At 58.4% G+C, this 721,628-nt stretch carries 676 protein-coding genes, 8 tRNA genes, 2 other RNA genes, 3 pseudogenes and 3 riboswitches (1 of these 692 cut by a window edge); of the genes and pseudogenes, 447 read left to right on the top strand and 242 right to left on the bottom strand.

The window, feature by feature from the left end; genetic code table 11:
* Nucleotides 1-502, bottom strand: the 5' portion of a protein-coding gene (locus IEV40_RS06405) for a GGDEF domain-containing protein (RefSeq protein ID WP_188420178.1). Its footprint begins 446 nt before the window's first position; 502 of the gene's 948 nt are visible here — the first part of the coding sequence; it begins with the start codon at nucleotides 500-502; the stop codon falls past the left edge of the window.
* A 189-nt stretch (nucleotides 503-691) separates the two neighbouring features.
* Complete coding sequence (locus tag IEV40_RS06410) at nucleotides 692-2,254, bottom strand: alpha-glucosidase (protein WP_188420179.1); 1,563 nt, start codon at nucleotides 2,252-2,254, stop codon at nucleotides 692-694.
* Nucleotides 2,255-2,441: 187 nt separating this feature from the next.
* On the opposite strand from IEV40_RS06410, the gene IEV40_RS06415 reads away from it, so the two are divergent.
* Nucleotides 2,442-2,642, top strand: a complete 201-nt coding sequence (locus IEV40_RS06415) for a hypothetical protein (RefSeq protein ID WP_188420180.1) — start codon at nucleotides 2,442-2,444, stop codon at nucleotides 2,640-2,642.
* Between the two features lie 37 nt (nucleotides 2,643-2,679).
* Here IEV40_RS06415 and IEV40_RS06420 read toward each other — a convergent pair whose 3' ends face one another.
* Nucleotides 2,680-2,880, bottom strand: a complete 201-nt coding sequence (locus tag IEV40_RS06420; protein ID WP_188420181.1) for a hypothetical protein — start codon at nucleotides 2,878-2,880, stop codon at nucleotides 2,680-2,682.
* A 315-nt stretch (nucleotides 2,881-3,195) separates the two neighbouring features.
* Here IEV40_RS06420 and IEV40_RS06425 point away from each other — a divergent pair, with 315 nt between their 5' ends.
* The 9 genes from IEV40_RS06425 (at nucleotide 3,196) to IEV40_RS06465 (ending at nucleotide 12,438) form a co-directional block, all read left to right on the top strand.
* Nucleotides 3,196-3,870, top strand: a complete 675-nt coding sequence (locus tag IEV40_RS06425) for a response regulator (RefSeq protein WP_188420182.1) — start codon at nucleotides 3,196-3,198, stop codon at nucleotides 3,868-3,870.
* A complete protein-coding gene (locus IEV40_RS06430) occupies nucleotides 3,860-5,293 on the top strand; it encodes a sensor histidine kinase (RefSeq protein WP_229723997.1) in 1,434 nt (477 codons plus the stop codon). The genes IEV40_RS06425 and IEV40_RS06430 overlap by 11 nt, the downstream gene beginning before the upstream one ends.
* 100 nt (nucleotides 5,294-5,393) lie before the next feature.
* Complete coding sequence (locus tag IEV40_RS06435) at nucleotides 5,394-6,473, top strand: PAS domain-containing sensor histidine kinase (RefSeq protein ID WP_188420183.1); 1,080 nt, start codon at nucleotides 5,394-5,396, stop codon at nucleotides 6,471-6,473.
* Nucleotides 6,474-6,481: 8 nt separating this feature from the next.
* Nucleotides 6,482-7,126 (top strand): response regulator, encoded by a 645-nt coding sequence (locus IEV40_RS06440; RefSeq protein ID WP_188421076.1) that lies wholly within the window; start codon nucleotides 6,482-6,484, stop codon nucleotides 7,124-7,126.
* 227 nt (nucleotides 7,127-7,353) lie between these two features.
* Nucleotides 7,354-8,670 (top strand): amidohydrolase family protein, encoded by a 1,317-nt coding sequence (locus IEV40_RS06445; RefSeq protein WP_188420184.1) that lies wholly within the window; start codon nucleotides 7,354-7,356, stop codon nucleotides 8,668-8,670.
* 88 nt (nucleotides 8,671-8,758) lie between these two features.
* Complete coding sequence (locus IEV40_RS06450) at nucleotides 8,759-9,295, top strand: DUF1097 domain-containing protein (protein ID WP_188420185.1); 537 nt, start codon at nucleotides 8,759-8,761, stop codon at nucleotides 9,293-9,295.
* Nucleotides 9,296-9,393: 98 nt separating this feature from the next.
* Nucleotides 9,394-11,085 (top strand): gamma-glutamyltransferase, encoded by a 1,692-nt coding sequence (gene ggt / locus IEV40_RS06455; RefSeq protein WP_188420186.1) that lies wholly within the window; start codon nucleotides 9,394-9,396, stop codon nucleotides 11,083-11,085.
* A 186-nt stretch (nucleotides 11,086-11,271) separates the two neighbouring features.
* On the top strand, nucleotides 11,272-11,979 hold the full coding sequence (locus tag IEV40_RS06460; RefSeq protein WP_188420187.1) for a TerC family protein: 708 nt from the start codon (nucleotides 11,272-11,274) through the stop codon (nucleotides 11,977-11,979).
* A gap of 30 nt (nucleotides 11,980-12,009) precedes the next feature.
* Nucleotides 12,010-12,438 (top strand): universal stress protein, encoded by a 429-nt coding sequence (locus IEV40_RS06465; protein WP_188420188.1) that lies wholly within the window; start codon nucleotides 12,010-12,012, stop codon nucleotides 12,436-12,438.
* A gap of 352 nt (nucleotides 12,439-12,790) precedes the next feature.
* Here IEV40_RS06465 and IEV40_RS06470 read toward each other — a convergent pair whose 3' ends face one another.
* The 17 genes from IEV40_RS06470 to IEV40_RS14750 form a co-directional block, all read right to left on the bottom strand.
* On the bottom strand, nucleotides 12,791-13,861 hold the full coding sequence (locus IEV40_RS06470) for a flavodoxin family protein (protein ID WP_188420189.1): 1,071 nt from the start codon (nucleotides 13,859-13,861) through the stop codon (nucleotides 12,791-12,793).
* A gap of 66 nt (nucleotides 13,862-13,927) precedes the next feature.
* Nucleotides 13,928-14,890 (bottom strand): sensor domain-containing diguanylate cyclase, encoded by a 963-nt coding sequence (locus tag IEV40_RS06475; protein ID WP_188420190.1) that lies wholly within the window; start codon nucleotides 14,888-14,890, stop codon nucleotides 13,928-13,930.
* A 73-nt stretch (nucleotides 14,891-14,963) separates the two neighbouring features.
* Nucleotides 14,964-16,244: a multidrug effflux MFS transporter gene (locus IEV40_RS06480; RefSeq protein ID WP_188420191.1), complete on the bottom strand. Its 1,281-nt coding sequence runs from the start codon at nucleotides 16,242-16,244 to the stop codon at nucleotides 14,964-14,966.
* Nucleotides 16,245-16,382: 138 nt separating this feature from the next.
* Nucleotides 16,383-17,066 carry a helix-turn-helix transcriptional regulator gene (locus IEV40_RS06485; protein ID WP_188420192.1) on the bottom strand — a complete coding sequence of 228 codons (684 nt, stop codon included), beginning with the start codon at nucleotides 17,064-17,066 and terminating at the stop codon, nucleotides 16,383-16,385.
* Between the two features lie 127 nt (nucleotides 17,067-17,193).
* On the bottom strand, nucleotides 17,194-17,415 hold the full coding sequence (locus IEV40_RS06490; protein WP_188420193.1) for a hypothetical protein: 222 nt from the start codon (nucleotides 17,413-17,415) through the stop codon (nucleotides 17,194-17,196).
* A 97-nt stretch (nucleotides 17,416-17,512) separates the two neighbouring features.
* Nucleotides 17,513-18,745: a THUMP domain-containing class I SAM-dependent RNA methyltransferase gene (locus IEV40_RS06495; protein ID WP_188420194.1), complete on the bottom strand. Its 1,233-nt coding sequence runs from the start codon at nucleotides 18,743-18,745 to the stop codon at nucleotides 17,513-17,515.
* 96 nt (nucleotides 18,746-18,841) lie between these two features.
* A complete protein-coding gene (locus IEV40_RS06500; RefSeq protein WP_188420195.1) occupies nucleotides 18,842-19,444 on the bottom strand; it encodes a 2-hydroxychromene-2-carboxylate isomerase in 603 nt (200 codons plus the stop codon).
* 19 nt (nucleotides 19,445-19,463) lie between these two features.
* Nucleotides 19,464-19,871, bottom strand: a complete 408-nt coding sequence (locus IEV40_RS06505; protein ID WP_188420196.1) for a CopD family protein — start codon at nucleotides 19,869-19,871, stop codon at nucleotides 19,464-19,466.
* A 35-nt stretch (nucleotides 19,872-19,906) separates the two neighbouring features.
* Nucleotides 19,907-21,172: a glutamate-5-semialdehyde dehydrogenase gene (locus IEV40_RS06510; protein ID WP_188420197.1), complete on the bottom strand. Its 1,266-nt coding sequence runs from the start codon at nucleotides 21,170-21,172 to the stop codon at nucleotides 19,907-19,909.
* 117 nt (nucleotides 21,173-21,289) lie between these two features.
* Entirely contained in the window at nucleotides 21,290-22,306 is a 1,017-nt protein-coding gene (gene holA / locus IEV40_RS06515; protein ID WP_188420198.1) for a DNA polymerase III subunit delta, read from the bottom strand.
* Between the two features lie 3 nt (nucleotides 22,307-22,309).
* The gene (locus IEV40_RS06520) at nucleotides 22,310-22,921 is read right to left on the bottom strand and encodes an LPS-assembly lipoprotein LptE (protein ID WP_188420199.1); all 612 of its coding nucleotides are present in this window, start codon (nucleotides 22,919-22,921) and stop codon (nucleotides 22,310-22,312) included.
* Nucleotides 22,922-22,946: 25 nt separating this feature from the next.
* Entirely contained in the window at nucleotides 22,947-25,592 is a 2,646-nt protein-coding gene (gene leuS / locus IEV40_RS06525) for a leucine--tRNA ligase (RefSeq protein WP_188420200.1), read from the bottom strand.
* A 136-nt stretch (nucleotides 25,593-25,728) separates the two neighbouring features.
* Nucleotides 25,729-26,055: a barstar family protein gene (locus tag IEV40_RS06530; protein WP_188420201.1), complete on the bottom strand. Its 327-nt coding sequence runs from the start codon at nucleotides 26,053-26,055 to the stop codon at nucleotides 25,729-25,731.
* Nucleotides 26,055-26,483, bottom strand: a complete 429-nt coding sequence (locus IEV40_RS06535) for an ExbD/TolR family protein (protein ID WP_188420202.1) — start codon at nucleotides 26,481-26,483, stop codon at nucleotides 26,055-26,057. Before IEV40_RS06535 ends, IEV40_RS06530 begins: the two co-directional genes overlap by 1 nt.
* A 23-nt stretch (nucleotides 26,484-26,506) precedes the next feature.
* On the bottom strand, nucleotides 26,507-27,196 hold the full coding sequence (locus IEV40_RS06540; protein WP_188420203.1) for a MotA/TolQ/ExbB proton channel family protein: 690 nt from the start codon (nucleotides 27,194-27,196) through the stop codon (nucleotides 26,507-26,509).
* Nucleotides 27,197-27,258: 62 nt separating this feature from the next.
* Nucleotides 27,259-28,065, bottom strand: coding sequence for a 4-hydroxy-tetrahydrodipicolinate reductase (dapB, locus tag IEV40_RS06545; RefSeq protein WP_188420204.1), 807 nt, complete (start codon nucleotides 28,063-28,065; stop codon nucleotides 27,259-27,261).
* A gap of 81 nt (nucleotides 28,066-28,146) precedes the next feature.
* The gene (locus IEV40_RS14750) at nucleotides 28,147-28,953 is read right to left on the bottom strand and encodes an outer membrane protein assembly factor BamE (protein ID WP_371870036.1); all 807 of its coding nucleotides are present in this window, start codon (nucleotides 28,951-28,953) and stop codon (nucleotides 28,147-28,149) included.
* A gap of 76 nt (nucleotides 28,954-29,029) precedes the next feature.
* Between IEV40_RS14750 and fur the strand changes: the two genes are divergently transcribed.
* A complete protein-coding gene (gene fur, locus IEV40_RS06555) occupies nucleotides 29,030-29,455 on the top strand; it encodes a ferric iron uptake transcriptional regulator (RefSeq protein ID WP_188420206.1) in 426 nt (141 codons plus the stop codon).
* Nucleotides 29,456-29,572: 117 nt separating this feature from the next.
* Here the strand turns inward: fur and hrcA are convergent, their stop codons facing one another.
* Both hrcA and IEV40_RS06565 read right to left on the bottom strand, forming a co-directional pair.
* Nucleotides 29,573-30,601 carry a heat-inducible transcriptional repressor HrcA gene (gene hrcA, locus IEV40_RS06560; protein WP_188420207.1) on the bottom strand — a complete coding sequence of 343 codons (1,029 nt, stop codon included), beginning with the start codon at nucleotides 30,599-30,601 and terminating at the stop codon, nucleotides 29,573-29,575.
* Nucleotides 30,602-30,720: 119 nt separating this feature from the next.
* Entirely contained in the window at nucleotides 30,721-31,458 is a 738-nt protein-coding gene (locus IEV40_RS06565; RefSeq protein WP_188420208.1) for an HAD family hydrolase, read from the bottom strand.
* A 64-nt stretch (nucleotides 31,459-31,522) separates the two neighbouring features.
* Between IEV40_RS06565 and IEV40_RS06570 the strand changes: the two genes are divergently transcribed.
* The 8 genes from IEV40_RS06570 (at nucleotide 31,523) to ypfJ (ending at nucleotide 41,516) form a co-directional block, all read left to right on the top strand.
* Entirely contained in the window at nucleotides 31,523-32,458 is a 936-nt protein-coding gene (locus IEV40_RS06570; RefSeq protein WP_188420209.1) for an NAD kinase, read from the top strand.
* A 75-nt stretch (nucleotides 32,459-32,533) separates the two neighbouring features.
* Nucleotides 32,534-34,192, top strand: a complete 1,659-nt coding sequence (gene recN / locus IEV40_RS06575) for a DNA repair protein RecN (protein WP_188420210.1) — start codon at nucleotides 32,534-32,536, stop codon at nucleotides 34,190-34,192.
* A gap of 102 nt (nucleotides 34,193-34,294) precedes the next feature.
* Nucleotides 34,295-35,401 carry a ferrochelatase gene (hemH, locus tag IEV40_RS06580; protein ID WP_188420211.1) on the top strand — a complete coding sequence of 369 codons (1,107 nt, stop codon included), beginning with the start codon at nucleotides 34,295-34,297 and terminating at the stop codon, nucleotides 35,399-35,401.
* A 461-nt stretch (nucleotides 35,402-35,862) separates the two neighbouring features.
* A complete protein-coding gene (gene grpE / locus IEV40_RS06585) occupies nucleotides 35,863-36,408 on the top strand; it encodes a nucleotide exchange factor GrpE (protein WP_188420212.1) in 546 nt (181 codons plus the stop codon).
* Between the two features lie 112 nt (nucleotides 36,409-36,520).
* On the top strand, nucleotides 36,521-38,464 hold the full coding sequence (dnaK, locus tag IEV40_RS06590) for a molecular chaperone DnaK (protein WP_188420213.1): 1,944 nt from the start codon (nucleotides 36,521-36,523) through the stop codon (nucleotides 38,462-38,464).
* Nucleotides 38,465-38,631: 167 nt separating this feature from the next.
* Nucleotides 38,632-39,753 (top strand): molecular chaperone DnaJ, encoded by a 1,122-nt coding sequence (gene dnaJ, locus IEV40_RS06595; RefSeq protein WP_188420214.1) that lies wholly within the window; start codon nucleotides 38,632-38,634, stop codon nucleotides 39,751-39,753.
* 156 nt (nucleotides 39,754-39,909) lie between these two features.
* On the top strand, nucleotides 39,910-40,578 hold the full coding sequence (gene can, locus IEV40_RS06600) for a carbonate dehydratase (protein WP_188420215.1): 669 nt from the start codon (nucleotides 39,910-39,912) through the stop codon (nucleotides 40,576-40,578).
* A 77-nt stretch (nucleotides 40,579-40,655) separates the two neighbouring features.
* Entirely contained in the window at nucleotides 40,656-41,516 is an 861-nt protein-coding gene (ypfJ, locus tag IEV40_RS06605; protein ID WP_188420216.1) for a KPN_02809 family neutral zinc metallopeptidase, read from the top strand.
* Nucleotides 41,517-41,649: 133 nt separating this feature from the next.
* Here ypfJ and panB read toward each other — a convergent pair whose 3' ends face one another.
* From panB to hda, 7 genes are all read right to left on the bottom strand, one after another.
* Nucleotides 41,650-42,504 carry a 3-methyl-2-oxobutanoate hydroxymethyltransferase gene (gene panB, locus IEV40_RS06610; protein WP_188420217.1) on the bottom strand — a complete coding sequence of 285 codons (855 nt, stop codon included), beginning with the start codon at nucleotides 42,502-42,504 and terminating at the stop codon, nucleotides 41,650-41,652.
* Between the two features lie 2 nt (nucleotides 42,505-42,506).
* On the bottom strand, nucleotides 42,507-43,148 hold the full coding sequence (locus IEV40_RS06615) for a deoxynucleoside kinase (protein WP_188420218.1): 642 nt from the start codon (nucleotides 43,146-43,148) through the stop codon (nucleotides 42,507-42,509).
* A gap of 65 nt (nucleotides 43,149-43,213) precedes the next feature.
* Complete coding sequence (locus IEV40_RS06620; RefSeq protein ID WP_371870037.1) at nucleotides 43,214-43,564, bottom strand: DMT family protein; 351 nt, start codon at nucleotides 43,562-43,564, stop codon at nucleotides 43,214-43,216.
* Between the two features lie 36 nt (nucleotides 43,565-43,600).
* Complete coding sequence (gene folK / locus IEV40_RS06625) at nucleotides 43,601-44,095, bottom strand: 2-amino-4-hydroxy-6-hydroxymethyldihydropteridine diphosphokinase (protein WP_188420219.1); 495 nt, start codon at nucleotides 44,093-44,095, stop codon at nucleotides 43,601-43,603.
* Nucleotides 44,096-44,132: 37 nt separating this feature from the next.
* The gene (gene pcnB, locus IEV40_RS06630) at nucleotides 44,133-45,542 is read right to left on the bottom strand and encodes a polynucleotide adenylyltransferase PcnB (protein WP_188420220.1); all 1,410 of its coding nucleotides are present in this window, start codon (nucleotides 45,540-45,542) and stop codon (nucleotides 44,133-44,135) included.
* Nucleotides 45,543-45,545: 3 nt separating this feature from the next.
* Nucleotides 45,546-46,217: a histidinol-phosphatase gene (locus IEV40_RS06635; RefSeq protein ID WP_188420221.1), complete on the bottom strand. Its 672-nt coding sequence runs from the start codon at nucleotides 46,215-46,217 to the stop codon at nucleotides 45,546-45,548.
* Nucleotides 46,218-46,265: 48 nt separating this feature from the next.
* Nucleotides 46,266-46,934, bottom strand: a complete 669-nt coding sequence (gene hda / locus IEV40_RS06640; protein ID WP_188420222.1) for a DnaA regulatory inactivator Hda — start codon at nucleotides 46,932-46,934, stop codon at nucleotides 46,266-46,268.
* Nucleotides 46,935-47,171: 237 nt separating this feature from the next.
* Here hda and purM point away from each other — a divergent pair, with 237 nt between their 5' ends.
* Nucleotides 47,172-48,215, top strand: coding sequence for a phosphoribosylformylglycinamidine cyclo-ligase (purM, locus tag IEV40_RS06645; protein ID WP_188420223.1), 1,044 nt, complete (start codon nucleotides 47,172-47,174; stop codon nucleotides 48,213-48,215).
* 85 nt (nucleotides 48,216-48,300) lie between these two features.
* Nucleotides 48,301-49,005 carry a glutamine amidotransferase gene (locus IEV40_RS06650; RefSeq protein WP_188420224.1) on the top strand — a complete coding sequence of 235 codons (705 nt, stop codon included), beginning with the start codon at nucleotides 48,301-48,303 and terminating at the stop codon, nucleotides 49,003-49,005.
* Between the two features lie 120 nt (nucleotides 49,006-49,125).
* Here the strand turns inward: IEV40_RS06650 and IEV40_RS06655 are convergent, their stop codons facing one another.
* The 4 genes from IEV40_RS06655 to IEV40_RS06670 are packed head-to-tail and all read right to left on the bottom strand — an operon-like array spanning nucleotide 49,126 to nucleotide 53,674.
* Nucleotides 49,126-51,162, bottom strand: a complete 2,037-nt coding sequence (locus IEV40_RS06655) for a VC_2705 family sodium/solute symporter (protein WP_188420225.1) — start codon at nucleotides 51,160-51,162, stop codon at nucleotides 49,126-49,128.
* Nucleotides 51,146-51,454, bottom strand: coding sequence for a DUF4212 domain-containing protein (locus tag IEV40_RS06660; RefSeq protein ID WP_188420226.1), 309 nt, complete (start codon nucleotides 51,452-51,454; stop codon nucleotides 51,146-51,148). The genes IEV40_RS06655 and IEV40_RS06660 overlap by 17 nt, the downstream gene beginning before the upstream one ends.
* Nucleotides 51,451-52,980 (bottom strand): sensor histidine kinase, encoded by a 1,530-nt coding sequence (locus tag IEV40_RS06665; RefSeq protein ID WP_188420227.1) that lies wholly within the window; start codon nucleotides 52,978-52,980, stop codon nucleotides 51,451-51,453. The genes IEV40_RS06660 and IEV40_RS06665 overlap by 4 nt, the downstream gene beginning before the upstream one ends.
* A 7-nt stretch (nucleotides 52,981-52,987) precedes the next feature.
* On the bottom strand, nucleotides 52,988-53,674 hold the full coding sequence (locus tag IEV40_RS06670; RefSeq protein ID WP_188420228.1) for a response regulator transcription factor: 687 nt from the start codon (nucleotides 53,672-53,674) through the stop codon (nucleotides 52,988-52,990).
* Nucleotides 53,675-54,159: 485 nt separating this feature from the next.
* On the opposite strand from IEV40_RS06670, the gene IEV40_RS06675 reads away from it, so the two are divergent.
* The 3 genes from IEV40_RS06675 to IEV40_RS06685 all read left to right on the top strand — a co-directional run bounded on the left by IEV40_RS06675 (nucleotide 54,160) and on the right by IEV40_RS06685 (nucleotide 56,907).
* Nucleotides 54,160-55,728, top strand: a complete 1,569-nt coding sequence (locus IEV40_RS06675) for an amidase family protein (RefSeq protein WP_229723998.1) — start codon at nucleotides 54,160-54,162, stop codon at nucleotides 55,726-55,728.
* 12 nt (nucleotides 55,729-55,740) lie between these two features.
* A complete protein-coding gene (locus IEV40_RS06680; protein WP_188420229.1) occupies nucleotides 55,741-56,232 on the top strand; it encodes a DUF302 domain-containing protein in 492 nt (163 codons plus the stop codon).
* Between the two features lie 111 nt (nucleotides 56,233-56,343).
* Nucleotides 56,344-56,907 (top strand): TetR/AcrR family transcriptional regulator, encoded by a 564-nt coding sequence (locus IEV40_RS06685; RefSeq protein ID WP_188420230.1) that lies wholly within the window; start codon nucleotides 56,344-56,346, stop codon nucleotides 56,905-56,907.
* A 132-nt stretch (nucleotides 56,908-57,039) separates the two neighbouring features.
* Here IEV40_RS06685 and IEV40_RS06690 read toward each other — a convergent pair.
* A pseudogene (locus IEV40_RS06690) lies at nucleotides 57,040-57,408 on the bottom strand (IS21 family transposase); the annotation flags it as partial.
* A 256-nt stretch (nucleotides 57,409-57,664) separates the two neighbouring features.
* On the opposite strand from IEV40_RS06690, the gene recA reads away from it, so the two are divergent.
* A complete protein-coding gene (gene recA / locus IEV40_RS06695) occupies nucleotides 57,665-58,771 on the top strand; it encodes a recombinase RecA (RefSeq protein WP_188420231.1) in 1,107 nt (368 codons plus the stop codon).
* Nucleotides 58,772-58,869: 98 nt separating this feature from the next.
* Nucleotides 58,870-59,325, top strand: coding sequence for a recombination regulator RecX (gene recX / locus IEV40_RS06700; RefSeq protein ID WP_188420232.1), 456 nt, complete (start codon nucleotides 58,870-58,872; stop codon nucleotides 59,323-59,325).
* Between the two features lie 225 nt (nucleotides 59,326-59,550).
* Here the strand turns inward: recX and IEV40_RS06705 are convergent, their stop codons facing one another.
* Entirely contained in the window at nucleotides 59,551-60,483 is a 933-nt protein-coding gene (locus tag IEV40_RS06705) for a histone deacetylase family protein (protein WP_371870038.1), read from the bottom strand.
* 313 nt (nucleotides 60,484-60,796) lie between these two features.
* Between IEV40_RS06705 and IEV40_RS06710 the strand changes: the two genes are divergently transcribed.
* The 4 genes from IEV40_RS06710 (at nucleotide 60,797) to IEV40_RS06725 (ending at nucleotide 64,730) form a co-directional block, all read left to right on the top strand.
* Entirely contained in the window at nucleotides 60,797-61,699 is a 903-nt protein-coding gene (locus tag IEV40_RS06710; RefSeq protein WP_188420233.1) for a Stp1/IreP family PP2C-type Ser/Thr phosphatase, read from the top strand.
* A gap of 157 nt (nucleotides 61,700-61,856) precedes the next feature.
* Entirely contained in the window at nucleotides 61,857-62,498 is a 642-nt protein-coding gene (locus IEV40_RS06715) for an FHA domain-containing protein (RefSeq protein WP_188420234.1), read from the top strand.
* Between the two features lie 224 nt (nucleotides 62,499-62,722).
* Nucleotides 62,723-63,202, top strand: coding sequence for a pilin (locus IEV40_RS06720; RefSeq protein WP_308632373.1), 480 nt, complete (start codon nucleotides 62,723-62,725; stop codon nucleotides 63,200-63,202).
* Nucleotides 63,203-63,245: 43 nt separating this feature from the next.
* A complete protein-coding gene (locus tag IEV40_RS06725) occupies nucleotides 63,246-64,730 on the top strand; it encodes an O-antigen ligase family protein (RefSeq protein ID WP_188420235.1) in 1,485 nt (494 codons plus the stop codon).
* A 13-nt stretch (nucleotides 64,731-64,743) separates the two neighbouring features.
* Here the strand turns inward: IEV40_RS06725 and moaC are convergent, their stop codons facing one another.
* Nucleotides 64,744-65,265 (bottom strand): cyclic pyranopterin monophosphate synthase MoaC, encoded by a 522-nt coding sequence (gene moaC / locus IEV40_RS06730; RefSeq protein ID WP_188420236.1) that lies wholly within the window; start codon nucleotides 65,263-65,265, stop codon nucleotides 64,744-64,746.
* Nucleotides 65,266-65,409: 144 nt separating this feature from the next.
* Here moaC and IEV40_RS06735 point away from each other — a divergent pair, with 144 nt between their 5' ends.
* A complete protein-coding gene (locus IEV40_RS06735; RefSeq protein ID WP_229724045.1) occupies nucleotides 65,410-66,855 on the top strand; it encodes a beta-barrel assembly-enhancing protease in 1,446 nt (481 codons plus the stop codon).
* A 90-nt stretch (nucleotides 66,856-66,945) separates the two neighbouring features.
* On the opposite strand, the gene IEV40_RS06740 is transcribed toward IEV40_RS06735, so the two are convergent.
* From IEV40_RS06740 to IEV40_RS06760, 5 genes are all read right to left on the bottom strand, one after another.
* Nucleotides 66,946-67,566 (bottom strand): DUF2946 family protein, encoded by a 621-nt coding sequence (locus IEV40_RS06740; RefSeq protein ID WP_188420237.1) that lies wholly within the window; start codon nucleotides 67,564-67,566, stop codon nucleotides 66,946-66,948.
* A gap of 36 nt (nucleotides 67,567-67,602) precedes the next feature.
* Nucleotides 67,603-68,613, bottom strand: coding sequence for a YheT family hydrolase (locus tag IEV40_RS06745; protein ID WP_188420238.1), 1,011 nt, complete (start codon nucleotides 68,611-68,613; stop codon nucleotides 67,603-67,605).
* 43 nt (nucleotides 68,614-68,656) lie between these two features.
* Nucleotides 68,657-69,088 carry a YybH family protein gene (locus tag IEV40_RS06750; RefSeq protein WP_188420239.1) on the bottom strand — a complete coding sequence of 144 codons (432 nt, stop codon included), beginning with the start codon at nucleotides 69,086-69,088 and terminating at the stop codon, nucleotides 68,657-68,659.
* Nucleotides 69,089-69,095: 7 nt separating this feature from the next.
* Nucleotides 69,096-69,293 (bottom strand): zinc-finger domain-containing protein, encoded by a 198-nt coding sequence (locus IEV40_RS06755; protein WP_188420240.1) that lies wholly within the window; start codon nucleotides 69,291-69,293, stop codon nucleotides 69,096-69,098.
* 104 nt (nucleotides 69,294-69,397) lie between these two features.
* Complete coding sequence (locus tag IEV40_RS06760; RefSeq protein ID WP_188420241.1) at nucleotides 69,398-70,321, bottom strand: branched-chain amino acid transaminase; 924 nt, start codon at nucleotides 70,319-70,321, stop codon at nucleotides 69,398-69,400.
* 319 nt (nucleotides 70,322-70,640) lie between these two features.
* Here IEV40_RS06760 and IEV40_RS06765 point away from each other — a divergent pair, with 319 nt between their 5' ends.
* The 6 genes from IEV40_RS06765 to IEV40_RS06790 all read left to right on the top strand — a co-directional run bounded on the left by IEV40_RS06765 (nucleotide 70,641) and on the right by IEV40_RS06790 (nucleotide 76,699).
* Nucleotides 70,641-71,834: a phosphoglycerate kinase gene (locus IEV40_RS06765; RefSeq protein ID WP_188420242.1), complete on the top strand. Its 1,194-nt coding sequence runs from the start codon at nucleotides 70,641-70,643 to the stop codon at nucleotides 71,832-71,834.
* A gap of 79 nt (nucleotides 71,835-71,913) precedes the next feature.
* The gene (fba, locus tag IEV40_RS06770; RefSeq protein WP_188420243.1) at nucleotides 71,914-72,978 is read left to right on the top strand and encodes a class II fructose-bisphosphate aldolase; all 1,065 of its coding nucleotides are present in this window, start codon (nucleotides 71,914-71,916) and stop codon (nucleotides 72,976-72,978) included.
* A gap of 89 nt (nucleotides 72,979-73,067) precedes the next feature.
* Nucleotides 73,068-73,952, top strand: a complete 885-nt coding sequence (locus tag IEV40_RS06775; protein ID WP_188420244.1) for a phosphoribosylaminoimidazolesuccinocarboxamide synthase — start codon at nucleotides 73,068-73,070, stop codon at nucleotides 73,950-73,952.
* A gap of 12 nt (nucleotides 73,953-73,964) precedes the next feature.
* Nucleotides 73,965-74,462, top strand: a complete 498-nt coding sequence (gene purE / locus IEV40_RS06780) for a 5-(carboxyamino)imidazole ribonucleotide mutase (protein ID WP_188420245.1) — start codon at nucleotides 73,965-73,967, stop codon at nucleotides 74,460-74,462.
* Nucleotides 74,459-75,652 (top strand): 5-(carboxyamino)imidazole ribonucleotide synthase, encoded by a 1,194-nt coding sequence (locus tag IEV40_RS06785; protein ID WP_188420246.1) that lies wholly within the window; start codon nucleotides 74,459-74,461, stop codon nucleotides 75,650-75,652. The genes purE and IEV40_RS06785 overlap by 4 nt, the downstream gene beginning before the upstream one ends.
* A gap of 27 nt (nucleotides 75,653-75,679) precedes the next feature.
* Nucleotides 75,680-76,699 (top strand): L-threonylcarbamoyladenylate synthase, encoded by a 1,020-nt coding sequence (locus tag IEV40_RS06790; protein WP_188420247.1) that lies wholly within the window; start codon nucleotides 75,680-75,682, stop codon nucleotides 76,697-76,699.
* 5 nt (nucleotides 76,700-76,704) lie between these two features.
* Here the strand turns inward: IEV40_RS06790 and IEV40_RS06795 are convergent, their stop codons facing one another.
* Complete coding sequence (locus IEV40_RS06795) at nucleotides 76,705-77,226, bottom strand: flavin reductase family protein (RefSeq protein ID WP_188420248.1); 522 nt, start codon at nucleotides 77,224-77,226, stop codon at nucleotides 76,705-76,707.
* 90 nt (nucleotides 77,227-77,316) lie between these two features.
* On the opposite strand from IEV40_RS06795, the gene IEV40_RS06800 reads away from it, so the two are divergent.
* Both IEV40_RS06800 and msrA read left to right on the top strand, forming a co-directional pair.
* A complete protein-coding gene (locus IEV40_RS06800) occupies nucleotides 77,317-77,955 on the top strand; it encodes an AMP-binding protein (RefSeq protein WP_229723999.1) in 639 nt (212 codons plus the stop codon).
* A gap of 70 nt (nucleotides 77,956-78,025) precedes the next feature.
* Nucleotides 78,026-78,559 (top strand): peptide-methionine (S)-S-oxide reductase MsrA, encoded by a 534-nt coding sequence (gene msrA, locus IEV40_RS06805; protein WP_188420249.1) that lies wholly within the window; start codon nucleotides 78,026-78,028, stop codon nucleotides 78,557-78,559.
* Between the two features lie 58 nt (nucleotides 78,560-78,617).
* Here the strand turns inward: msrA and tcdA are convergent, their stop codons facing one another.
* The gene (gene tcdA, locus IEV40_RS06810; protein ID WP_188420250.1) at nucleotides 78,618-79,484 is read right to left on the bottom strand and encodes a tRNA cyclic N6-threonylcarbamoyladenosine(37) synthase TcdA; all 867 of its coding nucleotides are present in this window, start codon (nucleotides 79,482-79,484) and stop codon (nucleotides 78,618-78,620) included.
* Nucleotides 79,485-79,638: 154 nt separating this feature from the next.
* Here tcdA and pdxH point away from each other — a divergent pair, with 154 nt between their 5' ends.
* A complete protein-coding gene (pdxH, locus tag IEV40_RS06815) occupies nucleotides 79,639-80,274 on the top strand; it encodes a pyridoxamine 5'-phosphate oxidase (protein ID WP_188420251.1) in 636 nt (211 codons plus the stop codon).
* A gap of 113 nt (nucleotides 80,275-80,387) precedes the next feature.
* Here pdxH and ssrA read toward each other — a convergent pair.
* From ssrA to IEV40_RS06840, 5 genes are all read right to left on the bottom strand, one after another.
* Nucleotides 80,388-80,764: a transfer-messenger RNA gene (ssrA, locus tag IEV40_RS06820) on the bottom strand.
* A 77-nt stretch (nucleotides 80,765-80,841) separates the two neighbouring features.
* The gene (locus IEV40_RS06825; protein WP_188420252.1) at nucleotides 80,842-81,498 is read right to left on the bottom strand and encodes an HAD family hydrolase; all 657 of its coding nucleotides are present in this window, start codon (nucleotides 81,496-81,498) and stop codon (nucleotides 80,842-80,844) included.
* A gap of 59 nt (nucleotides 81,499-81,557) precedes the next feature.
* Entirely contained in the window at nucleotides 81,558-82,253 is a 696-nt protein-coding gene (gene ubiG / locus IEV40_RS06830) for a bifunctional 2-polyprenyl-6-hydroxyphenol methylase/3-demethylubiquinol 3-O-methyltransferase UbiG (RefSeq protein ID WP_188420253.1), read from the bottom strand.
* Nucleotides 82,254-82,360: 107 nt separating this feature from the next.
* Nucleotides 82,361-82,969, bottom strand: a complete 609-nt coding sequence (ompA, locus tag IEV40_RS06835; RefSeq protein WP_188420254.1) for an outer membrane protein OmpA — start codon at nucleotides 82,967-82,969, stop codon at nucleotides 82,361-82,363.
* A 305-nt stretch (nucleotides 82,970-83,274) separates the two neighbouring features.
* The gene (locus IEV40_RS06840; protein ID WP_188420255.1) at nucleotides 83,275-83,928 is read right to left on the bottom strand and encodes an OmpA family protein; all 654 of its coding nucleotides are present in this window, start codon (nucleotides 83,926-83,928) and stop codon (nucleotides 83,275-83,277) included.
* Nucleotides 83,929-84,183: 255 nt separating this feature from the next.
* On the opposite strand from IEV40_RS06840, the gene gyrA reads away from it, so the two are divergent.
* The 13 genes from gyrA (at nucleotide 84,184) to cysM (ending at nucleotide 98,619) form a co-directional block, all read left to right on the top strand.
* Nucleotides 84,184-86,799, top strand: coding sequence for a DNA gyrase subunit A (gene gyrA / locus IEV40_RS06845; RefSeq protein WP_188420256.1), 2,616 nt, complete (start codon nucleotides 84,184-84,186; stop codon nucleotides 86,797-86,799).
* On the top strand, nucleotides 86,799-87,893 hold the full coding sequence (serC, locus tag IEV40_RS06850) for a 3-phosphoserine/phosphohydroxythreonine transaminase (protein ID WP_188420257.1): 1,095 nt from the start codon (nucleotides 86,799-86,801) through the stop codon (nucleotides 87,891-87,893). The genes gyrA and serC overlap by 1 nt, the downstream gene beginning before the upstream one ends.
* A gap of 78 nt (nucleotides 87,894-87,971) precedes the next feature.
* Nucleotides 87,972-89,048, top strand: coding sequence for a prephenate dehydratase (gene pheA, locus IEV40_RS06855; protein ID WP_188421090.1), 1,077 nt, complete (start codon nucleotides 87,972-87,974; stop codon nucleotides 89,046-89,048).
* Nucleotides 89,049-89,154: 106 nt separating this feature from the next.
* A complete protein-coding gene (gene hisC / locus IEV40_RS06860) occupies nucleotides 89,155-90,258 on the top strand; it encodes a histidinol-phosphate transaminase (RefSeq protein ID WP_188420258.1) in 1,104 nt (367 codons plus the stop codon).
* Between the two features lie 37 nt (nucleotides 90,259-90,295).
* Nucleotides 90,296-91,195, top strand: coding sequence for a prephenate dehydrogenase (locus IEV40_RS06865; RefSeq protein WP_229724000.1), 900 nt, complete (start codon nucleotides 90,296-90,298; stop codon nucleotides 91,193-91,195).
* Nucleotides 91,192-92,517 carry a 3-phosphoshikimate 1-carboxyvinyltransferase gene (aroA, locus tag IEV40_RS06870; RefSeq protein WP_188420259.1) on the top strand — a complete coding sequence of 442 codons (1,326 nt, stop codon included), beginning with the start codon at nucleotides 91,192-91,194 and terminating at the stop codon, nucleotides 92,515-92,517. Before IEV40_RS06865 ends, aroA begins: the two co-directional genes overlap by 4 nt.
* Before the next feature lie 69 nt (nucleotides 92,518-92,586).
* Nucleotides 92,587-93,258 (top strand): (d)CMP kinase, encoded by a 672-nt coding sequence (cmk, locus tag IEV40_RS06875; RefSeq protein WP_188420260.1) that lies wholly within the window; start codon nucleotides 92,587-92,589, stop codon nucleotides 93,256-93,258.
* Nucleotides 93,259-93,413: 155 nt separating this feature from the next.
* Nucleotides 93,414-95,123 (top strand): 30S ribosomal protein S1, encoded by a 1,710-nt coding sequence (rpsA, locus tag IEV40_RS06880; protein WP_188420261.1) that lies wholly within the window; start codon nucleotides 93,414-93,416, stop codon nucleotides 95,121-95,123.
* 11 nt (nucleotides 95,124-95,134) lie between these two features.
* Entirely contained in the window at nucleotides 95,135-95,440 is a 306-nt protein-coding gene (locus IEV40_RS06885; RefSeq protein ID WP_188420262.1) for an integration host factor subunit beta, read from the top strand.
* A 101-nt stretch (nucleotides 95,441-95,541) separates the two neighbouring features.
* Nucleotides 95,542-95,856 (top strand): LapA family protein, encoded by a 315-nt coding sequence (locus IEV40_RS06890; protein ID WP_188421095.1) that lies wholly within the window; start codon nucleotides 95,542-95,544, stop codon nucleotides 95,854-95,856.
* A gap of 38 nt (nucleotides 95,857-95,894) precedes the next feature.
* Nucleotides 95,895-97,070 (top strand): lipopolysaccharide assembly protein LapB, encoded by a 1,176-nt coding sequence (gene lapB, locus IEV40_RS06895; RefSeq protein WP_188420263.1) that lies wholly within the window; start codon nucleotides 95,895-95,897, stop codon nucleotides 97,068-97,070.
* 175 nt (nucleotides 97,071-97,245) lie between these two features.
* On the top strand, nucleotides 97,246-97,584 hold the full coding sequence (locus tag IEV40_RS06900) for a ComEA family DNA-binding protein (RefSeq protein ID WP_188420264.1): 339 nt from the start codon (nucleotides 97,246-97,248) through the stop codon (nucleotides 97,582-97,584).
* A 132-nt stretch (nucleotides 97,585-97,716) separates the two neighbouring features.
* The gene (cysM, locus tag IEV40_RS06905) at nucleotides 97,717-98,619 is read left to right on the top strand and encodes a cysteine synthase CysM (RefSeq protein ID WP_188420265.1); all 903 of its coding nucleotides are present in this window, start codon (nucleotides 97,717-97,719) and stop codon (nucleotides 98,617-98,619) included.
* 33 nt (nucleotides 98,620-98,652) lie between these two features.
* Here cysM and IEV40_RS06910 read toward each other — a convergent pair whose 3' ends face one another.
* Complete coding sequence (locus IEV40_RS06910) at nucleotides 98,653-99,006, bottom strand: hypothetical protein (protein ID WP_188420266.1); 354 nt, start codon at nucleotides 99,004-99,006, stop codon at nucleotides 98,653-98,655.
* Between the two features lie 379 nt (nucleotides 99,007-99,385).
* Nucleotides 99,386-99,952, bottom strand: a complete 567-nt coding sequence (locus IEV40_RS06915; RefSeq protein ID WP_188420267.1) for a DUF1415 domain-containing protein — start codon at nucleotides 99,950-99,952, stop codon at nucleotides 99,386-99,388.
* Between the two features lie 141 nt (nucleotides 99,953-100,093).
* On the opposite strand from IEV40_RS06915, the gene IEV40_RS06920 reads away from it, so the two are divergent.
* Nucleotides 100,094-100,645: a YaeQ family protein gene (locus tag IEV40_RS06920; protein ID WP_188420268.1), complete on the top strand. Its 552-nt coding sequence runs from the start codon at nucleotides 100,094-100,096 to the stop codon at nucleotides 100,643-100,645.
* Between the two features lie 51 nt (nucleotides 100,646-100,696).
* Here IEV40_RS06920 and mltB read toward each other — a convergent pair whose 3' ends face one another.
* From mltB to IEV40_RS06945, 5 genes are all read right to left on the bottom strand, one after another.
* Entirely contained in the window at nucleotides 100,697-101,806 is a 1,110-nt protein-coding gene (gene mltB, locus IEV40_RS06925; protein ID WP_188420269.1) for a lytic murein transglycosylase B, read from the bottom strand.
* Nucleotides 101,803-103,860 carry a transglutaminase TgpA family protein gene (locus IEV40_RS06930; protein ID WP_188420270.1) on the bottom strand — a complete coding sequence of 686 codons (2,058 nt, stop codon included), beginning with the start codon at nucleotides 103,858-103,860 and terminating at the stop codon, nucleotides 101,803-101,805. Before IEV40_RS06930 ends, mltB begins: the two co-directional genes overlap by 4 nt.
* Nucleotides 103,857-104,858: a DUF58 domain-containing protein gene (locus IEV40_RS06935; RefSeq protein ID WP_371870039.1), complete on the bottom strand. Its 1,002-nt coding sequence runs from the start codon at nucleotides 104,856-104,858 to the stop codon at nucleotides 103,857-103,859. Before IEV40_RS06935 ends, IEV40_RS06930 begins: the two co-directional genes overlap by 4 nt.
* Before the next feature lie 25 nt (nucleotides 104,859-104,883).
* Nucleotides 104,884-105,804 (bottom strand): AAA family ATPase, encoded by a 921-nt coding sequence (locus tag IEV40_RS06940; RefSeq protein ID WP_188420272.1) that lies wholly within the window; start codon nucleotides 105,802-105,804, stop codon nucleotides 104,884-104,886.
* Between the two features lie 156 nt (nucleotides 105,805-105,960).
* Nucleotides 105,961-106,977, bottom strand: a complete 1,017-nt coding sequence (locus tag IEV40_RS06945) for a transporter (protein WP_188420273.1) — start codon at nucleotides 106,975-106,977, stop codon at nucleotides 105,961-105,963.
* 245 nt (nucleotides 106,978-107,222) lie between these two features.
* Here IEV40_RS06945 and ylqF point away from each other — a divergent pair, with 245 nt between their 5' ends.
* Nucleotides 107,223-108,134, top strand: coding sequence for a ribosome biogenesis GTPase YlqF (gene ylqF, locus IEV40_RS06950; RefSeq protein ID WP_188420274.1), 912 nt, complete (start codon nucleotides 107,223-107,225; stop codon nucleotides 108,132-108,134).
* Nucleotides 108,135-108,144: 10 nt separating this feature from the next.
* Here ylqF and IEV40_RS06955 read toward each other — a convergent pair whose 3' ends face one another.
* From IEV40_RS06955 to IEV40_RS06970, 4 genes are all read right to left on the bottom strand, one after another.
* Entirely contained in the window at nucleotides 108,145-109,665 is a 1,521-nt protein-coding gene (locus IEV40_RS06955; protein ID WP_188420275.1) for a BCCT family transporter, read from the bottom strand.
* A gap of 65 nt (nucleotides 109,666-109,730) precedes the next feature.
* Entirely contained in the window at nucleotides 109,731-110,738 is a 1,008-nt protein-coding gene (locus tag IEV40_RS06960; RefSeq protein ID WP_188420276.1) for a porin, read from the bottom strand.
* A 172-nt stretch (nucleotides 110,739-110,910) separates the two neighbouring features.
* Nucleotides 110,911-112,551, bottom strand: a complete 1,641-nt coding sequence (gene groL, locus IEV40_RS06965) for a chaperonin GroEL (RefSeq protein ID WP_188420277.1) — start codon at nucleotides 112,549-112,551, stop codon at nucleotides 110,911-110,913.
* A gap of 124 nt (nucleotides 112,552-112,675) precedes the next feature.
* Nucleotides 112,676-112,966 carry a co-chaperone GroES gene (locus tag IEV40_RS06970; RefSeq protein ID WP_188420278.1) on the bottom strand — a complete coding sequence of 97 codons (291 nt, stop codon included), beginning with the start codon at nucleotides 112,964-112,966 and terminating at the stop codon, nucleotides 112,676-112,678.
* 446 nt (nucleotides 112,967-113,412) lie between these two features.
* On the opposite strand from IEV40_RS06970, the gene IEV40_RS06975 reads away from it, so the two are divergent.
* The 3 genes from IEV40_RS06975 to IEV40_RS06985 are packed head-to-tail and all read left to right on the top strand — an operon-like array spanning nucleotide 113,413 to nucleotide 117,313.
* Entirely contained in the window at nucleotides 113,413-113,847 is a 435-nt protein-coding gene (locus IEV40_RS06975; protein ID WP_188420279.1) for a DUF2231 domain-containing protein, read from the top strand.
* Nucleotides 113,844-115,136, top strand: coding sequence for a PQQ-dependent sugar dehydrogenase (locus IEV40_RS06980; protein ID WP_188420280.1), 1,293 nt, complete (start codon nucleotides 113,844-113,846; stop codon nucleotides 115,134-115,136). The genes IEV40_RS06975 and IEV40_RS06980 overlap by 4 nt, the downstream gene beginning before the upstream one ends.
* Before the next feature lie 20 nt (nucleotides 115,137-115,156).
* Nucleotides 115,157-117,313, top strand: a complete 2,157-nt coding sequence (locus IEV40_RS06985; protein WP_308632375.1) for a TonB-dependent receptor family protein — start codon at nucleotides 115,157-115,159, stop codon at nucleotides 117,311-117,313.
* Nucleotides 117,314-117,397: 84 nt separating this feature from the next.
* Here the strand turns inward: IEV40_RS06985 and IEV40_RS06990 are convergent, their stop codons facing one another.
* The 3 genes from IEV40_RS06990 to IEV40_RS07000 all read right to left on the bottom strand — a co-directional run bounded on the left by IEV40_RS06990 (nucleotide 117,398) and on the right by IEV40_RS07000 (nucleotide 122,574).
* Nucleotides 117,398-120,442 (bottom strand): FAD-binding and (Fe-S)-binding domain-containing protein, encoded by a 3,045-nt coding sequence (locus tag IEV40_RS06990; RefSeq protein ID WP_188421099.1) that lies wholly within the window; start codon nucleotides 120,440-120,442, stop codon nucleotides 117,398-117,400.
* An 88-nt stretch (nucleotides 120,443-120,530) separates the two neighbouring features.
* Nucleotides 120,531-121,295 carry a 2-keto-4-pentenoate hydratase gene (locus tag IEV40_RS06995; protein WP_188420281.1) on the bottom strand — a complete coding sequence of 255 codons (765 nt, stop codon included), beginning with the start codon at nucleotides 121,293-121,295 and terminating at the stop codon, nucleotides 120,531-120,533.
* A 61-nt stretch (nucleotides 121,296-121,356) separates the two neighbouring features.
* Nucleotides 121,357-122,574, bottom strand: coding sequence for a pyridoxal-phosphate-dependent aminotransferase family protein (locus IEV40_RS07000; protein ID WP_188420282.1), 1,218 nt, complete (start codon nucleotides 122,572-122,574; stop codon nucleotides 121,357-121,359).
* Between the two features lie 258 nt (nucleotides 122,575-122,832).
* On the opposite strand from IEV40_RS07000, the gene IEV40_RS07005 reads away from it, so the two are divergent.
* Nucleotides 122,833-123,561: a GntR family transcriptional regulator gene (locus tag IEV40_RS07005; protein ID WP_188420283.1), complete on the top strand. Its 729-nt coding sequence runs from the start codon at nucleotides 122,833-122,835 to the stop codon at nucleotides 123,559-123,561.
* 130 nt (nucleotides 123,562-123,691) lie between these two features.
* Here IEV40_RS07005 and IEV40_RS07010 read toward each other — a convergent pair whose 3' ends face one another.
* The 3 genes from IEV40_RS07010 to IEV40_RS07020 are packed head-to-tail and all read right to left on the bottom strand — an operon-like array spanning nucleotide 123,692 to nucleotide 126,805.
* On the bottom strand, nucleotides 123,692-125,212 hold the full coding sequence (locus IEV40_RS07010) for a tripartite tricarboxylate transporter permease (RefSeq protein ID WP_188420284.1): 1,521 nt from the start codon (nucleotides 125,210-125,212) through the stop codon (nucleotides 123,692-123,694).
* A gap of 10 nt (nucleotides 125,213-125,222) precedes the next feature.
* On the bottom strand, nucleotides 125,223-125,741 hold the full coding sequence (locus IEV40_RS07015) for a tripartite tricarboxylate transporter TctB family protein (protein WP_229724002.1): 519 nt from the start codon (nucleotides 125,739-125,741) through the stop codon (nucleotides 125,223-125,225).
* A 59-nt stretch (nucleotides 125,742-125,800) separates the two neighbouring features.
* Entirely contained in the window at nucleotides 125,801-126,805 is a 1,005-nt protein-coding gene (locus tag IEV40_RS07020) for a Bug family tripartite tricarboxylate transporter substrate binding protein (RefSeq protein WP_188420285.1), read from the bottom strand.
* A gap of 267 nt (nucleotides 126,806-127,072) precedes the next feature.
* On the opposite strand from IEV40_RS07020, the gene IEV40_RS07025 reads away from it, so the two are divergent.
* From IEV40_RS07025 to IEV40_RS07050, 6 genes are all read left to right on the top strand, one after another.
* Nucleotides 127,073-128,227, top strand: coding sequence for a DSD1 family PLP-dependent enzyme (locus IEV40_RS07025; protein ID WP_188420286.1), 1,155 nt, complete (start codon nucleotides 127,073-127,075; stop codon nucleotides 128,225-128,227).
* Nucleotides 128,228-128,277: 50 nt separating this feature from the next.
* The gene (locus IEV40_RS07030) at nucleotides 128,278-129,069 is read left to right on the top strand and encodes an enoyl-CoA hydratase/isomerase family protein (protein ID WP_188420287.1); all 792 of its coding nucleotides are present in this window, start codon (nucleotides 128,278-128,280) and stop codon (nucleotides 129,067-129,069) included.
* Nucleotides 129,066-130,316: a CaiB/BaiF CoA transferase family protein gene (locus IEV40_RS07035; RefSeq protein WP_229724003.1), complete on the top strand. Its 1,251-nt coding sequence runs from the start codon at nucleotides 129,066-129,068 to the stop codon at nucleotides 130,314-130,316. The genes IEV40_RS07030 and IEV40_RS07035 overlap by 4 nt, the downstream gene beginning before the upstream one ends.
* Nucleotides 130,317-130,393: 77 nt before the next feature.
* Nucleotides 130,394-131,617, top strand: a complete 1,224-nt coding sequence (gene clsB / locus IEV40_RS07040) for a cardiolipin synthase ClsB (RefSeq protein WP_188420288.1) — start codon at nucleotides 130,394-130,396, stop codon at nucleotides 131,615-131,617.
* A complete protein-coding gene (locus IEV40_RS07045) occupies nucleotides 131,614-132,645 on the top strand; it encodes a lysylphosphatidylglycerol synthase domain-containing protein (RefSeq protein ID WP_188420289.1) in 1,032 nt (343 codons plus the stop codon). The genes clsB and IEV40_RS07045 overlap by 4 nt, the downstream gene beginning before the upstream one ends.
* 152 nt (nucleotides 132,646-132,797) lie before the next feature.
* Nucleotides 132,798-134,009: an MFS transporter gene (locus tag IEV40_RS07050; protein ID WP_188420290.1), complete on the top strand. Its 1,212-nt coding sequence runs from the start codon at nucleotides 132,798-132,800 to the stop codon at nucleotides 134,007-134,009.
* Between the two features lie 78 nt (nucleotides 134,010-134,087).
* On the opposite strand, the gene IEV40_RS07055 is transcribed toward IEV40_RS07050, so the two are convergent.
* Nucleotides 134,088-135,413 (bottom strand): MFS transporter, encoded by a 1,326-nt coding sequence (locus tag IEV40_RS07055; RefSeq protein WP_229724004.1) that lies wholly within the window; start codon nucleotides 135,411-135,413, stop codon nucleotides 134,088-134,090.
* A gap of 149 nt (nucleotides 135,414-135,562) precedes the next feature.
* Here IEV40_RS07055 and cyoA point away from each other — a divergent pair, with 149 nt between their 5' ends.
* The 7 genes from cyoA to IEV40_RS07090 are packed head-to-tail and all read left to right on the top strand — an operon-like array spanning nucleotide 135,563 to nucleotide 142,329.
* The gene (cyoA, locus tag IEV40_RS07060) at nucleotides 135,563-136,591 is read left to right on the top strand and encodes a ubiquinol oxidase subunit II (RefSeq protein WP_188420292.1); all 1,029 of its coding nucleotides are present in this window, start codon (nucleotides 135,563-135,565) and stop codon (nucleotides 136,589-136,591) included.
* Nucleotides 136,581-138,578 carry a cytochrome o ubiquinol oxidase subunit I gene (gene cyoB / locus IEV40_RS07065; RefSeq protein ID WP_188420293.1) on the top strand — a complete coding sequence of 666 codons (1,998 nt, stop codon included), beginning with the start codon at nucleotides 136,581-136,583 and terminating at the stop codon, nucleotides 138,576-138,578. The genes cyoA and cyoB overlap by 11 nt, the downstream gene beginning before the upstream one ends.
* Complete coding sequence (gene cyoC / locus IEV40_RS07070) at nucleotides 138,571-139,206, top strand: cytochrome o ubiquinol oxidase subunit III (protein WP_188420294.1); 636 nt, start codon at nucleotides 138,571-138,573, stop codon at nucleotides 139,204-139,206. Before cyoB ends, cyoC begins: the two co-directional genes overlap by 8 nt.
* On the top strand, nucleotides 139,203-139,634 hold the full coding sequence (cyoD, locus tag IEV40_RS07075) for a cytochrome o ubiquinol oxidase subunit IV (protein ID WP_188420295.1): 432 nt from the start codon (nucleotides 139,203-139,205) through the stop codon (nucleotides 139,632-139,634). The genes cyoC and cyoD overlap by 4 nt, the downstream gene beginning before the upstream one ends.
* The gene (locus IEV40_RS07080) at nucleotides 139,631-140,482 is read left to right on the top strand and encodes an SURF1 family protein (RefSeq protein WP_188420296.1); all 852 of its coding nucleotides are present in this window, start codon (nucleotides 139,631-139,633) and stop codon (nucleotides 140,480-140,482) included. Before cyoD ends, IEV40_RS07080 begins: the two co-directional genes overlap by 4 nt.
* On the top strand, nucleotides 140,451-141,797 hold the full coding sequence (locus IEV40_RS07085) for an ATP-binding protein (RefSeq protein ID WP_188420297.1): 1,347 nt from the start codon (nucleotides 140,451-140,453) through the stop codon (nucleotides 141,795-141,797). The genes IEV40_RS07080 and IEV40_RS07085 overlap by 32 nt, the downstream gene beginning before the upstream one ends.
* On the top strand, nucleotides 141,787-142,329 hold the full coding sequence (locus tag IEV40_RS07090; protein ID WP_188420298.1) for a response regulator transcription factor: 543 nt from the start codon (nucleotides 141,787-141,789) through the stop codon (nucleotides 142,327-142,329). The genes IEV40_RS07085 and IEV40_RS07090 overlap by 11 nt, the downstream gene beginning before the upstream one ends.
* Nucleotides 142,330-142,356: 27 nt before the next feature.
* Here the strand turns inward: IEV40_RS07090 and IEV40_RS07095 are convergent, their stop codons facing one another.
* The gene (locus IEV40_RS07095) at nucleotides 142,357-143,304 is read right to left on the bottom strand and encodes a pyridoxamine 5'-phosphate oxidase family protein (RefSeq protein ID WP_188420299.1); all 948 of its coding nucleotides are present in this window, start codon (nucleotides 143,302-143,304) and stop codon (nucleotides 142,357-142,359) included.
* Nucleotides 143,301-143,936, bottom strand: coding sequence for a glutathione S-transferase family protein (locus IEV40_RS07100; protein WP_229724005.1), 636 nt, complete (start codon nucleotides 143,934-143,936; stop codon nucleotides 143,301-143,303). The genes IEV40_RS07095 and IEV40_RS07100 overlap by 4 nt, the downstream gene beginning before the upstream one ends.
* Nucleotides 143,937-144,041: 105 nt before the next feature.
* Between IEV40_RS07100 and IEV40_RS07105 the strand changes: the two genes are divergently transcribed.
* Together IEV40_RS07105 and opgC are read left to right on the top strand one after the other, a co-directional pair.
* Nucleotides 144,042-144,941 (top strand): LysR family transcriptional regulator, encoded by a 900-nt coding sequence (locus tag IEV40_RS07105; RefSeq protein WP_188420300.1) that lies wholly within the window; start codon nucleotides 144,042-144,044, stop codon nucleotides 144,939-144,941.
* Between the two features lie 163 nt (nucleotides 144,942-145,104).
* Nucleotides 145,105-146,229, top strand: a complete 1,125-nt coding sequence (gene opgC, locus IEV40_RS07110; RefSeq protein ID WP_188420301.1) for an OpgC domain-containing protein — start codon at nucleotides 145,105-145,107, stop codon at nucleotides 146,227-146,229.
* A gap of 58 nt (nucleotides 146,230-146,287) precedes the next feature.
* Here opgC and IEV40_RS07115 read toward each other — a convergent pair whose 3' ends face one another.
* Together IEV40_RS07115 and IEV40_RS07120 are read right to left on the bottom strand one after the other, a co-directional pair.
* A complete protein-coding gene (locus IEV40_RS07115; RefSeq protein ID WP_188420302.1) occupies nucleotides 146,288-147,538 on the bottom strand; it encodes an acyl-CoA dehydrogenase family protein in 1,251 nt (416 codons plus the stop codon).
* A gap of 35 nt (nucleotides 147,539-147,573) precedes the next feature.
* Nucleotides 147,574-148,557 (bottom strand): aliphatic sulfonate ABC transporter substrate-binding protein, encoded by a 984-nt coding sequence (locus IEV40_RS07120; RefSeq protein WP_371870040.1) that lies wholly within the window; start codon nucleotides 148,555-148,557, stop codon nucleotides 147,574-147,576.
* Between the two features lie 301 nt (nucleotides 148,558-148,858).
* Here IEV40_RS07120 and fumC point away from each other — a divergent pair, with 301 nt between their 5' ends.
* Nucleotides 148,859-150,247, top strand: coding sequence for a class II fumarate hydratase (gene fumC, locus IEV40_RS07125; RefSeq protein WP_188420303.1), 1,389 nt, complete (start codon nucleotides 148,859-148,861; stop codon nucleotides 150,245-150,247).
* A 223-nt stretch (nucleotides 150,248-150,470) separates the two neighbouring features.
* On the opposite strand, the gene IEV40_RS07130 is transcribed toward fumC, so the two are convergent.
* The 3 genes from IEV40_RS07130 to IEV40_RS07140 form a co-directional block, all read right to left on the bottom strand.
* Nucleotides 150,471-150,881 (bottom strand): hypothetical protein, encoded by a 411-nt coding sequence (locus IEV40_RS07130; protein WP_188420304.1) that lies wholly within the window; start codon nucleotides 150,879-150,881, stop codon nucleotides 150,471-150,473.
* A gap of 73 nt (nucleotides 150,882-150,954) precedes the next feature.
* On the bottom strand, nucleotides 150,955-151,173 hold the full coding sequence (locus IEV40_RS07135) for a CsbD family protein (protein WP_188420305.1): 219 nt from the start codon (nucleotides 151,171-151,173) through the stop codon (nucleotides 150,955-150,957).
* A gap of 234 nt (nucleotides 151,174-151,407) precedes the next feature.
* Nucleotides 151,408-152,286, bottom strand: a complete 879-nt coding sequence (locus IEV40_RS07140) for a YihY/virulence factor BrkB family protein (protein WP_229724006.1) — start codon at nucleotides 152,284-152,286, stop codon at nucleotides 151,408-151,410.
* Nucleotides 152,287-153,039: 753 nt separating this feature from the next.
* On the opposite strand from IEV40_RS07140, the gene IEV40_RS07145 reads away from it, so the two are divergent.
* Nucleotides 153,040-155,040: a PAS domain-containing sensor histidine kinase gene (locus IEV40_RS07145; RefSeq protein WP_229724007.1), complete on the top strand. Its 2,001-nt coding sequence runs from the start codon at nucleotides 153,040-153,042 to the stop codon at nucleotides 155,038-155,040.
* A 134-nt stretch (nucleotides 155,041-155,174) separates the two neighbouring features.
* On the opposite strand, the gene IEV40_RS07150 is transcribed toward IEV40_RS07145, so the two are convergent.
* The 8 genes from IEV40_RS07150 to IEV40_RS07185 form a co-directional block, all read right to left on the bottom strand.
* Nucleotides 155,175-155,603 (bottom strand): response regulator, encoded by a 429-nt coding sequence (locus IEV40_RS07150; RefSeq protein ID WP_188420307.1) that lies wholly within the window; start codon nucleotides 155,601-155,603, stop codon nucleotides 155,175-155,177.
* A gap of 44 nt (nucleotides 155,604-155,647) precedes the next feature.
* Nucleotides 155,648-156,280 (bottom strand): response regulator, encoded by a 633-nt coding sequence (locus IEV40_RS07155; protein WP_188420308.1) that lies wholly within the window; start codon nucleotides 156,278-156,280, stop codon nucleotides 155,648-155,650.
* Between the two features lie 23 nt (nucleotides 156,281-156,303).
* On the bottom strand, nucleotides 156,304-157,407 hold the full coding sequence (locus IEV40_RS07160; protein ID WP_188420309.1) for a sigma-54 interaction domain-containing protein: 1,104 nt from the start codon (nucleotides 157,405-157,407) through the stop codon (nucleotides 156,304-156,306).
* 166 nt (nucleotides 157,408-157,573) lie between these two features.
* Nucleotides 157,574-158,686 carry a YbdK family carboxylate-amine ligase gene (locus IEV40_RS07165; protein ID WP_188420310.1) on the bottom strand — a complete coding sequence of 371 codons (1,113 nt, stop codon included), beginning with the start codon at nucleotides 158,684-158,686 and terminating at the stop codon, nucleotides 157,574-157,576.
* A gap of 51 nt (nucleotides 158,687-158,737) precedes the next feature.
* Entirely contained in the window at nucleotides 158,738-159,946 is a 1,209-nt protein-coding gene (locus IEV40_RS07170) for a cation:proton antiporter (protein ID WP_188420311.1), read from the bottom strand.
* 544 nt (nucleotides 159,947-160,490) lie between these two features.
* Complete coding sequence (locus IEV40_RS07175) at nucleotides 160,491-161,855, bottom strand: NAD(P)/FAD-dependent oxidoreductase (RefSeq protein WP_188420312.1); 1,365 nt, start codon at nucleotides 161,853-161,855, stop codon at nucleotides 160,491-160,493.
* 169 nt (nucleotides 161,856-162,024) lie between these two features.
* A complete protein-coding gene (locus tag IEV40_RS07180; RefSeq protein WP_229724008.1) occupies nucleotides 162,025-166,026 on the bottom strand; it encodes a translocation/assembly module TamB domain-containing protein in 4,002 nt (1,333 codons plus the stop codon).
* A complete protein-coding gene (locus IEV40_RS07185) occupies nucleotides 166,016-167,794 on the bottom strand; it encodes an autotransporter assembly complex protein TamA (RefSeq protein ID WP_229724009.1) in 1,779 nt (592 codons plus the stop codon). Before IEV40_RS07185 ends, IEV40_RS07180 begins: the two co-directional genes overlap by 11 nt.
* A 235-nt stretch (nucleotides 167,795-168,029) precedes the next feature.
* On the opposite strand from IEV40_RS07185, the gene IEV40_RS07190 reads away from it, so the two are divergent.
* On the top strand, nucleotides 168,030-168,956 hold the full coding sequence (locus tag IEV40_RS07190; protein ID WP_188420313.1) for a class I SAM-dependent methyltransferase: 927 nt from the start codon (nucleotides 168,030-168,032) through the stop codon (nucleotides 168,954-168,956).
* A gap of 27 nt (nucleotides 168,957-168,983) precedes the next feature.
* On the opposite strand, the gene IEV40_RS14770 is transcribed toward IEV40_RS07190, so the two are convergent.
* Nucleotides 168,984-169,424: a c-type cytochrome gene (locus tag IEV40_RS14770; RefSeq protein WP_443093937.1), complete on the bottom strand. Its 441-nt coding sequence runs from the start codon at nucleotides 169,422-169,424 to the stop codon at nucleotides 168,984-168,986.
* Between the two features lie 617 nt (nucleotides 169,425-170,041).
* On the opposite strand from IEV40_RS14770, the gene IEV40_RS07200 reads away from it, so the two are divergent.
* Complete coding sequence (locus tag IEV40_RS07200; RefSeq protein ID WP_188420315.1) at nucleotides 170,042-170,338, top strand: GIY-YIG nuclease family protein; 297 nt, start codon at nucleotides 170,042-170,044, stop codon at nucleotides 170,336-170,338.
* A gap of 22 nt (nucleotides 170,339-170,360) precedes the next feature.
* On the opposite strand, the gene IEV40_RS07205 is transcribed toward IEV40_RS07200, so the two are convergent.
* The gene (locus tag IEV40_RS07205; RefSeq protein ID WP_188420316.1) at nucleotides 170,361-171,056 is read right to left on the bottom strand and encodes a YbaY family lipoprotein; all 696 of its coding nucleotides are present in this window, start codon (nucleotides 171,054-171,056) and stop codon (nucleotides 170,361-170,363) included.
* A 276-nt stretch (nucleotides 171,057-171,332) separates the two neighbouring features.
* Here IEV40_RS07205 and IEV40_RS07210 point away from each other — a divergent pair, with 276 nt between their 5' ends.
* Nucleotides 171,333-172,376: a lipid A deacylase LpxR family protein gene (locus tag IEV40_RS07210; protein ID WP_229724010.1), complete on the top strand. Its 1,044-nt coding sequence runs from the start codon at nucleotides 171,333-171,335 to the stop codon at nucleotides 172,374-172,376.
* Nucleotides 172,377-172,447: 71 nt separating this feature from the next.
* Here the strand turns inward: IEV40_RS07210 and IEV40_RS07215 are convergent, their stop codons facing one another.
* The 3 genes from IEV40_RS07215 to IEV40_RS07225 all read right to left on the bottom strand — a co-directional run bounded on the left by IEV40_RS07215 (nucleotide 172,448) and on the right by IEV40_RS07225 (nucleotide 174,323).
* Entirely contained in the window at nucleotides 172,448-173,071 is a 624-nt protein-coding gene (locus tag IEV40_RS07215) for a carbonic anhydrase (RefSeq protein WP_188420318.1), read from the bottom strand.
* Between the two features lie 225 nt (nucleotides 173,072-173,296).
* Nucleotides 173,297-173,602, bottom strand: coding sequence for a TFIIB-type zinc ribbon-containing protein (locus IEV40_RS07220; protein ID WP_188420319.1), 306 nt, complete (start codon nucleotides 173,600-173,602; stop codon nucleotides 173,297-173,299).
* A 34-nt stretch (nucleotides 173,603-173,636) separates the two neighbouring features.
* On the bottom strand, nucleotides 173,637-174,323 hold the full coding sequence (locus IEV40_RS07225) for a Bax inhibitor-1/YccA family protein (RefSeq protein ID WP_188420320.1): 687 nt from the start codon (nucleotides 174,321-174,323) through the stop codon (nucleotides 173,637-173,639).
* Nucleotides 174,324-174,486: 163 nt separating this feature from the next.
* On the opposite strand from IEV40_RS07225, the gene nhaR reads away from it, so the two are divergent.
* The gene (gene nhaR / locus IEV40_RS07230; protein WP_188420321.1) at nucleotides 174,487-175,386 is read left to right on the top strand and encodes a transcriptional activator NhaR; all 900 of its coding nucleotides are present in this window, start codon (nucleotides 174,487-174,489) and stop codon (nucleotides 175,384-175,386) included.
* On the opposite strand, the gene IEV40_RS07235 is transcribed toward nhaR, so the two are convergent.
* On the bottom strand, nucleotides 175,379-176,305 hold the full coding sequence (locus IEV40_RS07235; RefSeq protein ID WP_188420322.1) for a LysR family transcriptional regulator: 927 nt from the start codon (nucleotides 176,303-176,305) through the stop codon (nucleotides 175,379-175,381). The genes nhaR and IEV40_RS07235 overlap by 8 nt on opposite strands.
* A 117-nt stretch (nucleotides 176,306-176,422) precedes the next feature.
* Here IEV40_RS07235 and IEV40_RS07240 point away from each other — a divergent pair, with 117 nt between their 5' ends.
* The gene (locus IEV40_RS07240) at nucleotides 176,423-177,178 is read left to right on the top strand and encodes an SDR family NAD(P)-dependent oxidoreductase (RefSeq protein ID WP_188420323.1); all 756 of its coding nucleotides are present in this window, start codon (nucleotides 176,423-176,425) and stop codon (nucleotides 177,176-177,178) included.
* A gap of 30 nt (nucleotides 177,179-177,208) precedes the next feature.
* Entirely contained in the window at nucleotides 177,209-177,586 is a 378-nt protein-coding gene (locus IEV40_RS07245) for a hypothetical protein (protein WP_229724011.1), read from the top strand.
* Nucleotides 177,587-177,590: 4 nt separating this feature from the next.
* On the opposite strand, the gene IEV40_RS07250 is transcribed toward IEV40_RS07245, so the two are convergent.
* A complete protein-coding gene (locus tag IEV40_RS07250) occupies nucleotides 177,591-178,826 on the bottom strand; it encodes an FAD-dependent oxidoreductase (RefSeq protein ID WP_188420325.1) in 1,236 nt (411 codons plus the stop codon).
* A 121-nt stretch (nucleotides 178,827-178,947) separates the two neighbouring features.
* Here IEV40_RS07250 and IEV40_RS07255 point away from each other — a divergent pair, with 121 nt between their 5' ends.
* The 4 genes from IEV40_RS07255 (at nucleotide 178,948) to IEV40_RS07270 (ending at nucleotide 182,355) form a co-directional block, all read left to right on the top strand.
* Nucleotides 178,948-180,081, top strand: a complete 1,134-nt coding sequence (locus IEV40_RS07255) for a nuclear transport factor 2 family protein (RefSeq protein ID WP_188420326.1) — start codon at nucleotides 178,948-178,950, stop codon at nucleotides 180,079-180,081.
* The gene (locus tag IEV40_RS07260; RefSeq protein ID WP_188420327.1) at nucleotides 180,081-181,349 is read left to right on the top strand and encodes a L,D-transpeptidase family protein; all 1,269 of its coding nucleotides are present in this window, start codon (nucleotides 180,081-180,083) and stop codon (nucleotides 181,347-181,349) included. Before IEV40_RS07255 ends, IEV40_RS07260 begins: the two co-directional genes overlap by 1 nt.
* Nucleotides 181,350-181,637: 288 nt before the next feature.
* Nucleotides 181,638-182,000: a YMGG-like glycine zipper-containing protein gene (locus IEV40_RS07265; RefSeq protein WP_188420328.1), complete on the top strand. Its 363-nt coding sequence runs from the start codon at nucleotides 181,638-181,640 to the stop codon at nucleotides 181,998-182,000.
* An 88-nt stretch (nucleotides 182,001-182,088) separates the two neighbouring features.
* Nucleotides 182,089-182,355, top strand: coding sequence for a hypothetical protein (locus tag IEV40_RS07270; protein WP_229724012.1), 267 nt, complete (start codon nucleotides 182,089-182,091; stop codon nucleotides 182,353-182,355).
* Between the two features lie 118 nt (nucleotides 182,356-182,473).
* Here the strand turns inward: IEV40_RS07270 and IEV40_RS07275 are convergent, their stop codons facing one another.
* From IEV40_RS07275 to IEV40_RS07285, 3 genes are all read right to left on the bottom strand, one after another.
* On the bottom strand, nucleotides 182,474-182,827 hold the full coding sequence (locus IEV40_RS07275) for a hypothetical protein (RefSeq protein WP_188420329.1): 354 nt from the start codon (nucleotides 182,825-182,827) through the stop codon (nucleotides 182,474-182,476).
* Nucleotides 182,828-182,974: 147 nt separating this feature from the next.
* Nucleotides 182,975-183,433, bottom strand: a complete 459-nt coding sequence (locus IEV40_RS07280; RefSeq protein WP_188420330.1) for a universal stress protein — start codon at nucleotides 183,431-183,433, stop codon at nucleotides 182,975-182,977.
* A gap of 80 nt (nucleotides 183,434-183,513) precedes the next feature.
* On the bottom strand, nucleotides 183,514-184,719 hold the full coding sequence (locus IEV40_RS07285) for an MFS transporter (RefSeq protein ID WP_188420331.1): 1,206 nt from the start codon (nucleotides 184,717-184,719) through the stop codon (nucleotides 183,514-183,516).
* A 318-nt stretch (nucleotides 184,720-185,037) separates the two neighbouring features.
* On the opposite strand from IEV40_RS07285, the gene IEV40_RS07290 reads away from it, so the two are divergent.
* Nucleotides 185,038-185,427: a hypothetical protein gene (locus IEV40_RS07290; protein ID WP_188420332.1), complete on the top strand. Its 390-nt coding sequence runs from the start codon at nucleotides 185,038-185,040 to the stop codon at nucleotides 185,425-185,427.
* Between the two features lie 40 nt (nucleotides 185,428-185,467).
* The gene (locus IEV40_RS07295) at nucleotides 185,468-185,629 is read left to right on the top strand and encodes a hypothetical protein (protein ID WP_188420333.1); all 162 of its coding nucleotides are present in this window, start codon (nucleotides 185,468-185,470) and stop codon (nucleotides 185,627-185,629) included.
* A 96-nt stretch (nucleotides 185,630-185,725) separates the two neighbouring features.
* Here IEV40_RS07295 and IEV40_RS07300 read toward each other — a convergent pair whose 3' ends face one another.
* The 8 genes from IEV40_RS07300 to IEV40_RS07335 form a co-directional block, all read right to left on the bottom strand.
* Nucleotides 185,726-185,932 (bottom strand): DUF6494 family protein, encoded by a 207-nt coding sequence (locus tag IEV40_RS07300; protein ID WP_188420334.1) that lies wholly within the window; start codon nucleotides 185,930-185,932, stop codon nucleotides 185,726-185,728.
* A 164-nt stretch (nucleotides 185,933-186,096) separates the two neighbouring features.
* Nucleotides 186,097-186,759: a thiaminase II gene (gene tenA, locus IEV40_RS07305; RefSeq protein WP_188420335.1), complete on the bottom strand. Its 663-nt coding sequence runs from the start codon at nucleotides 186,757-186,759 to the stop codon at nucleotides 186,097-186,099.
* 220 nt (nucleotides 186,760-186,979) lie between these two features.
* Nucleotides 186,980-187,321: a nucleotide pyrophosphohydrolase gene (locus tag IEV40_RS07310; protein WP_188420336.1), complete on the bottom strand. Its 342-nt coding sequence runs from the start codon at nucleotides 187,319-187,321 to the stop codon at nucleotides 186,980-186,982.
* A gap of 140 nt (nucleotides 187,322-187,461) precedes the next feature.
* A complete protein-coding gene (locus IEV40_RS07315) occupies nucleotides 187,462-187,824 on the bottom strand; it encodes a NirD/YgiW/YdeI family stress tolerance protein (protein ID WP_188420337.1) in 363 nt (120 codons plus the stop codon).
* 45 nt (nucleotides 187,825-187,869) lie between these two features.
* Nucleotides 187,870-189,777, bottom strand: a complete 1,908-nt coding sequence (locus tag IEV40_RS07320; protein WP_188420338.1) for a hybrid sensor histidine kinase/response regulator — start codon at nucleotides 189,775-189,777, stop codon at nucleotides 187,870-187,872.
* Nucleotides 189,778-190,117: 340 nt separating this feature from the next.
* A tRNA-His gene (locus tag IEV40_RS07325) sits at nucleotides 190,118-190,193 on the bottom strand.
* A 119-nt stretch (nucleotides 190,194-190,312) separates the two neighbouring features.
* Nucleotides 190,313-191,155, bottom strand: coding sequence for a glutamate racemase (gene murI, locus IEV40_RS07330; protein ID WP_188420339.1), 843 nt, complete (start codon nucleotides 191,153-191,155; stop codon nucleotides 190,313-190,315).
* Between the two features lie 28 nt (nucleotides 191,156-191,183).
* Nucleotides 191,184-192,728, bottom strand: coding sequence for a fumarate hydratase (locus tag IEV40_RS07335; protein ID WP_188420340.1), 1,545 nt, complete (start codon nucleotides 192,726-192,728; stop codon nucleotides 191,184-191,186).
* A gap of 458 nt (nucleotides 192,729-193,186) precedes the next feature.
* Here IEV40_RS07335 and acs point away from each other — a divergent pair, with 458 nt between their 5' ends.
* The 3 genes from acs (at nucleotide 193,187) to IEV40_RS07350 (ending at nucleotide 197,052) form a co-directional block, all read left to right on the top strand.
* On the top strand, nucleotides 193,187-195,169 hold the full coding sequence (acs, locus tag IEV40_RS07340) for an acetate--CoA ligase (RefSeq protein ID WP_188420341.1): 1,983 nt from the start codon (nucleotides 193,187-193,189) through the stop codon (nucleotides 195,167-195,169).
* A gap of 330 nt (nucleotides 195,170-195,499) precedes the next feature.
* On the top strand, nucleotides 195,500-196,843 hold the full coding sequence (gdhA, locus tag IEV40_RS07345; protein ID WP_188421118.1) for an NADP-specific glutamate dehydrogenase: 1,344 nt from the start codon (nucleotides 195,500-195,502) through the stop codon (nucleotides 196,841-196,843).
* A gap of 118 nt (nucleotides 196,844-196,961) precedes the next feature.
* Nucleotides 196,962-197,052: transfer RNA gene (locus tag IEV40_RS07350), tRNA-Ser, on the top strand.
* Between the two features lie 148 nt (nucleotides 197,053-197,200).
* Here the strand turns inward: IEV40_RS07350 and infA are convergent.
* The 5 genes from infA to IEV40_RS07375 all read right to left on the bottom strand — a co-directional run bounded on the left by infA (nucleotide 197,201) and on the right by IEV40_RS07375 (nucleotide 201,136).
* Entirely contained in the window at nucleotides 197,201-197,464 is a 264-nt protein-coding gene (gene infA, locus IEV40_RS07355; RefSeq protein ID WP_188420342.1) for a translation initiation factor IF-1, read from the bottom strand.
* A 382-nt stretch (nucleotides 197,465-197,846) separates the two neighbouring features.
* Complete coding sequence (locus tag IEV40_RS07360; protein ID WP_188420343.1) at nucleotides 197,847-198,125, bottom strand: DUF1488 family protein; 279 nt, start codon at nucleotides 198,123-198,125, stop codon at nucleotides 197,847-197,849.
* 417 nt (nucleotides 198,126-198,542) lie between these two features.
* Complete coding sequence (locus IEV40_RS07365) at nucleotides 198,543-198,692, bottom strand: DUF2474 domain-containing protein (RefSeq protein WP_188420344.1); 150 nt, start codon at nucleotides 198,690-198,692, stop codon at nucleotides 198,543-198,545.
* On the bottom strand, nucleotides 198,692-199,699 hold the full coding sequence (gene cydB, locus IEV40_RS07370; RefSeq protein ID WP_188420345.1) for a cytochrome d ubiquinol oxidase subunit II: 1,008 nt from the start codon (nucleotides 199,697-199,699) through the stop codon (nucleotides 198,692-198,694). Before cydB ends, IEV40_RS07365 begins: the two co-directional genes overlap by 1 nt.
* Nucleotides 199,700-199,702: 3 nt before the next feature.
* Nucleotides 199,703-201,136 carry a cytochrome ubiquinol oxidase subunit I gene (locus tag IEV40_RS07375; RefSeq protein WP_188420346.1) on the bottom strand — a complete coding sequence of 478 codons (1,434 nt, stop codon included), beginning with the start codon at nucleotides 201,134-201,136 and terminating at the stop codon, nucleotides 199,703-199,705.
* A 284-nt stretch (nucleotides 201,137-201,420) separates the two neighbouring features.
* Between IEV40_RS07375 and IEV40_RS07380 the strand changes: the two genes are divergently transcribed.
* Entirely contained in the window at nucleotides 201,421-202,629 is a 1,209-nt protein-coding gene (locus IEV40_RS07380; protein ID WP_229724013.1) for a YXWGXW repeat-containing protein, read from the top strand.
* 116 nt (nucleotides 202,630-202,745) lie between these two features.
* On the opposite strand, the gene IEV40_RS07385 is transcribed toward IEV40_RS07380, so the two are convergent.
* Complete coding sequence (locus IEV40_RS07385) at nucleotides 202,746-203,171, bottom strand: hypothetical protein (protein WP_188420347.1); 426 nt, start codon at nucleotides 203,169-203,171, stop codon at nucleotides 202,746-202,748.
* A 314-nt stretch (nucleotides 203,172-203,485) separates the two neighbouring features.
* Here IEV40_RS07385 and IEV40_RS07390 point away from each other — a divergent pair, with 314 nt between their 5' ends.
* The 21 genes from IEV40_RS07390 to IEV40_RS07490 all read left to right on the top strand — a co-directional run bounded on the left by IEV40_RS07390 (nucleotide 203,486) and on the right by IEV40_RS07490 (nucleotide 221,495).
* Complete coding sequence (locus IEV40_RS07390) at nucleotides 203,486-204,214, top strand: hypothetical protein (RefSeq protein ID WP_188420348.1); 729 nt, start codon at nucleotides 203,486-203,488, stop codon at nucleotides 204,212-204,214.
* A 31-nt stretch (nucleotides 204,215-204,245) separates the two neighbouring features.
* Nucleotides 204,246-204,965 carry a class I SAM-dependent methyltransferase gene (locus IEV40_RS07395; protein WP_188420349.1) on the top strand — a complete coding sequence of 240 codons (720 nt, stop codon included), beginning with the start codon at nucleotides 204,246-204,248 and terminating at the stop codon, nucleotides 204,963-204,965.
* A 239-nt stretch (nucleotides 204,966-205,204) separates the two neighbouring features.
* On the top strand, nucleotides 205,205-205,852 hold the full coding sequence (locus tag IEV40_RS07400; protein WP_371870048.1) for a beta-ketoacyl synthase chain length factor: 648 nt from the start codon (nucleotides 205,205-205,207) through the stop codon (nucleotides 205,850-205,852).
* Complete coding sequence (locus IEV40_RS07405; RefSeq protein WP_188420351.1) at nucleotides 205,845-206,615, top strand: lysophospholipid acyltransferase family protein; 771 nt, start codon at nucleotides 205,845-205,847, stop codon at nucleotides 206,613-206,615. Before IEV40_RS07400 ends, IEV40_RS07405 begins: the two co-directional genes overlap by 8 nt.
* Nucleotides 206,608-206,868, top strand: coding sequence for a phosphopantetheine-binding protein (locus tag IEV40_RS07410; protein ID WP_188420352.1), 261 nt, complete (start codon nucleotides 206,608-206,610; stop codon nucleotides 206,866-206,868). The genes IEV40_RS07405 and IEV40_RS07410 overlap by 8 nt, the downstream gene beginning before the upstream one ends.
* A 24-nt stretch (nucleotides 206,869-206,892) precedes the next feature.
* Nucleotides 206,893-207,165, top strand: a complete 273-nt coding sequence (locus IEV40_RS07415) for an acyl carrier protein (protein WP_229724014.1) — start codon at nucleotides 206,893-206,895, stop codon at nucleotides 207,163-207,165.
* A gap of 11 nt (nucleotides 207,166-207,176) precedes the next feature.
* Entirely contained in the window at nucleotides 207,177-207,716 is a 540-nt protein-coding gene (locus IEV40_RS07420; RefSeq protein WP_188420353.1) for a COG4648 family protein, read from the top strand.
* Entirely contained in the window at nucleotides 207,709-209,439 is a 1,731-nt protein-coding gene (locus IEV40_RS07425) for an ApeI family dehydratase (protein ID WP_188420354.1), read from the top strand. The genes IEV40_RS07420 and IEV40_RS07425 overlap by 8 nt, the downstream gene beginning before the upstream one ends.
* Before the next feature lie 111 nt (nucleotides 209,440-209,550).
* Nucleotides 209,551-210,300: a glycosyltransferase family 2 protein gene (locus IEV40_RS07430; RefSeq protein WP_188420355.1), complete on the top strand. Its 750-nt coding sequence runs from the start codon at nucleotides 209,551-209,553 to the stop codon at nucleotides 210,298-210,300.
* Entirely contained in the window at nucleotides 210,297-211,247 is a 951-nt protein-coding gene (locus tag IEV40_RS07435; RefSeq protein ID WP_188420356.1) for a lysophospholipid acyltransferase family protein, read from the top strand. The genes IEV40_RS07430 and IEV40_RS07435 overlap by 4 nt, the downstream gene beginning before the upstream one ends.
* Nucleotides 211,234-212,799 (top strand): HAL/PAL/TAL family ammonia-lyase, encoded by a 1,566-nt coding sequence (locus IEV40_RS07440; RefSeq protein ID WP_188420357.1) that lies wholly within the window; start codon nucleotides 211,234-211,236, stop codon nucleotides 212,797-212,799. Before IEV40_RS07435 ends, IEV40_RS07440 begins: the two co-directional genes overlap by 14 nt.
* Complete coding sequence (locus IEV40_RS07445) at nucleotides 212,783-213,217, top strand: acyl-CoA thioesterase (protein WP_188421124.1); 435 nt, start codon at nucleotides 212,783-212,785, stop codon at nucleotides 213,215-213,217. The genes IEV40_RS07440 and IEV40_RS07445 overlap by 17 nt, the downstream gene beginning before the upstream one ends.
* Entirely contained in the window at nucleotides 213,214-213,816 is a 603-nt protein-coding gene (locus IEV40_RS07450) for a LolA family protein (protein ID WP_188420358.1), read from the top strand. The genes IEV40_RS07445 and IEV40_RS07450 overlap by 4 nt, the downstream gene beginning before the upstream one ends.
* A 194-nt stretch (nucleotides 213,817-214,010) precedes the next feature.
* Nucleotides 214,011-216,185 (top strand): MMPL family transporter, encoded by a 2,175-nt coding sequence (locus tag IEV40_RS07455; RefSeq protein ID WP_229724015.1) that lies wholly within the window; start codon nucleotides 214,011-214,013, stop codon nucleotides 216,183-216,185.
* On the top strand, nucleotides 216,170-216,733 hold the full coding sequence (locus IEV40_RS07460) for a DUF3261 domain-containing protein (RefSeq protein ID WP_229724016.1): 564 nt from the start codon (nucleotides 216,170-216,172) through the stop codon (nucleotides 216,731-216,733). The genes IEV40_RS07455 and IEV40_RS07460 overlap by 16 nt, the downstream gene beginning before the upstream one ends.
* A gap of 23 nt (nucleotides 216,734-216,756) precedes the next feature.
* Nucleotides 216,757-217,938, top strand: coding sequence for a beta-ketoacyl-ACP synthase (locus IEV40_RS07465; RefSeq protein ID WP_371870049.1), 1,182 nt, complete (start codon nucleotides 216,757-216,759; stop codon nucleotides 217,936-217,938).
* Entirely contained in the window at nucleotides 217,935-218,405 is a 471-nt protein-coding gene (locus IEV40_RS07470; RefSeq protein ID WP_188420360.1) for a hotdog family protein, read from the top strand. Before IEV40_RS07465 ends, IEV40_RS07470 begins: the two co-directional genes overlap by 4 nt.
* Nucleotides 218,402-219,127, top strand: coding sequence for a 3-oxoacyl-ACP reductase FabG (gene fabG / locus IEV40_RS07475; RefSeq protein ID WP_188420361.1), 726 nt, complete (start codon nucleotides 218,402-218,404; stop codon nucleotides 219,125-219,127). Before IEV40_RS07470 ends, fabG begins: the two co-directional genes overlap by 4 nt.
* Nucleotides 219,124-220,353 carry a beta-ketoacyl-ACP synthase gene (locus IEV40_RS07480; RefSeq protein ID WP_188420362.1) on the top strand — a complete coding sequence of 410 codons (1,230 nt, stop codon included), beginning with the start codon at nucleotides 219,124-219,126 and terminating at the stop codon, nucleotides 220,351-220,353. Before fabG ends, IEV40_RS07480 begins: the two co-directional genes overlap by 4 nt.
* Before the next feature lie 55 nt (nucleotides 220,354-220,408).
* Entirely contained in the window at nucleotides 220,409-220,858 is a 450-nt protein-coding gene (locus IEV40_RS07485; RefSeq protein ID WP_188420363.1) for a heavy metal-binding domain-containing protein, read from the top strand.
* A gap of 55 nt (nucleotides 220,859-220,913) precedes the next feature.
* Nucleotides 220,914-221,495, top strand: coding sequence for a 4'-phosphopantetheinyl transferase family protein (locus IEV40_RS07490; protein ID WP_371870041.1), 582 nt, complete (start codon nucleotides 220,914-220,916; stop codon nucleotides 221,493-221,495).
* A 33-nt stretch (nucleotides 221,496-221,528) separates the two neighbouring features.
* Here the strand turns inward: IEV40_RS07490 and IEV40_RS07495 are convergent, their stop codons facing one another.
* Nucleotides 221,529-222,311, bottom strand: coding sequence for a hypothetical protein (locus IEV40_RS07495; protein WP_188420365.1), 783 nt, complete (start codon nucleotides 222,309-222,311; stop codon nucleotides 221,529-221,531).
* A 144-nt stretch (nucleotides 222,312-222,455) separates the two neighbouring features.
* A complete protein-coding gene (locus IEV40_RS07500; protein WP_188420366.1) occupies nucleotides 222,456-223,991 on the bottom strand; it encodes an alkaline phosphatase D family protein in 1,536 nt (511 codons plus the stop codon).
* Nucleotides 223,992-224,503: 512 nt separating this feature from the next.
* Here IEV40_RS07500 and IEV40_RS07505 point away from each other — a divergent pair.
* Complete coding sequence (locus IEV40_RS07505) at nucleotides 224,504-225,274, top strand: alpha/beta hydrolase family protein (RefSeq protein ID WP_188420367.1); 771 nt, start codon at nucleotides 224,504-224,506, stop codon at nucleotides 225,272-225,274.
* A 52-nt stretch (nucleotides 225,275-225,326) separates the two neighbouring features.
* On the opposite strand, the gene IEV40_RS07510 is transcribed toward IEV40_RS07505, so the two are convergent.
* The 3 genes from IEV40_RS07510 to IEV40_RS07520 form a co-directional block, all read right to left on the bottom strand.
* Entirely contained in the window at nucleotides 225,327-225,593 is a 267-nt protein-coding gene (locus tag IEV40_RS07510; RefSeq protein WP_188420368.1) for a hypothetical protein, read from the bottom strand.
* A gap of 114 nt (nucleotides 225,594-225,707) precedes the next feature.
* Complete coding sequence (locus IEV40_RS07515; protein ID WP_188420369.1) at nucleotides 225,708-225,887, bottom strand: hypothetical protein; 180 nt, start codon at nucleotides 225,885-225,887, stop codon at nucleotides 225,708-225,710.
* Between the two features lie 204 nt (nucleotides 225,888-226,091).
* Nucleotides 226,092-226,475 (bottom strand): hypothetical protein, encoded by a 384-nt coding sequence (locus tag IEV40_RS07520; protein WP_188420370.1) that lies wholly within the window; start codon nucleotides 226,473-226,475, stop codon nucleotides 226,092-226,094.
* A gap of 890 nt (nucleotides 226,476-227,365) precedes the next feature.
* Between IEV40_RS07520 and IEV40_RS07525 the strand changes: the two genes are divergently transcribed.
* The 6 genes from IEV40_RS07525 to IEV40_RS07550 all read left to right on the top strand — a co-directional run bounded on the left by IEV40_RS07525 (nucleotide 227,366) and on the right by IEV40_RS07550 (nucleotide 234,773).
* Complete coding sequence (locus IEV40_RS07525; RefSeq protein ID WP_188420371.1) at nucleotides 227,366-228,757, top strand: sensor histidine kinase; 1,392 nt, start codon at nucleotides 227,366-227,368, stop codon at nucleotides 228,755-228,757.
* A complete protein-coding gene (locus IEV40_RS07530) occupies nucleotides 228,754-229,209 on the top strand; it encodes a response regulator (protein ID WP_188420372.1) in 456 nt (151 codons plus the stop codon). Before IEV40_RS07525 ends, IEV40_RS07530 begins: the two co-directional genes overlap by 4 nt.
* A gap of 34 nt (nucleotides 229,210-229,243) precedes the next feature.
* Nucleotides 229,244-231,706 (top strand): EAL domain-containing protein, encoded by a 2,463-nt coding sequence (locus IEV40_RS07535; protein WP_188420373.1) that lies wholly within the window; start codon nucleotides 229,244-229,246, stop codon nucleotides 231,704-231,706.
* A 131-nt stretch (nucleotides 231,707-231,837) separates the two neighbouring features.
* The gene (locus IEV40_RS07540; RefSeq protein WP_188420374.1) at nucleotides 231,838-232,887 is read left to right on the top strand and encodes an SDR family oxidoreductase; all 1,050 of its coding nucleotides are present in this window, start codon (nucleotides 231,838-231,840) and stop codon (nucleotides 232,885-232,887) included.
* 178 nt (nucleotides 232,888-233,065) lie between these two features.
* Complete coding sequence (locus IEV40_RS07545) at nucleotides 233,066-233,659, top strand: formyltransferase family protein (RefSeq protein ID WP_188420375.1); 594 nt, start codon at nucleotides 233,066-233,068, stop codon at nucleotides 233,657-233,659.
* Nucleotides 233,660-233,864: 205 nt separating this feature from the next.
* Nucleotides 233,865-234,773 (top strand): alpha/beta hydrolase, encoded by a 909-nt coding sequence (locus tag IEV40_RS07550; protein WP_188420376.1) that lies wholly within the window; start codon nucleotides 233,865-233,867, stop codon nucleotides 234,771-234,773.
* On the opposite strand, the gene IEV40_RS07555 is transcribed toward IEV40_RS07550, so the two are convergent.
* Nucleotides 234,691-237,975, bottom strand: coding sequence for an autotransporter outer membrane beta-barrel domain-containing protein (locus tag IEV40_RS07555; RefSeq protein WP_188420377.1), 3,285 nt, complete (start codon nucleotides 237,973-237,975; stop codon nucleotides 234,691-234,693). The genes IEV40_RS07550 and IEV40_RS07555 overlap by 83 nt on opposite strands.
* Nucleotides 237,976-238,388: 413 nt before the next feature.
* Here IEV40_RS07555 and IEV40_RS07560 point away from each other — a divergent pair, with 413 nt between their 5' ends.
* The 4 genes from IEV40_RS07560 to IEV40_RS07575 all read left to right on the top strand — a co-directional run bounded on the left by IEV40_RS07560 (nucleotide 238,389) and on the right by IEV40_RS07575 (nucleotide 244,685).
* Nucleotides 238,389-239,165: a ferredoxin--NADP reductase gene (locus IEV40_RS07560; RefSeq protein WP_188420378.1), complete on the top strand. Its 777-nt coding sequence runs from the start codon at nucleotides 238,389-238,391 to the stop codon at nucleotides 239,163-239,165.
* Nucleotides 239,166-239,580: 415 nt separating this feature from the next.
* Entirely contained in the window at nucleotides 239,581-241,161 is a 1,581-nt protein-coding gene (locus IEV40_RS07565) for an efflux RND transporter periplasmic adaptor subunit (RefSeq protein WP_188420379.1), read from the top strand.
* The gene (locus tag IEV40_RS07570) at nucleotides 241,161-243,164 is read left to right on the top strand and encodes a MacB family efflux pump subunit (RefSeq protein WP_188420380.1); all 2,004 of its coding nucleotides are present in this window, start codon (nucleotides 241,161-241,163) and stop codon (nucleotides 243,162-243,164) included. Before IEV40_RS07565 ends, IEV40_RS07570 begins: the two co-directional genes overlap by 1 nt.
* Nucleotides 243,165-243,176: 12 nt before the next feature.
* On the top strand, nucleotides 243,177-244,685 hold the full coding sequence (locus IEV40_RS07575) for an efflux transporter outer membrane subunit (RefSeq protein ID WP_229724017.1): 1,509 nt from the start codon (nucleotides 243,177-243,179) through the stop codon (nucleotides 244,683-244,685).
* 6 nt (nucleotides 244,686-244,691) lie between these two features.
* Here IEV40_RS07575 and IEV40_RS07580 read toward each other — a convergent pair whose 3' ends face one another.
* Nucleotides 244,692-245,987, bottom strand: a complete 1,296-nt coding sequence (locus tag IEV40_RS07580; protein ID WP_188420381.1) for a purine-cytosine permease family protein — start codon at nucleotides 245,985-245,987, stop codon at nucleotides 244,692-244,694.
* Between the two features lie 48 nt (nucleotides 245,988-246,035).
* Nucleotides 246,036-246,137: riboswitch (TPP riboswitch) on the bottom strand.
* Here IEV40_RS07580 and IEV40_RS07585 point away from each other — a divergent pair.
* Nucleotides 246,137-246,391 carry a hypothetical protein gene (locus tag IEV40_RS07585; RefSeq protein WP_188420382.1) on the top strand — a complete coding sequence of 85 codons (255 nt, stop codon included), beginning with the start codon at nucleotides 246,137-246,139 and terminating at the stop codon, nucleotides 246,389-246,391. Its footprint overlaps the riboswitch before it by 1 nt.
* Nucleotides 246,392-246,501: 110 nt before the next feature.
* Here the strand turns inward: IEV40_RS07585 and IEV40_RS07590 are convergent, their stop codons facing one another.
* A complete protein-coding gene (locus IEV40_RS07590) occupies nucleotides 246,502-247,317 on the bottom strand; it encodes a phosphate/phosphite/phosphonate ABC transporter substrate-binding protein (protein ID WP_188420383.1) in 816 nt (271 codons plus the stop codon).
* Between the two features lie 249 nt (nucleotides 247,318-247,566).
* Nucleotides 247,567-247,725 carry a DUF3309 family protein gene (locus IEV40_RS07595; protein WP_188420384.1) on the bottom strand — a complete coding sequence of 53 codons (159 nt, stop codon included), beginning with the start codon at nucleotides 247,723-247,725 and terminating at the stop codon, nucleotides 247,567-247,569.
* A gap of 175 nt (nucleotides 247,726-247,900) precedes the next feature.
* Here IEV40_RS07595 and IEV40_RS07600 point away from each other — a divergent pair, with 175 nt between their 5' ends.
* From IEV40_RS07600 to IEV40_RS07620, 5 genes are all read left to right on the top strand, one after another.
* The gene (locus tag IEV40_RS07600; protein ID WP_188420385.1) at nucleotides 247,901-248,395 is read left to right on the top strand and encodes a LapA family protein; all 495 of its coding nucleotides are present in this window, start codon (nucleotides 247,901-247,903) and stop codon (nucleotides 248,393-248,395) included.
* An 89-nt stretch (nucleotides 248,396-248,484) separates the two neighbouring features.
* Complete coding sequence (locus IEV40_RS07605; RefSeq protein WP_188420386.1) at nucleotides 248,485-248,898, top strand: hypothetical protein; 414 nt, start codon at nucleotides 248,485-248,487, stop codon at nucleotides 248,896-248,898.
* A 63-nt stretch (nucleotides 248,899-248,961) separates the two neighbouring features.
* Nucleotides 248,962-249,183 (top strand): DUF1289 domain-containing protein, encoded by a 222-nt coding sequence (locus IEV40_RS07610; protein WP_188420387.1) that lies wholly within the window; start codon nucleotides 248,962-248,964, stop codon nucleotides 249,181-249,183.
* A gap of 193 nt (nucleotides 249,184-249,376) precedes the next feature.
* On the top strand, nucleotides 249,377-251,071 hold the full coding sequence (locus IEV40_RS07615) for a peptide chain release factor 3 (RefSeq protein WP_188420388.1): 1,695 nt from the start codon (nucleotides 249,377-249,379) through the stop codon (nucleotides 251,069-251,071).
* A 135-nt stretch (nucleotides 251,072-251,206) separates the two neighbouring features.
* Entirely contained in the window at nucleotides 251,207-252,553 is a 1,347-nt protein-coding gene (locus IEV40_RS07620) for a TAXI family TRAP transporter solute-binding subunit (protein ID WP_188420389.1), read from the top strand.
* 65 nt (nucleotides 252,554-252,618) lie between these two features.
* Here IEV40_RS07620 and IEV40_RS07625 read toward each other — a convergent pair whose 3' ends face one another.
* A complete protein-coding gene (locus tag IEV40_RS07625; RefSeq protein ID WP_188420390.1) occupies nucleotides 252,619-253,080 on the bottom strand; it encodes a rhodanese-like domain-containing protein in 462 nt (153 codons plus the stop codon).
* 66 nt (nucleotides 253,081-253,146) lie between these two features.
* Entirely contained in the window at nucleotides 253,147-254,529 is a 1,383-nt protein-coding gene (nhaA, locus tag IEV40_RS07630) for a Na+/H+ antiporter NhaA (RefSeq protein WP_188420391.1), read from the bottom strand.
* A 446-nt stretch (nucleotides 254,530-254,975) separates the two neighbouring features.
* Here nhaA and glnA point away from each other — a divergent pair, with 446 nt between their 5' ends.
* The 4 genes from glnA to ntrC all read left to right on the top strand — a co-directional run bounded on the left by glnA (nucleotide 254,976) and on the right by ntrC (nucleotide 259,856).
* Nucleotides 254,976-256,391, top strand: coding sequence for a type I glutamate--ammonia ligase (gene glnA / locus IEV40_RS07635; RefSeq protein ID WP_188420392.1), 1,416 nt, complete (start codon nucleotides 254,976-254,978; stop codon nucleotides 256,389-256,391).
* A gap of 225 nt (nucleotides 256,392-256,616) precedes the next feature.
* Nucleotides 256,617-257,096, top strand: a complete 480-nt coding sequence (locus IEV40_RS07640; protein WP_188420393.1) for a DUF4124 domain-containing protein — start codon at nucleotides 256,617-256,619, stop codon at nucleotides 257,094-257,096.
* A gap of 92 nt (nucleotides 257,097-257,188) precedes the next feature.
* A complete protein-coding gene (glnL, locus tag IEV40_RS07645; protein ID WP_268234575.1) occupies nucleotides 257,189-258,262 on the top strand; it encodes a nitrogen regulation protein NR(II) in 1,074 nt (357 codons plus the stop codon).
* Between the two features lie 58 nt (nucleotides 258,263-258,320).
* The gene (gene ntrC / locus IEV40_RS07650; protein ID WP_188420394.1) at nucleotides 258,321-259,856 is read left to right on the top strand and encodes a nitrogen regulation protein NR(I); all 1,536 of its coding nucleotides are present in this window, start codon (nucleotides 258,321-258,323) and stop codon (nucleotides 259,854-259,856) included.
* A gap of 120 nt (nucleotides 259,857-259,976) precedes the next feature.
* On the opposite strand, the gene IEV40_RS07655 is transcribed toward ntrC, so the two are convergent.
* Nucleotides 259,977-261,842, bottom strand: coding sequence for a chemotaxis protein CheA (locus IEV40_RS07655; protein WP_188420395.1), 1,866 nt, complete (start codon nucleotides 261,840-261,842; stop codon nucleotides 259,977-259,979).
* The gene (locus IEV40_RS07660) at nucleotides 261,843-262,643 is read right to left on the bottom strand and encodes a protein phosphatase CheZ (protein WP_188420396.1); all 801 of its coding nucleotides are present in this window, start codon (nucleotides 262,641-262,643) and stop codon (nucleotides 261,843-261,845) included. It lies immediately after the preceding gene.
* A gap of 435 nt (nucleotides 262,644-263,078) precedes the next feature.
* Here IEV40_RS07660 and cobT point away from each other — a divergent pair, with 435 nt between their 5' ends.
* The 3 genes from cobT to IEV40_RS07675 are packed head-to-tail and all read left to right on the top strand — an operon-like array spanning nucleotide 263,079 to nucleotide 265,512.
* On the top strand, nucleotides 263,079-264,131 hold the full coding sequence (gene cobT / locus IEV40_RS07665) for a nicotinate-nucleotide--dimethylbenzimidazole phosphoribosyltransferase (RefSeq protein WP_188420397.1): 1,053 nt from the start codon (nucleotides 263,079-263,081) through the stop codon (nucleotides 264,129-264,131).
* Entirely contained in the window at nucleotides 264,128-264,949 is an 822-nt protein-coding gene (locus IEV40_RS07670) for an adenosylcobinamide-GDP ribazoletransferase (RefSeq protein WP_188420398.1), read from the top strand. Before cobT ends, IEV40_RS07670 begins: the two co-directional genes overlap by 4 nt.
* A gap of 8 nt (nucleotides 264,950-264,957) precedes the next feature.
* Nucleotides 264,958-265,512: a histidine phosphatase family protein gene (locus tag IEV40_RS07675; RefSeq protein ID WP_188420399.1), complete on the top strand. Its 555-nt coding sequence runs from the start codon at nucleotides 264,958-264,960 to the stop codon at nucleotides 265,510-265,512.
* A 4-nt stretch (nucleotides 265,513-265,516) separates the two neighbouring features.
* Here the strand turns inward: IEV40_RS07675 and IEV40_RS07680 are convergent, their stop codons facing one another.
* The gene (locus IEV40_RS07680) at nucleotides 265,517-266,314 is read right to left on the bottom strand and encodes a BUD32 family EKC/KEOPS complex subunit (protein WP_188420400.1); all 798 of its coding nucleotides are present in this window, start codon (nucleotides 266,312-266,314) and stop codon (nucleotides 265,517-265,519) included.
* 77 nt (nucleotides 266,315-266,391) lie between these two features.
* Nucleotides 266,392-266,607, top strand: a riboswitch (cobalamin riboswitch).
* 73 nt (nucleotides 266,608-266,680) lie between these two features.
* On the opposite strand from IEV40_RS07680, the gene IEV40_RS07685 reads away from it, so the two are divergent.
* From IEV40_RS07685 to IEV40_RS07740, 12 genes are all read left to right on the top strand, one after another.
* Nucleotides 266,681-268,666 (top strand): TonB-dependent receptor, encoded by a 1,986-nt coding sequence (locus IEV40_RS07685; RefSeq protein WP_188420401.1) that lies wholly within the window; start codon nucleotides 266,681-266,683, stop codon nucleotides 268,664-268,666.
* 46 nt (nucleotides 268,667-268,712) lie between these two features.
* Nucleotides 268,713-268,935, top strand: a riboswitch (cobalamin riboswitch).
* A 150-nt stretch (nucleotides 268,936-269,085) separates the two neighbouring features.
* Complete coding sequence (locus tag IEV40_RS07690; protein WP_188420402.1) at nucleotides 269,086-270,963, top strand: TonB-dependent receptor domain-containing protein; 1,878 nt, start codon at nucleotides 269,086-269,088, stop codon at nucleotides 270,961-270,963.
* 94 nt (nucleotides 270,964-271,057) lie between these two features.
* Nucleotides 271,058-272,113, top strand: coding sequence for a FecCD family ABC transporter permease (locus IEV40_RS07695; RefSeq protein ID WP_229724018.1), 1,056 nt, complete (start codon nucleotides 271,058-271,060; stop codon nucleotides 272,111-272,113).
* Nucleotides 272,110-272,883, top strand: a complete 774-nt coding sequence (locus tag IEV40_RS07700; protein WP_188420403.1) for an ABC transporter ATP-binding protein — start codon at nucleotides 272,110-272,112, stop codon at nucleotides 272,881-272,883. Before IEV40_RS07695 ends, IEV40_RS07700 begins: the two co-directional genes overlap by 4 nt.
* Nucleotides 272,876-273,499, top strand: a complete 624-nt coding sequence (gene cobO, locus IEV40_RS07705) for a cob(I)yrinic acid a,c-diamide adenosyltransferase (RefSeq protein WP_188420404.1) — start codon at nucleotides 272,876-272,878, stop codon at nucleotides 273,497-273,499. The genes IEV40_RS07700 and cobO overlap by 8 nt, the downstream gene beginning before the upstream one ends.
* 2 nt (nucleotides 273,500-273,501) lie before the next feature.
* Nucleotides 273,502-274,824 carry a cobyrinic acid a,c-diamide synthase CobB gene (locus tag IEV40_RS07710; RefSeq protein ID WP_188420405.1) on the top strand — a complete coding sequence of 441 codons (1,323 nt, stop codon included), beginning with the start codon at nucleotides 273,502-273,504 and terminating at the stop codon, nucleotides 274,822-274,824.
* A complete protein-coding gene (gene cobU / locus IEV40_RS07715) occupies nucleotides 274,821-275,393 on the top strand; it encodes a bifunctional adenosylcobinamide kinase/adenosylcobinamide-phosphate guanylyltransferase (RefSeq protein ID WP_188420406.1) in 573 nt (190 codons plus the stop codon). Before IEV40_RS07710 ends, cobU begins: the two co-directional genes overlap by 4 nt.
* A gap of 1 nt (nucleotide 275,394) precedes the next feature.
* On the top strand, nucleotides 275,395-276,336 hold the full coding sequence (gene cbiB / locus IEV40_RS07720) for an adenosylcobinamide-phosphate synthase CbiB (RefSeq protein WP_188420407.1): 942 nt from the start codon (nucleotides 275,395-275,397) through the stop codon (nucleotides 276,334-276,336).
* Complete coding sequence (gene cobD, locus IEV40_RS07725; RefSeq protein WP_188420408.1) at nucleotides 276,329-277,336, top strand: threonine-phosphate decarboxylase CobD; 1,008 nt, start codon at nucleotides 276,329-276,331, stop codon at nucleotides 277,334-277,336. The genes cbiB and cobD overlap by 8 nt, the downstream gene beginning before the upstream one ends.
* Nucleotides 277,333-278,238 (top strand): cobalamin-binding protein, encoded by a 906-nt coding sequence (locus IEV40_RS07730; protein ID WP_188420409.1) that lies wholly within the window; start codon nucleotides 277,333-277,335, stop codon nucleotides 278,236-278,238. The genes cobD and IEV40_RS07730 overlap by 4 nt, the downstream gene beginning before the upstream one ends.
* Nucleotides 278,239-278,295: 57 nt before the next feature.
* On the top strand, nucleotides 278,296-279,747 hold the full coding sequence (locus tag IEV40_RS07735) for a cobyric acid synthase (protein WP_188421137.1): 1,452 nt from the start codon (nucleotides 278,296-278,298) through the stop codon (nucleotides 279,745-279,747).
* 121 nt (nucleotides 279,748-279,868) lie between these two features.
* Nucleotides 279,869-280,489: a ParA family protein gene (locus tag IEV40_RS07740; RefSeq protein ID WP_188420410.1), complete on the top strand. Its 621-nt coding sequence runs from the start codon at nucleotides 279,869-279,871 to the stop codon at nucleotides 280,487-280,489.
* Nucleotides 280,490-280,561: 72 nt separating this feature from the next.
* Here IEV40_RS07740 and panC read toward each other — a convergent pair whose 3' ends face one another.
* The 3 genes from panC to IEV40_RS07755 form a co-directional block, all read right to left on the bottom strand.
* Nucleotides 280,562-281,401, bottom strand: a complete 840-nt coding sequence (panC, locus tag IEV40_RS07745; RefSeq protein ID WP_188420411.1) for a pantoate--beta-alanine ligase — start codon at nucleotides 281,399-281,401, stop codon at nucleotides 280,562-280,564.
* Nucleotides 281,402-281,467: 66 nt separating this feature from the next.
* Nucleotides 281,468-282,325 (bottom strand): segregation and condensation protein A, encoded by an 858-nt coding sequence (locus IEV40_RS07750; protein WP_371870050.1) that lies wholly within the window; start codon nucleotides 282,323-282,325, stop codon nucleotides 281,468-281,470.
* A 34-nt stretch (nucleotides 282,326-282,359) separates the two neighbouring features.
* The gene (locus tag IEV40_RS07755; protein ID WP_188420413.1) at nucleotides 282,360-282,569 is read right to left on the bottom strand and encodes a DUF3460 family protein; all 210 of its coding nucleotides are present in this window, start codon (nucleotides 282,567-282,569) and stop codon (nucleotides 282,360-282,362) included.
* 121 nt (nucleotides 282,570-282,690) lie between these two features.
* Here IEV40_RS07755 and IEV40_RS07760 point away from each other — a divergent pair, with 121 nt between their 5' ends.
* Entirely contained in the window at nucleotides 282,691-283,185 is a 495-nt protein-coding gene (locus IEV40_RS07760) for an outer membrane protein assembly factor BamE (protein ID WP_188420414.1), read from the top strand.
* A gap of 40 nt (nucleotides 283,186-283,225) precedes the next feature.
* On the opposite strand, the gene IEV40_RS07765 is transcribed toward IEV40_RS07760, so the two are convergent.
* Both IEV40_RS07765 and metG read right to left on the bottom strand, forming a co-directional pair.
* Nucleotides 283,226-283,705 (bottom strand): GNAT family N-acetyltransferase, encoded by a 480-nt coding sequence (locus IEV40_RS07765; RefSeq protein ID WP_188420415.1) that lies wholly within the window; start codon nucleotides 283,703-283,705, stop codon nucleotides 283,226-283,228.
* 33 nt (nucleotides 283,706-283,738) lie between these two features.
* Entirely contained in the window at nucleotides 283,739-285,865 is a 2,127-nt protein-coding gene (gene metG / locus IEV40_RS07770; RefSeq protein WP_188420416.1) for a methionine--tRNA ligase, read from the bottom strand.
* Nucleotides 285,866-286,048: 183 nt separating this feature from the next.
* On the opposite strand from metG, the gene gltX reads away from it, so the two are divergent.
* From gltX to IEV40_RS07825, 11 genes are all read left to right on the top strand, one after another.
* Nucleotides 286,049-287,452, top strand: coding sequence for a glutamate--tRNA ligase (gltX, locus tag IEV40_RS07775; RefSeq protein ID WP_188420417.1), 1,404 nt, complete (start codon nucleotides 286,049-286,051; stop codon nucleotides 287,450-287,452).
* 65 nt (nucleotides 287,453-287,517) lie between these two features.
* Nucleotides 287,518-287,593 (top strand) — tRNA-Ala (locus IEV40_RS07780).
* A 37-nt stretch (nucleotides 287,594-287,630) separates the two neighbouring features.
* A tRNA-Glu gene (locus IEV40_RS07785) sits at nucleotides 287,631-287,706 on the top strand.
* A gap of 309 nt (nucleotides 287,707-288,015) precedes the next feature.
* Nucleotides 288,016-288,600 (top strand): type IV pilus modification protein PilV, encoded by a 585-nt coding sequence (gene pilV, locus IEV40_RS07790; RefSeq protein WP_188420418.1) that lies wholly within the window; start codon nucleotides 288,016-288,018, stop codon nucleotides 288,598-288,600.
* Complete coding sequence (locus tag IEV40_RS07795; protein ID WP_229724019.1) at nucleotides 288,597-289,571, top strand: PilW family protein; 975 nt, start codon at nucleotides 288,597-288,599, stop codon at nucleotides 289,569-289,571. The genes pilV and IEV40_RS07795 overlap by 4 nt, the downstream gene beginning before the upstream one ends.
* A 41-nt stretch (nucleotides 289,572-289,612) precedes the next feature.
* Complete coding sequence (locus IEV40_RS07800) at nucleotides 289,613-290,209, top strand: pilus assembly PilX family protein (protein WP_188420419.1); 597 nt, start codon at nucleotides 289,613-289,615, stop codon at nucleotides 290,207-290,209.
* Nucleotides 290,206-292,254: a pilus assembly protein gene (locus IEV40_RS07805; RefSeq protein WP_188420420.1), complete on the top strand. Its 2,049-nt coding sequence runs from the start codon at nucleotides 290,206-290,208 to the stop codon at nucleotides 292,252-292,254. The genes IEV40_RS07800 and IEV40_RS07805 overlap by 4 nt, the downstream gene beginning before the upstream one ends.
* Before the next feature lie 36 nt (nucleotides 292,255-292,290).
* Nucleotides 292,291-292,734: a type IV pilin protein gene (locus tag IEV40_RS07810; protein WP_188420421.1), complete on the top strand. Its 444-nt coding sequence runs from the start codon at nucleotides 292,291-292,293 to the stop codon at nucleotides 292,732-292,734.
* A gap of 80 nt (nucleotides 292,735-292,814) precedes the next feature.
* Entirely contained in the window at nucleotides 292,815-293,294 is a 480-nt protein-coding gene (locus IEV40_RS07815; protein ID WP_229724020.1) for a GspH/FimT family protein, read from the top strand.
* A gap of 42 nt (nucleotides 293,295-293,336) precedes the next feature.
* On the top strand, nucleotides 293,337-294,428 hold the full coding sequence (ribD, locus tag IEV40_RS07820; RefSeq protein WP_188420422.1) for a bifunctional diaminohydroxyphosphoribosylaminopyrimidine deaminase/5-amino-6-(5-phosphoribosylamino)uracil reductase RibD: 1,092 nt from the start codon (nucleotides 293,337-293,339) through the stop codon (nucleotides 294,426-294,428).
* 33 nt (nucleotides 294,429-294,461) lie between these two features.
* Nucleotides 294,462-295,079, top strand: a complete 618-nt coding sequence (locus tag IEV40_RS07825) for a riboflavin synthase (RefSeq protein WP_188420423.1) — start codon at nucleotides 294,462-294,464, stop codon at nucleotides 295,077-295,079.
* 190 nt (nucleotides 295,080-295,269) lie between these two features.
* On the opposite strand, the gene IEV40_RS07830 is transcribed toward IEV40_RS07825, so the two are convergent.
* Both IEV40_RS07830 and IEV40_RS07835 read right to left on the bottom strand, forming a co-directional pair.
* A complete protein-coding gene (locus tag IEV40_RS07830) occupies nucleotides 295,270-297,939 on the bottom strand; it encodes an eCIS core domain-containing protein (protein WP_188420424.1) in 2,670 nt (889 codons plus the stop codon).
* Nucleotides 297,940-298,081: 142 nt separating this feature from the next.
* Complete coding sequence (locus IEV40_RS07835; RefSeq protein WP_188420425.1) at nucleotides 298,082-299,719, bottom strand: methyl-accepting chemotaxis protein; 1,638 nt, start codon at nucleotides 299,717-299,719, stop codon at nucleotides 298,082-298,084.
* A 250-nt stretch (nucleotides 299,720-299,969) separates the two neighbouring features.
* On the opposite strand from IEV40_RS07835, the gene ribBA reads away from it, so the two are divergent.
* The 4 genes from ribBA to IEV40_RS07855 all read left to right on the top strand — a co-directional run bounded on the left by ribBA (nucleotide 299,970) and on the right by IEV40_RS07855 (nucleotide 303,521).
* Nucleotides 299,970-301,082, top strand: coding sequence for a bifunctional 3,4-dihydroxy-2-butanone-4-phosphate synthase/GTP cyclohydrolase II (gene ribBA, locus IEV40_RS07840; protein WP_188420426.1), 1,113 nt, complete (start codon nucleotides 299,970-299,972; stop codon nucleotides 301,080-301,082).
* 106 nt (nucleotides 301,083-301,188) lie between these two features.
* Entirely contained in the window at nucleotides 301,189-301,677 is a 489-nt protein-coding gene (gene ribH / locus IEV40_RS07845) for a 6,7-dimethyl-8-ribityllumazine synthase (RefSeq protein WP_188420427.1), read from the top strand.
* A gap of 100 nt (nucleotides 301,678-301,777) precedes the next feature.
* Nucleotides 301,778-302,248, top strand: coding sequence for a transcription antitermination factor NusB (nusB, locus tag IEV40_RS07850; RefSeq protein WP_188420428.1), 471 nt, complete (start codon nucleotides 301,778-301,780; stop codon nucleotides 302,246-302,248).
* A gap of 88 nt (nucleotides 302,249-302,336) precedes the next feature.
* Nucleotides 302,337-303,521, top strand: coding sequence for a pyridoxal phosphate-dependent aminotransferase (locus tag IEV40_RS07855; RefSeq protein ID WP_188420429.1), 1,185 nt, complete (start codon nucleotides 302,337-302,339; stop codon nucleotides 303,519-303,521).
* 68 nt (nucleotides 303,522-303,589) lie between these two features.
* Here IEV40_RS07855 and IEV40_RS07860 read toward each other — a convergent pair whose 3' ends face one another.
* Nucleotides 303,590-304,561 carry a transglycosylase SLT domain-containing protein gene (locus IEV40_RS07860; RefSeq protein WP_188420430.1) on the bottom strand — a complete coding sequence of 324 codons (972 nt, stop codon included), beginning with the start codon at nucleotides 304,559-304,561 and terminating at the stop codon, nucleotides 303,590-303,592.
* Between the two features lie 480 nt (nucleotides 304,562-305,041).
* Between IEV40_RS07860 and ubiD the strand changes: the two genes are divergently transcribed.
* The 4 genes from ubiD to IEV40_RS07880 all read left to right on the top strand — a co-directional run bounded on the left by ubiD (nucleotide 305,042) and on the right by IEV40_RS07880 (nucleotide 311,323).
* Nucleotides 305,042-306,526 (top strand): 4-hydroxy-3-polyprenylbenzoate decarboxylase, encoded by a 1,485-nt coding sequence (gene ubiD / locus IEV40_RS07865; protein ID WP_188420431.1) that lies wholly within the window; start codon nucleotides 305,042-305,044, stop codon nucleotides 306,524-306,526.
* A 192-nt stretch (nucleotides 306,527-306,718) separates the two neighbouring features.
* Nucleotides 306,719-306,817, top strand: an RNA gene (ffs, locus tag IEV40_RS07870) — signal recognition particle sRNA small type.
* Between the two features lie 227 nt (nucleotides 306,818-307,044).
* Complete coding sequence (locus IEV40_RS07875) at nucleotides 307,045-308,184, top strand: efflux RND transporter periplasmic adaptor subunit (RefSeq protein ID WP_188420432.1); 1,140 nt, start codon at nucleotides 307,045-307,047, stop codon at nucleotides 308,182-308,184.
* A 52-nt stretch (nucleotides 308,185-308,236) separates the two neighbouring features.
* The gene (locus IEV40_RS07880; RefSeq protein WP_188420433.1) at nucleotides 308,237-311,323 is read left to right on the top strand and encodes an efflux RND transporter permease subunit; all 3,087 of its coding nucleotides are present in this window, start codon (nucleotides 308,237-308,239) and stop codon (nucleotides 311,321-311,323) included.
* A 4-nt stretch (nucleotides 311,324-311,327) separates the two neighbouring features.
* On the opposite strand, the gene IEV40_RS07885 is transcribed toward IEV40_RS07880, so the two are convergent.
* Nucleotides 311,328-313,022, bottom strand: coding sequence for an acyl-CoA dehydrogenase family protein (locus IEV40_RS07885; RefSeq protein ID WP_188420434.1), 1,695 nt, complete (start codon nucleotides 313,020-313,022; stop codon nucleotides 311,328-311,330).
* Nucleotides 313,023-313,215: 193 nt separating this feature from the next.
* Here IEV40_RS07885 and IEV40_RS07890 point away from each other — a divergent pair, with 193 nt between their 5' ends.
* From IEV40_RS07890 to IEV40_RS07915, 6 genes are all read left to right on the top strand, one after another.
* On the top strand, nucleotides 313,216-315,267 hold the full coding sequence (locus tag IEV40_RS07890; protein ID WP_188420435.1) for a DNA polymerase III subunit gamma/tau: 2,052 nt from the start codon (nucleotides 313,216-313,218) through the stop codon (nucleotides 315,265-315,267).
* A 41-nt stretch (nucleotides 315,268-315,308) separates the two neighbouring features.
* On the top strand, nucleotides 315,309-315,635 hold the full coding sequence (locus IEV40_RS07895) for a YbaB/EbfC family nucleoid-associated protein (RefSeq protein WP_188420436.1): 327 nt from the start codon (nucleotides 315,309-315,311) through the stop codon (nucleotides 315,633-315,635).
* 12 nt (nucleotides 315,636-315,647) lie between these two features.
* Nucleotides 315,648-316,244: a recombination mediator RecR gene (recR, locus tag IEV40_RS07900; protein WP_188420437.1), complete on the top strand. Its 597-nt coding sequence runs from the start codon at nucleotides 315,648-315,650 to the stop codon at nucleotides 316,242-316,244.
* Between the two features lie 112 nt (nucleotides 316,245-316,356).
* Nucleotides 316,357-317,016 (top strand): HD domain-containing protein, encoded by a 660-nt coding sequence (locus IEV40_RS07905; protein ID WP_188420438.1) that lies wholly within the window; start codon nucleotides 316,357-316,359, stop codon nucleotides 317,014-317,016.
* 16 nt (nucleotides 317,017-317,032) lie between these two features.
* On the top strand, nucleotides 317,033-318,289 hold the full coding sequence (locus IEV40_RS07910; RefSeq protein ID WP_188420439.1) for a CaiB/BaiF CoA transferase family protein: 1,257 nt from the start codon (nucleotides 317,033-317,035) through the stop codon (nucleotides 318,287-318,289).
* Nucleotides 318,290-318,537: 248 nt separating this feature from the next.
* A complete protein-coding gene (locus IEV40_RS07915; RefSeq protein WP_188420440.1) occupies nucleotides 318,538-318,909 on the top strand; it encodes a DUF3597 domain-containing protein in 372 nt (123 codons plus the stop codon).
* A 63-nt stretch (nucleotides 318,910-318,972) separates the two neighbouring features.
* Here IEV40_RS07915 and IEV40_RS07920 read toward each other — a convergent pair whose 3' ends face one another.
* From IEV40_RS07920 to pgi, 7 genes are all read right to left on the bottom strand, one after another.
* Nucleotides 318,973-319,530, bottom strand: a complete 558-nt coding sequence (locus tag IEV40_RS07920; protein ID WP_188420441.1) for a hypothetical protein — start codon at nucleotides 319,528-319,530, stop codon at nucleotides 318,973-318,975.
* 103 nt (nucleotides 319,531-319,633) lie between these two features.
* Nucleotides 319,634-319,999, bottom strand: coding sequence for a glyoxalase superfamily protein (locus IEV40_RS07925; RefSeq protein ID WP_188420442.1), 366 nt, complete (start codon nucleotides 319,997-319,999; stop codon nucleotides 319,634-319,636).
* A gap of 15 nt (nucleotides 320,000-320,014) precedes the next feature.
* A complete protein-coding gene (locus IEV40_RS07930; RefSeq protein WP_188420443.1) occupies nucleotides 320,015-320,335 on the bottom strand; it encodes a hypothetical protein in 321 nt (106 codons plus the stop codon).
* A 106-nt stretch (nucleotides 320,336-320,441) separates the two neighbouring features.
* Nucleotides 320,442-321,377 carry a transaldolase gene (gene tal, locus IEV40_RS07935; RefSeq protein ID WP_188420444.1) on the bottom strand — a complete coding sequence of 312 codons (936 nt, stop codon included), beginning with the start codon at nucleotides 321,375-321,377 and terminating at the stop codon, nucleotides 320,442-320,444.
* 94 nt (nucleotides 321,378-321,471) lie between these two features.
* Nucleotides 321,472-322,338 carry a MurR/RpiR family transcriptional regulator gene (locus IEV40_RS07940; RefSeq protein ID WP_188420445.1) on the bottom strand — a complete coding sequence of 289 codons (867 nt, stop codon included), beginning with the start codon at nucleotides 322,336-322,338 and terminating at the stop codon, nucleotides 321,472-321,474.
* An 18-nt stretch (nucleotides 322,339-322,356) separates the two neighbouring features.
* Entirely contained in the window at nucleotides 322,357-323,826 is a 1,470-nt protein-coding gene (zwf, locus tag IEV40_RS07945) for a glucose-6-phosphate dehydrogenase (RefSeq protein ID WP_188420446.1), read from the bottom strand.
* A 124-nt stretch (nucleotides 323,827-323,950) separates the two neighbouring features.
* The gene (gene pgi / locus IEV40_RS07950; RefSeq protein ID WP_188420447.1) at nucleotides 323,951-325,594 is read right to left on the bottom strand and encodes a glucose-6-phosphate isomerase; all 1,644 of its coding nucleotides are present in this window, start codon (nucleotides 325,592-325,594) and stop codon (nucleotides 323,951-323,953) included.
* Nucleotides 325,595-325,925: 331 nt separating this feature from the next.
* Between pgi and edd the strand changes: the two genes are divergently transcribed.
* Together edd and eda are read left to right on the top strand one after the other, a co-directional pair.
* The gene (gene edd, locus IEV40_RS07955) at nucleotides 325,926-327,851 is read left to right on the top strand and encodes a phosphogluconate dehydratase (protein ID WP_188420448.1); all 1,926 of its coding nucleotides are present in this window, start codon (nucleotides 325,926-325,928) and stop codon (nucleotides 327,849-327,851) included.
* On the top strand, nucleotides 327,848-328,471 hold the full coding sequence (gene eda / locus IEV40_RS07960) for a bifunctional 4-hydroxy-2-oxoglutarate aldolase/2-dehydro-3-deoxy-phosphogluconate aldolase (protein WP_188420449.1): 624 nt from the start codon (nucleotides 327,848-327,850) through the stop codon (nucleotides 328,469-328,471). Before edd ends, eda begins: the two co-directional genes overlap by 4 nt.
* Nucleotides 328,472-328,486: 15 nt before the next feature.
* On the opposite strand, the gene IEV40_RS07965 is transcribed toward eda, so the two are convergent.
* Nucleotides 328,487-329,638 (bottom strand): GGDEF domain-containing protein, encoded by a 1,152-nt coding sequence (locus IEV40_RS07965; protein ID WP_188420450.1) that lies wholly within the window; start codon nucleotides 329,636-329,638, stop codon nucleotides 328,487-328,489.
* A 169-nt stretch (nucleotides 329,639-329,807) separates the two neighbouring features.
* Here IEV40_RS07965 and IEV40_RS07970 point away from each other — a divergent pair, with 169 nt between their 5' ends.
* Together IEV40_RS07970 and rpiA are read left to right on the top strand one after the other, a co-directional pair.
* Entirely contained in the window at nucleotides 329,808-331,562 is a 1,755-nt protein-coding gene (locus tag IEV40_RS07970) for a cation:proton antiporter (RefSeq protein WP_188420451.1), read from the top strand.
* A gap of 112 nt (nucleotides 331,563-331,674) precedes the next feature.
* The gene (rpiA, locus tag IEV40_RS07975) at nucleotides 331,675-332,346 is read left to right on the top strand and encodes a ribose-5-phosphate isomerase RpiA (RefSeq protein ID WP_188420452.1); all 672 of its coding nucleotides are present in this window, start codon (nucleotides 331,675-331,677) and stop codon (nucleotides 332,344-332,346) included.
* A gap of 90 nt (nucleotides 332,347-332,436) precedes the next feature.
* Here rpiA and IEV40_RS07980 read toward each other — a convergent pair whose 3' ends face one another.
* From IEV40_RS07980 to IEV40_RS08000, 5 genes are all read right to left on the bottom strand, one after another.
* Nucleotides 332,437-334,509: a putative bifunctional diguanylate cyclase/phosphodiesterase gene (locus IEV40_RS07980; protein ID WP_229724021.1), complete on the bottom strand. Its 2,073-nt coding sequence runs from the start codon at nucleotides 334,507-334,509 to the stop codon at nucleotides 332,437-332,439.
* 286 nt (nucleotides 334,510-334,795) lie between these two features.
* Nucleotides 334,796-334,966, bottom strand: coding sequence for a hypothetical protein (locus tag IEV40_RS07985; protein ID WP_188420454.1), 171 nt, complete (start codon nucleotides 334,964-334,966; stop codon nucleotides 334,796-334,798).
* A gap of 64 nt (nucleotides 334,967-335,030) precedes the next feature.
* Nucleotides 335,031-335,360 carry a putative quinol monooxygenase gene (locus tag IEV40_RS07990; RefSeq protein ID WP_188420455.1) on the bottom strand — a complete coding sequence of 110 codons (330 nt, stop codon included), beginning with the start codon at nucleotides 335,358-335,360 and terminating at the stop codon, nucleotides 335,031-335,033.
* A gap of 113 nt (nucleotides 335,361-335,473) precedes the next feature.
* Nucleotides 335,474-335,647, bottom strand: a complete 174-nt coding sequence (locus IEV40_RS07995; RefSeq protein WP_188421202.1) for a hypothetical protein — start codon at nucleotides 335,645-335,647, stop codon at nucleotides 335,474-335,476.
* Entirely contained in the window at nucleotides 335,644-336,789 is a 1,146-nt protein-coding gene (locus tag IEV40_RS08000) for a PepSY-associated TM helix domain-containing protein (RefSeq protein WP_188420456.1), read from the bottom strand. The genes IEV40_RS07995 and IEV40_RS08000 overlap by 4 nt, the downstream gene beginning before the upstream one ends.
* 108 nt (nucleotides 336,790-336,897) lie before the next feature.
* Between IEV40_RS08000 and IEV40_RS08005 the strand changes: the two genes are divergently transcribed.
* The 4 genes from IEV40_RS08005 (at nucleotide 336,898) to IEV40_RS08020 (ending at nucleotide 343,031) form a co-directional block, all read left to right on the top strand.
* A complete protein-coding gene (locus IEV40_RS08005; protein WP_188420457.1) occupies nucleotides 336,898-339,135 on the top strand; it encodes a TonB-dependent receptor in 2,238 nt (745 codons plus the stop codon).
* Between the two features lie 130 nt (nucleotides 339,136-339,265).
* Nucleotides 339,266-340,516, top strand: coding sequence for an Hsp70 family protein (locus tag IEV40_RS08010; RefSeq protein ID WP_188420458.1), 1,251 nt, complete (start codon nucleotides 339,266-339,268; stop codon nucleotides 340,514-340,516).
* 321 nt (nucleotides 340,517-340,837) lie between these two features.
* Nucleotides 340,838-342,292, top strand: a complete 1,455-nt coding sequence (locus IEV40_RS08015) for a Ppx/GppA phosphatase family protein (RefSeq protein WP_188420459.1) — start codon at nucleotides 340,838-340,840, stop codon at nucleotides 342,290-342,292.
* Between the two features lie 139 nt (nucleotides 342,293-342,431).
* Nucleotides 342,432-343,031 carry a DedA family protein gene (locus tag IEV40_RS08020; protein ID WP_188420460.1) on the top strand — a complete coding sequence of 200 codons (600 nt, stop codon included), beginning with the start codon at nucleotides 342,432-342,434 and terminating at the stop codon, nucleotides 343,029-343,031.
* On the opposite strand, the gene IEV40_RS08025 is transcribed toward IEV40_RS08020, so the two are convergent.
* Complete coding sequence (locus IEV40_RS08025) at nucleotides 343,032-344,153, bottom strand: ABC transporter substrate-binding protein (protein ID WP_188420461.1); 1,122 nt, start codon at nucleotides 344,151-344,153, stop codon at nucleotides 343,032-343,034. It abuts the gene before it with no gap.
* A gap of 175 nt (nucleotides 344,154-344,328) precedes the next feature.
* Between IEV40_RS08025 and IEV40_RS08030 the strand changes: the two genes are divergently transcribed.
* From IEV40_RS08030 to IEV40_RS08045, 4 genes are all read left to right on the top strand, one after another.
* Complete coding sequence (locus tag IEV40_RS08030; protein WP_229724022.1) at nucleotides 344,329-344,949, top strand: hypothetical protein; 621 nt, start codon at nucleotides 344,329-344,331, stop codon at nucleotides 344,947-344,949.
* A gap of 196 nt (nucleotides 344,950-345,145) precedes the next feature.
* Entirely contained in the window at nucleotides 345,146-345,913 is a 768-nt protein-coding gene (locus IEV40_RS08035; protein ID WP_188420462.1) for a GNAT family N-acetyltransferase, read from the top strand.
* A complete protein-coding gene (locus IEV40_RS08040; RefSeq protein ID WP_188420463.1) occupies nucleotides 345,910-346,776 on the top strand; it encodes a UDP-2,3-diacylglucosamine diphosphatase in 867 nt (288 codons plus the stop codon). The genes IEV40_RS08035 and IEV40_RS08040 overlap by 4 nt, the downstream gene beginning before the upstream one ends.
* Entirely contained in the window at nucleotides 346,758-347,795 is a 1,038-nt protein-coding gene (locus IEV40_RS08045; protein WP_188420464.1) for a glycosyltransferase family 4 protein, read from the top strand. Before IEV40_RS08040 ends, IEV40_RS08045 begins: the two co-directional genes overlap by 19 nt.
* Nucleotides 347,796-347,906: 111 nt before the next feature.
* Here IEV40_RS08045 and sixA read toward each other — a convergent pair whose 3' ends face one another.
* Both sixA and ppk1 read right to left on the bottom strand, forming a co-directional pair.
* A complete protein-coding gene (gene sixA / locus IEV40_RS08050; RefSeq protein WP_188420465.1) occupies nucleotides 347,907-348,362 on the bottom strand; it encodes a phosphohistidine phosphatase SixA in 456 nt (151 codons plus the stop codon).
* A gap of 4 nt (nucleotides 348,363-348,366) precedes the next feature.
* Nucleotides 348,367-350,466 carry a polyphosphate kinase 1 gene (gene ppk1 / locus IEV40_RS08055; RefSeq protein WP_229724053.1) on the bottom strand — a complete coding sequence of 700 codons (2,100 nt, stop codon included), beginning with the start codon at nucleotides 350,464-350,466 and terminating at the stop codon, nucleotides 348,367-348,369.
* Nucleotides 350,467-350,648: 182 nt separating this feature from the next.
* Here ppk1 and pstS point away from each other — a divergent pair, with 182 nt between their 5' ends.
* The 39 genes from pstS (at nucleotide 350,649) to IEV40_RS08250 (ending at nucleotide 390,403) form a co-directional block, all read left to right on the top strand.
* Entirely contained in the window at nucleotides 350,649-351,692 is a 1,044-nt protein-coding gene (gene pstS, locus IEV40_RS08060; RefSeq protein ID WP_188420467.1) for a phosphate ABC transporter substrate-binding protein PstS, read from the top strand.
* 137 nt (nucleotides 351,693-351,829) lie between these two features.
* On the top strand, nucleotides 351,830-352,819 hold the full coding sequence (gene pstC / locus IEV40_RS08065) for a phosphate ABC transporter permease subunit PstC (protein ID WP_229724054.1): 990 nt from the start codon (nucleotides 351,830-351,832) through the stop codon (nucleotides 352,817-352,819).
* Complete coding sequence (pstA, locus tag IEV40_RS08070; protein ID WP_229724023.1) at nucleotides 352,816-353,691, top strand: phosphate ABC transporter permease PstA; 876 nt, start codon at nucleotides 352,816-352,818, stop codon at nucleotides 353,689-353,691. The genes pstC and pstA overlap by 4 nt, the downstream gene beginning before the upstream one ends.
* Nucleotides 353,692-353,716: 25 nt before the next feature.
* Nucleotides 353,717-354,496, top strand: a complete 780-nt coding sequence (gene pstB / locus IEV40_RS08075; RefSeq protein ID WP_188420469.1) for a phosphate ABC transporter ATP-binding protein PstB — start codon at nucleotides 353,717-353,719, stop codon at nucleotides 354,494-354,496.
* Between the two features lie 56 nt (nucleotides 354,497-354,552).
* A complete protein-coding gene (gene phoU / locus IEV40_RS08080) occupies nucleotides 354,553-355,263 on the top strand; it encodes a phosphate signaling complex protein PhoU (RefSeq protein ID WP_188420470.1) in 711 nt (236 codons plus the stop codon).
* A gap of 6 nt (nucleotides 355,264-355,269) precedes the next feature.
* Entirely contained in the window at nucleotides 355,270-355,959 is a 690-nt protein-coding gene (gene phoB / locus IEV40_RS08085) for a phosphate regulon transcriptional regulator PhoB (RefSeq protein WP_188420471.1), read from the top strand.
* An 18-nt stretch (nucleotides 355,960-355,977) separates the two neighbouring features.
* The gene (gene phoR, locus IEV40_RS08090; RefSeq protein WP_188420472.1) at nucleotides 355,978-357,267 is read left to right on the top strand and encodes a phosphate regulon sensor histidine kinase PhoR; all 1,290 of its coding nucleotides are present in this window, start codon (nucleotides 355,978-355,980) and stop codon (nucleotides 357,265-357,267) included.
* 200 nt (nucleotides 357,268-357,467) lie between these two features.
* Entirely contained in the window at nucleotides 357,468-358,634 is a 1,167-nt protein-coding gene (locus IEV40_RS08095; protein WP_188420473.1) for a nucleotide sugar dehydrogenase, read from the top strand.
* 94 nt (nucleotides 358,635-358,728) lie between these two features.
* Nucleotides 358,729-359,583: a Wzz/FepE/Etk N-terminal domain-containing protein gene (locus tag IEV40_RS08100; protein WP_188420474.1), complete on the top strand. Its 855-nt coding sequence runs from the start codon at nucleotides 358,729-358,731 to the stop codon at nucleotides 359,581-359,583.
* Between the two features lie 140 nt (nucleotides 359,584-359,723).
* Nucleotides 359,724-361,127 carry a mannose-1-phosphate guanylyltransferase/mannose-6-phosphate isomerase gene (locus IEV40_RS08105; RefSeq protein WP_188420475.1) on the top strand — a complete coding sequence of 468 codons (1,404 nt, stop codon included), beginning with the start codon at nucleotides 359,724-359,726 and terminating at the stop codon, nucleotides 361,125-361,127.
* A gap of 72 nt (nucleotides 361,128-361,199) precedes the next feature.
* Nucleotides 361,200-362,321, top strand: a complete 1,122-nt coding sequence (gmd, locus tag IEV40_RS08110; protein ID WP_188420476.1) for a GDP-mannose 4,6-dehydratase — start codon at nucleotides 361,200-361,202, stop codon at nucleotides 362,319-362,321.
* A gap of 8 nt (nucleotides 362,322-362,329) precedes the next feature.
* Complete coding sequence (fcl, locus tag IEV40_RS08115; protein ID WP_188421147.1) at nucleotides 362,330-363,304, top strand: GDP-L-fucose synthase; 975 nt, start codon at nucleotides 362,330-362,332, stop codon at nucleotides 363,302-363,304.
* A gap of 4 nt (nucleotides 363,305-363,308) precedes the next feature.
* A complete protein-coding gene (locus tag IEV40_RS08120) occupies nucleotides 363,309-365,123 on the top strand; it encodes an ABC transporter ATP-binding protein (protein WP_188420477.1) in 1,815 nt (604 codons plus the stop codon).
* Nucleotides 365,124-365,158: 35 nt separating this feature from the next.
* Nucleotides 365,159-366,157 carry a UDP-N-acetylglucosamine 4,6-dehydratase (inverting) gene (pseB, locus tag IEV40_RS08125; RefSeq protein ID WP_188420478.1) on the top strand — a complete coding sequence of 333 codons (999 nt, stop codon included), beginning with the start codon at nucleotides 365,159-365,161 and terminating at the stop codon, nucleotides 366,155-366,157.
* Nucleotides 366,158-366,164: 7 nt separating this feature from the next.
* Nucleotides 366,165-367,340 (top strand): UDP-4-amino-4,6-dideoxy-N-acetyl-beta-L-altrosamine transaminase, encoded by a 1,176-nt coding sequence (pseC, locus tag IEV40_RS08130; RefSeq protein WP_188420479.1) that lies wholly within the window; start codon nucleotides 366,165-366,167, stop codon nucleotides 367,338-367,340.
* A gap of 4 nt (nucleotides 367,341-367,344) precedes the next feature.
* Nucleotides 367,345-368,421: a putative sugar O-methyltransferase gene (locus IEV40_RS08135; RefSeq protein WP_188420480.1), complete on the top strand. Its 1,077-nt coding sequence runs from the start codon at nucleotides 367,345-367,347 to the stop codon at nucleotides 368,419-368,421.
* A gap of 3 nt (nucleotides 368,422-368,424) precedes the next feature.
* Nucleotides 368,425-369,120 carry a pseudaminic acid cytidylyltransferase gene (gene pseF, locus IEV40_RS08140; protein WP_188420481.1) on the top strand — a complete coding sequence of 232 codons (696 nt, stop codon included), beginning with the start codon at nucleotides 368,425-368,427 and terminating at the stop codon, nucleotides 369,118-369,120.
* Nucleotides 369,121-369,128: 8 nt separating this feature from the next.
* Nucleotides 369,129-370,184 (top strand): UDP-2,4-diacetamido-2,4,6-trideoxy-beta-L-altropyranose hydrolase, encoded by a 1,056-nt coding sequence (pseG, locus tag IEV40_RS08145; RefSeq protein WP_188420482.1) that lies wholly within the window; start codon nucleotides 369,129-369,131, stop codon nucleotides 370,182-370,184.
* Between the two features lie 88 nt (nucleotides 370,185-370,272).
* The gene (locus IEV40_RS08150; protein WP_229724024.1) at nucleotides 370,273-371,181 is read left to right on the top strand and encodes a class I SAM-dependent methyltransferase; all 909 of its coding nucleotides are present in this window, start codon (nucleotides 370,273-370,275) and stop codon (nucleotides 371,179-371,181) included.
* Between the two features lie 7 nt (nucleotides 371,182-371,188).
* Nucleotides 371,189-371,956, top strand: coding sequence for an O-methyltransferase (locus IEV40_RS08155; protein WP_188420483.1), 768 nt, complete (start codon nucleotides 371,189-371,191; stop codon nucleotides 371,954-371,956).
* Nucleotides 371,957-372,034: 78 nt separating this feature from the next.
* A complete protein-coding gene (locus IEV40_RS08160; protein WP_188420484.1) occupies nucleotides 372,035-373,009 on the top strand; it encodes an ATP-grasp domain-containing protein in 975 nt (324 codons plus the stop codon).
* Nucleotides 372,978-373,658 carry an HAD family hydrolase gene (locus IEV40_RS08165; RefSeq protein ID WP_229724025.1) on the top strand — a complete coding sequence of 227 codons (681 nt, stop codon included), beginning with the start codon at nucleotides 372,978-372,980 and terminating at the stop codon, nucleotides 373,656-373,658. Before IEV40_RS08160 ends, IEV40_RS08165 begins: the two co-directional genes overlap by 32 nt.
* Nucleotides 373,655-374,713 (top strand): pseudaminic acid synthase, encoded by a 1,059-nt coding sequence (gene pseI, locus IEV40_RS08170; protein ID WP_188420485.1) that lies wholly within the window; start codon nucleotides 373,655-373,657, stop codon nucleotides 374,711-374,713. Before IEV40_RS08165 ends, pseI begins: the two co-directional genes overlap by 4 nt.
* Before the next feature lie 39 nt (nucleotides 374,714-374,752).
* The gene (locus IEV40_RS08175) at nucleotides 374,753-375,745 is read left to right on the top strand and encodes a hypothetical protein (protein ID WP_188420486.1); all 993 of its coding nucleotides are present in this window, start codon (nucleotides 374,753-374,755) and stop codon (nucleotides 375,743-375,745) included.
* Nucleotides 375,746-375,813: 68 nt separating this feature from the next.
* The gene (locus IEV40_RS08180) at nucleotides 375,814-376,719 is read left to right on the top strand and encodes a hypothetical protein (RefSeq protein WP_188420487.1); all 906 of its coding nucleotides are present in this window, start codon (nucleotides 375,814-375,816) and stop codon (nucleotides 376,717-376,719) included.
* 1 nt (nucleotide 376,720) lies between these two features.
* Nucleotides 376,721-377,638, top strand: coding sequence for an NAD-dependent epimerase/dehydratase family protein (locus tag IEV40_RS08185; RefSeq protein WP_188420488.1), 918 nt, complete (start codon nucleotides 376,721-376,723; stop codon nucleotides 377,636-377,638).
* Nucleotides 377,635-378,801 carry a glycosyltransferase family 4 protein gene (locus IEV40_RS08190; protein WP_188420489.1) on the top strand — a complete coding sequence of 389 codons (1,167 nt, stop codon included), beginning with the start codon at nucleotides 377,635-377,637 and terminating at the stop codon, nucleotides 378,799-378,801. The genes IEV40_RS08185 and IEV40_RS08190 overlap by 4 nt, the downstream gene beginning before the upstream one ends.
* 57 nt (nucleotides 378,802-378,858) lie before the next feature.
* Entirely contained in the window at nucleotides 378,859-380,082 is a 1,224-nt protein-coding gene (locus IEV40_RS08195) for a hypothetical protein (RefSeq protein ID WP_188420490.1), read from the top strand.
* Nucleotides 380,083-380,101: 19 nt separating this feature from the next.
* Nucleotides 380,102-380,866 (top strand): glycosyltransferase, encoded by a 765-nt coding sequence (locus IEV40_RS08200; protein WP_188420491.1) that lies wholly within the window; start codon nucleotides 380,102-380,104, stop codon nucleotides 380,864-380,866.
* Entirely contained in the window at nucleotides 380,863-381,600 is a 738-nt protein-coding gene (locus IEV40_RS08205) for a glycosyltransferase family 2 protein (protein WP_188420492.1), read from the top strand. Before IEV40_RS08200 ends, IEV40_RS08205 begins: the two co-directional genes overlap by 4 nt.
* The gene (locus IEV40_RS08210) at nucleotides 381,597-382,358 is read left to right on the top strand and encodes a glycosyltransferase family 2 protein (RefSeq protein WP_188420493.1); all 762 of its coding nucleotides are present in this window, start codon (nucleotides 381,597-381,599) and stop codon (nucleotides 382,356-382,358) included. Before IEV40_RS08205 ends, IEV40_RS08210 begins: the two co-directional genes overlap by 4 nt.
* A complete protein-coding gene (locus IEV40_RS08215) occupies nucleotides 382,351-383,298 on the top strand; it encodes a UDP-glucose 4-epimerase family protein (RefSeq protein ID WP_188420494.1) in 948 nt (315 codons plus the stop codon). The genes IEV40_RS08210 and IEV40_RS08215 overlap by 8 nt, the downstream gene beginning before the upstream one ends.
* A 9-nt stretch (nucleotides 383,299-383,307) precedes the next feature.
* Entirely contained in the window at nucleotides 383,308-383,868 is a 561-nt protein-coding gene (locus tag IEV40_RS08220) for a sugar transferase (RefSeq protein ID WP_188420495.1), read from the top strand.
* Between the two features lie 5 nt (nucleotides 383,869-383,873).
* Nucleotides 383,874-385,841 (top strand): polysaccharide biosynthesis protein, encoded by a 1,968-nt coding sequence (locus tag IEV40_RS08225; protein WP_188420496.1) that lies wholly within the window; start codon nucleotides 383,874-383,876, stop codon nucleotides 385,839-385,841.
* A gap of 46 nt (nucleotides 385,842-385,887) precedes the next feature.
* The gene (gene rfbB, locus IEV40_RS08230; RefSeq protein WP_188420497.1) at nucleotides 385,888-386,988 is read left to right on the top strand and encodes a dTDP-glucose 4,6-dehydratase; all 1,101 of its coding nucleotides are present in this window, start codon (nucleotides 385,888-385,890) and stop codon (nucleotides 386,986-386,988) included.
* Nucleotides 386,985-387,890 (top strand): glucose-1-phosphate thymidylyltransferase RfbA, encoded by a 906-nt coding sequence (gene rfbA / locus IEV40_RS08235; RefSeq protein WP_188420498.1) that lies wholly within the window; start codon nucleotides 386,985-386,987, stop codon nucleotides 387,888-387,890. The genes rfbB and rfbA overlap by 4 nt, the downstream gene beginning before the upstream one ends.
* Complete coding sequence (rfbC, locus tag IEV40_RS08240; protein WP_188420499.1) at nucleotides 387,890-388,435, top strand: dTDP-4-dehydrorhamnose 3,5-epimerase; 546 nt, start codon at nucleotides 387,890-387,892, stop codon at nucleotides 388,433-388,435. Before rfbA ends, rfbC begins: the two co-directional genes overlap by 1 nt.
* Nucleotides 388,432-389,325, top strand: coding sequence for a dTDP-4-dehydrorhamnose reductase (gene rfbD, locus IEV40_RS08245; protein WP_188420500.1), 894 nt, complete (start codon nucleotides 388,432-388,434; stop codon nucleotides 389,323-389,325). Before rfbC ends, rfbD begins: the two co-directional genes overlap by 4 nt.
* 121 nt (nucleotides 389,326-389,446) lie before the next feature.
* Nucleotides 389,447-390,403, top strand: a complete 957-nt coding sequence (locus tag IEV40_RS08250; protein WP_371870042.1) for a patatin-like phospholipase family protein — start codon at nucleotides 389,447-389,449, stop codon at nucleotides 390,401-390,403.
* 24 nt (nucleotides 390,404-390,427) lie between these two features.
* On the opposite strand, the gene IEV40_RS08255 is transcribed toward IEV40_RS08250, so the two are convergent.
* Nucleotides 390,428-390,988 carry a C40 family peptidase gene (locus IEV40_RS08255; RefSeq protein WP_188420501.1) on the bottom strand — a complete coding sequence of 187 codons (561 nt, stop codon included), beginning with the start codon at nucleotides 390,986-390,988 and terminating at the stop codon, nucleotides 390,428-390,430.
* 108 nt (nucleotides 390,989-391,096) lie between these two features.
* Here IEV40_RS08255 and IEV40_RS08260 point away from each other — a divergent pair, with 108 nt between their 5' ends.
* The 6 genes from IEV40_RS08260 (at nucleotide 391,097) to IEV40_RS08285 (ending at nucleotide 398,378) form a co-directional block, all read left to right on the top strand.
* The gene (locus IEV40_RS08260; protein ID WP_188420502.1) at nucleotides 391,097-392,269 is read left to right on the top strand and encodes a response regulator; all 1,173 of its coding nucleotides are present in this window, start codon (nucleotides 391,097-391,099) and stop codon (nucleotides 392,267-392,269) included.
* A 47-nt stretch (nucleotides 392,270-392,316) separates the two neighbouring features.
* Nucleotides 392,317-392,724 carry a GlcG/HbpS family heme-binding protein gene (locus IEV40_RS08265; RefSeq protein ID WP_188420503.1) on the top strand — a complete coding sequence of 136 codons (408 nt, stop codon included), beginning with the start codon at nucleotides 392,317-392,319 and terminating at the stop codon, nucleotides 392,722-392,724.
* 261 nt (nucleotides 392,725-392,985) lie between these two features.
* Nucleotides 392,986-394,140 carry a glutamine-hydrolyzing carbamoyl-phosphate synthase small subunit gene (gene carA, locus IEV40_RS08270; protein WP_188420504.1) on the top strand — a complete coding sequence of 385 codons (1,155 nt, stop codon included), beginning with the start codon at nucleotides 392,986-392,988 and terminating at the stop codon, nucleotides 394,138-394,140.
* Complete coding sequence (carB, locus tag IEV40_RS08275; protein WP_188420505.1) at nucleotides 394,133-397,363, top strand: carbamoyl-phosphate synthase large subunit; 3,231 nt, start codon at nucleotides 394,133-394,135, stop codon at nucleotides 397,361-397,363. The genes carA and carB overlap by 8 nt, the downstream gene beginning before the upstream one ends.
* A gap of 98 nt (nucleotides 397,364-397,461) precedes the next feature.
* The gene (gene greA / locus IEV40_RS08280; protein WP_188420506.1) at nucleotides 397,462-397,935 is read left to right on the top strand and encodes a transcription elongation factor GreA; all 474 of its coding nucleotides are present in this window, start codon (nucleotides 397,462-397,464) and stop codon (nucleotides 397,933-397,935) included.
* 2 nt (nucleotides 397,936-397,937) lie between these two features.
* A complete protein-coding gene (locus tag IEV40_RS08285; RefSeq protein WP_188420507.1) occupies nucleotides 397,938-398,378 on the top strand; it encodes a DUF4149 domain-containing protein in 441 nt (146 codons plus the stop codon).
* 45 nt (nucleotides 398,379-398,423) lie between these two features.
* Here the strand turns inward: IEV40_RS08285 and IEV40_RS08290 are convergent, their stop codons facing one another.
* Nucleotides 398,424-398,894 carry a YhbY family RNA-binding protein gene (locus IEV40_RS08290; protein WP_188420508.1) on the bottom strand — a complete coding sequence of 157 codons (471 nt, stop codon included), beginning with the start codon at nucleotides 398,892-398,894 and terminating at the stop codon, nucleotides 398,424-398,426.
* Nucleotides 398,895-398,975: 81 nt separating this feature from the next.
* On the opposite strand from IEV40_RS08290, the gene IEV40_RS08295 reads away from it, so the two are divergent.
* The 6 genes from IEV40_RS08295 (at nucleotide 398,976) to IEV40_RS08320 (ending at nucleotide 404,490) form a co-directional block, all read left to right on the top strand.
* Nucleotides 398,976-399,620 carry an RlmE family RNA methyltransferase gene (locus IEV40_RS08295; RefSeq protein ID WP_188420509.1) on the top strand — a complete coding sequence of 215 codons (645 nt, stop codon included), beginning with the start codon at nucleotides 398,976-398,978 and terminating at the stop codon, nucleotides 399,618-399,620.
* 124 nt (nucleotides 399,621-399,744) lie between these two features.
* Complete coding sequence (gene ftsH / locus IEV40_RS08300; protein ID WP_188420510.1) at nucleotides 399,745-401,628, top strand: ATP-dependent zinc metalloprotease FtsH; 1,884 nt, start codon at nucleotides 399,745-399,747, stop codon at nucleotides 401,626-401,628.
* A gap of 130 nt (nucleotides 401,629-401,758) precedes the next feature.
* Nucleotides 401,759-402,598: a dihydropteroate synthase gene (folP, locus tag IEV40_RS08305; RefSeq protein WP_188420511.1), complete on the top strand. Its 840-nt coding sequence runs from the start codon at nucleotides 401,759-401,761 to the stop codon at nucleotides 402,596-402,598.
* A 28-nt stretch (nucleotides 402,599-402,626) separates the two neighbouring features.
* Nucleotides 402,627-403,973 (top strand): phosphoglucosamine mutase, encoded by a 1,347-nt coding sequence (glmM, locus tag IEV40_RS08310; RefSeq protein ID WP_188420512.1) that lies wholly within the window; start codon nucleotides 402,627-402,629, stop codon nucleotides 403,971-403,973.
* Between the two features lie 64 nt (nucleotides 403,974-404,037).
* Nucleotides 404,038-404,114 (top strand) — tRNA-Pro (locus IEV40_RS08315).
* Nucleotides 404,115-404,271: 157 nt separating this feature from the next.
* Nucleotides 404,272-404,490, top strand: coding sequence for a hypothetical protein (locus IEV40_RS08320; protein WP_188420513.1), 219 nt, complete (start codon nucleotides 404,272-404,274; stop codon nucleotides 404,488-404,490).
* Nucleotides 404,491-404,608: 118 nt separating this feature from the next.
* On the opposite strand, the gene IEV40_RS08325 is transcribed toward IEV40_RS08320, so the two are convergent.
* Nucleotides 404,609-404,782 carry a hypothetical protein gene (locus tag IEV40_RS08325; RefSeq protein ID WP_188420514.1) on the bottom strand — a complete coding sequence of 58 codons (174 nt, stop codon included), beginning with the start codon at nucleotides 404,780-404,782 and terminating at the stop codon, nucleotides 404,609-404,611.
* A gap of 397 nt (nucleotides 404,783-405,179) precedes the next feature.
* Between IEV40_RS08325 and IEV40_RS08330 the strand changes: the two genes are divergently transcribed.
* The 3 genes from IEV40_RS08330 to IEV40_RS08340 all read left to right on the top strand — a co-directional run bounded on the left by IEV40_RS08330 (nucleotide 405,180) and on the right by IEV40_RS08340 (nucleotide 406,802).
* Nucleotides 405,180-405,431: a hypothetical protein gene (locus IEV40_RS08330; RefSeq protein WP_188420515.1), complete on the top strand. Its 252-nt coding sequence runs from the start codon at nucleotides 405,180-405,182 to the stop codon at nucleotides 405,429-405,431.
* Between the two features lie 127 nt (nucleotides 405,432-405,558).
* Nucleotides 405,559-405,635: transfer RNA gene (locus tag IEV40_RS08335), tRNA-Arg, on the top strand.
* Nucleotides 405,636-406,001: 366 nt separating this feature from the next.
* A complete protein-coding gene (locus tag IEV40_RS08340; protein ID WP_188420516.1) occupies nucleotides 406,002-406,802 on the top strand; it encodes a fumarylacetoacetate hydrolase family protein in 801 nt (266 codons plus the stop codon).
* A gap of 60 nt (nucleotides 406,803-406,862) precedes the next feature.
* Here the strand turns inward: IEV40_RS08340 and IEV40_RS08345 are convergent, their stop codons facing one another.
* From IEV40_RS08345 to wrbA, 6 genes are all read right to left on the bottom strand, one after another.
* A complete protein-coding gene (locus tag IEV40_RS08345; RefSeq protein ID WP_188420517.1) occupies nucleotides 406,863-408,299 on the bottom strand; it encodes a catalase in 1,437 nt (478 codons plus the stop codon).
* 277 nt (nucleotides 408,300-408,576) lie between these two features.
* The gene (locus IEV40_RS08350) at nucleotides 408,577-408,795 is read right to left on the bottom strand and encodes a hypothetical protein (RefSeq protein ID WP_229724026.1); all 219 of its coding nucleotides are present in this window, start codon (nucleotides 408,793-408,795) and stop codon (nucleotides 408,577-408,579) included.
* Nucleotides 408,796-409,164: 369 nt separating this feature from the next.
* Nucleotides 409,165-409,614 carry a DUF4124 domain-containing protein gene (locus IEV40_RS08355; RefSeq protein WP_188420518.1) on the bottom strand — a complete coding sequence of 150 codons (450 nt, stop codon included), beginning with the start codon at nucleotides 409,612-409,614 and terminating at the stop codon, nucleotides 409,165-409,167.
* 31 nt (nucleotides 409,615-409,645) lie between these two features.
* Nucleotides 409,646-411,052 carry an FAD-binding oxidoreductase gene (locus tag IEV40_RS08360; protein ID WP_188420519.1) on the bottom strand — a complete coding sequence of 469 codons (1,407 nt, stop codon included), beginning with the start codon at nucleotides 411,050-411,052 and terminating at the stop codon, nucleotides 409,646-409,648.
* Complete coding sequence (locus IEV40_RS08365) at nucleotides 411,049-411,426, bottom strand: DUF2069 domain-containing protein (protein WP_188420520.1); 378 nt, start codon at nucleotides 411,424-411,426, stop codon at nucleotides 411,049-411,051. Before IEV40_RS08365 ends, IEV40_RS08360 begins: the two co-directional genes overlap by 4 nt.
* Nucleotides 411,427-411,444: 18 nt before the next feature.
* On the bottom strand, nucleotides 411,445-412,053 hold the full coding sequence (gene wrbA / locus IEV40_RS08370; RefSeq protein ID WP_188420521.1) for an NAD(P)H:quinone oxidoreductase: 609 nt from the start codon (nucleotides 412,051-412,053) through the stop codon (nucleotides 411,445-411,447).
* A 93-nt stretch (nucleotides 412,054-412,146) separates the two neighbouring features.
* On the opposite strand from wrbA, the gene IEV40_RS08375 reads away from it, so the two are divergent.
* Complete coding sequence (locus IEV40_RS08375) at nucleotides 412,147-413,421, top strand: YihY family inner membrane protein (protein WP_188420522.1); 1,275 nt, start codon at nucleotides 412,147-412,149, stop codon at nucleotides 413,419-413,421.
* On the opposite strand, the gene IEV40_RS08380 is transcribed toward IEV40_RS08375, so the two are convergent.
* Nucleotides 413,418-413,735, bottom strand: coding sequence for an Mpo1-like protein (locus tag IEV40_RS08380; RefSeq protein ID WP_188420523.1), 318 nt, complete (start codon nucleotides 413,733-413,735; stop codon nucleotides 413,418-413,420). The genes IEV40_RS08375 and IEV40_RS08380 overlap by 4 nt on opposite strands.
* 264 nt (nucleotides 413,736-413,999) lie before the next feature.
* Between IEV40_RS08380 and IEV40_RS08385 the strand changes: the two genes are divergently transcribed.
* Together IEV40_RS08385 and IEV40_RS08390 are read left to right on the top strand one after the other, a co-directional pair.
* Nucleotides 414,000-414,455 carry a CBS domain-containing protein gene (locus tag IEV40_RS08385; protein WP_188420524.1) on the top strand — a complete coding sequence of 152 codons (456 nt, stop codon included), beginning with the start codon at nucleotides 414,000-414,002 and terminating at the stop codon, nucleotides 414,453-414,455.
* 240 nt (nucleotides 414,456-414,695) lie between these two features.
* Nucleotides 414,696-416,000 (top strand): annotated as a pseudogene (locus IEV40_RS08390) (MFS transporter); the annotation flags it as partial.
* Between the two features lie 84 nt (nucleotides 416,001-416,084).
* On the opposite strand, the gene IEV40_RS08395 reads toward IEV40_RS08390, so the two are convergent.
* A complete protein-coding gene (locus IEV40_RS08395; protein WP_188420526.1) occupies nucleotides 416,085-418,346 on the bottom strand; it encodes a bifunctional diguanylate cyclase/phosphodiesterase in 2,262 nt (753 codons plus the stop codon).
* A gap of 157 nt (nucleotides 418,347-418,503) precedes the next feature.
* Between IEV40_RS08395 and aroC the strand changes: the two genes are divergently transcribed.
* The 18 genes from aroC (at nucleotide 418,504) to IEV40_RS08485 (ending at nucleotide 438,756) form a co-directional block, all read left to right on the top strand.
* Nucleotides 418,504-419,601, top strand: a complete 1,098-nt coding sequence (aroC, locus tag IEV40_RS08400; RefSeq protein WP_188420527.1) for a chorismate synthase — start codon at nucleotides 418,504-418,506, stop codon at nucleotides 419,599-419,601.
* A gap of 42 nt (nucleotides 419,602-419,643) precedes the next feature.
* Complete coding sequence (locus IEV40_RS08405; protein WP_188420528.1) at nucleotides 419,644-420,468, top strand: M48 family metallopeptidase; 825 nt, start codon at nucleotides 419,644-419,646, stop codon at nucleotides 420,466-420,468.
* A 199-nt stretch (nucleotides 420,469-420,667) separates the two neighbouring features.
* Nucleotides 420,668-422,071: a 3-isopropylmalate dehydratase large subunit gene (gene leuC, locus IEV40_RS08410; protein ID WP_188420529.1), complete on the top strand. Its 1,404-nt coding sequence runs from the start codon at nucleotides 420,668-420,670 to the stop codon at nucleotides 422,069-422,071.
* 40 nt (nucleotides 422,072-422,111) lie between these two features.
* Nucleotides 422,112-422,228: an entericidin A/B family lipoprotein gene (locus IEV40_RS08415; RefSeq protein ID WP_188420530.1), complete on the top strand. Its 117-nt coding sequence runs from the start codon at nucleotides 422,112-422,114 to the stop codon at nucleotides 422,226-422,228.
* Nucleotides 422,229-422,302: 74 nt separating this feature from the next.
* Nucleotides 422,303-422,950 (top strand): 3-isopropylmalate dehydratase small subunit, encoded by a 648-nt coding sequence (gene leuD, locus IEV40_RS08420; protein ID WP_188420531.1) that lies wholly within the window; start codon nucleotides 422,303-422,305, stop codon nucleotides 422,948-422,950.
* A 61-nt stretch (nucleotides 422,951-423,011) separates the two neighbouring features.
* Nucleotides 423,012-424,082: a 3-isopropylmalate dehydrogenase gene (leuB, locus tag IEV40_RS08425; RefSeq protein WP_188420532.1), complete on the top strand. Its 1,071-nt coding sequence runs from the start codon at nucleotides 423,012-423,014 to the stop codon at nucleotides 424,080-424,082.
* A gap of 70 nt (nucleotides 424,083-424,152) precedes the next feature.
* Nucleotides 424,153-425,259, top strand: coding sequence for an aspartate-semialdehyde dehydrogenase (asd, locus tag IEV40_RS08430; RefSeq protein WP_188421157.1), 1,107 nt, complete (start codon nucleotides 424,153-424,155; stop codon nucleotides 425,257-425,259).
* A gap of 279 nt (nucleotides 425,260-425,538) precedes the next feature.
* Nucleotides 425,539-428,262 (top strand): motility hub landmark protein FimV, encoded by a 2,724-nt coding sequence (locus tag IEV40_RS08435; protein WP_229724027.1) that lies wholly within the window; start codon nucleotides 425,539-425,541, stop codon nucleotides 428,260-428,262.
* Nucleotides 428,263-428,334: 72 nt separating this feature from the next.
* On the top strand, nucleotides 428,335-429,144 hold the full coding sequence (truA, locus tag IEV40_RS08440; RefSeq protein ID WP_188420534.1) for a tRNA pseudouridine(38-40) synthase TruA: 810 nt from the start codon (nucleotides 428,335-428,337) through the stop codon (nucleotides 429,142-429,144).
* 64 nt (nucleotides 429,145-429,208) lie between these two features.
* The gene (locus IEV40_RS08445; RefSeq protein ID WP_188420535.1) at nucleotides 429,209-429,880 is read left to right on the top strand and encodes a phosphoribosylanthranilate isomerase; all 672 of its coding nucleotides are present in this window, start codon (nucleotides 429,209-429,211) and stop codon (nucleotides 429,878-429,880) included.
* A 17-nt stretch (nucleotides 429,881-429,897) separates the two neighbouring features.
* Entirely contained in the window at nucleotides 429,898-431,169 is a 1,272-nt protein-coding gene (trpB, locus tag IEV40_RS08450; protein ID WP_188420536.1) for a tryptophan synthase subunit beta, read from the top strand.
* Between the two features lie 85 nt (nucleotides 431,170-431,254).
* Nucleotides 431,255-432,052: a tryptophan synthase subunit alpha gene (gene trpA, locus IEV40_RS08455; RefSeq protein ID WP_188420537.1), complete on the top strand. Its 798-nt coding sequence runs from the start codon at nucleotides 431,255-431,257 to the stop codon at nucleotides 432,050-432,052.
* Nucleotides 432,053-432,180: 128 nt separating this feature from the next.
* Nucleotides 432,181-433,053: an acetyl-CoA carboxylase, carboxyltransferase subunit beta gene (gene accD, locus IEV40_RS08460; RefSeq protein WP_188420538.1), complete on the top strand. Its 873-nt coding sequence runs from the start codon at nucleotides 432,181-432,183 to the stop codon at nucleotides 433,051-433,053.
* A gap of 121 nt (nucleotides 433,054-433,174) precedes the next feature.
* Complete coding sequence (gene folC / locus IEV40_RS08465) at nucleotides 433,175-434,491, top strand: bifunctional tetrahydrofolate synthase/dihydrofolate synthase (RefSeq protein WP_188420539.1); 1,317 nt, start codon at nucleotides 433,175-433,177, stop codon at nucleotides 434,489-434,491.
* A 12-nt stretch (nucleotides 434,492-434,503) separates the two neighbouring features.
* Nucleotides 434,504-435,349, top strand: a complete 846-nt coding sequence (locus IEV40_RS08470; protein ID WP_188421159.1) for an SPOR domain-containing protein — start codon at nucleotides 434,504-434,506, stop codon at nucleotides 435,347-435,349.
* Nucleotides 435,350-435,393: 44 nt separating this feature from the next.
* Nucleotides 435,394-435,882, top strand: coding sequence for a CvpA family protein (locus tag IEV40_RS08475; RefSeq protein ID WP_188420540.1), 489 nt, complete (start codon nucleotides 435,394-435,396; stop codon nucleotides 435,880-435,882).
* A gap of 48 nt (nucleotides 435,883-435,930) precedes the next feature.
* Nucleotides 435,931-437,442 (top strand): amidophosphoribosyltransferase, encoded by a 1,512-nt coding sequence (gene purF, locus IEV40_RS08480; protein ID WP_188420541.1) that lies wholly within the window; start codon nucleotides 435,931-435,933, stop codon nucleotides 437,440-437,442.
* Between the two features lie 75 nt (nucleotides 437,443-437,517).
* On the top strand, nucleotides 437,518-438,756 hold the full coding sequence (locus tag IEV40_RS08485; RefSeq protein WP_188420542.1) for a cystathionine gamma-synthase family protein: 1,239 nt from the start codon (nucleotides 437,518-437,520) through the stop codon (nucleotides 438,754-438,756).
* Between the two features lie 6 nt (nucleotides 438,757-438,762).
* Here IEV40_RS08485 and IEV40_RS08490 read toward each other — a convergent pair whose 3' ends face one another.
* The 5 genes from IEV40_RS08490 to IEV40_RS08510 are packed head-to-tail and all read right to left on the bottom strand — an operon-like array spanning nucleotide 438,763 to nucleotide 441,665.
* Nucleotides 438,763-439,359 carry an LOG family protein gene (locus IEV40_RS08490; RefSeq protein ID WP_188420543.1) on the bottom strand — a complete coding sequence of 199 codons (597 nt, stop codon included), beginning with the start codon at nucleotides 439,357-439,359 and terminating at the stop codon, nucleotides 438,763-438,765.
* A 36-nt stretch (nucleotides 439,360-439,395) separates the two neighbouring features.
* Nucleotides 439,396-439,917 (bottom strand): RDD family protein, encoded by a 522-nt coding sequence (locus IEV40_RS08495; RefSeq protein WP_188420544.1) that lies wholly within the window; start codon nucleotides 439,915-439,917, stop codon nucleotides 439,396-439,398.
* Nucleotides 439,918-439,931: 14 nt separating this feature from the next.
* Nucleotides 439,932-440,684, bottom strand: a complete 753-nt coding sequence (locus IEV40_RS08500; RefSeq protein ID WP_229724028.1) for a DUF3106 domain-containing protein — start codon at nucleotides 440,682-440,684, stop codon at nucleotides 439,932-439,934.
* Nucleotides 440,674-441,099 (bottom strand): DUF3619 family protein, encoded by a 426-nt coding sequence (locus IEV40_RS08505; protein WP_188420545.1) that lies wholly within the window; start codon nucleotides 441,097-441,099, stop codon nucleotides 440,674-440,676. Before IEV40_RS08505 ends, IEV40_RS08500 begins: the two co-directional genes overlap by 11 nt.
* Complete coding sequence (locus tag IEV40_RS08510; RefSeq protein WP_188420546.1) at nucleotides 441,096-441,665, bottom strand: RNA polymerase sigma factor; 570 nt, start codon at nucleotides 441,663-441,665, stop codon at nucleotides 441,096-441,098. Before IEV40_RS08510 ends, IEV40_RS08505 begins: the two co-directional genes overlap by 4 nt.
* Nucleotides 441,666-442,175: 510 nt before the next feature.
* Between IEV40_RS08510 and IEV40_RS08515 the strand changes: the two genes are divergently transcribed.
* From IEV40_RS08515 to IEV40_RS08550, 8 genes are all read left to right on the top strand, one after another.
* Nucleotides 442,176-443,915, top strand: a complete 1,740-nt coding sequence (locus tag IEV40_RS08515) for an acetolactate synthase 3 catalytic subunit (protein WP_188420548.1) — start codon at nucleotides 442,176-442,178, stop codon at nucleotides 443,913-443,915.
* A complete protein-coding gene (ilvN, locus tag IEV40_RS08520; protein ID WP_188420550.1) occupies nucleotides 443,915-444,406 on the top strand; it encodes an acetolactate synthase small subunit in 492 nt (163 codons plus the stop codon). The genes IEV40_RS08515 and ilvN overlap by 1 nt, the downstream gene beginning before the upstream one ends.
* Before the next feature lie 54 nt (nucleotides 444,407-444,460).
* Entirely contained in the window at nucleotides 444,461-445,477 is a 1,017-nt protein-coding gene (ilvC, locus tag IEV40_RS08525) for a ketol-acid reductoisomerase (protein WP_188420552.1), read from the top strand.
* Between the two features lie 375 nt (nucleotides 445,478-445,852).
* On the top strand, nucleotides 445,853-446,614 hold the full coding sequence (locus IEV40_RS08530; protein WP_188420554.1) for an SIMPL domain-containing protein: 762 nt from the start codon (nucleotides 445,853-445,855) through the stop codon (nucleotides 446,612-446,614).
* A 194-nt stretch (nucleotides 446,615-446,808) separates the two neighbouring features.
* Nucleotides 446,809-447,699, top strand: coding sequence for a CDP-diacylglycerol--serine O-phosphatidyltransferase (gene pssA / locus IEV40_RS08535; RefSeq protein ID WP_188420556.1), 891 nt, complete (start codon nucleotides 446,809-446,811; stop codon nucleotides 447,697-447,699).
* 275 nt (nucleotides 447,700-447,974) lie between these two features.
* Nucleotides 447,975-448,208 carry a hypothetical protein gene (locus IEV40_RS08540; protein WP_188420558.1) on the top strand — a complete coding sequence of 78 codons (234 nt, stop codon included), beginning with the start codon at nucleotides 447,975-447,977 and terminating at the stop codon, nucleotides 448,206-448,208.
* Between the two features lie 233 nt (nucleotides 448,209-448,441).
* Nucleotides 448,442-448,897, top strand: a complete 456-nt coding sequence (locus tag IEV40_RS08545) for a PA2169 family four-helix-bundle protein (RefSeq protein WP_188420560.1) — start codon at nucleotides 448,442-448,444, stop codon at nucleotides 448,895-448,897.
* Nucleotides 448,898-448,973: 76 nt separating this feature from the next.
* Nucleotides 448,974-449,285, top strand: a complete 312-nt coding sequence (locus tag IEV40_RS08550; protein WP_188420562.1) for an ElaB/YgaM/YqjD family protein — start codon at nucleotides 448,974-448,976, stop codon at nucleotides 449,283-449,285.
* 108 nt (nucleotides 449,286-449,393) lie between these two features.
* Here IEV40_RS08550 and IEV40_RS08555 read toward each other — a convergent pair whose 3' ends face one another.
* Together IEV40_RS08555 and IEV40_RS08560 are read right to left on the bottom strand one after the other, a co-directional pair.
* Nucleotides 449,394-452,216: an EAL domain-containing protein gene (locus IEV40_RS08555; protein WP_188420564.1), complete on the bottom strand. Its 2,823-nt coding sequence runs from the start codon at nucleotides 452,214-452,216 to the stop codon at nucleotides 449,394-449,396.
* Nucleotides 452,217-452,395: 179 nt separating this feature from the next.
* Nucleotides 452,396-453,202: a PP2C family protein-serine/threonine phosphatase gene (locus IEV40_RS08560; RefSeq protein WP_188420566.1), complete on the bottom strand. Its 807-nt coding sequence runs from the start codon at nucleotides 453,200-453,202 to the stop codon at nucleotides 452,396-452,398.
* A gap of 270 nt (nucleotides 453,203-453,472) precedes the next feature.
* On the opposite strand from IEV40_RS08560, the gene IEV40_RS08565 reads away from it, so the two are divergent.
* From IEV40_RS08565 to IEV40_RS08675, 23 genes are all read left to right on the top strand, one after another.
* On the top strand, nucleotides 453,473-453,679 hold the full coding sequence (locus IEV40_RS08565) for a YdcH family protein (RefSeq protein WP_188420568.1): 207 nt from the start codon (nucleotides 453,473-453,475) through the stop codon (nucleotides 453,677-453,679).
* Nucleotides 453,680-453,764: 85 nt separating this feature from the next.
* On the top strand, nucleotides 453,765-455,768 hold the full coding sequence (gene yoaA / locus IEV40_RS08570; protein WP_188420570.1) for a DNA repair helicase YoaA: 2,004 nt from the start codon (nucleotides 453,765-453,767) through the stop codon (nucleotides 455,766-455,768).
* A 99-nt stretch (nucleotides 455,769-455,867) separates the two neighbouring features.
* Complete coding sequence (gene surE / locus IEV40_RS08575) at nucleotides 455,868-456,608, top strand: 5'/3'-nucleotidase SurE (protein WP_188420572.1); 741 nt, start codon at nucleotides 455,868-455,870, stop codon at nucleotides 456,606-456,608.
* Nucleotides 456,605-457,501 (top strand): protein-L-isoaspartate(D-aspartate) O-methyltransferase, encoded by an 897-nt coding sequence (locus IEV40_RS08580; RefSeq protein WP_188420574.1) that lies wholly within the window; start codon nucleotides 456,605-456,607, stop codon nucleotides 457,499-457,501. Before surE ends, IEV40_RS08580 begins: the two co-directional genes overlap by 4 nt.
* A gap of 36 nt (nucleotides 457,502-457,537) precedes the next feature.
* The gene (locus tag IEV40_RS08585) at nucleotides 457,538-458,401 is read left to right on the top strand and encodes a peptidoglycan DD-metalloendopeptidase family protein (protein WP_188421163.1); all 864 of its coding nucleotides are present in this window, start codon (nucleotides 457,538-457,540) and stop codon (nucleotides 458,399-458,401) included.
* Between the two features lie 59 nt (nucleotides 458,402-458,460).
* Complete coding sequence (gene rpoS / locus IEV40_RS08590) at nucleotides 458,461-459,426, top strand: RNA polymerase sigma factor RpoS (RefSeq protein ID WP_371870043.1); 966 nt, start codon at nucleotides 458,461-458,463, stop codon at nucleotides 459,424-459,426.
* 128 nt (nucleotides 459,427-459,554) lie between these two features.
* Entirely contained in the window at nucleotides 459,555-460,904 is a 1,350-nt protein-coding gene (gene rlmD / locus IEV40_RS08595) for a 23S rRNA (uracil(1939)-C(5))-methyltransferase RlmD (protein WP_188420579.1), read from the top strand.
* A 268-nt stretch (nucleotides 460,905-461,172) separates the two neighbouring features.
* Complete coding sequence (gene ndk / locus IEV40_RS08600; RefSeq protein ID WP_188420581.1) at nucleotides 461,173-461,598, top strand: nucleoside-diphosphate kinase; 426 nt, start codon at nucleotides 461,173-461,175, stop codon at nucleotides 461,596-461,598.
* 57 nt (nucleotides 461,599-461,655) lie between these two features.
* Nucleotides 461,656-462,822, top strand: coding sequence for a dual-specificity RNA methyltransferase RlmN (gene rlmN, locus IEV40_RS08605; protein WP_188420583.1), 1,167 nt, complete (start codon nucleotides 461,656-461,658; stop codon nucleotides 462,820-462,822).
* A gap of 35 nt (nucleotides 462,823-462,857) precedes the next feature.
* Nucleotides 462,858-463,619, top strand: coding sequence for a type IV pilus biogenesis/stability protein PilW (gene pilW, locus IEV40_RS08610; RefSeq protein WP_229724029.1), 762 nt, complete (start codon nucleotides 462,858-462,860; stop codon nucleotides 463,617-463,619).
* Entirely contained in the window at nucleotides 463,612-464,574 is a 963-nt protein-coding gene (locus IEV40_RS08615; protein ID WP_188420587.1) for a helix-turn-helix domain-containing protein, read from the top strand. The genes pilW and IEV40_RS08615 overlap by 8 nt, the downstream gene beginning before the upstream one ends.
* Before the next feature lie 2 nt (nucleotides 464,575-464,576).
* Entirely contained in the window at nucleotides 464,577-465,860 is a 1,284-nt protein-coding gene (ispG, locus tag IEV40_RS08620) for a flavodoxin-dependent (E)-4-hydroxy-3-methylbut-2-enyl-diphosphate synthase (protein WP_188420589.1), read from the top strand.
* A gap of 45 nt (nucleotides 465,861-465,905) precedes the next feature.
* The gene (hisS, locus tag IEV40_RS08625) at nucleotides 465,906-467,252 is read left to right on the top strand and encodes a histidine--tRNA ligase (RefSeq protein ID WP_188420591.1); all 1,347 of its coding nucleotides are present in this window, start codon (nucleotides 465,906-465,908) and stop codon (nucleotides 467,250-467,252) included.
* 11 nt (nucleotides 467,253-467,263) lie between these two features.
* Nucleotides 467,264-467,914, top strand: a complete 651-nt coding sequence (locus IEV40_RS08630) for a YfgM family protein (RefSeq protein WP_188420593.1) — start codon at nucleotides 467,264-467,266, stop codon at nucleotides 467,912-467,914.
* A gap of 34 nt (nucleotides 467,915-467,948) precedes the next feature.
* Nucleotides 467,949-469,100, top strand: a complete 1,152-nt coding sequence (gene bamB / locus IEV40_RS08635) for an outer membrane protein assembly factor BamB (RefSeq protein ID WP_188420595.1) — start codon at nucleotides 467,949-467,951, stop codon at nucleotides 469,098-469,100.
* Nucleotides 469,101-469,109: 9 nt separating this feature from the next.
* Nucleotides 469,110-470,453 carry a ribosome biogenesis GTPase Der gene (gene der, locus IEV40_RS08640; RefSeq protein WP_188420597.1) on the top strand — a complete coding sequence of 448 codons (1,344 nt, stop codon included), beginning with the start codon at nucleotides 469,110-469,112 and terminating at the stop codon, nucleotides 470,451-470,453.
* Nucleotides 470,454-470,563: 110 nt separating this feature from the next.
* On the top strand, nucleotides 470,564-470,800 hold the full coding sequence (gene hfq / locus IEV40_RS08645; RefSeq protein ID WP_188420599.1) for an RNA chaperone Hfq: 237 nt from the start codon (nucleotides 470,564-470,566) through the stop codon (nucleotides 470,798-470,800).
* 35 nt (nucleotides 470,801-470,835) lie between these two features.
* Nucleotides 470,836-471,954 (top strand): GTPase HflX, encoded by a 1,119-nt coding sequence (hflX, locus tag IEV40_RS08650; RefSeq protein ID WP_188420601.1) that lies wholly within the window; start codon nucleotides 470,836-470,838, stop codon nucleotides 471,952-471,954.
* A 50-nt stretch (nucleotides 471,955-472,004) separates the two neighbouring features.
* A complete protein-coding gene (gene hflK, locus IEV40_RS08655) occupies nucleotides 472,005-473,321 on the top strand; it encodes an FtsH protease activity modulator HflK (protein WP_188420603.1) in 1,317 nt (438 codons plus the stop codon).
* Entirely contained in the window at nucleotides 473,321-474,199 is an 879-nt protein-coding gene (hflC, locus tag IEV40_RS08660) for a protease modulator HflC (protein ID WP_188420605.1), read from the top strand. The genes hflK and hflC overlap by 1 nt, the downstream gene beginning before the upstream one ends.
* A 146-nt stretch (nucleotides 474,200-474,345) precedes the next feature.
* A complete protein-coding gene (locus IEV40_RS08665) occupies nucleotides 474,346-475,500 on the top strand; it encodes an ATP phosphoribosyltransferase regulatory subunit (protein WP_188420607.1) in 1,155 nt (384 codons plus the stop codon).
* A gap of 3 nt (nucleotides 475,501-475,503) precedes the next feature.
* A complete protein-coding gene (locus IEV40_RS08670) occupies nucleotides 475,504-476,817 on the top strand; it encodes an adenylosuccinate synthase (RefSeq protein WP_188420609.1) in 1,314 nt (437 codons plus the stop codon).
* Between the two features lie 15 nt (nucleotides 476,818-476,832).
* Nucleotides 476,833-477,372 (top strand): phosphoribosyltransferase, encoded by a 540-nt coding sequence (locus tag IEV40_RS08675; protein ID WP_188420611.1) that lies wholly within the window; start codon nucleotides 476,833-476,835, stop codon nucleotides 477,370-477,372.
* Nucleotides 477,373-477,516: 144 nt separating this feature from the next.
* Here the strand turns inward: IEV40_RS08675 and IEV40_RS08680 are convergent.
* Nucleotides 477,517-477,601: transfer RNA gene (locus tag IEV40_RS08680), tRNA-Leu, on the bottom strand.
* Between the two features lie 165 nt (nucleotides 477,602-477,766).
* On the opposite strand from IEV40_RS08680, the gene rnr reads away from it, so the two are divergent.
* The 4 genes from rnr (at nucleotide 477,767) to IEV40_RS08700 (ending at nucleotide 482,511) form a co-directional block, all read left to right on the top strand.
* The gene (gene rnr / locus IEV40_RS08685) at nucleotides 477,767-480,199 is read left to right on the top strand and encodes a ribonuclease R (RefSeq protein WP_188420613.1); all 2,433 of its coding nucleotides are present in this window, start codon (nucleotides 477,767-477,769) and stop codon (nucleotides 480,197-480,199) included.
* A 2-nt stretch (nucleotides 480,200-480,201) separates the two neighbouring features.
* The gene (gene rlmB, locus IEV40_RS08690) at nucleotides 480,202-480,936 is read left to right on the top strand and encodes a 23S rRNA (guanosine(2251)-2'-O)-methyltransferase RlmB (RefSeq protein ID WP_188420615.1); all 735 of its coding nucleotides are present in this window, start codon (nucleotides 480,202-480,204) and stop codon (nucleotides 480,934-480,936) included.
* A 108-nt stretch (nucleotides 480,937-481,044) separates the two neighbouring features.
* Complete coding sequence (gene cysE / locus IEV40_RS08695) at nucleotides 481,045-481,791, top strand: serine O-acetyltransferase (RefSeq protein ID WP_188420617.1); 747 nt, start codon at nucleotides 481,045-481,047, stop codon at nucleotides 481,789-481,791.
* Nucleotides 481,792-481,812: 21 nt separating this feature from the next.
* Nucleotides 481,813-482,511, top strand: a complete 699-nt coding sequence (locus IEV40_RS08700) for a YceH family protein (protein WP_188420619.1) — start codon at nucleotides 481,813-481,815, stop codon at nucleotides 482,509-482,511.
* A 53-nt stretch (nucleotides 482,512-482,564) separates the two neighbouring features.
* On the opposite strand, the gene IEV40_RS08705 is transcribed toward IEV40_RS08700, so the two are convergent.
* The 3 genes from IEV40_RS08705 to IEV40_RS08715 are packed head-to-tail and all read right to left on the bottom strand — an operon-like array spanning nucleotide 482,565 to nucleotide 484,480.
* Nucleotides 482,565-483,323 (bottom strand): UDP-2,3-diacylglucosamine diphosphatase, encoded by a 759-nt coding sequence (locus tag IEV40_RS08705; protein WP_371870044.1) that lies wholly within the window; start codon nucleotides 483,321-483,323, stop codon nucleotides 482,565-482,567.
* 49 nt (nucleotides 483,324-483,372) lie between these two features.
* Nucleotides 483,373-483,861, bottom strand: a complete 489-nt coding sequence (locus tag IEV40_RS08710) for a peptidylprolyl isomerase (protein ID WP_188420623.1) — start codon at nucleotides 483,859-483,861, stop codon at nucleotides 483,373-483,375.
* A 43-nt stretch (nucleotides 483,862-483,904) separates the two neighbouring features.
* Nucleotides 483,905-484,480 carry a peptidylprolyl isomerase gene (locus IEV40_RS08715; RefSeq protein ID WP_188420625.1) on the bottom strand — a complete coding sequence of 192 codons (576 nt, stop codon included), beginning with the start codon at nucleotides 484,478-484,480 and terminating at the stop codon, nucleotides 483,905-483,907.
* A gap of 336 nt (nucleotides 484,481-484,816) precedes the next feature.
* Between IEV40_RS08715 and cysS the strand changes: the two genes are divergently transcribed.
* From cysS to ehuA, 32 genes are all read left to right on the top strand, one after another.
* Nucleotides 484,817-486,205 (top strand): cysteine--tRNA ligase, encoded by a 1,389-nt coding sequence (cysS, locus tag IEV40_RS08720; protein ID WP_188420627.1) that lies wholly within the window; start codon nucleotides 484,817-484,819, stop codon nucleotides 486,203-486,205.
* A gap of 6 nt (nucleotides 486,206-486,211) precedes the next feature.
* Nucleotides 486,212-486,859, top strand: coding sequence for a DNA-3-methyladenine glycosylase family protein (locus IEV40_RS08725; RefSeq protein ID WP_188420629.1), 648 nt, complete (start codon nucleotides 486,212-486,214; stop codon nucleotides 486,857-486,859).
* A gap of 53 nt (nucleotides 486,860-486,912) precedes the next feature.
* Nucleotides 486,913-487,887, top strand: coding sequence for an acetyl-CoA carboxylase carboxyltransferase subunit alpha (locus tag IEV40_RS08730; RefSeq protein ID WP_188420631.1), 975 nt, complete (start codon nucleotides 486,913-486,915; stop codon nucleotides 487,885-487,887).
* A 3-nt stretch (nucleotides 487,888-487,890) separates the two neighbouring features.
* Nucleotides 487,891-489,318 carry a tRNA lysidine(34) synthetase TilS gene (tilS, locus tag IEV40_RS08735; protein WP_188420633.1) on the top strand — a complete coding sequence of 476 codons (1,428 nt, stop codon included), beginning with the start codon at nucleotides 487,891-487,893 and terminating at the stop codon, nucleotides 489,316-489,318.
* Between the two features lie 116 nt (nucleotides 489,319-489,434).
* The gene (locus tag IEV40_RS08740; RefSeq protein ID WP_188420635.1) at nucleotides 489,435-490,688 is read left to right on the top strand and encodes an aspartate kinase; all 1,254 of its coding nucleotides are present in this window, start codon (nucleotides 489,435-489,437) and stop codon (nucleotides 490,686-490,688) included.
* Nucleotides 490,689-490,782: 94 nt separating this feature from the next.
* Nucleotides 490,783-490,876, top strand: a tRNA-Ser gene (locus IEV40_RS08745).
* Nucleotides 490,877-491,586: 710 nt separating this feature from the next.
* On the top strand, nucleotides 491,587-491,904 hold the full coding sequence (gene flhD / locus IEV40_RS08750; protein ID WP_188420637.1) for a flagellar transcriptional regulator FlhD: 318 nt from the start codon (nucleotides 491,587-491,589) through the stop codon (nucleotides 491,902-491,904).
* Nucleotides 491,905-491,950: 46 nt separating this feature from the next.
* Nucleotides 491,951-492,499, top strand: a complete 549-nt coding sequence (gene flhC, locus IEV40_RS08755; protein ID WP_188420639.1) for a flagellar transcriptional regulator FlhC — start codon at nucleotides 491,951-491,953, stop codon at nucleotides 492,497-492,499.
* A gap of 23 nt (nucleotides 492,500-492,522) precedes the next feature.
* Nucleotides 492,523-493,320 (top strand): class I SAM-dependent methyltransferase, encoded by a 798-nt coding sequence (locus IEV40_RS08760; protein WP_188420641.1) that lies wholly within the window; start codon nucleotides 492,523-492,525, stop codon nucleotides 493,318-493,320.
* 184 nt (nucleotides 493,321-493,504) lie between these two features.
* Nucleotides 493,505-494,365 carry a flagellar motor stator protein MotA gene (gene motA, locus IEV40_RS08765; protein ID WP_188420643.1) on the top strand — a complete coding sequence of 287 codons (861 nt, stop codon included), beginning with the start codon at nucleotides 493,505-493,507 and terminating at the stop codon, nucleotides 494,363-494,365.
* Nucleotides 494,366-494,408: 43 nt separating this feature from the next.
* Complete coding sequence (motB, locus tag IEV40_RS08770) at nucleotides 494,409-495,410, top strand: flagellar motor protein MotB (RefSeq protein ID WP_188420645.1); 1,002 nt, start codon at nucleotides 494,409-494,411, stop codon at nucleotides 495,408-495,410.
* A gap of 37 nt (nucleotides 495,411-495,447) precedes the next feature.
* Nucleotides 495,448-495,999, top strand: a complete 552-nt coding sequence (locus IEV40_RS08775; RefSeq protein WP_188420647.1) for a chemotaxis protein — start codon at nucleotides 495,448-495,450, stop codon at nucleotides 495,997-495,999.
* 57 nt (nucleotides 496,000-496,056) lie between these two features.
* Nucleotides 496,057-496,422, top strand: coding sequence for a response regulator (locus IEV40_RS08780; RefSeq protein WP_188420649.1), 366 nt, complete (start codon nucleotides 496,057-496,059; stop codon nucleotides 496,420-496,422).
* A 53-nt stretch (nucleotides 496,423-496,475) separates the two neighbouring features.
* Nucleotides 496,476-498,662, top strand: a complete 2,187-nt coding sequence (cheA, locus tag IEV40_RS08785; protein WP_188420651.1) for a chemotaxis protein CheA — start codon at nucleotides 496,476-496,478, stop codon at nucleotides 498,660-498,662.
* Nucleotides 498,663-498,676: 14 nt separating this feature from the next.
* Nucleotides 498,677-499,165, top strand: a complete 489-nt coding sequence (locus IEV40_RS08790) for a chemotaxis protein CheW (RefSeq protein WP_188420653.1) — start codon at nucleotides 498,677-498,679, stop codon at nucleotides 499,163-499,165.
* Between the two features lie 63 nt (nucleotides 499,166-499,228).
* The gene (locus tag IEV40_RS08795; RefSeq protein ID WP_188420655.1) at nucleotides 499,229-500,107 is read left to right on the top strand and encodes a CheR family methyltransferase; all 879 of its coding nucleotides are present in this window, start codon (nucleotides 499,229-499,231) and stop codon (nucleotides 500,105-500,107) included.
* A 10-nt stretch (nucleotides 500,108-500,117) separates the two neighbouring features.
* Nucleotides 500,118-500,723, top strand: coding sequence for a chemoreceptor glutamine deamidase CheD (gene cheD / locus IEV40_RS08800; protein WP_188420657.1), 606 nt, complete (start codon nucleotides 500,118-500,120; stop codon nucleotides 500,721-500,723).
* A 36-nt stretch (nucleotides 500,724-500,759) separates the two neighbouring features.
* The gene (locus IEV40_RS08805; RefSeq protein WP_188420659.1) at nucleotides 500,760-501,836 is read left to right on the top strand and encodes a protein-glutamate methylesterase/protein-glutamine glutaminase; all 1,077 of its coding nucleotides are present in this window, start codon (nucleotides 500,760-500,762) and stop codon (nucleotides 501,834-501,836) included.
* 123 nt (nucleotides 501,837-501,959) lie between these two features.
* The gene (cheY, locus tag IEV40_RS08810) at nucleotides 501,960-502,352 is read left to right on the top strand and encodes a chemotaxis response regulator CheY (protein ID WP_188420661.1); all 393 of its coding nucleotides are present in this window, start codon (nucleotides 501,960-501,962) and stop codon (nucleotides 502,350-502,352) included.
* Nucleotides 502,353-502,401: 49 nt separating this feature from the next.
* Nucleotides 502,402-502,620: a hypothetical protein gene (locus IEV40_RS08815; RefSeq protein ID WP_188420663.1), complete on the top strand. Its 219-nt coding sequence runs from the start codon at nucleotides 502,402-502,404 to the stop codon at nucleotides 502,618-502,620.
* Nucleotides 502,621-502,625: 5 nt separating this feature from the next.
* A complete protein-coding gene (locus tag IEV40_RS08820) occupies nucleotides 502,626-503,840 on the top strand; it encodes an EAL and HDOD domain-containing protein (RefSeq protein WP_188420665.1) in 1,215 nt (404 codons plus the stop codon).
* Nucleotides 503,841-503,997: 157 nt separating this feature from the next.
* On the top strand, nucleotides 503,998-505,170 hold the full coding sequence (gene flhB / locus IEV40_RS08825) for a flagellar biosynthesis protein FlhB (RefSeq protein WP_188420667.1): 1,173 nt from the start codon (nucleotides 503,998-504,000) through the stop codon (nucleotides 505,168-505,170).
* A complete protein-coding gene (gene flhA, locus IEV40_RS08830) occupies nucleotides 505,167-507,254 on the top strand; it encodes a flagellar biosynthesis protein FlhA (protein ID WP_188420668.1) in 2,088 nt (695 codons plus the stop codon). Before flhB ends, flhA begins: the two co-directional genes overlap by 4 nt.
* Nucleotides 507,251-508,576: a flagellar biosynthesis GTPase FlhF gene (gene flhF, locus IEV40_RS08835; protein ID WP_188420669.1), complete on the top strand. Its 1,326-nt coding sequence runs from the start codon at nucleotides 507,251-507,253 to the stop codon at nucleotides 508,574-508,576. The genes flhA and flhF overlap by 4 nt, the downstream gene beginning before the upstream one ends.
* Complete coding sequence (locus IEV40_RS08840) at nucleotides 508,569-509,387, top strand: MinD/ParA family ATP-binding protein (protein ID WP_188420670.1); 819 nt, start codon at nucleotides 508,569-508,571, stop codon at nucleotides 509,385-509,387. The genes flhF and IEV40_RS08840 overlap by 8 nt, the downstream gene beginning before the upstream one ends.
* Before the next feature lie 5 nt (nucleotides 509,388-509,392).
* A complete protein-coding gene (locus tag IEV40_RS08845) occupies nucleotides 509,393-510,124 on the top strand; it encodes an RNA polymerase sigma factor FliA (RefSeq protein WP_308632379.1) in 732 nt (243 codons plus the stop codon).
* Complete coding sequence (locus IEV40_RS08850; RefSeq protein WP_188420672.1) at nucleotides 510,106-510,846, top strand: flagellar motor protein; 741 nt, start codon at nucleotides 510,106-510,108, stop codon at nucleotides 510,844-510,846. Before IEV40_RS08845 ends, IEV40_RS08850 begins: the two co-directional genes overlap by 19 nt.
* Before the next feature lie 35 nt (nucleotides 510,847-510,881).
* Entirely contained in the window at nucleotides 510,882-511,667 is a 786-nt protein-coding gene (motD, locus tag IEV40_RS08855) for a flagellar motor protein MotD (RefSeq protein ID WP_188420673.1), read from the top strand.
* Between the two features lie 225 nt (nucleotides 511,668-511,892).
* Nucleotides 511,893-512,738, top strand: coding sequence for an ectoine/hydroxyectoine ABC transporter substrate-binding protein EhuB (gene ehuB, locus IEV40_RS08860; protein ID WP_188420674.1), 846 nt, complete (start codon nucleotides 511,893-511,895; stop codon nucleotides 512,736-512,738).
* A 56-nt stretch (nucleotides 512,739-512,794) separates the two neighbouring features.
* Nucleotides 512,795-513,448 (top strand): ectoine/hydroxyectoine ABC transporter permease subunit EhuC, encoded by a 654-nt coding sequence (gene ehuC / locus IEV40_RS08865; RefSeq protein WP_188420675.1) that lies wholly within the window; start codon nucleotides 512,795-512,797, stop codon nucleotides 513,446-513,448.
* Nucleotides 513,448-514,131, top strand: coding sequence for an ectoine/hydroxyectoine ABC transporter permease subunit EhuD (gene ehuD / locus IEV40_RS08870; RefSeq protein ID WP_188420676.1), 684 nt, complete (start codon nucleotides 513,448-513,450; stop codon nucleotides 514,129-514,131). Before ehuC ends, ehuD begins: the two co-directional genes overlap by 1 nt.
* Complete coding sequence (gene ehuA / locus IEV40_RS08875; RefSeq protein ID WP_229724030.1) at nucleotides 514,128-514,943, top strand: ectoine/hydroxyectoine ABC transporter ATP-binding protein EhuA; 816 nt, start codon at nucleotides 514,128-514,130, stop codon at nucleotides 514,941-514,943. Before ehuD ends, ehuA begins: the two co-directional genes overlap by 4 nt.
* A gap of 71 nt (nucleotides 514,944-515,014) precedes the next feature.
* Here the strand turns inward: ehuA and IEV40_RS08880 are convergent, their stop codons facing one another.
* The 8 genes from IEV40_RS08880 to dapC all read right to left on the bottom strand — a co-directional run bounded on the left by IEV40_RS08880 (nucleotide 515,015) and on the right by dapC (nucleotide 523,687).
* Nucleotides 515,015-515,860 carry a Rossmann-like and DUF2520 domain-containing protein gene (locus IEV40_RS08880; protein WP_188420677.1) on the bottom strand — a complete coding sequence of 282 codons (846 nt, stop codon included), beginning with the start codon at nucleotides 515,858-515,860 and terminating at the stop codon, nucleotides 515,015-515,017.
* Nucleotides 515,861-515,879: 19 nt separating this feature from the next.
* A complete protein-coding gene (locus IEV40_RS08885; RefSeq protein ID WP_188420678.1) occupies nucleotides 515,880-517,844 on the bottom strand; it encodes an ATP-binding cassette domain-containing protein in 1,965 nt (654 codons plus the stop codon).
* A 28-nt stretch (nucleotides 517,845-517,872) separates the two neighbouring features.
* A complete protein-coding gene (gene prmB, locus IEV40_RS08890) occupies nucleotides 517,873-518,766 on the bottom strand; it encodes a 50S ribosomal protein L3 N(5)-glutamine methyltransferase (RefSeq protein WP_188421167.1) in 894 nt (297 codons plus the stop codon).
* A 133-nt stretch (nucleotides 518,767-518,899) separates the two neighbouring features.
* The gene (gene dapE, locus IEV40_RS08895) at nucleotides 518,900-520,027 is read right to left on the bottom strand and encodes a succinyl-diaminopimelate desuccinylase (RefSeq protein ID WP_188420679.1); all 1,128 of its coding nucleotides are present in this window, start codon (nucleotides 520,025-520,027) and stop codon (nucleotides 518,900-518,902) included.
* Nucleotides 520,028-520,029: 2 nt separating this feature from the next.
* Nucleotides 520,030-520,392, bottom strand: coding sequence for an ArsC family reductase (locus IEV40_RS08900; RefSeq protein WP_188420680.1), 363 nt, complete (start codon nucleotides 520,390-520,392; stop codon nucleotides 520,030-520,032).
* A 2-nt stretch (nucleotides 520,393-520,394) separates the two neighbouring features.
* On the bottom strand, nucleotides 520,395-521,525 hold the full coding sequence (locus IEV40_RS08905) for a PilT/PilU family type 4a pilus ATPase (RefSeq protein WP_188420681.1): 1,131 nt from the start codon (nucleotides 521,523-521,525) through the stop codon (nucleotides 520,395-520,397).
* Nucleotides 521,526-521,604: 79 nt separating this feature from the next.
* The gene (gene dapD, locus IEV40_RS08910) at nucleotides 521,605-522,429 is read right to left on the bottom strand and encodes a 2,3,4,5-tetrahydropyridine-2,6-dicarboxylate N-succinyltransferase (protein WP_188420682.1); all 825 of its coding nucleotides are present in this window, start codon (nucleotides 522,427-522,429) and stop codon (nucleotides 521,605-521,607) included.
* A gap of 52 nt (nucleotides 522,430-522,481) precedes the next feature.
* Complete coding sequence (gene dapC, locus IEV40_RS08915) at nucleotides 522,482-523,687, bottom strand: succinyldiaminopimelate transaminase (RefSeq protein ID WP_188420684.1); 1,206 nt, start codon at nucleotides 523,685-523,687, stop codon at nucleotides 522,482-522,484.
* A gap of 212 nt (nucleotides 523,688-523,899) precedes the next feature.
* Here dapC and smc point away from each other — a divergent pair, with 212 nt between their 5' ends.
* The 5 genes from smc (at nucleotide 523,900) to def (ending at nucleotide 532,390) form a co-directional block, all read left to right on the top strand.
* Complete coding sequence (smc, locus tag IEV40_RS08920; RefSeq protein ID WP_188420686.1) at nucleotides 523,900-527,421, top strand: chromosome segregation protein SMC; 3,522 nt, start codon at nucleotides 523,900-523,902, stop codon at nucleotides 527,419-527,421.
* A 353-nt stretch (nucleotides 527,422-527,774) separates the two neighbouring features.
* Entirely contained in the window at nucleotides 527,775-528,911 is a 1,137-nt protein-coding gene (locus IEV40_RS08925; RefSeq protein ID WP_188420688.1) for a cell division protein ZipA C-terminal FtsZ-binding domain-containing protein, read from the top strand.
* A 13-nt stretch (nucleotides 528,912-528,924) separates the two neighbouring features.
* Nucleotides 528,925-530,982 (top strand): NAD-dependent DNA ligase LigA, encoded by a 2,058-nt coding sequence (gene ligA, locus IEV40_RS08930; protein WP_188421169.1) that lies wholly within the window; start codon nucleotides 528,925-528,927, stop codon nucleotides 530,980-530,982.
* Nucleotides 530,979-531,857, top strand: a complete 879-nt coding sequence (galU, locus tag IEV40_RS08935; RefSeq protein WP_188420690.1) for a UTP--glucose-1-phosphate uridylyltransferase GalU — start codon at nucleotides 530,979-530,981, stop codon at nucleotides 531,855-531,857. Before ligA ends, galU begins: the two co-directional genes overlap by 4 nt.
* Nucleotides 531,854-532,390: a peptide deformylase gene (gene def / locus IEV40_RS08940; RefSeq protein ID WP_188420691.1), complete on the top strand. Its 537-nt coding sequence runs from the start codon at nucleotides 531,854-531,856 to the stop codon at nucleotides 532,388-532,390. The genes galU and def overlap by 4 nt, the downstream gene beginning before the upstream one ends.
* A 27-nt stretch (nucleotides 532,391-532,417) precedes the next feature.
* On the opposite strand, the gene IEV40_RS08945 is transcribed toward def, so the two are convergent.
* From IEV40_RS08945 to map, 3 genes are all read right to left on the bottom strand, one after another.
* Nucleotides 532,418-533,164 carry a pseudouridine synthase gene (locus IEV40_RS08945; RefSeq protein WP_188420693.1) on the bottom strand — a complete coding sequence of 249 codons (747 nt, stop codon included), beginning with the start codon at nucleotides 533,162-533,164 and terminating at the stop codon, nucleotides 532,418-532,420.
* A gap of 63 nt (nucleotides 533,165-533,227) precedes the next feature.
* The gene (locus IEV40_RS08950; RefSeq protein ID WP_188420696.1) at nucleotides 533,228-535,780 is read right to left on the bottom strand and encodes a [protein-PII] uridylyltransferase; all 2,553 of its coding nucleotides are present in this window, start codon (nucleotides 535,778-535,780) and stop codon (nucleotides 533,228-533,230) included.
* 8 nt (nucleotides 535,781-535,788) lie between these two features.
* Nucleotides 535,789-536,622 (bottom strand): type I methionyl aminopeptidase, encoded by an 834-nt coding sequence (map, locus tag IEV40_RS08955; protein WP_188420698.1) that lies wholly within the window; start codon nucleotides 536,620-536,622, stop codon nucleotides 535,789-535,791.
* A 294-nt stretch (nucleotides 536,623-536,916) separates the two neighbouring features.
* On the opposite strand from map, the gene rpsB reads away from it, so the two are divergent.
* The 16 genes from rpsB (at nucleotide 536,917) to IEV40_RS09035 (ending at nucleotide 552,399) form a co-directional block, all read left to right on the top strand.
* The gene (gene rpsB / locus IEV40_RS08960) at nucleotides 536,917-537,663 is read left to right on the top strand and encodes a 30S ribosomal protein S2 (protein WP_188420700.1); all 747 of its coding nucleotides are present in this window, start codon (nucleotides 536,917-536,919) and stop codon (nucleotides 537,661-537,663) included.
* Between the two features lie 134 nt (nucleotides 537,664-537,797).
* Nucleotides 537,798-538,679, top strand: a complete 882-nt coding sequence (gene tsf, locus IEV40_RS08965) for a translation elongation factor Ts (RefSeq protein ID WP_188420701.1) — start codon at nucleotides 537,798-537,800, stop codon at nucleotides 538,677-538,679.
* A gap of 215 nt (nucleotides 538,680-538,894) precedes the next feature.
* Nucleotides 538,895-539,611 (top strand): UMP kinase, encoded by a 717-nt coding sequence (pyrH, locus tag IEV40_RS08970; RefSeq protein WP_188420703.1) that lies wholly within the window; start codon nucleotides 538,895-538,897, stop codon nucleotides 539,609-539,611.
* Nucleotides 539,612-539,695: 84 nt separating this feature from the next.
* Nucleotides 539,696-540,256, top strand: a complete 561-nt coding sequence (frr, locus tag IEV40_RS08975; protein ID WP_188420705.1) for a ribosome recycling factor — start codon at nucleotides 539,696-539,698, stop codon at nucleotides 540,254-540,256.
* A gap of 40 nt (nucleotides 540,257-540,296) precedes the next feature.
* Nucleotides 540,297-541,061 (top strand): polyprenyl diphosphate synthase, encoded by a 765-nt coding sequence (gene uppS, locus IEV40_RS08980; RefSeq protein WP_188420706.1) that lies wholly within the window; start codon nucleotides 540,297-540,299, stop codon nucleotides 541,059-541,061.
* Nucleotides 541,055-541,870, top strand: a complete 816-nt coding sequence (locus tag IEV40_RS08985) for a phosphatidate cytidylyltransferase (protein WP_188420707.1) — start codon at nucleotides 541,055-541,057, stop codon at nucleotides 541,868-541,870. The genes uppS and IEV40_RS08985 overlap by 7 nt, the downstream gene beginning before the upstream one ends.
* Nucleotides 541,871-541,874: 4 nt before the next feature.
* A complete protein-coding gene (gene ispC, locus IEV40_RS08990; RefSeq protein WP_188420708.1) occupies nucleotides 541,875-543,050 on the top strand; it encodes a 1-deoxy-D-xylulose-5-phosphate reductoisomerase in 1,176 nt (391 codons plus the stop codon).
* Entirely contained in the window at nucleotides 543,047-544,396 is a 1,350-nt protein-coding gene (gene rseP, locus IEV40_RS08995) for an RIP metalloprotease RseP (RefSeq protein WP_188420709.1), read from the top strand. Before ispC ends, rseP begins: the two co-directional genes overlap by 4 nt.
* Before the next feature lie 49 nt (nucleotides 544,397-544,445).
* Entirely contained in the window at nucleotides 544,446-546,830 is a 2,385-nt protein-coding gene (bamA, locus tag IEV40_RS09000) for an outer membrane protein assembly factor BamA (RefSeq protein WP_188420710.1), read from the top strand.
* An 83-nt stretch (nucleotides 546,831-546,913) separates the two neighbouring features.
* Nucleotides 546,914-547,408, top strand: a complete 495-nt coding sequence (locus tag IEV40_RS09005) for an OmpH/Skp family outer membrane protein (protein WP_229724031.1) — start codon at nucleotides 546,914-546,916, stop codon at nucleotides 547,406-547,408.
* Between the two features lie 14 nt (nucleotides 547,409-547,422).
* Nucleotides 547,423-548,478, top strand: coding sequence for a UDP-3-O-(3-hydroxymyristoyl)glucosamine N-acyltransferase (gene lpxD, locus IEV40_RS09010; RefSeq protein WP_188420714.1), 1,056 nt, complete (start codon nucleotides 547,423-547,425; stop codon nucleotides 548,476-548,478).
* Between the two features lie 19 nt (nucleotides 548,479-548,497).
* Nucleotides 548,498-548,968, top strand: coding sequence for a 3-hydroxyacyl-ACP dehydratase FabZ (gene fabZ, locus IEV40_RS09015; protein ID WP_188421171.1), 471 nt, complete (start codon nucleotides 548,498-548,500; stop codon nucleotides 548,966-548,968).
* Entirely contained in the window at nucleotides 548,968-549,756 is a 789-nt protein-coding gene (lpxA, locus tag IEV40_RS09020) for an acyl-ACP--UDP-N-acetylglucosamine O-acyltransferase (RefSeq protein ID WP_188420716.1), read from the top strand. Before fabZ ends, lpxA begins: the two co-directional genes overlap by 1 nt.
* On the top strand, nucleotides 549,740-550,921 hold the full coding sequence (gene lpxB / locus IEV40_RS09025) for a lipid-A-disaccharide synthase (RefSeq protein WP_188420718.1): 1,182 nt from the start codon (nucleotides 549,740-549,742) through the stop codon (nucleotides 550,919-550,921). Before lpxA ends, lpxB begins: the two co-directional genes overlap by 17 nt.
* A 24-nt stretch (nucleotides 550,922-550,945) precedes the next feature.
* The gene (gene rnhB, locus IEV40_RS09030) at nucleotides 550,946-551,593 is read left to right on the top strand and encodes a ribonuclease HII (RefSeq protein ID WP_188420720.1); all 648 of its coding nucleotides are present in this window, start codon (nucleotides 550,946-550,948) and stop codon (nucleotides 551,591-551,593) included.
* Between the two features lie 2 nt (nucleotides 551,594-551,595).
* Nucleotides 551,596-552,399 (top strand): TrmH family RNA methyltransferase, encoded by an 804-nt coding sequence (locus tag IEV40_RS09035; RefSeq protein ID WP_188420722.1) that lies wholly within the window; start codon nucleotides 551,596-551,598, stop codon nucleotides 552,397-552,399.
* On the opposite strand, the gene ppsR is transcribed toward IEV40_RS09035, so the two are convergent.
* On the bottom strand, nucleotides 552,396-553,247 hold the full coding sequence (gene ppsR / locus IEV40_RS09040) for a posphoenolpyruvate synthetase regulatory kinase/phosphorylase PpsR (RefSeq protein WP_188420724.1): 852 nt from the start codon (nucleotides 553,245-553,247) through the stop codon (nucleotides 552,396-552,398). The genes IEV40_RS09035 and ppsR overlap by 4 nt on opposite strands.
* A 173-nt stretch (nucleotides 553,248-553,420) precedes the next feature.
* Between ppsR and ppsA the strand changes: the two genes are divergently transcribed.
* From ppsA to IEV40_RS09055, 3 genes are all read left to right on the top strand, one after another.
* Nucleotides 553,421-555,865 (top strand): phosphoenolpyruvate synthase, encoded by a 2,445-nt coding sequence (ppsA, locus tag IEV40_RS09045; RefSeq protein ID WP_188420725.1) that lies wholly within the window; start codon nucleotides 553,421-553,423, stop codon nucleotides 555,863-555,865.
* 136 nt (nucleotides 555,866-556,001) lie between these two features.
* Entirely contained in the window at nucleotides 556,002-556,493 is a 492-nt protein-coding gene (locus IEV40_RS09050; RefSeq protein ID WP_188420727.1) for an NfeD family protein, read from the top strand.
* A gap of 10 nt (nucleotides 556,494-556,503) precedes the next feature.
* Nucleotides 556,504-557,433: an SPFH domain-containing protein gene (locus IEV40_RS09055; protein ID WP_188420729.1), complete on the top strand. Its 930-nt coding sequence runs from the start codon at nucleotides 556,504-556,506 to the stop codon at nucleotides 557,431-557,433.
* Nucleotides 557,434-557,485: 52 nt separating this feature from the next.
* Here IEV40_RS09055 and smpB (IEV40_RS09060) read toward each other — a convergent pair whose 3' ends face one another.
* Nucleotides 557,486-557,935, bottom strand: a complete 450-nt coding sequence (gene smpB / locus IEV40_RS09060; RefSeq protein ID WP_188420731.1) for an SsrA-binding protein SmpB — start codon at nucleotides 557,933-557,935, stop codon at nucleotides 557,486-557,488.
* A gap of 74 nt (nucleotides 557,936-558,009) precedes the next feature.
* Here smpB (IEV40_RS09060) and IEV40_RS09065 point away from each other — a divergent pair, with 74 nt between their 5' ends.
* Both IEV40_RS09065 and IEV40_RS09070 read left to right on the top strand, forming a co-directional pair.
* Complete coding sequence (locus IEV40_RS09065; protein WP_188420733.1) at nucleotides 558,010-558,441, top strand: type II toxin-antitoxin system RatA family toxin; 432 nt, start codon at nucleotides 558,010-558,012, stop codon at nucleotides 558,439-558,441.
* Nucleotides 558,434-558,736, top strand: a complete 303-nt coding sequence (locus tag IEV40_RS09070; protein WP_188420736.1) for an RnfH family protein — start codon at nucleotides 558,434-558,436, stop codon at nucleotides 558,734-558,736. The genes IEV40_RS09065 and IEV40_RS09070 overlap by 8 nt, the downstream gene beginning before the upstream one ends.
* A 55-nt stretch (nucleotides 558,737-558,791) precedes the next feature.
* Here IEV40_RS09070 and IEV40_RS09075 read toward each other — a convergent pair whose 3' ends face one another.
* A complete protein-coding gene (locus tag IEV40_RS09075) occupies nucleotides 558,792-559,307 on the bottom strand; it encodes a DUF4124 domain-containing protein (RefSeq protein WP_188420738.1) in 516 nt (171 codons plus the stop codon).
* Nucleotides 559,308-559,494: 187 nt separating this feature from the next.
* On the opposite strand from IEV40_RS09075, the gene guaB reads away from it, so the two are divergent.
* Genes guaB through guaA form a run of 3 tightly spaced genes read left to right on the top strand, consistent with a single transcriptional unit; the run spans nucleotide 559,495 to nucleotide 563,663 of the window.
* Complete coding sequence (guaB, locus tag IEV40_RS09080) at nucleotides 559,495-560,955, top strand: IMP dehydrogenase (protein ID WP_188420740.1); 1,461 nt, start codon at nucleotides 559,495-559,497, stop codon at nucleotides 560,953-560,955.
* Nucleotides 560,956-560,990: 35 nt separating this feature from the next.
* A complete protein-coding gene (locus tag IEV40_RS09085; protein ID WP_188420742.1) occupies nucleotides 560,991-562,004 on the top strand; it encodes a GGDEF domain-containing protein in 1,014 nt (337 codons plus the stop codon).
* Between the two features lie 39 nt (nucleotides 562,005-562,043).
* Nucleotides 562,044-563,663 carry a glutamine-hydrolyzing GMP synthase gene (guaA, locus tag IEV40_RS09090; protein WP_188420744.1) on the top strand — a complete coding sequence of 540 codons (1,620 nt, stop codon included), beginning with the start codon at nucleotides 562,044-562,046 and terminating at the stop codon, nucleotides 563,661-563,663.
* A 141-nt stretch (nucleotides 563,664-563,804) separates the two neighbouring features.
* Here guaA and IEV40_RS09095 read toward each other — a convergent pair whose 3' ends face one another.
* The 3 genes from IEV40_RS09095 to IEV40_RS09105 form a co-directional block, all read right to left on the bottom strand.
* Nucleotides 563,805-564,770, bottom strand: a complete 966-nt coding sequence (locus IEV40_RS09095; RefSeq protein WP_371870045.1) for an MBL fold metallo-hydrolase — start codon at nucleotides 564,768-564,770, stop codon at nucleotides 563,805-563,807.
* Nucleotides 564,771-564,876: 106 nt separating this feature from the next.
* Nucleotides 564,877-566,082: an NAD(P)/FAD-dependent oxidoreductase gene (locus IEV40_RS09100; RefSeq protein WP_188420746.1), complete on the bottom strand. Its 1,206-nt coding sequence runs from the start codon at nucleotides 566,080-566,082 to the stop codon at nucleotides 564,877-564,879.
* 585 nt (nucleotides 566,083-566,667) lie between these two features.
* Complete coding sequence (locus IEV40_RS09105; RefSeq protein ID WP_229724032.1) at nucleotides 566,668-567,618, bottom strand: helix-turn-helix transcriptional regulator; 951 nt, start codon at nucleotides 567,616-567,618, stop codon at nucleotides 566,668-566,670.
* Between the two features lie 469 nt (nucleotides 567,619-568,087).
* On the opposite strand from IEV40_RS09105, the gene IEV40_RS09110 reads away from it, so the two are divergent.
* From IEV40_RS09110 to IEV40_RS09120, 3 genes are all read left to right on the top strand, one after another.
* Nucleotides 568,088-568,591 carry a sigma-70 family RNA polymerase sigma factor gene (locus IEV40_RS09110; protein WP_188420748.1) on the top strand — a complete coding sequence of 168 codons (504 nt, stop codon included), beginning with the start codon at nucleotides 568,088-568,090 and terminating at the stop codon, nucleotides 568,589-568,591.
* Between the two features lie 14 nt (nucleotides 568,592-568,605).
* Nucleotides 568,606-569,622: a FecR domain-containing protein gene (locus IEV40_RS09115; RefSeq protein ID WP_188420750.1), complete on the top strand. Its 1,017-nt coding sequence runs from the start codon at nucleotides 568,606-568,608 to the stop codon at nucleotides 569,620-569,622.
* A 107-nt stretch (nucleotides 569,623-569,729) separates the two neighbouring features.
* A complete protein-coding gene (locus tag IEV40_RS09120; protein WP_229724033.1) occupies nucleotides 569,730-572,165 on the top strand; it encodes a TonB-dependent siderophore receptor in 2,436 nt (811 codons plus the stop codon).
* A 106-nt stretch (nucleotides 572,166-572,271) separates the two neighbouring features.
* Here the strand turns inward: IEV40_RS09120 and IEV40_RS09125 are convergent, their stop codons facing one another.
* Nucleotides 572,272-572,751 (bottom strand): nuclear transport factor 2 family protein, encoded by a 480-nt coding sequence (locus tag IEV40_RS09125; RefSeq protein WP_188420753.1) that lies wholly within the window; start codon nucleotides 572,749-572,751, stop codon nucleotides 572,272-572,274.
* Between the two features lie 100 nt (nucleotides 572,752-572,851).
* On the bottom strand, nucleotides 572,852-573,430 hold the full coding sequence (locus IEV40_RS09130) for a TetR/AcrR family transcriptional regulator (RefSeq protein WP_188420755.1): 579 nt from the start codon (nucleotides 573,428-573,430) through the stop codon (nucleotides 572,852-572,854).
* A 260-nt stretch (nucleotides 573,431-573,690) separates the two neighbouring features.
* On the opposite strand from IEV40_RS09130, the gene IEV40_RS09135 reads away from it, so the two are divergent.
* From IEV40_RS09135 to nadC, 10 genes are all read left to right on the top strand, one after another.
* Nucleotides 573,691-574,374 (top strand): YoaK family protein, encoded by a 684-nt coding sequence (locus tag IEV40_RS09135; RefSeq protein ID WP_188421178.1) that lies wholly within the window; start codon nucleotides 573,691-573,693, stop codon nucleotides 574,372-574,374.
* A gap of 86 nt (nucleotides 574,375-574,460) precedes the next feature.
* On the top strand, nucleotides 574,461-576,104 hold the full coding sequence (locus tag IEV40_RS09140; RefSeq protein WP_188420757.1) for a Na+/H+ antiporter: 1,644 nt from the start codon (nucleotides 574,461-574,463) through the stop codon (nucleotides 576,102-576,104).
* Nucleotides 576,105-576,187: 83 nt separating this feature from the next.
* Nucleotides 576,188-576,823, top strand: coding sequence for a 7-carboxy-7-deazaguanine synthase (queE, locus tag IEV40_RS09145; RefSeq protein WP_188420760.1), 636 nt, complete (start codon nucleotides 576,188-576,190; stop codon nucleotides 576,821-576,823).
* A gap of 4 nt (nucleotides 576,824-576,827) precedes the next feature.
* Nucleotides 576,828-577,277 carry a 6-carboxytetrahydropterin synthase QueD gene (gene queD / locus IEV40_RS09150; RefSeq protein WP_188420762.1) on the top strand — a complete coding sequence of 150 codons (450 nt, stop codon included), beginning with the start codon at nucleotides 576,828-576,830 and terminating at the stop codon, nucleotides 577,275-577,277.
* A 15-nt stretch (nucleotides 577,278-577,292) separates the two neighbouring features.
* Entirely contained in the window at nucleotides 577,293-577,796 is a 504-nt protein-coding gene (gene tadA / locus IEV40_RS09155; RefSeq protein WP_188420764.1) for a tRNA adenosine(34) deaminase TadA, read from the top strand.
* 120 nt (nucleotides 577,797-577,916) lie between these two features.
* A complete protein-coding gene (locus tag IEV40_RS09160) occupies nucleotides 577,917-578,849 on the top strand; it encodes an alpha/beta fold hydrolase (protein ID WP_188420766.1) in 933 nt (310 codons plus the stop codon).
* A complete protein-coding gene (gene ldcA, locus IEV40_RS09165; RefSeq protein WP_188420768.1) occupies nucleotides 578,846-579,802 on the top strand; it encodes a muramoyltetrapeptide carboxypeptidase in 957 nt (318 codons plus the stop codon). The genes IEV40_RS09160 and ldcA overlap by 4 nt, the downstream gene beginning before the upstream one ends.
* A gap of 123 nt (nucleotides 579,803-579,925) precedes the next feature.
* Nucleotides 579,926-581,527 (top strand): ABC-F family ATPase, encoded by a 1,602-nt coding sequence (locus tag IEV40_RS09170; protein WP_188420769.1) that lies wholly within the window; start codon nucleotides 579,926-579,928, stop codon nucleotides 581,525-581,527.
* Between the two features lie 181 nt (nucleotides 581,528-581,708).
* Nucleotides 581,709-582,848: a quinolinate synthase NadA gene (gene nadA / locus IEV40_RS09175; protein WP_188420771.1), complete on the top strand. Its 1,140-nt coding sequence runs from the start codon at nucleotides 581,709-581,711 to the stop codon at nucleotides 582,846-582,848.
* Nucleotides 582,845-583,741, top strand: a complete 897-nt coding sequence (nadC, locus tag IEV40_RS09180; RefSeq protein WP_188420773.1) for a carboxylating nicotinate-nucleotide diphosphorylase — start codon at nucleotides 582,845-582,847, stop codon at nucleotides 583,739-583,741. The genes nadA and nadC overlap by 4 nt, the downstream gene beginning before the upstream one ends.
* An 89-nt stretch (nucleotides 583,742-583,830) precedes the next feature.
* Here nadC and nadB read toward each other — a convergent pair whose 3' ends face one another.
* From nadB to IEV40_RS09200, 4 genes are all read right to left on the bottom strand, one after another.
* Complete coding sequence (gene nadB / locus IEV40_RS09185; protein WP_188420775.1) at nucleotides 583,831-585,432, bottom strand: L-aspartate oxidase; 1,602 nt, start codon at nucleotides 585,430-585,432, stop codon at nucleotides 583,831-583,833.
* Nucleotides 585,433-585,597: 165 nt separating this feature from the next.
* Nucleotides 585,598-588,249 carry a sensor domain-containing protein gene (locus tag IEV40_RS09190; protein ID WP_229724034.1) on the bottom strand — a complete coding sequence of 884 codons (2,652 nt, stop codon included), beginning with the start codon at nucleotides 588,247-588,249 and terminating at the stop codon, nucleotides 585,598-585,600.
* Nucleotides 588,249-589,472 (bottom strand): formate-dependent phosphoribosylglycinamide formyltransferase, encoded by a 1,224-nt coding sequence (gene purT, locus IEV40_RS09195; protein ID WP_188420777.1) that lies wholly within the window; start codon nucleotides 589,470-589,472, stop codon nucleotides 588,249-588,251. The genes IEV40_RS09190 and purT overlap by 1 nt, the downstream gene beginning before the upstream one ends.
* A gap of 192 nt (nucleotides 589,473-589,664) precedes the next feature.
* Nucleotides 589,665-591,326 (bottom strand): MFS transporter, encoded by a 1,662-nt coding sequence (locus IEV40_RS09200; protein ID WP_188420779.1) that lies wholly within the window; start codon nucleotides 591,324-591,326, stop codon nucleotides 589,665-589,667.
* 220 nt (nucleotides 591,327-591,546) lie between these two features.
* On the opposite strand from IEV40_RS09200, the gene IEV40_RS09205 reads away from it, so the two are divergent.
* Together IEV40_RS09205 and IEV40_RS09210 are read left to right on the top strand one after the other, a co-directional pair.
* On the top strand, nucleotides 591,547-591,972 hold the full coding sequence (locus IEV40_RS09205) for a PaaI family thioesterase (RefSeq protein WP_188420781.1): 426 nt from the start codon (nucleotides 591,547-591,549) through the stop codon (nucleotides 591,970-591,972).
* The gene (locus tag IEV40_RS09210) at nucleotides 591,969-592,871 is read left to right on the top strand and encodes an SDR family oxidoreductase (RefSeq protein ID WP_188420783.1); all 903 of its coding nucleotides are present in this window, start codon (nucleotides 591,969-591,971) and stop codon (nucleotides 592,869-592,871) included. Before IEV40_RS09205 ends, IEV40_RS09210 begins: the two co-directional genes overlap by 4 nt.
* Before the next feature lie 71 nt (nucleotides 592,872-592,942).
* Here IEV40_RS09210 and IEV40_RS09215 read toward each other — a convergent pair whose 3' ends face one another.
* The 3 genes from IEV40_RS09215 to ygfZ are packed head-to-tail and all read right to left on the bottom strand — an operon-like array spanning nucleotide 592,943 to nucleotide 595,093.
* A complete protein-coding gene (locus IEV40_RS09215; protein WP_188420794.1) occupies nucleotides 592,943-593,725 on the bottom strand; it encodes an NRDE family protein in 783 nt (260 codons plus the stop codon).
* On the bottom strand, nucleotides 593,716-594,003 hold the full coding sequence (locus IEV40_RS09220) for a DUF4936 family protein (protein WP_188420796.1): 288 nt from the start codon (nucleotides 594,001-594,003) through the stop codon (nucleotides 593,716-593,718). Before IEV40_RS09220 ends, IEV40_RS09215 begins: the two co-directional genes overlap by 10 nt.
* 40 nt (nucleotides 594,004-594,043) lie before the next feature.
* Nucleotides 594,044-595,093: a CAF17-like 4Fe-4S cluster assembly/insertion protein YgfZ gene (ygfZ, locus tag IEV40_RS09225; RefSeq protein ID WP_188420798.1), complete on the bottom strand. Its 1,050-nt coding sequence runs from the start codon at nucleotides 595,091-595,093 to the stop codon at nucleotides 594,044-594,046.
* A gap of 152 nt (nucleotides 595,094-595,245) precedes the next feature.
* Here ygfZ and mltG point away from each other — a divergent pair, with 152 nt between their 5' ends.
* The 6 genes from mltG (at nucleotide 595,246) to IEV40_RS09255 (ending at nucleotide 599,874) form a co-directional block, all read left to right on the top strand.
* Nucleotides 595,246-596,235, top strand: coding sequence for an endolytic transglycosylase MltG (gene mltG, locus IEV40_RS09230; RefSeq protein ID WP_188421182.1), 990 nt, complete (start codon nucleotides 595,246-595,248; stop codon nucleotides 596,233-596,235).
* Between the two features lie 9 nt (nucleotides 596,236-596,244).
* Complete coding sequence (gene tmk / locus IEV40_RS09235) at nucleotides 596,245-596,859, top strand: dTMP kinase (protein WP_188420800.1); 615 nt, start codon at nucleotides 596,245-596,247, stop codon at nucleotides 596,857-596,859.
* On the top strand, nucleotides 596,856-597,881 hold the full coding sequence (locus IEV40_RS09240; protein ID WP_188420802.1) for a DNA polymerase III subunit delta': 1,026 nt from the start codon (nucleotides 596,856-596,858) through the stop codon (nucleotides 597,879-597,881). Before tmk ends, IEV40_RS09240 begins: the two co-directional genes overlap by 4 nt.
* Before the next feature lie 52 nt (nucleotides 597,882-597,933).
* On the top strand, nucleotides 597,934-598,308 hold the full coding sequence (locus IEV40_RS09245) for a PilZ domain-containing protein (protein ID WP_188420813.1): 375 nt from the start codon (nucleotides 597,934-597,936) through the stop codon (nucleotides 598,306-598,308).
* A gap of 85 nt (nucleotides 598,309-598,393) precedes the next feature.
* Nucleotides 598,394-599,173 (top strand): TatD family hydrolase, encoded by a 780-nt coding sequence (locus IEV40_RS09250; RefSeq protein ID WP_188420815.1) that lies wholly within the window; start codon nucleotides 598,394-598,396, stop codon nucleotides 599,171-599,173.
* The gene (locus IEV40_RS09255; RefSeq protein WP_229724035.1) at nucleotides 599,170-599,874 is read left to right on the top strand and encodes an ankyrin repeat domain-containing protein; all 705 of its coding nucleotides are present in this window, start codon (nucleotides 599,170-599,172) and stop codon (nucleotides 599,872-599,874) included. Before IEV40_RS09250 ends, IEV40_RS09255 begins: the two co-directional genes overlap by 4 nt.
* 67 nt (nucleotides 599,875-599,941) lie before the next feature.
* On the opposite strand, the gene IEV40_RS09260 is transcribed toward IEV40_RS09255, so the two are convergent.
* From IEV40_RS09260 to moaA, 5 genes are all read right to left on the bottom strand, one after another.
* Nucleotides 599,942-600,808 carry an HDOD domain-containing protein gene (locus IEV40_RS09260; RefSeq protein WP_188420816.1) on the bottom strand — a complete coding sequence of 289 codons (867 nt, stop codon included), beginning with the start codon at nucleotides 600,806-600,808 and terminating at the stop codon, nucleotides 599,942-599,944.
* Between the two features lie 337 nt (nucleotides 600,809-601,145).
* Nucleotides 601,146-601,319 carry a hypothetical protein gene (locus IEV40_RS09265; protein ID WP_188420819.1) on the bottom strand — a complete coding sequence of 58 codons (174 nt, stop codon included), beginning with the start codon at nucleotides 601,317-601,319 and terminating at the stop codon, nucleotides 601,146-601,148.
* A 59-nt stretch (nucleotides 601,320-601,378) separates the two neighbouring features.
* Nucleotides 601,379-602,686, bottom strand: coding sequence for a molybdopterin molybdotransferase MoeA (gene moeA, locus IEV40_RS09270; protein ID WP_229724060.1), 1,308 nt, complete (start codon nucleotides 602,684-602,686; stop codon nucleotides 601,379-601,381).
* A 63-nt stretch (nucleotides 602,687-602,749) separates the two neighbouring features.
* The gene (gene mobA, locus IEV40_RS09275; protein ID WP_188420823.1) at nucleotides 602,750-603,343 is read right to left on the bottom strand and encodes a molybdenum cofactor guanylyltransferase MobA; all 594 of its coding nucleotides are present in this window, start codon (nucleotides 603,341-603,343) and stop codon (nucleotides 602,750-602,752) included.
* A 32-nt stretch (nucleotides 603,344-603,375) separates the two neighbouring features.
* Entirely contained in the window at nucleotides 603,376-604,485 is a 1,110-nt protein-coding gene (gene moaA / locus IEV40_RS09280; RefSeq protein ID WP_188420825.1) for a GTP 3',8-cyclase MoaA, read from the bottom strand.
* A 265-nt stretch (nucleotides 604,486-604,750) separates the two neighbouring features.
* On the opposite strand from moaA, the gene apbC reads away from it, so the two are divergent.
* The 11 genes from apbC (at nucleotide 604,751) to IEV40_RS09335 (ending at nucleotide 615,810) form a co-directional block, all read left to right on the top strand.
* A complete protein-coding gene (gene apbC, locus IEV40_RS09285) occupies nucleotides 604,751-605,839 on the top strand; it encodes an iron-sulfur cluster carrier protein ApbC (RefSeq protein ID WP_188420827.1) in 1,089 nt (362 codons plus the stop codon).
* Between the two features lie 190 nt (nucleotides 605,840-606,029).
* Entirely contained in the window at nucleotides 606,030-606,560 is a 531-nt protein-coding gene (locus IEV40_RS09290; protein ID WP_188420829.1) for a DUF3305 domain-containing protein, read from the top strand.
* On the top strand, nucleotides 606,550-607,188 hold the full coding sequence (locus tag IEV40_RS09295) for a DUF3306 domain-containing protein (RefSeq protein ID WP_188420831.1): 639 nt from the start codon (nucleotides 606,550-606,552) through the stop codon (nucleotides 607,186-607,188). The genes IEV40_RS09290 and IEV40_RS09295 overlap by 11 nt, the downstream gene beginning before the upstream one ends.
* 72 nt (nucleotides 607,189-607,260) lie before the next feature.
* Nucleotides 607,261-609,372, top strand: coding sequence for a 4Fe-4S binding protein (locus IEV40_RS09300; RefSeq protein ID WP_188420833.1), 2,112 nt, complete (start codon nucleotides 607,261-607,263; stop codon nucleotides 609,370-609,372).
* An 18-nt stretch (nucleotides 609,373-609,390) separates the two neighbouring features.
* A complete protein-coding gene (locus tag IEV40_RS09305) occupies nucleotides 609,391-610,005 on the top strand; it encodes a TorD/DmsD family molecular chaperone (protein WP_188420835.1) in 615 nt (204 codons plus the stop codon).
* A gap of 176 nt (nucleotides 610,006-610,181) precedes the next feature.
* On the top strand, nucleotides 610,182-610,385 hold the full coding sequence (locus tag IEV40_RS09310) for a hypothetical protein (protein WP_188420837.1): 204 nt from the start codon (nucleotides 610,182-610,184) through the stop codon (nucleotides 610,383-610,385).
* A gap of 15 nt (nucleotides 610,386-610,400) precedes the next feature.
* Nucleotides 610,401-613,379, top strand: a complete 2,979-nt coding sequence (locus IEV40_RS09315; protein WP_188420839.1) for a formate dehydrogenase subunit alpha — start codon at nucleotides 610,401-610,403, stop codon at nucleotides 613,377-613,379.
* A gap of 41 nt (nucleotides 613,380-613,420) precedes the next feature.
* Complete coding sequence (fdh3B, locus tag IEV40_RS09320) at nucleotides 613,421-614,050, top strand: formate dehydrogenase FDH3 subunit beta (RefSeq protein WP_188420841.1); 630 nt, start codon at nucleotides 613,421-613,423, stop codon at nucleotides 614,048-614,050.
* On the top strand, nucleotides 614,047-614,280 hold the full coding sequence (locus IEV40_RS09325) for a hypothetical protein (RefSeq protein ID WP_188420843.1): 234 nt from the start codon (nucleotides 614,047-614,049) through the stop codon (nucleotides 614,278-614,280). Before fdh3B ends, IEV40_RS09325 begins: the two co-directional genes overlap by 4 nt.
* A 19-nt stretch (nucleotides 614,281-614,299) precedes the next feature.
* On the top strand, nucleotides 614,300-615,469 hold the full coding sequence (locus IEV40_RS09330) for a formate dehydrogenase subunit gamma (RefSeq protein ID WP_188420845.1): 1,170 nt from the start codon (nucleotides 614,300-614,302) through the stop codon (nucleotides 615,467-615,469).
* 17 nt (nucleotides 615,470-615,486) lie between these two features.
* On the top strand, nucleotides 615,487-615,810 hold the full coding sequence (locus IEV40_RS09335) for a hypothetical protein (protein ID WP_188420847.1): 324 nt from the start codon (nucleotides 615,487-615,489) through the stop codon (nucleotides 615,808-615,810).
* A gap of 127 nt (nucleotides 615,811-615,937) precedes the next feature.
* Here IEV40_RS09335 and phnE read toward each other — a convergent pair whose 3' ends face one another.
* The 6 genes from phnE to mnmH all read right to left on the bottom strand — a co-directional run bounded on the left by phnE (nucleotide 615,938) and on the right by mnmH (nucleotide 621,616).
* On the bottom strand, nucleotides 615,938-616,699 hold the full coding sequence (gene phnE / locus IEV40_RS09340) for a phosphonate ABC transporter, permease protein PhnE (protein ID WP_188421186.1): 762 nt from the start codon (nucleotides 616,697-616,699) through the stop codon (nucleotides 615,938-615,940).
* A gap of 44 nt (nucleotides 616,700-616,743) precedes the next feature.
* Entirely contained in the window at nucleotides 616,744-617,595 is an 852-nt protein-coding gene (locus IEV40_RS09345) for a PhnE/PtxC family ABC transporter permease (RefSeq protein ID WP_188420850.1), read from the bottom strand.
* On the bottom strand, nucleotides 617,595-618,410 hold the full coding sequence (locus IEV40_RS09350) for a phosphonate ABC transporter ATP-binding protein (RefSeq protein WP_188420852.1): 816 nt from the start codon (nucleotides 618,408-618,410) through the stop codon (nucleotides 617,595-617,597). The genes IEV40_RS09345 and IEV40_RS09350 overlap by 1 nt, the downstream gene beginning before the upstream one ends.
* A 32-nt stretch (nucleotides 618,411-618,442) precedes the next feature.
* On the bottom strand, nucleotides 618,443-619,321 hold the full coding sequence (locus IEV40_RS09355; RefSeq protein WP_188420854.1) for a putative selenate ABC transporter substrate-binding protein: 879 nt from the start codon (nucleotides 619,319-619,321) through the stop codon (nucleotides 618,443-618,445).
* A gap of 58 nt (nucleotides 619,322-619,379) precedes the next feature.
* Nucleotides 619,380-620,435 carry a selenide, water dikinase SelD gene (selD, locus tag IEV40_RS09360; protein ID WP_188420856.1) on the bottom strand — a complete coding sequence of 352 codons (1,056 nt, stop codon included), beginning with the start codon at nucleotides 620,433-620,435 and terminating at the stop codon, nucleotides 619,380-619,382.
* 107 nt (nucleotides 620,436-620,542) lie between these two features.
* Complete coding sequence (gene mnmH, locus IEV40_RS09365) at nucleotides 620,543-621,616, bottom strand: tRNA 2-selenouridine(34) synthase MnmH (RefSeq protein ID WP_188420858.1); 1,074 nt, start codon at nucleotides 621,614-621,616, stop codon at nucleotides 620,543-620,545.
* Between the two features lie 301 nt (nucleotides 621,617-621,917).
* Here mnmH and IEV40_RS09370 point away from each other — a divergent pair, with 301 nt between their 5' ends.
* The 3 genes from IEV40_RS09370 (at nucleotide 621,918) to IEV40_RS09380 (ending at nucleotide 624,321) form a co-directional block, all read left to right on the top strand.
* Complete coding sequence (locus tag IEV40_RS09370; RefSeq protein WP_188420860.1) at nucleotides 621,918-622,763, top strand: formate dehydrogenase accessory sulfurtransferase FdhD; 846 nt, start codon at nucleotides 621,918-621,920, stop codon at nucleotides 622,761-622,763.
* 134 nt (nucleotides 622,764-622,897) lie between these two features.
* Entirely contained in the window at nucleotides 622,898-623,608 is a 711-nt protein-coding gene (locus tag IEV40_RS09375; protein WP_188420862.1) for an ABC transporter permease, read from the top strand.
* A gap of 11 nt (nucleotides 623,609-623,619) precedes the next feature.
* Nucleotides 623,620-624,321 carry an energy-coupling factor ABC transporter ATP-binding protein gene (locus tag IEV40_RS09380; protein WP_188420864.1) on the top strand — a complete coding sequence of 234 codons (702 nt, stop codon included), beginning with the start codon at nucleotides 623,620-623,622 and terminating at the stop codon, nucleotides 624,319-624,321.
* Here IEV40_RS09380 and imuA read toward each other — a convergent pair.
* The 3 genes and pseudogenes from imuA to IEV40_RS09395 all read right to left on the bottom strand — a co-directional run bounded on the left by imuA (nucleotide 624,310) and on the right by IEV40_RS09395 (nucleotide 626,411).
* Nucleotides 624,310-625,053: a translesion DNA synthesis-associated protein ImuA gene (gene imuA / locus IEV40_RS09385; protein ID WP_188420866.1), complete on the bottom strand. Its 744-nt coding sequence runs from the start codon at nucleotides 625,051-625,053 to the stop codon at nucleotides 624,310-624,312. The genes IEV40_RS09380 and imuA overlap by 12 nt on opposite strands.
* Nucleotides 625,054-625,197: 144 nt before the next feature.
* A pseudogene (locus tag IEV40_RS09390) lies at nucleotides 625,198-625,920 on the bottom strand (NYN domain-containing protein); the annotation flags it as partial.
* A 173-nt stretch (nucleotides 625,921-626,093) separates the two neighbouring features.
* On the bottom strand, nucleotides 626,094-626,411 hold the full coding sequence (locus IEV40_RS09395) for a BON domain-containing protein (protein WP_188420870.1): 318 nt from the start codon (nucleotides 626,409-626,411) through the stop codon (nucleotides 626,094-626,096).
* A 377-nt stretch (nucleotides 626,412-626,788) separates the two neighbouring features.
* Between IEV40_RS09395 and IEV40_RS09400 the strand changes: the two genes are divergently transcribed.
* The gene (locus IEV40_RS09400) at nucleotides 626,789-627,577 is read left to right on the top strand and encodes an SDR family NAD(P)-dependent oxidoreductase (protein ID WP_188420872.1); all 789 of its coding nucleotides are present in this window, start codon (nucleotides 626,789-626,791) and stop codon (nucleotides 627,575-627,577) included.
* 22 nt (nucleotides 627,578-627,599) lie between these two features.
* Here the strand turns inward: IEV40_RS09400 and IEV40_RS09405 are convergent, their stop codons facing one another.
* Both IEV40_RS09405 and IEV40_RS09410 read right to left on the bottom strand, forming a co-directional pair.
* The gene (locus IEV40_RS09405) at nucleotides 627,600-628,040 is read right to left on the bottom strand and encodes a PPC domain-containing DNA-binding protein (RefSeq protein WP_188420874.1); all 441 of its coding nucleotides are present in this window, start codon (nucleotides 628,038-628,040) and stop codon (nucleotides 627,600-627,602) included.
* Between the two features lie 140 nt (nucleotides 628,041-628,180).
* On the bottom strand, nucleotides 628,181-628,411 hold the full coding sequence (locus IEV40_RS09410) for a DUF2970 domain-containing protein (protein WP_188420876.1): 231 nt from the start codon (nucleotides 628,409-628,411) through the stop codon (nucleotides 628,181-628,183).
* Between the two features lie 146 nt (nucleotides 628,412-628,557).
* Here IEV40_RS09410 and IEV40_RS09415 point away from each other — a divergent pair, with 146 nt between their 5' ends.
* From IEV40_RS09415 to IEV40_RS09435, 5 genes are all read left to right on the top strand, one after another.
* Complete coding sequence (locus IEV40_RS09415) at nucleotides 628,558-629,886, top strand: TolC family outer membrane protein (protein WP_229724036.1); 1,329 nt, start codon at nucleotides 628,558-628,560, stop codon at nucleotides 629,884-629,886.
* A gap of 198 nt (nucleotides 629,887-630,084) precedes the next feature.
* The gene (locus tag IEV40_RS09420; RefSeq protein WP_188420877.1) at nucleotides 630,085-632,373 is read left to right on the top strand and encodes a peptidase domain-containing ABC transporter; all 2,289 of its coding nucleotides are present in this window, start codon (nucleotides 630,085-630,087) and stop codon (nucleotides 632,371-632,373) included.
* On the top strand, nucleotides 632,370-633,830 hold the full coding sequence (locus IEV40_RS09425) for an HlyD family type I secretion periplasmic adaptor subunit (RefSeq protein WP_188420879.1): 1,461 nt from the start codon (nucleotides 632,370-632,372) through the stop codon (nucleotides 633,828-633,830). Before IEV40_RS09420 ends, IEV40_RS09425 begins: the two co-directional genes overlap by 4 nt.
* A 16-nt stretch (nucleotides 633,831-633,846) precedes the next feature.
* The gene (locus tag IEV40_RS09430; protein ID WP_188420881.1) at nucleotides 633,847-634,590 is read left to right on the top strand and encodes a hypothetical protein; all 744 of its coding nucleotides are present in this window, start codon (nucleotides 633,847-633,849) and stop codon (nucleotides 634,588-634,590) included.
* Nucleotides 634,591-634,593: 3 nt separating this feature from the next.
* Nucleotides 634,594-643,389, top strand: a complete 8,796-nt coding sequence (locus tag IEV40_RS09435; protein WP_188420883.1) for a calcium-binding protein — start codon at nucleotides 634,594-634,596, stop codon at nucleotides 643,387-643,389.
* Nucleotides 643,390-643,524: 135 nt separating this feature from the next.
* Here IEV40_RS09435 and hisC (IEV40_RS09440) read toward each other — a convergent pair whose 3' ends face one another.
* Nucleotides 643,525-644,586 (bottom strand): histidinol-phosphate transaminase, encoded by a 1,062-nt coding sequence (gene hisC, locus IEV40_RS09440; protein ID WP_188420885.1) that lies wholly within the window; start codon nucleotides 644,584-644,586, stop codon nucleotides 643,525-643,527.
* 76 nt (nucleotides 644,587-644,662) lie between these two features.
* Here hisC (IEV40_RS09440) and IEV40_RS09445 point away from each other — a divergent pair, with 76 nt between their 5' ends.
* Together IEV40_RS09445 and IEV40_RS09450 are read left to right on the top strand one after the other, a co-directional pair.
* Nucleotides 644,663-645,430 (top strand): pseudouridine synthase, encoded by a 768-nt coding sequence (locus IEV40_RS09445; RefSeq protein ID WP_188420887.1) that lies wholly within the window; start codon nucleotides 644,663-644,665, stop codon nucleotides 645,428-645,430.
* A 165-nt stretch (nucleotides 645,431-645,595) separates the two neighbouring features.
* Nucleotides 645,596-647,917 carry a DUF1631 family protein gene (locus IEV40_RS09450; RefSeq protein ID WP_188420889.1) on the top strand — a complete coding sequence of 774 codons (2,322 nt, stop codon included), beginning with the start codon at nucleotides 645,596-645,598 and terminating at the stop codon, nucleotides 647,915-647,917.
* A gap of 46 nt (nucleotides 647,918-647,963) precedes the next feature.
* On the opposite strand, the gene ppnN is transcribed toward IEV40_RS09450, so the two are convergent.
* The 3 genes from ppnN to IEV40_RS09465 form a co-directional block, all read right to left on the bottom strand.
* Complete coding sequence (ppnN, locus tag IEV40_RS09455; protein ID WP_188420891.1) at nucleotides 647,964-649,334, bottom strand: nucleotide 5'-monophosphate nucleosidase PpnN; 1,371 nt, start codon at nucleotides 649,332-649,334, stop codon at nucleotides 647,964-647,966.
* A gap of 162 nt (nucleotides 649,335-649,496) precedes the next feature.
* The gene (locus tag IEV40_RS09460; protein ID WP_188420893.1) at nucleotides 649,497-650,492 is read right to left on the bottom strand and encodes a DnaJ C-terminal domain-containing protein; all 996 of its coding nucleotides are present in this window, start codon (nucleotides 650,490-650,492) and stop codon (nucleotides 649,497-649,499) included.
* Nucleotides 650,493-650,683: 191 nt separating this feature from the next.
* Nucleotides 650,684-650,857, bottom strand: a complete 174-nt coding sequence (locus tag IEV40_RS09465; protein ID WP_188420895.1) for a hypothetical protein — start codon at nucleotides 650,855-650,857, stop codon at nucleotides 650,684-650,686.
* A 52-nt stretch (nucleotides 650,858-650,909) separates the two neighbouring features.
* Here IEV40_RS09465 and IEV40_RS09470 point away from each other — a divergent pair, with 52 nt between their 5' ends.
* The 5 genes from IEV40_RS09470 to IEV40_RS09490 all read left to right on the top strand — a co-directional run bounded on the left by IEV40_RS09470 (nucleotide 650,910) and on the right by IEV40_RS09490 (nucleotide 653,653).
* A complete protein-coding gene (locus tag IEV40_RS09470; RefSeq protein ID WP_188420897.1) occupies nucleotides 650,910-652,034 on the top strand; it encodes a N5-glutamine methyltransferase family protein in 1,125 nt (374 codons plus the stop codon).
* A gap of 41 nt (nucleotides 652,035-652,075) precedes the next feature.
* Nucleotides 652,076-652,291, top strand: a complete 216-nt coding sequence (locus IEV40_RS09475; protein ID WP_188420899.1) for a hypothetical protein — start codon at nucleotides 652,076-652,078, stop codon at nucleotides 652,289-652,291.
* Between the two features lie 39 nt (nucleotides 652,292-652,330).
* Entirely contained in the window at nucleotides 652,331-652,714 is a 384-nt protein-coding gene (locus tag IEV40_RS09480) for a VOC family protein (protein ID WP_188420900.1), read from the top strand.
* An 88-nt stretch (nucleotides 652,715-652,802) separates the two neighbouring features.
* Entirely contained in the window at nucleotides 652,803-653,219 is a 417-nt protein-coding gene (locus tag IEV40_RS09485) for a MarR family winged helix-turn-helix transcriptional regulator (RefSeq protein ID WP_188420902.1), read from the top strand.
* A 44-nt stretch (nucleotides 653,220-653,263) separates the two neighbouring features.
* Nucleotides 653,264-653,653: a tautomerase family protein gene (locus IEV40_RS09490; RefSeq protein ID WP_188420904.1), complete on the top strand. Its 390-nt coding sequence runs from the start codon at nucleotides 653,264-653,266 to the stop codon at nucleotides 653,651-653,653.
* Nucleotides 653,654-653,680: 27 nt separating this feature from the next.
* On the opposite strand, the gene IEV40_RS09495 is transcribed toward IEV40_RS09490, so the two are convergent.
* The 3 genes from IEV40_RS09495 to IEV40_RS09505 are packed head-to-tail and all read right to left on the bottom strand — an operon-like array spanning nucleotide 653,681 to nucleotide 657,595.
* A complete protein-coding gene (locus IEV40_RS09495; RefSeq protein WP_188420906.1) occupies nucleotides 653,681-655,912 on the bottom strand; it encodes a xanthine dehydrogenase family protein molybdopterin-binding subunit in 2,232 nt (743 codons plus the stop codon).
* Nucleotides 655,913-655,940: 28 nt separating this feature from the next.
* Entirely contained in the window at nucleotides 655,941-656,921 is a 981-nt protein-coding gene (locus tag IEV40_RS09500) for an FAD binding domain-containing protein (RefSeq protein ID WP_188420909.1), read from the bottom strand.
* Complete coding sequence (locus IEV40_RS09505) at nucleotides 656,921-657,595, bottom strand: (2Fe-2S)-binding protein (protein ID WP_188420911.1); 675 nt, start codon at nucleotides 657,593-657,595, stop codon at nucleotides 656,921-656,923. Before IEV40_RS09505 ends, IEV40_RS09500 begins: the two co-directional genes overlap by 1 nt.
* Nucleotides 657,596-657,874: 279 nt before the next feature.
* Here IEV40_RS09505 and IEV40_RS09510 point away from each other — a divergent pair, with 279 nt between their 5' ends.
* Nucleotides 657,875-658,774: a DMT family transporter gene (locus IEV40_RS09510; RefSeq protein WP_188420913.1), complete on the top strand. Its 900-nt coding sequence runs from the start codon at nucleotides 657,875-657,877 to the stop codon at nucleotides 658,772-658,774.
* On the opposite strand, the gene hpf is transcribed toward IEV40_RS09510, so the two are convergent.
* Nucleotides 658,760-659,191, bottom strand: coding sequence for a ribosome hibernation-promoting factor, HPF/YfiA family (gene hpf, locus IEV40_RS09515; protein ID WP_188420915.1), 432 nt, complete (start codon nucleotides 659,189-659,191; stop codon nucleotides 658,760-658,762). The genes IEV40_RS09510 and hpf overlap by 15 nt on opposite strands.
* A gap of 255 nt (nucleotides 659,192-659,446) precedes the next feature.
* Here hpf and IEV40_RS09520 point away from each other — a divergent pair, with 255 nt between their 5' ends.
* The 9 genes from IEV40_RS09520 (at nucleotide 659,447) to IEV40_RS09560 (ending at nucleotide 675,141) form a co-directional block, all read left to right on the top strand.
* Nucleotides 659,447-659,731: a DUF378 domain-containing protein gene (locus IEV40_RS09520; protein WP_188420917.1), complete on the top strand. Its 285-nt coding sequence runs from the start codon at nucleotides 659,447-659,449 to the stop codon at nucleotides 659,729-659,731.
* A gap of 245 nt (nucleotides 659,732-659,976) precedes the next feature.
* A complete protein-coding gene (locus IEV40_RS09525; protein ID WP_188420919.1) occupies nucleotides 659,977-661,473 on the top strand; it encodes an efflux transporter outer membrane subunit in 1,497 nt (498 codons plus the stop codon).
* Nucleotides 661,470-661,970 (top strand): MarR family winged helix-turn-helix transcriptional regulator, encoded by a 501-nt coding sequence (locus IEV40_RS09530; protein ID WP_188420921.1) that lies wholly within the window; start codon nucleotides 661,470-661,472, stop codon nucleotides 661,968-661,970. The genes IEV40_RS09525 and IEV40_RS09530 overlap by 4 nt, the downstream gene beginning before the upstream one ends.
* Nucleotides 661,967-664,210, top strand: coding sequence for an FUSC family protein (locus IEV40_RS09535; RefSeq protein ID WP_188420923.1), 2,244 nt, complete (start codon nucleotides 661,967-661,969; stop codon nucleotides 664,208-664,210). The genes IEV40_RS09530 and IEV40_RS09535 overlap by 4 nt, the downstream gene beginning before the upstream one ends.
* Nucleotides 664,200-664,397 (top strand): DUF1656 domain-containing protein, encoded by a 198-nt coding sequence (locus IEV40_RS09540; protein WP_188420925.1) that lies wholly within the window; start codon nucleotides 664,200-664,202, stop codon nucleotides 664,395-664,397. Before IEV40_RS09535 ends, IEV40_RS09540 begins: the two co-directional genes overlap by 11 nt.
* A 28-nt stretch (nucleotides 664,398-664,425) precedes the next feature.
* Nucleotides 664,426-665,322 carry an efflux RND transporter periplasmic adaptor subunit gene (locus IEV40_RS09545; protein ID WP_188420927.1) on the top strand — a complete coding sequence of 299 codons (897 nt, stop codon included), beginning with the start codon at nucleotides 664,426-664,428 and terminating at the stop codon, nucleotides 665,320-665,322.
* A 204-nt stretch (nucleotides 665,323-665,526) separates the two neighbouring features.
* The gene (locus IEV40_RS09550) at nucleotides 665,527-667,296 is read left to right on the top strand and encodes a ShlB/FhaC/HecB family hemolysin secretion/activation protein (RefSeq protein ID WP_229724037.1); all 1,770 of its coding nucleotides are present in this window, start codon (nucleotides 665,527-665,529) and stop codon (nucleotides 667,294-667,296) included.
* A 58-nt stretch (nucleotides 667,297-667,354) separates the two neighbouring features.
* Nucleotides 667,355-674,881 carry a two-partner secretion domain-containing protein gene (locus IEV40_RS09555; RefSeq protein ID WP_188420931.1) on the top strand — a complete coding sequence of 2,509 codons (7,527 nt, stop codon included), beginning with the start codon at nucleotides 667,355-667,357 and terminating at the stop codon, nucleotides 674,879-674,881.
* 2 nt (nucleotides 674,882-674,883) lie between these two features.
* The gene (locus IEV40_RS09560) at nucleotides 674,884-675,141 is read left to right on the top strand and encodes a hypothetical protein (RefSeq protein ID WP_188421204.1); all 258 of its coding nucleotides are present in this window, start codon (nucleotides 674,884-674,886) and stop codon (nucleotides 675,139-675,141) included.
* A 96-nt stretch (nucleotides 675,142-675,237) separates the two neighbouring features.
* On the opposite strand, the gene IEV40_RS09565 is transcribed toward IEV40_RS09560, so the two are convergent.
* Nucleotides 675,238-675,837 (bottom strand): NADPH-dependent FMN reductase, encoded by a 600-nt coding sequence (locus IEV40_RS09565; RefSeq protein ID WP_188420933.1) that lies wholly within the window; start codon nucleotides 675,835-675,837, stop codon nucleotides 675,238-675,240.
* Nucleotides 675,838-675,917: 80 nt separating this feature from the next.
* Here IEV40_RS09565 and soxR point away from each other — a divergent pair, with 80 nt between their 5' ends.
* On the top strand, nucleotides 675,918-676,391 hold the full coding sequence (gene soxR, locus IEV40_RS09570; RefSeq protein WP_188420935.1) for a redox-sensitive transcriptional activator SoxR: 474 nt from the start codon (nucleotides 675,918-675,920) through the stop codon (nucleotides 676,389-676,391).
* Nucleotides 676,392-676,469: 78 nt separating this feature from the next.
* Here the strand turns inward: soxR and IEV40_RS09575 are convergent, their stop codons facing one another.
* The 3 genes from IEV40_RS09575 to IEV40_RS09585 all read right to left on the bottom strand — a co-directional run bounded on the left by IEV40_RS09575 (nucleotide 676,470) and on the right by IEV40_RS09585 (nucleotide 678,566).
* Nucleotides 676,470-676,802, bottom strand: a complete 333-nt coding sequence (locus IEV40_RS09575; protein ID WP_188420937.1) for a chaperone modulator CbpM — start codon at nucleotides 676,800-676,802, stop codon at nucleotides 676,470-676,472.
* A 12-nt stretch (nucleotides 676,803-676,814) separates the two neighbouring features.
* Nucleotides 676,815-677,780: a DnaJ C-terminal domain-containing protein gene (locus IEV40_RS09580; protein ID WP_188420939.1), complete on the bottom strand. Its 966-nt coding sequence runs from the start codon at nucleotides 677,778-677,780 to the stop codon at nucleotides 676,815-676,817.
* Between the two features lie 84 nt (nucleotides 677,781-677,864).
* Nucleotides 677,865-678,566, bottom strand: a complete 702-nt coding sequence (locus IEV40_RS09585) for a VIT1/CCC1 transporter family protein (protein ID WP_188420942.1) — start codon at nucleotides 678,564-678,566, stop codon at nucleotides 677,865-677,867.
* A 148-nt stretch (nucleotides 678,567-678,714) separates the two neighbouring features.
* Here IEV40_RS09585 and IEV40_RS09590 point away from each other — a divergent pair, with 148 nt between their 5' ends.
* The 4 genes from IEV40_RS09590 (at nucleotide 678,715) to IEV40_RS09605 (ending at nucleotide 682,194) form a co-directional block, all read left to right on the top strand.
* On the top strand, nucleotides 678,715-680,670 hold the full coding sequence (locus IEV40_RS09590; protein WP_188420944.1) for an AsmA family protein: 1,956 nt from the start codon (nucleotides 678,715-678,717) through the stop codon (nucleotides 680,668-680,670).
* 84 nt (nucleotides 680,671-680,754) lie between these two features.
* A complete protein-coding gene (locus tag IEV40_RS09595; protein WP_188420946.1) occupies nucleotides 680,755-680,976 on the top strand; it encodes a hypothetical protein in 222 nt (73 codons plus the stop codon).
* Between the two features lie 67 nt (nucleotides 680,977-681,043).
* Complete coding sequence (gene asd / locus IEV40_RS09600; RefSeq protein WP_371870046.1) at nucleotides 681,044-681,961, top strand: archaetidylserine decarboxylase; 918 nt, start codon at nucleotides 681,044-681,046, stop codon at nucleotides 681,959-681,961.
* Entirely contained in the window at nucleotides 681,958-682,194 is a 237-nt protein-coding gene (locus tag IEV40_RS09605) for a hypothetical protein (protein ID WP_188420948.1), read from the top strand. The genes asd (IEV40_RS09600) and IEV40_RS09605 overlap by 4 nt, the downstream gene beginning before the upstream one ends.
* A gap of 66 nt (nucleotides 682,195-682,260) precedes the next feature.
* Here IEV40_RS09605 and IEV40_RS09610 read toward each other — a convergent pair whose 3' ends face one another.
* The gene (locus IEV40_RS09610) at nucleotides 682,261-682,449 is read right to left on the bottom strand and encodes a hypothetical protein (protein ID WP_188420950.1); all 189 of its coding nucleotides are present in this window, start codon (nucleotides 682,447-682,449) and stop codon (nucleotides 682,261-682,263) included.
* A gap of 215 nt (nucleotides 682,450-682,664) precedes the next feature.
* On the opposite strand from IEV40_RS09610, the gene IEV40_RS09615 reads away from it, so the two are divergent.
* Together IEV40_RS09615 and IEV40_RS09620 are read left to right on the top strand one after the other, a co-directional pair.
* Entirely contained in the window at nucleotides 682,665-683,594 is a 930-nt protein-coding gene (locus IEV40_RS09615) for a DedA family protein/thiosulfate sulfurtransferase GlpE (protein WP_188420952.1), read from the top strand.
* Nucleotides 683,595-683,630: 36 nt separating this feature from the next.
* Complete coding sequence (locus IEV40_RS09620) at nucleotides 683,631-684,326, top strand: MarC family protein (protein ID WP_188420954.1); 696 nt, start codon at nucleotides 683,631-683,633, stop codon at nucleotides 684,324-684,326.
* An 88-nt stretch (nucleotides 684,327-684,414) separates the two neighbouring features.
* Here the strand turns inward: IEV40_RS09620 and IEV40_RS09625 are convergent, their stop codons facing one another.
* From IEV40_RS09625 to IEV40_RS09640, 4 genes are all read right to left on the bottom strand, one after another.
* Nucleotides 684,415-684,927 (bottom strand): AmiS/UreI family transporter, encoded by a 513-nt coding sequence (locus IEV40_RS09625; protein WP_188420956.1) that lies wholly within the window; start codon nucleotides 684,925-684,927, stop codon nucleotides 684,415-684,417.
* Nucleotides 684,928-685,141: 214 nt separating this feature from the next.
* Entirely contained in the window at nucleotides 685,142-685,288 is a 147-nt protein-coding gene (locus IEV40_RS09630; RefSeq protein WP_188420958.1) for a hypothetical protein, read from the bottom strand.
* On the bottom strand, nucleotides 685,285-685,683 hold the full coding sequence (locus IEV40_RS09635; protein WP_188420960.1) for a GreA/GreB family elongation factor: 399 nt from the start codon (nucleotides 685,681-685,683) through the stop codon (nucleotides 685,285-685,287). The genes IEV40_RS09630 and IEV40_RS09635 overlap by 4 nt, the downstream gene beginning before the upstream one ends.
* Nucleotides 685,684-686,095: 412 nt before the next feature.
* Nucleotides 686,096-686,821, bottom strand: a complete 726-nt coding sequence (locus tag IEV40_RS09640) for a sulfite exporter TauE/SafE family protein (protein ID WP_188420962.1) — start codon at nucleotides 686,819-686,821, stop codon at nucleotides 686,096-686,098.
* A gap of 52 nt (nucleotides 686,822-686,873) precedes the next feature.
* Between IEV40_RS09640 and smpB (IEV40_RS09645) the strand changes: the two genes are divergently transcribed.
* Both smpB (IEV40_RS09645) and IEV40_RS09650 read left to right on the top strand, forming a co-directional pair.
* Nucleotides 686,874-687,344: an SsrA-binding protein SmpB gene (gene smpB / locus IEV40_RS09645; protein ID WP_268234578.1), complete on the top strand. Its 471-nt coding sequence runs from the start codon at nucleotides 686,874-686,876 to the stop codon at nucleotides 687,342-687,344.
* 46 nt (nucleotides 687,345-687,390) lie between these two features.
* On the top strand, nucleotides 687,391-688,041 hold the full coding sequence (locus IEV40_RS09650; protein ID WP_229724038.1) for a class I SAM-dependent methyltransferase: 651 nt from the start codon (nucleotides 687,391-687,393) through the stop codon (nucleotides 688,039-688,041).
* A 54-nt stretch (nucleotides 688,042-688,095) separates the two neighbouring features.
* Here the strand turns inward: IEV40_RS09650 and IEV40_RS09655 are convergent, their stop codons facing one another.
* Together IEV40_RS09655 and IEV40_RS09660 are read right to left on the bottom strand one after the other, a co-directional pair.
* Entirely contained in the window at nucleotides 688,096-689,382 is a 1,287-nt protein-coding gene (locus tag IEV40_RS09655) for an MFS transporter (RefSeq protein ID WP_188420967.1), read from the bottom strand.
* Between the two features lie 29 nt (nucleotides 689,383-689,411).
* Entirely contained in the window at nucleotides 689,412-689,996 is a 585-nt protein-coding gene (locus tag IEV40_RS09660; RefSeq protein ID WP_188420969.1) for a TetR/AcrR family transcriptional regulator, read from the bottom strand.
* Nucleotides 689,997-690,148: 152 nt separating this feature from the next.
* On the opposite strand from IEV40_RS09660, the gene IEV40_RS09665 reads away from it, so the two are divergent.
* Both IEV40_RS09665 and IEV40_RS09670 read left to right on the top strand, forming a co-directional pair.
* Nucleotides 690,149-690,361, top strand: coding sequence for a hypothetical protein (locus IEV40_RS09665; RefSeq protein ID WP_188420971.1), 213 nt, complete (start codon nucleotides 690,149-690,151; stop codon nucleotides 690,359-690,361).
* Between the two features lie 10 nt (nucleotides 690,362-690,371).
* Complete coding sequence (locus IEV40_RS09670; protein WP_188420973.1) at nucleotides 690,372-693,023, top strand: autotransporter family protein; 2,652 nt, start codon at nucleotides 690,372-690,374, stop codon at nucleotides 693,021-693,023.
* 49 nt (nucleotides 693,024-693,072) lie between these two features.
* Here IEV40_RS09670 and IEV40_RS09675 read toward each other — a convergent pair whose 3' ends face one another.
* Nucleotides 693,073-693,738 (bottom strand): class I SAM-dependent methyltransferase, encoded by a 666-nt coding sequence (locus IEV40_RS09675; RefSeq protein WP_188420975.1) that lies wholly within the window; start codon nucleotides 693,736-693,738, stop codon nucleotides 693,073-693,075.
* Between the two features lie 124 nt (nucleotides 693,739-693,862).
* Between IEV40_RS09675 and IEV40_RS09680 the strand changes: the two genes are divergently transcribed.
* Complete coding sequence (locus tag IEV40_RS09680) at nucleotides 693,863-694,450, top strand: flavin reductase family protein (RefSeq protein ID WP_188420977.1); 588 nt, start codon at nucleotides 693,863-693,865, stop codon at nucleotides 694,448-694,450.
* A 77-nt stretch (nucleotides 694,451-694,527) separates the two neighbouring features.
* On the opposite strand, the gene IEV40_RS09685 is transcribed toward IEV40_RS09680, so the two are convergent.
* From IEV40_RS09685 to IEV40_RS09705, 5 genes are all read right to left on the bottom strand, one after another.
* Complete coding sequence (locus IEV40_RS09685; RefSeq protein WP_188420979.1) at nucleotides 694,528-696,393, bottom strand: bifunctional metallophosphatase/5'-nucleotidase; 1,866 nt, start codon at nucleotides 696,391-696,393, stop codon at nucleotides 694,528-694,530.
* 109 nt (nucleotides 696,394-696,502) lie between these two features.
* Nucleotides 696,503-696,745: a hypothetical protein gene (locus tag IEV40_RS09690; RefSeq protein ID WP_188420981.1), complete on the bottom strand. Its 243-nt coding sequence runs from the start codon at nucleotides 696,743-696,745 to the stop codon at nucleotides 696,503-696,505.
* Between the two features lie 312 nt (nucleotides 696,746-697,057).
* Nucleotides 697,058-697,567, bottom strand: coding sequence for a DUF1993 domain-containing protein (locus tag IEV40_RS09695; RefSeq protein WP_188420983.1), 510 nt, complete (start codon nucleotides 697,565-697,567; stop codon nucleotides 697,058-697,060).
* 115 nt (nucleotides 697,568-697,682) lie between these two features.
* Complete coding sequence (locus tag IEV40_RS09700) at nucleotides 697,683-698,321, bottom strand: tRNA-uridine aminocarboxypropyltransferase (RefSeq protein ID WP_188420985.1); 639 nt, start codon at nucleotides 698,319-698,321, stop codon at nucleotides 697,683-697,685.
* 2 nt (nucleotides 698,322-698,323) lie between these two features.
* A complete protein-coding gene (locus IEV40_RS09705) occupies nucleotides 698,324-699,247 on the bottom strand; it encodes a LysR family transcriptional regulator (RefSeq protein ID WP_188420987.1) in 924 nt (307 codons plus the stop codon).
* A gap of 126 nt (nucleotides 699,248-699,373) precedes the next feature.
* Between IEV40_RS09705 and IEV40_RS09710 the strand changes: the two genes are divergently transcribed.
* The 7 genes from IEV40_RS09710 (at nucleotide 699,374) to IEV40_RS09740 (ending at nucleotide 705,864) form a co-directional block, all read left to right on the top strand.
* Nucleotides 699,374-700,147, top strand: coding sequence for a 3-oxoacyl-ACP reductase family protein (locus IEV40_RS09710; protein WP_188420989.1), 774 nt, complete (start codon nucleotides 699,374-699,376; stop codon nucleotides 700,145-700,147).
* 169 nt (nucleotides 700,148-700,316) lie between these two features.
* Nucleotides 700,317-700,817 (top strand): DUF1269 domain-containing protein, encoded by a 501-nt coding sequence (locus IEV40_RS09715; protein ID WP_188420991.1) that lies wholly within the window; start codon nucleotides 700,317-700,319, stop codon nucleotides 700,815-700,817.
* Nucleotides 700,818-700,927: 110 nt separating this feature from the next.
* Nucleotides 700,928-701,422, top strand: a complete 495-nt coding sequence (locus IEV40_RS09720; RefSeq protein ID WP_188420993.1) for a hypothetical protein — start codon at nucleotides 700,928-700,930, stop codon at nucleotides 701,420-701,422.
* Between the two features lie 233 nt (nucleotides 701,423-701,655).
* Entirely contained in the window at nucleotides 701,656-704,088 is a 2,433-nt protein-coding gene (locus IEV40_RS09725; RefSeq protein ID WP_188420995.1) for an Hpt domain-containing protein, read from the top strand.
* 105 nt (nucleotides 704,089-704,193) lie between these two features.
* Nucleotides 704,194-704,916 carry a methyl-accepting chemotaxis protein gene (locus IEV40_RS14720; RefSeq protein ID WP_188420997.1) on the top strand — a complete coding sequence of 241 codons (723 nt, stop codon included), beginning with the start codon at nucleotides 704,194-704,196 and terminating at the stop codon, nucleotides 704,914-704,916.
* A gap of 10 nt (nucleotides 704,917-704,926) precedes the next feature.
* A complete protein-coding gene (locus IEV40_RS09735) occupies nucleotides 704,927-705,475 on the top strand; it encodes a hypothetical protein (RefSeq protein WP_188420999.1) in 549 nt (182 codons plus the stop codon).
* Nucleotides 705,476-705,495: 20 nt separating this feature from the next.
* Nucleotides 705,496-705,864: a response regulator gene (locus IEV40_RS09740; protein ID WP_188421001.1), complete on the top strand. Its 369-nt coding sequence runs from the start codon at nucleotides 705,496-705,498 to the stop codon at nucleotides 705,862-705,864.
* 105 nt (nucleotides 705,865-705,969) lie between these two features.
* Here the strand turns inward: IEV40_RS09740 and IEV40_RS09745 are convergent, their stop codons facing one another.
* Complete coding sequence (locus tag IEV40_RS09745; protein ID WP_188421003.1) at nucleotides 705,970-706,800, bottom strand: alpha/beta fold hydrolase; 831 nt, start codon at nucleotides 706,798-706,800, stop codon at nucleotides 705,970-705,972.
* Nucleotides 706,801-707,315: 515 nt separating this feature from the next.
* On the opposite strand from IEV40_RS09745, the gene IEV40_RS09750 reads away from it, so the two are divergent.
* Both IEV40_RS09750 and alkB read left to right on the top strand, forming a co-directional pair.
* Nucleotides 707,316-708,626: an MFS transporter gene (locus tag IEV40_RS09750; RefSeq protein ID WP_188421005.1), complete on the top strand. Its 1,311-nt coding sequence runs from the start codon at nucleotides 707,316-707,318 to the stop codon at nucleotides 708,624-708,626.
* Nucleotides 708,627-708,662: 36 nt separating this feature from the next.
* Nucleotides 708,663-709,328, top strand: a complete 666-nt coding sequence (alkB, locus tag IEV40_RS09755) for a DNA oxidative demethylase AlkB (RefSeq protein WP_371870051.1) — start codon at nucleotides 708,663-708,665, stop codon at nucleotides 709,326-709,328.
* Between the two features lie 129 nt (nucleotides 709,329-709,457).
* Here alkB and IEV40_RS09760 read toward each other — a convergent pair whose 3' ends face one another.
* The 3 genes from IEV40_RS09760 to IEV40_RS09770 are packed head-to-tail and all read right to left on the bottom strand — an operon-like array spanning nucleotide 709,458 to nucleotide 710,655.
* Nucleotides 709,458-709,952, bottom strand: a complete 495-nt coding sequence (locus IEV40_RS09760; protein ID WP_188421009.1) for a VOC family protein — start codon at nucleotides 709,950-709,952, stop codon at nucleotides 709,458-709,460.
* Nucleotides 709,949-710,194 (bottom strand): hypothetical protein, encoded by a 246-nt coding sequence (locus tag IEV40_RS09765; protein WP_188421011.1) that lies wholly within the window; start codon nucleotides 710,192-710,194, stop codon nucleotides 709,949-709,951. The genes IEV40_RS09760 and IEV40_RS09765 overlap by 4 nt, the downstream gene beginning before the upstream one ends.
* Nucleotides 710,195-710,220: 26 nt before the next feature.
* On the bottom strand, nucleotides 710,221-710,655 hold the full coding sequence (locus tag IEV40_RS09770) for a YybH family protein (protein WP_188421014.1): 435 nt from the start codon (nucleotides 710,653-710,655) through the stop codon (nucleotides 710,221-710,223).
* Between the two features lie 115 nt (nucleotides 710,656-710,770).
* Between IEV40_RS09770 and IEV40_RS09775 the strand changes: the two genes are divergently transcribed.
* Nucleotides 710,771-711,406, top strand: a complete 636-nt coding sequence (locus tag IEV40_RS09775; protein WP_229724039.1) for a TetR/AcrR family transcriptional regulator — start codon at nucleotides 710,771-710,773, stop codon at nucleotides 711,404-711,406.
* Nucleotides 711,407-711,446: 40 nt separating this feature from the next.
* On the opposite strand, the gene IEV40_RS09780 is transcribed toward IEV40_RS09775, so the two are convergent.
* Nucleotides 711,447-711,671: a DUF3820 family protein gene (locus tag IEV40_RS09780; RefSeq protein WP_188421018.1), complete on the bottom strand. Its 225-nt coding sequence runs from the start codon at nucleotides 711,669-711,671 to the stop codon at nucleotides 711,447-711,449.
* 143 nt (nucleotides 711,672-711,814) lie between these two features.
* Here IEV40_RS09780 and IEV40_RS09785 point away from each other — a divergent pair, with 143 nt between their 5' ends.
* The 4 genes from IEV40_RS09785 to IEV40_RS09800 all read left to right on the top strand — a co-directional run bounded on the left by IEV40_RS09785 (nucleotide 711,815) and on the right by IEV40_RS09800 (nucleotide 714,992).
* Nucleotides 711,815-712,315: a GNAT family N-acetyltransferase gene (locus IEV40_RS09785; RefSeq protein ID WP_188421020.1), complete on the top strand. Its 501-nt coding sequence runs from the start codon at nucleotides 711,815-711,817 to the stop codon at nucleotides 712,313-712,315.
* Nucleotides 712,316-712,578: 263 nt separating this feature from the next.
* A complete protein-coding gene (locus IEV40_RS09790; protein ID WP_188421022.1) occupies nucleotides 712,579-712,815 on the top strand; it encodes a FeoA family protein in 237 nt (78 codons plus the stop codon).
* Nucleotides 712,816-712,833: 18 nt separating this feature from the next.
* Nucleotides 712,834-714,666, top strand: coding sequence for a ferrous iron transporter B (gene feoB, locus IEV40_RS09795; RefSeq protein ID WP_188421024.1), 1,833 nt, complete (start codon nucleotides 712,834-712,836; stop codon nucleotides 714,664-714,666).
* A complete protein-coding gene (locus IEV40_RS09800) occupies nucleotides 714,663-714,992 on the top strand; it encodes a DUF6587 family protein (RefSeq protein ID WP_188421026.1) in 330 nt (109 codons plus the stop codon). The genes feoB and IEV40_RS09800 overlap by 4 nt, the downstream gene beginning before the upstream one ends.
* An 88-nt stretch (nucleotides 714,993-715,080) precedes the next feature.
* Here IEV40_RS09800 and IEV40_RS09805 read toward each other — a convergent pair whose 3' ends face one another.
* The 3 genes from IEV40_RS09805 to IEV40_RS09815 all read right to left on the bottom strand — a co-directional run bounded on the left by IEV40_RS09805 (nucleotide 715,081) and on the right by IEV40_RS09815 (nucleotide 717,025).
* A complete protein-coding gene (locus IEV40_RS09805; protein WP_188421028.1) occupies nucleotides 715,081-715,917 on the bottom strand; it encodes a serine hydrolase in 837 nt (278 codons plus the stop codon).
* 165 nt (nucleotides 715,918-716,082) lie between these two features.
* The gene (locus IEV40_RS09810; RefSeq protein ID WP_188421030.1) at nucleotides 716,083-716,742 is read right to left on the bottom strand and encodes a sulfite oxidase-like oxidoreductase; all 660 of its coding nucleotides are present in this window, start codon (nucleotides 716,740-716,742) and stop codon (nucleotides 716,083-716,085) included.
* A gap of 4 nt (nucleotides 716,743-716,746) precedes the next feature.
* Nucleotides 716,747-717,025, bottom strand: a complete 279-nt coding sequence (locus IEV40_RS09815) for a hypothetical protein (protein WP_188421032.1) — start codon at nucleotides 717,023-717,025, stop codon at nucleotides 716,747-716,749.
* Nucleotides 717,026-717,503: 478 nt separating this feature from the next.
* Here IEV40_RS09815 and IEV40_RS09820 point away from each other — a divergent pair, with 478 nt between their 5' ends.
* Entirely contained in the window at nucleotides 717,504-718,205 is a 702-nt protein-coding gene (locus IEV40_RS09820; protein ID WP_188421034.1) for an alpha/beta hydrolase, read from the top strand.
* A gap of 18 nt (nucleotides 718,206-718,223) precedes the next feature.
* On the opposite strand, the gene dmeF is transcribed toward IEV40_RS09820, so the two are convergent.
* Complete coding sequence (gene dmeF, locus IEV40_RS09825; protein WP_188421040.1) at nucleotides 718,224-719,165, bottom strand: CDF family Co(II)/Ni(II) efflux transporter DmeF; 942 nt, start codon at nucleotides 719,163-719,165, stop codon at nucleotides 718,224-718,226.
* Nucleotides 719,166-719,226: 61 nt separating this feature from the next.
* Here dmeF and IEV40_RS09830 point away from each other — a divergent pair, with 61 nt between their 5' ends.
* From IEV40_RS09830 to IEV40_RS09845, 4 genes are all read left to right on the top strand, one after another.
* Nucleotides 719,227-719,502, top strand: coding sequence for a metal/formaldehyde-sensitive transcriptional repressor (locus tag IEV40_RS09830; RefSeq protein ID WP_188421042.1), 276 nt, complete (start codon nucleotides 719,227-719,229; stop codon nucleotides 719,500-719,502).
* A gap of 41 nt (nucleotides 719,503-719,543) precedes the next feature.
* The gene (locus IEV40_RS09835) at nucleotides 719,544-719,999 is read left to right on the top strand and encodes a hypothetical protein (protein ID WP_188421044.1); all 456 of its coding nucleotides are present in this window, start codon (nucleotides 719,544-719,546) and stop codon (nucleotides 719,997-719,999) included.
* A 94-nt stretch (nucleotides 720,000-720,093) separates the two neighbouring features.
* On the top strand, nucleotides 720,094-720,492 hold the full coding sequence (locus IEV40_RS09840) for a hypothetical protein (protein WP_188421046.1): 399 nt from the start codon (nucleotides 720,094-720,096) through the stop codon (nucleotides 720,490-720,492).
* Nucleotides 720,493-720,569: 77 nt separating this feature from the next.
* Nucleotides 720,570-721,592, top strand: a complete 1,023-nt coding sequence (locus tag IEV40_RS09845; RefSeq protein ID WP_229724040.1) for a TolC family protein — start codon at nucleotides 720,570-720,572, stop codon at nucleotides 721,590-721,592.
* The last annotated feature ends 36 nt before the right edge of the window (nucleotides 721,593-721,628 follow it).

Here is a 721,628-nt window from a genome sequence, read left to right on the forward strand (position 1 = left end):
CGGCGTCCATCACGGTGTCGAACATGCGGCGGTTGGCGACGCCGGTCAGGCCGTCCTTGAAGGACAGCGCTTCGAGTTCCTTCTGCATGTCGATCAGCTTGGCTTCGGTTTTCTTGCGGTCGCTAATGTCGAACATGAATCCGATCAACGCATCGACTTCGCCATCGGCATTGCGCATGACGTGCACGACGTCGCGTATCCAGACGTAGTTGCCGTCCTTGGTCAGTGCGCGGTAATCGGCTTCGTGATCGGTGCCGGACTTGGATTGCGAGACGCAGAAGTTGACGACCCATTCGCGATCTTCCGGGTGCATGCGCTCGGCCCAGTCGTTGGCGCTGATCCAACTGTCCTGCGTCCAGCCGAGCAAGGCCTCGATCTGCGGCCCGATGTAGGCGAAGGTCATGCTTTTCCAGTCGATCTTCCACGGAATGGCTTTGGTGGATTCGAGCAGGGTTTTGTAGACGGCAGAGTCGTTTGCCATCTGCGATGCGATGTCGGCCATGGTGTGAATCGTTTCGAATGCGTTGGCCGTCGTGCTGCGGCAAGTACGAATAATGCTGCTGGGAAACTATGTCGAGGAGACTGTAGCACGGCCGTGCGTGCGGGCGCGCAAGGTGTGGCCCCGATGCGACGTTCGCTTATCTGTTTGAAAATCTCTTTGCGAATCTGGCTTTGCGTTCGGGTTTCGGACTCAGGCTTCGGACAGGATGCAGAACCCGCTGATGCCCAGCAGCACGCCGAACAGGTCGATCGTGGCGTTCTGGCCCAGCAGCATGTCGCCGGGCGAGCAGGTGACCGTGTGTTCGATCACATCCATGTTGAACAGGCAAAGCAGCGTTTCGTCGCCTTCCTTTCCTTTGTATTGGCGGCGGAAGGCGAGCACGCCGTGCGGCGACGGCAGCAGCGTGATGTCGCCATGCAGCAACGCAGGATGCGCGCGGCGGAAGGCGATCGTCTTGCGGTAGAACTGCAGCACCGAATGCGGGTCGGTTTCCTGTTTTTCGACATTGATCGCGCGATGTTCGTCGCTGACCGGCAGCCACGGTTCGACGCGGCTGAAGCCGCCATGCAGCTTGTTGTTCCACGGCATCGGCGTGCGGCAGCCGTCGCGGCCCTTGAATTTCGGCCAGAACGATTTGCCGAACGGATCCTGCAGGCGTTCGTAGGGCACTTCGGCCTGTGGCAGGCCCAGTTCTTCTCCCTGATACATGCAGATGTCGCCGCGCATCGAAAATAGCAGCGCGAGCATTTCCTTGGCCGTCTGTGCGCGGTCGCGGCCGTTGAGCCAGCGCGTCGCCACGCGCGGCTTGTCGTGATTGCTGAGCGCATAGCAGGCGCGGCCGGGAGCGACGATATTGTTTTCCAGTTCGGTGATGACGTCGCGCGCACGTTGCGCGCTGCTGTCCGGTTGCATCATCGCGAAGCTGTAAGCGGAATGCAGGCGCTTGCCTTGCGTGTACTGCCCCATCAGCTTGATCGGATCGTAGCCGCCGACTTCGGCCAGGCTGTAAGCGCCGTATTCGTCGAGCAGCTTTCGCACGCGTTCGAGGAAGGGCAGCATTTCCGGCTGGCCCTGATCGTAGATATGGTTCTGGAAACCGTAGGGGTGCAATGCCGTGCTGGCGTCGTCGCGCGCCGGATTGCTGCGCAGCTGCTTGTCCTGAAAGATGTGATTGCAGGCATCGAAGCGGAAGCCCGCGACGCCCATGTCCAGCCAGAAACGCATTTCGGAAAGGATCTGTTCCTGCACGGCGGGGCTGTGCATGTTCAGATCGGGCTGGCTGGAAAAGAACGAGTGGAAATAATATTGCCGCCGTTCCGCATCCCAGCGCCATGCCGGGCCGCCGAATACGGAAACCCAGTTGTTGGGCGGACTGCCGTCCGGTTGCGGCGATGCCCACAGATACCAGTCGCCCTTGCCGTTCAATCCGAGCCGGCTGTCCTTGAACCACTGATGCTGTTCCGATGTGTGCGAGATCACCATGTCGACGATGATGCCGACGCCGGCAGCCTTCGCCTTTTCCAGCAGGCTCTGGAAATCTTCCATTGTGCCGAACATGGGATCGACTGCACGGTAATCGGCCACGTCGTAGCCGAAATCGACCATCGGCGATTTGAAGAACGGGCTGATCCAGATCGCGTCGACGCCCAGGCTCTTGATATAGGCGAGTTTCTGTTCGATGCCGGCGAGGTCGCCGACGCCGTCGTTGTTGGAATCGTTGAAGCTGCGCGGATAGACCTGATAAATAATCATGGAGTCTCAATCATGAAGTCTCGCTACGTATCTGAGTATTTATTGGAATGCGTCTTCGCGTCCGACAAGCGGAAGGCGGATGGAGTTCCGCCGTGGCAATAGCCGGAGCAGGTAAACATGCCGCCAGACGGATTGTGCATCAAGCGGCGCGGATCTGCAGCGGCAACGGATCAGCGCAGAAATTCAGATGGTAAAGATGGAGGCGAGCGCGAAAGAAAAACCGCACGATGCATGCGAAGAGACGATGCACGATAAAGGAAGTGCGGAAAAAAAAGAAGACGCGGAAATGGATGGGCAACAAAATCGTGCACAGGATGTGCATATTAATCGCACACGCACGAACGGTTGCCTGGAACGAAAACCGGTTTCCGTTCCAGGCAGCCAATAAAAAAGACAGGCGATGCCTGCCTTTTTATGGCAATCGATTACTTGGCTTCAGGAGCGGCTGCTGGTGCAGCAGCTTTTGCCTTGGATTTTTTCTTCGATGCTTTGTGCTTTTTGGTGTGTGCTTTCGTTGCTTTGGCTTCTTTTGCGGCCGGAGCGGCAGCGCCGGCCGCAGCAGGTTCTTGTGCGAATGCGACGGATGCAAACAGGCCGGCAACCAGGACAGCGATCAATTTTTTCATGTGAATGCTCTCTCTAAAGGGTAAGAAAATACGAATCGATGCCGATCCGTACTGGCTTTAACGCCTGCCGGAAAGGGCGGTTGACGCATTTTTCAAAAAACTTTGCGACGGAGGGGCGGTCGGTTTGCAGGATTTCCCGGCAAGCAAAGAAACTGTCGGCAGGGAGGAACGGCGCGTCGGCCCGGACGGCGACGGCTGTAGACACGGCGCAAGTCTGTCCTTATCCTGTGTGCGCCGGCCAAGCGCCGCACCAATAAAAAGGCATTGCAGACACGATGCTGACAACAGAGACAGTTTCACAGGAGAGGCGCGGGTATGCGCATACTGATAGTCGAAGACGACGAAGTTTTGTCCGCCGCGTTGACGCGTGCGCTGAGCCAGGCTTCGTACAACGTCGATTGCGTGGACAACGGCGAAGATGCATTGCGCGCGCTCAATACTGATACTTATGCGCTGGTGCTGCTGGATATCAATCTGCCCAAGCTGGACGGCCTGACCGTGCTGCGCCGCCTGCGCGAACGCCGCTCGCGTATTCCTGTCCTGATCCTGACCGCGCGCGATACGCTGGACGATCGCGTGCTCGGCCTCGATCTTGGCGCCGACGATTACATGACCAAGCCGTTTGACCTGCCCGAGTTCGAGGCGCGTGTGCGTGCGCTGATCCGTCGCGGCCAGTTCGATGCCGGCAAGAGCCTGACGCACGGCGGCCTGCGTTTCGATCTGGAGGCGCATCGCCTCTTCTACAACGAGCAGCCGGTGGAGCTTTCCGTGCGGGAACTGGCGGTGCTGGAGCTGCTGCTGTCGCGCCAGGGGCAGGTGGTGACGAAGGAACAGATGGTCGATCGCCTGTTCGGCTGGGGCGACGACGGTGGCAGCAATGCGATCGAAGTCTACGTGCATCGCGTACGCAAGAAACTGGAGCCATTCAATATCAACATCCGCACCGTGCGCGGCATGGGCTATCTGCTGGAGAAGGCCGGTGAAGCCTGATAGCGCAAAGAGCAAGGGCGGTCCGACGGCGAACCCTACATTACGCAGCCGGTTGATGCGGCTGGTGCTGATTCCGCTGTCGGTGATCCTGCTGATCGATATCGCCGGCAGCTATTTCGTCGTGCGCCATGTCGCCAATAGCGTCTATGACATCGAACTCAACGAGATCGCGCGCGAACTGCTGCTGCATGTCACACATGACGGCCGGGAATTCGGTTTCAACCTGTCGGCCGAGGCGGAACGCACGCTGTTCCTCGACGAAGAGGACGATGTCTTTTACCTGATTACGACCGATGATGGCGATATCCTCGCCGGCGATCCGACGCTGCCGGCGCGGAAGAAACGCCGCAACGGCAGCGAGACCGCCTATTACGACGACGTCTTCGACGGCAAGCCGGTACGCATCGCCTTGCTGCACAGCCAGCCGCTGGTGCATCCAGCCAGCGAACCCGTCACCATCCAGGTGGCGGAAACGCAGGGCAAGCGCGATCGCTACATGCGCACGCTGTTGCTGCAGGTGATCCTGCCGCAGGTACTGCTGATCCTGATCGCCGGCGTGCTGATCTGGCGCGGTGTGGCACAGGGGCTGGCACCACTGCGCAAGCTGCAGCATGAAGTCGGCATGCGCTCGCATCTCGATTTGAGCCCCATCCATGCAACCGATGTGCCGGGCGAAGTGGAACCGCTGGTGGGGGCCGTCAACGACCTGATGACGCGTGTCGATGCCGTGCTCGGTTTTCAGGAACGTTTCATCGCCGATACCGCGCATCAGCTGCGCACGCCGGTTGCCGGCCTGAAGGCACATCTCGAACTGGCGCTGCGCGAAACCGATTTCACGCAGGTGCAGCGCGCCCTGGGTCATCTTTATACAAGTGCGGAACGGTTGTCGCGCCTGGTGTCGCAGTTGCTGTCACTGGCGCGCAATGAACCGCACAACGTGGTCGCCAATTTCCAGCCGTTCGATTTGAACCAGGTCGCGCTGCGTGCGACGCAGGACTGGGTGCCGCATGCGTACAAGAAGGATATCGATCTAGGTTTCGAAGCATCCGAAAAGCCGGTGCAGCTGAACGGCGAAGCGGTGCGCGTGACCGAGATGATCAACAACCTCGTCGACAATGCGATTCGCTACACGCCGTCCGGCGGTCACGTCACGGTGCGCATCCTGCAGGATGAAGAATCTGCTCACCTGATCGTCAGCGATGACGGCCCACGCATTCCGGTCGAAGAGCGCCAGCGCATCTTCGAACGCTTCCATCGTCTGCTGGGGACACATGAAGAAGGCAGCGGACTGGGTCTGGCGATCGTTCACGAAATCGCCACGTTGCATAACGCGGCCATCGCGCTGGAAGACGATACGGACGGCGTCGGCAATACCTTCACGGTCTCCTTTCCGATTCCGCATGCCGAGCAGCATCAGGCATGACGACCATCCTGAAAAACAGGCAGGCGCGCGCGCATCGCGCTATGCTCTTTGCGTACGTATTTGTGCAGGTATGGTACGCAAGCGAATGCGAAGGTGAACTGTGAGCAAGACGGACGAAGAACTGCAGAAGGCAATCCTCAGCAACATCCCGGATCAGGCATGGCTGAAGGATGCCGATTCGCGTTACATCCTCGTCAACGAAGCCTTCGCTACTGCCTGCGGACTGCCGGAAGCGCAGATATTGAACCGCAGGCCGGTGGATGTCTGGCCCCAGGAATGGGGACAGGAATACATCGAAACCGATCGACGCGTGATGGAGCAGGGCGTGCGCCTGCGCTACGAAGAACAACGGCACGGGCAGGACGGTACGCTGCGCTGGTACGACACGATCAAGACGCCGATCCGCAATGCCGAAGGCGAGGTGATCGGTACCACCGGCATTTCGCGCGATATCACCGACCGCAAGATGGCCGAGCAGGAATTGCTGGAATCGCGCAGTCAGTTGCGTGAGCTGTCGGCCTATCTGCAATCGGTGCGCGAGGAAGAACGCACGCGCATATCACGCGAACTGCACGACGAACTCGGCCAGTCGCTGACGGCGATTCGCATCGGCCTCGGTGTGCTGGAGACGCAATACGGCTTGCAGAATGCGTCGGCGGCACAGGCTGCGGAATGGGCGAAGAATCTGCAGCAGCTGAAGCACATCGCCGATTCAACCGTCGAGTCGGTGCAGCGCATCGCTGCCGATCTGCGGCCGCTGATCCTGGACGAACTCGGTCTGGCTTCCGCGCTGGACTGGCTGCTCGAATCGTTTTCGGAGCGCAGCGGGATTGCATTCAACCTGGTGGTCCAGCCGAAACTGCCGGCTTTCGATCGCGATGTCAGCACTGCTATCTTCCGCATCCTGCAGGAAGCGTTGACCAACGTGATTCGTCACAGCCACGCAACGGCAGTGGTGGTCGAGTTGCAGGAAGACGGCAATGCGATCACGCTGCGCATTGCCGACAATGGCTGCGGCATCGATTCGGTCGAATCGCACGAAAATAGCATCGGCCTGCTCGGTATGCGCGAGCGCGCCTTCATGCTGGGCGGAAGATTGAAGATACAAAGCCGGCCGGGATCGGGCATGCGCATCGACGTGCAGATTCCGCTGGCGCAGAACAACGGAGAGCGACCATGACGCGCGGCATGATCCGTGTATTCATTGCCGACGACCACGCGATCATTCGTGACGGTCTGAAGCAGATCATTTCCTTCGTCTCCAACATGGAGGTGGCGGGCGAGGCCGGCGACGGTGACGAAGTGCTGCAGAAGGTGCGTACGGTGCAGTTCGACGTGCTGGTGCTGGACATGTCGATGCCGGGCAAGAGCGGCATCGCACTGATCCAGCAGATCAAGGCGATCAGGCCGGCGCTGCCCATCCTCGTGCTGAGCATGCATCAGGAAAGCCAGTACGCGGTGCAGGCGATGCGCGCCGGTGCGGCCGGCTACATCACGAAGAACACCGCATCCAGCCAGTTGATCGAAGGCATACGCCGCGTGGCCGAAGGCGGCAGCTTCGTGTCGCCCGGCATTTCCGAGAAGCTGATCCGGCAGATGCACAAGCCCGATGCCGACCTGCCGCATACGCAACTGACGCCGCGCGAGTTCCAGATCTTCAACATGCTGGTGGAAGGGCATTCTGTCAATGACATCGCCCGCATTCTGTCGCTCAGCAACAAGACCATCAGCACGCACAAGGCTGCCATCCTGCAGAAGATGGAAGCCTCCACCACGGCCAACCTCGTCTACTACGCGATGAAACACGGCCTGATCAACGAAGGCTACGACTAGCTTTCGGTCCCGCTTCTCTTTCTCGAAATTTTCCCTGCAGCAATTTCTTTGCTGTCATGTTGCGCCGCATCTAGGAAAATCCCTAGATGCGAATCAGGCGATTCCGATTCCCGGTGCCGCAATTGCGCCGTATGCTCTTTTCCATGGATACGCCCCGCTGAAGTTTCCGGCAACGGGTTTCGCGGTGCGGTCGGCTTTTGAAGCAATGACAACCTGGAGGAGACACCATGACCATGGATCTGGTGATACGCAACGTCCGTGTATGGGACGACAAGCCGTTGATGGATATCGCAATCAAGGACGGCAAGATTGCAGCGATAGAAGAAGGCATCGATGCCTCGGTTGCCGAAGTGATCGATGCCGAAGGCCGCGCAGTCATTCCCGGCATGGTCGAGCCGCACATGCATCTGGAAAAGGCCTTCCTGCATCGCCGCATGCCGCCGGTGCTGGGCACGCTGGACGAAGCGATCCGTGTGACCGGCATCCTGAAAGGCAAGCAGGAGCGCGAGGATGTGCTGCAGCGTTCGCGCCAGGTACTGGACATGGCGGTCGCCAACGGTACGACCGCGCTGCGCGCGCATCCAGACGTGGACCTGATTCAGGGTTTGATCGGCGTCGAGACGCTGCTGGAACTGCGCGAGGAATACAAGGACCTGATCGACATCCAGATCGTGGCATTCCCGCAGGAGGGCATCCTGAAATCGCCCGGCACGGTGGAACTGATGGAACAGTCGATGAAGATGGGTGCGGATGTCGTTGGCGCCTGCCCGTACAACGAACTGTCGTGGGAAGACACGATGCGCCATGTCGACATCGTGTTCGAGACAGCGCAGAAGTACGATGCGCCGGTCGACATGCATGCGGATTTCTCCGATGAAGCGAAGGATCAGCGTTTCGCGGCGACGACGTACATCGCGAAGAAGACGATAGAGACCGGCTACCGCGGTCGTGTCTCGCTCGGCCACGTCACCAGCCTCGGTTCGCTGGAGCCGGAAGAACTGAAACCGATCATCGATCTGCTGAAGGAAGCGGATATCAGCATCGTCACGCTGCCGGCGACCGATCTTTATCTCGGCGGACGCAACGACACGAAGAATCGCCGCCGCGGACTGACGCCGGTGCGTTCGCTGCACGAGGCAGGCGTCAACGTCGCCTATTCGTCGAACAACATCCGCAATGCATTCACGCCGTTCGGCAAGGCCGACATGCTGGTCATCGGCAATCTGCTGGCGCATGCGGTTTCGTTCGGCACGCCGGCGCACCAGTCGGCCATTCTGGACATGGGCACGATCAACGCGGCGCGCTCGATCGGCATCGGTCGCGACTACGGCATCGCAGTCGGCAAGCAGGCCGATCTGGTGATTCTCGATACCTATCAGGTGGGCGATGCGCTGCTCGACATGCCGGCGCGCTCGTGGGTCATCAAGCGCGGCAGGATCACCGTGGTGACGGAACACAAGTGCACGATCCACCGCCACGGCAGCTGCGGCTGCCCTGGCCACAAGCATGCGCACGAATCTGCGCAGGCCGCGAAGAAGGCATGAGCGGTCGACGAATCGACAAGTATTCAGCATCAGCAATTCAGCACAAGCAACCGGTAATCAAACCAAATAAGAAATTCAGGAGATAGAAATGAAAAAGCCCCCGCACGAAGTTGTCGCCTCGCTGCTCGCCGTTACCACCGTTCTGATGGTGCAGTTGCCATGGCATCTGCCGGTCTGGGCAATCTTTATCAGCTGGGCCGGCACGTTCGCGATGGGCGGCCCGACGCCGGAAAACCTGAAGCGCATCTGGCCGACGCTGCCGGTCGGCTCGATCGCCGGCTTCCTGGTCGTGACCGGTTTCGGCATGGCGGGGCAGAATTTCTCGGGCAGCAGTCTCGTCATCGCCGAGATGGTGATTCTGTTCTGCCTGAACGCCGGCATGATGCTGGTGGCGCGCCTGCCGGGATTCAACTTCATCCCCGGCATGTTCTTCGGCTTCGCTTCCTTCTTCGCCACGCTGTTCGGCGGCTTCGGCCCTACGCCGAAAGATCCGCTGGCCGCACTGGGAATCGTCATCATCATGAATGCGATCGGCCCGGTCTACGCGTGGATCACCGCCAATTTCTCGCATCGCCATATGCCGCTGGAAAAGACCTTTCCGAAGCGGGTGCATGGCGAATCGTGAAGCGATTCGGTGGGTGTCCGTTTTGCATCGTGTGACGGGCATCCATGCTCTGTAACGGGAAACAACCGGTGCGCTTCCTTCCACTGCCACGATAAAAGATGAACAAAAATACTCTGCCCGATATGACCAGAAGAAACTTCCTGTCCACCTCCAGCGCCATCGTGCTTGGCACGATGGCGTCGACGATGTCGATGCCATTGGAAGCGAAGCCGGACCACAAGCTGGCAACGTCGAAAAAAGGCATGGTGACCAGTCCGCACGAACTGGCGACCAGGGCCGGACTCGATGTGCTGAAGTCCGGCGGCAACGCGATCGAAGCCGCCATTGCGATCGCTTCCAGTCTGAACGTCACGTATCCGCACTTCACCGGTTTCGGCGGCGATGCCTTCATGATCATCAGCGACCGCAACGGCAAGGTGCGCACGCTGTCCGGCATCGGCCAGGCGCCGCAGGTGCTGCCGGGCTACAGCGGCAAAACGATCCCGACGCGCGGCGCGCAATCGATGCTGACCACGGCCGCCAATGTCGACACGCTGGGCAAGGCCTTCGATATCAGCCGCAACGAGCTCGGCGGCAAGAAAAGCTGGGCGGAATTGCTGAAGCAGGCCATCGCCTATGCGCGCGACGGATTCCCGGTATCGGAATCGGAACGCTTCTGGATGGAGTACCGGTTGAAGGACATGGCTTCCATGCCGGGCGTCGCACAGAATTTCATGATGGACAACCGCGTGCCGAATATCGGCGAAACCTTCCGCCAGCCGCAGCTGGCCGATACGCTGGAAACGCTGGCCGTGCGCGGCTACCGCGATTTCTACGAAGGCCAGCTGGCCGAACGTATCGCCAAAGGGCTGAAGGAGGCCGGCTCGCCGCTGACGGCAAGCGATCTGGCGAAGACGCAGGCGCGCGTGGAACCGCCGTTGCGCGTGTCCTATCGCGGTGGCGAACTGCTGGCCAACCAGCCGCCGACGCAAGGCATCACGACGCTGGAAATCATGGGCATTCTCGATCGTTTCGATCTGAAGAAAATTCCGGAAGGCAGCGCCGACTACTACCACTTGCTGGTGGAAGCGGTAAAGCGTGCCTTCATCGATCGCCGCCATGTGGCCGATCCTGAATTCGTCAACGTGCCGTCGGCCGAACTGCTGTCGGCCGCGCATCTGGACAAGCTGGCCGGCGAGATCGACATGCAGCGTGCGCTGCCGTGGCCGCATGTATTCAAGCGCGGCGACACGGTCTACATCGGCGCCGTCGATGCCGAAGGCAATGCCGTCTCGATGCTGCAGACGGTCTACTTCGACTGGGGCAGCGGCATGATGGCCGGCGACACCGGTATCCTGTGGCACAACCGCGGCGCCTCGTTCAGCCTGAACCCGGCGCACCCGAATGCGCTGCAACCGGGCAAGCGGCCGTTCCACACGCTCAATCCCGGCATGTACCTGAAGAACGGCAAGCCGGCGCTGTTGTACGGCACGCAAGGCGCGGACGGCCAGCCGCAGACGCTGACGGCGGTGCTGACGCGGATGATCGACTACGACATGGACCCGTTGACGGCCTTGTCGCGGCCGCGCTTCCTGCTGGGTAAAACCTTCTCCGACACGCGCGATTCGCTGAAGCTGGAACAGGATGCGGGCGAACAGGTGTTTGCCGAGCTGACGCGGCGCGGCCACGAGATGAGCACGATACCGGCGCAGAGTCCGCTGTCGGGACAGCCGGGTGCGATCCGCATCGACGATGGTGTGTATCGCGGTGCACACGATCCGCGCAGCGACGGCCGTGCGCTGGGCGTCTGATCGGCGATTACGTTTACTGCAAATCTGTCTACATCTCCTGTCGCAGTGCCTTTCTTGCAGCCGCCTCGTGCGGCTGTAAGCATTTTGTAATATTCGTGAAAGCGAACTGTAATGTTCGCGAAAGAGTTGCGTAAGCGCTGCTCCTTAAGATGAACCTGCCAACAAATTCATCTCAAGGAGACTTTCATGTTTGCATCGCTCAGCGACCCGACCCTGTGGGTTGCACTGTTCCAGATCATCATCATCAACGTGCTGCTGTCGGGCGACAACGCCGTCATCATCGCACTGGCCTGCCGTTCGCTGCCGCCGAAGGAACAGCGTAATGCCTTCCTGATCGGTACCGTCGCCATCGTCATCCTGATGACGGCACTGACTTCCGTCGCTTCCATCCTGCTGACGATTCCTTACGTCGAAATGGTCGGCGCGGTGCTGCTGCTGTGGATCGGCATCAAGCTGCTGCTGCCGGAAAACGAAGACGAAAACGTCAGCGCCAGCGAAAATTTCTGGGGCGCGGTCAAGACCATCATCATCGCCGATATCGTCATGAGCCTGGACAACGTGCTCGGCATGGCCGGTGCAGCGAAAGGTCACATGGGCCTGCTGTTCGTCGGTATGGTCATCACGATCCCGCTGATCCTGTTCGGCAGCGCCATGCTGATGAAGCTGATGGAACGCTTCCCGATCATCGTCACGATCGGCGCCGGCCTGCTGGGCTATGTTGCCGGCGAAATGGCAGTCGAGGATCCGGCACTGAAAGGCCATCTCGCCAACGCGCACTACCTGGAAATCGCGCTGCCGATCCTGGGCGCAGCCATCGTTGTCATCGTCGGCAAGATGCTGGCAGCCAAGCATGCTGCTGCTTCTTCGTCCACGACGGTACCGACCGAAGGTTGATCGCACGATAGTCCTGACAAGGAGATTCTCATGATGCACGTACTGGTTCCTATCCATGACATCAGCGACGTCGAATGCGCCGCCAAGCATGTGATCGAACGATATCGCGACCAGAAGGTCGTACTCTTCCTGGTCAACGTGCAACTGCCGATTTCCCGCTTTGTCACGCGTTATGTCAGCCGCGCACAGCTGGATGAATTCCATCGCGAAAGCGGCATGCAGGTTCTGCAGCCGCTGATCGAAAAGCTGGATGCGGCCGGCATCTCGCACCAGGAGCGCATCCTGGTCGGCCACAAGGCGGAAACCATCGCCCAGTTTGCACGCGAGCATTACTGCGATCTGATCATGGTGCCGCGCCACAAGGGCATGCTGGAAAGCCTGGGCCTGGGATCGATCGGCAGCCAGTTGCAACAGCTGATCGGCACCGGAGGACGCTGCGAGGTCAGCGAAGTGTATTGATTGAATACGGCGGCGATTTCTTGCCGCCGCGACGATGTACCAATGATTCAGTCCTCAAGCTGAATTGTTTGTTTTGGCCCGGCTGATCCCGGGCCATTTTTTTTGCCTGACGGTTTTTGCCTCAGTACGCGGAAGAATTCTTCTCGCCAATGAAAAAAGCCCGCATCCATGAGGAGACAGGCTTCTGCGGCCCGCCCAAACCTATCGGTGGAGTGTGGCAGACCGCAACGAATCTTAATGGCCTTTTATGACGGCACGATGACACGTTGGCGGCGTGACATTGTTTTCTGCCGTGAATGTGTCTTCGCTACTTGTGGTGGGAAAAGGCGCAATGCCGGGGAGCAGTTCCACGTCATTTCGGGCGCGGATCGCGCAATGCCGCATCGGGTTTCGACAAGCGCCCCGCACGCAGTTCGCCGACGGCCGCCGCAACGGCGCGTGCGACGTTCCGCGTTTCTTCCTGCACGGCGGTATCGCGATCCAGTGCCGCGTGGCTGTCCGCATACGATTCGTAGTAACCGATGAAACGATCGAGCCGCGCGGTGAAGCCGGCATCGATCAACCCCATCCAGTCCAGCCAGTCGCACAATGCGCGCCGCAAGCCTTCGATGCCGGCGACGTCGCCGTGCACGACGACGCCGTAGGTGCGGCCGGCCAGATGTTTTGGATAAGACCAGCCGGCCAATTCGACGGCTTTTGCCATCTCGGCATCCTTGCCGGAAGTCAGCGTCGGATCGGGATTGCCGCCATCGGCGCAGACCAGGCGATCCATCATCAGCTTCAGCACGCTGGGCGCCTGATACCAGTGCACCGGCGTGACGATCAGTACCGCATGTGCGGCAACCCATTTTTCGTAGATTTCCGCCATCCAGTCGTTGCTCTGGTGCAGGCTGTGATTCGGATAGCAGCTGCACGGCCAGTGACACAAGGGCATGGCGGTGGAGACGCATCCCTTGCACGGGTGGATATGGCGATCGTAGTCGGAAATCAGCAGGCTCAGATCGAGCAGATCGACGGCTATGCCGGCGGTTTGCAATTCATGCTGTGCCAGCTGCGCCAGCCGGAAGGTCTTCGACATCTCGCCAGGGCAACTGCCGTCGTTGCGCGCAGAACCGCAGATCACCAGCACGCGCGACGGTGTGGCCGGATCTTTCTGCCTTGCTTCCGCCGCCAGCAGCCGATCGCGCGTGGCGCGCCATTCGATGGAAAGATCGTAATCGGGATCGGCAAAGCCGGGGCCGGCTTTTTCTGTGACCGGCGATTTGTGCGATTGCTGGTAGTTGTCCCACGCGATTTGTTCGATGCGGGCGATGTCGTCGCGCATGACATTGAAAGCGGGATCGAAGAAGGAAGCGGTGAAGCGCTGGCGGAATTGCTCGCGATCGAGTTTGGGCGGTGCCTGTCCGGTGCGGGGCTTGCTCATCGTCTCCTCCTTGTGATGCGGCACCAGGTGCCACCAAGAAGCAGACAGCGTGATGTGCGGAAAAGTTTATCTGATGGTGCTGTTTTGCAATGCCGATATCGCGTCGCCGCTTTTACGGCATTTCTTGTCGGCATACATGCGGGCATCCGCCTGTTCGGATGCTGCACGCAGGCCCTGTTGGGGATGGCGATTGGCATGGCCGATGGATGCACGGATGCCGCTTTCCTGAAACTTGTGTTTCAGGCGGGCAACCAAGGCTTCTGCCGAGACCGGATCGCATTCGACGGCAAGGATTGCAAACTCGTCGCCGCCAAGGCGGGCGACGACGTCATGATGGCGTGCCACCGCGCGCAGGGCTTGTGACGCGTTCTGCAACAGGCGGTCGCCGGCGGCGTGGCCTTGTTCGTCGTTGATGCGTTTGAGATCGTCCAGATCGATTGAAATGACACAGGCAGGATTGCCGTAGCGTTTGCAGCGTTCTTCCTCGCGCTCCATCAACTGATCCCAGCCGCGGCGGTTGTACAGCGAGGTCAGTCCATCGGAGGCTGCTTCGGCTTCCGCATGTTCGGCGCGCCGGCGATTGTCGGTGGCAGCAAGCTCCGTATTCAGCAGACTGCCAAGCAGGTCGGCCAGCAATTCGACCAGCGCTTGATCGTTGCGAATACTGTCGGGTTGAGGCTGGGGATCGATCGCGCACAGTGTGCCGAACAGCGAACCGTCCGAGCGCCGGATGGGCACACCGATATAGGCGCCGATCTGCTGTTGTGAGGTGACCGGTGCCGTGGCATACGCCTCGATTTCCTGCGCGCGTGGCGCAACCCGCGGCCCAAGGCCATCGACCATGCGGGAGCAGAAGGAATCGGACCAGCGCGATACGTCGCCCGGTTTTGTATTGTTGCCGGATTCCTCGACAGTCAGGACGATCCGATCATTGCCTTCGGTGCGGGTAAGCACCCATAAATCGAAGCCGAAACGTTCGCGCAGAAAGTGCAGCGTGGTTTGCGAAGCGGAAGCAAAATCATGAATCATGTGTTTCTCCGGGCTGGCAACGCACGCACCATACCAAAAACGACAGTGTGCGTCACTTGTGCAAAGACGTAGCTTATTCGATTGTTTCCCATGCATTCGGATTACTGCGCGCATGCAGATACTGGCGATACGCGCTGCCGCCTTGCCACAGGCACAGTGCGATCAGCGTGCAGCCAAGCTGTCCGCATGCCAGCATGATCGGCGAATGTGACAGTGTCGGTGCGATGATGCCTGCCACCAGCGCAGCCAGCATCGTTTGCAAAAATGATTGGCAGGCAGCGACGGTGCCGCGGATGTTGGGAAACAGGTCCAGCACCAGCAGCGTGACGCCGGGCGCCACCATCGACATGCCGAAGGTATAGAAGAACAGCGGGCCGACCGACCACGGCAGCGCCGGTGCAAAGAACGCGTGATAGACGACATTGAAGATCGCCGCGCCCAGCAGCAGGCCGAAGCCGATTGCCACTTGCCGTGCGACCGGCAGCCTGCCGGCCATGCGGTTGGCCGTGAGCGCACCGCAGAAGATGCCGCCCACGGTGGGAATGAACTGCCAGCCGAACTGATCCGGCCCCAGTTTCAAATGTTCGACCAGGAACACCGGCGCGGCGGCTACATACAGGAACATGCCTGCGAAGTTGAACGCGATGGTGCCGGCCTTCAGGTGGAACAGCGGCGAGCGGAACACGCGCCGGTAGCTGCCGAACAGGAAGGTGGGATTGAACGGATGGCGATGCGCGGGCGACAGTGATTCCGGCAGGCGGCGATAGCAGTAGAACAGCAGCAGTGCCGCATAGATGAACAGGCCGAGGAAGATCGAACGCCAGTCCAGATGCTTGACGACCCAGCCGCCGATGATGGGTGCGATGGCCGGTGCGATCGAAAAAATCATTGTCACCATCGACAGCAGTTTTTCGGCAGCAGCACCTTCGTACAGATCGCGGATGATGGCGCGTCCGATGACGACGCCGGCGCCGGCAGCCAGTCCCTGCAGCATGCGGAAGGCCCACAGGTATTCGATGCTGTGCGCGCCGGCACAGCCGAGCGTCGCCACCGCGAATACGGCGAGCGAGACAAGGATGATGTTGCGCCGGCCGAATGCATCGGACAGTGCGCCATGCAGCAGGATCATCACCGAAAACGAGAACATGTAAGCCGTCAGCGTCTGCTGCACTTCCAGCGGCGTTGCGCCCAGCGATGCCTGGATATTGGGAAAGGCCGGCAGATAGGTATCGACGGAAAACGGGCCGAGCATGGATAGCGCGGCCAGCATGATGGCCAGTGCACTGCCGCCGATGGCGACGGCAAGTGGCGGCGGGGTGTTGTTGCCGTGCGGCGTTTGTTCTGGAGAAGGCATGGTTGTCGTTTGCAGGCGTACGCAATGGATGCGCATGCGGATAAAGGGAGCATAGCCGAACGGCCTGATGCCGTCGACGCAGCACGAAAGGTCGAGCCGGATTAATCGAAAAAGCGCGGGAAAAGGACGTGGAATTGTCTATGTGCAGTCGTTTTTCGTCGCACGGACGAAATCGGCGAGGCGGCGGCCGCTGATGCTAACGTAGTGATCGGCCGTGCTGAGGGCGCGGATGCGGTCGACACGGAAGGAACGGAATGCATCGCGTACTTCACACCAGGCGGCGATCGACCAGGTGCCGCCCCAGAAGTATAGCGCGAGCGGCCAGATCGTGCGCTGCGTCGGCTGCTGCCTGGCATCGACGTAATCGAGCTGCAGCTTGTGGCGATGGCCGATTGCCTGGCGAATGTGTTCCAGCCGTTCGCCGTGCGCGGGATCGATGTGTTCGGCCGGTGCGAACAGCGGCGTGGCTTCGACGAAATCGCGCTTCTCGCGCGGCAATGCCAGCGTGATCTTCGCCAGTGCCGCCGCACCCGATGCCGCCAGTTGCGGACCGCCCCATGCCTGCACCATGCGCATGCCGGCGACCATCGCTTCGATCTCGTCCGACGAGAACATCAACGGTTGCAGATCGAAACCGTTGCGCACGCGATAACCGACGCCGGCTTCGCCCTCGATCGGCATGCCGGATACCGAAAGATCGCGGATGTCGCGATAGATCGTGCGCTCGGAGACGGACAGCCAGTCGGCCAGCTGGCGTGCGGTGGTCAGCCGGCGGCCGCGCAGGTACTGGGCGATCTGAAACAGGCGTTCGGCGCGGCGCATGGCTTACTCCATCAACGAAAATCGAATGACGCTGGACTGTCGTGCGTGCATTTTGACAAATTTCATGCCGACAGGTGTGGCGCAGCTGGTCCAGCCGATGCAAGTGGTGTTTGCGGTATTTGCGGCATCATGTGCTGGCATGCAGTGCGACCAGATTGCCGTGGCTGTCGGTGAAATGAGTAACGGTGCACATGTCGTCAGCTGGCACGGCATTCGACAGCAATGCCATTTGAAACGGATCGGGAAGTTGCTGCGCTGTCAGCCGTGTGTCGAACAGCCGTTCGTAGATGCGCACGGCGAGCAGCGGATCTGTCGTCGGAATGGTGAGCGTGCGGATGTGGGCCGGCATGATGTCCCCGCAGGAAATCGGAAGACGACATCATGCCGCGTTGCTACTGACAGCATGGTGTCAGCAGCAACGTATCGATAGCGCAATAATTATTCCGTCATTGTCCCGTCGAGTCGGCCGGTTTCGGTATCGCCTGTTCGCGGCGATTGAAGCCGGCGACCATGTCGAAGCGGAACAGCCGGCATTCGAGCGAGCCGTTGAAGAACGGCGTCTTGCGTGCTTCTTTCAGCCGCAGCATCTTCGGCACGCCGAGATCGGCGGTGAACAGGAAGATTTTCCAGCCGGCGAAGCGCTGCTTCAGCGTGGAGCTGAATGCGCTGAAAAACTCCTTCGCCAGCTCGTCTTCGGCCAGTGCCTTGTCGCCGCGCACGCCGATGCGCTCGCCGTACGGCGGATTGGTCAGCAGGATGCCGGGCGTTTCGGTCGGTGCTTTCACTTCCTGTGCTTCGATCTGTTTCAGCGGCACGTCAAAACGGATGCCGGCCTTGTTCAGGTTGTTGCGCGCCATGACGACCATGTCGCCGGAAATGTCGCTGCCGAAGATCGTCGGCTCGGTCGGTAGCGGATTCAGGCGGATGGCGTTCTTGATCGCTTCCCATGCTTCGGCATCGAAATCGGCGAATTTTTCGAACGCGAATTCGCGCCGCAAGCCGGGCGGAATGCCGGCAACCATTTGCGCCGCTTCGGCGAGGATGGTGCCGGAGCCGCACATCGGATCGAACAGCGGAATGCCGGGCTTCCAGCCGGCCACGCGCAACAGGCCGGCGGCGAGATTCTCACGCAACGGCGCATCGCCGGTTTCGAGACGCCAGCCGCGCTTGAACAATGCTTCGCCGGAAGTGTCGAGATAGATCGTGTAGTTGTGCGCGTCCAGAAAGCCGACGATGCGCATGTCCGGCGTGCGCGTATCGACCGACGGCCGCTTGCCGTCATAGAGATCGCGGAAGCGGTCGCAGACGGCGTCCTTGATCTTCAGCGTGATGAATTCGAGGCTTTTCAGCGGCGATTTGATCGCCGTGATGTCGATACGGATGGTGTGATGCAGGCCGAACCAGTCTTCCCACGGCTGTGCCAGCGTCAGGTCGTAGATGTCGTTCTCGTTTGCGTAGCCGGCGTGCGCCATGCGCAGCAGCACGCGCGAGGCGATGCGCGAATGCAGGTTCATGTACCAGCTGTCGCGCAAGGTGCCCGAACAGTGGACACCACCCGGCACCTGGTTGTGGACTTTCAGCGTGTTGCCGCCGAGCTGCGCGATTTCACCGAGTTCTTCGGCCAGCGCCGCTTCCATGCCGCGCGGGCAGGGACAGAAATAGGAATGTGATGCCGACATCGGGGTACCCTTTATCCGTGTGATTGATGTTGTTCCGCGCCGTTCGCGGAACGTCTTGTTGCTGATGTTTCTACTGATTTCTGCTTGCGTTGCCGCTTACTTCTGTAACGCTTCCTCGACGAAATCGAGGCGATCCTGCCCCCAGAACGCTTCGCCGTCGACGACATACCATGGCGCACCGAACATGCTGGCCGCAATCGCGTCATTGGTGAACTCGTCGTATTCGCCTTGCACACTGGCGGTTTCCGACGATTTCAGCAGCGCTTCGCCATCGTGTCCTGCCGCATTGGCCAACGCGATCAGGGTTGCGCCGTCGGCGATGTTCTTTTCCTCGACCCACAGCGCTTGCATGATGTTGCCGGCCAGTGCCAGCGCGGCATCGGTGCCGTGAGCCAGTTTGGCGGCGATGACCAACTTGGCCGACGGATCGCCGGAAACCGGGAAGAACTTCGGCTGCAGATTCATCGGCAGGCCGAGCCGTTCGCTCCAGCGTTTCATTTCTAGCAGTCGATACGCCTGTCGCTGCGGCGGACGCTTCGCCAGCGGCAGACCGCCGGACACGTTGAATACCTTGCCGAGATCGACGGGTTTCATGTCGATCTGCGCGCCATGCTTCTGTGCCAGCGCAATCAGCCGCTGGTGGCCGAGATAAGACCACGGCGACTGCATCGCGAAATAGTATTCGCACACCTTTGCCATGACGGCCTCCCCTTGTTGTTCAGAACGGCTTGACGACGACCAGAATCACGATTGCCAGCAGCAGCACGATCGGCACTTCGTTGAACCAGCGGTACCAGGTATGCGAGCGCCTGTTCATGCCGTTCTCGAATTTTTTCAGCAGCACGCCGCAGGCATGGTGGTAACCGATGACGAGCACGACCAGCGCCAGCTTCGCATGCAGCCAGCCGCCGCCGAAACCGTAGCTCATCAGCCATGCGCCGAACACCAGCGCAGGAATGGCGAGAATGGTCGTGAAGCGGAACAACTTGCGCGCCATCAGCAGCAGGCGCGTGGTTGCCGTCGTATCGGTTTCCAGCGCCAGGTTGACGAAGATGCGCGGCAGATAGAACAGGCCAGCGAACCAGGAGATGACGAAGATGATGTGCAGCGACTTGATCCAGAGCATGGGCAGTCCGTGATGAACGTAAGGAAATCGGTCGATCAGCTACGCACTTCACCGTGACCGAAGACGACGTATTTCAGCGACGTCAGTCCTTCCAGTCCGACCGGGCCGCGTGCATGCAGCTTGTCGTTCGAGATGCCGATCTCGGCGCCGAGGCCGTATTCAAAACCGTCGGCAAAACGCGTCGAGGCGTTGACCATTACGGACGCCGAATCGACTTCGCGGATGAAGCGCATCGCACGCGTGTAGTCTTCAGTAATGATGCTGTCCGTGTGCTGCGATGAATAGCGGTTGATGTGTGCGATGGCTTCGTCGACGTCGGCGACGATCTTCACGGCGAGAATGGCTGCCAGGTATTCGGTCGACCAGTCTTCTTCGGTGGCCGTCGCCAGATGCGGATAGCCCTGCAGGATCGCACGTGCTTCGTCGTCGGTACGCAATTCGACTTCTTTCGTCGCGTACAGCTTGGCCAGTTCGGGCAGCACCGTTTTTGCGACGCTGCGCGCAACCAGCAGCGTTTCCATCGTGTTGCAGGTGCCGTAGCGGTGGCACTTGGCGTTGAAGCCGATATCCAGCGCCTTTTTCAGGTCGGCGGTTTCGTCGATGTAGACATGGCAGATGCCGTCCAGGTGCTTGATCATCGGCACCTTGGATTCCTTCATCAGTCGTTCGATCAATCCCTTGCCGCCGCGCGGCACGATGACGTCGACATATTGCGGCATCGTGATCAGTTCGCCGACCGCCGCGCGATCCGTGGTTTCGACAATCTGTACCGCATCGGCCGGCAGGCCGGCGCCAGCCAGACCTTCACTGACCAGTTTCGCCAGTGCCTGATTACAGTGCAGCGCTTCGGAACCGCCGCGCAGGATGGTGGCATTACCGCTCTTGATGCACAGGCCGGCAGCATCGACCGTCACGTTCGGGCGCGCTTCGTAGATGATGCCGATCACGCCCAGCGGCACGCGCATCTGGCCGACCTGAATGCCGGTCGGGCGGTATTTCATGTTCGAGATTTCGCCGATCGGATCGGGCAGGGAAACGATCTGTTCCAGGCCTTCCGCCATGGTGGCGATGGCTTTGTCGGACAGCGTCAGGCGATCCAGCATTGCCGGCTCCAGGCCATTGGCACGCGCGGCATCCAGGTCTTTTTTGTTGGCGGCGCGCAGCGCGTCGGCGTCGCGGCGGATCGCGGCAGCGATCAGCATCAATGCCTGATTCTTGGCAGCAGTATCGGCCTTGGCCATTGCATGCGATGCCTTGCGGGCGCGCTGGCCGACTTCGTTCATGTATTGCTTGATGTCCATGTCAGTGACGGATCGGTAACTAAAAAAGAAACGGTATGGCTGGGTGACGATTGATACAGATACAGCGCAGGGAAGAACCAGCGATTAACCGCAGAATTTACAGAATCGACCACGACATCAGCCGCGTGCGATCTTCAACCCCAGCTGCAGCATCGCATCCCATGCATCGCCGGCAAACGCCTTGGCGCGCAAACCTTTGACCATCTTATCGATTTGTGCGGCTTCCTGCAGCGCTTCTTCCAATGTGGAGAGCCGCAACCGGCGCAGCGCCGGTTCGATCAGCCGTTCACGCGGGCCCCAGATGCGGTATTCCTTCGTCAGTTGCCCCAGCGGGCGGCCTTGTGCGATGCCGGCTTTCAATTTCAGCAAGGTGCGGATTTCTTCGGCAACGGCCCACAGCACCAGCGGCAGTGCTTCGCCTTCGCCTTTCAAGCCCTCCAGCATGCGCACCAGCCGTGCGGCATCGCCGGTCAGCATTGCTTCGTTCAGTTTGAAGACATCGTAGCGTGCGACGTTCAGCACGGCATCGTGCACTTGCTCGAACGACAATTGGCCTTCCGGGTACAGCAGGCCGAGCTTGCGGATTTCCTGATGTGCGGCCAGCAGGTTGCCTTCGACACGGTCGGCGATGAAGTCCAGGCATTCGCGATTCGCGCTCTGTTTCTGCGCTGCCAGTCGCGTGCCCAGCCAGTTCGGCAATTGTGCACGTTCGACCAGCGGAATATCGATCCAGACCGCTGCCTGTTGCAATGCGGTGACCCAGGCAGACTTTGCGGTCTGCCAGTCCAGCTTGGGCAGTGTGATCAGCGTGATGTTGTCCGGATTCAGTGCGGCGGCGTAATCCTGTAGTGCCTGCCCGCCATCGCGGCCCGGCTTGCCGGTCGGGATGCGCAGCTCGATCAGCTTCTTGTCGCCGAACAGCGATTGCGACTGGTTTGCTGCCAGCAGTGCATTCCACTTGAAGCTGCGATCGACCACCAGCACGTCGCGTTCCGAATAGCCTTGCGCGCGCGCCGAGCCTCGAATCTTGTCGGCCGCTTCCAGCGCCAGCAAATGTTCGTCGCTGGTGATCGCGTACAGGCCGGCCAGCGGCTTGTTCAGGTGCGCGTCGAGAGCGTCGAATCGCAGTTGCATCGCTTATCTGGGCGCGGCTGCGTTGGGAACGGTGCCGCCGGCATCGGGTACGGCGGATGATGCGCCACTTGTGCTGCTCGTGCCGGCATCGCCGTTTTCTTCGGTTTGTGCCGGCGGTTTGATCACCGCGACGCGGCGCAGGATCTGCTGCACCAGATCGGACTGCATGTCCTGATACAGCATCTGCGCTTCCGCCTCTTTCGCCAGCACGAACGATTCGTTGTAGCTGAGATCGCGTTTGAGCACGATATCGGTCGGTGCCAGCAATTCGCGCTTCTGGTTGTCGATCACGCGCATCGTCACGCGGTAGTTCAACTGGTATTCGCGCACGCGGCCCTGGCTGTTCAGCGACAGGATCTGGCGTGACTTGGATTCACTGGTGATCTGCAGTTGCGCTTCCGCTTCATCCGGTTCGGAAACGATCTGCAGTTCGCCGCTGCCGCGAATGTTGCGGCGCAGTTCGGCGCCCAGCGACGACGATTCAGGTACCGAGATGTACAGCGTCTTGAATGGCAGGTTTTCGCCCAGCACGGAACCGCGCAGCTTGAATCCGCAGGCGGACAGCATGACGGTCGAAGCCAGCGCGAGACAGAGGAGACGGCGGTTTTTCAGCATGGGGAAATCCTGTCAGTCAAAGACGTCATGCAACGATGTTGACCAGCTTGCCGGGCACGACGATGATTTTCTTCGGTGTGCCTTCGATGAACTTCTGTACCGTTTCGTTGGCCAGCGCCGCCGCCTCGATGGTCGCCTTGTCGGCATCCCTGGCGACGATCACGCTGCCGCGCAGCTTGCCGTTCACCTGCACCATCAGCTCGATCTCGGCCTGCTCCAGTGCGGCGGCATCGACCTGCGGCCATGGCGCATCGAGGATGTCGCCGAAAGTTTTTGCATAGCCGAGTTCCTGCCACAGCACGTGCACGATGTGCGGCGCGACCGGATACAGCACGCGCAGGAAGATAGCCAGGCCTTCGCTGATCACGGCATTCGATGCGGCTGAATCGTCGAACTTCGCCGCTTCCAGCGTGTTCAGCATCTTCATCGCAGCCGACACGACGGTGTTGTACTGGATGCGCTTGTAATCGCTGTCGGCCTGTTGCAGAACCTTGTTGATTTCGCGGCGCAGCGCCTTGTGCGGTTCCGAAAGCGATTTCACATCGAGTGCATCGTTCTTCGCGACACGCGCGGCTTGTGCATACGCGTAATTCCACACGCGGCGCAGGAAACGGTTCGCACCTTCGACGCCGGAGCCGGACCATTCCAGCGTCTGCTCCGGCGGTGCCGCAAACATCGTGAACAGGCGTGCGGTGTCGGCACCGTATTGGTCGATCTGCGCTTGCGGATCGATGCCGTTGTTCTTCGACTTCGACATCTTTTCGGTGCCGCCGAGTTCGACTGCGTTGCCGTCGGCCTTCAGTACGGCGGAAACCGGGCGACCCTTGTCGTCGAACGTCAGTTCCACGTCGGCCGGGTTGTACCAGGTCTTCTTGCCGCTCTTGTCTTCGCGATAGTAGGTTTCGTTCAGCACCATGCCCTGCGTCAGCAGGTTGACGAACGGTTCGTCGAACTTGACGAGGCCGAAGTCGCGCATGACCTTGGTCCAGAAGCGCGCGTACAGCAGGTGCAGCACCGCGTGTTCGATGCCGCCGATGTACTGGTCCATCGGCATCCAGTAATCGTTGCGCGCATCGACCATCGCGTCGTTCGAACCCGGCGAGCAGTAACGCATGAAGTACCACGACGAATCGACGAAAGTATCCATCGTGTCGGTCTCGCGGCGCGCCGGTTTGCCGCAGCACGGGCAATCGACCTTCAGGAATTGCTCATGCTTGTTCAGCGGATTGCCGCTGCCGTCCGGCACGCAGTCTTCCGGCAGCACGACCGGCAAATCTTTTTCCGGCACCGGGACCGAGCCGCAATCGGGGCAGTTGATCATCGGGATCGGCGTGCCCCAGTAACGCTGGCGCGAGATGCCCCAGTCGCGCAGGCGGTAGGTGATCTTCTTCTCGCCGAGGCCCATTTCTTCCAGATCGGCGGCGATCGCATCGACCGCCTGCTGATAGTTCAGGCCGTCGTATTTGCCGGAATTGATGCAGCGGCCGGCTTCCTTGTCGGCGTACCACTCCTGCCATTTTTCTTCGGAGAAGGTTTTGCCTTCGACGTCGATTACCTGGCGGATTGGCAGTTCGTATTTTTGCGCGAACGCAAAATCGCGTTCGTCGTGTGCCGGCACCCCCATCACGGCACCGTCGCCGTAGGTGATCAGCACGTAGTTGCCGACCCAGACTTCGACCAGCGCGCCGGTCAGCGGATGCTTGACGAAGAGTCCCGTCGGCATGCCTTTCTTTTCCATCGTCGCCATGTCGGCTTCGATGACGCTACCTTGCTTGCATTCGGCGATGAAGTCGGCCAGTTCCGGATTCGATTTCGCGGCGAAGGTTGCCAGCGCGTGTTCCGGTGCAACGGCGCAGAAGCTGACGCCCTTGATGGTGTCGGCACGCGTGGTGAAGACCCACAGCTTGCCGTCGTTGATCAGGTTGTCACCATCCTTGATTTCGTGCGAGAACGCAAAGCGCACGCCGGTCGATTTGCCGATCCAGTTCGATTGCATGATGCGCACGCGTTCCGGCCAGCCGGGCAGCTTGTTGTCGACGTGGTCGAGCAACTCTTCTGCGTAGTCGGTGATGCGCGCGTAGTACATCGGGATTTCGCGCTTTTCGATCACCGCACCGGAACGCCAGCCGCGGCCGTCGATGACCTGTTCGTTCGCCAGCACGGTCTGGTCGATCGGATCCCAGTTCACGGTGCCGGTCTTGCGGTAGATGATGCCTTTTTCCAGCATCTTCAGGAACATCCACTGGTTCCACTTGTAGTACTCGGGCTTGCAGGCGGTCATTTCGCGCGACCAGTCGATCGCCAACCCCATCGATTGCATCTGCGACTTCATGTATTCGATGTTCGAATACGTCCATTGCGCCGGCGGCACATTGTTCTGCATCGCCGCGTTTTCCGCCGGCATGCCGAACGCGTCCCAGCCCATCGGCATCAGCACGTTGTAGCCGTTCATGCGCAGATAGCGGTACATCACGTCGTTGATCGTGTAGTTGCGCACGTGGCCCATGTGCAATTTGCCGGATGGGTAGGGCAGCATCGAGCAGGCGTAGAACTTCTTCTTCGGCTTGCCGTTCGCATCGACTGCGTTCTCGACGGCCTTGTAGGAATCGTTTTTTTGCCAGTGGGCGCGCGCCGCATTTTCGACGTCGGCGGGGCTGTATTTATCTTGCATGTCGGATGAAGCGAGAAAATTGGAGGTGAAGCCGGTGATTATACCGGCTAGGGCACCCGGATGGCGCGTGGAGCAGGCCGGTGCGCGTCGGGAAATCGCGGCTTTTGCGGCGAAATGGCAGTAAAGCGGCGGCTTGTCAGGCGAGCTTCAGGAAAAGGGCAGGTTTTTCGCCGTAATCGGTGTAGCGGTCGTTGATGCCTTCGACGCAGAAAGCGACTTCTTCCAGCAAATCCGGCGCCTGCTTGCGCAAATCGTCGGCATGCGTGATGACGATCTGCAGCACGTCGTTTTCCTGCAGGCGGAATTTCGTCATGTTTTCGTCGTCGCGCAGGTAGCTGAGGCAGTCAATCCAGGCGTCGATGGTGCGGCCGTAAAAATCGGGGAAGCCGAAGGCTTCGGCGCACAGCGTGTGGAAGTCGTTCCAATCGGCGATTTTGCTGCCGTCGAGTTGCACGCTGGGCATTATTTCTTGTCCTGTTCCGGTACCTGCGTGACGAAGCCGAGTTTGCTCAGGCCGTTGGCCTGTGCGCTGCCCATGATCTGGGCGATGACTTCGTAGCGCGTGTTCTTGTCGGCGCGCAGCTGCAATTGCGGTTGCGGCTGCTGTTTGGCGGCGATTGCAAAGCGCTGTTTCAGTTCATCCTGCGTAATCGGTTTGCCGTCCCAGAAGATATTGTTGGTCGCATCGATGGACAAGGTGACGGTTGTTGGTTCGGCCGGTGTCGGCGTGGCCTGCGCAGCCGGCAGGTCGAGCTTGATCGATTGTGTAAACAGCGGCGCGGCGAGGATGAAGATCACCAGCAGCACCAGCATCACGTCCACCATCGGCGTGACGTTGATTTCCGCCATCGGTGCCGGCCGGTTGTTGTCGCTGAATCCGCCGAAGCTCATGGTCGCTTCTCCGAATGAACTGTTTATTTGCCGACGCGCGCGCCGGTGGTCAGGTAGGCGTGCAGATCGTGCGCGAAGGCATCGAGCTCCGCCAGCGTGATGCGGTTGACGCGCACGAAGGCGTTGTAGGCCAGCACGGCCGGAATCGCGACGGCGAGGCCGAGTGCCGTCATGATCAGCGCTTCGCCGACCGGGCCGGCGACCTTGTCGATCTGCACGGTGCCGGCCGCGGAGACTGCGATCAGCGCGTGGTAAATGCCCCAGACCGTACCGAACAGGCCGACGAAGGGTGCAGTGGAGCCGACCGAGGCCAGCAGCGTCAGGCCGCTTTCCAGCCGTGACGATACGCGGTTGATTTCCTGCCGCAGCGTGCGCGTGATCAGTTCGCCCGGATCGGTGTGCGCGTTCAGCGAATTGGATTGCGGCTTGATGTTGGCGGCCTCGACGCTTTGCGCGGCCAGCGGCGTGTAGACGTTTTCACCGTCGGCCGTGCGCAACGTGGCGACTGCATCGGGCAGCGTCGGCGCCTGCCAGAAGTTTTCCAGTGCACTGGCGCTGCGGCGAATGCGCCATGAACTCCAGGCTTTCGACAGGATGTAGAACCAGCTGACGACGGACATCGCCAGCAGTAGCCAGGCGACTGCGTGTGAAACGGCATCCCCCTGCGCCCAGTAGTGTGCGAGTCCCAATCCTTGCGTGGCGCTTGCGTTCATGCGGCTATCCTCGTTGTCGGTCGATCAGGAAAGGGAAAGGGGGAGGCGATTCAATCGGTAAATCAGCGCAGGCCCAGCACGTCCTGCATGTCGTACAGGCCGGTTTTCTTGTCGGCCAGGAAGCGCGCGGCGCGCAGGCTGCCCAATGCGTACGAGACGCGGCTCGACGACTTGTGCGAAATCTCGATGCGCTCGCCGATGCCGGCGAACAGTACCGTGTGATCGCCGATGATGTCGCCGCCGCGCACGGTGGCAAAACCGATGGACGACGGATCGCGTTCGCCGGTTACGCCTTCACGCGCCCAGATGGCGACGTCGTTGAGTTCCTTGCCCAGTGCACCGGCAATGACTTCACCCATCTTGATGGCGGTACCGGACGGTGCATCGACCTTGTGGCGATGGTGCGCCTCGACGATCTCGATGTCGTAGCCTTCGGAAAAATTCTTCGCCGCCATTTCCAGCAGCTTCATCGTCACGTTGACGCCGACGCTCATGTTCGGTGCGAACACGATGGATGTGTATTTCGCTGCCTCGACGATGGCGGCCTTGCCGGCCGCATCGAAACCGGTGGTGCCGATGATCATCTTGATGTTGTTGGCCGCGCAGTATTTCAGATGTTCCAGCGTGCCTTCCGGACGCGTGAAATCGATCAGGAACTGGGAATCGGCCAGACCTTTTGCCAGATCGGATTCGATCAATACGCCGGCCGGTTTGCCGAGGAAGGCTGCGGCGTCAGTACCGATGGCGGGCGACGCAGGAATGTCCAGCGCGCCGGACAATTGCGCATCGTCGGCGTTGAGGATGGCTTCGACAAGCATGTGGCCCATACGGCCGGATGCGCCGGCCACGGCGATTTTCATTGGATTCATCGTGAGACTCGGATTGTCGAGATGGATGCGAAATGTGTTCGAAGCGCGGCACGGATATCGATCGATATCCGTGCCGTACCGTTATTTCTTGGCTTTCTTGGCCTTGTTGGCGATGCGTGCCAGATAGTCGGCTTCGGTCGGCAGATCGCCGCCGCCTTCATAACGGGTGACGAGACCGTCCTGGAAATAGACGGTCACGCGGCTGGTCGTGATTTCGCCGTTGCCCTTTTGCAGGCGGAACGCGTAATCCCAGCGATCGGCATGGAAGATGTCGTTCAGCAGCGGAGTCCCGAGCAGAAAGGTGACCTGATCCTGCGTCATGCCCGGTTTCAGCTGGGCAATCATTTCACGCGAGACGAAATTGCCTTGCTGGACGTCCGGGCGGTAAGGGCGCAGGAAGCCGAGGAAGCGTTTTTGTTGCACCGTCTGCACGCCGGTTGCAGTCGCGCCGGCGGCTGCAGCTTCCGGTACGGCGTTGGTGGCGGTTTCTGCAGCAGCAGATGCAGGCGTCGGGGCGGCAACAGTCTGCGCCGGAGCGTTAGCTGGCACTGGTGCCGGAGCAGACGTAGAAGTCGGTGCGGCCGTCTTGTCGATTGCCGGCGCGGTTTCGGGTGTGGCTTCCATGACCGTGCGGGCGGTTTCGGATGCGCTTGGCTCCTGTGGTGCAGGCGCCGTTGCCTGAGCGGCCGCTTTTTCTTCGGCGACTGGCGCAGCGGCGGCTTCCGGTTTGGTCGGCTCGGCTTTCGGCTCGGTTTTCTTCTGCGCCATCGGCGCCGGTTCTTCCATCAGCGGATTTTTCGACGCACAGCCTGTGAGCACCGCTGCCAGCGTCAGGCAAAATGCGCCGGCGGCAAGCGGGGAACGGCCGAAATGGAAGCGGGTTTGCATAGGGGATCTCGAGCGGTTGAGCAATTGGGCGAAAACACTATATGATAAGGCAGATATCCCCAATCTGAACAAGAACATGCCCAACAATCCATCCGAACTGAAAGCCAGCGGACTCAAGGCCACCTTGCCGCGCCTGAAGATTCTCGACATTTTCCACAATGCCGAGGTACGCCATCTGAGCGCCGAGGACGTCTACAAGATGCTGCTGGCCGACAACCTGGACGTCGGCCTGGCGACCGTTTATCGCGTCTTGACGCAGTTCGAGCAGGCCGGCCTGCTGCAGCGCAACCATTTCGAAACCGGCAAGGCCGTATTCGAACTGAACGAAGGTTCGCACCACGACCATCTGGTCTGCCTGGATTGCGGCAAGGTCGAGGAATTTTTCGACGAGGAAATCGAGCGTCGCCAAGTTCGCATCGCACAGGAATACGGTTTCGAGATCGCCGATCACGCGTTGGCGATTTACGGCCACTGCAAGGATTGCCGCAAGAAAAAGAAATAAGCTTTAGCCTGGGAAAAACGACAATGCATTGAATGTCGTCTGAACGAAAAAAGCCGCCGTTCGCAGGAACAGGCGGCTTTTTTCATGGCCGGTTCAGCATGGCCGATCGGATCGGTTTCAGCCCGGCGAATGGCTGAGCGCGTTCGACAGCAGCTTGGCGGTGATGTCGACGATCGGGATCACGCGCTCGTAGGCCATGCGCGTCGGGCCGATCACGCCCAGCGTGCCGACCACCTTGCCGTTGACCGTATATGGCGACGTAACGATGCTCATCTGGTCGACCGGCACCAGATTCGATTCGCCGCCGATGAATATCTGCACGCCGTTGGCGCGATTGGAAATGTCCAGCAGCTGCATCAGGCTGGTTTTCTGCTCGAACAGTTCGAACAGCTTGCGTAGCGACACCATGTTGGACGACAGCTCGGACACGCTCAACAGATTGCGCTCGCCCGAAATGACGACATCGTCGGAACTGTCGTTCATTGCGTCGCTGCCGGCTTCGACAGCCGCCTGCATCAGGCGCGTCATGTCGTCGCGCAACTGTTGCAACTCGCCCTGCAGGCGCACGCGCACGGCGTCGAAACTCAGCCCGCCATAGTTCTGGTTGATGTAGTTGGCTGCCTGAACCAGTTGCGACGGCGAATAATCGACGTCGGTCAGCAGCAGCCGGTTCTGCACGTCGCCGGAAGGCGTCACGATGACGAGCAGGATGCGCTTTTCGGACAGCCGCAGAAAGTCTATCTGCTGGAATACCGATTCGCGGCGCGGCGTCATCACGATGCCGGCGAATTCGGACAGCGACGACAGGATCTGCGCGGCGTTGGAAATGATCTTCTGCGACGAGCCGGTCTGCATCGTCGTCTGCAGCTTGGTTTCGACCGCGCTTTCGTCGATGCTCTGCACGGTCAGCAGCGTATCGACGAAGACACGATAGCCGCGCGGCGTCGGGATGCGGCCGGCCGAAGTGTGCGGACTGGCGACGAAGCCCATCTCTTCCAGATCGGCCATCACATTGCGGATGGTGGCTGGCGACAGGTCGAGTCCGGAAATGCGCGAAAGCTCGCGCGAACCCACCGGCTGGCCGTCCGCGATATAGCGTTCGACCAGGGCTTTCAGCAGAGTTTGTGCGCGCTTGTCCAGTTGCATGATGAGGCTATTGTAATGAGCTGGCGCGGAAAGCGGAATGCCGATTATTTTTTCCGCAGATTTCGCAGAGCGCGTGCTTGCCGAAATGACAAATCGACGGCATCGTTTTGCATGTGCGTTCAGGAAGTCCGGTGGCGCGCGTTCAGCCAGTCGTGCACTTCATGCAGCGTGATGCAGCTGGCGGCTGGCACGACATGGCCGGGCAGGGTGCGGGCGAAACGGTTCATCCAGACCGCATGCAGGCCGGCATTCTGCGCGCCTTGCACGTCGAGCAGCGGATCGTCGCCGACGTAGAGCGTTTCGTGCGGCGCGACCGACAGGGCATCGCAGGCGGCAAGAAAAATTTCCGGATCGGGTTTGGCGCTGCCGAACTGATGGGCGGCGAGCGAAACGCGGAAGTGATGCGCCAGCCCGATCGTCTGCAGGTCGGCAAAGCCGTTGGAGACGGAGCCGAGCAGATAGCGTTCGCCCAGCAGCGTCAGTGCCGGCGCGACGTCGTCGAACGGCGTGACCGCATTGCGTGCTTCGGAAAACACCGCCATCGCCTGTTCCATGCGTGCCGCATCTTCGCCGCAGAGTGTGCAGGCATGTGTCAGCGTCGCATGGCGCAGCGCCCACAGGTCGAAACGGTAGCGCGGATCGGCGGCTGCCAGTTCGTCGCGCAGTGCGCGCAACTCGGCAATGCTGAACCGGCGCGGAATGCCGGGCGCGTGCAGCCCCAGCCAGTCGTGCAGCGCGGTTTCGGCGCGCAGGATGACGGCTTCCAGCGGCCACAACGTGTCGTCCAGATCGAACAGGATGGCGCGGATCGGCGTGTCGGAAGGTAAGGTGACGGGCAAGGCGGAAGGTTGCGGCATGATCAGTTCTTCGCGGAATGCATAGTGCAATCGAAGGGGGAATTATGGTCTAATCAGCGGCATCATGCCGTCCACACCACATTCTTATACTGCCGCTTCTTTCAAGACCGTTGCCATCTTCGCCAAGCAGAAGGCCGGTGAAACCTCGCATTCCGCCGACGATATCACGCAGGCGCTGACGCAGATTGCCGATTTCCTGACCGCCACCGGCCATCGCGTCATTTTCGGCGCACAGACTGCGGAGCGCTTCCAGCTGAGCGGCGAGATCATGACGCTGCCCGATATCAGTGAACTCGCCGACGTCGCCATCGTGGTCGGCGGCGACGGCACCATGCTCGGCATCGCGCGCCAGTTGGCGCCGTACGACGTGCCGCTGATCGGCATCAACCAGGGCCGGCTCGGCTTCATGACCGATATTGCCTTCGACGACATGATGCCGCTGCTGCGTGCCATGCTGGAAGGCAAGGTCGTCTCGGAAACGCGCACGCTGCTGCAGGGCTCGATCTACCGTAGCGGCGAACTGATGCATCACACGCTGGCGTTCAACGACGTCGTGCTGTCGCGCGGTTCGGGTTCCGGCATGATCGAATTGCGCGTGCACGTGGATGGGCTGTTCATGTACAACCAGCGTTCCGACGGCTTGATCATGGCGACGCCGACCGGCTCCACCGCGTATGCGCTGTCGGCCGGCGGTGCGTTGATGCATCCGCGCCTGAACGGCATCATCCTGGTGCCGATTGCGCCGCATGCATTGTCGAATCGTCCGATCGTGGTGCCGGATTCCAGCGAGATCGAGATCGAAGTGGTCGGTGGCCGCGAGAGCAATGTCAATTTCGACATGCAGTCGGTTGCCAGCCTGCAGCACGGCGACCGCATCGTCGTCAAACGTTCCGAATTCACGATTACCTTCCTGCATCCGGAAGGCTGGAATTATTACGACACGCTGCGCGAAAAGCTGCACTGGAACGAATATCCGTCCGTACAAGGGCAGTTAAAATAATCGCGGTCCCGTTCAATCCTTAACCGAATCGTTCCATCGAACATGGTGGAACGTGCGAGCCGGAATCCATTCTTCATGTTGCGTACGCTTTCCATTCGCGATTTCGTCATCGTCGATGCCATCGAGCTTGAATTTTCGGCCGGTTTTTCGGTATTTACCGGCGAAACCGGCGCTGGCAAATCCATCCTGATCGACGCGCTGGCGCTTGCGCTGGGCGGACGCGGCGATGCCAGCGTGGTGCGCGAAGGTGCGGCCAGGGCGGATATCACCGCGGAATTTGCTCTGGATACCCTGCAATCCGAATTGCAGGGCTGGCTGGCCGCCAACGAATTCGACAACGACGAAGGCAGCATCCTGCTGCGCCGCGTGATCGATAGCGCCGGCCGTTCCAAGGCTTTCATCAACGGCATTACCGCGACGGCGGCGCAATTGCGCGAACTCGGCGAGCAACTGGTCGATATCCACGGCCAGCATGCGCATCAGTCGCTGTTGAAGAACGATGCGCAGCGCCGGTTGCTGGATAACCAGGCCGGACTGCAGGATGAGGCCAAGGCGGTCGCTGCCGCTTACAAGGCATGGCGCGCGCTGACGAAGCAGCGCGAGGAGTTCGAGACGAATGCGAAGAACGTGCTGCTGGAGCGCGAGCGCCTCGAATGGCAGGTCGGCGAACTGGAAAAGCTGGCCGCCAAGCCGGGCGAGTGGAACGAAATCAGCAACGAGCACAGCCGCCTGTCGCATGCCGCCAGCCTGATCGAAGGCGCACAGGATGCGTTGAACCTGATTTCCGAATCCGATACGGCGCCGATGCTGTCGCAGCTGTCCGGCATCACCACGCGGCTGGGCAAGCTGGTCGATCTGGATGCAGGCTTGCAGCCGGCGCTGGACATGCTGGAGCCGGCGCGCATCCAGTTGCAGGAAGCCGTCTATGCGCTGAACGATTACCTGGGCCGCATCGAGCTCGATCCGGCGCGGTTGCGCGAGGTCGAACGCCGGATGGAAGACCTGCACGGCGCGGCGCGCAAATTCCATGTCGAACCAGACGATTTGTCGCAGGAGTTCGATCGCCTGTCTGAACAATTGCAGCAACTGGCCGATGCCAGCGATCTCGATGCGCTGCGGGCGCAGGAAGAAAAACTGAAAGCAGCCTACATGACGGCGGCGCAGAAACTGTCGAAGGCGCGTGCCAAGGCGGCAAAGGCGCTGGGCACGGCGGTGACGGCAGCAATGCAGGAACTGAGCATGGCCGGCGGCAAGTTCGACATCACGCTGCAAGCGTGCGATCCGGCGTCCTTCGGCCTGGAGCAGGTTGAATTTCTGGTGGCCGGCCATGCCGGCACGACGCCGCGTCCGCTGGCGAAGGTCGCTTCCGGCGGTGAGCTGGCGCGCATCTCGCTGGCGATCTCCGTCATCACGTCGAGTGCGACGGCGACGCCGACCTTGATCTTCGACGAAGTCGACAGCGGTATCGGCGGTGGTGTGGCGGAAGTCGTCGGCCGTTTGCTGCGCAAGCTGGGGCAGGATCGTCAGGTGTTGTGCGTGACGCATCTGCCGCAGGTTGCCAGTCAGGCTAACCTGCATTTTCAGGTCAGCAAGCACAATAGCGATGGCAAGACGCTGTCGGCCATTGCGCCGCTGGACAGCGATGCGCGCGTCGAGGAAATTGCGCGCATGCTGGGTGGGCTGGAAATCACGGCGACCACGCGTTCGCATGCACGCGAGTTGCTGGCAAGCTGAGCGTTCCATTTCAGCGGTACGGCTTATTGCCGACGCAAACATCGACGCAGCACATCGACGTAAAACCTCGACAGAACATCGAAGCAGAAAGAAAACGTTCCCATGCCCTTTCGCCCCGAGCCGCCTTATCAGCACGGCACACTGCCGAAAACCGCCGTGGTGCTCGTCAATCTCGGCACGCCCGATGCGCCGACCGCTTCCGCCGTACGGCGCTACCTGAAGCAGTTTCTGTCCGATCCGCGCGTGGTCGAGATTCCGCGCGCGATCTGGTGGTGGATTCTGCACCTGGTCATCCTGCCGTTTCGCTCCGGCGCATCTGCCAAGAAGTACGAAACGATCTGGAGCGACGAAGGTTCGCCGCTGAAGGTGCATACCGAGCAGCAGGCGCGGCTGCTGGCTGGTTATCTGGGCGAACGTGGCCACAAGGTGCGCGTCAGCTACGCGATGCGCTACGGCAGTCCATCGTTGCCCGAGGTGCTGGAAAAATTGAAAGCCGACGGCTGCGAACGCATCCTGGTGTTGCCGGCCTATCCGCAATATTCGGGAACGACGACGGCTTCCATCTTCGACGCCGTGTTCGCCCATTACAGGCAGGTGCGCAATGTGCCCGAACTGCGCTTCGTCAAGCACTACCACGATCATGACGGCTATATCGCCGCGCTGAAAAAGTCGGTGCTTGCTCACTGGGAAATAGCCGGGCGGCCGGAAAAGCTGGTCATGAGCTTCCACGGCGTGCCGAAACGCACCTTGTTGCGCGGCGATCCCTACCATTGCGAATGCCTGAAGACGGCACGCTTGCTTGCGCAGGAACTGGGTCTGACGCCGGATCAGTATCTGGTGACCTTCCAGTCGCGCTTCGGCCGCGCCGAATGGCTGCAGCCGTACACGGCGCCGACGCTGGAACAACTGGCGCGTGAGGGCGTGCGCCGCGTCGATGTGATCTGCCCCGGTTTCACCAGCGATTGCCTGGAAACGCTGGAGGAGATCGCGATGGAAGTGCGTCACGGCTTCCTGCAGGCCGGCGGTGCCGAGTTCAACTACATTCCGTGCCTGAACGAAGACGATGCCTGGATACGTGCACTGGCAGATATTGCCGAACTGCACATGATCGGCTGGCCGACCGTGGTTTCGCCGGCCTTGCGCGAGGCATTGGATGAACAGGCGAGAATGTCGCGGGAAGCGGCATTGCGTCTTGGCGCGGGAAATTAGTTTGAACTTGACCTGCGACGGTTGCGAACCGCCGCGGTTGGCGAGATAGTCACATCGCTCGGCGCGACATAACGTAGTGCAATGCCGCAGTGCAATGCAAAATACACCGGCGCTTACAGCGTGATCGTGCAGATCACAGCTGCGGCCGCCACCGTATAAGCCGCCACGACGGTCGCAGAAATGAGCGGCAGCTTCATGATTTTCTCCTTCGCAAAGGCTGAAAACCGTGGGAAAACGGGCGGAAACCCCTTGCTCCGCCTGTTATCAGACTAGCCATTACGGCTGAAAATGCCAGCTGATGAGCCGAAAAAATTGTAACAACGGCATGCCGCAGCGATTATCATCGCGGGTTCGCGCACAAATTCCGCATCAATATCCCTTGAAATAGTGTGGGATAACCCCATGTGGTTTGTCGCATTGACATTCTTTGTCATAACTCATTGATTGTTGGAGATTTTTTGATGCAAGACCAGGATAAATACGCCGAGCAGCAGGCTGCGTCCATGGAAGAGGCGGGAGCAGCCGCCGAAGCCTCAGCCCCGGCGGCGCAGACGCTGGAAGAGCAGCTCGCGGCCTCGCAGCAACTGGTGCAGGAACTGCAGGATGCGTTCCTGCGTGCCAAGGCGGAAGCGGAAAACGCCCGCCGCCGCGCCCAGGACGACATCACGCGTGCGCACAAATTCGCCATCGAAGGGTTTGCCGAGGCGCTGGTGCCGGTGAAGGACAGCCTGGAAATGGCGTTGCAGGTCGAAGCGCCGACCGTCGAATCGCTGAAAGAGGGCGTGGATATGACGCTGAAGCAGTTGACCGCTGCGTTCGAAAAGAACCGCCTGTTCGAAATCAAGCCGCAAGCGGGCGAGAAGCTCGATCCGATGAAGCATCAGGCGATCTCGATGGTGCCGGCCGATCAGGAGCCGAACACCGTCGTCGCCGTATTGCAGAAGGGCTACCTGATTGCCGACCGCCTGTTGCGCCCTGCGCTGGTGACGGTCGCACAGGAAAAATAGCTTGAAAGCACCGCCGTGCACCGCATATTGACGGTAACGGCAGCAATTTGAAGGGTTTGCTGCGCGAATCCACTCACAGAGATTACAGATAGTCAGATAAGGAAAATTCATCATGGGCAAAATCATTGGCATTGACCTGGGTACGACCAACTCCTGCGTCGCCGTCATGGAAGGCGGTAAATCCAAGGTCATCGAAAACTCCGAAGGCGCGCGTACCACGCCTTCCGTCATCGCTTATCAGGAAGACGGCGAGATCCTCGTCGGCGCACCTGCGAAGCGCCAGGCCGTCACCAATCCGAAGAACACGCTGTACGCCGTCAAGCGTTTGATCGGCCGCAAGTTCGACGAGAAGGAAGTGCAGAAGGACATCGGCCTGATGCCGTACCAGATCACCAAGGCGGACAACGGCGACGCTTGGGTCACCGTGCGCGACAAGAAACTGGCGCCGCCGCAGATTTCGGCGGAAGTGCTGCGCAAGATGAAGAAGACGGCCGAAGACTATCTCGGCGAGGAAGTGACCGAAGCCGTCATCACGGTGCCGGCCTACTTCAACGATTCGCAGCGTCAGGCGACCAAGGACGCCGGCCGCATTGCCGGTCTGGACGTCAAGCGCATCATCAACGAGCCGACCGCGGCAGCGCTGGCTTTCGGCCTCGACAAATCGGAAAAGGGCGACCGCAAGATCGCCGTGTATGACTTGGGCGGCGGCACTTTCGATGTCTCGATCATCGAGATCGCGGACGTCGACGGTGAAATGCAGTTCGAAGTGCTGTCGACCAACGGCGACACCTTCCTCGGCGGCGAAGATTTCGATCAGCGCCTGATCGACTACATCATCGAAGAATTCAAGAAGATCAACGGCCTCGACCTGTCGAAGGACGCGATCGCATTGCAGCGCATCAAGGCATCGGCCGAGCGCGCGAAGATCGAGCTGTCGTCATCGCAGCAGACCGAGATCAACGAGCCGTACATCGCGATGGCGAACGGCGCGCCGGTCCACCTGACGCTGAAGATCACGCGTGCCAAGCTGGAATCGCTGGTCGAGGACCTGATCACCAAGTCGATCGAACCTTGTCGTACCGCGATCAAGGACGCCGGCGTGAAAGTGTCGGACATCGACGACATCATCCTGGTCGGCGGCCAGACCCGCATGCCGAAAGTGCAGGAAGCAGTGAAGGACTTCTTCGGCAAGGAGCCGCGCAAGGACGTCAACCCTGACGAAGCCGTCGCTGTCGGTGCCGCGATCCAGGGTTCCGTGCTGTCGGGCGACCGCAAGGATCTGCTGCTGCTGGACGTGACGCCGCTGTCGCTGGGTATCGAAACGCTGGGCGGCGTGATGACCAAGATGATCCAGAAGAACACCACGATCCCGACCAAGTTCTCGCAAGTGTTCTCGACTGCCGACGACAGCCAGCCGGCCGTGACGATCAAGGTCTATCAGGGCGAGCGTGAAATGGCCGTCGGCAACAAGGGCCTGGGCGAGTTCAACCTCGAAGGCATTCCGCCGGCACCGCGCGGCACGCCGCAGATCGAAGTCACCTTCGATATCGACGCCAACGGCATTCTGCACGTCAGCGCGAAGGACAAGGCGACCGGCAAGGAAAACAAGATCACCATCAAGGCCAACTCTGGTCTGACCGAGGAAGAAATCCAGAAGATGGTGCAGGACGCCGAAGCCAACGCGGAAGAAGACAAGCGCGCCAAGGAAATCGCGGAAGCGCGTAACCAGGGCGATGCGCTGGTGCACTCGACCCGCAAGTCGCTGACCGAATACGGCGACAAGCTGGAAGCCGGCGAGAAAGACAAGATCGAAGCAGCCATCAAGGATCTGGAAGATGCGCTGAAGGGCGGCGACAAGGCAGCCATCGACGAGAAGACCGCTGCACTGACCGCAGCCGCGCAGAAGCTCGGCGAGAAGATGTATGCCGACATGCAGGCGCAGCAAGCTGCTGCCGGTGGTGAAGCAGGTGCCGACGCCGGTGCGCAAGCCGAAGCCAAGCCACAGGAAGACGATGTGGTCGACGCCGATTTCAAGGAAGTCAAAGATAACAAGTAATGTCGTCTGCAGCGCCGTTCGTCATGGGCGGCGCTGGACGTTTCACTGAAAGCGGAACGTCCGATTTCCTCCGCAGGATGTCGCAAGACTCGCCGGGTCGAAAGCCGAAAAGCTTGGACTCGGCGTTTTAGTGTAGATGGCAGTAGAGAAACAAAGGGTGCCTGTATATGGCGAAACGCGATTTTTACGAAGTGCTCGGTGTCGGCAAGAACGCCACCGATGACGAAATCAAGAAGGCCTATCGCAAGCTGGCGATGAAACATCATCCGGACCGCAATCCGGACAGCAAGGGAGCCGAAGACAAGTTCAAGGAGGCGAAGGAAGCCTACGAGATGCTGTCCGACCCGCAGAAGCGCGATGCCTACGACCGTTACGGCCATGCCGGCGTCGATCCCAACATGGGTATGGGCGGTGGTGGAGGCGGCGGCTTCGCCGATGCCTTCGGTGACATTTTCGGCGATATCTTCGGCCAGGCAGCTGGCCGTGGCCGTGGCGGTCCGCAGGTCTATCGCGGCGCCGATCTGCGTTACAACCTCGAAATTTCGCTGGAGCAGGCGGCGCACGGCTACGACACGACGATCCGCGTGCCGTCGTGGGACAACTGCGACACCTGCCACGGCAGCGGCGCCAAGCCGGGCACGTCGCCGGTCACCTGCACGACCTGCGGCGGCCATGGCCAGGTGCGCATGCAGCAGGGTTTCTTCAGCGTGCTGCAGACCTGCCCGAAATGCCACGGCACCGGCAAGATCAATCCGTCGCCATGCGGTACCTGCAGCGGCGCCGGCAAGATCAAGCGCAACAAGACGCTGGAAGTGAAAATCCCGGCCGGTATCGACGACGGCATGCGCATCCGTTCGTCCGGCAATGGCGAGCCGGGCATGAACGGCGGTCCGCCGGGCGACCTGTACGTCGAGATCCGCATCAAGCCGCATCCGATGTTCCAGCGCGAAGGCGACGATCTGCATTGCGAGATTCCGATCTCGTTCGCACGCGCCGCGCTGGGCGGCGAGATCGAAGTGCCGACGCTGAGCGGCAAGGCCGCCTTCACGATCCCGGAAGGCACGCAGACCGGCAAGGTTTTCCGCCTGCGTAACAAGGGCATCAAGGGCGTGCGTTCCGGCTATGCCGGCGATCTGTTCTGCCACGTCGTCGTCGAGACGCCGGTCACGCTGACCGATCGCCAGAAGGAACTGCTGCGCGAATTCGACCAGTTGACGACCGAAGGCGGCGCCAAGCACAGTCCGCAGACCAAGACCTGGAAGGACAAGGTCAAGGATTTCTTCGAATAAGGCATCCTCCTTTACACAAGCCGCTGACGATCTCAGCGGCTTTTTCATGTCCGCGCCGCGGATATCGATAACGGAATCTTGATCGGCGTTCCGCTAGAATGACGGCGCTTTTCAACACCTGTCCGCGCAAGCGGACGTGCCACGAATGGATCGAACATGACGAACGAGAACAAGGAAGCACGCGAACTGGAACAGTTGCTCGCCAGCAATCGACGCTGGGCCGAGTCCATGGTCACGCAGGACAAGGAATTCTTTGCCAAGCTGGCGGCGCAGCAATCGCCCGATTACCTGTGGATAGGCTGTTCGGACAGTCGCGTGCCGGCCAACCAGATTGTCGATCTGCTGCCGGGCGAATTGTTTGTGCATCGTAATATCGCCAACGTCGTCGCCCATTCGGACCTGAACTGCCTGGCTGTGCTGCAGTTCGCGATCGACGTGCTGAAGGTGCGTCACATCATCGTTTGCGGCCACTACGGCTGTTCCGGTGTGCATGCCGCAATGACTGGACGTCGCGTCGGCCTGGCCGACAACTGGTTGCGCCACGTGCAGGACGTGCACCAGAAACACGGCCGCTATCTGGGCGACGCCCTGCAGCCGAGCGAGCAGCACGACCGCTTGTGCGAACTGAACGTCATCGAGCAAGTGGCCAATGTTTGCCGTACGACTATCGTGCAGGATGCCTGGGAACGCGGGCAGGACGTCACCGTGCACGGCTGGGTCTACGGCCTGAAGGACGGCTTGCTGACCGATCTGAACGTGACGGTCGACAACGAACAGGCAGTGGATGCCACGCTGCAGCATGCTTTTTCCCGTTACGAGAAATAACCAGCAACGCTTGCCGATCGCGGCAGCGGTTCTATACTGACGTGCATCGAACCTGAACGGCAGCCGGAGGCGATACGATGAAATGGGAAGGCAATCGCGAAAGCGACAATGTGGAAGACCGACGCGGTAGCGGTGGCGGATTGCCGTTCGGCGGACGTTCGATCGGTATCGGCACCATCGTCATCGCCTTGCTGGGGTCGTATTTCTTCGGCGTCAATCCGGCCACCATTCTCAGCCTGTTGAGCGGCGGACCGGTGCCGGTGTCGCAGGAATCTGTGCAGAAGCCGCCGGCCGACGATCCGGTCGCCAGATTCGTTTCTGTGGTGCTGGCCGACACCGAAGATGTGTGGGGCCAAATCTTCCGCGAGAACGGCGGCCAGTATCAACGGCCGAAGCTGGTGTTGTTTTCAGGACGCACGGCGACTGCCTGCGGCGTAGGAGAAACGGCGACCGGTCCGTTCTATTGTCCGGGCGACCAGAAGGTCTATCTCGATCTGGAATTCTTCCAGACCATGCGCGATCGTTTCCATGTCGCCAGCGATTTTGCCGAAGCCTATGTGATCGCGCATGAAGTCGGCCATCACGTGCAGAACCTGACGGGCATCAGCGAGAAGGTTGCGCAGATGCAGCGCAGCACGTCCGAGAGCAAGACGAATGCCTTGTCGGTACGCGTGGAATTGCAGGCCGATTGCTTCGCCGGCGTCTGGGCCTATCACGCCAACGAAGCGCGCGGCATCATCGAATCGGGCGATGTGGAAAGCGCATTGAAGGCAGCCAGCGCGATCGGCGACGATACGCTGCAGCGTCAGGCGCGGGGTGTGGTCGTGCCGGATTCGTTTACACATGGCACATCGGAGCAGCGTGTGCGCTGGTTCAAGCGCGGCATCGGCAGCGGCGATCTGAATGCCTGCAATACTTTTGCGGCAAAGCAGTTGTGATGTTCCGGGTTTCGCCGTCGCTTCGACGCGATCGCAATGGCGACAGGCAGTTGCAGGATTCGCGATAATCGATGCCCATGAAAATAAAAAGCGCCCGAGGGCGCTTTTTTGTTGATGCATTCGTGTTGCCGAATCAGAAGCAGTGCTCCGCTGCAGGGAACGTCCCATCCTTCACTTCGCGGATATAGGCGCGTACTGCACCTTCGATGCTGGCCTGGCCTTCCATGAAGTTCTTCACGAAGCGCGCCTTGCGGCCGGGGAAGACGCCGATGAAATCGTGCATCACCAGCACCTGACCGGCGCAATCGGGGCCGGCACCGATGCCGATGGTCGGCATCGTCAGCGCGTCGGTGATTTCCTTGCCGAGGCCGGCGGGAATCGCTTCCAGCACCAGCAGCGATGCGCCGGCTTCCTGCAGCGCCAGCGCATCGGCGCGCATCTGCTGCGCGGCATCGCTGGTCTTGCCCTGCACCTTGTAGCCGCCGAAGCGGTTGACCGATTGCGGCGTCAGGCCCAGATGCGCGCAGACCGGAATCTCGCGTTCGACCAGAAAACGCACGGTATCGACGACCCATGCACCACCTTCGATTTTTACCATTTGCGCGCCGGCCTGCACCAGCTTCACGGCGTTGCGGAACGCCTCTTCCTTGGTTGGATAGGAGCCGAATGGCATGTCTGCCAGTACCAGAGCGGTCTTGTTGCCGCGCGCGACGCTGGCCGTGTGATACGCGACTTCGTCGATCGTGACCGTCAGCGTCGAGTTGTGACCCTGGCAGACCATGCCGAGCGAATCGCCGATCAACAGCGTTTCGACGCCGCAGCTGTCCATCAGCGATGCGAAGCTGGCGTCGTAAGCAGTCAGCATCGTGATCTTCTCGCCTTTCGCGCGCATCTCGAACAATGCCGGAATCGTGACTGCCTTGGTGCGTACGGCGGATTTGTCCGGCGATGAGTTCGGTTGGTCGTTGGATTGCAGATAACTTGCCATGCTTATTCTCCGCGATTGAAAAATTCACGCTTGCCGCGCATGTCGGCGATGCGTCTGAGCAGCAATGCGAAATCCTCGTCGTTGTCGATCGGATTCAGATGCTCGGTGTCCACGATCAGCAGCGGCGCCGCATCGTAGTCGTAGAAGACGCGGCTGTAGCTTTCGCACAGCCGCTCGAGATAGGGTTCGGAAATCGCGGCTTCCATCGCGATGCCGCGTTTGCGGATGCGCTCCATCAGCGTTTCCGGCCGTGCCTGCAGATAGATGACGAGGTCCGGCACCGGCGCCTGCGGGCGCAGGTGGTCGTACAGTTGCTGGTACAGCGCCAGTTCATCGTCGGCCAGTGTCAGCCGCGCGAAGATCGGGTCCTTGTCGAGCAGGAAGTCGGAGACGATGCGCGCATCGAACAGGTCAGGCTGCGCCAGATCGCGCAGCTGGTTCAGGCGCTGGAACAGGAAGAACATCTGCGTCGGCAGCGCATAGCGCGTGGCGTCGCGGTAGAAGCGTTCGAGGAAGGGGTTTTCCTGCGGCAGTTCCAGCAACGCGCGCGCGTTCAGACGCTCGGCCAGCCGGTGCGTCAGCGAGGTCTTGCCGGCGCCGATCACGCCTTCGACGACGATGTATTTGTATTTATCCAGATCCATGAATGTATTTTTCTGCCTGCCGTCGCGGTTGTTCGCCGCAGTTGCTCATACGCAGTTACTCATATTTATGAGCGGAAGATGAAATAGACGGCGCCCACCAGGCACAGTGCGGCCCAGATGTAATCCAGCTTGAACGGCTGCCCCATGAAGAACAGTGCGAACGGCACGAACACCGTGAGTGTAATCGCTTCCTGCAGGATTTTCAGTTGGGCCAGACTCATCTCGGTGTAGCCGATGCGATTGGCGGGCACCTGCAGCAGGTATTCGAACAGCGCGATGCCCCAGCTGAGCAGGGCGGCGATCCACCACGGTTTTGAAGCTAGTCCTTTCAGGTGGCCGTACCAGGCGAAGGTCATGAAGATGTTCGACAGTGTCAGCAAGCCGACGGTCTGGACGATGACGGGAATCTTCAGCATGGAGAGCCTCGACGAATGCCTGTGGTGGGATAGAGATTACAGAATCTTGCTGATCGCCTGATCGGCGACGCCGGGAACATATTCATGCGCGGGGCCGCATCCGGGAATCGCGATGAAGGGATCGATCTGCAGCAATGGAATCAGCACGAAGGCGCGCATCGCCATGCGCGGATGCGGCACGGTCAGCGCCGGCGTATCGATGCGGCGATTGCCGTACAGCAGCAGATCCAGATCCAGCGTGCGTGGTGCGTTGATGTAAGGGCGTTCGCGGCCGTGGAGTTGTTCGATCGCCTGCAATGACTGCAGCAGCGCTTCCGGTGCGAGCGTGGTCGTCAGTTGCGCGACGGCATTGACGTAATCGTCGCCGCCAGCATCGATCGGTGCGGTACGGAACAGCGACGATTGCGCGGTTACGCGCGTGCCGGTCATGCCGTCCAGTTCGCACAGGGCACGGCGGACAGTCGTTTCGGCATCGCCCAGATTGGCGCCGATGCCGACGTAGGCGACGACAGGCTGCTGCGTGGCGTTCATCAATGGGAGAAATTGCGTGCGGAAGCTGTGTGCGCCGTTATTCGGCGGCCGGCGCGGGGCTGCCGCCGTTGCCTGCATTGCCGCCGCCGGAACGCTTGCGGCCGCCACGGCGGCGACGCTTCTTCGCGGGAGCGGCGTCGTCGGATGCGCCGGCTGTGCCGGATGCCTTCGATGCCTGCGGTTTCTTCGCCAGCAGCTCTTCGCGGCCGGGGCCGTCGGCATCCATGAAGGCGGTCCACCAGTCGCCGATTTCGCGATCGATCTCGCCGGAGGCACAGCGCAGCAGCAGGAAGTCGTAGCCGGCGCGCATGCGCAAGTGTTCCAGCAGCTTGTACGGCGACTTGCCGGTGCGGCGCTCGAAGCGCGGCTGCATGGCCCAGATGTCGCGCATGTCGGAGGCGATCTTGCGCTGCAGCGCCAGCTTGTCGGTCTGCGCGTTCAGTACGTCGTCGGCGGCCAGGTGCAGTGCCGGAATCGGATATTCGCCGGCGGCCTGATAGGCCTTCCACTTTTCCAGCACCTGATGCCACAGCAGCGACGCGAACAGGAAGCCGGGCGATACCGGCTTGCCTTGCCTGACGCGTTCGTCGGTGGCATCGAGCGCGAGGCGCACGAATTTTTCGCCGAGCGGCTGTTCGAGCACGACGTCCAGCAGCGGCAGCAGGCCGTGATGCAGGCCTTCCTTGCGCAATTGCTGCAGGCAGGCGAGCGCGTGGCCGCTCAGCAGTAGCTTCAGCATTTCGTCGAACACGCGCGCGGCCGGCACGTTGTTGATCAGCGGCGCCATCACGGTAATCGGCTTGCGGGTATCCGGCGCGATCGTGAAGTCCAGCTTGGCGGCGAAGCGCACGACGCGCAGCAGGCGTACCGGGTCTTCACGGTAGCGTGCTTCCGGCGCACCGATGATGCGCAGCGTGCGATTGCGGATGTCGTCCATGCCGCCGTGATAATCGAGCACGGTCTGCGTAGCCGGATCGTAGTACATCGCATTGATGGTGAAATCGCGCCGCACGGCGTCTTCGTGCTGTTCGCCGAAGGTGTTGTCGCGCAGCACGCGGCCGTGTTCGTCCTTGGGCGCGTCTTCTGCGGATGCGCCGCGGAAGGTCGTCACTTCCAGCAGGTCCTGACCGAACATCACGTGCACGATCTGGAAACGGCGGCCGATGATGAAGGCGCGGCGGAACAGTTTCTTCACCTGTTCCGGCGTGGCGTTGGTGGCGATGTCGAAATCCTTGGGCTTGACGCCGAGCAGCAGGTCGCGCACCGCGCCGCCGACCAGGAAGGCCTTGAAGCCGGCCTGCTGCAGCGTGCTGGTGACGCGGATCGCGTTGTTGGACACCAGCTTCGGATCGATGCCGTGTTCCTTCGCCGTCAGCACGACGGGTTGCGTGGCATCGGCCGGTTTGTCCTTGGTGCCGAGAATGCGGCGGATGAGCTTTGTAATCATGAATCAGTCGTTGAACAGGCGGATGATCGGCCAGCCATGTGCCTGTGCGTGCGCAGTCAGCAGCGCATTGGGATTGGTGGCGACCGGATCGGTAACGATGGACAGCAGCGGGATGTCGTTCTGCGAATCGCTGTAGAAATAGCTGCGTTCGAAATCCTTGAGCGACAGGCCGCGCGCTGCCAGCCATGCGTTGGTGTGCGTGATTTTACCCTTGCCGGAAGTCGGTTCGCCGATCAGTTTGCCGGTCGGGCAGCCGTCCACATCGAGTTCCGGTTCGGCGGCGATCAGGTGTTCGACATCGAGTGCGCGTGCGATCGGTGCCGTGACGAAACGGTTGGTAGCTGTGACGATGACGACCAGGTCGCCGGCATCCTGGTGCTTCTTCACCAGCGCACGCGCCGCCGGCAGGATTTTCGGCTCGATCACGTCGCGCATGTAGGTGAGCTGCCATTCGTCGAGCTGCTTGCGCGAGAACTGCGCCAGCGTGCTGAGCGCGAATTCCAGGTATTCGACCGGGTCCAGCGTGCCGGCTTCGTACTGCGCATAGAAGGCGGCATTGCGGCGCGCGAATTCCTCGGGTTCGACGGCACCGCAGCGCGTGAGGAATTGCCCCCATTCGTAATCGGAGTCGAGAGGCAGTAGCGTATGGTCGAGATCGAAGAGGGCGAGATTCATCAAAGTGTTGCGTATGTATTTATTGCCTGAAAATTTGTTGCTTGAAATTCAGTCGTTGCGCTGCAGCAGTTCGCGCAGCAGCGGCAATGTGATCGGCCGCTTGGTTTCCAGTGAGTAGGCGTCGAGCGCGTCGAGCATGGCGGACAGCGAGCGCATATCGCGCGCGAAATGCGTAAGCAGGTAGGGTAACACGCCGGGCGACAGCGCCAGCCCGCGTGCGTTGGCGGTTTGCGTCAGGGCGGCGATCTTGTCGTCGTCGCTCAGGCCATGCACCTGATAGATCAGGCCCCAGCCGAGTCGGGTGCGCAAATCCTCGCGTACCGTCAGCGCGGCCGGCGCGACGGGGCCGGATGTGACCAGGCAACCGCCCAGTTCGCGTACCTGGTTGAACAGGTTGAAGGCGGCGATTTGTGTATCGGGCGCGAGTTTGTGACAATCGTCGAGCAGGTAGAGCAGGTCGCCGGCATAGTCGAAGGCGTCGATCGGTGCATTGCTTTGCAGATAACGAGCCGTATCGGCCTGCGCCAGCGCGCGCAGCAGGTGCGTCTTGCCGGCGCCGGCTTCGCCCCACAGGTAGACAAAGCGTTCGTCGAGGCTGTTGGGCGCGCGTTGCAGCAATTGCTGCATCAATTGCGCCAGTTCGGCGTTGGCGCCGACCACGAACGAATCCATCGTTTGCGGTTTTTCGGCGGGTAAATCCAGGACCAGTTGCCTCATGCGGGGAAATTCTGAAAAGGTGCGAGCGGGTTCTGCGGGCGGGCGGCAAGTGCCGGTTCGATCATGATGCGAATAGGACCACAATAAGGTCGGAAATACGGAGAAGAGGGACTCGATTTGCTAGAATAGCGGTTTTCCTGCGGCCCGGGCCACAGGCCGGATTATAGAGCGACATTCGTGCTGCATGCAGCAATCCGGCGCCAACCGTCACATTTTACCTGCCGTTTAATCTAAATCATGAGCACTCCTTCCCAAACTTCCCTTTCCTATCGCGATGCCGGTGTGGACATCGATGCCGGCGATGCGCTGGTCGAGGCGATCAAGCCGTTTGCCAAGCGCACGATGCGCGAAGGCGTGCTGGGCGGCCTTGGTGGCTTCGGCGCGATGTTCGAGATCGGCAAGAAATACAAGGAGCCGGTGCTGGTGTCCGGCACTGACGGCGTCGGCACCAAGCTGAAGCTGGCTTTCATGCTGAACAAGCACGATACGGTCGGTATCGATCTGGTCGCGATGAGCGTCAACGACATTCTGGTGCAGGGCGCCGAGCCGCTGTTCTTCCTCGATTACTTCGCCTGCGGCAAGCTGGACGTGCCGAGCGCGACCGACGTCGTCAAGGGCGTCGCCAAGGGCTGCGAGCAGGCCGGCTGCGCGCTGATCGGCGGCGAGACGGCCGAGATGCCGGGCATGTATCCGGACGGCGAATACGATCTGGCCGGTTTTGCGGTTGGTGCGGTCGAGAAATCGAAGATCATCGACGGCACCAGGATCAAGCCGGGCGACGTCGTGCTGGGTCTGGCATCGTCGGGTATCCACTCGAACGGCTATTCGCTGGTGCGCAAGATCATCGAAGTCGCCAAGCCGGACCTGAACGCCGATTTCCACGGCCGCAAGCTGGCCGACGTGCTGATGGAACCGACGCGCATCTACGTCAAGCCGCTGCTGGCATTGATGGCGAAGATGGAGGTCAAGGGCATGGTGCACATCACCGGCGGCGGGCTGGTCGAAAACATTCCGCGCGTGCTGCAGGACAACCTGACGGCCGTGCTGAACAAGGATGCGTGGACGTTGCCGCCGCTGTTCCAATGGCTGCAGCAGCACGGCAATGTGGCCGATTCGGAAATGCACCGCGTGTTCAACTGCGGCATCGGCATGACGGTGATCGTCGCCAAGGAAAACGCGGATGCCGCGATGGCGGATCTGCAGGCTGCCGGCGAGACCGTGATGCGCATCGGCGAAATCCGCGAGCGCGAGCAGGGACAGGCACAGACCGTCGTGATCTGACGACGGATATGGAACAGGGAAAAGGCCGCAGCGTTGCAACGTTGCGGCCTTTTTGTTTTGCAGATGCGATGATGAAGGACGGAGCATGAAGACAGCAGTGGCGATACGCCATGTTCATTTCGAAGATCTCGGCATGCTGGAGAGCGTGTTGCGCGAACGTGGCTATGCGATCCGCTATGTGGAAGCGCCGATTGACGATCTTTCCGAAGCAGGGCTGGCGGATGCGGACCTGATGATCGTGCTCGGCGGACCGATCGGCGCTTACGAGGAAACCGTTTATCCCTTCCTCGGACCGGAGCTGGAATTGGTGAAGCAGCGTCTGCAGCAGGGTGGCCCGCTTCTCGGTATCTGTCTTGGCGCGCAGTTGATTGCGCGCATGCTGGGTGCGAAGGTTTATCCGATGGGTGTCAAGGAAATCGGCTTTTCGCAACTGCAATTGACGGAAGACGGCAGGCGGTCGCCGTTGGCTGCCTTGGATGGCATGCCGGTTTTGCATTGGCATGGCGATCAGTTCGATATTCCGCAAGGCGCGCGCCATCTGGCGGCGACCGATATCGGTCGCCATCAGGCTTTCCTGTATGGCCGAAATGTATTGGGTTTGCAATTCCATCTGGAAGCCGAAGTCGGCCGGCTGGAACAATGGCTGGTCGGCCATGCCAGCGAACTGGCGCAGGCCGGTTGCGATCTTGGATTGCTGCGTGCGCAGGCGTTGCAATACGGGCCGCGGCTGCAAGCCGTTGCTGCCGATGTCATCGGTACCTGGCTGGATGAGACAACGCCTCGAGCATGAAAAAGCCGCGCACGAAGCGCGGCTTTTTTGTGAGCGGGATTGTGTTCCGGGATGCAGATGGTGCAGATGATGTAGGTGCGGCGCTGCTACATTTACGGCATTTCAGTTCGGGATACGACTTCAGGGCGCACGCAGATCGTTCAACAACTCCGCATTTTTCTCGTCGGGCGGCGTCAGCAGACTGGCGACGATCAGCGCGCACATGCCTGCCGGTACGCCGAAGATGCCGGCCGAGATCGGCGCGATGTGGAACCACTGGCCATCTGGTGAGCCGCCCAGTGCCGGATGCGTGCGCAGCATATAGAACACGCAAACGGCGAAGCCGACCAGCATGCCGGCGATCGCGCCCTGGCGATTTGCGCGCTTCCAGAACACGCCGAGTGCCAGCGCAGGAAACAGCGCCGAGGCCGCCAGCGAAAATGCCGCGCCGACCAGCGACAGAATGTCGCCCGGTTTCAGCGATGCCGCATAAGCTGCCACCAGCGCCACCATCAGCAGCAGCAATTTGGAAACGGTCACGCGCTTCTGCGTCGAGGCTTCCGGATCGATGGTCTTGTAATAGATGTCGTGCGACAGCGCATTCGAAATCGTCAGCAGCAGGCCGTCGGCGGTGGAAAGCGCGGCAGCCAGACCGCCGGCGGCAATCAGGCCGGAAATGACATAGGGCAGGCCGGCGATTTCCGGCGTTGCCAGCACGACGATGTCGACATCCATCACGATCTCGGCCAGCTGCACGATGCCGTCGCGATTGATGTCCTGGATGTTGACGAGCGGGTGCAGCCGATCGATGCCTGTCCAGTACGACACCCATTCGGGCAGCTTGGTGAAATCGGTGCCGACCAGCGACGAATAAATGTCGTACTTGACCAGGACCGCCAGCGCGGGAATCGTGATGTACAGCGCCATGATGAAGAACAGCGTCCAGAACACCGACGTGCGCGTCTGCTGCACCGACGGCGTCGTGTAGTAGCGCACCAGCACATGCGGCAGCGCTGCCGTGCCCAGCATCAGGCAAAACACCAGCGCGAGGAAGTTGTTGCGTTTGATGTCGGACGCAGCTTCGTCCTTGCCGGGGAAAGGTTCGGTATGGTGCGTCGGCGGTTTCGCCATTTCCAGGTAGTTGAGGCGATCCTGTTGCCATCGTCGTTGCGCCTCGTCGACATCCTTCGGATACGCGGCTAGCTCGCGCCCGGTCTGGCGAATTTCCTGCATTTCGGCATTGCCGGCCTTCAGCGCTTCGAGATTGTGCTGGATTTCGGCACGACCGTTTTCCCAGGATTCGGGCAACGTCGCCAGCCGCTCCTCCAGGTCCAGCGCGCGCTGCCTGTAGATGGCGCGCACTTCTTCTTCCTTCGGATCGGCAATCAGCACTTTTTCGCGCTCGCCCAGTTTTTCGATGGCCGAACCGTAAGCGATCGGCGGCACCGGAATGTTCGTGTGCTTCACCGACAGCCAGACCACCGGAATCATGTAGGCGATGATCAGGATGATGTATTGCGCAACCTGCGTCCAAGTGACGGCGCGCATGCCGCCTAGGAAGGAGCAGACCAGGATCGATGCCAGGCCGAGAAAGATGCCGACAGAGAAATCGACGCCGGTGAAGCGCGACGTGATCAGGCCGACACCGTAGATTTGCGCCACGACATAGGTGAACGAGACGACGATGGTGGCGATGACCGCGATGATGCGCACGGCATTGCCGCCGTCGGAGCCGGCATAGCGCGCGGCCAGATAATCGGGGATCGTGTACTTGCCGAACTTGCGCAGGAAAGGCGCGATCAGCAGCGCCACCAGCACGAAGCCGCCGGACCAGCCCATGATGTAGGCCAGTCCGTCGAAGCCCCACAAATAAAGGCCGCCGGCCAGGCTGATGAAGCTGGCGGCGGAAATCCAGTCGGCCGCCGTCGCCATGCCGTTGAAGATGCCCGGCACGCGGCGGCCGGCCACATAGTATTCGTGCATGTTCGACGTGCGGCAGATGACGCCGATGGCGGCATAGATGACGATCGTCGAGAACATGAAGACGTAGCCGATCCACACGCGCGGAAAGCCCTCGTGTTCGAGGATGGCGACGGCGAACAGGAACAGCACGAAGCCAAATGTGTACCAGCCGTAGTAGCGCAGCAGGCGGCGGAAGTATTTATCGTTGTTGTTCATGTTCGTCGCGATGTTGGCGGTCGAGGCGGCGCATGTAGAGTGCGTAGATGCCGATGAGCGTCACGTAGATCAGGATGCTGCCCTGGGCCGCCATGAAGAACGAGATCGGCCAGCCGAACAGCGTGTAATGGGACAACTGGCGCGCGAAGAAGATGGCGATGAAGGTGACGATGAACCAGATCAGCAGCAGTACGAGCGTGAAGCGCGATGTGCGGCGCCAATAGCGTGCATGCGGGGCGCGATCGGCAGGATTGTCGGGATTGTTGCGAACGTCGCGGGTATCGTTCGTCATGGCATTTCGTCCGTTTCTGCCGTTGAATCGTGCAGCGGCAGCATCACGCGCATCAGGCAGCCGGGAAGCTTCTCGCCGATGCAGCGCGGATTGTCGAGGATGACGATATCGGCCTGATGTTGCAGCGCGATCTCGCGTACGATGGCCAGCCCCAGGCCACTGCCTTCGACACTGGTGCCGAGGATGCGATAGAAGCGTTCGAAGATGTGCTCGCGTTCGTGCGGCGCAATGCCGGGGCCGGTATCTTCGACTTCGAGCATGGCCTGCCGCGTGCTCGTGGTGCGTACGCGCACCGTTGCATGGCCACCAGCCGGGGTGTAGTTCAGCGCGTTGTCGATCAGGTTGTTCAGAAGTTCGCGCAGCAGCGTGCGATCGCCATTCACAACAATCGGTTCAGCCGGGCCTTCATAGCCAAGATCGATACGGCGCGCAAAGGAAGCCTGTATCCAGTCCTGCACGGTTTCGCGCGCCAGTTCCGCCAGATCGAGCGGCAGCAGCGGTTGCCGCTGCTGTGCCTGCGGCCCCTGGTTTTCCACGCGTGCCAGCGCCAGCAACTGGTTGATCATGCGCGTGGCGGAACGCGAGCTTTTTGCCAGTTGTTCGAGCGATTTGTGGATTTCGATCTGATCGTCCTGGCGCAGCGCCAGCTCGGACTGCATGCGCATGCCGGCCAGCGGCGTTTTCATCTGGTGCGCGGCATCGGCGATGAAGCGCTTCTGCATGCGGATGCTGTGCGACAGCCGTGCCAGCAGTTCGTTGAACGAGCCGACCAGCGGCAGGATTTCTTCCGGTACGAGACCGGAATCGATCGGGCTCAGATCGTCGGGGCGACGCTCGTGTATCCGCTGCTGCAGTTCGGCCAGCGGCCGCAGGCCGCGCGTCAATGCGAACCAGACCAGGATCAGCGCCACCGGCAGGATGATGAATTCCGGCACGATCACACCTTTGATGATCTGGTTGACCAGTTGCGAGCGCTTGTCCAGCGTTTCGCCGACCTGCACCAGCGCCAGGCGCGGCTCCAGGCTCAGTTGCGGTTCGACGCGCGTCTTGTGCAGATCGACATAGGTGTAGGCGATGCGTACTTCGGTATTGCGGATGAAATCGTTGCGGAATTGCGTGGACCACGGCGGCGGCATTTCGGCATCCTTCGGCAGCGGCATTTCCGGATCGCCGTCGACCACGTTGCTGTGTGCATCGCGAATCTGGAAATAGACGTTGTCGATATCGTCGGCGTGCAGGATGTCGCGCGCCGAGTTGCTGAGGCGCGTGATGACGCGGCCGTCCTGTTCCTTGATCTGCTGCGCGACGGCGGTCAGCTTGTCTTCCAGCGCACGATCGAACGGCTCGTTGGCGATCGAGCGGGCGACGATGTAGGTGATGGCGATGCTGAGCGGCCACAGCAACAGCAGCGGCACCAGCATCCAGTCGAGGATTTCGCCGAACAGCGAGCGCTGGGTGCGGCCGCGGGACGATGCCGGCGATGCGTTTGCATCGGCTGTCGTCGCCTCCGTGCGGGTTTCTGGCATGGATGGATCAGGCCGGCGGTGCGGGCTCGGTGAACTTTTCGAGGCAATAGCCGAGTCCGCGCACGGTGGCGATGCGCAGTCCACCGATCTCGATTTTCTTGCGCAGCCGGTGCACGTAAACCTCGATGGCGTTGTTGCTGACTTCCTCGCTCCATTCACACAGGTGGTCGACCAGCTGTTCCTTGGATACCAGCCGGCCGCTGCGCTGCAGCAGCACTTCCAGCAGGCCGAGTTCGCGTGCCGACAGATCCAGCATCTGGTCGTTGATATAGGCGATGCGGCCGACCTGGTCGTAGGACAGCGGCCCGTGGCGAATCACCGTCGGCCCGCCGCCGGCGCCGCGCCGCGTCAATGCGCGCACGCGCGCTTCCAGTTCGGACAGGTCGAAAGGCTTGGCCATGAAATCGTCGGCACCCAGATCGAGCCCGCGCACGCGCTGGTCGATCGAATCGGCGGCGGTCAGGATCAGTACCGGCAAATGCGAGTTGCGCGCGCGCAGGCGCTGCAGCACTTCCAGACCGGAAAGCTTGGGCAGGCCGAGATCGAGAATCAGCAGATCGAAATCCTGGGTGGCCAGCACCGAATCGGCTTCCAGTCCGTTCTTGACGCAATCGGTGGCATAGCCGGACTGGCGCAGGGAACGGGTCAGGCCATCGGCCAGAACGGCATCGTCTTCGGCAAGCAGGATTCGCATGGAGAGGGTGAGGAAAATGTTGCGTTGTAGTCTATTGGGTTTCGATGAGGGCGGCAACCGCGCAGGGTGTGGTTATCGTTCGTGAATCGAGGCTCCGGAACTTGGTTATCTCAAACAATCCAGAGCCGCAGGCTTCTGTGGTTGTCGATGTTCATGTAAGTGCGAATTCAAGTTTCCACCAAATCAATGACATACAGCTTATCTGCCAAATTAAGTCTGAATAAAAAATTCAGCTAAACGTGAATTTCTACTGGTTTTATCCATTTAAAGCTGAATTCTTCAAGTCTTGCCAATACAGCAATTGCATACCGCACCAACTTGTAAGCCTCCCGCATTGTAATTTTGTCATGTAGAACGCTTTTGATCATAAGGCTTGTTTTTTGCGCTTCTTTAAATTATGATCGTAATACAGTATTACGTTCGTAATACAATGATGCCTGAAGGAGTAAAACGATGAACCACGATTTGATGATGCGAGGCTTCGAATGAAGCGCCGCGATGTAATGAAGAAGCTGGCTTCTTTAGCAATCGCCCCGTTGGTGCCACAGGTCGCCATGGCACGCTCAGAAACACCTAATCCCGTTGGGAATGTGAGACATAACATGCAAGAAAAAACTGAAACATCGAAAAAAGCTGGCGGAGATCTCGCAGCACTTGGCGTGGCCGCTGCAGCCGAAGCCATTCGCAAGGGTGAAATGTCATCTGAATCGTATGCAAACGCACTATTGCAACGTGCTCGGACTCATTCCGATCTGAACGCTTTTATTACGATTGATGAGTCGTCTGTATTGCAGGCAGCCAGAACTGCGGATAAGGCACGTGCTGCAGGTGCAACGGCTCCCTTGCTTGGCATTCCAATCGGGATCAAGGACAGCTATCTCACGAAAGGACTCCGCACGACGTTCGGGATCTCCAATCTGAAAAATTATGTGCCGGATCATGATGCGGGAAGCGTGAAGCAAATCAAAGACGCTGGCGGGATTGTTTTTGGCAAAAACAATTTGGTTGAAATGTCCTACGGTTTGACCGGCAACAATAAAGCATTTGGCCAAGTGAAGAATCCACATGACCAAAAACATGTCACGGGCGGATCATCTAGTGGTTCGGGCGCTTCCGTGGCAGCGCGCCTCGTGCCAGCTTCGTTGGGTGGCGACACCATAGGCTCAATACGTGTACCTGCATCGCTGTGCGGTGTCGTGGGCTTTAAGCCGACCACAGGACGTTGGCCACGGGATGGCGTTGCTCCGATTTCCCATACTCTGGATACCACAGGTGTGTTCGCACGAAGCGTGGACGATTGCATGCTGATCGACCAAGTCGTTACCGGGGAAATCAAATCAGACAATTCCAGCCAGTCCGATTTGAAAGGAGTAAAGCTCGCCTACGCACCGCGCCAGTATCTTGAGCTTGTCGACCCCGAGGTCGAGGCGCAATTCAAAGACGTCATTTACCGTCTGCGCGAAGCTGGTGCGGAGATCATCGAAGTCGACCTCGGAAAAGATTTTTCTTCACTGGCTCTGACAACGACCTGGGATATCTTCTTCCGTGAAACGAAAGAAGCACTTGAACACTTCCTTCTCGAAAACAAGGTCCCGGTCACCTTCGACGAAATATATAGCGGACTGAAGCCTGAACTTAAAGAAGCGTGGGGTCACTTTGCCTTGCCGAGCGGCGCAGGATACATCTCCGACCAAACATACAAAAATGACCTGACAGTTGCGCGCGCTGAAATCATGCGTCGTTACGACAAAGCATTTGTAGCCCATGGCGCTCAAGCATTGCTCTTGCCAACTACTCCGACTACTGCGCCTTTGATTGATCGCCAGGACAAATTCTTCATCGCTGGTCAGGAAGTGAGCTACATGGCTCTTGCCAACAACACGATTCCGGCAAGTTCAGTAGGCCTCCCAGGTATCAGCATTCCTATCGGTCTGGCTCGCAGCAAATTGCCAATAGGTCTTGAAATCGATGGCCCACTGGGTCAAGACAGATCGCTCCTCAGCGTCGCTCGCCGTGTGGAATCCGTGGTTGGCGCGTTGTCATCCCCAATTTAAAGAGGCAACAAAATGACTAATGCAACTCATGACACGAACACAATTTCGGTCGAGCACGTAACGATCCGCTCGAAAAACTCATTTGATATTGTCAAAGCCAAGCTGGAGAGCTCGGTTCCGCGGATCGACGATGGCATCTTCACGCTTTTGCGGTATGGGGAAAGCGCGCGTGCATTGAAAGAACTGGAAGCTTTGCCACCGCTTTCGATCTTCGGATTCCGAGACCACGGCGCGACGTTGACTGTAGCCGGCCTGAAACGTCGCGCAATACAATACGACATCGGCAATCCACTGACCGCAACCAAAATGACGCGGCATCAGTTGTCTGCAGCACTCTATGCACCCATTCGCGTACTAATGCGTGAAGATGTAAATGGCGAAGTCGGCTTCGAATTTGACCGTCCTGTTTCTACTTTCGGCCAATTTGGAGACAGCCAAGTCGATAACATCGCACGCCAACTTGATAAAGATCTGCATGCTGCATTGGACGCCGCTGCGATGTAAAGTGGAGTCAAGGTGGGAAATGCAGCGGCTTTGTGAAGAAGCATAAAAAGCAGGAATGCCAAACGGAGCTGCTGCATCCGGTTCAAGGTAGCAAATGTAAAGGTGAGATCAATGCGTTTCGAGAAAGGCCATAAAGAAATGACGCGTAAGCGCATCATTGATGTTGCTTCACGACGTTTTCGTAAAGACGGGGTTGCCGCGTCAGGCCTGGCCGGAATTATGGCGGACTCGGGGCTGACGAATGGTGCGTTTTACGCGCATTTCGACTCCAAGGAAGATTTGGTCCGGGAATCGCTCTCAAGCGCGTTGAGTGGCCAGCTTGGACAATTGGAGCAAGCACATGAGGATGCGATTGATATTGAAGGGGCCATTCGACGCTATCTGAACATGTCCCATCTTGAGGGTCGCGAAGAAGGCTGTCCCTCTGCCGCCTTGTTGCCTGAAATAAGCCGTCAACCGACTCAGACAAGGAAAGTCTATGAAGACCAGCTTCTTGCCTATACAAAAAACCTTGCGACACTTCTTCCCAATTCGAAGTCAGCGCAGGCTACAGCGATTTTCAGTCTCATGGTTGGCACACTTCAAATGGCGCGCGCGGTATCCGATCCATTGCTAGCCGAAGAAATTCTGGAGGGTGGGGTGCAAGCCGCATTGAGTTTGGCGACAGCACGATGATGCTTTTTACTATGCGCTGGCACATGGATAAGAAATCGTGTTCCACAATTCAGTGAGAGAGTATTTTTTATTTGAAATCAGCATTGAGTTTTGGTGTTCTACGAAGCCCAATAAAAATTGCAGTCAAGCCGTTGTTGATTTGCTCGCAGAGTTGACCCTCTCCAACTGATCCACCTTCCACTGTCTTGCGAAGGCTGCGACCCGGTCATACGATCCTTCACACCCCAACATGCGCAGATCGATGTGCATCTTTTTCAAAGACCGTCGCTACTTGCGCGACTTTGTCGCTTCGGTCTTCAACCAGGCTGAAAGCTTGAACGCATATTTGTCGAGAGAAGTCGGAGAACGTCGGTCAGCATAGGCTGGCTCGACGGTTTCAGCGCGTAGATAGCGCCGGACGGTGTTTCGAGAGATAGCCAACCGTTTGGATATTTCCCTCAATGAGACCTGGTCGCGAAGGTGCCAGCGTCGAATAATTCCAAGTAATGCCACGTCGATCACCCAATCCCCACTCACATTGGTAAGTAGGATTGTGTTCTAAACGTGGGCCAGTTTTCGATGCAAATCAACAATTCAGAGTTAAATGAAAATCGACAGAAACCATGGGAGATTTCTTATGGGAAATATAATATTTCCCCCTGATTTTGCCGAATCGTCACAAGACGCTTGCATAAAGCACTGTTTTTTTATACAGTGCCGTCTGCGGGCCCGGAACATCGTGTAGCCGGCCTATCCACTTCACTGCCGAAAGAATTTCATGGACGACAAGAAACTCGCACAGAACGCTGAAAAGAGCAAAGCACTGGCCGCCGCGCTGGCGCAAATCGAAAAGCAATTCGGTAAAGGTTCGGTCATGCGCATGGAAGACGGCGCCGTGGTCGAGGAAGTGCAGGTCGTTTCCACCGGTTCGCTGGGTCTGGACGTCGCACTCGGCGTCGGCGGCTTGCCGCGCGGCCGTATTGTCGAAATCTACGGCCCGGAATCGTCCGGTAAAACGACGTTAACGTTGCAAACGATTGCCGAGATGCAGAAACTTGGCGGTACTTGCGCCTTCATCGACGCCGAACACGCACTGGACGCCACCTACGCCAAGAAGCTCGGCATCAATATGTCCGACCTGTTGGTCTCGCAACCGGATACCGGCGAACAGGCGCTGGAAATCTGCGACGCACTGGTGCGCTCCGGCAGTGTCGATCTGGTCGTCATCGACTCGGTCGCCGCGCTGACGCCGAAGGCCGAAATCGAGGGCGACATGGGCGATTCGCTGCCAGGCCTGCAGGCGCGCCTGATGTCGCAGGCGCTGCGCAAGCTGACCGGCAGCATCAACCGTACTAATACGCTGGTCATCTTCATCAACCAGATCCGCATGAAGATCGGCGTCATGTTCGGCAACCCGGAAACCACGACCGGCGGTAACGCGTTGAAATTCTACGCATCCGTCCGTCTCGATATTCGCCGTACCGGCTCCATCAAATCCGGCGACGAAGTGATCGGCAACGAAACCCGCGTCAAGGTCGTCAAGAACAAAATCGCGCCACCGTTCCGCGAAGCGCATTTCGACATTCTGTACGGAGAAGGCACGTCGCGCGAAGGCGAGATTCTCGATCTGGGCGCCGACAACAAGGTCGTCGAGAAATCAGGTGCCTGGTACAGCTACGGCAGCGATCGTATCGGCCAGGGCAAGGACAATGCGCGCAATTATCTGAAGGAGCGTCCGGAGCTGGCACGCGAGATCGAGAACAAGGTGCGTGTTTCGCTGGGCGTGCCTGAACTGCCTGCGGTCAAATCCGAGTCGAAATCCGACGAAGCACCGGCGAAGAAAGCCGCTGCTGCGAAAGAAAAGGAATTGAAGGAAGTCGAATAAGATGAACGTGGCGCACGGTCGACCGGCAGCATCGTCGATCGGGCGCATAGCGTTTTCGATTTTTAATTCTTGATTTCTCCCAGGCGCCCGCGTTTTCCATGGCTAAACTACAGATCAGCCTGAAAGCCCGGGCGCTTCGCTATTTGTCGGCGCGCGAACATAGTCGGCTAGAGCTGGGACGCAAACTGGCACGCTATGCGCAGGAAGACGATGATGTCGAAGCGCTGCTGGATGCGCTGGAAGCAGCCAAGTTGTTGTCGCAGGAACGCTTTTCCGAATCACTGGTACGCCGCCGCGCCACGCACTTCGGCAACAGCCGCATTCTTTCCGAACTCAAGAGCCACGGCATTGCTGCCGACGCGGTTGCGGGCATCAAGGCCAATCTCGAACAGGATGAAACTACGCGTGCGCGTGAAGTGTGGAGGCGAAAGTTCGGCACCTTGCCGGAAAATGCCGACCAGCGTGCGAAGCAGATGCGTTTCCTGATGCAGCGCGGGTTTTCCAGTCGCGCGATCCGGGATGTATTGCGTGGCGTTGTTGATGACGACGAGTGACCGCAGGCTTGTGGCTATATTCGAGCAGCATCGATGATCAGGTCAATCATCAACGAAATTGCATGGTGGGTCGCCGGTTTGGTAATGAAGCGACTGAAATTGAGCGACTGAAAAAGAAAAAGGGCGAGGAATCATTCCTCGCCCTTTTTCATTGTGGTCATCGGCGGATTGATGTGCGCCGGCCGGCGTTTGTGCCTGTTCGCTCGTTCTTGTATCTGTTCTGGATCAGTGATCCATCAGCGCTTTCACATGCACGGCCGAGCTGGATGCCAGCCCTTCCAGACTGTAGCCGCCTTCCAGGATGGAAACGATACGGCCTTCGCATACGTCGTCGGCGATCTTCATCAGCTCGCGCGTGACCCAGTCGTAATCGTCGTCTTGCAGCTTCAGACCGGCCAGCGGATCCAGATGATGTGCATCGAAGCCGGCAGAGATGATGATCAGCTCTGGGTTGAAGGCGCGGATCGCCGGTAGCATTTCGGCAGCGATGCGTTCGCGGAACATCGCGGAATCGCAGCCGCGCGGCAGCGGCACGTTGACGATGTTATGCGCGGTGCCGGTTTCGTTCTTGGAGCCAGTGCCGGGGTAGAAAGGTGACTGGTGGCTGGAGGCGTAGAACAGTTCCGGCCGGTCGTAGAAGGCGGCCTGCGTGCCGTTGCCGTGATGAACGTCGAAATCGACGACGGCCACGCGATCCAGCTTGTGCACTTCGTGTGCGTAGGCGGCAGCGATGGCGGCTTGGTTGTAGATGCAGAAGCCCATCGCGCGATTCGGTTCAGCATGGTGGCCGCAGGGGCGTGTCGCGCAGAACACGTTGTGTGCCTCCTTGTCCAGCACCGCATCGACGCCGGCGCAGGCTGCGCCCACGCAGCGCATTACGGCTTCCAGCGAACCGGGCGACATCACGGTATCGCCGCCATCCAGCGGCATGGTGCCGCGCACCGGTGACGCATCCTCGACGTCGTCGACAAAATCCTCGGTATGGATCAGCAGCACCTGTTCGCGCGTGCCCATCGGCGCGTCGCGCCATTCGGCCGCTTCGAATTCCGGCGTGCGCAGTGCCTTGACGACGGCTTTCAGGCGTTCCGGCGATTCGGGGTGACCGGAACCGGGTTTGTGGTCCAGGCAGGCTTCGTGGGTATAGATCAGTGTCGTCATAATCGTTATCGATGCGCGGTGCGGCCGGCATCATCTCCGTAAGTAATCAAGGCAGGGCCGGAACGGCAGGGGCGTGCCGGCATGACTGTTCATTATAAGGGCCGCTATTGCAATGGGCGAGGCAGCGGAAGAAGCAACGATAGCAACGATGGAGCAACGACGAAGCAACGGAGCAGGCGCGGCAGGCAAGGAAAAATGGCCGATTGGCCGCCAATCGCGAGATAATCCGCCTGTCATCGCCGTTATTCATGGTGGCTAGTTCGCAGCTAGCCAGCCGTTATCGGAACCGCAGGCCGGATCACATCCTTCATCTATGACGCATCACGTCGCTCTTCAGTTCGCCGCCAGAACCGATACGGGATTGGTGCGCGCGCATAACGAGGATGCGGTTGCCGTGAGCGCCGGGCACGGCATTGCCGTGCTGGCCGACGGCATGGGCGGCTACAACGCCGGAGAGATCGCCAGCGGCATCGCCACGGCGGTCGTCGTCTCGGAATTGGAGCGGCTGTTGTCGCAGACAGATGGCGCGATAAGTCGCACGGCAGGCGGCACGGCAAGCAGGGCAGCAAGCGGCAAGCGCTTGCGGCAATGGATGACGGATGCCGTGCTTGCCGCCAATCAGGAAATCCTGGAAACGGCGCGCGACGAACCGCAGTACAGCGGCATGGGAACGACGCTGGTCGCCGCGCTGTTCCGCCATGACCGGATCGTGCTTGCCCATCTGGGTGATTCCCGCTGCTACCGCTTCCGACAGGGCGAACTGTGCCTGCTGACGCGCGATCATTCGCTGCTGCAGGAACAGATCGACGCCGGTCTCGTCAGCCCCGAATGGGCGCGCTACGCGCCGAACAAGAATCTGATCACCCGCGCACTCGGCGTGGCGCCGCAAGTCGATGTGGAAATCAACGATTACCAGATCGAGGCCGGTGATGTATATCTGCTGTGTTCGGATGGATTGTCCGATATGCTGACAGACGCGCAACTGGCCGGAATGCTGGCCGATCCGCATGTGACGCTCGACCACCTTGGCGATCGGCTGGTCGCGGCGGCCAACGGCAATGGCGGACGCGATAATATTTCCGCCATTCTCGTCAGGATCAATGCTGCCGGCGCGGCAATGGCGCGCAGCCGCTGGCCGCAGTTGAATACTTGGCTGAACAAGATGCGGGCATTCCGCGTTATTCGTCCCATTCGGGCGACCGACGATCGCGAGTGATTATCGTGACCGATATAGCTAAATGCGGCGAATGTTATGCAATGAATGATGCGGAAAGCGGTGCGCCGCAGTACCGGTTGCGCTACGCATGAAAATTGCTTGAATCGGGCAGCGGCTGCATTTATGCATGCCGCGCAATGAACAACGTGAAAGAAAAATGGCCACCATCATTCTGGCAAAAGACGGTATCGATCTGCAGGTATTCCCGCTACTGAAAGCACGCACCACCATCGGTCGTCGTACCTATAACGACATCGTCATCGACGCACCCGGCATCAGCGGCGAGCACGCCGTGCTTGTCATGTCGCTCGACGGCGTGTATTTCGAGGATCTCGACAGTACCAACGGCAGCCAGCTCAACGGCCAGCCGGTCAGGAAGCACTTCCTGCACGATGGCGACGTCATCGAACTGGCGACGCATGCGATCCGCTATCGCGCCGGTGAAGACATGCCGGTTGACGTTATGCCGGCGAAGACGGACGCGGATTCCGGTGATCTGCGCCAGACTACTGTCCCTGCGCAACAGCCGGTTGCCGGCCAGTCGGCGGCTTTTATCCGCATTTTGAAGGGAGTGGGTGCCGGCAAGGATATTCCGCTACTCAAGACGATGACCACCGTCGGCCGTCCCGGCATCCAGGTCGCGGTACTGACGAAGACACCGCAGGGCGTCAGCCTCACGCATGTGGAAGGCAAGGTACCGGCACTGGTCAACGGCCAGTCCATCGGTAACGGCACCCGCATGCTCGCCAGTGGTGACTTGATTGAAATGTCGGGTGCGGAGATGGTTTTTCTCTGCTGATTGCGCTTTCCGATAGCTGTTAAGGAAGCGCTAAATCGTGCAGATGCGCATGCCGGTAATGGTCAGCAACTGACAAAAATGGGCACTATGGAATGTGAGATTGTTAAATTTTTGTCGGTTTTTTTAACAAACCCATGAAAAATCGCCCGGATTCCGGCTGGCACAGCGATTGCTCAATGGAGCGCAGGGTGGAGACCTCTGCCTACTTCCAACAGGAGAGATAGATGAAATCGATGAAAATGATGAAGAAGGCCCAGCAGGGCTTTACGCTGATTGAATTGATGATCGTTGTGGCGATCATCGGTATTCTGGCTGCTGTGGCGATTCCGCAGTATCAGAACTATACGATTCGGGCGAAAGTGGCAAATGCACTGACTTCGGTGGATTCGTTGAAGACGGCTGTGGCACTTTGCATTCAGGAGGCTGGTGGTGTGAAAGATAATTGCACTACTGGCACTGATGGTAGTGGTATTCCGACATTCACAGCCACGAAAGAAGTGGCAGAAGCAGAGGTTGATGCAGGTGAGATTACTGCAACGTTTGCTGACGGTGTAGGTAAAGATGTCGATGGATCGACTATAGTTTTTACCCCTAACATTAATGAAGGCGGCAGCAATTTGACGTGGACAATCGTCAGCAACTCTAACAATACAGTTGCTGCAGAAGCAATCCAGAAAAACAGTGTAGCTGCAAGCGGCACTTAAAATTCGCAAATAAAAAAAGCCTCCCTTTAGGGAGGCTTTTTTTATGAAAAATTTACAGGGAATGATGTTGGTGATACGAAAAAAAATGAAGGTACTCTTTGGCAGTGCTACATTCTTTTATGGTTCCTTGTTTTTATTTTGGATAGGCACGACCAATTGGAATTTTTATGAATGGCACGATCAACAACGGATCGCACAAATTTTCCTGCTATTTATTATTTCTATATCTCAAATCATCTTATTTGGGGAGAAAGACTGCGATGGGGTAATCATTCCCCCCTTTTTTCCTTCAGCATTATCTAGTGCATTGCTTATAGGATTTGTAATATGCGGCCTAGCAAGCTCTGTGCGAGCACAGTTTATGGCTTGGGCGTTTCTAGAATGGGCATTGTTGTTTCTCATGCTTCTTGGGGTTGGCATGATAGTGCGATTACGACGAGTAGGTGGGACTCAGTTTGATCAAGTACTATTAACACTCATCGTAATTGTGTGTGTACTTTACTTCTTCGGCTTTCTTGGTCGCTATGCGACTTTATTTTCTGGTCTGCCATTGCGTGTCTGGGACATGTTCTTCGGCTTTGCAAATCCCCGTTTCTTTGGCCAGTTTCAGACGATGACATTGCCGTTGTTGACGGTGCTTGTGATGGCTACGTCGTCGACATTGATCAGGTGGGGTAGCTTCACTTTGGTGAGTGGTTGGTGGATGTTGTCTATTGCTTCTGGTACGCGTGGTACATGGCTGGCAATGGCCGTCGCGGTGGTGGTTGTTTGGTTGATTGGTCGACCGATCGGCAGAAGCTGGGTGCGTTGGCAACTTGCTGCAATTGCTGCTGGGCTGATGTTGTATGGTTTAATGTTTTTCGCCATACCTACATTGCTGGATAATCCACCAAAGTTGATTAATCGCTTACCTGCATTGTCCAATCTTTCGCTGCGTGATGTGTTGTGGGTCGAAGCATGGCATATTATTTGTGCACATCCTTGGTTAGGTGTTGGCCCTATGCAGTTCGCAGCCCAGCCGAATGGTGTCGGTGCGCATCCACATAATGCCGTACTACAGATCGCCGCCGAATGGGGCCTGCCAGCGCTGTTGATGCTGTCGACACTCATTGTTATTGGGTTTCGTCAGTTCGTTATTTATTTACGCAGGCAAAGCGACGAAATTTCCTTTGCCAATGTATTAAGCTTTGCCTTGTTCGCTTCGTTAGTTGCCGCGGGCGCGCAATCGCTGGTTGATGGTGTGATCGTGATGCCGTATAGCCAAGTGACATTAATGGTACTGACCGGCTGGGCCATTGGTATTTGCCCGTCTTCTTCCAAGCAGAATTTACGGTCGGTTTCAGTTACAAGCAAGCGATGGATAGAGTTTTCCCTTTTGGGATTCTCGGCGCTATTGCTGGGAATAGTTATGGCACAGGCTTTGCCCGATGTGCCGTACTTACCGGAAAGGATGCAGCACTATAGTGATGTGCATCCAGGGCAGCGATTTTTTCCACGCTTCTGGCAACAAGGATGGATCAACGAATAGAGGGTGAGCGAGATCAGGCGCTCCAGTCGCCCGACTTTCCGCCGTGCTTCTCCTTCACTCGAATTTCGCTCATCACCATCCCGCGATCTACCGCCTTGCACATGTCATAGATCGTCAGTAAGCCGATTTGCACTGCCGTCAGCGCTTCCATTTCCACGCCGGTCTTGCCGAAGGTTTCCACTTGCGCTCTGCAATCGATACTGGATTGCTCCGTGTCGATCGAAAAATCCACCATTACACGTGTCAATGCCAGCGGGTGGCACAGCGGAATCAAATCGCTGGTGCGCTTCGCACCCATGATCGCCGCAATGCGCGCGATGCCGAGTACATCGCCTTTCTTCGCCGTGCCGGATTCGATGATGGCCAGCGTTTCCGGTTTCATGCGGATGGTGCCGCTGGCGACGGCGATGCGGTGGGTTTCGTTCTTGCCGCCGACATCGACCATGTGCGCCTGGCCGGTGGCATCGAAGTGGGTGAGGCCGCCGTCGTTTGCGGCGGCAGGATCGGATTGTGGATCGGGTTTCTTCGTGGTCATGATGATGCGGGGATAGGGCTGGAACGATTGCAGTGAGCGGGTATCATAGCATTCGTGAAAACGAAACCGATTCCTTCTCTTGCGGATAGCGCGATGGGGCTGGCGCGGCGATTTGCTGCGACAGCGATACTGGCTGTTTTTGCGATGCAGGCGGTGCCATCGCCTGCGCAGGGTTTGCCCAGCCTGGGCGATACCGAGCGCGAGGAACTGTCGCCGATCATGGAGCGCAAACTGGGCGAGCAGATCATGCATCAGCTGCGACGCGATCGCGACTACATGGACGATGCGCCGGTGCAGGAATACCTGAACAATCTGGGCGCAACGCTATTGGCGGTACGGCCCGATGCGCGTGGCGAGGCACAGTACGATTTCTTCTTTTTTGCGGTGCGCGATCCGGTGCTGAATGCGTTTGCATTGCCGGGCGGTTTCATTGGTGTGCATTCGGGCCTGATTCTGGCGGCGCAGAGCGAATCGGAACTGGCGTCGGTGATGTCGCACGAAATCGGCCACGTCGCGCAGCGCCATATTGCGCGGATGATCGGCAAGCAGAAACAGGATGCGTTGATTCCGCTGGCGAGCCTGTTGCTCGGTGCGTTGGCTGCGACGGCAAGTCCGGATGCGGGGATGGCCGTCATCGCGGGTGGGCAGGGGCTGGCGATACAGCGGCAATTGAACTTCAGCCGCGATGCGGAGCGCGAGGCGGATCGCGTCGGCCTCGACATCATGCGCGATGCCGGTTTCGAGACGGCCGGCATGATCAATTTCTTCGGACGGCTGCAGAAGGCGTCGCGCGGCTATAACGATTCGGCACCGGCTTATCTGCGCACGCACCCGTTGACCACCGAACGTATCGCCGACATCGAGGCGCGCACGCGCGACCTGCGTTATCGCCAGCATGCGGACAGCCTGGATTTTTCCATCGTGCGTGCGCGCGTGCGTGTGCTGCAGAATCCATCTACCCAGGGATTGATCGATGCGGAAGGCGCATTCAAGCGCCAGTTGCAGCAGCGTACGCGGCCGGAGGTGATCGCTGCCAATTACGGATTGGCTTTCGTGGCGTTGCGGCAGGGGAATGCAGCCAGGGCGCAAACCTATCTCGATCAGGCGCGTGCCGTGCTGAAGAGTGGTGCGCCGTCGAAGGCGCACGATGCGATGCTGACAAGCCTGGCGATCGATATTCGTCTGGCTGCAAAGCAGTACCCTGAAGCGCTGACGGAAGCGGATGCGGCGCGCAAACAATTCCCCTTGTCGCGCGGCATCGCGATTCAGTATGCCGATGCGTTGTTCGCGGCGGAACGTTATGACGAGGCTGCATCGTTCCTGCGCGATCAGGTATCGCTGTATCGCAGCGAGCCGAAACTGTACGACCGGCTGGCCAAGGTCTATGCGGCGCAGAACAAGAATGCCTTGCAGCACATGGCGCTGGCCGAAGCCTATGCGTTGCGTGGCGGTTTGTCTGCCGCCCTCGACCAGCTTGGCATTGCGCGCCGTTCGTCGGATGCCACGTTTTACGATCAGTCGATCATCGATGCACGCGAGCGGGAGCTGAAGGCGCAGCGGCTGGAGGAATTGAATCAGGAAAAGGGCTGACAGGAGCGGTTGGCAGACGGTTGAGGCGGGTGGTTGAAGCGTGGCATTGCTGCGGGCATGGCGATGCGTACCCGGTGCGCTGCCATGTAGTCAATCTGTGCGGCGTGGTTTGCTGACGAAACCGAAGCGGGCCGGAATATTTTGCTCTGCGATGAAACCGAGCGGCAGGTTTTTCTCGCCCAGTTGCAGTGCCAATGGCGGGTTCGCCATATCGCCTGTCTTGGACGATGTCGTTGCGAATGCCATCCAGGCGTCGAGATCGCTTTCCGTGGCCGGTGCGTCATCCTTGTGCAGCATGTCCAGACATTCTGCGAGATCGCGATCGTCGAGTAGCGCGATCCGTTCACCGCTTTGCAGAAACAGCCTGCCATTTTCAGTCAGCCAGGCGTTTTCAATCTCGCCCATCGATTCATTCGTCTGCAGCATGAATCCCGAGGGCGTCGTGCGCGCGATGTAGGGCGCAGCTTCCAGATCGACATAGACGCGTTGTGGTCCGTTCTGGAAATACCAGCGGCCTGCCGCATCGTGCGTGTAATTGCGCTGGATGAAACCGATCAACGCCGGCTGCGTGATTTTCTCTCCCGGCAGATTCTGCCGTTGCGCGTGTTCGTTGCGCATGCGCCAGTTGCCGCGTGCATCGAGGGCGAGCCAGCCGTGGCAGTGCGGTACGTTCGGCCATTTCGCCATGGCGCGTTTGACGATGTTATCCATCGATGTCCTCCATGCGCGTATTCGGTTGCGTCGTGATCAACGGACGGCTTGCTGCAGGAAGCCGAGTATGCGCTGCGGCAGCCAGTCCAGTCGGCCGGGGAAAGGCGCGGTGGAAAAGCCGACATGGCCGCCATGTGCGGGCTGCTCCAGCGTGACGGCAACGGAGGCCGATGTTGGCAGGTAACGCGCCGGCAGGAAGGGATCGTTGCGTGCATTCAGCACCAGCGTCGGCACGGTGATGTCGTCGAGCACGTATTTGGCGCTGGCACGGTGCCAGTAGTCGTCGGTGTCGCGAAAGCCGTGCAGCGGCGCGGTGACGGCGTTGTCGAAGGCGTACAGGTCACGCGAATTCAGCATCGCATCACGGTCGAACAGGCCGGGAAATTGCGCGAGTTTTTCCAGGCACTTGGGCTTCAGCGTGCGCAGGAAGGATTGCGTGTAGAGGCGGTTGAAGCCGCGCCCCAGCGCTGCGCCGCCGCCGGCCAGATCGAGCGGGGCGGAAACCGCGCAGGCGGCATCGACGATTTCCGCACCATGCTGCGATTCACCCAACCAGCGCAGCAGTGCGTTGCCGCCCAGCGATACGCCGGTCGCATAGAAGCGGCTGGCGCCGCGTGCGCGCATCGTCGGCACCAGTTTTCGCAATACCCAGTCGATTTCCTGTGCATCGCCGGAATGGTAGAAGCGCGGAGAGCAGTTCAGTTCGCCGGAGCAGCCGCGGAAATGCACGACGCCGCCGTTCCAGTCGAGCGCCGCAACATGCGCCATCAGCGCGCGCGCATAGTGGCTGTCGGACGAACCTTCGAGTCCGTGGAACAGTACGACGAACGGTTTGCCGCTTGCGCCGTCGACGAAATCGAGATCGATGAAATCGCCGTCCGGCGTATTCCAGCGTTCACGGCGGTAGAGTACGGCCGGCCTGGCAATGCACTTGGCCGGGTAGATGGTCTGCAAGTGACCGCCGGGCAGCCACCATGGCGAGCGATAGGTGCCCGATATCGTCGTTGCGTCAGCTTCGAATGCGGCGGAGGAATAGACCGATGTCATCTACGGTATTGCTGTCGTTTTGCTATTGCCGCACGCAGTGTCGTCAATGCAGCACGGTGGCCGGGCCGCGTTCGATTTCCGGCTTGCCGGGGGCGACCGAGGCGTGATGCACGACGATGCGCCAGCCGAGCGGCGTTTTCACGTAGACGTTGGTGGCGATGATGTGGATGTCGCGCTGCTTGCCTTCCGGCGTGCTGACCGATTCGATCAGATTGTGCACGGCGCTCATCATGTTCTGCGAGGCATGCAGCTGCACCGGATGGATGTGCACGCCGCCGCGTGTGAAGATTTCTTCCCACGAGGCGCGAATGGCAGCGTAGCCGATCAGGCGCGAACCGTCGGGGTGGATGCAGACGATTTCTTCGTCTTCCGCCCACAGCGCCATCAAGGCGTCGAGGTCGGCGCGGCCGATCGCGTCGTACAGCGCGGTCTCGATATCGTCCGCAGTGCCGAACTGTTTGCGCGCGCCGGCCATGATGATCTTAGTGGCCGTGGACGACGGTGCCCGGCTTCAGGCGATATGCGGTGCCGCAGTATGGGCACTTGGCTTCGCCGTGCGACAGGTCGAGGAAAACGCGCGGATGCGTGCTCCAGACCGGCATGGCAGGGTTCGGGCAGTAGGCTGGCAGGTCCTTGCCTTCGAGTTCGATGGCGGTCGATTGTTGCGTTGCTGCGGTCATGTCGTTCTCCGGATTGCTTGTTTGTGTAGATAAATTACGTAACTAAAGTCGAATGGTAAAGCCAAGCGGTTGGCACGCCTAGCGGATCGTGCCGGCCGTTGGTTTTATTTGACGATCGTCAGCCAGTGGCTGTACTGCGGAGCCTTGCCGGCAACGACGTCGAAAAACAGCTTTTGCAGGCGTTCGGTGATCGGGCCGCGCTTGCCGTCGCCGATGGCGCGGTTGTCCAGTTCGCGGATTGGCGTGATTTCCGCTGCGGTGCCGGTGAAGAAGGCTTCGTCGCAGCAGTACATCTCGTCGCGCGTGATGCGTTTTTCGACGACCTCGATGCCGAGGTCGCGCGCCATCGTCAGCACGGTATCGCGCGTAATGCCGTCCAGGCAGGAGGCGAGGTCCGGCGTGTAGATCTTGCCGTTCTTGACGATGAAGACGTTCTCGCCGGAACCTTCGGAAACGTAGCCGTCGGTATCCAGCAGCAACGCTTCGTCGTAGCCGTCGGTCAGCGCTTCCTGATTGGCCAGGATGGAATTGATGTAGTAGCCGGAAGCCTTGGCGCGCACCAGTGACACGTTGACGTGATGGCGGGTAAACGACGATGTTTTGACGCGGATGCCCTTGTTGATACCGTCCTCGCCCAGATACGCGCCCCACGGCCAGGCGGCGATGGCGACGTGGATCTGGTTGCCCTTGGCGGAGATGCCGAGCTTTTCGGAACCGATCCAGATCAGCGGACGGATGTAGCAGGTTTCCAGCTTGTTCTCGCGCACGACGTCGAGCTGCGCCTGCATGATCGTTTCCTTGTCGAACGGAACCTGCAACTGGAAGATCTTGGCGGAGTTGAACAGCCGGTCCGTGTGTTCGCGCAGACGGAAGATCGCGGTGCCCTTGTCGGTCTTGTAGGCGCGCACGCCTTCGAAGACGCCCATGCCGTAGTGCAGCGAGTGGGTCAGCACGTGAATGGTCGCATCGCGCCAGTCGATCAGTTTGCCGTCTTTCCAGATTTTGCCGTCGCGATCGGACATCGACATGTGAAACTCTCCAGTAATTTTTACAAGAGGACGATTTTAACGGATTCGGCCATGCGGGACGAAGCGCGGCGAACGTTGGCAATGCGGAAAAACCGCGTCTTTTCGCAGATGGGTGAATAAAAAGATAACTTTTTTGCGTCAAGGCAGGAATCAATTGCCGTGTTTGCCTTCTAATCGTCGGGATTTGCCGACGGCAGGCGGATTTTTGCAGCCTGAACAGGGTTTCGAGGCAGGAAAAACCGGTCTCCAGACCGACTTCGGGCCGATGCTGTGCGGTAAAATAGTGGTCTTTCTCTAAATCTTTCAAAAACTTCAGCAGATGCAATTCAACAGGTTGAGCGATCTGATCGCACGCAACGAGCTGCAAGGCAAACGGGTCTTTATCCGCGCCGATCTCAACGTTCCGCAAGACGACAACGGCAACATTACCGAAGACACGCGCATCCGCGCCTCGGTGCCGGCCATTGAGCAGGCGCTGAAAGCGGGCGCGGCCGTGATGGTGACCTCGCATCTGGGACGCCCGACCGAAGGCGCATTCAAGCCGGAAGATACGCTGGCGCCGATCGGCAAGCGTCTCTCTGAACTGCTGGGCCAGCCGGTCGAACTGAAACAGAACTGGGTCGATGGCGTGGACGTGAAGCCGGGCCAGGTCGTGCTGCTGGAAAACTGCCGCGTCAACAAGGGCGAAAAGAAGGACGACGATGCGCTGGCGAAGAAGATGGCCGCGCTGTGCGACGTCTACGTCAACGATGCATTCGGTACTGCACACCGCGCCGAGGCGACTACGCACGGCATCGCGAAATATGCGCCGGTGGCGTGCGCCGGTCCGCTGCTGGCCGCTGAACTTGATGCGCTGGGCCAGGCCTTGCACCAGCCGGCCAAGCCGCTGGTGGCGATCGTCGCCGGCTCCAAGGTTTCCACCAAGCTGACGATCCTCGAAACGCTGGCCGACAAGGTCGACAACCTGATCGTCGGCGGCGGCATTGCGAATACCTTCATGCTGGCGGCCGGTTTGAAGATCGGCAAATCGCTGGCCGAGGCCGATCTGATCAATGAGGCGAAAACCATCATCGCCAAGATGGCAGCGCGCGGCGCATCGGTGCCGATTCCGGTCGACGTCGTCTGCGCGAAGGAATTTGCGGCCACGGCGAAAGCGACGGTGAAGGACGTTGCTGACGTTGCCGACGACGACATGATTCTGGACATCGGCCCGAAGACGGCTGCGATGCTGGCAAAACAGTTGGCAGATGCCGGCACCATCGTCTGGAATGGTCCGGTCGGCGTGTTCGAGTTCGACCAGTTTACCGAAGGCACGAAGACGCTGGCATTTGCGATTGCGGATTCGAAAGGATTCTCGGTAGCCGGCGGCGGCGATACGCTGGCGGCGATTGCGAAATACGATTTGGCCGATCGCATCGGCTACATCTCGACCGGCGGCGGTGCCTTCCTCGAATTCCTCGAAGGGAAAACGCTGCCGGCAGTCGCGATTCTGGAACAGCGCGCGAAGGGTTAAGGGAAACGGAAGTTTTCCGGCGATGCCGAAGCTGGCGTCGTTACATGCAACGAATAAATTTTGTTATCTGGAGATTCAAATGGCTCTCGTATCCATGCGTCAATTGCTCGATCACGCCGCCGAAAACGGCTACGGCCTGCCGGCGTTCAACGTCAACAATCTGGAGCAGGTGACTGCGATCATGGAAGCGGCCAGCGAAGCCGGTTCGCCGGTCATCATGCAAGCCTCCGCCGGTGCGCGCAAATACGCGGGCGAGGCATTTCTGCGCCACTTGATTTCGGCTGCGGTCGAAGCGTATCCGCACATCCCGGTCGTCATGCACCAGGATCACGGTCAGTCGCCGGCAGTCTGCATGGCGGCGATCCGCTCGGGTTTCTCGTCGGTGATGATGGACGGTTCGCTGAACGAAGACGGCAAATCGGTCGCCAGCTATGAATACAACGTCGAAGTGTCGCGCAAGGTCGTCGAGTTTTCGCATGCGATCGGCGTGACGGTGGAAGCCGAACTCGGCGTGCTCGGTTCGCTGGAAACCATGAAGGGCGACAAGGAAGACGGCCACGGCGCCGAAGGCACGATGACGCGCGAGCAACTGCTGACCGACGTCGAGCAGGCCGCCGACTTCGTCAAACGGACGCAATGCGACGCACTGGCGATCGCGATCGGCACCTCGCACGGCGCCTACAAATTCACCAAGAAACCGACCGGCGACATTCTCGCGATCGACCGCATCCGCGAAATCCACCAGCGCATTCCGAACACGCACCTGGTGATGCACGGTTCGTCGTCGGTGCCGCAGGAACTGCTGGCCGAGATTCGCGAATTCGGCGGCGACATGAAGGAAACCTACGGCGTGCCGGTCGAGGAAATCCAGGAAGGCATCAAGAACGGCGTGCGCAAGATCAACATCGATACCGACATCCGCCTGGCGATGACCGGCGCGATCCGCCGCTATCTGATGGAAAATCCGTCCAAGTTCGATCCGCGCGATTACCTGAAGCCGGCGCGCGAAGCGGCCAAGCTGGTCTGCAAGGCGCGTTTCCTGGCGTTTGGCTGCGAAGGCCAGGCCGCGAAGATCAAGCCGGTTCCATTGGATAAAATGGCGGAACGCTACAAGAAGGGCGAACTGGCGCAGATCGTCCAGTAAGCAAAAAACGACGACGGCACTTGCCGATCATCAGCATCTGAAGCACCATCGGCGATCTACGGATCGCCGTTGATATTTATGGAAATGCCATGACCAGTCTGTACCAATCCACGATTACCTCCCTTCCGTTGCTCGGCCGCGGCAAGGTGCGCGACAACTACGCCGTCGGCGACGACAAGCTGCTGATCGTGACGACCGATCGCCTGTCGGCCTTCGACGTCATCATGAACGAGCCGATTCCCGGCAAGGGCGAAGTGCTGAACGGCATGTCGGATTTCTGGTTCGAGAAGCTGAAAGGCATCGTGCCGACGCACCTGACCGGCATCGCGCCGGAAAGCGTTGTCGCGCCGAACGAAGTGGAGCAGGTCAAGGGCCGCGCGGTCGTGGCGAAACGTCTGCAGCCGATCCTGGTGGAAGCCGTCGTGCGCGGCTACCTGATCGGCTCGGGCTGGGCCGACTACAAGCAGACTGGCGCCGTCTGCGGCGTGCAACTGCCGGCGGGCCTGAAGCAGGCAGAGAAGCTGCCGGAACCGATCTTCACGCCGGCAGCGAAAGCGGAACTGGGCGAGCACGACGAGAACATCACCTTCGCCGACATGGAGCAGCGCATCGGCAAGGAACTGGCTGCGAAGATTCGCGACGTCAGCATCAAGCTGTACAAGACGGCAGCCGACTATGCCGCGACCAAGGGCATCATCATCGCCGATACGAAATTCGAATTCGGTCTCGATCAGGACGGCACGCTGCATCTGATGGACGAAGTGCTGACCGCCGATTCGTCGCGCTTCTGGCCGGCCGATTCGTATGCGACCGGCATTTCGCCGCCGTCGTTCGACAAGCAGTTCGTGCGCGACTATCTGGAAACGCTGACTGAATGGAAGAAGACTGCACCGGCGCCGGCATTGCCGCCGGAGGTGATCCAGAAGACCGCCGAGAAATACCGCGAGGCGCTGCAGCGCCTGACCGCTGCATAAAGGGAGAGAATCATGGCAGAAGCGAACAAGCCGCTGGTCGGCGTCGTGATGGGATCGTCGTCCGACTGGGACGTGATGCAACATGCGGTCGCCATCCTGAAGGAATTCGGCGTACCGCACGAAGCGCAGGTGATTTCCGCGCACCGCATGCCGGACCAGATGTTCGCCTATGCGGAAGCGGCGCGTGCGCGCGGCCTGCGCGCGATCATCGCCGGTGCCGGCGGTGCTGCGCATCTGCCGGGCATGATCGCTGCCAAGACCATCGTGCCGGTGCTCGGCGTGCCGGTGCCGTCCAAATATTTGCGTGGTGAGGATTCGTTGCTGTCCATCGTGCAGATGCCGAAAGGAATTCCGGTATCCACTTTCGCTATCGGCGAAGCGGGCGCAGCGAACGCAGCGCTGACGGCTGTCGCGCTGCTGGCCGCTACCGATGCGCAACTGGCTGAAAAGCTCGAACAATTCCGCGCCAAGCAGACGCAAACCGCCGTAGAAATGAAATTGCCTGTATGAACAAGAAAGAAATGAATGCATTGAACCCTTCCGCCGCCGGCACCTGGCTGGGCGTCATGGGCGGCGGCCAGCTCGGCCGCATGTTCGCGCACGCGGCACAGCAGATGGGGTTCAAGGTCGCCGTGCTGGAGCCGTCCATCGATTGCCCAGCCAGCCACGCTGCCGATTACCTGCATTGCGCCGATTACACCGATGCCGATGCATTGAAGAAGATGGCGGAGCAGTGCGCTGCCGTCACCACCGAATTCGAGAATGTCTCGGCACGCAGTCTTGCGCTGCTGGCGGAAAACACCTTCGTTGCGCCGTCGGCCGACTGCGTATCGATTGCGCAGGATCGCATGGAAGAGAAGCGTTTCTTCATCGATTGCGCAGCGAAGTCGGGCGTGTTTCCGGCGCCGCACAAGGAAATCAAGTCGGATGCCGACATCGACTCCGTGCCTGATGACTTGTTGCCGGGTATTCTGAAAACAGTACGCATGGGTTACGACGGCAAGGGCCAGGTACGCGTGAAGACGCGCGACGAACTGCGCCAGGCGTATGCCGACATGGAAGGTGCGCACTGCGTGCTGGAAAAGATGCTGCCGCTGGCCTACGAAATTTCCGTGCTGTCAGCGCGTGGCGCCGACGGCCAGTCGGTCGTCTATCCGATCGCGGAGAACGTGCATCGCGACGGCATCCTGTTTACGACCACGGTACCGGGACCGCACATCACGCCGGAATCCGCTGCGAAGGCACAGGCTGCTGCGCTGGCAATCATCGAGCAGATGGGTTACGTCGGCGTGCTGTGCATCGAATTCTTCGTGCTGACCGATGGTTCGCTGGTCGCCAACGAAATGGCGCCGCGTCCGCACAACAGCGGCCACTACACGATCGACGCCTGTGTCACCAGTCAGTTCGCGCAGCAGGCACGCGCGATGGCGCGTCTGCCATTGGGCGACGTGCGCCAGCATTCGCCGGCGGCGATGCTGAACATCCTCGGCGACATCTGGTTCGAAGGCGATTCGGAAAAAGCACACGAACCGGCTTGGGACAAGGTGCTGGCCTTGCCGGGTGCGAACCTGCATCTGTACGGCAAGAACAGTGCACGTCGCGCCCGCAAGATGGGCCATGTCACCTTCATCGCACCGACGATCGAAGAGGCGCAGGAAAATCTGCGCAAGGCTTGCGCGATTCTCGGCATTCCTGCCTGATCCGTATCAACACAGCATGATTGCAGCATGAGCGAAGACCAACTCGATTGGCCGGCGATCCGCGATGCCGCGCAACGGCTGGAGCGCGGCGAACTGGTCGCCTTTCCGACAGAGACCGTCTATGGCCTCGGCGCCGATGCGGAAAACGCCTGCGCGGTCACTTACATCTATGAAGCCAAGGAACGGCCGTCCGATCATCCGGTGATCGTGCATCTCGCGCCGGAAGCGGATGTGTCGTACTGGGCTGCCGAAGTGCCGGACGATGCGCGCAAGCTGATCGCCGCCTTCTGGCCCGGCCCGCTGACGCTGATTCTGAAGCGTGCGGACGGCATCAACAAGGTCGTTTCAGGCGGACAGGATTCGATTGGCTTGCGCTGCCCGTCGCATCCGGTGGCGCAGGCATTGCTGCGTACCTTCAAGAACGGCAAGGGCGGTGTCGCCGCGCCGTCTGCAAATAAATTCGGCCACGTCAGCCCGACCACGGCACAGCACGTGCGCGACGAATTTGCCGATGACAGGCGCGGTTTGCTGAATTGCATTCTGGATGGTGGTCAGAGCGAAGTCGGCATCGAATCGACGATTCTCGATCTGTCGCGCGGCGCCCCGGTCTTGCTGCGCCCCGGCCACATCAGCGCTGCCGATATTGCCGGTGTGCTGGGGAAAATGCCGCGGCTTCCTGACAGCGCGGCACCGCGCGCATCGGGTACGCTGGCTTCGCACTATGCGCCGGTGACATCCGTCGTGCTGGTCGAGACGGCGCGCCTGGCAAGCACGTTGAACAAGCTGCATGCAGCCGGTCATCGCGTCGCATTGATGCATTACTCTGAATCCGATGTCGCAGTACAGGCCAGAATGCGCCTGTCATCGCAGGCAGCCGGTTATGCGCACGACCTGTACGCGGCTTTGCGTGCGATGGATGCGGCCAAAGCTGATTTGATCGTGGTCGAGATGCCGCCGACGGGTGAAGACTGGAATGGCATCAACGATCGCCTGCGCCGTGCTGCGCACGATTCGGCCGGTGAACTGGAAAGACTGCTGGGAACCTGAACCGGTTACGGTTTGCTGGACAGGAAGCGGCCACCGTGGAAGACCAGCGGCTCTTGCGGGCAGACGTCGCAGTTCTCGACTTCGCCGACGAAAATCACGTGATCGCCTTCCGGATAGCGGCTGCGGTTATGGCATTCGAACCAGGCCGCGACATCTTTTAGGATCGGCAGACCGGTCGGCGACAGCGTGAATTCGACACCGTCGAAACGGTTTTTGCCGGGGCGCGCGAACTTGTTGGCCAGTTCGGTTTGCGAAGCCGACAGCACATTGATCACATAATGCGAATTGCCGGTAAAAACGGGCAAGCTGTTGGCAGCCTGGTTCAAGCTCCACAGCACCAGCGGCGGATCGAGCGAAACGGAATTGAAGGAACTGGCGGTCAGACCGATGAAGGTGCCGTTGTCCAGTCGCGTGGTAATGATGGTGACACCGGTGGCAAACTGCGACAGCGCATCGCGAAAATGGCGCGTATCGGATGCAGAAGACGAGGATATCGCCGACGACGGGCGTGAAGAAGAAATAGACATCGATGATCCGGGAAATTTCATCCATTATGCCCAAAATGGTGCCTGCTTGGCAGTGCACATGATGACGATGACCGGCTTCCGTAAAATTTCATGATGAAAGAATCTGGTACATCTCTATTCGATATCTTGCGCCATCGTGCGGCGAGAGCGCCTGCATCGATTGCGACGCGTTCAAGCGAGCGCGTTCTTACCTATCGGCGTTTGTGGTCGCGCATCGAGCGCGGTACGGCGCGATTGATCAGTGAATGGGGCGCAGCGTCAGGTGACACGATTGCTTATTGGGGGCAGGGGCACCAGGATGCCCTGTCGCTGTATTTTGCTGCAGCACGTTGCGGCATTCGCCTGCTGCCGCTGGAGCATGCTTCGTTGCGAGAAAATGCGACAGCATTGCTGCGGCAGCATCGGGTCGCTGTTTTGCTGCATGATGACGATATCGCAGTCGAAACGCTGCCTGCCGCATCGTTCGTGCCGCGCATCGCACGGCTGTCGTCGCTGGTGGCGACGCGCTGTCATCACTATCCGCCGGTAGATGAGAAAGCCTCGGTTCCCAGCCTGATCCTGCCGGCAGACGTGCAGACGCCGCGCAGCCTGCTGCAATTGACGGAGGGCATCACCGATGTTGCGGCTACGCATACCTTCCGCGTAACGGCGGCCCTGTTCGACGACGATGTATTTGCGCCATGCGTATTGCCGGTGTTGGCAGCGGGCGGCACGATCCTTTTCAGATGACGCGGGAATTGCCCATTTGCATGGGGCGGCGTTTGCGTTAAAGTCTCAGGCATTCATTTACGGAGCAATCATGGCGACAGAAATCGCAACACTGGGCGGCGGATGTTTTTGGTGCACCGAAGCGGTGTTTCAGCAATTGAACGGCGTGCTTGAAGTCGAATCCGGTTATACCGGCGGGCAGGTGGCCAATCCTTCCTATGAGCAGATTTGCGAGGGAACGACTGGCCATGCGGAAGTGGCTCGCCTGACGTTCGACCCGGCTGTCGTCAGCTATCGTGAAATTCTGGAAGTGTTCTTCACGATCCACGATCCGACCACGTTGAATCGCCAGGGTAACGATGTCGGTACGCAATATCGCTCGGTGATCTACTACCATTCACCGGAACAGCAAGAGACGGCGAAGCATGTCATTTCCGAAATGGCCAACGTGTGGGATGCACCCATCGTCACCGAACTGAGTCCTGCCGAAACCTTCTACAAGGCGGAGAACTATCACCAGAATTATTTCCGCCAGAATCCGCTGCAGGGGTATTGTGCGTTTGTCGTCGCGCCCAAAGTATCGAAGTTCAGGAAGACGTTCAGCGACAAGCTCAAGCAGTTCTGACCTGCGGGAATGCGATGAAGCGCAGTTGAAAGGGCAGCGAACGCTGCCCTGATTTTTTTCAGGCGGCGCGTTCCTGTGTTGCCTCTTCCGGCATCGCAACGTTTGATGCTTCGGCCAGTTTGCGCAACACGTGTGCGGCTGCAACCAGTCCGAACGAAGCAGTTACGACCATGGCAGAGCCGAAGCCGGCACAGTTCAGCCCTGTGATGCCGGCAGCATCGCTGTCGACGGTACAAGCCTCTGCGGTTTCGGGAAAGCGCAACGGTTCGCTGGAAAACACGGCATCGATGCCGAACTTGTTTTTCGTGCCACGTGGAAAGCCGTGTTCGGCGCGCAGGCGCTTGCGTACCTTGGCCAGCAACGGTTCTTGTTCTGTGCGACACAGATCCTTGATCTCTATACGTGTCGGATCGATCTGTCCGCCGGCGCTGCCTATGGTCACAAGCTTCAGTCCGTTCTTGCGGCAGTAAGCGATCAATGCAGTCTTGGCGCGTACATTGTCGATGGCGTCGATGATGTAGTTGTAGTTGCGCGCGCCGATCATGTCGTCGAGATTGTCGGCGGTGAGGAAATCCTCGATTTCCGTCACGATGCAGGTCGGATTGATTTGCGCGATCCGTTCCGCCAATGCAGTCACCTTGGCCTTGCCTACGGTATCGGTCAGCGCATGAATCTGGCGATTGATGTTCGATTCGGCAACGTTGTCGAGATCGATCATCGTGATGCGGCCGATGGCGCTGCGTGCCAGCGCTTCCACGATCCAAGAGCCGACGCCGCCGACGCCGATCACACAAACATGTGCGTTACGGAAACGTTCGAGTGCTTCCTTGCCGTACAAGCGCGCGATGCCACCGAAACGACGATCGAAATCGGCGTCGTCCACGGAAGCGGCGGGGATGGCAGGAATGGCGGATAGCGAAGTCATACCGCCATTTTAACGGAGAGCAACGCCAGATTCATGCGCCAGGTTCATTGCCACGCCCATCGTGCAGCATCCGCGAGACAGTTCGTTGACTGGCTTGCAATGCCCGACGGGAAGATTGCGGTATCCTCAAGTTTTAGCTGAACGAAAGAGCAAGATGTCGATTGCGGATATTCGAACCGACTACAGTCAGTCGGAATTGCTGGAAACGGCTACCGATGCCGATCCGGTCGTGCAATTTACAAAGTGGTTTGACGAGGCAGTGAAGGCCGGCGTCAAGGAACCGAACGCCATGGGAGTTTCTACGGTGAGCGCCGATGGGCGTCCTTCGTCGCGCATTCTGCTGATCAAGAATTTCGATCAGAATGGTTTTACCTGGTTTACCAATTACGACAGTCGCAAGGGCGCCGAGTTGGAACAGAATCCTTATGCTTCTTTGTTGTTTCACTGGGTAGACATTGAGCGCGTCGTGCGTATCGAAGGACGCGTCGAGAAAGTGACGCCGGAAGAAAGCGATGCCTACTTTCATAGCCGTCCGGTCAAGAGTCGTCTGGGTGCCATCGCTTCTTCGCAGAGTCGACCGATAGCCGACAGAGCTGAATTGGAAGCACGCTATGCGCAGGTCGAGGCGCAGTATGGCGACAACCCGCCACGGCCGGATAACTGGGGGGGGTATCGTCTCAAGCCGGACTACATTGAATTCTGGCAAGGACGTCGTTCACGACTGCACGATCGTATTGCCTATATGCTGAACGAAAAAGGAAACTGGAAGAAAACCCGTTTGCAGCCTTGAGGCTGGCAATACAAGGGATGAGCTATCAAGATTTCGACCGAGATCTTGAGCGAATCGAATTCGACGTTCGGAAATGACAAAGCCCGCAATGTATTGCGGGCTTTGCGAGTTATTGGTGGAGACGGCGGGAATCGAACCCGCGTCCAGAAGCACTCTACAGACAGTTCTACATACTTAGCGCTGCCATTTGATTTGACCTGCACGACGCGGACGCGCACGCTGCGTACAGGCGAGCCACCTATTGTTTAACGCCATGCCAAGTGACCCGGCGCGACGCGATTCCCTGTGTATGACTCTACCGCCGTTGCCGGCCCACCCCAGGGAAGAGATGGTGTAGAGCTAGAAAGTTCTTAGGTTCCTAGAGGTTTACGCTGCGAGAGCGTAAGATTCATCGTTTGCATTTAAGCATTTCCGGCTGTATTTACGAGGTAACCAGTCCTCGGTATGCCCTGCGCTGCTTTGCAACCCCTGTCGAAACCAGGTCGTCCCCAAAGCGTTGCCATTGTAACGCATTAGATGGGGCAAGCTCTTACCGATTCAAGCCCGATGTGCGGTGATGTGCGGGATTTATCCGAGCAACTCGGATAACTGCCGAGGCGATTCGAGCAGAACATCGGCATCCCACGTCGCAGGCAGAACGTCACCGCAATAGCCCCAGCCCGCCGCAACCGTTTTCATGCCGGCGGCGCGCCCGGCTTGTATGTCGCGCAGGTCATCTCCTACATACCAGCAATGTTCGGGCAGGATGCCGATGCGTTTTGCCGCTTCGAGCAGCGGAGCGGGGTGCGGTTTTGGATAGGCCGTCGTATCGCCGCAGACGACACAAGCCGCATGATCCAGCCCGATTTGCGGAACGAGCAGGTTGGTGAGTTGTGTCACTTTATTCGTGACAATACCCCAGGCAATCCCTTTTTTCTGCAAGCTGCCGAGCAGTTCGGGAATGCCGTCGAACAGGCGGCTGTGGACGGCGATCGATGTTTCGTAACGTTTCAGAAACTCGTCACGCAGAACGGGATAATCGTCGTCCTGCGGTGTAATGCCGAATGCGGCACCGATCAAGCCGCGTGCGCCGGCCGAAGCGACCGGGCGCAGTAGTGCATAGTCGACCGATTGCAGTCCGCGTGCGATACGCAGTTGGTTGACGGCGCCTGCGAGATCGGGAGCCGTGTCGGCCAGTGTGCCATCGAGATCGAAAAGTACGGCTTGTGGTGAGGGAAGTTTCATGGAGATGGAGAGTGCAGCAGGCGAAAACCATGGTTTTCGCCGCATGCATCAGAAGGGAATCATGCAGGCTTGGTACAGGCGACCAGATAATTGACACTGGTATCGCTGTTCAGCGAATAGATCTTGGTGAATGGATTGAAACCCATGCCTTTCAAGGCATCGACGGACAGTCCTGCCAAGCGCGTGAATTGTGCAAGTTCGGCTGGTGTGATGAATTTGGCGTAATCGTGCGTTCCTTTCGGCAGTAGGCGCAGGATGTATTCGGCACCGATGACGGCATGCAGATAGGACTTCGGATTGCGGTTGATCGTCGAGAAGAAGATGCGGCCGCCCGGTTTGGCCAAGCGCGCGCAGGCTGCCACGATGGAGGCAGGATCGGGGACATGTTCCAGCATTTCCATGCAGGTGACGATGTCGAAACTGCCACTTTCTCTAGCTGCGAGGTCTTCCGCCGCAATCAGTTCGTAGCGTACATGTACGCCCGATTCGAGGCTGTGCAGGTCGGCGACCTTCAACGCTTTTTCGGACAAATCGATGCCGGTAACGTCAGCACCTTTCTTTGCCATCGATTCCGCGAGAATACCGCCGCCGCAGCCAACATCGACGACCTTCTTGCCGGCCAGCGGTGCCTGGCTGTTGATCCAGTCGAGGCGTAACGGATTGATTTCGTGCAGTGGGCGAAACTCGGAGGTTGGGTCCCACCATTGATGGGCCAGATCGCTAAATTTTTTCAGTTCCAATGGGTCGGCATTCATAGGCTGAATCATAACTGGAAAGCAGGGAATCGGGGATGTTGCATCAGGTTGGTGCAGACGAAAAAAAACCCCGCCGCAGCGGGGTTTTGATATGCGCATGAAGCGACTTACTTGCGGGTACCGACCACTTCGATTTCCACGCGACGGTTTTGAGCGCGGCCAGCTGCAGTTTTGTTGGTTGCAACCGGTTGTTTCTCGCCCTTGCCTTCGGTGTAGACGCGTTTTGCATCGACGCCTTTACCGACCAGGTAGCTCTTGACCGCTTCAGCACGGCGAACCGACAGCTTCTGGTTGTAAGCGTCAGGACCGATCGAGTCGGTGTGGCCGACGGCGATGATGACTTCCAGGTTCAGGCCGTTCAGTTTCGACGCCAGATCATCCAGTTTGGCTTTGCCGTCCGGTTTCAGGACTGCCTTGTCGAAATCAAAGAAGGCGTCAGCAGCAAACGTGACTTTTTCCGAAGTCGGAACAGGCGCGACCACCGGAGCCGAGGCAGGAGCCGCTGCAACCAGGGCACCATCGCAACCCGGAACGGACGCAGCCGGGGTCCAGTAGCCGGTATGCCAGCACAGGCCGGTGGAGTTGCGAGCGATAACGCCACGACCATCTTGCAGGTATGCGCTGTTCGGGGTGCTGGCCTTGATGTCCGTTTGAGCGTGAGCAGACATTGCAACGACCGCGGATGCCGCGAAGACGAGTTTTGCTAATTTATTCATATTTCTTTCTCCTCGAGTGAGATATCCGCAGATGAACTGCGCCAAAACTACCTAAATGACACAAAAATTAATGCGCGCCTCAACAACCGCATGCAACAAAATTTCCTACATGCAATAGTCAAAAACTTGTATCCATTTTGCCATACACGGCGTTTCAGCGAACATCGCCAAATGGGCGAATTAACGTTTTTTTAAATCCGTTGTGTTTAAACAACGACAGCACGAAGAAATATTTCCACCTGCAAAACATTGACCTTTGGACATCCAAATCGTTCATGTAGTCGGCGGGAAATTTTTCTTTTTTGTCATTTTTGTGTGCCATGCACCTGAATTTGAACGCGCCGATTTGGTGCGAGACAGGAAATCAGTTTGGTTCGGCTCATGCCGGCATGACAATTAACTAACGGCTGGGTTTCTCCGGCGCCATGAATGTTGATTGGGGCGGTTACGCCGTGCGATTTCAGGAAACTGGCCACGGAGGCGGCCCGTTTCTCGGAAAGATGTCGATTTGCTTCGGCTGCACCGATATTGTCGGTGTGGCCGGTAATTGTCAGGTCGGCAATCGATTGGCATTTGGCAAGTTGGGGCAGCACGGTGTCGGCCAAGCGTTTTTTTGCCTTTGCATTCAATGCGGCTTGGCCCGAGGCGAAGGTCTCTCCACTTTCCAGCGTAACCATGAAATCGCAAGGTTTGTCCATGGCTTCGCTTGCCAGGATGTTTTTTACTTCCGGAGCGATCGGATTCGGAATCGGCGGTTTCAGTGCGCCGTCGCATCCGGCAACGGCATCGGTAGCGGTCCAGCTGCCCGAACGCCAGCACAGACCAAATCCGCTGCGGGTGACGGCGCCGCGGCTGTCCTGATTGTACCCGTCGTTCTGAGGAGCTTGAATATCGGTTTGCGCAAAGGCGAAGGTGGAAGAAACGCCCATCAGTAATCCGAGGGCCAGTTTGTCGATCATGCTTTTCTCTTGGGTGGGTGTGCGGGGAGGGTTGCGGATAAGTTGCTACCGGTTTTCCAACAGACGGCATTTAAACATATTTGACGCGGGTTGCGTCTTTGGCTTCTCTTTGGCTTCGGTATGCAGAGGTGTTTGGGGTTGTTGAAAGCAGGGAAGAGAGTCGCTCGGCGTGGTAAAATCTCCGATTTGCCGGATCGCGCATTCAAACGGACGATTCTTCTTCATTAACATTCGCCAAGGATCTACGTACCGCCCATGGATCAATTCGCTAAAGAGACCATACCGATTTCGCTGGAAGAAGAAATGCGCAAGAGTTACCTCGATTACGCGATGAGCGTGATCGTGGGACGAGCGCTACCGGATGTGCGGGATGGACTGAAGCCGGTGCATCGTCGCGTGTTGTACGCGATGCATGAGACGAACAACGTCTGGAATCGTCCTTATGTGAAGTGCGCGCGCGTGGTCGGGGAAGTGATGGGTAAATATCACCCGCACGGCGACCAGGCGATCTACGACACGCTGGTGCGCATGGCGCAGGATTTTTCGCTGCGCTACACGCTGGTCGATGGCCAGGGCAATTTCGGTTCGATCGACGGCGACAACGCGGCGGCAATGCGTTATACCGAATGCCGACTCGACAAGATCGCCAGCGAACTGCTGGCCGATATCGAAAAGGAAACCGTCGATTTCGTCCCGAACTACGACGGCAAGGAAAAGGAACCGTCGGTACTGCCGACGCGCGTGCCCAATCTGCTGATCAACGGTTCGTCCGGTATCGCGGTGGGCATGGCGACGAACATCCCGCCACACAACATCACGGAAATCATCGACGGCGCACTGCATGTGCTGCGCAACGAGCAATGTTCGGTCGATGAACTGCTGGAAATCATCCCGGCACCGGATTTTCCGACCGGCGGCATCATCTACGGCGTGTCCGGCGTGCGCGATGGTTATCGCACCGGCCGCGGCCGCGTCGTCATGCGTGCGAAGACGCACTTCGAGGAATTCGGCAAGGAAAACCGTTCGGCGATCATCGTCGACGAACTGCCGTATCAGGTAAACAAGAAGTCGTTGCTGGAACGCATCGCCGAACTGGTGCGCGACAAGAAGCTGGAAGGCATTTCCGACATCCGCGACGAATCGGATAAATCCGGCATGCGCGTCGTGATCGAACTGAAGCGTGGCGAAGTGCCTGAAGTCGTGTTGAACAATCTGTACAAGCAGACGCAGCTGCAGGATACCTTCGGCATGAACATGGTCGCGCTGGTCGACGGCCAGCCGAAGCTGCTGAACCTGAAGCAGATGCTGGAGTGCTTCCTGTCGCATCGCCGCGAAGTGGTGACGCGTCGTACCGTGTTCGAACTGCGCAAGGCGCGCGAACGCGGCCACGTGCTGGAAGGCTTGGCAGTGGCGCTGGCCAACATCGACGATTTCATCGCGATCATCAAGGCGGCACCGACGCCGCCGGTGGCGAAAGCTGAATTGATGGCGCGTGCCTGGGATTCGTCGGTTGTGCGTGAAATGCTGGCACGAACCGGCGACGAGGCTGTCGGCGGCATCGAAGCCTTTCGTCCGGAAAACCTGCCGAAGCAATACGGTATCCAGTCCGACGGCCTGTACAAGCTGTCCGACGATCAGGCGCAGGAAATCCTGCAGATGCGTCTGCAGCGCTTGACCGGCCTTGAACAGGACAAGATCGTCAATGAATACAAGGAAGTGATGGCACAGATCGCCGATCTGCTGGACATCCTCTCCAAGCCGGCGCGCGTGACGACCATCATCACCGACGAGCTGACGGCAGCAAAACACGAATACGGCGAAAGCAACAAGGATGAGCGTCGTTCGACGATCGAGTTGAATGCGACCGATCTCGGTACCGAAGACCTGATCACGCCGCAGGACATGGTAGTCACCTTGTCGCATACCGGCTATATGAAATCGCAGCCAATTTCGGAATACCGTGCGCAGAAGCGCGGTGGCCGCGGCAAACAGGCGATGGCGACCAAGGAAGACGACTGGATCGATCAGCTCTTCATTGCCAATACGCACGATTACATTCTGTGCTTCTCCAATCGTGGCCGCATGTACTGGCTGAAGGTGTGGGAAGTGCCGCAAGGTTCGCGTGCTTCGCGCGGCAAGCCGATCGTCAACATGTTCCCGCTGCAGGACGGCGAAAAAATCACGGTGGTGCTGCCGATTTCCGGCGAAAACCGCACGTTCCCGGAAGATCACTACGTCTTCATGTCGACCAGCCTTGGCACCGTGAAGAAGACGCCGCTGTCCGATTTCAGCAATCCGCGCAAGGCCGGCATCATCGCGGTCGATCTTGATGACGGCGACTTCCTGATCGGTGCCGCACTGACTGACGGCAAGCACGACGTGATGCTGTTCTCCGACGCTGGCAAGGCCGTGCGTTTCGATGAGAACGACGTGCGTCCGATGGGCCGTACTGCGCGCGGCGTGCGCGGCATGAACCTGGAAGAAGGTCAGCAGGTGATTGCCTTGCTGGTCGCGGAAAACGAACAGCAGTCGGTATTGACGGCAACTGAAAACGGTTTCGGCAAACGCACGCCGATTACCGAATACACGCGTCACGGTCGCGGCACGAAGGGGATGATTGCGATCCAGACCAGCGAGCGCAACGGCAAGGTCGTCGCCGCCACGCTGGTCGATGCGAACGACGAAATCATGTTGATCACGACCGGCGGTGTGCTGATTCGCACGCGCGTGGCCGAGATTCGTGAAATGGGTCGTGCGACCCAAGGCGTGACGCTGATTGCCGTCGAAGACGGCACCAAGCTCAGCGGCCTGCAACGCATACTTGAATCAGATGTTGATGAAGAGCAATCCGGTACGGAGGAAGCAGAATAATGAAGCGGCGCGTGTTTAACTTTTCGGCTGGTCCGGCTGCGTTGTCGAAAGAAGTCATTCAGCAAGCAGCAGATGAAATGATGGACTGGCGGGGAAGCGGGATGTCCGTGATGGAAATGAGCCATCGCGGCAAGGAGTTCACCGAGATTCTCGCGAACGCGAAAGCCGATCTGCGCGAACTGATGTCCATCCCGGACAACTACAAGATCCTGTTCATGCAGGGCGGGGCGATCGCCGAGAACGCCATCGTGCCGATGAATCTGATCGGTCGCAAACCGCAGCCTGCCACCATCGATTTCATCAACACCGGTCACTGGTCGGTGCAGAGCATCGAGGAGGCGCACAAGTACGCCAAGGTCAACATTGCCGCATCGTCAGAAGATGCCGGTTTCACTTACGTTCCGGCGCGCGATACCTGGAAACTGTCGCAGGATGCCGCCTACGTGCACATCTGCACCAATGAAACCATCGGCGGCGTCGAATTCAATTACACGCCGGAAGTCGGTGATGTTCCGTTGGTGGCAGACATGTCTTCCAACATCCTGTCGCGCCAGATCGACGTGTCGAAATACGCCGTCATCTACGCCGGTGCGCAGAAGAACATCGGTCCGGCCGGTGTGACGATCGTCATCGTGCGCGACGACATGCTGGGTCATGCAGTACCCGCCTGTCCGTCAGCCTTCGACTGGAAGCAGGTCGCCGAGCACGACTCGATGTACAACACGCCGCCGACCTATCCGATCTACATTGCCGGCCTGACGTTCCAGTGGTTGAAGCGCATCGGCGGCATTGCGGAAATCGAAAAGGTCAACGTTGCCAAGGCTAAACTGGTCTACGATTACCTGGATTCGACCGGTTTCTATATCAATCGCGTGCCGGTGGCCGATCGTTCCCGCATGAACGTGCCATTTGTGCTGCGCGACGAATCGCTGAATGCAAAGTTCCTGGCTGAAGCCGACGCCAACGGTCTGGTGCAGTTGAAGGGGCACAGCTCGGTCGGCGGCATGCGCGCTTCGATCTACAACGCCATGCCGCTCGAGGGTGTGCAGGATCTGGTGGCGTTCATGAAGGATTTCGAGAAGAAGTACGGTTGACGTGACAGCAAGCCGGACGTTTTCGTCCGGCTAAAACGATTCAATGCAATCCAAGGCGATGACACGTATCGCATGACCATGACGACGGACGACAAGCTCAAACCGCTGCGCCAGCAGATCGACGCCATCGACACGCAAATCCTCGATTTGCTCAATCAGCGCGCACAGGTGGCGCAGCAAGTAGGTCATGTAAAGGCCGAGACCAACGCGCCGGTCTTCCGCCCCGAGCGCGAGGCGCAGGTGCTGCGTAACGCGGCCGAACGCAATCCCGGCCCGCTGCACGGCAGCGATATCCAGACCATCTACCGTGAAATCATGTCGGCTTGCCGTGCGCTGGAGCGTCGCGTGACCGTGGCTTTTCTCGGTCCGGTGGGTACCTTTAGCGAGCAAGCGGTCTATCAGCAGTTCGGCCATGCGGTCGAAGGCTTGGCCTGCGCTTCCATCGATGAAGTTTTTCGTGCGACTGAAGCCGGCTCTGCCGATTTCGGCGTGGTGCCGATCGAGAATTCGTCGGAAGGCGTCATCAATCGCACGCTGGATTTGCTGCTGCAGACGACGCTGACGATCAGCGGCGAAGTTGCGATCAAGGTGCATCACAGCCTGATGACGCGTAGCGGCTCGATGGATGGCATCAAGTCCATTCATGCCCATTCGCAGGCGCTGGCGCAATGCCAAGCCTGGCTGAACCAGCATTATCCGGACATCGAACGCGTGGCCGTCGCTTCCAACGGCGAGGCGGCGCGCCAGGCTGGCGAGGATGCGTCCATCGCCGCGATTGCCAGCGACATCGCGAGCCAGAAATACAGCCTGCAGATCGTCAACGCGCATATCCAGGACGATCCGCACAATCGCACGCGCTTTGCCGTGATCGGCCGCCTGCAGACGGAACCGAGCGGGTGTGACCAGACGTCGCTGGTGTTGTCGGTGCCGAACAAGGCGGGCGCCGTCTATAACCTGCTGGCGCCACTGGCCAAACATGGCGTATCAATGAGTCGATTCGAATCGCGCCCTGCGCGCATGGGTACGTGGGAATACTATTTCTACGTCGACATCGAAGGCCATTTGAAAGATCGCAAGGTTGCCGATGCACTGGGCGAGCTGAAGGACAATGCAGCTTTCTTCAAGGTGCTGGGCTCGTATCCTTGCAGTCTGTGATGTGAGGCTCGCACGGCTCATTGCATCCTGATATGCCGGCAGTACGCTATCTGCGCTTTCTGTAATACGCATTTATCCGCAACACGATTCATCCCGGGAATTTTTCATGTCCATTCAGTTCGGCCCTGATTACATCCGTGCCATCGCGCCCTATCAGGGCGGCAAGCCGATCAGCGAGGTTGCGCGTGAATTCGGTCTCGACGAGACGAAGATCGTCAAACTTGCTTCCAACGAAAATCCGCTTGGTATGCCGGAATCGGCGCGCAAGGCGATGGCCAATGTGGCCGATGCCGGCCGCTATCCCGACGGCAACGGATTCGAACTGAAGGCCGCGCTGACCGCGAAATACGGTGTGCCGGCCGAATACATTACGCTTGGCAATGGGAGTAACGATATCCTGGAACTTGCCGCGCACGCTTTCGTGCAGCCGGGACAGTCCGTCATCTATGCGCAATATTCGTTCGCCGTTTATCCGCTGGCGACGCAGGCCGTCGGCGGCCGTTCGCTGGTAGTGCCGGCCAAGGATTTCGGCCACGATCTCGATGCGATGATCGATGCGATCGAGGAAGACACGAAGCTGATTTTTGTCGCCAATCCGAACAATCCGACTGGCACCTTCATTCCGGGCGATGCAATCGAAGCATTCCTGCGCCGTGTGCCGTCGAACATCGTCGTCGTGCTCGACGAGGCATACACCGAATTTCTGCCGCAGGAACAGCAATACGATTCCATTGCGTGGGTAGCAAAATATCCGAACCTGCTGGTGTCGCGTTCGATGTCCAAGGTCTACGGACTGGCTGGCCTTCGCATCGGTTACGGCATTGCGCAGCTAGGCATTACCGATTTGTTGAACCGCATTCGCCAGCCGTTCAACGTCAATTCCTTCGCGCAGGCAGCGGCGATCGCCGCGCTGGCCGACGACGAATTCGTCAGCAGAAGCGCAAAGCTGAATGCGGACGGCTATCGACAACTGACGCAGGTCTTCGATGAACTGGGCTTGCAATACGTGCCGTCGTACGGCAACTTCGTATTGGTCAAGGTCGGGGAAGACGACGGCGCCGGTGCGCGCATCAATCTGGCGTTGCTGAAGCAGGGTGTCATCGTGCGGCCGGTCGGTAACTACGGTTTGCCGCAATGGTTGCGCATCACGGTCGGATTGCCGGAAGAGAACGATGCCTTCATCGCTGCATTGAAGAAGGCATTGGCCTGAATTCAAACTGACGAATCGATAACCATCTGGATTGATCGTGCTGAACAAAATCGTCATCTTCGGAACCGGCCTGATCGGCGGCTCGTTCGCCGCTGCCTTGCGCAAGGCGGGTGCGGTGCGCCAGATCGTCGGCATCGGCCGCACGGCAGCATCGCTGCAGCGGGCAAAGGAATTGGGCTTGATCGATACGATTGGCACGTCGATGGAAGAAGCGTTGCACGATGCCGATCTGGTGCTGCTGTCCGTTCCCGTCGCACAGACCGAATCGGTGCTGGTTGCGATCAAACCGTGGCTGCAGCCGCAGACGGTCGTTACCGATGCCGGCAGTATCAAGGGCGAGGTCGTTGCAGCAGCGGAGCGTGCGCTCGGTGAAAAATTCGCGCAATTCGTGCCGGGCCATCCGATTGCCGGTCGTGAACTGACCGGACCGGATGCGGCTGTCGCCGATCTGTATGTCGGCAAAAAGGTCGTGCTGACACCGCTGCCGCAGAATGCTGCAGCCAGCGTGGCGCGTGTCGCAGACGCATGGCAGCAATGCGGCGCCGTCATCCATCGTCTGACTGTGGAGCAGCATGATGCGGTGTTCGCTGCAGTCAGCCATTTGCCGCATCTGCTGGCGTATGCGCTGGTCGACGATATTGCTTCCAAACCGCACGCCGATTTGCTGTTCCAGTATGCGGCTAGCGGCTTCCGCGACTTCACCCGCATCGCCGGTTCGTCGCCGGAAATGTGGCGCGACATCAGCCTGGCGAACCAGCCGGCGATATTGAACGAACTCGATGCCTACATCGCGCAATTGGCGCGCTTTCGCGCGCTGCTGGCGCAACGCGACGGCGATGCGATGCAGACGATGTTCTCCCGCGCGCAGCAGGCGCGCAGCGAATGGCTGCGCAGTCTGGAAGAAGCCGAGGCGCAATCACAGGATCGCAAGCAATGAAACACTATCCGCACCATCTCGATCTCGCTCCTGCCATGCATGCGAAGGGCACTGTGCGTCTGCCGGGTTCGAAAAGCATCTCCAATCGCATGCTGCTGCTGGCCGCACTGGCCGATGGTGAAACGCATATCAAGGATTTGCTGGCATCGGACGACACGCATGTGATGCTGATGGCTTTGCAAAGTCTTGGCGTCAAATGGAAGCAGATCGGCGAATCGCAGGATTACATCGTGCATGGCGCCGGTGGCGCATTTCCGAACCACCATGCCGATCTGTTCATGGGTAATGCCGGCACGGCGATCCGTCCGCTGACGGCGGCGCTGGCGGTGACGGGCGGCGATTACACGCTGCACGGCATTCCGCGCATGCACGAACGTCCTATTGGAGATCTGGTCGATGCGCTGAACGATATCGGTGCCGACATCGAATACACCGGTCAGCCGGGCTATCCGCCGCTGCGTATCCGCCGCAGCCGTATCCGTGCGGAACGATTGAAAGTGCGCGGCAATGTTTCCAGCCAGTTCCTGACCGCACTGCTGATGGCGGCGCCGTTGATGGCGGCGGAACGCGATGTGACGATCGATGTCGTCGGCGAACTGATTTCCAAGCCTTACATCGAAATCACGCTGAACCTGATGCGCCGTTTCGGCGTGGAAGTGCAGCGCGACGGCTGGCAGTCGTTTACGGTGACGACCGGCCAGCGCTATCGCAGTCCGGGCACGATACATGTCGAAGGCGATGCGTCGTCGGCATCGTATTTCCTGGCGGCCGGCGCGATTGCTGGTGGACCGGTGCGTGTTGAGGGCGTGGGCCGCGACAGCATCCAGGGCGATGTGCGTTTCGTCGAATCGCTGCAGCAGATGGGTGCGACCGTCACGATGGGCGACAACTGGATCGAAGCGCAATCCAACGGTGCGCTGCATGCGATCAATGCGGATTTCAATCACATTCCCGATGCGGCGATGACGATCGCGGTGGCGGCGCTGTATGCCGACGGTCCAAGCATCTTGCGCAATATCGGCAGCTGGCGCGTCAAGGAAACCGATCGCATCGCCGCGATGGCGACGGAACTGCGCAAGCTGGGTGCGATCGTGGAAGAGGGCGACGATTACCTGCGCGTGACGCCGCCGGCTGTCATCCAGTCCGCCGCCATCGATACCTACGACGATCACCGGATGGCGATGTGTTTTTCGCTGGCAACGCTGGATGGCGCGGCGCGGCGGGGAAACCGCATCCGCATCAACGATCCGCAATGCGTGGCCAAGACTTTTCCTGAGTATTTCGAAGCCTTTGCAGGCGTGACGGAAGAAAGCCTGTTCTGACGCTGCCGGTTCGTGGCCGGTTTGCCGGCTGCAACATATTCGCTCCACTTTTCCAAATGGATTCCTGACATGACTTCATCGCACGCCATTCCCGTCATCACGATCGACGGGCCGACTGCATCGGGAAAAGGAACGGTGGCGCAACTGGTCGCGGAACGACTCGGCTTTCATTATCTGGATTCGGGCGCGCTGTATCGATTGACGGCGTTGTCTGCCTTGCAGGCGGAAACGCCACTGGACGACGAACAGGCGTTGGCCAAGCTGGCCGGGGAGTTGCATTGCAGTTTCAGCAATGGCGCGATTTTCCTGAACGGCGAAGATGTCTCGATGGCGATCCGTGCCGAAAAAGTTGGCAATGCAGCATCGAAAGTCGCCGCCTTGCCGGCACTCCGCCGGGCGCTGGTCGAGTTGCAACTGCGATTTGCACAGGTGCCGGGACTGGTGGCTGACGGGCGCGACATGGGCACCGTGATTTTCCCCGATGCCTGTCTGAAAGTCTTCTTGACGGCAAGTGTGGAAGCGCGCGCGGAAAGACGATATAAGCAATTGATTGACAAGGGATTTTCTGCTAATATGCACGACCTTCTGAAGGATTTGAACGAACGTGACGCGCGCGATTCCAATCGCGCCATCGCACCGCTCAAGCCGGCCGAGGGGGCGTATTTGCTGGATACCTCGAATCTCACCGTGAATCAGGCGGTGGAACAGGTGCTCGGCTGGTATGCCGCTGTAAAAAAGTAAGCAAGAGTTGTAGTTGTTGTACCCGGTGTCCGGGCTGGCGCAAAGCCTGAACGGACTATGATGAACCCAACCCAGTTTTCCGTACGTACTGCATCCTGCATTTGCGGGGCCGACAGACGATTGAAGCGGACTCTGGTCAAACCTGTTCAAATTTTATGTCTACTGCTGTTACCTCCCAAGATTCCGGTATGGAAAGCTTTGCCGCCCTGTTTGAAGAATCGCTGTCGCGTCAGGACATGCGTTCGGGCGAAGTGATTTCCGCTGAAGTCGTTCGTATCGATCACAATTTCGTGATCGTCAACGCCGGCCTGAAATCGGAAGCATTCATCCCTATCGACGAATTCAAGAACGACAGCGGCGAGCTGGAAGTCAACGTCGGTGACTTCATCTCCGTTGCGATCGAATCGCTGGAAAACGGTTTCGGCGACACCATCCTGTCGCGCGACAAGGCCAAGCGTCTGGCATCGTGGCTCTCGCTGGAAAAAGCGATGGAGTCCGGCGAGATCGTCACCGGCACCGTCAACGGCAAGGTCAAGGGCGGCCTGACCGTTCTGACCAATGGCATCCGCGCCTTCCTGCCGGGTTCGCTGGTCGATACCCGTCCGGTCAAGGACACCACGCCGTTCGAAGGCAAGACCCTCGAATTCAAGGTCATCAAGCTGGACCGCAAGCGTAACAACGTCGTGCTGTCGCGTCGCGCCGTCATCGAAGCATCGATGGGCGAAGAGCGTGCGAAGCTGATGGAAACGCTGAAGGAAGGCACGATCGTCAACGGTATCGTCAAGAACATCACCGACTACGGTGCGTTCGTCGATCTGGGCGGCATCGACGGCCTGCTGCACATCACCGATCTGGCATGGCGCCGTGTGCGTCATCCGTCGGAAGTGCTCACTGTCGGCCAGGAAATCACTGCCAAGGTCCTCAAGTACGATCAAGAGAAGAATCGCGTTTCGCTGGGCGTCAAGCAACTGGGCGACGATCCGTGGACCGGTCTGTCGCGTCGTTACCCGCAAAGCACCCGCCTGTTCGGTAAAGTCACCAACCTGACCGACTACGGCGCATTCGTCGAAGTCGAGCAAGGTATCGAAGGCCTGGTGCACGTTTCCGAAATGGACTGGACCAACAAGAACGTTGCACCGAACAAGGTCGTTCAACTGGGCGACGAAGTCGAAGTCATGGTTCTGGAAATCGACGAAGAGCGTCGTCGTATCAGTCTCGGCATGAAGCAATGCAAGGCCAACCCTTGGGACGACTTTGCCGTTACCCACAAGAAGGGCGACAAGGTCAAGGGCGCGATCAAGTCGATCACCGACTTCGGCGTGTTCATCGGCCTGCCGGGCAACATCGACGGTCTGGTTCACCTGTCCGACCTGTCCTGGACCGAAGCTGGCGAAGAAGCCGTGCGCAAGTTCAAGAAGGGCGACGAACTGGAAGCAGTCGTGCTGGCAATCGACGTCGAACGCGAGCGGGTTTCGCTGGGCGTCAAGCAGCTGGAAGGCGACCCGTTCAACAACTACGCTGCAATGAACGACAAGGGCGCACTGGTTACCGGTACGGTCAAGGCAGTCGAGCCGAAAGGCGCTGTGATCCAGTTGTCCGATGAAGTCGAAGGCTATCTGCGCGCTTCCGAAATCTCCCGCGATCGCGTGGAAGATGCCGGTACGCACCTGAAAGTCGGTGATTCCGTTGAAGCCATGGTCATCAACGTCGATCGCAAATCGCGCAGCATCCAGCTGTCGATCAAGGCGAAAGACAACGTTGAAACGCAGGAAGCGATGCAGAAGATGTCGGCTGACTCCAACGCGGCTTCCGGCACGACCAGCCTGGGCGCACTGCTCAAGGCCAAGCTCGACAACAAGAACTAAGTTCATCGTCAATGACCAAGTCGGAGCTGATTGCCCGTCTGGCCGAGCGTTATCCGCAGCTGGTTGCAAAGGATGCGGATTTCGCTGTCAAGACCATCCTTGATGCGATGTCCGACGCGCTGGCGAACGGACAGCGCATCGAGATCCGTGGTTTCGGCAGCTTTGCGCTCAACAGCCGTCCGCCACGCATCGGCCGCAATCCGAAGTCGGGCGACAAGGTGATGGTCCCGGAAAAACGGGTGCCGCACTTCAAGCCCGGCAAGCAATTGCGGGAGCGCGTGGATGCGATGGTGGGGCAGCCGATCATCGATGACTGAGTGGTTTGCAATGAATAATGGAACGGCATCTTCGGATGCCGTTTTTTTTCACGTACAATTCTGACGTTCCGCTCCCATCTACGATAAGGGGAATCCCTGCCATGAAAATCCTGTTCAGAATATTCGCCGTGATTCTTTTTATCGTGTTCTTCGGCTTCGCCCTGAAGAACACTCAGGAAATCAGCCTTCAGCTCTTCATGGGGTACGAAATTCGCGGTCCGTTGGTATTGTTGCTGCTTGGTTTTTTCGTGGTTGGCGCGGTACTCGGCGTGCTTGGAATGGCGCCGACGCTGTTCCGCTATCGCCGTGAAGCAGCAAGGCACAAGAAGACCATCGTCGCGATGGAAAAGAACGCGCAGGAGCAGGCTCTGGCGCGGTCGCAGCCGCCGCAGCCGGAAACGATGGCGCATCTGTGATGCGCTTGGATAGTTGATTCTCACCGATACGATATTTCATGGAATTTGAAACCTGGTGGCTGCTGGCGATCCCGGCCTTTTTCACGCTGGGCTGGCTGGCCGCGCGTGTGGATATCAAACAGCTGGTCTCCGAATCGCGCAGCCTGCCGCGCGGCTACTTCAGAGGATTGAATTTCCTGCTGAACGAGCAGCCGGACAAGGCGATCGATGCCTTCATCGAAATCGTCAAGCTGGATCCGGAAACGGTCGAACTGCATTTTGCACTGGGTAACCTGTTTCGCCGCCGTGGCGAGACCGAGCGCGCAATCCGCGTTCACCAGAATCTGCTGTCGCGTCCGGATCTGCCGCAAGACCAGAAGGTGCATGCGCAATATGAGCTTGGTCAGGATTACCTGAATGCGGGCCTGCTGGATCGCGCGGAAGAAACCTTCAACCAGCTTGTCGATACGCAATATGGCGCGCAGGCACGTCGTGCCTTGCTGGAAATCTACCAGCGCGAGAAAGAATGGATGCGCGCCATCGAAGCAGCGCAAGCGTTGCAGGAATCCGGTGCAGGCGGTCGTCAGACCGAGATCGCGCAGTTCTATTGCGAACTGGCGCAGGATGAACTTGTGCATACGCATCCGGATGCCGCCATCACGTTGCTGGACAAGGCGCTGGCTGCTGACCGCACCAGCGTGCGCGCAACCATCCTGATGGGCGATGCGCTGCTGGCCAAAAATGATATCGAGGCGGCATTGATGGCGTGGCGTCGCGTCGAGCATCAGAGCGTGCCGCATGTCGCCCTTGTGGCACAACGCCTGATGGACGGTTATCGTGCGGTCGGACGTCCGCAGGAAGGATTGAAGCTGCTGCGCTTCTATCTCGGTGAAGCATCGTCGATCGATCTGATCGAAGTGGTGTTCAAGGCCGTACTGGAACTCGAAGGCGTAGATGCCGCGAATCAACTGGTCAGCGATGAATTGCGCCGTACGCCGACGCTGCTCGGACTCGACAAGTTGCTGGAGGCTCGCCTGATGGATGCGCCGCCGGAAATGCGCTCCGAACTGTCGATGGTCAAGAATCTGGTGCATGGCTATACGCAGAAACTGGCCCGCTATCAATGCAGCCATTGCGGCTTCAAGGCGCGCCAATACTATTGGCAATGTCCAGGCTGCAGCAAATGGGAAACCTATCCGCCGCGCAGGACGGAAGAGCTGAATGTCATGAACTGATTCACCATCCGCCGTTAAGGCGGATTTTTCTTTCCTCTTTCTCTTCTTTTCAATTCCCCGTTTTTATGGGATGTCGGCTGGCACGATTTATTGATACCTTGCTCACGATTTCTTTTGTCTTGTTGTCAAGAAATCGACATGCTCATCAATATCAATCAATGGGAAGGAGAAAGTCATGTTGAAGAAATGGTTGCTGGCAATCGCTTCGGTACTGGTAATCGGTACAGCATTTGCAGGCGTCGATGTGAACAAGGCGGATCAGGCAGCATTGGATAGCGTGCGCGGTATCGGCCCGACGATGTCGAAAGCCATTCTGGAGGAGCGCAAGAAGGGTAATTTCAAGGACTGGAATGACCTGCAGACGCGCGTCAAGGGAATCGGCGACAAGAGCTCCGAGAAATTTTCGCAAGCAGGCCTGACTGTCAACGGCGCTTCCAAGCCGGGCGTGAAGCCTGCGAAGCAGGAACCAGCGGTCGCATCGGCACAAGTCAAGGCGGGTAGCACAAAGAAATAAACGCCTGATCAAACAGGCGATTGATCGTCTTCAAAGCCCCGGCACGCCGGGGCTTTTTCATTTGGAGAGCAAAGATACGCTGTCAGGCATCGTCGATTAAAATGGCATTTTTCAGGAAGCGGATTCAATTTCATGCAATACATGACGATCGAAGACACTATCGGCAATACGCCGCTGGTGCAACTCAAGCGCTTGAACGGAGAAGACACGGCGCGCCGCAACAATGTCATCCTCGGCAAGCTGGAAGGCAACAATCCGGCCGGTTCGGTCAAGGACAGGCCGGCGTTGTCGATGATCAAGCATGCGGAAGCGCGCGGCGACATCAAGCCGGGCGACACGTTGATTGAAGCGACCAGCGGGAATACTGGTATTGCATTGGCGATGGTAGCTGCGATGCGTGGCTACAAGATGGTCCTGCTGATGCCGGAAAACTTGAGCGAAGAGCGACGTCAGAGCATGGCCGCTTATGGCGCCAAGATCGTGCTGACGCCGAAAGCTGGTGGCATGGAATATGCCCGTGATCTGGCGGAACAGATGCAGAAGAACGGCGAGGGCATCATCCTTGACCAGTTCGGCAATCCCGACAATCCGCTGGCGCATTACGAAAGCACGGGGCCGGAATTGTGGCAGCAGACGGAAGGCCGTATTACCCATTTCGTTAGTGCGATGGGAACGACCGGCACCATCATGGGCGTATCGCGCTATCTGAAAGAAAAGAATCCGGAGATCCAGGTCATTGGCGCACAGCCCGAAGAAGGTTCGCAGATTCCCGGCATTCGCAAATGGCCGGAAGCCTATCTGCCGAAAATCTACGATGCGGCGCGCGTCGACCAGCTCGAATACGTAAGCCAAGCCGCAGCGGAGCAAATGGCCCGCCGGCTGGCAATCGAGGAAGGAATCTTCTGCGGAATTTCCGCAGCAGGAGCATGCGAGGTTGCCTTGCGCATCTCGCAAACGGTCGAGAACGCGACCATCGTCTTCATCGTCTGCGATCGTGGCGATCGCTATCTATCTACCGGCGTGTTCCCGGCCTGATATCTCTCCGACGGACGTTGAAAAACAGCCGGATTATTCCGGCTGTTCCACCGCAGTATTGACTGACGGTGCGGCGTCCTTGTCCTTCGGTTTGAACTGCTTGTCGCTGATACGGAATTTATCGCGACGGTCTCCCATCAGGATGCGCAGATCACGAATGCTCAGGTCGCTGACTTCGTGCATGCGAATCAGCAGCGAGGCGCCGACCGGCAGACGACGGTGGCGGATCTTGCTGATGACGGGCGGTGCAACTTCCAGTGCGCGCGACAAAGCTGCATCGTTTTTCAGATGCAGTTTTTCGATCAGCGAATCCAGCAGGTGGTTGGGATCGTAGTTGACCTGATCGGCCAGTCGGTTGCTCGTGGTTTGAGTGTCCATAGTAGTCATAATTTCTTCGATGTCAAAAAATCAAACAAGGATCGGGACGAATCTTGCCGTGCGAATCATCATGGCGATCATTGGCTACTGATTGGAGTCTTGTCACATTGGTAAAGTTGCAAATGGTGACGTTTTTTCGATAAAGAAAAGTTGTCACCATGCAATCCAATATAGCAAAGAGTCCCAGGAAAGCAATTAAAGCCCCGAATGCTTTGGGTCAACGGTTCGAGCCTGCCCTTTTGGCCGGAGTTCCCATTATGCAAACGTTTTTACCAAATAAAGTTGCAAAGAATTCATCTTTATTCAGATATTTGCCGACAGACAATGTCTATTGGACATCCCCATTATATGGGATGTTTGAGAATAGCGTAAAAAACAGGCAACAGAATCATTGCTTATGGGTATGAAGCTGCAATGCTTTCCAGCCTTGTTGTCCGAGCCGGCGCAAGGTCTCCATGTTTTTCTCGAAGATGCTTTCGGCTTCCGGATAGGCTTCCACTGCGCGGTCGATGCTGGATTCGCGCAGCAGATGCAGGATGGGGTAAGGCGAACGGTTCGTGTAGTTTTCGATATCGTCCGGCAGGCTGTCGGCAAACTGATAGTCCGGATGAAAACTTGCGATCTGGATTTCACCCCGCAAGCCGCAAGTATCGACCAGCGCATCGGCGGCATCCAGAAAGTGGTTGTAGTCGAGAAAATCTTCCAGTATGTCGGTCAGGATCAGCAAGGTCGTATCGACTTGCTGCGGATCGCTTCCCTGCAGATGATGCAGCTCGCTTTGCAGTTCGGCCAGCAGGGTATCGGCATCGGCGGCAGTACTGACGATGTAGCGAATCTGCTGCTTGACGTACACCGCTTTGGCAAACGGGCAGAGATTGAGCCCGATGACGGCTTTCTCTATCCACTGTTGTGTGGCAGCGATGGCGGTTTCGGAGGAAGTTTGCGGCATGGTCATGAGGTCTAAGAGGCAGTTCCAGGCGCTCATTCTAATACCCGGCATGCTGCAGCCGTAAAAGATGGAAGTGTCTGCAGCTTCTATCCACACGATCCCACGCTTCCCTTACAATCCCGCCTTCGCTGACAGAAAGATGCTCGCATGGCACTCAAATCCACTATCTTCAAAGCCGATCTGCAGATTGCCGACATGGATCGCGGTTACTACGGTACGCACGCATTGACGATTGCCCGTCATCCGTCCGAGACCGACGAGCGGATGATGGTGCGGATACTGGCCTTTGCCTTGCACGCCGATCCGGCGCTGGCATTCGGCAAGGGCCTGAGTTCCGACGATGAACCGGATCTGTGGCAGAAGGATCTGACCGGCGCGATCGATCTGTGGATGGAAGTCGGCCAGCCGGACGAGCGGCGCATCCTGAAAGCCTGCGGCCGTGCCGGACGCGTGGTTGTCTATAGCTATAGCAGCGCCAGCGCAATCTGGTGGAATCAGATCGCGGGAAAGCTGGAGCGCGCGAAGAATCTCGACGTCTTCAATCTGCCTGCCGAAACTTGCCAGGCGCTGGCCGGGTTGGCCAAACGCGGCATGCAGCTGCAATGCACGATCCAGGACGGTGAAGCGTGGATCAGCAGCGACGAAGGCAGTGTGCAGATCCAGCCTGTGGCATGGAAGATGACTGGCGGCGGCCGGTGATGACAGTGCAGGTGCTGATGCTGCTCCGTCAATCCAGCCGCTGACAGACGATTATTGCACCCGCGCCGAACGTATGGCGCGGCTCAGGTCGATGACAGACATCGCGTAGAAAAAACTGCGGTTGTACTGCGTGATCGCGAAGAAGTTGTTCGCACCCAGCCAGTAATCGGTCGGTCCGTCGCCATTCTGCAGATCGACCAGACCGTACGACATGTCGGCCGGCGGTTCCGAGGTCGGTATTACCCCGGCCGATTTCAATTCTTCCAGACTGAATTTCGCTGTCAGTCCCTGATTCAGGAAGCGTTGCCAGTCGTTGCGCGTCGGATCGACGACGACGGGAAACGCCAGCGGTTCACCATGCCGCCAGCCGTGTTCGACGAGAAAGTGGGCCACGCTGCCAATTGCATCGACCGGCGAGTTGCGCAGATCGATATGGCCGTTGCCGTCGAAATCGACCGCGTACTTGCGGATGCTGCCCGGCATGAATTGCGGCCAGCCGATTGCGCCCGCGTAGGAGCCCAGCAGCGAGAACGGATCGATGCGTTCATCGCGCGCGAACAGTAGCGTGTTTTCCAGTTCGCGGCGGAAGTAGGCCATGCGCGCGGTGCGATTCGGCGTATCCGGATAGGCGAAGGCGAGCGTGGCGATGGCGTCCATCACGCGGAAGTTGCCGGTATTGCGGCCGTAGATGGTTTCGACACCGAGGATGGCGACGATGATTTCGGCCGGCACGCCATATTGCGTTTCGGCGCGTGACAGTGCATCCGCGTAGGTATTCCAGAAGGCGACGCCGGCATCGATGCGCACCGGTTCGACGAAGCGGCTGCGATAGGCGGTCCAGTTCTTCGGCTTGCCGGGCGGCGCCGGCATCATCAGCTGGACGGCACGTTCGACATACTGCGTCTGGTCCAGCGTGGCCTGCAATTCTGCGCGGTCGAAACCGTTGCGCGCGACCATATCGTCGATGAAGGCATCGATGTCGCTGCGCTGGCTGAAATCGGTGAATGCTTCGCCCTGAACGGGTTTGACGGCTTTCTTCGTCTTGGCCTGCGGCGCAGCTTTGCGGCCGGATTCGCCGGCGGTGGCGCAGCCGGCCAGAGCGAGGATGGAGGAGAGGGCCAGCAGCGAAACGGTCTTTCTTCTGGAAAAGGAAAATTTCATCGAATCTGGTTCAGCAGGGTTTTGAGTTGCGACAGCGTATCCGGTTGCGACAATGCCGGATGGCCGTAGCGCGTTTGTTCATACAGCGACAGAAAATGTTGCAGCGCTTCCTGCATTACGGGTGTCAGCGCAGGACCGTTCAGCAGCCGTCTTGCATAGGTGCGCGGTCCTTCATGCGGACTATGCGGAAAACCGCGGCGTTCCATCCGCCTGCGCAATGACGCATACAGTGCTTCGACCGGATCGTTGTCGCGGCGTCGTCCAGCGAGCAGCGGCACGGCGATGATCAACGTCACGATCGCACCTGCTACGCACATCAGCAGCGCCATCGTCTGCCAGCCGATGTTACCGAAGCCCAGAGACTGCAGCAAATTCTTTTGTCTTTCCGGCGTGTAATTCAATACCCACTGGTTCCAGCCGTTGTCCAGCGCATCCCAGCGGAAGCGCAGTGCAGCGATCCATGAATCGCGTCCGGTATTGAAGTTGATCAAGCCACCGAGCATCGGTTCCGTTGTCGGGGCGATGGCGACGCTGCGTTCGATGCGAGCGGGTGAGACTGCTGCAGTCGGATCGACGCGCACCCAGCCGCGCTGCGGCAGCCAGACTTCGGCCCATGCGTGGGCATCGGATTGCCGCACGGTCATGAAACCGTCGACCGGATTGATTTCGCCGCCCTGATAGCCGGTGACGACGCGCGCCGGAATGCCCATCGCGCGCATGATGACGGTGAAGGCGCCTGCATAGTGTTCGCAGAAGCCGGCGCGTGTGACGAACAGGAATTCATCGATGCCGTTGCGGCCCAGCAGCGGCGGCTCCAGCGTGTAGCGGAAGCCGTATTTATTGTCGCGGAAAAAAGCCAGCACGGTGGCAATGCGTTCCGCATCGCCGGCCACGGAGCGGCGCAATTTTGCGGCGAATTGCAGCGTGCGCGGGTTGTAGCCGGACGGCAATGCCAGCCATGGCTGCAGTTCGGCTTTGGCAAGTTCGGGCTGCAGCATGTAGCGCGGTGTGGAAACGACGTCGTAACGAACGCGCGCATCGATCGGGCGGCGCGCCAGCAGCTGCATGTCCTGTGTCAGGCGTACCGGATTGTCGGGCAACTGTGGTGCGGCTTGCGGCATGTCGAGCGCAAACAGCCACGGACGCGAACCGGGTTCCTGCGTGATGCGGTAGTGCAGCGGATTGCCTTGCGCAGTCAGTGTGCCGGCCGTGTGTTGTTCGTCGTAACGCATCGGGCGGTGTGTCCGATGTTGTGTCTGGTAATGCGTCCATGTCTTGCCGTCGAAGCGGTCGAGCACGATGCCGCGCCAGTAGAGCGCCGAGTTCGGTGGCACGGCATCTGAAAACTGCGCGCGAAACGCGATGTCCTGCGACATCGCCAGCTTGGCGATATTGCCGGGTGACATCTGGTCGGACAGGCCGGTGCGGCCGGCATTGGCATCGCTCGGCAAGCCCCATAGCGGTCCCTGGATACGCGGAAACAGCAGAAACAGCACGACGGTCAGCGGCGCAGCCAGCGCGACAATGAGTGCACCGGAGCGGAAACGGCGCGCCAGCGATGGTACGGTACCGGTGTACTGGAACGACAGTTGCGCGGTGAGCATCGTGACGATTGCAGCGATCATCAGCAGCGCGGTTGCAATGTTCTGCGTGTAGAGGAAATTGGCGAGGATCAGAAAAAAGCCAAGAAACACGACGACGAACAGGTCGCGCTTCGCATGCATTTCCAGCAGCTTGAAGATCAGCAGCAGCGTCAGCATCGCGACGCCGGCGTCCTGCCCGAGCAGGGTCTTGAAGTTCAGGTAGATGCCGCCCATCGCCAGCGCTGCCAGCGGCAACAGCAGCCAGCGTGACGGCAGGCGGTTGCCACGGAAGGTGATCCAGCCGCGCCAGAACAGCAGAATGGCACCGATACCCGTCACCCACAGCGGCAGATGCACGGCATGCGGCGCCAGCACCAGAAAGCAGGCCAGCAACAGCAGCAGCGTATCGGCCTTGTCGCGTGACATGGGACGCGCATTGCGACCGGCAAAGAACCGGACGAGCGTCTTCATGCGCCTGCTCCATCGTCGCCGGCATGCAATCCATGCAGCGCGAGCGCCTGCAGGCACGCTGCCTGATGCGCCGGGCCGACCGCTGGTGGAAAGTGTAGATTGTCGAGCCGGAACGCATACGGCAATCCGCGCGCCTCGGCCATCAGCACCCAGCGCGTCATGCGCGACAGGCGCAGTTCCACATCCATCGTGCGCGGCAGGCGTGCGAAGTCGAGCGACAGTTCGCTGCTGGCGCCGCCTTCGAACTGCTTGGCGATCAGTGCGCTGCTTTCGGTCCGCGCGATCTGCCGCCATGCCAGCAGGCGCGGCGAATCGCCGGCCTGATAGGGGCGGATGCCGGCGAAATCGTCATGGCCGGCGGCGCCACGCCCGTCTTCGCGTTCACCCTGCATGAGCGGAAGCGGCGGCGCATCGTCTTCCGGATGCGGATAGACCAGCGCGCGCAGATCCGGTTTCCAGTAACTCCATGCACGCATCAGTCCCAACGGGAAACGCGTCTGCAGCCGGATGCGCGGTGCCGGCATCCAACCGCGTTCGTGCGTCGATGCACTGAGCGTGACGTTGCTCGCAGCGTGCGCTGCGACGTCGATCGCGTGTTCGATCGCATTATCCGTATCGATGAAGCCGAGCAGAATCGCGTAGCGGTCGTGTGCACGGCGATTGTGCAGATGCAGTTCGAACTGTGCTTCTTCGCCGGCGAATACGGGTGCTGTGCGGCCGGGCGACAGATGCAGCTGCGCGAGATTGCGATGCGTCAGATGCATGTCGATGACGGCGCAGCCGGCGAGCAGGAAGGTCAGGATGAATCCCAGGCCCAGGTTGTAGTTGACCGATGCGATGAAGAGTACGACCAGCATGACGCCGAACACGAGGCCGGCACGCGTCGGCAGGATGAAGACACGGCGCTGGTTCAGCACGACTTCGCCTGGCTCGGCATCGCGCAGCTTCAGCAGCCGGCGCGCGAATCGCTGGCGGAATCGGCGGAAGAAGATTGCCACGGAGGTTGCCAAGAGACTCAGTGTCTCAGACCGGAACCGACTTCATCAGCTGCAGCACGAGATCGCGGCTGTTCAAGGCACTGCCAGCTGCCGATTTCAGCGAACGCAGGCGGTGTGCGGCGACCGGCACCAGCACGGCCTGCACGTCTTCCGGAATCACGTGATTGCGGCCTTCCATCGCCGCCCACGCACGCGCGGCCTGCAGCAAGGCGAGCGTGGCGCGCGGACTCAGGCCTTCGACGAACATGCCGTTCTGGCGCGATGCATGTGCCAGTGCCTGCACGTAGTCGATCAGCGACGGTGCGACGTGGATCGTTTTCAACGCGGCGCGTGCGGCCAGAAGGTCGGTCGGCTGCATCGCCGCCTTCATCGATTTCAGCAGCGTGCGTCTATCCTCGCCCATCAGCAGCGCGCGTTCGGCGGCGGTATCCGGATAGCCGAGCGACAGGCACATCAGGAAACGGTCCATCTGCGATTCCGGCAGCGGAAAGGTGCCGATCTGGTGCGCCGGATTCTGTGTGGCGATGACAAAGAAGGGTTCCGGCAGATCGCGCGTGACGCCGTCGGAGGTGACCTGATGCTCTTCCATCGCTTCCAGCAGCGCCGACTGCGTCTTTGGCGTGGCGCGGTTGATCTCGTCGGCCAGCAGCACCTGCGTGAAGATCGCGCCGGGGTGGAATACGAAGCCGTTCTTTTCACGATCGAAGATCGAGATGCCGACTACGTCGGCCGGCAGCAGGTCGCTGGTGAACTGCTGCCGGTTGAAGCGCAGGCCGAGCGAAATCGCCAGCGCGTGTGCCAGCGTGGTCTTGCCGACGCCGGGCACGTCCTCGATCAGCAGATGGCCGCCGGCCAGCAGACAGACCAGTGATTGCCGGATCTGCAGATCCTTGCCGACGACGATGGTACCGACCTGTACGGCGACTTCGTGCAGTTTTGCGAACATGCGATCTTCCATGGAGAGGCGCGCATGCGGCGCGCACGGTTGAATGGAACGACAGTGAGTGAACGGCAAGGCGTGAATCCGAAGCAGACAGATTCTATGCGAGAACGGCGCGTTGCGGGAGCGTGCAAATATGGGATGGAAGGAACGGAACCGAGGTCAGTCTTTCTGCTTGCGCAGTACAACCCAGAACGCAATGACGGTGAAGGCGGCGACGATGCCGACCACGATCCAGAAACCGTGTGCATGCTCGGCCAGCGGCACACCGCCGACATTCATGCCGAGCAGGCCGGCAATGATGTTGATCGGCAGCGCCAGCACGGTGACGATGGTCAGCACGTACAGGCTGCGATTGTTTTCCTCGTTGACCTGCGCGGCGATTTCTTCCTGCAGCAGCTTGATGCGTTCCTGCAGTGAACTCATGTCGTTCAGCACGACGGAAAATTCTTCGGTCGATTGCCGCAGTTCCTGCAGGTCTTCTTCGGCCATCCATGCCGGCGGTCGCTGCAGCAGGCGGAACAGCGCGGCAGGTTCCGGCGCCAGCAGGCGCTGCAGCCGCACCAGTACGCGGCGCAGTGCGCCGAGATCGGCGCGCCGCTCGGTCAGGCGGCCGGCCAGCAGGTTGTCCTCGACGCGATCGACACGCGCGACGGCATCGCGCACGATGTTGACCAGCACGTCGGCCTGGTCATGGAACAGGTGAATCAGCAGTTCCACCGACGAGCGTACGGCATCGCCCGTTGCCACGGCATGGCGCAGGCGGTCGATGGATTTGAGCGGCGTGCGGCGTGCGCTGACGACGACGCGCCGCGATACGTTCAGCCACAACGTGGCGATGTCGGCCGAATCCAGCGAAAAGTTGTGCAATACATCGTTGACGACGGCGACCAGCGTATCGTTCGCCAGTTCGATGCGGGTGGAGCGCGAACCGTCGTGCAGCGCTTCGACGAATTCATCGGCGACGCCGCCGTGTTCGATCATCCATTTTTCGCTGGCGGTATTGCTCAGGTTGAAATGCAGCCAGAGAAATTCGTTGTCCGAAGAGGAGGGCTGCGCCAGCCATTCCGCGGCTTCCTGCGAACCGATCTGGATGGCGGAGGTATCGCGGCCGAACAGGAATCCCCAGATCAGGCCGGACGGGTCCGAACCGTAGTTGCCGAATGCAGCAGTGGACATGGGGAATGTGGAAACGATACGGAAAGGCTGGCGGAGCGGCCTGCTCGTGAGATGGCCGCTCCGGAATCTGGTCGGGATCCTTTATGCGCCGGATCCCGTCGGCGCTGGCAGCCGCTATTCTGCGCAAGCGATGTGACATCCGTGTGACAAGCGTCCGGGAATGCAGGGGAGAAGCGGCCGAGCAGGTAGAATAGCGGCTCGCTTCATCAGAGAATTCGCAGAGAAATCCGCAGAAAGAGTCACGCATGTCCATCCAATGGTTCCCCGGTCACATGAACGCCGCCCGCAAGAGGGCGGCGGAAGCCATGGAGAAGACCGATCTGGTGATCGAGGTGCTGGACGCACGCGTGCCGCAGGCCAGCCGCAATCCGATGATCGAGGAGTTGCGAACGTTCCGTCAGCGCCCCTGCCTGAAAATCCTGAACAAGGCCGATCTGGCCGATCCGGTGGCGACGAAGCTGTGGATCGATTTCTACAACGCGCAGAAAAATGTCCATGCGGTTGCGCTCAGCTGCAAGAAACCGGCCGACGTCGCCAAGGTGCCAGGCCTGGCGATGAAGATCGCGCCGCATCGCGGCACCGCGCTGAAGCCGCTGCGCATCATGATCATGGGCATTCCGAACGTCGGCAAATCGACGCTGATGAATGCGCTGCTGAAAAAACGCGTTGCCCAGGTCGGCGACGAGCCGGCCGTGACGAAGACGCAGCAGCGCCTTTATCTCGGCAACAACATCGTGCTGACCGACACGCCCGGCATGATGTGGCCGAAGATCGAACATCCGACCGACGGCCTGATGCTGGCCGCCAGCCATGCGATCGGCAGCAATGCCTTGATCGAGGAAGAAGTCGCGACCTTCCTTGCCGATATCCTGCTGCAGCGTTATCCGCAACTGCTGGCGGCGCGTTACGCGCTCAAGACCGACGGCATGGATGGCGTGGCTGTTGTTGAAGGCGTGGCACAGAAACGCGCCTTCCGCATCAAGGGCGGCGACTTCGATCTGGAAAAGGCCGCGCACACCTTCCTGCAGGATTACCGCAGCGGCGCGCTCGGCCGTATCAGCCTGGAGACGCCGGAAAGCCGCGCCGCGCTGCTGGCCAGCTACCAGCCGCCGGAATCGCTGAGCGACGTGCAGGCCGACGACGCGGAAGAGGGCTGAAAGGCCCGCCTCATTTCGACGCCGTCATCTCGCGCACTTTGCGCCGCAGTTCACGTTCGCGTCGTTGTTCTTCATTCCAGTCGTGCCGGATGGCCGACCACAGGGCGATCACCATCAGCACGATCACGATGGTGAACGGCAACGCAAAAACGATGGTTGCCGTCTGAACGGCCTGCAGGCCGCCGGCCAGAAGCAGGCTGATGGCGATGCCGGCCACCAGCAGACCCCATATCGTCTTGATTCGTGCCGAAGGATCGGGATTTCCGCCTGAACTCATGATGCCGAGCACGAGCGTCGCCGAATCGCCGGAGGTCACGAAAAATACCAGCACCAGTATCGTGGCGACGATCGACATCAGCAATCCCAGCGGCATGGCATTAAACATGGCGAACAACGCGGTTGAGACATCGCTGGTGACTGCCTCGCTGATAGGCACGCCTTGCCAGATTTCCATGTGCAACGCCGTGCCGCCAAACACGGAGAACCACAGGAAAGCGGCAAACGTCGGCGCCAGCACGGTACCGAGGATGAATTCGCGTATCGTGCGGCCGCGCGATACGCGCGCGATGAACAGGCCGACGAACGGCGACCACGAAATCCACCAGGCCCAATAGAACAGCGTCCAGCCGCCTACCCATTGTGTTTCGCGAAAAGGTGTCATGCGCAGGCTCATGCGAATGAATTCGCTCAGGTAGGAGCCCAGCGTGTTGGTCAGCGTGTCGATGATGGTGATGGTCGGACCGAGAAGAAACACGGTCAGCGCCAGCAGCACAGCCAATATCATGTTGAAATTGGAAAGCAGCCGGATGCCCTTGTCCACGCCGCTGACTGCCGAGGTAATGAACAATGCCGTCGTCACGACGATGATGCAGACTTGTGCGGTTGTGCCTATGGGTACGCCGAGGACGGTATGCAAGCCGCTGTTAATCTGCAGCGCGCCCATGCCGAGCGAGGCGGCGACGCCGAACGCGGTGGCAATCACCGCCAGCACATTGAACAGGCTGGACATCCGCTGGATCGGCCGCCATGGCAGGGTGCGCGTGGATTCGCTGATCAGCGCGGCACTGCCGCGCCGATATTGGAAGAAGGCGATCGCCAGCGCGACCACGCCGTAAATGGCCCACGGATGCAGGCCCCAATGGAAGAAGCTGTAGCGCATTGCAGCGTTGGCGGCTTCCGGTGTACTGGGAATGATGCCGGGCGGCGCAATCAGATAATGCGAAACGGGTTCGGCCACGCCCCAGAACACCAGGCCGATGCCCATGCCGGCCGAAAACAGCATGGCGAACCACGAGTGCAGTGAAAACTCGGGATCGTCGTCTTCTCCGCCGAGTTTCAGATTGCCGTATCGGCTGCAGGCAAGGAAGAGTGCAAAAACGACCAGCGCCAGCACCAGCCACAAATACAGCCATCCGAAATTCTTGGTCGTGATTGCCAGCGCCGAATCGAAGAACCTGCCGAGCGACGACGGCGAAAAGATGCCCCACAGGACGACGATGAGTATGGATCCAGCCGAAAAGATCAGTTGCATGGATTTTCCTTTCTTTTTATGCGGACATGCCTGCGACGACAGCGTGCGTGCTTCTCCGGCGACGATCAGAACGAATAGGTCATGCCGATGGCCATCCCCTTGTATCGTTCCGTCCGATGATCTTGATACAGGTCGACATAGGTCGTGACGTTGCGAGAGAAAGCATAGACATAGCCGGCACTGAGCTTGTGATCGCCGTTGAGACGATTATGCCCATACCCGGCACGGATCGTATGCCGATCGACGGTATAGGTGCCTGCCAGCACGCAGGTATCTTCCGGTTCGCTCCCGCGCAGGCGGTTGCGTGCGCAGGAACCCATGATTTCGGTGGGGCCGATGAGATAGCGCGCGCCCAGCAGCCGGATGTCGTCGCGATGCGCGTTTCTTTCGTAGGCGAAGACCGCGCGCAGCGGACCGGTAGTGTAACGGATCGCCCCGCCGACGGGGCGGCTATCGGCCGCCGCGTCCGTTTCGAGCTTGACGGCGGTCTGTACGTTCATGCCGTAAAAATCCGGTGTGCCGTAGAACAGCGCATCGCCGAAACGGGAGAAATCTGCATAGCCCAATTCCGCATCATGGATGCCGTCGCTGGTGTAGCGGCCGGTTTGATAGGCAGCCAGCGAAGCGTTGAAACCGCTGTTCATCCATGGTTCGTATTCCCACACGTTCTGCCATAAAGGCGTCATGGCACGTCCCAATCGCAGTCTGCCGAAGCGTTCGCCCTTGAGTCCAACTGTCGTCTCGCCTTGCCAATAGGTTTTCGGTCGTTCCTGTTCGCCGGTATCGAGATCGAACCGGGTTTCGAGAACGAAGGTGGTGGCCAGCCCGGCGGATAGCTTTTCTTCTCCCTTCAGTCCCAGCCAGTTGTTGAAGCCGCGATCGACACGTGTCGCTGAACCGCTTTCCCTGGCGATACCCAGATCGAAATAGCCGTAAGGTACAACGCTGGTCTGGGCGGCGAGCGGGGTGGAAACCGTGGCAGCGACCAGCATGATCGAAACACGGCGGTGCGTCAGCGGCGTACGTTGCGTTCGTTCGCTTGCGGAAGAATGAATGGAGATTCGTGTCGGCAAGTGCTTCCTCCCCATGCAGTAAGAAAGAAACCTGCTACAGCGGCGACACCATGATCGCCTGCGATACAGAGGAACATGATTTACGACAAAAAACAAGCCCGCAAGTTTTACCTTGCGGGCTTGTTTTTGCAAAAGACGGGAAGCCGGAAGCCGGCTTCCGCTGGTGCAGCAATTACATCATGCCGCCCATACCGCCCATGCCACCCATACCGCCCATGTCAGGCATCGCCGGTTTGTCTTCGACGATTTCTGCGACCATGCAATCGGTGGTCAGCAGCAGGCCGGCGATCGATGCGGCGTTCTGCAGTGCCGAACGCGTGACCTTGGCCGGGTCCAGCACGCCCATTTCGACCATGTCGCCGTAGGTGCCGTTGGAGGCGTTGTAACCGAAGTTGCCTTTGCCTTCCAGAACCTTGCCGACGACGACCGATGCTTCTTCACCGGCGTTCTGCACGATCATGCGCAGCGGCTCTTCCATCGCACGCAGAACGATCTTGATGCCGGCGTCCTGGTCGGAATTGTCGCCTTGCAGTTTCAGGCTGGCGCGTGCGCGCAGCAGGGCAACACCGCCGCCTGGCACGATGCCTTCTTCGACGGCTGCGCGGGTTGCGTGCAGTGCATCTTCAACGCGTGCTTTCTTCTCTTTCATTTCGACTTCGGTTGCTGCGCCGACCTTGATCACGGCAACGCCGCCTGCCAGCTTGGCAACGCGTTCCTGCAGTTTTTCACGGTCGTAATCCGAGGTCGCTTCTTCGATCTGTGCACGGATCTGCTTGACGCGTGCTTCGATCGCAACAGCCTGGCCGTTGCCGTCGATCAGCGTGGTGTTTTCCTTGCCGATTTCAACGCGTTTTGCCTGGCCCAGTTCTTCCAGTGTGATTTTTTCCAGCGTCAGGCCGACTTCTTCCGCAACCACTTGACCGCCGGTCAGGATCGCGATGTCTTCCAGCATGGCCTTGCGGCGATCGCCGAAGCCAGGTGCCTTGACTGCGCAGGTTTTCAGGATGCCGCGGATGTTATTGACGACCAGGGTGGCCAGCGCTTCGCCTTCGATGTCTTCGGCGATGATCAACAGCGGGCGGCCTGCTTTTGCGACTTGTTCCAGTACCGGCAGCAGGTCGCGGATGTTCGAGATTTTCTTGTCGAACAGCAGGATGAACGGGTTTTCCAGAATCGCGGTTTGCTTTTCTGCGTTGTTGATGAAGTACGGCGACAGGTAACCGCGGTCGAACTGCATGCCTTCGACGATGTCGAGTTCGTCGTTCAGCGATTTACCGTCTTCAACGGTGATGACGCCTTCCTTGCCGACTTTTTCCATCGCTTCGGCAATGCGCTCGCCGATCGATGCATCGCTGTTGGCCGAGATCGAGCCGACTTGCGCGATTTCCTTGGTGGTCGTGCATGGCTTGGCGATGGTGGCCAGTTGTTCGACGGTGGCTGCGACAGCCTTGTCGATGCCGCGTTTCAGGTCCATCGGGTTCATGCCGGCGGCAACGTATTTCATGCCTTCGCGGACGATGGCTTGTGCCAGAACGGTTGCGGTCGTGGTGCCGTCTCCTGCGTTGTCGCTGGTGCGGGATGCCACTTCCTTCACGAGCTGTGCGCCCATGTTCTGCAGCTTGTCTTTCAGTTCGATTTCTTTTGCAACCGAAACACCATCCTTGGTGACGGTCGGTGCGCCGAACGAGCGTTCGAGCACGACGTTGCGGCCTTTCGGGCCCAGGGTGACTTTGACGGCGTTTGCCAGAATGTTGACGCCTTCGACCATCTTGGCACGGGCTGCGTCGCCGAATACCACTTCTTTAGCTGCCATGTTTATGCTCCTGAATATTCGTTGTTAAATGCGCTTGCGCTGAGTGATTGATGTGCAATCACCGATCCGCGTGGCGGAGAGGATGCAGTCCGCTCGATGCTGTGCATGCAAGCGGAAACCGGCATCACTTTTGTACGATTGCGAGAATTTCGTCTTCTTTAATAACAAGCAGTTCTTCGCCTTGGTACTTAACAGATTGAACGCCGTACTTTTGAAACAGGACGCGATCGCCGACTTTGACGTCGAGCGGGCGAACCTTGCCGTCTTCGAGGATCTTGCCGTTGCCGACTGCCAGCACTTCACCCTGGTCCGGTTTTTCTGCTGCCGCTTCAGGGATGATGAGGCCGGACGCAGTTTTGGTTTCCTGGTCGAGGCGCTTGACGATGACGCGATCGTGCAAGGGACGAAGGTTCATACAAACTCCTTAATTATCAGTAAGTTAGGTGATTTTCACGGCGAGGCCGCTGCCGTGCGGTTGTGTTCACTGCAAGCCTGCCGCACTGGAAAGTGGGATCGGTGCAGAGGGTTTTAGCACTCTACCCCGGCGAGTGCTAAGTATATGGATGCTTGTCTTTTAATTCAAGGGACGATGCAAAAAGATAAGCGCCTTGTTAAAAACGGTACTCGAAGCGTCGCCCGCTCCTTGTGCATGAAGGGCAGCGCTTCACTGAATGCCACCGCGGATGATGCGCTTCGCGCACTTCTTCCCGGTCGTGCCGCACCATTCGTACCAACGCTATCGCGCAAATTCGCGGTGTCGGCGCCTTCTGACTTGATGACGCGGCATAGTCTGACGAGAAGATGCGGCCGGATGCTTATAGACTTTGCGTCAATTGCCAATGTGACCACAAGGAGCATGCAATGCCACTGTCCGCCTCGTCCAGCCTTACCTATTATTCCCCTCCCGGTCCTCTGCACGCGATTCTGGTCGCCGGTTCCGTTTCGCTGTTTCTGGGCGCGCTGCTGAGCGATATCGCTTATTACAAGTCGTACGAGATCCAGTGGAGTAACTTCGCTTCCTGGCTGACTGCCGGTGCCTTGCTTTTCGGCGGACTGGCGCTGCTGTTTGCGCTTGTCAATCTCGTCACGGCGGACAGAAAGGCGGGGCAACCCGTCTGGTATGTGCTGCTGCTGGCAGTGACCTGGGTGCTCGGACTGATCAATGCCTTCCAGCATGCGAAGGATGCATGGGCGGTCATGCCGCTCGGTCTTGTGCTGTCGGTCATCGTCGCGGTGTTGAGCTGCGCGTCGGCCTGGATCGGATTGCGTGGCCCGCTCGTGGGAGGTGTGCGATGAAACGCTTCAGCATAGTGACCTGCATGAGCGTCGCGCTGCTTTTGAGCGCATGCGGCGGCAAGGGCGATGAGACGCAGGCACGCGGGCCGGACCCCAAATTGCCCGAGCCCCAGCGCGGCCTGTTACCCAACATGAAGATCGCCGAACCCGCTGCGTGGGGCGACCAGAAACCGACAGTGCCGGACGGTTACACCATTACGGCGATCGCCACCGATCTGAAGATTCCACGCCAGACGCTGGTGCTGCCCAATGGCGACATCATCGTGGCGGAAGGTCGTGGCGGTAATGCGGCAAAGCTGAAACCCAAGGATGTGATCGCCGGCTATATCAAGGCGCAAGGCAATACCAAGGTCAAGGGCGGCAACCGCCTGACGTTGCTGCGGGATGCCGATGGCGACGGCACGTATGAAATGAAGACGGTCTTCGCCGAAAACCTCAACGCTCCTTACGGCCTGGCGTTTGACGGCAGCAAGCTGTATGTCGCCAACCAGGATGAACTCGTCAGTTTCGATTACAAGGAAGGCCAGACCAAGGCCAGCGGTCCGCCAGTGTCGATCACGCAGCTTCCTTCGGAAGTGAACCATCACTGGACGAAATCGATGACGCTCAGCCCCGATGGCCGTTTTCTCTATGTCGGTATCGGCTCGAACAGCAACATCACCGAGCGCGGCATGGAGGTCGAACTGGATCGGGCGCAAGTGTGGCAGATCGACGTGAAGACCGGCGCTCACAGGGTTTATGCGACCGGCCTGCGCAATCCGACGGCATTGGCGATGCAGCCGGAAACAGGGCAGCTGTGGGTCGTCGTCAATGAACGCGACGAACTGGGCCCGGATCTGGTGCCGGATTATCTGACTTCGGTGCGCGAAGGGGCGTTTTACGGCTGGCCGTACAGCTACTGGGGACAGAACGTCGATACCCGCGTCAAGCCGCAGAATCCCGAGAAAGTGGCCGCTGCCGTCAAGCCGGATTACGGTTTGGGATCGCACGTCGCTGCGCTCGGCCTGAGCTTTTCCCAACCGTCCATGGGAGAGAAATTTGCGAACGGCGCATTCGTCGGTGAGCACGGCAGCTGGAATCGTCCCAACCCTGTGGGCTACAAGGTGATTTTCGTCCCGTTCAGTAACGGCCGTCCTGCTGGCGAGCCCATCGATTTTGCGACGGGCTTTCGTGACGACGACGGCAAAACCCGCGGGCGACCTGTAGGCGTCACAGTCGATCCGCGCGGAGCGCTGATCATCGCGGACGATCTGTCGAATACCGTCTGGAGAGTCACTCGCAATCGTTGAATCCCGGGCCGGAGGAGCTTTTGTCGACGCAATCGATGTGCGGCCATTGCCGCGCAATGCAGAGCAATCGTGTCGAACACTATGCTCTTGCATTCAAGCCCTCCTGTCCGCTCACGCTGCTTGCGCTGATTGCATCGCTGTCCACCGCGCATGCACAGGAATCGGCGTCTCCGTCAACGCTACCGGAAATTGTCGTCAGCGCGAGCCGTTCCGAACAGAATCGCTTTGATGCGCCTGCTGCAATCGATGTCGTGCAGGTCGACGATTTCCGTGCGCAATCGCCGCTGGTCAACATGTCCGAATTGCTGGGAACGGTACCTGGTGTCCAGGTGCGCGAGCGGCAGAATTATGCGCAGGATTTGCAGATTTCGGTGCGCGGTTTCGGCACGCGTTCCACCTTTGGCGTTCGTGGCGTGCGCATCCTGGTCGATGGAATTCCGGCGACGATGCCGGATGGGCAAGGGCAGGCGTCGACCGCCAGCCTGTCATCCGCCAGCCGCATCGAAGTGTTGCGTGGGCCGATGGCGCAGTTGTACGGCAATGCCGCCGGCGGTGTGGTGCAAGTCTTCACCAGGGAGCCGCCGATGAAGCCTGAAGCATCGTTGTCGCTGGGAGCTGGTTCCGACGATCAACGCTTGTTTGGCGTTTCTGCCGGCGGCGGCAATGAAACGGTGGCCGGCTTCATCGATGCCAGCCAGTATTCGACCGACGGCTACCGCGATCACAGTGCCGCGCGACGCACCACCATCAACGCCAAGCTCGTGGCGCGGCCTTCGAGCGACACCAGGATCACCGCCATTCTCAACAGTTTCGATCAGCCCTTGTCGCAAGACCCGCTGGGGCTGACGCGCGCCGATTTCGAAAGTAATCCGCGTCAGGTCACACCGCGTGCCATCATGTTCGATACACGAAAAACGATCACGCAGCAGCAGATTGGCATCCTGCTCGAACAGCGCTTGGGCGACAACGATAGGTTGAGCGCCCGCGTATACGGCGGCACGCGCAAGGTATTCCAGTCCCTGGCGTTTCCCGGCGATGAGAATGTTCAAGCCGGCGGCATCATCGATCTGGATCGCGGTTACGGTGGCGTCGGCTTGAACTGGATGCACGAGACCAGGGTGAACGGCTTGCCGCTGAACTGGACGTTGGGTGTGGAAGCCGATTCCTTGAGCGAGCGTCGCCAGGGCTTCGTGAATAACGGTGGCACTCCGGGCGCGTTGCGTCGCGATGAAAACGATCATGCGAAAAATACCGACGTGTTTGCCCAGATTGACTGGACCTTCGCGCCGCAATGGCGCGCCACGGCCGGTGTGCGCATGAGCCGTGTCAGGCTGTCGGTCGACGACGATTACATCGTGCCGAATCCTGATCCCGCGTTAAACAATCCGGACGACAGCGGCAGCGTCGAATACAAGCAGACCAGCCCTGTTATCGGATTGGTATGGAGTGCGAACGACAACGTCAACATCTATGCCAACATCGGCAAGGGTTTCGAAACGCCGACACTGGCGGAAGCTGCCTACCGTGCCGACGGCACTGGCCCCAATCTTGGTCTGCGCGCATCGACCAGCGTGCAGGCCGAGATCGGCACCAAGATCAAAAGCGGCCATCACCTGATGGATTTCGCCATATTCAATTCGCGCAGCAAGAATGAAATCGTGCAGGAGCAATCGCTGTTCGGCCGTGCCATCTTCCAGAATGTCGATGATGTCGAGCGTCGCGGCATCGAAGCGTCGTTACGCAGCGACTGGAACAGCCGGTTATCGACCAGCGTTGCCTACACATGGCTGGATGCGCGATTTGATAAATCGTTCAGCAGTGCCAACGGCACGATCGACTCCGGCAATCGACTTCCTGGCGCGCCGGAACACAGCCTGTACACGGAGTTGCAATACCGTTGGCAAAACGCCGTGACAACGGCAGTGGAGATGCGTGCCGACTCCAAGGCCTATGTCAATGACATCAACAGCGACGCTGCCGGCGGTTACGCCGTATTCAATCTGAGAGCCGGTTATGAATTCAATGCCGGCCCGGCGAAGATGATGCTGTTCGGTCGCATCGACAATGTATTCGACCGCGCCTATGCGGGATCGGTCATCGTCAACGATGGCAACCAGCGGTTCTTTGAACCTGCACCGGGGCGGCGCCTGTACGTAGGAATGCGGACACAGTTCTGATTATCGTATGCATGCCGATACCACCGTATCGGCATGCATACGATTTATGTCGCGGCTTTATGCAGCGAGGGAAAACGCTACGGCTTAAGCGCTCGCCGGTGCGTCGGCCGGCGTATCGACTGATGCATTGGTTAATGCATCGGCCAGCACACGGGCGACATGCAGCGGTTGCTGTTGCGTGCCGTCCGTGATCTGGTGGCGGCAACTGGTGCCGTCGGCAACGAACAGCGTGCCTGCTTCCGCCTTGCGGATCGCCGGGAACAGCGACAGTTCGCCCATCGCCTGCGATGCTTCGTAATGCTCGGCTTCGTAGCCGAAACTGCCAGCCATGCCGCAGCACGAGGATTCGATGACGGAGACTTCCAGTTGCGGAATCCATTTCAGCACCGTCTGCACCGGCCGCACGGCATCGAAGGCTTTCTGGTGGCAATGGCCATGCACCATCGCTTGCGACGCGGCCAGCGGTTTCAGGTTCAGCGCCAGCCGTCCGGCTGCATGTTCGTGTACCAGGAACTCCTCGAACAGGAAGGCGCTGTCGGCCAGCTTCCTAGCTTCGTCGCCGTAACCGTAGCCGAGAAATTCGTCGCGCAGCGACAGCAGGCAAGACGGTTCCAGTCCGACGATGGCGACACCGCGCTTGACGTAGGGCATCAGTGCATCCAGCGTGCGGCGCGCTTCTTCCTTCGCTTCCTTCACCATGCCGGCCGACAGGAAGGTGCGGCCGCAGCATAGCGGACGCTCGCCTTCGCGCATGTTGAAATGCACGGTATAGCCGGCCGCTTCCAGCACGCGCTGTGCGGCACGCGCGTTTTCCGGTTCCATGCTGTTGTTGAAGGTATCGACGAACAGCAGAACTTCCTTGTCGCCGTCGCCGGTTTGCGCTGCATGAGTTGTCGTATTGCTGCCGTCGAAGAACGGGTGCACGAAGCGTGGGAACAGGCGTTGCGGCGCGAGGCCGAGGCGTCGCTTGATCCAGCCGGTGCCGGGCAGTTTTTCCGCGGCGGCCAGCAAGCCGCCGATGCGCGCCGCCTGCGCTGCATAGCGCGGCAGGAAGCCGACCAGCTTATCGCGCAGCGTGTGCCCATGGCGATCGGCCCAGGCGGCGCGCGCCTCGATCTTGAAGCGTGCCATATCGACGCCGGTGGGGCAGTCGCGCTTGCAACCCTTGCACGAGACGCACAGGTCCAGCGTCGCTTTTACGTCCGGATCGGCGAGGCCGTCGCTGCCGAGCTGGCCCGATACGGCGAGGCGCAACGTGTTGGCGCGGCCGCGCGTCAGATGCTGTTCGTCCTTCGTGATGCGATAGCTGGGGCACATCGTGTCGGCGTCGAACTTGCGGCAGTGGCCGTTGTTGTTGCACATCTCGACCGCCTTTGCGAGGCCGCCGCTCAGATCGTCGCCGCTGCCGGGCGCGGATTCCTCGCCGCTGACCGGATCGCGTTTGACGTTCCATGCCGACCAGTCCAGCTTGGGTTCGATTTGCAGTTCGCGATAGCCGGGCGCGAAGCGGAAATTGCTTTTCTCGTCCATCTTCGGCGGCCGCACGATCTTGTCCGGATTGAAGCGGTTGTCCGGATCGAACAATTGCTTGATCTCGCCGAACGCGCGATTCAGTTGCGGGCCGTATTGCCATGCCACCCATTCGCCGCGGCACAGGCCGTCGCCGTGTTCGCCGGAATAGGCGCCCTTGTATTCGCGCACCAGTGCAGCCGCTTCTTCGGCGATGCCGCGCATGCGCACCGCGCCGTCGCGCCGCATGTCGAGAATCGGACGCACGTGCAGCGTGCCGACACTGGCGTGCGCGTACCACGTGCCTTTTGTGCCGAACCGTGCGAACACCTCGGTCAGTCTTGACGTGTATTCGGCCAGATGTTCGAGCGGCACAGCGCAATCCTCGATGAAGGAGACCGGTTTTCCGTCGCCCTTCATGCTCATCATGATGTTCAGGCCGGCCTTGCGCACATCCCACAGCGCCTTCTGTTCTGCGGCATCGGTCATGCCGACGATCAGGTCGGGCAGGTTCAGGTCGCGCATCAGGTCGTTCAGCGCTTCCAGTCGTTCGGTGAGAACGGTCTTGTCGTCGCCGGAGAACTCCACCAGCAGCATCGCCTGCGGATCGCCGATCAATGCCTTGCGGATAACGGGACGGAAGGACGGATTGTTCAGCGACAGATCGATCATCGTGCGATCGACCAGCTCGACCGCAGTCGGCCCCAGCTTGACGATGTGTTGCGACGAATCCATCGCCTGATAGAAAGTCGGGAAATTGATGACGCCCAGCACCTTGTTTTTCGGCAGCGGCACGAGCTTCAGCGTGATCTGCCGGCTGTAGGCCAGCGTGCCTTCGGAGCCGACCAGCAGATGTGCAAGATTGGCCGAGCCATCGTCGGTGTAGGCGCGCGGATTCTGGCAGTCGAACAGGTCGATGTTGTAGCCGGCGACGCGGCGCAGCACTTTCGGCACGCGTTCGACGATCTCGTCGTGTTCGCGTTGCGCGATCTGCTGTACCTGCTGCACGATCTGCTGCAGGCGCGGCGTCTGCGCCATGCGCTCCAGTGTCTCGAAGCGGGCTTGCGTGCCGTCGGCGAGAACTGCGTCGATACCCAGCACGTTGTGCACCATGTTGCCGTATTCGATCGAGCGCGAGCCGCAGGAGTTGTTGCCGGTCATACCGCCTATCGTGCATTGCGCGCCGGTGGAGACGTCGACCGGAAACCACAGGCCGTGCGGTTTCAGCCACGCGTTCAGGTGATCGAGCACGAGACCCGGTTCGACGGTGATGGTGCGCGCGACCGGATCGAAATCGATGATGTTGTTCAGCCACTTGCTGTTGTCGATGACCAGCGCTTCGCCGACGGTCTGGCCGCACTGGCTGGTGCCGCCGCCGCGCGCCAGCAGCGGGATTTTTTCCGAACGCGCGATGTCGAGGCACAGCAGCAGGTCGTCCTGGTCGTGCGGCACGACGACGCCGACCGGCAGGATCTGGTAAATCGATGCATCGGTCGCATAGCGGCCGCGATCGGCGCGGCTGAACAGCACGTCGCCGCGCAGTTCGGCAGCTAGCCGGCGCGCCAGCGGGCTGCCGTCGGTGCGCTTGCCGGGCGCGAAGTGGATGGGCTTGACGGTCATCGTTCCGGACATTCTTTGCATGGCGTCGCGAGAAGTTGTGAGGGTTGTACCGGCATCAGGTCGCAATCAAATCAGCATCAGACGAGCATTAAACGAGCATCAAGCGCACCGGCGGCAGATTGCCGACGCGCCCGGTCACGGTTTCCACCGTGTCGGGAAAGTGCATGCCGACGTAGGAACCGGTCGTGATCGGGTGGCCGGCGGGAAGCGGTACGCCTTGTGTGCTGCAATGGTTGACGATCCACGGCAGCAGGCGGCGCGGATCGCCGGCCGGATTGGTGCCGGGGCCGATAAAGGCCGTGCGTTCGTCGATGTGCAATTCGACGTCGGGGGCGGCGAAGGAAAAATCGGGATCGACGGGAACCATCACGCCGAGGATCAGCGCGCCGTGATTCTGCATGTCGGCCAGCTGGATCAGCTTGCCGGTATCGGGCCAGCCGGCGACGCGGCTGCTGACGATCTCGATCGATGCAGCCATCAGCGCCAGGCTTTCCATGACTTCTTCGTCGCTGTAGCCGTCGGGGCGCGGCTCGAACGTGCGCGAGAAGGCGAACGCAAGTTCGAGTTCCAGGCCCAGCACGGAAAAATCGCGGCGTGCCAGATAGGCCGGTTCCGGCACCACGCAATCCGACGGCAGGGCGGCACCGTGGCGCGGCGCCAGTGGCGATTTGGCGCCGACCTTCCAGCCGGCGATGCGTTCGCCGCGCGCCGCGATCAACGCATGCTGGATCGCGTAAGCATCCGCCGCGCACGCCGGCTCCAGTCCGGCGGGTACCGCTACGGTTCTGCCATCGCGATGTGCCTGCAACAGCAGGGTGCAGAGCGCGTCGTCGATGGCGGGGTTGGCGGACATGCTGGCGTCGGCTGGCGTGGTCGTTGCGCGATATATCGTCGATGATCCCGTCGACGTTCGATCAGGCGGCGACTTTCAATGCGGGCACTTTCTGTCCGGCGAGGAAATCCATCGCTGCGGCGACACCGCTGCCGGCGACCTTGATGCCGGCCAGCTTCAGGCCCATTTCGCAACCGGCCAGCGTGGCCATCAGCGTCAGGTCGTTGGCTTCGCCTAGGTGGCCGATGCGGAACATGCGGCCTTTCATCTTGCCGAGGCCGGTACCGAGCGACATGTCGAAACGTTCGTAGATCAGCTTGCGTACGGCATCGGCGTCGATGCCTTCCGGCGTCATCACACCGGTCAGTACCGGTGAATAGACGGCTGGATCGGCGCACTGGATTTCCAGTCCCCAGGCCTTGACTGCCAGACGGCAGGCAGCAGCGAGGCGGTTGTGGCGTGCGAACACGTTGTCCAGGCCTTCGCCGAGGATCATGTCGAGCGCTTCATGCAGGCCGTACAGCAGGTTGGTATTCGGCGTGTACGGCCAGTAGCCGCTCTTGTTCATTTCGATGATTTCGCCCCAGGCCCAGAACGAGCGCGGCAGCTTGGCGTTCTTGCTGGCTTCGATCGCCTTTTGCGACGGCACGTTGAAGCTGATGCCCGGCGGCAGCATCAGGCCTTTCTGCGAACCGGAAACGGTGACGTCCACGCCCCATTCGTCGTGGCGATAGTCGGCGGAAGCGAGGCCGGAAATCGTATCGACCATCAGCAGTGCCGGATGGTCGGCGGCATCGATCGCGCGGCGCACCGACGCGATGTCGGAGGTGACGCCGGTCGACGTTTCGTTATGCACGACGCAGACGGCCTTGATCGAGTGGTTCTTGTCCTCGCGCAGGCGGGCTTCGATCATGTCTGCCTGTACGCCGCGACGCCAGCCTTCGATGCCGGGCAGGCCGATGAATTCCGGTTTCAGGGTGAGGGCTTCTGCCATCTTTTTCCACAACGTGGCGAAATGGCCGGTTTCATACATCAGCACGTGATCGCCGGGCGACAGCGTGTTTGACAGTGCGGCTTCCCAGGCACCGGTGCCGGATGCCGGATAGATGACGACCGGCTGGTTCGTCTTGAAAATTTTCTTGATGCCGGCCAGTACGTGCAGTCCCAGCGCGCCGAACTCCGGGCCGCGATGGTCGATGGTCGGGTAGCTCATCGCACGCAGGATGCGATCCGGCACCGGGCTGGGGCCCGGAATCTGCAGGAAATGGCGGCCGGCTGGATGAAAATCGAGCTTCAACATGGGGGTCTCCTAAGGAACGGCGTACAATTGAATATTGAATACAAAATACTGTAGCAGCCGAATCAGGACAAGTAAAGGCTTTCTTGCCGCTGAATTGGCCGATAAGCGGAAATGTCGGCAATCGCAGGAAATTGTTGTTTTCATGGCTGGATTGCCATGGTTCCGTCATCAACCGCACGAAAGCGGATTGCCGGTGGAGCAATAGGTTGTAGCAGGGTAATTGGATTAAAATACGCCAAATCGAGAATCGGACTTAGCATGCAAAATACATTGATGAGTAGCGATAACGGCGGCGCTGCGCCGGCACTTCCGCGTCTGGAACGCCAGCGTCTGCACGATACGGTGGTCGAACATCTGCAGAACCTGATCATCGAAGGCGTGCTGGCGCCGGGAATGAAATTGAACGAACGCGAGGTATGCGAGCGCCTGGGCATTTCGCGCACGCCGTTGCGCGAGGCGATGAAGGTGCTGGCGTCGGAAGGGTTGATCGATATCGAACCGAATCGCGGCGCCTTCGTTTCGAAGATGACGGATACCGAGATCTGGGAAGCCTTCGAGATGATGAGCGGCCTGGAAGCGCTGTCCGGTGAACTGGCGGCGGAACGCATCTCGCCGGCCGAGATCGCCGTTATCAAGGAGCTGCACGAAGCGATGATCGTCTGCCGCGCGCAGAACGATCTGCCGGGCTACTACAGCCGCAACCAGACGATTCACAACAAGATCAACGAAGCGGCGCGCAATTCGGTGCTGCGCCAGATCTATCTGTCGATCAATCGTCGCTTGCTGGCGCTGCGCTTCAAGTCGAACTTCCGCGAAAGCAAATGGGATCGCGCGATCCATGAGCATGAAGAAATGATCGAGGCGCTGGAAACGCGCGACGGCAAGCGGCTGGCCGGCATCCTGCGCCAGCATTTGCTGGACAAGCGCGATTCGGTGATGGCCGATCTGCGCGAGGCCGCGGCGAAGGCGGCAGCAGCGAAGGAATAAGCCTGCCAGCATTCGCACAGCGACGCATGCTCGATGAGCTTCAGCAAATAACGATAGCGTCGACAACAAAAAAGCCCGGAACGATCCGGGCTTTTTCTTTTGCTGCGTACTTCTTCAATCGGGTTGTTCGTTATGCGTTGGCATGCGATTTGTTGAGAAAGCGCTGGCGCAGGATATTGGACAGTCCGCTGATCAGCGGCCACAACAGAGCGATCATGCCCAGCGTCATGATGGTGCCGACCAGGCCGTTGCTCCAGAAGATGCCGAGTGCGCCCTTGGAGCCGACCATCGTCTGGCGGAACGCATCTTCCGCACGATCGCCCAGCACCAGTGCCAGCACCAGCGGCGCCAGCGGATAGTTGAGCTTCTTGAAGATGTAGCCGATCACGCCGAAGACCACCATCAGCCAGATGTCGAACTGCGCGTTGTGTACCGTGTAGGCACCGATCGCGCAGACCACCATGATGGACGGGGCGATGATCGAGAACGGAATGCGCAGGATGGCGGCGAACAGCGGCACCGTCGACAGCACCACCAGCAGGCCGGCGATATTGCCGAGGTACATGCTGGCGATCAGGCCCCAGACGAATTCCTTCTGCTCGACGAACAGCATCGGTCCTGGCTGCAGGCCCCAGATCATCAGGCCGCCCAGTAGCACGGCGGCGGTTGCCGAACCGGGAATGCCGAGCGCCAGCATCGGCAGCAGGGCGCTGGTGCCGGCTGCATGCGCAGCGGTTTCCGGTGCCAGCACGCCTTCCATGTTGCCCTTGCCGAACGAATCCGGATCGCGCGAGAAACGTTTTGCCATGCCGTAGCCCATGAAGGATGCGGCGGTGGCACCACCCGGCGTGATGCCGAGCCAGCAGCCGATGACGGACGAGCGCAGCAGCGTCATCCAGTAGCGTGGCAGCATGGCCCAGGTCTTCAGCACGACTTTCAGGTCGATCTTGGCTTTCTTGCCCTTGAACGCCAGACCTTCTTCCATCGTCAGCAGGATCTCGCTGATGCCGAACAGGCCGATCACGGCGACCAGGAAATCGAAGCCGCGCAAAAGCTCGGGGAAGTCGTAGGTCATGCGCAGCTGGCCGGAGACGGTATCCATGCCGACCGCTGCCAGCAGGAAGCCGACGCACATCGAGATGATGATCTTGGCCTTCGGTTCCTTGCCCATGCCGATGAAGCTGCAGAAGGTGAGGAAGTAGACGGCGAAGAATTCCGGTGGCCCGAAGCGCAACGCAAACTTCGCCACCAGCGGCGCGAGGAAGGTGATGATGACGACACCGAACAGCGCGCCGATGCAGGAGCCGGTGAAAGCGCTGGTCAGCGCCTGCCCGGCCTTGCCCTGTTGCGCCAGCGGATAGCCGTCGAAGGTTGTCGCGACCGACCACGCCTCACCGGGAATGTTGAACAGCACCGACGTGATGGCACCGCCGAACAATGCGCCCCAGTAGATGCACGACAGCAGGATGATGGCCGACGTCGGATGCATCGAAAACGTCAGCGGCAGCAGGATGGCGACGCCGTTCGGGCCGCCGAGACCGGGCAGCACGCCGACGACGATGCCGAGCAAAATGCCGATGAACATCAGGCCGATGTTCTGAAAGCTGAGAACGTGGCCGAAGCCGGTCATGAGCGAGTTGAGTTCTTCCATGCGTATCTCCTCAATAGCCCAGCCAACTTTCCAGCGGGCCCTTGGGCAGCGGCACGCGGAACTGGAGTTCGAAAATGTAGAAAAAGGCGATCATCGTCAGCGCGGATACGCCGATCGATTTCCACCAGGAGAACTTGCCCAGCACGTACATGAAGACGCCGATGAAGATGGCCGACGACACGTAGATGCCCAGCCACTTGATGCCGAACACGTAGACGATCAGTGGCAGCAGGATCACCGCCACCAGTTTCGCCTGAGCGATTTCCAGGAAAGGTGTGCGGTCGTTGTCGCGCAATGCGTGAAATACCACGAAGCCGCTGGCGATCAGGATGATGATGCCGAGCCGCATCGGGAAATAGCCGGGTTCGGGACCGTAGGAGCTCCAGCCTGAACCGAGCTGGTAATTGCTCCACATGGTAATGAGGGAAGCCACCGCGAGTGCGAGTGCGACGATGAGTTCCATCGCGCGGACTGTGATGACGGTGCGAGAGGAGACCCGCTCTTCCGCGGTATGTTCAGGGTGATTCATGTTCGCGTTCCTGATGGGGACGCGGCAGGCACCGGCGTGCCGCGTCCGGGTGAAAAGAATTACTTCTTCTTGGCGAGGAAGCCGGCCTCCTGCATGATGGTCTGGTGCAGTTTTTCATCCTTGACCAGGAAATCCGTCAGCGCGTTGCCGGAGATGAATGCAGGCGTCAGCGCATTGCGTTCCAGATACGCTTTCCATTCCGGCGTCTCGGTGACTTTTTTCATCAGATCGACGTAGAACTGCGTCTGTTCCGGCTTGACGCCGCCCGGCAACAGGAAGATGCGGATCATTTCGTAGCTGACGTCGAGCCCCTTTTCCTTGCAGGTCGGGATGTCGGACCAGGCTTGTGTCGACGTCACTTTTGCCGTGTAGGAGAGACGTTTTTCGGCAAACACGCACAGTGCAGTGTGTTCGCCTGCGCGCCATTGCGAGACGGATTCGGAAGGATTGTTGGTATTGGAATCGATGTGGCCGCCGGAGAGCTGCGTGGCCGCCTCGCCGCCGCCTTTATACGGAATGTAGAGGAACTTGGCGCCGGTCTGCTTCTCGATCATCGTCGTGATCATGTGATCTTCGCGCTTGGAGCTGGTGCCGCCCATCTTGAAGGTATCCGGCTTCTTCTTGACGGCGTCGATGTAGTCCATCGGCGTCTTGTAGCCGGCCTGTGAATTTGTCCACAGTACGAAGGCATCCATGGCGATGACCGCAACCGGCGTCAGATCGCGCCAGTGGAACGGCAGGTTGGTCGTCAGCGGTGTCGTGTACAGCGAAGACGAAGTCACGATGATCTTGTTGGGATCGCCCTGCGAAGCCTTCATGTCCAGCAGACCTTCGGCGCCGCTGGCACCCGCCTTGTTGGTCACGATGATCGGCTGCTTCATCAGGTTGTGCTTGGCGATGATGCCCTGGATGGAGCGTGCCATCTGGTCGGAAGCACCGCCTGCGCTGAACGGCACGACGAGTTCGACCGGTTTGGTCGGCTCCCATGCCGATGCGCTGAGTGCCCAGCACATCGTGGCGGCGAAGAGGCCGAGTTTGATCGGGCGGGATGTTTTTTTCTGCATGATGCTGTCTCCTTTGTGTGGGCGAACCCTTTGACGTCACCGTTTCGGACGCACGGTGTTGCCGTCCGGATCGGCTGTGGATAAAGCCTCGGCCTCTGCGTGCCTTCAGCCTTATGCATTCATGAAAACAATTTCGTTACCGCTATTCCAAATGGTCATTTAGAATATTGAATACAATATACACTTTGACGGAAATGTCAATCGCCGAGCCGATGGTTTTTGCGGCGACGATATTCCTCTATATACATGGCGCAATCGGGAGAATGCATGGCCGAAGACTTGGGGCTGTACGTACCGCCAGCGGCGCGGATCGGCGATCCGCTGCAACGGGTGGGCACGCCGTCGCTGGTACTGGATCTGGATGCTTTTGAATTCAATATAGAGCGCATGGCTGCGCTGGCTGCGGCGCACGGCATCGCGCTGCGGCCGCACGCCAAGGCGCACAAGTCGACGGCAATTGCCGCGGCTCAGCTGGCGGCCGGTGCCGTCGGCGTCTGTTGTCAAAAGCTCAGCGAAGTCTATCCGTTCGTGCGGCAGGGCATACGCGATATTCATTTGAGCAACGAAGTCGTCGGCGCCGACAAGATGGCGATGGCAGCCGAGCTGGCGCGTCATGCGCGGTTGAGCATCTGCGCCGACCACGTCGCGCAGATCGATGCGCTCGGCGCGGCCGCCGCGCAGGCGGGCACGCGCATCACGGTGCTGCCGGAAGTGGATATCGGCCAGGGCCGTTGCGGCGTGACCGGCAGCGACGAACTGATGGCGCTGGTCGAACGTATTGCGCGCTACGGCAGCCTGCGTTTCGGTGGGCTGCAGGCGTATCACGGCGGTATTCAGCATCTGGCGACATGGAACGAGCGGCGCGATGCCGCCCTGCGTTCGGCCGAGAAGGCGGCGCAGCACGTGCGCCATCTGGAAGCGCGCGGCATCGCTTGCTCGGTGGTGACAGGTGGTGGCACCGGCACCGTTGAATTCGATGTCGAAAGCGGCGTGTTCACCGAGGTGCAGCCGGGTTCTTATGTCTTCATGGATGGCCATTACGGTTCCAACGAGTGGGGCGGCACGCTGAAGCTGCAGCATAGCCTGTTCATTGCCACAACAGTGATGAGCACGGCCAAGCACGGCATGGCGGTGTGCGATGTCGGCCTGAAGGGCGTGGCGGTCGATTCCGGATTGCCGCGCGTGCGCCCCGGCGACGATGACGCTCTGCGCTACACGGCGGCCAACGACGAACACGGCATCCTGCGCATCGCCGACGGCGACGAGGATGACGGTGATGTGCGTGACCGCCTGGGCGAACGCCTGATGCTGATTCCCGGCCACTGCGATCCGACGGCCAATCTGTACCGGCAATACGTCTGCTATCGCGGCGATACCGTGGAAGCGCTGTGGGACATCGATGCCAGCGGCCTGAGCCGTTGAACCGAGCGTGCTGTTGAATTGAGCTACTGCGGCAAGAAAAGGAGCAGAGGATGAGCGAGCAAGACAATACGCAAGGCAGCGTACATCTGACGATCGTCGACGGCATTGCCGCCGTCGTGTTCGATCGGCCGCAGGCGCGCAATGCGATGACGTGGACGATGTACGAGCAACTGGGCGAGATCTGCGAACGGCTGCGTGGTGAGCGCGCCGTGCGTGCCGTCACCTTCCGTGGCGTGGGCGGCGAAGCCTTCGTTGCCGGCACCGACATCGCGCAGTTCCGCGATTTCCGTTCGGGCGAGGACGGTATTGCTTACGAGCGCACCGTCAACGAACGCATCGCGCAGGTCGAATCGTTGCCGATGCCGACACTGGCCATCGTCGAAGGCTGGGCCACCGGCGGCGGGCTGGCGATCGCGACTGCCTGCGATTTCCGTATCGCCACGCCGGATGCACGCTTCGGCCTGCCGATCGCGCGCACGCTGGGCAACTGCATCTCGATGGCAAACATGGCGCGCGTGATGGCGGCCTTCGGCATCAATCGTGCCAAGCGCATGCTGCTGCTGGCGGAGAATCTGCCGGCCGACGAATTGCTGGCGGCTGGCTACCTGACCGCAGTGGTGCCGCCGGCCGAACTGGAGGCGACGGCGGCATCGTTGTGCAGCAAGCTGGCAGCGCATGCGCCGATCACGATGCGGGCGTCGAAGGAAGCGATCAGCCGCCTGATCCAGTCCGATCTGCCGGACGGCAGCGACCTGATCCGCGCCTGCTACGGCAGCCGCGATTTCCATGAAGGGATCGAAGCCTTTCTTGCCAAGCGGCGTCCTGCATGGAGCGGCGAATGAGCGCGGCGAACGAAAAACGCAGCGGCCCGCTGGCCGGCATGCGCGTCATCGAACTGGCGCACATCATGTCCGGCCCGATCTGCGGCATGATGCTGGCCGACATGGGCGCCGATGTGATCAAGGTCGAGAAGACGCCGGACGGCGACGATTCCCGCCGATTCGCGCCGCTGCTGGCGTGCGGCGAATCGGCGTCGTTCATGGTCGTCAACCGCAACAAACGCGGCATCGGCCTGAACCTGAAGACCGAAGGCGGGCGCGAGGTATTGCGCCGTCTATTGAAGGATGCCGATGTCGTCATCGAAAACTACCGCGCCGGCACGATGGAAAAATTCGGCCTCGGCTACGACGTGCTGAAGGAAATGAATCCGGGCCTGATCTACTGTTCGATCTCCGGCTTTGGCCGCACTGGCCCGTATGCGGACAAGGGCGGATTCGACCTGATCGCGCAGGGCATGAGCGGCATGATGAGCATGACCGGGGAGGAAGGACAGGCACCGATCAAGGCCGGCTCACCGGTGGCCGACATCAATGCCGGCATCCTTGCCGCGCTCGGCATCGCTGCTGCGTATGCGAACAAGCTGCAAACCGGGCAAGGGCAGATCGTCGATACTTCGCTGTTCGAGGCGGCGCTGCAGCAGATGTACTGGCCGGCCGCCAACTATTTTGCCGACGGTACCATCCTGCCGAAGATGGGTTCGGCCAACTCCACCAGCGCGCCGTATCAGGTCTTCCGTACACAGGATGGCTGGATCAACATCGGTGCCGCCAACCAGAGCAATTACGAACGGATGCTGCAGGTGGTGCAGATGCCGGAGCTGGCCGGCGATCCGCGCTTTGCCACCAATGCGGGCCGCATGGAAAATCGCGCAGCGCTGGTCGAACTGCTGACGGGCAAGCTGGTCACGCGCACGACCGACGAGTGGTTGCGCGAATTCGACGCGGTCGGCTTGCCAGTCGGTCCGGTGCTGGATATTTCGCAGGCACTGGCGCATGAACAAGCGCTGGCGCGCGGCATGACGGTTTCCAGCGAACATCCGCTGGCTGGCGCCGTTGGCGGTATCGGCTTGCCGATCCGTTTTTCGAATGGCGCTGCCGGCGAGGAAACACGCCGCCCGCCGCCGCTGCTGGGCGAACATACGCGCGAAGTGTTGCACGATCTGGGTTACGCCGAAGAAGAGATCGCGGCGTTGCAGCAACAGCAGGCGATCCTCGTCGGCCCGGCCGTTGCCATGCGTCATCACGGTTAGTTAACCAGCGCACATACTTTTTCGACATCGCCGCTTACAGTCTAAGGCATTCCGCATGGAAGGCAGGAGACCGGACATTGAAGCAGCGATGGATAGGCGGCAACAGCATAGACCTGCTCGAAAACGGCGAGGAATTCTTCCCGCGCGTGTTCGAAGCGATCGCTGCTGCGCAACGCGAAGTGCTGCTGGAAACCTTCATCCTGTTCGACGACAAGGTCGGGCGAGAACTGCATGATGTGCTGATCGCGGCCGCGCAACGCGGCGTGCAGGTGGACCTGACGGTGGACGGCTGGGGCTCGCCCGATCTGTCCGAAGAATTCATCGCGACGCTGGTGTCGGCGGGCGTGCGCATGCATGTGTTCGATCCCGCACCCAGCCTGTTTCGCCGCCTGAGCCTGTTCCGTCGCCTGCATCGCAAGCTGCTGGTTGTTGATGGCGAGCTGGCTTTCATCGGCGGCATCAATTTCTCCGCCGATCATCTGGCCGATTTCGGTCCCGAAGCCAAGCAGGATTATTCGATCGCAATTCGCGGCCCGCTGGTCGAGCACATCCGCACGTTTGCATTGGCAGCGGTACAGCGCACGCGCGAGCGGCGGCGCTGGTTTCGTCGCAGGCAAGCGACCTTGTCGCAATCGGCACATGCCGAGGGCGCCGTTGCGGCCTTCGTCTGGCGCGACAACGGGCGCAACAAGACCGATATCGAGCGTCATTATCGGATGGCGATCCGTCTGGCGCGTGAACGCGTGACGATCGCCAATGCCTATTTCTTTCCCGGTTATGCCTTTCTGCGGGAACTGCGCAAGGCGGCACGGCGCGGCGTGTGCGTGTCGCTGATCCTGCAGGGCAATCCGGACATGCCGATCGTGCAGACCGCGGCCGGCATGCTGTATCACTATCTGCTGAGCGCGGGCGTGCGCATCTATGAATATTGCGAACGGCCGCTGCACGGCAAGGTAGCGATTGTCGACGAAGAATGGGCGACCGTCGGTTCCAGCAATCTCGATCCGCTGAGCCTGTCGCTGAACCTGGAAGCGAACGTGATGATCCGCGACCGTGATTTCAATACGCGGCTGGCGGAAAAACTGCAGGGATTGATCGACAACAGCTGCAAGGAAATCGATATTCGCGAATTGAAGGAATCCAGCTGGTGGCGCCTGATGCGCAGCTTCGTGCTGTTCCATTTCCTGCGGCGTTATCCGGCATGGATAGGCTGGTTGCCGGCACATAAACCGCGTGTGAAGCCGGCGCAGGAAGTGGCAGCCATTGATGTGCAGACGATGGATGGCGAGGCATACCGATGAGCGGGCTGTCGAGCGCCGCCAGCCGTGCCAGACAGACTGAGGCTGCAGCGCGCGCAGGCGGGCATGGCACGTCCTTCTGGCGGCGCAGCTGGCCTTGGCTCAAGCGGATTACGCAGACGGCATTCTTTCTAGTCGTCGCGTGGCTGATTGTGACGCAGGCGCGCACGATCGCGTGGGACGAGGTATTCGAAGCGATGCGCCGCCAGTCTCCGCAATGGCTGTGGCTGGCGATTCTGCCGGCCGTGGCCAGCCATGCGCTGTACAGCTGCTTCGATCTGCTGGGACGGCATCTGACGCGGCACGGCCTGGCGTGGCCGACGGTGATGGCCATCAATTTCATCAGCTATGCCTTCAACATCAATCTCGGTTCGCTGATCGGCGCGGCGATGTTGCGTTATCGCCTGTATGCGCGGCATGGTTTGCAGACCGATGCGATCGCCCGCATCATCGGCACCAGTATTTTCACGAACTGGTTCGGCTATCTGGCACTGGCCGGTGCAGTATTCCTTGTTAGTCCGCTGCAGTTGCCGCCGCAATGGAAGATCGGTGGCGCCGGCCTGCATGTGCTGGGTGCCGCGCTGCTGTCGACTGCGCTCGCCTATCTGGCGATATGTGCTTTTTTCAGTGAGCGCCGTCTCAGTTTTCGTGGTCATGTGGTGACGATACAAAGACTGCGGTTTGCCTTGCTGCAGTTGGCGATGTCCTGCGCCAACTGGATGCTGATGGCTTGCGTGATCTATCTGTTGCTGGAGCGACAGATTGCCTATACGGATGTGTTGTGCGTGCTGCTGATCGCCGTCGTCGCCGGTGTGATCGTGCATGTGCCGGCCGGGTTGGGCGTGGTGGAGGCGGTGTTCGTGGCGTTGCTGTCGTACCGGCTTGCTGCCAGCGAATTGCTGGCAGCATTGCTGACGTATCGCTTTCTTTATTACCTGGTGCCGCTGGTGCCGGCGGCGCTCGGCTGGCTGGCTATCGAAGTGCGTACCCGCGGGGAAAACAAGCGCAAGAAAAATACGCGCCGCAGGTGAGCTGAACATCGACATGATCTGATTGCCCTGATTGTCGGGCCGCGACGATTGATGTTCTTGATGTTGCTGGTACGATGCTCGCCGGCAGGAAAACGGCATGACTGCTATCATCGCCTTCCCTCCCGATGCCGGGAGCACGTACGTCACTGTCCATGCCTTCATCCCCTCCGACTCCTCCTTCGGCATCGTCCGCCAATCGCGGCCTCGATGCTTCCGTTCTGCTGCTGATGGCAATCGCTTCCGGCCTGTGCGCCGGCGGCAATTACTTCAATCAGCCGCTGCTGCATTCGATTGCGCTGGATTTCGGCGTCAGTGAAACCACGGCGGCACTGACCGTCACGGCGGCGCAGGTTTCCTATGCTTGCGGACTGGTGCTGCTGGTGCCGCTGGGCGACAAGTTCGAGCGACGCCGGCTGGCGGTGACGCTGATGCTGCTGGCCGGACTCGGCCAATTCATCAGCGGGTTTGCCGCCAGCATCCATTTCCTGTTCGCCGGCATCATGATGGCCGGCATGTTTTCGGTGGCGGCGCAGATCCTGGTGCCGCTGGCAGCCATCCTGTCGGATCCGTCGCGCAGCGGCCGTGCCGTCGGGCTGGTGATGAGCGGCCTGCTGCTCGGGATTCTGGCAGCGCGCAGCGTGGCGGGCATCCTGTCCAGCCTTGGCGGCTGGCATACCGTGTATCGACTTTCCAGTATCACGATGGTGGTGGTCGCACTGCTGCTGTGGCGCAAGCTGCCGACGTCACGCAATCCGGCACAGGTTAGTTACGGCGAGGTGCTGCGTTCGATGGGCGTGCTGATGCGTCGCCATCCGCGTTTGCTCAGTCGTGCATTGATGAGCGCGCTGGCGTTCGCTTCGGTCAGTGCCTTGTTTTCGACGATGGCCTTGCTGCTGTCGGGGCCGTCGCATGGATTGAGCGATGCCAGCATCGGGCTGGTAGGGCTGGCTGGTGTGGCCGGTGCATTGATGGCGAATGTGGCTGGCCGCTGCGCCGACCGTGGCTGGACGCGCGAGGCGGGTGTTGCCTGCGTGCTGTTGCTGCTGGCCGGATGGGGCTGTTTCTGGCTGGGAGAGACCAGTCTTGCCTGGTTCATCGTCGGCATGCTGGTTATCGATCTTGGTCTGCAGGGACTGCACATCACGAACCAGCACATCGTCTTCGAACTGGAGCCGGAAGCGCGCTCGCGAATGAATGCCGTCTACATGACAACGTATTTCATCGGCGCCGCATCGGGATCTGCACTCGGTTCGCTGGCCTGGCTGCACGGCGGTTGGCCGACGATCTGCGTGTTGGGTATCGTGCTGGCGTTGCTGTGCGGCGCTTTGCTGATCCGTGATGAGAGGTCGGTTGCGGCCCGATAAGTTCTCTCTATAATATAGAAGGGCAAAAAAAAAGGGTTGCGGCATTTCTGCCGCAACCCTTTTTTCAGATCGAGAGAATCAGTTCCGGATTTCCAGCGCCCGGTTCAGACTCAGTGCCGCCAGCGAGCCGACTGCGCCTGACAGTAGGTAGAGGCTGACGTAACCCAGGCCGAAGTGCGCCGACAGGCCCAGCGCCACCAGCGGTGCGAAGGCGGCGCCGACCAGCCAGGCCAGATCCGACGTCAGGGCAGCACCGGTGTAACGATACTTCGGCAGGAAGTTGGCGGAAACCGCGCCGGCAGCCTGGCCGTAGGACAGGCCCAGCAGGCCGAAGCCGACCATGATGAAGATATCCTGGCCCAGATCGCCGCCATCCATCAGCGTCGGCACGAAGCCGCTGAAGACTGCGATCAGCACGGCCAGCGTACCCAGCGTGGTGCGGCGGCCGAAGCGGTCGGCGACGATGCCGGACAGCACGATGCCGACCATCGCGATCGCGGCGCCCATCATCTGCACCACCAGGAAGTGGCTGAGCGAGCGCGTCGAATACAGGTTGATCCACGACAGCGGGAACACCGTGACCAAGTGGAACAGCGCATAGCTGGCGAGAGCTGCCAGTGCACCGATGGCCACGTTGCGGCCTTGCGACTGTGTCATTTCAACAATATTGGTCGGCTGCAGTTCCCGATCGTCCAGCAGATGGGTGTATTCTGGCGTCGAAATCAGACGCAGGCGCGCGAACAGCGCGACTACGTTGATGGCGAAGGCCACATAGAACGGATAGCGCCAGCCCCATTCGAGGAAGTCTTGCTGCGACAGTTCCAGCAGCAGGTAGGAAAACAGGCCGGCAGCGATGATGAAGCCGGTCGGTGCGCCGAGCTGGCCCAGCATTGCGTACCAGCCGCGCTTGTTCGGCGGTGCATTCAGCGCCAGCAGCGACGGCAGGCCGTCCCAGGCGCCGCCGAGCGCAATGCCCTGGCCGATGCGCAGTAATGACAACATGATAATGGCCGTCACGCCGAGATCGGCATAAGCCGGCAGGAAGGCGATGCCCGCCGTGGAGCCGCCCAGCAGGAACAGCGCGATGGTCAGCTTGGCTTCGCGGCTGAGCCGTTTCTGCGCTTCCATGAAGAGGACTGTGCCGAACGGCCGCGCCAGAAAGGCGAAAGAGAAGATCGTGAAGGCATACAGCGTGCCTTCCAGCTTGTCCGCGAACGGGAAGAAGACCGCCGGGAACACGAGCACCGAGGCGATCGCGTAGACGAAGAAGTCGAAATATTCGGAAGTGCGCCCGATAATGACGCCGATGGCGATTTCACCGGGGGCGATGTGGGTATTCCGGGTATTCAGGTTCCGGGGGCCGTCGCCAATGTCATGCTGTGCTGCATCGTAGGTGGTAGCCATGGTGTTCGCCTCCATTTCGTTATTATCTAACGCGTCGAAACCCTTGCTGTACAACGGTTTCGGCCGGGGTAGGACAAAACGTCCAATCGGCAAAACGCGTCATTGACGTTACAGTAGCACGATCCTTCAACCTCTGTTAATGCACCCGCATGATTTCCATGATAACTCGTCGCGGATTGTTACTCTTGCCACTACTGGTACTGCTCGCAGGATGCGACACGGTGGTAATGAATCCATCAGGCGACATTGCCGTCCAGCAGGCAAATCTCATCGTGATCTCCACGCTGCTGATGCTGCTGATCATCGTTCCCGTGATCGCCCTGGTAATCATCTTTGCATGGCGCTACCGGAAAAACAATACCTCCGCCAAATACGATCCGGAATGGGATCATTCCACCAAGCTGGAACTGATCATCTGGGGCGCGCCGCTGCTGATCATCATTGTGCTGGGCCTGATCACCTGGGTCTACACGCACAAGCTGGATCCGTATCGCCCGCTGGACCGTATCGACGAGAACCGTCCGATTTCGTCGGCCGCCAAGCCGCTGACCATCCAGGTCGTCGCGCTCGACTGGAAATGGCTGTTCATCTATCCGGAGCAGGGCATCGCAACCGTGAACGAACTGGCGACGCCGATCGACGTGCCGGTGCGTTTCGAGATCACGGCTTCGACGGTGATGAACTCGTTCTACATTCCTGAACTGGCCGGCCAGATCTACGCGATGCCGGGCATGGAAACGCGACTGAACGCCGTCATCAACAAGCCGGTCGAGTCGGAAGGCTTCTCGGCGAACTACAGCGGCGCCGGCTTCTCGCACATGCGCTTCAAGTATCACGGCATGGATATCGCCGACTTCGACCGCTGGGTCAATGAAGCCAAGGCCAACGGCGCAACGCTGGACCGCGCGGTCTATACCGAACTGGAAAAGCCGAGCACCCGCGAGCCGGTGACCTACTACGGTACCGTGGCGTCCGATCTGTATCACGCGATCCTCAACCGCTGCGTCGCCGAGGGCACTGTCTGCATGGACAAGATGATGTCCGACGATGCGAAACGCATCAAGATCGATGCCGAGGCACGCAACTTCCTCGACAACAAATCCGCACCACGCATTGCACAAATCGATGCGCAACTGTGCACTTCTTCCAATTCATTGAAGAACAACGATGCAAACTGATCTGACGAAGCTCATCTTCGGTCGCCTGAGCTGGGAGGCGATTCCCCTTCATGAACCGATCCTGATCGCCACGTTCCTCGGTGTGGCAGTCGGCGGCATTGCGGTTCTTGCCCTGCTGACCAAGTACCGCCTGTGGGGCCCGCTGTGGCGCGACTGGATCACCAGCATCGACCACAAGAAGATCGGCATCATGTACATGATCCTCGGTCTCGTCATGCTGCTGCGCGGCTTTGCCGATGCGCTGATGATGCGTGCACAGCAGGCAGTTGCGTTCGGCGACAACGCCGGCTTTCTGCCGCCGCACCACTATGACCAGATCTTCACGGCGCACGGCGTCATCATGATCTTCTTCGTGGCGATGCCGTTCGTCACCGGTCTGATGAACTACGTGGTGCCGCTGCAGATCGGCGCGCGCGACGTGGCGTTTCCGTTCCTGAACAACTTCAGCTTCTGGATGACGACCTTCGGCGCCTTGCTGGTGATGGCTTCGCTGTTCGTCGGCGAATTTGCCAAGACCGGCTGGCTGGCGTATCCGCCGTTGTCCGGCATCCTGCACAGTCCCGACGTCGGCGTCGACTATTACATCTGGGCATTGCAGGTCGCCGGTGTGGGAACGCTGCTGTCCGGTGTCAACTTGATCGTGACCATCGTCAAGATGCGTGCACCGGGCATGGACATGATGAAGATGCCGGTGTTCAGCTGGACCGCACTGTGCACCAACGTGCTGATCGTCGCTGCCTTCCCGGTGCTGACCGCTGTGCTGGCGATGCTGTCGCTGGATCGCATTTTCGATACCAACTTCTTCACGAACGATCTGGGCGGCAACGCCATGATGTATGTGAACCTGATCTGGATCTGGGGTCACCCTGAGGTCTACATTCTGGTTCTGCCGGTCTTCGGCGTGTTCTCCGAAATCGTTTCCACCTATTCGGGCAAGCGTCTGTTCGGCTACACCTCGATGGTGTACGCGACCGTCGTCATCACGATCCTGTCGTACCTGGTCTGGCTGCACCACTTCTTCACGATGGGTTCGGGCGCAAGCGTGAACTCGTTCTTCGGCATCACGACGATGATCATCTCGATCCCGACCGGTGCGAAGATCTTCAACTGGCTGTTCACGATGTACCGCGGCCGTATCCGCTTCGAACTGCCGATGATGTGGACCATTGCCTTCATGATCACCTTCGTGATTGGCGGTATGACGGGCGTGCTGCTGGCAGTGCCGCCGGCCGACTTCGTGCTGCACAACTCGCTGTTCCTGATCGCGCACTTCCATAACGTGATCATCGGCGGTGTGGTGTTCGGCGTGTTCGCCGCGATCAACTACTGGTTCCCGAAAGCATTCGGCTACAAGCTCGATCCGTTCTGGGGCAAGTGCTCGTTCTGGTTCTGGGTGATCGGCTTCTATCTCGCCTTCATGCCGCTGTACGTGCTGGGCCTGATGGGCGTGACCCGCCGCATGAGCCACTTCACCGATCCGTCGCTGCAGATCTGGTTCCAGATCGCTGCCGTCGGCGCCGTGCTGATCGCACTGGGCATCGCATCGATGATCATCCAGTTCGGCGTCAGCTTCCTGCGCCGCGACAAGCTGCGCGACGTGACCGGCGATCCGTGGAACGGCCGTACGCTGGAATGGTCGACCTCGTCGCCGCCGCCTGACTACAACTTCGCATTCACGCCGCGGGTATACGATACCGACACCTGGGCCGACATGAAGAAGCAGGGCTACAAGCGTCCGCTGTCCGGCTTCACCGCGATCCACATGCCGAAGAACACCGGCGCCGGCTTCATCATCGCTGCCTTGAGCGCGCTGGTCGGCTTCGGACTGATCTGGCACATGTGGCTGGTGGCTGGTGCCGGCTTCTTCGTGATGCTGGCTGCAATCATCATCCACACCTTCAATTACAACCGCGATTACTACATCCCGGCGGAAGAAGTCGTCCGTACCGAAGATGCTCGCACCCGTATGCTGGAAAGCCATGTCTGAGATCACTGCACAATCTGCCGGCGCCATGAGCGCTGACCCGAGCGCACGTTTCTACGTGCATGAGCATCACCCGGAACAAGGTACGCTGCTGGGTTTCTGGCTCTACCTGATGAGCGACTGCCTGGTGTTCGCCTGCCTGTTCGCGGCGTACGCCGTGCTGGGCCGCAACTATGCAGGCGGCCCCACCGGTGCCGAGCTGTTCGACCTGTCGCTGGTGGCGATCAACACCGCCTTCCTGCTGCTGTCGTCGATAACCTACGGCTTCGCGATGCTCGAATCGCAACGCAACAAACTGAAGAGCACGATGGTCTGGCTGGTCATCACCGGCCTGTTCGGTTTGGCCTTCCTGGCGCTGGAACTGTACGAGTTCCATCACCTGATCCATGAAGGTGCAGGTCCGCAGCGCAGCGGCTTCCTGACCTCGTTCTTCGCACTGGTCGCTACCCACGGTCTGCACGTGACTTTTGGCACCATCTGGCTGGTGACGCTGCTGTTCCAGTTGAACCGCCACGGCCTGAGCCAGGCAAACCACCGTCGCCTGATGTGCCTGTCGATGTTCTGGCACTTCCTGGACGTGATCTGGATCGGCGTCTTCACCTTTGTCTACCTGATGGGAGTTCTGCCATGAGCGCGCATCACAACCACGATCATGGCCATGACCACGGACACGGCCATCACGACGATCACGCCAGTCACGGCACGCTGAAAAGCTACGCGATCGGTTTCATCCTGTCCGTCATCCTGACCGCGATTCCATTCTGGCTGGTGATGGGCAAGGTGATCGAGAACTCGAGCACGACGGCCATCGTCATTCTCGGCTTCGCGGCAGTGCAGGTGGTCGTGCACATGATCTACTTCCTGCACATGAACTCGAAGGTCGAAGGCGGCTGGTCGATGCTGGCCATGGTGTTCACCATCGTCGTCGTTGTCATCATGCTGGCAGGTTCGATCTGGGTCATGTACCACCTGAACCACAACATGATGCCGCACATGATGTCCGACCCGACGCATGAAATGCACATGCCGAGCAATCACACGATGTCCGACATGCCATGACAGGCACCCTGGAACGCGACGGCACGGCTTCTCACGAAATCGAACGCCGTCCGCGTTCCCTGGCCGTGCGGCTGACGCTTGTCGCGACGGCCGTTGTATTGTTTGCCGGGTTTCTCGCACTGGGAACCTGGCAGATCTACCGGCTGCAATGGAAGCTGGCGTTGATCGAACGTGTCGAGACACGCGTTCATGCCGCACCGGTGCAGGCGCCCGGCCCCGAGCGCTGGCCGCAGGTCACTGCGGCATCCGACGAATACCGCCATGTCCGTCTGACAGGTGTCTATCTTCCCGAACTTTCCGTAAAAGTACAGGCTTCTACCGAGCTTGGCGCCGGCTATTGGCTGCTGACGCCGTTGCGCACAGAGGAGGGCACGGTCGTGCTGGTCAACCGCGGCTTCATCTTCCCGAATGTGGATGCGGCGCGCAGTGCTGCAGTCGATGGCGCGGTGACGATCAGCGGGCTGCTGCGCATCAGCGAACCGGGAGGCGGTTTCCTGCGCCACAACGATCCTGCCGGCGACCGCTGGTATTCGCGCGATGTTGCGGCGATTGCTGCTTCGCGTAGCCTGACGGCTGTCGCGCCGTTCTTCGTCGATGCCGATGCCGGCATGGAACCGCCGGCAGCAAATGGTGCAGTTCGTCCGGTCGGCGGCCTCACGGTCATCCGTTTTCACAACAGCCATCTGGTCTATGCGCTTACTTGGTATGCTTTAGCCTTGATGGTGGCGGGCGCCGCCTTCTGGGTCACGCGCGACGAGCGCCGTGCCCGGCGCACCGCCGATCGGCAGGATCGTGGAACCGAGGATCACAGCGAAGATGGCAGTCACGACCGACATTCCAGTCACTGAAAAAAAAATAGCCGGGCCATGGAGCGCGCCCAAGGGCGAAGCTGCGGCCGGCCACAAGAACATGCGGCTGCTGATCCAGCTGCGCTGGATCGCCGTCATCGGCCAGATCACGACGATCGCCGTCGTCACGATGGGCTACGGTATAGAACTACCGGTGCGCCACATGCTGGAAGTGCTGGTCTGCCTGATCGCCTTCAATGTCGGTAGCCAGTTGCGCTGGCACGAGCGCCGCATCGTCACCAACAACGAAGTCTTCCTCGCGCTGCTGATCGACGTCGCGATCCTGACGGCGCAGCTGTATCTGAGCGGCGGCACCACCAATCCTTTCGCCTTTCTTTATCTGCTGCAGGTGATTCTGGGCGCGGTCCTGCTGGAAGCATGGTCTACCTGGATCATCGTCGGGGTCACCAGCCTGTGCCTGGCCGGGCTCGCCAAGTTTTCCGCGCCGCTGGTGCTGTCGTACCAAGACAGCGACAGTTATCTGAGCCTGTACGTGCAGGGCACGCTGCTGTGCTTCGCGATCAACGCGGCGCTGCTGGTCTTCTTCATCACGCGTATCGGTCGCAATCTGCGCGCCGGCTACGCGCAACTCTCCGACCTGCGCCAGCGTGCAGCCGAGGAGGAACATATCGTGCGCATGGGCTTGCTGGCATCCGGTGCCGCGCATGAACTCGGTACGCCGCTGTCGACGCTGTCGGTGATTCTCGGCGACTGGCGCCGCATGCCGGAGTTCGCGAACAATCCCGAACTGCGCGAGGAAATCGGCGAGATGCAGACGCAGGTGCTGCGCTGCAAAGCCATCGTCAGCGGCATTCTGCTGTCGGCAGGCGAAGCGCGCGGCGAATCGTCGGTGAAGACGACGATCAATACCTTCCTGAACGAACTGGCCGACGAGTGGCGCGAAAGCCGTCCCGTCGTCGCGTTCGACTACGACAACCGCATCGAACGCGATCAGCCGGTCGTCTTCGATTCGGCACTGAAACAGATGATCTGCAACGTGCTCGACAACGCGCTGGAAGCATCGCCGCGCTGGCTGGCGATGAAGGCGGAATGCGAAGCCGATCTGCTGCGGCTGACGGTAACCGATTCCGGTTCGGGCTTCGCACCGGCGATGCTGGCGCAGTTCGGCAAGCCGTACCAATCGACAAAGGGCAGGCCAGGCGGTGGGCTTGGCCTGTTTCTGTCCGTCAATGTTGCGCGTACGCTGGGTGGTACCGTGACCGCGCATAATCGCGAAGAGGGCGGCGCGCAGGTGCAGATCACGTTGCCGCTGGCGACGATCGCGATCGAGGAGGACGATATCCATGCAGTCTGAAGAGCCGCGCCTGCTGCTGATCATCGAAGACGATGCAGCGTTTGCGCGTACGCTGGTGCGCTCGTTCGAGCGTCGTAACTATCGCGTGTTGCATGCATCCAGCCAGGATGAAGCAACAGCCTTGCTGGAAGAACATTCGCCCGGCTACGCCGTGGTCGATCTGAAGCTGCACGGCAATACCTCGGGGCTGGCCTGCGTACAGATGCTGCACCAGTACGATCCGGAGATGCTGATCGTCGTGCTGACGGGTTTCGCCAGCATCAACACGGCGGTCGAAGCGATCAAATTGGGCGCCATTCAATATCTGGCGAAACCGTCCAATACCGATGACATCGAGGCGGCCTTTGCTCACGTCGCCGGCAACACGGAAGTCGAACTGACCAATCGCTCCACGTCGATCAAGACGCTGGAATGGGAGCGTATCCACGCGGTGCTGGCGGAAACCGATTTCAACATCTCCGAAGCGGCACGCCGGCTCGGCATGCATCGCCGCACGCTGGCGCGCAAGCTGGAAAAACAGCGCGTCAAGTAACGCACATCAGCCTATCGGCCGTGCCGATCATCGCCAATGGCCGATGTGCGCCAGGGCCGGCGATTCTTCCTTCAACGTCCAGCGTAACGGGATTGCATGCGTCGTGTGCTGCATGCGTTGCACATGGAAACGCCACAGGCGCTCCGCCCCGTCGAAGCGTTCCTCTTCCGGTACCTTCCACACGATCTCTGCATGGCCTTGCAAATGCAGCAGGTTGCCATTCGAGAAATCGACGAACAGCAAGGCGGCGCGATCATCCACCAGCAAATTGCCCAGCGTATTGAAATAGCGGTTGCCGACGAAATCGGGGATCGTCAACGTATTGCCATCGATACGCACAAAGCCCGGATGGCCGCCCTTGTGCGAGACATCGACGCCGCCTTCGGTTTTCTGCATGTCGACACCGCTGGCGACGAAGAAGGTATCGGCGTGCGCAATCATGTCGAACGCCGATGCATCCAGTTGATCGGCAACGCGTGTTGCGCCGATGGTTGTCGCATTTTCCTGAGCATGTTCGACATCGCGTACCTGGATGTATTTCGGACAATTTCCGAACGATTGCGTGACCTGCAGTTCGATACCGTGCGCATCGATGCGGCGAACGACGCCGTTTGCGCGGTTGCGCCGACGATTGCCGAGATCGATGCCGAGCAGGCCGACCGGTTTGCCGGGTTGCAGCAATGCCAGCACATCCGGTTGCCAGTGTGCGCGTTCGTCGATATGCAGGAGCTGCGCATCCGGTGCATCGATGAATCCCGCAGGGCCGGTCACGATGGTGGCGACAGGTGCGCCATCCGCATCCGTCGTTGCCAGCATCACGTATTGCAGCATCGAGAAAAAGTCGCGATGCTGATCCGGCATCGCGTCGCGTATCGCGAATCCGGGCGGGCCGCCGCCAGCGAGTTCGTGGGCGCGCAATTCACCGGCGTGAAATGGCACCTCCTTGCGCACGGGGACGATCGTCGCGGTATTCATGATGCGGCAGTCACGCTGGAAGCAGGCAAGGGCGACGTCGGCATTGCACGAAAATGCGGCAACGATTCCACACGCTGCAACCAGGCGCGAATGGCCGGATACGCTTCCAGCGAAAGGCGGCCTTCCGAAGCGTGGGCGATATACGAATAGCAGGCCAGATCCGCGATGGTGGAATTTTGTGTCGCCAGCCATTGGCGCTGCGCCAGATGGCTCTCCATCATGCGGAACAAACGCGTAGCGATTTTTTCCGCAAGCGTCGGATCGACTTCACCCGGCGCATTCCACAGCGCCGTCATGCGTGCGCTCGCCGGGCCGTAGCGCACTTCACCGGCTGCGATCGACAGCCAGCGCTGCACATGGGCGACGGCGACCGCTTCGGTCGGATACCAGTGGCTTTGTGCGGCATAGCGCGTGCTGAGATAGGTCAGGATCGCATTGCTGTCGCTGAGTACCAGATCGCCGTCGATCAGCACCGGAATCTGTCCCAGCGGATTGAGTTTCAGGAACGCTTCGGAACGGCGTACGTCTGCGCCGGCCTCGATGAATTCATGCGGCAGCTGCAGCATGTCGAGCAGCAGGGCGACGCGATGGCAATGGCCGGACAGGGGAACGCCGTAGAGCTTGATGGTCATGATGAAATTCTCCGTGGTGGTTGAACGCTTCCTATCGTATGAATTTACGAAAACGATGTAAATCAGGCAAAATTGCAATTTACTATTTCATTTATCGGAATAATCATGGATCGTCTGGACGAGCTGGAAGTCTTTCTCGCGATTCTCGATACCGGCAGCCTGATCGGTGCGAGCCGCAAGCTGCGGCGTTCGGCGCCTGCCGTTACACGCCTGTTGTCGTCGCTGGAGCAGCGCATCGGCGTGCGATTGGTGGAGCGCACGACACGGCATCTGGCCGCGACGGAAGCCGGCATGCGGCTGGCGGCACAGGCGAGACAGGTGCTCGCGGATTACGACGATGCCGTACACGAAGATGCGAATGCACCGTTACGCGGCACTTTGCGGCTGACGGCGCCGATCGTATTCGGGCGACGCCATGTGGCACCCATCGTCAATGCCTATCTGGACCTGTATCCCGAGATGCGGGTGGATATGGTGACCAGCGATCGCAATCTCGATCTGATCGAGGAAGGCCTCGATATTGCCGTGCGCATCGGTGCGATGGCCGATACCAGTCTGGTGGCACGCCGCGTCGGTTCGGTGCGGCGGATGCTGGTCGCAAGTCCGGAATATCTGGCGCGTCGCGGCAAGCCGAAGACGCCCGACGATCTGGCTGCACACGATGTGATCTATACGTCGGGGCGGCTGGCGGCGATGGAGTGGCGATTCCGGCATGCAGGGCGGGATCGAACGCTGCAACTGTCGCCGCGGCTGATCGTCAACGAAATCGATGCTGCATTGCTCGCAGTGAAGGCCGGGCGCGGATTGGCACGCGTATTGTCTTACCAGGTGGCCGACGATCTGGCGGCCGGCACGATGGTGCGCGTACTGCCTGGCTACGAGCCGGAGATGTTGCCGGTACAACTTGTGGTTGCAGGTACGCGGCACATGGCGCCGAAGGTGCGGGCGTTTCTGGATCTTGCAGTCGAACAGTTGCGCGCATTGAAAGTGATCCAGAAACGCTGATGTGGGTTGCGCCGCACGACATTGCGTCATTCCAGATCGATAAAAGTTCGTTGCTGAAACGAACTTTTCCTGAGGCACAGGCTCTACAGACGTCCGCTTTGCCATCGCAGGCACGAAACATGCTGTCCTGCAGGTATCGCTCCACTCTTTCCCGATCGACAGAATGAAGGATACGACTTCCCGCCGCTGGGAGCTGGATGCCCTGCGCGGCCTGATGCTGGTGATGATGTTCACCACTCATTTGCCGACTCGCTACAGCAATATTTTCGGGCAGTCCTTCGGTTTCGTTTCCGCCGCCGAAGGCTTCGTCATCCTGTCGGCCTTCATGGCGGGCATGGTCTATACGCGCAAGGCGCAGCGCGACGGCGTGCCGGCGATGCGCACCGCCTTCTTCCGCCGCACGCTGACTGTCTATGCATGGCATGTCGGTTGCCTGCTGCTGTTGTTCACCGTCATCGCCGGACTTGGCTTGAAGTTCGGCCAGCCGGGGCTGAAAAGCCTGATCGGCTTCTATCTGTACGATCCGGTGACCGCGCTATGGGCCAGCGTCCTGCTGATCTACAACCCGCCATTGCTGGACATTCTTCCGCTGTACATCCTGCTGCTGCTGCTGAGCCCGTGGCTGCTGGCTCACGGCATGCGATGCGGCTGGCGCGGCATCTTTATCGTCAGCCTGCTGCTGTGGGTTGCCGCGCAGTTCGACATTTCGGCCGGGCTGTACGCAATGCTGGTTGCCGTGACCGGATTGACCGTGCCGTTCCGCGAGACCGGTGCATTCGAAACCTATGCGTGGCAACTGTTGTGGGTGCTCGGCTTGTGGCTGGGCGCCATGCATGCACAGGGAAAACTGGATCGCTGGCTGGCTTTCTCGCCGAAGATTCTGGGGACGGCGCTGGCGATCGTCGTCATCTGCTTCGTCTGGCGCCATGTGGTCGGGCAGGCGCCGTTTCCGGGCAATGACGTGCTGAACCGATGGCTGTTCGACAAATGGCATCTGGCGCCGCTGCGCATGGTGAATTTCCTCGCGCTGGCGATCGTGCTGCAGCATTTCGGCCAGCGCATCGTGCCGCTGCTGCCGCGCCTGCGCTTCTTCGAATCGATGGGCGCGGCATCGCTGCCGGTGTTCTGCATGCATCTGCTGGTCGTGCTGGTGATCCGTGCCGTACTGGGCGACAGCTTCGACGACCGTACCGACTGGGACGATGCCGTGCTGCTGATCGGCGGTGTGCTGCTGCTCTATCTGGTTTCGTATCTTGCAGCTGGCTGGCGCAATCGGCCGCGTCGCTGAGTGGCATCGGCGGGGAAAGCGCAAGGTTTCCCCGCGAGAAAAAATCACGAATAAAAGATCACGAATAGATCGAAGGGGCGGGTGTTTCTCCGCTCAGTACCCATAGCCCGACGTCTTTCAGCTTGTAGTCCAGCGAATCGTGCAGTGTGTGCACGCGCACGTTGCGCCAGAAGCGATCGAAACCGTACTTCGCTGCCGTCGCGCGTGCGCCCATCACCTCGAAAATCTTCGACGTGATGTCCAGCGCCGCACTCGCGGCTGCGAGCTTGGTTTCGAAGATCGCCACCGCCAGTTCGCCGCGTTCCTGTGCAGTCAACGCATCGCCGCGATTCCATGCATGTTGCAATCGCTGTTCCGCATCCTCGGCCAGCGCGATCGCACCGCGTAACACGATGCGCAGGTCGCCGAAGCGCTGCTGCGTGAACGGATCGTCGCTCGCACGTTCAAGGCCCGATTGAAACCACGGGCGGCCCTGTTCATGCACATACTTCCATGCGTTCAGCAACGCACCCTGTGCATTGCCGATGTATATCTCGACCAGGATCAGTTGTGACACCAGCGTGCGCAGCGTTGCACGCGGCGTGCCGGCCGTGCCCGGCGGACCGAGCACTTCATCCTTTTCGACGCGCACCTGCGTGAAGGTGACCGAACCGCTGTCGGTCTGGCGTTGGCCCATGTTGTCCCAGTCGTCCAGTACCTTTACACCGACGCGGCCGGTCGGGATCGACAGGAACACGCGGTCGGCCGGATCGGTGGAGCGGGGTGCGGTCACGTTTAGCATGTCGGAGCCGGTGGCGCCCGAGCAGAACGACTTGATGCCGTTCAGTTCGTAATAGCCGCCGTCTTCATTCTTCCACGTCAATGTCGTGCGCGTATCCAGCCCGTTGGTCGCATTGCCCCAGAACCAGTTCTCGCTGATGGTCTTGCCGAGCAGGCGTTCCTTCTGCCGCGGATTGCCGAACAGCGCGACGCTGGCGACCTGCAAGTGCTGGAAGCCGAACAGGTGCGCGAGCGAGCTGTCCACTTCGGCGAAACGGCGAACGATGCGATAGATGTCGGGCCACGGCGTTTCCGGTCCGCCGTAGGTGGCCGGCACGGCGAGTTTCAGCAGACCGCTGTCGCGTAGTGCTTGGCGTTCTTCCCATGCGGTGCCGCCCTGGCGGTCGCGTGCGACGGCAGTGGCGGCCAGCGCCTTTGCCGTCGCTTCGACCGCATCGGTCAGCCCGCCGAAATCGCGTTGCGCCAGATGTTGCGGCGTGAAAGTGGCGGCGGGCGGCAGCAGTTCGCCCGGTTTCGGTAGTTGGCCCATTTCTATTCCGTTTGTGGCAAGGATCAGAACATCAATCAAAACAGTGGAACGGCAGTCGCGTTCACCTTCTTCGGCAGCAGGCCTTCGGTGAGGAAGGCATCGGCGATCTTCTGCTGTTCGCTCAGATGCTGCGGCACGACGGCGCGCACGTTGTAGCTGCGGCGTGCATTGGCCTGCTCGATGGTGGCTGCGTCCAGTCCCCAGACCGGCGACAGCAGCGCGGCAGCGTCGGCTGGCGCCTGCTTGACCCATTTGCCGGTGGTCTTCAGTTCATCGACGATCAGCCTGACGACTTCCGGATGTGCTTTCGCAAACGGCGTCGAAGCGAGGTAGTAACGCTGGTAATCGGCAAGATTGCGGCCGTCGGTCACGATGCGTGCATGCGACTGGCGCTGCGCGGCTGACAGGAAGGGATCCCAGATCACCCAGGCATCGATCGCGCCCTTCTCGAATGCGGCACGGCCGTCGGCCGGTGCCAGATAGGCGGGCTGCACGTCTTTCAGCGACAGGTCGGCCTGATCGAGTGCGGCCAGCAGCAGGTAATGCGCGCCGGCAGCCTTGGCGAAGCCGATGCGTTTGCCTTTCAGATCGGCGACGGTCTTGATCGGCGAATCCGGCTTGACGAGGATCGCCTGCGCGCTCGGCGACGGCGATTCCTGCGCGATGTAGGTCAGTTGTGCGCCGGCGGCCAGTGCGAATACCGGTACCGTGTCGGCAACGTCGGCAGAGACGTCGACCGCGCCGACGTTCAACGCTTCCAGCAGCGGCAGGCCGCTGGCGAATTCATGCCAGCTGACCTTGACGCCGAGCGGTGCCAGTTTCTTTTCCAGCGTGCCACGTGTCTTCAGGATCGTGATCAGCGTTGACGATTTCTGGTAACCGATGCGTACGGTGTGAACGGCATCGGACTTGTCCTGCGCCTGTGCGGTGAAGGGCAGGATTGCCAAAGCCGGCAGCAGCACAAGCAGGGTGACGATGCGACGTCGAAATATGGAAAGAGGTTGATGGATATGCTTCACGTGATTCTCCCTGTTATGAATGATTGATTGAAGAGCGTGGTGACGAAACGGACGGTCGTAACGTCAGCGAGTGACGATATGGATACCTGCAGTAGATGCAGGAAGAAATGGCAGGTTACCGATCCGTCTGCATGAAAGGAACGAATCTCTTCGCGCATGCATCTGCGATTTCTGCATTAGCCGCTTTGCGCATATGCACATGCGAAAAACACCGTTTCGGACAATGCGTTGTAATGTTTGCTATCGTGTGCAATGCCGTGCTGCAGTACATGACGCTATGCAGATGCCAGGAGAAAACACCATGACCACACGCAAGGAGCGCGATACGTTCGGCCAGATCGAGGTCGACAACGATCACTTGTGGGGCGCGCAGACGCAGCGCTCGTTGATGCACTTCCGTATATCGACCGAGAAGATGCCGCCGGAACTGATTGCGGCGCTGGCCGAGGTCAAGCGCGCTGCGGCGATCGTCAATCGCGATCTCGGGCGCTTGAAGGAAGACAAGGCGCAGGCCATCGTCACCGCCGCCGACGAAGTCATTGCCGGCCGCCATCCGCAGGAATTCCCGCTGGCGGTCTGGCAGACCGGTTCCGGCACGCAGAGCAATATGAACATGAACGAGGTGCTGGCCAATCGTGCTTCGGAACTGCTGGGCGGCGAGCGCGGCGAGAAGCGGTTCGTGCATCCGAACGACGACGTCAACATGGGGCAATCGTCGAACGACATCTTTCCGACGGCAATCTACGTCGCGGCCGCCATCGGCGTGGCTAATCATCTATTGCCGTCTGTCGAACGCCTGCGTGCGACGCTGCAAGCCAAGTCGGAAGAATTTGCCGACATCGTCAAGATCGGTCGCACGCATCTGCAGGATGCGACGCCGCTGACGCTGGGACAGGAATTCTCGGGTTACGTTGCGCAGCTGGCGCATGCGCATTCCTGCATTGCGACACTGCAACCGCCGCTGCGTGAACTGGCGGCCGGCGGCACGGCGGTGGGAACGGGATTGAATGCGCATCCGGAATTCGGCGTGCGCATCGCGGCGGAGTTGAAGCGACGCACCGGCGTGGCTTTCGTCAGCGCGCCGAACAAGTTCGCATCGCTGGCAGCGCACGATGCATTGGTCGCGATGCACGGCGGCCTGAAGACGCTGGCAGCGGCGATGATGAAGATCGCCAACGACGTGCGCTGGCTGGCATCCGGCCCGCGTTCCGGCCTCGGTGAGTTGGGCATTCCGGAAAACGAACCCGGCAGTTCGATCATGCCCGGCAAGGTGAACCCGACGCAGAGCGAAGCGGTGACGATGCTGTGCTGCCAGGTGTTCGGCAACGACGTCGCACTGAACATCGGCGGCGCATCCGGCAATTTCGAATTGAATGTGTTCAAGCCGCTGCTGGCGCACAATTTCCTGCAGAGCGTGCGTTTGCTGGCCGACGGTATCGCCAGCTTCGATGAGCATTGCGCGCACGGTATCGTCGCGCATCGCGACCGCATCGACGACCTGATGGCACGTTCGCTGATGCTGGTGACGGCACTGGCGCCGCACATCGGCTACGACAAGGCGGCGCAGATTGCCAAGCAGGCACACAAGGATGGCAGCAATCTGCGCGATACCGCGATTGCGCTAGGCATGGTCAGCGGCGAGGATTTCGACCGCTGGGTGCAGCCGAAGGACATGATTCATCCGGGCTGAAGCGGACGTCGCTGGCGTTTCGAATGACGTTGTCGTGTGGTGAATGAGGGCTGTTGTTGCGGGCAATGCAGCGATCACGATCCGTATCGATCATTCCACTGAGATTTTTTCGAAAAATGCCCGTCTGATATGACACTGCAGTCAAATAAAAACGGCTTCCACATTGTTGTGGAAGCCGTTTTCACATCTGTCGGATCGCACAAGGCGATCATTTCAGCAAAGCTTATTTGCCGGTATTTGCAGCCTTGGCATCGGCAATCGCGGATTCCTTGGCGGCCTTGGCTTCCTTCTCGCAGACGTCTTTTTGATTACCCTTCAGATCGTCACATTTTTCCTGGGCGACCTCATAGTCGGCATCGGCAATGTCCTTGTGCGCTTTCTGGCGTGCCTTGTCGGTGCCTTTATAGGCAGCTTCGGCATTTGCTTCCGTCTTCACGCGTGCAGCCTTGGCTTCTGCCTGGCAGATATCCTTGGCGTTGTTCTTGAGCGTGTCGCATTTTTCGCGGGCTGCCTTGTATTCGGCTTTTGCGCTTTTTTGTGTTGCTTCGTATGAAGCCTTGTCCTGTGCATGCGATGCGGACATGAAGCCGAAGCTGGCGGAAGCGATAACGATCATTGAGAGAGCTTTTTTCATGATGGTGTCCTTTTGTCGTTGTTGGAAAAAATGAATGGATGGATTGCGATGAATTGCTTTCGATGATGCGCGCTTACAGGAAGCGGCTATCGTCGCGATTGCGCTCCTCGAAGGAGCGAATCTGTTTTTCTGCCTCATCCTTGCTGACGCCATAGGCTTCCTGGATTTTTCCCGAAAGCTGGTCGCGCTTGCCGGCAATGGTGTCCAACTGGTCGTCGGTGAGCTTGCCCCATTGCTCCTTGATGTTGCCTTTGAACTGTTTCCAGTTACCTTCGATGATGTCCCAATTCATGACACTTCTCCTTGGTTGTCGTACTGCGGATTTTCAATGCGGCAAAGATGCCTGCAGATTCCTTATGCAATACGCGGGCCAGGTTTTTTGGCTTTTAAAATCAATGCCTTGCAAATGATTAGTTAATTTTATGTAAATAATTTACGTGTCATTGCAAACACTACATGTGAGAAAAAAAGAGGGCGCCTGAAGGACAAGGGGAAGCGGTCGCAGGAAGATGCGGCAAGCGGAAAATCACGTGCCGGCGGCGGGATTTTTGCCGGCAGCATGGGCGTTTTCATCATGCCGTAGCGTGCCGAACCATAATGCGTATTGGCGCGTGAAACTGGCACCGAGGAAGAAGATCTGCGCCGAGTAGTAAACCCATAGCAGCAGTACCACCAGCGAACCTGCTGCGCCATAGCCGCTAGCCACGCCGCTGTTGCCGAGGTAGACGCCGATCAGATGCTTGCCGAGGCTGAACAGCGCTGCCGTACCGAGCGCACCGATCGCCACATCGCGCCATGACAGCTTGATCTGCGGCAGCATCTTGTAGATGACGGCAAACAGGCAGGCGATCACAAGGAAGGACACGCTATTGGATAGCGGTTGCAGGATGAAGGCCGACTCTTGCCAGAAGCCGCCCCAGTAGCGTTCCAGCACCGCCAGCATCGCGCTGATCACCAGCGACACCAGCAGCAGAAAGGCCAGCACCAGGACCAGCCCGAACGACAGCAGGCGCACACGCAATACATTGCGCCAGCCGCCTTGCCGCGCCATCGGCACATGCCATATTTCGTCGAGGCTGTCCTTCAATTCGGCGAAGATCGTGGTGGCGCCGAACAGCAGAGCGCCGATCGCCACGATCGTCGGCGCAAAACCGACATTCGGGCTGTGCGCATTCGCCACCAGCATCTGGATCGCTTCGGCGCCTGCTGCACCGACGAGGTTATGCAGCTGCGCGAAGATTTCGCCGCGTGCGGCCTGCGGGCCGAAGATGGCGCCGACGATACCGATGGTCAGCACGAGGATGGGCGCCATCGAGAACAGCGTATAGAAGGCGACTGCCGCCCCCTTGCTGCCGCCGCGTTGTGCAAACCATTCCATTACCGAGCAGACGGCGACGATGCGCATGCGTCTCCAGATGGAAAGGTTTGCGGAAGGCGATTGTTCCGTCATGGAAATTATCGGGTCGGTTGAGAGAACGTCTCGAAAAAACGCGCTGTTACAACAGAAGAGTCGATGCGATGCCGAAAAGTTGCCGGCTGTCGATGTCCACTGTACGCAATCGCCGTTTTTCGCCTGCTTTCCTACGTGCGATGCAGTTGCCCGCCTATGGAGCGTGCCGATCGGCATTGCTAGGATGAGCTTTCGGGCGGGCCGGCGAGATCGGCCTTCGCAATCGGTTTTTCCTGAGTGATTGAGGAGGATGTGATGGGAAAATATTTCATCGTCTGGCTGCTGGGCGTGCCACTGTTCGTACTGGTGCTGATCTACCTGATTTTCTGATTCGGGTTTTGTTTGTAATGACAGGAACCATTTCATTTCAACAATATCTGATGTGCGAATCGTAGTTTCGCTGCCGCCGGTGTTCTCTTGTTTTTGCGCAACGGAAACAGATCTGTTTGCGCTGCACGGTTTTTGCATGTCATGCCTTTTGCCGCAACGTGATAAGAAGACGGGCAAATAGGCATGCGGCACGAAAAAGCGGACAATGGCGGACATGCGGTATGGAATGCCGGTGCCCGCCAAGACGCGATGTTCGCGTCGTTCGGGCAGATACCGGCCGGCGATTCGTTTTCATCCTCAATGGAGTCCGATTACATGTTCCGAACACCGGAATCTCGCGTTGGGTATCGCGCAGGGTATCGTGCGTGGTGCAGCATATTGTTTGCACCGCTGTTCGCCGCCTGCTTTATCGCGGTGATGGGTGCGATTGCCATCACCAACTGGCATCAACAGTACTGGCTGTTCAATTTCCGCCTGGCCGACATGGTTCCTGTGCGACCGAATGTCGGCATTGCCTTCATCCTGGCTGGCGTTGCGCTGGCGTTGCGCGCTGTTCATATTTCGCATGGCGGCGCGAAGACGGCGGCAACGGTGGGCGCTTTCCTGTTTGCCGCGCTGACCACACTGTGGGCCTTGCCGTCGCTGACGGTTTTCCTGTACGGTTTCGGCCTCGATGCGCATGCGCTGCTGCCGGGCGTCAGTGAAGCCGCGCTCGCCATCTATACGGAACCGATGCGGCCGCTGACGGCATTGAGTTTCATATTGGGCGGCTTGAGTCTGCTGGCGCTGGATTACCGTACGAAGCACGATCAGTATCCGGCCGAGTACGGCGCTTTCATCCTCGTTGGCATCACCGGCATTCCGCTGATCGGGCATCTGTACAACGTGATCTCGATCGACGGCATCTCGTCCACACAGGGGATGATGCCGTTTACCTCGATTGCCTTCCTGATCCTGGCGCTCGGCATCCTGTCGTCGCGCCCCACGCACCGCCTGATGAGTCTGTGGAACAGCAAGTCGCCCGGCGGTCCGCTGTTGCGCCGCCTGCTGCCGAACAGTCTGCTGCTATTGATGATTCTGGACTTCATCGTCAAATGGGGCGTGCAGCGCGGTTTCTACGATGCGGACAAGACTTCGCCCTTGCTGATTTTGCTGGCAGGTTCGCTGCTGTTCATCATGTTCTGCCGTACGGCGGCGTTGCTGAATCGCGAATACGAAGGCCGCCAGCAGGGCGAAGCGGCGCTGGCGGAAAGCAATGCGCTGCTGCGCGCGGTCAGCGACAGCACGCCGGATGCGATCTTCGTCAAGGATATTTCCGGCCGCATGATCTTCGCCAATCCGGCCAAGCTTCGCCTGCTCGGAAAGGAACGCGAGAATGTCATCGGTTATCGCAATGCCGATCTGTATCCCGATCCGACCGATGCCGAGCGCGTCAGCCTGGAAGACCAGAGCGTCATCGAGAGCGGGCGGCCGCGCGTGTTCGAGACGACGACCAATTTCCCGAGCGGCATACGCACGCTGCATTCGACCAAGGCGCCGTGGCTGAATGCACGTGGCGAGATCATGGGACTGGTCGGCATCAGTACCGACATCACCGAACGCAAGCGGATGGAAGACACGCTGAAGGCGCACGAGACGCAGCTGGAAGCGCTGGTTGCCGCCCGCACGGCCGAGGTCAGCGAACTGATCGGCCATCTGGAAAGCACGCGGGAGGAAGAGAAGCGCGCGATTGCCCGCGAACTGCACGACGATCTCGGTTCGGCGCTGACGGCGCTGAACATGCACCTGTCGATGATCTTCCAGCAAATGCCGCCGGACCCGAAATTCACCGAGCGTTCGGTCAAGATCAAGGCGCTGCTGAGTTCGATCACCGATGCGACGCGCCGCATCCAGAACGGTTTGCGTCCGGACAAGCTCGACGTGTTCGGCATCAAGGTGGCGATCGCGGAGCAGGCGCTGGAATTCGAAAAATATTCTGGCATGGCCTGCAACGCCAGCTTGCCGGACGATCCGCTGACCTATGCGCCGCGCGTGGATATCGCGCTGTTCCGCATGGTGCAGGAAGCGCTGAACAACATCGCCAAGCACGCGCAGGCAACGCGCGTGGATGTGATTCTCGACGATACCGATGAAGAGATCGTATTGACGATACGCGACAACGGTATCGGTATTGCGCCAGAGCGCCTCAATAACGTGATGACGCACGGCCTGCGCGGCATGCGCGAACGTGCCGCGTATCTGGGCGGTTCGGTGAAGGTGGCTGGATCGCAGGGAAATGGCACGGCGATTGTCGTGACGATTCCAAAGACCGAGGCCAATATGGCGGAAAAGACGGAAGACGCGGAAGAAGAAGCGGTAGAAAGAAGCGGCGAAGGTTGAGATCGCATCCTAAAGCACGATCGTGCTTTTAGATACATCAGTATCAATGAAAATACGGGAAAATTCAGAGAGCGGCGGGAAGGAGTGTCGAGGCGGAGCGTCGAAGAGGAGAGGTGGCGTTGCTGCTACAACTCTCAGGCCGGATGCTCGCATCGCTGCCTGCTGGTGCTGAGACCTTTCAGGAATTCGAACAGCTGGGGAAATTCCGACGTCTTGTCGTAGAAATGATTCACGCCATACTGCATGCCGACGCGGCGGAAAACTTCGGTGGCATTGTTGCTGCAGATGATCTTCAGTGCGTTGGCGATCTTTTTCTTTTCCGCGATCTGCCGCAGCAGATTGATACCGTTTCCCTTTTTCAGCTGGATATCGACGATCAGCACATCACAAGGAAGCGAATTGAGCTGGCTCAGCGCGTCGCCTTCCGATTCGGAAACGCCGGATACGACGACGCCCGGAATCATCGTCAGGTTTTCGATCATCAGTTCGCGCACGTCTACCGAGTCTTCCACCAGGAAGACGCGCAACGGATGATCGTCAGCATGTGTCGTAGTCTTGTTCATGTTCAAGCCGCCAAAAAACCGTTTTTGCATGCCGGGCGGTATTGCTAGTCGATCAGATTCTGCTTGATCGCGTAGTAAATGATGCCGGCATTGTTTTCCATGTTCATCTTCTGCAGTACGCGTGCGCGATAGGTGCTCACCGTTTTTACGCTCAGGCAAAGATCTTCCGCGATTTTCGTCACGCCGTGCCCCTGGCACAGCTTGTAGAAGATTTCGTACTCACGTTTGGACAACGTTTCGTGCAGCGGTTTCTCCGTGTTCGCATCCAGTTCTGTCGTCAGCAGTTCGGCAACGGCAGGGCTGATGTACTTGTGTCCGCGCAGAATGGTCTTGATTGCATTGACCAGTTCATCGGCCAGCGCTTCCTTCTGTACGTAGCCGCTGGCGCCGCTGCGCAGGATCTGCACCGCATACCGGCTTTCCGGATGCATGCTGAGGATCAGGACCGGCATATCCGGCTTTTCGCGCTTGATCTGCTTCAACACTTCGACGCCGCTTTTGTCAGGCATGTTGATGTCGAGCAGGACAATGTCGAATTCCTGTGCGCGGATGAGACGGATCGCCTCCTGCGCAGTGCCGGCTTCTCCTTCAATCTTCATGTCCGGCACTTGCGAGATGAAGTACTGCACGCCTGCGCGGACTACTGCATGGTCATCGACTACGAGGATTCTTATCATTATGGTTAATCGCTCAAGCAGATTTAATTGCGTCCCTGGATGCTGTATGGGCGGGCAATTGCATCCTGCAGGAACAGTTTGGACTGGTATTCGTTCAATCGATTGTAAAGCGTTTTCAGGCTGACGCCCAACACTTCGGCTGTCATCGTCTTGTTGCCCCCACAGTGGTCCAGCGTGGCGCAGATCAACTGCTGTTCGGCCTCGGCCAGCTTGCTGCCGAGCGGCACGGTGACGCAGTCGCCCTGGCATTCGGGCTGGGCCGCGCGCATCGGGCCGATGGCTTGCGCGATATCCAGTTCGCGGTCGGCCAGGATGAAGGCGCGATGCACGACGTTCTTCAATTCGCGCACATTGCCCGGCCATACGTAGGAACTCATCAGGCGCAACGAGGCTCGCGAGAAGGTCTTGCTGCTGCCTTCCTCTTCGTTCAGCTGATCGAGAAAAAGTTTCGCAAGCAGCCGCACATCGTCGCTGCGTTCGCGCAACGACGGCAGGTTCAGCGGAAATACCGCAAGGCGATAGTAAAGATCGCTGCGCAGGATGCCGGCGGCGACCGCTTCGGCCGGATCGCGGTTGGTGGCGGCGACCACGCGCACGCTCACTTCGGATTCTTCATCGGCGCCGATGCGGTAGAAGCGATTGGTTTCCAGCACGCGCAACAGCTTGACCTGCATGTCCAGCGGCATTTCGGTGACTTCGTCGAGGAACAGCGTGCCGCCGTCCGCGCGCTCGAAGCAGCCTTTCTGTGTGCGGATGGCGCCGGTGAAGCTTCCCCGTTCGTGGCCGAACAATTCGGCTTCGATCAGTTGCGGCGACACGGCACCGCAGTTGAGTGCGACGAAGGGGCTGGTCGTATCCTTGCTCATCTGGTGGATGACGCTGGCGACCAGTTCCTTGCCGGTACCGCTTTCGCCGACGATCAGCACGTTGGCGCTGGTCGGTGCGACCTTGCCGATCATCTTGAACAGATGTTGCATCGGCGTCGATGCACCGTACAGGTCGCCGCAGCGGGCGAGTTTTCCGACAGGAAAATCATTCGTGTCGTTATGCTGCGCATCGTGCAGCGCGCTCAGCGTCGGCAGGCCGACGACATTGCCGTTGCTGCAGATATCCAGTCCGTTCGACATCGGTTTTCTCCTCTGTTGAAATGCAGCACGATGGAACGTACTGCAATTTTTACAGAGCGATTGTGATCGGTTTGCAAACATTGCAGAATCGGCGCTTTTCCGATTCTGCTGTGGGATTCCGCTTACAGCAGGACCTGTCCGGCCGCATGGAATGGACTTGTCGGGCCTATTGGCCCATCCATGTGGCGCTTTGCTGGCGCACGACGTCGTTCAGCGAGCCGCTCTTTTCGTAGCTGGCGCGCAACCATCCGGCGTCTCCCTGTCCGGATTGCACGCGCTGGCGCAACCGGGCCAGCGCATCGGCGGTGCCGAGCGCATCGGCGGCATCGGCCAGCATGTCGAAGGTGCGCAGAATGTCGTCCTGGATCGAGGTTTGCGTGCCGCCGACCGGATCGATCAGTGCACCGTTCAGGCCGAAGCGGCATGCCTGGAAGCGGTTGTAGGTATAGGTCAGGTAGGTGTCCTGTACCGGCTGCAGTTCAGGACGATCGAAAAAATGCTTGGCGAGCGTCTGTGCATAGGCGCCCAGAGCGACGGCGGTTTCGATTTGCAGCGGCGTATCGCAGACGCGGATTTCGACGGTGCCGTATTCCGGCTTGGGGCGGATGTCCCAGTAGAAATCCTTCATGCTGGCAACGATGCCCAGTTTCGACATCTTGTCGAAATAGGTGTTGAACGCCTGCCAGTCGGGCAGGAAAGGCATGGTGCCGGAGAGCGGGAAGGCATTGATGCTGGTCAGCCGCGACGACTGGAACGTCGTATCGACACCTTGATAGAACGGCGACGATGCCGACAGCGTGATGAAGTGCGGAATGGTGCGTGCCAGCAGGTGCGAGAGCCGGATTGCCTCGTCGCCGCTCGGACAGCCGATGTGGATGTGCTGGCCGTAGACGGTGAACTGCTTGGCCAGATAACCATACAGGTCGGAGACGAGGCGATAGCGGTCGGTCGGGTAGATGCGCTGGTCTTCCCAGTGCTGGAACGGATGCGCGCCACCGCCGGCCAGGCCGAGGTTGAGCTTGTTGGCAGCGGAGACGAGCAGCGTACGCATCGTCTCGAGCTCGGCCAGCATGGCGTGATGATCGGTATGCACGGACGTCGCGATCTCGATCATGCTTTCGGTGATCTCGGGCTTGATGTCGTAACCGTGCGCGGTCTTGTTGATGATCTGCAGCAGATCGTCCGAACCGCGCGTCAGGTTGTAATCGCGCCGGTTGACGATCTGCAGTTCGAGTTCCACGCCCATTGTCAGCGGCGTCGAGTTGTTGAATTCCAGCATGCGGTTTCCTTCAGCGTTTTGAGGTAACGGCTTGAGCGGCCGATGCCTGTCTTATCCCTGGCTTTTTGCTTCGCCCGAAGCGGTCAATGCATAGCGCGTGCAGATCGGGCCGAGCAGTTCGAGGATGACGAGGATGGAGACGACCAGCGCGCTCAGTTGTGCGCCGAATTGCGGATAGTCGCCGAGCGCGTGTTGCACCATCAGGATATTGAAACCGGATAGCGGCACCAGTCCCACACCCAGCAGCGCGCCCTTGCGCAGCGTCATGCCGTTTACCTGCGCCAGCGCCGTGCTGGCAGCCAGCGCAATGGCGAAGCGCAAGACGATGAAGGCCAGTGCCGCGGGCCACAGCATGACCAGATAGCGCCATTCCAGCTGCGTGCCGCTGAAGACGAACAGCGCAACGTAGAACAATCCGCTGAACTGGCTCAAATCGGGTTCGACGATCGCGTGGCGCGCATCCTGGCTGCGGCTGGCGATGCCGAACATCAGCAGTGCGATCAGCGCGGACAGCTTGAACATGACGGCGATGCCGACGGTGGCGGCAATCAGCGCCAGTACCAGGATCAGTTGCGCCTGCGTGTCACGTCCCAGAAACTGCCCCAGCCATACCAGCAGGCGGCTGATGATCCAGCCCAGCAGTGCGGAGCCGAACAGCAGGTACAACGGATGCAGGATGTAATTTTCCCAGCCGGCCTTGTATTCGACGTGTACTGCGGCCAGTCCCATCGAGAAGACGATGAAGGCCAGCGCATTGCCGATGACGACGATGTTGAGCATGCGTTCCGTCATCTGGCCTTCGGCCTTGACTTCGCGCACTACGTTCAGAATCACCGCCGGCGATGTCGCCATGCCGAGCGCGGCGACCATGCAGGCGACCAGCTTGTCGATCTCGAACTGGATCAGCAGCAGGAACAGGGCGACGAACATCAGCAGGCTGACGGCGATGCCGGTGAGCAGCAGGCCTTTCTCGCGCAACAGCCATTTGTAATCGACGCGCCGGCCGAGTTCGAACAACACCAGCCCGAGCGACAGATCGACCAGTATGCTGATGTCGTCCAGCAATGACGCATCGATCAGGTTCAGCACCGATGGGCCGATCAGCAGGCCGGTCAGGATGTAGCCGGTAATCGCTGGCAGTTGCGGGAAGAAGCGGCGCAGCAGGCGCGCGCCGAGCAGGCCGACGATCAGCAGCAGGCCGGTCGCGGTCAGCACGTTCAGCGCATGCGGCATCGATGGAAAGAAACTGTGTGGCGTCATGTTGTTCCCGGCAGTTTAAGAAGCGTGCAAACGATGGACGGCACGCATGATCTGACGTCCTGCCGCCATGTTCCCGGGCGGCAATGCGACATGGCGACAGGAAAACGATCTCCAGCGCTTTTCTCCAGCGTTTTTACTGCAAGTGCGAAGAAGCTCGGTGAATGTCTTCACCGCATGGTGCGTTATTGCCGAGTCCGGCTAACCGTATGCGGGCAACAAGGCGCGCGGCGCAGCGAACGGTGACGTTACGATTGCCGCGATTGCAGCAGTCACGAAGGACAGCGGTCGCTATCCGAAATCGGCTGCAAAGTGTAGCAGCAGTCGCGGCTGAAAGTCGCGCACATTTTTCGCATACGGTACTGCACTTTATACAGGACGCATGCATTTGCCGGACGCGATTATAGAGGAAAAATACGAAGGAAATTTCTCCTCCGCATGTTGTCATCCATATATCGAATCAAATGCACCGAACCACGGCGTCGATCCAATGTGTCGCTCTAATGTTTCGCTGCAGCGATGCAGTGCGATGACGCGATGTAACAGTTCAGTGCAGTTTGACGCGCGGCGAGGTTTTGCGTTGCAGCCATTGCCCCAGCGAATCGGCCAGCATGCGCGTGAAGCCGTGCAGTGCCGCCACGTGCATCTTGTACAGCGACAGATACAGCAGCCGCGCGAGGATGCCTTCGATGAACAGCGCGCGGCCGAGCAGCGGCCCCATCAAATTGCCGACTGCGTCGAAGCGGCCGAGCGAGACCAGCGAGCCGAGATCGCGGTAGACGAATGCCGGCAGCGTTTCGCCGTTCAGCTTCTTCTTCAATGCATCGAACAAAAAGCTGGCTTGCTGATGCGCGGCCTGCGCGCGCGGCGGCACCGTGCTGTCTTTCTCCGGCCAGGGGCAGGCGGCGCAATCGCCGAAGGCGAAGATGTCGGGATCGACTTCCGTCTGCAGCGTCTGCTGCACGACGATCTGTCCCAGCCGGTTCACCGGCAGATTCAGTTCGCTCAATATCTGCGGTGCGCGGATGCCGGCGGCCCAGACGGTGAGATCGGCAGGCAGGCTTTGCCCGCTTGCCATCACGACGCGATCGGCCTGCACCTCGGAGACCTTGGCATCGGTCAGCACGTCGATATCCAGCTTGCGCAGCAGGTCGGTGGTGGTTGCCGATACCTTTTCCGGCAATGCGGAAAGGATGCGCGGTGCAGCTTCGATCACGGCAATGCGAATGTCGTGCCGCGGATCGAGATGATGCAGGCCGTATGCGCCGAGCACTTCGGCGGTGTTGCGCAATTCGGCTGACAGTTCGACGCCGGTGGCGCCGCCGCCGATGATGGCGATGTGCAGTTGCGGATGCACGCCGTTGCCGGCCGCGGTGATGCCGCGATCCGCGCGCATGCACAGGCTGATCATGCGGCGGCGAAAATGCTCGGCCTGATGCAGGGCGTCGAGTGCCACTGCATTCTGCTCGGCACCCGGCACGTTGAAGAAATTGGTGACGCTGCCGATGGCGAGGATCAACGTGTCGTACGGAATCTGTCGCTGCGGAATCAGTTCGAGACCGTGTTCGTCCTGCACGCTGCCGACGGTGATGGTCTTGCCGGCGCGGTCGAGGCCGAGCAGTTCGCCCTGCTGGAACACGAAGCGATGCCAGCGTGCCTGCGCTGCGTATTCGAGCTGGTGCGTATTCGCATCCATGCTGCCGGCGGCGACTTCATGCAGCAGCGGTTTCCAGATGTGGATGGAGGAGCGGTCCACCAGCACGGTGCTGACGCGGTCGCGCATCTTGTTGCCCAGTGCAGTCGCCAGTTCCAGGCCGCCGGCACCGCCGCCGACGATGACGATGCGATGCCGCGAATCGGCCTGGGGCTGCCGCGATGCATCCACGTTTTCGGTATCGGTGCTGGTGGTCATGCTTGCTCCCTTCTTTTCTTCGTCGATATTGCATCGATGATGCCGCATTGAAGTACGACGTGCGGCACGCAGCATTTCGCATACGCTCAGACAGCAAGATACCACCTGGCGTTCCGCCGGTCTCCTTGTCCTGTCGTGTCTCGCTTTGTACGGCCGACGTTGGTTTCTATCAGTCGAAGGCGAAGTTATAGAACAGCGACAGCGCGCTGCGTGTGCCGGCTTCGCCTTCCACCGTTAGGCGTTTTGTCAGCGTGTAGCGCAGCAGCAGCACGCTGCTGGCACTTTCCAGTCCTTGCTTGTAGCTGACGTACAGCCGCGACGAAATCCGCTTGCCGAGTGTGACGATGCGTTCTTCCAGATTACTGGTGCTGTTGCTTTCGGTGCCCACACTGAAATCGTCCAGCCCGAACACCGTGGCGATCTGCGATGTCACGCCGGAAGCCGCACCTTGCGCCAGCAGCGAACTGGCGGCGGCCTGCAATGCGCCGATATCGCCGTCGCCGGAATCGGACAGGCCGTGGCCCAGCACCAGCCACGACAGTTTTTCCGCATCCGGCACGGTCGGGTCCGATACCAGCGTGATGCGCGGACGCAGCACCGTGCCGCCGACCGAGACGCCGGCCTCGACTTCCTGGCCGCGCCGCATCGCGAGAATGTTCAGCGCCGGATTGCCGATCGGACCGTTGAAGCGCAGGATGCCCTGTTCGATCGCCAGCTCGCGGCCGTAGGCCTTGAAAGTGCCGGAGACGATGCGCAGATCGCCCGTTGCGCGCAACGCTTCGCCGCCGTCGGCCAGCAGGTTGATTTCGCCGGCCAGCATCGCATCGAGCCCGCGGCCTTGCAGATGAATGCCTTTCCGGCCGAGGCCAAGCTTCAGATCCAGTGCGATGATGGTCTTCGTACCCTGCGTCTGGTTGCGGCCGACGATGACGACATCGTCCGACAATTGCGGCATATCGGTGCTGCCGATGTCGAAGAAGCCGGAATCGGCGGTGAAGCTGCCGTTGGCCTTGGCGCGGCCGTCGCGCCAGCCGGCGGTGCCAAGGCCGCTGATGACCAGCTTGCGGTCGGAACGGTCGATCAGCTTGTATTGCGATGCCGTGACGGCCAAGTCGAGCGCCAGTTGCTGCTTGACCAGCGACAGCGGGCCATTGATCGATAACGTGCCGCCGTTGGTGAAACGCAGTTCGCTGATGACCAACTGTTCGCCGCGAAATTCGCTGCGCAGCGTGCCTTGCTTCAGGTCGACGCCGGTATCGGTGAACAGCAGGCGCAGCTTGTCGGCATCCATGCGGCCGGTGATGCGTGGATTGGTCACACTGCCGGCGAGCGTGACGTCGCCGTGCAGGCTGCCTTCGGTTACCAGCATTGGCGAGATCATCGGCCCCAGCCAGCCCAGCGCCGGCGCATCGATGCGGACATTGCCGTTCAGCGGCGCCTGCGACGTTAGCGTCAGGCGCTTGTCGCCGCCGCCCAGCGCACTGGTGAAATCGGCAGCGATGCGGCCGGTCTGCGTGCCTTCGGCGAGGAACTGCAGCGCAAGACGGCCGCCGCTTGCCGTTGCATTGGCCTGCAATGTCGTCAGCCCCAGCTTGACCGGCGCATTGCCGAGCATCGACACATCGCCGCTTTCGCGCTGCAGGCTGAAGCTGCCGTCGAGCCGGTTGCCGAGTTTGAAATCCCACGCGCCGCCGACGGCGAGATCGGCGCTGACCGGCGCATCCGGTCGCGCATAGTGGAGCAGGTCGTTGATCTGCAGATGATCGAAGCGGCCGCGCGTGGTCAGGCCGCGTGCATTGCGGACGAACTGCTCGATGGAAAAGACTGCATTGTTGCCGATGGCGAGATTGAAGCGGTCGAGTTTGACTTCGTCTGTTGATACGGAAAGCGGTGCGGCTTCGGTCAGCTTCGCGTTCAGGCGACCGTCGGCATCGAGCGTGGCAATGCTGCCTTGCCAGCGCGGCGTGCGCGCCAGATCCTGCAAGCCACCGTTGGCGGAAAGTTTCCAGTGCTGGTCGTATTCGTTCAGCGTGATATTCACCGTGTGCCGGGCGGTCGTGCCGTTGACGGCGAGGCTGGCGTCGTCGGCTTCCAGCGCACCGCCGGCGATGCCGTCGGCATGCACGTCGATTACCAGCGGCGCGTTCGGTTGCGCGGCAAATTTGGTCTGGATGGCGAGATTGCGTACCAGTTGTTCGCCTATGCGCAAGTCCTGCAGTTTCGTTTCGATGCTGACGGCGGCGAGTGGTGCAGCTTTATCGCGCCGGTCCAGGGTCAGATCTCCCTTTCCTTGCAGCATGGCAGCCTGCAACTGGCCGGGCAGGCGCAGGCGACTGCCGCTCCATTCGGCGACGAGGCGCGGCTGCTGCACGCTGCCGCGCACTTCGCCTTCGAGCTTCAGCATGCCGCCGAAAGCGCGGCCGAGTTGTTCGAGTTTCGGCGCGTCGAAATGGAAGGTTATGCGGGCATCGCTTTGTGCCAGCCGGCCTTGCGCATCGAATCGATTGTCGCCGGCACGCAGTGCAAGGGCAGGTACGTCCAGCGTTTCGCCGCGCAGTTGCATGCGGCCTTCGCCGGACAGCGGATTGCCAGCCAGCTTGCTGTCGGCGATGCGGAAGGATGCATCGGCCTGCATGGCCGGCTGGCGCGTGCCGTTGGCGGCGAATTCGGCGTTGAGCTGCAGCGTCGGCATTTGCGCAAAGTCGCCGAGATCGCGCAGATCGAATCCGCGTATCGTTCCTTTGGCATCGAATGCCTGATTGCCGTCGAGCGCGATGCGGGCAGAGAGATCCGCGGCGCTGCCGCCGGCGCGCAAGGCCATCTTGTCGATGTTGATTGCATTGTCGGCAACGGTGGCATGCGCATCCAATGTCAGTCGGTGTTTCTTCAGCGGTTCGCTCAGTGCGAGCGTAAATTCCTGTTTACCGTCGGCGTGTCGTACGTCCAGCTTGCCGGCCAGTTTGGTGGTGCGCATGCGGCCGTCGATCTTCTGCAGGTCGAGCGCATCGGTCTGCAGCGTCAGCGTCAACGCGCCGTTGCGCAGCTTGCCGCTGCCGGACGCATTGCCGGCCGGTTGCCGTGTGCTGCCGAAGCCGGCGGCGATGCGCCGGAAATCGAAGGTTTGATCCTGCTGCGTGAATTCGACGCGCAGGCTGTGCAGCGGGACGCGGCCTTCGTCGTAGCGTCCCGCGGCGGGGTTGGCGACGGACAGCGTGCCGCTGCCGTTTTCTGCCGCATGCAGATCGACGTTCAGCGCGGTCTTCGGCAGGCTGGCGGCGATGACGGACAGATCGATCGTGCGCGCCGTCACGTCGGCTTTGCCGAGCAGCTGTTCGTCGAAAGGATGCAGCATGGCATTGCCGTTCAGCGAGGCATCGGCGATCTTCAGCGCGGCGGCGGCCTGCAGTTCCTTCAGCGAGCCGTGCAGCAGAAGTTGGCCGGCGGCGCGGATGGTGTTGCCGTCGGTCGTCGTTTCGCCGCTGGTCGACAGCGTCGCTTCCAGCGGATAGGGACTGGCGGTCGACAGGGTGGCGCGGCCTTCGAGATTGCCGCTGAAGGCAGTCTTGTCGGCAGCGGAACGTGCACTGAATTCATCGAGGTTCAGCAGGTAGCGTTTGCCGTCGTAATCGAGATTGAATGCGAACGGGCCGAGCGTGATCACGTTCAGTGGCCCCCAGGCGACATCGCCGCCGTGTACCTGCACGCTGTCGATGCGCAGGTGAAGCGGCAGCGCGATGCTGGATGGCAGCTTTGCCGGTTCGTCGTTCTGCGCCATCTTGCCGGTGATGCCGAGCCTGCCGATGCGCAGCAGTGCGATATGCAACTGGCCGGTCAGCAGCTTCGGCAGGCGTACGTCCAGCGTGACGTCGTCGGCGGCGATCTGCTGGTTTTCCAGATGCAGCGACAGCTTGCCGATGTGCAGTGTGTCGCTCCAGGTGCCGCTGACGTCTTCCGCGTTGACGATGCCGTTCGACAGGCCGGCGGCGAATTCGAACGAGGCGCGCGTGCCGCGTTCGCTGTGCGTGATCCAGCCGATGCCGGCCAGCAGAATCAGCAATAGCAGAGACAACATTACGGCCAGCACGCGCGGCCATCGGCGCTTGCTGCGCGCATGCACAGGCGTGTTGGGCGCCGATGGCTGGCTTGTCTGTTTGTCGTCGTCAGAAACCATAGCCTACCGAGAAGTGAAGCCGCACTTCGTGCGTATCGTGCCCGTAGGCGAGGTCGAGATTGACCGGGCCGATCGGGCTGCGCCAGCGTGCGCCCACGCCGCTGCCATGCGCGAAGTGGAAGCCTTTCCACGAGTCTGCGGCATTGCCGGTATCGTGAAACACGGCCGCGCCCCATTGCGGCGTGATGCGATAGACGAGTTCGGCGCTGAAGACAGCGCTGTTGGTGCCACCGACGATGGCACCGTCCTGTTCGACGCCCAGTGTGTTGTAACCGTAGCCGCGCACGGTCTGGTCGCCGCCGGTGCGGAACAGCAGGTCGGCCGGCACCGATTCGCGGCCAGCGCCGGATACCTGGCCGACCTCGCCGCGCAGTACCGCCTGCCAGCGCTTGTAGTAGGGCGACAGATAGGTTGCGCGGCCGACCACGCGTGCCAGCGTCTTGCCGTCGCCAGTCGGGCCGGCGCCGAGATCGATCGAGGCGACGTAGCCACGCGACGGCGAGATCAGGTTGTTCAGGCTTCGCCGCGTGTAGGTGAAAGAGCCAATCACTGCTTCGCGGTGATTCGAATAGTCGCTGCCTTCGATGCGCTGGTGATCGGTATACAGCGTGGTGGCCCACACCATTTCATTGTTCTTGTCGGGACTGGTCAGGCGCGCAGCGGTGGCGGTTTTGTCGTTGAGTTCGCCTTCGCTGTTCGTATATTCGTAGCGTGTGCCGAAGCTGGGGCGCCAGTCGTTCTGCAGCGGAGGCAGGAAGACGTCGGCACCGAGCAGCCGGTTGTTGCGATCGACCAGCAGCCGCGATTCCAGCCGCCAGTCGCGCTGCAGGAAATTGCGGTCCAGCCACCGGATCTGCCCGCGCGGGCCGGAATCGGTGGAGAAGCCGATACCCAGCGACAGCCGCTTGCGTTCGTTTTCGTTGAGTTCCAGTTTGATCGGCACGTTCTTCGGATGCGCCGGATCGATGTTGACGGTGGCAAAGGCGGAACGGAAGTAGCCGGTGTCCTGCACGCGCGCCTGCAATTCGTTGAGTTTTTCCTGCGAATACGGCTCGCCCGGCTTGATCGGATTCAGGTCCGTCACGATGCGGCTGGCATAGCGCTGCAGGCCGGAGATTTCCAGTTCGCCGAAGGTGAAGGCGGGGCCGGAGTCGACTTCCACCGTCAATGCGGCGCTGTTGGTCGCCGGATCGATGCGCGCCTCGCTTTGCGTGATGGCGGCGGCAGGGTAGTCGCGTACCAGCAGCGATTTCAGCAGATTGTTCTTGGCATCGTCCCAATCCTTCTGGCGGAAGGCGTTGCCGGCCGGCAGGCTCCAGCGTCGCTGCAGGCGTTCGACGCGCTGCGGGTTGGATGCGGCAACGTCGCCCTTGATTCGGATATCCACCGTATCGACCAGCGTGCGCGGGCCGAGCGCCACCTTGTAATGCGCAGTCCAGGTTTCGCCGCGCTGATCGAGTTCGTGCGTGACGGATGGCGAGAAATAGCCTTCGGTTGCCAGCAGGGTACGAATCTGGTTCGGTGCGCTGCCGGCCAGGCGACGGATTTCATCTTCGGCCAGGCCGCCGGCGGACTGGCGACGGCTGATCTCGAGGTTGTCTTTCAGCAGCGACGTCAGTTCGCCGGCACCGTCTATGCTGACGGTATAGGAAACGGATGCTGCTGCCGGTGCTGCGGATTCCTGCGCCCGCGCCTGGATCGGCAATATGGCTTGCGTGCACAGCAGGCAGGCAGCGATACGCAAGGTGAGGGAAATCTTCTTCAGCACTCTGTCTGGATGGAAATGTTTTTAAAGGTCGAAAGCAATCCGGAAGGTGTACCGAAAGACAGCTGAAAAAACGACGTTGACGTTCGTGCAAGCTTATCAGTATTTGGTGCGATAGAGCGGCACTGGCGGAGGTTTTACGGGATTGCCGCAATACGGGTTGGGATGCGCGTTCGCTTGCCGGTCGTCGGCAAAATCCCTATAGTGGGCGCACTCGAATTTCCCGGATACAGGCAACATGGGCCGCAACAGCAACAAGGACAGCAAGACCGGCAATCAGGCCGATTATCAGGTCAATAAGCAGGCAGATAATCAGGCTGATAAGGATGTGCGGCAGGAACAGCCGCACGAGATACGTCCCGGTCAGTCGATCGAACTGCTAAAAGAGTTGCACATCCTGACGCGCGACGGCAAGCTGAATCAGGACAGTCGCCGCAAGCTCAAGCAGGTCTATCACCTTTACCAGTTCATCGAGCCGCTGCTGCAGGAGGCGTTGACGACGCGTTCCGCCGTCACGCTGGTCGACCATGGCGCCGGCAAGTCCTATCTGGGCTTCATTCTGTACGACCTGTTCTTCAAGCAGCGCGGTGGCGATGATTCGCACATCTACGGCATCGAAACACGCGACGAGCTGGTGCAGAAATCCGAAGAGCTGGCGCAGCGACTCGATTTTCCCGGCATGTCTTTCCTGAACCTGTCGGTGGCGGAATCGATCACGTCGGACAAATTGCCGGCGCAGATCGATGTGGTCACCGCGCTGCATGCCTGCAATACCGCGACCGACGATGCGATCCGTTTCGCGCTGGAGAAAAAGGCGCAGTTCATCGTGCTGGTGCCGTGCTGCCAGGCCGAAGTGGCTTCCGTGCTGCGCAAGAACAAGGGCCGTGCATTGTCGAATCCGCTGACCGAAATCTGGCGCCATCCGCTGCATACACGCGAGTTCGGTAGTCAGGTGACCAACGTGCTGCGCTGCCTGCAACTGGAAGCGCACGGCTATCAGGTCAGCGTGACCGAGCTGGTCGGCTGGGAACATTCGATGAAGAACGAACTGATCATCGCCAGCTACAAGGATCTGCCGCGCCGCCGTCCGACCGAACGTTTGCATGAAGTGCTGCAGACGCTCGGCCTGGAAGAAATGCAGTCGCGCTTCTTCACGCCGGCCTGAACTGCCGGCCGGTTTCTTGTTCGTCTTTTATTGCTGCGGCGATTGCGGAGACGATTGCGGCTGAGGCGCCGCGGCTTTCTGTTTCGCCATCTGGTGCAGATAGGCGAGCAGGTCGTCGAGTTGCGTATCGCTCAATACCGTTTCGGAAAAAGCCGGCATCACGCGCTGCGGCCAGTTGCGCACCGATGACGAGTCGCGAATCAGCCTGCGCAGAAAATCTTCCTGAAAGTATTCGGTCGGATTGAACGGCAGGTTCAGGTCCGGCCCGACTGCGCCGTCGCCACCGCCATTGATGCGATGGCAGCTGGCGCAGTTAACTGTGAAAAGATGCATGCCGCGCCATGCGGCGCTGTCGGCCTGTGCCTGCGGCACGATTTGCGGATAGCGTTTCTCCAGCGGTTCGACATCGGCGATCGATTCGATCTGGAACGGCCATTGCTCGGGCGACACGCCGCTTTTCTCCGGCATCAGCCAGACCAGATAGAATGCGCCGGCGCTCGGTTTGCCGGGCGCAACTGCGGGCCATGGCCGGGTTTGCGGTTCGAGCGCCAGCCATGGTTCCGATGCCGACCTCAGCAGGCTGACGGGAATCGTTGCGACGAAGCCGTCGCTTGCCTTGAATTGCAGCGCTTCGAAACCGCGTATGTCGCGCAGGATGGCCGACAGCGGAATCGCCTGATAGCTCATGCTGCGTTTGTAGGTCGGATCGTCCGGGATCGTGATGGTTTGTGTGGACGGATGGCGCAGCAGGTTGGATAGCGCCAGTTTCTGTTTCTGGTTGGCGAGCTGCAGTTGCAGAACCGGTTCGTCGGCCGCGTGGGCGGTGGCGAACGTCAGTATCGTGCACAGCAGCAGGCCGATGGCGTGGGCGAAAGGAATGCGCATGACGGCTCCGGGAACGGCGATGCTGCCGAGTATAGCGGAGCGATGCGTGTGAAGATGCAAGGAATGCGATGCAGCGAAAACGCAGCAAGAAATGTGGCAAAAAACGCAGCGTAAGAATGCAATGAAGATCGCAATGAAACGAGCACAATGAGGCGGGCAATGAAAGAACGGCGCAGGACGATAATCGCAAGGATGCAGCGATGGCGTGGTTTCTCTACCTGATCGAATGCCGCGATGGCAGCATTTACACCGGCATCGCGGTCGATGTCGCAGCGCGCTTTGCCGCGCACGCCAGCGGCAGGGGCGCACGCTACACGCGCTCGCGTCCGCCACGCCGGTTGCTGGCGATCGTCGCCTATCCCGATCGTTCGTCGGCGCTGAAGGCCGAATATGCGATGAAGCAGTTGAGCGCCGCCGACAAACGCCGCTTCTGCCTGCGGCGCAACGGTTTGTGGTGTGTGGCTGCCCAGCTTGCCGAGGCTGGCGCGCAAAAGTGATGCGCGTGTCCGGTCGCGGCGATCAGCGTTTCTCTTCGTCGTTCACCGGCAGCGGATCAGCGCGGCAGTCCTTGTATTCGACGCCATTCATTTCGAATAGCGCCATGTCTCCCTTGTTCCAGAATGTCGTGCTGCCGTCGCTGTAGCGCGCACCCGAACCGGAAATGACCTGCGGCAGCGTGACCGTGCGGCCCGGCAGCATCAGTTCCACTTTTTCGTCGCCGAAGCGCGCGATCAGCGCGATCTTGTCGCACTTGAACGGCACGACGGTCTTCGGTGCCGGTGCGATATCGAGATTGGAAACGCGCACGACCAGGATGGAAATCGGTTTGTCCTGATCGGCAAAGGAAACCGGGATCGGCTCGCTGGACCACAGCGGCTGTTCGCGGCCGTCGATGATGGTGGCGCTGATCGCATAGCGGTGATCTTGAGCTATCGACTGCGGCAGATAGTGCAGGTCGAATGCGATCGGCACCTGGGTCTTGGGCTGCATCGTCTGTTGGGCGACGAACTGGCCGGTGCGGTTGGCGCGCGTTACGTCTTCCAGGCTCACGATGACCTTGGCATCCGATGGCAGCGCGATACGTTCGCGATAGCTGACATTGCCGGTCAGGTGGCCGGACAATGCTGGCCCTTGATTGCGCTTGAAAAGCGAGCTGCAGCCGCTGGCCGCGAGACAGAAGGCCAGCAGGATGGCGAGGGAGCGAAGCGATGTCATGGCAAGAGTCCTGTGATGAATGGGTAGTTTCGAGGATTTTGTAAAAATGCGCAGCGGCATGCCTGCATGTTTTTCTGCCGGTGTGTATGCGTACGGTTTTCGCGCGGTTTCCTGCAACTTTCTTGACGTATGTTTACGCCGCAAGGTAGGCTTGGCGCCAGCATCGCGCCGCCAATACTGCATCCGTATTCATGCGGGGCGGATATTTCCTTACGATTCATTTCAATGCATAGCCATCGATTTGTCAAAGCCGGACTGATTCATTGCATTTTCGCCGTGTCGCTGACGGCTTTTTCGGGCATGGCTGCGGCTGCCTACGAGGAAAGCAGTTGCGGTGCCGAACCCGGCATTCGCGAGCTGAAGAAATATCCCGGCGTCTACAATTTCTATTACGAAAACGACCTGTTCGCCGGCACCGACAACAACTACACCAACGGCATCAAGCTGTCCTGGGTTTCGACCAATCTGGCGGATTACATCCACGATCCCTGTCTGCCGAAATGGATACGCCAGTTGAACCGTTTTTCAGAGCGTTTGCAGCCGGGACCTTACGAGTCGCGCAACATGGTGGTCAGTCTCGGACAGGAGATGTATACACCGACCGACAGGTATCGCCGCGATCTGATCGTCGACGATCGTCCTTATGCCGGCTGGCTATACATGGGTTTCGCCTACAACGCGCGCCAGGAAACCAAGATGGATACCGTCGAGATCGACATCGGCATGGTCGGTCCGGCTTCGCTGGCGCATCAGGCGCAGGATTTCATCCATGATCTGCGCGGCATCGACAAGTTCGAGGGCTGGGACAACCAGTTGAACAACGAACTCGGCGTGATCTACGTGCGCGAGAAGAAGGAGCGGGTGTTTTCATCTGCGGCTATGGATGGCCCGAAGATGGATGCCATCACGCATTACGGTTATGCGCTCGGTAACGTCAAGACCTATCTGAACGGCGGCATGGAATTTCGTATCGGTACTTATCTGCCCAACGATTTCGGCACGTCGCCGATTCGTCCGGCGGCCGACAGCAATGCGCCGCTGCCGGCGAATTCGTCGCGACGCCTGTTGCAAAGCGGCATGCACGCCTTCGTCTCGTTCGATGTGCGTGCGGTGGCAAGAAATATTTTCCTGGACGGGAATACCTTTTCCGACAGCCACAGCGTGGACAAGAAGTACCTGGTCGGCGACGTGGCGGCCGGCATCGCCTGGCAATGGCCGGGCGTGAAGGTCACTTATGCGCAATACCTGCGCAGCAAGGAATTCGACGGTCAAGACAAGGCGCAAAGCTATGGATCGCTCACCGTTAGTTTCGAATACTGAGTATCGAGCGGAACGAACCGACGGGAGCGTAAAACGGCAGACAAGAGTCTTATTTGTCTGCCGTTTTTATTTTATTCCGGGATGCCGTCGAAGAATTCGACTGCGCCTGTCTCCAGCGAATATTCGGCGCCGACCACGCGCAGGCCATGATTCTGGATCAGTTTTTCCAGCAGTTCGGAACCATGACGAAGATGATTGCACGAAGCGCGGATATTGGCGCGCACCGACTGATGCACCAGCGCATCGTGATCGTGCCTGATGCCGCTGTCGAGCAGTGTTTCGACGGAAGGGCGGATACGGTCGACGATGGATTGCAGGTTGCGCGAGGTGCCTTCTCCCGGCGACTTGAGCGCTTCCAGCGTCGCGAGGATGGCGCCACACTGCGAATGGCCGAGCACGACGACCAGCTTGGTGTTGTAGCGTTCGGCGGCGAACTCGACGCTGCCGACCTGCGACGGCGCGACGATATTGCCGGCTACACGGATGACGAAAAGATCGCCCAGCCCCTGATCGAACACCATTTCCGCCGGCACACGCGAATCCGAGCAACCGAGGATGATGGCGAACGGTTGTTGACCGTCCGCGATTTCACGGCGGCGGGTGGCCAGCGATGCATCGCCGGCATTGCTTTTGTCGGCGACGAAGCGAAGGTTGCCTTCGCGAAGTCGGTCGAGTGCTTCTTTTGCTGTATTCATGTGCGATCCTGGTCTGTTACGGCGCGAAGGGCGCGAGACGCTACTTTAATGCATTCGCGCAGGACGCGCCCGTCGGCCGGTAGCGAATGCGAAGACGGGCGAAAATGATGATGCGATACGGATAGATGCGATGGGCAGTGCTGCAAGCATGCAGAGATGCGCCGCAAAGAAAAAAGAGCAGTCCCGATAACGGGGCTGCTCAGAGGGGCACACAAGAGAGAAGGATCAGAAGTCGAATAGGTCAGCCAGCAGGTTTTTCTTGCGTTTCTGGCCGTAGCCGTCCTTGTCGTAGCCATCTTTGCTGTAACCGTAGCGCGCATCCTGGCGATGACGATCGTCGCGATGCAATGGCGCCTGCGCACGCGGTGGAGGCGGCGGTTCGGGCGGCAGGGCGGCGACCGAACGCTCGATCAATTTGTCGAGTTCGCCGCGATCGAGCCAGACGCCGCGGCATTGCGGGCAATAGTCGATCTCGATGCCGTGGCGGTCGGACATGATCAGGTGCATTTCACTGCATACGGGGCATTTCATTGTGTGCCTTTCTTCCAGTGCGTGGAGCGAACGATCATTCATCACCGCCTGCAAAACCCAGCAGCTGCAGCAGGCTCGTGAACAGGTTGAAGATGGAAACGTACAGCGTGACCGTCGCCATCACATAGTTGGTTTCGCCGCCATGGATGATGTTGCTGGTCTCATAGAGAATCAGGCCGCACATCAGCAGCACGAACGCTGCCGACACCGCCAGCGACAGCGCCGGAATCGTGAAGAACACAGCGGCCAGTGCCGCCAGAAAGGCGACTAGGATGCCTGCCGTCAGGAAGCCGCCCATGTAGCTGAAATCCTTGCGCGTTGTTAGCGCATAGGCGGACAGGCCGACGAAGATTGCAGCGGTCGCGCCGAAGGCCATCATCACGGTCTGGCCGCCGTTCGGCAGGCCGAGATACAGATTCAGAATCGGGCCGAGTGTATAACCCATGAAGCCCGTCAGCGCGAACACGAAAGCGACGCCAAGTCCCTGGTTGCGGAACTTCGTCGTCAGGAACAGCAGGCCGAAGTAGCCGATCAGCGTGATGACGATGCCGGGGTGCGGCAGGTTCAGTGCCATCGCAGCACCGGCAGTCAGTGCGCTGAACAGCAATGTCATCGACAGCAGCAGGTAAGTGTTGCGGATGACCTTGTTGGACGAGATGGTTGCAATCGCCGGACGCGTCGCGCCGTAGGACGGATTGCGTGCGTGATCGATCGGGTTCATGGCATAACTCCTCAAGATGAATTGTTGTCTGCAAGGTAATTGCATTCGGTGCGTCAAGGCACTCTTTTCCTCTTAGACATATACACTGTAGTCGGAGTTTTAAATCACGAAAATTCGAATATAATTAATTTTCAATTCGTAAAAACGGAACATTTATTCTGACATGAGCGCGATCAATTACAAGCATCTGCATTACTTCTGGGTGGTGGCAAAGGCAGGCGGCATCGGCCGTGCCAGCGAACGACTGCATCTGACGCCACAGACGATCAGCGGCCAGATCGCGTTGTTCGAGGATGTGCTCGGCTACAAGCTGTTCAACCGTGTCGGGCGCCGGCTCGAACTGAACGATGCCGGCCGCGTTGTGCTCAGTTATGCCGACGAAATCTTCACGCTGGGCGAGGAACTGCAGGAAGTGCTGCGCTTCCGTCCCGGTGGCTGGCCTCTGCAGTTGCGCGTGGGCGTGGCGGACGCCGTGCCGAAGGCGATCGCCTATCTGCTGCTGGAGCCGGCGATGGAACTGCCGGAATCGCTGCGCATCGTCTGCCGTGAAGGAAAATTGACCAGCCTGCTGGCTGACTTGGCGATCCACCGGCTGGACATCGTCATTGCCGATAGCCCGATGCCGGCCAACATCGACGTGCGCGGTTACAACCACTTGCTGGGCGAATGCGGCGTTTCCTTCTTCGCGACGGAAGAGCTGGCGAAGCAGTACAGGAAGGGCTTCCCGAAAAGCCTGGACGGCGCGCCTTTTTTGATGCCGGGCGAGGATGCGGCGGTGCGGCCGCGCTTGCTGCGCTGGTTCGAGAAGGAGCGCGTGCATCCGCGCATCGTCGGCGAATTCGATGACGGCGCGCTATTGCAGGCGTTCGGCGAGGCGGGCAAGGGCATCTTCGCTGCGCCATCGGCGGTCGCCGAGCAGATCATCAAACAATATGGCGTGACCGAAATCGGCCGGACCACGTTGGTCAGCGAACAGTTTTATGCGATTTCGGTAGAGCGTCAGCTGACGCATCCGGCTGTGGTGGCGATCAGTTCCGCCGCGCGCGAGAGCCTGATCAAGTAGCGGCGTGTAGTGGTGTTTCCGGGCCGATGTCGCTTTCCAGCAATTCGGCCAGCCATTCCATGAACACGCGTACCCGCTGCGGCAGATGGCGGCGGTGCGCGTACAGCAGCGAGACCGGCATCGGCGCGGCCGTGAATGCCGGCAAGACTTCCACCAGCGCACCGCTTTCCAGATGGCCGCGCGCGCCATGGCGCGGCACCTGTATCAAGCCGAGTCCGCCGAGGCAGGCTGCCTCGTAGGCATCTGCGTTGTTGACGGTGACGCTCCCCTGCATCGGCAGCATGCGGGTTTCGCCATCCGCCACATATTCGAATCCCGCCGGTCTCGTGCCCAGTATCGGGCTGTAGTGGATCAGGCGATGCGACGCCAGGTCGTCCAGGCTGCGCGGCACGCCGAATTCCTTCAGATAGGCCGGGCTGGCGAGATTGGCCATGACTGCCGCACCCAGCGGACGCACGATCAGGGCCGGTTCGGCGACGGTGCCGACGCGCAGCACGCAATCGAATCCCTCGCGCACCAGGTCGACGCGGCGATCCGTGCTGCTGATCTCGATCTGCAATCCGGGATAGCGTCTCAGAAAATCCGCGAGATTCGGCATGACGATGCGGCGTGCGGTCGGCGTCGGCATGTCGACCCGCAATCTTCCTTCCAGCGCCGTTCCTTCGCGGCGGAACATGCCTTCCAGTTCCTCCATGTCGGACAGCAGGTCTTTGCAGCGCTCCAGCAGCGCGAGGCCGTCGTGCGTGGCCTGCACGCGGCGCGTGGTGCGATGGAACAGGCGCGCACCGACGAGGTTTTCCAGCAAACGCACGTGTTCCGACACGCTTGCCTTCTGCAGCCCGAGGCTGACGGCGGCTTGCGTGAAGCTGCCGGTTTCGGCGACGCGGACAAAGGTTTTCAGCAGATCCAGCTTGTTCATGGCATTCCAATTGATATGTTTTTTATGAACAGTTAATTCAAGATGTAGATATTTATCTTGAAAATATCGAACAATATACTCGATCGCATTCTTCACCTCACCTGAAAGGAATGCGACATGAAAGGAAACATTGCCATCATTACCGGCGCCAGCCGCGGACTCGGACGCAATGCCGCGCTGCATCTGGCTGCACAGGGCGTCGCCATCATCGGCACCTATCACAGCAACAAGGCGGAAGCCGATTCCCTGGTGCGCGAAATCACCGGCCGCGGCGGCCGCGCCGCGATGCTGCAGCTGGACGCCGGCGACAGCGCTTCGTTCGACGGTTTCGCCGCGGCGCTGAAAGAGACGCTCGCCGCTTTCGGCAAGGAGCGTTTCGACTACCTGATCAACAATGCCGGCATCGGCCTGTATGCATCGATCGCCGAAACGACCGAGGCGCAGTTCGATCAGCTGATGAACATCCATCTCAAAGGTCCGTTCTTCCTGACGCAGAAACTGCTACCGCTGATCGCGGACGGCGGCCGCATCGTCAACGTTTCGAGCGGACTCGCGCGCTTCAGCTTTCCCGGCTATGCGGCCTACGCGATGATGAAGGGCGGCGTCGAAGTGATGACGCGCTACATGGCGAAGGAATTTGGCGCGCGCGGCATCGCCGTCAACACGCTGGCGCCGGGCGCGATCGAGACCGATTTCGGCGGCGCGACCGTGCGCGACAATCCGGAGGTCAATGCGCAGATCGCCGCCGTCACCGCGCTGGGCCGCGTCGGCCTGCCGGACGACATCGGCGGCGCGATCGCGGCGCTGCTGTCGTCCGGCAGCCGCTGGATCAACGCGCAGCGCATCGAGGTATCGGGCGGCATGTGCCTGTAAGCGGCAGCGACGGCAATGGAAGGAGCGATCGTGCGCAGAAATCTCGCATTGGCCGCCTACGGCTGGCTGGCGGCCACCGGGCTGCTGCATTTCGTCATCGACGTCGCCGCGCAGTTCCTGCGCGGCGCGCGGCCGCCGGGTATCGAGACGATGCTGTATTACGGATTGAACACGGCGTTTGCCTGCGGCCAGGTGACGTTCGGCCTGCTGGGCTTGTGGCTGGCGTGGCGCATGCCGCAGGCGGCGCTGCAATGGCCGGTCGTCGCGCTAACATTGTTGGCCGCCGCTGCCTGGTTGCTGATCGCGTGGATCTTCATCGGCTATCAAGAGCCGAAGTTCAACGCAGCCGTATTCGTCTTGCTGTCGCTCGCCGTCGCCGCGACTGCCGGCATGAAGGGCGCGGCCTGAATGTTTATCCGGCGCGCGGCGAGCGGATGTGTTCGGGGCGCACGCCGATGCCGACCGCATAGGCAGGCAGCGCACGTAGTATCGGCCAATGTTGCATCAGCTTCAGCACCCACGGTGCTTCGATTGGTTTTCTGCCATTTCCAATGAGCGGCGTCAGCACACGATTCTGTATTGCGACTTGTGCTGCCTGCGTGACGCGTGCGGGAAACAGGCGTCGCCTTTGCACCTGCGCCAGCAGAGGCGTCAACGCATTGCGATCGTAGGCCGGATAAGCGAGTGCGGCGGCCAGAATGTTGGCGGCGGCGACGGCATCCTGGATTGCCAGGTTGATACCGACGCCGCCGATCGGCGACATCGCGTGCGCGGCATCGCCGATGCACAGAAGCCCCGGCTTCCACCAGCGTTCGAGGCGATCGACGGACACGCTCAGCAGCTTGATGTCGTCCCAGCTTTGCAGCAGTTCGACGCGATCGGCAAACATCGGCGCAATCTGCGCCAGCGTATTGCGGAAGGCCGGCAGTCCTTGCGCGTGCAATACGTCGATACCGCCCTTCGGAATCACGTACGCGCATTGCCAGTAGCTGCCGCGATGCAGCGTGACGAAGAACTGGCCGGGACCGACGCGGCCGCCGGTGGTTGAAGTATCGCCAGCGGCGACCGGCAGGCGCATCCACAGAACATCGATCGGCGCACCCAGGTCGCGCACGGCCAGGCCGGCTGCCTTGCGTACCGTCGAATGCCGGCCGTCGGCACCGATCACCAGATCGGCATGTACCTCCAGCGGACCGTCCGCCGTTTGCACATGCACGCCGGTGACGCAATCGTCCTGTTCGATCAGGCCGGTCACTTCCGCGTTCTGCATCAGATGAAAGCCGGAAAAGGTTTCCGCATGGTCGCGCACGAAATCGAGAAAATCCCACTGCGGCATCAATGCGACGAATTTGCACTGCGTGCGCAATCGTGAAAAATCCGCGAGTTCCCATTCGCGTCCGGCGAGCGTGACGCCGATCTCGCGCGCTTCGTCGTGCGGGCGTTGCAGGAAGGCCGGCAGCAAGCCCAGTTCATGCATCAGTTCGAGCGTCGAAGGATGCACGGTGTCGCCGCGGAAATCGCGCAGGAAGTCGCCGTGCTTTTCCAGTACCACGACATCGACGCCGGCGCGTGCCAGCAACAGGCCCAGCATCATGCCGGCCGGACCTCCGCCGGCGATGCAGCAGCGGGTGACTATGGTGTTTGCCATCTCATCCTCCGTTGAAAACAGGGTACCTGGCCGTTGCCTGATGATTTTGGCAACGGTTCGCGACGGCAACAGATTGTCGTACTATATCGGCTGTTTGCCTATCACGATAATAAGGAAAACCATGCCATTTGCGCCGCGTCGCACCATTTCCTCGGGATTTCGCCGAACGCTCGGCCGTACTGTGATCGTTGCAGGCCTGCTGGCCGGATTGCAGTTGCCTGCAATGGCGGACGATCTGGCGGATGTATCGCAGCTATTGCGTGCTGGACAGCATGCGCAGGCGTTGTCGAAGGCCGATGCCTATCTGAGCAAGAATCCGCGCGATCCGCAGATGCGTTTTCTGAAGGGCGTGATCCTGACCGAGCAGAACAAGCCGAACGAAGCGATCGATATTTTCACGAAGCTGACCAAGGATTATCCGTCGTTGCCGGAACCGTACAACAATCTTGCAGTGTTGTATGCGGCAGCCGGCCGCTATGACGACGCACGTCTTGCGCTCGATAAGGCGATCCGCACCAATCCGACCTATGCGACAGCTTACGAAAATTTGGGTGACGTACATGCGAAGCTGGCAAGCCAGGCATACGACAAGGCGTTGCAGCTGGATCACAACAATGCCGGCGCTAAATCGAAGCTGACGATGATTCGCACGCTGGTTGGCAATACCACCGGCGGCACGAATCCGCAGGTGGCCGTGGTTGCGGCGGCACCGGCGAAACCGGAACCGCCTAAAGCGGAAGCCAAGCCTGAGCCGAAGCCTGAACCCAAGCCGGAACCGAAACCGAAACCAGAGCCGAAGCCGGAAGCACCAAAGCCTGAACCTAAACCGCAAGCCGAGCCCAAGCCCGATCCAAAGGCAGAGCAGAAACGTCGCGAAGCCGAAGCCAAGCGCGAGGCAAAGGCCAAGGCCGACGCGGAACGTGCCGAAGTATTGGCCGCCGTCTCCCACTGGGCCAAGCAGTGGAGCGAGCGTGACGTGAAAGGCTATCTGAACGCCTATTCGAACGATTTCACATTGCCGGCCGGACAGTCGCGCAAGGACTGGGCGACCGAGCGCCGTGCACGCATCGAAGACAAGAAACACATCAGTGTGAAGATCGAATCGCCGCAGGTCAGCGTGAGCGGCAATACGGCGATGGTGAAATTCCGCCAGATTTACGATTCGGACACTTTCCATGCGGATAGCCGCAAGATGCTTACGCTGGTCAAGCAGGGAGGTAAGTGGTTGATCAAGCAGGAGCGCGCGAGTAACTGATGGCAGGATTCAATGGTAATTGGCGGTCGGCTGTACGCACGATCGGATATCGGACAGGCGCAGTTGCATCGGGCCTGCTGATCGCCGTTGCGGCACTGTCGCCTGGAATGGCGCTGGCCAGCGGCACCAAGCCGGGTGTGCCGGCGCGGCTGGATCCGGAAGTAATGCTGATCGATGTCTACAAGGCGCTGTCGGAAAACCGTCTGCGCGATGCGCAGGCCAAAGTCGATGCGCTGGTCGCCGCCTATCCGAATTTCCGTCTCGGTCAACTGGTGCGCGGCGATCTGCTGCTGTTGCATACGCAACCGATCAAGACTTTCGGCGCCGCGGCGAATGCGCCTGCCGATCAACTGGCCAATCTGCGCGCCGAAGCCATCGTGCGTCTGAAATCGTTGCGCGAACGGCCTGATCCCAATCTCATTCCGCGCCCCATCCTGCAGATGCGCGACGACCAGAAGAATGTGCTGCTGGTCGATGCCAAGCGTTCCCGCATGTATGTCTACGAGCGCGTGGGTGGGCGCAACGGGCAGTTCAAGCTGGCCAGCGATTATTACGTCAGCCAGGGCAAGCTCGGCGTGAACAAGTTCAAGGAAGGTGACCAGAAGACACCGCTTGGCGTGTACTACATCACCTCGCGTTTGCCGGGCGCGCGCCTGCCGGCATTCTACGGACCGGGCGCATTGCCGATCAATTATCCGAACGAATGGGACAAGGCCAATGGCCGTGGCGGCTCGGGCATCTGGCTGCATGGCACGCCGCCGGACAGTTACAGCCGTCCGCCGCTGTCTTCCGATGGCTGCGTGGTGCTGCCGAATCCGGATCTGACCGAATTGTCGGAGGCCGTACAGATAGGCACCACGCCAGTCATCATCAGCGACGACGTGAAATTCGTCACGCGTGAAAAATGGGAGGCCGATCGCCAGAGCGCCAACAAGATGCTGGAATCGTGGCGTGAAGATCTGGAAAGCACGGATCCCGAGCGCCTGCGTCGCCACTATTCGCGCAACTTCAAGGCGATGCGTGGACAGGATCTGAACGACTGGATGGAAAAGCTGAAGCAGGCCAACTTCGGTGCGCGTCGCATCAAGGTGGAGTTGCGTGACGTCACGCTGTTCCGTTATCCGGAACCGAAGGACCAGAAGGAAATGATCGTCGCTTCCTTTACGCAGGATGCGGTGATCGGCAAAGGCCGACACGTTACGCACAAGCGCCAGTACTGGGTGAGGGAGGGCGCTCAGTGGCGCATCGTTTCCGAAGCCAATCTCTGATCTGGATCGTAGATAAAGAAAAGCCGCAACATATGTTGCGGCTTTTTTGTTTCGTGCGAACAGATTTATATCGTGCACTTTGTGCAATGCGCTTTCCTGTTATTGCATGACGATGAGGCAATGACAGACAGGCATGCCCGTCAGACAACGATGCGCTTCACGCATCTTTACAATTGTAAAAGTCTATTTCCCTCATGGATTTTGAAGACGGCGTCTATATAGTGATTCCATGCCGATGCGATTGATGAGCCGATCCGGTTCATCGCAAAGGTGAGAGAGGAGTCGATCATGTTGAACAGGAAATGGATAGGCGTCGTATTGCTGGCTGCTGCTGCAGTTTCCACCAATGCACTGGCAGACAACCGCGGCGTCAATACGGCGCTCGGCGCGGTGGCTGGTGCGGTCGTCGGCAATGTGGTCGGCGGACAGAACGGTGCCGTGATCGGTGGCGTGCTGGGCGCAGTGGTTGGTGCCAGTGTTTCCGATCATGATCGCCGCGATCGCTATTACGACGGTCGTCGTTATTCCAATGCACGCTATCAAGCGCCTGTGTATGCGCGGCCGGCTCCAGTTTATGCACGCCCTGGTTACTACCGTGACGTGCGTCGCGTCGAGTATGTGCGTCACGGACGCGATTATTACCGCCGTTGATTCCATGCGCGAAAGCTCTAGAGCTGCCGCGCATTGTTTCGGCATCCGGACGTGATTGCGGCTGGATGCACGAGGAAAGGCTTGCAAGATGAATACCATGATGATGCGCGGGAAGTTCAAGCGTTTGATGCTGCTGTTGCTTGCCGCTGCTGCGCTCGGCGGCTGTGCCGTCGTGCCTTACGATGATGGCTACTATGGCCAGACGACCTATGCCACACCGGTATACGTCGCACCGACGGTGAATTTCGGCCTCAGTTACTCAAATCGTGGCTATTACGGTCCGCGCTACTATCCGCGTTATTACGGACGCGGATATTGGGGGGGCGGCCGTGGGCATGGACACTGGCATCGTTGATCGAGTATGGAAACTGGCCCTGTTGCTGGAACCAATTTCCGGAAATAAAAATGGCTGATCGAAAGATCAGCCATTTTGTTTTGTCGCCCGGGATAACCGGAGCAATTATCGATCGGTATCAGCGATGTCCGTGCCCATGCCCGCCATGATGATACGGTCCATGTCCGTAGTGGCGCGGAGGCGGCGGACGCCAGCGATGATAGCTGCGCCCGTAGACCACTATGGGCGGCGGCGCCGTATAAACAGGTGTGGTGCCATAGATGATCGGCGGCGCGTAGTAATTCGAATAATTGTTGTTGACGACCGGCGGCGGATAATAGACCGGTGCCGGCGGATAGTAAGCCGGGTAGGCAGGATAGCCGCCGACGCCGATATCCACCGACCAGTTGACGCCGCCGGCCATCGCCGGTGCGGCGGCAGTCAGGGCGCCGCAGACAGCCAGCGCGGCAAATGTACGTGAAATGATTGGCATGACGAAAACCTCGCAATGGATGATCCATTTAACGTCAAACGTGCGGGTTTCTCAACCTGGAATGGGTAAAAGACTGTAACAGCGGCCATGACGGCTGCTTGCCGCGCGTTGCCGTCATGTATGGCTACGCGCCGTTTTGGTCGTGCATTATTGCCGCGCCGGATCGTGGGCCACCAGCAGGCTGCAGCGGATCTTTTCGACCAGCAGGGTATCGGTGGAGCCGCGCCACCAGCGCATGGCCAGCGATTGCAGTCGTGAATGGCCGACGATGACGAGATCGATGCCCAGCTTGTCGACCAGTCCGGCGATCACCGGTACCGGTTCGCCGACTTCCAGATGCGGCTGCACGTTCAAGCCGGCTTGCCGCAGAAAGTCGAGGCCGTTCTGCAATTCGTCCTCCATCTTCTTTTTCTCGGCGGCGATTTCCTCGTCGACGCCGACCATGGAAACCATCGCATATTCGCCGATGATGACCGATTGCGGCGGATTGACGACAACCAGCAGATGGACGTCGGTGGCGGGGCCGGGCGACAGTCTGACGCACTCTTCCAAAGCGGAGCGGCTTTCCGGCGTACCGTTGTAAGCAACCAGAATCTTGCGATACATAACGCCTCCTCGGTTTGCATGGACGTAAATCCAGTATAGCGCCAACCGTACGCCAAACAAGCGGGCGCATATGCGAACGGTCAGAACGCGCTTTTCAGGCGGCTGAAGTTAAGCGCGATCAGCAGCACGCCGATGGCGCCGATGGCAATCACGATCGAGGTGCCGAAACGTTCTGCTGCCATGCCGGCGATACCGACACCGATCGACTGGCCGAGATAGAAACTGGCGGCGAAGGCTGAGACCGCCGCACCGCGCCGTTCCGGCGCCATCTGCGTGGCATTGATCTGCAGCGTGTTGTGCATCATGTAGAAACCGAGACCGCAGATTGCACAACCGGGAATCGCCCACCACCAGTGGGGCGACAGCGCAATCGACAGCAGTGAAAGCGTCACCAGAATGCCGCCCCACAGTGCCAGCCTTTTTTCGCCTAGCCCTTTGACGAGCCGGCGCGATGTCAGCGCGTACAGCAGGCCACCGAGGCCGAACAGCATTACCAGCGCAGCGGCGTTGGTCAGCGTCATCCCGTGTACGTAATGCAGGTGCAGCGCGATGAATGCGAACGAACCGTACAGACAGCCGCCTTCCAGAAACACCGTCATCAACACGATGCGTGCCCACGGGCGCGACAATACCTGCCCGAACTCGGACAACATGCGCCGCCATGCTGCACCTTCCGCGTGACGCGTCTGTTTTGCATGCGCCGGCAGCCGGCGGTTCAACGCGAACAAAGCGACGGTGACAATGACGAAATAGGACGCAATGCAGAAGAACGGCAATTGCCAGCCGAAATGATCGGCAGCCAGGCCGCCCAGCAGCACGCCGGCAGAGATGCCGACGATCTGGCCGATCAGGAATTGCGCCAGCACCGGCTGGCGATCTTCATACGGCACGACATCGCCTATCCATGCCATTGATAACGGAATGATCGCGGCAGCGGTGGCGCCTGCCATCAGGCGCGCGGCAATCAGCAGCGGATAGTTCGGCGCTAGCGCGCAAAGCAATGCTGTGAATGCGCAGCCGAGACTGGCACAGGCGACGACGAAATACTTGCCGAAGCGATCGCCGACCGGACCGAAGAACAGTTGCGAAAAACCGTAGGCGATGGCGAAGGCAGTGATCACATACGCGACCTCGCCGATCGAGACGCCAAATTCCTGCGACAGTCGCGGCAGCAACGGATCGGTTACACGCAGAGAAATCGCGCTGCCGAAGGCGGCTAGCGACAGGGCGGGGATGGCAAGGCGGGGAATGGTTGGAATGGCTGGCGCGATATGGTCGGCTGGCATGAATTTCCTCTGGTTGGCGAGTGGCAACAAGCCTACCGCAAATTGCGAAACCCAGTTTCCCAGGAACGATTTCTGCACGATTGTTGTGCAGTTTTACTGGCAATTTGCCTGACTTCATCTTTTCCTACAAGAGGTTGCGCCGGCGTCCTATAGGGCTGAATTGGCGGTCCCATTACCATTCATGCACATCGGATACGCGCTTTCAACAGCATGTTTTGCTCGTCATTTTCAACCCTGTTTGAAGCCCGTTCCACATGTCAGGTCGAGGCACTCTGAGCAACACCCCGGTTGTCATTCATAGCCAGATCAGAGGTGAACATGTCCATCATTCAAACAACACGCGAGGACGCTTCCGGGCAGCAGGCAAGCCCGGATACAGATGTCCAAAATCAACTTGCCGAGCATGACAGGCGCCTGGAACGAACGCTGAGCCGCAAGCGTGCGCGTGCGATCCGTTATCTGGAACTGGCGCGCTGTTTCGGCAGCGGCAACTATGACAGGAACGCGTCGCGCGTGTTCACGATGCAATTCGTCTCGGAGCTGGAGCAGGAAAACGCACTGCGCCGTGCTTCGCGCAATCCGTGGCTGGAGAGCATGCTGTTGCCGCTTGCCAGCGATGGTGCCGATCATGCCGCGGCAAAGCGCGGCAATGTCCTGCCTTTCGGTCCGCAGATCGCGCCGATAAATGCCTCGGCGCCATCGACCTGAATATCTGTCACGTCATCTTCCTTACCGAATCGAGAACGTCATGAAACTCCAATATGTCCTGGGAACGCTGGCCGCCATCGGTGCGCTGGCCATCGCGATGAATCCTTTGCTGGTGGCAGCCGAAGCCAGTCCCGAACAATTCAGCCAGCAGCCGCAGATCAGTACGCTGGTGACGATCGCGGCGGCACCGTATAAATGGTAGGGCTGATGTAGCGACGCGGGAAGCAGCAAACCTAGAGAAGTAAAAATAAAAAACCGGCCGCAAGGCCGGGTTTCTACGAGGGGACGGAACCGTCGCTTACTGCAGGCGGATTTCGCCGTTGAAATCGACTTTCAGCTGGACACCTTCTATCTCCAGCGTGACCTTGGCAGGAAACGACTCGCCGCCACCGATGCGGCCGTCGGCAATCGCCTTCTGGACGGCCATTTCGATTTCCTTTTGCGAGCTGACGCCGACCATCTTCAGGAATTTGCGCATGCTGGTGTTGAATGCTTCTTCGTCCATGTGTTACCTCCGTTGCGTGATTGATGGAAGGATGCAAATTGATTCGTCTGCATGAACCATCATAGCGAATTCAGTTGTCCTGGCACAGTGGACAAAAAGCCCGGCGCGCTATGGCGATGCCGGGCTTTTTGATGTTGATGAAAATTTCGTCGATCGTCAGTGCTTCAGACCGGCCACTGTTCGCGGCGATAGGCCGAATCCCAGAACATCCATTCCAGCTGCGCAGCACGCGTATAGGCCTTGTGCATCTCGTTGCGCGTTTCCTCGCTGGCAGATGCGGCGACGCGATCGATGGTTGCGATCACGGCGCGCACGGCGGCATGAAACTCCTCGCCTGCATAGGTATCGATCCACGATTGGTAACGGTTGTTCGGCGCGGCGCGGCCGACGATATCGCTGCCGATTTCCGCGTAGATCCAGAAGCACGGCAGCAGGCTGGCCAGCACGACCGGATACGGCGCGCTCCAGGCGGTGGCCAGCAGATAGCTGGTGTAGTGATGGGTGGCGGGTGTCATCGGCGTGGCGGCGAAGACATCCGGCGTGACCTTGAACTGCTCCATGAAATCGGCATGCAGGCTGCGTTCGACGACGACGGCCATTTGCGCGCCGTTGGCGAATTGCACGATTTCAGCCGGAGAATCCGCCTTGGCGGCGGCGATCGACAGTGCCCGTCCGTAGGCGATCAGGTACAGCGCGTCCTGGATCATGTAGTGGCGGAAGCGTTCCTCGTCCAGCGTGCCGGCGGCAAGCTCCGTGTTGAACGGCATGGTGCGGATGGTTTCGTACAGGGCGGCGTTTTTCTGCCAGATTTCGGATGTGAAAGACATGTTGCTCCTCGGACGACGATGCAGCGCAGCCGCAGCGCGGCTGAAAAACTGCGGAGATGAAAACCGCAAAGCATAGGAAGAAAGCGGGCGCAGGTCAAAAGCTAAATCGCCGATTCTTGACCCGTGCCAATAAAAGGTGCGGAGAAGACCGAAGGAGCCGGCTGGATATTGCCTCGCTGGCCGTAAATAGCCGAGATGGGCCAAGGCGGAAAGAGTGCGATTACTCCTGCGTGGAGGACGATGGATACTTGCGCGCGTTCAGTACCAGCTTGTCGGCGATGGCAGCGTTCAGGTCCACGCCGAGCACCGAAGCCAGCCGTACCAGATAGAGGGCGACGTCGGCCAGTTCATGCCGCACGTGTTCCGCAGTGGCGGGATCCTGCGCGACGCGCCAGGATTCTTCCTCGGTGCGCCACTGGAAGATTTCCACCAGCTCACCGACCTCGCCGGTCAGCGCCATGGCAAGATTTTTTGGCGAATGGAATTGCCGCCAATTGCGGGCCTCGGCGAATTCGTCGAGCACGCGTTCCAGCGTCTTGGTATCGAGTAGCGGAGTAGTCATCGGGAAGAAAAGGCTGGAAAAAGAGCAGGATAGCCGGGCCATCATGATAATGCCACGCCGGAAAATGCATGCCGGCAAAGAACCATGGCAAATAAAAAACCGCTCCGAAGAGCGGCGGATTCCAGTCCGGGAGTGGACGCCTATTTAATGATGACCAGGCTGTCGACGTCGATCTCCGGGCTTTCCATGAAATCCTTTTCCACTTCGCCGTGCAGTTCGACCTTGGTCTTTTCGTCGATGCGTAGACCTGCCATGCGCTTGTTGTCGATATCCACGCGAACTTCGCCGGTACCATCGGAGAACAGATATTTCTCCTTGCTCACCTGTTTCGTCAGAAAGCCGCGCAGCACGACAGGTTGGTCGTCGACCGGATGCTTCAGCACGTCGGCCACCGTGGCATGCGCCGGCTGGCTGCCCGGGCCGGCGTATTGTGCGTGTGCCGCCTGCATGCAGACGAGGGTGGAAGCGGCCAACAGGATGGCGATGCAGCTCTTGCGATTCATGCGTTCTCCTTGAAAGAATGATTGATACGGCTGTAACAGGATCAATCAGGCGGCCTGTCGCAGTTTCTTGGCAACGTCCGACAACTGATAAGGCTTGTTGATGAACAGGAATCCATCCAGGTCCGCGTGCTCGGATTTCAATGCCGGCAATGCATAGCCGGATGCCAGGATGGTTTTCATGTGCGGATAGCGTTTGCGCACCAGCCGCGCCAGTTCGATGCCGCTCATGCCATTGGGCATCATCACGTCGCTGAAGAGGATGTCGATATCGCTGTTGCGCTCCAATACTTCCAGTGCGTCTTTCGCGCTGCCGGCGGTATGCACCACATAACCGATCGCGCGGAACAGTTCGGCGGCGACTTCCAGTAGATCGGCATCATCCTCGACGATCAGCACTTTTTCCAGCTGCTCTTCGTGTTCGTCATGCGCAATGGCCTTGCCGTCGACAATCGGCAGATACATGGCGAATTGCGTTCCCTGATCGAGAGTGCTGGCGACGACGATCTCGCCGCCGGATTGCGTGATGAAGCCGTAGACCTGGCTCAAGCCGAGACCGGTCCCTTTGCCGATTTCCTTCGTCGTGAAGAAAGGTTCGAAGACGCGGGCCATGACGTCGGATGTCATGCCGCAACCGGTATCGTTGACCATTATCTTCGTGTAGTGACCGGCAGGTAGCGTACCGATTTCCTGTTCTTTCAGCAGTACGCCAGAAGTGGCGATCGTGATGTTGCCGCCCTTCGGCATCGCATCGCGTGCATTGATGACGAGGTTCAACAGCGTGGTCTGGAAGCGCGTGGCATCGATCAGCGATGGCGGCAGGTTCTCCTGCAGTTTGATTTCGAAACGGATGGATGAATTGCCGGCGCGACGCAGCACCGACTCGAAGCCGGCGATCAGTTCGTTCAGGTCGCACTTCTTCGATTGCAGTGGCTGCTGGCGGGCGAATGCCAGCAGATGCTGCGTCAGTTCGGCACCGCGTTCGACGGCGCGGCGCATGCTGTCCAGTGTGCGGCTGTCGCCGCTACGCGGCTGCAGTTGCAGCATATCGATACCGCTCGAAATCACCCCGAGCAGGTTATTGAAATCGTGTGCGATGCCACCGGTCAGTTTGCCCAGCGCTTCCATTTTTTGCGACTGGAACAGTGCTGCATTGGCTTTTTGCAAGGCATCGGAAGCGGCGCGCTGTTCGGTGACGTCGCGTGTGACTTTGGCGAATCCGACCAGTGCGCCGTCTTCGCCGTGGATCGCATCGATGACGACATGCGCGCAGAAGTGCGAGCCGTCCTTGCGCACGCGCCAGCCTTCCTGCTCGTAGCGGCCTTCCTGACGGGCGATCTCCAATGCCCGCTCGGGAGTGCCTGCTTCCTGTTCCTCCGGGGTGTAGAAGCGGGAGAAATGCGTGCCGATGACTTCTTCGGCCGTGTAGCCCTTGATGTGCTGCGCGCCGGAATTCCAGTTCGTGATGATTCCGGATGCATCCAGCATGTAGATCGCGTAATCGGTGACGCCTTGCACCAGCAGGCTGAACTGCTGTTCGCTGCGGCGCAGCGCTTCGGCGGTAATGGCGCGTTCGGTGATGTCGCGTGTGACCTTGGCGAAGCCGATCAGTTCGTCATTGCGGAACACCGGATGGATGACGACGCTGGCCCAGAAACTGGTGCCGTCCTTGCGCCTGCGCCAGCCTTCGGATTCGTACCTTCCTTCCTGGAGGGCGGTGCGCAGCGCTTTTTCCGGCAGGCCGCTGGCGCGATCCTCCGGCATGTAGAAGCGCGAAAAATGCTGGCCGATGATTTCATGCGCCTCATAGCCCTTGAAGCGCTGTGCGCCGGCATTCCAGCTGACGACATGGCCGGACGGATCCAGCATGTAGATTGCGTAATCGCTGATGGCGGAAACCAGTGTGCGGAACCGTTCTTCGTCGTTGAAATTGTCGTTCGATGGAGGATTCTTCATTGTCCGTCTCGGATCGGCATCATCTGCAGGGTAAAGGATTGCCGCGCGTCAGACAATCTTCCGGAGGGTTTCTGTGTCTTCAGCGCATCTTCCTTATGGAATAGATGTGCCGGTCAGGTCGGTGCGATACCGAACCGAGACGGATATTCGAAACAGGCGATGATGCGCGATTCCGGTTCCATGTGTGGCGGCAAGCGTGATATGCGGTAGCGTGCAGACCTGATGGTTCAAGAATGGCAATGAAATATCCGTCAGTCTGCAGGGATAAAAGACGAACGAAAGACGATTCTTCCAGTGGAAACGGGAGAATTGGACAGGGAAAGAAAAACAAGAGGGAGGGTGGGGTGGCCGATGGGACTCGAACCCACGACGACAGGAATCACAATCCTGGACTCTACCAACTGAGCTACGGCCACCATTGCGATACAGCTTGCAAATTCCGCTGCAGATGCAACGAAGCTCGCTATTATACAAACTTCCCTTCCGGCTGGCAAACCAAATAAATTCGCCTGCGAGACGGCGCCGGCGGCCGATTTCAAGCAGTGACGGCGGTGATGAGCGGGGATTGCTTCAGCAGTACCGAAAACGCATGTTCCAGTTGCGTCTCGCTGCCGGTGGTGAACGCCTGCAGTGAACCCGGACGGGTTTCGAAGCGTTGAAGGCCACGCTGTTGCAACAGCCGTTCCAGCTGGCGCGATACGGCTTCGCCGGTGTCGATGATGGTAATCGGCTCAGCGCCTTCGCGCTGTGCAATGGCTTCGATCGCCGGTTGCACGAAAGGGTAGTGCGTGCAGCCCAGCGCGATCGTATCCGCGCCGCCACGCAGAATCGGCGTGACGTAACGTTCCAGCATGGCGATGGTTTCCGGTGTTTCCAGTTCGCCTTTCTCGATCTGCTCCACCAGGCCGACACAGGCTTGGGTCAGGAAGCGTACGCCGGTGGATGAAGTGATGTGATCACGCAGCGCGATGAAACGGCTGCTGGCCAGCGTACTTGCGGTTGCCAGTACGCCGCCGATACCGCTCTTGCTGAAGACGGCGGCTGGTTTCAGGCCGGGCTCGACGCCGACAACGATCAGTTCCGGATGGCGTTGACGCAATGCTTCGATCGCGGCTGCCGTTGCGGTGTTGCAGGCTACAACGATGGCCTTGACCTTCTTCTGCAGCAGGAAATCGGCAATTGCCAGCGTACGTTCAATGATCTGTTCATCGCTCTTGCCGCCGTATGGCGCATGGCTGGAATCGCAGAAGCACAGTAGATGTTCGGACGGCAGGCGTGCCTGCACGTGGCGCAGGACAGACAATGCGCCGACGCCGGAATCGAAGAGGCCGATCGGCGCTTCGGCCGCTTCCTGATCAGGGGTGGGAGAAAAACTCACGTCGTGCGGATCCGGTTCGAAGAAAACATCAATTGGCGGAAACCGGAATCTCGTTCAGGCGGATCTTCTCGATCTTGTCTTTCCATTCCTTCGGCCCGGTCGTGTGCACCGAGGTGCCGGTCGCATCGACGGCGACGGTCACCGGCATGTCCTTCACTTCGAATTCGTAGATTGCTTCCATGCCGAGATCGGCAAAGCCCAGCACTTTCGCGTTCTTGATCGCCTTCGACACCAGATACGCGGCACCGCCGACTGCCATCAGATAGGCCGATTGATGTTTCTTGATTGCCTCGATTGCCACCGGGCCGCGTTCGGCCTTGCCGATCATCGAGATCAGGCCGGTCTGCGACAGCATCATCTCGGTGAATTTGTCCATGCGCGTGGCCGTCGTCGGGCCAGCCGGGCCGACCACTTCGTCGCGCACCGGATCGACCGGGCCGACGTAATAGATCACGCGATTGGTGAAGTCGACCGGCAGCTGTTCGCCCTTCGCCAGCATGTCCTGGATGCGCTTGTGCGCGGCATCGCGGCCGGTCAGCATCTTGCCGTTCAGCAGCAGCGTCTGGCCAGGCTTCCACGAAGCGACTTCTTCCTTCGTCAGCGTATCGAGATTCACGCGCTTGGATTTTTCGGTATTCGGCATCCAGTTCACGTCCGGCCAGTCGGACAGCGAAGGCGGATCGAGATAGACCGGGCCGGAACCGTCCAGCACGAAATGCGCATGGCGCGTCGCTGCGCAGTTCGGGATCATGGCGACGGGTTTCGATGCCGCGTGCGTCGGATGCATCATGATCTTCACGTCCAGCACGGTGGTCAGGCCGCCCAAGCCTTGCGCGCCGATGCCGAGCGCATTGATCTTGTCGCACAGTTCGATGCGCAGTTCTTCGGTCTTGTTCTGAGGGCCGCGCTTGCGCAACTCGTACATATCGATGTCTTCCATCAGCGATTGCTTGGCCATCAGCATCGCGCGCTCGGCCGTGCCGCCGATGCCGATGCCGAGCATGCCCGGTGGGCACCAGCCGGCGCCCATCTGCGGCACGGTGTTGAGCACCCAGTCGATCAGCGAATCGGACGGATTCAGCATCGTGAATTTGGATTTGTTTTCCGAGCCGCCGCCCTTGGCCGCGACCTGCACGTCCACCGTATTGCCCGGCACCAGTTCCATGTGCACGACGGCCGGCGTGTTGTCCTTCGTGTTCTTGCGTTCGAACTGCGGATCGGCGACGACGGAGGCGCGCAGCGTGTTGTCCGGATGCAGATAGGCGCGGCGTACGCCTTCGTTGACGACATCGGTGATCGATTCGTTGCTGCCGAAACCGGCGAATTTCACATCCATGCCGATCTTCAGGAAGACGTTGACGATGCCGGTGTCCTGGCAGATCGGGCGGCGGCCTTCGGCGCACATGCGCGAGTTCGTCAGGATTTGTGCGATTGCATCCTTCGCTGCCGGGCTTTGTTCCGATTCATAGGCGCGCGCCAGATGCTGGATGTAATCCTGCGGATGGTAATAGCTGATGTATTGCAGCGCGGCGGCAACGGATTCGATCAGGTCTTCTTTCTGGATGGTAGTCATGGCGGTTTCGGCTAGAAGTGGACGGGCAGGAAAGGCAGATCAGCGAAATGTGTTCAAGATGATTTGTTCGGCGCCACTGATATGCGGGAGCGCGATCCGGAGGCGGCAGCATGGTGCAGGATCGGGCCGATATACAATGGCAGCTGCAGCCGGCGCGTCGCAAGGATGAAGCCTGCCAGCGGACGGATATGTGCGAAAAGGGTTGTTTTTTCGTGGTCTGCAGGGGATTTCATGAGGCGCGCAAAGGCAGTGCGAACAAATGGGATGTCCGCATTTTACACGGGCAACCATGCTTTCGCGGCAGTTCGCGCATGCGCCGGGCAGCGGTTTTCAATGAATTTTTTGCAGCGATTGCGGCAAGGTTTTGCTGTAAGTTGCGCAGTAAGTTTAGTGTAAGGCTTCAGTAAGCGGAAACGCTTATTGTGGTCGGCAAACAGGATACGGAACCGGAGGAGAACATGTCCGACATCGAGAGTTTCAAGCAGGAGCAGCGCGTTTTTGATCCGCCTGCCGATTTCGTCGCCAACGCGGCTATCAGCGGCATGGACGCTTATCGCGCAATGTGCGCGGAAGCGGAAGAAGATTATGAAGGTTTCTGGGCACGTCTGGCCCAGCAGAATATTCAATGGACCAAGCCGTTCACCAAGCGGCTCGATGCGTCCAACGCACCGTTCTACAAATGGTTCGAGGACGGCGAACTGAACGTCGCCACCAATTGCCTGGATCGCCACCTGACCAACGGCAATGCCGACAAGACCGCGCTGATCTTCGAATCCGACGATGCCAAGGTCAGCAGCGTCACGTATCGTGAACTGTACGAGCGTGTCTGCAAGTTTGCCAACGGCTTGAAATCGCTCGGTGTGCAGAAGGGCGATCGCGTCGTCATCTACATGCCGATGTCCATCGAAGGCATTTCCGCGATGCTGGCCTGCGCGCGCATCGGTGCCACGCACTCGGTCGTGTTCGGCGGCTTCTCCGCTAAATCGCTGCAGGAACGCATCATCGATGCCGGTGCAGTTGCCGTGCTGACTGCCGATTACCAGGTGCGCGGCGGCCGCCAGTTGCCGTTGAAGGCTATTGTCGACGAAGCGCTCGACATGGGCGGTTGCGACACAATCCGCAAGGTCATCGTCTATCAGCGTACGGGCGCGGACGTCAATTTCAACAAAGACCGCGATCTGTGGCTGCACGATCTGGTGGACGGACAGAAGGCCGAATGCGAACCGGTGCCGGTCGGTGCCGAGCATCCGCTGTTCATCCTCTACACGTCCGGTTCCACCGGCAAGCCGAAGGGTGTGCAGCATTCGTCCGGCGGTTATCTGTTGTGGTCGATGCTGACGATGAAATGGTCGTTCGACATCAAGCCGGAAGACATCTACTGGTGCACCGCCGATATCGGCTGGATCACCGGCCATACCTACGTAACCTATGGTCCGCTTGCTTGCGGCGCCACGCAGATCGTCTTCGAAGGTGTGCCGACTTATCCAAACGCCGGCCGTTTCTGGGACATGGTGCAGCGTCACAAGATCAGCATCTTCTACACCGCACCGACTGCAATCCGTTCGCTGATCAAGGCATCCGAAGCCGATCCGAAAACGCATCCGCGCGAATACGATCTCTCCAGCCTGCGCCTGCTCGGCTCCGTCGGCGAACCGATCAATCCGGAAGCCTGGATGTGGTACTACAAGAACGTCGGCGGCGAACGCTGCCCGATAGCTGATACCTTCTGGCAGACAGAAACCGGTGGTCACGTCATCACACCGCTACCGGGCGCGACGCCGATGGTGCCGGGCTCCTGTACGTTGCCGCTGCCGGGTATTGCCGCAGCGGTCGTCGATGATGCCGGCCACGATCTGCCGAACGGCAAGGGCGGCCTGCTCGTCATCAAGAAGCCGTGGCCATCGATGATCCGCAATATCTGGAACGATCCGGAACGCTTCACGAAGAGTTACTTCCCGCAGGAACTGGGCGGCACCACGTATCTGGCCGGCGACGGCGCGATCCGCAACGAGGAAACCGGCTACTTCACTATCACCGGCCGTATCGATGACGTGCTCAACATCTCCGGTCACCGTTTGGGTACAGCCGAGATCGAATCCGCACTCGTCGCCAACCCGATCGTGGCCGAAGCCGCCGTCGTCGGCAAGCCGGACGACACCACCGGCGAATCGATCTGCGCCTTCGTGGTCCTCAAGCGTACCCGCCCGGAAGGTGACGATGCCAAGGCCATTGCGAAGGAACTGCGCGAATGGGTCGCCAAGGAAATCAGCCCGATCGCACGCCCGCGTGAAATTCGTTTCGGCGATAACTTGCCGAAGACTCGCTCCGGCAAGATCATGCGCCGGCTGTTGCGTGTGATCGCGAAGGACGAGGAAATCACGCAGGATATTTCCACGCTGGAGAATCCGGCGATTCTGGAGCAGCTCAAGCAGGCGCAATAAGCGCGACAAGGCGAACCAATACAGCGAATTTAGTAAAGCCTGTTCAGAAAAAGCCGCCGTTCGATACGGCGGCTTTTTTATTGGTCATTGGCGTTGTGTGATAACCGGGTTGGGATGGCGTTAGATTTTCGTTATAATTCTCGACTTCGCCGTATTCATCGGTGAATCCGAATCAGGAAAGACGGATGTCGTAGGTAATCGCCTATCGGTATGCATCCTCCCTCCATCAAGAAAGGCCTCCAATTGGGGAGGCCTTTTTCACTTTTAAAACGATAATGTTTTGGGCGAGCTGCGTTTCGCACCATTTATCAAGAGCAAGGAAGGTCAATGATGAAATATCAGCAGCCACAACAATTTCTGGATACCGTTGTCGCGCGCAATCCGGGGCAACCGGAATTCCTGCAGGCGGTCGGCGAAGTGATCGGAAGCGTCTGGTCCTACATCGAGCAACATCCGCAATATGCGGAACATGGTTTGCTCGATCGTCTGGTGGAGCCGGAGCGCGTGATCATGTTCCGCGTGTCGTGGGTGGACGACCATGGTGAAGTGCAGGTGAATCGCGGCTACCGCATTCAGCATAATTCGGCGATCGGTCCGTACAAGGGCGGCATTCGTTTTCATCCATCGGTGAACTTGTCGATCCTGAAATTCCTGGGCTTCGAACAGACATTCAAGAATTCCCTGACGACGCTACCGATGGGCGGCGGCAAGGGCGGTGCCGACTTCGATCCGAAAGGCAAGAGCCCGGGTGAGGTCATGCGTTTTTGCCAGGCATTCATCAGCGAACTGTTTCGCCATATCGGCTCGGATACCGACATCCCTGCCGGCGATATCGGCGTGGGCCGTCGCGAAGTCGGCTATATGGCCGGCATGATGAAAAAACTGTCGAATCGTTCCGATTGCGTGTTTACCGGCAAAGGCCTGAGCTTTGGCGGCTCGCTAATCCGTCCTGAAGCCACCGGATACGGTACCGTCTACTTTGCCGAGGAAATGCTGAAGAAAACCGGCCGCTCGCTGCAAGGCATGCGTGTCTCCGTTTCAGGTTCGGGCAATGTTGCACAATATGCGGTCGAAAAAGCCATACAACTGGGCGCCAAGGTCGTTACCGTTTCCGATTCGAGCGGCACGGTCGTGGACGAAGACGGCTTTTCGCCGGAAAAACTGGCAATCCTGATGGAAGTGAAAAACCATCTCTATGGTCGCGTGAACCAGTATGCCGAACGCGTCGGTGCCAAATTCGTTGCAGGCGCCAATCCCTGGCACGTGCCTGTGGAGGTGGCGCTGCCATGCGCGACTCAGAACGAATTGCATGGCGAGGATGCGAAAACGCTGATCAAGAATGGTGTCATCTGCGTCGCGGAAGGCGCGAACATGCCTTCTACCATAGAAGCCGTCGAAGCCTTCGAACATGCCGGCGTTCTGTATGCGCCGGGGAAGGCCAGCAACGCCGGCGGCGTCGCCACTTCCGGCCTGGAGATGACGCAGAATGCGATGCGTCTGTCGTGGACGCGCGAAGAAGTGGATGCCCGTCTGCTGGAAATCATGCAGGGCATTCATCGTTCCTGCGTTGAATACGGTACCGATGCTTCGGGGCGTGTGAATTATGTCAACGGTGCCAATATCGCTGGCTTCGTCAAGGTGGCGGATGCCATGCTGGCGCAAGGCGTTATTTGAGGATGGGCTTTCTTGTCTCTTTGCAGGGAAATTTCGTATTTTGCCAAGCGGGTTTAGCGTTTCTCTAAACTTTTGCTATAATCCACGGCTTCGCCAAATCCATCGGCGAACCGAATCAGGAGAGATGGATGAGTGGTTTAAGTCGCACGCCTGGAAAGCGTGTATAGGTTCATAGCCTATCGGGGGTTCGAATCCCCCTCTCTCCGCCAGAAATGCAAAAGCCCGCAATGTGCGGGCTTTTTGTTTTGTGTGGACGTTCCGACGTTCCGATGTGGCGATAGGGTCAATTACGAATCGGCTTCTGATCGGTCATCATTTAAATCGATGAGACATGCGCGAGCGATGACCGGATTTCAGTTAACGACGGCGATAGCCGCCGGTCGATGGAGCGGGGCCGCGTTTTTCGATATGACGGAAGGTAACGCGCCCTTTGCTGAGATCGTACGGGGACATTTCGATAGAGACTTTGTCTCCGGCGAGGATGCGGATATGATTTTTCTTCATCTTGCCGGATGTGTAGGCAATCAGTTGATGTCCGTTTTCGAGATTGACGCGAAAACGCGAGTCGGGCAGTACTTCAGCGACAAGCCCCATCATTTCAAGCATTTCTTCTTTGGCCATGGCGTTTCCCAATGTTGGATACTGCATCTGTGGTCAGTGTCGGGCCGGTTTGCAAACCGTTCCTTCCGTCGACGTTAAAGCAGAATGCAGATAATGTTTAAAACCTTGCCCGACTTGAAAACACAGGCATGGCGCGAGGATGGCCACGTATCAGCGCGTTAGCTGCGCCGGATGGTGCGGAAACAAACTACAGGCGGTCGGCAGACGAGATGCGAGTAATGTGTGCCGAATAAGTGGAGAAACCGGATCCTGCAATTCCGATTCTAGTGACGAAAGCATTTACTGTCAGTCCGACACTATACCAGAGTTGGTGGATGCTTGTTTCAGCCGGTGCCACCAATGCTTCGCGATCCGATAAATATCCTCAGGGCATGCGGGAAAGTTACGTCGGATGCGGTTGGCTCACAAATGTGCTGGACGTCAATACCAGCGGCTTGTTAGGTACTCCGGCGGCAACCAGTCGTCGCGCCACACCGCTGATCCTGTTTTCAAAGGCGAGGAATACTTCTATCGTATCGATGCTGGTGTCGGTATTGGCTAATGCCGTCAATTGCTTCAGCGCCTCTTTCTTGATCAGGCATTCGTGCTTGATTGAATCGACTATTACGGTAAAAAGAACGCCGTCGTTAGTCTTGCGCGGTGCGGATTGATGCTGGTTCATGATGCATTCCTGTCGTGTTTTTGTATTACAAGCAGATGTGCGAACGCGTAGCAGTCTGGTAGGGCGTCTTGAAACCTCGGGGGGAAGAGGCATAAAAAAAACGCTGCGGGAATCTGAACCAGATCACCAGTTGGTGAAAATATTTGTCAACTTCAGTATGGCGCGCGACCTCATAAAAGAGATGAATGCCTTGCGCCTATCAAATCCCACCGGACCACAATTGGTAAAGGGCAGTATAGGCGCAATGCGGACGATGGATGCTTTTCTTTTGGCACTATCAGTTACTTATATTTATCTGAATAATGCGATGTCGTCGTATTTTTTGACGAGTGCTCCTGATTTCAAGACGGTGCTAGCTTTTTTCAGGATGAGACGTATCAGTAGGATGTGTTGACTGAAACTGCTACGAAAACATGTTCAGACGGTCATTCCAGCTGCATTCATTACCAGCCGGAGCAGCAGCGCGATCACGCCGAGCGCGAGCACGCTGCCAGCCCATATTGCTGCCATCCACCCCAGCCTTTTCCACACCGAAGAGGGTGCGGGTGTTCCCGATTGCGTTCGCATCAGTGATATCCCTCTCCAGGTTTGATCTTGCCGCGAAATACATAGTAGGACCACACCGTGTACATGAGAATGACCGGGATGATCAGCAGTGCGCCGACCATCGTAAAACCCTGGCTTTGCGGCGGTGACGACGCTTGCCATATGTCGATCGATGGCGGAACGATGTTGGGAAACAGGCTGATGCCTAATCCGCTGTACGAGAGAAAGACCAGGATCAGCGTCAGTACAAAGGGCATCAGGTGGGCACCGTTTCTGATCGATCGCAGCAGCATCCAGGAACAGACTGCGACCAGCAGCGGCACTGGGGCAAACCAGAAGATGTTCGGAAAGCTGAACCAGCGCGCAGCGATTCGTGCATCGTTCAGCGGAGTCCAGATACTGATGATGGCAATGGTCGCCAGCAACGCCCACACCAGCCAACGTGTAATCGCATAGGCACGGCGCTGCAGCGCGTGTTCGGTACGCCAGATCAGCCAGGTGCTGCCCAGCAGCGCAAACGCAATCAGCAGGCCGCAGCCGGTGAAGATCGAGAATGGAGAAATCCAGTCGAACGCACCGCCTGCGAAGACATTGTTTTCCACTGGAATGCCCTGAATGTAGGCGCCGAGGATCATGCCCTGAAAGAAGGTGGCAGCAATCGAGCCGCCGATGAATGCCTTGTCCCAGAAATGCCGTTCGTGCTCCAACGCCTTGAACCGGAATTCGAATGCCACGCCGCGAAAGATCAGGCCCAGCAGCATCAGGATGATCGGCAGATAGAAGGCCGACAGGATCACCGAATACGCAACCGGGAATGCGGCCAGCAGGCCGGCGCCGCCGAGCACCAGCCATGTCTCGTTACCGTCCCATACCGGCGCCACGGTATTCATCATCGCGTCGCGCTCTTCCTTCTCCTTGAAGAACGGATACAGGATGCCGAGGCCGAGATCGAAGCCATCCATCACCACATACATCATGATGCCGAACAGGATGATGATGGCCCAAATGAGGGGAAGATCGATACCCATCGTTTAGCTCCTCTGCGAAAGGGAATGTGCGCCGGGTTTGGCGGCAGCAGCGGCGGATAGCGGACGCATCTGCTGTTGATGCTGGCCGGGGCCGCCGCCTTCCGGCTCGTCGCTTTCATTCGGTCTGGGGCCGACGCGCACCAGACGCATCAGGTAACCGATGCCGGTACCGAAGACGGCGAAATAGACGATGACGAACAGCACCAGCGTCAGGCCGAGCTGATCGGCGCTGTGGCGCGATACCGAATCGGCTGTGCGCAATACGCCGTAGACAGTCCATGGTTGTCGCCCGATCTCGGTCGTGTACCAGCCGGCGAGGATGGCGATCAGGCCCGCTGGCCCCATCAGCACCGCGCAACGCAAGAACGTGCGGTTGCGCCACAAACTGCCACGCCGATACAGGAGCATGCCGATGATGCCGAGCAGGATCATGCAAATGCCCAGGCCGACCATGACACGGAAGGTCCAGAATACGATGGTCGAATTGGGGCGATCTTCTTTGGCGAAATCCTTCAGACCGGGAATTTCACCATCCCATTCGTGAGCCAGAATCAGGCCGCCGAGCCGCGGTATTTCGATGGCGAAGCGCGTTTCTTCACGCTGCATGTCGGGCAGGCCGAACAGAATCAGCGATGTGCCGGGATGGCCATCGTCTTGCCAGTGGCCTTCGATCGCGGCAATCTTGGCCGGCTGATGTTTCAGCGTGTTGAGGCCGTGGGCATCGCCGATGATTGCCTGTATCGGCGCGACGATGGCGATCATCAGCAAGCCCATGACGACCATTTTTCGAATGGCCGGATTATCGTTGCCGCGCAGCAGATGCCAGGCACCCGATGCGACGACGAACAGTGCGGTCGCAAGAAAAGCGGCGACGCTCATGTGCATCAGGCGATACGGAAACGATGGATTGAAGATGACCTGCAGCCAGTCGGTCGGCACGACGCGGCCGTCGACGATGTCGTAGCCTTGCGGCGTGTGCATCCAGCTGTTCGACGCGATGATCCAGGTAGTGGAAATCAAGGTGCCGACGGCGACGGCGGCGGTTGAGAAGAAGTGCAGTTTTTCGCCGACGCGGTGCCAGCCGAACAGCATCACGCCGAGAAAACCTGCTTCGAGAAAGAAAGCCGTCAGTACCTCATATGCGAGCAACGGCCCGGTGATCGAGCCGGCAAAGTCGGAAAAATAGCTCCAGTTGGTGCCGAACTGATAAGCCATCACGATGCCGGATACGACCCCCATGCCGAAGTTGACCGCGAAGATTTGTAACCAGAAGTGATAGAGATCGCGATACACCTGGTTGCGCGTGCGCAGCCAGCATGCTTCCAGTACGGTCAGATAGCTCGCCAGCCCGATCGTGATGGCGGGAAAGATGATGTGGAAAGAAATGGTGAATCCGAACTGGATTCGTGCAAGCTCAAGAGCAGACAGGCCGAACATGATGCGTCCTTTGATGACACCTCGTTGGAAAACCTGAAACTCATTCTAGGCAGCAAAACACATAATGTGTAGTGGGCATAAAGCCCTAGGACATATGGTCCTGGGTCAATTCGACTCAGATGTTTCTCGTCGGCATGTATTCTTGCGTTCAGCGGTATTTCGGCGCTTTACACTTTGTTGCGATTCAGAAAAACGGAGGAGGAACTCCCCATGTTGCATGGGCCTCGAAATGACAAGATGAATCTCATCGGTTCGATTCATTAGTTCGATACAAAGGAGTCATCGTGAGCAGTTTTCCTATGCGTCTGATACGCATTGCCTTGGCACTCTGCTTGATGGCATCCGCATCGGCATGGTCGCAAACCTATGTCAACCTTTCCATTACATCGGCACCGCCGCCGTTGCCGGTTTATGTGCAGCCGCCGATTCCGGACAACGGTTATATCTGGCAGCCGGGTTACTGGGCCTACGAGGATGGCGATTATTACTGGGTGCCGGGTACATGGGTGTTGCCGCCTTCGGTTGGACTGTTCTGGACGCCCGGCTACTGGTCATGGCGTAACGGCCTCTACGTTTTCTATCCCGGCTACTGGGGACCGCAGGTCGGTTTCTATGGCGGCATCAATTACGGCTACGGTTATACCGGTTCCGGCTATCACGGCGGTTACTGGCGGCATAATGTCTTCTATTACAACCGTTCCATCAACAACTTCGGCAATCGCCGTATCACGCACGTCTACAACAAGACAGTGATCAACAAGGTTACCGTCAACCGCATCAGTTACAACGGCGGACGCGGTGGCATTGCCAGGAGGCCGAGTGAACGCGAGCGCAATTATGCGCGCCAGAAACACGTCGCACCGACGCAGGCGCAATTGCAGCATGCGCGCGAAGCATATGGTAATCACGAGCAGCGCGCCTCTTTCAATCGCGGCAAACCGCCGATTGCCGCGACGGACAGGCCGGGACAGCTTCGTGGCAATGGTGCTGTTTCGTCGCGCGATGCTGGTAGACAGGATCGTTCGCGTGACGAGATGCGCAGCAATGATGGACGTCGTCCGGAGAGCCGGGCAAGCGATTCGCATCGTTTGTCCAGCACAGGTTCGCAAACAGGCTTTGCACGCGACAATACGCAACGACAGATCGATCGCACGCAGCAACAGCAAAGAGAGCAACTGCAGCGTCAGCAACGCGAGCAGCAATGGCAACAACAGCAGCAGCGCGATCAGCAGGTACGTAGTGCGCAACAGCGGCAGGGGCAGGAGCAACGCGAACGGCAGATGCGTCAGAACCAGCAACTGCAGCATCAGCGTGAGCAGAATGTGCAGCGTGAACGGCAGCAGGAACAGATGCGTCGCTCGCAACAACAGGTGCAACAGCGCGAACAGCAGCAAGTCCGTCAGATGCAGCAGCAACGTATGGAACAGTCGAGGCAGCAGGGCCAGCATCGTGGTCAGCAAGGCGGAGGACGAGACGATCGCCGACGGGAATGACATTGACTTTGCCGCTTGCCAAAAACAAACTCCCGCGATTGCGGGAGTTTTTGCATGGAACGTCGGCTGTTGAATTGGCGCGGAACGTTTGCCGGGTTAGGGCGGCATCGGCCATGTCATGGATTGCGTGTCGGCTGCACTAGCGAAAAAACATTTTGCGAGGCGGCATTTTCTTCCTGCAAGCGTTCAATTTCCGCCATCAGTTTCAGCAGTTTTTCGATCCATGGATAACGTGCATAGCGTTTGGCGCGATTGCTTTCTTCCAAACGTTTGACGACATCCGGCGACAGGATGCGCGGCTTCTTGCTGCAGACTCCCCCCTGTTTCTGCGCACGTTTCCCCAAATAGTCGAAGGCGCATTGCCGCTTGTATTCGGCCAGAATTTCGAGATCGGCAAGCTCATGGGTTTCTGAATACATGTCGACAGTGCGGGTGAGGTAGGCTTGCCAATCGCCTTCGCGGATGACTGGCGAGCTAAGGAAAGTAGTTAGGCCATTACCCGAATCGATGGCCGGAAGAGCGGAATCCATGACGGTGGACATAATGACCTCCTGTCTTTTTAGGAAACATTGCGCGGTTGCATGAAAGAAGACTTCTCATTCAGCATCCACTCTACAGATGATGAGATACCGAAAAACAATTGGATAAAAATACTTGGAAGTGGCGTATCACAATGTGCGTGAAGACACATAAAGCGGCTTTTTCCCATAAATATGGGAGATGCGATGGAGTGACTAATGATATTTCTTGGAAGAAGTAACAATCGTGACAGAATTTAATGATTCAAAGCATCTTTTTTTGATATGGATCGGGTTATTTACGACTAAACTACGGGCCTTATTTGAGGAGATGAAAAATGAAAAAGATCGTTTCAATTTTTTTTGCTCTGCTGTTTGCCAATGCCGCGATGGCGGCTTCCCTGGAAGATGATGTCAAGCAGTACGTCGCAATATTCTCCACAGAAAGTGCAGTACAACCTGAGGTCCTGGAATCCTTCGCATGGATGGGAATTTCTGATCCACGCGTTTTTGATTTGATCGAGCAACGCGTATTGCGTGGTGCGGACCAGGCACCCAAAAACAAGACGAAGAAAAACGAGATTGCGCTAAGCATGCGTGCACTGGGATTTTCGGGGCAATCGAAATATGCGAATACGTTGAACAAGTACGTGTCCGATCGTACTTATGCACGCTATGCTAAGACTGCGCTGAAGGAGATGCCTGATTATCAAAAGTGGAATGCCGTCATTTCCAATCGGGCGACGTTCGATCCTCGTTATAGCGACGATGCCAATCGCATTCTCAATATGCTGCACTCCGACGATTTCATGTTGAAGCGGATCGGTGCAAAACGGGTTTATTTCAGCAACAAGGATGACGTGTTGCTCGAGACGCTGGTGAGCGAGATTCGCGCCACTTACGGAAAAACGAATATCGACTCGGAAACCAGCGATGCCATTGCGTGGATGGTGAAGGCGCTGGCCAGCACCGGACAGGAACGTTATCAACCGTTTTTCCAGGAAGTGCTCGAAAAGAGCAGCGACCAGAAGGTAAAACGCTATGCGGAACGTGCATTTGATCGTTGATAAGTTGTTTTGGCATGACTGAAGAGTTGCAATGAAATCCCCTATCGCATTTGGTATTCAGGAGCCCTATGTTCCTGAGACGATGTTCGGCAAATGGTTTTTGAAGACGAACACATGGTCTGTACATGTTCTTGATCGTGCATTGAATGATCTGGAACGCTTGATTCCGGAACGGCAAGGCAGTTATGCCGTTGTGGCGGATGTGGGATGCGGTTGGGGATATTCGCTTTCCAAACTGAACGAACGGTTCAAGCCGGAAAAGCTGATCGGCATGGATATCGATCAGGAGGTGCTGGAATCTACAGCCAGACAGAATGCCGGTTTAGCTGACAAGATGGAACTCATCTGCTGTTCCAGTTCTGCTCTCAATCTTGAGGACAACAGTGTCGATCTGTTGTTTTGTCATCAGACTTTTCATCATTTGATTCATCAGGACCGGGCAATAGGCGAATTCTTTCGCGTTTTGAAACCGGGAGGCATATTGTTGTTCGCGGAATCCACGCGTCGTTATATTCATTCATGGATAATTAGGCTGTTGTTCCGCCATCCCATGGATGTGCAGAAGACGGCACCCGAATATCTGAGTTTAATCCGCGAGGCAGGCTTTGCTGTGGGACAGGAGTCCATTTCCTACCCATATCTGTGGTGGAGCAGAGAGGATCTGGGCATCATGGAAAGGTGGTTTGGCGTCCGCCCGCCGGTAGAGCGTGAAGAAACCCTGATTAATCTGGTGGCGGTAAAGCCAATTTAATGCCGGGGACTAAGGTCTCCCCGGTACGCGTGGAGTGGTAAGTCGGCTATGCCAAGCATTGCTTATAATGGCGCCGCTTTTGGATGGGTTGGCTGCATGGAGAGATTTCCAGGCGGCAATCGGGGTGGATAAGTATGTCGTCGTGCAAGGTCAGTTTTTCTATCATGCGCCATGCGGCTTGGGCGCCAGGAGTGACGACACCGGAGGCATGGTCGTCCTGGGCAGACCATCCCCATGCAATGACGCAAGGGGATGAGCCTGCCTTGCGTCAGATGCCGGCAATGCTGCGCCGTCGTGCGGGCATGCCTGGCAAGATGGCACTGGAAGTCGCATACCAATGCCTGGATGCGCAGGATGCCGATACTCCGGTCGTTTTCTGTTCTCGCCATGGGGAGGTTGCCCGTGCGGTGAAATTGTTGGCGGATCTTGTCAGGCATGATCCGCTTTCGCCGACAGAATTCGGATTGGCGGTCCATAACGCAAGCGCGGGCCTGTTTTCCATTGCGCGCACCGATCGGGAAAACCATATTGCGCTTGCGGCCGGCGCCAGCACGGTCGAGCATGGCGTGATCGAGGCATGCGGCTTGCTCGCGGATGGCGCGTCCAAGGTATTGCTGGTGGTCTATGACAGTGCGCTTCCGGCAGAATTTTCCCGGTTCGAGGATTGCAGAGAACAGCCGCATGCGTGGGCATGGTTGATGGGGCCGGCATCCGATTCGCCCATCCATTTGCAGTGGCATGGAACAAATGCACGCGCGACGGAAAATGCAACGGCGCCGGATTGCATGCCGCCCAGTCTGAAAGTATGGCGGTTTTATATGCGGGGAGATGCGTCGATGGAGCGGGTGACGCAGCAGCATCATTGGCATTGGACACGTGATGCTTGAGCGGGCCTGGCTTTATTGGCGTGTTGTGGCTACCGGATTCAGTTTTCTTGTTTTCGGCATTGGCGGCCTGATGCTGAGAGCCATCGTTTTCCCCCTGCTGAATATGGTTGTGTGGAAACGGGATGCGCAGATATCGATTGCACGTACAACGATACGGCTGGCATTCAGAAGCTTTATCGGTTTAATGAACGGGCTGGGAGTGCTGCGTTACGAAATTATCGGTTTGCGACGACTGGAGCGGACGGGTTTGCTGATCCTGGCCAACCATCCGACATTGATCGATACGGTTTTTCTGATGGCCTTTGTCCGGAATGCGGATTGCATCGTCAAAGGGCGTCTTTGGAAAAACCCGTTTACCCGAGGCCCCGTGCAAGCTGCCGGTTACATCAACAACGATGCGGGCGAAGCATTGATCGCGGATTGCATCGCCTCGTTGTTAAAGGGAAACAATCTCATTATTTTTCCGGAGGGAACGCGTACTCCGCCTGATGGTGACATTCAGTTGAAACGTGGGGCGGCGAATATTGCGGTACGTGGGGTGCGCGATGTCACGCCAGTGGTAATCAATTGTCAACCATTGACGCTGGGAAAAGGTGAAAAATGGTGGCAAGTGCCGAAGGAAAGGGCATGTTTTCGTATTGAAGTGCAAGAAGACATTGTGATCGATCGGTTTATCGATAATGATGCGAGCGAGGCAATGGCGGCACGCCGATTGACGAATTATTTGCAAAGCTATTTTACGGAGGAAGTCCGACGTGCTTGAACAGGATGTAAAAGAGATGATCATCGATGTGCTGCAACTGGAAGATATCAGTGCGGCCGACATTGAGACCGATGCGCCTTTGTTTGGCGAAGGATTGGGGCTCGATTCCATCGACGCGCTCGAATTGGGTGTCGCACTGCAAAAACGATACGGTATTTCCCTGTCGGCGGAATCGGAAGATACGCGCCGGCATTTTGCCTCTGTACGTACATTGGCCGCGTTGATCGAGCATCACGGAAAGAAGGAAGTGTAGAGAAGTAAGTAAAGAGAGGAAGAAATGGTTGTCATCAACACGATGAGTAGAGACGAGCTGTATGGATGGATCGTCAATCTGCTGACAGAGATGTTCGAATTGGACAAGGAAAAGATTTCGATCGATTCCAATTTGTATGCGGATCTCGATATCGACAGTATCGATGCCGTCGATCTGGTGGTCAAACTCAAACAGATGACGGGAAAGCGCCTTCAACCAGAAGTGTTCAAGAATATTCGAACCATTGGTGATGTCGTCGATGCGTTATCCGGTCTGTCGCAGGAGCAAACGGTATAAACCGCTCGGCCTTGAACATTGTGACGATCGGCCTGACTGCGCTGTATCCGATTGTCATTTGGCTCTTCCATGGACGGCTGGAGCCACGCTGGCTGGCCTGTTTGCTGCTGCTGGCGGCGGCGTTGCGCCTGCACCTGCTGAAAATCAGCCGTAGCGCACGCTGGCTGGCCGGTATCGCGATTCTTCTGGCGGTTGTTGCCATCGGTTCCAATGCGCTGTTGCCATTGAAAATGTATCCGGTTCTGATAAACGGCGTGATGCTGGCGGTATTTTCTTACAGCCTGATCTCGCCGCCATCGATCATCGAGAGAATTGCACGTTTGCGCGATCCCGCCTTTCCGGATGCGGCCGTACGTTATACCCGCCGGGTTACGGTAGTGTGGTGCGTCTTCTTTGTCGTCAATGGTGCGATTGCGCTTTATACTGCCTTGTGGTCTTCGGAAGAAGTCTGGTCGTTGTACAACGGTGTCATTGCGTATGTGCTGATGGGTTTGCTGTTCGGAATCGAATTCCTGTTCCGTATTCATTTCAAGCGTTTGCACGATGTCTGATTCGTTGTTCGGCTTGTATCAAGCGATCGCGGCACGTTCGCCGGATTTCGTCGTGGGATGGCGAGGCGAAGAAAAAATATTGCGAGATACCTTTCTGCATCGCGTTCATGCGTGGAATGCATTGCTGTCCCGTGTGAATGGGCAGAATTTTGCGCTATATCTGGAAGACAGTATCGAATTCGGCGCAGCATTGCTTGGTTGCTGGCATGCCGGGAAGACCGTCTGGCTGACGGCGGACAGGCTCGATGCAAGCTGTCGGGCCATGTCATGCCGCGTAGATGGCTTTCTCGGTGAATTTCCTGCGAAATGGCAACCTCTTTCTCCTTGTGAAGGGGATGTCGAAAATGCAGGGGAGCAGACAATTCTCTCGCCCGATTTCCCTGCGCTGGTTGTACATACGTCAGGCACGACCGGTGCTGCGCAGGCAATTCCCAAGCGCCTTGCCCAGTTGGCGAATGAAGTGGCCATGCTGGAGAGCCTCTTCGGTGCACGAATGCGAGATGCCGCAATCATTGCGACCGTCTCGCACCATCATATTTATGGTTTGCTGTTCAAGGTGCTATGGCCGCTGCTGGCAGGGCGCAGCGTGCATGCGCGTCTCCATAGTGTTCCCGAGGAGTTGCTGTACGCCATGACGCGTCAGCCTTGTGTCCTGATTGCCAGTCCGGCGTATTTGAAAAGGATGCCGGACCATCTGGCATGGAGGGAAAACGTGTCGCTACGCGCGATATTCTCGTCGGGCGGTCCTTTGCCAGCGGAGACGAGCCTGACGATCACCGGGCTGCTGGGTGTTGCGCCGATCGAGATTTACGGCAGTTCGGAGACTGGGGGAATTGCATGGCGCCAGCGTTGTGGTGACGGAGACGATGGATGGACGCCATTTCCCAATCTGCAGTGGCGTATCGAGGCAGCAGAAGGTTTGCTGGAGGTGCGTTCTCCTCATTTGGCCGATATGGATTGGTATCGCCTGTCGGATCGCGCGCAAATTCAGACGGATCGCTTTCTGCTGCAAGGTAGGAGCGATCGCATCGTCAAGATCGAGGAAAAACGCATTTCCCTGGACGCCATTGAATCCGGGCTGATGCGCTCCAGCCTGGTATCCGAAGTGCGCGTTCTGCCTTGTGATGATGCGCCTGAAAGGCGGCAGAAACTGGCGGCATTCGTGGTGTTGTCCGATAGAGGCCAGGCCTTGCTGAAAGCATCGGGGAAGCGGGCAGTCAATATGCAATTGCAGGATCACCTGGTCGATGCGATAGATCCGGTGGCCTGGCCGCGGCGTTGGCGATATTTCGATTGCATGCCGACCGATTCCCAGGGGAAGACCACGTTTTCGATGTTGATGGCTTCCTTGAACGAAAAACCGGATAGGCCGGACTGGCAACTGCTCAAGCAGGATGCCGTGCAGGTGGAACTGCAGGCAATCATCGATCCAGCGCTGTCATGTTTCGAGGGACATTTTCCGGATGCGCCGATATTGCCGGGTGTCGTGCAACTGGACTGGGCTATCGAGAAAGGGCGTCGATATTTCGATCTACCGCCCTGTTTTCGGGGCGTTCGTATGCTCAAGTTTCAAAAGGTCATTCAGCCGGGCAATAAGGTGACGTTGGAATTGGTCCACGACAGGCAGAAAGACAGCCTGAATTTTCGCTATTTTGCAGAGCAAGAGCAGTATGCCAGCGGCCGTATTCTTTTTGCCGCCGAAGGCGCTTCATCAGATATCTGATTTTCCCATGTCGAACAGAATCTCTTTTCCGGCAAGGCAGCGGTTGCCCATTGTGTGTCATCTCATGCAGACGATGAACATGCAGATGCGCGGATTGGGGAGGGCGGCGTGATGGATATTTTCAACCCCGTCGTGCTGATTCCGGTCTATGACCACGAACACGCAATTGGTGATGTCGTCAGAGCGGTGCTGGCGCATGATGTGCCGTGCATGCTGATCGACGATGGCAGTTCACCCATGTGTGCCGCTGTATTGGATGAGCTTGCAAGGGAATATCGCGAAAACGTCTCACTGGTGCGCCATGAGAAGAATCGTGGCAAGGGAGATGCCGTCATGACCGGCATTCACAGCGCAGAACGTGAGGGATACACGCATGCCCTGCAAATCGATGCAGATGGTCAGCATCGCGTTGAGGATATTCCAGGTTTTCTGGCCGCCGCACGACAGCAACCGCATGCTGTCATTGCAGGTTATCCGGTATATGACGAATCAGTGCCGGCGATCAGATTGTATGGGCGTTATGCCACTCATATCTGGGTATGGATCAATACACTTTCCATGGAAATACGGGATTCGATGTGTGGTTTCCGTGTCTATCCGATTGCACCGGTCACGGCACTGGCCGCACGACAGAAGCTCGGCGGGCGCATGCATTTCGATACCGATATCTTGGTACGTCTTTTCTGGGATGGCATAAGCGTGGTCAATCTGCCGACGCGTGTCGTCTATCCAGCGGATGGTGTTTCGCATTTCCGCGTTTGGCTGGATAACATCCTGATCGCACGCATGCATGCGACGCTCTTTTTCGGCATGCTGCCGCGTATTCCACGTTTGCTGGCACGTAAATGGCGGGCGCAATGAGCAATGGGCAAAACAGGCATTGGGCCAATGTTGAAGAGGCCGGATTTGTTGCCGGTATGCGATTCCTGTTTTTCGTGTATCGCGCATGTGGCCGCTGGCCTTTCCGCTTCGTGCTTTATCCGGTGTTGCTCTGGTACATGGTGACCAGGCCTTCGTCACGAAAGGCATCGCGTGATTATCTTTGTCGCATAGATCGTTTCTCGCCGATCGATACCGGCCTGACGGGCATCATTTGCCATTTTCGTTCTTTCGCTGAAACCCTGCTGGACAAGATGTTGTTGTGGGGCGGCCTGTACAGGACGGACGAGGTTGTCTGTCATGGAGTAGAGGATATCGAGAGAATGATTGCGGGAAAGCGGGGCGCATTATTGATCTGCTCGCATTTAGGCAATCTTGAATTGTGTCGGGTGTTGTCGCGTCGTCACGCAGCGATACGGCTGACCATTCTGGTCCACACCAAGCATGCGCGCGCCTTCAACCGCATGCTGGCGCGCTTGAATCCCGACAGCACGCTTGATCTGGTGCAGGTCACCGAGATGACGCCACATACGGCGATGCTGCTTTCCAGAAAAGTGGAGGCCGGCGAATTCGTCGTTATCGCAGGAGACCGCATCCCGGTTTCAATCAATCCGCAGGTCGCCACGGCCGATTTTCTCGGCGACCAGGCGGCATTTCCGGTGGGACCGTACATACTGGCTGGCGCGTTGCAGTGCCCGATCTATTTACTGTTTTCCATTCAACGCAATGGCCGTCCCGAAGTACATTTCGAATTGCTGCGTGAATCGGTGAAATTACCCCGGAAAGGGCGCAGCGAGGCATTGCTTCCGCTGGTGACCGATTATGCAGTGCGCTTGCAGCATTACTGCCTGCAGGCGCCATTGCAATGGTTTAATTTTTACGATTTTTGGCATTTGTCCAGACTGGAATCCACTGATGCATCCCGCTGATATCAATATTCCCCAACGCGAGATCAAATTTGACCGGAATCGCCTTGCGATCGAAGACGTTACAGATATCGCCAAGGGAACCGCTCGCGCAGTTCTATCGAATGACCCGACATTCCGGGAACAGATTGCACGCGGAGCAGACTTCCTGGACAGGTTGTTGCGCGAGGACGGCATCATCTATGGCGTGACGACGGGATACGGGGATTCATGCACGGTCGCCATCCCGCATGATCTGGTGGAGGAACTGCCGCATCATCTGTTTACTTATCACGGCTGTGGTTTGGGCTCGTATCTGACGCCGCAGCAGACACGTGCGGTAATGGCCGCACGTCTTGCCTCGTTGAGCAAGGGGTTTTCCGGCGTTTCGGTCGAGCTGTTGGTACAGATAGAGAAATTGCTTGCGGCCGGTTTGCTGCCATTGATTCCATCCGAAGGTTCAGTCGGGGCCAGTGGCGATCTGACCCCGCTTTCTTATTTGGCTGCCGTGCTGTGCGGTGAACGGGAAGTGTGGCGCGACGGCATGCATGTCAGTGCGAAGCAGGCAATGCAGGAAGCGGGAATATCGCCGATTCGTTTGAGGCCGAAAGAAGGTCTGGCGATCATGAATGGTACGGCAGTAATGACGGCATTGGCCTGCCTTGCCTATGATCGCGCTGCATATCTGACCAGGTTGACGACGCGCATTACGGCAATGGCATCGTTTGCACTGGATGGCAATGCGCATCATTTCGACGAGGTTCTTTTTTCTGTCAAACCACACCAAGGCATGCAGCAGGTTGCGGCCTGGCTGCGTCAGGACCTGCAATGCGACAAGGCGGAACGAAATGGCAAGCGCCTGCAGGACCGCTATTCGATTCGTTGCGCGCCGCATGTGATCGGCGTGCTGGCGGATGCATTGCCGTTTTTCCGACTGAGCATCGAAAACGAGCTGAACAGCGCGAATGACAATCCGATCATCGATGCGGAAGAGGAAACGGTCCTGCACGGCGGGCATTTCTATGGCGGACATATCGCATTTGCGATGGATGGCATGAAAAACGCCGTCGCCAATCTGGCGGACTTGCTGGATCGGCAGATGGCATTGTTGGTGGACAGTCGTTACAACCATGGCTTGCCGCCGAATCTTTCGGGGGCGCAGGGCGACAGGGCGGCGATTAACCATGGGTTGAAGGCACTACAGATCAGTGCTTCCGCATGGACGGCAGAAGCCTTGAAATTGACGATGCCTGCATCGGTCTTTTCTCGTTCGACCGAGTGCCACAATCAGGACAAGGTCAGCATGGGAACAATCGCGGCGCGCGATTGCCTGCGCGTTCTGGAATTGACGGAGCAGGTTGCGGCTGCCTTGTTGATTACCGTCCGACAAGGCGTCACCTTGCGACAGCGCCTGCAGTCTGATGCAGTACTGCGTGAGCCATTGTCGAAAATGATGGAGATGCTCGATTCGGATGTTGCCTTGATTGTGGAAGATCGTCGCCTCGAGCCGGAGTTGCGTGCATTGCTTGAACGTATCCGCAATCAGTCGTGGAGCCTGTATGCGCAGGAAAAATAATTCCCGCTGGTGGGCGGAGGCGGAAATTCGTGTGCAATTCTTCGATCTGGATCCGATGCAGGTTGTCTGGCACGGGAATTATGTGCGTTATCTGGAAATCGTGCGCTGTGCCTTGCTGGATCGTATCGATTACAACTATGAGGCAATGAATGCTTCGGGATATATCTGGCCGATCATCGATATGCAATTGCGTTATACAGGTCCTGCCAGATTCGGCAAGCTTCTGAAATTGCGTGCCGATCTGATTGAATGGGAAAACTGCATGAAGATCGAATACCTGATCACGGATGCCGAAACAGGAGCGCGCTTGACACGTGCCAGTACGACGCAAGTTGCCATCGACATGAAAAATGAAGAGATGTGTTTCGCTTCTCCGGCCATCTTGTTTGAAAAACTAGGACTGACCCCACCGGTATGAAGAATTTTTTCCTTGTTGTTGCCATGACACTCATTGCCAATCTGAGCCAGGCTGCTGCACCGATCAGTGAAATCCAGTCCATGCTGGATAAGCCCCAGGTATTGTGCGGCCGTTTTGATCAGGTCAAGAAACTGTCCGGGATGAAAAAACCGTTGTCGTCGAATGGACGGTTTTGTGTCGTGACGGGAAAGGGCGTGCTATGGCGAACGTTGCATCCCTTTCCCGATACCCTGAAGTTGACGAAGGACGAAATTATTCACTATCAGGGCGACCGCGTTGCCATGCGCCTCGACGCCAATCAGGAGCCAACGGTGCGTACGATCAACAGCGTGCTGTTCTCGTTATTGTCTGGCGACTTGTCTCAACTGGAGACATTGTTCGATGTGGAAGGCAACACGGATAAAAAGGCATGGCGCGTCACGCTGAGAGCGAAACAACCCGCATTGGCAAAGGTGATTGGCGCCATTACGCTGAAGGGGGACAGTCGCGTTCAGAGCGTGCATTTTGATGAGGCAAGCGGGGACACAACAGATATCGTGTTTTCCGCCATGCAAACGGGAGAGGCGGCAATGCTGCCGGAAGAAGCCGCGCTATTCTGATGAATCGTAAAAGTCTCACGTTGGTCTGGGCGCTGGTGGTATGTCTGCTGCTCGGACATAACGCCTACTTGTGGCTGGTAAAACGTATCGCGCCGGATACCGATATTCTGGCCTTGTTGCCGTTGCAGGAACGTGATCCTGTCTTGCAGCGCTCGTTTGCACACATGATCGAATCTGCGCAGCAGCGTGTCATCGTGCTGGTCGGCGCCAGGGGCTGGAATGATGCAATGCGCGCGGCCGATGCCTATACGGATGTTCTGAAAAACGAACCGGATGCGATTAGCCTGTCGCAAGTGACGGATCAGATGCAAGGGGACTGGCTGGCCCAGTTCCGGAAACATGCGGCTGTTTTACTGACCTCTGCGCAGGAGGAGCAATTGCGGAGTCAGCCGCCGCAGTTCTGGCTGGACACGGCGCGAGCAGGGTTATATGGCATGTTTTCCGGACCGAAAGTCGGTGCGTGGCAGGATGATCCATTTGGCCTGCTGGGCGGCTGGGTGCAGGAGCGCGCAAGAGAAACGCCGGTACGTCCTCGAGACGGGCGTTTGGCCGTTTCGAATGCCGACCGGCATTATGTATTGCTGCCGATGATGCTGAATGTGCCCGCATTTTCGATGAGTGCGCAGGAAACAGTGCTGCCACTGCTCGATCATGCTGCACAGGCAGCGCGCCATGCGGTACCGACGGCGGACATCATCGCTTCGGGCGTGGTGTTGCACACAGCGGCAGCGGGCGAACAGGCAGCGCGCGAAGTATCGCTCATCGGAGCCGGTTCGCTGGTCGGTATTGCGTTGCTGACGTGGCTTGCATTTCGGTCGATCAAGCCGATTGGCCTGGTGTTGCTGTCGATCGGCATTGGTTGTCTGGGAGCGCTGTCGATCTGCTGGATATTGTTTGGACGGATTCATTTGCTGACGCTTGTGTTCGGAGCCAGCTTGATTGGTGTGGCGCAGGACTACGGCATTTATTTCCTTTGCCATCGCTTGAATGCCGACGAACGCCTGGATTCGGTGGCCCTTCTCAGAAAACTGTTGCCAGGGTTGGGACTGACCTTGCTTGCCGCCGTGATCGGATATGCAGGACTGGCATTGACGCCTTTTCCGGGCTTGCGGCAAATGGCATTGTTCTCGGCATTGGGATTGATATTCGCATGGCTGACCGTGGTGTGCTGGTTTCCTTCATTGATCGCCGGTGGCAGGCTCAGAGGGGGCGTGCTGGTGATGAAATACGGTGCGCTGCTGAAAAGCTGGCCGCCGCGATGTGCAGGGCATGGAAAGTTTCTGGTGGCAGGCTTGCTCTTGCTGGGCATGTTGCTTGCGGCCGGCTTGTCACGTTTGGATGCGAATGACGATATTCGCCAGTTACAGAATCCACCCAGACATCTGGTGGAAGACCAGATGAAATTGAATAAATTGCTGGATGCGGCTTCGCCAGTCCAGTTTTTCCTGGTCCGCGGCATCTCCACAGAGGAAGTGCTGCAGCGCGAGGAGGCATTGAAGCATCGGCTCGATCCGTTGATTGCCGATGGAAAAATCAGCGGATATCAGGCGATGTCGAATTGGGTGCCATCGGTACGGACGCAGGAGGAAAGAAAATCCCTGCTGGAAGAAAAGCTGTACCAGCCGGGGGGACCGTTGGCGAAATTGGCCAGGGAAACGGGTGAGGACGGGGCATGGGTGGAAAGAACGCGCGATCGTCTTCTGAAAACAACGGGCGTGCTGACGGTCGATGATTTTCTGAAAACGCCAGCGAGTGAACCGTGGCGGCATTTGTGGCTGGGTAATGTCGACGGGGAGGTGGCCGGCATTGTGGCGTTGCGCGGTCTGCATGTCACGGAATTCGGTACCCTGAAACAAGTCGCTCGCGATTTGCCCGGCGTGCAATGGGTGGACAAGGTCGATGAAATTTCTTCCGTGCTGGGACGATATCGTCAATACATGATGCTTGTGTTGTTGGGTGCCTATGCGGTGGTCTTTCTTGTATTGTCGCTACGTTACCGTTTCGCTGCCTGGCGCGTGCTGGGCCCGGTGGCATTGGCCAGTATCGCTACGTTGGCAATGCTCGGATTCTTCGGACAGGATCTGCAATTGTTTCATGTACTGGCGTTGATGCTGCTGCTCGGGGTTGGTGTGGATTACGGCATTTTCATGCAGGAACATCCGGGCAGGGATAGTACGGTTCCATGGCTTGCCGTCGGCCTGTCGGCGGCAAATACGATTCTGTCATTCGGCTTGCTTGCGTTGAGTCATACGCCGGCCTTGCACGCTTTCGGACTGACGATGCTGATCGGTATTTTGCTGGTATGGATAACGGTGCCATGCTTCGGGAAAAGGCGTGCCGACGATATGCAGCCATGGAGGCAGCAATGAAGCATTGCTGGGCAAGTTTCCTGTTGCTGCTGTTGCTTGTCGGCTGTGCGACACAGCCGCAATCCCATCCGGAACGCCTGGGATTGCGGCTGGCGCCTGAAACACTGGGCATCTCGATTGCCCGGCAACAGCATTTGAAAGTCGAACGAGAAGGACGGGTCGACGAGTTGAACGTGGCCCTTGAAATTGATTCTTCGCATCTTGAAATGGTCGGTCTGGCTTTCGGGCAACGGGTATTGAGCCTTCATTACGATGGCAAGGAGCTGCATTCGTGGAGGCATGTGATGCTGCCTGCACAGGTGCATGCCGAGGATGTCCTTGAAGATGTGCAGTTGACTCTCTGGCCTGAACAGGCGATCGCCAGCGCGTTGCCGTCCGGATGGACGATCGAGGATGCGGGATTGCAGCGTACGCTCTATCTGGATGGTAAGCCCGTTACCGTGATCCATTACCAGGCATTGCCGCACTGGAGTAGTCCCACAGTGGTACTGGAAAATTTGCGTTACCGGTATCGGTTGACAATCCAGTCCGTGCCGGCCGGGCCGTGACCCAACAGATCGGAACAGGAATGATGCTGTACTTGAATGAATGTGGGCTCGTGTGCGCCTTGGGAGATACGCATGACATGATCAAGGAACGTATGTTCGATCGTGTCCGGAGTGGCGTGACGTTGACTGACGCTTGGAGTGCAGGACGTGCGTTGCCAGTCGGCGAAGTGAAGACGGCATTGCCATCGATGGCCAACTGGCCTGTTGAATATCGCAGCCGGAACAATGCGCTCGCGCTGGCGGCACTGGCACAAATTCGTGCAGCCGTTGATGACGCTATCGCAGAATTTGGCCCGGTTCGAATCGGCATCGTGATCGGCACTAGCACTTCCGGAATCGCGGAAACAGAAATCGCCATGCGCCGGCAAGCGGAAGACGGACAGTTCCCGCAAGCGTTTCATTATGCCCAGCAGGAAATGGGCTCTCCGGCAACGATGCTGGCGACCGAACTCGGCACGGCCGGACCGGCGTATGTGCAATCCAGCGCCTGTTCTTCCAGTGCCAAGGCGCTGGCAAGCGCGGCTCGTTTGCTGAACATGGGTGTGTGCGATGCAGTGTTGTGTGGTGGAGTCGATTCGATGTGCTCTTTCACGATAGCGGGCTTTTCGGCGCTGGAATCGGTCAGCCGGGAACGCTGCAATCCCTTGAGCGTGAATCGCAACGGTATCAATATCGGCGAAGGGGCGGCCCTGTTCCTGATGACGCGCAAGGCCTCGGCCATCGCCTTGTGTGGCTGGGGCGAATCTTCCGACGGGCATCATATGTCTGCACCAGATCCCACGGGCAGTGGAGCACGCCTTGCGATAGAGCAGGCGTTGATGCGTGCGGGAGTCGCTGCATCGGGGATTGACTATATCAACATGCACGGCACTGCCACGATCCAGAACGATGCAATGGAATCACGGATGGTGAACGATATTTTCGGCGGAGAGGTGGCAGTCAGTTCGACGAAGCCGTTGACCGGCCATGCACTGGGAGCTGCAGCGGCCATTGAGGCGGCGCTATGCTGGCTGGCGATGCAGGACGACAACAATGATGGAAAATTGCCGCCGCACTTGTGGGATGGCGTGGCCGATCCGGCATTGCCCATGCTGAATACCGTAACACCCGGAATGCGACTTGGAAGGCCGCTGAAACATGCATTGAGCAGTTCATTTGCATTTGGCGGCTCCAATGCGGCGTTGGTCTTGAGAAGAAGCGAATGAGTTTGCCGGATATACGAGCGCTGGTTCCTCATGCGGGGCGCATGGTTCTGCTCGATCGCCTGGTTTCCGTGGGGGAAGAGTCATTGTGTGCGGAGATCGTGATCGGCGAAAGAACGGTTTTTTGCGATGGCCAAGGCGTGGGAGCATGGATAGGTGTCGAATACATGGCGCAAGCGGTGGCTGCATTTGCGGGATACGAAGCCAGGCTGAAAGGAAGTATGGTCAAGGTAGGATTTTTTCTCGGAACGCGCAGTTACGAAAGTGATTGCCACAATTTCACGGTTGGAAGCAGGTTGCATGTTTTTGTGCAACGTGCGCTGCAGGGCGAAAACGGCCTGGGCGCATTTGAATGCAGGATCGAAGACGCAGAAGCCGGCAGGGGAGTGTTGGCCAAGGCGACGATTACGGTTTTTCAACCGGATGATGTTCAGGAATTTTTGCAGGGAGTCAAAAAAGGTTCAGCATGAATAAAAGCATTCTGGTTACAGGATCGTCGCGCGGCATTGGCAAGGCAATTGCCTTGCGATTGGCGCGCGATGGTTACGATATCGTTCTGCATTGCCGAAGCCGGCGCGCCGAAGCCGATGCGGTTGCACAGTCGATTGTTGCGATGGGGCGTGTAGCGCGCGTGCTGCAGTTCGATATCGGCGATCGTGATATTGCGTCACAAGCACTCTCGGAAGATGTGGAAAAGCATGGCTGCTATCACGGCATCGTCTGCAATGCGGGGCTGGTGCGTGACAATGCATTCCCTGCCATGTCCGGCGAGGACTGGGATGTCGTGCTGCGATCCAATCTAGACGGTTTTTATAATGTTCTGAATCCGTTGGTCATGCCGATGGTGCGGCGTCGCCAACCCGGCCGCATTGTCACGCTGGCCTCGGTGTCCGGTTTGATCGGCAATCGTGGGCAAGTGAATTACAGTGCGGCGAAGGCAGGAATCATCGGTGCAACCAAGGCATTGGCAATAGAGTTGGCAAGCCGCGAGATCACGGTCAATTGTGTTGCGCCGGGATTGATCGAGACCGACATGATAGAAGGTGCGCCACTGGAAGAGGCATTGAAGATGATTCCTGCAAGACGAATCGGAAAGCCGGATGAAGTCGCAGCTGCAGTCAGTTTCCTGATCAGCGAGGAAGCGGCCTACATTACCCGACAGGTGATTTCAGTCAACGGAGGATTGGCGTGAATCATCGTGTTGTCGTTACTGGAATGGCGGGTATCAGTCCGATAGGCAATGACTGGCATGCTATTCGTGCCCGCTTGGGAGAATATCGAAACGGCGTGGTGAGGATGGAAGAGTGGGCCGACTACGAGGGCCTGAATACGCGGCTTGGTGCGCCTGCCGTGCCGTTTTCCCTGTCGGATCGATTCAATCGGAAGACCATGCGCAGCATGGGACGCATTGCACTCATGGCTACCTGCGCAAGCGAAATGGCCTTGCAGGATGCGGGATTGCTCGACGATCCATTGCTGCAAAGCGGGAAAATGGGCGTGTCCTTTGGATCGTCGGCGGGGACGCCGAGCGCTATCGGCGATTTTGGCCGCATGATGGAAGAGCGAACGACCAAGGGCATCAATGCGACGACCTATATCAAGATGATGGCGCACACGGCGCCGGTCAACATCGGTGTTTTCTTCGGTGTGACCGGGCGCGTGTTCACGACATCGAGCGCGTGTACCTCCGGCAGTCAGGGGATCGGATATGCCTATGAAGCGATTCGAACCGGCAAGCAACTGGCAATGATCGCCGGTGGCGCCGAAGAATTGTGTGCAACCGAGGCAGCGGTTTTCGATACATTGTTCGCAACCAGTGTCCGCAATGACGAACCGGCGATTACCCCAAGACCCTTCGACGCAAATCGGGATGGCCTGGTCATCGGGGAAGGCGCCGGCTGTCTGATACTGGAAGAGCTGGAACATGCCAAGGCGCGCGGCGCCACTATTTATGCGGAAGTGGTCGGTTTCGGTACGAATAGCGACGGCTGTCACGTGACGCAACCGAATGCCGAGACGATGAAAATTGCGATGCAACTGGCGCTGGATGACGCAAGATTACAGGCTGCGGATATTGGTTATGTCAATGCACATGGAACCGGAACCATGCAGGGTGATATTGCCGAATCCCAGGCGACATTCGGCGTATTCGGACGGAACGTACCGATCAGTTCGTTGAAGAGTTACATGGGACATACGCTGGGCGCATGCGGGGCGCTGGAAGCCTGGATCAGCATCGAGATGATGCGTGACGGTTGGTTTGCACCGACGATCAATCTGGAGAAGATCGATCCGCAATGCGCAGAACTGGACTATATCGTCGATGCGGGGCGGACAATCGCATGTGATTACGTGATGTCGAACAATTTTGCCTTTGGTGGAATCAATACATCCTTGATCTTCAAGCGGTACTGCTGAACGAATGGGCGTGATGAAAAGGCAATGCCAGAATTCTTAACTGTTGGGGAGTGACATGAAAAAGCTGATTGGTTTCTTGATGATTGCCGGGCTGGGAGCGGTTATCGTATTGCCGGCGCAGGCGCGTGACGACAAATTGCTGCTGTCGATTGAAGATGCGTTGAATGCCAGCAGCAGCAAGGAAAAGCTCGATGGATCCGTCAAATTTTATTTTGGCAACCAGCGAACTCCCAAGGTTCTGAAAAAACTGGGAAGCGATGCAAGCAACAAGAAGACGAATGCGTTCGGCAAGTCGGATGAAGATGCATGCCAATGGGCTTTTCTTTCCGCGATGCTTTCGCTTGAACAACGCGCCAAGCAGTTGGGCGCCAATGCGGTTGTGAACATCGAGAGCAATTACAAGAAAGTGGTGATGTCGAGCGAGACACAATACGAATGTCATGCCGGTGCGATCATGGCTGGCGTCGCATTGAAGGGCGACTTTGTCAAGATTTCGGGAAAATAATGCGACGAGTGCGACGGTATGGCTGGTTGATGCCGATGCCGTCGACGATCGGAGATTGCAGTCCTGCATGAACTGGCTTGGGCCGGAAGAACTGGCGCGCCATGCGACATTCATGCGGCCACGGCGCCAGCGGCAGTTTCTGATCGGGCGCATCCTGCTGAGGTTTGCTGCAGGGCGTTTGCTTGGCGTCGATCCGGCATCGATCATGCTCACGGAGCGCAAAAACGATGCGCCGTTTTTGCGCAATGTTCCTTCTTCCCTCGGATACAGTGTGTCGCATAGTGGCCCGTGGGTCGCCTGTGCGGTCAGCCGAAAAGTGGCTTTGGGGCTGGATGTTGAAATGCGCGATGCAAGCCGGGACGTGATGGCGTTGGCGGAAGCCGTGTTCGATACCGATGAATGCGCATTGCTGAATGCGAAAGAGGGCATGCTGCAAATAACAGCCTTTTATGAACGATGGAGTATGCGAGAAGCCGCCTTCAAGCTCGCTGCGCGAGGGTATCAGGATGGTAGGCATTTCTCCTTCTTTCCCCATCCGAAAATTTCGATGGTGCTGTGCAGCGCACAGCCTTTGGACGAAACTTTTTTCCACGACTGCACGGAAGAAGAGGGAGACGGGCCTTTTTCGGTGCAGTAACGCGGCATACTCCCATGCCGCCACATTCCTGCCTTATTCCTTGTAATACATTTCATTGACGAACCCATGCGGCGCAACGAACGCCCCCAGCACGCGCTTGTCGCTCTTGCCGTAATACTCGTGCCACCAGCGCGCGGCTTGCCAGATCGCTTCCGGGCAGCTGGAACGGCTTTCGAGACCGGGCGTCAGGTCGAAGCCGTTGGCGGCGAAGGCGGTTTCCAGCATCGCTGCCGATGGCATGCCGACGCCATCGCCGAGCGGATTGGCGGGAATGCCGGTACCCCATGCATACTGTACCCAGCGCAGCAGCAGTGCGGACAGGTCGATCGTCAGGCGCTCGGTTTCGAGGCGGGACAGGCTTTTCTTGATGTCTTGTGCGGCGATCGGGAAGGAGAGCAGCGCCAGGTTCGGCAGGAATTCGGGTGACGCAAGCTGCGACAGCTTGCCGTGCTGGATTGCATTGGTCGTCGGTGCATAGCCGAATGGTGGATACCATTCGGCCGGCGCGAGCGAGACGCCGATGGTTTCGCTCATGCCGATATCCGTCTTCAATGCCGGAATGAAGTAGGCGGCGGACCAGGCGCTGGTCGACAGGTCGGGGCGCACGTGCGCCTGCGCCAGACGCAGGCGGAACGACAGAGGATCGCTGCCGCCTGTCAGCAGCACGAGCGCGTTGTCGCTGCTTTCTGCCAACGGGCTTTTTTTCATCGCGCGGGCGATCCAGGCAAGATTGCTTTCCTTGGCGGAGCGGCGCTCCAGCTTTTCCACAAGTGGGTTTGCACCCTTGGCGGGCGAGTTGCGGTTGATGGCGCTCATGATCGTTTTCTCCCTGTGAATGTCGTTGCGTATTGCGCCGCTTGTTTTCACGGCTTGTATCTGTGCTTGTGTCTATGGTTTGTGTTGATGGTTTATCTCGCGCGGCTTTCCTTGTGCATCTTTTCTTGTGCGTTTCTGTGTCGCTTATCGTGATGGCCGCAGGCGGAAGGCGGCTTGCCATTTTTCCTTTGTATTGACGGCACGATCCTTGTGCAGCGGCAGATAGTCGATCTCGACGTCGACCGCCGGGCCGATGCGGCAAAAGCGCAGCATCAGCGCCATGTTGCCGCGCACGGTGGCCTGCCCGCCGGCGGTGTTGTTCAGGATGTCGGGCGCGTAGCCGGCTGTCGTGCCGAAGCGCGGCGGCGGTGCCTTGGCATCGTGGTGGCGCGGCCAGGGGCGGGATTGGCCGAACAATGAGCGAAGGCCGTCGACCGCCAGTGCGACCTGATCGGCGCCGACGCTTTCCACCAGCGAGGTCGGCGAGGAAATCACTTCGAAGATGGGCGCATTGTCGAGCGGGCCGGCAGCGCGCAGGATGCGTCCCCAGTGAACATCGCCGGTCAGGCACAGTACGGGCAGGCCGGCGCATGAGATGCGCTCGATCTGTTCGGTGATGAAACGATAGTCTTCCGGATAGTCGGGGAATTCGAAATCGGCGAGATTGCCGCGCAACTCGCCGGCTGCTTCCGCAAACAGCGATTGCCCGGTGACGAGTACGCCGTAGCGCGGCAAGGCATCGCCTGCGGCGGCGATCAGCGTATCGGCCCAGTCGCGCAGCGCGTCGCGTCCTTGAATGCCGAGCAAATCGCCGGCGGCCAGGCGCATTGATTTGCTGTCGGGCTGATCGCCTTGTCCACGATTGCGCGTGCTGCGAGTATCCAGCACGAGAAAAGACAGCGGATCGATATCGATGCGGCGTGGCGTGCCCATTGCTTGCGCGCTGCCGTTCTGGAACGTCTCGAACGCCAGCTCGGCGGCATCGCTCCAGTTCTTGCGGCCGGCTTCGGTCCAGCTGTTCTGGATGATGGGACTGGAAAAGGGGGCGTTGTTCCAGTATTCGTGATCGTCGGGAAGCGTGACGATCGGCGCCAGCGACAGTATCTGCGGAAAGCCGGCCGGGACATCGTGCGGCGTCGGCGTCTGCTGCGGTGCGCCGAACCAGTTGACCAGATAGTCCTGCTGGAATTTCCGCTGCAGCCATGCCGGCTCGTCGCGGAAATCGCTCAACGTCGGCAGATCGAGATAGACCTGATCGCCGGCCAGGATGGTGAAGTCCGGGCGCGGCTTCAATGTCGCCAGCTCGCGACCTGCAATGCCGGTTGCATCCTGTGCGCCATGGAAGCAGGACAGCAGCAACAGGTTGAAGCTGCCGTCATTCGAGGCCGGCACAGCTGCCGGCAGTGTCTGCATCGTGCGCACGATGGTTTCCTTGCCGTGCTTTAGCGTTACTTCGTATCGGGTGGCTGGCTGCAGTCCGTGGAATTCGAATACGCCGGAATGAAACGGCCTGCAATCGGGGATGCGCCAGGGGCGCAGGGCACGCAGCGTTACCGCTTGCGCAGGTTTGCCGTCAATCAGCCATGTCAATGCGGTATCCGGTTCGCGGTGGGCGATGCCGACCCAGATGCGCAATGTGCGCGGATCGTCGGCGACATGGGAAACAAGGGCCAGCGTCATGCGAAGCGGGGATATCGAGGGAATCGGAAGTATGCCTCGTCAATGTGTCAGATGATGGCAAATGGGCGCAATGATGGCATGAGGTGGCGCGAGCATGCAGGATTGTCGAAAACGTGAGCATCCCATGAATATGGTGTTTTTCCTGCTGGGAAATGCATAGAGAGCTGCAGTGCGTGAGACGAATTGATGTTTTATTGATGCTTTCTAGTCTTATCAAGATTGGACCGTACTTATAAAGTAACGATGTGATCAAGGCAGCTAGCGATACGAATCGTTAAGGTCAATGAGGATAGTTCGCGCTTATCAATATGGCGGGCATTTACGGCCCTCTCCATCGGAGTCCTTCATCGCATCGACGGCAGCATCGTCGATTTTCAGGTTGTGCCGTAGCTGAACGTAATGTCATGTGAAAAAAAGCGCGATAGATACAGTGTGAAATATTAGCCTGCCGATTTTTACCTATGATGCCGTCATTGTTTGAATCGGCTTTGCATCAAAAAGGGACAAGAAAAATGCCACCACAAATTTTCGATTTCGACGGCCCCAAGGGCTATCGACTTTCCGGACGTCTTTCGGAGCCGGAAATCGCTTCGCGCGGCTGGGCGATTTTTGCGCATTGCTTCACTTGCGGCAAGGACAGCCTGGCTGCAACACGTGTGACGAAAGCGCTTGCCGAGCGCGGCGTGGGCGTGCTGCGTTTCGATTTCGCGGGGTTGGGAGCCAGCGGCGGCACTTTTGGCGATTCCAGTTTTGCTGCCGATGTCAGCGATCTGGTTGCTGCGGCACGTGCGATGGAAGCTGCCGGCAAACCGCCTTCATTGCTGATCGGCCACAGTCTCGGCGGTGCGGCATCGCTGATGGCGGCGGGCGAGTTGCCGAGCGTGCGCGGTGTCGTCACCATTGGCGCGCCGTATGACGTGGCGCATGTGCTGCGCTTGTTCGATCCGGCCGGGCTGGAAAGGGTGGAAGAGCAAGGAGAGGCGGAAGTGAAACTGGGCGGGCGGCCGTTCGTCGTGCGCAAGAGTCTGGTCGACGGTTTGCGACAGAACGATTTGCGTTCGCGCATCGCGACTTTGCAGCGGCCGCTGCTGGTCATGCATGCGCCGGGAGACGACACGGTAGAAATCGCCAGCGCATCGCATATTTTCGCGGCAGCACGCCATCCGAAAAGCTTCATCTCGCTGGATGATGCGGACCATCTGCTGACGCGGCGGGAAGATGCGGATTACGTGGCGCAATTGATCGCCGCATGGGCGGCACGCTATCTGCCGATGGCAGCGTAATCCACTGAGGGAAAAATTTGCCCGGCAGGTGCCGGGCAATGTAAAAGTCAGATCAGTGCTTCGTCGGCTTCTTTTCGCCGGTTTGGCGATCGATATATTCGCGCGCCGTCTGCAGGCCGTGTGCTATGCATGCTTCCGTGGTCGGATACGAGTGGCCGTCGATCACTTCGCGATCTCTGAACCCGCCCGGAAAATGTTCGGTCACATAGACGCGCGGCATGTAGTCGGGCAGTTCGCGATCGATGTCGATGCACGACAGGTGGGCCGAGACTTGCACGGAGACGCTCCAGCCTTTGTATGTTTCGTAGTGCGATTGCATGTGTTTTCTCCGGAAAATTGCGAATCGCTATCCTAGCATGTGGCTGCGAAACGATCGTGCAATAAAAAAGCCGCGCCCAAGATTGGACGTGGCTTTTTTCATGGCGAGGTGCAATCAGTTCAAATCTTCATCGACGGTACTGGTCGACGCTTTTTTCTTGTCGTCTCCAGGTTGCGGTTTGACGCCAGGAATCGTTTCGTGGCGAATGATTTTTTCGTCTTTGTCGCTTGAGCGCGATGCAGTCGGATTATTGGATTTATCGCGGCTTTGCTGATTGAGGTTATCGGATTTCATGTCGTCTCCTTGATCATGTCGGTAGGGCCATCTTATGGTCGGAGACAGTCGCAGGGGATCGGTGCTTTTCTGCTTCTTGTGTAGGAATGTCTTTCATCGCGGCACACTGTCATGGCGTGAGGGATGGAAATTCATTCCTCAGTTGATGGGCAATGGCAATCAATAATATTGCCGAAGAAAAATGCCGGCTGCCGTCTTCAATGATCAATGCAGCTTGCCGCGCGCAATTTTCTGTTCCTGGAATTTTTCCACCGTCTGCAGCAGTTCGGCCAGCTCATGTTCCGCATCGGACTGTATCCATTCGATCTCGTCATTTTCCAGCTCGTCTTCGATGACGACCATTTCCATGCGGAAGATATGCGGGTACTTGTTGGTGGTTTCCTGTAACAGGACGTCGAGCGTCTTGCGTGTCAAGGCATCCTTGATGCGCTTGTCGAGAAACAGGCGAACGATGATGAGGCTGTTGTCGGCAGCCAGATCCTGCAGCGCATGCGTTTCGTGCTGCAGCCAGCGGGGAAAATCTTCGGGTGTAACGAAGTGGGGTACGGTGAGAACGGCGACGTTGAATTGTACGTTCAGACTATCCATTGTTTTTCCTGGATGAGTGGGTGACGTGCGTTTCCATGATATGCCCAATTTTCATTTCTGTGCTGCCCGTTCACTATTTTCTGCGAACGGATGGCGCTTGCGAGTGAATTTTTCTAATGCAAACGGTATTGCCGTGAAAATCGTGATGTGACTGCTCGCTGCTGACACTGGTTGGATAAAGAATTTGGCTTGAGATGGCGGTAAGGGTTCGTGCATATGGGTATGGTGGAGGAAAGAGCAGACGTATCGAGAATACATAGCCGTGTTATGGCGCTTCTCTATTTGCTATAGAAATGCCGTACGGTTATGCAGTCATGAACGAGGTGGCCTTTCTTCATCTGGCTGAAAAGTATCGTGCTTGACCAGGCAGTTTTGTTTGCGTTCCCCCTTAATTTGTATGAACGATGCAGTGACCTTGAATACAGAAATTTTGTTAGAAGTTTTTCAAGGAATTTGAGGGGGCGGCATGGTGTGTCCTGGTGTTGAATTGAAGATGTAACAAAGCGTGCATTTTTTACCTATAGATTGGTTCGAGAATCTGGCCGCAATCTGCTTTTTACAAAGTTGTAGAAATATTATTTTCTACAGTCATTTTCCCTCTGTTATTCCCATATACATGGGATGAAAATCCAAGACATTTGTCCAGCCGGGCATATGAATTGCATAGTTGCGCGGAATATCCGATCGATACGCCGGAAATATTTCCGGAAGAATGGTGCTTGGAGGAATTTTTATCTACTAGAATCATTCGTAAATGCATCGTACGGCGATTCGCCAGACCGATGTGCAAAACGGCAGCACTCAAATTAGAAGTCTCACCCTTAATACGATGTCCGGATCGGCGCCGCGCGCGCCGCTGAAGTACAGAGAAATGTGTTTGGCAGGTGAAAATGTCTAACGAGTCCGGATCGGTTCGCGCAAGCAGCAGGACATGGCTGACAAAGGCAGGACTGACAGCGGCAATGCTGCTGCTGATCCTCGTATCGGCCATCGCTTTCTATCGTATTCAACAGTTCGCCGACAGCGCGCAACTGGTCAGCCACACGCATCTCGTCATCGAGAAAATCCATCGCATCTTTTCCGATTTGAAGGACGCCGAGTCCGCGCAACGCGGCTATCTGATCACGGGCGACGAAAGTTTCCTCGATACGCATCATGCCGTCGTCGTTTCACTGCCGCAGCAGATTACGGAATTGAAAGAGATGACGAAGGACAATCCACAACAGCAGCAACGGATAGCGATCATGGAAGACATGATCGATGCGCGTCTGCACGTATTGCGACTCGGAATTGACATGCTGGCCGACCGTACCGAAATCAGCAACACGGAAGTCATCGCGATGATACGTGGTGATGGACGGCAAACGATGGCGCAGTTGCACACCCAGATTCAGCGCATGATCGATGTCGAGGAAAAGCTGCTGAGGGACAGGGCGAATCTGGTGGAGCAGCAGGCTGCGTCGACGAAACGCTGGATCCTGTTCGGCAACCTGCTGGCTGTAGTGCTGCTGCTGTCTGCCATCTGGTTGATCCTGCATGAAATTGCGCACCGCAGGACCGCTCAGCGTGAAATCGAAAAGACCGCAGCACAACTGGAATTGACGAACAAGGAGTTGGAAAGCTTCAGCTATTCGGTGTCGCACGACTTGCGCTCGCCGCTACGGGCGATCGACGGCTATTCGCGCATCTTCGAGGAAGACTTTGCCGACAAGCTGGACGACGAAGGCCGCCGGTTGCTGAAAGTGATTCGCACCAGTAGCAAGAAGATGGGGCAGCTGATCGATGATCTGCTGGCATTTTCCCGCATGGGACGCAAGCCGGTGGACTTCGGCAAGGTCGACATGAACGGACTGGTCGACGATGTCTGGCATGAGGTCTGCATGAACATACCGTCGCCACCGCGCCTGGAGAAGAAACCGCTGCCACCGTGCTGGGGCGATCGTGCGCTGCTGCGGCAGGTCTTCCTGAATTTGCTGGCCAATGCCGTCAAGTACAGCAGCAAGCAACCTGATCCGGTGGTCGAAGTATTCAGCGATCCGCGCGAGGACGATGTCATCTATTCGGTGCGCGACAACGGCGTCGGTTTCGACATGCGCTTCTATAACAAACTGTTCGGCGTATTCCAGCGCCTGCATACGGAAGATGAATTCCCGGGTACCGGCGTCGGGTTGGCGATCGCACAGCGCGTGATCGTGCGGCACGGCGGGCGTATCTGGGCCGAGAGCAAACAGAACGAATACACGATTTTCAATTTCAGCCTGCCTAAGGAGACACACGCATGAACAACCTGATGCCCGTGCATATTCTGCTCGCCGAGGATACGCCGACGGATGCCGAGATGACGATGCGTGCATTGAAGAAGGTCGGCCTCGTCAACAACATCACTTGGGTCACCGACGGCCAGCAGGCGCTGGACTATATTGCGCGCGAAGGAGAGTTCGCCGGCCGCGTCGAGGGCGATCCGACGCTGATCATGCTGGATCTGAAGATGCCCAAGGTCAACGGCATGGAAGTGCTGAAGTCGATCAAGGGTGACGACAGGACGCGGATGATTCCCGTCATCATGCTGACGTCCAGCGCGGAAGAGCCGGATATCGTGCGTTGCTACGAGATGGGCGTGAACAGTTACCTCGTCAAGCCGGTCGAATCGGATAAGTTCTTCGAAGAAGTATCGAAGGCTGGATTCTATTGGGCGATCCTGAACCGGATTCCAGGGGCGATTGCGAAAGGCTGAACAAGGAAGCTGAACACAACCGGAGGGCCGGACGATGATCAGGATTCTACTCGTCGAGGATACGCCGACCGATGCGGAACTGGCGCTGCGCGAACTGACGCGCAGCGGCATACGTCACGAGGCGCGTCGCGTCGATACCGAAGTGGCGTTGCGCCGCGAACTGGACAGTTTTGCGCCGGATGTCGTGCTGTCTGATTTTTCGATGCCGCATTTCGACGGCATGTCGGCATTGAAGGTGGTGCGCGAGCATCGACCGGATACGCCCTTCATCTTCGTTTCCGGCCGTATCGGCGAGGAACTGGCGATCGATTCGCTGAAGATGGGTGCCAGCGACTATGTGATCAAGACCAATCTCTCGCGCTTGCCGAGCGCCGTCGCGCGCGTGATGGAGCAGGTCGAGGAGCGCGATGCGCGCCGCCGCATCGAGAATGAACTGCACGAAGTCAACCAGATGTTCCGTGCCTTCATGGAAAACATGCCGGGCGCGGCTTTCATCAAGGATGGCGACGGCCGCTTCGCCTACGCCAACCACGGCCTGGACAAGGCGCTGAACGTGGAACCGGGCGGTGCGGTAGGCCGGCTCGATACCGAACTGCTGCCGCTGGAACACGCATACAGCCTGCGCGAACTCGACAGGCAGGTATTGCGGGCAGGAGAGGCGAGACAGGAGATCGAGAGCTTCCCATCGGCTTCCGGTGAATTAAGACACTGGCTGTCGACAAAATTTCCGCTGGTCGACGCGAAGAGCCGCAAGCCGCAGGTGGGCGGCATCTCGATCGACATCACCGAGAGGATGCGGGCCGAGCAGGAATTGTGGCTGCGTACACGCGCGATCGAAGCCTGCGTCAATCCTATCGTCATCGTCGATGTGGAAGCGCCGGGGATGCCGCTGATCTACGTCAACGGCGCATTCGAAACCATCACCGGCTATCCGGGCGAGGAAGCGATCGGCCGTAACTGCAATTTCCTGCAGGGCGTCGATACCGACCAGCCGGAACTGGAAAAACTGCGGGCGGCAATCCGCGAACACCGTCCGGCATCCGTGCTGCTGCGCAACTATCGCAAGGACGGCACGATGTTCCTCAACGAGCTGTACATCGCGCCCGTCAGCCAGGTGAGCGATAGCGCATCGGTGCGGCATTTCGTCGGCGTGTTGTACGACGTCACGCAGATCAAGCGCTACCAGGCCGATCTGGAACATCAGGCCAACTACGATACGCTGACTGGTCTGGCGAATCGCAACCTGCTCTACGAGCGCACGCAGCAGGCGCTGATCCACGCGCGCCGATACGAGCAGTCGCTGACGCTGGTCTTCATCGACATGGACAATTTCAAGCTGGTCAACGACAGCCTCGGCCACGGCGCCGGCGACGAGTTGATCGCGACGGTCGGCGCACGCCTGCAGAATTGCGTGCGCGATGGCGATACCGTAGCACGCATCGGCGGCGACGAATTCGTGCTGCTGCTGATCAATCGCGACGAGGAGGGCGGCAGCACATTGCGCGTGATGCAGCGCATCCAGCAGGAATTGATCAAGCCGGTATTGATCCGCGGCCAGGACATCGTCGTCACTTGCAGCATGGGCGTGGCGCGCTTCCCGGAAGACGGCGAGGACGTCGAATCCTTGCTCGCCAATGCCGATGCGGCGATGTACCGCGCAAAATCCAGCGGCCGCAACAACTTCCAGTTCTACGCGAAGGAAATGAACGCGCAGACCGGCGAGCGTCTGTCGCTCGAGCGCGACCTGTGGCAGGCGCTGGGCAATGACGAATTGTTCCTCGTTTACCAGCCGCAGATCAATCTGCATACCGGGGAAATCACGGGTGTGGAAGCATTGTTGCGCTGGAAGCATCCGAAGCGCGGCATGATTTCACCGCTGGATTTCATCTCGATGGCCGAGTGCAACGGTCTGATCATTCCGATCGGTACCTGGGTGCTGATGACGGCCTGCAAGCAAATTCTGCAATTGCAGCGGGAAGGTCTGCCGCTGTTGCGCGTGGCAGTCAACCTGTCGGCGCGACAGCTGGGCGAGAAGGATTTCGTGCAAACCGTGCGCGATACGATGGATGCGGCCGGTTTCGATCCACGCTACCTGGAGCTTGAAGTGACCGAAAGCATGGTCATGCACAACATCGAGGAAGTCGTCGGTGTGCTGGGCGCATTGAACGAGATGGGCATCCAGATTTCTCTCGACGATTTCGGTACCGGCTTTTCCAGTCTGGCCTACCTGAAGCGTTTTCCCATCGATCGTCTGAAAATCGACCAGTCCTTCATCTTCAACTGCGATACCGATCCGGACGACGCTATCATCGCGCAGACCATCATCGCGCTGGCGCGGGGCCTGAAGATCAAGGTCATCGCCGAGGGCATCGAGAAGGCCGAGCACCTTGCCTTCCTGAAACAGAACGGCTGCGATGAAGGCCAGGGCTATTTCATCAGTTGTCCGCTGGTCTTCGACGATTTGCGCGCGATGCTGATTGCGCGACAGAAGCACTGACATTCCTGCGGCAGTTCCGCTGACACTGCCGCCGACATTTCTCCAGTTCAAATTCGTCATGGGCCGCAGCCAGGAACGGCTGCGGCTTCGTCGCGTCATACAGCTTTGATCGAGAGCCGAAGGAGAGCGACATGGCTGCAAGCAGAACGAAGCACGCACGTGCGACGAACGAAGCATCAAGCCCGGTGGCAGCGAAGCAGCGCCGCATACAGCGTCAGCAGGACGAAAAAGACATACGCAAGGCCGCGTCGAAAAAGGCCGTAGCGAAGAAAGACGCATCGAAGAAAACGGTAAAAAGCGCGAAGCCCGCCGTGCAGACCGGCGCGAAACGGCAGCCTGCGCCGCCGCTGGCCGGCAAACATCTCGCCAAGCCGGGTCTGGAATCCGAGTTGCCGCAGCAGCCGCAGTTCATGGCAGCAGCCTACAAGGGCAGCGGCAAGCTCAGGGGCATGAAAGCGATCGTCACCGGAGGTGATTCCGGCATCGGCCGTGCGGTGGCGATCCTGTTTGCGCGCGAAGGTGCGGATGTGGCGATCGTCTATCTGGACGAGCATCGCGATGCGAAGGAAACGAAGCGCCATGTCGAGGCCGAAGGCCGGCAATGCCTGCTGCTGCCGGGCGACGTCAAGGATCCGGCTTTCTGCGAAAAGGCGGTGAAGAAGACCGTCAAGACTTTCGGCAAACTCGACATCCTGGTCAACAATGCCGCCTTCCAGGAGCATGCGGATTCGCTGCTCGATTTGACGGACGAGCGTTTCGACGAAACGATGAAGACCAATGTCTACGGTTATTTTCATATGGCCAGGGCCACGCTGCCGCACCTGAAACGCGGCTCTGCCATCATCAATACCGGCTCGGTTACCGGTATCGCCGGCAGCAAGAAGCTGCTCGACTATTCGGCGACCAAGGGGGCGATCCATGCTTTCACGAAGTCGTTGGCGGCCAATGTGCTGGACCAGGGCATTCGCGTCAACGCCGTGGCGCCGGGCCCGGTGTGGACGCCGCTTAATCCGGCCGACCGGAGCGGGGACCAGATCGCGCAATTCGGTGCGCAAACCGACTACCGGCGACCGGCGCAGCCGGAGGAAATCTCGCCGGCTTACGTGTTTCTCGCCTCCGCTGCCTGTTCCAGCTACATCAGCGGGATCGTGCTGCCGATTACCGGCAGCATCGGCAGCTAGCCGCATCTGTAATAAAATGCCGGGCGCGGGAACGATAAGCTGCATGCAGCCTGCCGTTTGCGCAATGTACGGGTCGTTGGGCTGCATGTCTTCGACCACCGTGCAGGCCCGGCCGGACAGTTGCCGGTGCCTGAAGATCAACAGCCGGAACGGCGACAACTCGAGCAGCGGTACATTCGTGAATATCTATATCTGTGGACAAAAGCACTTCGGTGCGGAAGCATTTACGGCCTTGCGCAACGCGGGCCACAACATCGTCGGCGTTTCGTCGCCGGCAACCAGCAGCGATGGCGGTGACGATCGCTTGAAAGCAGTGGCGGAAGCGGCCGGCGTCAAGTGGATGAAATCGGGCCTGCTGAACGAAAACACGATTCCAGACGGCGTGGACCTGATCGTCACTGCGCACTCGCACGATTTCGTGCGCGAGCCGACACGCAACCGCACGACCTACGGCGCGATTGGCTATCACCCGTCGCTGCTGCCGCTGCACCGCGGCAAGGATGCGATCATCTGGACCATCAACATGGGCGACAAGGTCACCGGCGGCAGCGTCTATTGGCTCAATGAAGTGATGGACGGCGGCCCGATCGCAGCGCAGGAGCACGTGTTCGTGAAGCCGGGCGATACGCCGGAACTGCTGTGGAAGCGCGACCTGGCACCGTTGGGCCTGCGTTTGCTGGTCGAGGTTTGCAACGATCTGGACAACGGCAAGGTCGTCAAGATCGAGCAGGATGAAAGCATCGCGACGGTGGAGCCGTCGATCAAGCGATGAAGTAATCGGGCTGCATCCGATACGGAATGCGGCCGGTTGCGATGAATGCACGACAGCTTGCGTTGTCGTGCATTTTCTTTTTGCATGTCCGGTTTTCGACAGGCGTTTGTCTTGACGCCGGATGTATGCACGGCGACATTACGGCATGAACTTTCGTCCTCCTTTTTCTCTTTTTCTGTTGCTTCGGCATGCTGGCCGGCCGCATGTGCTGCGTGCGACACGCATTGCTTCCCGCGCGGCTCTCGTCGCTGTTGTTGCGGCGCTTGCCGCTTGCGCATTGACGCCGGCCGAACGTACGGCGACGCTGCTGGACGAGGGGGGCGCGCTGGGCTTCTCTGCGGTGCGCTATGGCAGTACGCCGCCGCTTGTCGGCATGCTGCGTATGCAGAAGAAGCCAGTTGCATCGGACGAACTCTGGGTGGTGATCGAAGGCGACGGCCGCGCCTGGCTGAGCATGCGGCAGCCGTCATCCGATCCGACGCCGCTGGATGCGGTCGGCTGGCGGTTGGCGAAGGAACTGACGGTGGTGCCGGTGCTGTATCTGGCACGCCCTTGCCAGTTTCTTTCCGCTGACGAATTGCAGGACTGCTCGGTCGATGACTGGACCGACGCACGCTTTGCCGAAAAATGGGTGACACGCACGAATGCGGCGATCGACGATGCGAAGCGAGCGAGCGGCGCGTCGCACATCGTGCTTGCCGGTTATTCCGGCGGCGGCGTGATGGCGGCCTTGGTCGCGGCGTGGCGCGACGATGTCAGCACCTTGCTGACGGTTGCGTCGCCGCTCGATCATGCGGCATGGACGCGCCTGCACGGCGTGTCGCCGCTGGCGGCCTCGCTGAATCCGGTTCTGGTGAGGGAAAGATTGTTCAGGCTGCCGCAGGTGCATCTGGCGGGAGCGGAGGACAAGGTGGTGCCGCTCAGTTTGCTGCAGGATTTCCTGCGTGCCTATCCGGCGAATGCCCCGGCAGAATTGCTGATCTTGCCGGGGATCGATCACCGCATGCGTACGGCGATCGATCTGGCCAAGGTTAGAACTGCCAGCTTGCGCGGGCAGTCAACTGATGGCCGAGATAGCGGTCGCGTACTTCCAGATCGTAGCCGACCGAAATGATGGTGCCGGCCGACGTCACGTTGCGATAGCCGACGCCGAGCTGCAAGGCATCGCGGCCAGGCTGCACGCCGTCGACCTTGAACGACGGACCGCCGTTGACGAAGCTGGCTTCGACGGCCGGCGTATCGGCGAATTCATGCAGATAGCGGGCACGCAGCGTTGCGCTGGACGATGCATCCAGCCGGTTGACGAATTCCGCACCGATGACGCTCTGGAAGGAATGCGCATCCTGGCTTTCCACGTGCTGCGCCGAGGCGCCGCCGGTTTCCGTATAGCTTTCGTTGTCCAGATAGGCGGCACGTGCGCCGACCAGCCAGCGGCCGCTCCATTGCTTGTCCAGCACGAAGGGAATACCGTATTCGATGCGTGCCCCGAGCTGATAGCCGGAGTAGTCGCCCTTGAGTCTTTCGGTAAAGCCGGGGATGCTGACCAGACGATGGCTGTCGTAACGGTTGGATGACACGGCCACGCTTGCGTCCAGTGTGTAATCGCGATCGGTACGGCTGAAGTAGCCGCCCAGATGCAGCGCCTTGACGTCGTTGTCGTCGCCGTTGCCATCATCGCGTCCGTCGCTGCCTGCCTGCGTATAGCCGCCGGAGAGGCCGACCATGTCGCGCGCGTTGAGATCGGTTTCAAAACCGACGGCGAGACCCTGCGCATCCAGATCGTAGCCGTTTGCGCCCTTGCGCGCCTTCTGCGTTGCCTGTGAAACCAGACCCTGCACCCAGAAACGCGCGCCTGCGCTGTCGCCGCCGGCCAGGCCGCTACGATCCATTGCCACCGAACCGCCGTTGCGGGCGGTATCGATGCGGTTGTCGAAGGCTGAGAACACGCTGTTCTGTGCCGCCATCGATGCGGATTGCGATGCGCCATTGGTTTCCGGTGCAAGTTGCTCGGTGGCCTTGGCAACCGAATTCGCATCGGGCAGTGCCTGGAAGGCATTGATCAGATCGATGGCGCCCTGCGAACCGGCGTTCGATGCAAGCGCATCGAGTGCGTTGGCAATGCCGTTGAAGCGCGGTGAAACGATATTTTCCAGCCCGTGTTCGCGGTGGGCAGTCAGTGTCAGCGTATCGGCATCGGTGTCGAGCGTGTACGAATAGAAGACACCGCTGGCGATCTGCAGGTTGCCGGCATTGGCAGTCAGGCCGCCATTCGCATCGATCAATGTATAGGAAGCGCCATCGGCAACCGTACCGGTGAGGAGCGGACGGATGGTGGCGCCGTCCGTCAGCGAGGCGGTGCCGGTGGCAAGAATCTTGTCGCTGTCGCTGCCGCCGATATGGGTTTCGAGAATGCCGCTGGCGCCTTGCGCATAATTGCCGGTGAGCGTCGTGGTGCGGAACGTGCCGCCGGTCGTCGTTTGCAGCGTGCCGTTGACGTTCAGGTCGGCGGCGTCGATATTGCCCTTGACCTGCAGGCTGCCGCCGGCATCGATCTGCACGTTGCCGCCGACGTTCAGCGCGGTATTGAACGTCGTGCTGCCGCCCTGGACGGTGATGTTCTGGAAGTTGCTCAACTGGCTGCCGGAGAAGACTTGCGTGCCGTTGGTCTGCAGCAGATTGTTGCCGGCGCCGCCGTCGATGGTGCCGATCACGCTGCCGCCGTAGAGATTCAGCGTATCGTCGCCGTCGCCCATGTCGATCGCCATACCGTTCCTGCCTTCGATGCGGCCGTAGTTGGTCAGCGTGTCCTTGCCGTCGCCCATCTGCACGGCCGCGCCTGCCGCAGTGCTGTTGTTGGCGCCGACCAGCGTGGCTTGCGCGCCGCCGGTGATGACGCCGGTGGTGCTGTTCACCAGCGTGTCGTCGAAGTTGCCGACGAGGCCCACGGCGATGCCCTTGTTGCCGGTGATCTTGCCGGCGTTGACGATGTAGGCCTTGTCGCCTTCGGCATCTTCCGTGCCGCGTACGGCGACGGTGGCGCCGTCGGAGCCGTCGTCGATCAGGATGCCGTGCGCATCGCCGAAGATCGTTGCGCCGGCATGGTTGATGATGGTGCCGCCACCGGCGGCGATGCCGTCCGCGCCGTTGGGCAGGCCGCCGGAATCGAGGCCGCCGGCGCCGGTGCCCTTGATGGTGCCCCAGTTTTCGATATAGGCGACGCCATCGATGTCTACGCCGTCGCCATCGCCGTTGTCGACGGTCTGGCCGCCGCCCAGATGATCGTAGACGTTGCCTGCTCCTGCGTAGTTGCCGCTGATCGTGCCGTAGTTGAAGACTACGCCATGGCCGTCCAGGCCGACGCCGGAACCGTTGTTGCCGGTGATCGTGCCGTCGTTGATGACGACTGGGTTGGCGATCGTCACGCCATTGGTGACGTTGCCGTTCATGTCGGTGCGGTCGAAAGTCACGCCGGTTGCGCCGATGTGGAAGACGAGCTGTTTCGCATCGAGCAGGTTGGCGTCGGCAGTCGTGCTGATCGGGCTGCCACCGTCGATGCCGTGACGCGTGCCGGTGATCGTGCCGTGATTGACGATGGCGACATTGCCGTTGGCGCCGCCTTCGTCGCCGTCGTCGATGGAAATGCCATCGCCGGCCTTGGGTGCGCCGTCGCCATCGTTCAACGCATCGCAATCGGCTCCCAGGTAATCGGGGCAGGAAGTGTTGACCGCGCTGGTCGAGAAAATCTTGCCGTAGTTCGTCAGCAGCACGTTGCTGCCGAGCTTGATTGCTGCGCCGGCGTTCGACGTGACGGTCGCATTGCGATTGTTCGCGGAACCGTTGACGAAGGTGTTGCCGGTTGTCGGATCGTCGGGGTCGGGATTGAGCTTGACCGCGTAGTTCTTGCCGTCGCCGATCTCGTCGGCGGAGACCGAGATCGTGCCCTGGTTGCTGATCGTGTAGGCGACGTTGTCGTTGTCGACGCGTACGGCGACGTTGTCCGAGGTGATGCTGCCGTTGTTGGTCAGGCTGAAGGTGGTGCCGGCCTTGCCGATGTCGATGGTTTTCTTGCCGCCTGTGCTGCGGATGGTGCCGTTGTTGACGATGGCCGAATTGCCCGCCTTGACGTTGACGGCCTTGTCGCCGGAAACCTCCAGCGTGCCGTTGACTGTGAGCTTGCCCGAGACCAGGGTCTGCGCTGCCGTCGAATTCGTGATGGTGGTATCGGTCGTGATGTCGGCCGCATGGACGACAAGCGGGAAGGCGGCTTGCAGGGCGATCACAAGCGGAAGCGGACGTAACGAATGACGGAAGCGCATGGCGGGTTTTCCCTCGGGTGGATAAAAGCCGCGATTATGCGTAGCGCTTATGACAAGATGATTACGAAAAATGGATGCAATGTGAAATCGACGATGCGGTGTTCTGCCACGATTTGGCCGACATTTGCAGAGGCCGCCAGCCATGCGTCCGGTAGGGGCATTCTTGCCGGAAAGGTGCGTTTCCGATACAATGAGAACAATTCTCAACTGTCCGGTTGGGTGCCTCGCGGTTCCGCATAAAAAGCGTCTTTGCTTCCGCAAGCTGTAGGCAGTAGCTGATTTCTGCTGCCGCGTATCAGACAGCTTCGCCTTCGCTAGTAAAATACGCGTTTTTTCCTTTCGTCCGAAAGATGCGCAGGAAAGCGCGCGTCACTCGCGCGGCAAAATTTCTTAATCTGGGATGTATCGATTTTATGGCTGCCTTTGAAACCTGTCGTGTCCTCAGCGTCCATCACTGGAACGACACACTGTTCTCCTTTACCACCACGCGCGAACCGAGCTTCCGTTTCGAAAGCGGCCACTTCGTGATGATCGGCCTGCCGATCGACGGCAAGCCGCTGATGCGCGCCTACAGTATCGCCAGCCCATCGTGGGAAGAGCATCTGGAATTCCTGTCGATCAAGGTGCAGGACGGCGCGCTGACCAAGCATCTACAGAATCTGAAGGTCGGCGACGAAGTGCTGGTGGGCCGCAAGCCGACCGGCACGCTGGTGATTTCCGATCTGCTGCCGGCCAAGCGACTGTTCCTGTTCGGCAGCGGCACCGGCTTGGCGCCGTTCATGAGCATCATTCGCGATCCGGATACCTACGAACGTTTCGAACAGGTGGTGCTGGTGCATGGCACGCGTCTGGTCAGCGAGCTGGCCTATCGCGACTTCATCGCCGACGAACTGAAGCAGATCGAAGGCCTCGGCGAAGAGATCGCTGCCAAGCTGCTGTACTACCCGACCGTTACGCGTGAGCCTTTTCACAATGAGGGCCGCATAACGACTGCGATCTCGACCGGCAAGATGTGCGAGAGCCTCGGCATCGATCCGATCAACCCGCTGACCGACCGTGCAATGATTTGCGGCAGCCCGGAAATGCTGAAGGATACTGCGGGCGAACTGGACAAGCTGGGCTTCGAAGTTTCGCCGGGCATCGGCCAGCCGGGAGACTATGTGATCGAGCGCGCCTTCGTCGAACGCTGATCGCCGCGCCGCAAGGCGCAGATACTGATAGAAAACGCCGCCGTGTCATCGATACGGCGGCGTTTTTCTTTGCGCCTTTTATGTCGTTTTCTTGCGGTTTCTCCTGCTGCTTTTTCTGCCGCTTTTCCTGCCGTTCCGGTGTCATGCGCAGTGCCATGAACAGTGCTATGAACGATGCCATTTGCACGGCGGAAGAAGCATACGATTCTTCACAATACTTTACCTTGCGGAAGCCCGGATTTCCTTGCCTCGCTGGGAGGGACTCGCTATCGTTACGGCGACTGCCAAAGCGTGATTCAAGACGTGCATTCAGATGTGAACTAAAACGTGAATCAGGGCTTTGATTCGTATGCGCAGGCATGCGAATCAGCTGCGGCAAAACATCTATCGATACCTCTTTCGAGCCGATTCATCCATGAAACCATCCGTGCTATTCGAGCCATCCGCATTGCGCCACCGGCTTTTCAATCGCTACACGATCGCCGCCGTGCTGATCGTGCTGATTGCCGTATTCGGTTACCGCGCCTGGCACAAGGCCTACGGCAAGAAGGATGCGCGCGAAACCTATCAGACCGCGCAAGTCGAGCGCGGCGATATCGAGGATGTCGTCACGGCGACCGGCACCGTGCAGCCGTTGGAGTTCGTCGACGTCGGCGCGCAGGTGTCGGGCCAGTTGAAGAAGCTGCACATCGAAGTCGGTTCCGTCGTGAAGGAAGGCGATCTGCTGGCCGAAATCGATCCGACCGTGTTCCTCGCTAACGTCGATGCGCGGCGCGCCAACCTGCGCAACCAGCAGGCGACGATGAAGGACAGGCAGGCGCAATTGACATTGGCCGAACTGCAGTATCAGCGCCAAAAGAACCTGATGGTAGCCGACGCGACGACACGCGAATCGCTGCAGACTGCGGAAGCATCGCTGCGTTCGGCACGTGCGCAGATCGAGGCATTGCAGGCGCAGATCGAGCAGACGCAATCGAGCTTGCGCGCCGATGAAGCCAACCTGAATTACGCGAAGATCTATGCACCCATGTCCGGCACCGTCGTCTCGTTGACTGCGCGCCAGGGACAGACGCTGAATGCCAACCAGTCGGCGCCTATCATCCTGCGCATCGCCGACCTGTCGACGATGACGGTGCAGGCGCAGGTGTCGGAAGCGGAAGTCGGCAAGCTGTTCAAGGACATGGATGTCTATTTCACGACGCTGGGCAGCCAGGGGCGTCGCTGGTACGGTGCGCTGCGCAAGGTCGAACCGACGCCGACCGTCACCAATAACGTGGTGCTGTACAACGCGCTGTTCGACGTTGCCAACCGCAACCTGTCGCTGCTGCCGAGCATGACGACGCAAGTCTTCTTCATCGCCGCGACGGCAAAGGATGCGCTGCTGGTGCCGACGGCGGCCGTCACGTTGTCGCGCGGCACCGGCCGCAAGGGCCAGCGCAAGCCGGGCGCTTCCGGCCAGGCGGGCGAGGCGACGAAGAAGCCGGGGCAGGCAAAGCCCACGCAATCGGCACAATCGACTCCGCCTGAAGACCCGCTGGCCGGCATGTCGCGCGAAGAGCGTCGCGCAGCGCTGGAAAAGATGACGCCGGAACAGCGCGCTGCCTATCGCGAGCGCCGCAAGGCAGCGCGCGAATCTGTGCAAGACGGGCAAGCCGCCGCAGCGACGGATGGCCATGCCGACATCGTGAAACAGCCGCGGCCAGGAACGGAAACTGCCGAAACGGATGACGCAGGTGGCGGCGGCTTTACCGACCAGAGCACCGCGCGCCGGACGCGCCAGGGCACGGTGAAAATCATCGATGCCGATGGCCAGATCGAACAGCGCACCGTCGAAGTGGGCGTGACCAATCGCGTGCAGATGCAGGTGGTGAGCGGGCTGAAGGAAGGCGATGAAGTGATCGTCGGCCTGAAGCTGCCGCCATCGGCCGCGCATGCGCAGAACGGCGGCGGTGCGAAGACATCCGGACTTGGCCAGGCGCCGCGAGGCATGCGCTGATGGATGCAGTCGCCAACAGCGGGCCATTGCCGCCTGCGCAGTCCGGACAGGCTGAGGCGCGCCGGGAAGATCGGACGCCGCTGATCGAACTGCGCGGCGTCACCAAGACTTATCGCAACGGTGGCCTTGAAGTCGAGGTGTTGCACGGTATCGACCTGAAGATTTACGAAGGCGAATTCGTTGCCATCATGGGCGCGTCGGGTTCAGGCAAATCGACGCTGATGAACATCCTCGGCTGCCTGGATAGACCGACGACCGGGCAATACCTGTTCATGGGGCGCGACGTCTCCGGCTTCAGCAGCGACGAACTTGCACTGCTGCGACGCGACGATTTCGGCTTCGTGTTCCAGAGCTACAACCTGATCCCGTCGGCCAGCGCGACGGAAAACGTCGAGGTGCCGGCCATGTATTCCGGCATGCCGCCGGAAAAGCGCCATGCGCGTGCGCACCAGTTGCTGGAAGAGCTGGGGCTGGGCGATCGCACGCATCACCGGCCGAACCAGCTGTCGGGCGGCCAGCAGCAGCGCGTTTCCATTTCGCGTGCGCTGATGAACGGCGGCCGCATCATCCTCGCCGATGAGCCGACCGGCGCGCTCGACAGCAAAAGCGGCGCCGACGTGATGAAGCTGCTGTCCGATCTGTCGCAGCGCGGCCATACCGTATTGCTGATCACGCACGCGCGCGAAGTGGCCGATCATGCGCACCGGCTGATCGAGATCAAGGACGGCAACATCCTGTCCGATCCGGGGCCGTCGCCTGCGCCGCTGGAGCAGGCGGCGTTCACGCGGCCGGTGACGGCCGGCGTGGCATCGCGGCTGGCGGATATTCTCGAAGCGGCGAAGATGGCATTGCGCTCGCTGCGCGCCAATATCTTCCGCTCCATCCTGACGCTGCTCGGCATTGTGATCGGCGTCGGTTCGGTAATCGCGATGCTGGCGATTGGCGACGGCGCCAAGGCGGTAGTGATCGAACGCATCAGCGCAATGGGATCGAATTTGCTGCTGGTACGCCCCGGCGCGCCGAACCAGCGCGGCTTCAATTCGACGGCGACGCTGGTCGTCGAAGACGTACGCGCGATCGACGAATTGCCGAATGTGCTGGCTGCGGTGCCGGAACAGAACAGTTCGGCCACGCTGCGTTTCGGCACGTCGGACGTCTCGACATCGATCAACGGCACCTCGGCCAAGTTTCCGCTGGCGCGGCAATGGCCGGTCGCGGAAGGCTCCTTCTTCAGCGAGGATGACGAGGCGAACTACGCCGCTGTCGCCGTGCTGGGCAAGACGGTCGCCACCGGCCTGTTCGGCGACGAGAATCCGGTCGGCGAATTCGTGCTGATCAACAATCTGTTGTTTCAGGTGGTTGGCGTGATGTCGGAACGCGGTGCGTCGCCGATGGGCAGTGATCAGGACGACATCGTCTTCGTGCCGTACGCGACCAGCAGCCTGCGGCTGTCCGGTCAGCGCTTTCTGCGCAACGTGACCGTCGCGGTGGAAGACGTCGACCGCATCGACGATACGCAGAACGCCGTCGACAAGTTGCTGAACGAACGCCATGGCGTGGTCGATTACCGGATTCGCAACATGGCATCGATCATCGAGACCACCGAGCAGACGCAGAATACGCTGACCATCCTGCTTGGTTCCATTGCCGCGATTTCGCTGCTGGTCGGCGGCATCGGCGTGATGAACATCATGCTGGTCTCGGTCACCGAACGCACGCGCGAGATCGGCATTCGCATGGCGACCGGCGCGCGCGAGAGCAACATCATGCAGCAGTTCCTGATCGAGGCGATGGTGGTGTCCGCGCTCGGCGGTGCGATCGGCGTCGTCGGTGGCCTGGCGACGGCTGCCATTATCGGCGCCTTTGGCACGCCGATCGCGTATTCGGTGACGCCGGTACTGCTGGCCTGCGGCTGTGCATTCATGACCGGATTGGTGTTCGGCTACCTGCCGGCCAAGAAGGCGGCGCAACTCGATCCGGTGGTCGCGCTGGCGGCCGAATGAATGCAAATGAACATGAAAGACATCCACAAAAATATGTGCAATGACATGCGTGATGACGAGCGTGATGGCATGGTCGGCGGCATGTGTGATGAAATGAGAGCCGCGACCGGCACGCCGGCCATCTTTCGTCGCTTGCGCCTGAGCGTTGCGCTGGCAGCCATGCTGACGCTGAGCGCTTGTGCGCATCGTTTCGATACCACGCATCCCGACGTGCCGTTGCCGGCCACTTGGGCCGAAGCTTCGCCGGGCGAGGCGCAATTGCAACGAGACTGGTGGCGCGGTTTCGATTCGACGGAGCTGAGCGGCCTGATCGATGAAGCGCTGGCCGGCAGCCCGGATTTGCGCATTGCGCTGGAACGCGTGACGCAGGCCGAGATTGCCGCACGCAGTGCCGGTGCATCGCTGTTCCCGCTGATCACACTGAGCGCCGATACCGGTACCGGTTCGGTCAAACCGGGCGGCGTCAACGATGCGGGCTGGAGCAAGCGCGAATCGTCGGGCGCGGGACTGGCTATCGATTATGAAGTCGATCTGTGGGGACGCGTCGCCGCGCAGGCGAGCGGTGCGCGCGCATCGCTGGATGCCACGCGCTACGATCTGGAAACGGCGCGGCTGACGCTGACGACTGGCGTTGCCAATGCCTACTTCCAGGTGCTGGCGCTACGCATGCGCCTGCAGATCGCGCAAAACAATCTGGCGATTGCGGAAAAGCTGTTCAACATCGTCGAAGCGCGCTATCGCTATGGCGCGGCATCGGCGCTGGACGTCAGCCGTCAGCGCAGTACGGTACTGGCGCAGCGCGCGACCATTCTGCCGCTGCAGGTACAGGAACGCCAGGCGGTCAGTGCCCTGGCCATCCTGCTCGGACGCCAGCCGCAGGCCTTGCAGGTTGCCGGGCAGGATCTGGATGCGCTGACGGTGCCGGCAGTCGGCGCGGGTTTGCCGTCGACGCTGCTGCTGCGTCGCCCGGATCTGGCCAGCGCGGAAGCGCAGCTATACGCCGCCGATGCGAATGTCGCGGCTGCACGCGCAGCCTTGCTGCCGACGATTACGCTGAGCGGCACGGCCGGCTCGTCGAGTGCCGCGTTGCTGTCGCTGACCGATCCGGCCTACAGCATCGGCATCGCGGCATCCATCGTGCGTACGCTGTTCGATGGCGATCGCCTCGGTCAGCAGGTCGAGTTGAACGAATCGTCACGGCGTCAATTAGTCGAAAGCTATCGCAGTGCGATTCATTCTGCGTTGAAGGAAGTCGACGATGCGCTGGGCAATGCCGAACGCAATCGCAATCAGGAACAGGCGCAGGTCGAAATTCGCGAGGAAGCGCAGCGTGCATTGCAATTGTCCGAATTGCGTTACCGCGAAGGGGCCGACGATCTGAACAGCCTGCTCGATGCGCAGCGTACTTTATTCAGTGCAGAAGATCAGTTGGCGCAGCAGCGCCTGCTGCGCCTGACCGGCACCACCGATTTGTTCAAGGCGCTGGGCGGTGGCTGGAGCCGTCCGACGGTACAGCAATAACTGCGGTTATGCGTTGGTCTGCGGTGCCTGCGGCATCTTGTTGCGCGCGATCCGCCATGCAGTACCCAGCAGCAGCGTAACGGCAAGGCTGGGAAGCGCGGAGCCGAGTTGCGGCCACCATGCGGGGCAGATATGGAAGACGGCGATGCCCGTCAGCCAGATCGCAACTGGAACCGTGTTGATCGGGCGTTGCGTGGCTTCTCCCTGCATCGCCAATTGCGACACGATGACGCCAAATAACGGCACGAAGACCGAGCTCAGCATCAGCAGGAAGGGCTCGAGTCCGTGCATAGGCAGCACCAGCGCGCATGCGGTGGCGGCGGCCGCCAATGCGATGCCCCAGCTGCGGATGCCGATGCGGCTGTGCAGAAAGTTCAGCGAAACCGAGCCGGAGTAGACGTCGCCGTAGGCGTTGTCCATTTCATCGATCAGGATCAGACCGAGCGCGACCAAGCCGCCTTGTGCGAGCAGGATGGTTGCCAGCAGATCTGCATCCGGTGCGGTGGTGCTGACGATCAAAACGCCGAGCGCGTGGCACCATATGTTGGCGATCGCGAAGCCCAGCCAGGTGCCGCGGAAGGTGCTGGTGCGGCTCTTGCCGTAGCGCGAAAAGTCCGCGACCAGCGGCAGCCACGATACCGGCATCGCCATCACCAGATCGATACCGGCCAGCAGCCCCATCGAACCGTCGCCGGGCTTGTTCCAGAAATCCTGCAAGCCGTTCGCCTGTGCTTTCAGCAGGAATTGCCAGCTGATCCAGAGCAGCGACAGGATCACCAGCGGCAGGCCGAAACGGCCGACGAAGCGCCGCACCAGGCCGATCATCGAGCCGGTTGCCAGCGCGATCAGCAGCAGTCCCCAGAACAACGCTGTGGCATATGGTACCCAGGCGACTTCGAGGCCGAAGATACCCTTGATCAGCGCCGTCGTGCCGTCGCGCATGACGACCAGTTCGAATGCGCTCCAGCCGAGCAGCTGGACGATGTTCAGCACGACCGGCAATCTGGCGAAGGAGCTGCCTAGCGTCTGGCACATCAGAGCCGGACTCGGCAGGCCGCGTTCGCAGCCGATCTTCGCTACCCATGCCAGCAGTGCCGCGCCGAGCAGGGAGCCGGTCAGGATGGCGACGACGGCGGCACGCGGCCCCAGTGCGGTGCCGAGGAAGGCGCCGATCTGCATGACCAGCAGGCCGACGCCGAGGCTGAACCAGAGGGCGGCATGATCGCGGAACGAGAAGACGCGCTCGGACAAGGCGACCGGCGTAAAGACGGAAGGAGTGGAAGAAGATTCTGGCAAGGCCATCGTTGTCTTTCAAGGATGGCAGGTCGGCTGATGCGTCGCGAGCGCCGTATGGCGGCCGGCATGCTTTCCTGCGCGAGGATTACCTCAATCAGGTTCAACGGGTATTTCTCACCCGCGCAATGACTATGCACAGGACCCCGAGCGAATTCGTGTTTGGCGAAGGGCGCTACTTTGAGCCAAAACGCGCCGGCAGGCAAGCGGCGATGCCGGGCCGTGAAGAGTATGTGGGTGATGCGTCGGAAAAAACCGACCGAATGACGAAGAGCTACTCAAGAAAAGAAAAAGCCGGACCGCCAAATGTGAGGGGAGGCGGTCCGGCCAAAAACAGCAGCAAAGAAAAGCAACAGCACAACAGCAGAAAGCCGCGGTGGCGAATGTCGGCAAAGCAACAATATACTGTATGAAAACACAGTATATTGCCTGCGACCGGAAAAGTCACGTTTTCCGTTTTCGGGCGCCAGAAAGCAAAAAGCCGCATGGCAGATGCCATGCGGCCGGAAAGGAAGCGGAGGGATTACAGGCCGAGGCGGGCGGTGGCTTCGCTCATGACGGCATCGTTCCATGGCACGAAGCCGGTCATGTTGATTTTCGCCAGTGCGGCACGGCCGGCATCGTTGTTCGACAGGTCAAGTAAAAGTGTACGCAGTTTCTCGCGATCGGATTCACTCAGCTTTTTGGAGACAACGAATTGCTTTATAGGGATCGGCTTGGTTTCCGCCAGGATGCGGCCACCCTTGTCGACCCAGCCTTTGGCGACCTTGGCCGAGCCAGTGACGCCGGCATCGACGAAACCATTTTCGATCATGAACGGTACGGCATCCTGATAGCGGGTCGCGGTGTAGGCGCGTTCAGGCTGCTGGAATCCCAGTTCCTTCAGTGCGGCGGTGAACATCGTGGTCGTGATCGATTCGATCGACGGCACGCCGATCTTCTTGCCGCGCAAATCCTGCATCGATTTCAGCGGCGAATCCTGCTTCACCATCACGTGCGCGTGGTAGTTGGTGTAGCCCTTGGCCGTTGCCAGGCCTTCGTAGCCGTCCTTCTTCACGGCCAGCAGGCCGACATGCGCGGGGTGAATGAAGGCCAGGTCGTACTTGCCTTCAGCCAGTCCTTTTTCCAGCGTGGCGTACTTGTCAACGCTCTGCACGCGGACGTTCTGCTTCAGTTCCTTCGACAGCAGCTGCAGCAACGGCTTGTAGCGTTCGCTGGCGGGGCCGCCATCCTGATAGGTCACACCTTCGTTGACTGCCAGCACCAGATCCTGTGCCGCGGCCGAACCGATACCGGCAACCAATACCGTCGCCGTCAGAAAAGTCCTGATTAATTTCATGTGTCGCTCCAAGTATCTTTTTATTAGGTAATGCTTGTTGGGAGTGAATGTTACATTAATCAGCTAGCGAGAGAAGAGATTTTCTTGCTGCATATCAGCATGTTTGTTTTCCGCAAAAGAACGGCGCGCCGGCGGAAAACGTCGGCACGCATGGGAAAGCGACAATGGCAGGAAATACGGAATTGCCTCGTCGTATAGACGAGGTCTTTTTGCATTTTCTATTTACGGAGACGAGACGATAGCGAAAGCTTAGATATGTCCCGTCAGCAGCATGATCAGCAGGATCACGACCAGCAGTCCGGTGATGCCGCTTGGTGCGTAACCCCAACTGCGGCTATAGCCCCAACTGGGCAGTGCGCCGACCAGAATTAGAATCAGAATGACAAGAAGAATGGTGCCGAGCGTCATGATGCCTCCTTTGCCGAATGTTGCCGGGTGGCGTTTCGATCGTATCAAGTCCAGCATAGAGGGGGCAGGACAACGGCATCTGTACGCTGCCGAACACTGCCGTTTCGTGGAAAACGGCACAATGTAGTGACATCTTTTCTGACAAAACGGGGTTTCGACAAACCGAGGAGGCGCCATGCAAATTCGTACAGTATTGTTCGTCATTATTCTGGGAGCCATCGGCGGATTGGCGGCACTGAACTGGGAAACCTTCAACGCGCCGACTGAACTATGGCTGGGCATAACGACGGTGCAGGCACCGCTGGGATTGGTGATGCTGGGGCTGACGGCGGTGCTGACCGCATTTTTCCTGATCTTCATCGTTTATCTGCAATCGTCGGTGCTTCTGGAAGCGCGCCGTCACGCGAAGGAATTGCAGACAAACCGCGAACTGGCCGATCAGGCGGAGGCTTCCCGCTTCACGGAGCTGCGCCGCTTCATCGAACTGGAACTGCGCTCCGTCGTGCAGCAGGACGCCGAAACGCGCACCGCGCTGCTGGCGCGACTCGATCGTCTCGATACGGAATTGCTGGCCGCGGTGAATCAGTCAGGTAATACGCTGGCGGCTTATATCGGCGAAGTGGAAGACCGCCTGGAGCGCGACGGCAAGGTCGATAGGCCGCATGCATGATCTGTTATTAAATTTCCATGAAGAAATAAAGTCCGGAACGAAAAGGTTACATCGGCTAAACTGGCGAAGTTGCTTTTCGGAACGGACGCATGGCGAAGAAGGGACAATCGGACAATTCCACGGTCTACATCCTGCTGGCGGTGGTGTGCACCATCCTGTGCGCGGCCATGATGTGGATGTACTTCGACTACAAGCAGCGTACGGCATCGTATGTCGCGTATGCGAGCTTTGGTCCGATGGTCGTGCGCAATTCGGATTTTTCCATCCGTGCAACGGTGGCCGTGCAGGCGCGCAGTGCGGACGTGTCCTGGTTCGAGAGCAATAAAGGTGCGGTGAACTTCGCATTGCAGGCCGCACTGGCCAAGGCCGATCCGGCGCGTGTGCGCAAGCCGGGCGGCGTGGCCTACGTGCAGGGCTTGCTGCGCGATTCGGTCAACGGCAGGCTGGGTATGTACGCAGCGCAGGACATCGTCCTGACCGATTTCCTCATCCAGCAGAACTGATCGTCTACGTCCGCTGCAGGCAGGCATTACAATGCCGTTACCGCAATCGCGAACGCTTCACCGATGAGTACCGACAATCCCGACGATCATTCTCCCGACGCACGCCGCAATTCGTTGCGTCCCGATTCCCCATGCGCTGGTTATTGCTCCACTTCGCATGGCGATGAAGTCTGCAAGGGCTGTGGCCGTACCTGGGACGAAGTGCTGAACTGGATCATTTATACCGACGAGGAAAAAGCCGCCGTCTGGGCGCGGCTGGAAGCGGCGGGGCTGGTCAAGCGCTAACGTTGTACTGACACTGCGCCGATTCCGTGCAATTTTTATTGCTTCCCGAACTGCGCGCTAAATCTTGCAGGCCGAATCCGGCGGTATTTCCGGTGTTGCCGCAACGGCAAGCCGGGCCGGCAACACCGCATGCCGATTGGACTTCAAGACGGGGAATCGGTAGACTTGTGGCCTTTTTCCAAGGGCACTCTTCATGTCCGTCACGCCCGATTTCCCTGTCGATTCCTCCGTTCCTGATTCCGCCGATGCGGGGCTTGCCGAAACCGGTAGCGAAACGCGCACCGTTTCCTCTGAACTGATTGCCAAGGAGGTCGCGCGCCGTCGCACCTTCGGCATCATTTCCCACCCGGATGCCGGTAAAACCACGCTGACCGAGAAGCTGCTGCTGTTCTCGGGCGCGATCCAGCTCGCCGGTACCGTCAAGGGCCGCAAGAGCGGCCGCCATGCGACTTCCGACTGGATGGAAATCGAAAAGCAGCGCGGCATTTCGGTCGCCAGCTCGGTGATGCAGTTCGAGTATCGCGACCACGTGGTCAACCTGCTCGATACGCCGGGCCACCAGGATTTTTCCGAAGATACCTATCGCGTGCTGACGGCCGTCGACTCCGCGTTGATGGTGATCGATGCCGCCAAGGGCGTCGAGGAACAGACGATCAAGCTGCTGAACGTCTGCCGCATGCGCAACACGCCGATCGTCACCTTCATGAACAAGCTGGACCGCGAAACGCGTGATCCGCTGGAACTGCTGGACGAAGTGGAATCGGTGCTGAAGATCGAATGTGCGCCGGTGACCTGGCCGATCGGCATGGGCAAGAATTTCCGCGGTGTCTATCACCTGCTGCGCGACGAGATCATGCTGTTCGCGCCCGGCAGCGAGAAGGCCGACCAGACCTTCGAGATCGTCAAGGGCATCGATAATCCGAAGCTGGTCGAGATGTTCCCACTCGAGATCGAGCAATTGAAGATGGAAGTGGAACTGGTGCACGGCGCATCGCATCCTTTCGATCTCGATGCCTTCCTGGCGGGAACGCGTACGCCGGTGTTCTTCGGTTCCGCGATCAACAACTTCGGTGTGCGCGAGATTCTCAATGCGCTGCTCGACTGGGCGCAGCCGCCGCGTGAGCGCGATGCGACCGTGCGCGCCGTGCAGCCGACCGAGACGCCGTTTTCCGGTTTCGTTTTCAAGATCCAGGCCAATATGGACCCGGCGCATCGCGACCGCATTGCTTTCCTGCGCGTCTGTTCGGGGCGCTTCGAGCGCGGCATGAAGGTGAAGCATCTGCGCCTGAATCGCGAGATCAAGGTATCCAGTGTCGTTACCTTCATGGCATCCAGCCGCGAACAGGTCGAGGAAGCCTATGCCGGCGACATCATCGGCCTGCCCAACCACGGCAACATGCAGATCGGCGACAGCTTTTCCGAGGGCGAACTGCTGCAGTTCACCGGCATTCCGTACTTCGCACCGGAGTTCTTCCGTTCGGTGCGCCTGCGCAATCCGCTGAAGATCAAGCAGTTGCAGAAGGGTTTGCAGCAGCTGGGCGAAGAAGGCGCGATCCAGGTGTTCAAGCCGATCAACAGCAGCGACATGGTACTGGGCGGCGTCGGCGTGCTGCAGTTCGAGGTGGTGGCAAGCCGCCTGATGAACGAGTATGGCGTCGATGCGGTGTTCGAAGGCACAAGCATCAGCACCGCGCGCTGGATTTCCTGTGATGACAAGAAGAAGCTGGCCGAATTCGAGAAATCGTCGGCCGGCCACAATCTCGCGCACGATGCGGCAGGCAACCTCGCGTATCTCGCGACATCGGGCGTCAACCTGCGCCTGACGCAGGAACGCTGGCCGGATATCGTTTTCCACGAAACGCGCGAGCACGCCGCCAAACTGGATTGATCCTGGGGCTATCCTTCCCCGATCTTTACTGATTCTTGCTGATCAATGCGCGGCTTGTGCGCCGCGCATTGACAGGCATGCAAATCATGCAACATCATGCGAGCGATCGTATCGATGTTGCCGATGGAGACGTGCATGCCGAAAAAATTCAAGTTCACCAGTTTTTCCCTGCGCGATCTGCTGATCACGATCGGGCCGTTGACGGTGCTGATCGTCGTCCTCGGCTATTTCGCCTACAAGCTGGTCAACCCGTTCCCGCCGAAGGAAGTGACCATCTCGACCGGACAGGAAAACAGCGCTTACGCCTCGTTTGGCCGGCAATATGCGACAGCACTGGACAAGTTCGGTATCAAGGTCACGTTGAAACCGTCGCAGGGCGCGCTGGAGAACCTGCAGCGCCTGAAGGACGATGAGGCGGATATCGACATCGCCTTCGTGCAGGGCGGTTCGGCGCAGCAGGAAGATGCGGAAGAGTACGGACTGGTTTCTCTCGGCAACCTGTTTTCCGAACCGGTCTGGCTGTTCTATCGCGAAGGGCTGGATCTGCAGCGGCTGACGCAGCTGAAAGGTCTGCGCGTCAACGTCGGTGCGGAAGGCAGCGGGATTCCGAAACTGTTCCGCGATTTGCTGAAAGTCAATGGCGTGAAGGAAGAAAGCGTGCGCATCAGTACGCTGGACGACAAGCCGGCAGTCGATGCGCTGCTGGCCGGCCGCATCGATGCTGCAGTGTTCAGTTCCGCGCCCAATAGCGCATTGATCCAGAAGCTGTTGCGTACATCGAAGATCGATCTGTTCGATTTCTATCAGGCGGAAGCCTATTCGCGGCGCATTCCCTATCTGTCGCCAGTGACGCTGCCGCGCGGCATCGTCGATCTGGGGCGCGACCAGCCGCCGCGCGATGTGCATCTGATTGCACTGACGACCACGCTGGTGGCACGCGAAGACTTGCATCCGGCGCTGATCAATCTGTTTGCACAGGCGGCCGTGAACATTCACGGCAGTGCAGGCTGGTTCCGCAAGCGTGGCGAATTCCCGAATGCCAGCTATGCGGATATTCCCGTCGTGCCGGCGGCGATCAAGCTGTATCGGGACGGCCCACCGCTGCTGCAGCGCTACCTGCCGTTCTGGGTCGCTAATTTCTTCGAACGCATGTGGCTGGTTCTGGTTGCATTGCTGGCGTTGATTCTCCCGCTGTCGCGCGTGGTGCCGCCGTTATACGTCTGGAAGGTGCGTTCGCGCGTCTATCGCTGGTATGGCGAATTGCGCGTCATCGAACAGACCGTGGAAGAGGCACCGCCGGAATCGCGCGCGGAAATTTATGCGGCACAGTTCCGCCGGCTGGAGGAACTGGACGACAAGGTCAATCACATTTCGATTCCGTTGTCGTTTGCCGACGAACTGTATCGCCTGCGCAGCAGCATCGGGCTGGTGCGCAAGCGCGTGTTGCGATTGATCGAGGAGGAGAAGGCAGCGCGGAATTGATGACAAAGTAATGTCAAAGCGACGTCACTCTGGCGCCGCTTTCCTTGATGTCTTTCTGATCCGAATCAGGCGCCATTCCACGGCAGGCCAGCCTTGCACCAGCCGTTGACAGTCTTGCGATGGCCTTCGCCATCCTTTTCTCCCTCGAATCCTTCCAGGATATCGAAGCAGTTGGCATAACCGTTCTCGGTTGCCAGCTTTGCCGCATGACGAGAGCGTACCCCGCTGCGACACAGGAACAGCACGGTATCTTCCTTGCCGGCCGCCTGTACTAGTTGCTGCAGGAATTCCGGATTCGGCGTGCCGCCCGGATAAAGATTCCATTGCACGGCACTTTGCTGCTCGGGCGCGATGGCAGGGCGGCCGATCCAGTCGCGTTCGGCATTGGTGCGTACGTCGACCAGCTTCACTTTCGTATCTGATTGCAGCAATGCATAGGCTTCCTGCGGAGTCATTGCGCCGGCATAAGGCAGTTGGTTTTCTTGCGCGCGTTGTTTCGCGATGGCGAGGATATCGGATGGGTCCATGTCAGTTTCCACAGAAGTTTCACGGGAATTTCATTCGTGCGGCAGAGATATTTCTTTGTGCTGCGTTCAGTGTTGCGACGATGGTTGCCGATCGGCCAGAGCCGTTTGTCTCCTGGCACGGATGGCGCCCCACATCAGGCCAAGTATCGCGGCGCAAAGCGAGGCAAGCAACACGCCGAGCTTGGCCGCACCAAGCAGATTGGCATCGACAAACGCCAAGTTGGCGATGAAGATGGACATCGTGAAGCCGATGCCGGCCAGCAGGCCGACCAGGCAGACGCTGCCCCAGTTGACGCCGGGCGGCAGCGCACACAGGCCGAGACGCACGGCAATCCAGCTCGCACTGATGACGCCTACCGGCTTGCCGATGACGAGCGCCAGCAGCACACCGAGCATGACGACGGTCGAGCCGTCGGCAGAAAGATCGACGCCGTCCAGCGTTACGCCGGCATTGGCAAGCGCGAAGATTGGCATTATTCCGAAGGCGACCCACGGATGCAGAGCCATCTGTACGCGGCTGACCGGCGGCAGCAGCGCGCGTTGCGCATACCGCAGTTGTTTCAGCGGTTCCGCCAGGTTGTGCGCTTCGATTTTCGGCGCTTCATTGTGCGTCCACAATTCCTTGACGGCCCTGGCTGCCATGTCCAGCGGACGTTCGCGGGTGGGCGCGGAAAAGACCGGCGTCATCAGGCCAAGCACCACGCCGGCCAGCGTTGGATGGGCGCCGGTCTTCAGCAGTCCGATCCAGAGTACGGCACCCGGCAGCACGTAGGCATAGGCGGAACCGACGCCGATTCGCTGCAGCCCCAGCACCATCAGAATGCCGATTGCCGCGATGACGAAACCGCTGTAGTCGAGACCGGCCGAATAGAAGAGCGCGATGATCAGGACGGCTGCGATATCGTCGATGATCGCCAGCGCCAGCAGGAAGATGCGGACATTGACCGGAACCGAGCGGCCCAGCAACGCCAGCACGCCGACTGCAAAGGCGATGTCGGTCGCGGTCGGCACCGCCCAGCCGTGCGCTTGCGTGCCGGTGTGGTTGAATGCGAGATAGATGAGGGCAGGCACCATGACGCCACCTGCGGCAGCGGTCAGCGGCAAGGCGGCCAATTTCAGGCTGGCCAGTGCGCCTTCGTGGATTTCACGGCGGATCTCCATGCCGACGACGAGAAAGAACACCGTCATCAGCACATCGTTGATCATGAAATGCAGCGATTGCGAAACGGTCCAGTCGCCGAAGGAAAAAGCGACTTCGGTATGCCACAGATGGTGGTAGCTGTCGGCGAACGGAGAATTGGCCCAGATGAGGGCGATGGCGGCGGCGGCCAGCAGTACGACGCCGCTGAAGGCTTCGATGTGGAGGAAACGCTCGAGTGTGGCAAAAGCGCGTTCGGCGATGCGTTGCGCGCGTGGCAGGGTGTTCTCTTGGGAAAGAGATTGATTCATGGTCAAATCCATATCTTCGCGTGGCGGCCCGACCATCGCGTTGCCTGTCGGCTGCGAATGCAGCGCGAACACCCTGACAAGATTTTACACAGGCAAGGGATGCCTTGCAATTCGTCTCACATTGCGGAATATTTCGGTCAATTTATTGCGATGCGCCATATTGGTGCATGTTGAAATTTGAAATGCACTCTTGCGGTGCGAATTGTAAATTTGCACCGAATGTGCGCATATTGGTTTTGCATCCCTCAAAACGCTGAAAATCCGCATAAAACCTGCAATTTAGCGCTACGCCTCGTTCGGGTGCAGGCCGCCGATTTTCGTAAAGTTGGTGGCATGGAATCTGCTATTATTCCGGCGAGTTATGGACGCATGCTGTTTGACGCAAGCCTCAGCACGGATCACAACCCCCAACAAATTTCGTACGTTCCCAATTTTAGGAGATTCGCATGGCAAGGACGGCCGCAGAGGTCTTGAAGATGGTGAAAGACAACGAAGTCAAATTCGTTGATTTCCGCTTTGCTGATACACGGGGCAAGGAACAGCACGTTACCGTGCCGGTTTCGCATTTCGACATGGACAAGTTCGAGTCCGGTCATGCTTTCGACGGTTCGTCGATCGCCGGCTGGAAGGGTATCGAAGCATCCGACATGCTGCTGATGCCGGATCCGAATACCGCAAACATCGATCCGTTCATGGAAGAAACGACGCTGTTCATGCAGTGCGACGTTGTCGAACCATCCGACGGCAAGGGCTACGACCGCGACCCGCGCTCGATCGCCAAGCGTGCTGAAGCCTATCTGAAATCCTCCGGCCTGGGCGACACCGCCTACTTCGGTCCTGAACCGGAATTCTTCATTTTCGACGGCGTTCGCTGGAAAATCGGCATGGACGGCTGCTTCGTCAAGATCGACTCCGAAGAAGCATCGTGGAGCACCGGCGAAAAGATCGAAGGCGGCAACACCGGTCACCGTCCGGCAGTCAAGGGCGGCTACTTCCCGGTTCCACCGGTCGACAGCTTCCAGGACATGCGTTCGGAAATGTCGTTGATCCTCGAATCGATGGGCATTCCGGTTGAAGTGCATCACCACGAAGTTGCCGGCGCAGGCCAGAACGAACTGGGCACCAAGTTCTCGACATTGGTCGAGCGCGCTGACTGGACCCAGAACCTGAAATACGTTGTGTGGAACGTTGCACACACCTACGGCAAAACGGCGACCTTCATGCCGAAACCAATCGTTGGCGACAACGGTTCGGGCATGCACGTTCACCAATCGGTCTGGAAGGACGGCAAGAACCTGTTCGCAGGCGACGGCTATGCCGGCTTGTCCGATTTCGCTCTGTACTACATCGGCGGCATCATCAAGCACGCGAAGGCACTGAACGCGATCACCAACCCAGGCACCAACTCGTACAAGCGTCTGGTTCCAGGTTATGAAGCACCGGTCAAGCTGGCTTACTCGGCACGTAACCGTTCCGCTTCGATCCGTATTCCTCACGTGTCGAACCCGAAAGGCCGTCGCGTCGAAGCGCGTTTCCCTGATCCTCTGGCCAACCCGTACCTGTGCTTTGCAGCTTTGCTGATGGCAGGTCTGGACGGCGTGCAGAACAAGATCCATCCAGGCGAAGCAGCATCGAAAGATCTGTACCACCTGCCGCCGGAAGAAGACAAGCTGATCCCGACCGTATGCGTTTCGCTGGAAGAAGCGTTGGATAACCTGAACAAGGACCGCGAATTCCTGACCCGTGGCGGTGTCTTCAGCGACGCAATGATCGATGCTTACATCGAACTGAAAATGCAGGAAGTGCAGCGTTTCCGCATGACGGCACATCCAGTCGAATTCGATATGTACTACTCGCTGTAATCGCTAGTCGAAAGCAGAATGGAAGCGGGAAGAGCGCAAGCTTTTCCCGCTTTTTGTTTGCCTTTCGTCCGATCTTTCCGTTTGTGATCTGCCGTCTCGCACAGCGTGTGATGTGGCGCATTGATTTGGTGCTTCGCTGCTGGCAATCACAGTTTCATTGTTTGTCAGCGCGAGTTACTTGGCATAAACTAAGGTTTGCATTTAACACTTTCAGACAGAAAGTTTATGAAACGTCAATTCGCCTTCCTGCTGTGCTCCATCATCGTGCTTCCGGTATTTGCGCAGAGCGACGTTTATCTGTGCATCGATGCCAACGGCAACAAGGAATACAAGAACACCGGCTCCACTGCGCGTTGCAAGAAGGTCGATCTGCCGCCGATGACGACGCTTCCTGCGCCGGCGAAGAGTGCCGCGCCGGCATCGAGGTCGACGCCATCCGCGCCACCCGATTTCCCGCGCGTGGACGATTCAGTGCAGAAGGCGCGCGACAACGAACGCCGCCAGATACTGCAGGATGAATTGCGCAAGGAAGAGAAGAAGCTCGCCGACATCCGCGGTGAATACAACAACGGCCAGCCGGAGCGCCTCGGCAGCGAGCGCAACTATGCGAAATACCAGGAACGCACCGCCACGCTGAAGGACAATCTGGCGCGGACAGAAAAGAATGTCGAAGCCCTGAAGCGCGAACTGAATAACCTGAAATGAACGTGTGCGGCATCGGTACGATGTTTGCTTGAGTCTGGCCGCATGATGCGGCCATTCTTTTTTGGCTGTCTATTTTTGTTGTCTGGATTTCCGTGAAAAAAAATGCAATTGCATTCGACGGCCTGGATCTGCTGGCATCGGCCGTGCTGGTGATGGACGGCGCCGGTCGCGTGATCTATGCCAATCCGGCCGCAGAAAACCTGTTCGAGAATTCGAGCAAGGCATTGGTCGATCACACGTTGTCGGAACTGTTCCTCAACAGCGGGGAGCTGCAACTGATGTACGAAGAGGCGCTGGCGCACCAGTTCGCCGACAAGCGCCAGGACCTGGCGCTCGAACGCGCCGGACGCGAGCCGTTGCAGGTGCACGTTGTCGTCACCACGCTTGACGATCCCGAGATGCCGGTGCTGATCGAGCTGCGCGAAAACCTGCAGCAACTGAAACTGGATCGCGAAGAGCGCCTGCTGGATCAGAGCCAGGCCAACAAGGAACTGATCCGCAATCTGGCGCACGAGATCAAGAATCCGCTCGGCGGCATACGCGGTGCGGCGCAACTGCTGGAACTGGAAATTCCCGAACGGCACCTGAAGGAACTGCGCGAATACACGCAAGTCATCATCAAGGAAGCCGATCGACTGCAGACATTGGTGGATCGCCTGCTGGCACCGCATCGCCGGCCACACATCGTCGGCGATGTGAACATCCATGAAGTCTGCGAGCGCGTGCGCAGCCTGATCGTCTCCGAATTCCCCAACGGCCTGAAGATTCAGCGCGATTACGATCTGTCGATTCCCGAGTTTCGCGGCGACAAGGAGCAGTTGATCCAGGCCGTTCTGAACATTGCGCACAATGCTGCGCAGGTGCTGTTGCCGCAGATGGCGAACGATGCGGCGGAAATCACGCTGCGTACGCGTATTGCACGGCAGGTCACGTTGGCCAAGGTGCGCTACCGGCTGGCATTAGACTTGCATATCATCGATAACGGACCGGGCATTCCACCCGATATCCGCGACCGGATTTTCTACCCGCTGGTATCGGGCAGGGATGGCGGCAGCGGATTGGGATTGACGCTGGCGCAGACGTTCGTGCAGCAGCACTTGGGTGTGATCGAATGCGAAAGCCGGCCCGGATACACGGATTTCAGGATCCTGATTCCATTGCCGTGAGGCAGGATAACAACAGAGGCGATGCCTGCATCGCCGCGACACGGAATAACGAAGCCATATGAAACCAATCTGGATTGTTGACGACGACGAATCGATACGCTGGGTGCTGGAAAAAGCGCTGGCGCGCGAGAATCTCGCCACCAGAAGTTTTTCCAACGCACGCGATGCGATGGAGGCGCTGAAGGACAGCGCACCGCAGGTGCTGGTCTCGGACATCCGCATGCCGGGCGAATCCGGGCTGGAACTGCTACAGACGATCAAAGCCAAGCACCCCGGTCTGCCGGTCATCATCATCACGGCGTTTTCCGATCTGGATTCGGCCGTCGCGGCGTTTCAGGGCGGTGCCTTCGAATATCTCGCCAAGCCGTTCGACATCGACAAGGCCGTTGAGCTGATCCGCCGCGCGATGGAGGAAAGCCTGCGCGAAACCAGCGTCGAATACGATTCCGCCGACACGCCGGAAATCCTCGGCCAGGCACCGGCGATGCAGGACGTGTTCCGTGCGATCGGCCGGCTGTCGCAATCGAACGTGACGGTGCTGATCACCGGCGAATCCGGCTCCGGCAAGGAACTGGTCGCGCGTGCGTTGCACAAGCACAGCCCGCGTGCATCGCAGCCTTTCATCGCATTGAACACGGCGGCAATTCCGAAGGATTTGCTGGAGTCCGAACTGTTCGGTCATGAGCGCGGTGCGTTCACCGGCGCACAGGCGACGCGGCGCGGCCGCTTCGAGCAGGCGGAAGACGGCACGCTGTTCCTCGACGAGATCGGCGACATGCCGTTCGACCTGCAAACGCGCCTGCTGCGCGTCTTGTCGGATGGGCATTTCTATCGTGTCGGCGGCCATCAGCCGTTGAAAGCCAATGTCCGCGTGATTGCCGCGACGCACCAGAATCTGGAACAGCGCGTGCGCGAAGGCTTGTTCCGCGAAGACTTGTACCATCGCCTGAATGTGATCCGTCTGCGTCTGCCCAGCCTGCGCGAGCGCCGCGAAGACATTCCCATCCTGACGCGGCATTTCCTCGCGCAAAGCGCGCGCCAGCTCGGTGTCGAAGCCAAGCGCATGTCGGATAGCGCAATGCAGTTTCTCAGCGGCCTGGAACTGCCGGGCAACGTGCGCCAGCTGGAAAACCTGTGCAACTGGATCACCGTGATGGCGCCGGGGCAGACTGTCGAGGTCAAGGATCTGCCGCCGGAGTTGATCGCGGGGGGGGGCAGCGTGTCGGTGAACGCATCGTCGTCGCAGACCGATCAGCCGACGGAGGCGCGCAGCACGATCGTCGCCGCTGGCGATTCAGCTTCGGCAAGCGCTGTGATGCCAGCGGTATCGTCAATACCGGTTGCGACGAGCGAGCCGGTCGAATCGTCGAACTGGACGACCCTGCTGGAAAGCGAAGCGGCGGCTTTGCTGGCGGCAGGCCAGCCGGAAGTGATGGACATGCTGGGGCGTCAGTTCGAATCCATTCTGATCAAGACTGCGCTGAAACACACGCATGGACGCAAGAATGACGCCGCCGTGCGGCTGGGCATCGGGCGCAACACGATCACGCGCAAGATCCACGAACTGGGCATTGCCGGCGCGAAGGAGGATTGAGCGGCTTCGCTTTTTGTAGTGTGGATGGAATGCGGAGTGGAATGAAAAAAAGACCCTGATCGTTCAGGGTCTTTTTTTGTGCCGCGAAGAAGGCGTGGTCGGTCGTGCAGTAGCGGGACTTTATGCCGCCATCTTTGCAGTAGGGCGCCCGCCTTCCAGCAGGAAGGACAGACCGACTACCAGCACCAGTTCGCCTTCTGCCGATCGTGCGGTACCGGCGATGCCCGGTACGCTCATGGCGGTCATCGGCTTGATCACCAGATCGGCCGTGCCTTCGACTGCTCCCACCGACAGGATGTAAGGTTGCGGCGCGGTGATGACGACGCCCACGCGTTCGGTCGCCAGCTCATAGCCGAGCGCGCCGGCCAGTGAACGTACCGGCAACGGACGTCCCTGATCGCGCAACACCGGTGCGCCACCGACTTGATACTCGAATTCTTCCGGCAGTTCGACGACACGCTCGACCACGGCCATCGGCAGCGCAAGGGCCGCGTCCGAGCTGCGTACCAGCATCGTCGGCACGATCGACAGTTCGATCGGCAGACGGATCAGGAAACGCGTGCCGGCGCCCAGTTGCGAATCGATGGTGATTGCACCACGATGCTTTTCGACAGCGGTCTTGACGACATCCATGCCGACACCGCGGCCCGAAACGCTGTTGGCAACTTCCTTGGTCGAAAAGCCCGGCAGGAACACAAGCTGCAAGGCTTCCTCGGTGCTTTGCGCCTGAGCCTCGGTAATCAAGCCTTTGGACAGCGCCTTGTTGCGCAGCTGTTGCGGGTCCATGCCCTTGCCATCGTCGGAAATCTCGATCATCACGCTGCTGGCTTCCTGCCATGCCTTCAGTTTGATCATCGACTTGGCCGGCTTCTTGGAGGCAGCGCGGGTGACGGCATCCTCGATGCCATGGTCCAGCGAATTGCGCAACATGTGCACCAGCGGATCGTAGAGGCTGTCGACGACGACGCGATCGACTTCGGTTTCAGCACCTTCGATCAGCAGGTCGACATCCTTGCCGAGATCCTTCGCCAGCTCGCGTACCAGGCGGGGGAAGCGCTGGAACAGCTTGCCGACCGGCTGCATGCGGGTCGACAGCGTGGCGCGTTGCAGTTCCGTCGAATAGCGCGATGCGCGCGACAGGGTTTCCTGCAAGGCGGCCATCAGCGTGGCGGCCTGGCCTTCGACCGGGAATTGCGACAGTTTTTCCAGCAGCACGGCAGCCTGGTTGGCCGCCTGCACCGATTCGCCGGCGACTTCCAGCAGCGTATCCAGTTTGACGGCATCGATGCGGATGCTGTCTTCCTTGACGGAAGCACTGCCGCCGGCATTACCGCCGCGACGCTCGACACCATCCCAGCCTTTGCCCGGTGCTGCGGCAGCGGGCGTTGCCGCCGGTACGGATGCCGGCACAACTGCAGCTGGTGCGACTGCTGCTGCAGGTTCCGGGGCAGCAGGAGTTGCGGGAACGACGGTGCCGGCAGGAACAACCGCCTGATACAGCGCATTCCAGTCGATGCCGTCATCAGAGGATGTTGCTGCAGCACTGGTCGTAACGGTGCTACTAGCAGCGGTTTGCGCAGTTGACGCCGTCGCCGCTGCTGCGCCGCTTTCGATTGCACTGGTGAGTATGCTTTCCAGCGACGCCGGCATCGCCGGCAGGCTGTCCGGCTGCGCACCGTTGGCAAGTTCGCTCAACTGGTCGGCGACGAAGCCGCTGGCCTGCAATGCTGCCTCGATTGCCATCGGTGTGACCGGTACCTGGCCGTTGCGCAGCGCATCGAACAGGTTTTCCGTCAGGTGGCAGGCGGAAACCATCGGCTGCAGGTTCATGAAGCCGGCGCCGCCCTTGATTGTGTGGAACGAACGGAACACTGCGTTCAACGTGTTCAGATCGTCGGGATTGCGCTCGAGGGAAAGCAGGTGTTCTTCCACGTTCGACGCTAGTTCCAGCGCCTCGACGACGAATTCCTTGAGCATGTCGTCCATTTAGAACCCCAGATCGGCAAGAAGGCCGTCGACGTCGTCCTGCGCCATGGCATGCGTGCCCGGCACGGCCGGACCTGCCATCAGGTCGGTCGGCTTGTCGGTTGATTTGTCGCTCGACTTGTCAGGATGCGCGGCTTTCACCTCCGCCGGTGCGTTATCGCGCAGCAGCTGCGCCAGTTCGCTTTCCGCCTTGTGCGTGATGCCGACGATCTTCTTGATCAGTTGTCCGGTGATGTCCTGGAAATCCTGTGCCATCATGATGTCCAGCAGGCGGGCTTTTTCCGCTTCGGTGGCTTCGGCAACCTTGGTGGAAAAACTGCGCGAGTCGTTCGCTAGCGTCTTGAATTCGTCGACGCTGAGCTTGCCTTCGAACAGTTGCGCCCAGCGTGCGTCCATTTCCTTCGCGCGCTTGGAAAGCGCATCCTGTTCCGGCATGCCGATGTCGATCGCGTTCAGCACCTTGTTGGCTGCCTGTTCGGTCAGCGTGGCGACATATTCGAGACGGCCTTGTGCATCGGTGATTTCGGTGGCGACGTCGGACAGCGAGCGGTCGTAGCCGAGTTCGCGCAACGAGTCGTGCAGCAGGCGCACGATGCCGCCCAAGCGTTCGTACATCGGCTTGTCGCTGAAATCTTCCGGGGCCGTTGCGGCGGCGGCGAGTGCAGCCGGCGCAGCAGGTGCTGTTTCAGGAACGCTTGCGAGAGCGGCAGGTTCCGCTGCGGCGGGAGCGGGGGAACCCGTGCGTTGCGAGGAAATCTCGTCGAACAATGCTTCCAAATCGTCTTCTGCTTCGCCGCTCATGAACTTACCCTTCCTGTCGATGGAAATTTCCGGCCGATCGCGAAAGCGCCCGCATGGTTGCTGGGCGATGATCGACTATACCTTCCGCCGGAGAGAAACGGGGCCTGCCGCCCCGTGTTTTATCTAGTTGATTCAGGGCAATAATAACCAGATTTCAGAGGGACGCATAGCCAATCGATGCAAGTTGGCGACGGCAGACAACAGTTGTGAATTTTCGTGAAATATTCTCGAAAACACTTGTGATCGGACGATAAGCAAAATCGTGATCCGGTTGATAATGTCGCGCCTCATACGACCGTTTGACGCCCATTTTCCTCACGCATACACTGCTGCTTCTTTTCCGACCGCAATCTTTTGTGCAATTCGCCAGTCTGCTTGACGAATTGTTCATATTTCCCCAGACAAGGATCGTGCAGTTTCTGCTGCGCGTACCCCATGACGATTCCGACCATTTCACCGATCCATGACGATGCCCTGGCGCGTGCGTTGACTGCCGCCATCGACAACAAAACCAAACCACCCGGCAGCCTGGGCATGCTGGAAAGCATGGCGCATCGGATCGGCCTGATCCAGCGCACGACGCAACCGTGCGTCGCGGAACCGGCATTGATCGTGTTTGCCGGCGATCACGGCGTGACGGAAGAGGGCATCTCGGCCTATCCGCAAAGCGTGACCTGGCAGATGGTCGAAAACTTTCTGGCAGGCGGCGCAGCCATCAATGTGTTCGCCCGCCAGAACGGTTGTGCGCTGCATATCGTCGATGCCGGCGTCAATCATGATTTCGGCACGCGGGCCGGCCTGCTGGACCGCAAGGTCGCGCATGGCACGCGCAATTTCGCGCGGGAAGCGGCGATGACGCCGCAGCAATGCGCACAGGCGATGGAACATGGCGCGGAACTGGCAGCGAACCTGGCCGGCAACGTATTGGGTTTCGGCGAGATGGGCATCGGCAATACGACATCGGCTGCCGCCATCATGCATGCATTGACGCAACTGCCGGCAGCGGATTGCGTAGGGGCCGGCACCGGCTTGCCGGCAGCCGGCGTGCTGCACAAGCAGCAGGTCGTGCAACAGGCCGTGGCACGCCATGCGGCGGTACATCGTTTTGCGCCGCTGGATGTGCTGGCAAGCTTCGGCGGATTCGAGATCGCGATGATGGTCGGCGCGATGTTGAAAGGAGCGGCGCAGCGCAAGGTGTTGCTGATCGACGGTTTCATCGTCACCAGCGCCTTGCTGGTGGCGGCAAAACTGCAGCCGGCGATCCTCGATTACTGCGTGTTTGCGCATTGCTCGGACGAGCACGGGCATCGTCGCCTGCTGGAAATGCTGGGCGCGGAACCCGTGCTGCAGATGGGCCTGCGGCTGGGAGAGGGAACCGGCAGTGTGCTGGCTTTGCCGATGCTGCAGGCGGCAGTCAACTTCCTTTGCGAGATGGCGACTTTCGATTCGGCAGGCGTCAGTGGAAACGTCAGCGGGCAGGCAGCATGAGCGAGGAAGATTTTCCGAAGAACGAAAACGGCTTAGGCGGCCGCTGCATGCACCAGTGGCGCCTGTTCTGCATCGCGCTGCAATTTTTCACACGCATTCCCGTGCCGCGCAGCATCGGCTTCGATCCGCAGTGGCTGCAACAGGCCTTGCGCTACTTTCCGGCAGTCGGCATCGTGGTGGCGCTGATTACTTCGCTGGTCTACATCGTCGCGACGCTGCTGTGGCCGCAGACAATTGCCGTGTTGCTGTCGATGATCGCCGGCATCTATCTGACCGGCGCCTTTCACGAAGACGGGTTTGCCGATACCTGCGACGGTTTCGGCGGCGGCACGTCGGCCGAGCGCGTGCTGGAAATCATGAAGGATTCACGCATCGGTGCCTACGGTGCCATCGGCATCATGATGATGCTGGCATTGAAGGCGACCACGCTGGTCAGCCTGCCGCCGCCGACGGTGGTGGCGGCCTTGCTGATCGGCCACCCGCTGTCGCGCTGGATGGCTTCTGCACTGGTATGGCAGATGGAATACGCGAAGATGAACGGCAAGGCGAAACCAATCGCCGAGCAGATGTCTAACGCTGAATTCGGAATCGCGACGGCCATCGTGCTGTTACCGATCGCGACGATTGGTTGTTTGACAAGCTGGATCGCATGGGATGGCATCGTCGTCGGAGTCGTGCTGGCCGCGGCGGCATCCTATCGGTTGGCACGGTTGTTCGATCGTCGCATCGGCGGCTATACAGGCGATTGCCTGGGCGCCGTGCAACAGGTTGCAGAAGTCGCGTTCTATCTCGGAGTCCTGACCGCCACCGTCTACTGAGGTTCGCCATGCATCTTTACCTCGTTCGTCATCCCAGACCGTCCGTTGCCGCCAATACTTGCTATGGCCGCACTGATCTGATGGTGGAAGAGGAAGAATTGGCATCGGCGCGCGCATCGTTGCTGCCGGTCTTGCCGAAGAATGCGCAACTGTTTTCCAGCCCGTTGCAGCGCTGTACCGGTCTGGCCGACGCGCTGGCAAGCGAACTAGGATGCCCGCAACCGTGCTATGACGATCGCCTGGCCGAAATGCATTTCGGCGAATGGGAAATGCGCTTGTGGGACGACATTGCGCGTGACGATATCGATGCATGGACGCGCGACATGGCCGGTTATCGCCCCGGCGGTGGAGAAAGCGTGCTGGAAGTGGCGCAACGCGTACGCAATTTTCGTGACGAGTTGTCAGAAATGGCGCTCGAACATGCGATCGTCGTCTGCCATGCCGGCATCATTCGTCTACTGGCTGCCTGCGAACATGGCTTGTCGGTGCCGGAAATGGCGCTGTATGCGGCGCAGAAGCCGCACCGGATTCGCTACGGAGAATTGCTGGTCGTCGACTGTTGAGCCGTTACAGGTCGACGCGCATGCGTCTGACCTGTGCGACCAGCAGATGCATGACGCGGGCGGCGGCCTGCACCGCCACCACATCGCGTCCCCACGGCTTGCGCTGGTCCGGCAGGATGCGCAGCCAGCCGAACGTCTTCGCTGCACTGATCACCTGACGGCGCACTTCGTCGTCATCCTTGCGCAGATGCCGCAGCATGATGTCCGCTATGCGCTGCGGATCCATCTTCACGATATACGCCGTCGAATGCAGGTACAGCATCCAGTCGCGCGCCTGAGCCGACGATAGCGGCATCGTCTGCGTCGGATCGTCCTCGAAATCGATGAAGCTGATCTTTCCTTCGTGCCAGAGCATGTTGCGCGCGAAGCACTGGCTCGCCGTCTGGCCCAGCCGGTGCAGCGCCAGGATCGCTTCCAGCCCGCTTTCCCAATAGCGCTGGCCGATATCGGGATGCCGGCGCAGCAACTGATCCAGCGTCAACTCGCCGACCCAGGACAGCGCCAGCCATTGCGGCGTTGCATGCAGCACTTCCGGCACCGGCACGCCGGCCGCGGCCAGCGTACGCAAACGGGCGACTTCGATCTGCTGAGCCGCGCGTCCGCCCGGCGCCGGCACGGCGCGCAGCATCGGCTGGCGCAACAGGCTCGCCAGCGCGTCGAGCACCGGATAGCCCCAGTGTTTCAGCTGCGCCTCCAGCTGCTTGACGATGACCGGCATGCCGTCCAGATCCAGCAAGCGCGTGCGTGCGCGGCTGCGTGCTAGATCGGCTTCGATCACGGCAATCTGGTCGGGTGTCAGCATGGAATGAATGTGGAAAGGGAAGGCGCGATTATAGACCAGCGTGGGCCGGCGGCATTGCGTCTGGCCGGCTCGACGCCTACAATGGCGCCGATTCTGGTGCCCGCGGGCATGTTCTTGTCCGCAGTTAAACGGGAAACGCGAGGCTTTTGAAGCTAACGCGTGCTGCCCCCGCAACGGTAATCAAGCGTCGCAAGCGCTGCGACAGATCGTTCTTCACCGCCACTGTGTTCGCATGGGAAGGCCGGACGATGATGCTTGATAGCCCGGATACCGGCCAGGATGGGGAAGATGCGAATTCGATTCGCCTCTTCATTGAATCGAACCTGCGGGGAGGCAGGGCGATACCTTCTTTGCCAAAACCACATCATGAAATCCGCTTTATCAAATCGTCATGCTGTCGCATGCAAGGCGCTCGTATTGTTTTCCATAGCTGCTATCCATACTATCCCTGCAGCAGCGCAAGCCGACCCTGATCAAACGTTGCCACAGGTCACAGTTTCTGCCTCACGTTTTGAAAGTGATGCTGCACCCATTGGGGCGACGGTTATTACTGCCGGACAGATTCGCGAAGCCGGGATCAACAATGTCAATGAAGCGATTCGCAAAATTGGTGGTGTCTTTGGACGGCAAAACTACAGCGGTACTTCAGATTATTCGCTTGATTTGCGAGGATTCGGTACGAATAGCGAGCAGAACATTGCCATTTTCGTTGACGGTATTCGTATTTCGGAAAACGAATTACAGCCGGCAATGTTGTCGTCGATTCCTGTCGAATCGGTTGAACGTATCGAAATCGTACGCGGCGGCAGTAGCGTACTGTATGGCGATGGAGCCACTGGCGGCACGATACAGATCATTACAAAGCGTGGTGCAACTCAGGGAACACATGGTTCGGTTGTCGCTGCAGTCGGAAATCGTGGGCAGGAAGAATTACGCGCGTCCTTGAACAAAGGGTGGGATGGCTTTTCTTTCGATGCCAATCTTGGTTCCTTGCGTACGGATAATTACCGCGACAATAACGAACTCAGACAAGACAATTTCAGCGGCGGATTGCAGTGGGCTTCTGCCGACACGCGTGTGGGATTTCGCGTTGAGGCGGCGCGCGAAGATTTCGGGCTTCCCGGCTCGTTGACATACGATGAATATCGAGACGATCCACGTCAGACGAATACGCCTTATGACAAGGGAACACTAGATTCGGACCGTTATACCCTGTATGGCGAGAAAAAATTAGGACAGTTGCAATTGGCAGCCGACCTGTCTTATAGGGAAAAGACCTCGACATCCAGCTATACCTACGGTACCGCTCCTGCCTCTCGCTCACGTATGGAGTCGACGGTGACGCAGTTTTCTCCACGCCTTCGCTATACATCCGCATTCTCTGGCGTGACGAACGAATTTGTTGCTGGTATGGATTTCCAGAATGCTGATCGCAAAACAAAAAGTGATTATTCCAATGCAGATGGTTCGCAGGAATCCATCGCATTGTATTTGCGCGACGAAGTGCGTTTCAGCAAGGCTCGTATCGCGTTCGGAGTGAGGCATGAGCGATTCGATCAGGACTTTTCTGATCCTTTGTCATTTAGTTTTTCGGAGTACGACCGTTCTTTTTCACTCAATGCTTGGGATCTTCAAGGCAGCTATGATTTGACGTCGATAATCAATTTGTTTGCGAAAGTGGGAAGAAGTTATCGTGTTGCGAACATCGATGAATATACGTTCTCGCCCAACAATGAGCCACTGACACCGCAACGCTCTAATGATGCGGAACTGGGCGCATCCTTTGGCAACAAGGATCACAAGTTGACTGCGCGCGTATTCCGTCACGACCTTCGGGATGAAATTTTTTATGATCCGACAATTCCCAACGTGAATGGATTCGGCGGTCTCGGTGCGAACGTGAATTTGGATCCGACTCGCCGCCAAGGACTGGAAATCGAAGCCAGCACACGCATCACTTCGGATGTGACGATGTCTGCCGTGTTGCAACATGTGTCGGCAAAATTTCGTTCCGGCCCCAACGATGGCAAGGAAATGGTGTTGGTGCCCAAGAATATCGCCACTTTCAGGATGAATTGGTTGCCGGGAAATGGGCAATCTGCCGATGTCGGCTTGCAATGGGTGGATTCACAGCGTTACGGCAGCGATTTCACCAATACCTGCAGCGCACGCATCCCGTCGTTCGTGACATTGGATGCACGTTATGCGAAACGGATTGGCGCTTGGGAATTGGCGGTTAGCGGTACAAATCTGACGGACCGGGATTATTTTACGCAGGCATTTGGTTGCCGTAGCAGCATTTATCCTGATCCGGGACGCACAGTTCGTTTTACTGCCCGCATGGATTTCTGATCAACGTAAAGTCGAGCGTGGTTGCGGTAATGCCCCGCGCCTTTTACAATACCGCCCAGTTTCTGGTGCCCGCCGGCATGCTCATGCTGGCAGTTAAACGGGAAACACGAGGCCTGATGTTTTGACGGCTGACGTGTGCTGCCCCCGCAACGGTAATCAAGCGCCACATTCGTGACAGATCGTCCTTCTCGCCACTGTGCCATCGCGCATGGGAAGGCCGGACGATCATGCTTGCTAGCCCGGATACCGGCCAGAACAGGTGGAAATGCTGCGAACGGGGATCTTCGCAACGCGGTTCATGTACATCCCGGCCCCTCGGCTCCGATCGTCTGTTCCTTGTTGTTCATCCTCGTTTGGCATTTCCGTTCGATCCGTTCTGCGGGGAGGCAGAGCGGTGTGTATCCATTCGAAACATCATCATGACTTCATCCGCATTGCGGCATGCAGCGACGGCATTGCGTCCGCTCGCGATCGCCGCCGGCATTGCCGCCGCTTTTACGCCTGCGTCTCATGCGCAGACTTCCACGCAATCCCTTGAACCCGTGATCGTGACTGCTGCGCGTACTGCGCAGAAGGCCGGCGACGTTATCGCCGACCACGTTGTTATTACGTCCGAAGACATCGCGCAATCCGGACAGACTTCGCTGATCGATTTGCTGCAGACGCAGCGCAGCGTTGAAATTACCCGCAACGGTGGCGCCGGCAACAGTGCGACTGTTGCGATTCGCGGCGGTACGAGCAAGCAGACATTGCTGCTGATCGATGGCGTGCGCAGTTTTTCGTCGACGTCCGGCGAGCCGACTTGGTCGGCGATCCCGCTGTCGCAGATCGATCATATCGAAATCGTGTTGGGGCCGATGGCTGTGCTGTATGGCGCAGATGCGGTTGGCGGTGTGATCCAGATTTTCACGAAGAAAGGCGACGGCAAGCCGCATCCGACCTTTTCGGCAGGGGCCGGCAGCTATGGGGAGGAAGTATTGACGGCCGGTGTGTATGGTTCTACGCAGGGCGATCATGTCCTGCGATACGCCTTCAACGCTTCGCGCGAGGAATCGCGCGGTTTCAGCTCCACCAACAAGCTGGTCGGCAAAAGCTTCGATCCGGACGACGATGGTTACAGCAAGCGCAGCGCCAGCGGATCGTTGTCGATGGAATTGGCGAAAGGGCAGGAGATCGGTGCGAGTTTCCTTAGCAGCCGCAACGACGGCGAATACGATACTTCGCTGGCAAAGAACTATAACCCGCACCTGATCAGCGAAGTCGACGTGTACTCGGTGTATACCCGTAACCGTATTACCGATAATTGGACAAGCCTGTTCCAGGTATCGCGCAATGAAGACAAGAGCCGAACCTATACCTCGCCGAAAGCTTCGGTGATCGAATCGCAGCAGGATCGTTATACCTGGCAGAACGACATCGCCCTGGGAACGGATCTGCTGCAGATCGTTGCCGAACATTTACATGAAGAGGCAGCATTAAGCGCGGACGAGAATCAGGATCGCGATACGGATTCGCTCGCAGTCGCTTACCAGATGAAGCGCGGCAATCATATCGGCAGCGCCGGCATCCGTTATGACGATAATTCCATCTACGGCTCGCAGGTGACGGGAAGCTTGGGTTACGGTTATCACCTGACGCAGGCTTGGCGCGTCAATGGCAGCGTGGGAACGAGTTTCCGTGCGCCGACTTTCAATGATCTGTACTACCCGGGATACGGCAATCTGGATGCCAAACCTGAAAAGGGAAAAAATGCCGAAATCGGTATTTACTATGACGATGGACGTACGGATTTCAGCGCGGTTTATTACCGTAATCACCTGACGGATATGCTGGTGACGGTCAAGCCATGTCCCATCACCGGCGCCGGCAACTGCTATTACAACGTCGAGGATGCCGTCTTGTCCGGGCTTTCGCTTGCTGCCGGAACGCGATTCGGCAATTTTGCCTTGCATGGGACGTTGGACCTGCAGGATCCGCGCAATGAAACGAACGATACGCTGCTGGCACGCCGCGCACGTTCGCATGGCAGCATCAGCCTCGATTACGCTTCGGGCGCCTGGACGGTGGGCAGCGATGTCTTCTTTTCGGGATACCGTTACGACGATGACAAGAACACGGAGAAAAAACGTCTCGGCGGCTACACCCTGCTGAATCTCCACGCCACCTACGATCTGACCGATAATTGGCAGTTGTTCGGACGCTGGAACAACGTGACGAACAAGGATTACACGCTCGCCTACGGCTATGAAACGCCGGGATCGAACGTATTTGTCGGCGTGCGTTACGGATTCCAGTAATACAAAGGCAGATAACGACATATAGGTGGACGACTATGCGGCGCGGTTTTCGGACCGTGCCGCATCTGTCTTTTTAAGGAATGAACAGGCAACGATGAAAACGGCTTTGCATCAACGATCGACGACGGCATGGGAAATGCCGCGCCGTGCGCGTGCATGGCGCGTGCTGTCGTTGCTGTCTGCGTTGGCATTGCTCAGCCTGTTGTTGGCATGCGCCATCGGTTCCGTTGCATTGACGCCCGCCGACCTGCTCGGTGCGGTACGCGATACGCTGCACGGCGATACGGGATCGCTGGCGACAACGCTGGTCGAGCTGCGTTTCGGCCGTGCGCTGTCCGCCTTTGCGACCGGTGCATCGCTGGCGCTGGCTGGCGTCATGATGCAGGCGCTGCTGCGTAATCCATTGGCAGAGCCTTATGTGCTGGGCGTATCCGGCGGTGCGGCGGTCGGTGCCTTGCTGTCGCTGATGCTGGTGGCAACGGCATGGATGGTCGATGCCGCGGCCTTTGCCGGTGCGCTGATGATCGCATTTCTCCTGTATGTCCTGGCGCGCCGCGATCTGCGCAGCGCGCCGCATCCGGAAGGCAGTGCGCCGTTGCTGCTGCTGACCGGCGTCATCCTCGCTTCGGGCTGCGGCGCGCTGGTTGCGCTGATGCTGTCGATCGCACCGGAAAACCGGCTGCGCGGCATGGTGTTCTGGCTGATCGGCGATCTGTCCGGTTCTTCGTTCCGCTGGCTGCCGTGGATTGTGCTGATCGGTGCATCGGCCTTTGCCGTACGCATGGCGCGCGCGATCAACATGATGGCATTGCACGCGGAAAACGCATTGACGCTGGGTGTGAACGTGGCGGCATGCCGGCGCGGTCTGTTCGTCTGCAGTGCGCTGTTGACGGCAAGTGCAGTCAGCAATGCCGGCAGCATCGGTTTCGTCGGCCTGATCGTGCCGCATGCCTGCCGCTTCATACTGGGACCGGATCATCGCCTGCTGTTGCCGGCATCGGCACTGGTCGGCGGCAGTTTTCTCGTGCTGGCCGATACGCTGGCGCGCACGGTGCTGGCGCCGCAGCAACTGCCGGTCGGTGTCATTACGGCGATGATCGGCGTGCCGCTCTTCCTGTTGCAATTGCACCAGTTGCGGAGGCGCGGATGAGAGCGGAAAAACTGCAACTGCGCGTAGCCGGCCGCACCCTGGTCGAATCGCTGAATTGGCAGATCGCGCCCGGCGAATGCTGGTGCGTGATCGGCCGCAACGGCGCGGGCAAGAGCACGCTGTTGCGCACGCTGGCCGGGCTGCGTGATGCCGATGGCGGGCAGGTTCTGCTGCAGGACAAGGCATTGGCCGACTGGCCGCTAGCGGCGCTGGCACGCGAACGCGCCTATCTGCCGCAGGGGCGCAGCGATGCATTCGGCTACCGCGTGATCGAAACCGTGCTGTCGGCGCGGCATCCGTATCACGAAGATGCGTACTGGGAATCGGAAAGCGATTTTGCGGCTGCGCGTGCGGCGCTGTCCTCCATGGATGTCGAGGGGCTGGCCGAGCGCGATGTGCGTTCGCTGTCCGGCGGTGAACGTCAGCGCGTGGCGATCGCCGCGGTGCTGGCACAGGATGCGCCGCTGATGCTGCTGGACGAACCGGCGAATGCGCTCGATCTCGCACATCAGGTCGGCGTGATGCGCCTGCTGGCGAAGCTGTGCGCGGAACAAGAAAAATCGACGGTCATGGTCAGCCATGACCTGAATCTGGCCTATGGCGTGGCGACGCATGCGTTGCTGCTGATGGGCGACGGCAGCTGGCATGCGGGTGCGGCGCGCGACGTGCTGACGCCGGCACTGCTCGGCGCCTGCCTTGGCCATCCCATAGAAATCGTCCGGCACGGCGAGCGCGTCGTGTTCGTGGCGGCAGAGGAACATCATGGATAACGAACAAGCGAAAGACGGCGGTCTGACCGAGCGGCACAACGCGCGGATGGCGCGCAAGAAGGAAGTCGTCGACAAGAAGATCGCGGCGGCCACGCGCAATGCCGGCGTGCTCGTCATCACCTGCGGCAACGGCAAGGGAAAAAGTTCGAGCGCCTTCGGCATGGTGGCGCGTGCGCTTGGCCACGGCATGAAGGTCGGCATCGTGCAATTCATCAAGGGCGCGATCCCGACCGGCGAGGAACAGTTCTTCCGTCGCTTTCCCGACGAAGTCAGTTTCCATGTGATGGGCGAAGGCTATACGTGGGAGACGCAGGATCGCACGCGCGACGTCGAAAAGGCGCAAGCCGCCTGGCAGCGCGCGCAGGCATTGCTGAGCGATCCGGCCATCGGCATGGTGATTCTCGACGAACTGAACATCGCATTGAAATACAAATACCTCGACGTGCAGCAGGTGATCGCCGATCTGCAGGCGCGGCCGGCGATGCAGCACGTGGTCATTACCGGTCGCGGCGCGCCGCCGGAATTGATTGAAGTGGCAGACACCGTCACCGAGATGCAACCGGTCAAGCATGCGTTTGCCGCCGGCATCGCGGCGCAGCAGGGCGTGGAGTGGTGACGGTGGCAAAGGCTTCGGCTGCACGTACGGTCCTTGTTTCCGCCGTCGCTTCCGGTCAGGGCAAGACCACGGCGACGGCTGCGCTGGCGCGTCGACTGATACGCGAGGGGCTGCGCGTGCGTGTTTTCAAGACCGGGCCCGATTATCTGGATCCGATGATCCTGCGGCGTGCCAGCGGCGCGGAAGTCTATGCGCTGGATCTGTGGATGGTCGGCCTCGAACAATGCCGCCGTCTGCTGGCGCAGGCCGCAGCCGAAGCAGATGTGATTCTGATCGAAGGCGTGATGGGGTTGTACGACGGCGATCCTTCTTCGGCCGATCTGGCGCGCGCATTCGGTGTGCCGGTCGTGGCCGTGCTGGATGCGTCGAAAATGGCGCAGACGGCAGGCGCTGTCGTGCTCGGCTTGCAGCAGTTCGGCCCGGTCGATATGGCTGGTGTGATCGTCAATCGTGTCGCCGGCACATCGCATGCACAGATGGTGGCGGAAAGCATCCGCAATGTGCCCAACGTGCCGCTGCTGGCGACGTTGCCACGCCAGCAGACTTCGCTGCCGGAGCGGCATCTGGGTCTGGTGCAGCCGGAAGAAGTGGAACAGGTCGACCGCGTGCTGGATCAACTGGCCGAACAGCTTGAACTGGACATGGACGCATGGAATGCGATTCCACTGATCGCATTCGACGATGCGCTGCTTGCATCCGATGCGCCGGGTAAACCGGGTCTGCTTGCCGGCAAGACGGTCGCCATCGCGCGCGATGCCGCATTCGCTTTCGTCTATCCGGCCAATCTCGAATGCCTGCGCGAAGCGGGAGCCGAATTGCGTTTCTTCTCGCCGATCGCCGACGAGCCGATTCCCGCCGATGCCGATGCGGTCTATATTCCCGGCGGCTATCCGGAACTGCATTGCAAAGAACTGGCGTCGGCGCAACGCTGGCGCGCATCGGTGCAGGCGGCGCATGCCGCCGGTATGCCCATCCTCGCCGAATGTGGCGGCATGATGGTGATCGCCGATACGCTGACCGATGCGGAAGGCAAGGCATGGCCGATGGCCGGGCTGATGCCGGGGCAGGTCGTCATGCAGCCGCGGCTGGCCGGTATCGGCATGCAGTCGCTGACACTGCCGGAGGGTGAATTGCGCGGCCATGCCTTCCATTATTCGATACTGCAGACATCGGCGGAGCCGACCGCGAAAACGGTGCGTCAGAAAAACGGCCAGCCCGGCGAAGCCGTCTATCGCAGCAACGGATTGACCGCCACGTATTTCCACGCGTACTTCTCGTCGTGCCCGGCGGCGATGGCGCGTCTTTTCCTGCCGGAAGCGCCATGACGACACGCACGCTTCTCATCGGCGGTGCGCGTTCGGGCAAGAGTGCACACGCGGAGCAACTGGCGCTGGCGGCCATGTCGGCCGGCAAGCAGATCGTCTATATCGCCACGGCGCAGATCGGCAATGATGACGGCGACGATGAAATGCGACAGCGCGTCGCGCATCATCGTGCCCGGCGCGATGCAAGCTGGCAGACGGTGGAAGAACCGCTGATGCTGGGGGATGCGATTGCGCGGCATGCATCGGCGCAGACGCTGGTGCTGGTCGATTGCCTGACGGTGTGGCTGTCGAATCTGCTGTTCGCCGAAGGCGGCGATTTTCCCGAGATCGGCACAATCGCGCCGCCGGACTGCTTTGCGCGCGAACGCGCCAGCCTGTTGCAGGCGCTGGAGCACGCTGCCGGCGATGTGATCCTCGTGACGAATGAAGTCGGGCAGGGCATTGTGCCGATGGGCGCGGTGTCGCGCTGGTTCGTCGACGAAGCGGGACGCCTGAATCAGGATGTCGCTACTCGCTGCGAGCGCGTGCGGCTGATCGTTGCCGGCCTGCCGCTGGCATTGAAAGGCTGAGATGCTGGCGGGATTGTCGTTGTCGCTGCTGGCCTTGCTGCTGCCGTTGGGCCTGCTGCTGGATTGGCTGCTTGGCGAGATGCGGCGCTGGCATCCGCTGGTCGGTTTCGGCAATGCGGCGGGCCGGCTGGAAAGCGCCATGAACAAAGGCGGCATGTGTTTCATGCGCGGCTTGTGCGCATGGTGCGTCGCCGTGCTGTTGCCGTCCGCACTGGCGTGGATGGCGCTGGCGCAATTGGCGAAATGGTCATTGCTGGCGGCATGCATAGCGCATGTGGCACTGCTGTATTTCAGTCTCGGTCTGCGCAGCCTGCGCGATCATGCGTTGCCTATCGCGCGTGCGCTGGCTGTCGGCGATCTGCCGCGGGCGCGCAGGCTGACGGCGCGCATTGTCAGCCGTGACACGGCGCAGGCCAACGAAGCCGATCTGGCGAAAGCCGGCGTCGAATCGCTGCTGGAGAACGGTAACGATGCCGTGTTTGGCACGCTGTTCTGGTTTCTCGTTGCCGGCGGCCCCGGTGCCTTGCTGTTTCGTCTGGCGAACACGCTAGATGCAATGTGGGGCTATCGCACGCCACGCTTCGATATGTTCGGCCGCACGGCGGCGCGTATCGACGACGCATTGAACTTCATCCCGGCGCGATTGACCGCGCTGTCGTATGCCTTGCTCGGCAATACGCGGCAGGCATGGCAGTGCTGGCGTGCGCAGGCACCGGCATGGAGCAGCCCGAACGCGGGGCCGGTGATGGCTGCCGGCGCGGGAGCGCTGGGCGTCCTGCTGGGCGGTGCAGCCGTCTATCACGGTGAAATTGAACAGCGCCCGCCCTTGGGCACAGGGGCAGCAGCAGAGGGCAGCGATATCGTGCGCGCATGGCGACTGGTATCGGCAACGGCCTGCCTGTGGGCTGGAGCCATCGTCATTGCGGGAGTGTTCCGTGCTTGATCATGGCGGCAATCTGGACGATGCCGTAAGGCGATACGGCCGGCCGCGCGAAGCATGGCTGGATTTGTCGACCGGCATCAATCCGCATTCCTATCCGGTGCCGGCCTTGGCGGCCGACGTCTGGCATCGCTTGCCGGAAACGGATGTGCTCCTGCTGCAGGCTGCAGAAAAATATTATGGCGCATCGCCGCTGCTGGCGGTGGCCGGTACGCAGGCGGCAATTCAGGCGCTGCCGCGTTTGCGCGGCCCGTCGCGCGTGACCGTGCCGTCCATCGCCTACGCCGAGCATGCGCATCACTGGAAGCAGAACGGCCACACGGTGCGCGAACTGCCGTATGCGGAACTTGCATCGGTTGTTGACGATTGCGACGTGATGGTCGTCTGCAATCCAAATAATCCGACCGGCGAGAGCGTCGCGCCGGCAATCCTGCGCGATTGGGCGAAGCGATTGGCGGCACGCGGCGGCTGGTTGATCGTCGATGAAGCATTCGGCGATGTGACGCCGGAGTTGAGCATTGCAGCGTTAACGGCGTCGGCAGCATCGGCAGAATTTCCCGGTTTGATCGTGTTGCGTTCCATCGGCAAGTTCTTCGGACTCGCGGGGCTGAGGTTGGGATTTGTCGCTGCAGAAGCGGATTTGCTGGCACGCCTGCGCGACATGCTTGGCCCGTGGACCGTCAGCGGGCCGGCACAGCAGATCGGCACGGCGGCGTTGACGGATACGGCATGGCAGTCGCAGATGTGCGATCGCCTGCGCGAAGAGGGGGCGCGGCTGCACGCGTTGCTGGCATCGCACGGCATTGCCGCCAACGGTTGTGCGTTGTATCAATACTGGCCGGAAAAACATGCGGCAGACTTTGCCGATCGCATGGCACGGCACGGCATCTGGATCAGGCAGTTTACGCATGGCGTGCGTCTCGGCCTGCCGCCGGATGAAGCCGGCTGGCAGCGATTGCAGCATGCGCTGGCCGATTGGCAATCTTCACAGGGAAATGCATGAAACCTTATGTCTTGTCTGCCGCTGTGGCGGTGTGTGTATCGTTGAGCGCATCGCTGTGTGCGACGCAGGCTTTTGCCGCCATCACGGTGAAGGATGATGCCGGCAATTCCGTCGTGCTGGAAAAACCGGCGCAGCGCATCGTTTCGCTGGCGCCGCACGCGACCGAACTGATCTTCGCGGCCGGCGGTGGAGATCGCATCGTCGGCACCGTCGGCTACAGCGACTATCCGGCCGCAGCGCTGAAGATTCCGCGCGTCGGCGATCACCGGCAGATCGATCTCGAACGCGTGATTGCACTGAAGCCCGATCTGCTGGTCGTGTGGCTGCACGGCAGTTCCGAACGCCAGCTCGACAGCCTGCGCAAGCTGGGTATTCCGTTTTTCTACAACGAGCCGAAGAAGCTGGCCGATATTCCCGATTCCATTTCACGTCTCGGCAAGCTGATGGGCACGGAACGGCAGGCCGAGCAAATCGCTGATGAAGAGCGCGCACGGCTGGCGCAATTGCAGAAACAGTACGGCAACCGCCCGCTGGTGCGTACCTTCTATCAGGTCTGGGGCAAGCCGATCTATACGGTCAACGGCAGCCACATCATCAGCGACATGCTGCACCTGTGCGGCGGCGTCAACATTTTCGGCAGTCTGGGTGTCACCGCGCCGACGGTTTCCACCGAAGCGGTACTGCTGGAAAACCCCGAAGCCATGATCACCGGCGAACGCAAGACGACGCAGGGGCTGGAAATTTGGAAGCAGTATCCCGATCTGCTGGCGGTGAAGCGCGACAACCTGTTTTCCATCGATGCCGATCTGCTGAACCGCGCCGGTCCGCGCCTGATCGATGGCGCGACCTTCGTCTGCGAAAAGCTGGAACTGGCACGCAGCCGCCGCGTGGATGGAAGGTAACAAGTGAAAAGTGATGCGGTGAAAACCGGCGGCACGAATTTTCCGTTCAAGACCCTGATGGTGCAGGGCACGACGTCGGATGCCGGCAAGAGCGTGCTGGTCGCTGCATTGTGCCGTCTGCTGGCGCGCGAAGGTGTGAAGGTCGCGCCGTTCAAACCGCAGAACATGGCGCTGAACAGCGCGGTGACGGCCGACGGCGGCGAGATCGGCCGCGCGCAGGCCCTGCAGGCGGTTGCCGCCGGCATCGCGCCGCATACCGACATGAATCCGATCCTGCTGAAGCCGTCCAGCGACATTGGCGCGCAGGTGGTCATCCACGGCAAGGCGCGTGCCGACATGAATGCGCGCGACTACCACGCCTACAAGCCGGTGGCGATGCAGGCGGTGCTGGAATCGTATCGGCGTCTCGCGGCGCAATACGACGTCGTGCTGGTGGAAGGCGCAGGCAGCCCGGCCGAGATCAATCTGCGCGAGCGCGACATCGCCAACATGGGTTTTGCCGAAGCGGTCGATTGCCCGGTGATCATCGTTGCCGACATCGACCGTGGCGGCGTGTTCGCCCATCTGGTCGGCACGCTGGCTTGCCTGTCGGAGAGCGAACGCAATCGCGTCGTCGGTTTCGTCATCAATCGTTTTCGCGGCGATCTGTCGCTATTGGAGCCGGGGCTGGATTGGCTGGAGGCGCAAACCGGCAAGCCGGTGTTGGCCGTGCTGTCGTATCTGCACGGATTGTTCCTTGATGCGGAAGATGCGGTCGAACAGACACAGGCGGCGCGCGGTGCTTTCCGTGTCGTCGTGCCGGTGCCGCCGCGCATCAGCAACCATACTGATTTCGATGCGCTACGTGCACATCCGGGCGTCGATCTGCAACTGGTCGGCCCCGGCCAGCCGATTTCGCCGGCCGACCTGATCATTCTGCCTGGCAGCAAGCACACGCGCGGCGATCTCGACTGGCTGCGTGCCAACGGCTGGGAGCAGGCGCTGCAACGCCACCTGCGCTACGGCGGCAAGGTGATCGGTATCTGTGGCGGTTACCAGATGCTGGGTCGCACGGTGGCCGATCCGCAAGGTGTCGAAGGCGCGCCCGGCATATCCGAAGGGCTGGGACTGCTGGATATCGATACCGTGCTGACGGCGGAGAAACGGCTGGAGCAGGTCGGTGGCCGTTGCGCGTTTGCCGATGCGGCCGTGAGCGGCTACGAAATCCACATGGGCGTATCAGACGGTGCGGCGCGCGGCAGGCCGGCTTTCTTCATCGAAAATACGAGCGGCGATCCGGTTGGAAACAAGCCGGAAGGCGCGCGTTCCGACGACGATCGCGTACTCGGTACCTATCTGCACGGCGTGTTCGATACGCCGGCCGCCTGCAATGCGCTGCTGCGCTGGGCCGGCTTGCACGGTGATGCGGCTGTCGATACTGCACGTTTGCGCGAGGCCAGTCTGGATCGCATCGCCGATGCCGCACGGTCGCTGCTGCAGGCCTTGCGCGAATACGGCGATCGCGGCTGACGGCGCTCCTTCCGGCTGCCGCCGCCCGGCGGCACATGCTATTCTTGCCCTTCTGCAATTGCGGCCCGCCGGGCTGCACCGTTTTCGCTGATTTTTGCTGATCTTGCAAAGGGAGAATGCCATGCCAGTCATCGTCATCGCCAACCCGAAGGGCGGCGTCGGCAAGAGTACGCTTGCCACCAATCTCGCCGGCTATTTCGCCTCGCAAGGGCACAAGGTCATGCTGGGCGATACCGACGTGCAGCAATCATCGCGCGCATGGCTGAAGCTGCGCTCGCCGGCGCTGCCTGTTATCCAGCCGTGGGAGATCGAGGACGGCCACGTCGCCAAGCCGCCCAAGGGTACGACGCACATCGTGCTGGATACGCCGGCTGGTTTCGGCGGCAAGCGCTTCGAAAAAGTCATGGACATCGCCGACAAGGTGATCGTGCCGCTGCAGCCTTCGATGTTCGACATCCTCGCCACGCAGGATTTCCTGCAGAAGCTGGCCGACCGCAAGCAGAAGAGCAAGGTCGATGTCGGCGTGCTCGGCATGCGTGTCGATGTGCGTACGCGCGCTTCGGAACAACTGGCCAATTACGTCGAGGGGTTGGGTTTGCCGGTGCTCGGCTTCCTGCGCAGCACGCAGAATTATGTGCAGCTTGCAGCCAATGGCGCGACGTTGTGGGATGTGGCGCCGGGTCGCGTCGAGAAGGACCGCGAACAGTGGCAGGATATCCTGCGCTGGGTGACGGAAAAATGATCACTGCCTGACCGGAATGAAAAATGCCGCACGATGTGCGGCATTTTTTTCGTCCAGACGTATTGCAGGAAATCAGATTTCCAGATTGTCGATCAGCCGCGTATTGCCCAGTTTGGCGGCGGCCAGCACCACGAGTTTTTCTCCCTGCGCCATGTCGCCTGCGGCCGGCGGTTGCAGATTGGATTGCTTGCGGATCGATACGTAATCCGGTTTCCAGTTGCGCTGCGTCAGCTCGGCCATGGCCTTGCGTTCCAGTTCGGACACATCCAGATGGCCGCTGCGTACTTCGTCGGCGACTTCGTTGAGCACGCGGTACAGCGTCGGCGCTTCGGCGCGTTCGTCGGCGGAAAGATAGCTGTTGCGCGACGACAGTGCCAGGCCATCTTCCGCGCGGAAGGTTTCGGCGGCGATGATTTCGGTCGGCAGCGCGAACTGCTTGGACATATTGCGCACGATCATCAACTGCTGGTAATCCTTCTTGCCGAACACGGCCACGCGCGGCTGTACGCAGGACAGCAGTTTCAGCACCACGGTCGTCACACCGGTGAAGAAGCCGGGGCGGAATTCGCCTTCCAGCGTATTGCCCAGATCGTCGGGCGGACGCACGCGGTATTCCTGCGGCTCCGGATACATGTCCTTCTCGGTCGGCGCGAACAGGATGTAGACGCCTTCCTTTTCCAGTTTCTCGACGTCGGCCTGGAAGGTGCGCGGGTATTTGTCGAAATCCTCGTTCGGGCCGAACTGCAGGCGGTTGACGAAAATCGACGCGACAACCGGATCGCCATGCTTGCGCGCGAGCTTCATCAGCGACAGATGGCCGTCGTGCAGATTGCCCATGGTCGGCACGAAAGCGGTGCGCAACTGGCCGCGCAAGTGATCGCGTAATTCCTCGATCGAAGAGATGATTTTCATAAACCTGCCTTGATTACCTTGATAGGGCGCATGCGCCGTCGGCGCGAGATTCTGGGTGAGGAAAAATCAGGTCGGCGCGTAGGCCAGACGAACGTAGATGGGCGCGAACGGTTCTGCCTGTGTGATCTCGATCAGCGTTTCCTTGCCGAGCTCCAGCAGTGCAACGAAGTTGACGACGACAACCGGCACGCCGCGCGACGGATCGAACAAATCGGTGAACTCGACGAACTTGCTGGTCTGCAGCCGGCGCAGGATGGCCGTCATGTGCTCGCGCACCGACAGTTCTTCACGCGTGATCGTGTGATGCGCAGTCAGCTTGGCACGGCGCAATACGTCGGCCCATGCAGCCTGCAGGTCGTCCATGTTGACCTCGGGCCAGCGCACCACGGTGTTTTGCTCGATGTAGACCTGCGTGCGCACATAATCGCGACCGAGCTGCGGCAGTGCGTCCAGCTGCTGCGACGCCAGTTTCATCTGCTCGTATTCGAGCAGGCGGCGAACCAGTTCGGCACGCGGATCTTCCGCTTCCTCGCCGGTATCGGCCTTGCGCACCGGCAGCAGCATGCGCGACTTGATCTCGATCAGCATCGCCGCCATCAACAGATACTCGGCTGCCAGTTCCAGATTGCGCATGCGGATCTGCTCGACATACAGCAGATACTGCTTCGTGACCTGCGCCATCGGGATGTCGAGGATGTTGAAGTTCTGCTTGCGGATCAGGTAGAGCAGCAGATCGAGCGGGCCTTCGAAGGCTTCGAGGAAGATTTCGAGCGCATCCGGCGGGATGTACAGGTCGTTCGGCAGCTTGAACAGCGGCTCACCGTACAGGCGCGCATAGGCGACGCCATCGATGACGTCCGGCGTCGTATCCGGCTGGCCGGCGACTTCGATGTCCGGCGCGCTCGAAGGCATCTGCGCCAGCATCGGATGTGCGCCGCTGCGCTCGTCGCTCATCGAATCAGCGGACTTTGTTCTGGTAGACGTAGGCTTGCTGCTTGACGCGCGACGCGTTGTTGCGATCCATCTGGTCGAGATCGAGCGGCGCCTTGTCCCATAGCAACGAGCGGCCGGCGCGTTGCGAGGCTTCCAGATTCGGGTTCTTTTCCTTCAGATCGTTGATGAACTGGGTGATTTCGGATTGGTAGTTATAGTGCTGTTTGCTGAACATGGTCGATTTGATAACAGGACGGAAACAGCCGCTATTCTACCTTGTCTTTGCGCCAATCGGCCGGTTGCGATGGCGGGGTGATTCAGGCAAATTGACGGCAGTTTCATTCTGCGGAGCCTTCATGAAAAACTTTCTGCGTGCGGTGTCGGGCTTGCTGTGCGGCCTGTTGATGTTCGGCTGCCGGCCGGTCGAGGATTTCGGCCTGGAAAAATTGACCAAAGGCGTTTCCACGGAAGCCGACGTGCGGGCGGCGATGGGCGAGCCGGCGGCAGTCTGGCCGGAAGGAAACGGCGCACGTACGCTGGAATATCCGAAAGGGCCGGAGGGTAACCGCACGTTCATGGTCGATGTCGATGCGGGCGGTGTGCTGCACGACTGGAAGCAGGTACTGACACCGGAGAATTTCGCGACGATCGCGCCGGGCATGACGCGTGACGAAGTGCGGCGCAAGCTGGGCAGGCCGCGCACTGTTGCGAATTTTCCGCTGAAGAACGAAGAAGTCTGGGACTGGCGCTATCAGGCGTCGCCGGGCGAGGACAAATTCTTCAACGTGCATTTCGACCGCAGCAGCAATCGTGTCGTGCGCGTATCGGAATCCGAGGAAGTGCACGGCTGATCCTGCAGACCGCCGTACATCGGTGGTTAGTATCGGTTGATCAGTTCTTCAGGATGCGCCGCATGACGGTCGGCGGCGGGTCCATCGGATTGGCGTGTGCATATTCCAGTTCCGGCGCTTCGGAGAATTCGTAGGCCGAATAAAGATCGAGCAGGCGCGGCTGGTCGTGGCGTACCGCCAGCCGCAGTTCTTCCACTTCATTGACGTAGGCGTGGTGGATGATGGCTTCCACCAGTTGTTGCGACAGGTCCAGTCCGCGAAAGGCCGGTAGCACGCCGATGCGCAGCATTTCCCAGATGGCTGAATTGTCTTCCCGCGGCAGCCAGCGCGCGGAACCGATGGGTTCGCCATCCGCCAGCAGGATGAAGGCGCCGCCGTGCAGCAGATGCTGGCTGACCCTGCTTGCCGTTTCGCGATGCCCGCCGGACGTGACGGCCACGCGATTGGCCCAGGCCGCGCGCGTGAGACTGGCTATCAGTTGCGCATCTTCGAGAGTAGCTTCGCGTATCTGAGTCTGCATGGCGGAACGGTCGGGACGATGCGTTATCGCGGCTTAGCGGATACGCATGCCCGGCTCGGCGCCGGGCCACGGATTCAGGATGTAGATGCCCGGACTCTTCTTCTCATCGGCAGCCGATGCAGCCAGCACCATGCCTTCCGAGATGCCGAACTTCATCTTGCGCGGCGCGAGGTTGGCGACCAGCACGGTCAGCTTGCCGACCAGGTCTTCCGGCTTGTAGGCCGACTTGATGCCGGAGAACACGTTACGTGTGCGGCCTTCGCCGACGTCCAGCGTCAGGCGTAGCAGCTTGTCCGAGCCTTCCACGTGTTCGCAGTTGACGATCTTGGCGATGCGCAGGTCGACCTTGGCGAAATCGTCGATCTTGATTTCGTCGGCTAGCGGTTCGATGTCGGTTTTTGCGGCATCGGCAGCGTTGGCAGTATCGCTCGCGGCTTTCGTTTCCGTTGCGGCCGGCATTTCGAACAGTGCATCCAGCATCTTCGGTTCGACACGCGTCATCAGGTGCGCGTAAGCGTTGACCTGATGATTGTTCGGCAGCGGCGTGGCGACGTCGTTCCATTGCAGCGGCGCGATGTTGAGCAATGCTTCGACTTGCTGTGCAACGTTCGGCAGCACCGGCTTCAGGTAGATCGTGAGAATGCGGAAGGCTTCCAGCAAGCGGCTGCAGACTTCCTGCAGCTTGGCGTTGTTGTCCGGATTCTTCGCCAGTTCCCAGGGCTTGTTCGCATCGACGTAGACGTTGATCGCATCGCACTGTTCCATGATCGCGCGCAACGCCTTGCCGTATTCGCGCTGGTCGTAGAACGACTGGATTTCCGGCGCGGCGTTGCGCAGTTTGTTGATGAAGGCATCGTCGGCAGTTGCCCACGTCGTGGCCACGCGGCCGTCGAATTTCTTCGTGATGAAACCGGCTGCGCGGCTGGCGATGTTGACGTACTTGCCGACCAGATCGCTGTTGACGCGCGCGCTGAAGTCTTCCGGATTGAAATCGATGTCTTCGTTGCGCGCGCTCAGCTTGTTGGCGAGGTAGTAGCGCAGCCATTCCGGATTCATGCCCAGGCTCAGGTACTTCAGCGGATCGAGGCCGGTGCCGCGGCTCTTGCTCATCTTCTCGCCGTTGTTGACGGTCAGGAAGCCGTGCACGAACACCTTGTTCGGCGTCTTGCGGCCGCTGAAGTGCAGCATCGCCGGCCAGAACAGCGTATGGAAATTGACGATGTCCTTGCCGATGAAGTGGACCTGCTCCAGCTTTGGATCGGCCATGTAGGCGTCGTAGTTCTCGCCGCGCTTGTCGAGCAGGTTTTTCAGCGAGGCCAGATAGCCGACCGGCGCGTCCAGCCACACGTAGAAATATTTGCCCGGTGCGTCCGGAATCTCGATACCGAAGTAGGGTGCGTCGCGCGAGATGTCCCAATCGCTCAGTCCTTCGCTGGTCGAGCCGTCGATGTTGTCGCGTACCGTGAACCATTCCTTGACCTTGTTGGCGACCTCCGCCTGCAGGTGCGGCTTGCCGTCGACGTCGTTGCCGGAAATCCATTCTTCGAGGAAGGCCACGCTGCGCGGATCGGACAGCATGAAGAAGAAGTGATCCGAGTTTTTCAGCACCGGTGTGGCGCCGGTCAGCGCCGAGTACGGATTGATCAGGTCGGTCGGCGCATAGACCGCACCGCAGACTTCGCAGTTGTCGCCGTATTGATCCTGCGCGCCGCATTTCGGGCATTGGCCCTTGATGTAGCGGTCCGGCAGGAACATGTTCTTTTCCGGATCGAAGAACTGCTCGATCGTGCGCGTCTTGATCAGGCCGTTCTTTTTCAGGTCGAGATAGATCTGCTTGGCGAGCGTGTGATTTTCCGGGCCGTCGGTCGAATGCCAGTTGTCGAACGCGATATGGAAACCGTCCAGATACTGCTTGCGGCCGGCGGCGATGTTGGCGACGAACTGCTGCGGTGTCAGGCCGGCTTTTTCCGCCGCGATCATGATCGGCGCACCGTGCGCATCGTCGGCGCCGACGAAGTTCACCGCATTGCCCTGCATGCGCTGGAAGCGCACCCAGATATCGGCCTGGATGTATTCCATGATGTGGCCGATGTGGAAGGCGCCATTGGCGTAGGGAAGGGCGGTGGTGACGAACAGCTTGCGCGGCGACGGATTGCTCATAAGGTGATGCTGGACGGAAATTTTGGGGAAAGGCGACATTTTAGCAGCGCGGACGGCTTGGCGCGGACCTTGGCAGAGCGGGCAGCTGCCAAGGTAGCGGGGAAGCGCGCCGGCGCGCTAGAATAGCGACTTTCCATCGTAGCTACAGGACGGCTTTGGCGACCCCAGGGCCGTTTTCATTTCATGACCGTTCGCACCCCGATTCGTACCCGCTTCGCTCCCAGCCCGACCGGCTATCTCCACGTTGGCGGCGCGCGCACCGCGCTGTTTTCCTGGGCCTATGCCCGCCACTTCGGCGGCCAATTCATCTTGCGCATCGAGGATACCGATCTCGAACGTTCGACGCCGGAAGCGGTACAGGCCATTATCGATGGCATGAACTGGCTGGGCCTGCAGCATGACGAAGGCCCGTTTTACCAAATGCAGCGGATGGATCGTTATCGCGAAGTGATCGCGCAGATGCTGGCCGACGGCAGCGCCTATCACTGCTATTGCACGCCGGAAGAAGTCGAGGCGATGCGCGAACGCCAGCGTGCGATCGGCGAGAAGCCGCGCTACGACGGCACCTGGCGTCCGGAAGAAGGCAAGACCTTGCCGGCGATCCCGGAAGGCCGCAAGCCGGTCGTGCGTTTCCGCAATCCGGTCGACGGTGAAGTCACGTGGGACGACGTCGTTAAGGGCACGATCACGATCGCCAACCGCGAGATGGACGACCTGATCATCGCGCGCAGCGACGGCACGCCGACCTACAATTTCTGCGTTGCCATCGACGACTGGGACATGAAAATCACGCACGTGATCCGCGGCGACGATCACGTCAACAACACGCCGCGCCAGATCAACATCCTGCGCGCGCTCGGTGCGGAATTGCCGCAATACGGGCACCTGCCGATGATCCATGGCACCGATGGCCAGAAGCTGTCCAAGCGCCACGGCGCAGTCAGCGTGATGGACTATCCGGCACAAGGTTATCTGCCGGAAGCGATGCTGAACTATCTGGCGCGCCTGGGTTGGAGCCACGGTGACGACGAAATTTTCTCGATCGAACAGTTCGTCCAATGGTTCGATCTCGATCATCTGACGAAATCGCCAGCGCAATTCAACTTCGAAAAATTCGACTGGCTGAACAATCACTATATCAAGCAGGCCGACAATGGACGTCTTGCCGATCTGGCGCGTCCGCTGATGACGGAACATGGCGCGCAGTTCGATGGCGCCCCCGAGTTGCAAGCGGTGATCGCGCTGATGAAGGATCGCTTCAATACGGTCAACGAACTGGCTGTCGCTGCGATGCTGTTCTATCGCCAGCCTGCACCGGATGCAGCGCTGCTGGCGCAGCATGTCACCGATGCGGTCAAGCCGGCACTTGCGCAGTTCGCGACGCAATTGCAATCAATCGAGTGGAACAAGGACGCCGTGTCTGCTGCATTGAAGGAAACGCTGGCCGCGCACAAACTGAAGATGCCGCAACTGGCGATGCCGCTGCGTTTGCTGATTACCGGTCAGTTGCAGACACCGTCGATCGATGCAGTCATCGCCTTGTTCGATCGCAACGTGGTGCAGGCACGCATGCAGAAATATCTTTGAGAAATTTTTCTAAAGGGTATTTACAAGAGCGGGAAACATCTGCATAATCTCGCTTCTGCACTCGAGGGGGTATAGCTCAGCTGGGAGAGCGCTTGCATGGCATGCAAGAGGTCAGCGGTTCGATCCCGCTTATCTCCACCACCGAATTTGCAGCAGGTCAGTAATACGGACAGCTTTTGTCCCCATCGTCTAGAGGCCTAGGACATCACCCTTTCACGGTGAGTACAGGGGTTCGAATCCCCTTGGGGACGCCAAATAAAACGCCACGCAATTGCGTGGCGTTTTTCTTTTTTGCTTCGATTTTGCTTCGCGCTTTTTCGAACGCTCCTGTCGTCTGTCGTCGTCACGATCGGCATTTGTCATCGCACGGCGAAGTGCATCCCGTTTCGTTATCCCGCATCTTCTTCGGCATCCTTGTTTGCATCGTCCCATATCGATGGGATTGGAAAACATGCAAGGGATTGCAATAATCGCAACGCCTTTTTGCCGGTATTTCCGGCGCAGGCCCGACCGCCGCGATGCACGTGGCGGTTCGCATCACGATGTTGCCGGAGATCTTCCATATGAAGACATCAACAGAGAATGGTTTTTCGCTGATCGAAGTCCTGGTTGCCGTATTCGTTCTGGCGGTCGGCGTAATCGGTGCGGCAGGAATGCAGCTGGCCGCATTGCGGACCGCGCAGCAATCGTCCTTCCAGACACATGCGTTGCATCTGGCGACAGAGATGGCCGATTACATGCGCGCCAACGTCGGGCAGATGAGGCGTATCGATGCCGTCAATCCTTATTTGCGCGTCGACTATCGTGCTTCCGGGGTTGCTGCCTCGCCAGCTTCTAGCGTCAACTGCTACGGCATCGATGCGCAATGCGATGAGGACGAGCTGGCGCAATTCGAGATTGCAGAATGGCTGCGTCGTCTGGCGGCGGCATTGCCGGGTGCACGCACCAGGATTTGTCGTGACGCTGCTCCTTGGGACAAGGGCGGTCAACGATTCCGATGGGAATGCACAGCTGCGCAGGGCCATGCCATTGCCTCGATCGTCATCAAGATCGGTTGGCGAGAGAGACACGCCGATGGCCGGCTGCTGCATGAAGACGGTAGCGATGCGCCTGGCATCGCATTGCTGGTTGCGCCCTACGTCGAATGAATACTCGCCCATTTTTATCGGATCAATCCGGACTGACGCTGATCGAATTGATGATTGCGATGGCGCTGGGTTTGTTCGTTCTGTTGGCGGCAACCGGACTGCTTCTGTCCAGCAAGGCAGCCTATACGGTGCAGAGCCAGATGGCATATGTACATGAGAGCGGCCGTTACGCGATGGACATCCTGTCGCGTGCCGTGCGTCAGGCAGGCCATGAAGACCATCGCATGTCGATAACGATGACGCAGGAAGCGACGCCGAACGTCATCGGCCTGGATGCGATGACACTGAAGAAAACCACTGCCGGTCTGAACGACGCCTCCACAAAAGGCGTGGTGAACGGCAGCGATGTTCTGGCATTGCGTTTCTTTGGCGACGACACGAATCGGCAGGATGGCACCATCCTCAATTGTGCGGGATTGCCGGTCGCCGCACCCGACGCATCCGACGATGCCGAATCGGGGCGTGGCTGGAGCATTTTCTTCGTCGGCAAGGATGCAGCAGGCGAGCCTGAGCTGCGCTGCAAGTATCGAACGCAGACGGGATGGAATGCTGACGCCATCGTACGCGGCGTTGAATCTTTCCAGGTGTTGTACGGCGTCGATGCGGATGACGACGGCATGCCGGACCGCTTCGTGAATGCGGACGCGGTCGATGCGCTGGATAGCCAATTGTCGCTGAATGGCGAGAATGTCGTGGCGCGCGCGGCGGATCTGCGGCGTCGGACGCACTGGAAGAAAATTCGTTCGATCCGCATCGCGATTCTGGTGCGCAGCACGCAGCCGGCACGTGATGACGATCTGTCTGCCGTGCATGAGTTGTTCGGCCCCGGATATGCGAACACGCATGCTGCACGGGACCGCGGGACAAGCGTGGCGGAACGCGATATTCCATTCGCGGAGCGCAACCGGCTGAGAAAGGTTTTCGAGCAGACGATCCAGTTGCGCAATGATGTCGCTGGTGCCGCAGCGTGAAGTGCGGTGTGTACAGGGCCGGTGCAGTTGGCACAACTAGCATGGAGCGTGGCGCAACGCTGATTGTGGTTCTGCTGTTGCTGATTGTCGTTCTGTTGCTGGGCGTCGGTGCATCGCAGATTGCCTTGCAAGGCGAAAAATCTTCGCGCAACGATCGCGATCGCCAGATCGCCTTTCAGGCTGCGGAAGCAGCCTTGCTCGATGCCGAAACCGACATCGAAGCATCACCCGATGCATTACGTTCCCGCAGTCATCTGTTTTCTGCTGACGGCGTGTCCGGCTTTCCGCAAACGATGGAATCGTCCTGCGCTGCCGGCGAGGCAAACGTATTTCTTGGTTTGTGCCGGTATGCAGAAGACGAAGATGCAGCGTGGCGACATGTCGATTTCCTGGGTGCTGACGCAACGTCCACGCATTCCGTGCCTTATGGTCGCTTCACCGGACAAGTCTTTCCTGTTGGCGTAGGCCCGTTACCAGCAAGACTGCCGCGCTACATCATCGAAATGATGCCAGACCGCAAGCCGGGAATGGCGGCAGACGAATCCGCGTATGTCTATCGGATCACGGCCATCGGCTTCGGCGTTCGCGAGACCACGCAAGTGGCCTTGCAGACTGTCTATCGCAAGGCAAGCCGATGAAGGCGATGTTAGGGACATTGCTGTTGAGCGTGTTGTCTGCATCGATACTGCGGACTACGGTTGCGGCACCGCCTCCCATTGCACTGGAAAATGAACCCTTGCATCTGCAGTCATGCCCGATGCCATCTACCGGCGATTGGGTAGAGACGACATCGGTACAGGTTTCCGGGGAACAGGGCGTGGCGGTTTATCAGGCGGGCTATCGCCCGACGGATGGCAGCGGCAGTCTGAAGAAACGGCAGACAGGACGGCAAACGGAAGTCGAGTGGGATGCTGGCGTGTTGCTGACCAGGCGTTCCGCTGTGCGCAAGCTGTGGACGGCAAGCGATGATGGCGACAAGTTCGGTGGAATCCCATTTGTATGGACATCGTTGGATGCCAGCCAGAAACTCGCCCTGAATCGTTCACCGGTTGACGGTAGCGATGACGGGCTTGGGCAAAAACGATGGGATTATCTGCGGGGCGTACGTACGGACGAAGCAAGTTTGTTCAGGCGGCGACAACGCCTTCTGGGGGCGATCGTGCATGGTGTGCCTGTTTTCACCGGATCATCGTCCACTGCGGCGGGCAATGCTCATGGCGATGCAAATCACGAACGCCCAGAAGTCGTGTATGTCGGTGCGGGCGACGGCATGCTGCATGCGTTCAATGCGAAGAGTGGCGATGAATTGTTTGCCTATCTTCCCCATGCAGTCTTTGATCGCCTGCCGTTGCTGACGATGGTCGATAGTACTGACGCTTTGCCGGTCGACGGCGGCATTACGATAAGTGATGTGCCGACGGACTTGGCCGGCAACCGCTGGCGCAGCATATTGGTGGCTGGAATGGGGCGTGGTGCGCAAGGCATTTTTGCACTGGACGTGACGACACCGACCGAATTCAACAGTAATGATGTTTTGTGGGAATTTACCGATGCGGACGATGCCGACATCGGCAATGTGATCGGCACGCCGCTCATCGCGAAATTTCGTACGGGACTGGTGCACAGCGTGCCGCAGTATCGTTACTTTGCAGTGGTGCCGGGTGGTGTCAACAGCCACGTTGCCGATGGCGACGGACGATTCAATCCGGCAGGCAAAACTACCGTATTTCTATTGGCGCTGGACAAGCCAGCAGGGGAACCGTGGCAGGCCGGCATCAACTATTTCAAATTCGTATTGCCGGCATCCGATGCTAGTCGCGCGAACGGCGTGATTGAATTGGCGCTGACCACGGCGCCCGATGGTTCGGCCAGCGTTGCATACGCAGGCGATTTGCTCGGCAATCTGTGGCGTTTCGATTTCGGCGGCAATACGCCGGACAGCCACGCTCCGCAATTGCTGTTCGTCGCGCGTGATGCCGCCGGCAATCGCCAGCCGATCACGCAGCGCCCGCGCATCGTGTTCGCGCCGGAGCGCGGCTACATGGTGCTGTTCGGCACCGGCAAGTATCTGGAAAGAAGCGATCTGGACCGCAGTTCGTATGCGTCGCAATCGTTCTACGGGATATGGGATCGTAATGGCACAAAGATCGATGGTCGCAGTTCGCTGGTTGCCAGGATTGCGCAGCCGCAAGGCGACAGATACACAGTCGTCGGCGAAGCCTTGATGTACGTGCCGACCGGCAAGCGCGGCTGGTATCTGGATTTCCCGAAAGCGCAGCTTACCGGTGAACGCAGCATCACATCGGCAGCCATGCTCGATACGCAGGTCGTATTCAGCACGCTGATTCCGGCTGCCGCCGCATGCACGGCACCTCTCGGACGTACCTATCTGCTTGATGCGTTGACCGGCCTTCCTGTCTCGGCGCATTTCGATGCCTATTTGTCGGAGGCAAGTTTTCCAGGCATCTCACCGCCATTTTTCATCATGCCGGTCGAAACGAGCGAACGCGATGCGACCGGCAAGCGACGCGTCGTTACGCGGTTGAAAAGACCGGGCGTAAAAACAGAAGAAGCGAATTCGGATGCTTCGCCGGACGAGACGATCGTCGAAGCGGTGACGACGGCAGGGCGCCTCAGCTGGCGGGAAATCATCGACTGGCAGGAGTTGCGTAATGACAGGTAAGCCGGAAAAGCGGCAGGGACAGACAAGGAGAAAGCGATGCGAACGATGAAGATGGGCGGCTTTACGGCCGTCGAACTGATGGTCGTGCTGATCGTCATGGCGATTCTGGTGGCGATCGCCTTTCCGTCCTATCAGGAATCCGTGCTGAAGAGCAAGCGCGTCGAAGGCAGGGCTGCGTTGATGAAGCTCATGCAGCAACAGGAACGTTATTACTCGTTGCATGCGCGCTATCTTGTTTTTTCCGTCGCATCAGACGATGAAGCGCAAGGTTTTCGCTGGTATTCCGGCGACAATCCGCAGAACAGCCTGTATGAAATCAGTGCGCAAGCATGCGAAGGCAAGGACATCCGCGATTGCGTGAAGCTGCGGGCCGTGCCGGGCACGCAGAACGTCAATCGGAATTACAGCGATCTCGCTTGCGGCACGCTGGTGCTGACCAGCGAAGGAAACAAATCTGCCGATGCGGATCATTGCTGGTGATGCCGGTACGGTCACATAATCGTCTTCATCATCGTCGTTACCGTACTGGCGGTTTTTCGATTATCGAGCTGATCGCGATCGTGACGATCGTCGGTATTCTGTTGGCGGTTGGCTTCCCGTCTTTCCAGTCGCTGATTCAGAGCCAACGATTGACGACGACGGCCAATGCCTTGTTCATGGCGGTCAATCTGGCGCGTTCGGAAGCGATACAGCGCGGCACGCGCGTCGATCTGGTGCCGGCGGGAGACGGCCGTTCGTGGAACGACGGCTGGGTGATCTTTATCGACGCCAACGGCAACCGGCGGCCGGATGCCGGTGAGACCATCGTTTTCACGCATGATCCTGTCGACCGCGATCTGCGCATCACGCCCCGTTTCACCGATTCGAAAGTACAATATATCGCGTTCAACGGCACCGGCCGTACGCGTACCAACGCGAGCCGTTATGCATCGCAATCCGGGCATTGGCTGCTGGAACTGGGCACGCAATCGCGCAAGATCGTCATCAATTTTCTCGGTCGTCCGCGCGTCTGTAATCCGCAGTCTGCCGCCGGTTGCTGATACAGGCAGCTTCTCGTCAATCGATCATCCGAAAAGAGTCACGTGGAAATTCATAGCGATGTGCAAGGCATGCGCCTTGCGCTGGAACTGGCAGCCAGGGGCATGTTCACCACGACGCCGAATCCGCGCGTCGGCTGCGTCATCGTCAAGGACGATCGTCTGATCGGCGCCGGCTATACGCAGCCGGCCGGCCAGGCGCATGCGGAAGTGCAGGCAATGAACGATGCGGTGGCCAAGGGTTTCGACGTGGCCGGTGCGACCGCCTATGTGACGCTGGAACCCTGCAGCCATTTCGGCCGTACGCCGCCGTGCGCCGACGCCCTGATCCGTTCCCGCGTGGCGCGGGTCGTGGTGGCGATTGCCGATCCGAATCCGCTGGTGGCGGGGCAGGGCATCGCAAAATTGGAAGCGGCCGGCATCCAGGTCACGCGCGGTGTGCTGGAAGACGAAGCGCGCGAGATGAACATCGGCTTCTTTTCGCGCATGCAGCGCAGCCGGCCGTGGGTACGCATGAAGACCGCCGCCAGCCTGGACGGCATGACGGCGCTGCACAATGGCGAGAGCCAATGGATCACCGGCGATGAAGCGCGCGCCGACGGCCATCGCTGGCGTGCGCGTGCCTGCGCGGTGCTGACCGGCATCGGCACCGTCATCGAAGACGATCCGCAGCTGACGGTGCGCGCCATCGATACGCCGCGCCAGCCGCGCCGCATCGTCATCGACAGCCGTCTGCAGATCAGCCCGCATGCGCGCGTGCTGGAAGGTGGCGGGACGTGGATCGTCGCCGCGCAATCGCAGCCGGAAAAGGAAGAGATGCTGCACGATGCCGGGCATGAAGTGATTCTGCTGCCGAATGCCGACGGCAAGGTCGAGCTACCGGCGCTGATGCAGGAACTCGGCAAGCGGCAGATCAACGAAGTGCATGTCGAAGCCGGTTTCAAGCTGAACGGTTCGCTGATCCGTGAAGGCTGTGTTGACGAACTGCTGGTCTATCTGGCGCCGTCGCTGCTGGGCGATGCGCAGCGCATGTTCAACCTGCCGGCGCTGGAATCTCTGGAGCAGAAAAAATCGCTGGCTTTCCACGACGTCAAGCAGATCGGTGCGGATTTGCGTATCCTTGCTCGCTTCACCTGATTTTTCACCTGATTCATTTTTTCATATCGCGCCATGTTTACAGGAATCGTTGCCGCCATCGGCAAAATCACCGATATCTCTCCGCTGGGCGACGTGCAGGCCGGCCACCGGCTGACCGTCGATGCCGGCACGTTGCCGCTGACGGACGTCGCGCTCGGCGATTCGATCACGCTGAACGGCGCCTGCATGACCGTGGTGACGAAGACCGACCGCAGTTTCCAGGTCGATGTGTCGCGCGAGAGCCTGAACTGCACGTCGGGTCTGGATCGTCTGGGCGAAGTGAATCTGGAAAAAGCAGTTACGTTGTCCGAACGTCTCGGTGGCCATCTGGTATCCGGGCATGTCGACGGCCTGGGCGAAGTCGTGACATTCGAGCCGGTGGGCGAATCGTGGCTGCTGGTCGTCGCCGCGCCGAAATCGCTGGCGCGCTATCTGGCGTTCAAGGGATCGATCGTCGTCAACGGCGTGTCGCTGACGGTCAACAGCGTGACCGATACGGCGACCGGCTGCGAATTTTCCGTCAACCTGATTCCGCATACGGTGCAGGTCACGACACTCAAGCATTTGCAGAAGGGCGCGAAGGTCAACCTCGAAGTGGATCTGATCGCACGTTATGTAGAACGAATGCTATCCCTGCCCAGGGATAGCTGAATTTCCTGCTTCGATATGGCGCTTTTCCTCGATTCCAAAATTCGAGGAGCGAGAAATTTCGGCAAGCTGTCTGAAAAAATTTATTCGATGGAAAGTTGTTGTCCGCCGATAGGCGATAAAGCAGATTCAAAGGAAAGCGATGCATCGAACGTGCGCCGCAGGCTGATTGTCTTTTGATTGGCGATGCTTTCTAGCCAGTTCTTTTTTTTATGTTTTCTAGCGTGTCTTCAAAAATAGAAATCTGCGTTACTGCCATGTTCCTGAAGTAATCGTGGGAAACCTTCAGCGAAGCCAATAACGTCGTTTTTTCTTCCCTCTCGGCAGGAACTGCTTCCAAATTCAATATGATGTTGTGGATGGCGTTGGCGTACGTTTGTCTCTGATCCTTCATGTGTGTGATCTCGTTTGCCAATGCATCCCTGGGGCCTGTCAAAACGCGGATAGGCTGCGTTAATTTTCCGCTGAATTGATGGTACAGAGCATGGTTCTCTTTTAATACATCAAGAAAACTGTTCTTCAGTGTTGCACAGTGCTCGCCTTCCTCAAATAGTGTTGTCAGTTTGGCTTCGGCTGTTTCGATATCTCGCCAACTGTCGACTTGCCGATCAATGCTGCCAACTACTTCGGTGGCCGTTGTATCCGGTGTGTTTTTTGCCGTATTGATGCTTTCCCATAAGCGTCTTGGGCGATCGCGAAATTCTGCAAAGGCCAGTTTTTTTCCTGGTGAAAACGTTCCTGCGACGCGACGCATCATCTCGGTAGTGCTGTTTGCGAGCAGGGATTCCTTGATATTGCTGGCGAGTTTCATATCACCCGTATTCTCGGATTGCTGGTGAGTGCTGTAAGCCTCAAAGGCAACGCTTGACTTTACCCGGGCAGGAACATCGGTCGTTACTGCGGCGCTACTTACCAACACGCGGGCACCGTCAATCATGCTCTTGACATTGTTTTCCAACTTCTGGCCTTCGGTGTCGGCCAGACCGAATAGCGTATCTACTCCTCCGGTATAGTCCTTTGTCACATTGTTGGCGAGATTCATGGTGGTCTTGGTTTGCCAAGACTGCTTCTGGTACAGATTGACTTCATCTTCCACACCTTTCAAGCGAATCATCAGATTGCGTTCGGCTGGATAACTGAGTCCTGTCTTGTCATTGAGCGCAGGCCGTAATAAAGCGTCGAGAATCGAGGCCGTATGCGCAATGTTTTTGACATGTCGGTCCCATTCGGAGTCCTGGTCATTCCCGGAGGCATAGACATAACTGCCTTTTACAACATGGGCGGGCGTTCCTTCGCCCGGATTTGCCTGCGTCGCCATCCGGTCTGCAACATGCTCATCGGTAAAAGGATCGACCCAAGTCGCTGCATCCGGGTCGGTAACGTGTGCCATTACTGGCGCGTGCGTCGTTCCCCAGGGTGAATTCATTACTGCATTGACCGATTGGCTGTTCATGGCGATGTTTCGCCACATACCGTAGGGAAAAGTGCCCAGCACCTTCTCATGGCGCAGTGAGCTTGCAAAGGCAGATTTTCGTTCTTCATTGCCGCCGGTCTTCGTATTCAGTTCATCCAGAAAACCGGCATCGTTCGTCCAGACATCTCTTTCATTTTGAGTATCATGCAGTTTTTGCTCCCAATAAAATCCTAACGCCACGCCGCGAAAATCTTCATTTCCCACAGTAGTCTCAACCGCTGCTTCTACCCGATTGCTGCTACGAGTCAACCCGTGGGCATTGTAGGCAAGGACAAAGGCATATTGGTCAGGATCGCTGGCGCCCTGCAGATATCTGGCAGGGAAATCTCGTATACCTGCATAGAGTGGCGCGCTTACTAAAATGCCGCCTTGAGGCCTCGCTTCTTCCGGCACGATATCGTCATGCACGGATTCGGCATCTTCTTGTGGCGCAAGATTGGCCTGCTGATTGCGTACGATGGTGTACTTGCTGGATGCCAGATCCGGGACCGTAAATCGTGCTCGCATCAATGACAAAGCGCTTTCGGTGCCGGTACCGCCAAGGTCAGGGTTGTCCTTCCATTCCCTGCTCGTAAGTTGCTTTTCCCACTCCAGCTTCCTTGCTTTTGCTCCTTTGGGGCGATTTTTCAGCCAGCTTGCGGATCGATTGAACTGGCTGTCGTTATTCAGCAGATGATCGGTCACCCAGGCAGTTAGTTGTTCGCGGGGAAGGTCGCCATATTTCTGAACGACGTCTCCTCGCACGCCGATACGCATCTTCTGGGCGGACTTGGAAGCATAAAAATTTCCCTTGGCTGGCATCGATAAGGCGCCCGGTATCGTCGTGTCCGCAGCACCGCTTCCGGCAACCAGTGCTTTTGCTCCCATTGCGTCTGCTTCCTGTTCCAGGCCCGCGTCGTCATTGACAGGTACGCCTTGCTTCATCTGTGTTGTCGGCGCGACGCGTCCTTGCATCTGCTGTACTACGTGCCAAGCCTCGTGCGACAAATGCCTTTCCTGTCCAAGCGCTAGATGGATGTCGCTTCCCTGTGCATAGGCGTGAGCATTCAACTGCGCAGGGTGCGGCGAGTTGTAATGGACCTTGACATGATCCATGCTCATGCCGGAAAGGGACTCGATCCCGGATTTAAGATTGTCAGGCAGCCCGGTTTTGTTTTCTTTTTTTTGTATGGGCTGCAACTGCCGGGAAGCGATATGACTCATTGTCGCTTTTAACTGTGCAGTGCGCTGGACGTGAGGGCTGTTATCAGCCAGCGTTTGCAGTTTTGTTTGCAAACCGGTTTGCGGACGATTGTCTGCAAATTGAAAAGTACCGACGTTCCCTTGCCCAATCCGCGTGGAGACGGCGCGATGATCATCCTGTTGCGCTTTATCCGAAAATATATTCATCCAGCCTCCGATAAGCTTACTTTGATTTTTGCACGAACTGTGTGCATTGATCTCGGTTGTATTACCGTTTGCCTTTTCGCCGATCGATACAACGGCTGGACGATGCAACGGCGGGTTATCGCATGTTACGCCGAGTCGGGCATCAGCGCGGCAGCATCTTGCGGCGCGTGCTGATGCTGGCATCGACGATGGCCGGACCATTTTGCGCATCCTCGCGCCCGGTACGGAAGACCGAGATCGAACGCAGCAACTGCAGCGTCTGCTCTTCGAGGCTCTTGGCCGCCGCTGCGGACTGTTCCACCAGCGCCGCGTTCTGCTGCGTGGTTTCATCCATCTGCGTGACGGCCATGTTGACCTGATCGATGCCGTTGCCCTGTTCGCGGGTGGCGGTGGCGATTTCGTTCATGATGTCGGTGACCTGCTGTACCGACTGCACGATCTCGTCCATGGTGGCGATTGCGCTGCCGACCAGTTGATTGCCGGTTTCGACCTTCTGCACCGAATCGTCGATCAGCACCTTGATTTCCTTGGCAGCGCCGGCCGAGCGCTGTGCCAGGCTTCGCACCTCGGCGGCGACTACGGCGAAGCCGCGTCCCTGTTCGCCAGCGCGAGCTGCTTCGACGGCAGCATTCAGCGCCAGAATGTTGGTCTGGAAGGCGATGCCGTCGATCAGGCCGATGATGTCGACGATGCGCTTGGCCGACGTGCTGATTTCGTTCATCGTCGCGCTGACGTTCTGCACGGCGCTGCCGCCCTTGCCGGCGACTTCGGACGCCGACAGCGTCAGCTTGTTGGCCTGCGATGCGTGGTCGGCCGTCTGCTTGACGGTGGAGGCCAGCTCTTCCATGCTCGATGCGGTTTCTTCCAGACTGGAAGCCTGCGCTTCGGTACGACCGGACAGGTCCATGTTGCCGCTGGCGATTTCGCGCGTGGCGACATTGATCGACGCTACGTTCATGCAGACATCGCCGATGACGGAGCGCAGGTTTATGTTCATCTGCTGGATGGCTTTCTGCAACTGGCCCATGTCGTCCGACCGCTCGGTATCGAAGGCGACGGTCAGGTCGCCGCCGGCCATCGTGTTGGCGCCGGCGATCAATGTGCGCAACGGCCCCACGATGGCCTTGTGCAGGAAGAACCAGATACCCAGCGTAATTAGCACGCCGATGACGGTTGCGATGACGAAGGTGTTCACCTCGTCCGGTTCGGCGCTCAGGATGGAGAGGCCGCCCATGCCGAGGATCAGCAGATTCAGGATTGCCATACTGATGCCGATGCGCATGCCGAGCCCGATATTGCGCAATGCGGCGAAGCAGCCGGCCAGGCCTGTCGGAACGATCTGGCCGCGTTTGAAGCGGATGTTGCGGGCATTGCCCGATTTGAAGCGCGCATACACTGCAGCGGCTTCCTGAATCTGTTCCGGCGAGACCTTGTTGCGTACCGACATGTAGCCGACGACCTTGCCGTTTTCGCGGACTGGTGTGGCGTTGGCCTGCACCCAGTAGAAATCGCCGTTCTTGCGGCGGTTCTTGATGATGGCGTTCCACGGATGGCCTTGCTTCAGCGTTTCCCACAGATCGGCGAAGGCTTCTTCAGGCATATCCGGGTGGCGCACCAGATTGTGCGGCGCGCCCATCAGTTCGCTGTCGGAAAAACCGCTGGTTTCGGCAAAGGCCGGATTGAAATAGGTGATGCGTCCCTTGGTATCCGTTTTCGAAACGAGTGACGTGCCGTCTTTCAGAACGTATTCGTTGTTGGTAACGGGCTGGTTATTGCGCATCGGTCTGGACTCCGTGGAATGTTTGGCGAGGGATGCTCGTATGATGGTGTGACGCTACGTCGATCGATCACGATAATATTAACGTGCGGAAACGGATTTTCTTCTGATCTTGAGTAAGGCAGTCAGGAATTGACTGCCATGTCGTAGGTGATAAGACGACAAGAATATCGACGCAGGACGACATCTGACGCGGAATGCCGTGCGGCAGTGCAAATCCATTAAAATAGCGGGCCTGTTACGAGATAGCCACATGTCCATTTCAACTACCCAGGAAATCATCGAAGAAATGCGCGCCGGCCGGATGGTCATCCTGGTCGACGAGGAAGATCGCGAGAACGAAGGCGATCTGGTGCTGGCCGCCGATTTCGTCACGCCGGAAGCGATCAACTTCATGGCGAAGTACGGCCGCGGCCTGATCTGCCTGACGCTGACCGAAGAGCGCTGCGACCAGCTTGCGCTGACGATGATGACCGCCCGCAACGGCACGTCCTACGGTACTGCCTTCACGGTTTCGATCGAGGCGGCCGAAGGTGTGACGACCGGTATTTCCGCCGCCGACCGCGCCCGTACCGTGCAAGCCGCCGTTGCGAAGAATGCAAAACCGGCCGACATCGTGCAGCCGGGCCACATCTTCCCGCTGAAAGCGCAGAAGGGCGGCGTGCTGATGCGTGCCGGCCATACCGAAGCCGGCTGCGATTTCGCCGATCTGGCCGGATTGACGCCGGCGGCGGTGATCTGTGAAATCATGAAGGACGACGGCACGATGGCGCGCCTGCCGGACCTGATCGAGTTCGCGAAGGAGCATGGCTTGAAGATCGGCACGATTGCCGACCTGATCCATTACCGCAGTCAGAACGAATGCTTCGTCGATCGCATCGGCGAGCGCACGATGGAAACCGCGCATGGCGACTTCCAGGCCGTGCTATACCGCGACAAGCCGAGCGGTTGCGCGCATCTGGCGTTGGTGCATGGCGATATCCGGCCGGATCAGGAAACGTTGGTGCGCGTGCATCAGCCGGTTTCGGTGCTGGATCTGCTGGAAACCAAGGCGACTACGCACTCGTGGAATCTGGCGTCGGCGATGGCGGCGATCAGGCAGGCCGAACGCGGCGTGCTGGTGCTGCTCAATTGCGAGGAATCGGCCGACGAACTGTTTTCGCAATTCGCGGCGCTGTCCGAACCGGATGCGCAGCCGCAGCCGCGTGCTGCACGCATGGATCTGCGGACCTACGGTATCGGCGCGCAGATTCTGAAGAATCTGTCGGTCGGCAAGATGAAGCTGCTGGCCAATCCGCGCAAGATGCCGTCGATGACCGGCTTCAATCTCGAAGTGACCGGTTACCAGGCAACGCCGGAAAATTGAATGCTCATTCCGTTTCGACGGAATTCCACAGAAAAATCAACGCAGTGCAGGCAGTCGCAGGCACAATACAAGAATCGAAAGCGCAGCAGCGCATGAAGGAATCACCATGACAGTCGGCACCTATGAAATGAACCTGGACGGCGAAGGCCTGCGCATCGGCATCGTGCAGGCCCGCTTCAACGAAGACGTCTGCCACGGTCTGCTGGCCGCCTGCCTGGCCGAACTGAAGCATTTGGGCGTGGAAGACGAAGATGTGCTGCATGTGACGGTGCCCGGCGCGCTGGAAATTCCGCTGGCACTGCGCAAGATGGCCGAAACCATGCAGTTCGACGCGCTGATCGCGATCGGCGCGGTGATCCGCGGCGAGACCTATCACTTCGAACTGGTGTCGAACGAATCCGGCGCCGGCATTACGCGCGTCGGCCTCGACTTCGGCATTCCGGTCGCCAATGCGGTGCTGACCACCGATACCGACGAGCAGGCCGAAGCGCGCATGGAAGAGAAGGGCGCCGATGCGGCGCGTGTCGCCGTTGAAATGGCGAACCTGACGATCGCGCTGGAAGAGCTGGCCGACGAAACGGATGACGAGCAGTAAGCTCGTGCCACGCCGGCGCCGCAAGTCTTCCGGCTTGGGCGCCATTGCCTGCTTATATATCTACTGCCGATATGCGCAGTATTGAATTTTCCGGTTAGTCATGAATACCAAATCAGAACACGCCAATCCGAACAAGAACCGCACGCCGCGCCATCGCGCGCGCGAATTTGCGCTGCAGGGCCTGTATCAATGGCTGTTGAATAATGAAGAAGTCCGCGCCATCGAATTGCATATCCGTCAGGCGCACGGCTTCGACAAGGCTGACATCGAGCATTTCGATGCGTTGCTGTACGGCGCCGTGCGTCAGGCCGATGAACTGCGCGCCGGCTTGGCGCCGCTGATCGATCGCGAAATCTCGCAACTGTCGCCGATCGAACATGCGGCGCTGCTGATCGGCGCCTATGAACTGAAGAATCACATCGAGATTCCGTACAAGGTCGTCATCAACGAAGCGGTCGAACTGACCAAATCGTTCGGTGGTATCGACGGTCATAAATACGTCAATGGCGTATTGGACAAGTATGCGGCGTCGGTGCGCGAGACTGAGATCAATGCCGGTCGCAAGGCTTGAGGACGCCGCTTCACTATCCGCCGCCGATCGATCGCCAATTGCTTCGCCACCGCTTGCCGGTGGCGATTTTCATTGAGGAAGCCTGTTGATGTTGCAGCCCGAACAATTTGCCGGCCTGGCGACACGCCTGGACAATATTGCGCCTTTTCATGTGATGGAACTGGCAAAGATGGCGGCCGATCTGGAGCGGCAGGGGCGGCACATCATCCACATGGGAATCGGCGAACCGGATTTCACGGCGCCGCAGATCGTCATTGATGCCGCGTCGCGCGCGATGGCCGATGGCAGGCTGCAGTACACATCGGCTACCGGCCTGCCTGAACTGCGGCAAGCGATTTCCGGCTATTACCGCGATCGCTACCGTGTCGATGTCGCGCCGTCACGCATCGTCGTCACGGCCGGCGCATCGGCCGCCTTGCTGCTGGCCTGTGCGGCGCTGGTGGAAAAAGGGGCAGAGCTGCTGATGTCCGACCCCTGTTATCCATGCAACCGGCATTTCGTCGCTGCCTTCGACGGCGTGGCGAAGATGATCGCCAGCGGGCCTGAGCATCGTTTCCAGCTATCGGCCGACATGGTGCGCGACAACTGGTCGAGTACTGTACGCGGCGTGCTGCTGGCTTCGCCATCCAATCCGACCGGCACGTCGATCGAGAATGCTGAATTACGCCGCATTGTCGAGACGGTGCGCGAGCGGGGCGGTTTCACCATCGTCGACGAGATCTACAACGGCTTGCGGCATGACGCCGAACCGTTCTCGGCCTTGTCATTGGGCGACGACGTGATCGTCATCAACAGTTTTTCCAAGTATTTCAACATGACCGGTTGGCGGCTCGGCTGGCTGGTCGTGCCGGAGCAACTGGTCGCGTCTATCGAGAAGCTGGCGCAAAACCTGTTCATCTGTGCGTCCAGTGTGGCGCAGCATGCGGGATTGGCTTGCTTCGCGCCGGAAGCGCTGGCGATTTATGAGGAGCGCAAGGACGAATTTCGTCGCCGTCGCGATTACATCGTGCCGGAACTGCAACGTCTGGGATTCCGCGTGCCGGTGATGCCGGACGGCGCCTTCTATGTCTATGCCGATTGCTCGGCATTGTCGGACGACGCCGATCGTTTCACGCGCGAGATGCTGGAGCAGGCAGGCGTCGTGATGGTGCCGGGGCTGGATTTCGGCCCGTCCACTACGCGTACCCACGTGCGTATTTCGTATGCGACGTCGATGGAAAATCTGCGTGAGGCGGTGGCTCGGCTGGAGAAATTCCTGAGCGGCCGATCCTGAGAGCGCGCGGAAGCAGGCGCAAATAAAAAAGGAGCCGACGGCTCCTTTTTTATCAATCAGGCATCTGCTTACAGCGAAGTAGTCTTGTCGCCGTTTGCAGATTGCTTGACGGCCTGATCTTCCATGGCCGTCTTGGCATCGATCATGCTGGGCGATTTGGCTTCGGTCGGTGCCGGTGCAGCTTTCGGCGTTACACGGCTGGCCATCGAGGCATAGACGGAAATGCGCTTGCCGGCGGCCACTGCTTTCAGGCGGTCGTATTCGCCGAGCACCTTCGCGCCGTAGCCGGCATCGGTCGCCATTTCGGCTGCGCCGACATAGCGTTTCAGGCCGGCTTCGACCGAACCGCCGCGGGTGACGTATTCCTTCAGGATCATCGAGCCGACGCGGATATTGGCAACCGGGTTCAGCGCTGCCTGCGTGCCGCCCATGTCCGCGAACTTGTCATGGTGGACCTTGGACATGACTTGCATCAGCCCCTGTGCACCGACCGGGCTTTCCGCAAACGGGTTGAAACGCGATTCGATCGCCATCACGGCCAGGATCAGCAACGGGTCCAGGTTGATTTCCTTGGCCGTCAGATAGGCGGCGGAAACCAGCATGTTCGTCGCATCGCCTGCCACGCGATAGCGCTTGGACAACCATTCGGTGACGCGTTTCTGCTGGATGTCGTTGCCAAGCATCGGATTCGGCGTGCTGCTGATCGGCGCCGGTGCTACCGTGTCCGGTGTCGCTGCGGTCACAACTGCCGTGACGGCAGGTTCTTCCATCAGGTTGGCCAGTGCCGGCATGTCGGCTTCCGCGGTCGAGGCGACGGCCGGTGTGAAGGGCGACAGGGCTTGCAGCTCGTCTGCGACTTCCGGCTTGAAGAAGATCAGCGTCACGGTGCCAAGGGCGATCAGGCCGAAGACCATCAGTCCGTGCTTGGCCGCGACGATCATGCGGTTGGTGGTTTCGCGCATCGAAATCGAGCGCGCAATTGTTTTTTTTGCCGATTGGCGGGCGATCTTTCGCATCGCCGTTGTCATGTGGTTCAACATTTAAAACTCCTGCTGGATTGACGCGGCAGGTGAAGGGCTCCACCAAACAATCGTGATGTAGAACCCTGAACATGCCGTGAATCAGAGAAATCGCTTGCCACCGCATCCCGCGTATGAACAAGCGTCGGAGTTGATTACTTATGGATGCTCTGCGGCATCCCTGGTAAAGCAAACAACTGCATTTCTTCGGGAGAAGGCAAATTGCCTTTGAAGCACTCCTGCGTTGACTGGGATCCCGAAGTCCCGTTGAAGTGAAGAGCGGTTTCCTTTATCCCGGATTTGGTGTTTCAATACGGGGCCAGCTCTTCAAGCTGCGCGAATTGTAGGAGTCGGTTTATATCGAGTCAATACTATAAAAACGTAATTCAATAACTTTTATGTCTTACTTTTTATTAATTTTTTCTCGAAAGTAAATAAAATCAATAACTTGGACTTTTCATTTCAGTGACTAGTTCCAAAGTCGGTTACCGTGAAAAACACATGAAATATTTGGATTTGCGCGACTTCATTTCCCAATTGCAACAAATGGGCGAACTTAAGCGCATAAATGTGCCTGTTTCGCCGCATTTGGAGATGACCGAGATTTGCGACCGTACCTTGCGGGCTGCAGGGCCGGCGCTGCTGTTCGAGCAGCCGACCGGTCACAAGATTCCCGTACTCGGCAATCTGTTCGGTACGCCGCGACGCGTGGCACTGGGAATGGGCGCGGAAGACGTCGGCGAACTGCGGCGCATCGGCCATCTGCTGGCAGCGCTGAAGGAACCGGAGCCGCCGAAAGGATTCAAGGATGTGCTGGGTCTCGGCAGTCTGGTCAAGTCGCTGTGGGACATGACACCGAAGGAACGGCGCAGCGCGCCATGCCAGGAAATCGTCTGGGAGGGCAACGATGTCGATCTGTCGAAGTTGCCGATCCAGCATTGCTGGCCGGGCGACATCGCACCTCTTATTACATGGGGACTGGTGATCACGAAAGGGCCGCACAAGAAACGGCAGAACCTCGGCATCTACCGCCAGCAGGTGATCGGCCACAACAAGGTCATCATGCGCTGGCTGGCGCATCGCGGCGGCGCACTGGATTTTCGCGAACACACTATTGTTAACAGAGGCCAGCCGTATCCGGTCGCCGTCGCGCTTGGCGCCGATCCGGCGACCATCCTCGGCGCGGTGACGCCGGTGCCGGACAGCCTGTCCGAATACCAGTTCGCCGGCCTGCTGCGCGGCAGCCGTACCGAACTGACAAAGGCGATCGGCAGCGAACTGCGGGTACCGGCTTCGGCCGAGATCGTGCTGGAAGGGCATATTTACCCGGACGAGAATCATCCGTCCGGTTACGAGCATGCGCTGGAAGGGCCGTACGGCGACCACACCGGCTATTACAACGAGCAGGACAGCTTCCCGGTTTTCACGATCGACCGCATCACGATGCGGCGCGACCCGATCTATCACTCCACGTATACAGGCAAGCCGCCGGACGAGCCGGCCGTGCTGGGCGTGGCGTTGAACGAAGTGTTCGTGCCGTTGCTGCAAAAGCAATTTCCGGAAATCACTGACTTTTACCTGCCGCCGGAAGGCTGCAGCTACCGGATGGCGGTGGTGCAGATGCGCAAGGCCTACGCCGGCCATGCGAAACGCGTAATGTTCGGCGTCTGGAGCTTCCTGCGCCAGTTCATGTATACAAAGTTCATCATCGTGGTCGATGAAGATGTCGATATCCGCGACTGGAAGGAAGTGATCTGGGCGATCACGACGCGTGTCGATCCGACGCGCGACACCACACTGGTCGACAGCACGCCGATCGATTACCTGGACTTCGCGTCGCCGGTCAGCGGCCTGGGCAGCAAGATGGGCATCGATGCGACGAACAAGTGGCCGGGCGAAACCAGCCGCGAATGGGGCACGCCGATCGTGATGAGCGACGACGTGAAGCAGCGTGTCGACCAGATCTGGCAGCAGTTGGGTATTTAATGCGGGGTATTTAATGCGGGGTATTTGACGCGGTGCGGTTGAAAACATGTTTTTGAAACCGCGTCTTTGAAACCGATGGCGGGAAGGGCGCATGCGATGCTGGCGAGCCTCATTGAAAATAATGGGGATATCGGCAACAGCGCCCCGCAATTTCCGCAGCGAGCGCCTGTCATTGCTGGTAAAATGCTCGACGGCGGGCCCCTGCGCATTGTGGCATGGTCAATCTGGTCAGGTCGGGAACGAAGCAGCCACAGCCATTCCCCGCAAGTGCCGTAGACAAGGCTCGCCTCTTTCCTGTTTTTCCTCCCCGTATTTTTCTTTTTGCCAATCCTGCGAATCTTCCTGCCGTGGGTGGCACGGGCATTTCCCTTTCAGTCATTCGCATTCTCGTTCGAATTCCCGTTGCCGTCCGGAACGAGGGGCATGCTATTCTGCTGCCGGTTATCCTATGCGGCTAACAGATTCCCAACAGTCGTTCTTACTTCGCTGCCCGCCGGTGGCGTATCGCAAGCGTGAACATGCAACACTCCAGAAAAATCCTCGTGATCGGTGCCGGACTGATAGTCGTTGGCGCGATTGCCTATTTCGCCCTGTCGGATGAACGGCAGGCAATGCATGGCGCAGCGGCGCAGTCGGTGCGCACCGCATTGGCCGAACGCAAGACGATTCCGATCACCGTGCATGCGAACGGTTACGTCACTGCCATCAACACCGTCGACGTGCGGCCGCAGGTACAGAACATCGTGCGCGAAATCCATGTGAAGGAAGGGCAGTTCGTCAAGGCAGGCCAGCTGCTGTTTACATTGGACGATCGCGGCGACCGTTCCAATCTCGAACGCGCGCGCGCCGAAGCCGAAGCAGGGCGTGCCGATCTGGCCGATGCCGAGCTGACGCTGAAGCGCAACCGGGAACTGCTGGAAAAGAATTTCGTTTCGCAATCCGTCGTCGATACCGCGCGCAACAAGGTAGAATCGCTGCGCCGCACGCTGCAGGCGAATCAGGCTGCGGCGCAAGCCAGCAACGTGGCGCTCGGCTACAACCGCATTGCAGCATCGATCACCGGGCGTCTCGGCGTCATCAATGTGCATCCGGGCAGTCTGGCGCAGCCTTCCGGCGATCCAATGGTGACGATCACGCAGATCGATCCCATCCATATCAGCTTCTCGCTGCCTGAGCGCGAGCTGACCAACATCACGGCGACCTATCCGGACGGCGGCGCGCCGGTGCGTGCGCAATTGCCCGGTCAGCCGGAAATCACCGGCAAACTGGTCTTCATCGACAACACTACCGATCCGCAGACCGGTACGATCAAGATGAAGGCCGAGTTCGCCAACGGCGCGCACAAGTTGTGGCCGGGCAGCTATGTGAGCGTGAGCCTGGTTTCGCGCAACGTCGAGAACGCGGTGCTGGTGCCGGCGCAGGCCGTCGTCACCGGGCCGGTCGATAAATTCATTTATGTGGTCGGCGCCGACGACAAGGTCGCGCAGCAGAAGGTTGACGTGGTTGCCATCGAGGATGGGCAGGCTGCGGTGACCGGACTGGCGGCCGGCGCACGAGTCGTCGTCGAAGGCTCGCAGAACCTGCGACCGGGCAACCGGATCGTCGAAGCAAAAGACGAGAGCGCGGCGCGCAAGAAGCCGGCGCCGGGTACCGATTGATGGCGGCGTATCTCCGGCATTCGGCCGTGACCATCGCGAGGCGGCATAGCGCGTGAATATCTCCGAACTGTGCATACGCCGGCCGGTCATGACCGTGCTGCTGTCGATCGCGGTGGTCGTGATCGGCCTGTTCTGTTATTTCAAGCTGCCGATCGCCGCGCTGCCGAGCTACGACCGGCCGGTCATCAACGTCACCGCCAGATTGCCGGGCGCGAGCCCCGAGGTGATGGCGTCATCGGTGGCGACGCCGTTGGAAAAACAGTTCTCGACGATCGCCGGCATCGACGTCATCAGTTCCAGCAGCACGCTGGGCAATACTTCCATCGTTCTCGAATTCGACCAGGACCGCGATATCGATGCGGCCGCGGTGGACGTGCAGGCCGCATTGCTGCGCGCGCAGCGCAGCCTGCCGGAAGAGATGACCGATCTGCCGGCGTATCGTAAGGTCAATCCGGCCGATCAGGCCGTGCTGTTGCTGTCGCTGACATCGCCTTCGTTGTCGCTTTCCGAACTGAACGACTATGCCGAAAACCTGATTTCGCCCTCGCTGTCGACGATCGACGGCGTGGCGCAGGTGCAGGTCTACGGTCAGCGGCGCTACGCGGTGCGCGTGAAGGTCAAGCCGGACGAGTTGGCCGGGCGCAACATGACGCTGGACGAACTGGCCGGTGCGGTCCGTGCCGCCAATGCCAATTCGCCGGTCGGCGTGCTGGATGGTCCGCGCCAGACGCTGACGTTGCAGGCCAACAAGCAGCTGCAGAATGCCGAAGCCTTCAGCAACCTGATCATCGCCACCAACAACGGCCAGGTCACGAGGCTGCGCGACGTGGCGACGCTGGAAGACAGCGTCGAAGTGACGAAGAGCGGCAGCTGGGCCAACGGCGAACCGTCGATCGTGCTGGCGGTGCAGCGCCAGCCGAACGCGAATACGGTAGCGGTGGTCGATGCAGTCAAACAGACGTTGCCGCAGTTCCGTGCGCAGATACCGAACTCGATCGAGATGCGCGTACTGAACGATCGTTCGACGTCGATCCGCGAGGCGATCCACGACGTCAACTTCACGCTGGCGCTGACCATCGTGTTGGTGGTGCTGGTCATCTTCCTGTTCCTGAAGCGGCTGACGGCAACGATGATCCCGGTGCTGTCGCTCCCGATTTCGCTGATCGGCTGCTGCGCGCTGATGTACTGGCTGGGCTACAGCCTGGACAACGTGTCGCTGCTCGGCATCACGATCGCGGTCGGCCTGGTCGTCGATGATGCGATCGTGATGCTGGAGAACATCGTGCGCCACATCGAGGACGGCATGGATCCGCTGGCGGCGGCGCTGAAAGGCTCGCGTGAAGTCAGCTTTACCATCATCTCGATTTCGATCTCGCTGGTCGCCGTCTTTATTCCGATCTTCTTCATGCCGGGCGTGGTCGGCCTGCTGTTCCATGAATTTGCCGCCGTCGTGTCGCTGGCAGTGCTGGTATCGGCAGTCGTGTCGCTGACGCTGGTGCCGATGCTGTGCAGCCGCGTGCTGCGCCACGAGAAAGCGGAAGAGCATCGCGACAATGCCGTCAGCCGCGCCTTCGAACGCCTGTTCGATCGCACGTTGGCTCTTTATGCACACGCGCTCGACTGGTCGCTTGCACATCGACGCACGATCCAGGCGCTGGCTTTTGCCTCTTTCGTGATGACGGCGTGGTTGTTCATCACGATTCCCAAGGGTTTTTTCCCGGTCGAGGATATCGGCCAGATCAGCGCCACCGTCGAAGGGCCGGACGATGCATCGTATCCGACGATGGTGAGGCTGGTGACGCAGGCGGCGGACATCATCCAGAACGATCCGAACGTGGCGACGACGACCTCGCGCACGCGCGACAGCAACGTCGGCAACCTGTTCATCGCACTGAAGCCGCGCGGCGAGCGCGATCCGATGGACAAGGTGCTGCACGACCTGCGGCGCAAGCTTTCCGCGATTCCCGGCGTGACCGTCTATCTGAACCCGGTGCAGAACCTGCGGCTGGGCGGCCGCACGACGAAGAGCCAGTTCCAGTTCGTGCTGCAAAGCGTGCGCGCCGACGAACTGAACGAATGGGCGGAAAAGATGCAGGCGGAGATGCGCACCGACCACAGCTTCATCGACGTGACCAGCGATTCGCAACTGAAGGGATTGCAGGCGCAGGTGGAGATCAACCGCGACCGCGCCAATGAAGCCGGCATCGATATCCAGGCGATCCGCACCGCGCTGTACAGCGCCTACGGCGATCGTCAGATTTCGACGATCTACACCAGCAGCAACAGCTATTCGGTGATCCTGCAGGACGAAGGCGTCGGCGATCTGGACGAATCGGCATTGAGCAAGATCTATCTGCGTGGCGGCAGCGGCGCGCTGGTGCCCTTGCTGAGCGTGGCAACCGTGCGGCGCACCGCGGGACCGATCTCGGTCAACCATCAGGGGCAATTGCAGGCGGTGACGATCTCGTTCAACCTTGCGCCCGGCGTGCCGCTGGGGGCGGCGACCGGCAAGATCGAGCAGATCAAGGAAGCGATCCAGCTGCCGACCAGCATCGTGACCAATTATGCGGGCGATGCGGCCGTGTTCCAGTCTTCGCAGGCCAGCCAGGCCGCGCTGATCGTGCTGGCGGTGATCGTCATCTACATCCTGCTCGGCGTGCTGTACGAAAGCTACATCCATCCGATCACGATTCTGGCCGGCTTGCCGTCGGCTGCAGTCGGTGCGTTGCTGGCACTGCGCATCTTCGGTTTCGAACTGACGATGATCGCGACCATCGGCATTCTGCTGCTGATCGGGCTGGTCAAGAAGAACGCGATCATGATGATCGATTTTGCGCTGGATGCGCAGCGCAACCAGGGTTTGTCGCCGCCGGAGGCGATCCGTCAGGCCTGCATCCTGCGTTTCCGGCCGATCATGATGACGACGCTGGCGGCGGCGGTCGGCGCCTTGCCGATCGCATTGGGATTGGGGGCAGGTGCCGAACTGCGTCAGCCGCTGGGGCTGGCGGTGGTCGGTGGCCTGTTGGTGTCGCAGGTGATCACGCTGTTGATCACGCCGGTTATCTATCTGTATTTCGACCGTTTCAGCGGTACAGGGCCGTTGCAACTGACGGCCGAGCAGGAAGCAGCGGCGCGCTGACGGTTCAGGCCGGATAGGCGCGTTGCAGGATGCGCTGCAGGACGTTGCCGGAATCGATGTCCGGTTTCCCGTTCAGTGTTCTGCCCAGAGTGCCGTACACACGGCCGTTGGCAGGATCGCTGCGGCTGGCGACGAAGATTTCCGCATTTTCCTGCGGCGCATATTGCAGCATCAGCGCCGATTGCGCTGTCAGTACCAGTTGCTGTGCGAGGCGACGCACCTGCATCTGCAGTTGTTCCTGCGGCAAGGCAGCCATGTCGTGCAGCGCATGCAATTGCGTTTTCAGCGCGGAATGCCCGGCAGCGGTTTCTTCCAGATACTGCAGCAACGATGCCCACGCTTGCGGTTCGCGTTCGATTGCGCGCAGCACGTCCAGGCACATCACGTTGCCGGAACCTTCCCAGATCGAATTGACCGGCGCTTCGCGCAGCATGCGCGCCATCGGCGCTTCCTCGACGTAGCCGTTGCCGCCCCAGACTTCCATGCATTCGCCGCAAAATTCGATGGTGCGCTTGCATATCCAGAACTTGGCGGCCGGCACCACGATGCGCCGCCATGCGCGCTCCAGCGGATTGGTTTCGCTGTCGTTCTTGCTGCCGTGATCGACGTCTTCCGCTTGCGCCAGGCGCATCATCAGCAGCGTGGCGGCTTCGCTTTCCAGCGCCAGATCGGCCAGCACGTTCTGCATCAACGGCTGTTCGGCCAGCAGGCGGCCGAAGGCGCTGCGGTGGCGCGCGTGGTGGATCGCCTGCACCAGCGCGTGCCGCATCAGGCCGGCGCTGCCGATCACGCAGTCGAGCCGCGTATGGTTTGCCATTTCGATGATGGTCGGAATGCCGCGTCCCTCTTCACCGACCATCAGGCCCCAGGCATCCTGGAATTCGACTTCGCCGCTGGCGTTCGACTGGTTGCCGAGCTTGTCTTTCAAACGCTGGATCAGCACGGCGTTCTTGCCGCCGTCGGGGCGCCAGCGCGGCACGAAGAAACAGGAAAGGCCGCCCTCGGCCTGTGCCAGCACCAGATGCGCATCGGCATGCGGCACCGAATAGAACCATTTGTGTCCGGTCAGCAGATACGGCTGGCCGCGTCCGCGTTCTTTGATGGCACGTGCAACTGTGGCATTGGTGCGCACGTCGGAGCCGCCCTGTTTTTCCGTCATGCCCATGCCGATCAGGATGGCGCGCTTGCCGGCGATCGGCAGGTCGCGCGGATCGTGTTCGCGTGCGAACAGCTTCGATTCCAGCATGGCGACCAGCGCCGGTTCCTGCCGCAACAACGGGATGGAAGCGAACGTCATCGTGATCGGACACAGCGAGCCGGATTCCAGCTGCGCCTGCAGGTAGTAGCCGGCGGTACGTGCCGCATGCGCACCGGCGCGCGGCTCCGACCACGGCAGCGATTGCAGGTTGGTCTGCCGTTGCAGCGCCAGCAGTTCGTGCCAGGCTGAATGGAAGACCACGCTGTCGATACGGCGGCCGACGCGATCATGTGTCTGCAATTGCGGCGGATGACGATTCGCCAGCGCAGCGGTTTCGCGCATCGCTCGTGTGCCGAGCGTTGCACCGCTATGCGTCAGCGTCGTTGCATGCCAGGGCGCAGTGCGCTGTACGGTTTCCTGCAGTGCGACATCGATTACATAGAGATTGCAATCGGGCAGGTCGGGAACCTGGTTGGCAACTTCATGGGTGGGCCATTGCATGGACATTCCTTTCCGGCGCGGGGAAATGGTGCAATTTAGTACGATTATGGTACGGATTTTTTGTTGTTGTAACGTACATCTGATGGAATTGCCAGCCTGTCGCCGCAACGGATGCCATGGCCGATACGATGACGGAGAATCCGGCGCGGCTGTCAGGTAAAATGCGGTTTGCTTCCATTCGCGAACGGCTTCCATGTCCTATCAAGTTCTCGCCCGCAAGTACCGCCCGAAAGGCTTCGACACCTTGGTCGGGCAGGAGCACGTCGTGCGGGCGCTGACGCATGCGCTGGAGCACAAGCGGCTGCATCACGCCTATCTGTTTACCGGCACGCGCGGCGTCGGCAAGACGACGCTGTCGCGCATCCTCGCCAAATCGTTCAACTGCACCGGGCCGGACAGCAACGGCGACATCACGGCCGCGCCGTGCGGCGTGTGCGAAGCCTGCACCGCGATCGATGCCGGCCGCTTCGTCGACTACATCGAGATGGATGCCGCCTCCAACCGCGGCGTCGACGAGATGGCGCAGCTGCTGGAGCAGGCGATCTACGCACCGTCCAATGCGCGCTTCAAGGTCTACATGATCGACGAGGTGCACATGCTGACCAACCACGCCTTCAACGCGATGCTGAAGACGCTGGAAGAGCCGCCCGAGCACATCAAGTTCATCCTCGCGACTACCGATCCGCAGAAGATTCCGGTGACCGTGCTGTCGCGCTGCCTGCAGTTCAATCTGAAGCAGATGCCGCCGGGACACATCGTCTCGCATCTGGAAAACATTCTCGGCCAGGAAAGCATCGAATTCGAAACGCCGGCGTTGCGCCTGCTGGCACAGGGCGCGCACGGCTCGATGCGCGACGCGCTGTCGCTGACCGACCAGGCGATCGCCTATGCAGCCGGCAAGGTCACGCTGGACGCAGTGCAGGGCATGCTGGGCGCGCTCGACCAGTCCTTCCTGGTGCGCATCCTCGATGCGATGGCGCAGAAGGATGGGGCGGGCTTGCTAGCGGTGGCCGACGAGATGGCCGCACGCAGCCTGTCGTACAACGCTGCACTGCAGGACCTCGGTTCGCTGCTGCACCGCATTGCATTGGCGCAATCGGTGCCGAGTGCGGTGCCGGAAGATCTGCCCGAGCGCGAAGACATCCTGCGGCTGGCGGCATTGTTCGATGCCGAGGAAATCCAGCTGTTCTATCAGATCGCCGTGCACGGCCGCAACGAACTGGGTCTGGCGCCCGACGAATACGCAGGCTTCTCGATGACGTTGCTGCGCATGCTGGCGTTTCGCCCCGGCTTCGGCCCGGCGGAGACGAAACCGGCTGCCGCGCCATCGCCGGCAGCACGCCCGGTTGCCGCACCTGCCGTTGCGTCGTCCGCTCCGACTGCCCGATTGAGCGCCGCGCCGCAGGCGGCGATAGCCAGTGCACCTGCCAGTGCGCCGGTATCTGCGTCTTCTGCGCGTCCTGCCGGCATCAGCCCGGCGCGTGCCGCGCTGGAAGCAGCACGTGCCGGTGCGAAGATGCCGTCACGTGCACAGTCACCTGCAGCGCCGGTCATGTCGCAGCCATCCGCCTCGGCGCCGTCTGCAATGGTATTGCAAGCGGCACAGGTGCCTGCATCCTTCGATCAGGCGCCACCCATAGATCTTCCCGATCTGCCGCCGGCGCCGCCGTGGGATGACGAGCCAGGCTTTGCACAGCCTTCGGCTCAAAAAAAAACTGAAGAGCCTGCCGTAGCGGAAAATGCTGCACCCGCGTCTGCAGCAAGTATCGCGAGTGTTACGAGTGCGGTTTCCGTGAGTACGGCAATCGAATCGTCGGCCGCGCCGTTGCCGCCTTATGTGCCGCAGCCGGTTCCCGGCTTGCAATGGGATGGCGACTGGCCGACGCTGGCGGCGACATTGCCGGTGCGCGGCGTCGTCCATCAGCTGGCGCAGCAGAGCGAGCTATTGAAATGCGAGGAAGACGACAACGCCTTCCGTTTCGATCTGCGGATTGCAGTGGATGGATTGCTGGTCGCTGGTAGCGTGGACAAGCTGGCGGCGGCATTGACCGAACGCTTTAGCAAGCCGGTGCGTATTGTCACCAGCATCGGCTCAGTACGCTACACGGCCAACGCCCAGGCGCAGGCTGATCGTGCCGAACGCCAGCGCGAAGCGGAGCAGGCGATGCAGGACGATCCCTTCGTACAAAAATTGATGCGCGAATTCGGCGCGACCATCGTGCCGGGCTCCGTGCGTCCGGTCTGATTATTTTTCCTATTTTCGATTTTGCAGAGGAGCAGTTCACCATGATGAAGAATCAGTTGGCAGGCCTGATGAAGCAGGCGCAGGCAATGCAGGACAACATGAAGAAGATGCAGGAGCAACTGGCGACGATAGAGGTCGAAGGCCAGTCCGGCGCCGGCCTCGTCAAGGTCGTGATGAGCTGCAAGAACGACGTCAAGCGCGTCACCATCGATCCGTCGCTGCTGGGTGACGACAAGGATATGCTGGAAGACCTGGTTGCTGCCGCGTTCAACGATGCCGTGCGCAAGGCCGAAGCCACCTCGCAGGAAAAGATGGCGGGTGTGACGGCAGGCATGCCGCTGCCGCCCGGATTCAAGATGCCTTTCTAAAAACGGCGCGTAGTGAAAACACCGTCCAGTCTCGATTTTCTGACCGAGGCATTGCGCCGTCTGCCCGGCATCGGCCCGAAGTCGGCGCAGCGCATGGCCTACCATCTGATGCAGCACGATCGCGATGGCGCGGCCATGCTGGGTCGCGCGCTGACGCAGGCCGTGGAGAAGGTCCGGCACTGCGCGATGTGTAATACCTTTACCGAAAACGATATCTGCGAAACCTGCGTCGATCCGGAACGCAATGTCGCGCTGCTGTGCGTGGTTGAAACGCCGGCCGATCAGTTGATGATCGAACAGACGCTGACGTATAAAGGCTTGTACTTCGTGCTGATGGGAAGATTGTCTCCGCTGGACGGCATCGGCCCCAAGGACATCCATCTGGAAAAACTGGTCGCGCGTGCCACCGACGGTATCGTCGAGGAAGTCGTGCTGGCGACCAATTTCACCAACGAAGGCGAAGCCACCGCGCACTACATCAGCGAAACGCTGAAGGCGCGCGGCTTGAAGGTCAGCCGGCTGGCGCGCGGCGTACCGGTCGGCGGTGAACTGGAATACGTGGACGCCGGTACCATCGCGCGCGCAATGCTGGACCGGCGCTCGACCTGAACGCGGCACGCGTGTATCTTGCAGGTATGCATGTCGTGCACGAAGCTGCCGTGCCGGTGCCGTTGTGCCGAATATCTGTCGATGATGCATCCTTTCGCGAAAGGTGATCGCCATGTTTACGCACTCGCCGGAAAACCAGGGTTGGCTGCGCAACAAGTGGCAGGCGCTTGTCACTTCGGTACAGGCGCAACCGGCTGCTTCCGATGCGGTCTGGGATGAACTGATCCGCCATTATTCCGAACCGCATCGCGCCTATCACAATCTTTCGCACGTCATGACGCTGCTGCGTCATGCGGAAACGCATCGCCACCAGATCAGCCGGATGGAAACGGTGGAGTTCGCGGTCTGGTTCCATGACGTCATTTACGATACGCACCTGAAGGACAACGAGCGGCGCAGCGCAGAATGGGCGCGCCGCGCGATGATTGCGATGCAGATCGACGAACGGCATATTCCGCTGGTGATGGCGTGCATCGCTGCCACCGAGCGGCATGAAATCGCATCGTCGCAGATCGCCGATCTGCCGCTATTTCTCGATTTCGATCTGGCCATCCTCGGCACACGGGAAGAAATCTACAGGCAGTACAGCGAAGTGATTCGTGCCGAGTACAGCTGGGTGCCGCTGGCCGAATACAAGATCGCGCGCGGCAGTTTCCTGCAGCGCTTCCTTGAACGGCCGGCGCTGTTCTTCACGACAGCCATGGCGGACGGCCATGAACATCAAGCCAGAATGAATCTCGAATCGGAATTGCGCGAGCTTGCGCAAAGTTGAACAAGGCAATGGCAACATGACGACAAACGAATCGAATAACGCATCATCCGGCCCACTGGCCGGCATCAAGGTTCTCGAACTCGGTACGCTGATCGCCGGCCCGTTCTGCTCGCGCATGCTGGCCGAGTTCGGTGCCGACGTCATCAAGATAGAAACGCCTGACGGCGGTGACCCGCTGCGCCAGTGGCGTGTGCTGAAGGACGGCACTTCGCTGTGGTGGAGCGTGCAGTCGCGCAACAAGAAAAGTCTGACCCTGAACCTGAAGGATGCGCGCGGGCAGGAGATCGCACGCAAGCTCGCGCTGGATGCCGACATCATCATCGAGAACTATCGTCCCGGCGTGCTGGAGAAATGGTCGCTCGGCTACGAACAGTTGAAGGCGATCAACCCGGCCACGGTGATGGTGCGCCTGTCAGGCTTCGGCCAGACCGGGCCGATGAAGGACCAGCCGGGTTTCGGTGCGGTCGGCGAATCGATGGGCGGGCTGCGTTATGTATCCGGCTTTCCCGATCGTCCGCCGCTGCGCGTGGGTATCTCGATCGGCGATTCGCTGGCAGCGCTGCATGGTGTGATCGGCGCGATGATGGCGCTGCGCCATCGCGACGTCACTGGCGGCCGCTGGAACGGCAAGACCGGCAATGATTGCGTGGCTGGGCAGGGACAGATGGTGGATGTGGCGCTGTATGAAGCCGTCTTCAACATGATGGAATCGCTGGTGCCTGAATACGATGTCGCCGGCGTCGTGCGCGAACGTACCGGCGGCGCGCTGCCCGGCATCGTGCCGTCGAATACCTACACGACCGGCGACGGCGAGAACATCGTCATCGCCGGCAACGGCGATGCGATCTTCAAGCGCCTGATGCTCGCGATCGGGCGCGACGACATGGCCAACGATCCGCAACTGGCACGCAACGATGGTCGCGTTCCGCGTACGGCCGAGATCGACGAAGCGATCCAGTCATGGTGCGCGACGCAGACCATAGTCAGTGCGCTGGATACACTGAAAAAGGCCGACGTACCGGTCGGCAAGATCTATTCGGTGCGCGACATGCTGACCGATCCGCAATTCCTCGCGCGCCGCATGTTCGAACAGCACGCATTCGCCGACGGTTCGCCGGTCAAGCTGCCGGCGATCACGCCCAAGCTGTCGGCCACGCCGGGCGAGACGCGCTGGCTGGGGCCGCAACTGGGGCAGCATACCGACGAGGTGCTGCAATCGCTGGGGTTCGATGCGCAAGGCATTGCCGTGCTGCGGGCCGACGGCGTGGTGTAAAGAGTGTGGTGTAAGAGGAGAATGCACGCATGAATCATCAGTTCTGGAAGCAGTTTGCGATTGCACTGGCCTTGTTTCTTCTGGGCTACTGGTCGTTCAACGGTCTCTTCAGCTAGCGCGGCATGCAGATTTCGGCTTCTGACGACGCCGGAAATCTGTTTAAATGGGCTTCCCTACCGTTCAGGCATCGCCGGGCTGCTGCATCCGGAAGCGCCGGGGAATTTTCTTCATTTGAAAAGGAGGATCAGATGGGCATTCTGAGCACGATTTTCAGCAAGATTTTTCCATCCGCCAAGGCAGAGTCGCCAACTGCAACAACAGCATCGACATCCGCTCCGGCAGCAAGCGCTGCCCCGGCCGCGGAACCGGTCGATGTCGCTGCCATTCTGAATGACCTGGCCGCAAAGAATCCGCAGAAACTGAACTGGCGAACCTCGATCGTCGATCTGATGAAACTGCTCGACCTCGACAGCAGTTTGACGGCGCGCAAGACCTTGGCGCAGGAACTCGGTTACAAGGGCGACATGGGCGATTCCGCGACAATGAACATCTGGCTGCACAAGCAGGTGATGATCAAGCTGGCGGAGAATGGCGGCAAGGTACCGGACGAGTTGAAGTAATCGGCCTGCCGTCTACAGGAATCGGGTATCGCTGCAGGGCGCTGCCCGATTTTTTTGCGTCGCTCAGAAGCGCACGCCGCCGGTCCAGATCGCCCCGGCCGTGCCGAACACGATGATTTCGGTGCAGAGCTGCTTGTAGCAGTAGCCGACCGCGGGCAGTACGGCTGGGGCCGTACCGTACTTGTTCAGCGGAATCTTGTTCTGATATTCATCCTTGTAGCCATGGATCAGTCCACCGACGATCTTGACGTAGGCGTTCGGTGAGGCATCGAAGGGATGATATTTCTTTCCCCAGTAGAGCAGCGTGGTCGGTTGCCGGTACGAGTTCTTGAAGTACGCGCCACCGACAACGGTGTTGTCGCGGTAATTCCATTCCAGGTTCAGCAGGTGCTGCGTGTTGTTGTGGATCGGATCGGGATGGAAATGGCGGGTCGCGATACTGGTGTTGAAGTAGATATTGTGCGGCGCGCTTTCCGGCGCTGCAACGTCGGCTGCGATGTCGACTGTATCGTCAGCGGTATTGCCGGCTTCTTTCGTCTGAGCGAGGGCCGCAAGCGGTGCGCAGAAGAGAAGTGCGGCGATGGAAGCCGCTGCAAAGCGTGTCAACGGGGTAGTAGTCATGCATCTGAAAAATGGGAACGATGCCTGTCGGACATGGCGCAAGGCCATTCGTTCCCCGTCTTTCCTCGAAACACTCCCTCGAAAGAGCTGGGCGGATGGGCGATCAGGTGTCGGCTGCGACGAAAACCAGCCGGTTGCCGAAGGGATCGTGAACGGTCATTTCGCGGCTGCCCCACGGTTGATCTTCGATGCCAGGCTTCATGTAGCGATAGTTCTTTGCCGTCAGTTCGGCATGAAAGCTATCTAGTTTCATTGTCTCTATCCGCAGCGCCGTACCGGGACTGCAGTCACCGTGATGTTCGGTCAAGTGCAGCACGCATTCTTCGCGCGATACCTGGAGATAGAGCGGGAAATTTTCGCCGAAGCGATGTGTCCAATCGATGCCAAAGCCGAGAAAGTCCACATAGAACTCGGTTGCCTTGTCCACGTCGAAGATGCGCAGAATGGGCGTGGTGCGGCCGAAACGCATAGTGCTCCAGTCAGCTTATTTGCCGAGCAGCGTACCGGCTGTAATCAGCAGCGAAACGATGGCCAGCACGATCGCGATATTGGCGCGGCGCGCCATGGTGGAGCAGGAGAGCGAAACGTTCTGCAACTGCTCTATTGTTTCCTTCAGCAGTTTCGATTGTTCAGCCTGCAGCGATTCGTAATATTCGAGCTGCTTGATTGCGGCGTTCAGTTTTTCCTCGTGATCGGCTGAGGGGTTGATGCGCGGTGGCGGTGCGCTGGTTTTCTTGAAGAGCTTTCCCGCCGCATCGATCAGTGTCGGCAGCGTGGCGATGATGGTGGTCCACGGTACAGGCATTTCATTTCCTTTCGATGAGGGCTCGCGATCGTTTTCCGGCAGGCCGGACGACATGCCCGGCCGCAGATTAGTGCAGCACTTCAGTGCAGTGCTTCAGTGCAGTGCTTCAGTGCAGTTCCTCAATCAGCTTTTCCAGCTTCACCGCATCCGCACAGAACGCACGTATGCCTTCTGCCAGTTTCTCCGTCGCCATTGCATCGTCGTTCAGCATCAGGCGGAAAGTTTTTTCGTCCAGCTTCAATCTGTCGATCTGCACCTGCTGTGCCGCTTCCGGGCTCAGCTTGCGTTCCAGCGATGCATCGGTTTCCGCCAGCTTCTGCAGCAGTTCGGGGCTGATCGTCAGCAGGTCGCAACCGGCCAGTTCGACGATCTGCGACGTGTTGCGGAAGCTTGCGCCCATGACCTCCGTCTTGTAGCCGAACTTGCGGTAGTAGGTATAGATGCGCTTGACCGACTGCACGCCCGGATCGTCGGCGCCGGTGTAATCGGTGCCGGTGCTTTTCTTGTACCAGTCGTAGATGCGGCCGACGAACGGCGAGATAAGTTGCACGCCGGCTTCGGCGCAGGCAACTGCCTGCGGCAGCGAGAACAGCAGCGTCAGATTGCAATGGATGCCTTCGGCTTCCAGCACTTGCGCCGCGCGTATGCCTTCCCATGTCGAGGCGATCTTGATCAGCACACGGTCGCGCGCGATGCCGGCTTCTTCGTACAGGCGGATCAGTTCGCGGCCCTTGGCAATCGTGCCTTCGGTGTCGAACGACAGGCGTGCATCGGTTTCGGTGGAAACGCGGCCCGGAATCACTTTCAGGATTTCCTGGCCGAAGGCGATCAGCAGGCGGTCGATGATTTCGTCGGTGCTTTTCCCGGCATGCTCACGCGCGACGCGTTCCATGATCGGGCGGTATTCGTCTTTCTGGACGGCTTTCAGGATGAGCGACGGATTGGTCGTCGCATCCTGCGGCGCAAAGGCCTTGATCGACTGGAAATCGCCGGTGTCGGCGACGATGGTGGTGTACTGCTTCAGTTGTTCGAGCTGGCTCATGGCTTCTGTCTTGTGGTCTCTTTCTGTTGTCGTTATCCGTGCAAATTCTATTGTACGTCTTGCCTCGCGTTGTGCTGGGCGGTCGAACGAGCGCCTAGTCGCCGTCCGGCATCTGCAGGAAGGAATCGAATTGCATCTCGATCTTTTGCAGCGCTTTTTGCGCATGCGCCATCTTGCGGCGGCGTTCGGCCGGCAGACGCAGCGCCAGGCCGACGGCAAGGATGTCGATGACGACCAGATGCGCCAGCCGTGCCGAGATCGGCGTGTACGGATCGGTATGGAAATGCAAATCGATCGGGATCAGCGCCGTCGCCAGTTCGGCCAGCGGTGTGCCGCTGGGCGCCAGCGCAACGATATCGGCGCCGGTTGCACGCGCGAGTTGCACGCTGCGCAGCAGTTCCGGGCTGGTGCCGCGTTGCGAGATGGCGACCACGGCATCGCCTTTCTTCAGCAATGAAGCGGCGATGCTGTGCACATGCGGATCGCTGTAGGCGACGGTCGGAATGCCGCACCGGAAGAATTTGTGCTGCGCATCGGTGGCGATGATGCCGGACGTGCCCTGGCCGTAGAACTCGATGCGTGTGGCGTGCGACAGCAGGTGCAGCGCACGCTCGATCGCATCGGGATCGAGACTGTTGCGCAGGTCGAGCAATGTATTGATCGAGCGGCCGCAGATCTTGCTGACCAGATCCGCGGCGGGATCTTCCAGCATCGGCGACGCGTCCGCGCCGGGAGAAAGCGCAAGGCCTTGTGCCAGCTTCAGCTTGAATGCATGCCAGCCGTCGAAACCGATTGCACGGCAGAAGCGCACGACGGTTGGTTCGGAGACGCCGGCCTTCTTTGCCAGCGCGGCGATGTTGGCATCGATCGCCCGTTCCGGCTGTTCCAGCACGGCAAGAGCGACTTTCTTTTCCGACGGGGAAAGCGAATCGTATTGCGTGCGGATGGCGTCGAGCAGCATGCGGTCGTTCTATCTGCGCTATTCGGGCAGCACTTCTTCGCGCCACTGCAGGCCGTCGCGCCCGATCAGCGCGCTGGCCGCAGCCGGCCCCCAGCTGCCGGATGTGTACGGAATCGGCTCGTTGCCTTCCTGTTCCCAGTAACGCAGTACGGGTTCGACCCATTCCCATGCGGCTTCCAGTTCATCGCTGCGCATGAACAGCGTCAGATGGCCGCGCAGTACGTCCAGCAGCAGACGCTCGTAGGCATCCATGCGCGGCGTCTTGAAGGTTTCGGAGAAATCGAGTTCCAGTTCGACCGGTTTCAGACGCATGCCGTCGCCGGGCGTCTTCGCCATCAGGTTCAGCTGCAGGCCGTCGTCCGGCTGCAGGCGAATCACCAGGCAGTTCGGCAGGAAGCTGCTGGCCGATTGTGCAAAGATCGAATGCGGCAGCGATTTGAAGCGCACGACGATCTCGGCCAGCTGGTCGGCCATGCGCTTGCCGGTGCGCAGGTAGAAAGGCACGCCGGCCCAGCGCCAGGTGTCAATCTCGGCTTTCACGGCGACGAAGGTTTCGGTGTTCGAATCGGGATCGGCGCCTTCTTCCTGGCGATAGGCGGGAACCGGCTTGCCTTCGACGTGGCCGGAGCGATACTGGCCGCGCACGACGTTGCGCGACAGCGTGGTTGGCGTGAAAGGCTTCAGCGAGCGCAGGACTTTCAGCTTTTCGTCGCGCACCGCATCGGCGCCGACCGACAGTGGCGGCTCCATCGCGGTGATGCACAGCAGCTGTAGCAGGTGGTTCTGCATCATGTCGCGCAGCGCGCCGGAGGTTTCGTAGTAACCCATGCGATTGCCGACACCGATTTCCTCGGCGATCGTGATCTGCACGTCGGAAATCCATTCACGCCGCCACAGCGGTTCGAACAGCACGTTGCCGAAGCGCAGCGCCAGCAGGTTCTGCACGGCTTCCTTGCCGAGATAGTGGTCGATACGGAAGATCTGCGATTCCTTGAAGACGCGGCCGACTTCCTGGTTGATCTGCTTGGCGCTTTCCAGATCGCGGCCCAGCGGTTTTTCAAGAACAACACGCGAATTGTCGGTAGCGAGGCCGCGCTCGGCGAGGTTGTGACAAATCTGTGCGAACAGCGTCGGCGAGACGGCGAGATAGAACACCCGCGTCAGCTTCGCATCGTTGCGCAGCGCGTCGATCAGCGGCTGGTAGGTGGTGGCGTCGGTCGCATCCAGCGAAACATAACGGATGCGCGCGCAGAACTTGTCCCATGCGGCTTGCGAGAAGGCTTTGTCGCCAATGTGCAGCCGTGCGTTTGCGTTCAGTGCGTCGACGAATTCCGCGTCGCTCCACGGATGACGGCCGACGCAGACGATCTTCGCAGCCGGCGGCAGATCGCCGGCGCGGTCGCGGGCGTAGAGTGCAGGAATCAGCTTGCGCATCGACAGGTCGCCGCCGCCGCCGAACAGGACAAGATCGAAATCGTTGAGTGCCATGATGATGAAAAAATCCGGTGTGTGTTGTCAGGTGTTGCTTTGGTTTTCGGTCTTCGTGAACGGTAGCAGGACTTTGCGGGAGCGGCAATTCACACGGCGTACATTGGAGGCCATGAATCTGACGTTATTGCATCGCCTTGCGGGCACGTGCGATCAGGCCGTTGGTCGAGCTGTCGTGCTGCGCTGGTTTCGGCTGGCCGACCAGTTCTGCCTCAATGTTCTTTGCCAGCACCTTGCCGAGTTCCACGCCCCACTGGTCGAAACTGTTGATGCCCCAGATCGCCCCCTGCACGAAAACCTTGTGCTCGTACAACGCGATCAGCGCGCCCAGCGTTGACGGTGTGAGCGTGTCCATCAGGATCGTGTTGCTCGGACGGTTGCCGGGGAAGGTACGGTGCGGGATCAGCCGCGCGATTTCCGCGTCGGGCAAGCCTTGCGCGCTCATGTCGGCGCGTACTTCGTCAGCAGTCTTGCCACGCATGAAGGCTTCCGATTGCGCGAAGCAGTTCGCCAGCAGGCGCGCCTGATGATGTTCGAGGTGATGCGACGGCTTCAATGCGGCGATGAAATCGACCGGCGTGATGTCGGTGCCCTGATGCAGCATCTGGAAGTAGGCATGCTGGCCGTTGGTGCCGGTGTCGCCCCAGATCACTGGGCAGGTGGCGACGGAGACAGGCGCGCCGTCCATCTGCACGCGCTTGCCGTTGCTCTCCATCTCCAGTTGTTGCAGATACCCGGGGAACAGCGACAGATCCTGATGGTAGGGCGCGATCGAGATCGATGTGCTGCCGAGGAAGTTGCGGTTCCAGATGCCGGTCAGCGCCATGATGGCCGGCAGGTTCTTTTCCAGCGGCGCGGTGCGGAAGTGCTTATCCATCGCATGCGCGCCGGCAAGAAAGTCGCGGAAGCCGTCGATGCCGATCGCCAGTGCCAGCGACAGGCCGATGGCCGACCAGACCGAATAGCGTCCGCCCACCCAGTCCCAGAAGGGAAACATGTTTTCCGGCGCAATGCCGAATTTCGTGACCAGTTCCAGATGCGTGGAGACGGCGACGAAGTGCTGCGGCAGACCGCTTTCCGGCGCCTGCTGCAGGAACCAGGCACGCGCCGATTGCGCATTCGTCATCGTCTCGGACGTGCTGAAGGTCTTGGACGAAATGATGAACAGCGTGGTCGACGGATCGATCTGCGGCAGCAGCGCATCCAGATCGTGGCCGTCGACGTTGGAGACGAAGTGCATCTTCAGGCGCGGATGGCAGAACGGGCGCAGCGCCTGGCAGGTCATCTTCGGCCCGAGATAGGAGCCGCCGATGCCGATGTTGACGATGTCGGTAATGGCGCGGCCGTCGTGGCCCAGCCATGCGCCGGAGCGCACGCGTTCGGTGAAGTCGGCGATGCGGTCGAGTACGGCATGGACATCGGCAACTACGTCGCGACCATCGTGCTGCAGTTTGTCGCTGCGTGGCCGGCGCAGTGCCGTATGCAGCACGGCGCGATGTTCGGTGCCGTTGATTTCCTCGCCGGCAAACATCGCATCGCGTTTTTCTTCGACTTGCGCATTGCGTGCGAGAGCGCACAGCAGCGTCATCGTCTTTTCGTCGACAATATTCTTTGAATAGTCCAGGAACAGGCCGGCGCCTTCGGCGGAGAATGTCTCGAAACGTCGCGCATCGCGGGCGAACAGGTCGCGCAACTGCCAATGGCGGGCATCCTCCAGATGCTGTTGCAGTGCCTGGTAGGCGGAAGTGTCGGTAAGGGAAGTGGGCATGACGGTATGGCGATGATTGAAATAACTATATCAGATTATGGTAATTCCACTACAAATAGTTTCCGGCAAGCCGATATGCGTGAGTGGAATGCGGATCGCCCAGCCGCAGGCGTCCTGTAACGGATAACGCGATCGGCGGAAAGTTCCATTGGAGAAGGAACGCAGCTCCTGAACGCCGGCAAGAGTTTCGGCGGACGGGAATGAATTTCATCGATGATCGGTAGTCATAGCGGGAAAGACCGGTTGTGCGTAACGGATATTCCTGCATTTGCTTGCCGGTCGGCATGTCATCTTGTAGTAAAATTTCACATTCGCTTTCAAGGAAGAATTCATGCCGCTCCATCCCGTCCTAGCCGCCGTAACCGGACGTATCGTCGAGCGCAGCCGCCCTTATCGCGCTGCCTACCTGCATCAGCTTTCCGAATCCGTCACGCGCGGCGTGCACCGCAGCACGCTGTCGTGCACGAACCTGGCGCACGGATTCGCTGCCTTTCCGCAGAACGACAAGCTGGTGCTGAAGCAGCAGAAGTTGCCGTCGATCGCCATCGTTTCTGCCTACAACGACATGCTGTCGGCACATCAGCCTTACTATCGCTTTCCCGACATCATCCGCGAAGCGGTGCGCCATGCCGGCGGCGTTGCGCAGTTCGCTGGCGGCACGCCTGCGATGTGCGACGGCATCACGCAGGGCCAGCCGGGCATGGAATTGTCGCTGTTCTCGCGCGACACGATCGCGATGTCGGCCGGCATCGCGCTGTCGCACAATATGTTCGATGCGGCCGTCTATCTCGGCATCTGCGACAAGATTGTGCCGGGCCTGCTGATCGGTGCGCTGCATTTCGGCCATCTGCCGGCCGTGTTCATCCCGAGCGGACCGATGACGACCGGCATGTCCAATTCCGAGAAATCGCGCATCCGCCAGTTGTATGCACAGGGCAGGATCGACCGCGACGCCTTGCTGGAAGCGGAAAGCAAGTCCTACCACGATGCCGGCACCTGCACTTTCTACGGCACGGCCAACAGCAATCAGATGCTGATGGAAGTGATGGGCCTGCATCTGCCGGGCTCGGCTTTCGTCACGCCGAACACGCCGCTGCGCGATGCGCTGACTGCGCAGGCTGCGCGCCGTGCGGTCGAGATCAGCCTGCAGGGCGGCGCTTTCACGCCGGTCGGCCGGCTGGTCGATGAAAAGACCATCGCCAATGCGATCGTCGCGCTGCTGACGACCGGCGGCTCGACCAATCACACGATCCATCTGGTGGCGATTGCGCGTGCCGCGGGCATCGTCATCGACTGGAACGATTTCAATGATCTGTCTACCGTAGTACCGCTGCTGACGCGCATTTATCCGAACGGCGAGGCCGACGTCAATCATTTCCATGCTGCCGGCGGTACCGGCTTCGTGATTCGCGAACTGCTGGATGCCGGCCTGCTGCACGACGACGTGACGACCATCCTCGGCCAGGGCTTGCGCGCGCATTGCAGCGAGCCTTTCCTGGAAGGCGAAAATGTTGTCTGGCGCGATTCGCCAGACACCAGCGCCGACGAAAACGTGCTGCGTCCGGCCGAGCGTCCGTTCGCGCCGGACGGCGGCCTGCGTCTGCTGACCGGCAATCTCGGCCGCGCGGTGATCAAGATTTCCGCCGTCAAGCCGCAGCATCATCTGGTCGAGGCACCGGCCATCGTCTTCAATTCGCAGGAAGATTTCATGCACGCCTACCAGGACGGCAAGCTGAACCGCGATTTTGTCGCCGTCGTGCGTTTTCAGGGGCCGAAGGCGAATGGCATGCCGGAACTGCATGCGCTGACGCCGGCGCTCGGCAGCCTGCAGGATGCCGGCTACCGCGTCGCGCTGGTGACGGACGGCCGCATGTCCGGCGCATCCGGCAAGGTGCCGGCGGCGATCCACGTCTCGCCCGAAGTATTGGCGAACGGTCCGCTGGGTCGCGTGCGCGATGGCGATCTGATCCGGCTCGATGCCGAAGCCGGCACGCTGCAGGCGCTGGTCGACGAAGCAGAATGGCAGCGCCGGCCGCAGGCGGCGGCCGATCTGTCGTCCAACATGATCGGCATGGGGCGCGAACTGTTTGCGATGTTCCGCGCGACTGCCGGCGCGGCCGAAGAGGGCGCGGCCAGCTTCGGCCTGCCGCACCTGATGACGCCGGCCTCGACGGAAATCAACCAGCCCAAGGGCGATGCCGAACCGTTCAGCGACGAAGATACGAACGTCCAACAATCGATACAGGCCCATCCATGATGAATCTTCTCGAAATCATGCGCGTTTCGCCGGTAATTCCGGTGATCGCGATCGACGACATCCGTCACGCAGTGCCGATGGCAAAGGCGCTGACAGCCGGCGGCATCCGCGTGCTGGAAGTCACGTTGCGCACGCCACACGGCATTGCCGCGATCCGCGCGATTGCGGAGCAGGTGCCGGAAGCCATCGTCGGCGTCGGCACGCTGACGCGGCCGGAAGAGTTTGCGCAGGCGCGCGATGCGGGTGCGGTGTTCGGCGTTTCGCCGGGGCTGACGACTGCATTGATCCAGGCTGCTGCCGCCAGCGGACTGCCGCTGCTGCCCGGCGTGATGACGCCGTCCGAAATTCTCGCGGCACGCGAGGCCGGCTTCCATCAGGTCAAGCTGTTTCCGGCAGTGCCGGCGGGCGGCGTCGGCATGCTGAATGCGATTGCGGGGCCGATTCCCGACATGCTGTTCTGTCCGACTGGCGGCATCACGCAGCAGACGGCTGCACAATTCCTCGCCTGCAAGAACGTCGCCTGCGTCGGCGGCTCATGGCTGACGCCGAAGGATGCGCTGGCGGCCGGCGACTGGCAGCGGATTACGGAAATGGCGAAGGCGGCAGCGGCGCTGCGCTGATTTGGAGAATCTGATTCAAGCTGCAGCACTGGCGATGCGGTTGCGACCGCCGGCCTTGGCCTGATAGAGAGCGGTATCGGCACGCCGCATCAGGTCGGCGACAGATTCCTGTTCCGTGCGTACCGCCATGCCGATGCTGACCGTGCAGGGCACCAGACGAATCTGCGCTGCATCCGGGACTGCCGCCAGTGTCAGGCGCAATCGTTCGGCAATGACCATGGCTGCAGCGGCATCGGTTTCCGGCAGCAGTACTGCAAACTCCTCGCCGCCTACGCGCGCGATGCAATCCATGCCGCGAATTTCCTTTTCCACGCGCTGGACGATTTCCTGCAAGACACGATCGCCGACTGCGTGGCCGTGTGTATCGTTGATCTGCTTGAAGTGATCAACGTCGAACAGCAGCAGCGACAGTGCCCGGCCGGTGCGGCGCACGCGCACCAGTTCGCGTTCGGCCAGCTCGAAGAAGGCGCGGCGCGACCAGGCGCCCGTCAGAAAATCCCGGTTGGCGGCAGCCATCGCCTGTTCCATCATGCGATTGTGGACGATCATGATGATGCCCATCGAGAACACGGGAATCACCATCGTGCCCATCGAGATGAACAGCAGGTTCACCGGCGACGATTGGAATGCCGATGACAATTGCTCGAGATTGCTGCCGTGCACGATGCCGCGAACGCCATGGCAGAACGCAAAAAAGATCGCCATGCAGCCGGTGAAACGGCGGGAATAGCGCGCCGTATCGTCGGATGAGGCACGCAGTACGAGCAGGCCGATGACCAGGCACAGTGCGCCATGAAACAGCGAGACCAGCGCGATGCGCACGTGCAGCATGTCACGACCGTAATGGAACAGTGAGAGCAATGCGATCAGCAGCGCCAGCGAGCCGGCCAGCGTTTTCACCGGGATCGGGCGCGACAGGAAGCGGCAGAACCCGGTGTAGAGCAGGCAGATGGCGGCGGCATATAAAGTATTTGCCAGCTCGATGGTCAGGATGGGAGCAATCTTGCCACGGCCGGCGAACAGCAGCAGCGCGACGACGGCACTCACGATTGCCAGCAGCCAGTCGCGCACGCCGGGAATGCCGCTGCGCATCAGCGACAGCAGAACGAACAGCATGACGACACCGAAGGCGGCGGTGAGCAGCAGGAGATTGAAGGAGTTGAGCATGAATTGATCTGGAGGCGGGGCGTAGTATAGCCGCGTTATGCCGGCGCAAGATCATTGTGTGGGTACCGGAATCATCCCGTGCAAGTTGAAGACGGTCGACAGCGGCAATGGATATCTTCCCGTCTGCGCAATCCGGCGGGCGGCTTCAGACTTGGGGAAGAGGTGGCTTATGCACGGAGCGGAATTTATCCAGGATCTGGCGGTGATCATGCTGATCGCTGCCATCGTCACGCTGCTGTTCCGCTGGCTCAGGCAGCCGGTGGTGCTGGGCTACATCCTGGCGGGTGTCATCATCGGCCCGCATACGCCGCCGTTCGAATTGATTCAGGACGACCACACGATCAAGATCGTGGCCGAACTGGGCGTCGTGTTCCTGATGTTTTCGCTGGGGCTGGAATTCAACCTGAAGAAGCTGACCAGCGTCGGCGTGACGGCCTTCGTCTGCGCGATGGCCGAGATCGTGCTGATGACGTGGATCGGCTACGAGATCGGCCGCTACTTCGGCTGGAACGCGATGGATTCGCTGTTCCTCGGCGCGATGCTGGCGATTTCCTCCACCACCATCATCGTCAAGGCGCTCGACGAACTGGGCATGAAGCAGGAGCGCTTCGCGCAACTGATCTTCGGCATCCTGATCGTGGAAGACATTCTGGCAATCGGCATGATTGCACTGCTGTCCGGTATCGCAATGAACGGCTCGGTCGATGCCGGCGACGTGTTCGCCACCGTCGGCAAGCTGTCGTTGTTCATGATCGTCGCGCTGGTGCTAGGCCTGCTGATGGTACCGCGGCTGCTGGCCTGGGTGGCGCGCTTCGAGAGCCGGGAAATGTTCCTGATCGCCGTGCTCGGCTTGTGTTTCGGCTTCTGCCTGCTGGTGCTGAAGCTGGATTACAGCATCGCGCTGGGTGCGTTCATGATCGGCGCCATCATGGCGGAAGCGCGCCAGTTGCATTTGATCGAACGGCTGATCGGGCCGATACGCGACATGTTCAGCGCGCTGTTCTTCGTCGGCGTCGGGCTGCTGTTCAACCCGGCGGTGCTGATCGATTACGCGCTGCCGATCGCACTGATCACGGTGGCGGTGGTGCTGGGCAAGATGGTGTCGTGCGGGCTGGGCGCTTTCGTCACCGGCAATGGCGGCCGTACTTCGCTACGGGTCGGCATGGGGCTGTCGCAGATCGGCGAATTCTCTTTCATCATCGCCTCCCTCGGCCTGTCGCTGCAGGTGACCAGCGAATTCCTGTATCCGATCGTGGTTGCCGTGTCGGCAGTGACCACGCTGCTGACGCCTTATCTGATCAGGCTGGCCGATCCGTTGTCGAAGCACGCGGCGGAGGGGATGCCGACGTCGATTGCCAATGTCGCGAACCGCTATACGACATGGCTGCACAGCAGCCAGCCGGAAGGCGATCGCGCCATGCTGATCCGCATCGTGCTGCGCATTGTCGCGCAGGTGCTGGTGAATTTCGCGATGACGGTGGCCGTGTTCGTCGCCGGCATCTACATCTTCGGCGTGATCGAACTGAATCTGGCGTCATCGATTTCGGATGAACAGATTCAGAAGGCCATCGTCTGGGGCGGTGCGCTGGCAATATCGCTGCCGTTCCTGATTGCCGCCTACCGCAAGCTGAAGGCATTGAGCCTGCTGTTTGCGGAATTGACGATCAGCGATGCCGGCAGCGTTGGACGTGTGCTGCGGCGGGTGACTGCGGAAGTGATCCCGATCGTTTCGATTGCGGTAATCCTGATGCTGATTGCATCGCTGAGCCGGCGTATTCTGCCGTCGCCCGAGATGCTGATGATCATCCTGGTCTGTGCTGCATCGCTGACCGTATTGATGTGGCGGCCTTTCGTACGCTGGCATTCGCGGCTGCAGATCGCATTGTTCGATACGTTGAGAGAAGAGCCGGACAGCAATGCGTGAAGCTGAGCATCGCCGGCAGGCAGCCGTGCAGGCATGTCCCCGGCAGCGGCGAGGCAGGTACATCCGCTAAAATAGCGCTCTTCCGATCCAGATTCCCTTTTTCCGAATTGCAATGACCCAAGACGAAATGAAACAGGCGGTGGCGCGTGCCGCCATCGAATACGTGGTGTCCGGCGAGATCATCGGTGTCGGCACCGGTTCCACGGCTAACTTCTTCATCGACGAACTCGGTGCGATCAAGGATCGCATCAAGGGCGCGGTGGCGTCTTCCGAAGCGACAGCGGAGCGCCTGCGCGGCCACGGCATCCAGGTGTTCGACCTGAACGACGTCGATTCGCTGGCCGTCTACATCGACGGTGCGGACGAGATCACGCTGCAGGGCGCGATGATCAAGGGCGGCGGCGCGGCGCTGACGCGCGAGAAGATCGTCGCCTCGGTGGCGCGCCAGTTCGTCTGCATCGCCGACGGCTCCAAGCTGGTCAAGGTGCTGGGCAGGTTCCCGTTGCCGGTCGAGGTGATTCCGATGGCGCATGCCACCGTGGCGCGCAGCCTTCGCGCGCTGGGCGGCGATCCGCAATTGCGTGCGAAGGACGGCAAGCCGGTCGTCACCGATAACGGTTGCTACATTCTTGACGTGCACGGCATGCAGATCGCCGACCCGGTGACGACAGAGCAGCAGATCAACCAGATCGTCGGCGTGGTGACGGTCGGCCTGTTCGCGCAGCGCGGCGCCAACATCGGCCTGCTGGGCACGGCGGAAGGCGTGAAGCGCATGACGTTCTGACGTTTCTTCACTGAACGTGAAAAGGCCGGCATGTTTGCCGGCCTTTTTTCTTGCGGTTTGCCTGTTTGTGTGCAGCGTTCGACTGGATTGTCAGCGATTCAGCAGTTTCAGGAAATCCTGTTCCGGCACCGGCCGGCTGATCAGGTAGCCTTGCCCTTCGTTGCAGCCGTTCTGCCGCAGCAGCGCGGATTGCTCTGCGGTTTCTATGCCTTCGGCCAGCACGTTCAGATTCAGGTTGTGGCCGAGCGAGACGATGGCGCGCACGATGGCAGCGCTGTTGCCGTCGATGGCGATGTCGCGCACGAAGGACTGGTCGATCTTCAGCGTATCGACCGGGAAGCGTTTCAGGTAGCTGAGGCTGGAATAGCCGGTGCCGAAATCGTCCAGCGAGATGCGCACGCCCATCGCGCGCAGTTCCGTCAGCATTGCGAACGATTTCTCGACGTCGGTCGCCATTACGCTTTCGGTGATTTCCAGTTCCAGCCATTGCGCATCCAGCCCGGTCTCCGCCAGCACGCGCTCGACCTGCTGCACGATGTCGCCGCGCGCCAGTTGGCGCGGCGACAGGTTGACCGAGATGACAACCGGCGGATAGCCGGCATCCTGCCACGCGCGGTTGCGCCGGCAGGCCGTCTGCAGCACCCATTCGCCGATCGGGATGATAAGGCCGGTTTCTTCCGCCAGCGGGATGAAGGCGCCGGGGGAGACCAGGCCGGAATGCGGACTGTTCCAGCGGATCAGCGCCTCGACGCCGATGATCTCGCCGCTGGCGAGGTTCAGCTTCGGCTGATAATGCAGCACCAGTTCGTCGTTCGGAATCGCCTGCCGCAGCCGGTTCAGCAATTCGAGGCGGTCGGTGACGGTGGAATTCATCTCGGCCGAGTAGTACTGGAACATGTTGCGGCCCAGTTCCTTGGCCTTGTACATCGCCGAATCCGCATGCTTGAGCAGCGTTTCCGCATCGCGGCCGTCGTTCGGATACAGCGTGATGCCGACGCTGCAGGTAATACGGAATTCCAGATCGTTGGCGGTCCACGGCTGCGCCACTTCGTGCAGCACGCGCTGCATGGTCTGCGTGATCGATTCCTCGTTCGGCTGGCTGGTCAGCAGCAGCACGAATTCGTCGCCGCCCTGGCGCGCCACGGTATCGCTTTCGCGCAGGCAGGATTTCAACCGCTGCGCGGTGATCTTCAGCAGTTCATCGCCGACCTGATGGCCGAGGCTGTCGTTGATGAACTTGAACTGGTCCAGATCGAGGAAGGCGATCGCCGTCAGATTGCCGTAGCGCTGCGAATGCAGCATCGCCTGTTGCATGCGGTCGTACAGCAGCGTTCGGTTGGGCAGGCCGGTCAGCGCGTCGTGTGTGGCCTGGAAGCGGATCTCGGCTTCGTGCAGCTTGCGCTCGGTGATCGCTTCCACCGTGCCTTCGAAGAACAGCAGCTTGCCGCTGCTGTCGTGCACGGCGCGGGCGTTTTCGGAAATCCAGATGATCTCGCCGTTGCGACGGTAGATGCGCGATTCGAAATTGGTGACGACGTTGTCCTGTTCCATCAGCCGCACGAATTCGGCGCGGCGATGCGGATCGACGTAGAGCTGGTGATCGATGTCGCGCAGCACGGCAATCATTTCCTGCGGTGAAGCATAACCATACATGCGTGCCAGCGCCGGGTTTACGGCGAGGTAGCCGTCGTTCGGTGTCGATTGATAAATCCCCTCGATCGCATTCTCGAAGATGCTGCGGTAGCGGCGCTCGGCCTCGCGCAGGGCTTCGTCGGCCTGCTTGCGTTCGGTGATGTCCTGGATGAAGCCTTCCAGCACGTCGCGTGTGATGTTGGTGCCGCGTTCCCACACCCAGCGGATGCTGCCGTCTGCGCGCACGATGCGGTATTCGATGTCGAATCGACAATTGCGGGCGACCGCTTCCAGGATCGTTGTGCGCACGTGCCGGCGATCGTCCGGATGCGTGATCTGGTCGTAGGAGATACGGCTGTTGAACAGGATGTCTTCTTCGCGATAGCCGGTCAGCGCCAGACAGCCTTCGCTGACGAATTCCATCGTCCAGTGTTCATCCAGTCGGCAGCGATAGACCATGCCTTCCAGATTGGCGAGCAGCGTGCCGAGCATGCGCGCTTGCAGCGCAGGATCGGCAGGAGTGGAGGGCATCGACAGCAGCATGGATGGAGAACGATGTGAATCAGGGTTGCGGCAATTCATCGTTCCCTTGAAGCAATAACGATGCCACCGGCATGAGGTGGCGGTTTTGCACTGCGATGGCGCAAGTTTCTTGCAGAGGGGGCAAGAGATTATCGATGCTGCAACGGTATTGCAGAAAATGAAACTGCAGATTTGCAGTGGAGGAGAACGGAGCAGGGAGATTGAGAATGAAAAAACGGCGGCTCCATGGCCGCCGTTTTCATACGTGAAGTATGCGCGAAGTATGTGCGAAAGTTCAGCGCGGACGATCGGTGATCTCGCGCGCCATCCTGTCCTGTCGATCGTAGAAATCGCGCGTGCCGATGTCGCCGCGATTGCGTTGGCGATCCGGCACGAGAAATTCGAGATCGTGGATCAGTTCGTCGTCGATCTCCGCGTCTTCATCATTGCCCCAACTGGTATTCATAAGCTTCTCCTTGCAGGCCGCCATTGTACGATGCCGGCGTCATCGCTGCCCATCGCAACGACGCTCAGCCGAGCGAGTCTGGCACTTCGCCGTTGCCCGGCAGTTTTGCCGCCATCACATCCATGCGCTCGATGGCCAGCGGCTTGGCCAGCAGTTCGCCGGCGCGCTGGCCGAGCGCTTTTGCGATTTCGCCTTCCAGATGCGCCTTGCGGCCGGCCTCGTCGGCAAAGGCATCGAAGATGCCGAAGGTGCGGTCATCGAACTTAACGGCAAACCACGAGACGGTTGCCGGCTCGCCCAGCGCATAGGACAGCTGCGCACGCAGAAATTCTTCCAGTTCCTTTTCCTTGCCGGGCTTGGCTTCGAGACGGACTTGCAGTGCGACATTCACCATGATGGTCTCCTATCGAAATGGACGGGATACAACAACAACGTGGATATCGTCGATTCTATTACGGTTCCGCCGCGAGGTAATGTGCGGTGAAAAACCGAAGCCGGCCAAAAGTTCTAGCGTCTCGCCAGACCGTACCAGCAGGCCACGGCCACCGGGATTGCAAGCGCGACGGCCGACAGCACATCCCATACGTCGTCGCCGAGCAGGGCGGAGATCAGGCCGACGGCTGTGACGATGCCGATCAGGACAGGCACGCCCCACATACGTTTGAAGGCGGCGTTCATCATGCTTCCTTTCCTGCTGCGGCCAGTGCCGGCGATGCGGCTTCGTTGGCCTTCGGCACTTTCTTGCGCTTGAGCCACAGGTACAGGCCGCTGCCGAGCACGATGATGGTTGCAATATCCAGCAGCGCCCACAGGATCTGCATCGGCAGGCCGCCGTAATCGCCGAAGTGCAGCGGCTGCGAGATCAGCAGCGCCGTTGCGTACCACGGCAGCGTGCGGCTGTCCGTCACCTTGGCGGTTTGCGCATCGACCAGCACCGGCTTCAGCAGGCGCGATGTCGCCGGCGTCTCGCCGCGCATGAAAATCCCGTAATGATGCGGGCTGGAAAACGATGTGCCGGGAAAGGCGATGAAAGACAGTTTCATGCCGGGTTCCAGCGCCTGCGCCGCGACGACCGACTGCTGCAGCGAACCGAGGCGTTCAGGCGGCGGCAGGTTCTTGTATGGCGCGACCATTTCGCCCATCTGGTCGTAGCGCCAGTAGGCGATGATCGGATCGGCCAGCGTATTGATGATGCCGGTCAGCGTCACGACCGATGCCCACACCAGCGTGACGATGCCGAGCAGGTTGTGCAGGTCCAGCCATTTGACGCGCGGCGAATTATCGCGGCGTACGGTACCGAAATCCAGCTTGCGCATGAACGGCGAATAGAGAATCACGCCGGAGACGATCGCCACTGCCAGCAGCAATCCCATGAAGCCGAGAAACAGCGTGCCGGGCAGGCCGGCGAACAGGTCCACATGCAGGCGGAACATCAGGTTGATGAAGCCGCCGTCCAGTCTCGGCAGCCCCAGCACGGCGCCGGTACGCGCATCGACGGCAACCTGCTTCAGGTCGGTTTCGGAGGTCGGCGTCGTGCTCATCGTGACGTACCAGATGCGGTCGTCGTCATCTTCCTGTGAAACGAACATGCCGCCCTTGTCGGGAAACTGCGATTTCGCGACTTCCATCACGCGATCCAGGCTGACACGCGGCGTATCGGCAGGAAGTTCCGGCGCCTCGATCTCGTCGCCCAGCAGATGGCCGATCTCGTGATGGAAGATCAGCGGCAGGCCGGTCAGGCACAGCAGCAGCATGAATACGGTGCAGACCAGGCTGCTCCATTTGTGTATCCATGCCCATTGGCGGAGGCGGTGGGCTTTCATGTCGATCCTGTTGTATGAATGACGAATATTAATGCAAATCATTCCTATTTGAAATCGTGGCGACTACAATGAGAATCTTTCTCATCTTTGAATGACAGGTATTTCTTCATGTCCTCCCGATTCCGACGCTCTCCCATCGCCATTGCCGCCTTTCTCGTAGCAGGCGGCGCCTTTGCGCAACAACCAGCCGATACGGCCGTTACGACTCCTGAGCAGACGCTCGGCACCATCGTCGTCAATGCGTCGGCCGATGCCTCGGCGGAAGGTTTGTCGAAGCCTTATGCCGGCGGGCAGGTGGCGCGTGGCGGGCGTATCGGCATTTTGGGTACGCAGGACAATATGGATGTGCCGTTCAATGTCACGAGTTATACGAATGAACTGATTCAGAACCAGCAGGCACGCAGTGTTGCAGACGTTCTGCGCAATGATCCTTCAGTAAGGGTGGCGCGCGGTTTCGGAAATTTTCAGGAGTCTTATTTCATTCGTGGCTTTTTGCTTGGATCAGATGAGGTCGCCTATAACGGCCTATACAGTTTGCTACCTCGTCAATATGTTGCTGCGGAGTTGTTTGAGCGTGTAGAGGTCTTGAAAGGTGCCAGTGCCTTTTTGACCGGTGCCTCACCCGGAGGCGGGGGGGTTGGTGGTTCGATTAACTTATTGCCGAAGCGAGCGCCAAATGATCCGCTTACGCAAGTGACGGTTGGGGGCGGCATTGGTACCCAAGGTAGCGTAGCTGCTGACATCGCAAGAAGATTTGGCCCTGATGGTAATACAGGTGTTCGGCTGAACGCGGTACGTCGGGAAGGAAATACTGGTGTAGATGATGAAAAAACAGAATTGAGTGTGCTTGCTCTGGGTGTGGATTGGCGCAGTCGCGATGTGCGTTTGTCTGCCGATATCGGTCATCAGGATAATAAACTGAAGCGAGCCCGTACCAATGTCACGCTCGGTTCCGGTTTGACTTCTGTTCCCACGGCACCTGACAACGACAGTAACTGGGCGCAGGATTGGTCGTATTCCAATGAGAGGGATACTTTCGGTACTTTCAGGGCCGAGTATGACCTTTCTACCGATACGACGGCCTGGGGCGCATTTGGTATGCGCCGTTCGACCGAGGAGAATTCGCTCGCCAACATTACTGTCACCGATCCGATTACCGGTGATGGCAATACACGACGCGCTGACAACTACCGTGAAGATATCGTCAAGAGCGCTGAAATCGGTATTCGTACCAAATTAAGAACGGGCTCCGTCGGACATACTTTGGTGGCTTCGGCATCGACATATTATTTGTCGTCGGAAAATGCCTATTCCTGGAGTCCGGGCGGTGGTATTTCGACTAACTTGTACAACCCGACTAAAAGCGCGCGACCTGCGACGACAACACCTGTTACGTCAGGTGGCGATATGAATGACCCCAATGTCACGACAAGAAAGCAATTCAACAGCATTGCAGTGGGAGACACACTTTCCTTTGCTGATGACCGTGTGTTGCTCACTTTGGGCGTTCGTCAACAAAAGCTTGATGTGCGTAGCTACAACTACTATACCGGTGAGCAGAATACAGGTGGTTCTGGCGGTTACGACAAGTCGCGTATATCGCCGGTGGTGGGCTTGGTCTGGAAAGCAACGGATCGCCTTTCTGCTTACGCAAACTATATTGAAAGCCTTGCGCAAGGTGCTGTCGCTCCAATGGCGGATGGCTCGAGAACTGTCACAAACGCAAATACGGTTTTCTCTCCTTACGTTGCCAAACAAAAAGAAATTGGCGTCAAATATGATGCGGGAAGAATCGGCGGCGGGGTTGCCTTCTTCACGACTGACAAGCCCAGCTCTCTTCTTACGCAAACATCTCCGACGACGAGCGTATTCAGCGTGAATGGCGAAGATCGTCATCAAGGGGTGGAATTCACAGTTTACGGAGAAGCTACCCGCAATCTGAAATTGCTGGGTGGTTTGACACTTCTAGATGCTAAACAAAAGAAAACAAGCAATGGCCTGACTGATGGTAATAAGGTCATCGGGGTGCCGGATGTACAGGCAAATATCGGGCTCGAATGGAAAGTCCCCGGAATCCAAGGCTTGTCGCTCGACTCCCAAATTATTTCTACGGGTCGTGTGTATGCAGACAACGCAAACACCCTGCGTGTACCGGGCTGGACACGCCTGGATTTAGGCGCGCGTTATCTGTCCGAGATCGGTGGCCGTTTGGTGACATGGCGTGCTCGCATCAATAACGCTACGGATAAAGATTATTGGGCTTCTGTTGGAGGATATCCAGGAAGCGGATATTTGGTGCTTGGTACTCCACGTACTGTTGTTGTCAGTGCAACGATAGATTTTTGATCTTTTTACCGATATCTCTGACTCCTTACATGAGGGCGGACATCAATTGTCATGAGTTTGGCAATTGATGTCCGCCCTTTGATTTGACGAATGCCGTATCATCATGGCCCTTTCACCAATGGAACGCGCCATGACAAATGCATGCGGTGTCGATTTCGGCACATCGAACTCGACCTTCGGCTGGCATCGGCCGGGGCAATCGCCGCTGCTGCAGCTGGAAGACGGCAAGGTCACGCTGCCGTCCGTCGTTTTCTTCAATGCCGACGAAGAGCAGGTCTATTACGGCCGTGCGGCGCTGTCCAACTATCTTGAAGGCTACGAAGGCCGCCTGATGCGGTCACTGAAGAGCCTGCTCGGAACCAGCCTGATCGACGACCAGACCGAAGTGATGGGAACGGTGCTGCCGTTTCGCATGCTGCTGACGCAATTCATCGGGGAACTGAAGCGCCGCGCGGAAGCGGCGGCGGGGCGCGAATTCACGAATGCGGTATTGGGACGTCCCGTGCATTTTGTCGATGGCGACGAAGAGGCGGATACGCTGGCCGAAGACACGCTATATGAAATCGCGCAATCGGTCGGCTTCAGGGAAATCGAGTTCCAGTACGAACCGATTGCTGCCGCTTTCGATTACGAATCCCAACTCGAACGAGAAGAACTGGTACTGATCGCCGATATCGGCGGCGGCACGTCGGATTTCTCGCTGGTGCGTCTGTCGCCACAGCGTGCGAAACAGGCCGATCGCCGCAGCGATATCCTGGCTTCCGGCGGCATCCACATCGGCGGCACCGATTTCGACAAATACCTGAGCCTGGACAGCATCATGCCGCTGCTCGGACTCGGATCGCGTCTCGCCAGCGGCACGGAAGTGCCGTCCAGCTATTACTTCAACCTGGCGACCTGGCACACGATCAATCTTGCCTACACGCAGAAGACCTGGCTGCAGATCAAGGACATCTACCGCGATGCGCGCGAGAAGGAAAAGCTGGATCGCCTGCTGAACGTGATCGAGCAGCGCGCCGGCCATTGGCTGGCGCTGAAGGCGGAAGAGGGCAAGATTGCGCTGTCGTCGCAGCGCCAGACCGAATTGCGCCTCGATCGCCTGCAGCCGGCGGAGATGCTGCTGCTGGAACGCGACGGATTCGAGCAGGCCATCGGCAAGCTGGTTGAATCCATCGAGACGACGGTGACGCGCCTGCTGGCTGACGCCGGCATCGCAGCGCAGGATGTCGATACCGTCGTGTTCACCGGCGGCTCCAGCGGTGTGCATCTGCTGCGCGAACGCATTGCAGCCTTGCTGCCCGAGGCGCGTCGTGTCGAAGGCGATTTGTTCGGTAGCATCGGCGCGGGGCTGGCGCTGGATGCAGCAAGAAAATTCGGCTGACGCATATTGATTCCATTTTGGCCGCTGCATCGCTGTATGAGCTACGCATACGCCGCGTCTTCATTTGCCATTTTCTCGACATGGATGCGACATGCATCACGAAGCATGTTTCCTGTTTTGCCGGGACGAAGCTAAAATGGTATAAATAATTTCCGTATTTTTCGATACGTGGTTCGATGTGCGAGTCGGTGCGCGATTCGGCTGCCATTCGTTTGCGTCCCGAATCGTCATCAAGCCGTCACAATACGGGATTATCTTCACGAACTTTTCGTCGCGGCACGATGCTGCCGTGAACAGGAAAACCAGGCCTGAAAGGATCAGATGTTTGCGGCAGTGGATTTGGGATCGAACAGTTTTCGCCTGCATATCGGCAGACACGATGGCGAGACGATGCGCATCATCAAGAGTGCGCGCGATCCGATCCGCCTCGGTTCCGGGCTGGACAGCAAGGGCAATCTGACCGCTGCGGCGATGGATAGCGCCGTCGAATCGCTGGCCCGTTTCAATTCCATTCTGAGCACTTATCCGTTGAATGCGGTACGCGTGGTTGCCACCAACACGATGCGCATCGCGAAGAATGCCTCGGCATTCCTGCCGCGGGCGGAAGCGGCGATCGGCTATCCGATCGAAATCATCTCCGGCGAGGAAGAAGGGCGGCTGATCTATCTGGGCGTCGCCAGCGCCTTGCCGTCGAACGAGCGCAGGCTGGTGCTGGACATCGGCGGCGGCTCGACCGAACTGATCCTCGGCACGGGGACCGAAATCGAAGTCGTCGAATCGTTCAGCATCGGCACGGTGCCGCAGACGAACGGCTTCTTTGCGGACGGCAATATCGATGCGGCCGCCTTCGACGCCGCCATCCTGTCCGCCCGTTCGCGCTTCGAGGATGCCGCGCCGCAGTACCGCGAGAAATCGTGGACGAACGCTTATGGTTCGTCCGGCACGATACGGGCGATCGCCGATGCGATTGCGCGCAACGGGATCGGCGACGGTGCGGAGCTGACGTTGAAAAGCCTGGAGGCGATGAAGCGCCGCCTGATCCAGTTCGGCCACGCCAGCCGCATCGATCTGGCCGGCATGAAGGCCGATCGCGCGACCAGCATCACCGGCGGCCTTGCCACGTTGATCGGCATCATGCAGGAACTGGGCATCCGTTCGATGAAGCCGGTGGAGGCCGGCCTGCGGATGGGCGTGCTGTGGGATCTGCAATTGCGGGCCACGCGGCGCGACCGGCGCGAACTGTCTGTGCGCGATTTTCTGCAGCGCTTTCACGCAGATGAAAGCCGCGCCGATCGCGCCGCCTATATCGCGGCGACCATGTTCGCATTGCTGAAACCGAACGACGATGCCTATGCGCGCTTGCTGTACTGGAGCGCGCTGCTGCACGAGATCGGCCTGTCCGTCTCGCACAGCGGCTATCACAAGCACGGCGCCTACATGATCGAGAATGCCGATCTGTCCGGCTTCACCACGCGCGAGCAGCGCACGATGGGGCGTTTCGTGCTGGCGCAGAAGGGCAATCTGCGCAAGATCGGCGACAGCCTGGCAGATGCCGATTTCGCCAAGGCGGTGGTGGCTCTGCGGCTGGCAGTGACGCTGATGCATGCGCGCATCGATGTCACCCCGGATGCGGTACGCATCAAGATGAAGAACCGCATCGAACTGGAAGTGCCGCGCGTCTGGGCGGAAAGTCATCCGACCGTTTCCTACTGGATTTCCAAGGAGCCGGAAGCCTGGAGCGAGGTCGGCATCGATTTTTCGGTTCGCCTGACGTGATGATCTGAACGCGGCATCGCCGGCTGAACCTTTGCCGGCGCATCCTCTCTGAATCAGCGCGGGCAATTCAGCGTCGCAATCGTGCCATGCGCCATTACAATGGCGGGCGGCAATCCCCCGACTTTTTCCGGAGCGCATCTTGTTCGACAGCATTACCGACATCGTTTCACAAAGCGGTTATCTGGGCATCTTCCTGCTGATGCTGGCGGAAAACGTGTTTCCGCCGATCCCATCCGAACTCATCATGCCGCTGGCCGGCTTTGTCGCAGCACGCGGCGAACTGGATTTGATTCTGGTGATCCTGTCCGGCACGGCCGGCTCCGTGGTCGGTGCGCTGCCGTGGTATTACGCCGGTGCCTTGTTCGGCAAGGACAGATTGAAGCGGATGGCGAACCGTTTCGGCCGCTGGATGACAGTCTCGCCGGCAGACATCGACATGGCTTCAGACTGGTTCGAACGGCACGAGGGTGCGGCGGTTTTCTTCGGCCGCCTGGTGCCGGCGATCCGTACGCTGATCTCGGTACCGGCCGGCATCATCCGCATGCCGATGCTGCCGTTTCTCGCCTATTCGACGATCGGTTCGCTGATCTGGACCACGTTGCTGACGATGGCCGGCTTCCTGCTCGAATCGCAGTACGAAGTGGTGGAAGGATACGTCGATCCGTTATCCAAGCTGGTAGTGCTGACGGTCATTGCGGTCTACGTTTACCGCTTCATCCGCTTCAAGCCGCAGCACTGATCAGAACACCAGCGCGCCTTTCATGAACAGCGCGATATCCACGTAATCGGACAGCCGGTTGTCCGGCTTGGCGATTGCCGCCAGGCCGCCAAGTTCGATCACGGTACCCGGCTTCGTCAATTCCTGCATGGCGTCGCCGGGGCGCTTGGCACGACGGATGGCCAGCGCCAGCGTCTTGGCGACGGCAAAGCCTTCCAGCGTCAATGCCGACGGCGGCTCGTCGCGGTATTTCTTCATCATGTTCAGGTGTTCCAGTTGCAGCGCCGTCTTGCCGTTGTTGGGATTGGGCACGACCTGCGAGAACACTGTCCATTCCACTGCACGCTGGCCGGCGAGTTCGCGCAGCGTTTCCAGATTGGTCAGCGAGGTGCCGGCGACGAAGGTCTGCGGCGCCGATTTACGGAATTCCTTCAGGAACAGCGCCGTGCCGATCGCATCGCCGATCGCAATCACGAAGCCGGGTTTGGCAGCGGCCAGTTGTGCGATTTCCTGCACATTGCGTTTCTCGTCGGTGCCGATGCGTACTGCGCCGCGTAGCTGCAGCTTGCGCTGCTTCAGTTCGGCGGACAGTGCCTGGAACGCCTGCTGCGAAGAGGAATCGTCCTGATAGACGACGCCGACATCCTGCATGCCCAGCGGCGCGAAGTGCGACAGGATGTGGCGAATTTCCTGCAGATAGTCTGGACGCCAGAACACGACGCGCGTGCTGGCAATGCCGGTGGATGCCACCAGCGGCGCGAACAGTTGCAGATGGCTGCGCTTGAAGGCCGGCGCATCCAGGATTCCCTGTGTGACACCGCCGCCGACGCCGCCTAGCAGGTAATCGACGCGATCGCGCTCGATCAGTTCGGTGGCCGCGCGTGCCGCGGCCTGAGGTGAGGCCTGGTCGTCACGCGTGACGTAGCGTATCCGCTTGCCGTTGATGCCGCCGGCGGCATTCAGCGCATCGAAATAGGTCTTGATGCCGGCTACGTAATCTCGGCCGATGGCGGCATTCGGGCTGGAAAGATCGATGACCTGGCCGATTACGATGGTATCCGGTTCGTCGGCCGGGAAGGCCGGAGTCGTGATCAGAAGCGCGGTGGACGCAATGGAGAGAAGGCGAAAAAGGCGTGGCAGCATGTATTGGCGCAGGGTTGTCCTATTGGAGCGCAATTCTGCTTGCCGATTGTGACGGGTTGATGAATGGCGCCGAAGGCCGAAACCAAAACCGCTCGAATTGCATCGGCCGTAAGTCTTGCTTAAATTGAATAAACTATATATATTATTTATACGATTTATTCTTGAGGAGGGTGGCGTGAAGGAAAATGCAGACAAGTCGTCGGACAAGCCGGCAGCGGAAAGGGAAGCGATTGCCGCTTCGAAGGACAAACCGGTAGCGGCCGGCAAGACATCCAGGACCGCAAAAAAAGCACCGGCAGTGAAACAGCCTGCAGCGAAGCGGTCGCCGGCACGGCAGCCAGCGAAAAAGGCGACGCCGGTAAAGACCGCTTCCGCAGCGAAACAGCCGGCACGCAAGACCGCAACCAAGGCGGCGACTAAAGCCACAACGCCAACCAAGTCGACAAAATCGACCGGGCCAACCAGGTCGGCCAAGGTATCGAAGTCGACGACGGCCAAACCGACGTCGCAGCCTGCAGCAAAGCCGGCACCGAAAACCCAGCCGAAGCAGGCCGAAGTGAAGGAAAAGGTCAAGAAGGCGAAGCTGGTACGCGACAGCTTCACGATGCCGGAATCCGAATATCAGGTGCTGGCGGATGTGAAGAAGGCTTTCCTGAAAAAAGGCGTCTCGGTCAAGAAGAGCGAACTGCTGCGTGCAGGCCTTGTGCTGATCCGCACGATGGATATGGGCAAGCTCAATGGCGTGATCCAGGCACTGGCACCGATCAAGGCTGGTCGCCCTAAGAAGGAAAAATAACGATCTGCAACTATTGCCTTGCGGACGGCAAGGCGCAGAAATGTACGGAAAAAATGTACGAAGATACAAGGCCGGCGCGGTAATACGCACCGGCTTTTTTCATCTGTTGTCGTGTCATCAAACTGACATGACGCTGTCATTTTGCTGAAGTAATCGGTAGTTACGCTTCGTCCCGTCACACTACAAAGGACGAAACATGCAGACACTGACGACCTCCGCCGATGCAGCCGCTTCCTCCTCGCGCCTGACGTTGAGTTTTGCCAGCACGCCGGAAGAAGTGCGTGAAGTGCAGCGCTTGCGCTACAAGGTGTTCATCGAGTCGATGGGATTGACCGCGCTTGCCAACGCGGAAGGCCTGGATCGCGACGAATACGACACCTATTGCGACCACCTGATCGTGCGCGATGCCGAAACGCTGAAAGTGGTCGGCACCTATCGCGTGCTGAGCCCGCAGGGCGCACGCCGTGCCGGCCGCTTCTACTCCGAGCAGGAATTCGACCTCGGTCGCCTGCATCACCTGCGCAACCGCATTGCCGAAGCGGGCCGTGCCTGCATCGATCCCGCCTATCGCAGCGGCGCCGTCATCATGATGCTGTGGGCCGGCCTGGCCGCTTTCATGCAGCGTGAAAAATGCGAATACCTGATCGGTTGCGCCAGCATCAGTCTGGCGGACGGCGGCCACAACGCCGCGGCGCTGTACCGCAAGGTCAGCGAAAGCAATCTGGCGCCGACCGAATACCGTGTCCGCCCGCATCTGCCGTTTCCGCTGGATGATCGCGACGCCACGCAGGCACCGACGATTCCGCCGCTGATCAAGGGTTACCTGCGCAGCGGCGCCTGGATCTGTGGCGAACCGGCATGGGATCCTGATTTCCACAGCGCGGATCTGTTCATGATGCTGCCGCTCGCCAAGCTGGACAGTCGCTACGCCCGCCACTACCTGAAGGAGAGCCAGCCAGCATGAAACCGCGCGATCCCTTTCTGACGGCAGATTTCATCGGTGCGGACATCGAGTCCGGTTCCGGCAAGCGCGAACCGGTCCGCTTCCGCACCATCTGGATTTCGGACGTGCATTTGGGGACGACGGGGTGTCAGGCGCAACGTCTGCTGGAATTCCTGCGCCGTACCGAATCGGAGACGCTGTACCTGGTCGGCGACATCATCGACGGCTGGCAGCTGAAGCGCCGCTGGTACTGGGAGCAGTCGCACAACGATGTGGTGCAGACGGTGCTGAAGAAGGCGAAGAAGGGTACCGAAGTCATCTTCGTGCCGGGTAATCACGACGAAGCGGTGCGCCAGTTTATCGATCTGGATTTCGGCGGCATCCGCGTGCGCGACGAACTCGTGCATACGACGGCGCAGGGCAAGCGCATGCTGGTGCTGCACGGCGACCGTTTCGACGGTGTGATCGCCTGCGCCAAGTGGCTGGCCTATGTGGGCGACAGCCTGTACACGATGATCCTGAAGTGGAATCAGTGGTTGAACAGCTGGCGTGCGCGCGCCGGCCTGCCGTACTGGTCGCTGTCGCAATACCTGAAGCTGAAGGTGAAGAACGCGGTCAGCTACATCTCGTCGTTCGAGCAAGCACTGGCCGAAGAGGCGCAGCGACGCGGGCTGGATGGCGTCATCTGCGGCCATATCCACAAACCGGAAATCCGCAGCATCGACGGCATTCTCTACTGCAACGACGGCGACTGGGTGGAAAGCCTGTCGGCGCTGGTGGAAGAGCATTCCGGTGAACTGCGGCTGGTGAGCTGGCAGGAAATCGTTGCACCGTCGGCCGCCGCCAAGCAAAAAATGGAGGAAGCATGCGTATCGCCATCGTGACGGATGCCTGGGCGCCGCAGGTCAACGGCGTCGTCAATACATTGAAGGCCACGCGTCGCCAGTTGCGCGCGTCAGGCCACGCGGTGTTGATGCTGACTCCGGAAAACATGCGCAGCTACGCCTGCCCGACCTATCCGGAAATCCGGCTGGCCTACAAGCCCTATGCAAAAGTGGCGGCGGCGTTGAAGGCGTTCGATCCCGATTGCATCCACATCGCCACCGAAGGACCGATGGGATTGGCGGCACGCCGCTATTGCCTGAACAACGGGCTGGATTTCACGACCGCCTATCACACGCGCTTTCCGGAATACTTGCGTGCGCGTTTCCGCCTGCCTCTGGCGATTTCATACCGCTGGTTGAAGTGGTTCCACCGGCCGTCGAAATCGGTCATGGTACCGACGCCGCGCATGCGGGAAGCGCTGGAACGCAGCGGTTTCCGCAACGTGGTGCTGTGGAGCCGCGGCGTCGATACGCAGCATTTCAAGCCGGGACCGCGCGAGGAATTGACGCACGAACGGCCGTTGTACCTGTACGTAGGCCGCGTCGCGGTCGAGAAGAATATCGAAGCATTCCTGCAGATGGACCTGCCCGGCGCGAAATGGGTCATCGGCGACGGCCCGATGCGCGAAGAGCTGGAGGCGAAGTATCCGCACGTGCGTTTCCTCGGCGCGAAGACACACGAAATGCTGCCAGCGTATTACAACTGTGCCGACGTGTTCGTATTCCCCAGCCGTACCGATACCTTCGGCCTGGTCATGATCGAGGCGATGGCTTGCGGCGTGCCGGTGGCAGCCTATCCAGTCGAAGGGCCGGTGGACGTAGTGGCGCACGGCAAGTCAGGCGTGCTGGACGAGGATCTGTCCAAGGCCTGCTTTGCGGCGCTGGGCCTGAAGCGTTCGACGGTGCGCGAACATGCGCTTTGCTATTCGTGGGAAGAGGCGACGCAGCAGTTCGTTCGGCATCTGCATCCGGTGCGTCGCATCAAGCCGCTGCCGGCGGTGCGCTCGTCGATCGCCTGACGATTACGGCAGGAATGAAAAAAGCGGGAGGCGTTTGCCTCCCGCTTTGCATTGGGACACTGGTATTGGTCGCTGTGTTACTTCGTCATATTACGTTGCCTACTTTGTCAGCTATTTTGCAAGATCCGGCCCCATCACCGAACGGATGAAATGTTCGGCAACGCCTTCACGCTCGCGCTGCACGATCCACCAGATGTTGCCTTTGCGGATCGTCCAGTCCTGCGGTGCGCCGGTCAGCAGCGTGGCGGCGACCTGGCCTAGCGTCGGCTGGTGGCCGATGATGAGCACCGGCTCACGGCTGTCCGGCCAGTGGGCGGCGGCGAGTATTCGCTCGGCTGTCGAATCGGGGGCGAGGTCGGGAACGATCTTGAACTTGCGGTTTAGCGCTTCGGCCGTCTGCACGGCGCGCGTGGCGGGACTGACCAGGATGCGGCAACTGTTGGGCAGGTTGCGGTCCAGCCATTCGGCCATCTTCGATGCCTGCTTGTGACCCTTGGCCGTCAGCGCGCGTCCTTCGTCGGGTTCACCCATTTCCGCTTCTGCATGTCGCCACAGGATCAGTTCCATTTCGCTACTCCACCGGGGTGCCCAGTATCTGCATCAGATATTGCTGCGCGCCGAACGCGGCCAGTTTTCCGCGGGGCTTTCTCTTGTGATAGTTGCCGTCCGAATCGAGTTCCCAGGCGTTGACGTTATCTTTCAGGTAGGGATTCAGGCCTTCGTTGATGACGCGTTTCTTCAATGCGGGGTCGAGAACCGGGAAGGCGACCTCGATGCGGCGGAACAGGTTGCGGTTCATCCAGTCGGCGCTGGACAGGTAGACGTCGTGCGCCAGATCGTTGCGGAAGTAATAGATGCGGCTGTGTTCGAGGAAACGGCCGACGATGGAACGCACGCGGATGTTTTCCGACAGCCCCGGCACGCCGGGACGCAGCGCGCAGGCGCCGCGCACGATCAGGTCGATCTTCACGCCATCGGCGGAAGCCGCGTACAGCGCGCGGATCACCGATTCGTCCAGCAGCGCATTCATCTTGGCGATGATGCGGCCGGGGCGGCCGGCCTTGGCGATCTTGGCCTCGTTGCGGATGGCGCGGATGAATTCCTTCTGCAGCGCGAACGGCGCCAGCCACAGGTGATGCAGCGTTTTCGGCTTGGTCAGGCTGGTCAGGTGGATGAAGACTTCGTTGACCTCGGTGGAAATCGCCGGATTGGCCGTCATCAGACCGAAATCGGTGTAGAACTTGGTGGTGCTCGGATGGTAGTTGCCGGTGCCGAGGTGGGCGTAGTAGCGGAACGTGCCTTCCTCGCGGCGGATGACGAGCGCCAGCTTGGCGTGCGTCTTCAGGCCGACGACGCCGTAGACGACTTGCGCGCCGGCGCGTTCCAGCCGGTCGGCCCAGTTAATGTTGGCTTCCTCGTCGAAACGTGCCATCAGTTCGACGATGACGGTGACTTCCTTGCCGCGCTGGGCGGCCAGGATCAGCGATTCCATCAGGTCCGAGTTCATGCCGGTGCGGTAGATCGTCTGCTTGATGGCGACCACGTCCGGATCGAGCGCTGCCTCGCGCACGAATTCCAGCACCGGCTGGAACGATTGATAAGGATGGTGCAACAGCACATCCTGCTTGCGGATGGCGGCGAATAGGTCGACGTTCGCCAGCCGCGGCGGATAGGTCGGCGAGTAGGGCGGGAAGCGCAGTTCCGGCTTCGATGCGTGATCGATGATTTCGGACAGGCGCACCAGGTTCACCGGGCCGTCCACCGCGTACAGGCGCGATTTGTCGATCGAGAATTGCTGCAGCAGGAAATCGGACAACTGCTGCGGGCAGTTCTTGGCAACTTCCAGCCGTACTGCAACACCGAAGTTGCGGCTTTGCAATTCACCCTGCAGCGCCTGGCGCAAGTTCTTCACTTCTTCTTCATCGACCCACAGATCGCTGTTGCGGGTGACGCGGAATTGCGAGTACGACATGACCTCGCGCCCCGGAAACAGATCGTTGATATGCGCGTGGATGACGGAAGACAACAGGCAGAACGCGACGCCGTTTTTCGACAGCTCCGGCGGCAATTGAATGACGCGCGGCAAGACGCGTGGCGCTTTCAGGATGGCAATCCCGGTGCCGCGGCCGAACGCATCCTTGCCGGACAGTTCGACGATGAAATTCAGACTTTTGTTGACGACCTGCGGGAAGGGATGTGCCGGATCGAGGCCGATCGGCGTCAAGAGCGGGCGGACTTCGCGGTCGAAATACTGCTTGACCCAGGCGCGCTGTTCGTCGCTGCGATCCTGGTCGCGTAACAGATAGATGCCTTCCTTCGCCAGTTGCGGCAGGATACTTTCGTTCAGTACGCGGTATTGATGTTCGACCAGGCGGTGACATTCAGTCGCGGCAATGTTCAAGGCGGCTGAAATCGACGGTACTTCGGCCGGTTCGATTTCCATATGGTTGTTCGCCAGCAGGCTGGCGATGCGCACTTCGAACAACTCGTCGAGATTGTTACTGACGATGCACAGATATTTCAGACGTTCCAGCAGCGGCACATGCAGGTTTTCTGCCTGCGCCAGTACGCGCCGGTTGAAGGCGAGTTGTGACAGCTCGCGATTCAGATAAATGGCGGACTTCGGCGGGACATGGGCTGGCACGACATCGAGTACGGCTTTCTTGTGCATTTTTCTGGATTTCTTCATGAAGATGCCGCTGAGTCTATTGTTCGTTTATGACAACTTGATGACAGGAAAATCGCGATTTTTCGCATTTATGACACGATTTTTGCGGCGTCATAAAGCTGTCACAATTGCTGGGTAGAGTCTCGCATGTCTCATCAAGTTGGTTTTTTAACTAAGGAGCAGTTATGCGATTGAATCTCTTCGTGAAATCCGCTGTCATCGCTGCAGGTGCGGCTTTGACGATTACTTCGGCAATGGCGGCAGACATCACCGGCGCCGGCGCAACCTTCCCGTATCCGATCTATTCGAAATGGGCAGAGTCCTATAAAGCAGCAACCGGCACCGGCCTGAACTATCAGTCGATCGGCTCCGGCGGCGGCATCAAGCAAATCAAGGCCAAGACCGTCGACTTCGGCGCATCCGACATGCCGCTGAAGCCTGAAGACCTGAAAGAATCCGGTCTGATGCAGTTCCCTGCCATCATGGGCGGCGTGGTTCCTATCGTCAACCTGGAAGGCGTGGCGCCAGGCCAGATGAAGATGACGCCGGAAGTGTTGGCTAACATCTACCTGGGCAAGATCACCAAGTGGAACGACGGCAAGATCAGCGCGCTCAACCCGGGCGTGAAGCTGCCGGACAGCGACATCACCGTCGTTCACCGTTCGGACGGTTCGGGTACGTCCTTCCTGTGGACCAATTTCCTGTCGCAAACCAATGCTGACTTCAAGAGCGAAGTCGGTGCAGGTACGGCCGTCAAATGGCCGGTCGGCGTAGGCGGCAAGGGTAACGAAGGCGTCGCCGCCAACGTTCAGCGTATCAAGGGTTCGATCGGTTACGTCGAATACGCTTACGCGCACAAGAACAAGCTGTCGCACACGCAGCTGCAAAACCGCGAAGGCAACTTCGTCCAGCCTGACGACACCAGCTTCAAGGCTGCTGCTGCCGGTGCTGACTGGGCCAAGACCCCGGGCATGCAGATCGTGCTGACCAACCAGCCGGGCAAGGCAAGCTGGCCGATCACCGGTGCTTCGTTCATCCTGATGCACACCACGCAAGCTTCGGCTGAACGTGCGAAGGAAGTCCTGAAGTTCTTCGAATGGTCGTACAAGAACGGTGGCGCAATGGCTTCCGAACTGGATTACGTCGCGATGCCGGAATCGGTCGTGAAACTGGTCGAACAAGCCTGGAAAGCCGACCTCAAGGACGCTTCCGGCAAGGCGATCTGGTAATCGCTTCCTTCCACGCTATCTAACATGACGGGCCGGCCGCAATGACGAAATCCGACAAGGGTTCCGCCTTGCGCCGGCCCAATTCGCCTGAGAAGACCATGAGCGCACGTCCCGATACTCTTCCCGCTCCGGCCATGATGGGCCAGGATGCCAAAACACAGGGCGCCGTTTTCAGCAAATCGCTGATGGCCACGATGCGCCGCCAGCGGTTGCAGGATTTTCTGTTTCATAAGGTTACCTTCCTGTTCGCACTCTCCGTGCTGCTCGTTCTGCTGGGGATCATCGCATCGCTGATGATCAATGCCTGGCCGGCCTTGAAGGCCTTCGGCCTGCCGTTCATCACGAGCATCGAATGGGATCCCGTCAACGACCAGTACGGTGCGGCGATCGCCATCGTCGGCACGCTGGTTACTTCGCTTATCGCCTTGCTGATCGCGTTTCCGGTCAGCTTCGGCATTGCATTGTTCCTCACCGAAATCTGCCCGGCCTGGCTGAAGCGCCCGCTGGGCACTGCGGTCGAACTGCTGGCTGGTGTGCCCAGCATCATCTACGGCATGTGGGGGCTGTTCGTCTTCGCACCGCTGTTTTCCGATTACATCCAGCCGGCGCTGGCGGCGACGCTGGGTAAGCTGCCGATCATCGGCAACCTGTTTGCCGGCCCGCACATGGGCATTGGCATTTTGGCCGCCGGCATCATCCTCGCCGTCATGATCATCCCGTTCATCGCTTCAGTGATGCGCGACGTGTTCGAGATCGTGCCGCCGGTACTGAAAGAATCCGCCTATGCGCTGGGCTGCACGAAGTGGGAAGTCGTGCGCAAGGTGGTGCTGCCATATACGCGCATCGGCGTGGTCGGCGGAGTGATGCTGGGCCTGGGCCGCGCGCTGGGCGAGACGATGGCGATTACCTTCGTCATCGGCAATGCACACAAGCTGTCGTGGTCGCTGTTTTCGGCCGGTAACAGTATCGCCTCGACGCTGGCCAATGAATTCGCCGAAGCGGAAACGACGCTGCACGTATCGTCGTTGTTCGCGCTCGGCCTGATCCTGTTCGTGATTACTTTCCTCGTCCTGTCGGCCGCCAAGCTGATGCTGATGGGCATGGCCCGCAAGGAGGGCGCGAAATGACCGATACCGTCATGCAAAAAGAGCAGATCAACCCGGTCTACCGCAAACGCCTGTTCATCCATCGCGTTGGCATTGCGCTGTCGTTCCTGGCGATGGTGCTCGGCCTGTTCTTCCTGATGTGGATTCTGTTCACGCTGATCGTCAAGGGCGTGGGCGCAATCGACCTGGCCATCTTCACGCAAACCACGCCGGCACCGGGCAGCGAAGGCGGCGGCCTGATGAATGCGATCGTCGGCAGCCTGCTGATGGTTGGCGCGGCGACGTTGATCAGCACGCCGATTGGCGTCTTTGCCGGCGTCTATCTGGCCGAATACGGCGAGGTCAGCCTGTTTGCCAAGGTCACACGCTTCGTGACGGACATCATGCTGTCGGCACCGTCCATCGTGATCGGCCTGTTTATCTATGCGATATACGTCGCCAATGTGCAGCACTTCTCCGGCTGGGCTGGCAGCTTCGCGATCTCGCTGATCGCGATCCCTGTCGTCGTGCGTACTACTGACAACATGCTGGGCATGGTGCCGACCAGCCTGCGTGAAGCGGCATTCGCACTGGGTGCGCCGCGCTGGCGTGTTTCCACCTTCGTGCGGCTGCGTGCAGTGAAGGCCGGCGTCATCACCGGCGTGCTGCTGGCGGTGGCGCGTATTTCCGGCGAAACCGCACCGCTGCTGTTCACCGCTCTGAACAACCAGTTCTACAGCGCGAACATGAATGCGCCGATGGCCAATCTGCCGGTCGTTATCTACCAGTTCGCGATGAGCCCATATGAAAACTGGCGCGCACTGGCGTGGGGCGGCGCGTTGCTGATCACGTTCAGCGTGCTGGCGCTCAACATTCTGTCGCGTTCGCTGTTCAATCAAAAGATCAATCACTGAAACTGAATTCTTCCGGGCTAACTCTATGACTACGTCTGCAGAAACGATCAACAAAAAGACCCTCGAGATCCAGAATCTCAACTTCTACTATGGCGGTTTCCAGGGATTGAAGAACATCAACCTGGACATCCACGACAAGAAGGTAACGGCTTTCATTGGCCCGTCCGGCTGCGGCAAATCGACGCTGCTGCGCACCTTCAACCGCATGTACGACCTGTATCCGGGCCAGCGTGCGGAAGGCGCCATCCTGTACCACGGCGCCAATATTCTCGAACCGGGCCAGGACGTGAACATGCTGCGTGCCAAGGTCGGCATGGTGTTCCAGAAGCCGACGCCGTTTCCGATGTCGATCTACGACAACATCGCCTTTGGCGTGCGTCTGTATGAAAACCTGCCGAAGGGCGAAATGGACGAACGTGTCGAATGGGCGCTGAACAAGGCGGCGCTGTGGAGCGAAGTGAAGGACAAGCTGAACAAGAGCGGCCTGTCATTGTCCGGCGGCCAGCAACAACGCCTGTGCATCGCGCGTGGCGTGGCAGTGAAACCGGACGTGCTGCTGCTGGATGAACCGACTTCGGCGCTGGACCCGATCTCGACCGCCAAGATCGAGGAACTGATCAGCGAACTGAAGGGCGACTACACGATCGCCATCGTCACGCACAACATGCAGCAGGCCGCGCGCTGCTCGGATTACACCGCCTACATGTATCTGGGCGAACTGGTCGAATTCGGCGAGACGGATCAGATCTTCATGAATCCGGCCAAGAAGGATACGCAGGACTACATTACCGGCCGCTTCGGTTGATTGCGTCCAGAAGAACATCAACAAGCGACCCGTAAATCGAATATTCAGGAGAAACCATGACAGGCGAACACTCTTCCAAGCAATACGACATGGATCTGGAAACCATCCGCTCCAAGGTGTTGCTGATGGGCGGTCTGGTCGAAAGCCAGTTTCAGGACGCCGTTTCCGCCTTCCGCAGCGGCAATGTGGCGCAGGCCGACCAGATCATCAAGGCCGATGAAAACGTCAACAACCTCGAAGTCTCGCTGGACGATGCGTGCAGCCATCTGATCGTCAAGCGGCAGCCAGCCGCCAACGACTTGCGCACCGTGATGGCGACGATCAAGGTCATCACCGACCTTGAGCGCGTCGGCGACGAATCGACCAAGATCGCACGCGCAGCCAAGAGCATCAGCGAACGCGGCGTAACGGCGATCAATCACTATGAAACGATTCGCGTCATGGCCGCCAGTGCAGGTAATATGCTGCATGATGCGCTTGACGCTTTTGCACGCCTGGACGGCAAGCAGGCGATCAAGCTGATTGCGCAGGATGAAGCGGTCGATCACGAATTCCGTTCCATCATGCGTGCGCTGATCACCTTCATGATGGAAGACCCGCGCACGATTTCCGGCGCGCTGGATACATTGTGGGTTGCCAAGGCGATCGAGCGCATTGGCGACCATGCAAAGAACATCGCCGAATATGTGATCTATATTGTCGAAGGCAAGGACATCCGCCATACCGACTATGCCGTTTCCCGCCTGGATGAACGTACTGCCAGCTAACCGAATATGCCCGCTGAAAAACCAACGATCCTGATTGTCGAAGACGAACTGCCCATCATCGAACTGGTGACGTTCACGCTGAAAGGCGCCGGCTGGAACGTCGCTTCCGCGCAAAACGCAGCCGAAGCGTGGGAATTCCTGCAGCAGCGCCTGCCGCAACTGATCCTGCTGGACTGGATGCTGCCGGATCAGAGCGGCCTGCGCCTGCTGTCGCGCATCCGCAGCGACCGCCAGTTCAACGAACTGCCGATCATCATGCTGACGGCCAAGAGCATGGAAGAAGACAAGATCGCCGGCCTGGACAACGGTGCGGACGACTATGTCACCAAGCCGTTCTCGCCGCGCGAACTGACGGCACGCATCAACGCACTGCTGCGCCGCAAGACCCCCGAACATTCGCAGACGCTGATGAATGCCGGCCCGATCACGCTTGACCCGATCAGCTGCAGCGTCACGCTGAAGGGCGACAAGATCGATATCGGCCATGCCGAATTCAAGCTGCTGAAGTTCCTGCTGGCGCATCCGGAGCGCGTGTTCTCGCGCAACCAGCTGCTGGACAAGGTGTGGGGCGATCACGTCGTCATTGAGGAACGTACGGTCGATGTCCACGTGCTGCGCCTGCGCAAGGCATTGAAGGATGCGGAGCATCTGATCAAGACGGTTCGTAGTGTAGGCTATATGCTCTCTGAAAAATAAGCCGAAACTATCCCGTCCATGAGTCCACAGTTGCTGTTCTGGGTGCCTGCCGCGCTGCGGCTTTGCCTCGTCCTGATCGGCGCGGCAGTCGTCGCCTGGCTCTTCGGTCCGATTGCCGGTCTGGCTGCAGGTTTTCTCTGCGCGATCGTCTTGATCCTCGTCCAGCTCAATTATCTGTACCTGTTGTCCGGCTGGCTGGATCGTCCCGATAGCGAAAAGCTGCCGGACGGCTGGGGTGCATGGACCGACATTTTTTCCCGTCTGTACAAGCTGCGCCGTGATGACGAACGCAACCGTGCCGAACTGAGCGAATGGCTGGCGCGCTTCCGCCAGGCGATGAGCCTGCTGCCGGATGGCGTCGCCATCATGGACGACGTGCTGTTTCTCGAATGGTGCAATCCTGCCGCCGAGCGGCATCTGGGCCTGAACAACAGCCGCGACAAGGGCATGCGTGTCACCAACCTGATCCGCAGCCCCGATTTCATCGACTACATCATCCTCGGCCGCTACGAACAGCCGCTGACGCTGAGCCTGCGCGACCGTAAGTTGATCGTGCAGATCATCCCGTTCGAGAACCGCCGGCAGATCCTCGTCACGCACGATGCGACCGAATCCGAACGCATCGAGATGATGCGGCGCGACTTCATCGCCAACGCATCGCACGAATTGCGCACACCGCTGACCGTCATCAACGGCTTCCTGGAAATCGCCTACAGCCAGCCGGATCTGGCGCAGGAAACGCGCATGGGGCACCTGAAACTGATGATCGAGCAGGGCGAGCGGATGCAAAACCTCGTCGAAGACATGTTGACACTGACACGGCTGGAATCGATCGATTATCCGTTGCGTGCCGAATCCGTCAACGTCCACAACCTGCTGGAGCAGATCCTGCAAGAAGCCAGAGCGCTATCCGGCGGCCGCCATACGATTTCGTTGTTGGTCGACGGACCGGACGTGCAGGGCAGCAGCGACGAGCTGCGCAGCGCCTTCAGCAATCTCGTTTCCAATGCCGTGCGCTACACACCGGAAGGCGGTCACATCGACATCGCATGGAAAAACGGTGAAACTGGCCCGGAATTCTCCGTCCGGGACGATGGCATCGGCATCAGCGCCGAACATATCGCGCGCCTGACAGAACGTTTCTATCGCGTCGACAAGAGCCGCTCCCGCGAAACGCAGGGGACAGGCCTGGGATTGGCTATCGTCAAGCACGTGCTGCTGCGGCATGGCGCCGTGCTGGCGATCGAATCGGAGCCGGAGCAGGGCAGCACGTTTACCGTGCGTTTTAATTCCCCATCCTTTAGCTGACCCCTTCTTTCCTTTGCAAATAGGCAAGCTCTTTCCCGAGCGGAAGGGTATTCCTGTGACCGGATGTAAATAGATAACAAAAAGGCATGGGGTTGTGGCAAAATCGCTGCACCTAAAAGCTTTCCATTCCTCAATTTCCCAACAAAAACAAATGAGGTGGAAGTAGGCAGTAGTGGATTATTTGTATGCCGGAGACTAAATTGAAAATAGCCGTTGCCGGCACAGGTTATGTGGGGATGTCGAACGCCGTTTTGCTGGCGCAGCACCACGAGGTTGTTGCAATCGATATCAATTCCGAACGTGTAACACTAATCAATCGCCGCGAATCTCCGATCATTGATGCCGAGATTGAGGATTTCCTGAAAAATCGCAGCCTGAACCTGAAGGCGACGCTGGATAAACAGGAAGCGTATGCCGGTGCTGATTTCGTCGTGATCGCCACGCCGACCGACTACGATACCGAAACCAACTACTTCAATACCAGTTCCGTCGAATCGGTGATCGCCGATGTGATGGCCGTCAATCCGCAGGCCGTCATGGTGATCAAATCCACCGTTCCGGTCGGCTACACCGCTGCGATCAAAACCAAAACGGGTAGCGACAACATCGTCTTTTCTCCGGAATTTCTGCGGGAAGGCAAGGCACTGTACGACAATCTTTACCCATCGCGCATCATCGTCGGTGAGCGTTCCGATCGAGCCAAGGTTTTCGCCGATCTGCTTCTGGAAGGCGCGGTCAAGAAGGATGCCCCCGTTCTGTTCACGGATTCCACCGAAGCCGAGGCCGTCAAGCTTTTCTCGAACACCTACCTCGCCATGCGCGTGGCCTATTTCAACGAGCTGGATAGCTATGCCGCCACGCATGGGCTGGATACGCGCCAGATCATCGAAGGCGTCTCGCTGGATCCGCGCATCGGCAATCACTATAACAACCCTTCTTTCGGCTACGGCGGCTATTGCCTGCCCAAGGATACGAAGCAGTTGCTGGCGAATTACCAGAATGTGCCGCAGACCCTGATGCGGGCGATTGTGGATTCCAATACGACGCGCAAGGATTTCGTCGCAGATTCCATCGTTCGGATGAATCCGAAGGTGGTCGGTATCTATCGCCTGATCATGAAAGCCGGTTCGGACAATTTTCGGGCTTCCAGCATCCAGGGAATCATGAAGCGTATCAAGGCCAAAGGTATCGATGTCATCATTTATGAGCCTGTGTTGCAGGAGAAGGAATTCTTCCGGTCACGGGTGGTGCGAGACTTGGCTGCATTCAAGCGGGAGGCAGAGGTGATCGTTGCCAATCGCCTGGATGCGCAACTGGCGGATGTGAAGGACAAGGTTTATACGCGGGACCTGTTCGGTAACGACTAACCATACATTGCCGTATGGAACTTTTGTTAAATCGACGTGCCGATGCATTAGCACTTTGATACGTTCCATAAGACACACTTCAGGATTTTCCTTCATGACAGAAAATATTAAATCGCCGCAGAACGATGATTTTATTGATCTTTCGCTAATTATTAACGTGCTGAAGGATCAATGGCGGTTGTTTATCGTTATTCTGCTTGGCGCACTCATTGTGGGGACAATTGCTTATTCTCTTGTGCCACCGCGTTGGCAGGCTGAAGCAACATTGCGGGTCGGTGAAATTGCGTCGGCTTCTCCCGGGGAGTCGACAAGCGATACGGAGTTAATCGAGCCAGTAGGTGAGGCTATCGCCCGAATGTATTTGGCACAGTTCCAGGACACTGTGATTTCGTCCCCCACTTTGCGAGGCCTTGAACAAGGCGAGATTGGCTTATTCAAAAGAACATTCGAGGCTGAGCCGGTGAAAGGCACCTACTTCATTCACGTCAGCGTTTCTGGTAATTCGCCACAGACTGCGCGCAAGATGTTGGAAGCGGTAATTGAAACATTATTCCTTGCCCATCAAGTCAAGATGAAACTTGCTATTCAACAGGTACAAGATCGGATAAAGAGTCTGAATGGTCGCATTGCTCTGAAGCAGAAAAGTTTGGGCCAGTTGAAGCAAATATTAGGCGAGAAACTCACAGGAAATACCATACGCGCGCTCGATTTACTTGACCGACAACAGACGGATATTCAGCAATTAATGGATCAACGTTCGGCAATGGAAAGTATGTTGCATCCCCCGCAAACATTCAACACGACTGTTGTGGATGCAGTCAGAGCCGGAAGGAAGCCATATTTTCCCCGGCTAAGCATGTTCCTGATCGCATCGGTTCTAGTCGGCGGCCTGCTAGGTTTTCTGACCTCACTCTGTTGTTACCGGAAAAAACGGCAATTACCCGCATAAAGCACAATTCCCACGGGGTGACGTTTGATCTGGGATATGATCTCTCCCTGCTAAATTTCCGTGTTTGCAAGTTTTATCTTGTGAATACGGATGATATTAAAATAACAATAATCTAACGACTGTTTCATAAAATTTGACCGATGCTGATCCCCATTATCCTATCCGGCGGGGCGGGTACCAGGCTGTGGCCTGTATCCCGGGAAGCCCACCCCAAGCCATTCATGTGCATCGGCCAGGAAGGCAAGACCCTTCTTTACCAGACGTACGAGCGAGCAGTTAGTGTGACGAGGAAAGCGCCCCTGATCGTGACAAATCGCGATTACTATTTTCTTTCCCGTGACGAACTGGCAGGCCAGCCACTCAAGCCGCGCTATTTGCTGGAGCCTACTGGCCGCAATACCGCACCGGCGATAGCTCTTGCTGCGCTTTGGGCACTTGAACAGGGCAGCGATCCGTGCATGCTCGTGATGCCAGCCGATCATCTGATCACCAAGCATGATGCCTTCGCAGAAGCGATAAGCCATGCGGCCACATTCGCAGAGCAAGGTGGATTGATTTTGTTCGGTATCAGTCCCAGCGGCCCTGAAACGGGATTCGGCTATATCGAAATGGCGGGGAAGATTGCTCCTCATGCGAACGCAGTCAGGCGGTTCGTCGAGAAGCCGGACCTGGCCACCGCAATCGACTATATCGCGCAGGGTAACTATGTATGGAACAGCGGCATGTTCTGTTTCAAGGCCAGCTCGATCATCGATGCCTTTGCGCAACATGCACCGCAATTGCTGGAAGCCGCGCGCACGATTTGGAAAGCCAGCGAAGAGAACGGTGACAGAATAGATCTACCTGCTGACTTTGCGGAACTTGAAAACATCTCCATCGACTACGCTGTTATGGAAAAGACGGCGAACATTGCAGTCGTATCCGGGGATTTCGGCTGGAGCGATATCGGCTCATGGAGTGCCGTCGCACAGGCAATTCCGGCAGACCCAATGGGAAATACGGCAACTGGTCAAAGCATCGTCATCGACAGCCGCAATACACACATTGAAAGCCAGGACAGATTGGTGGCGGCAATCGGGCTCGATAATCTGCTGATCATCGATACGCCAGATGCGTTGCTGGTGGCGGACAAAACAAAGAGCCAGGATGTGCGGAAGATTGTCAGCCACCTGAAGGCGACAGACAACGACGCCTACAAGGTGCATCGCACTGTTGCACGCCCGTGGGGAACGTACACGGTATTGGAAGAAGGCACCGGATTCAAGATCAAACGCATCGTAGTCAAACCGGGGCAGTCACTTTCACTGCAGATGCACCATCGACGCAGCGAGCATTGGGTTGTTGTGTCTGGAACCGCCAATGTGACGATCGACCACGATACGACTTTGGTTAGTCCTAACCAATCGACCTACATTCCGATTGGTGCCAAGCACAGGTTGAACAATCCGGAAAGTACCGATCTGATTATGATCGAGGTGCAGTGCGGCAGCTATCTCGGCGAGGACGATATCGTTCGATTCAATGACGATTACGGCAGGGTCTAGCCGCCGTAATCTCAATACGCGTTCGCCATGCGATATTCAGACGCGCTATGAAAATGATAAACAGGAGCAGCAATGAACAAGGTAGCATTGATAACGGGGATCACCGGGCAGGATGGGTCGTATCTGGCGGAATTTTTGCTGGAAAAGGGTTATGAGGTACATGGTATCAAACGCCGTGCTTCACTATTCAATACCGATCGCATTGACCATATCTACCAGGATCCGCATATTCCCAACCCCAAGTTGATTCTGCATTACGGCGATCTGGCCGATACCTCTAATCTCACGCGCATCCTGCAACAGGTGCAACCGGATGAAGTCTATAACCTCGGCGCGATGAGCCATGTGGCAGTTTCATTTGAATCGCCAGAATATACTGCAGATGTCGATGCGGTAGGCACGCTCAGATTGCTTGAGGCTATCCGTATATTGGGATTGGAAAAGAAAACACGCTTTTATCAGGCGTCCACCTCCGAGTTGTACGGTCTGGTGCAAGAGATTCCGCAAAAGGAAACCACGCCGTTTTATCCACGCAGCCCGTATGCGGTCGCCAAACTCTATGCCTACTGGATCACTGTCAACTATCGTGAGGCATATGGCATCTATGCCTGCAACGGTATTCTCTTCAATCATGAATCGTCACGTCGTGGTGAAACCTTCGTCACACGTAAGATCACGCGTGCTCTTGCCAATATTGCGCAGGGTCTGGAACAAACGCTCTACTTGGGCAACATGGATGCATTGCGCGATTGGGGACATGCCAAGGATTATGTCGAGATGCAATGGCTGATGCTGCAGCAGGAAAAACCGGAGGACTTTGTCATTGCCACTGGCGTGCAGTATTCGGTACGTCAGTTCGTTGAAGTGGCTGCGGCCGAGTTGGGCATCGAGATCGCATGGCAGGGCAATGGAGTTGAGGAAAAAGGCACCGTCTCTGCTGTTACAGGCGACAAGGCTCCGGGTGTTGTCGTTGGACAGGAAATTGTTGCGATCGACCCCAAATACTTTCGTCCGACGGAAGTTGAGACGCTACTGGGTGATCCTAGCAAGGCCAAGAATAAACTGGGCTGGACGCCGAAAATCACCTTTGCAGAAATGGTGCAGGAGATGGTGGCAAAAGATCTGGATGAGGCAAAACGGCATGCGTTGCTCAAGGCTCACGGCTACAACATCTCTATCTCGCTTGAGAAATAATCATGCCCATGGAAGAAAAAAAGAAGCGAATCTATGTTGCAGGTCATCGAGGAATGGTTGGCTCGGCAATTGTTCGTGCATTAAACGTCCGCGGGTATGCAGATATTGTCACGCGGACTCATGCAGAACTTGATTTGACCAACCAAGCGCAGGTGGCTGATTTCTTTGCTTCGGAAAGAATAGATGAGGTTTATCTTGCTGCAGCCAAGGTAGGGGGCATTCATGCGAATGCCACTTATCCTGCGGAATTTATCTATCAAAACCTGATGATCGAGACGAATGTCATTCATCAGGCGTGGAAGACCGGCATTAATAAATTACTGTTTCTTGGATCATCGTGCATTTATCCAAGGCTGGCCACGCAGCCAATGGCAGAAAATGCCTTGCTGACCGGACCACTGGAACCGACTAATGAACCATATGCAATCGCAAAAATAGCGGGCATCAAACTATGTGAAAGCTACAACCGTCAATACGGTACTGATTATCGAAGCGTGATGCCTACTAATTTGTATGGTCCGGGGGACAATTATCATCCAGAAAACAGCCATGTTATTCCCGCATTGATTCGTCGCTTTCACGAAGCAAAGCACGCATCTTCTAAAGAGGTCGTTATTTGGGGAACTGGGACACCAAAACGAGAATTCCTGTATGTCGATGATATGGCCGACGCCAGCGTATATGTGATGGAGCTTGAACGTGAGGCTTACGATTTGCATACTCGCCCGATGCAATCTCATATTAACGTTGGTACAGGGGAAGACATCACAATTCGTGAATTGGCAGAAGCAGTTAAAGAAACAGTTGGTTTCATGGGAGCGCTTGTGTTTGATGCGGACAAGCCAGATGGAGCACCTAGAAAATTGATGGATGTTTCGAATCTGGCAGGGATGGGGTGGACTGCCAAAACATCGCTCATGTCGGGACTGAAAAGAACGTACGAACATTTTCAGAATCCAGATTCGACCAATTCATCTGAATAATCGAATGTCACAGAAACCGAAATCGTCGCCCTTCCGTAAAATATGGAAGCTTCTTACCTCTGCAGAGAAGAAAAATGCAGCGGTGGTGTTGTGCCTGATGTTTGTTGGCATGGCGCTGGAAACATTGGGTGTAAGCCTCGTCATTCCAGCACTTGCCTTGTTCACTCAAGACGATATAGCACACGCACATCCCGGTCTTCAGCCTTTTCTAAATGCGATTGGCAATCCATCTCAAAGTAACCTTGTGATCGGAGGGATGCTGGTACTCGTTGGCGTTTATCTGGTTAAGACGTTATTTTTAGCCTTTCTGGCTTGGTGGCAGACGCGTTTTGCGTTTGGAGTACAAGCACAATTGTCGCAGCGCCTTTTTAATATTTATCTTGGTCAGCCTTATACCTTTCATTTACAACGTAATTCGGCTCAGTTGATAAGGAATGTTTTTAACGAGGTGAACTTGTTCACCTTTAACTGCCTTCTTCCAGGGATGCTGATTCTTGCCGAATCGCTGGTCATGCTCGGGCTGTGTAGTTTGTTGCTTGTGGTTGAACCAATCGGAACGGTTGTCCTTGTGATGACATTTGGAGGAGCCGCCTGGGGATTCAACAAGATGACGAGGAGTCATATAACGAAATGGGGAAAAGCCAGACAGAGTCATGATGGGTTGCGCCTTCAACACTTGCAACAGGGGCTGGGTGGTGTGAAGGATGTCAAGTTATTAGGGCGAGAGGCGGAATTTTCCAGACAATTTACGTTTCATAATTTTCATAGCGCTAAAGCGGCGCAGTTGCAGGCAACCCTTCAGCAGCTTCCGCGATTATGGTTGGAGCTGCTTGCCGTCGGTGCACTCGCGATTCTCGTGGTGGTCATGCTTATACAAGGGAGAGGACTTGACGGTATTCTTCCCACACTTGGGCTATTTGCTGCCGCTGCTTTTCGATTGATGCCTTCTGTAAATAGGGTTCTTACCTCCATACAGGCTATGCGATACGGATTGCCCGTTATCGAGACACTGCATGAAGAACTTGAATTGAAAGAGAGCAGGCTGGTTGCAGCAACACCTTCGGATGGCATATTTAGTAACGCGCTGGAATTTGTCGATGTTTCATATTCATACCCGGATGCGGTAAGTCCTTCCCTTAACCATATCTCGATAACAATGTGTCGTGGGGAATCAATCGGTTTTATCGGTGCCAGCGGCGCAGGAAAAAGTACGCTGGTAGATGTTCTCTTGGGATTGCTGCAGCCTGATCATGGTGAGATCAGAGTGGATGGGAAAAATATTCAAGAGAACCTTCGCACTTGGCAATCGCAGATAGGCTATGTACCCCAATCAATTTTTCTTACCGATGATACGTTAAGGCGAAATGTGGCATTCGGTCTGCCGGAAGAGCGCATTGATGATGATGCGATCATGAGGGCGATAAAGGCTGCCCAATTGGAGGAGTTCCTGACCGGATTGCCTGATGGTCTTGAGACGATGGTCGGTGAGCGGGGCATTCGTTTATCAGGAGGGCAGCGTCAGCGAATTGGCATTGCGCGCGCGCTTTATCACGATCCTGGAATATTGGTTTTGGATGAAGCAACCAGTTCCCTTGATACGTCGACCGAGCAAGATGTAATGGAGGCAGTGCGTGCATTGCAAGGAAAAAAGACCACCATCATAGTTGCTCATCGTCTTTCCACCATTGCTCACTGCGATCGTCTGTATCGATTGCAAGGTGGAATAATAGTCGAAGAAGGCGCACCCGATTCCATGTTGAACGATAAAACTGGTCCAGAGATTTCAACAGAGACGGGAATGTCATCCAGGAAGTCTTGATTCACTTAATAATTTAGTCTCGCCTATAACAAATCATGCTTAACGAAAAATCTATCCTTATTACTGGCGGCACAGGTTCTTTTGGCCATGCTTTCGTACCAATGGCACTGGCAAAATACAATCCTCGTAGATTGGTTATTTACTCCCGTGATGAAATGAAACAATGGGAGATGGCAAAAATTTATGGCAACGATGACAGGGTACGTTTTTTTATCGGAGATGTACGCGATAAGGATCGTTTATCTCGTGCATTAAATGGAATCGATTTTGTCGTTCATGCGGCGGCCACAAAAATTGTACCTACAGCCGAATACAATCCATTCGAATGTGTAAAGACAAACGTAATGGGGGCGATGAATCTTATAGATGCATGCATCGATCAAGGAGTGAAGCGGGTTGTCGCTCTATCGACAGACAAGGCCAGCAGTCCGGCAAACTTGTACGGGGCGACTAAACTGGTCTCAGACAAACTATTCATCGCTGGCAACTCATACTCCGGGGCCGACGCGACTCGCTTCGCGGTGGTTCGTTATGGCAATGTAATGGGGTCGCGTGGCTCGATTATTCCATTCTTTCGCTCTATTGCTGATAAAGGTGTATTGCCGATTACCGATGAACGGATGACGCGTTTCATGATTTCTCTGGAAGAGGGCGTCAATCTCGTATGGCGTGCATTTGAAGACATGGTGGGTGGGGAAATTTATGTCAAAAAAATACCTTCGATGAAGGTGACTGATGTTGCGCAAGCAGTGGCATCGCAAGCCCGACATGAAATTATCGGTATTCGCCCGGGCGAGAAGTTACATGAGCAAATGATCGGCCCAGAGGATGCATTGCATACGTACGAGTACGAAGATTATTACAAAATCCTTCCGGCAATTCATAGTTGGAGTCAGGATCCAGAGCGCATTAATGGTGGGAAAAAAGTGGCTCCTGATTTCACCTATAGTTCAGATAACAATAATGACTGGATGAGCGTCGAGACATTGCGAATGTGGATCGATAAAAATAGCGACAAGATTGGCAAAATTTGAGTGCGTGATGATTCCCTACGGCCGTCAAAATATTAGTGAAGCCGATATCCAGGCAGTAGTGGATGTGTTGCGTTCAGACTTTCTTACGCAAGGGCCTGCCGTACCTGCTTTTGAACAAGCTGTCGCGACCTACTGCGGTGTAAAACATGCGGTGGCGGTCAATAGCGCTACTAGCGCCCTTCATATCGCGTGCCTGGCATTAGGTGTTAAGTCGGGCGATTGGGTATGGACCAGTCCGATTACATTTGTGGCAAGTGCAAATTGTGCCTTGTATTGCGGAGCTCAGGTTGATTTCGTGGATATTGATCCACTTACGTATAACTTGAGCGTCGAATGCTTGGAAGAGAAGCTGAAGTTGGCGGAATCGCTCGGACGTCTGCCTAAGGTAGTGATTCCAGTACATCTTTGCGGTCAATCATGTGACATGGTTGGCATTCATGCGTTGAGTCAGCGCTACGGTTTTAAAGTTATTGAAGATGCCTCGCATGCTATCGGCGGTAAATATCGTAATGAACCAATCGGTAATTGCCGCTATAGCGATATCACCGTGTTCAGTTTCCATCCGGTAAAAATTATCACGACGGGTGAGGGAGGTATGGCGGTAACCAATGAGGCGAGGTTGGCAAAAAAAATGCAGTTGTTTCGTAGTCATGGCATCACTCGGAATGCAAACGAGATGACGCAAGCACCGGATGGCCCATGGTATTACGAGCAAATCGAGCTTGGTTTTAATTATCGAATGACGGATATTCAGGCAGCTCTTGGCCTGAATCAAATGAAGCGCCTTGATAATGTGGTGACTAAAAGAAACGAGATTGCTAAAGATTACGATAGAGCTCTTGCCGATACTGAATTCGTCATACCGTTTCAAGATGTTGATCGTTATTCAGCATTTCATCTATACGTAGTCAGACTGCGATCTGATGATCGCGGGCGGAGTCGTAAGAAAATATTTGAGGCTTTGCGAGACTCTGAAATCGGTGTGAATGTGCATTACATACCTGTATATCAGCAACCATACTATAAGAAATTGGGATTCATAAAAGATGATTATCCTGAGGCGGAAAAATATTATTTTGAGGCGATTAGTTTACCTATGTACCCTGATTTAACTCCTGATCAGCAAAGATATGTTTGCCGGATATTGAAAGAAAAATTAGCAGTGATATCAAGTAGTAATTGAATATATGAACGAAGACCTAAAAATTACAAAGACCGATGAGGAGTTATTGCATACCTTGGAGTTGATGCTTTCGGATATGCATATGCAAGATGATATTTATAAACCGACTAACTTTTGGCTTCACGCCTCGGAACCAATTGTTCAAGATTTGAAGAAATACGGTTTCAGTAATTTTCGGAATTTGTCGAGCACGAGAAATTTCTTCGTCCCCACGTATGGCTCCCCTGGCAATGCGCTGAGTGATGAGGATATGACGAGACTGAATCTTCTGGTTAATGAACTAGCTGAAGAGGGAACTAAGAATTATCGTTTTCTTGCTCATATGCTTTCAGGAGAATCTTGGGCGCTATCCGACTATAGAGTCTATCGTGCGGCAAATAATGATGATGTACATCCAAGGACAACTTTCTTTAGTGAGTCGCAAGCAGGAAATCCATCAGAGCTGTTTTGTTTTGAAAAACAGCAATTTAGTAGATCTTCACTAAATTATCTGAATGGGCTGAGTTTTTTAAAACAACATGTGGATACAACGTCTATTAAGACTGTTTTAGAAGTGGGGGGCGGGTTCGGCACTTTAGGTGAAATTCTGCATGCCGCAGGCGGCATTTCATACGTTAACGTCGATATACCTCCCACGTCTATTGTTTCAACTTTTTATTTGAAGCAAATACCAGCATTAAAGATGTCAGACTATCGAGTTACACGGGAGATGGAGGAAATCAATATTCCATTAGAACCCGTGCAAATGGTTCTCTGTCCGTGGCAGCTTCCTGCATTACGGGGAACGGTAGATCTATTTGTTAACTTCATTTCATTTCAGGAAATGGAGCCGACTGTAGTAAAGAATTATCTTGAACATGTAAATCGGTTGAAGACTAAATATGTTTTATTAAGAAATATGCGTGAAGGTAAAGCTCCAAAATCTTCTGGCGCAAAATATGGAGTTGAAACTCCTATTAAAGGAGATGACTATGACCAATTTCTGGCTAATTATCGTTTATTAGCAACGAATGTTTTTCCATTCGGTTATAAAACCATGGACGGCTTTCACTCTGAACTTCGTTTGTATGAACGTAAATAACAAATGAATATTGCGATTATTCCTGCGCGCGGTGGCAGCAAACGAATTCCACGTAAAAATATTAAAGATTTTTGTGGCAAGCCAATGATTGCATGGTCTATTGAGACCGCAAAGGTTTCCGGATTATTTGATCGAATTATCGTAACTACTGATGACTATGAAATTGCCGATGTTGCTCAGAAGTGGGGGGCTGAGGTTCCCTTTATGCGACCTGCTGAACTGTCGGATGATTATGTGGGAATCACTGAAGTCGTCGGACATGTAACGCAGTTGATATTGAATCAAGGAGCGACATTAAGGGCGGTATGCTGTATTTATGCTACGGCACCATTCGTTAATGTGAAGGATTTAGCGCGTGGATTAGAAGCGTTAAATTCAGGTAATTGGTTATATTCGTTTGGTGTGACAGATTTTCCGGCGCCGATTTTCCGATCTTTTCAACAAACTGGCGAAGGTAATGTAGAAATGTTTTTTCCTGAACATTTTTTTACTCGTTCTCAGGATTTACCAACTGCATTCCATGATGCAGGCCAATTCTGCTGGGGACGACCAGATGCATGGATTGAAGGAAGGCGTGTTTTTGATACGCATTCAACCTCGGTAATAATCCCGCGTTGGCGCGTTCAGGATATTGATACCGAAGACGATTGGCAGCGTGCGGAAATCCTTGCACCAGCGATTCTTGCTGCAAAAGCCTAGGAGTAAGAATGCGTTTGGCCATCCGTGTTGACGCGTCTACTGAGATGGGTACGGGGCATTTCATGCGTTGTATGACTTTGGCGGCTGAGTTTCGTTCTCGAGGCGCCAAAATTTGCTTTATTAGTTGGGATTTGCCTGAGCATTTAGCAAATTTTCTGATGGCGGAAGGGTATGAGTTCGCGGCATTAGACGGGAATCGAACTACTCGAGAGTCACATACAAATCAAGAGGTCGACGCGAAAAGCACAATACAGGCTCTCTTGGGTTGCGAATGGGACTGGCTTGTCGTGGATCATTACTCCTTGGACATTGAGTGGGAAATATTAATCCGCCCTTACGTTCAAAAACTAATGGTCATCGATGATCTTGCCAATCGATTACACGATTGTGATTTATTGCTTGATCAAAATTATTATGCAAATTCCGAGTCTCGCTATCGAGAACTTATTTCCGATAATTGTGTTTGCCTTCTAGGTCCACAATTTGCCTTGTTGCGGTCAGAATTTTCTGATGCTCTAGGAAAATTTAAAATAAGAAGTTTGGGGGTAAGGCGGCTTCTAATCTTTTTCGGTGGAACAGATCCGACTAATGAAACGAGAAAAGCTTTAGACGCACTAAAATTATTAGCTTGTCCTGAAATGTTGGCAGATGTCATTGTCGGAACAGGAAATCCGCACAAAAATCAAATTAGGGAAATGTGTGAGCAAATCTCAAATGTAAAATATCATTGTCAAGTATCCAATATGGCTGAACTTATTGGTGCTGCGGATTTAGCTATTGGGGCCGGTGGGGCAGTTACTTGGGAACGATGTTTATTGGGACTTCCGAGTCTGACATTAGTATTGGCTGAGAATCAATTTCAAACTACGTTAGATTTGGAAAGGTTTGGGGCGACAATATTGCTTGGTTGGGCCCATGAAATTACCTCATGTGATTTGGCAAACTCAATTGAAGCGTTGATTCAAAATGAAAAATTGCTACATCATTTATCAGAAAGAGCGGTTTCTTTAATGAAAGACTGGGCAGGTGCTAGTGCAGTTGTCGATGCGATGGAGTGTTGTTAGTTATTGTTATTGATAGCGTCAATTTCAGTTTGATGATTGGCTGCATTGTAATTGGGAATTCTTAGTAGTGGTCCTATCGAGGTATATTTTGAGTGAAAATTTGGAAAGAATTTTAGACGCGCGTCTTGTTCGTCACCCTCTGGGCTTTTTGCAAGTCGGGAATGTTCCGTCGGAGGCCGAGCTAAAAGAATACTATGCTGACAAATATTATCAAACAGAAAAAGCGAATTTTCGAAAAACGTATCCGCCGGAAGAAATCGAATATTTCAAAATAAAAATTCAACAACGTGCTTATAAGGCGCAGCAAATATCATCACAGGACAAGGGAAATTTTTTGGATGTCGGTTGCGGGGAAGGATTCGCATTGGCATGGTTTAAGGAGAAAGGCTGGAATGTCGAAGGAATTGACTTCTCCAGTGCTGGTCTTGAGCAAATGAATCCGTCATTGATGGAAAATTTTAAGGTAGGCAATGTTTTTGAACTTCTCGAAGAGAAGATAAAAGAACAAAAAAAATATGATTTGGTTTGGTTAGGAAATGTGCTCGAGCATGTTGTTGATCCAGTTTCACTTTTACGCTCTTTGAGCGCATTAATAACAAAAGCGGGGTGTCTTGTTGTTACTGTGCCCAATGATGGATCCCTGTACCAAGAGAGACTCCTTAAAGAAGGAAATATTAATCAGCGATTCTGGATTGCTGTTCCGGATCATTTGGCATATTTCACATATGAAAGCCTGAAAAATACTTCCGAAGAAACAGGGTGGATCTGTCATGAGATACATGCTGATTTCCCAATCGATTGGTTTTTATTGCATCCCGGGTCCAATTATGTAGTTAATGGTGCCGCTGGACGAGATGCACATAAAGCAAGAGTAAATATGGAGCTTTTGATTGGTGAGTATTCTCCAGATATTGTGAATGAATTTTATTGTTCGATGGCAAAAATAGGGATGGGACGTAGCCTTACAGCTTTTTTGACTCCAAATAAATTAGGGTGAATTTTTAATGAGTACTCAAGAAAACGATAAGCAAGAAATTAGGGTGCTTTTAGGATCTACAAAATATGAAGAGGAAAATAAAAAAGCCTTCGCTACGTCGCTAAAAAACACACGAATTCCTAATGAGGAGTTGCTTGACAATATTGGACTATATTTAACGCGCCAAGCACTTTCTAGGATTAATTTCATTCAAAAATTGTATGAACTTATTGTTCCTGTTCATGGTGTAGTAATGGAATTTGGTGTGCGTTGGGGGCAGAACATGTCTCTGTTTTCTGTCTTGCGTGGCATACATGAACCTTTTAACTATAACCGTAAGATTATTGGGTTTGACACTTTTTCTGGATTTCCGTCTATTACAAAAGAGGATGGAAGCAGCGTAGGAACAGGCGATTATTCTGTGCCATCAGGATGGGAAAATGATCTAGAAAAAATTCTTTCATTCCACGAACAAAATGCTCCGATCGCGCATAAGAAAAAATATGAATTAGTCATAGGCGATGCGACCTTAACATTGCCAGCTTATTTGGAACAACATCCAGAAACGATTATTGCATTTGCCTATTTTGATTTTGATATATATGAGCCAACAAAAAAATGTCTTGAGGCAATTTTGCCTCATTTGACCAAGGGTTCTGTTTTGGCATTTGATGAATTAAATTGCGCTCAATTTCCTGGGGAAACTCGAGCGGTTCGTGAAGTTTTGGGACTTTCAAAGTACGCCATTCGGAGAGATGTTTCTAATCCGCTGATGTCATATTTAATTATCGAATAGATAGCGATTGATCGGAATTGAGTAGGCAAATGTGTGTTGAAATGAAGGCCGAAATACTAGCTGCCAGAGTAATTGATAATGAATAAAGTTGTCCGTGGTCATATTTTGGTGACCAGCGCATCGAGAAAAATTTCTTTGATGCAAGCGGTCCGGCGGGCGGCTCATAAGATTGATGACGACATCAAAATCTTCGCTGGGGATATCGATAAGAATGCGATGGCGCGTTATGTTGCTGACGATTTTTGGGTGATGCCGACAGTAGATACGTCAGCAATAAACGCGCTGATTGCCGGCTGCAAAAAGAGAAATATTCAAATTGTCGTGCCGACTCGTGATGGCGAACTTTTATTTTGGGCACGTCATAAAACACATTTTGCGGCAGAGGGAATTTTCGTTCTCGTATCTGAAGAGAGTGGCATAAGAACATGTCTCGACAAGCTCGCGTTTTCTGAAATTGGATTACGGTTTGGATTGCCATTTATTCCGTCTTCGCGTAGTCCAGAAAGGCTGGGCCCTGAACCATATGTGGTCAAGGAGCGATTTGGTGCGGGGTCACGTGCTATTGGGCTGAACTTGACCTTGGAAGAGGCTCGTGAGCATGCTCAATTTTTGAATGACCCTATTTATCAACCGTTTATAAACGGTATAGAAATAAGTGCGGATGCTTGGTTGGATAGGAATAGCAAGATAAAAGGAATCGTACTTCGTAAGCGAGATATGGTGATTTCTGGGGAGTCGGTAGTAACAACTACTTTTCAAGACTCTCAAATTGAGGCGGTTGTTATTCAGGCTCTGACTAGATTGAATTTGATGGGGCCGATTGTTATGCAAATTTTGCTTGATAGAGATAGGGGCTCTCATATTATCGAGTGTAATGCTCGATTTGGCGGCGCCTCTACGGCTTCTATTCAGGTTGGACTTGATACATTTTATTGGGGATTTCTCGAGGCGTTCGGTTTTGATTTAAACGAAAAACCTTTTGAGCGAATGCCAGGAGAAATTCGTCAAATCCGACTTACTCATGATATTTATATCGATGGTAATAATTTTTGATCTTGACGATACGCTCTATAACGAACGAACTTACGTTGAAGGTGGCATACGGGCTGTAGCTACATTTGGGGAAGAGAAATTCGGCTGGAATGGCGAAACATCTTTCCGTTTTATGATGGATGAATTGGATGCAAGGGGGCGAGGCGCTATTTTTAATCAATGGCTCTGGTCACACGATAAGTTTAGTAAGGCACTGGTTGAACGTTGTGTTCAGGTATATCGTCAACATATTCCAATATTAGAACCGGATGAAGAAGCACTGAAATTGCTTTCAGCTATTTCAAAGTATCCTAAGTATATTGTTACCGATGGACATAAAATTGTTCAAAGAAACAAAATAATGGCGCTGGATCTTAATCATTTTTTTCGAAAAATATTTATCACTCATCGATACGGACTTCAGCATGCTAAGCCATCAATTTACTGCTTCGAAAAAATTAAAAAAATGGAAGCTTGTAATTGGCACGACATGTTTTATGTCGGTGATAACCCTTCAAAAGATTTCGTAAATTTAAATCCATTAGGCGTAAGAACTGTCAGAGTACTTACTGGCGTACATAGAGATGTAAACGCTAAGCCTGGTTACGATGCATTACATACAATTGAAAGCTTGAAGCTATTTCCAAAATTGCTGGAACATAAATCATGACTACAACATCAATAAACATAGATGGTCGCCTAGTTGGCCTAGATCAGCCTCCGCTCATTATTGCGGAAATGTCCGGAAATCATAATCATTCGCTATCGCGTGCGATGGAGATTGTCGACGCTGCTGCGGCAGCAGGAGCTCATGCACTTAAGCTTCAAACGTACACCGCGGATACGATGACTTTGAATATTAATGAAGGTGAATTCTATATTGATGATTCTTCAAGTCTTTGGGCAGGTAATTCGCTCTACAATCTTTATTGTGAGGCTTACACTCCATGGGATTGGCACGAAGCTATTTTTAAGCGTGCTCGTGAATTGGGAATGATTCCATTTAGTACGCCTTTTGATGATACCGCGGTGGATTTTCTTGAAGACTTGAATGTGCCTTGTTACAAGATAGCTTCTTTCGAAAATACTGATATACCGTTGATTCGAAGAGTTGCGGCCACCGGAAAACCTTTAATTATCTCTACAGGTATGGCTACTGTAGCTGAGCTCGACGAAACAGTTCGTGCGGCACGTGGGGCTGGCTGTAAAGATCTGATTTTACTCAAGTGCACAAGTACATATCCGGCGACGCCACAGAATACAAATATTCTGACGATTCCTCACATGCGTAAATTATTCAACTGCGAGATAGGATTGTCTGATCACACGATGGGAATAGGCGTATCGGTTGCCAGTGTGTCTTTGGGGGCTACTGTGATTGAAAAGCACTTTACCTTATGTCGCGCAGACGGTGGTGTCGATAGCACTTTCTCTATGGAGCCTGCTGAATTGGCGCAGTTGGTGACAGAGAGCGAACGTGCGTGGCAGGCTTTAGGAATTATAAATTATGGGCCGACTGAGGCAGAAAAAAAATCTCTTCAACATCGTCGCTCTTTGTATGTAGTGAAAAATATCAAAATGGGAGAGGCTTTAACTCGAGAAAACGTACGCGCAATTCGCCCTGGTTTAGGTTTGCCAACGAAGTATATGGATCATGTGCTTGGAAAGCGGGTAAGTCGTGACGTGGAAAAGGGAACAGCATTGAACTGGAATTTGCTGGGATGAAAGGATATTTCGCCGCTCTATTTATTTCGAGAATAAATCGTGTTTTCTAATAATTTGCCAAACGATATAAAAGCGATTCTTCCAGAAATTAAAATCGATAAGCTAAGAGGTGAAGCTGATTTTTATGGAATTTCATCAGTTATCGCGAAGCAACTTGGACTACTTAAAGTGCCAAGAAGCTATTCAATGTGGCGACATGGGTGGATGCATCAGCCTCTAGAATTTGTAGAGCAAGTAATATGGCAATCTGGACATCAATTCAAGTACCTCGTCGCTACGAAAGAGCATGCGAACTTCCTGAAAACTAAAGGAATAAACAATGCAAGAGCAGTCGGATTACCGTTCGTTTATATTCCCGACCAAAAGGTACACCGTAAAAAAAATAGTCTTTTGCTTATGCCGGCACATTCATTGCCTTACGTGAATCTATCAGGCTATGACGATGAAGAGGCCATGATTTCGATGGCAATATCCCTGCAGAATGAATTTGAGTTGGTATGTTTTTGTGTGCATGGGGATTGTGTTAAAAACGGACGATATATTAAACGGCTGGATGAGTTGCAAATTCCATGGTTTGTAGGGGCATCGGCTAGTGATTCAAACTCATTAATACGACTACGTCGCATCTTTGAGTATTTTGATGTTGTCGGTAGCAACGTCGTGGGATCACATATGGTCTATTCACAATATTGTGGAGCGCGTTTTTTTTTCATTGAACCGTACTTTACATATCGTTCAGATATGTTTCGTGAAGATCGGTTATTTCGAGAAGAGAGTCCATTAAAATCGCATCTTTTAAAATATTCGAGCCTCGAAGAAGTTAGGAAAAATTTCAAGAATTATTTTGTAAAGCCTCATGAGGCCATCTGCGATCAGGCCTTTTCCGCATCGGAATGTGGCGCTGATTGCAAAATCCCTGTGAATGAACTGCGATATCTTTTGGGATGGAGTCTTGGCGTACAACTATTGGGATTTATTCGATCCAGCTTACAAAGATGTATCCGGTTGGGAAGTCGGCTTCGTAATTGTTAGGGAAGTTTGGCTTTATTGATTTCTACAATTCTCTAGTGAGTCATATTTGAAGGAAGATAGGTAATGCAATGCGTGTTTTTAAAAAAATAATAAGTATAGTCAGATCGATTAAAGTTATAGAGGAGAGGCTGGAGAAAATTCAGCGTACTTTAGGAAGAATTGAAGAGCGGCAGTTGGCAAATTCTCCTCATAATAAATTCAGCGATTATGAGTATCAGGTCTCATCTCAGTGGGGAGAGGACGGCTTAATTCAGTATTTAATACGCAATGTTAAAGTCGGCAGTCCTATTTTTATTGAATTCGGTGTGGAAAATTACACCGAATCAAATACCAGATTTTTACTCACCAACAATAATTGGTCCGGCCTGGTTATAGATGGTTCTCCGGAGAATATTCAATATATTAAGGATGATCCAATCTATTGGCGTCATAACCTAAAAGCAGAGTGCGCGTTTATCGATAAGGATAATATCAACGAGCTATTTGCAAAGAACGGTATTGCTGGTGAAATTGGTCTGCTTTCGGTTGATATTGACGGTAACGATTATTGGGTGTGGGAGGCAATCGATTCTGTTAATCCAGCAATCGTTATCACCGAATACAATGCGCGATTTGGTGCGCAGCAGGCATTAACTGTTCCCTATGATCCGAATTTTGTGCGATCAAAAGCGCATTATTCAATGATTTACTATGGCGCTTCCTTGGCGGCGCTTTGTCAATTGGGCCAGCGCAAAGGTTATGCATTTGTTGGCTGCAATACTGCAGGGAACAATGCATTTTTCGTCCGTCGAGATTTGATGGGGGCTGCCTTAAAGGAATTGACACCCGAAGAGGGGTTTGTGGCAAACAAATTTCGGGAATCGAGAGATGCCAATGGAGAATTGACTTTCTTAACGGTGGAGCAAGAGCAAGCATTATTGCAAACTCTGCCGTTGGTTAAAGTTGACTCCAACATTTTGGCTTCAGGTGCCTGAAGTGAAAAAAACGGTACTAATAACGGGGGCGCACGGTTTTCTGGGGCGACATGCAGCGCGCTATTTTGCCGATGCTGGTTATACCGTTACAGGAATCGGTCACGGCTCCTGGGATAGCAAGGAGTTCGCTCGATTCGGTTTGACGTTTTGGCATGCCGCAGATATTACTCTTGATGCATTAGTTACATATGCGGGTGAGCCGGATATGATCGTGCATTGTGCGGGAAGCGGATCCGTCGCATTTTCGATGACGCATCCATATCAAGATTACGGGCGTACGGTTTCGAGCATGGCAGCAGTCTTGGAATATGTAAGATTGCATTCACCAAAGACTTCGGTGATTTATCCATCAAGCGCTGCGGTATATGGCGTAGTCGAAAAATTGCCGATTATGGAGGCTTCTCCATTGCATCCGGTTTCTCCTTATGGGGTACATAAACAGATTGCTGAAATGCTTTGTCAATCATACGCGAGCAGCTTTCACGTATCTGTAGCAATCATTCGGTTCTTTTCAATTTATGGCCCGGGTTTGCAAAAGCAACTTCTTTGGGATGCATGCTCAAAGGCTGAAAGAGGCGACACTGCTTTTTCAGGCACAGGCTTGGAGTTGCGTGACTGGCTGCATGTGATTGATGCTGCGTCGCTTCTTGGTGCCGTTGCGTCACATGCGTCACCAGAATGTCCTGTATTTAATGGTGGCAGTGGCGAGGGAGTGACAGTCAAAGAGGTTCTTGACGAAATTGTGCAGGCATATGGTTTAAATAGTGGCCCGAAATTTAGTGGGAAATCTCGTCCAGGAGATCCAATAGGTTATCAAGCAGATATGGACAACACTATTCGTTTGGGCTGGAAGCCGACGATTGATTGGCGTAGCGGCGTCAGTGATTACGTCAAGTGGTTTAAGGGAGCTTGCTTATGATCCGCGTCGGCTTTGTTCTTGAAACCGATGGCTGGATGGGGGGCATAAATTATTATCGTAATCTTTTCTCGGCGTTGAAGTTGTTGTCCTCCCCGACGATACAACCGGTTATTTTTGTCGGGACGCACGTATCTGATGACGTGTTAGGTAATTTTCGCGATGCAGAGATCGTACGATCTCCATTGTTGGATACGCATACGTTGAGCGGAACACTTCGACGCCTCCTCAACAAGGTAACAAGCCGGCAGGATATCTTGTTGAAACAACTGCTTGTGCGCCATGACATCAAAGTCCTGTCCCATTTGGGAAGATTTTTTAATGTTGGTTCAATCAAGACGATTGGCTGGATTACCGATTTTCAGCATCTGCATTTACCGCAATTTTTCAGTGAAAAAGAGCGTAAGCAACGCGATACGGATTTTAGGGCGATTGCGCAATATTGTGATTGCGTACTATTAAGCAGCGAGTCTGCAAAGAACGATTTGGCAAACTTTGCGCTGGCTGCACTTCCCAGAGCAAAAGTATTGCAGTTCGTGCCAGAAATTGACTCAATGCTCGAATTTACGTCGATCCAAGAATTGGAAAGTAAGTACGGGGTTACTCGCCCCTTTTTTTATGTCCCCAACCAATTCTGGATTCATAAAAATCACAGTGTCGTTATTGATGCATTAGCGCATCTTCAGGCTCAAGGTATTCAGGCGACTGTCCTTTCGACAGGAAGTACAAAAGACTATCGGCACCCGGATCATTTCGAAAAGCTGATGACTCGTATCAGCGAGCTAGGGCTGCATAATTCATTTAAAGCATTGGGCCTGGTTCCTTATAAAGACCTGCTGTCTCTGATGCATTATTCATTAGCAATAATTAACCCCTCCTTTTTTGAAGGCTGGAGCTCAACTGTAGAAGAAGCGAAGGCGCTTGGAAAAACCATATTACTGTCGAATTTGCCCGTTCATAAAGAGCAGAATCCTGCAGGGGGAATATTCTTTGATCCGAAGAATTCTCAAGAATTGGCAGAAAAAATGCATTTAATTCTTACGTCAATTGGTAATGTTTCTGATATCGATGATTTGAATTTGAAAATTGCAGATTCTTATATTGCCGCACGATTGTCTTTTGGAGAGAAATATCAACATATAGTGGAAAGCTCCATGGGTAAGTAATTTGGTTTGGATGTAAAAACCCCTACTATTGAATGCCTCAATTCGAGAAACAATTCCATGTCGAGTTGGACTATTTCCCTTCAAAGTAATCAGCTGCCTTATTCGCGCAGCATGGTGCTGCTTCTCCTTTTTTATTCGCTTATTGCTGTATCTCCAATATTTTTTGCGTTAGGTGTACATGGGAGACACCTATTAATTTTTTCTGTGTTGTGGCTTATAGCCACATGTATTTTTAATAAACGAAAACCTAAAAAATGGTTGGCGCTAAGTGCTGGGGCATTATTTATCCCTGCACTCATTTCTTCCTTATATTGGAATGAACCGAGGTTCGCTTTACTCCCAGCATTTTTATTTTTGGCCATGTTATTACTGGCGCAGGCGAGTTCTAAAGAGGTAGATCGCTATATCGACTATGCGTCGTGGTTCTTAATAATAATGTTGACTGGTTGTGTGATAGGTTATTTATTAGTTTGTGTTCACATTGAGCCGGTCTTTGCATTTCAAAATCCGGATGGAAGATTAAATTACTTTTTCTATACAACGTTTACGAACGTATACCAAGGCGACTATATTCGCCCCTCTGGAATATATGATGAGCCGGGAGCGCTATCATTTTTTGTGTGTGCCATCGCATTTGCGAGACATAAGGCAGGTAAAAATTCGTCGATGACGTGGGTCTTGCTTGGCTTGGGATTAATCACCTTTAGTCTGATGCATTTGATTTACTTGGCTATTTTTTTTATATCAGAAAAAGTATCTATTAAAGGGGTATTGCGGATAATTTTCTCGTTGATTATCGCTGCTGCCGTTCTGTTCTCCACAGGAGCCTGGGGAACATTTGAAGAAAAATTATTGGCTCGTTTGGATGTAGATGAAAGCGGGCGCATGGTTGGAGATAATCGTTCAACTTTAATGTTGAATGCGTTTAGAGCATTAAAAGAAGAGGAAACTGCTTGGATAGTTGGGGTCGGTCCTGAATGCACATTTAATGTTAGACAGTGCAGGGAAAAGTGGGGGGCAATGATTGCGAATCCTTTGGATCCACTTGTATCTCAAGGAATCTTACTTTCGTGGTCATATTATTTGTTCATCCTTCTAACTTGTGCTTGTCTTTTGAGAGGGAGAGACGGCCTCAAGTTTTTTGCCATTGGCTTGTTGTTTGCGCAGCGACCTTACGTATGGGTTATTGGATATAGTTTTCTTGCTGTGGTGGTTGTGTGGTTGTATTTTTCCGTTCGATCCACAAGGCAAGCAACTGCTATAACAGAAATTCCAACCTAAATTTTTCACGAAAATAAGAATGAAGAAAATCCTATCCGTGAATGCGACCCCTCGAATATCGATAGTGACGGTTACCAGAAATGATGCGGTTGGTTTGACGGAAACCATCCACAGTGTATTGGAACAGGATTATGAGAATCTTCAGTTCGTGGTGGTGGACGGGGCATCCACGGATCGTTCTGTCGACGTATTGGAATCCAAGAAAAATGAAATAGATGTGGTTCTGATAGAGCCGGATATAGGCATTTATCACGCTATGAATAAGGCGATCGATTTGGCTGACGGCGAGTGGCTTCTTTTCATGAATGCCGGAGATGTTTTTTTTAACAAAGGCAGCTTATCTTCTGCCGCAGCAAAGATCCTCGATGATATCGATGTGGTTTATGCAGACTGGATATACCGTGATTCCGGTTTCCGTGTGCAAGCCAATTTAAAAAAATTGAATGTGAGGCATCAATCCGTTCTGTATAGAAAAGATCTGCATTCTTTATATGGGAATTATGTTGTGGGCAAGGGAGTATCTATTTCCGACTATATTTTCTTTCTATCGATTTCTGAAAAAAAATGGATATATTCTCAAGAACCTCTCTCGATCTGTAATCAGGATGGTGTATCTGCCAGGCCGTCACACCTTTATCAACGTATTGCCAGCGAAATTATTTATGGTAGACGAAGCCGAGTTGATGGGGCATTTATTCTTTTTGCTTATCCGATGTACAGGTTCCTCAAAAAAAGAATTTTTTTCCCGTTGATCTCTTTAATGAAACGGCGCAATCGATCATGATTTCTGTTTGTATTGCGACGTTTAACGGAGAGGCATTTGTCAAGGAGCAACTTCTTTCTGTATTAAATCAATTGTCGGGCTCTGATGAGATTGTGATTGCAGACGACGGGTCTGTAGATGGCACTGTTGCTGCGGTAAATAGTATCGGAGATAAAAGAATACGATGGGTCGCTGGAGGGCAGAGGCTCGGTGTCGTAAAAAACTTTGAGGCTGCGTTATCGGCAGCACGTGGGGAAATTATTTTCTTATGTGATCAGGACGATATCTGGCTACCGGGAAAAGTGGCTCATTGCGTGCAGGTTCTGAAAACACATTTATTAGTGGTTACTGACTGCGTGGTAGTTGATGAATCGCTGAATGAGCTTTCTCCATCTTTTTTTGCGATAAGGAAATCAGAAAAAGGGATAGTGCGAAATCTCTGGAAAAATAGCTATCTAGGGTGTTGTATGGCTTTCCATAGGGAATTGCTGGATTTATGTTTGCCTATCCCTAAAGCAATCCCTATGCACGACATGTGGATTGGTTTGTTGGCAAACATTCGTGGGAGTGTAAAATTTTCTCCCCAAAAATGTTCCCTGTATAGAAGGCATGGAAAAAATGCTTCCCAAACTACAGGGAAGAGTAACTTCGGTTTCTATCAAAAGCTACGTATTCGATTTATTTTGATTGTTCAAATTCTCCTTCGCTTGCTCAAGGATGAATCGCGCGGTTCCAACAAAGGCAGAATAGTTTGATTATTTCCATCATTACTGTTTGTTATAACAGTGCGGCTACTATCAAAGATACTCTCCAGTCGGTTGCTATTCAGACTTACCCATCTATTGAGCATCTCATCGTAGATGGCCTTTCAAAGGACGCAACGATGGACGTAGTACGTCAATTTCCACATGTTACCCACGCCGTGTCTGAGCAAGATGGTGGAATCTACGATGCAATGAACAAGGGAATTGCCATGGCGACAGGCAATGTGATTGGATTCGTTAATGCAGACGATTTTTATGCATCGCCGGATGTACTTGCGTCTGTCATGCAGGTGTTTGAAGATCCAACGGTAGAGGCCTGCTATGGGGACTTATGTTATGTGAAACAGGAAGAGACAAGTAGCGTAGTGCGTTACTGGCGTTCTTTCGATTTCAAGCCAGGTCTTTTTCTTCGCGGTTGGTGCCCTCCGCACCCGACATTTTTTGTACGTAAGGACGTATACGAGCGCTGTGGAGGTTTTGACCTGAATTACAAAATTGCTGCCGACGTAGAGTTGATGATGCGCTTTCTTGAGGCTCAAAGTGTACGTTCGCGGTACATACCTAAAATACTAGTAAACATGCGAATGGGCGGAACGACTAATCGCAGTATTAAAAATGTCGTCAATCAGAACCGCGAAATTTGGCGGGCATTTCAAAAAAATGGATTAAAACCTTCCTTCGGACGTTTTGCCATTGGCAAATTATTGTCGCGCGGGAAGCAGTTTATTTCTCGCCCGCAACGTGTCTAAATCAAAAATTCTTGTAACAGGAGCTAATGGATTTGTTGGCTCAGCCTTGTGCGCACGACTGAAACAGAAAGATTTTCCGGTTTTTGGTGCCGTGCGAACGAAAAATGGTTTATTTAACCAATTTGAGATTGGTGAATTAACCGCTGGAGTGGATTGGTCTACGCCATTGTCAGGTTGCGATGCGGTTATTCATTTGGCTGCGCGCGTACACATAATGAATGATCGCGTGGCTGACCCACTAGCAGTATTTCGCACTGTGAATGTAGACGCCACTAAAGATCTGGCTCGTCAGGCTGCTCGACATGGTGTGCATCGTTTCGTCTTTGTAAGCAGCATCAAAGTCAATGGCGAAATGACGCAGTATGCGTCATTCAAGGCATCGGACGTGCCAGCGCCGCTGGACGCTTACGGTCAGTCCAAACTGGAAGCGGAACTGGCATTGCAGCAGATCTCTCGCGAAACCGGTTTAGAGGTGGTGATCGTTCGGCCTCCGCTGGTATACGGGCCCGGAGTGGGAGCGAATTTTCTTCGCTTGATGCAACTTGTCCAAAAGGGCATTCCTTTGCCGCTGGGGGCGATTCACAATCTTCGTAGCCTGGTTGCACTCGATAATCTGGTGGATTTGCTGATTGTCTGTGCCGAGAACCTTGCGGCGGCAGGCAGGACATTTCTGGTTTCCGACGACCATGATGTCAGCACACCCGAATTGGTGCGTATGTTGGCGACGGCGATGGGGCGGCGGGCAAGGCTGGTGCCGGTACCTGTCGGCTGCTTGGCGGCCGGTGCCGCATTGCTGGGCAAATCCGCGGCAGCTGACCGCTTGCTTGGTTCGTTGCAGGTCGATATCCGGGAAACGAGATCCGTCCTGGGGTGGGAGCCGGTAGTGAGCACGGAAGAGGCAATTGGTGCTACTGTTGCGCATTTTTTATCGCGTGCGTGAATCTTCCGTATGAAAAGAGCGTTCGATTTCTGGCTCGCCTTGGCGGCTTCGGTGTTGCTGTTAGTCCCGATCGTGATGGTGGCGCTGTTGGTCAGGCTGACATCCAAAGGGCCGGCCATTTACTGGTCGGATCGGGTGGGGCGGCACAATGCCATTTTCCGGATGCCGAAATTCCGGACCATGCGAATAGATACACCGGCTGTCGCAACACACTTATTATCTAATCCACAACAATTTTTGACGCCGATCGGGGCGTTCCTCCGTAAATCCAGTCTGGACGAACTGCCCCAGCTCTGGAGCATCCTGAAGGGCGATATGAGTTTCGTCGGCCCACGTCCCGCTTTGTTCAATCAGGACGATCTGATATCGTTACGGACAAGTTATGGTGTTGATAACATCCGGCCCGGCTTGACCGGCTGGGCACAGATTAACGGCCGTGATGAGCTTCCCATTCCGCAGAAGGTAGAGCTGGATGTGGAATACATGCAGCGGCAGTCGTTTGGACTCGATCTGCGCATCATCTTTCTTACCTTCTGGAAGGTGTTTCGCCGGGACGGCATTACTCATTGAAGCGGATGAAATCCTTTATTAATCTGCCGCGGTACCAGAAGCAGTTGATGGCGGTTGCCCTCGACCTGATATTTCTGCCGCTGACTTTTTATCTGTGCGTACTGCTACGTTACGACAGCAGCACGCCGCAGCTGTTCCAGATGTATTTCTGGATAATTCTTGCTGCGCCGCTGATTTCGATCCCGATCTTTATTCGCCTGGGTTTGTACCGTGCCGTCATCCGTTTCATCGATCAGAAGATCGTATATGTGGTCGTGCTTGGCGTCACGCTTTCCGTCGTTTGCATGGCAGCCTTGGCTACATTTACGCATACCGTTCATCTGTCGCGGGGCGTATTCGGCATTTACTGGGTCAGTGCGATTCTGTACGTGGTAGCGAGCCGCTTCATTGCGCGTGGCTACCTGCTGAAAGTAGATCATGGCGGTGGCAATGCAGTGCGCGTTGCCATTTATGGCGCTGGCCATGCCGGCATGCAACTGGCCAGTGCGTTGCGCGCCGGCCATGAATATTTGCCGGTCGCAATGGTGGATGACAGACGAGAACTGCACGGTGCCACGATTGCCGGTGTGCGCGTGTGGCCTGCCAAGGAACTGCCGCGGCTTGTGAAGGAAAAGCAGATTCGGGAAATTCTGCTGGCCATGCCGTCGCTGCGCAAGATTCAGCAACGGGCGATTCTCGAAAGCCTGGAACCGTTGAAGGTCAAGATCAAGGTGACGCCGCCGATCGCCAGCCTGGTCAATGGCGAACTGCGTGTACAGGATATTCGCGATATCGAAATCGAGGATCTGCTCGGACGAGATGCGGTTGCCCCCGATCCGCAACTGCTTTCTACCTGCATCGAAAACAAGGTCGTGATGGTGACGGGAGCCGGCGGCTCCATCGGTTCGGAACTATGCCGCCAGATCGTCCTGCTTTCGCCGTCCCGGCTGATTCTGCTGGACATGTCGGAATACGCGCTCTATCAGATCGAGCAGGAGCTGCAGGGAATTTTGAAGAGTAAGAATCTCCCGATTGAAGTGCTGCCTTTCCTCGGCTCGGTGCTGGATGGCGCCAAGTGCGAGCAGATTTTGCGTACCTTCGCGGTTGATACGATCTATCATGCCGCGGCTTACAAGCATGTGCCGCTAGTGGAGCATAATCCGATCCAGGGTGTGCGCAACAATGCATTGGGAACGAAAGTGCTGGCGCAGGCTGCGGTCGATGCGGGCGTTTCGTGTTTCGTATTGATTTCTACCGACAAGGCTGTGCGTCCAACCAATGTGATGGGCGCGACGAAGCGGCTGGCGGAACTGATCTTGCAGGCTTTTGCGCGTACGCAGCAGACGACGCGTTTTTGCATGGTGCGCTTCGGTAATGTGCTTGGCTCGTCTGGTTCCGTGGTGCCGCTGTTCCGCAAGCAGATCATGGCAGGCGGGCCGGTTACGGTGACGCATCCGGAAATCACACGCTATTTCATGACGATTCCCGAAGCGGCTCAATTGGTGTTGCAGGCGGGCTCGATGGGTGAGGGCGGAGACGTGTTTGTTCTGGACATGGGCGAGCCGGTGAAGATTCTTGATTTAGCCCGGCGCATGGTGCACCTAAGCGGGCTGGAAGTGCGCGGCGAGAGCGATGCACCGGACGCGATCGAGATCGAACATGTCGGGCTTCGGCCGGGTGAGAAGTTGTACGAGGAGTTGCTGATCGGCGCCAACGTCGAAGGTACGCAGCATGCGCTGATCATGCGCGCGCAGGAAACCGAATTGCCATGGGATGCGTTGAAGACAATTCTGGTGAGATTAGAGGATGCCTGTGAGCGTTTCGATTACCAGGAAATACGCGCATTGCTGCAGCACGCCGTGGAGGAATATGCGCCGCAATGCGAGATTGAAGATCTTCTCTGGCGTGAAAACAGGGATGCCGGCATGTATCAGAAGAAACAGGAAAACGGCAGGGAAGACCAAGCGCGATCGCACCTGAAGCAGGTGATCTGACGACGGCGAGTTTGTCGCTGTCGTGCATCTTTGAGGAATCATTCGGATGATTTTGGTAACGGGCGGAGCCGGTTTTATCGGCTCCAATTTTGTTCTGGACTGGCTCGCGCAGCACGACGAGCCGGTGGTTAATCTCGACAAACTGACTTACGCCGGCAACCTGAACAATCTGCGTTCGCTGCAAGACGATGCGCGGCATGTATTCGTGCATGGCGATATCGGCGATACAGATCTGGTGGCGTCGCTGCTGGCGGCGCATCGACCACGCGCAATTTTGCATTTCGCGGCGGAGAGCCATGTTGATCGCTCCATCCATGGCCCAGCCGCTTTTGTCGAGACCAATATCAATGGCACTTTCACGCTGTTGCAGGCGGCATTGAAGTACTGGTCCGGCCTTGAAGAGGCCGAGAAGACCGCGTTCCGTTTTCTACATGTTTCCACTGACGAGGTGTACGGTTCGCTCGGCAAGGACGATCCGCCGTTTTCCGAAACGACTGCCTATGCGCCGAACAGCCCATATTCAGCTTCCAAGGCGGCATCTGATCATCTGGTACGTTCTTACCACCATACGTATGGTTTGCCGACGCTGACGACCAACTGCTCTAATAATTATGGTCCTTACCATTTCCCGGAAAAGCTGATCCCGCTGATGATCGCCAATGCGTTGGTGGGCAAATCGTTGCCGGTTTATGGCGATGGGCAGCAGGTGCGCGACTGGCTCTACGTGGGCGACCATTGCGCAGCGATTCGCCGCGTGCTGGAGGCCGGCAAACCGGGCGAAACCTATAACGTCGGCGGCTGGAACGAGAAGGCCAATCTGGACGTGGTGCATGTGCTGTGCGACATTCTCGATGCATTGTCGCCTGCCTCGAACGGCAACAGCTATCGCACGCAGATCACTCATGTGACGGATCGGCCTGGTCATGATCGCCGCTATGCGATCGATGCGCGCAAGATCGAGCGTGAGCTAGGATGGAAGCCGGCGGAGACGTTCGAAACCGGCATCCGCAAAACCGTGCAGTGGTATCTCGACAACCAGGCATGGGTGCGCGATGTGCAATCCGGCGATTACATGCATTGGCTGGAACGAAATTACAACCAGAGAGACAGCCTGCCGGGAGCAGGTGAAGCACAGAAGACAGCATGAGCCAGCCTTCCATCAAAGTCAGCGCCCGCAAGGGCATCATCCTCGCCGGCGGTTCCGGCACGCGCTTGTATCCGGTGACGATTTCGATTTCGAAGCAGTTGCTGCCGGTCTATGACAAGCCGATGATCTATTACCCGCTCACCACGCTGATGCTGGCGGGGATACGCGACATTCTGTTGATTTCCACACCGCAGGATACGCCGCGCTTTCGCGAACTGCTTGGCGATGGCAGCCAATGGGGAATCAATCTGCAATACGCGGTGCAGCCTTCGCCGGATGGCTTGGCACAGGCCTTCATCATCGGGCGCGAGTTCGTCGGTAATGATCCTTCGGCACTGATCCTAGGCGACAACATCTACTACGGACATGCATTCGATCGACAGTTGCAGCAGGCGGTACAGTCGACAGAAGGCTCCACCGTGTTTGCCTATCATGTGCAGGATCCTGAGCGATATGGTGTGGTGGAATTCGACGGCCAGCAACGCGCTATCAGCATCGAGGAAAAACCGGTCGCACCAAAATCCAATTATGCGGTGACAGGTCTGTATTTCTACGATAACCAGGTGTGCGATATCGCAGCGTCGATCAAACCGTCGGCGCGCGGCGAACTGGAAATCACCGACGTCAATCGGCATTATCTGGAGCGAGGCCAACTGAACGTGGAGGTCATGGGCCGCGGCATGGCCTGGCTGGATACTGGCACGCACGAATCTTTGATGGAAGCGGGGCAGTTCATCGCGACCATCGAAAATCGGCAAGGATTGAAGATTGCCTGTCCGGAGGAGATTGCGTTCCGCAAGGGATACATCGATGCGGCGCAACTGGAAAAGCTGGCCGAACCACTGAAGAAGAACGGCTATGGCCGTTATCTGCTGCGTATCCTGACGGACAAGGTGTTTTAATGAATGTAATACGTACAGATATCCCCGATGTGCTGGTGGTCGAACCGAAGGTGTTCGGTGACGACCGGGGATTTTTCTTCGAGAGTTTCAACGAGGCGCGCTTTGCTGAAGCGGTAGGCAAGACGGTGCCCTTCGTGCAGGACAATCATTCCCGCTCGGCACGCGGAGTGTTGCGTGGTCTGCACTACCAGATCAGGCAGCCTCAAGGAAAGCTGGTGCGTGTGGTCACCGGCGAGGTTTTCGACGTTGCCGTCGATCTGCGCAAGGACTCTGCTACATTCGGCCGCTGGGTGGGCATAACGTTGTCTGCAGAGAACAAGCGCCAGATGTGGATTCCTGAAGGTTTTGCACACGGTTTTATCGTGACCAGTGATTCGGCGGAATTTCTCTACAAGACGACCGATTACTGGGCGCCTGAGCATGAGCGCTGCATCGCATGGAATGATCCGGCAATCGGCGTCGTCTGGCCGGTCGATGGCGAGCCCATATTGTCCGACAAGGATAAACGTGGCGTATCGCTGGCCGATGCGGAGGTTTTTGCGTGAGGATTCTGCTTACCGGCAGGAGCGGCCAGGTCGGTTATGAGCTGGAGCGTTCGCTGCAGGGGCTGGGCGAAATCGTTGCGGTAGACCGGGCGCGTATGGATCTGGCGAACCTGGACCAGGTGCGGGAAGTGATCCGTTCGGTGCGTCCCGCATTGATCGTCAATCCGGCTGCCTATACTGCTGTCGATCTGGCGGAGAGCGAGCCGGAACTGGCGATGCGCATCAATGCCGAAGCGCCGGCTGTCATGGCGGAAGAAGCGAAGAAGCTCGGCGCGGCGCTGATTCATTATTCGACCGACTACGTTTTCGATGGCGCCAAGACAGCAGCTTATGTCGAAGGCGATGCACCGAATCCGCAGAATGTCTACGGTCGCAGCAAGCTGGCCGGCGAACAGGCGATTGCCGCAAGCGGTGTGTCGCATATCATTTTGCGCACCAGTTGGGTGTACGGCATGCGCGGTCGGAATTTCCTGCGCACGGTACAGCGCCTTGCGCGGGAGCGCGACGAGTTGCGTATCGTCGCCGATCAGTTCGGTGCGCCGACCTGGTGCCGGACGATTGCCGAAACGACGGCGCATATTGTCATGAAGCTGCAGTCCGTTTCGGGTTCAGCAGGAAATGCGAATATCGCAGAGGAAGTCTGGCGCGATTATTCCGGAATCTATCACCTGACTGCGCAGGGCAGGACCAGCTGGCACGGTTTTACGCAGGCAATCGTTGATCATGCTTCCACTGTAAGGAAGCCTGTTGTAGTGCCGATTGCAACGCAGGATTATCCGCTACCAGCCAGACGGCCGCAGGATTCGGTTCTGTCGTCCGACAAGTTGATGCGGACGTTTTGCGGGCTCCCTGATTGGCAGGCGGCATTGCAGCTTTGCCTGGATGCCTGAAACAAGCCGGGCGCTTGCCTGAGCCGGTCCATTCCTTCATCTGTTCCCTCTATGCTGGCTGGCACGGCAGCCCCCTGGCCGGAAAAAGTGTACCCTTCCGTTCTTTGTCCAGAATGACGCCATGATGTTGACAGGTTGTACCCATCGTATCGCTGCCCTTGCGCTTGTAATGACGCTGGCAGGCTGCTCTTTCCTTTCCAGGCCACGGCCGGAACCGACGCCGTCCTCTCCGGCGGTACAGCCGGAAGCCGTCGCACCGGTAAAAACGAAAATCGCCCTCGTGCTGGGTGGCGGCGCTGCACGTGGTTTCGCGCATATCGGCGTGATCAAGGTGCTGGAATCGCAGGGTATCGTGCCGGATATGGTGGTCGGTACCAGCGCCGGCAGCGTGGTCGGCGCACTTTATGCAGCGGGCAACAACGGCTTTGCGTTGCAGAAGATGGCGATGAAGATGGACGAAGCAGCGATTTCCGACTGGTCCGTGCCGTTCTTTTCCACTTCCAGCGGCGTGCTGAAGGGCGATGCCCTGCAGAATTACGTCAACAGGGCGGTCGGCAACATGCCGATCGAGAAGATGAAGATTCCGTTCGCAGCCGTTGCAACGGACCTCAACAGTGGCGAACCCATCCTGTTCCAGCGCGGCAATACCGGCATCGCGGTGCGGGCTTCGTCGGCGGTGCCGGGAGTATTCCAGCCGGTGAAGATCGGTCGTCACCTGTATGTGGATGGCGGGCTGGCTGCACCGGTGCCGGTCCATTTCGCACGCGACATGGGCGCCGATTTCATCATTGCAGTCAATATCTCGGTGCAGCCGGAAGTGCAGGCGGCATCCAGTTCTTTCGATGTGCTACTGCAGACGTTCGCCATCATGGGGCTAAGCATCAACCGCTATGAACTGGAAGGCGCGGATATCGTCATCCAGCCGGCCTTGGGCGACATGAAAGGCAATGACTTTACAGGACGCAATCGCGCGATTCTGGCGGGTGAGCAGGCGGCAATGGCGGCGATGCCGGAAATCCGGCGCAAGCTGGATGCCATGCAGGCAAGACCGATGCAGGTGAAACAGGCGCTCCAATAAAAAACCGCACTTCGGTGCGGTTTTTTATTGCATGGATGCTTGCGGCATAGTCGGTTCGCTGATACGGCGCGCGCCGTTGAAGCGCTTCTTCCAGTAGCCGACATCCATGCTTTCGATGCGCACTTTGCCGCCGGTGGAAGGTGCGTGGATGAATTTATGGTCGCCCAGATAGATGCCGACGTGGGAGAAGCGGCGTTTCAGCGTGTTGTAGAAGACCAGGTCGCCCGGCTGCAGATCCGCCTTGTCGACATGTTCGCCGGTCTGGCTCAGTTCCTTGGCGGTGCGCGGCACGTCCTTGCCCCAGGCTTCCTTGAAGATCAGGTGCACCAGGCCGCTGCAATCGAGTCCGGTTTCGGGAGTGTTGCCGCCGTACTTGTAATGGATACCCAGCATTCCCATCGCACGCATCGCCAGTTCGGAGGCGCGATCGGTCAGCTGGTGCAGGCGGGAGACGGGTTTGTCGGAGGGAGGGAATGCCAGGGAAATATCGCTACCCCACGCCGTGCCGGCCGTCGTCAGGGCAGCCGCAAACATCGCGGCGCGTGTCAGTCGACCGAGGCGAAAAGGGTGTTGAAAAGTTGTCATCAAAGGAATTTCCCTGCATTGAGACGGAAAGAATGTAAGGGAAACTCGAAGTGCTGTCAAAATTTATTCGCCGGCGGTATGCTTGAACGATATTGAAAAGGTAACTGCATGCGTCCTGATTCATCCCGCGATCTTTCCCTGAAACCTCGTATTCTGATTGCCGACGATTCGCGCATTGTGCGTGCAGCACTGATCAAGCAGATTGAAGGAATGTTCGAATTTCGCGAGGCATTGGACGGCGAACAGGCCTGGGAAGCCCTGCTGCTCGACCCCAGTATCCGTGTCGTCATCTCGGACCTGACGATGCCGAAGCTGGACGGCTACGGCCTGCTGCAGCGCATCCGTTCGTCCCGGATCGGCCGGATTCGGACCATGCCGGTAGTGGTGGTGTCGGGGAGTGACGAGCAGGCCGAACGCGAACGTGCCAAGGCGGCGGGTGCGACCGATCTGATCACGAAGGGCATCGGCACGGCGCAACTGTTATCGCAACTGGACATCCTGTCTAAGCTGGTCAGCACGCAGAACGAATTCGAGCGTGGCCTGGAAGCCTTGATGCAAAACGATGCCGAGCGTGTCGCGCTGCCGACGCTTCAGGCATGGGAAGAACAGGCCGAGGGAATGCGCGCAAGCGCGGTACGGCAAAACCGGAATTTCGTGATCCTGAATGCCTGCATCGGCGTACGGCAGGCCGGTGCCGAAATGCCGATCGCGCCGCCGGCCGATATCGTCGAGGCAGTCGGACAACTGCTGCATCGCACGGTGCGGCAGACCGATTGCGTGGCGCGTACCGGCGATATCGCATTCACAATCGCCACCGGCAGCATTCATTTCGATTCGGCACGGAATTTCGCCGAACGCGTATGCCGCGCGATCGTCCATGCCGATCTGGGCAATGCGGGCAAGACGACGCTGATCGCCAGTTGCGGTGTCGTTTCGATCACTGAATATCCAGTCAATCCGCAGGAGCGGGCGATGGCGGACGGTTCGCTGGCCGACATGCGTGACGTGGCGACTCGCCGCGCCTTGCTCGGTCTGGAGAACGGTATCACCGGTGTGATCGGTGCGCAGGAAGAAATGTTGTTGAGCCAGGGGCAGCTTCCGCCGGATTTGTTGCCTGATTTGCGACAGGCCGATGTGGCGGCGGAACTGTCCGTCGATCTGGCGACGCTATTGCGCTGGATCAAGGAAGGCAGGGAAGCGCAGGTTCTGGCCCATATCGACAAGGTGGCGGTCGAACTGCAACCGCTGGTCGATCTTCTATTGAAGCAGCAGCGTTCCTGATCGGGAATCGCTGTCGTACAATGCGATCTTCATTGACAGGAGGCACCATGCAAACCAAACAGATACTGACGCTTGAAGATGTGAAGAAAATTGCGGCAGCGGCGGAGACCGAAGCGAACTTGCACAAATGGTGCGTCACGATCGCCATCGTGGACGACGGCGGTCATCTGATGTGGTTGCAGCGCATGGATGGCGCCGCGCCGATTTCGTCCCACATCGCACCGGCGAAGGCGAAAACCGCCGCGCTGGGCCGCCGCGAGTCGAAAGTCTATGAAGACATCATCAACAATGGTCGTTTCTCCTTCATCACGGCGCCGGAACTCGAAGGCATGCTGGAAGGCGGCGTACCTATCATCATCAACGGCCAGTGCCTGGGTGCGGTCGGCGTATCGGGTGTGAAGTCGGTCGAAGACGTACAGATCGCCAAGGCCGGCATCGTGGCAATCGGCGGCTGACGCAAGCCTGCGTTCGACGCCTTTTCAGACGCTCTCGCGGCACTGTTTCAAGTTGCCAGACGAGGGCGTCTTGCGCTATAATTCGGCGGTTTAGCTAATTTTCTTCCGCCGTAGCGCATACCCACTTCCCATCGTCTCAACAGGACCTGTACGACGCCTTTGCGAGCCTTAGGGCTCGGGCGCAACGCGCGCAAAGTACGCGGGTGTTTGACGGTCGTTCTGGCGCAGCGCAACGGCGGTAACTACATCAGGAGTTACCCCTTGCCGCCATTCTTTTCCGACCAAACGGTCCCCGCCATCCTGGCACTGGCAGACGGGTCGATTTTCAAAGGTTTCTCGATTGGCGCTTCCGGCCATACCATCGGCGAAGTCGTCTTCAATACGTCGATGACCGGTTATCAGGAAATCCTCACCGACCCCAGCTACAACAGCCAGATCGTTACGCTGACCTATCCGCATATCGGCAACACCGGTGTCAATCCGGAAGACGTCGAATCGAAACGTATTCATGCCGCTGGCCTGATCATCAAGGATTTGCCGATCCTGACCTCGAATTTCCGTTCCACCCAGACGCTGTCCGATTACCTGAAGTCTGAAAACGTCGTCGGCATCGCCGGCATCGATACCCGTAAGCTGACGCGCATCCTGCGTGAAAAGGGTGCGCAGAATGGTGCAATCCTGGCGGGCGCCGACGCCACGCCGGAAAAGGCGCTGGAGCTGGCGAAATCGTTCGGTGGTCTGGCCGGTCTCGACCTGGCGAAGGTCGTCTCGGTGAAGGAATCGTACGTCTGGACGCAGACCGAATGGCAGCTCGGTCAGGGCTACGGCGAACAGACTGCGCCGAAGTATCACGTGGTTGCCTTCGATTATGGCGTCAAGTTCAACATCCTGCGCATGCTGGCGCAGCGCGGTTGCAAGGTTACCGTGCTGCCGGCGCAGGCTTCTGCCGCCGATGCGCTGGCGCTGAATCCGGACGGCATCTTCCTGTCGAACGGTCCTGGGGACCCGGAGCCGTGCGATTACGCGATCACGGCGACGAAAGAGTTGATCGAGCGCGGCATTCCGACTTTCGGCATCTGCCTTGGTCACCAGATCATGGCGCTGGCTTCCGGCGCAAAGACACTCAAGATGAAATTCGGCCACCACGGTGCCAACCACCCGGTGCAGGATCTCGACAGCAAGCAGGTATTGATCACGTCGCAAAACCACGGCTTCGCCGTCGATGCTGCCACGCTGCCGGCCAGCTGCCGCGTTACGCACGTGTCGTTGTTCGACGGTTCGCTGCAGGGTTTCGAGCGCACTGACAAACCGGCGTTCTGCTTCCAGGGGCATCCGGAAGCATCGCCTGGCCCGCATGACATCGCCCCCTTGTTCGATCGCTTTGTGGCGATGATGGAGAAAAACAAAAATGCCTAAACGCAGCGACATTAAAAGCATCCTGATCATCGGCGCCGGCCCGATCGTGATCGGCCAGGCGTGCGAATTCGACTATTCCGGTGCACAGGCCTGCAAGGCATTGCGCGAGGAAGGCTATAAAGTCATCCTGGTCAACAGCAATCCGGCCACGATCATGACCGATCCGGAAATGGCCGATGTGACTTACATCGAGCCGATCACTTGGCAGGCGGTCGAACGCATCATCGACAAGGAACGCCCCGATGCGATCCTGCCGACCATGGGCGGCCAGACTGCGCTGAACTGCGCGCTCGACCTGTGGCGCAACGGCGTGCTCGACAAGTACAAGTGCGAGCTGATCGGTGCTTCGCCGGAAGCCATCGACAAGGCGGAAGACCGTTCCAAGTTCAAGGACGCGATGACCAAGATCGGTCTCGGTTCGGCACGCTCCGGCGTGTCGCACACGATGGAAGAGTCGTGGGCAGTGCAGAAAGAGCTTGGCTTCCCGGTCATCATCCGTCCGTCGTTCACGATGGGCGGCACTGGCGGTGGTATCGCCTACAACGCGGAAGAATTCGAAGCCATTTGCAAGCGCGGCCTGGAAGCATCGCCAACCTCCGAACTGCTGATCGAAGAATCGCTGATCGGCTGGAAAGAATTCGAGATGGAAGTCGTGCGCGACCGTGCCGACAACTGCATCATCGTCTGCTCGATCGAAAACCTCGATCCGATGGGCGTGCATACTGGTGACTCGATCACGGTCGCGCCGGCGCAAACGCTGACGGACAAGGAATACCAGATCATGCGTAACGCATCGATCGCGGTGCTGCGCGAGATCGGCGTCGATACCGGCGGCTCCAACGTGCAGTTCTCGATCAACCCGGCAGACGGTCGCATGATCGTCATCGAGATGAACCCGCGCGTGTCGCGTTCGTCTGCACTGGCATCGAAGGCAACCGGTTTTCCGATCGCGAAGATTGCGGCCAAGCTGGCAGTCGGCTTCACGCTGGACGAACTGCGCAACGAAATCACGGGTGGTGCGACGCCAGCATCGTTCGAGCCGAGCATCGATTATGTCGTGACGAAGATCCCGCGTTTCGCGTTCGAGAAATTCCCGCAGGCGGACAGCCACCTGACGACGCAGATGAAATCGGTCGGTGAAGTGATGGCGATCGGCCGTACCTTCCAGGAATCCTTCCAGAAAGCGCTGCGCGGCCTGGAAGTCGGTGTCGACGGCATGAACGAAAAGACGACCGACCGTGAAACGATCGAGGAAGAACTCGGCGAGCCGGGTCCTGAACGTATCTGGTACGTCGGCGACGCTTTCGCGCAAGGCTTCACGCTGGAAGAAGTGTATGGTCTGACGCACATCGACCCGTGGTTCCTCGCACAGATCAAGGAAATCATCGATATCGAACTGTGGCTGGAAAAGCAGACGCTATCCGTACTGGATCGCGATACGCTGTTCCGTCTGAAGCAGAAGGGCTTCGCCGACCGCCGTCTGGCCAAGCTGCTGAAAACGACCGACAAGGAAGTGCGCGAGAAGCGGCGCGCACTGAATATCCGTCCGGTCTACAAGCGCGTCGATACCTGCGCTGGCGAGTTCGCGACGAACACCGCCTACATGTACTCGACCTACGACGAAGAGTGCGAATCGAATCCGACCGGCAAGAAGAAAATCATGGTGCTGGGCGGCGGTCCGAATCGCATCGGCCAGGGCATCGAGTTCGACTATTGCTGCGTGCATGCCGCGCTGGCGATGCGTGAAGACGGCTATGAAACCATCATGGTCAACTGCAATCCGGAAACGGTTTCGACCGACTACGACACGTCCGATCGCCTGTACTTCGAACCGCTGACGCTGGAAGACGTGCTGGAAATCGTCGACAAGGAAAAACCTTACGGCGTGATCGTGCAGTATGGCGGCCAGACGCCGCTGAAACTGGCGCTGGATCTGGAAGCCAATGGCGTGCCTATCGTAGGTACTTCGCCGGACATGATCGATGCAGCGGAAGACCGTGAGCGCTTCCAGAAGATGCTGCACGAACTGAAGCTGCGTCAGCCGCCGAACCGTACTGCACGTACCGAAGAAGATGCTTTGCGTCTGGCGCAGGAAATCGGCTATCCACTGGTGGTGCGTCCTTCCTACGTTCTGGGCGGCCGCGCGATGGAAATCGTGCACGAGCAGCGCGATCTGGAACGTTACATGCGCGAAGCCGTGAAAGTGTCGAACGATTCGCCGGTGCTGCTGGATCGCTTCCTGAACGATGCGATCGAGGTGGACGTCGATTGCCTGTCCGACGGCGAGCGTACTTTCATTGGTGGCGTGATGGAGCACATCGAACAGGCTGGTGTCCACTCGGGCGACTCTGCCTGCTCACTACCGCCGTATTCGCTGTCGCAGGAAACGATTGCCGAATTGAAGCGCCAGACTTCGCTGATGGCAAAAGGCTTGAACGTGGTCGGCCTGATGAACGTGCAGTTCGCGATTCAACAACAGGAAGTCGACGGCAAGGTGCAGGACATCGTCTACGTGCTGGAAGTCAATCCGCGCGCTTCGCGTACGGTGCCGTATGTGTCGAAGGCAACCGGCCTGCAACTGGCGAAGATCGCTGCACGCTGCATGGTGGGCCAGTCGCTGGATAGCCAGAAGATCGTCAACGAAGTCGTGCCGGAATACTTCAGCGTCAAGGAAGCCGTGTTCCCGTTCGTGAAGTTCCCGGGCGTGGATACCATTCTTGGTCCGGAAATGAAATCGACCGGCGAGGTGATGGGTGTCGGCAAGACCTTCGGCGAAGCCTTCGTCAAGTCGCAACTGGGCGCAAGCATCAAGTTGCCGCGCGAAGGCAAGGTATTCCTCAGCGTGAAGAACAGCGACAAGCCGATCGCTGTACAGATCGCAAAGGATCTGGTTCGTATCGGTTTCTCGGTTGTGGCAACCAAGGGTACGGCTGCCGAGATCGCTGCTGCCGGCATCGAAGTGCAATCGGTCAACAAGGTTGCCGAAGGCCGTCCGCATATCGTCGACATGATCAAGAACAACGAGATTGCGCTGGTCATCAATACGGTCGAGGAAAAACGCAGCGCGATTGCCGATTCGCGTACGATCCGCACGTCAGCGCTGGCTGCTCGCGTGACGACGTACACGACGATCGCCGGTGCGGAGGCCGCAGTGGAAGGTATGGCCCATCTGGACGAGTTGCACGTCTACGATTTACAAGGCCTGCATAAAACTTTACACTAGACCCAAAGTCAAACCGTAACCACAGAGGTCACAGAGGGCATCGGATATCCCGATGTTATCTGCGGCCTCTGTGGTTTTCCACTTATTGGAATGAAATCATGAGCACTCCTATTACTCTGTACGGTGCGAATCTTCTGAAGGAAGAATTGCAACGTCTGAAAACCAAGGATCGTCCGGCTGTCATCAATGCCATTTCGGAAGCGCGTGCGCAGGGCGATTTGTCGGAAAACGCCGAATATGATGCTGCCAAGGAACGCCAGAGCTTCATCGAAGGCCGTATTGCGGATATCGAAGGCAAGCTGGGTTCGTCGCAGATCATCGATCCGAAAACGCTGGAAGCCGACGGGCGCATTGTGTTTGCGTCGACGGTGGAGCTGGAAGATCTGGAATCGGGCGATATCGTTACTTACCAGATCGTCGGTATTGATGAAGCGGACCTGAAGGAAAACAAGGTATCGATCACGTCACCAATCGCGCGTGCCATGATCGGCAAGTACGAAGGCGATGTAGTGGCTGTCGAAGCGCCGGCCGGTTTGCGTGAATACGAAGTGCTGAAAGTTCGTTACATCTGATCATGCTGACACGCTGCCGCTTGCTGATCGCCGTACTCTGGGTAGGTGCACTGTGGACGGTGGGATTCATCGTCGCACCGACCTTGTTCGCGACATTGGCGGACAAGGCGCTGGCCGGCACGATTGCCGGCAGCCTGTTCCGCGTGATGGCGTGGATGTCGATTGTCTGCGCGGTATTGCTGCTGGTGTTGCGCAAGAACATGGATGCTGGACATGCGCGGGCAGCGCTCTGGCTGATTCTCGGCATGGTGGCTTGCACGTTGGTCGGCTATTTTGCCTTGCAGCCGCAGATGGCGGAGTTGCGTCTGATCCTGCATGGCGCAGTCGACGCAGGGCAACTGGCCGATGCGAAGAAGCAGTTCGGCATTCTGCATGCCGTTTCCACCGGGTTTTATCTCGTGCAGAGCATCCTGGGTGCGCTACTGGTTCTCAGGATGCGATGACGTGATGCGCGTGCTGGAGGCTCCAGCGCGCGCCTCTGGCGTCGGTCAGCGGCCGAGTGCTGATTTCTTCGTGCTTTTCTGACGCGTTTTGGCGCGCTTGATGGAGCCGCCCTGAGTGACGCGCTCATTTCCCTTGACCATGACCTTGGTGACCGACGGGCGTTTGGTGCCGCTCGCACTGGCCTTGACGATGGTGACCTCGCGCATTCCCTTGCCACGCGAATCGCTGCGTGACTTGACAGCTTCTTTCTTGGGACGATAGACGACGAGCAATTTGCCGATATGCTGGATCGGCGCGGTGCCGAGTTCGCTGCAGATGGTGTCGTAGATGGCGATGCGCGCTTCGCGGTCGTCGCCGAACACACGAATCTTGATCAGGCCGTGCGAGTCGAGGCTGGCGTCGATTTCCTTGAGTACGCCGGGCGTCAAACCGGCTTCTCCGATGATGACGACAGGGTTGAGCGCGTGAGCGTCGGCGCGCAGCGCGCTGCGCTCGGCCGGAGTGATTTTCAGCATGATGGGTCGGAATGAAATGATCGGTTCGCAAAGACAGCGGATCGTGTCCTTACGAATGGTATAAACCGGTATTCTACGCGAATGGCAAAGAAGAAATTAAACAAAAGCTGGCTGCACGATCACATCAACGATCCGTATGTGAAATTGGCGCAGAAAGAGGGCTATCGTGCGCGTGCCGTCTACAAGTTGAAGGAAATCGACGAGGACGAGAAGCTGATCAAGCCGGGACAGATTATCGTCGATCTGGGCTGTACGCCGGGAAGCTGGTCGCAATATGCGCGCAACAAGCTGGCCGGTGCGGCTGGCGGCGGCATCAACGGCACGATCATTGGCCTGGACATGCTGCCAATGGAGCCGATCGCCGATGTGCACTTCATTCTCGGCGATTTTCGCGAGCAGGACGTGCTGGAGCAACTGGAGCAACTGCTGAAGGGCCAGAAAGTTGATCTGGTGCTATCGGATATGGCGCCGAATCTGTCCGGCATCGCGGTCGCCGATGCGGCCCGCGTGCAGGATATTATCGATCTGGCCGTGGATTTCGCCCAGCATCACATGAAGCCGTCGGGTTCGTTGCTGGTGAAGTGCTTCAACGGCTCCGGATACAATTATCTGGTGGAAAAATTCCGGCAGGAATTCAAGACCGTTACCCCAAAGAAGCCAAAGGCCAGCCGGGACAAGTCCTCGGAGATATTTTTACTTGGGAAAACGTTGAAAAATCCACTTTGACAACATTTTCAGCCTTGTTTCAGGACGATTTGTCCCCATACCGGATACTGCACGTCACGGTGTTTACGAGTAGAATCAATCTACATTTCCAAGCAAAAGGCGCGTCTGGCGTCGAGGAGTCCTAGTGAACAACATGTTTTCCAAGGCCGCCATCTGGGTGGTCATCGGCATGGTCCTTTTCACGGTGTTCAAGCAGTTCGACGGCCGTACTGCGGCCGGCGCAGCGACACCGATTCCGTATTCCGATTTCCTCGACGAAGTCAAAGCCAAGCGCATCCGCGAAGCCACGATCGAAGACCGCGTTATCGTCGCGACTACGACCGACGGCAAGAAGATCAAGTCCGCCATCACCTACCTGGATCGCGGCCTGATCGGCGATCTGATCAACAACGGCGTCAAGTTCGACGTCAAGCAGCCGGAAGAGCAGTCCTTCCTGTCGCAGATATTCATTTCCTGGTTCCCGATGCTGTTGCTGATCGGCGTCTGGGTATTTTTCATGCGACAGATGCAGGGCGGCGGCAAGGGCGGGGCGTTCTCGTTCGGCAAGTCCAAGGCGCGCATGCTGGATGAAACGCAGAATGCCGTGACCTTTGCGGACGTTGCCGGTTGCGACGAAGCCAAAGAAGAAGTCGGCGAACTGGTCGAATTCCTGCGCGATCCGTCGCGCTTCCAGAAACTGGGTGGCCGCATTCCGCGCGGCGTGCTGATGGTCGGTCCTCCGGGTACTGGTAAAACCTTGCTGGCACGTGCGATCGCCGGTGAAGCCAAAGTGCCGTTCTTCACGATTTCTGGTTCGGACTTCGTCGAGATGTTCGTCGGCGTCGGTGCATCCCGCGTGCGCGACATGTTCGAAAACGCCAAGAAGCATTCGCCTTGCATCATCTTCATCGACGAAATCGATGCGGTCGGCCGTCATCGCGGCGCCGGCATGGGCGGCGGTAACGACGAGCGCGAACAGACGCTGAACCAGATGCTGGTTGAGATGGACGGTTTCGAGCCGAATTCCGGCGTCATCGTGATCGCCGCAACCAATCGTGCCGACGTGCTGGACAAGGCATTGCTGCGTCCGGGCCGTTTTGACCGTCAGGTCATCGTCGGCCTGCCCGATATTCGCGGTCGCGAGCAGATTCTGAACGTCCACATGCGCAAGGTGCCGATCGCTTCCGACGTGCAGGCAGGTATTCTGGCGCGCGGTACGCCGGGCTTCTCCGGCGCCGATCTGGCCAACTTGGTCAACGAAGCTGCGTTGTTTGCTGCACGCCGTAACAAGCGTCTGGTCGAAATGCAGGACTTCGAGGATGCCAAAGACAAGATCATCATGGGGCCGGAGCGCAAGTCGGCTGTCATGCGTGAGGAAGAGCGCCGTAACACGGCGTATCACGAATCCGGTCACGCAGTTGTCGCCAAACTGCTGCCGAAGGCGGATCCTGTGCACAAGGTCACGATCATGCCGCGCGGCTTCGCGCTGGGCCTGACTTGGCAGTTGCCGGAACATGATCGCGTGAACATGTACAAGGACAAGATGCTGGAAGAAATTTCCATCCTGTTCGGCGGACGTATCGCCGAGGAGATATTCATGCACCAGATGTCCACCGGCGCTTCGAATGACTTCGAGCGTGCAACGAAACTGGCGCGTGCGATGGTGACGCGTTACGGCATGTCCGAAACCCTGGGTACGATGGTCTACGAAGATACGGAGCAGGATGCCTACTTCGGTCGCATGTCGTCGAAGACGGTATCGGAAGCAACCCAGCAGAAGGTGGACCAGGAAATCCGCACCATCCTGGATACGCAATACACGCTGGCGCGCAAGCTGCTGGAAGACAATCGCGACAAGGTCGAAGTAATGGCCAAGGCACTGCTCGACTGGGAAACCATCGATTCCGACCAGATCAACGACATCATGGAAGGCCGCGATCCGCGTCCGCCGAAAGCTGGTCAGCCGACCAAGAACACGACGCCGGACAATCCGTCCGATGGCGTGGAGCCGGCTACCGCGCCGGCCTGATGCAGGACGGTTTGCCGTGGCATTGCTGAACGGCATCTGAAATATGGGGTGAGGAGCAATCCTCGCCCCTTTTGTTTGTACCGGCCATTTCCTGTCCAATTCGTTTTACTACTCTCGTTTACTGCTCCAAATGCGTTTTTCTCATCTGCAATGCGGTCGATACCGTTTTCCTGTCGATGCCGCGGCCAGGCCGCTGGTCATGGGCATATTGAACGTCACGCCCGATTCGTTTTCCGATGGCGGCCGTTATGCAACGCTGGACGCTTCGCTGTCACATGCGGAAGAAATGATCGAGGCTGGCGTCGACATCATCGATATCGGTGGCGAGTCCAGTCGGCCGGGCGCAGCGCCCGTATCGTTGCAACAGGAACTGGATCGTGTGATGCCGTTGATTTTCGCCTTGCGCGATTGCGGCAAGGCCCTGTCCATCGATACGTACAAGCCGGAAATGATGCGCGAAGCCATCGCCGCCGGTGCCGACATGATCAACGACATCAACGGTTTCCGTGCGGAAGGCGCACTGCAGGCAGTGCAGGATGTCGATTGCGCATTGTGCGTGATGCACATGCAGGGTGAGCCGCAGACCATGCAGGCACATCCGGAATATACGGATGTCGTTGCCGAAGTACGGGAATTTTTGTTCGGTCGAACGAGTCAGATGCAGCAAGTCGGTATTGCGCCGCAGCGGCTATGCATCGATCCGGGTTTCGGTTTCGGCAAGACGCTTGAACACAATGCAAAGCTGCTGAAGAATATCGATGCCTTGCAGAATGACCTGGGTTTTCCGGTACTGGCCGGGTTGTCGCGGAAATCGACGATCGGCGCATTGACCGGCAGGCCGGTCGAACAGCGAATGGCCGGCAGCCTGGCTGGCGCGCTGGCAGCAGTCATGCACGGGGCGCGTATTGTGCGCGTGCACGATGTGGCTGAGACTGTGGATGCATTGAAGGTATGGCAGGCTTTGGCCTGATGAATAAAACGAGAAGAAGAGAACGGCAATGACACGTAAATATTTCGGCACCGATGGCGTACGCGGACGCGTGGGGACAACGCCGATCACCCCCGATTTCGTAATGCGTCTTGGCTACGCGGCTGGCAGTGTGCTGGCCAAGGCCGAATCTGCCGGCAGTCGGCCGGTTGTCTTGATCGGCAAGGACACGCGCATTTCTGGTTACATGCTGGAAGCGGCGCTGGAAGCGGGGCTCGCGGCGGCAGGTGTTGACGTAATGCTGGCCGGACCGATGCCGACGCCCGCCATCGCCTATCTGACGCGAGCGTTGCGGCTGGCGGCAGGCGTGGTGATCTCCGCTTCGCACAATCCTTACGAAGACAACGGCATCAAGTTTTTCTCGGCATCGGGAAACAAGCTGCCGGATGCGGTCGAACTGGAAATCGAAGCGGCGCTCGATACGCCCATGCAATGCGTCGAATCGGAAAAGCTGGGCAGAGCCAAGCGTCTGGACGATGCGCGCGGCCGCTACATCGAATTCTGCAAAAGCACCTTCCCGAATGAGCTCGATCTGCGCGGCCTGAAGATGGTGGTCGATTGCGCGCATGGCGCGGCCTACCATATTGCGCCGGACGTGTTCCACGAACTGGGAGCGGAGGTCATTGCCATTGGCAATCAGCCAAACGGCTTCAATATCAACGACAAGGTTGGTGCGACCGCACCTGCGGCACTGTCTGAAGCCGTACGCGCACATCGCGCCGATCTCGGGATTGCGCTCGATGGCGATGCGGACCGTCTGCTGGTTGTCGATGCCGATGGTCGCATCTATAACGGCGATGAACTGCTATACATCATGGTGCGGGATCGCATGAATGTGCATGCAGTGGATGGCGCGGTTGGCACGCTGATGACCAATATGGCTCTGGAAGTCGCTTTCAAGGAAATGGGTGTCGATTTCGTGCGCGCCAATGTCGGCGATCGCTATGTGCTGGAAGCCTTGCAGGAGCGCGGCTGGCTGCTGGGCGGCGAGGGTTCGGGGCACATGCTTTGCCTGGACAAGCATACGACCGGCGATGGCATTATTTCCGCGCTGCAGATATTGTCTGCGTTGAAACGCAGTGGCAAGAACCTGGCACAGCTGACTGCGGAGATCACGATGTTCCCGCAGACGCTGATCAATGTGCGCGTCGTCCCCGGATTTGACTGGAAAAAGAATCAGGCCTTGCTTGCCGAGAAGGACGCGGTTGAACGAGAACTGGGCCAGGCAGGGCGCGTGCTGATTCGTGCTTCGGGAACGGAACCGTTGATTCGTGTAATGGTGGAAGCGCGCGATGCTCAAGTCGCGGAAAAAATGGCAAAACGGATTGCTTCCACGCTGGAGCCTGCCGCGGCCTGAAGTCAAAAAGATTGATTTGTACGTTGCCGCAAGCGCCAAAACGGGGTAAAATAACGTCCTTGTTCGGAGTGTAGCGCAGCCCGGTAGCGCATCTGCTTTGGGAGCAGAGGGTCCTAGGTTCGAATCCTAGTACTCCGACCAGAAAGACAATCAAGGGGCTGGAAGAGAAATCTTCCGGCCCTTTTCGTTTTTGTCGCCATCTCTAAAGCACGCGTCGACATTCCCTGAAGCAATCGCCATATTCATGGGATTGTGACAATGTATGTGCTGCTATGTAATCGCGTCTTTCCAATAGCGATTGCCTTCTTCCATTATGTCGAGCACCTATATCGTCGGCGAGTTCCGGAACCAGACCACCGGCGCGCTCTGTACGGTCATCAAGCTGATGCCGACCGATTTTCGACCGGGAAGCGAGTGCTACGTCACCGACGATGCGGAATATCTTGAACAGGACCCAATGGATCCGAACAGGTTCAAGACGGCAAACGGCGATATTCTGATCATTATCAAACGATGATCTGCGGCGGGCGTGCTTTGCTACAGATTGCAGTGCCTAGTGTCAGAAATGAAAGAAAAATCGCGGCAGGGATTTGCCGCGATCGGTGCGTGGATGGTGCCGGTATTCCGAAAAATGATCAGCGTTTCTCGCGTAACGATTCGATAACGGAAAATTCCGATTCCGTATCGATATAGTCGTTCTGGTCGACAGACTTGTCTTTTTCCTCCTGCCTGTTTTTACTTGCAGAAATTTGTTCCCGCTTCTTTTCCTTGTTGCCGGCCTTGTTGCTCGGGTTGTCTTGATTCGGCATGGATGCTCCTTCTACATTGAGTGAGTCATGCGCCGATCTTAAAAAGACCTCGGGAAGATGCCTATCGGATAATATGACGTCGCCATGTAGGAAAATCGTGCCGACTCATGTAGTTGCCGGAACTCATCGCCGGTTGCGCCTGTCTTTTCAGAATCGAGGGTCTACCGAGGGAGCATCTGATGATCGCTATGCACACAGAACAGGCGGTAGGCCGCCCGATACGAAGCCGACCCGGGAGTCGATTCCGGAATCGCTTCCCGGTGCAGGCATCGATGCAGTTGCATCGTGCGCCTACACCGGAGCCGTCGGAGGATCCGTTGCCGGACGAGCATCCGGTTCCGCAGGACGAACCTGTACCTTCACCACAACCGGAAAGCCGTCCTGAACAAGGAAAATCATGGACAAGCAACTGAACTGGAGTACCGAGTTGTACAAGGGCATGGAAGTCCATGTGACCGCGCTGCAAAAGGAAAAGGCTGCGCAGGGGTGGGATTACACGGTGCGCATCTGTGAACCCGGTGTCGACGCCACGGCAGAAAGCGAACTGGTGGCGGAATCGGGAGACGATACGGATTACACCTCGCAGGGTGCGGCACTTGCTGCCGGTTTTGCATGCGGTTATGCGATGGTCGACGGATTGAAAAAATAAGATCGCCAGGGGGGGCGGATCGCCTTCTGAAGAAAGGCCACCGACCGTCTTGCAACATTGAAACGCCACATCAAACAGGGCATAATGCAACGCCTTGCCGCGTGCCGGTGCAGCATAGCCGCACATACTGCCCATAGCTCAGCTGGATAGAGCAACGGCCTTCTAAGCCGTAGGTCGCAGGTTCGACTCCTGCTGGGCAGGCCAATCCTCCCATCTTTCTTCTTTCTTTTCTAGTGTATCTGTTGCCGCCGATAGAGGTGCAGGATGCATTCGGTGGTGTCAGCGGGTATTGATCGTTCTGCGACAGAACCAAGTCTGTCTGCACCTGTAGTCGTTTGACAGTTTGCTTTCCTTCTCCATCGGTTGCGATTTCTCGTTCTTCATCTGCCGAACCGGCGAAGAAAGCCATTCAGGTCGTTTTTTCTGGTTGGTCTGCCGCCAAAGACAGGCGTGTACATGCAATAATTTTCAATTGTCTGGCAATGCAGAGGGTGTATATATGGCAACGCACGGTCGGATGGCAAATCCGCCATGCAAATACCAATAAACCACACGGAGCCAGGAGACAACATGACAGACATGAACCGACGCGGCATCCTTCAGACCGCCGGCCTGATGGCGGCAGGTGCCGTTACCGGCTGTGCAATGCCGATCAATGCGGCAAACAAGGAGAAAACCATTTTTGAAGTGAAACAACCGACGCTTCCCATCGTCGGCACCAGCGATGTTTTTCCGATCCGTCGTATCTATTGCATCGGTCGCAACTATGCGGCGCATGCGCGTGAGATGGGCTCCGATCCGACGCGTGAACCGCCGTTCTTCTTCCAGAAGCCGAGCGATGCGATCCAGTACGATCCGATCGGCACGACCATAGATCATCCCTATCCGACGCTGACGAAGAACTATCATTACGAGATCGAACTGGTGGCGGCCATCGGCAAGGGTGGCAAGAATATTCCGGTCGAGAGCGCACTGCAGCATGTCTACGGCTATGCGGTCGGCCTGGACATGACGCGACGCGATCTGCAAGGCGCCATGAAGAAGGAGCAGAAGCCGTGGGAAATCGGCAAAAGCTTCGACCATGCTGCGCCGATCGGTCCGATTCATCCGGCTTCCAAAGTGGGCAGCTTCACCGAGGGCAAGATCTGGCTGAAGGTCAACGGCCAGGTCAAGCAGAGCTCCGATCTGAAGAACATGATCTGGTCGGTCGCCGAACAGGTCAGCAACCTGTCGAAAGCCTTCGAACTGATGCCGGGCGACATTATCTTCTCCGGCACGCCGGAGAATGTCGGCCCTGTCGTGCCGGGCGATGTAATGACAGGCCACATTGATGGCTTGCCGGATTTGTCGGTACGCGTCGTCAAAGCTTGATCGGTCTTTGCGCATGAAAAAAGCCGGGCATTGCCCGGCTTTTTGCTTTGCAGCGTACGACTACATACCAAGCGCTTTCTTCACGCCGGTACCATAGGCCGGATCGCATTTCGTGCAATTGTCGATGTGGCGTTGCTTGATTTCCTTCGGTGCATCGCCCATCGCACGTGCGGTATTGTCGAACAACGCTTGCTGCTGCGCTGGCGTCATCAGTTTGAACAGCGCGCGCGGTTGCGAGAAGTAATCGTCGTCATCCTTGCGGAAATCGAAACGATCGGCCGCGCCGTTCAGTTTCAGCGGTGGCTCGCGGAAATCCGGCTGCTCCTGCCACTCGCCATAGCTGTTCGGTTCGTAGTGCAGCAGGCTGCCGTGATTGCCGTCCACACGCATTGCACCGTCGCGGTGGAAGGAGTGGAACGGACACTTCGGTGCATTGACTGGAATCTGATGATGATTGACGCCGAGACGATAGCGCGCTGCATCGCCATACGAGAACAGACGACCCTGCAGCATACGGTCCGGCGAAAAACTGATGCCGGGAACGATGGTGGCCGGATTGAATGACGCCTGTTCGACTTCGGCGAAATAGTTGTCCGGATTGCGGTTTAGTTCCAGTACGCCGACTTCGATCAGCGGATAGTGCTTCTTAGGCCAGATCTTGGTCAGATCGAACGGGTGGTAGGGAACTTTTTCCGCATCCAGCTCCGGCATGATCTGTACCGACATCGTCCAGCGCGGGAAATCCTTGTTCTCGATCGAATCGTACAGATCGCGCTGCGCGCTTTCGCGATCGCGGCCGACGATGTCGGATGCTTCGGCATCGGTCAGGTTCTTGATTCCCTGATGCGTACGGAAATGGAATTTGACCCAGAAGCGTTCGTTCTGCGCGTTGATAAAGCTGAAGGTATGCGAGCCGAAGCCGTGCATGTGACGATACGAAGCGGGAATGCCGCGATCGCTCATGACGATGGTGACCTGATGCAGCGCTTCCGGTAGCGAAGTCCAGAAATCCCAGTTGTTCTTCGCGCTGCGCATGTTGGTGCGCGGATCGCGTTTGACGGCGTGGTTCAGGTCGGGGAATTTGAGCGGATCGCGAAAGAAGAAAACGGGCGTGTTGTTGCCGACCAGATCCCAGTTGCCTTCCTCGGTATAGAACTTGACGGCGAAACCGCGGATGTCACGTTCTGCATCGGCCGCGCCGCGCTCGCCGGCGACGGTGGAGAAGCGCAGGAACAGATCGGTCTTCTTGCCGACCTGCGAAAAGAGTTTCGCTTTCGTGTATTTGGTGATGTCGTGGGTGACGGTGAAAGTGCCATAGGCGGCGGAGCCTTTCGCATGCATGCGCCGCTCCGGAATGACTTCGCGATCGAAGTGGGCTAGTTTTTCGAGGAACCAGACATCCTGCAGGAGCTGTGGTCCGCGTGGGCCGGCGGTCAATACATTCTGGTTGTCGGGTACCGGGGCACCGGCAACGGTGGTCAGTTTTTTCTTGGACATGCCTTGCTCCTTCAAGTGGGTGATCGAGAGACTGGGAATCCAATCGGGAATCAGTATTGCCCGACGATTCTAGCACCGGGTTTTGCGCTGTGATGTTTGTAAATAATGATGGTGAAACTAGGAAAATTCTATCGTTCGATAGCGAGAAGAAAGATGGCGAAAATGGCGGGGATGGAAGAAAAAGAGACATGCAAGGCAGCATGGAAAGACAAACGGCGATCCGATATGCATCGGGATCGCCGTCATGTGTGCGGACCGTATTTCGCCGACAGGTTTGTCAGGGGCGGCTATAGACTTCGCCATCTCCCTTCAGCTTGAACTTGCCGCCGCCCAGATCTTCCGCGATGCGGTCGGTATCCTTGATGCGGTAGCCGGTGAAGTCGCGCGGCAGTTTCGTCGAGCCGTAATCGAGGTAGGTGACGCCTTTGCCATCCTGTTCCAGAATGATTTCCTTGCCGCTCGGGCTTTTGACACGGAATTCTGCGATTTCTTTCATGAATATCTCCTGAGTGAAGGTTCAAGAAAACAACCGGGCATCGCGACTGCCGATAACCCGGCACGACTTTGACGAGCGATATTTATATCATTTGCGTGGCGATATTGCATGCAGTGATGCAGTGATGCAGTGCGCGACAGGCCGTCGCTGTTTGCGGACGCTGTGCATGAATCTGGTGCTGGTATGTTTCCCGACCGCCAGCCCCGGTAGGGCGGAATCGATGCCGCCAGGGGAGACTCATTTGCAGAGCCGGCGGCCAGAATAGCAGCGGCATGTGACCGGCGTTTTACAAGCGATTGCAATCGGCCGCAATCGATCACAAGCGATGCATGCTGTCTGGCGGAAAATATTGTTTCTGTTGCGTGCGTATCAGGTCGCGCATTCCAGTTCATGCTTTTCGGCAGCACGTTTCGCTGTGCGGCGTGCGCGCTCGGCCGATTTCGGATGGGCGCTGGCGACATCTTCTTCGGCCCATTTGCGGCGTAGCGCCAGATTGTCACATTTCTTCCTTTTTGAAACCTGCGCCTTTTGCCGTTGGCGGTAGATGCGTTCATCGGCGGCTTGTTCTTTTTGCCGTGCGCTTTCCAGTCGCTGCAATTCTCTCTTGTCCTGCTCGATGCGTTGTTGCGCCGTCTCGGGATCGCCAATCGGTCCGGCATCGATGTCGAGCGTGGTCGTTTTGCCGCTGCGGCATGGTGTATCGCTGTAGACGATGCGATCACCGGATTCGCATTTGTAGATCGCCAGGGCAGGCGGAGAAAACGTGAGTAAGGAGAAAGTGAAAGAGAAAAATGCAAGCAGAAGCAGAGGATGATGCATCGTAGTCTCGCGGAGAGTTGAAAAAAACGGATCAGACGACCTTGCCCGGATTCATCAGGTTGCGGGGATCGAGCGCCTGTTTGATCGTGCGCATCAGTTTCATCTCGACCGGCGATTTGTAGCGCAGGATTTCGTCGCGCTTCATCGAACCCAGTCCATGTTCGGCGGAAATCGAACCGTCGAAGCGATGCACGCTGTCGTGCACGATGCGGGTGATGGCGTCCTGGTGCGGCAGCAGCCAGGTATCGGATTCGCTGGCCGGCTGTGCAATGTTGTAGTGCAGATTACCGTCACCGAGATGACCGAAGATCACCGGGCGCAGGCCGGGATACGACTGCTGCAGTTCGGACCCGGTGGCATCGATGAAATCAGCGATGCGCGAGATCGGCAGCGAGATGTCGTGCTTGACGTTGCGCCCCTCGGCCGCCTGCGCCAGCGGAATGCGTTCGCGTAATGCCCACAGTTGCTGCGATTGCGCCAGCGAGTGGGCGGTAACGGCATCGTGGACGATGCCTTGTTCATGTGCTTGATCGATCGCGGCATCGAGCAGTTCTGCTGCATGCATTTCCGATTCATGATCGGACAATTCGAGCAGAGCGTAGTAGGGATACGGCGTGTTGAAGGGCAAGGGAGTCTGTGGAAAATGCCGGACGACCAGTTCTAAACAGAAGCCGGACATCAGCTCGAAACCGGTCAGCGTCGCATCGCATTGCCGCTGCACCAGCGTCAGCAGGCGCAGCGCATCGGCAGGCGAATGTAATGCCGCCAGCGCGGTGCGTTGCGCTTTCGGTTGCGGGAACAGTTTCAGAACGGCGGCAGTGATGATGCCCAGCGTGCCTTCGGCACCGATGTAGAGATCGCGCAGATCGTAACCGGTATTGTCCTTGCGCAGGCCGCGCAATCCGTTCCAGATTTCGCCCTGCGGAGTGACGACTTCCAGTCCCAGGCAAAGTTCGCGGCTGTTGCCGTAGCGGAGAACGGCCGTGCCGCCCGCATTGGAGGATAGGTTGCCGCCTATTGTGCAGCTGCCTTCGGCCGCCAGCGACAGCGGGAACAGCCGCCGCGCATCGGCTGCAGTCTGCTGCACGCGTTGCAGGATGCAGCCGGCTTCGACGGTCATCGTATTGTTGACGGTATCGATGGCGCGGATGCATTCCATCCGCTGCAGCGACAGCACGACGGCTTTGCCGCTGCGATCTGGGATGCCGCCGAGCACGAGGCCGGTGTTGCCGCCCTGCGGCACGATGGGTACGTCGAATTCATTGCAGAGCCGGACGATGGCAGCGACTTCTTCCGTCGATGCCGGGCGCACGACAGCGCAGGCCGCGCCGGTGAAACGGCCACGCCGGTCGAGCAGGTAGGGTGCGGTATCCGCTTCTTCCGTCAGCACGTGTTGCGCGCCGATTGCACGGCGGCAGGCGGCGACGAAATCCGTCATTCGGCAGCTTTCTTCAGCGCCTTGGCAGCTTTCTTGTAGGGGCGCAGGTAGCAGAGCAGGCAGGTGAAGAAGATCAGTGTCAGAGCTACTTCTATCCAGCCCAGCATGGCCGACGGGCCGGGATCGCTGGCGCCGCGCACGAGGCCTTCGCCGAAATACAGCAGGATCAGCATCGATGACCACTGCATCGTGTACAGGTCGCGCTTGAGAATGCCGCGCAGCGGCAGCAGCAACGGAATGACTTTCAGCACCAGCCACGAACCGCCGGGGCGCAGCGGCGCCAGCAGCATTTCCCAGGCGATGCACAGCAGGATCAGTGCGATCAGGCTGGCGACGGCGCCTACGTGGAAAACTTTCTGATGCTGCGCATTCATGCGGGCCTCACGTCTTGCTCAAGTCTTTTGCAGCTTGACGGCGGTCTGCGCCAGCCGCCGCCCAAGGGCGATGGTCAGCGTGCGCGTTTCGGCTGAAATCGGATGGTTGCCGTTGACGCCGGCCCAGTGCGAGGCGCCGTAGGGCGTGCCGCCGCTGGATGTGGTCATCAGTTCGGCCTCCGTGTACGGCAGACCGACCAGCAGCATGCCGTGGTGCAGCAGCGGCAGCATCATCGATAGCAGTGTCGATTCCTGGCCACCGTGCAGGCTGCCGGTGGAGGTGAAGACGCAGGCGGGTTTGCCGGCCAGCGCACCAGCCAGCCACTGCGACGTGGTGCCGTCCCAAAAATATTTCATCGCGGCGGCCATATTGCCGAAACGGGTGGGCGATCCTAACGCCAGTGCCGCGCATTCTTCCAGATCGCGCAATTCGACATAGGGTGCGCCTTCGGCCGGGATGGCCGGTTCGGTGGCTTCGGCGACGGTGGAAACGGCCGGTACCGTACGCAATCGCGCTTCGCAGCCGGCGACGCTGTCTATGCCTTGGCCGATCAGTTCAGCCAACTGGCGTGTGGCGCCGTGGCGCGAATAATAAAGAACCAGAATAGAGAGAGTGGATGCTTGCATGCTTGGTATTATAGGATGCTTTAAAAACAACTCATTCTGTTCTGTCGGTATCGATGACATCAACAATATCGATGACGTCCGAACAGACGACGCATGAAGCATTCCCGATTCACTTTCGCGCGCGACCTGTCGTGGCCGCAGGTGCGCGACCTGTTCCGATTCGCCGCACGCCGGCTCGACGAAGAGCGCCTGCCCCAGGTTGCCGGTAGCCTGACGTTTACCACGGTGCTGGCGCTGGTGCCCATCCTGACGATCGCACTGGCGATCTTCACGACCTTTCCGTTGTTTCACACTTTCCGTACATCGCTGGAAGCTTACTTCGTGCAGAGCCTGATGCCGAAGGGAATTGCCAACACGATCCTTGGTTACCTGACGCAGTTTTCGAGCAAGGCGACGCGGCTGTCGGCCTTCGGCGCGGTGGCGCTGATCGTGACGGCAGTGGCGATGATGCTGATGATCGATCGTGTCTTCAACCAGATCTGGCGCGTGAAGAGCAAGCGGCCGATCGCGCAGCGTATTCTCGTCTACTGGGCGATCGTCACGCTGGGGCCGTTGCTGATCGGGGCGTCGATCACGCTGACGTCTTATCTGTTTTCCGCAACCAACGGCGCGGTGAAGCATGTGCCTTTCCTCGGCGCGATTTTCTATTCGTTGATTTCCATCCTGCTGACGACGGTGGCATTTACGTCGCTGTATGTCGTTGTGCCGAATCGGCTGGTCGAATGGCGCGACGCATTGTGCGGCGGCGTGCTGGCGGCGCTGGCATTCGAGATCATCAAGCGGCTGTTTGCCGTATTCGTGGTCAAGGTGCCGACCTATACGGTGATTTACGGTGCGGTGGCGGCATTCCCCATTTTTCTTGTGTGGCTCTATCTGGGCTGGCTGATCACGCTGAGCGGTGCGGTACTGACGGCGGCACTGCCTATCGTCAAGTACGAACGCTGGTGGCATGTGCCGCAGCCGGGCAGTGCTTTCGTCGATGCGATGGCGCTGCTGAAGGTGTTGTATGAGGCACGTGAATCGAGATTGGCATTGGTCGAAATGGCGCAGATCCGCCAATGCACGCGACTCGGTTTCGACGAAGCGGAAACGCTGCTGCAGAAGATGCTGGATGCCGGTTGGGTGGCACGCGTCAAGGCAGACGGCCCGCGCCGAATGCAGTGGGGCAAGCGCATCATCGACGGACTGGACAGCTGGATATTGGTGGCCAATCCTGCCAGCCTGACGCTGGCTGACGTCTATCGGATGTTCGTCTTTGATGCTTCAGGCAATGCCGAACTGGCGAAGCAGGTGGAAGGCGCGGTCGAGCAAGGTTTGCAGCAGACGCTGGAAGCGCACTTTTCCCATCCTGCGGTAATGCTGGACTAGAAGGAAATCTGCCCGGTCAGTAATTGCCAGTACATCAGCCAAGCGGCGGCGAAGGAATAGAAGGGCTGCCGCCAAGAGGCCGGCCGGTTCCCTTCGAACATCAGGTGGCCGATCCAGGCGAAACCGTAAAACGACAAGGCGGCTGCCAGCAACCAAGCCATATTGCCTGTCAGCATCAATGCGATCAGGAAGAAAATCGCCAGCGTTGAGCCGAAGAAATGCAGCTCGCGTGACGTCCGATTCGTATGCCCGGTCAGGTAGTCGGCATAGAACGCGGCGAATGTCGGATGATCCTTGCGTGCAATGACAGCCATGATGGTTCTCCCGCTGTGGTTCCTGTTCCAGACTAGTCCGCAGGGAGGTGGAATGCAAGTCATGCGCGCGGCTTGTGGGGTTTTCGTGATGATTGCTCTGTGGGGCAACGAACAAACCAACGTATAACCAAAGCACAAGCGTGATGTCAGATGTTCCTGACGCATAACTTACAGCACGCTGCTGCTGTGGATTTTTCGTCGGGCTTGGGCTACATTGGAATCGTCCAGAGTCGAAGTACAACCATAACTTGCGAGGACGGGGCCATGAAAGTATCCGAAATACTGAAGGTAAAGGGAAACATCCTTTTCACGGTGACGCCGGACAGCCCGATGCTCGACGCCGTCAATGCCATGGCGGAAAAGGACATCGGTTCGCTGGTTGTCATGGAGGGCGGCAACCTGATCGGCATGCTGTCGTTTCGCGAAGTGATGGCAGCGGTGCATGCGAATGGTGGCTCGGTCGGCGGCGGTACCGTGCGCGACCACATGCAACGAAATCCGATCACCATTTCTTCCGACACCGATATCAACGAAGTACGACGCCTGATGCTGGAAAAGCATGCGCGCTACGTGCCGGTACTGGATGGCAAGGTACTGGTCGGCGTGATGTCCTTCTACGACGTTGCAAAGGCGGTGCTCGAAGCGCAGAGCTTCGAGAACAAGATGCTGAAATCCTATATCCAGGATTGGCCGGCAGTCGCCGACGAGCGGGAAGCCTGACGACTCTGGCCGATTTCCATTGACGGAAAAACCGTTCGTACATCTTCGCGGTGTGCGAACGGTTTTTGTTTTTAGTCGTCCCCGTGTTGCCTTCGGTTTGCATCTGCCGCGCAGCATCGGCACATCTGCATCACGTACAATCCGGTGAGCCGGAAGCTGCAGGCTGTTCGCTTCCATCCTTGCTTCCCCGTCTTTTCGCTTGTTTCCCGCTTGTTTCCCAGGCGTTTTTTAGATTTCCAGATGCACAAACCAAATCAGTTTTCGCTGCTCGCGCAGCGCCGCTTCGCACCGTTCTTCTGGGCACAGTTTCTCGGCGCCTTCAACGACAATGTCTTCAAGACGGCCTTGCTGACCGTGCTGACGTTCGAGGCGATGGATTGGACTACGCTGGATCGCGGCTTTCTCAACAATCTGATTCCCGGCTTGTTCATTCTGCCGTTCGTGCTGTTTTCCGCGCTGGCCGGACAGCTGGCCGACAAGTTCGAGAAATCGGGCATGGTGCGGCGGATCAAGCTGCTGGAAATCGCGATCATGCTGGTTGCCGCTTTCGGCTGGCTGCGGCACGACCTGTGGCTGCTGATTGCGGCGGTCGCCGGCATGGGTTTGCATTCGACGCTGTTCGGCCCGATCAAGCATGCCTACCTGCCGCAAAAACTGCATGTCGACGAACTGGTCGGCGGCAACGGCATGGTGCAGATGGGAACCTTCGTCGGCATCCTGCTGGGGCAGGTGCTGGGCGCCATGCTGGTGTCGCAGAAGCCGTGGGGCATCGAACTGGTCGCCGTCGGTACGATCGTGGTTGCGATCGCAGGCTGGATCGCCGGCCGTGCCATGCCGCATTCGCCGGCTCCAGCGCCGGAGCTCAGGGTCGACTGGAATATCGCGACGGAAACGGTGCGCAACATCCGCTTCTCGATGCGCAACCGGCCGGTGTTTACCGCAATGCTGGCCAATTCATGGTTCTGGTTCTACGGCGCCATCGTGCTGGCGCAGTTCCCGTTATATGCGAAGGAATGGCTGCATGGCGACTACGGCATTTTCGTGTTGTTGCTGACGATCTTTTCGCTCGGCATCGGTTCCGGCTCGCTGCTCTGCGAACGGCTTTCCGGCCGGCGCGTGGAAATCGGCCTGGTACCGCTGGGTGCGCTGGGGCTGACGCTGTTCGGCTGCGATCTGTACCTGGCCAGCGGCAGCTACACGAATGTCATGCCGGTTGGCATTGGCGATTTTCTGCAGCAGGTGGGTAGCTGGCGCATCGTGTTCGATTGTCTGCTGATCGGAATATTCGGCGGTTTCTACATCGTGCCGTTGTTCGCCTTGATCCAGACGCGTTGCGATCCCACGCATATTTCGCGCACGATCGCCGGCATGAATATCCTGAATGCCTTGTTCATGGTGGTGGCAGCATTGCTGGCAATGCTGTTGTTGCGTGCCGGCATGACGATTCCGCAGATATTCCTGGTGACGGCCTTGCTGAATGCGGTAGTCGCCATCGCGATCTTCTGGACGATGCCGGAATTCGTGACGCGTTTCGTGGCGTGGATGACTGGACGCCGCTGATCGTGTGGCCGACTGCCATATCTGCCGTTGCTGTGGAGCGAATGACGATATAGACGAAGGCGGGGCGGTTCAGTGCCTGTTCGTATATTCGTGCAGCCAGTTGTGCAGCACGTCGGAAGTCAGCGGTTTGGCAAACAGATAGCCTTGACCGACCGAGCAGCCGAGTTCGGTGAGAATCTCGGCTTGCCGCTCATCTTCGACACCTTCGGCGACGACATCCAGATCCAGATTGCGGCCAAGCTGGATGATCGCTTCGGCAATGCTGCTGCCGCGTGCGGATTCTGTGATTTCGGTAACGAATGCGCGGTCGATCTTCAGGCGATCCACATTCAGCTTCTGCAGATGGCTGAGCGATGAGAAACCGGTACCGAAATCGTCGATCGCGATACTGACACCGGTAGCCGTAATCTGGTCCAGCAACCGGATCAGTGCTTCGGGTTCTTCCATTGCCATCGATTCGGTGATTTCGAGTTCCACGCAGTGTGCTGGTGCGTTCGTTTCCTGCAGCGTCCGGCGCAGCATCGTAAGGAAATGCGGATGGCGGAACTGCACTTGCGACACATTGACCGACACCATGAAATCGGTGAATCCCTGCTGGTGAATGCGCACCAGTTCCTGGCAAGCCTGCCGCAACACCCATTCGCCGAGATCAATGATCAGGCCGGAATATTCGGCGATCGGAATGAAGCGATCCGGCGAAATCATCGTGCCGTCATCGCCGCGCCAACGCAGCAACGCTTCGGCGCCGACCGGCGTGCGCGTGGTGATGTCGATCTGCGGCTGGTAGACGACGAACAACTGTTTTTGCTCGAAGGCGGCGCGCAGTGCATGCATCATGTTGACGCGCTCGCGAATGTCGATGCCCATGCTGCGCGAAAAATAGAAGTGCCCGGTGCGTTGCTGCAGCTTGGCACGCTTCAGCGCGATGTGCGCATTCTTCAACGCTTCGGCACCCCGACCTTCATGTTCGGACAGCCGGACCAGGCCGACGGTGGCCGACAGCTGGACGTCCTGTCCGTCGATGCTGAAGGGTTTCTCGAATTGCGCGAGCACGGTATCCGGATTGACCTGATTGTCGTCGCCGAGTACGCCGAAGGTGTCGCCGCTCACGCGCGCGACGATCAGCCGGTCGCCGAGGCGCGATTGCAGGCGCGTCGCCACCGACAGCAGCAGCAGGTCGCCGAACTGGTGGCCGAGCGTGTCGTTGGTTTCGGCGAAATGGTCGATGTCGATCAGCGCCAGTGTCGTGGGGCGGCTGACCGAGCGGTTCTTGCGCGCCGCAACCAGCGTTTCATCGATGATGTCTTTCAGTCGCGTGCGGTTGGGCAGCTTGGTCAGCGAATCGTAGAACGCCGAGTTATGCAGCCGCGTGACCAGCATCAGATTGGCGAGGCCGACGGAAATATTGCTGCAGAAGACTTCCAGCAGGCGAATCTCGATGTCGTTCAATGGCCGCTCGGTGCGGATAAAGGCGGCGAAGTTGCGCGCAGCGTCGCCGGTGAAATGCAGTGCGGCGAAATCGCGGCCGTAGATGTTGCGGCCTTCGTCCAGCGAGCGACTCAGTGCCTTGCCGACGTGCGCATCGTCGAACGATGAAATCGGATGGTTGACCAGATTGTCGTAGATCCCGGTTGCCGCGACGACGAACAGTTCGGTCTGCTTGTCGTGCAGTGTCTCCTGTACGCAGAGCAGGCCGTCGGCCGGCAGATCCAGCAGATTGCCGATGCGCCGGATGACGTTGGCGGCGAAATCCTCCAGCGTGGTCAGCGCCATCAGTTCGGTGCTGGCGCGCAGGATGTTGTCGAGCCCGGTGCTGCTGGCGTTGATCGTGCAAATCTGTTCGTAGGAGCGGATCGCAGCCGTCACGATGGTGAACAGCTTGATGCGGGTCAGTTCGGATTTGGTCTTGTAGTTGTCGATGTCGTACTGCCGGATCGCTTCGATTTCCGGTGCGTGGCCGGATTGCGCGGTGCACAGGATGATGCGAACTTCGGAACGATGCAGAACGTCACGAATGTGATGGAGCAACTGCAGGCTTTCATCTTGCTGCTTCATGGCGACATCCAGCAGGATGACTGCGATATGCGGTTCCGCCATCAGGATTTCCCTGGCCTGCTGCGCCGAGTAAGCGTGCAGGAACGTCAGTGGACGGCTTTGTATTTCAATGCTGTCGAGAGCGGAGATCGTTGCGGAATGTACATCCGCATCGTTGTCGATGATCAGAATCTGCCATGGCAGATCGTTTGTCTCTGTTTTACCGTCACCGGAGCTGCGCACCGTTGCTTCTGGAAATACAAGGTCATCCTTGCGATGGCTGACCGTCTTGCTCATGGGGGCCGTCTCCGATTTTTTTGGGGTTCCCGTTTGGAAACCGTATATTGCACACCGATACGGCATCAGGCAATGCTTTTTCCCAGCGGAATTGAAGCGATGCCGGCTGTCGCGCTGGTAGAATGACCACTTTATCAAGTCAACCTCGCGTCCCATTATGTCCGGCAATACCCTAGGCACACTGTTTACCGTTACCACATTCGGCGAATCGCACGGTCCTGCAATCGGCTGCGTGATCGATGGTTGTCCGCCTGGCATGGTGTTGTCGGAAACCGACATTCAGCCGGAACTGGATCGCCGCAAGCCGGGCACCTCACGTCATGTGACGCAACGGCAGGAGTCGGATACCGTCGAAATTCTGTCTGGTGTTTATGAGGGAAAGACCACCGGCACGCCGATTGCGCTGTTGATCCGCAACGAGGACCAGCGCAGCAAGGATTACGGCAACATCGTCGATACCTTTCGTCCCGGCCACGCCGACTACACCTACTGGCACAAGTACGGCATTCGCGATCCGCGCGGCGGCGGCCGTTCGTCGGCGCGTCTGACGGCGCCTGTCGTCGGTGCCGCGGCGATCGCCAAGAAGTGGCTGAAGGAACAGTACGGCACCACGTTCAAGGGTTGCATGAGCCAGCTGGGCGAGATCGCGATTCCGTTCGAAGACTGGAAGCACGTGCCGGAGAACCCGTTCTTCGCAGCCAACGCGAGCATCCTGCCTCAGCTGGAAGCCTACATGGATCAGTTGCGCAAGGATGGCGACTCCTGCGGCGCACGCATCGACGTGGTGGCGCAGAACGTGCCGATCGGTCTGGGCGAGCCGCTGTTCGACAAGCTGGATGCCGATATCGCCTATGCACTGATGGGCATCAATGCCGTCAAGGGCGTCGAGATCGGCGCCGGCTTCCGTTCGGTTGCGCAGAAGGGCACCGAGCACGGCGACGAACTGACACCGCAAGGGTTTGCCGGCAACAACGCTGGCGGCGTGCTCGGCGGCATTTCGACCGGCCAGGACATCACTGCATCGATCGCCATCAAGCCGACTTCCAGCATCCGCACCGGCCGCCAGTCGATCGACAAGGCCGGCCACCCGATCACGGTCGAGACGCTGGGACGTCACGATCCCTGCGTCGGCATTCGCGCCACGCCGATCGCCGAGGCGATGCTGGCGCTCGTATTGATGGATCACGCATTGCGTCATCGCGCGCAATGCGGCGACGTCTTTGTCGCCACGCCGAAGATTCCCGCCGCCCGCTAAGCCGGTTCGGCGTTCGACGCCTTTATGTTTGGGGTAAGGAAGATGAAACCGTTTGGTCTGCGCACGCTGATTTCCGCATCTGTCATCGCCGGTACGCTGTCCTTGGTTGCCTGTGAAACCGTGCAGACGACGCAAGGCGGCACGGTTGGCGTCGATCGCCAGCAGCGCATGCTGGTATCGGCGCAGGAACTGGATCAGACCGCAGCCAAACAGTACACGGCATTGATTGCGGAAGAGAAAAAGAAGAATGCACTGAATCGCGATGCGACACAGGTCGCACGTGTGCGGAAGATCGCCGACCGGCTGATTGCGCAGACGCCGGTGTTCCGCCCGGATGCGCGTGGCTGGAAATGGGAAGTCAATGTGTTGTCGTCGTCCGAAGTCAATGCCTGGTGCATGCCTGGCGGGAAGATTGCCGTCTATACGGGTTTGATCGACAAGGTGAAACCGACCGACGACGAGTTGGCGGCGGTGATCGGTCACGAGATTTCCCACGCACTACGCGAACATGCGCGTGAGCGTGCATCCGAGCAGATGGTGGCCGGCAGCCTGATTTCGGTCGGCTCGGCGCTGTTCGGCCTCGGCGACCTAGGGCAGCAGGGCGCACAATATGCCTACATGGGGCTGGTCGGTTTGCCGAATTCGCGCAGCCACGAAACCGAGGCCGATCGCATGGGCGTCGAACTGGCAGCGCGCGCTGGCTACGATCCGCGCGCTGCCGTGACCCTTTGGCAAAAAATGGGCAGTATCAGCAGCAACGAAACGCCCAAGTTCCTTTCTACGCACCCGTCGAGCGCCGATCGCAGCCGTGACCTGACCGACTATTCGCAGCGCGTGATGCCACTTTATCTACAGGCGAAAAAATAGCCAATGATAATGGCGCGTGCCGTGGAGCCGTTATCCGGATCGCCACTCGCGTTGTAACGACGGAAATCAGCCCCATCTTGTCAACGAAACGCGCCTGAACGCGTTGGCAATCTCGAGTCCTGTCCATTCAGGCAGGGCGCAAATATGGCATAATCGAGAGCTTTCCCGGCCTAGTGCCAGCCTCTACAGCAAGCGAAACATGGCTCAGACTCTCTACGACAAACTCTGGCAAGCGCACGTCGTCGATACTGCCGACGACGGCACGACGATTCTTTACATCGACCGTCACCTGCTGCACGAAGTGACCAGCCCGCAGGCATTCGAGGGGCTGAAGCTGGCACATCGCCAACCATGGCGCCGTTCCGCCAATCTGATGACGGCCGACCACAACGTGCCGACTTCCGGCCGCGAGCAAGGTATCGCCGACCCGACGTCGCGCCTGCAGGTCGAGACGCTCGATCACAATGCGCAGGAATTCAAGCTGACCTACTTCAGCATGCGCGACAAACGCCAGGGTATCGTCCACGTGATCGGCCCGGAGCAGGGTGCGACCTTGCCGGGCATGACGGTGGTCTGCGGCGATTCGCATACGTCGACCCATGGCGCGTTCGGTTGCCTGGCGCATGGCATCGGTACCTCCGAAGTCGAGCATGTGCTGGCGACGCAGACGTTGCTGCAGAAGAAATCCAAATCCATGCTGGTGCAGGTCGATGGCGCGTTGCCGGTTGGTGTGACCGCCAAGGACATCGTACTGGCCATCATCGGCAAGATCGGCACCGCAGGCGGTACCGGCTATGCGATCGAGTTCGGCGGTTCGACGATCCGTTCGCTGTCGATGGAGGGCCGCATGACGATCTGCAACATGGCGATCGAGGCGGGCGCACGCGCCGGCATGGTTGCCGTCGACGACACCACGATCAACTACGTCAAGGGACGTCCGCTGTCGCCGGTCGGCCCACACTGGGATCGCGCGGTCGAATACTGGCGCACGTTGCATTCGGACGAAGGCGCGAAGTTCGACATGGTCGTCACGCTGAATGCCGCCGAGATTCTGCCGCAGGTGACATGGGGTACGTCGCCGGAGATGGTGGTGCCGGTCGACGGCCGCGTGCCGGACCCGGATAAGGAAAAGGATCCGGTCAAGCGTGACGGCATGGAAAAGGCGCTGGTCTACATGGGCCTGAAACCGAACACGCCGATCGAGGATATCCGCATCGACAAGGTGTTCATCGGTTCCTGTACCAACTCGCGCATTGAGGATCTGCGCGCAGCTGCCGCCGTCGTGCGCGGCAAGCAGCGCGCTTCCAACGTCAAGCTGGCGATGGTGGTGCCGGGCTCCGGTCTGGTCAAGGAGCAAGCCGAACGCGAAGGCCTGGACAGGATTTTCAAGGATGCAGGCTTCGAATGGCGCGATCCGGGTTGTTCGATGTGCCTGGCGATGAACGCCGACCGTCTGGAGCCGGGCGAGCGCTGCGCATCGACGTCGAACCGCAATTTCGAAGGCCGCCAGGGCGCCGGCGGCCGTACGCATCTGGTCAGTCCGGCGATGGCCGCAGCTGCCGGCATCGAAGGCCATTTCGTCGACGTACGCTTGTTGAAGTAACGATTTGTTGGAATAACTGAAGTACCAAGGGAGAAAAAACATGAAAAAGGTTGCTCTTCTGCTGATCGCTTCTGTCTGGCTGCTGGCCGGTTGCAATACGGTGAACGGCTTCGGCAAGGATGTCGAACGTGCGGGCGAAAAAATCCAGGGCAAATAAACCATCCGGTTTGTTGCCTGTACGGGGATAGCCGCGATGGCGGTCGATCCCATCAATAGTTGAAGTTGAACGGTATGGACAAATTTACTCTTCTCGATGGCCTGGTGGCGCCGCTGGATCGCGCCAATGTGGATACCGACGCGATCATTCCGAAACAGTTTCTGAAATCGATCAAGCGCACCGGTTTCGGCCCGAACCTGTTCGATGAATGGCGTTATCTGGATATCGGCGAACCGGGCCGGGACAATTCCACGCGTCCGCTGAATCCGGATTTCGTGCTGAATCAGCCGCGTTATCAAGGCGCATCCATTCTGCTGGCACGCAAGAATTTCGGCTGCGGCTCGTCGCGCGAACATGCTCCGTGGGCGTTGAGCCAGTATGGCTTCCGTGCCATCGTCGCACCCAGCTTCGCCGATATCTTCTTTAACAACTGCTACAAGAACGGTTTGCTGCCGGTCGTGCTGACCGAAACGCAAGTCGACAAGCTGTTCGACGAAGTGAAGGCTTTCCCGGGTTTTCGTCTCGTGATCGATCTGGAAAAGCAGACCATCGGCACCAGCAACGGTAATCTCGTCTTTCCGTTCGAGATCGATTCGTTCCGCAAGTACTGCCTGTTGAACGGCCTGGACGATATCGGCCTGACGCTGCAGAAGGCAGACAAGATTCGCGCATACGAAGAGCGCCATCTGGTTTCCCAGCCGTGGCTGTCCAACACGATTTGAACTTGAATCTGAATCTGATCCACGTTCACGACCCCATTTCCATTTTTTACGAAATCATCCAATGAAAATCGCAATCCTGCCCGGCGACGGCATCGGTCCTGAAATCATGAACCAGGCCGTCAAGGTGATGAATGTCCTTGGCGAAAAATTCGAAACCGAAACTGTGCCGGTCGGCGGTGCTGCATATGCGGCGCACGGCCATCCGCTGCCGGAATCGACGCTGAAGGTTGCCAAGGAAGCGGACGCGATCCTGTTCGGCGCCGTTGGCGATTTCAAGTACGACAATCTGGAGCGCTCGCTGCGTCCGGAACAGGCGATCCTGGGCCTGCGCAAGCACCTGTCGCTGTTCGCCAACTTCCGCCCGGCGATCCTGTATCCGGAACTGGCCGGCGCGTCGTCGCTGAAGCCGGAAATCGTCTCCGGCCTGGACATCATGATCGTGCGCGAACTGACCGGCGACATCTACTTCGGCCAGCCGCGTGGCATGCGCGAAGCGCCGGACGGTCCGTTCAAGGGTGAGCGCGAAGGCTTCGACACGATGCGCTACACGGAACCGGAAATCCGCCGCATTGCGCACGTGGCTTTCCAGGCTGCGCAGAAACGCGGCAAGCGTCTGACCAGCGTCGACAAGGCCAACGTGCTGGAAACCTTCCAGTTCTGGCGCGACGTCGTGACCGACGTGCACAAGGAATATCCGGATGTCGAACTGGATCACATGTACGTCGACAACGCGGCAATGCAACTGGTGCGCGCACCGAAGAAATTCGACGTCGTGGTCACCGGCAACATGTTCGGCGACATCCTGTCGGACGCAGCTGCGATGCTGACCGGCTCGATCGGCATGCTGCCGTCGGCCTCGCTGAATGCGAAAAATCAGGGCCTGTACGAACCGTCGCACGGTTCGGCGCCGGATATCGCCGGCAAGGACATGGCTAATCCATTGGCGCAGATTTTGTCGCTGGCAATGATGCTGCGTTATTCGCTGAACAAGGCCGAGCAGGCCGATCGCGTTGAAGCCGCCGTCAAGGCCGTGCTGAAGCAGGGATTGCGCACGCCGGACATTTTTGAAGCCGGTACGACCAAGGTCAGCACCACGCAGATGGGCGACGCGGTCGTGAAAGCATTGGCATAAGACAGAGACGCCGCCGGGATGGCGGTTTGATGAACGCGGCGATGCAGTGCCGCTTCTTGAGGAAATGATGATGAAACGAGTTGGCTTGGTCGGTTGGCGCGGTATGGTGGGTTCGGTCCTGATGCAACGCATGCAGGAAGAAAAGGATTTCGACCATATCGAGCCGATTTTCTTCACGACGTCGAACAAGGGCGGTGCTGCGCCGGCGATGGCGAAGAACGAAAAGACGCTGCAGGATGCCAACGACATCGACGCGCTGAAACAGTGCGACATCATCATCACCTGCCAGGGTGGCGACTACACGACCGACATCTTCCCGAAACTGCGCGCAGCAGGCTGGGACGGCTACTGGATCGACGCGGCTTCCACGTTGCGCATGAAGGACGACGCCGTCATCGTGCTCGATCCGGTCAACCTGAACGTCATCAAGGACGCGATGGGTCGCGGCGTCAAGAACTACATCGGCGGCAACTGCACCAATTCCATCCTGCTGATGGGTGTGGGTGGCCTGTTTCATGCTGGCCTGGTGGACTGGGTCAGCTCGATGACCTATCAGGCGGCATCCGGCGGCGGCGCCAACCACATGCGCGAACTGCTGTCCGGCATGGGCGTGGTGCATGGCGCAGTGGCAGAAGAACTGAAGACACCGTCGTCAGCAATTCTCGATATCGACCGCAAGGTCGCGCAGACGATTCGTCAGGATGTGCCGACCGAGTTCTTCGGCGCGCCACTGGCTGGCGGCTTGATCCCGTGGATCGATGCGCAGCTGGAAAACGGCCAGTCGAAGGAAGAGTGGAAGGGCCAGGCAGAGGTCAACAAGATTCTCGGCAACACGCAGCCGATTCCGGTCGATGGCCTGTGCGTGCGTATCGGCGCGATGCGTTGCCACAGCCTGGCGCTGACGATCAAGCTGAAGAAGGATGTGCCGCTGGCCGAGATCGAGCAGATCATCCGCGGCGGCAATCAGTGGGTGAAATGGGTGCCGAACGAACGTGCGCTCACCGTCAAGGAATTGACGCCGGCAGCGATCACCGGGGGGCTGGAAATCGGCGTGGGCCGTGTGCGCAAGCTGAACCAGGGGCCGGAGTATTTGTCGGCCTTCGTCATCGGCGACCAATTGCTGTGGGGCGCGGCCGAACCGCTGCGCCGCATGCTGCGCATCATCCTGGGTAAATAAGGCCTGCCAAAACTCCGGCTGCTGCCCGGATCGCGTTGTCCAGACGCAACATAAACCCGTCAAATCGAAGCGTTTCGCGCTTGATTGGCGGGTTTTAAATTATGTGACAAGCTGCTTGCGCTTGCGCGTGTAAGTCCATGATGCTAAGGTAAAAGTCCTTAAAAAAACTATAAGTAAGCGTCGCTTGCAGCCCTTCCAACGTACGCCAACGGATTCCTCATGCCTTCAAAAATGCGGTCAATTTCTCGTTCCAAGGTTTCCTCGTTTCAACTGAAGACTTTGAGCGCGGCACTGCTGTCCGCTGCGATGCTGTCGAATGTCTACGCCGCCGGGTTGGGGAAGCTGACGGTGCTGTCGTCGCTGGGGCAGCCGCTGCGTGCAGAGATCGAACTGACATCGGTCGAACCGGATGAGCTGGGCACACTGGTGCCGCGCCTGGCGCCGGCCGATGCCTACCGCGAAGCCAATATCGATCTCAATCCCGTGCTGCTTTCATTGCGCTTCGCCACCGAGCAGCGCAACGGCACGCCGATCATCCGCGTAACGTCGACGCAGCCGATCAACGAACCGTTCGTCGACATGCTGCTGGAACTGGGGGGCGGCAAGGGCAAGCTGGTACGCGAATACACCTTCCTGCTCGACCCGCCGGAAATGCGTTCGGCGCGCGCGTCGTCAGTGACGCCGGTTGCAATCGGACGTTCGTCTTCCGTGTCGGCACAATCCGTATCGCCTGCCGCCCCCGCTCCTGCATCGCCGGCGCCCGTCGCTGCAGCGCCGAGCAGCACGCGCAGCAACACGGCGCCATCGCGTCCGGCACAAGCTTCCCCGGCACCTGACAAGGCTGCCGCAAGTCCGGACTATGAAGTCAAGAAGGGCGATACGCTGGCGAAGATCGCCAACCAGTATCGTGAGCCCGGTGTGTCGCTCGACCAGATGCTGGTTGCGTTGTACCGCGCCAATCCGGATGCCTTCGTCGGCAAGAACATGAACCGTCTGCGTGCGGGCCAGATTCTGTCGATCCCGGCAGCGACGACTGCCGAAGTCATCGAAGAATCCGAAGCACGTGGCGTGGTCGTGGCGCAAGCTGCGGATTTCAACCGCTATCGCAGCAAGCTGGCGGCACAGGTTGCTGCCGCCAACGCCCAGCCATCGGAAGAGGGCAGGCAGACTGCAGGCGGCAAGATCACCACGCGCATCCAGGAAGAGTCCGGTTCTACTAATGCACAGGACAAGCTGAAGTTGTCGAAGTCCGGCACGGCTGTCGGCTCGACCGGCAGTGCGGGCGTCACCGAAGAGGAGCTGATCGCGCGCGACAAGGCATTGGCCGAAGCGAATGCACGCGTGAAGGAACTGGAAAAGAACGTCAGCGAATTGCAGAAGATCCTGGAAATCAAGAACAAGGATCTGGCTACGCAGCAGAAGCAGGCGGAAACCACGGCTGCTCCTGCAGCTGCCGCATCGGCGGGGACTGCGGCCGCTGAAACCGAGAAGCCGGCAACTGATGCGGCCAATCCTGCTGCAAATACCGCGGCAAGCACCGCAACAAATACGGCTGCCGAAACGTCCGAATCGGCAACTGCCGCACCGCCTACCGATGCTGCGGCAGCGCCGGCAGCAGAGCAACCCACACCTGCGCCGAAGGCAAAACCGAAGCGCACGCCGCCGCCGGCACCTGTGCAGCAACCGAGCTTCTTCGACGACCTGTCCGCCAATCCGATGTTCCTGCCGGGAGCAGCCGTGCTGCTGGCCTTGCTGGCCGGCCTGGGCATCTACAGTTCGCGCCGTCGCAAGCAACCGGCAAGATCGTTCGAGGACAGCATCATCACCGATTCCAGCCTGAAATCGAATTCGCTGTTCGGTTCGACCGGCGGCCAGAGCGTGGATACCAACAACAGCGTCTTCAACTCCAACTTCGTGCCGTCCGCCAGCCAGCTGGATACCAACGAAGTCGATCCGATTGCCGAAGCCGACGTCTACATTGCCTATGGCCGCGATGCGCAGGCCGAGGAAATCCTGAAGGAAGCGCTGCGCACGCAACCGGATCGTCATGCGGTGCGCGTCAAGCTGCTGGAGATTTATTCCAATCGCAACGACGTGCGTTCGTTCGAAATTCTCGCTACCGAGCTGTACAGCATGACCAAGGGCGAAGGCGAGGACTGGCAGCAGGCCGCCACGTTGGGCATGGCGCTCGATCCGAGCAATCCGTTGTACGCATCGGGCAGTGCATTGCCGGCCGATGTTGCGGCAAAGGCTTCGTCGCTGACGGCTTCCACGCAGCCGCTCGACGAGCAGGGGCTGGATGAACTGCTCGATACGACGCAGCCGGACCCGAACACGACACTGGAAAGTTCGCCGTATTTCAACAATACGACGATGCTGACCGGAGACACGCAACCGATGCTGCCGAAGGAAGAGCCGGCAGCGCTTGCCGCGACCGAACAGAAGCAGCCGGTCGAGGATCTGGATTTCGATCTGGAAGGTTTCGATATCGGCCAGCCTGAAAAGAAAGAGGAAGACCAGCCTGCGTCGAAAGCTGAGTTGCCGGCCGACGTCGCTTCCATCGATTTCGGTTTCCTCGACGGCGACAACAAGCCGGCAACATCGGAAACGTCAGCATCCGACACACCGGTATCGGCGGCGCCTGAAACATCTCTGCCGGAATCGTTCGATCTCGAATTCCCTGCATCCAGCGAGCAGGCCCAGACTGCACAGCCGGTTGCCAAACCGGAAGAGTTCGATCTGTCTGACATCACGCTGGAACTGGAGCCGTCTTCGTCGACAGCGACGGAGCAGTCGGCATCCGACGCCCTGCCGCCGCTGGAAGGCCTGGATGACGAGAGCTTCTCCAGCAATACCGAAATGGCGACCAAGCTGGATCTGGCGATTGCCTACCAGGAAATCGGCGACAAGGAAGGCGCGCGCGAATTGCTGGAAGAAGTTGTCAAGGGCGGCAACAGCGAACAGTCGGCACGTGCCGGCGAACTGCTCGCCAAGCTTTCCTGAGATAATTGACTTGCTGAACGACGGGCGCAGCTTGCGCCCGTTTTCTTTTTTGCCTTGATTTTATTTCCGTCAATGAACGACGATTCCAAACGCATCGTGCTCGGCGTGCAATATGACGGCGCGCCATGGCAAGGCTGGCAGACGCAGCCGCACGGAGAAACCGTGCAGGATCGTCTGGAGGCGGCGCTGCGCCAGTTTGCCGGCACGGATGTGGCAACGACTTGTGCCGGTCGCACCGATGCCGGCGTGCATGCACTGGAGCAGATCGTGCATTTCGATACGCCGCTCGATCGCGACATGAATTCCTGGGTGCGCGGCGTCAATAGCTTTTTGCCGCCGTCGATTGCGGTGCGCTGGGCGACTGCGATCGCCGGTGATGCAGAGCAGGAATTCCATGCGCGCTTCAGCGCACGCTCGCGCACCTATCAATACGTGCTGTACAACAACCCGGTGCGGGCGCCGCTACTCGATGGCAAGGCCGGCTGGGCGTTCCGCCCGCTGGACGTCGATCGCATGCGCGAAGGGGCCGCCCATTTGCTGGGCGAGCACGATTTTTCGTCGTTTCGTTCGGTACAGTGCCAGGCGAAATCGCCGGTCAAGACGATGTATGCGATCGATCTGCAGCGGCGCGGCGATATCCTGTTGCTCACCTTGCATGCGAATGCCTTCCTGTATCACATGGTGCGCAATATCGTCGGCTCGCTGATCTTTGTGGGCACTGGCGCGCGGCCGGCAGACTGGATGAAGGAATTGCTGGACGGGCGAGATCGCAAGGTGGCCGCGCCGACCTTCATGCCGGACGGTCTGTACCTTGCGAAAATCGATTACGATCCCAACTGGAAATTGCCGCAGACGCCGCCGCAGAATTTCCTGTGGCTGTGAAGGGCTGCAGTTGACCGGTTTTCAATTTTCAATCTGACATGCATTTCAACATGAAGACGGCGCCATGACGCATCGCACACGCATCAAGATTTGCGGCCTGACGCGAGAACAGGATCTGCTGGGCGCAATCGCGGCCGGTGCGGATGCGGTCGGCTTTGTGTTTTACGCAAAAAGCCCGCGCTATATCGCTCCAGAAAACGCCGGACAATTGGTAATGCAGGTTCCACCGTTCGTGACGACTGTTGGTTTGTTCGTCAATGCGACACTGGAGGACGTGCAGGCGGTACTGGCGCAGGCACCTGTTTCCTTGTTGCAATTTCATGGCGACGAAACGCCGTTGCAATGTGCGACGATTGCGGCTGCCGTCAATCGGCCCTTCATGCGTGCGGTGCGCGTAAAACCGGAAACCACGGCAGACGATTTGCTAGAATGCGAGTCTGAATATCGCGCCGCCAGTGCATTGTTTTCCGGCTTGTTGCTGGATACCTATGTCGACAGCTATGGCGGCAGCGGAAAGGTCTTCGATTGGTCTCTCATTCCAGAAAATCTCGCGCCTCGGGCCGTTTTAAGTGGTGGCTTGAGCGTACAAAACGCGACTGACGCCGTGCAGCGCATTCGCCCACATGCAGTCGACGTCAGCAGTGGCGTAGAGCAGGCAAAGGGCATCAAGGACGTCGCGAAGATTCGCGCCTTCATCTCCGCCGTACGCGCAGCCGATGCGATGCGTACGGATTGACAGACAAAGAGAACATCATGAAAGAACTCGATCCGCTCGGCAATTTCGCCGAGCGACAAGCGCTCAATGAAGCCGCCTTGCACCAGGCCGCTCCTTACAACCTGCCGGACGTGCGCGGCCATTTCGGCCCGTACGGCGGCAGCTTCGTTTCCGAAACGCTGAGCCATGCGCTGGCGGAATTGCGGGAAGCCTATGCGCGTTACAGCAAGGATCCTTCCTTTCTGGCTGAATTCCATTACGACCTCAAGCATTTCGTCGGCCGTCCGAGTCCGATCTATCACGCCGAGCGCTGGTCGACAGAGGTGGGCGGCGCTCAGATCTACTTCAAGCGCGAAGACCTGAATCACACCGGTGCACACAAGATCAACAACGTGATCGGCCAGGCATTGCTGGCGCGTCGAATGGGCAAGAAGCGCATCATCGCCGAGACCGGCGCCGGCCAGCACGGCGTGGCGACGGCGACGATCTGCGCGCGCTTCGGCCTCGAATGCGTAGTTTATATGGGCAGCGAGGACGTCAAGCGCCAGGCACAGAACGTCTACCGGATGAAATTGCTGGGCGCGACGGTGGTGCCGGTCGAATCCGGCTCGAAGACGCTGAAGGATGCGCTGAACGAAGCGATGCGCGACTGGGTGACCAACGTCGAGACGACGTTCTACATCATCGGCACCGTCGCCGGCCCGCATCCGTATCCGATGATGGTGCGCGATTTCCAGTCGGTGATCGGTAATGAATGCATCCAGCAGATGCCGGAAATGGCGAACCGCCAGCCGGACTACGTGGTCGCCTGCATCGGCGGCGGCTCTAACGCGATGGGCATCTTCTATCCGTACATCGATTACAAGGACGTGCAACTGATCGGCGTCGAAGCCGCCGGAGACGGTCTGGATACCGGCCGCCATGCCGCATCGCTGACCGCAGGTTCGCCCGGCGTATTGCACGGCAATCGTACCTATCTGCTGCAGGATGCGAACGGCCAGATCATCGAGACGCATTCGGTATCGGCCGGTCTCGACTATCCGGGCGTAGGCCCCGAACATGCGTGGCTGAAGGATACGTCGCGCGCGCAATACGTTTCGGTTACCGATGAGGAGGCACTGCAGGCCTTCCACGATTGCTGCCACATCGAAGGCATCATTCCCGCGCTGGAATCCAGCCATGCGATCAGCTACGCGACCAAGCTGGCGGCGACGCTGCCGAAGGACAAGATCGTGCTAGCGAACCTTTCCGGCCGTGGCGACAAGGATATGCATACCGTCGCGCAACGCATGGGACTGAAGTTCGACTGACGGCAGGGCGCTTCGCATTCACGGAGCGCCTTTCTTTCGTCCGTCGTCCACAGGGATGCCACGAATCATTCATCAGAACAAAATCATGTCCAGAATCCAAGCAACATTCGCCGCACTGGCGGCAAACAAGAAAAAGGGACTCATCCCGTTCATCACCGCCGGCGATCCGGCACCTGAACTGACCGTGCCGTTGATGCATGCGCTGGTCGAAGGTGGCGCCGACATCATCGAGCTCGGTGTGCCGTTTTCCGATCCAATGGCCGAAGGCCCGGTTATCCAGCGTGCCTGCGAGCGTGCACTGAAGTTCAATGTCAGCATGCAGGACGTGCTCGGTTTCGTGCGTGAATTCCGCAAGACCAATACCACTACGCCAGTCGTGCTGATGGGTTACGCCAACCCGATCGAACGCATGGGGCAGGCTGCCTATGTGCAGGCAATGAAAGATGCAGGCGCCGACGGCACCATCGTTGTCGACTATCCGCCGGAAGAGTGCGAGGAGTTTGCCGCCATGCTGAAGGCAGCCGATCTCGATGCGATCTTCCTGCTGGCACCGACTTCGACCGAGGAGCGTATCCAGCAGGTCGCACGCTTCGGCAGCGGCTTCAGCTATTACGTCTCGCTGAAGGGCGTGACCGGCGCGGCGCATATCGATACGGCCGAAGTTGCACAGCGCATTGCTGCGATCCGCAAGCACGTGAAACTGCCGATCGGCGTGGGTTTCGGCATCCGAGATGCGGCGACGGCCAAGACTGTGGCGGCCGTGTCCGATGCGGTCGTGATCGGCAGTCGCATCATCCAGGAACTGGAAAATACCCCGCAAGACAAGGCCGTGGAGGCGGTACGCACCTTCCTGTCCGGCATCCGCAAGGCGCTGGACGAATAAGGTGAAATTGTCCCGCCGGGCGGGTAAAATGCCGCCCGGTCTGTCAAAACATGCAACAGATGGCGAATCACCGTTTGAACAAGACAAATTCGGTACAATTCGCCCATTCGAATTCTGAAAGGTCTGCGATGAGCTGGCTAGAAAAACTGCTTCCGCCCCGTATCCAGCGCTCCGACAGCGCGCAACGCAAATCGGTGCCGGAAGGCTTGTGGGTCAAGTGCCCGTCGTGCGAATCGGTGCTGTACCGCACCGATCTGGAATCCAATATCCATGTCTGCCCGAAATGCTCGCACCACCTGCGCATCCGTGCGCGTGATCGTCTGGATGCCTTGCTGGATGCCGGCGGCCGCTATGACATCGGCCAGGAAGTGCTGCCGGTCGACACGCTCAAATTCAAGGACAGCAAGAAATATCCGGATCGCCTGAAATCCGCGCTGGAAGGCACCGGCGAAACCGATGCGCTGATCGTCATGGGCGGCTCGATCATGAGCCTGCCGGTGGTCGTCGCCTGCTTCGAATTCGAATTCATGGGCGGTTCGATGGGTTCCGTCGTCGGCGAACGCTTCGCGCGCGCTGCGCAGGTGGCGCTGGAGCAGAAGGTGCCGTTGATCTGTATTACCGCGACTGGCGGTGCCCGCATGCAGGAAGGCTTGTTGTCGCTGATGCAAATGGCGAAGACGACCGCGATGCTGACCAAGTTGTCGGAAAAGAAACTGCCGTTCATTTCGGTGCTGACCGATCCGACAATGGGCGGCGTATCGGCCTCGTTTGCTTTCCTGGGCGATGTCGTCATTGCCGAACCGAAGGCACTGGTCGGTTTCGCCGGCCCGCGCGTGATCGAAAATACCGTGCGCGAGAAACTGCCGGAAGGTTTCCAGCGTGCCGAATTCCTGCTGCAGAAGGGCGCCATCGACATGATCGTGGATCGCCGCAAGATGCGCGAGGAAATCGCACGCGTGCTGGCGTTGTTGCAGAATCAGGCGGCCGACGTGCTGGCCTGAACGCAGGCCTGATCAGGACAAGCCCGAACCGCAGCAGGTTCGGGCTTTTTATTTGACTGAATGGCGCCATCTGTGCGTTGTTCTTCTCCGCTTCTTTTCCCGGAGTTTTCGTTCCATCTGCATGAACACTTTGCCAACGACACTGAACGACTGGCTGGCCCGCCTGGAAGCCATGCATCCGAAAGCCATCGACATGGGGCTGGAGCGCACGGCGCAGGTCAAGCAGGCGATGAGCCTGCATTTCGATTGCCCGGTCATCATCGTCGGCGGTACCAACGGCAAGGGCTCGACCTGTGCGATGCTGGAATTCATCCTGCTGCGTGCCGGCTATCGCGTTGGTCTGTACACATCGCCGCATCTGCTGGTCTTCAACGAACGCATGCGCGTGAATGGCCAATCGGCGAGCGATGCAGCGCTGATCTCAGCCTTCGACAAGATCGAGGCGGCGCGCGGCGAAACATCGTTGTCGTATTTTGAATTCACCACGCTGGCCGCGATGCAGCTGTTTGCCGATGCGAAGCTGGATGCAGTCATCTTCGAAGTCGGTCTCGGCGGACGGCTGGATGCCGTCAACGTGCTGGATGCGGATGTGGCGATCGTGACCAGCGTCGATATCGATCACACCGAATATCTGGGCGACACGCGCGAGAAGATCGGCTTCGAGAAGGCCGGCATTTTCCGTGGCGGCAAGACCGCGATCTGCGGCGATCCGGTGCCGCCGGCATCGCTGGTCGACCATGCGGAAAAGATCGGTGCCGATCTGTGGTTGTTCAATCGCGATTTCAATTATGCGGGCGACCGTCAGCAATGGAATTTCAGCGGTCGTGGCCATCGCCGCAATGCGCTGGCTTATCCGGGGCTGCGCGGCGCCAATCAGTTGCTGAACGCTTCGTCGGTGCTGGCAGCGCTGGAAGCCTTGCATCTGCGGTTGCCGGTCAGCGCGCAGGACGTGCGTTCCGGACTGGCGCAGGTGGAACTGGCGGGCCGCTTTCAGGTCTTGCCGGGACAGCCGACGGTCATCCTCGACGTCGCACACAATCCGCATGCAGCGGCGACGCTGGCGCAAAATCTTGGCAACATGGGTTTCCATCCCTATACCTATGCGGTATTCGGCGCGATGCAGGACAAGGATATCGACGGCATCATTGCGCATCTGAAGGGGCATATCGATCATTGGTGCGTGACGGATCTACCGCTGCCGCGCGCTGCAATGGCAGCCGATATTGCCGAAAAACTCAGGCAGGCATGCGACGGGCAGGAACAGCAGACTGAAATCAGCATCCAGTCCTTTGCATCGCCTGCAGAAGCCTATGCAAACGCCCTGAGCAGAGCGGGGGAGAATGATAGAATTGTGGTTTTCGGATCGTTCCTGACCGTCGCCGGCGTAATGGAGTTCCGTCAGGAAGCCCGTCATGCCGCGCACCACTCAACGAATTGAACATTGAATCGTATGGGCTTGCTCTCGTCTCTTCGTAAAAAACCGCAGGAATCGTCGACCGGCAACAGCGATTTCTATTCGCGAGCCGATGAAGAAGTCCCGGCCGGCCGCAGACGCAAGAGCAGCAAGCGCGACGAACCGGTCGATCCGGTTCTGCCTGAAAAGAAGCGCGCACGCCGCCGCCTGGTCGGCGCCATCGCACTGGTTCTGGCTGTCGTCATCGGCCTGCCGATGATCCTCGATCCTGAGCCGAAACCGCTGTCCGGCGATATCAATATTCAGATTCCTTCTCGCGATACTCCCGTTTCTGCCCCGGCTCCCGCTGTTGCGGATAATTCGGAGAAAATAACGACGCCTGAAGAGGCGCCGGTTGCTGCGCCAGTACCGCAGCCGGAGCAACCGGTGAAGGTACCGGCTACACCGACTGTACCGGCAACGCCTGAACCCAAGCCGGCAGTGACCAAACCGGCCGAGCACAAGCCGGAAACGCCGGCACACGATAAATCTCATACCACGCCGCAAGCTGCGGCCGACAAGTCTGCTGCGGATAAGGCTGCTGATGCGGCACGTGCGCGCGCCATCTTGGAAGGCAAGGCGCAATCGCAACCTCAGCACCAAGCGAAATCTGCCGGCAAGGTTGCAATACAGGTTGCAGCATTGGCATCGCAGGATAAAGTGAATGAACTGCAGAAGAAGCTGCAGGCGGCAGGATTGAAATCGTATACGGAAAAGGTGTCGACTTCGGCAGGCAGCGTGATTCGCGTGCGTGTCGGCCCGTTTGCGAACGAAGCGGAAGCGGAAAAAGCACGCGCCAAGCTGACCAAGGCCGGCTTGAGCGGCAAGCTGGTGCCGGCCTGATGCCGGCAGTGCTGCGGAGCGGATTGCGGTAAAGCAGAGCGATTGTGACGATATTCGATTATCTGGTCCTGTTCGTCCTGATCTGCTCGGTCGTCATCAGTCTGTTGCGGGGGCTGGTGAAAGAAATTTTGTCGCTGCTGGGCTGGATTGTCGCCTTTGTCGTCGCCAATGCATGGGGCGGTACGCTGGCGCAGTGGCTGCCGGATGCGATTCCCGGCGCGACGGCGCGCCTGATTGTCGGATTCATTGCGCTGTTCATCGGCGTGCGCATCCTGATGGGCTTGCTGGCGATGGCGCTGGATGCAGTGATCAAGGCAGCCGGGCTGACACTGGCGGATCGCGGTCTGGGCGGATTGTTCGGTCTGGCGCGAGGCTTGCTGATCGTGCTGGCGGCGGTGTTGCTGTGCGGGATGACGGCCATGCCGCAGCAGCCGTTCTGGAAGCAGGCACTGCTGAGTCCGCTGGCGGAGACCGCCGCGATGACCGTGGTGCCGTTCCTGCCCGGAGAACTGGCGCAGCGTATCCGGTTCTAATGGATGCGCGTTTTGAGTTTTGGTTTGTTTTAAGTTGAGGAGTCCACCATGTGTGGCGTTATCGGCGTTGTTTCCCACAGTCCTGTCAATCAGTTGATCTACGATGCGCTGCTGCTGCTGCAGCACCGCGGCCAGGATGCGGCGGGCATCGCCACCGACAATGGCAATGCGTTCAGCATGCACAAGGCCAACGGTCTGGTGCGCGACGTGTTCCGCACCCGTAACATGCGTTCGCTGCCCGGCAATGCCGGTGTCGGCCAGGTTCGTTATCCGACTGCCGGCTCGTCCAGCGAAGACGAGGCGCAACCGTTCTACGTCAATGCACCGTTCGGCATCATCATGGCGCACAACGGCAATCTGACGAACTGGGAACAGTTGAAGATCGAGATGTTCAAGAACGATCGCCGCCACATCAACACCACGTCCGATTCGGAAGTGCTGCTGAATGTGCTGGCGCATGAAATCCAGGAAGCGACGACCGGTTATTCGCTCGATCCGGCTGCCTTGTTCAAGGCGGTTTCCGTGCTGCATAAGCGCGTGCGCGGCTCCTACGCGGTGACGGCGCAGATCGCCGGCTACGGCTTGCTGGCGTTCCGCGATCCATGGGGCATCCGTCCTCTGTGCATCGGCTTCAACGAAACCGATGCCGGCACCGAATACCTGATCGCCAGCGAATCGGTCGCGCTCGAAGGTCTGGGTTTCCGTTTCCTGCGCGACGTGCTGCCGGGCGAAGCGATCTTCATCGATATCGACGGCAAGCTGTACAACCAGCAATGCGCGGAAAACCCGTCGCTGAACCCCTGCGCCTTCGAATACGTCTATTTCGCACGCCCTGATTCCGTCATCGACGGCGCTTCCGTCTATGCGACGCGTCTGAAAATGGGCGAGTATCTGGCCGAAAAGATTCGCCGCGAAATTCCGCTGGGCGATATCGACGTCGTGATGCCGATCCCTGATTCGTCGCGTCCGGCGGCGATGGAGCTGGCGCATCGCCTCGGTATCGAATACCGCGAAGGCCTGATCAAGAACCGCTATATCGGCCGCACCTTCATCATGCCGGGACAGAACACGCGCCGGAAATCGGTGCGTCAGAAGCTGAACACGATCGGTTCCGAATTCAAGGGCAAGAACGTGCTGCTGGTGGACGATTCCATCGTGCGCGGCACGACCAGCCGCGAGATCGTGCAGATGGCGCGTGATGCCGGTGCGAAGAAGGTGTTGTTTGCTTCTGCTGCGCCGCCGGTCAAATTCCCGAACGTCTATGGCATCGACATGCCGACGCGTGATGAATTGATCGCGCATGGCCGTACGGAAGAGGAAGTCTGCCGCGAGATCACCGCCGATGCGCTGATCTATCAGGATCTGGATGCATTGAAACGTGCGATCTCGGATGTGAACCCGGCACTGAAGAGTCTGGAAGCATCCTGCTTTGATGGCGTCTATGTCACTGGCGACATCTCGCGCGATTATCTGGACCGCATCGAGTTTGCGCGCCACAACAGCAAGGCTGAGGAACTGGCCCGCTCGCAGTTGAACCTGAATCTGGCGCAGGTCGATTAAGTTACGTACGCAAGCCGATCAGATGCCTGATTGCGCGTGCGTGCAATCAGGCATCTTTCATTTTTGACGACGATCATGAACGATAAAAAGAAATACGGTTTCACGACAACCATTCTGCATAGCGACCGCCAGAAGGCGATCGAACACGGTTCGTTGCACAAGCCCATCCACACATCGGTGACCTTCGGCTACGACGATGCGCGCGAACTGGCGACGGTGTTCCAGGGCAAAAAGCCGGGATACCGCTATGGTCGCCAGGGCAATCCGACGGTATCGGCGCTGGAAGACAAGATCAACCGCATGGAAGAGGGTGCTTCGACGATCTGCTTCGCTACCGGTATGGCGGCGATCGGTGCGCTGGCGCAGGCACTGCTGCGTGCGGGCGATCATGTTGTGTCATCGTCCTTCCTGTTCGGCAATACGAACAGCCTGTGGCAGACGGTGGCCGGGCATGGCGTCGATGTGGCGATGGTCGATGCGACCGATGTCGGCAATGTGGAAGCGGCGCTGAAACCGACGACGAAACTGGTGTTCGTCGAAACGATTGCCAACCCGCGCACGCAGGTGGCCGATCTGGCGCGTATCGGCAAGCTGTGCGCCGAGCGCGGCATTTTGTACGTGGTCGACAATACGATGACTTCGCCGTATCTGTTCCGTCCGAAGGTGGTCGGCGCCGGCATCGTCATCAATTCGCTGACGAAGTCGATCGGCGGTCACGGTATTGCGCTGGGCGGTGCGCTGACCGATACCGGCCTGTACGACTGGTCACGCTATCCGAACATTCTGGAAACCTACAAGCGCTATCCAATGCCGCAATGGGGCATGGCGCAGATCCGCGCGAAGGCGTTGCGCGATTTCGGCGCGTCGCTGGGACCGGAAGCGGCACACCATCTGGCCGTCGGTGCCGAGACGATGGCGTTGCGGATGGAGCGCGAATGCGCGAATGCGCTGGCGGTGGCACAGATGCTGGAAGCGGACGATCGTGTCGCTGCCGTCTACTATCCGGGGTTGAAATCGCATCCGCAGCATGCGCTGTCGACGGAACTGTTCCGCTCCTACGGCAGCCTGTTCAGCTTCGAACTGAAAGACAGCATCGATTGCTTCGATTATCTGAACCGGTTGAAACTGGGCGTATCGGCCAGCAACCTGGGCGATACGCGTACGCTGGTGATTCCGGTCTCGCACACGATCTTCTACGAGATGGGGCCGGAGCGCCGCGCCAGCATGGGCATTGCCGAATCGCTGATTCGTGTGTCGGTCGGCATCGAGGATACGGATGATCTCGTCGAGGATTTCCGCCAGGCGCTCGGCTGACGCCGTCTATTTGAAAAGTTGTTGTGCGGCTAGCGCGTCGCGCAGCTTGGTGCTGTGCTTGGGCACGAAGCTGCGCAACTGCTGCATCAATGCCGGTGCCGTCGGTGCGTGCAGCATCAGTTCGGCCTGCTCGGCCTTGACGAATCCGCAGCGCACCTGCGTTTGCAGGAAATCGACCAGCCCGTCGTAGAAACCATCGACGTTCAACACGCCGACGGGTTTCTGATGAAAGCCCAGTTGCGCCCAGGTCAGAATTTCGAATAACTCTTCCAGCGTTCCCAGGCCGCCCGGCATCGCGATGAAGCCGTCGGCCAGTTCCGCCATCTTCGCCTTGCGTTCGTGCATGTTCTGCACGATGTGCAGCTGCGTCAGCCCGGTGTGGCCGACTTCCTTGTCCATCAGTGCCTGCGGAATCACGCCGGTTGCTTCACCGTTCAGCCGCAGAATTTCGTCCGCGATGACGCCCATCAGACCAACCTTGCCGCCGCCGTAGACGAGGCCGATGTCATGCTTGACCATTTCCGCGGCCAGTGCGCGCGCAGCCTCCGCATAGACAGGTTGATTGCCGAATGAGGAGCCGCAATAGATGCAAATCGATTTCATGGAGTCGGAGCGTGAAATGAACGGATAAAGCGCATGTCATGCAGTTGCCGCAGGATTGCGCGGCAACTGGATCACCTTGGTGCCGGCAATGCGGTCATGCAGAAATTGCCGGCTGGGATGCAGTCTGGCAGACAATGCCCAGGCGATGACGTTGGCGATGACGAGCGCGACTGCCATCCACGCCTTTGCACTCAGCATCCACGCGATTGCGGAACCAGGCAGAAACCATAGCCAGGCAAGAACATAGCGTGCAGCGGCACGGCCCAGTGTGACGGCCTGGCCGTCGCGCGTGACCAGGCGCATGCGCCATGTCTTCATCGGCAACGTTTGCCCACCGTGCGTCCAGAACCAGACGAAATAGGCGCCGATCACAATGAACAGCCAGTATTGCAGTTCATGCCGCAGCATGATCGCACTGCGTTGCTGGAAGAGGATGCCGAACGCCAATGCAGCAATGGCAAGAACGCCGAACAGCAGCACACCTTCATACAACATGGTGGTCAGACGGCGTTTGATGGTGGGAGCAGGGAAGGAAGGTTCGGAACTGTTCGCTTGCATGCGTCGCTACCGGATCAGGGCGTGGAAGGCGACGATTGTACAGGGATGACGTGCGGAGCAGAAGTTTCCGTGACAGGCGCAGCCGAAGGTTCAGACGTAGTGGATGCCGCTGGCGCAGCAGTGGCGGCGACCGGGACGGGAGCCAAGGGAGCTGCATGCGGACGCGGCGGCTTGGCGACTGTGCGCTTGGGCGGTGTGCGAGACGCCAGTTCCCGTTTTTTTTCCTCGGGCAATTGCTGGTATTGCTCCCATTGCTCGGATTTCTTTTCGGCGTGCAGTTTCTTGACACGGGTGTAATTCTTGCGCGCGATACGGCGCTGCTCGGGGGACAGGCTCACCCATTTTTGCATGCGCTTTTGCATCCGTTCCTGTTCGGTCGGAGACATCGTTGTGTAGCGATCGGCCAGTTCCAGCCATTTCTTGCGACGGAAGCTGTCGAGCGATTTCCAATCGTTGGCCAGCGGTGCGAGTGCGCTGCGCTGCATCGACGTCAATCGATTCCAGTCGGAAGCCGGCGATTTGCCATTCGAGGATTTGGCAGATTTGACCGGTGTGGCCGCTTTCACCGGTGGCGCGGGTTGTGCAGTTGCCGATGGCTCATGTGTCGACACAGCAGGCGTCTCGGGCATGGGCGTAGCAGGGGCGATGGCGGCAGGATTCGCAGCAGCTGTTCCGATCAGTGCGGAGGCGAACAGCAAGGGAGCGGCGATTCTGCCGAAGAGAAAATGGCAATCCGGTGAAAAGCGGCTTTCCATGTCAGTTTTCATCGTCGGTGCCATTTGCCAGAAAGGCATTGAAACCATGGTCGAGATAGGCGGACAGCGGCAGGTCGTCCGTCAGCACCTCGGCATCGATATTGGCCGTTTCGATCAGTTGTTCGCGCTGCTCGTACCGGTACAGCCCCAGCAGGCCAAATACCATGAATACCAGCGGGATCAGAACGCCCATGCGTCCCGCCCATATCGTCAAGTTGTCAAAATGGAAGGTGTGGCGCGAATGGCTGGGGCCGACGCTTGCCATGTGTGGCGCAAACGCGAGCTGTTCCGACTCCTGTTTTTTGCGCGAAAGCGCAATCTTGCGAGCAGATGAAAGGCGTTTTGCGGTGCTTTCTGGCAAGTTGTCTGCACTTTGGTCCAGCGCATGCCGTACCTTGTAGGCAAGAGTCAGGTCTTTCGCGTTCATAGATAGATTCCTTTGGCTCTGAGCGCATGGGCCAAGGCATGCGTGGCGCGCGAGCAATGCGTCTTGACGCTTCCTTCGGAGCATCCCATTACTGCTGCAGTTTCCGATACGTTCAGGTCCTGCCAATAACGCATCAGGAAAGCTTCGCGTTGACGGGGCGGCAGATTCTGGATTTCGTTTTCGATGATGTCGAGAATCTGCTGCCGCTCCAGCGTACTTTGGCCCGATTCGGCGCCGTAGCTGCCCGGTTCGGCTTCGATCATCTCCATCGCATCGAAGTTTTCCTGGTCCTGCTGCTTGCTGGTGAAGCTGGAAAACAGACTGATCCACGAGCTGCGCACCTTTTCCCGCCTGAAATAATCGCGGATCGTGTTCTGCAGGATGCGCTGGAACAGCATCGGCAGTTCGGCGGCGGGTTTGTCGCCGTACTTTTCCGCGAGCTTGATCATGGCGTCCTGCACGATATCCAGCGCGGACTCTTCCTTGCGTACCGCATAGACCGCCTGCTTGAACGCGCGGCGTTCGACGTCTTCGAGGAAATCGGAAAGTTCTTTGTCGGTTGCCATTGGATGCAGCGCTGCACGCACTGCCGGGGTATCGCGGAAAGGGCGCCTTCGCTGGCGTCGTCATTTTCAAAACTGCACGCATGCTAGCAAAAAAGCCTCATTCACGCGTATTTTTTGCATGAAATCTTTGATTTCAAGGCAGTTTTACCGAATTTTGACTTGACCTGCATGGTGCAGCGCGGTAACGTATCAGGTCCCTTTGTCATCTCGAAGGGCATCGATAGCCTGTCGCGGCCTGCGCATGATGCAGGTTTGCCGAAAAGGCGCGCTTCAATTTTTGAAAGCTAGTTTGCTCTAACCCGCGCCACAAGCGCGAGAAATCCCGCAAATACCGCCTTCAGCACCTCCGACCGAACGAGTCGCGCTTAGCGCTGGTTTGAAGCACATTCACAGATGTGTGAAGAATCGACGTGACCGCATAAAAAAGGGACGTTGGAGCACTGGAGCCGTATGCGGTTTCACAGGAGAGAGCATCCGATCAATTTCCAATGGACCTTGAAAGGACTTAGCATGACCGCAGAAACAACCCAAGCCGTCGGCGAAGAGCTGACCGGCGCGGAAATCGTCGTTCGCTGTCTGGAAGAAGAAGGTGTCGAACATGTGTTCGGCTATCCGGGCGGTGCAGTTCTGTACATCTACGACGCAATCTTCAACATCAGCAAATTCCAGCACATCCTGGTTCGTCACGAACAGGCTGCCGTGCACGCTGCGGATGCGTATTCCCGCAGCTCGAATAAAGTCGGTGTGTGCATCGTCACCTCCGGCCCCGGCGTAACCAATGCCGTGACAGGTCTCGCGACCGCGTACATGGACTCGATTCCGATGATCATCATTTCCGGTCAGGTGCCTTCGCACGCGATCGGACTGGACGCATTTCAGGAATGCGACACGGTCGGCATCACGCGCCCATGCGTCAAACACAATTTCCTCGTCAAGGATGTCAAGGATCTGGCAGAGACGATGAAGAAGGCCTTCTTCATCGCGACCACAGGCCGTCCCGGCCCGGTGCTGATCGACATCCCCAAAGACATCACGATGCACAAGACGACCTTCTCGTATCCGAAGGAAGTCGAAATGCGTTCGTACAAGCCGGTCGACAAGGGCCATTCGGGCCAGATCCGCAAGGCGGTACAACTGCTGCTGCAAGCGGAACGCCCAATGATCTATACCGGCGGCGGCGTCATTCTCGCCAACGCTTCAGAAGAAGTGAACCGTCTGGTCGACAAGCTCGGCTATCCGTGCACGAACACGCTGATGGGCCTGGGCGGCTACAAGGCAACCAGCGACAAGTTCGTCGGCATGCCTGGCATGCACGGTACCTATGAAGCCAACATGGCGATGCAACACTCGGACGTGATGATCGCGATCGGTGCACGCTTCGACGACCGCGTGATCGGCAACCCGAAGCATTTCTCCGCCACGCCGCGCAAGATCATCCACATCGATATCGACCCGTCGTCGATCTCGAAGCGCGTCAAGGTCGATATTCCTATCGTCGGCAACGTCAAGGAAGTGCTGCAGGAACTGCTGGCGCAACTGGACGCAGCTGAAAGCAAGCCGAACAGCGCAGCGTTGTCCGACTGGTGGAAGCAGATCAACGAATGGCGCAAGCGCGAGTGCCTGAAGTACACGCCGTCGACCGAAGTCATCAAGCCGCAATCGGTCATCGAAAAAGTCTGGCAGATCACGAAGGGTGACGCATTCATCACCTCGGACGTCGGCCAGCACCAGATGTGGGCTGCGCAGTACTATCCGTTCGACAAGCCACGCCGCTGGGTCAACTCCGGCGGTCTGGGCACGATGGGCGTCGGCCTGCCGTACGCGATGGGCGTGCAGATGGCCAATCCGGATGCGACCGTCGCCTGCATCACCGGCGAAGCATCGATCCAGATGTGCATTCAGGAACTTGCTACCTGCAAGCAGTACCACCTGACGCCGAAGATCATCCTGCTGAACAACCGTTTCCTCGGCATGGTGCGCCAGTGGCAGCAACTGGAATACGGTTCGCGCTATTCCGAGTCGTACATGGATTCGCTGCCGGATTTCGACAAGCTGGTCGAATCCTACGGCCACGTCGGCATGACGGTCGACAAGCCGGGCGATCTGGACGGCGCGCTGAAGCAAGCGTTCGACATGAAGGATCGTCTCGTATTCATGAATATCATCACCGACCAGACCGAAAACGTCTGGCCGATGGTCAAGACCGGCAAGGGCCTGACCGAGATGCTGCTGGGCTCGGAGGAACTGTGATGCGCCATATCATTTCTGTATTGCTGGAAAACGAAGCTGGCGCCTTGTCGCGCGTGGTCGGTCTGTTCTCGGCCCGTGCATACAATATCGAAACGCTGACCGTGGCGCCGACCGAAGATGCGACGTTGTCGCGCATGACCATCGTCACCAGCGGTTCGGATGACGTGATCGAACAGATCACCAAGCATCTGAATCGCCTGATCGAAGTCGTCAAGGTCGTCGATCTGACAGAAGGCGCGTTCATCGAGCGCGAACTGATGCTGATCAAGATCCGTGCCGTCGGCAAGGAACGTGAAGAAATGAAACGTACTGCGGATATTTTCCGTGGCCGCATCATTGACGTCACCGACAAGACCTACACGATCGAGCTGACCGGCAACAAGACCAAGCTGGATGCCTTCATCGATTCGATCGACCGTACCGCGATTCTGGAAACCGTCCGTACCGGCGGTTCCGGCATCGGCCGCGGCGAGCGCATCCTGAAGGTTTGACAAGTACAAAACACCGTTTCACCTAATTCCAATTCAACACACACTAGGAACATCATGAAAGTTTTCTACGATAAAGATTGCGATCTGTCGCTGATCAAGGGTAAACAAGTCGCCATCATCGGTTACGGTTCGCAAGGCCATGCACACGCGCAAAACCTGAGCGATTCCGGCGTCAACGTGACCGTCGGTTTGCGCAAGGGTGGCGCATCGTGGGACAAGGTTGCCAAGGCCGGCCTGAAAGTGGCGGAAGTCAACGACGCCGTCAAAGGTGCCGACGTCATCATGATCCTGCTGCCGGACGAAAATATTGCACAGGTCTACAACGAAAACGTCGCACCGAACGCCAAGCAAGGCGCCGTTCTGGCGTTCGCGCACGGCTTCAACGTGCACTACGGCCAGGTCGTGCCGCGCGCCGATCTGGACGTCATCATGATTGCGCCGAAGGCACCAGGCCACACCGTGCGGGGTACTTACGCTCAAGGCGGTGGCGTGCCGCATCTGGTGGCTGTGTATCAAGACAAATCCGGCGTTGCGCGTGACATCGCTCTGTCGTACGCAATGGCCAACGGTGGCGGCCGTGCCGGCATCATCGAAACCAACTTCCGTGAAGAAACCGAAACCGATCTGTTCGGCGAACAAGCCGTTCTGTGCGGTGGCGCTGTTGAACTGATCAAGGCCGGTTTCGAAACGCTGGTGGAAGCCGGCTATGCACCGGAAATGGCGTACTTCGAGTGCCTGCACGAACTGAAGCTGATCGTCGACCTGATCTATGAAGGCGGTATCGCCAACATGAACTACTCGATCTCGAACAATGCGGAATACGGCGAGTACGTGACCGGCCCGCGCGTTGTGACCGAAGACACCAAGAAGGTCATGAAGCAGGTTCTGAAGGACATCCAGACCGGCGAATACGCGAAGAGCTTCATCCTGGAAAACAAGGCTGGCGCACCGACGCTGATTTCCCGTCGCCGTCTGAACGCAGAACACCAGATCGAGCAAGTTGGTTCGAAACTGCGTGCGATGATGCCTTGGATCGCCAAAAACAAATTGGTCGATCAAACCAAGAACTGATTTTCTTCGAAGATATCTCGGGCAGCATCCGGCATGCGCTTGCAGGCGCATGCCGCGCTCAGACGAAAAGCCACGCATTTGCGTGGCTTTTTTATCGTCTTTACGCGCCATGGATCGAGAAGAACAAGCTGGTCGACCAGTCGAAGAACCAGTCTGCGTTTGAACATCACACTGTATTCGCTTGCAGGAAAATATAGCGCTCAAGCTAAAGGCTGCACGCGAGTGTGGCTTTTTTCGTTTACAGTTTGTTGCAACAGAAACAGATCGCTTGCCTAAAGGAAAGAACCAAAACGGCACTGCTTCTGTCATAACAACGCGCTTCATTTCTCACAATCCGGGCAAGCCCTGCATTGCCCCCTTATTCAGGAGATCGTCATGCCACGACTGAAATCGCTGTTGTTCGCCGCTGCCTGTACCGTTGCCGGTTCTGCCGCTTTTGCTCAATCCGCTCCGCAGACCAGCGGCACGCTGGTCATCGTTCCCGCATTCGGCGAGGTCAAGCATGCCAACGATCAGGCTGTGCTGACGCTGACGATCGAGGAGCAGGACAAGGACAAGGCGGCAGCCGCTTCGCGTGTGAACCAGAAGATGAAGCAGGGCATGGATATCGTCCGCAAACAGGATCCGGGTGCCCAACTTTCCACACGTGGTTATTACACCTATGCCGTCTATCCGGAAACGCCGCCGCAACCGAAACAGGCAAGCAACAAGCCGCCGCAACCGGTAGCGTGGCGTGTCGGCCAGTATCTGGATGTGAAGACGACGAATCTGTCCGGCCTGCCGAAAACGGTGTCGTCCGTGCAGAGCATCCTGTCGGTCAACGGACTGCGTTTCGGTCTGGCGGATGCAACGACGCGCAAGCTGGATGCGCAGCGCATCGATGCAACCTACAAGAACCTGAACGAACGTATCGTCTCGATCGCACGGGCGATGGGACGCAATCCTGCCGATGCTGTGCTGGATACCGTCGATTTCGAAGGTTCGGGTAATTATGCGCAGGATGCGGTTGCAGCAGCACCGCAGATGATGCGGACGTCCATGATGGCAAAATCCGAGGCCGTGGTTGAAGAACCGAGTTTCGAGCCGGGAGAAACGACGTTGTCGATGCGCGTGGTCGGGAAGGTTCGCTTCCGCTGATCGACATTGTTCGCATCTACCGAAGCGGACAACAGCAGAAAAATCGCATCGTGCGTCTCCGGCGCCGATGCGATTTTTCTTGGATTCTCCTTCGTTGCGGTTTCATGGCTTGAAGGCTGTCGCCGGATGCCGGTCTGCTACACTAGCGGCCTTCGATTCTCCACTGAGAACATTACCGACAAGGCGGGATTCGCATGCCAAGCTTTAATCGCCGCAAGGCGAAAAACACCTCTTCCACCTTTGCAAGAACGCGCCCGCTGGGCAAGCTGGCGCGGAGCAAACAACAGACCTTGCACGAAGAGGGCGAAGACGATGCCGCGCTATCCGGTCATGTGCTGCGCCGACGCGGCATCTATCTGCTGCCGAATGCCTTCACGACGGCAGGATTGTTCTGCGGCTTTTATGCAATCGTCATGGCGATGGGACAGAAGTTCGACTATGCGGCGATTGCGATCTTTTCCGCGATGCTGCTGGACTCCATTGATGGACGCGTCGCGCGGCTGACGCATACGCAAAGCGAATTCGGTGCGCAATACGACAGCCTGGCAGACATGGTTTCCTTCGGTGCCGCGCCGGCGCTGGTCGTCTATGTCTGGGCGTTGCAGGGCATGGGCAAGCTCGGCTGGCTGGCGGCTTTCGTTTATTGCGCAGGCGGTGCATTGCGGCTGGCGCGCTTCAATACCAATATCGGCGTGGTCGACAAACGTTATTTTCAGGGCTTGCCGAGTCCTGCGGCGGCGGCGCTGGTCGCCGGTTTCATTTGGCTGATGCAGGATCTGGGCTATCCCGGGGCGGAGCTGAGCTGGGCCGCCTGGATTATCACGCTGTATGCGGGGCTGACGATGGTGACCAACGTTCCGTTCTACAGCTTCAAGGACATCAACTATCGCAAGTCAGTACCGTTCATTGCAATTTTCCTGATCGTTCTGGCGTTGGTGGCGATAGCGGGTGATCCGCCGAAAGTATTGTTCGGCCTGTTCATCTTATACGGCCTGTCAGGTTATGCCGTCTACTTCTGGCGGCTGGCGAAAGGCAAGCCGGTCAGCATCGTGCAAACCGAGATGGAACACGACGATCACGCTTGATCGTTGCTATGCGTTCCGCGAATTGCCGTGCGAGCGAAAGTCTTGGTGGCGGGATCTTTGCTTCCGTCACGAGGCTATCTCATTCTTAATTCTTTGCTCCCTGGTTTGTGCCAGAGATTTCTGCAGAGACTCCTACCTAAGCTGAATTCCTGATCGAGGGCATCGCATTGCATGCTGGCAATGATGTCGCCCATTGCGTGCGTCAGCGTACAGAGCATTGCCCTGCGGATGCATAAAATGTTTCCCATCGTGATCGTGGCGGCGGGGAGACGGAGATGGATGGCACAGGCAATGCAGGAAGGGCGAAGCCCTTTCGATTATTCCTGATGAGCGGCATCTTGGTCGCGTTTACGCTGCTCGCTGTAATCGGCATCATTGCGTGGGTGCCTTTACTGCCCGAGGCAGTGGCTGTCGATACCGGTAATGCAGATTTTTCCGAATACATCGTCTTGCACGAGTCCTGGCATTCCGTCGCGGCAACCTCTCGTTTTGCCTTCTGCAATCGTTGAAGGAAGAACTGAAGCAGGCAGTTGCGAGCAACTGCCTGTAGCGTTTTTCCGGTGACGTTCATATGTGCGCTGTCGAACAGAGCTGACGTACGTTTTCCCTCATAGTGAATTCATTCGCCGATGCACAGCACGCATCGGTTTCTTCAAATCACGCCAGCGTGTCTATTTTTCCCGAGCCACACCGGCGATGCCGAGCGCAAATGTGTTCGAGCGATTTCTGAAAGGACATCATCATGAAAGATAGCGAAGTGATTTCAACCTTGAATGACCTGATCGAAACCTGCAAGGATGGCGAAAAAGGATTCAAGACCTGTGCCGAGGATATTGCGGACAACCAGTATCGTCAGCCATTCCTCACCCTGGCAACCAGCTGCTCGGCTGCAGCACAGGAGCTGACGGGGCTGGTAGTGGCACGCGGTGGCGATCCTGAAACGCGCTCCAGTTTGAGCGGTACCTTGCATCGCCGCTGGGTGGATATCAAGTCCGCAATCATGGGCAAGGACGATGAAGCCATTCTCAACGAATGCGAACGCGGCGAGGATGTGGCGAAGAAGAGCTATGCGAATGCGCTGGAGAAGGATCTTCCTGTCGACGTGCGCGCAGTCGTGGAGCGCCAATATCAAGGCGTGTTGAAGAACCATGACATCGTCAAGACCATGCGCGATCGGGCACGTGTAGCAGCGATGTAGATTTCTTTGTGATCTGCTTCCTTGAACAATTTTGATATCGGCCTGAATATCAACCCGGATATGGAGGAGTGTAACGATGATGGATACGAAACTGGATGATGTCACCAAGGATCTGAAAACCCTGTCGAAGGATGCCAAGGCGCTGTCGAATGAAGCACAGGACGACCTGCGGGAAAAGACAGGAGAGTTGAGCAAGAAATGTACGGAATTCCTGAATTCCGCCATGGCTGCGGCCAAGGAAGTGCCGACGATCGCGGCGACGCGTACCAAGGAAGTGGCAGCGTCTACCGACGAGTACGTGCATCAGAAGCCGTGGCGTGCCGTCACGCTTTCGGCCGGACTGGGCATTCTGTTGGGTGTGATGTTCGCCAAACGGGACAATCGCTAACGAACATTGCGTACTTCGATTGCGCACTTCGGGTGTGGTTATACCCGGAAAAAAGCCCCGCACGGATTTCCCTGCGGGGCTTTGTCATGTGTGGAAGAAGAAAAACGTTCAGGCGGTGGCGTTGCTTTCGGCCGGTGGATAGAAGGAGATCGATTTGCCGACGACCGCACCTTCCGCATAGCCGATGCCGATGCGCTGCAGCATTGCCAGCTTCTCTGCATCGTCGACGTTTTGCGCGATGGTGTCGATTCCCATCACACTGCTGATGCGCTGGATGGCTTCGACTTTCGCATAGTCGACAGGATCGCTGGCCATGCCGCGGATATAGCTTCCGTCGATTTTCAGGAAATCGACATGCAGGTGTTTCAGGTAGGCGAATGAAGACATGCCGCTGCCGAAATCGTCGAGCGCAAAAAGGCAGCCATGCGGTTTCAGCGCTTCGATGAAACGCAACGCACGCGTCAAATTGGCGATGGCCGTCGTTTCTGCGATCGAGAAGCAGATTGCATTGCGCGGCAGGTCGAATTCGATGAATTGTTCATGGACGAATTCGATGAAGTGTTCGTCGTCCAGCGAATTGCCCGATATCTTCAACATCAGTACATGCGCGCCGAGATCGCCGCCGGCATCCATTGCGCGCAGCGTTGCGGCATGCTGCGCAAACGCAGTGCGAATGACCCAGCGGTCGATCGTCGGCATGAAGTGATAGCGTTCTGCCGCGGGCATGAAGGCGCTTGGCGGAATCAATCGGCCGTTTTCGCCTGCCATGTAAAGACGCAGTTCTTCGAACAGATGATCCTTGCGGTTCGGTTTGAGATTGGCGATGCGTTGCGCCTGTAACTGGAAGCTATCGTTTTCAAAAGCCTTCTGGATACGCTCGTTCCATTTGATTTCGCCTTCGCGCGCGCCTTGCGGATGATCTTCGGTACGGTAGATGTGTACGCGATTACGGCCGCTGTCCTTGGCCATGTAGCAGGCTGTATCTGCAGCGCTGAGCAAATCGGGCAGCGACAGAGTGTTGTTGTTGAAGTTGACCAAGCCGATGCTGACGCCGATCGGAAAGATCTTGTCCTGCCAGATGAAGTGGAAGTCGCAGATCGTCTGCCGCAGTTTTTCGGCGATGCGTACGGCCGATTCGGGCGAGCAGTTCTCAAGGAAAGCGCCGAATTCGTCGCCACCGAGGCGTGCCAGCGTATCGCTGTCGCGCACCAGCGGTTGCAGCAAGGCGGTGATCTGGCGCAGCAGTTCGTCGCCGGCACTGTGGCCGCAGGTATCGTTGACGATCTTGAACTGATCCAGATCCAGATAGAGCAGCGCGTGCTGACGTGGCTGGCGCGCCAGCGTATCGATCGCCAGTTCCAGCCGGCGTTCGAACTCGCGGCGATTGAACAGGCCCGTCAACGGATCGTGTGCAGCCTGGTGCGACAGCTGGATGGCCAGCTTGCGCGAATCGCTGACGTCGTGGAATACCAGGACGACACCAATGATCTCGCCGTCGCGATCGCGAATCGGTGCGGCGGAATCCTCGACTGCGTATTCGTTGCCGTTGCGGCTGAGCAGAACGCTGTCCTTGCTCAGTTCGACGTTGTCCTGCTGTGCCAGTGCGGTTTCAACCGGATCGGCCACCGGCTCACGCGTGAAGCCGTTGATGATGCGGAAGACGCGCGATGACGGTAATCCTTCCGCTTCGGCCTTGCTCCATCCCGTCAGCTGCTCGGCGACCGGATTCATGTATTCGATGTTGCCCAGTTTGTCGGTCGTGATGACGGCGTCGGCAATCGATGCCAGCGTCACTTGCGCGCGCTCCTTTTCGGCAAACAGTACGGCTTTCGATTCCTCGCGTTCGGTTTCATGCTGTTGCAGCGATGCGATCATGCCGTCGAAAGCGCGTGCGAGCTGGCTGATTTCCTCGCGGCCGTAGCGGATACCGGTGCGTGCGCGCAGATTGCCGGCGCCGACCTGATCGGCGGTGCGCACCAGCGTCTTGACGCGTCGCAGGATGATGACATCGCCAACGAACCAGGCAGCCAGCAGTGCCAGCAGCGCAATGACAGCCAGCGTCGCCAGTTCCACCATCTGCAGTTTGTTGGCCGGCGCCACGATGTCGTCCATCGGTACGCCGATGCTGACCTTGAAGTTGGAAACGTTACTGGTGCCGACCGGCGCGAATGCATGCAGGCGGGTAATGCCATCGGTGTCCGTCAGTTCGGAAGTGCCGAAGCCGACCTTGATCATTACGTCGAACAGCGATGGCGATGTACGCGTGCCTATCCATTTTTCCGGATCTGGCCGGCGCGCGATGATGGTGCCGCGGCTGTCGGCGGTGATCAGCACAGCGCCGTTCGGCAGCGCGATGTCGCTGACGAAGCGATCCAGATAGCTGAGATCGAGCGCGGCGAAAATCACCGAACGGACGTTGCCGCTGTTGTCGAGTACCGGATAGGTCAGGTTGATGGTGTGGCGGCGGCTCATGCGGCCGAACACGTAGTCGCCGGCAGTGAAGGTGCGTTGCTCGACGGTCTGCTTGAAATAGGCGCGGCTGCCGAGGTTGACCTTGTTCTGCAGCGGCAGCGCGCTGCAGGTGACGTCGCCATTCAACTGGATCAGGCCGAAGTTCGTATAGCCTTCGTTGCGTTTCAGGACACTGGCAAGGAACTGGCTGCAGGTTTTCGGACTGCCTTGCAATTCGGGCAAGGTCGACAGCACGGTCAGCAGCTGGCGTGCGCCTTCGATCATGCGCGCCTCGCTGGTGGCGGCCAGTTGCGTCATTTGCTGCAGGTTGTCTTCGGTAATACGGATGGCTTGCTGCCGTTCTTTCCAGGCGCCGTAGACGGTCAGGATTACCGGCGGGACGATCGCAAGCAAAACGAGGACGAGCAAGCGGCTACGCAAGCTGTCGAAATTGAGCTTCTGGCCGAGAGATTTTTTCAAAACATGGACTTTTTGATAATCATCGGATGCGGAGGTCGATGGCCGTCGCTTTTCAATGTAGTCGATATGGACGGAATGCGCCATGCCGCAGCGTGGCTTACCCGTCGTCAGACCGGGTAAGCGCGAAAAGAGTTTCCGTAAAACAGCGGAATGTTGAAATTTTGTTCTTGGATTTTGCGCTAGACGGCGCGACGCATTTTCTTCGCGGTGTAGTCCTTGGGCTCGGCAGTTGGCTTGACGAGCTTGACGACTGCCAGCGTGCAGTTGTCGGCCTTGCCCGGCGCGGCACGGGAACGGGCTTTCGCGACCAGCATTTCGCAGGCCTGCCGTGCCGGATTCATTGCAATGGCGGCACCCAGTTCGGCATCGGAGAAGTATTGCCAGAGACCGTCGGTGCACAACAGGAAGGCGTCGCCGCTTTTCAGGTTGTCGCGCCGACCGATCGCCAATGACAATGCATTGGTGCTGCTGCCGAGGACGTTGACCAGCAGATTGGCCAGCAACGGGTCCTTTGCCTTTTCGTCATCCAGCTTGTTTTCCGCTTTCAGTTGCGCAAGATAGGTGTGGTCTTCAGTGCGGCGCACACAATTGGGACCGTCGAAGCTGTACAGGCGGGAATCGCCGGCATGCGCCCAGATCGCTGAATTCTGCGGTGTGAGAATCAACAGCACGACGGTGCTGTGCGGCTTCTTGTCGGACGACATCGCAGACAATTTGATGACGGTGTCGGCTTCGTGCGCGATCGTGCGCAATACGCTTTCGGGATCGTCGGTCAGCGGCGAAAAGCGCTCGAAGATCTGTTGCGCAGTCCGCACGACCTGCTCGGCCGCCAGCGCGCCACCGGACATGCCGCCCATGCCGTCGGCCATGACGGCCAGCATGTAGCCAGGCGCTTTGGGGGCGGCGAAGAGGGCGGCTCTGTCCTGCTGTTCCTGACGGTCTCCGATGTGCTGGCCGGTTCCGGCTTCTATCTTGTATTGGCTCATGCGTCTGCGTGGATTAAACTTATGGCTCGGTTGTCATGCGCGGTTGTTGTGCGCCGGATTATTGCATGTGTCATGCATTCTGTAATCGAAAGCGGGCGGGCGGAAATTGTAAAAATTTTTTGCAGGCGGTCGCCCGGAAGTTGTGACATTAAGATAACGAATTTGCCGGGTCGATGCGCATATTGTGCAGCGGATGGCGGCTTTTGTAGATAAATTGCCACGTTTTGAATGAAGCCTTCGGGCATGAGCGACTGCGCCGGGAATGACACTATGGCAATAAATTCTTCGCATGACATTCAGCGCCGGATTATCGAGCTTGAGGTCGAGCATCGCGATCTCGATGCTGCGATCGAAACATTGATCCGCGACGGAAGGCATGAAGAACTGCAATTGCGCCGTCTGAAGAAACGCAAGCTGCAATTGAAGGACAACATCACCTTGCTGAAGATGCAGCTGGTGCCGGATATTCCGGCCTGACGTTGCATTCCCTGTATTACTGGCGCCTCGCTGCGACGTTACACGTTGCCGATCCAGATCATCAACGCATTTTCCAGGCTGTATTTTGACCGTCGAATCCTCTGCCATACCCGAACCCGTGGACCACGATGAAGAAATCGACGTCCTCTTCGGCGTCGGCAGTCCGCTGGGACAGGCGGTCGGCGGCTTCCGTCCGCGCCAGTCGCAGACCGAAATGGCGAAAGCGATCGCCAGCGCCATCGCCAGCCGCAGCACGTTGATCGCCGAGGCGGGTACCGGCACCGGCAAGACTTTTGCCTATCTGGTGCCCTCGTTGCTGTGGGGCGGCAAGGTCATCGTTTCCACCGGTACCAAAAACCTGCAGGATCAACTGTATCTGCGTGATATCCCGACCGTGCGCCGTGCGCTGAATGCGCCGGTGTCGGTTGCGTTGTTGAAGGGGCGCGCCAACTACGTCTGCCATTTTCATCTCGAACGGACCTTGCAGAACGGCCGGCTGACGTCACGCGATGATGTCGGCCATCTGCGCGAAATTTCGCGCTTCGTCAAAACCACAAGTACCGGCGACAAGGCCGAACTGTCGAAAGTGCCGGAGACGGCTTCGGTCTGGAATCTGGTTACGTCGACGCGCGATACCTGCATGGGCGCCGAATGCCAGTATTACCAGGATTGTTTTGTGATGAAGGCGCGCAAGGAAGCGCAGCAGGCGGACGTGGTCGTCGTCAATCATCACCTGTTCTTCGCTGACGTCGCGCTGAAGGATACCGGCGTGGCCGAGTTGCTGCCGTCGGCGAATACCGTGATCTTCGACGAGGCGCATCAATTGCCGGAAACGGCGACATTGTTTTTCGGCGAGACGGTTTCCACATCGCAGGTATTGGAACTGTGCCGCGACGTGCTGGCTGAAGGACTGGCGCATGCGCGCGGCGGTGTCGACTGGCCGGCTGTCGTGACGACGGTGGAGCGTGCGGCGCGCGATCTGCGCCTGACCTTTCCGCAGGATTCCGTGCGTTTCTCCGTTGGGCAGATCGCGCCGTCCAGTCCGTTCTTCCCGGCGCTCGATGTGCTGAAGGATCAGCTGGATGCCATGCTGGCTGTACTCGAAAAACATGCGGAGCGTGCCGAAACGGTCGAGCAGTGCCGTGTGCGTGCGCTGGAACTGGCGATGCGCCTGGACGCATGGAACAAGTCGGTGCCCGATCCGATCATCGGCCAGGAAACCGTACAGTGGGTCGAAGCGTTTGCATCGTCGCTGCAACTGCATCGCACGCCGCTGTCGATTGCACCAATCTTCAACAAGCAGCGCGAAGGTTCGCCGCGATCCTGGATCTTCACGTCGGCCACGCTGGCGGTAAAGAACGATTTCAACCACTACAGTGCGCAGATGGGGTTGTGGGAAGAGCAGGCGCAAAGCTGGCCCAGCCCTTTCGATTACGGCAACCAGGGTTTGCTCTATGTGCCAGAAAACCTGCCGCAGCCGAATGCGCTCGAATATACCGACGCCATGATCGACGTAGCGCTGCCGGTGATCGAGGCTGCAGGCGGTCGCGCCTTCCTGCTGTGCACGACGATACGTGCCGTCAATCGTGCGGCTGAGCGACTGCGCGATGAATTCGCGCGGCGCAAGTTGCCGTTTCCGCTGATGGTGCAGGGCGAAGCCGGACGTACCGAATTGCTCGACCGTTTTCGCGCGGCCGGCAATGCCGTGCTGATTGGCAGCCAGAGTTTCTGGGAAGGCGTGGATGTGCGTGGCGATGCCTTGTCGCTCGTCATCATCGACAAGCTGCCGTTTTCGCCGCCGGACGATCCGGTGCTGGCGGCACGCATCGAAGCGCTGGAGAAAAAGGGGATGAACGGTTTCATTCATCATCAGCTGCCGGCGGCGATCATCAATCTGAAACAGGGCGCGGGCCGCCTGATTCGTGATGAAACGGATCGCGGCGTGTTGATGATCTGCGATCCGCGCCTGATTTCCAAACCGTACGGCCGTCGCATATGGCAGAGCTTGCCGCCATTCAAACGCACGCGCGAACTGTCCGTTGTGCAGGCTTTCTTTGCATCGTCTGAGCAGACAGAGGACGTAGCATAGTCATAGTGCATGTGGCGTCGTGTGTCCGGCACGATAGCCAAGGGGAAAAGAGCTGGAGTTCGCTTCGGGAAAACAGGGTGCTTCGGTTAGAATCGTTCTATGAAAATCCTTATCAGTAACGATGACGGTTACCTGGCGCCAGGCTTGAGCGCATTGGCCGATGCGCTGGCACCGATCGCCGACATTACCGTCGTCGCTCCCGACAGCAATCGTTCCGGCAGTTCCAACTCGCTGACACTCGATCGTCCGCTTTCCGTCTTCCAGGCATCGAACGGTTTCTACTTCATCAACGGCACACCGTCGGACTGCGTGCATATCGCGCTGACCGGTATCATGACCGAAGCCCCCGACCTGATCGTCTCCGGCATCAACCAGGGGCAGAACATGGGCGACGACACGCTGTATTCCGGCACCGTGGCGGCGGCGACCGAAGGCTATCTGTTCGGCCTGCCGGCGATCGCGTTTTCGCAAGTCGAGAAGGGCTGGGGCGAACTGGCATCGGCCGCGCGCGTGGCGCGCGATATCGTCGAACGTCGTCTCGAAGAATCGTTTTCCGACCATTTCCTGTTGAACGTCAATATTCCCAACCTGTCTTATGCACAACTGAAGCCGCCGGTGCCTACGCGGCTCGGTAAGCGCCATCAATCGGAAGCAGTCATCAAGGCCTACGATCCGCAGGGCCGCGAAATCTACTGGATCGGCCCTTGTGGCGGGCAGAAGGATGCCGGCGAAGGCACCGATTTCCATGCGACGGCACTCGGTCATGTCTCGATCACGCCATTGCAGATCGACCTGACGCACAATGCGCAGCTTGCCGGCCTGAAGAAGGCGCTCGCATGACCGACAAGGACAAGGGCAAACGTTTTCCGCTATCGCTGTCCTCGCTGTCGGAAAAGCCCCCGCGCTCCGGTCTCGCGGGCCAGCCGCAACGGCATGTCTCCCGCGTAGTAACCCCGCAGACGGCAACGTCGAACGCGGCACAGCATGCGAAGCGTGCAGGCATTGTGCCGAGTCCGGCGATGAAGTCGAATGCATCCATGAAGCAGGCCATGCCTGTATCGTCGCCATCGCCCGGCCGCACCGCGCCGCTGGTCTCGGATGCGATCCGCAAGGCCATGACGGCGCGTGTGGCGCAACAGGGGGTAAAGGATGCGAAGGTGCTGGCTGCGATGGATGCGGTGCCGCGTCATTTATTCATCGAGCCGGCGCTGGCCAGCCAGGCCTATATCGACGCTTCCCTGCCGATCGGCTACCACCAGACGATCTCGCAACCTTATATCGTTGCGCGCATGATCGAGGTGATGCGTGCCAATGCCAATGGCGGTGTACTCAATCATGTGCTGGAAATCGGTACTGGCTGCGGTTATCAGGCCGCGGTGCTGTCGCTGGTGGCAAAGGAAGTCTATTCGATCGAGCGGATCAAGGGATTGCATGAACTTGCCAAGGCCAACCTGCGTCCTATGCGCGTGGCCAACATCCGCTTGCATTACGGAGATGGTATGCTTGGCCTGCCGCAGGCAGCCCCGTTCGACGGCATCATTCTCGCCGCAGCCGGGCTGGAAGTGCCGCAGGCGCTACTGGAGCAAATGACGATAGGCGGACGCCTGGTTGCCCCGGTGGGCGACCGCCGGCAGGTACTGCAACTGATAGAGCGCGTCGGTAAATTCGACTGGAAGACCTCGACGCTGGAAGATTGCCATTTCGTGCCGCTGCGCCCTGGAATGATGGGTTAGGCGGCGCGCATGCAGGAAAAGATTGAACGCAAGAAAATGAAAAAATCACGACTGATATTTCCGTTGCTGCTGTCCCTCGGGCTGGCAGCCTGCAGCACGACGCAACACAATGCGCCGGTGAGCGAACGCACGATCGGCAGCGGCACGAGTGCATCGGCGCGGCAGACGGAGGACCGCACCTACTATACGGTGAAGAAGGGCGACACGCTGTACCGGATCGCGCTCGACTTCGGCCAGAGTTACGGCGAACTGGTGACCTGGAACAATCTCGCCAATCCGAATGACATCAAGGTAGGCCAGGTGCTGCGCGTTGCACAGCCCGACATGCCGGCTGCCCGCAGTGGCGGTGCTCAGGTCGGTGCGGTTTCGACATCGTCCGGCGTCGAAACGCGTGCGCTGTCTGCACCGGCACCTGTCGCCGGCAGCAACAAGACCGATCCGCGCGGTGACAAGCGCCCGTATTCCGATGCGACGATGGCCGGAATGCAAAAGGATGGCGAAAAACCGGAAGCTGCAGCGAATGGCGACGAGGATACGGTTTCCTGGATGTGGCCGGCAGACGGCAAGGTGGTTTCCAATTTCGATGACAGCAAGAAAGGCATCGATATCGCCGGCAAATCGGGGCAGCCCGTGCTGGCTGCCGGCGCCGGCAAGGTCATGTATGCCGGTAGCGGTATTCGCGGCTACGGCAATCTGGTCATCGTCAAGCACACCAGCACGTTGTTGTCGGCCTATGCGCACAACAAGACGATCAGCGTGAAGGAAGGCCAGACCGTCAGCAAGGGGCAGAAGATCGCCGAGATGGGCGATTCCGATGCCGATGCGGTCAAGCTGCACTTTGAAATCCGTCAGCAGGGCAAGCCTGTCGACCCTGCCAAATTCCTGCCGGCCCGCCAATGACCAGAAATCGCGACGTCCAGTCCGACGATGAGCAAAATGCAGATGCATTGCCGTCGGACATGACGTTTCGATCCGCTGACGACGCAAACGACGACGGCGACGACGAAGAAAAGCAGCAGGAACCGGCTCGCCAGGCACCGGTCGAGATGGCCGGCATCGATGAACTGAAGAAGGTTCTGTCGACCGAACTGTCCACCGATGCGACCCAGCATTACCTGAACCAGATCGGTTCACGCCCCTTGCTGACGGTCGAGCAGGAAGTCCATTATGCGACGCTGGCCAAGCAGGGCGATTTCGCCGGCCGGCAGAAGATGATCGAGCACAACCTGCGTCTGGTCGTCTCGATTGCCAAGCATTACATCAACCGCGGCGTCGTGCTGCTCGACCTGATCGAGGAAGGCAACATCGGCCTGATGCGCGCGATCGACAAGTTCGAGCCTGAACGCGGTTTCCGTTTTTCGACCTATGCAACCTGGTGGATACGCCAGAGCATCGAGCGCGCGATCATGAACCAGGCGCGTACCGTGCGTCTGCCGGTGCATGTGGTGCGCGAACTGAACCAGACACTTCGTGCGAAATTCCATCTGGAAGCGCAGCATCACGACGGCAAGGATGCAACGGCGGAAGACATTGCGCATCTGGTCGATCGCAGCGTCGAGGATGTGCAGGACATTCTGGCGCTTTCCGAGCATGCGACATCGCTGGATGCGCCGCTGGATGGTGATCCGCAAGCCAGTCTGATCGATCTGATACCGGGCGATCAGGCGAACGATCCCGACACGCAGGCGGAGCACCATGAAATGGCGGTGCTTGTGCGCGACTGGCTGGAAAAACTGCCGGACAAACAGCGCCTCGTCATCACGCGCCGTTTCGGACTCGATAACGACGATCCGGCCACGCTGGAAGAACTGGCGTCGGAAATGAACGTGACGCGCGAACGCATCCGGCAGATCCAGCAAGAGGCGCTGATCAAGCTCAAACGCTCGCTGGCACGTACTGGTGTCGGCAAGGATTCTCTGCTCTGATCCTCCTTTCGCACGTAACGTGCTGAAGGCATGCGTCGCTACCGACGCAATTTGCTATCATCCGCACTCGCGATTTTTTCACCGATCATCTGCCGGCAACCTTGCGATTCCGGCAACTTCCATTTCCTATGCAGCAAACCACCATCGATATCGAATCCCTCGACATGGAGGCGCGCGGCGTCGGCCATCTGCAGAATGAGGACGGCACGCCGGGCAAGGTCGTTTTCGTCGAAGGCGCATTGCCGAAAGAGCGTGTAGGTTTCTCTTCGTTCCGCAAAAAACCGAACTGGGAAGCGGCGAAGCTGACTGAAATCTACAAGGAGTCGTCGCAGCGGGTGCAGCCGAAATGCCCGCATTTTGGCGTCTGTGGCGGCTGTTCGATGCAGCATCTCGACGCCGGTGCGCAGGTGGCGATGAAGCAGCGCATCCTTGAAGACAACCTGAAGCACATCGGCAAGGTCAGGGCACAGACGATGCTGCGCCCGATTCACGGACCGACCTGGGGTTATCGCTACCGTGCACGCATTTCGGTACGCAACGTGCCGAAAAAGGGTGGAATCCTGGTCGGTTTCCATGAGCGAAAATCGAGCTATGTCTGCGACATGAAAAGCTGCGAAATCCTGCCGCCGAATGTATCGGCAATGCTGGTGCCGCTGCGGCATCTGATTACTTCGTTGGCTATTGCCGACCAGGTGCCACAGATCGAACTGGCAATCGGCGAAGGCGAAAACGGTCGAGCGACGACGGCCATGGTGCTGCGCAATATGGTGCCGTTGACGCCGGGCGATGAACAGAAACTGGCGGCGTTCGCCACGCAGTATGGCGTGCAGTGGTGGCTGCAGCCGAAAGGGCCGGATACCGTATATCCGCTCGATCCGTCGGACGCTGACCTGCATTACCTGTTGCCGGAATTCGGTATCAAGATACCGTTCAAACCGACCGATTTCACACAAGTCAATCACCGTATCAACCGTGTTCTGGTGGCGCGTGCACTGCGTCTGCTGGATATACAGGCAGAGGATCGCGTCGCCGATCTGTTCTGCGGCCTAGGGAATTTCACCTTGCCGATCGCGACGCTGGCGAAGGAAGTTGTCGGGATCGAGGGCAGCGATCTCCTGACCGAGCGCGCGCTGGAAAATGCCAGGGCGAACGATGTGGCGGAGCATACGACCTTTTATTGCCGCAATCTGTTCGAGGCCAAGCCGGAAGATTTTGTCGCGTTGGGAAGATTCGATCGCATGCTGATCGACCCGCCGCGTGAAGGAGCGGCCGCGGTCTGCGAGGCGCTGATGGAACTGGCGCAGACACATCCGAAGCTGCTGCCGCGCCGTATCGTCTATGTATCGTGCAATCCATCGACGCTGGCGCGCGACGCGGCGGTGCTGGTGCAGGGCGGTTACGTGTTGCAGCACGCTGGCGTGGTCAACATGTTTCCGCATACGTCGCACGTCGAGTCGATGGCAGTGTTCGACCTGTAGCGATAAGGCACAAGCGTTCTTCAGAAAAGCCGGCCTGCGCGCCGGTTTTTCGTTGGAAGACTGACATTTGGCCAAGATGGGCAAGGAAGGGCTGTGGACGAGAACATTACTCGCCTGCAAGCCGCTGCAAAGCGCGTATGGATGCGGGTTTCTCTCGAAAAGTGCCGGACTTTGCCGCCTATGCAGGGGTGTTTCATGCTAGAATCAGCGGTTAGCCGAATTCTCACATTTTTATCTTAACCCCTTATTTTTATTGGAGTTTTTTCAGATGGCAATCGAACGCACCCTGTCGATCATCAAACCGGACGCAGTCGCGAAAAACGTGATCGGTCAGATTTATACTCGTTTCGAAAGCGCCGGCCTGAAAGTCGTTGCCGCACGCATGGCACAACTGTCGCGCGCCGAAGCGGAAGGTTTTTATGCTGTTCACCGTGAACGTCCGTTCTTCAAGGATCTGGTCGACTTCATGGTTTCCGGCCCGGTCATGATCCAGGTACTGGAAGGCGAAGGCGCAATCGCCAAGAATCGCGACCTGATGGGCGCCACCGATCCGAAGAAGGCAGAAAAAGGCACGATCCGGGCCGATTTCGCTGATTCGATCGACGCCAACGCCGTGCACGGCTCGGACGGTGAAGATACGGCGAAGAACGAAATCGCCTACTTCTTCCCGGCACTGAACGTCTACTCGCGTTAATGTGTTGAGCGCTTCTCGCAAAGTGTTTTGTGAGAAGAGCGGTAACAAGGCAAGACCATGACGACTCTCACCAATCTGCTGGACCTCGATCCTGCGCAGCTCGTCGCCTACTGCGGCGAGTTGGGTGAGAAGCCGTTTCGCGCCAAGCAATTGCAGCGCTGGATTCACCAGTTCGGCGCCAGCGATTTCGACGCGATGACCGATCTGGCGAAATCGCTGCGCGACAAGCTGAAGACGCGCGCGACAATCACGGCTCCCGCAATCATTTCCGACCACACGTCGGCTGACGGCACCCGCAAGTGGCTGGTCGATGTTGGTAACGGCAACGCGGTCGAGACTGTCTACATTCCTGAAGAAAACCGCGGCACGCTGTGCATCTCTACGCAGGCTGGCTGCGCGGTCAACTGTCGTTTTTGTTCGACCGGCAAGCAGGGCTTCAACCGCAATCTGAGCGTCGGCGAGATCATCGGCCAGCTGTGGATGGCGGAATTCGAACTGCGCCGGACCAAGGGCATTGCGCCGGGGCCGAAAGGCGAGCGCCAGATCACCAATGTGGTGATGATGGGCATGGGCGAGCCACTGCTGAACTACGAGCCGACCGTCACCGCGTTGAAGCTGATGCTGGACGACAATGCCTACGGTCTGTCGCGTCGTCGCGTGACGCTGTCGACCAGCGGTGTCGTGCCAATGATCGACAAGCTGTCGCAGGATTGCCCGGTGGCGCTGGCGGTATCGTTGCATGCATCGAACGATGCGCTGCGCGACGGTCTGGTGCCGCTGAACAGAAAATATCCATTGCGCGAACTGATGGACGCATGCCGCCGCTATCTGGCATTTGCGCCGCGCGATTTCATTACGTTTGAATACTGCATGCTGGATGGCGTCAACGACGGCGATCAGCATGCACGTGAACTGATTGCACTGGTGCAGGGAAGCAATCCCGTGCCGTGCAAGTTCAACCTGATTCCTTTCAATCCGTTCCCGGAGTCGGGCCTGACCCGTTCGCAGAATCCGCGCATCAAGGCATTTGCACAAATTCTGATGGATGCCGGCATCGTCACGACGATTCGCAAGACGCGCGGCGACGATATCGACGCTGCCTGCGGCCAGTTGGCAGGCGAGGTGAAGGACCGTACGCGTGTGCAGGAACGGATGAAGAAAATGACCGAATACCAGGAAAAATTCGGCAAGGATTTCGGACGCATCGTGGAGATTTCATCTTGAGGATAAAACGCTGTTTGGCCTGTGTGGCCACCGCTGTGCTTTCTGCTGTTTTGCTCGCAGGTTGCGCGGCTAATCCGGGCGCAGCATCCACCGGTGAGCAATCGGCCGAGCAGGATCGCGTCGATGTGCAGCGGCGCGCAAGCATCCGTCTGCAACTGGCCATCGGCTATTACCAGCAGCGGCAGTGGCAAACAGCCTTGGATGAGGCTCGCCAGGCGGCCCACATCGATCCGACGATGACCGATGCCTACACGATGGCGGCGCTGACCTACATGGAACTGGGCGATACGCGTCAGGCTGAACAGAATTTCTTGCAGGCGCTGAAACTGTCGCCAAACGATCCGGATCTGAGCAACAACTACGGCTGGTTTCTGTGCCAGAACGGGCGTGCACAGCAATCGATTCCGTATTTCGATGCGGCTGTAAAAAACAAAGCCTACAAGTCGCCGGCCAAGGCCTTGTCGAATGCAGGCGTCTGCAGTCTGATGCTGAAGAACAAAGCGGAAGCCGAGCGGTATTTCAACGAGGCATTTCATCACGATCCGACCGATGCGAAAGCCAACATCAATCTGGCGCGTATCAACTATGAGCGTGGCGATCTGAAGAATGCGCAGTTCTATACCAAGCGGCTGGTGAATGCGAATGTGCTGACGGCCGAAGTGTTGTGGCTGGCGATCCGCGTCGAGCACAAACTCGGCAACCGCTCGGCGGAGAACAGTCTGGGAACGCAGCTGCGTCGCCGTTATCCGGATTCTCCGGAATTTGCCTCCTATCAGCGCGGAGTATTCGATGAATGATGAAGTGAATGCAGTAGAGGAAAACCGCGAAGAACCGCAAGAGCAGGAGGCAATGTCGGCGCCGCAAGTGCCTGCCGGTGCGCAATTGACCGCCTTGCGCGAAGCGCGCGGCTGGACGATCGAGCAGGTGGCAAGTCAACTGAATCTCGCCAGCCGCCAGGTGCAGGCACTGGAGGCCGATAATTACGCGGCATTGCCGGGCATGGTCATCGTGCGCGGTTTTATCCGTTCCTATGCAAAGCTGTTGCGCGCCGATGCCGCCCCGATTCTGGCTGGCATTGCCGCCGAACAAAGCGAGCCGGTCGTGCTGCAGGATCGCGGCTCGCTTTCGGCGACGTTTTCGGAAGGCAAGATGCCCTCTGCGAAGCCGAATGCGGCATCGTCGAAGATTCTGTTCGTCGTTCTGGCGGTGGTTGTGATTGCCGCGCTCGGTTTCCTCGCGCAGCGCATGGGCTGGATGTCGAAAACGGATCATGCGATGAATGCGGCGAATGCCGTGAAGGAGGAAGCGCCGCAGCCGATGACAGCACCTGTTTCGTCCGATCCGTCGGAAACGGAAGCATCTGCCGCAGCTACGATGCAGGCTCCAGCGGTAGAGGCTGAGCAGGTCGCACCGGTGCAGCCGCAGGCTGCGGTCGAAGAAAAGACGCAGACGCCAGCTGCAGTACCGATCGCGACAGAATCTGTGTCGGGCAGTGCTGCGCCGGTGGCAGTCGACAGCAAGAATGCGCTCGTCTTCCAGGTGAAGGAAGACACCTGGGTTGAAATCCGTCGTGCCGATGACAGCATCTTGGTGTCGCGCCTGCTCAAGGCGGGCACCACCGAAGCTTTCGAGATTACCGCTCCGTCGTCGATGGTCATCGGCAACGCCGCGGGAGTCAATGTCACGCTGCGCGGCAAGCCGCTCGATATATCGGGCAACAGCAGCAACGTTGCCCGCTTGAATGTGAAGTAATCATGCCTCAGCAACAGCAGATCGCTTCCGGCCCGTTGGCCCGCCGTCGCAGCCGCATCGCCGTGGTGCGTGCCGGTGAGCGTGAAATTCGCATTGGCGGCGACGCGCCCGTGGCCGTGCAATCGATGACGAATACCGATACGGCCGATGCGATCGGTACCGCGATCCAGGTCAAAGACCTGGCGCGCGCCGGTTCGGAAATGGTGCGCATCACGGTCAATACGCCGGAAGCTGCTGCTGCCGTGCCGTCGATTTGCGAGCAACTGGACAAGATGGGCGTCGTCGTGCCGCTGGTCGGCGATTTTCATTACAACGGTCACAAGCTGTTGAACGATTATCCCGAATGCGCGAAGCTGCTGGCCAAGTACAGGATCAATCCGGGCAACGTCGGCAAGGGCGCCAAGCGCGATACGCAATTCGCGCAGATGATCGAGATCGCCTGCCGCTACGACAAGCCGGTACGTATCGGCGTCAACTGGGGCAGCCTGGACCAGGAACTGCTTGCACGCATCATGGACGAGAATGCCGCACGCGCAACGCCGTGGAGCGCGCAGGCCGTCATGTACGAGGCGCTGGTAACGTCCGCCATCGAGAACGCGCAACGGGCCGAGGAGGTGGGCTTGGGCGGCGACCGCATCATCCTGTCGTGCAAGGTGTCGGGGGTGCAGGACCTGATCGCCGTTTATCGCGAACTGGCGCGCCGCTGCGACTATCCGCTGCATCTCGGCCTGACCGAGGCCGGCATGGGCAGCAAGGGCATCGTTGCGTCGACGGCGGCGCTGTCGGTGCTGCTGCAGGAGGGTATCGGCGACACGATCCGCATTTCGCTGACGCCGGAACCGGGCGGCGACCGCACGAAGGAAGTGATCGTTGCGCAGGAAATCCTGCAGACGATGGGTTTGCGCAAGTTCACGCCGATGGTAATTGCGTGCCCCGGTTGCGGCCGCACGACGTCCACGGTATTCCAGGAACTGGCGGACGACATCCAGACTTTCCTGCGCGAGCAGATGCCGGTCTGGAAGAAGCAGTATCCGGGCGTGGAAGAGATGAACGTGGCTGTCATGGGCTGCATCGTCAACGGCCCGGGCGAATCCAAGCATGCGAACATCGGCATCAGTCTGCCGGGTACCGGCGAATCGCCGGCAGCGCCGGTATTCGTCGATGGCGAAAAAACCGTCACGCTGCGCGGCGACAATATCGCGCAGGAGTTTCAGGATATCGTGCTGGATTACGTGAAGCGCCGCTACGGCAAAGAACAAAAAGAGATCGTTTCGCAGACGGCCTGAATAATCGGGCCAATATCAACGCGGCAATCAGGCCGCTGAACATCAATGTCAGACAAGAAAACAGAAAAAATCGTCGGCGTGAAAGGGATGAACGACATCCTGCCGGCCGACGCTCCCTTGTGGGAGTTGTTCGAAAATACCGTGCACACGGTGTTGAAAAGCTACGGCTTCCAGCAGATCCGCACGCCGATCGTCGAGCCGACTGCGCTGTTCGCGCGCGGTTTGGGCGCCGTTACCGATATCGTCGAGAAGGAGATGTATTCCTTTACCGATACGATGAACGGCGACGAACTGACGCTGCGTCCTGAGTGCACGGCCGGTGTCGTTCGCTCCGTGCTGGAACACAATCTGACTTACGACAGCCCCAAGCGCCTGTGGTACGCCGGCCCGATGTTCCGTCACGAACGTCCGCAGCGCGGCCGCTATCGGCAGTTCCATCAAATAGGCGCCGAAGCCATCGGCTTTGCCGGGCCAGACATCGATGCCGAACTGATCCTGATGTGCCAACGCTTGTGGGACGATCTCGGCCTGCAGAATATCCGCCTCGAACTGAATTCGATCGGCAATGCGGATGAGCGTAATCGCCATCGCGCCGACCTGATCGCCTATTTCGAAAAGCACGTCGACGTGCTGGACGAGGAAGCGAAACGCCGCCTGCATTCGAATCCGCTGCGCATTCTGGATACGAAGAATCCGGCGATGCAGGACATGGTCAATGCGGCGCCGAAGCTGCTCGATTATCTGGGCGACGAATCGCGCGCGCATTTCGAAGGCGTACAAAAGATTCTGCGGCACAACAATATTCCGTTCACGATCAATCCGCGTCTGGTGCGCGGCATGGATTATTACAATCGCACTGTGTTCGAGTGGATCACCGATCAGCTTGGCTCGCAGGGAACGGTGTGCGGCGGCGGCCGCTACGATCCACTGGTCGAGATGTTCGGCGGCAAGCCGACGCCTGCCTGCGGTTTCGCGATGGGCGTGGAGCGCCTGCTGGAACTGATGAAAGCGAACGGCGACCAGCTGACGCCGAATCAGTGCGATGCCTATGTCGTCCATCAGGGCGAAGAGGCGCAGTTGCAGGCGACGGTCGTGGCGGAACGTTTGCGCGATGCCGGACTCGATGTCGTATTGCACTGCGCATCGGCAACCGGACCGGGCAGCTTCAAGTCGCAGATGAAACGGGCGGATGCCAGCGGCGCGGCCTATGCGATCATCATCGGCGAGGATGAAATCGCCAAGGGCGAGGCGGTCGTCAAGGAAATGCGCGGCACGGAAACCGGCGGCAGTCAGTCGCATGTCGCTTTCGCGGCGATTCCCGATTATCTGGTCGACCAGATCGTCGGCGACGATCATGACCACGATCACGAGCACGTACACTATCACCACTAATTCGGACCATCATGGCATACGATCACGCAGAGCAGGAACAACTGGCCAGCCTCAAATCCTGGTGGGGCCAGTACGGCAATCTCATTACCTGGGTACTCATCATTGCGTTGGCTGTCTATGCGGGCTGGAGCGGCTGGAATTACTACCAGCGTAACCAGACGGCGCAGGCCGCGCATCTGTATGAAGAACTGCAGCAGGCGGCACAAGCGCAGGACAAGGAAAAAGTGCTGCGCGTAGCGTCGGATGTGCAGGAGCGTTATACGCGCACGGCGTATGCACAGATGAGCGCGCTGGCTGCTGCCAAGATGGCTTTCGACAGCAGCGATTATCAGGCTGCAAAGACGCAACTGCAGTGGGTGATCGATCACGGTCGAGATGACGCATACAAGGCCGTCGCCAAGGTACGGCTGGCCGGCATCCTGCTGGATGAAAAGGCCTATGAAGAGGGCTTGAAGGTGCTGTCCGGCGATTTCCCGGCGCAGTTTGCCGGCGTGGTCGAAGACCGCAAGGGCGACATTCTGGTGGCACAGAACAAGCTGGAAGAAGCGCGTGCAGCGTACCAGTCGGCGATCGACAAGACGGATGCGCGCAATCCTGGCCGCCAGTTGATGCAGATCAAGCTCGATGCCATCGGCGGTTCGCCGGCCGACAAGGCAGCATAAACTCCGATCCGAGAATAGAAGGAAGACAGATCAGATGCGCTTCACCTCAAAGATCCTTTGTACAGGGCTGTTGATCGCGACGGCCGGTTGTTCGTGGCTGAATCCGTTCGCCAGCAAACCGTCGCCACGCACGCAACCGGCGCCGCTGGTCGAGTTCAAGTCGACGATGGATGTTCGTACCGTCTGGACCGCTTCGGTCGGCAAGTCGGAAAAATACGTGTTTACGCCGGTCTCGGTCGGCAATTTCATCTTTGCCGCTTCTGAAAAAGGTACGATCGCCAAGATCGAGGCCGATACCGGACGCACGGTCTGGCGCATCGATGCCGACACGAAGCTGACTGCCGGCGTCGGCAGCGATGGCGTGACGGTCGTGGTCGCAGCGGAAAACGGCACGATCCTCGCTTTCGATGCGGAAGACGGCAAGCAGCGCTGGAAGGCGCGGGCCAGCAGCGAGGTATTGTCGGCGCCGGCGATCGGACAAAGCGTCGTCGTCGTTCGCAGCATGGACAACCGTATCACCGCTTTCGACGCCGACAATGGCAGCCGCAAATGGACGGTGCAGCGCACGGCGCCTGCATTGACGTTGCGTACGTCGCCCGGCATTGCGATTGCAGGGCCGAATGCCTACATCGGTTTGTCGGGAGGACGGCTGCTTGCGGTCGCGCTGGCAACCGGCGCACCGCGCTGGGAAGTCGCCGTTGGCGATCCACGTGGTGTGACCGAGCTGGAACGTATCGCCGACATTTCCGGTACGCCGCTGGTGGCTGGCCGTGACGTTTGCGCAGTTGCATACCAGGGGCGTGTGGCCTGCTTCGATGCAGTCAGCGGCACGCCACGCTGGGCAGCACCTCTGTCGAGTGACGTCGGTGTTGCAGCAGACAATCGCTTCGTCTATGCAGCCGACGAGGAGGGCACCGTGATGGCAATCTCGCGCATGGGCGGCGGCATCCTGTGGCGCAACAACAAGTTGAAGAATCGTCGACTTTCGACGCCGATCGCATCCGGTCGCACGGTGGCCGTCGGTGATTATCAGGGATATGTCCACTTCCTTTCCAAGGATGATGGCAGCTTCCTGGCACGCGTTGCCACTGACGGCAGCGCGATCATGAGCGTGCCGCTGACAGCTGGTGGCAACCTCGTTTTCCAAACCCAATCAGGGACCGTGGCTGCTCTGGCGGCCGAGTAACACTATTCAATGAAGCCGGTTATCGCACTTGTCGGCCGACCTAACGTCGGCAAATCCACGCTGTTCAACCGGCTGACGCGCTCGCGCGATGCGCTGGTTGCCGATCTGCCCGGCCTGACGCGTGATCGTCACTATGGTGAAGGACGCATCGGCGAACGGCCTTTCCTGGTGATCGATACCGGCGGTTTCGAGCCGGTCGCCAAGAACGGCATCATGCACGAGATGGCCAAGCAGACAAAGCAGGCTGTTGCAGAAGCGGATGCCGTGATCTTCATCGTCGACGGCCGTCAGGGGCTGACACCGCACGACAAGACCATCACCGATTTTCTGCGCAAATCCGGGCGCCCGGTGATGCTGGTGGTCAACAAGGCCGAAGGCATGAAGTACACGACGGTCACTGCCGATTTCTATGAGCTCGGCCTGGGCGATCCTTACGTGATTTCGGCCGCGCATGGCGACGGCGTGCATGATCTGGTGGAAGAGTCGCTGGACATCGCCATGGTGCAGCGTCCGCCGGAGGAAGATGAGCCACAATCGCTGGCCAAGCATATTCGGCTGGCCATCGTCGGACGCCCGAACGTCGGCAAATCGACGCTGGTCAACACGCTGCTGGGCGAAGACCGCGTGATCGCCTTCGATATGCCGGGAACGACGCGCGATTCGATCGAGATTCCGTTCGAGCGCGACGGACGGCATTACACGCTGATCGATACCGCCGGCATACGTCGTCGCGGCAAGGTATTCGAGGCGATCGAAAAGTTTTCGGTCGTGAAGACCCTGCAATCGATTTCCGAGGCGAACGTCGTGCTGCTGCTGCTGGATGCGCAACAGGATATTTCCGAGCAGGATGCGCATATCGCAGGCTTCATTCTGGAGTCGGGTCGGGCGCTGGTGATCGGCGTCAATAAATGGGATGGCCTGACCAGTGACCAGCGCGACGCGATCAAGATGGATCTCGAGCGCAAGCTGAATTTCCTGTCTTTTGCCAAGACGCATTTCATTTCGGCGCTGAATTCCACCGGTATCGGCCCAATGATGAAATCGGTTGATGCAGCTTATGCGGCTGCCATGTCGAATCTGTCCACGCCGAAGCTGACGCGTGCACTGATCGAGGCGGTCGAGCACCAGCAGCCGCGCCGCAAGGGCTCGATCCGCCCCAAGCTGCGCTATGCACACCAGGGCGGCATGAATCCGCCAGTGGTCGTGGTGCACGGTAACGCGGTGGAAGCGATCGATGCCAATTACAAGCGTTTCCTTGAAAAGCATTTCCGAGAAACTTTTTCACTGGTCGGGACTCCACTACGTATCGAGTTTCGTACCGGGAAGAATCCGTTCAAACGGTCCGAAAAATAGCGTAGTTTGGCGAAAAAGCGCGAAATCGATTACATTCCCACTGAGAAGAGGCACTTGAAAACAGGAAAGATGTCTCAACCTCCTTATCACAACAACACAATGGAGCTGTTATGACCAATAAAGGGCAACTTTTACAAGACCCGTTCCTCAATGCCTTGCGCAAGGAACATGTTCCTGTCTCGATCTATCTCGTCAATGGCATCAAACTCCAGGGGCACATCGAATCCTTCGATCAGTATGTCGTCCTGCTGCGTAACACCGTGACGCAAATGGTGTACAAACATGCAATTTCGACTGTTGTTCCTGCACGTGCCGTCAATCTGAGCGTCGATTCCGACGTTGAGTAAGCGCAGCATTTTCACCCTGCCGGTGCGGTACTGACATGCGTGCTGTACTGGTAGGCGTCGATTTCGGCAAAGGCGATTTTGCCGCAAGCCTCGAAGAACTTTCCCTGTTGTCCAGATCGGCCGGCGCTGACCCGGTCGTTATCGTCACGGGTAAGCGTTCCGCTCCGGATGCTGCCTTGTTCGTCGGCTCCGGCAAGGCGGACGAGATCGGCGATGCGATCGCCGACAACGGCCTCGATATCGCCATTTTCAATCACGCCCTGTCTCCTGCCCAGCAGCGTAACCTTGAGCGTCATTTGAAGGTACGCGTGGTGGACCGTACCAGCCTGATCCTGGACATTTTCGCGCAGCGCGCGCAAAGCCATGAGGGCAAGGTCCAGGTCGAACTGGCGCAATTGCAGCATCTGTCTACACGCCTGGTGCGAGGCTGGACTCACCTTGAGCGCCAGAAGGGCGGTATCGGTCTGCGCGGCCCCGGTGAAACACAGTTGGAAACCGATCGCCGCCTGCTCGGCGAGCGCGTCAAGATGCTGCGCTCCAAACTGGAAAAATTGCACAAGCAACGCGCCACGCAACGTCGTGCACGCGGACGCAACAATGCGTTTTCCGTGTCGCTGGTGGGATATACCAATGCCGGAAAATCGACCTTGTTCAATGCACTGGCAAAGGCGCGGGCGCTGGCTGCCGACCAGTTGTTTGCGACGCTGGATACGACGTCGCGCCGCATTTATCTCGGGGAGGCCGGCAGTGTCGTCATTTCGGATACCGTCGGTTTTATCCGCGAACTGCCCCACCAACTGGTTGCTGCCTTTCGCGCCACGCTGGAAGAAACCATTCATGCGGATTTGCTGCTGCACGTAGTGGATGGCGCTAGCCCGGCGCGCATGGAGCAGATCGAACAGGTCAATATGGTTTTGCAGGAAATTGGTGCGGATAAAATTCCGCAGATCCTCGTCTGGAACAAGATCGACGCGGCAGGGCTGGAACCTGCTTTGGAGCGTGATGAATATGATAAAATTCGACGGGTTTTTGTCAGTGCCCAGACTGGAAGCGGATTGGATCTATTGCGAGAAGCGATAGCCGAATGCGCGAAAGCGCGCGCCGCCAGCTTAGAAGATGCATCGCTTGTCGCATCGGACGATGTAAACGCGTAACGAATTGACTTGGCAATCCCCCCTTACTTTTCAGCCCGGACCGCGAACGCATGCTTGCTTCCCTTAAAAAAAGACTTGGTGTGAAGTTTTCCCTCAACGATCCCCGCTGGGGACGTGGTTCGCAAGACGACAAGAGCCAGAACGGCAGGCGGCCGAATGACGGTCCGCCGGATCTGGATCAGCTCTGGCGTGATTTCAACCAGCGTCTGGGCAATCTGTTCGGCAATCGTCGCTCGGGTGGTGGAGGTGGCGGCAACGACGCTGGCGGCGGAGAAGGATTTACACCAGACATGCGTGGCGCAGGAATCGGCGCGGCGGTGATCGCGGTCATCGTCGCCTTTTTGTGGCTGGTCAGCGGCTTCTTTATTGTGCAGGAAGGTCAGACGGGTGTCGTCATGACTTTCGGCAAATACAGCCACATGACGCAATCCGGTTTCAACTGGCGCTGGCCAACACCGATCCAAAGTCATGAGATCGTCAATGTCTCGCAGATTCGTACGGTCGAAGTCGGCTATCGCGGCAATGTAAAGAACAAGCAGCCGCAGGAATCGCTGATGCTGACGGAAGACGAGAACATCATCGACATCCAGTTCGCGGTTCAATACACATTGAAAAATGCATCCGACTGGATATTCAACAACCGCGAACAGGATGAGATGGTCAAGCAGGTAGCGGAAACGGCGATTCGCGAAGTCGTCGGCCGAAGCAAGATGGATTTCGTCCTGTACGAAGGCCGTGAGAAGGTCGCTTTCGACACCAGTGCATTGATGCAGCAGATTGTGGATCGTTACAAGGCCGGTGTGCAGATCACCAATGTGACAATGCAAGCGGTGCAACCTCCAGAGCAGGTGCAGGCTGCATTCGACGATGCGGTCAAGGCAGGTCAGGATCGCGAGCGCCAGAAGAACGAAGGCCAGGCCTATGCGAACGATGTGATCCCGCGTGCGCGTGGTGCAGCCTCGCGTCTTCAGGAAGAGTCCGAAGCATATCGTTCGAGCGTCATTGCCAATGCAGAAGGCGAAGCGGCGCGCTTCAAACAGATCAATGCAGAATACGAAAAGGCACCGGCGGTGACGCGTGATCGCATGTATCTGGATACGATGCAGAAGATTTTCGCCAGCACGACCAAAGTCATGGTGGATGCGAAAGGCAGCAACAATCTGATCTATCTGCCGCTGGACAAACTGATTACGCAGTCGGCACAACAGCCAGGTGCAGCGTCTTCGACGGGTAGCACGGCAGCGCAATCGCATGCCGCACCATCTTCGATCATGCGAAACGATCAATCAACACTGGAGATGCAATTGCAACAGGATCCGCGTTCGCGCGGCGATGATCGCAGTTCCCGTGAAAGGGAGGTGCGCTGATGAATCGCCTGTTTTCCTATCTGATTGCGCTGATCATTGCGCTGATACTGCTGTTCTCGACGATGTTCGTGGTGGACCAGCGGCAATATGCGATCGTGTTTGCCCTGGGTGAAGTCAAGAGCGTCATCAAGGAACCCGGACTGCATTTCAAGCTGCCGCCACCGTTCCAGAATGTCATTTTTCTCGATAAGCGTATTCTCACGCTGGATACGCCGGATGCCGATCGCTTCATTACGGCAGAGAAGAAAAACATTCTCGTCGATGCATTCGTCAAATGGCGCATCGTCGATCCTCGCCTGTATTTCGTCAGTTTCGGCGGCGATGAACGCAGTGCGCAGAACCGCATGAACCAGATCGTCAAGGCTTCGCTGAATGAGGAAATCACCAAGCGTACCGTGCGTGAAGTGATTTCCGGCGAGCGCGGCAAGGTGATGGACGGCATCCAGAAAAAAGTATCGGAAGAAGCCAAGCAGATCGGTGTCGAGATTGTCGATGTGCGCCTGAAGCGTGTGGATTACGTCGAGCAGATCAACAATTCCGTCTTCGACCGGATGAAATCCGAACGTGCACGCGTAGCGAATGAATTGCGTTCGCAGGGCGCAGCCGAATCCGAAAAGATTCGTGCGGATGCCGATCGTCAGCGTACGGTTATCCTGGCGGAAGCGTATCGTGATGCCGAGCGTATTCGCGGTGATGGCGATGCCAAGGCTTCGCGTATCTATGCGCAGGCCTTCGGCCAAAATCCGGAGTTCTACAAGTTCTATCGCAGCCTTGAGGCCTATCGTGCAAGCTTCAAGACGCGTAACGATACGCTGGTCATCGATCCCACTTCAGAGTTCTTCAAGTATTTCAAGAGTGAGGGCGGCAAGAAGAATTGATGCCCGTTGTACGCACATGCGGGAGAAAGGCCTAGCCTTTTTTCCGTGCGGCAGAAACCTGCTGCTAGCCGGTGGATCGGCGTGATGCCGATGAACCCGGCTTTTGCCTATTTTTCGTTTCTTTCCTGAGTTATCCGTCTTCCGTCATGCCTAACTGGCTGTTACCCGAAAATATCGCCGACGTCCTGCCGTCCGAAGCGCGCAAGGTCGAAGAGTTGCGTCGCGCGATCATCGACAATTTTCATCTGTACGGCTATGAGCTCGTCATGCCGCCGATGCTGGAATATCTGGATTCGCTGCTGGCAGGAGCCGGCCATGACGTGGAATTGCGCACGTTCAAGCTGGTAGACCAGTTGTCGGGCCGTACGCTCGGCATTCGCGCCGACATGACGACGCAGGTGGCGCGTATCGATGCGCATCTGCTGAACCGCTCGTCGATCACACGCCTGTGCTATTCCGGCAGCGTGCTGCACACGCGGCCGAGCGGTTTGCATGCGACGCGCGAACCGTTGCAGATTGGTGCCGAGATCTATGGCCACGCAGGTCTGGAAGCCGATGCCGAAATCCAGGAGCTGGCGCTAGCTTCGCTGGCACTGGCAGGCGTCAAGCATGTCCGCATGGACTTGTGCCATGTCGGCATCCTGTGCGCGATCCTCGAAAACGATGCGGATGCACGCAAGGACGAGGCCATGTTGTACGCCTGCTTGCGTGCCAAGGATGTGCCGGAACTGCAGAAGATCACGGCGAAATATGCGGAAGATACGCGACGCGCATTGCTGGCGCTGCCTGGCTTGTACGGCGATGCATCGGTTCTGGTTCGTGCGCGCGAAGTCTTGCCGAAACTGCCGGGTATCGCACGGGCATTGAACGAACTGGAGTCGCTGTCGAAACTGGCAGGCGGTGCGAACGTCATTACCATCGATCTGGCGGATCTGGGCGGTTATCAGTACGAAAGCGGCGTGATGTTCGCGATCTATGTCGATGGCCTGCCGAACGCGGTGGCGCGCGGCGGCCGCTACGATCACGTCGGCGAGGCGTTCGGCCGTGCGCGCCCAGCAACCGGTTTTTCGATGGATTTGCGCGAACTGGCGCGCTTGCTGCCTGCGGCAGCACCGAAGCGGGCGATTCGCGCGCCATGGGGGCGCGATGCAAAACTGCATGCAACCATTGCGTCGCTGCGCCAATCGGGCGAGGTCGTGATACACAGCCTGTCCGGCGATGAAAACGATCAGGACGAATTCGAGTGCGATCGTGCACTGGTGTTCGAGAATGGCAACTGGATTATCAAAAATTTAGGTTAAGTGATGTCTACACAAAATATGGCAAAGAACGTCGTTGTTGTCGGTACCCAGTGGGGCGATGAGGGCAAGGGAAAGATCGTCGATTGGCTGACCGATCATTCGCAAGGCGTGGTGCGCTTCCAGGGCGGTCATAACGCCGGCCATACGCTGGTGATCGGCGGCCACAAGACGGCGCTGCAATTGATACCGTCGGGCATCATGCGAGAAGGCGTGGCCTGTTACATCGGTAACGGTGTCGTGTTGTCTGTGCCCGATTTGCTGCGCGAAATCGACAAGCTGCAGGCAATTGGCGTCGAAGTGCCGTCGCGACTGAAAGTTTCGGAAGCCTGTCCGATCATTCTGCCGTATCACGTGGCGCTGGACGTGGCACGTGAAGTGGCGCGTGGCGAGAACAAGATCGGCACCACCGGCAAAGGCATCGGTCCGGCCTATGAAGACAAGGTTGCGCGTCGCGCGATCCGTGTGGCAGATCTTCTCAACGAAAAACGCTTTGCGGAAAAGCTGCTCGAAAATCTCGACTATCACAACTTCGTGTTGACTCATTACCTCAAGGTGCAGGCGATCGACTACCAGAAGACGCTCGACGATGCGCTGGCCGATGTGCCACGTCTGAAGCCGATGGTGGGTGATGTATCGAGTGAACTGTATGCAGCCTTCAACAACGGTTCAAATCTGTTGTTCGAAGGTGCGCAGGGCAGCCTGCTGGACGTCGATCACGGCACCTATCCGTACGTCACATCGAGCAACTGCGTGGCAGGGAATGCCGCAACTGGCGCCGGCGTCGGCCCAGACATGCTGCACTATGTGCTCGGCATCACCAAGGCATATACGACGCGCGTCGGTTCCGGCCCGTTCCCATCGGAACTGCCGACCGATCAGGGCATCGGCAAGCATCTGGCTACAGTCGGCCACGAGTTCGGTACCGTGACTGGCCGTGCGCGTCGCTGCGGCTGGTTCGACGCCGCATTGCTGCGTCGTTCGGTGCAGATCAATGGCGTGACCGGCATGTGCTTCACCAAGCTCGATGTGCTGGACGGTCTGGAATCGCTGCGCATTTGCACCGGCTACAAGCTGCACGGCAAGCAGGTCGACATCTTCCCGGTCGGCGCAGAGGATGCCGCAGCATGCGAACCGATCTACGAAGAAATGCCGGGCTGGAAGGAAAGCACGGTTGGCGCCAAGTCGATGGACGTGCTGCCGGCCAATGCACGCGCCTATATCAAGCGTATCGAAGAACTGGTGGGCGTGCCGATCGACATGGTTTCGACCGGCCCCGATCGTGAAGAGACGATCGTTCTGCGCCATCCCTTCAAATAATCGTCGGGTGATGTAATGCGTGATGCGTGTGAACCGGCTTCTTCCGATTTATGGGTGGACTGGGACACGTATCACGATGCCATCGAGCGGCTGGCATTGCTCGTTCACGAATCGGGATGGTCGTTCGACCAGATCCTATGCCTCGCACGAGGCGGCCTGCGCCCGGGGGATGTCTTTTCCCGTATTTTCGATGTGCCGCTCGCGATCCTGTCGACCAGTTCCTATCGCGAAGATGCCGGCAAGGCGCAGGGACAACTGGATATCGCCGCGCATATCACGATGACCGGAGGCTCCTTGGGCGGCAAGGTCTTGCTGATCGATGATCTGGCGGATTCGGGCGTGACGCTGGAGCAGGTTCAGCGCCATCTGACGGAACGCTTTCCCGCCGTGACCGAGATCAAGACGGCAGTCATCTGGTACAAGGCGCGTTCTGTGGTCAAGCCGGATTTCTATCTCGATTATCTTCCCGACAATCCGTGGATACATCAGCCGTTCGAGCAATATGACGGCTTGCGTCCGCATCAACTGGCGACGCGTAGAAAAGGTCCGCAATAATCGTTGGATTGGATCGATTGATCCTGATGCCGGTGCAATGCTTCAATGTGGTTGCATAATGCAGTTGCAAACGGAAGAGGGCACGAATGTTCCGGCAGAAAAGAAAAAACCCGTTGACGAATCAACGGGTTTCTCTTTGTGACCTGGTGCCCACGGAGGGACTCGAACCCCCACACCTCGCGGCACATGGACCTGAACCATGCGCGTCTACCAATTCCGCCACGTGGGCCTGCTGCTGTACTGCTGCAGAAAGACCGCCATTATATAGGGATTACGGAGGCTGTCAACACCTCTTGCCGGATAATTTGTCGGATCACCGACTTGTCATGCAAACATCCACGTGCTCCGTTACACTCGCTTCGTTCAATCATATTTTAGTCAGTAGAAAGCGCTTTTGAGCCAATACACATATACCATCCCGAGCCGGGAAGAAATCCTCGGCATTCTTCGCACTGCGGCCGCTTCCCACGATGCCGATTCGCTTGCTGCGGCGTTGAGCGTCAAGCCCGACGAAATGGAAGGATTCACACGTCGCCTGAACGCCATGGAGCGCGACGGGCAGATCAAGCCGGACCGTGCCGGCAATTATCAACTTGCACATTCATCGCACTTCATCGAAGGGCGTGTCAGCGGTCATCGTGACGGCTATGGTTTCCTGATTCCTGACGATGCCAGTTCCGACATCTTCCTGCCGGAAAAGGAAATGCAGAAGGTATTGCACGGCGATCGCGTGCAGGTGCGCGTCGTCGGTACTGACAGGCGTGGCCGTCCGGAAGGATCGATCGTTGAAGTGGTCGAACGTGCTAATAGCTACGTGATCGGCCGCTTGCTGAACGAGAACGGCGTCTGGATCGTCGCGCCGGAAGACAAACGCATCGGCCAAGATATTCTGCTGGCCGGCTCGCCCGGCAAGGCGAAGGCGGCGCAGGTGGTCAGTGTCGAGTTGATCGAGCAGCCATCGCGTTTCAGCCAACCGGTCGGCCGCATTGTCGAGGTGCTGGGCGATATCGACGATCCAGGCATGGAGATCGAAATTGCCGTGCGCAAATATGGCGTGCCGCATGAATTTTCCGAAGAAGCAAAAAAAGTCGCATCCAAGTTGCCGAACGAGGTTCGCGCAGCGGATCTGACCGAGCGCGTCGATTTGCGCGATGTGCCGTTGGTGACGATCGATGGCGAGGATGCACGCGACTTCGATGATGCCGTTTACTGTGAGCCGTGCAAGATCGGCCGTGCTTCCGGTTTTCGCCTGATCGTTGCGATTGCCGACGTCAGCCACTACGTGAAACCTGGCGAGCCGCTGGATGCGGATGCGCTCGAACGCAGCACATCGGTGTATTTCCCGCGTCGCGTGATTCCGATGCTGCCGGAAAAGCTGTCGAACGGATTGTGTTCGCTGAATCCCGATGTGGATCGCCTGACGCTGGTGTGCGATGCCGTCATCACCGCCAAGGGCGAGATCAAGGCCTATCAGTTCTATCCTGCTGTCATTCATTCGGCGGCACGCCTGACTTATACCGAAGTCGCTGCGATTCTCGGCAATACGAAAGGCATCGAAGCCTCGCGCCGGCAGGCGCTGGTGCCGCATTTGCTGCATCTGTACGGCGTTTATCAGGCGCTGCTGCAGGCGCGCCATGCGCGTGGTGCCATCGATTTCGAGACGACCGAAACGTATATCGTCTGCAACGAGGTCGGCAAGATCGAGCAGATCGTACCGCGTACGCGCAATGAAGCACACAAGCTGATCGAAGAATGCATGCTGGCGGCCAACGTCTGCGCCGCAGATCTGCTGGAGCGACACAAGCATCCAAGCCTGTATCGCGTGCACGCGTTGCCGACGACGGAAAAACTGAATCAGGTACGAACCTTCCTGAAACAGGTCGGCTTGAACCTGGGTGGTGGCGACAAGCCGGCCGCGGCCGACTATGCCGAATTGATGACGAAGATCAAGACGCGACCGGATGCCTTGCTGCTGCAGACGATGCTGCTGCGTTCGATGCAGCAGGCGGTCTACAGTCCTGACAACATCGGCCATTTCGGTTTATCCTACGCCGCCTACGCGCATTTCACCAGCCCGATCCGCCGTTATCCGGACTTGCTGACACATCGCGCGATCAAGGCGATCCTGCACGGCAAGCGTTACACGCCGAAGAGCATCAATACCAGTCAGCTCAATACGATGCTGTCGCCGGCGGCGCGCAAGAAGAACGCGCAGGACAAGGCGGCAGGCAAGCAGAAAGCGAAACCCGAAGGCGATCTGGCAATCTGGGAAGCGCTTGGCATTCATTGTTCAGCCAATGAGCGCCGTGCCGATGAAGCTTCGCGCGATGTCGAGGCATGGTTGAAGTGCTATTTCATCCGCGACAAGCTGGGCGAGGAGTTCACCGGCACGATTTCCGGCGTGGCGGCATTCGGTATTTTCGTGCAGCTCGACGCCTTGTATATCGAAGGCATGGTGCATGTGACGGAGCTGGGTGCCGATCACTTCAAGTTCGACGAAGCGCGGCACGAACTGCGCGGCGAACGCACGGGTATCCGCTATCAGCTGACCGATCGCGTGACGGTACAGGTCAGCCGTGTCGATCTGGACGCACGCAAGATCGATTTGCGCCTGGTCAACGAACCGGGAATTCGTACCGTGTTGAAAAACGAAGCGCGGCGTGCGGAAGTCGAACAGGGCGTACGCACTGCCAAGTCAAAGAAGGCAGCCAAGGCTGCTCCCCCCAAGCCGGCTTCGGCGAAGAAGACCAAAGCACAACCCAAGCACGCAGCGCCGCCGCGCAAGCAGCGCGCCTCCGCTTCCCGATCCGGCAAGAAGAAACGATAACAATGAAAAGCAAGATGATTTTCGGCTTCCATGCCGTGACGGCGCGTCTGCGCCACGATGCCTCGTCGATCGAGGAAATCTATATCGACGCGGAACGCCGCGATCCGCGCATGAAGGAGCTGATCCGTGCGATCCAGGCTGCCGGTGTGCGCATGATCCAGGCGGACGATGCGCGACTGAATGCCATTGTCGGCACGCGCCGCCATCAGGGCGTGGTGGCGAAAGCAGGACAACTGTCGCTGGCCCGTAATCTGGACGAGTTGCTGGACGGCATCGAAGGGCCGCCGTTGCTGCTGGTACTGGACGGCGTGACCGATCCGCACAATCTGGGTGCCTGCCTGCGGGTAGCGGACGGCGCTGGCGCGCATGCAGTGATTGCGCCCAAGGATCGCGCGGTCGGTTTGAACGCAACGGCAGCCAAGGTGGCCAGCGGTGCGGCCGATACGATGCCGTACATCACGGTGACGAATCTGGCGCGTACGTTGCGCGAACTGAAGGAGCGCGAGATTCTGCTGATCGGCACCACCGACGATGCGGAGAAAAATCTCTATCAGGCGGACTTTTCCGGTCCGGCGGCGCTCGTCATGGGTTCGGAGGGCGAAGGCATGCGCCGTCTGACGCGTGAAACCTGCGACGTGCTGGTCGGCATCCCGATGTTCGGCTCGGTCGAAAGCCTCAACGTCTCGGTCGCCTCAGGCGTCTGTCTGTACGAAGCACGGCGTCAGCGGCTGGTCTGACGGCGCCGTTTCAGCTGTTCCTGCCGCCGCCGGTTCTGTGCGGCGGCATTCATGATTTGCCATTACAGGCTACACTTGCGTCCTACGCATTTTTTGCATTTCGAATCCATGTTCAGCCGTATCCGAGAAGACATCGCCAACATCATGACGCGTGATCCTGCTGCGCGTAGCGCGTGGGAGGTCATTACCTGCTATCCGGGTTTTCACGCCATCGTCATGCATCGCTGGGCGCATTGGTTCTGGACGCGCGATTGCAAATGGCTGGGTCGCTTTACGTCACATATCTCGCGCGGTCTGACCGGCATCGAAATTCATCCGGGAGCAACGATAGGACGCCGCGTTTTCATCGATCATGGTTTCGGCGTGGTGATCGGCGAGACGGCCGAAGTCGGCGACGATTGCACGATCTATCAGGGCGTGACACTGGGCGGTACGTCGCTGAGCAAGGGGGCCAAACGCCATCCGACGCTGGCGAATGGCGTCATCATCGGTGCCGGCGCGCAGGTGTTGGGTGCATTCACGGTTGGCGAGGGCGCCAAGGTCGGCTCGAATGCGGTTGTCGTGAAGGAAGTGCCGGCCGGCGCGACGGCGGTCGGCAATCCGGCGCGGATCATCCTGAAGGAAACCAATGCGCGCGACGAAACTGCCGCCCGCATGTTTGCCGCCTACGGTGTGACGCCGAACGGCGACGATCCGCTGTCCAAGGCCTTGCACGGTCTGATCGACAATGCGGCGACGCAGGAACACCAGATCGAGAAAATCCTTGCCGCGCTGAAATGCGCCGGCATCGATTGTGAAACGCTGCAGTCGGCCGAGAAATTCGATGCCGAACAACTGAACAAGCTCGTCGAATAAGCGACAACCCGGGCGAAAAACATGAGTAGCGAAGAAACACAACCGATCGACGCAACGCCGGTCGAAGGGCAGGATTTGTTCGATGCGCATGAACTGCGCGTGCTGGCTGTGCTGGCGGAAAAAGAGGCATTGACGCCGGACAATTATCCGTTGTCGCTGAATGCGCTGGTCAATGGCTGCAACCAGTTGTCCAGCCGCGAACCGGTGATGACGTTGAGCGAGGAAGACGTGCAACAGGCCTTGCAGCGTCTGATGCAGGAGCGATTCGTTGCCGAAGTCAACCAGTCCGGCGCGCGCGTTCCCAAGTATGAACATCGGTTGCGGGTCAAATGGGTGCTTGAACAGGACAAGCTCGCTGTGCTGGTCATCCTGATGCTGCGTGGCCCGCAAACGGCTGGAGAGATTCGTGCCCGCTGTGGTCGCCTGCAGGAATTCGCGTCGCTGGCAGACGTTGAAGCCTGTCTGCAATTCCTGATCGACAAATATCCGCCGCTGGTGGCGAAACTGACGCGCGCACCCGGTTCGAAGGAGGCGCGTTATGCGCAGTTGCTGTCGGGCGATGTTGATTTGCCGATGGCTGCTTCAGAGGGCGTCGAAGTCGTTGCGTCGGTGTCGAGGAATAATCGTATTGCCGAGTTGGAGCACGAAGTCGCTGCGCTGAAGGCAGAAGTAGCTGCCTTGACCGAACAATTCGGACGATTCCGCTCGCAATTCGAATAGCCCCCGCCAGACTTGCACGGCCGGCCGTACGAAATTCCTGTTCGGTTTCTTATTCAGTTCTCAATGTCGTCACCATGCAGATCGTGACGGTGAATCGTCCCATTGTGGTCGATGGATAGCCAGTCGCCGCGCGGTGTTCCATGATCCAGATCCCAATCCGAAAGAACGTAGCGTAGGTGTGTGGTTTCTCTGATTAGATGCCGATGCATGGCTGGCCGGTGCGTATGGCCGTGGATCATGACGGTCGCCGCCGTGCGATCGAACAGGTCTGTGATGGCCTGCTCATTGACGTCGGTGATCGCATAAGACTTACCTTTTTGCGCTTCCCGACTGCCGGCGCGCAAATCCTCGGCAATTTTCTTGCGTTGCTCCAACGGTAGTGCAAGGAAGTTTTTCTGCCACTCCGGTTGGCGCACCTGCGCCCTGAACTCCATGTAGGCCGTATCGTCGGTACACCAGGCATCGCCATGTGTCAGCACGAGGGAATGGCCGGCGATCGTGGTGACGAATGGATCGGCCAGCAAGGTCATGCCGGCGGCCTGTGCGAAATGTTCACCGACGAGAAAGTCGCGATTGCCGGCCATCCAGAAAACCTCGGTTCCCTGTTCGCCCAGGTGACGAATGGCATCGGCCATGCGGCGATGGCAAGGATCATTCATGTCGTCGTCGCCTACCCACGCTTCGAAGATGTCGCCCAGCAGGTAGAGTTGCGCTGCGCACGGAGCCTGTTCCTGCAGGAATGTGAAGAATGCCTGCATGGTGCGCGGCATGTCCTCCTGCAGATGCAGGTCGGAAACGAAAAGCGCAGCCATTTCCGGCTGCGCTTGTTTTGATGCCTGAACGGTCATCGTGCCGCCGTCATCAGACGGCTTCCGCTTTCTCGATCACGACGTCTTCGACCGGTACGTCGGCATGCATGCCGGCACGTGTGGTCTTTACCGAACGAATCTTGTCGACGACGTCGGTGCCGTCGGTCACCTTGCCGAACACGCAGTAACCCCAGCCGTCCTGGCCCGGATAATCGAGGAAGCTGTTGTCGTTGATGTTGATGAAGAATTGCGCAGTTGCCGAATGTGGGGCCGAGGTGCGGGCCATGGCGATCGTGTAGTGATCGTTCTTCAGGCCGTTCTTGGCTTCGTTCTCGACCGGTTCGTTGGTCGGCTTCTGTTTCATGCCTGGCTCGAAACCACCGCCCTGGATCATGAAGCCGTCGATCACGCGATGGAAGATCGTACCGTTGTAGTGGCCGGCATTGACGTAGGCGAGGAAATTTTCCACCGTCTTCGGTGCTTTCTCGGCGTCGAGTTCGATGGTGATCTTGCCGTGGTTGGTGGTGAGGATGACAGCCATGGATAGTCCTTCTTATGGGTTGATATGGGTTGTATGACGGAGATTACCGGACGACGGTGGCAGATTCAATGACGACCGGTGTGATCGGCACATTCTGAAAGTAGCTGCGGTTGCCGGTAGGCACTTGTCGGATCTTGTCGACGACTTCCGTTCCCTTGATGACCTTGCCGAAGACGGCATAGCCCCAGCCATCCTGGCCTGGATAATTGAGAAAGTCGTTGTTCTTCGTATTGATGAAGAACTGCGCAGCAGCCGAATGCGGGTTGCTGGTGCGTGCCATGGCAACCGTGTAGACGTCGTTGCGCAAGCCGTTGTTCGCTTCGTTCTGGATCGGTGCGCGTGTCGGCTTTTCGCGCATGTCCTTGTCGAATCCGCCACCCTGGATCATGAAATTGCCGATCACGCGATGGAAGATCGTGCCGTTGTACTGGCCACTTTCCACATACTGCAGGAAGTTGGCGACCGATTTCGGCGCCTTGTCGGCATTCAATTCCAGCTCGATATCACCCATGCTGGTTTTCAGCAGGACGCGAGGTGCGGCGGCATAGGCGGGAAGGAACGCGATCGACAGCGACAAAGCCGCTGCAAATCCCAGAAGCCGACGGCGGAGTTGTTTCATGCAGTTTTCCTGTTCAAGACGGATTGAGAAAAGCATGCCGTGTGCGGACGGCAGATGCGCGGTTGCGATAACAGTCCTGCTGGCATATCATGCCGTCCCTTCGCGATGTTCTTTGTCATGCACGGCAAAGAGCGAAGGAGCGTCAGCAGCGATCGATGTAGCGGCTTGAGCCGTTTTCATCAATGCTATACTGCCGCGAAAACGTGCATTTTATCAAAAAGAAGTATGACCAAGTGTCTGGCCTGACTGCTGCGCCATCTGACGAAATGCCGTTGCGGATGCAAGTGGTGAAACGCATCCAGCCAGCGGTACATTCCTGACCGACACACGATATCCATGAGTTTGCTGAAGATCTACAACACGCTGGCGCGCGAGAAGCAGCCGTTTACGCCGATCGAGCCGGGCAAGGTCCGCATGTATGTTTGCGGCATGACCGTCTATGACTATTGCCATATCGGGCATGCACGCGTGATGGTGGTGTTCGATCTGGTGCAGCGCTGGTTGCGCGCTTCAGGTTACGACGTCACTTACGTGCGCAACATCACGGATATCGACGACAAGATCATCAAGCGGGCGGCGGAAAACGGCGAATCGATTTCGCAGCTGACGCAACGCTTCATTGATGCGATGGACGAAGATGCGACAGCGCTCGGTGTGCAGAAGCCGGATCAGGAGCCGCGCGCGACCGCTTATGTGCCGCAGATGCTGGGATTGATCGAGGCGCTGGAACGCAATGGTCTGGCCTATCGCTCCGATGATGGCGATGTCAATTTCGCCGTGCGCCATTTTGCCGGTTACGGCAAGTTGTCCGGCAAGTCGCTGGATGATCTGCGTGCCGGCGAGCGCGTTGACGTGAATGCCGGCAAGCACGATCCGCTGGATTTCGTGCTGTGGAAAGCTTCGAAGGCAACTGAGCCCGATGAAGTGAAATGGCAATCGAAGTGGGGCAGCGGCCGCCCTGGCTGGCATATCGAATGCTCGGCGATGTCCTGCGAATTGCTGGGCGAACATTTCGACATTCACGGCGGCGGCGCCGATCTGCAATTCCCGCATCACGAGAACGAGATCGCACAATCCGAAGGCGCGACCGGCAAAACCTTCGTCAATTACTGGATGCACAACGGCTTCGTGCGCGTCGACAACGAAAAGATGTCGAAATCGCTGGGCAATTTCTTTACGATCCGCGAAGTGCTGGCGAAATTCGATGCCGAAGTCGTGCGCTTCTTCATCCTGCGTGCGCACTATCGCAGCCAGTTGAATTATTCGGATGCGCATCTGGACGACGCGCGCAATGCGCTGACCCGCATGTATACGGCATTGAAGGACGTCACGCCGGACGGCTTGCCGCTGGACATGGCGGAAGCCCATGCAGTGCGCTTTGCCGAGGCAATGAACGACGATTTCAATACGCCGCTGGCGGTCGCCGTGCTGTTCGAGCTGACGAACGAAGTCAACAAGACAAAATCTCCGGTACTGGCGCGCCAATTGGCCGGTCTCGCTGGTATAGTCGGTCTCCTGCAGCGTACGCCGCAACAGTTCCTGCATGCCGGTCTGGCCGATGATGGCGATCTGGAAACATTCGTGCTCGAACAGATCGCTGCACGCGCCGATGCCAAGAAGGCAAGGAATTTTGCAGAAGCGGACCGCATTCGCGCAGTCTTGCTGGAAAAGGGCATCGTTCTGGAAGACAAGCCGGGTGGTTTGACCGAATGGCGAAAGGCATAAGGTCGCATGGGGAAACTGATCGTCGCCGAAGAAACGTGCATCCTGCCGCCATACTGGGAGGAGGCCAAGGTCGAGCTGATGAAGCGCGACCGGATCATGCGCAAGCTGATCCCGCAGTTCGGCGATCTCCATCTGGTCAGTCGCGGCGATCCTTTCCTGACATTGGCGCGTTCCATCATTGGCCAGCAGATTTCGGTCAAGGCAGCCGAAAGCGTCTGGCAGCGGCTTTTGGAAGCTTGTCCGAAATGCACGCCGGCACAGGTCATCCGGGCGGGCGAGAAGCTGGCGACCTGCGGTCTTTCCAAACGCAAAGCGGAATACATCCTCGATCTGGCAGACCATTTCAAGGCAAAACGTGTCAATTGTGACAAGTGGACCGAGATGGAGGACGAGGCTGTCATCGCCGAATTGATCCAGATTCGCGGCATCGGACGCTGGACAGCGGAGATGTTTTTGATATTTAATCTGCTCCGCCCGAATATCCTGCCGCTGGACGATGTCGGCCTGCTGGCGGGAATCAGCCGTAATTATTTTTCCGGCGAGCCGGTTTCGCGCAGCGATGCGCGCGAAGTCGCCGCCAATTGGGAACCATATCGTACCGTCGCAACCTGGTACCTGTGGCGCAGTCTTGAGCCGGTACCCGTTGCCTATTGAGGCGGGACCAAACGATACGAACAAGCTATCTCCGTGTTGAACAAGGAGGCACGATGAGTAAAACAACTTTCCTCGGCTTTGAGCAGCCGATCGCGGAACTCGATTCGAAGATCGAAGAACTGCGTTTTGTGCAGGACGATTCGGCTGTGGATATTTCGGAAGAAATCGACCGCCTGACGAAGAAAAGCCAGCAACTGACGAAAGATATCTACGCCAAACTGACGCCGTGGCAGGTGTCGCAGATCGCACGCCATCCGCAGCGTCCGTACACGATGGACTACGTGAATGAAATCTTCACGGATTTCCATGAACTGCACGGCGACCGCACTTATGCGGACGACCTGTCGATCATCGGCGGTCTGGCACGCTTCAACGGCATGCCATGCATGGTGATCGGCCATCAGAAGGGCCGCGATACGAAGGAACGCAGCATGCGCAACTTCGGCATGCCGAAGCCGGAAGGCTATCGCAAGGCAATGCGCCTGATGAAGCTGGCAGAGAAATTCGGTCTGCCGATTTTCACCTTCGTCGATACACCGGGCGCTTTTCCCGGTATCGATGCCGAAGAGCGTGGTCAGTCGGAAGCGATCGGTCACAATCTGTATGTGATGGCCGAACTGAAGGTGCCGCTGATTGCGACCATCATCGGTGAAGGCGGCTCCGGCGGTGCGCTGGCGATTGCCGTCGGCGATGCAGTGCTGATGCTGCAGTATTCGACCTATTCCGTGATTTCGCCGGAAGGTTGCGCCTCCATCCTGTGGAAATCCGCGGAGCGTGCATCCGATGCCGCAGAGGCGTTGGGCCTGACCGCACATCGTCTGAAAGCCATGGGCCTGATCGACAAGATCATCACTGAACCGCTGGGTGGCGCACATCGCGATCCGAAGCAGATGGCAGCCATGCTGAAACGTGCGCTGGCTGACACGCTGCGTCAGTTCCACGGCATGAAAACCAAGGATCTGCTGGCCGCTCGTCACGAAAAACTGATGAGCTACGGCAAGTTCAAGGAACTCAATACGCCGGAATGAGGCATGTCCGATAAACAGATGCCCTCGTTGCAGCAGGCATGCGAACGCGCGTTCAGGGAAATCCGGACGCGCGTTTCTCTTTCTGCCACGGCTGCCGAACGCTTCGATGCGCAACGCGTGGCCGTGGCTTATAGCGGAGGACTGGATTCTTCCGTACTGCTCCAGTTGATGCACACCTGTGCTGCGCAACAAGGCTTGCAATTGTTCACCTTCCATGTGCATCACGGATTGAGTCCGAATGCGGACCGATGGCTGACACATTGTGCGCAACATGCCGCGCAGTTGGGTGTTGTTTTCGATTCGCGGCACATCGATATTGAGCGGATGGCGGCGGAGCGAGGCGTGGAAGAGGCGGCGCGCCACAGTCGCTATGCCGCACTGGGTGCTATGTGTCTTGCACATCGCGTGCCCTTGCTGCTGACCGCGCACCATCAGGACGATCAGGCGGAGACGATACTGTTGCAGCTGTTGCGCGGCTCCGGTGTGGCGGGACTGTCCGGCATGGATGATGCCAACCATGCACCCGGTTTGCTCGGTGATCCGGCGCTGATGATGGGGCGGCCGTTGCTGCAGTGCGCGCGTGCCGATCTGGAAGCATGGGCTGCCGACCAGGCTATCTCCTTCGTCGAGGACGAGTCGAATACGGATACGCGTTATGCCCGCAATGCATTGAGGCGGGAAGTGATGCCGGCGCTGGTACGGCATTTCCCCGGATTCCAGCAGCGGCTTTCGAGGGCAGCGCATCATGCGCAATCCGCGCAGAAACTGCTCAATGAACTTGCGGCGCAGGATTTGTCCGCCTGTCTGGACGGCGAGGGACTGGATGTGACGAAGTTGGCGCAATTCGATACCGAGCGGATCGACAATCTGCTGCGATGCTGGTTCGCGTCGCGCGGCATGCGCATGCCGTCGACATCATGGCTGGACGAAGTGCGCGAGCAATTGCTGAGTGCGAAGCATGACGCTCGTTTATGCGTCATGCATCCCGATGGCGATGTTCGCCGGCATCGTAATCATGTCTTCATCACGCCGAAGCGTGATGATGGCGCCGAAGTTTTATCGCAAAGCTTCCAGTGGAACGGTGAACCTGTGATGCATTTCCCGGCATTCGGCGGCACGTTGTTTGTGGAAGCTGCAGAGGAGGGGATCGATATTGGATGGCTGGCCAAACAGACGTTGACGATCGCCTTGCGTGGTGGTGGCGAAAAACTGAAGCTGGCGTGGAATCGTCCTACACGCAGCCTGAAAGCGCATTACCAGGCGTGCGACGTGCCGTCGTGGGAGCGTGAGCGTCTTCCATTGGTTTTTGCAGGAACACAATTATTGTTCGCCGCCGGCATCGGCATGGATTGCCACGCGTTCGGGGCGGAACCGGGCGTGCGGGTGCGCTTCCGTTGGGAATTCGATGCTGAGGGTCAATCATCTGCATGATTCTGGTTTGACAATAAAAATGCTCGTCGAACCGTTGTCGGGCTTGTCATTCCGTGTCGCAGGCTGTAAAGTCGAGGGTTGATTTTTGCTCCTCATTTCAGCATTTCTTCCCCCTTATGGCTTTAATCGTTCACAAATACGGCGGTACGTCGATGGGCTCCACCGAGCGCATCAAGAACGTCGCCAAACGCGTTGCCAAGTGGCATGACGCCGGCTATCAAATCATCGTCGTGCCGTCGGCAATGTCTGGCGAAACGAACCGTCTGATCGGCTTGGCAAAAGAAGTGATGCCGCAGCCGAACCCGCGCGAACTTGACATGCTGGCATCGACCGGCGAGCAGGTTTCCGTCGCATTGTTGTCGATGGCGCTGCAAGCCATCGGCAAGGAAGCGGTGTCGTATGCCGGCTGGCAGGTCGCCATCAAGACCGATTCGGCCTTTACCAAGGCGCGGATCCAGTCGATCGACGACACCAAAGTGCGCAAGGATCTGGATGCAGGCCGCATCGTGATCATCACAGGCTTCCAGGGCATGGATGACGACAGCAACATCACGACACTGGGGCGCGGTGGTTCCGATACTTCGGCTGTGGCTGTGGCTGTGGCGATGAAGGCGCAGGAATGCCTGATCTATACCGACGTCGACGGCGTATACACGACCGATCCGCGCGTGGTATCGGAAGCGCGTCGCCTGAACACCGTGACGTTCGAGGAGATGCTGGAAATGGCATCGCTCGGTTCGAAGGTGCTGCAGATCCGCTCGGTCGAGTTCGCCGGCAACTACAAGATGCCGACGCGCGTGCTGTCGTCGCTGACCGATCCGATGATGCCGCTGGAAGAGGAAGCCAAGTCCGGCACCCTGATTTCGTTTGAGGAAGATATACACATGGAACAAGCCGCTATCACCGGTATTGCATTCAATCGCGACGAAGCGAAGATCACCGTTCTCGGCGTGCCGGACCGTCCGGGCATCGCTTATCAAATTCTTGGCCCGGTGGCGAGCGCCAATATCGAAGTCGACATGATCATCCAGAACCAGTCTGTCGACGGCAAGACCGATTTCACGTTCACGGTCCCACGTGGCGACTATGCGAAGGCAATCGATCTGCTGAACGACAGCGTGAAGAGTCACATCGGTGCCGCCAGCATCCAGGGCGATACGAAAGTATCGAAGGTGTCGGTGGTCGGGGTTGGCATGCGCAGCCATGTTGGCATTGCATCGCAGATGTTCCGTACGCTGTCGGAAGAGGGTATCAACATTCAGATGATCTCGACGTCCGAGATCAAGATTTCCGTGCTGATCGATGAGAAGTACATGGAGCTGGCAGTGCGTGCATTGCACAAGACTTTCGATCTGGAAAAGAGCAATTAAGTCCGATTCGAGAGTATCGTTCGGTTGACCGGACATGCTTGAGAAGTTATGATGCTGGACCTCGCAACGGTGCGTTTGTACTGTTGATCGATGTGGAGACGTGGCCGAGTGGTCGAAGGCACTTCCCTGCTAAGGAAGCATATGGGCTTAAACCTGTATCGAGGGTTCGAATCCCTCCGTCTCCGCCAAGAAATCAAGAAAAGCCCTCGATGAAAATCGAGGGCTTTTTCGTTTAAGCCGCCACTTTTCTGATTCGCTCTCTTTCTTTTCGCGAAATGAGGGGATGAATGCGTCCTGGAGAGGCTGCTCTGCGACTGAATCCCTGCCTGATTGATCCTTTTTTCTCACCGATTAATTCGCTCCTTGTTATTGCGCTGTGGCTGCTCAAAAGATTGCATAAATTGCATTTAATGGCGGTGGACATAAAAAATTATCGATTTCCCCTAAAGTTTGGGAAAACAGCGCCGTTACCTGACTTAGATTGCCATGAAAATATTTTCAAAATTTTTTGGGTCGAGCCCTAAAGTTCTGAAAAAAGCTGCCGTTAAAGGATGTGGTGAATAAGTGAATCCACTCGCCACGATGAGTCAAAAATTTAGATATCTGCGTGATTAAAAGATAGACGAATCTTTCTTGATTGTTCTTTTTCAGGGAAGGGTTTGTGGAAGATGTATGAATCCAGAGACCTAATGCCCAAGCCATTTACAGCCTGATTTTTTCAAGGCTGTGCCAGTTGCTGGTCGACGTTTGTAAGACAAACGCCTACCGGCTCTTTGTCGTCTTCGCTGTATTAAAAAACAGAGCGCTGCCAATTCCAGCGTTTTTCCACTCGCAGCAGAATGCATTCCACGGCGAAACAATTTGTTACAGCCGATTACATTCGAGGCGAGGGGCGACCATGACAACCAACGACATCATTGCTGAAATCCGTGACGCCAATCTGGGATACCTGATGCTGGCGCAACAGATGATTCGTGCTGACAAGGCGACTGCAATTTTCCGCCTGGGCATCAGTAGCGAAATTGCCGATCTGATCGAAGGCATGAGCAATGCGCAGATTCTGAAACTCGCCGGTGCCAACATGATGCTTGCCCGTTTTCGTTTCGACGACGGCGCGATTCTCGGCATGCTGGCCGACTACAACAAGGACCGTTCCCTTTCCCACTCGCACGCCGCCATTCTGATGGCAGGTCAGGCAGTGGAACAGATCGCCTGATATCTGTTCCGATTCGTCTCTCCATTTCACCTGCAGCGAGTAAAAAATGGCCAAGAAAAGCGTCGTGTCGGAATCCCAGGAAATTCAACTCGCCATCGAGCTGATCAATCTAGGGGCAAGGTTGCAATTGCTGGAATCGGAAACCTCGCTGTCACGCGAACGCTTGTTGAAATTGTATAAAGAGTTGCGCGGCGTATCTCCGCCGAAGGGCATGCTGCCGTTTTCGACGGACTGGTTCATCACCTGGCAGCCAAATATCCATTCGTCGCTGTTCATCGGTATCCATAAATATCTGATCGAGCATGCGCAGGTTACGGGTATTCATGCCGTCATCAAGGCTTACAAACTGTATCTGGAACAAGTCGGCCCGGGGCCGGATGGCGAACCGGTGCTGTCATTGACCCGCGCCTGGACGCTGGTGCGCTTTTTCGAGAGTAAAATGCTGTCGACTACCTGCTGCAGCGAATGCGGCGGTCATTTTGTGGTCCACCATCTGGATCTGAATGCAAACTATACCTGCGGCCTGTGCCATATGCCGTCCCGCGCTGGCAAGACCAAGCGTGCCAAGCAGGATGCGAGTGCCTTGGCAGCATAAAAACTAAAAACTTAACGATTCCTGTGAAAATCGAGAGGCGCTCCGGCGCAAGGCCGGCGCCTCCGGCATTCGGGAAAACGCCTGCCATCCTGGCGCTGCTGTTGCAGATCGCCGCCTTTCTGACTGTTTTGCTGCTTGCTGCGGGCCTGAGCGTGATTTTTCAGGCTTCGTTCAACATCCTGGTTGCAGCAATCCTGCAGGGGGCAATCGCTGCTGTGCTGTCTTGCTGGTGTCGACAAGCTTGGTGGTGGTGGATCATCCAGTTTCTTTTTCCCATTCTGCTGATTGTTGGGTTGGCGCTGCAGTTGCCGCCGATCTTGTTTCTGGCAGCCTTCCTGACCTTCCTTGTTTTGTATTGGAGTACATTCAGGACACAGGTACCGTACTATCCGTCGCGTTTGCCGGTGTGGCAGGCTGTCGAAGCAGTGTTGCCGGAGCGGGAAGGGCTGCGCTTCATCGATATTGGTTGCGGTTTCGGCGGGCTGGTTCTGCACTTGGCGCAACGACAGCTTTCTAGCCACTTTTCCGGTATCGAAATTGCACCTCTTCCATGGGCCATTGCCCGGTTGCGTGCGTGTATGACAGGCAGTGCGACGCAATTTATACGCGGTGATTACCGTTCGCTCGATCTGGCAGATTATGACGTCGTCTTCGCCTACCTGTCGCCCGTTGCCATGCCGGGCTTATGGGAAAAGGCTCACGCCGAAATGCGCCCGGGCAGCCTGTTGCTCAGCTATGAATTCCCTATTGTCGACGTGCCGGCGGACGAGATTGTCTCTCCGCAAGAGGGCGGTCCCGCGCTGCATGTCTGGCGTCTTTGAAAATTTATTCGCCTTTCGTTTGCAGGCGAACATCAAGTTCCGATAATCCGAGCCGTTGAAAGTGAATATGTGAAGGTGTCGATTTGCCTCCGCATGCCAAGGACCTTCGTGGTTGCGCATTGGCAATTGTTGAGGCAATAATGGCAACTTATAACTCATACTCATCAAAACGGGGAGCCCGCGCTTGTTAGTCATTATCGGATATGTGGTCGTTCTCGCTTCGGTGTTCGGCGGGTTCGTACTGGCAGGCGGACATTTGCATTCCCTGTTCCAGCCGGTCGAGTTGTTGATGATCGGCGGAGCGGCGACCGGCGCATTCTTTGTCGGCAATAGCGGCAAGGCGATCAAGGCTACCCTGAAGGCGCTGCCTTCCGCGCTGAAAGGTTCCAAGTATTCGAAGGCGCTGTACATGGAGCTGATGACCCTGTTGTTCGAGATTCTCAGCAAAGTGCGCAAGGAAGGCCTGATGTCTATCGAGGGCGATGTCGAGAGCCCCGAGGAAAGCCCGATCTTTTCCAAGTATCCGGCGGTGCTGGCCGATCACCATCTGACGGAGTTCATGACCGACTATCTGCGCCTGATGGTGTCCGGCAACATGGATGCGTTCCAGATCGAAAATCTGATGGACAACGAGATCGAAACGCACCATGTGGAAGGCGAGATTCCCGTCCACTGCATTTCCAAGATGGGCGAAGGTCTGCCTGCCTTCGGTATCGTCGCTGCGGTGATGGGCGTCGTGCATACGATGGCGTCGGTCGGCTTGCCGCCGGCGGAGCTGGGCATCCTGATTGCCAATGCGCTGGTCGGCACCTTCCTCGGTATCCTTCTTTCCTATGGTTTCGTTACGCCGCTGTCGAGCGTGCTCGAGCAGAAATTGCACGAATCGTCGAAAGTGTTCCAGTGCGTGAAGGTCACGCTGCTGGCCAGCCTGAACGGTTATGCACCTGCATTGGCGGTGGAATTCGGCCGGAAAGTGCTGTTCTCGACCGAGCGCCCTTCGTTCACCGAACTGGAAGATCATATCCGCCAGTCGAAGTCGAAATAAGTTGTACATATAAACAAGAAAAGAACAGCGAGCGGAGACTGACATGGCTGACGAAGGACTCCGTCCCATCATCATCAAGCGTGTGAAGAAACCGGGGGGCGGCCATCATGGCGGCGCCTGGAAGATTGCCTATGCTGATTTCGTGACGGCGATGATGGCGTTTTTCCTGCTGATGTGGCTGCTTGGATCGACCACCAAGGGCAATCTGCAAGGGATCGCCGACTACTTCAGTACGCCGTTGAAGGTGGCGATGGCAGGCGGCTCGGGCAGCGGCGACGCGACCAGCGTCATCAAGGGCGGCGGCAAGGACATGACGCGCATCGATGGCCAGCAAAAGAAGGGTGAGGATCTGACGCCTGCCCGCAACTACAGCCTGAAGGCAGCCGAAGAAGAGCTCGCCAGAGCCGAGGCGAAGCGCCTGCAAGTCCTGAAGGACAAGATCGAAGAAGCGATCGCCACGATTCCCAGCTTGCAGCAATACCAGAAACAACTACTGATCGACATCACGTCGGAAGGTTTGCGTATTCAGATCGTCGATGAAAAGAATCGTCCGATGTTTGCGCTGGCCAGTGCGGAATTACAGCCATATACCAAAGTGATCCTGCATGAGATCGCCAAGATTCTCAACGATGTGCCGAACAAGGTCAGCCTGTCCGGCCATACCGACGCCACGCCATATTCCAGTGGTGAAAAGAGCTACAGCAACTGGGAACTGTCTGCCGATCGGGCGAATGCGTCACGGCGTGAACTGGTCGCGGGCGGCATGGCGGAAACCAAGGTGTTGCGCGTCGTGGGACTATCGTCGGCCGTATTGTTCGATGCGAAGAATCCCTACAATCCCGTCAATCGGCGCATCAGCATCATCGTCATGAACAAGAAGACGGAAGAGTCCATTACCAAGGAAAATACCGAAGCGAATGTCGCGGACGGTATAGAGGCAAAGCAGGCCGTGGATGAGGCTGTCAATGTATCGGGTGTCGTGCAACCGGGCACATCCCAGCCGGAGCAGGCGCCACAGGTGCCATTGGTGCCGGCGACACATTGATCATGCCGATAAAAGAACGATCGGGCATATTTTCATCATGACGACCACCTCCAATTCGCTGGCGCTTCAGATCAAGGATCTGTTGTCGACGTTGTCGGAACATGGCCGGCAACACCTGAACGAGCTTGAGACCGACCTGATGCAGACGAATGTGCTGCTGACGGAAGCGATCGAAAAACTCGGTGCCAGTTTCATGGCAATCCATGAGGCGGTAATTGCGCAGCAGCAGCTTGTCGATACGCTTTTGACAAAAGAAGAATCGTTGCCGACGGACGTGGTAAGGCTGCGTGAGCAAGCCAGCCAGATCGATCTGCATGTCAATTCGGCGGTGACGGGGCTGCAGTTTCAGGATATGACCAATCAGTTGATCGGGCGTACGATGCGTCGCGTGGTCGGATTCCGTGATGTGCTGGAGATTCTTGGAAATGGCGCGAATGGGCTGGAGTCGGAAGAAAGCGAAGATAGAATGGTTCGCGCGCTGAGCAAGATCAACGAAATGCTGGAAGCGGAAAATGCCGTGCTGGAACGGGAGCTGTGGAAAGCGGTACGGCAGACGCATATGGAAAGCGGCGACATCGAGTTGTTCTGACGACGATGTGCGCAGGTTGCGAACCCAAGACAGAATTAGCAGGAAGCGGGAGTAGAGATGGCAAAGACGATATTGGCAGTCGACGATTCGGGATCATTGCGACAGATGGTTGTGTTCAGCCTGCGGGCTGCCGGCTACCAGGTAACGGAAGCCGTCGATGGCCAGGATGGACTCGACAAGGCAAAGGGACAGGTATTCGATCTGGTGCTGACCGATCAGAACATGCCGCGCATGGATGGCTTCACGCTGATTCGTTCGCTCAGGGCGATGCCTACTTATCAGGGTGTGCCGATTCTGGTATTGACGACGGAATCCAGCGACGAGATGAAGGCCAAGGGACGTGCCGCCGGCGCCAACGGCTGGCTGGTCAAGCCATTCGATCCGCAGCGGCTGACAGAAGTCGTGCGCAAGGTGATCGGTTGATTGTCGATGACGACAGGCATGCCAGGCACGAACACGGATAACGGAGCAGAGCGATGAGCATCGACATGAGCCAGTTCTACCAGGTGTTCTTCGACGAAACCGAAGAACTGCTGGCGGAGATGGAAAAGCTGTTGCTTGCCGTCGATGCGGCAGCGCCGGACCCGGAGGATCTGAATGCGATCTTTCGTGCCGCGCATTCGATCAAGGGCGGCGCTGCCACTTTCGGCATCACCGACCTGACGGAAGTCACGCATGTGCTCGAAACCTTGCTGGACAAGATCCGCCAGGGAGAAATGGCGCTGACGTCCGAGCATGTGGATGCGTTCCTGTCGGCCAAGGATATTCTGAAGATGCAGTTGGATGGACATCGCCTGCATACCGATGTTGATCTCGATGCGGTTGCCAATGTACGGATGATGCTGGAATCGCTGTCGCAAAAGGACGGCATACCGGTAACCGCGCCGAATGTGACGCATCCTAATGCAATGACGGCGATGGGGCAGGCAGATCGTCGTTTCCGGATTGAGCTGCCGCAAGTTACGCCACGCGATGTAGAAGCATTGGCCGCCGAACTGGGATTGCTGGGCGATATCAGCAGGACCACGCTGGACGATCAGCGCACGGCCTTTACGCTGACGACACAGGAAGGACCGGACAGCATCGTCGCGATCTGTTCCTTCATTCTGGATCCGAAGGATCTTGTCATTGCCGAAGAAGCAGTGCCGGCACCATACGAAGGATTGGATCGTTCGATCGACGATCGCCGCCGAATCGAGGCGGAGCAGGGCTACGGTTTCTTCGAACCATTGCATTCGACGATTGCGGAATCGGAACACAAGGCAAGAGAAGAAGCACAGGGTTATGGCTTCTTCCCGCCATTCGTGCCGCGCGCCCTGCCGGAGCAGGATGCGAAGAAGGCCGATGACGAAGAGGAAGCCGAAGCGCAATACGAGGCGCAGCGTGAAGCGCCTGCGGCAAAGAATGCCGCTGCATCGGCAGGCAATGCGAAGGCGACGAACCCCAAGCGCGAAGAACGCTCTGCCGTCAGTGCTGAATCGTCGTCGATTCGTGTCGGCATCGAAAAGGTCGATCAATTGATCAATCTGGTTGGCGAATTGGTGATCACGCAGGCCATGATCGAACAACGCAGCGGAACGCTCGACCCGATCGCAAACGAACGTCTGCTGGAAAGCATCTCGCAGCTGACGCGCAATACGCGCGATCTGCAGGAAGCGGTGATGTCGATCCGTATGATGCCGATGGATTACGTGTTTTCCCGTTTTCCGCGCATGGTGCGCGATCTGGCGGCCAAGCTCGGCAAGAAGGTGGATTTCGTCACGCATGGCGCTGCGACCGAACTGGACAAGGGGCTTATCGAACGCATCGTCGATCCGTTGACGCATCTGGTGCGCAACAGCATCGATCACGGTATCGAAATGCCGGAAGCGCGTGTTGCCGCAGGCAAGGGACAGGCTGGTCAGTTGTCGCTTTCCGCAGCACATCAGGGCGGCAACATCATCATCGAGGTCAGCGACGATGGTGGCGGCCTGAACCGCGACAGGATTCTCGCCAAGGCGCGGCAGCAGGAAATGCCGGTGTCGGACGACATGCCGGACGAAGATGTCTGGCAATTGATTTTCTCGCCAGGCTTTTCCACGGCGGAGACGGTGACCGACGTTTCCGGGCGGGGCGTCGGCATGGATGTCGTCAAGCGCAATATCACGTCGATGGGTGGTGCGATCGACATTCGTTCGATGAAGGGATTCGGCACGACCATCTCGATTTCGCTGCCATTGACGCTGGCGATTCTGGACGGCATGTCGATCCGCGTCGGTGATGAAATCTATATCCTGCCGCTCGGCTATGTCGTCGAATCGTTGCAGCCGGCACCGGACGATATCAAGGAGATCACCGGACAGGGCCGGGTCATCAAGGTACGCGGCGACTATCTGCCATTGATCCCGTTGTACAAGATATTCGACGTCGTGCCGCGTTTTTCCGATCCATCGGAAGGCATTATTGTCATTCTGGAATCCGACGGACGCAAGGCAGCGTTGTTTATCGACGAATTGGTTGGCCAGCAGCAGGTTGTCGTGAAGAATCTCGAGTCGAATTATCGTAAAGTGGCAGGTATATCGGGCGCCACAATCCTGGGTGACGGCGGCGTTTCGCTGATCATCGATGTGGCAGCATTGTTGCGTTCAAGTCGCCAGTTGAGCGACGAATCCATTTATTCCTGAAGAGGAGAATCAACATGATTCAAAACCATGACAACACAACCGGTGCCGAGACGGGCAACGAGTTTCTCGCCTTCACGCTTGGCAAGGAAGAGTACGGCATCGATATCCTGAAAGTGCAGGAAATCCGCGGTTATGAAACCGTTACGCGCATTGCGAATGCACCGGATTTCGTCAAGGGCGTGGTCAACCTGCGCGGCATCATCGTGCCGATCGTTGACATGCGCATCAAGTTCAATCTGGGTGAGCCGACTTACGACCAGTTCACCGTCGTGATCATCCTGAACATTGGCGGCCGTGTGGTCGGCATGGTGGTGGACAGCGTCTCCGACGTGATCACGCTGTCGCCGGAGCAGATCAAGCCGGCACCGGAAATGGGTACGGCGCTGAACACCGATTATCTGATCGGCCTGGGCACGCTGGACCAGCGCATGCTGATCCTGGTGGATATCGACAAGCTGATGTCCAGCTCGGAAATGGGGCTGATCGAGAAGATCGCCGCCTGATAGAAGGATGGGCGGTGGTGTGGGTGTCTGCTGAAACGATGCAAGCATGAAGGATATCGGACGATGAAAGCAGGCATGCAAGGGCGCGCGGAAGGCGTCAAGGAATTCGATTTCACCGCACGCGATTTCGAGCGTGTGCGGGCGCTGATCCACAAGCGTGCCGGTATCGCGCTTGCCGAAAGCAAGCAGGAAATGGTCTACAGCCGCCTGGCGCGTAGATTGCGCGCGACCGGCATCGATTCGTTTACCTCTTATCTGGACAGACTGGAGCAGGGCGGCGATGCCGACGAATGGGAGGCATTTACCAATGCGCTGACGACGAACCTGACGTCGTTCTTCCGTGAAGCGCATCATTTCCCCATTCTCGCCGAACACATCAAGAAGAAAGGGCGTGAGCCCATCGAGATCTGGTGCTCCGCCGCATCGACCGGGGAAGAACCGTATTCGATCGCGATGACTGCCTGCGAAGCCTACAACACACTGACCCCGCCGGTTCGTATCATCGCGACCGACATCGATACGAACGTGTTGAACACTGGCGCCAGCGGCATCTATTCGATCGATCGCATCGAGAAGATGGAGCCGGAGCGCGCTAAGCGTTTCTTCCTGCGCGGCAAGGGCACGCGTGAAGGACTGGTACGTGTACGTCCGGAACTGCGGCAGATGATCACGTTCAAGCAAGTCAATCTGCTGGCCGATCAATGGGGCGTGTCGGGACCGTTCGACGTGATTTTCTGTCGCAACGTGATGATTTATTTCGACAAGCCGACGCAGGGCAAGATACTCGACCGTTTTGCGCCGATGATGAAGGAAGACGGCCTGCTGTTCGCCGGGCATTCGGAAAACTTCCTGTACGTTTCCGACGCCTTCAAGCTGCGCGGCAAGACCGTGTATGAACTGGATCGCAACAGGAAAGCGGGCGGTGTCCCGCGTCGCGCGTGAGGTTGAACGCATGAACGAATCGATCAAAGAACATTTCGCGACCAACGTCTACTACGACCGTACCTTCGATTGCGATGCCGCGAAGATCCTGCCTGGCGAGTACTACTACACCGGCAAGGACATGCTGATTGTGACGGTGCTGGGATCCTGTGTGTCGGCCTGCATACGCGATCGCGTCAGCGGCGTGGGCGGCATGAACCATTTCATGCTGCCTGACGGCGATGCGGACAGCCCGATTTCTGCCTCGGCCCGCTACGGCACCTATGCGATGGAAATCCTGATCAATGATTTGCTGAAAGCGGGTGCCAGACGGGAAAATCTCGAGGCCAAGGTTTTCGGCGGAGGTGCCGTGCTGCGCGGGTTTGTCGCGATGAATGTCGGCGAACGCAATGCGCAATTCGTCCGTAATTTCCTGAAGACCGAAAATATCCGCATCGCCGCCGAAGATCTCAATGACATCCACCCGCGCAAGGTGTATTACTTTCCGCGCAGCGGCAAGGTGCTGGTCAAGAAGCTGCGCCAACTGAACAACAACACGCTGGTCAATCGCGAACAGGATTATGCAAACCGCCTGCAGTCGCAGAATGTCGGCGGCGATGTCGAACTTTTTTCCTGAAACAATGAACAATCAACGTTCTGCTGGAGTGACAGCATGAAAATCAAGGTCGTCGTCGTCGACGATTCTGCGCTGATCCGGGGCGTGATGAAGGAAATCATCAACAGCCAGCCGGACATGGAAGTAGTCGGCGTTGCGCCGGATCCGATCATTGCGCGCGAGCTGATCAAGCAGACCAATCCGGACGTGCTGACGCTGGACGTGGAGATGCCGCGCATGGACGGGCTGGATTTCCTCGAAAAGCTGATGCGGCTGCGCCCGATGCCGGTCGTCATGGTTTCCTCGCTGACCGAGCGCGGTTCGGAAATCACATTGCGTGCGCTGGAACTGGGTGCTGTCGATTTCGTCACCAAGCCGAAGATGTCGATTCAGAGCGGCATGCTCGAATACACGGAGATGATCTCGGACAAGATCCGTGCGGCGTCGAAGGCACGGATCAAGTCACGCACAGTGACGCATGATCAGCAGAAGCCGGGCGGCGATGGTGTGCTGCCTGCGATTCGCAATCCACTGACCAGTAGTGAAAAGCTGATCATCATCGGTGCGTCGACTGGCGGCACCGAAGCGATCAAGGATTTCCTGGTGCAGATGCCATCCGATTGCCCGGGCATTTTGATCACGCAGCATATGCCGCCGGGCTTTACCAAATCCTTCGCGCAACGGCTCGACAACCTGTGCAAGATCAGTGTCAAGGAAGCGGAGGGCAACGAACGCGTATTGCCGGGCCACGCTTATCTGGCGCCAGGACATTCACATCTGCAACTGATTCGCAGCGGCGCCAACTACATGACACAACTGGATCATGGCGAGCCGGTGAATCGGCATCGTCCGTCCGTCGACGTGCTGTTCCGTTCTGCTGCCGTGCATGCCGGCAAGAATGCAGTTGGCGTGATTCTGACCGGCATGGGCAAGGACGGTGCGCTCGGCATGCTGGAGATGAAAAATGCCGGTGCCTACAATTTCGCGCAGGACGAAGCAACGTGTGTCGTATTCGGTATGCCACGCGAAGCCATCGCAGTTGGTGCCACGCATGAGGTCGGCGCTCTACAGGCACTGCCGGGCATGGTGCTCGGTTATCTGGCGGCAAACAGCAGCCGGGCGTTGCGCGTGTAAAAAATTGCCGTACGGAATCATTATTTTGAGAATTAGACTGCTTCCTCGGTGCATAATAGCGGTGTGAAATATTGCAGACCCTGTTCGGGATCGGAACTGATTAAGGAATGAACGGAGCAATTCATGGCAGGTCCAAACACCAAATTTCTCGTAGTTGATGATTTTTCAACAATGCGCCGCATTGTTCGCAACCTGCTGAAGGAATTGGGCTACACGAATGTCGACGAAGCAGAGGACGGCGCGATGGCGCTGGCCAAGCTGCGTGCCGAACAGTTCGACTTCGTGGTTTCCGACTGGAACATGCCGAACATGGACGGCCTGACGATGTTGCAGCAGATTCGTGCCGATCCTGCACTGTCCAAACTTCCTGTGCTGATGGTGACGGCCGAGGCCAAGAAGGAAAACATCATTGCGGCCGCACAGGCAGGCGCAAACGGCTACGTGGTCAAGCCGTTCACTGCCGCCACGCTGGACGAAAAACTGGCGAAAATCTTCGAAAAAATGGGCGGGGCCTGAGCGGCCTTCGCCGTGTCTGTTCATGACGCGGCATCAAGGGGGAGTGTGCATGCTGCCGATCTGCGCATCAGCAAATCGTCGCGATGCCGGCTGCGTGCCTTGCGTGCAGCCGGCGCTGCCTGCTTCCATCATCCGTTCTCCCCACCTGAAATTTCCCTTGCTCGTTGTCGGTAAACTCATGCTTCGCCGAAATGAGCGGGATATCGCCTTCTCCGATTTCCGTTTTTCGATTCATTTTCCGATTCATTTCCCGACTCTTCAGCATTGATTCCCATGTCAGAAACAAGATTCATCGTGCGTGAACCGCTGCTCGATGCGGCGAAACAGATTCAAGGCTACGAGCTGTCCTGGCATGACGGCGGGGCAAGCGGCGGCATGGCCGGTGATGACGAGTTGCAGGAACTGCTGGTGTTCGTCGTATCTCAGCTGCAGAGCGACGAAGCTGCCAGCCTGTATGGCGATGGCGTGCTGTTCTTCGAAACCACGCCTGCGGTGATCGCTTCGGATGTGGTCGAGACCCTGCCGGCCAAAGGCACGGTGTTCCGCCTGAGCGCAGCCGATCTGTCGGATAGCGACACGCTGAATCGCGTGCAGGAATTGCGGCAGCGCGGTTACGGCATTTCGCTGTGCAATGCCGATGAACTTCCGCTCGGCAGTCCATTGCTGTCCGTCGTCAATTACGTCGAAGGGCCGTTCGGCAGCGAGGAATTGCATGCCCGTACGCTGGCGCGCACCGATTTCAAGGCTGCAGGCGTAAAGATCGTGGCCCGCAACCTGGCAGGCTGGGAAGAGTTCGATGCCTGCCTGGCCACTGGCATGCAAGCTTTCCTCGGCAATCTGTACATGCAGCCGCGGCCTGGTCAGGAACGCAAGGAATTGAATTCGGCACAGCTCATCATCGTCCAGTTGATGGAGATGGTGCGGCAGAATGCGGATGTGCGCCAGCTGGAAGACGTCATGAAGCGGGATGCGGCGTTGTCGTACAAACTGTTCCGCTATATCAACAACGCCGGTTTCGGCCTCGGTGCGGAAATCCAGTCGCTGCGCCACGCCGTCACGATGCTCGGTTATTCGCCGCTGTATCGCTGGCTGTCGTTGCTGCTGGCGACGGCGAGCACCAATGGTCATGGGGCGGTATTGATGCAGACTGCCATCGTGCGCGGGCGTTTTGCCGAACTGGCTGCGCACGGCATCCTGCCGAAGAATGAGGCGGAAAACCTGTTCGTGGTCGGCATGTTCTCGCTGCTGGACCGCTTGCTCGGCCTGCCGATGGCGGAAGTGCTGGCAAAGGTACATCTGTCCGACGCCGTTTCGCAGGCGCTGCTGACGCGCGAGGGAATCTACGGTCCGTTCCTGGCACTGGCTGAAGCTTGTGAAGCCGGCAACGGCGATATTTCCACAATGGCGGATGCATTATTCATCAGCGCACGCCGCGTCAACGAAGCCCATCTGGCTGCCCTGGCTTGGGCGCAGGGCATCAAACTCTGATACGCCTCCTCCTGATTACTCCTTGCGCAGACGCTTAAAAGCGGGGAGTTTTCCACCTTATTCTTTCGATGGTGCAACAGCTTTCTGACCAATAATCCACTCCATTGGTCCGTATGGCGTCATCCCGACGCCGGCCGGATCGGTTCAGGAGTCGGCCTTGGCTGAAGAAAGTGATCTCGAAAAGACGGAACCCGCGTCGCCGCGCAAGCTGGAGCAGGCGCGCGAAGAGGGTGACGTTCCGCGTTCGCGCGAGCTGGCGACCTGCACGCTGCTGCTGGGCGCCGGTGCCGCTTTCTGGTTCACCGGCGGCCACCTGATCAAGGAATTGAATGCACTGCTGGCCGCGGGGCTGTCGTTCGACCGCGACATGGCTTACGACATGAACCTGCTGTTCGAGCGCTCTGCGGTCCATCTTGTCGATCTGCTCATTGCCTTTGCACCGGTTGCGCTGGTGCTGATCGTCGTTGCGTTGATGTCGCCGTTGCTGATCGGCGGCTGGCTATTCAGCGCCAAGGCGCTGCAGCCGAATTTCGGCCGCATGAACCCGATCAAGGGTATCGGCAACATGTTCTCCGTCCGCGCATTGGTCGAATTGCTGAAGGCGATCGGCAAGACCATCCTGGTCGGCTGGATCGCATGGATGGTGGTGCGCTACGAGATCGATGCCGTGATGGCTTTGAGCGTAGAGCCGCTGCAGAGCGGCGCCGAACACGTCGGCCAGCTGCTGCTGGCCAGCTTCATGTTCATCGTCAGCGGATTGATCCTGATCGCCGCCATCGATGCGCCGTACCAGATGTGGCAGCACGCGAAGAAGCTGATGATGTCGCGCCAGGAACTGAAGCAGGAAATGAAGGAATCCGACGGCAATCCGGAAATCAAGGCGAAGATTCGCCAGCAGCAGCGCGAAATGGCGCGCCGCCGCATGATGGCCGAGGTGCCCACCGCCGACGTCGTCGTCACCAACCCGACCCACTTCGCCGTCGCACTCAAGTATTCGGAAACCGGCATGCGCGCGCCGCGTGTGGTCGCCAAGGGCGCGGACGAAGTCGCGGCGAAGATTCGCGAAATCGCCGCCGAAAACAACGTCGTCCTGCTGGAAGCGCCGCCGCTGGCGCGCGCGCTGTATCGCCATGCCGAGCTTGGCGACGAGATCCCCGAATCGCTGTACATCGCGGTGGCCGAAGTGCTGGCCTACGTGTTCCAGCTGCGGGCCTACAGCAAGCATGGCGGCATGCGACCTGATGCACCGACCGATCTGGACGTGCCGCCGCAGCTCGATCCTCTCAATCCTTCCGCCGATGACGCGGATAGCAATGGCTTGCCACAATGAATAGTCTGAGATTGCCGGCCTGGCTGTCGGGCCCGAATTCGAAAGCGATCGCCGCACCGATCCTCATCATCATGATGCTGTCGATGATGGTGCTGCCGCTGCCGGCCATCGTGCTCGACATGTTCTTCAGCTTCAACATCGCGTTGTCCATCATCGTGCTGCTGACGGCGTTGTATACCGTCAAGCCGTTGGACTTCATGGTGTTTCCGACCGTGCTGCTGGTCAGCACGATGCTGCGCCTGTCGTTGAACGTGGCTTCTACGCGCGTGGTGCTGACGCACGGCCACACCGGCCCGGATGCGGCCGGCAAGGTGATCGAAGCATTCGGCCACTTTCTGATCGGCGGCAACTACACGGTCGGTATCGTCGTCTTCATCATCCTGACCATCATCAACTTCACCGTCGTCACCAAGGGTGCCGGCCGTATCGCTGAGGTCGGCGCACGTTTTGCGTTGGACGCGATGCCGGGTAAACAGATGGCGATCGATGCCGACCTGAATGCCGGCCTGATCGGCGAACAGGAAGCACGTCTGCGACGCACGCAGGTATCGCAGGAAGCCGAGTTCTACGGCGCGATGGATGGTGCCAGCAAGTACGTGCGCGGCGATGCTATCGCCGGCATCATCGTCACGCTGGTCAATATCGTCGGCGGCCTGATCGTCGGCATGATCCAGCACGACATGACTTTCGGCGACGCGCTGGGAAACTACACGCTGCTGGCGATCGGCGATGGGCTGGTCGCGCAGATTCCGTCGCTGATCATCTCGACCGCAGCCGGCATCATCGTCTCGCGCGTGGCGAGCGAGCAGGACATCGGCGGCCAGTTGTTTGGCCAGTTGTTCGCCAAGCCGCAGGTGCTCTACATCACGGCTGCCATCATCGGCGGCATGGGTGCGATTCCGGGTATGCCGCACATCGCCTTCCTGTTCCTGGCCGCGGTCATCGGCGGTGCCGGCTACATGCTGGAACAGCGTCAGAAAAAAGCACCGGAAATGGAAGCAGAAGTAGCTGCACCACCGACCGCGCCGCCGGAAATGGAAGAGGCGAGCTGGAAGGACATCGTGCAGGTCGATACGCTCGGCCTGGAAGTCGGTTATCGCCTGATTCCGTTGGTGGACAAGGCGCAGAACGGCGAACTGCTGCGCCGCATCAAGGGCATCCGCAAGAAATTCGCGCAGGAAGTCGGCTTCCTGTCGCCGTCCGTGCATATCCGTGACAACCTCGAACTGAAACCGTCCGCCTATCGCATCACGCTGAAGGGCGTGGAAGTCGGCAGCGGCGAAGCGAATGCAGGCCAGTTCCTGGCGATCAATCCGGGCATGGTCAGCGGCGCGTTGCCGGGGCCGGTCACCAGCGATCCGGCATTCGGTTTGCCGGCGACGTGGATCGATGCCAACCTGCGCGAGCAGGCGCAGGGCATGGGTTATACCGTGGTCGATGCAGGCACTGTGGTCGCCACGCACTTGAACCACCTGATCACGACCCACGCTGCCGAACTGCTGGGCCGCCACGAAGTGCAGCAATTGCTGGATCACCTGACTAAGGAATCGCCGAAGCTGGTGGAAGACCTGACGCCGAAGCTGGTACCGCTCTCCACCTTGCAGAAGGTGCTGCAGAACCTGTTGGCCGAAGGCGTGCATATTCGCGACATGCACACGATCATCGAGACGATGACCGAATACGCGACCTATACGCAAGACGTCAACGAGCTGACCGCACAAGTACGTATCGCGCTGGGCCGCGCCATCGTGCAGCAGCTGTTCCCGTCCACCAACGAACTGTCGGTAATGACATTGGACAACCGTCTTGAACGTCTGCTGATGCAGGCGCTGCAGTCGAGCGGTCCGGAGGGTGGCGGCATCGAGCCTGGCCTGGCCGACACGATCGCTGCGCAGGCCGAGGCTGCCACGCAGCAGCAGGAAAAAATGGGATTGACGCCGGTGCTGCTGGTACCGGCGCAACTGAGAACGCTGCTGTCGCGCTTCCTGCGCCGCACGCTGCCGCAATTGAAGGTGCTCTCGCATGCCGAGGTGCCGGATTCGAAAACGATCAGAGTAACTAGCTTAGTCGGAGGACAGGTATGAACGTCAGAAAATTCACTGCATCCACATCGCGCGAAGCATGGCGCATGGTTCGCGAAACGCTGGGCCCGGACGCCGTGATTCTGTCCAATCGCACGGTGGATGCCGGCGTCGAGATTCTGGCACTGGCAGGCGAGGACATGGCTTCGCTGGCGGAGCCCGTCGTCGAGAAACCGGCGATCTCCGCACAGACGCTGTCGGTGCTGGCACCGAAGCACAAGCGCCTGGAAAATGCACAACCGAATCCGCTGACGTTCTCCGGCGCAGCGGCAAAGATCGGCGCAATGCCGATGGTGACGCCGGCAGTCAAGCCGATGCAGCAGGAAGTCGCCGTGCCGGAAGCCAGCCGCCATGAAATCGATACGTTGATGAGCGAGATTCGTTCGATGCGCGGCATGCTCGAAACGCAACTGGCGGAACTTGCCTGGAGCAGCGAGCAGCAGAAACGCGAGCCGGCCAAGGCCAGTGTGTTGCGTGAAATGCTGGCAACAGGATTCAGCGCCAGCCTGGCACGCTACATGATCGAGCGCATGCCGGCAGGTGCCACGCATCAAGGTGGCATGGACTGGATCAAGTCGGTACTGGCGCGCAATCTGGCGACCATCGGCAATGAAAATGAAATTCTCGAAAAAGGCGGCGTCTATGCACTGGTCGGCCCGACCGGCGTCGGCAAGACGACGACGACGGCGAAGCTGGCCGCGCGCTGCGTGATGCGCCACGGCCCTGGCAAGCTCGCATTGATCACGACCGACGGCTATCGTATCGGCGGTTACGAGCAACTGCGCATCTACGGCAAGATCCTCGGCGTGATGGTGCATTCGGTGCGCGATGAATCCGATCTGCGCATCGCGCTCGACGAACTGAAGGGCAAGCATACGGTGCTGATCGATACAGTCGGCGTCAGCCAGCGCGACAAGATGGTGGCCGAGCAGATCGCGATGCTGTCTTCCGCCGGCAGCCAGGTCAAGCGGCTGTTGTGCCTGAATGCGACCTCCAACGGCGAAACGCTGAACGAAGTCGCGCGCGCCTACATGGGCGATGGCCTTGCCGGCTGTATATTGACCAAACTGGATGAAGCTGCAACCATTGGCAATGCGCTCGATGTCGTCATTCGCCAGAAATTGAACTTATACTACGTCGCGAACGGACAACGTGTGCCGGAAGACCTGCACGTCGCCAACCAGCAGTATCTGGTCGACCGTGCATTCAAGCTGAAGCGCGAAACGGCGCCGTTCCAGTTCAACGAAACGGAGATTCCGCTGGTGATGGCGAATACGGCACGGGCAATGAAAGACAAAGGTTTGCGTGAGGTGATTCTTGGCTAGTTTCGAATGTGATCAGGCCGAAGGTTTGCGGCGCATGCTCGCCGGACCGAAACCGCGCATTTTCACGTTTCTCTCCGCCACGTCGATCGCTGAAAAAAGCGCGATGCTGGTCAATCTCGGTGCCTCGCTCGCTGCGGGTGGCAGCGCCGTCGTGCTGCTCGATGCTTGCGCATCGGCCAACGGCATCGCACGCCGCATGGGTGCCGAATTGCAGGCTACGTTACTGGATGTCGCGCGCCAGCAGCGCGCTTTCGATCAGGCCGTGCAGGCGATGCCGCAGGGATTCAGCATCGCTGCGCTGACTGCGGGTTCGTTGTACGCGGCGATGCACGATGCCGACCAGCGTCGCCGTCTGGCAAATGCCTTCGGCGTGCTCGCATCGCAATCGGATGTGCTGATCGTCGATGCGGAACTGGATGATGACGCTGCAGGCCTTCCGCTGGAAGCAATGGCCGCCGGCGATATCGTCATTCAGGTCTCACCGGATGCTGCATCGATCAAGCAAGCCTACGCGCAGATCAAGTGCCTGAATGCACAACTGGGCCGTCGCCCGTTCGGCATTCTGGTCACCGGTGCGGACGAACAGGAAGCGAATCTCGTCTATCGCAATATGGCGCAGGTCGCCAGCCGTTATCTGGCCGTGCAACTGTACGATCTCGGTTCGGTGCCGACCGACGAGCGGGTCACGCGCGCGGCGCGCTTGGGGCGTTCCGTCATCGATGCTTTTCCGATGGCAGGCGCTTCGGTCGCATTCCGGCGTCTTGCGGAACGTTTTGCGTTGCCTGCGCAGGAGATGGGCTTCGGAGCATGATGGCAATGTATACAGCGACCGGCAAATCCGACAAGGAACACCTGATCAGCGAGCATGCTCCGCTGGTCAAGAAGCTGGCGCATCAGATGAAGGCGAAGCTGCCGCCCAGTGTCGAAGTGGACGATCTGATCCAAGCCGGCATGATGGGCTTGCTCGATGCCGTCAACCGCTACGAGGAAACGCACGGCGCGCAGTTCGAGACCTACGCTGTGCAGCGCATTCGCGGCGCCATGCTGGACGAGCTGCGCAGCAGTGACTGGATGCCGCGCAGCATGCGGCAGAACATGCGCAAGATCGAGGTGGCGATGAACCAGTTGCAGCAGCAACTGGGCCGTGCACCGAATGAAAGCGAAGTGGCGCGCCAGTTGAAGTTGTCGCTGGCTGATTATCAGGATTTGCTGAGCGACGGCGGCGGCCACCAACTGGTCTATTACGAGGATTTTCACGATAACGACGAGAGCGAACATTTCCTCGACCGTTACTGCACCGACGAATCGTCCGACCCATTGCAAAACCTGATGAATACCGGTTTTCGCTCGGCTGTCATTTCTGCCATCGAAGCGTTGCCGGAACGGGAAAAGATATTGATGGGCCTGTACTACGAACAGGAAATGAATTTAAAAGAAATCGGCGCCATCATGGGAGTGACGGAATCGCGCGTATCGCAATTGCATAGCCAGGCGATCGCGCGGATGCGTGCCAACTTAAGGGAGAAGGCGTGGACTGGGGTAGCTTAGTCGGCATCATACTGGCGATCGGAGGCATCCTCGTCGGACAGACTCTGGAGGGTGGCAAGCTCGGTTCGTTGATTCAGCCTGCGGCTTTCGTCATCGTCATCATCGGTACGATCGGCGCGGTGCTGCTGCAGAGCGGCTGGAGCAACTTCGCCGCCGGCATCCGGTTGGCGGGGCAGGTCTTCATGCCCAAGCAAGACGATTATGCCGAGCTGATCCGCAACGTCACCAGTTGGAGCGTGATTGCACGCCGCGAAGGGTTGTTGAGCCTGGAGCGTGTGATTAGCGATATCGACGATCCGTTTACCGAGCATGGCCTGCGCCTGATCGTGGATGGCGTGGATCCGAAAAAGCTGCGCGAAGTGCTGGAGCTGGAAATCACCGCACATGAAGCGAAACAGCGTCTGGCGATCAAGGTATGGGAGTCGGCTGGCGGCTATGCACCGACGATCGGTATCCTCGGCGCGGTGATCGGCCTGATCCACGTGATGGAGAACCTGTCCGATCCGAGCAAGCTGGGCAGCGGTATCGCGGTTGCCTTCGTTGCGACGATCTACGGCGTCGGCTTTGCCAACCTGGTCTTCCTGCCGATTGCCAACAAGCTCAAGGCGCTGGTCAATCGCGAGGTTTTCAAGCATGAGATGCTGGCCGATGCATTCGCCGGCATCGCTTCCGGCGACAATCCGCGTCTGATCGAAGAGCGGATGAACATCTATCTGGCGTAACGGCATTTCCGTTCACGACCGCGAGCGCAATCCGCATGGCACGTAAAAAACACGAGGAAGAACACGAAAACCATGAGCGCTGGCTGGTGTCGTATGCCGACTTCATCACGCTGCTGTTCGCTTTCTTCGTCGTGATGTATGCGATCTCGTCGGTCAACGAGGGCAAGTACCGCGTGCTTTCCGAATCGCTGGGCATCGCCTTCGGCGGTCCGACCGAGAAGACCACGGTCATCCGTGAAGCCGAGCGCGTGCGCACCATTGTGCCGCTGCCGATCCAGATGCCGCAGCCGCAACCGCAGCCACGCCTCGATCCGGCAATCAAGCGCGAGCGCGCGCAGATGACCGATATCGCGCGCGACATCCTGAAAGCGATGGCGCCGCTGATCAGTCAGGGCAAGGTACGTGTGACGCAAAGTGCGCGCGGTGTCAGCGTCGAGATCAATGCCAGCGTGCTGTTCGCGCCGGGCGAGGCAAAGCTGAGTCCGGAATCGGAAGCAGCGCTGCGCGCCGTCGCCAAGGTGCTGACGAAAGTGGATAACGCCATCCAGGTCGAAGGCCATACCGACAACGTGCCGATCAGCAATGCGATGTTTCCTTCGAATTGGGAATTGTCGGCAGTACGTGCCAGCAGCGTGGTGCGGCTGTTCGTCGACAGCGGGATCGACGAGAAGCGCATGGTTGCCATGGGGCATGCGGCGAACGAGCCTGTGGCCTCCAACGAAACGACGGAAGGGCGCATGCGCAATCGTCGTGTGCAGTTGATGATCCTCTCCGGATTGCCGGAAACGGTGACCGAAGTGCCGGTGACGTCGGACGACTGATCCTTCTTCCTTTCTTCCTTTCTTGTACTGGTCCCGGTCCGCGACCGGGGCGGTTCGCAAGCCCCATCGACGTAAGCCGCTTTCATCCAGCTGCAATGTGTGATTTGGCATGTAATTTTTGCCATTTAATAATTTCAATACGAATGATTTGACATCGCATCATATGGCTGGCTACCATTGCCGCTGCCCGGCGACCTGCGTCGGCGATAGCATGCAAGAGGGAGAATGACCGGACGCATCATCAAAAGGTGGCACATTGCCATCCTGCTCGCAACGCTGTGGGCGACGGGCACGGCATCGGCGGAAACTACGCTGGAGCGTGCGCAACGGACTGGCACGATTCGCATCGGCTATGCCAACGAAGTGCCGTATGCCTATATCGATCTGCAGGGAAAAGTGACCGGCGAGTCGCCGGAAATCGCCAAGGCCGTCTTCGCGCAACTGGGCGTGACGAAGATCGAACCGGTACTGACCGAATGGGGCGCATTGATTCCCGGCCTGCAGGCGCGCCGCTTCGACGTGATCGCCGCTGGCATGTACATCACGCCGGCACGGATGAAACAGGTGCTGTTCGCCGATCCGCATTACCAGATGCGCGATACGCTGCTGGTCCTTCAGGGAAATCCATTACATCTTTCCAGCTACGCGGATATCGCGGCCGATCCTGCATTGCGGCTGGCGATCGTGGCCGGTACTGCGGAATACGATTATGCGGTCGGTGCCGGTATCGCCGAGGAGCAGATCTTGCAGGTACCCAATACGATCGCGCAATTCCAGGCGGTGATGACGGAGCGTGCCGATGCTGCCGTCGGTACCGCGCTGACCATGAAGGACATGGCGACGAAAAGCGAAGGACGTTTGGAAGCCGTTGCCGATTTCACCGACGATCCTTCGCATATCGGCTATGGTGCGCTGGCTTTCCGCAACGAAGACCAGGATTTGTGCGATGCGGTCAATGGCGTCATGAAGCAATGGCTGGGAACCGATGCACATTTGCAGACAGTTGCGCCGTTCGGTTTCGATCGCTCCAACCTGACGGACAAGACGCTTGCAGATTTCCCCGATGAATGACGATTTCCCGCTTTGCATGCCGATCGGCGTCGTCTGCGTGATGACGGAGGCCGGTCATGCTTGCTGACATTCTGCCGTTGCTGCTGCGTGGCGTCGGTGTCACGCTCGAGATTACGCTGCTGGCCTCGCTGCTGGCCATTGTGCTGGCGCTGCTGGCAGCGCTGGCGAAGATGTCGCATGCGCGTCCGCTACGCTGGGCCGCCAATGTGTATATCGAAGTCTTCCGCGGCACGTCGTTGCTGGTACAGCTGTTCTGGTTGTATTTCGTGCTGCCGCTGCCGCCGTTCAATATATCGATGTCGCCCTTCACCGTTGCCGTGATCGGCCTCGGCCTGCACATCGGTGCCTATGGTGCGGAAGTCATGCGCGGCGCATTTGCCAGCGTACCGCGCGGCCAGATCGAAGCAGCCATCGCATTGAACATTTCGCCGTGGCGCCGCTTCATGCGCATCGTGCTGCCACAGGCGCTGGTGAATGCAATTCCGCCAGGCACCAATCTGTTGATCGAACTATTGAAGGGAACGTCGCTGGTATCGCTGGTCACACTGGCCGACCTGAGCTTCCGCGCAAACCAGATCGTGCAGGTGACTTACCTGAGCCGCGAAGTATTCGGCCTGACCTTGCTGTTCTACTTTGTGCTCGCGCAGTGCATCAACCTGGCAATGCGCCTGTTGGCGCGTCGCGTTTCCCATGCACGAGGAGGGCGTTGATGGCATCGCTGGTCGATTTCGATTTCGCGTGGAGCATCCTGCCGAGCCTGCTGTCGGCGGCGATGACGACGATAGGCATCACGCTGGTCGGCTTTGTCATCGCATTGGTTGCCGGACTCGCTTTGGCATTGATGCGGCGCAGCCACTGGCGTGTGCTGTCGTGGCCGGCAACGGTGACGATCGAATTCATCCGCAGCACGCCGTTGCTGATCCAGCTGTATTTCCTGTTTTATGTGATGCCGGAATTCGGGCTGATGCTGTCGGCCACGGCTGCCGGCCTCACCGGCATTGCGTTGCACTATGCCTGCTATGTGGCCGAAGTCTACCGCGCAGGCCTGGATGCGGTGCCGCGCGGCCAGTGGGAAGCCTGCAAGACACTCAGCCTGCCGCCGTTCGCCGCCTATCGTCGCGTGATCCTGCCGCAGGCATTGCGCACGGTGCTGCCGGCACTGGGAAACTATCTGGTGGCGATGTTCAAGGATACGCCGGTGCTGTCGGCGATCACCGTCGTCGAACTGATGCTGCAGGCGAAGAACATCGGTTCGCAGAGCTTCCGATACCTGGAACCGATCACGATGGCCGGTATTTTCTTCCTCTGTATCAGTCTCGTCGCGGCGATGCTGGTGCGCCGTCTCGAGCATGCCACGGCGCTGCCGTCCAACCGTGCAAGGAGCACATCATGACAACAACGCCGATGACTACGACAACGGAAGAGAAAGCGGAGCCGATGATTCGCTTTCGCGACGTCAGCAAACGCTATGGTGCGCTGACTGTTCTGGACGGCTTGAATCTGGATATCGCGCGCAACGAGAAGGTCGCGCTGATCGGCCCCAGCGGTTCCGGCAAATCCACGCTGCTGCGTACCTTGATGCTGCTGGACGATATCGACGGCGGCGTCATCGAAATCGACGGCCGGCCGTTGACGCATATGGCGAGCCGCGACGGTAAACTGGTGCCGGCCGATGAGCGCTACAAGCGCGAAGGCCGCCGAGGTATCGGCATGGTGTTCCAGAGCTTCAACCTGTTTCCGCACATGACGGCATTGGAGAATGTCGCCGAAGCGCCGAGCAGCGTGCTTGACTTGTCGCGCAAGGAAGCACGTGAACGCGGCACTGAGTTGCTGGAAATGGTTGGCTTGGGCGACAAGCTCGAACATTATCCGTCGCAGCTTTCGGGCGGCCAGCAGCAGCGCGTGGCGATTGCGCGCGCATTGGCGATGCGCCCGCAGATCATGCTGTTCGACGAAGTGACGTCGGCGCTGGACCCGGAATTGTGCGGCGAGGTACTGAGCGTGATTCGCCGCCTCGGCGACGAACACGATCTGACGATGCTGATGGTGACGCACCAGATGGGTTTCGCCAAGGAGTTTGCCGACCGCATCTGCTTTTTCTCCGAAGGCCGGATTCTGGAACAGGGGTCGCCGGAGCAGGTGTTCGGTGCGCCGCAGCAGGAGCGTACGCAAAGCTTCCTGCGTGCGGTAATGGAAGCAGGTTGAGCGTGACGAATATTCGAAAATATTCACGCATAGCGCGAAGCCGTTTTTAATGATGACTAACTAAACGATGACTAACGGCGATTGCCGCGTGCACGTTTCGCCAGTCGATGCGTCAGCCGTCCCAGGCGGCGATACAGGTCTCCCTGCAATGCATCGCTTTCCTTGATGGCATGGTACTGACGGATCACCGTTCCGGCATCGCTGCGTGCGATCGGCCCGGTCAATGCCTTTTCCGCTCCATCCTGCAACACGTTATCCGCCGTTTCGCGCACCAGCGCCGACATCATCTGCAGCGCGACGTCCGGCGCGATGCCAGCCTTGCCGTAGACCTGCACGGCGGTATCGAGCAGCGTGACCAGATAGTTGGAGGCGAAGACGGCACCGGCGTGATACAGCACCTTGTGTTCGCTTGCGATGGTGACGAAGTGCGCGCCAATACCGGCGAACAGCGGTTCCAGCGCAGCGATCGCTGATGGATCGCCTTCGACACCGCACCAGGTGCCGTCGAATTGCGCGACGACTTTTTCCGGCAGTGCAAAGCTGCGTACCGGATGCACGCTGGCGATGGCGGCGCTGCGTTGCTGCAATGGCGCAAGTACGGATGCCGGTAATGCGCCGCTGCAATGAAATGCGATCGTTCCGTCGAACGGAACCGCAGTTGCCGCCAATGCGGCAGCCAGCGAGGGAATCTGGTCATCGCCGCTACCGACCAGTGTCAGATCGGCGCGTCGCAATGTAGACAGTGTTGCGGGCGTGCCGCCGCCGATGAAGGCGATGGCAGTTGCGGTGCTTTGCGGCGTGCGGTTGACGATGTCCTGCAGCTGCACGATGCCCACCGCATGCCATAACCGCGCCAGCACACGGCCGACCTTGCCGCAGCCGACGATGTTCAGGGTAGGGCGCATGGCGGATGGCATGGAGATTGATCCCGTGCGTTCAGCGAATGGCTTCCAGTGCTTCCTGCTGTTCCAGCCATTCGGCTTCCAGCTGGTCGAGATCACGCGTGCAATAAGCCTGGTCCGCCAGCAACTGCTTCAGCTCTTCCTTGTTGGCGGCGTCGTAGATGGCGCTGTCGGCCAGGCGAGCATCGATGTCCGACTTCTTTGTCTGGCATTTGGCCATTTGTTCTTCCAGGCGCTTGATGCGGGTTTCGATCGGCTTTTTCAGCACGGACAGGCGCTGGCGTTCCTCGGCTTCCTGCTTGCGCTGTTCGCGGCGATCCGGTGCCGGCACGGCAGTTTGTGTTGTCGGCGCCTTTGTCGGAAGCGGCGCGCTTTCTTCCTGCTTGCCTGCCAGCCGTGTCTTGAACAGCCAGTCGCGATAATCATCCAGATCGCCGTCGAAAGGCTGCAGCCTGCCATCGGCGACGATGATGAACTGGTCGGTCGTCGCACGCAGCAGATGGCGATCGTGCGACACCAGCAGCAGCGTGCCTTCGAATTGTGCGAGCGCCATCGTCAGCGCCTCGCGCGTTTCCAGATCCAGATGGTTGGTCGGTTCGTCCAGCAGCAGCAGGTTGGGGCGTTGCCAGACGATCAGTGCCAGCGCCAGGCGTGCCTTTTCGCCGCCGGAGAACGGCGCGATTTTGCTGGTCACCATGTCGCCGTTGAAATTGAAACTACCGAGGAAATTGCGCAGTTCCTGTTCGCGCGTGTCCGGCGCGATGTGCATCAGATGCCACAGCGGCGATTCGTCGTGGCGCAGCATTTCGACCTGGTGCTGCGCGAAATAGCCGATCGACAATCCCTTGCCAGTGCGTGCCGTGCCGTGCAGCGGTGCCAGATCGCCGGCGATGGTTTTGATCAGCGTCGATTTGCCGGCACCGTTGACGCCGAGCAGGCCGATGCGCTGGCCAGTCTGCAGCGAGAAGTCGATGCCGGAAACGATGGTCTTCTCGACAGCCGATGTGCCTTCGCCGCTACGATAGCCGGCGGCGACGCCTTCCATCACCAGCAGCGGATTCGGCGCATTGGCCGGTTCGCGGAATTCGAACGAGAACTCGGCGGCGGCGCGCAGCGGCGCCAGTTCTTCCATCTTCGCCAGCGCCTTCATGCGGCTTTGCGCCTGGCGCGCCTTGGTGGCCTTGGCCTTGAAACGGGTGATGAAGGATTCCAGATGCGCGCGGGCGCGCGCCTGCTTTTCGATCGCGCTCTGCGCCAGGATCAGTTGCGCGGCGCGCTGGCGCTCGAAGGCAGAGTAGTTGCCGGAATAGCGCTTGAGCTTGCGTTCGTCGATGTGCACGATGACGTTGACGATGCCGTCGAGGAAATCGCGATCGTGCGAAATCACGAGCAGCGTGCCTTCATAACGCTTGAGCCAGTCTTCCAGCCACAGGATGGCGTCGAGATCGAGGTGGTTGGTCGGTTCATCGAGCAGTAGCAGATCGGACGGACACATCAGCGCCTGCGCCAGATTCAGCCGCATGCGCCAGCCGCCGGAGAAGCTGGCAACCGGCTGTTCCATCTGCGCCAGCGTGAAGCCGAGGCCGAGCAGCAATTGCTCGGCGCGCGAACGCACCGTGTAGGCGTCGGCATCGGCCAGCGCGCTGTGCAGTTCGGCGATGCGCGTGCCGTTGTCGGCGCTTTCCGGCTGGCTTTCCAGCTGCGCGAGCTGGCGTTGCAAGGCGCGCAGCGTGGTATCGCCGTCGATCGCGTATTCGATGGCGGGTGTATCCAGCGCCGGCGTTTCCTGCGCGACGTGGGAAACGCGCCATTTGGCGGGGAAATCGACGCTGCCCTGGTCGGCATGCAGTTCGCCGCGCAGCACGCCAAACAGGCTGGACTTGCCGGCGCCGTTGGCACCGATCAGGCCGATGCGGTCGCCGGGATTCAACGTCAGGTCGGCACCATCGAGCAGCGGCTTGATGCCGCGTGCGAGTGAAACATTCTGGAAACGGATCATTGCTTGTTACTTGAATTCATTACTGCCATTACTTCAGCTGGTCGGCGGACAGCAGGAACACCATGTCATCGCCGGCGCTGGTCGTCAGCCAGGTGAGATCGCGGTCGGCGAAAGCCGCTTCCGCGTACGGACGCTCGTTGCCGATCTCGACGATCAGCAGGCCTTTGGACGTCAATCGCTTGGCCGCGCCTTCGACGATCTTGCGCACCAGATCCATGCCGTCTTCGCCACCGGCCAGCGCGATCTGCGGTTCGCGCAGGTATTCGGGCGGCAGCTTGTCCATCGAGCCGGCGTTGACGTAAGGCGGATTGGTGACGATCAGGTCGTACTTGTTTTCCGGCACGTTGTCGTAGAGGTCGGACTGGATCAGCGTGATGCGATCGCTCAGGCCGTAATCGTCGACGTTGCGCTGCGCGACGGCCAGCGCATCGGCCGAGATATCGACCGCATCGATCTGCGCATTCGGGAAAGCATCGGCCAGCATGATCGGCAGGCAACCGGAGCCGGTGCACAGTTCGAGGATGTTGGTGATCTTGTCCGAATTGCCGACCCAGGGCGAAAACTGTTCCGGGATCAGTTCGGCGATGAAGGAGCGCGGCACGATCACGCGCTCGTCGACGTAGAAGCGATAGCCGCCGAGCCAGCCTTCATTGGTGATGTAGGCAGCCGGTACGCGCTGGGTGGCGCGGCGATCGATGACGTCGAGCACGCTTGAGACTTCTTCCTGCAGAAGGTGAGCATCGAGGAAGGGATCGAGCTTGTCCAGCGGCAGTTTCAGCGTATGCAGGATCAGGTAGGCGGCTTCGTCCAGCGCGTTCGATGTGCCGTGGCCGAAGAACAGCTGTTCGGTATTGAAACGGGTGACGGCGTAGCGCAATAGATCGCGGATGGTCGAAAAGGCGGCAGGTGTCGTTGTCGGCATGATGCGATAGGGAATGGCGGACGATGCATGCATCGTCCGGATAGTGGTTGTTCCCGCCAGCGCGGGAAATCATCGTGCTGCCGACGCGCTGCCGGCAGCCTTGCGTTATTGCTTCTGCGCTATTTCTTTTCCGTTACAGCAGCAGGTTTTCCATCGTGCGCCGGTAGATGTTCTTCAGCGGATCGATGAAACGGACTTCGATGTGTTCGTCGATCTTGTGGATGCTGCCGTTTGGCGGACCGAATTCGACCACCTGCGGACAGATGCGTGCGATGAAGCGGCCGTCGGACGTGCCGCCGGTCGTCGATAGTTCGGTTTCAACACCGGTTTCGCTGCGGATCGCATCGCCGATGGCATCGCTGAGCGAGCCTTTCGGCGTCAGGAACGGATGGCCGCTGATCGACCACTTCAGATCGTATTCGAGGCCGTGTTTGTCGAGAATCGCATGCACGCGCTGCTGCAGCCCTTCGACCGTGCTGGCGGTACAGAAACGGAAGTTGAAGTCGATGACGACTTCGCCCGGAATCACGTTCGATGCGCCGGTGCCGGCGTGCATGTTCGAAACCTGGAACGAGGTCGGCAGATAGTATTCGTTGCCGTCGTCCCATTTTTCGGCGGTCAGTTCGGCCAGCGCCGGCGCGCATTGATGAATCGGATTGCGCGCCAGTTGCGGATAGGCGATGTGGCCCTGGATGCCCTTGACGACGAGGCGGCCCGACATGCTGCCGCGGCGGCCGTTCTTGATCATGTCGCCCAGCATCTGGCTCGACGTCGGTTCGCCGACCACGCAGTAGTCCAGCTGTTCGCCGCGCTCTTTCAGCGCATTGCAGACGATCACGGTGCCGTCGGTGGCCGGGCCTTCCTCATCGCTGGTGATCAGGAAACCGATCGAGCCTTTGTGATCTGCATGCGCCTGTACGAATTCTTCGGCAGCCACGACCATCGCGGCGATCGACGTTTTCATGTCGGCTGCACCGCGACCGTACAGCTTGCCGTCGCGCTGCGTCGGTTCGAACGGCGGCGAGGTCCATTGGTCCAGTGGGCCGGTCGGCACGACGTCGGTGTGGCCGGCAAACACCAGCAGCGGCTGCGTGGTACCGCGGCGTGCCCACAGGTTGGTGACGCCGCCGGAGGCGATGGTTTCGCAGACGAAACCGAGCGGTTCCAGCAGTTCGATCAGGCGCGCCTGGCAGCCGTTGTCCTGCGGCGTGACGGAGGAGAGGGCGATCAGTTCTTCGGTCAGTGCGAGCGTTTTGCTCATGGTCATTTCTTGAAAATCTGTTGATAGGTGTCGGCGGAGAATCCGACCTGCGTCTTGCCGGCACCTGCCAGCACCGGGCGCTTGATGACGGATGGCGATGCCAGCATCAGTTCGATTGCGCTGGCGTTGTCGCTGCTGTTGTTTATGGCGGCTTTCTGTTCGTCGCTGAGGTTGCGCCAGGTCGTACCCTTGCGGTTGACCAGCACATCCCACGACACGTCCTGCAGCCAGCCGGCGATCAATTCGCGCGTGATGCCATTCTTCTTGAAATCGTGGAAAGCGTAGTCGGTCTTGTTCGTTTCCAGCCAGGTGCGCGCCTTCTTGACGGTGTCGCAGTTCGGTATGCCGTACAGGGTAATGCTCATGGTTACATCTTCAATGTGAATTCGGTGAAGCTGGCGCCTTGTTCATCCGGCTGCGGTTCTTCAACCGGTTTGGGTTGCGTCGAATTGTTCAGCAGCCAGTACAGGTTGCTGGCCGAATCGGCATGCGCCAGCGCTTCGTCCTGTGTGACGACGCCATCCTTGATCAGTGTCAGCAGTGCCTGTTCGAAGGTCTGCGAGCCGGCCGACATGCTGTTTTCGATCGCTTCCTTGATCTGCGTGATTTCGCCTTTTTCGATCAGTTCGGCGATGTGCGGCGTGTTCAGCATGACTTCGACCGCCGCGCGACGGCCGCCGCTGATCGACGTCACCAGGCGCTGCGACACGATGCCGCGCAGCGTGGACGCCAGATCGTTCAACAGCGACTGGCGCGTTTCCAGCGGGAAGAAGTTGATGATCCGCATCAGCGCCTGGTAGCTGTTGTTGGCGTGCAGCGTGGCGATCACCAGATGGCCGGATTGCGCATAGGCGAGGGCGGCCGACATCGTGTCGCGGTCGCGGATCTCGCCGATCATGATGCAGTCCGGTGCCTGGCGCAGTGCGTTCTTCAGTGCGATCTGCAGGCCGTTCGCATCGTTGCCGATCTCGCGCTGGTTGACGATCGAACGCTTGTTGCGGAACAGGAATTCGATCGGATCTTCCAGCGTCAGGATGTGGCCGGTCTTCATGATGTTGCGATGGTCCAGCATCGACGCGATCGTCGTCGATTTGCCGGAGCCGGTCGCGCCGACCACCAGCAGCAGGCCGCGTTTTTCCATGACCAGGTTGGCCAGCACGGGCGGCAGGTTCAGGCTGTCCAGCAGCGGAATTTCGCCCGGAATGTAGCGCAGCACGGCCGAGATGCTGCCGCGCTGGCGAAAGGCCGATAGACGGAAACTGCCGACGCCGGCAACCGGGATGCCGATATTGAGTTCGTTCTCGCGTTCCAGTTCTTCCAGCTTGGCAGGTGAAACGACTTCGGCCAGCAGTGCCATGATGGCCTGCTGGTCGAGCTTCTGCTGGTTGATCGGGATCAGATTGCCGTCGATCTTGATGTGGATCGGCGAATTGACTGCGACAAACAAGTCGGATGCCGCCTTTTCCTTCATCAGAAGAAATAACCGATCCATTGCCATGGCTGTCTGTCCCGTTCAGGTTGGTGGATGAAGATGCGCGATGCCGCATTCGCTCATGCGAGGCGGCATCGGGTCAATCTTAGTCGCGCAGCAGTTCGTTGATCGCGGTTTTCGAACGCGTCTGTGCATCGACCTTCTTGACGATCACGGCGCAGTACAGGCTGTACTTGCCGTCGGCCGACGGCAGGTTGCCGGAGACGACGACCGAGCCGGCCGGGATGCGACCGTAGCTGACTTCGCCGGTGGCGCGATCATAGATCTTGGTCGATTTGCCGATGTACACGCCCATCGAGATGACCGAGTTTTCCTCGACGATCACGCCTTCGACGATCTCGGAACGTGCGCCGATGAAGCAGTTGTCTTCGATGATGGTCGGATTGGCCTGCATCGGTTCCAGCACGCCGCCGATACCGACGCCGCCGGACAGGTGGACGTTCTTGCCGATCTGCGCGCAGGAGCCGACGGTGGCCCAGGTATCGACCATCGTGCCTTCATCGACGTAGGCGCCGATGTTGACGTACGACGGCATCATCACGACGTTCTTGCCGATGAAGCTGCCGTGGCGTGCGATCGCCGGTGGTACCACGCGGAAACCGCCGGCCGCGAAATCGGCTTCGCTGTAATTCGCGAACTTGCTCGGCACCTTGTCGTAGAACTGCGTGCTGCCGCCGGCCGGCATCACGACGTTGTCTTCCAGACGGAAGGACAGCAGCACGGCTTTCTTGACCCACTGGTTGACGATCCATTCGCCGTTGGATTTCTGCGCGACGCGTAGCGTGCCCTTGTTCAGTTGATCGATGACTTGCGCGACGGCATTGCGCACGTCGGCCGGCGCGGTCTTCGGCGAAAAATCGGCGCGGTTTTCCCAGGCCTGATCGATGAATTGTTCGAGTTGTTGGGTCATGTCTTTGCTTTGCTATTGAAGGATGAATCGAAAATGAATACGGAAAACGGGATCAAGAAGCCAGTGTCTTGCAGAAGGCGACGATGCGTTGCGCCGCTTCCAGGCATTCGTCGACCTCGGCGACCAGTGCCATGCGCACGCGGTTTTCGCCCGGATTGACGCCGTGCGCCTCGCGGCCCAGATAGCTGCCCGGCAGAACCGTCACATTATATTCGGCGTACAGGCGCTTCGCGAACTCGACGTCGCTGATGGGGGCCAGCTTGTCGACCCTGGCCCACAGGTAGAAGCCGGCGTCCGGCAATGCGACATCGACGACTTCCTGCAGCATCGGCGTAACTTGCTTGAATTTGGCGATGTATTTCTGGCGGTTTTCCTGCACGTGCTGCTCGTCGTCCCATGCGGCGATCGATGCGCTCTGCACCGACGGGCTCATCGCGCTGCCGTGATAGGTGCGGTACAGCAGGAATTTCTTCAGGATATCGGCATCGCCGGCAACGAAGCCCGAGCGCATGCCGGGCACATTGGAACGCTTGGACAGGCTTGAGAAGCCGATCAGGCGTGGATAGCCGGTACGCCCCAGCTTGTGCGCCGCTTCCATGGCACCCAGCGGTGCTTCGTCCTTGAAGTAGATTTCGGAATAGCACTCGTCGGCTGCGATCACGAAGCCGTAGCGGTCGGACAGCTCGAACAGTTCCTTCCAGTCGTTCAGCGTCAGCACCGCGCCGGCCGGATTGCCCGGCGAGCAGATATAGACCAGTTGCACGCGTTTCCAGATTTCCGGCGTAACGACGCTGAAATCCGGTGCGAAATTGCGCGCCGGGTTGCAGTTGACGTAGTAAGGCTGCGCGCCGGCCAGAAAGGTCGCGCCTTCATAAATCTGGTACAGCGGATTCGGGCACATCACCAGCGCATCGGCATGCGGATCGATGACGGTCTGCGCCAGTGCGAATAGCGCTTCGCGCGAGCCGTTGACCGGCAGCACTTGTGTGGCCGGATCCAGTTTCGGCAGGCCGTAGCGGCGTTCCAGCCAGCCGGCGATGGTCGCGCGCAATGCGTCGGTGCCGGCCGTGGTCGGGTAGGCGGCGAGGCCGTCGAGATTGTCGGCCAGTGCCTTCTGGATGAAGGCCGGTGTCGGATGCTTGGGTTCGCCGATACCGAGGCTGATGGCGCGATAGGCCGGATTCGGCGTGACGCCGGCGAACAGTTGCTTCAGCTTTTCGAACGGGTAGGGTTGCAGCTGGTTCAGGAGAGGATTCACGGCTGGGAAATCGGAAGAGGCGCGAGAAAATGCGCGGTTCAAAATGGCAACATTATACCGTCCTGCCGCTGTCAGGCCGTTCGACGGCTTGCGGCCGGTTTCAAATGCTTGGCATCGTTGTCTGCAATGCTATGATTAGTCCCTTTTGCAGGGCTGTGGCGCTGCGCCAGATCAGCTGAATTTGTTGCATATCCTAGGGAACGGTCGATAACGTGCGTTTAACTTCCATTAAATTATCGGGTTTCAAATCCTTCGTCGATCCGACGAACTTCCAGGTGCCGGGGCAACTGGTGGGTGTGGTCGGCCCCAACGGCTGCGGCAAGTCCAACATCATCGATGCCGTGCGCTGGGTGCTCGGCGAATCCAAGGCGTCCGAACTGCGCGGCGAATCGATGCAGGACGTGATCTTCAACGGCACCACCAACCGTAAACCGGCCGGCCGTTCCTCCGTCGAACTGGTGTTCGACAACGGCGAGGGCAAGGCTTCGGGACAATGGAGCCAGTACGCCGAAATCGCCGTCAAGCGCACGCTGACGCGCGACGGCACCTCGACCTACTACATCAACAACCAGGCGGTGCGCCGCCGCGATATCCAGGACATCTTCCTCGGTACCGGCCTCGGTCCGCGCGCCTACGCGATCATCGGCCAGGGCATGATCTCGCGCATCATCGAGGCGCGTCCGGAAGAGCTGCGCATCTTCCTGGAAGAAGCCGCCGGCGTATCGAAGTACAAGGAACGCCGCCGCGAAACGGCAAATCGCCTGCAGGACACACGCGAGAACTTGTTGCGCGTCGAGGACATCCTGCGCGAACTGAACGCGAATCTGGAAAAGCTCGAAGGCCAGGCTGCCGTTGCGCAGAAATACCATGCGCTGCAGTCCGAGCAAGACGAGAAGCAGAAGCTGCTGTGGCTGCTGCGCAAGAACGAGGCGAAAAACGAGCAGGAAAAATTCTTCCGCGACATCGAGAAAGCGCAGATCGAACTGGAAGAACAGACTGCCAAGCTGCGCCATGTCGAAACCGAGCTTGAACACATGCGTCAGACGCACTATGCGGCCGGCGATCGCATGCATCAGGCGCAAGGCCATCTGTACCAGACCAATTCCGAAATCGGCAGCCTGGAAGCGCAGATCAAGTTCGTCATCGAATCGCGCGCACGCCTGCAGTCGCAACTCAACTCGCTGACGGCACAGCGCGACCAGTGGCAGCGCCAGGGGTCGCAGTATCAGGAAGATCTGGCCGAAGCCGAAATGCATCTGGAAGAGCAGACGATGCGCGTCGAGCAGGCGCAGGAAATCGCGCAGCGCGAAAGCGACGGCATTCCGGCGATGGAACAGGCCTGGCGCGAGGCGCAACTGAAGAGCACCGAGTCGCGCGGTCGCATCATGCAGGCACAACAGCAGATCGAGCTGGAATCGGCGCATCAGCGCAATGCTTCCGGCATCCTGACGAATCTGGCGGCACGCCGCGATCGCTTGACGCAGGAGCAGCATGGCTTGAATGCGCCGGATACCACGCACCTGTCCAATTTGAAATTGCAGCTCGAAGAAAAGCAGGCGACGCTGGAAGAAGCGACGATACAGCTCGAAGAGGCGCAGGAGCAGCTGCCGCGGATGGAAGAAGAGCGCCGCACCGCGCAGCAGCAGGTCAATACCGAAACCGCCAACAACGCGCAACTGGAAGCGCGCCTCGCCGCACTGAAGCAACTACAGGAAAACGTGCAGACGCAGGGCAAGGTGCAGCCGTGGCTGCAGAAGCATGAATTGGGCGAACTGCCGCGCCTGTGGCAGAAGCTGCATATCGATCAGGGCTGGGAAACCGCGCTGGAATCGGTGCTGCGCGAGCGCACGTCGGCGCTGGAAGTGTCGAACCTGGATTGGGCGAAAGCCTTCTTCAACGACGCGCCGCCAGCCAAGCTGGCGCTGTTCACGCCTAACGCTGTCGCCGGCGAGGCGAGCGAGCCGGTTGCGGGGCTGAAACCTTTCCTGAACCTGTTGCAGTTGAACGATCCGGGCCTGCGCGCCTTGATGCAGGACTGGCTGCACAACGTCTATATCGCCGACGATGTCGCGGCTGCTTTCGTCGATCGCAGCAAGCTGCCGAACGGCGGTTGTTTCGTCACGAAACAAGGCCATGTGATCGGCAAGTCCAGCGTGCGTTTCTACGCATCCGATTCCGAGCAGGACGGCATGCTGGCGCGCCAGCAGGAAATCGAAAACATCACCAAGCAGTTGCGCGCGCAGCAGATGCTGGCCGACGAGGCGAAATCGCGCTTCGTGCGTTCGGAAGCGGCGCTGACGCAGGCGACGCAACGCTTGCAGGAAATCCGCCAGCGCGTGAATACGCTGACGCAATCCGTGCACGGGCTGCAGATCGATGTGATGAAACTGTCGGAAGTGCAGGAACGCTTCAACCAGCGCAGCACGCAGATCGCTACCGATCTGGAAGAGATCGCCGCGCAGGAAGCCGAACAGCAGCAGATCAAGGCCGAGTCCGAGGCGAAGTTCGAGCAGCTGGATGCCGAACTGGCCGAGCTGCAGCAGACGCACGAAGAAGGCCAGACCGATTATCTGGCGAAGGAACAGCAGTTGAACGATGCGCGCCAGAAAGTGCGCGAACTCGAACGCGCAGCGCAGGAAGCGGAATTCGCCGAGAAATCGCAGCGCAACAAGATCGAGGAACTCAAGCGCAGCATCGCCACTGCGCTGGAGCAGGCCGCACAACTGTTCGCCAACATGCAGCAGGGGTCTCTGGAACTGGAAAGCCTGGACGATCAGGCTGCGCAGGCCGGCTTGCAGGCATTGCTGGAAAAGCGCAGCGAACAGGAACGCGCATTGGCTGACGCACGCCACGAGCTGGATCAATTAACGCAGCAATTGCGCACGCACGACGAATCGCGCATGCAAGCCGAACGCAGCCTGCAGCCGATCCGCGACCGCATCACCGAACTGCAGCTGAAGGAACAGGCTGCGCGCCTGAACCAGGAGCAGTACGCACAGCAACTGGCCGAAGCGCAGGCCGACGAAGCCGTATTGGCCGAAAAGCTGAACGACGACATGCGTCCTTCATATCTGCAGGGCGAAGTCACGCGCCTGACGAATGCGATTGCCGGCCTCGGCGCCGTTAACCTTGCTGCGCTGGACGAACTGGCTGCCGCATCGGAGCGCAAGAACTTCCTCGACGCGCAGAACGCCGACCTGACCGAAGCGATCACCACGCTGGAAGACGCGATCGCCAAGATCGACAAGGAAACACGCGATCTGCTGCAGGACACCTTCGACAAGGTCAACAAGCACTTTGGCGAACTGTTCCCGATCCTGTTCGGCGGTGGCCAGGCCAAGCTGATCATGACCGGCGAAGAGATTCTGGATTCCGGCGTGCAGGTGATGGCGCAGCCGCCGGGCAAGAAGAACGCGACCATCCATCTGCTGTCCGGCGGCGAGAAGGCACTGACGGCGACCGCGCTGGTGTTCTCGATGTTCCAGCTGAATCCGGCGCCGTTCTGCCTGCTGGACGAGGTCGATGCGCCGCTGGACGACGCCAACACCGAACGCTTCTGCAACATGGTCAAGCGCATGTCGTCGCACACGCAGTTCCTCTTCATCTCGCACAACAAGATCGCGATGGAGATGGCGCAGCAGCTGATCGGCGTGACGATGCAGGAGCAGGGCGTGTCGCGTATCGTCGCCGTCGACATGGAATCGGCGGCGAACTTCGCGTCGGAAGCGGCATAAGTTGCAGTCGGGAACGAATGGAAGCCTGGCACCTGGCTATGCGTTGACCGGGCGATTTCCTGCCGTTTTTCAACGTCGAACGAAGGCGCGCAATGTCCGGTGCGCCTGCTTTTCCGGCAGGTATGCCAGCTTGACAGAAATTCTTTGCAGCACGTACCCTAGACAGGCCGCTAGACATGGCACCAAGCGGGTTGCCGCGCCGTCGATGGCTTGTGCCGAATCGGCTATTGGAACCCGTCGAACCCTTGGATTTATATGAGTCAATCCGATTTTTCTTCTTCATTCCAGCTTCGCGCATGTGTTGCGATGCCGCCCTCATCTTCTCGACAACTCATTGAAACGGCCGGTGCAGCATGACGGATCTTCAGACCAGCCTGATCGTGATCGGCGCCGTGATTGTCGGCGGCGTTATCAGCTATAACAAATGGCAGGAATACAAGGCGAAGAAGAGTGTCGAACGCGCTTTTTCGTCGTCGCATGACGATGTGCTGATGGGAGCCGGCGATCGGCCTTCTCCAGACGAAGAACGGCGGGAGCCGGGTTTTTCATCGGCAGACGCCAAGTTCAACACACCGGGGCCAAGCGATTACGAAGCGATCCAGCAGGAAGCGATCGATCAGGATCTGCCGGCCGATGCCGCAGCCATCGGTTCGCTGGATGCGACACCGGTTGAACTGGCCACTGCCGTTGAAGAACGCGATCTGCCGGTCGATTACCTGATCGACTGCACGATTCCGTTGACACCCGTCATGCAACTGCGCGGCGAAAAAGTGCTGACGGCGATCCAGACCTTGCGCCACGTTGGCGGCAAACCGGTGCACTTCATCGGCCAGCGCATGGATGCGAAATGGGAAGCCATCACGCATGGCGGCGTTTACAAGTCACTGACGGCCGGCGTGCAGTTGGCCAACCGCAGCAGCGCGCTGAATGAACTTGAGTATTCCGAATTCGTGATGAAGCTGCGCCAGATCGCCGACGATCTGGATGCCGATCCCGATGTGCCGGACATGACGGAAGTGATGGCAAGCGCGCGTGCATTGCATCATTTCGTGACCGAATACGATGCCAAGCTCAGCGTCAATGTGCGTACCAACGGTGCGCCGTGGTCAGTGACGACCTTGCTGGCTGCGCTGGAACGGCAAGGCTTCGACGTGCGCCCGGAGGGCCGCCTGGTGATGCCGGACGGCGAGGGCGGCGTGCTGTTCTCGCTGTCGACCAACGTCACGCTGGCGGAAGAAACCACCAGCCATCTGACGCTGCTGCTCGATGTGCCGGTCGTCGCACCTTCGCGTGACGGTTTCGGTGCGATGATCGCCTGCGCGCGTACGCTGTCGGCGCGTCTCGACGGCACGGTCGTCGACGACGGCAACCAGCCGCTGGCCGACGCCGCCCTGAGCGAGATCGCAGGCCAGCTCGAAGCCTTCTATGCCGATATGGACGCGGCAGACATTCCGGCCGGTTCGGCCCGCGCGCTGCGCCTGTTCAATTGATTCCTGTCCGATGATGCAATCCGATATGTTCGGCGCGGTGGCGGGCGAAGTGCCGGACCCGCGCAATCCTGCCGAACGCGCGCGGTGGCTGCGCACCGAACTGAACCGCCACAATTATGCCTACCACGTCCTCGACAATCCGACGATTCCCGATGCGGAATACGACAAGCTGTTTGTCGAACTGCAACAACTCGAAGCAGACAATCCCGACCTGATCGTTCCCGATTCACCGACGCAGCGTGTCGGTGCATTGGCAGCGACGGCCTTTCCACCGGTCACGCATGCCGTACCGATGCTATCGCTGGGGAATGGCTTCGATGACGAAGACATCGTCAATTTCGATCGCCGCGTGCGCGAGGGATTGAATACGGAAGAAGAAGTCGAATATGCAACGGAGCTGAAGTTCGACGGCCTGGCAATCAACCTGCGTTACGAAAACGGCATCCTGACTGGCGCTGCCACGCGCGGCGACGGCTTCACCGGCGAAAACGTCACGGCTAATATCCGCACGATACGTGCGATCCCGTTACGTCTGCATACCGATAATCCGCCGGCAGTGATCGACATTCGCGGCGAAGTGATGATGTACAAGGCCGATCTGGTCAAGCTGAACGCCAAGCAGCGCGAGGCCGGCGCGAAGGAATTCGCCAATCCGCGCAATGCAGCGGCCGGCAGCCTGCGCCAGCTGGATTCGCGCATCACGGCACAACGTACCTTGCGTTTCTTTGCTTACGGCATTGGCGCGCTGGAGGGCGTGAAAATGCCGCCATCGCATTCGTCCTTGCTGGACTGGTATCGCGAACTCGGCATGCCGGTTTGCGAAGAGCGTGCGGTTGTGAAAGGCGCACAGGGTCTGCTGGACTTCTATCGCGGCATTGGCGACAAGCGCAAGAGCTTGCCGTACGAGATCGACGGCGTCGTCTACAAGATCAACGATGCGACACAGCAGCAGCAATTGGGTTTCGTATCGCGTGCACCGCGTTTCGCACTGGCGCACAAGTTTCCGGCGGAAGAAGCGCTGACTGCGGTACAGGATATCGAAGTACAGGTAGGCCGCACCGGTGCGATTACCCCGGTTGCGCGATTGACGCCGGTTTCCGTCGGCGGCGTGACGGTGACGAATGCGACGCTGCACAACGAGGACGAAGTACGGCGCAAGGACATACGCATCGGCGATACCGTCATCGTGCGCCGTGCCGGCGACGTGATTCCCGAAGTGCTGTCCTATGTGCCGGAACGGCGTCCGGCCGATGCACGCGAATTCGTAATGCCGACGGCCTGTCCGGTCTGCGGTTCTCCCATCGTGCGGCCCGAAGACGAAGCCGTGGCACGCTGCTCGGGCGGTTGGGTCAAATGCGCGGCGCAGCGCAAGGGTGGCTTGCTGCATTTTGTCTCGCGCCGGGCAATGGATATCGAGGGATTCGGTGATCAGTTGATCGAGCAACTGGTCGACAAGCACATCATCAAGACCGCAGCGGACCTGTACAAGATCGGTTTTCGTGCACTGGCCGAACTGGACCGCATGGCGGACAAATCGGCGCAGAATGTGATGACGGCGCTGGAGAAGTCGAAATCGACGACGCTGGCGCGCTTCATTTATGCGCTGGGCATCCGTCACGTCGGCGAAGCGACGGCGAAGGAGCTGGCACGCCATTTCGGCAATCTGGATGCCGTCCTGGCGGCGAGCGAAGAACAGTTGCTTGAAGTTGCCGATATCGGGCCGGTCGTCGCCGGATCGATCCGCAGCTTTCTCGACGATCCGATGAACATCGAGTTGATCGAACAGTTGCGCGCTGCCGGCGTGCACTGGCCGGAACACATCGTCGAACGCGAAGCAAAGCCGTTTGCCGGCAAGACTTTCGTGCTGACGGGGACGCTGCCGAACATGACGCGTGACGAGGCCGCAGAAAAGATCGAGGCGGCCGGCGGCAAGGTGGCTGGCTCGGTTTCAAAGAAGACAAGTTATGTAGTTGCCGGTGCAGAGGCAGGCAGTAAACTTGCGAAAGCCGAGGAACTTGGCGTGCCGGTTCTGGACGAAGCAGGGTTACTTCAATTATTGGATAGCGAATGATCAAGATCAGAAAAGCAGTTTTTCCCGTGGCCGGACTCGGCAGCCGTTTCCTTCCTGCGACCAAGGCGCAACCGAAGGAAATGCTGCCCATCGTCGACAAGCCGCTGATCCAGTACGCGGTCGAGGAAGCCGTTGCCGCCGGAGTAACCGAAATGGTTTTCATCACGGGTCGCAACAAGCGTGCGATCGAGGATCACTTCGACAAGGCCTACGAACTGGAGACCGAGCTGGAAGCGGCCGGCAAGGCGGCGTTGCTGGATCTGGTGCGCAACGTGATCCCGAAGAACGTCAATTGCATCTATATCCGCCAGCCGGCGCCGCTGGGCCTCGGCCATGCGGTGTTGTGCGCGCGCCCGGTGGTCGGCAACGAGCCGTTCGCCGTGCTGCTGGCGGATGACTTCATGGATGCCGCTGCAGGCACCAAGCCGGTGCTGGCGCAGATGACCGACATTTTCAGCCGCGAAGGCCACAGCATCCTCGCCGTGCAGGACGTGCCACGCAGCGATACGCGCCAGTACGGTATCGTCAGCGCCACGTCGTACAAGGACGGACTGGAAGAAGTCAACGCGATCGTCGAAAAACCGCAGCCGGATGTCGCGCCGTCGACGCTGGCGGTGGTCGGCCGCTATGTGCTGACCGGCCGTATCTTCGATTATCTGGAAAACATCGGACAGGGCGCAGGTGGAGAAATCCAGCTGACGGACGGCATTGCCGCGCTGATGCGCGACCAGAAGGTGCTTGCCTATCGCTATGACGGCCAACGCTACGATTGCGGTTCCAAGCTCGGCTATCTGAAGGCGACGGTGGCGATGGGACTGAAGCATGCCGAAACCGGCGCCGGCTTCGCCGAGTTCATGAAGTCGATGCAAAAATGAGCGTCCGTCCCATCCTGAAGATGGGCGATCCGCGTTTGCTGCGCGTCGCCGAACCGGTGAAGGCGTTCGATACGCCGGAACTGCATGCCTTGATCGCCGACATGTTCGACACGATGCATGCAGCCAATGGCGCCGGCCTGGCCGCACCGCAGATCGGCGTGAACCTGCGCGTCGTCATCTACGGCTTCAAGCAGAACACACGCTATCCCGAAGCGCCGCCGGTGCCGGAAACGGTGCTGATCAATCCGGTGCTGCGTCCATTGTCGGCGGAACGCGAGGAAGGCTGGGAAGGCTGCCTGTCGGTACCCGGCATGCGTGGCGTGGTGCCGCGTTTCGCGGGCATGCATTACGAGGGATTCGATCAGTACGGCAACAAGATCAGCCGCGACGCAGATGGTTTTCATGCGCGCGTCGTGCAACATGAGTGCGATCATCTGGACGGCATTCTGTATCCGATGCGCATCGAGGATTTCTCGCAGTTCGGCTTTACCGAAATCCTGTTTCCCGAACTCGATCCGAACGACGACGACTGAACAGGATTTTGCCGAAGCACGCTTCGTTCAGAAGCTTTCGTCTTCGCGCAGATAGCGCCACTGGCCGGCTGGCAGATCGCCAAGCTTGACGCGGCCGATGCGTACCCGTTTCAATCCCAGCACTTTCAGACCGACGATATCGCACATGCGGCGAATCTGGCGTTTCTTTCCCTCCCGCAGTATGAAGCGCAACTGGTCGTCGTTCTGCCACGATACCTTCGCCGGCAGCAGCTTGCGTCCGTCCAGTGTCAGGCCGTGATTCAGCCGCTGCAAGTCGGCGTCCGGCAGGCGGCCCGGCTTCGTGTACTGCACACGCACCAGATATTCCTTTTCGATCGATGTGTCCTCGCCGATCAGTTGCTTGGCGATGCGGCCGTCCTGCGTCAGCACCAGCAGGCCGACGGAATCGATGTCGAGGCGGCCGGCAGGAACCAGGCTGCGCAGTTGTGTCGGATGGAATTGTGTCGGCGTCTTGTCTTCCTTCCAGCGCGCTTCAGGCTTGACCAGTGCGACGGCCGGCTTGTAGCCATCCTCGGCCTGGCCGCTGACGTAGCCGACCGGCTTGTTGATCAGGATCGTCACGCGTTTCGATTGCTCGGCGGCGGCTTGGCGTTCGATGGTGATTTTCTGCGTCGGCAGGATCTTGGTGCCGAGTTCGGAGACGACCTTGCCGTCGACGCGTACCCAGCCGCGTGCGATCCATTCGTCGGCCTCGCGGCGCGAACAAAGGCCGAGTTCGGACATGCGTTTGGAAAGGCGGAGCGGTTCAGTCATGGCGTTACAAAGAAATGAAAGCGGCTGCACGGTTACAGTGCACCACGGTTGAGATTGACGGCATCAGATACGCAGTGCGTCGAGCAGATCGCTCTCCAGCTGGATCTGGTTGCGCAGATTGTTCAGCATGGGGCCGTCGACGAGAAAGACGTCTTCCACGCGCTCGCCCAGCGTCATTACTTTGGCGGTGTGCAGGTTGACCTTGTACTTCGCCAGCACATTGGCGATCGAATACAGCAGGCCGTTGCGGTCGTTGGCGGAAACAGTCAGCAGATAGTACTGGCCGCGTTCATCCGGGCGCAGGTCGACGGTCGGTGTCGCAGGGAAGGTACGGCACAGGCGAGACAGGCGGCCCTTGCTCGGTGCCGGCAATGCTGTCGGCTGCCTCAGCAGTTCGGCCAGCTCGTGTTCGATCAGGCTGATCAGGTCGCGATAGCTGGCGGCGAAGGCCGGTTCGGTGATCAGGAAGGTGTCGAGCGCGTAGCCATGCTTGGTCGTGTGAATTTTGGCATCCAGGATGCTGAAATTCTTGCGATCGAAATAGCTGCAGATGCGCGCGAACAGATCGGAGCGGTCCTTGACGTAGACGGCGACCTGCAAGCCTTCGCCGATCGGCGCCAGCCGGCATTTGACGACCGGCGTGTCACTGTTGATCTTGTCGTAGAGCACACGCGTCTGCCAGGCAATGTCGTTGGCGTCGTGCCGCAGGAAGTAGACGACGTCGAGCTGTTCCCACAGCTTCTGGTGTGCGTTTTCCGGCAGGGTAAACAGGCGCAGTGTCTTCAGCGCTTCTTCCTGACGGTTCTTCAGTTCCCGTTCGGCCGACGGCGCTTCGCCGCCGAGCACGCGCAGCGTCATGTTGTACAGGTCTTCCAGCAACTTGCCTTTCCACGCATTCCAGACCTTCGGGCTGGTGCCGCGGATGTCGGCCACCGTCAGCAGGTAGAGCGCGGTCAGATGGCGTTCGTCGCCGACGGTTTGCGCGAAATGGGCGATCACGTCGGGATCGGACAGGTCTTGCTTCTGTGCGACCTGCGACATCGTCAGATGCTGTTCGACGAGGAAGACGACGAGTTCGCTTTCTTCTTCCGTTAAACCGTGATCGACGCAGAAGTCGCGCGCATCCTCCATGCCGAGCACCGAGTGGTCGCCGCCGCGGCCCTTGGCGATGTCGTGGAACAGCGCGGCAATGTACAGCAGCCATGGCTTGTTGAAGTTGGCGGCGAGCTGGCTGCAGAACGGGTATTCGTGCGCATGTTCGCTCAGCATGAAGCGGCGCACATTGCGCACGACCATCATGATGTGCTGGTCTACCGTGTAGACGTGGAACAGGTCGTGCTGCATCTGGCCGACGATGCGGCGGAAGTTCGGCAGGTAGCGGCCGAGAATGCTGGTCTGGTTCATCCGGCGCAACGCATGCGTGATGCCTTGCGGTGCCTTCAGGATATCCATGAACAGCTTGCGGTTCTTCGGATCGCGGCGGAAGTTGTTGTCGATCTGGAAGCGCGAGTGCCACAGCGCGCGCAGCGTGCGTGCGGTCATGCCTTTCAGTTCCGGATGCAGCGACAGCAGCAGGAAGACTTCCAGCATCGCCGACGGCGTGGTCTGGAAGGTATCGTCGTCGGCGATGTCGATGAAGCCGTTGACTTCGTTGAAGCGTGCATTGATGGCGACCGGCGAGGTCATCTGCGGGAACAGTTGCGCCTCGATGTTCTGCAGCAGGATCGCGTTCAGCTGCGTGACTGCCTTGGCGGCGCGATAGTAGCGCTGCATCAGGTATTCGCTGGCGCGGCGTGTCGGCGAATTCTTGAAGCCGATCGATTCGGCGATGGCGGTCTGAACGTCGAAGACGAGACGGTCTTCGTGCCGGTTCGTGATGATGTGCAGACGGATGCGCACATCCTTCAATGCGCGTTCATTCTGCTTGAGCTGGCGTGCCTCGGTATCGGTGATCAGGCCGCGTTCGGCCAGCTTGCGCCACGAATCGCCGAGTTGCGCTGCCTTGGCGACCCACAGAATCACTTGCAGGTCGCGCAGGCCACCGGGGCTTTCCTTGCAGTTTGGTTCCAGGCTGTAGGGCGTGTCTTCGTATTTGGCGTGGCGCTGGCGCAGTTCCAGTGTCTTATCCTGGAAGAAGGCTTGCGGGTCCATGGCGACATCGCAACGTTCCTTCAGCAGGCGGAACTGCTCGGCATTGCCGGTGATCAGCCGCGCTTCGAGCAGGCTGGTCTGCACGGTGATGTCGGCGGCGGCTTCGGACAGGCATTCGTCGATGGTGCGGATGCTGTGGCCGATTTCGAGGCCGATATCCCAGAACAGTTGCACCAGTTCTTCCAGCCGGCCTTGCAGCGCGCTGTCCGGCGCTTCCTGCAGCAGGATCAGCACGTCGACGTCGGAATGCGGGAACAGTTCGCCGCGACCGTAGCCGCCGACGGCGATCAGTGTCGCGCTCGGCGGCAGTCCGAATGTCTTCCATGCCTCGATCAGTGCGGCATCGACATTGTCCTTCAGTCGTGTCAGCAGCACTTCCACCTTGCCGTGTGCCAGGAAGGTATCGATGGCGATCTGGCGTTCTGCCTTGAGCTGTTCCTTCAGGGCGACGGCAAGCGTGGGCATGGCGAATATCAGGCGCTGACGGGTTGGGGTGTGGCTCCGGACGTGATGAAGGCGGGCGGCGGCGGGCTGCCGGCCGAGCGCGTCAGCACCTCGTAGCCCGTTTCGGTGACCAGCACTGTGTGTTCCCATTGCGCCGACAGGCTGCGATCCTTGGTCTTGATGGTCCAGCCGTCGTTCATTTCGCGGATTTCGCGGCGGCCTGCGTTGATCATCGGCTCGACCGTGAAAATCATGCCCGGCGCCAGTTTTTCCAGCGTGCCCGGGCGACCGTAATGCAGCACTTGCGGTTCTTCATGAAAAATCTTGCCGATGCCGTGGCCGCAGAATTCGCGCACCACGCTGTAGCCGGCCTTTTCCGCATGCTGCTGGATGATGAAGCCGATGTCGCCCAGATGTGCGCCCGGCTTGATCTTGGAAATACCCAGCCACATGCACTCGTAGGTGACGTCGGTCAGACGGCGCGCCAGGATGGATGGCTCGCCGATGAAGAACATGCGGCTGGTGTCGCCGTGGTAGCCGTCCTTGATGACGGTGACGTCGATGTTCAGCACATCGCCGTTCTTCAGGACCTTGTCGCCTGGGATGCCGTGGCAGATCACGTCGTTGACCGAGGTGCAGACCGCTTTCGGGAACGGCGTGTAGCCCGGCGGGCAGTAGTTCAGCGGCGCGGGAACCGTGCCTTGCACGTTGACCATGTATTCGTGGCACAGGCGATCGAGTTCGCCGGTCGTCACGCCGGGCTTGACGAACGGCGTGATGTAATCGAGGACTTCGGAGCCGAGGCGGCCGGCGATACGCATGCCGGCGATGTCTTCGGTTGTCTTGATGGAAATATTGCCCATAAGGAAACTGAAAATTGCCGCAAAAATTTGCTTTGATACGGCAGGGTGGATCGTGAGGGAAGATTATAGACGAGCAGGCGATTGTTCGCCGGGAAAGTCGCGTAAAGCTTGAAACGGGAGCCAGATTCGAGGTAGAATCACGGGCTTGCCTGAATTGTCATTCGGGTGAGTTTTGTAAATTTTGTTTGTAATCGAGTTTGTAAATCGCGAATCCGCTCGACAAGGGTGCCTCGTTTTCCGCCAGACGGCAGCGAGGTGACCGATCGGATTCCAGACCCAACCCTGGAGAAAAACATGTCCGTAACCATGCGTGAAATGCTGGAAGCCGGTGTCCATTTCGGCCACCAAACCCGCTTCTGGAACCCAAAGATGGCCCCGTATATCTTCGGCCATCGCAACAAGATTCATATCGTCAACCTGGAAAAGACCCTGGGCATGTACCAGGAGGCGATGAAGTACATCCGCCAATTGTCGTCCAATCGCGGCACCATCCTGATGGTGGGCACCAAGCGCCAGGCACGCGACATCGTCGCAGCCGAAGCGCAGCGCGCCGGTATGCCGTACGTCGACCAGCGCTGGCTGGGCGGCATGCTGACCAACTTCAAGACGATCAAGACTTCGATCAAGCGTCTGAAAGACATGGAAGCTGCCAGCGAAGATGGTTCCCTGGCCAAGATGAGCAAGAAGGAAGCGCTGATGTACGAGCGCGAGAAGACCAAGCTGGAAAAATCCATCGGTGGCATCAAGGATATGGGTGGCATTCCTGACGCGATCTTCGTCATCGACGTCGGCTACCACAAAGGTACGATCACCGAAGCCGCCAAGCTGGGCATTCCGGTCATCGGCGTGGTCGATACCAACCATTCGCCGGACGGCGTGACCTACGTGATCCCGGGCAACGACGATTCGTCGAAAGCCATCACGTTGTACGCACGCGGCGTTGCCGATGCGATCCTCGAAGGCCGCGCCAACGCGACCAACGATCTGGTCGAATCGATCAAGGGCGGCGACGAGTTCGTCGAGGTCGAAGAGCAGGCGTAATCCCTGTCTCTCTGATGGTTTGCGCGTCAGAACAAGGAAAGGGGCAACAGCGGTTCGCCCCTTTTTTTCGAGCGCATGTTGAACATATTCGTATCGAGGGCGTCTGAGGGACGTCCGCAAGTTAGGAGATTGTAATGGCAGCTATTACTGCAGCAATGGTAGGCGAACTGCGCGCACGCACGGACGCGCCGATGATGGAATGCAAAAAGGCGCTGACGGAGGCTGACGGCGACATGGAACGCGCGGAAGAGATCCTGCGCGTCAAATTGGGCAGCAAGGCATCGAAAGCCGCCTCCCGCGTTACCGCCGAAGGCGTGATCGCTACCTACGTGACCGGCAATGTCGGCGCCATGGTGGAAGTCAACTGCGAAACCGACTTCGTGACCAAGAATGACGATTTTCTGGCGTTCGCCAACGCACTGGCTAAGGCTGTCGCCGAAGCAAATCCTGCGGATGTGGCAGCCTTGGGTGATGTCAAGGTAGGTGACAAATCGGCTGAAGAGACCCGTACCGAACTGATCGGCCGTATCGGCGAAAACATGTCGATCCGCCGTTTCGCACGCTTTGAAACCACCGGCAAGCTGGCTTCCTACCTGCACGGTTCGCGTATCGGCGTCATCGTCGATTTCGACGGCGCGGAAGAGCAGGTTGGCAAGGATGTCGCGATGCATATCGCTGCGATGAAACCGGTTTCGCTGGCTGCCAGCGATGTGCCGGCCGATCTGATCGCCAAGGAGCGTTCGGTTGCCGAGCAGAAGGCTGCCGAATCCGGCAAGCCGGCTGACATCGTCACCAAGATGGTCGAAGGTTCGGTTCAGAAATATCTGAAAGAAGTTTCGCTGCTGAACCAGCCGTTCGTGAAGAACGACAAGCAGACTGTCGAACAGATGTTGAAAGAAACGAAGACGGCCGTGAAATCGTTCAAGATGTTCGTCGTCGGCGAAGGCATCGAGAAGAAACAGGACGACTTTGCTGCAGAGGTCGCGGCGCAGGTTGCCGCTGCAAAGCAGGCGTAAGCAGAAAGCGGGCCGCAAGGCCCGTTTTTTTAACGTCATCGATCAAATCGTGCCTGATGACGTTTCGATAATGCGCGAATGACGCATTACCGATTAAGATTCCGTATGCGGCGCAATCGCCGGCAGTTGTCGCAGGACGGAATGCAGTACCTGCAATATCGCAATACCGGAAACTAGCCCTGGCAAAAAAACGGACAATACAAGGAATCCAGCCCATGACGACCCCAGCATACAAACGCGTTCTCCTTAAACTTTCGGGCGAGGCGTTGATGGGAGACGATCCGTACGGCATCAACCGCGCGACGATCGAGCGCATGGTGGCGGATGTGTCGGAAGTCGCAAAGCTGGGTGTGGAACTGGCGATCGTCATCGGCGGCGGGAATATCTTCCGCGGCGTGGCGCCTGGCGCGCAAGGCATGGACCGCGCAACGGCCGACTACATGGGTATGCTGGCGACCGTGATGAATTCGCTGGCGCTGGCCGATGCGATGCGTCAGATCGGCATGACGGCGCGCGTGATGTCGGCAATCGGCATCGAGCAGGTGGTCGAGCCCTATGTGCGCCCGAAAGCGTTGCAGTACCTGGAAGAGGGCAAGATCGTCATCTTCGCGGCCGGTACCGGCAATCCGTTCTTCACGACCGATACTGCGGCTGCGTTGCGCGGTTCCGAGATCGGAGCCGAGATCGTGCTGAAAGCGACCAAGGTGGATGGCGTCTACAGCGCCGATCCGAACAAGGATCCTACGGCGACGCGTTATTCGACGATCAGCTTCGACGAGGCGATTTCCAAGCACCTGCAGGTGATGGATGCGACGGCTTTCGCGCTGTGCCGCGACCAGCGCCTGCCGATCAAGGTGTTTTCCATCGTCAAGCCGGGCGCGTTGAAATCCGTCGTGATGGGCGAAGACGAGGGTACGCTGGTGCACGTTTGATACAGCCTGTAACACTGACGATGTTGATGCCGGGAACGCCGGCAATCCAATCCAGTCCAATTTGCAGTAAATAGGAGAGCAGTAATGACTGTCGCAGATGCAAAAAAAATCGCCGAACAGAAAATGCAGAAGTCGATCGAGACGCTGAAGAGCGATCTGGCGAAGGTACGCACCGGCCGTGCACATACCGGCCTGCTGGACCATGTGATGGTCGAATACTACGGCACGCCGACGGCGCTGCCGCAGGTGGCTAACCTGACGTTGGTCGATGCGCGTACGATCGGCGTGCAGCCGTACGAAAAGAAAATGGTCGCCACCATTGAGAAGGCGATTCGCGAATCCGATCTGGGTCTGAACCCGTCGACGCAAGGCGATTTGATTCGCGTGCCGACGCCACCGTTGACCGAAGAGCGCCGCAAGGAAATGGTCAAGCTGGTCAAGAGCGAAGCCGAGGATGCGAAGATCGCGATCCGCAACATCCGTCGCGACGCCAACGAATCTCTGAAGAAGCTGGTGAAGGACAAGGCTTGCTCGGAAGACGACGAGCGCCGTGCGCAGGATGACGTGCAGAAGCTGACCGACAAGTTTGTTGTCGAAGTCGACAAGATGGTCGCCGAAAAAGAAAAAGAAGTGCTGACGGTTTGAGCCGGCTTTTCCTTTCTCCCTCCATTCCGGTTGCCCGCTCATGACGCTGAAGAGTTCAACCCAGACCGTGCCGGAAGTATCGCTGGTGCCGCGCCACATTGCGCTCATCATGGACGGCAATGGACGCTGGGCGACAAAGCGTTTCATGCCGCGCGTTGCCGGTCATGCGAAGGGTGTGGAGGCTGTGCGCGGCGTGGTGGAAGCCTGCGCGAAGGCAGGTGTCGAATACGTCACTTTCTTTGCCTTCAGTTCCGAGAACTGGCGCCGCCCGCAAGAAGAAGTCAGCGTGCTGATGCGCCTGTTCATGACGGCGCTGGAGCGTGAGGTCGCCAAGATGCATGCGAACGGCATCCGGCTGAAGATCGTCGGCGATCTCGATCGCTTCGACGACAAATTGCAGCAAATGATCGCTTCTGCCGAACGCAAGACGGCCGGCAATACGCGGATGACGGTTACCGTTTGTGCCAATTACGGCGGCCGCTGGGACATCATGCAGGCGACCGGCAAGATGGTGGCGGCCAATCCGGGCGTTACCACGTTCACCGAGGAAATGCTGGCGCCGCATCTGTCGATGGCCTACGCACCTGAACCCGATCTCTTCATTCGCACCGGCGGCGAGGAGCGGATTTCCAACTTCCTGCTGTGGCAACTCGCCTATACCGAGCTGTATTTCACCGAAACCTACTGGCCGGATTTTGACGCGGCTGCGCTGGAACGGGCGCTCGTCTCTTACCAGAGGCGTGAACGACGCTTCGGCCGTACCAGCGAGCAGCTGACCGAACAGGCGGCGGCAGTCAAATGCTGAAAACGCGGATCATCACGGCAGTCATTTTGCTGGCCGTGCTGCTGCTGGCAATCTTTTCCGGCTATCCGCTGGTATTCACGCTGCTGGTAATCGCCTTTTTTGCCGCTGCGGCATGGGAGTGTCTGCGCCTGTTCGGCAATCGCCATCCGACGATCGGCGCGGCATTGTGGACGATCGCTTTTGCCTGGCTGGTCCTGTTCGGCCGTATCGACGGGCCGTTGCTGCCGGCGCTTTGCGTCGTGATCTGGGCTTTGCGGCTGGCGCCGTCGCTGGCGATGGGGCTGCCGCCGGCGGGCGGTGTCGGCGATCGCCTGGCGATGGGCATCTACGGTGTCGCCATCCTCGGTGCCTTTGTCGCGGTGCTCGTACTGTTCTCGCGTTCGGCGCTGTACATGTTTTCCGTGATGGCGATCGTCTGGCTGGCCGACATCGGCGCCTATTTCAGCGGCAAGGCCTTTGGCAAGCGCAAGCTGGCGCCGTCGATTTCTCCCGGCAAGTCGTGGGAAGGCGCAATCGGCGGTACCATCATCGTGCTGCTGGCCGGCGTTGCAACGCTGGCGGCTCCCGCCTTGCAGGACACCTTCGCCGTGCAGCTTTATCTGAAATGGGGTTGGGGCGGTTTCCTCGCTATCCTGATCCTGATGACGGCCGCCAGCATCGTCGGCGATTTGTTTGAATCCCAACTGAAGCGTCGCGCCGGCATGAAGGACAGCAGCAATCTATTGCCCGGACATGGCGGTGTTCTCGATCGCATCGATGCCTTGTTGCCGACCCTGCCGCTGGCCGTTCTCGTCAGCTACTGGATGTAATTTCATGCAGCACATCACCATTCTCGGCTCGACCGGTTCCATCGGTCTCTCGACGCTGGACGTCATCGCCCGTCATCTCGACCGCTATACCGTTTATGCGTTGACGGCGCAGAGCAGGGTGGATGAACTGGCGCAGCAGTGCGGGCAGTTCCGGCCGCAGGTGGCCGTTGTCGGCACTGCCGAGGCAGCACAAAAGCTGCGCGGCCTGCTGCGTGAAAAAGGCGTGGCAACGCAAGTCGAATACGGCGAAGCGGCGCTGTGTGCAGTGTCTTCCGCATCGGCTTGCGATACGGTCATGGCCGCCATCGTCGGCGCGGCCGGGCTGGCACCGACATTGGCGGCCGCGCGTGCCGGCAAGAAAGTGCTGTTGGCGAACAAGGAAGCGCTGGTCATGTCCGGACAGTTGCTGATGGACGCAGTCGGCGCCAGCGGTGCGGTGCTGATGCCGATCGACAGCGAACACAATGCGATCTTTCAGTGCCTGCCGGCCGGTTACAGTCGCGTTCCGGAAAAACACGGCATCGCGAAAATCCTGCTGACCGCTTCCGGTGGCCCTTTCCTGAAACGTCCGCTGGACACGCTGGACAAGGTCACCTGCGAAGAAGCGGTCGCGCATCCGAAATGGGTGATGGGCCGCAAGATTTCAGTCGATTCGGCGACGATGATGAACAAGGGGCTGGAAGTCATCGAGGCCTACTGGCTGTTCGGTGTGCCGGCAACCGATATCGATGTCGTCATCCACCCGCAGAGTGTCGTGCATTCGATGGTGTCCTACGTGGACGGTTCGGTGCTGGCACAGCTCGGCAATCCTGACATGCGCACGCCGATCGCGCATGCGCTTGCCTATCCGGAACGCATCGCTTCCGGTGTCGCGCCGATCGACCTGGTGCAGATCGCGCAGTTGACGTTCGAACAGCCGGATTTGCAGCGTTTTCCCTGCCTGAAACTGGCGTATGATGCATTGCACGCGGGCGGATCGGCGCCGGCCGTCATGAATGCGGCCAACGAGGTGGCAGTACAGGCTTTCCTCGACCGGCGCATCGGTTTCCGCACGATCAACGACCTGATCGCCCGCGTAATGGATGCGTTGCCGCTTTGCTCGATCGCCGATATCGAATCGGTGTGCGAACAGGATCGCCGCGCCCGGGAAATCGCTCTGTCCAATATCCAGCCATCATGATGCTGCTGCAAACCATCCTTGCCTTCGCCGTCGTTCTCGGTGTGCTGATCATCGTGCACGAGCTCGGCCATTATCTGGTTGCGCGCTGGTGCAATGTGAAGGTGCTGCGCTTTTCTGTCGGCATGGGCAAGGTCGTCTGGTCGCGCCGTTTCGGTACTGACCAGACAGAATGGGCAGTGTCGATGCTGCCGCTGGGCGGCTATGTGAAGATGCTGGATGCGCGCGATGGCGATCTGGCCGACGTGTCGCCGCAGGACATGCAGCGCGAATTCACGCGCCAATCGGTCTGGAAGCGCATCGCCATCGTGGCAGCCGGCCCGATCGCCAATTTCCTGCTCGCGATCCTGCTGTTTGCCGGGCTGTACAGCCATGGCATTCCAGAGCCGGCGGCCAAGCTGGGTGCGCCGTCCGAACAGTCGATTGCATGGAAGGCAGGCCTGCGCGGCGGCGAGCGGGTGACGGCTGTCAACGGCGAACCGGTACAGGCCTGGGGCGATCTGCGCTGGCTGATGGTGCAGGCCGTCGTCGACCGCCAGCCGGCTAGGCTGGATGTGGTAGACGCAGCCGGCGCGCAGGAAACGGCCATCATTCCGGTCGACAGCGTGCCAACGGAAAAACTGGACGGTGACTTCCTGGCTGATCTGGGTATCGATCTGGCACGGCCGCCGGCAGTATTGGGCCAGATCGTACCGGATGGTCCGGGCATGCTGGCAGGATTGCAGCAAGGAGATGAAATCGTTGCTGTCGATGGCACACCGATTCGCGATGGCATGGCTTTTGTCGATGCAGTACGCGCCGCTGCCGGCAAGACGCTGCAGGTGCGTTTGCAGCGCCATGGCGAAACGCTGACGTTGCCGGTGACGCCGGAAACGCTCGAACAGGGCGGCCAGACATTCGGCCGCATCAAGGTCGAAGTGGCGATGATGCCGGAAATGGTCACGGCCGGTAGCGGTCCGCTGGCAGCGCTGGGCAAGGCGGTGAAGAAGACGTGGGACACCAGCGCGATGACGGTCAAGATGGTCGGCAAGATGATCGTCGGCGAGGTTTCCTGGAAGAACGTTACGGGGCCGATCACGATCGCCGATTATGCGGGGCAGACGGCCCGCATCGGCTGGATCAGCTACCTGAGTTTTATCGCCTTCGTCAGCATCAGTCTGGGCGTCATGAATCTGCTTCCCATTCCGGTGCTGGATGGAGGGCATTTGCTGTATTATGCTGTCGAAGTTTTGACGGGCCGCCCGGTTTCCGAGCGCTTCGGGGAGATCGCGCAACGGGCAGGTGTGGGGATACTGATGACCCTGATGCTGGTGGCAGTCTTCAACGACATCAACCGGCTTGTTTCCTGACAGCGCGCACCTTGCCGGGTCTGACCAAGTATCTTGATTACCATAGCCGATGAAATTACATTCTGAGCGTTTCACCTTGCCGTTGTTTCCCCGTCGCCTCATTGCCATTGCCGCCTTTGCATTGTGCTCAAGCCATGCGTATGCGGTCGATCCCTTTACCGTCAAGGACATCCGTGTCGAAGGCATCCAGCGTACCGAGCCGGGTACGGTGTTCAGCTATCTGCCGGTACGCGTAGGCGATACCTATACCGATGAAAAAGGCACGACGGCGATCAAGGCGCTGTATGCAACGGGCTTCTTCAAGGATGTCCGCATCGAGACGGAAGGCAACGTGCTGGTCGTGTTCGTCGAGGAGCGTCCGGCAATTGCCAGCGTGGAATTCACCGGCACCAAGGAATTCGACAAGGACACGCTGACGAAGGCGCTGAAGGAAATCGGCGTCGGCGAATCACGCATCTACGACAAGTCGCTGGTCGATCGCGCCGAGCAGGAACTGAAGCGGCAATACCTGTCGCGCGGTCTGTATTCGGTCGCCATCACGACGACGGTCACGCCGCTGGAACGTAATCGCGTGGCGATCAATTTCGCCGTTGACGAAGGCGATGCCGCCCGCATCATGAACATCGGCATCATCGGCAACAAGGCCTTCAGCGAGAAAGATCTCGTCAAGAAACTGGCCTTGCGCACTCCGGGCTGGTTTACCTGGTACTCGAAGGCCGATCAGTATTCGAAGCAGAAGCTGGCAGCCGATATCGATACGCTGAAATCGTTCTACCAGAACAACGGTTATATCGAGATGCGCGTCGAATCGACGCAGGTGTCGATCACGCCGGACAAGAAAGACATCTACATCACGATCAACATCAGCGAAGGCGAGAAATACACGGTCTCCGGCGTCAAGCTGGAAGGCGAAATGTTCGGCCGTGACGCGGAGATGGCTTCGCTGGTGCAGTTGAAGGCTGGCGACGTGTATTCGGGCGAGAAGCTGACAGCCAGCACGAAGAACATCACCGAACGCATGGGCAATTTTGGCTATGCGTTCGCCAACGTCAATGCGAATCCGCAGATCGACCGCGAGAAGAAGCAGGTTGCGTTCACGATCTTTGTCGATCCGGGCCGACGCGTCTATGTGCGCAACGTCAATATCGCAGGCAACACGAAGACGCGCGACGAAGTCATTCGCCGCGAACTGCGGCAATTCGAGAATTCCTGGTATGACGGCGAGAAAATCAAGCTGTCGCGCGATCGCGTAGACCGTCTCGACTACTTCACCGACGTGAAGGTGGAAACGCCGGATGTGCCGGGCAAAACCGATCAGGTGGACGTCAACTTTGCCGTGACGGAAAAACCGACCGGTAACATCATGCTGGGTGCCGGTTTCTCCAGCAGCGAGAGTCTGACCTTGAGCGGCGGCGTCAACCAGACCAACGCTTTCGGTAGCGGAAACACGGTCGGTGTGAACGTCAATACCAGCAAGTATTACCGGACGATCGCGGTTTCGGCGACGAACCCGTATTTCACCGATGATGGCGTCAGCCGTACCTACGAATTGTTTACCCGCACGACGCGTCCGCCATCAATCAGTACCGGTGATTATCGTTTCCGCAGTACCGGCGGTAATATCCGGTTCGGTGTGCCGTTCTCGGAAGCGGATACCGTGTTTTTCGGTGCGGGTGTGGAGCGTACCGAGATCACCGTCTACAAAGGTTTGGGCGACGAAGACAGTGATAAGGATGACAGCCCGCAACGCTACATCGACTATGTCAATGAACTTAATGGTGAAACATATACCGCTACGAACCCTCAACCGGATGGCGAGTATACTGGGACGACAACCAGCATTCCGCTGACCATCGCATGGCAGCGCGACAATCGTGATAGTGCGCTGGTGCCGACGAAGGGGCGTTACCAGCGTATCAACTTCGAAATTTCGCCGGCCGGGGATACGAAGTATTATCGGACCACGTTTCAGCAACAGTACTTCCAGCCGCTGTTCTCGAGCACGACGCTGGCGCTGAATGGCGAGATCAACTACGGCAAGGCTTTGGGTGGCGACACGTATCCGATCTTCAAGAACTTCTACGGCGGTGGTATCGGTTCGGTGCGCGGTTATGAAAGCGCTTCGCTCGGTCCGAAAGATTCGAACGGCGATCCGCTCGGCGGGTCTAAGCGACTGATCCTGAATGCGGAATTGCAGTTCCCGTTCCCCGGATCGGAAAACGATCGTACGCTGCGCTGGTTCACCTTTGTCGATGCAGGTAACGTCTACGATGATGACCAGAGTTTCGGCAGCGATCTGAAAGCGTCGGCAGGTATCGGTTTCAGTTGGGTATCGCCAATCGGTCCTCTCAAGCTCAGTTTCGGCAAACCGCTGAACAAGAAGCCGGAGGATGATGAACAGGCCTTCCAGTTCCAGTTGGGTACCGGCTTTTAAGTGCTGGTGGCATAATAGACAATTGGTGGTCGAAATTTGAGATGTGGAGAATTATTTTGAAGGCTTCAATCAAATCCTCAGTAATGTCCAAATGTCTGGCGCTGTTGATCGCCGGCCTTGGTTTTGTTTCCGTTGCGCAAGCGCAGGAGTCGGCAAAAATCGGCTTCATCAGCACCGAGCGCATTTTCCGTGAGGCGGCACCATACAAGGCAGCACAGGCCAAGCTGGAGCAGGAATTTTCCAAGCGCCAGAAAGAATTGCAGGACATGGCGACGCGCCTGAAATCGATGGCCGACAAATACGACAAGGATGCGCCGGTGCTGGCGGATTCCGAGCGCGTGAAACGTCAACGCGAACTGGCCGATCTGGATAAGGACTTTCAGCGTACGCAGCGCGAGTTCAAGGAAGACCTGAACCAGCGCCGTAACGAAGAAACTGCCGCAGCGATCGATCGCACCAACAAGGTGATCAAGCAGATCGCGGAAGCGGAAAAATACGACATCATTCTGCAGGAAGCAGCGTATGTCAGCCCGCGCATCGACATCACCGATAAGGTGCTGAAGGCGCTCGGTAAATAACAGAAAAGGCTACGATGAGCACTCGACTGGGAGACTTGGTCGAACGCTTGGGGGGCCGGTTGATTGGCGATGCCGACAAGCAAGTTGTCGGCATCGCGCCATTGAGCGATGCCGATGCATCGCACATCACGTTTCTTTCCAATCCCAAGTTCCGAAAACAGGCAGCGCAGACGCAGGCGGCGGCACTGATTTTGTCGCAGGCGGATGACGAAGTGGTCGGGCCGGATTATGCCGGTACGCGCATCGTCACGGCCAATCCGTATGCTTATTTCGCGCGCGCTGCCCAGTTCTTCGCGGCCTTGCACGCACATCCGGCACCACGCGGTATTCATCCGACGGCTGCTGTCGATCCGCAAGCCAGCGTGGCGGCCAGTACATCGATCGGACCACATGTGACGATCGAGGCGGGGGCGCGCATCGGCGACGATTGCGTGATCGGGGCAGGATGTTTCATCGGCCGCGATGCTGTCGTCGGTAAGGGCACGCTGTTTCATCCGCGTGTGACTTTCCTGGCTGGCTGTCGCATCGGCGAACGCGGCATTTTGCATTCCGGTGCGGTAATCGGCGCCGACGGTTTCGGTTTTGCCAACGAAAGCGGTGCGTGGATCAAGATTCCGCAGACTGGTGCGGTTGCAATCGGCAACGACGTAGAGATCGGTGCGAACACGACGGTGGATCGCGGCGCATTGGCCGATACGGTGATCGAGGATGGCGTCAAGCTGGACAACCAGATCCAGATCGGCCACAACTGCCGCATCGGCGCACATACGGCGATGGCGGGCTGCGTCGGCGTGGCTGGTAGCGCGATCATTGGCAAGCATTGCACATTCGGCGGTGCGGCGATGGTGTTGGGGCATTTGACGATTGCCGATAACGTTCACATTTCATCCGGCAGCATGGTGTCGCGCTCCATTAACGAGCCGGGGCAGTACACCGGTTTCTATCCTCTGGCAAAAAACGCGGAATGGGAAAAATCTGCCGTCATCGTGCGCAATTTGGCGTCGATGCGTGAGAAAATCCGCGAACTGGAAAAACATATCAAATCGCTCGGCGAAGACAAGAATGACTAATCAGGGAAACATGCAGCATATGAAGACGCTCGACATCAACCAGATCAAGGAATACCTGCCGCACCGCTATCCGCTGCTGCTGGTCGATCGCGTGTTGACGTGGGAATCGGGAAAATCGATTACCGCGATCAAGAACGTCACCGCCAACGAGGAATTCTTCAACGGCCACTTTCCGCATAAGCCCGTCATGCCAGGCGTGTTGATGATCGAGGCGCTGGCGCAGACTGCCGCGTTGCTGTCATTTTTGACGATGGGGCAAAAGCCGGATCACAACAGCGTCGTTTATTTTGTCGGTATCGATGGCGCGCGTTTCAAGCGTCCGGTCGAGCCAGGCGACCAATTGAAGATGGAAGTCGAAATCCTGCGCAATGCGCGTGGTATCTGGAAATACAAGGCAGTTGGCTCGGTAGACGGACAGGTCGCGCTGGAAGCCGAACTGATGTGCACGATGCGCACGATCAACGACGCCAGCCAACCGGCAGGACAGTAATGGCGCGCATTCATCCGACCGCGATCGTCGATCCGCAGGCGCAGCTGGCGGATTCGGTCGAGATCGGCGCTTATGCGGTCATCGGCCCGCATGTGTCGATCGGCGCCAATACCTGGATCGGTCCGCATACGGTGATCGAGGGCCACACGCGCATCGGCAGTGACAACAAGATTTTCCAGTTCGCCTCGATTGGTGCGGCCCCGCAGGATAAAAAATACGCAGGCGAGCCGACCGAGGTGCATATCGGTGATCGCAACACGATACGCGAATTCGTCACCATCAATCTCGGCACCGTGCAGGATGCCGGCGCCACGCGGCTGGGCAACGACAACTGGATCATGGCTTACGTGCATATCGCGCACGATTGCCAGCTCGGCAGCAACATCATTCTTGCCAACAACGCGACGCTGGCCGGCCATGTGCATCTGGAGGACTGGGTGTTCCTTGGCGGTTTCACGTCGGTGCACCAGTTCTGCCATATCGGCGCACATGCGATGACGGCGTTCACCGCTGCCGTCAGCCAGGACGTGCCGCCGTTCGTCACCGCTGCCGGCAATCGTGCGGTGCCGGCTGGCATCAACAGCGAAGGTTTGCGTCGTCGCGGTTTCACCAGCACGCAGATCGCCGCGATCAAGCGTGGCTATCGCACCATCTATCGTTCGGGACTTCCGCTGGAAGAGGCAAAAGCCGTCTTGCGTGCGGAAGAAACCGCTTCTCCTGACGCTGCCGATTATTTGCGTCAGTTGCGCGAATTCATCGAAGCCTCTCCGCGTGGCATCATTCGCTGACGCAGCGGACAAGACCGCGATCGCCCTGGTTGCCGGCGAAACGTCCGGCGATCTTCTCGCAAGCCGATTATTGTCGGGCCTGCGCCCCCATCTGCCCGATGCCCTGATGCATGGCATCGGCGGTCCCCACATGATGCAGCATGGTTTTGTCAGCGATTTTTCGATGGAAAAGCTGTCGGTGCGCGGCTTGTTCGAGGTGCTGGCGCATTATCGCGAGATCAAGGGCATACAGAATGCATTGCGCGATCGGTTGCTGGAGGAGCGTCCGGCCGTGTTTATCGGCGTCGACGCACCGGATTTCAATCTCGGCCTGGAAGCGCAATTGAAAGAGGCGGGTATTCCGACCATGCATTTCATCGGACCGTCGATCTGGGCCTGGCGCGGCGGACGTATCAAGAAGATTGCGCGTGCCGTCTCGCACATGCTGGTGATCTTTCCGTTCGAGGAAGAAATCTATCGCAAGGTCGGTATTCCGGCGACCTATGTCGGCCATCCGCTGGCACAAGTGATTCCGATGGAGCCGGACGTGCAGGCTGCGCGTGCCTTGCTGGGATTGCAGCCGGATGCGCGCGTCGTTGCCATCATGCCGGGCAGCCGCATGTCCGAGCTGAAATACAATGCCGTTGCTTTTGTCGCTGCGGCGAAATTGCTGCGGCAGCGCGATCCGTCGCTGCAATTCGTCGCCCCGATGGCTGGCGATGTGCAGCGCAGGTATTTCGACGAACTGATCGCGCAAGCTGGATTGCAGGATGTGCCGATCCAGGTGACGAACGGCGAATCGTATCGTGCTATGGCGGCGGCAGATGCGGTATTGGTCGCTTCCGGTACGGCGTCGCTGGAAGTGGCCTTGTTCAAGAAACCGATGGTGATTGCCTACAAGATGATGCGCGCTTCCTGGCATGTGCTGCGTCATATGGGATATCAGCCCTGGATCGGTCTGCCGAACATTCTGGCGCGTGAATTTCTGGTGCCGGAACTGTTGCAGGATGCCGCCACGCCGCAGGCATTGGCCGATGCGATGTGGATGCAATTGCAGGACGGTGCGCATCGCGAGCAATTGCAGCGGCGCTTTACCGAAATGCATCACACGCTGTTGCGCGATACTGCTGCGGAAAGTGCGCAGGCAGTGCTGAACCTGATCGGCCATCCGTCACGTACGGCGTGACCGATTTCACGAGCCCATACATACATGCCGCCCGCAAAGAAAAAAACCGATACGACGCTGCCGCTGTTCGATTATGCGAACGACATTATTTGCGGCGTCGATGAGGCCGGTCGCGGCCCGTTGGCGGGGCCGGTCTTCGCTGCGGCGGTGATTCTCGATCCGGCGCGGCCGATAGTCGGTGTACGCGATTCGAAGAAATTGACCGAAGCCAAACGCGACGAGCTGGCGCTGGAGATCAAGTCGCATGCACTGGCATGGTCGGTCGCGCAATGTTCGGAGCAGGAAATCGATGAACTGAACATCCTCCAGGCATCGATGCTGGCAATGCGGCGCGCGGTCGAGGGATTGTCGATGCTGCCGACGCTGGCGCTGATCGACGGCAATCGTTGCCCGGTCATGACGGTCCGCTCCGAGGCGATCGTCAAGGGAGACGATCTGGTACCGGCAATTTCGGCTGCGTCCATCCTCGCGAAAACGGCGCGCGATCACGCGTTGCGTCTGTTGCATGTCCAGTATCCGAATTACGGTTTCGACCAGCACAAGGGGTATCCGACCGGACTGCATCTGGAGCGCTTGCGTCTGCATGGCATTTCGCCGGTGCATCGCCGATCCTATGCGCCGGTGCGTGCATTGATCGAAGGCGTAACCGTCAGTCTTGCGAAGGAAGGCTGACGATGCCGATCAAGCCGATATCTTCACGCGACAATTCACTCTACAAGGAATTGAAGCTGCTCGCCGCCAGCTCGCAAGCCAGACGCAAGGAAGGCCGGACGCTGCTGGATGGTGTGCATCTTTGCGAAAGTTATCTGCTGCAAGTCGGCAAACCGTTGCTGTGCATCGTAGGCGAGACGGCGATGCGCAATGATGAAGTGGCGACCATCCTGCGTCGATGTGACGATCTGTCTGCCCAAACCATCCTGCTGCCGGATCATCTCTTCAATGCATTGAGCCAGGTCGAAAACGGCATCGACATTCTTTTTCTGATCGAAACGCCGCAATTGGCACAACCGCCATGCTTGAGTCGATCCGCCGTGCTGCTGGACCGTGTGCAGGATCCCGGCAATTTCGGATCCATCGTGCGCAGTGCGGCGGCAGCCGGCATCGAGCAGGTGTTCTGCAGCGCGGGAACGACTTTCGCCTGGTCTCCCAAGGTGATGCGCGCCGGCATGGGGGCGCATTTTCTATTGGCGATCTACGAGCACGTCGATCTGGCCGATCTGCTGGAGAGAACGGATATTCCGGTCGTGGCGACCAGTTCGCATGCGCAGCAACGTATTTACGATCTCGATCTGACGCAACCTGTCGCATGGCTGTTCGGTCATGAGGGACAGGGCGTTGCCGATGGCTTGCTTGAATGTGCGACACATCGGGTGACGATTCCGCATCTTGGTGCGATCGAATCGCTGAATGTGGCGGCCAGCGCAGCGGTCTGCTTTTTCGAGCAGGTGCGCCAGCGGATGACGCACTATCCGCCTTAGCCGGAACGCTGTTCCGTCTTGATTTCCTGCAGGATGGTGGCGGCAATTTCCTCGATCGATTTCGTCGTCGACGACAGCCAGCGTACTCCTTCGCGCTGCATCATTTTTTCCGCTTCACTGATTTCATAACGACAATTCTCGATCGACGCATACGTGCTGTCGGGCAGGCGTTCGTGGCGGATTTCCGCCAGCCGATCCGGCGCGATCGACAGGCCGAACATCTTGTCCTTGTGCGGCAGCAATGCCGGTGGCAGCTTCCTGCGGATGAAATCGTCCGGTGTCAGCGGATAGTTTGCCGCCTTGATACCGTACTGCATCGCCAGGAACAGGCTGGTCGGCGTCTTGCCGGAGCGCGACACGCCGACCAAGATCACGTCAGCCTGCGACAGGTTGCGGTTCGACTGGCCGTCGTCATGCGCCAGCGAAAAATTGATGGCTTCGATGCGATCGCGGTATTCGGCTGAATCTGCCGGCGTGTGACTGCGGCCGATCGTGTGCATCGATTTCATGCCCAGCTCCTGTTCGAGCGGTTCGACGAAGGTCTGGATCAGGTCCATGTACAGCCCCTGCGACGTGCGCACGATATCCGACAGTTCTGTCTTGACCAGCGTGGAAAAAACGATGGGACGCTGGCCGTCGATCGCACATGTCTCGTTGATCCGTCGCAGTGCCAGATGTGCCTTGTCGATCGAATCGATGAAGGGCAGGCGTATTTGCCGGAAAGGCATGTCGAATTGCGAGAGCACCGAATGGGCGAAGGTTTCGGCGGTAATGCCGGTGCCGTCCGAGACGAAGAAGGCCGTGCGCATCGGCAACGGTTTGATGACTGGATCGGCTGGCGTGGACATGGTTCGATGTAAGACTCGCGTAAGTTAATAAATCGATTCACCATCGCTCGCGACGGACGAGGATTCGCTAGAATGGTTGCCGGATCATTCGCAACATCGCTGTCGAAGAATAACAAAACGGCCCGTGCCCGGCATAGGGGCATGCTGATTTCTCTTCATCGAACGAGGTGCCCATGTCTGAAGCATTGCACACGCGAAGCCGGCAGGAACGGGAGGCAGATGCCTACGTGATTGCTTTCGAGAATTTACGCATGACCGATGTGGATGCGGTCGGCGGCAAGAATGCCTCGCTGGGAGAAATGATCAGCCAGCTGGCGGCAGCCGGTGTACGGGTGCCGGGCGGTTTTGCGACGACGGCACAGGCATATCGCGATTTTCTGGCGCATGCCGAAGCCGGCGAACGCAGCCTTGCACAACGCATTGCCGATCGACTGGCGGGACTGGATATCGACGACGTGCGCGCACTGGCGCAGGCCGGCGCAGAAATCCGAGGCTGGATCGTGCAGACGCCTTTTCCGCCGCGCTTGCAGCAGGAAATCACGCAAGCCTATACACAACTGACGCAACTGGCCGATAAGTCAGCCGGCGATCCCTCATTCGCCGTTCGCTCCTCCGCCACGGCGGAAGATTTGCCGGATGCCTCGTTCGCCGGACAGCAGGAAACCTTCCTCAACGTGGTCGGCATCGACAACGTGCTCGATGCGATGCGCCAGGTCTATGCGTCGCTGTATAACGACCGTGCCATTTCCTATCGCGTGCACAAGGGGTATCTGCATGCGGACGTCGCGCTGTCGGTCGGCGTGCAGCGCATGGTGCGCTCGGATCTCGGTGCGGCCGGTGTCATGTTCACGCTCGATACCGAATCGGGATTTCGCGATGTCGTCTTCATTACGGCCAGCTATGGGCTGGGCGAAACGGTGGTGCAGGGCGCCGTCAATCCCGACGAATTCTATGTGCATAAACCAATGCTGGCGCAAAACAAGCAGGCGATCATTCGGCGTGCCATTGGTTCCAAACTGATTCGCATGGAATTCACCGATGAAGCGAAGGCAGGGCGATCGGTGCGCACTGTCGATGTGCCGGCGGACTTGCGCAATCGTTTCTCGCTGACCGATGCGGATATCGTCGAACTGGCGCGCTACGCCGTTATCATCGAACAGCATTACGGCCGGCCGATGGATATCGAATGGGGCAAGGATGGCAAGGACGGCAAGCTGTACATCCTGCAGGCGCGTCCGGAAACGGTGAAGTCGCAGCAGACGTCGACCGACGTGCAGCAGCGCTTCCGCATGAAGGCCGATGGCCCGGTGCTGGCAGTTGGTCGTGCGATCGGCCAGAAGATTGGCGCGGGCCCGGTGCGCGTGATTCGCGATCCGTCGGAAATGGAACGCGTGCAGCCGGGCGACGTGCTGGTGGCCGACATGACCGATCCGAACTGGGAACCGGTGATGAAGCGTGCATCGGCCATCGTCACCAATCGCGGCGGGCGTACCTGCCATGCAGCGATCATCGCGCGGGAACTGGGCGTGCCGGCTGTCGTCGGCTGTGGCGATGCGACGGAAAAGCTGCGCGACGGCACGCTCGTCACCGTGTCGTGTGCGGAAGGCGACGAAGGCAAAATCTACGAAGGCAGACTGGAAACCGAAGTGACCGAGATCGCGCGCGGCGAGCTACCCGAATTGCCGCTGAAGATCACGATGAACGTCGGCAATCCGCAGCTGGCGTTCGATTTCCAGTCGATCCCGAATCACGGCGTCGGCCTGGCGCGACTGGAATTCATCATCAACAATAATATCGGCGTGCATCCGAAGGCGGTGCTGGCCTATCCGAATATCGACGCCGATCTGAAAAAGGCGGTCGAATCGGCGATGCGCGGCTATGCGTCGCCGCGCGAATTCTATGTCGGAAAACTGACCGAAGGCATCGCGACCATCGGTGCGGCATTTTGGCCGAAGCCGGTGATCGTGCGGCTGTCGGATTTCAAGTCGAACGAATACAAGAAGCTGATCGGCGGTTCGCGCTACGAACCGGACGAAGAAAATCCGATGCTTGGCTTTCGTGGCGTGGCGCGCTATCTGGCGCCCGATTTCGCTGAAGCCTTCGCGATGGAGTGCATGGCGCTGAAGCGCGTGCGCGAAGAGATGGGGCTGACGAACGTCGAGATCATGGTTCCTTTCGTGCGCACGTTGGGGCAGGCGGAAAAGGTGATCGCGCTGCTGGAGAAGAACGGGCTGAAGCGCGGGGAGAATGGCCTGCGCATCGTGATGATGTGCGAAGTGCCGTCCAACGCGATTCTGGCCGAGGAATTCCTTGCCTACTTCGACGGTTTCTCGATCGGTTCCAACGATCTGACGCAGTTGACGCTGGGGCTGGATCGCGATTCCGGTATGGAAATACTGGCTGCTGATTTCGACGAGCGCGATCCGGCCGTCTCCGCGATGTTTTCGCGCGCAATCGCCGCCTGCCGCAAGCAGGGCAAGTACGTCGGCATTTGCGGACAGGGTCCCTCCGATCATCCGGATTTCGCCGCGTGGCTGATGAAGGAGGGAATCGGCTCGCTGTCGCTGAATCCTGATTCGGTCGTCGAGACGTGGATGAATCTCGCCGGCAAGCGATAGGTCGGCCAAGGCCAAGAAAACGGTTCTTTCCCGAGAGCGTTTGGAATAGACTGTGGCGGGAAACTGCAACAGTCGGTTTCCGGACGTCTCCGTGCGGGGCGAAGATTCACACCTGTAATCGAAAGGAAGCAAACGAATGGCAGACTGGATGATCTGGTTTGCGGCAGCCTGCGTGCTCGTCATCCTGGAAATGGCGACGGGCACCTTCTATCTGCTGATGATTGCCTTCGGCGCGGCAGCCGGCGGTATCGCTGCTTTCGTCGGTTTGCACGGCACCTCGCAGTGCGTGATCGCTGCCGTTGTCGCTGCCGTCGCCACCGCCGCACTGCGTCGCAGCAAGCTCGGCCGCAGCGAGCGTGTCGATGCCGCGCGCGATCCGGCGATCAATCTCGATATCGGCCAGGCGCTGGAAGTCGGAGAATGGCGCATCGCCGAAGGTAGTGAGCAAGCCGTTGCGCGTGTCATGTACCGTGGCGCGCTGTGGGATGCCGAATTGGCACCCGGCGGTACGGCTGTGCCGGGTCTGTTCATGATTCGCGAGGTGCGCGGCAACCGGCTGCTCCTGATCAATACCGACGTCGTCCGGCGCGAGCTGTCCGAAGCATCCGATTCGTCACAGTCACAATAAGGGAGAGTTCATGTTCGATACATCCATCCTGTTTTTCCTGCTGTTCGTCGTCATCGTCTTCGTCGTCAAGACGGTCAACGTGGTGCCGCAGCAGCACGCGTGGGTCCTCGAGCGGCTGGGTAAATATCATGCGACGCTCGGGCCTGGCCTGAAGATCGTGCTGCCGTTCATCGACCGCATCGCCTACAAGCATTCGCTGAAGGAAATCCCGCTCGACGTGCCGATGCAGATCTGCATCACGAAGGACAACACGCAGCTGGAAGTGGACGGCATTCTGTATTTCCAGGTGACCGATCCGATGCGCGCTTCCTACGGTTCGTCCAACTACATCCTGGCGATTTCGCAACTGGCGCAGACGACGCTGCGTTCGGTGATCGGCCGCATGGAGCTCGACAAGACTTTCGAGGAGCGCGAGGCGATCAACCATGCGGTCGTCGGTGCGATCGACGAGTCGGCAACCAACTGGGGCGTCAAGGTACTGCGCTATGAAATCAAGGATCTGACGCCGCCAAAGGAAATCCTGCATGCGATGCAATCGCAGATCACGGCCGAGCGCGAGAAGCGCGCGCTGATTGCCGCGTCGGAAGGCCGCAAGCAGGAGCAGATCAATATCGCTACCGGTGAACGCGAGGCGGCGATTGCCCGCTCGGAAGGTGAGAAACAGGCCGCGATCAACCGTGCGCAGGGCGAGGCTTCGGCCATTCTGTCGATCGCCGAAGCGACAGCCGAAGCAATCCGCAAGACCGGCTCGGCGATCCGCGAACCGGGTGGCGAGGGTGCGGTGAACCTGAAAGTGGCGGAACAATATGTCGAAGCATTCGGCAAGCTGGCGAAGACCAATAATGCGCTGATCGTTCCGGCCAATCTGGGCGACATCAGCGGCCTGATCGCCAGCGCGTTGACGGTAGTGAAGTCGCAGGAAGGACGCGGCAAGGCATGAGACTGTCGCCAGCGGCATGAATGAAAACGGCGCCTCTTCGGGCGCCGTTTCTTCATCTCCGGTTCTGTTTCAGTGCCGACTGGATTTCGCGTTGCGTATCGCGCTTCTTCTCGGTATCGCGTTTGTCGTGCTGCTTCTTGCCTTTCGCCAGGCCGATCTCGCACTTGATGCGGCCGCGCTGGAAATGCAGGTTCAGCGGCACCATCGTGTAGCCGGCGCGCTCGACCTTGGCTTTGAGTTTCTTGATTTCTTCGGCCTTCAGCAACAGCTTGCGTGTGCGTACCGGGTCGGGGGTGATGTGGGTGGAAGCCGTCGCCAATGGACTGATGTGTGCGCCGAACAGGAAGATTTCACCGTTGCGCGCAATGACGTAGGCTTCCTTCAGCTGCACATGGCCGGCTCGTATCGATTTGACTTCCCAGCCCTCCAGAACAATGCCGGCTTCAAAGCGTTCCTCGATGAAGTAGTCATGGAAGGCTTTTCTGTTATCAACAATGCTCATGAGGGTTCTGCAACGGGTCGGTTAAAATGACAACTTCGCGATTCTATCAAACGGACATAATCGGGTCTTAATCAATGGCGGTAGTGCATAAAACAGTCTTGCTGGGATACAGCGCGGAGCAGATGTTCGCGCTGGTCGATCGGGTGGAGGATTATCCACAGTTCCTGCCATGGTGTGGCGGCGTGGATGTCAAGGAGCGCAGCGAGAACAAGCTGATCGCGACGCTGAAGATCAATTTCCACGGCGTGCGCCAGAGCTTTACGACGGAGAACACCAACAACCCGCCGCATGCAATGACGATGCAATTGCTCGAAGGACCGTTCAAGCATTTGCATGGCACATGGAATTTCAAGCCGTTGCGCGAGGATGCGTGCCGCATCGATTTTGACCTGCAATACGAGTTTTCCAACAAGCTGATCGAGGGCGTGATCGGCCCGGTATTCAACATGATCGCGACCAGCTTCGTCGATTCGTTCAGCAAGCGGGCGGAGCAGGTCTATGGCTGATGTGCCGGCAACGATCGCCGTCGAGGTCTGTTACGCAAGAACGGACCGGCAATTCCTGTTGCCGTTGAATGTGGCCACAGGCACGACAATCCAGCAGGCGATCGAGCATAGCGGCATTGTCGGTCTGGCACCGGAAATCGATATCAGCGTCTGGCGCGTCGGTATCTACGGCAAGCTGAAGACGCTGGATACCGTGCTGCGCCAGCATGACCGCGTCGAAATCTATCGGCCGCTGATTGCCGATCCCAAGGATTCGCGCCGGCGCAGGGCGGACAAGAGCGCAAAGGGCGCTTGAATCTGCATTCTGCCTGCCGTAATGGACGGTCCGGGCTGAGTCGTCTGGTTTCCTGTCATTTGCAGTCGGATAGCGTCTGCCGGTTTTCCCGCACGGCGCTTGCGCGCTCCTCGTCGGTCAGATAGATTCGTTCGCCGGTGGGCGACAGCCGGGTGATGCGCTGGCCGGATTGCAATGCGCGCTGGTAGTTGCCGACCTGATCACAACTTTTCTTCTTTGCCGCAGCTTGTTTTGCCTGTTCGGCTGCCTGCTTTTCCTTTTCCGCCTGCTCTGTACGCCGTTTCTGGAAATCGGCATTTTTTTCAGCGAGGGTAGGCGGTCCCTTCGTCGTACTGCCTTCTTCCTTTGCGGTTTCTGCGTCTGTGTCGCTGTCGGCGGCCGGCGGTGCCGCTTGCGGCAATGCGCCCGGCGATTTCAGGATGCGATTGTTCGGCACCGAAGCCGGCGGCGGCACGTCTGAATATTGCTTGACGCCTTTGTTGTCCAGCCAGACATACTGGGCCAGTGCCGCGGTGCAACTGCCCGACAGCAGCAGGGCCAGGGTGAGCCGTTTGAGCGAATTCGGATGCATGGAAATCCTTGAAGAGTCGCGAAGTGATGCGATTTCGCCATGCTTCGGCAGCGATGTCAATGGTGGGCGGAAATTAGGCCGGAGATGTGCCAGGCGGGCATAAACGGCTGCCGAACGGTAGCGAAACGGCGGGACGCGATGGACGGATTTCTGTATAATTCGCTTTTGCGCCAATAGGAAAAACACTATGCGTCTACTACAAAAAGCACTCACGTTCGATGATGTGCTGCTGGTCCCGGCCTACTCCGACATTCTCCCCAAAGACACATCGCTTGCCACGCGCCTGACGCGCAACATCACGTTGAACATTCCATTGCTGTCCGCGGCGATGGATACCGTGACCGAAGCGCGACTGGCAATCACGATGGCGCAAGAGGGCGGCATCGGCATCATCCACAAGAACCTGACGGCCCGTGAGCAGGCGCGTGAAGTGGCGAAAGTCAAACGTTTCGAATCCGGCGTCGTGCGCGATCCGATCACGATTCCGCCGAACACGAAGATCCGCGACGTCATCGCACTGTCGCAGCAGCATGGCATCAGCGGCTTCCCGGTTGTCGAAGGCAAGAAAGTAGTCGGCATCATCACGAACCGCGACTTGCGTTTCGAAGAGGAACTGGATGCGCCGGTCAGCGCCAAGATGACGCCGCGCGACAAGCTGGTTTACGTGCCGGATGGCGCGGAGCTGTCTGAAGCTAAACGTCTAATGAACAAGCATCGCCTGGAGCGCGTGCTGGTCGTTGGCGAGGATTTCGAACTGCGTGGCCTGATTACCGTCAAGGATATTCAGAAATCCACCGAACACCCGATGGCCTGCAAGGACAACCAGGGCAAGCTGCGCGTCGGCGCGGCGGTCGGCGTCGGTCCGGATAACGACGAGCGTGTCGATCTGCTGGTCAAGGCAGGCGTCGATGTGATCGTCGTCGATACCGCGCACGGTCATTCGAAGGGTGTGCTGGATCGCGTGCGCTGGGTCAAACAGAACTATCCGGACGTCGACGTCATCGGCGGCAATATTGCAACTGCAGCGGCAGCCAAGGCACTGGTCGAGCATGGCGCGGACGGCGTCAAGGTCGGCATCGGCCCGGGATCGATCTGCACCACGCGTATCGTCGCCGGTGTCGGCGTGCCGCAAGTGTTTGCGATTTCCAATGTGGCAGAAGGATTGAAGGGCACGGGCGTGCCGTGCATCGCCGATGGCGGCATCCGTTTCTCCGGCGATATCTCCAAGGCGCTGGCGGCAGGCGCTTCCAGCGTGATGATGGGCAGCATGTTCGCCGGCACGGAAGAAGCGCCGGGCGAAGTGATCCTGTTCCAGGGCCGCAGCTACAAATCGTATCGCGGTATGGGTAGTCTGGGCGCGATGGCCGACGGTTCTGCCGACCGCTACTTCCAGGATGCGGCGAACAACGTCGACAAGTTCGTGCCGGAAGGCATCGAAGGCCGTGTGCCGTACAAGGGCAGCGCGATCGCCATCCTGTACCAGTTGGTCGGCGGCGTACGTTCATCGATGGGCTACTGCGGTTGCGCGACGATCGACGAATTCAAGGAAAAGGCGGAATTCGTCGAAATCACGTCGGCCGGCATGCGTGAATCACATGTCCACGACGTGCAGATCACCAAGGAAGCGCCGAACTACCGCGCGGATTGATCGCAGGCGAAACAGGATAGCCTCCGGGATCAGCCATGACTACTACGCCGAAAAGCGTTGCCGTTCCTGTCGCCACGGACGATGCGGATGCGCTGGCGTCGGATGCGCAATTGCTGCGCATCCAGCGTATCGGCGAAAGGCTGTTTAACGTCGCGCATTGCGTCGTGACCTTTGCCGATGCGAGCAGCGGTTTCCACGATGGCAGGCAGGCAGTTGCGCATGAATTCTGCCGCAGCCTGGCAGAAGTCGAGATGCTGACGGTCGTGCAGGATGCGTCCGCCGATCCCTTGCTGGCGACGCATCCAATGGTCAGCGGCGAACCACGCATTCGTTTTCATGCGAGCAGCCCGATCCGCGATGCAGGCAAGGCAATCGTCGGTGCCGTGCATCTGGTCGATTACCGGGCGCGCAGCTTCAGCGAGATCGACCGGCGCGCGATGGCCGATCTGGTCGGTATCGCCGAACGCGAACTGCATGTGCGTTCGCTCAATGCGATCCAGCTCGATCTGGAGAAGAAGAACAAGACCTTGCGCCGCAAATCGCTGATCGATCCGCTGATCGGCACATGGAATCGCGGCGCGATCATGCGCATCCTCGGCATCGAATCGGTGCGTTGCGAAAAGGCGGGGCAGCCGCTGTCGGTCATTGTCGTCGATCTCGATTTCTTCAAGAAGATCAACGATACCTACGGCCATCCCGCCGGCGATGCGGTGCTGGTCAAGGTGACGAGCCGCCTGCGCTCCAGCATTCGCCGTCAGGATTCGGTCGGCCGTTACGGCGGCGAAGAATTTCTGGCGGTGCTTCCCGGCGCATCGCAGCAGGAAGCGCAGGCCATTGCCGAACGCATGCGTGCGGCGGTCGCTTCCGAACCGGAGCTGATCGGCGAGGCATTGGTCAATCTGACGGTCAGTGCGGGTGTCGCATCGTCGGATCTGTTTCCGGCGGCAGGCGCCGACGAATTGATCGGCCATGCCGATCGTGCGTTATACGCTGCCAAGGATGCGGGCCGCAACTGCGTGAAGCAGGCGCGGCCCGATATGCAGTTTTGATTATTCCGAAAACATTCTGTTAATACTGGTTTCCTTCCCATGCATTCCAAGATTCTGATTCTCGATTTCGGCTCGCAAGTCACGCAACTGATCGCGCGCCGTGTGCGCGAAGCCGGCGTTTTTTCCGAAGTCTATCCGTACGATGTCGACGACGATTTCGTTCGCAACTATGGCGCGGCCGGCGTGATTCTTTCCGGCGGGCCGAGTTCGGTGACGGAAGGCGATACGCCGCGCGCGCCGCAGGCCGTGTTCGAACTCGGCGTGCCGGTGCTGGGCATCTGCTACGGCATGCAGACGATGGCCGAGCAGCTGGGCGGCAAGGTGGAGAACGGCAAGGTGCGCGAATTCGGTTATGCGGAAGTGCGTGCGCATGGCCACACCGCGCTGCTGAAGGAAATCAGCGACTTCACGACGCCGGAAGGCTACGGCATGCTGAAGGTGTGGATGAGCCACGGCGACAAGGTCAACGACATGCCGCCGGGATTCAAGCTGATGGCTTCCACGCCGAATTGCCCGGTTGCCGGCATGGCCGATGAAGAGCGGCGTTTCTATGCGTTCCAGTTCCACCCGGAAGTCACGCATACCTTGCAAGGCAAGGCGATTCTCGGCCGTTTTGTGCACGAGATCTGCGGTTGCAAATCCGACTGGAACATGCCGGATTACATCAGCGAAGCAGTAGAGAAAATTCGGGCGCAGGTCGGCAATGAAGAAGTGATTCTCGGTTTGTCCGGCGGTGTCGACAGCAGTGTGGCTGCAGCCTTGATCCATCGCGCGATCGGCGATCAGCTGACCTGTGTGTTCGTCGATCACGGTCTGCTGCGTCTGGACGAAGGCAAGATGGTGATGGACATGTTCGGTAAAAACCTCGGCGTGAAGGTTATTCACGTCGATGCGACCGATCAGTTCATGGGGCATCTGGCCGGCGTGACGGATCCTGAAGAAAAACGCAAGATCATCGGCCGCGAATTCGTCGAAGTGTTTCAGGCCGAATCGGGTAAGCTGAAGAATGCGAAATGGCTGGCGCAGGGCACGATCTACCCGGACGTGATCGAAAGCGCCGGCAAGGGCAAGAAGGGCGCACACACGATCAAGAGCCACCACAACGTCGGTGGCCTGCCGGAAACGCTGAACCTGAAACTGCTGGAGCCGCTGCGTGAACTGTTCAAGGATGAAGTCCGCGAACTCGGCGTTGCGCTTGGTCTGCCGCATGACATGGTGTATCGCCATCCATTCCCCGGCCCGGGCCTGGGCGTGCGCATCCTCGGCGAAGTGAAAAAGGAATACGCGGACCTGCTGCGCCGCGCCGATGCGATCTTCATCGAAGAGCTACGCAATACGCAAATCCCGTTGTCGACCGAACTGGCGGCTGGCGGTGGCGACAGCCATTTCCACAAGAACTGGTACGACGCGACCAGCCAGGCCTTTGCCGTTTTCCTGCCGGTGAAATCGGTCGGCGTGATGGGTGATGGCCGCACCTATGAATATGTGGTGGCGCTACGTGCGGTGCAGACGCAGGATTTCATGACTGCACATTGGGCGCACCTGCCGCACGAACTGCTGGGCAAGGTATCGAACCGCATCATTAACGAAGTGCGCGGCATCAACCGCGTCGTTTATGACATCTCGGGCAAGCCGCCGGCGACGATCGAGTGGGAATAAAAACAGATTCACGGAAACGTAACGGTACAAAACGGGAGGATCGTTATCGATCCTCCCGTTTTTTCAGGGCAACCCGACAGGCGTTTTTTTCCGATAGTTGCGGCTATACGGATATAAGAGGGCTTCTAAGCCGACAAGCAATCAGTAGTCCCAGAAAATCGGTATCCAACGGAATGCATTGTCGTCGAGCGCTACGCGGCCGACCGATGGGAACGGCAGATGAGCCGCCACCAGCAATCCGCCATTCGCGGCCAATTCCTGGAAAAGACGGATTCGCACGCGGGCCGATTCCTCGGGATCGTGTTCGAAACCGTTGTGCCATTCAGGATGATCGAAGGCGACCGGGAACATGGCGTCGCCGGCGAACGTCAAGCGTTCACCGCCAGACGTCAGGTCGACCACGCTGTGTCCCGGAGTGTGACCGCCGGTGAGACGTACGACTACTCCTGGCGCAACCTCGTATTTGTCTTCGAAGATTTGCAGCCGATCGCGATATTCGTTATGGAAGCTCGTGGCGGTCGAACGCAGCACACCTGGTACCGGTTTCGGCATGGTCGTATGGGAAAAGTCGGGGTCTGTCCAGAAGGCGACTTCGGTGGCCGATACGTGAATCCGTACGTCCGGACGCAACCGGTTCTTCACCTCGTCGACGAGCAGGCCGCCGACGTGATCCATGTGCATGTGCGTAATGATCACGTCCGTGACGGATTCAAGTGCGATGCCGGCTGCCTGCAGACGCTGGGGAAACTGTCCGGCGCGCGGGAAGCCCGAGAACTGCGCACCCAGTCCGGCGTCGATGAGGATGGTCTGCTCGCCGCTACGCACCACCATCACGTTCAGCGGCCAGTCGTACGCTTCCTGCGGCAGGAAATTGTCGTCCAGCCAGATTGCCAGATCGGCCGGGGCGACATTGGTAGCCATCGTCGAGGTAGGAAGCGGCAGCACGCCGTCGCTGATCACCAGCACATCCATTTCGCCCAGCTTCAGCGCATAACGCGACGGGACCAGTTCCTGCGGAGGGTTGACCAGTCCCATATCCGTATGCGTATCGCGGCTGATCGGATTTCTCTTCGTTTCCAGGTGAATGTTGCGGATCATCTGATTCATTTTTTATCTCCTGTTGAATGTTTCGGACTATCTGATTTGTCTTTGAAACTCTTGCGCTTGATTTCAAGTGAATTGCTTTCCATAGAGAGCGCATCAGGCGGCTTGCTCACAGATCGGTGACGCGCTCCGGATCGGCCGATGCCAGCGCTGCGGCACGTTCGGCTTTCGGCGGATAGATCCAGATGGTGTTGATTTCCTGTTTCGTTTTCTTGGCAACCTCGCCGACCATCTCTACCGTACGTTCCCAGCCGCGTGTGAACAGTGCGCCGGCTTCACCGAGGTCCAGGCAGGTAACGTAGGCCTTCTGGTGATAGGGCTTGGTCGAAACGCCGAGCAGCTCCGCAGCGGCGTTGTTGCCGGCAAAGGCACCCATGCGCGTGGCGTGCTGGCACGACATCAGTGCGTAATTGCCTTCGTCGTCGCAGGCGGCGCGGGCGGCATCGCCGGTGGCGAAGACGCCGGGTACGCCAGGCACGCGCAGGTCGCGATCGACCAACAGCCGGCCAAAGTTGTCGCGCTCGGCAGGAATCTGCGCGGTCAAAGGCGCAGCACGCATGCCTGCCGCCCAGATCACGGTTGCGGTTTCGATGTGTTCGCCGCTGGACAAGGTGATACCGGATTCGTCCAGCGAGGTAACGCCGACACCGAGACGCGTTTCCACACCGAGCTTGCGCAGCGCTTCGTCGATGACAGGGCGGGCATCGGCCCCCATGTCGGGCGCGATCACGTCGTTGCGATCGACGATGACGATGCGGGTCTTGGCATCTTCGCCGAGAATCTTGCGCAGTCGCCCCGGCATTTCGGTTGCCGCTTCGATGCCGGTGAAACCGCCGCCGACCACGACGATGGTGTTGCGCCCGTTCGTAGCGGGGCGCTTGGCAAGGCCATGCAGGTGCTTGTCGAGTGCAATTGCATCGTCGAGCGAATCGACGCTGAAGCCGTGCTTGGCAAGACCGGGGATGTCGGGGCGGAACAGTCGGCTGCCGGTTGCCATCACCAGCCGGTCGTAGGCGAGCGACTTGTTCGCACCTTTCCCGGTTGCGATCTGCACCATGCGGGATTGGGTGTCGACCGCTTCGACGCTGCCCTGAATATAGGCGACGTCGATGGAATCGAGTACATCCAGCAGCGGTGCGGTGAGCGTTTCGGGATTCGGTTCATAGAGCCGCGGGCGAACCACCAGCGTCGGCTCTGGAGATACCAGCGCGATTTCGAATTCTTCGGGCGAAGCGCCCCGGATATCGCGCAGGCGGGCAGCGGAGAGCGCGGCGTACATGCCTGCAAAGCCGGCTCCTATGATGACGAGTCGCATGTGATTTACTCCTGTAATGAGGTGGAATGAACGGTTCTTGAAATCGTGCACACGATTGCGACAGAGATGACCTTGCTGCTTGATTGGTCAGAGGCTGGCGGATTTCGCTCTGCCAACACACCGTTCGTCTCCGTCAGTTGTCGTCGCGTGCACAGTCGTAATTTAGTGAACTGCACCTGCAACTGCTCCAGAACGATTGCGCCGGCTGTAGAGAGATTGCTGTCAATATGCGTGCGGCCGTCAATTACCCGGTATTTCGTCGGTTACTCGCCTGAGAGCAGTAGCGAAACCTTGTTGGGAGGCAAGGATGGATGCTGTTGTAATCGAAGGAGGCAATATAGAAGCGCTGTGCGGCATCGATGCCGCTTCGAGTTGATACCTTCGATGCAATGAAGGCAAAATCCGGCGCTTATTTCTTTGCAGGAATGCCGGGAAGAAAGTGCAATAGGCGTATTGAAGGCGGCCGGGACAGCGGCGAAGAATTCGTGCGACTCGTGCAGTCAAGAGAGACTGAAAATTTACCCGTTGCAGACGGACAGGGTGTGCTTGAAAGCGCGTTCCGGCTATGCTGGAGCGCGACTGAGTCTAACGCATGCGTTGTCGCCAATCGCTCGGCGTTTCGCCGGTGAGCTTGCGGAATGCAGCCGCGAAGGCAGTCTGGGATGCATAGCCCAGCGTCGTTGCGATCGACATGATCGATGCGTCGGTATTGCGCAGCATATCCGTGGCTTGTTCGAGCCGGTGCTGGCGCAGCCAGGCATGGGGCGAAAGCCCGGTGCTTTCCTTGAAGGCGCGGCAGAAGTGAAACCGTGACAGGCCGGCATCTGAAGCGAGTGCCGTAAGCGAAACATCCACATCGCTGTCCGAACGCAAACGTTCGATCGAACGATGGAGTATTTTCGGAGCCAACCCTCCCTTGACCGGTTGGATGGCTGCCGGTACGCCGGTGTGCGCCGCCAGAAGACGCGTGGACAGAAGGTCTATCAGCTGCTGCCTGAAAAGCGTATCCAAAGCCTCATTGCCCACCAGGCAATCTGCCGCACTCAAGAGCAGGCGGGAGGTAACGGGATCGGGTTGCGCAGTTCGTTCCAGCAGATTGACCTGTGTAGCGATATCGGCTTCATCGGCGACGCGCATGAGCGATGCATGAGGAAGATAGAGCTGAACGACATCCACCGGTTTCGGAATATCCCATCGAGAGCTCGATCCTTCCGGAATGATCGTTACAACGCCCGGGCGAAACGTCCCGGTCACGACAGATTTTCCTGAACGCCGCTCCATGCGTTGCACCGCGCAGTTGTAAGACATGATGACGTGATGCGTCATCGGCTCAACGACACCGTGCAATGGATCATGTTTCCAGTGAGCGATGCCGGCACCGGAGGAGTCCAGCACCATGCGGATCGGCGTGGTTCCGAGCACCCGTGCCATCTCGGCATCGGCAGGGCGTCCATCTTGCATCGACAAGTTGCGTTCGTATGTTTCGGGCGTGGCCGACGCATCTTTCGAGGTGAATAACATCGGTGACGGCACCATACCTCGCTCCTGGACAGATTGCTTTCGACTACGTGTTTTTGGGGGCGGCAAATCGGTTGAGCTTTGCCGAAAACCTGACTGTGCGTCACGCTCGAACATGGCAGACACCAATGGCGGCATCAGTACCCGATTGGAGAGTTGCAGGAGGCCGTGATCGCGATCGGATTTCTCGTTATGGTGCCGATGCCTTCAGGCGTGAAGTTCGTTAGAAATCGCGTTGATTGTGGTGTAAGGCCGTCTCTTCAGTCAATACGTTTGTCAGCCGAAGAATGCCGCCGTCAGGGTTCGGATATCGAGCATTCATCCAGGCAATAACCTGTGGGGCGGTTGCTGCATTGCTCATGAAAAATCAGAGCAAAAAGACAAGAACATGTCATATGGGCAATCGTTGCGTCGCCATTGTGCTCGGCAATATAATGAGAATTATTATCATTCCGTTCTGTGCGGCACTTCCGGCCGCCATATTCTCATGCCAGTGGCCGAATCCGCGACACGCCAGCAAGTGCACGCCCTCTACCATGATCACCATGGCTGGTTGCAAGGCTGGCTGCGCAAGAAACTGGACAATTCCTTCGATGCAGCAGACCTGGCGCATGACACTTTCATGCGCCTGCTGAATCGCGAGGAAATGATTGCGCCGCAGGAGCCGCGCGCCTTCCTGACGACTGTGGCGAAAGGGCTGGTCGCCAATTTCTATCGTCGGCGACATGTCGAGGCAGCATGGCTGGAGGCGTTGGCGGCCTTGCCGGAACCGGAAGTGCCGGATGTCGAAGCCAGAGCGATCCTGCTGGAGACTCTGATCGAGATCGATCGTCGTCTCGATGGCCTGCCAGTGGTGGTGCGGCGTGTCTTCCTGCTGTCGCAACTGGACGGCATGACGCAGCAGCAGATTGCCGCCGAGCTGAACATTTCTCTCGCCACTGTGCAGCGTCATATCGCCAAGGCACTGCATCGCTGCCTGTTTGCCGCCTGATTTCACGAAAATTCATGGATATTCCTGTTGCCATTCTGCCGGATGCGTCCGAATCGCCGTTGCCTGATGCCATTGGCCGCCAAGCTGTGCACTGGCTGGTGCTGCTGCAGGGTGAGCATGTCACGCAGGAAATGCGCGAGGCATGGCAGGCCTGGCGGACGGAAAAGCCGGAACACGAGCGAGCCTGGCAACGTGTGGAAACCTTTCTTGCCGGGTTGCGCACATTGCCGTCATCCGCTGCACATGATGTGCTGGCTGCCGAGCGTGTGCCGGACAAAGGACGTCGTCGCGCAGCAAAACTGATGGCGATCATGGCGGCCGCGGGCGGTGCATGGCTGGCAGTGGAGCGTGTGCCGGCGCGCGAATGGCTGGCTGATTATCGTACCGGTACCGGAGAGCGGCGTACCGTCGTTCTCGACGACGGTACCCGACTGGTGCTCAACGCACGCAGCGCTGTCGACGTGAAGTTTGATGCGGGCCGGCGACTTGTCACGCTGCTGGAAGGCGAGATACTGATCGAGACTGCGCCGGACGCGCAGACTGTCGCCCGGCCATTCTATGTGCAGACTGCGCAAGGTTGCCTGCAGGCGCTGGGCACGCGCTTTACCGTTCGCCAGCGGCAGGCGGATGTCCAGGTCGAGGTATTCGAGGGAGCGGTGCGCGTTCGTCCGGCCAAGGCGCGGGATCAGGACTATGTCGTGCAGGCGGGACAGCAGACCCGTTTTTCGCAAGATGGTGCAGAGATGCCGTTGGCGGATGTCGATGAACAATCGGCCGCCTGGGCAAGCGGCATGCTGGTCGCACGCGAGATGCGGCTGGACGATTTCCTCGATGCATTGGCGCCATACCGCAACGGCAGTCTCGGCTGCGATCCTGCTATTGCCGCATTGCGCGTCTCGGGCATTTATCCGCTGGCCGACACCGACCGTGTACTGGACATGCTGCAGCGCACGTTGCCGGTCGAAATTCATGCGTTGACACGCTACTGGGTGCGATTGAAGCCGCGCGATGCGTTGGAGCAGAAAGGCTGACCGGCAGGTCGCGAAAAATATTTTGAAAAAAGTTGAGGTGTTTTCGATTCTCGCGGGGCAAGGAAGATGAAGACTGCATTTTCACTCTCGGGAAAAGGAATCTCCTCATGTATCGACACTCACCGCGCGCCCATGTGCGCTCCATTGCGGCATCGCCTGCGCGAAACCTGAAGCGCCGTGCGCTTGCATTGGCGGTTGGCCATGCCTTGTTTGCATCGGCAGCCGGCACCGTATTGCTGACCATGCCTGCAGCTGTGCATGCCGAGCAGGCGCAGTCTGCACGCAAGCATTACACGATCCCGGCCGGCTCATTGGAGACGGCATTGATCCGTCTCGGCCAGAGCGCCGGCGTCATGATTTCCTATACGGCAGCCGAGGTGGCCGGCAAGCAGACCGGCGGCATCGACGGCAGTTATACGGTGGGTGAAGCGCTCGTGATGCTGGTGGCTGGTACGGGGTTGCAACCGGTGGCCGAGACGAACGGTGGCTTCTCGTTGCACAAGGCGCCTGAAACGGATGGTGCAACGCCGGTTTCGACGCTGCCCGCTGTCAACGTGGTGACGAATGCGGAAAATGCCTTCGGCCCTGTCGTCGGCTATCGTGCAACGCGCTCGGCGACTGCTACCAAGACCGATACGCCGCTGGCGGAAACACCGCAGGCGGTAACTGTCGTCACCCGCGATCAGATCGTCGATCAGGGTGCGCTGAATCTTCAGGATGCGCTGACCTATGCCGCCGGCGTGCGTTCCGATGCTTATGGTCTGGATTCGCGTACCGATTCGATTCTCGTGCGCAGCGGTACGCCGGATTTGTACATCGACGGATTGCGGCAGGCGAACGATTATTACACCAGCGCGGCGCGTCCCGATCCGTTTACGCTGGAGCGCATCGAAGTGCTGCGCGGACCGGCGGCGATGATGTACGGGCAGGGCAGCACAGGGGGCGTGGTGAATCTGGTTAGCAAACGTCCGCAGGAAACCTTCCAGGGCGAAGTGGGCGTGCTGGTTGGTAACCGTGGATTGCGGCAGTTGCAGGCCGACGTTACCGGGCCGCTGACTGCCGACGGCGAATGGCTGTATCGGCTGGTAGCGGTTGGCCGTGATGCCGATACCCAGGTCAACTATGTGGAAGACGATCGCTCGTTACTGATGCCGTCGCTGACCTGGAAGCCGAATGGTGCCACGACACTGACCCTGCAAGCGTTGATTCAGCGCGATCGCACCGGTTCGACGTCTCAGTTCCTGCCATGGGAGGGCATGGTGCTGCCTAATCCGAACGGTCGTGTTCCGACGGGGCGTTTCATTGGAGAGCCGACCGACCGTTACGATACTGATCGTGAATCACTGGGTTATTTCCTCGAACATAAGTTCAATGATGAATGGACCTTCCGTCAGAATTTCCGCTACGCAGTTAACAAAGTGGATTATTTCACCCACTATGCGCGCGGTTGGTTGCGCACTGGCGGTACCGGCTTCCCGCTGGATCCGGTCAACCAGCGCATCATTGAGCGCGATGCGGATTACAGTGTCACCAAAGTGCATGTCGCGACGCTGGATCAACATCTACAAGGGAAAGTTCAGACAGGAAATGTGCATCACACGTTGCTTGCAGGTCTGGACTACACGCGTTATCGCCGCGATCGCGATTCGCAGTATGTAGCATCCTACGACACGATCGATATCTACGATCCGGTCTATGGCAATCCTGCTCCTGTTTCATTGTCGGAGGAGCCGCGTGCTGTGCAACGGCAAGTCGGTCTCTACTTGCAGGATCAAATGAAGATCGGTAGTAACTGGGTTGTGGTGGCAGGGTTGCGCCATGATCGTGCTAGCAATGAGGTGGAGGGCAGCGGGGATGAAAAGGATCGCGCGACCACGAAGCGTCTCGGTTTGATGTATCTGGCGGAAAACGGCTGGTCGCCGTATGTCAGTTATAGCGAATCTTTCACGCCGATCAGCGGTACCGATTTCTATGGTGAGCGTTATAAGCCAAAGCGAGGCAAGCAGGTCGAGGGTGGTGTCAAATACATGCCAGCGGATGGAGATAGCCAAGTCACTGCTGCGATCTGGAGCATCCGCGAAGAAAACCAGCAGATTCAAGATCCGAATAATGGAAACAACCAGATCCAGGCAGGCCGTACGAAGAGCCGCGGCGTAGAACTGGAATGGCGGGGAGCCATTACGAAGAGCATAGACGTGCTGGCACACTACAACTACACCGATCTGGATGAAGATCTCGACGACGTGCCGCAGCATCAGGCAGCGCTGTGGGGGAAATGGCGTTTCTCGGTGGCAGGCCTGGATGGTTTCTCCGCCGGAGCCGGTGTACGTTACATGAGTTCCTTCCGCGATGGCGATGCACCGACCACGCCGTCCGTCACGCTGTATGACGCGATGCTGGCATGGGAAAACCGTCATTGGCGTTATGCGTTGAACATCAACAACCTGACCGACGAGGTCTACGTGGCAAGCTGCCTTTCGCGCGGCGATTGCTGGTACGGTGCACGCCGCAGCGTAGTTGCTAGTGCAACCTATCGTTTTTAAAGTTTTCAGCGAAGATAAAAACGGGCGCGACGCGAATAGGCGTCGTGCCCGTTTTTTACTCATCAACCACACCACACGATAATTTTGCCGTGTGGCGATTAAGCAATTACAGTCCCAATTCAGACAACCCCGGATGATCATCCGGACGACGGCCCAGCGGCCAGTGGAACTTGCGTTCCGATTCCTTGATCGGCAGATCGTTGATGCAGGCGTGACGCACTTTCATCAAACCATCCTCACCGAATTCCCAGTTTTCGTTGCCGTAGGAGCGGAACCAGTTGCCGGCGTCGTCGTGCCATTCGTAGGCATAGCGCACGGCGATGCGGTTGTCGGTGAAGGCCCACAGTTCCTTGATCAGGCGATAGTCGAGTTCCTTCGCCCATTTGCGCGCGAGGAAGGCTTGCGCTTCGTCGCGGTTCTTGATGAATTCGGCGCGGTTGCGCCATTTGGTATCGACGCTGTAGGCGAGGGCGACCTTGGCCGGATCGCGGCCGTTCCAGCCGTCTTCTGCGAGGCGGATTTTCTGGATGGCGGTTTCACGAGTGAAGGGTGGCAGCGGCGGGCGAACGTTCGGATTGGCGGACATGCGGTTCTCCTTGAAATAAGTGGGCGGAAAAAGCGACTACAAAACGACAGACGACTGCAAATGAAAACGGAGAAGACACATCGATCCATCTCCGTGAAAACTATTCGGCTCGATTGCCAAGCAGCTTGCGCGCAAGCTGCTTTCCCTTGCGGGCGGCATTCCGGTCGTTCATGACCAGCGCCACCGTGATGGCGCCGTCGATCAGCATCAGGAATTCATAGGCCAGTTCTTCCGGATCGGCTGCGCCGTATTCCTTCGTCAGCTGTAGCAGGTAATCGTGCAGCTTGACCTTGTGCAGCTTCGAGACGGCACGGATCGGATCGGTTGGATCGCCGATCTCGCCGGCGGCGTTGATGAATGCACAGCCGCGGAAATCCGGCGTGAAAAACCATTGTTCCAGCGCATCGAAAGTTGCCAGCAGCTTGCCGGCCGGCGTGCCGCCTTTCTCGCTTTCGGTGATGAACCAGTTCATCCAGCGTTCGTCGCGTTTGCGTAGCGCTTCGGCAACCAGTTCGTCCTTGGTCTTGAAATGACGATAGATCGTCTTGCGGGCAACGCCGGATACCTTGACGATCTGGTCCATGCCGGTGGCGCCGATGCCACCGGCGTAGATCAGCCGCTCGGTGGTGTCGAGCAGTTTTTTCAGCGTGTCGTTGGGTGTGTCGATGTCGGTTTGCATGATGGTAGAACGGTCGTTCTCTTTTGTTGAATGAATGGTAGAACGATCGTTCTCTATGCGTCAAGCGCTTTTGTGAAAAAAATGCGACGCGGCGAAAAATTCTGGATGCGGCCATACGCTGGCATGGAAATGGCATGGCTGCGTCGGGGCCTTTATCGGTGCCTGCATCGACGCTTTGCACTGTGGAGCATTGCCGTCTTGCATATAGAATTGCCGCTTCGGATCGAATGGATAAAAAGACAGGGAAAGAACGCATGGCACTGAAACCGAACGTCCCCAAGCTGCTGAGCCTGAATGCCGGGTTTGTCGACACGATGGGTTTCCTGATGCTGCACGGCCTATTCACCGCACATGTGACGGGCAACTTCGTCACGTTGGGCGCGTCGATGGCGCAGGGAGCTTCGGGTGCGGTCGCCAAGCTGCTGGCCTTGCCGGTGTTTTGCGTCGTGGTAGTAGCGATGCGTTTGCTGCGCTACTGGCTGCTCGCATGGGGTTTGCCGGTGTTGCGCACCTTTCTGGGGCTGATGCTGATTCTGCTGATCGTCAGTGCGGCGCTGGCAATCTACTGGGGGCCATTCCACGACGGCGACACCTGGCAGGCGATCGCGACCGGCATGATGCTGGTGACGGCAATGTCGATCCAGAACGCGGTGCAGAAAGTGCATCTTTCCAATGCGCCACCGACCACGCTGATGACGGGGACGACCACGCAGATCATGCTGGACGTGGCCGATCTGCTGCACGGCGCTTCGGGACAGCAACTGGCGGATATCAAGGCACGCCTGTCGGTGATGGCGAGCAGCCTGGCGGCATTCGCCATCGGCTGCATGATCGGCGCGCTGGCCTATTTGTGGGTGGGCGTCTGGTGCGCCGTCATTCCGCCGTTGCTGGTGCTGTGGACCAGCCTGCTGCGCGATGCGGTGCCGGCTGCAATACCGCAATGACATGCTGCGTGAAAAAACGTAACTGTCTGCCGGGAATAGCAATCTCTGCTTCATAATCGAAGGCCGATCATCCTTACGCGCCGCCGATGCATTCCGTCACCATTTCGCTTGTTCTGCTGCTGGCTGTCGTGGCTGCCGGTTTCATCGCCCGCATGCTGCCGCTCAAGATGCCGCTGCCGCTGGTGCAGATTGCCGTCGGTGCCGGCCTTTCATACGGATTCGGCCTGCGCGTGCCGCTCGATCCGGAATTCTTCTTCCTGTTCTTCATTCCGCCGCTGCTGTTCCTCGACGGCTGGCGCATCCCGAAAAGCGCCTTCTTCCGCGACGTGCGGCCCATCATGACGCTGGCGATCGGACTGGTGCTGTTCACGGTTCTGGGTGTCGGCTATTTCATCCACTGGATGATTCCGTCGGTGCCGCTGGCGGCGGCGCTGGCGCTGGCCGCGATCCTGTCGCCGACCGATCCGGTGGCGGTGTCGGCAATCGCGTCGCAAAGCCCGATTCCGTCGCGGCTGATGCACATCCTCGAAGGTGAATCGCTGCTCAACGATGCGTCGGGGCTGGTCTGTTTCCGTTTTGCCGTCGCAGCTGTGATTACGGGGACTTTTTCTCTGGTGGATGCGTCGCTGAATTTCCTGATGGCGGCCGGCGGCGGCCTGCTGGTTGGGATTGCGGTGGCGTGGCTGGTCGGCATACTGAATCGCTGGCTGGTCACAGTGGCAGGCGAGGATCCGGGCGGACAGATCCTGATCAGCCTGCTAGTGCCGTTTGCCGCCTATCTGGCTGCGGATCACATGAGCGTGTCCGGCATTCTGGCAGCAGCTGCGGCCGGCATCACCACGCATTACGCCGACATGTTCGGCCGCCGCCTCGCTTCGACGCGCATGCAGCGCATTGCGGTCTGGGACACGATCCAGATGGCGCTCAACGGCGTGATCTTCGTGATCCTCGGCGCGCAATTGCGTACCACCATCGAGGGATTGCCTGCGGTGGCAGCCGAATTGGGAATGAGTCATCCGGCGTGGCTGTTGCTGTACGTGGTGGCCATCACAGCGGTGCTGGCCGTGCTGCGTTTCCTGTGGGTCTGGAGTTCGCTGAAGTTCACGCTGTTCCGCAAGCGTCGCGATCAGGAGGAAGCGACCAAGCCATCGCTGCGTTTGCTGCTGATGACGGCATTCGCCGGCGTGCGCGGCGCGGTGACGCTGGCCGGCATACTGACCTTGCCATTGCTGATGCCTGATGGCAGCCTGTTTCCGAAGCGCGATCTGCTGATCTTTCTCGCCAAGGGCGTGATCCTGCTGTCGCTGCTGAGTGCGAGCATTGCGCTGCCGCTGCTTACGCGCAACCTGAAATTCGTGCCGCAGCCGATAGTTGGCAAGGAAGAGGGCTGGGCGCGTGCAGCGGCGGCGGAAGCGGCGCTGCGCCATCTCGGCAGAATTGCCCAGCCGGGCGAAAAACGCGGTTACGATGCCAATCCCGAAGCCATCGCACGGGTGACGGAACTGTATCGGCGGCGGCTGGATTACGGCACCAGTGATGGCGACGAAGCGATGCGGGCGCGTACCGTGGCCGAGGCGGAGCGCAATCTGCGGCTGGAGGCGATCCACGCCGAGCGCGAGGAATTGTTCCAGTTGTGGCTGCACAGCAAGCTCGACGACGGATTGCACAGACGCTTGCTGCGGGAACTGGACCTGACCGAAGGCGCGCTATCGCGGGATTCGGAACATTAATGGCAAAGCGCGGTGTACTCTGCCTGCAGAGCGTCGCTGATCTATAATGGCGGGTTCCGTTTCCATCGAATGAGGCCCTCACCGTGACGTACAGCGTCAAGGAAATTTTCTACACGTTGCAAGGCGAAGGCGCCCAGGCTGGGCGTCCGGCGGTGTTCTGCCGTTTCGCCGGCTGCAATCTGTGGACGGGGCGAGAAAGCGATCGCGCGACGGCCATCTGCCGCTTCTGCGATACCGATTTCGTCGGCACCGACGGCGAAGGCGGTGGCAAGTTTGCCGATGCAATCAAGCTGGCGCAGACCATCGATGCGCTGTGGCCGGCTTCCTATGCTGCGAGCAAATACGTCGTCTTTACCGGTGGCGAACCGCTGCTGCAGCTGGATGCCGCATTGATCGATGCGATGCACGCGGCCGGCTTCGAGATCGCGATCGAAACCAACGGCTCGCTGCCGGTGCCAGATGGTGTGGACTGGGTTTGCGTGAGCCCCAAGATCGGTGCGCCGCTGGTGGTGCGCCGCGGCAGCGAACTCAAGGTCGTTATTCCGCAGAAAAACCAGTCGCTGGACGATTATGAAGACCTGGTCTTCGACCACTTTTTCGTGCAGCCGATGGACGGCCCGCAGCAGGAAGAAAACACGCGTCTCGCGATCGACGTCTGCAAGCGTAATCCGAAATGGAAGCTGAGCCTGCAGACCCACAAACTTTTACAGATACCGTAATCCCATGCTGACCATCACCCGCAAGCTCGAATTCGACGCCGGCCACCGCATTCCCGATCACAAGAGCCAGTGCCGCAATCTGCACGGCCATCGCTATGTGCTGGAAATCACGCTGGTCGGCAATGTCATCGAAGAGGAAGGCAGCTCGGACAACGGCATGATCATGGATTTCTCCGACATCAAGTCGCTGGCGAAGCAACACCTGATCGACGTCTGGGACCACGCCTTCCTGGTTTATGAAAAGGATGACAAGGTGCGGGGCTTTCTGGAAAGCATTCCGGGACACAAGACCGTCATCATCAACCGCATTCCGACAGTGGAAAATCTGGCGCAGACCGCGTTCGATATCCTGAACGCCGTCTACACCGACCGCTACGGCACCGGCCTGCGCCTGCACAAGCTGGTGCTGCACGAAACGCCGAACTGCTGGGCCGAAATCACGGCGGAAAGCTGAAGCGAAATGGAGCCGATGGAGCAGGCCGCCCATGATGCGATCTGGATGCGCCAGGCGCTGGATCAGGCAAGAAATGCCTGGGCGCTGGGCGAAGTACCGGTCGGCGCCGTCGTGGTGCGCGACGGCGAGGTGATCGCCACCGGTTTCAACCAGCCGATCGGCAATCACGATCCGACCGCACACGCCGAAATCATGGCTTTGCGTGCGGCGGCAACGATTCTCGGCAATTATCGTCTGCCGGGTTGCGAACTGTTCGTCACACTGGAACCGTGTGCGATGTGCGCCGGCGCGATGATGCATGCGCGGCTGGCGCGCGTGGTCTACGGCGCGACCGATCCGAAGACGGGAGCCTGCGGTTCTATCGTCGATCTGTTCGCGCATGAAAAGCTGAACCATCACACGGAACTGGTCGGCGGCGTATTGGCCGACGATTGCGGCGCACTGCTCAGGGAATTCTTCGCCGAGCGCCGTCGCGCGGCGCAATCGCTGCGCGCGGGCGAATCCGACCTGTCTGCCTGATCTCCGGCCGCGCCCTGAGCGCTGGCACGATCGTTTATCCGACGGTATGATCGCAGCATGCATGCGCGGTCCGACTGGCGGCCGCTTTTTCTTTTTCCTCATTCCACGAAAGCACGCGCCTTGCCGACCGCACACGTCAACGACATCGATATCGAATACGACACGCTGGGCAATCCCGACGGCGAGCCGATCCTTCTGATCATGGGACTGGGCATGCAGCTCGTCTCCTGGCCAGAATCCTTCTGCGATGCGCTGGTGAAGCAGGGCTTCCGCCTGATCCGTATCGACAACCGCGACAGCGGTCTGTCGACCAAGCTCTCGCATCTCGGCGAACCGAACGTGCTGATGGCCTTGCTGAAGCTGATGCTGCGTCTGCCGTTGAAGGCCGGCTATCTGCTGGACGACATGGCGGCCGATGCCGTCGGCGTGCTGGATGCGCTGGGTATCGAGAAGGCGCACGTGGTCGGCGTGTCGATGGGCGGCATGATCGGGCAGATTTTTGCTGCACGCCATCCGGAACGCATCCTGAGCCTGACATCCATCATGTCCACCAGCGGCCGTCGCGGCTTGCCGGAACCGACGAAGGACGCGCGCAAGGTGCTGTTCCGCCGGCCGCCGATCGAGAAGGGCGTCGATGCCGTCACCTGGCATTTCGTGCAGACGGTGCGCATCATCGGTAGCCGTGAATTCATGCCGACGGACGATACGCTGTACCAGCGTATCCGTATCGGCGTCGAGCGCAGCCTGGAGCCGGTCGGTACTACACGCCAGTTGCTGGCGATTGCCGCTTCCGGCGACCGTGTCGAATTGCTGAAGCAGGTGCATGTGCCGACGCTGGTCATCCACGGCAAGGCCGATCCGCTGGTGCCGGTCGAATGCGGTCGCGACACGGCTCGGCTGGTGCCGGGCGCCGTGATGAAGGAAGTCGACGGCATGGGACACGATCTGCCGGATGCGCTGATGCCGCAGATCACGCAATGGATAGGCGAGCATTGCCGCGCGGCGTCGTCGGCCGATCAGGTATCCGCCGAATTGCAGGCCGCGCAGGCATGACAGAAGCCGGACTGAACGAACGCCTGCGCATGCTGGCGACCGATGGCGGCAGGCGCGCACCGCGCATCGCCATCGTCGCGCCCAGCGGTTATGCGCCACGCCCGGAACTGGTTGAGCGCGGCATTGCCACATTGCGTGCGCAGGGTTGCATCGTGCGCGATTTCACCGATCCCGACAGAAAGTTCCAGCGCTTCGGCGCAAGCGACGACGAGCGCATCGCACAGTTGTACGCGGCAGCGAACGATGCCGACATCGATATCGTGCTCGCACTGCGCGGCGGCTACGGCCTGTCGCGCCTGCTGCCGTCGCTGGATTTCGCGCAACTGGTTGCCAGCGGTAAATTGTTCGTCGGCCATAGCGATTTCACGGTATTGCAGATGGGTTTGCTGCAGCAGGGAGGCATCAGCTTTGCCGGGCCCATGCTGTGCGACGACTTCGTGCGCGACGAGCCGAGCGTGTTTACGCTGACCGATTTCTGGCAATGCCTGACGCAGCCGACGCATACCGCTGCAGGCGAGGGCGAAGGCAATCCCGATTGCGACGTCGAAGGCCTGCTGTGGGGCGGCAATCTGGCGATGCTGACGCATCTGGCCGGTTCGTCGTGGCTGCCGCAGATCGACGGCGGCATCCTGTTCGTCGAAGACATCAACGAGCATCCGTACCGCGTCGAGCGGATGATGTTGCAATTGCTGCATGCGGGCGTGCTGCAGAAGCAGCGTGCGATCCTGTTCGGTGATTTCTCCGGCTACCGACTGAGCGACTACGACAACGGTTACGATTTCGCGCAGATGATCGATTATCTGCGTGCGCGCCTGCAGGCGCCGCTGCTGACTGGCCTGCCGTTCGGCCACGGCCGAGACAAGGCCACGCTTGCCGTCGGCGCGCAGGCGCATCTGCAGGCGTCCGGCGGGCGCTTCACCTTGCAGATGCGCGGCCACCCTTATCTGCGCTGAACGGCGCACTTTCGTCTTCCATTCTCGTCTTTCATTCCGGCAAGACCTGACAAGTCCCGGCAAGCAGGCCTGCAATGGTAGAATCGCAGGTTTGTTTCTCACTGTTCCACAAGGATTTCCTCAGTGCTTTCCACCGCAAACATCACCATGCAGTTCGGCCCCAAGCCGTTGTTCGAAAACATTTCCGTCAAGTTCGGCGAAGGCAACCGCTACGGCCTGATCGGCGCCAACGGCTGCGGCAAGTCGACCTTCATCAAGATTCTCGGCGGCGATCTGGAGCCGAGCGCCGGCAACGTGATGCTGGATCCGGGCGAACGCCTGGGTAAATTGCGCCAGGATCAGTTCGCCTACGAAGAAATGCGCGTGCTGGACGTCGTGATGATGGGGCACGGAGAAATGTGGGCTGCAATGAGCGAGCGCGACGCGATCTATGCCAATCCGGACGCGACCGACGACGACTACATGAAGGCTGCAGACCTCGAAGCGAAGTTCGCCGAGTACGACGGCTACACGGCCGAAGCGCGCGCTGGCGAACTGCTGCTGGGCGTGGGCGTGCCGCTGGATCAGCATCAAGGGCCGATGAGCAACGTCGCACCGGGCTGGAAACTGCGTGTGCTGCTGGCGCAGGCGCTGTTTTCTAACCCGGACATCCTGCTGCTGGACGAACCGACCAACAACCTGGACATCAACACGATCCGCTGGCTGGAGGATGTGCTGAACCAGCGCAACTCGACCATGATCATCATTTCCCATGATCGCCACTTCCTGAACCAGGTTTGCACGCACATGGCCGACATGGATTACGGCACGTTGAAGGTGTATCCGGGCAACTACGATGACTACATGCTGGCCTCGTCCCAGGCGCGTGCGCAGCAACTGGCGAACAACGCCAAGGCCAAGGAAAAGGTCGCCGAACTGCAGGACTTTGTGCGCCGCTTCTCGGCCAACAAATCCAAGGCGCGCCAGGCCACTTCGCGTGCCAAGCAGATCGACAAGATCAAGGTGGAAGACGTCAAGCCGTCCAGCCGTCAGAATCCGTTCGTGCGTTTCGAAGGCGAGAAAAAACTGCATCGTCTGGCCGTGGAAACCGAGACCATTTCCAAAACCTACGACCGCAAGATTTTCGATCGCTTCAGCATCATGGTCGAAGCGGGCGAGCGTATCGCCATCATCGGTGCCAACGGCGCCGGCAAGACGACGCTGCTGCGCAGCATCGGCGGCCCGGACATCGCCGGCCTCGAAGTCGACAGCGGTAACGTCAAATGGGCAGAAAATGCCGATGTCGGCTACATGCCGCAAGATCCGACCGAAGAATTTGCCAAGGGTGAAACGCTGACCGACTGGATGGGCCAGTGGACCAAGGAAGGCGACGACGATCAGGTCGTGCGCTCGATTCTCGGCCGCTTGCTGTTCAGCGGCGACGACGTGAAGAAATCGGTCAAGGTGCTGTCCGGCGGCGAGAAGGGCCGCATGATGTACGGCAAGCTGATGCTGGGCCGCCACAACGTGCTGCTGCTGGACGAACCGACCAACCACATGGACATGGAATCCATCGAATCGCTGAACATCGCGCTGGAACAATACGCCGGCACGCTGATCTTCGTCTCGCACGATCGCGAATTCGTTTCCTCGCTGGCAACGCGTGTGCTGGAAATCAAGGATGGCGAGATCGTCGATTTCCAGGGCAGCTACGAGGAATATCTGACCAGCCAGGGCATCGAGTAATTCTCTCTCCGGAGCATGGCGGCGCAGTTGCCCGCCATGCCGTTTTTCTTCCCGGTTTTCTCTTGCATAGTTCGCCGCGACCGCCATATTCGAATGGCGCTACAATCCGCTTTCATCCGTTTTACCCATTCTCATCGCGCCGTATTGAAGCGGCATTGCTACCGTACCTATTTGATCAGCCATGCATACCGAGCCAATCAAGACCGTTGAATTCGAACGTCCGATGATGGACAGCGGCACCAGCTGCGTCGCCCACGCCTGGGCACGCACACCGGCTGCGCCGTCGCCGGAGGAAAAAGTCGCGCTGAAGGCGCGCATCAGGCAGTTGCTGAAAGAAAAGGAAGCGGTGCTGGTTGCGCATTATTACGTCGATGCCGACCTGCAGGATCTGGCCGAGGAAACCGGCGGCTGCGTGTCCGATTCGCTGGAAATGGCGCGCTTCGGTCGCGATCATCCGGCCAAGACGCTGATCGTCGCCGGCGTCAAGTTCATGGGCGAAACGGCGAAGATCCTGAGCCCGGAGAAAACCATCCTGATGCCCGATCTGGATGCGACCTGTTCGCTCGATCTCGGCTGTCCGGTCGACGAATTCACCGCATTCTGCGATGCGCATCCGGATCGCGTTGTCGTCGTCTATGCCAACACCAGCGCCGCCGTGAAGGCGCGCGCCGACTGGATGGTGACGTCGTCGATCGGCCTGAAGATCGTCGAGCACTTGCACGCGCAAGGCAAGAAAATCCTGTGGGCGCCGGACAAGCATCTGGGCGGCTATATCCAGAAGCAGACCGGCGCCGACATGCTGCTGTGGCAAGGCTCCTGCCTGGTGCATGACGAATTCAAGGGCGTCGAACTCGAACTGCTGAAGCGCGAACATCCGAACGCGAAGGTGCTGGTGCATCCGGAATCGCCGGCGAACGTCGTCGAGCAGGCCGATGCCGTCGGTTCGACCTCGCAGTTGATCCATGCGGCGCAGACGCTGGACGCGACCGAATTCATCGTTGCCACCGACAACGGCATCCTGCACAAGATGCGTGCCGCTGCACCCGGCAAGATCTTCATTGACGCGCCGACCGCCGGCAACAGCGCCACCTGCAAGAGCTGCGCGCATTGCCCGTGGATGGCGATGAACGGTCTGCAGAACCTGCTGGATGTGCTGGAAACCGGCCGCAACGAAATCCACGTTGATCCGGAAATCGGCCGCAAGGCGACGGTCTGCATTGATCGCATGCTGGATTTTGCTGCTGCGCAGAAGGCGAACGTGCGTCCGTCCGGCGATCTGGCGAAGGAACAACAACTGTTTTCCGGTATCGGCCCCGCATGAGTACATTGAAGAATCCGTTTGCGCCGTTCGACGCGGCATTGGCCACGGCGTTCGAAGCCAATATCCGTGCTGCGCTGGAAGAAGATGTTGGCACAGGCGACGTGACCGGCAAGCTGGTGCCGGAAAACGAATGGGTGCAGGCGCGCGTGATCGTGCGCGAGGATGCCGTGCTGTGCGGCGCGCCGTGGTTCGAAGCGGTGATGAAGCAGCTGGATGCGCACATTCGCATCGAATGGCGTTACGCGGAGGGCGATCGCATGCGCGCCGACAGCGAGGTATGTGCCATCGAAGCGCCGGCACGCGCGTTGCTGACGGCGGAACGCACGGCGCTGAATTTCCTGCAGTTGCTGTCCGGCGTGGCGACAGAAACGCGCAGTTACGTCGATCTGATCGTCGGTACCAAGGCGAATATCCTCGATACGCGCAAGACGCTGCCGGGGTTGCGTCTCGCGCAGAAGTACGCGGTGCGCGTCGGCGGCGGACGCAACCAGCGTATCGCACTGTACGACGGCATCCTGATCAAGGAAAACCACATCGCTGCCGCCGGCGGCGTGCGTGCGGCGATGATGAATGCGCTGGCGCTGGATGCAGGCGTTTCCATCCAGATCGAAGTCGAGAATCTGGCACAGTTGCAGGAGGCGCTGGATGCCGGCGCGCAATCGGTGTTGCTCGATAATTTTTCGCTGGACACGATGCGCGAAGCGGTGAAACTGACTGCCGGTCGCGCATTGCTGGAAGGTTCGGGCGGCGTCAACCGCGATACGGTGCGTGCGATTGCGGAAACGGGCGTCGATCGTATTTCAGTCGGCAGCCTGACGAAGGATGTGCGGGCGACCGACTATTCGTTGCGTATTGTCGAGTCGCAGCTTAAGTCACAGGCCGGTGCGCGATAACGATTCGAAATCAGTTTCGAAGCCAACAAAAAAGCCGCGTTTTCGCGGCTTTTTTGTTGCGGTTTTTTGTCGGAGGCATCAAGCCTCGGTTACTTCCGGTCCGGCGTCAGCACGCTGGGCAATGCTTTCGGCAAGGTGTCTGGATAGTCGCGGCTGAAGTGCAGGCCGCGGCTTTCGCGACGCGTCAGTGCGCTGTTGACGATCAGCGACGCGACTTCGACCAGGTTGCGCAATTCCAGCAGATCCGGCGTGATGCGGAAATTTGCATAGTACTCGTCGATCTCTTCCTTCAGCAGGCGAATGCGGTGCTGCGCGCGTTCCAGACGCTTGGTCGTGCGCACGATGCCGACGTAGTTCCACATGAAGCGGCGCAGTTCTTCCCAGTTGTTGGCGATGATGACTTCTTCATCGGCATCGGTGACGCGGCTTTCGTCCCAGGCCGGCAGCGCCATGCCTTTCTGTTTCGGCTGCGCTTCGATGTACTTGGCCGCGGAGCGGCCCAGCACTAGGCATTCGAGCAGCGAGTTGCTGGCGAGGCGATTGGCGCCATGCAGGCCGGTGCAGGTCGCTTCGCCGACGGCGTACAGGCCGGGCAGGTCGGTGCGGCCGGACAGATCGGTGATGATGCCGCCGCAGGTGTAGTGCGCGGCCGGCACGACCGGAATCGGTTCCTTCGTGATATCGATGCCGAACTGCGCGCAGCGTTCCATGATGGTCGGGAAGTGTTCCTTCAGGAAAGCCGATGATTTGTGGCTGATGTCGAGATGCACGAAATCGAGGCCGCGCCTCTTCATCTCGGCGTCGATCGCGCGGGCGACGATGTCGCGCGGCGCCAGTTCTGCGCGCTCGTCGTAACCCGGCATGAAGCGTTTGCCGCCGTCCTTGCCGGCTGTCATCGGCAGGCGCAGCTCGCCGCCTTCGCCGCGTACCGCTTCCGTGATCAGGAAGGATTTTGCGTACGGGTGGTACAGGCAGGTCGGATGGAACTGGATGAATTCCATGTTGGCGATGCGGCAACCAGCGCGCCATGCCATCGCGATGCCGTCGCCGGTGGCGGTGTCCGGATTGGTGGTGTACAGGTAGACCTTGCCGGCGCCGCCGGTAGCCAGCACCGTGTGTTCGGCGGAAATCGTCAGCACCTTGCCGGTCCTGACGTCCTGCACGTACAGGCCGAGGCAGCGTGGACCGTTCTTCTTGCGTTCCAGCGTTTCGGAAGAAATGACGTCAATCGCGTAATGATGTTCCATCAACGTGATGTTCGGATGGGCGCGCACCTTCTGTTCCAGCGTGACCTGCACCGCGTGGCCGGTCGCATCGGCTGCGTGGATGATGCGACGCTGGCCGTGGCCGCCTTCGCGGGTCAGATGGAAGCCCAGTTCAGCGGTCGGGTCCGGCGTGAACGGCACGCCTTGCGCGATCAGCCACTCGATCGCTTCGCGGCCGTGTTCGACGATGAAACGGGTGGCTGCTTCGTCGCACAATCCGCCGCCGGCCACCAGCGTGTCGGCCACATGTTCATCGACGCTGTCGTTGGAATCGAGCACGGCGGCGATGCCGCCCTGCGCCCAGCTGCTGGCGCCGTCGAGCAGCGTGCGTTTGGAAATGACTGCGACCTTGCGAGTCTCGGCGAGATGAAGGGCGACGGACAGGCCGGCCAGGCCGCTGCCGACAATGGCGACGTCAAATTTCATAATCCTGGATAGAGAGGAATCGGTCAAAGAATCGGTCTAAACCGGTAAGCGAACCCATGACTATATTCGATTTGGCGGTGAACGGCGAAAAACCACGCCGATGAAGGGGAGATCTGGAATCGTGCGCCTGCCTGTGCGGATCAGTGCGTCTCTCTGTACGGATGATCAGGCCAGCGCGTAGGTATGCGGATGGCCGATCAATGTTTCCGCTTCGGCAGTGGAGAGTGGCGGCGAGAAGATATAGCCCTGACCGAGGTCGCAGCCCATCTTCGCCAGTTCGTCGATGTGCACCAGCGTCTCCAGCCCTTCGGCAACCGTCTGCAGTTTCAGCGTCTGTGCCAGCGCGATCATCAGGCGGATGATTTCCACATCGCTCTGGTTGGTATCGAGACCGTGCACGAAGGTCTTGTCGATTTTCAGGATATCGATCGGCAGTTTCTGCAGATAGGCGAGCGACGAATAGCCGGTGCCGAAATCGTCGAGCGCGAGGCGGACGCCGAGTTTCTTCAGCATCGACAGCGTTTCCATCGTCTGCAGCGGATTGGCCATGGCGGATGTTTCCGTCAGTTCCAGCTCGACCGTGTGCGGCGCCACGCCACTGCTTTCCAGTATGTCTCGCACCTGCGTGAAGAACGAGGTCTGCAGCAACTGGCGCATCGAGACGTTGACGGCCACGCTCATGTTGCCCATCTTCGGATATTTCGCCTGCCAGGCGGCGAGCTGGCGGCAGGCTTCTTCCATTGCCCACATGCCGATCGGCACCACCATGCCGGATGCTTCGGCGATCGGGATGAATTCGTTCGGCGAGATCAGGCCGTATTCCGGATTGTTCCAGCGCAGCAGCAGCTCGAAGCCCTTGACCTTGCCATCCTTCAGCGAAACCTTCGGCTGCCAGGCGACCGACAGTTCGTCGCGTTCCAGCGCGAAGCGCAATGCGACGTCCATGCGTGCATGCTTGGTCGATTTGCTCTGCAATGCGGCGTCGTAGATTTCGATGCGATTGCGACCGCGCTCCTTGGCCTGGTACATCGCGGCATCGGCGTCGCGCACCAGATCGGCGGGGGCATGGTGGTCGGCGTTCAGTTGGGCGATGCCGATGCTGGTCTGGATCTTGACGGCAACGTCGTCGATCACCACGCGTTCGGATACGGCGCGCATGACGGCATTGGCCTTGACGGCGGCTTCTGCCAGCGAGGCATTGGTGAGAATCGCGAATTCGTTGCCGCCGAAGCGGGCGACGAAGTCTTTCGCCGGCAACGTAGCTACCAGACGCCTGCTGATTTCGATCAGGCATTTGTCGCCGAAATCGTGGCCATGCGTATCGTTGACGCTCTTGAAGAAATCCAGATCGAGAAACAGCATCGTCAAACTGGACTGGTTGAGGCGACTGGTTGCCATCGCCGCCTGCAAGGTGTTGGTCAGGTGGCGGCGGTTCGGCAGGCCGGTCAGCATGTCGTGCAGGGCCTGATAGGCGATACGCGATTCGTACTGCTTGTGTTCGGTGATGTCGCGCGTGACGCCGAGCACGCCGATGACGCGGCCTTTCGCATCGGGCAGCGGATACTTGCTGGTCTGGAACCAGCGGTCCAGATCGTTGCGCCAGAAGCCCTGCATTTCCATATCCTGCATCGGCTTGCCGCTTTGCATGATCTGCTGATCCTGCTGCTGTACTTCGTCGGCGATTTCTTCCGCGCTGCGGCTGTCCTCGTCATTTGCCATTTTCAGGCAGAGATCGTAGGTGGTTCTGCCGCGCATTTCCTCTTCGCTGGAAAAACCGAAGCGCTTCTGGAAACTCAGGTTGCTGATCGTGAAGCGGCCTTCGGTGTCCTTGGCGTAGATCATTGATGGATTCAGATCGAGCACGGATCGCAACAGCGCGGTTTCTTCCTGCAGCTTCAATTCGACGTCCTTGCGCAGTGTTATGTCCTCGATGCTGAAGACCAGGCCGTTGATCGCCGTATCGTGCAGCATGTTGAAGCCGCAGGTTTCCAGCCAGATCCAGTGGCCGTCGCGATGGCGAATGCGGTGGCGTGAAAAGATCGTGGCATGCGGCGTGTCGCGCAGATAGCGCAGCTTTTCCTTGTGCTCCCTTTCGTCGTCCGGATGCAGCTCGGGCCGGATGCTGCCGGCGATGATTTCCTCGGGCGTATAGCCGACGACTTCCTGCATCGCCGGATTGGCGAACTGCACATGGTAATTCGCATCGGTGATGATGAAGACATGCCGCGTCAGGCGCGCGATTGCATTGAAGCGACGTTCATTGGTACGGGCCTGATTCAGCGCGACGCGATTCAGGTTCAACGTGCGCGACAGCAGCAGTGCCAGCCAGCCGATGCAGATGGTGGCAAAGAAGTTCGGCAGCCATTCGCCGACGGCAGCGCCCAGATAGGCATTCAGCCGGTAGCCGAGAAAGGCCAGGATCAGGATGGCGCCGATGGCGATGCGATTGCTCAGCACCAGCGGGAAAATGCCGGCGACTGCGATCAGCCATGGCATCGGCAATGCCGCGCTGCGATCCAGCAGCGCCAGTACAACGATGACGAAAGTGGCGGCCGACATTTCGACCAGCAGGAAACTCTCGCAACGCAGAAAGGCATTGCGCGGACGGAAGTGGCGGATAAATGCGGCTATCAGCAGCGGCGGCAGCAAGCCGATCGCAAACAGCGCAGGGCGCGCCAGCGTCAGATGGCTCGAATAGAGCAGCAACAGAATGTGGAACAGCAGCGTGACATACAGCAGCAGTGACGCCGTACGAAAAATATCGTTGCCCGTCAGGACGATCGGCGTGCGAGGCGTATGCAGCAGCGGCGCATTCATCAGTCGGAAACGACCGGCCTGACCAGCGCAGCGGCCTGGCGAGCTCGGTTGCGTGCAGTTTCGACATCGGATGCGGCGGCCAGCGCGACACCCATGCGGCGTTTGGCGAAGGATTCCGGCTTGCCGAACAAACGGACATCGGCACCTTCGATGTGCAGCGCATCGGCCACGCCTTCGAAGGCAATTCCCTTTGCATCGTGCTTGCCATAGATGACGGCAGAAGCGGCCGGCGTGCGCAGCGCGGCATTGACCGGCAGGCCGAGGATGGCTTTTGCATGCAGCTCGAATTCGCTCTGGTGCTGGCTGGACATCGTGACCATGCCGGTATCGTGCGGACGCGGGCTGACTTCGGAGAACCAGACTTGATCGCCCTTGACGAACAGTTCGACGCCGAACAGGCCGAGGCCGCCGAGGTTGTCGGTCACGCGGCGTGCGATATCCTGTGCCTTCTGCAGCGCGGCAGGCGGCATCGCTTGCGGTTGCCACGATTCGATGTAGTCGCCGCTCTGTTGCAGATGGCCGATCGGTTCGCAGAACTGTGTTTCCACTTTGCCGTCGGCGCCGAGCGCGCGCACCGTCAGCAGCGTGATTTCGTAATCGAAGTCGATGAAGCCTTCGGCGATCACGCGGCCGGCGTTGACGCGGCCACCGGCGGCCGCATTCTCCCAGGCGGTTTCGACTTCTTCCAGCGCATTGACGCGCGTCTGTCCCTTGCCCGACGATGACATGACCGGTTTGACCACGCAGGGAAAGCCGACTTCGGTGCAGCCGAGCTGCAGTTCTTCGAGGTTGTCGGCAAAGCGGTAGGGCGAGGTCGGCACGCCGAGTTCTTCTGCAGCGAGACGGCGGATGCCTTCGCGATCCATTGTCAGCCAGGTGGCGCGCGCGGTCGGCACGACTTGCACGCGGCCGGCCTTTTCCAGTTCCATCAGCGTGGCGGTGGCGATGGCTTCGATTTCCGGCACGATCAAGTCCGGCTGTTCCTTGTCGATCAGCGCGGCGAGTTGCGCGCCGTCGGTCATGTCGATCACGTGCGCGCGATGCGCGACCTGATGCCCCGGCGCATCGGCATAGCGATCGACGGCGATCACTTCGACACCAAGGCGTTGCAGCGCGATGATGACTTCCTTGCCGAGCTCACCGGAGCCGAGCAGCATGACTTTTGTTGCGGAAGGAGAAAGAGGGGTGCCGATGCGGCGGAGGGGATTGTTGCTTTGATTCATGAGATGTCGACGTGAGCCGTAGAGGCGTTGGCAACCAGACAATAGCAAATCCTGCGCGGTTTGGACAGGCCGCTACCGTTCTTTCTGCGTGGAAATCTTGAGGTGGTGAAGAAGCACGATCGGCACACGCAAAAAAAACTGCCGCACAACATCGTGCGGCAGCGGAGCATTCCCGTATGGACGGGAATGGGATCAGTCGTTGGCGTAGATGTCGTTGTCCTTGGTTTCCTTGATGAACAGCATGCCGATCACGAAGGTGATCAATGCGATGATGATCGGGTACCACAGGCCGTAGTAGATGTCGCCCTTGTAGGCAACCAGCGCAAACGAGGTCGTCGGCAGCAAGCCGCCGAACCAGCCGTTACCGATGTGATACGGCAGCGACATCGACGTGTAGCGGATACGCGTCGGGAACATCTCGACCAGCATCGCAGCGATCGGACCGTACACCATCGTTACATAGATCACGAGGATGAACAGCAGCAGCAGCGTCATGCCGTAGTTGATCTGGTCGGGATCAGCCTTGGTCGGATAGCCGTGCGCCTTGATGGCATCGCCCAGTTCTTTCGCGAAAGCCTTGTCCTTGGCGGTGGCATCTTCTTTCGACAGTCCGGCAGCGTCATACGAGGTCAGAACGGTATCGCCGATCTTGATCGTGGCGACGGTGCCCGGTGCCGCATCGACGTTCGTATAGGCGACGGAAGCGGCTGCCAGCTTGGCTTTCGCGATGTCGCAGGACGACGTGAATTTCTTCGTGCCGGTCGGGTTGAACTGGAACTGGCAAGTTGCCGGATCGGCGGTCACGACGACCGGCGATTCTTTCAATGCCTTTTCCAGCGCCGGGTTCGCATAGTGCGTCAGCGCGCTGAAGATCGGAAAGTAGGTCAGCGCTGCGATCAGGCAGCCGGCCATGATGATCGGCTTGCGGCCGATACGGTCGGACAGCGTGCCGAAGATCACGAAGAACGGCGTAGCCAGCAGCAGTGCAGCGGCGATCAGCAGGTTCGCCGTCGACAGATCGACCTTCAGCGTCTGCGTCAGGAAGAACAGCGAATAGAACTGGCCTGCATACCAGACGACAGCTTGGCCGGCGGTCAGGCCGATCAGCGCCAGGATGACGATCTTCAGGTTTTTCCAGCGGGCGAAGGATTCGCTCAGCGGCGCTTTCGATGTCTTGCCTTCGGACTTCATCTTCATGAAGGCCGGCGATTCGGACATCGACATGCGGATCCAGACCGAAATACCGAGCAGGAAGACCGACAGCAGGAACGGAATGCGCCAGCCCCAGTCGGCGAAAGCTTCCTCGCCGACGGCGCTACGCGTTCCCAGAATCACCAGCAGCGACATGAACAGGCCCATCGTTGCCGTGGTCTGGATCCATGACGTGAATGCGCCGCGCTTGCCCTGCGGCGCATGTTCGGCAACGTAGGTTGCCGCACCGCCGTATTCGCCGCCCAGCGCCAAGCCTTGCAGGATACGCAATGCGATCAGGATGATTGGCGCAGCAATGCCGATCGAGTTGTAGTTTGGCAGCAGGCCGACGATGAAGGTCGACGAACCCATGATCACGATGGTGACAAGGAACGTATACTTGCGGCCGATCATGTCGCCCAGGCGGCCGAACACGAGGGCGCCGAACGGACGCACGATAAAGCCGGCGGCAAAGGCCAGCAGCGCGAAGATGAATGCCGTGTTGGGATCGGTGCCGGCGAAGAATTGCTTGGCGATAATGCCGGCCAGCGCGCCGTACAGGTAAAAGTCATACCATTCGAAAACGGTACCCAGCGATGAAGCGAAAATGACCTTCCGCTCCTCCGCCGTGATCCCGCGTGATGGTTTGGATGCTGTTGCCATGATCGTCCTCCATATAATCGTTATAAGGGAGCGCGTCGTAGTATGTCCGCGCACCGTGTCGCATCCGGAGTGTGCGACGCGAAACTTACGCGATACTTGCGTGAAACTTACGTGGCGCTTACGTTGAGAAAATCGGTTTGCAAGGGGCAAACATGCCGGCGAAAAGGTTTTCCACAGCGCATGTTTTAAAATGGCGGCATTTTGCAAAACGATTGTTCCAATGACGAATCCAGCCGCACCTTCTCCCGTTCTCATTCCCTTTTTGCAGGAACTCGGCATTGAAGTAGTCGAATCGAATGCCGGCACCGCGCAGGTCCAACTGACGCTGCAGGAACGCCATCTGAACAGCTGGCGCGTCGCACACGGCGGCGTGGTGATGACGATGCTGGACAACGTGATGTCGCTGGCCGGCCGCTCGCTTGACCCGGAAATCCGCAGCGGCGTCACCATCGAGATGAAGACCAGCTTCATGCAGCCGGGCGGTATCGAAGGCAGCCGTCTGGTGGCGAAGGGCAAGGTCATGCATGCATCTTCCAGCATCTATTTTTGCGAAGGCGAACTGTGGAATGAAGACAAACTGGTGGCGAAGGCGACCGGCACGTTCAAGTTCATCCGTCGCAACGACGTCGCGAAGAAACTGGCATGAAGGATTTTTACGGCAAGGTTGCTGTCATCACCGGCGCAGCCAGCGGCTTCGGCCGTGCCTTCGCGCAGCAGGGAGCAGCACTGGGCATGAAGCTGGTGCTGGCCGATGTTCAGCAGGAAGCACTGGGGCAAGCAGCGGCCGAACTGGTACAGCAGGGAGCCGACGTGCTGGCCGTGCCATGCGATGTCTCTCGGGCCGAGCAGGTACAGGCGCTGGCCGATGCCGCGATGACGCGTTTCGGCGCTGTGCATCTGCTGTTCAACAATGCCGGCGTCGGCACGGGCGGGCTGGTATGGGAAAGCTCGGTCGCGGACTGGGAGTGGGTGCTGGGCGTCAACCTGTTCGGCGTGATCCATGGCGTGCGCATCTTCACGCCGCTGATGCTGGCATGCGCAAAACGCGATCCCGAGTATCGCGGCCACATCGTCAATACCGCGTCGATCGCAGGACTGCAGAATGCGCCGACGATGGGCGTCTATAACGTCTCCAAGCACGCGACCGTGTCGCTGACGGAAACACTGTTCCAGGATTTGCGCATCACCGAGGCGCCGATCGGCGTGTCGTTGTTGTGTCCGTATTTCGTGCCGACCGGCATTCATCAGTCGGCGCGCAACCGGCCGGCGACCATGTTGAATGACGGCGAGTTGACCGCCAGCCAGCGTGCGGCACAGACCTTTACGGAAAAGGCGGTGACGTCAGGCAAAGTATCGGCGGAACAGGTGGCCGAGCTGACGTTCGATGCCGTGCGCGAAGACCGTTTTTACATCTACTCGGAACAGGAGCCGCTGGTGCAGGTACGCAAGCGGATGGAAGACGTGCTGCAGTCGCGCAATCCCTACGATCCCTACGAAGAGGCGCCGCATGTGCGCGAACTTCTGCGCACCAGACTGAAACGCTGACGCATTTGCCGAATCATTCGTTGAATTTCAAGCGCTGAAAATCTTCTGAATTGTCGGACGCGGCAGAGGCGTCAGATTCCCCGCATGCATCGTCCGTGCAGCGCGCGTTCCTGCACCGGTGGCGCCATCGGCGTGGCAGGGCGCTCGATCAGCAGCGGCGGGCAGCCGTTCTGCAGGCGGACCAGCGTCGAGACGCGCGTGCCGTAATCCGGCGATTCGATACAGACGGCCGACAGCAGCCGTTCGCGTTCGAGCGGAACGCCAGTCTTCGGCAGGCGGCAGTCGGAGGCGCAGGTGGTATCGGACAGCATTTCGAAATAGGCATCTTCTGGAGCGCCCTGGCACAGCAGGCTGGAGAACTGCGCCTTCGAGCGCACGACCTTGGGCCACGTGCAATCGAGCAGTGAATTCGACAGACCGTAGATGCCAGGCATCAGCGGCTTGCCGTTGCGTTCGTCATCGCCGCCGCGATTCGAATACCAGAGCAGTTCATCCTGATTGCCGACCAGCAGGTTGTAGCCGTTGTAATCGGTCTGTTGTTCGGCCAGCGTCTGTACATAGTCGGCAGGCGAGGCATCGCCCGCCAGGTAATCGCGCACGATTGCGCCGCGCGACGGTCGGTCGGTACGCATTTCCGATGGTGCGCGAATGTTGGTGATGGCGGCGAAGCGGCCGTCGCGCGTGATGCCCATCCAGGTGCCGCCGCCCTGCAGGTCGCGACCGGCGTAAATGTTCGGATGATCCTGCCACCAGCCGGCGGGGGCGGCCGGGCGTACATAGAATTCGTCACGATTGCCGGCGGCAAGCAGCGGCATTTCGGGCAGTACGCGCCAGGCAAAAACGATCAGACACATGTCGATAAATCCACAAATTGTTCCGTATGACGCGGGCCGTCGATGAAAGCGGCCAGGCCGTTTTCATCGACGGCCTGTTGCAGCTTGCCGGCGAAATCCGTGGGGACCGCCGTATAGACTTCCATCCATGTATGCAGGCCGTCCTGTGCATCGGGCCGGCGCTTCAGGGCAGCCGTGATGTCGTATTGCCGCTTCAGCATCTGTTGCATCGCGATTGCCTTGCGATGGTAGGCGTCGGCGTCTGCCGTGCGCACGCGATAGTAGATGTAGAGGTCCATGCCCATTGTCCGTGATTCGGCCTGATGCTGCAGGCGGCGCTCAGGCAGCCGGGTCCGTCAGCGGATAGGGCAACGGCTGGAACGACAGCGGCGGGCCGTCGGCGGAACCCAGACGCACATCGCCGTCGGCGGCAGCGAGCTTGATTTCGACCAGGCAGTCGAAGCTCTGCGCATTGGCGCGCGCCGCGTTGACGACCATGCCGCAAGGCTGGCCGGGATCGTCGGCCGAAAAGATTTCGGCGCCGGCAACGATATTGTCGGTTTCCACATGGGCATGCATCATGCGGCGTTTCAGCTTGCCCAGATACTGGCTGCGCGCGACGATTTCCTGTCCCGGGTAGCAGCCTTTCTTGAAGTTGACGCCGCCGATCAGTTCGAAATTGATCATCTGCGGCACGAACTGTTCCTGCGTTGCAGCCGTGATCTGCGGCACGCCGCCTTCGATGTCCGCCAGTTGCCATGCATCGGGCGCGGCCGGCTGCAGCACGGCGGACAATTGCGGCCAAGCTTGCATCGCTGTCGCAGGCGATGTGATCCACTGGTAGCGAGGCATGTCGAAGGCGTTCGGATGACGGATCAGCGTGCCGGCATCGGTATCGATCTTGTCGTAGATCGCCAGCGGCAGTTCCGGGAACCATGGCATCAATGCACTGGCGGCGGCCGGGCCGGCGAGGCCGAGCATCACGTGTTCGTCGCTGACGTCGGCCAGTTTTGCCTTTGTGCGCAGGATGAACATCTGCAGGCGTTTCTGTACGGTCGGCTGGATCTCGCGCGGTATCTGCAGCAGGATGCCGTCGGCATTTTTCCAGATCAGCAGGCTGGCGAGCAGGCGTCCCTTCGGCGAGCAATAGCCGGCCAGGCGCGCCTGTGCGGGATCGAGGTGCTCGACATCGTTGGTCAACTGGTTGTGCAGGAAGTGCGCGGCTTCGTCGCCGGTGGCGGCGATCAGCCCGAGATGCGTCAGCGGCGCGATGAAGTTGGTACGTGCGGTTTCCGCAGCGTTGCCGCGGCTGAACGACAGCAGTTGCGGCACCGTCTCGGTGCTGAATTGCGCGCCGTGCTGCGCAAGGAAGTCTAGCCAGGGAGTCATGATTTCAGCAATAAATTGGAGTCAGGCCGGGTTCAGCGATTATCATTAGGGTCTGATTATAGTGGCGTGGTGAAAATGCGTCGGATCGTCGCCCGATTTGCGCACCGGGTCGTTTCCCCGCCGTTCTTCGATTCTTGCAGAGTTCCGATTTGATTAAACGACTGTTCAAGCTGCTTATCCTGCTGGCGATTGTTGCCGCGGCATTCGGATACTGGGCGCAACGCCCCATCCTCGACGAAGGCCAGCCTTCCATCGAATTCACGATCGCGCAGGGCAGCAGCCTGCGCAGCAGCATGCGGCAGATCGAGAATGCCGGTGTGCCGGCTCATCCATTGATGCTGACGGCGCTGGCGCAACTGACGGGCAACAGCACGAAGCTGAAGGCCGGCACCTATGAACTGAAGCCGGGCACATCGCCGCTGCGCCTGATCCAGCAACTGGTGCGCGGCGAATTCGCGCAGGAAGCGCTGATCATCATCGAAGGCTGGACCTTTGCGCAGATGCGCGCCGAGATCGACGCCCACCCCGGCCTGAAGCATGAAACGCTTGGCATGAGCGATCGCGAGCTGATGGCGAAGATTTCGTCCGAGTACACGATGCCGGAGGGATTGTTCTATCCGGATACCTATATGTTCGCCAAGAATTCCAGCGACCTGCAAATCTACCGTCAGGCGCACAGGCTGATGCTGAAGAAGCTGGATACGGAATGGCAGCAGCGCGATACGTCATTGCCGTATGCGACGCCGTATCAGGCGTTGACGATGGCCTCCATCATCGAAAAGGAAACCGGCCGCAAATCGGAACGCGACATGATCGCTGCCGTCTTCGTCAATCGCCTGCGTGTCGGCATGCCGTTGCAGACCGATCCGACCGTGATCTATGGCATGGGCGAAAGCTTCAAGGGCAACATCCGCAGGAAGGATCTGTTGACGGATACGCCGCACAACACCTATACGCGCCCGGGCCTGCCGCCGACGCCGATCTCCCTGCCGGGCGCGGAATCGCTGCATGCCGCTTTGCATCCTGCCAACAGCAACGCGTTGTATTTCGTTGCGCGCGGCGATGGCACCAGCCAGTTCTCGTCCAATCTGGCCGATCACAATAACGCGGTCAACAAATACCAGCGCCGCCTAGGGCAGTAGCCAACAATCATGAACGACGCGAAATTCATCACCTTCGAAGGCATCGACGGCGCAGGCAAGTCGACGCATCTGGCTTTCGTGGCCGACGCACTGCGCGCTCTGGGCAAGCAGGTTGTCGTCACGCGCGAACCGGGCGGAACGGCGCTGGGAGAGTCGCTGCGCAACCTGCTGCTGCACGAGAAGATGCATCTGGAAACCGAGGCGCTGCTGATGTTCGCCGCGCGGCGCGAGCACATCGCGCAAGTGATGGCGCCGGCGCTGGCGCGCGGCGACTGGGTGATTTCCGATCGCTTTACCGATGCCAGCTTCGCCTATCAGGGCGGTGGCAGGGGATTGGATCGTGGCAAGTTGAATGCGCTCGAACAATGGGTGCATCCGCATCTGCAACCTGATCTGACACTACTGTTCGATGTGCCGCTGGATGTGGCGCGCGCGCGACTGGATGCGACACGCACACTGGACAAGTTCGAGCAGGAAAAGGCGGGTTTCTTCGATGCCACGCGTACCGAATATCTGCGTCGCGCAGCGGAATTCCCGCAACGTTTTCGCGTCATCGATTCCACGCAACCGATCGATGCCATCCAGCAGCAATTACGCGCCTTGATCGAGAGCATGGCCGGATGAAGGACGCACTGTATCCCTGGCAGCAGATAGCCTGGCAGCAATGGCAGCAACTGCGCGCGCGCCTGCCACATGCGATCCTGTTTCACGGGCCGGAAGGCATAGGCAAGACGGCTTTCGCCGAAACCTGCGCGCAAGCGCTGCTGTGCGAAACGCCGATGGCGGACGGCCACGCCTGCGGCAGTTGCGTGGCCTGCGGCTGGTTTTCCCAGTACAGCCACCCCGACTATCGTCGTGTACGCCCCGAGGCGCTGGAAGAAGACGATGCCGACGGCGATGAAGAAGGCGAGTCGAAAAAATCGAAATCGACGAAGGCACCTTCCAAGGATATCCGCATCGAACAGGTGCGCGCACTGGGCGACTTCATCAACGTTTCCACGCACCGTTCCGGCTTGCGCGTGATCCTGCTGCATCCGGCCGAGGCGCTGAATACGGCTTCGGCCAACTCCTTGCTGAAAATGCTGGAAGAACCGCCGCCGCAGACGGTTTTCCTGCTGATCACGCACAGTCTCGATCGCCTGCTGCCGACCATCCTGTCGCGCTGCCGCAAGTTCGCATTGGCGATGCCGGATCGGCAACAGGCGCTGCAATGGTTGCAGGAACAGAAAGTCAAGGATGCGGAAGGCTGGCTGGCCGAACATGGCGGCGCGCCGCTGGCCGCGTTGGACGCATCGCAGGATGACAGCCGCGAAGCGATGGACGATCTGTTGCGCCAGCTGGCGCAGCCAGGAATCGACACGGCGTTGCGGACGGCAGAACGGCTGCAGAAGACGCCGGTTTCCGCGTTGGTGGCATGGCAACAGCGCTGGTTGTACGACGTGCTTTCCGTCAAACTTTCCGGCACAATCCGTTACTATCCGCGCTATGGCAAGGAGCTGGGCGCACTGGCGGCGCGTGTCGATACGACGGCGTTGCTGCAGGCAATCAAGAGTGTCGGCGAACGCCGCGCGATTGCCGAGCATCCGCTGGCGCCGCGGCTTTTCGTCGAAGACATGCTGCTGGATTACGCGAAACTTTTTTCCTGATCGCTGCGCGCCGACACAGGCATAAGCACAAAGATTTCTCTGGGAGATAGATATGGCAGAAACACCGAATGCAGCTGCAGGCGCCGCCGTCCGGCCTTCGGTACTGTCGCTGCCGATCCGGGAAAAATCCGCACTGTATGCGGCCTACATGCCTTTCCTCGCCAACGGCGGCATCTTCGTGCCGTCCACCAAGGCTTACCGGGTCGGCGACGAAATCTATCTGATCCTGACGCTGATGGACGATCCGGCCAAATACCCGATCGCCGGCAAGATCGCGTGGATCACGCCGGCCGGCGCCAATAACAACAAGGCGCAGGGCATAGGCGTGCAGTTCTCGGCCGACGAGAGCGGCCAGCGCGTCAAGCAGCGTATCGAGGAACTGCTCGGTTCCGCGCTCGGTTCATCGCGCGCCACGCATACGCTGTAATTTCTGTGCGTACTGCCGTGTTCCACGCTTGCAGTAGCGGGGCGGCATAACGGCGAAAGCAGCAGGCGCGTACAATGGCGGGATCATGTACATCGATTCCCATTGCCACATCAATTTCCCCGAACTGTCGGTCCGCATGCCGGAAATCCTGGCGCGGATGGACGAGAACGAAGTCAGCCACGCGCTCTGCGTTTCCTGCGATCTGCCAACCTTTCCCGACGTATTGAAGCTGGCCGAACAGCACCCGAACGTCTATGCATCGGTCGGCGTGCATCCCGATTACGAAGACACGCCGGAGCCGTCGGTCGACGAACTGATCCGGCTGGCGCAGCATCCGCGCATCGTTGCCATCGGCGAAACCGGACTCGACTATTACCGGCTGCAAGGCGATCTGGAATGGCAACGTGAACGCTTCCGCACGCATATCCGTGCCTCGCGTGCGACCGGCAAGCCGCTGATCATTCATACGCGTGCGGCTTCCGAAGACACGATTCGCATCATGCGCGAAGAGGGCGCGGGCATCGCTGACGGCGGTGTGGCGGGCGTCATGCATTGCTTCACCGAATCGCTGGAAGTGGCGAAGGCGGCGATGGAACTGGGTTTTTATATTTCGTTTTCCGGCATCGTCACATTCAAGAGTGCAAAGGATCTGCAGGCCGTCGCACGCGAAGTGCCTCTAGAAAAGATGCTGATCGAAACCGATTCGCCGTATCTGGCGCCTGTGCCGTTCCGCGGCAAGATGAACGAGCCGGCGCTGGTGCGCTACGTTGCTGAATTTATCGCCACATTGAAGGACGTGTCGGTCGACGAGGTGGCGAAACAGACGACCGACAATTTCTTCAACCTGTTCAAGATCGCACGATGATGATGGTTTCCGCACCGATTGTTTCTGCTCTGACTGGCGGCATGCGCAGGGTGTTTCTGGCGTTTCTGGTTTCACTGGCGCTGCTGGCTTTTACTGCGATGCCGGCGCATGCAGGCTCTTACGACGATTATTTCCAGGCGGCGCAGAACGATGACGCGGATACGATCAAGGATCTGTTGCGCCGCGGTTTCGATCCGAATACGGTTGAGCCGGATCGCGGCGATACCGGCATGATCCTGGCGCTGCGCGAAAATTCGATGAAGGTCTTCAAGCTACTGCTGGATGCGCCGGGAACGGATATCAACTACGGCATCAAGAATGGCGATACGGCACTGATGATCGCTGCCTACAAGGCCAATCGCGAGGCGGTGCGCCTGCTGCTGGCGAAGGGCGCACAGGTCAATCGCAGTGGCTGGGCGCCGTTGCACTACGCGGCAGCGGCCGGCGACAACGAGATCGTGCAGATGCTGGTGGACAAGAATGCCGACCTCGATGCGAAATCGCCGAACAATACGACGCCGATCATGATGGCGGCGCGCGGCGGCCATATCCTGACCGTCAAGCTGCTGCTGGACGCCGGCGCGGATGCGACCTTGAAGAACGATGCCGGCATGACAGCCATCGATTTTGCGCAGCAGGGCGGCCACAAGGATATCGTCGAGGGATTGACTTACCGTCTGAAGAAGGCCGGCAAGCTGTAATTCTCGACGCCGGACTTGCTGCCGTAGGCGCTACGCCCGGTTTTTGCAATCATCGCAATGCGAGTGTTTATTGCGGGAAGCGGAAGCCAGGACTCAAAAACAGTGTTTGCAGTTCCTCGCATAATGCGCTGACATCGCTGTCCGACAATTGCAGGGCAGCCATTGCCAGCGTACCGCGGCTGTTCCATTCGCCGGAGACGGCATGCCGGAAATCCTGGATGGCTTTTTCCACGATCAGGTGAACGGCGATCAGTTCGCGCACGGCGGACGATGCCGAACCATTGTCCAGTACCTCGAATGAATGATGCTTGCGGATGGCAAGCACGATATCCGCATCGATATTCCAGTGCTCCGCCAGCATGGCGCCGACCACGGCATGGTTGATGCGATGACGTTGATTTTCCAGCTGGACGAAGCCGCAGGTTTCCATGCGGTTTGCCAGCAGCAGCGTCTCCGGGTAGGACGAAAACGAAGCCATCATCAACGGGATGCCGATATCGGAAAACAGGCCGAAGTTATGCGCGGCTTCCGGCGATGCGATATGCATTTTCCTTGCCACGTGCAGCATGCCCCACGAGCGTTTTTCCGATACGTCCCAGAAACGCGGCATCATCATCCTGCCGTGCGCCAGTACACGGCGCGCCATCAGACGCGTCAGCAGCGCGTGGCAATGATTCAGCCCGATCAGCGAAATGGCGCCCTCTATCGTTTCGACATGCCGCCCCAGATTGAACATGGCGGAATTGGCGATGGCCAGCAGATTGCCGGCAATGGCGACATCGCGATTGATCAATCGCGCAATTTTTCCGATGTGGGGATCGTCTCTACTCATCTCGTGCTGCAGCGCGATGAGCAGGGCGGGGCGAGGGGGAATATTGACGGGGCGTGCAAGCTCTTGCGTTGCGCCGGTTCCGGATGCCGCTTGTCCAGACATAGTGTTCCCCCAATAACACTACCGTGCCGGATTGCATCGCGATGGTTGGCGAAGCTGCCGGCAGCCTGAGCCGTACTTATCCTGTGCGGATATTTGTTTTGGACAGCATAATCCAAACGGCGAAAAAGCGGTTGTTTTTTGGCAATAAATGTCCGGCATGTCGCCGTGACCGTTTTTCAGGTCTTGGCGAGAGTTGCGTTATCAGCGACCGGTTGGTTGCCATACGTAACCGATGCTCTATGGGAGATTGATCCGAGCGGAAGTGGGGAGGGATGCGTTGATACCGGATAAATGCGTTCTTGCTTGATCCTGGCTTGTCGGGAATATCGTGAAGTGCCTAGGAGTCTTCGCCATGCCGGATCGATATGGCAATCACGCCTTCGTGGCGGCCATTGCATGATTCGGCGGATTTATCAGCGGCGTCAGCATAGATAGCGCTGATTTTCTTCTTCTTGTTGCGCGGGCAATCCTTGCAGGGTTTCTTGCTCTTGCAGCATTTTTTCTTGCTCATGTCGCACTCCTAACATCTGCTCGGTGAACAGATGGCGGCGATTTGTGCCAGATCAAGCGTCAGATCAAGCCATCGAACAGGATCACGTTCACCATGTCGCCGGCCTTCACTTCGGCGCGATCGTGCTCCAGCACGACCATGCAGTTGGCTTCCGACATCGAACGCAGTACGCCGGAACCTTGCGAGCCGGTGATGCGCACTTCACGCACGCCGTCTTCGCCAACGCTCAGGATGCCGCGCTGGAACTCGGTGCGGCCCGGGCGCTTGCGGATGGCGGCTTTCGAGCGGACAGGCACGGTCATCGGCGTCTGGTCTTCGGATGCGCCCATCATGTAAAGCAAAGCCTGGCGGGCGAAGAAGTAGAACGTCACCATTACGGCTACCGGATTGCCGGGAAGGCCGAACAGGAAGGCATCCTTGCCGCGTGAGCTGATGCGGCCGAATGCCATCGGGCGACCCGGGCGCATGCCGATCTTCCAGAACGTCACGTCGCCCAGTTGCGCCATCATCTGCTTCGTGTAATCGGCGGCACCAACGGAAACGCCGCCGGAGGTGATGATCGCGTCGGCGTTTTCGCAGGCGGTGCGGAATGCGTTTTCCAGCGAGACCGGATTGTCCTTGACGACGCCCATGTCGACGATGTCGCAGCCCAGCCGCGTCAGCATGCCGTACAGCGTGTAGCGGTTGCTGTCGTAGACGCAGCCTTCGTCCAGTGTCTCGCCGATCGAGCGCAGTTCGTCGCCGGTCGAAAAGAAGGCGACGCGCAGCCGCCGGTGCACGGGCACTTCGGCAATGCCGAGCGATGCCAGCAGGCCGAGATCGGCCGGGCGCAGAATCTTGCCCTTGCGCAGCGCCGGTGTGCCTTGCGCCAGGTCTTCGCCTTTCAGGCGGCGATTGTCGCCGGCGCGGACGCTGCCGGCAGGAACGGTCACGCCGGATTCGCTTTCGTCGCGCGTGAATTCCTGCGGGATTACGGTATCGCAGTCGTCCGGCATCACCGCACCGGTCATGATGCGCACGCATTCGCCGCTGCCGACCTTGCCGTCGAACGCGCGGCCGGCGTAGGCGGTGCCGAGAACCTTCAATTGGAGGTCCTGATCCGCCTTCAGGTCGGTGCCGTGCAGTGCGTAGCCGTCCATCGCGGAATTGTCGTGCGCCGGCACGTTGATCGGCGAAACGATGTCGGCGGCAAGTACGCGATCGAGAGCGCTGCGGATTGCGACTTTCTCGACGGCCGATACCGGTGCGATGAACTGACGGATGATGGTCTGCGCATCCTGCACCGGCAGCGCATCGGGATCGTAGTCGGACAGGCAGCTGATGACGCCGGCCAGCGTCGTGCGGGAAGAAGCGGAATCGTTATCCATGTCGTCGTCGAGGGCGGAAAGATCGGAGTCGCGGAGGAAGCGGGTATTGCGCAGATTCATCGGTCACTCCGTCTCGTATTTGCGCAATTCGTCCAGCGTGTTGATGTTGCGGAAGGCGTCTTCGTCGTCGAAATGCACTTCGGCGGTCTTGAGCGACGCATACCATCTGTCGAACTTGCGGCCGCCTTCCTGCAGATAGAGTGTCAGGTGCGGCAGCAGCGATGCCTTGACCAGGCAGAAGACCGGATGCGGCTGGCGGGTCTCGCCTTCGCCGGTTACTGCAACGGCAAGATCGGCATCTTCCTTTTCCAGTCCGGCCGTCAGCCGCGCCACCAGATCGGTCGGCACGAAAGGCGAATCGCAGGGCACGGTGACGAGAAAATCGGTCTCGCAATGCACGAGGCCGGTATGCAGGCCGGCCAGCGGTCCGGCAAAGCCGGTGATTTCATCCTGCCAGACCGGAACACCGAAACCTTCATAGGGCGCGATGTTCTGGTTGGCATTGATCATCACATGGCCGACTTGCGGCGCCAGACGCATCAGCGCGTGCAGTGCCATCGGCGCGCCGCGAAATACCTGCAGCCCCTTGTCGACCGTGCCCATGCGTGTGCCGCGTCCGCCGGCAAGTATGAGTCCTGTAATGCGGCTGGTATCCATATGGTCGCGTATCGAAAGATGGTTGTAAGGCGTCAGCCGCCGATGTACGACATCTCGACCTTGCGCTCCTTCAGCTCGGACGTGTTGGCGGTGCGCAATTCGGAATAGCGGTCGTCGCGTGCGCGCCAGATGTGGGCGATGACGGTGGAGATTTCCTCGTCGCTGTTGCCGTTGCGCAGCAGCGCGCGCAGATCGTGGCCGCCGGTGGCGAACAGGCAGGTGTAGAGCTTGCCTTCGGTGGAAAGCCGGGCGCGGCTGCAGTCGCTGCAGAAGGCCTGTGTGACGCTGGAGATGACACCGATCTCGCCGCTGCCATCAGCATGGCGCCAGCGGTTGGCGGTTTCGCCGGTGTAGTTGGGCGCAATCGGCTCAAGCGGCATGTCGGCGCTGATGCGGCGCACGACTTCGGCGGACGGGATCACTTCATCCATCTTCCAGCCGTTCGATGTGCCCACGTCCATGTATTCGATGAAGCGCAGGACATAGGGCGTGTCCTTGAAGTGGCGCGCCATCGGCAGGATTTCCTGGTCGTTCATGCCGCCCTTGACGACCATGTTGATCTTGATCGGACCCAGGCCGACGCGATGCGCCGCTTCGATGCCTTCCAGCACGTCGGTGACGGCGAAATCGACATCGTTCATCTTCTTGAAAACGGCATCGTCGAGCGCATCCAGCGAGACTGTTACGCGCTTCAGACCGGCATCCTTCAGCGCCTGCGCCTTGCGCGCCAGCAGCGAGCCGTTGGTCGTCAGCGTCAGATCCAGTTCGCGGCCGTCGGGCGTACGCAACGCGGCCAGCATCTCGATCAGTTTTTCGACGTTCTTGCGAAGCAGCGGTTCGCCGCCGGTGAGGCGGATTTTCTCGACGCCGTGTGCGACGAACAGCGATGCGACGCGGGTGATTTCCTCGAAGGTCAGCAGCGAGGAGTGCGGCAGGTAGGGGTAATCCTTGTCGAAGACTTCCTTCGGCATGCAGTACACGCAGCGGAAGTTGCAGCGGTCCGTGATCGAAATCCGCAAGTCGTGCAGCGGCCGTGCACGCGTGTCCGCCAGCAGCCCGGTGGGCGCTTCAAGATGCGCCGGTACGATTGGTATCCGGTTCAGATACCGCTGGTCGGCAAGCGGAATGATTTTTTCGGTCATGGCAGGAGGAAAGCTTCAAGCCTACATTGTAAGTGTTTCGCGCCGACACTGTCGAACGCGGATCGTCGTTTTGCCGGAAAAGATGGGGATTTTCCAGAAAGAAGATGCGGTTTTGTCGCGTAAATTCAATGACGAAACATAGGGATATGTCGTGGAGCGCAATGTCGTATCGGCAAGACGCGAAAACTTGCTCTGTGGCGCGTTCTTGCAAAGCGGGCAAGGTACAAATTGGTTTAGACTTGCACCACCAAATCCAGGAGAACCAATGAGCATTACCATCGAAGCAGTCAAGGCAGCCTTGTCCGGCGTTATCGACCCCAATACCGGCAAGGATCTGATTAGCAGCCGTTCGGCGAAAAACATCCAGATCAACGGTGACAACGTGCTGTTCGACGTCGAACTCGGCTATCCGGCGAAAAGCCAGATCGATGGAATCCGCAAGGCTGCGGTCGAGGCGGTGCGCGGCGTCGAAGGCGCCGGTTCGGTCACGGCCAACGTCTATTCGGAGATCGTCGCGCATTCAGTGCAGCGCGGCGTCAAGTTGAAATCCAACGTCAAGAACATCATCGCGGTCGCGTCCGGCAAGGGCGGTGTCGGCAAGTCGACCACGGCCGTCAATTTGGCGCTGGCGCTGGCCGCCGAAGGTGCACAGGTCGGCATCCTGGATGCCGATATCTACGGCCCGTCGCAGCCGATGATGATGGGCATTTCCGGCCGGCCGGAAACGATGGACGGCAAGACGATGGAGCCGATGGAAAACTACGGCCTGCAGGTATCGAGCATCGGTTTCATGATCGATCCGGACGAACCGATGGTCTGGCGCGGCCCGATCGTCACGCAGGCGCTGACGCAACTGCTGGATCAGACCAACTGGCGCGATCTGGACTATCTGATCGTCGACATGCCGCCGGGTACCGGCGACGTGCAGCTGACGATGTCGCAGAAGGTGCCGGTGACCGGTGCGGTGATCGTGACGACGCCTCAGGATATCGCGCTGCTGGATGCACGCAAGGGCCTGAAGATGTTCGAGAAGGTCGGCATTCCCATCCTCGGCATCGTCGAGAACATGAGCATGCATATCTGTTCGAACTGCGGACATGCCGAGCCGATCTTTGGTGAAGGCGGTGGCGAGAAGATGTGCAAGGATTTCGACGTGGATTTCCTTGGCGCATTGCCGCTGACCATGTCGATTCGCGAACAGGCGGATTCGGGCCGGCCGACTGTCATCGCCGATCCGCAGGGTCCGATCGCCGATATTTACAAGAAGATCGCACGTACCATCGCGATCAAGGTGGCAGAAAAAGCAAAGGACATGTCGTCCAAATTCCCGACCATCGTCGTCAAGAACGATTAATTTTCTGCGCTTGATGCTGTTCCTGTTTCGGGGTATGTTCATCCCGAAACAGCAATGTTTCTCTATGCGCAGGCAAAACGCCTGCGCGACATGATCTTCCTGCATCCGCATGCCGCAGGCCGGCATGCGGTTTCGGCGCCGAAGCGGTGCCATCCTTGCAACGAAGGCGGCCTTGCCGCATTGGAGAAACATGGAGACGGAAGCGATACGTATCGGCGTCGTCATGCGACGCACGCCGCTTGCGAGCAGATGGCAGCCTTTTCAGTGGCAACCCGTCGAGATCGTCGGGGAGGCCGGCTCCCCGCATGCGCCGCGCCGCCTGCATGACGATCCTGCCAATGCCGGTAATGCCGAGACACTCTGGCTTTTCAACGACCTTTCCTTCAACCTGTGTACCAGCGAAGCGGAAGGCTATTTCCTGAACATCAGCGCGCCCGAACCATGCTGGTTCATCATGTGGCGCATCGAAGAAATCGATGGCGAAGAGATCGCCGTTCCCAAGACAGTCACGCTTTCCTATAACGAAGCGGCGCGCCAGATGGATAGCGGCGAGCGTGTCGATACGTTGCCGGCATCGGATGACGTCATTGCATGGCTGACGGCATTCACGCGCGAGCACTATCACCCCGAACCCAAGCGCAAGCACAAGAAGCCGTCGTTCGAGGGCGGCGAGGGGGTCGAACGGATGGCGCGTGCCGAGGAGAAGGCGCATGGCGGCTGAAGAATTCTTTGCGCGGTGGGCGAAGAAAAAAACGGAGGCCGAAGCGCCAACCGATACGCTGCCTATTTCAGCAGACCTGGAATCGCCTGCCGGCGGACAGCGCGGTGTGGCACAAACTCTGCAAACTCCACAGGATCGACAGCAGGCGCGAGAAGATGCACTGCCGCCGACGATGGAGGATGTCGCCCGGCTGACACGCGATTCCGACTATTCGCCTTTCATGGCAAAGGGCGTGGATGAAACGGTAAAGCGTTCGGCCATGAAGAAGCTTTTTTCCGACCCACACTTCAATGTCATGGACGGCCTCGATGTCTACATCGAGGATTTCACCAAATTCGAACCGATCTCGCCGGCGATGCTGGCATCGCTGAGCCATGCGAAGGAATTGCTGAATCCGACGGCTAGCGCGCAGTCATCGCTGATGCGGTTGCTGGATGCATCGGAACAGACGAATCGCCAGATAAGCGACGCCGCAGATGATGATGCAAACACGATGCAGAATAAGCAGGAGCAAGTCCCGCTCGACGCAGCACAGCAGATATCCGATGCCGGAAAAGCGAAGCCGCCGGAAGTAAACGAAACGATAGATGCAATGGAGGATACTGCCAGGACTAAAGCAGAGAAGTGAAGCAGACGATTGAAGCGGACGGTATCTGACGATATCAACAAATCGAAATCAGCCAGCAATTTCAGCCAGCCAATGACGACAACATTCAAACTATGCAATTGCAACCGCAGCATGCCGATCGACGGCGCTGCCGGAGAAAAGATCGGTATGGTACTCGGTACCGCATCGCTGCCGGTAGCGACCGAGCTGTGCCGGCATGATGTGACGTCCTATCTCGAGGCACTGGATGGCGTCGACGACGTCATCGTCGGTTGTACGCAGGAAAGAGCCCTGTTCACCGAACTGGCGCAGCAAAAGGGCAGTGTGGCGCCGCTGCACTTTGTCAATCTTCGCGAAACCGGCGGCTGGGGCGCAGGCGGAAAACAGGCCTTGCCGAAAATGGCAGCCTTGCTGGCCGCCGCGGCATTGCCCGATCCGGAACCGGTGCCGGTCGTCGATTACCGTTCCGAAGGTCATGTCCTCATTGTCGGGCCGGCGGATCGGGCCTTGTCGTGGGCGCGGCGTCTGCAGGATCAACTGGAAGTAAGCGTGCTGTTGACCGGTTATGCACATGCCGAAATGCCGGTCGAGCGGACCTTTCCGGTATTTTCCGGCGGGCAGGTGACGATTGCCGGCTGGCTGGGCGCCTTCACGGCGGAGTGGCGGCAGGACAATCCGATCGATCTGGAAGTCTGCACGCGCTGCAACGCCTGCGTGACGGCATGTCCGGAGCAGGCGATCGGGCTGGATTATCAGATCGACCTGGCGAAATGCAGCTCGCATCGTGACTGCGTCAAGGCTTGCGGTGCGATCGGTGCCATCGATTTTACGCGTGGCGATACCCGGCGCAGCACGACGTCCGATCTGGTCTTCGATCTTTCCGATACGCCTTTGCTGGGCATGCACCAGCCGCCGCAGGGTTACTTCGCGCCCGGCACGGATGTGCAGAAGCAGATCGACGAATCGTTGAAGCTGACCCAGATGGTCGGTGAATTCAGCAAGCCGAAGTTCTTCCTCTACAAGGAAAAGCTGTGCGCGCACGGCCGCAACGGCCAGATCGGCTGCACGGCCTGCATCGACGTCTGCTCGGCCGAAGCCGTCAGCCATGACGGCAACCGGATCAAGGTCAATCCGAACCTGTGCGTCGGTTGTGGCGCATGTACGACGGAATGCCCGTCTGGTGCGCTGACTTATGCTTATCCGCGCGCGACCGATATCGGCCTGCGCATGCAGACGATGCTGGCGGCGTATGCCAGAGCGGGCGGCGCGCAGCCGATGCTGTTGATCCACGATCAGGAAAACGGTGCAACCCTCATCAACCGGCTCGGACGCGCGGCGCAGGCGGGAGTGCAAGTAGATGGCGGACTGTCCGGTGTACCTGCACGTATATTGCCGATTGCGGTGCATCATACGGCATCGACCGGTATCGATGTCTGGCTGGCAGCGGTGGCGTATGGCGCTGCACATATGGCAATCTTGACGACAGGTAGCGAAGCGCCGCAATACATGGCAGCCCTGAAGCGGCAGATGGAAGTGGCGCAAATCATCCTGAACGGCATGGGATATGCCGGCAGCCATTTTTCGCTGATCGAAGCGATCACACCGCAAGAGCTGGACGTGGCGCTGGCGACACTGCATCCCGCGCAAGTGCCGGCGAAGATCGCCTTGTTCCATGTGGCTGCCGAAAAACGGACGACGCTGGGATTGGCGATCGATCATCTGAAGAGCGAAGCGTCGGCTGCACCTGAAGAAATCGTCCTGCCTGCCGGCGCGCCATTCGGCGAGGTGCAGGTAAACAAGCAGGCTTGCACGCTGTGCATGTCGTGCGTCGGCGCCTGCCCGGAGGCGGCACTGGCGGACAATCCGGATCTGCCGCAACTGCGCTTCATCGAAACCAATTGCGTCCAGTGCGGCCTGTGCGAAACGACCTGCCCGGAAGACGCCATCACACTGCAGCCGCGCCTGTTGCTCACCAACGCCGCGAAGCAGCCGACGGTGCTGAACGAAGCGCAGCCTTTCCATTGCATCAGTTGCGGCAAACCGTTCGGTACCGCGCAGATGATCGCCAACATGGTGGCAAAACTGTCGCAGCACGGCGCATTCTCGGGCAATGCCGATCGGCTGAAGATGTGCTCGGATTGCCGTGTGGTCGACATGATGGCGAACCGCCAGGAATCGACGATCGCCGACCTGAAGCGGCACTGACAAATAAAGGGGAGATGGATGACGACGACGCAAGCGATGGCGTTCGAAACGCCCGATCAAGGCGAGGAAGCGGCGCGCGCGGAAATCTATGGCGTACTGGCTGCGCTGTTTTATGCGCCGCCGGCCCAAGCTCTGCTGGACGCGATCGCAGCAGCACCGGCTGCCGGCGACAGCCAGCTCGAACAGGCATGGAGCGAACTGGCCGATGCATGCCGGCATGCGCAGCAAGCGGCGGTTCGGGAAGAGTACGAAGCCTTGTTCATCGGTGTAGGCAAGCCCGATGTGATGCTGTACGGGTCGTTCTATCTGTCCGGCTTTCTGATGGAAAAACCATTGGCGGAGTTGCGCGCCGACCTGGCGAAGCTGGGATTGGAGCGCAGCGAGGCGATGACGGAGAGCGAGGATCATCTGGCGGCGCTGTGCGAAGTGATGCGTCACCTGATCCAGTCGGACGATGCCGCTCTCGGCAACCTGGCGGCGCAGCAGAAATTCTTCGATACGCACATGCGCCCTTGGATACTGACGTGCTGCGAAGCGGTGGAAGGACATCCGAATGCCGGTTTTTATCGTTTTGCGGCATTGTTGGCCCGGCGATTTTTCGAGGTCGAGATGCAGGCTTTCGATATGGCTTGATGGTTTAGCTAATTAAATTAGTTGAATTAATTTCATCTTCTCGTCATCGGGATTGAAAAAAGGCATCTTTTCTCGCAAAAAAGGATGCAAGTTGTGAAAAGCGTGTTAAATTCCAGTCATGTTGTTATAGGCTTCAAAAAGCATATTACGTCCTGCATCACCATCAGGAGACGATCATGGCTGAGCAACAACCCAAACCTTCCCGCCGCAGTTTCTTTGCAGGACTTGGCGCCGTAGCTGCCGCCGGGGCCGCCGCCAAACTGCTTCCGCAATCTTCCCAAGCCTTGACCGACAGCGCCGTTGCGGCGCCCGAGCCGACCGGCGACAGCTATCGGCTCACCGAGCACGTCAAAAAATACTATCGCACCACCACAATCTGACTTCGAGGTGACGCCATGCTGTTGACTCGCAAAAGCAACGCTGCCGGCGGCAGTACGTCCGCACGTGTTTCTTCCGGGCTTTCTTCCAGTCTCGCGGGCAGTCTCGCACGCGCCTTGCCGACGATGGATCGGCGCGGATTCCTGAAGCGTTCAGGTATCGGCATTGGCGCCGGTATCGCGGCCGTACAGGTCGGATTGATCCAGAAGGCCAAGGCAGCCGACGGCAAGGCTGCCGGCGCCGATGGCCGCAAGGTGGAAGTGCGCCGCACGGTCTGCACACACTGTTCGGTCGGCTGTGCTTCCGACGCGATCGTCGAGAATGGCGTCTGGGTGCGCCAGGAGCCGGTATTCGATTCACCAATCAACCTCGGCGCGCATTGCGCGAAAGGCGCGGCGTTGCGCGAGCATGGCCACGGCGAGCACCGGCTGAAATATCCGATGAAGCTGGTCAATGGCAAATACCAGCGCATCAGCTGGGATGAAGCGCTGAACGAGATTTCCGCGCGCATGCTGAGCATCAAGAAGGCCAGCGGCCCGGATTCGGTTTTCTTCGTCGGTTCTTCCAAGCACAACAACGAACAGTCGGCGCTGCTGCGCAAGTTCGTTTCCTTCTTCGGCACCAACAATACCGATCACCAGGCGCGCATCTGCCATTCGACGACGGTGGCCGGCGTGGCGAACACCTGGGGCTACGGCGCCATGACCAACAGCTACAACGACATGCAGAATTCGAAGGCGGCGTTGTACATCGGTTCGAACGCGGCCGAGGCGCATCCGGTATCGATGCTGCACATGCTGCATGCGAAGGAAAACGGCACGAAGATGATCGTGGTCGACCCGCGCTTCACGCGCACGGCGGCGAAGGCGGATCAATACATCCGCATCCGTTCCGGTACCGACATCCCGTTCCTGTGGGGCCTGCTGTATCACATCTTCAAGAACGGCTGGGAAGACAAGAAATACATCAACGACCGCGTCTACGGCATGGACAAGGTCCGAGAAGAAGTCATGACATGGACGCCGGAGAAGGTAGAAGAAGCCTGCGGCGTGCCGGAAGCGGAAATGTACAAGGCCGCAGAGACGATGGCGAAGAATCGTCCCTCGACGCTGGTGTGGTGCATGGGCCAGACACAGCACTCGATCGGTAACGCGATGGTGCGCGCGTCTTGCATCGTGCAGCTGGCGCTCGGCAACATCGGCGTATCCGGCGGCGGCGCCAACATCTTCCGCGGCCATGACAACGTGCAGGGTGCGACCGACGTCGGTCCGAATCCGGATTCACTACCTGGCTATTACGGGCTTGCTGCCGGTTCGTGGAAGCACTGGTGCGCGGTCTGGGGAGTCGACTACGAGTGGGTGAAGAAGCAGTACGTCTCGCAGGAGATGATGGAGAAATCCGGCACGACCGTGTCACGCTGGGTGGATGCGGTGCTGGAGAAGAGCGAGCACATCGATCAGGACAACACCGTCAAGGCCATGGTGTTCTGGGGGCACGCGCCGAACTCGCAGACGCGCGGCCTCGACATGAAAAAGGCGTTCGACAAGCTGGACCTGCTGGTCGTCATCGATCCGTATCCGTCGGCAACGGCTGCGATGGCGGCAATGAAGGTCGACGGCCAGGAATTGAATCCGAATCGCGCCGTGTACCTGCTGCCGGCTGCCACGCAGTTCGAGACATCGGGCTCGGTCACGGCTTCGAACCGTTCGCTGCAGTGGCGCGAAAAGGTCATCGAACCGTTGTTCGAGTCGCGCACCGACCACATGATCATGTACCAGCTCGCACAGAAACTCGGCTTCGGCAAGGAACTGGTCGCGAAGATCAAGCTGGTGCCGGGCAAGGGTGGCATGATGGAGCCGGAGCCGGAATCCATGCTGGAAGAAATCAACCGCGGTTCGTGGACGATCGGCTACACCGGCCAGTCGCCGCTGCGCCTGAAGGCGCACATGCGCAACATGCAGATGTTCGACGTGAAGACGCTGCGCTGCAAATCGGGCAAGGATGCGGAGACGGGTTATGACCTGAGCGGTGATTACTTCGGCTTGCCATGGCCGTGCTACGGCACGCCTGAATTGAAGCATCCGGGGTCGCCGAATCTCTACGATACGTCGAAGAGCATGATGGATGGCGGCGGCAACTTCCGCGCCAACTTCGGCGTCGAGAAGGACGGCGTCAACCTGCTGGCGGAAGACGGCTCGTGCTCGAAAGGCTCCGAGATCACGACCGGCTATCCGGAATTCGATCATATCCTGCTGAAGAAACTGGGTTGGTGGGACGACCTGACGGAAGCCGAGAAGAAGGCAGCCGAAGGCAAGAACTGGAAAACCGACCTTTCCGGTGGCATCCAGCGCGTCTGCATGCAGGTGCATGGCGTGCATCCGTGGGGCAATGCGAAGGCGCGCGCGGTCGTCTGGAATTTCCCGGACGGCGTGCCGCTGCACCGTGAACCGATCTACGGCACGCGCCCGGATCTGGTCGCCAAGTATCCGACGCACGACGACAAGAAAGCCTTCTGGCGCATGCCGACGCTGTACAAGTCGCTGCAGCAGAAGAACGTCGAGGAAAAGCTGTACGAAAAATTCCCGATCATCCTCACCTCCGGCCGTCTGGTCGAATACGAGGGCGGCGGCGAGGAGACGCGTTCCAACCCGTGGCTGGCCGAACTGCAGCAGGAGAACTTCGTCGAGATCAATCCGAAAGCGGCTTCGGCGCGCGGCATCCGCAACAACGACTACGTGGTGGTGTCGACACCGACCGGCGCACGCCTGAAGGTCAGGGCGCTCGTCACGCAGCGCGTGGGAGAGGATACGGCCTTCATTCCGTTCCACTTCTCCGGATGGTGGCAGGGCAAGGACATGATCGATTCCTATCCGGAAGGCGCGCATCCGATTGTGCGCGGCGAAGCCGTCAATACCGCCACGACCTACGGCTACGACTCGGTCACGATGATGCAGGAAACCAAGACCACGATCTGCAATATCGAAAAGTGGGCATGACGCATGCAGCCGTACGACATCAGGGATGAGGAGGATTCGACATGGCACGGATGAAATTCATATGCGATGCGGAACGCTGCATCGAGTGCAATAGCTGCGTGACCGCCTGCAAGAACGAACACGAGGTACCGTGGGGCGTCAACCGGCGCCGCGTGGTGACGATCAACGACGGCATGGTCGGCCAGGAAAAATCCATCTCGGTCGCCTGCATGCACTGCTCGGATGCACCGTGCATGGCGGTCTGCCCGGTCGATTGCTTCTACCGCACCGACGAAGGCGTGGTGCTGCACGACAAGGACATCTGCATCGGCTGCGGTTACTGCTCGTATGCCTGCCCGTTCGGCGCGCCGCAATTCCCGTCGAACGGCGCATTCGGTTTGCGCGGCAAGATGGACAAGTGCACCTTCTGCGCAGGCGGCCCGGAAGAAAACGGCTCCAAGGCAGAGTTCGAGAAATACGGCCGCAACCGCCTGGCCGAAGGCAAGCTGCCGGCCTGCGCCGAAATGTGCTCGACCAAGGCGCTGCTGGGCGGCGACGGCGACGTCATCGCCGACATCTTCCGCACGCGCGTCGTGCATCGCGGCAAGGGCAGTGAAGTCTGGGGCTGGGGCACAGCCTACGGCCAGTCGCACAATCCAGAAGCCAAGGCACCGGCGAAGGAGAAATCATGAAACGCTTGCTATTCGTAGCGCTGGCGGCAACGGCCGTGCTGGCCGGTTGCGGAGAGAAAAGCCAGTCGCAGGCCGACGCGCGCGATTCCGGCGATGTGCCGCCGTACCAGGGTGCGAAGGATCCGTTCGTCGCCCAAGGCTGGACGCCGGGCAACAAGACCGAATGGGATAACCAGATGCGCACAAGAACGCAAACACAGAACGAATACGTGAAGATCGGCGGCAACTGATCTCAGCGAGGGGATAGTCATGAGACAACCATGGTTCATCAAGCTCGCCACCGCCATGTTTTTTGCGGTGCTGACGTCCGGCGCGGCGCTGGCGCAGTCCGGTTCGCAGACGGCGCAAGGCACGGTGCAGGATGCGGCCACGGCGCCGCCGCCAATGACGCAAGCGCTGCCGAACGTGGAATCGGCCGATATCCGTTATCTGCAGCAGAATCAGGCAGAGCGCACGCGCGTGCAGCCCGGCAACATGGCGCCGGTCTATCGCCAGATCAAGGAAGGCCAGACCCACTATTCGAGCCTGCCTGCGCTCGAAGCCGGCATGCTGATCCAGCCGCATGCGCAGTTCCCCGGACAGGCGCGCGCGACGACCGCCGGCGAAGCATGGCGGCTGTATCGCAACGGCCCGCTGACGCTGTACGGCGGCTGGCTGATCATCGTTGCGGCGGTCGGCATCATTGCCTTCTATTTCGTATTCGGCCCGCTGCGCACGAAAGAGCCGCGCACCGGACGGCTGATCGAACGCTTCACCTCGGTCGAACGCATCACGCACTGGACGGTGGCGATCAGTTTCCTGGTGCTGGCGTTCACCGGGCTGCTGATGCTGTTCGGCAAGCACGTCGTTCTGCCGCTATTCGGCCATACGCTGTTCGGCTGGATCGCGTATGCGTGCAAGACCGTGCACAACTTCGTCGGCCCGCTGTTTGCCGTGGCGCTGATCGTGATGTTCGCGATCTTCGTGCGTGACAACTTCCCCGGCAGGGGTGACGTCGACTGGGTCAAGAATCTGGGCGGCGCGCGCGGCCATGCGCATGCCGGCCGTTTCAACGCCGGCGAGAAGCTGTGGTTCTGGGGCGGCGTGGTCTTCCTCGGCGTGATCGTCAGCGCTTCCGGTTTCGTGCTGGACATGCTGGTGCCGGGCATTCTCTACACGCGCGGCAACATGCAGATCGCCAACGTGATTCATCTGGTGGCGGCGGTGCTGATCTTCAGTGCGGCGCTCGCGCACATCTACATGGGTACGCTGGGCACCGAGGGCGCCTATCAGGCGATGCGTACCGGCTATGTCGACGATGCATGGGCGAAGGAACACCATGACCTCTGGTACGACGATATCCAGAGCGGCAAGGTGCCGCGCGTGCGCAGCAAGGATGGTTCAAAGCCGGCGGCGACGTCGACCACCAAGACCGTGTGATCCGGAAGGAGAGGAAGATGAACGCGAAATTGTCGATCGTGCTGGCGGCGATGATGGTTGCCGGATCGGCAGCGGCCAAATTGCCGCCGCCGGATGATGCTGCGAAGGCAAAGGCAGCGGAAGCCAAGAACAAGACGGCATGGAGCGGTAAGGTTGCCGCCTACAAGCTGTGCCTGGTGCAGGATCGCGTTGCCGCGCAATACCTGAAGGAAAAGGGCAAGGCCAAGCCGAACGCGCAGGTTCCGCAGTGCACGAACCCCGGCCCTTATGTTCCGCTGGCGAACGCCGATGTCGGGGTGGCGGATGCCAAACCCGTTCCCGCGGCAGGCGCGAAGAAATAGATCGATCGCTTCTCCTGTACGAACGCGCGCCGGCGATGTTCTCGTCGGCGCGCGTTTTTTCTTGCGGCGGTTTTTTAACAGATGCCGCTATCACATGGGATCTGGTTGCCGTTGCGGCAATCCGGCATTAGCGCGTCATCATCCTGCGCAGCAGATAGCTCAATCCGTCGACCACGCCCACCATCAGGATCATCGCAATGATCACGCTGGCCGCCTGCTGCATCTGGAACAGCGACAGATGGTATTTCAGCATTTGTCCGAGACCGCCGGCGCCGACCACGCCGAGAATGGCGGCGGCACGGATATTGTTTTCCCAGCGGTACAGCGTGTAGGACATCAGTTGCGGGCTGCTTTGCGGCAGCGTCGCGTAGAAAAATGCCGCAACAGGATGCGCGCCGTTGATGCGCAGCGTCGATGCAGCCTGCGGCGGGCAGTTCTCGAAGGCGTCGGCGAACAGGCGGCCGAGCACACCGAACGTGTGCAGCGCCAGCGCCAGCGTGCCGGCGAACGGCCCCAGTCCGGCGGCGATCAGCAGCACAGAAGCCCAGACCAGTTCCGGAATCGAACGCAGCACGTTCAGCACGCCGCGCGTGGCGAGTCGCGCCGTCAAGCCGAAGCGCCCGCTGGCCGGCAGGCCGAGCAGCACGCCCAGAACGGCGGCGATCAGTGTGCCGATGGCCGACATCGCGAACGTTTCGAAGGTAGCGATCGCAATTTTGTGCAGGAAGACAGGGCGCAATTCGGGCGGCATGAAGCCGTGCAGGAATTCGCGCGTGCTTTGAATGGCTGTTGCAGTGAAGAAGTCATGCCATTTCAGCGGCAGCGTCGCAAAGCTGGCGACGACCAGCGCGACCAGACCGATCAGCAGCAGCACGCTCGACCAGTGCATGCGCGGAGCAGGCGGCAGGATGCGTTCGGCTTTCAATTCGGATTTCAATCCAGCCTCCTGCGCAGCAGGGCAGAGACGCCGTCGGCGGCCGCCACCAGCAGGATAAACACGATCAGCATCGTCGACAGTTCACCACCGGCCATCATCTTGATCGACTCGTCCATCCGTTGTCCCAGCCCGCCGGCACCGACGAAGCCCATGACGATGGAGCCGCGGATCGCGCATTCCCAGCGGTAGACCGTGTACGACAATAGTTCGGACGATGCTTCAGGCAAGGCGCCGTAAAGGAAGGCGGAGAGGCGGCCGCTGCCGTTCTGCAGCAGCGCATTCGATGCCGCCGCTTCCGAGGATTCCAGAATGTCGGCATAGACCTTGCCGAGCATGCCGCAATAGGTCAGTGCGATCGCGATGACGCCGGCAGTCGGGCCGAGGCCGACGATGCGCACCAGCAGCAGCGCCCATACCAGTTCCGGAATGCTGCGCAGCACGATCAGGAACCAGCGCACGATCTGCCGCAACCACGCCGGTAACCGTGCCACGCGGCCGCTGCCGAGGCGCGAGATGGAAAGCAGCTCGGTCGACAGTAACGTCATCGGGATGGCGGCCAGCATCGCCAGTGCCATGCCGGCGGTAGCCATGGCAACGGTTTCCCATGTCGACACGGCAACCAACTGCAGGAATTCGGCCGAATGTGCGGGCGGAAAGAAGCTGGCGACGAAATTGCCGGTGGCCTGCAGGCTTTGCGCATCGAACAGTATCCACGGCTTGAACTCGGCCTGCACCAGCATCGGCCACAACACCAGCACGAAGACGATGCAGCCGACGATGCGGCTGCGCCATGCAGGATCGCGCGGCGGCATGCCGGATGGATGAATGGAGGGATGAAGCGCGGACATCAGCAGCGCGGTGTCGCCGCGACGGCGATTTCCGAATGGTCGGGCGATGCCGGGAGCAACTCGTCCTGCCGATTGCGATACAGCTCGGCGATCATCGCATCGCTGATGTCGCTGCTGGCGGCATCGAAAACGATGCGGCCGTCGCGCAGACCGACGATGCGCGGAAAATGCGCGCGCGCCAGTTCGACCTGATGCAGGCTGCAGACCAGCGTCGCATTGCGGGTACGCGCTTCGCGCTGCAATACGTTCAGCGTTTGCACGGAGAGCGTCGGATCGAGCGCGGACAGCGGTTCGTCGACGAGGAAGGCTTCGGCCTGCGATACCAGCGCGCGGGCCATGCCGCAGCGCTGGCGCTCGCCGCCGGACAGGCGATCGACGCGTGCGTACAGCTTGTCCTGCAAGTTGAAATGCGCGAGGGCATCGTATGCCGCCGCCGGATCGATAGGGCGGATCAGCGAACGGATCGCCTGCCAGATGCTCCACTGCGGCAGGCGTCCGGCCAGTACGGCGTTGACGACACGCTGACGCGGCGGCAGCGGCGGTGTCTGCGGTGCAAGAAAGAGACGGGCGCGCAAGGCGTGGCGTGCACTGCCTTGCGCTGCCCACGGATTTTCGTCGAAGACGCGCAGACTGCCCTGTTCAGGTTTCAGCGCGCAGGCCAGCGTATGCAGCAGGCTGGTCTTGCCGGCGCCGGACGGCCCGATCAGTGCAATCTGTTCGCCCTGTGCAATGCGCAGCGACAGGCTATGCAGCGCATAGGCATTTTTCGCCGCGCCGATGTGGCGCGTGGAGATCTCTTGAAGCTCGAACGTCATCGACGAATCCGTATCAATCTATCTTTGTGCAATTACTTCAGCAGGCCCGCATTGCGCGCGGCTGCTTCGATGGCCTTGTAGTTTTCCGGCTTGGTCGGAATGAAGCGGGTCGCGCGCTGCAATTGCAGGATTTCCTTGCCTTGCGGCGTGTCGGCATTCAGTGACAGGAAGGCATCGGTCAGCTTCTTGCGCACGGCTGGATCGATGTCGCTGCGCACGCTCCAGTTGTAGTCGTAGTACGGCGGCGTGGTGTAGAAGACGCGTACCTTGCTCGTATCGACCTTGCCGGCTTCGATCAGTTTTTCCCAGACCGAGATATTCAGCGCACCGGCATCGACCTTGCCGCCGGCGACGGCTGCCACCGTCGCATCATGCGCGCCGGAATAGGAGACGCGTTTCATGTCCATGTCCGGATTGATCTTGGCAGACAGCAGGAAGGAGCGCGGCATCAGGTGACCGGACGTCGACGATTCGGCGCCGAAACTGAAGTTCTTGCCTTTCAGGTCTTCCAGCTTGTTGATCGACTTGTCGGTCGTGATGAAGACCGAGCGGAATTTTTCATCTTCTTCACGCTGCACCAGAGGAACGATCTTGCCGCCGCTGCGCACGTTGGCCTGCACGAAAGTGAAGCCGCCGAACCACACCATGTCCAGCTTGTGGTTGATCAGGCCTTCGACCGAGGCTGCGTAGTCGGTGACCGGCGTGAATTCGACCTTCATGCCGATCTTCTGCGACAGGTATTCACCGAGCGGCTTGAACTTGCGCTGCAGCTCTGTCGGCGCTTCGTCGGGAATCGCGGAAACACGGAACACCTGCTGCTGTGCATGAGCGACTGGCGTCATGCCGATTGCCAGCGTGGTCAGGAAGGCTGCCGCCAGTGCGGGCAATTTGAAGAAAGAAGAACGGGTCATGGAAGGTCTTTTCTGGTTGGGAAATCGGTTGATGGGAATACGCCAGCGGTGAAACGATTCAGGCGACGTCGATGCCGGCGGTGCCTTGCCGCATCTCGCCGATCACGGCGGCATCGGCAAAGCCTTCGTCGCGGAATGCGGCCAGTACCGCGTCCACCGCATCGGGTGCGCAGGATACCAGCAGTCCGCCGGCGGTCTGCGGATCGGTCAGCAAAGCCTGCTGAAGCGGCGAGACGGATGGCGACAGGGCGACATCGCGGCCGTAACTCTGCCAGTTGCGTCCGGATGCGCCGGTCACGCAGCCCTGTTCGGCCAGCTGCACGACCTGCGGCAGGAAAGGGATCGCATTCATGTCGATGCGTGCGCGAAGTTTTGCGCCTCGCGCCAGTTCGAGCAGATGGCCGAGCAGACCGAAGCCGGTAACGTCGGTCAGCGCATGAACGCCATCCAGCTGCGCGAGCTTGCGGCCCGGCGTATTCAGCCTGGTGGTGGCGGTAATCATCGTTTCATAGCCGGCCGCATCGAGCAGGTTCTTCTTCAGTGCGGCGGACAGTACGCCGACGCCCAGCGGTTTGCCAAGGATGAGCTTGTCGCCGGCCTGCGCATCGGCATTGCGCTTGATCTTCGACGGGTGGACAAGGCCCATCACGACCAGACCGTAGATCGGTTCGACCGAATCGATCGTATGGCCGCCGGCGATCGGAATGCCGGCCTGTGCGCAGACGGTCTCGCCGCCCTTGAGAATCTTGCCGATGACGTCCGGCGGCAACTGGCTGACGGGCATGCCGACCAGCGCCAGCGCCATGATCGGCGTACCGCCCATCGCGTAGACGTCGGAAATCGCATTGGTCGCGGCGATGCGGCCGAAGTCGAACGGATCGTCGACGATGGGCATGAAGAAATCGGTGGTGGCGATCAGCGCCTGCGCGTCGTTCAGTTGATAGACGGCGGCGTCGTCGGACGTTTCGATGCCGACCAGCAGTTCCTTCGGCATCGGCAGGCCGCCGGTGCCTTTCAGGATTTCCGTCAGCACGCCGGGCGCGATCTTGCAACCGCAGCCGCCGCCGTGCGAGAACGAGGTCAGTCGAATATCGGGTGTCTTGAGATCGGTCATGTTGTCAGGGCGTTGGGTGAGTGCTGCTGGTGGTTACTGATGATTACTGCTGATTTGTACTGCGGGCAATGCAACGGTCGGCTGCGCCAGAGCGGCCGATCGGTGCATCAGGAATGGACCAGTTCGGCTGCGCGCAACTGTGAGCTCGTCTCTCGGAAGACGTCATCGGAGATGTCCGTCAAGGCCAGCGGCGTGGCCTGGTCGAAGAGACTGAAGTTGCGTCGTATCGATTGCATGTAACCGGGATCGTAATGCTGGCGCAGCAGGGTTTCCACTACTTCGGCCGTGCGGCCGGCCAGCGCCAGCTGTTGCCATTCGGTGATTTTTTCCTTGCCGTGCAGCGGCGTGAGGAAGCCGAGTTGCGTATTCAGTTGCGCGGGATCGGAGACGAAATGCGGATAGTCTTCCATCAACAACTGCACGCGCAAGGGTAGCGCCAGTTCGACCGAGATGCAGGCCGATGTGCGCATCTTGTCCATCAGGGCGTCGGGTACGCGCAGCTTGCCGACCTTCTTGCTTTCCGCCTCGACAAAGACCGGGCGCGATGGATCGAAGCTGCGCAACAGTTGCCAGATGCGGCTATCGAACAGCTTTTGCGAAGGCTGCGGCATCGTCGGCAGATTGCCCAGCACCGAGCCGCGATGCGCGGCCAGCTGTTCCAGATCCAGTACTTGCGCCCCTTGGGCGGCCAGTGTCTGCAGCAGCCGGCTCTTGCCGCTGCCGGTCGGCCCGCACAGCACGGTGAACTGCAGTCCGGCTGGCAGCGTGGCCAGATCGTCGTTGACCTGTCCTCGGAATGATTTGTAACCACCTTCGAGCTGGACGACTTGCCAGCCGATGCGCCCGAAGATGTGCGCCATCGCGCCGCTGCGGTTGCCGCCGCGCCAGCAATAGACCAGCGGCTTCCAGTTGTGCGGCCGATCGATGAAACGGGTTTCGATGTGCAGCGCGATGTTCTTCGCCACCAGCGCGGCGCCGATCTTCTTCGCCTCGAAGGCGCCGGCGTGGCGATACAGCGTGCCGACCTTCACGCGTTCGTCGTTGTCCAGCACCGGGCAGTTGATCGCGCCGGGCAGATGGTCTTCCTCGAATTCGCCCGGGCTGCGCACGTCGATCACGGTATCGAACTGGTCGAGCCGCGACAGAACGTCTTGGATGGGAAGCAGAACTGGGTATTTCATCGAAGAAGATGAGGATGCGATAGCGACGAATAGCGACGTTATTAGTACGTATAAGGTCGGCATTATCCTCGATATTGCGCGTGCAAGCATCAGGCCGCATCAATCTGCAGGAAAATACGCGCTCATCTTACGCACCATATGAGGGCGGCGGTATGGTGTCCCGGCTATAATTCAGTATTCGCACAGCATGCAGAATGATCTTTTTGCAACCGATCTGTTTTGTGCCTGCTGTATCCGCTTTTTGTGCCCGGCAAGCGCCGTGGCCCTGGCTGCCGTCGCCCGGCTTTCGACACCTGCAAATATGCCGTATCGCCCAGAATTTTCCGGTTCGCCGGTCAAGCTGACTTATGAAGTCGATGCGATCGACGAGACGCATCACGTCTCGTCGATTTCGATTCCGGCCGAACGTCCGCTGACGGTGCTGGTCGACGGACGCGAACTGGTCACCTTGATGACCTTGGGCGCAGCGCCGGAAGCATTGACGCTCGGCTATCTGCGCAACCAGCGGCTGGTGGACAAGGTGGAGGACATCGTTTCCATCCACGTCGATTGGCCTGCGAACAAGGTCGCAGTGACTACCCGCGGCGGCATCGACGATATCGAGCAGCGCACCGCGCGCCGTGTGGTGACGACAGGCTGCGGGCAGGGCACGATGTTCGGCGACCTGATGGACGAGATCGATGCCATTGCACTGCCTGCCGACGCGCGATTGAGGCAGTCGGTGCTGTACCGCATCGTGAACACGATACGCACGCAGGATTCCATCTATGCGAAGGCCGGCTCCGTGCACGGGTGCGGCTTGTTTTCCGCCGACGGTGATCTGCTGTATTTCATCGAAGATGTCGGCCGCCATAATGCGGTCGATTCGATTGCCGGCATGATGTGGCTGGACGACGTGCAGGGCGGCGACAAAGTGTTTTATACGACCGGACGGCTGACTTCCGAGATGGTGATCAAGGGCGCGCAGATGGGTATTCCCTTCCTCATCTCGCGTTCCGGTACGACGCAGACCGGCCATGCGGTCGCCGAGAAAACCGGCATGACGCTGCTGGCGCGCTGCACGGGACGCCATTTCCTGCTGGTGACCGGCAAGCAGCGGATGGTCTACGAGCCGCATCTGCTCGACACCTCGTTGCGCGTCGCCTGATTTTCCCAATCTTTCCCAATTTTTCATAAGCTGCACGCGTGCAGCAGTTTTGCCGCACTGCGACGGTGCGCTAGAATTGCGGCTGTTCAACATGACGACGGCAACTGCCTGTCGTCTCTCCACTCTTCGATGCCATGTCCCTCATCGACGCTACCCGCGATGCGTTCGGCCTGTTGTTCTCCGGCGATCCGGTGCTCTGGAAAATCATCTGGATATCGCTGAAGACCTCACTGGTCGGCTTGCTCGTCGCCACGCCGGTTGCCGTGCTGATCGGCTACCTGATCGCCACGCGCGAGTTCGTCGGCCGCCGCATCGCTATCTGGATCGCGCAGGCGACGCTGTCGCTGCCGACCGTGCTGGTCGGCCTGCTGCTGTATCTGATGCTGTCGCGCCAGGGGCCGATGGGCGCGATGCAATGGCTGTTTACGCAGAGCGGCATCATATTCGGCCAGGTACTGATCGTGCTGCCGGTGCTGGTCGCCTTTACGCTGTCGGCGGTACAGGCCGCCGATCCGCGACTGGCGGAAACGGCTGTCGTGCATGGCGCTTCGCCGTGGCGCGTGATGCTGACGGTCTTGCATGAGGTGCGCTTCGGCGTGATGGCGGCGGTCATCAACGGTTTCGGCCGCGTCATTTCGGAAGTCGGTTGCGCGATGATGGTCGGCGGCAATATCGCGGGCGAGACGCGCACCATCACGACCGCCATCGCGCTGGAAACCAGCAAGGGCGAGTTCGCGCAGGGGATTGCGCTCGGCATCGTGCTGATCGCGATCGCGCTGCTGATCAATGCGGCGATGCTGCTGCTTCAGGGCGATACGCGTCCCGCAAGGAACAGGGGCGTGTGATGGAGACAGCGATGGAACTGCTCGGAATCCGGCATCTGCAGAAGAATTTCCACAGACGTCGCCTGCTCGACATCGAGAACCTGTCGATCATGGCGTCGCAAGCCTATGTCCTGACGGGTGTGAACGGTTCGGGCAAGAGCACGCTGATGCGCATCCTGACCGGACTGGAACCGGCCGACGTGGCCGATGTGCGCTTCATGGGGCAACCGGTCAGCCTGTCGCCATATCCGCGCGCCATGCGTGACGACATTCTCTACGTGCATCAGCATCCGGTGATGTTTTCGACCAGCGTGGCCGACAACATCGGTTACGGACTTACGGTGCGCGGCGTGCCGAAAAAGATCGCCGCGGAAAAGGTCGAGGAAGCGATCGCCTGGGCCGGCATTGCGCACTTGCGCAACAGCGTGCCCAACTATCTGTCCGGCGGCGAAAAGCAGCGGGTGGCGCTGGCGCGCGCCCGCGTGCTGTCGCCGAAGCTGTTGCTGCTGGACGAGCCGACCGCCAACCTCGACGGCACCGCGCGAGAACAGGTGATTTCGCTGATTCCCGCACTGGTCGCCGAAGGCCACAGCATCATCATGGCTTGCCACGATCGGGATCTGATTGCATTGCCGGGCGTGCAGCGGCTGAAAATCCGCGACGGCCGCATGGAGGTCAAGCAGGTCAATCTTCCCTTGCAGGACGACCCCGATCACATTGGTTCAGGCGGATAGGAAGGCCGTTCGAGGCTGATGCAGAGGCCGCAGCGGTCGCACGATGGACGCGACAGGTCTTGTCGACGTGGCAGCTGCAACGGTTGACGTGCGCATCGGCAGCGATCTGGCCATGATTTCCGGCAGCGACAGCGGCAGGATCAGCGGATCGAGATGCACCGGCCCGCGGCGCTTGATGATTTCGACCGACATCCGGCCTGCCGGCATCGGCTGGCAGAGCAGGCGCAGCGGTGCGGGAGAAGACTGGTTCTGCGCCGGCAGTGGACGGAACAGGAAGGTCGGGCCATCGCATGCGGCAGCAGCCTGTTGCAGGCGGCGCAGATGATCGTCGCGCGCTTCAGGCAGCCAGCACAGCAGCGCACCTGCATTCACCGTTTTCAGAAATTGCTCTATCGAAGCGAGCCTGTCGGCCGGTTGTTCCGCTTCGATGGACACAACGTGCCTGCGGTCGATGCCCAGTTCCTGCAGCGCAGCGGCGAACGGAATATAAGAGGGGGCCAGCAACACCAGCTTCTTGCCTGCATGGACCAGGCGTTTCAGAGCCGGCGCCAGCAGGCGCAGTTCACCGCTGTCGGGATTGGCGAGCAGCAGTTCGGTCAGCGTGCCTGCAGGCCATCCGCCGTTCGGCAGGTTGCGATCCAGCGAAGGATGGCCGGAACCGACGGAAGCCGAACGGGATGACGGTGGCATCGACGATGCGCCAAACGGGATAGCGGACGGGACTGCAGCCATGGGAACCTCCTGAGTGGTTGACGAAGTGCGGCACTGCCGCGGCAACGCAAATATACTGTATGTTTGTACAGTATTGGAAGAGGTCGCACGATCGGTGTGGCAAATTTGCCGCATTTCCCCCGCCGGTCTGTTTGGCGGTTATTTCTTCTTGCTGCTCTTCAGCCAGATCCGTTGCTCCCGTTTTTCGATTTCGAACAGGCCGATTGCGCTGGCAAGATCGCTTAACTTGCCATAGCCATAGTTGCGAGAATCGAAATCGGGAAACTGTTTGACGATGTTGCTGCCGACGCCGGAAAGCTGTGCCCATCCGCTCTCGTCCGAGCAGGCGTCGATGGCAGTTCTGAATAGCGTGACCAGTTTGGTGTCGCCGCGCAATTCGCGAGCAGATTTTCGATGGATTTGCGCTTCTTCGCTGACCTCGGCAGAAAAAATCTCGGTGTAGGTAAAACGGTCGCAGGCGGCAACCATCGGTTTTGGCGTTTTCTGTTCACCGAATCCATAGACACGTTTTCCTGCTTCGCGCAGACGGGCTGCCAATCGGGTGAAATCGCTATCGCTCGATACCAGGCAGAAGCCTGAAAACGTGCCCGTGTACAGTAAATCCATCGCGTCAATGATCAATGCGCTATCGGTGGCATTCTTGCCGCTTGTATAGCTGAATTGCTGTATAGGCTGGATCGAGTATTCCAGCAGTTTTTCCTTCCACTGTCCGAGATTGGGGCGCGTCCAGTCTCCGTAAATGCGCTTGACGCTGGCTGTGCCGTATTTGGCGATTTCCGCCAGCAGTCCTTCGATGATCGAGGGGGAGGCATTGTCTGCGTCGATCAGTACTGCCAGTGAGATATTGGTTTCTTCAATTCCGGCCACAGTTCATTCTCCCGATAATTGTTCGAAAGAATGCTAGCACGGCGGTATCGAAGCTATTGCTGATCAGCGGTCTGGAGCACTCATTTTCGTACAAAGAAAAACAGCCCCGTAACGGCAAGGCCGGCGGGGCTGTCCGTGGCTTCTCGCGAAGCCGTTTTGCTCAAGTTGTTCCGTTATTTGGACGGCTTGATCTGCAGGTTGTTTTTCACGTCCTTGACACCTTCGACGCTGCGGGCCGATTTGACTGCGGCAGCAGCCTGGTCGCGATTGTCGACGAAGCCGGCCAGCGAGACGACGCCGCGATAGGTATCGACGTTGATGGCGGCAGCCTTGCCCACACCCTGGTTCTGGGCGATTTCGGTCTTGACCTTGCTGGTCAGCGTTGCATCGTCGAAGGTCTGCCCTGTGCTGCGCGAGGTCGCGGTGGATGAGCATGCGGCGGTGAAGGCAGCAAAGGTCAGCGTCAGCAGAATGGTCATCAGTTTTTTCATGGCGTTACTCCTTGTTATTGGAATGAAGAAGGATTGCCGCACGGTATGCAATGCACGCCGGAACAGATGCGGCAACACGATGGCTTCCGACATGTATGAGGCATTTACCATGCCAGTCATCGCGTTTTCTTCGCAAAGCCTTGCACCGCAATACTTTGCGGCGTGAAGCATGATGCGTGCGAGTTGTTTTTTCGCCGGCGAAGATGAGGAAAAGAAGCGAAGACGCCGGTATTTTTTACAAACGCATGACGGCGCACGTTTTACGCTCTGCCGCACCGTTGTCGTCGATGTCCTACACTGCGTGCAGGAACGCATGAAGTGCATCGCTGCCCGATTGGCTCTCAACTGTTTCGCCCAATTTATCGTCGGAGGACATCATGGATCTGCACCTGAAGAACAAGCTGGCACTGGTATCGGGATCGACCAAGGGAATCGGTTACGCGATTGCGACAGGACTTGCGTGCGAAGGTGCACGCGTGATCGTCAACGGGCGCAGCCATGCATCGGTCGAGCGGGCGCTTGCCGCGTTGCGCAAGGAAATACCCGGGGCGCAGGTGGACGGTTTTGCGGGCGATCTGTCGGATGCAGCGCAGATCGCGGAGCTGGTGCGGCGTTACCCGAATGTGGATGTGCTGGTCAACAATCTCGGCATTTTCGATCCCAAGCCGTTCGAGGAGATTCCGGACGACGACTGGCAACGTTTCTTCGACGTCAATGTGATGTCCGGCGTGCGCCTGTCACGCGCCTATCTGCCGCGGATGAAGACGAAGAACTGGGGGCGCATCGTTTTCATCAGCAGCGAAAGCGGCGTACAGATTCCGGTCGAGATGATTCACTATGGCGTGACGAAGACGGCGCAGATCAGTCTTGCACGCGGCCTGGCGGAAAGCTGCGCCGGCACCGGCGTGACCGTCAATTCGGTATTGCCGGGGCCGACGAAATCGGAAGGCGTATCCGACTTCGTGCAAAAGCTGTCTGGTGACAAGCCGTTCGACGTCATCGAAAAGGAGTTCTTCGAAACCGTGCGGCCGACTTCGCTGCTGAAGCGTTTCACGACGACCGAAGAAGTCGCGAACATGGTGGTCTACGTCTGTTCGGAAGCCTCATCGGCTACCAATGGCGCCGCGTTGCGCGTGGACGGCGGCGTCGTGCGTTCGGCGTTCTGATGCGCAGGCTTACCGGCGGCCTTCATTCCTTGTCGACGTTGATCAACGCTAGGCCGCTTTCTGCGTCGTAGCTGCGCTTGAGCCAGCCCGGCGATTCGGTCAGCAGGATTTCCAGCGTGGGGCGCACATAGGCCGCCAGCAGGTGGCCGCCATGCGCACTGCCGTCGCGCTTGCCGACGACGACGTGCGCATGGATCTTCGGTTCGCCATCCTGCAGCGCGATATCGCCGATCAGCGACAGCACTTCGACCTGCTCGTTGATTGCAATATTTTCGTAATCCTTGCTTTCCCAGTTGAAATAGCCGAGCGTGGCGCTGCTGAATGCACCGATCGCCGTGATGCGGCTGGCATCCAGCTTGTTTTCCCGGGCGAAACGCTGCAATTGCGAAACGGCTTCCTCGCCGCTTTCCAGTATCAGCGCATAGGTTTTCTCGGAACCGTCGTTGATCAGCTTGGCACGCATGGCAATCCTTTCGTATCGTCGATGGATATTCGAGAGAATTACCGGGCTTTCGTTCCTGTTTTTCTTCAACAGGAAGCGGCCGTCATGTCACACGTCCGTTTAAAGATTATCGGAAAGGCGACGACCGCCGTTGCGGAGCGCTACTTGAGCGCAAATGAAACGGCCAGCAGCAAAAGGCCGATGAAGAGAGCGACGCCGACCAGTCCGGCAATGATGACGTAGACGGGATTCAGGCCAGTGACATCGCGCTCGTAGTCGGAGCGGCGGCGTAAGCCGATGAAGGACCAGAAGACTGCACCCAGTGTTGCGAAGAAAGATATTTTTTCTTGTTTCGTATTTTCTGATTTTTCGTCGTTCTGGTCTGTATTCATATAGTGCATTCGTGGAGTCGAGAGGATGAAAACAGCATATTTAAAAGATTCTCTTTCCCATGATTATGGGATTGTTGTCATATCCCGTAATCACTATGGTCAACGGCTAACAATAATATGAGATTTGGCTGGGGGAGAGAAGAAGCTTGTTTTATATAAAAAGAATTACTTTATTATTTTTTCTCGTTTTTTGTTCTCAAGTCAGGGCGACAGATATTCTACAAGCATATCGCCTTGCATTGATTAACGACCAGACCTTTAGATCCGCACGCTATAGCCTGGAAAGTATCAGACAAAAAATTCCCCAGGCACGTGCTTCCTTGCTTCCATCCATTAGCGTTGTGGGAAACAAAGGCACCACAAAAGCTGATACGGCTTTTACAAACGTTCCTCCGGTTGATAGAAGAGCGCATTCATGGTCCTGGACGCTTCAATTAACTCAGCCGTTGGTCAGACTGGAAAATCTATACGCCTATCAGCAATCGCAATACATCGTCGATCAGGCGGAAGCTCAGTATGAACAGGCAGTGCAAGACCTTTTGCTACGCGTTACACAAGCATATTTTGACGTTAGCGTTTCGCAAGAAGTAATTGCAGCATCTACCGCGGAAATAAGATCGCTGGAAGAACAATTAGAGCAGGTTACTCGAGGCTTCAAGGCTGGCACACATTCCGTCATCGATATGGACGAAACAAAAGCCAGACTCGGATTGGCGCGATCTCGTTTGGTCGAATCGCAAAATAATCTGGAAGGAAAAAATGCTGAACTCGAAAAAATGACGGGGACGCATATGGAAAACCTGGCCGTTTTGCAGCCGTCTATTCAACTACCCGCGCCACTGCCGCGAGATCGTCATATTTGGATGGAGCAAGCCAGGTCAAAAAATCCAGAAGTGCGAGCGCAGCAAGCAGCAATGGATGCAGCAAAAAGTGGAATAAAAAGAGCGAGAGCCGGATATGCGCCGACTTTGGATTTGATTGCTTCTCGAGGAAGCAATTATTCATCCAATAGCCTAACGACGCCGAATGAATTCGATACCCGAGCGAATTCCAGTCAGATTGGATTGCAATTGAATATCCCGATTTTTTCCGGCGGCGAGACGAATGCCAAAGTAACAGAAGCAATTGCCCTGAAGGACAAATCAGAATCCGATCTGGAGGAGGCAAAGCGACAGGCAGCAGTGGAGGCGCAGCAAGCATTTGCCGGCGTGGTCAATGGATTGGCGCAAATAGAGGCATTGAATTATGCGAAGGAATCGGGACAAAGCTCAGTAAAAGGTAACCGCCTTGCCTTCAAACTAGGAGTCCGAATAAATCTGGATGTACTCAATGCAGAACAGCAGCTTTATGCCGCCCGGCGGGACTTGGCAGTAGCACGGTATCAGACTTTGTTGCACGGCATGAAGTTAAAAGCTTCAGTAGGTTCTCTAGGTGAGGAGGACTTATTGGCGGTCAATGCCATGTTGGTACATTAGGTCAATGTAGTTGCTTTCAAAAAGAAGATTTTTCTTTAGAAAGTTCACATATGTTGTTCTTTTATTTGTAATTTCTTTAGCCAACATTCGTTCATCCCATGATCGTGGGATTGAGCGTAAATATCGTGGCCTGTAGGGTAGCACCCCACAATAAGAACGATCTTGGCATTCTTGTATGAGTCATTTAAGGGGATGTAAATGCAGTACAAAGAGCTGGCGGGTGAGGCATTTCTTTGGATATTGCAAGGATTATGTGCGTTACATCGTCGACCATTTTCTACAGATCTGGCTCGCCAGCAGTTAGCTCCGCCTTATACGATTGAATGCTTAATCCGCGCGACGAAAGAATACGGATTTGATGCTGCCTTGCGCAAAGTTAAGCCCGGAAAAATTCATGCTGAGCCGTTTCCCCTAATTGCATGGTTAAGACCGAAAGATTCAGAAGAAGAAACGAAAGATAAAAAGGATTTTTCAGAAGACGACTTAATAAATCAGGAAGAAAAGAAAGTAAATCCTGACGCTATTCCTTCTTTGATCCTGCAAGCAAACAGTACGAACGTATTGATTGTTGAGCCATCCAGCCCTGAGCCTCTCACTCTCACACTAGAACAATTCACTCTCCGCTATTTTGGCTATATAACCAGCATCATCCCAAAGGCAGAACCCGCGAACGATATCGACAGCGCAGATCAGGAAAGACAATCAAGGAAATTCGGTTTCCGGTGGTTTGTCCCAGAACTACTAAAACATAAAAAGATCTGGCAAGAAGTATTGTTGGCATCCCTGATCATTCAACTGATCGCCCTCGCTACACCGCTCTTTACCCAAACGATTATCGACAAGGTCGTCGTACATCACACCAAAAGTACGTTGATCGTCATTGCCATCGGGCTATTCGTCTTCATGTTGTTTTCGGCGGTCCTGACATGGTTGCGTCAATACCTGGTGCTGCATACCGGAAATCGAGTAGATGCGGTTCTCGGTGCATCGGTTTTTGAGAGACTGTTCAAGCTGCCGCCGCTGTACTTCCAACACAGGCCAACAGGTGTTATTGCCGCTCGCATGCATGGTGTGGAAACGATCCGTGAATTCATTGCCAGCGCAGCCGTTACGCTCATTCTTGATTTTCCTTTCCTTCTTATTTTTGTCGGGATCATGTTCTATTACAGCGTCACATTGACGCTGATCGTACTGGCGATACTGGCAATTATCGTTGTCATGAGTTTGTCAGTTGCACCTATTTTCCAAGCCAGGTTGCAGGAGCAGTTCCAGCTTGGAGCGCGTAATCAGGCGTTTCTTACCGAGTACGTCATGGGAATGGAAACGGTCAAATCATTGCAACTCGAACCGCAATTAAATAGCCGATATAGCGGATATCTAGCCAGTGCATTGCAGGCCGGTTTTTCTACCAAACAGTTGGCCAATACCTATAACACCGCATCCAATCTGCTTGAACAAATGATGAATCTTTTGATTCTTGTGATTGGTGCTTATACGGTGATGAACAGCAGGGATTTCACGATCGGCATGCTGGTTGCGTTTCAGATGTTTTCCGGCCGGCTATCGCAGCCGATGCTGCGGCTCGTAGGGTTATGGCAGCAATTTCAGCAAGCCCGCTTGTCTGTTGATCGCCTGGGTGATTTGATGAATGCGCCGACGGAGCCATATTCCGTGATTCCCGCCCGTGATAGCGCTCGCCGTGGTGAGATTCAAATCAACGATATCGCATTCCGCTACGCGGAGAATCTTCCGCTGCTTTACGAAAATCTCTCTCTGCATGTGCAGCCAGGCAAAATGATCGGAATCATGGGGCCGTCTGGCTGCGGTAAAAGTACGCTTGCCAAACTCATGCAAGGCTTCTATCAGCCGAATGCTGGAAGTATTCTGGTAGATGGTGTCGATATTCGCTACTTGTCGGCAAACGAATTACGCAGTCATTTCGGCGTGGTTCCGCAAGAAACGACACTTTTCTCGGGAACTATTTATGAAAATCTGCAAATGGCAAATCCCAACGCCACATTCGAGCAAATCACGGCAGCCTGCAAGATGGCCGAAATTCACGGCGCCATCATTGCACTCCCTCAAGGCTATCAAACCGAAATCGGTGAACGTGGTGCCGGTTTATCAGGAGGGCAAAAGCAGCGAATCGCAATCGCTCGGGCACTGTTGAAGCGTCCAAGTATTCTCGTTTTCGACGAATCCACCAGTGCATTGGATATCCCAACGGCGGAGCAGTTTGCACAAACCATTAATGCGCTGAAGGGAAAAGTCACCATGCTTTTCATTACGCATGGTCTACCAAAGGGGCTGAAAGTCGATGCCGTATTTCGGCTGACGAGTAAAGGTGCGCAATTGCTGGCGCCAGCGCCAAATATCTCTCCCGCAAACGCAACTCATGCCGAAGCTGCAAACGGCAATCATCAGAATATAGCCTCGATGAATAACGGCACGGCGGCCATGCGTACTCCCGTGGGAGATAAAGCATGAGTCAGCATCTGCCAAAAGAAGAACACCTTTCTCAAGAAGGCGGAAATCCGAAAAATGAATGTCCGACAAAGGAATCGGCTGACGTTATTCAGCTTCGTCCGCCGAAGAGCTGGCATGATCCGCTGCAGTTGATCCAGGCACAGACTCCGGATCACATCAACCGTATCGTCTTGAGGGCGGTTTGTGTTCTGGTTCTTATTTTGATTGTTTGGGCAACATTCGGGAAGCTGGACATCATCGCCACAGCCGAAGGGAAACTCGTTACGCAAACACTGGTAAAGATTGTCCAGCCGGCGGAATCAGGCGTGGTCAGGCAACTCTTGGTCCAGGAAGGCGATAGCGTTAAAGCAGGGCAGGTATTGGCACGTCTTGATCCCACCTTGGCCGCCGCCGACAAGATCAGTATCAGTAACGATTTATCGATGCAGCGCATGCAGGTACGCAGATTGGAGGCGGAACTTGAAGATCAACCGATGCTGTTCCGAGCCGGTGATGATCCGAAGCTATATGCACATGTGCAAAGCCAGTATACGGCGCATCGTCAGGCCTATCTTGATAGCCTTGATCAGGAAAAATCATTGCTGATCAAGATGCAACATGAAAGAAGAAGCGCTGGAGAAATTGCGTCAAAACTTGAGCAGACGCTGCCTACCTATAGAAAAACTGCCGAGGCCTATGCCGATCTGGCGAGAGAAGGCTACATGGGAAGCCTGGCTTCCGCCGAAAAGCAACGTGATTTCATTGAAAAGACAAAGGACCTTGACGCGCAGCGCGCTACCGTCGCCTCATTGGATGCGGCTATTGCTTCGCAGAAGAAACGGGTAATGCAGATCCAGAGCAGTTACAAAAGCGAGTTGGAAAAGGAGCTGGCTGAGATACGTGCTCGAATCAACCAGCTTGAGCCGAATCTGGATAAAACCATTTACCGGGAGGGCTTGATGGATTTGAAGGCGCCACAGGACGGCGTCATCAAGGATTTGGCGACAACGACAGTAGGAGCCGTAGTACAGCCTGGAACGGTGCTGATGAGTTTGGTGCCAAAAGGCGAGCAGCTATATGCAGATGTGGAAATCAAAAACGAAGATGTTGGCTTTGTGCAGGCCGGTCAGTATGCGCAAATCAAGCTGGCGGCTTATCCATTTCAAAAATACGGAATGCTGACGGGCAAGGTCATTCGTATCAGCGCCGATTCCAGCGAATCGAGACAGGTAAATCAAAATACAGGCGCTTCCAGTAGTGGAATGGGAAATGGAGCAAATAGCGTTCCTTATGCGTCCTCATACAAAGCACGTGTCCAATTGGATGAGCAAGTCTTGAAAGGACCTGATGGAAATGAATTGACGACCACGCCGGGAATGCAAGTGATTGCGGAAATCAATCAAGGACGTCGAACAGTGCTTGAATATCTACTTTCCCCAGTAGAGAAAGCCGTGCAAGAGGCAGGTAGAGAACGTTGATTAGAAAGGGCGGGAAATGATTTTTCGAAATGTAAATCTTGGAAAGATAGCGCTTCTTTTTGGAAGCGTCCTCTTATCTCTAACGCTGACTGGATGCGACCGTACGTATTCACCGGAAGAGATTGCGCAGGCGAAGGAGAAAAAGGAGAAGCATTGTCGAGATCACATTTGTGAAGGTGATGTGCTACCCAAGCGTGAATCTAAAACTGAGGCTGTTCTCAAACTGAATAATCAATTCTTTATCGGGCCAAATGAGTATTTTGCGAATGGCAGACCTTCATCTGGTTTTTACTGGCCCAGCAAATTTCCATTTAGCAAGGCACCTCCCGAACTAATTCAGAGCGGCCCTGGTCGACTGAGCAATTTCTCTGATGTGGCAATAGAGATATTTTTTCGTTCAAATCCAAATCACTCAAGCAACGCGCCTTCGAGATATCAGGCGTTGTTGCGGGCCGAGCAAGAAGGCAGGCTTGTAAGCAAGAAAACGTTACGGCAAGGCTTAGAAGTTTGGCACATAAGAATGAATGATGGTAGGCGAGATGGAGTTTGGTATGTCGCAACGAAACTTAAAGGGTCTGACGGTGATGCTCCAGTATTGTGGTGCGATCAAAACGATGCGAAATACGACCGGTGTACGACTGCATTTTGGTGGGAGCCTGGTATTGCTGTAGATATGCGTTTCCGCGCGAAACATGGACCAGATTGGCCAGATATTTATCAAGAAACGATGCACGTTCTTTCTCTTTTAAAAAAGGGTTAAATCATGACGACGTTGACGAATGAGGAATTGGTAACGCTGGAAGCAATGGAAGCCCAAGCCAAGATGGATGCAATCGGCTATTGGCAAATCTATGAGTGGCTGGCGGATTTGCTGGAGTCCAAGGGCGTACCAGTCTCGGATTCAACCGTGTTGTGGTTGCGAGGTGCTACGGAGGCCAATGCAGGGCGTGGTGCTTTCTCCGAACTCATCCGAGCTTACACCAGCAATCAAGCCGAACTGCGTTACGGCAGTACGGTGAGCGCAACTCAAATGCAAGAGGCATCGAATGCTGTTGCGCAAAACCTCATTGACGATCTACTGGGACGAAATCAAGAACCTAATGGAACAGGTTGGCCTCGTGGTCAAGTGCCAGACATAACACGCATTGCCGAAGCAGATGCAACCCAAGTTGGATTGGTTTTGTTCAATATAGCCGGAGATACGATTGCGCCTCCCGTAAATGCTGCATGGTCAGGCTCTTTGCTATTTACCCTTCTCGGCTCTAATCAGAACGATCGTCTAATGAGTACGGGAGACAGTGTTGATCAGATTGATACAGTAAATGACTGGCGCGACGTACTGTTTGCATACGATTCCTATCTGGCGGGACTGAAGGCAGCTTTTGTTGCCTTTTCCTCGGAAAGCCAAGGTGATCTCGAACAATACAATCGGGATGTCGGCATTATGGGTGAGACGATCCAGAGCTACCTCAGTGTGCCAGGGCAGACCTTTGACAACCTTTGGGATGCTTTGCCATTTGCGAGCCTTAACAATCCTGTTACGACGACTCCTGCCCTGCGCGATGCATTTCGGCTGATCGATACCTATGGTGAAGAACGTATTCTGGATTGGCTCCATGCCAGCATCACAGGCGATCCGGTCGTGCCGACTACCAATGTCACTTTCGCTGCGAATGCCAAGGCATTTGCTGATGCCATTGGCACCGATGGAAAAACATGGGACGTGCAATTTATCACTGACTCCAACCAATTAATGGCAATGGCGAAGGGAGAGGGCGCCGAAGGATTGGCAGCTCGCAACGCCTTGCATATGTTAAGCCCGATGGTTGTGAGCGGATTAGATCTAAGCCAACGCAACCTTGATCTTTACGATCCGACTACTGATGAAGGCGATCTCAGTGAAGCCTGGATCGCCGATCGATCAACGATGCTAAGTTGGGTGTTGCGAAAAACTGAAACTGAGGGAGGCGCGTTACGAATCGACGGTCCATACACCTATGATTTCAAATCACTGAAATTCAATCCTGATGGCAGCGATTTAACACTGCAAGTCACTTCGAAAACCAATCCCACTAGCCCTCAACATATCCAGATCGTATTCGGTAGCGAGGAAGGCGACACCATCAACGGCATGGATGTCGCTATTGGCGACCATCTTTATGGTGCTGATGGAAGCGACACGATCAAAGGAAATGGCGGTGATGATTACATTGAGGGCAATGCAGGAGTAGACAAACTATTCGGTGGAACTGGAAGAGATGAATTGCTGGGAGGAGAAGGAAACGATGTTCTGGATGGGGGAAGTGGGACAGACGTATTAAAGGGTGGAAAAGGAAATGACACCTATGTTTTTCGTGATGGAGATGGTATCGACACGATTGTAGATACGGATGGGCAAGACAAGATTATGTGGGGGGCGGATGCCAATGGCGAAGGCGGAGAGCAACTGACCGGTGGTAAGGAAGCTCAAGCAGGCTCTGGTGTTTGGGAAAGTGAGGATGGGAAATACCAGTATAGGTTAATCACGGAGGATGATGCATCAGAAACACTGGTGATATCGAATGGCGTGGATTTTATCCTTGTTAAAGAATTTGTAAATGGAATGTTTGAAATTCAACTGGAGGATGGAGAGGATAGTACGCCTCCTTTAACAGTAATCGCAGGCACTGAGGATCAAGACTATTTATATCCTCCATTAGAAGCAGAAGATACTGTTCTTTGGGGAGGCGAAGAAATTGACATTGTGACCGGCCGCAGCGGTGATGATGAGGTATATGGTGATGTACCTATAGCCTTGGGATCTGCAATTGAAATTGGTGCTATGCAGGAAGCGACAGGAGCGTTGGGGGATTGGCTTAATGGAAGAGATGGAAATGACACCGTAATTGGCGATGCTGGTAATGACATGCTATTTGGAGGCGATGGGGACGATATTTTGGTGGGTGGTGGTGGGGACGATTATTTAAGTGGGGATGATGATTACACGGGGGCACACAATTCGTGGGCAGTGATATTTGATGGCCCTCGCGATTTCGATCCGAGTTTAGATGCGAATTTTATTGTAGGTTTCGACAATCAGAATAACTTTGGCAATGATGTTATCTATGGTGGTGCTGGAAACGATGTGGTAACTGGCCTAGCGGGGAAAGACATCCTATATGGTGAATCAGGTAACGACAATATTTCTGGTGATGATGATGACGACTTTTTATCTGGTGGGGATGGTGATGATGAGATGACCGGAGATTACGGACAGCCTGCATATGCCAGTGGTGCAGGCATAGTTATTCAAGGAAATGATTACCTCGATGGTGGAAATGGTAATGATTGGATGCAGGGGGAAGGGGGAGATGATCAACTATTTGGCGGTGCTGGGGATGATCAGATTTGGGGTGATGCTCAAACATATACCGCAGATGATTTGAATGGTGAAGATTATATCGATGGTGGAAATGGCAATGATCTTTTAGTTGGTCAAGGTGGAGCAGATGAAATTTATGGTGGGAATGGGGATGATCAACTCTTCGGTGATTCTGATCAGATTTTATTAGTTAATCAAGGGGCAGATTATCTTGACGGACAGGATGGGAACGATTACTTGCGCGGATATGCAGGGAATGATCAGTTATTTGGTGGAAAAGGCGAAGATCAAATTTTAGGAAATGAGGGGGACGATTTTATTGACGGAGAAGATGATAACGATCTGATCAGTGCTGGTGAGGGAAATGATTTTGTATTTGGCGGAAATGGCGATGACGTAATCTACGGTGACGAAGGAAATGATTATGTCAATGGCGGTGATGGAAGCAATACGCTGGATGGCGGTGAGGGCGATGACACGTTGGTTGGCGGGCAAGGAAACGACTATATTTTCGGTGGCGTCGGGAGCGATTTAATTTATGGCAATGCAGGGGATGACAATATTACAGGGGAAGATGGGGACGATCTAATAGAGGGAGGGGATGGAGATGACCTCCTGCTTGGTGAGGGCGGTGATGACGTATTGAACGGTGGCCGGGGCGTCGATATTTTGGCTGGTGGTCAAGGCAATGATACCTACATTATCGATGGTAAAGACACAATCATCGACAATGAAGGGGAAAACACGTTGGATTTTGGTTCTGCAGATTTTTCCAACTTCCATCTGGAGCAGGAGACTAGTGATGAAGGAGAGAACTATTTCGTCATTAAAGATATTGCTTCAGGAAATGTCGTAAAGCTGTTAGATGGCCAGTTGGGATGGAAGGGGAGTTACAAAATCGGCGATGTGCAAATGGATCACGCAATGCTGATGAATAGCATAGCTACTGGAAATCTTGAATTAAAAGGAAGTGTCGAAAATGATGAATTGATAGGTGGCTCCCAAGACGATGTGATTGACGGTGGGAAGGGGGGCGATACATTAAACGGTGGAAAAGGGGATGACACTTATATTTTTCACATGGGTGACGGGGTTGATTTGATTAATGATGGTGAGGGCATTAATCGAATCAAATTCGGATCAGGTGTCGCCTTGAATGATATTTCACTAAATTTGATTGCTGGGGATGATGGAGATGCTTTAAGTATCGAATACGGTGATCAGCAAGACGCAATTCATCTCAAAAATGGGATGTTCCGTGCCAATGATTTACTCGAATTTAATGACGGCACTAGTTTCAGTATCGCAGAATTATTGCGTAATGGACCGGCGCTGACTGCTTATGGACCAAGTACGGGAGGAGTTGCATCAGGTTCCGACTTAAATGACTTCTTTTATGGTGGCGAAGCTAATGACGTTCTGCGTGGACAGGGGGGAGATGATTCCTTGGACGGCGGCGGGGGAGACGATCAAATTTCCGGTGGCAGTGGAAATGACTTATTGGTAGGTGGAGATGGAAATGATACTTATCTGTTCAATCTGGGCGATGGTCTGGATATCGTCACAGAAGAATCTTGGAAAGATAGCGGCAACGATCAGATAATTTTTGGCGCCGGCTTAGATCTAAATTCTGCACAAATAAGCCAAAGTTATGGGGAAAACGGGAAGCTATACCTGGATTTTAATTTTGGAAATGGTGATCGACTTAGTATTGAGAACGGTGTTGTAAATAATGTTGTGGAATCTTTCGTTTTTTCTGATGGGACTGTGCTCAGTCTTGACGAAATGAAGCAGCGACTTCCCGGGCTGTACTTTGAAGACTTCGATTATCAAGATGATGAATTTTCAGGAAGCAATGGAAACGATTTGATACTGGGGCGCGACGGGGATGACGTTCTCAGTGGATTGGATGGTGACGATATCCTGGAGGGAGGTGTCGGACAGGATACTCTAGTTGGCGGTGATGGAAATGATGAACTTATTGGTGGTGCCGATGATGACACGCTGATTGGTGGCGAGGGAGGTGATGTTTATCATTTTTCTATCGGGATGGGACGGGATTTGATCATCGATCAAAACGATTCTTCGAACGAAATTCATATCGATGCCAATGTAAATTTGGCTAACCTGATATCGGAACAAGTCGGGAATGATTTGGTTATTCGACTCCGGGATAAATCAACCTCTATTACTCTGAAGGACTATTACGCGATAAGTGATCCTCAATGGCAGGTTAAATATGCGAATAACGTTTCTGTTCCCATTGAGGATTTTCTGGAAGATTTGAATATTCCATCGTCAAATATAGAAGAGATCATTTCCTTATTTAAGGATAGAACTTTAAGTAATGCGAAATCTGATTTATATGCTGACAATTGGCGTTTGGAAGAAGATGGGAAGTACCACAAACGATCCGACTGGATAACTGGATCTTCTTCAAATCTGACAAGAACAATTGAAGATTCATACACAACCATAAATTTTGTTTCGCAAAGTAGTAATGATGAATCCATTTATTTGAACGGAAGTTCAAATGAAAATACGACCATTGTTTCGCAAACCACGGAAGTAGTTACGCGTAATTTGAATGATGAATATCGAGTCGTATGGGGCAATGATTCAACGTTCTCCTCTCCAAAATTTATTCCAATTTGGCAAATGGAATCTGGCGGAATGAAAATTCCATCAGATTTGATAGTTCGGTACGTTACTAATGATTTTGGAGAAGTAACTGGTGCTTGGTTTTATCCGCCAGAATTTTTTGTTTCTGATGATAACGACGTGACGACATCAACTACTGTAAAAAAAGTAGAAACAGAATATGCGTACGAGTTGGTTGACTTTCATGGCGGAGATGCCGACAACTTTATTGAAACAACAGGAATGAGTGTTGTTGATGGGGGAGATGGCAATGATGTCATCCAGGTTGTAGATTCCGGAGTGCTATGGCATTGGGATGCGCTTTTGTATGGAAATGCTGGAAATGACGTATTGATTGGTGGAGAAGGGGATGATGTATTGATAGGTGGAACTGGGGATGATGACCTGGATGGCGGGTATGGTGCTGATACCTATTATTTATCTGGTCAAGGAGGTGTCGATCATATTATTGATTCCGGGGAGGATGATTATGCCTATCAGGATTGGTTTTATAAATACCGTTACATTTCCGATCCGGCTGAAGAATTAAATCATCCTGGTGTATGGCAATTAAGTGTTGCTAATGATTTCAAAGCGCTCTGTTTTGAATCATATGAAAGCGCATATCAATATGCATCGACTGTCTTGACGGTCACATATGGATATGAAATAGAAGAAATTTCTGAGGATTTGGCATTTCTATGGTCTGGTGATCCAGAAAAAATTTCCGGTAACGATTACTCGAAATTGGAGAATTTGTATGAGAAGTCCATTATTTCACTGGATCGACTTGTTCTTGCCGAAGGCACAAATCCAGGGAATGTTGGTTTCTCCATTGGAAAAAACTATGATGAGCTTATCCTTGCTATGCCTGATGAAACCCAGGTTTTTATTCAATTAGCTAAGGAAAGTGATGCTATTGGAACCGGTATTGAAATAATTCAGTTTGCCGATGGCAGCAGTATGACAATTGGTGAGGCTCTCTCCATTGTTGATGGCCAAACGTCTAAAAATGGTACGCAGAACATCGATCTTATATATTCCGGTAATGGTAACGATGTCATTTTTGCGTTTGGAGGAGATGATGAGATCGAAACAAATGGTGGGAATGATGTCATCGATGGTGGAGCAGGAAATGATCTTCTAAATGGTGGACTAGGTGATGATGTCTACATTTTTGGCCATGGAGACGGTATTGATGAGATTGATCAAAATTCCGCTGCTGCAATGGATGTCGACATTATTCGTCTGAAAGAAAACGTACTTTCTTCAGACGTTTTGCTCACCAGAGAAGGAGACACGCTTGTGCTGGAGATACTGTCCACAGGCGATCGCATTAGTCAGGAAGATTGGTTTGTCGGAGGGATAAATCGAGTGAGTCGCGTGGAATTTTCGGATGGCACATCCTGGGATCTGCGCAGTATGTTCAAGGAGATATTGAACGGCTCGGAGGATGAGGATCTTCTAGAAGGAAATGAACAGGATTCGTATCAATTCGGCATGGGCGGTGACGATGATCTATATGGAAATGCGGGCAATGATGTATTGAATGGCGGAGCCGGTAATGATTATTTGGTGGGTGGACTGGGCGATGATGTTTACGTATTTGAACGTGGGGACGGAGTAGACGTCGTTGATCAAATTGATGCTGGTGTATCTGATGTGGATGTGATCAGATTCGGCGAAGGAATATCAGTTTCTGATGTTCTTGTTATCCGCAATGAAAGCACGCTGATATTTTCTATTCGAGATTCGAATGATAGTGTCACGCTACAAAATTTCCTTGATTCTGATTTATATAAAAAAACGAAAATTGAATTCTTTGATGGAACAGTTTGGGACAGCAATACTGTGATTGAGAATTCTAGAAGCATTATCTCCGGAACGGAATTCGATGATGAATTTTATGGCGACGACGGAGCAGATACTTTATTCGGCCAAGCTGGTAATGATTATTTAGATGGTTATGATGGGAAAAATTATGTATCGGGGGGCGATGGGAACGATACTTTGTACGCAGGGTATGACGATGACGTCCTAAGCGGTGACGATGGTGATGACATGTTATACGGATGGGCGGGAAATGATTATCTAGAAGGTGGCGAAGGAAGCGATTATTTGGAAAGTGCCAATGATGGACAGGGAGTCTCCATTTTGTTTGCTGGAAAAGGCGACGATGGACTATTTGATACATCGGGAAATAGTCTGTTATTCGGTGGTGAAGGTGATGATTACTTTTATCAAAACGGAGTGTTGCCTTCCATTTTGGTCGGAGGAAAGGGGAACGACTGGTTTGATATGTCGGCCTGGCTCACTCCGGGTTTCTTTGCCTTTAATATCGGTGACGGGCAGGATATCTTTGGAGAAGTGGAGGAATTAAGTGTCATGACGTTATCTCTTGGCGGGGGGGCGTCTGTGTCTGATCTCTCATTCCGCAAAGATGGCGATGCAATTTTCCTGAAAATAGGTAGTAACGATAGTATTGAAATCAGTCGGATTTTCCGTCAAGAATGGGAGCGCCCTTCCGTTACGTTGCAAATCATTGGGGAGGATATCCGAACCTATGATCTTACTGCCGCATTTTCTGCTTATGAAGCTGCGATTTCTCATGGTGTCTCGCCTAATGGATGGTCATTAGCTGGTTATTTAGGTTCGCATGTAAAAACTGTAAGTCAGGATCAGGTAATAGGTGGAATTTTGGCTTATCGCTATGCCAAAGATGGAAATTTTGATGCGTTAAGTAATTCCGCTGTGTTCGAGGCGTTACGCGATTCAATCTCTTTTGTTGCCGCACAGGAGATCGTGGTCGATGAGATAACTGCAGAAATTTTACAAGGTGGATTCGCATCTGACACCTTGGGAAATGTTGGAGGCAACGGTCTTTTCAATAGCTTGGTTGGCGATGATGTGATGACGGGCGGTGCTGGTAACGATCTCTTTGTCGGTGGTAAGGGTAATGACACAATTACGACAGGAGCCGGGGCCGATATCATTGCCTTCAATCTTGGAGATGGTCAGGATATTGTCACTTCCTCTAATGGCGGTGACGATACCTTATCTCTAGGAAATGGCATCGATTATGCGTCGTTGAAGTTTAAGAAAACAGATGACGATCTGATTCTGATTACAGGCTCGAATGAACAGATCACTCTGCAAGACTGGTATGCCGATGAGGGGCATCATAGTATTGGAAATCTGCAGGTCGTTATCGAAGGTATGTCGGGTTACGATGTGGCTTCAAGCGATGTCCTTTATAACAAGAAGGTTGTCAAATTCGACTTCGAGGGTCTAGTCGCGGAATTCGACCAGGCCAGAACAGTTACGCCTGCATTGACCGACTGGGCATTGTCATCGTCCCTGATGGATTTTTACCTGCAAGGTAGCGATACAGAGGCGATGGGCGGAGATTTGACCTATCAGTACGGGAAGACAGGGAGCTTGTCTGGTATTTCGATGCTGCCGGCACAGGCAATCATGGGTAGCTCCCAGTTCGGAATCAATCCACAGGCATTGCAGACGGCTTCTGCACTCGCAGATAGCTCACCTCGATTGGGGTAAAACAAGGTAATTATGAGAAGCAGGGCTTTGTATTTAATACAAAACCCTGCTTGTGGATTGTTGCATGAAGTCTTTCTAATAGCTCTGTTTTGTTATATGAGGCCGGCATTGATTGCGGTCGATGTCGGACAAGAACTATCTGGTCAATAGTGCCAGCGTTTGCACCAGCAATTTGCATTCTTCCGGATTGCCGATGCTGATGCGCAGATACTGGTCGATGCGCGGATGCTTGAAATGCCGCACGATGATCGCGCGCTCGCGCAGGCCGGCAGCCAGCTGTTCGGCGGGAATCGTCGGATGGCGCGCGAAGATGAAATTGGTGCGCGACGGCAGAACCGTGAAGCCGAGTTGCTGCAGCTCCTGCGTCATCTGTTCGCGGCTGTCGACGATGGCTTGCACCTTTTCACGGAAATACGCATCGTCACCGTAGCTGGCGACGGCGCCGGCCACCGCGAGGCGATCCATCGGATAGGAATTGAAGCTGTTCTTCACGCGCTCCATGCCTTCGATCAGCGCGGCATTGCCCATCGCAAAACCGACGCGCAAGCCGGCCAGCGAACGCGATTTGGAGAACGTGCGCACGACCAGCAGGTTCGGATATTTCCTGATCAGCGGCAGCGCGGTCTCGCCGCCGAAATCGACATAGGCTTCATCGACGACGATCACGGCGTTCGGTTGCGCGATCAGCAGTTCCTCGATTTTCTGCAACGGCAGAGGAATGCCGGTCGGTGCATTCGGATTCGGGAAGATGATGCCGCCGCATTCGCGTTTTGCGTAGTCGGCTATATCGATTTCCATCGCGTCGTTCAGCGGCACTTCTTCGTAATCGATGCCGAACAGGTTCGCGTAGACCGGATAGAAGCTGTAGGTGATGTCGGGGAACAGCAGCGGCGCCGAATGCTTGAGCAGCGCCATGAAGGCGAAAGCCAGCACTTCGTCGGAGCCGTTGCCGACGAAAATTTCGTTCGGCTGCACGCCGTGATAGCCGGCCAGTGTCTGCTTCAGCGCGCTCGAATCCGGGTCAGGGTACAGGCGCAGCGCATCGGCGCTGACGGCGTGCATCGCCGCCATCACGGCAGGCGACGGCGGATACGGATTCTCGTTGGTGTTGAGCTTGATCAGCCCGGCGATCTTCGGCTGTTCGCCCGGCACGTAGGGGGTCAGCGTGCGTACCAGCGGGCTCCAGAATTGACTCATGACGGCTTCCTTTATTGTCCAACCGCATATTCTATCGGAGCCGGGCATTTCGGTAGATTCTGGTAGAGTGCCGCCCATGACGAAACTGACACTGGACCGCATCCTGCAATCGCAGGGATTCGGCACCCGCAAATACTGTCGCGCGTTGATCGCGGACGGTGAAGTAACGATTCACGGCAAGAACGGGGGCGAGATCGTCGACGACTGGAAGGCTGCGTTCGAAACCGACGGCCTGGAATTCACCGTCTTCGACGAGACCTGGCGCTACCGCGAGCACGTCTACATCGTGCTGAACAAGCCATCCAATTTCGAATGCTCGCGCAAGCCCAGCCATCATCCCGGCGTGCTGACGCTGCTGCCGGAACAGTTCACCTGGCGCGAACTGCAGCCGGTCGGCCGGCTCGATCACGATACGACCGGCATGCTGCTGATGTCCGACGACGGTGCATTCATCCATGCGCAATCGTCGCCGCGGCGGCACGTGCCCAAGGTCTACGTGGCGACGACCGCCGATCCGGTCTCGCCCGAACTGGTGGCGCAATTGCTGGAAGGCGTGCAGCTGCACGACGAGCCGGCGCCGCTGGCCGCCGTCAGCTGCCGCATGCTGGGCGAGCATCAGCTCGAGATGGTGCTGGAGCAGGGCAAGTACCACCAGGTCAAACGCATGCTGGCGGCAGCCGGCAATCATTGTGCGGCGCTGACGCGCGTGGCGATCGGCGGCCTGACGCTGGCCTCGCTGGAACTGGAAGAGGGCGAATGGACCTATCTGGACGAAGCGCAGCTGGCATTGCTGAAACCGCTCGATGCGGCAGATGAAAACACGGCAGACGACGCAAAAAAGTAACACCTGTTCCATGTAACGAATCCGCCACCGTGCATGCTGTTGCGGGGCGGATTGTTAATTTCGGTTAAACACCCTTCAAGTCCGTTTCGCGGCATTGCCCTTGCGCTATGATCTGGCGCATTCAGCTTCATTCTTCCGGGCAATTCCATCGAGGGGCGATCAGTAATGCACGTGGTTCATCCTGTCATTCAGCTTGCCAAGGAACGTGCGCTCTTTCGTTTTTCCGCGCTGTCGCCACAGATCCTGCAGGATGCGCATATCAGCCTGGGACAGCAGCATCCCGCTTCCGCCGCCGAACAGAAGACGCTGACAGCTGCCCGCGAATTCCTGACCGCATTCGGACCGCGTTTTCTTGAACGCATGCAGGCCAGCTATACCGGTTACATCGAGCGCGGCATGCAGACGATGTACCGCGATCTGCGCCAGGACATGCACGAGATTTCCGCCGACACGCTGGCACTGGTGGATGACGATACCGTGATGCGGCAGATCGAGGTCGAGCGTCGTGTGCTGCGCCTGCGCGAAGCCGATCAGCAAAGCCTGGGCCGCCTGAACCTGATGATCGCGCAATTACACGGCGCTCACGACGTGCGCGAACGCGAAAATCCCTTCCGTCCCTACCTGATGGCGCGCACGCTGCATGACACGCTGTCCGACATGACGCAATCGCCGGACGTCTGTACTGTGCTGTTCGATCACCTGTCCGGCGCGCTGGCGGCGCAGTTGCCTGCCTATTTCACGACGATCCGCGATGTCTTCGAATCCAGCGGCGTGCATGCCCGCCTGCTGGCGCGGCCGTCGGCATTGAGCCGGCACGATCGCGAGATGTTGCTGGAGAGACGATTGTCGGAAGGAAGATTGCCGGATTTCCGCGATTCGATGATGCGGTCGCTGGCGTCGCCCGCATTCGAACGGATACTCGCATTGCTGCAGCAGAATCAGAATCCCGGTGGTGCCGTCGCGCCAAACGTACTCGGCAATGACGAGCCGACCGCGCAGGATTTCATCCGAAAAATTTTCAGCCAGACTGGCACGGCACGGGCTACGGGCCTTTCCAATGCCGCAGGACGACAGCCGCCTACGAATGCAAAACGTTCATTGCTGGATCATCTGACGCATTTGCAGAAGCGGGCGGCGACGGAAGACGGCGTGCAGTTGCAGGCGGATCTGGCCAGCACGCCGGAACTGGCACAGACCGGGGAGATGGAACGCATCGCGCTCGACGTTGCATCGATGCTGTTCGAGCGCATCGCCTGCGATGCCTTGATTTCTGCCGCCTTCCGTCCGGCGATCCTGCAATTGCAGTTGCCGTTTTCGAAGGCGGTGGTGCTATCGCCGGACATTCTGCAGCAGGCAAATCATCCGGTACGCCTGCTGCTCGATCGGATGGCAACGGTAGCGGCAGGCCAGACGGCGGACACGGAAAGTAGCAAGGCAATCCTGGAAGAAACGGAACGTTCCAGTGCGCGTGTCCTGCAAGAGTTCGATGAAGACACGGCGGTTTTCGACGACGTGCTGCAGAACTTCAACGAGGCGGTCGTACGGCTATTGCAGGAGGACGCAACGGTCGCTCGTGCCGCTGCGGTGCTGGAGGCGGCGTTGCAAGGGCCGGGACGTCACGAGATGTTGTCGGCACGCGTTGCCGAAGTGTTGCGCCTGCGGTTGCTGACGCTGCCGGCCGATCCGCGCGCCGCCGATTTCCTCTGCAAGACATGGAATCGTGTATTGGCGCAAGCCATCGTCGACGAAGAACCGACGTTGCCGGCCTTGCGCGATGTGGTTCCCGATTTGCTGTGGAGCGTGCAGAAACTGGATGCGCAAGAACGCGGCAGATTGATGAAGCTGCTGCCGACGCTGGTGCAGCGCGTGCGCAATGGCCTGCAATCGATCGATCTGCCGTTGGAGGAATCGCAGCGCGCGATGGACGATCTGGTGGCGATGCACACCGAGGTGCTGCGCGCGATGCAGGCCAATGGTGAGACCACAGCCGTTTCGCTGGTCGAACTGCATCGGCATTTCGCCGACTGGCGTATCGATGAGGCAGTCGATGCGCAGGCGCTGCATGCGCCGACCGTTTCGCCGGCAAGGTTGCGGGCTGCGCTGCAGGATGCGGCCATGCAGCTGGAACTGCATCTGGATGCCGATATCGGTTTGCTGTCGCGCGCCGATGCCGACTGGCTGGCAGGCATGCAGATTGGCACGGCAATCGAATGCTGGAATGGCGCAGGCTACGAGTCGGCGGTGCTGGCCTGGATCGATGCGCGGCAATCCTTTTACCTGTTCAAGCCGGCCGGCGTGATTGGTACGGTTGATGCTGAAGGTGCAGTTGACGTGCAAACCTCGCAAGGCCTGCTGCTGTATTCGTCGATTGCGCTGATCCGTTCATTGCGCGAAGGTTCGGTCGGCATGGTCGAGCCGGCGCCGGTATTCGAGCGTGCGATCGCTGCGCTGTTGCAGAGCGGCGGCAACGCGCCCACGCTGCACTGAATGCCTGCGCACAAGGTGACGCACAAGAGGTGCGCAGGCTGTTCCCTTACTTGATGATGCGGTAGCAGGGCGTGTAGGCGGTGCCCGGCAGCTTCATCCTGCCTTGCAGCACGAAGGCGGCCAGCAGCGCATCCATCGGCTCCATGATCTCCGGATCGCCGCTGATTTCGAAGTGGCCGTACTTCTCGATGGCGCGGATACCGCTTTCCTTCACGTTGCCGGCGACCACGCCGGAAAACGCGCGCCGCAGGTTGGCTGCGAGCAGATGGCGTTCCTGGTTCTTGTGCAGCGACAGGTTGCGCATGTTTTCGTGCGTCGGCGCGAACGGCTGCTGGAACGCATGATCGATCTTCAGCGTCCAGTTGTAATAGTAGGCATCGCCCTTGTTCTTGCGGAAGGCGCGCACTTCGACGACGCCGTCCTGCATGGTACGTGCGACCCGGGCCGGATCGTCGATGATGATCTCGTACAGCTTTTGCGCATCCGGGCCGAGCGTGATGCCGATGAAATGGTCGACCTGGCGGAAATAGTCTTCCGAACTGAGCGGGCCGGTGAAGATCAGCGGGAAGGGCAGTTCGGCATTGTCCGGATGCAGCAGGATTCCCAGTATGTAGAGAATTTCTTCCGTAGTGCCGGCGCCGCCGGGGAAGATCACGATGCCGTGGCCGGCACGTACGAAGGCTTCGAGGCGCTTTTCGATATCCGGCATGATGACCAGATCGTTGACGATAGGATTCGGCGCTTCGGCTGCGATGATGCCCGGTTCGGAAATGCCGAGGTAGCGGCCGCCGTCGATGCGCTGCTTGGAGTGGCCGATCGTTGCACCTTTCATCGGGCCCTTCATTGCGCCCGGGCCGCAGCCGGTACAGATGTCCATGTCGCGCAGGCCGAGTTCGTAGCCGACTTTTTTCGTGTAGTCGTATTCCTCGCGCGAGATCGAGTGGCCGCCCCAGCAGACGACCAGCTTGGGATCGATGTGCGGTTTCAGCACGTTGGCGTTGCGCAGGATGTGGAAAACGGAATCGGTGATGCCGGCCGACGATTCGAGATCGAAGGTCGGGTTGAGCAGAATCTCGTCGTGGATGAACAGGATGTCGCGCAGCACGGAAAACAAGTGCTCGTGGATACCCTTGATCATGATGCCGTCGACGAAAGCGCTGGCCGGTGCGCCCTTGATGTCGAGCTTGATGCCGCGTTCGCGCTCGATGATGTCGATCTCGAACGACGGATAGCGTTCCAGCAGTTCCTTGCCGTTATCGGTGCTGCTGCCGCTGTTGAGCACGGCCAGCGCGCAGTTGCGGAACAGTTCGTAGAGGCCGCCGTTGCGGTTGTCGAGCAGCCTGTGGACTTCGGCCTTGGATAGAACGTCCAGGCGGCCTGCGGGGGAAAGTTGCGTATCGACTACTTCGTAGGTCATGAGGCTTGCTGTTCTTCTTGGAGAAATCGGGGCAGAACGATGCATAAGCATCTTGCTTGAATGATCCGGCAAGTATAGCGGGTTGCGCCAGCGCCGAGAAAGAGAAGGGGGAAAGACGGGAAGCGATGCATCGCCGCCGGAGCAGCGATGCATGCGTCGGAATCAGCGGCCGTTGCTGGTGCGCGGCGAGAAATCGAAAGCCGCTTTCAGTGCGCGATAAGCCTTCTGTGCAACGACTGTATGCACGGGCGGTGCGATCGTCGTGATGACGGCATACAGGTCGCCGGCCGGCTCGCCGGGAATGCCCTTGCCACGCACGCGCAGCTTGCGGCCGGCGATGGTGCCGGACGGCACCGACAGCTGGATCGAGCCTTCCGGCGTGAAGACGTGCGCGGTCGTGCCCAGCATTGCAGCGTGGGAACTGACCGGAACATCCACATAGACATCGCGGCCTTCGACACGATAGCGGCGATGCGGGCGGATCACGACTTCCAGATACAGATCGCCGGCCTTGCCTTCGCCCATGCCGGGAAAGCCCTGGCCCGCGAGCCGCAGTGTCTGGCCGGCGCGCACGCCTTTCGGAATGCTGACCTTCAGCGTGCGCTTGGAAACCAGCGGCATGCCGTAATCATCGGTGGTGCAGGTCGGCACCGAGATGCTGCGCGCGGTGCCGTGGTAGGTGTCTTCCAGATCGATCTGCACCTTGGCGTGCTGGTCGCTGCCGTGCACGTTGACGTTGCGCTGGCGTGGCGGCTGGATGTCGGGGCGGCCCATCATCTCGTCGAGAATGTTGCCGAAGTTTTCCGGGCGTTCGCGACGTGTGCCTGCGGTCGCTCCGGCAGTTTTTTCATGTGCAGGATTCGCCTGGCGCGTTTCACGCGGGCGGGTACTTTCGCGCGGCGACTCGGCACGGCGTTCGGCTTGCGGCGTTTCGCGACGACTGAAAGGGCGCGGCGTCAGGTCGTAGAGCTGGCGCTTTTCGGGATCCTTGAGTACGGCATAGGCTTCGCCGACTTCCTTGAAGCGCAGTTCGGCCAGCGGTTCGCGGCTGACGTCGGGGTGATACCTGCGCGCGAGCCGGCGGTATGCCTTCTTGATGGCATCCAGCGAGGCATCGGGCGGTACGCCCAGCGTAGCGTAGTAGTCCTTGAATTTCATGTCGTGTTTCGTCGTGCAGCCTGTCGTTTATCCATCCTGGAAGATTGTTCTCATGCGTACCTGCTGCTGCGAGATCATTCTGACATGTTCCGTCGGCACCTAATGGAAGAATAGGGCGACTATTGCTTGCCAATTAACGGAAATGAAAACGCAAATGAAGCAAGCGTGCGGGATGTCCTGTTTCAATATAGTCAATTTCGCCGGCCTTTGCGCTGCTTTTGCAGGCTGAATTGTTGCCTTAATGAAAACAACCGCTCCACGAATGGACAGGCGTTGCCGCCGCTTCGTTCCCCACGACGATAAAACTTCCTTTGCCGCAGGCGGGCATTGCCGCACAATGCTGCCTTTGCTTCACTGGCATCCATCGGGATTGCGCATGACTTTTTCTTCCATTCTTTCGTCCATGGTGTTTCGCAGATGAGCGACGATCAGCTCCTCGTCTGGGAAGAAGCCGGGGCGGCACGTTCCGCACGCTGGCGGTCCGAGCGCCATGCCGCGCCACCGCGTCGTGTGGTGGTCGTCGACGACACCCTGAACGCGGATGCCGCCTTCCGGCTGGCCAGCGAAGGTACCGGCCTGCTGTGGCGCGGCGACTACCAGAATGCGCGGCAACTGCTGCAGGCATTGGTGCGCCGTATCGACCGCAAGCCGAAAAAGACGCCGGTTGCCGCATCGCCGGTCGATGCCTTCAACCGCCACCGCCAGTTGCAATCGCAGCGCGCCCGTACATTGGGGATGCTGCTGGTCGAAGTGGTCGACGATGAAATTCCGCTGCGCCGTGCACCCGATATCCGGCAGGCCTGCGCGGAAGCTTGCGGCGCCGATGCCGGCAGCTTCGTCGTATCGCTGCGCGAAATACTGGGCTGGATAGGCGCGCACGAATGGCACCGCAAGGGCGTGCCGATTGCCGCGCTGGGCGCCAGCATTCATCCTTGCTACGGCGTGTTTTCGCCGGTGCGCGGCGAATATCTGGATCTGATAGCGACGGCGCCACTGCCGTCGACCGAGCTGGCTTTCGACATCGGCACAGGCACTGGTGTGATCGCAGCGCTGCTGGCAAAACGCGGTGTTGAACGTGTGATCGGCACCGATCAGGATGCGCGCGCGCTGGCCTGCGCAAGGGACAACATCGATCGCCTCGGTGTTGCGGATCGCGTTGACATCGTCGAAGCCGATCTGTTTCCACCGGGTAAAGCGCCGCTGATCGTCTGCAATCCGCCGTGGATTCCCGCGCGCCCGAATGCGGCGATCGAATATGCGATCTACGATCCGGACAGCCGGATGCTGCGAGGCTTTCTCGATGGCCTGGCCGCGCATCTGCAAGAAGGCGGTGAGGGCTGGCTGATCCTGTCCGATCTGGCCGAGCATCTGGGATTGCGCACGCGCGATGCGTTGCTGAAGATGTTCGATGATGCCGGGTTGACTGTGATCGCACGGCATGATGCCAAACCGCAGCATGGCCGCGCCACAGACCCGGACGATCCGCTGCATGCAGCGCGTTCGCAGGAAACCACGTCGCTGTGGCGGTTGGCGGTACGTTGAGCGGCAAGAAAATTCGACGAAAGAAACAAAGGAATATTCACATGGCCAACAAACCGGCACGTTTTTTGAACTTCAAATGCGCCAAATGCAGCAAGTCTGTGCAGGTGCGCCTGCAGAAAGTGTCGGCCTGCACGCATCTGCAGCCGTACCAGGGCATCTGCGATTGCGGCGAACTGCGTCGCCATGCGACGGGTGACAAGACCGCGGTCGAGGCTTTCGTCGCAACCGGCGAAATCCATCATCACCATCATCACTGAACCCACACTCGCAATCGTGCCATGGCTGCGGAAGGAACAATGAAGGTCGATCATCTTGATCATCTGGTGCTGACGGTGGCCGACATCGAAGCCACGGCAGCGTTCTATCAACGCGTGCTGAGCATGGAAATCGTGACCTTCGGCGAAGGGCGCAAGGCGCTGGCTTTCGGCTTCCAGAAAATCAATCTGCACCAGCACGGCAAGGAATTCGAGCCGAAGGCGGAACGGCCGACGCCGGGTTCCGCCGATTTGTGCTTCATTACATCTACGCCGCTGGATGACGTGCAGACGCATCTGGCCGCATGCGGTGTCGCCGTGACCGAAGGACCGGTGAAGCGTACCGGTGCGACCGGAGCGATTCTCTCGGTCTATTTCCGCGATCCGGATCTGAACCTGATCGAAGTGTCGAACCGGCTGAGTTGATATCGCTGGATGTTGCGTTCCGGCATAACAAATGCCTTCATTTTTCCATATAGTTGCATAGCGAATCAAATATGCGTAATATGAACCCATGTTCGAACACTGTCTTTACTTCAATACGACCGCGTTGGCCCGTTTGCTTGAAAAGGAATGGAGCAAGGCGTTCAAGCCTTACGGCTTGACACCGTCGCAAGCGTTCATGTTGCGTGTGATCTTAGCCAAACCAGGATTGCTGCAGAGCGAGCTTGCGGCAGAGCTGGCAATTTCACGTTCCACCGCGACGCGTACGCTGGACGGATTGCAGAAAATGAAACTGGTCGTGCGTTGCGCAACGGAGCGAGATGGACGTGAATCGGCGATCGAGCCGACGGCAACTGCGATCGCGATGAAGGGTGAACTCGATGCTGCCAGCGGAGAGGTGACAAAACGTTTTAAGAAAGTATTGAGTACGGCACATTTTGACCAAACTGTCGCCAGTGTGCGGGCCGTGCGTTCGGCTATTGAGTGAATATTTTTCCATGTAGTTGTATATCAAACTAAAAGGAGAGAATCATGCCTATCCTGAACGTAAAGGTAAGCGCACAAAAAACACCTGAACTGGTGAACCAGATCAGCGAGTTGTTGCTGGATCTGACGACACGTATTTTGAAGAAAAAACGTGAAGTTACTGCGATCGCCATCGATTTTGTTGCGCGTGACAGCTGGGTGGTCGGTGGCCGCTTGTTGAGCGAACACGGGAAAAACAGCTTTTATTTCGACATCAAGATTACCGACGAAACGAATACCAAGGATGAGAAAGCTGCCTATATTCGCGAAGCGTTTGCCGGTTTCGAACGGATACTTGGCGATTTGCATGAGGAAAGCTATATCCATGTCGAAGATGTGAAAGCTGCTTCATACGGCTACGGTGGACGAACCCAAGAATATCGCTACCATCACTGATTGCGGGAAGATGGACCATGCCGCGTTTCAGGTGCGTATCGCCGGCACGCCATCCATCAGCTTGTCGTTGGTGATCGGCAGATTGCGAATACGCTTGCCGGTGGCGTGATAAACGGCATTGGCAACAGCCGCCGCCAGTCCGGTGATGCCGATCTCGCCGATGCCACGCACACCGAATTCGTTGAACTTGTAGTCGGGATGGTCGAGCAGGATCACGTCGATCTGCGGCTGGTCGGCATGCACCGGCACCATGTATTCGGCATAGTTGTTGTTGACCGGCAGGCCGCTGCGTTCGTCGTATTCGGTTGCTTCGAACAACGCCATGCCGATGCCCATCACGATGGCGCCTTCGACCTGGTTGCTTGCCGTCGTCCGGTTGACCACGCGGCCGACGTCGATCGCACTGACTACGCGCGCCACGCGCAAGTGTGAAATGCCCGGATCCCAGCGCACTTCGACGAAATGCACGCCGAATGAGCGGAACGACAGCTTGCCGGCCTGTTCCGGCATCGTGTGCCCCTGGCCTTCCGCGCTGGCGGTTCTCTGCGCCTGCAATATCTGTGCAAAGGTGAGTGCGCGTGCGCCATGCTTCAGCGTGCCGTTGCCTACTGTCAGTTCTTCCTGTTTTGCGCCTTGAAAGCTGCCGCCTTCTGCGACTGCCAGCGTTTTCAGCTGGTCCAGCGCGTGGCGTGTCGCCTGTGCGATGGCTGGCATCACGCTGGCCGTCGCCCATGAGCCGCCGGACACCGGCCCCGATGGAAAAGACGAATCGCCGAGCCGCACCACAATGCGTTCCGGCGGGATGCCTGTGAGGCTGGCGACCGTCTGCGCGGCGACGGTATAGGTGCCAGTGCCGATGTCCTGTACCGCGCAGGTCACGTGGGCGCTGCCGTCGTTGCGCAGCGAGACGCGCGCTTCGGCCGGCGTACGCATCGCATCCCAGCTGCAGGCGGCGACACCGTAGCCGATGGTTTCGCTGCCGTCGCGCATGCTGCCGATGTTCGGATTGCGTTTTTCCCAGCCGAATTTCTTCGCGGCCTGATCGTAGGCTTCGCGCAGATGATTGCTGGACCACGGCAGTTTTTCGCTTTCGTCGGTTTCGGCGAAATTCTTCCTGCGGAATTCCAGCGGATCGATGCCGTTGACGAGCGCCATTTCGTCGATAGCAGATTCCAGCGCGAACAGGCCGGGCGCTGCACCAGGTGCACGCATCGAGGTCGGCGTACCGTGGTTGACCTGCGCGGTCTTGTGCGTGACCGTCATGTTCGGGCAGCTGTAGCCGCCTTGCGTCATGCCGCCGCAGTTCTCGACATAGGCGTCGGTGAAGGATGTGGTGTTGATCGAATCGTGTTGCAGCGATACTAGCCTGCCGTTCGTATCGGTTGCCAGTTTCAGGTGCTGCTGCGTTTCGGGCCGATGGCCGGTCGTCGTGAACATCTGCATGCGCGGCACCACCAGCTGAACCGGCCGACCGACCAGGCGCGAGGCGGCGCTGGCGGCAATCGAATGCGGCCAGGCCCACAGCTTGCTGCCGAAACCGGAGCCGATGAACGGCGCTTCGACTGTCACGCGGTCAGGCGGCAGGCCGAAGATGCGCGCCAGCGTGTTGCGATGGACGACGACGCCTTGCGTGGCTTCGTAGACGTGCAGCGCATCGCCGTTCCAGTTGGCAGTGGTCGCGTGCATTTCCATCGGATTGTGCGTTTCGACCGGCGTCACGTAGACGGCATCCACCTTGCGCGGTGCGCTGCCAAATGCGCTGGCGGCATTGCCGCTGTTGAAGCTCTTGGGCGTGGCTTGCGGTTCCATTTTGCGCAGGCTTTGTGCGAGATTGGCGACCGGCTTTTCTTTCGCGTATTCGACCTTGACGCGATAGGCCGCTTCGCGCGCATGCTCGAAGGTGTCGGCCACGACCAGCGCGACGAACTGGCCGGCGTAATGGACGCGATCGTCCTCGAATGGCAGCCGGCTTTCCTCGACCTTGCTGCTGTTGGCGACATCCTGCGGTGAGAAGGCCGTCTTCGGATTGCGATACAGCCTGGAGAAATGCTGGTGATGATAGATGCCGATCACGCCCGGCACCTTCTTCGCATCGGTATCGTCGACGCGGCGCACACGGCCGTTGGCGATGGTGCTGAACACGCCGTAGGCGTAGGCCATGCCGGATAGATGATGGTCGGCCGCATACATGGCCGCGCCGGTGACTTTCAGGCGGCCGTCCACGCGTCGCACGGCGGCGCCGATCATCTTGTCTGTCATGCGGCTCTCCATTGTCGTGTCTTCATCGTTATGCCGCCAGGATTTGCAGACTGCGGATCACGGCCTGTTGCCCCAGCGTAATCTTGTAAGCGTTGTGCCTGTACGGCACTGCGCCTTGCATCGCAGCGGCGGCGACGTGCCGGAAGATCTCCGGCGTCATCGACTGTCCGATTAGCGCCTGTTCGGCATTGCGCGCACGCCACGGCTTGGTGGCGACGCCGCCCAGTGCGATGCGCGCATCGCGTACGACGTTGCCGTCCAGCGCGACGATGATGGCGCTGGATGCCAGCGCGAACTGGTAGGACGCGCGATCGCGCAGTTTCAGATAACCGGAACGGCTGCCGGCGATTGGCGGATCCAGCACGATGTGCGTGATCAGTTCGTCGTCCTGCAGGGCGTGCTCCTTCCACGGCGTGCTGCCGGGCAGCAGATGGAAGTCGAGGAAATCGATCGTGCGTTCGCCGCGCGGCCCTTGTACCTGCACGGTTGCACCGATCGCCGCCATCGCCACGCACATGTCGGACGGATGCGAGGCGATGCAGTGTTCGCTGGTGCCGAGCACCGCATGCACGCTGCGGTTGTGGCCGTCGATGGCGGCACAGCCGGAATGCGGCTCGCGCTTGTTGCATGGCGAGACGCCGTCGCGGAAATAGCCGCAGCGCACGCGTTGCATGATGTTGCCGGCGGTCGTGGCCTTGTTGCGCAATTGCGTGGTGGCGCCGGACAGCAGCGCCTGCGACAGGACCGGATAGTCGCGCAGTACCGTCTTGTCCTGCGCCAGCGTGGTATTGGTGACCATCGCGCCGATGCGCAGCCGGCCATCCGGCAGAGTCTCGATGCGATCCAGCGGCAGCCGTGCGATGTCGACCACGCGCTGCGGACGCATCACGTCGATCTTCATCAAGTCCAGCAGCGTGGTGCCGCCGGCCAGATAGGAAGAGGGCAGTTGCGCGTGGAAGGTAATGGCTTGCGTCTGATCGGCGGCGCGCGTGTAGTCGAAGTTGCGCATCAGCCGGCTCCTTTCAGCTTGCCGCGCGCATCCTGCACGGCGGCGAGGATGTTCTTGTAGGCGCCGCAGCGGCAGATGTTGCCGCTCATGGCTTCGCGCACACTGGCATCGTCGCTGCCGATGTGCGGATCGTTCAGTACGGCGACGGCCGTCATGATCTGGCCGGACGTGCAGTAGCCGCACTGGAAGGCATCGTGTTCCCAGAATGCCTGCTGTACCGGATGCAGCTGGCCGTTGCGCTCCAGGCCTTCTATCGTCGTGATGCTGTCGCCGTCATGCGAGACGGCCAGCGACAGGCAGGAATTGATCGGCTTGCCGTTGACGTGCAGCGTGCATGCGCCGCACTGGCCGTGATCGCAGCCTTTCTTCGTGCCGGTCAGCTGCAGCTGGTCGCGGATCACGTCAAGCAGGATGGCGTTGGGCATGACCTGCAGCGTATGCGGTTTGCCGTTGACCGTGATGCTGATGGTGTGGCTGCCATCGGTCTTTTGCGCTGCCGGCGGCGGCACTTCGATGGTGTGTGCGGTTTGCGCCCACGCATTGTTGCCCGCGGCCGCCAGGCCGGATGCCGCGCCCATCGATTTGAGGAAGTCGCGCCGCGCCGGATGCGACGGCGAAGACGCTGAACTGCTAGATGCCGCCGTCAGCGGAAAAGAGGAATCCTGATTTGCCATGAACGCCGCCTGTGAAACGATCTGGGTTAGCGTCGGCATCGGCATGCACGTCGTCGATGCCTCATCGGTATTCGTGTTGCCTGCTTCAGCCCGATTGATCGTCAACGCGAGGCGAAGTTCAATGCCGCAAAAACATTGCGCAGGCGCAATCCGGTATCCTCTGTCTTCCGTTTTCGTCGTCGATCGCTGCGACCGCTCGCATTTGGCCGATGCCGATGTTTGACCTCAAGTTAGGTTGAGGCCCTACACTGGCCGCCTTTCGATTGCAGGAAATCACCAATGACCCAGAAGATCACGCCGTCCACCGTACTGTTCCTGACGATTTCGCCACTGTTGTGGGCCGGCAATGCGATTGTCGGCCGCACGGTCAACGAGATGGTGCCGCCGGTCACGCTGAACCTGTTGCGCTGGACGATCGCGATGCTGATCCTGCTGCCGCTGGCGAGCCGCGTATTCCGTCGCGGCAGCGCGCTGTGGCCGAACTGGAAGCGTTTCTCGCTGCTGGGATTGCTGGGCATAGGCTTGTACAACACCTTGCAGTATCTGGCGCTGCATACGTCGTCGCCGATCAACGTGACACTGGTGGCGGCCAGCATGCCGGTCTGGATGATGCTGATCGGGCGCATGTTCTTCGGTTCGTCGATTTCGCATCGGCAGACGATAGGCGCGGTGCTGTCGATCTGCGGCGTGCTGCTGGTGCTGAGCCGCGGCGAATGGCATGTGCTGATGTCGATGCGGCTGGTGCCGGGCGATCTGCTGATGATTCTTGCGGCCATCATCTGGTCGTTCTACAGCTGGCTGCTGACGCTGCCGCGCGATCCGCAGGAAATCAGGCATGACTGGGCTGCGTTCCTGCTGGCGCAAGTGGCATTCGGCGTCGCATGGTCGGCCTTGTTTACCGCCGGAGAGTGGTCGATAGGTGCGCAGCAGATCGTCTGGGGCTGGCCGCTGGCTGCGGCTTTGCTGTTCGTCGCCATCGGCCCGGCGATCATCGCGCTGCGTTGCTGGGGCATCGGTGTGCAGCGCGTGGGGCCGACCATTGCCGGTTTCTTCAGCAACCTGACGCCGCTGTTCGCGGCGCTGATGTCTTCGGCCTTTCTCGGTGAAATCCCGCACCTGTATCACGCCGTGGCGTTCGCGCTGATCGTCGGCGGCATCGTGGTCTCATCGCGACGCTGACGGCGGCGCGCTGGCGATCGCCGTTTCGCTTTCGTCTGCAGTTTCATCGCCGGCTTCGTCGACTTCGTTGCCAAGGTCATCCGTGTTTTCCTGCATGCGCTTCGGGCTTTCGCGGCGATGATCGGTGATTTTCCCTTTAGATCTGGCGACCTGCCTGTCCAGCTTTTCGACCACGCCGTCGATGGCGGCGTATAGATCCTGTGCCTGTTCCTCCGCATGCAGCGTTTCGCCTTTCAGCCGCAGGGTGACTTCGGCGCGCTGGCGGATTTCCTTTTGCGGCAGGGTATCCACGCTCAGCAGGACTTCGATTTCAACGATACGGTCGCAGTGGCGGACGATACGGTCCAGTTTCCCGACGATGTATTCGCGGATGCCAGGCGTCAGATCGAGATGATGGCCGGTGATCAGGATGTTCATGCGTTCTCCTTTTATTGAGGAATGTGACAGGTAGAACACAGGACGGATCAATCGTTCCTGACGAAAAATCGACTCATGAACATGGTTTTTCTCAAACGGATTCTGACGACGATTGACGGCGTTTTCCTACTGGATGTTTCCGTACGGTGTGGAAGAATGCGGGCAGGCGGTCGATCCGATCGGCCGTTGGTATTGCAGTTTTCTCTCAATATCGATAATGCAGGCAACACGGCATTCAACATAAAGGAGATCGTCATGGCAACACTGGATACTCCCATGGTCGAACGACGCCAACTGCCCGATCGTCGTGCAAACATGGACAGACCTGGATTGACGGGGGCCGACTGGGTTCCGCTGGCGCTGCTGATTCTCGGCGGCCTGAACTGGGGACTGATCGGATTGATGAACATCGATGTCGTCGCAATGATTTTCGGCGAAGGGCCGGGCGCGCGTCTGATCTATCTGCTGGTCGGCCTGTCGGCGCTGTACGGCATCTATATGGCCTTCCATCTGGGGCAGCGAAAAACCGCGCACAAATAACCATAAATCTTTCCGTCTGCGGCGGTTGTCCGGATTTTTCCGGCAATCGCCGTTTTCATTTACTTTCCCTTTTTGTTATTTTCTTTTCGACAATCTTGCCGTTCCGTTTCCGCGAGTAAATAATGGATCGACCGGGTTTTGCGCTGCCGCAACGCCGGATGGAAATAATTCAGAAATTTATATTTCATTAGTAAAATATTTTGGAGTAAAATAAAAAGCATCCCAACTTCAACCGCGGCACGAAGATGAAAACGATTGCCAGTCTCAGCCTGATCTGTTGCACAGCCTTGCTCGGCGCCTGCGCCGACATGGGACACATCGTGCCGCAGTCGCAGCAGGTGGATGCCAATGCGCTGGGCGGCGTCGGTGCGGAACAGACAGGCAAGGCAGTCGAAGCGGCGAAGTGGCCGCAAACGCAATGGTGGAAAGCCTACGACGATCCGCAGCTCGATGCGCTGATCGATCAGGCGCTGGCCGGCAATCCGAACCTGCGCATCGCCGAAGCGCGCGTGCGCCAGGCACAGGCAATCGCGGGTGGTGCCGAGGCGGCGACCCTGCCGCAAATCGAAGCGAAGACGGCGATGACCTACCAGCTGTTTTCCGAGCACGACTTCATCCCACCGCCGCAGGCCGGCCACGTCGACTGGTACAACCGCGCCGCACTGGAAGCGACCTACGATCTCGATCTGTGGGGCCGGCAGCGTTCGACATTGGCTGCCGCCATCGATGAAGTGAAGGTGGCAGAAGCCGAATCGCAGATCGCGCGGCTGGCGCTGGAAAACAATATCGTGCGCGCCTATGTGCAACTGTCGCTGCAGTTCGCGCTGAAGGACATCGCCGAGGAAACGCTCAAGCACCGCGTAAAAGGCCTGGATGTCATGCGCAAGCGCCTGGCGGCCGGTCTGGCGACGGAGATGGACGTCACGCAACTGGAAGCTGCGGTACCACCGCTGCAGATCCAGATCGAGCAGTACGACGAAGCCGTCACGCTGCTGCGCAACCAGTTGGCTGCATTGAGCGGCAAGGGGCCGTCCGCCGGCGCGCAGATCGCGCGGCCGACGATGAAGCTGGAAGGCAACGACTGGCTGCAATTGCCGGCCATGCTGCCGGCCGACCTGATTGGCCGTCGGCCCGACGTCGCGGCGCGACGCTGGGGCGTGGAAGCATCGGCGCGCGAGATCGATGCAGCCAAGGCAGCCTTTTATCCGAACATCAACCTGATGGCCTTCATCGGTTTCCAGTCCGTCGGTTTCAGCCGATTCATCAACAACGAATCGGCGATACGCGGCATCGGTCCGGCGATTTCGCTACCGATCTTCGACGGCGGCCGCCTGCGCAGCAATCTGGGTGCGCACACCGCCGCTTACGATGCATCGGTGGAGAACTACAACGCCACCGTCATCCATGCGCTGGAAAGTGTATCGAACGCACTGGTCACTGCGCAGTCGTTGCAACAGCAGCAAAAGATGAACGATGCGGCGGTCGCCACGGCGGTGCATGCCCGCACGTTGGCGAGCAAGGGATTCGCCGCCGGCCTGGCCGATTTTCTTGTGCTGCTGAATAGCGAGATCAGGCTGTTGTCGCAGGAACAGTTGCAGGCGCAGATTGCCGCACGCATGCTGGAAAGCCATGCGGCGCTGATGCTGGCGCTGGGTGGTGGCTATCAGCCCGAACATCAGCCCGAACCCGTGAAGCAAGCTTCCCAACCAGGCGACGATCAACCGAAAACGGAGCAGCCATGAGCGCATTCGACAGTACGGCGGGCCGCATCGCACGCTGCAGAGAACGCATACCGGATTATCCGGCGCAACTGGTCACACTGAGCCGCCTGGCCTATCACATCCAGAAACGTTCGCAGGACCAGTTGAATGCGGTGTTGAAGAAACACGGGCTGACGAACGTCAGTTTTACGGCATTGATGGTGCTGTACGGCTCGGAAAACGAGACGCAGCGTGCGTCTGATCTGGGCGAAGCCTGCTCGGAAAAGCCGGCCAACATGACGCGCATCTGCAACGAACTGGAACAGCAGGGACTGATCAAGCGCCGCTCCGGCGTGGAAGATCGCCGCAGCGTGACGATTTCGCTGACGGCGGCAGGGCGCAGGCGCGTCGAACAACTGTCACCGGAGCACTGGGCGATCCTGCACCGCACTTATGAAGGCATCGCCGAACGCGATCTGCGCCAGCACGAAGAATTGCTGAAGCGCCAGCTTGCCAATCTCGAAGCGGAGGGACAGTGAGCACACCGGCCAGTGCATCGGCCGATGTTGTGGCCGAGACTGTGGCTGCCGAAGCACGGCCGCCGCGTCGTCGCCATGCCGGACGTTTGATGCGCGCCATCACGCAGGACTGGATAGGCAGCGAGGGCGAACGCTGGCTGTTCGTGCTGAAGACACTGTTCGCCGCCTTTCTCGCGCTGTGGATCGCCTTCCGTCTCGGCTTCGATTCGCCGCGCAGCGCGATGATGACGGTCTTCATCGTCGCCTTGCCGAGCAGCGGCCTGGTGCTGGAAAAAGGTTTCTATCGTCTGGTCGGCACGCTGGTAGGTTGCTGTGCGGCGCTGGCGATCGTCGGCCTGTTTCCGCAGCAGCCGATGCTGCTGTTCATTGCGCTGGCGATCTGGGTCGCGCTGTGCACCGGCGGTTCCACGCTGCTGCGCAATGCGCGTTCCTACGGTTTCGTGCTGGCGGGCTACACGGCCTGCATGATCGCGATTCCGGCGATCGACGATCCGCTTGGCGTCTTCAATCTGGCGGTGGCGCGCGTCACCGAGATCACGCTTGGCATCCTGTGCGTGGCGGTCGTCAACGATGCGCTGTTTCCGCGCCATCAGAGCGAACAGCTGGTGCAGGCAGTGCGCCGCCTGTATCTGAATTTTGCGCAGCTATGCCACGACGCGATGCGCGGCAAGCTGAGCGAGACGCAACTGGAAAAGCTGCATCTGCAGTTCGCCACCGAAGTCGCCGCGCTGGAATCGAACCGTGCTGCTGCCTTCTTCGAAGCCGGCGACATCCGTACACGCACGCAGCAGCTGCATGCATTCAACGCGGCGGCCATGGCGGCGCTGACGACCTTCCATACGCTGCACCAGTGGATGCAACGTCTGCGAGATCGTGGCGATTCGCCGGTGCCGCAGGCGATGGCACCGTTGTACGCATCCTTTTCGCAAGCCTTGCTGGTGACGGAGCTGCCGGCACGCACCGCGGCCGAAGCTGCCGTGACGCGCGAACGCTTCGCACTGTTGCAGCAGCAACTGCCGCAGATGATCGAACAGGCACGCGCCGAATTTTCACTGGCCGATCCTTCCGGCCGCCAACGACTGGACATGGATACCGCGCTCGAACTGATGCAGCGTTTCAACGACGAGATGTATCGGCTCATTGCGATCTATCACGAATTGCCGGGGCGGCTGACCGAAGCGACGCGTGCGCAGCAAGTGAAGCCCTTGCCGTACAGCGCGCGCACGCCGGGAACGATCGCCATCGCCGCAGGCCTGCGTGCCGCTGCCGCGCTGCTGATACTGGCTCTGGCGTGGTATGGACTGAATTGGCCGAGCGCTGGCGGCGCGGTGATCCTGACCGTGGTCTTCTGTGCGCTAGCAGCGTCGTCGCCGGACCCGAACCAGATGATCAAGCAGGTGACGATCGGCTTTGCGGCAGCGACGCCGTTTGCTTTCGTTTGCGCGTTCTACATGCTGAACCATGTCGAGGGCTACCTGATGCTGGTGTTGTCGATGGGTGCCTTTCTGGTGTTCGGTCTTTATGCGACGACATGGCGCCGCGTGGCCGGTATCGGCCTTGGCTTCAACCTGATGTTCGCGCAGATCATCGCACCGGAAAACCTGATGCGCTTCAACGTCGTCAATTTCTTCAACGACGCGATCGCGCAGATCATCGGCCTGGTGCTGGCCTCGGTGATGTTCGCACTGATCCTGCCTGAACATCGCCAGGGTTCGCGCCGCCATATCGAGCGTGCGATGTGGGAAGAGGCATTGCTGCTGTGCATCAGCGACCGGCTGCAGCTGCGCCACCACTTCGAAAACCGTATGCGCGATCTGTTGAACCAGTTGAACATGGGCATACGCGGCACCGCTGACGTTGAAACGCGCCGCGTGCTGAATCAGGCGATCGCGCTGCTGGAACTGGGGCATGCCATTCTCGATCTGCGTGCGCTGAATGCGCAACTGCCGGCTGGCCATCTGGCGCGCCTCGAAACCGAAAAATGCATGGCCGTGCTGGCCGCTTATTTCGGACGGCCGCAAACGACGATGCATGCGCGTGCCCTGGTGGTCACGCGTGAGGCCGGTGTCGAATTGCGCGCCTTGAAGGCGGAAGCGGCAGCGGGCAGCGGCGAGGCCGCTGTGCTGCAACGCGCGCTGACGGACTTGCATCTGATCTACGCATCGCTGCTGGATTCGTCGCTGAACGTATCGCGGCCGGTTGCCGCTTCATCGAATGGAGGTGCCGAATATGGCGCGTGAGATTGCTGTTTTCGGCATCCTGATGCCGTCGCTGCTGCTGGTCTTCGTACTGAGCCTGCTGATTCACGTGGGCGTCGACTGGTTGTGCGGCCATTTCGGCGTCTATCGCTACGTCTGGCACAAGTCGCTGTTCCGCCTGTGCCTGCTGGTCTGCATCTTCGGCGTGCTGGCCTTGCTGCTTTATTGAATACATCAACAAGAAACGGGAGCGCATCATGCGTCGATCTGTCTACCTGCGTTATTTGATCACGGCAGTACTGCTGCTGATCGCGTTTTTATTCGGCCGCTACCTGTGGAACGACAACATGAATTCGCCGTGGACGCGCGACGGACGCATCAAGGCCGACATCATCCACATTGCGCCGGATGTGTCGGGCATCGTCACCGGCGTGTCGGTCATCGACAACCAGTTCGTGCACAAGGGCGATCTGCTGTTCTCGATCGACAAGGACCGCTACGCGCAGGCACTGGCACAGGCGGAGGCAAACGTCGCCGCGCAACAGTCGGAGAAGAACATGCGTGCGCGGGAAGCGGCGCGCCGCGCCGGACTGGATGCCGCCATCGTCACCAGCGAGAACCGTGAATCGGCTGCATCGCTGTCGGCAATCGCCGCTGCGCGCTATGAAGCCGCTGTCGCCGCACGCGATACCGCAAAGCTGAACCTGGAACGCACCGACGTGCGCGCGCCGGCCGACGGTTATGTAACCAATCTGCACGTCTATGCCGGCGATTACGTCTCGGCCGGCGTGGCGCGGCTGGCCGTGATCGACAGTAATTCCTTCCACGTCAGCGGCTATTTCGAGGAAACCAAGCTACCTTACCTGAACGTCGGTGATGCGGTGGAAATCCGCATGCTCGACGGTAGCCCGGCGATGCACGGCCATATCGACAGCATTTCGCGCGGCATCACCGATCGCGACGCAACGACGGGCAGGGAACTGCTGGCCGACGTCAACCCGACCTTCAACTGGGTACGCCTCGCGCAACGCATCCCGGTGCGCATTCGCATCGACGATCTGCCGAAGGATCACAAGCTGGCTGCGGGCATGACTTGTACGGTGATCGTCAAGCCGGGAGAAGCAGCGAAAGAGGAAAAATCCGATAAAAATTAATACGATAAGACACAAATCTCTTGATGCGCTTTATCAAATAAAGACACCAAACAAGACAACTTATTTAACAATTTTCCCATGTATATGGGGGACTAAAATCGGTTGCCTTCGGGTAACTTCCGCTATTCGATTCAATGATGTTTCATCGGGTAGCGGTAGATGCGGTTACAAGGCAAATCCTCCAATGTAGTTGGAAGCGGGCGGTTGAATGATCTCCTGCTTTCGCTACATCCTCTTTCTTTCGTCGCAGTCGCACGCCTGCCAGCCATTTTTGTGCTGCTGGCCGTTCTGTCATTTCCTCTCATCCCAGCGTGGGCTCAAACAACAGGGATTGCTCCCGCCCAAAGAGCAGAAGAAGGATTGCGTCGACAGGAAGAGCGTTTGCGTGAACAACTGCAGCAGCAAGTCCCGAAGCAGGATCTGTTGCGTCCGGAACCGGCAGAATCCGCGGTAACGGAATTGCCCCACGAGACTCCTTGCTTCGTCATCGAAGAATTCCGTTTTGAAGGTGATGGCGTACAGCGATTCGCCTGGTTGAAGAATGTGGTACTTCCTTATCGTGGGCAATGTATCGGCCTCGAAGGGATACGCAGGATTGCAGCATTGCTGGATGCCAAGCTGATCGAGTGGGGCTATGCGACGACGAAGACCAGCCTGCCTGCGCAGAATATGAGCGGCGGTACGCTACTGTTTCATGTACATGTCGGCAGGGTGTCGGCAGTGCGTTTCGTCGAAGCTGGCAGCGATCTGCCGGACAAGGCCTGGGGCACGTGGCGCAATGCATATCCAGTATCCGAAGGCGATGTACTGAACATCCGCGATCTGGAGCAGGGAACAGAGCAGATGCAACGCCTGCCGAGCCAAGCAGTACGCAACAGGATCGAGCCAGGGGAGCAAGCCGATACTAGCGTCGTTGTCATCGAAAGACAGGCCGGCAGCCTTGCGGATCGGATGCGCGGCGGCCTTACGCTGGACAATTCAGGCACCGAGCCATTGGGCAAGAAGCAGTTCTCCGGCTATCTATCCCTGGATAATCCGCTTGGCCTGAACGACATCCTCAGTCTTAACGTCAGCAGCAATACGGAGAATCTGAACTCCGAACATCGCAGCCAAAGCGCTTCCATCGGTTATAGCATTCCTTTCGGATACAGCACGCTGTCTTATAACCGTTCCAAGAATCGTTATGCCCAGATCGTGCAAGGTACGACAGCGCATTTTCTTTCCAGTGGCTCCAGTAGTTCGGATCAGTTCAGGCTGGATCACATCCTTCTGCGCAATGCCTCTTCCAAATTCGGCGTCTATGCAGCCGTCTCGACACGGCGTGCCCGGAGCTTTCTGGACGATGTCGAACTGCTGGTTCAGAAGCGGCGTACCACCAATTTCGAAACAGGCATCAACTACAAAAAGCTGATCGGCGATGCAGCTATTTATCTGGAAGCGGGCTATCGGCGCGGGATGGGATGGAAGGATGCACAGGAAGATTTCAGCGATAGTCCAGATGGTCTGACGCTACGTCCGAAATTATGGTTGTTCTCAGCCAGCATTACCAAGCCCTTTGCCATTGCGGAGCAACCGTTTCAATACAGCCTTTCCATCAACGGCCAGCACACGAAGGATGTGACGACCTCGAACGATCAATTCTCGATCGGTAATCGTTACAGCGTACGTGGTTTCGATGGCGAGAGCATCTTGCTGGCCGAAAGCGGCTATTCGTTGCGCAACGAAGTGGCCACCTCGTTCCAATTGGCTGAAAGCGTGAGTATGCAGGCGTATGCCGGTATCGATCTCGGCCGCGTATGGGGTGCCAGCGCCGAGCTGTTGATTGGCACCAAGCTTGCCGGCGCCGTACTTGGCCTGCGCGGTCAATGGAAGGGATTGCAGTGGGACATAGGAGTTGGCACGCCGCTCTACAAGCCGGAAGGTTTTACGACACGCAATACAAATCCGTACCTGACGGTGACATACGGTTTCTAAAAGACAGTGAAAACAACTGAACAACAGTTGGATATTGGCAGGACAAGGGGAGTTAACGATGAAGAAGCAATCCAATCTCGATATCGATTCGATGGAATCGAACGTAGTATGTGCCACACGCCGTCCATGGGTGTCTCTGGTTGCCAAAGCCGTCACTTTTCTTTACCTCGCCCAAATCATCGGACCGGTCGCCTCAGCCTTTGCGCAGGTCGTCGCGTACAAGAATGCGCCGGCTGGTCGCCGGCCCATCATGGATGCGGCCAACAACGGCGTTCCTATCGTCAATATCGCACCGCCTTCCGCCGGAGGGGTGAGCCGTAACCAATATCAGGATTTCAATGTCGCGCCGAAAGGCTTGATTCTCAATAACAGCAGAAACAACAGCAAGACACAGCTTGGCGGCTGGGTTGCCGGCAATCCCCAGATGGGAGCAACGCCGGCACGCGTCATTCTCAATGAAGTGGTGTCAGGGAATCCGTCCCGGTTGAGAGGAACGATTGAGGTCGCCGGTCAGAAGGCCGCCATCGTCGTCGCCAATCCCAATGGCGTGAGCTGCGACGGTTGCGGTTTTCTGAATACGGATCGCGCCACGCTGGCAGCCGGCGCGCCGCGATTCGGGAGCAATGGCGCACTGACTGGCTTCAACGTCGGTCAGGGGCAATTGAATATCGGTACGCAAGGGCTGAATGCGGCCAATATCGAACAACTTGACCTCATCGCCCGCGGCATCGTCATCGAAGGCGAGATCTGGAGCAGGAATCTCAATGTGATCGCGGGCAGGAACGAGGTGCTTTACGGCACCCTGCAGGCAATTGCAAAGAATGGCAGCGACTCTGCGCCAGAATTCGCAATCGATATCAAGGAACTGGGGGGCATGTATGCCAACCAGATTTATATGGTTGCCACCGAGCAGGGACTTGGTGTCAACAGTACCGGCCGCATCGCGGCGTTACAGGGAAATCTGACTCTTGCCACCAATGGCGATCTGGCGTTGACGGACGGTTACGCAAAGCAGAATCTGCAGCTTGCCGCAAGCGGAAATATTGTATTGAAGGATAAGGCCATTGGCGACAGCGCGGTACGTATCGCCTCCCTTGGGAATCTCGACAATCTCGGCATCGTTTTCAGCGGCGGAGATATCGAAATGAAGGCAGCCGCAATCAATGACAACAAGGGCAAGCTTATGGCTGCCGGCGATCTTTCGATGCATGCTCATGCCATTTCTCTCAATGAGACGACGCTCACTGCGGACGGCAATGCAATGCTTTCAGCATCGACGGATGACGTTCAAGCAGACAAGTCAACGCTTTATGCAGGCGGCAATCTGGGCATTGCTGCAGCAGAGCGGATCGTCAATGCCGACGGTGTATGGCAGGCAAGAGGCAATGTATCGCTGCAGACTAAAAGTATCGACAATCGTGCGAGCAGCATCCTTGCCAATCAAGCTTTGAACATGACTACGTCGAGCGATGGCCTGCTCGACAATCAGGCTGGAACGCTGGTCGGCAATGTAGCGGTTGCGTTGAACGGAAGTGAAATCCGTAATGCACAGGGAACGATCGCGACAGATGGAATCTTGTACATCGATACGAAGAATGCGCAATTGGACAACACGGATGGGAACATTCAGGCAGGTGCAGATGCGACGGTCTCTGTCGCAGCATTGGATAACACCAACGGCACGCTTGCCTCTTCCGGGAATATGGCGCTCGACATTGACGGCGATTACATCAACAAAGGAATTCTGTCGTCAGAAAAGGATTTCACCGTTAGCGCGAAGAATATAACCAACAACGGAACTTTGAATGCCAGCCAAAAAATGGTTGTCAATACGGGCGATTTGCTGAACGAGGGGGAAATCAGCGCTGGCAACGAAACGACGCTGAACCTTGCGGGAGCGTTGACGAATACTGCTACCGGTTTGATAGATGGCTCTGCAACGACGATCGACGCGAATACGGTCGACAACACCGGACGCGTCTACGGTGATTTACTAAAGATACAGGCGGATACGCTCAACAATAGCGATACAGGAGTGATCGCTGCCCGTGAAAACCTGCTGGTGGGTGCACGGAACATCGGCAATACGAATGGAGGGCTGATCTACAGCCTTGGTGATATTGCGATGGCGGGCGGATTTTCCGATGAGAACGCTGCTACGGGAGAAATCGAAACCCTGCTCAATGCTTCTTCAAAGATAGAGGCGGCGGGAAACATAGACATTGCAGCGAAGGATTTGATCAACCGAAACGATGAATTGGTAACCCGGACGGTGACGAGTAGTGTCGCTATCAACAAAACGCAGATTCAGCGTCATGAAAGCAGCGATTTAACGAAATACAATCCGGCACAGCTCGGCTGGTCTTCGAAATTGGGCAGAGGAATGGGAGCTTATGTATTGCCAAGCGCCGCTTACCCATTTGCTACTTATGGCACTGAGCCAAAGGATGAGGCGTACACCAGAAGATGTCGTGATGGTGATTGCGAATACACATATAGATACACAAACTCTGATCCGATATGGGCGCTTTTCGGAGTAACGCCAGGGCAGTTCGCGTTATTAAATAACAAAATTCTGGCTTTCAATGCAAATCTAACTGCACGTTCATTCGACGACTGGCGTGAATACAAGTGGACGCGAAAAGACATTACCGATACGGTTGTCGACTCTACGCGCCCAGCAGAAATTCTGGCCGGAAATGGATTGACCATTGACGCCAGCAACTCCGTATTGAATGACAACAGCAGTATGGTAGCTGGTGGAACGATCAATATTGTCGGAGCGAATGTCGAGAATCGCGGTACGCAAGGAACGCGAACGGAAAGGGATGTCGGGCGTCTCAGAATTCGTTATGTAACCCGTACCACGAACGATCCGGAATTGGATTGGTATGACCAGGGAGCGGTTACCGGCGCTCCTGTGGTTACTACAACGACGTTGCAAGCGTATACCTATAAGCAGAATGCATCGACGCCTGTGGCATCAAGGGATCTGACATCCAATGCCGGCTCGACGCCAGTGGCGCCGCTTCCGGAGGACGCGATTGATCAGTTGTCCGGTCAGACGCAATACCGCGAATGGACGATTCCGAACAGCAGCATCCTTACCGCCAAGACTGCACCGGATGCAAAGTATTTGGTTGAAAGTGACCCCCGTTTCACCATCAAGAATAATTTCCTGTCGAGCGATTACTACCGCGAGAAATTGATCGCAAGTCCGGAGTTGCAGTTAAAGCGTTACGGCGATGGCTTCGTTGAACAGCAATTGATCAACGATCAAATACTTGCGCTAACAGGTAAGCGTTATCTCAGTGGTTATACAGACACGGAGAGCGAATATAAAAGCCTGATGGATGCGGGTATCGCATTTGTGCAGCAATATCAGATCAGCCCCGGCGTAGTGTTGTCGGCAGAGCAAATGGCCTTGCTGACGACGGATATCGTGATGCTGATCAAACAGCCTGTCACATTGGCGGACGGTAGCGTGCAGGAAGTCTTGGTGCCGCAAGTTTACTTGCGTCGTCCGCAGGAAGGCGATCTTTTACCTAGCGGTGGATTGATCGCCGGATCGGATGTCACGATCAAATCTGCACACGATATCGTCAACAGTGGCCAGATTTCCGCCGATAACGAAACCACACTTGTGGCAGGCAATGATTTGACCAACCGCGACGGACGTATCAGCGGCCAGGATGTATATGCTCGTGCCAATAATGACTTCAAGAATATTTCCGGAACGATTATTGGAACTGGCGAAGACAGTCAGGTCGCCCTGTCCGCAGGCCGCGACATCGTTCTGGAAACACGCACAATCGCCGGAGAAACGAAAAGAACGGCCACGACGATCGCTTCCAAACGTGTCAATGTGGATCGTATTGCGACGGTACAAGGCGGCGACGTCACACTCGATGCCGGTCGAGACATGATCGGCAAGGCAAGTGCCGTACTCGCCGACAAGGATCTTGCAGTGGTTGCCGGCCGTGACATCAAGGTCAATGCGCTCGAAACCAGTTATGCCATCAATGATCAACGCGGCGGCCGTGTCACGAAAGGGCGTAGCGCCTATCACAAGGAAGAAAGCGTTACCAATGAATTGGCAATTTTTGGTGCGGGTAACAGCGTTGTTCTGGCAGCAGGAACTGCAGGCAAGGGCGATATTGCGCTCATTGGCGTGAATGCGGCGGCGGGTGACAGCATTGTCATGCAGGGAACCAATGTCGCGATCCAGGCAGTCAAGGATTCACAGCTTGACGATATCCAGAACGTGAGCAAGAACCGTTATGCACGATATATGCGTTCCGACGAAAAACTTTCGGGCGGCGTCATTTCCGCAGGAAATGATCTGATTGTCCGCGCTACAGGTGAGGCGGGAGCCGCCGATGAAAATGGCATAGTCAAGCCGATCGCCGGCACGGGTAACGTCAAATTATCGGGCGCTTACCTGCAATCCCAGAATGGGCAAGTCGGAGTGGTCGCCAACAACAATGTGGAAATCGGCGCAATCAAGACCGAACACGCTACCGCGTATGAGTATTACAAGAAATCGAAAAGCATGTTCAGTACCAAGGTGGTCACGATCTCGGATCTGGCGACTAGGGAACAGGTTGAAGGCAGCGTCGTCAGCGGAAAATCGGTTGCTGTTCAGGCAGGAAACTTGATCGACATGACCGGCGACGTGCTGGTCAAGGCCAGCCAGATCGTGGCAGACAACGATCTGCAAATCACCGCAGGCAGGAATCTCACCATCGGGGCGGATCAGCAGCAATCCAAATCGTACTATTTCTACGAGAAGAAAAAATCCGGCATGTTTTCTGGCGGCGGCTTCGGTGTAACCATAGGTAGCCAGAAGCTCACGCAGAAACAATGGGTAACGAAAGAGACCAATGTCGGCTCTACGGTAGGCAGCGTTGGCGGTAACGTTGATCTCTCGGCCGGCAAGCAATATACGCAGACGGCCAGTCAGGTCAGTTCTCCAGATGGGGATGTCAATATCATTGCACAGAAGGTCGATATTAATGCCGTAGCTGATTCACAGCTGGCTCGCAGCGAACAACGCTTCAAGCAAAGCGGCCTGACGGTTGCCATCAGCAGCCCGGTAATCAGTGCAATTCAAACCGTGCAACAGATGGCGCAGGCAGCCGGGCAAACCTCTGATGGCAGAATGCAGGCGCTTGCCGGCGCTACTTCGGCCTTGGCAATCAATGATGCCTATGGCGCAATACAACGCGGGCAAGGTGTTGATGTTGGCGACAAGACGAATCAAATCATTACCAGTAGGGATGCAAATGGAAATGTAACCGGTAGTCGTGATGCCAATGCTGCGGACAAGGTAGGAGGCATAAACGTCAGCATCAGCTATGGTTCTTCCAAGAGCGAAAGCAAGTCGACGCAAGCCAGCAGCACGGCTGTCGGCTCCGCGATTGCCGCAGGCGGCGACGTGACGATTGTGGCCGCTGGTGCGGGTAAGGATTCCGATATCACTGTTCACGGTTCCAACATCACAGCCGGGAACAATCTGGCGATGCTGGCGGAGGATGAAATCAAGTTGATCGCCGCCCGGAACACGGCGGAACAGCATAGTAGCAACAAAAGCAGTAGCGGAAGCCTGGGCGTCAGCATTGGTACTAGTGGTTTCGGTGTAACGGCATCTGCCAGTTCTGGTCGTGGCAAGGCGGATGGCAGTGATGTTGGCTGGACCAATACGCACGTAACGGCCGGGGATCAGGTTGCCATGCAGTCTGGCGGCAATACGACCATCAAGGGTGCGGCCGTCAGCGGAAATCAGGTCATCGCCAACGTGGGGGGCGACCTGAATATCGAGAGCCTGCAAGACACCAGCCAATACGACAGCAAACAGAAGAACATCGGCGGCAGCATCACGGTGGGCGCAAGCGTCTCCGGCAGCATCAGCTACAGCAAGAGCAACGTCAATAGCGATTACGCCAGCGTGACAGAGCAGAGCGGCATCAAGGCGGGTGATGATGGCTTCCAGGTCAATGTCGATGGCAATACCGATTTGAAAGGTGCGGTGATCGCTAGTACCGACAAAGCCGTGGAAGATGGCAAGAACAGTCTCGTGACCGCCAGTCTGACGATGAGCGACATCCAAAACAAGGCCGAATACGAAGGCGAGAGCATGGGTCTCAACCTCGGTAGTAGCGTCAGCCTCGATGGCAAGCTCGCGCCGAGCGGTACCAGCCTCGGTTATGGCAGCGATAGCGATAATGCAAGCAGCGTCACGCAAAGCGGCGTTTCCGGCATTGCGGGTAATAAGGATGTTCGGACAGGCGACAAGGAAACCGGCATCCAGAAGATTTTCGATGCCGAACGAGTGCAACACGAGATAGATGCACAGATGAAGATCACGCAGGCATTCGGACGCGAAGCGCCAAAGGCAGCGGCAAACTTTGCAGCGAGCCAAATGCAAGGCCTGAAAGATCAGGCCATGGCAGCAGTGCAAGCAGGTGATGAGAGCAAAGCGGCACAATTACTCGCCGAAGTAGGGAAATGGGATGAAGGCGGCGCCTATCGCATTGCATTGCATACCGCTCTGGGTGGTTTTGCTGGAGGTGTCGATGGTGCATTGGGAGCAAGTGCGGCGGCAAGTGCGGCGCCGCTTTTAAATCAACTGCAGGATGGCGTCTTGACAGCGTTGAAGGATGCTGGAATTGGTGAAACGGTTGCCAAGGCCGCTGCGCAATTGATTGCACAAGGAACGGCAGCAAGTGTGGGGGCTGTAGTTAGTGGCGGGAATGTGGCTGGTGCGGGAATGGCGTTCAATACCGATACCAATAATAGACAACTGCATCCTGAAGAAAAAACACTTGCGCAAAAGCTGGCGAAGCTAAGTGGAGGAAAATACACGGCAGAACAAATTGAAGAGCAAATGCGGAGTATGGATGTTGTTATTAATGGAGAGGTTGAACCAGGTATCGTTGACGTAGTTTTGGACGGAAAGCCCTTGGATGAAGGTAGTACATGGGTTCCCGGTGGCGGTACGGTTGTTGTTCAATCTTTGGCGGATATGAATCCGGAGTTGCGCGCATTCATTGTGCAAAATACTACCGGTGAAGGTATACCTGGCACGATCACTTATGCAGGTCCTTTTGATGCGCCGTCTGTACCTAAGGTTATCAATACCCCACCTATTCAAACAGCGGCATGCCCTTATGGTGCGTTTGATTGTGCGGCGGGTATCCCGGTAGATAATTTGGTGCAACGTCGAAATAACGCTGCAGATTTTGCTAGCTGGCTTTCGACACAATCAGGGCGTTTTTCTTCATTGTCGACAGCATATGGCGCTTATTTATCGATGAATCCTAATCCAGTTTCTCAGGCCGGGGCGGCAACACAGTATGGAATGGCAGGTATAGCGGAGATAGTCGAATTTAGTGCTGGAGCTTTGGAGCAATTTTTGAGGCCAAACATAGGGGCAACTACAGTGAATTCATTGACTGATTTGGCGGCAAAGCCAATGATGGATCGCTATCCTTTAGGGGCTCCGTTTACGAATGAAGTACTGGAGATGTGGAAAAATTCTTCTACAGCTCAAGAGATGCAAAACAAAATTAATGGGAAAGAATAAGAATGAAGGATTTTTTTATTAGAGATGGAAATTTAAAAGAGTGGATAAGAATCTTTCTTGTTATTGCAGGGGTTGGATGCGCAATAGTGGGAATATCAATAGGAATTACATCTATTGGAGGCTGTTTCTTTCTTTTTGTAGGATTTTTTTTGGCGGCAGTTGGTGGATATGCGGCTCAGGCTCATATGTTGAAAATTAAACCATTCGATAACGAATATGAAAATGCCAGAAAAAGTTATGAAGAGGAAAAACAGGAATGAAGAAGATTCTGGCCATTTGGCTGAATAATTTTTGTCCTTAAAAACAAACAAGATGCCCTGGCTGATTATGATTATTGGGCAGGTAAAAATTCTCAATCAGGTCGCTATCTCGGCATAAGACTGCACTCTCCGCGCCTGCTTCAGTGCACAAGCCCACCATCGCAACTGCGCCAGCATCATCGTCATCGATTGCTCGGCACGTGCCGGTGACACCAAATTTCCGTTGCGATCGAACTGTTCCCACGCATCGATGAAGGCGACGCTGTTGCGTACCGTCATCGCATGCACTTCTGCGAATACCTGCCGTAACTGTTCGACGGCGCGCACGCCGCCGGCCAATCCTCCGTACGAGACGAAACCGACCGGCTTGGCCTGCCAGACGCCGTAAGCCGAATCGATCAATTGCTTCAGCACGGCCGGATAACCGTGGTTGTATTCCGGTGTGACGATGACGAAGGCTTCGGCTTCATCCAGCCGCCGTTTCAGGGCCGCCAGCGCAGGGCGGCAGTTTCTTTCCAGATGCGGTGGCAGGTCGAGCAAGGCCGGATCGACGATATCCAGCGCAAAGTCCGCATGCCGGCCGATCTGGCGTGCTGCCCAGCCAGCGACTGTGTCGCAGAATCTGCCTTCCCGCGTGCTGCCAAGCAGCAGCGCCAGTCGTATGTTTTCTCCAGCTTTAGCATCGTTTTCCGCCATGTGCTCCATCCATTCCGGTTCTTGCAATTGAACGGCGGCCAGTGTAAAACCTAAACTTAACTTTAGGTCAAGTGCTTGATATGAAAAAGACGGAAAGAAAGGCCGGGCCGCACGGTTTGCGTGAAGAACTGACGGTCGGCGAGGTGGCGGAACGCAGCGGCGTGGCGGTTTCCGCCATTCACTTTTATGAAGCCAAGGGATTGATCGCCAGCCGGCGCAATGCGGGAAACCAGCGCCGCTATGCGCGAGATGTGCTGCGGCGCGTCGCCATCATCAAGGTGGCGCAGCGGATCGGCATTCCGCTGGCTGCGATCGGCGAGGCGCTGGCGACTTTGCCATCCGGGCGTACGCCGACGGCCAAGGATTGGCGGCGTCTGTCGGCCGTCTGGAAGACGGATCTGGATGAACGGATAGAGAATCTGCTGAAACTGCGCAACCAGCTCAATCAGTGTATCGGCTGCGGCTGCCTGTCGATCCGCGATTGTCGCTTGCGCAATCCGGCAGACACATTGGCGGAAGAGGGGGCGGGGCCGCGTCTGTTGGAACCGGATTGAGAAGTGCGGCCAACTTGAATCAGGCCGGATTAAAACAGACTTGTTTTCCTGATATCTGCTTCAATCTGCAAGTGCGAATCAGAAGCGCGCATGGAAGTGACTGACGCGTGTCAGCTCAGCTTGCAATGCATCGATGCGTTCCAGCAGATCGAGCGCGAGTGCGATGCCGGGCGGATTGACTTCCATTTCCTGCGCCAGCTGTTGCGCCAGTCGCGCGCGCCGCAGCATCGGGCCGCTGAAGCGCCATTCCTGCGGCTGTTCGCCTTGCGGCTGCAGCACGCCCTCGAATACCCACGCTTCTATCGTGTCGTGCGACATGCCGCAGCAATGACATAGTTCAGTCATGCTCAAGGTGATGTCGTCGTCGATCAGCTGGCTGTGAATCGGGCTGTGAATCGCAGTGTCGGTCATGATCGTTTCTCCTTACTTGGCGCGCGGATGGAAGTCGAATGCGTTTTGAAAGGTGCGATAGGCTTCCTTTTCGCTGTCGGTTCCGGCGTGCGGCAGCGCGATGGCGAGCACGACGTACAGATTGCCGGCTTCCTTGCCGGGAATGCCTTTTCCCTTCAGCCGCAGTTTGCGGCCGGCGGCGGAATTCGGCGGGATCGTCAGCTCGACGGCGCCGGCCGGCGTATTGGCGGTGACGGTCGCGCCCAAAGCCGCTTCCCACGGTGCCAGCGGCAAGTCCATGTAGACGTCGGTGCCATCGACGCGGTAATGCGGATGGGGGCGGAAGGCGATTTCCAGATACAGATCGCCGGCCGGTCCGCCGCCGATGCCAGGACCGCCCTGGCCGGCCAGCCGCAGGTTCTGTCCGGCGCGTATGCCTTTGGGGATGTTGACGCTCAGCGTGCGCGTGCGGTGTACGACGTGGCCTTGTCCGTCGACCTCCGGCAGGCGCAATGAAATCGAACGCTCCGCGCCGTGGTAGGCATCTTCCAGTTCGATCTGTACCTTGGCGTGATGATCCTCGCCGGCCATGCGCATGGTGTGTGCGCCGCGTGTGCCATGTGTACGCTGGCCGCCATGTCCGGCCTGATGGCTGAACATCTGCTCGAAGAAGTCGCCGAAATCCATGCCTTCGAAGCCGCCGCCATTGCTGCGGAATTCGAAACCGCCGGCACCGGCACCGGCACCGGCACCGGGCGGCGGCTGGAAATCCTGGCCGTTCTGCCAGTTGGCGCCGAGACGGTCGTAGGCGGAACGGCTTTCCGGGTCTTTCAGCACCTTGTAGGCTTCGCCGACTTCCTTGAAACGTTCTTCGGCGTCATCCTGCTTGCTGACGTCCGGGTGGTATTTGCGCGCCAGCCTGCGGTAGGCGTTCTTGATTTCGTCCGGCGTGGCGTCACGCTTGACGCCCAGCGTTTCGTAGTAGTCCTTGAATTTCATCTGCGCCTCTCGCGTTTGCTGGTCGTTTGCCGGTCAGAAATTCTTGATGACGATTGTGATGTGTATATGCGTATGTTCCTGCTGCTATCCGACGGCAGTGCCGAGCAGTTCGCCGATACCCGTGGTGACAGCCATGGCGATCGCGCCCAGCACGCCGACGCGCAACGCTGCACGCAGCGGCGGCGCATTGCCGATGGCGGCGCCCAGCCAGCCGAGCACGATCAGGAACAGCAGCGACGTTGCCGCCAGCAAGGAAATACGTATGTCGGCAGGCGCCATGATCGCCGTCAGCAGCGGCAGCGCGGAGCCGGTCGAGAAGGTGACGGCCGACGTCACCGCCGCCTGTACCGGACGTGCGGCCGTGTCTTCGCGGATGCCGAGTTCGTCGCGTGCATGGGCGCTCAGCGCATCGTGCGCCATCAATTGCTGCGCAACCTGCGTCGCCAGTTCGGGCGTCACGCCGCGCGATACGTAGATCCCTGCCAGCTCGCGTTGTTCGGCAACGGGGCGGGCAAGGAGTTCCTCGCGTTCGCGATCCAGCGAGGCCTTTTCGGCATCGCTTTGCGAACTGACGGAAACGTATTCGCCGACGGCCATCGACATGGCGCCGGCAACCAGCGCGGCGACGCCGGCGGTCAGCAGTTCGCTGCGTCCGGCATTGGCTGCGGCCACGCCGAGCAGCAGGCAGGAGGTGGAGATGATGCCGTCGTTGGCGCCGAGAACGGCAGCGCGCAGCCAGCCGATGCGTTCGTTGGGATGCTGTTCGGAATGCGGGCGATACGGCATGCAGATTCTCCCTCTCGTTGACCGGCGGTAATTACTGTATCACTGCGGCTGTCTTGTCGTCGCTTTCCTACGCCGCTCGGCCGGGTGTCCGGCATGACGCGGCGCAGCGTCTGTACTATGCTCATCCGCATCACTTGTCGGAGGGCGGATGCGCGGATGGCAGAAAGGCGTGTTGTGGGGAGCAGCGATTCTGGCGTTGATGCTGGCAGCAGGCGTTATCGCGCTGCATACGCTGATCGACGGCGATCGGCTGAAACAGCTGGCGCGTGAGCACGTCGTGCAGGCATGGGGCCGAGAGCTGACGATGGGCGACGTCTCGCTATCCTTGCTGCCGACGCCGCACCTGTACGCAGCCGACGTAGCGCTATCGAATCCATCCTGGACGCAGGAACGCGACATGGTGCGCGCTTCCGGCATTACCGCACGCTTCGCACTGCTGCCGCTATTGCATGGCGAATTCGTCGTCGCCGGTTTGCAGTTCGACGGACTGAAGATGCATCTTGAAACGGATCGAGACGGGCGACGCAACTGGATTTTGCCGTCGGCGAACGGCACGCAGTCGTCGTTCGATTTGCATCAGCTGAGTGCCGATCACAGCATCGTTGTCATTCGCAATGCGGATGGCACACAACGCGAATGGGAGTTGGAAACCTTGCGCATGCATGCTGGCAGTCGCCTGCGCAATCTGGCGATCGATGCGCGTGTGCGTCGCAACGGGCAACTGCTGGAACTGGAGGGCTCACTGGCCGATCTGTCCGAAGCCGGCACGGCTGGCGCAACGACGAAAGGAAAACTGAACCTGCGAATCGGCGAGGCGGCGCTGGCACTGGATGGCGAGTTGCCGCTCGATCCGGCACTGCAGCGTTATGCGTTCGCCGTTTCTGTCGATGCAAAATCGTTGCAGCAGGCTTACGCGTTTCTCGATATTCCAGAGCGCTCGCCGGTCGCGCTGAAGGCCAGCGCAGTGCTACAGGGCAATGGCAATCGAATCGATCTGCGAGAAGCAAAGCTGCAGATGGGGCAGTTGAATCTGCGTGGCGATGGCTGGCTGGAACGCGGACCGCGCCCGCGCTTCAACGCGAACCTGCATGCGGACCGTATCGACATGATCCAGACCTTTCTCGATGCCGGCCGTCCGCCGTTGCCGGCCAAGGAAACGGGGCAGTTGTTTCGCGACAAGCCACTGCCGTGGCCGCTGCTGGCCGGCCTGGTTGGCAAGGATGGTCATGCGGAGATCACGATCGATCGCCTGAAGCTGCGCAACGGCATCGAGGTGAGCGAGGCGGCTGCACAACTGGATTTTCGTGATGACAGAATGGTTGTGCCGTCGTTCAGCGGCAAGCTACTGGACGGCAGCGCCAGCGGCGATGCGGTGTTCGAGGGTAAGCGGCAGGCTGTCGAACTGAATCTGAAGCTGGATAACACGTTGCTCGGCCGCTGGTTCAAGGAGACTGACAAGAAGGTCGAACTGAGCGAAGGCCGCATGCAGGTGGAGATGCGTGTGCATGCGATCGGCGCATCGATGAAGGCGCTGGCGGCATCGGTTAGCGGGCCGCTCGATATTCGCATCGCGCGTACTCAGGTGCTGTCACAAAAGGCAGGGCAGGCGGAATTCTGGCTGACCGGGCTGCTGTCGGCCAAGGATGCCGATCGTGTCGATCTGTCGTGCATCAGCGCGCGGCTGCCGTTCCGCGATGGCGTGGCGCGCGGCGAAGGCATAGCCGGCGCGCGTAGCGACGTCAGCCAGTTGCTGGCCGGCGGCGTGGTCGATATGCGTACGCAGACGCTGGATTTGCATGGCCGTGTGCGTGCGCGTTCCGGTGTCGCGCTCGGCTGGTCTACTTTCGGCGGCAATGTGAAGATTGTCGGCCCGATTGCCAAACCGCAATGGGAATCGGACGAAACCGGCAAGGTCGGCACCATTGCGCGCATCGGCGCCGCCATCCTGACCAGCGGCGCCAGCATCATCGTTACATCGATCTGGGATGGCGCAAATCCTGAATCCGATCCGTGCCAGCAGGTTTTCAGGGAACAAGGCGCGTCGAAAGAGGATGGAGTGAGGAAGAGCGCAACACAGCGCGCGCCGGAAGACGCATCGAATTGAGCAAGAATTGATTGCGGGCATCGATGGAATTCGAGCGCAACACCCGCTATGATGACGGCACTTTTTGATTCCGAGGGAGAACGGATGGCCAGTGTGCAGGAAATCGTCGGCAAGCAGAAGGATGGCGCGCAGTTCGTCATCTCCGCACAGATGCTGCGCATGAAGCCGGAGGAATTCGACCCGCTGGCCCAGCAATGGATCGCCGATGGCGGCGCGGATGGTTTCGAACTTGTCGGCGTGCCGCATCGCTGTTTCGTCGATGGCGAATTCTTTATCGACCGCATCACGGCGGTTCGGACGGCCTGAAGCCGCTGCATTTCCAGATCATTCCGGATCATTTACGATCATTCCGAACTCCACCAACGATTACCCTATGTTGTTTACCCGCCTGTCGGTTCTTCCCCAATACTTGCTGCCGAAAAGAGCGCTGACCGTCTTTGCCGGCTGCATCGCCGGCGCGCGCCTGGGCCGTATCACGACTGCATTGATCCGCTGGTTTATCGGCAAGTACGGCGTCGATATGCACGAGGCTGCCAATCCGGACATCGCCAGTTACCCGACCTTTAACGATTTCTTTACGCGCGCCTTGCGCAGCGGTGCACGCCCGATTTCCGCTACGGATCTGATCTGTCCGGTCGATGGCGCGATCAGCCAGTTCGGCAGCATCGAGCATGACCGCATCTTCCAGGCGAAGGGGCACAGCTATTCGGCGACGGCGCTGGTCGGCGGCGATGCCGATCTGGCAGCGCACTTTGTCGACGGCAGCTTTGCGACCTTGTACCTGAGTCCGCGCGATTACCACCGCATCCACATGCCGTGCGACGGTCGCCTGATGCGCATGATCTATGTGCCGGGCAGTTTGTTCTCGGTCAATCCGACGACGGCGCGCGGCGTGCCGGGTCTGTTCGCGCGTAACGAGCGCGTGGTCTGCGTATTTGAAGGCGAACGCGGCCCGTTCGTCATGGTGCTGGTCGGCGCGACCATCGTCGGCAGCATGCAGACGGTATGGCATGGTGTCGTCAATCCGCCGCGTACCGGCAAGGTGCGCGAATGGCGTTACGACCGGCAGCACCTGACGTTGAAGAAGGGCGACGAAATGGGCCGCTTCCTGCTTGGTTCCACGGTGGTCATGCTGTTTCCGAAGAACAGGCTGACGTTCAATGCGAAGTGGCTGGCGGCGGGGCCGGTACGGCTCGGCGAAGCGATGGCCGATGCGGTGGCGCAGGCAAAAACAGGGGCGGCAGACGGCGCAGGTGCTGCGGGTGCCATGGGTGATATAGCAGGCACATGAGCCTCGGCATCTGGATCCTGTTTTTTGCTGCAGATACCGCCTACATGTTGTGGGTATTACGCGGACAGGGTGCCGAATGGATGGAAGGTTGGCGCGCCTTGCTGTTCATCGACTGGTTTCGCGCGCCGTGGTGGTCGGCCGAACAGATTCGACTGTATGTGCTGCTGTGGTGGATCTGCCATGCGGTCTGGTTCGTAGCCGGCCTGTTCATGCCGGCATTGCGTGGCGGATGAGGCAGCCGGCAGGCCTTTCATGTTTCCCTGCAGCACTGCCGGCATGCGCTCATCCTGATTGATCATTCAGTTTCCCTTGGGCGGAAACGGCTCATCCTGTAACAACCCTTTGTCCGTTCCGTCACGTTCGGCTTCGCCGGAAGACTTGTGCCCGGGCTGATTTCTCGTCTGATCTCTTATCTTGCTGATTTCTTCTTCCGTTTCGTGATCGGCCGGTCTTTTTTCACCGCTGCCGATGTCTGCTTCTTCCAGCATGTGGCTGCCGGTTTCCTTGCTCGTACGCGCCATGTCGTTCTCCTCGTGCAAATATGCCGGTTTGACTCATCGCGCAACCAAAGATTCGCCGCGGCTATGGCCGTCATGGCAAAAAACAATGGCTTGCGTTTTGAAATGTCGCGACGCACCCCGATATGGACTGATATGCTTCGCGTAACAAATTTCCCTGTATTTTTTAGCGCCACGAAATCGCCATGAACTTCCTGCTGGATCTGATCGAACAATACGGTTTGCTCTTTGTCTTCGGCAATGTGCTGATTGAGCAGCTCGGAGCGCCCGTACCGGCATATCCGACGCTGGTCATCACCGGCGCGCTGCTGGGGCGCGGCGAATATTCGGCGCCGATGCTGTTGCTGACCGGCGTGATCGCCGCACTGATCGCCGACTACGCATGGTATCTGGCAGGTCGTCGTTATGGCGGGCGCGTGATGGCGAAGCTGTGCCGCATTTCCTTGTCGCCCGATTCCTGCGTGCGACAAACGGAAGGCGTCTACGCTCGTTACGGAGCGGCATCGCTGCTGATTGCGAAATTCGTCCCCGGATTCGCATCGGTAGCCAGTGCTCTGGCGGGAGCGATCGGCACGCGTTCCGGCAAGTTTCTGCTGTTCGATTCGTTGGGCGCGATGTTGTGGTGCGGCTCTGCGATCTTTCTCGGTTCATTGTTCAGTTCGGCGGTATCCGATCTGCTGGATATTCTGGCCAGCCTGGGCAAATGGGGGCTGGCGCTGGTGGCATTGGCTTTTGCCGTCTATCTGGCGAAAAAATGGTGGCAGCGTTATACCTTCCTGAAGGATCTGCGGATGGCGCGCATCACGGTGAAGGAGCTCGATGCGTTGCTGAAGGGCGGCAATCCGCCGACCATCATCGACGTGCGCACCGGCCTGGCCCGGCAAAACGGACGCATTCCCGGAGCTATGGTGATGTCGGCCGACGACGATCTGAGCGCGCTGGTCATCAATCCGCAAACCGATTCCGAAGTGATCATCTATTGCGCATGCCCGAACGAGGTATCGGCAGCGCGACTGGCAAAGCGGCTGATGCAGCGCGGCTATACGCGCGTAAGGCCATTGACCGGCGGCATCGATGCCTGGGTCGCGGCCGGTTATACGGTGGAACAGAATTGATATTGGCGACGCCTGCCTGACGCTACTTCTTATACGATGACCGAACCGCTACTGATTCAATTCTTCAAGGCCGCCATTCTGGTGCCGATCACGCTGCTTCCGATCCTGAATCCGTTCGGCAATGCGCCGGTGTTCGCGCGGCTTTCCACCGGCATCAGCCGCGATGCGGAAAAGCGCCTGGCGCGGCAGGTGACGATCAACTGCTTCTTCATGCTGCTGGGCGCGATGTTCATCGGCTCGCACGTGCTGGCGTTCTTCGGCATCTCGCTGCCGATCGTGCGCGTCGGCGGCGGAATCCTGGTCATTGCGACAGGCTGGCGGCTGTTGAACGACGACAGCAACAGCGGCGACGGCGATGCGATCCGCGCGCAGGTGGCGACGCGCCAGGTCTGGTCGGAAGACGAATTCAAGGTGCGCAGCTTCTATCCGATCAGCTTTCCGCTGACGGTCGGTCCCGGCTCGATTGCTGCCTCGATCACGCTGGGTGCGAATACACCGCTGCGACTGCCCGACGTGGTGATCTCGGCCGGCAGCGCCGTGCTTGGCGTGGGGTTGACGACGCTGGTGATCCTGCTGTGCTACCGCTATGCGAACGGTATGGTGCGCATGCTGGGCCGGCTGGGCACGATGGTCGTGTTGCGGCTGTCGGCTTTCATCCTGCTGTGCATCGGCATCGAAATCTTCTGGCACGGCGTGGTTGACCTGTTGAACGAATCGGGCCTCGTGTCCTGATTCGCTTCGCTTTTGGTTTGCGAAATGCGTTTCCCGTATTTCATTAACGCAGCCGGTAGTGTTGTAGCGCGTATCTATTGCCGATGCATTACAGAATGCCGTCCAGCATCAACCAGCCGGGCAGCCACCCGGTAAAGATGCCGAGCAGGACGGTGACGATGCCGGTCTGCCGGGCGATATTGCGGCCCTTGGCGAGCAGCAGGAAGAACATGAACCACAGCACCGCCCAGCTCGCCCACGACAGGCCGAGCCAGATGTCGCGAATGGTCTCGGCATGCGACAGCGCATCGAAGGTGACGGGAACGACGGTGATCGCAACGAACAGGCTGAACCATCCCAGTCCGCGGCCATCGGCACCGTTGAAGCGATTCAGCGCCACCCACAGGTAGGTGAACGTAAACAGCAGCGTCAGCGCTGCGCCCCGGATCGACTCGGCGTCGGCATCGGCGCCGAAAGCCATCCGCAGGGCAACCAGCAGCGTGATGCCGCCGGCAAAAATGTTGATGACCCATATCTCTCGGTCGCCGATGCGATCGAGCAGCCACAGACCGTTGAGAAAGAGAACGGCGCCGACGTAAAGCAGCGAAAGTCCCTGCAGCATAAGGTGTCCTTTGGCGGGCCGCTTTGTGCCTGCCGATAATCAAATGGTAAACGGGTAGTGTGAAAAAAGAGGCTGGACGGCACGATGCATGCCGCGCGAGCGGCGTGCATTCTCGCACACCTGCCTGCCGGCGAACCGGCAAGCTAACCATGACTTTGAAAATCCGGACGAAAATCCGGCTGGAAGAGGCGCCACGCCCTCGCATCTTCACGTCTCATTCACCGAGTAGCGCGAGCAACGGCGCCGCCAGGCATGTGCCGGCGACGACAAGCGCGGCGATACACCAGCGCTTGCGTGTCTTGCGGGTTCTTTCAATGATGCGTGCGGCATTGCCGTGGCGCGGGCGATAACGATTGTTCATGGGACGGCGCATGTATCGGTTGCCGGTTGCGTAACGGCGACGATACGGATTTTTCCAGTGCGCCCGGACGGCAGTGCCACTTCGGACTCGTCATCCGGTTTTCTTCCCAGCAGCGCGAGTCCTACCGGTGCGAGTACCGAGATGCGTGCCGCGCCAGGATCGACATCGCCCGGTTCGACCAACGTGATGGTTTGCGCTGTACCTGCAGAAGCAAAGGTAACGGTCGAATGCAGTGATGCGTGTTCAGGCGCTTCATCCGTCAGCAAGGCGGCGGAAACGACGTCGAGCAGGCGTTCGGCTGCCGCGCTTTCTGCGCCATCGTGATGAAGGATTTGTTCGGCAAGCGCTTGCAGGCGGGCGGCATCCTGCCGGTTCAGACGGATTTGTTGGCTCATGGCGATAAAACTCCCAGCCGGCATCATGCCGGCATAAAGAAAACGGTCAATAGAAAACGATCAACGCTGGCGCGTCAGCGCACCGGCAGGTAACGGAATACGAACGGAAAGGCTGTGTGGGAGGCTCGGGAGCGAAGAGGAAACCGTGTGGGTTCCGGGGAGACGCTCACCGAGCCGAAGGGAGGCAGGCGAGGTCTTTGGTGAAAGCCGCGAAGGCGGCAAACGCGGCGGCCAGGTGGGCCGTCATTCGCAACGCGCGCGCGTGCGCCGCTTCCCGAGGGGAAGACGTGCGGATCGACAGGACGGCGGACGAAATCATCGCGTGATATCTATGGACAGAAATGAAACAGGAAATCAGGAGTAGAACGGTCGAGTATAGCCGCTAGGGGATTTTCGTCAACCTTGCGGTTTTTCAACGGATTGCCGCCCATAGCAGCGACAATCCCGAACAGAACAGCAGCGCATCGAGCAGCAACCGGAAGCCGTTGTCGCTCAGTTTCAGCATGACGATCTTGCCGGCAAAGGTGCCGGCCATCAGCGATGCCCCGACCAGCACGCCTTTCATGAAGATGTCCGGCGGCAATGCGCCGAGTTCGCTGAAGGTAGTCAATTTGCTGATATAGAGGAACAGTGAACTGGCTGCCTCGGTCGAAATGAACGCGCCCTTGGTCAGGCCGTAGGCGGTGAAGGCCGGCACGCTCAATGGCCCGGTCGACAGCACGAGCCCGGTCAGGTAACCGATGCCGGCGCCGGCGATGGCAAGCTGCCATAGCTTCAGGCGGAAATCGTGCTTCCTCAGCCAGTGCCGCGCCGGAATCATGAAGAGGAAAAAAATGCCGAGGCAGGCATTCACGATATCGGCAGGCAGCGCCAGCAAGGTACGCGCACCCAGTGCCGCAGCCGGGATGCCGGTAACGGAATATGCGGCGAAAGCGCGCCAGTCCACTAGCCGCCACCATGCCAGCACGCGCGCGAAATTCGCCATTACCGCAGCCACCGCCATGATCGGCACCGCCTGCTTGGGGCCGAAGGTATAGACCAGGATGGGCAGCAGCATGATCGACGATCCGGTGCCGATCACGCCGCTGACGACACCGGCAACCAGCCCGACCAGCAGGACGAAGAAATAGGAAGTCATCAAGGAATGTGGTGGGAAACAGGTGTCCTGGTATCGCGGTTACACTCTAGTTATCGGGAAGGATGAAGAGAACATGAGCATTGTAGACAACAAGAAGGCATTTCACGATTATGCGATCGAAGACCGCTACGAAGCGGGCGTGATGTTGCAGGGCTGGGAGGTCAAGGCGATTCGCGCCGGCCGCGTGCAGTTGAAGGAGGCCTACGTGATTGCGCGCGACAACGAAATCTTCCTGTTCGGTGCACATGTCAGTTCGCTGGAAAGCACCTCGTCGTTCAGCCACCCGGAAGCGCGCCGTACGCGCAAGCTGCTGTTGCACACGCGCGAAATCGACAAGCTGGTATCCAAGGTTGCGCAGGCCGGCTACACGATGGTGCCACTGGATCTGCATTGGGTACGCGGCCGCGTGAAATGCAGCATTGCGCTGGCAAAGGGCAAGCGCGAATACGACAAGCGCCATACGGAAAGAGAACGCGACTGGCAGCGCGAACAGCAGCGCATCATGAAAGTTCACAAGCGTTGATGCAAAACATGGATGCAAAAACACGGATACAGCGACGGAAAACAGGATGAACGAAAGCTCCAGCAAGCAGGGCGAGACCGATGAATCGATGGAACGCATCAGCGGAGTGACGATTGCGCACTACGGCGAGCGCGCCGATGCCTTCCGCGAAGGTACGTGGGATCACGACGTCAGCCAGAACATCGACGCGCTGCTGCGTCATATCGAAGGAACGCCGCCGCTGCGCATCCTCGATTTCGGCTGCGGCCCGGGGCGTGACCTGAAAGCGTTTGTTGCACGCGGCCATGCGCCGATCGGCCTCGACGGCACGGCGGAATTCGTGCAGATGGCAAAGACGGAAAGCGGTTGCGATGTCTGGCAGCAGGATTTCCTGAAGCTGGAATTGCCACCCGCGTATTTCGACGGCGTGTTCGCCAATGCCTCGCTGTTCCATGTGCCGGCTGCGGAACTGCTGCGCGTGCTGCGCGAACTGCAGGCGACGCTGAAGCCACGCGGCGTGCTGTTCGCATCGAACCCGCGCGGCAACGACGAAGAGGGCTGGAATCGCGGCCGCTACGGCAGCTATCACACGCTGGAAAGCTGGCGGCGCTACATGCACGATGCCGGCTTCGTCGAACTCGAGCATTACTACAGGCCAGCGGGGCTGCCGCGCGACCAGCAGCCCTGGCTGGCCTCGGTCTGGCGCAAGGCCGATTGAGCAGGAAAATGAAAGTGTAGATGTGCAGGTGCGCGCAGTTACGCCTAAATACAATTAGCTGCGCGCCGCCTGTGGTTGCGGTTTGCGGATCATGAAGATGATCGCCGCCGCGAACAGGCAGGCGCCACCCGCCGCATAAAGTGCCGGCGTATAGGTCAGCAGCCAGGTGCGGCTCAATCCCGCGCCATAGGCGGCGAAGGCCGAGCCGAGCTGGTGGAATGCGAAGATCCAGCCGAACACCATGCCTGCACGTTCCTTGCCGAAAGTCGCACCGGTCAGGCGTACCGTTGGCGGTACCGTGGCGATCCAGTCCAGGCCGTAGAACATCGCGAACAGCGATAGCCCGTACAGCGTGAACTCCGAATGCGGCAGCCACAGAAGCGACAGCCCGCGCAACCCGTAATACCAGAACAGCAGCTTGCGATTGTCATAGCGATCCGACAGCCAGCCGGACAGGATGGTGCCGACGAAATCGAAAGCGCCCATCATCGCCAGCACGCTGGCGGCCGGCACGGCGGACAGTCCGTAATCGCCGCACAGTGAAATGAAGTGCGTCTGGATCAGGCCGCTGGTGCTGAGACCGCAGATGAAGAAAGTGCCGGCCAGCACCCAGAAGGTGCGGTTGCGCGAGGCTTCTGCCAGCATGCGCAAAGGTTCCCAGATCGTCATGCGCATCGACGTGACCGGTGCGGCCGGCTCGATGTGCGGATCGCTGCCGTAAGGTGTCAACCTCACTTCATGCGGATGGCTGCGAACGAAAAGAAAGGCCAGCACGCAAACGACGGCGCAGCTGACGAAAACCGGAAACACGGCGGTGCGCCAACCATAGTGCTCGATCAGCCACGCGGCAAACGGCAGGAAGATTAGCTGCCCGGTGGCCGAGCTGGCAGTCAGCAGACCGATGACGAGGCCGCGCCGCTTGTCGAACCAGCGATTGGCGATGACGGCGCCCAGCACCAGCGCCGTCATGCCGGAGCCGACACCCAGCACCAATCCCCATAACGCGAACAGATGCCACAGTTGCGTCATCTGCGTGGAGAGAATCAGGCATGCGGCGATCAGCACCAGTGCGATGCAGATCACGCGGCGCAGGCCGAAGCGTTCCATCAGGATCGCCGCGAACGGCCCGATCAGGCCGAACAGGATGAAGCGGATTGCCAGCGCCGAAGAAATCTGATCGGTACTCCAGCCGAACTCGCGGCTCAGCGGTTGCAGCAGTGCGCCGGGCAAACCGAGCGCGGCGGAAGACGTCAGCATCGTCAGGAAGGTGATGGCGACGATCAGCCACGAATAATGCAAGCCGCGGCGGTGCAGCCACGACGAAAGGGAATGGGCAAACATGCGGTTCTCGGAAAAGAGTGAAGAACGGATCAGCGATCGGAAAGCAGATGGTCGCGCGCTGCGGCTAGCAGTTCGTCGGCCATCGGATCGCCGCGCGTCGCACGTGCCAGAACGGCTGCGCCGACCATCGTGCACCATTGCGTCAATGCAGTTGCGCGGCGCTGATCGGTATCGCCAGGCGCTAGCGTCGCCAGGATTTCGACCAGTTCGGCCGTGCCTGCGCGATAGGCTGCGTGTACCGGCTTGTCGTCCGGTTCACGCGCGACATCGACCGCCAGCGCAGCACCGGGACAGCCGTTGCCGGCATCGTGCAATGTTTTCTGCGACAGATAGTGATCGACGATGGAACGCAGAGCGGCTTTTTCGTCCGGCGAATCGGCGATGCGTTTTTCCCAGCGTTCGGCAGACTGACTGAATGCATGGTCGCAGGCAACGGCAGCCAGTTCGTCCTTCGATGAAAAATGCCCATAGAAGCCGCCGTGAGTGAGACCGGCCGCCGACATCAGGTCGGCGACGCTGACGCCCGAAAACCCTTTTCCCTTGAACAGACTGGCAGATGCGTCTTCGATCGCATGACGGTTGCGTTCGGTCTGTTCTTTCGATACGCGTGGCATGTGTGTCCTTTCGTTGCTTGAATGAGGATCATAGATGATGATCCTCATAAATACAATAGATGTTGTACGTCATCAATAAAGATGATGCGCCTTTGTGACGACTATTCATTTGATTTATTGCAATATTGATAAAAAATCACAAGCGACGCAGAATGGACATCATTTATTTCCTTATATCAAGAGTCATTCGCCTCAAATCCTGCTGCAAAGAAACGGAAAAACAATGGTGGACAAAAATATTTGTGCTGCCTCTTCATCGTTCAGCCACGTTCTTTTTCTCAAAGCTCTTCTTCCCTTCAACCGATCGCGTGGAAAGTAAATATGAAAATGAAAAAGTTTCAGGATGTAGCAGAGATAAGGTGTGAGCAGCCTTTCTTGATTGTCTTGACTGCCGCCTCGATGAGCATCGTGTCGACTTCCGCCCAGGCAGCATGCGACAACATCGCACCGGCTTCCGGCGCAACGGTCAATTGCGTCGGCGTGATTCCCAATGTGACTGCACCGGGCGTGGTGGCCGCAACCGGCAGTACCGGCGTCACCATCGGTGTGCAGGTGCCGGGGGGCGGCGAAGTGCTGCGCTTTACTGGTTTGGGCTTGCAGGTACAAAGCCAAAGCTCGGTCACCAATGACGGCGACATCGTCGTGACCGGCGGTCCCGGCTCAGGACTCAAGGGAGCGATATCGGGGCTCTCGAACAACAACACCATCATCAACAACGGTTCGATCGTCACAAGCGGCACCAGTACACGCGGCATCCAGATCGGCACTTCTGCGGCAGGCGGGGGCGGTGTCGGCAACACGATCACCAACAACGGAGCGATCACGACGCAGACGGGATCGTCCAATGCGATTCATGTCGTCGGCGGCAACAATACGATCACCAACAATGGCGCGATTGAAACGTCGGGCGGCGATTCCAGCGGCGTCTATGCACAGGGCGATGGCAACGCGCTGGTGAACGGCGGATCGATTCTTACGCACGGCGCTGAAGCAGAGGCCGTGTTCATGAATACGGTCGCTTCTTCCTTCCGCTCCAGCGTCACCAATCTGGCTGGCGGCAGCATCGTCAGCGATCAATCGTATGCATTCCGTGGTCTGAACGGCAGCGATACGGTTGTCAATGCAGGTCTGCTGGAAGGTCACGGCGGCGCCAGCGGCGATACCGCAGTCCAGTTCGGCAACAGCGGCAACAATACTTTCATCCTACAGACCGGATCGCAGATCGTCGGCGCGTCCAACGGTGGTGGCGGCAACAGCAATGTTTTTCTGGAAGGATCGGGTACGGTCGATAGCACCTTCCGCAACTTCAATACACTGACGATGCGCGGCACGGCGTGGAACTGGCAGACAGATGCGACCTTTAATAACACAGTCATCCAGTCCGGCTCACTGGCGCTGTCCGCGATCCTAATCAGCCCCGTCCATATCGAATCGGCTGGCACGCTCACGACTGACGGAGGTGCGGGCGGCACGCTTTTCGTTACATCGAATCCGTATCCGGGCGTCATGGTACCGCGCACTGTTTCCGGTGTCGTCTCCGGTACCGGTACGGTCAACGGTAATTTATGGAACGACGGCACCATTCATCCAGGCGTCGGTGATGGCACAGGTGCGTTGACTATCACGGGGAATTACGAAAACAAGAGCAACGGGGTGCTACAGGTCGATGTGATGCCTGCATCAGCAGGCCGTCTTGTCGTCAACGGTTCTGTCACGATCGATCCCGGCAGCACGATCGTTGCCAATTTCCGTCCCGGCGATTACAGCAACTGGCAGCAACAGCAGGTCATCCAGTGTACCGGCGATTGTGTCACTGGCAGCTTTACCGCCTACAATCCGTCCGCTTTCATCGACTCCACCGTGTTCTCCACGAATACCGGAACGGGATTGAACAGTGTTTATATCGGCTATCAGCGCAATGCGACCACGTTGGCCGAAGTGGCGAGCGAGAACGACAAGGCTGTCGCCGCATCGCTGGACGAGAATGCAAGACTGGGCGGCATGACGGCAACCGTCAACCAGATCGTCACGATGTCCGCCGCACAGGCGCAAGGAGCATTTTCCAGCCTCAACGGCGGCGGCGTGCATGCAACGCTCGCAGGACTTAGCCTCCGACAGAACAATCTGTTCGGCCGCGCCGTATCACAACGACTTGCAACATGGCATGACGACGAGATGGAACATGGTCGCGGATTCTGGGTGCGGCCCTATGGCATGACAGGCCATCTCGACGGCAACGGCGGCGATACAGCCATTGGTGCCGATTACGATACGACCGGTCTGGCAATGGGAATGGATATGCGCGTGACGCCTGACTGGCTGGCCGGTGGCGGCATTGATATCTCGCGTATGCACGCTAACTTTCGTGCCAATAACGCATCTGCCACAACAGACAGTGTCAAGCTCGGCGTGTACGGCAGCTATAGCAAAGACGATGTCTATTTCGATGTGCTTGGCAGCATCGGTCGGCACAGCAACGATACGCAGCGTGATATCGGCTTTGCCGGTTCGATTTTTCGGGCTGATGCCGACTACGATGGCTATCAGGCCGGCCTGTATGCGGAAACGGGCTATCGGATTTTGCTGTCGCCGACACTGACTTTACGTCCGCTCGTTTCGCTTTCTTATACATGGCAGCGCGAGCAAGCCTTCGATGAAAGCGGTGCGGGCGAGATCGGCCTGCATGGCGAACGCACAACATATGAAAGCGTACAGTCCGGTGTGGGCGCGCGTATTGACAAGGAGCTGTCGGTAGGGGATGGCAAACTGATGATCGAAGGGCGAATCAAATGGCTGCATGAATTTAATGACGGCGCGTCTTCGCTGCAGGCTGCATTTGCGGGCGATGTGACGGGCCAGAGTTTTACGCAATACGGCGTCGAGCAATGGCGGGATGCGGCTCAGGTCGGAGTCGGCGTCACGTTCGCAAAAACAAACAATAGTTACTGGTTCCTGAATTACGATGCGCTGCTGGCCGGAAATGAAACCGGTCAGGCGATTACGGCCGGCCTGCACTACATTTGGTAGGAAACGATATCAACACACTATCAGTACTTGCTCTGTTTCTTCATGTCGATCAGCGTTTCCTGGCAAGCGTGAGGCCGTCGGCGATCGGCAGCAGCGACAGATCGATGCGCTCGTCGCGATGCAGTTTTTCGTTGAGCAACTGCAGGGCGCGCGTGTCGGCGTCGCCGGGTTCCGCCGGATGCGCGACCTTGCCGTCCCACAGGACATTGTCGATTGCGATCAGTCCACCGGGATGCAGCAGTTGCAGGCTGTGTTCGTAATAGGCGTCGTAGCCGGCCTTGTCGGCGTCGATGAAGATGAAGTCGAAAGTGCCGGCCTGGCCTTCGGCGACCAGCGAATCCAGCGTCTGCAGAGCGGGGGCAAGGCGCAGGTCGATCTTGTGGTCGACACCGGCGCGTTGCCAGTATTCCTGCGCCAGAGTGGTGGTGCCGGCGTCGATGTCGCAAGTGATCAGCTGGCCGTCATCCGGCAGCGCCAGTGCCACAGCCAGCGCGCTGTAACCGGTAAATGTGCCGATTTCCAGTGCGCGCCGTGCACCCAGCAGGCGAATCAGCAATGCCATGAACTGGCCCTGTTCTTGCGCAATCTGCATATTGCTGCGTGGATGTGTCTGCGTGGCGGTGCGCAGTTCGGCCAGCACCGGATGTTCGCGCAACGAGACGTCGAGCAGATAGCGGTACAGCGTATCGTCGAGATTCAGGGTGCGGTTGGACATCGCGACTCCATGATCGGAAAGTGAAGACAACTTTCGGCACTGCATCCTGTCGAAATGCCGACAGGCAAGCGGCATGGGGAATAGCCGGCTTCGTTATGACATCGGCAGGGAAAGGTGGTTCGACATGAAGGCAGCGAGCAAGGTAACCAAATCAGCCAAGACAATCGGCAAGAAGGACTTGCCGGTGGCGGAAATTCGCCGCTATCTGGAGCCGGGGCCGATCGTACTGGTCACGTCCAGCTGGAAAGGCGAGGACAACGTGATGACGATGGGCTGGCACACGGTGATGGAATTCACGCCGTCGCTGGTCGGCTGCATCATCGCCGGCGGCAACCATAGCCACGCGATGATTCGCAAGAGCGGGCAGTGTGTGATCAACATTCCGACGGCGGACATGCTGGATACCGTGGTCGGTATCGGCAACTGCTCGGGTGCGGATGTCGACAAGTTCGAGCGATTCGGCCTGACAACGCAGCAGGCGAAGCACGTCGATGCGCCGCTGCTGACGCAGTGTTTCGCCAATCTCGAATGCCGTCTGCACGACAAGCGGCTGATCGGCCGCTACGATTTTTTCATCTTCGAGGTCGTCAAGGCGCATGTCGCACGCACGCCGAAATATCCGCAGGCCGTGCATTACACCGGTGACGGCATCTTCACGCTGTCCGGCAGGCAGGTCAGCCGGCGTGCGAAATTCAGGCCGGAAATGCTGTGAAGTGCGTTGCGAGATGCGTGCTGCAAGAGACGCAAGAGACGAGATGCCACTTGCGATATCCCGCTTGATTGAGACCGCTAGCGATCAAGCCGCTGGATACGATCGGTCGCCGGCGGCGATACCGGCGAACGGATCTGCAGATAGCCTTCCAGCGCATCGATGTCCGGCATGCCGCCTGCCACGGGCTCACCGCGCTTGAATACGCTGAAGTTGTCGCCGCCATTTGCCAGATAGCTGTTCATCGTCACGCGGTAGTAGGCATTGTCCTGCACCGGCTTGCCGTTCAGCTTCATGTCGCGGATGCGTTTCCCCGGCGGTTGCTTCAGGTCGTATGCATAGCTGAATCCCTGCGACGGGAAGAGCACGCGCGGGCGCGCAGTCGTGTTGCTGCCGGAGCGGAACTGCTGCTCCAGCACGGTGCGCAACTGCTTGCCGGTCAAGCGGCGCACGATCAGATTGTTGCCGAACGGTTGTGCCTTGAACAATTGCGCGAAATTCACGTTGCCGCCTTCGGGCGGTACTTCGATGTCGGCGCGTACGCCGCCGGGATTCATCAATGCCAGTTGCGCGCCGCCGTTCTGTGGCGCCTGCGTCGCGGCCAGCTGCGCATCGGCGATCAGGTTGCCGAGCGGACTTTCGCCGGAAGCAACCGGCTGGCGCGATAGCGAAGCTGTCAACCTGCCGACCGTGCGTTGCGCCAGCGGCGCTGATGCCTGCGCATAGCGTTCGACGACGGCTGCCACCGCAGCGTTCTGCGCGAAACGCGGATAGGCGGCGTTCGGCGCGACGCTGCGGCCTTTATCGTCGGTGAAACCTTCGTTCTGCACGATCACATTGCGTGCCGCTTTGCCGACGACCTTGTGCGCGTGCGGATCGATGGCGAGTTCGATGTCCGTCAACAGCATGCCGTAGCGTCCCGCGCTGGTCAGCAGCAGCGAGCGGTTTGCCTGCGGCGGGCGATAGTCGCAGATGTAGGCGTGATGCGTGTGGCCGGAGACGACGACGTCGATTGCCGGATCGAGCCGGTCGAGAATCGGCACGATGTCGCCTGCCAGGCCGGAACAGCCGTTGTAACTGCCGGCAGTCGTACCGCCCTGATGGATCAGCACGACGATTGCATCGGCGCCTTGCGCCTTCAGTTGCGGCACCAGTGTGTTGGCAGTTGCGGCTTCGTCGGCGAAGCGGATGCCTTGCACGCCGCCGGGCGCGACCAGCTTGGCGGTTCCTTTCAATGTCAGTCCGATGAAGCCGACTTTGACGCTGCGCGCACCGTCGCCGAAGGTCTTGATGCCGATGGCGGGAAACAGCGTGCCGCCGTTTTTGCGTTGGGTATTGGCTGCGAGAAAGCCGAAGTTGGCGCCGGCGAAGTGGCCGTCCAGCGAGCACGGCAGGCGCGGTGTAAACCGTTCGCAGCCGCCATGCTGCATGCGCAACAGTTCGTTGCTGCCCTTGTCGAATTCATGGTTGCCGACGGCGTTGAAATCGATGCCGATCGCGTTGACGGCATCGATGGTCGCTTCGTCGAGAAACAGCGCAGACAGCAGTGGCGACGCACCGATCATGTCGCCGGCGGAGACGACGGCGTGATTCGGGTTTTCCTGCTTCAGTCGGCTGATGGCATCGGCCATGTATGCGATACCGCCGGCCGGCACCACGACACTGGAATGTTCCCGATTCGGATCAGGCGCGAAAACGGCCAGATGTGGCGGTTCCAGATTGCCATGCAAATCGTTGAAGGCAAGGATGCGGACCTTGACAGGTGCATCGCCGGATGGCGTGGCATCCGGCGATGCTTCCTTTGCGGCTGTCGGGACAGACGGTTGAGTCGCAGACTCATGCGCTGTTTGCAGTTGGCTGCAGCCAGCCAGCAGCGTCGAACAAGCCAGCAAGGCAATGCACGGAAAACGCAATGAAGGGGAAGAAAACCGGAGTGGGAAATGCATTTGCATCGTTCAGCTGTTCAGGCAAAAGATGCAGTGTAGTGGATGACGATGAAAGAATGGTGAATTCCCGCCGAAACGGCGGGTAATGCGAAGGAACAGATGGGTTGCTTCAGAGTCCCAGCCAACTGCGATCCTCGGGGTCGGCGTCGATGCGGCGCTGTATCGTTTCGAGGATGAGCGGTTCGGCTTCTTCCCAGCGCAGCATAACGTCGGGATCGTCTGATTCGCAGATCAGCGTATCGAACAGCTGATGCTCGACGGCATACAGATTCGACAGCGCGGTATTGACGATCTTCGCATAGAAGCGCCGGCTGTCGCTGTCCATTTCGGAGAACATTTTCCTGTCGCTCATGGCAAGACTCGCTCGGTGGTTGCTCAGGTTCATTATAGGAGCCTGATCGCGCATCCGTAAGGACAAGTTGCACCGCCGGCGCAATCCGATGCGCAATTTCCACACCTCAAGCGTGGAGTAATGACGAAACACCCATCTCTATTGATGTCCTATTAACTTGCAAGCAGCGCGCAACAACACATGCAACGGTGCGGAATGGCAGGGCGCAGCGGCAGAGAACTTCAGTTCATGGTGCAAAGCAGGCAAAAAACAAGAAGCCGGCACGAACGATGACGTCCGGTCATGCCGGCTGCAGCAACGGAATCAACGGAATCAGTAAGCGCCCATGTAATCCTTCTTGCCGATTTCCACGCCGTTGTGGCGCAGGATGTCGTAAGCGGTCGTCACGTGGAAGAAGAACTGCGGCAACGCGTAATGCAGCAGATAGTGCTGGCAGTTGAAGGTGCGTTCGTGCGGCGTGCCGGCACGAACGACGAATTCGCGTGCTTCCTGGCCGTCGATCTTGTCCGGCGTGGCGGTATCGACGAAAGCGATGGCGTCGGCGATCAGCTTCTGCAGGTCGGCGAAGGTCTGCTGGTCGTCTGCCACTTTCGGAATATCGGCGTTCGACAAGCGCGCAACGGCGCTGCGCGCGAAGTCGCAGGCGATCTGCACCTGGCGCAGCAGCGGGAACATGTCCGGATAAAGACGCGCCTGCAGCAATGCGTTTGGATCGATCTTCTTGTCGGTCGCGTGGGATTCGGTCTTGTTCAGGATGTCGGCCAGGCTGCCGAGCATTTGCTTGTAGACGGGGATGGAAGCGGCGTAGAGAGAAATGGTCATGGTTTTTCCTTGGATCGGGACAGCGTTGAACGGCGAAGCTGCGGCGATTATAGAAAGGAACCCAAAACGCTGCCGGCGACGGCTTGTTTCTTCCGTTTTCTTCTTCCGTCGGCGTTTATTGCGACTGCACGTAGGACTGCTGCTGGGCAATGAAGCCTTCGAAAGCGGCAAGCAGCGGCGAAAATTTTTCGCTGTCGTTTTCCAGTTCCGCCAACGCAAAGCAGGTTGCCTCATAGGTGGATAACTGGTCAGGCCGGCGCGCCTTGCGGATTGCGTAATGTGATGGCGGCGGATTGCGCAAGGCAAGTCGCGGCAGTTGCAGCAGCAGCGGATTGCAATGCAGCATCTTGCTGCTCTTGCGCCATGTGCCGTCGAGCACGACCAGCCGCAGCCGTGAGCGCGCATGCGATGCGATCGATGCGATATCGGCGACTTCAACCGCTGGCGCGCTGCCTGCCGTTTCGGGATAGAGCAGCACCGGCTGGATCGTCATGCCGGTTTGCCGATCGTTTTGTTGCTCTTCAAACGGCCGATGGAGCAGGGCGTGCAATGTCTCTTCATCGAAGGTTTCGCCAACGACGAGCCGGCTGTGCGGCAAGCTCAGATGCAGCAGTTGCGCGCTGCCTTTTGCATGGGCGACTTCCATCGGATGCTGCAGGAAAAGCACTTCCGTCGCCGTATCGAGCGGGCTGATCCAGTGACAGATGCAGGTGGATTGCGGGCGCAGGCAGCGAAGGCAGTGCGGACGTTTCATCTTCAAATCGCGGAAAAACGTTTGGCCAGCCGTTCGCGCTGAAAATGTTCGACGACGAAATCGACGAAGGCGCGCGTTTTTGCCGGCAGCAGTTTTTGCGCGGCGAAATAGATCGATACGCTGCCCATTTCCACATACCAGTCCGGCAGCACGCGAATCAGGCGGCCGCTTTCCAGATACGGCAGGGCATTCGGCATCGAAGTCAAGGCGATGCCCATACCCAGTCGTGTCGCTTCGCAGGCCGCGTCCGGATCGCTCATCGTCATGCGCGCACGCAGTGCGACCGGCATCTGCTCGTTGGCACGATTGCGCAATGGCCACGGGCGTACGCGCCCGATCTGCGGCGAACGGATCAGGATGCCGTCGTAATGCGGCAGATCGGCCGGCGAACGTGGCGGTTCGCGATCGGTGAAATAGTCGGGGGCGGCGACCAGCACGCCATGTGCCGGTGCCAGCGTACGCGCGACGATGCCATCCGGTAATTCGAAACCGCCGCCGATCGCGGCGTCATAGCCTTCCGCAATCAGATCCACACGGCGGTTGTCGAAATGCCAGTCCGGCGTGATCGCCGGAAAGCGCTGCAGGAAAGCAGGCAGCAGCGGCACGATGAAATGACGGCCGAAAGCAGCACCCATGCTGATCTTCAAGGTGCCGGCGGGCTGACCGTCGGCGCTGGCGAGATTCGCGACAGCGTTTTGAATGACGCTCAGGCCATCGCCGACTTCCACCAGAAAACGCTCGCCGGCTTCCGTCAGCGTCAGGCTGCGCGTGCTGCGCTGGAACAGGCGCACGCCGAGACTGGCTTCCAGTTTGGCGACATTCTTGCCGACGGCGGCCGACGTCAGACCGAGCCGGCGCGCCGCTTCCGAGAAGCTGCCGGCTTCGGCGCTGCGGACAAAGCATTCGATGCTGTTGAGCGTTTCCATGATGGTGAAATTTTAAACTAATGGTTTAAAAAGAATATACAAATTACCGGCTAGTTTAAACATAATCGGCGAACGATACTTGCTCCGTGGTCTTCACATTCATTCATCAAATCAAGGAGAAACATCATGTCGAACGCAACCCAGCAGAAACAACAAGTTCAGCAAGTCCTGGCCGGCAAGGTCGCATTCATCCAGGGCGGCTCGCGCGGCATCGGTGCCGCCATCGCACGCCGTCTGGCACGCGATGGCGCGGCAGTCGCACTGACCTACATGAGTTCGCCGGACAAGGCGCAACAAGTCGTCAAGGAGATTGTCGATGCCGGCGGCCGTGCGCTGGCGATCCAGGCCGACAGCAGCACGCCGGACGCGATTCGCACCGCGATCGATCAGGCCGCAGCGACGTTCGGCCGCATTGATATCCTCGTCAACAATGCCGGCGTGCTGGCACTGGGCGCAGTGGACGAACTGACGATGGAAGATTTCGATCGCACGATTGCCGTCAACGTGCGCAGCGTGTTCGTCGGCGTGCAGCAGGCAGTGCGCCACATGGGCGACGGCGGCCGCATCATCACGATCGGCAGCACGAACGCGGATCGCATGCCGTTTGCCGGCGGCAGCATCTATGCGATGAGCAAGTCGGCGATCGTCGGTCTGACCAAAGGTCTGGCACGCGATCTCGGCCCGCGCGGCATCACGGTCAACAACGTGCAGCCTGGTCCGGTCGATACCGACATGAATCCGGCCGACAGCGATTTTGCCGATGGACTGCGCGGCCTGATGGCGATCAATCGTTATGGACAGGCAGACGAAATCGCTTCCTTCGTTGCCTATCTTGCCGGTCCTGAAGCAGCCTATATCACCGGCGCGAGCCTGATGGTCGACGGCGGTTTTTCTGCTTGATCGCGTGCGGGCCTGCATCCGTCGGCATGCCGAATACATACCGAAAGGTTGCAAGCCAGCAATTTGTTCGACACTGCATTGAAAATGCAGTGTCGCTTCCGAATTACTGAATTGAAAATCCCCATTCACTTTCTATACTGTGTTCATGAAGGCAAACGAGGAGTCGGTCATGAGACACAGACTTTACTATTTCCTTCCGGATACAGATAGCGCACGACGCGCTTTCGACGATCTTCTTCTGCATCGCATCGAACAGCGGCATGTCCGCTTTCTTTCCGGCGGCGCACCGTTGCCGCACGATCTCCCCGAAGCCGGCTTCCTGCTGAAAACCGACGCCTTGCACGGCGCTGCGACCGGCATGGCGGTCGGCGGAATATTGGGCATCCTGCTTGGCGTGATGCTGGTTGCGTATGCCGGATTGGGCGAGGCGACCGTGCTGCTGACGGCGCTGATGGGTTTGTTGTTCGGCGCCTGGGCATCGAGCATGGCAGCGGCAGCCTTGCCGAATTCGCGATTGAAAGCGTTCGTGCCGGAACTGCAGAACGGAAAAATCCTGATGATCGCCGACATTCCTGCACGGCGCGTCAACGAGATCGAACACATGCTGGCCGAGCGTCATCCGGAGACGCGTTTCGGCGGCGAGGAATCGCACATTCCCGTCTTTCCGTAACAGGAGGGAGGGGAATGGCGAAGGCAGCGGAAAAACTGCCGAACGGCGCCTGAGGGCATGGCCGTGCGCCATGCGTCGTATCTGGTGATTGCTTTTTGACGGAGGTTGACATGGAACTTATGCATTCGCATCGCTGGGATCGTCCGTTGCCGGACTGGCGGGCAGCAATCGTGTCCGGTTTCGTCGCAGGTGCCGTTGTGATGGTGCTGGAACTGCTGTGGTCGACGCTGGTGAACGATGGCAATCCCTGGCAGACGGTCCACATGGTTGCGGCCATCGTGATGGGGCAGGACGTTCTGCAACCGACTGATTTCAGCCTGCCCGTGGTGGTCGTTGCCCTGGTCACGCACTACGTGCTCGGCATCGTGTTCGGCCTGATCCTGGCCGGCATCGTTGCGCCGTATCATTTCGATGCGCGCATGAGCACGGTACTAGCGACCGGTGCAGTGTTCGGCGTGGTGCTTTATCTATTCAATTTCTACGGTATGGCACGCATCTTCGACTGGTTTGTCGCCATGCGTGGTGTGGAAACCTGTGTGGCGCATGTGATTTTCGGCATGGTCGCTGCTGCAGCCTACCTGAAGCTGGAAAAACTGGAGCGCTGACGCCGATGGCAGGACGGTGCAATGCCGTCCTGCCTTTTCTACGCTTTACCTCTCTGATTTCCTGATCGGGCCTGCCGCCTGCTTTCCGTCCTTTCTCGCGTAGATTGTCACGCGATGTCACCTTTTGTCACATTGATGTCATGGCGAGGTCATAGTCCGCGCCAATAATTTCCTCAAATCAATAACGTCCATACCGGGCGGAGTCGTTCCGCCATCGATTTGAAGGAAACAGCATGACCATCCGCCTGCGCATCAGCCTGCTTGTCGCCCTGACATTCATCGTCATTTCCGCCATCGGCTGTTATGCCGTCTTCCAGTCGCGCAGCAGCGCAGTCGAGGTGAGATCGGTCACCGAGGGCGTGGTGCCCAGCGTGCTGGCCTCGTCCGATCTGGTCGGCAAGCTCAAGGATGTGCAGTTGGCCGCGATGGTGATGGTCGGCGAGACGGATAACAATCTAGTTCCGCAGGAAAACGAAAAACTCGCAGCGAAGAAGGCTGCCTTGCAGGAAGCGCTGGCCTTCCAGTCGCAACATGCCGATAACGACGCGCAGCGCGGTCTGGTCGAACAGGCGAAGGAAAGCCTGGACAACTATTTCGACGCCATCGACGGCGTCGCCAAATTCAAGCTGGCCGGCAGAAGCGATATCGCGCAGGCGACTTTCTTCGGCGGCGTGATGCAGTACCAGGCCGAACTGGAAAGCATCGTCTCGACGATGCGTATCGAGAAGGATCGCAGCAAGGATGTCGCGATTGCATCGCTGAACGAAAATCTCTCGACCACCAGCACCGCGATCACCATCGTTTCTGCCACCGCCGTCGTGCTGCTGACGCTGATCGGCATTTTGCTGTACCGCCAGATCACCGGCCCGATCAGCCGCATGCAGACGATGATGAGCGAGATCGCCACCAGCCAGGATTTCACGCGCCGGCTGCCGGTGCAGCGCATGGACGAGGTCGGCCATTCGATCGTTGCCTTCAACGGCATGATCGAGAAGATCCAGGAAGCCTCCGCGCAGGTCAAACAGAAGACCGCCGACATGCAGGCGATGCTGCAGAACATTCCGCAAGGCATCCTGACCGTGGTCGACGGCAACCGGATTCATCCCGAATATTCGGCCTTCCTGGAAACCGTGTTCGAAACGCAGGACATTGCCGGCCGCGACTTGATGGAGCTGGTGTTCGCCGATACAAATCTCGGCGCCGATACGTTGTCGCAGATCGAGGCGATCGGCGGCGCCTGCATCGGCGAAGACGTGATGAACTTCGCATTCAACGAACACCTGATGGTCGGCGAGGTCGAAAAAAAGATGGCCGACGGCCGCGTCAAGATCCTCGATCTCGGCTGGTCGCCGATCACCGACGAGGCCGACACGGTGATTCGCCTGATGCTGTGCGTGCGCGACGTTACCGAGTTGCGCAAGCTGACGGCCGAAGCCAACGAGCAGAAGCGCGAGCTGGAAATGATCGGCGAAATCCTCGCGGTCGAAGCCGGCAAGTTCCAGGAATTCATCGTCACCTCGCGCCGCTTCCTCGACGACAACGAGCAGATCGTGCGCCAGAACCCGGAAGCGAATGCGTTTGCAATCGCCAAGCTGTTCCGCAACATGCACACGATCAAGGGCAACGGCCGCACCTACGGCCTGCTGCATCTGGCCAACGTCGTGCATACGGCGGAACAGCATTACGACGACCTGCGCCATCCGGAAACCGGTGCGGTCTGGGATCGCGAGGAACTGCTGGCCGGATTGACCGCCGTGCGCGACACGATAGACCGCTATGCGCGCATTAACGAAGTGACGCTGGGCCGCAAGAATGCGGAAGCCGCGAACGAGCTCGATCGCCACACGCTGACGATCGACCGCAAGCACATCCAGGAAAGCCTGCATCGACTGGAAACGGTCAACACGGCCAATCTGCACGAACTGGTTGCCGTGCGCAATGCGGTGCGCCGCACGCTGCGCCTGCTGGGTACCGAATCGGTCGCCGACATGCTGGACGGCATCACCGCCTCGCTGCCGGCGCTGGCGGCGGAACTGGAAAAACCGGCGCCGAATTTCATCATCGAAGACAACGGCTACGTCGTCCACGCGCATGCCGCGCCGATGCTGAAGAACGTTTTCATGCACCTGGTGCGCAACGCGATGGATCACGGGTTGGAATCGGCCGAAGAGCGCGTGATCAAGAACAAGCCGGCAACCGGCACGATCAGGCTGGAAGTCGGCGTGATGGACAACATGGCGCACATGGCGCTGTCCGACGACGGCCGCGGCCTGGCGCTGAAACGGATACGCCAGATCGCGATCGACCGCCATTTGATCACGACCGAGGCGGCGGCAACGATGCGCGATACCGATCTGGCACGTCTGATCATGCAGCCGGGCTTCTCCACGCGCAGCGAGGTGACGAACGTGTCCGGCCGTGGCGTCGGCATGGATGCGGTGCTGGATTTCATCACGCGCGATCAGGGCCGCATCGAGATCCGTTTCACCGACGATGCCGAAGGCGCGGATTTCCGTACTTTCCAGGTCATCGTGATGCTGCCGGAACGCGTGGTCGTCGAAGTTGACGGTATCGATGTTCCGTATCCGGTCGCAGGGCAGGAGGCGAGTGCTGCGCCAGCCGACCTGTTGCCGGATGCCGACGACAGCGATACTCGCGTGGCCTGAATTTCGCCCACGAGGTATGCAGGCAAATACAACCGCCATCGGGCGTGGCCGCGACAGATGGCTGAAACAGCAAGACAAAATAGAAAACAGGAAATACGGAATTACATGACGCTGGAATCATTACTCTTTTGCGCGTTCGGCATCGTACTGGGCGCTGCGCCGCTGCTGTGGAAAATCGCCCGCCTGAAGAAGCGCATCGCACGCATGATCGATGTGGAACAGGTGGAAGCGCTGAAACATAGCGTGCACCTGACTATGCAGGAACAGCAGCAGGATCTGGAAAAGCACAGGCAGGAGCTGGACGACGAACGCCGCGCTGCTGAAAAACGGATAGACGGCATGCGCAACGAAAATGCGCGCTCGCTGACGGAACTGCAGCAGCAGAACGCCGACAGCATGGCGCGCATTCTCGACAATTGCGATGCGTCGCAGGAAACCATCGTCAACCTGCTGGGCCTGATGCGCACCTTCGAGCGCTGGCATGACGACATGAACGTGCTGATCACGCATAACCGCGACATGCACCGCAAGAACGACGAGTTCGCCCTGATCGTCAATCAGGTCATCATCGTCGCGCTGAACGCCTCGATCGAGGCGGCGCGCGCCGGCGTGCACGGCCGCGGCTTTGCGGTGGTGGCGGCCGAAGTGCGCGAACTGGCGCAGCGCGCGGAGAAACTCTCGAAGAGCTATCGCGGCAGCCTGTACCAGAGCGATCTGATCACGACGACGACCTTCCAGGATCTGCAGGCCGGCGGCAAGATGATCGTCGGCGCCGTCATTGGCCTGGACCAGATCAACAAGAAGACGCGCGAAGCGCTGGCAGCGTGAGGCGGACATCATGATCACGCAATCCGCCAGGGAAGGTTTCGATACGCTGCTGACGCGTGCGCTGAAGGACAGCATGGTGCCATCAGGTGCCGCATGCGAAGTGACGGTGCTACCCGATGGTGACGCCATTGGCGAGCGCAACATGGTCGTGCTGACCGTGTCGTCCTATCTGTTCCGCCTGATGGTGATGTTCTACTTCACGCCCGATGCCGTGACCAAGGCGCATTTCGCGCGCCTGAACAATACCGGCGGCGAACTGGACGATCAGGCCTTCATGGATGCGATCGCCGAATGCGGCAATCTGTGCTGCGGCATCCTGAACCGCGACTTGGGCAACTTCTTTCCGCATATCGGCATGTCCACACCGATCGTGATCGACCGCCGCTGCGCCGAATACCTGCAGATGCTCAATTGCGGACACGTCCAGCATTTCGCGGTGGACATAGCCGACGCGCCGCGCTTCCACGTGACGCTGTGCGTGTCGGATTACGCGGACATCGATTTCACCGTCTCGGAAGACGAACTTGGCGCGAACACCGGCGAACTGGAACTGTTTTAAATCATTACGAGGAAAAAATCATGGCACAAATCCTGGTGGTCGACGATTCGAGCACGGTACGCAACGAAGTGGGCGATTTCCTGAAAAAGAACGGGCTGGACGTCGCACTGGCGGTGGACGGTCGTGATGGCCTGAGCAAGCTGAAGGGCGATTCAGGCATCAAGCTGGTCGTCTCCGACGTCAACATGCCGAACATGGACGGCCTGACGATGGCGGAAAAGATTCGCAGCGAACTGGGCAATGCGAACGTCAACATCATCATGCTGACGACCGAGAATTCGCCGATCATGAAGGAGCGCGGCAAGGCGGCCGGCATCAAGGGCTGGATCGTCAAGCCGTTCAAGGGCGATGCTGTGCTGCCGACGTTCAAGAAGCTGGTTGGTGCTTGAGGAACAAGGAAGCAACGAGCAAAACATCGAGTCGCAAATGCTGAACAAGAACGCCCCGGTGCACTGCGTGCCGAGGCGTTCTGTTTTCCGACACTTGTTCGCTGCTTATTTCACGCTCTTCGCCGCGTCCTCGATCAGCTTCGTCACTTCGGCCGGATGCGAGGTCATGACGACGTGCGAGGCGCCGGCGATTTCCACGGTCTTTTTCGCTGCGGCGCGTTGCGCCATGTAAGCGATGGCGGCTGGCGGGATGTTCTTGTCGGCGCTGCCGTAGATGAACCACGACGGCAGCGACTTCCATGCCGGCGTGCCGGACGCTTCGTTCAGTGCCGCTTCCGTCACCGGCCGCTGCGCTTCGGCCATCAGGCGCGCCTTGGCGACAGGAACGTCGGCAGCGAACTGGTTGCGGAATTTCGTCTGGTCGATGTACAGATCCTTGCCGCCATCCGGCAGCGTGACCGGCTGCGCCAGTGCCGAGCCGAGCGTGCTGCCGGGGAATTTCGATGCCAGGCCGGCGACGGTTTCGCCGGCTTCCGGCGCGAAGGCCGACACGTAGACCAGTCCCTTGACGTTGTCATGTCCGTTCGCGGCCTCGGTGATGACCGAGCCGCCGTAGGAATGACCGACCAGAATCACCGGCCCCTTGACGTTCTGCACGATGCGCGAGACGTAATCCGCATCGCCCTTGACGCTGCGCAGCGGATTGGCGGCACCGATGACCGGATAGCCGTCGGCGATCAGCTTGGCGGCGACGCCATCCCAGCTGGAAGAATCGGCGAAAGCGCCATGCACCAGCACGACGGTCGGTTTGGCTTGCGCGGCATTTACATCTGCATCGGCAGCGAAGGAGGCGGGTGGCAGGGCGACGGCGCCGAGCAGCGCAGCGGCGGCGAATCCGTTGATGGCAAGACGGATGCGGCGTGGGATGGCGTTCATGATGTGTTCCTTTCTGATCGTGAATGATTGTGGATCGAAGCTTGCCGTTGCAATGGGCTGCTTCGATACGGCCATTACATCGTGCGGATGTATCGCTTCTGTGTCCGCAAAGGGGGAGAACGGTAAGCCTGCGTATCTGTGGCCCGTGCCGATACATGCAGATACAAAACAGGAAAGAGAAAACGGGAAAACCGGCCGGCCTGAAGGGAAATCGCGCAAGGAAAGGTGGCAAGAGGCCCGGGCGAGCCGGCACAGTTGCATGCAAGCGGCAACATTTCCGCGGTCGATGAAAATTTTGCACCCATCGCAAGGCGCCGTCGGGCTAGGATCGTGACGTCGGCAAAATCGACGTCCATCCTCCGGAATGCCTATCTCGTTCCGGTATCCGTCTCAATTACCTGCGAATCGGATTCCTGCCGGGCTACCTTGCCCGGCCTCGCATTTGCTGCGCGCAAATGCCGGTGGCCGCCTGTGCGCGGTCTTTTTGTGCTGACGAACATTCCGAAACGAAATCCATGAGTGCCATTCATCCGAGCAGTCTTACCGGCGAACACGCCAGGCTGGAAGACGCAATCTATACAAAGGTGACCCTGCGGTTGCTGCCTTTTCTTTTCCTCTGCTACGTCGCCGCCTATCTGGATCGCGTCAACGTCGGCTTCGCCAAGCTGCAGATGCTGAACGACCTGCAGTTCAGCGAAACCGTCTACGGCCTGGGGGCCGGCATTTTCTTCATCGGCTACTTCCTATTCGAAGTGCCGAGCAACGTGATCATGCATCGCGTCGGCGCCCGCGTCTGGATAGCGCGCATCATGATCACCTGGTCCATCCTGTCGGCGGCGACGATGTTCGTCACCACGCCGGCGATGTTCTACGTGATCCGCTTCCTGCTCGGCGTGGCCGAGGCCGGCTTCTTCCCCGGCATCGTGCTGTACCTGACGTACTGGTTCCCGGCGTCGCGCCGCGGCCGCATGAATGCACTGTTCATGATCGGTATTCCGGTCGCCGGCATTGTCGGCGGTCCGTTGTCGGGCTGGATTCTGAAGGCCTTTACCGATGTGCACGGCTGGCACGGCTGGCAATGGCTGTTCCTGCTGGAGGCGATCCCGTCGCTGGTGCTGGGCATCATGTGCCTGTTCTATCTGCCGAACGGCATTCGCGCTTCGCACTGGTTGTCGGAAGAAGAAAAGCAGGTACTGGAAGAAAACATCGCGCAAGATGGCGGCAGCACGGCCAAAACGCATTCGGTGGCCGGCGTGTTTTCGAATCCGCGCGTGTGGTTGATGGCCGGAATCTACTTCTGCTGCATGATGGGCCTGTACGGCATCAGCTTCTATCTGCCGACGCTGGTGAAGGCATCCGGCGTCAAGGATGCGCTGGATGTGGGCCTGCTGACCGCGATTCCGTATACTTGTGGCGTGATCGCGACGCTACTGGTGGCGCGAAGTGCCGACCGCATGCGTGAACGTCGCTGGCACTTTGCGATCGCCAGCGCGCTGGGCGGCATCGGTCTGTACCTGAGCACCATCTATGGCCACAACGTCGTGCTGGCACTGTGCGCGTTGTCGCTCGGCACGGCCGGCATGCTGTCGACGATGCCGGTGTTCTGGACCTATCCGAGCGCGATCTTGAGCGGCACGGCGGCGGCGGCCGGTATCGGCCTGATCAACTCGGTCGGCAATCTGGCCGGCTTCGTCAGCCCGTCCATCGTCGGCTGGCTGAAGGACGTGACGAACAGCACGAACGCCGGCATGTATTTCGTCGCCGGTGCACTGGTGCTGGGCGCGCTGCTGGCCTTGCTGCAACCGCGCGAACTGGTGAACAGGTAAATCTGCAACCTGCATCGTTCGCGTCTTGAAAGAATGGTGACGATGCAGTATCTGTTCGATGATTTCGAAGACGATACGCATCGGCGTACAGGGAGCGAAGCCCTGTGCGCCGATGCCGTTTTGTTGCGCGGCTTCGCTTCGGCGGAAGACAAGGCCGTCCTCGATGCAGTGAAGCGCGTTGTGGCCGATGCGCCTTTTCGCCGGATGACGACGCCCGGCGGTTTCCGGATGTCGGTGGCAATGACGAACTGCGGGCCGCTCGGCTGGGTGACGGACCGGCGCGGCTATCGTTACGCAGCAGTCGATTCCGACAGCGGCAAGCCGTGGCCGGCAATGCCGCAAGTGTTGCAATCGCTGGCAGGGCGCGCGGCAGAAGCAGCCGGCTTTGCCGACTTCGTTCCCGATGCCTGCCTGATCAACCGCTATGAACCTGGCGCACGCATGTCGCTGCATCAGGACAAGGACGAACAGGATTTCGGCCAGCCCATCGTTTCCGTCTCACTCGGCTTGCCGGCGGTATTTCTGTTCGGTGGACTGAGGCGGGAAGACAAGGCTTTGCGGGTGCAGTTATTGCACGGCGATGTGGTGGTCTGGGGCGGCACGGCCCGTCTGCGTTACCACGGCATCGCGCCATTAAAAAACGGCAGCCACCCGCTGACGGATGACTGCCGGATCAATCTGACTTTTCGCAAGGCTGCTTAAGCTGATATTCGGGATTGTGTCCAATCTTTATTTCATACGCAGTCTGGCGTGAATGAATGTTCAGGCAGCGAGCATCAAGCCGCTGAGTGCTCATTCAATTTTCTGCCGATCATCTAATCGATAGCGTACTCATTTCGCTTCTGCACAGCCGGCGCCGCTGCTCATGGCCTGCTGCGCTGCCTTGCCGATTTCTTCCGGTGTCAGATCCTTGATATGCGTGGCGATCGACCACGAATGGCCGAACGGATCTTCGAGAATGCCGTAGCGGTCGCCCCAGAACGCGTCTTCCAGCGGCATCTTGACGGTGGCGCCGGCATCCACCGCCTGCTTGAATGCGGCATCGGCATCCTTGGCGTACATGTGCAGCGTGACTGACGTGCCGTTGCGCGCCTTCGGCCCGAGCGAACCGTAATCCGGGAATTCGTCGACCAGCATGACAGGCGAATCGCCGATGCGGACCATCGCATGCCACATCTTGCCGTCCGGGCCGGGCAGGCGGGCGAGTTCGACGGCATTGAATGCCTTGACGTAGAAGTCGATGGCAGCGGCGGCATCGGCACAGACGAGGTGCGGCGTGATTGTGTGCATGTTATCGGGAATGGGTTTTGCGGCGGGTTGGCTCATTGCGTGTCTCCTGTTTGTAAAGGTAGTGAGGGAAGGGAAGCTGAGGGCATTGCCAGATTCGTTGTTGGTGCGGCCAAGGTTTCGTAAGTCTCGATGCGTTCCAGCAATTGCTGCATTTCCTGGCGATGCCGTTCCGGCGAAGATGGCATTGCCCACAGGGCGTCGAAGCGAGCAATCCATAGCCGATATTCCTGTTCCGACGCCATCGCGCCGGCATCGGGCTTGCAGGAGTTTGCACGCAAGGTCATCGTTGGACGGAATCGGCGCTTCAGGGTTTCAGGTCGGTCAGGACCTTGCCGCTCGTCATGTCCATCGGCATCGAATAGTGTTCATGGACGATCTGCCATTTGCCGTTCGTACGGCGGCAACAGCTGGTCAGGCGCATCCACGATGTCATCGTCTTGCCGTCGGGGCCCGTGCCGCCGCAATGCAGCAGGCTGTGGGCAAAGGCAATGTCGCCGCCGGTTTCGATGTGCCAGTCGCCGACCTCGAAAATCATGTCGCCCTGGCACATCTCCATGCACTCGGCCCAGTGCTTGCCGTAGGCGGCCTTGCCGACGAAACGCAACGGGCCGATGGCATCGAACGAAACGATGTCGTCGGCATAGAACGCCAGGATGGCGGGGACGTCGCGTTTGACGACGGCTTTCGACCAGCTCTCGAGCAGGGCGCGGACCTCGCTCGCATTCGCGTCTGTATTCATGGTGTTTCTCCTTTGAAATCCGTTATTGTGTACAGTGTTCAGTGACGATAGCGCAAAAAGTGTACGATGTACACAATTATTCAAAATGACAGAAAAAGTGGCGAAAAAAGCAGCAATGAGAAGAGAGGCCAAAAGGGATACCTACAGGCATGGCGACCTTTACCGCGCCTTGCTGGAGGAGGGAACTAAACTGGCGCGCGCGGGCGGCCCCAGCGCAGTCGTGCTGAGGGAGGCGACGCGCCAGGTCGGTGTGGCGCCGAATGCGGCGTATCGGCATTTCGCCGATCGCGACGCTTTGCTGCAGGCGGTGTGTTCGGCGGCACAGGCCGAACTGGCGCAGGCGATCGAGGCGGAATGGGAACGCTGTCCGGACGAAGGCGATCTGGCCGACATCGCGCGTGCGCACCTGGCTGCGGTTGGCACCGGTTATCTGCGTTTCGCGCGCAGCGAACCCGGTCTGTTCCGCACGGCGTTCTCCGTCCACGAGGATTTGCAGAAGGCGACGATCCCCGAAATGGCGGGCAAGAGCGGGCTGACGCCGTTCCAGTTATTGAGCCGGTCGCTGGACGAATTGCAGCAGGCCGGCGTGCTGCGGCCGGAGCGGCGGCAGGGTGCGGAATTTCTCGCGTGGTCGGCCGTGCACGGGCTGGCGATGCTGCTGATCGACGGTCCGCTGCGCTGGCTCGACGATCAGCAGGCCGAAGGCATAGGCGGTCGGCTGCTGGATATGGTGGAGCGCGGCCTGCCCTGAGACGATCCGATCCAGTTCAGCGTCGCGCCTGTTCTGGTGTCTATTTCGATGTTTGTTTATTCCGCAACGGATCGAGCAGATGGCGCAATGCGTTGTGATCCAGTTCGTACATCAATGCGATCAGACTGCCCAGTTCGCCTTTCGGAAAACCTTCGCGCGCGAACCAGCCGAGATAGTGGCCGGGCAGATCGGCCAGCATGCGCCCCTTGTATTTACCGTAAGGCATGGCTGTCGTGACGAGCTTGTGCAGATGATCGGGGTGCATGGCGCGCGTGAAAAATCAGAAAGGCGAATGAGTGTAGCGATGTCGGCCGGAAGCCGTGCGATGCATTTTCCACTTTATGCGCATCTAAAAGAAAGTAAAAAGACGCGAAAAGGAAAAGAGAGAAATTGAAGGAAGCTCAAGCAATGAAATATGCCATCCGTGACGAATGCGCTGACGATGTCGATGCCATTCGCCGAATCACGCAGGCGGCTTTTTCGCTCGCCGAACACAGCAGCGGCACCGAAAGCGCCATCGTCGATGCGCTGCGCATGGCGGATGCGCTTGCCGTTTCCCTGGTCGCAACGATGGATGAGGAAGTGGTCGGCCATATCGCATTCTCGCCGGTCACGATCGGCACGGCGATTGGCTGGTTCGGCCTGGGGCCGCTTTCCGTCCGTCCGGACATGCAGAAACAAGGCATCGGCGGCGCGCTTGTTGGCGAAGGATTGATCCGGTTGAGGGCAATGCGTGCGCGAGGATGCGTCGTTCTGGGCGACCCCGGTTACTACCGGCGTTTCGGCTTCGTACACGATCCGGCAATTCGGTATGAAGGCGTTCCGCCTGAATACTTCATGCGGTTGTCGTTCGATGGTTCCGAGGTATCGGGAAACGTCGTTTATCACGAAGGCTTTTCCGCATCCTGAGGTTCAGGTACTTCACATGTCTGTAACCATGCGAAGGAAAAGTAGCGCGATACAAATAGTGAAGTACTGGTAGTGGAGTAATGCGATGTGACTATCGTTGCATCGTTGATATCGAAAGCCCCACGAATCACTCAATTGATTCTTGTCGCGCATGCCTTCCTGACAAGAGGGAAGGCTGTTTTGTCGTCGCTTTGCATTGCATGCGTGACCACATAGAGCGGAATGCCGATATAATGAGAATCATTGTTATTTGAGAAGATGCCGTGAACCTCTCCGAACTCTCCCCGTTTACCTCCGCAGTAGTGGACACCGTCACCGGCCTCGACAGCAATGATCCGATCGCGAAACGCCTGCGCGAACTAGGTTTTGTCGAAGGCGAACCCGTCAGCATCGTCGCGCGCGGCCCGATAGGTGCCGATCCGCTGCTGGTGCAGATCGGCTTCACACGCTTTGCGCTGCGCCGTTCGGAAGCACAACGCGTCAACGTTCATCCCGCCTGATCCTTTCCTGAGTATTCAATGGCTATTTCTCGTATTGCGCTGGTCGGCAATCCCAATTGCGGCAAGACCGCCTTGTTCAACCAACTGACGGGTAGCCGCCAGAAGGTCGCCAACTATGCCGGCGTGACGGTCGAGCGCAAGGAAGGCCGCTTTACTGCGCCGTCCGGCCGCGCCTTCCATGTGCTCGATCTGCCGGGCGCTTACAGCCTGGACGCGACCAGCCCTGATGAAGTCATCACGCGCGATATCTGCCTGGGCCGTGTGGCGGGCGAGGATGTGCCGGAACTGATCGTCTGCGTCGTCGATGCGACCAACCTGCGCCTGCATTTGCGCTTTGTGCTGGAAGTGAAGAAGCTCGGCCGACCGATGATCCTCGCCTTGAACATGATGGATGCGGCTCGCAAGCGCGGCATTCGCATCGATCGCGAAGAACTGCAGCGCCAGCTTGGCATGGATGTCATCGAAACGATTGCAATCCAGCACGGCGGCACGCAGGCATTGATCAAGCATCTGGATGCGATCGATGCGCCGTTGCCGGCACGTGCGGAAGAAGTGGATGCCGATGTCCACGGCCAGGTGCGCCGCATCCTGTCGGCCGCCGTGACGATGCCGCGCTCGACGTCGGTCATCGACGATGCGCTCGATCGCTGGCTGCTGCATCCGGTGCTGGGCCTCGTCATCCTGGCGGTCGTGATGTTCTTCGTCTTCCAGGCAGTGTTCTCATGGGCTGAGCCGCTGATGGACGGCATCACCGAAATCGTGACCGTTACCGGCGAATGGTTCGGCGCAACGCTGCCAGACGGCTTGCTGCGCAGCCTGGTGGTGGATGGTATTTTCGCCGGCCTCGGTGCGGTGCTGGTATTCCTGCCGCAGATCCTGATTCTGTTCCTGTTCATCCTCGTGCTGGAAGAGTCCGGCTATCTGCCGCGCGCGGCTTTTCTGCTGGACCGCATCATGTTCAAGGCAGGGCTGACCGGGCGTTCCTTCATTCCGCTGCTGTCCAGCTTTGCCTGCGCGATTCCCGGCATCATGGCCACGCGCAGCATCCAGGATCCGCGCGACCGCTTGACGACGATTCTCGTCGCACCGCTGATGACCTGCTCGGCGCGCCTGCCGGTGTACACGCTGCTGATTGGTGCCTTCATTCCGGGCACCACGGTGTGGGGCATTTTCAATCTGCAGGGTATCGTGCTGTTTGCGCTGTACGTGGGTGGCATCGTCAGTGCGCTGGCGGTGGCCTGGTTCATCAAGTACATCCGCAAGGACAAGAGCGAACACGCATTACTGATGGAACTGCCGTCGTACCGGTTGCCGAATGCGCGCAGCGTCGCCATCGGCCTGTGGGAGCGCGCGCTGATCTTCCTGCGCCGCGTGACGACGATCATCCTGTCGCTGACCGTGGTGTTGTGGTTCCTGACGACGTTCCCCGGACCGCCGGAAGGCGCAACGCTGCCGCCGATCGACTACAGTATCGCCGGCCGCATCGGCCATGCGCTGGAGTATGTGTTCGCGCCGATCGGCTTCAACTGGCAGATCTGCATCGCGCTGGTTCCCGGCATGGCCGCACGTGAAGTGGCGGTATCCGCGCTGGGTACCGTCTATGCGATGTCCGGCACGGAAGACGCGGTGGCATCGCAACTCGGCTCATTGATCGCGACGCAGTGGTCGATGGCGACGGCATTCTCGTTGCTGGTCTGGTACATCTTCGCGCCGCAATGTCTGTCGACCTTGGCCGTCGTCCGACGCGAAACCAATTCCTGGCGTACAGTAGCGGTGATGGCTGGCTATTTGTTCGGGCTGGCTTATCTGGCTTCCTTCATCACGTACCAGGTCACCAAGGCATTGACATGATGCATTCCGATACCGTGCAGCAACTGATCATCGGCGCGATCGTGCTGGTCAGCGCGCTGCACGTGCTGCGCCGTCTGTTGCCGAAGTGGATGCATGCGCGACAACAGTGGCTGGCGGCGTTGCTGGACAGACCGCAACGCCCGGCGGCATTGCGTGCATTGGGTCGGTGGCTTCGCCCCGGCGAACAGGCGGGTGGCGGTTGCGGCAGCGGTTGCAACACTTGTTCCACCTGCGAATCGAATCCCGAAGCCGATGGCAAGACAGACAAGGCCGAGACCGACATCAAGCCGCTGAAATTCCATCGGCATGTCCGGGCAGATCGATAACGGCCTGGTTTGCCAGGATATTGAAGCAAGGATCAAACAAAAACGGCCGGCGTTCCATCGCCGGCCGTTTTTCTTTAGATGTGCGTTTTTATTGCATATGCAATCCGGCCATGACTTCGGTCGAATGCGAATCGCCCGTCAACAGGCGATGCAGCAGATTGGCATCGGCGGTGCGGGTTGCCGTGGCGCGCGCATTCAGCAGCACCATGACGGCATCGCGGCCGGCGGCGCGTACGCGCATGATGATGCAGCGACCGGCTTCACGCGTGAAACCGGTCTTGGACAGCAGGATGTTCCAACCCTTGTCGCTGACGAGTCGATTGGTATTGTGATAATGGCGCGGCATGCCGTCGACATCGATCAGGTCGCCGGAGACGGTCGTGATTTGTTCGATTTCCGGATAACGTGCGGCAGCCATCGCCAGTTTCGCCAGATCGTTGGCAGTAGATGTGTTGTACGGCGACAGGCCGGTCGGCTCTTCGATGTTGGTGCGCCGCAGGCCCAGTGCATGCGCCTTGTTGCGTACGGCAACGAGAAAGTGCGACATGCCGCCCGGATAGGTGCGCGCCAATGCGTGCGCGGCACGATTATCGGACGACATCAGCGCCAGTTCCAGCAACGTATGGCGCGCCAGCACGGCACCGACCGGTACGCGCGACGAACTGAACTTCAGCGTATCGACATCGTCTTCGGTGATCGCGATCTGTTCCTGCATGTCCAGATGTGCGTCGAGCACGATCATGGCCGTCATCAGCTTGGTCAGCGAGGCGATCGGCACGATGTCGGTGGCATTCTTTTCGAACAGGACCTCGCCGGTATGTTCATCGACGACGATCGCATGCTTGGAACCGAGCGACATGGCACCTGCCTGCTGGCCGATGGCGGAGAGGACGAGAAGGGCGGAAAGAAGAAACGAACGGATCATGTCTGCACGCGGAAAGTTTCCATCGAGCAGCGATAATAGCGTCGTTTCCGACAGGAATGATACGGTTGTGATGCGTAGGTGCGACTATTTGCGACTATTTTTTGTAACCGATAAAAATTTGAAAATGCTTGATTGCGCTTTGACAGCAGTTTGATTGCACGGCTGTCATTTATCGCTTGAGTAGCGCTGTTCGCGCCATGGATCGCCGCGGTTATGATAGCCGCGCACTTCCCAGAAGCCCGGCGTGTCCTGCGTACGGAACTCGATCCGGTTGATCCACTTCGCGCTTTTCCAGAAATACAGATGCGGCACGACCAGCCGCACCGGTCCGCCATGCTCGCGCGCCAGCGGCTGGCCGGACCAGGCATGAACCAGCATCGCGCCTTCGGTAGCAAAATCGTCCAGCGTCAGATTCGTCGTGTAGCCGTCGGAGGAGTGCAGTAGCACGAAGCGCGTGGCGGGAAGCGGGAACACGGCTTCCAGCAGATCGATGGTCGACACGCCTTGCCACTGGTTGTCGTAACGTGACCAGCTGGTCACGCAATGAATATCGGATACGGCATCCGTTTGCGGTTGCGCCATCAGATCGGTCCAGCGCCAGATGGCGGGCCGTGCAATGGCACCGAACAGTTGCAATTGCCATGCGCCGGGCGCAATGTCGGGATGTTCACCCAGATCCAGTACCGGCCAGTCGCTGGTACGATGCTGGCCCGGTGGCAGGCGTGCATCGTCCGATTGCTTGGCAGGACGACGTCCATCCTGCGCCCAACGCTCCTTCGTCAGGGTCAGCTTGCTGGGTGGCGGGAGGGAATCGTCGTCGCTCATGACATCAGTTTGCCTGGCGGCGGGCGATTTCCATTTTCACGGGCAGGCTGGGATCCAGCGTGCCGGCAATCGTGCCGAACATGTCCGCGGCATTGTCAAAGCCGTTCGCGCGCAGGTGTTCGGCTTCCTTCATCAGATGCATGGCCAGGCTGGCATCGCTGGTGCCGGTGCCTTTCAGGGAGCGTCCGACGTGGCGGCACAACGATTCGAATTCGCTCTTGTTGATGGTTTTCGGCTTGTCGGTCGCATTGTCGTTGGTGTTGTCGGCGGCATTGTCGCTCATCGTATTCTCCTGTTGGGGTTGCAATTGCATCTATTCTAGCGCCGGGCGGCTATCGCATGCATGGCCGGAATCGGCTTGCACGGCAACAAAGCGACGCAGGTCGCCATGCAAGCTGCGATAAGCGAATGGAAAAGGACATGCGGGAAACGCATATCTGCGATGGACTGACGCTGGCATTGTCGATTATGCGAAAAACAGGGCGCTCACGGTGATGACAACACCGCATCCATACGGGATTGATGCATGAATGCCGGAAAGCGTGACGCTTGCTGACGGAAAGGCGCCCAATATCCTGTTGAATCAGGTTTTACGTCTGTTCGAATGGGATTGCCAGATTCCGGCCATGTCCGAGCGGGCGAAAATTTGCCATAATCCAAGGCTGGCCGACGTTGATACCGGCACCGGTACCCGATACACGCAGTGCCTGCATCGCAGGTCCTTGCTTCCTCCACAACAAATCACAACAGATCAGATCGCCATGTTTGCACCTTCCTTGATGGGCCGTCTTTCCTTCACGCACATTGCACCGAGCAAGCCGCCGTTCGAAAATCCGGGCCGCAATCATCTCGGCCTTTTCGCCGAACGCGATGCGGTGCTGTACGTGCCATCCAGCCTGCCGAAGGAAGGTCCGGTTCCGCTGCTGGTGATGTTCCACGGCGCAGGCGGTTTTCCCGAAAAGGTACTGCCTTTCCTGGAAGAGCATGCCGAACGCGAAGGTTTTCTGATACTGGCACCGCAGTCGTTGTACCCGACCTGGGACATCGTCATCGGCGGCAGCGGCCCGGATCTGGAACGTCTGGAACAGGAGCTGACTGAAGTTTTCTCGCGTTACCAGATCGATACCAGTCATTTCGGTTTTGCCGGATTCTCCGACGGCGGCAGTTATTCGCTGTCGATGGGTATCACCAACGGTGACCTGGTCAGCCATGTGATCGTGTTTTCCGGCGGCTTCATGTCGGTCTTCATGCAAGAGGGCATGCCCAAGGTTTTCATCTCGCACGGATTGATCGATGAACAACTGCCGATCGAAACCAGCGGACGCAAGCATGCGGATCAGTTGAAAGCTGCCGGTTACGATGTCAATTACGTGGAATTCAACGAAAAGCACATCATCCATCCGCCGATCGTCAAACTGGCAATCGATTTCTTCCTCGACCGGCCGGCTGCAGCGGCTGAATAAGCGCAGCGCCGATGGCTTTTATAGCGACGGCACGCGCGTGATCTCCACGGTCACGTGCGCCAGCTCTTCATGTATGGCGAGCTGGCGGCGAAAATAATCCGGCTGCACCTCTTCGGCGACGGCCAGGCCCAGGATGCACGCGTATTTCTGCCGTCCCACGCGCCAGACATGCAGATCGCAGATGCGTGCAGCAATCGGGCTGTCGGCGACGACCTCGCGTATTTCATCGACAACCGGCGCATCCATTTCCGCGTCGAGCAATATGCGGCCGCTGTCGCGTATCAAGCCGACCGCCCACACGGATACAAGTACGCCGCCGACGATGCCCATGGCCGGGTCCAGCCAGACCGCGCCGTATAGTTTGCCGCCGAACAGCGCGACGATCGCCAGTACGGATGTCGCAGCATCCGCCACCACATGCAGATAGGCTGAACGCAGATTCAGGTCGTGATGATGGTGGTCATGGGCGTGATCGTGCCCATGCCCATGACCATGTTCGTGATGATGATGATCGTCCTTCAGCAGCCAGGCGCAAGCCAGATTGACCATCAATCCGACGATGGCGAGAACGATCGCCTGATCGTAATGGACATCCTGCGGATGCAGCAGCCGTTCGAACGATTGCCAGAACATCAGCGCAGCCACGCCAAGCAGCAGCAGGGCGCTGGTATAGCCGCCGAGAATTTCGATCTTCCATGTACCGAAGGCGAAGCGCACATCCTGTGCCAGTCGCCTTGCCAGCACATAGGCCAACGCCGACAAGCCAAGCGCCAGGGCGTGTGAACTCATGTGCCAGCCGTCGGCCAGCAGCGCCATCGAATTGAACAGATAGCCGCCGCCGATTTCCGCAACCATCATCGTTGCCGTCAGGCCGAGCGCCCACAACGTCTTTCTTTCCGCCAGCGGATTGCCGTCGTTGAAGACGTGATCATGAGCGAGGTGGTGATCGAATTTTGACATGAGTGCATTTCCAAATATACTGTACCCCAGTATATTATCAGCCTCGGCATTGGAGGATGGCATGTCACACATGACGAGCGACAACAGCAAGTTGCTGGCGCGCGTACGGCGCATCAAGGGGCAGACACAGGCACTGGAAAAGGCGCTGGAGCAGGGCGCGGACTGCGGCGCCATCCTGCAGCAGATCGCCGCTATCCGCGGCGCGGCCAATGGCCTGATGGGACAGGTGCTGGAAACCCATATCCGCGAGCATCTGGGGCCGGACAAGGGTACGGCGGCAGAAAGACGCGACGATCTGGAACAGGTGGTCGGCGTGTTGCGTTCCTATCTGAAATAGCGGCAGCCATAACGGCGCAAAAGTGACTGACGAAAAATGCCATGCCAAAACGCCGTGCTACACTTTCGCGCATGAATCGCATCGTCAAGACGGCATTGCTGTGGCTTCTTGCGCTGGCATTGCCGGTGCAGGGATGGGCTGCAGCCACGCAGATTTCCTGCGCGCCGACGATGCATCAACCGGCGCAGGTATCCGATAGCGCATCGCATGAGATGACGCATGCGCAAAATCACCATGTCATGCATGACGACATGAGTAAGACTGCCTCAACGGCAGCAGACATACAGGACGATTCCTCGCCGACTCCCGCCAAGCTTGGCGTCGCGAAATGCAGTGCCTGTGCCGCCTGCCATATCGGCTTGACCGCCTTGCCTTCCTTCTCCGATTGGCCGTTGCCGGCCACCGATTCGATGCCGGTTGTTATTGCACCCGCATCGCCGTTCGTCGGCCACGTTCCCGACGGCATCAAGCGACCTCCCAGATCCGCTCTCGTCTAGTTGTCCGGTTCCCGCCGGGCTGATGCGCTTGTCCGTTTGACGGATCGCGCATCTGCCTGATCGCGGGCTCTTGATCTTCTCGAACGGGAACACCATGAAATCGATTTTTCTGCTGCCGGCATGGCTGCCGGTAGTCTCTGTGTTGAGCTTTGCGTTGAGCGTTCACGCGCAACCACCTGTCCCTGCGTCTTCCGCCGATCCGGCCGATGCTGCACATTCCACATCTGCGCCTGCATATCAATCTGCCTTCGACAGCTATCGCGGCATCGGTGAAACGAGCGCGCCGACATCTCCGTCCGGCAATGCCTGGCGTGCCGCCAACGATGCCGTGAACCAGGCAGACATGCATGGTGGGCATATGCAAATGCCGTCACCCGGAAAAGACTCGCCGAATGATGCGCATGCCAGCCATGCCGATCATCAAGCCGGCCATCAGGTCGAACATCAGTCCGGCCACGAGATGCATGGCCATCATCACGGAGGCGAAAAATGATGCGCCGATCGTCTTTTCTTCCCTTTTTTCGTCCATTTTCCTCTTCTGTGAAGGGCGTGGTTGCACTTGCTGCCGTCATGCTGCTATCAGGTTGTGCATCGTTCTCCAGCGACGGCGGCATCGGCGACGTTTCCGCGCTGACGTCGGAACGCATCGGCCAGCCGGTGCAGCAGGCCAGTCTTGATCGGAGCGATACGAACCGGCAGGCAGTACGCGACATGCTGGCAAAACCGCTGGATGTCGACAGCGCGGTACGTATTGCATTGCTCAACAACCGCGGCCTGCAAGCATCGCTTGCCGAATTGGGCGTGGCCGAGGCCGATCTGGTGCAGGCTGGCCGTTTGCACAATCCGGGCTTTTCGTTCGGGCGCCTGAGTGGAGGTGGCGATGCCGAGATCGATCGCGGCATCTTCTTCGATCTGGCTGGCCTGTTGACGATGCCGATGCGCAGCCGTATCGAAAGCGGCCGTTTCGAACAGGCAAAGCTGCAGGCAGCGACCGATGTCATTACGCTGGCCGCCGATGTGCGCCGTGTCTGGTTCGATGCCGTGGCATCGGAACAGCGCGCGCAACTGATGGAGCGTACGAAGGAAGCAGCGGAGGCGGGCGCCGAACTGGCGCAGCAGATGCGGCAGGTTGGCAACTGGAATCGCAGGGATGCGGCACGCGAACAGATGTTCCATGCCGAAGCCGCAGCGCAGCTGGCACGCGATCGCCAGACAGCCGTGACCGCGCGCGAAAGGCTGATGCGCCTGCTCGGCCTGTGGCAATCCGATACGGCATTCACGTTGCCCGACCGCCTGCCGGAATTGCCGGTACAACTGCCGCCAATGAACGATCTGGAAGCGCGAGCCATGACACAACGGCTAGACGTGCAGATCGCCAAGCGCAATGCCGCCGCTACCGCCGATGCACTGGGCCTGACGAAAGCCACACGCTTCATCAACGTGCTCGATGCCGGCTATATCAACAAGAGCGAAACCGGCAGATCGCGCAGCAACGGCTACGAAGTCAGCATCGAACTGCCGCTGTTCGACTGGGGCGAAGCCAGAACGAGGGACGGCCGGGATTCTTGCAAAATTTGCCAAAATCCCACCTAACTTTTTGATTTAAATAATTTTTGTCTTGTAGTTCAT

It is taken from the genome of Oxalicibacterium solurbis, assembly GCF_014635845.1.
Taxonomy (GTDB): Bacteria; Pseudomonadota; Gammaproteobacteria; order Burkholderiales; family Burkholderiaceae_D; genus Oxalicibacterium; species Oxalicibacterium solurbis.

Excerpts from the sequence above, each read along its gene's own strand:
- guaB (WP_188420740.1), top strand. The coding sequence starts at position 559,495 with ATGCGTCTACTACAAAAAGCACTCACGTTCGATGATGTGCTGCTGGTC.
- IEV40_RS09100 (WP_188420746.1), bottom strand. The coding sequence starts at position 566,082 with ATGCGACTCGTCATCATAGGAGCCGGCTTTGCAGGCATGTACGCCGCG.
- IEV40_RS09505 (WP_188420911.1), bottom strand. The coding sequence starts at position 657,595 with ATGGCAAATCAGGATTCCTCTTTTCCGCTGACGGCGGCATCTAGCAGT.
- pstC (WP_229724054.1), top strand. The coding sequence starts at position 351,830 with ATGGGCCAGGATGCCAAAACACAGGGCGCCGTTTTCAGCAAATCGCTG.
- dapB (WP_188420204.1), bottom strand. The coding sequence starts at position 28,065 with ATGAATCCAATGAAAATCGCCGTGGCCGGCGCATCCGGCCGTATGGGC.
- IEV40_RS08360 (WP_188420519.1), bottom strand. The coding sequence starts at position 411,052 with ATGACGGATTTCGTCGCCGCCTGCCGCCGTGCAATCGGCGCGCAACAC.
- hda (WP_188420222.1), bottom strand. The coding sequence starts at position 46,934 with ATGAGGCAACTGGTCCTGGATTTACCCGCCGAAAAACCGCAAACGATG.
- hisS (WP_188420591.1), top strand. The coding sequence starts at position 465,906 with ATGTCAGACAAGAAAACAGAAAAAATCGTCGGCGTGAAAGGGATGAAC.
- IEV40_RS08380 (WP_188420523.1), bottom strand. The coding sequence starts at position 413,735 with ATGGCTGTCATTGCACGCAAGGATCATCCGACATTCGCCGCGTTCTAT.
- IEV40_RS07495 (WP_188420365.1), bottom strand. The coding sequence starts at position 222,311 with ATGAGCGCCATCAACCGCAACTCGCCCGCCAAGGGTGCAAACCCACTT.
- IEV40_RS07855 (WP_188420429.1), top strand. The coding sequence starts at position 302,337 with ATGTTGCAGCCCGAACAATTTGCCGGCCTGGCGACACGCCTGGACAAT.
- phoR (WP_188420472.1), top strand. The coding sequence starts at position 355,978 with ATGAGTCCACAGTTGCTGTTCTGGGTGCCTGCCGCGCTGCGGCTTTGC.
- flhF (WP_188420669.1), top strand. The coding sequence starts at position 507,251 with ATGAACGTCAGAAAATTCACTGCATCCACATCGCGCGAAGCATGGCGC.
- IEV40_RS07035 (WP_229724003.1), top strand. The coding sequence starts at position 129,066 with ATGAGCGCGGCGAACGAAAAACGCAGCGGCCCGCTGGCCGGCATGCGC.
- IEV40_RS08120 (WP_188420477.1), top strand. The coding sequence starts at position 363,309 with ATGTCACAGAAACCGAAATCGTCGCCCTTCCGTAAAATATGGAAGCTT.
- IEV40_RS06460 (WP_188420187.1), top strand. The coding sequence starts at position 11,272 with ATGTTTGCATCGCTCAGCGACCCGACCCTGTGGGTTGCACTGTTCCAG.
- IEV40_RS09830 (WP_188421042.1), top strand. The coding sequence starts at position 719,227 with ATGTCACACATGACGAGCGACAACAGCAAGTTGCTGGCGCGCGTACGG.
- IEV40_RS09665 (WP_188420971.1), top strand. The coding sequence starts at position 690,149 with ATGGACATCATTTATTTCCTTATATCAAGAGTCATTCGCCTCAAATCC.
- IEV40_RS07170 (WP_188420311.1), bottom strand. The coding sequence starts at position 159,946 with ATGACGCCACACAGTTTCTTTCCATCGATGCCGCATGCGCTGAACGTG.
- recN (WP_188420210.1), top strand. The coding sequence starts at position 32,534 with ATGTTGCGTACGCTTTCCATTCGCGATTTCGTCATCGTCGATGCCATC.
- ilvC (WP_188420552.1), top strand. The coding sequence starts at position 444,461 with ATGAAAGTTTTCTACGATAAAGATTGCGATCTGTCGCTGATCAAGGGT.
- IEV40_RS09450 (WP_188420889.1), top strand. The coding sequence starts at position 645,596 with ATGCACGTGGTTCATCCTGTCATTCAGCTTGCCAAGGAACGTGCGCTC.
- IEV40_RS09115 (WP_188420750.1), top strand. The coding sequence starts at position 568,606 with ATGGATATTCCTGTTGCCATTCTGCCGGATGCGTCCGAATCGCCGTTG.
- IEV40_RS06900 (WP_188420264.1), top strand. The coding sequence starts at position 97,246 with ATGTTGAAGAAATGGTTGCTGGCAATCGCTTCGGTACTGGTAATCGGT.
- IEV40_RS06975 (WP_188420279.1), top strand. The coding sequence starts at position 113,413 with ATGCCACTGTCCGCCTCGTCCAGCCTTACCTATTATTCCCCTCCCGGT.
- IEV40_RS08795 (WP_188420655.1), top strand. The coding sequence starts at position 499,229 with ATGAAAGCAGGCATGCAAGGGCGCGCGGAAGGCGTCAAGGAATTCGAT.
- tcdA (WP_188420250.1), bottom strand. The coding sequence starts at position 79,484 with ATGACTTCGCTATCCGCCATTCCTGCCATCCCCGCCGCTTCCGTGGAC.
- imuA (WP_188420866.1), bottom strand. The coding sequence starts at position 625,053 with ATGGCTGCAGTCCCGTCCGCTATCCCGTTTGGCGCATCGTCGATGCCA.
- IEV40_RS07010 (WP_188420284.1), bottom strand. The coding sequence starts at position 125,212 with ATGGAAGAACTCAACTCGCTCATGACCGGCTTCGGCCACGTTCTCAGC.
- IEV40_RS07215 (WP_188420318.1), bottom strand. The coding sequence starts at position 173,071 with ATGAATACAGCAAAAGAAGCACTCGACCGACTTCGCGAAGGCAACCTT.
- IEV40_RS09775 (WP_229724039.1), top strand. The coding sequence starts at position 710,771 with ATGAGAAGAGAGGCCAAAAGGGATACCTACAGGCATGGCGACCTTTAC.
- IEV40_RS07520 (WP_188420370.1), bottom strand. The coding sequence starts at position 226,475 with ATGGATAGTCTGAACGTACAATTCAACGTCGCCGTTCTCACCGTACCC.
- IEV40_RS06410 (WP_188420179.1), bottom strand. The coding sequence starts at position 2,254 with ATGATTATTTATCAGGTCTATCCGCGCAGCTTCAACGATTCCAACAAC.
- moaA (WP_188420825.1), bottom strand. The coding sequence starts at position 604,485 with ATGACCGAAAAAATCATTCCGCTTGCCGACCAGCGGTATCTGAACCGG.
- IEV40_RS09555 (WP_188420931.1), top strand. The coding sequence starts at position 667,355 with ATGAAGAAGCAATCCAATCTCGATATCGATTCGATGGAATCGAACGTA.
- IEV40_RS08585 (WP_188421163.1), top strand. The coding sequence starts at position 457,538 with ATGAAAAAATCACGACTGATATTTCCGTTGCTGCTGTCCCTCGGGCTG.
- IEV40_RS07765 (WP_188420415.1), bottom strand. The coding sequence starts at position 283,705 with ATGCAGACTCAGATACGCGAAGCTACTCTCGAAGATGCGCAACTGATA.
- metG (WP_188420416.1), bottom strand. The coding sequence starts at position 285,865 with ATGAGCAATCCGTCGCCGCGCAAGCTGTTCGTCACCACCGCCCTTCCC.
- IEV40_RS09565 (WP_188420933.1), bottom strand. The coding sequence starts at position 675,837 with ATGGCGGAAAACGATGCTAAAGCTGGAGAAAACATACGACTGGCGCTG.
- flhD (WP_188420637.1), top strand. The coding sequence starts at position 491,587 with ATGACAACCAACGACATCATTGCTGAAATCCGTGACGCCAATCTGGGA.
- IEV40_RS07930 (WP_188420443.1), bottom strand. The coding sequence starts at position 320,335 with ATGCCTGTACCGTGGACCACCATCATCGCCACGCTGCCGACACTGATC.
- IEV40_RS07190 (WP_188420313.1), top strand. The coding sequence starts at position 168,030 with ATGGGCCGCAACAGCAACAAGGACAGCAAGACCGGCAATCAGGCCGAT.
- IEV40_RS07875 (WP_188420432.1), top strand. The coding sequence starts at position 307,045 with ATGCAACACTCCAGAAAAATCCTCGTGATCGGTGCCGGACTGATAGTC.
- hflX (WP_188420601.1), top strand. The coding sequence starts at position 470,836 with ATGCGTGCTGTACTGGTAGGCGTCGATTTCGGCAAAGGCGATTTTGCC.
- motD (WP_188420673.1), top strand. The coding sequence starts at position 510,882 with ATGGCACGTAAAAAACACGAGGAAGAACACGAAAACCATGAGCGCTGG.
- IEV40_RS06955 (WP_188420275.1), bottom strand. The coding sequence starts at position 109,665 with ATGCAACTGATCTTTTCGGCTGGATCCATACTCATCGTCGTCCTGTGG.
- IEV40_RS07100 (WP_229724005.1), bottom strand. The coding sequence starts at position 143,936 with ATGACCATCAAGCTCTACGGCGTTCCCCTGTCCGGCCATTGCCATCGC.
- mltB (WP_188420269.1), bottom strand. The coding sequence starts at position 101,806 with ATGAAATTTTCCTTTTCCAGAAGAAAGACCGTTTCGCTGCTGGCCCTC.
- IEV40_RS07980 (WP_229724021.1), bottom strand. The coding sequence starts at position 334,509 with ATGCCCTCCACTCCTGCCGATCCTGCGCTGCAAGCGCGCATGCTCGGC.
- IEV40_RS09590 (WP_188420944.1), top strand. The coding sequence starts at position 678,715 with ATGCGCGGATGGCAGAAAGGCGTGTTGTGGGGAGCAGCGATTCTGGCG.
- IEV40_RS06620 (WP_371870037.1), bottom strand. The coding sequence starts at position 43,564 with ATGCTGAAGATTCCCGTCATCGTCCAGACCGTCGGCTTGCTGACACTG.
- rlmB (WP_188420615.1), top strand. The coding sequence starts at position 480,202 with ATGAAAAGCAAGATGATTTTCGGCTTCCATGCCGTGACGGCGCGTCTG.
- IEV40_RS09525 (WP_188420919.1), top strand. The coding sequence starts at position 659,977 with ATGAAAACGATTGCCAGTCTCAGCCTGATCTGTTGCACAGCCTTGCTC.
- IEV40_RS08550 (WP_188420562.1), top strand. The coding sequence starts at position 448,974 with ATGATGGATACGAAACTGGATGATGTCACCAAGGATCTGAAAACCCTG.
- IEV40_RS07470 (WP_188420360.1), top strand. The coding sequence starts at position 217,935 with ATGAGTTTGCCGGATATACGAGCGCTGGTTCCTCATGCGGGGCGCATG.
- folK (WP_188420219.1), bottom strand. The coding sequence starts at position 44,095 with ATGAACGCCACGCAGCAGCCTGTCGTCGCCTACGTCGGCATCGGCGCC.
- IEV40_RS06825 (WP_188420252.1), bottom strand. The coding sequence starts at position 81,498 with ATGAAACTTCCCTCACCACAAGCCGTACTTTTCGATCTCGATGGCACA.
- ntrC (WP_188420394.1), top strand. The coding sequence starts at position 258,321 with ATGAAACCAATCTGGATTGTTGACGACGACGAATCGATACGCTGGGTG.
- IEV40_RS08255 (WP_188420501.1), bottom strand. The coding sequence starts at position 390,988 with ATGACAACTTTTCAACACCCTTTTCGCCTCGGTCGACTGACACGCGCC.
- IEV40_RS08250 (WP_371870042.1), top strand. The coding sequence starts at position 389,447 with ATGATGTTGACAGGTTGTACCCATCGTATCGCTGCCCTTGCGCTTGTA.
- IEV40_RS07150 (WP_188420307.1), bottom strand. The coding sequence starts at position 155,603 with ATGAACAAGACTACGACACATGCTGACGATCATCCGTTGCGCGTCTTC.
- ehuC (WP_188420675.1), top strand. The coding sequence starts at position 512,795 with ATGCTTGCTGACATTCTGCCGTTGCTGCTGCGTGGCGTCGGTGTCACG.
- motB (WP_188420645.1), top strand. The coding sequence starts at position 494,409 with ATGGCTGACGAAGGACTCCGTCCCATCATCATCAAGCGTGTGAAGAAA.
- IEV40_RS07675 (WP_188420399.1), top strand. The coding sequence starts at position 264,958 with ATGCATCTTTACCTCGTTCGTCATCCCAGACCGTCCGTTGCCGCCAAT.
- IEV40_RS09430 (WP_188420881.1), top strand. The coding sequence starts at position 633,847 with ATGATTTTTCGAAATGTAAATCTTGGAAAGATAGCGCTTCTTTTTGGA.
- IEV40_RS08265 (WP_188420503.1), top strand. The coding sequence starts at position 392,317 with ATGCAAACCAAACAGATACTGACGCTTGAAGATGTGAAGAAAATTGCG.
- IEV40_RS09350 (WP_188420852.1), bottom strand. The coding sequence starts at position 618,410 with ATGACGTTCGAGCTTCAAGAGATCTCCACGCGCCACATCGGCGCGGCG.
- IEV40_RS09545 (WP_188420927.1), top strand. The coding sequence starts at position 664,426 with ATGCGTCGATCTGTCTACCTGCGTTATTTGATCACGGCAGTACTGCTG.
- smpB (WP_188420731.1), bottom strand. The coding sequence starts at position 557,935 with ATGAGCATTGTTGATAACAGAAAAGCCTTCCATGACTACTTCATCGAG.
- IEV40_RS07445 (WP_188421124.1), top strand. The coding sequence starts at position 212,783 with ATGCGCAGGAAAAATAATTCCCGCTGGTGGGCGGAGGCGGAAATTCGT.
- IEV40_RS07080 (WP_188420296.1), top strand. The coding sequence starts at position 139,631 with ATGACAGGCACCCTGGAACGCGACGGCACGGCTTCTCACGAAATCGAA.
- IEV40_RS09445 (WP_188420887.1), top strand. The coding sequence starts at position 644,663 with ATGACGAAACTGACACTGGACCGCATCCTGCAATCGCAGGGATTCGGC.
- IEV40_RS06420 (WP_188420181.1), bottom strand. The coding sequence starts at position 2,880 with ATGAAAAAATTGATCGCTGTCCTGGTTGCCGGCCTGTTTGCATCCGTC.
- asd (WP_188421157.1), top strand. The coding sequence starts at position 424,153 with ATGAAACGAGTTGGCTTGGTCGGTTGGCGCGGTATGGTGGGTTCGGTC.
- IEV40_RS09305 (WP_188420835.1), top strand. The coding sequence starts at position 609,391 with ATGACGACGACGCAAGCGATGGCGTTCGAAACGCCCGATCAAGGCGAG.
- IEV40_RS09335 (WP_188420847.1), top strand. The coding sequence starts at position 615,487 with ATGAACGCGAAATTGTCGATCGTGCTGGCGGCGATGATGGTTGCCGGA.
- IEV40_RS06415 (WP_188420180.1), top strand. The coding sequence starts at position 2,442 with ATGGTAAAGATGGAGGCGAGCGCGAAAGAAAAACCGCACGATGCATGC.
- IEV40_RS08885 (WP_188420678.1), bottom strand. The coding sequence starts at position 517,844 with ATGATCCGTTTCCAGAATGTTTCACTCGCACGCGGCATCAAGCCGCTG.
- IEV40_RS07990 (WP_188420455.1), bottom strand. The coding sequence starts at position 335,360 with ATGGTGAATGTCGCACTGCAAGTCCGTCTCGAAGCCAAGCCCGGCAAG.
- cheA (WP_188420651.1), top strand. The coding sequence starts at position 496,476 with ATGAGCATCGACATGAGCCAGTTCTACCAGGTGTTCTTCGACGAAACC.
- IEV40_RS07690 (WP_188420402.1), top strand. The coding sequence starts at position 269,086 with ATGACTTCATCCGCATTGCGGCATGCAGCGACGGCATTGCGTCCGCTC.
- dapD (WP_188420682.1), bottom strand. The coding sequence starts at position 522,429 with ATGACCCAACAACTCGAACAATTCATCGATCAGGCCTGGGAAAACCGC.
- IEV40_RS06705 (WP_371870038.1), bottom strand. The coding sequence starts at position 60,483 with ATGACGACACTGATCTATACCCACGAAGCCTGCCTGGACCACAAACCC.
- IEV40_RS07225 (WP_188420320.1), bottom strand. The coding sequence starts at position 174,323 with ATGAACCCGATCGATCACGCACGCAATCCGTCCTACGGCGCGACGCGT.
- cobO (WP_188420404.1), top strand. The coding sequence starts at position 272,876 with ATGGATAACGAACAAGCGAAAGACGGCGGTCTGACCGAGCGGCACAAC.
- IEV40_RS07400 (WP_371870048.1), top strand. The coding sequence starts at position 205,205 with ATGACGCAAGGGGATGAGCCTGCCTTGCGTCAGATGCCGGCAATGCTG.
- prmB (WP_188421167.1), bottom strand. The coding sequence starts at position 518,766 with ATGCCGACAACGACACCTGCCGCCTTTTCGACCATCCGCGATCTATTG.
- purM (WP_188420223.1), top strand. The coding sequence starts at position 47,172 with ATGAGCACTCCTTCCCAAACTTCCCTTTCCTATCGCGATGCCGGTGTG.
- IEV40_RS09470 (WP_188420897.1), top strand. The coding sequence starts at position 650,910 with ATGAGCGACGATCAGCTCCTCGTCTGGGAAGAAGCCGGGGCGGCACGT.
- IEV40_RS07575 (WP_229724017.1), top strand. The coding sequence starts at position 243,177 with ATGAAAGACATCCACAAAAATATGTGCAATGACATGCGTGATGACGAG.
- IEV40_RS06990 (WP_188421099.1), bottom strand. The coding sequence starts at position 120,442 with ATGACCGTCAAGCCCATCCACTTCGCGCCCGGCAAGCGCACCGACGGC.
- IEV40_RS07440 (WP_188420357.1), top strand. The coding sequence starts at position 211,234 with ATGCATCCCGCTGATATCAATATTCCCCAACGCGAGATCAAATTTGAC.
- IEV40_RS09110 (WP_188420748.1), top strand. The coding sequence starts at position 568,088 with ATGCCAGTGGCCGAATCCGCGACACGCCAGCAAGTGCACGCCCTCTAC.
- hrcA (WP_188420207.1), bottom strand. The coding sequence starts at position 30,601 with ATGCAACTGGACAAGCGCGCACAAACTCTGCTGAAAGCCCTGGTCGAA.
- IEV40_RS07695 (WP_229724018.1), top strand. The coding sequence starts at position 271,058 with ATGAAAACGGCTTTGCATCAACGATCGACGACGGCATGGGAAATGCCG.
- fba (WP_188420243.1), top strand. The coding sequence starts at position 71,914 with ATGGCTCTCGTATCCATGCGTCAATTGCTCGATCACGCCGCCGAAAAC.
- IEV40_RS09400 (WP_188420872.1), top strand. The coding sequence starts at position 626,789 with ATGGATCTGCACCTGAAGAACAAGCTGGCACTGGTATCGGGATCGACC.
- IEV40_RS09495 (WP_188420906.1), bottom strand. The coding sequence starts at position 655,912 with ATGACAGACAAGATGATCGGCGCCGCCGTGCGACGCGTGGACGGCCGC.
- cbiB (WP_188420407.1), top strand. The coding sequence starts at position 275,395 with ATGCTGGCGGGATTGTCGTTGTCGCTGCTGGCCTTGCTGCTGCCGTTG.
- IEV40_RS09200 (WP_188420779.1), bottom strand. The coding sequence starts at position 591,326 with ATGGCAACAGCATCCAAACCATCACGCGGGATCACGGCGGAGGAGCGG.
- pstA (WP_229724023.1), top strand. The coding sequence starts at position 352,816 with ATGACCGATACCGTCATGCAAAAAGAGCAGATCAACCCGGTCTACCGC.
- IEV40_RS09395 (WP_188420870.1), bottom strand. The coding sequence starts at position 626,411 with ATGAAAAAACTGATGACCATTCTGCTGACGCTGACCTTTGCTGCCTTC.
- IEV40_RS06650 (WP_188420224.1), top strand. The coding sequence starts at position 48,301 with ATGAAGACAGCAGTGGCGATACGCCATGTTCATTTCGAAGATCTCGGC.
- IEV40_RS08165 (WP_229724025.1), top strand. The coding sequence starts at position 372,978 with ATGATATTTATATCGATGGTAATAATTTTTGATCTTGACGATACGCTC.
- rlmN (WP_188420583.1), top strand. The coding sequence starts at position 461,656 with ATGACGACTCTCACCAATCTGCTGGACCTCGATCCTGCGCAGCTCGTC.
- uppS (WP_188420706.1), top strand. The coding sequence starts at position 540,297 with ATGACGCTGAAGAGTTCAACCCAGACCGTGCCGGAAGTATCGCTGGTG.
- ggt (WP_188420186.1), top strand. The coding sequence starts at position 9,394 with ATGAACAAAAATACTCTGCCCGATATGACCAGAAGAAACTTCCTGTCC.
- ppk1 (WP_229724053.1), bottom strand. The coding sequence starts at position 350,466 with ATGCACAAGAAAGCCGTACTCGATGTCGTGCCAGCCCATGTCCCGCCG.
- IEV40_RS06725 (WP_188420235.1), top strand. The coding sequence starts at position 63,246 with ATGAAAAATTTACAGGGAATGATGTTGGTGATACGAAAAAAAATGAAG.
- IEV40_RS08470 (WP_188421159.1), top strand. The coding sequence starts at position 434,504 with ATGGGCTTGCTCTCGTCTCTTCGTAAAAAACCGCAGGAATCGTCGACC.
- pdxH (WP_188420251.1), top strand. The coding sequence starts at position 79,639 with ATGTCGATTGCGGATATTCGAACCGACTACAGTCAGTCGGAATTGCTG.
- IEV40_RS08200 (WP_188420491.1), top strand. The coding sequence starts at position 380,102 with ATGAAGAAAATCCTATCCGTGAATGCGACCCCTCGAATATCGATAGTG.
- IEV40_RS07235 (WP_188420322.1), bottom strand. The coding sequence starts at position 176,305 with ATGAACAAGCTGGATCTGCTGAAAACCTTTGTCCGCGTCGCCGAAACC.
- map (WP_188420698.1), bottom strand. The coding sequence starts at position 536,622 with ATGGGCAATATTTCCATCAAGACAACCGAAGACATCGCCGGCATGCGT.
- IEV40_RS06800 (WP_229723999.1), top strand. The coding sequence starts at position 77,317 with ATGATGAAAGAATCTGGTACATCTCTATTCGATATCTTGCGCCATCGT.
- IEV40_RS07425 (WP_188420354.1), top strand. The coding sequence starts at position 207,709 with ATGTCTGATTCGTTGTTCGGCTTGTATCAAGCGATCGCGGCACGTTCG.
- sixA (WP_188420465.1), bottom strand. The coding sequence starts at position 348,362 with ATGGAACTGATCCTGTGGCGACATGCAGAAGCGGAAATGGGTGAACCC.
- nadC (WP_188420773.1), top strand. The coding sequence starts at position 582,845 with ATGAGTACATTGAAGAATCCGTTTGCGCCGTTCGACGCGGCATTGGCC.
- IEV40_RS07525 (WP_188420371.1), top strand. The coding sequence starts at position 227,366 with ATGTCTAACGAGTCCGGATCGGTTCGCGCAAGCAGCAGGACATGGCTG.
- IEV40_RS08510 (WP_188420546.1), bottom strand. The coding sequence starts at position 441,665 with ATGGCAACCGACAAAGAACTTTCCGATTTCCTCGAAGACGTCGAACGC.
- IEV40_RS07165 (WP_188420310.1), bottom strand. The coding sequence starts at position 158,686 with ATGCTGGAATTCAACAACTCGACGCCGCTGACAATGGGCGTGGAACTC.
- IEV40_RS09070 (WP_188420736.1), top strand. The coding sequence starts at position 558,434 with ATGGCTGATGTGCCGGCAACGATCGCCGTCGAGGTCTGTTACGCAAGA.
- IEV40_RS07000 (WP_188420282.1), bottom strand. The coding sequence starts at position 122,574 with ATGTTGAAGCTCGATTTTCATCCAGCCGGCCGCCATTTCCTGCAGATT.
- phnE (WP_188421186.1), bottom strand. The coding sequence starts at position 616,699 with ATGCACTGGTCGAGCGTGCTGCTGCTGATCGGTCTGGTCGCGCTGGTC.
- folC (WP_188420539.1), top strand. The coding sequence starts at position 433,175 with ATGAACACTTTGCCAACGACACTGAACGACTGGCTGGCCCGCCTGGAA.
- flhC (WP_188420639.1), top strand. The coding sequence starts at position 491,951 with ATGGCCAAGAAAAGCGTCGTGTCGGAATCCCAGGAAATTCAACTCGCC.
- IEV40_RS07670 (WP_188420398.1), top strand. The coding sequence starts at position 264,128 with ATGAGCGAGGAAGATTTTCCGAAGAACGAAAACGGCTTAGGCGGCCGC.
- IEV40_RS09035 (WP_188420722.1), top strand. The coding sequence starts at position 551,596 with ATGCCGATCAAGCCGATATCTTCACGCGACAATTCACTCTACAAGGAA.
- bamB (WP_188420595.1), top strand. The coding sequence starts at position 467,949 with ATGCGCTTCACCTCAAAGATCCTTTGTACAGGGCTGTTGATCGCGACG.
- IEV40_RS08505 (WP_188420545.1), bottom strand. The coding sequence starts at position 441,099 with ATGAACGCGAAAGACCTGACTCTTGCCTACAAGGTACGGCATGCGCTG.
- cysM (WP_188420265.1), top strand. The coding sequence starts at position 97,717 with ATGCAATACATGACGATCGAAGACACTATCGGCAATACGCCGCTGGTG.
- IEV40_RS06540 (WP_188420203.1), bottom strand. The coding sequence starts at position 27,196 with ATGAACGCAAGCGCCACGCAAGGATTGGGACTCGCACACTACTGGGCG.
- IEV40_RS07240 (WP_188420323.1), top strand. The coding sequence starts at position 176,423 with ATGAAAGGAAACATTGCCATCATTACCGGCGCCAGCCGCGGACTCGGA.
- IEV40_RS09835 (WP_188421044.1), top strand. The coding sequence starts at position 719,544 with ATGCCAAAACGCCGTGCTACACTTTCGCGCATGAATCGCATCGTCAAG.
- pyrH (WP_188420703.1), top strand. The coding sequence starts at position 538,895 with ATGACGACCCCAGCATACAAACGCGTTCTCCTTAAACTTTCGGGCGAG.
- mobA (WP_188420823.1), bottom strand. The coding sequence starts at position 603,343 with ATGGATACCAGCCGCATTACAGGACTCATACTTGCCGGCGGACGCGGC.
- IEV40_RS06745 (WP_188420238.1), bottom strand. The coding sequence starts at position 68,613 with ATGACATCGGTCTATTCCTCCGCCGCATTCGAAGCTGACGCAACGACG.
- glnA (WP_188420392.1), top strand. The coding sequence starts at position 254,976 with ATGGCAAGGACGGCCGCAGAGGTCTTGAAGATGGTGAAAGACAACGAA.
- ehuA (WP_229724030.1), top strand. The coding sequence starts at position 514,128 with ATGACAACAACGCCGATGACTACGACAACGGAAGAGAAAGCGGAGCCG.
- ubiD (WP_188420431.1), top strand. The coding sequence starts at position 305,042 with ATGAAATATTTGGATTTGCGCGACTTCATTTCCCAATTGCAACAAATG.
- IEV40_RS07430 (WP_188420355.1), top strand. The coding sequence starts at position 209,551 with ATGGATATTTTCAACCCCGTCGTGCTGATTCCGGTCTATGACCACGAA.
- IEV40_RS09820 (WP_188421034.1), top strand. The coding sequence starts at position 717,504 with ATGTTTGCACCTTCCTTGATGGGCCGTCTTTCCTTCACGCACATTGCA.
- tenA (WP_188420335.1), bottom strand. The coding sequence starts at position 186,759 with ATGTCTTTCACATCCGAAATCTGGCAGAAAAACGCCGCCCTGTACGAA.
- IEV40_RS09715 (WP_188420991.1), top strand. The coding sequence starts at position 700,317 with ATGAGACACAGACTTTACTATTTCCTTCCGGATACAGATAGCGCACGA.
- IEV40_RS08045 (WP_188420464.1), top strand. The coding sequence starts at position 346,758 with ATGCGTATCGCCATCGTGACGGATGCCTGGGCGCCGCAGGTCAACGGC.
- IEV40_RS07135 (WP_188420305.1), bottom strand. The coding sequence starts at position 151,173 with ATGAATTGGGACATCATCGAAGGTAACTGGAAACAGTTCAAAGGCAAC.
- IEV40_RS07905 (WP_188420438.1), top strand. The coding sequence starts at position 316,357 with ATGTTTACGCACTCGCCGGAAAACCAGGGTTGGCTGCGCAACAAGTGG.
- IEV40_RS07175 (WP_188420312.1), bottom strand. The coding sequence starts at position 161,855 with ATGACCACCAGCACCGATACCGAAAACGTGGATGCATCGCGGCAGCCC.
- IEV40_RS08715 (WP_188420625.1), bottom strand. The coding sequence starts at position 484,480 with ATGAAACAACTCCGCCGTCGGCTTCTGGGATTTGCAGCGGCTTTGTCG.
- IEV40_RS06970 (WP_188420278.1), bottom strand. The coding sequence starts at position 112,966 with ATGAACCTTCGTCCCTTGCACGATCGCGTCATCGTCAAGCGCCTCGAC.
- IEV40_RS08405 (WP_188420528.1), top strand. The coding sequence starts at position 419,644 with ATGAAACCGTTTGGTCTGCGCACGCTGATTTCCGCATCTGTCATCGCC.
- IEV40_RS09375 (WP_188420862.1), top strand. The coding sequence starts at position 622,898 with ATGTCCCTCATCGACGCTACCCGCGATGCGTTCGGCCTGTTGTTCTCC.
- IEV40_RS09815 (WP_188421032.1), bottom strand. The coding sequence starts at position 717,025 with ATGAGCGACAATGCCGCCGACAACACCAACGACAATGCGACCGACAAG.
- opgC (WP_188420301.1), top strand. The coding sequence starts at position 145,105 with ATGAAGGATACGACTTCCCGCCGCTGGGAGCTGGATGCCCTGCGCGGC.
- IEV40_RS07435 (WP_188420356.1), top strand. The coding sequence starts at position 210,297 with ATGAGCAATGGGCAAAACAGGCATTGGGCCAATGTTGAAGAGGCCGGA.
- IEV40_RS09050 (WP_188420727.1), top strand. The coding sequence starts at position 556,002 with ATGGCAGACTGGATGATCTGGTTTGCGGCAGCCTGCGTGCTCGTCATC.
- IEV40_RS09310 (WP_188420837.1), top strand. The coding sequence starts at position 610,182 with ATGGCTGAGCAACAACCCAAACCTTCCCGCCGCAGTTTCTTTGCAGGA.
- IEV40_RS08730 (WP_188420631.1), top strand. The coding sequence starts at position 486,913 with ATGAGTAAAACAACTTTCCTCGGCTTTGAGCAGCCGATCGCGGAACTC.
- cydB (WP_188420345.1), bottom strand. The coding sequence starts at position 199,699 with ATGGGTATCGATCTTCCCCTCATTTGGGCCATCATCATCCTGTTCGGC.
- IEV40_RS07130 (WP_188420304.1), bottom strand. The coding sequence starts at position 150,881 with ATGAAAAAAGCTCTCTCAATGATCGTTATCGCTTCCGCCAGCTTCGGC.
- gmd (WP_188420476.1), top strand. The coding sequence starts at position 361,200 with ATGAACAAGGTAGCATTGATAACGGGGATCACCGGGCAGGATGGGTCG.
- rnhB (WP_188420720.1), top strand. The coding sequence starts at position 550,946 with ATGCCGCCCGCAAAGAAAAAAACCGATACGACGCTGCCGCTGTTCGAT.
- IEV40_RS08195 (WP_188420490.1), top strand. The coding sequence starts at position 378,859 with ATGTCGAGTTGGACTATTTCCCTTCAAAGTAATCAGCTGCCTTATTCG.
- leuD (WP_188420531.1), top strand. The coding sequence starts at position 422,303 with ATGGACAAATTTACTCTTCTCGATGGCCTGGTGGCGCCGCTGGATCGC.
- IEV40_RS09085 (WP_188420742.1), top strand. The coding sequence starts at position 560,991 with ATGACTACTACGCCGAAAAGCGTTGCCGTTCCTGTCGCCACGGACGAT.
- IEV40_RS07920 (WP_188420441.1), bottom strand. The coding sequence starts at position 319,530 with ATGACTACTACCCCGTTGACACGCTTTGCAGCGGCTTCCATCGCCGCA.
- IEV40_RS07615 (WP_188420388.1), top strand. The coding sequence starts at position 249,377 with ATGTCCGTCACGCCCGATTTCCCTGTCGATTCCTCCGTTCCTGATTCC.
- IEV40_RS09095 (WP_371870045.1), bottom strand. The coding sequence starts at position 564,770 with ATGAATCAGATGATCCGCAACATTCACCTGGAAACGAAGAGAAATCCG.
- gyrA (WP_188420256.1), top strand. The coding sequence starts at position 84,184 with ATGGATCAATTCGCTAAAGAGACCATACCGATTTCGCTGGAAGAAGAA.
- IEV40_RS09725 (WP_188420995.1), top strand. The coding sequence starts at position 701,656 with ATGACCATCCGCCTGCGCATCAGCCTGCTTGTCGCCCTGACATTCATC.
- IEV40_RS07700 (WP_188420403.1), top strand. The coding sequence starts at position 272,110 with ATGAGAGCGGAAAAACTGCAACTGCGCGTAGCCGGCCGCACCCTGGTC.
- ppsR (WP_188420724.1), bottom strand. The coding sequence starts at position 553,247 with ATGTCCACGCCAGCCGATCCAGTCATCAAACCGTTGCCGATGCGCACG.
- IEV40_RS08005 (WP_188420457.1), top strand. The coding sequence starts at position 336,898 with ATGTCCTCCCGATTCCGACGCTCTCCCATCGCCATTGCCGCCTTTCTC.
- IEV40_RS07315 (WP_188420337.1), bottom strand. The coding sequence starts at position 187,824 with ATGAATCGCAAGAGCTGCATCGCCATCCTGTTGGCCGCTTCCACCCTC.
- cyoC (WP_188420294.1), top strand. The coding sequence starts at position 138,571 with ATGTCTGAGATCACTGCACAATCTGCCGGCGCCATGAGCGCTGACCCG.
- IEV40_RS07835 (WP_188420425.1), bottom strand. The coding sequence starts at position 299,719 with ATGCGCAATAACCAGCCCGTTACCAACAACGAATACGTTCTGAAAGAC.
- IEV40_RS09620 (WP_188420954.1), top strand. The coding sequence starts at position 683,631 with ATGACCGAACCGCTACTGATTCAATTCTTCAAGGCCGCCATTCTGGTG.
- IEV40_RS06635 (WP_188420221.1), bottom strand. The coding sequence starts at position 46,217 with ATGAATCTCGCCCTCTTCGATCTCGACCATACGCTACTGCCTCTCGAC.
- IEV40_RS09770 (WP_188421014.1), bottom strand. The coding sequence starts at position 710,655 with ATGAATACAGACGCGAATGCGAGCGAGGTCCGCGCCCTGCTCGAGAGC.
- IEV40_RS09685 (WP_188420979.1), bottom strand. The coding sequence starts at position 696,393 with ATGCATTTCCCACTCCGGTTTTCTTCCCCTTCATTGCGTTTTCCGTGC.
- wrbA (WP_188420521.1), bottom strand. The coding sequence starts at position 412,053 with ATGCAAGCATCCACTCTCTCTATTCTGGTTCTTTATTATTCGCGCCAC.
- IEV40_RS08905 (WP_188420681.1), bottom strand. The coding sequence starts at position 521,525 with ATGGCAATGGATCGGTTATTTCTTCTGATGAAGGAAAAGGCGGCATCC.
- IEV40_RS07485 (WP_188420363.1), top strand. The coding sequence starts at position 220,409 with ATGAAAAAGCTGATTGGTTTCTTGATGATTGCCGGGCTGGGAGCGGTT.
- IEV40_RS07275 (WP_188420329.1), bottom strand. The coding sequence starts at position 182,827 with ATGCCAATCATTTCACGTACATTTGCCGCGCTGGCTGTCTGCGGCGCC.
- IEV40_RS07925 (WP_188420442.1), bottom strand. The coding sequence starts at position 319,999 with ATGCGTTTCGGCCGCACCACGCCCATTCTGCGCATCTTCGACGTGGAC.
- IEV40_RS06885 (WP_188420262.1), top strand. The coding sequence starts at position 95,135 with ATGACCAAGTCGGAGCTGATTGCCCGTCTGGCCGAGCGTTATCCGCAG.
- IEV40_RS07405 (WP_188420351.1), top strand. The coding sequence starts at position 205,845 with ATGCTTGAGCGGGCCTGGCTTTATTGGCGTGTTGTGGCTACCGGATTC.
- IEV40_RS06760 (WP_188420241.1), bottom strand. The coding sequence starts at position 70,321 with ATGTCGATGTCCGATCGCGACGGCAAAATCTGGAAAGACGGCAAACTG.
- lpxD (WP_188420714.1), top strand. The coding sequence starts at position 547,423 with ATGAGCACTCGACTGGGAGACTTGGTCGAACGCTTGGGGGGCCGGTTG.
- IEV40_RS07510 (WP_188420368.1), bottom strand. The coding sequence starts at position 225,593 with ATGCAATCGCACTACGAAACATACAAAGGCTGGAGCGTCTCCGTGCAA.
- IEV40_RS08945 (WP_188420693.1), bottom strand. The coding sequence starts at position 533,164 with ATGACTGAACCGCTCCGCCTTTCCAAACGCATGTCCGAACTCGGCCTT.
- IEV40_RS07090 (WP_188420298.1), top strand. The coding sequence starts at position 141,787 with ATGCAGTCTGAAGAGCCGCGCCTGCTGCTGATCATCGAAGACGATGCA.
- IEV40_RS09205 (WP_188420781.1), top strand. The coding sequence starts at position 591,547 with ATGACGAATCCAGCCGCACCTTCTCCCGTTCTCATTCCCTTTTTGCAG.
- nadB (WP_188420775.1), bottom strand. The coding sequence starts at position 585,432 with ATGAAATTTGACGTCGCCATTGTCGGCAGCGGCCTGGCCGGCCTGTCC.
- IEV40_RS09475 (WP_188420899.1), top strand. The coding sequence starts at position 652,076 with ATGGCCAACAAACCGGCACGTTTTTTGAACTTCAAATGCGCCAAATGC.
- IEV40_RS07260 (WP_188420327.1), top strand. The coding sequence starts at position 180,081 with ATGGCAGGATTCAATGGTAATTGGCGGTCGGCTGTACGCACGATCGGA.
- IEV40_RS08225 (WP_188420496.1), top strand. The coding sequence starts at position 383,874 with ATGAAATCCTTTATTAATCTGCCGCGGTACCAGAAGCAGTTGATGGCG.
- IEV40_RS06450 (WP_188420185.1), top strand. The coding sequence starts at position 8,759 with ATGAAAAAGCCCCCGCACGAAGTTGTCGCCTCGCTGCTCGCCGTTACC.
- IEV40_RS08670 (WP_188420609.1), top strand. The coding sequence starts at position 475,504 with ATGTCTACACAAAATATGGCAAAGAACGTCGTTGTTGTCGGTACCCAG.
- rfbB (WP_188420497.1), top strand. The coding sequence starts at position 385,888 with ATGATTTTGGTAACGGGCGGAGCCGGTTTTATCGGCTCCAATTTTGTT.
- IEV40_RS08805 (WP_188420659.1), top strand. The coding sequence starts at position 500,760 with ATGAAAATCAAGGTCGTCGTCGTCGACGATTCTGCGCTGATCCGGGGC.
- IEV40_RS07005 (WP_188420283.1), top strand. The coding sequence starts at position 122,833 with ATGCAAAATACATTGATGAGTAGCGATAACGGCGGCGCTGCGCCGGCA.
- pgi (WP_188420447.1), bottom strand. The coding sequence starts at position 325,594 with ATGCCCACTTCCCTTACCGACACTTCCGCCTACCAGGCACTGCAACAG.
- dmeF (WP_188421040.1), bottom strand. The coding sequence starts at position 719,165 with ATGTCAAAATTCGATCACCACCTCGCTCATGATCACGTCTTCAACGAC.
- lpxA (WP_188420716.1), top strand. The coding sequence starts at position 548,968 with ATGGCGCGCATTCATCCGACCGCGATCGTCGATCCGCAGGCGCAGCTG.
- IEV40_RS09065 (WP_188420733.1), top strand. The coding sequence starts at position 558,010 with ATGGCGGTAGTGCATAAAACAGTCTTGCTGGGATACAGCGCGGAGCAG.
- IEV40_RS07365 (WP_188420344.1), bottom strand. The coding sequence starts at position 198,692 with ATGCGAACGCAATCGGGAACACCCGCACCCTCTTCGGTGTGGAAAAGG.
- recA (WP_188420231.1), top strand. The coding sequence starts at position 57,665 with ATGGACGACAAGAAACTCGCACAGAACGCTGAAAAGAGCAAAGCACTG.
- IEV40_RS09255 (WP_229724035.1), top strand. The coding sequence starts at position 599,170 with ATGATGATGGTTTCCGCACCGATTGTTTCTGCTCTGACTGGCGGCATG.
- IEV40_RS06485 (WP_188420192.1), bottom strand. The coding sequence starts at position 17,066 with ATGCGCCGCGCCGAACGCCTGTTTCAGATCGCCCAGTACCTGCGCGGC.
- tal (WP_188420444.1), bottom strand. The coding sequence starts at position 321,377 with ATGAGCCAGCTCGAACAACTGAAGCAGTACACCACCATCGTCGCCGAC.
- IEV40_RS09240 (WP_188420802.1), top strand. The coding sequence starts at position 596,856 with ATGAAGGACGCACTGTATCCCTGGCAGCAGATAGCCTGGCAGCAATGG.
- rpsA (WP_188420261.1), top strand. The coding sequence starts at position 93,414 with ATGTCTACTGCTGTTACCTCCCAAGATTCCGGTATGGAAAGCTTTGCC.
- IEV40_RS09420 (WP_188420877.1), top strand. The coding sequence starts at position 630,085 with ATGCAGTACAAAGAGCTGGCGGGTGAGGCATTTCTTTGGATATTGCAA.
- IEV40_RS09710 (WP_188420989.1), top strand. The coding sequence starts at position 699,374 with ATGTCGAACGCAACCCAGCAGAAACAACAAGTTCAGCAAGTCCTGGCC.
- IEV40_RS09490 (WP_188420904.1), top strand. The coding sequence starts at position 653,264 with ATGCCTATCCTGAACGTAAAGGTAAGCGCACAAAAAACACCTGAACTG.
- IEV40_RS08365 (WP_188420520.1), bottom strand. The coding sequence starts at position 411,426 with ATGAATGCGCAGCATCAGAAAGTTTTCCACGTAGGCGCCGTCGCCAGC.
- IEV40_RS08725 (WP_188420629.1), top strand. The coding sequence starts at position 486,212 with ATGGGGAAACTGATCGTCGCCGAAGAAACGTGCATCCTGCCGCCATAC.
- IEV40_RS07505 (WP_188420367.1), top strand. The coding sequence starts at position 224,504 with ATGCCACCACAAATTTTCGATTTCGACGGCCCCAAGGGCTATCGACTT.
- fcl (WP_188421147.1), top strand. The coding sequence starts at position 362,330 with ATGGAAGAAAAAAAGAAGCGAATCTATGTTGCAGGTCATCGAGGAATG.
- IEV40_RS07620 (WP_188420389.1), top strand. The coding sequence starts at position 251,207 with ATGCCGAAAAAATTCAAGTTCACCAGTTTTTCCCTGCGCGATCTGCTG.
- IEV40_RS08295 (WP_188420509.1), top strand. The coding sequence starts at position 398,976 with ATGGCAAAGAAGAAATTAAACAAAAGCTGGCTGCACGATCACATCAAC.
- IEV40_RS08445 (WP_188420535.1), top strand. The coding sequence starts at position 429,209 with ATGACGCATCGCACACGCATCAAGATTTGCGGCCTGACGCGAGAACAG.
- rpsB (WP_188420700.1), top strand. The coding sequence starts at position 536,917 with ATGTCCGTAACCATGCGTGAAATGCTGGAAGCCGGTGTCCATTTCGGC.
- hflK (WP_188420603.1), top strand. The coding sequence starts at position 472,005 with ATGCTTGCTTCCCTTAAAAAAAGACTTGGTGTGAAGTTTTCCCTCAAC.
- nusB (WP_188420428.1), top strand. The coding sequence starts at position 301,778 with ATGAATACCAAATCAGAACACGCCAATCCGAACAAGAACCGCACGCCG.
- IEV40_RS09780 (WP_188421018.1), bottom strand. The coding sequence starts at position 711,671 with ATGCACCCCGATCATCTGCACAAGCTCGTCACGACAGCCATGCCTTAC.
- IEV40_RS07015 (WP_229724002.1), bottom strand. The coding sequence starts at position 125,741 with ATGAATCACCCTGAACATACCGCGGAAGAGCGGGTCTCCTCTCGCACC.
- IEV40_RS09295 (WP_188420831.1), top strand. The coding sequence starts at position 606,550 with ATGGCGGCTGAAGAATTCTTTGCGCGGTGGGCGAAGAAAAAAACGGAG.
- IEV40_RS09460 (WP_188420893.1), bottom strand. The coding sequence starts at position 650,492 with ATGAAATTCAAGGACTACTACGCTACGCTGGGCGTACCGCCCGATGCC.
- cheY (WP_188420661.1), top strand. The coding sequence starts at position 501,960 with ATGGCAGGTCCAAACACCAAATTTCTCGTAGTTGATGATTTTTCAACA.
- IEV40_RS08180 (WP_188420487.1), top strand. The coding sequence starts at position 375,814 with ATGCGTGTTTTTAAAAAAATAATAAGTATAGTCAGATCGATTAAAGTT.
- serC (WP_188420257.1), top strand. The coding sequence starts at position 86,799 with ATGAAGCGGCGCGTGTTTAACTTTTCGGCTGGTCCGGCTGCGTTGTCG.
- carB (WP_188420505.1), top strand. The coding sequence starts at position 394,133 with ATGCCTAAACGCAGCGACATTAAAAGCATCCTGATCATCGGCGCCGGC.
- IEV40_RS07515 (WP_188420369.1), bottom strand. The coding sequence starts at position 225,887 with ATGAAATCCGATAACCTCAATCAGCAAAGCCGCGATAAATCCAATAAT.
- IEV40_RS06480 (WP_188420191.1), bottom strand. The coding sequence starts at position 16,244 with ATGCCTTCTCCAGAACAAACGCCGCACGGCAACAACACCCCGCCGCCA.
- IEV40_RS06535 (WP_188420202.1), bottom strand. The coding sequence starts at position 26,483 with ATGAGCTTCGGCGGATTCAGCGACAACAACCGGCCGGCACCGATGGCG.
- IEV40_RS09250 (WP_188420815.1), top strand. The coding sequence starts at position 598,394 with ATGTACATCGATTCCCATTGCCACATCAATTTCCCCGAACTGTCGGTC.
- rfbC (WP_188420499.1), top strand. The coding sequence starts at position 387,890 with ATGAATGTAATACGTACAGATATCCCCGATGTGCTGGTGGTCGAACCG.
- IEV40_RS09190 (WP_229724034.1), bottom strand. The coding sequence starts at position 588,249 with ATGAATGCGCCGCTGCTGCATACGCCTCGCACGCCGATCGTCCTGACG.
- IEV40_RS07830 (WP_188420424.1), bottom strand. The coding sequence starts at position 297,939 with ATGAATATATTTTCGGATAAAGCGCAACAGGATGATCATCGCGCCGTC.
- IEV40_RS07155 (WP_188420308.1), bottom strand. The coding sequence starts at position 156,280 with ATGATAAGAATCCTCGTAGTCGATGACCATGCAGTAGTCCGCGCAGGC.
- IEV40_RS06915 (WP_188420267.1), bottom strand. The coding sequence starts at position 99,952 with ATGACCATGCCGCAAACTTCCTCCGAAACCGCCATCGCTGCCACACAA.
- IEV40_RS07045 (WP_188420289.1), top strand. The coding sequence starts at position 131,614 with ATGAGCGGGCTGTCGAGCGCCGCCAGCCGTGCCAGACAGACTGAGGCT.
- IEV40_RS09130 (WP_188420755.1), bottom strand. The coding sequence starts at position 573,430 with ATGCAAACCGACATCGACACACCCAACGACACGCTGAAAAAACTGCTC.
- IEV40_RS08135 (WP_188420480.1), top strand. The coding sequence starts at position 367,345 with ATGAACGAAGACCTAAAAATTACAAAGACCGATGAGGAGTTATTGCAT.
- IEV40_RS06715 (WP_188420234.1), top strand. The coding sequence starts at position 61,857 with ATGGCCACCATCATTCTGGCAAAAGACGGTATCGATCTGCAGGTATTC.
- IEV40_RS07895 (WP_188420436.1), top strand. The coding sequence starts at position 315,309 with ATGATGAAGAATCAGTTGGCAGGCCTGATGAAGCAGGCGCAGGCAATG.
- IEV40_RS07180 (WP_229724008.1), bottom strand. The coding sequence starts at position 166,026 with ATGGTTTCTGACGACGACAAACAGACAAGCCAGCCATCGGCGCCCAAC.
- hisC (WP_188420258.1), top strand. The coding sequence starts at position 89,155 with ATGTCCATTCAGTTCGGCCCTGATTACATCCGTGCCATCGCGCCCTAT.
- cobT (WP_188420397.1), top strand. The coding sequence starts at position 263,079 with ATGACGATTCCGACCATTTCACCGATCCATGACGATGCCCTGGCGCGT.
- IEV40_RS07220 (WP_188420319.1), bottom strand. The coding sequence starts at position 173,602 with ATGAAATGCCCCGTATGCAGTGAAATGCACCTGATCATGTCCGACCGC.
- recX (WP_188420232.1), top strand. The coding sequence starts at position 58,870 with ATGGCTAAACTACAGATCAGCCTGAAAGCCCGGGCGCTTCGCTATTTG.
- IEV40_RS08345 (WP_188420517.1), bottom strand. The coding sequence starts at position 408,299 with ATGTCCAAGAAAAAACTGACCACCGTTGCCGGTGCCCCGGTACCCGAC.
- IEV40_RS09720 (WP_188420993.1), top strand. The coding sequence starts at position 700,928 with ATGGAACTTATGCATTCGCATCGCTGGGATCGTCCGTTGCCGGACTGG.
- IEV40_RS06660 (WP_188420226.1), bottom strand. The coding sequence starts at position 51,454 with ATGACGAACGATACCCGCGACGTTCGCAACAATCCCGACAATCCTGCC.
- IEV40_RS07740 (WP_188420410.1), top strand. The coding sequence starts at position 279,869 with ATGCCAGTCATCGTCATCGCCAACCCGAAGGGCGGCGTCGGCAAGAGT.
- IEV40_RS09245 (WP_188420813.1), top strand. The coding sequence starts at position 597,934 with ATGGCAGAAACACCGAATGCAGCTGCAGGCGCCGCCGTCCGGCCTTCG.
- IEV40_RS06530 (WP_188420201.1), bottom strand. The coding sequence starts at position 26,055 with ATGCCCAGCGTGCAACTCGACGGCAGCAAAATCGCCGATTGGAACGAC.
- IEV40_RS09410 (WP_188420876.1), bottom strand. The coding sequence starts at position 628,411 with ATGAATACAGACCAGAACGACGAAAAATCAGAAAATACGAAACAAGAA.
- rlmD (WP_188420579.1), top strand. The coding sequence starts at position 459,555 with ATGCAGCAAACCACCATCGATATCGAATCCCTCGACATGGAGGCGCGC.
- IEV40_RS09625 (WP_188420956.1), bottom strand. The coding sequence starts at position 684,927 with ATGCTGCAGGGACTTTCGCTGCTTTACGTCGGCGCCGTTCTCTTTCTC.
- gdhA (WP_188421118.1), top strand. The coding sequence starts at position 195,500 with ATGAAATATCAGCAGCCACAACAATTTCTGGATACCGTTGTCGCGCGC.
- IEV40_RS06465 (WP_188420188.1), top strand. The coding sequence starts at position 12,010 with ATGATGCACGTACTGGTTCCTATCCATGACATCAGCGACGTCGAATGC.
- IEV40_RS08710 (WP_188420623.1), bottom strand. The coding sequence starts at position 483,861 with ATGGCTGTCATCCTCACCACCAACCACGGCAAGATCACCATCGAACTC.
- rfbA (WP_188420498.1), top strand. The coding sequence starts at position 386,985 with ATGAGCCAGCCTTCCATCAAAGTCAGCGCCCGCAAGGGCATCATCCTC.
- IEV40_RS07610 (WP_188420387.1), top strand. The coding sequence starts at position 248,962 with ATGAGTACCGACAATCCCGACGATCATTCTCCCGACGCACGCCGCAAT.
- IEV40_RS09605 (WP_188420948.1), top strand. The coding sequence starts at position 681,958 with ATGAGCCTCGGCATCTGGATCCTGTTTTTTGCTGCAGATACCGCCTAC.
- groL (WP_188420277.1), bottom strand. The coding sequence starts at position 112,551 with ATGGCAGCTAAAGAAGTGGTATTCGGCGACGCAGCCCGTGCCAAGATG.
- IEV40_RS06440 (WP_188421076.1), top strand. The coding sequence starts at position 6,482 with ATGATCCGTGTATTCATTGCCGACGACCACGCGATCATTCGTGACGGT.
- cysS (WP_188420627.1), top strand. The coding sequence starts at position 484,817 with ATGAGTTTGCTGAAGATCTACAACACGCTGGCGCGCGAGAAGCAGCCG.
- IEV40_RS09675 (WP_188420975.1), bottom strand. The coding sequence starts at position 693,738 with ATGTCCAACCGCACCCTGAATCTCGACGATACGCTGTACCGCTATCTG.
- IEV40_RS07685 (WP_188420401.1), top strand. The coding sequence starts at position 266,681 with ATGAAATCCGCTTTATCAAATCGTCATGCTGTCGCATGCAAGGCGCTC.
- hisC (WP_188420885.1), bottom strand. The coding sequence starts at position 644,586 with ATGAGTCAATTCTGGAGCCCGCTGGTACGCACGCTGACCCCCTACGTG.
- IEV40_RS09660 (WP_188420969.1), bottom strand. The coding sequence starts at position 689,996 with ATGCCACGCGTATCGAAAGAACAGACCGAACGCAACCGTCATGCGATC.
- IEV40_RS09635 (WP_188420960.1), bottom strand. The coding sequence starts at position 685,683 with ATGAGCCAACAAATCCGTCTGAACCGGCAGGATGCCGCCCGCCTGCAA.
- IEV40_RS07500 (WP_188420366.1), bottom strand. The coding sequence starts at position 223,991 with ATGACGCTGGCCCTTGTTTCCCATGTCGCCGACGATCCGCGCACATTG.
- IEV40_RS06740 (WP_188420237.1), bottom strand. The coding sequence starts at position 67,566 with ATGGATAACATCGTCAAACGCGCCATGGCGAAATGGCCGAACGTACCG.
- holA (WP_188420198.1), bottom strand. The coding sequence starts at position 22,306 with ATGCAACTGCGATTCGACGCTCTCGACGCGCACCTGAACAAGCCGCTG.
- ppsA (WP_188420725.1), top strand. The coding sequence starts at position 553,421 with ATGTCTGAAGCATTGCACACGCGAAGCCGGCAGGAACGGGAGGCAGAT.
- IEV40_RS09465 (WP_188420895.1), bottom strand. The coding sequence starts at position 650,857 with ATGGATGCCAGTGAAGCAAAGGCAGCATTGTGCGGCAATGCCCGCCTG.
- IEV40_RS06940 (WP_188420272.1), bottom strand. The coding sequence starts at position 105,804 with ATGTTCGCAAAACTGCACGAAGTCGCCGTACAGGTCGGTACCATCGTC.
- IEV40_RS09540 (WP_188420925.1), top strand. The coding sequence starts at position 664,200 with ATGGCGCGTGAGATTGCTGTTTTCGGCATCCTGATGCCGTCGCTGCTG.
- IEV40_RS09690 (WP_188420981.1), bottom strand. The coding sequence starts at position 696,745 with ATGAGCGACAGGAAAATGTTCTCCGAAATGGACAGCGACAGCCGGCGC.
- frr (WP_188420705.1), top strand. The coding sequence starts at position 539,696 with ATGACTGTCGCAGATGCAAAAAAAATCGCCGAACAGAAAATGCAGAAG.
- IEV40_RS09265 (WP_188420819.1), bottom strand. The coding sequence starts at position 601,319 with ATGAGCAAGAAAAAATGCTGCAAGAGCAAGAAACCCTGCAAGGATTGC.
- IEV40_RS08500 (WP_229724028.1), bottom strand. The coding sequence starts at position 440,684 with ATGAAAACTGACATGGAAAGCCGCTTTTCACCGGATTGCCATTTTCTC.
- dnaJ (WP_188420214.1), top strand. The coding sequence starts at position 38,632 with ATGGCGAAACGCGATTTTTACGAAGTGCTCGGTGTCGGCAAGAACGCC.
- fur (WP_188420206.1), top strand. The coding sequence starts at position 29,030 with ATGCCCAACAATCCATCCGAACTGAAAGCCAGCGGACTCAAGGCCACC.
- IEV40_RS09485 (WP_188420902.1), top strand. The coding sequence starts at position 652,803 with ATGTTCGAACACTGTCTTTACTTCAATACGACCGCGTTGGCCCGTTTG.
- IEV40_RS07025 (WP_188420286.1), top strand. The coding sequence starts at position 127,073 with ATGGCCGAAGACTTGGGGCTGTACGTACCGCCAGCGGCGCGGATCGGC.
- IEV40_RS07465 (WP_371870049.1), top strand. The coding sequence starts at position 216,757 with ATGCTGTACTTGAATGAATGTGGGCTCGTGTGCGCCTTGGGAGATACG.
- aroA (WP_188420259.1), top strand. The coding sequence starts at position 91,192 with ATGAAACACTATCCGCACCATCTCGATCTCGCTCCTGCCATGCATGCG.
- IEV40_RS08900 (WP_188420680.1), bottom strand. The coding sequence starts at position 520,392 with ATGAGCATTACCCTGTACGGCATACCGAACTGCGACACCGTCAAGAAG.
- IEV40_RS07250 (WP_188420325.1), bottom strand. The coding sequence starts at position 178,826 with ATGGCAAACACCATAGTCACCCGCTGCTGCATCGCCGGCGGAGGTCCG.
- IEV40_RS06615 (WP_188420218.1), bottom strand. The coding sequence starts at position 43,148 with ATGGATCTGGATAAATACAAATACATCGTCGTCGAAGGCGTGATCGGC.
- hemH (WP_188420211.1), top strand. The coding sequence starts at position 34,295 with ATGCCCTTTCGCCCCGAGCCGCCTTATCAGCACGGCACACTGCCGAAA.
- ompA (WP_188420254.1), bottom strand. The coding sequence starts at position 82,969 with ATGAATAAATTAGCAAAACTCGTCTTCGCGGCATCCGCGGTCGTTGCA.
- IEV40_RS08775 (WP_188420647.1), top strand. The coding sequence starts at position 495,448 with ATGACGACCACCTCCAATTCGCTGGCGCTTCAGATCAAGGATCTGTTG.
- IEV40_RS08580 (WP_188420574.1), top strand. The coding sequence starts at position 456,605 with ATGACCGACAAGGACAAGGGCAAACGTTTTCCGCTATCGCTGTCCTCG.
- cysE (WP_188420617.1), top strand. The coding sequence starts at position 481,045 with ATGTTCAGCCGTATCCGAGAAGACATCGCCAACATCATGACGCGTGAT.
- IEV40_RS06565 (WP_188420208.1), bottom strand. The coding sequence starts at position 31,458 with ATGCCGCAACCTTCCGCCTTGCCCGTCACCTTACCTTCCGACACGCCG.
- IEV40_RS08000 (WP_188420456.1), bottom strand. The coding sequence starts at position 336,789 with ATGAAAGCCCACCGCCTCCGCCAATGGGCATGGATACACAAATGGAGC.
- hflC (WP_188420605.1), top strand. The coding sequence starts at position 473,321 with ATGAATCGCCTGTTTTCCTATCTGATTGCGCTGATCATTGCGCTGATA.
- IEV40_RS08025 (WP_188420461.1), bottom strand. The coding sequence starts at position 344,153 with ATGCTGCCACGCCTTTTTCGCCTTCTCTCCATTGCGTCCACCGCGCTT.
- IEV40_RS07680 (WP_188420400.1), bottom strand. The coding sequence starts at position 266,314 with ATGCTGACACCCGACCAGATTGCCGTGATCGAAGCCGATCTAGCACGC.
- cyoD (WP_188420295.1), top strand. The coding sequence starts at position 139,203 with ATGAGCGCGCATCACAACCACGATCATGGCCATGACCACGGACACGGC.
- ehuD (WP_188420676.1), top strand. The coding sequence starts at position 513,448 with ATGGCATCGCTGGTCGATTTCGATTTCGCGTGGAGCATCCTGCCGAGC.
- IEV40_RS08705 (WP_371870044.1), bottom strand. The coding sequence starts at position 483,323 with ATGGCTGCGCTTTTCGTTTCCGACCTGCATCTGCAGGAGGACATGCCG.
- IEV40_RS07295 (WP_188420333.1), top strand. The coding sequence starts at position 185,468 with ATGAAACTCCAATATGTCCTGGGAACGCTGGCCGCCATCGGTGCGCTG.
- leuS (WP_188420200.1), bottom strand. The coding sequence starts at position 25,592 with ATGCAAGATAAATACAGCCCCGCCGACGTCGAAAATGCGGCGCGCGCC.
- IEV40_RS09680 (WP_188420977.1), top strand. The coding sequence starts at position 693,863 with ATGAAGGCAGCGAGCAAGGTAACCAAATCAGCCAAGACAATCGGCAAG.
- IEV40_RS07595 (WP_188420384.1), bottom strand. The coding sequence starts at position 247,725 with ATGACGCTCGGCACCATTCTTCTTGTCATTCTGATTCTAATTCTGGTC.
- IEV40_RS07570 (WP_188420380.1), top strand. The coding sequence starts at position 241,161 with ATGGATGCAGTCGCCAACAGCGGGCCATTGCCGCCTGCGCAGTCCGGA.
- IEV40_RS06475 (WP_188420190.1), bottom strand. The coding sequence starts at position 14,890 with ATGATTCATGATTTTGCTTCCGCTTCGCAAACCACGCTGCACTTTCTG.
- IEV40_RS08545 (WP_188420560.1), top strand. The coding sequence starts at position 448,442 with ATGAAAGATAGCGAAGTGATTTCAACCTTGAATGACCTGATCGAAACC.
- IEV40_RS06570 (WP_188420209.1), top strand. The coding sequence starts at position 31,523 with ATGCCGTCCACACCACATTCTTATACTGCCGCTTCTTTCAAGACCGTT.
- IEV40_RS06775 (WP_188420244.1), top strand. The coding sequence starts at position 73,068 with ATGACCAGTCTGTACCAATCCACGATTACCTCCCTTCCGTTGCTCGGC.
- IEV40_RS07030 (WP_188420287.1), top strand. The coding sequence starts at position 128,278 with ATGAGCGAGCAAGACAATACGCAAGGCAGCGTACATCTGACGATCGTC.
- IEV40_RS07335 (WP_188420340.1), bottom strand. The coding sequence starts at position 192,728 with ATGACTACCATCCAGAAAGAAGACCTGATCGAATCCGTTGCCGCCGCG.
- IEV40_RS07265 (WP_188420328.1), top strand. The coding sequence starts at position 181,638 with ATGTTGAACAGGAAATGGATAGGCGTCGTATTGCTGGCTGCTGCTGCA.
- fumC (WP_188420303.1), top strand. The coding sequence starts at position 148,859 with ATGACCACACGCAAGGAGCGCGATACGTTCGGCCAGATCGAGGTCGAC.
- IEV40_RS08035 (WP_188420462.1), top strand. The coding sequence starts at position 345,146 with ATGCAGACACTGACGACCTCCGCCGATGCAGCCGCTTCCTCCTCGCGC.
- IEV40_RS08325 (WP_188420514.1), bottom strand. The coding sequence starts at position 404,782 with ATGCCGAATCAAGACAACCCGAGCAACAAGGCCGGCAACAAGGAAAAG.
- IEV40_RS08515 (WP_188420548.1), top strand. The coding sequence starts at position 442,176 with ATGACCGCAGAAACAACCCAAGCCGTCGGCGAAGAGCTGACCGGCGCG.
- IEV40_RS06910 (WP_188420266.1), bottom strand. The coding sequence starts at position 99,006 with ATGACTACTATGGACACTCAAACCACGAGCAACCGACTGGCCGATCAG.
- IEV40_RS06685 (WP_188420230.1), top strand. The coding sequence starts at position 56,344 with ATGCGTTTCGAGAAAGGCCATAAAGAAATGACGCGTAAGCGCATCATT.
- IEV40_RS09640 (WP_188420962.1), bottom strand. The coding sequence starts at position 686,821 with ATGACTTCCTATTTCTTCGTCCTGCTGGTCGGGCTGGTTGCCGGTGTC.
- soxR (WP_188420935.1), top strand. The coding sequence starts at position 675,918 with ATGAAAAAGACGGAAAGAAAGGCCGGGCCGCACGGTTTGCGTGAAGAA.
- IEV40_RS06505 (WP_188420196.1), bottom strand. The coding sequence starts at position 19,871 with ATGCTCTGGATCAAGTCGCTGCACATCATCTTCGTCATCTCCTGGTTC.
- IEV40_RS08540 (WP_188420558.1), top strand. The coding sequence starts at position 447,975 with ATGGATGGCACAGGCAATGCAGGAAGGGCGAAGCCCTTTCGATTATTC.
- trpA (WP_188420537.1), top strand. The coding sequence starts at position 431,255 with ATGTCCAGAATCCAAGCAACATTCGCCGCACTGGCGGCAAACAAGAAA.
- IEV40_RS09630 (WP_188420958.1), bottom strand. The coding sequence starts at position 685,288 with ATGAACAATCGTTATCGCCCGCGCCACGGCAATGCCGCACGCATCATT.
- IEV40_RS09695 (WP_188420983.1), bottom strand. The coding sequence starts at position 697,567 with ATGACCATTTCTCTCTACGCCGCTTCCATCCCCGTCTACAAGCAAATG.
- IEV40_RS06785 (WP_188420246.1), top strand. The coding sequence starts at position 74,459 with ATGAACAAGAAAGAAATGAATGCATTGAACCCTTCCGCCGCCGGCACC.
- IEV40_RS09700 (WP_188420985.1), bottom strand. The coding sequence starts at position 698,321 with ATGAAACGTCCGCACTGCCTTCGCTGCCTGCGCCCGCAATCCACCTGC.
- can (WP_188420215.1), top strand. The coding sequence starts at position 39,910 with ATGACGAACGAGAACAAGGAAGCACGCGAACTGGAACAGTTGCTCGCC.
- IEV40_RS08790 (WP_188420653.1), top strand. The coding sequence starts at position 498,677 with ATGATTCAAAACCATGACAACACAACCGGTGCCGAGACGGGCAACGAG.
- tmk (WP_188420800.1), top strand. The coding sequence starts at position 596,245 with ATGAACGACGCGAAATTCATCACCTTCGAAGGCATCGACGGCGCAGGC.
- IEV40_RS07530 (WP_188420372.1), top strand. The coding sequence starts at position 228,754 with ATGAACAACCTGATGCCCGTGCATATTCTGCTCGCCGAGGATACGCCG.
- hpf (WP_188420915.1), bottom strand. The coding sequence starts at position 659,191 with ATGAACATCCTGATCACCGGCCATCATCTCGATCTGACGCCTGGCATC.
- greA (WP_188420506.1), top strand. The coding sequence starts at position 397,462 with ATGAGCACTCCTATTACTCTGTACGGTGCGAATCTTCTGAAGGAAGAA.
- pheA (WP_188421090.1), top strand. The coding sequence starts at position 87,972 with ATGACGACGGACGACAAGCTCAAACCGCTGCGCCAGCAGATCGACGCC.
- leuC (WP_188420529.1), top strand. The coding sequence starts at position 420,668 with ATGGCTCAGACTCTCTACGACAAACTCTGGCAAGCGCACGTCGTCGAT.
- IEV40_RS07050 (WP_188420290.1), top strand. The coding sequence starts at position 132,798 with ATGCCTTCATCCCCTCCGACTCCTCCTTCGGCATCGTCCGCCAATCGC.
- IEV40_RS08880 (WP_188420677.1), bottom strand. The coding sequence starts at position 515,860 with ATGCCATCCGCCATGCGCCCTACCCTGAACATCGTCGGCTGCGGCAAG.
- pcnB (WP_188420220.1), bottom strand. The coding sequence starts at position 45,542 with ATGATTACAAAGCTCATCCGCCGCATTCTCGGCACCAAGGACAAACCG.
- IEV40_RS06425 (WP_188420182.1), top strand. The coding sequence starts at position 3,196 with ATGCGCATACTGATAGTCGAAGACGACGAAGTTTTGTCCGCCGCGTTG.
- ispC (WP_188420708.1), top strand. The coding sequence starts at position 541,875 with ATGCAGCACATCACCATTCTCGGCTCGACCGGTTCCATCGGTCTCTCG.
- IEV40_RS08340 (WP_188420516.1), top strand. The coding sequence starts at position 406,002 with ATGACAGACATGAACCGACGCGGCATCCTTCAGACCGCCGGCCTGATG.
- IEV40_RS07205 (WP_188420316.1), bottom strand. The coding sequence starts at position 171,056 with ATGACATCGCTTCGCTCCCTCGCCATCCTGCTGGCCTTCTGTCTCGCG.
- ygfZ (WP_188420798.1), bottom strand. The coding sequence starts at position 595,093 with ATGACTCCCTGGCTAGACTTCCTTGCGCAGCACGGCGCGCAATTCAGC.
- IEV40_RS08260 (WP_188420502.1), top strand. The coding sequence starts at position 391,097 with ATGCGTCCTGATTCATCCCGCGATCTTTCCCTGAAACCTCGTATTCTG.
- IEV40_RS09120 (WP_229724033.1), top strand. The coding sequence starts at position 569,730 with ATGTATCGACACTCACCGCGCGCCCATGTGCGCTCCATTGCGGCATCG.
- pstS (WP_188420467.1), top strand. The coding sequence starts at position 350,649 with ATGCGATTGAATCTCTTCGTGAAATCCGCTGTCATCGCTGCAGGTGCG.
- IEV40_RS08740 (WP_188420635.1), top strand. The coding sequence starts at position 489,435 with ATGGCTTTAATCGTTCACAAATACGGCGGTACGTCGATGGGCTCCACC.
- aroC (WP_188420527.1), top strand. The coding sequence starts at position 418,504 with ATGTCCGGCAATACCCTAGGCACACTGTTTACCGTTACCACATTCGGC.
- IEV40_RS07560 (WP_188420378.1), top strand. The coding sequence starts at position 238,389 with ATGGCTGCCTTTGAAACCTGTCGTGTCCTCAGCGTCCATCACTGGAAC.
- gltX (WP_188420417.1), top strand. The coding sequence starts at position 286,049 with ATGACCGTTCGCACCCCGATTCGTACCCGCTTCGCTCCCAGCCCGACC.
- galU (WP_188420690.1), top strand. The coding sequence starts at position 530,979 with ATGATCAAGATCAGAAAAGCAGTTTTTCCCGTGGCCGGACTCGGCAGC.
- ehuB (WP_188420674.1), top strand. The coding sequence starts at position 511,893 with ATGACCGGACGCATCATCAAAAGGTGGCACATTGCCATCCTGCTCGCA.
- IEV40_RS07590 (WP_188420383.1), bottom strand. The coding sequence starts at position 247,317 with ATGAAATTAATCAGGACTTTTCTGACGGCGACGGTATTGGTTGCCGGT.
- IEV40_RS09750 (WP_188421005.1), top strand. The coding sequence starts at position 707,316 with ATGAGTGCCATTCATCCGAGCAGTCTTACCGGCGAACACGCCAGGCTG.
- IEV40_RS06670 (WP_188420228.1), bottom strand. The coding sequence starts at position 53,674 with ATGCGAATCCTGCTTGCCGAAGACGATGCCGTTCTGGCCGATGGCCTG.
- IEV40_RS09425 (WP_188420879.1), top strand. The coding sequence starts at position 632,370 with ATGAGTCAGCATCTGCCAAAAGAAGAACACCTTTCTCAAGAAGGCGGA.
- IEV40_RS09125 (WP_188420753.1), bottom strand. The coding sequence starts at position 572,751 with ATGTCCGCCAATCCGAACGTTCGCCCGCCGCTGCCACCCTTCACTCGT.
- IEV40_RS08845 (WP_308632379.1), top strand. The coding sequence starts at position 509,393 with ATGTATACAGCGACCGGCAAATCCGACAAGGAACACCTGATCAGCGAG.
- asd (WP_371870046.1), top strand. The coding sequence starts at position 681,044 with ATGTTGTTTACCCGCCTGTCGGTTCTTCCCCAATACTTGCTGCCGAAA.
- IEV40_RS09530 (WP_188420921.1), top strand. The coding sequence starts at position 661,470 with ATGAGCGCATTCGACAGTACGGCGGGCCGCATCGCACGCTGCAGAGAA.
- IEV40_RS07255 (WP_188420326.1), top strand. The coding sequence starts at position 178,948 with ATGCCATTTGCGCCGCGTCGCACCATTTCCTCGGGATTTCGCCGAACG.
- IEV40_RS07660 (WP_188420396.1), bottom strand. The coding sequence starts at position 262,643 with ATGAGCGGCGAAGCAGAAGACGATTTGGAAGCATTGTTCGACGAGATT.
- IEV40_RS09845 (WP_229724040.1), top strand. The coding sequence starts at position 720,570 with ATGCTGCTATCAGGTTGTGCATCGTTCTCCAGCGACGGCGGCATCGGC.
- IEV40_RS06980 (WP_188420280.1), top strand. The coding sequence starts at position 113,844 with ATGAAACGCTTCAGCATAGTGACCTGCATGAGCGTCGCGCTGCTTTTG.
- IEV40_RS06655 (WP_188420225.1), bottom strand. The coding sequence starts at position 51,162 with ATGAACAACAACGATAAATACTTCCGCCGCCTGCTGCGCTACTACGGC.
- IEV40_RS08700 (WP_188420619.1), top strand. The coding sequence starts at position 481,813 with ATGAGTAGCGAAGAAACACAACCGATCGACGCAACGCCGGTCGAAGGG.
- dnaK (WP_188420213.1), top strand. The coding sequence starts at position 36,521 with ATGGGCAAAATCATTGGCATTGACCTGGGTACGACCAACTCCTGCGTC.
- IEV40_RS06790 (WP_188420247.1), top strand. The coding sequence starts at position 75,680 with ATGAGCGAAGACCAACTCGATTGGCCGGCGATCCGCGATGCCGCGCAA.
- IEV40_RS07800 (WP_188420419.1), top strand. The coding sequence starts at position 289,613 with ATGGAGCGTGGCGCAACGCTGATTGTGGTTCTGCTGTTGCTGATTGTC.
- IEV40_RS07555 (WP_188420377.1), bottom strand. The coding sequence starts at position 237,975 with ATGCGCTTCCGTCATTCGTTACGTCCGCTTCCGCTTGTGATCGCCCTG.
- IEV40_RS07140 (WP_229724006.1), bottom strand. The coding sequence starts at position 152,286 with ATGCGCATCGTCGCCGTCTGCTCGGTAATGGAATGGTTTGCACAACGC.
- IEV40_RS07095 (WP_188420299.1), bottom strand. The coding sequence starts at position 143,304 with ATGAATACCGCGACGATCGTCCCCGTGCGCAAGGAGGTGCCATTTCAC.
- purT (WP_188420777.1), bottom strand. The coding sequence starts at position 589,472 with ATGAATCAAAGCAACAATCCCCTCCGCCGCATCGGCACCCCTCTTTCT.
- leuB (WP_188420532.1), top strand. The coding sequence starts at position 423,012 with ATGAAAATCGCAATCCTGCCCGGCGACGGCATCGGTCCTGAAATCATG.
- phoU (WP_188420470.1), top strand. The coding sequence starts at position 354,553 with ATGACAGGCGAACACTCTTCCAAGCAATACGACATGGATCTGGAAACC.
- pseG (WP_188420482.1), top strand. The coding sequence starts at position 369,129 with ATGCGTTTGGCCATCCGTGTTGACGCGTCTACTGAGATGGGTACGGGG.
- cyoA (WP_188420292.1), top strand. The coding sequence starts at position 135,563 with ATGATTTCCATGATAACTCGTCGCGGATTGTTACTCTTGCCACTACTG.
- IEV40_RS07825 (WP_188420423.1), top strand. The coding sequence starts at position 294,462 with ATGTTTACAGGAATCGTTGCCGCCATCGGCAAAATCACCGATATCTCT.
- IEV40_RS07600 (WP_188420385.1), top strand. The coding sequence starts at position 247,901 with ATGCAAATTCGTACAGTATTGTTCGTCATTATTCTGGGAGCCATCGGC.
- moeA (WP_229724060.1), bottom strand. The coding sequence starts at position 602,686 with ATGGATAACGATTCCGCTTCTTCCCGCACGACGCTGGCCGGCGTCATC.
- IEV40_RS08010 (WP_188420458.1), top strand. The coding sequence starts at position 339,266 with ATGACAAATGCATGCGGTGTCGATTTCGGCACATCGAACTCGACCTTC.
- IEV40_RS09655 (WP_188420967.1), bottom strand. The coding sequence starts at position 689,382 with ATGTTTGCCCATTCCCTTTCGTCGTGGCTGCACCGCCGCGGCTTGCAT.
- IEV40_RS07860 (WP_188420430.1), bottom strand. The coding sequence starts at position 304,561 with ATGTTGAACCACATGACAACGGCGATGCGAAAGATCGCCCGCCAATCG.
- IEV40_RS08375 (WP_188420522.1), top strand. The coding sequence starts at position 412,147 with ATGAAGCATTCCCGATTCACTTTCGCGCGCGACCTGTCGTGGCCGCAG.
- ypfJ (WP_188420216.1), top strand. The coding sequence starts at position 40,656 with ATGAAATGGGAAGGCAATCGCGAAAGCGACAATGTGGAAGACCGACGC.
- IEV40_RS09290 (WP_188420829.1), top strand. The coding sequence starts at position 606,030 with ATGGAGACGGAAGCGATACGTATCGGCGTCGTCATGCGACGCACGCCG.
- IEV40_RS09005 (WP_229724031.1), top strand. The coding sequence starts at position 546,914 with ATGTCCAAATGTCTGGCGCTGTTGATCGCCGGCCTTGGTTTTGTTTCC.
- ppnN (WP_188420891.1), bottom strand. The coding sequence starts at position 649,334 with ATGACCTACGAAGTAGTCGATACGCAACTTTCCCCCGCAGGCCGCCTG.
- IEV40_RS08355 (WP_188420518.1), bottom strand. The coding sequence starts at position 409,614 with ATGCATCATCCTCTGCTTCTGCTTGCATTTTTCTCTTTCACTTTCTCC.
- feoB (WP_188421024.1), top strand. The coding sequence starts at position 712,834 with ATGGCTATTTCTCGTATTGCGCTGGTCGGCAATCCCAATTGCGGCAAG.
- rseP (WP_188420709.1), top strand. The coding sequence starts at position 543,047 with ATGATGCTGCTGCAAACCATCCTTGCCTTCGCCGTCGTTCTCGGTGTG.
- IEV40_RS07915 (WP_188420440.1), top strand. The coding sequence starts at position 318,538 with ATGGGCATTCTGAGCACGATTTTCAGCAAGATTTTTCCATCCGCCAAG.
- IEV40_RS09740 (WP_188421001.1), top strand. The coding sequence starts at position 705,496 with ATGGCACAAATCCTGGTGGTCGACGATTCGAGCACGGTACGCAACGAA.
- ndk (WP_188420581.1), top strand. The coding sequence starts at position 461,173 with ATGGCAATCGAACGCACCCTGTCGATCATCAAACCGGACGCAGTCGCG.
- IEV40_RS09805 (WP_188421028.1), bottom strand. The coding sequence starts at position 715,917 with ATGATCCGTTCGTTTCTTCTTTCCGCCCTTCTCGTCCTCTCCGCCATC.
- IEV40_RS09435 (WP_188420883.1), top strand. The coding sequence starts at position 634,594 with ATGACGACGTTGACGAATGAGGAATTGGTAACGCTGGAAGCAATGGAA.
- grpE (WP_188420212.1), top strand. The coding sequence starts at position 35,863 with ATGCAAGACCAGGATAAATACGCCGAGCAGCAGGCTGCGTCCATGGAA.
- ribH (WP_188420427.1), top strand. The coding sequence starts at position 301,189 with ATGACAGTCGGCACCTATGAAATGAACCTGGACGGCGAAGGCCTGCGC.
- IEV40_RS06995 (WP_188420281.1), bottom strand. The coding sequence starts at position 121,295 with ATGTCCGCCAACCCCGCCATCGACGACGCGCTCTGCACCCTGCTGTTG.
- IEV40_RS09405 (WP_188420874.1), bottom strand. The coding sequence starts at position 628,040 with ATGCGTGCCAAGCTGATCAACGACGGTTCCGAGAAAACCTATGCGCTG.
- IEV40_RS06495 (WP_188420194.1), bottom strand. The coding sequence starts at position 18,745 with ATGTCGGCATCACATTCCTATTTCTGTCCCTGCCCGCGCGGCATGGAA.
- nhaA (WP_188420391.1), bottom strand. The coding sequence starts at position 254,529 with ATGAATCAATCTCTTTCCCAAGAGAACACCCTGCCACGCGCGCAACGC.
- IEV40_RS09055 (WP_188420729.1), top strand. The coding sequence starts at position 556,504 with ATGTTCGATACATCCATCCTGTTTTTCCTGCTGTTCGTCGTCATCGTC.
- IEV40_RS07965 (WP_188420450.1), bottom strand. The coding sequence starts at position 329,638 with ATGCTCAACTCCTTCAATCTCCTGCTGCTCACCGCCGCCTTCGGTGTC.
- IEV40_RS07655 (WP_188420395.1), bottom strand. The coding sequence starts at position 261,842 with ATGGACGACATGCTCAAGGAATTCGTCGTCGAGGCGCTGGAACTAGCG.
- IEV40_RS09345 (WP_188420850.1), bottom strand. The coding sequence starts at position 617,595 with ATGTCCGCGCTTCATCCCTCCATTCATCCATCCGGCATGCCGCCGCGC.
- truA (WP_188420534.1), top strand. The coding sequence starts at position 428,335 with ATGAACGACGATTCCAAACGCATCGTGCTCGGCGTGCAATATGACGGC.
- IEV40_RS07055 (WP_229724004.1), bottom strand. The coding sequence starts at position 135,413 with ATGGCTACCACCTACGATGCAGCACAGCATGACATTGGCGACGGCCCC.
- IEV40_RS09300 (WP_188420833.1), top strand. The coding sequence starts at position 607,261 with ATGACGACAACATTCAAACTATGCAATTGCAACCGCAGCATGCCGATC.
- IEV40_RS09370 (WP_188420860.1), top strand. The coding sequence starts at position 621,918 with ATGCCGTATCGCCCAGAATTTTCCGGTTCGCCGGTCAAGCTGACTTAT.
- IEV40_RS07535 (WP_188420373.1), top strand. The coding sequence starts at position 229,244 with ATGATCAGGATTCTACTCGTCGAGGATACGCCGACCGATGCGGAACTG.
- IEV40_RS09315 (WP_188420839.1), top strand. The coding sequence starts at position 610,401 with ATGCTGTTGACTCGCAAAAGCAACGCTGCCGGCGGCAGTACGTCCGCA.
- fabG (WP_188420361.1), top strand. The coding sequence starts at position 218,402 with ATGAATAAAAGCATTCTGGTTACAGGATCGTCGCGCGGCATTGGCAAG.
- IEV40_RS07795 (WP_229724019.1), top strand. The coding sequence starts at position 288,597 with ATGAATACTCGCCCATTTTTATCGGATCAATCCGGACTGACGCTGATC.
- IEV40_RS07450 (WP_188420358.1), top strand. The coding sequence starts at position 213,214 with ATGAAGAATTTTTTCCTTGTTGTTGCCATGACACTCATTGCCAATCTG.
- IEV40_RS08780 (WP_188420649.1), top strand. The coding sequence starts at position 496,057 with ATGGCAAAGACGATATTGGCAGTCGACGATTCGGGATCATTGCGACAG.
- IEV40_RS09650 (WP_229724038.1), top strand. The coding sequence starts at position 687,391 with ATGAACGAAAGCTCCAGCAAGCAGGGCGAGACCGATGAATCGATGGAA.
- pseI (WP_188420485.1), top strand. The coding sequence starts at position 373,655 with ATGACTACAACATCAATAAACATAGATGGTCGCCTAGTTGGCCTAGAT.
- fabZ (WP_188421171.1), top strand. The coding sequence starts at position 548,498 with ATGAAGACGCTCGACATCAACCAGATCAAGGAATACCTGCCGCACCGC.
- IEV40_RS06675 (WP_229723998.1), top strand. The coding sequence starts at position 54,160 with ATGAAGCGCCGCGATGTAATGAAGAAGCTGGCTTCTTTAGCAATCGCC.
- pseB (WP_188420478.1), top strand. The coding sequence starts at position 365,159 with ATGCTTAACGAAAAATCTATCCTTATTACTGGCGGCACAGGTTCTTTT.
- IEV40_RS08560 (WP_188420566.1), bottom strand. The coding sequence starts at position 453,202 with ATGAGCCAATACAAGATAGAAGCCGGAACCGGCCAGCACATCGGAGAC.
- IEV40_RS08950 (WP_188420696.1), bottom strand. The coding sequence starts at position 535,780 with ATGCCCACGCTTGCCGTCGCCCTGAAGGAACAGCTCAAGGCAGAACGC.
- IEV40_RS09355 (WP_188420854.1), bottom strand. The coding sequence starts at position 619,321 with ATGACCCGTTCTTCTTTCTTCAAATTGCCCGCACTGGCGGCAGCCTTC.
- mnmH (WP_188420858.1), bottom strand. The coding sequence starts at position 621,616 with ATGAAATACCCAGTTCTGCTTCCCATCCAAGACGTTCTGTCGCGGCTC.
- IEV40_RS08100 (WP_188420474.1), top strand. The coding sequence starts at position 358,729 with ATGACAGAAAATATTAAATCGCCGCAGAACGATGATTTTATTGATCTT.
- ligA (WP_188421169.1), top strand. The coding sequence starts at position 528,925 with ATGCAATCCGATATGTTCGGCGCGGTGGCGGGCGAAGTGCCGGACCCG.
- IEV40_RS07940 (WP_188420445.1), bottom strand. The coding sequence starts at position 322,338 with ATGCTGCTCGACGCCATCCGCACGCAATACGATTCGCTTTCCCCGTCG.
- IEV40_RS06470 (WP_188420189.1), bottom strand. The coding sequence starts at position 13,861 with ATGAGCAAGCCCCGCACCGGACAGGCACCGCCCAAACTCGATCGCGAG.
- pilV (WP_188420418.1), top strand. The coding sequence starts at position 288,016 with ATGAAGACATCAACAGAGAATGGTTTTTCGCTGATCGAAGTCCTGGTT.
- IEV40_RS06755 (WP_188420240.1), bottom strand. The coding sequence starts at position 69,293 with ATGACCGCAGCAACGCAACAATCGACCGCCATCGAACTCGAAGGCAAG.
- IEV40_RS07160 (WP_188420309.1), bottom strand. The coding sequence starts at position 157,407 with ATGTCGAACGGACTGGATATCTGCAGCAACGGCAATGTCGTCGGCCTG.
- IEV40_RS08160 (WP_188420484.1), top strand. The coding sequence starts at position 372,035 with ATGAATAAAGTTGTCCGTGGTCATATTTTGGTGACCAGCGCATCGAGA.
- IEV40_RS09325 (WP_188420843.1), top strand. The coding sequence starts at position 614,047 with ATGAAACGCTTGCTATTCGTAGCGCTGGCGGCAACGGCCGTGCTGGCC.
- IEV40_RS08485 (WP_188420542.1), top strand. The coding sequence starts at position 437,518 with ATGAACGATAAAAAGAAATACGGTTTCACGACAACCATTCTGCATAGC.
- glmM (WP_188420512.1), top strand. The coding sequence starts at position 402,627 with ATGACACGTAAATATTTCGGCACCGATGGCGTACGCGGACGCGTGGGG.
- IEV40_RS07020 (WP_188420285.1), bottom strand. The coding sequence starts at position 126,805 with ATGCAGAAAAAAACATCCCGCCCGATCAAACTCGGCCTCTTCGCCGCC.
- tadA (WP_188420764.1), top strand. The coding sequence starts at position 577,293 with ATGGAGCAGGCCGCCCATGATGCGATCTGGATGCGCCAGGCGCTGGAT.
- der (WP_188420597.1), top strand. The coding sequence starts at position 469,110 with ATGAAGCCGGTTATCGCACTTGTCGGCCGACCTAACGTCGGCAAATCC.
- IEV40_RS09510 (WP_188420913.1), top strand. The coding sequence starts at position 657,875 with ATGACCCAGAAGATCACGCCGTCCACCGTACTGTTCCTGACGATTTCG.
- pseC (WP_188420479.1), top strand. The coding sequence starts at position 366,165 with ATGATTCCCTACGGCCGTCAAAATATTAGTGAAGCCGATATCCAGGCA.
- IEV40_RS07105 (WP_188420300.1), top strand. The coding sequence starts at position 144,042 with ATGGATCGTCTGGACGAGCTGGAAGTCTTTCTCGCGATTCTCGATACC.
- IEV40_RS08155 (WP_188420483.1), top strand. The coding sequence starts at position 371,189 with ATGAGTACTCAAGAAAACGATAAGCAAGAAATTAGGGTGCTTTTAGGA.
- IEV40_RS09140 (WP_188420757.1), top strand. The coding sequence starts at position 574,461 with ATGCATTCCGTCACCATTTCGCTTGTTCTGCTGCTGGCTGTCGTGGCT.
- IEV40_RS08415 (WP_188420530.1), top strand. The coding sequence starts at position 422,112 with ATGAAAAAGGTTGCTCTTCTGCTGATCGCTTCTGTCTGGCTGCTGGCC.
- infA (WP_188420342.1), bottom strand. The coding sequence starts at position 197,464 with ATGGCCAAAGAAGAAATGCTTGAAATGATGGGGCTTGTCGCTGAAGTA.
- IEV40_RS07290 (WP_188420332.1), top strand. The coding sequence starts at position 185,038 with ATGTCCATCATTCAAACAACACGCGAGGACGCTTCCGGGCAGCAGGCA.
- IEV40_RS08190 (WP_188420489.1), top strand. The coding sequence starts at position 377,635 with ATGATCCGCGTCGGCTTTGTTCTTGAAACCGATGGCTGGATGGGGGGC.
- IEV40_RS08495 (WP_188420544.1), bottom strand. The coding sequence starts at position 439,917 with ATGCAAGCGAACAGTTCCGAACCTTCCTTCCCTGCTCCCACCATCAAA.
- IEV40_RS09585 (WP_188420942.1), bottom strand. The coding sequence starts at position 678,566 with ATGCCGTATCGCCCGCATTCCGAACAGCATCCCAACGAACGCATCGGC.
- IEV40_RS08205 (WP_188420492.1), top strand. The coding sequence starts at position 380,863 with ATGATTTCTGTTTGTATTGCGACGTTTAACGGAGAGGCATTTGTCAAG.
- IEV40_RS07300 (WP_188420334.1), bottom strand. The coding sequence starts at position 185,932 with ATGGACGAAGAAGCATTCAACACCAGCATGCGCAAATTCCTGAAGATG.
- IEV40_RS06665 (WP_188420227.1), bottom strand. The coding sequence starts at position 52,980 with ATGCCAGAAACCCGCACGGAGGCGACGACAGCCGATGCAAACGCATCG.
- IEV40_RS08530 (WP_188420554.1), top strand. The coding sequence starts at position 445,853 with ATGCCACGACTGAAATCGCTGTTGTTCGCCGCTGCCTGTACCGTTGCC.
- IEV40_RS09705 (WP_188420987.1), bottom strand. The coding sequence starts at position 699,247 with ATGGAAACGCTCAACAGCATCGAATGCTTTGTCCGCAGCGCCGAAGCC.
- bamA (WP_188420710.1), top strand. The coding sequence starts at position 544,446 with ATGAAATTACATTCTGAGCGTTTCACCTTGCCGTTGTTTCCCCGTCGC.
- IEV40_RS06920 (WP_188420268.1), top strand. The coding sequence starts at position 100,094 with ATGGCACTCAAATCCACTATCTTCAAAGCCGATCTGCAGATTGCCGAC.
- IEV40_RS06945 (WP_188420273.1), bottom strand. The coding sequence starts at position 106,977 with ATGTCCACTGCTGCATTCGGCAACTACGGTTCGGACCCGTCCGGCCTG.
- IEV40_RS08615 (WP_188420587.1), top strand. The coding sequence starts at position 463,612 with ATGAATGATGAAGTGAATGCAGTAGAGGAAAACCGCGAAGAACCGCAA.
- IEV40_RS07280 (WP_188420330.1), bottom strand. The coding sequence starts at position 183,433 with ATGTATCGCAAGATTCTGGTTGCTTACAACGGTACGCCGGAAAGCCGC.
- panC (WP_188420411.1), bottom strand. The coding sequence starts at position 281,401 with ATGAAAATCATCTCTTCGATCGAGGAATTACGCGATCACTTGCGCGGC.
- IEV40_RS08350 (WP_229724026.1), bottom strand. The coding sequence starts at position 408,795 with ATGAAAGAAATCGCAGAATTCCGTGTCAAAAGCCCGAGCGGCAAGGAA.
- IEV40_RS07885 (WP_188420434.1), bottom strand. The coding sequence starts at position 313,022 with ATGCAATGGCCCACCCATGAAGTTGCCAACCAGGTTCCCGACCTGCCC.
- IEV40_RS07735 (WP_188421137.1), top strand. The coding sequence starts at position 278,296 with ATGGTGCAGGGCACGACGTCGGATGCCGGCAAGAGCGTGCTGGTCGCT.
- IEV40_RS06735 (WP_229724045.1), top strand. The coding sequence starts at position 65,410 with ATGCAGGCGGTGCCATCGCCTGCGCAGGGTTTGCCCAGCCTGGGCGAT.
- IEV40_RS07200 (WP_188420315.1), top strand. The coding sequence starts at position 170,042 with ATGGCGTGGTTTCTCTACCTGATCGAATGCCGCGATGGCAGCATTTAC.
- IEV40_RS09210 (WP_188420783.1), top strand. The coding sequence starts at position 591,969 with ATGAAGGATTTTTACGGCAAGGTTGCTGTCATCACCGGCGCAGCCAGC.
- ribBA (WP_188420426.1), top strand. The coding sequence starts at position 299,970 with ATGTCCATTTCAACTACCCAGGAAATCATCGAAGAAATGCGCGCCGGC.
- accD (WP_188420538.1), top strand. The coding sequence starts at position 432,181 with ATGAGCTGGCTAGAAAAACTGCTTCCGCCCCGTATCCAGCGCTCCGAC.
- IEV40_RS07390 (WP_188420348.1), top strand. The coding sequence starts at position 203,486 with ATGAAAAAGATCGTTTCAATTTTTTTTGCTCTGCTGTTTGCCAATGCC.
- IEV40_RS09380 (WP_188420864.1), top strand. The coding sequence starts at position 623,620 with ATGGAACTGCTCGGAATCCGGCATCTGCAGAAGAATTTCCACAGACGT.
- IEV40_RS07085 (WP_188420297.1), top strand. The coding sequence starts at position 140,451 with ATGGCAGTCACGACCGACATTCCAGTCACTGAAAAAAAAATAGCCGGG.
- IEV40_RS08815 (WP_188420663.1), top strand. The coding sequence starts at position 502,402 with ATGCTGCCGATCTGCGCATCAGCAAATCGTCGCGATGCCGGCTGCGTG.
- IEV40_RS07385 (WP_188420347.1), bottom strand. The coding sequence starts at position 203,171 with ATGTCCACCGTCATGGATTCCGCTCTTCCGGCCATCGATTCGGGTAAT.
- IEV40_RS09595 (WP_188420946.1), top strand. The coding sequence starts at position 680,755 with ATGGCCAGTGTGCAGGAAATCGTCGGCAAGCAGAAGGATGGCGCGCAG.
- IEV40_RS07625 (WP_188420390.1), bottom strand. The coding sequence starts at position 253,080 with ATGGACCCATCCGATATCCTCGCCATCGCGAAACAACGCGCGCAAGAA.
- nhaR (WP_188420321.1), top strand. The coding sequence starts at position 174,487 with ATGAGCGCGATCAATTACAAGCATCTGCATTACTTCTGGGTGGTGGCA.
- IEV40_RS08630 (WP_188420593.1), top strand. The coding sequence starts at position 467,264 with ATGGCATACGATCACGCAGAGCAGGAACAACTGGCCAGCCTCAAATCC.
- dapE (WP_188420679.1), bottom strand. The coding sequence starts at position 520,027 with ATGAGCAAAACGCTCGCACTGACCGAAGAACTGATCGCCCTCTCCTCC.
- IEV40_RS09810 (WP_188421030.1), bottom strand. The coding sequence starts at position 716,742 with ATGAGCGACGACGATTCCCTCCCGCCACCCAGCAAGCTGACCCTGACG.
- phoB (WP_188420471.1), top strand. The coding sequence starts at position 355,270 with ATGCCCGCTGAAAAACCAACGATCCTGATTGTCGAAGACGAACTGCCC.
- IEV40_RS08395 (WP_188420526.1), bottom strand. The coding sequence starts at position 418,346 with ATGAGCAAGACGGTCAGCCATCGCAAGGATGACCTTGTATTTCCAGAA.
- IEV40_RS07580 (WP_188420381.1), bottom strand. The coding sequence starts at position 245,987 with ATGGCCTTGCCAGAATCTTCTTCCACTCCTTCCGTCTTTACGCCGGTC.
- purE (WP_188420245.1), top strand. The coding sequence starts at position 73,965 with ATGGCAGAAGCGAACAAGCCGCTGGTCGGCGTCGTGATGGGATCGTCG.
- cyoB (WP_188420293.1), top strand. The coding sequence starts at position 136,581 with ATGCAAACTGATCTGACGAAGCTCATCTTCGGTCGCCTGAGCTGGGAG.
- IEV40_RS14720 (WP_188420997.1), top strand. The coding sequence starts at position 704,194 with ATGACGCTGGAATCATTACTCTTTTGCGCGTTCGGCATCGTACTGGGC.
- panB (WP_188420217.1), bottom strand. The coding sequence starts at position 42,504 with ATGGCAAGTTATCTGCAATCCAACGACCAACCGAACTCATCGCCGGAC.
- moaC (WP_188420236.1), bottom strand. The coding sequence starts at position 65,265 with ATGACCACGAAGAAACCCGATCCACAATCCGATCCTGCCGCCGCAAAC.
- IEV40_RS09520 (WP_188420917.1), top strand. The coding sequence starts at position 659,447 with ATGGCAACACTGGATACTCCCATGGTCGAACGACGCCAACTGCCCGAT.
- IEV40_RS09105 (WP_229724032.1), bottom strand. The coding sequence starts at position 567,618 with ATGGTGCCGTCACCGATGTTATTCACCTCGAAAGATGCGTCGGCCACG.
- IEV40_RS07640 (WP_188420393.1), top strand. The coding sequence starts at position 256,617 with ATGAAACGTCAATTCGCCTTCCTGCTGTGCTCCATCATCGTGCTTCCG.
- apbC (WP_188420827.1), top strand. The coding sequence starts at position 604,751 with ATGAGCATTACCATCGAAGCAGTCAAGGCAGCCTTGTCCGGCGTTATC.
- IEV40_RS07805 (WP_188420420.1), top strand. The coding sequence starts at position 290,206 with ATGAAGGCGATGTTAGGGACATTGCTGTTGAGCGTGTTGTCTGCATCG.
- IEV40_RS14770 (WP_443093937.1), bottom strand. The coding sequence starts at position 169,424 with ATGCCGGAGAAAAGCGGCGTGTCGCCCGAGCAATGGCCGTTCCAGATC.
- IEV40_RS07395 (WP_188420349.1), top strand. The coding sequence starts at position 204,246 with ATGAAATCCCCTATCGCATTTGGTATTCAGGAGCCCTATGTTCCTGAG.
- ylqF (WP_188420274.1), top strand. The coding sequence starts at position 107,223 with ATGTCCATCCAATGGTTCCCCGGTCACATGAACGCCGCCCGCAAGAGG.
- IEV40_RS09220 (WP_188420796.1), bottom strand. The coding sequence starts at position 594,003 with ATGGACCTCTACATCTACTATCGCGTGCGCACGGCAGACGCCGACGCC.
- IEV40_RS09840 (WP_188421046.1), top strand. The coding sequence starts at position 720,094 with ATGAAATCGATTTTTCTGCTGCCGGCATGGCTGCCGGTAGTCTCTGTG.
- surE (WP_188420572.1), top strand. The coding sequence starts at position 455,868 with ATGAAAATCCTTATCAGTAACGATGACGGTTACCTGGCGCCAGGCTTG.
- IEV40_RS06720 (WP_308632373.1), top strand. The coding sequence starts at position 62,723 with ATGAAATCGATGAAAATGATGAAGAAGGCCCAGCAGGGCTTTACGCTG.
- trpB (WP_188420536.1), top strand. The coding sequence starts at position 429,898 with ATGAAAGAACTCGATCCGCTCGGCAATTTCGCCGAGCGACAAGCGCTC.
- IEV40_RS09610 (WP_188420950.1), bottom strand. The coding sequence starts at position 682,449 with ATGCTGGAAGAAGCAGACATCGGCAGCGGTGAAAAAAGACCGGCCGAT.
- pstB (WP_188420469.1), top strand. The coding sequence starts at position 353,717 with ATGACTACGTCTGCAGAAACGATCAACAAAAAGACCCTCGAGATCCAG.
- IEV40_RS06445 (WP_188420184.1), top strand. The coding sequence starts at position 7,354 with ATGACCATGGATCTGGTGATACGCAACGTCCGTGTATGGGACGACAAG.
- tsf (WP_188420701.1), top strand. The coding sequence starts at position 537,798 with ATGGCAGCTATTACTGCAGCAATGGTAGGCGAACTGCGCGCACGCACG.
- IEV40_RS08820 (WP_188420665.1), top strand. The coding sequence starts at position 502,626 with ATGTCAGAAACAAGATTCATCGTGCGTGAACCGCTGCTCGATGCGGCG.
- IEV40_RS08105 (WP_188420475.1), top strand. The coding sequence starts at position 359,724 with ATGCTGATCCCCATTATCCTATCCGGCGGGGCGGGTACCAGGCTGTGG.
- IEV40_RS06520 (WP_188420199.1), bottom strand. The coding sequence starts at position 22,921 with ATGCTGAAAAACCGCCGTCTCCTCTGTCTCGCGCTGGCTTCGACCGTC.
- IEV40_RS09260 (WP_188420816.1), bottom strand. The coding sequence starts at position 600,808 with ATGTCTGGACAAGCGGCATCCGGAACCGGCGCAACGCAAGAGCTTGCA.
- cmk (WP_188420260.1), top strand. The coding sequence starts at position 92,587 with ATGACTTCATCGCACGCCATTCCCGTCATCACGATCGACGGGCCGACT.
- ubiG (WP_188420253.1), bottom strand. The coding sequence starts at position 82,253 with ATGAATGCCGACCCATTGGAACTGAAAAAATTTAGCGATCTGGCCCAT.
- IEV40_RS08385 (WP_188420524.1), top strand. The coding sequence starts at position 414,000 with ATGAAAGTATCCGAAATACTGAAGGTAAAGGGAAACATCCTTTTCACG.
- edd (WP_188420448.1), top strand. The coding sequence starts at position 325,926 with ATGCCGCTCCATCCCGTCCTAGCCGCCGTAACCGGACGTATCGTCGAG.
- IEV40_RS14750 (WP_371870036.1), bottom strand. The coding sequence starts at position 28,953 with ATGCAAACCCGCTTCCATTTCGGCCGTTCCCCGCTTGCCGCCGGCGCA.
- rpoS (WP_371870043.1), top strand. The coding sequence starts at position 458,461 with ATGACGTTTCGATCCGCTGACGACGCAAACGACGACGGCGACGACGAA.
- IEV40_RS08285 (WP_188420507.1), top strand. The coding sequence starts at position 397,938 with ATGCTGACACGCTGCCGCTTGCTGATCGCCGTACTCTGGGTAGGTGCA.
- IEV40_RS07760 (WP_188420414.1), top strand. The coding sequence starts at position 282,691 with ATGAAAAACTTTCTGCGTGCGGTGTCGGGCTTGCTGTGCGGCCTGTTG.
- fdh3B (WP_188420841.1), top strand. The coding sequence starts at position 613,421 with ATGGCACGGATGAAATTCATATGCGATGCGGAACGCTGCATCGAGTGC.
- IEV40_RS07970 (WP_188420451.1), top strand. The coding sequence starts at position 329,808 with ATGCACGGAGCGGAATTTATCCAGGATCTGGCGGTGATCATGCTGATC.
- IEV40_RS06890 (WP_188421095.1), top strand. The coding sequence starts at position 95,542 with ATGAAAATCCTGTTCAGAATATTCGCCGTGATTCTTTTTATCGTGTTC.
- IEV40_RS09575 (WP_188420937.1), bottom strand. The coding sequence starts at position 676,802 with ATGACCGACACTGCGATTCACAGCCCGATTCACAGCCAGCTGATCGAC.
- IEV40_RS07115 (WP_188420302.1), bottom strand. The coding sequence starts at position 147,538 with ATGGGCCAACTACCGAAACCGGGCGAACTGCTGCCGCCCGCCGCCACT.
- IEV40_RS07540 (WP_188420374.1), top strand. The coding sequence starts at position 231,838 with ATGGCTGCAAGCAGAACGAAGCACGCACGTGCGACGAACGAAGCATCA.
- IEV40_RS09760 (WP_188421009.1), bottom strand. The coding sequence starts at position 709,952 with ATGAGCCAACCCGCCGCAAAACCCATTCCCGATAACATGCACACAATC.
- IEV40_RS06500 (WP_188420195.1), bottom strand. The coding sequence starts at position 19,444 with ATGGCAAAGGTGTGCGAATACTATTTCGCGATGCAGTCGCCGTGGTCT.
- IEV40_RS09580 (WP_188420939.1), bottom strand. The coding sequence starts at position 677,780 with ATGAAATTCAAGGACTACTACGAAACGCTGGGCGTCAAGCGTGACGCC.
- IEV40_RS06750 (WP_188420239.1), bottom strand. The coding sequence starts at position 69,088 with ATGGCCGGCGCGCGCAAACAGTTCGGCACTGCGGACGATATCGAGACC.
- IEV40_RS06510 (WP_188420197.1), bottom strand. The coding sequence starts at position 21,172 with ATGGACATCAAGCAATACATGAACGAAGTCGGCCAGCGCGCCCGCAAG.
- IEV40_RS06680 (WP_188420229.1), top strand. The coding sequence starts at position 55,741 with ATGACTAATGCAACTCATGACACGAACACAATTTCGGTCGAGCACGTA.
- pssA (WP_188420556.1), top strand. The coding sequence starts at position 446,809 with ATGCCAAGCTTTAATCGCCGCAAGGCGAAAAACACCTCTTCCACCTTT.
- IEV40_RS07890 (WP_188420435.1), top strand. The coding sequence starts at position 313,216 with ATGTCCTATCAAGTTCTCGCCCGCAAGTACCGCCCGAAAGGCTTCGAC.
- purF (WP_188420541.1), top strand. The coding sequence starts at position 435,931 with ATGTGTGGCGTTATCGGCGTTGTTTCCCACAGTCCTGTCAATCAGTTG.
- IEV40_RS06710 (WP_188420233.1), top strand. The coding sequence starts at position 60,797 with ATGACGCATCACGTCGCTCTTCAGTTCGCCGCCAGAACCGATACGGGA.
- IEV40_RS09075 (WP_188420738.1), bottom strand. The coding sequence starts at position 559,307 with ATGCATCCGAATTCGCTCAAACGGCTCACCCTGGCCCTGCTGCTGTCG.
- IEV40_RS07810 (WP_188420421.1), top strand. The coding sequence starts at position 292,291 with ATGCGAACGATGAAGATGGGCGGCTTTACGGCCGTCGAACTGATGGTC.
- IEV40_RS06490 (WP_188420193.1), bottom strand. The coding sequence starts at position 17,415 with ATGCCGGCCCACATCCGCACGCTCACCATTCCGACGACAGATCCGCTG.
- hfq (WP_188420599.1), top strand. The coding sequence starts at position 470,564 with ATGACCAATAAAGGGCAACTTTTACAAGACCCGTTCCTCAATGCCTTG.
- IEV40_RS08040 (WP_188420463.1), top strand. The coding sequence starts at position 345,910 with ATGAAACCGCGCGATCCCTTTCTGACGGCAGATTTCATCGGTGCGGAC.
- IEV40_RS08565 (WP_188420568.1), top strand. The coding sequence starts at position 453,473 with ATGGCAATAAATTCTTCGCATGACATTCAGCGCCGGATTATCGAGCTT.
- tilS (WP_188420633.1), top strand. The coding sequence starts at position 487,891 with ATGTCCGATAAACAGATGCCCTCGTTGCAGCAGGCATGCGAACGCGCG.
- ldcA (WP_188420768.1), top strand. The coding sequence starts at position 578,846 with ATGACAGAAGCCGGACTGAACGAACGCCTGCGCATGCTGGCGACCGAT.
- lapB (WP_188420263.1), top strand. The coding sequence starts at position 95,895 with ATGGAATTTGAAACCTGGTGGCTGCTGGCGATCCCGGCCTTTTTCACG.
- IEV40_RS07995 (WP_188421202.1), bottom strand. The coding sequence starts at position 335,647 with ATGATGAACGCCGCCTTCAAACGTATGTGGGGCGTGCCTGTCCTGATC.
- eda (WP_188420449.1), top strand. The coding sequence starts at position 327,848 with ATGATGAATCTTCTCGAAATCATGCGCGTTTCGCCGGTAATTCCGGTG.
- def (WP_188420691.1), top strand. The coding sequence starts at position 531,854 with ATGAGCGTCCGTCCCATCCTGAAGATGGGCGATCCGCGTTTGCTGCGC.
- acs (WP_188420341.1), top strand. The coding sequence starts at position 193,187 with ATGTCCGACATCGAGAGTTTCAAGCAGGAGCAGCGCGTTTTTGATCCG.
- IEV40_RS07605 (WP_188420386.1), top strand. The coding sequence starts at position 248,485 with ATGGCGAAGAAGGGACAATCGGACAATTCCACGGTCTACATCCTGCTG.
- IEV40_RS08925 (WP_188420688.1), top strand. The coding sequence starts at position 527,775 with ATGACGGATCTTCAGACCAGCCTGATCGTGATCGGCGCCGTGATTGTC.
- guaA (WP_188420744.1), top strand. The coding sequence starts at position 562,044 with ATGCATTCCAAGATTCTGATTCTCGATTTCGGCTCGCAAGTCACGCAA.
- IEV40_RS08665 (WP_188420607.1), top strand. The coding sequence starts at position 474,346 with ATGCCTAACTGGCTGTTACCCGAAAATATCGCCGACGTCCTGCCGTCC.
- IEV40_RS09480 (WP_188420900.1), top strand. The coding sequence starts at position 652,331 with ATGAAGGTCGATCATCTTGATCATCTGGTGCTGACGGTGGCCGACATC.
- nadA (WP_188420771.1), top strand. The coding sequence starts at position 581,709 with ATGCATACCGAGCCAATCAAGACCGTTGAATTCGAACGTCCGATGATG.
- zwf (WP_188420446.1), bottom strand. The coding sequence starts at position 323,826 with ATGGCACTCAACGATTTCGATCTTGTCCTGTTCGGCGGCGGCGGCGAC.
- IEV40_RS07270 (WP_229724012.1), top strand. The coding sequence starts at position 182,089 with ATGAATACCATGATGATGCGCGGGAAGTTCAAGCGTTTGATGCTGCTG.
- IEV40_RS06930 (WP_188420270.1), bottom strand. The coding sequence starts at position 103,860 with ATGAAGACGCTCGTCCGGTTCTTTGCCGGTCGCAATGCGCGTCCCATG.
- flhA (WP_188420668.1), top strand. The coding sequence starts at position 505,167 with ATGAATAGTCTGAGATTGCCGGCCTGGCTGTCGGGCCCGAATTCGAAA.
- IEV40_RS09330 (WP_188420845.1), top strand. The coding sequence starts at position 614,300 with ATGAGACAACCATGGTTCATCAAGCTCGCCACCGCCATGTTTTTTGCG.
- pseF (WP_188420481.1), top strand. The coding sequence starts at position 368,425 with ATGAATATTGCGATTATTCCTGCGCGCGGTGGCAGCAAACGAATTCCA.
- IEV40_RS07310 (WP_188420336.1), bottom strand. The coding sequence starts at position 187,321 with ATGACTACTCCGCTACTCGATACCAAGACGCTGGAACGCGTGCTCGAC.
- IEV40_RS08985 (WP_188420707.1), top strand. The coding sequence starts at position 541,055 with ATGCTGAAAACGCGGATCATCACGGCAGTCATTTTGCTGGCCGTGCTG.
- msrA (WP_188420249.1), top strand. The coding sequence starts at position 78,026 with ATGGCGACAGAAATCGCAACACTGGGCGGCGGATGTTTTTGGTGCACC.
- IEV40_RS07750 (WP_371870050.1), bottom strand. The coding sequence starts at position 282,325 with ATGCTGGCGCAGATGCCTTCGAGCGCGCCGGACATCGAAGTCGCCGGC.
- IEV40_RS09785 (WP_188421020.1), top strand. The coding sequence starts at position 711,815 with ATGAAATATGCCATCCGTGACGAATGCGCTGACGATGTCGATGCCATT.
- folP (WP_188420511.1), top strand. The coding sequence starts at position 401,759 with ATGCGTTTTTCTCATCTGCAATGCGGTCGATACCGTTTTCCTGTCGAT.
- IEV40_RS08330 (WP_188420515.1), top strand. The coding sequence starts at position 405,180 with ATGGACAAGCAACTGAACTGGAGTACCGAGTTGTACAAGGGCATGGAA.
- IEV40_RS07755 (WP_188420413.1), bottom strand. The coding sequence starts at position 282,569 with ATGTTCAGCAAACAGCACTATAACTACCAATCCGAAATCACCCAGTTC.
- IEV40_RS07320 (WP_188420338.1), bottom strand. The coding sequence starts at position 189,777 with ATGAAGAATCCTCCATCGAACGACAATTTCAACGACGAAGAACGGTTC.
- cobU (WP_188420406.1), top strand. The coding sequence starts at position 274,821 with ATGACGACACGCACGCTTCTCATCGGCGGTGCGCGTTCGGGCAAGAGT.
- IEV40_RS09560 (WP_188421204.1), top strand. The coding sequence starts at position 674,884 with ATGAAGGATTTTTTTATTAGAGATGGAAATTTAAAAGAGTGGATAAGA.
- IEV40_RS07985 (WP_188420454.1), bottom strand. The coding sequence starts at position 334,966 with ATGAATACCAGTTGGGGCAATGATGAAGACGCGGAGATCGACGACGAA.
- ispG (WP_188420589.1), top strand. The coding sequence starts at position 464,577 with ATGCCTCAGCAACAGCAGATCGCTTCCGGCCCGTTGGCCCGCCGTCGC.
- IEV40_RS09735 (WP_188420999.1), top strand. The coding sequence starts at position 704,927 with ATGATCACGCAATCCGCCAGGGAAGGTTTCGATACGCTGCTGACGCGT.
- IEV40_RS07910 (WP_188420439.1), top strand. The coding sequence starts at position 317,033 with ATGACGACAAACGAATCGAATAACGCATCATCCGGCCCACTGGCCGGC.
- IEV40_RS07730 (WP_188420409.1), top strand. The coding sequence starts at position 277,333 with ATGAAACCTTATGTCTTGTCTGCCGCTGTGGCGGTGTGTGTATCGTTG.
- IEV40_RS08290 (WP_188420508.1), bottom strand. The coding sequence starts at position 398,894 with ATGCTGAAAATCACTCCGGCCGAGCGCAGCGCGCTGCGCGCCGACGCT.
- cheD (WP_188420657.1), top strand. The coding sequence starts at position 500,118 with ATGAACGAATCGATCAAAGAACATTTCGCGACCAACGTCTACTACGAC.
- ilvN (WP_188420550.1), top strand. The coding sequence starts at position 443,915 with ATGCGCCATATCATTTCTGTATTGCTGGAAAACGAAGCTGGCGCCTTG.
- IEV40_RS07460 (WP_229724016.1), top strand. The coding sequence starts at position 216,170 with ATGGAGGCAGCAATGAAGCATTGCTGGGCAAGTTTCCTGTTGCTGCTG.
- queD (WP_188420762.1), top strand. The coding sequence starts at position 576,828 with ATGCTGACCATCACCCGCAAGCTCGAATTCGACGCCGGCCACCGCATT.
- selD (WP_188420856.1), bottom strand. The coding sequence starts at position 620,435 with ATGACCGATCTCAAGACACCCGATATTCGACTGACCTCGTTCTCGCAC.
- IEV40_RS06840 (WP_188420255.1), bottom strand. The coding sequence starts at position 83,928 with ATGATCGACAAACTGGCCCTCGGATTACTGATGGGCGTTTCTTCCACC.
- IEV40_RS07415 (WP_229724014.1), top strand. The coding sequence starts at position 206,893 with ATGGTTGTCATCAACACGATGAGTAGAGACGAGCTGTATGGATGGATC.
- IEV40_RS08015 (WP_188420459.1), top strand. The coding sequence starts at position 340,838 with ATGTTTGCGGCAGTGGATTTGGGATCGAACAGTTTTCGCCTGCATATC.
- IEV40_RS08490 (WP_188420543.1), bottom strand. The coding sequence starts at position 439,359 with ATGAAATCGATTTGCATCTATTGCGGCTCCTCATTCGGCAATCAACCT.
- IEV40_RS06765 (WP_188420242.1), top strand. The coding sequence starts at position 70,641 with ATGCAATTCAACAGGTTGAGCGATCTGATCGCACGCAACGAGCTGCAA.
- IEV40_RS08220 (WP_188420495.1), top strand. The coding sequence starts at position 383,308 with ATGAAAAGAGCGTTCGATTTCTGGCTCGCCTTGGCGGCTTCGGTGTTG.
- IEV40_RS09800 (WP_188421026.1), top strand. The coding sequence starts at position 714,663 with ATGATGCATTCCGATACCGTGCAGCAACTGATCATCGGCGCGATCGTG.
- IEV40_RS08675 (WP_188420611.1), top strand. The coding sequence starts at position 476,833 with ATGCGTGATGCGTGTGAACCGGCTTCTTCCGATTTATGGGTGGACTGG.
- IEV40_RS07565 (WP_188420379.1), top strand. The coding sequence starts at position 239,581 with ATGAAACCATCCGTGCTATTCGAGCCATCCGCATTGCGCCACCGGCTT.
- IEV40_RS09615 (WP_188420952.1), top strand. The coding sequence starts at position 682,665 with ATGAACTTCCTGCTGGATCTGATCGAACAATACGGTTTGCTCTTTGTC.
- IEV40_RS07285 (WP_188420331.1), bottom strand. The coding sequence starts at position 184,719 with ATGCCAGCCGACCATATCGCGCCAGCCATTCCAACCATTCCCCGCCTT.
- IEV40_RS07375 (WP_188420346.1), bottom strand. The coding sequence starts at position 201,136 with ATGTTCGGCCTGTCTGCTCTTGAGCTTGCACGAATCCAGTTCGGATTC.
- IEV40_RS07360 (WP_188420343.1), bottom strand. The coding sequence starts at position 198,125 with ATGAACCAGCATCAATCCGCACCGCGCAAGACTAACGACGGCGTTCTT.
- IEV40_RS06795 (WP_188420248.1), bottom strand. The coding sequence starts at position 77,226 with ATGTCTATTTCTTCTTCACGCCCGTCGTCGGCGATATCCTCGTCTTCT.
- IEV40_RS09500 (WP_188420909.1), bottom strand. The coding sequence starts at position 656,921 with ATGCGCAACTTCGACTACACGCGCGCCGCCGATCAGACGCAAGCCATT.
- IEV40_RS09745 (WP_188421003.1), bottom strand. The coding sequence starts at position 706,800 with ATGAACGCCATCCCACGCCGCATCCGTCTTGCCATCAACGGATTCGCC.
- rpiA (WP_188420452.1), top strand. The coding sequence starts at position 331,675 with ATGACCCAAGACGAAATGAAACAGGCGGTGGCGCGTGCCGCCATCGAA.
- IEV40_RS09215 (WP_188420794.1), bottom strand. The coding sequence starts at position 593,725 with ATGTGTCTGATCGTTTTTGCCTGGCGCGTACTGCCCGAAATGCCGCTG.